At 49.5% G+C, this 660,433-nt stretch carries 451 protein-coding genes and 2 tRNA genes (1 of these 453 only partly in view); 263 read left to right on the top strand and 190 right to left on the bottom strand.

The annotated features are described in order from the left end of the window. The 4 genes from HHL17_RS23255 to HHL17_RS23240 all read left to right on the top strand — a co-directional run. Positions 1-1,757 (top strand): RHS repeat domain-containing protein (locus tag HHL17_RS23255; protein WP_317166600.1); only part of this gene is annotated, 1,757 nt, incomplete at its 5' end. After that, on the top strand, positions 1,758-2,096 hold the full coding sequence (locus HHL17_RS23250; protein ID WP_160711439.1) for a hypothetical protein: 339 nt from the start codon (positions 1,758-1,760) through the stop codon (positions 2,094-2,096). It abuts the gene before it with no gap. A 462-nt stretch (positions 2,097-2,558) separates the two neighbouring features. Beyond that, positions 2,559-3,479: an RHS repeat-associated core domain-containing protein gene (locus HHL17_RS23245; protein ID WP_169227167.1), complete on the top strand. Its 921-nt coding sequence runs from the start codon at positions 2,559-2,561 to the stop codon at positions 3,477-3,479. A 16-nt stretch (positions 3,480-3,495) separates the two neighbouring features. Next, on the top strand, positions 3,496-4,137 hold the full coding sequence (locus HHL17_RS23240) for a hypothetical protein (RefSeq protein WP_169227166.1): 642 nt from the start codon (positions 3,496-3,498) through the stop codon (positions 4,135-4,137). 75 nt (positions 4,138-4,212) lie between these two features. Here the strand turns inward: HHL17_RS23240 and HHL17_RS23235 are convergent, their stop codons facing one another. The 4 genes from HHL17_RS23235 to HHL17_RS23220 form a co-directional block, all read right to left on the bottom strand. Continuing rightward, the gene (locus tag HHL17_RS23235) at positions 4,213-5,583 is read right to left on the bottom strand and encodes a RagB/SusD family nutrient uptake outer membrane protein (RefSeq protein WP_169227165.1); all 1,371 of its coding nucleotides are present in this window, start codon (positions 5,581-5,583) and stop codon (positions 4,213-4,215) included. Between the two features lie 9 nt (positions 5,584-5,592). Continuing rightward, complete coding sequence (locus HHL17_RS23230; RefSeq protein WP_169227164.1) at positions 5,593-8,832, bottom strand: SusC/RagA family TonB-linked outer membrane protein; 3,240 nt, start codon at positions 8,830-8,832, stop codon at positions 5,593-5,595. Between the two features lie 91 nt (positions 8,833-8,923). Beyond that, positions 8,924-9,952 (bottom strand): FecR family protein, encoded by a 1,029-nt coding sequence (locus tag HHL17_RS23225; protein WP_169227163.1) that lies wholly within the window; start codon positions 9,950-9,952, stop codon positions 8,924-8,926. 77 nt (positions 9,953-10,029) lie between these two features. Beyond that, positions 10,030-10,599, bottom strand: a complete 570-nt coding sequence (locus tag HHL17_RS23220) for an RNA polymerase sigma factor (protein ID WP_169227162.1) — start codon at positions 10,597-10,599, stop codon at positions 10,030-10,032. A 128-nt stretch (positions 10,600-10,727) separates the two neighbouring features. On the opposite strand from HHL17_RS23220, the gene HHL17_RS23215 reads away from it, so the two are divergent. The 11 genes from HHL17_RS23215 (at position 10,728) to HHL17_RS23165 (ending at position 24,398) form a co-directional block, all read left to right on the top strand. Further along, the gene (locus HHL17_RS23215; RefSeq protein WP_169227161.1) at positions 10,728-11,381 is read left to right on the top strand and encodes a hypothetical protein; all 654 of its coding nucleotides are present in this window, start codon (positions 10,728-10,730) and stop codon (positions 11,379-11,381) included. Positions 11,382-11,542: 161 nt separating this feature from the next. Further along, positions 11,543-12,064 (top strand): hypothetical protein, encoded by a 522-nt coding sequence (locus HHL17_RS23210; protein WP_169227160.1) that lies wholly within the window; start codon positions 11,543-11,545, stop codon positions 12,062-12,064. A gap of 12 nt (positions 12,065-12,076) precedes the next feature. Then, on the top strand, positions 12,077-12,556 hold the full coding sequence (locus HHL17_RS23205) for a hypothetical protein (RefSeq protein ID WP_169227159.1): 480 nt from the start codon (positions 12,077-12,079) through the stop codon (positions 12,554-12,556). Between the two features lie 66 nt (positions 12,557-12,622). Further along, positions 12,623-13,183: a hypothetical protein gene (locus HHL17_RS23200; RefSeq protein WP_169227158.1), complete on the top strand. Its 561-nt coding sequence runs from the start codon at positions 12,623-12,625 to the stop codon at positions 13,181-13,183. 94 nt (positions 13,184-13,277) lie between these two features. After that, the gene (locus tag HHL17_RS23195) at positions 13,278-13,931 is read left to right on the top strand and encodes a hypothetical protein (protein WP_169227157.1); all 654 of its coding nucleotides are present in this window, start codon (positions 13,278-13,280) and stop codon (positions 13,929-13,931) included. A 97-nt stretch (positions 13,932-14,028) separates the two neighbouring features. Continuing rightward, the gene (gene aspT / locus HHL17_RS23190; RefSeq protein WP_169227156.1) at positions 14,029-15,729 is read left to right on the top strand and encodes an aspartate-alanine antiporter; all 1,701 of its coding nucleotides are present in this window, start codon (positions 14,029-14,031) and stop codon (positions 15,727-15,729) included. Positions 15,730-15,774: 45 nt separating this feature from the next. Continuing rightward, positions 15,775-17,421 carry an aspartate 4-decarboxylase gene (aspD, locus tag HHL17_RS23185; RefSeq protein ID WP_206156137.1) on the top strand — a complete coding sequence of 549 codons (1,647 nt, stop codon included), beginning with the start codon at positions 15,775-15,777 and terminating at the stop codon, positions 17,419-17,421. Between the two features lie 28 nt (positions 17,422-17,449). Continuing rightward, on the top strand, positions 17,450-18,499 hold the full coding sequence (locus tag HHL17_RS23180; protein ID WP_169227155.1) for a type II asparaginase: 1,050 nt from the start codon (positions 17,450-17,452) through the stop codon (positions 18,497-18,499). A gap of 267 nt (positions 18,500-18,766) precedes the next feature. Further along, entirely contained in the window at positions 18,767-21,145 is a 2,379-nt protein-coding gene (locus HHL17_RS23175) for an ABC transporter permease (protein ID WP_169227154.1), read from the top strand. Positions 21,146-21,190: 45 nt separating this feature from the next. Then, on the top strand, positions 21,191-22,339 hold the full coding sequence (locus tag HHL17_RS23170) for a putative sensor domain DACNV-containing protein (RefSeq protein WP_206156136.1): 1,149 nt from the start codon (positions 21,191-21,193) through the stop codon (positions 22,337-22,339). A 16-nt stretch (positions 22,340-22,355) separates the two neighbouring features. After that, positions 22,356-24,398 carry a TonB-dependent receptor gene (locus HHL17_RS23165; protein WP_169227153.1) on the top strand — a complete coding sequence of 681 codons (2,043 nt, stop codon included), beginning with the start codon at positions 22,356-22,358 and terminating at the stop codon, positions 24,396-24,398. Positions 24,399-24,419: 21 nt separating this feature from the next. Here the strand turns inward: HHL17_RS23165 and HHL17_RS23160 are convergent, their stop codons facing one another. Continuing rightward, on the bottom strand, positions 24,420-25,427 hold the full coding sequence (locus tag HHL17_RS23160) for an RNA ligase (ATP) (RefSeq protein WP_169227152.1): 1,008 nt from the start codon (positions 25,425-25,427) through the stop codon (positions 24,420-24,422). Between the two features lie 87 nt (positions 25,428-25,514). Here HHL17_RS23160 and HHL17_RS23155 point away from each other — a divergent pair, with 87 nt between their 5' ends. Next, positions 25,515-26,375 (top strand): DUF6630 family protein, encoded by an 861-nt coding sequence (locus HHL17_RS23155; protein ID WP_169227151.1) that lies wholly within the window; start codon positions 25,515-25,517, stop codon positions 26,373-26,375. 67 nt (positions 26,376-26,442) lie between these two features. Further along, positions 26,443-26,934: a DinB family protein gene (locus HHL17_RS23150; RefSeq protein ID WP_169227150.1), complete on the top strand. Its 492-nt coding sequence runs from the start codon at positions 26,443-26,445 to the stop codon at positions 26,932-26,934. A gap of 47 nt (positions 26,935-26,981) precedes the next feature. Here the strand turns inward: HHL17_RS23150 and HHL17_RS23145 are convergent, their stop codons facing one another. The 4 genes from HHL17_RS23145 to HHL17_RS23130 are packed head-to-tail and all read right to left on the bottom strand — an operon-like array spanning position 26,982 to position 29,752. Then, positions 26,982-27,449 (bottom strand): SRPBCC family protein, encoded by a 468-nt coding sequence (locus tag HHL17_RS23145; protein ID WP_169227149.1) that lies wholly within the window; start codon positions 27,447-27,449, stop codon positions 26,982-26,984. Positions 27,450-27,490: 41 nt separating this feature from the next. Then, on the bottom strand, positions 27,491-28,309 hold the full coding sequence (locus tag HHL17_RS23140) for a DUF6597 domain-containing transcriptional factor (RefSeq protein WP_169227148.1): 819 nt from the start codon (positions 28,307-28,309) through the stop codon (positions 27,491-27,493). After that, a complete protein-coding gene (locus HHL17_RS23135) occupies positions 28,281-29,222 on the bottom strand; it encodes a hypothetical protein (protein ID WP_169227147.1) in 942 nt (313 codons plus the stop codon). Before HHL17_RS23135 ends, HHL17_RS23140 begins: the two co-directional genes overlap by 29 nt. Further along, positions 29,222-29,752, bottom strand: coding sequence for a GNAT family N-acetyltransferase (locus tag HHL17_RS23130; protein ID WP_169227146.1), 531 nt, complete (start codon positions 29,750-29,752; stop codon positions 29,222-29,224). The genes HHL17_RS23135 and HHL17_RS23130 overlap by 1 nt, the downstream gene beginning before the upstream one ends. 150 nt (positions 29,753-29,902) lie before the next feature. Between HHL17_RS23130 and HHL17_RS23125 the strand changes: the two genes are divergently transcribed. Beyond that, a tRNA-Lys gene (locus HHL17_RS23125) sits at positions 29,903-29,975 on the top strand. Between the two features lie 162 nt (positions 29,976-30,137). Here HHL17_RS23125 and HHL17_RS23120 read toward each other — a convergent pair. Next, a complete protein-coding gene (locus HHL17_RS23120; RefSeq protein ID WP_169227145.1) occupies positions 30,138-30,722 on the bottom strand; it encodes a peroxiredoxin family protein in 585 nt (194 codons plus the stop codon). 392 nt (positions 30,723-31,114) lie between these two features. Here HHL17_RS23120 and HHL17_RS23115 point away from each other — a divergent pair, with 392 nt between their 5' ends. Next, positions 31,115-32,056, top strand: a complete 942-nt coding sequence (locus tag HHL17_RS23115) for a tetratricopeptide repeat protein (protein WP_169227144.1) — start codon at positions 31,115-31,117, stop codon at positions 32,054-32,056. A 3-nt stretch (positions 32,057-32,059) separates the two neighbouring features. After that, the gene (locus HHL17_RS23110) at positions 32,060-33,073 is read left to right on the top strand and encodes a hypothetical protein (protein ID WP_169227143.1); all 1,014 of its coding nucleotides are present in this window, start codon (positions 32,060-32,062) and stop codon (positions 33,071-33,073) included. A 138-nt stretch (positions 33,074-33,211) separates the two neighbouring features. Here HHL17_RS23110 and HHL17_RS23105 read toward each other — a convergent pair whose 3' ends face one another. Further along, positions 33,212-33,439: a transposase gene (locus tag HHL17_RS23105; protein ID WP_394353285.1), complete on the bottom strand. Its 228-nt coding sequence runs from the start codon at positions 33,437-33,439 to the stop codon at positions 33,212-33,214. On the opposite strand from HHL17_RS23105, the gene HHL17_RS23100 reads away from it, so the two are divergent. Continuing rightward, complete coding sequence (locus tag HHL17_RS23100; RefSeq protein ID WP_394353284.1) at positions 33,438-33,908, top strand: DUF1016 N-terminal domain-containing protein; 471 nt, start codon at positions 33,438-33,440, stop codon at positions 33,906-33,908. The two genes, HHL17_RS23105 and HHL17_RS23100, sit on opposite strands and share 2 nt — an antisense overlap. Here the strand turns inward: HHL17_RS23100 and HHL17_RS23095 are convergent. From HHL17_RS23095 to HHL17_RS23070, 6 genes are all read right to left on the bottom strand, one after another. Further along, positions 33,872-34,366, bottom strand: coding sequence for a cupin domain-containing protein (locus HHL17_RS23095; protein ID WP_169227141.1), 495 nt, complete (start codon positions 34,364-34,366; stop codon positions 33,872-33,874). The two genes, HHL17_RS23100 and HHL17_RS23095, sit on opposite strands and share 37 nt — an antisense overlap. Positions 34,367-34,400: 34 nt before the next feature. Beyond that, the gene (locus HHL17_RS23090; protein ID WP_169227140.1) at positions 34,401-35,366 is read right to left on the bottom strand and encodes an alpha/beta fold hydrolase; all 966 of its coding nucleotides are present in this window, start codon (positions 35,364-35,366) and stop codon (positions 34,401-34,403) included. A gap of 533 nt (positions 35,367-35,899) precedes the next feature. Then, positions 35,900-36,859 (bottom strand): omptin family outer membrane protease, encoded by a 960-nt coding sequence (locus HHL17_RS23085; protein WP_169227139.1) that lies wholly within the window; start codon positions 36,857-36,859, stop codon positions 35,900-35,902. After that, entirely contained in the window at positions 36,850-38,277 is a 1,428-nt protein-coding gene (locus HHL17_RS23080) for an MAC/perforin domain-containing protein (RefSeq protein ID WP_169227138.1), read from the bottom strand. The genes HHL17_RS23085 and HHL17_RS23080 overlap by 10 nt, the downstream gene beginning before the upstream one ends. A 196-nt stretch (positions 38,278-38,473) precedes the next feature. Beyond that, a complete protein-coding gene (locus HHL17_RS23075) occupies positions 38,474-40,864 on the bottom strand; it encodes an outer membrane beta-barrel family protein (protein WP_169227137.1) in 2,391 nt (796 codons plus the stop codon). A 95-nt stretch (positions 40,865-40,959) separates the two neighbouring features. Further along, complete coding sequence (locus HHL17_RS23070; RefSeq protein WP_169227136.1) at positions 40,960-42,096, bottom strand: helix-turn-helix domain-containing protein; 1,137 nt, start codon at positions 42,094-42,096, stop codon at positions 40,960-40,962. Positions 42,097-42,648: 552 nt separating this feature from the next. Here HHL17_RS23070 and HHL17_RS23065 point away from each other — a divergent pair. Then, the gene (locus HHL17_RS23065) at positions 42,649-43,872 is read left to right on the top strand and encodes a zinc metalloprotease (RefSeq protein WP_169227135.1); all 1,224 of its coding nucleotides are present in this window, start codon (positions 42,649-42,651) and stop codon (positions 43,870-43,872) included. Between the two features lie 198 nt (positions 43,873-44,070). Here HHL17_RS23065 and HHL17_RS23060 read toward each other — a convergent pair whose 3' ends face one another. The 3 genes from HHL17_RS23060 to HHL17_RS23050 form a co-directional block, all read right to left on the bottom strand. Further along, a complete protein-coding gene (locus HHL17_RS23060) occupies positions 44,071-45,762 on the bottom strand; it encodes a SusD/RagB family nutrient-binding outer membrane lipoprotein (protein WP_169227134.1) in 1,692 nt (563 codons plus the stop codon). 34 nt (positions 45,763-45,796) lie between these two features. Then, a complete protein-coding gene (locus HHL17_RS23055) occupies positions 45,797-49,228 on the bottom strand; it encodes a SusC/RagA family TonB-linked outer membrane protein (RefSeq protein WP_169227133.1) in 3,432 nt (1,143 codons plus the stop codon). 474 nt (positions 49,229-49,702) lie between these two features. After that, complete coding sequence (locus tag HHL17_RS23050) at positions 49,703-50,134, bottom strand: hypothetical protein (RefSeq protein WP_169227132.1); 432 nt, start codon at positions 50,132-50,134, stop codon at positions 49,703-49,705. A 218-nt stretch (positions 50,135-50,352) separates the two neighbouring features. On the opposite strand from HHL17_RS23050, the gene HHL17_RS23045 reads away from it, so the two are divergent. The 3 genes from HHL17_RS23045 (at position 50,353) to HHL17_RS23035 (ending at position 55,168) form a co-directional block, all read left to right on the top strand. After that, positions 50,353-50,640, top strand: coding sequence for an ArsR/SmtB family transcription factor (locus HHL17_RS23045; protein WP_169227131.1), 288 nt, complete (start codon positions 50,353-50,355; stop codon positions 50,638-50,640). Positions 50,641-50,791: 151 nt separating this feature from the next. Then, positions 50,792-51,910: an efflux RND transporter periplasmic adaptor subunit gene (locus HHL17_RS23040; RefSeq protein ID WP_169227130.1), complete on the top strand. Its 1,119-nt coding sequence runs from the start codon at positions 50,792-50,794 to the stop codon at positions 51,908-51,910. 81 nt (positions 51,911-51,991) lie between these two features. Continuing rightward, positions 51,992-55,168, top strand: coding sequence for an efflux RND transporter permease subunit (locus tag HHL17_RS23035; RefSeq protein WP_169227129.1), 3,177 nt, complete (start codon positions 51,992-51,994; stop codon positions 55,166-55,168). Between the two features lie 67 nt (positions 55,169-55,235). Here the strand turns inward: HHL17_RS23035 and HHL17_RS23030 are convergent, their stop codons facing one another. The 5 genes from HHL17_RS23030 to HHL17_RS23010 form a co-directional block, all read right to left on the bottom strand. After that, on the bottom strand, positions 55,236-55,973 hold the full coding sequence (locus tag HHL17_RS23030) for an SDR family oxidoreductase (protein ID WP_169227128.1): 738 nt from the start codon (positions 55,971-55,973) through the stop codon (positions 55,236-55,238). A gap of 65 nt (positions 55,974-56,038) precedes the next feature. Beyond that, complete coding sequence (locus HHL17_RS23025) at positions 56,039-56,911, bottom strand: helix-turn-helix domain-containing protein (protein ID WP_169227127.1); 873 nt, start codon at positions 56,909-56,911, stop codon at positions 56,039-56,041. 116 nt (positions 56,912-57,027) lie between these two features. Further along, positions 57,028-58,116, bottom strand: a complete 1,089-nt coding sequence (locus HHL17_RS23020) for an alkene reductase (protein ID WP_169227126.1) — start codon at positions 58,114-58,116, stop codon at positions 57,028-57,030. A 64-nt stretch (positions 58,117-58,180) separates the two neighbouring features. Next, positions 58,181-58,948, bottom strand: coding sequence for a helix-turn-helix domain-containing protein (locus HHL17_RS23015; RefSeq protein ID WP_169227125.1), 768 nt, complete (start codon positions 58,946-58,948; stop codon positions 58,181-58,183). A 92-nt stretch (positions 58,949-59,040) separates the two neighbouring features. Further along, positions 59,041-60,168, bottom strand: a complete 1,128-nt coding sequence (locus tag HHL17_RS23010; protein ID WP_206156135.1) for a fatty acid desaturase family protein — start codon at positions 60,166-60,168, stop codon at positions 59,041-59,043. 275 nt (positions 60,169-60,443) lie between these two features. Between HHL17_RS23010 and HHL17_RS23005 the strand changes: the two genes are divergently transcribed. Then, positions 60,444-62,090, top strand: a complete 1,647-nt coding sequence (locus HHL17_RS23005) for a Na+/H+ antiporter (RefSeq protein WP_169227124.1) — start codon at positions 60,444-60,446, stop codon at positions 62,088-62,090. A gap of 118 nt (positions 62,091-62,208) precedes the next feature. Here HHL17_RS23005 and HHL17_RS23000 read toward each other — a convergent pair whose 3' ends face one another. Then, a complete protein-coding gene (locus HHL17_RS23000; RefSeq protein ID WP_169227123.1) occupies positions 62,209-62,592 on the bottom strand; it encodes a nuclear transport factor 2 family protein in 384 nt (127 codons plus the stop codon). A gap of 1,322 nt (positions 62,593-63,914) precedes the next feature. Between HHL17_RS23000 and HHL17_RS22995 the strand changes: the two genes are divergently transcribed. Further along, positions 63,915-82,379 (top strand): non-ribosomal peptide synthase/polyketide synthase, encoded by an 18,465-nt coding sequence (locus HHL17_RS22995; RefSeq protein WP_169227122.1) that lies wholly within the window; start codon positions 63,915-63,917, stop codon positions 82,377-82,379. Between the two features lie 82 nt (positions 82,380-82,461). Here the strand turns inward: HHL17_RS22995 and HHL17_RS22990 are convergent, their stop codons facing one another. Then, positions 82,462-82,824, bottom strand: a complete 363-nt coding sequence (locus tag HHL17_RS22990) for a winged helix-turn-helix transcriptional regulator (protein ID WP_169227121.1) — start codon at positions 82,822-82,824, stop codon at positions 82,462-82,464. A gap of 140 nt (positions 82,825-82,964) precedes the next feature. Between HHL17_RS22990 and HHL17_RS22985 the strand changes: the two genes are divergently transcribed. Next, positions 82,965-84,017, top strand: a complete 1,053-nt coding sequence (locus tag HHL17_RS22985) for an NADP-dependent oxidoreductase (RefSeq protein ID WP_240975939.1) — start codon at positions 82,965-82,967, stop codon at positions 84,015-84,017. A gap of 90 nt (positions 84,018-84,107) precedes the next feature. Here the strand turns inward: HHL17_RS22985 and HHL17_RS22980 are convergent, their stop codons facing one another. The 4 genes from HHL17_RS22980 to HHL17_RS22965 all read right to left on the bottom strand — a co-directional run bounded on the left by HHL17_RS22980 (position 84,108) and on the right by HHL17_RS22965 (position 86,906). Further along, positions 84,108-84,500 (bottom strand): hypothetical protein, encoded by a 393-nt coding sequence (locus tag HHL17_RS22980; protein ID WP_169227120.1) that lies wholly within the window; start codon positions 84,498-84,500, stop codon positions 84,108-84,110. 43 nt (positions 84,501-84,543) lie between these two features. Next, positions 84,544-85,602, bottom strand: coding sequence for a WD40 repeat domain-containing protein (locus HHL17_RS22975; RefSeq protein ID WP_169227119.1), 1,059 nt, complete (start codon positions 85,600-85,602; stop codon positions 84,544-84,546). Positions 85,603-85,675: 73 nt separating this feature from the next. Continuing rightward, positions 85,676-85,813, bottom strand: coding sequence for a YdeI/OmpD-associated family protein (locus tag HHL17_RS22970; protein WP_169227118.1), 138 nt, complete (start codon positions 85,811-85,813; stop codon positions 85,676-85,678). A gap of 112 nt (positions 85,814-85,925) precedes the next feature. Further along, positions 85,926-86,906, bottom strand: a complete 981-nt coding sequence (locus tag HHL17_RS22965) for an NmrA/HSCARG family protein (RefSeq protein WP_240975938.1) — start codon at positions 86,904-86,906, stop codon at positions 85,926-85,928. Between the two features lie 101 nt (positions 86,907-87,007). On the opposite strand from HHL17_RS22965, the gene HHL17_RS22960 reads away from it, so the two are divergent. Continuing rightward, positions 87,008-87,379, top strand: coding sequence for a winged helix-turn-helix transcriptional regulator (locus HHL17_RS22960; RefSeq protein ID WP_169227117.1), 372 nt, complete (start codon positions 87,008-87,010; stop codon positions 87,377-87,379). A 119-nt stretch (positions 87,380-87,498) separates the two neighbouring features. On the opposite strand, the gene HHL17_RS22955 is transcribed toward HHL17_RS22960, so the two are convergent. From HHL17_RS22955 to HHL17_RS22920, 8 genes are all read right to left on the bottom strand, one after another. After that, positions 87,499-88,071 (bottom strand): hypothetical protein, encoded by a 573-nt coding sequence (locus HHL17_RS22955; protein WP_169227116.1) that lies wholly within the window; start codon positions 88,069-88,071, stop codon positions 87,499-87,501. A 223-nt stretch (positions 88,072-88,294) separates the two neighbouring features. Beyond that, on the bottom strand, positions 88,295-90,754 hold the full coding sequence (locus HHL17_RS22950; protein ID WP_169227115.1) for a hypothetical protein: 2,460 nt from the start codon (positions 90,752-90,754) through the stop codon (positions 88,295-88,297). Between the two features lie 177 nt (positions 90,755-90,931). Further along, the gene (locus tag HHL17_RS22945; protein WP_169227114.1) at positions 90,932-93,085 is read right to left on the bottom strand and encodes a c-type cytochrome domain-containing protein; all 2,154 of its coding nucleotides are present in this window, start codon (positions 93,083-93,085) and stop codon (positions 90,932-90,934) included. After that, on the bottom strand, positions 93,085-94,110 hold the full coding sequence (locus HHL17_RS22940) for an NHL repeat-containing protein (protein WP_169227113.1): 1,026 nt from the start codon (positions 94,108-94,110) through the stop codon (positions 93,085-93,087). The genes HHL17_RS22945 and HHL17_RS22940 overlap by 1 nt, the downstream gene beginning before the upstream one ends. 15 nt (positions 94,111-94,125) lie before the next feature. Next, positions 94,126-95,580 (bottom strand): DUF1501 domain-containing protein, encoded by a 1,455-nt coding sequence (locus HHL17_RS22935; RefSeq protein WP_169227112.1) that lies wholly within the window; start codon positions 95,578-95,580, stop codon positions 94,126-94,128. A 54-nt stretch (positions 95,581-95,634) separates the two neighbouring features. Beyond that, a complete protein-coding gene (locus HHL17_RS22930) occupies positions 95,635-97,953 on the bottom strand; it encodes a PSD1 and planctomycete cytochrome C domain-containing protein (protein ID WP_169227111.1) in 2,319 nt (772 codons plus the stop codon). Positions 97,954-98,343: 390 nt separating this feature from the next. Further along, complete coding sequence (locus tag HHL17_RS22925; protein WP_169227110.1) at positions 98,344-98,778, bottom strand: hypothetical protein; 435 nt, start codon at positions 98,776-98,778, stop codon at positions 98,344-98,346. 114 nt (positions 98,779-98,892) lie between these two features. After that, positions 98,893-99,660, bottom strand: coding sequence for a hypothetical protein (locus HHL17_RS22920; RefSeq protein WP_169227109.1), 768 nt, complete (start codon positions 99,658-99,660; stop codon positions 98,893-98,895). Positions 99,661-100,007: 347 nt separating this feature from the next. Here HHL17_RS22920 and HHL17_RS22915 point away from each other — a divergent pair, with 347 nt between their 5' ends. From HHL17_RS22915 to HHL17_RS22830, 18 genes are all read left to right on the top strand, one after another. After that, positions 100,008-102,332 (top strand): TonB-dependent receptor, encoded by a 2,325-nt coding sequence (locus HHL17_RS22915; protein WP_169227108.1) that lies wholly within the window; start codon positions 100,008-100,010, stop codon positions 102,330-102,332. 30 nt (positions 102,333-102,362) lie between these two features. Then, entirely contained in the window at positions 102,363-103,235 is an 873-nt protein-coding gene (locus HHL17_RS22910) for a heme/hemin ABC transporter substrate-binding protein (RefSeq protein WP_169227107.1), read from the top strand. Beyond that, positions 103,216-104,244, top strand: a complete 1,029-nt coding sequence (locus HHL17_RS22905; RefSeq protein ID WP_169227106.1) for a FecCD family ABC transporter permease — start codon at positions 103,216-103,218, stop codon at positions 104,242-104,244. Before HHL17_RS22910 ends, HHL17_RS22905 begins: the two co-directional genes overlap by 20 nt. Then, on the top strand, positions 104,244-105,035 hold the full coding sequence (locus HHL17_RS22900) for a heme ABC transporter ATP-binding protein (protein ID WP_169227105.1): 792 nt from the start codon (positions 104,244-104,246) through the stop codon (positions 105,033-105,035). The genes HHL17_RS22905 and HHL17_RS22900 overlap by 1 nt, the downstream gene beginning before the upstream one ends. A gap of 12 nt (positions 105,036-105,047) precedes the next feature. Continuing rightward, positions 105,048-105,581, top strand: a complete 534-nt coding sequence (locus HHL17_RS22895) for a hypothetical protein (RefSeq protein WP_169227104.1) — start codon at positions 105,048-105,050, stop codon at positions 105,579-105,581. A 47-nt stretch (positions 105,582-105,628) separates the two neighbouring features. Continuing rightward, complete coding sequence (locus HHL17_RS22890; RefSeq protein ID WP_169227103.1) at positions 105,629-109,906, top strand: discoidin domain-containing protein; 4,278 nt, start codon at positions 105,629-105,631, stop codon at positions 109,904-109,906. A 214-nt stretch (positions 109,907-110,120) separates the two neighbouring features. Further along, on the top strand, positions 110,121-110,462 hold the full coding sequence (locus HHL17_RS22885; RefSeq protein ID WP_169227102.1) for a hypothetical protein: 342 nt from the start codon (positions 110,121-110,123) through the stop codon (positions 110,460-110,462). 8 nt (positions 110,463-110,470) lie between these two features. Further along, on the top strand, positions 110,471-110,677 hold the full coding sequence (locus HHL17_RS22880) for a helix-turn-helix transcriptional regulator (protein WP_169227101.1): 207 nt from the start codon (positions 110,471-110,473) through the stop codon (positions 110,675-110,677). A 1,030-nt stretch (positions 110,678-111,707) separates the two neighbouring features. Beyond that, complete coding sequence (gene sbnA, locus HHL17_RS22875; RefSeq protein ID WP_206156134.1) at positions 111,708-112,676, top strand: 2,3-diaminopropionate biosynthesis protein SbnA; 969 nt, start codon at positions 111,708-111,710, stop codon at positions 112,674-112,676. Between the two features lie 5 nt (positions 112,677-112,681). Then, complete coding sequence (gene sbnB / locus HHL17_RS22870; RefSeq protein ID WP_169227100.1) at positions 112,682-113,650, top strand: 2,3-diaminopropionate biosynthesis protein SbnB; 969 nt, start codon at positions 112,682-112,684, stop codon at positions 113,648-113,650. A 222-nt stretch (positions 113,651-113,872) separates the two neighbouring features. Beyond that, complete coding sequence (locus tag HHL17_RS22865) at positions 113,873-115,507, top strand: MBL fold metallo-hydrolase (RefSeq protein ID WP_240975937.1); 1,635 nt, start codon at positions 113,873-113,875, stop codon at positions 115,505-115,507. 107 nt (positions 115,508-115,614) lie between these two features. Further along, positions 115,615-130,086: a non-ribosomal peptide synthetase/type I polyketide synthase gene (locus HHL17_RS22860; protein ID WP_169227099.1), complete on the top strand. Its 14,472-nt coding sequence runs from the start codon at positions 115,615-115,617 to the stop codon at positions 130,084-130,086. A gap of 36 nt (positions 130,087-130,122) precedes the next feature. Continuing rightward, positions 130,123-136,713, top strand: coding sequence for a non-ribosomal peptide synthetase (locus HHL17_RS22855; RefSeq protein WP_169227098.1), 6,591 nt, complete (start codon positions 130,123-130,125; stop codon positions 136,711-136,713). Positions 136,714-136,737: 24 nt separating this feature from the next. Further along, positions 136,738-157,638, top strand: a complete 20,901-nt coding sequence (locus HHL17_RS22850; protein ID WP_169227097.1) for a non-ribosomal peptide synthase/polyketide synthase — start codon at positions 136,738-136,740, stop codon at positions 157,636-157,638. Positions 157,639-157,724: 86 nt separating this feature from the next. Beyond that, complete coding sequence (locus HHL17_RS22845) at positions 157,725-159,419, top strand: cyclic peptide export ABC transporter (protein ID WP_169227096.1); 1,695 nt, start codon at positions 157,725-157,727, stop codon at positions 159,417-159,419. Position 159,420: 1 nt separating this feature from the next. Further along, on the top strand, positions 159,421-160,131 hold the full coding sequence (locus tag HHL17_RS22840) for a thioesterase II family protein (RefSeq protein WP_169227095.1): 711 nt from the start codon (positions 159,421-159,423) through the stop codon (positions 160,129-160,131). 17 nt (positions 160,132-160,148) lie between these two features. Then, entirely contained in the window at positions 160,149-162,638 is a 2,490-nt protein-coding gene (locus HHL17_RS22835) for a TonB-dependent receptor (RefSeq protein ID WP_169227094.1), read from the top strand. A gap of 30 nt (positions 162,639-162,668) precedes the next feature. Continuing rightward, the gene (locus HHL17_RS22830; RefSeq protein WP_169227093.1) at positions 162,669-163,502 is read left to right on the top strand and encodes a hypothetical protein; all 834 of its coding nucleotides are present in this window, start codon (positions 162,669-162,671) and stop codon (positions 163,500-163,502) included. On the opposite strand, the gene HHL17_RS22825 is transcribed toward HHL17_RS22830, so the two are convergent. Then, a complete protein-coding gene (locus HHL17_RS22825) occupies positions 163,503-164,699 on the bottom strand; it encodes a winged helix-turn-helix domain-containing protein (RefSeq protein WP_240975936.1) in 1,197 nt (398 codons plus the stop codon). A gap of 168 nt (positions 164,700-164,867) precedes the next feature. On the opposite strand from HHL17_RS22825, the gene HHL17_RS22820 reads away from it, so the two are divergent. Continuing rightward, positions 164,868-165,836: a DUF2167 domain-containing protein gene (locus HHL17_RS22820; protein ID WP_169227092.1), complete on the top strand. Its 969-nt coding sequence runs from the start codon at positions 164,868-164,870 to the stop codon at positions 165,834-165,836. On the opposite strand, the gene HHL17_RS33450 is transcribed toward HHL17_RS22820, so the two are convergent. The 4 genes from HHL17_RS33450 to HHL17_RS22800 form a co-directional block, all read right to left on the bottom strand. Then, the gene (locus HHL17_RS33450; RefSeq protein ID WP_206156133.1) at positions 165,825-166,073 is read right to left on the bottom strand and encodes a hypothetical protein; all 249 of its coding nucleotides are present in this window, start codon (positions 166,071-166,073) and stop codon (positions 165,825-165,827) included. The two genes, HHL17_RS22820 and HHL17_RS33450, sit on opposite strands and share 12 nt — an antisense overlap. A 135-nt stretch (positions 166,074-166,208) precedes the next feature. Then, complete coding sequence (locus HHL17_RS22810) at positions 166,209-167,120, bottom strand: alpha/beta fold hydrolase (protein WP_169227091.1); 912 nt, start codon at positions 167,118-167,120, stop codon at positions 166,209-166,211. Positions 167,121-167,172: 52 nt separating this feature from the next. Then, positions 167,173-167,490, bottom strand: a complete 318-nt coding sequence (locus HHL17_RS22805) for a HopJ type III effector protein (RefSeq protein WP_240975935.1) — start codon at positions 167,488-167,490, stop codon at positions 167,173-167,175. 143 nt (positions 167,491-167,633) lie between these two features. Continuing rightward, positions 167,634-170,666: an AsmA-like C-terminal region-containing protein gene (locus HHL17_RS22800; RefSeq protein WP_169227089.1), complete on the bottom strand. Its 3,033-nt coding sequence runs from the start codon at positions 170,664-170,666 to the stop codon at positions 167,634-167,636. A gap of 341 nt (positions 170,667-171,007) precedes the next feature. On the opposite strand from HHL17_RS22800, the gene HHL17_RS22795 reads away from it, so the two are divergent. From HHL17_RS22795 to HHL17_RS22780, 4 genes are all read left to right on the top strand, one after another. Beyond that, positions 171,008-171,871, top strand: coding sequence for an NmrA family NAD(P)-binding protein (locus HHL17_RS22795; protein WP_169227088.1), 864 nt, complete (start codon positions 171,008-171,010; stop codon positions 171,869-171,871). Positions 171,872-171,876: 5 nt separating this feature from the next. Further along, positions 171,877-172,806: a helix-turn-helix domain-containing protein gene (locus tag HHL17_RS22790; RefSeq protein WP_169227087.1), complete on the top strand. Its 930-nt coding sequence runs from the start codon at positions 171,877-171,879 to the stop codon at positions 172,804-172,806. Positions 172,807-172,909: 103 nt separating this feature from the next. After that, entirely contained in the window at positions 172,910-173,236 is a 327-nt protein-coding gene (locus HHL17_RS22785; protein ID WP_169227086.1) for a hypothetical protein, read from the top strand. A gap of 83 nt (positions 173,237-173,319) precedes the next feature. Continuing rightward, a complete protein-coding gene (locus HHL17_RS22780; protein WP_169227085.1) occupies positions 173,320-174,168 on the top strand; it encodes a YwqG family protein in 849 nt (282 codons plus the stop codon). Between the two features lie 223 nt (positions 174,169-174,391). On the opposite strand, the gene HHL17_RS22775 is transcribed toward HHL17_RS22780, so the two are convergent. Next, a complete protein-coding gene (locus HHL17_RS22775; protein WP_206156132.1) occupies positions 174,392-175,150 on the bottom strand; it encodes a basic secretory protein-like protein in 759 nt (252 codons plus the stop codon). 552 nt (positions 175,151-175,702) lie between these two features. Here HHL17_RS22775 and HHL17_RS22770 point away from each other — a divergent pair. Both HHL17_RS22770 and HHL17_RS22765 read left to right on the top strand, forming a co-directional pair. Next, positions 175,703-176,518, top strand: coding sequence for an SDR family oxidoreductase (locus tag HHL17_RS22770; RefSeq protein WP_169227084.1), 816 nt, complete (start codon positions 175,703-175,705; stop codon positions 176,516-176,518). Positions 176,519-176,604: 86 nt separating this feature from the next. Beyond that, positions 176,605-177,513, top strand: coding sequence for a helix-turn-helix domain-containing protein (locus tag HHL17_RS22765; protein WP_169227083.1), 909 nt, complete (start codon positions 176,605-176,607; stop codon positions 177,511-177,513). Here HHL17_RS22765 and HHL17_RS22760 read toward each other — a convergent pair. Next, positions 177,510-178,901, bottom strand: coding sequence for a B12-binding domain-containing radical SAM protein (locus HHL17_RS22760; RefSeq protein ID WP_169227082.1), 1,392 nt, complete (start codon positions 178,899-178,901; stop codon positions 177,510-177,512). The genes HHL17_RS22765 and HHL17_RS22760 overlap by 4 nt on opposite strands. Positions 178,902-179,166: 265 nt before the next feature. On the opposite strand from HHL17_RS22760, the gene HHL17_RS33445 reads away from it, so the two are divergent. Continuing rightward, positions 179,167-180,237, top strand: a complete 1,071-nt coding sequence (locus tag HHL17_RS33445) for a hypothetical protein (RefSeq protein ID WP_206156131.1) — start codon at positions 179,167-179,169, stop codon at positions 180,235-180,237. A gap of 76 nt (positions 180,238-180,313) precedes the next feature. Here HHL17_RS33445 and HHL17_RS22750 read toward each other — a convergent pair whose 3' ends face one another. Beyond that, entirely contained in the window at positions 180,314-182,677 is a 2,364-nt protein-coding gene (locus tag HHL17_RS22750; protein WP_169227081.1) for a metallophosphoesterase, read from the bottom strand. 226 nt (positions 182,678-182,903) lie between these two features. Here HHL17_RS22750 and HHL17_RS22745 point away from each other — a divergent pair, with 226 nt between their 5' ends. From HHL17_RS22745 to HHL17_RS22720, 6 genes are all read left to right on the top strand, one after another. Then, complete coding sequence (locus HHL17_RS22745) at positions 182,904-184,718, top strand: cytochrome c peroxidase (RefSeq protein WP_169227080.1); 1,815 nt, start codon at positions 182,904-182,906, stop codon at positions 184,716-184,718. Between the two features lie 106 nt (positions 184,719-184,824). Then, the gene (locus tag HHL17_RS22740) at positions 184,825-185,499 is read left to right on the top strand and encodes a response regulator transcription factor (protein ID WP_169227079.1); all 675 of its coding nucleotides are present in this window, start codon (positions 184,825-184,827) and stop codon (positions 185,497-185,499) included. Further along, the gene (locus HHL17_RS22735; RefSeq protein WP_169227078.1) at positions 185,496-186,539 is read left to right on the top strand and encodes a sensor histidine kinase; all 1,044 of its coding nucleotides are present in this window, start codon (positions 185,496-185,498) and stop codon (positions 186,537-186,539) included. Before HHL17_RS22740 ends, HHL17_RS22735 begins: the two co-directional genes overlap by 4 nt. Before the next feature lie 106 nt (positions 186,540-186,645). Beyond that, positions 186,646-189,060, top strand: coding sequence for a TonB-dependent receptor domain-containing protein (locus HHL17_RS22730; protein ID WP_169227077.1), 2,415 nt, complete (start codon positions 186,646-186,648; stop codon positions 189,058-189,060). A 68-nt stretch (positions 189,061-189,128) separates the two neighbouring features. Next, entirely contained in the window at positions 189,129-190,712 is a 1,584-nt protein-coding gene (locus tag HHL17_RS22725) for a hypothetical protein (RefSeq protein WP_169227076.1), read from the top strand. A 135-nt stretch (positions 190,713-190,847) separates the two neighbouring features. Continuing rightward, positions 190,848-191,792 carry a pentapeptide repeat-containing protein gene (locus tag HHL17_RS22720; protein WP_169227075.1) on the top strand — a complete coding sequence of 315 codons (945 nt, stop codon included), beginning with the start codon at positions 190,848-190,850 and terminating at the stop codon, positions 191,790-191,792. On the opposite strand, the gene HHL17_RS22715 is transcribed toward HHL17_RS22720, so the two are convergent. Both HHL17_RS22715 and HHL17_RS22710 read right to left on the bottom strand, forming a co-directional pair. Then, entirely contained in the window at positions 191,782-192,534 is a 753-nt protein-coding gene (locus tag HHL17_RS22715; protein WP_169227074.1) for an ABC transporter permease, read from the bottom strand. The two genes, HHL17_RS22720 and HHL17_RS22715, sit on opposite strands and share 11 nt — an antisense overlap. 11 nt (positions 192,535-192,545) lie before the next feature. After that, positions 192,546-193,475 (bottom strand): ABC transporter ATP-binding protein, encoded by a 930-nt coding sequence (locus tag HHL17_RS22710; RefSeq protein ID WP_169227073.1) that lies wholly within the window; start codon positions 193,473-193,475, stop codon positions 192,546-192,548. A 188-nt stretch (positions 193,476-193,663) separates the two neighbouring features. On the opposite strand from HHL17_RS22710, the gene HHL17_RS22705 reads away from it, so the two are divergent. The 4 genes from HHL17_RS22705 (at position 193,664) to HHL17_RS22690 (ending at position 199,309) form a co-directional block, all read left to right on the top strand. Next, a complete protein-coding gene (locus tag HHL17_RS22705; protein ID WP_169227072.1) occupies positions 193,664-194,755 on the top strand; it encodes a sensor histidine kinase in 1,092 nt (363 codons plus the stop codon). After that, entirely contained in the window at positions 194,756-195,454 is a 699-nt protein-coding gene (locus tag HHL17_RS22700; protein ID WP_169227071.1) for a LytR/AlgR family response regulator transcription factor, read from the top strand. It begins immediately after the preceding gene. A 300-nt stretch (positions 195,455-195,754) separates the two neighbouring features. Further along, complete coding sequence (locus HHL17_RS22695; RefSeq protein ID WP_169227070.1) at positions 195,755-196,087, top strand: hypothetical protein; 333 nt, start codon at positions 195,755-195,757, stop codon at positions 196,085-196,087. A 213-nt stretch (positions 196,088-196,300) separates the two neighbouring features. Continuing rightward, the gene (locus tag HHL17_RS22690; RefSeq protein ID WP_169227069.1) at positions 196,301-199,309 is read left to right on the top strand and encodes a sensor histidine kinase; all 3,009 of its coding nucleotides are present in this window, start codon (positions 196,301-196,303) and stop codon (positions 199,307-199,309) included. On the opposite strand, the gene HHL17_RS22685 is transcribed toward HHL17_RS22690, so the two are convergent. Beyond that, on the bottom strand, positions 199,275-199,940 hold the full coding sequence (locus HHL17_RS22685) for a response regulator (RefSeq protein ID WP_169227068.1): 666 nt from the start codon (positions 199,938-199,940) through the stop codon (positions 199,275-199,277). The genes HHL17_RS22690 and HHL17_RS22685 overlap by 35 nt on opposite strands. Positions 199,941-200,581: 641 nt before the next feature. Between HHL17_RS22685 and HHL17_RS22680 the strand changes: the two genes are divergently transcribed. Genes HHL17_RS22680 through HHL17_RS22670 form a run of 3 tightly spaced genes read left to right on the top strand, consistent with a single transcriptional unit; the run spans position 200,582 to position 228,267 of the window. Next, the gene (locus HHL17_RS22680) at positions 200,582-225,343 is read left to right on the top strand and encodes a Calx-beta domain-containing protein (RefSeq protein ID WP_169227067.1); all 24,762 of its coding nucleotides are present in this window, start codon (positions 200,582-200,584) and stop codon (positions 225,341-225,343) included. A gap of 37 nt (positions 225,344-225,380) precedes the next feature. After that, positions 225,381-226,382: a PorP/SprF family type IX secretion system membrane protein gene (locus HHL17_RS22675; RefSeq protein ID WP_206156130.1), complete on the top strand. Its 1,002-nt coding sequence runs from the start codon at positions 225,381-225,383 to the stop codon at positions 226,380-226,382. A gap of 19 nt (positions 226,383-226,401) precedes the next feature. Then, a complete protein-coding gene (locus HHL17_RS22670; protein WP_169227066.1) occupies positions 226,402-228,267 on the top strand; it encodes an OmpA family protein in 1,866 nt (621 codons plus the stop codon). 60 nt (positions 228,268-228,327) lie between these two features. Here HHL17_RS22670 and HHL17_RS22665 read toward each other — a convergent pair whose 3' ends face one another. Then, positions 228,328-231,306, bottom strand: a complete 2,979-nt coding sequence (locus HHL17_RS22665; RefSeq protein WP_206156129.1) for a glycoside hydrolase family 2 protein — start codon at positions 231,304-231,306, stop codon at positions 228,328-228,330. 153 nt (positions 231,307-231,459) lie between these two features. On the opposite strand from HHL17_RS22665, the gene HHL17_RS22660 reads away from it, so the two are divergent. From HHL17_RS22660 to HHL17_RS22615, 10 genes are all read left to right on the top strand, one after another. Further along, positions 231,460-232,044, top strand: coding sequence for an RNA polymerase sigma factor (locus HHL17_RS22660; RefSeq protein ID WP_169227064.1), 585 nt, complete (start codon positions 231,460-231,462; stop codon positions 232,042-232,044). A 109-nt stretch (positions 232,045-232,153) separates the two neighbouring features. Beyond that, positions 232,154-233,155, top strand: coding sequence for a FecR family protein (locus HHL17_RS22655; protein WP_169227063.1), 1,002 nt, complete (start codon positions 232,154-232,156; stop codon positions 233,153-233,155). Positions 233,156-233,235: 80 nt separating this feature from the next. Next, a complete protein-coding gene (locus HHL17_RS22650) occupies positions 233,236-236,637 on the top strand; it encodes a SusC/RagA family TonB-linked outer membrane protein (protein WP_169227062.1) in 3,402 nt (1,133 codons plus the stop codon). A gap of 40 nt (positions 236,638-236,677) precedes the next feature. Further along, positions 236,678-238,222, top strand: a complete 1,545-nt coding sequence (locus HHL17_RS22645; protein WP_169227061.1) for a SusD/RagB family nutrient-binding outer membrane lipoprotein — start codon at positions 236,678-236,680, stop codon at positions 238,220-238,222. Positions 238,223-238,246: 24 nt separating this feature from the next. Then, positions 238,247-239,827 (top strand): purple acid phosphatase family protein, encoded by a 1,581-nt coding sequence (locus HHL17_RS22640; protein WP_240975933.1) that lies wholly within the window; start codon positions 238,247-238,249, stop codon positions 239,825-239,827. 3 nt (positions 239,828-239,830) lie between these two features. Then, positions 239,831-241,375, top strand: a complete 1,545-nt coding sequence (locus tag HHL17_RS22635) for a purple acid phosphatase family protein (protein ID WP_169227060.1) — start codon at positions 239,831-239,833, stop codon at positions 241,373-241,375. 10 nt (positions 241,376-241,385) lie between these two features. Then, complete coding sequence (locus HHL17_RS22630; RefSeq protein WP_169227059.1) at positions 241,386-242,336, top strand: hypothetical protein; 951 nt, start codon at positions 241,386-241,388, stop codon at positions 242,334-242,336. After that, the gene (locus HHL17_RS22625) at positions 242,318-242,971 is read left to right on the top strand and encodes a hypothetical protein (RefSeq protein WP_169227058.1); all 654 of its coding nucleotides are present in this window, start codon (positions 242,318-242,320) and stop codon (positions 242,969-242,971) included. The genes HHL17_RS22630 and HHL17_RS22625 overlap by 19 nt, the downstream gene beginning before the upstream one ends. 496 nt (positions 242,972-243,467) lie before the next feature. Then, positions 243,468-250,211, top strand: a complete 6,744-nt coding sequence (locus tag HHL17_RS22620; protein ID WP_169227057.1) for a type I polyketide synthase — start codon at positions 243,468-243,470, stop codon at positions 250,209-250,211. A gap of 203 nt (positions 250,212-250,414) precedes the next feature. Continuing rightward, positions 250,415-253,633, top strand: coding sequence for a reprolysin-like metallopeptidase (locus tag HHL17_RS22615; protein WP_169227056.1), 3,219 nt, complete (start codon positions 250,415-250,417; stop codon positions 253,631-253,633). Positions 253,634-254,517: 884 nt separating this feature from the next. Here the strand turns inward: HHL17_RS22615 and HHL17_RS22610 are convergent. Further along, positions 254,518-255,285 carry a hypothetical protein gene (locus HHL17_RS22610; RefSeq protein ID WP_169227055.1) on the bottom strand — a complete coding sequence of 256 codons (768 nt, stop codon included), beginning with the start codon at positions 255,283-255,285 and terminating at the stop codon, positions 254,518-254,520. A 324-nt stretch (positions 255,286-255,609) separates the two neighbouring features. Next, positions 255,610-256,578, bottom strand: a complete 969-nt coding sequence (locus tag HHL17_RS22605) for a phosphatidylinositol-specific phospholipase C (RefSeq protein ID WP_169227054.1) — start codon at positions 256,576-256,578, stop codon at positions 255,610-255,612. A gap of 166 nt (positions 256,579-256,744) precedes the next feature. Here HHL17_RS22605 and HHL17_RS22600 point away from each other — a divergent pair, with 166 nt between their 5' ends. From HHL17_RS22600 to HHL17_RS22525, 16 genes are all read left to right on the top strand, one after another. After that, positions 256,745-257,581 carry an AraC family transcriptional regulator gene (locus HHL17_RS22600; protein ID WP_169227053.1) on the top strand — a complete coding sequence of 279 codons (837 nt, stop codon included), beginning with the start codon at positions 256,745-256,747 and terminating at the stop codon, positions 257,579-257,581. Positions 257,582-257,664: 83 nt separating this feature from the next. Continuing rightward, complete coding sequence (locus HHL17_RS22595; RefSeq protein ID WP_169227052.1) at positions 257,665-258,777, top strand: agmatine deiminase family protein; 1,113 nt, start codon at positions 257,665-257,667, stop codon at positions 258,775-258,777. A gap of 276 nt (positions 258,778-259,053) precedes the next feature. Beyond that, complete coding sequence (locus tag HHL17_RS22590; RefSeq protein WP_169227051.1) at positions 259,054-259,449, top strand: ribonuclease inhibitor; 396 nt, start codon at positions 259,054-259,056, stop codon at positions 259,447-259,449. 375 nt (positions 259,450-259,824) lie between these two features. Next, complete coding sequence (locus HHL17_RS22585; RefSeq protein WP_169227050.1) at positions 259,825-260,592, top strand: glycosyltransferase family 2 protein; 768 nt, start codon at positions 259,825-259,827, stop codon at positions 260,590-260,592. 275 nt (positions 260,593-260,867) lie between these two features. Beyond that, entirely contained in the window at positions 260,868-261,056 is a 189-nt protein-coding gene (locus HHL17_RS22580; RefSeq protein ID WP_169227049.1) for a hypothetical protein, read from the top strand. A 182-nt stretch (positions 261,057-261,238) separates the two neighbouring features. Continuing rightward, a complete protein-coding gene (locus tag HHL17_RS22575; RefSeq protein WP_169227048.1) occupies positions 261,239-262,609 on the top strand; it encodes a radical SAM/SPASM domain-containing protein in 1,371 nt (456 codons plus the stop codon). Between the two features lie 5 nt (positions 262,610-262,614). Further along, positions 262,615-263,646: a hypothetical protein gene (locus HHL17_RS22570; protein WP_169227047.1), complete on the top strand. Its 1,032-nt coding sequence runs from the start codon at positions 262,615-262,617 to the stop codon at positions 263,644-263,646. A 7-nt stretch (positions 263,647-263,653) separates the two neighbouring features. After that, positions 263,654-265,876 (top strand): peptidase domain-containing ABC transporter, encoded by a 2,223-nt coding sequence (locus tag HHL17_RS22565; RefSeq protein ID WP_169227046.1) that lies wholly within the window; start codon positions 263,654-263,656, stop codon positions 265,874-265,876. Between the two features lie 11 nt (positions 265,877-265,887). Next, positions 265,888-266,406, top strand: a complete 519-nt coding sequence (locus tag HHL17_RS22560; protein ID WP_169227045.1) for a hypothetical protein — start codon at positions 265,888-265,890, stop codon at positions 266,404-266,406. A 4-nt stretch (positions 266,407-266,410) separates the two neighbouring features. Then, entirely contained in the window at positions 266,411-267,709 is a 1,299-nt protein-coding gene (locus HHL17_RS22555; protein WP_169227044.1) for an SPASM domain-containing protein, read from the top strand. Between the two features lie 41 nt (positions 267,710-267,750). Then, complete coding sequence (locus HHL17_RS22550) at positions 267,751-269,052, top strand: GlcNAc-transferase family protein (RefSeq protein WP_169227043.1); 1,302 nt, start codon at positions 267,751-267,753, stop codon at positions 269,050-269,052. Between the two features lie 19 nt (positions 269,053-269,071). Continuing rightward, positions 269,072-269,392 (top strand): 2Fe-2S iron-sulfur cluster-binding protein, encoded by a 321-nt coding sequence (locus tag HHL17_RS22545; RefSeq protein ID WP_169227042.1) that lies wholly within the window; start codon positions 269,072-269,074, stop codon positions 269,390-269,392. Positions 269,393-269,498: 106 nt separating this feature from the next. Next, positions 269,499-271,886, top strand: coding sequence for an outer membrane beta-barrel family protein (locus HHL17_RS22540; RefSeq protein ID WP_169227041.1), 2,388 nt, complete (start codon positions 269,499-269,501; stop codon positions 271,884-271,886). Next, entirely contained in the window at positions 271,858-272,532 is a 675-nt protein-coding gene (locus HHL17_RS22535; RefSeq protein WP_169227040.1) for a glycosyltransferase, read from the top strand. Before HHL17_RS22540 ends, HHL17_RS22535 begins: the two co-directional genes overlap by 29 nt. Before the next feature lie 233 nt (positions 272,533-272,765). Continuing rightward, positions 272,766-274,931, top strand: a complete 2,166-nt coding sequence (locus tag HHL17_RS22530) for a DNA/RNA non-specific endonuclease (RefSeq protein ID WP_169227039.1) — start codon at positions 272,766-272,768, stop codon at positions 274,929-274,931. 151 nt (positions 274,932-275,082) lie between these two features. Next, a complete protein-coding gene (locus HHL17_RS22525; RefSeq protein ID WP_169227038.1) occupies positions 275,083-276,615 on the top strand; it encodes an alpha-N-arabinofuranosidase in 1,533 nt (510 codons plus the stop codon). Between the two features lie 127 nt (positions 276,616-276,742). Here HHL17_RS22525 and HHL17_RS22520 read toward each other — a convergent pair whose 3' ends face one another. Together HHL17_RS22520 and HHL17_RS22515 are read right to left on the bottom strand one after the other, a co-directional pair. Beyond that, positions 276,743-277,237: a TlpA family protein disulfide reductase gene (locus HHL17_RS22520; RefSeq protein WP_169227037.1), complete on the bottom strand. Its 495-nt coding sequence runs from the start codon at positions 277,235-277,237 to the stop codon at positions 276,743-276,745. Continuing rightward, positions 277,215-277,640 (bottom strand): DUF4369 domain-containing protein, encoded by a 426-nt coding sequence (locus HHL17_RS22515; RefSeq protein ID WP_169227036.1) that lies wholly within the window; start codon positions 277,638-277,640, stop codon positions 277,215-277,217. Before HHL17_RS22515 ends, HHL17_RS22520 begins: the two co-directional genes overlap by 23 nt. A 625-nt stretch (positions 277,641-278,265) precedes the next feature. Here HHL17_RS22515 and HHL17_RS22510 point away from each other — a divergent pair. The 6 genes from HHL17_RS22510 (at position 278,266) to HHL17_RS22485 (ending at position 286,228) form a co-directional block, all read left to right on the top strand. Next, positions 278,266-280,809: a hypothetical protein gene (locus HHL17_RS22510; RefSeq protein ID WP_169227035.1), complete on the top strand. Its 2,544-nt coding sequence runs from the start codon at positions 278,266-278,268 to the stop codon at positions 280,807-280,809. Between the two features lie 65 nt (positions 280,810-280,874). Beyond that, positions 280,875-282,092: a glycoside hydrolase family 27 protein gene (locus HHL17_RS22505; protein ID WP_206156128.1), complete on the top strand. Its 1,218-nt coding sequence runs from the start codon at positions 280,875-280,877 to the stop codon at positions 282,090-282,092. A gap of 93 nt (positions 282,093-282,185) precedes the next feature. Next, positions 282,186-283,064 (top strand): aldo/keto reductase, encoded by an 879-nt coding sequence (locus HHL17_RS22500; protein WP_169227034.1) that lies wholly within the window; start codon positions 282,186-282,188, stop codon positions 283,062-283,064. Positions 283,065-283,075: 11 nt separating this feature from the next. Continuing rightward, on the top strand, positions 283,076-284,248 hold the full coding sequence (locus HHL17_RS22495; protein WP_169227033.1) for an enolase C-terminal domain-like protein: 1,173 nt from the start codon (positions 283,076-283,078) through the stop codon (positions 284,246-284,248). 16 nt (positions 284,249-284,264) lie between these two features. Then, a complete protein-coding gene (locus tag HHL17_RS22490) occupies positions 284,265-285,815 on the top strand; it encodes an SLC5 family protein (protein ID WP_169227032.1) in 1,551 nt (516 codons plus the stop codon). Continuing rightward, the gene (locus tag HHL17_RS22485) at positions 285,815-286,228 is read left to right on the top strand and encodes an L-rhamnose mutarotase (RefSeq protein WP_169227031.1); all 414 of its coding nucleotides are present in this window, start codon (positions 285,815-285,817) and stop codon (positions 286,226-286,228) included. Before HHL17_RS22490 ends, HHL17_RS22485 begins: the two co-directional genes overlap by 1 nt. On the opposite strand, the gene HHL17_RS22480 is transcribed toward HHL17_RS22485, so the two are convergent. Further along, the gene (locus HHL17_RS22480; RefSeq protein ID WP_169227030.1) at positions 286,215-287,096 is read right to left on the bottom strand and encodes a helix-turn-helix domain-containing protein; all 882 of its coding nucleotides are present in this window, start codon (positions 287,094-287,096) and stop codon (positions 286,215-286,217) included. The two genes, HHL17_RS22485 and HHL17_RS22480, sit on opposite strands and share 14 nt — an antisense overlap. Positions 287,097-287,297: 201 nt before the next feature. Between HHL17_RS22480 and HHL17_RS22475 the strand changes: the two genes are divergently transcribed. From HHL17_RS22475 to HHL17_RS22460, 4 genes are all read left to right on the top strand, one after another. Beyond that, complete coding sequence (locus HHL17_RS22475) at positions 287,298-289,601, top strand: hypothetical protein (protein WP_169227029.1); 2,304 nt, start codon at positions 287,298-287,300, stop codon at positions 289,599-289,601. A 175-nt stretch (positions 289,602-289,776) separates the two neighbouring features. After that, entirely contained in the window at positions 289,777-290,787 is a 1,011-nt protein-coding gene (locus HHL17_RS22470; protein WP_169227028.1) for a terpene synthase family protein, read from the top strand. Between the two features lie 28 nt (positions 290,788-290,815). Continuing rightward, positions 290,816-291,787 carry a terpene synthase family protein gene (locus HHL17_RS22465; RefSeq protein ID WP_169227027.1) on the top strand — a complete coding sequence of 324 codons (972 nt, stop codon included), beginning with the start codon at positions 290,816-290,818 and terminating at the stop codon, positions 291,785-291,787. Positions 291,788-291,832: 45 nt separating this feature from the next. Further along, complete coding sequence (locus HHL17_RS22460) at positions 291,833-292,228, top strand: DUF4240 domain-containing protein (protein ID WP_169227026.1); 396 nt, start codon at positions 291,833-291,835, stop codon at positions 292,226-292,228. A gap of 65 nt (positions 292,229-292,293) precedes the next feature. Here HHL17_RS22460 and HHL17_RS22455 read toward each other — a convergent pair whose 3' ends face one another. The 3 genes from HHL17_RS22455 to HHL17_RS22445 form a co-directional block, all read right to left on the bottom strand. Beyond that, the gene (locus HHL17_RS22455; protein WP_169227025.1) at positions 292,294-293,997 is read right to left on the bottom strand and encodes a RagB/SusD family nutrient uptake outer membrane protein; all 1,704 of its coding nucleotides are present in this window, start codon (positions 293,995-293,997) and stop codon (positions 292,294-292,296) included. Between the two features lie 24 nt (positions 293,998-294,021). Beyond that, the gene (locus tag HHL17_RS22450; protein ID WP_169227024.1) at positions 294,022-297,147 is read right to left on the bottom strand and encodes a SusC/RagA family TonB-linked outer membrane protein; all 3,126 of its coding nucleotides are present in this window, start codon (positions 297,145-297,147) and stop codon (positions 294,022-294,024) included. Between the two features lie 202 nt (positions 297,148-297,349). After that, positions 297,350-299,845, bottom strand: coding sequence for a glycoside hydrolase family 95 protein (locus HHL17_RS22445; protein WP_169227023.1), 2,496 nt, complete (start codon positions 299,843-299,845; stop codon positions 297,350-297,352). 316 nt (positions 299,846-300,161) lie between these two features. Between HHL17_RS22445 and HHL17_RS22440 the strand changes: the two genes are divergently transcribed. The 5 genes from HHL17_RS22440 to HHL17_RS22420 all read left to right on the top strand — a co-directional run bounded on the left by HHL17_RS22440 (position 300,162) and on the right by HHL17_RS22420 (position 303,526). After that, entirely contained in the window at positions 300,162-300,512 is a 351-nt protein-coding gene (locus HHL17_RS22440) for a winged helix-turn-helix transcriptional regulator (RefSeq protein WP_206156127.1), read from the top strand. A gap of 86 nt (positions 300,513-300,598) precedes the next feature. Continuing rightward, positions 300,599-301,306 carry a VOC family protein gene (locus tag HHL17_RS22435; RefSeq protein WP_169227022.1) on the top strand — a complete coding sequence of 236 codons (708 nt, stop codon included), beginning with the start codon at positions 300,599-300,601 and terminating at the stop codon, positions 301,304-301,306. 143 nt (positions 301,307-301,449) lie between these two features. Beyond that, complete coding sequence (locus HHL17_RS22430; RefSeq protein WP_169227021.1) at positions 301,450-302,238, top strand: SDR family oxidoreductase; 789 nt, start codon at positions 301,450-301,452, stop codon at positions 302,236-302,238. Between the two features lie 61 nt (positions 302,239-302,299). After that, complete coding sequence (locus HHL17_RS22425) at positions 302,300-302,701, top strand: GlcG/HbpS family heme-binding protein (protein ID WP_169227020.1); 402 nt, start codon at positions 302,300-302,302, stop codon at positions 302,699-302,701. Between the two features lie 21 nt (positions 302,702-302,722). Beyond that, positions 302,723-303,526 carry a helix-turn-helix domain-containing protein gene (locus HHL17_RS22420; RefSeq protein ID WP_169227019.1) on the top strand — a complete coding sequence of 268 codons (804 nt, stop codon included), beginning with the start codon at positions 302,723-302,725 and terminating at the stop codon, positions 303,524-303,526. Positions 303,527-303,533: 7 nt separating this feature from the next. Here HHL17_RS22420 and HHL17_RS22415 read toward each other — a convergent pair whose 3' ends face one another. From HHL17_RS22415 to HHL17_RS22405, 3 genes are all read right to left on the bottom strand, one after another. Next, positions 303,534-304,844, bottom strand: coding sequence for an alpha-L-fucosidase (locus HHL17_RS22415; RefSeq protein WP_169227018.1), 1,311 nt, complete (start codon positions 304,842-304,844; stop codon positions 303,534-303,536). A 73-nt stretch (positions 304,845-304,917) separates the two neighbouring features. Next, positions 304,918-305,619, bottom strand: coding sequence for a LytR/AlgR family response regulator transcription factor (locus HHL17_RS22410; RefSeq protein WP_169227017.1), 702 nt, complete (start codon positions 305,617-305,619; stop codon positions 304,918-304,920). Continuing rightward, positions 305,616-306,668 (bottom strand): sensor histidine kinase, encoded by a 1,053-nt coding sequence (locus HHL17_RS22405; protein WP_206156126.1) that lies wholly within the window; start codon positions 306,666-306,668, stop codon positions 305,616-305,618. Before HHL17_RS22405 ends, HHL17_RS22410 begins: the two co-directional genes overlap by 4 nt. 111 nt (positions 306,669-306,779) lie before the next feature. Between HHL17_RS22405 and HHL17_RS22400 the strand changes: the two genes are divergently transcribed. Continuing rightward, positions 306,780-309,170 (top strand): outer membrane beta-barrel family protein, encoded by a 2,391-nt coding sequence (locus HHL17_RS22400; RefSeq protein WP_169227016.1) that lies wholly within the window; start codon positions 306,780-306,782, stop codon positions 309,168-309,170. Between the two features lie 106 nt (positions 309,171-309,276). After that, positions 309,277-310,800: a serine hydrolase domain-containing protein gene (locus HHL17_RS22395; RefSeq protein ID WP_169227015.1), complete on the top strand. Its 1,524-nt coding sequence runs from the start codon at positions 309,277-309,279 to the stop codon at positions 310,798-310,800. A gap of 69 nt (positions 310,801-310,869) precedes the next feature. Here HHL17_RS22395 and HHL17_RS22390 read toward each other — a convergent pair whose 3' ends face one another. Together HHL17_RS22390 and HHL17_RS22385 are read right to left on the bottom strand one after the other, a co-directional pair. Next, on the bottom strand, positions 310,870-311,556 hold the full coding sequence (locus HHL17_RS22390) for a hypothetical protein (protein ID WP_169227014.1): 687 nt from the start codon (positions 311,554-311,556) through the stop codon (positions 310,870-310,872). 15 nt (positions 311,557-311,571) lie between these two features. After that, the gene (locus tag HHL17_RS22385) at positions 311,572-313,776 is read right to left on the bottom strand and encodes a hypothetical protein (RefSeq protein ID WP_169227013.1); all 2,205 of its coding nucleotides are present in this window, start codon (positions 313,774-313,776) and stop codon (positions 311,572-311,574) included. Positions 313,777-313,896: 120 nt separating this feature from the next. Here HHL17_RS22385 and HHL17_RS22380 point away from each other — a divergent pair, with 120 nt between their 5' ends. Then, the gene (locus HHL17_RS22380; protein ID WP_169227012.1) at positions 313,897-315,057 is read left to right on the top strand and encodes a trypsin-like serine peptidase; all 1,161 of its coding nucleotides are present in this window, start codon (positions 313,897-313,899) and stop codon (positions 315,055-315,057) included. 65 nt (positions 315,058-315,122) lie between these two features. Then, entirely contained in the window at positions 315,123-315,470 is a 348-nt protein-coding gene (locus tag HHL17_RS22375; RefSeq protein WP_206156125.1) for a winged helix-turn-helix transcriptional regulator, read from the top strand. A gap of 26 nt (positions 315,471-315,496) precedes the next feature. On the opposite strand, the gene HHL17_RS22370 is transcribed toward HHL17_RS22375, so the two are convergent. Together HHL17_RS22370 and HHL17_RS22365 are read right to left on the bottom strand one after the other, a co-directional pair. Continuing rightward, positions 315,497-316,456: an MBL fold metallo-hydrolase gene (locus HHL17_RS22370; RefSeq protein ID WP_169227011.1), complete on the bottom strand. Its 960-nt coding sequence runs from the start codon at positions 316,454-316,456 to the stop codon at positions 315,497-315,499. Between the two features lie 104 nt (positions 316,457-316,560). Beyond that, positions 316,561-317,988, bottom strand: coding sequence for a glycoside hydrolase family 30 protein (locus HHL17_RS22365; protein ID WP_206156124.1), 1,428 nt, complete (start codon positions 317,986-317,988; stop codon positions 316,561-316,563). Between the two features lie 119 nt (positions 317,989-318,107). On the opposite strand from HHL17_RS22365, the gene HHL17_RS22360 reads away from it, so the two are divergent. From HHL17_RS22360 to HHL17_RS22335, 6 genes are all read left to right on the top strand, one after another. Then, on the top strand, positions 318,108-318,692 hold the full coding sequence (locus tag HHL17_RS22360) for an RNA polymerase sigma factor (RefSeq protein WP_169227009.1): 585 nt from the start codon (positions 318,108-318,110) through the stop codon (positions 318,690-318,692). Between the two features lie 125 nt (positions 318,693-318,817). Further along, positions 318,818-320,032 (top strand): FecR family protein, encoded by a 1,215-nt coding sequence (locus HHL17_RS22355; RefSeq protein WP_169227008.1) that lies wholly within the window; start codon positions 318,818-318,820, stop codon positions 320,030-320,032. Between the two features lie 255 nt (positions 320,033-320,287). Next, on the top strand, positions 320,288-323,560 hold the full coding sequence (locus tag HHL17_RS22350) for a TonB-dependent receptor (RefSeq protein WP_169227007.1): 3,273 nt from the start codon (positions 320,288-320,290) through the stop codon (positions 323,558-323,560). A gap of 29 nt (positions 323,561-323,589) precedes the next feature. Next, entirely contained in the window at positions 323,590-325,041 is a 1,452-nt protein-coding gene (locus HHL17_RS22345) for a RagB/SusD family nutrient uptake outer membrane protein (protein WP_169227006.1), read from the top strand. Positions 325,042-325,128: 87 nt separating this feature from the next. Continuing rightward, complete coding sequence (locus HHL17_RS22340) at positions 325,129-328,608, top strand: carbohydrate-binding protein (RefSeq protein ID WP_169227005.1); 3,480 nt, start codon at positions 325,129-325,131, stop codon at positions 328,606-328,608. Positions 328,609-328,687: 79 nt separating this feature from the next. Then, on the top strand, positions 328,688-329,680 hold the full coding sequence (locus HHL17_RS22335) for a nucleoside hydrolase (RefSeq protein ID WP_169227004.1): 993 nt from the start codon (positions 328,688-328,690) through the stop codon (positions 329,678-329,680). A gap of 64 nt (positions 329,681-329,744) precedes the next feature. Here HHL17_RS22335 and HHL17_RS22330 read toward each other — a convergent pair whose 3' ends face one another. Together HHL17_RS22330 and HHL17_RS22325 are read right to left on the bottom strand one after the other, a co-directional pair. Next, the gene (locus HHL17_RS22330) at positions 329,745-330,647 is read right to left on the bottom strand and encodes an SDR family oxidoreductase (protein WP_169227003.1); all 903 of its coding nucleotides are present in this window, start codon (positions 330,645-330,647) and stop codon (positions 329,745-329,747) included. A 134-nt stretch (positions 330,648-330,781) separates the two neighbouring features. Beyond that, positions 330,782-331,951 (bottom strand): cytochrome P450, encoded by a 1,170-nt coding sequence (locus HHL17_RS22325; protein ID WP_169227002.1) that lies wholly within the window; start codon positions 331,949-331,951, stop codon positions 330,782-330,784. Between the two features lie 280 nt (positions 331,952-332,231). Between HHL17_RS22325 and HHL17_RS22320 the strand changes: the two genes are divergently transcribed. Further along, entirely contained in the window at positions 332,232-332,675 is a 444-nt protein-coding gene (locus HHL17_RS22320) for an EthD family reductase (RefSeq protein WP_169227001.1), read from the top strand. A gap of 102 nt (positions 332,676-332,777) precedes the next feature. On the opposite strand, the gene HHL17_RS22315 is transcribed toward HHL17_RS22320, so the two are convergent. Together HHL17_RS22315 and HHL17_RS22310 are read right to left on the bottom strand one after the other, a co-directional pair. Then, positions 332,778-333,140 (bottom strand): hypothetical protein, encoded by a 363-nt coding sequence (locus tag HHL17_RS22315; protein ID WP_169227000.1) that lies wholly within the window; start codon positions 333,138-333,140, stop codon positions 332,778-332,780. A gap of 185 nt (positions 333,141-333,325) precedes the next feature. Then, the gene (locus HHL17_RS22310) at positions 333,326-335,578 is read right to left on the bottom strand and encodes an ATP-binding cassette domain-containing protein (RefSeq protein ID WP_169226999.1); all 2,253 of its coding nucleotides are present in this window, start codon (positions 335,576-335,578) and stop codon (positions 333,326-333,328) included. A 60-nt stretch (positions 335,579-335,638) separates the two neighbouring features. On the opposite strand from HHL17_RS22310, the gene HHL17_RS22305 reads away from it, so the two are divergent. The 4 genes from HHL17_RS22305 to HHL17_RS22290 all read left to right on the top strand — a co-directional run bounded on the left by HHL17_RS22305 (position 335,639) and on the right by HHL17_RS22290 (position 339,092). Continuing rightward, on the top strand, positions 335,639-336,064 hold the full coding sequence (locus HHL17_RS22305; protein ID WP_169226998.1) for a MarR family winged helix-turn-helix transcriptional regulator: 426 nt from the start codon (positions 335,639-335,641) through the stop codon (positions 336,062-336,064). 48 nt (positions 336,065-336,112) lie between these two features. Then, complete coding sequence (locus HHL17_RS22300) at positions 336,113-336,997, top strand: AraC family transcriptional regulator (RefSeq protein WP_206156123.1); 885 nt, start codon at positions 336,113-336,115, stop codon at positions 336,995-336,997. A 71-nt stretch (positions 336,998-337,068) separates the two neighbouring features. Next, positions 337,069-337,986 carry a DUF6268 family outer membrane beta-barrel protein gene (locus HHL17_RS22295; RefSeq protein ID WP_206156122.1) on the top strand — a complete coding sequence of 306 codons (918 nt, stop codon included), beginning with the start codon at positions 337,069-337,071 and terminating at the stop codon, positions 337,984-337,986. Positions 337,987-338,051: 65 nt separating this feature from the next. After that, positions 338,052-339,092, top strand: coding sequence for an RNA ligase family protein (locus tag HHL17_RS22290; protein ID WP_169226996.1), 1,041 nt, complete (start codon positions 338,052-338,054; stop codon positions 339,090-339,092). Between the two features lie 21 nt (positions 339,093-339,113). Here the strand turns inward: HHL17_RS22290 and HHL17_RS22285 are convergent, their stop codons facing one another. Further along, complete coding sequence (locus HHL17_RS22285; protein ID WP_169226995.1) at positions 339,114-339,557, bottom strand: lipocalin-like domain-containing protein; 444 nt, start codon at positions 339,555-339,557, stop codon at positions 339,114-339,116. A 189-nt stretch (positions 339,558-339,746) separates the two neighbouring features. Between HHL17_RS22285 and HHL17_RS22280 the strand changes: the two genes are divergently transcribed. The 6 genes from HHL17_RS22280 (at position 339,747) to HHL17_RS22255 (ending at position 343,586) form a co-directional block, all read left to right on the top strand. Beyond that, positions 339,747-340,568, top strand: a complete 822-nt coding sequence (locus tag HHL17_RS22280) for a hypothetical protein (protein WP_169226994.1) — start codon at positions 339,747-339,749, stop codon at positions 340,566-340,568. Positions 340,569-340,597: 29 nt separating this feature from the next. Then, entirely contained in the window at positions 340,598-341,152 is a 555-nt protein-coding gene (locus tag HHL17_RS22275; RefSeq protein ID WP_169227235.1) for an RNA polymerase sigma factor, read from the top strand. A 29-nt stretch (positions 341,153-341,181) separates the two neighbouring features. Then, positions 341,182-341,826 (top strand): hypothetical protein, encoded by a 645-nt coding sequence (locus HHL17_RS22270; RefSeq protein ID WP_169226993.1) that lies wholly within the window; start codon positions 341,182-341,184, stop codon positions 341,824-341,826. Positions 341,827-341,868: 42 nt separating this feature from the next. Continuing rightward, entirely contained in the window at positions 341,869-342,465 is a 597-nt protein-coding gene (locus HHL17_RS22265) for a hypothetical protein (RefSeq protein ID WP_169226992.1), read from the top strand. A gap of 57 nt (positions 342,466-342,522) precedes the next feature. Further along, positions 342,523-342,885 (top strand): winged helix-turn-helix transcriptional regulator, encoded by a 363-nt coding sequence (locus HHL17_RS22260; RefSeq protein WP_169226991.1) that lies wholly within the window; start codon positions 342,523-342,525, stop codon positions 342,883-342,885. A 74-nt stretch (positions 342,886-342,959) separates the two neighbouring features. Beyond that, positions 342,960-343,586 (top strand): DUF2306 domain-containing protein, encoded by a 627-nt coding sequence (locus HHL17_RS22255; protein ID WP_169226990.1) that lies wholly within the window; start codon positions 342,960-342,962, stop codon positions 343,584-343,586. A gap of 53 nt (positions 343,587-343,639) precedes the next feature. On the opposite strand, the gene HHL17_RS22250 is transcribed toward HHL17_RS22255, so the two are convergent. The 9 genes from HHL17_RS22250 to HHL17_RS22210 form a co-directional block, all read right to left on the bottom strand. Then, a complete protein-coding gene (locus HHL17_RS22250) occupies positions 343,640-344,287 on the bottom strand; it encodes a hypothetical protein (protein WP_169226989.1) in 648 nt (215 codons plus the stop codon). Positions 344,288-344,313: 26 nt separating this feature from the next. After that, a complete protein-coding gene (locus tag HHL17_RS22245; RefSeq protein ID WP_169226988.1) occupies positions 344,314-344,592 on the bottom strand; it encodes a hypothetical protein in 279 nt (92 codons plus the stop codon). A 15-nt stretch (positions 344,593-344,607) separates the two neighbouring features. Next, positions 344,608-345,399 carry a hypothetical protein gene (locus tag HHL17_RS22240; protein WP_169226987.1) on the bottom strand — a complete coding sequence of 264 codons (792 nt, stop codon included), beginning with the start codon at positions 345,397-345,399 and terminating at the stop codon, positions 344,608-344,610. Between the two features lie 568 nt (positions 345,400-345,967). Further along, positions 345,968-346,891, bottom strand: coding sequence for a PorP/SprF family type IX secretion system membrane protein (locus tag HHL17_RS22235; protein ID WP_169226986.1), 924 nt, complete (start codon positions 346,889-346,891; stop codon positions 345,968-345,970). Then, complete coding sequence (locus HHL17_RS22230) at positions 346,881-353,615, bottom strand: MBG domain-containing protein (RefSeq protein WP_169226985.1); 6,735 nt, start codon at positions 353,613-353,615, stop codon at positions 346,881-346,883. The genes HHL17_RS22235 and HHL17_RS22230 overlap by 11 nt, the downstream gene beginning before the upstream one ends. A gap of 89 nt (positions 353,616-353,704) precedes the next feature. Then, complete coding sequence (locus HHL17_RS22225; RefSeq protein ID WP_169226984.1) at positions 353,705-354,847, bottom strand: ABC transporter substrate-binding protein; 1,143 nt, start codon at positions 354,845-354,847, stop codon at positions 353,705-353,707. 11 nt (positions 354,848-354,858) lie between these two features. Beyond that, on the bottom strand, positions 354,859-355,404 hold the full coding sequence (locus HHL17_RS22220; protein WP_169226983.1) for a phage tail protein: 546 nt from the start codon (positions 355,402-355,404) through the stop codon (positions 354,859-354,861). Positions 355,405-355,431: 27 nt separating this feature from the next. Further along, positions 355,432-355,989: a phage tail protein gene (locus HHL17_RS22215; protein WP_206156121.1), complete on the bottom strand. Its 558-nt coding sequence runs from the start codon at positions 355,987-355,989 to the stop codon at positions 355,432-355,434. Between the two features lie 19 nt (positions 355,990-356,008). Continuing rightward, complete coding sequence (locus HHL17_RS22210) at positions 356,009-356,566, bottom strand: phage tail protein (RefSeq protein WP_169226982.1); 558 nt, start codon at positions 356,564-356,566, stop codon at positions 356,009-356,011. 169 nt (positions 356,567-356,735) lie between these two features. Here HHL17_RS22210 and HHL17_RS22205 point away from each other — a divergent pair, with 169 nt between their 5' ends. Together HHL17_RS22205 and HHL17_RS22200 are read left to right on the top strand one after the other, a co-directional pair. Beyond that, a complete protein-coding gene (locus tag HHL17_RS22205; RefSeq protein WP_169226981.1) occupies positions 356,736-357,584 on the top strand; it encodes a bifunctional UDP-sugar hydrolase/5'-nucleotidase in 849 nt (282 codons plus the stop codon). A gap of 235 nt (positions 357,585-357,819) precedes the next feature. Further along, a complete protein-coding gene (locus tag HHL17_RS22200; RefSeq protein WP_169226980.1) occupies positions 357,820-358,338 on the top strand; it encodes a hypothetical protein in 519 nt (172 codons plus the stop codon). Positions 358,339-358,355: 17 nt separating this feature from the next. Here the strand turns inward: HHL17_RS22200 and HHL17_RS22195 are convergent, their stop codons facing one another. Next, positions 358,356-359,210 (bottom strand): hypothetical protein, encoded by an 855-nt coding sequence (locus HHL17_RS22195; protein WP_169226979.1) that lies wholly within the window; start codon positions 359,208-359,210, stop codon positions 358,356-358,358. Positions 359,211-359,253: 43 nt separating this feature from the next. After that, on the bottom strand, positions 359,254-360,120 hold the full coding sequence (locus HHL17_RS22190) for a hypothetical protein (protein WP_169226978.1): 867 nt from the start codon (positions 360,118-360,120) through the stop codon (positions 359,254-359,256). A 300-nt stretch (positions 360,121-360,420) separates the two neighbouring features. Here HHL17_RS22190 and HHL17_RS22185 point away from each other — a divergent pair, with 300 nt between their 5' ends. The 8 genes from HHL17_RS22185 to HHL17_RS22150 all read left to right on the top strand — a co-directional run bounded on the left by HHL17_RS22185 (position 360,421) and on the right by HHL17_RS22150 (position 372,587). Further along, positions 360,421-360,972 (top strand): RNA polymerase sigma-70 factor, encoded by a 552-nt coding sequence (locus tag HHL17_RS22185; RefSeq protein WP_169226977.1) that lies wholly within the window; start codon positions 360,421-360,423, stop codon positions 360,970-360,972. Positions 360,973-361,022: 50 nt separating this feature from the next. Then, positions 361,023-362,144: a FecR family protein gene (locus HHL17_RS22180; RefSeq protein ID WP_169226976.1), complete on the top strand. Its 1,122-nt coding sequence runs from the start codon at positions 361,023-361,025 to the stop codon at positions 362,142-362,144. A gap of 80 nt (positions 362,145-362,224) precedes the next feature. Then, positions 362,225-365,884, top strand: coding sequence for a SusC/RagA family TonB-linked outer membrane protein (locus tag HHL17_RS22175; protein WP_169226975.1), 3,660 nt, complete (start codon positions 362,225-362,227; stop codon positions 365,882-365,884). Positions 365,885-365,906: 22 nt separating this feature from the next. Next, on the top strand, positions 365,907-367,391 hold the full coding sequence (locus tag HHL17_RS22170; protein ID WP_169226974.1) for a RagB/SusD family nutrient uptake outer membrane protein: 1,485 nt from the start codon (positions 365,907-365,909) through the stop codon (positions 367,389-367,391). Between the two features lie 28 nt (positions 367,392-367,419). Further along, entirely contained in the window at positions 367,420-368,244 is an 825-nt protein-coding gene (locus HHL17_RS22165; RefSeq protein WP_169226973.1) for a putative zinc-binding metallopeptidase, read from the top strand. Positions 368,245-368,280: 36 nt separating this feature from the next. Beyond that, positions 368,281-370,392, top strand: a complete 2,112-nt coding sequence (locus HHL17_RS22160; RefSeq protein ID WP_169226972.1) for a carboxy terminal-processing peptidase — start codon at positions 368,281-368,283, stop codon at positions 370,390-370,392. 72 nt (positions 370,393-370,464) lie between these two features. Beyond that, entirely contained in the window at positions 370,465-371,613 is a 1,149-nt protein-coding gene (locus tag HHL17_RS22155; RefSeq protein WP_169226971.1) for an AhpC/TSA family protein, read from the top strand. Positions 371,614-371,621: 8 nt separating this feature from the next. Next, the gene (locus HHL17_RS22150) at positions 371,622-372,587 is read left to right on the top strand and encodes a TlpA disulfide reductase family protein (RefSeq protein ID WP_169226970.1); all 966 of its coding nucleotides are present in this window, start codon (positions 371,622-371,624) and stop codon (positions 372,585-372,587) included. 382 nt (positions 372,588-372,969) lie between these two features. Here the strand turns inward: HHL17_RS22150 and HHL17_RS22145 are convergent, their stop codons facing one another. Further along, positions 372,970-374,742 (bottom strand): ABC transporter ATP-binding protein, encoded by a 1,773-nt coding sequence (locus tag HHL17_RS22145; RefSeq protein WP_169226969.1) that lies wholly within the window; start codon positions 374,740-374,742, stop codon positions 372,970-372,972. Between the two features lie 727 nt (positions 374,743-375,469). On the opposite strand from HHL17_RS22145, the gene HHL17_RS22140 reads away from it, so the two are divergent. The 10 genes from HHL17_RS22140 to HHL17_RS22095 all read left to right on the top strand — a co-directional run bounded on the left by HHL17_RS22140 (position 375,470) and on the right by HHL17_RS22095 (position 437,426). Then, complete coding sequence (locus HHL17_RS22140) at positions 375,470-375,988, top strand: UpxY family transcription antiterminator (protein ID WP_169226968.1); 519 nt, start codon at positions 375,470-375,472, stop codon at positions 375,986-375,988. A 261-nt stretch (positions 375,989-376,249) separates the two neighbouring features. Beyond that, positions 376,250-376,972: a thioesterase II family protein gene (locus tag HHL17_RS22135; RefSeq protein WP_169226967.1), complete on the top strand. Its 723-nt coding sequence runs from the start codon at positions 376,250-376,252 to the stop codon at positions 376,970-376,972. After that, positions 376,969-378,594, top strand: coding sequence for an MBL fold metallo-hydrolase (locus tag HHL17_RS22130; protein WP_169226966.1), 1,626 nt, complete (start codon positions 376,969-376,971; stop codon positions 378,592-378,594). Before HHL17_RS22135 ends, HHL17_RS22130 begins: the two co-directional genes overlap by 4 nt. A 138-nt stretch (positions 378,595-378,732) precedes the next feature. Next, positions 378,733-379,698: a pyridoxal-phosphate dependent enzyme gene (locus HHL17_RS22125; RefSeq protein ID WP_169226965.1), complete on the top strand. Its 966-nt coding sequence runs from the start codon at positions 378,733-378,735 to the stop codon at positions 379,696-379,698. Positions 379,699-379,709: 11 nt separating this feature from the next. Beyond that, complete coding sequence (locus tag HHL17_RS22120) at positions 379,710-380,675, top strand: 2,3-diaminopropionate biosynthesis protein SbnB (protein WP_169226964.1); 966 nt, start codon at positions 379,710-379,712, stop codon at positions 380,673-380,675. Between the two features lie 93 nt (positions 380,676-380,768). Further along, positions 380,769-381,722, top strand: a complete 954-nt coding sequence (locus HHL17_RS22115; protein WP_169226963.1) for an AMP-binding protein — start codon at positions 380,769-380,771, stop codon at positions 381,720-381,722. 43 nt (positions 381,723-381,765) lie between these two features. Further along, complete coding sequence (locus HHL17_RS22110; protein WP_169226962.1) at positions 381,766-401,853, top strand: non-ribosomal peptide synthase/polyketide synthase; 20,088 nt, start codon at positions 381,766-381,768, stop codon at positions 401,851-401,853. A 42-nt stretch (positions 401,854-401,895) separates the two neighbouring features. Continuing rightward, a complete protein-coding gene (locus HHL17_RS22105) occupies positions 401,896-417,552 on the top strand; it encodes a non-ribosomal peptide synthase/polyketide synthase (RefSeq protein ID WP_169226961.1) in 15,657 nt (5,218 codons plus the stop codon). Positions 417,553-417,595: 43 nt separating this feature from the next. Beyond that, a complete protein-coding gene (locus HHL17_RS22100) occupies positions 417,596-435,850 on the top strand; it encodes a non-ribosomal peptide synthase/polyketide synthase (protein ID WP_169226960.1) in 18,255 nt (6,084 codons plus the stop codon). Between the two features lie 40 nt (positions 435,851-435,890). Then, on the top strand, positions 435,891-437,426 hold the full coding sequence (locus HHL17_RS22095; RefSeq protein ID WP_169226959.1) for a S8 family peptidase: 1,536 nt from the start codon (positions 435,891-435,893) through the stop codon (positions 437,424-437,426). Positions 437,427-437,467: 41 nt separating this feature from the next. On the opposite strand, the gene HHL17_RS22090 is transcribed toward HHL17_RS22095, so the two are convergent. The 3 genes from HHL17_RS22090 to HHL17_RS22080 are packed head-to-tail and all read right to left on the bottom strand — an operon-like array spanning position 437,468 to position 440,015. Next, on the bottom strand, positions 437,468-438,433 hold the full coding sequence (locus HHL17_RS22090; RefSeq protein WP_169226958.1) for an MlaD family protein: 966 nt from the start codon (positions 438,431-438,433) through the stop codon (positions 437,468-437,470). Continuing rightward, positions 438,430-439,209 (bottom strand): ABC transporter ATP-binding protein, encoded by a 780-nt coding sequence (locus HHL17_RS22085; protein ID WP_169226957.1) that lies wholly within the window; start codon positions 439,207-439,209, stop codon positions 438,430-438,432. The genes HHL17_RS22090 and HHL17_RS22085 overlap by 4 nt, the downstream gene beginning before the upstream one ends. 11 nt (positions 439,210-439,220) lie before the next feature. Beyond that, positions 439,221-440,015, bottom strand: coding sequence for an MlaE family ABC transporter permease (locus HHL17_RS22080; RefSeq protein WP_169227233.1), 795 nt, complete (start codon positions 440,013-440,015; stop codon positions 439,221-439,223). A gap of 131 nt (positions 440,016-440,146) precedes the next feature. Here HHL17_RS22080 and HHL17_RS22075 point away from each other — a divergent pair, with 131 nt between their 5' ends. The 6 genes from HHL17_RS22075 (at position 440,147) to HHL17_RS22050 (ending at position 445,765) form a co-directional block, all read left to right on the top strand. Then, positions 440,147-440,965: a universal stress protein gene (locus tag HHL17_RS22075; protein ID WP_169226956.1), complete on the top strand. Its 819-nt coding sequence runs from the start codon at positions 440,147-440,149 to the stop codon at positions 440,963-440,965. 87 nt (positions 440,966-441,052) lie between these two features. Next, on the top strand, positions 441,053-442,825 hold the full coding sequence (polX, locus tag HHL17_RS22070; protein WP_206156120.1) for a DNA polymerase/3'-5' exonuclease PolX: 1,773 nt from the start codon (positions 441,053-441,055) through the stop codon (positions 442,823-442,825). A gap of 102 nt (positions 442,826-442,927) precedes the next feature. Continuing rightward, on the top strand, positions 442,928-443,278 hold the full coding sequence (locus HHL17_RS22065; protein ID WP_169226955.1) for a helix-turn-helix domain-containing protein: 351 nt from the start codon (positions 442,928-442,930) through the stop codon (positions 443,276-443,278). 98 nt (positions 443,279-443,376) lie between these two features. Further along, positions 443,377-444,132, top strand: a complete 756-nt coding sequence (locus HHL17_RS22060; RefSeq protein ID WP_169226954.1) for an SDR family oxidoreductase — start codon at positions 443,377-443,379, stop codon at positions 444,130-444,132. A gap of 112 nt (positions 444,133-444,244) precedes the next feature. Continuing rightward, positions 444,245-444,841: a Crp/Fnr family transcriptional regulator gene (locus HHL17_RS22055; protein ID WP_169226953.1), complete on the top strand. Its 597-nt coding sequence runs from the start codon at positions 444,245-444,247 to the stop codon at positions 444,839-444,841. Between the two features lie 108 nt (positions 444,842-444,949). Continuing rightward, on the top strand, positions 444,950-445,765 hold the full coding sequence (locus HHL17_RS22050) for a sterol desaturase family protein (RefSeq protein ID WP_169226952.1): 816 nt from the start codon (positions 444,950-444,952) through the stop codon (positions 445,763-445,765). Here the strand turns inward: HHL17_RS22050 and HHL17_RS22045 are convergent. Both HHL17_RS22045 and HHL17_RS22040 read right to left on the bottom strand, forming a co-directional pair. Continuing rightward, positions 445,725-447,248 (bottom strand): hypothetical protein, encoded by a 1,524-nt coding sequence (locus HHL17_RS22045; RefSeq protein ID WP_169226951.1) that lies wholly within the window; start codon positions 447,246-447,248, stop codon positions 445,725-445,727. The two genes, HHL17_RS22050 and HHL17_RS22045, sit on opposite strands and share 41 nt — an antisense overlap. A gap of 33 nt (positions 447,249-447,281) precedes the next feature. Next, a complete protein-coding gene (locus HHL17_RS22040; protein ID WP_169226950.1) occupies positions 447,282-448,139 on the bottom strand; it encodes an MBL fold metallo-hydrolase in 858 nt (285 codons plus the stop codon). 144 nt (positions 448,140-448,283) lie between these two features. On the opposite strand from HHL17_RS22040, the gene HHL17_RS22035 reads away from it, so the two are divergent. The 16 genes from HHL17_RS22035 (at position 448,284) to HHL17_RS21965 (ending at position 453,729) form a co-directional block, all read left to right on the top strand. After that, complete coding sequence (locus tag HHL17_RS22035; protein ID WP_169226949.1) at positions 448,284-448,655, top strand: winged helix-turn-helix transcriptional regulator; 372 nt, start codon at positions 448,284-448,286, stop codon at positions 448,653-448,655. 177 nt (positions 448,656-448,832) lie between these two features. Further along, a complete protein-coding gene (locus HHL17_RS33970) occupies positions 448,833-449,018 on the top strand; it encodes a class I lanthipeptide (RefSeq protein WP_206156119.1) in 186 nt (61 codons plus the stop codon). Between the two features lie 40 nt (positions 449,019-449,058). Continuing rightward, a complete protein-coding gene (locus tag HHL17_RS22030) occupies positions 449,059-449,256 on the top strand; it encodes a class I lanthipeptide (RefSeq protein WP_169226948.1) in 198 nt (65 codons plus the stop codon). 96 nt (positions 449,257-449,352) lie between these two features. Continuing rightward, on the top strand, positions 449,353-449,544 hold the full coding sequence (locus HHL17_RS22025) for a class I lanthipeptide (RefSeq protein WP_169226947.1): 192 nt from the start codon (positions 449,353-449,355) through the stop codon (positions 449,542-449,544). A gap of 33 nt (positions 449,545-449,577) precedes the next feature. Next, on the top strand, positions 449,578-449,769 hold the full coding sequence (locus HHL17_RS22020) for a class I lanthipeptide (protein WP_169226946.1): 192 nt from the start codon (positions 449,578-449,580) through the stop codon (positions 449,767-449,769). A 12-nt stretch (positions 449,770-449,781) separates the two neighbouring features. Beyond that, a complete protein-coding gene (locus HHL17_RS22015) occupies positions 449,782-449,985 on the top strand; it encodes a class I lanthipeptide (RefSeq protein ID WP_169226945.1) in 204 nt (67 codons plus the stop codon). A gap of 11 nt (positions 449,986-449,996) precedes the next feature. Continuing rightward, positions 449,997-450,188, top strand: a complete 192-nt coding sequence (locus tag HHL17_RS22010) for a class I lanthipeptide (protein WP_169226944.1) — start codon at positions 449,997-449,999, stop codon at positions 450,186-450,188. 12 nt (positions 450,189-450,200) lie between these two features. After that, positions 450,201-450,392: a class I lanthipeptide gene (locus HHL17_RS22005; RefSeq protein ID WP_169226943.1), complete on the top strand. Its 192-nt coding sequence runs from the start codon at positions 450,201-450,203 to the stop codon at positions 450,390-450,392. Between the two features lie 32 nt (positions 450,393-450,424). Continuing rightward, positions 450,425-450,622: a class I lanthipeptide gene (locus tag HHL17_RS22000; RefSeq protein ID WP_169226942.1), complete on the top strand. Its 198-nt coding sequence runs from the start codon at positions 450,425-450,427 to the stop codon at positions 450,620-450,622. 11 nt (positions 450,623-450,633) lie between these two features. Beyond that, positions 450,634-450,837 (top strand): class I lanthipeptide, encoded by a 204-nt coding sequence (locus HHL17_RS21995; protein WP_169226941.1) that lies wholly within the window; start codon positions 450,634-450,636, stop codon positions 450,835-450,837. A gap of 3 nt (positions 450,838-450,840) precedes the next feature. Continuing rightward, a complete protein-coding gene (locus HHL17_RS21990) occupies positions 450,841-451,032 on the top strand; it encodes a class I lanthipeptide (protein WP_169226940.1) in 192 nt (63 codons plus the stop codon). A gap of 26 nt (positions 451,033-451,058) precedes the next feature. Continuing rightward, positions 451,059-451,265, top strand: a complete 207-nt coding sequence (locus tag HHL17_RS21985) for a class I lanthipeptide (RefSeq protein WP_169226939.1) — start codon at positions 451,059-451,061, stop codon at positions 451,263-451,265. Positions 451,266-451,297: 32 nt separating this feature from the next. Next, entirely contained in the window at positions 451,298-451,492 is a 195-nt protein-coding gene (locus tag HHL17_RS21980; protein WP_169226938.1) for a class I lanthipeptide, read from the top strand. A 93-nt stretch (positions 451,493-451,585) separates the two neighbouring features. After that, on the top strand, positions 451,586-451,741 hold the full coding sequence (locus HHL17_RS21975; protein ID WP_169226937.1) for a class I lanthipeptide: 156 nt from the start codon (positions 451,586-451,588) through the stop codon (positions 451,739-451,741). A 61-nt stretch (positions 451,742-451,802) separates the two neighbouring features. Beyond that, positions 451,803-451,994: a class I lanthipeptide gene (locus tag HHL17_RS21970; protein ID WP_169226936.1), complete on the top strand. Its 192-nt coding sequence runs from the start codon at positions 451,803-451,805 to the stop codon at positions 451,992-451,994. A 172-nt stretch (positions 451,995-452,166) separates the two neighbouring features. Further along, a complete protein-coding gene (locus tag HHL17_RS21965) occupies positions 452,167-453,729 on the top strand; it encodes a glycoside hydrolase family 43 protein (RefSeq protein ID WP_169226935.1) in 1,563 nt (520 codons plus the stop codon). A gap of 94 nt (positions 453,730-453,823) precedes the next feature. On the opposite strand, the gene HHL17_RS21960 is transcribed toward HHL17_RS21965, so the two are convergent. Further along, positions 453,824-454,957 carry an alpha/beta fold hydrolase gene (locus HHL17_RS21960; protein ID WP_169226934.1) on the bottom strand — a complete coding sequence of 378 codons (1,134 nt, stop codon included), beginning with the start codon at positions 454,955-454,957 and terminating at the stop codon, positions 453,824-453,826. Between the two features lie 190 nt (positions 454,958-455,147). Here HHL17_RS21960 and HHL17_RS21955 point away from each other — a divergent pair, with 190 nt between their 5' ends. From HHL17_RS21955 to HHL17_RS21895, 13 genes are all read left to right on the top strand, one after another. Then, on the top strand, positions 455,148-455,726 hold the full coding sequence (locus HHL17_RS21955) for an RNA polymerase sigma factor (protein ID WP_169226933.1): 579 nt from the start codon (positions 455,148-455,150) through the stop codon (positions 455,724-455,726). Positions 455,727-455,789: 63 nt separating this feature from the next. Beyond that, positions 455,790-456,959 carry a FecR family protein gene (locus HHL17_RS21950; protein WP_169226932.1) on the top strand — a complete coding sequence of 390 codons (1,170 nt, stop codon included), beginning with the start codon at positions 455,790-455,792 and terminating at the stop codon, positions 456,957-456,959. Positions 456,960-457,136: 177 nt separating this feature from the next. Beyond that, on the top strand, positions 457,137-460,475 hold the full coding sequence (locus HHL17_RS21945; RefSeq protein WP_169226931.1) for a SusC/RagA family TonB-linked outer membrane protein: 3,339 nt from the start codon (positions 457,137-457,139) through the stop codon (positions 460,473-460,475). Between the two features lie 10 nt (positions 460,476-460,485). After that, complete coding sequence (locus HHL17_RS21940) at positions 460,486-461,982, top strand: RagB/SusD family nutrient uptake outer membrane protein (protein WP_169226930.1); 1,497 nt, start codon at positions 460,486-460,488, stop codon at positions 461,980-461,982. A gap of 2 nt (positions 461,983-461,984) precedes the next feature. Then, positions 461,985-462,737, top strand: a complete 753-nt coding sequence (locus HHL17_RS21935) for a hypothetical protein (RefSeq protein WP_169226929.1) — start codon at positions 461,985-461,987, stop codon at positions 462,735-462,737. Between the two features lie 34 nt (positions 462,738-462,771). Then, the gene (locus HHL17_RS21930; RefSeq protein WP_206156118.1) at positions 462,772-463,698 is read left to right on the top strand and encodes an ABC transporter ATP-binding protein; all 927 of its coding nucleotides are present in this window, start codon (positions 462,772-462,774) and stop codon (positions 463,696-463,698) included. A gap of 9 nt (positions 463,699-463,707) precedes the next feature. Then, positions 463,708-466,035 carry a Gldg family protein gene (locus tag HHL17_RS21925; protein WP_169226928.1) on the top strand — a complete coding sequence of 776 codons (2,328 nt, stop codon included), beginning with the start codon at positions 463,708-463,710 and terminating at the stop codon, positions 466,033-466,035. An 11-nt stretch (positions 466,036-466,046) separates the two neighbouring features. Next, on the top strand, positions 466,047-467,345 hold the full coding sequence (locus HHL17_RS21920; RefSeq protein WP_169226927.1) for a MutS-related protein: 1,299 nt from the start codon (positions 466,047-466,049) through the stop codon (positions 467,343-467,345). A gap of 11 nt (positions 467,346-467,356) precedes the next feature. Beyond that, a complete protein-coding gene (locus HHL17_RS21915) occupies positions 467,357-468,682 on the top strand; it encodes a MutS-related protein (RefSeq protein ID WP_169226926.1) in 1,326 nt (441 codons plus the stop codon). A gap of 21 nt (positions 468,683-468,703) precedes the next feature. Continuing rightward, complete coding sequence (locus HHL17_RS21910) at positions 468,704-470,185, top strand: S41 family peptidase (RefSeq protein ID WP_169226925.1); 1,482 nt, start codon at positions 468,704-468,706, stop codon at positions 470,183-470,185. Between the two features lie 125 nt (positions 470,186-470,310). Continuing rightward, entirely contained in the window at positions 470,311-470,700 is a 390-nt protein-coding gene (locus HHL17_RS21905) for a helix-turn-helix domain-containing protein (protein ID WP_169226924.1), read from the top strand. 41 nt (positions 470,701-470,741) lie between these two features. Further along, positions 470,742-471,626, top strand: coding sequence for an IS3 family transposase (locus HHL17_RS21900; RefSeq protein WP_240975932.1), 885 nt, complete (start codon positions 470,742-470,744; stop codon positions 471,624-471,626). A gap of 617 nt (positions 471,627-472,243) precedes the next feature. Beyond that, entirely contained in the window at positions 472,244-472,567 is a 324-nt protein-coding gene (locus HHL17_RS21895; protein ID WP_169226923.1) for a S24 family peptidase, read from the top strand. Here HHL17_RS21895 and HHL17_RS21890 read toward each other — a convergent pair. After that, positions 472,548-473,423: an MBL fold metallo-hydrolase gene (locus HHL17_RS21890; RefSeq protein WP_169226922.1), complete on the bottom strand. Its 876-nt coding sequence runs from the start codon at positions 473,421-473,423 to the stop codon at positions 472,548-472,550. The two genes, HHL17_RS21895 and HHL17_RS21890, sit on opposite strands and share 20 nt — an antisense overlap. A gap of 86 nt (positions 473,424-473,509) precedes the next feature. Here HHL17_RS21890 and HHL17_RS21885 point away from each other — a divergent pair, with 86 nt between their 5' ends. The 3 genes from HHL17_RS21885 to HHL17_RS21875 all read left to right on the top strand — a co-directional run bounded on the left by HHL17_RS21885 (position 473,510) and on the right by HHL17_RS21875 (position 476,985). Next, positions 473,510-474,397: a LysR substrate-binding domain-containing protein gene (locus HHL17_RS21885; RefSeq protein WP_169226921.1), complete on the top strand. Its 888-nt coding sequence runs from the start codon at positions 473,510-473,512 to the stop codon at positions 474,395-474,397. 120 nt (positions 474,398-474,517) lie between these two features. Next, positions 474,518-475,858, top strand: coding sequence for a cysteine peptidase family C39 domain-containing protein (locus tag HHL17_RS21880; RefSeq protein ID WP_169226920.1), 1,341 nt, complete (start codon positions 474,518-474,520; stop codon positions 475,856-475,858). A gap of 464 nt (positions 475,859-476,322) precedes the next feature. Next, positions 476,323-476,985: a CatA-like O-acetyltransferase gene (locus HHL17_RS21875; RefSeq protein WP_169226919.1), complete on the top strand. Its 663-nt coding sequence runs from the start codon at positions 476,323-476,325 to the stop codon at positions 476,983-476,985. Between the two features lies 1 nt (position 476,986). Here HHL17_RS21875 and HHL17_RS21870 read toward each other — a convergent pair whose 3' ends face one another. Beyond that, positions 476,987-477,799, bottom strand: coding sequence for a helix-turn-helix transcriptional regulator (locus HHL17_RS21870; protein ID WP_169226918.1), 813 nt, complete (start codon positions 477,797-477,799; stop codon positions 476,987-476,989). A gap of 97 nt (positions 477,800-477,896) precedes the next feature. On the opposite strand from HHL17_RS21870, the gene HHL17_RS21865 reads away from it, so the two are divergent. Further along, positions 477,897-478,067: a hypothetical protein gene (locus HHL17_RS21865; RefSeq protein WP_169226917.1), complete on the top strand. Its 171-nt coding sequence runs from the start codon at positions 477,897-477,899 to the stop codon at positions 478,065-478,067. 43 nt (positions 478,068-478,110) lie between these two features. Then, entirely contained in the window at positions 478,111-478,398 is a 288-nt protein-coding gene (locus HHL17_RS21860) for a hypothetical protein (protein ID WP_169226916.1), read from the top strand. Positions 478,399-478,424: 26 nt separating this feature from the next. On the opposite strand, the gene HHL17_RS21855 is transcribed toward HHL17_RS21860, so the two are convergent. Both HHL17_RS21855 and HHL17_RS21850 read right to left on the bottom strand, forming a co-directional pair. Further along, positions 478,425-480,230 carry an AMP-dependent synthetase/ligase gene (locus HHL17_RS21855; RefSeq protein WP_169226915.1) on the bottom strand — a complete coding sequence of 602 codons (1,806 nt, stop codon included), beginning with the start codon at positions 480,228-480,230 and terminating at the stop codon, positions 478,425-478,427. A gap of 89 nt (positions 480,231-480,319) precedes the next feature. Then, positions 480,320-481,525, bottom strand: coding sequence for a DUF4932 domain-containing protein (locus tag HHL17_RS21850; protein WP_169226914.1), 1,206 nt, complete (start codon positions 481,523-481,525; stop codon positions 480,320-480,322). Between the two features lie 178 nt (positions 481,526-481,703). On the opposite strand from HHL17_RS21850, the gene nagA reads away from it, so the two are divergent. Both nagA and HHL17_RS21840 read left to right on the top strand, forming a co-directional pair. Beyond that, positions 481,704-482,807, top strand: coding sequence for an N-acetylglucosamine-6-phosphate deacetylase (gene nagA, locus HHL17_RS21845; RefSeq protein WP_169226913.1), 1,104 nt, complete (start codon positions 481,704-481,706; stop codon positions 482,805-482,807). A 27-nt stretch (positions 482,808-482,834) separates the two neighbouring features. Beyond that, positions 482,835-485,348 carry a glycoside hydrolase family 9 protein gene (locus HHL17_RS21840; protein WP_169226912.1) on the top strand — a complete coding sequence of 838 codons (2,514 nt, stop codon included), beginning with the start codon at positions 482,835-482,837 and terminating at the stop codon, positions 485,346-485,348. 35 nt (positions 485,349-485,383) lie between these two features. Here the strand turns inward: HHL17_RS21840 and HHL17_RS21835 are convergent, their stop codons facing one another. From HHL17_RS21835 to HHL17_RS21825, 3 genes are all read right to left on the bottom strand, one after another. Continuing rightward, positions 485,384-486,049 (bottom strand): hypothetical protein, encoded by a 666-nt coding sequence (locus HHL17_RS21835; protein ID WP_169226911.1) that lies wholly within the window; start codon positions 486,047-486,049, stop codon positions 485,384-485,386. A 321-nt stretch (positions 486,050-486,370) separates the two neighbouring features. After that, positions 486,371-487,882 carry a RagB/SusD family nutrient uptake outer membrane protein gene (locus tag HHL17_RS21830; protein WP_169226910.1) on the bottom strand — a complete coding sequence of 504 codons (1,512 nt, stop codon included), beginning with the start codon at positions 487,880-487,882 and terminating at the stop codon, positions 486,371-486,373. 11 nt (positions 487,883-487,893) lie between these two features. Then, positions 487,894-491,022: a SusC/RagA family TonB-linked outer membrane protein gene (locus HHL17_RS21825; protein ID WP_169226909.1), complete on the bottom strand. Its 3,129-nt coding sequence runs from the start codon at positions 491,020-491,022 to the stop codon at positions 487,894-487,896. A gap of 536 nt (positions 491,023-491,558) precedes the next feature. Here HHL17_RS21825 and HHL17_RS21820 point away from each other — a divergent pair. After that, entirely contained in the window at positions 491,559-492,182 is a 624-nt protein-coding gene (locus tag HHL17_RS21820; RefSeq protein ID WP_169226908.1) for a hypothetical protein, read from the top strand. Here HHL17_RS21820 and HHL17_RS21815 read toward each other — a convergent pair. The 5 genes from HHL17_RS21815 to HHL17_RS21795 form a co-directional block, all read right to left on the bottom strand. Further along, positions 492,166-493,401, bottom strand: coding sequence for an RNA polymerase sigma factor (locus tag HHL17_RS21815; protein WP_169226907.1), 1,236 nt, complete (start codon positions 493,399-493,401; stop codon positions 492,166-492,168). The two genes, HHL17_RS21820 and HHL17_RS21815, sit on opposite strands and share 17 nt — an antisense overlap. A gap of 65 nt (positions 493,402-493,466) precedes the next feature. Beyond that, the gene (locus HHL17_RS21810) at positions 493,467-493,808 is read right to left on the bottom strand and encodes a YciI family protein (RefSeq protein WP_169226906.1); all 342 of its coding nucleotides are present in this window, start codon (positions 493,806-493,808) and stop codon (positions 493,467-493,469) included. A gap of 130 nt (positions 493,809-493,938) precedes the next feature. Beyond that, positions 493,939-494,304: a VOC family protein gene (locus tag HHL17_RS21805; protein ID WP_169226905.1), complete on the bottom strand. Its 366-nt coding sequence runs from the start codon at positions 494,302-494,304 to the stop codon at positions 493,939-493,941. 107 nt (positions 494,305-494,411) lie between these two features. Beyond that, positions 494,412-495,764, bottom strand: a complete 1,353-nt coding sequence (locus tag HHL17_RS21800) for an alpha/beta hydrolase family protein (protein WP_169226904.1) — start codon at positions 495,762-495,764, stop codon at positions 494,412-494,414. A 20-nt stretch (positions 495,765-495,784) separates the two neighbouring features. Continuing rightward, on the bottom strand, positions 495,785-496,297 hold the full coding sequence (locus HHL17_RS21795) for a GNAT family N-acetyltransferase (protein ID WP_169226903.1): 513 nt from the start codon (positions 496,295-496,297) through the stop codon (positions 495,785-495,787). A gap of 78 nt (positions 496,298-496,375) precedes the next feature. Here HHL17_RS21795 and HHL17_RS21790 point away from each other — a divergent pair, with 78 nt between their 5' ends. The 3 genes from HHL17_RS21790 to HHL17_RS21780 all read left to right on the top strand — a co-directional run bounded on the left by HHL17_RS21790 (position 496,376) and on the right by HHL17_RS21780 (position 499,869). After that, complete coding sequence (locus HHL17_RS21790; RefSeq protein ID WP_169226902.1) at positions 496,376-497,800, top strand: aminotransferase-like domain-containing protein; 1,425 nt, start codon at positions 496,376-496,378, stop codon at positions 497,798-497,800. Between the two features lie 306 nt (positions 497,801-498,106). Beyond that, the gene (locus tag HHL17_RS21785; protein ID WP_169226901.1) at positions 498,107-499,087 is read left to right on the top strand and encodes a GlxA family transcriptional regulator; all 981 of its coding nucleotides are present in this window, start codon (positions 498,107-498,109) and stop codon (positions 499,085-499,087) included. A gap of 56 nt (positions 499,088-499,143) precedes the next feature. Next, positions 499,144-499,869 (top strand): metallophosphoesterase family protein, encoded by a 726-nt coding sequence (locus HHL17_RS21780; RefSeq protein ID WP_169226900.1) that lies wholly within the window; start codon positions 499,144-499,146, stop codon positions 499,867-499,869. A gap of 6 nt (positions 499,870-499,875) precedes the next feature. Here HHL17_RS21780 and msrB read toward each other — a convergent pair whose 3' ends face one another. Together msrB and HHL17_RS21770 are read right to left on the bottom strand one after the other, a co-directional pair. Next, positions 499,876-500,394, bottom strand: coding sequence for a peptide-methionine (R)-S-oxide reductase MsrB (msrB, locus tag HHL17_RS21775; RefSeq protein WP_169226899.1), 519 nt, complete (start codon positions 500,392-500,394; stop codon positions 499,876-499,878). Positions 500,395-500,450: 56 nt separating this feature from the next. Next, entirely contained in the window at positions 500,451-501,710 is a 1,260-nt protein-coding gene (locus HHL17_RS21770) for a Na+/H+ antiporter (protein ID WP_240975931.1), read from the bottom strand. 324 nt (positions 501,711-502,034) lie between these two features. Between HHL17_RS21770 and HHL17_RS21765 the strand changes: the two genes are divergently transcribed. From HHL17_RS21765 to HHL17_RS21745, 5 genes are all read left to right on the top strand, one after another. Then, complete coding sequence (locus HHL17_RS21765) at positions 502,035-502,718, top strand: response regulator transcription factor (protein ID WP_169226898.1); 684 nt, start codon at positions 502,035-502,037, stop codon at positions 502,716-502,718. Next, positions 502,715-504,025 carry a sensor histidine kinase gene (locus HHL17_RS21760; protein WP_169226897.1) on the top strand — a complete coding sequence of 437 codons (1,311 nt, stop codon included), beginning with the start codon at positions 502,715-502,717 and terminating at the stop codon, positions 504,023-504,025. Before HHL17_RS21765 ends, HHL17_RS21760 begins: the two co-directional genes overlap by 4 nt. A gap of 179 nt (positions 504,026-504,204) precedes the next feature. Continuing rightward, on the top strand, positions 504,205-505,599 hold the full coding sequence (locus HHL17_RS21755) for a TolC family protein (protein ID WP_169226896.1): 1,395 nt from the start codon (positions 504,205-504,207) through the stop codon (positions 505,597-505,599). 66 nt (positions 505,600-505,665) lie between these two features. Further along, the gene (locus HHL17_RS21750; protein ID WP_169226895.1) at positions 505,666-508,938 is read left to right on the top strand and encodes an efflux RND transporter permease subunit; all 3,273 of its coding nucleotides are present in this window, start codon (positions 505,666-505,668) and stop codon (positions 508,936-508,938) included. 60 nt (positions 508,939-508,998) lie between these two features. Next, positions 508,999-510,138 (top strand): efflux RND transporter periplasmic adaptor subunit, encoded by a 1,140-nt coding sequence (locus HHL17_RS21745; RefSeq protein WP_240975930.1) that lies wholly within the window; start codon positions 508,999-509,001, stop codon positions 510,136-510,138. Positions 510,139-510,193: 55 nt separating this feature from the next. On the opposite strand, the gene HHL17_RS21740 is transcribed toward HHL17_RS21745, so the two are convergent. From HHL17_RS21740 to HHL17_RS21710, 7 genes are all read right to left on the bottom strand, one after another. Beyond that, the gene (locus HHL17_RS21740) at positions 510,194-511,000 is read right to left on the bottom strand and encodes a hypothetical protein (RefSeq protein ID WP_169226893.1); all 807 of its coding nucleotides are present in this window, start codon (positions 510,998-511,000) and stop codon (positions 510,194-510,196) included. Position 511,001: 1 nt separating this feature from the next. Further along, positions 511,002-511,547 carry a hypothetical protein gene (locus HHL17_RS21735; protein WP_169226892.1) on the bottom strand — a complete coding sequence of 182 codons (546 nt, stop codon included), beginning with the start codon at positions 511,545-511,547 and terminating at the stop codon, positions 511,002-511,004. Positions 511,548-511,558: 11 nt separating this feature from the next. Next, complete coding sequence (locus tag HHL17_RS21730; protein WP_169226891.1) at positions 511,559-511,957, bottom strand: hypothetical protein; 399 nt, start codon at positions 511,955-511,957, stop codon at positions 511,559-511,561. 160 nt (positions 511,958-512,117) lie between these two features. Further along, positions 512,118-512,609 (bottom strand): MarR family winged helix-turn-helix transcriptional regulator, encoded by a 492-nt coding sequence (locus HHL17_RS21725; protein WP_169226890.1) that lies wholly within the window; start codon positions 512,607-512,609, stop codon positions 512,118-512,120. Positions 512,610-512,627: 18 nt separating this feature from the next. Continuing rightward, positions 512,628-515,075: an outer membrane beta-barrel family protein gene (locus tag HHL17_RS21720; protein ID WP_169226889.1), complete on the bottom strand. Its 2,448-nt coding sequence runs from the start codon at positions 515,073-515,075 to the stop codon at positions 512,628-512,630. A gap of 156 nt (positions 515,076-515,231) precedes the next feature. Continuing rightward, on the bottom strand, positions 515,232-515,711 hold the full coding sequence (locus HHL17_RS21715; protein ID WP_169226888.1) for a hypothetical protein: 480 nt from the start codon (positions 515,709-515,711) through the stop codon (positions 515,232-515,234). Between the two features lie 21 nt (positions 515,712-515,732). After that, positions 515,733-516,641 (bottom strand): LysR family transcriptional regulator, encoded by a 909-nt coding sequence (locus tag HHL17_RS21710; protein WP_169226887.1) that lies wholly within the window; start codon positions 516,639-516,641, stop codon positions 515,733-515,735. 87 nt (positions 516,642-516,728) lie between these two features. Here HHL17_RS21710 and HHL17_RS21705 point away from each other — a divergent pair, with 87 nt between their 5' ends. Continuing rightward, a complete protein-coding gene (locus HHL17_RS21705; RefSeq protein ID WP_169226886.1) occupies positions 516,729-517,319 on the top strand; it encodes a thioredoxin family protein in 591 nt (196 codons plus the stop codon). Between the two features lie 82 nt (positions 517,320-517,401). On the opposite strand, the gene HHL17_RS21700 is transcribed toward HHL17_RS21705, so the two are convergent. The 7 genes from HHL17_RS21700 to HHL17_RS21670 all read right to left on the bottom strand — a co-directional run bounded on the left by HHL17_RS21700 (position 517,402) and on the right by HHL17_RS21670 (position 527,332). Further along, positions 517,402-518,532: a cytochrome-c peroxidase gene (locus tag HHL17_RS21700; RefSeq protein WP_169226885.1), complete on the bottom strand. Its 1,131-nt coding sequence runs from the start codon at positions 518,530-518,532 to the stop codon at positions 517,402-517,404. 17 nt (positions 518,533-518,549) lie between these two features. Next, a complete protein-coding gene (locus HHL17_RS21695) occupies positions 518,550-520,109 on the bottom strand; it encodes a DUF6850 family outer membrane beta-barrel protein (RefSeq protein WP_169226884.1) in 1,560 nt (519 codons plus the stop codon). 21 nt (positions 520,110-520,130) lie between these two features. Continuing rightward, positions 520,131-521,468, bottom strand: coding sequence for a DUF4876 domain-containing protein (locus tag HHL17_RS21690; RefSeq protein WP_169226883.1), 1,338 nt, complete (start codon positions 521,466-521,468; stop codon positions 520,131-520,133). Between the two features lie 10 nt (positions 521,469-521,478). Next, positions 521,479-524,481, bottom strand: coding sequence for a TonB-dependent receptor (locus HHL17_RS21685; RefSeq protein WP_169226882.1), 3,003 nt, complete (start codon positions 524,479-524,481; stop codon positions 521,479-521,481). 5 nt (positions 524,482-524,486) lie between these two features. Beyond that, complete coding sequence (locus HHL17_RS21680; RefSeq protein ID WP_169226881.1) at positions 524,487-525,476, bottom strand: FecR family protein; 990 nt, start codon at positions 525,474-525,476, stop codon at positions 524,487-524,489. A gap of 85 nt (positions 525,477-525,561) precedes the next feature. After that, positions 525,562-526,161, bottom strand: a complete 600-nt coding sequence (locus HHL17_RS21675) for an RNA polymerase sigma factor (protein ID WP_169226880.1) — start codon at positions 526,159-526,161, stop codon at positions 525,562-525,564. A gap of 208 nt (positions 526,162-526,369) precedes the next feature. Beyond that, positions 526,370-527,332: a tetratricopeptide repeat protein gene (locus HHL17_RS21670; protein WP_169226879.1), complete on the bottom strand. Its 963-nt coding sequence runs from the start codon at positions 527,330-527,332 to the stop codon at positions 526,370-526,372. A gap of 323 nt (positions 527,333-527,655) precedes the next feature. Between HHL17_RS21670 and HHL17_RS21665 the strand changes: the two genes are divergently transcribed. Continuing rightward, a complete protein-coding gene (locus tag HHL17_RS21665) occupies positions 527,656-528,792 on the top strand; it encodes a cytochrome P450 (RefSeq protein ID WP_169226878.1) in 1,137 nt (378 codons plus the stop codon). Here the strand turns inward: HHL17_RS21665 and HHL17_RS21660 are convergent. From HHL17_RS21660 to HHL17_RS21610, 11 genes are all read right to left on the bottom strand, one after another. Then, complete coding sequence (locus HHL17_RS21660) at positions 528,786-529,760, bottom strand: terpene synthase family protein (RefSeq protein ID WP_169226877.1); 975 nt, start codon at positions 529,758-529,760, stop codon at positions 528,786-528,788. The two genes, HHL17_RS21665 and HHL17_RS21660, sit on opposite strands and share 7 nt — an antisense overlap. 94 nt (positions 529,761-529,854) lie before the next feature. Beyond that, the gene (locus tag HHL17_RS21655) at positions 529,855-531,672 is read right to left on the bottom strand and encodes a hybrid sensor histidine kinase/response regulator (protein WP_169226876.1); all 1,818 of its coding nucleotides are present in this window, start codon (positions 531,670-531,672) and stop codon (positions 529,855-529,857) included. 358 nt (positions 531,673-532,030) lie between these two features. Beyond that, positions 532,031-532,495 carry a MarR family winged helix-turn-helix transcriptional regulator gene (locus HHL17_RS21650; RefSeq protein ID WP_169226875.1) on the bottom strand — a complete coding sequence of 155 codons (465 nt, stop codon included), beginning with the start codon at positions 532,493-532,495 and terminating at the stop codon, positions 532,031-532,033. Between the two features lie 61 nt (positions 532,496-532,556). Beyond that, on the bottom strand, positions 532,557-532,976 hold the full coding sequence (locus tag HHL17_RS21645; RefSeq protein ID WP_169226874.1) for an SRPBCC family protein: 420 nt from the start codon (positions 532,974-532,976) through the stop codon (positions 532,557-532,559). 93 nt (positions 532,977-533,069) lie between these two features. After that, positions 533,070-533,873: a PhzF family phenazine biosynthesis protein gene (locus tag HHL17_RS21640; protein ID WP_169226873.1), complete on the bottom strand. Its 804-nt coding sequence runs from the start codon at positions 533,871-533,873 to the stop codon at positions 533,070-533,072. Positions 533,874-533,900: 27 nt separating this feature from the next. After that, positions 533,901-534,689: a hypothetical protein gene (locus HHL17_RS21635; protein WP_169226872.1), complete on the bottom strand. Its 789-nt coding sequence runs from the start codon at positions 534,687-534,689 to the stop codon at positions 533,901-533,903. Positions 534,690-534,971: 282 nt separating this feature from the next. Beyond that, positions 534,972-536,870 (bottom strand): tetratricopeptide repeat-containing sensor histidine kinase, encoded by a 1,899-nt coding sequence (locus HHL17_RS21630; RefSeq protein WP_169226871.1) that lies wholly within the window; start codon positions 536,868-536,870, stop codon positions 534,972-534,974. A 10-nt stretch (positions 536,871-536,880) separates the two neighbouring features. Next, positions 536,881-537,624, bottom strand: a complete 744-nt coding sequence (locus tag HHL17_RS21625; RefSeq protein WP_169226870.1) for a LytR/AlgR family response regulator transcription factor — start codon at positions 537,622-537,624, stop codon at positions 536,881-536,883. Between the two features lie 145 nt (positions 537,625-537,769). After that, complete coding sequence (locus HHL17_RS21620; RefSeq protein ID WP_169226869.1) at positions 537,770-538,198, bottom strand: hypothetical protein; 429 nt, start codon at positions 538,196-538,198, stop codon at positions 537,770-537,772. 158 nt (positions 538,199-538,356) lie between these two features. Beyond that, positions 538,357-538,863: a hypothetical protein gene (locus HHL17_RS21615; RefSeq protein ID WP_169226868.1), complete on the bottom strand. Its 507-nt coding sequence runs from the start codon at positions 538,861-538,863 to the stop codon at positions 538,357-538,359. Positions 538,864-539,073: 210 nt separating this feature from the next. Further along, entirely contained in the window at positions 539,074-539,649 is a 576-nt protein-coding gene (locus tag HHL17_RS21610) for a DUF1579 domain-containing protein (RefSeq protein WP_169226867.1), read from the bottom strand. A gap of 135 nt (positions 539,650-539,784) precedes the next feature. Between HHL17_RS21610 and HHL17_RS21605 the strand changes: the two genes are divergently transcribed. The 8 genes from HHL17_RS21605 (at position 539,785) to HHL17_RS21570 (ending at position 547,165) form a co-directional block, all read left to right on the top strand. Beyond that, entirely contained in the window at positions 539,785-540,273 is a 489-nt protein-coding gene (locus tag HHL17_RS21605) for a hypothetical protein (protein ID WP_169226866.1), read from the top strand. A gap of 138 nt (positions 540,274-540,411) precedes the next feature. Next, positions 540,412-541,305: a sugar phosphate isomerase/epimerase family protein gene (locus tag HHL17_RS21600; protein ID WP_169226865.1), complete on the top strand. Its 894-nt coding sequence runs from the start codon at positions 540,412-540,414 to the stop codon at positions 541,303-541,305. A gap of 12 nt (positions 541,306-541,317) precedes the next feature. Continuing rightward, positions 541,318-542,682, top strand: a complete 1,365-nt coding sequence (locus HHL17_RS21595; RefSeq protein WP_169226864.1) for a Gfo/Idh/MocA family protein — start codon at positions 541,318-541,320, stop codon at positions 542,680-542,682. Continuing rightward, a complete protein-coding gene (locus tag HHL17_RS21590; RefSeq protein WP_169227228.1) occupies positions 542,682-543,767 on the top strand; it encodes a Gfo/Idh/MocA family protein in 1,086 nt (361 codons plus the stop codon). Before HHL17_RS21595 ends, HHL17_RS21590 begins: the two co-directional genes overlap by 1 nt. A 262-nt stretch (positions 543,768-544,029) precedes the next feature. Further along, positions 544,030-545,190, top strand: a complete 1,161-nt coding sequence (locus HHL17_RS21585; protein WP_169226863.1) for a T9SS type A sorting domain-containing protein — start codon at positions 544,030-544,032, stop codon at positions 545,188-545,190. Positions 545,191-545,253: 63 nt separating this feature from the next. Continuing rightward, a complete protein-coding gene (locus HHL17_RS21580) occupies positions 545,254-545,925 on the top strand; it encodes a GDSL-type esterase/lipase family protein (RefSeq protein WP_169226862.1) in 672 nt (223 codons plus the stop codon). A gap of 54 nt (positions 545,926-545,979) precedes the next feature. After that, positions 545,980-546,756 carry a hypothetical protein gene (locus HHL17_RS21575; RefSeq protein WP_169226861.1) on the top strand — a complete coding sequence of 259 codons (777 nt, stop codon included), beginning with the start codon at positions 545,980-545,982 and terminating at the stop codon, positions 546,754-546,756. 40 nt (positions 546,757-546,796) lie between these two features. Continuing rightward, positions 546,797-547,165 carry a YccF domain-containing protein gene (locus HHL17_RS21570; protein WP_169226860.1) on the top strand — a complete coding sequence of 123 codons (369 nt, stop codon included), beginning with the start codon at positions 546,797-546,799 and terminating at the stop codon, positions 547,163-547,165. Here the strand turns inward: HHL17_RS21570 and HHL17_RS21565 are convergent, their stop codons facing one another. The 3 genes from HHL17_RS21565 to HHL17_RS21555 are packed head-to-tail and all read right to left on the bottom strand — an operon-like array spanning position 547,166 to position 551,277. Next, a complete protein-coding gene (locus HHL17_RS21565) occupies positions 547,166-547,543 on the bottom strand; it encodes a glyoxalase superfamily protein (RefSeq protein WP_317166602.1) in 378 nt (125 codons plus the stop codon). Positions 547,544-547,602: 59 nt separating this feature from the next. Continuing rightward, on the bottom strand, positions 547,603-548,412 hold the full coding sequence (locus HHL17_RS21560; protein WP_169226858.1) for a tyrosine-protein phosphatase: 810 nt from the start codon (positions 548,410-548,412) through the stop codon (positions 547,603-547,605). Between the two features lie 21 nt (positions 548,413-548,433). Further along, entirely contained in the window at positions 548,434-551,277 is a 2,844-nt protein-coding gene (locus HHL17_RS21555; protein ID WP_169226857.1) for a TonB-dependent receptor, read from the bottom strand. A gap of 220 nt (positions 551,278-551,497) precedes the next feature. On the opposite strand from HHL17_RS21555, the gene HHL17_RS21550 reads away from it, so the two are divergent. Continuing rightward, a complete protein-coding gene (locus tag HHL17_RS21550) occupies positions 551,498-552,616 on the top strand; it encodes a helix-turn-helix domain-containing protein (RefSeq protein WP_169226856.1) in 1,119 nt (372 codons plus the stop codon). A gap of 26 nt (positions 552,617-552,642) precedes the next feature. Here the strand turns inward: HHL17_RS21550 and HHL17_RS21545 are convergent, their stop codons facing one another. Beyond that, a complete protein-coding gene (locus HHL17_RS21545) occupies positions 552,643-552,945 on the bottom strand; it encodes a hypothetical protein (RefSeq protein ID WP_169226855.1) in 303 nt (100 codons plus the stop codon). A gap of 270 nt (positions 552,946-553,215) precedes the next feature. On the opposite strand from HHL17_RS21545, the gene HHL17_RS21540 reads away from it, so the two are divergent. Beyond that, positions 553,216-553,491 (top strand): RNA recognition motif domain-containing protein, encoded by a 276-nt coding sequence (locus tag HHL17_RS21540; protein ID WP_169226854.1) that lies wholly within the window; start codon positions 553,216-553,218, stop codon positions 553,489-553,491. Between the two features lie 54 nt (positions 553,492-553,545). Here the strand turns inward: HHL17_RS21540 and HHL17_RS21535 are convergent, their stop codons facing one another. Then, complete coding sequence (locus HHL17_RS21535) at positions 553,546-555,039, bottom strand: aminotransferase-like domain-containing protein (RefSeq protein ID WP_169226853.1); 1,494 nt, start codon at positions 555,037-555,039, stop codon at positions 553,546-553,548. Positions 555,040-555,278: 239 nt separating this feature from the next. On the opposite strand from HHL17_RS21535, the gene HHL17_RS21530 reads away from it, so the two are divergent. The 5 genes from HHL17_RS21530 (at position 555,279) to HHL17_RS21510 (ending at position 560,876) form a co-directional block, all read left to right on the top strand. After that, a complete protein-coding gene (locus tag HHL17_RS21530; protein WP_169226852.1) occupies positions 555,279-555,890 on the top strand; it encodes a hypothetical protein in 612 nt (203 codons plus the stop codon). 37 nt (positions 555,891-555,927) lie between these two features. Beyond that, positions 555,928-556,914, top strand: a complete 987-nt coding sequence (gene bioB, locus HHL17_RS21525; protein WP_169226851.1) for a biotin synthase BioB — start codon at positions 555,928-555,930, stop codon at positions 556,912-556,914. A 529-nt stretch (positions 556,915-557,443) separates the two neighbouring features. Next, complete coding sequence (locus HHL17_RS21520) at positions 557,444-558,814, top strand: OmpA family protein (RefSeq protein WP_206156117.1); 1,371 nt, start codon at positions 557,444-557,446, stop codon at positions 558,812-558,814. 356 nt (positions 558,815-559,170) lie between these two features. Next, positions 559,171-559,476 carry a hypothetical protein gene (locus HHL17_RS21515; protein ID WP_206156116.1) on the top strand — a complete coding sequence of 102 codons (306 nt, stop codon included), beginning with the start codon at positions 559,171-559,173 and terminating at the stop codon, positions 559,474-559,476. 86 nt (positions 559,477-559,562) lie between these two features. Continuing rightward, the gene (locus HHL17_RS21510) at positions 559,563-560,876 is read left to right on the top strand and encodes a hypothetical protein (protein ID WP_206156115.1); all 1,314 of its coding nucleotides are present in this window, start codon (positions 559,563-559,565) and stop codon (positions 560,874-560,876) included. 69 nt (positions 560,877-560,945) lie between these two features. Here the strand turns inward: HHL17_RS21510 and HHL17_RS21505 are convergent, their stop codons facing one another. The 3 genes from HHL17_RS21505 to HHL17_RS21495 all read right to left on the bottom strand — a co-directional run bounded on the left by HHL17_RS21505 (position 560,946) and on the right by HHL17_RS21495 (position 562,843). Next, the gene (locus HHL17_RS21505) at positions 560,946-561,344 is read right to left on the bottom strand and encodes a hypothetical protein (RefSeq protein ID WP_169226847.1); all 399 of its coding nucleotides are present in this window, start codon (positions 561,342-561,344) and stop codon (positions 560,946-560,948) included. 3 nt (positions 561,345-561,347) lie between these two features. Beyond that, positions 561,348-561,707 carry a hypothetical protein gene (locus tag HHL17_RS21500; RefSeq protein WP_169226846.1) on the bottom strand — a complete coding sequence of 120 codons (360 nt, stop codon included), beginning with the start codon at positions 561,705-561,707 and terminating at the stop codon, positions 561,348-561,350. Positions 561,708-561,862: 155 nt separating this feature from the next. Beyond that, entirely contained in the window at positions 561,863-562,843 is a 981-nt protein-coding gene (locus HHL17_RS21495) for a GlxA family transcriptional regulator (RefSeq protein WP_169226845.1), read from the bottom strand. A 115-nt stretch (positions 562,844-562,958) separates the two neighbouring features. On the opposite strand from HHL17_RS21495, the gene HHL17_RS21490 reads away from it, so the two are divergent. Both HHL17_RS21490 and HHL17_RS21485 read left to right on the top strand, forming a co-directional pair. Beyond that, positions 562,959-563,390, top strand: coding sequence for a VOC family protein (locus HHL17_RS21490; protein WP_169226844.1), 432 nt, complete (start codon positions 562,959-562,961; stop codon positions 563,388-563,390). 3 nt (positions 563,391-563,393) lie between these two features. Beyond that, a complete protein-coding gene (locus HHL17_RS21485) occupies positions 563,394-563,612 on the top strand; it encodes a DUF4287 domain-containing protein (RefSeq protein WP_169226843.1) in 219 nt (72 codons plus the stop codon). A gap of 7 nt (positions 563,613-563,619) precedes the next feature. Here the strand turns inward: HHL17_RS21485 and HHL17_RS21480 are convergent, their stop codons facing one another. Both HHL17_RS21480 and HHL17_RS21475 read right to left on the bottom strand, forming a co-directional pair. Beyond that, entirely contained in the window at positions 563,620-564,243 is a 624-nt protein-coding gene (locus HHL17_RS21480; RefSeq protein WP_169226842.1) for a response regulator, read from the bottom strand. Further along, entirely contained in the window at positions 564,240-566,177 is a 1,938-nt protein-coding gene (locus HHL17_RS21475; protein WP_169226841.1) for a sensor histidine kinase, read from the bottom strand. Before HHL17_RS21475 ends, HHL17_RS21480 begins: the two co-directional genes overlap by 4 nt. 177 nt (positions 566,178-566,354) lie before the next feature. Between HHL17_RS21475 and HHL17_RS21470 the strand changes: the two genes are divergently transcribed. Next, on the top strand, positions 566,355-567,263 hold the full coding sequence (locus HHL17_RS21470) for a TolB family protein (RefSeq protein ID WP_169226840.1): 909 nt from the start codon (positions 566,355-566,357) through the stop codon (positions 567,261-567,263). Between the two features lie 43 nt (positions 567,264-567,306). On the opposite strand, the gene HHL17_RS21465 is transcribed toward HHL17_RS21470, so the two are convergent. Both HHL17_RS21465 and HHL17_RS21460 read right to left on the bottom strand, forming a co-directional pair. After that, positions 567,307-567,738 (bottom strand): MarR family winged helix-turn-helix transcriptional regulator, encoded by a 432-nt coding sequence (locus HHL17_RS21465; protein ID WP_169226839.1) that lies wholly within the window; start codon positions 567,736-567,738, stop codon positions 567,307-567,309. Between the two features lie 23 nt (positions 567,739-567,761). After that, on the bottom strand, positions 567,762-568,508 hold the full coding sequence (locus HHL17_RS21460; RefSeq protein WP_169226838.1) for an SDR family NAD(P)-dependent oxidoreductase: 747 nt from the start codon (positions 568,506-568,508) through the stop codon (positions 567,762-567,764). 470 nt (positions 568,509-568,978) lie between these two features. Between HHL17_RS21460 and HHL17_RS21455 the strand changes: the two genes are divergently transcribed. Both HHL17_RS21455 and HHL17_RS21450 read left to right on the top strand, forming a co-directional pair. Further along, positions 568,979-570,277: a TCR/Tet family MFS transporter gene (locus HHL17_RS21455; RefSeq protein ID WP_240975929.1), complete on the top strand. Its 1,299-nt coding sequence runs from the start codon at positions 568,979-568,981 to the stop codon at positions 570,275-570,277. 127 nt (positions 570,278-570,404) lie between these two features. Further along, positions 570,405-571,484: a DUF1266 domain-containing protein gene (locus tag HHL17_RS21450; RefSeq protein WP_169226837.1), complete on the top strand. Its 1,080-nt coding sequence runs from the start codon at positions 570,405-570,407 to the stop codon at positions 571,482-571,484. A gap of 89 nt (positions 571,485-571,573) precedes the next feature. Here HHL17_RS21450 and HHL17_RS21445 read toward each other — a convergent pair whose 3' ends face one another. The 5 genes from HHL17_RS21445 to HHL17_RS21425 all read right to left on the bottom strand — a co-directional run bounded on the left by HHL17_RS21445 (position 571,574) and on the right by HHL17_RS21425 (position 576,503). Beyond that, positions 571,574-572,368 (bottom strand): hypothetical protein, encoded by a 795-nt coding sequence (locus tag HHL17_RS21445; protein WP_169226836.1) that lies wholly within the window; start codon positions 572,366-572,368, stop codon positions 571,574-571,576. Between the two features lie 46 nt (positions 572,369-572,414). After that, the gene (locus HHL17_RS21440) at positions 572,415-573,686 is read right to left on the bottom strand and encodes an RNA polymerase sigma factor (RefSeq protein WP_169226835.1); all 1,272 of its coding nucleotides are present in this window, start codon (positions 573,684-573,686) and stop codon (positions 572,415-572,417) included. After that, entirely contained in the window at positions 573,683-574,027 is a 345-nt protein-coding gene (locus HHL17_RS21435; protein WP_169226834.1) for a YciI family protein, read from the bottom strand. Before HHL17_RS21435 ends, HHL17_RS21440 begins: the two co-directional genes overlap by 4 nt. Before the next feature lie 5 nt (positions 574,028-574,032). Continuing rightward, a complete protein-coding gene (locus tag HHL17_RS21430; protein ID WP_169226833.1) occupies positions 574,033-574,437 on the bottom strand; it encodes an ester cyclase in 405 nt (134 codons plus the stop codon). A gap of 65 nt (positions 574,438-574,502) precedes the next feature. Further along, positions 574,503-576,503 carry a tetratricopeptide repeat-containing sensor histidine kinase gene (locus HHL17_RS21425; RefSeq protein WP_169226832.1) on the bottom strand — a complete coding sequence of 667 codons (2,001 nt, stop codon included), beginning with the start codon at positions 576,501-576,503 and terminating at the stop codon, positions 574,503-574,505. 125 nt (positions 576,504-576,628) lie between these two features. Between HHL17_RS21425 and HHL17_RS21420 the strand changes: the two genes are divergently transcribed. Further along, positions 576,629-577,219, top strand: a complete 591-nt coding sequence (locus HHL17_RS21420; RefSeq protein ID WP_169226831.1) for a hypothetical protein — start codon at positions 576,629-576,631, stop codon at positions 577,217-577,219. 103 nt (positions 577,220-577,322) lie between these two features. Next, positions 577,323-578,105: a peptidase associated/transthyretin-like domain-containing protein gene (locus tag HHL17_RS21415; RefSeq protein ID WP_169226830.1), complete on the top strand. Its 783-nt coding sequence runs from the start codon at positions 577,323-577,325 to the stop codon at positions 578,103-578,105. Here the strand turns inward: HHL17_RS21415 and HHL17_RS21410 are convergent, their stop codons facing one another. Continuing rightward, positions 578,106-578,450: a darcynin family protein gene (locus HHL17_RS21410; RefSeq protein WP_169226829.1), complete on the bottom strand. Its 345-nt coding sequence runs from the start codon at positions 578,448-578,450 to the stop codon at positions 578,106-578,108. A 65-nt stretch (positions 578,451-578,515) separates the two neighbouring features. Then, positions 578,516-579,091 (bottom strand): Crp/Fnr family transcriptional regulator, encoded by a 576-nt coding sequence (locus tag HHL17_RS21405; protein WP_169226828.1) that lies wholly within the window; start codon positions 579,089-579,091, stop codon positions 578,516-578,518. 154 nt (positions 579,092-579,245) lie between these two features. Between HHL17_RS21405 and HHL17_RS21400 the strand changes: the two genes are divergently transcribed. Together HHL17_RS21400 and HHL17_RS21395 are read left to right on the top strand one after the other, a co-directional pair. Further along, on the top strand, positions 579,246-580,376 hold the full coding sequence (locus HHL17_RS21400; protein WP_169226827.1) for an RtcB family protein: 1,131 nt from the start codon (positions 579,246-579,248) through the stop codon (positions 580,374-580,376). Between the two features lie 38 nt (positions 580,377-580,414). Next, positions 580,415-580,768 (top strand): hypothetical protein, encoded by a 354-nt coding sequence (locus tag HHL17_RS21395; protein ID WP_169226826.1) that lies wholly within the window; start codon positions 580,415-580,417, stop codon positions 580,766-580,768. A gap of 82 nt (positions 580,769-580,850) precedes the next feature. Here the strand turns inward: HHL17_RS21395 and HHL17_RS21390 are convergent, their stop codons facing one another. After that, positions 580,851-583,526 carry a DUF5054 domain-containing protein gene (locus HHL17_RS21390; RefSeq protein ID WP_169226825.1) on the bottom strand — a complete coding sequence of 892 codons (2,676 nt, stop codon included), beginning with the start codon at positions 583,524-583,526 and terminating at the stop codon, positions 580,851-580,853. A gap of 422 nt (positions 583,527-583,948) precedes the next feature. On the opposite strand from HHL17_RS21390, the gene lpdA reads away from it, so the two are divergent. The 5 genes from lpdA (at position 583,949) to HHL17_RS21365 (ending at position 589,256) form a co-directional block, all read left to right on the top strand. After that, on the top strand, positions 583,949-585,355 hold the full coding sequence (gene lpdA, locus HHL17_RS21385; protein ID WP_169226824.1) for a dihydrolipoyl dehydrogenase: 1,407 nt from the start codon (positions 583,949-583,951) through the stop codon (positions 585,353-585,355). Positions 585,356-585,457: 102 nt separating this feature from the next. Continuing rightward, positions 585,458-586,297, top strand: coding sequence for a hypothetical protein (locus tag HHL17_RS21380; protein ID WP_169226823.1), 840 nt, complete (start codon positions 585,458-585,460; stop codon positions 586,295-586,297). Position 586,298: 1 nt separating this feature from the next. Continuing rightward, positions 586,299-587,387 (top strand): DNA alkylation repair protein, encoded by a 1,089-nt coding sequence (locus HHL17_RS21375; RefSeq protein ID WP_169226822.1) that lies wholly within the window; start codon positions 586,299-586,301, stop codon positions 587,385-587,387. Between the two features lie 61 nt (positions 587,388-587,448). Continuing rightward, positions 587,449-588,504: a linear amide C-N hydrolase gene (locus HHL17_RS21370; RefSeq protein WP_169226821.1), complete on the top strand. Its 1,056-nt coding sequence runs from the start codon at positions 587,449-587,451 to the stop codon at positions 588,502-588,504. A 119-nt stretch (positions 588,505-588,623) separates the two neighbouring features. Beyond that, complete coding sequence (locus tag HHL17_RS21365) at positions 588,624-589,256, top strand: class I SAM-dependent methyltransferase (protein ID WP_169226820.1); 633 nt, start codon at positions 588,624-588,626, stop codon at positions 589,254-589,256. Positions 589,257-589,311: 55 nt separating this feature from the next. Here HHL17_RS21365 and HHL17_RS21360 read toward each other — a convergent pair whose 3' ends face one another. The 6 genes from HHL17_RS21360 to HHL17_RS21335 form a co-directional block, all read right to left on the bottom strand. Beyond that, positions 589,312-589,692 (bottom strand): DoxX family protein, encoded by a 381-nt coding sequence (locus HHL17_RS21360; protein ID WP_169226819.1) that lies wholly within the window; start codon positions 589,690-589,692, stop codon positions 589,312-589,314. 6 nt (positions 589,693-589,698) lie between these two features. Then, positions 589,699-590,166: an SRPBCC domain-containing protein gene (locus HHL17_RS21355; protein ID WP_169226818.1), complete on the bottom strand. Its 468-nt coding sequence runs from the start codon at positions 590,164-590,166 to the stop codon at positions 589,699-589,701. A 6-nt stretch (positions 590,167-590,172) separates the two neighbouring features. Continuing rightward, complete coding sequence (locus HHL17_RS21350) at positions 590,173-590,496, bottom strand: ArsR/SmtB family transcription factor (protein ID WP_169226817.1); 324 nt, start codon at positions 590,494-590,496, stop codon at positions 590,173-590,175. Positions 590,497-590,652: 156 nt separating this feature from the next. Continuing rightward, the gene (locus tag HHL17_RS21345) at positions 590,653-590,982 is read right to left on the bottom strand and encodes a DUF4870 domain-containing protein (protein WP_169226816.1); all 330 of its coding nucleotides are present in this window, start codon (positions 590,980-590,982) and stop codon (positions 590,653-590,655) included. 90 nt (positions 590,983-591,072) lie between these two features. Then, positions 591,073-591,810, bottom strand: coding sequence for a LytR/AlgR family response regulator transcription factor (locus HHL17_RS21340; protein ID WP_169226815.1), 738 nt, complete (start codon positions 591,808-591,810; stop codon positions 591,073-591,075). A gap of 4 nt (positions 591,811-591,814) precedes the next feature. After that, complete coding sequence (locus HHL17_RS21335; RefSeq protein WP_169226814.1) at positions 591,815-593,815, bottom strand: sensor histidine kinase; 2,001 nt, start codon at positions 593,813-593,815, stop codon at positions 591,815-591,817. Positions 593,816-594,026: 211 nt separating this feature from the next. Here HHL17_RS21335 and HHL17_RS21330 point away from each other — a divergent pair, with 211 nt between their 5' ends. The 5 genes from HHL17_RS21330 (at position 594,027) to HHL17_RS21310 (ending at position 597,406) form a co-directional block, all read left to right on the top strand. Next, positions 594,027-594,512 carry a hypothetical protein gene (locus HHL17_RS21330; protein WP_169226813.1) on the top strand — a complete coding sequence of 162 codons (486 nt, stop codon included), beginning with the start codon at positions 594,027-594,029 and terminating at the stop codon, positions 594,510-594,512. Positions 594,513-594,530: 18 nt separating this feature from the next. Further along, positions 594,531-594,854 (top strand): hypothetical protein, encoded by a 324-nt coding sequence (locus HHL17_RS21325; protein ID WP_169226812.1) that lies wholly within the window; start codon positions 594,531-594,533, stop codon positions 594,852-594,854. Positions 594,855-594,867: 13 nt separating this feature from the next. Further along, positions 594,868-595,380 (top strand): DMP19 family protein, encoded by a 513-nt coding sequence (locus HHL17_RS21320; protein WP_169226811.1) that lies wholly within the window; start codon positions 594,868-594,870, stop codon positions 595,378-595,380. Between the two features lie 19 nt (positions 595,381-595,399). Then, the gene (locus HHL17_RS21315) at positions 595,400-596,038 is read left to right on the top strand and encodes a suppressor of fused domain protein (RefSeq protein ID WP_169226810.1); all 639 of its coding nucleotides are present in this window, start codon (positions 595,400-595,402) and stop codon (positions 596,036-596,038) included. A gap of 99 nt (positions 596,039-596,137) precedes the next feature. After that, on the top strand, positions 596,138-597,406 hold the full coding sequence (locus HHL17_RS21310) for a hypothetical protein (RefSeq protein WP_169226809.1): 1,269 nt from the start codon (positions 596,138-596,140) through the stop codon (positions 597,404-597,406). 141 nt (positions 597,407-597,547) lie between these two features. Here HHL17_RS21310 and HHL17_RS21305 read toward each other — a convergent pair whose 3' ends face one another. From HHL17_RS21305 to HHL17_RS21275, 7 genes are all read right to left on the bottom strand, one after another. After that, positions 597,548-598,255 (bottom strand): DUF3823 domain-containing protein, encoded by a 708-nt coding sequence (locus HHL17_RS21305; RefSeq protein ID WP_169226808.1) that lies wholly within the window; start codon positions 598,253-598,255, stop codon positions 597,548-597,550. Between the two features lie 19 nt (positions 598,256-598,274). Continuing rightward, entirely contained in the window at positions 598,275-600,068 is a 1,794-nt protein-coding gene (locus HHL17_RS21300) for a RagB/SusD family nutrient uptake outer membrane protein (protein WP_169226807.1), read from the bottom strand. 18 nt (positions 600,069-600,086) lie between these two features. Next, positions 600,087-603,425 (bottom strand): TonB-dependent receptor, encoded by a 3,339-nt coding sequence (locus HHL17_RS21295; protein WP_169226806.1) that lies wholly within the window; start codon positions 603,423-603,425, stop codon positions 600,087-600,089. A gap of 344 nt (positions 603,426-603,769) precedes the next feature. Continuing rightward, positions 603,770-604,939, bottom strand: coding sequence for a FecR family protein (locus HHL17_RS21290; protein WP_169226805.1), 1,170 nt, complete (start codon positions 604,937-604,939; stop codon positions 603,770-603,772). Positions 604,940-605,056: 117 nt separating this feature from the next. Continuing rightward, on the bottom strand, positions 605,057-605,626 hold the full coding sequence (locus HHL17_RS21285) for an RNA polymerase sigma factor (protein WP_169226804.1): 570 nt from the start codon (positions 605,624-605,626) through the stop codon (positions 605,057-605,059). Between the two features lie 584 nt (positions 605,627-606,210). Next, positions 606,211-607,092: a dihydrodipicolinate synthase family protein gene (locus HHL17_RS21280; RefSeq protein WP_169226803.1), complete on the bottom strand. Its 882-nt coding sequence runs from the start codon at positions 607,090-607,092 to the stop codon at positions 606,211-606,213. Between the two features lie 28 nt (positions 607,093-607,120). Then, complete coding sequence (locus tag HHL17_RS21275) at positions 607,121-607,588, bottom strand: cupin domain-containing protein (protein WP_169226802.1); 468 nt, start codon at positions 607,586-607,588, stop codon at positions 607,121-607,123. A gap of 116 nt (positions 607,589-607,704) precedes the next feature. On the opposite strand from HHL17_RS21275, the gene pdxR reads away from it, so the two are divergent. After that, a complete protein-coding gene (gene pdxR, locus HHL17_RS21270) occupies positions 607,705-609,153 on the top strand; it encodes a MocR-like pyridoxine biosynthesis transcription factor PdxR (protein ID WP_169226801.1) in 1,449 nt (482 codons plus the stop codon). Positions 609,154-609,186: 33 nt separating this feature from the next. Next, on the top strand, positions 609,187-610,311 hold the full coding sequence (locus tag HHL17_RS21265) for a helix-turn-helix domain-containing protein (protein ID WP_169226800.1): 1,125 nt from the start codon (positions 609,187-609,189) through the stop codon (positions 610,309-610,311). 3 nt (positions 610,312-610,314) lie between these two features. Here the strand turns inward: HHL17_RS21265 and HHL17_RS21260 are convergent, their stop codons facing one another. Beyond that, positions 610,315-610,950 carry a hypothetical protein gene (locus tag HHL17_RS21260; protein WP_169226799.1) on the bottom strand — a complete coding sequence of 212 codons (636 nt, stop codon included), beginning with the start codon at positions 610,948-610,950 and terminating at the stop codon, positions 610,315-610,317. A gap of 275 nt (positions 610,951-611,225) precedes the next feature. Between HHL17_RS21260 and HHL17_RS21255 the strand changes: the two genes are divergently transcribed. Together HHL17_RS21255 and HHL17_RS21250 are read left to right on the top strand one after the other, a co-directional pair. Next, positions 611,226-612,236, top strand: a complete 1,011-nt coding sequence (locus HHL17_RS21255) for a lipase family protein (protein ID WP_169226798.1) — start codon at positions 611,226-611,228, stop codon at positions 612,234-612,236. Positions 612,237-612,292: 56 nt separating this feature from the next. Beyond that, a complete protein-coding gene (locus tag HHL17_RS21250) occupies positions 612,293-613,489 on the top strand; it encodes an exo-beta-N-acetylmuramidase NamZ family protein (RefSeq protein WP_169226797.1) in 1,197 nt (398 codons plus the stop codon). Here HHL17_RS21250 and HHL17_RS21245 read toward each other — a convergent pair. Then, the gene (locus HHL17_RS21245; protein ID WP_169226796.1) at positions 613,471-614,619 is read right to left on the bottom strand and encodes a tetratricopeptide repeat protein; all 1,149 of its coding nucleotides are present in this window, start codon (positions 614,617-614,619) and stop codon (positions 613,471-613,473) included. The genes HHL17_RS21250 and HHL17_RS21245 overlap by 19 nt on opposite strands. 88 nt (positions 614,620-614,707) lie before the next feature. Here HHL17_RS21245 and HHL17_RS21240 point away from each other — a divergent pair, with 88 nt between their 5' ends. Further along, positions 614,708-615,259, top strand: coding sequence for a GNAT family N-acetyltransferase (locus tag HHL17_RS21240; RefSeq protein WP_169226795.1), 552 nt, complete (start codon positions 614,708-614,710; stop codon positions 615,257-615,259). 53 nt (positions 615,260-615,312) lie between these two features. Here the strand turns inward: HHL17_RS21240 and HHL17_RS21235 are convergent, their stop codons facing one another. From HHL17_RS21235 to HHL17_RS21225, 3 genes are all read right to left on the bottom strand, one after another. Next, positions 615,313-615,804 (bottom strand): SRPBCC family protein, encoded by a 492-nt coding sequence (locus tag HHL17_RS21235; protein ID WP_169226794.1) that lies wholly within the window; start codon positions 615,802-615,804, stop codon positions 615,313-615,315. Between the two features lie 103 nt (positions 615,805-615,907). Beyond that, positions 615,908-616,300, bottom strand: coding sequence for a VOC family protein (locus HHL17_RS21230; RefSeq protein WP_169226793.1), 393 nt, complete (start codon positions 616,298-616,300; stop codon positions 615,908-615,910). A 71-nt stretch (positions 616,301-616,371) separates the two neighbouring features. Next, the gene (locus tag HHL17_RS21225) at positions 616,372-617,247 is read right to left on the bottom strand and encodes an AraC family transcriptional regulator (RefSeq protein ID WP_169226792.1); all 876 of its coding nucleotides are present in this window, start codon (positions 617,245-617,247) and stop codon (positions 616,372-616,374) included. A 112-nt stretch (positions 617,248-617,359) separates the two neighbouring features. Between HHL17_RS21225 and HHL17_RS21220 the strand changes: the two genes are divergently transcribed. From HHL17_RS21220 to HHL17_RS21210, 3 genes are all read left to right on the top strand, one after another. After that, complete coding sequence (locus tag HHL17_RS21220; protein WP_169226791.1) at positions 617,360-617,944, top strand: Crp/Fnr family transcriptional regulator; 585 nt, start codon at positions 617,360-617,362, stop codon at positions 617,942-617,944. 87 nt (positions 617,945-618,031) lie between these two features. Beyond that, on the top strand, positions 618,032-618,646 hold the full coding sequence (locus HHL17_RS21215) for an NADPH-dependent F420 reductase (protein WP_206156114.1): 615 nt from the start codon (positions 618,032-618,034) through the stop codon (positions 618,644-618,646). A gap of 157 nt (positions 618,647-618,803) precedes the next feature. Beyond that, positions 618,804-619,919, top strand: a complete 1,116-nt coding sequence (locus HHL17_RS21210; protein ID WP_169226790.1) for a tetratricopeptide repeat protein — start codon at positions 618,804-618,806, stop codon at positions 619,917-619,919. Here the strand turns inward: HHL17_RS21210 and HHL17_RS21205 are convergent, their stop codons facing one another. The 5 genes from HHL17_RS21205 to HHL17_RS21185 form a co-directional block, all read right to left on the bottom strand. Then, complete coding sequence (locus HHL17_RS21205; protein ID WP_169226789.1) at positions 619,920-620,639, bottom strand: SDR family NAD(P)-dependent oxidoreductase; 720 nt, start codon at positions 620,637-620,639, stop codon at positions 619,920-619,922. Positions 620,640-620,752: 113 nt separating this feature from the next. Then, positions 620,753-621,241 (bottom strand): DinB family protein, encoded by a 489-nt coding sequence (locus HHL17_RS21200; RefSeq protein ID WP_169226788.1) that lies wholly within the window; start codon positions 621,239-621,241, stop codon positions 620,753-620,755. A gap of 95 nt (positions 621,242-621,336) precedes the next feature. Beyond that, positions 621,337-622,290: a quinone oxidoreductase family protein gene (locus HHL17_RS21195; protein WP_169226787.1), complete on the bottom strand. Its 954-nt coding sequence runs from the start codon at positions 622,288-622,290 to the stop codon at positions 621,337-621,339. A gap of 87 nt (positions 622,291-622,377) precedes the next feature. Beyond that, positions 622,378-622,587 carry a hypervirulence associated TUDOR domain-containing protein gene (locus HHL17_RS21190; protein ID WP_169226786.1) on the bottom strand — a complete coding sequence of 70 codons (210 nt, stop codon included), beginning with the start codon at positions 622,585-622,587 and terminating at the stop codon, positions 622,378-622,380. A gap of 18 nt (positions 622,588-622,605) precedes the next feature. After that, a complete protein-coding gene (locus HHL17_RS21185; protein ID WP_169226785.1) occupies positions 622,606-623,475 on the bottom strand; it encodes a class I SAM-dependent methyltransferase in 870 nt (289 codons plus the stop codon). 105 nt (positions 623,476-623,580) lie between these two features. On the opposite strand from HHL17_RS21185, the gene HHL17_RS21180 reads away from it, so the two are divergent. The 3 genes from HHL17_RS21180 to HHL17_RS21170 all read left to right on the top strand — a co-directional run bounded on the left by HHL17_RS21180 (position 623,581) and on the right by HHL17_RS21170 (position 625,431). Continuing rightward, entirely contained in the window at positions 623,581-624,495 is a 915-nt protein-coding gene (locus HHL17_RS21180) for an SAM hydrolase/SAM-dependent halogenase family protein (RefSeq protein WP_169226784.1), read from the top strand. Positions 624,496-624,522: 27 nt separating this feature from the next. Further along, positions 624,523-625,266, top strand: a complete 744-nt coding sequence (gene rluF, locus HHL17_RS21175) for a 23S rRNA pseudouridine(2604) synthase RluF (protein WP_169226783.1) — start codon at positions 624,523-624,525, stop codon at positions 625,264-625,266. A 92-nt stretch (positions 625,267-625,358) separates the two neighbouring features. Continuing rightward, positions 625,359-625,431: transfer RNA gene (locus HHL17_RS21170), tRNA-Lys, on the top strand. Positions 625,432-625,929: 498 nt separating this feature from the next. On the opposite strand, the gene HHL17_RS21165 is transcribed toward HHL17_RS21170, so the two are convergent. Continuing rightward, on the bottom strand, positions 625,930-626,217 hold the full coding sequence (locus tag HHL17_RS21165) for a hypothetical protein (protein ID WP_169226782.1): 288 nt from the start codon (positions 626,215-626,217) through the stop codon (positions 625,930-625,932). A gap of 112 nt (positions 626,218-626,329) precedes the next feature. Continuing rightward, positions 626,330-626,782, bottom strand: a complete 453-nt coding sequence (locus HHL17_RS21160) for an Hsp20/alpha crystallin family protein (RefSeq protein ID WP_169226781.1) — start codon at positions 626,780-626,782, stop codon at positions 626,330-626,332. Positions 626,783-627,376: 594 nt separating this feature from the next. Here HHL17_RS21160 and HHL17_RS21155 point away from each other — a divergent pair. The 4 genes from HHL17_RS21155 (at position 627,377) to HHL17_RS21140 (ending at position 629,443) form a co-directional block, all read left to right on the top strand. Then, positions 627,377-627,568 carry a cold-shock protein gene (locus tag HHL17_RS21155; RefSeq protein ID WP_169226780.1) on the top strand — a complete coding sequence of 64 codons (192 nt, stop codon included), beginning with the start codon at positions 627,377-627,379 and terminating at the stop codon, positions 627,566-627,568. A gap of 154 nt (positions 627,569-627,722) precedes the next feature. After that, the gene (locus HHL17_RS21150) at positions 627,723-628,295 is read left to right on the top strand and encodes a MaoC family dehydratase (protein ID WP_240975928.1); all 573 of its coding nucleotides are present in this window, start codon (positions 627,723-627,725) and stop codon (positions 628,293-628,295) included. Between the two features lie 314 nt (positions 628,296-628,609). Beyond that, positions 628,610-628,870: a tetratricopeptide repeat protein gene (locus tag HHL17_RS21145; protein WP_317166601.1), complete on the top strand. Its 261-nt coding sequence runs from the start codon at positions 628,610-628,612 to the stop codon at positions 628,868-628,870. Positions 628,871-628,933: 63 nt separating this feature from the next. Next, positions 628,934-629,443 (top strand): AAA family ATPase, encoded by a 510-nt coding sequence (locus HHL17_RS21140; RefSeq protein WP_169226778.1) that lies wholly within the window; start codon positions 628,934-628,936, stop codon positions 629,441-629,443. Positions 629,444-629,490: 47 nt separating this feature from the next. Here HHL17_RS21140 and HHL17_RS21135 read toward each other — a convergent pair whose 3' ends face one another. From HHL17_RS21135 to HHL17_RS21120, 4 genes are all read right to left on the bottom strand, one after another. Continuing rightward, positions 629,491-630,453 carry a zinc-binding dehydrogenase gene (locus HHL17_RS21135; RefSeq protein WP_169226777.1) on the bottom strand — a complete coding sequence of 321 codons (963 nt, stop codon included), beginning with the start codon at positions 630,451-630,453 and terminating at the stop codon, positions 629,491-629,493. 43 nt (positions 630,454-630,496) lie between these two features. Next, positions 630,497-630,802 carry an ArsR/SmtB family transcription factor gene (locus tag HHL17_RS21130; protein WP_169226776.1) on the bottom strand — a complete coding sequence of 102 codons (306 nt, stop codon included), beginning with the start codon at positions 630,800-630,802 and terminating at the stop codon, positions 630,497-630,499. A gap of 447 nt (positions 630,803-631,249) precedes the next feature. Further along, on the bottom strand, positions 631,250-632,863 hold the full coding sequence (locus tag HHL17_RS21125) for a right-handed parallel beta-helix repeat-containing protein (RefSeq protein WP_169226775.1): 1,614 nt from the start codon (positions 632,861-632,863) through the stop codon (positions 631,250-631,252). 366 nt (positions 632,864-633,229) lie between these two features. Beyond that, complete coding sequence (locus tag HHL17_RS21120) at positions 633,230-633,976, bottom strand: M57 family metalloprotease (protein ID WP_169226774.1); 747 nt, start codon at positions 633,974-633,976, stop codon at positions 633,230-633,232. 458 nt (positions 633,977-634,434) lie between these two features. Here HHL17_RS21120 and HHL17_RS21115 point away from each other — a divergent pair, with 458 nt between their 5' ends. Both HHL17_RS21115 and HHL17_RS21110 read left to right on the top strand, forming a co-directional pair. Then, positions 634,435-635,556, top strand: coding sequence for an oxidoreductase (locus tag HHL17_RS21115; RefSeq protein WP_169226773.1), 1,122 nt, complete (start codon positions 634,435-634,437; stop codon positions 635,554-635,556). Positions 635,557-635,645: 89 nt separating this feature from the next. Next, complete coding sequence (locus HHL17_RS21110; RefSeq protein ID WP_169226772.1) at positions 635,646-636,053, top strand: RidA family protein; 408 nt, start codon at positions 635,646-635,648, stop codon at positions 636,051-636,053. Positions 636,054-636,133: 80 nt separating this feature from the next. On the opposite strand, the gene HHL17_RS21105 is transcribed toward HHL17_RS21110, so the two are convergent. Further along, the gene (locus tag HHL17_RS21105) at positions 636,134-636,988 is read right to left on the bottom strand and encodes an SDR family oxidoreductase (RefSeq protein ID WP_169226771.1); all 855 of its coding nucleotides are present in this window, start codon (positions 636,986-636,988) and stop codon (positions 636,134-636,136) included. 99 nt (positions 636,989-637,087) lie between these two features. Between HHL17_RS21105 and HHL17_RS21100 the strand changes: the two genes are divergently transcribed. Continuing rightward, positions 637,088-637,678 (top strand): Crp/Fnr family transcriptional regulator, encoded by a 591-nt coding sequence (locus tag HHL17_RS21100; protein WP_169226770.1) that lies wholly within the window; start codon positions 637,088-637,090, stop codon positions 637,676-637,678. On the opposite strand, the gene HHL17_RS21095 is transcribed toward HHL17_RS21100, so the two are convergent. Next, positions 637,643-638,488 carry a pseudouridylate synthase gene (locus HHL17_RS21095; protein WP_206156112.1) on the bottom strand — a complete coding sequence of 282 codons (846 nt, stop codon included), beginning with the start codon at positions 638,486-638,488 and terminating at the stop codon, positions 637,643-637,645. The two genes, HHL17_RS21100 and HHL17_RS21095, sit on opposite strands and share 36 nt — an antisense overlap. A gap of 523 nt (positions 638,489-639,011) precedes the next feature. Between HHL17_RS21095 and HHL17_RS21090 the strand changes: the two genes are divergently transcribed. Continuing rightward, complete coding sequence (locus HHL17_RS21090; protein ID WP_169226769.1) at positions 639,012-639,836, top strand: M57 family metalloprotease; 825 nt, start codon at positions 639,012-639,014, stop codon at positions 639,834-639,836. Between the two features lie 165 nt (positions 639,837-640,001). Here HHL17_RS21090 and HHL17_RS21085 read toward each other — a convergent pair whose 3' ends face one another. Then, positions 640,002-641,123, bottom strand: a complete 1,122-nt coding sequence (locus tag HHL17_RS21085; protein WP_169226768.1) for a hypothetical protein — start codon at positions 641,121-641,123, stop codon at positions 640,002-640,004. Between the two features lie 210 nt (positions 641,124-641,333). On the opposite strand from HHL17_RS21085, the gene HHL17_RS21080 reads away from it, so the two are divergent. Further along, on the top strand, positions 641,334-641,816 hold the full coding sequence (locus tag HHL17_RS21080; protein WP_169226767.1) for a YdcF family protein: 483 nt from the start codon (positions 641,334-641,336) through the stop codon (positions 641,814-641,816). 86 nt (positions 641,817-641,902) lie between these two features. Here HHL17_RS21080 and HHL17_RS21075 read toward each other — a convergent pair whose 3' ends face one another. The 5 genes from HHL17_RS21075 to HHL17_RS21055 all read right to left on the bottom strand — a co-directional run bounded on the left by HHL17_RS21075 (position 641,903) and on the right by HHL17_RS21055 (position 649,259). After that, positions 641,903-643,486 carry a discoidin domain-containing protein gene (locus HHL17_RS21075; protein WP_169226766.1) on the bottom strand — a complete coding sequence of 528 codons (1,584 nt, stop codon included), beginning with the start codon at positions 643,484-643,486 and terminating at the stop codon, positions 641,903-641,905. Positions 643,487-643,726: 240 nt separating this feature from the next. Further along, positions 643,727-645,202 carry a SusD/RagB family nutrient-binding outer membrane lipoprotein gene (locus HHL17_RS21070; RefSeq protein WP_169226765.1) on the bottom strand — a complete coding sequence of 492 codons (1,476 nt, stop codon included), beginning with the start codon at positions 645,200-645,202 and terminating at the stop codon, positions 643,727-643,729. A gap of 10 nt (positions 645,203-645,212) precedes the next feature. Continuing rightward, entirely contained in the window at positions 645,213-648,467 is a 3,255-nt protein-coding gene (locus HHL17_RS21065; RefSeq protein ID WP_169226764.1) for a SusC/RagA family TonB-linked outer membrane protein, read from the bottom strand. 364 nt (positions 648,468-648,831) lie between these two features. After that, on the bottom strand, positions 648,832-649,017 hold the full coding sequence (locus HHL17_RS21060; protein ID WP_169226763.1) for a class I lanthipeptide: 186 nt from the start codon (positions 649,015-649,017) through the stop codon (positions 648,832-648,834). A gap of 65 nt (positions 649,018-649,082) precedes the next feature. After that, complete coding sequence (locus tag HHL17_RS21055) at positions 649,083-649,259, bottom strand: class I lanthipeptide (RefSeq protein WP_169226762.1); 177 nt, start codon at positions 649,257-649,259, stop codon at positions 649,083-649,085. Positions 649,260-649,798: 539 nt separating this feature from the next. Between HHL17_RS21055 and HHL17_RS21050 the strand changes: the two genes are divergently transcribed. From HHL17_RS21050 to HHL17_RS21035, 4 genes are read left to right on the top strand one after another with little or no spacing between them, the layout of a single operon-like run. Beyond that, positions 649,799-650,758 (top strand): SPFH domain-containing protein, encoded by a 960-nt coding sequence (locus HHL17_RS21050; protein WP_169226761.1) that lies wholly within the window; start codon positions 649,799-649,801, stop codon positions 650,756-650,758. A 16-nt stretch (positions 650,759-650,774) separates the two neighbouring features. Continuing rightward, positions 650,775-651,023 carry a hypothetical protein gene (locus HHL17_RS21045; protein ID WP_169226760.1) on the top strand — a complete coding sequence of 83 codons (249 nt, stop codon included), beginning with the start codon at positions 650,775-650,777 and terminating at the stop codon, positions 651,021-651,023. Positions 651,024-651,026: 3 nt separating this feature from the next. Next, positions 651,027-651,857 carry a hypothetical protein gene (locus HHL17_RS21040; RefSeq protein WP_169226759.1) on the top strand — a complete coding sequence of 277 codons (831 nt, stop codon included), beginning with the start codon at positions 651,027-651,029 and terminating at the stop codon, positions 651,855-651,857. A gap of 7 nt (positions 651,858-651,864) precedes the next feature. After that, on the top strand, positions 651,865-652,434 hold the full coding sequence (locus HHL17_RS21035) for a DUF6620 family protein (protein WP_169226758.1): 570 nt from the start codon (positions 651,865-651,867) through the stop codon (positions 652,432-652,434). A gap of 164 nt (positions 652,435-652,598) precedes the next feature. Here HHL17_RS21035 and HHL17_RS21030 read toward each other — a convergent pair whose 3' ends face one another. Beyond that, positions 652,599-652,784 (bottom strand): hypothetical protein, encoded by a 186-nt coding sequence (locus HHL17_RS21030; protein ID WP_169226757.1) that lies wholly within the window; start codon positions 652,782-652,784, stop codon positions 652,599-652,601. Positions 652,785-653,004: 220 nt separating this feature from the next. Then, on the bottom strand, positions 653,005-653,937 hold the full coding sequence (locus tag HHL17_RS21025; protein WP_169226756.1) for an alpha/beta fold hydrolase: 933 nt from the start codon (positions 653,935-653,937) through the stop codon (positions 653,005-653,007). A 370-nt stretch (positions 653,938-654,307) separates the two neighbouring features. On the opposite strand from HHL17_RS21025, the gene HHL17_RS21020 reads away from it, so the two are divergent. Together HHL17_RS21020 and HHL17_RS21015 are read left to right on the top strand one after the other, a co-directional pair. Further along, positions 654,308-656,323, top strand: coding sequence for a glycoside hydrolase family 19 protein (locus HHL17_RS21020; RefSeq protein ID WP_240975927.1), 2,016 nt, complete (start codon positions 654,308-654,310; stop codon positions 656,321-656,323). A 190-nt stretch (positions 656,324-656,513) separates the two neighbouring features. Further along, positions 656,514-657,452: a proline dehydrogenase family protein gene (locus HHL17_RS21015; RefSeq protein WP_169226755.1), complete on the top strand. Its 939-nt coding sequence runs from the start codon at positions 656,514-656,516 to the stop codon at positions 657,450-657,452. An 18-nt stretch (positions 657,453-657,470) separates the two neighbouring features. Here HHL17_RS21015 and HHL17_RS21010 read toward each other — a convergent pair whose 3' ends face one another. The 3 genes from HHL17_RS21010 to HHL17_RS21000 all read right to left on the bottom strand — a co-directional run. Continuing rightward, positions 657,471-658,250, bottom strand: a complete 780-nt coding sequence (locus HHL17_RS21010; RefSeq protein WP_169226754.1) for a DUF4846 domain-containing protein — start codon at positions 658,248-658,250, stop codon at positions 657,471-657,473. A gap of 158 nt (positions 658,251-658,408) precedes the next feature. Beyond that, positions 658,409-659,335 (bottom strand): S1/P1 nuclease, encoded by a 927-nt coding sequence (locus tag HHL17_RS21005; protein WP_169226753.1) that lies wholly within the window; start codon positions 659,333-659,335, stop codon positions 658,409-658,411. After that, positions 659,332-660,433 carry the 3' portion of a S8 family peptidase gene (locus HHL17_RS21000; RefSeq protein ID WP_169226752.1) on the bottom strand. Its footprint extends 515 nt past the window's final position, so 1,102 of the gene's 1,617 nt are visible here — the last part of the coding sequence; the start codon falls outside the window, past its right edge; its stop codon occupies positions 659,332-659,334. The genes HHL17_RS21005 and HHL17_RS21000 overlap by 4 nt, the downstream gene beginning before the upstream one ends.

Genomic DNA, 660,433 nt, shown 5'->3' with positions numbered 1-660,433 from the left:
GCCGGATACGGACTGTTTATCAGGCTGGTCAGGCGCCTGACTTTGTATACGACTATTTTGTAAAGGACCACCTGGGTAATACGCGGTTGGTGCTAACGGAGCAGACGAATTTATCCATGTATGCTGCCACCATGGAAACACCCAATGCAGCCAAAGAAAACCTGCTGTTCAGTAATATTGACAATACCCGGAGCAATAAACCCGTAGGTTACCCGGCAGATGAAAGTGCCGGTAAAAATGAATCAGTGGCTAAACTGACCGCTACTGGTACTGGTAAGAAGATCGGCCCTTCGCTGGTGTTAAGGGTCATGGCTGGGGATACCATTCAGTTGAGTAGTAAGGCGTTTTATAAATCCAACGGCCCGGTTAACAAAAATAGTCCCGCTGTACCGGCGGAGAATATGGTGGCGGACTTGATCAACGCTTTTGCAGGCACCACTTCCGCTGATGTTACACATGGCAGCGCTGCGCCTGTGAACAATACGCCATTTAATACCAATTTTTATAATAACGATTATCGTCAGCTGAAAGAAAAAAATCCTGACCAGCAGCCGGGGAAACCCAAAGCTTATCTGAATTATGTTTTATTTGATGACCAGTTTAAGATGGTAAACGAAAACAGCGGGGTGAAGCAGGTAAAAGCAGAGCCGGATGAGTTGCAGACGCTTTTACAAGATAAAATGGTCATGAAAAAGAGCGGATTTTTGTATGTTTATACCAGCAATGAAAGTACCCAGGAAGTGTTCTTTGATAACCTGTTAGTGGCGCAAGCCAGTGGTCCGGTATTGGAAGAGACGCATTATTATCCATTTGGGCTGACGATGGCGGGGATTAGTGCGAATGCGTTGAAGGGAGCGAATTATCCAGAGAACAGGAAGAAGTATAATGGGATAGAGTTTACGAATGAGTTAGATCTGAATATATATGACGCGCAATTAAGAAACCTTGACCCGCAAATAGGAAGGTGGAATCAGATAGATCCGAAGATAGAGAATATGGAGATGTGGAGTCCGTATGTATCTAACTATGACAATCCCATTAAGTACAATGACTTTTTAGGTGATGAGCCAAGCGGACCAGGAGATCCTATTAAACGGGTAGGACTTGTTACTGGCAGGGAATATACATTGACGGCACCGACAGGAGTAGGTTCTGCGCTTAAGTTTGCGGCGCAATATGTGGGAGGAGTTATAAACGAAGGAGTAGAGGCGGCAAATAGATACGTGAACCCCTTGGTTCCCGCTGCAGAACTAGTAGCAGGTAAAAGTTATGAAAGCGGTTTTTCAGAAGATAAATCAAGAGTAGTGTCTGGTGTTGAGGTAGCTGTATCCTTAATTCCAGGAGGGAAAGCGGAAATGGGTGCTGCTAAAGTGGCAGAAAGATCCGTAGTTAGTTTAGATAATAATGCATTAGTTCATGCTATTGAAGGAAATTCAAAGGATGCAGTAAAGGCTGCCATTGGTAATGACAAACCAATCGTTTCAATTACAGCAATTAAGGAATTTTTAGTTAAAGGAGATAAAGATGCTTTAAGGAGTTATATGAAAGAAATAGGTGCTACTGTTAGTACAAAAGGAGGGTCTTCCTCTCAAGTCAAAGCGTTACAGCAAACAGCAGAAAGTATGGGAAGGAAAGTTGGAACAAACGATGCAAGTATTATTGCGGGTGCAACGAATAATAATGCTACCATAATTTCGAATGATAAACAGATGGTAAAATTCATGCGGGCAATTGGTTTGCCAGTTAAAAATTTTTAAATGGGAGCTTATAATTTGCTTATAGTAAATGTGCAATGTCCTAATTGCAAGAATACTTATGAAGCCAAAATTCAATTCAAATATGGGGATACCTGGCAGTTGCAATATCGGCTGGGAGATAAGTTAAAGTGGGGAGGGAATGACATTGGTGTTCCTGGATGGCCCTGCGTAAAGGTGTATGGCATCTTAGAAACAGATATATGCCCTGTTTGCAATCAAATTAATTTGGAGGATGAATTTGATATTTATATTGAACATGATGTACTTAAAGAAGTGCGCAAAATGGACAATATTGAAGATTATTTTTTGAATGATGGGAGTTATAAACTTATGGAGTAATGCTAATGTAAGGCCAATATTTTATGAGGGAAAATTAGCATAAAACCTCGTTCATGTTAGTTTTGTAAGATTCATTCCCGAAAATGATAAACAGAAAAGCCGCAGGCGAACGCCTGTGGCTTTTCTGTTTTTATGAATTAAAGGCTTTTTTAGCCTTGGTATTTTGTTTGCCCGGTGGCATCAGCGCAAGAGTAGCGCGGGAATACACTGCGCGAACACCAGCGCCAGTACCTTGATCAGCGTTAATACTATCGCGCTTCCGTCCGGGACAGATGATGTGGGGGACGGCAGAATATAGGCTGGGCGATAGATCTATGATCAACATGAGAATATAAACTCAGCAGCAGTAACACATCATCTATCCCCGGACGGTGACCGCGTTTTATGATCGGTTAGATTTTTTTCTTTCATATGAAAAAATAAAATCCGTTATTTTTAGGCGGTAGGAGTTCTTTGAGACCGATGCTGGAGGAGACGCATTATTATCCATTTGGGCTGACGATGGCGGGGATTAGTTCGAATGCGTTGAAGGGTGCGAATTACCCGGAGAACCGTAAGAAGTATAATGGAAATGAGTTACAGTCCAAAGAGTTCGGTGATGGAAGTGGGTTAGAGTGGTATGATTTTAATGCGAGGACTTACGATCAACAGATCGGAAGATTTATACAGATAGATCCTCTAATTGAGAATAATCAGGAGGATTTAACACCATATCATTTTGCATTTAATAATCCGGTAAGATACGGAGACCCAGACGGAAAATTTCCAATAGTCTTACCTCTGCTTCCTGTAATCGGTGAAGCTTTGGCTACTTTAGGAGCTGCGGTGGGTATCACAGTAGTTGTAACCAAAGCAATGGACAAGTTAAAGAACGCTGATTTAGGAGGTATTAATTATGCACCTGGTTCTCCGTTTGGACCTTATTCGCCCATGCAGCGGTCCCGATTGATGGAGACAAAGGAGGAGAAAACTTCAAATGGAGGTGCTTCCACAGCAACCCAAGAACAGTCAGCAGGGTCTACACCTCAACAGAATAAACCGGAAGACAATGAAAAGACAAAAAGGAGTACTAATAAACTTGAGGCGGATCAAAAGGCAGATGCTAACCACTCTACATTTCTCAGAGACAAGGACGGAAATATTTATAAGTATGAGGAATGGAAGGAAAATCCTCAAAATCCTAATAGATTTGATACGCAAAAGAGATTCGATGGAGGGGCTAAGGATGGAACTCCTGGAGCTGACCATCATGGACTTCCTACACCACATATGAATCAAAAGAAAGATTCTCAAGGTAATAAAATGCCCAACAAAGGAGCTCGTATTCCGACGGGGAATGAGTTTCCCAGGAATAATAGATTTTTACCATGGCTGAAATCATAAGATGTAAATTTTTACTATGTTATTAGAAGAATACATTTCCTACATTCGAAAAAACTTTGACCCTGAGGAGATAGATATCAGAGTTTCTACATTAAATGTTCATGATGAACAACCTTTTTTGAGCTTGAATATCACTTTTGATGATGAAGATGTTAGTCCGGAAAAAATATTATTGGATTTGATTCAATTTAAGGAAATCAAATTGCAAGATACCGTCTTTTCAGACATCGCTTTACTGGATGAGCATCCCCTACTATGGAAGTACAATGATTTTCAATCTTCTCTTTTCTTTAGCAAAGCCACAGGAGATCAATACAAACTTTTTTGGGAACTGTACCGGGCTCATAGAGGCGTCTACGAGGAATTACTTCCACTGGATACATATTTGAACATAGCATTGTTAGATAGGAGTAGCTTTCTTCCTTCATTCGGCCTATTTGCGAATGGTCCTCAAAAATTAATGAATATTTATGCTGAGTGTCTTGAGGGGGAAGGTGTCAGTTGCTCACAGACAAATATATCACCACCAACGTTGTGGGATGGTTCCAGGTATACCAAAGGGTTTCAACGGCCTAAAATTTTATTTTTGAATAAATCTTTCATTATTGCTGAAGATTTTATTTTGAGAGAACGTATTCCTATGGACTTCAAGGGTTAACAGTTGATACCGAAGGATAAAGGAAAGGCCTTAGCCATCATCATCGCTAAGGCCTTATCTCTTAAAATCCATCCGCTAATACCCCGGATTCTGCGCAAATCCCATAATATCTATCTCCTGTTGCGGTATCGGATACAGCAACCGGAACGTCGGCAGATTTACCTTTTTATTGGCCAGCACTTCCGATATAGCCCTGTTGGTCCGCACCAGGTCAAACCAGCGGTCGCATTCAAAAGGCAGCTCCAGCCGGCGCTGTTTGTACACTTCTGCGCGGAAGCTGGCCTGGTCCGGCAAGTCTGCGGCGGTGAAGGCTGTCAGGCCGGCACGGGTGCGCACGTTGTTCAGATAGGTGAAGGCGTTGCCATTGGCAACATACCCCTGTTCGTTTAATACTTCTGCCTGCAGCAACAGGATATCTGCAAAACGCAGCACGGGGAAGTCGTTGCCGGCGTTACCGTTAACCGGCTGGTCGAGGAACTTGCGCGGCATAATATTGGCGTTGCCGGTAGGCTTTACCGGGTCTACAAGCGGTTTGCGCAGATCGCTGGCATCGTAGGCTTTTGTCAGCGTAGTATCTACGGTGATCACCTGTGAATTGGCATACCAGAAGCCGTGGTCCTGGTTGGCCACGCCTTTGGCGTAACGGACGGCGAACACGATTTCTGCGTTGTATTTATTGCCGGTGTTGAATACATCTGCTACATTAGGTAACAGGGAAAATACTTTGGAGTCGATGACATCCTGCAATACCGTTTGTGCGTTACCGTACTTTTTTTCGTAGAGATATACTTTCCCCAGCAGGCCTTTGGCGGCGCCGGCGGTGATGCGGCCCAGGTCATTGACAGGATAGGTGTTAGGCAGGTTGGCTGCGGCAAAAGTGAGATCTTCTTCTATCAGTTTGTAGGCAGTGGCCACATCGTCTCTTTTCAGGTTGACTGCACTAATGGGATCTACGACTGTAGTCAATACCGGTACGCCTCCCCAGAGCCGCACCAGGTTGAAGTAATCCAGCGCACGGATAAACCTCGCTTCCGCTTTGATACGGTTTTTCAGCTGCTCGTCCATTTTGATGCCGTCGATGGCGCCCAGTAAGGTGTTACAACGGAAGATACCATTGTATACACCGACCCACGTATTGTAGAAATTAGTATTGCCGGGATTGTCGGAATACCGGTTGATCTGGTAGTTCTGGCCGGCATTGGAGGATGGGTCCTGATCGGTGAAGTTATCGGCCCTTGCTTCCATTAATACCTGGAAGGTGTTGCCGTATTGACTGCTCAGCGCGAGTGATTCATAACAGCCGTTGACAGCGGTGATGGCATCGTCTTGTGTTTTGAAGAAGGTGCCGGGAGAGATGGCCGACGGCGGTGTCAGGTTCAGAAAATCTTTACCACAGGAGCTTAGCAGGAACAAAAGTGCCGGTAAATATAATAGATGCTTTTTCATGATCGTTCGTTAAAAGGTGATGTTAAGACCAAGAGAATACGTGCGTGCAAGGGGGTAGGAGCCATAGTCTTCTCCGGCAGTCAACGCATTGTCGGTACGGTTGCTGATCTCCGGATTGAACAGCGAATAGTTGGTGAAGGTGAACGGGTTCTGTACGGCGCCGTATATTCTCGCTGCAGAGAGATGGGCCCGGCTCAGCAGGGACGAAGGGAAATTGTATCCCAGCGCGATGTTCCGTACCCTCACGAAAGAACCGTCTTCCACATGCCAGGAGGAGGTGATGCCGTTGCCACCGGTAGCGAGGCGGTTAGGCCTGTTAATATAGCCGTTACCGATATTGTCCGGAGAAACATAATGGTCTTTTACAAAGCTCAGGTTGTTGAAGTTCCCTTCTACGTTGGCGATATAGCGCCGGAAGAGGTTCAGGATTTTATTACCCTGGCTGCCCTGTATGGAGAAACTGAAGTCCAGCTGTTTGTAGTGTACGGTATTGCTGAAGCCGAAGATATACTTAGGCTGAAAGCTGCCGACAATGGCCCGGTCGTTGGCGTCTATCTTGCCATCGCTGTTGATGTCTTTGAATTTCAGGTCGCCTACGTAGGTAGGGTTGCTGGTTTTGGCGGAACCATCCAGGTCGGCTTTATCGCGGTAGATGCCATCAGTAACGTACAGGTAGTAGGAGCCGATCGTTTCACCGATTTTAGTGATGAAATAGGCGTTGCCGGTGCCGCCGGTAGCGATGATGGGAGCACCGGAGGGGCCAAGACGGGTGACTTTGTTTTTGTTGAAGGAGATGTTGGCATTGCCTTCCAGTGACCAGTCTTTACCCAGCTTTTTATTGTAGGATAACGTGATCTCCACACCGCGGTTGTTCAGCGCGCCGATGTTCTGCAGGTAGGTGCTGAAACCGGATATGCCTGGTACCGGCAGGTTCAGCAGCAGTTTGGTCGTATTGGAATTGTAATAGTCAACGGTCAGGTTCAGGGCGTCTTTAAAAAATCCGATCTCTACTCCCGCATCGAAGCTGGCAGTGCTCTCCCAGGTAAGATCAGGATTGGCGGGCGTTACTACCGAAACGCCGTTCACCAGGGTCTGATTGCCAAGGATGTAGTTGCTGTTGGTAGCGTTGGTGCCGTTGTAGTTGGCCAGCTGCGCCAGCGAGCCATAGTTGGGTATCTGGAAGTTACCGGTAAGGCCATAGCTGCTCCTGATTTTCAGGGAACTGATGAAGTTGACATTTTTAAAGAATGGTTCGTTGGATACCTGCCATGCTGCTGAGATAGCCGGGAAGGAAGCCCATTTTTTGTTGATACCGAAACGGGAGGAACCATCTCGTCTTACGGAACCGGTAAGGAAGTATTTGTCGCCATAGCTGTATTGCACCCTTGCCAGCCAGGAGTTCAGGCTCCACTGCTCCTGTGAAGAGGCGCCGGCATTGATCTGACCGGCATTGAGCGTGGTCACAATGTCCGTGGGGAAATTGATGGCGGTCAGGGTATTATGTTCCTGGTTTTCTTTCTGGGCGGTAAAGCCGGCCAGCGCGTCTATTTTATGCTTCCCGAAGTTCTTCGCATAAGACACGGTATGTTCAATCAGCCAGTTCGTGTATTGGTCAGTGTTAGAAAAGCCTGTCGCCACGGAAGGCAGCGTGCCTGAAGGGATGGGCAGGGTAGAAGGACGGTAGTAATCCCTGCGGAAAGTATTGATGTCTGTCCCCGCGGTAATTTTGTATTTCAGGCCGCTGAGTATTTCGTATTCCATATAGGCATTGGCCATCAGGCGGAAGTTCTTCATGCGGTCTTTGATCAGGCTGGCCACTGCTACGGGGTTCAACTGGTTGGTTTGCCCGTATCCCCATACGTTGACGGAATCCGCAAAAGTGCCATCAGGGTTGCGCACCGGGAAGATGGGCGCGTATCCCAGCGCCAGTGCTACCACGCCGGAATTAGGCGCGAACCAGGGGCCTTCGGCGTTGACGAGACGGTTGTCGGTAAAGGAAGGGTTCATATTCACCCCGAAACGGAACCGTTTACTGCCTCCGTCAATCCGGAACCTGCTGGAGTAACGTTTGTAGTTGTTATTGATAACGATACCGTCCTGGTTGAGATAGTTGCCGGAGAAGTAATAAGACAGGTTTTCGCTGCCGCCATAGATGCTCACGGTATGGCTCTGCATGGGGGCCTGCCGGAAGATTTCTTTCTGCCAGTCGGTGTTGGTGAGCCCTTTCTCGCCAGCTAGGTAAGGTTGTACCTGCGGAGGTATCCAGGTAGATGGGTTTCTCGGGCGTACGCTGTTGGGGTCTGTAGGTTTGCCACCGGGCACCGCATCCAGGTAGGCGTTATTGTGACCATCGTATACCAGTTTGGCATAGTCGTAGGCGTTCAATACATCCACATGTTTGTTGACGTTCTGAAGGCCGTAGTTGACATCGTAATTGACGGTCAGTTTGCCGGCGGTACCTTTTTTAGTGCGGATGAGCACTACGCCGGTAGAACCTCTGGAGCCGTATATCGCTGCTGAGGCAGCATCTTTTAAGACATCGATGGAAGCAATGTCATTGATGTTGATAGAGGCGAGCGGGTTGGCAGGTTGCTGGTAGCTGTTCACGCCAGGGGAGGCGTTGCGTGTATCGTTGGTGACCGGCATGCCATCTACGACAAACAGGGGATTGTTACCGGCACTGATAGAACCTACGCCACGTACGCGGATAGACACGTTCCCGCCCGGAGCGCCGTTGGTCTGCATCACCTGTATGCCGGCCATTTTTCCGGCGAGGGCCTGATCAAAAGAGGTAACTGGTTGCTGCATCAGATCGGCAGCGCGGACAGAGGCAACTGCGCCGGTAAGCTCTTTCCGGGTACGGCTGCCATAGCCGACCACCACCAGCTCATTGAGGCCGTGACTGGATTCTTTCATCCGCACCAGCAGCAGGTTTCCTTCTCCTGCTTTCACGATGAAGCCATCCACGTGATTGATCTCATAACCGATGAAACTGAAGGAGAAATCATACTGTGAGCCTGCTTTGAGGCCTTGCAGCTGAAATACGCCCCGTTCGTTGGTAGAAGCGTTGTAGGTTTCCTTACCGTTCCGTTGTTTAACGGTAATGGATACACCGATGAGTGCCTCACCGTTTTCACTAACCACACTTCCTTTCACCAGTACGGGTTTGCCGGTATCCTGTGCTAAGGTGTGCAGGGCACATAGCAGCAATAAAAGAATACGGGAGTACCTTTTTAAATGTCTGATCATATGATAATGTATTTGTACGATTTTTTTAAAATGAGTGGCCCTGCGCATGCTGCAGCATGCGTCAAATTGGTAAAAGCGGCCTTTCGGTTTTTTATTTGCTGATAATGATGCTATCCCCTGTAGCCCTGAGTTCCAGCTGATTCATAGCACATATTGCTGCCAGGATGCTTTTCAGGGAATCTTTTTTCAACACTTTCCCGGTGAAATACAATGCACTGACATCTTCCTGCTGAAAACATATTTTTGTTTTAAAATGCGCTCCCAGGGTATGTATAGCCTGGTCGAGCGGTTCGTTGTTGAAGGAAAGCACTACGTTGTTGACTTCCGGTGTTGTGCTGGCAGGCGCTTTCCCGAGACTGCCGGACTTTTTGATATCGAATGACCGGGTGATAGTATTAATGGCATATTCTTCTCCCGGTAACAAGTAAACATCCTCGTTATTATCTGTTGTATGTATTCGTACTTTACCTTCTGACAGTTTTACCGCCACCTTGTTTTCCTCTAGTGTTGTGTTAACGGTAAAAGTGGTACCCAGCGCGGTGACGGTGATGCCGGCAGCCTCCACGGTAAACGGCCGTTTCGTGTCCGCATGTACCATGAAATCAGCTTTTCCCTGTAATATCAGCCTGCGCTGCATTTCCACGGTGCTGTCTTTCCATGTCAGCGTGCTGTTGGGTGCGAGGTGTATGATAGAGCCGTCGGCCAGCGCCAGCGATTTTATGTCGCTACCGTTGTTGCTGATATGATGACTGGCCATTGGTGCGGTTGCTGCTTTTCGGTTGGCCGTGTTCAGCTGATATTTCAGGTAGACAGCGCCCACCATGACCAATACGGATGCTGCCACAGACAAAGGAAGCAGTATTGTTCTCAATGGCCGCTTCCGTACAGGGGCCACCGCTTCCGTTTCTATGGCGGCGTGCAGCCGGTCCAGCATAGCCGCGGTTTTGTCCGGTGGCAATACTTGTTGTTTATCAGCGATGCTTTGCAGGTACGCTTTCAGCATGGCTGCTTTCATGGACTCGTCCGCACCCTGTTGCATCAATGTTTCCAATTGAGCAATGTCCGCGGCGCCGGCCTGTCCTTTTTTGAATTTCTCTAATAGTAAGTAGAACTGTTCCATGTGTTCATCTATAAAAACTCAACAAGGAGAAAAGAGGGGGGAGGATGGTATGTTACCAAATTATTAACTAACGGGCATCAATATTGGAAATAGGAGCCAAGGAGGATCAAACCCGCTACAGGAAAGGTTGCCTGTTGTGCGGCGATATATGTTTTAATGAAAGCGGAGGATGCTTTCAGGTATTCTTTAGCGGTATGATGGGAAATGCCCAGGATGGAGGCGGCTTCCTGGAGTGATTTGCCTTCCAGCCGGCAAAGCCGGAAGATCATTTTTTTCCGGGGGGACAATTGTTCAATGGCATCGCTGATCAGGTGGAGCTGCATCTCTTTCAGGGCCGCAAAGTTATCATCGTCCGTAGATACGGCTTGTTCAGGATGGGTGGCCAGTATGGTCTTTTCTTTGGCGGCGTTTTTCAGGTATTGAATAGATTTATTATAGCTTACTACAAACAGCCAGCGTGCTACGTCGTTGGTCAGTTCCAGTTTGTGGCGGTTGTTCCACAGTGCCAGGAACACTTCCTGCAGGATGTCTTCCGCCACTTCCTGCTGGGGCACCAGCTTACAGATATTCAGGAACACAGCCTGGTGATACTGGCTGTAGATACTGTCGAATGCTGCAAGTTCAGCTTTATTGAGTAGCGTAGTCATTTCGGATGCACTGTTTCTGGCCATCAAAAATAGGATCGGACAAGATAAATTAAAAGATAGGGAAGGTTATATTATGATTATCATTGCCTGGTTGGCAAGGTGAAAAAAGTATATTATTTTTGCGCACCATGTTTTACAGAAGAATCTATCTACCGCTGATGGCCTTTACGATGGCCGCTTGTAGCAAATCAGACAAAGAGACATCAAAAGATGCTGACCCGGCTGACCTGAACAGTATTTCCGTTACCATAGAAGGGGAGGTTAACCAGAAAATCGAAGCCCGGGGCAGGGATGTGGAAGTGGCTTTACTGAAGTTTACCAAAACTTCCCTGGAGGGATTTGGTGTGGGCGGCTTTGTGGCCGGCGCCGGTGGTAATACCAAAACAGACGCTTCTACCGGTCTGATGAAGCTGGACCTGCAAGCCCATACGGAACAGGAAGGAACAGCTACCGGTTCAGTAACGCTTAAAAACGGCAACAGCCAAACCGGCTACTCCGGCCAGTTTTACTTCCTCTACTACGAAACGGACATTAATGGAAGCAACAGCAAGGCTTACCTGACATTAACGGAGGTAAAAGATACCGCTAACCTGTTGAAGTTAAAGGGACAGTTCAGGTATAACGCAGCTTATGGGCCAGATAACCAATCTGACGCCTGTGTAATGGAGGGGATTGCCAACAGCGGCCGCATGCCGATGTACAACGCGGACCTTTGCGGCGCTAAAAAAGTAAAGGTAAGAGGGACTTTCACCATCTATCTCGATAAAGTAATGCAGCAATAACCGCCTGCCGTAGTGCTGCCTCGTATAGTGGTAGCAGGTACTGCGAAGTAGCAGCAGTACTGACAATGATATGGATAAGGGCGCAGCACCAGGGCTGCAGTAGGGGGGCGTAACTTCCATCGTAAAATCTTCACCTCCCTCACCCTGAAATTTTGTAGCATATGCATAAGCAGCCCCTTGTTACCCTGGTTTCTCTGTTTGTTTTTATCATGATGCCTTTTGTGGGAAAAGCACAAATGGACAGTCTTGGGTACCGTAATTACCTGAGAGCAGTGATCAGTACCCCTCATATGCCTCTTGCTATTGAAGATTATGGCGGGCCGACTGAACTGACCATTGTGTGTACCATTTCAAAGGGGGTGAGAACAGTTCGTTATTTTCCGGGGGATACACCCGATAGCATTCGTCTGTGTCTCCGCGGACCAGAAAAGGTTATTATGACCACAGACTGGGAAAAGATATTTCCTTCGCTGAGTGCGAAAGGTGATTTTAGTGTAGTGGTCCCCGTTATCCTCCGGATTGTACAGCATAAAGTGGTCACCAGTCGCCAGGAGCAAATGTCCCTTGACCGTCTTTTCAATTTTGCTGATAAGGTGGCGCTGCCTTACCGGGTATGTGACCCGGTGTTTATGAATTTCCATAGAAAGGATTATAGTGAGACGGGCGATGTTTTTCGTCTTTAAATGTTGTAGCATATGTATAAACTGCCTTTTATTACCCTGGTTTCTCTATTATTATTGATCATGTTCCCGTTTGCAGGGAAAGCACAGGAAGATAGCCTGTATGATCCGTTAATACGTAAAATCTTAACGTCTGCCCGTATTCCCCGTGCTATCATACAACAGGCTAAGCCAACACAATTGACGATTGTGTATACGGTCTCTGATGGAAAGAAATCTGTGCGCTATTTTCCGGAAGAATCGGATAGCCTTCGCGGAGGCTTTCAGGCCTGCGAACGGATACTGATGGAAGCCGATTGGGCGAAGATGTCTCCTAAACTCTACGCAAAGGGTGACTTTAGCATCGTGCTGCCTATTGCCATATACATCAATAAGGATGGTAGTTCTACAGCCTCGGTGATGGAGAAAGATGCCTTGGGCAGGCTTTTCGATTTTTGCAGAAAAGTAGCACCACCTTATCAGGTACTAAGCCCGATTATCATGGTTGGATTGTAAACATTTGCCTGGTCATGTCATGTAAAATAAAATGATGTTTCCGTTGTTTTTCCTGAACTTTGCGGGATGGAACGTTTTAATAAGCGTATACAGCAGGATGTTTTTTTATTACGGCTACAGCAAGTGGTTACATGGACGGAGCTGTTAATGAAAGATGTTTCCCGTGATGGGTGGGGTAACCGTACTATATTCAGAAAGACCAACCCTTTCATAGATGGTGTACGGGCTTTCCAATTACAGGAAGAAGGTGTAATCTGGAGCAGGGATATATGGGATGAGGATTTTATTCTTCGTGTGCTCGTGGAGGTGCTGCCCGCCCGGGAAAGTGTTCAGCCGGCTTCCTGGGAGGATATTATACAGAAAGGAAGGATTGTGGCGCATGAAACCTGTACGACTGTGGTGGATGGCGCATCTGAAGAACAAAGCGGCTGGTATGTGGACCTATACGACCTGCCGCCTGTTGACACCTGGATTTACCTGACCCCCCAAACCAGAACGGCTTATCCTACCTTGTATTGTTGGGTGCCAACGATATTCGAAGAAGCGATGCAAACAGCGATGGACGTGCATGTGCTGGATAGTTACGAGTGGGTGGACATTGCAGAATTATTACCCGATTACCTGTAGTAATCTTCATTCTATTAATTTCAGAATCAGGTTGACCTATACCATGAAACATGTTGATTTTAAACTTTGGTGGCCCCTGATAATGGGGGTAACAATGATTGTCGTGGTACTGTGGCGGCTTTTTTTCAAACGGGTTACACCTGCTGATGATATTCCTCCTGCACCCATGCCCGTATATACTCCTACCCGTTCGTTGATACAACCGGTAGATCAGGAATTGTTTTTAGCACAATTGAAGCAGGTGGTGACTGCGATTGAGCTGTTAATGAAAGATACGCCGGATGGCCGGTGGGATTACCGCGCTATGTTCAGAAGAAGTTCGAACATTGATAACCCGCCTGCTTTCCTGCCAGAAAGGGGTGTTATATATTGGGAGCTGGATATATTCCATGAGCCGGAGGAAATCCGCCTGGCGCTGGCCGCGGTGGTGAAAGGCCGGACAGGTGTTTCGCCAGCTTCATGGGAAGACATTCTGCAGAAGGGGAAAATTGTGGCGCATGAGATTGATAAAACACTGATAGACGGTGGGTGTGAGGTGGTTAGCAATGGATATGTAGATGTTTATGATCTGCCTCCGATTGACACCTGGATTTATCTGACTTCTCCCGAGGGAAAAGTGGATCCTATACTTTATTGCTGGGTACCTAATCAGTTTGTGAAAACGATGCAAGACGTGATAGATGTAAGTATTGCTGATCTCTTTGAATGGACTGATGTGGTGCAACTGTTGCCCAACCATCACCCCTAATAGCTATCTCCTTCATTTTCATGGTCATTGAACAAAAATAAAGCAGCTCTTGTTTAAGTGCTGTAACAGCGTTATTCCCGAACGAAAATGACCATCTATGCAGTGGATTACTCACGTATTGCAGCAATATCCTGAACTGGCTATCTTCCTCACTATTGCATTGGGCTTTGCCATTGGGCCGCTTAAAATAAAAACCTTCAGCTTGGGTACTGTTACTGCCGTACTGCTGGTGGGTGTGCTGGTAGGCCAGCTGAAGATCGATATTTCTCCTACCGTGAAGTCTGTGTTTTTCCTGATGTTTTTGTTTGCTGTTGGTTACAGCGTAGGGCCACAGTTTTTCCGTGGACTGAAAAAAACAGGACTTCCACAGATGGGTTTTGCTGTACTGATGTTACTGACATGTCTCATCTTCCCCTGGCTCTGCGCGCGTTTCATGGGGTATAACATGGGACAGGCAGCGGGACTGCTGGCTGGTTCACAGACCATCTCCGCCGTGATCGGGGTGGCCGGTGATACCATCAACGGACTACCGTTGACGGCTGCACAGAAAGCAGATTACAACAATGCCATACCTGTTTGTTACGCGGTGACCTATATCTTCGGGACCGCCGGTTCCGCATGGGTATTGGCCAGCCTGGCGCCTGCTATGCTGGGTGGGCTGGACAAAGTCCGGAAAGCCTGCAAGGAACTGGAGGCCTCCATGGGGGCTGGCGATGAAAGCACCCAACCCGGCATGATCTCCGCTGACTCCGTAGTGGTTTTTCGTGCTTATACCGTTACCGCTGATTGGTTTGGCGATGGTAAAACCATACAACAGCTGGAAGTCCATCTGGCGGAAGAGCATGTCCGCTTGTTCGTAGAACGGCTTCGGCAACAAAATAAACTGATCGATGCCGCTCCCGACGTAGTCATCCATAAAGGAGACAAGATTGTCTTAAGCGGTCGCAAGGAAGACCTGATGGGCGAAAGAGGCCTGATAGGCCCGGAGATACAGGATGCTGAACTGCTGCATTTCCCGGCAGAAGCCATACCGATATTGGTAGCAAAAAAGAACATCGCCGGCATGAAGGTGAGTGAGCTGAGAGCACAACCTTATATGCATGGCATCTTTATCCGCAGTATCAAAGCGGCTGATATAGAAGTGCCGGTCATGCCGGACACCGTGCTGGAAAGGGGAGATGTGCTGGAGCTGGTAGGTCTTAAAAAAGAGGTGGACAAAGCCGCTCAGGAGATTGGCTACGCTGACAGGCCTACGGAGAAAACTGATATGACCTTCGTGGGGATGGGTATCGTGATTGGTGGATTGATAGGAGTGTTGACCGTTCACATAGGAGGGGTGCCTATCAGCCTGAGTACGAGTGGCGGCGCACTGATCATTGGCCTGGTATTCGGTTGGCTCCGCTCGCAGCATCCTACATTTGGCCGCATTCCTGCACCGGCTTTGTGGGTGATGAACAATGTAGGACTGAATATGTTTATAGCTGTAGTGGGCATCACTGCTGGTCCCGGTTTTGTGGATGGCTTCAAACAGGTGGGTGTCAGCCTTTTCCTGGTGGGGGCTATCGCTACTACTTTACCACTGCTGGCAGGAGTGCTGATGGGCAAGTATATATTTAAATTCCACCCCGCATTGATATTGGGCTGTACTGCCGGCGCACGCACTACCACCGCCGCACTGGGCGCCATTCAGGATGCGGTGGACAGTAAAACGCCCGCCCTCGGCTATACTGTCACCTACGCGGTGGGCAATACCCTCCTGATCATCTGGGGCGTTGTGATTGTTATGCTGATGCGATGAAACCCATATTAGTTAGTAGTCAGAGATCTCCAAAAAAATTACTGTATGGCCCTAACAAAAATTAAAACCAGCAGAAAGAGAGAACACATGCTGGAAAGCCTGAGCCCTTTCCAGTTAAAAGACAATCTCATCAATCTTGCGCAGGAAGAAAGCCGCAAGGCAGCTACCGTGATGCTGAACGCCGGCAGAGGAAACCCTAACTGGGTGGCCACCACACCGCGCGAAGCCTTCTTCACCCTTGGCCTCTTTGGTATTGAGGAATGCAAAAGGGTGATGGACAATGCAGAAGGACTGGCGGGTATCCCGGATAAAAAAGGGATCGCCAAAAGATTTGAAAAGTTTCTGTCGGTCAATAAAACAGCGCCCGGAGCAGACCTGTTACAGAAGGCCTATAAATATGGCCTCAAACAACATGGCTACGATGCCGACGCCTGGGTGCATGAACTGGCCGAAAGTGTGATCGGTGATCAATACCCGGTGCCGGACAGGATGCTGTCACACATGGAACCTATCGTGCACGACTATATTATTCAGGAGATGTGCAACAACGAACCGCCTGCCGGCAAATACGATCTTTTTGCGGTGGAAGGCGGTACCGCTGCCATGTGTTACATCTTCGACTCGCTGATGCAGAACCACCTGGTCAAAAAAGGAGATAAGATCGCCCTGATGGTGCCGGTGTTTACACCGTACATCGAAATACCGGAGCTGGAACGCTACCGTTTCGATGTGGTGGAGATCAAGTCCAATACGATGAACAAAGACGGGCGCCATACCTGGCAGTACCCCGATAGTGAGCTGGAAAAGCTGAAAGACCCTACTATTCGTATATTGTTCACCGTGAATCCCAGCAACCCGCCTTCTTCGGCTATTCATCCGGATTCATTGAAGAAGATCATTAAGATCGTCAAAAAAGATAACCCCGGCCTGATGGTGGTGACGGACGATGTGTACGGCACTTTTGTTCCCGGCTTCAAATCGCTGATGGCGGCCATTCCGTACAATACTATCGGTGTGTATTCCTTCTCCAAATATTTCGGTTGTACCGGATGGCGTTTAGGCGTGATCGCTATACATCAGAAAAATATGTTCGATGATAACATCCGCAGGCTCTCTGCCACGGCTACCAAGGCGTTGAACAAACGTTACGGCAGCATTACGCTGGACCCGCAGCAGCTGAAGTTCATTGACCGTATGGTGGCCGACAGTCGCCAGGTGGCCCTGAACCATACGGCAGGCCTCTCGTTGCCGCAGCAGACACAGATGATGCTGTTTGCTGCCTTCGCCCTGCTGGACACTAAAAACAAATACAAACAACTCACGCAGGTGCTGGTACAGAAACGCCTGAAACTACTGTGGGATGAACTGGAAATACCGCTGGTGAAAGACCCGCTTAATGCCGGTTATTACGCTGAAATAGATATACAGGTGTGGGCGGAAAAAGTATATGGTGATAAATTCTTTAGATGGTTACAACAAAATTTTGAACCTGTGGACATCCTGTTCCGGCTGGCGGAAAAGACGGGTGTGGTATTGCTCAATGGCGGCGGGTTCGATGGCCCAGAGTGGTCGGTGCGCGTATCGCTGGCCAATCTGCCTACCGCATCCTACTCCGTTATTGGTAAACGTATCACCGAAATTATGCGGGAATACGCCAGTGTATGGAAAAGTAACGGAACTTTGAAAAAATAATTTCCACCCAACATTAAAAAACGGTTGTATGAAAAAACTGTTATGTGTTATCTGTTCGCTGATGATTTGTTTCGCGGTATACGCGCAGAAACTTCCCCGTGTCAAGATCCTGGCCACCGGTGGTACCATTGCCGGGAAAGGCGCGTCAGCAGACCGCGCGGCTTACAAAGCCGGTTCGCTGCCGATCAAAGACCTGATAGATGCGGTACCGGGTATTGACAAGGTAGCGGAAATTTCAGGTGAACAGATTTCCAATGTGGGCAGCCAGGACATGACGGTAGATATCTGGATCAAGCTCAACAAACGGATCAATGAAATCTTCAAAAACAACGAGGCCGACGGTGTGGTGATCACACACGGTACCGATACACAGGAGGAAACCGCGTATTTCCTCAGTCTTACCTGCCGATACGATTTGCCGGTAGTGCTTACGGGGTCTATGCGTCCGGCTACGGCCATCAGCGCTGACGGTCCCAAGAACCTCTATGACGCAGTAACAGTGGCCGCCAGCCCCAATTCCAAAGGTCGCGGCGTGATGGTGGTGTTCAGCGAAAATATCTTCGACGGCCGCGGCGTAGAGAAGATCAGCACCACCCATGTAGATGCGTTCAAATCGCCTAATGCCGGTCCGTTAGGACAGGTATACGATGGTAAGGTGGTGTTCTACATGCACGACTTGCGCAAGGCCAATAAGAACACGCCTTTTGACATTACCGGTCTTGACAAACTGCCGAATGTGGCCGTAGCAGAACTGTTTGCCGATGCACCTGCTACTGCTATTGACGCTTATGTGGCATCCGGCGTGGATGGTATCGTTGTTTCCGGGCTGGGTAACGGGAATCTCAACAAAGCCAATACAGAAGCGGTGATGCGCGCTGTGGCGAAAGGGGTGGCGGTATGCCGCGGTTCCCGCGTAGTAACGGGCCGCGTTACCCTGTATGACGAAACCGATGACGCCAAACTGGGCACTTTCGTAGCCGATGACCTGAGCTCACAGAAAGCCCGTATCCTGCTCATGTTGGGACTTACACAGACGAAAGACAAGAAAACCCTGCAACAGTATTTCTTTACGTATTGACACATCCCCCCAAAGAAGAGAGCCATAAACAGGAGGCTGGTCGTAAGGGCCGGCCTCTTTTTTTGTGGCAGCTCCCGGGAAATAAGGATGGCGGCTTCCCTGGTTCCCGGGAAACGCGGACCAGGAGCACTCGCGGGCGAAATGAAAGGGTGCCACGGAAGCGAACAGCCACTGTATCAAAACCGGACACATTTATTTTATCTAAATATAAAAAAAGCTGGTTTAAAGAGATCATCAGTTTGGCATTTTTCTTAGATTGTCGTCAGCATGATCAAGAATTACTTCCTGGTTGCCTGGCGCAACCTCCTCAACAACAAGGGCTATAGTGCCATTAATATTTTCGGGCTGGCGGCCGGTATGGCCGTGGCCATGGTGATTGCGTTGTGGGTGGTGCATGAATACTCCTATGACCGGTCTATGCCGGACTACGGGCGTTTGTACAGGGTGCAGCGCAACTTTGACAGTAACGGGGACACGCTTACTTTCCAGACAGTTTCCCTGAAGCTGGCGGACGTGTTGCGTAATGAAATCCCTGAAATGGAGTATGTCTGCGAAACCGATTGGATGGGCAAACATGCGCTGAAAGCCGGTGAGCGGAAAGTAGCGCTGGACGGCGGCGCAGTGCAGGAAGATTTTCTGAAAGCTTTTCAATTCAGTTTGGTGGAAGGAGATGCCACCTCCGTGTTTAAAGATCCCTTTTCCATTGTGTTGACGCAATCAACTGCGAAAGCATTGTTCGGCAATGAAAATCCGCTGGGTAAGATGGTGCGGATAGATAATCAGCATGATCTGGCGGTAACCGGTATCCTGAAGGACCTGCCGGCCACTTCCTCTTTTCGTTTTAAATACCTGTATCCTTTCAGTTTCCTGGATAAGACCAACAATTTTATCATGGAGAACCGTAAGTCCGGTACTTTCAGCGGTAATGCGTTCCAGATATTTGTTAAGCTGAAGCCAGGAATTGATCAGGCCCGGCTGGCGTCAAAAATCGCCTTTCTGGAGAAACGGGAGAAAGGAAATACCAATGCAGAGAAATCAATCGTGATCCTACAGGGGATGGACCGCTGGCATTTGTTCGGTAATTATAAGAACGGAAAGGAATCTGGCGGTTTTATAGACTACATCCGTATATTCAGCAGCATAGGCATATTGGTATTGTTGATAGCCTGTATCAACTTTGTGAACCTGACCACAGCGCGGTCCGAAAAGCGTGCGCGGGAAGTGGGCATCCGCAAGGCGGTTGGTTCACGGCGCCGACATCTTGTCATCCAGTTTCTTGCAGAATCATTAACCCTGACTTTTATTGCCCTGTTATGCAGTCTCGTGATCGTGGCAGTGGCATTGCCTTTCTTTAGTAAGATGACAGGGGCTGAAATTCATATACCCTTTGACGATATCCGTTTCTGGCTGATTACACTGGTTTGCGTGGCGATGACTGGTATTGCGGCGGGACTGAAACCGGCTTTTTACCTGTCGTCCTTTAATCCGGTTAAAACGCTGAAAGGTACCATGAAAATCGGCGCCGCTGCTTCCTGGTCCCGCAGGGCGCTGGTGGTGGTGCAGTTTACCTGTTCGGTGGTATTGGTGATTAGCACCATGGTCATCTACCGGCAGATGAAATATGCCAAAGACAGGCCTACCGGCTTTGAAACCACCCGTCTGATGTCTTCCCGGCTAACAGATGATATGCTGAAGCAGAACGATGCTTTAAAGCAAGACCTGTTACAGAGTGGACTGGTGAAGCATGTGAGCACCGCTTCCGGTTCTCCTGCAGATATCAACTGGCATAGCGACCTGGATGATTTTCCCGGTAAGCTGCCGGGAGAAACGGTGGAAATGGGCATGGTACTGTCGGGAGATGACTATATCAATACCATGGGCATGAAACTGAAGGCTGGCCGCGACTTCAGGCCTGGGTTGTCCGACACGCTCAATGTGATGCTGAATGAAGCGGCGGTAAAACGGTTGCGGCTCAAAGATCCGCTGACCAGTGAAATCAAATGGGACAATAAACGGTTAAAGGTGATAGGTGTAGTGCATGACGCTTTGATGGCAAGCCCTTTCCGCCAGGCTGATCCCACGTTGTTTTTGAAGTCTTATGGAGATGACCAGTATTTGTTGTACCAGCTGGAGCCAGGTGTAGAGCCACATCGTGCAGTGGAGCAGCTGGGGGCCATCTTCAACCGGCATCATCCTGCTTATCCCTATGTATATGAATTTGTGGACGATGCTTACAATTACAAGTTCCATCAGGAGATGCTTACCGGCAGGTTATCTGGTATCTTCGCCGTACTGGCTATTATGATATCCTGTTTGGGCCTGCTGGGACTGGCCGCCTATATGGCGGAACAGCGGACGAAGGAAATCGGGGTGCGTAAAGTGCTCGGTGCATCCATTGCGCAGGTGTGGTTCCTGTTGTCCAAAGACTTTATTGCCCTGGTGCTTTTAAGTTGCCTGATTGCTTCTCCGATAGCTTTGTATTCGCTGCAGCGCTGGCTGGAGCAATATGACTACCGTATTACACTGGGGCCGGGCGTATTCCTGTTTGCCGCAGTGATAGCGGTGGCGATCACGCTGGTCACCATCAGTTTTCAGGCCATCAAAGCAGCCATGGCCAACCCTGTGAGGAGCCTCCGTTCCGAATAGGCAGGCTTTTGCGTATATTTATGCCTGAAATCAAAGAGAACGGGCATGGCACTGACAACAGAATCGACATATCAGGCAGCATCAGCAGTAGCCGACATTATAGAAGCGCATTTTATCAAACATCTTGAAACGGCAAAGGAAGAGGGCGTCGACAACCTGGCGACGGCCCCTTCTGCGCGCGTGGTGGAGAAGATCATCGACGTGGCTTTCTGGGCCAGCCTGCGGCGGGAAGAAGGCAATGCCACCCGCATGTCGCTGGCATTCGTCAGCCCGGAACAGGCAGGTAAGCCGCTGCTGTTTGAGCAGCCGCTGCCGCTTACCCCGCATGTGCTCACCAAACTGGCGCCAGGCGTGGAAAGGGCGGGTATCCATGTAGGTATATGGTATAACGGCGAAGAGTTGTGCATCTGGGGCACCACCATCAAACTGCCTAATTTCTGCTTCGTGCTGGACGTGTCCGAGCCGGGATTGCTGGTTGTGAAACACCGGCGTATCATGGGGCTTGGCAAGTTCACCAACGTGGCCATGCTCAAGGGCGACCAGATAAAAGTGGTGGACGAAAATTCCGGCTACCCGATGTGCAGCCCGGCACTGTTAAGATCGCTCCTGGGCATTGATTCCTCTTCTCTCTGGAATAATCCTGAAAACGTACTCATACAGATCGCGGTGTCCATGCGGGCGCACAAGCGGGGAGGCATCCTGCTGGTGGTGCCTGACAAAAGCCCTTCCTGGAAAGAATCTATCGTACAACCGTTACAATACCCGATATCGCCGGCCTTTGCGGGCGTGGCAGACCTGCTGCGGCAGGAAAGTTCCACCGTCAGCGAAATCTTCTGGCAGAACGCGCTGCGCCGCGAGGTAGAAAATATCAGCGGCCTTACCGCCGTGGATGGCGCCACCATTATCAATCAGCATCACGAGTTGCTGGCTTTCGGCGCCAAGATCACCCGGGCCAGCTATTCATCCCCGGTAGAAAAAGTGCTGATGATGGAACCCGTGATGGGCGGCAGCCCGGCTTATGTGCATCCATCTGCCATTGGCGGTACCCGGCACCTGTCGGCCGCCCAGTTTGTGCATGACCAGCCCGATTCCATTGCGCTGGTAGCCTCGCAGGACGGTTACTTCACCATTTTCTCGTGGTCGGTCACCAAACAGATGGTACAGGCTCACCGCATAGATATCCTGCTGCTCTAACAGACAAATCAACCGAATGAAATCTCCTTTACTGGCCACTGTGTCCCTGGCGTTTGCGTTGCCGCTGGCCGCCCAGCAGGATACCCTGCACCGTTTGCCGGAAGTAGTGGTGAAATCCTATTTGTCGAAAGAATCATTATTGCGTATACCCACGGCCGTTAGCGTGCTTTCTCCGCAACAGCTGGCGCTGCAACAGGGCGCGTCTATGGTGCCGGCGTTCAACAGCGTGGCCGGCGTGCGGATGGAGGAAAGGTCCCCCGGCAGTTACCGGTTGTCTATCCGCGGCAGCCTGCTGCGTTCTCCCTTCGGTATCCGCAACGTAAAAATATATATGGACGAAATTCCCCTGACGGATGCCGGGGGAAATACTTATCTCAACCTGCTGGACCCGCAGGTGCTGAGCGGCGCCGAAGTGCTGAAAGGCCCTGATGGCAGCCTGTTTGGGGCCAACTCCGGCGGAGTGGTGCGGTTGGACGTACTGCCGCCTGCCGGCGACAGTACCCGGTTGCAGGCTGCTGTACAAGGAGGTGGCTATGGTCACTTTCATGCCACGGCCGGTTACCGGCAACAGTTGGGCAACTACGCCTTTCAGCTGTTTCAGGGGTATCAGCGGTCCGACGGCTACCGGCAGAATACCGCCATGCGCCGTTCCTATACGCAGCTGGGGCAACGGTGGGAATACAAACCCGGTTATGTGCTGAAGATGCTGGGCTTCTATTCCGATCTGGGCTACCGTACGCCCGGCGGTTTAACGCTGGCACAGCTGGACAAAGACCCGCGCGCTGCCCGTCCGGCTACACCTGCTTTGCCCGGGGCCATCACACAAAAAGCCGGTATCTATAACCGCACCGTACAAGGCGGACTGGTACATGAAGCGCAGTTCAGTCCCCGCTGGCAGCATGTGATCACGGTGTTCGGCGCCAATACGCACTTTGAGAATCCGTTTATCACCAACTACGAGGCGCGCGACGAAAATACCTTCGGCTTCCGGACATATCTGTCATGGACCAATAAACCTACGGCGCCTTTGTTTCAATGGAGATGGCAGGCCGGTATTGAATGGCAACGGACTGTTTCCGATATCATCAACTACGGCAACAACCAGGGCGTCCGTGGCGCCGTACAAGTGGCTGACAAGCTCACTGCCGGACAGTATTTCTATTTCTCCCGTTTCCACGCAACGCTACAACGCTGGACACTGGAAGCTGCCGCCAGCATGAACCACTACCACTACAACTATAACCGTGACGGCAATATGAAAGTGGCCTTTACGCCACAACTGATGCCACGTTTGTCGTTATCTTACCTGGTCAATGAGCAGTTGACCGGCAGGGTGACCGTCAGCAGGGGCTATTCGCCTCCGGCCACTGCGGAAGTAAGGGCTTCGGATAATATCATCAATACCGCCTTGCGTCCGGAGACAGGCTGGAACTATGAGGCAGGGCTGCGGTTGCTGCCGTTGTCACGCCGCTATTCACTGGATGTGACAGGCTTTCATTACCGCATGCAGGACGCCATCGTGCACAAGCTGCGGGACAATGGGGCGGAGTTTTTTGTCAATGCCGGTGGCGTGAACCAGACGGGTGTAGAAGTAGATGGGATGCTGCAACTGATGCAGCCACGTGTCCGTGGTGTTATACGCGGACTGGAACTGCGAGGCAGCTATACCTGGAGTGATTTTTATTTCAGGGACTATGTGAGCAGCGGCAAGGATTTTTCCGGCAACCGCCTGACCGGCGTGCCACGTAGCGTTGTGGTGTCGGGGTTGACAGTGTATTTACCGAAAGCTGTTTATTTGTATGTAGCGCATAATTATACCAGCACCATTCCGTTGAACGACGCGAACAGCGCCTATGCACGCGGTTATCACCTGGTGCAATGCAAAGCAGCGTGGCAGTTGCCCATCTCCGGAAAATGTAAAATCAGTGTACAGGCAGGGGCAGATAATTTGTTGAATCAGTCTTATAGTCTGGGTAATGATCTGAATGCAGTGGGAGAGCGGTATTATAATCCGGCGCCGGGCCGTACGTATTTCGGAGGTATCCATGTGGCGCTGTAATTTCTCTACAGCGCCACAGGCCTAATTTTCATTTAACAGAAATTTGTTGGATATCACTTTAAAGGATATACGTTTATCAGCAGACCTGATCACCACTCCTTCGCGTTCCACGTGTTTGCCGGCCGGGCTTAGCGCAGAATTGCCTTCGGCAGCCAGCAACAGCTCATCGACCGTATCCGGCAGGGTGAAAGCCTCATCCAGTATGGGCACATGTTCCCATCCGAATTCGTCCATCAGTTCCCGGAAATCATTCAGGGGTAGATAGGCGTAAGCATCGATATCGAATGCATTGAAGAAACGGGCGGTTTGCCCTTTGATGCCGTAGGGGTTGCCTTGTATGCCTTCTCCGATCAATTCTCCCTGTAGCGCGATGTTTTTGCCGAGTGCGGTAAGCCTCATCGGCAGGTCCAGTAGGCGTGCCACTTTCCAGAAAGTGTTATCCGCTGTTTCCAGCAGATCGAGGTTACGGGAGCATACGCCAAATTCACCATCACGGAAGTAGAAAGTAGCAGAAGAACCGTCCAGTTTTTCGGTCACATAGAAGGACTCTTTTTTGTACGCCTCATATTCCGCGCTGAGGTTCTGTATACGCTCTTCATCCGTTTTTGGGATAAAAATGGGGAAGTTGCCCTTGGCCATACCTGCGAGGGATGCGGGAACGGGCGGTTCGTACTTCACGATGCCCAGTATGGCAGATACATCTTCTCCCAGCGTGTAGGCGTAGCCGTTTAATACAGTTACCGGCAGCAGCAGGCCCTGTGAGAGCTGTCCGCGCAGTTTCATGGTCTTCAGGCGGAAGCCGCTCTGGTCGCCCATTTTCCGGAAGGAGCTTTTACGCAGGAATTCAAATTCATCTTTTTCCGGCAGGAAAGAATCGATCTCGCAGTACACCGCGTGGTCCCCGATACGGAATTCCTGTTTTTTAACTACCAGTTTCCATCCTTTTACAGTGGCTACTTCTATCAGGTCAGCACCAGCGATGGGCTGTAGGTCGTCTATCACAACGACAGACGCAAGTTTGCGTTCCATTGGGTAGGTATAGTTTTAAGGTTAACAAAATATATAAGCGCGCAAAGATATATGTTTTTTTAATGTAGATGCCTTTATTTTTGTGGGATGACTGAGCATATTCTGCAAACAAGATACGTTGAGAAACTGGTGAAGGCCCTTGAAGACGAGCCGGGGAGGCATATCCATCTGCCGGTAAGAGGGTTAAAGGGAGATATTGTAGCGTCCCTGGTGGAGGGTAGTCCGTTGTTGGCATCGCTGCCGGAAGGCGTTCGTTTAAAGTTTGACACCGCCCTGAAGGTGCGTTATCCGTCAGATCCGGTGGAGGTGTTCCTGGTGTTTACTGGTCGTGAGCCGGTGGTGTTTTACCAGGAAAAGCTGCTCCAGGAGGCTAACGGGCACCTGGAAATAGCGCTCATCGCGTTGTTGCGTGAGATGCATATCGCTATTGCCCGTGCCATAGAGATTCCTGAGTTGCTGCGGCATCGTTCTGCGGAAGAGGAACTGGCGGACCTCCGGGAGCTGATCGAATTGTTGACGCCCGGTGTGTATGCAGATGAAGTTGATCTGGATACCATTGCGCATGCGCTGTACCTCGCATGGAGTGCGCCATCATCGTTTGCTGCATTTCATCCTGAGTTTATGGAGGAAGAAGAAGGAGAGGACCTGTTTCTTTCTGTGCTGGAAAAAGCCGTGCCGGTTGTGCATTGTAGTGCGCATCCTGCCGTAGCAGAACTGGAAGAATGTATCAGTGAACTGACCGGAGAAGACTTTACGCTGCCTGCTTCGTCACCGGGAGCGGCGTTATTTGAACAAACGCAGCCACTGTTGCTGCCATTAGGCTGGCAGCTCATGCATATGGATATTTCCCCGGAAGACTATTGCCTGCTGGTGGTGAGGCCCGCGGATGCTGCCCGCATAACCGCCCTCGCGCAGCGGTTTAACGTCACCATTAAAAATATTTTTTGAGGCTGCTGACATAGGGTTGTCACTCCGCGTTTTTTACTTTGTCTTCACAAAACAAAACGTATCCACCATGTCACAGATTCAAGCATTACTCAAAGAAATGGAACAGGAAGCAGCGACCACCCGCAAAATGCTTTCCCGTATTCCCGAAGATAAATATGACTGGCAGCCGCATCCTAAAAGCATGAAGTTAATACGATTGGCTACCCATGTGGCAGAATTGCCGGGTTGGGTAACGATGACGCTGAATACTTCAGAGCTGGATTTTTCCAAGGGACAGTACTCGCCTGCAGTGCTGAACAACGCGACGGAGTTGATGGATTACTTTGAGTCCACGTTGGCTGATGGCAAACAACGACTCGAATCCGCGACGCCAGCCGAAATGGAAGAAACATGGGTGCTGCGGGATGGTGAGACCGTCTTCGTTTCCCAGACCAAAGCAGAATTTATCAGGTCGTCCTACAGTCAGATTGTGCATCACAGGGCACAGCTGGGCGTATACCTCCGCCTTTTGGACATACCGATCCCCGGCAGCTACGGGCCAAGTGCTGACGAGTATTAGTGATGTCACGCCTTTCTGCCGGTTCGGGCTCCGGTGGAAAGGCGTTTTTATGCTGAACAGTATTGAATGAATTTGTCCAGGATAAAATCCCATCCTTCAGGGCTGTTCATGGCTTCCCGGTACAATCCGCCTTTCTGGCCATGCCGCGCGAAATGCCGATGCCCGAAGTCGATCCTCGTCTTCTGATCGCTCTCCTTAAAAAAGTGGAGGAATACTTCACTGGCCTTGTCAGGGTCTGGCTCCGGTGTCCTGTCTGGTCCGATCTGCCACAAAAAGGCGATGCTTTCCCCTTCCGTCAGGAAGATTACCCGGCCCCAGTCACACCTGAATTCATGCGGGCCTGTTTCGGTGCAAAGTCCGTTCACCGCCGGGTGGATACGGAGGTGCAGCAGTTTCTCCCCTGACCAGGTATAGGTCTTCGGCCACCATTCATTGATTTCGTAGACGAATTTTGTATAGGCCTGGTCCGGTGGAACCGGTACCTGCAGGTGCCTTGTGATATTTGATATTTCCATGGTTGTCTTCGCACAATTTTCAGGCCGGAGTATCGAATAATTTACAACTCCAGGGGGTTGCTCCCGGTAAGGGCCTTTGCATCTTTGGCAAAGTGTGAAAAATCCGTGTATCCGAAATCTTCATAATAGAAATTATAGCCACGACATCTGTATGCTTGCAGGGCTTTTTTAAAGCGGACGGTTTTCTGTGCAAATTTGGGTGTTACACCTACCGTTGACAGGAAATACCTTCTCAGGGAGGCGTATGTCACGTGCAGACTGCCACAGAGATGTTGCAGTCCTTTTTCATCCTTCAGCTGCAAGGAATCAAATTTGCGGAGGCAGTGCTCTACGATATCAAACCGGTGGTCATTGCCGGGAAGTTGTATCAGCAGCTGCAGCAATGTTTCGTTGCAATGCCGGACGCGGTCCGCGAAATTGGTGGCCGTGCCCAGCTGTTCTTCCAGGTCAGGATTTTTAAACAAACAGGGCAGTGGCAGCTGATTATTTTCCAGTTCGGATGGCGGGCAGCGGAAAAGTTTTGCAGCACAGCCGGGTTTTAACTTGATAAAGAATATCAATGTACCAGGGGAATAGGTGCTGCTGCAGGAATGGGTCAGATGTCCGAGGAACTGGGAGTGCTGTAACTGTAGCACCTTGCCGTTGGCGTCGTTGATGGAAGTCCACGCTGCCGGGCGCAACTGAAAAGCCAGCAGCGTAGTCACGGCCGGCAGCCCTTTCATGGATTGCATGGCAGTGGCATGCGACAGGTCGATCTCAAAATAATATTCAACCAGGGCGCACAGCGCAGGGGGAGGGTAGGCAATCCTGAGCGGATGACCTGTTTCATTTTCAAATATTACTTTGGTGGTGTTGCGCATATTTGATAAGCAGGCTTAAACCGATACCGGATATAAGGCAGCGCTCTTTCCTGTTGCCTGTAAGCTGCTGGGTCCAGTCAGTGAAGCCTCCGTCCGCAATTTCCATTTCAGGGCCTTGCTCCGGTTGTATCAGCACTTTAAACTGCAGCCCCTTATAGTAATTGTTTTCCTCCGCAGGCGGTTCAACGGTTACCTTCATGGGCATGCCGGCAGCCAGTTCCCTGATCCCGGAGATCAGCGTGTCACCAGGATAGCCACTGCGGGGAATAATTTTCACGGATACCTGCTGTATAGCAAAAATAACGGTTAACAGCCAATAGGTATGCAATAGCTGCTCTTTAATCGCGGTAAGCTCGAACGAATAGTTGCCGGTGTCTTTCCCGGCTGCCACCATACAGGCTACTTTAAAGTGGGGCGTATAACCTTTTACAGGCATCCGCATGGCACGGATATGCCGGTGAACGGTGCTGTACCGCAGTATTTCACTGTTGAAGCCGCCGGCACTGCGGAGACCTGCCATATGAAGCGCCAATGCATTGGTGGCGTCGGCCATCACTTCAGTATGACGGATGGCGGAGACGATCTTGTTCTGGCTGACCGTGCCAACAACAGCGCAACTGCCGAACTGCCCTACAGGCGATAGCTCCAGCGGTTGGTAGTCCTGCTCCCGCAGGTAACGCAGTATGGCCAGTTCTTTTTCCAGCAGGAGGACCATATCCGTGTCTGCCGGTTGCGCAAAGGCATTGCGCTGGTATTGTTGCAGCAGTGAGCTGACAGGCATTTGTTCCGCCCGCAAACGGAATACTTCCATTAGCAGCGACGACAGGTCCGAGCCGCTGACGGAACTGAGCGCCTCCAGCATACCGGGAACACCCATTTTTTCTATGATTTTTTGAGCGATAAGATCGGTCATCAGCAATTCAATTTAACCATCAGATGTTCATCGTGCAGACAGCCCTGCTTGATAATCGCTTTCTCTTTAATGGCCTCCAGGTGATACCCGTTTTTCAATAGCACCTTTTTAGAAGCATCATTATACGCAAATATACCTGCATAGATCCGGTAAATGTTCAGCTCCCGGAAAGCGCAGGCCGTCAGCAGTGCCACTGCTTCTGTGGTGATGCCTTTACCATGATAGGGCGCTCCCAGCCAGTAACTTATTTCAGCAGAATGATGATAGATGTCTGTCTGCTGTGATAGTGAGATCACTCCTGCAATTTTATCTTTTACATAAATCCCCCATACATGATGCAGTTTGCCCTGTTGAATAAGGGCGAAGAATGCTTCCGCGTCTTTTAGCGAATACGGCGAGGGAAAGCTGTCACGCAGGTTGGCTGCAATAGCCGGGTTATTAGCCAGTACAGACAGCTCCTTCAGGTCGCCGTGTTCAATGGCTTTCAGTGTTACGTCACCTTTTCCGGTGAGGGTAGTAATAGATTGCATGGTACAAAAATACGTTGGGGTGGGAGGGCTGCTGGTGTAAAAAACTTACATTTTTTGCATCGTTTTTAGGAGGTATGGGCTGAGGATCAAATATTTATTTTGTGGAATAAAATAAATTTCTATCTTTGCACTCCCTTCGAAAAAGGGAATGATTCCGTAGCTCAGTTGGTAGAGCAATACACTTTTAATGTATGGGCCCTGGGTTCGAGTCCCAGCGGGATCACAAGCAACTTATAAAACCTGCGCTGGTCGCAGGTTTTGCTTTTTTAGTTGAGCGTTTAGTTGAGTTTCTTTTATATAACCCCGATTTCTTTCCCGTACTTTATACAGGTTAATCAGCTTTTTCTAAAGGTAATGGAATTTGTGAAACAGCGATTGGTTGTTGCTACAAATGCCTCAGGACACTATCAATTGCAGGGACCAATATTTTTTCGAAATGTAGGGAACTTTTTTCAGGATTTGTGTTACCTCCGAGGCTCATAAAAGCAATGATACCGGAAGGGTTCAGAATAATATTGGTCGGAAATCCATTTTGTAAGTTGAGCTTGTAACATGCCTCCCTTGATACATGTCTGGGCATAAATGGAAGATTGTATTTCTTTCTGAATGTATCGATAATTGAATCATTTTCAAATGTTAGCGACAGAATCCTGAAATTTTTATCTGCATATTTTTCACTTAGTTTAACAAGATCAGAAAATTCAGTAATACAAGGAGGGCAATCCGCGAACCAGAGGTTAATCAAACAAACGCCTTCGGGCATCTCAATGCCGGCATTCTTAAAAACGGAATCGGCATTGGTTAATTTGAAATAATCCTTGCCGATAAACGGTTTAGCACGAGTTTCCCAAAGTTGTGTTATCGTTAGTTTTCCGTTTCCGGTGGGAGGTTTGTTGTTGTTGATATTGCTTTGTGAATAGGCGGTTGATGTAAATAGAAAAAAAAAGATAATGGGGTGGATGACTTTCATAAACGGGATTAATAGTTATTTACAAAATCATAACGAATTGAGGCGTCTTGAAGACTATACATGGAAAATACGATGTAGATAAATCTCTGCAAAAAAAAAATTAAACTTGATAATTATTCTTTGCAGGACTTTGCAAAAATGGAGGTAAGCTATTCCAGGAGGATACAAATTCAGATACAGTAGCTTTCTAAAACCGTGGAAAGCAGCGCTATTACAGCCTTTAATATAGTCCCAGCGTGATCACGGACAATTTACAAACCTCGCGCTAATCGCATTTCCTGCCTCTGCACAATTCTCATTTTCAAGCCATACAGGAGCTATAAAAGCCCCCAATCAAATTATTTCTTATCTTAACGTTTTCGTTATGTGAAAACTGTCATCTCAAAATAGCCATGAGATATATTGCTGATCTTATTCCCAATAAATACAAAGTCCGGCCCGACTACTTTAAAAGCGGTGCCGAAAACAAAAGGCCCTTCAGTTCAAAAGCTAAAGTCATCAGCTTTCTGACAGCAGGTCTTTTTTTTCTTTTTGCGCTGGTCCATCTCAGGCATCTCCCCCTTTGTCTCCTTGCAATAATACTTGCACTGGGACTGCTGCCTTCCGTCCACCGTTGGCTGGAAAAAAAAGGGCAGTTTGACTTTACTCCTACCATCAAGCGAACCTTATACGGCATTATGCTGTTGCCGCTCGCTCTGATGACAGGTTATTTCAGTAAAGCAGATGCAAAACTGGCACACGAACATTTCCTACAGCAGCAGGAGGAAAAACGGCTGGCCGTCATAACTGCTGCAAGAGATAGTGTGAGAAAAGATAGTTTATATACCTGTATTTCCTCACTGAAACATCAGCAGCAAAAAGGAAGCCTGTCTGAAACGGAGGTTCAGTCTTTACTGGCCGGACTCGACTCTCTGGCTGTCGGACCCGAAGAAAAAAAGGTCCTGGCGGATATCCGGTTTAACATAGCCAAAGAAGGTGCTGTAAAACTGGTTAATTCCGGCAAATACAAATCAGCCGTAGATGTGCTGACAGCACTTTTATCACAGGCTCCGGAGGATCCTGTCTTGCTTTACAACCGCGCGCTTTGTTATGATAAACTGGGAGCGCCAGAAACGGCCATCCAGGATCTCCGTTTAGCCATGAAGGCAGGTAGCGCTCCGGCGGAAAAATATCACGATAAAATAAACCCGGTCAGAAAAAGAGTCACCGGCTACGTTACTCGCTGCTGCGATGGTACCACCTCCTACGCGAGAGGCCGCGGCGCCTGCTCCTGGCACGGAGGGGTATGCAACTGGAACGAACCTCAATATGAAACCTATAGAAAATACGAATAACCAATGGACCAGACACCCTTTCAAGTACAACCCCTCAGGCCAGCCAGTTTCCTGCGCAAACTATTCAGGCAACCTGTAGAAGAGAACGCCGTAGTTGAGATCAATAATCTATTGGCTACTAGGGAACTTGGCCTGATCACCATTGCAGACTTGCAGCATATCACCCAAAAGTACAAACTGGATGTCTTTAAAGCATTCGCCTTAAATATGCAGGAATTCTATGTCGTCTATTTTCACTTCGCCCTTCACCGCGGCAAACCTGATCTGGACAAAGAATTGGTGTGCCTGCAACAATTATTGCAACTACCCGATGAACATGTGCTCCCCTTCCACCAGCAAATTGGCGAACCCTACTTTCGGCAGGCAGTACAGGATGCAATCAAAGATGGAATGTATAGCCCTGCAGATCAGGTCAAACTTGCATCTTTAGCTAAGACCCTGAGACTTCCCCATGACCTTACTGATATGACTAGCCAGAAGTTGCGGGAAGAAGCGCTCCATAAACGTCTGGCATCAGTGATAAAAAGCAAGCGGCTTTCGCCCACCATGAAAATGGACCTGCTCACATTTGCCAAAAATCTCGGGATCGACCTGCTAAAAGACACGGAAGTAAAAAAGCAATTATCAGACTTTGAAAAATGGTGGGAACTGGAAAATAGTCCATTGCCCGTCCTGCGGGCAATGATAGATCTGACCCGAAATGAATTATGTCATTTTGAAATGGACCGGGTCTGCTGGTATGAAGACCGGGTGATACGTCGTGGCGTATCCGTCCCCACACTGATCAAAAAAGGTACTGCATGCCTGACGGACAAACAGCTTATTTTTATCAACGAAGAAGGCACTTCCAAAATCAGGCTGGAAAAAATTCTACGCTTGGTGCACAACGCTAATGGAATCGAGATTATCAAAGACAGTGGAAGAAATCCGACACTGTATCTTGGTGATGAAACAGAGCCCTTCTATATCATCTTAAAACAACTGATTAATCAAAACAAACAAGGATCTAATCTGTAGGCAGACTAAAATTACAGACTGTAAGATTCCTGCCGGCCTAATACGTTCTTACAAAACTGACAAACTGGTTGACCGTGGCGACATCTGGGACTATTTCACTAAGTGTGTAAACTTAAAAATCGGGGATCAAATTAATAATTAGATTCTCACTCTTTTATCAAAAATAGTTAAAAACTGATTTAGGACCATGCCCCAGTTTCTAATGGGCATGGTCCTTTTTTTTGATACTTCCCGCAAAGCCAGGTATACTGATTTAAGGACAGCTTCGTCAGTAGGGAAGGATAGCTTGTTTTTGGTATATTTTCTAATTTTACCGTTCAGATTTTCGATGAGATTGGTCGTGTAGATGATCTGTCTGATCTCCATGGGAAAGTCAAAAAAGACAGTCAGGTCTTCCCAGTTTTCGCGCCAGCTTTTGATGGCATATGCACTTATCGGGAAGCGTATTGTTGAGGAGGAGCAGAATGGGAAGGAAAAAGCTGATTATGGCACTTTCCTCATAAAAGAACTGGCAAAACACTTGACCGAAGAATTTGGAAAAGGATTTGACGAAAGGGAATTGCGACGGATGCGACAATTTTTCCTGACATTTCCAATTCGGGACGCACCGCGCCCCGAATTAAGCTGGACACATTATCGGATACCACTACGTGTAGAAAGCCCAATTGCCAGGGATTATTATGTGACTGAAGTCGCTGCACAATCCTGGAGTACCCGCCAGCTAGAGCGAAACATTAATACGCTTTATTATGAGCGATTATTATCTACACAAAATAAAGGGGCTGCCTTAAGTCGATATTATTTATGGGAAGGGTCATCCTTCTTATTTACATAGGTTACTCCTGATGGGCCGAAACCAGTGATTTCAACAATAACAGGTTCATTTCCCGTCATAGCAAAGTGGTTCTGTCCAGCCACTTCTGAATAGATACTCCCCGCGGACAATTTTTTGAGTTGCTTCTCATTAAATTTGTCGCCATAGCCAAAATACCAGATCCCTGATAATACGGTGGCTGTCCGTTGGTCAGGATGCAGATGGGCTGCAATTTTTGTATTGGGTGCAATCTTCAAAAGGATCATATACATTCCTGGTTTGGAGGGGTCACCCATTACTACGAATTCTTTAGCGGCCGAATAGTTGGATGATCCAGGAGCATTAACAGTACTGGTGCTTTTGAGGGCTTTGACTTCTTCCAGGTTCAGACGAAACTGACCATTATTGGAAATCTGTGCCTGGATAAGCGCTACGCGAAATAAAAATACCGCTAGAACAAAAGTAAGTTTACTAAACATTAATGTTGACTTTTGAATGATGAGGAATAAGTTGTCATTTATCTTTGAAAAAGGCTGAAAGATCATGCTGAACCTGGGCGGTATTCTCCTGCACCAACCAATGACCTGCCCCTTTAATAACTGACTCTTTTACGTTGGAGGCAACAAGACGGCAGTGATCTACAAAATAAGGTGCTGCACTAAATTCACCAGACATCGCGAGTAAGGGTATACTTAACTTATGTTTCATAAATTCCCGGTTGTCCTTCGCATCCTGTTCGAAGTTTCCAAACCACTGAAAGGCTCCCTGGGTCGCCCCCTGTTGGGAGTAAGCCCAGACAAATTCATTGACTTCTTCAGGCGTGAAAGCATCTTTGACATGGCCTACTACCGGCCAGAAGCTGATAAGAAATAGTTTTTCCTTTCCACTGACTAATTCTCCTGATGCCGGCCAGGCAAAGAACCCAAACCACCATAAAGAGTTTTTAGATTGAGTCCATACTGGGTCAACGCCCGGTATAAGGGCATCCATGAGCGCCACCTTTTTTACATCCTCTCCAAACTGTGCACAATAGGCATATGCCACCATCAGCCCGATGTCATGTCCTGCAAGATTAATATTGTTGTAGCCCAGTTTTTTCATGAGCGCATGCATGTCTGCAGCCATCGTTTTTTTGTCATATCCTGACGCAGGTTTATCACTTTTACCAACGCCCCGCAGATCAGGAGCGATCACGGTAAAAGATTTGGAAAGCTCGGGCAGTAAACGATTCCACATATACCAGTTCTGACCAAACCCGTGAACGAGTAGCAGGGGCTCTCCCTGACCTCCGATGACGTAGTGGATGTTTACACCATTTACCATTGCAGACGCATCTTTAAATCCTGCGGGTGGAACCGCTGGCTCTACCACTTGTGTTGCAATCTCGCCGTTACCAGAGACTTGTTGTTTTTTCTCTGTTGGCAGATTACATGCCGTCAAAAGTGCAATAATAGAAAACGAAAATATGCTCTTTGTCATAGCCAAAGATTTTAGTGATATGATTAGTTAATGATGAATTAAAGAATAATATTTGTTTAAATTCAGACACCATACCTGCTCATCCAATCCAAGGCAAAATCACCATGCGCTTTCCTGGTAGGTGGCCGTCTGAGTACAAACAGCGTCAGCGGGAGATACGATAGTTTTTGGGAAACGGGTTTCATAGTGTTGGATATTACATCGGCACACCAAACGGGGACGCCAATAAACCACTTGATTTAAAATTAATACATTAGAATTTCTACAACACATCCCATACATGATATTTAGCGCTTTTCAGTGAGTAGCCACTAAATACAGTCATTCTTTTTTGTAACATTTAAAAGGTAAATTTTCAGGGTATCTATTCTCAGCTAACAAATCTACTAAATAGGGACTAAAGATTCTTGGTATGACTCATATACAAAACAAAGATTGCTAATTATTGTTGATTTTCAAAAGGAAAAAATTTAATTTCTGTAATTTTATTGCTCATTTATTAACTGAACGGAGGTACTGTCAGGATTTTACAGCTACAGTGAGAATCGTATACCGGTTGTTGCCTGGAAATAGCTCCTTACCGCTCCATTAAATTGAGTTGTAGCCACTGTTCCGTTGGAAAGAAACAGCTTGTCTGTCCCTTTGCCGGCACAGGCATGATAATATACTCCTCCCATATTCAGATTGATTGCGGAGTTTAATTGAAGTTCCAGCCTAAAATCTTCTTTTATCCCAAATCCGTTGGCGACATCTTCAAAGCTTAGGGGATGCTGAAAATTATCAACGAGATTCCAATTCGCACGTGCATTAAATCGGAACATTTCGGCAGTAGCCCGGTTGGAAATACCAAGCGTTTTATTTACAGGTAAATATGTAGCCAACCTGAAATTAAAACCATGCCAGTTAGTAATGTAGGTTGAATGCAGATTTTCAGATTCCTTCAGCATCCATAATCGTTGGGCCTGGATGGAATATCCCAGGGCTGCTGTTAGCATAAAATGGTCGGAAGAAAGAAGCCTGTACCCAATCATTAAATCATATGCCTGTATATTCCCTTTGTTAGCCTCGAACATCCTGCTGTAGGAATTATGTGTACGATTGTCTCCGAGATAATCTTTATCTGAGACCTTGCCGGTAATAATTTGGGAAATATGGAGATCAGAAAGGACCACTATTCTACTTATCGGGTTCCATTCTATCTCAGCCGAGAATGTAGGGGCGGACATATTCTTCCAAATTAACTCTGAATATACGTTAGGATTGGTTCCTTCAGTATTTCCGGCAATCGACCATCGGAAGTCTTCCTGGTGATAACCAAGTTGCATGGAGTATTTTAGCTTCTTGCCTGATTGCCCGTTTGCGTTTAAAAACAAGAGAATTGCAGATATGGCAATTCCAAGGCTTTTTGAATATTTTTCAAGAACACATACCACCTGGTGATATGTGTTCCTGAAAAATACAAGTCTGGATTCCGGACAAATATCTATTGCCATGGATTAGTGTCATTGAGAGGTTGGTATCCATTGCCTCGTAAAGCAACAAAATAGGCCCAGATCGGGAATGCTCCCCATGTTCCTTTTCCGCTGGAATAGACTCCACAATCTTTCGCATACAAAACCGAGTTTTGACCGGCAGGTACCTTTATACTAAAAAAGTATAGTCCATGAGTTTCAAACCAACTGGGATCTTCGTTTTGTTTATAGGGACCCTGGAAGTTCCATTCGGAGACTACATTCACTGCAAGGTCAGTGGGGGTGGCCTTAAGCGTTTTTTTATCCCTGTCATACAATCTGATGTATACATCCGCTAACCGGCTGCCATTTGAAGATGTATGAGCGTTTTCGTAGGTGAACCGGGCGTACACTTCATTTATCAAAACTACCTGATTTGCTTTCAGGTATTGGGCAATGTAAGTTTTTACGGCCTCTTTCTTGATTGGATCGTCGATAAATTCATAAAGTGGGACCAATCCATTGGGGCCGAAATCAATTAGCTCGGCATTATCCAGTGAGGAACTTGCTTGCCAGTCTTTCACGTTGACTTTGGGGATGTCTGTACCTATAGAGATATCTCCAATCAGGCTTTTGGATGGCTCGCCGCCATAGGTTTTATAATGCAGGCTTTGACCGTAATTTGATTTAGTTGAGCTGTCAGAATAATTAAAGCCGGTATTTATACTGAAGACTTTGCCCACCCCAACATCAACTCCGGCGGATGCAGCCTGTGCGCGATCTTCCTTGACGGTTTCTGAGCGATACATAACTTCTAGTTTGGCGCCTAAAATAATATCAGTGAGTACATGCGTACCATATTTGTCGACAATTGCCTGTGCTGAGTTGTTTTTAACATCAGCAATAAATGTTGGTTGCAGGTATTGTTTCAATAAGGTGATATCTGCATTTATCTTTGCTCTTTTTTGTTGAATAATCAAATTAAAACTGCTGTAAACGTATTTGGAGGAAAATGCATCACTACTTGAAAAGGAAGCAGTGATGGTGGCTTTGAAAGCGCTGACGCCCACGGTGCTACTTACTTTCAACGCTCTTTTTTTTAGGTAGGATTCGGCATCTTCCCCCGAAGTTAATATACCTTCTTGTTTGCTTGATAAGTCCCACTCGACTCTCGTCGGGTAATCTCTCTTTAAAGCATCTGCGTTGAAAACTGAGTAGGTGGAAGCACTTGAATTGGCATATTCACCGGTCACATCATATCCATATCCCAGCAGATCATTTTTCCCATCTCCGGCTGATCTGGGGTGAGTGAGTGGGCCTTCTCCCTTGTCCAGTGCTGTTTTTTTACAGCCGGTAACGGTTAACAATGCGGCCAAGCCGCATACAAATAGGTTTTTAAAGGTCAAAAAATTGGGTTGCTTCTGAATGCGGGCGATCAGATTGCCTTTTGAAGTTTTCATGTATATATTTGTTAGTTAACTATTGGTCAGCATATAGTGCAGCCTGAAGTTTTTTATATGTAAATAGGGCCTACCAGACGTAGTTGGGTTACAAGAATATTTTTATTAAAAGTAGATACAACCGTAAATTCCAGATAGTACGAATACGACAATTTTAAAAAATACATTTTATGAAGTACGTGCTGCATTGAAATAATTACATGCCCGCCCTTTTTTCTTCATCATTTTTACTTTCACCTTTACTGGTGTGGGTAGATTTTCCGAAACTATAATTCAGTGTTAATGCCATTTTATGGTTGCCATACCAATGCTGTAGCTGGTTATTGATGATCATTTTCTCCCGGAATGTCAGCTGGTAACGATAGGTATCAAATACATCATAAAAATTGAATCTGGAATTGAGTTTTCCTTTCAGCCAACTTTTCCGGATGCCCAGGTCCAGGCTTCCCATCGGCTTGAAGGTATATAAACTATTCCCGGTAGCGGAACGATAGAGATAGGAAATATCGAATGTGATACCTTTCGGCAAACTGAATACCTGGCTGCCCGAAAGTGTATAATCAAATATGGGAATAGCATACACTTTATCATGATAAGGTGTTACCTCTTTTTTATAGTTACCTCTGATATTGTTATTCATATTCCACCAGCGGTTAATGGTCAGGGGAAGACTGACTTCTATACCACCGAAATCATTGTAGGGCAGGTTACGGCCGAGATATTCCAGCACATTAGTAACGGGGTTGTATTCAGGATAGCGCCCCATTGGGTCCGTTTCCCTGCCTGCGAATAGTGTAACACTGAGATCGTGCCGGCTATAGGCGAGGCTTAGCATATCCGTTTTGGAGGGCTGCAAATAGGGATTTCCGACGAAATAATTAAGCGGACTATTATAAAACCGGAAAGGGTTTAGTTGGGCAAAGTTGGGCCGGGTAATACGACGACTATAAGACACATGTAATTGCTGCGCATGTTCCAACGGAAAAGTAAAACTAAAGGAAGGCAACCAGGTCAGGTAATCCCTGCTGGTCAGCAGGTGTTGGGTCATGGCATTGCCGGTGCTATGGGTATGTTCTGCACGTAGGCTGGCACTATAACTCCATTTATTCATCGTTCTTTCGTATGCTACATATGCTGCTGTAACGTATTCATCATACTGAAAGCTATTGGAGCGACTGCTATCCGGTACAAAAACGAACAACGTATTGAGCGTGTCGTAACGCAATTGATTGTTGGTAGTGGTAGAGGCAAACCTGGCGCCGGTACTCCATTTCCCTTTTCCCAGATTGCCGGAAAGGTCTGCCTGTACAGCGTGTATCAGGATATCATTTTCCAGGTCCGTTTTCCAGTAATCGAGAAGACGGTGCCCATCAAGGTTTTTCGTCTGTATATCCTCGTTTTGACGGTTACTGATCTTTAACAGCGAGGAAAGTATTTCCAGCTGGTTTTTACCCGGCTTTCCGTTATAATTAAGATAGACAGCATACGTCCGTTGCCGGGGAGTGGCGTTATTGAACGTATAGATATCTGATACCGGTTGCTGAGCAGCAGCATCTGTTGTGTGGAGCGTGTTAAAGGAATTGACGTGACGATTCGACTGATATGTGCGTCCTATGATTTCTATGTGATGTGTTTTAGAAAAATTATAATCAGCTCCAAGCTGATAATTAAAGTTGTTATTGTTGGTGGGAGCGTTGTTTTGGGTAGCCATGATATTCGTATTAGCCAGATGTTGCAGGGCCGAATATCTGTAAATACTTGTTCCTGCAGTATATCCCAGCCGGGCCGTGTAGGAGAGTTTTTTTGTCTTGTAGGTCAGCAGCAGGTTGTTATCCGCCAGTGTATAGGCATTTTGCTGGATATTACTACTGATGTTACCTTTCCATCCTAAAGTGCGGTCACGTTTCAGGCGGATATCAATAATACTTTTATGTTCACCATTGTATTTGGAAGAAGGATTGTTGACTACTTCAACAGATGCTATCATTTCAGGCGCAAGGCCGGCCAGATAATTTTGTAGTTCCTCCGGACTCATAGGTACCTGTTTCCCGTCAATGAATATAGTGGGGGCACTGCCTCCGGTCATTTGAAGGGAGCCATCGGCATTTATTTGCAGACCTGGTATTTTCTTCAGGATATCGAACGTATTAGCGGACGCAGCGAACAATGGGTTGCCGGAAACATGTAAGATCAGTTTATCTGCCCGTCGCTGCAACATTGGTTTTTCTCCGGTTACAATGACTTCGTTTAATTGACTGGGTATAGTTGTTAGCGCAATGGTGCCCAGATCCAGGTTGCTTCCTCCGGTATTGTCCAGTATCACATCCTGATAAAACTTACTATATCCAAAAAAAGACAGTAATAAGGTATATCGGCCGTTCTGCAGATTGGATAACCGGAAGATGCCGGCGGTATCTGTCGTCTGTCCTGTGATAAAAGCGGAGTCAGGGGATAGTAAACTAACCGTAACATACCCCAGGGACTGGCGTGTTTGGTTATCCAATATTTTCCCTTTGATGGTTTTTTGGGCAGTAGCAAGAAATGATAGGCAGATCAGCAAACAGAACGTCAGGCTAAATTTTGTCATCTGTAACGGTTTCCCGCAAACCTAAAAAGGGAGTGCACAGGGGCAGTCTGATATTGCCAAATCAGGCGTTCGGATTTATAAATCCGAACTGTAGATTATTGATTATCAAAGGATTTCTTGTAAAGTGCAGGAGTGGTGTCCTTTACTTTTCTGAAAGCAGCATAGAAAGTTGACTTCGAATTATAGCCTACTTCGTATCCGATGGCTTCGAAAGTAAGATGGGTATTAGTGGTAATTAATTTGCAGGCTTCCTGAATCCGGTACTCATTAATGTAGGTAGAAAAACTTTTTCCCAGGTTATCGTTCAATAATTGTGATAACTGATGCGACGTTATCTTCACCTCCTTTGCCACATCGTTTAATTTAATATTGGGATCCTGGTACAACTTCTTATCATGTATGATTTTTCCCAGCTTTTCTATCCACGCAGTCGCATCTGTATCAGCAATTTTCTTTTTTTCGGTCTTGACAAATAAACGGGTAGGATCGGATTTTTTCCCCCGGAAATGATAAAAAATAGTCAGGTAGAATAAAACAGATAGTGACACCGGCCCGCTAATGTATAGATGACAGCTGATGCCAGCCCAGGAGAGCATGAAAATACTACAAACCACGCAGTTACTGCCGTACAGCAGTAGCCAGAATTTTTCTGTTTCTGTTAGTGTTGCAGGATTTGCAAAGAGCGTTTTTAGCAGATTTTTTAGCACGAACCCCGTGGCTACCAGGTATATCACCCACTGACAGTATATAATGGAAACAATAGGCTCTTTCCATAGATCAGGATAAGTTTGATAAGGGAGAAGGATGCCGGTTAATAGCAAAGCTCCCAGAAGCCCTCCCCAGATCCATTTCCAGGAGGAGGGAAGAACAGTTACATTTTGCAATGCAGACCGGAAAAAGTAATATAGTGAAGGCCCGATCAAAAAGCAGGCGGATAGCCCTATCTGTGCATATATTTTAGGTAGCGAGTGATCGAAGTATAAAAGGACCGCTTTAATAATCCGAAGACTAAGCGCCAGCAATAGTATACAGAGGAATAAGGTAGATAGTGTTTTCTTCCTTTTACTAAAGAAAAGATAAAAGCTGATCACCATTCCATTGAAAGCTCCCAGGGAACTGATAAAGAATAGTATTTGCTGACCAATATTCATAAGTACAATGCAGGATTTATAAGAGAAATATAAGGAAATATTACCTGTTATTGTAAAACTAATTGCAGTAAGTCCACGCATATTTTACTTTATTGATGTTGTGGGGCCGGTTTACAGCAGTGAATAGGTATTTCCGAAATCAGCATTAATATGTAATTGATTGCTCCTTTTTCGGGTTAATATTTGCAAAGCCTTAATCAATATTGGTGTATTGATCGTAAGGATTCCATCTTAAATTTGATTCGCAGTGAACATAATATAGTATTGTAGTGTAAATGAAAACGTTTATGCGCCCCTCCTGAAATCAGCAATGCTAAATGACGACCCATCGACCCAAACAGGATTTTAATTTTTCAAATCAGTGAACAGTAAGTAAAATCAGCTAAACTATTCAAACCTCTTTTTGCTGTGGTGAGTATATGAATCACATCTGCAAACCAGTAAATACTGGCATGAATACCATATCGATTTTTATTCTCTCTGGAGTCATTATCTAAATGTAATCAGCAGCGAAGCCGCCTATTGCTATCTGCATCACCTGGACCAGGGCTGGGAACGAACGACAATTCCTCAAAGTGGAGAATAAAGTGCTCCATAGATCATTCGCAAACTAACCTTCAAAAATAAATAACCATGAAAAGAAAAACACTATTTAAGAATGCTGTCATCAGTGCTGCTGCATTGATAACGGTTTCAGCGGTCATTTACTCCTGTAAGAAAAACGTACAGAATGAGAACCCTGGCTTAGCAGGAGCTTCTTTTTTTACAGAGATGAAATCGGTAACGCCTACGGCGATGGAAATCAGCGCTCACCAGGTGGAGTTAGGCTTTAAAAGAGATAAGAGCAGTAACGGAGCAATTCCAACTGCTTTCGAGTTAAACATGCCCGGAGGTAAAAACTACCAGGTAGCCGTCACTTCTAAATCCAAAGGATTTGGAGGAGTGGATATTTATGTGGGAACAGTGAAGGATGATCTGGCAAAAGGCCCGGCCTCGAAGATGCGGAATTTTACGCTGGTGGATGACCCAAAGAATAATGCTGTCTTTGCTGATTTTAGTATTGACAAAGTAAACTACACGTTATCTAAAAAAGAGGATAATACATTCCGGCTGTCTGCTATAAAGCCAGTTGAGAAGAACGAAAAAGACGCTATACCTGCATCCCGTTCCGCGAAACAAGCCGCTACAGAATTGGCTGTTGCCGCAGGGGAGCAGTGTAATGGCATCTATATTATTGATTTATTTGTAGGCTATTCTAATCAGGCAGTTGCTAGTATCGGAGCAGGTAATTTGATTGCATATGCCAATGATATGGTGGCTTCGGTAAATAACGGCCTTGCCAATTCCCAGGTTGACAACGTAAGAGTACGTTTGGTAGGTACTGGTACAAACCCCAATAATCCAGGTGTGGTTCCTCAGGCACTCGATGACGGGCCTACATGGTTTGCCAGCGGACTTGCCAGCACTGGAGCAGATTTACTATGTTTGGTACAACAGCCTACAAATGCACCCGGGTCAGCGGGAGGCTACGGAAATATGCCTGGTTGGGTAGCTGTAGCCGGCGCAAACTGGACTACCGTTTACCGTCATGAAATTGGCCATAATTTAGGAAGCAACCATTGTGAGCCTGGCATACGGCCCTATGCAGCGGGATATGATAATGGCCACTGGGCAACACATATGTGCAACAACAGTGTGAACTACTATTCTAACCCTGATGTGCTGGACGATCAGGGACACCCGCTAGGGAATGCAAATACTGCAAATAATGCCAGGCTTTGGAGGGAGCGGGCAGCAGAAATGTCGGGAAGAGTGGCACATATTCTACCTTTCACGGATTGTACCTCAACGCAGTAATAATTTAGTAAATTAAGTAACTGAGAAGGTTAGTTAAAAATGAGGGTATCCAAAAGGGTATCCTCGTTTTTTGAGAGTTAAGAGCTTACTGATTATTGAAAGGTACTGGAGCACTCCTAAAATTTTGAAAGCAAGCTAAAAAAAGGGGCGACCATTACACTGGTCAGCCCCCAATAATGCTAAGCAACAAAGTTATGTTTACTGTCCTTTCCCGAAATCAGGAGCAGGTTTATCATACCAGACCCGTTGTGAACTCAGAGTGGGGAGGTCCTGCGCATTAGGAGTGAATCCCTGCTGCTGCATGGCGGCGGACCAGTTAGCCCTGTTCACTTCTCCGGGATCTATCAGCCAGAAGCGGCGTGGGATCAACTCGTTGAATGGTTCCCGGCCATAGTAGGCTGAACCGGTTTTAGGATACCCGGTACGTCTGCAAAATACATATGCTTCATTAGGCTGGCGGTACATACCCAGGAATTGCTGGATATAGATCCTTTCCAGGTTATTTACGCCGTTAAATTTCACCAGTGGATTTGCCAGGTAGTTATTGATCTCTGTTGTCCCGTCGCCGGAATAAGCAGTGGTGGAGCCTGCGGTCACGGCTATGGTATTCATCGTTTGTATCGAAGAGGTAACGCCCTTCTTGTACCAGTCTTCCGCACTGCCTTTGGTATCCACTCCGCCGGCATATCCTTTCTGGATAAACTCAGCTATGTAAAAACAGGTTTCAGCGTAGGTAACGGCTACATCCAGGAACTTACCGGTAGCCTGGTTTAGCTGAGGAGAGAAAAACCTGCGGTTGATAGGAGAGATCAGGGAGTATTTTGTGAACTGGCTTACGGGAAATGGGTTCCCGATAAAGGAGGCCACAACGGGATTGGTGGTCCAGTCGGCCGGTCCGCCCTGGTACATGATCAGCGGATCGTTCGGGTCAATAAAGGAAGGAAGTGATACATGATATTGGGCCAATGTATCTTTATAACTGCCCACCAGGTCATTTTTTTCGAAGTACACCGGCAACCGGGGATCATTGGTTTTTTTAAGGAAGTTCATAATAGAAGTACTGGCATACCGGCGGCTCCGGTAATCAATATCTCCCCCAGTCCCGAAAGGGACGTAGGTAGCATTTACATATTTGACTTGCGAATCATAGTCGCTGATGGGACCTGTAGCATCTTTCATGACCTCCTGGAATATAGCCTGGCATTTTGCCTTGTCTGCATTCTCTAACCTGGCAGCTATACGAAGTTTAAGTGTATTGGCCAGTTTAACCCATTTTACCCAGTCGCTTTGGTAAAAGATGTCGGATGGTCCATAACTGACTTGCGTTGTTAAAGAGTTATCTGCTAATACTTTGATAGCCTCATTCAGCTGTGTCAGCCAGTTGGTGAACAGGTTTGGCTGTTCGTCATAAACAGGGTTGTATTTGAAATCATACCGTCCTTTTATCGCTTCGCTGAAGGGAATGGACCCATTCATGTCTGTCACCTTGATACCATGCAGTACCATCAGTATGTTGGTCACTACCCTTATTTTCTGGTACCTGTCCTTGTCGGGCATAGCGTCCACCCGCCGCCGGATTTCATTCAGATTAGGCAGTATCTGCAGGTAGTAGTTATTATACCGCGTATTTACATTGTTGGTAATTTCGAACGGACTGGAGGTTATGTGTTGTGTAAAGCGCATCAGTTGTTCCATGCTTTCCCACACCCACTCGGTACCCTGGTAAGTAAAGATCTTATCTTCTGAATAGCTGAGCAGGTATTTTACATCTGGTGTAACTACCAGGCTTGGATCGGTATTGAGATCGCCGAAGTTTTTGGCGCAGGACCCGGCGCCCAACAGGGCCAGTGCCATGCAAACTTTTATATATCGGTGTTTTGTATTTTTCATGACCTTGTTTTTTGATGTTGTAATAAACCGTTCTTTAGAATCCTACCCTGATAGTACCCGCAATCGACCGGACCATAGGTAAAAATCCTTCTTCACCGGAATAAGCCGTGTTGTTGGAGTTGTTGGATGCAGGGTTATAGTTGTAGGGAAGACTGTTGTAGAGGTACAACAGGTCGCGGCCCACAACTGCCAGGCTCAGGTTATTCAGCATCAGTTTTTTACAGATATTGGCCGGGAACTGGTAAGCCAGTGATACCTGCCGCAATGATACCCAGGTGTTCTTCCTGATCCAGTAATCGGATACGCCTGTGGAAGAAGAGCCATAGCGGTAATAAAACTGCGGAGCATGTGTAGGCTCTACATATCCTTTTTCGTAAGCCTGTGCATAGCTCATGCCGCCAACATCCACCTGTGTGCCATTGGCCTGGGTTATCATCTGGCCTTTCGGGAATACGCCGTCCGGGATCAGGCCATCGTCGTAGGTCTGGCCATCGAATTTGCTGGTCCAGGTAATGCCGCCGGTTGCGGCATCCCTTCCTGCCAGTGTATTGGGAAATACGCCGGTGTGGGTGCCGTAGCGATAGGTGAGGAGCACGAAATCGCCCCCGACTTTGGCATCCAGCAATACATTCAGGGAAAAGCCTTTATAATGGAAGGTATTGCCCCATCCTGCCCTGAATTTGGCGTTGATATCACCTACATCCTGCCAGGTATTGCTGCGGGCCGGGAATGCTGCACGGGCATCAGAGCGCCAGGCCAGTACCGGTTTACCATTGTTGGGATCATCTACCGCGTTGCCATTGGCATCCCTGGCCTGGTATGGACTGGAATGAATGAGTGTGCGCAATGTGCCATATGATTTGCCTACTAAGGCCCAGGTGCTTATTTCACCGATATTGGCTCCCAGGTCATATTCTGTACGTCCGGGGTATAGTTCCTTGATAAGGTTCCGGTTGAAAGAATAATTGAGATTGGTATTCCATTCAAAATTCTTTGTTTTAACCGGTGTTCCGTCAATCATCAATTCAAGTCCCTTATTCTGGATATTGCCCGCATTGATGATAATACCTTCCTGTCCGCTTTCCGGAGGGGTGGATACATCCAGGATCTGGTTTTTCGTGTTATCCTGGTATACGGATATATCAAAACCAATCCTGTTGTCCAGGAAACGCATTTCGGCGCCCAGCTCTTTGGCTATTTTCCGTTGAGGTTTCAAATTAGGTTGTATCACCATAAACTTGCCGGTGAGTGGGTCGCGGTAGCGGCTATAGGTCGACATGGGAATATCAGTTCCATTAGAGGAGGTGAAGCCGTTAAAGGCGAATCCCGGGTTGATGGTGAACGGATCAGTATCACTACCCAGTGCTGCAATGTTTCCTCTCAGCTTTCCGTAACTGATCCAGGAGGGTAATTTAAAGGTTTCGGAAAACAGCCATGATAGGCTAACAGCCGGGTAGTTATAATAGTAGTTGCCGCCACCGCTGGTATAGGCCAGCGCAGAGGACCAGTCGCCCCGGAAGGTAGCTTGCAGGAACAGCTGGTTTTTCCAGGCCAGGTCGGCGCTGGCATAAATGGAGTTAAAAGCTTTCCTGGTTTTAAATCCTCCTTTGGGGTCCATTTTTTGCGCAGAATTGCCCAGGAAAAACTGCCCCGGGTAGTTCAGCCCGCCTACGGTTTCGCTGTAGTTAAAAGTGGTCTGGAAACGCTGGGTTTCGCCGCCTATGTAACCGCTCAGGTCCAGGTCTTTCATGAGGGTTTTATTGACCATCACCATCCATTTGAGGAAATAGCTTTCCTTGCTGGTGTGTCCAAGGCCATAAAGACCGCCTTTGAATTCCGGGTTTTGCCCCAGTTCCTTGTTTTCATTCTTTGTATACAGGTTATTCACGTTGCCTTCCAGTAACAGTTTAATCCAGGGCGTTATGGTAGCGGTGAGGGCTATACGTCCGCGGATGGTTTGTTCATTCTGCAAGTATTCGTTTTCGTATAAACTGAACCAGAAGCGGGATTCAGGCGCCTTATTGGGCTCGTTGGGGTCCGCCGGGTTGGGCGCTCCACCGAATACACTCGTATAGTGGGCTTTCTGCATCCAGTATTTCGTATCATAGTTACGGGGAAGGATCCACGTAAACAGCTTTCCAAAGTTAAAGGAAGCAAAGGCATCCAGTCCGCCGAGCCGGGGCGGGTTTTTACCCACAAAGTCGGTGTAGTTGGCGCTTACATCGGCACTGAGAAATTTATTGATGGTATGTGTCACCCGTACATCAAAGCTGTTTTTTAACAGGCTGTTTTTAGCTACAATACCCTGGCTTTGATCGCGGGTGTACGATACCCTGAAGGTAGATCTGTCGTTACCGCCATCCAGTGCAATATTGGTAGCAGAGCCATTTCCGTTCTGGAATGCATCCAGGAAATTATGGGGCTGGGCCACATATTTAGTGGGAGTACCATCGTAGTTCAGTACATCCTGCCCGGCAAAGCGGGGCCCCCAGTTTTCCAGCTCGCGTCCTATCTGCCTGTCGATATAAGGTTTGCCGGTAGCGGGATCGGTAGGAAATACCTTGGTCCTCCACTGTTCGTTCGGTTTGTAGTTCGGATCGCGGTTGTCGGTAAAGAAAGCACCTACAGTGCCGCCTCCGAAATCATTCTGAAAATCCGGGCCGGAGTAGGGCCGGAAGGTATTGAAGGTCTGGCTAACGTTAACGCCTATTCCTTTCCGTTCCCGTCCTTTTTTGCTGGTAATGAGGATAACGCCATTAATAGCCCTGGAGCCATACAAAGCTGCAGCAGAAGAGCCTTTCAGCACGGTTACGGACTCAAAGTCTTCCATGTTCAGGTTTTTCAGGTCGTTACCGAAGTCACGGCCGGTACCGTTGAAGGTGTTGTTTTCCACTATTACCCCATCTATCACGAAAATAGGCTGGTTATTGGTGCCCAGGGTGGAATTACCACGGATGACGATTTTTGAATTGCCGAAGAGCCCACCGGCGCCCTGGTCAATCTGCACCCCGGCCACCTTACCCTGTAAGGCATTTACCGGGTTTACCTCGTTGGTAACGGCGAGGTCGGCGCCTTTGATTTCAGTGGTGGCATACCCCACGCTTTTCTTCGTCTTCGTTACGCCGAGCGCGGTTACGACCACCTCTCCGAGTTGCTTGTTATCTTCCGTAACTGTTACATTCACAATACTTCTGCCGTTGATAGATACCTCCTGTTTAAGGAAACCAATGGCATTGAATATCAGGGTACCGCTACCGGGCGCGGTGATAATGTAATTACCCTGGGCATCCGTTACGGCCCCGGCTTTTGAATCCTTCAGCATAATGGATACGCCGGGAATGGGTTCACCCCTGACGGAGCTGACCTTCCCGATAATTTTGTTGTTTTGTGCAAATACCGTACTGCAGTAAAGTAACAGGTACAATACTATTGCTCCGGGCCTGCAGGCGTGTAAACATCTCCACATACGTTTGATTTTGATGGTTGATGATAAAAACTATAAGTGAAACTGATTTGCCTGCTACTGATTTACCGTGTTCAGAGGGATGGATTTACAGGCAATGTTTTAAGTATAGAAAAATTGACTGGTGAGGGATAACAATACACTGGAAGAAAGAACGAATTGTTATTTGCTTTCCGCTACAGATAAATTCGCCACAATAACTTTCCGATCCACCAGATATAACAACCGGCATCCATTAATGTTCTGTTCAGGGTTGAATTACAAAGTTGACGAATTCATTCACCAAACTGTGTACGGTGCCAGAGAAAAAATGTTCCGCGAGGGAGAATTACACGGATAACCAGAAGGACGTTTCTGTAAGCGATTGAAGATCAATCATTAGGTGAAGGATTTAATAGCCTGTGATCGTCTGGGACTGATAGTAAAGAGCACATAAACCGCAGGTAATGCCCCTGGCTTATGTGTCTTACGTATACATTACTTTTTGTAAAAATCATTTGAACTAATCGCCTTTTCATCTTTACCATGAATAGATGTAAAAACAGCCTTCCTTTCCCGGTAATTTTTCATGATTTCCTCCCAGGCAGCATCTTCCAGTCGATCATACTTTTCTTTACTATCTCTGTCCAGTAAAAAAGATCCTTTGGCTAAGCCAAATAATTCATTCAATAATTTTCTTAACTCCCTTGTAAATGCTTGTACCGGATTACATAAAGCGATCCTAACGGACAACGCTTTAATTTCAGTAGAAAAAGACAATAAATCTATCCAATAATCATCACCTTTTTTAACAAGGTATATTTGGTCATCGTGATGAACTACTTCATCAAAGTGAATCGCTTCGGTTATATCCTTTAATGTTTTGACCTTATCAAAGACAAATAAAAAATTCTTAGACTCCAGTCCCATAAAAATTATTGTTGATAGTCTTGGTATTATTCTTTAAATCCCATTCGCCATGCCCCCTGACTACATCTCTAAACGTTACAGGGTTAATAATCCCTTTAGCATAGTTAATGTTTTATTGAGTACGATCAGTCAGTTATCTGATAAAACCTGTATTGCCTTCATGATAAGTTCGTTAAAATGATTTTTTTAATCGATGGATATCGATTAATATTGTGTTTATGAACAAGCGTATTGATAGCAGAAAACTGGAGCGGATGGGTAAGGCTTTGGGAGATCCATGCCGTCTTAAAATAGTGGAAGCTATTAAAAAGAAGGATGATTGGATGGTGTGTATGGAGTTGATAGAAATGTTTAATCTCGCGCAATCCACCGTCTCCCACCATTTAAAGCAACTGGTGGATGCTGATTTGCTACACTTTGAAAAAGACGGGCGTAATACCAAATACAAAATCAATAAGGAGTCATTTGGCGAATATGCCTTTTATCTGAACAGTTTTTTATACTGATTTTTAAAAAACCATCCATCGGCGATTGATGTTTTTTTTCTTGTTAATTAATCGATAATTATAGATTGATCATCCAAAACATATCATTTTATGTCTAATTAATCGATATGTATCGATTGATTAGACGCGCTGAAAAAATAACAGACATTTTATGAAAACGACTGCTTTTACACTACCATGGGTGGTAGTGCTGCTATCTGCATGCTCATCCGGAGAGCAGACGGCTGCTTTGACAACGATACCTTCGCTGAAGGTGGTCCGGGTGGGTAGTGGCGCCACCACCATCCGCAACGAATATCCTGCCACCGTAGAAGGTGGGGCCGACGTGGAAATCAGACCCCAGGTAAACGGGGTCCTTGAAAAGATTTACGTGGACGAAGGCGCCTTTGTGGCGGCCGGACAGCTACTTTTTAAGATACAGGATTTCACCTACCGGGAACAACTGAATATGGCCAGCGCCGGGCTGCTGGCTGCCAGGGCCGCCCTGGCCAATACCCAACTGGAAATAGAGAAAATAACTCCGCTGGTACAAAATAAAGTGGTGTCCGACCAGCAACTCAAAACTGCCATAGCCAATCACGAGCTGGCCCTGGCCAGGGTAAAGGAGGCGGAAGCACAGGTGGCAGATGCCAGGATTAACCTGGGGCATACGCTCATCAGCGCACCGTTCAGCGGCTATATCGGGCGGCTGAATAAAAAAGCGGGCAGCCTGCTGACTGTTACTGATGCGGGGGAACTGACAACGTTATCGGATATACGACAGGTACATGTGTATTTCTCGCTGAGCGAAAGAGAGTTTGTGGCACTCAAACAACATCTTCCCGGCAGCAGCATAGAAGAAAAACTACGCAAAGCGCCACCCGTATACCTTACGCTGGCCGGTGGTGAAGAATATGCTTCATCGGGGCAGCTGGACATGGTCAATAGTGCTTTTAATAAAACTACCGGCGCCATCACTGTCAGGGCCAGCTTCCCCAATAATGAGCGGTTGTTGCGCTCCGGCAACACCGGAAAAATAAGGCTGCAGTTTACTGACCAACAGGCGCTTACTATTCCGCAGGCTGCCACACTGGAAGTTCAGGATAAAACTTTTGTTTTTGCAGTAGACGACAGCGGCAGGGTGCATAAACGGGCCATCACCATTTCCGGCACTGCCGGTAACCAATACCTCATCAGCCAGGGCCTGGACAAAGGCCATCGGATCGTGCTTGAAAACCTGGAAACCCTGCAGGAAGGAACGCATATCCAGCCGATAGTACAAATCCAATAGCTGTTTACCGCTGTAACATCCGTTTGTCAGGAACACACTGCATCCTGACAAGGCCCTTTATTGTCTTCAAAAAAATATAAGATGTTTAGAAAATTCATTGAAAGACCTGTGCTGGCCACAGTTGTTTCTATTCTCCTGGTGATACTGGGCGTAGTAGGGTTGAAAAGCCTGCCGATAGAGCGTTTCCCGGATATCGCCCCGCCTATGGTACAGGTGAAGGCCTATTACCCCGGAGCAAATGCCGGCACCTTGTTACGTTCGGTAGCGCCGCCACTGGAAGAAGCCATCAACGGTGTGGAAGATATGATCTATATGAGTTCATCTTCCAGCAATGACGGCACGCTTATCATTACCATCTATTTTAAACTGGGCACAGACCCCGATATGGCGGCTGTGAACGTGCAAAACAGAGTGGCCTCGGCTACCGGCTCGCTGCCACCGGAAGTAGTGCAGGCGGGCATCACCACCCGCAAGGCGCAGAACGGACTGGTGATGGTGCTCAACCTCTACGGCGATGAAAAAAATGGTTACGACCCCACCTTTATGACTAATTACGCCCAGATCAATATTATCCCGGAAATACGTCGTATAGCCGGTGTGGGTGAGGTAGACGTATATGGCAGCAACCACGACTATGCCATGAGAATATGGCTGAATCCCGTACAGATGGCGGCCTACGGCATTACGCCGCAGGAAGTGACTGCTGCTATCCAAAACAAAAACCTGGAAGCTGCGCCCGGCCGCCTGGGAGAAAACAGTCCCGTGGCCTTTGAATATGTGATCAGGTATAAGGGTAAATACAGCCGACCGGAAGAATATGAAAATATGGTCATCCGGTCCAACCCCGATGGTACCTTGCTGCGGTTAAAAGATATTGCCAAAGTGGTATTGGGCTCCTATACCTATGGCAGCTTTAATATGCTGAACGGTATCCCGGCCGGCGTTACAGACAGGCCTGCCATCACTTTCCGGGTATGGCAGCTTCCCGGTTCCAATGCTCGGGAGATACAGATACAGGTGGAAGAACTCATGCGAAAGGCTGAAAAGAAGTTCCCCGAAGGACTGCATCATCAAACATTATACTATACCAAAGAAATGCTGGACCAGTCGATAGACCAGGTGATACATACGCTGGTGGAGGCTTTTATACTGGTGTTTCTGGTGGTGTTCCTGTTTTTACAGGACTTCCGTTCTACGCTTATCCCTGCTATCGCTGTGCCCGTAGCTATTATCGGGACTTTCTTTTTTATGCTGGTGTTTGGGTTTTCCATCAACCTGTTGACGTTGTTTGCGCTGGTATTGGCTATCGGGATTGTTGTAGACGATGCCATCGTCGTGGTGGAAGCTATCCATGCAAAACTGGAACATGAAAGGCTGTCACCGCGCCAGGCTACTTTGTCAGCCATGCATGAAATTACAGGCGCTATCATTTCTATCACGCTGGTGATGGCGGCTGTCTTTCTGCCGGTAGGGTTCATGAAAGGCTCCGCAGGCGTGTTTTACCGCCAGTTTGCCTTTACGCTGGCCATCGCCATTTTTATTTCCGCAGTAAATGCGCTGACATTGAGTCCGGCGCTGAGTGCATTGTTTCTTAAAAGCACGCATACTAATGGGCAGGCTGCCACTTTTCAGCAACGTTTCTTCGCTGGTTTTAATACCGGGTTTGAAAGGCTGACCAACCGCTATGGACAAACATTACAGGGGCTGATAAAACATAAATGGACCAGTCTCACAGGGTTGCTGCTGGTGATTGTCAGCACACTGATACTGATGCGCAGAACACCTACGGGCTTTATTCCTTCGGAAGATATCGGCTTTTGCGTGGTGGCGGTGGACCTGCCTCCCGGCTCTTCCCTGCACAGAACAGAAGCGGTGCTGAAAGCCGTTTCAGATGCTATCCGCCCGATGGAATCGAGGAAAGTGTTTAACATCGTTTCGGGGGTCAATATCTTCACAGGTGCAACCAGCCCTTCTTCCGGCGCGGCTTTTTATGTACCTAAGAAAGATGGGGAACGAGGGCGCAACAACAATATCAATGGCATCATGGACGAGATCCGTCAACGTCTTAAAGCCGTAAAAGGGGCACAGTTTATTGTGTTTACGTTACCTACGGTAGCAGGATTTGGTGGGGTAGAAGGACTGGATTTTGTACTGCAGGACAGAACGGGTGGCTCCCTGGACAAATTTGGGGAAGTGTCTGCGAAATTCCTGGAAGCGCTTAATAAAAGAAAAGAGATCGCTATGGCCTTTACCTCTTTCCGTGCCGACTATCCCCAGCTGGAAATGCGAATAGACGAGGGGAAAGCAGCACAGTTGCAGGTAAGTGAGAAGGATATCCTGCAAACGATGCAGGCCTATTTCGGAAGTGTGCAGGTATCCGATTTCAACCGCTTTGGAAAATATTTCAGGGTGATGGTACAGGCAGGGAAAGAAGACCGTTCAGGGCCTGCCTCACTGGAAGGGATATACGTAAAAAATGCGCTACAGGAAATGGTGCCTATCCATTCGCTGGTGGACCTTCGGAAAGTGGTAGGCCCTGAAACCATCACCCGGTACAACCTTTTTAACAGCATTGGTGTGATCGCCATGCCCAGACCCGGTTATAGCACCGGTGATGCGATCAGGGCTGTGGATGAAGTCGCGCAGCAATTGCCCGCAGGCTTTGACTATGAATACTCCGGCGTGACCAAAGAAGAAATCGCGTCTGGCGGGCAGGCCGTAGGTGTTTTCCTGTTATCGCTGTTGTTTGTGTATTTCCTGCTGGCAGCCCAGTACAACAGTTATATAATGCCGCTGGCGGTGCTTTTGTCGGTGCCTGCCGGCGTGATCGGCGTGTTTGTGGCGATTGGGATGGCGGGCATTGATAACAATATTTATGTGCAGGTGGCTTTGATCATGCTGATTGGTTTGTTGGCTAAAAATGCTATCCTGATCGTGGAATATGCCGTACAGCGCCGGCTGGCGGGGCAGTCACTGGCATCGGCGGCCATACAGGCTGCACGGGTGAGGATACGGCCTATTATTATGACTTCTGTAGCCTTTATAGCGGGAATGATTCCGATGATGCGCGCTACCGGGCCTTCGGCCCAGGGCAACCATTCTATTAGCATCGGTGCTGCCGGCGGAATGCTGAGCGGTGTTGTGCTGGGGCTTTTCATCATCCCGGTATTGTTTGTGGTGTTCCGTTATCTGCATGAAAAAATCACACCGGCAGCACAGAAAGACAGGCACACATGGCAGCCAGAAATAGATAGGTAATGATGAAAGCGAAAGTTGATAGTATGCTTTGCTGTCAACTTTCGCTACTATTTATGCCTCCTCTCCGTTACCAGGGTATTTCTCCTGTTTCAGGATTATTTTCCTCACTAAAAAATTTTCCTGTTGGGCCATCATTGTCAATTAGCGCATATTTTACGATCCGTTTTCCGGCATCTTTAACAGTTCCGGGCCCACTATGTCCATTGAAATCTGTTTTTGTATATCCCGGGCAAACGGCATTTATTTTGAAGTTGGTATTTTTAAATTCGTATGCCAAAACAACAGTGTACATATTCAAGGCTGATTTTGAAGAAAGATATACAGCGCCTTTGTAGTCGTAGTATTTATAGGTTGGGTCGCTGTGCAGGGTAATTGAACCTTGACTTGAACTTACATTTACAATACGAGGCTCTGACGACTTTTTCAATAAATCAATAAATGCCTGTGTAACTCGCACCACGCCGTAAACATTTGTATCATAAGCTGCTTTAAACTGGTCAATAGTTGAGTCAAGTGCCGTTTGTGGGTAACCACCATAAATACCCGCATTATTTATAAGTATGTCCAGCACCTTTGTTTTTTTACCTATTTCTTTACGGGCTTTAATGACGGATTCGTCGTCTGTAATATCAAGCTGGATAGCTTCTACATTGTTTAATCCTTTTGCTTTTAATTTACCAACGGCTTCAACACCATTTTCTAAACTACGACTGCCGAGGTAAACATAAATTCCTTTTTGAGCAAGTTGCTGTGCCACTTCAAAGCCAATGCTTTTGTTAGCTCCTGTTACTAATGCAAATTTCATTTCCTGTATGAATTTTATGAAGCAAAAGTAGAGCGCTGAAAAATAGCGGAAATGGACAATTCATTTTATTTCCCCGACAAATCTTGCCTGGGCAAAAAATCACTTGCACTTTTTCCTGTACTTTTTTTGAAGAGCCTTGAAAAATAATCGGGGTCATTAAAGCCCAATTCATAGGCCAGTTCTTTGACAGAAGTATTGGAATAACGCAATTTTCTCTGAGCTTCCGCTATCAAACGGTTAATAAAATAATCTTTTGGCGATGTTCCGGAATATTCTTTTACAATCCGATATAAGCTGTTTGTAGATAAAGCTAATTTTTCTGCAATTGCGTTGATGGAAGGCTGCTCTGTAAGGTGTGTTTCCACGATCAATTTGAACTCGATGAACTTTGAAAGGTTAGCGTTTAAGATATTGACGGGTTCTCTGTTTTTGAAATAAGCGCTGTTTAATTCTGATAACAATGAGTTCAGATAAGCTAATATTATTTCAGTGTCGGTCTCGTATTTATCTAAGTAGAGTATCTGGTTCAAAATTCCAAAAACCTTTATTACTCTTTCTTTTGCGGCACTGTCAAAAGCTATGGTCTGTGCGTTTAAAGGGTTGACCAAAAAGGGAAATTGTTGTGGCAACAATGCCAATGTATTTTCATCAAACAGCAGCTTGAAATATTTAAGATCGTCTATTTTAGCGGGTGGCGTAAAAATTTGATTAGGCATTGCAAAAAGCAACTGCCCGTCAGTAAGCGTAAAGTCCTGTAGGTCTATGTTGTATGTAATTGAACCGCTTTCAATTAATACAATAAAATAAGAAGATAACCTACGAGGTTGCAGCAATTTTTCTTGAGTATCAACTGAAAGATAAGGATTGTCGTTTGAGCGAATCTTTATTCCCAGCTCATCATGCTGTGAGTCCTCATGTTTTCTTGTTTGTTCTTTCATGTTTGCTGGTTAAAATGTGAAGGTATATTAATTATATGAAAAATATATATATAGGTATATTGACCCCTTCAATGTACCAGGTACTTTCTGAGTAATTTACATTATTAATTTTAAAGCTAAAAAGATTCCATTGTGGGATAATCGGTGTATCCTGCTGCTCCTGTGTAGTAACTATTTTGATTGACAGGATTAAGCGGCGCATTGGCCTTAAACCGCTCTACCAGGTCGGGGTTGGCGATGTAAAGTTTTCCAAAGGATACCAGGTCGGCGATGTTCTTGTCTATAGCCTGGTTAGCGGTTTCCTTGTCAAAATCCCGGTTGACCATATAAGTGCCGCTGTAGAATTTTCGGTAGTAAGTAGCAGATGCTAACATCTGTTTCATCGGGTCATCTGTACTGTTTAAGGGAAAGCCGGCAATGTGCAGGTAAGCTAAATCGTAATCATTTAATAGCGTACACAAATACGTAAACAGCTCCTGCGTCTCATCATCTGTAGTGATGCCAAAAAGATTGTTCCAGTCGGGAGATAAACGAACAGCGATTTTTATGGAAGTGGCAATTTTCCTGATGCGATCAAGTACATCAAATAAAAACCGGGACCTGTTATCAATAGAGCCTCCATATTTGTCCGTTCGCTGATTGGCACATTTTGCAAAAAACTGGTGGAAAAGATAGCCGTTGGCAGCATGTAGCTCGATGCCATCAAATCCGGCATAGGAAGCATTTTGGGCAGCGTCGCAGAATTCCTGGATGGTACGTTCAATATCTTCCAAAGACATTTCCTTTGGTGTAACTGTTTGCGCATACCCACTTGCTGTATACACATGATCATTCGGGTTGATGGCCGAGGGCGCTAATGGTAGGTTATTCCCCAGCAGATCGGGGTGCGACATTCTGCCTACATGCCAGAGCTGGGCAAACATCACAGCGCCACGTTCATGCACGGCAGCGGTTACTTTTTTCCATCCTTCTATTTGGTCACTATGAAAAATCCCGGGAATGTTTAAGCCGCCTACCGCATTTGGGCTTACTGCTATTCCTTCCGAAATGATTAAACCGGCTGAAGCACGTTGCCTGTAGTATTCAACTGCCAAATCTGTTGGTACCCCTTTATTACCCGCCCTTGCCCGGGTCATGGGTGCCATCACCACGCGGTTTCTAAGCGTTAAATGAGCTGTCTTGTAGCCCGAAAATAATGATATCATGCCTTATTTTTTTCAAATTTAAATCCAGGTAAAACCCGAAAATTGGAAAAAACAGACATTCTCTTCAGGAAAGTTTCTCTTTAAAATATATATGGGGATTTATCCCGGAAAAGACTTTGAAATCATTGATAAAATGTGATTGATCAAAATAGCCGCTCTTATATGCAACGTCAGTAAGTGAGTGTGTTTTACTATGGCTGGACAGTCCGGACTCAAAGCGTACAATTCTTGCATACAGTTTCGGGTTTAATCCGGTAAGTGCTTTAAAACGCCGTGTGAACTGCTTTGGTGAAAGGAAAAATGCTTTTGCCAAATCGACAACCGTTACGTTTCCTTCGCATGCTTTGATACGGGAAATGGCCTTTATCATTAATTCGTCCTGCTGTACGTTAGTTGTTGAAAGGGAAGTGAAAAATTGGGTTACTAAATCAATACGTTCGTCTAAACCAGTGGCTGCGTCCATTTTGTCGATCAGCAGTTCGCTTCTTTTGCCAGCAGCAAGGGACAGCTCTAAGAATCTGTTGTTCAGATCTGCGGGAGAAAGTTTAAAAAAAGGGGCGATAGCGCCTGGCAGTAACGAAACACCAAAAAATTCATTGAAATGGCTGGCCGGAAAATACCCATAAGTCGTTCTTGCTCCCTGGATGGAAGAAGAAACCAAATGAGCGGAAGATGTCCCCTCACGCCGGAAAGTAAAGGTTAGTTCCATGTTCGTACCGGCCACAGCATGATAAACTGCGTCCTGCCGTCCATTTTCATTCCAGGTACCCGTCGAAAAATGGCTTATCAGGTCTTTTAATGCAGGCGGTGGTTTTATTACAGTATATCCCATGGCTAATCTGCTTGGATAGTGCTATCCAATATTTGGATTTTTGGTAAAGATATTCCTTTATGTACAGTTTGGGAACCCCATTTATGCAAAAACTAGCTTTGACAAGGTGTTTGATTTTTCCCCAGCATTTTTAACATCTTGGCATGGTCCACCAGTGCTTCCCAGAAAGTGGGCTTTACGTGGTAGGGGAGTCCGAACGCTTCTGTTATTTCTTTTACAATGGGTGCCAGTTTCTTGTAATGAATATGGCATATGTTTTTAAATAGATGATGTTCGATCTGGAAGTTCAGGCCTCCGATGTACCAGGAGAAAAACCGGCTATTCGGTGCAAAATTCGTGGTATTGGTCAGTTCATGGATAGCCCAGCTGTCTTTGATGAGGCGCTTGCCATTTTCAACTATCGGTTCCGGAAATGTAGCATCAGGCATAATATGAGATGGCTGAAAAATACATGCAAGGATAAAACCTGCTGTTAAATGCATAATTACAAATCCTGTCAATACAAAATACCAGGGTTGGCCAGAGAATAACAATGGTAAAACCAGCACATAGGCATAATAGAAGATCTTGTACAATGTAATATGAATAATGGCTTTCTTTAGGGATACCTTGTATTTAGCCAGGAGTTTTTGCTGTTCGTAACGAATGGCCTGCAGATAGTCTTTTGCAGTCATCCAGAATAAGGTCATGCACATATAAAAGAACCATGCGTACAGGTACTGATAACGATGAAACCAATACCATTGTTGCCTGGGAGAGAGGCGTAGGAGCACAATAGTGTCAATGTCTTCATCAAGCCCGTCTATATTGGTATAGGTATGATGAAGTAAATTATGTTGAATCTTCCAATTAACAGAATAACCACCGAGTACCTCAAGAATATGGCCTATTGAGGTATTTACTTTTTCATTAGGAGAGTAGGTTCCATGATTAGCATCATGCATAATGGAAGCGCCAATCCCCACCATGCCGCATCCCATCAGAAACCAGAATAACCAGAATAGCCAGATGTTACCTGAGCCTACGCTGCCAATTATTAACACATAAGGAACGCAGTAACAGAGCATCATGATCGTTGTTTTTCTCCACATACTGCCGTTAGCGTAAGGTGAACTGCCCGTTGCCTGGAAATAATCCTGGACCCTACCCGTTAATGTATCGATAAAACTGTTATTCCCCTTCGGAGCGAACCGGGTTATATTTAACTTTCGAATGCTCATATATCTTCTTTTGATTAAATATTAGATGGGTTTTTATGCTTAGGGGGCAGCAGTCTCTCCTAAAGGTCGGCTTTTCTTTGCAGCATCCTCCTTTTATTTTATGGTGGTTTGCAGAAGTGCAATGGTGGCACTTAAGTCTGCCGGAGCCCGGCTCGAGAAGTGTTTAGTCGGATTATTGGTGTACCTTAGTTGTCATCGTCTGGCTTTTGGAACTGCGCAATGCCCCTGAAGTTTTTATTGCTATAAAATCCCATCAGGCTATTTAATAAACTAAGATGCAACACTTTGAAGCAGTAATCCTGGTATTGGCTATTTTAGTGACATTATCCGCTGTTGCGGACAAAATAAAATTCCCATTTCCAATTCTGCTGGTAATTACCGGTGTGGTTTTAGGTGTCATACGGGGATTTCCGCTTCTTGTGTTGGATCCGGAGGTTGTTTTTCTGCTGTTTTTGCCACCATTGCTTTATGATGCGGCTTCCCATACTTCATGGCATGACTTCAGAGCTGAGATAGTGTCTATATCGACCCTGGCTATAGCATTGGTTTTTTTTACAACGATTACAGTCGCGCTTGCAGCTCATTATTATATACCCGGATTTAGCTGGCCGCTGGCCTTTGCCCTGGGAGCTATCGTGTCTCCCCCGGACGCAGTCGCGGCAGCTGGTATAACTAAAGGGTTAAGTCTTAATAAGCGGGTAACGACCATCATTGAAGGAGAAAGCCTTGTGAACGATGCCAGTGCCCTCATTGCCTATCGGTTTTCAATGATAGCGATCAGTACCGGATCATTTGTGTTTTGGCAAGCCGGACTGCAATTCACTTTGTTGGTGTGCGGCGGGATATTGTGTGGTATCATTACAGGATTCATTTTTGTGTGGATCCATAGAATGATTGTACATAATTCAATTGTTAGTACCAGCCTTACTTTGCTGACGCCTTTTATATCATATATTTTGGCAGAACAATTACATTTATCCGGTGTATTGGCAGTGGTTAGTACCAGTCTGTTTATTTCCTGGCGTTCACCACACCTGTTTTCCTATCAGACAAGAATACGGTCAAAGTCTGTATGGGATACCTTGATTTACATCTTAAACGGATTTATTTTTTTGCTTATTGGACAACAGCTGCCTGCTGTTCTGAAAGAACTTGAAAGAAACTCAATATCCTTAATAGTGTTGTATGGAGTTCTAATAAGTATGATTGTTATTGTAGTTCGGTTAATGTGGGTCTTTGCAACCGCGTACTCATACAACATACTCTGGAATAAAATTAAAACTACCGACACAAAGGAAGTAGGCAGCGAAAAGATAAACACCTGGAAAAATGTATTGATAGTGGCTTGGACAGGAACCAGGGGCATTGTATCTATGGCAACTGCACTTGCGTTGCCGTTAACGCTGGAAGGACGGCCTTTCCCTCAACGCTCCATGATCCTGTTTCTTACCTTTGTAGTTATTTTCATCACATTGGTCATTCAAGGCCTGTCACTTCCACTATTGATACGGATCATAGGTATTAAACCAACCGTTCTGATGGCAAAGGAGGAACAGAAGCTAAAATTGTTTGTTACGCAAAGTATCCTTTACTTTATCGAAAATGATTTCCCGATACACCTGGAAGGAAAAATAAAGCGCCAGGTAAAAGCTGTATACGAGGAAACGCTTGATCAGTTGCAAAAGCAGATAGAAAAGGAGAGTGAACCTGAATCGTGGAATGTCCATGAGAGTTCATGGTTACCAGTTCCTTTAGCCCCGATATTGGCATCGCAGATAGAAATCAGCAAATTTAGGCGTGAACTCCTGATCAGACTTCACAGAGAGGGAGCCTTTAATTATCAGGCTATCCGGAAACTGGAACAGGAACTGGATCACGATGATCTTAATCTTAATCAGATTTTGAGAAGAGCGGATGAATAGTCATCTGGTGATAGCCACCTTCTTTTGCGGCACAAGGTGCGCAGCCAATTATTCGGCTGTTGTTTTCTTAATGCTATCAGGTGTTGCGACAGACCGATGACTTTCACCCAACGACGGCTCACGGTAACTCCTCCCGATAGGAGACCTTATCCACGATCAGCCATTTCCCGTCTAACTTTATCAGGTTAAACCGATCAATGAACCGGAAGGTGGCAAAAGTCAATTGCACGTGGGCTGACCCGGTGTCTCCATCCCAGGTATATGAAAGGAGTTGGGGTTGGCATTCCTGTATTGTTGCCTGGGCTACCAGGTCCAGGTATTGTGGTAGTGCCCACTGAACCAACTTTCCCTCTATGACGGTCCTGATGTAGGCATCGGGGTGAAATGCCGCCCGGAGCCTTTCGATGTCTATTACCGGACGACCTTGAAGATAATCATTAAGCGTAAGCAGGATCAATTGCTTTTCCTCTTCTACATCGATTTTGCTTGATAGAGTTTCCATGATTTTTGCTAAAAAATTGTTTGTTTTTTTAAACTTTCCAAATGTACATTCGGTAACGCACCGATGATATACCATGTATGGTTTTGATGATACAAAGGTGTGACCTCAACCTGTTTTACCGGTTGGTCTTATCAAAGTAATAATTGTGAAATTCAAAGAATTGAGCCAGCCTTAGGTCGTACGCACCCGTAACATTCAGCGGTTAGCACTTCAAAGTTGACGAATTCATTCGCCAATCCATATACGACGCCGGAGAAAAAGTGTTCCGCGTTGGAGAATCATAGAAATGAGAAAATAATACCGGTTTATAACGGTTCAGATATATCGCTGGGAGAAGGATGGGTAAAGGATAGGTGAAGGATACTAAAAGGATACCACAACGATGCTACTGCAAAGGCATGTAAATCAATAAATAAGGACGCGAATGATAGCGGACGGCGAGGTGGGACTGATAGTATTTTGTGACAAACTGGTGTCGCTTCTCCAAAGTTACAAATAAGTTTTTTCTGTATTGATCGCTGGTTTCAAAATTGTCGAAAGAATCGCCAAAGATAATAAAGAATTTTTACGCTTTTTTCATTGTCATGCTACTACTGTAAACCCTATTTTAGGACCAGAAAAATTACACTGAAATCTCCATCCGTTAATCCAAATTTTTTTGTTCGGTTATGAATTTTATTTACCTTCATGCCGCAATTTTAGTGATAGACTAAATGCCTTGTTAGTGCCAATTCTGAAACCCGATTAAATCAGTATTAAAAACTGCGGAACCTTGTTTAAAAGCCCTGGGCTTATGAGAAACTCTACCATTTTGACATGATTTTAACAATGACCTGTTATTAGTTGACTTAAGAAGTCATGTGTGTTTAACAAAAAAATTTCAGGTTAGCTGCGGTCTTTGATGTATTGCTGAAGCAATACCAGGAACTTCATGCGATGATTTTATGATATCATACACCAGATACCAGACACAACGTGTTATGGCATGTATTTCCATGTTTATAATCAGCTGATTAAATAACAGTGAAAATTTTTCCCATTACAAAATACCCTACAGACATGAACTCAAAATTACTATCCATGACTTGTTTATTGTACCCGTTCGTGTGAGGGTACCTGCAGTACAACTATTATCATATCAATAACAATATTCATTGAGTATGTAATACGATTACCTGCACCGACATACTGATGCCTTTAACCTGTTTCCAGCTGCTGTAGCCTGTTGGACAAGGATTGTTATTTCCTGTTGTAACAGAATATGACAGCATATTCAGGTACATACCTGATTTATTTCCTCATCTATTAATGACCGTTAGACCATGCCACTCCATGTAACGTCCCTTCATCCTGCCCAGCGGGATATCCTGATGGATTTGTTGATCAATGCCGAAAACTCGACCTATAATGTCGGAGGCGTAACCCGACTCACCGGTCCTCTTCACAAAGAAAAATTTATCGCCGCCGCTGAAACGCTGCCAGCTGTATTTGATGTGTACCGGATGAGGTTCGACCTCAATGACCAGGCGCCGCAAGCCTACCTGGACGATACCTTCACAACACAGGAGGTCGTGTGTATGGATTTCAGTGGCGCGCAACCGGATGCCGTGCAAAAATGGATCCGGGAACGCCTGGAGATACCTTTCCTCCTTCTTAAAGAAAATGCGCTCTGCGAACAATACCTGCTATCTATATCGCCGGATGAACACTATTATTTCTGTAAATATCATCACCTGATCAATGATGGATATGGGCTGGCCGCAAGTTACCAGTATGTGGCCCGTAAATACCGCTCTTTACAGGAGGGAACGGCCCTGGATTGGTCGCCAGTTTCCTATGTGGCGGCTGCCGGTGATGCCCTTGCCTACCAGCAATCACCAGCATACCAGGAAGATGCTGCCTACTGGAAAGAGCTGATTGATAAAAAGCCAGCTCAGTTGCTGGAACGAAGGTACCAGCACGCAGATGCCAATCCACGTCAATGCAGGACTTTCCTCCTGGAATTTACGGCTGCAGAGAAAGCGGCGTTAGAAGATTGGCAACAAGCCACCCAGGCAAATCTGCTCCGGCTGACGCTGGCAGCGCTCACTATTTACTTCGCCAAAACCACCGAGCACCCATCATTTGTATTCGGTACACCCGTACATCGCAGAAAGGATAAACAATTGCAGCAGATCGCCGGTATGTTTTCCGGTATTACGCCATTTCAGGGTGTTTATCAACAAGAGGATACAGTAGCTGCTTTGCTGGAAAATATGGCAGTTGCCAGGAAAAATGATAACCAACATCAACATTACCAGGTAGCTGATCTGAGCCGTTCCCTGAAACTCAACGGTACTACAGAGCAGCTGGTAGATATCCTCGTTAATCACGCTAACCTCAACTTAAACCTGGACTTCGGAGAAGGCATACAGGCTGTTACACAGGAACTGACAAGCGAGATCACCCGTTACCCGCTGGAACTGCTCTGGCGCGATTACGGGAAAGGACAGCCGCTGCAATTGAAGGTAGATTATTACCCGTCTTACTTCACAGAAACGGATATACGTTTATTGGTAAAACGATTATTGTATATCATACAACAATTCAATGGCGGGTTGCAACATAAACTGGCGGAAATCAGCATCCTGCCGGATGAGGAGCAAGTGCTGCTGGCTTCCTTTAACAACAATAATATAGATGTCGCGTCTTATCCTAATATCCATGCGCTCATAGAAGAGCAAGTGCGGCTTCAGCCAACAGCGGAAGCATTGGTATTTGAAAACCAAACGCTCACTTACCGGCAGCTGGATGAAAAGGCCAACCAGCTGGCGCATTACCTGCGTGAAAAAGGGGTACGGGAAGATACATTCGTTCCCGTATGTATGGAGCGTTCTGCAGAAATGGTCATCGGCATACTGGCGGTGCTGAAAGCCGGCGGAGCCTATGTACCGGTAGACCCTGCCTATCCGCAACACCGGATCACCTTCATGCTGCAAGATACCCAGGCGGCGGTAGTGGTCAGCAATGTGGCTGGCAGCCTGCCCCTGGACCAATATACCTCCGCAGAAATTATCGATGTCCGCCAACTGGCGGGCGTACTAGAGCAGTACCCTGTAACGCCGGTGGAAACGGCCTTACAACCGCAACACCCCGCTTACGTGATCTATACGTCCGGTTCTACGGGCAACCCGAAAGGCGTAACCATCACGCATCAGAACCTGGTGGCTTCCACACAGGCGAGAAAAGCTTACTATGGCAGCACCGGTACTGCATTGCTAGTACCCTCGTTCTCCTTCGATTCCTCGGTGGCGGTTATATTCGGTACGTTGTGCACCGGCGGCAGGCTGATCGTATGCCGGGAGGAAACACTGAAAGATGGGGAGACCGTAAAAAAAATACTCACCCATACGGATATGATTTTGTGTGTGCCTTCCTATTACCGGTTTCTGCTGGAAGAAGGACTGTTACAGGATGCTGCCTTGTCTGCCGTTATCCTGGCAGGGGAAGCACTCGAGGTAACACTGGCCCAACGTCATTTCAGAGAAGTGAAGCATGCAGCGCTGTATAACGAATACGGGCCTACGGAATGTACGGTATGGTCGTCAGTGGCACAAATACAGCCTGCAGACAAACTGATAACGATCGGAAAGCCGGTAGCGAATATGCAGATCCATATACTGGACGCACAGCAACGGGCCCTGCCAGTGGGTGTGACCGGGGAATTATATGTAAGTGGTCCGCAAGTGGCCAATGGTTACCTGCACCTGCCGGTCATGACCGCAGAAAAATTTATTGTCGGCCCGGCGGGCAACCGGCTGTATAAAACCGGCGATATCGGCCGCTGGCTGCCAGATGGCAATATCGAATACCTGGGCCGTATAGATGACCAGGTAAAGATCCGCGGCTATCGTATTGAATTAGGTGAAATCGGCCATGCGCTGCAGGAATGCCAGGGAGTTAAACACGCCGTAGTAGTGGCATGGACAGATGAACGTAACAACAAGCGCCTGGTCGGGTATGTTACCACTGGCGCTGATTACAATAAGATGGCCGTATTGGACCGGCTAAAAGAAAAACTGCCGGAATATATGGTGCCATCGGTACTCGTGGAACTGGCGCAGCTGCCTTTGTCTGTCAACGGCAAGGTGGATAAAAAGGCGCTGCCAGCCCCGGAAGCAGGTGACCTTGCACTACAGGAATATGTAGCGCCGCGTAATGAGGCAGAACAACAGCTGGCGGCTATCTGGCAGGAACTGCTGGGACTGCAAAGGGTAGGGATATACGACAATTTTATTGAGCTGGGAGGCGACTCCATCGTATCCATGCAGGTAGTGAGCCGCGCCAGGAGACTGGGATGTGAACTGAAAGCCAAAGACCTGTTCAAACACCAGACAGTGGCCGCGCTGGCGCAGCTGCTGTCTGTGAAAAATGTGGTGAGCGCCACCGGTGAACAGGGGCAGCTCACAGGTAAAAGCGGTTTATTGCCCATTCAACATTGGTACTTCGAAGAAGAAGGTAACAGCCAACCGGCATTGTTTACACAACAGTTACTGCTGGAAACAGGTAAGCAACTGTCACCGGTACTGCTGGAAGCCGCACTCCGGCAGCTTGTACAATACCATGATGCGCTCCGTTTTGCCTATCAACAGGAGGCTGACGGATGGCAACAATCCTATGGTGCTACGGAAGTTACCTTACATATCACGGATATGCGCAGGAAACAAAAAACCTGGCAGCAGCATATCCCCGCTTGTGTAGCAGAAAGCCAGGCGCGCCTGGACATTCATAGTGGCGTCATGTTGCAGGCTACCCTGATACAAACGCCCTCCGCTGAGGCCAACAACCGGTTGTTGCTCGTAGTACATCACCTCGCCATCGACGGCGTATCCTGGCGTATCCTGCTGGAAGATCTCAACCGCTTGCTGGAGCAGCCCACGGAGACAGCAGGCGCCGTATTGGGCGCTAAAGGCAGCTCCTGCCGCCAGTGGCATGATGCCCTGACAGCTTATGCGCAAAATAGCCCTTGCCACCGGCAACAACGTTATTGGGAGACAGTGGTGGCAAAACGTACGCCGTTACATACTGATCTGCCGCATACCGGTAAGATAACAGTATCGGACATACGCAAAGAAACGGTGCGCCTCGATGCGACGGCTACCCGCCGCCTGCTGCAGGAAGTACCAGCGGCCTACCGGACAGAAATTAATGATATCCTGTTGACCGCCCTGTCCATGACCCTGACGGCCTGGAATAAAGGCGCTGGTGTGCTGGTGGGCATGGAAGGACACGGCAGGGAAGAGATCGAGCCCGGCATTGCCGTTAACCGCACCGTTGGTTGGTTCACCAGCCAATACCCGGTATGGCTGGAAGTGGCTGCAGGCGTATCTACCGGCCACCTGATCAGGAATATAAAAGAACAGCTGCGCCAGGTACCGGATAAAGGTATCGGCTACGGCATCAGCAAATATATCGGCAGGCAGGCTGCCCTGCAAGGCGCAGTGCCCTGGGAAGTAGGCTTTAACTACCTCGGTCAGGGCGATAACATGCCTGCGGGACAAGGAGCCATTAAAACCTCGCTGTCTTCCCTGGAAGCCGGAGGATCACCACAACGTATCGTTCCCGAAAAACTGGCTGTCAACGCCATGGTCCGTGACGGCGAACTCGTTATAGAATGGAGCTACAGCCAGCTGCACTTCCACGCAGCCACTGTAGCGGGTATCGCGGCAGACTACCGTCGTCACCTGGAGACATGCATCATGCACTGTGCTGACCGCAGCCAGCAAGCACCGGTCACTTCGCCTTCCGACTACGGGCTGGGCGCTGTGATGACCAATGATGAACTGGACCACTTCCTCGATGCCACGGAAGCAGGCATCTCCAGGAGGTCCCAGGTGGCCGGACTATACCAGCTCACCGGATTACAGGAAGGTATGTTGTTCCATGGACTGTATGATGAAAAAAACGGCGCTTACATCGAACAGTTTGGATGCGAACTCCCCAATTTGCAGGTAGCGGCATTTCAAAAAAGCTGGGAGCACCTGATACAGCATCATACTATTTTCCGCAGTGCCTTCTACGCAAAGATTTGCAGTATCCCGGTGCAATGCGTATACCATAACGTTACTTTGCCTTTCACCGTGCTGGACTACCGGCACATGGCGGAAGCCGCACAGCAGGAAGCACTCAATGACTGGATGATAACAGACCGCCAACAGGGTCTGGACTTTGAAAAGGCGCCCTTGATGCGCATCACCCTATTCCGCCTGCAAGACGACAAATACCGCATGCAATGGACTTATCATCACCTGCTAATGGATGGTTGGTCATTGCCGGTATTACTCGGCGAACTGGTAGAAACTTACGAGGCCATCCTGACTAATCATTCCCTGCCATCACTGAAGACAGATGAATTCGGAGATTACATTCGTTTCCTGGCAGACAGGGACCTGTCGGCTGAAGAAGCTTACTGGCGCGGTTATCTGAAAGAGGCAGAGGAAGGGTGTTTGTTGCCCTTTGTAACTACCACCGCTTCCCGCACAAAAGGAGACGGAAGCTTCCGGGAAACATTGTTGCACCTGGATACGGTGACCCTTCAGCAGTTGGAAAGGTTTACACAACAACAACGTATTACCCTCAATACCCTGGTACAGGGCGTGTGGGCATACCTGTTATCCCGTTATACCGGCAGGCCTGCCGCCATGTTTGGCGTAACAGTCGCCGGCAGACCAGATGAACTGCCTGGTGTAGAGAAAAAAATTGGATTGTATATCAATACCCTGCCGTTGTACACCACCGTGGCAAGTGAACAAACAATCGCTGGCTGGTTACAGGAGATACAGGTTACGCAATTGCAAAGCCGAGAGCACCAGTATGCTGCGCTAAATGATATTCAGCACTGGACGGGCATCCGGGAAGAGTTGTTTGACAGTCTCCTGGTGTTTGAAAACTACCCGGTGAACCCTGCCTTGCAATCTCCTGACTGGAAATTGCAACTGCAACACTTTCAGGTACAGGAACAAGCTAACTATCCACTGACGATACGGGTGATGATGGCTGAAGGGCTTGAAATCGGCCTGGTATACAATGAAACGGTACTCGATGGCGCTTATGTCCGGATGATAGCCGCCCATTTTGAACAGGTATTAATACAAATAGCGACCCAGCCCGTCAATACCATCGCGGACATTACCTTGCTGACAGCAGCGGAGAAAACACAGCTGTTGTATACGTTCAATCAAACTGCGATACCTTATCCCGCGGAAAAGAGCATCACGGCACTTTTTGAAGAACAGGTGGCTCAAACGCCGGATGCCATAGCCGTGGTATACGATACAACGTCGTTTACCTATAAAGCGCTGGAGGAAGCGGCTAATCGTCTCGCACACCAGTTACGCAGTAAGGGCTTAAGAGCGGGCGCGTATGTGCCCGTATGCATGAAACGTTCCGCCGGTCTGATGGTGGCGGTACTGGGGGTGCTGAAAGCTGGCGGCGCCTACGTGCCGGTAAATCCGGAGTACCCTGCAGAACGGATATTGCAATTACTGACCGATTGCGATAGCCCGCTGGTCATCAGTGATACTGATTGGAAGGATACTTTGAAACTTGTTGTTGCTGATAAAGAATTGCTTTATATAGATGACAATCCGGACCTGCTGCAATATCCTGTCCATGGGTTGACTGAACAGCCTGCGCCGGCAGCAGTGGCGTATGTCATGTATACTTCCGGTTCCACTGGTAAGCCTAAAGGCGTAGCGGTTACCCATAAGAATGTGGTGAGCCTGGTGAAATCGCAGGAGTATATTACGCTGACAAAAGACGATGTCATCCTTTCTGCCGGCTCCCTTTCCTTTGATGCCACCACTTTTGAATATTGGGGCGCCCTGTTGAACGGCGGCTGTGTGGTGTTAAGCACAGAGAGCAGTTTGCTGGACATTGAATTACTAAAACAGGAACTTTATCAGCGCCGCGTCACCAAAATGTTCTTTACTACCAGCTGGTTCAATCAGTTGATAGATATGGATATTACGGTATTTGCCAGGTTACAGGAAGTGCTGACGGGAGGGGAGAAGATGTCGGAAAAGCATGCTGATAAATTCAGGCGCGCTTATCCGCATATCGCGCTGACTAACATATACGGCCCTACGGAGAATACAACTTTCTCACTTTATTACCGTATCCATGAAGCGACGGTTAGCGGCAACGTGCCTATTGGCCGTCCATTGAAAAACAGGACAGCGTATATCCTGGACAGTGAGGGCCATCCGGTCCCGGTTGGAGTAACAGGAGAACTGTATGTAGGAGGCGATGGTGTAGCAAAAGGATACCTGGACCCGGAACAGACCGCCGCCCGGTTTATACCGGACCCTTTCACCGATGACCCGGCAGCAAGCGTTTACCGTACCGGAGACCTGGCCCGCTGGATGCCTGATGGCAACATCGTTTACCTGGGCCGTATCGATGAACAGGTGAAGATCCGCGGATTCCGTATCGAACCAGGTGAAACGGAGCGCGTGCTGGAAGGTTGCCCGGGAGTTAAACAAGCAGTAGTCACCGTTTGGACAGATAAAAATCATAACCGGTACCTGACCGGGTATGTGGTAACAGAAAACAACTTTGATAAAGAAGCCATACTGGCATATCTCAAAGAAAGACTACCGGATTATATGACGCCGTCCTTCCTGGTAGCCCTGGAAGCGCTGCCGCTTACCGCCAATGGAAAAGTGGATAAAAAGGCGTTGCCGGCGCCAGATGATACCGCCCTCTCCGATGCGGCGTATATGGCTCCCCGTAATGAACAGGAAAACGTGTTGACAGACATCTGGCAGCAGTTGCTGGGCCGGGAGCGTATTGGCATACACGATCATTTCTTTGAGTCAGGTGGGCATTCCCTGCTGGCTATGCGGCTGCAATCTGCCATCAGAAAACAGTTGCAGGCAGAGGTGCCGGTAAGGGCTATCTTCAGTTATCCGACTATAGCAAGCCAGGCTGCCTACATCCTTCAGCAGACAGGGCCCGTGCAGCAAGGGATTACCGCGGAAGCATATACCGGCCCGCAGCCGTTATCCTTTGCCCAGGAAAGGCTTTGGTTTATCGACCGGCTGACCGGTAGTATACAATATCATATACCAGTGGTATTCCGTCTGACAGGAACAGTCAATAAACAAGCGCTGGAGATGGCTGTCCGTGAAATAGTCAACCGCCACGCGATATTGCGTACTATCGTTACTGTTATTGATGAAGTGCCGCACCAGCAGGTATTGGAGAGGGATGGATGGCAACTGGAAACAGTCAGCCGGCATGATCTCCATGCGGATATTACTGCTTTGCATGCTTATGTGAAAACGCTGATCGATACGCCCTTTAATTTGTCTGCTGACCATATGTTACGCGGACAGCTGATCGAGGTGGCGGAACAGGAGCACATCCTCGCCCTGACGCTGCATCACATTGCCGGCGATGGTTGGTCTGTCAGCATTTTTATGAAAGAGCTGATGGAGATGTATGCGGCATTGGACCATCAACAATTACCTGTTTTACCACCACTGGATATCCAGTATACAGATTACGCCCGCTGGCAGCGTACCTATATGTCAGCGGCGGTGCTGGAACAGCAACAAGCCTATTGGAACCGCCAGCTGGCTGATGTGACCACGTTACAGTTGCCGCTCGACTATACCCGTCCGGCTGTATTCTCCAACCGTGGCGCCATTGTACCATTCCATATCGACGATACGCTGCAACAGCAGTTACAGTCATTGTCGCAGCAGGAGGGGACTACCTTGTTCATGACATTGCTGACGGCATTTAAGGTGTTGTTATACCGCTACAGTGGCCAGGAAGATATCACGGTGGGCAGTCCTGTATCCGGCCGTACCCGGCAGGAAACGGAAAGCCTGATCGGATGTTTTGTGAATACCCTGGCATTACGCACGCAGCTGCAGGATAACCCAACTTTCGCTGCCCTGCTGCAACAGGTGAAAAATACAACCCTGGATGCCTACGAGCATCAGGACATACCGTTTGAAAAAGTAGTGGAAGCGGTCGTGAAAGAACGTGATCTGAGCTATAGCCCACTGTTCCAGGTGATCTTCACGTTACAGAACATGCCGGTGGTAGGCGATCTCGCATTGGGTGCTGCGCATATGCAACCGGAAAAGATCGCTTATACCACTGCCCAGGTAGACCTTAATTTCACGGTAGAAGAGACCGCAACAGGATTGTCAGGCAGCGTGGAATATTGTACGGACCTGTTCCGGGAAGAGACGATCATGCAGATGATCACACACTTTAAACAACTGTTAGCGGCCATCGTTATCAGCCCGTCCACAGCAGTAGGCTTTTTGCCGATGCTGCTGGCAACTGAAGAAACACAGTTGCTGGAAGTCTTTAACCAGACAGATACCTCTTATCCGGCTGATAAAAGCATCACAGACCTCTTCGCAGCACAGGTAGCCCTGACACCGGATACTACAGCCCTGGTATTTGAAGGTAAGGAGATAACCTACCAGGAATTAGATACAGCTTCCACACACCTGGCGCAATACCTCGTGGAAGAGGGAGTAACGCCGGGGATGCGTGTACCCATTTGTATGGAGCGTTCAGATAAGCTGATCACTGCTATCCTGGCGATATTAAAGGCCGGAGGCGCGTACGTGCCGGTTGATCCTCATTACCCGGTGGAACGTATCAGTTATATGTTAGCAGAAAGCAACAGTACGCTCCTGCTCACCACAACGATGCATCTGGCTGCACTGGGGCATACAGGTACAGCCATGAAGTTCATCTGCCTGGACCAGCTGGCCGAAACGCAGATGGCAACGTCGATGTCGGCACAATTACCTGTAGCCCTTCCGCAGGACCTGGCTTATGTAATTTACACTTCCGGTTCTACCGGCACGCCAAAAGGAGTGATGGTAAGCCATCAGAATGTGGTGAGCCTCGTGAAAGGGGTGGACTATGTCTCTTTCAGTGCGGCGGACCGTTTGTTATCTACCGGCGCACCTTCTTTCGATGCCGCTACCTTTGAGTATTGGGGCATGCTGCTCAATGGTGGCCGCCTCATTCTTTGCCCGGAACAACAACTGCTGGACAACGAGGTGTTGAAACGTGAAATCAGCACGCACCAGGTAAATATGATGTGGTTTACGGCGAGCTGGTTCAATCAGCTGATCGATACCGACATCCGTATTTTTGAAACCTTATCAGTAGTACTGGCCGGTGGAGAGAAATTATCGGAAGAACACATCAATAAATTAAAACGACAATATCCTGCACTAACCGTTATTAACGGTTACGGTCCTACGGAGAACACCACCTTCTCTATTACCTACACAGTAGAGGCAGGTGCTGTGAAGGTGCCAGTACCGGTAGGCCGACCGCTGAGCAACCGGAAGGTATATATCCTGGATAGCCGCCGTCAGCTGGTGCCGGTCGGCGTTACGGGCGAAATCTATGTAGGAGGTGCCGGTCTTTCCTTAGGCTATCTCAATTTACCTGAGCTGACGGCAGAACGTTTCATCTCCCACCAGTTTGGTAATAACAGCGTCGAAAGACTTTATAAGACCGGGGACCTGGGATGCTGGCAAGCAGATGGAAACGTGCTTTGCCTGGGCCGTACAGATGACCAGGTGAAGATCCGGGGTTATCGTATTGAACCGGGTGAAACGGAAAGGGTACTGCAACAATGTGAATGGGTAGAACAAGCGGTGGTGATGGCGCGTACGAATGAGCAAGGCAATAAATATCTTGCTGGCTATATTGTGCCGGCAGGGACCTTTGAAAAAGAAAAAATACAAACTTACCTCAGGCAGCTGTTGCCGGACTATATGGTGCCTGCTGTGCTGATACCATTGGAAAAGCTCCCACTGACGAGCAATGGTAAGGTGAATAAACGTGCATTACCAGAACCGGACCAATCCCTGATGCCGGCAGCAGCGTATATGCCTCCACGTAATGCCACCGAGCTGGCGTTGACTGGTATTTGGCAGCAATTGCTGAATGTGTCAAGGGTAGGTATATATGACAACTTCTTTGAACTGGGCGGACATTCCCTGTTGGTAACCCGTGTTGTATCTGCGATACGCCGCGAGCTGGAAGTAGAGGTGCCCATACGTGACCTTTTCACTTATCCGGTGGTGGCCACACTGGCGGACCATATCCGTCGTCAGCAACGGGGTACTGTGCTGCCGGCCGTTACGGTCTTTCCACGGGAAGGAAAGCTGCCGCTTTCTTCTGCGCAGGAAAGGTTATGGTTTATAGACCGCATGGAAGGCAGCGTGGCTTATCATATGCCGCTGGTGTTAAAACTGGATGGCGACCTGGACGTGATGGCATTGGAAGGCGCCCTGAAAACCATTGTAGACAGGCATGAAGCACTACGTACTGTTTTCCTGGAGGAAGACGGAGAGTTAAGTCAGCATATCCTGCCTGCCGATGGATGGCAGCTGCAAGTGATAGACAGGACCATGGAAGCTGACCGGAAAAAGGTATTGGAAGAAATTACGGATTGTTATAATCAACCATTTAACCTGGCGACGGATTATATGTTGCGGGTGCAACTGGTGCAACTGGCTTCCCGTGAGCATTTCTTCGTAGTGGTGCAACATCATATTGCATCCGACGGGTGGTCCGTGTCAATATTGCTCAAAGAACTGATACGGCTGTACGAAGCTGCGCACCGGCATCAGTCACACCAGCTGGAGCCACTACAGGTACAATATGCTGATTATGCATTGTGGCACCGGCATCACCTGCAGGGAACTGTGCTCGATCAGCAATTGTCTTACTGGAAAGAAAAACTGGATGATACGGCTACGCTGCAGTTGCCTACCGATTTCCCGCGCCCTGCCACACAAAGTACCCGCGGAAATACCTTGTATTACGAAGTGGATGGTACACTGACAGCCGGAATAAACCAGCTGTGCAAACAAACGGGGACTACCCTGTTTATGACGATGCTGGCGGCTTTCAAGGTGTTGCTATACCGCTACAGCGGACAGGAAGATATCTGTGTGGGCAGCCCTATTGCCAACCGTACCCAGCAAACCATAGAACCGCTGATTGGTTTCTTTGTTAATACCATTGCACTGCGCAGCAACCTGGCCGGTAATCCGGACTTCCTGTCCCTGCTCAAACAGGTAAAGGCTACTTTACTGGAGGCATATCAATACCAGGATGCCCCGTTTGAGAAAATAGTGGAAGCGGTGGTGAGCGACCGTGATATGAGCCGTACACCGCTGTTCCAGGTGATGTTTATCTTACAGAACCTGCCGGAAACTCCGGACCTGCAGTTGGATGATGTGCAGGTAACGATACAGCCGGTCCCTAACAGCACCGCCAAATTCGATCTGACGGTGGATGTTACGACTACTGATACCGGTCTGCGTTTCCGTGTAGAGTATTGCAGTGATCTTTATCAGGAGGCTACCATCGCCAGGATGATGGAACATTATCTGATACTCCTGGAAGCGATTGTGGCAGCACCTTCCCGGCAGATAGGAGCATTACCGATGCTCACGGCTGCGGAAGAAAAACAATTATTGCGGACGTTTAATGATACAGCAAGTAGTTATCCTGCCGGCATGGCAGTGATAGACCTGTTCGAAGCGCAGGTCCGGCAGACGCCGGATGCTACGGCAGTTGTTTTCGGAACAGAACAGTATACCTACCGGCAGCTTAATGAAAGGGCTAATCAACTGGCCCATTATCTACGGGAGAAAGGGGTGGTGGAAAATACACTGATACCTGTCTGCATGTCGCGCTCGCTCGGAATGATCACCGCTATTGTGGGCATCCTGAAGGCCGGCGCCACTTATGTACCGGTAGATCCTGCTTATCCGGAGGTACGTATCCGTTATATCCTCTCTGACACTCATTTTACTTTGATGATTACGGATGAGGCCAGCCAGGGGCTACTGCCGGCAGACATTGCAGCGGAACGTATGATGGTATTACCGGCGGATATATTGTCGGGGCAACCGGTTACGGACCCCAGCCGGTATACTTCTCCGGACAAACTGACTTACCTCATCTATACGTCCGGTTCCACCGGACAGCCGAAGGGGGTGGAAATGCCTGACAAGGCTTTGTTTAACCTGCTTTGCTGGCAACAACAGGAGATCGATACCCGGGTGCCTAAACGTATACTACAGTTTGCCAGTATCAATTTCGATGTGAGCTTCCAGGAGATATTCTTCACGCTCAGTTTTGGCGGCAGCCTTCACCTGGTGGACGAACAACGGAGGAAAGACATGGCCATCCTGATGGAACAGATCAATACAGAAAAGATCAATTGTCTCTTCCTGCCTTACGTGGTGTTGAAAAACCTGGTGGAATACGCACAGGAAAGCGGTATCTATCCGCAATATTTACAGGAAGTGATAACAGCCGGCGAACAGCTTAAATTGAGCAATGACCTCCGGTTATTCCTGGAAAAAGGTAATACGCGCCTGTATAACCAGTACGGGCCAACGGAGGCGCACGTGGTGAGCGCCTATACGATACAGCGGGAAGATTATACCCAGCGGGTGCTGCCGCCCATTGGCAAACCGATTGCCAATACCCGGTTATACATTTTGGATGCCAACGGCAATCCATGCCCGGTTGGAGTGCCGGGAGAATTGTTTATCGGTGGCGTGCAGGTAGCCAAGGGGTACCTGCATCTGCCGGAATTAACAGCGGAGCGCTTTATGGCCGATCCGTTTGATGTAACCGGGAATGGCCGCTTGTACAAGACCGGTGATGTCTGCTGCTGGTTGCCGGATGGTAACATCAATTACCTGGCGCGTAAAGATGACCAGGTGAAGATCCGCGGGAACCGTGTGGAAATAGGCGAGGTAGAAAGCGTACTGGGTCAATGTGAACTGGTGGCGCAATGTGTGGTACTGGTGAAAAATGACCAATACGGCAATAAACGGCTGGTGGCCTATGTGGTGCCACAACATCGCTTCGGGAAAGACGAGCTGCGCACCTGGATGCAGTCCAGGTTGCCGGAGTATATGATCCCCTCCCTTTTTATCACTTTGCCGGAACTGCCATTGACAAATAATGGTAAGATCAATAAACGCGCATTGCCGGAAGCTGACCTGAGCGCGCTTGGCGGGGCTACGTATGTGGTGGCACGCAACCTGACGGAACAACAGCTGACAGATATCTGGCGTGTTTTATTACAGGTGGATAAAATCAGCATACACGACAATTTCTTTGAGCTGGGAGGCCATTCGTTGCTGGCCATGCGCCTGCAGTCTGCCCTGCGTAAATACATGGAAGTGGAAGTAGCTGTGAAATCCATCTTTGCTAATCCTACCATCGCGCGATTGGCAGCGTTTATCCGCCAGAACGGCAAGGGCTGGCTGCTGCCGGCAGTAACACCTCAGCAACGGCCGGAATTGATTCCGCTGTCGTATAGCCAGGAACGGTTGTGGTTCGTTGATCAGATGGAAGGCAGTGCACAATACCATGTGCCGGTAGTATTACGCATGGAAGGTGTCCTGGATAAAGGAGCGTTGGCAAATGCCTTCCGGGACCTGCTGGTCCGTCATGAAGTATTACGGTCTGTCATCGTCCAGAAGGACGGGTATTCCGGTCAGCAGATATTGCCAGCACAGCAATGGGAGCTGCAACAAATCGATTTGCGTGGCCGCCAACAGGCGATAGCGGATTATCGTACCCTCGTGCATACGTTGATAAGAAAACCTTTTGATCTCACCAAAGAGTATATGCTACGGGTGCATCTGATCGCGCTGGATACTACTACGCATATCCTGGTGATGAACATGCATCATATAGCTTCTGATGGTTGGTCTATCAGTGTCCTGTTCAGGGAATTGATTACCCTTTATAATGCTTATACTACCGGAGAAAACGTGAAGTTACCGGCACTCGAAATACAATATGCAGACTATGCCATCTGGCAACGGAAGTATATGTCGGATGAGGTATTGGCAACACAATTGTCGTACTGGCAAGAAAACCTGAAAGATGTACAGGCGCTGCAGCTGCCGACAGATAAAACCAGACCGGCAGTAAAAGGTAAAAATGGTGCTGTAGAACACCTGCAATTCGACCGGGAGCTGACAGATCAGTTGCTGGCCCTGTCGCAACAGGAAGGGGTAACGCTTTTCATGACGTTGCTGGCAGCCCTCAACGTGTTGTTGTACCGTTACAGCGGACAGGATGATATCTGCGTGGGCAGCCCTATTTCCGGGCGTACACGCCAGGAGGTGGAAAGTCTTGCCGGCTTCTTTATCAATACCCTGGCCCTGCGCAGCAGCCTCACGGGTAATCCCGCATTCCTTTCCTTGCTGCAACAGGTAAAACAGACTACGTTAAGTGCTTATGAATACCAGGAGGTACCATTCGAAAAGATCGTGGACGCGGTGGTGACGGAGCGTGATATGAGCCGCAGCCCGTTGTTCCAGGTGATGTTGGTCTTGCAGAATACACCGGATATTCCTGAGCTGACGCTGGGAACGGTACAGCTATCAGAGGAGCCACTGGACCATACTACCGCTGTATTTGACCTTAACTTCTGCCTGAAGGAAACGGAGGCCGGGCTCTCCCTGATCATTCAATACAGTACAGACTTGTTCTATAGTGATACGGTGAGAAGGATGGGTAAACATTTTGAGCAGTTGCTGCGTTCCGTTACCCGTGAACCTGCCACCTGTATATGTGCGTTACCGTTATTGGACGCAGCGGAAGAGCATTTGCTGCTGGAAGGCTTTAATAGCAAGGTATCGGCGGTGCCGCAGGGTATTTCACTGCCTGGCTTGTTCTCCGCCAAAGCAGCAGCTTTCCCTGACGCCGTGGCATTAATGTTTAAGGATGTTACGTTGACTTATAAAGAGCTGGATGAACGCTCTAACCAGTTGGCGCACTACCTGCGCGATAAGGGTGTTGGCCGGGATACGCTGGTGCCTTTATGTATTGAACGTTCGCCGGAGATGATCATCGCCATATATGGCATCATGAAAGCAGGCGGTGCTTATGTACCGGTAGACCCCGAATATCCGGCAGACAGGATACAATATATCCTTGCGGATACCGCCGCGGGTATTATGGTCAGCAGCCCTGCTGTCAGCGACAGGCTGGGGGCCGCTGTAGATGGTATAGAACTGGTCATGGTTACAGACGCGGACTTATTCGCCGGTTATCCGGTAACAGCGCTGCCAGATGGTCCTGCTGCCAATGATCTGGCCTATGTGATCTTTACTTCCGGCTCTACCGGCAAACCCAAAGGCGTATTGGTGGAGCATGGCGGTGTGGTGAACCTGGTGTATGATCAGCAGGAGCAGTTACAGATAGAAACCGGAAGCCGCGTGCTGCAATTTGCGACTATCGGATTTGATGCCTCCTGTATGGAAATATTCTGTACCCTGTCTCATGGCGCCGCATTGGTGCTGCCGCGTAAAGAAGACCTGATGTCTGCTGCCGGATTTACTACGCTGATCAATAAACGGAAAGTGGAGGTGTTATTTTTACCGCCGTCCTATTTGCACAGCATGAAAGAAATGTTGGGCAGGGTGAAAACCATTGTATCCTGTGGTGAACCGTTAAACAGGGAGGATGGAAGATATCTGCAAGCCAGGGGTGTGAGATTCATGAACGCTTACGGCCCTACGGAAAACAGTATCTGTACCACTGCATCCGCTGATCCCATCCGGGAAGATGGTGTAGTGGTGATCGGGAAGCCGGTGGCCAATATGCAACTGTATATCCAGGATGCCCACGGTGGATTATGCCCGATAGGGGTAGCGGGGGAGATTTGTGTGAGTGGCGCCGGTCTGGCCCGTGGTTATCTCAACCGTCCGGAACTTACCAACGAGAAGTTTGTCATCAATCCTTTCACCGGAGATGGTGAAACCCGGATGTACCGTACCGGTGATCTGGGGCGCTGGCTGGCAGATGGTAATATCGAATACATGGGACGGATCGATGACCAGGTGAAAGTGCGCGGATACCGGATTGAATTGGGTGAAATAGAAAACGTGCTGCAGGAATGCGAGCATGTTAATGAAGCAGTGGTAGTAGTGAAAGGCGGAGAGCATGATAATAAACTGCTCGTGGCTTATGTGATACCGCATCACGAGTTCAATAAAGACGCTATCGTAGCTTATCTGAAGCGTAAACTGCCAGACTTTATGGTGCCCCCGGTGATGATTCCGATGGAATCATTCCCGCTGACGCCTAATGGCAAGATCGACCGGAAAGGATTGCCATCGCCAGCATCCCTGATGCCCACTGATCAGCCGCAGGATGCTCGTCCTGCTAACGAAATCGAAGAGCAGCTGCTGGAAATCTGGAAAGAGGTACTGAACTTGCCACGGTTAAGCATACACGATAATTTCTTTGCCGCTGGCGGTAACTCTATCACAGCGATCCGGTTGATCGCCAAGATGAAGGTGGACTTCCAGGTTTCTATTAATGACCTCTTCCAGCATCCTACCATAGCCGGTATCTCTAAATATGTGATTTATGAAAAGAATCACTTTAAAAACAAACTGGCGGCATTGATGTCCAGGTTTGATCCGGCACAGGTAGATCACGAAGCCATGCAGGCGCAGGCAGCGCATATGCAGCGGATGCTGGAAGAACAGCAACGGCCATATCTCGAAGAAGTGAAAGCATGGCAACAGCTGGATGTCAGCAGTACCACTACTTATCAGCAGATCTTACTGCTGGGGGCAACCGGTTACCTGGGTATTCACCTGTTGTATGACCTGCTTCAGCGGAACGATACGCCGGTATGTGTGCTGGTGCGGGCAGAGAGTGATGAAGCGGCTTTCAGCCGGTTATCGGAAAAGTATGCCTTCTACTTTGGTACGCCATTACCTAAAGACCAGGCAAAGCTGCGGGTATGGAAAGGAGATATCGCTTTGCCACAGCTGGGAATGGATGCTGCCGTGTTTGAGGCGCTGATGTCCGAAACGGATTGTATCCTGAATACGGCCGCTAACGTAAAACACTATGGTAGTTACAGTGAGTTTGAAGCGGTGAACACCCGCTCCGTACAGACGATATTGGATTATTGCAAAACAGGAAGGAAGAAGGTAATCCATCATATCTCTACTACCAGTGTGGCTGGTGTGGCAGAAAAAGGCAGTACCGATTATCTGTATACCGAAGCCGATTTGTTCAAAGGACAGGAAGTGCCTAACTTCTATGCGAAGAGTAAACTGGAGGCGGAACGTCTGCTGGATGCAGCCAGAGAAGAAGGGGTGGAGGTCAATATCTACCGCGTAGGCCACTTGTCATTCCATTCTGCTACCGGTAAGTTCCAGGAGAATATTGACAATAATGCTTTCTATAACCAGATCAAAGGGTTTATTTCCTTCCAGGTGATGCCGGAGGAATTCAATGAGCTGGAATTGTCTAATATTGACCAGGTATCTGCTGCGATACTGCAGATTTTTGACAAGCCGGCATTGCTGAATAGGAATTATCATGTCCGTAATCCGCATCTGCTCTCTGCTGCTGAGTTTGTGGCTTATCTGAACAGTTACGGGTACGATATGGAGTTGACGAATGTGTATACCTATTTGGAGAGGATGCTACAATCATACAATACTAAAAAAGACCTGATAGACCGGTTGTTCCTGCAGGCGGACCTATTTGGTGACGATAAGCAGGATATGGGGCATCCATACCAGGTATGTTATGAGGCAACGAATGCAATCCTGAAAAAGATGAAATTCAGATGGGCATACCCCGACGAAGAAAAAGTGCACCTGATGATTAAGTATGCCGTGGAAGTAGGCTTCTTTGAACCTGTTAGTAAGAAAGTCGTTTCTCTGAGAGATTATTGATCCTTTCAGCCGGAATTACAGTAACATTCAAAACCTCGCGCTTGTCGCGGGGTTTTGTTTTTTGATGGAGCGTTCAGCCGGATCAGGTGTTCGCGGTTGGTTGACGTATGCCTTTACCCAATTGTTGCTGTCCCCAGTTATGCAGATGCTCTATAAACGGTATTAATTCCCGTCCAGTGTCACTTAATGAATACTCTACTTTAGGCGGCACTTCATGATACATTTTCCGGATGATCAGTTGATCATCTTCCAGTTCCCTTAAAGTTTGGGTAAGCATTTTGGTGGTGATGTCAGGCAATGTCCTTTTCAGCTCTCCATAACGCAATATCGTTTTTGAATTTAAATGCCATAGGATACGGGCTTTGTATTTTCCTCCTATGCGCCTGAAAGCATATTCAACTCCGCAATTCTTTATATGATCAGGTAGTTCTTCTTTATTTTTCATTTTTATTTTTTAGTAACTAATTGATATACAATTACAGATACTTATTGGTAGGTAAGATACCAATAAGTACATACTTGCCAAAGGTAAACCAGTGAGTTAGTTTTACGGCTCAGATCTGAACCAGGATTAAATCGAAAATTTTGAAAGATAAAAAGCTGTATACAATGGAGCTAGTAGAAAATAAAACAGGTAAGATGAAAGCGATCAGGCAGCACGAGTTCGGCGGTCCGGAGGTGTTGCGTTACGAAGATGCACCTATTCCTGCGCTGGAGCAGGGTGAAGTGCGGGTCCGCGTTCATGCCATCGGAATAAATCCCCCCGATTGGTACCTCCGCGACGGATATAAGATGTTGCCTCCTGAATGGCGGCCGCCGGTATCCTTCCCGGTAACTTTGGGGACAGACATCTCGGGCGTTGTGGAAGCGGTGGCCGATGATGTTAATGGTTTTTCAGTAGGTGATGAAGTATATTCGATGGTGCGCTTTCCCAGCTACGGGGCAAGCAAGGCTTATGCGGGGTATGTCACAATGCCGGCTTCGGAAGTGGCGCTAAAGCCGACCGGTATTGATCATATCAGTGCTGCCGCAGTACCGATGTCATTGCTTACAGCATGGCAGTTCATGATTGAGGTCGGCCACAACGAGCCCAATCCGCTTCAGCCGGACAAACATGAGCCGGTACCGCTCGAGGGCAGGACTGTCTTAGTGAACGGGGCCGGAGGAGGTGTTGGACACTTCGCTGTACAATTAGCGAAATGGAAAGGCGCCACGGTGATCGCAGTGGCATCCGGTAGACAGGAAACGTTACTGCGAAGCCTGGGGGTCGATGAATTCATCGACTATACGAAGATATCTGTCGAAGATGTGGTGCGTGAAATTGATCTCGTCATCGACTGTGTTGGTGGGCCAACAACCGGTCGTTTCCTGCGCACGCTCAAACGTGGCGGGGCTTTGTTTCCAATTTTCCCTTTAGGCTTCTCTGGCAGGGAAGAGGCGGAGAAGCTGGGTGTCACAGTATCGGCTACGCAGGTTCGTTCGAACGGCGCACAGCTGGCAGCGCTCAGTCGATTGCTTAATGACGGAACGGTCCAGGTGGTCATTGACAGCACATTCCCGCTTGCCGATGCTCGCCAGGCACATGAGCGAGCCGCCCGTGGCCACATCCAGGGCAAGATAGTGCTTACTGTTGACTGAAATTTATGTTGATCTCAACGTATCTGCCAGGAGTTTGTAGATACATCATCATGGGAAGAGGTTATCGAAAGATGGCCTCTTTTTTCACTTTTATTTCTTTTTCCGGTTTTCAAGCATGGTGGCAATACTGATAGCCGAACAGTCGGTGATCAAAGCTGCTACTATTGCAGATGGCATAGCGTCCGCATCCGAAAAATTGATGCATCCTTTCTGGAATTTCGCGGCAGGCAGCAACTTTACGTATTTGGCATGCAGCGGCTCATTCATATAAATTGGCAGGCAGTGCAGCGACATATAATTTTTGGTGCTTGCCAGGCCATACTTCATGTAGGAACGTTCTTCGTAGAGGATCATTTCCTTTCCCATCATCGGTTTAATGACCGGGGTGACAGTCGGATCATTCGCCATAATTGTTTCATGCAACATGCTTAGGAGCACTTGCCTGTCAGCAGGCATACTGCTGATGTATTCAGATACAGTCATGTTTTCAATTTTATGATCACCTTTAGCCAATGATGTTTATTTCTTATACAGGCAGGTCATAGCTGCGCAACTGGCCATCACCGGTCGTCAGCAACAGTTGGTTATGTACCAGCATTACGTTGATGATATTACTGCTGTAATCATAGATGTAATCCGGGTTGGTAGTAGGATTGCCATCCAGGTCATAGGCTGTAAATTCAATACCCTCCGGCATTACCTCCGCCTTGCAACGTAAATCTTTTCTGTCCAGCAATAACAATCTGCCAAACTGGGAAATTACCAGGATGTTATGATCATCTACAAAGAATACAGTATAGTTGATGTTATCCGGTTCGGCGGCAGGAAAGTCTTTACTGCCATCGAAAATGGCGGACTGGTCCTGCGTTGCTACCTTGTTGATTTCAGGGAAGGCGTAAATTTCTAACGGCTCGTCATAATGCGGGGCCATCACATACTCTTTCCCGGATGGGGCAAAGTTGCCCATGATCATATTATCACATTGGGAAAGTGCTGTCAGGGAAACAGTGCCGTCGTTCGACTGTAATTGCATCAGGAGAGATTCCTCCTGTCCGGCAGCGGCTTCCAGCAGGATAATATTATTGTCAGGCGTAGCATGAAAGGCATAGGCGTATCGATGGCTTTCCAGCAGGGGGTAGGAGGCAATTACTTCAAAAGTCGCCACATCCATGACCTGCAGCTCGTCTGTTTCATTTTCCTCACCGGGCAATACATACCAGATTGTTTTATTATCCCGGGAGAAATAACAGGCAGCACCCAGGAACCAGCCCCAGGAGCCATGTTCCACTGTATGTAGTACTTTGGTCCCTTCTGCATTAAGAATACGCATGTCGGTCATACCGGCGATAGCAATCAGCTGACCATCAGAAGAGGCAGACAGCTTGCTGCTTACATAGTTCGTGTTCTGCCCCTGCATGATTTTCTCCCACACAATTTCAAGGTTGGCACTGAGCTTTGTAATCAGTGGCTGGCTTGCAAAGTTCATCAGGATCTCACCGTTCGGTAACGGCACTACATTTACCGGGTTAGCAGTGAATGTCAGTTTGTTCTTTAATGGCAGGTTTATATGCGGAAATTGACTCATGTCTTTTGTTTGTACCGCCGCAAAGGTAATACACAACAACTTTTCTGACAACCTGCGTTGTTTTTCTTTTGTTTTAGTCCTCCACCCACATCCCGGTACGCTTGGCCAGATTTATCTTTTCCTGGCCATGCACGGTCATCAGCCCGGTTGCAATCATGCGTTTCGCCCGTTCTATATTGGGTTTGCTCCATTTGCTTTTCGCTTCCTCCATTCAGCTCTGGTGGGGGCGTATACCGCTTGTCTTCCATCAGGTGTTTCCATACGATGATCGTTTTTGGGTGATTGTTTTGACAAATGTAGGACCCGGGTTTGACAACCTTATGTCAGGAGAGGGTGACTTTTTCTCCTTCCCACCCGGTGTTGCGCAGAAATTGTTCCCAATTCAGGGTTTCGGGGTTTATTTTTCTGCTCCATAATAAGTCACGGTCTTCCCGGAAATATCCATATTCCACCGCGTACTCAACCATGCCTGTAAGCTCCCGTACTAAAGTTTCGTTTGTACTGAATGCCGGAAAATGATGAAGGAGCTCATCCCGCGTAAATGCTGAACTATAGACTGCTTTCTTCCCGGTTACCCTGATAAAGGTGTCTACCATTTCCTGCGGAGAAATAATATCGCCAACAACGGGCAGGGATTGCCCCACGTACTTGTCCGGATTTGAAAGGATCTCTAAGACAGCCGGCCCTGTCGCTGTAAGCGGGTCAACAAAGGGGGCACGAAAGTCTTTAGGCAGGTAGACAGGAAATACCAGGGTATCGCCGTTTAAGACAGGCGTGTAAAATTCCATCAGATTCGTGTAGAAGAAGGCCATGTGTATAAACGAACTTTTGATGGGCAGGGTACGGATATATTCTTCGATCTTAGCTTTGTCCGTAAAATGTGGGGCGAATTTTAGCCCTTTGGTAAGTTTATCTACATTTTCCAGGCTGCTGAAGACGATATGAGGCACTTGCGCCTCCATGGCTGCATCGGCCAACTCTTTGCCCAATTCGAACTCATGAGTTGCCGGGGGAGCAATGTTGGGCGTCATCAGGAAAGCCCCATCAGCACCCTGGAAAGCTTTCACAAACGCTGTTTTGTACCCCAGGTCAAGTGGTATGCTCACCAGCTCCACTCCTTGCCGGGAGAGGGCGAGCGCTTCAGGGGAGTCCATACGGCGGGTAATTCCCCGTACCCGGTACTTCCCGGAGGCCAACAGCGTGCGGGCGGCACTAAGTCCCTGTTTGCCCAAAATACCCACGATCGTGATAAGCGGTTTGTCTTTTTGTGTGTCTGCCATGTCTGTTGTTAAATTGGTCGTCATATCAGTGATTTTTAGAACTATAATTATTATAGTTGCAAAAGTATTTTTAGTGGGGTACATTTGCAATAACTATCAAAACAGATAGGTGCAAAAAAAACAGTATGAAAACAGAATGTATTGGTGATCACGTAAAGCTGAATGGCAAGCTTTACCCTTGTACAGTGAGTTTAACCATGGATTTGGTAGGGGGGAAATGGAAAGCTGTTATCTTATATCATTTAAAAGAGGAAGCAAAAAGATACAATGAGCTCCGTAAGGAAATGCCTTCCGTTACGGAAATGACACTGAGTTTGCAGTTAAAGCAGCTGGAGAAGGATGGTTTGGTGGCCAGAAAGGTACAGGGGAAAAAGCCGCCCATCAAGGTCATCTATAGCCTGACCGATTTTGGCAAAACGTTCATTCCTGTTTTAGAGGCGATTACTGCATGGGGCAACCAGGCCGTTAAGGAGAAAGGGGAGTTTATTGCCGGTTAGTACGGGCTCACCCCGCAGGATAAAAGAATACTTTCTGGGACCGGAAAAATGTCTCTGGTAGCGGGTCTTGATGAACAAAGGGCAAACCTTCCTGGAAGGTTTGCCCTTTGTTTTGTGTATTATTTTTTCGGTGCCGGAGGCATCATTTTAGGAGGGAGCTGTTCGTATTGGTACATCAGGTTAATTTTCCCGTCTTTGTCAAACCGCCAGGTTTCCTGTAGTTCCTGGGCGGTCTTTTTTCCTTGGGCGTTCGTTGAAATCTGCCGGGTCCATATTACCACCCAATCTTCTTTTTTGTCCTTGCTTCTGAGCGGTATCCAGGCGTGGATAGAATCAACGACCTGGCCCATCGGTTCTCTTTTCTTTTTAGCAAGAACAAAGAGGCTGTCTTTGCCACCGGCATACATCATACCATCGGAGAAGAATATGGTGTCATGATCGGCGAAAAAGGGCTTTGCATTGTCAAGCATGTTGTTGTCCCAGTGTTGGTACACCGTCAGCAGTGTTTGTACGTTTTTTGCATCGCCGATCTCAAAATCCGAAGAATAAGTCGCCATGTAGGGATATGTCATGTTTTCCTGTTTGGCTGGTTCGGATTCGGAGGTCTTTACAGCTTCCGTTTTAGATGGGTTGGGGGTGGAGGTACAGGCTGCCAGGAAAGCAATCGATACGAAAAGGGGAATTTTTTTCATAAAAATGGTTTCTAAATTTTAAATAATAAATAAAGTCAAAGGGAATGACTAAAAAGCGGAGGGATGGGGTTCGATACTTCTTACAAGATAAGAAATTTTATGGAAAATGAGTGGAATTTACCAGCTGTATGTTTCGGGTAGGGTATCAGGCTCTTCTTTTATTCAGCTTTAGCATCAGGACCGATGGCTAAAGCTGAATAAAGAGATGGAGTTTTTGGGACATTTATTTACCTGTATGAATTAATTCGGGTTCGCCAACGGCGCGGATCTCTACTTTCACATTAGCACCGTTCTCACCGGAGTATTTTCCGTCGAACGCAATTTCATTGGGACCTTTTGATAAAACCGGAATGGATTTATTCAGTTCAATGGTTTGCTGCAATTGCCATTGTTTGTTGTACAAACGCACCGTTTTACCATCACATTTGAGGAATTGGTTCCGTTTAAGGCTTACCGGCAGTAACAGCGCATCCTGTTGGTTAATGGTAATGGTTATCTGATCAAAAGTGACATCCGGGTCAAAGTCCTTACCAGGTGCGAATGAAATGATAAAAGCCACAGGCTGGGCGGCTGCCGGATTATTAAACTGGAAGGTAGAGAAAACAGGTTCCCCGGGTTGTTTCAATTTCTGTGTATGGCTAAAATAGGCATTGTACACCGGTGTCAGCTGGTATTCCTGATTGCCGGTCATCTTCAGGTGAAATTCATGCTTCAGGCTTCTCATTTGTTCTTTCTGGGCTTCGCTAAAGATATTTTTCATGCGTGCCTGTTCCCAGGTTTTTATTAATTCCAGCAGCTCATTTTTCAGTCCGTGTTTCTGCAGTGTTTCCAGGCTGGTTGACAGGCCGAAGCCGGCATTGTATCCTGCCCCCAGCGCCAGCATCCATTCTATATCTTCCGGCGTTGTTTCCGGCCGCAGGCTGAACCAGCCTAACATGGAAGGCATGAGGTTACGGCGGAAGAACTGTTGATTCTTCAACCGCAATTGCAACTGGCTTTCCCTGAAACCTGCATACCAGGGTTCTCCCCAGTTCATCCTGGTATAAATATGCCAGAAGTAATGAGCGGGCATGCTGGCATCATTGATCACTTTCCCCTTTAATTCGGGTTTCAGGTTATCGTACCATGTTTTGGTAAATAACTGCTTCGCGTATTGGCCCATACCGGAAGAAAAGCACCCCTCGAGGCCATCGAAGGATATCTGCATAAGGCCGGTTTCGTTGAAAAGACGTGCAAGGGTCTTCGACATTTCTTCCTGTAATGCGTAGCTGGTGAGAAATACTTTGTATGGATGGTCCATCAGCTTGCCGATGGAATCATGTTGCGCATGAGGGGCAGCATGGGTACCAAAGGCGCCCCGCTGACAGTCCAGCAGCTTCCAGGGAGCAGTGGCGGACACACTTCCGTAGCGGATAATTTCGCTGCCGATGGCCACCGATTTCAACGTATTATTCTGAAACTGTTGGAAGAAAACCGGGTCTTCTATCCCAATCTCTTTAGTATTTGCGTCAATTGCTTCGCTGAGCCATGAATAACCGACTTTCGCCAGTCTTGGGTCTGCCATCGGTGTTACATATGGATCGTTGGTAGTGATGAAGTTGGACAAGGTATGTACACCCAGCCGCACGCCCGCTGCTTTGGCAATGTCTACACACTCCTTCATACTGGCCCAGTTTTGCGGAAATTCGTTGCTGTGCAGTTTGAACTGTCCCCAGTTGTCGAAGGGATCACCATGATAAAGATAGCGCAGGCCTGCCTGTTTGGTGACCGCTATTGCCTCTTTCAGATTATTGACGCCAAAGTCCATAATGAGGTACGACTCGGAGGCGTGCACGGACTGTTTTCCCCATTCTCCGTCCAGCAGCGGATGCGGTAGTCCTTCTTTCAGTTCAATCTGTGAAATGGTGGGCAAAACATCTGCATTGGCCACGCCAAACAGTGCGATCTTGCTGCCAACTACGCCACCGTCCTGGAATGCGGGCGCCAGGTAAGCAGTATGTCCCCAGTTTTCGATCACCCTGTCTTTGCTGCGATTGCGGCAGTATGCCTGTAATACAGCGCCATTGTCTGTAGGGCGCGCCACATCTCCCCTGAATAACTGCTTGTGCAGGTCATTTTCTACTACGTCTACTTTATTCCCGCCTTCAAATACGTCGTACGATGGTTCGATGTCGCTTTCTGTATGAGGGTATCCTCCCAGCGTTTTTACATTCAGGGCCTGGATACCGATGGCAAATTCCTTGCTACGTGCCACACCTACTACCTCGCCGATCGTGTCCGCTATGGTGACAGGATATGGTCCCCACAATACCAGGTCCACTTTGTCCTGTGGGGTCAGCTGTGTCAGTTCGAAGCTGATGTAGTTGTCGTTACGCTGCACCTTTACTTTTGCTTCAACACCAGTCTGAGGGTAAAACAGTGCCAGCTCCGATTTTTTAGCGTTCCAGGTGCAACTGCCGGGAGCGTAAATATGCTGGTCTTTTTTTATGCTCATCAGCGCGGTGGCTTTGTCTGCAATGAGAAATTCCTTTTGCAGGGAGAGGCTCTTCATACTGGTGATCTTACCGGAATTATCCAGTTGAAGGCTCCATTGTTTGGTGGTAAATTGTACCTGTGCAACAGCTGGCAGCATGGCTACTTTTATCAAAACAGCCAGTGTGAGTAATAGACTTTTTTGCTTCATGTCGAATGTTTATATGCATAAGGGAGTCCGTAAGCGGACTCCCAACGGGCAAATTGCAATTTCTAACCTGGAAATACAGGCTGTATATTGTCCTTTTATGCCGTTATTTTTGCTCTCTGTAGATTAAGCTGAAACCTGTATGCTGCACATGTTGCAGCCTGTTTGTCTGATGTTTTTTTAGTTGAACAGCAGCTCGTCTGTGAACAGCCAGGCATGTTTCCCCTTGCCGGGATGCCAGGATGGAAGGATGGCTGGTGTCATGATGATCTTCATATACGATACCTGCGTAACCGGAAAAGCACAATCTATATCCATCACCGTAACCGGATCATCCTTTTTACCTGCGGGCGGGATGATTTTTTTCAGCAGTTTGAGCTGCTGCGGGCTGGTGCCGCCCCATACTTCAATCTGCTGTGGCAGGAAGATGAATGAACCGACGTTACGCAGCGAGCCTATGGTTACCGACTTAAGCGGTACCGGTTGAGGGAACCATACAATGGCTTCGAGCGCATTTTTCGTATAACCGAGCCATTTACCATTTTTATAGTCCATGCCGCCCTTTTGACCGTCTGTCAGGGTGCTGCCGCCACTGGCGAAGTAAGCCCCTTCCGGCTGGGTGACCAGTGTGATGCTGTCTGGCGCATACGTGGTTTTGACAAGCTGCAGTTGTATCGGATCGCTGGCATACCATCCCTGTTTACAGGCGATAGCGCGTACAGTGGTATTGCCGGTGATCAGGAGGCTGTCTTTAAAAACCGGCGAATGAAGACTGTCGGGTGCGCTGCCATCAATAGTATAACGTATTTCCACACCTTTCACGGGATGTTGTAGCTTCAGCTGTATACTGTTCCTGAAAACGGATGCCGCATTGGGTAAAGTCGGCTGATTCAATTTCAGTTGTTCCCCTTTATCATTGGTAAAGCCTTCTACCACAGTGACCTGCCGGAGCATTTTTTGTGCCTGCTTAACATCTGCGTGGGAGAGGCTGGTATTCCATACATACACCTCTTGCAGGGCAGGTGCGGATTTCAGGCTGGTAAGCTGTTGCAGCGTGACCGGCGTGCCGGATAAAGAAAGGCTTTGCAGGTGCGGCAATTTAGTGAGTGTGGCCAGTGTTTGTCCGGTGATATTGCTAAAGCTCAGGTTGAGCACGCGTAACTGTTTAAACTGCGATAATACCACCAGATCGGCATCCTGCACCGGCATCTTCTGCAAGTGCATTTCTATTAACTGCTCCTTTACCGGCAGCAGCTCCCTGACGGAGGTGATGTTGAATTTGTCTTTGTTATACCAGTTTGCTACCAGTGGAGCGGCGTGTAACGCTATCGGGTATACGACGCGGTAGTTGTTGTTCAGCTGCCGTACCAGTTTATCATCAGCGGGAGAGAAATCATATACCGGTTCTTTGGATGCCGCGGGTTGCAGGCGCGCAGCGGCCAGCAGCCGCAGACTGTCGCGTGCTGGCAGCGATGCCACTTGCGTTTTGAAATCCGCGCCTCCTTTGATCCAGTAATAAAGCAGGGCCACTTCCTCTTCGGTGAGTTGGGGTTTGCCTGCCGGAGGCATATGTTTTTTATCTTCTGCCGGGAGATGCAATCTTTCCATCATCAGGCTGATGGCAGGATTACCCGGGATGAACAACTTGCCGCTTTTGCCGCCGGCGAGCAGCTGCTGGGGCAATTCCATCGACAGGCCGCCTTTCGCTTTTCCTGCATTGTGGCAGTTCATACATTTTTCTTCCAGTACAGGTTTCACGAGATGTTCATACACAAGGGCTTTCTCCAATGGCACAGCGGTGTTGTGCGGGGTAACAGGCGCCAGCACGAAATTATTGCCATGGGTGATGTTAGCGCCGAAATGGCCGGTCGCCAGCAATAGGGCTGCTGTTGCCAGCGCCCCTGTCTTTGGCAGCCAGGGCTTAGGGTAGGACCGGAGCCAGTACAGTGAGGATGCGGCCCATAATACGGCCATTCCACCCCATTTATGCCATTGTATGTTACCATCGGTATAACCTTCTTCCCGGGCGAGCAGCAGCCCCATGATAACGGTAACGGCTGTACTGAGAGCCCCCGCCAGCAGGAGCCAGGAGGTGAACTGCGTTTTCCAGCGGCTAGCCTCCGGTTCACGCAGCTGCACAAACAGCAACAGGCTGCCCAACAGCAGCAGTACAATCGGGAAATGCAGCGCCAGCGGGTGCATACGCCCCACTACCTGCAACCAGGCCGGTACAATGGCCTTGCTGCCGGCGATGAATAAAACCAGCGCGAAAATATTAGCGGCAAACAAAAGCTGGCTGCCGATGTGCTGCCAGCGGATACGGTTCCACGTCATTATACCCTCCTGAGTTTATATGGGTACACTTTGCCGGAAGCCCATTGTGCTACATAAACATTTTCATCATTATCTACACATACATCGTGCGGGTGAACGAACAGTTTCTCTGCCTGTTTCATGGGCTGCAACTGCTGACCGTTATACACCGGCGCGGTGCCGCCAATATTGGACACTACCTTGTTGTTTTTGTCGAGGATGGTAACAAAACCGCTGCCGCTGAGATTCATGTCAGGAGAGCGTAATACGGCGGCATAGAGGTGATCGCCTTTGATCACCGGACGGCATACACAGGCGCCGGGCAGGGATATCACTTCCAGCAGCTGACCACTCATGGTGAAACGCTTGAAACAATTGCGGGTGCGGTCGGTCACCAGCAGGGTAGGCGTACCCTGGCGGCGGTCGATGCAGATACCATGGGCATTGTCCAGGTGGGCATCGCCTTCACCGCGGCCGCCGAAAGTATGCAGCAGCTTGCCCTGACGATCGTAGTGCATGATGTACTGCGCGCCATATCCATCTGCTATGTAAATATCGCCCTCATCAGTGATGGTGGTTTCTGTGGGCACAAATTCTTCCTTCTTTTTGTAGAAGCCCGTTTCTGCGGGATAGTCGATGGTCATCACGATCTTGCCGTCCATCGTAGTTTTATAGACCTGGTGTTTATCTGTGTCGGTGATGAACAGGTATTCGGTGCCATTTTCATTGGCCAGGGTAAGACCGTGTGCGCCGGGGAAGTCATGCCCCCAGTATTCCAGTAGTTTGCCTGATTTATTGTAAACGAGGATATTGTTCTTCGTTTCGTTGGTAAGGAGGATAATACGGCCTTTTTTGTCCTGCACCATCTCATGACAGTCCTTCACGGGATGCCGGCTGCTGTCGAGCGTGCCCCAACGGGTGTCGAGGGTGTAGCGCATATCCTGATGGCCGTATACCGGGCCTTTGGGACGGGCAAAGAGGTCGCGGGAAATGTAAAATGACGCGGTAACTAACGCAGATGCTTGTATGAATTTTCTTCTCTCCATGAATCGTATTTTTTATCAGGCCATCAGCCCTGGTATAACTTTTCCTGCTACGTCGGTGAGCCGGTAGCGGCGGCCCTGGTGTTTGAAGGTGAGTTTTTCGTGGTCCAGCCCCATGAGGTGCAGTACGGTGGCGTGGAAGTCATGCACATGCACAGGATCTTTGACGATATTGTACCCGAACTCGTCGGTTTCGCCATAAACGATGCCAGGCTTTACACCGCCGCCGGCCATCCAGATGGAGAAGCAACGCGGATGGTGATCGCGGCCGTAATTGTCGGCGGTCATTTTACCCTGGCAATAGTTTGTTCTGCCGAATTCGCCACCCCATATCACGAGTGTTTCATCGAGCAGGCCCCGTTGTTTGAGATCGGTGATCAGCGCAGCGGAGGCACGGTCTACATCCTTTGCCTGGCCAGCCATTTCATTGGGGAGGTTACCATGCTGGTCCCATCCCTGGTGATAGAGCTGCACGAAGCGTACCCCACTTTCGGAGAGCTTCCGCGCCAGGAGGCAGTTGGCGGCAAAAGTGCCAGGGACAAGGCATTCAGGTCCATATAGTTTGATGATGTCATCTGATTCTTTCGAGAGATCGGTCAGTTCCGGCACGGCTGTCTGCATGCGGTAGGCCATCTCGTATTGCTGGATCTTGGTGCTGATCTCAGGATCACCAAAGTCTTTGTAGGACTGGTCATTCAGGGAGGCCAGCTGGTCGAGCATCTGGCGGCGGTTGGCCATATCAATGCCTTCGGGATTGTTGAGATACAGTACCGGGTTGTCGCCGCTGCTGAACTGCACGCCCTGGTGGATACTATCCAGGAAGCCGTTGGACCACAGTTTGGAGTACACGCCCTGACCATTGCCTTTACCGCGTGACAGCAACACACAGAAGGCGGGCAGGTTCTTGTTTTCGCTGCCGAGGCCATAGCTCATCCAGGAGCCAAAGCTGGCGCGGTTTCCCTGTTGTGCGCCTGTCTGGAAAAAGGTGAGTGCCGGATCATGGTTGATCGCTTCGGTGAACATCGACCGCACGATACAGATATCATCTACTATCTGTGCGGTATGCGGAAAGAGGTCGCTCACCCATGCGCGGGCTTCTCCATATTGTTTGAAATCATAGTGGGAGCCTACCAGGGGGAAGGAAGACTGTCCGGCGGTCATGCCCGTAAGCCTTTGTCCCATGCGTATGGATGGAGGCAGTTCCTGGCCCATCATCTCACGCAGTTTTGGTTTATAGTCGAAGCTCTCCAGTTGGGAAGGAGCTCCGTTCTGGAACAGGTAGATGATCCTTTTGGCTTTGGGTGCGAAGTGTGGCATACCGGGAATGAAGGGCGCTTCATTGATGCTGCTTTTTCCGAACAGGTCGGGTATCAGCAAAGAACCAAGTGCTACGCTACCGATGCCTAAACTGAGCCGTGACAGGAACTTCCGGCGGTTCATATTCAGGTGGTGCTCTATGAATTCGTTTTTCATCTTGTCATTTTTTAAGAGAGAATGATGGTGAAGCGGGGATGATCATTACCGGGTTTATGTTTTGGACAGTGTTTCTTCTAGGTTATAAATGGTAGTGATCACCTGCATCATGGCAGCCCAGGAGGCCTGGTCAAGGTTCGCTGCCATCGGATATTCACCGTGGTGCAGCAGTTTAGCGGCATTGGCCGGTTGCTTTTTATAGTACGCTTGTTGTTGTTCGTAGTATTGCAACAGGGCAGCCGTTTCCTGTGCCTGCGGTGTACGGCAAACGATCAGGCGGAAGGCTTGTTGTATATGCTGTTGTATGCCGTTGTTTTGTTGCAGCAGGCGGGATGCCAGTACCCTGGAGGCTTCCAGCACGGTAGGGTCGTTGAGCATCATGAGCGCCTGCAGCGGTGTGTTGGTAGCGGAACGTTTTACTTCACACTGATCGCGGTTGCTGGCATCGAAGATCATCATAGAAGGTGGGGGCACCGTTCTTTTGATGAACGTGTAAAGTCCGCGGCGGTAAAGGTTTGCGCCGTGGTCCTGCCGGTAGGTAGAGAGCTCTCCCCGGCCGGAGGTGGCCATTTCCCACAGTCCTTTGGGCTGGTAGGGTTTTACGCTGGGACCGCCTACTTCATGTACGAGCAGGCCGCTGCTTTGCAGTACGAGATCGCGCACGGTTTCTGCCGGGAGGCGGAAACGCGGCCCTCTTGAGAGGTATATGTTCTCCGGATCGGCTTTCAGTTTCTCCCGGGTGATGACGGCAGATTGACGGTAAGTGGATGACATCACCAGTTGTTTTACCAGTCTTTTGATGTTCCAGCCATGTTGCCTGAAATCTGTTGCCAGCCAGTCGAGCAGCGCAGGGTTGCTGGGCAGTTCGCCCTGCATACCGAAATCGCCGGTGCTTTTTACGATGCCTCTGCCAAAAAAATCCTGCCATACCTGGTTCACGAAAACGCGGGCCGTGAGCGGGTTTCCGGGATCAAAGAGCCAGTTGGCCAGGCCCAGCCTGTTGGTAGGATAGCTGGCAGTGTTGAAGGGCAATATCGACTTTGGCGTAGCGGGTGTTACTTCCGTAGTGGGATTGTCGTAGTTGCCGCGGCCCAGTATAAATGTTTTTCTTGTTGTATCTCTTTCTCCCATCACCGATACGATCAGCCTGGCGGTGTCCTGTTTGTTGAGGAAGTGCAGCACGCCTTTGAGATCTTCTTTGGTGATCTCCATATATGGCTTTTTGGCATAGGTTTCAGAACCACCTACAGTTGATTCCAGTCCCACTTCCTTTACGTTGTTGAAGAAGGCGAAGACCTGGTAATATTCTTTCTGTGAAAAGGGATCATATTTATGATCATGGCAGTGGGCGCATTCCAGGGTGATGCCCAGCAGGCTTTTGCCGAAGGTGTTGGTACGGTCGGTGACATATTCGACGCGGTATTCTTCATCTATTACGCCGCCTTCTTCGGTGATTTTATGGTTGCGGTTGAAGCCTGATGCCAGCAGTTGTTCGCGGGTGGCATTGGGGATCATATCGCCGGCCAGTTGCCAGGTCACAAAATCCTTGTAGGAGAGGTTGTTGTTGAAAGCGTGTATCACCCAGTCGCGCCAGGGCCACATGGTGCGGTAGTTGTCGTCCTGGTAACCATGGGAGTCCGCATAGCGGGCCACGTCCATCCAGTGAACGGCCATTTTCTCTCCATAGGCGCTGTCTTGCAGCAGTTCATCCACCATTCGTTCATAGCCCTTGTCGCTGGTATCTTTAGCGAAGCGGTCCATCTGCGCTACCGTAGGAGGTAGGCCGGTGAGGTCCAGGCTGAGGCGTTTTAACAGCCGTTCGTGGTCTGCCGCAGAATTGGGTGACAGGCCTTTCTCCGTCATCTGTGCGAGCGTGAAAAAGTCGATTTCGTTGTGCGGCCATTTGCGGTCTGCTACCTGCGGAAGTGCAGGGGCGGCTGGCGTAACGAACGCCCAGTGCGGTTTGTATTTAGCGCCTTGTTTAATCCATTTCTCGATCAGTTTTACTTCAAAACTGCTGAGCACCATGTTGCTGGCCGGTGGCGGCATACGCATGGAGGTGTCGGTGCTGCTGATGCGCTGGTACACTGCTGATGCCATAGGATTGCCGGGCACCAGTGCATGTGCACCGGGGTCGTCTTTCAGCGCTTTGTAGGCGCTGTCGGCAATGTCGAGACGCAGACCAGCTTCGCGTTTATTGGCGTCCGGGCCATGGCAGGCAAAACATTTGTCAGACAGGATGGGCCTTACGTGGAAGTTATAGTCCACTATATCAGGCATCTTATCAGACGACTGGTCCTGCGCATCCTGTTGGTGGCAGGCCGTAAAGAAGGTAAGGATGCAGGCGGCAGCCTTTACATAACGTTGGAACATAATCTGGTTTTCGGTATATTATTGTTCACTATTGACCTGAATGATATACATTATCCTGTGCTATAGGAGCGCGGTACGCCCGATGGCGGGCATACCTATGCTATTTTGATTTTGATCGATGCTTTTTTTGCTTATCCTAGCTATCCAACAAGTTCATATGTATGAACATAAACAAATATAGTGTTTCTATTCACAAATTTGCAAGGAGGAAATATTTTTTTTAGGAACGGTAAACAGGTGTCTCCTAACGGCGGGAGATTATTGTGCGAATATCGGGCAGTGACGGGGAAGGTTTGGGAGGTTATCATTAAAAGATGCTACTGCTGCATTTCATTTTCACGGGACAAGTCAAGCCGGCAGCATACATCCGCTGTACGCCGCCGGCCATCATTATTTAAAATCGATTATTTCAGAGCATCCAAACACCAGGTAATTGTTCTTGGAGGTGAATGAAGGGGCTGCGCTATAATAGTAAGACCATGTTCTGCAACCGGACGTACAGGAAGGGTCAATATTGGAATTGAGCCATGTGTTTCGGCAGGTAGCAGTGAGGGCCAGCATAGAATAGTTGGGGCCGCTCATGAGCGTTGCGGTTCCGGCGGAGTAATTGATCAGGTATGTATAGGCATACATATTAGGGGCATCTGCGGGATCAATCGCTACCCCGTTCCACTTGCTGGGATAGTAGGTAGTCGTTAATCTGGTTGCCGCCTGGCCGTGGCTGTTGTTAGGACTGATAGCATCGTTATTGGTGCCAAAAGTGAAACCAGTCGTTGCAAAGGCGCTTATCGCAACGAGGGATACAAACAAACGAATTTTCTTCATTCGAACTACAGGTTTAATGGTGAACGATGAAAATAACGATACCTACTGCGGGGAGAATGCCATTGTTCCTGCGACCGTAAAGTTTTTGCATTGTAAAATTGTACAGGCCAGACATCACTTCAGCCGCGGCGGATACAAGATCCGGATATCTTTTGATGGCCTGAAAAAAGAAATTGTTTTCTGCTCATGTACAATATCAGTTGCTTTGTAGCAATCTTTTGAGCCGTCAGCTGTGGTAATACAAATCATCAGGGCGGCGCCGGGTATCTTCTGCAGGTGGGTAAAAGGAGGCAGGTAAAACTGTGGCAGGTCGGGGCTGTACCAGATGGTTATCCTGCGGATGAGACCTGTCGTGCACTGGGGAGGGTAGGAATAATTAATAACAGCTTTTTTACATAAGTGTCCCGTAATGGTCATCGTGTCTTCTGCAAAGCTTATTTTGCCATAGCCGGGACCGTTATATTCGTTTTCATTATCCCAGTCTCCGTCGCTGCCGGTTTTTTCTATATTGTTTGCAGTGTCAATGGTTTCTTCCGGCAGGTACACATTGGTTTTTAATTGCATCCCGTAGTTTAGCGGAAGCCCCTGTTTGCCATCAATTTGAAGCAGCATTCTTTTATGATGCCAGATAAGCCAGCTTGTTTCCTTCCGATTGGCGTGGGTTTGTGTGGCGTACAAATAATCAGGATGATAGTAAACCGTCATGGAAGCGGGCGGCATTTTGCTGTTAGCCGGTTTCCCGGTTGCAGCAAATACGATCTTGCACACGTCCAGCGTATCGGAGGTGTCTTGTGCCCTCAACAAATGAGTGGCCATGAGTAAACATATCAGGATGCTATACCGGACAGCAGTAAATTTCGGCGCGTTTTTTTTCGGATACATCGCACAAATATAAGGCAAGGATGGCAACTAGTCTATCCCCGGATACCGGGATATCACCATCAGGCTACGGCAAAAATTTAACTCAGTTGACATCGTTCGACATCCGTATCAGATGGACAAAAAAAAATTCCCGGCACAACAGCTAATTGAAAAAAATTCTAACATCATGATAAATTTTCATTAGCTTTAGTAAAGAATGGCTATCCTGGTTTAAGTGAACATCCACGCTGACATTGGAGAATCTGACCGCCCTGTAAACCTGATCCCATTGTGAAAAATGAACCTGCTGAAGTTGGCCCATAGATAATACCGACGAACTTATATTTCAACCAAACATCTGATAAACAATGAAAAAAGCGTCCTTGTTGGCAGTGGCATGGCTATGCATGCTACATACCTATGCCCAGCAGTCTCTCAAAGGAAGGGTGTATGATCTGTATACGTTATCTCCCGTAAAAAATGCTGGTATTTATGCTGGTGATCAACTGTTGACAACAACCGACATCGCGGGCGGTTTCAGTATCAGCGCGCATTACGACCGGTTGCTGGTGATGGCCTCCGGCTATGAGCCGCAGGCTGTTCGTATAAAAGAATCCAATCCGTTGATGTTGATTGGTCTTGCAGCAACCGCCTATAATCTCAGCGAGGTTTCCGTGAACGCGGCCAAGCCCCGCAGCAATCTGTTGCAACCGCAATCAGTGGCCGTTCTCGGACGGAAAGACCTGCAGCGCAACGATGGCATTTTCCCGGAATATGCACTCAACCTGGTTCCCGGCGTACGGATGGAGAAAAGAACGATGGCCGGCGGCCAGCGTATCACCATACGTGGTTACGGCAATGGCACCAACTTTAACGGGACCGGCTACAAGGCTTACCTGAACGGTATTCCGGTAACTGACGGGGAAGGCACTACTATCCTCGATGACATAGACTTCTCTATCCTGGGGCGCATGGAGGTGATCAAAGGGCCGGCTTCCAGCCTCTATGGCAGCGGCATCGGCGGGGTACTGAAAATGTACACGCTCAAGCCACCGGTGTATGGCACGCGCATCTCACAGGAAGCGCTGGCAGGCAGCTATGGTCTTTTCAGGACCAATACCCGCCTCGAATATGCTGATGAGAAATCTTCCATTATGCTGAATTACGGTCATCAGAATTACGATAGCTACCGTATCAACAGTGCGTCCAAAAAAGACTTTGTGTCTTTCATCGGGGATTTCCACAGTAATGAAAAGCAGACCTTCTCCGTATACGTGGCCTATAATAATTCCAATGATCAATTGGCCGGGCAGCTTGACAGCAGCCAGTTTGCGCAGCGGAAAGACACCGGTGAAGTGCCATACCTGAAAAATAAAGGGTATGTTGCCTTTGAAACATACCGTGCCGGGCTTTCTCATCAATATGCCTTCTCGTCGCATGTCAGCAATATTACCAGTGCTTATTTCAGCGGTTACAAACAATCGCAGGCTTTCGCAGCCGGACTATCGTCGAATATAGCGCAGAATGCAGGCGCGCGTACTGCTTTCGGGCTGAGCTTTGGCGGCAGGACCGTTACCCTGAATGGCACTGCAGGCGCTGAATACCAGAAAACGAATTCCTTCAAAAAAGGTTATGCCCTCGCAAGCGGGGTACTGGGGCCGCTCACCGGCGACCTGGAGGTGTCTGCCATGCAGTACAGCCTCTTTACCCAGTGGGAGCTGAAGCTGCCGCAAGGTTTCCAGGTTACGGCCGGCGTCAGCAATAATTACATTGAATACAGCATTACTGACAGGCTCACCAATACCGCTAATCCAACGCACAAGGACCAGTCGGGGCATAAAACCTTTACACCCGTGCTAACGCCGCAGGTGAGCGTGCTGAAGGCGGTGAATGAAACGGTGTCCGTCTACGCAGGCGTGAGCAAGGGATATTCGCCGCCGGTATCGGGACAGGTCGTAATTCCGCAGATTGGACAGGTGAATACAGACTTGCGGCCTGAAAAAGCAGTGCAGTATGAGGCGGGGGCTAAAGGCAGTCTGCTGGGGAAACGGCTGTCGTTCCAGGTGGCGGTGTTTGATATGGAGATCAAAGATAAACTCACTTCACAGGCAATAACTGATAATAACACCGGCACCGTGCTATACACGAAGACCACCAATGCCGGCGCACAACAAAACCTGGGCATAGAAGCAGATATTGCCTATGCGCTGCAACCCAAACATCCGCAGGTGTTTTCACTGGTGAGGCCATTTGTCAGCTACACCTATTCCAGCTTTACCTACAAGCAGTTTAAAAGTGATAATAACAACAACGCCAAGACGATCGACTATAGCGGCAACAATGTTTCCGGTGTATCGCCGCACCTGTTCAATGCCGGCGTGGACCTCGTTTCTACATGGGGCGTATACCTGAACACCACCTGGCAGTATGTGGACCGTATGCCAATTACATACGACAACGCACATTATGCTGACGCCTATACGTTGTTGCAGGCTAAGGTAGGCTACCGGCACGATCTGGGGCAGCATTTCAGCCTCGATGTATTTGCCGGTGGCAATAACATCACCGGCAGCCGGTATTACACGATGGTGTTCCTGAATGCCAATTATAGTGCAGCACCGCCTAATATTTATCTGCCAGGGCCGTATAAAGCCACATGGTATGGCGGTTTAAATCTATCCTATAAGTTCTGAAAAAATTAATCATTCCCTTAAAGTATGCTCATGAGAAAGATTTATATGTTGGCGGCCATCCTGCTGATGGTGTGTGCCTGTGGCAGATTTGGTAATAAAGACCAGCATTCCGGAAGTACCCGCATCGTTTGCCTGGCCAAGCAGTACAACGAAGTGATTTATGCGCTGGGCGCAGAAAAAGACCTGGTGGCGGTAGACCTTTCCAGTACCTATCCGCCGGCCATAAAAGCGTTGCCCACAGTGGGCTATCATCGGGCGTTGAGCGCGGAAGGTATTATCTCGCAGGAGCCTACGCTGGTGATCCATGATAATAACGTAGGCCCGGAGCAGGTGATGCAGCAGCTGGAGAAGATGAAGATACCGATGAAAACTTTTGCTGACAGCGTGTTTACAATAGAACAGGACAAAGGCATGATCACAGCGCTGGGTGCTTATTTCGGGAAAGAACGCCAGGCAGACAGTCTTTGCCGGATACTGGACGTGCAGATGAACGAAGCGTTGGCCAACAGCAGGCGCTATACCGATACGCCGCGTGTGGTGATCATCCATTTTGGCCGTGCCATGAATATCTACCTCGCCGTGACGGAGAAGAGCACAGCAGCAAAGATGATAGGGTGGGCCGGTGGTGTGATCCCTATCGGAGGTACAAAAGGAATGCAGCAGGTTTCTGCTGAGCTGATTGCGCAGGCAGACCCTGATGTGATACTGCTGACAGATTTCGGTTACGACAGGCTGGGATCAATCGGGAAGATCAAGGAACTGCCTGGTGTATCCGGGACAAAGGCTGCACGCAATAACCGTATCTACCGTGTGGAAGAACATGATCTGATATACCTGGGACCGCGTACCGGCGCCAATGTGCTGGCACTGCAAAAACTGATACATGCAAAACAGGCCATATAACGGAGTGTTTCCCGGATTAACGATACTGTTGGTGGCAGCTGTGCTGCTGTCAGCCTGCCTGGGCGCTATAGATATCAGCATCGGGGAGATCGCCGGGGCTGCCGGGAAACTGTTTTATAACGGCAGCAACTATACGCTGCACGAGCGGATCTTCCTGGAAATACGATTGCCGCGCGTACTCTTCTGTCTACTGGCAGGAGCGGCGCTGGCAGTAGGCGGTGTGTTATTGCAGGCGTTGTTCAGGAATCCCATCATAGAACCCGGACTAATAGGCACGTCCAGCGGGGCCGCCTTCGGCGCCGCGCTGTATTTTGTGACAGGCGCTATGTTCCACTTTCACGCCGGCGTTTGGATGTTACCGTTAGCTGCCTGCGCAGGGGCCATGCTGGCCACTTTTATGGTGCTGGGCTTATCAGGGAGCAAGGAAGACGGCAAGACCGGCATCGTTACCTTGTTGCTCATGGGCATAGCCATCAATGCCCTGTTCCTCAGCGGCACCGGTTTCCTCTCTTACATCGCGCGGGACCCGCAGGCGCGTTCCATCACTTTCTGGAACCTGGGCACCTTGTCCGGTGCCAACTGGGATTCGGTGATCATCACCGCTGTAGTGGTGACATTGTGCTGCTGGCGGGCCATGGCTTGTGCGGCAAAGCTCAACCTGTTGATGCTGGGAGAAGAGGAAGCACAGCTGTCGGGTGTGGGCGTGAAGCGGCTGAAAATAGAAGTGATGGTCATCAATGTGATCATGATAGCGGTGGTAACGGCTTTTACAGGGGTGATCAGTTTTGTGGGGCTGGTGGTGCCGCATTTTCTGCGTATCTGGAAGGGGGCCGATAATCGTTACCTGGTGGCTGCCGGCGCCTTGGCCGGCGCTATATTACTGACGGTGGCAGACATTGCGGCGAGGCTGCTGCTGCGGCCTGCGGAACTACCGATAGGCATTGTTACTTCCCTGGCCGGCGTGCCTGTACTTATTTTTTTACTGAAGAAGAAAAAATATTATTTCTGATGCTTGTCTTATCTGGTATTACCTGTATTAAGAACAACAACGTATTGCTGAAAGACATCAGCGTACAATGGGAACCTGGCAGGATGCACATCGTCATGGGGCCTAACGGCGCCGGCAAGTCCACTTTGTTGAGGATTGCGGCAGGGCAACTGTTGCCGGCATCAGGCACCGTCATGTATGGCGACAGGCCGGTAACCGGTTTCTCCGTGAAGGAATTGGCTGCCGTCCGCGCGGCGCTGTCACAGCAGCAGGAACTGGCCTTTCCGCTGAAAGTGCGGGAAGTGGTGCTCATGGGCCGCTATCCGCATATCCAGGGCAAACCAACGCTAACGGACAAACGCTACTGCCGGGAAGCTATGGGGCTGCTTGACCTGGAAGACTTGTCGGAGCGCGACTACCTCAGCCTCTCCGGCGGCGAAAAGCAGCGGGTGCATTTTGCGCGCGTACTGGCCCAGATCTGGGAAAGGCCCCCCAACGGCTGCCGCTACCTGCTGCTGGACGAGCCGCTCACTTTCCTGGACGTGCACTACCAGTTCAGGTTCATGCGCCAACTGAAAACACTGTTGCAGCAACAAGACCTGGTGATCGTGGCGGTGTTACACGACCTGCATATCGCCGCGAAGTTTGCCGACAATATCCTGCTGCTGCACAAAGGCCGGATGGCGGCGCATGGCAGCCGGGAAGAAGTGCTGACGCCGGCCCATATTCAACAGGTATATCAGCTGGACAGTGAAGACATTGCGGCTGTTATACCTGTTTATCATCAACCAACATCTGTTTCTCACACTTAAATAACCTGAATAATGAAAAAGCAAATTGTCTGGAAGTCTTTATGGCACTGCATGCTGATGGTGACATGGCTGTTGCTCGGTATAACCGTATCGGCACAACGCCACGAGCCACGCCAGCAGGCCAAAGAACCTGATTGGGTCACTATGATGGATGATCCCAATGTTAATTTTTTCGTGATAGAAAAATCCTTCAATGATTTCTGGAAAGGCAAGGAATTACCTGTAGAGGAAGATGAAATACTGGACGTGAAAAAAAATACCGAGCGGAAACGGCGGTTCCTGGGCATTTTTAAAAGAAAAGAGTCTGAAGCGGAACGGGAAAGGGAAGAAGATGCACGCAAATATGCTTTTGCCTACAAGAAGTACCAGTGGTGGAGAAGGCAGGTACTGCCTTACGTGCAGCCGGACGGGTCTATCCTTAGCAATGAAAAGCAGGTGCAGATCTGGCAGCAGCAAAAGCAACTAAAGACGAACATACAGGAAAAGCAGGCGAAGGACAAGAAAGAACAGGAGAAGAAAAATGATAACTCCGGCAAAAAGTGGTAGTAAAAAGTAGCTATTTCCCATCATCAACCGAAATAACCGCAATGACTATGCGTAAACTTATATACTTGTTTTTATCCGCCCTTTTTCTGTCCGTATCTGCTGTGGCGCAAAACTATGGCAACTGGCGGAATATTGGCCCTGTGCTGTTCCCGATCAACTCATCGGGACAGATCAACGGCATAGGCCGCGTTACCCAGATGAAGTTCCATCCTTCCAATGCAGCCACCGTCTATGCCACCAGCGTGTGGGGCCTCTGGAAAAGTACCGACACGGCCAATACCTGGCAGCTGCAGGGCACCGACGAGCTGCCTAAGGCGTCTTGTGCTTCCGTATGTATAGATTATACCAATGATCAAATCATGTACCTCGGCACAGGAGATCCCAACTACTACGGCACTGCGCTGGGCGTTTACAAAACCACTGACGGCGGACAGTCGTGGCTGCCGTCCAACAGTAACATCGGCAACCGTATGGCAGTAGAACTGCTCATGTCGCGCACAGACCACAATGTGCTGATTGCCGCTACCAACGATGGCATATGGAAAACAACGGATGGTGGCACTTCCTGGACCAATAAGCTCAGTGGTGGTCAATTCACCGACATGACTTACAAGGCTTCCAACAATACTACTACTATCTATGCCGTGAACATGGCAGGCGGGTTCTATGTATCTACCGACATGGGCGATACCTGGACGCCCGTTGCGCTCTCCTTACCGGCCGCCGGCGCCAAAGGCAGCAGGATAGCCGTAACGCCCGCCGATTCCAACCGCGTGTATGTAGGAATGGTAGGCGCCAATGATGCCGTTTCCGGTGGGGTGATCTACAAATCAACCAATGGCGGCGTCAGTTTCACACAGGTAAAAGGAGATGTGGCGCCCAATCTGGTCGGCTACAACGGCACCTCCAGCGGCCAGGGTAATTATAACTTCGCTATTGGTGCAGATCCTGTGAATGCTGATGTGCTTTACCTGGTGGGACACATTGTATGGAAAAGCACCGACGGTGGTACCAACTGGACACAGATACAGACCGGCTGGTGGACCATGATCCATACAGATATGCATGGCATCAAAGTAAGCCCCTATAACAACAGTAAAGTGTTCAACTATAATGATGGCGGCGTGTGGCTCAGTACTGACGGCGGTACGAACTGGGTGCCGCGCAGCGACGGACTTTCGTCAACAGAAGTATATCACGCCTCTGGTAGTCCTATCCGCCGGGATATGATCAGCATTGGCACACAGGACAATGGAGAGCTGTATTACAAATACGCCACCAATCCGTGGTTCACCAACAGGGGCGGCGACTGGGGCTCGCGCTCTGCATTTGATTATAACACCAACAACCAGGTGTACTATTATGAGAATGGTAAGAGGAGGGCCGTAACGGGTAGTGAAAGCGCCTATAACGTACCGTTCACCCCTTCCAATAAAATGGAACTGGAATTTACACCCGCCAATGTGAGTGCTGCATTTATCGCAGACACGGGACTGTGGCGCAGCACCAATATTACCGCGGCCTCTCCGGCATGGACCAAACTGGTGAGCAATACAGAAAAGATCAAGGCGCTGCACATCAGCAATGCGGATGCCAATGTGGTATATTATGTTACCACCAATCAGAAGGTATACCGCTCCCGCAATGCGTTGGCAGCCTCGCCCACCTTTACCGGTGTGACAGCCCCGGTGGCCACCAGTGTAGCCGCCAGCGTTACCACCATTAAAAGTGATACCAATGTGGTGTATCTCTCCTGCGGCAGCAAGGTGTATCGTTCCGCAGACCAGGGAAATACTTTCACGGACATCAGCGGCACACTGCCGCCGGTGAATATTATCCGGCTGCTGGAAGACCGCTACGCTACCAACGAATCTGTATACCTGGCCACCGCGCGCGGCGTATACTACCGTAATAAGAACATGGCCGACTGGTCGCTGTATTCCATCGGGCTGCCGACCGTCGCTGATATTACAGACATCTTTGCCTACAACAACGGGGTGGCCGACAGCAGTGAGCTGCGCGTGAGCTTCTACGGCCGTGGTGTTTTCGGCACTAAATTCAACAATGCTGTCACACCGCTGATTTCTTTTGCCGCTACCACGGTCAATACCACCGCTGGCGGCGTGAATAAATCCGGCTGTAAGCCTTATACAGATTATACTGTTGACCTGACGATCAGCCCGGCGCCTTCCGGGAATGCGAATGTGCAGCTGGTAGCAGGCTCCTCGTCTTCCGCCATGAAGGGCGTCGACTATGATGTGACCACCAACGGCAGCTTTACCATGCCCGGCGACACGCTGATCTTTGCATCGGGGCAGACGACGCCGCGCACCGTCACCATCAGGGTGTATGGCAGTAAGACAGACCCGGCCGGCAAGTACGCTTTGTTGTCGTTTAACGTCAACGGTACTACGAATGCCATGGCTAATCCGTCTGCGCAGACATGCCGCGTGAATATCAACTATCCGGACGCCTCACCGGTAGGCGATACGGGGCTCGTCAACCTCACTTACGGTAACGGTACTACGGGCGGCAGTGCATCCAGCCCGTTCAATGGTACGCAGTCTGATAAGCGTACCCAGACTATTTATCCGGCAGATGAGCTGAGGGCGGCCGGGCTGCAGCGAGGTAATATCTATGCCATAGCCTATCACGTGATTTCACGCACGGTGACCACTACCAGCACGTTCCAGAACTTTAACGTGGCAATAGGCGTTACGCCACAACCAACGTTTACGGACACACAATTTGATAACAGTCCGGTTACAACGGTGTACAGTGGCAGTATCAGTGTGGCAGATACAGGATGGGTACAGGTGCCTTTCTCACAGCCTTTCTACTGGGACGGCAGTTCCAACATCCTCATACAGTCCTGCTATAACAATGCGGACGGCACAGACCAGGGAGACAATCTTGTAGCGTCTATTTCTGTGAGCGGCGCTAATCCTACGGCATTCCAGCGGCAGACCAGCGGTGCAGGATGTAGTTTCAACGCGCCTGGCTATGGCTCTACCAGGCCTAACCTGGTCTTCAATACACGGCCTGCCGTCACCACGGTTGCAGCTGCGTTGAATACCAGCACCACGCAGTACCTTGGGCCTAATGCGACCGTATATTTTGCAGACAGTACCGGAAAGCTCCTGGCGAAAGTGAAGAACCTGTCGGCCTTTGACTATGGCTGTACCACTGTGCAGATAGACCGCGCCGGCGCCACTGCCGCGCAGTTCTGGGATACTACCCCGGCACATTACCTGGCGTCAAAAACATGGAAGATCACATCTGCCAATAATAATACTGCCGGCAGCGTGAATGTGACATTGTACTATACCGCGGCTGAGAAACAAGGCTGGGAGACCGCTACAGGATTGATCTGGGATTCTGTGAAAGTGGTGAAAGTAAAGAATAAGATCAGTAATGTAACACCATCAAATCCTTCGCCTGACGGTGCCGGTACGATCTATGTATCGCGTGACAGCAGCGGAAAGAAAGGCGCTACCATCTATTATGTGTCCGGCACTTTCAATACCGGTATGGGCGGCTTTGGCGCGGGAAGCCCTGGCAATCCGCCTGTAGCCGGAGCTTGTAACACCCCGATACCACGTGCCCAGCTGAGAGTATCGCAGTTCGACAGCCAGGAAACAGTAGGAGAGAGCGCCCCGGCCACGAATGTTATTGACGGTAACAACAGCACCTTCTGGCATACGCAGTGGTACAATAGCACAGCGCCCATGCCACATTATATTTCCATCTATCTCGGTGGCGCCTATAATTTGAGCAAGCTCACCTATCTGCCAAGGCAGTCTGGCACTAATGGACGCATCAATGCTTATCAAGTGCAGGTGAGCGCAGACAGTATTAACTGGACGCAGGTGGCCAGCGGCAACTTTGTGAACAGCACGGCGGCACAGGACGTTGTCTTCTCACCCACAGTGAAAGCACGCTATGTGAAACTGGTGGCCACTTCTGAAGTAAACGCCAATCCGTGGACCTCCATCGCTGAATTGTCGTTCACCGGTTGTCCTGACACTACGGCATCTCCTGCAAAAGCGGCGCTGCCTGGTAGGCAGCAGGCTGGTAACATCAGCGTTTATCCAACAAGGGTACAGCAGGGAGGAAGCGTGAATGTGCGCAGTCACGATAATGCCACGCTGTTGTTGCGTCTCTATGATATTAAAGGCAGAATGGTGCGTCTCCAATATGTCAATGATGGCGGCACTGTCAATACCGGCAATCTGAGCGCAGGTGTTTATTTCTATAGTATTTACAATAGTAACCAGCCTTCGGCCAAACCGCTGAAAACAGGCAAAATCATCATCACCGAATGATTTTGGTGGTGCATAAATACTGATGGTGCTAGTATTTAAGTATAATGTCAAACGAAACCTCGTGCCTTGCACGAGGTTTCGTTTTTGTGCTGGTCGGTATTTCCATTATAAATGCCAGGGGATGGGTGGTATAAAAAATAAAGACTATTTTATTTTTCTTTTTGACAAGTAAACTTTACATTTGGACAACCAAACTATACTAAATTCCTTATTTATGAAAAAGTTCTCTGTTTACCTCGGCTTGTTTTTAATAGTAGCAGGTATTCCTATCTTTTTAAATTCTAAGTCCGCAGATGCTGAATTTCCCCTGCTGGTAGGCTTATTTACGCTTTTTATATCAAGCCAGGCGAAGGAAGATGAAAGAAGCACTTCCATCAGGTCGTCTTCTGCATTTTTTGCATTAATCCTTGGATACACCTATCATTTGGTGGTTAACAATCTTTATCAACATCAAATGATTACTATCCATCTGACCTCCATAAATTCCTTCCTGGTTATTGTATTTGCGTTGGCAAACATCATCCGCTATGCAAGGTTATATATTTTCATGGCATAACTGAACTAATGAAGAACACAATAAAAGTAGAACGTGCTAAGCATGACCTTACGCAGGCGGCATTGGCGGAAAAGGTAAATGTTTCCAGGCAGACCATCAATTCGATTGAGATTGGAAAGTTCATTCCATCCAGTTTGCTGGCGCTAAAAATTGCAGCCATATTTAATGTTGCCGTAGAAGATATTTTTACACTAGAGAAAGATGACTGGAAATAACTGGTATAAATAGTATTTGTTTGTTCCCCTGTGCCGGCCGGCATTCCATGAATTATTATCTCACTGGAGATGATTGTTTGGTTTCCTATTATTCTGAATAAACGTAAATAATACCTGTTTCGACATCTATTATTAGCAGATGGTTTCAGCGGTTTGGTTGCAGTATGCGGTGAGGTAATATTTCATGGAGGCTATGTAGACGCTTTATTTTACTGGTGTTTCCGGGTTTCGTCCAATGTTACCGGAAAAATAATTTTTTGCTTTTTCTTGATAAGAGTTTTTGTTGTTTGAGAATTATTTATTTACTTTACTTTGCTAATGAATACGATTCTGTCACGAACTGAAAAGTATTTGCGACAAACAGGAAAAGGTTGTTTCCACCACAACTATACTTTCATTGAACCCTATTTTATCGATCCCATGAACGTTTAGAAACTAATGAGCGATACAACACCAGGGTTTATACATTTTTCGTATAAGCGTTGTTGTCAGTTATCCTTAAAAACCTGTTTAGGACAACCCAGGTCAAGTTGTAAGAACTTGATTTAATACTATGTATTGTCGGAAAGAGAGCGTTTCCACAAAGAGATTTAAGAAAAAAACTGTGCGTCTGGTTTTTCCGACCAGTGTAACTTCGTTTTCACTGGATCTGGCTAGCATACTATTAATTGTGTTTTGAATAGGGAACGGGAAATCGTGCGGATATAGTTGTCGCTACGCTTCAATTGTTACAACTGGGAGTAAAAGTTGCATGCATCAAGTGCAGTAGAAGGCTGTTTAACACACATGCCTTTAGATACTGCGGTCAATGTTGTTGTCCTTTACGAAGGGTATCTCTTTCATATGAACGAATAGCTGTCACATCTGCAGGAAGAAAAATTTCTTCTTCGCAGTGTATAAACAGTATTGTGTCAACTAATATGAGATATGAGCATAACGAACGTAAAATATAGGCAATGGCAACGAGTAGATGAATGGATAACGTTAGTAGTCCCGATATACCATTTAATAAATCATTGAAAAACCTAAGATGATGTTATCTTCCCTCGAAAAGATCAGTGGCCTGATCGGAAATACCCCGGTTGTAGAACTTAACATGCCTGGTATTTCACTGTTCACAAAACTGGAATACAGAAGTTATTCTGGCAGTATCAAAGACAGAGCTGCTTTGAGTATTCTGTCCAACGCCATCCGTAATGGTAAAGTCAACAACGATACCCTTATCGTTGAATCCAGCTCCGGTAATTTTGCCATAGCACTGGCAAGAATATGCAAAGATCTCGGCCTGTCCTTTATCCCTGTAATCGATCCTAACATTAACCGGGAGAATGAAGCGATGCTACGTTTATTCACGGATAAGGTGGTAAAAGTCGAGAAAGAAGACAGCACCGGGGGATACCTTCTCACCAGGATTGAAACGGTGAAAGAACTGTGCGCGCAACATCCCAACAGTTTCTGGACTAATCAATACGACAATCCTGATAATTTCAAAGGATACTATAATACCCTGGGAAAAGAGATTTGCGACCGGTTTGAACACCTCGATTACATGTTTATTGCGGTAAGTTCCTGTGGCACCATCAGCGGAATATCCCAAAAAGTAAAGGAGAAATTCCCCAATATCACCATCGTTGCCGTAGATATTGAAGGCTCTGTCATCTTTAATATCCCTCCACAGAAAAGATATGTTTCCGGCCTTGGGTCCAGCAAAGTTCCTTCCATCCTGGAACACGCCATCATCGATGATGTCATGATTGTATCCCACGAAGAACTGGTGACGGGTTGCCACGAGCTCGTTAGAGAACAGAATATTTTCGCAGGAGCTTCGTCCGGAGCAGTCTACGCCGCTATTAAGAGCTATTTTAATTCACACGCCATTGAGGGCACACCTGTTACGCTGTTCTGCTGCGCGGACCGCGGAGATTCCTATATCAACAACGTATACGACCGGAAATGGGTGAATAATATGATGGAAAAGCTATCTACCATAAAAGCATAACAAACATGTACTATTTAAGTAAGTCCGATCTGTTACACTTAGGAATTAACTGGGAAGAAGTGATCGAAAAGATCCGGGATACAGTCTATACCCTGAAGGATGGAGATTTCGCTCAACCCATCAAACCTTATCTGAGATACCGGGACCTCACCAACCGTATCATCGCTATGCCCGCATTTGTAGGCGGTAAAGTATCGTTTTCTGGCATAAAATGGATCGCCAGCTTCCCCGATAATATCAGGAAGAATATTCCACGTGCTAACTCTGTCACTATATTAAATGAAGCAGATACCGGTGTACCTGCCTGTATTATCAATACCAGTCATGTCAGCGCTGTTCGTACGGCGGCGGTAACCGGCCTGGTAGTGAAAGCATATCTTCAGCGTAACCATCAGGAGAAACTGAGTGTAGGCATTATCGGTTTCGGACCTATTGGCCAGCAACACCTGGATATGATCAGTACATTGCTGGGAAGCCGGTTGGACTATGTAAATATATACGATCTTAATCAGCCTGATATTTCACTGGTGCCCGCTTCATTGAAAGGAAAAGTAAATATCGTCAATACCTGGGAAGAAGCATTTGAGAATGCCGATATACTGATGACCTGTACTGTATCTAAGAAGCCCTATATCAATAAAGCCCCTAAGAAAGGCTCCCTGCAGTTAAATATTTCCCTGAGAGATTATGTGCCGGAGTTTATCAACTATGCCAGCCATATCGTGGTAGACGACTGGGAGGAAGTATGCAGGGAGAACACAGATATTGAGGTGATGCATAAAACCCAGGGACTAACGAAATCAGGCACGCTGTCACTTGTGGATATCATCTGTGAAGACAAATTACAGCATGCGGGGATGGAAGAGGTGGTCATGTTTAATCCAATGGGAATGGCCGTATTCGACATTGCTACTGCTGTCTATTTTTATGAGAAAGCAAAAGTAGCAGGCGTGGGTACGGTGCTCGCCGATTAACAGTAAGCAGCCCAACATCAGATCATGGTCCTTTTTACAGGAAGATGTTTTTTATCCGATAGACACTGGTACGGGTGGAACTTACCAAACTTTCGGCCCGATAATATTTCCTGTGACATTCATGATACACAAGTGTTTCCCGCCAGGTGAACGTTGAGTCTTACGTCGTGGTAAGAACAGCTCCACTTTGGAGGGAACACTTTTATGATCAACTATTTTTTAATGCGAAACCTAACCATCATGAGTGGTAATGAATTTTACTTAAAACCTAACGTAGTTATAGAACCTTTATTTGACAGATGGTACGCCTGGAGCCACCTGATATCACCTGCCACTGCCGCTATGAACGTAGTAGGCAGGCATCTTAATATCATGGATTCCTTTATCATGGAGCCTTCTGTTCACGCTGAAGCAGTACTGAACCCCAAGATGAAAGGCGGCCCTTTCATGGACATACCGGTTGACCGTGTAGACGAAGTGAATACCCTCTATGAAAAAACCATGAAAGAACAGGAGAAGGCGCTGAAGTTTGCTAAAGCAGTAAAAGAGCTGGACCGCCTGCTGGAATCGGAAGGGAAAGGGATGGGCATGGAAACGCTGTACGAAAAGGTTCCGCCTGTTCTTAAAGGATATGTGGAACTGTTTTACGACCGGAACAACAACGCAGACTTCCGCTTTTTTGAAGCACTCCTGTATAAGAGCCAGTTCTACAATAAATCTTCTCAAAGTATTGCCCTGTGGGTAACTGAAAATGATCATCGCCCTTTCTGCCTTAGCACACCAAGGCTCGATGAGCCAGGCGTATTGCACCTGGAAATCCCCTTTGATCATGCCGGCATCGACGAGCTGGCAAGAATGAAGCGTACGCCCAAAAGCCTGGAATATATCAAGACTTTATTAGGCATATCTCCTGTGGATGAAGCCCTGTTTAATACCTTTTTTACTACCACACCGCCCCCTGTTTATAACAAATATACTGGTGATAAAATCCGCATGCGCTACTTCGGACACGCCTGTATCCTGGTAGAAACAAAAGATGTCAGCATCCTGGTAGATCCGCTGATCAGCTACTATGGATATGATAGCGACATCGAACATTTCTCCGATGCTGATTTGCCAGACGTGATCGATTATGTACTGATCACCCACAACCACCAGGACCACATCCTGTTTGAAACACTGTTGCCGCTCCGTCATAAGATCAGACACCTGATTGTGCCCCGTACCAACTCCGGCCAACTGGAGAACCCTGATCTGAGACTGATGTTCAGCAATATCGGGTTCGACCAGGTGGAGGCCATAGAAGAAATGGAAACCATCGAGTTTACCAATACCACCATCACGGGATTACCCTTTACCGGAGAACACAGCGATCTGAATATTCTGTCAAAAGCCTGCTACCTGGTACAGATCAGCGGTTTCAAACTTTTATTCCTGGCAGATTCCCGCATAAGTGAACCGGCCCTTTACGAGCATATTCACAATAGCATCGGTGACGTGGATGTTATGTTCCTGGGCATGGAGTGCGACGGCGCACCATTGACCTGGTTATATGGCCCGCTGATGACAAAAAAGATCACCCGTGAACAGGACAGCAGCCGCAGGCTGGCAGGTTCTGATTGTGTAAAAGGAATGTCGCTGGTAGAGATCTTTAACCCAAAAGAAGTATACGTTTATGCAATGGGTATGGAGCCATGGCTGGAGTTTATCAGCAGCATCAAGTATACGGATGCTTCTAATCCTATTATCCAGTCTGATAAACTTGTCAAAAACTGCAAAGAGAAAGGAATGATCGCCGAACGCCTGTTTGGTGAAAAAGAATTGCTGTATGAGCGGAAATATGCTGTCACAGAATAAGCATTATTAACCCTATGCCGGCATTATCGTATGGACGTAGTCAGGTGGCGATCCCATCTTGCTACAGGTTAAATTATTGTTTTTACTGAACAAATAACTGAGCACAAATGAGAAAAGAGCTGTCCGCGAAGACCCTGTCAGAGCTGCTGATTCACCAGAAAGATCAACGCGATAAAGGCGTCAGTTTTATAGTAGCAGCTAACAGGACCCATTTTCTATCCTATCATCAGTTGTACCAGGATGCTTTACAGCTGCTTGGATATTTACAACATAAAGGATTGAAACCCGGCGACGAACTGGTGTTGCAGCTGGAAGATAGCCAGCAGTTTATTCAGTATTTCTGGGCCTGTATTTTAGGAGGGATCATACCTGTACCGGTTTCTGTTACGCATTACAGCGAAAATGCCAGAAAACTATATAAGATAAGGGCATACCTGAAAAACCCTTATATCATTACTACGCCGGCGCATTATGAAAAATTGTGCAAGCAGGATTATAGCGACGGTGCCGCCGACAATACTTTTTATGACCAGGTCCTGTTCCTGGAGGAAAATAAAGGCAACCTGCCAGCAGGGATCCCAGCTGATGTTACACGGGATGATATTGCTTTTCTCCAGTTTTCATCCGGTTCTACTGGTAATCCCAAGGGCGTGGAAATCCGCCATCGTAACCTGATCGCGAATACCTCCGCGGTATTGGAGGCCTATGAATGTACTGATGACGATATCTTTTTAAGCTGGATGCCGCTTACGCACGACCTTGGATTAATTGGCTATCATCTTAATCCACTGGCAGCAGGTGTACAGCAATATATCATGCCTACGGACCTGTTCATCAGGCATCCGTTGTTATGGTTGCAAAAAGCCTCCGATTATCGTGTTACCATTACCTGTTCTCCCAACTTCGGTTATAAATATTATTTAAATCATTTTACAGAAGAGAAGGGGGAAGGTCTGGACCTGTCATCCGTGCGGATCATACTGAATGGCGCTGAACCAATTTCAGCCAGCCTGGCACGGGTTTTCAACGAGCGGATGGCAAAATATAAACTCGATCCGATGGCCATGCGCGCTGTATATGGCCTCGCGGAAGCTACACTGGAAATCACTTTCCCCAAGGCAGATGTGCCTTTCCAAAGCGTATTTGTAAAAAGAGATGCATTGACGATCGGTAAAAGCATTACCGGCCAATCATTGGTGAAGAAGCCTGAGGCAGACACGCTGGAAGTAGTGGCCGTTGGAACCCTGATAGGCGACTTTCAGCTGCGCATTGTCAATGAAAAAGGTACCACGCTGCCGTCTGGTTATGCCGGCGTTATCTGGGTGAAAAGCGAATGTGTGGCCAATCGTTATTATAACAACGATGCAGCCAGCAAGAGTACCTTTAAAGATGGATGGCTGAACACCGGTGATACAGGATTTGTGCTGGATGATGTGTTGTATATCATGGGGAGGGTAAAAGACATCATCTTCGTTAACGGCGGAAACGTATATCCGCATGATATAGAGCATACCCTGGAAACGCTGGATGAAATTGATACCGGTAAAGTGGTGGCCTGTGGTATCCCTGATGAGACAAACGGATCGGAATCTATTGTTGTTTTTGTGGTGCACAAGATGTCTGCGGAGAAGTTTTTGCCCATGATATCATTGGTGAAAAGGACCGTGGCAGCGAGACTGGGACTGGAAGTGAAACAGGTGTTGCCGGTGAGGAAGATTTTCAAGACGACCAGCGGAAAAGTTAGAAGACACTTATTTGTAGAGGAATATATCAAAGGCGCTTATAAAGAGGCGATCGAAGAAATTGCTGCCGCAGAGAAAGCTGCTGCTCCGGCGGAACCTATCGTGGCCCAGCCGGCAGCGACGGCCACTCCCGTCAACGCACATACGTTATCGCTGTTGAAAGAATGGCTGGAAGCCTGGCTGAAACAGCATTTACATACTACGCCAACGGAAATGGCGGCCCAGCGGACTTTTGCCGAATATGGGCTTACCTCCATATTGGCCGTACAATTGGCGGCCGACCTCGAAGTTTTCCTGCACATGCCGGTGGAAAATACCGTGGTGTTCAATTATCCTACTGTACAGAGCCTCGCTACCCACTTCGCGGGGATAACGCTCCCGTTACCGGAGAGCAAAAACACACAGCCGGAAACAGAACTGACCGGGAATCAGCTGGCGGTCGTTGGGATTGGCTGCCGTTTCCCGGGTAATGTAAGCTCGCCTGAAGCGATGTGGGCGTTATTAAAATCTTCCCGGAACGCTGTGGGCACCGTACCGGACAACCGGTGGGATATATCTGCTTATTTCGATAAACAGGAAGATGCGCCCGGTAAGATGTATACCCGCCATGGTGGCTTTATTGAACAGGTGGACCAGTTTGATCCGCTGTTTTTTGGCATCTCTCCCAAAGAAGCGGCAGCGATGGACCCGCAGCAGCGGCTGTTGCTGGAAGTTTGCTGGGAAGCGCTGGAACATGCCGGCATAGCACCGTCGTCGTTGAGAGGAACGGACAGCGGCATCTTTGTCGGCATGAGCACCGATGATTATCAGCAGGTGATCCGCGACAACAGCGACGTGACATACTACGAAGATGTATTTACCGGTTTAGGTATAGAAAGAAGTATTGCCGCCGGCAGGATTGCTTACCTGCTGGATTTCCACGGCCCTGCGCTACAGCTGGATACGGCCTGTTCGTCGTCCCTGCTGAGCGTATACCAGGCGGCACAGAGCCTGTTGCGCAAGGAGTGCTCTCTGGCGCTGGCAGGTGGCGTGAACCTGATGTTATCGCCGGACACGACGATTAAGTTATGCCGCATGAAAGCACTTTCCCCTACAGGACAGTGCAAAACATTTGATGATAACGCGGACGGATATGTGAGGGGAGAAGGCGCTGGTGTGGTGGTTTTAAAGCGGCTGGAAGACGCCCTGGCTGCCGGTGATAATATTCTCGCTGTCATCAAGGGTGGTGCGGTAAACCATGATGGACAAAGCAATGGATTGACTGCCCCCAATGGTATTGCCCAGCAGCAACTGATAGAGAAAGCATTGAGCAATGCCGCAGTAGATGCTGACAGTATACAATACATCGAAACACATGGAACAGGTACCCGTCTTGGTGATCCGGTAGAAGTACTGGCACTGAATGCTGTCTATGGCCGCTCCCGTAAGAAAGAAGCGCCATTGCTGATGGGTGCACTGAAATCAAATATAGGACACCTGGAAGCGGCAGCGGGTATTGCCGGTTTTATTAAAACCGTGCTTAGCCTGCAACACCGCCAGATTCCTGCCAGTCTCCATTTTAATACCCCTAACCGCTTTATCCCCTGGAAGGATATGGCCGTGAAGGTAGCAGATATCCTTATGCCGTGGCCATCCGCGGCAGTGCCCCGGAGAGCAGCTGTCAGTGCTTTTGGACTAAGCGGTACCAACGTGCACATGATATTGGAAGAAGCGCTGGCAGTGACAGCTCCCGAAGAGAAACCGTTGCCTGCCTATCCTTTGTTGTTGTCCGCCAAAACACCTGCCGCCTTACAGGCGATGGTGTCGGGGTATATGGCTGACCTGCCACAAAGTAAGGACTCCATAGGTGCTATTGCCCGGAGTATGGCTACCGGCCGTGATGCTTATCCATACCGCATAGCCTGGCAGGCGGTTTCCAGGGAAGATGCTGCCGGTCAGTTACAGGCTTATGTTGCCGGCAGGGGAGAGCACAGTGTGCACGCCGGAGATACTTTACGGTCACCCGGAAAAATTGCCTGGCTGTTCACCGGACAAGGCGCCCAATACTGGAACATGGGCAGGGAGCTGTATGACAGCAACGACGTGTTCAAACGGGTGATCGATGACTGCGATGCTTTCCTGGCAAAGACCTGGCCTTTCTCCCTGACCGACCTGCTTTATAAAAAGAATAAAGAAGAAGCCAACAGCCTGTTGCGGCAAACTGTTTTCACACAACCGGCTTTGTTCGCCATAGAGTGCGCGCTCGCGGAAGTGTGGAAGTCATGGGGTGTTACTCCCGATGTCGTATTGGGGCATAGCGCCGGCGAATATGCGGCGGCTTATGCGGCAGGCGTATTCAGTCTGTATGACGGCCTGGCGCTGATTACCGCGAGGGCTGCGCTGATGAACGCCGTCACAGAAGAGGGCAGCATGGCGGTGGTGTTTGCAACAGCCGTGAAAGTAGCAGCAGCTATCCAGGCATATGGTAATGAATTGTCTATTGCAGCTATCAACGGACCGGAACTGACGGTTATCTCAGGAAAGACGGCAGCGTTGCGGGCGGTGACACAGTCCCTGAAACAATCAGGTGTTGGCAGCCGGGAAATGCAGGTGTCGCATGCTTTCCATTCTCCCCTGATGGAACCTGTACTGAAAGAGTTCCATAAAATAGCGTCCGGTGTTCATTACCATTTACCGGTGATTCCGCTGGTATCCAATGTGACCGGCGTCCTTGCAGGAAAAGAGGTGACGGATGCCGCTTATTGGGGCAAACACATTCTCTGGCCGGTGCTGTTCTCACAAAGCATTCAAACGATAAAAGAAACAGGTGAATTTAACCTGATGGAGCTGGGACCTCAGCCCACGCTTTTATCTATGGCGCAACTGACGCTGAAGTATGAAGAGCATCGTTTGTTGCCGGTGATGAGAGAAGGACGTTCGTCCTGGACGACCATGCTCAATGCCCTGATGACATTGTATGTAAAAGGAATTAACATTAACTGGCAGGCATTTTATGCCGCCAGTGCACCTCATAAAGCCACTTTGCCCACCTATCCTTTCCAACGCGAACGCTACTGGATAGAGAAAAAGACCCGTCAGCCGAAAGAAAGTTTGTCTACCGTGGAGGAAATAACCATCCCTAAAAACATGCCCATGAGTCACAAAAATCATTTACTCCCCAATAGTGCCGGATATATCGCCGACTACCTGGCAGAAAATCTCCGCAGGCTATTGAAAATGTCTCCTTCGCAGGAACTGAACGTCCACGTGCCATTCCTGTCGCAGGGAGCGGATTCGCTGATCATGGCCAGCCTGGTAAGAAAAATAGAAAATGAATATGGATTGAGTTTTTCCATGCGGCTGATCTTTGAAGAACTGACGTCTATCCAGCTGATGGCGGAGTACATTGCAGAACATGCCACTGTTTTTGTAACGGCAGACAGCGCGCCGGTGGCAGCAGCCTTGGTACCGGAAGCCGCAGCAGCTGTAGCACCGCTGCCGTCCGCGCCTCCGCCTCCTTCACCATCACCGCTGCCAGCGCCGGTATTCACGCCGCCCGTGCAGATACCCGGAGGCTATAACGTTATTCAGGACACCGTGCAGCTGATGCAGCAACAATTGAGTGTTATTGCGCAGCAGTTTCAATGGATGTCGCAGGGTATGCAGCCGGCCATCGCTCATAGCAATGGCAACGGTCATGCTACGAACGGGCATGCTGTCGCCCCGCCGTCATTAAACGGTGGCAGCACGGTACAGCCGCCAGCACAGGCAAATACAGCTGCTGCTGCGCCTAAAAAAGGCATGTCTATTTTCCCGAAAATAGAAACCAAACCAGGACAAAAATTTCCACCGGAGCAACAGGCCTACCTGGATGCTTTTATTGAAAAATACACGACCAAAACCCAAACGTCCAAGGCGCTGACAGAGAAGTACCGCCCGGTATTGGCGGACAACCGCGTGTCAGCAGGCTTCCGTTTTGCGACCAAAGAAATGGTATATCCCATTGTGGCCGCTTCTTCCCTGGGATCAAAAATGACGGATGTGGATGGAAATGAGTACGTGGACCTGACCATGGGATTTGGTGTCAACTTATTAGGACATCGTCCGGAAATAGTGACGGCAGCTATTCACAAACAGCTGGAGAAAGGCTACCAGCTGGGGCCGCAAACCTACCTGGCAGGAGAAGTGGCTACCCGTATCTCTGCGCTCACAGGAATGGACAGGGTGAGTTTTCATAACTCCGGTACCGAAGCGGTGATGTCTGCGATGCGACTGGCCCGTACCACCAGCGGTAAAAAGAAGATCGCCATTTTCCTCGGTTCCTATCACGGCTATTTTGATGGCACACTGGCCATGGTGGAGGATATTGAACATGACCATAACGGTGTTCCCATTGCACCGGGCGTGATCCCTAACATGGTGGCCGATGTGCTGGTATTTGATTATCTCAATCCCAATGTGGTGGAGCAGATCCGTGCGCATGCGCATGAACTGGCTGCCGTACTGGTAGAACCTATCCAGAGCAGAAGACCGGGCTATCAGCCGAAAGCACTGTTGCAGGAACTGCGTGCCATGACAGAACAGGAAAAAATCATCCTGATCTTTGATGAAATGATTACCGGGTTCCGCATTCATCCGGGTGGGGTACAGGCATATTTTGGTATCCGCGCAGACATGGTGACATACGGTAAGATCGCCGGCGGCGGTATGCCGATCGGCATCATTGCCGGTAAAGACTGGTGTATGCAGGCTTTTGACGGCGGGTTGTGGAACTATAAGGATGATTCCTATCCCAAAGCAGAAACCACTTTCCTGGCAGGCACGTTCTGTAAGCATCCGCTGAGCATGGTGGCCTCCCTGGCCGTTTTAGGTGAACTGGAAAGACAAGGCCCTGCTTTGCAGGAAAAGCTGAATGCGCGCACCAGCCGCCTGATCAGCAATATCACCAAACTGCTCGACGATAACCAGGTGCCCATCAAAGTGAATCACTTTGGCTCCCTGTTTTATTTCTCCATTTCCGGTAACATGGACCTTTTCTTCTACCATCTGCTGGAAAAAGGGGTATATATATGGGAAGGTAAAACCTGTTTCCTCTCCGCGGCACACACCGACGAAGATGTTGACTTTGTTGAAAAATGTTTCAGAGACACCATCACGGAATTACAGCAGGCAGGTTTTTTACCCAAAGTAACACCCGCTAAAAAAAACACAGCGCCGGTAGCAGCAGCACTGTTGAATGTTTTGCCGACAGTCATTGAAAAACAGGAGCGGCCTGCGCACATCCCGTTATCCTTTAGCCAGGAGCGGCTGTGGTTCATTGATCAGCTGGAAGGAAGCGTGCAATATAACCTGCCGGCCATTTCGAGACTGAAAGGCCGCCTGGATAAAAGCGCGCTTGCCTATGCTTTACAGCACATCGTGGACCGGCATGAAATATTAAGGACCAATATTGACCAGGAAGAAGGCCATGCCTATCAACGGATACAGGAATCTGTCAACTGGCAATTGGAAGAAGTGGAAGATCCTTTGTACCAGCATAATGCCGCTGCGCTGCAGACGTATATTGCCGGCCTGGTGAACACGCCCTTTAAATTGTCTGAAGGTAATATGTTAAAGGCTTACCTGATCCGTGTTTCAGACGATGAGCATGTGTTGGTGCTGGTGATACATCATATTGTTTTTGATGATTCCTCCGCACATATCTTTTTCCAGGAACTGATAGAAATATATAATGCGCGGTTGGCCGGCCGTCAGCCGGAACTGCCCGCATTAAAAATTCAATATGCAGACTATGCCCTGTGGCAGCGCCGCTTTTTGCAGGGACCACTGGTTACACAAAAACTGGCTTACTGGAAAAAGAAGCTGGAGGGCGTCACGCTATTACAACTGCCCACAGATTTTGAACGTCCGGTCGTAAGAAGTACCAGGGGCGCTGTGATTTATACGCAGCTGGACAAGGAATTATCCGCACAGGTAAAACAACTGGGCCGGCAGCAGGGTGTTACCCTTTTTACCACATTGCTCACTGCCTTAAAAGTATTGATGTGCCGCTACAGCGGGCAGGAAGACATCTGCATCGGATGTGCCACTGCCGGAAGGGCACAGGTAGAGCTGGAACCGTTGCTGGGCTTTTTTGTAAACACCCTCGCGCTCCGCAGCAATCTCAGTGGCAATCCTTCTTTTGCTGCTGCTTTGAAAGAAGTACAGAATACTTTGTTTGACGCCCACGATAACCAGGAGGTACCTTTTGAAAAAGTAGTCATGGAAGTGATGGGAGAGCGGGACATCCGGAAAAATCCATTGTTCCAGGTGATGTTTACCCTGCAGAATATTCCGCTGATGTCGGAATTGCGTTTGGGAGAAGCTGCTATGACGCCTGAGCCGGTGATCCGCAGCACCAGCCTGTTTGATATCTTCTGGACCGTGGAAGAAAGGCCGGACGGCATTGCCCTGGAAGTAGAGTATTGTATCGACTTATTCCAGGAGACGACCATCCGGAGAATGATACAGCACTATATGGCGCTGCTGGAAGCGGCAGTACAAAGTCCGGTAACGGCCATCGGGGAACTGAAAATGCTGAGTGCGGAAGAAACACACCAGCTGCTGGTTACCTTCAATGACAACGTAGTGCCTTATCCGGTAAATAAAACGATTACAGCATTGTTTGAAGAGCAGGTGGCCAATGCACCGGATGCTATTGCGCTGTCTTTCGGAGAACAACAGCTTACCTACCGGGAATTGGAGGAGCAGTCGAACCGGGTAGCCCACTATCTCCGTAAGCAGGGCGTGAAAGAAGGTGTTATGGTGCCGTTATGCATGGAACGTTCCATTCACCTGATCGTGAGCATCCTCGGTATCCTGAAAGCCGGTGGCGCTTATGTGCCTGTTGACCCGGCTTACCCCAAGGACCGTATTGCCTATATGCTGCATGATACCGCCAGCAAACTGGTGCTGACCACTACCGACCAACAGGCGTTGCTGGCAGCGGAAGCGGAGCATGCCACCCTGATTTTTGTAGATAATATCCTGGATTTACTCGCCGCTATGCCGGCACATCCCCTGGGCGTGAAGACTGATCCGGATTCACTGGCATATGTTATTTATACTTCCGGTTCTACCGGCCGGCCCAAGGGCGCCATGGTGATCCATCGTAACGTGACCAGCCTGGCCCGTGGCGGCAACTTCGTGGAGCTGAGCGCCGCAGATACTTTACTGTCTACCGGTTCTCCTTCTTTTGACGCCACCACGATCGAGTACTGGGGCATGTTACTGAACGGCGGACAGCTGGTATTATGCCCGGAGAAAAGACTGCTGGACAACCAGTTGCTCAAACAGGAGATCCGCCAGCGGGGCATTACCAAAATGTGGTTTACCGCCAGTTGGTTTAACCAGCTGGTAGACGATGATATCTCTATTTTTGAAGGTCTGACCGCTGTGATGGCAGGAGGCGAGAAGTTATCAGAAGAACATATCCGTAAATTCCGGGCCGCTTATCCTGCTACGCAGATTATCAACGGTTACGGCCCTACGGAGAATACCACCTTCTCCCTCACCTGGAATATCGCCGCGGTGGTGCCGGGTAAAAGTATTCCCATTGGCCGTCCATTGGCCAACCGCGCCGCCTATGTGCTGGACAGCGCCATGCAATTGTTGCCGGTAGGCACGCCGGGAGAGCTGTATGTAGGTGGCGACGGCGTATCCCGCGGCTACCTGAATCAACCTGAATTAACGGCCGAGAAATTTGTGACCGATCCATTCAGTGAACAGCGTGGCGCCAGGTTGTACCGCACCGGTGACCGCGCCCGTTGGCTGCCGGATGGAACAGTGGAGTACCTGGGACGTATGGACGATCAGATCAAAATGCGCGGCTACAGGATAGAACCCGGTGAAATAGAAAGAGCGCTGAACAACCTGGAAGCAGTAGCCGCCAGTTGTGTGGTGGTAAAGGAACAACAGGCTGCTGAAAAGAAACTGGTCAGCTATTATGTGCCCGACCAGCAGGCCGTGCTCCGTACTGAACAGGAACTGTACCTGCAACAGGTGGCCACCTGGAAAGAACTGTACGAAACAGCTTATAGTAAAGCGGATGAAGTAAAGGACCTCGATGAAGAATTTAATATCACCGGCTGGAACGACAGCTTCACCGGTGAAGCCATACCGGCGCAAAATATGCGCCACTGGCTGGAAGATATTACGAGTGTGGTACTGTCAACTAATCCGCGTAATGTACTGGAAATAGGATGTGGTACGGGTCTGATTTATTTTCAGCTGGCTGGCCATATCGAAAAATATATTGGTACCGACTTCTCGCAGGTGTCTACCCGCCAGCTGCAACAGCATATCAACAAAGGCCTGCGCCGCTATCCTGAAACAACGCTGAAGATATGCGCTGCACACGAGGTAACGCTGGAAGAAGGAACAACTATTGATACGGTGATCCTGAACTCCATTGTACAATACTTCCCCGGCGCACAGTACATGTCTGATGTATTGGACAACGCTATCTCCCTGTTGAATGGAAAAGGGCATATTGTGATCGGGGATGTAAGGGACCTGCGTTTGCTTCCTTCTTTCAAACGCCGGCTGCAACTGGATAAGCTGCAAAGCAAAACCAGCCTCCGGGAGTTTGAGTGGAACGTAGACCAGGAGGTGTGGAAAGAAGAAGAGCTGTGTTTTTCACCGGCTTATTTCTTCCAGCTGCAATCCCTGTATCCGGAAATCACCCATGTGGAAATTCAATGGAAGCAAGGGGATTACATCAATGAGTTGACGCTCTACCGCTACACCGTGGTGTTGCATCTTGATATCGAAAAGCCGGTGCTGCAGCCGCAATGGCTGGCATGGGAGGAGATTGCAGATAAAAACAGCGTCTTGTCACGTTTATCTGCCGGTCAGCCCCGGATCGCTTTGCAGCATGTGCCCAACCCAAGGTTATGGAAAGAAAGATTGCTGGAGCAGGCGCTTTCTGACAGAAGCGTGAACCAGGTGGGCGATCTGGCCGATTATATCCTGACGCCGGACAACGATACCAAAGTGGTGAACGAAATACTGGCCGCCGCTAAAGCCGCCGGTTATCAATGCCGTTTCCTGCTGAACGAAGATCCTTTTAAAGTAAACCTGCTGCTGGAACAAGTACCGTTTAACGGTTTTGTAGAACCATCCTACAGTAAGTCTGCCGGTTATACAGACGGCGTAAAAACAAATATTCCCCTGTTCCCGGATATCTGTGAAGTACTGGAAAAAGACATCCGGGTGCAGTTACAACAGCGGCTGCCGGAATACATGGTGCCTTTCGCTTTTGTGGCCATGCAGCTGTTGCCCTTGACCAGCAATGGTAAAGTAGACCGCCGGTTTTTAACTGAATGGGAATTCATACAGCGCAAGCGCATCTTACATTACCAGGCGCCGGTTACCGCTACAGAACAACAACTGGCTGACATCTGGCAACGCCTGCTGGGCCTGGAACGTATCGGCACACAGGATAATTTCTTTGAACTGGGAGGGCACTCGTTGCTGGCCACCCGTGCGGTATCCGCCATCCGCAAAGAGATGGAAGCGGAGCTGACGGTAAAAGACTTTTTCCTGCATCCTACCATTGCTTCACTCGCTACCTACCTGCAACTGCAACACAAAGGGTTGCTGCTGCCTGCGCTCTTTGCAGCAGAAAGGCCTGCACAAATTCCACTGTCATTCAGCCAGGAACGCCTGTGGTTTATCGATCAGCTGGAAGGCAGCGTGTCTTATCACATGCCGGTAGTATTAAGATTGAAAGGCGCGCTGGACAATGCCGCACTTGACCATGCCATCGGACAGATCGTACACCGGCATGAATCGCTGCGCACCATCATCAAACAAACGCAGGGCAAACCTTATCAGCAGGTCCTGGATAAAGACCAGTGGCAGCTGACAGAAGTGGAAGATGCCATTTTTAGCGAGGATGCCATTGCTTTGCAGGAATACATTACCAGCCTGGTATATAAGCCGTTTGACCTGGCTAACGATTTCATGCTGCGGGCGCATTTACTGCGCGTGTCGGCAGAAGAGCATGTACTGGTACTGGTCATGCACCATATCTCTTCTGATGGCTGGTCGGTATCGATATTGGTGGACGAACTTATTGCGCTGTACCGTGCGTATAGCACTGGCAGCGCGGCACATTTGCCGGCCCTGGACATTCAATACCCGGATTACGCCATCTGGCAACGTACGCACCTGGAAGGCGCTGCTTTAAAGAAACGGCTGGTATACTGGCAGGAGAAACTGTCAGGAGTAGACGTGCTACAGCTGCCAACAGATTACTCACGTCCTCCTGTACAGAGTACGCGCGGTGCTATCAGCAGGTTCCGGTTGGACAAGGAACTGCGTGACCAGTTGCAGGTATTGTCGCAGCAACAAGGCACTACGTTGTTCATGACCTTGTTGACTGCTTTCAAAGTATTGTTGTATCGCTATAGTGGCCAGGATGATATCTGCGTAGGTACTACCATTGCCGGCAGAACACAACAGGAAGCAGAGGGTCTGATCGGTTTCTTCGTGAATACCCTGCCCCTGCGCAGCAACCTGGGTGATGATCCTACCTTTATTACGCTGTTGCAACAGGTGAAGGAAACAACCCTCGATGCCTATGACCACCAGGATGCGCCTTTCGAAAAAATCGTGGAGCTGGTGGAGAAAAACAGGGACATGAGCAGAACGGCATTGTTCCAGGTGATGTTTGAACTCTTTAATATGCCTGATGCACCTGATTTGAAATTAGGGGAGCTGCATATCACGCAGGAAGAAGTGCCGCATACCGTTACCTTATTTGATCTCAGCTGCTGTATGCAGGAAGATACAGACGGGTTAAGTGGTTATATAGAATATTGTGTGGACCTGTTCACCGAAGACAGTATTCAGCGCCTGGTGAAACACTTTGAGCAGTTACTGCAATTTATTGTGCAGTTACCGGCCGCGCATATTGGTTCTATCCCTATGTTACGGCAGGAAGAAGAGCAACAGTTGCTGGTTGATTTTAATAATACAACAGTTGCGTTTCCCCAGGACAAAACGTTTATAGACCTGTTTGTGTCCCAGGCTGCCATCACTCCCGGTGCGCCGGCTGTTATGGCAGGTGATACCGTGGTAAGTTACAAAGCGTTGGACGAGCGTTCCAACCAGCTGGCGCATTACCTCATGGGAGAGGGCATCACCGGAAACTCACTGGTACCTGTTTGCCTGGAACGTTCTGCAGACATGATCGTTGCCATATTGGGTATTCTGAAGGCCGGTGCAGCTTACGTACCTATCGATCCCGAATATCCGGCCGCAAGGATTACCTATATCCTCGATGATTGCAATGCTTCTCTTATTGTAAGCAGCAATTACGGCAGTGAAAAATTAAGTGACATCACCGTACTGAATACTTTCCTGATGGACGGAGACGCGGCTACGCTGGACGCACAACCGGTGACGCCGTTGTTTACAGCGCCGGCGCCTAACGATCTCGCCTATATTATTTATACCTCCGGGTCAACCGGTAAGCCTAAAGGGGTGATGGTAGAACATGCCGGTATGCTGAACCATTTATTTGCCAAAGTAAATGATTTGAAAATGGATGCCGACACCATCATGGCTTATACAGCGTCTTATACATTTGATATATCCGTATGGCAGATGTTTTCGGCTTTGCTGAGCGGCGGACGTACCGTTGTTTACACAGATGCACAAATCCATCATCCGGCAGGGTTGTTACGCCGCCTCAGCAGCGATGGTATTACCGTGCTGGAGCTGGTGCCTTCTTACCTGGCCACCATATTGATGGAAGATAGCGAGGTGCCCCTGGATAGTCTTCAGTACCTGCTGGTGACTGGTGAACCGGTAAGTCAGGCTTTATTGACGAAATGGTTTAACCATGCCACGTACGGCAGTATCCCGGTGGTAAACGCCTATGGACCTACAGAAGCATCTGATGATATTACCCATCATTTCATGTATGCGGCCCCTGACCGTAATAATGTACCATTAGGCAAACCCATACAAAACCTGCGCATTTACATATTGGACACCGCCCGGCAGTTATGCCCTGTTGGGGTTGCCGGGGAAATATGTGTTTCCGGCATCGGGGTATCCAGGGGATACCTGAATGATCCGGAGAAAACAGCCGCTAAGTTCATCAAAGACCCGTTCCATGCAGATGGTACGATACGCATGTATTGCACCGGCGACCTGGGACGGTGGTTGCCTGACGGCAGCATTGAAATGTTGGGCAGGATAGATGAACAGGTGAAGATCCGTGGCTACAGGATTGAGCTGGGTGAAATTGAAAATGTGCTGCAACAGTTCCATAGCGTGAAATCGGCGGTCGTATTGTCCAAAGGTGATGATACTGCCAGCGGCGGCCCTAAACGCCTGGTGGGCTACATTGTCACCGGTGATGACTACAGCCGTGATGCGCTGGTAACTTATCTGAAAGAGCGTTTGCCGGAATACATGGTGCCCGAACAACTCGTCACGCTCGACCGGCTCCCGCTGACACCCAATGGAAAAGTAGATAAAAAAGCATTGCCGGAGGCGGACATCCAGGTGTTATTGACCCAGTATGAAGCACCAGGGAATGAAATAGAAGAGACACTGGAAGATATCTGCAAAAAACTACTCGAAACAGACCGTGTCGGGACCAACGACAACCTGTTTGGATTAGGGATGCACTCCCTGCTGGTGATGCGTTTGTCAGCAGCCGTACAGGAGAAATTCGGATTGCATATATCCGTCAGGACATTCTTCAAGCTCACCACCATCAAAACACTGGCAGCTTATATCAAGATCAGCCAGGCGGCGGTGTCAGAAACGTCTGAAGGATTACAGGAAATGAGGTTGTAACGGCTTTTTTCTCTCATCATTTAACTCATTAAGTATATGCCGGGTTATAATTTGTCGGAGGTTGTCCTGATACTGGAACAAGCACAGGACCTGGGAATAGGCCTCTCCCTGGATGGAGAAGAGCTGGTGTTGAAAACAAATCAGCAAAAACAATTTGCGCCTTCTTTTCTGCAAACCCTGAAGGAAAATAAAGCGCAGCTGGTGGCTTACTTTAAAGCCTCGGCAGGTGCCGCCGCGAAGACGCCCGTTACGGAAAAGATCCGGGTGGCAGCACGGCATGCCGGTGATCGCACGCCGCTTTCGTTTAGCCAGGAGCGTTTGTGGTTTATCGATGCGCTACAGGGCTCCGTGCAGTACCATGTGCCTGCGGTACTGAAGCTCCGGGGCGTTGTTGATACGGAGGCCCTGGAACAGGCGCTGCGCAGCATCGTATGCCGGCATGAAATATTACGTACCGTTATCAGTGCTGATGAGGAAGGTACCTGGCAACAAGCCATTGCCGGCGACAACTGGCAGCTGGAGCGAATAAACGGCACCGGCTATACGGCCGATACCGCTGCGTTGCAGGCCCACATCGCCACGCTGATCAACCAGCCATTTGATCTCGCCCGTGATTACATGTTGCGGGCCCACCTGATTTCCCTTACTGAAGAAGCATATATACTGGTGCTTAACATGCACCATATCGCTTCAGATGGATGGTCTTCCTCTATACTCGTCAATGAGCTGATGGAAGGCTACAGCGCTTTTACGGAGAAGCGCAATCCTGTTTATACGCCACTGGACATACAATATGCCGACTACGCCGTATGGCAGCGTAACTACCTGTCAGGCGATGTGATGGAACAAAAGCTCGCCTACTGGAAAAATAAACTGGCAGGAGCGACGGTCGCCGAAGTGCCGACAGATTTTGAACATCCTGTAACCAGCAGCACAAAGGGCGCATTTGTGGTATTCAATATTGATAATACGCTGGCTTCCTCATTGCGCCAACTGGCGCAGCAGGAAGAAGCAACCCTGTATATGGTGTTGCTGACAGCGTTTAAAATATTGCTGCATCGCTACAGCGGACAAGATGATATTTGTGTAGGTGGGGCCGCCGCCGGAAGGGTACGGACAGAACTGGAGCCATTGATCGGATTTTTTGTCAACACGCTCGCACTACGTACCGACCTTGGAGGCAATCCTTCCTTCTTATCCCTGTTGCAACGGGTTAAAAATACGTTGCTGGATGCCTTTGAATATGAAGATGCACCTTTTGGAAAAGTAGTGGAAGCGGTGGTGAAAGAACGGGATATGAACAGAAGCCCGTTGTTCCAGTCCATTTTTATATTGCAGAACGTACCGGCCATACCGGTATTACGTATAGGCGATGTAGTTGTCACCGAAGAACCGGTGGTCCGTAACGCCAGCCTTTTTGATCTTACCTGGATTGCGGAAGAGCGTGCGGAAGGGATCAGCATTTACCTGGAATACAGCACCGACCTGTTCCAGGAAAACACTATCCGTAAAATGTTCTCGCATTATGAAACCTTGCTGGCATCCATCGTAAAAGATCCTGCGCAGGCCATCGGTCTCCTGGAGATGTTGGACCGCAGCGAAAAGGAACAGTTGATCGTTGATTTCAATTCCACCAGCATCCCTTATCCTGCCGAAAAAACAATCACAGCGTTGTTCGATGAACAGGCGGCGCTGGCGCCGGATGCTGTTGCGCTCATTTTTGAAGAGGAGCAGCTTACTTACCGGCAGCTGCAGGAGCAATCAGGCAAGCTGGCCTCATACCTTCGCAGCAAAGGGGTGCAGGAAGGTACGATGGTGCCGTTGTGCATGGAACGTTCAGTACAGCTGATCGTCAGCATACTGGCCATACTGAAGGCCGGTGGTGCGTATGTGCCTGTAGACCCGGCTTATCCCAAAGAGCGTATCCGGTATATGCTGGAAGATATCAAGTCTGACCTGGTACTTGCCAACAGTGCACAGCTGACGATGCTCAGGGAAGAGGTGCCTGCCACGGCACTGATATGTGTAGACGAAGTGATGGAACTGTTTACTGCTACACCCACTCCTGTGCCCGTGATCTCCACCAACCCGGGCTCACTGGCTTATATTATTTATACCTCTGGCTCCACCGGCCAGCCCAAAGGCGTGATGGTAACGCATCGTAACGTTACAAGCCTGGCGATGGGCGGCAATTACGTGGAGTTAAGTCCCGCTGATGTTATACTATCCACCGGCTCTCCATCCTTCGATGCTACCACGGTTGAATACTGGGGTATGCTGCTGAATGGCGGACAACTGGTGTTATGCCCGGAGAAAAAGATGCTGGATAATCAGTTGCTCAAACAGGAAATCCGGCAGCGGGGCGTCACCAAAATGTTTTTTACCACCGCCTGGTTCAATCAACTGGTAGATGATGAAATCGGTGTCTTTAAAGGATTGAATGCCCTGATGGTGGGTGGAGAAAAAATATCGGAAGAACATATCCGGAAATTCAAGTCAGCATATCCGGATACGCAGATCCTTAACGTATACGGTCCTACGGAGAATACTGGGTTCTCCCTTAGCTGGAACATCGCCACGGTAGCACCCGGCATCACCATTCCCATTGGCCACCCTTTAGGCAACCGCACTGCGTATATCCTTAGCAGTGAACGGCAGCTGCTGCCGGTAGGAGTGACCGGGGAACTATATGTAGGCGGCGCCGGCGTATCCCTTGGTTATCTCAATAAGCCTGCGTTGACCGCTGAAAAATTTGTACAGGACCCTTTCAGTGGTATGCCTGATGCCAGGCTATACCGCACCGGTGATCTTGCACGCCAGCAGGCGGATGGAGCCATCGTATACCAGGGCCGTATTGATGACCAGGTGAAAATACATGGTCACCGTATTGAGCCGGGCGAAATAGAAAGCGTGCTGCTACAGCACCCCGATGTAAAACAAGCTGTGGTATGCATGCAGATCAATGCAACCGGCGACAAATACCTCTCAGGATACATCGTGCCGCAAAGGGCCTTTGATAAAGCCGCATTGACAGACTACCTGAAAAGCAGGCTGCCGGCATATATGATACCCTCTCAACTGGTATTCCTCGAAAAAATTCCGCTTAACTCCAATGGTAAGGCAGATAAAAAAGCTTTGCGTGCATTGGAAGATGATAGCCAGGTTACGATAGCTTATATCGCCCCCGCCAACGAAACAGAACAACAACTGGTAGCTATATGGGAAAGATTTTTACAAAAGAAACAAATTAGCACCCACGCTAATTTCTTTGAACTGGGAGGACATTCCTTGCTGGCATCGCGGGTGGTGACTGCCATTCGTAACGCCCTGAGCGTGGAATTGAGTATTACCCGTTTCTTCCAATATCCCACCATTGCTAAAATGGCGGCTTATCTTGTTGGTAAAGATAAAGAAAGCGGTTGGCCGGCTATTGCTGCGGGTAAAAGGCCCTCACGGATACCATTGGCGTTTAGCCAGGAACGTTTGTGGTTTATTGACCAGATGAATGGCACCGTTGCCTATCACGTGCCATTGGCGGTCCGCTTAAAAGGAACGCTGGATGAAGCAGGTTTGTCGCATGCGTTGCAGACTGTGGTAGACAGGCATGAAGTGCTGCGTACCGTAATCAGGCAGGAGCATGGCGTACCTTACCAGCAGGTGATGTCAGCAGATGCATGGCGGCTCTCGCTGGTCACAGACGAGAAATACGACTCTCCGGAGCTGTTACAGGCACGATTGATAGACCTGGTAAACGCTCCGTTTGATCTGGCCGGAGATTATATGTTGCGAGCCAGTCTGGTGCGCCTGTCGGCAGATGAACATATACTGTTGATCACCTTACATCATATCTCTTCTGACGGTTGGTCTGTTACCATCCTGGTAAATGATATTGCTGAATTATACAATGCTTATATAGAAAAGCGGGAGGCTGTACTGGCGCCGTTACCGCTTCAGTTTGCGGATTATGCCGTTTGGCAACGCAGCATAGCGGACAGTGAACAACTAGGTAAACAGTTGGCCTACTGGGAACAAAAGCTGGAAGGCGTGGAAGTATTGCAGCTTCCGGCCGATTTCTCCAGGCCCGCCATTCAGAGCACGAGGGGAGCGGTGAAGCGGTTTTCCCTGGATGCAGCTTTCTCAGCGCAGCTCCGGCAGTTTTCCCTGCAACAGGACGTAACGCTCTTTATGACTTTGCTGGCGGCATTTAAAGTGCTGCTTTACCGCTACAGCGGCCAGGAAGATATCTGTGTTGGCTCTTCTATTGCAGGCAGGACACAGGAAGAAGTAGCCGGTGTGATCGGCTTCTTTGTCAATACCCTGGCGCTGCGCAGTGACCTGAGCCAGCACCCTTCTTTCCTTACGTTGTTGCAACAAGTGAAACAAACCACCCTGGCGGCGTATGACCACCAGGATATTCCGTTTGAGAAGGTGGTAGAGGCGGTGAATACAGACCGGGACCTCAGCAGGACCCCATTGTTCCAGGTGTTGTTCGAGTTACAGAATACGCCCGCTGTTGATGAGGTGCAATTGGGCGCCATGACGGTTGCCCGGGAAGAGCTGAAATATAACACTGCTCAGTTTGACCTGGTGGTGTCTATGGAAGAAGCCCCCGACGGGCTGACGGGTTATGTGGAATACTGCACCGACGTTTTCCGGGAATCCACGATCACACAGCTGATGACGCATTTTATGCAGCTGCTGGAAACCATTATCACCTTACCGGGTACACGCATTAATACCCTGCCATTGCTGACGGACGAAGAACAGCATCAGCAGCTGGTTACCTTTAATAATACAACGGTAGATTTTCCTCACCATAGCACATTGATCGACCTGTTTGGCCAGCAGGCGCAACGCACGCCTGCGGCGCCGGCGCTGATAATGGAAGACCGGGTACTTACCTATGCCTCCCTGGAAGAGCGTTCCAATCAACTGGCGCACTACCTGCGGGAGGCAGGTGTAGATAACACCTCGCTGGTACCTGTTTGTTTGGACCGCTCTCCGGAGATGGTGATCGCTATCCTCGGCATTATGAAAGCCGGCGGCGCTTATTTGCCGATAGATCCCGGGTACCCGGAAGACAGGGTGACTTACATGCTGAACGACAGTAAAGCGGAGGTTGTTATCAGCAGCAGTAATGACAAACAAAAACCGGAGCAGACAGGCCTGGTACGTATTATCTCCCTGGATGAAGAAAGTGCGGCCATCAGCAGTTACCCGGTTACAGCGCTACCGGCGTTACCGGTACCATCTCAACTGGCGTATGTTATTTATACTTCCGGCTCTACCGGTTTGCCCAAAGGCGCTATGATTGAGCATGCCGGTATGCTCAATCACCTGTTTGCCAAAGTAAATGACCTCCGGATGAATGCCGCTTCCGTTGTGGCTTTCACCGCTGCTTTCACTTTTGATATCTCCGTATGGCAGATGTTCTCAGCTTTGTTATGCGGTGGCTATACGATTATTTATCCTACAGATACCATCTTACAGCCTGCTGCACTGATGCAGGCTGTGGATAAGGATAAGGTGACGATCCTGGAGGTAGTGCCGTCTTATCTGTCGGCTATATTGGCTACGGTGAAAGGGGTATCTCTCCAACAACTGCAATACCTGCTGGTAACAGGAGAAACGCTGCCTCGCCAGCTGCTGGCGGAATGGTTCCAGCATAAAAATTACCACGCGATTCCTGTGGTGAACGCCTATGGCCCTACAGAAGCCTCCGATGATATTACGCATCATTTTATGTATGAAACACCGGAGCATACCAATGTGCCTTTAGGGAAACCCATACAAAATCTGCACATATACATACTGGATGCTTCCGGGCAATTATGCCCCATCGGTGTGGCCGGAGAGATTTGTGTGTCCGGCATCGGCGTAGGCCGTGGTTATCTCAACAGGCCGGAGTTAACAGCAGAAAAATTTGTGAAAGACCCTTTCCGTGGAGAGGGCAATATACCCATGTACCGCACGGGAGATCTTGGTAAATGGTTGCCGGATGGGACCGTGGTACACCTGGGAAGAATAGACGACCAGGTGAAAATCCGTGGTTACCGCATTGAACTGGGTGAAATTGAAAGGGTGATAGAGAAAAGCGGGATGGTTAAACAGGTGGTCGTTATTACTAAAGCAGACCAACACCAACAACTGAGACTGGTAGGGTATGTAGTGGGACAGGAAAATTTTGACAAGGATGAATTGCCGGGATACCTGAAAACAAAACTCCCGGAATACATGGTGCCGGCGCAGTGGGTGGTGTTAACCGAAATGCCGCTTTCCGCGAATGGAAAGATCAACAGGAAGGCGTTGCCGGAATCAGATATCGCCCCGGTGTCAGCAGATTTGTACGTAGCCCCTACGAATGCACTCGAAGAAAAGCTGGCCGCTATTTGTGCGCGGCTGCTGGAGATAGAACGGGTAAGCATATACGATAACCTTTTTGAAATTGGCATGCATTCGCTGTTGGTGATGCGCCTGGCGGCTACGGTACATGAGGATTTTGGCTTGCAGGTGTCTGTGCGGACTTTCTTCCAGCTAACGACGGTTGCGGCATTGGCAAAGTATATCGGCGTCAATACAGCATCTGCTGCTGCTCCTACTGCTAAACAGAAAAAAATTATTCTATAATCCTATTTTTTTAAACCATTCACGATGTTTGATTTTAATCTCAACGAAATAATTGATCTGTTGAACGAGGCCCACGGTAGCGGAATAAGAGTATCCTGTGAAGATGATAATTTATTGGTGGAAGCTGATGAAGATAAAGAGATTGATGCCGGTTTTCTCAATAGATTAAAGGACAATAAACAATCACTGATAGCATATTTTAAGAAACATAAATCCGGTACACAGGAGAAACATTTCTCCGGTAGTATAAAAGAGGCCCGTGCTAATGACAGCGGGCCTGTTCCTTTGTCCTTCAGCCAGGACCGTTTATGGTTTATCCATCAGCTGGAAGGCAGCGTGCAGTATCATATACCCGCTGCGTTGAGGCTGAAGGGAAAACTGGATGTTGCTGCGCTGAACTATGCGTTGCGCACGGTGGTAAACCGTCATGAAGTGCTGCGTACCGTTATACAGCTGGAAGATGGACATGCCTGGCAGCGGGTGTTGGAAAAAGATAAGTGGGAACTGGATATCATTGATGGCACCTCCGGGTATGAAGAGGCGGTTGTTTTGCAGGCGTACATCGATGAGTTGGTGCAAATACCATTTGACCTGTTCAACGATCACATGCTGCGTGCGCACCTTATACAGCTGGCGCAGGACGAATACCTGCTGGTGCTGGTGATGCACCACATCGCCTCCGATGGATGGTCTACCGCCATTCTCGTCAACGAGTTGAATGAAGCATACACCGCGGCTGCTACCCAACGTGAGCCGGTATTGGAGCCACTGGACATCCAGTTCGCCGATTACGCAGTATGGCAGCGTAAATACCTGGCTGGAAACATGATGGACAAACAGCTGTCCTACTGGAAAAAGCAGCTGGACGGCGCTTCTCTGTTGAATCTGCCAACAGACTATGAACGCCCGGCGGTAAAGAGTACCCGGGGCGCTTTGGTTACTTTCCATATCCACCAACAGCTGACGGCAGCGCTGGAGAAATTATCACAGGAACACGGCGCTACCTTGTACATGACACTGCTGGCGGCCTTCAAAGTATTGTTGTACCGTTACAGCGGACAGGAAGATATCAGCATTGGTGGCGTGGTGGCCGGCAGGATGAGGACAGAAATGGAACGCCTGATCGGTTTTTTCGTGAATACACTGGTATTACGTACAGACCTCGGCGGTAACCCGGATTTCGCCTCGTTGCTGCAACAGGTGAAAAACACCTTGCTGGACGCCTATGAGCACCAGGAAGTACCTTTTGAGAAAGTGGTGGAAGCCGTGATGGGAGAGCGGGATATCAGTAAAAACCCTTTGTTCCAGGTGGTTTTTGTATTACAGAACGTACCGCCTACCAAAGAATTGAAAATGGGAGAAGTGGTGATGCAGGATGAAAAGATCATGCGTACCACCAGCTTGTTCGACCTCTCCTGGTCCATGGAGCAAGGCCCTGATGGGATAGAAGTGGAGGTGGAGTATTACACGGATATTTTCAGCGAAGCCACCATTCAGCGCATGGTGCAGCATTTCCAGGTGTTGTTGCAATCGGCCGTAGATAACCCGGCCCTGCCTATTGGTATGCTGAATATGCTCAGTGAAGCAGAAGTCAATCAATTACTGGTGTCGTTTAATGATACGGCTACGCTCTATCCTTCCGCAGAGAGCGTAGTGTCTATTTTTGAAGGACAGGTGGCTGTTTCGCCGGAGGCGCCTGCCGTTACTTTCGGCAAACGCATGCTGACCTACAGAGAGCTGGACGAGCAGGCGAACCAGGTGGCGAATTACCTGGCGGAGCAGGGTATTCAGCCCGGTAATACCATCGCGTTGTTATCAAGACGTGGCATTGAAATGATCGTCGGCATCTGGGGCATTCTTAAAAGTGGCAATGCCTATGCGCCTTTTCATACCGGTTACCCGGCAGACCGTTTGCAGGGCATGATGGAAGATGCCAGTATCAACACGTTGTTATATACCAGCAAAGAATTGTTCAATGCCTCCGGTATGGGTGAATTTACGGCCGGCTTGGACATTGCCGCGGCGCGTAAAAGCGCGGTAACGCCGACGGGCATACGCACTGCCGGTGACGCCTGTGTAAACGTGATGTACACTTCTGGTACTACTGGCCGTCCCAAAGGGATCGCCATCACCAATAAAAACCTGATTAACCTGGCCTTTGACCGTGGCGCCACGGCTGTATTGCCAACCGATAGGTTGCTGCAATGTTCCAACTACGCATTTGACGGTTCCACTTTTGACATTTACAGTGCGCTGCTGAACGGTGCTTGTTTGTGTATGGTGGAAGACGATGCGGCCATAGATGTATTTGAATTGTCCAGGATCATCGCTGCGGAGAAAATCACGATTGCGCTTTTCCCCACGGCCTTGTTCCACAACTTTATCGATAACCAGGTGCTGGGCCTGAAATCCATGCGGAAAATTTTGTTTGGCGGCGAAAAGGCCTCCCTGCCGCATTTGGAGAAAGCACTGGCAGTACTGGGACAAGGTAAGCTCGTCAATATGTACGGCCCTACGGAAGTAACGGTGGCGGCTACCTGCTATGAGGTGAATGATGTGACCGGGAAAATATCCGTTCCCATTGGCGCACCGATGGCCAATACCAGTATTCGTATACTGGATGAGAATAAGCAGCTGGTGCCGATAGGAGTTAGCGGCGAGCTCTATGTAGGCGGCGATGGCGTTTCGCTGGGGTATGTCAACAAAGAAGAATTAACCGCGGAAAAATATGTGACGCTGGAAAATGCGCCCGGCCGTTGGTACCGCACTGGCGATAAAGCCTATTGGCTGCCGGATGGTACTGTTGCCTACGCGGGCAGAATTGACGATCAGGTAAAAATCCGCGGATACCGTATAGAACCGGGTGAAATAGAACGGGTATTAAACAACCTGCCGGAAGTGGGCGACAGCTGTGTGGTGGTAAAACAACAACATAGCGGTGAAAAGAGACTGGTGAGCTATTATGTTCCGGAACAGGAAACGCTGCAGCAGAAAGAATATGAGCTGTCCCAGTTGCAGATTGCCAGCTGGCGGGCCTTGTACGATACGGCCTACAGTAAGACAGATGAGATAGAAGACCTGGATGAAGAGTTCAATATTACCGGCTGGAATGACAGCTTCACCAGCGGGCCTATCCCTGCAGAAAACATGCAGCAGTGGGTGGATGATGTCACCCGTTTGATCATAGGCCTGAAACCCAAGCGGGTGCTGGAAATAGGATCAGGTACCGGGTTGATCTATTATCCTATTGCCGATCATATCGAGCGGTATATCGGTACCGACTTCTCCCGTGTATCGGTAGAACAGATCCTGCGCCGCATCGCGAAAGGTGAGCGCCGTTATCCGGATACGGAAATGAAGCTGTGTGCTGCCCACGAAATCATCCTGGATGAAAAAGAAGAGATCGACCTGGTGATCTTAAACTCGATTGTACAGTATTTTCCGGGCGCCGCTTATATGACCGATGTACTGGCCAAAGCCATTGCACTGTTAAAAGGGAATGGCCGCATTGTAGTAGGTGACGTGCGTGACCTGCGTTTGCTGCCTTCTTTCAAACGCCGGCTGCAACTGGATAAACTGCATGATAAAACCAGTATCCGCGAGTTTGAATGGAGTGTGGACCAGGAGGTATTGAAGGAAGAAGAATTGTGTTTTTCTCCAGCTTATTTTTATCATCTGCAAACCCGTTTCCCCGAAATTACCCACGTGGAAATTGTATGGAAACAGGGGGATTACATTAATGAGTTGAGCCTTTACCGTTATACGGTGATCATGCATATAGGTATGGAGAAACCCGTGTTGCAGCCCGACTGGCAGCCATGGGACCTTATTGCTGATAAAAGCACCATCATTGACCAGTTAACGAACCGTATCCCGGTTATTGCGTTGCAGGACGTGCCGGGGCACCGTGTATGGAGGGAGCGGATGCTGGAGCATGCACTGAAAAATAACCTGTTCAACAACGTAGGGGACTTATCCGATTATATCAGTGCACCGGACGCGGTAACACATACCGTTAATGAAATATTGAACGAAGCAACGGCCGCCGGCTACAGCTATCGCTTTTTACTGGATGAAGATCCGTTGAAAGTGAACCTGTTGATAGAGCGTGATCCTTTTGATGGTTTTGTAGAACAATCCTACAGTAACAGCATCAGTTTTACAGATACTGTGAAAACAAATGTTCCGCTGTTCACCGATATCTGCGAATCGTTGCAGAAAAATATCAAACAAACGCTCCTGGACCGTTTGCCGGAATACATGGTGCCAGCCGATTTCGTGGCCTTACAGAAATTACCGTTGACTGGTAACGGTAAGGTAGACCGTAAGTTCCTGGCGGCATGGGAAGATATACAACGTAAACGCCTGATTAACTACGTGGCGCCCACCAATGAAACAGAAGCGCGGCTCGCCGATATCTGGCAGCACCTGCTGGGAGTGGACCGTGTAGGCATCGAGGATAATTTCTTTGAATTAGGTGGCCACTCTCTGCTGGCTACCCGCGTGGTGGCCGCAGTACGCAAAGACATGGATGTGGAGCTGACAGTGAAAGACTTCTTCATCTATCCCACCATTGCTTTGCTGGCGGTGTACCTGCAACAACAGGAAAAAGGTTCACACCTGCCACCATTGACCGCAGGACCAAGACCCGCCAATATCCCGCTGTCTTTCAGCCAGGAACGTTTGTGGTTCATTGATCAGCTGCAAGGCACCGTGCCTTATCATATGCCGGTGATATTGCGGTTGCATGGCAACCTGGACGTACAAGGCCTTGAATTTGCACTCCGCAATATTGTGAACGGGCATGAAGTATTGCGTACCGTGATCGCGCCAAAAGACGGTGTTGCCTGGCAGCATGTGATGGACAAAGACCAGTGGCAACTGACCCTGGTGCCATCTGCGCCGGAACTGTCTGACGAAGCCACCTTAAAGCAGCTATTGAGCAGCCTGGCAGACGCGCCATTTGACCTGTGTCGGGACCATATGCTGAGGGCGCATTTGCTCTCATTGGCGGCAGATGAACATTTACTGTTGCTTACTATTCACCACATCGCCTGTGATGGATGGTCCATATCCATATTGGTGAAGGAACTGGTGGAGCTGTACCGCGCCTATGCGGAGAAACGTGCGCCTATATTGGAGAAACCGGAAATCCAGTACCCCGATTACGCCCTCTGGCAGCGTAATAGTTTTGATGGCGCCGTTCTGGCGGAGAAGATGACGTACTGGAACCGGCAACTAAGTAATGTACCGCCATTAGACCTGCCTGCGGATTATACCCGTCCTGCGGTACAGCAGTTTAACGGCGCTATCAGCTGGTTCCATCTCGATCAGGAACTGACCGGCCAGTTGCAGCAGTTGTCAAAGGAGCAGGGCGTTACCCTGTTTATGACCCTGTTGACAGCTTACAATGTATTGTTGCAACGCTATAGTGGTCAGGATGATATTTGTGTGGGTTCACCGGTATCCGGCAGAACGCAGCAGGAAACAGAAGGGCTGATAGGCTTCTTCCTGAATACGGTAGCATTAAGAACAGACCTCAGTGATAATCCTTCTTTCATCTCCCTGTTGCAGCAGGTGAAAGGTACCACGCTGGATGCATATGAGCATCAACAGGTACCTTTCGAAAAAATAGTGGAGCAGGTGGTGAAGGACCGTGATATGAGCCGCAGCCCTTTATATCAGACCATGTTCATTTTGCAGAATACGCCACCGGTACCGGAGTTGTTACTGGGCGATCTGCATCTGGCCTATGAGGAAGTGACGCATAAAACTACCCTGTGTGACATCACCGTTTCCCTGGAAGAACAGGGAGATGGTATCCGAGGGTATGCAGAATATTGCACCGATTTGTTTAGTGCCGACAGGATTAAACAAATGATGAAACATTTTGAGCAGCTGTTGCGCTCCATTGTAATGGCGCCAGCTACACAGATCGACGCCCTGCGGATGACCACTACAGCAGAGGACGAGCAGTTGCAATTAGCGTTTAATAACCACGTAGCGGAATACCCACGGGATAAAACAATTATAGACCTGTTCCATCAACAGGTATTGCTGACACCCGATGGGGTAGCGGTGATAGCTGAAGCCACGCAGTTGACCTACCGTGAACTGGATGAGAAAACCAATCAGCTGGGTCATTATCTGAGAAAGAAGGGTGTCCGGGAAGATACACTGGTGCCGGTATGCCTGGACCGTAGCGAGGAAATGATCATCGCTATATTGGGCATCCAGAAAGCTGGCGGCGCCTACGTTCCTATTGATCCGGAGTATCCGGAAGAAAGGGTGCGCTTTATGCTCGCCGATATTCAGGCCGATATCCTGCTGACCGATACGGCCAGCGCCGGCAAACTGACGGCCATTGCCGATACGGTTTCATTGGTGCTGACCGATGCACAATGGGACATTATTTCGCAGGAACCGTCAACGCCTGTTGAAACAGCGTTGGCGCCGCATCACCTGGCTTACATGATTTATACTTCCGGTTCCACCGGTCAGCCTAAAGGGGTGATGAATGAACATGGCGGTATCGTGAACCGTTTGTTGTGGACACAGGATTATTTTAAACTGGATGAAAGTGATGCGGTATTACAGAAAACGACTTTCTGCTTTGACGTATCCGTTTGGGAACTGTTTTGGCCGCTGATAGCTGGCGCTAAACTGGTGTTTGCGAAGCCGGGCGGGCACAAAGAAGCCGGATACCTGCGGGAGGTAATGGCTGCCCATCATATCACCACCATCCATTTTGTGCCGTCTATGCTGGATGCATTTTTAGACGATGTGCCGGCAAATACGTGCGGATCATTGCGCAGGGTGCTTTGTAGTGGTGAAGCGCTGAAGCCTCAGCAGGTAATGCGTTTTCATGAGAAGGTCCTGACAGCGGAATTATATAATTTATACGGTCCTACAGAAGCGGCTATTGATGTTACCTATTGGCATGCCCAACGTGGATTGCCAGGTGGCACTGTACCCATTGGCGCACCGGTGGCCAACACGCCGCTCTATATCCTTGATAAGGCCGGAAACCTGGCGCCGGCGGGCATACCGGGAGAACTGCATATTGGCGGTATACAAGTAGCCCGGGGGTACCTGAACCGTCCGGAACTGACGGCCGAGCGGTTTATCCATCATCCTTTACTCTCATCCGCCGCCGGAAGATTATACCGTACCGGAGATATATGCAGATGGTTGCCGGATGGAACGCTTGAATACCTGGGACGTATCGATGACCAGGTAAAAATACGCGGCTTCCGCATAGAGCTGGGCGAGATCGAAAATGTACTGACGCAATGCCCGCAGGTAAAAGAAGCGGTGGTGTTGACCAAAACAGGACCTGACGGTAATAAATCGCTCATCGGCTATGTGGTGCCGGATGGCAGCTTTAAGCGCGAGGAGGTGATCACTTATCTCCGTAGCCGGTTGCCGGAATACATGATACCATCTTTCTTCACGGAGATAGATAAAATACCGTTAACGGCTAATGGAAAAGCAGACCGGAAAGCGTTGCTGGGAATAGCTACGGACTTACTGCCGCAGCGAACATACGTAGCGCCACGGAATGAAATGGAGCAGGTGCTGGTGGAGGTATGGCAGGAATTACTGCAACTGCCGCGTATAGGCGTTTACGATAATTTCTTTGAATTGGGAGGGCACTCCCTGTTGTCTATGCGTATGGTAGCGGCCCTGCGCAACAAAATAGGTGTGGAAGCAACCGTGAGGGCTGTATTTCTGTATCCTGTGATAGATCAGCTGGCGGCCTTCTTACAGGGAGAAACCAGCCAGGCGTCGTTGCCTGCGGTTAAAGCCGTGAAACGCCCTTCCCGTATTCCGCTTTCCTTCGCCCAGGAACGTCTCTGGTTTATCGATCAGCTGGAAGGAAGCGTGCAATATCATGTACCAGCGGTGTTACGTCTTCGCGGATCGCTGGACATAGAAGCCCTGTCAACCGCCCTGCGCAGCGTGGTGAACCGGCATGAGGTGTTAAGGACCGTCATCCGCCAGAATGATGGCCGTGGATATCAATATATACTGGGCCAGGACAACTGGACATTAAATATCACCGATCAATCGGCATACAAAGAAAGCCCTGTTGCGCTGGAAGCCTTTATCAAAAAGGTGACGGACGCTCCGTTTGATTTGTCTGCGGACCATATGCTGCGGGCTGACCTGGTCGTACAGGGGCCTGATGAACATATTCTGATCATCACCACACACCATATTGCTTCTGATGCCTGGTCTACGGGTATCCTGGTGAAAGAGCTGGTAGCGTTTTATATGGCAGCATCCACCGGTAGCCAGGTGCACCTGGACAAAATGGATATCCAGTATGCAGATTATGCTATCTGGCAACGGACATATATTACCGGCGACATATTGGATAAACAACTGGCTTACTGGAAAGAAAACCTGGCTGGTATCACCCCGTTGAACCTGCCGTTGGACTACCCAAGACCACCGGTGAGAAGCACAAGGGGAGGGGCCATCAGCTTCCAGTTGCCCGCTGCGCTGACCGCACAACTGCATCAGTTTAGCCGGCAGGAAGGCGTGAGCCTGTTCATGACGTTGTTCTCCGCATTTAATGTCATGTTGTACCGTTACAGCGGTCAGGAAGATATCTGCGTGGGCAGTCCTATAGCCGGCAGAACACAGCAGGAAGTGGAAGGCCTCATCGGTTTCTTCATCAATATGCTGGCGCTGCGGGTAGACCTGAGCCATAATCCTTCTTTCCGTTCACTCCTGCACCAGGTAAAACAAACGACGCTGAACGCATTTGAACACCAGGAAGTGCCATTTGAAAAGATAGTAGACCAGGTAGTGGTGGACAATGACAGAAGCCACCGGCCGGTATTCCAGGTGGTATTCGGATTGCAGAACAACGTGAACCAGCCCGATCTTCAATTCGGTGATATTGTTTTATCAGAAGAAACAGTGGCGCATACTTCCGCCAAGTTCGACCTGGTATTTAGCATGGATGAGGATGAAGACGGATTGAACGGAACGGTCGTGTATTGTGCGGACCTGTTTACCCAAGCTACTGCTGCGCGCATGGTGGGACATTTCCAGCAACTGTTGCAGGCAGTAGTGGCATCACCGGAACAACACATTGCGTTACTGCCCATGCTTACTGCTGCAGAAGAGCAGCAACTGTTGTCCGTAAAAGGGACCTACGAGAAGGAATATACGAAACAGATCACTTTTGTAGACCTGTTTGAAGCGCAGGCCCACCGTTTGCCGGAAGCTACGGCAGTGGCATTTGAGGAGGATACCCTGACTTATCGTGAGCTGAATGAACGGGCCAATCGCCTGGCGCATTATTTAAGGAGCAGAAGAGTGAAAGCGGGCACCCTGGTGCCGGTTTGTATGGAGCGCTCGCTGGACATGGTCGTTAGCATATTGGGTATCCTGAAGGCTGGAGGCGCCTATGTACCGGTAGAACCGGATTTCCCGGAAGACCGTATCCGCTTTATGCTGGAAGACACTGATGCCTCCAATATCATCACCCTTGGTAAATATGCTGACAGGTTAAAGGTTGGTCAGGCAGATATCATCTTACTGGATGATGACTGGAACGATATTAAAGTACATGGAACAGACAACCTGCCAGGGCTCACGAGGGCCGACCATCCGGTATATGTTATTTATACTTCCGGCAGTACCGGTCAACCTAAAGGGGTAGTGGTAACGCACGGCAACCTGGCAGATTATATATCCGGTCTGACGAATACGCTGCCCATCAAAGCATGCAGCTCTTTCGGGCTCATGTCCAGCATGGCCACGGACCTCGGCAATACCGTGATTTTTGGCGCGCTGGCCAATGGTGGCGCACTGCATATCTTCTCTAAAGACATGGTGCAGGATACCACTCTCCTGTATAACTATCTGGACAAACATCCGATAGACTGTATGAAGATAGTGCCTTCGCACTGGAAGGCCCTGTGTTTGCCCGACCGGTTATTGTTACCGGAAAAGCTGCTGATTTTCGGTGGAGAAGCACTGGACTCAGCGGTAGCAGCAGCTGTTTATGCAGCGGGTACCGGTTGTACGGTGGTGAATCACTATGGACCTACAGAAACCACCATCGGTAAATTATTGCATATCGTCGATAGGGATGCCACTTATGGTGAAAGCATTCCCGTAGGTAAACCATTCTCCGCTACGCAGGTATATGTGCTCAGTAATGAGCTGCAACTATGCCCGGTAGGGGTTCCTGGCGGTTTGTATATCGGTGGTGAAGGAGTGGCGCAGGGATACCTGCACAATGAAGCGCTGACCGCCACTAAATTTATCGCAGATCCTTTTGCTCCGGACACCCATGGCAGGTTATACAGCACCGGTGATATGGTGAAATACCTCCCTGACGGTAATATCCTCTTTATGGGCCGTATGGACGACCAGGTAAAAATACGTGGTTACCGTATAGAGCTGGGAGAGATAGAAAGAGCGCTGAATAATTGTGCTACCGTAAAACAGGCGGTGGTGATCGTCAAAAAAGATCATCTTGACAATAAACGGTTGGTGGCTTATGTAGTGGCCGAGGAGGATGTCGATAAAGAGGAGATATTGCAGCAGCTTACCGCGCAGCTGCCGGACTATATGGTACCGTCCCTGTTGATGGTACTGGATTATTTCCCGCTGCTGGCAAACGGAAAGATCGACAAAAAAGCATTGCCGGACCCCGACGGACAAGGCCTGCAAACAGATAGCTATGTAGCGCCACGCAACGAGGTGGAACGTACATTGGCAGGTATCTGGGAGGCGCTGCTCGGCGTAGAAAGAGTAGGGATCAATGACAACTTCTTTGCTTTGGGAGGTGATTCCATTATCACCATCCAGGTGGTGAGCCGGGTAAGAAGGGCCGGATATGAATTACAGGTAGGTGATTTGTTCGACTACCAGACCATCGCTATGTTGTACGCGGTGATGTCTGCCCGTAAAGGTGCCGCCACCACGTTGTCTGCGGATCAGGAAATACAAACCGGCAGCTGTGGCCTGTTACCGGTGCAGCAATGGTATTTTGAGAAAGAAGGTGCTACGCCTTCTCATTTTAACCAGAGCATGCTGCTAAAGATAGACAAGCGTATTCCTTCTTCTACTTTATCTGCCGCGATCATGCAACTGGTGCAGTTCCATGACAGCCTGCGCTTCAAATACACTTATGGCGCCGGTGGATGGGAACAGGCATACAGCGCTACTGAGGCGATGCTGAACATCGTGAACCTGCAAACGGAATCACTGGATGAGTTACCGTCCATGTTGGAGACATACGGCAATAGCTATCAACGCAACATTGATGTAACAAAAGGTGGTTGTATCTGCCCCGTATTATTCTTAACACCTGCCGGAGACGCATATAACCGTTTGCTGCTGGCCATCCATCACCTGGCCGTAGATGGCGTGTCATGGCGTATCCTGCTGGAAGACCTGGAGCGTTTGATTGATGGCCTGTACCGCAATGAGCCGGTATCACTGGGTAAAAAGAGCAGTTCCTACAGGCAATGGTATGAGGCATTGGTGAAATATGGTCAGACAGACCGCTTGTTGAAACAGGCCGACTACTGGTCCGGTATGGTACAACAATACCAGCCTTTGCCGGTAGATAAAACCTACGACGGTGTGCTGCGGATAAAAGATATGGAGAGCTGCCAGGTAAAACTGGACGCCTCCTTTACGCAGAAATTATTGCACGAAGTACCAGCGGCCTACCGCACAGAAATAAACGATGTATTACTGAGTACCCTTGCGTTGGCGCTGAATAGCTGGGCCGGCGGCGACGTGCTGATCGGATTGGAAGGACATGGCAGGGAAGACATCGACAAGGGAATCGATATAGGCAGCACCGTAGGATGGTTCACCAGCCTTTACCCGGTATTATTACCAGGTAATACAGTGGGAGATACCGGTACATTGCTGCGTAACCTTAAAGAACAGCTACGCCAGGTCCCCGACAAAGGAATTGGTTTCGGCGTACTGAAATATATTAATAAGCTGGAAACATTGCAGGGTAATGATCCGTGGGATATCACCTTCAACTATCTGGGGCAGTTTGATGCCGTTACCAGCGGTGGTAAATGGTTTACCATTACAGACGAACCAGCTGGCGCAGAAGCGGGCGACGATTACACCATACGCCGTAAAATAGCGGTGAACAGTATGGTGACAGGCGGAGAGCTGGTGCTGGACTGGAGCTATAGCAGCAAACATTATGATAGCAGCACCATCACGGCGCTGGCGCAGAAATTTATCGATGAGCTGGAAACACTGGTCCTGCAGACGGTAGCGCAGGCAGCTCAACAACCATTGCTGACGCCATCTGATTACGGACTGGGCGGTTTGGTGAGCAATACAGAACTGGACCGGTTCCTGGACACGCCGATGCCTGGCGGTAACAAACGCCGCGACGAAATCACCGCGATGTACAGACTGAGCGGCCTGCAGGAAGGTATGTTGTTCCATGGTTTGTATGACAATACCGTAGATGCCTATACGGAGCAGTTCACCTACACATTGCATCAACCCGATATCAACGCCTTCATACAAAGCTGGCAGCACCTGTTGCAACAACATACTATCCTGCGCAGTGCGTTTTACCATGATGCATTCCATGTGCCGGTACAATGTGTTTACCGCCATGCGCAACTGCCGGTGATGCAACTGGACCTCCGTCACCTCGATGCGGCAGGCCAGGAAGCAGCATGGACGGCCCATGAAGCGGAGGTGTTGCAGCAGGGAGTTGATTTTACCGCGCCGCCATTGATGAAAATGAGCCTCATCCGGTTGCAGGATGATACCTACCGCATGGTATGGACTTATCATCACCTGTTGCTCGATGGCTGGTCCATGCCGGTATTGCTGGAAGAATTATTGCGTACCTACGAGGCGCTGGCATCAGGAAAACAACCGGAAGAAGCGGCCATAGACCACTACGAAGAATATATCCGTTACCTGGAGCGCAGGAACAAAGACGAAGAAAGCGCTTACTGGCGTGGATATCTTGCCGGTATCGACAACAGCACCTTACTGCCGTTCATCAACAGTGCCGACAGGACAAAAGCCCAGGGCCGCTATAAAACTACGCCGGTGGTGCTGGATGCTGCCCAGACACGCCTCATTACTGCGTATGCCCAACAACAGCGCCTGACGGTCAACACCCTGATGCAGGGCGTGTGGGGATACCTGTTATACCGCTATACGGGCAACGAGCACGTGGCTTACGGCGCCATCGTGTCCGGCCGCCCGGATGATATGCTAGGGATAGAAAGAAAGGTGGGCATGTACATCAATACGCTGCCGGTGCATATAGCGGTGGCACCAGAGCTGTCTGTCACCGACTGGTTGCGCGACATACAGGCGGCGCAGGTACAAAGCCGCAAGTATCAATACACGCCGCTGCGCGACAGCCAGCGATACACCAGCGTCACCGGAGACCTGTTCGATACCCTGATGGTATATGAGAACTACCCGGTAGATGAAGAAACACTTTCCTATCCGTGGAAATTACAGATAGAACAACTGCATGTAGAAGAACATACCAACTATCCGTTGAGTATTACGATAGGGGTGGGACAGGAAATAACCATCCTGTTACAGCATAATACCGCTTTGCTGGCTCCTGCGTACATCCAACAGATCAGTGATCATTTCACGCAGGTGCTGGAATATATTGTGCGCTATCCTGCCGCAAAAATCAGTGAGGTGGTGTTGCTGAACAAGGAGGAACAAGAGCGTATAGCCGTTACATTTAACACAGCAGCGCTGCCGCAAACCACTACCGGCAAATCTGCGATAGACCTGTTTAAAGAGCGGGTGGCCACGGCGCCGCGTCAAACGGCCCTGGTATTCGAAACACAGGAACTTACCTACCAGGAACTGGATAAACGTTCTGATCAGCTGGCACTGTACCTGATGAGCAAAGGTGTGCAAAAAGAAACCCTGGTGCCTGTTTGCCTGGAACGCTCACTGGACATGGTGGTGGCCATACTGGCGATACTGAAGGCGGGCGGAGCTTATCTCCCGATTGATCCTTCCTATCCGGCCGCCCGTATCAGCTACCTGCTGGAAGACTGCCGTGCCACGATGATGATCAGCCGTGGCGACGTTGCGAAATTGTTGGATATACCTGCCCATATTCAGGTCATTAAAACGAATGATGACTGGATGGCGATCAAAGGCGAGCCTGGCATCACCCTTGGCACTACTCCTGCGCCGGACGATCTCGCCTACGTGATCTATACCTCCGGTAGTACAGGTCATCCTAAGGGAGTGATGATTGAGCATAGAGGACTGGTGAACCTGGCCCTGAATATGGAAGCGGTGCTTCCGTTGAAGCCAGGAATACGGGTACTGCAATTCTCCGCATTCGGTTTCGATGCGTCCTGCTTCGAAATCTTCAGCACCCTGTTAAGTGGTGGCTGCCTGGTTATTCCACACAAGGAAGACCTGCTGGCAGCGGATAAATTTGGCGAAATGGTGCGCCAACACGAGGTGGAGTTGCTGTTGCTGCCACCTTCGTATCAGCATACCATCCGCGAGGAACTGGGTACGATCAAAACAATTATCTCCGGTGGTGAGGCTCTGAACAGGGAAGACACGAAATACTTCCAGTCAAAAGGCATTCGCGTATTTAACGCTTACGGCCCTACGGAGAACAGCGTTATCACCAGTATCACGGATAGCCCGTTACAAGGCGATACGGTCGTTATCGGTAAACCGCTGGCTAACGGACAGGTATATATACTGGACCAGCAGGGCGAACTTTGCCCGATTGGCGTAGCCGGCGAAATTTGTGCCGGTGGCGTTGGCGTGGCACGCGGATATTTATACCGCCCTGCGCTTACCGCAGAGAAATTTATACCCGACCATTTCAGCGGACAACCAGGCGCCCGCCTGTACCGCACCGGTGACCTTGGCCGCTGGCTGCCGGATGGCAATATTGAATACCTGGGAAGAATAGATGACCAGGTAAAAATCCGTGGTTATCGCATAGAGCCGGGTGAAATTGAAAACGCCCTGTTGCAGAGTGGTTTCGTCACCCAGGCGGTCGTGCTGGTGAAAGCAGATGACAACGGGCATAAACGTTTAGTCGCCTACGTAGTGCCGCAGGGAACTTTCGAAAAAGACCAGGTACTGGCTTCGCTGAAAGACAAACTGCCGCCATACATGGTGCCGGCCTTGCTGGTAGCGCTGGAGAAAATCCCGGTCACTGCCAACGGCAAAGTGGACAAGGCCGCCTTACCGGAACCTTACACCGCCACTGCTCATACCCGCGCTATCTTAAATGGCGAAGTGGAACAAACATTGGCCGCTATCTGGGAGGAATTGCTGGGTATTAAGAACATCGGCAGAAATGATAACTTCTTTGAACTGGGTGGAGATTCCATTATCACCATCCAGGTGGTGGGCAGGGCCAAACGTTTTGGATATGATCTGAAACCGAAAGACCTGTTTGTGCACCAGACCATCGCCGGACTGGCAGCATCACTGGCCACCAGCAAAGAGAAAGTCATTCACAGCGAACAAGGTGTACTCACCGGTAACAGCGGATTGACGCCCATTCAGCAGTGGTACCTCGAAGAAGAAACGATTGCCAAACACTTTATTCAGCAGCTGTTTGTCGGTATTGACAAACAAATCGATGCAACTATATTAAAGACAGCGGTACAACAATTACTGCTTCGTCATGATAGCCTCCGGTTTACATATACCCATAAACATAATGGCTGGCGGCAACATTACGGCAACTATGCCGGAGACCTGGAAGTAGTGGACCTGCGCGATATCAATGCCGCAGATTATGCCACGACGCTGGCCGCTTACTGTGACCAGTACCAGGCGAGCTTGCAGCCGGAAGAAGGTATCATGGTACGTGCTGTCCTCTTTTTAACACCAGGTTCCGAAGCAGCCAACCGACTGCTCATCATCGTGCATCACCTGGCCGTAGACGGTGTGTCATGGCAGATTATGCAGGACGACCTGGAAATGATGCTGGATAGCCTGCTCAAAGGTGAACCGGTAACACCAGCCCATAAAACCAGCTCCTACCGCGAATGGCAGCAGGCGTTGGTAGCCTATGGTCAACGTAAACCGCTGCTGCAGCAACGGGAATACTGGCAGCATATCGTGCAACAGTATCATCCGCTGAAAGTTGATAAGCCCTACCATGGTGAACTGACCGGCAATGACATGGACACGCATGTGATGCACCTGGATGCAACATTGACCCAACTTTTGTTGCAGGAAGCACCGAAAGCCTACCATACTGAAATCAACGACGTGCTGCTGGCCGCATTATCAGCAGCGCTGTACGCCTGGAACGGCGCCGGCGTAGTAGTTGGCCTGGAAGGGCATGGCCGTGAAGATATTTCCGCCAACATCGATATTAGTAATACGGTAGGTTGGTTCACCAGTCTGTATCCCGTATGGTTGAACAACAGCGCGGATACGGAACCAGGTGTCTTATTAAAAGAAGTAAAAGAACAACTGAGGCAGTTGCCAGGTAAAGGGATCGGTTATGGTGTATTAAAATACATCAACCAGGAAGATGCTTTACAGGGCAATGATCCATGGGATATCACCTTTAACTACCTGGGGCAGGTAGATGCCGCCAGAAGAAACAGTAAATGGTTCAGTACTGCGCCGGAAGCTGCCGGTACTGGTAACACCACGGATGTTAAAGTACGCCATAAAATTTCTGTCAACGGTGCGGTAGAAAACGGGGAGCTGGTACTCTATTGGAGCTACAGCACGCATCATTACAATGGCAGTACGATACAGGAACTGGTAGATAAATACCAGGCACAGTTGCAGCAACTGATTACCCATGCGGTAGCCCAGGCAAGCCAGCAACCGGTGTTTACACCATCGGACTATGGTTTGGGAGATATCGTGACCAATGCGGAGCTGGACCAATTCCTGGATGCGCCGCACACCAGTGGGGGCGTCCGCAGGGACCATATCACCGGTCTGTACAGGTTGAGCAGTCTGCAGGAAGGCATGTTGTTCCATGGTTTGTACAATAGCAGTGATGGTATTTATATACAACAGCTTTGCTGTACGCTGGATGCGCCGGATATCGCTGTGTTAAAGGAAAGCTGGCAACATTTACTGCAACATCACAGTGTACTGCGCAGCAGTTTCTTTGCCAATGTATTCCGGATTCCGGTGCAGTGTGTACAGGATAAGGTGACCATACCTTTCGATGAGCTGGATTACCGGCACATGGATGCAGCAGCGCAGGAAGCAGCATGGACAGCCTATGAAGCGGCCGACCTGGTGAAAGGTTTCGACTTTAACACGCCGCCGCTGATGCGTATCGCCCTGATACAATTAACCGATGAGCGGTACCGCATGGTATGGACCTTCCACCATCTTTTGCTGGATGGCTGGTCCGGGTCTGTGGCCGTGGAAGAACTGTTGCAAACATACGATCAGCTGATGGCCGGTAAAAAACCGGTGGTGACAGCAGAAGAAAAGTACGAAGATTATATCCGTTACCTGGAACGCCGTGATCAGGAAGAGGAGATGGCGTACTGGAAAGGCTACCTGGCATCGGCAGACAGTGGAACACTGTTGCCTTTCATCAGCGCCACAGCAGAACGTACCAAAGGCAAGGGGATATACGAAGTGCAGGAAATGCAGCTGGCAGGTGCCAAAGCGAAACAGCTGTTGTCCTATGCGCAACAACACCGTATTACCGTGAATACCGTGATCCAGGCCGTGTGGGCTTACCTGTTATACCGCTATACCAGCCAACAGCAGGTTACTTACGGCGTAACGGTTTCCGGTCGCCCGGATGATCTGCCGGGCGTGGAAAAACGTGTCGGGATGTATATCAATACCCTGCCTTTCCATACCACTATCGACAGGGAACAGGGCATTGCCTCCTGGCTGCAGCAAATCCAGCAGCAGCAGGTACAGAGCCGCGAGCATCAGTATACCTCGCTCAATGATATGCAGCGCTGGATGGAAATACCAGGCGATTTGTTTGATAACTTCCTGGTATTTGAAAACTACCCGGTAAGCGATCTGCTGAACACCCACCAGTGGCAATTGCAGATGGATAATATCGAGATGCGTGACCATGCCAACTATCCGTTAGGTATTGCCGCAGTAGTGGGCGAAGCTGTTGCAGTGAGGTTTAAATACAATACAGCCTTGCTGGACCGCGCCTATGTGACCGCATTACGCGGGCATTTCCAACAGGTGTTGGAGTTTATTGTCGGCCATCCGGCCGCTAAAATCGGCGATGTTGTATTGCTGAACAAACAGGAGCAGGAGCAAATTGCGGTGGACTTCAACGCCATGCCGGCAGCTTACAACGGTGACGGCAAAACGATCATAGACCTGCTCAAGGAAAGAGTGGTCGCAGCACCGGAAAGCATTGCCCTGCTTTTTGAAGAGCAGGTGCTTACCTACCAGGAGCTGGACATCCGCTCTAATCAGCTGGCGCATTACCTGGCTGGTAAAGGTGTGCAACAGGAAACACTGGTGCCGGTCTGCCTGGAGCGTTCACCGGAAATGATCATCGCGATATTAGGTATCCTGAAAGCAGGAGGTGCTTATCTGCCTATTGATCCGTCCTATCCGGAGGCAAGGATTACCTACCTGTTGGAAGACAGCCGCGCCACAATGCTGATCACCAGCCGTGACCTGGCGGAGGAACTGGCTATTCCCGAACATATCAATATTATCAGAACAGATGAAGACCGCAGGGCGATCAGCAATCAGCCTACACAGGCGCTGACTGTTGCCCCTTCACCGCATCATCTCGCATATGTTATTTATACATCCGGCAGTACAGGCAACCCCAAGGGCGTAATGATTGAACACAAAAGTGTAGTAAACCTGGCGTTAAGCCAGGCAGCATCCCTCAGATTAATACCTGGTATGAGAACATTGCAGTTTGCAGCTTTCGGCTTTGATGCATCCTGTTACGAAATTTTCAATACCCTGTTAAGTGGTGGTAGCCTTGTACTCCCCCGGAAAGAAGACCTGCTGGCCGCTGATAAATTCGGCGATATGGTGCGGAAACAACAGGTGGAACTGGTGGTACTGCCACCATCTTACCAGCACACTATCCGCGAGGAACTGGGCACTATCAAAACAATCGTGTCCGCCGGAGAACCACTGAACCGGGAAGATGCCAAATATTTCCAGTCCAAAGGTATCCGCGTCATTAACGCTTACGGGCCTACGGAAAACACCGTATGTACCAGCCTTACCGACGACCCGCTTCGTGGCGACACGGTGGTGATCGGCAATCCTGTCGCCAAAGTACAGGTATACATACTGGACCAGCACAGGGAACTGTGCCCGGTAGGTGTAACCGGTGAAATATGCGCCGGTGGTGAAGGGGTGGCACGTGGTTATCTCTATCGTCCTGAGCTTACGGCAGAAAAATTCATCCCGGACCACTTCTCCGGAAAAGCAGCAGCACGCCTGTACCGCACGGGTGACCTGGGCCGCTGGTTACCGGATGGCAGCATTGAATACCTCGGAAGAATAGATGACCAGGTGAAAATACGCGGCTACCGCATAGAACTGGGCGAGATCGAAAACGCGCTGGAACAGTGCGAAGGCGTAAGTCAGGCCGTGGTAGTGGCTAAGGGCAGCACCGATAACAAATCGTTGATAGCCTACATCTTACCGGACGGAACATTCGACCGGGCGGCCATCATCAGTTACCTGGAAGAAAAGCTCCCGGATTACATGGTGCCATCCCTGCTGATTAAAATCGACAGGATACCGATAACGCCTAATGGCAAGGTAGACCGCAAAGCTTTACCTGATCCGGACGCAGGCACACTCTCCGGGAACACTTACGTAGCGCCCCGGAATGAAACGGAAGAAATACTAACAGACATCTGGCAGCAGTTGCTGGAAGTAGACCAGGTAGGTATTCATGACGACTTCTTTGCACTAGGAGGCCACTCATTATTGTCTATCCGCCTGATCGCCGCTATCCGCCGGAAGCTGGGCAAAGAAATTGCCCTCAGCAATATCTTCGATACGCCTACCATCGCCGGACTGGCCGCCAGCCTGGCAGCACCGGATGCCGGCGAACAAACAGCCACCGCTACCGGAGAAAGCCACATCATACCGTTAAACAAAAGCAACAGCCGGACCACCGTGTTCATTATTCCTGGCCAGGATGGTTTGAGCGATGGCTACGATGAACTGGCCAAAGCACTCACCGATACAGCTGCGGTATATGGCATACAAATGCCTGGCGTATTGGAAGGAGAACGGCCGCTCTACACGATCGCCGCTATTGCTGCACAAAACATCCGCTGGATAAAAGCACTGCAGCCGCATGGTCCGTACCGCTTCATTGCCCACTCGTTCGGCGCGTACGTGTTGTATGAGATGACCCGCCAGCTGGAAGCTGCCGGAGAAACAGTGGCGTTCGCAGCGATACTGGATGCAGATGCGCATCCCGGACATATCGATGTACTGAACCAGGGCGCTATCAGCTACCAGGAGATCTTCTATGATTCAGTAGTAGAAGTGTTGCAGGAAAATAATGTGATCACCACCACACCACCTGCATGGGTAACCGGATTAAAACAACTGGTGCAACCATTGGAAATGAAGGCCGTGGTACCGTTTATCTCGAACTACCTGAAAGGGAAAGTGAGTGAGGACAGGCTGGCACATGTTGACTTTATCATGCGGTTAACGGATATCAAGGTGAGCAACATCGAGGTGCTGAACAGCTACCAGGTGGAGGGGCAGACAAATGCCAACCTGCACATTGTTAAAGCTGCAGCTGCGCAATGGAAAGATAAACCGGAAAGCCTTGGATGGGATACCCACACGAAAGCGGTAAAACTATTTACGGCGCCGGGCGATCACTTCTCCATGTTAAAACAGGAGAACGCCGTGGTATTGGCACAATACCTCAACGAACAGTTATCAGCACATTAGGCGGAATAGCTGCCCAGGGCTTCGGCCCGGGCGGCATTCCTTTTTTTGATATTTATTGTTTAATCAATTTTAGAAATCCGGGACGTATGAGATTAATAAGCTTGCTTCAGAAAAAATCGAAGTTGTTTTACATCCTGTTGTTATTGCTTGGGCTGATCAATAGTGTGTGGTCTATGGGCCTGCTATTGCTGATCAACAGCAAAATTGCGGGAACTGCTCTTCCGTTTGTACAGGGATACGACTGGCAGATATATGTAGTCATGATCCTGGTGTCTTTTTTTACCGCCAGGGCCTTTCAATCCTACACGATCCGGCTTACCTATGAATTAGGGAATGATCTGGGATTATCTGTTTTTGAAAAACTGCGCTTTTCAGATTATGAAGAATATGTTAAGCTGGGAGAAGAAAAAGTTCGTACAGCCACCGCAGACGTTACTACCCTGCAACGTTTTCCCAATGTTTTTATCGAAACATTTAACTCCATCGTTATGGTGTTAATAGGGTTGACTTATTTGTTCTACACCAATTTCTACGGCGCCTTGCTGATCCTTGGCGTGCTCTCTACGCTGGCGGTGGTGTATTATATCCGGAATATGGCTATCAGCAAGGACCTGAACACCGTGCGTGACCTGGCAAATATTTATCAGCAAAATGTCAATGATTTTCTGCGCGGGTTTAAAGATGTGAAGATGAGCATCACGCGAAGCGATAATATTTTCCTGAAATATATCTCCCAGAACCGGCACCGGGTAAAGGAACTTACCATAAAAACGCTGATCAAGTATATGGGAAATGAGCTGATGGGGAATTATTTATGGTACCTGCTCATCGGGATTATCGTTTTCCTGCTGCCCGTTATCCTGCATATGACAAGCGTTGCGGGCAATCAGTTTGTGGCTACGCTGTTATACCTGATGGGGCCCGTAGGTATTGTAGTGGCCCGCATCAGCGAGTTTACGCAGATGCAGATAGCCGTTGACCGGCTGGAACAATTCCATGATAAGATCAACGCCTCCAAAGCTATCGCTATCGGTCATGGCGACCTGCCTGCTGCCGGTGATAAGTTCGACAGCATCCGTTTCGAAGGTGTTACGTTTGAATATTATGATGAAAGAAGAGCGGAAACCTTCCGTTTAAAGCCACTGACCCTTGATATTAAAAAAGGGGAAAGCATTTTTATTACCGGCGGCAACGGCAGCGGGAAGAGCACTTTCGTGAACCTGCTGACGGGCTTGTATGTGCCGCATAGTGGTACCATATCACTGAACGGACGGGTGATAACTGACAGGACATACCCGGGCTATCGCAACCGCATTGCGGCCATCTTTACAGACAGCATTCTTTTTAATGAAAACTATGATGGCCTGGAACTGGCGCCGGACAATGAACGGTTGATGTTCTGGCTTCGTAAAATGGAGCTGGAAAATATCGTTGTATTTGATGACAAAAAGAAATCGATCAAAGCTGATTTGTCAAAAGGGCAACAGAAGCGGTTGGCGCTGATTTATGTGATGCTGGAAGACAAAGATGTGATCGTGCTGGATGAATGGGCCGCAGAGCAGGACCCCGTGTTCAGAGCTTATTTCTATAAGAAAATTATTCCTGAGCTGAAGCAGATGGGTAAAACCGTTATTGTCGTAACACATGACGATACCTATTTCGATTGCGGGGACCGCCTGATAAAATTCGACTATGGCAATATTGTCAGTGATACACAGGTAAATGCAACAGGTGAACTGCACCTGGCTGTAGGAGAAAACGATGTCAAAAAAAGTAATTGAGATGTTACAGAAAACTAAACTGATATGCATTCCGTATGCAGGCGGAAACAGTTACTCTTTCCGTGACCTGCAACCTTTTTTAGGCAGGTATATAGATATGGTTACGCTGGAATTGCCGGGCCGTGGGAAGAGGTTGGCGGAGCCGTTGCTGTCTGATATGCATGCGATGGCAGCTGATCTCTATCAACAGTTATTGCCACATATAAAATCGCCTTACGTGCTGTATGGCCATTCTATGGGCGCGGTGTTAGGCAACCTGCTGGTGCACCGGTTGAAGGAGGAGTGGAAGGCGCTCCCTTTACATTTTTTCGTTACCGGCTGTGCGGCGCCTGTTTTTAACGATCAGCGGAGGCTGCTGCACGTTTTATCCGATGAGCAGCTGATGGCAGAATTGAAAGTGATGGGCGGCATGCCCGACGCTTTGTTGGCCGACCCGGACCTGATGGAGTTTTTTCTGCCGGTGATCCGGGAAGATATGAAGGCGCTGGAAACTTATCAGTACCAGTCGATGGACAAATACAGTACAGGCGTCACCGTTATCACAGGGGCTACCGAAGAAATCACTGCCAGTCAGACCGCCGGATGGGCGCTTGAAACGGAGAAAGACGTTCGTATACTGCGCTATCCCGGAAACCATTTCTTTATTCTTCATCAATTCCAGAATATAGCCATGCTCATTCGCGATGTGGCGTTAACCCCACAGCATAGCTGAAAAAATCTTTTCATAAAATGTACACAACTATAGAAAACACTACTATGACACCCGGTTCCCCAAAAAGTGTGGTAAAACAATGGATGTTGCCGTTGGTTTTACTGATGTTATCTGTTGCCGCTAACGCACAAACCGGCAAAATTACCGGCCAGCTACGCGATGCAGCGCAGCAGCCGGTTGTTGCCGCCACCGTACTGCTCAAAAAAGCGGCAGATTCCTCCCTGGTGAAAGTCACCCTGTCTGATACTACCGGGGGCTGGCAGCTGGAAGGTATTCCTTTCAACCGTTATTTTGTTACCATTACTTACATAGGATACAAAGAGTGGAACGGCCCGGTTTTTAGCCTGGACCAGCCACAGGTAACGCTGGACAATGCTGTTCTGCAAACAGACGCCAGCAACCTGAAAGGAGTGACCGTAGCGGCTAAAAAACCTTTTATAGAACAACAGCTGGACCGCACTGTTGTGAATGTGGAGTCATCCATCATGGCAGCAGGAGGCAGTGCTATGGATGTGATGGAAAAGCTGCCCGGTGTGTTGGTGGATAAGAACGGCGGTATCTCCATCAAAGGTAAACAAGGCGTAAAAGTAATGATAGACGACAGACCTGCTTACCTCTCGGGAGGAGAGCTGACCGCCTTCCTGCGGAATATGCCCGCCTCACAACTGGAACAGATCGAGATCATGTCTAACCCGCCGGCAAAATATGATGCGGCCGGTAATGGGGTCATTAATATCAAAAGAAAAAAAATGAAGACGGACGGTTTCAACGGAAACATTGTCCTTACCGCCTTACAAGGAAGATATCCTGGCACCACCCAGACCCTCAACTTTAATTATAGCAGCAAGCATATTAATTTTTACGGAAATGCCGGTTATAGCTACCGCAAGAGTTTTGAAGATTATTATATTGTCCGTAACTTTCGCAACGGTGATGATAAAATCACCAGTATTTATGATCAGCATACTTACACCAAAACGACTGGACAAAGTACTACCGGAAAACTGGGACTGGACTATTACGCCGGCGCTAAAACTACTATAGGCGTTGCCGTGGGAGGGTTTCATAATCCCTCCACATCAGCCAGTACCAATAATACATTGCTAAAAAACGGGGACGGCACTATGATAACCCGCGTAGACGCACCAGCTACCACAAAAGGCCAATGGGACAACATGGAAGCGAATGTTAGCCTGAAACATGTATTTGATACGGTAGGACATGACCTGCTGATAAATGCCGACTACCTGTCGTACAACAGTACCAGCGAGCAGCATTTTGATAACCGTTATTATAAACCCGACAGCAGCGAGGCGGCACCACACAAGCTGTTCCTGGCAGACCTGCCGGGGAAAATCAGTATCTACAGCCTGAAAGCGGATTATACCCGTCCGTTGTCAGCAGGTACACGCCTGGAAGCGGGCCTGAAAACGTCGTTTGTCAATACGGACAATAATGCGCAGTATTTCGATGGCGTGACTACCGGCTGGAAAAAGAATGATACCCTGAGCAATCATTTTCTCTATAAAGAAAATATCAATGCGGCGTACCTGAACCTCCGGCATCAACACGAGGCCTGGGAATTTCAGGTGGGTCTCCGGGCAGAACAGACCTGGCTGAAAGGAGAACAGAAAAACAACGGACAAACATTTTCCCGCAGTTATCTGCAGTTCTTCCCGACAGCTTTCCTGGCCTACGATCTTGACAAGGAAAGCAAAGTAACATTGTCCTACGGACGACGGATAGAGCGGCCGGATTACCGCAGTATGAACCCATTCCGTTTCTACCTGGACCAGTATACCTACAACGAAGGAAACCCCTACCTGAACCCGCAATACAGCCATGACGTAGAACTGGGCTACAGTGTATGGGAAGGCGCATTGATGTTCACACTGCTGTATAACCGGACAACAGATATTATCCAGGATGTCATCCTGCAGGATGCCACCAAGAATGAAACCTATCAGCGGCCGGAGAACCTGAATACCCGTAAAGTGCTGGGAGCCAATTTAAACGCCCAGATACCCATAGGTGATAACATGGCGACCGTCATCTACATGGATTATAACAACTACGATTATTCCGGTACGATCAACAACGAACCATTCCGGTTGAAAGCCGGTGTTTTCACCGGCCAGCTGATGCAGCAGGTGAAGTTGAAAAGTGGCTGGGGCTTCCAATTTATGGGCACCTGGGCATCGCGGAGCATCGATGGCACGTTTTTGGTTCAGCCAATAGGGTCGTTGCATGCCGGCGTGCAAAAAGATATCCTCGGTAAGCAGGGCACTATCCGCCTGAGCGCATCTGATATCTTCGGCTGGAACAGGTACAACGCTGCGAGCCGTTATCAGAATATTGATATCTCTATGCGCGGCCAATGGCAGTCACAGGTATTGAAACTGGCGTTTACTTATCGCTTTAATAAAAATGATAAGAAAGATGTGACAGACAAACGTGAAAGCGGCGCATCGGATGAACAGAAAAGGGTGAAGACGGAGAAAAAGTAGCATAATTTTCAAAGCCCTAATATTTTTATCATGATCAGAATGTTGAAATTTTCAGTGACCGTTTTATTGATGTTACTGAGCTGTTTTTCTTTAAACGCGCAGACCGGCAAAGTATCTGGCAGTAAAGAAGATGTAGTGCTGATGCTAAGCGGAGAGGAAAAGCATGGGAAGATCACTGAAATGCAGACAAACACGGTTAAATTTATTCATACCGGGGAAACGCTGGTATATGAACTGAAAAAATCCGACATCAACAAAATTACCTTTAGCAGCGGAAGAGTGGAAGTGATCAGCGCACCTGCGGCCAACGCAGGCAGAGAGCCTGTTGAAAGCGGCCGCCCCATTGAACCAGGACTGGTCGCCATTCTGCCATTCAGGTATATCGCCGTCAATGAGCCCCTGCAACAGGTCACCGAAAAAGGAGAGAAGTTACAGAATGATACCTATGTGTACCTGAGCAATAGGGACGGTCAGTACAAGTTCCAGGACCCTAACACCACGAATGCGCTGTTGTACAAAAAGGGGATTGACGGCAACACCATTAAGGGATATACCTATGATGAGCTTTGCCGGATATTAGGCGCTGAATTTGTTTTACAGGGTACATTGTCCCGTAGTGTAAAGGAAAGCGTGAACTCCTCGGGTTCCAGTACTACTAAAGTAGAAGGCAATAAAAGGCAGAACGACAATTCCAATAGTACTACCATTGAAAACCAATATGAGAATGAAGTTAGCCTGAGTGTTTTCAACAAACAGAATGAGAAAATATTTGCGAACAGGCGTACCGCATTTTTAAATAATGAGGGTTCATACCGGGATGCCCTGCGTTATATGCTGAAAAGAAGCCCGATATACAATAAGTAATCAAAGGGCGTCCTTAATAGCTTTGACCAGCTGTTTATGATTTGATTTTTTGATGTCGACTTGCCAGCATTGATTGAACTTCGCGAATGATTTGATGGCATTGGCGATCTTGCTGATCATCGGCTGGGAGAGTGGCAGGGATTCTGTATGAAGATTGTGTACTGTTAGCGTACGGTTTTTACGATCAGCTTTAGAATCCATTCTGGCCACAAAGGTATCGCCTACCAATATGGGCAGTGAAAAGTATCCGTACTTGCGCTTTGCCTGGGGAACAAAACACTCTATCTGGTAGTCGAAATCAAAGAAGTCTTTTAAACGGTGACGGAGCACATTTACCGTATCGAACGGAGAAAGAATAAATGCATCACCGCTCAGCTTTATTTTTTTGTCTTTGTAATCAGGCAACATATAAAGGGGAGCGGTGTTTTGTCCTTTGATACTGACGAGGCATATTTCACCTTCAGCCACCATCTTTTCCAACGTTGCTTTTACCGGGTTATCTTTTGCGTAGTGTCCGCGCCAGGCGATGTCTTTGGCGTAGGCGATACCTAGCGCCTGCAAAGAACGGCGGATAACGTGCCTTGCATATTCTTCCGGCGCAGGCATGGTAGTGTCCACATCCGCCGGCACCAGGTTTTTAGGCAGGTCATATACCTTATGGAAATTTTTCTCACGGGTGCACATCAGGCTGCCATCGAGGAATAACCGCTCCAATGCCAGCTTTGCCGGCCGCCAATCCCACCAGCCGGAGCTTGCCACCGGCCGGTCGTTTTCAAAGTCCTTTACCATCAGCGGGCCTTCACGGCCAATTCTATCAAGTACCTTGTTCATCAGGTTGATCTCCGGTTGTGTCAGCGGTTTTCTCCTGGATAAAAAACCTTCTTTCACAGGCAGTGAAAAGCGGAACTCATACATGGGAATATATCCGGTACCGTAGGTGAAAAATTCAAAGATGCTTCCATCTGCCATCAGCTCATCAATCCATTCCGGTTTATAGTCCGGTACACGCGCGGCAATAGCATGGTGATGCGCCCGCTCCACCACATAGTTGGTATCAATCTGGATAAAACCGAGGTGATCGATCAGTTTGTAAACGGCCTCGATCCCTTTGCCGAACTGGCCGAGCTGAGCCAGTCCTGCGGCATGAAGGATTATTTTTCTGGCCTGCGGAGCGGTGAGGATATGTTGCTGCATCATGGGAGCAAAATAAGAAAAAATTCTGCCTTGTTTATCAGGAGGATACCATGTGATGTTGTTGCAAACTTGTCATGACTGTAATGACTTGCTGCTGCTGGCTTCTGTGCCAATCATTTTCTTTTTTGAAATATTTATTGCACTTTTGCCGCCTGAAATATTTATTCATTCATGTTAAAGTACCTATGTCTGGCTAGTTTGCTGTTTGTAGCCCTATCCCTTAAAGCAGCCCCTGTACGTGACTCTGTCGAAATTTCCCAGGAACAGGCAGAGAAAATGGTGGATTCTATCCGCAAAGCACAAAAGTATGAAACCGGTGTTATTAAACTCCCCGGCGGTAAAGCGGAGATTAAGATCCCTGCGGGATTTAAGTTCCTCAACGAAGAACAGAGCAAATATGTCTTAACTAAGTTGTGGGGCAATCCTGAGGCCAATGCGGCCAATACGCTGGGAATGATTTTTCCCGAAAAGTCAGACCCTTTCTCTGATAGCAGCTATGCTTTCATCGTGGAGTACGAAGATATCGGCTACGTAAAAGATGGCGATGCGGAAAAAATCGATTACGATGACATGCTGAAAAACCTGCAGAAAGATGAGAAGGAGGAAAATGCACAACGTTTAAAAGAAGGTTATCCGAGCATTCACCTGGTAGGATGGGCGCAGACGCCCTTCTATGACAAGAAAAACAAAGTATTGCACTGGGCCAAGGAAATTCATTTCGGGGATTCAGATGGGACCAATACACTGAATTACCAGGTCCGCATTTTAGGCCGTCATGGCATCCTGTCGCTGAATGCAGTATGTACTATGCGTGAACTGCCATTGGTGAAAGCGGATATTGATAAAGTACTGCACATGGCCACTTTCACGGAAGGTAATACCTATTTCGATTTTGATCCGAAGATTGATAACGTGGCCGCATGGACCATCGGTGGACTGGTAGCCGGTAAAGTACTCGCTAAAGTGGGATTCTTCGCCATCATCCTGAAGTTCCTGGCAGCAGGCTGGAAATTTATCCTGTTGGGATTTGCTGCATTGGCAGGCGTAGTGAAGAGGTTCTTCGGCCGCAAAAAAGAAGCGAAGCAACTGGAAGGAGATACGGAGATGACTTCCACAGAAGAGCCGCCATCAACATTGTAATCCGTTACAATACACATACGAAGAGTATCCGCAAGGGTACTCTTTTTTTATTGTTGTATGTTCCGGGGAGATGGCTACTCTGCCGGGGGTATCTTTCAGGCTGTCATCTTCGAGATCAAGGCCAAGGGCGAGCATGATCTCATGGAAGTGGTACCGTATTGCTTCAAACTTGCCCTCGTTTGTCAATTTTTTATTTCCGTGCGTTAACACCGTTTCTTTCTCAAGATCTGTCTGCATGTTTTGTCAGGTATTGATGGTTGTATACATTAGACAAATAAGGGTTTAAAAGGTTACAAGATTTGGCGGAAATTTTAAAAATTAAGCCCGGTTGTAGTCCATGAAAGGTACAACCGGGCTATAAAAGCTCTTTTATCAGGGTTTAACGGAGCTTTTTTTAAAAACACTATTAATCACGTCACCAACCTTACCGGGGTCCTGGTGGTGAATTCCATGACTATAACCTGGCAGCAGGATGATCTCACTGTTTTTCTGATGTTTAATCAAATTGCGGTAATGTTTGATCCTCAGATCATCAAAAGTATCAAACCACGCCCTGCCATTAATACCCAGTTTGGCATTCATCTCTTCTTCATACCGCTCAATAGGTCTGTTATAAGCAATCAGCACAGCAACAGGAATGTCTCTGAGTTCATTTAAGTTGTTGTACTCTTTGAAAAAAACATCTTTGCTGACATTCAGTTCCCTTTTCATTTCGGTTCTTACACCTTCGGGCATGTTTTTGTCGCCAGCCATATCAGTGAGCATGCTGAGCCACAATTCCTGGTAACCTATTTTGCTTTTTGATGATTTCGCGGCACTATCATTTTCATTTTGGGTAAGCATGAAATCTGTGGGATCAATCAAAACCAATCCTGCTGTTTCCTTTGGGTAGAATGCGGCAAACAAACGGGCTAAAGCGCCTCCTATGGAGTGCCCCACCAGCAGGTAAGGAGGTTGGATGTTCAATGTTTGCAGGGTCCGGTGTAGTTTTTTTACCACATCGCTATCGCTCTTGATGGCTATGTCCACACCGGAATGGCCAATTCCATTTCTGTCGTAGGTAAACCAGGGGATGTTGCCAGAAAGCCTAGAAAGAAGGATGGAGAAATTTTCTCCGCTCATTCCCATGCCGCTTTCAAAGACGGCGACCGGCTCACCAGGCTTTCTGGTTTCCAGGCCGCCTACAGTATAAAACGTTTCTATCCCATCTATACGGATGCTGCGCTGGGCCCATGATACGGAGCAGGCAGACACTAAAGCAAGAGTAAACAGTAGTTTTCTCATTGTGGAATTCCTTTATGCTGATGAGGTCCTGGACAGATGATCACCTCACCCGCTATTTCTGTACCAGGGCCTGGCCTTCAAACACCACGCCAGCCCATCCATGCGTCATAAACTGCCGGATGTTTTGGTGGTCCTGCGCATCAGGGGTACTTAATACTGATTGATAGTGTTCTGCAAACAGGTAAAGGGTATCTTCTTTGGAGAGATCATTTAATTGCGCGAAAGCAAAAACTTTAGCGCTACCCTGGTTTTGTGTTGCCTCGTTATACGCGTCTCCGTTTTTAAAGGCCGTTGGCTGATGGTGATATTGACTTTCGATGAATTCAATCACTTCTTTAAACTGGATGGTATTGTCCTTAAGTTTCCCCATCAATGTCGTTAATTGCCCGTTCATGCAGCGTTATATTTTAAGATGAATGTGAAGTGAAGATGAATATAAATCCTCACCACCGCTCAAAAATAGAAATTTTTATCTTTTTGTTACGGAGAAGAACAGGCCTGAAAAGATGAAGGTTATTCATCTGTATCGGGTGTTTCTTCCAGTTGGTCTTTATCGCTGCCTCTGCGCAGTTTTACGGTCGGATTGCTTTGAGTGCCGGTGACGTTGAAAGGGATGCCCAGGATGCCGAACGGCGGCAGGCCCAGTCGGCCTTTCAGGTTTAAGCGGCCATCCATGCTCACCTGTCCTTCGAAGCGGGGGCGGAAGCCGGCTACACGCAGCTTGGTCCTTTCGATGGTAATAATGTTATTGCTGATGGTGGATTTAATATCCACTTTGGAAACATCCGGGTCTTTAATGTCTGATTTGCCGGTGGACTGGCTGACGGCGTTCATCAGCTTGAAGCCTTTCAGCTTGATTTTCTTGACAGACAATACACCGCCGCCTTTCAGGGAAGGGTATACGGGGTTCATGTTACCATCCAGTTTACCGCTCAGGCGATAGTCGAGGCCTACGATGCCGCTGGCGCCGGCAGCTGAACTGGCCATGTCCCGGAAGATTTTAATTTCATTATAGGCGCGGCGGATATCAAACTCTTTTGCGGTGATGTGGTAGTCGAAGGAGGCCCGCTGCGGCTGTATGCAGGCGTAGGTGGCGTCCATCTCTACGGGGGCGCCGATAATATTGAACCCGGTTTTGTTGAGTGCTACTTTGCCGCTGTCCAGTACCAGCTGCCCATGGAAACTATCGATGTTCATGCCTTTGAAGCGGATCCTGTCGGCGGCTGCGTTGAGTGTCAGTGCCAGGTTGGAAGGCAGCATGATCACGCCGGAAGAAGCCGTGGTTTTGGCTGGCGTAGCGGCAGCCGGACTGTTATTGGTCATCAGTTCATCTACCAGCACATAGTTGCTCCTGAAATCGAAGTTGCCCTGCAGTATTTGATTTTTCGCGGTGAGATAGCCAATCACATTGCTTAAAAAGCCGTTCATGGTAAGCTTCGATTTGCCATAGGTGGCGATAAAGGTGTCGAACCACATTTTATCCTGGTCAAACCGGAATACACCGTTGCTGATATAAAAGGGGAGCGGGAACATGTCCGATTGGAGCACAATATCCCTGACGGTCATTTTGCCCCGGTTGTTTAGTTTGTTATAACGCCCGGCGAGGGCATCGGCCTGGGTGCCGCTAAGGGCCAGGTTGGTCTGGATGAAGCCTTTCAGGTCATATCCCTGTAGCGCGAATACTTTATAGATGGCGCCCAGATCGATCGTGCCGTTAGAGGTAATGTTATACCGCAGGTTATCGAAATTGCTAAGATCGGCTTTCAGCAGAAAGGGGTTTCCTTCGAATTCAAAAGCAATGGGCTTCACGTCTACCTTCAGGGAGCTGAGCGTGCCGGTGGTATTGGTAACGGTGGCGTCTACGTTGATCTTCTGAATAGGTTTCGGGTAATATTTTGTTTGCAGGGTACCATTATCCATGGTGAGTTTGGCGGTCGTTACCGGGAACAATCTTTTTGCCGGTACATAGCTGCCTTTGGTATTGATGTCTACATGCAAGGCACCGGTAACGTCCAGGCTGTCCATGGGGCAGAACTGTTTGACGTCGCTCAGTTGCAGGACAGACGCCAGTTGCGCGTCAATGACAGGCGCCTGGGCGTTGCTGAAACGGAAGTAGCCTTTGATATAGTTGCTGAGCAGGTTGGCGTTGATGTTATCAATGTTAAAGTGCGTATGTGCGAGGTTGTTATCCGGGCAATTGGCAGCTACCTGGAAGCTGATATTTTTAAGTGCTTCCGGCAGGGAGGCAAATTTAAAGTAGCCATCATGGAAGCTGGCCTGGAGATCAAAAGAAGGAATACTGCTGATAACGGTGTCCGGAAGATGTTTGGGGCCACGGTCCACGATGCTGGTGGCATACGGGCCATCGGCCAGCATATGCGCCTGCAGGCGGCCTTTCACGTCAAACGACTGCCAGCCCATCGCTTTGCTCCATTTTTCCAGGTCCAGGTCTGTATTTAATTTGAGATGGATATCCGGTGTTTTCAGGCCTTTTACCCGTATCACGGAACTGAAATAATCTTTGTCGATGTTAAAGAAGATAGAGTCTACGTTAAGGTATAAACTATCGGTATTCAGTTGTGCCAGCCTGGACTGAAAATTCAGGAACAGGTTTTTAATGGGCGCCGGTGCTTTCGGATTGGTGATCACACCATTACGGACCTGCATATTAAAGGTGAGGTTGGGCATGGTGTTGGTTTCCGCAATGTATTCACCGATTAAACTGGCATTTACGTCTGCGGTGCCCTCCACATTGGTGTGCTGCATCCAGGTGAGATATTCAGGCGGCAGGGCGCCAAAAATAGCATGCAGGCTGGATTCCATGGAACTGAGCCGGAAGTCCATTTTGTAGCCGTTCTTCATGAAGGCGAAGGCGCCTTTTAATCTTACCGGCAGCTCATTTATTTTCAGGTCATTTCTTTCAAAAACAAAATCCAGGGAGTTGGTATTGATCTTGGTGACCAGCTCTCCATTCAGTTTTTTAGATAAGATATAGGAAGTATTGGCATAAGTAAAATCCAGGGAACCGATATTGATTTTAGAGTGAAGATCAAAGATCGCTTTGGAGAGGTCGCCTTTTCCTACATAGTTCACCTCTTTGGCCTGTACGTACATGGGGAGCGACTGATCATCGTAGATAAGATGGCAATGATCAATTTGTATCCTTTCTATCTTCATAGAGGCGCTGCCGCTGTCCGGTTTGCTGGGCGTGGTGGCAGGAGCGGATTTATATACGTTATAGTTCGGATGCCCGCTGGAATCCACCATGATATGTATTTTCCCGTTGGTCAGGTATATTTCGTCGATGGTGATGGCATCAGAGAAAACGCTTTGCAGGTTGACGCCAAGGGATACTTCATTACCGGCAACAAGCGTGTCTTGCTGGAAAGGCGCTCCGCCTTTCAGGCTAAAATCGTACAGGGTCAGCGTTAGGGCCGGAAAGTGGTTAAAGAAGGATAACCGGGCTTTGGAAAAATTAAGCTCGCCGGTGATACTGCTGTTGGCCCAGGTCTTGATTTTGTTGGATACTGCATCAGGAAACAGCATGGGTAGCAAAAACAATAGCGCAAGAATTGCGGCCAGAGATATCGAAGTAATTTTTAATATTTTTAATGCAACTTTTTTAATGAAGGCATTACGCATAGCAATCCGGGTATATATTTAAGCGGTGCCGACATATGTCCTGTAGGAATGGCACATATGACTGGCATTTTTTATTACGGTTCCGGGGCGAAGGTAGCGCTTTTTTAACTGTAGGGCTTGCAGGATAGGCCGTTTTCAAAAAGACAACGTTTATTTATTACGTAGATTCTCCTATAATCTTCTGAGATCTGAACACTTTTACACCGGCATTCCGGGACACCTTTGGGTACATTAAATTGCTAACAATGAAAATCGTACTTACAGGCTCTCTCGGAAATATCAGTAAGCCGCTCACGGAAATATTGGTGAAGGAAGGACACCAGGTGACCCTCATCACGACAGACGCCAACAAACAGGCTGCTATACAGGCGATGGGCGCTCAACCCGCTATCGGCAGTATCACGGACCCGTCTTTCCTCGTGAAAGCCTTTACCGGCGCTGATGCTGTTTATTGTATGAACCCGCTGGACTTTACCTCCCGGGATGTAAGCACATGGGACAGGAACATGGACCGTTATGTTCACGCTATCCGGGAAACGGGCGTAAAGCGTGCAGTGGTGCTCACCGGATGGATAGCGCATCTGCTGCATTCCGTACAGCCGGAGAAAAAGTTTGAGGCACTGAACGGGGTGTCAGTTACCTTTGTAAGGCCAGGGCCGTTCTACAGCAATTTCTATCATCTGAAGGACATGATCCGCCACCAGGGCATGATCATGTCCAATTATGGGGGAGAAGACATGGTGGCTTTTGTGGCACCGGAGGATATTGCTGCTGCTATCGCGGAAGAGCTCAACGCTCCGGCAGCAGTGGGTTTGAAAGCGAGGTATGTGGCCAGCGAGGAGCTAACGTGCACACAGGCGGCGCAAATTATAGGAGAGGCTGTTGGCATACCTGGCCTCCAATGGATAACACTGCCGGGAGAACAGGTGAAACAAGGGCTGGAAGCTACCGGCGTATCACCTGAAGTAGCCGGATTACTGGTAGAAATGCAGGAAAATATGCATAATGGGAAAGCGCAGGAGGATTATTATCTTAACAGACCAGCATTGGGAAAAAGAAAACTAAAGGATTTTGCCCGGGAGTATGCTGCCTGGTATCATCAAAACTAAATATTATGGCCGGAAATCCGCCCCTGAAAATAAAAGGCATCCATGGGTTATCACAACTGAGAAGCCTGCCGGAAGCGAAGCATCCGCTGATTAACGTGATCAATATTGCCGACTTAAAGGACCCATCCAGGAATTCAGATGTCACGATGACGACTGACTTTTACTTTATCAGTATGAGCCGGTTCATGCAGTCATGTCTGAAGATGAAGTACGGGCAACAGGAATATGATTTTGATAAAGGCGTGATGAGCTTCATGGCGCCGGGGCGGGTATTTAGCTTTAATGCTTATCGGGAGGACGAAATAAATCAAACCGGATGGTTGCTGTTGCTCCATCCGGACTTTCTCTGGAACCATCCCCTTGCCCTGAAAATAAAGCAATACGAGTTCTTCGATTATTCGGTGAACGAAGCCCTGTTCCTGTCTGAAGATGAGGAGCAGACCATCTGCGGGTTGTTCAGGAATATAGAACGGGAGTATCTTACCAATATTGATAAATTCAGTCAGGGGATCATTATTTCTATCATCGAGACCCTGCTGGGATATGCGGAACGTTTTTACCAGCGGCAGTTCATTACCCGTAAAATCACCCACCATTGTATCGTGGACCAGCTGGAAGCATTGCTGGAAAAGGCTTTTGCACCGGAGGTGCTGGAAGAGAAAGGGATACCAACGGTAAAGGAGATATCCGGCCAGCTGAATATCTCCCCCAATTATCTGAGCGGCCTGCTTAAAACGCTTACCGGCAATAGTACCCAGCAGCATATACAAGAGAAGGTCATCGAAAAAGCAAAAGAAAGATTGACGATGACAGATCTGTCGGTCAATGAAATTGCCTTTGAGCTGGGGTTTGAATATCCGCAGTCATTTTCCAAACTGTTCAAGACCAAAACGAATATTTCACCGCTGGAGTTCAGGAAGGCAAGCCGGTTTTAAAAAAATTTCGGTGCATGTGTCCAAAATAATTAATCCCGGTTGTAGTATAGGTGTAAATGGCCCGGAAGGGTCTTCAACTTAAAACCATTTAATTTATACTGACATGATCACTGTACAAGTTACCTACACCGTAAAACCAGCATTTGTAGCAAAAAATAAAGAGAATATACAACGCTTCCTCGCTGATTTCCAAAAAATGGACGATTCCGCTTTCTGGTACCATATTTCCCTGATGGACGACGGGGTTACCTTCTCCCATTTCTCTGCTTACCGGGATGAGAAGATCCAGCAGGAAGTGCTGAATGTGCCCTCTTTCAAAGCATTTCAGCAGGAGCGGGATGAGAGTGGCCTCAACGGCTCACATGCCGTGAAAGTCCTGGAGTTTGTAGGCGCTTCTTCCGGAAAGGTGATGCCGGGACAGCCGATGTAAAATCGGCTGTTTCTTCCGGCTGGCTGCTAGTCAAACTCGTAAAAGATTTTATCTTTGGCCTGTTTTATAATTATAATTATCCCATGAATAAACAGGAATTTTACACCGCGTTAACAGCCCACAATTTTGACAATCACAAACCCCTATTTGAGGCCCTGATGAAAGACACGATCAGATACCATCTGACCCGGATCTATGACTACAACGATGTGCCTATTGGTGGCTCCAGGATAGGCGGCACGCCTGATTTGCCGGAGCATATTTCCTGGCCCGTTGACAACAAGGGTAACCCGTTGTCATTTATTGCGCAGCTCAATCTGTCGGAAGTGAAGTCTTTCGATACGCACCAGGTGCTTCCCGGTAGTGGTTACCTCTATTTCTTCTATGACGCTGATCAGGCTATGGGCGGATACTCGCTGGACGAAAAACACCTGTTCCGCGTGATCTATTTCGACGGGCCCCAGGATGCGCTGAGGGACCCCGATTTCCCGGAATCACTGGTCGAAACGGCACAATACAGCCCGTGCGCACTCTCTTTTGAAACGCAAGTATCTATGCCCTACAAATGGGGCAAGGCATTCTCCTTCCTCAGCAGCGAAGAAAGAGATACGTACGGCGAAAAGATATGGAAAGAAGTGGAGAGCAATAAAACATTGGGCCATGCAGATATACTGCAAGGGGAGATGGAGACATTCTGCCAGATCGTTACCCATAAAGATTTTACCGGCGACTTCAGAAAGTTTGACTCCCCGGAATATGCAGACGTGATGACCGGCGCCAAAGACTGGTTGCTGTTGCTACAGGTAGACAGTAACGAGGGAGATGCCAACATGATGTGGGCCGATATGGGACGTTTATATTTCTGGATCAGAAAACAGGACCTGGAGAAAAAGAACTTTGACGACTGCTGGTGCGTGTTGCAGGATATGTAATGTATTTTGACGCTCAAATAAGAAATCCGCATTTGGTCCCAGATGCGGATTTCCTGTTTGTGGAAGAAATAATATAGCAGGAATTAAGACGCAGGGTTACCGGCCGTGCCTTACAGGGCAGCCGGTAACCTGTAGTACATACCATTGCCTGAATAGTTGATCGACTGTTCATCATTCCCTGGTTAGAGAATAATAACGGCAATGCTATGATATCTTACATGAATTATAAGGCCGGGTTATTGGAGTAGTCTGTCCACAGCTGGTCTACTGATTTGCCGGTGAGTTGATTCCAGGTGTTGCCGGAGTAGGTCTTGTTGCGCAGCGCCGTATTCAGGTCATCCACAATGGTGGCCCTGACATGTCGTTCCAGCCATACGAGGAAACGTGCTGTTACGCGGTAGGCATCTGTATAGGACTGGGAAGAAGACCAGGCGGGGAGTGACCAGCCTGCGGGACCGTTGTTTACACCATACTTGTAGCGTACATAGTCCGCAATGCCTTCTGTCAGCCAACCGGGCGTGCCGCCGGTGTATGCCTGCACAACATGCATTACCTCATGGGTGAGTACGTCCACGTCCTGCGGATGATTGGCCATCCAGGCGGCGCTGTAGGTGACCGTGGTGCCGGACGTATAGGCCACACCGTTGTAGTTAGGATCAATAACAAATGTGACCTGTTTGGTGGCGCCTGTATAAAATCGATTTAGCAATGTAGGATAAATACTAAAGTACATGTCCACGAATTTTTGGCGGGTGGCATCGTCAAAACCACCGGCATTGTTGGTGAACGTAAGTTTATACCCATTGCTGGTGTAAATAACGGTGCCGACGGGCGTGGTGGAAGCGGCAGTTACCTGTTTGGCAGAGGATAACGCAGACTGCGCGGACTCCTGAGGCTCGGTGAGTGATGATTTGCTACAAGCAGAAAAAACAAAAAGAGAAACGGCACTGAGTGCAATGCATAACGGGTTTGGGTGTCTCATCAGACGTTGGGTTTCGTAGGGGCAGATAAACGGTCGATCAATAGTAAGTTATTGATAACTTCAGAATAATCCTATACCATCAGAAGAACCTGACAATTTGGTGATATTGTCAGATGGCAGACGGGTGGCGTATTTCAAGGATTCGTCAGTTGCTGCGGCGTGGTTGCGTTGTTGTGAAACAGTCATCCAAAGTTGATGAATTTATTCGCCATACAATATGCCGGGCCGGAGAAAAAATGTGCGGGAACGGAGAATTTGTGCGTGATAAAATAATATTGATTTTTTGCGCTCTCAGATAGCGCTTACCAGGTAGATAGGTAAAGGATACCAGAAGGATACCCGAGAGATACCTAAAGAAAACCCCTGTAAGTGCTTGTTAATTAGATGGATAGGAGAAGTCGTGTGACCGGTAACGGTGGAATGTTGATAGTATTTTGATTTAATTGCGCAATCGGTGCAGGAGGTGAAAAGTATACAATTTCCCCGGATTAGTCTTATAAGCCACCCTGTTTTGCGCCCGACCTTTACATCATCAAATTAAAAAATCCGAAAATGAATAAGACAGTTTTAATTACCGGCGCCAGTGCCGGGTTGGGAAAAGGAGCAGCGGAACTGTTCCAGTCAAAAGGCTGGAATGTGATCGCTACCATGCGCAAGCCTGAAGTGGAAACAACCCTGACCACCCTGGACAATGTGCTGGTTACCCGGCTGGATGTATTGGATACGGCTTCTATCGACAATGCGGTGCAGGAAGGTATCCGGAAATTTGGCAGGATTGATGTGCTGGTCAACAATGCCGGATATGGCGCCTATGGCCCGCTGGAATCATTCTCCAGGGAGCGGATCATCCGTCAGTTTAATACCAATGTGATAGGGTTGCTCGACGTGACCAAAGCGTTGCTGCCACATTTTCGTACCAATAAAAGCGGTATCATCATCAATATATCTTCTATTGGCGGTAAGATCACCTTCCCCTTAGGGTCACTGTACCACGGGACCAAATTTGCGGTGGAAGGCATCTCCGAATCACTGAGCTATGAAGTGGAGCAGTTTGGCGGAAAAGTGAAAATCGTCGAGCCGGGCGCCATAGCCACCGACTTCGTCAGCAGGTCATTTGATTTCAGCAATGATGAATCGCTCGTAGAATACCAGGGATTGGTGGGCAAATTAATGGAAACCACCACGGCTATGTACCAGGGCGCTCCAAACGGCCGCCAGATTGCGGAGGTGATTTATGAAGCGGCCACCGACGGTACCAATCAGCTGCGGTATACCGCCGGGGAAGATGCCAAAGTCATCATCGCCAACCGCAAACAACTGGATGACGAAGCTTTCATCGGTGGCATAAAAGCACAGTTGGGGCTTTGATGAAGTATGGAGAACGATGGAAGTGATGAGGCTGGTCATGACTTCCATCGTTTTACGTAATTTTATGGGAGATTAATGCATACAGTATGTCCGGGTTTATTCATATACAGACGATTTCCGATATATTTAAATTGTTCCGGCTGGAGGACGTTGTTCATCATCCGCTGGTGGCCGTCATAGATTTTAGCAAGGTAACGGAGCATATCAGCGATGGCACTAAAATTTCCGCAGGGCATTATACGGTCCTGTTCAAGGACTTTAATACCAGTGTGAAATACGGCCGCAAGATCGTGGATTTCCAGGATGGCAGCCTGATTTGCATGGCGCCCAACCAGGTCATCGAAATGGATGACGATACAGAAAGTACAGAAGGCATGGCAGGCTGGGGCCTGTTTTTCCATCCTGATCTCATCAGGGGCACTGCTTTGAACGACAGGATGAAGGACTACAGTTTTTTCTCCTATGAAACATCGGAGGCGCTTCACCTGTCAGAAAAAGAAAAACAGATTCTGCTTGACTGTATGCTAAAAATCCAGACAGAACTACAGGAAAATATTGATGTGCACAGCCAGGCGATCATCGTTTCCACGATTGAGTTACTATTGAATTATTGCTCCCGTTTTTACGGCCGGCAGTTTATCACGAGAAAAAGTTCCAATAACAATGTGGTCGCGCAGGTGGAAAAGATACTGACCGCGCATTTTACCGGCAATGCCACCGGTGAGAAAAAACTCATCACAGTAAAAGACCTGGCGGAGCAGGTGCATCTGTCTCCCGGTTATCTCAGCGATCTGCTAAAGAAGGAAACCGGGAAAAATACGCAGGACCACATCCACATCCATTTGATCGAAGCAGCTAAAAACATCCTGCTAAGCACCAATATGCCTGTTGGTGAAATTGCCTACTCGCTGGGGTTTGACTATCCCCAGTATTTTAATAAACTGTTTAAGCAGAAAACGGGGAAAACACCGCTGGAATTCAGGAGCATGAATTAAGCCGGCAATGCTAACGCATTGCCTTTTCTTTCAGGATGCATAACCGGTTCCACGGCGTTTACGCCGTTTTTTCGTTTAGTCATGTCGATCGGGTAGTTTTTCCTGACCCGTTTATAGGAGTAGAAGCTGTTCATAAAGAGGGATAGCAGCAGTGCGCCCCACCTGAGCGTAAATAGGCCGCGAAGTATCCGTTTGCCGGCATACCAGGGCGAGAATGACTTTTTCCATAACTTTCTGTGGGCATGCAGCAGTTGTTCGGCATCGATTTTTTTCGGTGTAAAAGCAACGTTATAACCATTGTAATAATTCCAGTTCCTGTCTTCCAGTATTCTGTCCTCCTTTTTTAATGTTTGATAGATAGGGGTGCCTCTGAATGGCGTCATGATACTCAGGAAGGGAACGTCTATGCCTATTTCCATCAGCTGATCGGCCATGTTGACGATACTTTGTTCATCGTCATGATCGAAGCCGGCGATAAAACCGGCCATCACTGCAATGCCGCGTTGGCGGATCGCTTTCACGGCAGCGCTGTAGTTGGCTATTTTGTTTTGCCGTTTGTTGGCATCGGCGAGGGAATCTGTTCCGAAAGATTCGATGCCGAGGAAAACGCCGATACAGCCGGATGCCTTCATGAGGTCCAGCAGTTCCGGATCTTTGGCGATGTCCATACTGGCCTGGGTAAGCCACCATTTTTTCAAAGGGATCATTTCCTGCAACAGTTCCCGGATGTAGGGGCGCCTGATCGTGAGGTTGTCATCCCAGAACCATACCACCTTCCGTTGCCACCAGTAGTCGAATTTATCGTAGCCTGCATCGCGCAATACATCTTTAACAGGCCTTAGCCGGAAACCCGGATTGAGCGAGGGAACGGTGCAGAAGGAGCAGGAGAAGGGGCATCCCCTGGTAGCCTGGACCACTTTCCGGATAAAGAATTTGTTCGGTAGCAGGTCATATCTTGGCGTGGGGAGGTCCTGCATGTCGCAGGGACTGCCGGCGTATATCCGTTTCAGTTGCCCCGCAGCAGCATCGGTGATCAGCTGCGGCCACACGTTCTCCGCTTCACCGGTGACGATGGCGTCAAAGTATTCCAGCGCTTCTGATTGACAGTAGGTCACATGCGGACCGCCGGCCACCACTGTTTTCCCTCTTTTCCTGAACTCCACGGCCAGTGTATAGGCCGCCATGGCAAAACCACTGAAGAAGGAGATGGCGATCAGATCGGCATCTGTGTCGGTATTAATTTTATCTACCTGCTGATGATAAACAGCTACGGTATGCCCCGCCGGCGTGATGGCCGCCAGGTGTATACCGGTAATGGGCGGCACAAAATCATATTCATGGCCGAATTCGTATCGCTGAACATACGCGATGATAATATCTATTTTCATAGCAGGTTATTTTAGAATGGCCATACAAAAATACGAATATACTTTGAAACACAAAGTGCTTTTTATTATAGTGAATTAATTTCCCCGCCAGCGGATCGGGGAGGGGGTAAACTGGTCAAAGCGTCTCCGTACATCTACTGAGTTATCAAATTCCCTGTTTCTACGCTTATCAGCTTGCCGCCGGGAGCCTACTTTTGTACTGTAATTAACCGGTTAACCCCAGATAACGTTTATTAATCACACAAAACAAATTAACCCCCATATTATGGATAGGCTTCTACCGGGACAATCGCTCCCAGTCGGCGGAACATTAACTGCCCCCAACGGAAAAACGACATTGATACTACAAGGCGACGGCAACCTGGTACTGTACCGTACCGGCAATATACCCAGATGGGCCTCCAATACGGACGGCCGTCAGGTAGACATACTGGAAATGCAGCAGGATGGTAACCTCGTCATGTATGGCCCCGGCCACAGCTACGTATGGGACACGGGCACAGACGGCCACTATGGCGCCTGGCTGATATTACAGGATGATGGCAACCTGGTGATATATGATGCCAATGGTAAAGCGTTATGGTCATCCGATACCTGGATAAGGCAACACAGCGTACCCGGATTTACACCGAGCGTGAACGCTTTTCATTTTAGTAACAGCCGGTTTCCGGATTGCCCGTTGTTTAACCTGATACCGCCCATTCCTTTCGGTACTATCAAAATCCCCATTGGCAACGCTTCCAATGGCGTGTGCGGCGGTATGGTGTTCGTTGTGCGTGACCTCTTTGAAAGCAAAATGCTTCCGCCGGCCACGACTACGTCTCCCTGTGGTGGCACGATGTACAACTACCTGGTGGACCGCTTTATCACCAGCTTCAACCTGCCCGGCGGCATCACTACGTATATGGTATTGATGAACCCCGCGCTGCCGGACCATGAAACGGACATGAGCAAAATAGGCCTGGCGCCGCGAGGCAGGGCCTGGCGCATGATCAAAGATGAATGGCCTAAAATGAAACGTAAGCTGGACAGTAACCAGCTGGTACCCCTCGCATTGGTACAAACAAAATCCCTCAATCCTGCTGACCTCGGCGAAAACCACGTGGTGCTGGTGTATGGCTATGAGCTGGATGGCGCTGATCTCTCGCTGAAAATATATGATCCCAATTTCCCGGATGTAAATAATGCTACGATCAGTTTTTCCATTGCCAATCCTAACAATACTACACAAGTATTCCGTTCACATGGCTCCAAACGCATCTGGTGTTTCTTTCAACCTTTCTATACTTTCAGCCGGCCTACGTTTATACACGCTGCCACACCCATTGGTAGCTAACAGCAGCCGCATGACAAATAAAAATCCCGGGACATTCTTATGATGCCCCGGGATTTTTTATTTAAGAAAATATCGGTTATTCTACTACCAGTTGTTGCGTTTGTCGCTCACCGTTATTGTTGATCACCGTGAGGATATAATTGCCGCGCGGCAGTGTGATGGTTTGTGTAGAGGTACCGGAACCTACCTGCCATGCATTTTCCTGTATTTTCCTGCCGGAAAGGTCTACAATGCTGTATCTCACCAGCTGCTGCTGTTTGCTGCTGATCTCCACCAGTAATTTATTATTGGGAGATGGATTAGGATATACTTTACAGGAGAAGGTAGATGGTGCTGCCGTTGTTTTGTTTTCGGCGACGGCGGTGGTGGCCATCAGCGCGCCGGTCACTACTTTGAAGGTATCGGTTACGCAGATCGTTGGCGTGGCGTTGTCGGTAACGGTATACACCGTGGTGCTGTTGGGCGTTACAGTCCTGGTACGACTGGCAGAGCCGTCATCCCATTGGTAGTTGCCGGGCCAGGAAGCGCTAAGAGTAAGCGGTTGCCCGGCAGTAGCATTCACCACGGTGGTTTTATTGACATCTTTCATCATGGTGAAGCGGTCTTTGATCGTTTTATCCGCCGCAATGAATTTCGCATCCAGCCTGTTGCCTTCTATCTCCAATACCAGTGAACCACCGGTAGTGGCATTGGCATAATAGGAACTGGCGTGCGGGAAAGAAGAAGAGGTACCGCCTACTTGTCCGGCGGAACCGGCCACTACGTACACGGTGCCGTGGTTTGTTTTGGCGGACGAAGATATGTAAGGGCAGGAGCTGGCAGTACTATCGTATTTCGCGCTGCTCTTGCTGACAGCATGCTGCGTCAGCGAGAAGGTGTTTTCCAGTCCATAGTGCCCGCGGATAAAGTAAGAACGTTCGTAATCGTGACTATGGCCGTTGAGGATAAGGTCTACCCCGTAGCGTTCCAGTATGCGGATGAGGTTCTGTCTTACTTTTACCAGTTCACTTTCTGAATCTGAATTATGGCTGCCCATAGTGTATGGCGGATGGTGCCAGTAGGCAATGGTCCATTTGCGGTTGTTGGCAGCGAGGTCGTTTTTAAGCCACTGTATCTGTGTGGCGGTGGTATCGTAAAAACGTTTGTTGCTCTCTTCTCCGTAGGAATCCAGGCAGATAAAGTGGATATCGCCATAATCAAAAGAGTAGTACTCTTCTTTACCGGAAGCTACGCCGCCGCATTCCCCATTTTTCGGCAGGGTGAAGTTGGCGAGGTAAGGGATATTGTGGTCATCCTGACGGGAAGGATCGTTATCATAATCGTGGTTGCCAGGGGTGGGGAACAGCAGGATGTTTTTGAGCAGGTTGTCTTTGTAGATATTAAAGAAATTGGTTTGATACTCGTTATCAAATCCGCCGTCATAGGCGTTGTCGCCGAGGAGCAGCCATACATCGGTGGGAGCGGAGCCAACATAGTTGAGGTAGGCGTCCCGCACTTTGGTCTGATTGCTGGAATTGTTGCCGCAGTCGCCATAAGCTGCAATCCTGATTTTGCGCGTGGTATTGGTGGGTGGTGCGGTATTGAAATAGTTTTTATCGGTGGCTTCCAGCACAGCGGTGGTGGTACCGATGCTGTAATAGTAGCGGGTATCTGGTTGCAGGTTGGTAAGCCTCACTTCATGTTCGGTAGCGGAGGTGGTGTTCACCACGCTGTCCGTCAGGCTGCCGTACACCGTGCCATACTTCACTTTGGTGTTGCTGGCCGCGGCGGTGCGCCAGCGGATAGTGACGGCGGTCTGGTTGCCCATTTGCAGGTAGGGGCCTCTTACCACAGAAGCGGAGGAGCTGCCGCTATTGCCTTTCAGTTGCAGGTCAAAGGAAATGTCGCTGCTGGTCACCACCTGCTGATGTATCTCCACTGCGATGGTGTTGCTGCCTTCCACAAAAGCGGAAACAGGAATGGAGGCTGTCTGTACGGAGGCGCCGTCGTCGCTCGCATCGGCGGAGGCCAGGGTGTTGTAGGAGATGATCCCGGAGGGCATGTTGTCTCTTTTTACTTCGGTGCCGTTTACATACACCACGATACCGTCGTCTCTCCTGAATTCCAGCGTGAAGCTGGTGTAGTTGCTAAGGCCGGTGAGGGTGAACTGCTTCCGGAAGTACGTGGTGGCATACTTGCTGTTGGCATTGCTGCCATAGCTTACAACGGTGGCTTCGTCACCGTCGCCATAACCCAGTTCGGCAGGGCCGCTCTTCCAGGAGCCGTCGTTGAAGGTGGCCGATCGCCACGACGAGCCCTGGTTGGAGCCGTTGTCAAGGTATTTCCAGGTAGAACCAAAGGGGACCAGTGTGGTCTGTGCCTGTAACGCCAGGCCCAGCAGGGCGCTACAACAGGTAAGGATGCACGATTTCGCAATAGTGGGCAAGCATGGGATCATCATGAGATGAGATTTAAGTGTGTTTGGAAGTTGATAGATCGATTTAGATTGAATGTGAATTGGATTAATCGTCTGATACAGAAAAGGTTGAGGAATGAAGCGCTGGGTTTCCGGGGGGCGCGCATTACTGCTTCATTACAGGTCTCGCAAAAACATGTTCTGGTGATGAAATTAGTTATAATTTTCATATTTTACAATAGCTAGATAAAATAATGTCTTGCCGGAACCCATGAGAACTATCCTTACGGTGCTATTGTTAGCCACACTAACGTTTATGCAGCCACGCCGGGAGCCACCGCCCGCCACGGTACTGGAAAGCTATTTCAGTCAACAAATGGGCGCTGTTGCCGACAGCCTTCAGCTATTACAGCAGGCTATCCGCGGTCATGCATCGGTGGCCATGCAACAGCGGCTGTTCCGCTCCGCCCGGCTGGCATACAAGCGTGCTGAGTTTCTCACGGAATATTATTACCCCCACCTGGTGCGGAGCATCAATGGTCCTGCCTTACCTTTCGCTGATGGAGAGAACTCCCGCGATATATTGCCCCCACAGGGTTTCCAGGTGATGGAAGAAAAACTGTGGGCGCCGGCTGTTGCTGCTAAAGAATTACAGACTGCTGTTACGGCGCTGAGGGCGCAGTTTACCGCCTTGCAATCACAAACAGACCCGTACGGTTTTATGGATGTCTATGTGTTTGATGCCATGCGCTTTGAGCTATACCGTATCATCGCTTTGGGTATTTCCGGTTACGATTCACCTATAGCGCTGTTGTCGATGCCGGAGGCAGCGGCCGCCCTGGAAGGAGTGGAATATGCTGCGATGCTCTATGCCGGCAGTTTGACTAACGATAGCATCAAACATACGCTGAAGGAACGTTTCAGCGCGGCGCGGCAGTACCTGTTGCAACACCCGGGCTTCAACGAATTTGACCGGCTCCACTTCATCACGCACTACGCCAATCCGTTAAGCGCCGCTCTACTGGCGCTACAGCAGCAGCTTTCCTTACAGCAGCCACCCGAACGAAGGATATTGTCTCCGGAAGCGCCGCATCTTTTTGCTATGCGGTACTATAACGTCAACGGATATTCGCCGAATTATGAATCAGACCCAACGGCCGGGAGGATACAACTGGGGCAGCGCCTGTTTTATGATCCCATGCTGTCAGGTAATCTGCAACGTTCCTGCGCTTCCTGTCATCAGGCATCGAAAGCTTTTACGGATGGTCTGGCCCGGAACATGGACCTGGACGGCAAAGCGCTCATCGCCCGTAATACGCCCACGCTGTTGAATGCAGCGTTCCAGTCGAAACAGTTTTACGATTCACGCGCCATCTTCCTCGAAAATCAGGTCTCAGACGTGGTACACAACAAACGGGAGATGAATGGCTCCCTGCAACAGACGGCTCATGCGCTGAAGAAAGACAGCACCTATGTCCGGCTCTTCGCTAAAGCCTTTGCGGAAGGGCATAACAGCATCACGGAAGAAAACATCGCCAATGCGCTGGCCTCTTTCCTGCGGTCGCTCACCAGTCTGCAGTCACGCTTCGATCTGTATATGAATGGTGATACTACCGTGTTGAACACTACGGAAAAGAAAGGCTTTAATGTCTTCATGGGAAAGGGGAAATGCGGTACCTGCCATTTTGCGCCACTGTTCAGTGGTGTGGTGCCGCCTTATTTTGCTGAACCGGAATCGGAAGTGCTGGGCGTGCCGGCAAGTACCCGTCCGCATGCACCGCTGGACAAAGACCCGGGTAAGTACGTGCTGTATAAAATCAGCATTCACCGCTACGCTTTTAAAACGCCGACGGTACGCAACAGCGCCCTCACGGCTCCTTATATGCATAATGGCGTGTTCACTACGCTGGAATCGGTGATCGACTTCTACGACAAGGGAGGCGGCGCGGGACTGGGCATTGCACCACCCAATCAGACGTTGCCCGCGGAAAAGCTGCAATTGACGCCGCAGGACAAAAAGGCGCTGGTGGCCTTCATGCAGGCATTGACGGACACCAGCAGCTGGAAAGCTGCAGCGGCGTACTGATATAACAGCCTCTACCTGTTGTTGGGGTCGTCTAACGGGTATGTTTTCAATGCCTTATGCCATATTAGTTCAGAATAAAACCAAAATCCCTTGTTACATTCGCCTCATGAAAATTCTCATAATAGAAGATGAGGCGGATCTGGCCCAAAGTATAGCTGCCTATCTGGCTGACGAGAACTATATCTGCGAGTTTGCCGTTAACTACAGCGAAGCGCTGCAAAAAATAGAAACTTACCGGTACGACTGTATTTTACTGGACCTGATGATACCAGGTGGCAGCGGATGGTCTATACTGAAGGAATTAAGAGCGCAGCAGGAGCAGAACGGCATCATTATTATTTCCGCCAGAAATTCGATTGACGATAAGGTGACCGGTCTGCAGACGGGGGCCGACGATTATTTGGCAAAACCCTTTCATCTTCCGGAGCTGGCGGCCCGCATTTACTCGGTTATCCGCAGAAAACAGTTCGCTACAACCAATATTATTGAACAAAACGAAATAAAAATAGACCTGCTTGCCAAACAGGTGACCATACACGAACAGGAAGTTGTGCTGACCAAAAAGGAGTTTAGCCTGTTGTTGTACTTTGTGAGCAATAAAAACAAGGTCATCTCCAAAAGCGCCATCGCGGAGCAGCTATCCGGGGACATCGCTGATATGTTCGATAACTATGATTTTATCTACACACATATCAAGAATCTCAAAAGAAAGTTATTGGATGCCGGCTATGGAAATTATCTCAAAACAATTTACGGGACAGGATATAAATGGGTGGTATGAAAAAATTACTCAACTTTTCATTGAAAAGGTTTATCGTTTATGCTTCAGTGGTGTTAGCCATCAGCATACCGGTGTATTATTTCTTTCTCAACAAGTTATGGCAATATGAACTGGCGGAGCATGATGTCATCCTTACAGATAAAGCCGTTCGGGAAGACAGCTTCCTGATCATCGGTACAGTAACCCTGCTTACGGTGATATTCTTCTTCCTGCTGATGGGCGGATTACTCCTCCTGAACCGCAGTATTTCACGCAGGTTGTGGCAGCCTTTCTATGATAGCCTGTCCCGGATCAAGGATTTTGATCTGAACAAACAAAATACCGTTTCCTTCGGCGAAACAAATATCGTGGAGTTTGCAGAACTCAATAAACACCTGCATAAACTGATCAGTGGTTCCGTGGCGGCTTACAAACAGCAAAAGGAGTTTGCCGATAATGCCTCCCACGAGCTACAGACTCCCCTTGCCATTGTTCAGTCCAAGCTGGACCTTTTATTGCAAAGCCAGTCGCTGACGGATGAACAATATAATATTATCGAAGATGCCGGCAGGGCACTGACAAGGGTGGGGCGTATCAATAAGAACCTGTTGCTGCTTGCCCGCATCGACAACAGCCAGTATATGGACACAGAGAGGGTTGATCTTTCGACGCTTTTAGACAACACCATCAGTGCTTTCAGGGAGTTCGCCGCCACAAAGCAGATTATTATAAAATCCGATATCGCTAAAGATATTGAGATAAGCAGTAACAGGGGGTTATTGGATATACTGGTCAACAACTTACTGAATAATGCTATCAGGCACAGTGCTCCTGATAGCATGATAGAAGTGACCCTTTCAGGGAAAACGCTCGTTTTTTCCAACGCGGGTGATGAACCCCTGCAATATGAGCAGCTTTTTAAGCGTTTCAGCAGCGCTTCGTCCCAAACTCCGGGCACTGGTCTTGGCCTGGCTTTGGTAAAGCAGATTGCGGACCGGTACAATTGGCAGGTCAATTATACTTTCGCGGATAACCATCATATTTTCTCATTAACCCTCTAACTCAGAATTTCCCCCAAATCAGGTTGTAACTATGCACCCTATACTGGTAGCATCAGGTGCCTTTTGGTACCCCTGTATTCGTATTGTATTCATTAAAAATACTGAGATGAGAGAAAAGATCGGAGTAATCCTGGTTTGCCTGCTGATCATGGCCAACAGCCTGCAGGCACAACAATCCAGAGTAACAGTTTCAGGGCAGGTAAGAGTGGCAGGCAGCAAAATGGCACTGCCTTTTGTGAATGTCGCACTGCGGGCAGTTAAAGACAGTTCCTTGGTGACAGGTACCATTTCACGGGAGGGTGGCAGATTTTCCCTGCCGGAAGTGAACAGCGGCAATTACCTGTTATTCATCAGCCATATGGGGTATCAGGAAATAACAAGGCCCTTATTGGTGGGACATCTCAGTAATTTCCTCGACCTGGGAAACATAGAGCTGGACCAAAATCAGCGGACACTGGGGGAAATCACGGTGAATGCGACCCGCGAGCCCATTTCATCAAAAATGGACAAAAAGACATTTACTTTATCCGATAATACCAGCCAGCGTGGCGGTTCCGTGCTGGAAGCCATGAAAAATCTGCCGGGTGTTACAGCCGGCCAGGATGGCAAAGTGCTGCTCCGCGGCAGCGATAAAGTGATGATACTGATAGATGGTAAACAGACGGCGCTGACCGGCATAGGTGGCCAGAGCGGACTGGATAACATTGCCGCATCTGCTGTTGAAAGGATTGAAATCATCAACAACCCCTCTTCAAAGTACGATGCCAATGGTAATGCAGGGATCATCAATATTATCTATAAAAAGGAGAAAAGAGAAGGCTTCAACGGCCAGGTAGGGTTAGCAGGCGGTTTGGGAGCATTGTGGGAAAAAAAGGGAAATTACCCGGGTATCAGGCCACAATATCAGGCCACTCCAAAGATCAATCCTTCCCTGTCATTGAACTACAGGAAGAATAAAGTCAACCTGTTTTTCCAGGGAGATAACCTGTATACCCAAACGCTGAACAAAAATGAATTTGTAGACCGGTTTTACGACCATGGCGATGTAGTAAGACAACAAACCAAAAGGAACCGGAACACCAACCTGGCAACAGTAAAAACCGGTGTGGACTGGTTCCTGAACGAAAACAATACGTTCACGGTTTCCGGCCTGTTCAGCAGCGAGAAAATTATAGACAGGGGCGATGAGCCGTTCTTTAATGCCGACTTAAGCGAAAGAAGACGGTTGTGGCAGTTTTTGGAAGATGAGGTGAAAACGACCGCCACAGCTGCCGTAAGCTGGCAACATAAATTCAAACAACCGGGCAGGGTGTTGAGTGCTGGTTTTAATTATACTTTCCACCGGGAAGATGAAAAGTATTTCTTCACGAACATCATGCCTGCTTTTACCGGCCTGGACTCGTTCAAGTTGCTTTCAGACGAACATGTGGCCGATCTGAACATCGATTATGTACATCCGCTGAAATACGGACGTTTTGAAATAGGAGCGAAATTCCGCAGGAGATATATTCCCACCAATATGCAATTCAAACCCGGGCTGCATTCCCCCCTCGATGTAAATGCCGGAGGCGAAGCCAGTTACGGTGAAACGATCCCGGCTATATATGGAAATTACATATTCGAAAGCAACCGGCTGGAAATCGAAGCAGGCCTGCGGGTGGAACATGTTAGCCTTGACTACTATGTGAATCCCAATCACCCTACCTATAAAAGCAACGGATACAGCTATACGCAACCCTTCCCCAATCTGCGGCTGGCATATAAATTCGATGATAATAATAAACTCTCCCTTTTTTATAACCGAAGAGTGGACAGGCCTAACGAAGTGGATATACGTATTTTCCCGAAATATGACGATGCGGAAATTGTCAAGGTGGGGAACCCGGGACTACGGCCGCAGTTTACCAATACTTTTGAACTGGGCTACAGGTCCAGCTGGAATGAGGGCTACCTGTTTTCTTCGTTGTATCACAAGAGAATGGATGCCACCATTACGAGGATTGGCAGCACCGTTCCCGGCAGTACCCTGATCTATAATATCTTCCAGAATGCCGGTAAGAGCTACAACAGTGGCGTAGAACTGATGCTGTCGCAGAAAGTCAGCGAACGGGTAACGTTTAACCTGAACCTCAACGGCTATCAGACCATCATTGATTCATTTTCGGTGGTGAATCAGTATCCGGTGGAGAATGTTTTTACGGCGGCAAGGGAGGAAATGTTCTCCGGTAATATTAAACTTAACGGGCTGTTTCGGTTGCCGAAGCAGGTACAGGCCCAGTTGACCGCCATTTACCAGGCGCCGGACCTGGTGCCGCAGGGGCGGACTTTCGCCCGCTTCTCCATCGATATCGGTGTTAAGAAGGGGATCCAGCATGGCAAGGGGGAACTGTATCTGAATGCCACCGATGTAGCCAATACATTGAACCTGAAAAAGGAGATAAAGGGAAAGGACTTCCGGTATGTCAGCACAGATTATTACGAAACGCAGGTGTTCCGGCTTGGCTATAATTACAAGTTCTGATGTATTTGAAGGCAGGTAATTGCACCGCTTTCCTTATCTTACAGCGCTATTTATGGCTTTAGATACTTATGAACTGCACATTTTTCAGAGGCCTGTTACCGGGTCTGTTATGCTCCATTGTTTTGCTGGCTGCCTGTCATGAGGGCAACAAAAAGACCAGCAACAAACAAACAACGGCGAAAGCCGCGAATGCGGACTCGCTCCACAATAAATCCAACGGGGAGTTTTTACCCACAAAAACATATGTTGAAGGTATCGTCAGCAGAAGAAAGGCGATCGCACAACAGCTTCCGGGCATCAGTCCGGAAGCTGCGGTGAAACTATACAATTCACTGGTACTGTATGTAGATACCGCCCTGGCCGGCATATCGGCCAATGAATCGGTGTGGCTGGACAAATATGTCAATTATTATTCTGAAGAAAAGAAGAAAATAGTGCCGCCAGACAGTGTGCAGCGGGCCGTTGATCTGTTGGCTACTGCCGGTATTGAACCCTGGGGCATCGGTGAAGGCTATACGGAATTACGTACCGTCCCCGTCTTTTATACCCAGCTGTTTAAGACCTCGCTGCCTGCTGATTACCGCAGTTACCTGCAATTGAATGCGGATGAAGATACCGTGTTGTACAGTGCAGATGCGGGACTGAGCGTATCCTTTAATCAGGTAGGCCTGCGGACGCTGAACTGGGAACAGTTCCTCGAAGCATATCCCAACAGCATCCTGTCTGGCAATGCTAAAGAGAATTTTGAACGCTACTGTGAGGATTATCTTTTCGGTGAGGATAATACGCCTTCTTTTGAGAACTGGCAGGAGATTGGTTCGCTGAACCAGGAGAATAAAGAAGAATACCTCTCTTTTGTACAAAAACATGGCAACACCAGGACCGCCGCTATTGTCAAACTTTTCCTGGAAAAGGTAGGCACGGAAAAGTCTATGGATAACCTGAAACAGGATATCAGGAAGGAGATCAAACAGGCATTTGCAGAACATGTAGCGCTATTGCCCGCGCAGGCCGACTTTGGCCCTGCTCAGGTAGAACAGCTGACCAAATCCGTCTATGATACTGTTCCCGATGAAGTGGCGGATAATAAAGTATCCCGTGCGCTCGACTCTATGCAGTATTTCCGGCATGATGGCAACACTTACTGCCTTGCTGCATTCAGGAATGAAATAAAAGACGGCGGTGCGCCGGCGGCTGGTTGGGTGGATATCTGGATATTTAAAAACAGTAATGGCAGCTGGCAACATACGGCCCACCTGCTGAATGCCGGCGGTGGAGGTATGTATGGCAGTTCCGGTTATTTTAGTGACCTCGTTAAGCTGGGCAGCCACAGCACAGGCATCGTGATCTCAGGCGGCATCACCCATATGGGCTCCAACGTTTTCTGGGACGATGTGCTGGCTTTCTCCAATGATAAGCTCAGCTCCGCTTTTTCACTTGTCCGGGACAATGCCTATGACAATGGCGCCGGCACCCAACATTGCAGCTATAACAGGTGGCAGATGCAGCCCGTAGCACAGGAAGAGAATTACCGCCTGGTGATTATTGCTGGCAGTTGTCTGAATGGGAACCTGCCGCTGGAAAAGACCATTGTACCGTTTAAGAACGGAGCGTATAATATCCCTGATAAATTTAAGGACAGAGGCATCTAGCTGCTTCATTTTAGGGGAATACCACTGGTAGTTGTCAGATAACAACAGCATGTAATGCCACTACAACTAACAGGTGCCGCCTTTTTATGATACTGACGCAGAACGGGGTTATCTTTGCTGTGAAAAGAAGTATCCATGGAAGCTAAAACGATTGGCAGCAAAATAGCCAAAGCACGAAAAGAGACCAATATGTCTCAGGCACAACTAGCCCAGCAGTTGTTTATCAGCCCGCAGGCTGTCGGAAAATGGGAGCGTGGGGAATCCCTTCCGGATATTATCACCATTAACCGGCTCGCGGAGATACTGGGTGTAGACCTGAATTACTTCTCAGAGAATTTTGAATCCACAAAAGCAGATGTTGCGCTTGCAGCACCTGTTACCGGTAGCGACTATACGGAGCCAACCATGCCCGTGGAAGCTGCTCCCTCCGGTAAAGAGGAGCGGGCGCTGATAACAGACTTCACCGGCACCGACCTGTCCGGGACAGATTTTGCCGGGGTGATGGCGCCTAAACGAAAATTCAATGCAAGCAATTTACGTGGTTCAAACTTTACCGGCGCAGACCTGACCGGCTGTTCGTTTGTAACCTGTGACGCGAGTGAAGCCCGTTTTGATGAAGCTAATCTCACAGACTGTACCCTGTCCATTGTTAACCTGACAGACGCCAGTTTTAGCAGGTCCATTCTCGTACGTACTACTTTCAGTAAGTCTGAACTGATACGAGCAACATTCACGGATGTCAAACTGATAGACGTAAAGCTGGACATCGCCGATCTCAGAACGACCGTCTTTAAGAACTGTGTCTTTAGTGGCGTGGATTTCAGACGTTCCGATTTGCGGGGACAGTGTTTTGACGGACAAACCTTTATTGGCGTCAGGTTTGACCGGGCGACGCTGAACGAGGCCATGTTTAAGGGCGCAACATTCAAAAATGTATCTTTCCGTCCGGCTTTTGCGCTGACAAACAAATACTACCGTGCCATTGGGACGATTAACTTCGAGGGCGCCACGATGGACAAGCTCACCTATGCCGCACTAAAGGGGATGGGCGCGCGCCTTGGAACTGTCACTATCCTCTGAACCGTTTTGTAAAGTCGAAATAGCTCAGCAGCGTAAGAAACAGGAAAACGCATAAACTGTAAATTTCATTTTTGGCGAACAGGTGCTGGCCGGGGTATTGATAAAACACGGTCAATAGCCCGTCGATATATGGAAAATAGACAGCTTGCTCCATCTTCCTGAAAAGCAGGACAGCGATACAGATACCAGTCAGCCCAATGCCGATATTGATAAACATATTTTTGATACGGAAGCTTAGCCAGAAGTGAATGGCCAGTATGCCGAGGAAAGCAGTCCATGTTCTGCCTGCCAGGTAAAATATCCCGCCGATGTCTGGCTGATGATGTAAAAAGCCCATTTGGGGAAATGCCAGCCCCAGCAGGATCCCATCGAGGAAAAAGAACAACAGGAACAACACATAGAGCAATGAGAGCAGGAGCAGGGCCATCAGCAGTTTGTTGACATAAACCGTACTTTTTTGCAGCGGTAAAGTAAGCAGGTACTTCCATGCATTGTACTTATGCTCTATGTTCATGTACATACAGGTGGTCATGATGATCACCAGCGGACCTACGAACACGGTAAATCCTTTAATGGCTTCCTTCCAGAATAGCGGCCAGGGATCGCTATGGGAGGCTATGACGTCTTTTGCATGATCTATAAAATCAAGGGTGGTTAACAGGGGAACAAGGAAGGTGGCCGTTACAATCAGCCATAAGATAAAATTGTGTTTGATTTTTAGTATTTCTGTACGGAATAGCATGTTGTTGGTTTTTATCGGTTATTCTCTGCTATAAAATTGATAAACGTATGTTCGATGTCTCTGCCGGATACGGCCAGCAGATAGATGTCCAGGCCTGCTGCCATCAGTAGCTTCGCTATCGCTGCTACCTGCTCCTTGTTTTCAAATGGCACTTCGAGCAGGTGCTGTTCTTTGCGGGCAACAGGGTACTTTTTCTCCAATAACAAGCCGGCCGAGAGGTTGTTGCTGGTCTTAATCTGAACGATGTGCGCGTTCCGGTTGATCTGTTTAAGTTCTTCCAGCGTACCCTGGAAAATCAATGTCCCTTTATTGATAATGCCGACATGGGTGACCATCTTTTCTATTTCAGACAACAGATGGCTGGATAGAAAGATGGTCATCCCCAGTTCCTTGTTGAGACGAAGCAGCAGCTCCCTCGTTTCGATAATGCCTGCGGGGTCCAATCCATTGACCGGTTCATCGAGTATCAACAGGTCCGGATTTGAAAGCAGCGCGAGCGCCACGCCCAGCCGTTGTTTCATGCCCATGGAATAGGTTTTTACCTTCTTATGGGCAACGTCTGTCAGTTTTACAAGCGCCAATACTTCATTGGTCCTTTCAGGGGCTGTTTTCCGGATGGTCCGGGTAATTTCAAGATTGTCCCGGCCGGAAAGATGCTCGTAAAGAGACGGTTGTTCAATGAGGGAGCCAATCCGGGAAAGTATCGGGATACGGTTTTCTGTGAGACGGTTTCCGAAAAGGGTGATGGATGGAGCAGGTTCCTGAAGCAGGCCGAGTAATAAACGGATGGTGGTCGTTTTCCCGGCACCGTTAGGGCCCAGAAAGCCATAAATAGCGCCCTTTTCTACTTTTAACGATAAGTTTTTTAGCAGCGGTTCTTTTTCACTGAAACCGAAGTTCAGATTAACGGTCTCAATAATACTATTGGGTGATCGTTCCATGGGTTGAATATTTTCGGTGGATAGAACAAATGTAGCGCCCACAGTGGGCGTGGGGAAACCGGTAGGCCGGAAACAGCCGGTAGCCTGATGAACAGCCGGAATCCCGGGACGAGATGTTTGGTGGCTCCTGGGCGGAAGGAGGAGCTGTAGGTTAGTCACCCTTTTCATGCCTTCTGAAAGGCATTTGGGTGCATCTGTCAGCAACTGTTGCTACTTTAGCCAATTTTCTGGATATTCGTCAGGTGAAGCCAGTAAAAGATATCTTCTACAAAGTAGTTGAGAAGGGCGTTGGGTTGCATGTTATTTTTGTGGGCGCGCTGTTGTTTGTGTTGTCAATTGTTACCTTCTCAAGCCGCTATGCAATATCCCTTATTCCCAGGGCGATATTCAGCTTTTTTTTGTTGTTGGCCTGTGCATACACTGCCAGATGGATTTGCCGCAGATGGCTGTTTAAAGACGGTTGGGCGGTATTGGTGCTATTGTATGTGGTGGCTGTTGTTGGCTTTTCTGTGCTCGGCGTGGCAGGTTATATGTACCTGTTGGATTTTAAATTCAATGCGGATGACTATAAAATATTCTTTATCGGGATACCGGGATTTGTGGTGATGTTTTTATTTGGCGGAGGATTGGTGACCATCAGCAGATTTGCCAGGAGAACGCTGCTGTCCGAGGCATTGATCAGCCAACAGCAGCAGCAAGGTGAATTGAGCTTGTTGCGTGCTCAGATAAGCCCGCATTTTCTTTTTAATACATTGAATAACCTGTATGGGCTGTCCATCACAGATCATAAAAAGATGCCCGGATTATTGTTGATGTTGTCTGAACTGTTGCGTTACTCCGTATATGAAACCGGGCAGCAGTGGGTGCCCCTGGAAGACGAAATAGCCTATATCCGTAATTATATTGAACTGGAGAAGATCAGGGTGGAAGACCGGTTAGACCTCCACCTGCAGCTGTGCGACGGGCATGGACAGGTAAAGATCGCGCCGATGTTACTGATCGTGTTTGTAGAGAATGCTTTTAAGCATTCAAAGAATACGACCGGGAAAAAAATACAGATAGCGCTGTCATTAGCGGTGGAAGATGATGGTATCGTTTTTTCCATAGGAAATAGTTTCGGCAACTATAGCCATGAACATCCCGGTGTGAAAGAGGCTTCTGGTGTAGGGATAGCCAATACCATTAAACGGTTGGACTTGTTGTATCCGGGGGAATATTCGCTCCATCAGCAAAAAGAGCAGCATTACTACAAAGTAGAGCTGCGGCTTAAAGTAAAATGAATGAAGAAGATCAAATGCCTTATTGTGGATGATGAACCCATTGCAAGACAGATTATAGCTGGTTATTGCAATACCATTCCATCCCTGGAAATAGCTGGCGCTTGTGGGAACAGCTTTGAAGCACGGGAAATGATGACCGGCGGGGACATTCAACTGCTTTTTTTAGATATACATATGCCCGTGCTGGATGGCATCGCCTTCCTGAAAACCATTAAACACCCGCCACAAATTATTTTTACCACAGCCTATAAAGAGTACGCTGCTACCGCTTTTGATTTAGCGGCGTGTGATTACCTGGTTAAACCCTTCTCGCTGGAGAGATTTATCATCGCGGTAGACAGGGCCATGGAACGGCTCAGTGATGCCTCGCCAGATGATAGGGTGGCGGAAGACGGATATCTCGTCTTTAAAACGGAAGGCAAAATCTACAGGATCAAATATGAGCAGCTGCTATATGCAGAGGCGAGCGGGAACTATACCCGGGTAGTCACCACGGAGACAGTTATAGTACTGAATATGTCATTTACCAGTGTGGAAAAGGTTTTGCCGGGAAGTTATTTTGTCAGGGTGCACCGGTCTTTTATCGTCAATAAATCGAAGATATCGCTTATCCAGGGGCAGACCATTTTCCTGGATAAGGTGGAAATACCCATCGGTAAAAACTTCAAAAGAGGGTTGTTTAATATTCTTGGATTGTAATTTGGCCACGCAGGCCGGTAATGTCTTTTTTTGACGATTTGTTTTTTTTGATTAATTTCATTTAGAGAATGCGGACGAATATGATGACCTTGTAATGCTTGACAGCGCTATGATAACCCCGATAGGAAACCCGTTTTTGTATTCAGTAAAAAAACTCCTTTTAAATTTGGACTCCTGACTATTTTATTTGGTCCTATTTAACCCTATTTCACCCCACTCCAATCCTTTTATATAATTTCTTCCTGTATACAGGAATGATTCCTTTTGTTTTATTCATTATTCACCTCAAAAATTTATTTTATGGGTATTATCGTATTCTATGAAGGCAACAATGGAACCCAGAACATTGTACAGACTGTTGAAGACACCGCGGGACAGAATTTCCGCCCTGTTAAAAATGACGAGATCCGCTCTATGAAACTCTATGGCGTACGCAGGGACTGTCAGATTACGGTTTTTGATTCGCCGGATGGCGCCATGAATGATGATTTCGCTATTGTCAATGTAAAAAAGATATCGCCGGAATACACCGTCAATACGTTTGAACGCAGTTATGAAGATGATACGGTGGTGGTGTCTTTTATACGTAATAACGGCCTGGACGGCAAGATCTCCCGTATAAAGATTGATTAAAGCAGATAAATCTCCGTCAGGCTAAACATACCGTGTTTAGCCTGACTATCTTTTGAAGAAACCCCTCCCGAATATGCCGACAGAATCTTTCTAATCTGATTTTAATTTGCTGCCGTATGTATATCTTTGCTGGGCCTAAAAATTTACACGGCCGTATTGTCCTGTTGTTCGATGAACCTTATCTTTTGTATTCACCTATGCTTGCTGCATCTTATGCCGGCGATTCCCTCTGCCACGGCAGACACAACGGCGCGTTATTTTGTCAAACATTTTACCGATGAGGATGGCTTGCCGCAAAACAGCATCAAAGGCATTGTGGCGGATAAGAACGGCTTTCTGTGGCTGGCTACGGAAAATGGCTTAACGAGGTTCGACGGTAGTTACTTCTTCAACTTCAGCAGTGATAACCTGCCAGGACTGAAAAGCAGCCGGATGGCGCGGATTTACCCTAACGATACGGCTATCGCGGTGGAAAACGATATCGGGGAAATACTCACTGTCACGCAGAGCACGGTAAAGCATATAGGAAAAGAACTGCCGGGATATCAATACCAGCAATACAAAGACACCAAGGATGATTATTATCCGGTCCGGGGATGGCCTGACGATTACGGGGCACATTTTGCGAAAATACGTCCTATAGTGATTCCACAAACCGCGGAAGGCTATTTCTCAATACAGCATGATACGATCTCCCATGTAAGACAGGGGAAAGTGGACTACCGCATTGTTCAGCCGCAGTTGGAGTTGCAGCGTTTATTCGTGAGCGATAGCAAACTTTTTTACCTGAATAAAGACGGGCATTTCATAGGGTGGGAGCGGGACCGGCCGGCAAAGATATCGCTTGCCGGAGAGCTGTTGGCTGACCCAGCCTTCAGCAAATGCAAAATGGAACTGTTCTGGAACCCGGCCGCACGGCAGGTTTTCGTGTATACGGACCATGCCTGTTATCTGCTACAGCCGGAACCGGAGGGGCGTATCCGTGGTTCATTGGTGCTGCGTGACTTTGATCTGCATCATGCCTACATTACCTCCATCTATTACGATCAGCAGAACAGCCGCGTTTTCCTGGGCAGCTCCACCAAAGGCCTCTACGTTTGTACAAGGCAACAATTTACTGTCCATAAGTCCAATGCTTCCGGCCAGGAAGTTTTTTATGCGCAGGCGCCTTTTCCCGGCAATGCGGTGGTGACAGCCTCTGGCCTCAGCTTTAGCCACAATGGGCAATACAACTGGCGCCCCTTGTCATTCAATAATGAAAGCACACTCGAAAAATATACACTGGCCCGGGATAAACAGGGCAGGTACTGGGGCAGAGCGGGGAGGGAACTGATCTGCGTATCGCCGGACTTCAGCAGGGTGTTACACAAAATTGAATTGCCTTATCTTATTGGCCCTGTCAATGTTGACCCCGATGGAAATGTCTGGATAGCCGGGAAATTTCCAGGGCTGTACTACCTAAAAAACGCTGACCCCGGTCAGGGATTACAATTCCTCCCCGCCAGCGTGAATGATGTTACCTATATCAAAGAGGGAAAAATCCCGGGATTAATGTGGGTTGGCACCGGCAAGGGGCTATACCGCGTCCATCTGCCGTCAGGGCGTACAGACACCATCAAGGGAATGGAAGAGGGGTGCGTACGCAGCATCTACATTCCCAAACAGCGGGAAATCTGGATCACGACTTACAACAAGGGCGTTTTCGTGTACCGGAATGAAAAGCTGACAGCCCTGCCACTGGACCGCCAGCGGTATATGGCCACCACCCATTGTATTACGGAAGATACTGATGGTTACTGCTGGCTGACCACCAACAAGGGCCTGTTCCGGGTCAGCCGCCAGGACGTACTGGACTACGCAGACGGGAAGCAGCGCGATTTGTTCTATTATTACTTCGGGAAAGACCAGGGCTTCAACACCAACGAATTTAACGGAGGCTGCCAACCCTGCGCCTTAAAGTATGACAACGGTGACATCTCCCTGCCATCTCTCGATGGGCTGGTACAGTTTACGCCATCCGCCATCCGGATGGAGATGCCGGACAAAAGCATATTCGTTGACTGGATGGAACATAACCTGAAACTAACAGCACCAGGGGAGCATTTTGAGTTGCCGAACAACTTTAAAACCTTCCGGTTGCATATCAGCTCTCCTTATTTTGGTGATCCGAGGAACCTGTATTTTTATTATTGCCTGGAGAAGGACGATTGGCAGGAGGACCAGGTATGGTTACCGGTGAACAGCGACAGGACCATCACCTTGTCTTCCCTGCCATCAGGGCATTATCGTATCCGTGTCCGGAAGCTGAAAGGATTTGGCAGAGACCAGTATGTTGAAAAGGTGATCGCTATCCGTGTACAGGAAGCATTTTACGAAAGGGGATGGTTCCGGTTATTGGCATTGGGTGTTTTGATCTGCCTGATCATCGTCTTGTACAAAATGCGTATCAGGCGTATCCAGGAGCAAAATAAATTACTCGAGTTAAAGGTATTTAACCGCACCGAGAAGCTACAGGAGACGATGGCCATTCTGCAGGAGTCCGAAGAACTGCTGCGTAAGCAAAGCCTCATGCATAAACACCTGCTCACGGCCATTACCCACGATATTAAAACGCCGTTGCGGTTCCTGCTGCGCGTCAATAATAATGAACCGTCGTCCGACAGGTTGCAGGAGGAGGAAATAAAAACGGTCACTTATGAGAGCCTTTACCGGATGCATTACCTGGTGGACAACCTGATACATTACATGCGTACCACCTACCAGACGGGCGATTTCTCCGAAGAAGTCATAGACCTGCCCTGGTTAGTAGAAGAAAAGATGTCCATTTTTAAACCAGTGTCCGATTCAAAAGGCATTCAGCTCATCAACCATGTTCCGCCCGGAACGAGAGTGGTGACTAATAAGCTGTTGCTGGCGGTGGTGCTGCATAATTTGCTGGACAATGCGGTAAAATACACTGGTCGCGGAAGCGTCTCCATATCAGTAGAAAACGGAGAGAAGATGCTGACAATACACGTGTCAGATACCGGTAGCGGCATGCCGCAGGCTGTAAGGGACTGGATCAACCATCCGGAAAATGACGGCACCGGACATGCGGGTAGCACAGGCATAGGCCTGATACTGATCAAGGAATTGCTGGCCATGATCAACGGCCGGTTGATAGCCCATCCAGGCGATCTTAACGGTACTATACTTTCACTACAGCTTCGCCGGAATGACTAGCCACCTGGTACATCTGCGCCTTTTCCACTAAAGCGATCACATTTTTTACGCCTGTCTTTTCAAAGATGCGTGCTTTGTAGGTGCTCACCGTGGTGAGCTGCAGATGAAGTATTTCCGCAATTTTTATCAGCGGAAGCCCTTTGGTCAGCAGGTTCATGACTTCTACTTCACGGCCGGAAAGCACGGAGAAGGGATTGGGACGATGGTCCTGCTGCTTAGTGTATTTATTGATCAGTTGTTCCCGGACAGCCCTGCTGATATATCTTTCACCCGCAAGGACCGTATTGATGGCCGTTTTGAAGTCATCATCCGGAGAATTTTTCTCAATATAACCATCAGCGCCTGTCTGAAGATATCCCAGCGCATACATGATTTCTTCATAGGCAGAACAAATCAGTATCCGGATATCAGGCTGACGGAGCTTCACCGCTTGTATCATCTGCAGGTTGTTGCCACCGGGCATATTAATGTCCAATATCAGCAGGTCAAAATGCTGAGCTTCAATAGAAGAGATGGTTTCATCAAATGTTTTTGCTTCTGTAACATGCATGTTACCAGGCAGGGAGCAGATAATTTGTTTAATGCCAAGTCTTACTATCGAATGGTCATCTGCTATCAATACGTGTATCATTTCCGTTTCAGGTTAGGGCGGGAGGGTTGCATAGATCGTTTGTCACCACTAAAATAATACATTTTTCTTCGGATGTATGTGATTGGTTGTAAATTTTTTTTATGATATAATCATGACAGAACAGCCGCTTAAACTGTTTACAGCCCCTGTTTCCCAAATACTTGCAAGAAAGTATGTAGTATAACTACTACGCATATATTGAAGTGTTACTACAACCTGTCAAGAATAGTTTCTCTACTTTCGTTAACAGAATTGTTCCGTTGAGTCATGTGAACACTTCCGGTGATTTGTAGGATGAACTAGATGTGAACAACAATGTGAATTGTAGGATCAATCAATGAGGCCCGTATCCTTTTTAAAACTTAACACTTTCCTATGGGGAATTTTTACGCGATTACATTACATGCGGATTTTACCGTCTTACATTGTCTCAAAAACCATTATTCGTAAAACCAATACTGTCTGTGTTTGATCGATACCAGCCAAGGAGAGTTGTCTGCTGGTATTAACCATCAACCATATCAAGTCCTGAGCTATAAAGATTCCCAAAAGAATCATACCCGGTCCTATGTGTGTAACACAGCGGTCCCGGACACTTATTACCCAATGTTTACTGCATGATGTCCCTCTTAAATAATGTTATGACTCCCGAATCAAGGTTTTTCAGCAAAAGCTGCAAGCGGCTGTTACTGGCGCTATTTGGCATGATGACGACTGTTGCCGCTACCGCCGGCACTTTCCCCGTCACCAATACCAATGACGCCGGGCCCGGCTCATTCAGACAGGCCATCCTGGATGCGAACGCAGCGGGCGCAGGCCCGCACGATATCGTGTTCAGTGTGCATGGCCAGATTACGCTGGCCACTTCCCTGCCCACTATTACGGCAAAGAAGCTGACGATTGACGGACAGAACAAGATCACCTTGTATTCTACGGGCACCAATTCCGTCATTAATCCCTTTGTGATCAATGCGGACAGCGTGACCGTCCGGAATTTTACTGTACAGAACAACGGGGACATCAACGTAGACATCTTTCCCAATACGACAGGTGTAACGGTGGAGAATATACGCTCTTTCAGCACCGTGGGCAACTACCTGAACTCGTTTATGCGGGTGCAGGGGGCTTCCACCAGGTTGACGGTGAGAAATATCTCTTCCAACGACGTAGAGCCGGCAAATGCCGCCACGCACGTCGGGCGGGCTTTTTATTTTACCGGTGGTACGCAGACCGGCCTGGTCATGGATAATATCCAGCTCAGTACGGCCGGCAATGCCCGTGGGGGAGAGGCCATCGTGTTCCGCGACGCGGGCGTGGACGGACTGACATTTACCAATAGTAATATCAGCGGCTTCCAGAACGCGGTGTTGTTTGATAATACCGCAGGCGCCGTGGAAACGGCGAACAATGTGCTGTTCAGGAATGTGACCATCGATAGTTTATGGAGTGGTACAGCACTGGGCATCTATTGTGATTATCCAGCGACCAACTTCCAGATCAAACAGACCATAATAGATATGAACGTGGTCACCTCGGATGACGATGGGGACTATGCCATCCGCTTTGACAACACAGCGAGCAACATCAACATCGATACTATTGATATTAATGAAAATGATATTTATGCTATCTGGTTCAACGGTGCTGCCAGTAATGTAACCATTAACAAGGCAGTCATCGTAAACAGGATACCCGGACAATTTGCAGGTAATGCCAATATCCGGTTTGAAGGTGCAGTCAACGGATTTACCTGCACCAACTCCATATTAGATGCTGACAAACCTGCCAATACAGATGATGCTGATGTGGGTATCGGCTTTTATGCGGCCGCCACAGGAGTAAATATTGACAATGTTACTTTTAATGAATTTGATGTAGATGGTATTTATGTAATAGGGGCAGCCACCAATTTTCAGCTGACGAATTCCAAATTCACACGGAACGTGGATGGTATTGAATTTTACAGTGATGCCCCCAGGAATAATGTGGACATTGTCAATTCATCTTTTTATAACCAGGAACGGTCGGGTGTCGTCGTCAACGGCACTAATGCCGTTACTGACGTAGACCTGAAAGGTGATACGATAGCGAATAATACGAATCACGGGATTTGGTTTTATGGCAGCGCCGGCGTGACAGACTCACAGGTGGATGGTTGTGTGGTACATGATAATGGTGGTGCGGGCATCGTCAACGTAGCACCCACCAAAGTGATCATCACCAATAACTCCATATATAATAATACCCTTGCCGGTATCTCGCTACAAGGAGGTAACTGTAGTTATACCCTCGCCGCCGGCAAGACGCCGGTACTGGTATCATCCACCGCGTTAGGAGGGGGGCAGTACCAGCTACAGCTCACCATTCCCAATATCACCGCCGGTGCACAATACACCGTTGATATTTATGCCAATGATCCCGCTACGACCAAAACAAGCGGGCAATATTATGTTACGTCCTTAACAGGATTATCTGCCGGCACCTCTACACAGACCATCACCTACAATGCTGGTCCGGGTGCTACCGGCCTCGGTTTCTGGACCGCCACGCTACGTATCCCGGCTAATAACTGCGGTACTTCCGAGTTTGGCAACGGCATCCCCATGGCGGCCAAAGGCCCTGCTTGTGTGAACAGCGGCGTAGTAGCGTGGTACCGGGCAGACCAGGCGGTGAACGGTGTGAACTGGGGCGATATTTCCGGCAACGCCAACCACATGACAGTGGTCGGTGACCCGGACAATACCACGGGCATGGTCAACTTCAACCCTGCTATTTATTATGATGGTAATGATGCTCACCTGGTACCTGCTTCGGCAGCTGTATCCGGTGCTTATTCCATTATGGGCATGGGCTTACTGGAAGGGTCGCAGACCGGCCGCGTATTCACCAGTTCTACCGGTAATAAATTAATGGGATGGCATGCTTCACTGGAAAACCGCCTCTTCGTGGAAGCCTGGCTGGACGCTGGAAACGCCGTCACGGCGAAAGGCAAACTCTATTCTTTTGAAAGAGGGGCCAGCGGCGCCTATGAATTTAAAGGCAACGGCGCGTTGCGGAAAACCGGTCCCACGTCCGATGGCAGCGTATGGACACTGGATGTGGGTGGCGCAGCTTATGCTGACTATGCAAAAGTACTGGTGCCCGAAGTATTCATCTACAACCGTGACCTGACGCCTGCCGAAATGCAGCGCATCGAATCTTATATGGCGCTCAAATACGGCATTACCTTAAATGCCGGCGCAACCGATTATATTAACAGCGACGGCACCCTACAAATATGGACGGCTGCTGCCAACGCAGGTTATGGCAAACGCATCACCGGTATCGGCCGTGAGGATTGCAGTATGCTGAGCCAGAAACAATCCCTCAGCCAGGACAGTGGTATCGTGACCATCGCACTGGGCAATGCGATCGCAGTTTCCAACGCGGCGAATGCCAACAACTTCACGCAGGATAAGGCTTTCTTCGCTTTCAGTGACAATGGTGGTGTGACTGGCTATTTTACCCCTGTCACCAGCACCAATGCCAATCAGCGCATGGGCCGCGTGTGGCGTGTGCAGAAAACAGCTTCCTGGGACAACAGTCAGCAGATAACACTGCAAGTGGCTGGCGGCACTGGGAATAACTACCTGCTCATCAGTACAGACGCTGGTTTCGGTACCATTACAAAGGAGCTGAAACTGAACGGGGCCGGAACAGTTACGCTGACCGGTGCAGACCTGGCCAACGGCGCTTACTTCACTTTCGGTCAGCAACAGCGATATCCGGGTGGTGTAGCGAATAACCTGCAGGCATGGGTGAAAGCCGATGCAGGTACCACCGTGGCAGATGGCAGCATCCTCAAATGGAGCGATCAGGCTGTGCAGAGAGAATGGTCGCTTGGCCTTGCCAACGCACCGCTTAGCTGGCAAAAGAATGGTATCAACTATAATCCTGCTGTCAATTTCCTTGGCAACAACTATTTCGAGGTGTCAAGGTTTACCGAAAGCTATACCGCCGGTGAAATATTCTCCGTGCAGTCTTCGAATCTGCCGGCTACCTCCACCACACCGAGCTTCCCGTTTGAATTTGGCGGCGACCCTGCTACGCTTACCCAGCAGTTCTATGTGTATAACGGAAGTCACTATACGCACTTTGGCACCAACTCAAGGCCTGGGTATGCACTAACAGGCATTAATATTCAGCAGGCGCATATCTTAAATAACTGGAGCGCTCCGGGCAACTGGGCAGTGAACTTCGATGGTAAAAATATCGGCAACAGCACTACCTTCCCGGTTACTTTCAGCAGAGGGACAGTGCTAAACTCCGCCATCGGCGCAGGGCATAACTCCGTCTTCAATGGCCGCATCTCTGAAGTCATTCTTTATAACCGGCAGTTAAACGCCACAGAGCGCGCGCAGGTAAACAGCTACCTGGGTCTGAAATATGCTCTCACCGTGAAAACAGCGGCAGGTGCATCCACTGATTACCTCGCCAGCGACGGCGCCACTAAAATGTGGACCGCCACTAAAAACACCGGTTACGGTGAACGTATCACCGGTATCGGCCGTGATGATAACGGTACCCTGCTGCAGAAACAAAGCCTGTCGCAGCTGGATGGCGCCAATGTGACCATCGGTATCGGTACCAGTCTGGCTGCTGCGAATGCAGAGAATCCCACTGATGTCGCCAACGACCTTTCGTTCTTTACTTTCAGCGATAACGGTCAGCCCGCTACGTATAGCCAGGGCGTTACCGGTCTGGGGAACGTTACTGCACGCATGGGCCGTATCTATAAAATAGATCGCACCAACTGGGCTACCAGTTCCATCAGGCTGGGACTGACAGGCGGTAATAATACCAACTTCCTGTTGGTGAGCACCGATGAAACTTTCAGTGCAGGTGATAAAGTATATGCACTGGATGCGAACGGACAACTGACCCTGAGCAGTGATCTGCTGCCTGACGGCGCCTTCTTTACTTTCGCCAATGCGCAGGCAGGTCCCGCTGGTGTGGCTGGTGGACTGGAAGTATGGGCCAGGGCTGATAGTGCAGTAGTCGGTGGCGCAAACGTTACACAGTGGAAAGAGCTGAGTGCTTCCCGCCGTACATGGACGCTTGTTAACGCAGGAGCTCTCCCCTGGAAGGAGGCATCCATTAACTTTAACCCGGGTGTCGGCTTCATTGGCACTAGCCCCGGTGGCAACTATTTCATACAGCAGCCGGAGTTCGCCAATGCCTTCACTGCCGGTGAAATATTCACGGTACAAACGTACAACGGTACTAACACTACAGCTGCTGCCTGCTATCCGTTTGAATTCGGAGGCACATATGCCTCCAATCAGTCCGTATATACATGGAGCGATAACAATCAATATACATACTTCGGTTCCGGTACGGCCCGCAGGAACTTTGCTTATCCGGCCGGAGTAAATGTGCAAAACGCACATTTGCTGAACATCTGGAGCGCCACCAATGACTGGGCGGCCGGCATTGACGGTAAAGTATTGCTGACAGCCAATACCAACGCTGTGAGCTTCCTGTCCCCGGCAGGTAATAAAGACTATATCGGCGCCAGTCACAACTCCGTATTTAATGGCGATATCCCCGAGATAATATTATATTCCCGCAAGCTGAGCACCCTCGAACGCCAGCAGGTACAATCCTATATGGCGCTGCGTTATGGCCTGACACTGGGCATAGGTGCACCGATGGATTATCTCGCCAGCGATGGTACCACCACTATGTGGAAAGCCGCTACTGGAGGTGCTTACGCCAAACATATCACCGGTATCGGCCGTGACGACAAAGGCATGCTGTTGCAGAAACAATCCATCGCAGCAGATACCGGTATCGTGACGATCGCTGCGGGTACCACAGTGGCTATCTCCAACAAAGCCAATGCAACTACTATCACCAACGACCTTTCTTTCTTCACCTTTGGAGATGATGGCGCGGCCACGACTTACCTGACACCGGTAGCAGGTATCAATAAGGTCAATACCCGCATGACCCGCGTCTTCAAAGCACAGAAGACTAACTGGGCCGATCAGAATATTACGATCAAAATCGCCGGTGGTAATTCACGGACTTATCTGTTGGTAAGCTCCGACAATACCTTCGGCACAGGCGATGCCACCTATCCGCTGAACGCCGACGGCACTGTTACCCTTAACAGCAGCCAGTTGGCCGATGGCGCTTACTTTACTTTTGCGAAAAATATCACCGGGCCCAATGGTGTCAACAATGGCGTTTCCTTCTGGCTGCGTGCAGATGACGGTGTGTCCGGCGGCAGCAACTGGAGCGATTACAGCAGCCTCGGTAACGATGCCGCACAAGGTGTGATCGCCAGTCAGCCTATCACCGATGCGAAAGCACTCAACTTCAACTACGGCCTCGTATTCGACGGCACAGACGATTTTCTGGATATTACTACTACCCGCATCAATCCTTCCACCGCCACTATTTTTGCGGTTGCCAGCGGTTCCGGATTTGCCGCAGTAAGAGACCTTGTCAGCAGCGGAGCAGTAGGTTCGGCACATGGTATGGAATTCCGGCTTGTCGGCACTGGACAACTGAACTACCTGGAGAACGCCGGATCGGTGGTTGGCATAGGCGGAAGCGCTACTTACCTCTCCGACAAACCCTATATTTTCAGCGTCGCCCAGGCCAACAATACTGCCAATGGCGTACGTATATTTGGCAACTATGCGCTTGACAATCAGGGTACTATCAATTTAACGCCGCTTACCAGTAATCTTATTTCCATAGGTTCCCGTACCATCGCCTCCAGAGCGTTCTACTGGATGGGCAAAATGGGAGAGGTGATTGCTTACGACCGCGTATTGTCAGACGTAGAGCGCCAGTCCGTAGAGTCTTACCTTGGCCTGAAATACGGTATCACTATCAACAACGGCGCTACCGATTACCTGGCCACTGACGGCTCTAAATACTGGACCGCTGATGCCATCTATAAATCCCGTATCACCGGTATCGGTAGAGACGACGCTACCGCACTGAATACCAAACAATCCCTCAGTGTGGATACCGGTTATGTGACCCTCTCACTGGGCAGCAATATTCAGCTGACCAACGAACAGAACACCAATACGATTACCAACGATAAATCCTTCTTTGTATTTGGCGATAACGGCCAGTCGGCGGCTACGTACACGACTATTGTAAGCGGTACCAATGCTACCCGCCGCCTGCCCCGCGTTTGGAAGGTAGATAAAACCAACTGGACCGATCAGAATATTACCCTGAAGGCTAGCGCCACCGGCACGAAAGTATATATGCTGATCAGCACTGATCCTACTTTTGCTACTATCAGCCAGGAACTGCCGCTCAATACAGACAAAACCATTACCCTTAATTCCAGCCAGCTGCCCGATGGTATTTACTTCACCTTCGGCGCACCGGTGAAATACCCCGGCGGCGTGCCCAGCGGCAACCTGGTATGGTTGCGCGCGGACATTAACACTTCTGCTACTACAGATAACACCCCGATCAGCAACTGGAACGACTATAGTCCTAACGGCAATAACGTAGCGCAGGCTACACCAGCCAACCAGCCGATATATATGGACAATGCTGCCGATAACCTGAACTTCAACCCGGTGGTAAGGTTTAATGGCGCGCCTCATATGATGACAGGCGGTTCTTTCCTGAAAACCGGCACCTATAACGGAGCAGCTGCGTTTTATGCAGGCAACCAGGCAGCTAACCTGAACACCGTTATTTTTACCGAACCAGCCCCTACTCTTGGCGCTAACCAGTTTACATTACATGCCACCTGGGGAGATAATAACGTTTACTGGGATGCTCCTGTTACCAACAACCGTATCATCTACGGTGCAGGCAATATCAACAACCAGACTATTCTCTGGACAGCGACCAGCAACGTTAGCCTGGCTGCCAACAAGCAGTCCATCTATAAGAACGGGTTGAATGTGCAGAATGGTAATAATACCAGCACCTTTACCGGTGGCAATAGTACTTTCCAACTGGGCGCGAATAATGGCGTCTCTTATAACGGCCGCATGGGCGACCTGATCGTGTATACTAATGCGCTCACGCCGGTAGAACAGCAGAAGGTGAACAGCTACATGGCCATCAAATATGGTATCACGCTGAACAACGGCGCTACCAACTACCTGGCCACTGATGGCAGCACCGTGTGGAATACTGTTACCAACAGTGGTTATGGCAATTATATTACCGGTATCGGCCGTGATGACGCAGAAGACCTGAACCAAAAGCAATCCCGCAACACCATGAGCGGCATGCAACTGGCGATCGGTCTGAACAGCCTCTCAGAAACAAACAACAGCAATGCGAATACATTCACTGCTGATAAATCATACATGGTATGGGGCGACAATGCCGGCAGCGGTCTCTTTAAAACCGCACTGACAGGTCACCCTGTGGCCAACTACCGCATGGGCAGGGTCTGGAAAGTACAGAAATCCGGCACTGTCGGCACTGTACAGGTGGCCGTGCCTTATGACGCACTGCCCAATGCTGCGCAGACTTACCTCATCGTCAGCAACGACGCTACTTTCGACGGAACGGACCAGTTCATTCCGGTAACGGCAATGACACTCAACGGCGTGAAACACTATGCCGCCAACGTGGACCTGACCAATGGACAGTTCTTCACCTATGGCGCCGCTATCAAAACACCAGGTGGGGTAGTGGGCACTTCCCTCTGGCTGCGCGCAGATGCAGGTACTTCCAGTACTACTGACAACACGGCCATCAATGGCTGGACAGATTACGCTTCTGACCTGAACAATGGTACACAGGCTACAGCTGTTAACCAGCCGCTGTACATGAGCAATGCAACAACCAATGCCAACTTTAACCCTGTCGTGAAATTTGATGGTGCAGATTTTCTGAACCTCGATATCAACAAACTGCCGATGGGCACCAGCGCCAGAACATTCTTCGGCGCCGGCAGCGTGCCGGCAGTTAGTGGAAATAATCAGTATATACTCGGATACGGCGGAGCCACTACCAGTCAGGGTGTGGGTATTGCGCTCGTAGGCAGCAATGGTACAGCCGATTTCGTAGGATGGGCCAATGATGTCATAAGCCCGGCAGGCAACTGGCAACCGAACGTGTTTAATGAAATGGTGGGTGTATGGGCCGGTAATGGCGGCACAGCTACGCTGTACAGCAAAATGGCGACGCTGGGATCAGCGGCCAAGAGCTGGAACACCACCATTGGTGGTGCGCAGGTGGGCAGCGCTCCGTGGGATATTGCCCAGTCGTGGAGAGGCACCATCGGCGAAGTGATCGTATATCCCACCGCGTTAAGCACCAATGAACTGCAACGGGTGTCTACTTATCTCGCTATCAAGTACGGCTATACGATAGATCAAACTACACCAAGAGATTACCTGGCTACCGATGGCACTACCAAAGTATGGGATGCCACCGCTAACGCCACTTATAAAAATAACATCACCGGTATCGGTCGCGACGATGTGGAAGGCCTTACACAGAAACAAAGCCAAAACATCAATACCGGCTTACAGCCCATCGTGGGCCTCGGCGGTATCGCTGCTGACAACCTTAGCAATACCAATACTTTCTCCGCGGATAAATCATATATGGTATGGGGAGATGATGGTGCGGCCACTGCCTTTACCACTGCCATCAACGGCAACCCGGCTGTCACCACCCGTATGGCGAGAGTCTGGAAAGTACAGGAATCCGGTACCGTGGGCACCGTGAATATCGCCGTGCGGAGAGACCTGTTGCCCAAAGTGGCTACCACACCTTACCTGGTAGTCAGCAATGACAATACTTTCGACGGTACTGACCAGTTCATCAAATTGTCTGCAACAGACGTGAACGGTGTGCCCAGCTATACGGCCAACCTGGACCTGACGAACGGCCAATACTTTACTTTCGCCAGCTTCGTGACAGCGCCAGGTGGTGTTACCAATGAAATGTTGTGGGTGAAAGCAGATGCGGACCTGCAGGTGAATGCCAGCAACCAGGTAGAACAGTGGTCTAACCAGGCCGGTTCTATGGTAACAGAACTGCGTGCAGCACCGGTTGCGCATACAGATCCTATCGCTGCTTCAGCGGATATCATCAAAGTGCCTAATGGCATCAACTTCAACCCGGCGGTTGATTTCTCTGGCGCATTAGGTAAATCCCTGAAGGGGGATGCTGGTGTCACCTGGAACTCTACCCCCAACCTGTCCATCTTCTCTGTTGGTGCACCGGAAGGTCCTGCAGTCAATGGTCTGGTAGGTGTTTTCACCACCAACGGCGAATGGTCGGCGTCAGCGAATGCTGGCAGAGGACTGGTGTATACCACCAGTGTTAACTATGCGCTGGACGGCAACGGATGCCTTGTGGCGCCATCTTTCCCTCCCTATTTAGGGCCTAATGTCGTACGTGGCGTGTATGTAAGCGCCAACAACGCACTGAATGGAAGCACGTGGCTGAATGGTAAACAAGGTACTCCTATCGGCGCGAGCTGTGGTACATCAGCCGGAGGTTCTTTCTTTGAAGTAGGCGGTCGTACCACCGATAATACAGCTTTGGATAACCGCATCTTCAACGGTAAAATCCCTGAGGTGATCGTATACAAATCTGCCCTCACGACTACTGAAGCCCAACAGGTAGAATCATACCTCGGTGTTAAATATGGTATCACGCTCGACCAGAGCACCGCACAGAACTATCTGGCAACAGATGGCTCCGTGATCTGGAATGCAACCACTAACAGTACTTATAAAAACAACATCTTCGGTATTGGTCGCGATGACAGGGAAGGACTGACACAGAAACAGTCGCGCAGCATTCATACAGGCTCTATCCTGACCGTGGGCATGCGTACCATCGCTGCTACCAATGCAGACAATGCCAATACTTTCGGCGCAGATAAGAGTTACCTGATGCTGGGCAGCAACAGTAATGCCCTGACCGTTGGCGGTACAGACCTGCCGGTAGGCAGCTGTATCCCTGAACGTCTCACACAGGAATGGAAAACACAATTCACCAATTACGATATCAGCACACAGCCACTCAGCCTGCAGTTCAACCTGAACGGTATCACCGTGAAAGGTACTGCTGCTACTGATTTCACCATCCTGGTGGATGAAGACGGCGACGGTAACTTCGCTACCGGCACCGTGAGCGAAATCCCTGCTTCCGGCTTCAACGGCGGCATCGTGAGCTTCGACAACATCAGTACCCTGAAAGACGGCGTGGTGTTCACCCTCGTGACCAGCCACCTGCAACGTACGGCTAACCTGGTACCGGATGCTACGGTAAGAACAGTGGCATCTACCTGTATCGACAAAGGCACCCTGTATTTCATCGATCCTTCCGACGCCAACAAATACATCGCTTCCATTACCCTGAACGGTAACACCGTGGATGTGACCAAGCTGTCGGCCCTGGTAGATGTAAACAGAGATATGAATACAGCCCTGGGCAAAAACAGCGGTACCGATTACGGTACGCAGCTGATGCGCAGACTGGTACAGATCAGCTATACCGGCGCTGACCTGACACAGAACGGTGGTGTTACCCTCCGCCTGTTCTGGAACCCTGCCGAAAAAACCAATGCACAGAACATGCTGTCCGGCACGCGCGGCGTAACCGGCGCACAACGTTGGGCATGGTTCAAACATACCGGCGATATTACCGCCACCCTGGCTGATCTGTCTCCTGCGGGACTGGCCAATATCAATGAACTGACACCTTCCGCTACCGGTCAACAAGACGGCGTGGATTATGTAGAATTCAGCGGCATACAGAACTTCTCCACTTTTGGTGGTGTTACTGCCGCCAACCAGGTACTGGCTATTACCAAAGGTCAGGATGGTAAAGAAGGTGCGCAGAACGGTTCCTTCAATATCAGTCTGCCGGGCACTGTTACCGCCACAGAAGACATCACCGTGAACTATACCGTGACCGGTACCGCAGCTAACGGTACTGACTATACGGCGCTGAGCGGTACCATGACCTTCCCGGCCGGCAGCAATACGGTAGCCCTGCCGGTAACCGTGACAGATGATAATATCCTTGAAATAACAGAAGATGTGACCGTTATGCTGAGCACCGCTTCCGGTGTCAGCAGCGGCAGCACTTATAATATCAGCAGCACACAGAAAGCGGCTACGATCACCATCGCCGACAACGATAGCAATGACCCGGCTAAAACCACGGTAGGCGTTGTCTGGATCAAAGATGCCAAAGAACCCGCTACCAATGGTGAGTTCAGCATCAGTCTGCCGATGGGTGTTACTTCATCTGAAGACATCACCGTGAACTATGTTGTTTCCGGTGACGCCACACCTGGCGCAGACTATATACCGCTCAGCGGGTCTGTGCTGATTCCAGCCGGCCAGCCTGGCGCAACCGTGTTTGTGCAGGTGAATGATGATCAGCTGCTGGAAAAACCGGAGACGGTTATTGCGACCATCACCGGCGGCAGCTCCGCTCACTTCACCCTGACACCACGTTCCGGTGCCAACACCGCCACCGTGAACATTATCGACGATGAAAATACACCGGCTAATCTCGTACTGAGCATTGCCAAGGCGAACGATGCAGCTGAACCGTCCACCAATGGCGGCTTTATCATCAGTCTGCCAGCCAATGTGAAGTCTACGGAAGCCATCACCGTCAGCTATACTGTCGGTGGTACAGCCATAGGTGGGTCTGATTACAACACCCTTACCGGTTCGGTTCTCTTCCCGGCCAATCAATCCAGTGTAGTCCTGCCCGTTACTGTGATGAATGATGACCTGATTGAAAAACCGGAATCCGTAGACGTAACGCTTACCGGCGGTACCAGCAACAGTTTCAACTTTACTGCCAGCACCACCAACGGCAGTGCTACTGTGAACATCGCCGATGATGATAATACTGCTGCTAACCGTGTTCTGAGCATCAAAAAAACAACGGATGCCACAGAACCGGCTACCAACGGGCTGTTTACCATCAGCCTCCCTGGTATGATCAAATCATCTGAACCCGTAACCATAACCTATACATCCTCCGGTACCGCTACCAGCGGCGCAGATTACGCAGCCCTGGGAACAACGGTGTTGCTGCCTGCAGGACAGACCAGCATCACCCTGCCACTCACCGTTGTCGATGACAAGATCATCGAGAAAACAGAAAATGTCATTGCAACGGTGACTGGCGGTACCAGCAACAGCTTTACTTTCACCGCCAGCAGCACGGAAGCCAGCGCTACTGCCGACATCTTTGATGACGACAATATACCTGCCAATCGTGTGCTCAGTGTAGTTAACGATGGGGGAGACGCGTCAGAACCTACTACCAACAGCAGGTTTACGATCAGTCTGCCTAAAGGAGCTACCCCTGCAGATAACATCACCGCTGTAGAACCCATCACAGTGACTTATACTATCAGTGGCAGCGCAATTAACGGTACCGACTATGGGACGCTGACCGGCTCCGCAATTATTCTTCCCGGTGACAACAGTGTAACCGTTCCCGTGACTGTGATCAATGACCAGCTGATGGAGCTTACAGAAGACGTGACCATCACGCTCACCGGTGGTAGCAGCAACAGCTTTGCCTTTACGGCGAGCCCCACTAACGGTAATGCTACCGTGAACATCCTGGACGATGATAACACACCGGCCAATCGTGTACTGAGTATCACCAAGTCCAACGACGGTGCAGAACCATCTACCAATGCGTTGTTTACGATCAGTCTGCCTGCAGGCGTTTTGCCTTCGGAAGACATCAACGTGACTTACACCATCAGTGGAGCCGCTACTAACGGTACTGACTATACTAACTTAACCGGTACGGCGACCATCCTCAAAGGAAAAGACAATGTTGCGATCCCTGTGGTGGTGAGCAACGACCTGGTGATAGAAGGTACAGAAGACGTGGTGCTGACACTCACCGGAGGCAGCTCTGCTAAATTTACTTATACACTCAATCCTGCTCAAATCACCGCTACGGCTAACATTGCCGATGACGATGATAACGCTGCTAACCGGGTACTGAGCGTAACGAACAATAGCGACGCAGCAGAACCGGCTACCAACGGAGGATTTAAAATCAGTCTGCCTGCGGGCGTAACGTCTACTCAGCCGATTACCGTGAACTATACCATTGCGGGAACGGCTACCAGTGGTGCAGACTATACTGCCTTAACCGGCACCGCTACCATACTGGCAAATCAACCCTTCGTCATAGTGCCGGTTACCGTGGCGAATGATGATCTCATTGAACTGACAGAAACGGTGGTCATGACGGTTACCGGCGGCACAGGAGGAGGCTCCGCGTATACAGCCGCTTCCGGCGCCAACACTGCCACCGTGAACATTGCGGATGATGATAATACGCCTGCCAACCGCGTAGTAAAAGTGGTAGCAGTCCGTGACGGCGCTGAAGGTGGTACCACTATCAGGTTCGATTTCTCTCTTCCGGCGAATGTTAAGACCTCTCAACCGGTAAGAATTAATTATACGATAGGAGGTTCCGCTATTTTAGGTACAGACTATAACGGCCTCAATCCGAGCCATTTCGACGGAACAGCCATCATTTCAGCCGGAGGCGCTGGGACAGCCATCGTAGGAAGTATCGTGGATGATAAAATCATAGAAGGTACAGAAAATGTGGTGATTACGATTACAGACGCTTCTTCCACCGACTTTACCTTTACCCTGGATCCGGCGGGAACCACTGCCACAGGAAACATCCTGGACAATGATGATATCCCCGCCAACCGTGTGATCAGCATCAAACCAAGAATGGATGCTGCAGAACCGGCTACCAGTGGTGCTTATAGTATTAGCCTGCCAACCGGTTATTCGGCTGCTGTACCTATTACGGTGACTTATAACATCGGTGGTTCAGCAACACCAGGGGTGGATTACACGACCCTGAGTGGCACTGCTATTATTCCTGCCAATACAGAAAGCCTGGACGTGTTTGTGAATCCGATCGATGATCAGCTCATTGAAAACTCAGAAAACGTCATTGCTACGCTGACTGGTGTTACCAATGCTGGCTATACTATCAGCGCCACCAATGCCAGCGCTACCGTCAACATCGATGATGATGATAATACAGCCGCCAACCGCGTGCTGAGCATCACAAAAGTATCAGACCTCGCAGAACCTGCTACCAGTGGTAGCTTCAGGATAAGTCTGCCTGGCACCATCAAAACATCGGAAGATGTGACCATTAACTACATCGTGAGCGGTTCCGCTATCAACGGTACGGATTATGAGAACCTGACCGGCAGCATATTGCTGCAAAAAGGGGAGAACAACGTGCTGATTCCGGTAGTTATTAAAGACGACAAGCTCATAGAAGGTACGGAAGACATTACCATCACCCTTAAAGATGGAAAGAGCAACAGCTTTGTCTTCACCGTCAGCCTCACCAATGGCAGCGCTTCCGCTGACATCGCCGATGATGATGACAATGCGGCCAGCCGCGTGCTGAGCATCACTAAAGATAGTGACGCAGCAGAACCAGGCACCAACGGCGGATTTAAAATCAGTCTGCCTGCAGGCATAACTTCCACCCAGCCGATTACCGTGAACTATACCATCGCGGGAGCAGCGATCGGTGGTACAGACTATACTACATTAACAGGCTCCGCTACTATCCTGGCCGGTCAACCTGATGTGATGGTGCCGGTAACAGTGATCAATGATGATATCCTGGAACTGACAGAAACTGTTGATGTGACCATTGCCGGCGGCACCGGCGGAGGTAAGCCTTATACGGCCAGCCCGACCAATGCTACAGCTACCGTTAACATCATCGATGATGATAATACCGCGGCCAACCGCGTACTGAGCGTTACCAATGACGGCAACGCCGCAGAACCAGGCGCCAACGGCGGATTTAAAATCAGCCTGCCGGGCAATATTAAACCGTCAGAAGCCATCACTGTAACTTATACTATTGGTGGAGCAGCTACCGGTGACAAAGACTATGAAGCGCTGACAGGTACTGCTATCATCCCTATCGGTCAATCCAGTGTAACCGTTGCCGTGAAGGTGAAAGATGATAAGATCATTGAAGGTCAGGAAGACGTTACGCTGACCATCACCGGCGGTACCAGCAACAACTTTGCGTACACCGCCAGCACCACCAACGGCACCGCCGCAGTGACGATTGATGACGATGACAACATTGCCGCCAACCAGGTACTGACTGTCACCAAAAAAGCAGATGCAGCAGAACCGGCCACCCACGGTAGCTTCGAAGTGAGCCTGCCTACAGGTTACTCTTCTGCAAGGGATATTACCGTTACTTACAACGTGAGCGGCGTGGCTGCTTCCGGCGTGGATTATCAGGCCCTGGGCACCATCACTATCCCGGCTAATCAGACCAGTGTCATTGTTCCTGTGAATGTGAAAGACGATAAGATCATGGAACCGACAGAGAACGTGGACCTGACGATTACCGGTGGCAGTGACACTAAATACACTTATACCGTGGCCGCTGGCGCAGGTACTGCTACCGTGAACATCGCGGATGACGACTACGCCAATAACAGCAAGGTAGTGTTGCTCACTAAAGTGTCCGACGCCATAGAAGGTAGCACCAAAGGCCAGTACAAGGTTTCCCTGGCGCCGAATGTTACCAGCTCAGAAGACGTGGTGATTGATTTCTCCCTTGTCGGAGGAACAGCCACGAACACCGTTGATTACAATTTACTGAATCTCACTGCCGGTAAGATCGTAATACCAGCAGGCGCCAATGAAGTATTTATTGATGTAGATGCGCTGGCAGACCTGCAGGTGGAAGGACCTGAAACCGTGAAACTGACGCTTACGAGCGCCAACGCAGGCACCTTGCCATTCACCATAGACCCGTCCGGCAACGGCGCGATCGTGAACATCATCGACGCTAACGCTGCTACCAGCACACCGATACAGATCATTGCCGGCACCAACGCCGCAGAACCAACTACCAATGGTACGTTTACCGTACAACTGGCAGGTGGCGCTACATCCGCATGGCCTGTTACAGTTGGATACAAGGTATCCGGTACCGCAGCTTCAGGTGTGGACTATGAAGCACTGGGTGATATCATCATACCGGCTGGTACTCCATCTGTACCGCTCACACTCAAAGTACTGGACGACAAGATCATCGAGCTGAACGAAACAGTGACTATTACGCTCCTGTCAGGCAGCGCTACTGATGGAGGTGGTAACGCCTATATCTTCCCACCGGATCCGGCTAAGCAGGACCTTACCGTGACCATCGCGGATGATGACGCTGCGGTTGCGGCCAACCTGGTACTGAAAGTGGTGAAGAACGAAGATGCCGCAGAACCCTCCACCAACGGTTCTTACACCATCAGCCTGCCGGGTACTTATACTTCCGCAGCGCCGATCACGCTGAACTATACGATGAGTGGCTCTGCCAGCAATGCAGATTATACCATCAACACTGTCACCATGCCGGCTAATACCAACAGCTTTACCATTCCGCTGGTAGTGGCAGATGATAAGATTATCGAGATCACGGAAGAGGCTATACTGACCCTCTCCGGTGGTAAAGACGGTAACGGCTTCGACTATACGGCAGATCCGGCTGGCAACAACGCCACCGTGAATATTGCTGATGATGACAACACCGCGGCCAACCGCGTACTGTCTGTGAAGAAAACGGCCGATGGCGCTGAACCGGGCACTCCTGGTGAGTTTACCATCAGTCTGCCTGCCGGTTACACCGCATCGGAAGACATCAAGGTTACTTATACCATCGCTGGCTCCGCCACTGCCGATGACGACTATACGGCCCTGACAGGTACCGCGACGATACTTAAGGGAGGAACTGGTAGCGTAACCGTAGCTGTACCGGTGAAAAATGACTTTACCATAGAAGGTACAGAAACGGTGGAGATGACACTGACAGGTGGCACCAGCGCCATCAGCAACTGGGTCTTCACACCGGCAGCGGGTAATAACGTTGCTACTGTCAACATCACCGATGATGACAACACAGCGGCTAACCAGGTACTGAGCATCAAAAAGAAAACCGATGCCGCAGAACCGGGTACCAATGGTGCCTTCACCATCAGCCTGCCTGCGAATATCATTTCAGCTAAGCCCATCACTGTAACCTATACGATAGCGGGTAGTGCTGAAAATGGAAAAGACTATACTACGCTCACTGGTACCATGGACATACCTGCCTATGCAAATAGTGTAGACGTACCCGTTACCGTGTTGCCTGATAAGATCATCGAAGGTCTGGAAACCGTGGAGCTCACCCTTACCGGTGGCAAATCTCCGGACTTTATCTTCACGGTGAGCCCGACAGACAGCAAAGCCACTGTGGACATTGCTGATGATGATGACATCCCGGCCAACCGTGTGCTGAGTGTTATCAACGCTGGTAATGCCGCAGAACCAGGCACCAACGGCAGATTCTACATTAGCCTGCCTGCAGGTTATACCGCAGCAGTGCCGGTGACAGTAACCTACACCGTAGCAGGCGATGCCACCGCTAATGTTGACTACGCCGCCCTTACCAATACTGCGGTGATAGCAATAGGAGACGAGGGTGTATATGTACAGGTTAACGTGAAGGATGATAAGATCATCGAGCCTACAGAAAATGTGGACCTGACTATCTCCGGCGGCACCGGCGCAGCGCCATACACCGCCAGCGCCACCAATGGTACCGCTACCGTGAACATCACTGACGACGACGGTACGCCTGGCAACCTGGTACTGTCTGTGGCCAGAGTAACCGATGGCGCAGAACCATCTACCAATGGAGCATTCCGTATCAGTCTGCCTGCAAACTATACTGCGTCAGAAGCCATCACCGTGCACTATAATATTTCTGGTAGCGCCACGAATGGGGTTGACTACAACAACCTTGACGGTACCGCTATCATCCCGGCCAACACCGACGGTGTGACGGTAGATGTGACCGTCGCCAATGATAAGATCATCGAAAACACAGAAAATGTAGAGCTGACCCTCGTCGACGGCAAAAGCACCAACTTCATCTTCACGCCAAGCGTTACCAGTGGCACTGCGTCCCTGGATATCGTGGACGACGACGCCACTGCACTGGTGCTGAGCATTAAGAAGAAGGCAGACGGTGCAGAACCAGGCACTAATGGCGCCTTTACGATCAGTCTGCCTACAGGATATACCGTTTCTGAAGAAGTCACCGTGCACTACACCGTAAGTGGCACCGCCACCGCTGGTGACGACTACAATACTTTGGGCGGCACCGCCCTGCTGCATGCCGGTACGCCCGGATCAGTAGACCTGGACGTAATCGTGAAGAATGATAACATCATCGAGCCGACAGAAGAGGTGATCGTTACCTTAACAGGCGGCAACAGCGCTAACTTCAGCCTGGTGGCCAGCAGCACCGAGGGTACTGCTAAAGTTAATATCACTGACGACGAAAGCGTTAATCCGGCCAACCTGGTACTGGGTATCGTGAAGAAAGCAGATGCCGCAGAACCTGCGACCAACGGGGCCTTCAGAGTGGGCCTGCCTACCGGCATCACCGCTTCAGAGGCCATCACGGTGAACTACACCATCGCAGGTACCTCTACTGCTACCGCAGGGGCTGACTATATCGCCTTAGGCGGAAAAGTGATCATCCCGGCAGGTACAGACAGCGTAGACATTGATGTGCTGGTGGCTAACGATATGATCATCGAGCCGACAGAAAATGTCATCGCCACCCTCGCAGGCGGCACTTCCAACAGTTTTACCTTCACCGGTAACGGCAACGCTACGGTGAACATCGCTGATGATGATAATGTTCCGGCCAACCTCGTGCTGACCGTGACGAAAGCCGGCGATGGAGCAGAGCCGAACGTGAATGGCGCCTTCCTTATCAGTCTGCCTGCAGGATACACCGCTTCCGAACCGATCACGGTGAACTTCTCCGTAGGTGGCAGCGCCACAGCAGGTGACGACTATACAGCCCTGGGCACCACCGCAGTGATCCCTGCCAATACACCAAATGTTACCGTAGTGGTACCGGTGAAAGATGACCAGCTGTTGGAAATCACCGAAAAAGTGGAAATGACCCTCAACGGCGGCAGCTCCAACAGCTCCACGTACACGGGTAATGGTATGGCCACCGTGAATATAGCAGACGATGATAACACGCCGGGCAACCGCGTACTGTCTGTGACGAAAACAGCTGATGCGGCAGAACCAGGCACTCATGGTGAATTCACCATCAGCCTGCCGGCCAATATCAAGGCATCTGAAGCCATTACCGTATACTACACCATAGGTGGTAGCGCCACACCAGATGGCGACTACACTGCCCTGACCGGCACCGCCATCATCCCTGTCGGTGACGACAAGGTAACGGTATCCGTGCCAGTCCTCGATGACAAAATCATTGAAACCACCGAAGCAGTGGAGATGACACTCACCAACGGCACCAGCACCAACTTCAGCTACACGGCCAGCACGACCAACGGCAAGGCTACCGTGAACATAGCAGACGATGATAATGTGGCAGCTAACCTCATCATTATTGTGAGAGACCCGGTTAACGGTGCAGAACCGGCTACCAACGGCTCCTTCACGGTGAGTCTGCCTACAGGATATACCGCTTCTGAAGACATTATGGTGCACTACACCGTGGGTGGCACCGCCACCGCAGGTGTTGACTACACCGCCCTAAGCGGCAGTGTGCTTATCCCTAAGGGAGCACCAGGCAGCGCGCCAGTAATAGTGTTCGTCCTCGACGACAAGATCATTGAAAAAACAGAAAAAGTAATATTGACGGCCACAGGGGCTACTTCCAACAGCTTTACGCTCGTGGCAAGCAGCACCAAGGGAAGCGACAGCGTAAACATCGCAGACGATGATGACATCGCCGCTAACCGGGTGCTGAGCGTAACGAACTATGGCAACGCAGCAGAGCCAGGCACTAACGGCAGCTTTGCTATCAGCCTGCCTAAGGGAGTAACCTCGGCCGAAGATATTACCGTAAACTATACGATAGGAGCGGCCTCCACTGCTACCGCCGGCGTCGACTATGATGCCCTCAGCGGCAGCATACTCTTCCCGGCAGGAAAAGACACCGTATTCGTTCCGGTGAACGTGATCAACGATCTGATCATTGAAAAAACAGAAGACGTGATCATGAACCTGACCGGCGGTACCGCTGACAGCTTCAGCTTCACCGCCAGCGCGACTAACGGTAATGCTACTGTGACAATCGCTGATGACGATGATAATCCGGCCAACCGCATCCTGTCTGTCAGAAAAACAGCTGATGCAGCAGAACCAGGCACGCCGGGCGAATTCACCATCAGTCTGCCTGCCGGTATCACCGCAGCAGAAGATATCACGGTGAACTACACCATCAGCGGCAGCGCCGTAAGTGGTACTGATTACGCTAACCTCGGTAGTGTGATCATCCCTAAAGGAGCGTCAGGCAGCGCAGTGGTAGCGGTAACAGTGATCGATGACCAGATCATTGAAGGCACTGAAGACGTGACCATGACGCTCACCGGCGGCACCTCTGCCAGCTTCGTATACACGGCCAGCGCCACCAATGGCAATGCTACGGTGGATATTGCGGACGACGATGCCACCACCGCCAACCGCGTACTGACGGTGACCAACATCAATGATGCAGCAGAACCGGGTACCAACGGCGGCTTCAAAATCAGCCTCCCGGCCAATATCACTTCTGCTGATCCTATCACGGTGAACTACACCATCACAGGTTCCGCTACTGCGGATGTTGACTACAAAGCCATCACCGGCGTGATCACCATCCCGGCCAATCAGCCAGGTAGTGTAATCGTACCTGTGACAGTAATAGATGATAAGGTGATAGAACAGACAGAAACCGTGACCCTCACGCTGAACGGCGGAACATCCGGCGTCTTCACCTTCACCGGTAACAACAACGCTAGCGTGAATATTACGGATGACGACGACGTAGCGGCCAACCGTGTGCTGACCGCGACGAAAGCCAACGATGGCGCAGAACCGTCTACTCCGGGTATGTTCACGATACATCTGCCTAAAGGGATCACCGTATCTGAAGCCGTGACCGTGAATTATACCATCGGCGGCAGCGCCACCCCAGGTAAGGACTACGGGGCATTGGGCGGCACGGAGATCATCCAGATAGGTCAGGACAGCGTGAACGTAATGGTACCTGTGATCGATGATAAACTGATAGAAAAAACAGAAGACGTGATCATAACACTGGCCGGCGGCTCTTCCGCCCACTTTGCCTTCACCGGTAACACCAGCGCCACTGTGAATATTATGGATGATGACGACATCACCACCAACCGTCTGCTGACAGTGACTGCTACCAAAGATGGCGCAGAACCGCTGACACCTGGTGAATTCACCATCAGCCTGCCAAACGGTATCGCTTCCTCCGAACCAATAACCGTGAACTATACCATCAGCGGTACCGCTACCAGCGGAGCAGACTACACTCCCCTCACCGGCACAGCGCTCATCCCTGCCGGAGTAGATAAAGCGACCGTTGTCGTACCAGTGTTGGACGACCAGTTCCTGGAAGGCACCGAGACGGTGGTAATGACCCTCACCGGTGGTACCAGCACCAGCTTCACCTTTACCGGCAGCACCAGTGCTACGGTGAACATCATAGACGATGAAGACACGCCGGCCAACCGCACGCTGAACATCGTGAAGAAAGCAGATGCCGCAGAACCGGGTACCAATGGCGCTTTCACTATCAGTCTCCCGAACGGCATCCGTGCCTCCGAAGACATCAAAGTGAACTACACCATCAGTGGCACAGCCACCAGTGGTGATGACTATGCAGCCATCACCGGAACCATCATCATTCCACAGGGCAGCACCAGTGTAGACGTACCGGTTACTGTTGTGAATGATCTGGTGATTGAACAAACAGAAAACGTGATCATGACACTGAACGGCGGTACCTCCGCCAGGCTGACGTACACCGGCAATGGCAACGCTACTGTGGATATCGCGGACGATGAAAGCATCACGCCTGCGAGCATGGTACTGAGCATCACTAAAGATACCGATGGAGCAGAACCGTCTACCAACGGCAGCTTCAAAATAAGCCTGCCTGCCAACATCACGTCATCAGAAGGTATCACCGTGAACTACACCGTGGCAGGTACAGCCACCGCTGGCGCAGACTACACCGCCCTCACCGGCACCGCCTTCATCCCGGCAGGTAAAAACGAGGTAGTCGTTCCCGTGATAGTGGCAGACGACCAGATCATCGAGGTGACAGAAACCGTAGACGTTACCCTCAACGGCGGTACGTCAGACCACTTCACCCTGACAGGTAATGGCACCGCCACCGTCAATATCGCTGATGATGAAACGACCACACCTGCCAAACTGGTGCTGACCGCAACCAAAGGTGCAGATGGCGCAGAACCGTCCACTAACGGCTACTTCACCATCAAACTGCCGAAGGGCGTTACTTCTTCGGAAGATATCACCGTGTACTATACCGTGGGAGGTGCAGCTACCGCTAACGCAGACTACGACGCGCTTGCAGGTGCTGTCATCATCCCGGCAGGTAAGGACAGTGTCAATATACCGGTCAATGTAAAAGATGATAAAATAATAGAAGGAACTGAATCGGTGGTACTGACACAAACCAGCGCCAACTCAGCTCATTTCACACTCACTGCCGCAGGCAGCGCTACGGTGAACATCCTGGACGATGAAACGCTTGACGCTAACCTGGTGCTGAACGTTACCAGAGATACCGACGGCGCAGAACCGTCCACTAACGGCAGCTTCAAAATCAGTCTCCCGGCAGGTGTGACTGCTGCGATGGACATCACCGCCACCTACACCGTAGCAGGTACTGCTACCGCTGGTGGAGACTACACCACCCTCACCGGTACGGTACTCATCACCGCAGGTCAGGACGGAGTAATCATACCGGTTGTTGTTGCCGACGATCAGCTGATTGAAGGAGATGAAACCGTGATCATCACCGGCACCGGCGGCACAGCAGGCAGCCTTGTCTTCAAACAAGGCGCAGCTAACATGGCTACTGTGACCATCGCAGATGATGACAACACCAACCTTGACCTGGAAGTAACAGCCAGCAAAGCCAATGCGGCAGAACCATCTACCGCAGGTGAATTCACCATCAGCCTCGCCAGCGGCAAAATACCAACGAAAGACATCACGGTGACGTATACCGTGGGTGGTACAGCCAGCGCTGCAGCAGGTGGCGACTATACGGCCCTCACCGGCACGGCAGTTATCCTGGCAGGCCAAAGCAGTGTAACCGTACCAGTTAGTGTATTAAATGACGACCTGATAGAACCGGTGGAAACAGTGGATCTCACTATCACCGGTGGTAAATCTGGTAACATCAACTACACCATAGGCGCTAAAAACACGGCGACTGTCAACATTGCTGATGATGATAACACGGACCTGAGCCTGATCGTGACCGCCAGCAAACCGGATGCAATTGAACCAGGTGTGAACGGTGAGTTCACCATCAGCCTGGCCAGCGGCAAACGTACTGCAGACCCGATCACCATACAGTATATGATCAGCGGCAGCGCTACACCGGATGCTGACTACACGGCCATTACCGGCACCATCACCATCCCGGCAGGCGCCAGCAAAGTAACCGTTCCGGTGAATGTGCTGAATGACAATGAAATTGAGACACCTGAAACCGTGATATTCATGCTCACCGGTGGAACATCCGCCAGCTACACCTTCACCACAGGTGCTGCGAAGGATGCTACCGTCACCATCACCGATACTGATAAGATGGCCGGTGACCTGATCGTGACCAAAGAGATCGTCACGCCGGCAACAGGTCCTTACCGTATGGGACAGAACCTGACTTACCGCATCACCGTGAAGAACGCCGGTAACATACCAGTGACCAGCGTAAGGGCGGAAGACCGTCTGCCGGTACAACTGGACGTGCCTACCTACACCTCCGCAGAAAAAGGAGAAGTGGTAGTGTCACCAGCCAATAAACTGGTAACATGGAACATCGGTGACCTTGCAGTAGGCGCTACCGTACAAATGACGCTGACCACCCGCGTAATAGAAGGCGGACAGCTGATCAACGAAGCAACAGCCTACAGCACCAACATGCCGGATGCCGACAGCAGTAACAACGTGGGGGTATCAAGCGTGGCGATAGAAGGTTCCGATCTGTCCTTCCCGAACGTGATCACACCAAACGGTGACGGTAAAAACGAAAGGTTCATCATCGGTGGCCTGGAGAAATACCCGGGATCAGCTATCTACATCTACAACCGTTGGGGAAGTATGGTATATCAGTCCAAAGACTACCGCAACGACTGGAACGGTTCCAACCTGAACGAAGCGACCTACTACTATATCCTGGAAGTAAGGAAGCCGGATGGTATCAAGAAGTATAAAGGCTGGGTAACGATATTACGGTAAGAGATAACAATTATATCTGCTACAAAAAAAGTAAAAGATGCAAAAAGTACTCAGAGCGGGAATAATGGTCTTGCTGCTGGCAGTAAGCATGAAGGGCACGGCGCAACAGAACATACAGTTCAGCCAGTACATCTTCAACGGGTTAAGTGTTAACCCCGCCTATGCAGGTTATAAAGAAGACTTGTATGTGAATGCCATTTATCGTCATCAGTGGGCCGGATTCCCCGGAGCACCCCGTACGGGCGGCGTATCGCTCGACGGGGTGACGCCCGCCAGCGACAAAAAAGTGGGCCTGGGCATGCAGATGTTATTTGATAAATCAGGGCCGCAGGATGCTTTGTCGCTCTATGGTTCTTACTCGTACCGCATCCCGCTGGACGATGAAGACACCCGCCGGCTTTGTCTCGGTATAGGCGCCGGCGTTACCCAGTACTCTATCGACGGTACGGCCCTGCAATACATCGATAATGAAGATGCGGCCATACCCCTGGGTAAAAAGAGTGTATGGGTGCCCGATGCCCGCTTTGGGATCTACTATTACACACCCCGCTTTTATGCCGGCGCGTCTGTGATGGACCTGTTTTCACTCTACACCGATGCGTCGCGTTATAACTGGAAAGGCAACAACTATTCCACCATCCGTAAAACACAGCACCTGTATATCACCACCGGTGCTATGTTTCCGCTGGGGGAGAACCTGCAGTTGAAACCGTCGATCCTGATCAAAGAAGATTTTAAAGGGCCTACCAATGTGGACATTAATGCCTTCCTGTTGATAGGTGAGAAGTTGTGGGTAGGTGCGTCTTACCGTACCGGCGTAGGTATATGGAGAAAAACCAACCTGCAGAAAGACCTGAGTGAACTGGACGCAGCCAGCGTGATGGTGGAATTTTACGCCACCGAGAAGCTGCGTATCGGGTATGCCTATGACCTGACCATCAACAAAATGGCCGGTTACCAGGGAGGCTCCCACGAGATATCACTGGGCTTTTTGATCCCTTCAAAAAATTATACAGTTAAGAACCCCCGGTATTTTTAAACTTTAGTTACTACCCGCTATGATACGTTGTACCAGAATGATCATTCCACTGCTGTTGTTGTCTGCCGCCAACCTCTATGGCCAGGAGCAGAAAAGCGTGTTGCAGCTGGCGGAAGCAGCTTATGCAAGACAGGAATATGCAGTGGCAGGCGCACTCTATAACAGGATTGCCCGCCAGAAAGGAGACAGGATGCCGGTAGAGCAGCTGATGAAAATGGCCCGTAGCTTCCAGGAGATCGGTTACTATAAAGAAGCAACAGATATATACAAGGAGATTACCAGTCGCCCTGACCACCCGGCCGCTGCTTATTTTGCCTACGGCGAAGCGCTGCGGCAGCTGGAGCAGTACGACGCCGCCAAAGCGCAATATGCGTTGTTCAGCACTGCCAATGCAGACAGTCTTCAACTGAAAGCCATCGCGCTGAAAGGCTGCGACAGCGCTGTAGTATGGACCGCAAAGGGTGCACCTGTGCAATTGAAGCCGCTGAAAGAACTGAATACCCCCGGCTCTGATGTGGTAAGCGGTGTGATGCAGAAAGGGCTGTTGTTGATGTCAAACGGGTACCGTACCATGGCGCTGAGCAGTGGTGCGCAAGCCAAGCCTCCCAAGGACAAACGGACGGAGCAACCTTATTACAAGGCTTATGTGTATCAGCAATATGCCGGTGATAACTCCAACGCCTATTTGGAAGAGTTGGTACCCGGACTGTTGGGTAAATTTGATTATAACATCGGACCAGTATGCCTGAATAACACAGAAGATACGCTTTACGCTACCATCAACATACAGGGCAAAGATGTGCCGTATACCGGCAAAGGCGCTGTGAATGGCGTACGTCATCTACAGTTATATCAGTCTGTAAAAAAGAATGGTAAATGGGAGCCGCTCGTGCTGGTACCCGGTATCAACCTCGAAGGATATTCTTCCAGTCATGCTGTGCTCAACTCCACCGGGGATATCTTGTACTTTGTATCTGACCGTCCGGGTGGACAAGGCCAGACTGATATCTGGTACGCAGAGAAACAGGCCGACGGCTCCTGGGGCGCACCTATCAACTGTGGCAGCCAGATCAACACCGTGGCGTCGGAGACTTTCCCTACTGTGAACGAAGATGGTATTCTTTACTTCTCCAGCAGGGGACATGCCGGAATGGGTGGTTATGATATCTACCGGGTAAAAGGAGCAAAGGCTGCCTGGGAAACACCGCAGAATATGAAGCTGCCGTTCAATTCCGGGGGAGATGACATCGGGCTGATACTAAAACGTAATGGCTATGAAGGCTACATGGCTTCCAGCAGAACAGGAGGCCTGGGCAAAGATGATATTTATTACTTCTCGGATGCTCATTACTTCAGCAGGGTTGACCCGGGGCAGAACGAAAGTTCAAACCCAAACCCAAATCCAAACTCCAATCAACCCCAGCATCCAAACCAGCCGTCAACTTCGGGTAATGGACAGCCATCAGGTTCCACAGGTGGACACCCTGTTCCTGTGGTGAAAAAACATACACCTGAAGAAGAAGCAGACAAAAAGAAACTGGAAGAACTGAAGTTCCTGTATGATTATAACAGTACCGCTTTGCTGACAGAATCCCGGAGGATACTGGACCAGGTGGCAGCAGTACTGAAACGTTATCCTGATTGGAGAGTAGTCATCACCTCCTTTGCAGATAACCGGGGCAGTGATCAGTACAACGTAGATCTGTCTGCGTTACGTTGTTACGCGGTCATAGACTATCTCGCTAACAAAGGCGTCGACCCGAAACGGCTTTACTACAGCAACAAAGGAGAGAAAGATCCGGTGAATGGCTGTAAGGACGGCGTACCTTGTAAAGAAGAAGATTATAAGCAGAACAGGCGTTCTGAGCTGCGGATAAAATGGTAATGATAAAAAATGCCGTCTCTCAGAGACGGCATTTTTTATGATAATATTGCACGGTTGTTATCACTCCTCCGCCCCAAACAACAAAATTTCTTTCACCGCTACATGGCTGCTTTCCGGCTTGATACCGGTAATCACGTACCGTACATATTGTACGCCGCGGCTATTAAACAGCACCGGTTTGTAATCCTGTCCGCTGGATAATTTATCCGGACTGGCAACGGTCCATGTATTTCCATCGGGCGAAGTCTCCACCCTGTAGTTGTACCAATCGCTGTCTTTCCCCCAGAAGACCTGGCTTCCGGTTAGTGAACGGGATTTTCCAAGATGAAGCGTGATGGTTAATGGGAAGGTGCTGCTGGTGGCCGTCCAGCCGGTAAGGTTGTTCTTGTCTGTTAACATACCGGAACCCGGTGGATTCACCTGGTCGTTGATGGTGATCTGTGCATCTTTCAGGGAGATTTCCCGGAGCGAATTCTCCTGTCCGGTTTTCGCGGCTACGTCTGTATATATCCGTTCAAAGTCATTCACCCATTTGGCGTGCGGTGCATCCGGGACTATTTTCGTGGTACGGCTTTGGGTTTTGATGGTTTTGACGGCGCTTACCAGTCCTTTACTTTCTGCTGTGATCCTGATTTCGCCAGCGCTATCGCTGGTTCTGATGAGCGCGTAGCCAATGCCGCCTTCCGTAGCTTGTACGGCAATGCCGGCAGCAGGAATATTGCCACCAACGAGATGGCCCGCGCCGGTAACATGGAGTTGGATGTTGTAGGACTGTCCGGCTTTTGTGTTAGCGACTACCACACCGTCTTTATCACATACTTTAATATACACCGGAATCATATCCGTGCCATTGGCTACCGGGGGCAAAGATGGTTCCGGTAGGGTGATTTCCAGCCGTTTTGCGGGTTTGGGCGTGCTGATAGTATGGCTGCATACCAGTTTGCCGTCAAGCCAGCCTTCAGCACGATAGGTGCCTGGTTCGTAGTGGCCTAACGGGAAAGCATAGAGGGGGCTGCCGTTTTTGGCAGCGATGAATGGTGCTGTAGCGGCATTGGCGGAGCGGGTTTTAAGGCCCACGAACTCGTTGTGCCGGTACAGCATGACAGTATCGCAATTCGAAAATACGATGATGGTGGAATCAGCGTCCTGCAGGTTGTTGTAGCTGGCGATGAACACCATGGGGCCGTATGCTTTATTCCGCGCTGGTTGCATGGCCTGCAGCTGGTAGTAGCTGAATTTTTCATAGCGGTCCATATCTGTCACGCCGCTGAATGCCGTTACCGGATCGCTTCCGCGGGTGTAGTCATTGTAGCTCCACACGAAATACCCGCCAATGCGTGGATTGGCGTCCAGTCGGGCATGGTCCCAGTATCCGCCGCGTTCTTCGCTGGTTTCCCCGTTAAGGGCCTGCTGACGGAGAATGCATTGGTTGATCAGTCCCCGGGTGGTATACTGCCGGGAAGCACGCAGCCCGTTTTCCTGCGCTGCGTCAGCCACCCAGGTATCGCCCCATTCGCGGGTGAGGGAGGGTTTGCCGGGGGCGGGGTCTGTCATGTCCGGATTCACCACTTTATAAAAAACATCGTAGTGATCACGGCTTCGTTTATTGTAATCATCTGCTGTAAACATCTGGTCACCCGGCATTTCTTCATGTGCTATCCGTACGGCTTCCTGCATCCAGCTGGAAGGCGTGGGAGATTCGTTGAGGGAAGTTTCCCAGAGGAATACTGAAGGATGGTTCCTGTCGCGGCGCACCATCTCCCTGATATCGCGGAAGGTGCGTGCTTTGAACGTACTGTCTTCGCTATAGTGTTGCCATCCGGGTTGGCATTCGATGACCAGCAGGCCCAGTTCATCGCATGCGCGAAGGAAGTCCGGTGATGCCGGGTAATGTGCCGCCCGTACGGCATTGAATCCGCCTTTTTTGAGCTGCCATGCATCCCGGTATTGCAGGGAGGCTGGCGCAGCGTCGCCTATATAAGGATAAACCTGGTGCCGGTTAGCACCTCTCAGGTATAGTTTTTCTCCGTTGATGTAGAAGCCGTCCGCTTTCCCGTCAGATGAAGTAAACGAGATCGTACGAATGCCGGTCGGCGTTACCCGTTTGTCGACAAGCTGTTTACCGTTATAGACTTCTGATTCCAGCTGGTACAGATAGGGATGGTCAGGGTGCCATAGCTGTGGCGCAGTGATATGGAGCTGCTGCCGGAAAGTGGTGTCCATCCTGCCGTTGATGGAGATCGTTTGTCGGGTGGATGCTACTACCTTTCCGCTTTTGTCTGTCAGTTTGGTCAGCAGGGTGGTGGCGGCCGCTTGTCGGCCGCTGTTCATGACCTGGGTGTTGACCAATATGTCTGCCGCATGGGCCGACACATTCCTGCTCATGGTAAATATGCCGCCTCCGGCTATTTTATTGGCTTCCACTTCATCAGGAATATAAAGCTGATGGGTGATAACCAGTGACACATTCCTGTAAATACCGCCGTAATAATTGAAATCCAGCGTAGACATTTTTTTGCCGGGAGGTGTTTGCGGGTTATCGGCATTGGAAACCCTTACCGCCAGTACGTTTGGCTTGCCGGGACGGACCTTGCCGGAAATATCTACACCAAAACGCATATATCCTCCGTGATGTTCACCCAGTTTCTCGCCGTTCAGGTAGATGTCGCAGTCTGTTTGTACCCCTTCAAATGAAATGTAAAGCCGGCGGTCAGCCAGGTCAGCCGGCACCGTGAAATAGCGGCGATACCAGCCGATGCCCTGAAAAACCTTGCCGCCTCCGTTATGTTTAGGGGTGATGCCCATTACATGGGGAATAGTAACGGCTTCCCAGGATGCGTCGTTAAAATCTGCGGCTGCCGCGTTGCTGATGTCTTGCTGGCAGAATGCCCAGTTCGTATTGAAGTCCAGTTCCTGTCTGGGCGATATGCGGGATTGCGCATTCGCGGTCGTTGTCAATGCCAGCAGTAAAAGGCACCAGGCGGCGCATGGCCATAATAGACGGTAGCCTCCCTTTTGTAGTGGTGGAGAATAATACATGTTCACTGTTAGTCTTCTTTTTTATTTGGATGCGCGGTAAGGTACGCGTTTTACAGGAATATTTTAATAATCGGGATTCGGCGTGCTTCAACGATAAAGCCAAGGTTTAATATTCGCTTAACACTGCTTGTATACTTTTGTGGAAAGTAAATTTTGCACGCTACCTATTCCAATATCACACAGGCTTTAGTACTCCGGCTGAAAGGCGGGGACGAAGATGCGTTTAAAACAATTTTTTCGTTGTTAGGCGCCAGGGTGTTGAACTATTGCAAAAAGCAGGTAGCCAGGACTGAAGATGCGGAGGAGCTGCTGCAGGATATCTTCTTTAAGATATGGCAATTCCGGTCCAATATTGACCCTTCCTTAAATTTCGAAGTATTCCTGTTTACGGTGGCCCGCAACCATATCATCAATTTCGCCAGAAAACAGGTTGGGTACACGCTGTCGCCTGATGGGGACCTGGAGCCCTATGATCGTTCTGGGATAGAAGACCACCAGGTAATAACTTACCGGGAAATGTACCGGCAATACTGCCAGGTATTGGAGAGCCTGGCGCCCAAAAGGAGAGAGGTGTTTCGCCTGAGCAGGGAACAGGGCCTTTCCAACAGGGAGATCGCGGAAAAACTGGGTATTTCTATCCGTACCGTGGAAACGCACGTTTCTCATGTGCTTTCAATCATGCGCAGTGAATTCAAAGACACGACCTACATACTACTGATACTATTGCTCGCTCCTTAATTACCCGTTACCGGTTGTTCATATTAAGTTAACACAGACACCTTACGTGTGGCGTTAATTCCCTGTGTATATAATAGTAAGACAGCATCTCAGTTTGTCTTCTGAAACTATGGATGAGCAATCAGCAATAAAAATCCTTTTTAATAAAGTATTACAGCAGACGGCCACAGAAGAGGAAAAAAGAATCGTGGCACTTTACCTGAAACAGCAAGACGTTGCTGGAGAAGAATTATTGCCTTTCCGTGAATGGGAAGTGACGGAAGGAGGATTGTTGCCTGATGACATGCTCCGGCGAATGTATACACATATAATAGAGAATGAGGCACCGGTCGTACAAATAAAGAAACGGATATGGAGAGGAAGTATCTGGTATGCTGCTGCAGCAGTGGTTTTGCTGGTAACAGGCCTGTTGATGTTCCGCATACATAAGTTGGAAAAAAAGACTACCGGCAGCATGATGTATGCCGCCGCGGCCGGTAGTAAAAAGACAGTGTCATTGCCAGATGGCTCTGTTGTATTCCTGAATGCTGACAGCAGAATGGAGTTTTTCGAAAATTCCCGGGAGCGTTGTGTGGTATTGTACGGCGAAGCTTTCTTTGAAACAAAACAGGAGGCAGGGAGACCTTTTGTGATAAAGTCCGGTGATGTGCGTACCACTGTACTGGGGACCACCTTTAATATTAAGGCCTATCCTGGTGAAAATAGTGTGTCCGTTGCCGTTAAAACAGGCAAGGTAAGTGTAACAGCGGAGCATCCGGTATCGGGAAAAAACGGTGTGATTTTCCTTACTGCCGGTCAACGGGCGGTATATGGCCTGCAGGACCACCGGTTTGCACAGTCTGTAATAGATACCGTTGCTATTTGCGGATGGAGGGAAGACCGCCTTGTTTTTGAAAATGCCAGCCTGGGTGATATCTGTAAAATACTGGGCCGTCAGTATGGTGTAGTATTTCAGCCGAAGGACCCGGCTTTGTTCAATTGTATTTATTCTGTCACTTTTAACCAGTTGACTTTACCGGAGACGCTGGAGAAACTGACCCTGCTGGGAGATTTGCATTTTCAGCAGCAACAGGCTTTGATAACCATCCATGGAGAACCATGTAATCCCTGATAAAAAAAACCATCCCGTTGCGAGCGGGATGGTCTATGCCATCAATATTCATTAATGACTTTAAAAAGCAACACAAATCTATGAAATCAGGTACATGTAACAATGTATTGCGTGCAAAATGCTTCGTTTTTTTACTGGCAGGGTTATGCTGCCTGTTAAATATACGGCAGGCATTCGCCCAGGATGTACAAACAGCCCGGGTTACATTAAAGGACAATAACAGGCCTTTAAAAGAAGTGTTCAGGGAAATTGAACAGCAAACCGGACTGACCATTGAATTCAGGCATGATGTACTGGACCCGGAAAGAAGGGTGAGCATCACCGTATCCCGTGAACCGGCAGGGCAGGTGCTGGACAAGCTGTTAAAAGGCACCGGCGCCACTTTTGTCCAAAGAAACAAAAGCATACTCATCGTCCGCGCAAAGGAAGGGCTGCCGGCGGTGACGGCGCAGGTAAGTGGTACCGTCAGCACTGAAGAAGGAGAACCCCTGCCAGGCGCTAATGTGCTGGTAAAAGGTGGCGTCGGCGGTGTGCAGACCGACGGCAAAGGGCATTATAAACTGGAGGTGGCCCCGGAGGCGGTATTGTTGGTTTCCCATACCGGTTTTGAAACACGGCAGATACCCGTGAACAACAAGCAGGTGGTGGATATCCGGATGAATGCTTCCAATAGCAGCCTGAATGAAGTAGTGGTCACCGCCCTCAACATGAAACGGAATGCCAAAAGCCTGGGCTATTCCGTTGCCACACTGGACGGCAGCAAAGTAAATACAGTGCAAACACCTAACCTCATCAGCGCGCTCTCTGGAAAAGTGGCGGGCGTAGATGTGGGGAATATCGCCAATGGTGTGGCTGGTACCAAGCGGGTCATTATCCGGGGCGCCTCTTCGCTGACCGGCAATACCCAGCCGCTATGGGTGATAGATGGTATTCCCATCAACTCTGCCACGTTAGGTGGGCCCGATGCTTACGGTGGCGTTGATTATGGTGACGGTCTTACCGGCATCAATCCCGACGATATTGAAAGCATCAGTATACTGAAAGGTAATGCGGCTGCAGCACTATATGGATCGCTCGCTTCCAATGGCGTGATACTGGTCACTACTAAAACCGGGAAGTCAGCTAAAGGAAAAATGAATGTGGAAGTAAGTTCTTCGCTGTTGATGGACAAATTAGTCAACACCACCGACTTCCAGTACGTATACGGGCAAAGTGGTACCGGAGATATGCCGCCTGCTACACCGGCAGAAGCTTTCAGCTCTTCCAGCTGGGGCGCAAAATTTGACGGCAGTCCTTCTATGCAGTTCGATGGCCAGGTGAGGCCTTTCAGCCCGGTGAAAGATAATTACGAACGTTTTTTTAATACCGGCAGCACGATTACCAATACAGTGGCTTTAACCGGCAATACCAGCCAGCATAATTACCGTATTTCACTGTCTGATCTCCGCAACAAGGATATTGTGCCGAATGCAAAATTCAGACGGACCAGCATCAATACCAAATTGTCTTCCACTTTTGGTAAACTGAATGCCGATGTGGTACTGAACTATACACAGGAAAAAGCCAACAACCGGCCTTTCATTGGTGGCAATAATTCCAACCTGTTTTATTCCCTGGCATATATGCCTGGAAGTATCGACATTGAAACACTGAAGCCGGGATATAACCCCGATGGTAGTGAATTCAGTTATGCGAATGGTATCTCCAATCCTTTTTATGTGGTGAATAAGACAAAGGAAGTGGATACCAAAAATCGCCTGACAGGGGCTGTCAACCTGAAATATGCCTTTACTGACTGGTTGTATGCAAGAGGCAGGATTACCCGGGATTACTATTCTTCCGCGCGCAACAGGTATATTCCCGAAGGGAATATGTACACCAGTTTTCCGTTGGGGCAGCTGGAAGAACGGGCCATCGAAAGCGCTGTCAATAACTATGAGCTGATCATGGGCGTTGAACCGCTGAATGCCGGTAAGTTTAGCGTGAATGGTTTTGTTGGCGCCAATACCCTGGAACGTCTCCGCAATGACGTCAATACATCCGGTAACAGCTTTGTAGTGCCAGGTGTGTATACTTTTAACAACCTCGCCACCAAACAACCGTCTACCAGCAAAACCAGTCAAAAGACCAATTCCCTGTTTGGTAGCGTGGAACTGTCTTACAATAAGTACCTGTACTTGACGCTGACGGGAAGAAATGACTGGTTTTCCACGTTGCCGCTTCAAAACAATAATCTCTTTTACCCCTCTGCGTCATTGTCTTTCGTGTTCTCGGACGCTTTCAGGCTGCCATCGCTGATAACTTTTGGCAAATTCAGGGCATCAACAGCGCAGGTAAGCGGTGACACAGGCCCCGGGCAACTGGACCTGAGTTACTCCCTGACACAGTCGGCATACGGTTCCAGTAACCTGCAATATATCGGCACCACCAATGTACCGAACAAGAATCTCAAACCATTATTGTCTTCTGATTATGAGCTGGGTCTTGAAATGGATTTTTTGCAGGGACGTATCGGGTTTGATGTGGCCTACTATAACCGCAATACCCGCGATGATATTGTAAAAACAGCGGTGTCGCGTAGTACAGGCTATCGCACTGCCTTGTTGAATGTAGGCCGTTTGCAAAACAACGGCGTGGAACTGCTGGTGAAAGCTACACCCGTAAAAGGAAAAGAATTCAGCTGGAACATGACGGCCACCTTCTCCCAAAACAATAGTAAGGTGGTGGCATTGGGAGATGGCGTGGAAGGCGCACCGGTACTGCTGGCCAGTGCTAAAAGCGGTGAGGTGATCATACAGCTGGAAGAAGGGGAACGCTATGGTGGTATTTATGGTTATAAATACCTGCGTAACGACAAAGGGGAGAAGGTATATGATGATAAGGGTTATCCGCTGTATACTTCTAAAAATGACTTTCTTGCTAATGGCGTATATGACCAGTTATATGGTCTGGGTAATACGTTCTCTTATCGCAACTTTTCCCTGTACTGCCTGCTGGACGCAAAGTTTGGCGCATCCATCTATTCTGAGACCAATGCCATCTCCGTTGGTAATGGCCGGCATAAGATGACACTGGTTGGCCGTGAAGATGGCATTGTAGGAGAGGGTGTTAACCAAAAAGGGGAAGTAAACAAAGTATTGGTACCAGGTAACAAAACCGCCAACCCGCCAACTGGTAGCGGTAATGTGAGCGGCTATTATCAGCAACTGTCCCATATAGCGGAGGAGTTTATTTATGACGCCAGCTTCGTAAAGCTCCGCGAAGTGTCCCTGGCATACAGGTTCGCCCCGTCGTTGCTGAGCCGCGTCGGTATTAACAGCGCCACTTTTTCGCTGGTGGCCAGAAACCTTTTTACCCTGTATAAAAGAACAGAGAACGTGGACCCGGAAAGCAGTGTGGCCAGCGGCAATGCACAGGGCATTGAGAGACTGGTATATCCGGTTACGAGAAACTATGGCGTGACGCTGAAGCTGGTGCTCTGATCCATATTATCAAACATACATCTACTTAAAATATTCAGGTATGAAAAATATCAGGAAATACAGTGTATACCTGTTGCTGGTGATAATGACAGGTATGTTTTCCGCTTGCGACAAAGACTTCGGGGATATCAACAAAAGCGTGGATTTTGTGTCTGATCCCACGCCCGATTTTATGCTCCCGGCGATTGAGCTTTATATGCTGGACAACACCTACTACACACAGGGTGATTTTGTGGGGGCGTTTGTGATGCATGTAACCAACAGGAAAGCCTATTCTTCGCTGGTAATGCCCGGCGGTTATCAAGGCTATCACTTTGAGTGGGCCTATGAAAATCCGTTTAAAAATGTGGTGGACCTCATCGAACGGACGAAGAAAGATACCACTTACGCGAACTATCTCCATATTGGTCGCATTATCAAAGCTTATGTAGCCCATCAGATGACTGACCTCTATGGCGATGTGCCTTACTTTGAGGCCGGCAGAGGTTATATGGACCGGCTCTTTACCCCGAACTATGACCCGCAGCAAAAGATTTATGAAGATATGTTTAAAGAGCTGGAAGAGGCTTCCAGGGCGCTCGATAGCTCCCGGAAAGTGCCGACAACAGCAGATATCGTATACAAAGGCGACCTGTCGAAATGGCGACGGTTTGCGAACAGCCTGATGCTGAGGCTGGGACTGCGTATTATGAAAGCGGACCCGGTCAACGGGAAAAAATGGATAGAGAAAGCAATTGCCGGCGGCCTGCTGCGAGGCAATGATGATAATTTTGTAGTAAAATACCTGCCAAATGCTTCTTCCGGGGGTACTACCAATCCTACGTCGAATGGGCAACCGCATATCTTTGTACGTTATCCTGACAACTACCGGCTTACATCGCCCTTCGTAAATTTCCTTAAAAATCGTAACGATCCCCGTATCGCTACTTATTGTATGCTTCCTGCTTCCAGGACTACTTATGCCGCTGGTGATAAGTCCCCGGCTAAACAAAAGGGCTGGCCTCCTTACGGTGATAAGTCTGAAGATCCTCCTTATCAGAGCATCCCTTCGGCAGACCGCTTGAAATATTCCGTGGCCAATATCAGCACCTTTGGCAGATATGACGCGCCGTTTATCCACCTGAGCTATGCACAGGTCCAGTTCCAGCTGGCTGAGTGCGCGGTGAGAGGAATTGTGGCCGGAGATGCCAAAAGCTCCTACGAAAAGGGCGTGAAAGCCGCCATGGACCAACTGAAGATCTATGGCGCAGAAGCGGTGATCACCTCCGCGCAGGCAGATGCCTACCTGAAGGAGAACCCCTATAATCCTGCATCAGAAGAGGAAGCACTGGAGATGATCAATACCCAGTATTGGGTAGAAACACATTTCAACTGGTATGAAACATTTGCCAATATGCGCAGAAGCGGTTATCCGAAGCTGTATGAGAAACTCGATCTCACGATCCCTGCCAACAGTGGCGCCACCCTGCCCAGGAGACTTACTTACCAGGCAGATGAAATAGCCATCAATCCACATGTACAGGATGCCATTAAAAGACAGGGACCAGATGTGACCAGCACCCGCGTATGGTGGGATAAACCCTGATTGTTGTAACTAAAGAATATTCATATGAAAAAGCACCTGCTTTACTTAGCGATGATATTGGGCCTGCCTGCGCTGTTGCCAGCGCAGAGCAAGCCCGGGAAGGCCAAACCCCGGAAGTATGGTTTCAGGCCCGAACTGATCAGAGGACCGTACCTGCAAACAGCAACACCCAACAGCATGACTGTCCGCTGGCGTACTGACGAGCCGGATATCAGCTTTGTGCGTTACGGCACCGCGCCGGACCAGGCAACATCCCTGGCAGGCGACAGCGTGCTCACGAAAGAACATATTGTAACGCTTACCGGCCTGTTGCCACAAACCAAATATTACTATTTGCTGGAAGGCGCAAAAGATACACTTCAGGGAGATGAACAGAATTGTTTTACCACATTGCCCCTGACAGGAAAAGAAGATAAATATCGTATAGGCGTATTCGGTGACTGTGGTAATAACTCCACTAATCAACGGAATACCCGCGACCAGTTTGAAAAATATCTGGGCGACAATTTGCTGAATGCCTGGATACTGCTGGGCGATAATGCATACTCTTTTGGTAAAGACACGGAGTTCCAGACCAACTTCTTCAATATCTACAAAAACAATTTGTTGAAAAAATCGCCGTTGTTCCCGGCACCCGGTAACCATGATTATCATGACGCACCTTATTCGGCGGACTTTGCCCAACAGTCGAAAGAAGTGGCTTATTACCAGATTTTTTCCATGCCAACTAAAGGAGAAGCAGGCGGGGTGCCTTCCAATACGCCGGCTTTTTACTCTTTTGATATCGGCAATATCCATTTCCTCTCACTGGACTCGCATGGAACAGAAGACAATGCGTCCAGGTTGTATGATACGCTGGGCCGTCAGGTACGCTGGATCAAAGAAGACCTTGCTGCCAACAAAAACAAGGGTTGGGTGATTGCCTACTGGCACCACCCGCCCTTTAGTATGGGATCACATAATTCTGATACCGAAGATCAACTGGTAAAGATAAGGGAGAACTTCATCCGGGTACTGGAACGGAACGGGGTCGATCTGATCCTTTGTGGCCATAGCCATTCCTATGAGCGGTCTAAACTGATGCAGGGGCACTATGGTCCGGAGCAGAGCTTTAACGCGGCTAAACATAATATCAGCACATCTTCTGCGCTGTACGATGGCAGCGACAATTCCTGCCCGTATATCAAACGCAGCGGTGATAGTAAAGGCACCGTATACGTGGTAAGCGGTTCAGCAGGACAGTTAGGCGGACAACAAACTACTTTCCCGCATGATGCCTTGCCCTTTGCAGACGTGACCCACGGAGGGGCCTCTATACTGGAAGTGGAGGCCAACCGGCTGGACCTGAAATGGATCTGCGCGGATGGCGTTATCAGGGATCAATTCACCATGATGAAGGACGTGAACAAAAAGACAGTGGTCAATATAAAAAAAGGGGAGACGGTGGTGCTGAAGGCATCTTATGTAGGAAAATACCTTTGGAAAAACCGGGGCGAGACCACGGGTAGCATCTCTGTCTCGCCAGCACCGGGCAGGAACGTATATGTAGTGCGTGATCCGGAAAATTGTCTGCAGGATGAATTTATCGTGAATGTATCCAGGTAACCCATGAGAAGAATTTTATTACAGGTGTTGCTACCGTTATTGTTATGGTCAATACAGGCAGATGCGCAACAGGCGAAGCTCTTACGCGGGCCTTACTTACAGTCGGCAACACCCAACAGTATCCTTATCCGCTGGCGAACCGATGTAGCCACCCGTAGCAGGGTGTCTTACGGGACCATTGCGGGCCGTCCGGAAAAAACCATCAGTGATGTGACATTGGTAACGGAGCATATGGTCAGGTTGGACGGCCTGCAACCCGGTACCCGCTATTACTACACCATCGGCGGATTAAAAGATACGTTACAGGGCGGGAACGATAATTACTTCAGTTCCCTTCCGCGGCCAGGCAGCAAAGGGCATTATCGTATAGGCATCTTCGGTGATTGCGGAGACCTGACCATTCATCAACGCAATGTAAGAGACGCATTCAGGCAATATCTGGGAAAGCATGACCTGAACGCCTGGATTCTACTGGGTGACAATGCCTATAACGACGGTACAGACGCAGAATACCAGGCGAAGTTCTTCAACATTTATAAAGACGATCTGCTGAAGAAATACCCGCTTTACCCGGCCCCCGGTAACCACGATTATCATGATGCCGACTTCACGGCGGCCTATGCGCAACAACATCATACTACTGCCTATTACCAAAACTTTTCCATGCCCATAAAGGGAGAAGCAGGAGGGGAACCTTCCCATAATCCTGCATTCTATGCTTTCGATATTGGTAATATCCACTTCTTATCGCTCGATTCTTATGGAAAAGAAGAGAATCAGTATTACCTGTATGATACCGCTGGTCCGCAGGTACAATGGGTGAAAAAGGACCTGGCAGCCAACAACAATAAAGACTGGGTAGTGGTATACTGGCATCATCCGCCCTACAGCATGGGCACGCACAATGCTGATACTGATGGTAACATGCGAAGGATACGGGAGAATTTTATCAGGATACTGGAAGAAGCGGGGGTAGACCTGGTGATTTGCGGACATAGTCATGTGTATGAGCGTTCACGGCCGCTGAACGGGCATTATGGAAAAGAAGCCACGTTTAACGCCTCCAGGCACGCCCTTAGCAGCTCCTCCGGTGCATACGATGGAACGACGGGCAGCGCGCCTTATATCAGGAACGACAGTACGAAGAAGGGTACTGTATATGTAGTCAGCGGCTCTTCCAGTTCTGTTGGAAAACCGGAGGCTTCGTTTCCGCATGATGCCATGCAATATTCCAATGCGGACATAACCGGCGCGGCGTTGCTGGAAGTGCAGGAAAACCGGCTTGACTTCAAATGGATATGCGAAGATGGTGTCATACGGGACCAGTTTACAATGATGAAAAATGTCAACAAGCATACAGTCATCCGCCTGAAAGAAGGACAAAGTACTACACTTACCGCTTCTTATGTGGGACATTATAAATGGAGCAACGGCGCGTCCGGCCGGAGCATAACTGTTACACCACCTGTTGGCCCAATCGTTTTTTCCGTTCATGATGAACATGATTGTTTGAAAGACACTTTTAGCATAACAGTAGCAGACCAATAAACAGCAGGTAATGAAGCAGGTGATGGTAGTAGCTGTCCTGATGGGTTGGATAGCATTGATGGCAGTTGTTCCGGCTGACAGGGAAAAGTCAGCCGCAGTAGCCCATACACTAAAGTATTTCCGGGAACAGGCCAGATTATTTGCTGAAAGTGCCGCGGATTTGAGCGCAAGCATAGAAAAACTGGACAGGAACTCCCCGGCCACTATCAATGCTGCGAAAGAAGCACTGAAAAGATGCAGGGCACAATATAAAAGCATTGAATTTTTTCTCGATTATTTTCTGAGCAGTACATCGATCGTGTATAATTCGCCTCCTGTGCATGAAGTAGAGGAGCCTTTTATGGAATACCGGGAGCCGACAGGGTTACAGGTAATAGAAGCCTTATTGTTTGAAGAAGATGCAGCTGCGCGTCAGCGTGAACTGCTGCAACAGGCGATGCTGGTGCATACTTCCGCAGCAGATCTGCCCTCGCTGCTCTATGGCCTCGAAATAGATGACAGGCAGGTGCTGGAAAGTATCCGGCTGGAACTGGTGCGCATGAGCGCACTGGGGATTGCAGGTTATGACGCACCTGAGCTACAGACGGGCATCCCGGAGGCGGGCCGTTCGTTGATGGCCGTTAAAATGGTGCTGCAGCCGTACCTGTCCGGTCCATGCCCGGAAGCAGATAACATCAACCTGTACCTGGACAAGGCATTGAAGCTGACAGGGGAGGACAGTGATTTTGTTTCGTTTAACCGTCTCCGTTTTCTGACAGATGCGGTGTTGCCTTTACAGCATCACCTCGACGTGTTCATCCAACGTAAAGGATGGGCATTGAATGAAAATGCCAGTGATATATTCAACCCGGTTGCACTCAATTTGGGCTTCGGGCAGGATACCAGCAGCCCGGAGATACAATTAGGCCGGGCGCTTTTTTTAACACCCGTAAAACTGTTTTTATGCAAGCTGCGGGAGTGATACCTTCCGGGAAGAACATCGATCCGGGGTGGAAAACCGCACTCCGGAAATGTGGCGTGGACGGGACCGCATTATTCTACTATTGCGCGGGAACGGATGATCCGTCAAAAGCTTCCCTGCCCGAAAGCCAGGAACAAGAAATACCCTATACCGGATATTACCAGGATGTTTATCTGCGGTTTACCGGTGCGGATGCGCAGAGAGGGACCGACTTGCGCGCTGGCACGATCATACCGGCAGCAGCCATTAGCGGGACCGTGTTCAGCAGGCCCAATGCCACTTATGGCAAAGGTCCCTATATTATTGGAGATGGTAACAAATACCTGGTTACTGCTACTGCGCTCAATTGGGAGGTGGCTTATCCTGTCTCTCATTTGCTTTCGGGTGCTGGCGTCCACCCTTCTTCAAATGTGTGGGGTATTGCCGGAAAACAGGTAACGGCCATGCTGGCTATTGAAGCAACGGAGCTGGAAATAACGATCCCCGGAATGACAGACGGAGAAAAGATACAGGTGGTGATATGGGATAAGAAACAACAGAAACGCTATGAAGAAATCGTTACCTACCATCCGCCGTACAGACAAATGCTGAAGGAGTATGACCTTATCCTGATCAACAAACATACCGGCCAGTAGAAAAGAACAGGTTGCCTGGTGCAGCCGGAATGCAGTGTTTTAGCTGCTCATCCGGGGAGGCTGTTGAAAAAAAATGGTTGCCGATGATGATATCATCAGCAACCATTTTTTTTGGTTAATAATTTTCACTACTTTTATTATAGTATGTAAAAAGGCATACTTTTTTAACTCGACATTTTTAACCATTAATTTTGTACTGCCTATTCCTCTTACCGGGAGGTACGCAGTGATGCTATCGAAGGTCCTATAACCTACATGTTATTGATAAGGGCTACACCAGGCCACTGATCATTTCACCAATAATATATCTGAATGAAGCGACTGGACTCAGTATAGCGACAGCTATGCCCCGTCGTGGACCGTTACCCCGTAAGGTGCTGTGTCATACGCAGCGCTGATAAATACGTATATCCTCATTTACCATTCACCATGCCGGCATTCGCTGACTGCGTGTACGCAGTCTTCTGGCGGAGCTATTTACAAAATTGTATTGTTTATGAAGTACACATCGCGTCCGGATACATTGCAGCAGTTATTGACAGGACTCAAAGATGAACAAAACAAAGGTATCACCTTTGTCACAGGCAGCAACAAAGAAACGTTTCTTTCCTATCAGCAGTTGTATGCAGATGCCTTATCATGGCTGGCCCATCTGCAGGAGAAAGGCCTGACGCCAGGCACCGAACTGGTGTTACAGGTGGAAGACGGCAAAACCTTTTTGCAGCTCTTCTGGGCATGTTTGCTTGGCGCTATCATACCAGTGCCCGTTGCCGTTACCTATGAAGGGGAAAACGCACAGAAACTGTACAAAATCAAAAATTTTCTGAATAAACCCGTACTGGCTGTCAAACGCGCCCATTATGAAAAACTGCTATCAGGGGCAGCTGCGGACGATAGTCAGGGTTTCGATCATATCATCTTTACAGATGAAAAAGAAGATAACGATAAAGAAGGAGTAGTCGTTCCCGTTACACCGGAAACCATCGCTTTTCTGCAGTTCTCATCCGGGTCTACCGGAAATCCCAAAGGCGTGGTGCTGACACACCGGAACCTTATTACGAACGTGTACGAAGCCATCACGGCACACCAGCTTACGGAGCATGATAGCCACCTGAGCTGGATGCCGCTCACGCATGACATGGGGCTTATCGGTTTTCACCTGTATCCGTTTGCAGCAGGACTGAATCATTACCTGATGCCAACGGATTTGTTTATCCGGAACCCTTTGTTATGGATGCAGAAAATTTCGGAACACCACATCACGGTGACCGGTTCTCCCAACTTCGGCTATAAATATTACCTGAACCAGTTGACCCCGGAAAAGGGCGAAGGCCTGGACCTCTCTTCCCTGAGAATTATTTTCAATGGAGCAGAGCCGATAGCAGCGCCTTTGTGCCGTCAGTTCATATCGGTGCTGGACCGCTATCAGCTGGACCCGAAAGCGATGTTCCCTTGTTATGGCCTGGCCGAAGGTACACTGGAGGTGAGCCTGGCGGATATGGACACTGTTTTTAGCAGCGTATTCGTGCGGAGAGACTCGCTGGTAATGGGGCAGCCTATTATCGTCACCAGCGGTGAAGATGCGGCGGTTGAAAATACGGAAGTCGTTAACGTGGGAAAAATCATTGGCGGCGTCGCTGTCAGCATTACCAATGAAGCGGGCAAGCCATTGAAAGATGGCCACCTCGGTATTGTACAGATCAAAGGAGACGCTGTCACCAGCCGTTATTATAACAATGAAGCGGCTACCGCTGCTGCTATCCGCGATGGATGGCTCAATACCGGCGATACCGGGTTTATGCTCGATGGTTACTTGTATATCGCCGGACGTTCAAAAGACATCATCTTTGTCAATGGCCTGAATATCTATCCGCATGACATAGAACATACGGTGGAACAGGGGACCGGGATGGAAGCCGGCAAGGTGGTGGCCTGCGGGGTAACCGATGAAGAAACGGGCACGGAAGCGGTGGTGGTATTTGTTATACATAAATCTTCTGTAGAGAAATTCCTGCCTGTTATTGCTACCATAAAAAGATATGTCGCTTCCCAACTGGGGCTGGAAGTAAAACATGTGCTGCCGATCAGGAAGGTGCCCAAAACCACCAGCGGGAAAGTGAAGCGTTATGCTTTTATGGAAGAATACCGGCAAGGTGTTTATGCAGACATTATCCGTGAGATAGCAGCCGCGCAACAACAAACCGCCTCCATCAATGTAACGCATAAACGCAGTTTTGAAGATATCCGGAACTGGTTGCAGCAATGGCTGCAACAACGTTTTAAGCTGACGAACGAAGTGTTGTCAGCTGACCGCGTTTTCGCGGAATACGGCCTCACCTCCATGCAGGCGGTGATGCTGGCGGCCGACCTGGAACAATGGCTGCAGCAACCGGTGGATAAAACGCTCATCTATAACTATACTACCGCCACAACGCTGGCGGCATATCTTTCCGGGGAAACCGGCGCCATAAAGGCAGATCAGCCACGACACCAGGCAGCAGATGAAAAAGTGGCCATCATCGGTATCGGATGCCGCTTCCCGGGCGGTGTAAACAGCCCCGCTGCATTCTGGGAACTGTTACGCGAACAGCGTAGTGGCGTGACCGTTGTCCCCGAAAGCCGCTGGAATATAGCAGATTATTATAGCCCTGATGAAGATGAAACGGGGACAATGTATACCCGGCATGGTGGTTTCATCGAACAGGCAGACCAGTTTGATCCGCTGTTCTTCGGTATCTCACCCAGAGAGACCATCGGTATGGACCCACAGCAGCGTCTGTTGCTGGAAGTCAGCTGGGAGGCCATGGAGCATGCAGGCATACGCCCCTCGTCGTTGAGAGGCAGCGATACCGGCGTGTTTGTGGGACTGGGCACAGATGATTATCAGCAGATCGTGCAGGAGCATACGCCACCTGCCTTATTTGAAGATGCCTTCAGCAGTCTGGGCCTGCAAAGGAGCGTAGCTGCCGGAAGGATCGCCTACTTGTTTGATTTCCACGGACCGGTGTTGCAGTTGGACACCGCCTGTTCCTCTTCTTTATTGAGCGTGCACCAGGCCTGTCAGCACCTGCTGTTGGGCGAATGTTCGCTGGCGCTGGCGGGTGGCGTGAACCTGATGCTGACGCCCGATACCACTATCCGGCTATGCCGCATGAAAGCGCTGTCGCCCACCGGGCAATGTCATGCTTTCGACGAAGAAGCGGATGGATACGTCAGGGGAGAAGGCGCAGGCATGATTGTGCTGAAACGCCTCAGCGATGCGCTGCACGATGGCGATAACATCCTCGCGGTGATCAGCGGCTCGGCAGTAAACCACGACGGGCAAAGTAACGGGCTTACGGCCCCCAATGGCATTGCACAGCAACAGGTCATCCATAAAGCGTTGCAACGGGCCGGCGTAGAACCGCATACGGTACAGTATGTGGAGGCACACGGTACCGGCACCAAGCTCGGTGATCCGGTGGAAGCACAGGCGCTGCATGCGGCCTATGGCCAATCCCGCGAAGCGGATAATCCGCTGCTGCTCGGGGCGGTGAAATCCAATATCGGTCACCTCGAAGCTGCGGCGGGCATCGCAGGACTTATCAAAACCGTTCTATCGCTGCAACGGCAGCTGTTGCCCGCCACCCTGCATTATAATACCCCCAGCAGTTATATTCCCTGGAATGATATGCGGTTGAAAGTGGTGGACCAGCTGACAGCCTGGCCGGCGACCAACGGGTTAAGACGCGCGGCTATCAGCTCTTTTGGGCTGAGTGGCACCAATGCGCATGTGATCCTGGAAGAAGCTCCTGCCGCTGTAAAGGACGTATATCCCGGACCGTTACCGGCATTGCCATCATATCCGTTGACGCTCTCCGCTAAGTCACCGGCAGCTTTACAACTACTGGCGGCCAGCTATGCGGCTGCACTGGAACATACAGGTGATACGCTGGCGGATATCGCTTACAGCACCTTCACCACGAGAGACGCATTTAATCATCGCATCGCCTTCCGGGCGGATACTATCACAGAAGCGGCCCGCTGCCTCCAGGCATATGCTGCCAATCCCTATACGGAAGAAGTGCTGTCTGGTTTGGTGCAACCCCGCGATGGCCAGCTGGTATGGCTTTTCACCGGTGGCGGCTCCCAATACTGGAACATGGGCCTTGAACTGTACAACCACAATACGGTCTTCCGCCGGGTGGTTGACCATTGTGATACCTGGCTCGAAGCGCAGTGGGGCTTTTCGCTGACCACCCTGCTGTATAAAATGGAAAAGGAAGCGTCCAATGAGCGGTTGCTGGAGATGACCTATTTCCAACCGGCCATCTTCGTTATTTCCTGTGCGCTCGCGGAAGTGTGGAAATCATGGGGCATATCGCCCACCATTGTTGCCGGCCATAGTGTAGGAGAATACGCCGCTGCTTATGTAGCGGGGGTGTTTAGCCTGGATGACGGTCTGAAACTGGTGACAGAAAGAGCGCGACTGATGCAGGCGGTGAAAGAGCCGGGTTCCATGGCGACAGCCTTCGCCGGAGAAGAAGAAGTGGCAGCCATTATCCGGCCATTCGGAAATGATCTGGCCATCGCGGCGGTCAACGGCCCCGCGCTAACGGTGATCTCCGGGAAAAAACAAGCCGTGTCTGATGCGTTGCAATTACTGGAGGCGGCCGGTATCAACAGCCGTCAGCTGCTGATAGCCCATGCGTCCCATTCTCCGCTGATGGAATCTATGCTGGAAGAATTCCGCGAAGTGGCCAAACAGATCAATTTCCGGGCGCCGCAGCTGCAACTGATTTCCAATATCACCGGAGAAGTAGTGACAGCAGTACCAGATCATCGTTACTGGTGTGATCAGATCATCTCACCGGTGTTGTTTGCCAAAAGCATACAGACCATTGCCCGGTTGGGCGGTGACATACTGATGGAGCTGGGCCCACAACCTAACCTGTTGTCCATGGTGCAGCTCAGCGCCGAATATGCAGAAGACCACCTGCTGCCCTGTATGAAAATAGGCCATTCCTCCTGGGACATGATGTTGCAGGTGCTGTTGACATTATACGTCAAAGGACTGCCGGTCCGGATAGAACAGCTGTTCGATCATCCGGGGTACCACAAAGTCAAACTTCCCGGATATACGTTTAACCGCCAACGTTATTGGACCGAAACAAAAGAACCATCACCCATTATCCATCCGCAATACGAACAAAAAAGTAAGATCATGCCTGAAAGTAATCAAGTACCAGCTCAACGTACCGCTATTCTGCGGGATATCACGGATATCTTCAGCAGCCTGCTGAAGATTCCGGCTGCCGATATTAACATACACGCCCGTTTCCTCGAAATGGGGGCGGACTCGCTGGTGCTGGCGAGTGCAGTAAGAAGGATTGAGAAGAAATACAACGTGAATTTCTCCATCAGGCAGTTATTTGAAACGCTGTCCACCATTCACCAGATAACGGAATATATCGTGGCGAAGAACCCGCCCGTAGCGCAGGAAACTGCGGCAGCCCCGGCTCCGGTGATAGCTGACGCGATACAGGAGGCGGTTTCACAGCCCGCCGTAAGAGCTGCCGCGCCGGCCCGTCCCGTGAAGACGAATGGCGCCCAACATCCAGCCGCCCCTCCCGAAACAGCCGTGTCGATGCGCTTGTTCAATTTCCTTGAGCAGCAGCTGGCATTGTTATCACAACATCTCGGCACGGAGGAGCTTCCGCAGTATCCGGCGGCAATATCGGCAGTAACTGAAACAGCGAAGACTAACGGCAATGGGTCAACGGTACCTGCGCCGGCAGCCGTAGAAGTGACCAAAGCCCCCGTACAGCATCGTTCTATCTTCCCGAAGATGGAAACCCGCCCTGGCCAGTCCAATTACAGCGCCGCCCAGCAGGAATACCTCGATGCATTCATCCGCCGGTATAATCTCAAAACACAAAAATCAAAAGCACTGACACAACAATACCGGCCGGTACTGGCAGACAACCGTGCGTCGGCAGGGTTCCGTTTCTCTACCAAGGAACTGGTATATCCTATTCAGGCCGCGTCTTCCGCCGGTGCTACTATTACAGACATAGATGGTAACACTTACATTGATCTGGCCATGGGCTTTGGCGTAGACCTGCTGGGGCATTGCCCGCCGGTGGTGGTGAATGCCATTCAGCAGCAATTGCAGCAGGGATTCCAGCTCGGGCCGCAAACGCCGCTTGCCGGGCAGGTAGCTGAACTGGTGACATCCCTCACCGGTGCAGAACGCGCCAGCTTCCATAACTCCGGCACCGAAGCGGTAATGACAGCCATCAGGCTGGCCCGCACCGTTACGGGAAGGAAAAAAGTAGCCGTATTTGCAGGTGCTTATCACGGTCACTTCGATGGTACCCTCGCCGCTCCGGAGGACCTGGAAAGATCACATGCGGGCGTACCGATGGCCCTGGGCATCATGCATAACATGGTGGCCGATGTATTGGTATTTGATTATCATCATCCGGATGTGGTGGAGCAGATACGTGCACACAAACATGAGCTGGCTGCCGTACTGGTGGAACCGGTACAGAGCCGCAAGCCGGGATATCAGCCCAAAGCTTTGCTGCATGCGCTGCGTGCCATGACAAAAGCGGAAGACATCGCCCTGGTTTTTGATGAGATGATCACCGGGTTCCGTATCCATCCCGGCGGCGCACAGGCGCATTTTGAGGTACGTGCTGATCTGGCCACCTACGGTAAGATCGCAGGTGGTGGCCTTCCCATCGGCATTATCGCCGGCACCCGTAAGTATATGGATGCACTGGATGGCGGCGTATGGCAGTATGGCGATGATTCCTTCCCGGCTACAGACACTACGTTCTTTGCCGGTACCTTCTGTAAGCATCCGCTCAGCATGTCGGCCACCCTGGCCCTGCTGAAGGAACTGCAGCAGAGAGGCCCTGCGCTCCAGGAGAAGCTGAATAGCCGTACCACCAAGCTGGTCAGCGAACTGTCTGCTTTCTTCAAGGAAAACAATGTGCCCATGGATGTACATAATTTTGGCTCCCTGTTCTACTTCGCCATTACTTCCAATATGGACCTCTTTTTCTATCATCTGTTGGAGAAAGGCGTATATATATGGGAGGGGAGGACCTGTTTCCTGTCTGATGCCCATACAGAAGAGCATGTGCGCCATATTACAAAGGCAGTGAAAGACAGTATCCGGGAATTACAGCAGGAAGGATTCCTGCCCAAGCCTGCGACACCTGTTGCCAAAGGAAAGACCATGGTATTATAAGGAAATGTACCCCCCTGTATAGATAAGAGGTTGTCTCAAAGCGGATTTGAGGCAGCCTTTTGTTGTTTTATGAAAGGGGCGGATTATCCGTTTTCGCAGTGATTATTTTATACCGCTACAATTTCTGTCGCAGAGAGTTGATCTAAATTTATTATAACAACCATTATTGAAACAACCATTATTCACCAAAATCTCACCTAACCATGAGAAAAGTTCTACTCTTCGCAACGGCGTTGTTGTGTAGCACAACATTGTTTGCGCAGGACTACTGGAGGCCGCATACCGCCGCCGCCGGGATCACTAAAGACAAAGCCGTTTCCAGGCTTGCATTTCCAACCACCTACAAATTGTTTGACCTGAACCTTGCTCCTTTACGGACCGAAGTGTTCAAATCTGTCGGCAACCAACAAGCACGTGCCACCATTATCTCTTTGCCTAACGCAGACGGGCAAATTGAACAGTACGAAATTAAGGAAGCTTCCAATTTCGAGCCTGCGTTACAAGCCCGCTTCCCGGAGATAAGGGCATTCTCCGGAAAGGGTATTACTGATAAACAAGCCACCTTAAAGTTGAGCATTTCTCCGCAGGGCGTACAGGCGATGGTCTTCCGTACTGAGAAAGAAAGTGAATTCATTGAGCCTTATTCTGCTGACCACACAGTTTATACTGTGTTCAAAAAACAAGCAAAGACGTTACCATGGAAGTGTTCCACTCCTGAACAGAAATTGGCTACCAGCATCGGTAACCAGGTAGGGACTGTGGCGCGGTCCACTGGTGATGCCAAAACATTGCGACTGGCACAATCTGTTACGGCCGAATACTCCAATTACTTTGGCGCTACCAGCGCTTCACAGGTTAACCTGGTACTGGCGGCGATCAATGCTACGCTTACCCGTTGCAATGGTGTGTATGAAAAAGACCTGGCCCTCCATCTGAACCTGATTGCAGCAACCACTAATGTGATTTATTATAACCCTGCCACAGATCCATATTCCGATGCCAGTTCCGGTGCCGGCGGAGCGTGGAACGGCGAGCTGCAAAATACACTGACCTCTGTGATCGGTGCAGCGAATTATGATATCGGCCACCTGTTTGGTGCATCCGGTGGCGGCGGTAATGCCGGCTGTATCGGTTGTATTTGTGACGATACTCAAAAAGGCAGTGGTTTTACTTCTCCTGCTGATAACATTCCCCAGGGAGATAATTTCGATATCGACTACGTGGTACATGAAGTTGGTCACCAGCTGGGTGGCAACCATACTTTCTCCATGAGCAATGAAGGTACCGGTGTGAACGTGGAACCTGGTTCCGGTATTACCATTATGGGTTATGCCGGCATCACTGCGCAGGATATTGCCCCGCACTCTATTGCCTTCTATCATGCCGCTACCATTGCACAGATCCAGGCCAATCTTTCCGGCAAAACCTGCCCGGTAACGACCAACATCTCCGGCAATAACGCCACACCGGTGGTGAATGCCGGTGGTAATTTTACTATTCCCATCAGCACACCGTTTGCGCTGACCGGTTCAGCAACGGATGCTAACCCCGGTGATGTGCTGACATATTCCTGGGAACAGAATGATAACGCTACCTCATCACAAACAGGAACAGCCAGTGTGGCCAGCGCTACCAAAGCAACCGGCCCTAACTGGATATCCTATGCGCCTACAACTTCTCCTGTAAGGTATTTTCCCAAATTGGCGACTATCCTCGCAGGAGGGTTAATATCAGGCCCGTTGCCTGGTGGCGACGCCGGCGCTAATACAGAAGCATTAAGCTCCGTTAACAGAACGTTGAAGTTCCGGTTGACCGTAAGGGACAATGCTCCCTATAGTTCAACTGCACCGGTGACCATCGGGCAGACCAACTTTGCAGATGCAACGATAACAGTGACCAATACATCCGGACCTTTTGCCGTGACCGCCCCCAATACGAATGTAACATGGGCGGGTAATTCATCACAAACGGTTACCTGGAACGTGGCAAACACCACAACAGGTGCGGTTAGTTGCGCCAATGTAAAAATATCCATCTCCACAGATGGCGGCAATACCTTCAGCACCCTGGTGGCCAGCACCCCTAATGACGGTAGTGAAGCGGTAACAGTTCCCAACACCCCGACTACCAATGCCAGGATAAAAGTAGAAGCCGTAGGTAATATCTTCTTTGATATCTCCAATGCTGACTTCACGATTACCTCAGGCTCTGGTTGTGCTTCTCCGTCAGGGTTAGCTGCTTCCGCTATCGATAGCACATCTGCTACAGTAGGATGGACAGCAGTAACCGGCGCCGTTTCCTATGATGTGGATTATAAGGCCACTTCATCTTCTACATGGACCAATGCGGCTACTGCAACAACTGCTACTTCTGTAGGCTTAACTGGCCTTACCTCAGGAACTAAGTATGATTACAGGATAAGGACCAATTGCTCCAGCGGCAGCAGTGCTTATGCCGCAGCGCAGTTTACCACCACTTCAACCGCCACCTGTAATGCACCTGCCGGCCTGACCAGTTCCGGTGTAACAGCCGCCAGTGCTACCGTTAGCTGGACAGCCGTAAGCGGTGCCTCCAATTATGATGTAGACTACAAGCTTAATACATCTTCCACCTGGACCAATGCCGCCACTGCCACTACTTCCACCTCCGTTAATCTAAGTGGATTAACATCCGCCAGCTTATATGACTGGAGAGTGAGAACAAATTGTTCAAGCGGTAGCAGTGCCTATACAGCTGCACAGTTTACTACCTTAACCTCTTCTGGTTGTGCCAACCCATTGGATAATTCCACCAATGGAACCACTGCCGGTGCTGCGACCATTCCATTTAATACCGATGTTACTGGTCTTATCAGCCCGAGCGGAGATATTGATCACTACAAATTTGTGATTACTACCCGTGGTACTATTACCATCACCTTGCGCACGCTGCCTGGTGATTATGACCTGAAACTGCTGAACAGCGCTGGTACACAGGTGGCTATTTCACAGGCAGGCGGTACCACTAATGAAACGATCAGCAGAACAGTTGCTGCTGGTACCTACTACGCACAGGTGTATGGTTACAATGGCGCTAATAGTGCTACTACCTGCTACACCTTACGGGTACAATTAGGAACTGCCAGCCGCAGCGAAAATGATGTTGTTGTCAGCAAAGAGGGAATAGACAGCAAAGAAAGCAAAGGGCAGAAAGTGGACGTATTCCCAAACCCTGTCAATAACATTGTAAACATCAATCTTACAGGTTTCACCGGGAAATCAGAGGTGAGCATGCTGGATGTGAACGGCCGCGAAGTATTGCGCCGGGAAATAGGTATCGTTAACTCACAGCTGGACATCTCCGCTTTGCCTCCGGGTATTTATCTGATCAGGGTGAAGAATGGTGTAAAGCAGGTGTATCTGAAGAAGATCGTTAAACAGTAAAAACGGATTACAGGACCTGATATAGAAAAAGGACGTCTCATGCATTTGAGACGTCCTTTTTGTTTATTATTATTTTCGGGGAGGCAACCTCGATCATCGGCTGCCTCTTTCAAGGAAAATATTCCCGGGATTTGCTGGTTTCTAAGCTTACTTATTCAGGTAATACTTTCTTCCTGCTCCACTCAATAAGAACAGGATATAAAAAAAGTAAAAGAAAAGAGGGAATAACGTAATCAGAGGTCGCTCCAGCACTTTAAAAAGAGATGCAGCATTCGGAGAAAGCGGTTTTACTTGCGGGATGCCATTCTGAAATTGTGCAGTAGCACTAAAGGATAGCATACACAGGAACAAACCGGGCACAGGGGATTTACAAAACATAACAACAATGTATAGGTCAGAAATGGTTTTGAGGGCATAGGTCCAACGATAGTGGGCTCTTGATACAGGGAATATGCCTGACTTTCACAAACAGAGGTATTTATAGCTGGAACTATCTTCTTGAAGTTAAGTAATATTTTTAGAAGAAAGAACAGTAGTTGCTGATTCAGTTGAAAAGGGAAGATCTGGGATCAAGTTGAAAAGTTGGGGGATGGAGTAAAAACACATTGGCTGGCGACAGCAATGAGAAAGGAGTGTTTCCCTGGATATATCGCTGTGGTACATACAGCACGCCTATAGTAACCCAGGGGTAAAGGTGGACTTGATGCGGGAGTGTTCTTTGGAGGTATAGTTTTAATGAAATATAACAGGAAGGATGGAGAAGATGCAGGACAAGCATGTAAAGGCAGACCACAGGTTAAGCCTGCGGGCAGTAGGTGGGAGTAGGTAGTTCAAAGGGAGTTATGTTTGTTCATCAGTATACAGTTGCCAGGCAGGAAAATGGCTTATTCCCGCTGAATGACAGGGAGCAGGAGTTGCACTGATGCAGCGGCGGGTATTTTTTCTGACAGCGGTTTTAGCCGGGGGAGTTCCGGACAGATCTGTTTGTGCGGGACCTCCGGCAGGGGTTGTGGCGGCTCTGCTGCAATAATATCAGCGGCGAAGTATTTCGTGTTGCAGGAAGGAACATGGTCCTGTATACCTCTTACCTGTAGAACAACGATCAATGTTCCTTTACCCGGTACGTCCACATTACACGCTGCTCCTTTAAAATCTTCCCCGGTTTTTACGATGAGCACAGCGCTTTCCGTACCTGCTACCTGGTGTGTAGCGAAATGGATACGGGCGGCGATCACTTTTATTTCCAGGCTGTTGATGCCTTTGTATGCAGGTAATGCCTGTGGCGGAATGTACAGGATACCATCATGGGAAAGCCTGGGTGCATGAATGAGAAACCTGTCTGTTCCCGTATGCCGGTTGAACCTGAAGCCGGTAATGCTCCTGATGTTATTACCGGTGACGGCAATGAGTGCGCTGGTCAGCCTGTTGATATGCCCGCTATCGCAGCCAGCATCCAACCTGCCCAAAAAAGCACTGCGGATAAGCGCTCCTTTTTTGCTGGCCATGCCAAATCGTTGAGCAGCCCTGCGGGTAGCTGCCGTCTGCCGGACGTATGAAGGCATGCTTCGCAGGAAGTGTTTGCCATTACGCCTGTAACCGATCAGGTTGCCGAGCCTGCCGGTGAAGGTGATGATAGAAATCTGTTTTGCCATAACGAATGATGCTGATGATAGCTAAAGATAGCATTATCAGCAAAAGCCATTTGATGGCTATACTGAAGATTATCCAATAGCAGGGTCTGGCTGCAGGGAAAATATTCAGGCGGAGTGCATCAGGCATTAGATATCCGTTAAAGCCGCGTGAACCAGGTTTCGAAAATTTTGAAAATACACAACAAGAAGACCTGCTCGCATTATTTATATAAAAATCGGATGTAATCCATTGTTGATATGGACTACATCCGAATAAGGATATTTTACCGGACAATAATGATTTTGATCTCTAAAACCTGTATTGGTTATTTAAGACCAGCCGGATCAAAAGTTAGTACTGATAATGAGATTATTTCTGTCAGACGTAGCAAAGTCCATCGGCAGGATACCATACCTGCCATGTGTGTTGCTGGTAAAATAGCTGTTGAGCTGTGGATTGATGGCATTGGACACAGTCGTAATACTGGGGATGCCAAAAATCAATGGTTTGTAGCCGCTGGTGAAATTAACGTACAGCGTTGACGGTGTACCTGTTTGGGCTTCGTTCAGCAGCGTGGTGATGCCGGACCATTTGCCGTTGTTGTCCGGTACCTGGTACTGGTCTTGTACACGCAGGGTGGCGTTGCTGTTGTTGATGGTAAAGGTGGTGTTGTCTGCCCAGCTGGTGGCTTCAATGCCTTTAGGCGTAGCGGACGCACCGAATCTTCTGAGCAACACTATTTTGCCGCGTACGTCACCCAGATTGGGGACTGTGGCGGACAAATACCACTTGCGCGGTTGCTGGGCAGTGTAGCTGTCAAACGTTTGCTCGAAAGTTCTGGTATTGTTGGTGGCGTCATACTCTTCTTTCACACTCATCACAATGGTTTCTGTTGGATTGGCGGACAGGAAGGCATAGCAGGCTGTTACCACATCGTTGAAGTTCAGGTTCTGGTAGATGCTTCCGTGATGTATGGCAAAGGCATCACCGATGTGGCGGCATCTGATATCGAGGAACCTGATACCGGCGTCCAGTTGTTGTGCGATGGTGAGGTCCTGGCATTTGGCGGTGCCGCCTATGGGTTCAAAACGGGCGCCGCTGTCGTGCGTGCCGGGAATACTGATGGCCGCCAGGTTACGGTCGTTCGGGATGGTGCCCATCCAGCTGTTGAGCGAAAAGGCGAGGGCGGCATTGCTGTTGATGAGCTGATTGTCTGCGGTGACTTTGCCTGGTTGGGGGTTGTCTGCCAGATCTTTTTTACAGCCAAACAGGCTACAGATGGCAATGGCCAACAGGAGTTGAGGGTGTTTCATGGGAACGTTTGTTTGTTTAAAGTGAGTAAAAAAACTTTGGATTTTGACTATCAAATACGTGGAATTAATAATTTATTAATCATGCTGGAAGTGATGTTACGATAGCATACCGGAAAAGCAACTGCAGTTTGACAGCTTTGGGGTAAATTTGCGCTAAAAGCACGAAATGGACACCGGGGATACCGCTAATCTGATCAGGGTATATGACACGCTGAATTTTGTGGAAGAGAACTATAGCCGGCTTATTTCCATCAAAGAGCTGGAGAATGTGTCCCACTATTCGTACAGGAATATTCAGCGGATATTTAAATATACCTGTGGGGAGACAATTGGCGCCTATCAGCAGCGGCTTAAAGTGGAGAATGCGTACAAAATGATTTTGTATACCCGGGAAACACTTTCCTCCATTGCGCTGGAGGTAGGCTTCGCCAATGTGGCTTCTTTCTCCAAGGCGTTCAGGTTACATTTTGGAATGGCCCCCAGCGAAGCGAGGGAGCGCAAATTGCCCCTGCTGGCCGGAGCGGAAATTGTTCCGCAGGAGATGGAGGAGCGCCTGATGCCTGAAATTATTTATGTTCCGCCGGTAACGGTGTATTACCAAAGTGCTTTTATCGATTATAACCATGAAGATGTGGAAGCCCTTTGGGAGCGGTTTATGTCACATCAGTTTGCGGCATCCGGAACGGAATTCTATGGTATTGTGGTAGATGAACCATTGATACGGGAAAGCCTGAAATGCCGGTATGATGCCTGCGCTTCCATGCAGGCCACGAATGGAAAGCTGCCTTCGAAAACAATTCCGGGTGGCAGATACGCCAGTTTTATGCATTACGGCAGCTATGAAACGATAGAAGATACTTATCAAAAGATATACGCTGGCTGGATACTGGACACTAACCTCGAATTTGCCCCGACACCGATCATTGAAAAATACATCAAACACCCCGATAATACTATTGCTGTAGCCGAACAGGAAACGGCCATATGGCTGCCGCTTCAGTAAGATTGTCAATTTTGGACAACAGAAAGGATATGCGCTGCGATAGTTTTGTGCTATCAAAATTTTAGCATTTAATGACAAGTAAAATGACAACAACACTCATGGTCCTGTCTGCACTCCTGATGTCCTGCGCCAAAGAGGACGCCGGAACACCTGTGACCCCGGTCGACACTACTGCCGTTTTGTACAAAATGCCCGAAGAAGCGGCGCCACATGAAGGTACCTGGTTGCAATGGCCACATGAATATCAATATGGCAAGGCCTACCGTAACCGACTGGATGCCACCTGGATTGCGATGACCCAGGCACTGGTGTCAGGAGAGAAAGTTCACCTCATTGTGTATGATCAGGATGAACGGGATAGGGTCACTGAATTGCTGCAAACAGCACAGGTACCGATGACCAATGTAGATTTTACCATCAGCCGGACAGACGATGTATGGGTACGTGACAACGGTCCCATCTTTGTAAAAGACGGCAACGGCCGCCTGTTGATGGAAGACTGGGGCTTCAACGGATGGGGCAACAAGGCAGCCTTCGAAAACTGTGACCGGATACCAGGCGTGATAGCGGCCAATAGCGGCATGCAGCGTATAGACCTGAATACTGTGATGATCAACGAGGGCGGAAGCGTGGAAATGGACGGGAACGGTATGTTGATGGCCTGCAAAAGCTCCATTTTGAATAAAAACCGTAATCCGGGTATGACCCAACAGCAGGCCGAAGCACTGTTTACAAAATACCTGGGCGTCACCCGCTTCATCTGGCTGGAAGGACGTGCTGGCCTGGAAATCACAGATATGCATATCGACGGATTTGCCAGGTTCGCAGACGGTAAGACCATCATCACGATGTCGGAGGAAGACCTGGACTACTGGCAGGTGCCACAGCAGGATATCCGTACATTATACAGTGCTGTCAATAAGAATGGCGCTGCCTATAAGTTCGTAAAGGTGCCGCTTACAAAAAATAATGTGGTCACTACTTACGGAAAGAATGTGGGGAAAGGCTCCTATATCAACTTCTATATAGCTAACAATACCGTGTTGGTGCCCAACTACAATGATCCCAACGACGCCGTTGCCAACAGTATTATTCAGTCGCTCTATCCGGGAAGGAGAGTGGTAGGCATAGACTGCCGCAACCTGTTCGCCAACGGGGGAATGGTGCACTGCGTTACACAGCAACAACCCAGATAATGCGAAGCATGATCAGATATGCTTGAAAAACTGGGCAATCAGCTCAACAATTATACTGGCAAAGAAAATAACTGCTTTCAGGTTTTTGCTGAAGTACTGCATGAGGAGATATTTTAACGGATAGTCTGACTGTTTCTCTATAATGGTGGCCCGCAGGCATTTTTAAGATGGAAGGAATTCCCCCAACAGGGAATTCCTTCTTTTTACTAATATACAACAAACTTCAAAAAGTACAAAGGCTGTTAATTTCATTAACTTGGAAGCAGAACATTTTCTATGCAGCAAAAACAATTCATCATCGAGGGCAGCCGGATCAATGATATTCCCGGCTTCTATGCGGAAATAAATCGTTTATTCATGACCGGGGAGGACTGGCAGCTGGGTGGCAGCCTGGATGGCTTCAATGATCTGCTGCATGGCGGTTTTGGCGCCATCGATGGAGATGAGCCTATTGAGCTTATCTGGAAAGACATAGCGCATAGCAAAGCATCATTGGGTGTTGCAGCGACCAGGAAGTATTACGAAGGGAAGCTGTCGCCGGAATCCCCGTTTAACCGCGAGCACTTTCAGGAGAAGCTAACGGAATTGAATGATGGCAAGGGGCAGACTTACTTTGATATATTGATGGAGATCATCGCAGATCATCCTAATGTTACAGTGGTTTCCCGGTAGTAATTCGGTACAGGATAAATAGACGGAAGAGGAAGGTAGTATGGCTAACCATCTGTTTTTGATAGGTCCGTTGATGTGTTGTTGTTGCAGCGTCGTGTAGGGAATGGTGCTGCAATATAATTGCAGGGAGGATTTTTTATTTATTTTCAATATTATTTGTTTTTTAAAATAGAATACTTATTTTCGATGCAATAGAATTGATAGTCACAGATGTCTGTTAAGTTCAAAAAACAAGACAGTAGTTATCAGGATTATTGTTTCTGTAGTTTGTTCGACTCGATACGTTGTAAGCCTAAGGTTCGCCGACTGATAATTTCCACGAAATACTCAAAATGCCAATGAAATAATTGTTACACTAATAGCCCTGTCAATTCTATGTCAATCTCGATCTCAGATAATACGAAGATATTTCACAAGATGATCGTACTGGTTCCTTTCCGGAATGCAGGCAACTACATAATAGACTGTGTAAGTTCCGTGTTGGGACAGGAATACAAAAATTATGAAGTCTATTTACTGGATGATGCCTCGGATGATGGTACGCTGGACTTGATAGACGAAGACCTGGAACATTTTCACATCGTACGGAATAAGGAGCGGCTGGGTTCTTTGGAAAACATGTACCAGGCCCTGGTTAACCTGCCGATAGAGGATGAAGACGTAGTGGTGCTGCTGGATGGCGACGACTATATTTTCGGAGAATTTGCTTTTCAGATAGTGAACAATAAATACAATGAAAATGCATTGCTGACTTACGGGCAGTACATTACCAATTATGGTTTTTATGATCCCTGTCCGCCCTATACGCCGGAGGAGTTTGAAAATTTAAGGCAGTCAGGCTGGAAAGCCTCTCACCTGAAGACTTTCAAGTACAAGCTCTTTAAGGCTTTCCTGCAGCAGGACCCTAACGCAGACAACTTTAGATACAATGACGGCAGGTTTTATGCGTCTACCTCGGACCAGGCACTGATGTTGCCGTTGATGGAGGTAGCCGGCTATGAAAATGTTGTTTCCATTCCCAATATTGTTTATTGTTACAGGATACATCCGAACAACGATCATCAGACAGACAGTGGCAGGAAACTGCAACTGGAGGCGGTGCACGATATCAGAAGCCGGCCATCGCTGAAAAGAATGTTCTGATGTAACGTGCCCTGATAATGCCTTGTTTCAATGGTTCCCCCGTGCGGCATGCCTGTGTAAGTATTTCCCTGAGCGCTTTTTGTTACATATTTTATTAAACCGGTGAGCATGAAAATAGCCCTTCTTCGACTATAAACTTTTCATATATAGTGGCCATCTGTAATTGAAACTTGCATAAGAGTTGCTTATGTCATTCAACGTATGCTTAATAATGTAAAACTTTAGCACATTATTTCAATTTTAATTCGTTTTCGATGAAATCAAAACGCTTAAAAATGGCTCTGCAAAAATTCAGCGAAGCCAGAATAGAAGGCGGTTTAGAGGATGGATTTGAAGTGATGAACCTGGATGAGGCATCTTCTACCCGTGGTGGTAATCTGGCAGGTTGTACCTGCAATAACGGTTCCAACTATACCACAAAACCGCCGGATTGTACCTGCAACAACGGCAGCAACTACGCTTGATGCTATTAGTTGGGCCCGTCGTACGATAGAATACGTCGTTTTGTCCAATGATCAACATGTGGGCGAAAGCCCACATGTTGTAAAACGGCCGAATGCCGCCGGGCAACTATCCTTTCATTCGATTTTTTCTCTCATCAGTTATCATTATCCCGCTAACGAGATAACCTATCAATCCTGCTATCATGATATTCAAGTTATCAAAGTATATCGTCGTAACCGACGTGCTGGACCCAAACAGCGAAAAGCAGCAGCGTATCATCTTCTCCACCCGAAGCGGAATATCTGCCCTGATCGAAGACGCTGTCTACCAAAAGCTGCAAGTGGGTGATTTCACAGGCCTTGGAAACAACGTGCTCTCGCGGTTCATGGACTACGAAATCATTGTCAATAATGAGGAAGACGAGTTCCAGGAAATTCTGAAGCTCAATAAACTGGGTGTTAAAGACACCAAATCCGTTTCGATGACCATCCAGCCAACAGCCAACTGTCAGCTGGGGTGCTTTTATTGCGGCCAGGTACACTCGAAACAAACCATGAGCGCAGATGTTCAGGAGAAAATATTGCAACGGCTGATTTATCAGCTGGACAGACAGAGAGATACAGAGCTTGTTCATACTACCTGGTATGGAGGCGAGCCTTTGATGGGATACAGCGCCATCATCAACCTTAGCAACAGGATGCAGGAGATTGCCCGGGATCGGGGCTTAGCCTATGGCGCCTACATGATCACCAACGGTTTAAGCCTGAAGAAAGATATTTTTACTGAATTGTACCTGCATCACAAGATCACCCGGTTTCAAATCACCATAGATACGGTGAAGGAACATCATGATAAGCGGCGTATCACCAAAAAGGGGGAATCGACTTTCGATATCATCATGAAGAATATTGTTGAAATATGCGCCCTGGAGCACTATCAGGCGCGTGTTAAACATCCGATATTCATCCGGATGAACGTCGATGAGTCCAATTATCAGCACGTGACCGAATTTATTGATTACATCGTGTCACTGGGCCTGAAAGATAAAGTGGAAATGGGTTTTTTCCCCATTAGTAACTGGGGCGATAAAAACGCCGGCGATGAACAGGGCCTCACGACGAACGAATTTGCAGAACTCGAAATAGAATGGCTGATGTACATGCAGGAACAGGGCTTTACGATGGAATATATATTACCCCTGCGAAACTATGATGTATGCATGGTGGTAAATGAAGCCAGTGAAGTGTATGATGCCACCGGCAACATTACCCCCTGTTATGAATTTCCCTATACACCGAAGTATGAGGATAAAAAATACATCATTGGCAACCTGCTGGAAGACGAAAGCACCTATAACAATAAAACCCAGGTGCGTGGCTGGTATGATGACCTGGCTACCTGCAACGTGTCTCCCAAGTGCTCCAAGTGTAACCTGTTCCCTGTCTGTAACGGAGGATGCCCCAAGGACTGGTATAACGGGGAAGTAAAATGCCCGACAGTCAAAGCTAATATAGAAGACAAGCTGGTGTTACAATATCTGATGGACAAATCAAGCTTAAAAACATTAATGTAAGGGTTATGAACGCATCCATAATTGCCGATTATCTGAAACAATTCGAAGACTATGCTCCGGAGCCACCAAAGGAGGCAGATAGTAGTGCTGCTTCGTCGAATAGCAACAAGTTCGATAATGGCCATATCTTTTACGCGCTGCTGGAATATATCATACGGGAATTGCCGGAAAGGGAGAAACATACCTACTGCTATAGCCTTAGCCAGAAGCTGCTGCGGGTATGCCAGTCGAAAGAGCGGAATGTGGCCACCTACTTTGTTAATAAGGTAGAAGAACAATACGCACTGCTCAATGAAGAACAGGCATTGGAGTATCATGCGCTGCGCAGCATCTTCAACCCCGTGATGGCATATTATCATTATTACCTGCAACATGATTATGAACGAGCGGAAGGGTACATGCTTGGCTTGCTGGAAAACATAGACTATCTGATCGGTCATGGGTTCCTGGACGGCATGTACATGAAAATCGAACAGTACCTGAATACTGCACGGGTATATTTCAATGCCGGACAATATGACAAATCTGCCCGTTACGCCAGGGTGGTGATGCAGTATCTCCTGAGCAGCGGGAAAGAAACCTTTGAGTTTCCTTTCTCTGAGGTGTTACGATCAGCCAATCAGCTCAACTCGATCCTGGCCCTTTTCTTCAACGGTCTGATTTTTAAGGCGCTGGCGAAGCCGGAGAGCGGAGCTTTCTTCCGGAATGATTTCCTGCTGGCTGTTTTCAGGGAAATGGACATTTCCTTTAATGAAATGATGGAACCTGCTACCAGGGACGCTTTAGCGATACTGCTGCGGATATCCGAAGGGGAAGAAGAGGAAGGGTTGGAAATGGCGCTTGATACGCAGATATTCAATGAGAAGGTGCCTGCGTCGATGCGGTACTTTGTGTTGACGGCCTTGCTGCATCACAACAATGCCGGCGACCTGTTGCCGGAACCGCTGAAGAATAATATCCGTCTTTACCAGGAAAAAGAATTAGGCCTGACCGCTTCACAGATCAATGTCTTAAGGCCGTTGAATGCGATAGTATAGTATTGTTATGTTTAAGTTTTCGATGCAGCATGATATTATGGATTGCGCACCTACCTGTCTGAAGATGGTAGCGGACTACTATGGGAAGAGTTATTCGCTCGAGTACCTGCGTGAGATCTGTTATCTTGGAAAGGACGGTGTAAGCCTGCTCAGCATCAATGATGCGGCTGAAAAACTGGGATTCAGAACGCTGATGGTCAAACTCAGTTATAAGAAACTGGTGTCTGACTGTCCGCTACCTTGTATCCTTCACTGGGACCACGATCATTTTGTGGTGCTATCGGAAATCAAGCCGAAAAACAATACTATCCTCAGCAGGCTCCGGAAGAACAGGACGGACGACGAATTTGTGATCGCTGATCCGGCACATGGCATTATAAAACTGGACAAGGATACTTTCTGTAATGGGTGGATATCTACCTACAATGAGCGGGGGATGGCCTTGCTGCTGGAGCCTACGCCTGATTTCTATTCCAGGTCGGCAGTCGGCGATAAAAAAGATGGATTTGGTTTTCTGCTTCGTTACCTGACGCCGTTCAGGCGGCATGTGATGCAGCTGGTACTGGGGATGCTTGCTGCCAGCTTTATCTCGCTGATACTCCCTTTTGCTTCTCAGATACTGATAGACCAGGGGGTGGCTGACAGGAACATATCCGTTGTATATATTATTTTGCTGGCCCAGCTGTTTCTCTTTATGGGCAATATGGGGATTGAGCTGGTCCGGTCATGGCTGTTGCTGCATATTAATACGCGTATCAGCCTGAGTATTATTTCCGACTTTCTGATCAAACTGCTGAAGCTGCCGATCAGGTATTTCGATTCAAAGGCGGTGGGAGATATCGCGCAACGTATCAACGACCACCATCGTATAGAGAATTTCCTCACAGGGAACGTACTCACTTCGCTGTTTTCTTTCATCAACATCATTGTGTTCACCATTGTATTGGCGATCTACGACCTTAAAATACTCTTCCTGTTCCTGTCATTCAGTGTTGCCGGTATTGTGTGGACATTATTGTTCCAGAAAAAACGAAAGGACCTGGATTATAAACGGTTTGCGCGCAGCCGGGAAAACCAGGATAAATTGTACGAGATGATCACCGGCATGCAGGAAATAAAATTGTATGGCAGTGAAACCACCAAACGCTGGGAATGGGAACAGCTGCAGGTAAAAGACTTTAAACTGAATCTTAAAAGCCTGGCGCTGGAGCAGTACCAGCGATCAGGTATGACTTTCGTTACGCATCTTAAAAACATCCTGGTTTCTTTTTTTGCGGCCAGCGAAGCGATAAAAGGCAATATGACCATCGGTCAGCTGTTGAGCATCTCCTATATCGTCGGGCAAACCAGTGCGCCCATTGAACAATTGGTGAGCCTTATCAGGGCAGCCCAGGACGCGAAGCTCAGTATGGGCCGCTTGCAGGAAATACATGGTAAAACGGACGAAGAAGACACTGTGAAGGAAAGCGAAGATGCCATTGATGTGCTGTCAGGGGACCTGTACATCAAAGACCTGTCGTTTCAATATGAAGGGCCTAATTCTCCATTTGTATTGAAAGATATTAATTTAAGTATCCCCAAAGAGAAAGTGACGGCGATTGTAGGCGCCAGTGGCAGCGGAAAAACAACGCTGATGAAAGTCCTGCTGAATTTCTATCAGCCTGTCCAGGGACAGGTATTGGTAGGGGAGAAAGACCTCGCCGAGATTTCCCCCAGATGGTGGCGCGGCCAGTGTGGCACCGTGATGCAGGATGGTTACATTTTTCATGATACCATTGCGAAAAACATTGCGCTCGATGGACTTGAAATAGATGAGGAAAAAATGGAAATGGCTGTCCGGGTGGCCAATCTGGGTGATTTTATAGAAGGCACTCCTTCGGGATATACCACTAAAATTGGTATGTCCGGAGTGGGTATCAGTGGCGGCCAACGGCAACGTATCCTGATTGCCAGGTCCGTCTATAAAGATCCTGACTACCTGTTCTTCGACGAAGCAACCAGCAGTCTGGATGCCAACAATGAAAAGGTCATTATGGACCATCTGGATGCTTTTTTTAAGGATAAGACCGTAGTCATTATTGCGCATCGCCTGAGCACCGTTAAGAAGGCCGATCAGATTGTGGTGCTGGATAAAGGGGAGGTGGCTGAAATCGGTAATCATGAAACATTGACGAAAGCGAGAGGGAAATATTTTGAACTGGTAAAAAATCAACTGGAATTAGGAGACTAAAAACAATCACCGTGGCAGAACTGAAATCAAGGTATGAAGTAAGAAGCCATGAAGTGCAGGAGGTCATGAACAGGCCGCCGCATTTCGTTGTCAGCTGGGGCAATACGATGATTGTACTGGCTATTGTGGCGGCGATGATTTTAATCAACAACATACGGTTAGAGATAAAAGAGCAGCTGCCGGCTGTATTGGCATCCCGATACAGCGATGGCCCTTCAGCTGTTGGCCAGCGGCTTGTTTTTTCCCTGAACATGCCGCCACAACATCGTTTGCTGCATGGTAACCGGGCATTGGTCTGTGTTTTTGGGGGAAATGCAGTGAGTGCCGGAGGAGCGGAGGCTTCTGTCGATTCGGTATGGTCGGACGGGCATGTCACCTGGCTGGCGCTTCATGTGGCCCAAAGGGGGGATGAGCTGCGCACACGTGACAACAAAGTGCTGAGCCTTTCGAAAGGCATGCCGGTCAGTATTGATGTGGTGACCGGCCAGGAAAAAGTATTGATATCCATGTTTAGAAAAATCCTCAGATAGTACCATGATGAAACTCTCAAGATACATATCCAGTACCACGATGGATGGCGGTGATGACGCTGCAGAAGCGCCGGACAGGATTATCTATTCATCTGTCAGTAATATGACCGCCGTGGTGAATGAATCCATATACGATCATCTCATCAATGGCCGGTTTGACCTGCTGGACGGCACGGTCCGGAAAGAACTGGAGAACGCCGCTATCCTGGTACCATCGGAGCGGGACGAGCTGGCCACGGTGTTACGGGAAAATAATGCCCGTTATGATAACTTTTCGTTGATGCTGAATGTCTCAGCCGGATGCCAGTCGGGGTGTACTTCCTGCGCCCCTCAGCAGGAGCGTAAAACCATGGACGATACGGTGCAAACCGCATTAAAGCATTACATCGAAAGGGAGCTGAGATCAGCACAGTTCAAGGCTTTTAATGTGATCTGGAATGTTGGTGATCCTGCGGATGACTTGTCGTTGATCACTGACTTATCAGCTTTCAACCTGGCGATGGCCGATAAATACAGCGTACTCTTTGCTTCCGCTATGATCTGCGACGGGACCGCTCTTAACCGGGAGCTGTTTGAGCAGCTTTTCTACGGAAGTGGTATCCGGAACTTTCATATCGCGCTGGATGATCGGGCATCACAGGTATTCGATAATATCCTTGATATCCTGGAAAATATTTCGTTCCTGCCGCAGCACGGGGTCATCTTCGAAATACGGATCAATATCGACGCTTTCGGTGAGGAGGCCGTGTTGGCGGTTATCGACAGGTTTGCTGCCGCCGGTGCGCAGAACCGTGTCACTTTTCAGTTTGGCGTTACAGAAGGTGCGGAAAGAACGGCCGCAGATATGGAGGAACTGGCGTCATTTGAAATTGAATATATGCTGCATGCCCTTCAGAAAGGCTTTATACTGGGTATTCTGCCGGCGAGGGCTTTTGTGCCTTGTGCTGCGGTGGACAAGGGCGCTGCCACGGTGGACCTGTCGGGGAATCTTTTTTCCTGTAATGCGTTGTCATCTGCGGGCGCGGCCATCCAGGCGTTGAACAGGCTGGGCAACCTGACGGAAGGGGACCGTGCACTTTCACGCGACAGCAAATTCAGAAACTGGTTCCATGAACTGGAAAATGGCGATACCGCTTGCTACAGCTGCAACCTGTTGCCTGTTTGTGGTGGTGGCTGCCGCTTAAAATGGGAGGAGGGCAAAAATGGTTGCCCTGCTTTTAAATATAACATGGAAGACAGGTTGGTGTTAAGTTACCTGAACCAGAAAATGCGCATGAATGAATTGCTCATAGAAGAGGACTGATTTTTCCGGATAATATCTGTTTCACCCAATATCAGACAACGATGTTAATATTTGTTCAGATAGCAGCATACAGGGATTCCCTGCTGGGTTCCACCTTAAGAGACCTTCTTGAAAAGGCGGGCAATCCGGAGAACCTGCGCGTCACCATTTGTCACCAGTACCATCCTGACGATGCTTTTAACGCAGAATTGGATGTTTACCGGGATGATGACCGTTTTAATATCATCGATATGCTGTATCATGAATCCAGGGGCCTTTGCTGGGCGAGGAACCTGATCCAGCAGCATTATAAAGGGGAGGCATACACGTTGCAGGTGGACTCGCACATGCGGTTTATCCAAAACTGGGACACGGTGCTGATAAACATGCTGGTATCATTACAGGAACGGGGCTATCCCAAGCCAGTGCTGACCACCTATCCGCCTCATTTCGAGCCAACTGCCTTTGAATACAGGGAGGTACCGCCCAACCAGATCGTCCTGCGGGAATTTGACAAGCATGGGGTATATCCTATTGGCTGGCCGGCAGAAATCCCTGGTTGGGAAGCGCTGACAGCCCCGGTGCCGGCACGGTTCCTGGCGGGTGGATTCGCTTTTTCCATAGGTGCCTTCTGCCAGGATGTGCAGGATGATCCTCATTTATATTTTATGGGAGAAGAGATCAACATCGCGCTTCGTGCCTATACGCATGGTTATGATCTGTTCCACCCGCATATCAATATTACCTGGCATTACTACTCCCGGCGGGAAAGCCCCAAACACTGGGAAGACCATGCCGCTATTGAAGCCGTGGAGCTCCTGGCGATGGACCGGCTGCGGCGGTTCTTTGAAAGCGGAGAAAAGACATCCGGCTATGACTGGGGTATTTATGGTCTTGGTAAAGAAAGGACGCTAAGAGACTATGAAGAATTTGCCGGGATATTGCTTTGTCAAAAAAAGGCACAGCCATATACGCTGAAACATTTGCCGCCACCCAATCCGCGGATATATCCGACAGAACAGGAATGGCTGGACAGCTTCTGTTGCTGTGTAAACAACGTATTGCATATCCCCCATAGCGTCTTCGTGAAAGACGACTACGATCAGGCGGTGATAGCATTCGCCGCCGATAAGCGCATTGTGCATGAGCTGGAGCTGGATGCCGCCGGTGTGGCTGCCATGATACAACGGCAGTTCGATAGTTATACACTGGAGGTTGGATTCTCTTGCAGCCATCTGCCGGACTCCTGGATACTGTCTTTGCATTCGGCATCTTCCGGATGGGAGAAAAAGATCAGGGGCCGGATGCCCTACTTTGTAGCGGGACTTGGAAATTTTTCGATAAAAAAATGTCAGGTACTATAACTAACAAAATTCTCTTTAAATGGCAACAGTCTATAAATTAACACTCATTAATGACAAAAAAGGGATCAATGAAACAGTTGAGATAGAAGAAGGCATGTTTATTTTGAACGCTGCTGCCGAAGCGGAGATAGCGCTGCCCTTCCTTTGCCGGACGGGCGACTGCTCCAGTTGCGTATGCAAGCTGGTGTCCGGTTCTGTCAGGCATTCAGCGCAATCGGTGTTGAGCGAGGCGGAGCTAAAGGAGGGGTACACGCTGGCCTGCTCCGCTTATGCCACTTCTGATATAGTGATTGAAACGCACAAGGAGAAAGAGTTGGCGAAATACAGAAAGGGTATATAATGGGGGGAGTGAAAATCAGTTTTTTTGCTATATTGTGTATATATTTAAGAGCAGTATACCCGTTTTGTAGTGAACAATAGACCATGCTCAGTTACTATTTCCTGATATGCAAAGAATAATATTCGTTTACATCATTGTTACCACGTTGTTCCTGTCTGATTCCTTATGCGCACAAACCACGCAGGGGCGCATTGTTACGAGTGACAATAAGCCGCTTGAGTATGTTACCGTAAAACTATTCAGGGATTCCACGATGTTGCAGCATACTTTGTCTGACAAGGAAGGGATGTTTACATTCAAGGACTTGCCGGCAAAAACTGCCTACCTGCTGAAATGCAGCTTTACCGGGTACGAGGACGTGGATACGGTGTTTGTGGCGGGGAGCTCAACCGCGCTGCTTATCAGCATGAAACAAAAAGTAAGCGAGTTGAAAGAGGTGGTGATAAACACCAAAAAACCATTGATAGAACGTAAGGTGGACCGGCTGGTCTTCAACGTGCAAAATAGTATGGCATCCATCAGCGGCGATGCGCTGGATGTATTGAAAGTGACGCCGCTGGTCATGGCAGAGAATGGCAATCTCGGCATTATCGGTAAAGGAAGTGTGGCAGTCATGGTCAATGATAAAATGCTGCGTATAGGAGGAGACGACCTGGCTGCCTATCTCCGGAGTATTCCGTCCAATGCCATAGAGAGTATTGAGGTGATCACCATGCCGCCTTCCAAATATAGCGCGGAAGGTAATTCCGGTATACTGAACATCAAACTGAAAAAGGTCATCAATGACTATTGGAGCGCTTCCATACGCTCCGTATACACGCAGGCCACTTATCCAACGGAGAACCTGGGTATTGGCTTTAACTATCAGAAGAGAAAACTGTCACTCTCCTCCAATGCCAGTATGACCGAAGGTTCCGGGGCTTTTACAGAGCGGCCGCGCATACTGTATGCTACACAGAACTGGGAGAGCGAAAGTAAAAGGAGAAGCTATACAAAACTATATAACGCAAGGCTACAGGCCGATTATAAAATATCGGAGAAGCTGACCGTCGGCGCGCAGGCGTTTTATAATAACAGCCGGCCCCATACTGTTGACAACACTTCCACCAGCATTGAACAAAAAACGACAAAATACATCGACTCTTTACTCATCGGAAATGGTTCCCAGCATTCGGAAACGGATAATGTATCATTGAACCTTAATGGAACGTATTCCCTGGGAAAAGATGACCAGCGTATCGTGGTGGACCTTGACTATTACAAGAGCGGCTTTGATAATTCCAGGGATTTCAATTCAGATACCTATGGCCCGGATAGACAGCCTATGGCCGGCAGGGAATGGTTTTCCCGGAATATCGGCAACAATGCGTTCAGCAATCTTTCCCTGAACGTAGATGTAGAACATAAGATCCAACAGTTTGATGTCAACTATGGCGTCAACTATTCCGGCTCGCGGAACACGAATGAATTGTCTGCTACAGCAGTAGCTGCTAAAACGGATACGCTGTTCGACTATAAGGACAAGTTTAAGTTCACGGAGAATACAGGCGCTTTGTTCCTGACAGTCGGCCGGGCATTGGGCAGCAAATTTGAACTGCAGGGCGGCCTGCGGCTTGAAAATACCCATACAGAAGGCATCTCCAACACACTGGAAAGCACCTACAAAAACAATTATCTGAAGCTCTTTCCGACTTTTTACTCCTCCTATAAGATCAATGACCATCACGTCCTCTCCCTCGCTTATGGGCGGAGAATAGACCGGCCGGCCTATATGAGCCTGAATCCCTTTGAGAGATATATTACACGGTATTATTATTCTGTGGGAAACCCTTACCTGTTACCCTCTTTCTCACATAATATTGAACTGAACTATTCCAATAACGACAACCTGAATTTGCAGGCATATACCAACTTCGGTGACGATCAGGTAGCACAAATGGCTATCCCCCATGAAAATTCGAAAGTGGTGGTAGACACTACGCAGAATTTCTATAATATGTTCACCGTGGGATTAACGGCTATTTATACCTTCCGGAAGGTAAGCTGGCTGGAAACTAATTTCATTCTTACTGGTTACTACAGAAGTATAAGACAGCGGGATACGGCTATCGTACCTAATTATGAGGTATATGTCGGTTATTTCAGCATGGACAATAATTTTAAGATCAGTAAAAAGATCAGCGCACAGTTAGCGTTTTTCTGTTATTCACCACAGATCAACGGGATATTTCACCGGACGCCCAGGTATAATGTGAACATTGCCTTCAGGTATAAAATAAACAACCAGTGGGAAGCGGGTATACAGGCCAGCGATATACTGAAGACCACTCAGGGTAAACTAAATGCTGTGGTAAATGGTGTAACACAATACTACGATAACTATTATGACACCAGGAACCTGAGGGTGACCATATCTTACCGGTTTGGCAGTTCGAAGGTTAATCCCAACCAAAGGAACTTCTCCAATGAGAAGGAGAAGCAGCGGGCATACTGATCAACAAACAATTTCCACGATGGTAGCGCCTATTATTCATCAGCTGATATTGAATGACATTCCCACCTCCATGATCTGGATGTGTGTGTCTTCCTGGGAGAAGATGAAGCGGTTTGGATTTGAGATCAAGCGATGGAATTACACGGCTATTAGGGATTTTATCCAGGCAAACTATCCGCAGGCACTCGGACCTTTTTTACAGGCGAGGAACCTGGCGGAGGCTTCGGATATTGCCCGGTACCTCATCGTTTATCATTATTCGGGGTATTACATCGACTGGGACATCGAGCTGGTATCTTCAGCAGATTATTACGCGCAGATAAGTGACCTGCCAGCAGGCTACCTTTTAATAGATCCGTCTAATGGTACTTATGCCTCTGAATGTTTTGCGGCGGTGAAAGGGGAGCCTTACCTGAAAAACCTGGTGGACGATATCGTGGAGGCGTTCCATACGCCGCCATTGCCGCGTACGCCGCAGTACTCCGGCCCGTTCAGGATGCGGGAAACCATGAAAAAAAGCCATACAGGCCAGCAGATAGTGGCCGTAAAGGATATGTTTGAATTTGATTATTCGGAAATCAGGAACCCGTATCAACGGGCTGTCACCAAACCGCTGATCCATTATTGGCTGCATACCTGGCTGTAGCAGCTACCGGCAGTTTACAAAACACCAATAGTTCAATCGTTCAGGGTAACATAAAATTAATTTGGAGACAGTGCAGGTAAACTGTACTTTTAGATACCGCCCCAATGTAGTCAGATATCGCCAATTATTCCACCGGTAGTTCAAATGATGTTATTGTTATTGATCAGATGTGACCATACTTAACTGTAAGGAGTCGGTTAATTTCTATACCAAACCAAACCCCTGTAACGATTATGCAAGTATCCCTCGATCAGATGGTCGAATCGGAGAACCGATACGCGACCCTGAATCAAACTCCAACCAGAGAAACGCCCACTGGTACGGCCGAAGAGGCCCTGCCGGCAGATGTGCCAGCCAGTGTGGCGACAGGCAACATCCTGGGTGCAGATGAAAACATGCAGCGAAGAAAACAGATGCTGGAAACCATCAACCAGGAGCCGGTAGATTTCGCCTTTGAGCGGGCCATCGGTAAAAATGATTCGGTCTACAGTAATTTCGTGGAATTGATCGGCATTGCCAAACAGCGGGTAGGGCGGATTGCCATTAAAGAAGGCAGTAAAAACATCGGCTACGCCACCGGCTTCATGGTGTCTTACAACCTGCTGCTGACCAACTGGCATGTTTTTAAAACAAAAGATGACGTGGCCGATAGTGAAGTCCAGTTTTTTTATGAGCTGGATATCCACGGTACGCCGGGGAGCGCCGTATCTTTTGCGCTGGACGTCAACCGGTTTTACTATGCCTCCAAGGAGCTGGATTACTGTTTTGTGGCCGTGGCGCCGGTAGATATCACCGGGAAGCGTAGCATCAATGACATAGGTTTTCTTTTCCTGGACCCGTCTCTTGGAAAACTGGGCAATGAAGACGAGGAAGCGCTTAACATCATCCATCATCCTGATGGCGATTACAAACAGTTGTCGATCCGGGAAAATCTCTTTATAAAAATTGCGCCTACTTCTATCTGGTATAAAACAGATACCGCGCCTGGCAGCAGTGGCAGCCCGGTTTTCAACGACCAGTGGCAGGTAGTGGCCCTGCATCATATGGGAGTGGGACAGAAAAATGAGGCGGGCGACTATATTGATAAAGAGGGGAAAGTGATCCCCATGGTCAATGGTTCCATTGATGCCTCGCGTGTGGTATGGATAGCCAATGAAGGCATCCGGATCAGCGTGATATTAAAGGACATAGCCCTTAATTTCCCACAGGAGCCGCTGGTAAAAGATTTGTCGGCCCCCAAAACGACAACACTGACAGCCCTGGTAAAACAGCCGGAGCAGGAAAATACAACGCCTTCACTCACCCCTAAAACCCCCGATATGGAAACAAACAACTCTTCCGCTAATGTCAATATTTCATTTCCGGCGTCGCTGATAGAACGCAATGGCATGATTAACATCAATATCAGCCAGGGAGCAGGATTGCCGCCGGCTACAGCGTCTGCGCCAGCAGCCCTGACGGCAGCGGAGGCGGACTTTGAAGAAGTGAAAAAACTGGAGCAGGACACTGATTTCTCCGCCTGCAAAGGTTACCTGTCCACTTTTTTGGGCAATGGGCTTAACATCGCTATGCCACAGCCCCAGGGAGCCATGAAGAAATTTGCGGCTAAACTGGATGGTACCGACAGTATCGTACTGAAATATTACAACTACAGCACCATCCTGCATTCGGTAAGAAGGATGCCGATGATCAGCGCCATCAATGTGGACGGTGATCCGGCTAAAAGGCTCGATAACAGTAAGCGGAAAGACGTATGGCTGCGTGATAACAGGTTAAGCTTCGACCTGCAGCTGGACGATACTTACTATAAAAACAGCGGTTTCGACAAAGGGCATATGAGCCGCCGGGAAGATGCCGACTGGGGAGCCACCGCAGATGATGCCAAACGCAACGCTGATCTGACCTGTATGTATACCAATGCCTGTCCGCAGGTGCCCACTATCAACCAGAGCAGCCGGAAAGGCCTCTGGGGTATCCTGGAAAAAGTAGTGCTGGAAAAAGGTGCGGAAGTAGAGGAGGGGAAAACTGCCCGCATCTCCGTATTTAATGGCCCTGTTTTTAGAGACGATGACCGGGTGTTCAGAGGGGTGCAGGTGCCGGTAGACTTTTTTAAGATCGTACTCTGGCTCACGGACGACGGAGAGCTGAAAGCGACCGCCTTTAAATTATCCCAGAAGACATTGGTAGATGATATCAACTGGGAACAACTTGATTTGGACCAGAATGTGGAGTTTAAAGAGTACATGTACAGCATTGAAGCGCTTCAAAAGGAGACCGGTATTGATTTTTCGGCCATTATCCCCTTTGATACCTTTGAAGGAGATGCCAGTGAAATTACCTCCACCGAAATGTTGGCCACCCATATTAAAAGACACAATGTAAGCACACAGAAAGTATAAATTTATAGATGTTGCCGATCGCCCGCCAGGTCTTAGCTGATACTGGCGGGTTTTTTATGCCTGTTATAGCGGTGAAAAAAAAACAATTGTAAAATTGACAAATATTTTATTTCTTTGAATCAGTTTAAACGAATCGTTATAATTCCACGTTATGCCAAACAAGTTTAGTCGCCGCTTTATTAGTATGCTGAGCCTGGTGGCCTCTCTGGGGGCAGTACAGGCGCAGAATAAAGTCACCTTTCATCCCGATGCGCCAACACAAACTATCAATCGCAATATTTACGGACATTTTGCCGAACATTTAGGAAACTGTATCTATGGCGGATTTTATGTGGGGGACACTTCCCACATCCCTCATATCAATGGGGTCAGGAAAGATATCATCGCTGCTTTAAAAACCCTGAAAATCCCCAATTTGCGCTGGCCGGGAGGTTGTTTTGCAGATACCTATCACTGGAAAGATGGTATCGGGCCTAAGGATAAGCGGCCCACGATTGTGAATACATGGTGGGGCGGCGTCACAGAGAACAACAGCTTCGGTACGCATGATTTTCTGAACATGTGTGAGGAGCTGGGCGCAGAGCCTTATCTGGCGGGTAATGTAGGCAGCGGCACCGTGCAGGAGCTGGCCGACTGGGTGCAGTATGTGAATTTTCCCGGTAAGAGCCCTATGTCTGACCTGCGGCAGCAAAACGGCCGGCAACAACCCTGGAAAGTCCACTACTGGGGCGTAGGCAATGAAGCCTGGGGTTGCGGCGGAAACATGAGGCCTGAATATTACGCGGACATCTACCGGAAATACGCCACCTTCATGAGCGGCAACACTTTTAAGATCGCTTCAGGCGCCAATTCCTCCGACTATAACTGGACGGAAGTGTTGATGAAAAACATCCCGCTGCACATGCTGGATGGCCTGGCGTTACATCATTATTCCATTATCGACTGGGGTAAAAAAGGCGATGCTGTTGATTTTACGGAAGAACAGTATTTCCAGACTATGCGCAGCACCTGTTTCATGGATACGTTGGTACGTCGCCATTCCGCCATCATGGATAAATACGACCCGAAGAAAAAAGTAGCCCTGGTAGTAGACGAGTGGGGTGGATGGTATAACGTGCAGGCAGGTACGAATCCCGGCTTCCTCTTTCAGCAAAATACCATGCGCGACGCCATGATCGCCGGCGTTACCCTGAACATCTTCAACAATCATTCCGACAGGGTGCGGATGGCCAATCTCGCTCAAACGGTAAACGTATTGCAGGCGGTTGTTTTAACCAAAGGAGAGCAGCTGGTACTGACGCCCACCTACCACGTCATGGAGATGTACAATGTGCACCAGGATGCCACGCTGGTCCCGGTGGAAGTGCAAAGTAACAGCTATACCTATAAAAACGAACGCCTGCCGGCTGTTACCGCTTCTGCCTCCAAAGACAAGTCGGGCGTTACGCATATCTCGCTGGTGAACATCGATCCTGCCAAAGCGCAGGAGATAACCGTGCAAACAGGAACTGCCTGGCATTCAGTGACCGGCCGTATCCTCTCGTCTGCCAAACTGCAGGATTACAACAGCTTTACACAACCGGATAAGATTAAGCCGGTAGCGTTTAAAGAGGCGGTGCTGAAGAATAATACGCTAACGGTGAAGCTGCCACCATGCGCTGTCGTGGTGCTGGAGCTTAAATAGATTTTTTTTAAGACCCGATCATAACTTTGTACCGGACAGCTACCGAGGAAATCAGTGGTTGTCCGGTCATTTAATTTCACGTGATGTCTGTATCCCTGAAAACGATTACACTGCACGTCGGCTATCTTTACGGGAATAGCTTTGCCAGCTTATGCTCTAAGTTTTCCAGGCGATTCTCGTCGCCTTTGGAGTTATAGATGATTTCCTCTTGCTGGTCGATCAATAGATAGGTAGGAACGCTTTCAATATCAAATGCCCGGCGGATATTGCTGTCGGCCCACTTTTTGGTCCGCTCGGAAACGTTGATCCAGCTGAGTTTTTCTTTCGTAATATACTGCTGCCATTTTTTTACATCGTCATCCATATTAAACGCAACCACTTTCATCCCTTTGTGTTTGTATTTGTCATACATGCTTTTAATAACCGGAAGGTCTTCATGACAGGGAATACACCAGGTCGCTGAAAAAATAATGAGATATGGTGTGCCTTTCAGGCTTTCGTTGGTAAATATTTCACCAGTATTTGTTGGTACCTTGAACAAGGGCACTGTGCGTCCTTTTTGAGTAGCGGTTCGCGCCTGTATTCTTTGAGATAGCTGTTCACGTAGTTCTACGCCGCTCATGGAGACTGTCTATCTGCTTTAAAATGATGTTGGACTGGTTAGAAGAGGTTGCTGACGAAATAAAGGAAAGTTTGTTATTATAGAACACCGGGTTGGGTTGTACGGATAAGATATTGACGCCGGCGTCCAGTGCAAAGTGAAGCCTGTGGGCGCGGGTGTCGATGGTGTTGGAAAGAACGGCCTGTTCACTTGGCCTGGCAAGTGTTCCGGCAAACCGGACGATATTATTTTTAACTACAGCTGAATCAATTTTTTTATAGTTGTGTAAGGAGTAATTGTCTTCGATGGTCAGAAAAAGCTTCGTTCCCTCAAAAGCTGCGGGGACTGAGGCTTTTAGGGTGTAATTGTTTTGAGCGGATAGAGGAAATGAATAGACTAATAAAATGATGAGGAAATATTTCATTCAATATAAGTTTTGAAACTAATAGGACTCCGGTACGCCTGCCAGCGTACCGGAGATTGTTTATTCACTGGCTATACCAGTGACCTCATTAGGCAGTTTTCACGCAATCGTCGTGCAGTACACTGGATGTGCCGTTGCTGTAAAAACAATGTAAAGCTTTTTTTAATCGTTTTTCCTTTAAATATCAGAGGGCAAAGATTACATAGGTAGTTGTCAATATAGAATATGTTCTTGATAATTAGAAAGTGTGGAATAGCTATGGGGCCGTATTCCTTTGGTTATTGATCAGTTTTTTTGTTTTATCTGCTTCCCGTCTTCCTGCATAATTTTTATCCATAAATTTCCGGAAGTGGACATGTCGAATATACAATGCGCTGTCTTATGAAGTAGTCAGGAATATTTTACGTTATGAATAACATGAGCACCACGAAATACTTTACAAAGTAGCAATGAAGTACGCTGAAGGTCTCCGAATTAAGTTATGACAATAGATACCGGTATGCTGTCAATGGCTGCCGGTTTTTATTTTAAATGCAAATAAACCATCGATGTTTGATAACTTATTCGTTGTTATGCTGCTGATGATACCGGTAATTAGAGGTTTGTATTACTTAAACTTTTTTTCATGAATGTTGGCGGCTTTAGGCGAATTATCACGCTGTTGTCATTACTCTGCTATACCACCGGTCTTTGTGCGCAGGTTACCACGTTGCAAACAAAGTATGCCGTTATGACGATCGATAATAGAGGATTTATATCTTCCGTCAGGAATAAAAAGAATGGCCGGGAATATCATCCGAAGGGACTTACATCGGCGCTGATGAGTCTTTATACCGGTAAACAATATCTGCTGCCGGAACAGGCGGTATATACGCCGCAACAGCATGAAATGCTCCTGCGATATCCCAATGGGTCTGAAGCGAGGATAAGGATAGATCAGCAGCCGGAGTACCTGAAGCTGAAGTTGCTGTCCCTTACTAAAAGAACAGGAATCGATAACATCGTCTGGGGACCGTATAAAACAACCATCTCCACATTGATCGGAGATGTGATCGGTGTGGTGAGGAACAAGGAGTTTGCTTTTGGTCTGTTGGGACTGGATGATAATACCACCGGAGGGCCTCCTACGGAAGGAGACCTCTCTTTTATGTATTATTTCATCCATTCTCCTGATCCGGTGAAATACCCGCTGCCGGCCCATCTCAAAGAAGGGCAGACGTTCAGTATCGGTGGTGATGGTGTGAGCGATGTTGCTTTCTATTCTCAGCCGGAAGAATATTTCCGGATGAATTATGGCAATGGCGCAAAGCTGGAACCCGCCTATGGCGCCACTATCTGCATGCATGCAAGAGACAGAAGAAAAGAGCAGATGATCCGTTTCCCGGACTACCCGGAAGGAATAGAAGGGAAGGCCAATTCCGCCCGGTACCAGTTGGTGACGCCCGTGGAGGCAGATTATATCGGTTCGTCTGTAGCGCTCTATGCCTGCCCGGATTCTCTGGGACTGAACACGATTGAAAAAATAGTATTGGCAGAAGGACTGCCACATCCAACCATAGACGGCAAATGGATCAAAGACCCTGTTGCCTATCGCCCGGATATTGCGTGGCACGGCCCGCACGATAGCCTGGCAGCCTATTCCGGACAGCTGAATATAAAAGGCGTTCAGGATGAAGGATGGGGCGAATACTATCCCAATCCGGCCAACCGCTGGAAAAAACGAAAGATCAGTTTCTCCGGGCAGGAGGAGATGAGTATTCCCGCTTTCGGTGCGCTGATGCAGCAACAAGGCATCCGTTACGGACTACACACGCTTTGCGAGTTCCTGCAACCCAATGATAACAACGATGTAGCACCGGTGCCGAGTGACAGTCTCGCTATTATGCAACGTACCGTCATTACTAAAGACCTGTCCCCTGAAGATACGATCATCACCGTGGCGGACACCGCATACTTCCATGAATTCGGCGGATGGGAGGGTAACCATACCAATGTACTGAAAATAGGGAAGGAGCTGATTGAATATGACGGCATCACCCGCATACCACCGTATACATTCCTTAAAGTAAAAAGAGGCTTTCACCATACTACGCGCGGAAGTTATAAAGCAGGTACCACTATCGTAAAGCTGCAGCCTAACTGCTACCGTGGCTTTGCACCAGATATGCACCTGCAGGACATATATGCGGATTATTATGGTAAATGGCTGACAGAAGGGGGCATGGACTATATCGATTTCGACGGACTGGAAAGCTGTATGTACCAGGGACATGGGCAATACTCTTTCAAACGCTTCTTCCGCGGGCTTTTTGATAGCTACCACCGCAATGGCGGCAAATACCTCCGGGTAATGGGCAGCGCAGTGCAGGAAGGCAGCTGGCATTATATGAGCGTTTGTAATGTGGGAGGGGGCGATCATATGTTCAGCCCGGTGAAAAATAAATGGGGCATCGAAGGAAAGGATATGCGCTACGTATTCGAAAGCAGCTATTTCCCAGCCACCTTTGGTATTCAAAACTACCAGGCCGACTGGAGCCTTTATGACGCCGAAAACCTCGAAGCAAAATCTATCGGCTGGAATGCCACGTACATGCTGGGTTTGAGCCAGCAGACAGTAGAAGCCAGCGGAGAAAAAGCAGCGATATTCAAGGCGTTCCATACCTGGGAAGAAGCGCGCACTGCCAATAAATTCACCCCTGCTTTAAAGGAAAGACTGAAAAACCTCGACTATAAATTTCACCTGGAGAAAACCGGCGCCAACGCTTTCCTGCTGTATCCCATAAAGGAAAACAGGTTTACAGCACAAACAATCGCAGGCACTGCCTTACCATTGCAGAATGAATTTAAGGAACAGTCACTGGAGCTTTCCCTTAAGGTGACTGGTCCCAAAGGCGCGGTCGTGCAGGGTTTGAAGATCCAGCTGGCCGGTAATACGGTGCTGACGATTGATAAGGCCCTCAACGTGGGACAGCATGTTATCTACCAAAATGGAAAACTCTGGGTGGCAGATAACGGTCGTAAGCTGCTTGAACAGATTACCGCAAACAGTAATTTACGGATCGCAAAAGGGCAGAGCGATATCATCATTGCAGCATTACAACCGGTGCAGGACGATAAAGTAAGGTTTGAGCTGGTGGTTCCGGTTACAGGAGCGCCCACGAGATTCTGATAATCGCTGAAAATCCCCTGTTTTTTGTAGATATTTACCGGAAACAGACCCTTATTCGGAGAACAATGAGAACAATTATTTTTCTGCTGGCGGCAATCGTCGGCTGCCTGCCGGTAGGCGCGCAAACCCGTTACACTGCCTGGGATTCACTGGCGATGACACCTCCCATGGGATGGAACAGCTGGAACTTTTTTGAAGCCAGGGTGAGCGAACAGGTGATCATCGATATGGCCGATGCGATGGCCTCCAACGGCATGAAAGACGCCGGCTACCGTTACCTGGTGATAGATGATCACTGGGTGGCAGGCCGTGATAAACACAATAACCTTTTTCCTGATCCGGTACGGTTTCCGCATGGCATGAAATACCTGGCCGACTATGTACACGCAAAAGGATTGAAGCTCGGCATTTATTCGGATGCTGCTATGCTGACCTGTGGCGGTGTTACAGGCAGTTACAATTTTGAGGAACAGGATGCCCGTACGTTCGCGGCATGGGGCATTGACTTCCTGAAGTATGATTACTGCAATGCGCCGGAAGATGTGGCTACTGCGTTCAGTCGTTATGCCCGCATGGGCGATGCCCTGAAAAAATGCGGCCGTCCTATTGTATATTCTATCTGTGAATGGGGGCAACGGAAACCCTGGCTCTGGGCAAAAGCGGCTGGCGGTCACCTGTGGCGTACCACCTGGGACAGCCGTGACGTATGGGAATCGCATGATAGCAATCTCACCGGGATCATGGAGATATTTCATCAACAGGAATACCTGGCCTCCTATGCCGGCCCAGGCGGCTGGAATGATCCGGACCTGCTCATGGTAGGCCTTTACGGGAAAGGGGCGTCGTCTTCTGTGGACGGCCGTTTTAAAGGGTGCACCGCTGCGGAATACCGTACCCATTTCGCCCTGTGGTCTATGCTGGCGGCGCCGCTGATGGTGAATATGGACCTGAAGCATATCACGCCGGACGTATTGCAACTGATCACCAACAAAGAGCTGATTGCCATCAACCAGGATGCACTGGGCAAACAGGCTACCACCGTTTTAAAGCGGAACGATCTGCAGGTGTTGCTGAAACCTCTGGAGAACAAGGCTTTCGCCGTTTGTGTGTTCAACCGTTCTTCCAATGGGCAGGCCTTTGAGATAGACCTGAAAAAAGACCTCGACCTGTGGCAGCCTTTCAATATCTCAGAAGTATGGAGCGGTAAGCCTGTAAAGGCATTGAAAGGACAGTTAGGCGCACACGACTGCGTTGTTTATCTCCTGAAAGCCGGGCAAAAATAACATTGGTTAAAGTCAATTTAATTGTTGTAACACCATTGTAGGGCAACTACCTTTAAATCATCGTTTTTAGTTTTTTGATTAGATTTCTTCCTGATGAATGCCAAAAGTATAGTGTTAGGGACAGCGGGTCTTGGAGGGGTGTGGGGTAAAATTAACCCCACGGAGTCTGTCCGCACTATACTGATGGCGCTGGAAAATGGTATAACGGCCATTGACACCGCACCTGCCTACGGTGATGCGGAGCAGATAGTGGGGTATGCGCTGAGACTGTGGAAAGGGCCACGGCCGGTTATCAGCACCAAAGCGGGCAGGCTACGGTCATATGCCGCAGACGAGGCCCGTTACGATTATTCTGCTGCTGGCATTATGAACAGCGTATACAACTCCCTGAAATCAATGGACGTTCCCGCGGTGGACATATTATTTCTGCATGATCCGGAAGCGGTAGCAGAACAGGAAGCAGATCGTGTGGTGGCTGTCATGCAACACCTGAAACAACAGGGGCTGGTGAAGAAGATCGGTCTGGGAGGAAATATACCGCTGTGGTTTGAGGACTATATTAAAACCGGGACCTTTGATGTGATCATGGAGTTCAATAGGCTGAATGCCTGTAGTGTGGCGGCTCTCGAGGACCGGTTACCTTTCTGTAACGCACGGGGAATGACCTATTACGCGGCCAGTCCGCTTCATATGGGACTGCTGGGAAAGAATTTTCATACCTGGCAGCAGCGTCCGCCGCCATGGTTAAACGCAGACAGTATTGCTACCGCCCAACGTTTACAGGTGATAGCGGAGCAACATCATCTTACATTGTCCGCATTGGCTCACCGTTTCCTGTTGACCATTCCGCATCGCTTCAGCATAGTAGCAGGTGCGTCGCGTGTAACAGAGCTGGAAGACAGCCTGTCGGCCTTTCGTGAAGGGCCGCTTCCCGAAGCCGTATACCGGCAAATACTGGATTGTAACAAGTAAACTGATACGCATTGTATACGATCAATCATCAAATCTTCAACATCACCAGCGTACAACTGAGAGAGCTGGAACCTGCCATGGCGGTGACGCCCATTCAGGATGCTACCATGGGCCCTTTTCCGGCGTTCGGCCTCGCGCTGATCACACTGGAAGATGAAAACGGCTTTATCGGCGAAGCGCCCGTTTACAGCAGCTATATCAATATTCTCGAAAATTGCCTGCTGCCTATTTTATTACACAGTCGCAACGTTCCCTACCACACCCTGTATCAGCACCTGTACTGGTCCATCCGGAATGAAGGGTTTCGTGGTCCTGCTTCGGCGTTGGTAGGACATATAGACCTGGCCCTGCACGACCTGGCGGCGCGCCGGGAAGGGGTGCCGTTGCATCGTTACCTGCATGCCAACAGAGACACCGTAAAAATGTACGGCAGCGGTGGCGGGACTAATTACACCTTACAGGAGCTGGAGAAAGAAGTCAGCCTTTTTATGGAAGCCGGGGTAGACTGTTATAAGATGAAAGTTGGAAAGGCATTTGGTACCATGATGGAGGAAGATGCCAGCCGTGTAAAGTTTGTGCGCGGCCTCATAGGAAAAGACGTGCGCCTGGCGGTAGACGCCAACCAGATATGGAGTTGTGAAGACGCCCTGCGTTTTGCTGATATGATTGCCGCTGAAAATGTGGACTGGTTTGAAGAGCCCATTCATTCTGCCGCGTTTGAACAGATAGGTAAGTTATGCCGGAGCACACCACTCAAAATTTCTTTCGGTGAATCCGAACGTACGTCCCGTTTATTTCCTACATTGGCGAGCCTGGGCGTAAAACATCTTCAGCCGGTGCCCACGCATCTGGGAGGAGTGAACGAATGGAAGGAGGTCAGGGACCTGGCGGCAAAGAGCGGTATTGACTTTTCTTCCGGTGGCTATTCGTTGTTTACCGCCTCGCTGATGGCTACTGCGGATGCAGCGTGCGAAGTAGAATACCTGTACGCCATTATGTATGGATTGGAACGTTATTTCAGCGTCTGCCCGGAGTGGAAGCAGGGTCATTTTATTTTACCGGATATCGCCGGTATGCCGGTAAGGGTGGACTGGGAGTACTGTAAGCGTGCGAACAAAATAATAAAGCAGTATCATTGGACTGCGCAGAATGTCAGAAAATATTCACCTATTGTTTCACTATGATCTTTAACTGTTGCCTGTGAATATATTGCTTACCGGGGTTGATGGCATCGTGCTGGTGTTGTATCTCGTTGCGCTTTTTGTGCTGGGCTTTTACCTGGGCAGAAACGGCGGAAAGGATATATTTTTAGGCGGCCGTTCACTGCGCTGGTGGCAGATAGGTTTTTCCATGTTCAGCGCCAATGCCGGTCCTATGATGCTGATCGGTATGTCCAGCCTGGGGTTTTCCCATGGGGTGGTAGGCGCCAATTTCGAGTGGCTGGCATGGATATTCCTTTTGCTGTTGGCCATGTTCTTTCTGCCCCGGTACCTGTCGGCCGGCATCAGTACTATTCCGCAGTATCTGCTGCACCGCTACGGGAAAAGCGCCTATAATTTCCTGGTGATCTATAGCCTGGTATCTATATTGGTGGTATGGCTGGGCAGTGCCTTGTATGCCGGCGGGCTGGTTATTTCGCAGGTATTGGGTTGCCCGCTGATGTACGCCGTGGCGTTGATTGCATTGATCGCTACCAGTTACACGGCAGTCGGTGGTTTCAGGGCGGTGGTCCGCACGGGTATCTTTCAGTCGGTCATTATTATCTTATCATCGCTTATACTGACTATCCTCGCGTTTAACAGGATGGTGGCAACAGACGCTGTGCATCATGCTGTGCCGGCGGATTTTTGGAAACTGCTTCATGGCACAAACGACCCGGAATACTCCTGGGTGGCTATCCTGGCGGGGTATCCGGTGGTGGCTATTTACTACTGGTGTGCCGACCAGACGATCGTACAAAAAATGCTGGGGGCAAAAGACCTGCGGGAGGGGCAATATGGCGCATTGTTTATTGCGGCGCTGAAGATCATCACGCCGTTTATATTTCTGCTGCCCGGTATTATCTGCTTTATTTTATTCAGGGATATTACTACCGCTGACAATGCATACATCACGCTGGTGAAACAACTGATGCCAGCTGGTTTCCGGGGCCTTTGTATTGCTGCGCTGATAGCCGCGCTGATCGATACCGTGTCATCGGGGCTCAATTCATTTAGCACTGTATTTACGCTGGATGTGGTGGCGCAGTTCCGGGCAACAAACGAGGACAGCAGGCTGCGTACAGGCCGGTGGGTGACCGTGCTCGCCTCCTTGCTGGCAATAGGCATTGCGGCGATATTTTTATATTCCGGCAAAGGACTGTTTGAAATTACGCAAGGCATGGTGTCTATACTGGCGCCGCCGTTGTCAGTGGTATTCCTTGCCTCCATTTTCTGGAAACGGACCAATACTAAGGCGGTGCTGACGGTATTGTACGGTGGAGGGACGATATGTCTGCTAACGGGGTTGTGTTATCTGCTGAACTATCCGTACAAAGGTTTCTGGCCGCACTTTCTGCTACTATCGGTGTATCTTTTTATGGGGTTGGCGATATTGATTGTGGTGGTATCATGGTTAACGCCGCCATTGCCCGTGGTGGCAGATAACCCGGCAGCTGCCACGGTTGAGGGCCTCGGGCCATCGCGCAGGGTATGGGCAGGCTGGGCGGTATTGGCTGCTGTTATGATGATTATTTATTTTTTATTACGTTGATGATGAATAAAATATTGCTGGTTTTTTTTGCCATAGCTATGGTGGCATGCGGTAGCCACAAAGCAGTGAAAACGGAAGAGAAGGTTTTCGTGGTCAATATTGTACCGGAGGAAAAAAAGCTGCAGGAATATCTTCGCTACCATCAGCAGGTATGGCCGGAAGTGGAAGCTGGTTTTAAGAAAGCCGGTTATCAAAAGATCACGCTTTACCGGTATAAGTATTTACTGGTGATGAAAATAGAGGTGCCTGCCGGCGCGGACCTGCAACAGATGGGAAAAACAGCGGAGGCATACAGTCCGCGTTGTGCGGAGTGGAACCGGCTGATGGGCGGATACCAGGTAGGCGTACCCGGTACAGGCCAGGGTGAAACCTGGGTGGAAGCTACGCCGTTCTATGAATTCAGGAAGGAATAACGATGCTGTGTTCGTTGTACCGTTTAATGAAATCGCGGGGGGATACGCCCTTAATATCCTTGAAATGTTTGTTGAAGTTGGAAATATTGTTATACCCGCTTTCGTAGCAGGCCTCTGCTACATTGTGATGTCCTTCCAGCAATAGTTTGGCGGCATGTCCTATCCTCACCTCTTTCACAAAGTCAATTAAAGTACGGTTGGTTTTCCGTTTGAAGAAGCGGCAGAATGCGGCGGAAGACATGGGAATAAGATCGGCCACGTCCTGTAAGGCAATTTCCTCTCTGAATTTGCCGAAGATATAGTCAAATACTTTGTTGATTCTATTGGCTTCCCCGGAGTTATCGACGGCGTTGAAGTAGGGGGAGGAAAGCACTTCCACATAGGCCGACTGTGCCAGCATATCCAGCAACTGCAGCATCAGCGCGGCTCTGGTAAGCCCTGTCTGACAAAGCATTTCCTGCATCAGGTTTTTGGCGGTGGTAATGGCAGGGCCGGTGAAAAGCAATCCCCTGGATGCTTTTTCAAAGAGCACGTTCAATTGCCGCGCTTCCGGTTTTTCCAGCAGCTGCCGCCCCAGAAAGTCCGGGAAGAAATGCACGACCGTTGCCACCGGTGGCTGGAACGGATCTACTGCCTGGTAATACTGCCAGCAATGTGGCAGGTAGCTACCCAGCAATACCAGCTCGGTACCCTCAAAATCCCTGATGTGGTCCCCGATGAAACGTTTACCGCTGCAGTTTTCAATCAGCGCGATCTCAAAGTTCACATGTGACTTCAATGCCGTGTATTTCCTGATCTCCAGAAATTCTGACCTGATGGTGAATGACTGGTCGGCAGGAAAGGTGAAGTTCTCATAAATGTACTGCATATAAAACTGGCATACTCCTGATGCCAAAATAACAAATTTTCACGGTAATGATACTTTTTTGTTGATGCAAAAAAAGCATAGGTATTCGTCAAATAAGGGGTGGTAAAATGGTGCTGAACCGCCGACTTTTGCACTTTAGCTGTCGGTGAGGTGATGAAAAAGAGCCGGATAAGGATGACAAAAAAGTATATTATTATCAACATGAGTATAAAGTACCGCATTTTAGTCACTACATTATTGTTGAGTACGCATATCCTTCAGGCGCAGCAACAGGTGGCCAATGCCCTGCTCAACCAGCTGCATGGCTCACTGCGGTACAACGTATGTCAGTATGATGGTACTACTTTGCTTTCGGAACAAACCTTTCAGCAGGAGCGATTGCAGACAGGCAGCGGCGACTGGCGGCTGCAACTGCGCACCACCGCTTTGCCCGGCGGCGCTACTGATGTACAGATGGTATGCCAGCTGGAACGTGGCACTGCCATTCAAAGCGCGGTAACGGTGTCGCTGGACTTCGCCAGGTGGAGCGCCGGGAATTATGTATTGGTGCCGGCAGCGGTATATAATGGCAATCGTTACCGTTCCATCGGTAATGGATATAACCCTGACTATCCCCGGGATATGTACTATCATCCGGGGGTACCACTCACCATTTCCAATAACCCGCGTTTATCTGCTGTTGATGGTCAGGCATCGGTGATAGCCCTGCAAACCGGTAATGCGGCCACGCCCGCGGTTTGTTTCTTTTCACCACAGGAGAAGAAAGGGTTTGTCCTGCTCACCACCCAGCAAACCAGTCTGGGTAACAGCGGCCTTACGATTACAGAGAATGGCGCCAAAGACAGTTGCTCGCTGTCTATATCAGTACCGGCTATACGAAAACTGGCGACGGGCTTCGGTGATTTTCACCCTTCCGGCGATCGTGCACCCGACTGGAAAGCAGGTGATGAAGTAACGGTCCATTTCCGGATGTATGCATTCGATGCGGAAAACATTCCCGCGTTGCTGCAACGTTTTATGGAGCTACGGAAAGAACTGAGCGGGCCCAATCAGCCACGGAACATACTACCCATGAGCAAGCTGCTGCAATGCGCTACAGATATTTGCCGGGGGAATTTCATAGAAGTAAAGACAGGAGCTTATTACAGACCAGAGAACAATGATGACTTCCAGTTGGGGTGGGTGAGTGGTATGATCAATACCTATCCCATGCTGGCCTTGAATGATGAAAAAGAAAGAAAACGGGTAGCCCGGGAATTGGACTTTGTGACGGAGAAATTGCAGGGCGAAAGCGGTTATTTCTACGGTGGCATCACCGCGGAGGGTAAGCTACGCCCGGAGAAAATGCATCCGGATTTTCCGGAATTGCAAGCCATGGTGAGGAAGAACGGCGATGTGTTGTTTTGGCTGATGAAACACCTGTTGCTGCTGAATGAGCAGGGGTATGGGAAGATGATCAGGCCACAATGGGAGCAGGCGGCCAAACGGCTGGCAACGGCTTTTGCGGCTACCTGGCAAAAGCATGGTGAGTTCGGACAATATATTGCTCCGCGTACCGGAGAGATTGCGGTTTATAATTCCACGGCGGGGGCCATCGTGCCTGCGGGCATGATGCTGGCCTCCCGCTATTTCCACGTTGTGGCATGGACGAAGATGGCAGAAAATGCGTCCGCCTTTTATTACCTCCGTGATGTAGAAAAACAGGGTCTTACCGGCGGCGACTGTGGCGACATTTCACAGGATGCCAACTCAGAATCGGCATTCGGGTTCCTGGAGTCGCTGATGGCCATGTATTATCATTCAGGGGACCGGCGTTGGCTGCAAAAGGCAGAAACACAAGCCGCCCTCTGTGCTACATGGGCACTTTCCTATGACCCTGTTTTTCCTCCCGGAAGCGCTATCGGTAAGTTGCAAAGTCATATGGCCGGCGCCATATGGGCCAGTATCCAAAACAAACATGCGGCACCTGGTATCTGTACCTCTTCCGGTGATGCGCTGTTTAAACTCTTCCGGGCCACTGGCAACCGCCGCTACGCCGACCTGCTGCGGGATATCCAGCATGCCCACGCGGAAGCGGTGAACATGCCAGGTCACCCCACCACCAACAACCTGGTCGGGTCTTCCATGGAGCGTATCCAGCCCAGCGATGCGGAAGGGAAAGGGAGTATCGGCAACTTCATCAACACGCGCAATTCCTGGACGGAAACTGCCGGAATGCTGATGGCATTGGAAGTGCCGGGTATCTATGTCAACACCGACAAAAAGGATATATACGTCTTCGATCATGTTACGGCCAAAGTGGTAACAGCAGAAAAATCTGCTATGGTCATCACGGTAACCAATCCAACTATGTACAATGCGTCGGTATCGCTGCTGGCGGAGAACGACCGTCAGGCTGCTGTACCGCTGTCATACACCGCATTTGTAAAATGGCCGCATGTGACTGTGAACGCCGGGCAAACGGTGACGGTCCGTATTACGCGGGAAGGTGTTGTGGCCATATAGTGATTTACGTCTCCCAACAAATACAGAATAAAGCAAGAATGTGTCGCCCTCCGGGATTTCCCGGAGGGATTTTTTTTTGAAAATGCTGATCCATGATACAGTGCGGTCCGGATGCCCCTGTGCTGTCTTATATTTAATTAGCATTCCTACTGTTCCGTGACCCAATTTCTTTTTTATGAACACTACAAATATCCTGGCTATTTCGCAGTTCCATTATCCTTTTCCTATGCTTAAAAATCCATACGCGGAAGCAATGCAGGAAATTACCGACAACCAATGGATAGACGGGGTGTATTTGTCGTTGTATAAAGATGATCCTGATACAAGGACAAAGTATAAAATGACCAAAACGGCGCACATTGCCGCTCACTGGTTTCCTACGGCGGCGCTGGAAAGACTGCGGCCCGCCTGCCGTCTTATGTTGTGGACACTTTATAATGACGATAAGTATGAAGAATACAGCCCGGAAGAAATATCTTTTATAGAACAACAAAGCCTTTCCGTCCTGAAAGGTGAACTCAGCGCGGGAGATGCCGGTATTCCATTAGGTGGTTTGCTGGCCACGCTGCGGGAGGAACTGATACAGTTCGTTTCTCCGGAATCCATGGGACGGTTTACGGAGGGCCTGCAAAGATACTTTAATGGCTTAAAGCAGGAGCAGCATTACAAAGCGCTGAAAACATTTCCTGCTGTGGAGGAAAGTCTGGCTATCCGGGAAGATTCTCTTTGTCTGTACCCCTTCCTGGAACTGCTTGATCTGGAAACAGGTTTGTCACTTCCGGATGAAGTACACCAACATCCTGTAATAAAGCGCCTGAAGGTGCTGACGGTCCGTATGATGGTCTGCTTCAACGAAGTGCAATCATTTTCCAAAGACGAAGCTACGGATGCTATCTATTACAACGTGTTAAAAGTGATACAGCATCACGGGGTACTTTCATTTGAAGAAGCCTGCCGGCAGATCATCCACATGCATAATGAATACCTGAGGGAGTTTCAGTACCTGCAACATTTCCTGCCCGATTTCGGGCCATGGCAGGATGCAGTCGTCAACAGGATCCATTATTTCAGCATGACGCTGAACGGATGGCGGTCCATCTCCTCCGGCCTGGACCGGTATAATTCATTACAGGGATTTCCGGACGCACAAACCGCAAAAAATGCTTTGGGTGGCCGGACTGAATGATGTCGTGTAAAGATCAATACCAAAAGATATGAAACGAGAACTTAACATACCGGTGCTGCAATATCCATGGCCTACTATTCCAGCGCCATATCCTGATTATTTCGCAAAGGAAGAAGCCGGATGGCTGGATGCTGATTATACATTTATGGCGGAAGAAGCAGTCAGGAAATACAAAGGTCATTGTTTGGCCGATGGTGCTTCGTATATGGCGCCCACCACCATCAATATCGATCATTTAAGACCGATGGCCCGCTTCTTTCTGTGGCTGACCCTCTACGATGATTACTATGAATTATGGCCGGTAAAGCGTCTCGCTGAGGAAAGGGACCGCATCATTGATATTATGTTGGGTGAATCTCCCAAGGCAGGAGATATCGGACTATACCGGCAGGCAGCGATATTCCGGGACGAATTCCTGTCTTTTATGCCCTATGAATGGATGGAGCGGCTGGCCAAATCCATGTACCGGTACACTACCTACGGCATCATGGAAGAGCACCGATACAGAACAGAAAAACGTTTCCCGTCGATTTTGAACCTGACTTACCTGCGGGAGTATGCTATCGGGATGTATCCCTATGGAGACCTCGTTGAACCGGGTATCAATTTTGCCCTGCCCCGGTATATTGCGGAGCATCCGGTGATCATGCGGCTCAGAACACTGCTGTGCCGGGTGATGTTCATCCAAAACGACTGGTATACGCTGGAAAAAGAAATGGCAGAAGAATCCGAAGTATGTAACATGATCCTGGCCTTACGGCATCATCACAAAATTTCATTGGAGGAAGCGATGGAAGAAGCACGCCGGATGCACGATGAGTACGTAAAAGAGATGGTGGGGTTACAGGATAACCTGCCTGACTTTGGAGATCACCAGAAAGCTGTGGAGAACTATGTCTTCCATCTCGGCCTGAATATAACGGGACTGAATGACTGGTACAATGCTATGACGGTGCGGTACATACCCAGTGAGTTTGCCTGGCATAAATTAAAGCAGTAAATTGAAGCGTTCAATATTAACCCATTTTTATTTATTTGTTATATCATGGATAACGCATCAATTAAGTTACCCGAAGATTTTAGTCATATCAGTGACTGGTTCTGGGATATTATCAGCTACGCAAAAGAAGACAGGAACACGCTGAAGGAAGCACTGTCTGCTATGGATAAAGCCGATATACTACGGTTCCAGGAACAGTTCGTCGATGCAGCGATAGAATTACAGGATGAACCCTTCACTGACTATATGGAAGAATCGGAAGACGGAGTGGAGGACATCTCTCATTGGATTGTCAGTAAAGGAAAAGCTTTTTATGCGGATATCATCAACCATCCGGAAAATACACCCCATTCGGTGACCGGTAATACAGACCCCATTCTGTATGGCGTTGCCGATGAAGTTTTTGTGGATAAATTCGGAGAACCCACTGGTATTTATTAATCCGTTAACTATAAAGGCGGGCAAGCATTCACTGCTTGCCCGCCTTTATTATTTAAACCAATCAATTAATAACCCTGGTTCTGTTCCAGCACTGCGCCGGTATTCTGTGTGATTTCGGTAGACGGTATCGGCCACAGGTTATGATACGGCTCAATCGTCAGCCCTGACTTCGGATTGTATTTTTTATCCCGATCATAGAGTTTTCCCAAACGGGTAAGCGTTACTGCTCTGAACTCTTCCATATACAACTCTCTCAGGCGTTCGTCCAGGATGTAATCAATGTTCATTTCCGCGGTAGTGGCAGGCGTGGCGCCGGCCCTGTTCCGCAATACGTTCACATCGTCGGTAGCTTTCTGGGCATCACCTTTGGCGAGATAAGCCTCTGCTCTCAGCAGGTAAGTTTCTGCCACACGGGCCATGTACTTCTGCATAAACAAGCGGGAGGCGCCATTCAGTAAAAATCCGCCAAACGGATTGGTCACATTGGTGAGGATGGCCGGACCCGCCGCGGACACGAAGTCCCCGGCAGAAGGAGACGCCTTCCTGATCACCGGGTAAAAGTTACGGATAGTATCCCTGAAGTCCGCCGGCGCTACTTTCGCTTTGTAACCGTCTTTTACATACCACTTGCCATAGTCCGGGGAATTGGCAGGTACGCCTGAAATCCGGATATCCCTGACGATATTGTAGGAAGAGTTGCGCATATCCCCAGGCGTCCATATTTCATAAAAGAAGTGGGAGGTAGGCCGTATCCAGCCAACGCCGTTGGAGGAAACGCTGTCCACGAATTTGGCATTGAACAGGATAGCCATTTTGGTTTTGGTGGTGGCCTCTGTAATCCTGATACCCGTTAAGCTGGGAACAACGGCCCATGCTGTCTGATCGCCCACGGAAGCTGAATTGTTCAGGGTGCTCTGAATCACCAACAGCCCTTCGTGGTTGCCGGTGCTGTAGTTCTGGTTGTTGTATTCAAACAGGTCTCGGTATACATCTCCCGGTAAATTGGCCCTTCTGCCGAAGCGGCTGTTCATCAGGGACACGCCACTAAAGTTAATCACGTCAGAAGCGCTGGCAATGGCGCCGTCATAGTCTTTCAGGGAGATCAGTACCTCTGTGAGCACATGTTTGGCGATTTGTTTGTTCACCGTGCCATCCGGCACCTGGTTGATGTCGGACAAGATGCCGATAGCCTGTTGGAGGTCTTTTTTACATTGCTGGTACACGGCGTCGCGGCTGGCGCGTACATAGTCGTAACGCGGACCGGAAAGCTCATTCAGCTCAATAGGCACGCCGCCGTACAGGTTGGCCAGTACGTTGTAGGAATAGGCCCTGAAAAACAATGCCTGGCCCAGGAAACTGTTTTTATCGGCATCACTGAGCTTAGTGGATTTAGATACCTGGCTGATGACCAGGTTGGCATTGGTGATGATTTTATAAAATGCCGTCCACATATTTCCGGGAATAAAATAGGTGGGCAACATGGTGGCTTTATAGGCATTTAACTTTGCGGCAGGGTCATAGTCGGTACCATTATAGGCGAAGTCGGTGGCGTAATACAACCCGAAGTAAGTATCCAGGTTGATATTGCCCATGTAGATGTTCCTGACGCCATTGTACAGGTTGTTGGTGGCCTGTTGGAACTGCGTGGAGGTTTGCAGGGAGTTGTCCGGTGTATAGATAGACAGCGGGTCTTCATCCAGAAAACTCTTGCTGCAGGAAGATAACGCCGCTCCGATGCAAAGAAGGTATATAAAGATTGTTGGTTTCATGTTGGAGAGTTTACGGTTGAAGCATTAGAATGTCACGTTTACACCAAGGGAATAGCTCTTCATCACGGGATAGCCGTTCTGGTCAAGACCCATACCACCCGGCATTCTCAGTCCGAGTGAAGACCGCTGGCTGGAAGACGGATTGGACTCGGGGTCCCATCCGTCCCATTTGGTGATGGTCAGGAGGTTTTGCGCGTTCACATATACGCTGGCCGCTTTGAGTATCTTTAAACGGCTCAGCAGGCCCTCTGGTAAGGTGTAGGTCAGCGTTACGTCCTGCAACCGGATAAAGCTCCTGGACACATACGGCCCGAAGTTTTCACCCAGTGTGGCCACATAAGCCGCAATGCTTCTGTAGCGGGCATCCGGATTATTGGGTGTCCAGTAATCATATACAAAGCCATTGTTGTTGCGGATATTGTCCGGGTTTTGCAGCATAATACCGGGTGCTCCGAGATATCCGTTTTTACCACCCTGTATGGTGTTGATGAAGAATTTCAGCTGGAATGCTTTGTACTGGAAGCTGTTGGAGATACCCAGGCTGTAAGAAGGATCGAGTCTGCCTAATATCTGTTTGTCTTCCGGTGTGATCTTTCCATCGCCGTTCACGTCTTCTACTTTGTATTGTCCGGCTTTGAATCCCTGTGCGGCAAGACTTGCAGGAATTTGTTCACCGATCTGGTACATGCCGGTGATCTTATAATCATATACCACGCCGTAAGGCTGACCGATAAAGTAGCTTAATATCGGGTCGCTGCCATTGATCAGGTTGTTTTTGGTGCCGTCGATATCCACCACTTTATTGCGGTTTCTGAAGAAGTTGGCCGTTACTTCCCATTTGAAGTTTTTGTTGGACACCGGTACGCCGGTGATGTTCAACTCCTGTCCGCTGTTCTGGATTTTACCAATGTTGATCAGGAAGCTGTTGAAACCGGTGATGGTAGGCGTAGCCCTGGAATTCAACAGGTTGGTGGAATTGGAGAAGTACAGGTCCAGCGAGCCAAACAGCCGGTTGTCGAAGAACGAAAAGTCTACGCCGGTGTTAAAGGATTTTGTTGTTTCCCAACGCAGACCGGAATTAGGCAACTGGCTGAGATAGGAGCCGAGTTGTGCGCCGCCGGAGGTGCCGTACAGATAACCGCTCGATAATCCAACGGTCATCTGGGAGAGCGTCTGGTAACGGCCAACGGTCCTGTTACCGGTAGCGCCGTAAGACAATCTCAGTTTCAGGTCATTGATCACGTTGACAGACTTCAGGAAGTTCTCTTCTTTCAGGCGCCATGCAAATGCCAGGGATGGAAAGGTGGCCCACTTGTTGGTGGCGGAGAAACCGGAAAATCCGTCTCTTCTTACCGTACCTGTCAGGATATATTTTTTATCGAACGAATAGGAGAGCCTGGCCATCTGGTACAGCGCCTGTTCCTGCCAGGGGAGTATGTCCATGTCGTTGGAAACGGTCAGCCGTGCAGGATCGCCTACGTCCAGCCTGTTGTAGGACAGCACACCGTTGGTGATGCCGCCGGCGGAAGTGCTGCTGCCATCATGTTTGTTTTTTTCTGCACCATACAGTAAGGTGAGGTCCACACCATGTTTCCCGAAATCCCTTTTATATGTCAGGATGTTGTCGATCGTCAGGAAATAATTGGTCATGTAGGTTTTATAGGCGGTGGCTTCTACGTTGGGGGCATTGTAGTTAAACCGGTTCGTATAGATGTAGTTGTTACCGAAGTTCACGCGGTAGTTCAGACCTTTCACATACGGGATATCTACGCTGACGAAGAAGTTGCCGATCATATTCATATTCCGGTCCAGGTCTTTCGATCTTCTGAGCACTTCCAGCGCGGTGGGCGTGGTGGTTTGTGCATAGAATTCCAGCATCTGTCCTGTCTTTGGATCGAAAGGCAGGTTATATGGTTTCAGGAACATGATATCGGAGAAGGCGGGCGACACACCGCTGTAATCATTGATGGACAACCCCGTTTGTGCACCAACCGTCAGCCAGTCTGTAGGTTTGGCCTCTATGTTGAGCCTGATGCTGTTTCTGCGGTAGTCATCGTTTTTGATGAGGTTCACCTGGTCAAAATAACCATAGCCCAGGTAAAGACGGATCTTTTTTGATCTTCCGCTTAAACCGATGTTATGGTTGTGGATCCTGGGACGGGCGTTGGTCATTAAATCCCACCAGTTGGCTTCGTAACCGTTTTTATAGTTGTCGCCTTCTATGCCTGGCATTTTCGTAGTGGGGTCCCAGTTAGGGTTCATTTTTGTCGGGTCGTTGGGATCACGGCTTTCCGCGAGGTACCAGTCACCGACTTTCTGTATATACTGAGCGCCTGACGCCGGTCTCATTTCCTTTTTGGTCATCTCCTGCATGGAATATGACCCGCTGTAATCTACCGTGAGATTATCTATCCCGCTGGCGCCGCTTTTGGTGGTGATCAGTACCACGCCGTTGGACGCCTGGGAGCCATACACGGCGGCGGCACTGGCATCTTTCAACAGATCAATGCTCGCGATGTCCGACGGGTTGATGGAGGTGAGCGATCCCCTGTATATCAGGCCATCTACTACAATCAGCGGGGATGCTGTACCGGAGATAGAGTTCCTGCCGCGTACCATTAGGGTAGGGTCGCTACCGGCTCTGTTCACCTGTCCTACGGTGAGGCCGGGCACCGTACCTCTTAAAGAAGACATCACGCTGGCGTTGGGGGATTGTTTCTGTACCTGCAGGTCCGCTTTGGCTACGGCGCCGGTAACGTCCTGTCTTTTTCGGGTACCATAACCCACTACCACTACGCTGGTCAGTTCACTGACCGTGGACGTCAGTACGAGCGAAAGCTCGGGATTCTTGCCGGAGGTGATTTTATATCCCGCAAATGATTTGGCATCATAGCCAATCATGCGGGAGCTGAAGGTGTAGCTGCCCGCCGGTAAGTTGGTGAAGACGAATTTGCCGACACTGTCGGAGATGGCGACTTTCACCCGGTGACCGTTAGACACTGCTTCCACAGAGGCGCCGGGAAGTGGTGAGCCTCCGGCGTCTTTTACTGTTCCGCTCACATTGCCGGTGTTTTGTTGTGCATACGTTTGCATAAACATGGAACAAACGGAGAGCATTGTTGCAATAGTTATTTTTACTATTCCTCCCATAAAACGATTTTTTGAATGATAGATGTTTGGCGATAAAGCAATACCAGGCAGTAGCCCCCGGGCTACGCATGTTGTCCATTTGGTAGGTTTAAAAGTTTTTTCTTAACGTGTTTGGAATATAAGTGGCTATTGGTTTGTGACTGTTTGGTTGATTGAATGCAAAGGTTTGCATAAAATGATGAAAAAAAAAGCCTGTTTTGGTTTACAGGACTTTTGATAATTGGCTGTTGAGCTTGATGACTTCCCCTTTCCGGGTGGCATAGCTGACAGTCTTATCGTTTGTTTTGATGTTCAGGTTTCCGCCGAGTTTGGATGTTACAGTGGCGTGCAGCAGTTTTCCGTTTTGCCATTCCATGTCGATAACAAACCCACCGCGTGCGCACAAGCCGGACACACGGCCGGATGCCAGCGCATCGGGCAGGGAGGGCAGCAGCGCGATCTCAAAAGTACCGTCGCTTTTCCTGTGCTGGCTTTGCAGCAGCATCTCTGCGATAGCAGCGGTGGCACCGAAATTACCATCGATCTGAAAAGGCGGATGATTATCAAACAGGTTGGGCAGCGTCTTTTTAGTGAGCAGTCCGGATAACAGCCGGAAGGCATGATTGCCGTCATGCAGGCGGTTCCACATATTGATTTTCCAGGCGAGGCTCCAGCCGGTACCATCATCGCCGCGGCCTTCCAGTGTTTTGCGTGCGGCAGCTGCCAGTTCCGGTGTGCCTTCCATCGTGATCTGGTTGCCGGGATATAAGCCAAAAAGGTGGGAGGTATGGCGGTGATGTGGCTCTTTCTCGGGGTAGTCTTCCGCCCATTCCATCACGCGGCCGGTAGCGGGACTGATACGCACCGGTGGCAGTCGTTGCAGGGTAGCGGCGCATTGTGCCCTGAAAGCAGGATCGATGCCCAGTGTAGTAGCGGCAGCAATACAATTATTCAACAGGTCATGAATGATCTCTATGTCCATGGTGGCGCCATAGGTAAATACAGAGCTGGTGCCATCAGGCAGCAGGAACGCATTTTCAGGCGAGTAGGAGGGATTGGTGACCAGTTTGCCCGGACATACCGTGCCTGCGGGCGCTTCCACGAGGAAGTCGAGCATAAACTCTGCTGCGCCTTTCATGAGCGGATAACCGCGTTGCGCCAGGAATGTTTTATCGCCGGTGTAGGTGTAATGCTCCCACAGGTGTTGTGCCAGCCATGCCGCGCCCATAGGCCATATGCCCTGTGGCCCGTCAGCCGGAGCGGTGAAGCCCCAGGCATCTGTGAGGTGATGTACCACCCAGCCTTTGGCGCCATATGTTTGCCGTGCGGTGCGCGCGCCGGGTTTGGCCAGCGCTTCTTCCAGGTCAAACAGCGGCTGATGCAGTTCACTCAGATTGGTGATTTCTGCCGGCCAGTAGTTCATCTGCACGTTGATATTGGTATGGTAGTCTGCATTCCATGGCGGCGTCATCTGCCAGGCCCAGAGGCCCTGCAGATTGGCAGGCATATGCCCCGGTTGAGAGCTGGAGATCAGCAGATAACGGCCAAACTGAAAATACAAGGCTACCAGGCCGGCATCGGGACTGCCCGTGCGACGGGCATATTCCAGCCTTTCGTCGGTAGGTAGCGCGGCGGCTACGGTATCGCCTGTATGAAAATCCAATGTCACCCTATCGGCATATTTTTTATAGGCTGCGATGTGTGCTGCTTTTAAAGCGGTATATGCTTTGGCGGCTGCGGTAGCAGCATAATTCCTGCATTGTTGTACCGGGTCTGTGTTAACAGTGGTAATGCCTTTGGCCAGGTTTTTCAATCCGGGGTAGTTGGTGGCCCCTGTTATATATAACGTAGCATCGTTGGCATTCTCTACATACAAAATTCCGTCCTTGATATAGACGCGGCCACCATTGTTCATTACTTTGGCGCGCGCCGCAAACCTTATCCCGCGGGGCTTTCCGGTGGTATCTTTGATAGGCAGCCGGCCATCCAGCAGGAGCGCGGCATGATCGGAGGCGTCAGGAATACACCGGGCATCCTGTTGCCGTCTGAGTGTGAACCGGAAACTTATCTTACCAGGCCGGCTCGCGGTAAACTTCACTACTACGGCGTTATCAACGAAGGAGGCAAAATTTTCACGGGTATATTCCACGCCATCGGCGGTGTATTTCACGGTAGCTACGGCGGTGGCTACATCGAGGCTGCGACTGTAATTGTCCGCATTGGTTACCGGCTGATCGAGCCATAGTTCACCGAGCGACTGGTACGGTTTTATCCTTTCGGGCACGCCCAGCATGGTTTTGCTGGCCAGCTTCACTGCTTCGTTGTTTTTGTTTTCAAAAAGCAATCGCCTTACTTCCGGTAATGCTTTTAAGGCGGCGGGATTATCAGCATCCTTCGGGTATCCGTCCCATAACGTACTTTCGTTTAGCTGTATCCGTTCGTCTGCCACGCCGCCAAATATCATGGCGCCCATACGGCCGTTGCCCACCGGTAGGGCTTCTTCCCATACACGGGCGGGGCGGCGGTACCACAATACAGGACCGGCCGGCTTGTTCGCCTGACTACTGCATTGCGCCCGGTCTTCCCAACGCGCTGTAATATCTCCGGCTCTTTCAGCCGCAGGCACAATGCTCGTCTGCGCATGCGCAGCAGTAACAGTAAACAGAAATCCTGTGATCCAGGTATTTTTTCTGAACGCGGAACGTATTGGTTGATACATCAATCGATTGTTTTTTTTAGGGACAATACCAGAAAAGTATAAAATAAAAACTATCGTCAGCAGCAAATCCCTACCACCGGTAAAATAATACCAGCAATTGCTCAATTAGTATTCAAATGGGCTGTGGATGCGCGAAGTAACGGACTTGTAGTTTAAAGAGGGTGTTAAAATGACGCTTATTTCCCCAGGTGTAATGAACATCTTCTGATCTAAAAAAGCCATGCGGTGACGTGTCCTGATTTCGATGGTCCGGTGCAGCAAACTTTACAACCAAATCTTATTGTAACTTGTCTTCGCTCCAGGTTAAACTATCATCATGGAATTTACATACAACAACAGGTTATACTATAATCCTATCGAATTTGTCATGACACACATCGGCGGTACATGGAAAATGCCTATTCTCCTGTGTCTGAGAAACGGGGCTGTACGATACGGTGATCTGAAAATAGCTATTCCACGTATTTCTGACAAAATGCTGATTACCCAGTTACGGGAACTGGAAGACAAAAAAATGCTGACCCGGCATACCTATATCGAAAAGCCGCCAAGGGTGGAGTATGAACTTACATCGCTTGGCCGGAGTGCATTGCCCATTATTGATCAGCTGACTGCATACGGTTTTTTTCTGATGAACGAAGTCGGTGTAGAGAGCAGCCAGGACTAATATTTCCTTTATATACAAAAAAGTATATAAACATGGCGCGCTGCGGGGGAGTGACTAGGTTTGCGGCAATCAAACGATTTGCTCCAATGACTGATAACACCCGTAAAAAAGTATGGACCACCATTCCGGGCCTGCCATGTGCCTCCATAGAAGAAACGCTTTCCTTTTGGGAAATGCTGGGATTTGAGATCACCTACAAACAAACCCGCCCTTATCAATACGGTGTCGTGGAAAGGGGCGGGTCTGCGATACATTTTGGCGGTTTCAAAGGGATGGGAACAGCCCAGTACCATGGTTGTCTCGTAGCGGTGCCGGACGCGGCAGAAGTGTACCGGGAATTCACGGAAAGAATGAAGGCAAAGCTGGGGAGAGTACCCCATACCGGCCAGCCGCGCATCTCCCGGATGAAACCCGGCACCACCCGGTTTACATTAACAGATGTTTCCGGTAATGGCATCATTTTCATTGGCCTGGGTGACAAAGACCAGGAAACATGGGAGGAGGCCGACAACGAGCACCAAAGTCCGCTGCGGAAGGCCATCACCCAAGCCACCAGGTTCAGAGACTATAAAGAAGATGAAAAAGCGGCGGTGAAAATCCTGGACGTGGCGCTGAAAAAAGCGGCTCATGAAGATAAGGTGACGATGGCAGAAGCACTGATCATACGGATGGACCTGGCCTCCGTGATGGGGGACCATGACTATGCCGCAGAGTGCAACCTACAGCTAAACAAACTTGACCTGCCGGAAGGGGATATGAAACGTCTTAAGGAACAACATGGAACCAGTATGTAGCATGACCCTCACCTGGATGCAGTAGCACCCCTTTACCATCCCCCTGAAGTGGTGAGCTGCCCGGCAATATGAATTTGGACTTCTCGCCAAGCTATTTTATAACTGGTTTGTTCAATTTTGTGGTGTACTAATTTTCTTGACAGATGAGTAAAACCATTTTAATAACAGGAGCAGCCAGTGGATTTGGTAAAATCGCCGCGTTTAAACTGGCTGAGAAAGGACATAACGTCATTGCCACTACGCAGGTATACCCGCAGATGAGCGACCTGGTCCGGGAGGCCGCGGAAAAAGGGATTGAACTCACGGTTGACAAACTGGATGTGACCAATCCCCGCGATATCGCCTATGTGCTCAAAAAATATGACATCGATATTTTAATCAGCAACGCCGGTATCATGGAAGGCGGTCCTATCGCAGAACAGCCATTGGAACTGGTGCGCTCGATGTTCGACGTGAATCTTTTTGGCGCATTGGAGCTGGCACAGGGCTTCATCAAAAAATTCGTCCGGCAGAAAAAAGGGAAAATTGTATTCACGTCCTCGATGGGCGGCTTGTGGACGGTTCCTTACGTGGCCGCTTACTGTGCCTCCAAACATGCACTGGAGGCCATTGCAGAAGGACTGAAAACCGAACTGGCCCCTTTCAATATTAAAATTGCTACTTGTAATCCTGGTGTTTTTGGGACCGGCTTTAATGACCGGGGCGTGGATTCCATTGCCCGCTGGTACGATCCGTCCGTGAATTTCACACCGGCAAGCGCATTCGACGGCGTCGCAGACTCCCTCGCACATCAATTAGACCCCGAATCCATGGCAGACGTCATCGTAAATGTGGCGTTGGATGACCAACCTAACTTTAGAAACGTGCACCCGAAAGAAACAGAAGATTTTGTGAAGCAACTGCAAAGTGATGCCTGGTCAGTGAAAAGTTAGGCGAATGCACAGGCATTTGCCTGTGCATTTCTTTTTATCCATATCTCCATAAAAAAAGAAAATGAATATAACATATGATAACGCTGCGAAAGCAGTGTCGGCGGCAATAGAGAAAGCCAGGGAACTGAACATACCGGTGAGCATAGCGGTGGTGGACACCGGCGGGCACTTGGTAGCTTTCGGCCGGTGGAACAGCGTATACGGCGTGGCAGACTTTGCTGTCAAAAAAGCGAAGACAGCGGTCATGTTTGGCGTAGATACTGATGTAATGGGTACTATCATTGCCGGGGCCGGTATGAACGGATACGGAATGATCAATGCCAATGAAGGCCTGTTGACCATTGCGGGTGGCGTCACTATAAAAAACAAAGAAGGAAATATGATCGGGGCCATCGCTTCGTCTGGCGGAACACCGGAACAAGACAAAGAAATAGCCATGGCCGGGGCACACGGAAATCTTTAGGATTTCCGCGATATTCGTATTATGGAAGCTAAAGCTGAAATCATATTTGACAGGTTTGTCTATTCCTGTGCTTTTGAGAAGTACAGGGGACATGAAGAGTTTATACCCGAACATTTTTTAGGGTTTCAACTCTCAGGGGAAACCCATGCATTCCATGCTGATGGTCATGCCGTGATCAGGGAAAACACCGTTGTATTTGTACCCAAAAATCAACTCATCCGCACCATTAAATATCCGTCCAAAGAAGGAAACTATCAGTTCCTCGCCATCACACTGGATACCGCAGCATTGCGACGTTGTGCAGCAGAAAACAAAATCAGCGTCAGCGGCGGCTACAGGAACAGTCAAAAGTTGTTCTTCAAACCGGATGAGTTTCTCAGAAGTTATTTTATGTCCCTCACCCCGTATATTAACCGGACAAAAGAAGCTACCCCCAAACTGGCTGACCTGAAGATCAGGGAGGCCATAGAACTGCTGCTGCAAAGCAACCCGGATTTCAAAAATTTACTGTTTGATTTTTCGGAGCCCCACAAAATAGACCTGCAGGAGTTTATGCAACAAAACTACATGTTTAATGTTCCGGTGGCTACGCTGGCCAGACTAACCGGCCGGAGCCTCTCCGGCTTTAAACGGGATTTCGCCAAAATATTCGGCACCACGCCGAAAATATGGCTCAAGGAAAGACGGCTGGAGGAAGCACATTACCTGATCAGGCATAAACAACAAAAGCCGTCTGATTTCTACCTGGAGCTGGGCTTTGAAAACCTTTCCCACTTTTATTTTTCGTTCAGGCAAAAGTACGGTATCACCACTTCGGAGGTATAAGACAAACTTATTTTATTACAGGAACCGCTTCGGTATTGTTGTCCATGTCCAGTTTAACAACATATTCCTGTTGCCCTTTGAGCGTAGCCGGGAGTGTCAGAAGATATGTTCCGTTGCTGATGGTGGTGGGTACGCTGAGGCCTGTCAGGGTGCGCGCCTGCCGGATGCTCATGTTCGGAATGGCTTTCAGCGATATCTCAGCGAGCCGGGTATTCAGTACATGCACAAATATCGCGTTGTTGCTGCGGGTGGTCACATAGTCTGCGGTAGGTTCATAAGGACCGCCTTTGGTGTTATAAACAGCAGCACCATTTATTTTCAGCCAGTCGCCTATTTCTTTCAGGCGTTTGATTTGCCGGGCTTCTATCCGTCCATCCGGCATAGGGCCTACATTCAGTAACAGGTTACCATTGCTGCCGGCAGTGCGGGAGAGAACGGACAGGCACGTGTCCAGCGGCTCCAGTTTGTCGTTGGGTTTCCACGCCCACTGTTGACAGATGGTAAAACAGCTTTCCCACGGCATAGCCATATTCAGGCGGCCTACTACCCGTTCCGGCGTATCATAGTCGCCTACCATCTTCGCTGCATCTATCGCTTTGTTGTCCATGGCGGCGAATTCTTTTCCCAGCCTGTTGTTGGTGATGATATCCGGTTTTAAGGTAGTCAGGTAAGCATAGATATCTTTGCCCATATCGTTGGTCCATGGCTGTTCCCACTGGCCATCGAACCAGAGCATATATGGATCGTATTGTTCAATCAGCTCCCGGAGCTGGTTTTTCATGAAAACAAGATATTTGTTCATGTCTGCTTTGGGGTCGATCTGACCATTATGTGCAGAGTGAATCGGGTAGTCAGGATGATGCCAGTCCAGTACGGAATAGTAGATGCAAAATTTGATGCCCTGCTTCTTACAAGCCACCTGTAAGGCTTTGACGATATCCTTCCGGTAAGGTGTATGGGCGATGTTGTAATCTGTATACTTCGTAGGCCACAGACAGAAGCCGTCGTGATGCCTTGCGGTGATGGTCAGGTACTTCATGCCTGCATCTTTGGCGGTTTTGACAATGGCGTCGGCATCAAAAAGCACGGGATTAAATTCCTTGTACAAGCTGTCGTAATCGTTGATGGGAACTTCTTTGTCCCGGCTCCAGCCGATCTCAGTGCCACGCAGGCTTACCGGTCCCCAATGAATAAACATGCCGAAGCGGTCACTCATGAATTGTTGCAGGGCTGCTGCCTTGGTGCGTGTCTGGGCATATGCCGGTAAAAAGCAGATGGCCAGTAATAGGGAGAGGAGCGTGCGGCTTGTTTGCATCATGATGGAATTATTTTTAATGCTTGTCTTGTTCACTTTCTCAATAGTACAAATTTTATAGATGATTTATCGGTCTTTATTTCCGCTCTGTCCATTCACCCACCAGCTTGCGGTAGGTTTCTCCGATAGGCAGGAAGGTGCCATCAATCATCTGGATTTGATTGCCCTCAATGAGTTTGATTTTGTTCAGGGGAATGATATACGAACGATGAATGCGCACGAACTGCTTTGGCGGCAGCTTTTCAAGGATATCTTTCATGGTCTCCAGCACCATGATCTTTTCATCGGTGGTGTGTATCCGGATATAATCTTTGAGCCCTTCTATATAGAGAATATCATCAGTAGCGATTTTATAATGTTTGCGGTCGGCTTTTACAAACAGGGAGTTGTCGGTATCGTCCGTCGTCTGGAAGGTTTCCTGCCAGCGGGTGTACTTTTCTACGCTCTGGTAGAACCGGTTGAAGGTGACCGGCTTCAGCAAAAAATCTACTACATGAAACTGGAAAGCGTCCAGCGCATATTCCGCATAGGCAGAGATGATGATGAAATTGTGTTTTTGATTAAACAATTGCATCAGCTCGATCCCCGTCAGTTGTGGCATCTGGATATCGAGGAAGATCAGGTCAACGGTCTCCCGGTTCAGCACCTCAATGGCCTTGTAAACGTCACTGTCAGCGTACAGCACATTCAGCTGCGGCACTTTGGAGGCGTAGTCCGCAATCAGTTTTACGGCAAACGGCTCGTCGTCTAATATGATACAGTTTATCTTTTTCTTCATCGTAGTTGAATTAGCAGCTCGGCGGTGAACCGGTTGTTGTCCCGGGTCAGGTTTAACTGATGCCCATCGGGATAGTGAATTTGCAACCGTTTTTTCAGATTATCAAGGCCTATACCGCCTAATTTGTCTTTTTTTTGCGTGCCGATTTCGTTGGAGGTCTTAAAAATGAGTTGCTGGTTATCGGCGGTAAGTGTAATCTCGATGGGGCTTTCGCCGGACGTGGCCCCGTGTTTTAAAGCATTCTCCACCAGCGGTGACAGTATATAAGGCGGTATTTCGATGTGCTCATTTTCTACTTTACTGGTAAAATGTATAAACCCTGTTTCCTGGTGTCGCAATTGTTCCAGTTCGATGTATGCCTGTATATAGTTGATTTCATCCGCTAACCTGACCTTCTCTTTTTGTGATTCGTAGGTGGTGAACCGCATTACCTGGCTGAGTTTTTCAATCGCGGTCAGTGATTTGTCGGACTGAAAATATACCATGGAGTAAATATTATTGAGCGTATTGAAGATAAAATGAGGATTGATCTGGGCTTTCAGGAATTTGATCTCCGTATTTTTATTTTCTTCCAGGATTGCTTTGTTATATTCCAGGAGACGGATGAAATAAATGCCCAGCCAGAGAAATGAACTGAAAATGATAGGCATGCTGCTGTAGTGCAGGTTGTCCAGCATATAGTTGATAAACGTGGGGTTGATGTAGTTCGTTTGGTTAAACAACATCCCGGTGATCACCTGTTCCGTTAACCATCTCGCGCCGGTAAAGAACAGGTAAGAGACAAATAGGCCGGCCAGCAGCTTTACCCACCGGAAGGATTTGAATACCTGCTTCATCACAATAAAATAGTGGAAGTAGAAGGTGAACACAAATACGATCACGTAGGTGGTGTAGAAGAGGTCAGGCACGAGTATCCTGGCATGTATAGGATTTTTAACGAAAGTAAAATAGGCAGTCAGTATCCAAAACAGGATATGGACCAATAATTCCCTTTTTCTCGATAATGTGCCCTGGTATACCATCTGACTGTTTTTTACAAAGCTATTCATTTCCAAAAAGATACAAAACCGGGTTCGTCGGAAAACGAAAGGGGTTTGTCGATAAAAGTGGTAGAAGGCATGTAAACCGCGCAGTTTTGTGCCACATTTAATCCACAGCACATGAAGCAGATCCTCTTTTTACTCGCAGCGGTTTTATATTGTTCCCAGGCACTATGTCAGCAATTCTCTGTCAGCGGCAAGGTTATCAATCAACGTAAGGAAGCCGTAGGTTTCGTATATGCAGGCCTGTTGAAGCGGGATTCGGTTCCTGCCGCACAAGCTATGGCGGACAGCCTGGGCCGTTTCTCACTGAAAGCGCCGAAAGGTGTTTACCGGTTGGTGATCAGGCAATTCGGCAATACGGGCCTCGACCGGGAAATGGTGCTGGACAAAGATATGGACCTGGGAACGATTGAAATCCAGGAGGGTACGGAGCTGCAGGGCGTTACCATCACTTCCGCAAAGAAGCTGGTTGAGCAGAAGGTAGACCGGCTGGTCTTTAACATGGAAAAGGCGGTCATGCCCACCGGCGGAACGGCGCTGGACGCCCTGAAGGCCACGCCGGGCGTGAGAGTACAGCAGGACAATGTTTCCATCGTAGGTAAAGGGGAGGTGCTGGTGATGGTGGAAGACCGCCTCCAGCGCATGTCCCAGGAGGATTTGACCGTTTTCCTGAAATCCATCCCGGCGGATAATATCAAAAGCATAGAAGTGATCACCGCTCCGCCGGCAAAATACGAGGCCGAAGGGAACAGCGGGTTGATCAACATCAAACTAAAAAAGGCAAAAGCTAATTCATGGGACGCCAGTATCGGCGCCGCCTATACGCAGAAAACCTATAACGGCGGAAGTCTTCAGGGGTTATTTAACTACAATCACGGAAAAATCGCCTTACAGGCTTCTCTCAGCAAAAGCAGACAGCAATTGCTGACCACCTCCGAAGAGCAGATATTTTACCCCCACGAACAATGGCAGCAGGAAATACGTAATCAATCACAAAGTGATGTACTCAGCGCCGGTTTGGGCATTGACTATAAAATAACCCATAAATGGACCACTGGCTTCAAATACCTCGGCAGCTTTACGGACAAAACATCAGAGAACAGTCCACTGACTACCCGCTTCGGTAATACCGAGAAAGCTGTGAATGGCTATATCGCATCCAACGCGACGGCCAATAATAAACCTCAGATGGATGCGTTGAACTGGTATCATGCTTTCACGCTGGATTCGTCGGGCAAAAGCATCACCGTGGATGTTGATTATTTTAGCTACCGGAAAAAAGACAGCCGTTTCTTTGCCGGTAATGAACTGGGCCAGGATAAAACCATCGTGCCGGGCACGTTCTTTTCTTCGACCAATACCAATGCCAATAAAATCAACAACTACTCCGGCAAGGTGGATGTATCCCTGCCTTATGCATGGGCGAACATCAGCTTCGGCGGCAAGGTTTCCTATACCAATACCAATAATGACCTGGCGGTATATGATCATCACACCGGAAGCCCGGTGTTAAATACCGGTCAATCCAATATTTTTAACTACCAGGAATACAACGAAGCCCTGTATTTTTCTGCCAACAGGAAATTAGGGACGAAATGGGAAGCCCAGGCAGGGTTACGGGCGGAGGCCACCCAAACCAAAGGGTACTCCAAAAACCTGGACCAGACCAATACCAATCGTTATATGCAGTTGTTCCCCACAGCTTACGTGACCCATGTGCCGGACGATAAAAATTCGTTCTCACTCAACTATAGCCGCAGGATACGCCGTCCGGACTTCGACTACCTGAATCCGTTTGTGGTCCGTACCAGCCCTTATTTCTACTCCGAAGGGAATCCGTTCTTAAAGCCTTCGTACATTGATAATCTCGAATTTTCCTATGTGCGGAATCAGCAGTGGGTAAGCTCCGTCTATTATTCAAAGGTGACTGATTTCGGGCAGGAGCTGTCCATCGTGGACAGCGTGACCAATATCACCCGGCAAACACCGGTGAACTACGGTAATACTTACCAGCTGGGTTTTTCGACGTACTATAATTTCAGCCTGTGGTCCTGGTGGAACAGCTTTACCGGGTTTAATGTGAACTATCAGCAGGTGAAATCCCGGTCGGGTTTTATCCAGTCAACGGATGGGTATAACGGCTACTGTTACACGAACAATGACTTTACCCTGAACAAGTCAAAGACGCTTTTCTTCAGTGTTAACTATGCCTTGCAACTGCCGGGCCGTTACCAGATCTTTCATATATCAACGATGAACATCCTGGATGTGTCCATGAAGTTCCTGATGGCCAACAAAAAGCTGTCGCTCACCGTTACCGGGGAGGACCTGCTGAATGCCCAACGGCCGCTGATTACCTATTATTCCAATGGGATTAAAAATACGGTGCGCAGCTATGGCGATACAAGAGGGTTCAGGGTTTCGCTGAGTTATAAGTTTGGCAACAACAGCCTTAAATTTAAACAACGGGATTTTGGGAATGAAGATGAAAGAAGCCGGGCGAATTAGTTGGGCGTCAGGCTTCGATAATCAAGCCTGACATGACTTCCAATATCAAAGAAATCAGCTGTCCGGGAAATTTTTTATATTAGCCTATATAAATGCATTTCCCGTTATGTACAGTTCCCGTTATAAAAGCACAACTTTATTGCTACTGTTGTTATTTAAAACAGTGCTGATTTTTTCTCAAATAAAAAAGGTCTCTAAACCCAGGAACCCGAATGGAATATTTTCTTTCTCCGCGCCGGAAGAGGTAGGGTTTTCCTCAAAGGGCCTAAGTAATATATTTACTTATGTAAAAGAAAACAACATAAATATTCACAGCCTTTTAATCATTCGGAATAAGAAGATCGTATTTGATGCCTGTTTTTATCCTTTTCGTTCAGATTTACGGCATGACATAGCGTCTTGCACCAAATCAGTAACATCCCTGCTTATTGGCATCGCCATAGATAAGGGATATATTAAGGGGGAAGATCAATTGGTTGCTTCCTTTTTCCCGGAGATCAAACTAACAGGTAAGGGTTTTGAAACATTATCCATCAAAGACCTGCTCACCATGAAATCGGGTTTTGATTGCGGCTTTTCAAATGAAGATAGCCTGTTCCATGAATTATTTCCATCAAACAACTGGCCCAAATTTATATTCGATGTTCCTTTTGTAACTAATCCCGGTCAACAATTCTCTTATTGCAGCTGCAATTATTACTTGCTGTCTGAAATTATTTACCGGGCAACCAGGTTGTCCCCTGAAGATTTTGCTAAAAAATACCTCTTTGATGATTTAGGGATAACATCCATTTATTGGTCGAAAAATAAGCAGGGTATTAATTACGGTTGGGGTGACCTCGCCCTGAAACCACATGATATGGCTAAAATTGGCCAGCTATTGTTAGACGGTGGCCAATGGAATAACAAAACTATTATTTCCGCAGCGTGGCTGAAAAAAGCCAAAACAATGAACACGGTATTTCCAAACGAAAATGGCTACGGATACGGTTTTTGGATAGACAAGAATCATGCTTACAATGCCGAAGGCAGAGGATGGCAAAAGATACGGGTCGATTCTGGACACAATGCCGTTGTCATCATTACGGGAGGTGGCGTTAATGAAGAGGATAAGGAACGGATTGGTGATATTATTGGTAAATCGCTCCACGTTGATGAAAAATTGGAGCCTGATCCGGTAGCCTATAACAACTTGAAAAAATTGGAACTTCAGGCGGAAAAAGCGGATGTCGATTCACCCGGGAATATTTCCATAGGTGGTGAAAAAGGAAAGTTATTTAATAAAACAATCATTTTCCCGAAGAACAGCCTGGCCATTGAAAGCGCCGAAATTATATGGAAGAAAGGAAGTCTATCCCTGATGTTGAAGCAAGTAGGGGAACAAACTGTCATCTATCCTTTGGGAATGGGCACTGCCTATAAATTTTACCAGGATGCCGGTTCAGGCCATCTGTATGCATTGAGAGGATATTGGAAACCCTCCAATGAATTTGAAATCGAGTTTAATCTGCTGTCAAAGATTAATAAATACCTGATTGATTTTAAAATCGGGGATCATGGAAATGTGGTTTCGATTAAGGAGGGGACCCATAAGATAGATGAGGTTTTTCCGGTGACCCTAAGGGATTAGACCTGATATGGTTAACATAAAAGAAGCTGCCTCAAAAGTAATTTGTGGCAGCTTCTTTTATGTGGGCATTTATTCAATAGACACGGTAATGTCCCTAAGTCCATTCCCGGAGATGGCCGCACTCACCAGTGTACGGGACCGCAGCGTGGTATCTGTTAATGCCCGTTTAGCCTTAAAATAGTATTTGCCATCGCCGAGGCCTATACGCAATTTGTTGCCATAGATGCCGGTGGTATCTGCCAGGATAGAACCGGCGCCTGTAATGGCAGCATCATTATCTGCCACCAGCTGGCTGCTGTAGATGTAGACAATGGAACCGGATACCCGCTCTTTGTTTTTGTCTGTCACGATCAGGTTTAACAGCCGTTGCTGCAAGGTATCCGGCTTTAGCCGTAACACTATGGAATCTTTTTGTCCGGGATCAACTGGCTGTGCATCTGTATATTTGATGCCTGAGCGGACTTCCTCTGTAAATACCGTATAGGATTGAGCAGACAGGTTGGTGAAGGTAAAATAACCATCAGCACCGCTGACAACCGAATACAGATAGTCACTGGTGGAGCTGCCGGTATAACGGATGTACACTTTTTTACTTTTAAGCAGCTGCGGTTCCAGAACGGTCCCGAGGGTATCTACCAGGTAGATGCGCCCGGATAACTTTTTATTACCGCTGATATCATCAAATTCTTTTTTTCCGCAGTTAGACAGCAGATAAATGAAGGTGATAACGGTGAGTATGGGGAAGATTTTTTTCATGTCGGGTTCCTGGTTTTACTTTGCCATTAATTTGATGAGGTCTACTACCACTTCCGGGTCTAAGGTGATGGCCAGATAGCCGACAGCAGGCATTCTGGTTGCCTTGTCGAGTATTCTATCATTTTGCACGCGGTAATAATGTTGTCGGTAGAAATTGGCGCCCACGTTCACGTTCAGGCCAGGAACGATATCATAGCCAATGCCGAGATAGAGGTTGTTGAGCGGGTCCAGTACCTCAAAACCACCGAATAGCGAAAAGCGGCGCTCCGGCCATCTCGGGCAGATGCCATTATCTCTCAGGAAAGTTTTGAAAGGGTAGTATTTAAGCCCTACTATAAACTTGGCCCTGGCTGCATCGGTAGCAGTAGAGAGCGCGCCAACGGAATCTGCATTTACCTGCGTCACCTGGGAGAAGCCGAATGCCAGTCCCGCGCCGATAGCAAAGGAACGGAGTTTGCCTACGTTGTAGCGGAATCCTTTGGCGGTCTGTTTTTTGCTGGTGTCTGCTGCAAGCCGTTCTACGATGCTGTATTCATTGGTGAAAGGAGCGGCTTTATCGTCCTGGGCGGCAAGGATGCTACTATACTTATAATTGCTGCTGTCGGTTTTGTTGCTGAGTTTATCCGGTACCGGCAGATCGCCAGGGTATCCAAGGGTGACGAAAAGATAGTGTTCATATATTTCCCCGGCGGTTTGTACACAATTGTCATCGATATTCTGAGTGCCACTCTTGAGGGTTTTTATAGACTCGAAGATTTTCGCAGCTTCGGTGACAGCGGATTTTCCTCCTGAGATGGCTCCCAGCGCCTCTTGTACCTGGTTGGTGAACTCTGCTTTTTCCGTGAAATCGCTCAGGCGTTGGTCTAGCGTGACTATCTTGTCGGTAGGTACATTTAACATACCCACGTACATCGCATAATCTTCCGGATAGTCTTTGGGGGTTTTTGGGAAGAGGGTATACCCTTTGAGGGCATCGTGATACCTGACAAATTTCAACTGATCCTCCGTACTAACCAACAGACTGCCTTTGTAAGTGAGTGAAGTGGTTTGTTGAAAAGCCTCAGCGGCTTTATTGTTATCATTGACGAACGTTGTGCCGGCACTCTTGTCTATCAGCTTCGCGGCTCCCTGTTTTTGTTTATCTGCCAATAACAGAATGGTGTCCGGGTTGCCCGGTCTTGGGTTTTTGCGCAACCGCGCAATCGCTGAGTCAACGGTGGTGGTGAAACTGTGGTAGTAGCCAGAAGTGTCTGGCTTAAAGTGTAAGGCTGTGTAATCTTTAAGGGGTTGCCCGCCGGAAAAATCAAACGGGTTGAAACGGAGTGTACCTCTGGTATACCAAAGCCAGGTTGATAACCAGCGATTCGCATTTAACGTTTGCAATTGATCCAACAACGCGGAGACCGTCATTATCTGCCGGCATTTTTGCTGTATACCATTTATATAAGCATCGCGGTCAATTTCCTTTTTGAGATAATCTCTGGATAGATTTGCCACAGTATCTATTAATGGCGCATAAGAGATAATTTCTTTCAATAATTGGTTCCATTGTTTTTCCTGTTCCCTGTTTAAATAACGTTTTGCTTTTTTGAAGTGATCAATGACGAGTGCCTGGTATTTGTCTTCCCGTTCCACCCGGAAAGTAATGGTTTGACCGGTTGTCAGGTCACCATAATCTGATATCAATAATTCCTTTTCAGAAACAGCTCCCCCGGCAACACTTTTTAAAGAGACACTGACAGGCTCTCTGCCGGGAAAGTTGATCGTAATACGGGTAGCGGGAAGGTTGAATTGCTTGTCCGGAATGGGTAATAGTTTGTTGGATTGCAGCGAGTCCAGGTGGGTGTCATCCGGATGGTTCAGATAGGCATTCGTTTTTCTGATTTCTTCTATCATGGCCTTTCTGCTCTGTGCTGTGTCAGTAAACAGCCATTCATATCCGTTCTTGTAGGGTGAATTGCTCCATTGCGAGTTATATAGCTCCATCGCCTGCCGGAACAGGGTGAAATGCCTTCTGTCTCCGGTATCAGCAGCATGAATAAAGAACTGCAGCCTGTCAGAAGGGTTGAGCGTAGGTGGCAGCGTGCCGATGAGTGCTCCTTTGTCGTTTAGTTCGATTTTAATAAGCCGGGATGTGTTTTTTTTCGGCCATTGCCCGAAGGCATGTCCAGGCACAAGGACAACGGCCAGCCATAGAAACAGGGAAGAAATACCTTTCATCAGGGTGTTTTTTGGAGTCTGTAAAAGCGGTTTATTGGCTTGTAGGAATATCAGAAATAGGTCGACAGTTATAATTATATTATTGCCAAATTAGTGTATTTTTAATAAATCCCAAATACCATGAAAAGAAATATTATTGTATTTTTTTCTGTGTGGTCGCTTGTCTCCTGTAATAATAATGCCACTGAATCCCGTCCGGTTGAAGATTCCACAGCCATAGCTCCACATGATGATACTGCCTTGGTACGCCCGGGAGATTTTGACATGAGTGCGATGCTGGAATTTACTACGCCTGCATTTATACGCCAACAGTATTCTTACGAGGAATTGTATGGAGAGCTGCAGCTGAGGCAAAGTAGGAAATGGCAGGAGGTGCCTGGGCAGGATACTTTACCTCCCTTTTTGCTGAAAAGGAGAGGGTTGCGCAGGCTGACGGAGAAGCAACTGATCATCACCATTGATCAGATACAGCGGGAGAAGCTGAAAATATATGGAAACTATGGTGATGATAACCGGGAAGACCCTTACACTATGTCCCCGGATATGAGACAACTGGCAGGAAAGGTTGGACTGATCATTGATACTGTTCACCTGGTAAAGACAACCGATGGCAATTATACGTTACACGATAGAGGAATCATGAAATCAGCACTCGGGACCTGTGAGGGAGAACACTTTAACCGTCAACCGGTGGTGCAGGCGCAGGGTACGGGATTTGCCATCTGTAAGACGGTAATGGTAACAGCCAGCCATTGCCTGGATAACAGTAACTATAAACGTTTTTGCATTGTGTTTGGGTACCGCATGAAAGATTCACTGAACGCCAATCTGCTGATTAAAGCGGAAGATGTGTACAGGGTGGAAAGTGTGGTAACGTACAATGCAGCACAGGACTATTGTGTTTTTAAAACAGACAGGCCTTTGTCCCCTGAAAAAGTATTGCTGGTTTCAAGGCGGGTCCCGGAGGTGCTGGACCAGGTTTATTCTATTGGCTACGGTTTAGGGCTTCCCGTGAAAGTCGCTTCGAAGGCATTTGTTCGTTCATCCTTCTCCGTTGGTGGTTTTATATGTAACCTCGACGTATATACGGGCGATTCAGGAGCACCGGTATTCTGGAAAGATTCCGTCATAGGCATACTGACAGGCGGTATCCGGGATTTCAGATTTAAAACCAAAGAACAATGCCGTATTGCATTCCGGTGTGAGGACTGGGATTGCGAAGGAGAGACGGTTACCAGTGCTTTCGGATTTATGGACGTTTGTGATAGATTAAATAGATAAGGACATAGTATTACTCTATACGCAACCGCCATCACTGAAGTTCGAATTGCCGTACCTTTGATCGCATGAGCAACGAGATATTTATCTGCCATAACTGCCCGATGACCCGTACAATGGCTACCATCGGCACGAAATGGAAACCGATCGTCATTTACACCATAGGGCTGAAAACGTTGCGCTTCGGAGAAATATTTGCGCGTATTGAAATTATTTCGAAGAAAGTGCTGACGGAGCAATTGAAAGAGCTGGTGGAGGATGAAATTGTGGCGCGTGAAGAGTTTAATGAAACGCCGATGCGCGTGGAATATACATTAACGGAAAAGGGGATTGACCTGTTGAAGATACTCAATCAACTGACATTGTGGAACCGGAAATACAACGATCCCTATAGAAAACGCAAACCCACTCCATGATATCACGGTGTGGGTTTGCACAAAGTTTACTCTGTCCTTCCTTCGAGACTAAAAGGCACAGGTACCCAAAGGAAACCTGCTCCGTTTTTCCGTAAATGCCCGATGCCGGGAAAAGAGATATGCGGGGCGGCAATAAGATGTTGCTGCTGTGCGGCCTGCTCATAAAGCGTTTTCCGGTTTTTCTGCTGGGCAGCTATGTCCACATCGAAATGGTCCGGCAGGGAAGGGGCCGGGAATTGTATGGCCGACATATGGATCATGTCTCCCCAGAAATACAGCTTTTCATTTTTACTGCTCAATACATAGATGGTGTGCCCTGGTGTATGGCCGGGACTAGGTATAGCTGTAATATGTGGCAATACTTCCGTTTCCTTGCTGAAAGTCTTCACCTGGTTGTTTTGCAGATAAGGCGTCAGCATATTTTCAGCATTGGTGAACGCCTGCGGATTAGCGCCCATGTGTTTAGGGTCTGCGGCCTGTTTGTTTTTTGCATTGAGCCAGAAGTCCACCTCCGTTTGATGTACATGCACTATTGCATTGGGAAAAACTTTTTTCCCGGCAACGACCAGTCCGCCGGAATGGTCCAAATGTACGTGTGTGATCAGGATATCGGTGATCTCTTCCGGTTGGATACCGGCTTGTTTCAGACTTGCAGCCAGTTTGCCGCCATAGTTACCCATGAGTTCTCCGGCCCCGGCATCTACCAGGATACGTTTGTCGCCGTCCTTTATCAGATAGGCGTTGATGCTGAGTTCTACCGGGTTTTTCAGAAAGGAGTTTTGCAGTAGCTGTGTTACCTTACCTGGTTCGCTGCCGGCAAAAAGTTGCTCCGCATTGATAGGTATGGTACCATCTGTCAGCGCGGTGACGGGGATGCCGCCAATTTTAACGGTGTAGGGCGATGATTGGCCCATTGAATAAAAAGGAATGCCTAACATCCATATACACACGCCAAGCGTAAATTTCCATCGTCTGTTGTTGCTCATAAACTTGTTTTTTTGTGAGAACAAAAGTAGGATGGCTTGGTCTCTAAAAGAGACCGTTTGGCAGATAGTGGGCACCCCGAGGTAACCACTATTTTATCATCTCCCTAAAAAACATAGGTTCCCACGCTGGCGGGCGGCAAAACCGCCACCGCCTGTTTGCCCTGGTAACGAAGGTTAAACGAAGCTTCGGCGTTGTTGTCATTTAATACGATCAGTACTTTTTTCCCATCAGGTCTTTTGAATGCCACACTGTGGAAATTGCCTTCGTTATTGCTGCCAATCCTGACTGCGCCGGCGGGCACAAAGCGGGAGGCATGCGCTATGATATAGTAAGCTGCATTGCGGGTAATGTGGTTACCGTTGATCGTAAAGGCGCCTTTACATTGGGTGCAGCCGCCGGGTGTATACGGCTTGTAAGCGGTATCATTGGCCAGGTTCCATTCCAGGGCGGTGCGACTGTAGTTACGCATGGCGCCAATGATCACATGTTTAATATGCCAGCGGAGATTGTTATCAAACGTTTCTTTGGAACCGGTCCACTGTTCAGTGAAGTAGATAGCTTTTCCGGGAGCGGCGTTGTGCACGGTAGTCAGCGCACTGATATCTCCGGCATAGAGGTGAAAGGCGCTACCATGCACGTATCGGGCTGCTGCAGTATCTGCCAGGATGGTCAGCGGATAATCCGGCCGGTCGCAGTTATGATCATACACTACTATTTTAGTACCGATGTTAGCGGCGGCAAATGCCGGTCCGAGGTGGTCTTTGATGAAATCGCGTTGTGCTTCCGCTACCATTTTCAGGCTGGGATTATTGCCGGGATGCAGTGGTTCATTCTGTGGTGTAATCGCATCTATCGGGATGCCGGCCGCTTTCATGGCCTGTACATATTTCACGAAGTACTGTGCGTATACGCTGTAGTATTTGGGTTGCAGCGAACCCCCTTTGGAAGAACCGTTGTCTTTCATCCATACAGGCGGGCTCCAGGGAGCCGCCATGATTTTCAGTTTCGGGTTGATCTGTAGTATCTCCTTCAGCAGCGGTACTAACCCTGTGCCGCCAGCCATATCGGGCGAGAGTGAAAAGTGTGCCAGCGGAACGTCTGTCTCTCCCTTGGGCATATCATCATAGGAAAAAACGGTTGCGTTCAGGTCTGAAGCGCCGATGCTGATACGCAGATAGCTGACGCCGAGCTGCCGGCTGCCGGTGCCAAAGATCTCCTGCAACAGCTGTTGTTTTGCGGTGGCGTTCATGGCGTTGATCAGCTGTGCGCTGCCACCGGTAAGGGTATACCCGAACCCTTCCACCGGCTGGAATGTTTGTGCCGGGTCTACGGTTATTGTAGTGTAACCGTTGGCGTTAGCTACGGAAAACCGGAGACCGGTTTGCTCCTTCAGCAGGTATTGTTGGTCGCTGCTGGTGATAAAAGCGGTGATGGCAGCAGAACCGGGGTGCTCTGTGATATGTTTGCTGCCGGAACAGGCGGCGAAAGCGATGACAATACAACTTAAAAATAACGTGGAATAGCTATTCATAAAAATTACCTTTTTCATTTCGGTCTGAAAAATATAAAAAGAATTTAAATAGATGTCGTGTATATCGCGGGGACACAACTATCAATTATTTTGCTACTTTAGCAGGAAGGCAGTCCCGCATGCAGGCGTACTCACATGATAATAAGGAACTTTTTCAATTGATCTCCGAAGGCGATGAAATAGCCTTCCGGCAGCTTTTTCACCTGTATGCGCCCCAGTTCCGCGCGATGGCGCTGCATATCACCAAAACCGCTTCGGTAACGGAAGACATCCTGCAGGAAACATTTCTTCGTTTATGGATCAGCCGTGATAAGCTGAAAGAGATAGAACAGCCCCGTTCCTGGCTGCTGCGCATCGTTTTTTACCAGTGTTTCACGTACCTGCGTAAAAAGGCGGTGCATCATAAGGCCATGGCCACGCTGATGCCGGATGAGCCGGTCTTCAGCCCGGAAGAGGACATCGCCTATGCTTTTATGAAGGCGCAGGTGGGCGTCGCGGTACATCAACTGCCGCCGCAAGCCAGGCGGATTTACCTGTTGAGCCGCGAACAGGGACTGAAAATACCGGAGATCGCAGCCCAGCTGTCCCTGTCGCCCAATACCGTAAAAAATTCACTGGTACGCTCTTTACACACCATCCGCAAGCACCTGGAGCAATCCGGGATGCTTTTTCCCGCGCTCATCCTCTGGCTTTTGCGGGTGTAAAATTTTTTTTTCCTTCGATAGGTCCTAAATGTCCGCTCGCGCGTCTGTTTATCAGAAGGGGGTATTTCACGTTTGAAGAACATACCAAAATCAACCACGTTTAAACTGTCAAAAACGATCGCCATTTGTCAACACAAGACCGCCTTACCTACCTGCTGGGGCAGGCTTTGCAACACGTTGCCACTGCGGCAGAGTTGCAGGAATTATCGACGCTGATCAGGGATGATACCAGCGGCACCCTCACGCAACAGGTGGAAACGCTGCTGCTGCAGGAACTTCCGGACAACGCCACTGCTGGCTACGATAAGGCCTACTGGGATGATATCGCTGGCAAAATCCTGGCTGCCGACCGGCCGGAGCGTACGGACACGGTTATTCCGCTCCATCCGCCGCGCCGCCTGCGCTGGATACCCGCTGCTGCCGCCGCTATATTGCTGTTGTCCGCCGGCCTGTTCTGGTTCCTGCGGCCGGCTGCCCATAAACCAGCTACGGTGGCTGCTACGCCGGTATTGCACGATGTGGCGCCCGGCGGCAACAAAGCCATGCTCGTCCTGGCAGACGGCACGGAGCTGCCGCTCGACAGCGCCGCCAGCGGAGCACTCACGCAACAAGGCAACACCAAAATCAGTCAGCCGGCAGGCGGACAACTCCTGTACGCTGCTACATCAGCTCAACCAGACATCTTACAATACAATACCCTGCGCACGCCCCGTGGCGGCCAGTTCCAGGTAACGCTCCCGGACGGCACCAAAGTATGGCTCAACGCTGCCAGCTCCCTGAAATACCCGGTGGCCTTCAAAGGCGCCGCCAGACAGGTAGAGCTGAACGGAGAGGCCTATTTTGAGGTGGCCCGCAATACTGCCAAGCCCTTTAAAGTAACGGTGCGCACCGGTCAGCATAATGACAGCATGGAAGTAGCGGTGCTGGGCACACAGTTCAATATTATGGCTTATGCCGATGAATCGGTGGTGAAGACAACCCTGCTGGAAGGCGCGGTGAAAGTAAGCCGCAACGGCAACAGCAAACAGCTGGCGCCGGGACAGGGGGCGCAGCTGGATAAACAACACGATCAGCTCTCCCTTCAACAGCAGGTAAATACAGAAGAAGCGGTGGCCTGGAAAAACGGCCTCATTCAGCTGGAAGGCAACGACGCGGCTTCCGTCATGCGCATGATAGCACGCTGGTACAATGTGGACGTGGTGTTCACGGCGCCGGTCCCGGCACACTTCCGCGGTATCATACCCCGGAACGTGCCGGTGTCACAGGTGCTGAAAATACTGGAGATGACAGGAGAAGTACATTTCGAGATCAAAGACAGGCAGATTATCGTATCGCCCTGATATTCCAATAAAACTGATACACTTATGGGTCCTTAATTTTCCACGAATCCCTTTACCCATACAGGACAAAAAAAACCGGAAGCGTTCGTACCGCTCCCGGTGAATTCAGGCCTGTATGTACAATCGCTTGCGGCAATTATTCATTACTTACCCAAACCATACAAATGTATGCAATTGATGCTTTTTTCCCAAAGCAGGCGGCGTCGTGCTGCGTGGGACAAAAAATTTCCACGATTATCGAAAAAAATGTTGCTGATGATGAAACTAACGGTGCTGCTAATGACCGTTGCCCTGCTGCAGGTACATGCGGCCGGGTATTCTCAAACAGTTACCATCTCCCAACGTAATGTGCCGCTGGACAAGGTCTTCCGGGAGATCAGAAAACAGACAGGCTATACCTTCCTGTATACCGATGAACAAATGCTCCAGGAATGGAAGGTGGACCTGCAACTGAAAAATGCTCCCCTGAAAGAGGCGCTGGAAGCCTGTTTCAACGGACAGCCTTTTACCTACAGCATATCGGACAAGGTGGTCATCGTAAAACGCAAGCCCATCACCAGGGAGATACCCGCCCCGGTTGAACAGGACGTAAGAGGAACTATCACCGATGAAAAAGGTATGCCGCTGCCTGGTGTGACCATACAGGTGAAAGGTACTTCCAGAGGCGTGGTGACCAACGCAAAAGGCGAATATTCGATCGCTGTGCCTGACGGCAATGCCGTACTGGTCGTGTCTTCCCTGGGCTACAACAAAATGGAAGTACCTGTCAACGGTCAAAAAGAGTTGTCTGTCGCCCTGCAACCATCTGCCTCCAATATCAATGAGCTGGTGGTGGTAGGCTACGGCGAGCAAAAGAAAGGTACGCTGACCAACGCCATCTCTTCTATTACTTCCAAAGATTTTAAAGATGCACCGGTGAACCGCCTGGACCAGGTATTGCAGGGACGTGTGACCGGCGTGCAGGTGACTAATTCCGCCGGATCGCCCGGTGGTAGCGTACGTATCCGTATCCGCGGCTCCAACTCCATCAACGGCAGCAACGACCCGCTGTATGTGGTGGATGGCTTCGTGGGCGCAGAATTCTTCTCTATCAACCCGGATGATATTGCGTCCATCCAGGTGTTGAAAGACGCTGCTGCTACGGCTATCTACGGCAGTCGTGGGGCCAACGGCGTTATCCTGATCACCACCAAAAAAGGCGGTAAAGGTGGACTGAAGCTGAATTTCACCACACGCCTGTCTTCATCTACCGTGATAAAAAAACTGGACCTGCTGAATGCGGCCGACTTTGCGGAAACAGCCAACGCCCATGCGGCGGCTGTGGGCACTACGCCTAAGTTCACCGATGCGCAGATCGCGGACTTCCGCGCCAAAGGAGGCACCGACTGGCAAAACGAAATCTTCCGGACAGCGCCGGCGCAGGAATACCTGCTCAGCCTCTCCGGGGGCACAGACAAAAGCGGTTATTTTATCTCCGGTAACTATCTCAACCAGGATGGCGTGATCAATAACTCGTTTTACAAACGTTACACGCTGCGCTCCAATATCAATGCCCGTCTTACGAATGTCATCTCCACGTTTCTGAATATCACCGGCTCCTACAGTACGGCACAGAATGCGGATATTCCCCCGGACGGTCCCAGCAGCCCGCTGGCTCAGGCGCTCACCTGGGCGCCCACCACATCGGTATACAATGCAGACGGCAGCTTCGTCGTCAGCGATCCGGTGGGTTCACTGTTCTATAGTCCGGTAGCACTCACCGTGAACAGGATCTCCATCAGGGACAGGATGCTGGCCAACCTGATCGGCGGATTTAAGTTTGACATCCTGCCCGGACTGACCTTCAACCTGCAATACGGCGCTAACTATCTCCAGTACGAAGACAAGAGCTTCGGTGGTAAGATCACCAATAATAATGTGTCCAGCGCCGGTATCAGGTCGAACAAAGAAATTGTTTTACAGAACACCAATACGCTGAATTACAGGAAGGTATTTAATAAGGTGCATAGCCTGGACCTGACTGCAGTGGCGGAGTACCAGCAATCTACCTATAATTACTCTTCTTCCGGCGCTACCAATCTTACGTATGAAAATTTCCAATGGAACAACCTCGCGTTGGGAACACCCGGCTCTCCCGGTTCCGGCTACTCGAAATGGGCGCTGTTCTCGCTGGTAGGCCGTGCGAATTACGCGTACAATGATAAATATCTCTTGTCAGCAGCATTGCGGCGGGATGGCTCTTCTAAATTCCAGGGCAACAACAAGTACAGCTATTTCCCTTCTGTTTCCGCAGGATGGGTGGTCAGCAACGAACCATTTATGCAGCAGGTGAGCAGCATCAGTAACCTGAAACTGCGCGGCAGCTGGGGGCTTACAGGCAATCAGGCAATCAGTCCTTATAGCACCCTTTCATCCTATTCTAATATACCGGCATCTTTCAACAACAGCAGTCATGTTGTAGGGCTCGTGATGGGCAACATCGGCAATCCCGGCCTCAAATGGGAAACCACTGAACAAAAGGACGTAGGGCTCGACATCGGGCTGCTGAAAGGACGGATAGCCGTTACCGTGGATTATTTTGTAAAAGACACCCGTGACCTGCTGTTACAGGAAAACCTGCCTATGTACCTTGGCGGCAATTCCATTACCCGTAACGTAGGCGCTGTGCAGAACAAAGGCTGGGAATTTGCCGTGGAAGGCGAGGTGATCAACAGCGGCGCGGTGCAATGGAATACAGGGTTCAACGTATCTTTCGTTAAAAACAAAGTGATCTCGCTGGGCGAAGGCAAAACCCGCATCTTTGATCCCAATAACCGCAAGATCGGTGGCGGCATGTCGCCGCAGTCGGAGTTTGTGGTCATGCCAGGCCAATCCCTCGGCGCCATCTGGGGCCTCACTTACCTCGGCACCTGGAAACCCGGTGATGAAAAAGCGGCTGTATACGGTGCCAAACCTGGCGATGCCCGTTACCTCGATGTAGACAACAACGGCGCCATCGACGCAAGCGATTACCATGTGATCGGCACCGGCATCCCAACTACCTCCATCGGCTGGAACAATACGGTCACGTATAAACGTTTTACGCTGAACCTGCTGTTCCAGGGCCTCTTCGGGTTCGACCGGCTGAATTACAACAAAGCAGCGGCCATGTATTACGGTGGCGACGCCCGCGAAGCGACCCTGCAGGAGATCAAAGACCGCTATATTCCCGGAGTGAATGAGACGTCCAATATACCGGCTTTCAGCACCACCAACCGCAATTTTACACAGAGCAGCCGTTTCCTGGAAAAAGGAGATTTCCTGCGGCTGAAGAATATCAGCCTGGCTTATGATATACCCAAATCGGCACTGAAAAATACGCTGGGCGTAAAAGTCTTCGTGAGCGCCACCAACCTTTTCACGGTGACCAACTACTCCGGTATCGATCCGGAAAGCAGTTCCTCTGCCGGGGATATCCGTCAGGGCATTGACTTTGGCACTTATCCAAACGCAAAGACCATCACCGGTGGGGTAACACTGAGCTTTTAAATCTAACTGTTATGATTAAACGATTTTACATGAACTATGCTATATATCTGTTATCCTTCCTCGTGCTGGCAGCAGGATGCAGCAAGGAGCTGACAGAAAGCCCTAAAGGGCTGGTCGCCGGCGACGATGCCATGAGCAGCCAGACAGGCCTGGAGACGGTGCTTTCCGGGGCCTATGGCAGCCTGTTGGTGCCGTGGACCAGCGGTTTCACGACAGTATCGCAGATTGCCATGACCATGGGCAGCGATGACCTCACTACACATCCCGGCTCCAATAAGGAAGAGTTCCGCGAGTTTGACCGCTTCAACGTATCATCGCTGAACAGCAGGATGAATCCCATCTGGCTGGGCTGCTATAAAACGATTCAGGCCACTACCAATATTATCAACAACTACAATAAAGTGCTGGATGGTAATCAGGACACCATCCGCGCCATGGTGGGCGAAGCCAGTTATCTGCGCGCCCTGTCGTACTACTGGCTCACCCGGCTGTGGGGCGACGTGCCGGTCATTCCCTCAGAGAAATATACGCCGGAATACCTCCACCTGAAAAAGAGCAAACCGGCGGACATCTATCCATTGATAGAAGCCGACCTTAAAAGGGCAGAAGAGTGGATACCCAATACCAGGCGAAGCTCCGGACGGCCTAATAAAGGTTCGGCAAAGGCTTTGCTGGCAGACGTGTATCTCACGGAAGCGGGATGGCCGCTGAAAGACCAGTCGAAATACGCACTGGCAGCAGCGAAAGCAAAAGAGGTAATAGACAACAAAACAGACTATGGGTTTGATCTTTACACCGGTGGGTACCTGAAAATTTTCGTTGGCGGTACGGTGGAAGATGTGTTCACGCTTTTCACGCGCGGCAACTGGGTAACGTACAATTCATTTTACGGGCTGTCCACCATGCCGGAAGATGAAGGTGGGTGGAGTGACTTTTTCCCGGAGCTGAATTTCTTTAATAACTTCCCCGCCGGCCCCCGGAAAGACGCTACTTTCAGCACACAGTTCACACTGAGCAACGGTACGGTGATCCCGTGGCAACAAACCACCACCAAACATCCCTACTATAAAAAGTTCACTATACAGTCTGGCCAGAAAGCTGTGTACATGTCCAATAACCCCGTTATCATGATGCGTTATGCGCATGTGCTGCTGATCTATGCAGAAGCGCAGGCACGTTCCGCCGGCACGCCTAACGGTGACGCTTATACGGCTGTTAATGCTGTAAGGCAGCGGGCAGGTTTGCCTGATCTGCCGGGCGGCATGGCAGGCGCCGACTTCGCAGCCGCCGTAGTAAGTGAGCGTGCCTGGGAGTTTGCCGGGGAATGGAACCGCTGGTTTGACCTGGTGAGACTGGAACAGGTAGAAGCTGCCAATGCCAACAAGGCGGCGGGCGACCTGCAACCGGCCGGCAACATCACCAAAGCCAACTACTGGATGCCCATACCCGGTGCCGACGCGGTGGTGAACCCTAATCTATGACCTGTAGACGAACCTAAAACCCTGATACTATAAAACCCCGGCCGGCGCAGCTTTCCGGTTGCGCCGGCCTTTCAAAAATGAAACGTTATGAAAACGAGCAAACCAAAATCTGATGCTCGCCGGGGACTACCTGTGCGGGATAAGTTGCTACTGTTATTATTGTTGCCCTGTATGTTGCTATGCAGCACAGTTCACGCGCAATACCTCCTGCTGGATGATATGGAAGGCCACGGCCCCTGCTCCGGCAAATGGACGTATTACGCCGGCAACACCACTACCGGCAAGGTGGAATTCGGGGTGCCCAATCCCAATCCGTCCGGACTGAACACCAGTCCGCTGGTAGCCAAATTCACCAAAGACACTTCCTGCTTTGAGTACATGAGCGCGTCGTGTTCACTGAGAGACTCCTTCGATCTCGCTGCCAACAGCACTTTCAAAATGCTGGTCTACGCCAGCACGCTGGATGAGATCATGTTCAAACTACAGCCAGGCAGTAATTACAGCAAGGCGGTCTTCTTTACGTTTAAGCCTTCCCGTGTGAACCACTGGGAAGAAGCCACCTACAATTTCCAGAGCGTAAAGAACCGGACGGATTTCAATACCATCTCCATTCAGTATATCGATGGAAAGAAAGCCAATGGTATCCTGTATTTCGACCTGTTGCAAGGACCCAATCCCACGGCCATTGTGTTGAAAGATACCAGTATCCTGATGGGGCATGAGAACGGCGCTGTTATCACCGCTGAAGTAAAAGGAGGGGTGCTGAAACCAACGCTGACCGCCGCCAACTGGACGGCTGCCAATTTGCCGCCTGGCGTTGTTATCAGTAACGTGCTGCGGGTGAATGATACGACGGCGCGTGTTACCCTCAGCGGTAATTCAGGGGCCAACTATTCCCGCACCACGCTGAAACTGATGATAGCTGGTACAGAGCTGGCGACGGCTAACGTGACCAGCTATACGGCGAAAGGTAATGTGGTATTTGATGGTAACCCCAACTGGACGCTCGTCTTTGCCGACGAGTTCAATACAGACGGTCAGCCAGACCGTACCAAATGGACCGTAGATCCGCGCCCCAAAGGCTGGATCAACGGGGAACAACAGGTATACACCGATACCACCCACGACAATGCCCGCGTGAGAAATGGCCGCCTGGTCATCACCGGGAAAAAAGATTTTCCTAATGGAACTACCACAGAGCCATGGTCATCCGGCCGGCTCATCACACAAGGAAAATTTGATTTTCTCTATGGTAAAGTAGAGGTACGCGCCAAACTGCCGCGGGCACGCGGTTCCTGGCCGGCCATCTGGCTGATGCCTACTACCAGCGCCTACGGCGGCTGGCCTAAAAGCGGGGAGCTGGATATCATGGAACATGTGGGCAATAACTTCGGAACGGTATTGTCTACCGTCCACACGCAGAACCACAACTGGACCAATGGCGGCGGCGTCTCCAACACTAAAAAACTGATGGACGCTGATACCGTCTATCACGTATATGCGATGGAGTGGGCGCCGGATACGATCCGCTTCAGGTATGATACCACACAGGTATTGTCGTACCCTAATCCACACACCGATTGGAAGGACTGGCCTTTCGACCAGAAGTTTCACCTCATCCTGAACCTGGCCATCGGCGGGGGAATGGGCGGCGCCATCACAGAGGCAGACTGGCCCGACAGCATGCAGGTGGACTACGCCCGCATTTATCAGAAAGGGCTGGGCATACCGGTACTGGACACTATTATGGTCACACCGGCAGACATGTCCTTCCTTCCCGGAAAACAGCAGCAATATACCTTCAAAGCCCTTGATCAGAATGGATATCCGATGACTATTACGCCAACCTGGGGTATCACCGGCACCGGCAACAGCATTACCAGCAGCGGACTGGCCACACTGAATAATTCCGGCAAGGTAACGGTCACGGCTACGGTGGATACCACCACTAAAACAGGGGTGGCTTTCATTACCCGGCGGCCGGCCAATTACAAGCTGATACCGGTGAAGATACAGGCCGAAAGTTTTGACAACAGTAACAACAACAATACAGAACCTTGTTCAGATGTAGGCGGCGGCCAGGATGTGAGCTACATCGGCGCCGGCAGCTGGTTTGAATATGACATTGACGTGCCCCGCGCCGATACCTATCGGATACAGTTCCGGGTGGCGGTGAACGGTGCTTCCAGCCTTCGTGTACAGCTGGACACCACGACGCTGCAAACGGTGAACCTGCCTGCCAGCGGCGGATGGCAGAAATGGGTCACTGTCACGTCAGCGCCTATACGACTGGAACAGGGGCAACAGACACTCCGGATAGTCGCTAACAAAGACGGCTGGAATTTTAACTGGCTGAGTATTATCCGTGCCGATTCCGTGGCGTTGTCGCGCCTGGTGATCAAGCCCGATAGCGCCACCATTAATACCGGCCAGGTGCAGCAGTTCACCGCAACGGGCTATGGCCAGGACAGCAGCATATTTCCCGTATCGCCGGTATGGTCCGTACAAGGCGCTGGCGGCAGTATCACTGCCAGCGGGCTGTTTACCGGCAATGCTGCCGGTGATTACCTGGTGCTGGCCACCGCAGGAACGATGAGCGACACGGCCATCATGCACGTAGTGGCGCCACCGGTGCTGACGCGCATAGCGCTGACGCCCGATTCGTTAACGGTACCGCTGAGGGCATCGCAGCAATACGTGGCAAAGGGCTATGACCAGCGTAATAATCCATTTAGCTTTAAGCCTGTATGGAGCGTGACCGGCGCCGGTAATACCATCGATACGAATGGTGTATTCACCGCAGGCGTCACGCCCGGTACTTATGCGGTAACCGCCACCAGCGGACCCATATCCGGTACAACACCAGTAACGATAGCCTATACCATTTGTACCGTTAATGATAAGTACGAAGCGGAAAGCGCTTCCAACCGCGCTCCGGGCCCCGTACTGGAAACCTGTACGGACGTGGGCGGCGGGCAGAATTTCACCAGCCTCAAAGCGGGTGACTGGTTTGCCTACAGCAACCTGAACGTGCCCGTTGCCGGCAGGTACAATATCAGCTTCAGGGTGATGACTACCTCGTCTGTCAAAATATGGATAGGGCATAGCACCTTTAAATTCGATACCATCAGTATACCCTCTACCGGTGGTGTCTGGAAAACGATTACGGACACCATCCGCCTGCCGGCGCTCAGTTATACCGGTGTGCATGTTCTGTCAGGCACTACGTTGAAGTTCAACTGGTTCAGTATCGATAACTGCGCGGTAAGCGAACCTGCTGCCCGCATGGCTTATAACAAGGCTGAATATCCTGCAACAGAAACAGATACGAAAGGGCCTGTCCTTTATCCCAATCCTACCAACGGACGCCTGACCATTGATCTGAAGGGCCTGTCCTATACGCGGCTAACGTTGCTGGATATACGCGGCAATGTATTGCGACAGTGGAACATCCAGAAAGGCGAAAGGCAGATCACCAGGGACATCAGTGCATTGGTAGCAGGTACGTATATGTTAATGCTGGAAGGGGAAGATCAGACTAAGATCTTCCGGATTGTCAAAATCTAAAAAAAGAAAGCCGTCCCTTAATGTAATAGGGACGGCTTCTCTACTGGAGATTCATTTTTAGAACTAACCCATAAAACCAATGAAATATATTGGATGGTTGATCTTCAACCTGTTGTTGTGCCACTTAGTTTTTGCGCAACCTGTAAAAATTATCTTCGATACGGACATGGATTCTGACGTGGATGACGTAGGCGCGCTGGCGATGCTCCACGGTTTCGCCAATCTCGGTGAAGCGGAAATATTGGGAGTCATGGTTTCCAGCCTCAATCCATGGTCGCCGGGCGCGGTGGATGTCATTAACACCTATTATGACAGGCCGGGCATTCCCATCGGCGCGGTGCAGCGATTTGGCGTATACCATAAATCCAAATATGCACGCAGGCTTTGTGATGAATTTAAACCTGGTGTAAAGCTGGGTGAGGATATGCCGGAAGCTACGGTACTGTACCGGAAGATACTCTCCTCACAACCGGATACAAGTGTTGTGGTGGTAACAGTGGGCGACCTGACCAACCTTTCCAAACTGCTGAACACAAGAGCAGATCAGTTTAGTGAACTGAATGGCATTGAGTTGGTGAGGAAGAAAGTGAAACGCCTGGTTTGTATGGGCGGAAGATATCCCGAAGACCGGGACCCGGCGCCCTGGGGGAACTTCAAGCCGGACCCCCGCTCCACACAACACGTAGTTACAGCGTGGCCAACCCGCATCTATTTCACGGGTGGCGGGGCTTTCGCAGACAGCGTGCCCACGGGGAAGGTTTTCTTCCAGGAGAAATATAAACGTACGCCTATGGCTTATGCCTACAAATGGTTCCTGGATGGCTGGAAGAGGAACTGGCACCATAGTGCGGACATCATCGCTGTGTATGTGGCGGTGAGAGGTCATCTTCCTTATTTCAGGCTCGAAGAAAGAGGATATAACCACATTTTTGAAGACGGGACAAATTTGTGGCGTTTTGAGCCGGATGATGAGCGGCAGTATCTGATAAGTGAGTTCGCTGAAGGCGTCCATCCCAAGGCAATCGCTGAAAGGTTCGATTCCTTGATGGTGGCGCAAAGGCCGGCAAAGTAATCTGCATCATCAATTAACAACATACAGGCGGTCATGCCGCCTGTATGTTGTTAATTTACCTGTTTTATTTATCTCCCGGGAAATATACATCTCCTGCCATGTCTTCGGACAATGTAGGATGTACGGGGTTCCAGCCCAGTGTTGTTTTGGTGATGTCTGCAGATACCCGGTTGTTGATTTTCGCAAAATGTGCGAACCAGGTAAAGTGTGCAGCGGCTTCCTCCGGGTTAAGGAAAACGATCGGCAGTTGCAGTCTTTCGCCGATGGTGGTGGCTACGGTTTTGAAGGTATTACGTTCTTCGGCTACCGCATGAAAACGGGTGCCGCCTGCCGGGTTGCTTTCCAGTGCCAGGCGATACAGCCGTGCTGCATCCAGCCGGTGTACTGCCGGCCATATATTGGCGCCTTCGTTGATCATGCCTGAACGGCCCTTTTCTTTGGTGAGCCGGATCAATATGGGAAGAAAACCATGGGTGTCATCTGTGCCATGGGAGAAGGGTGGGAGCCTTACCACCGAAGCACGCACACCTTTGGCCGCTAATTTGTCCACCGCTCTTTCTGTTTCGGCACGGGGATGGGCCTGATTTTCAACTCCGTCCTCTTCGGTAACCACGGTATCTTTAACAATAACGCCCGTGCCGGAAGTGACGATGAGCGGGCGTTGAGTACCCATTAATACTTCGCCCATCGCTTCAATCGCTTTTCCATCCAGGACACACATTTCCGGATAGCGGGTAAAGTCATGAATGAAACCGGTGTGGATGATACCGTCAGCTGCAGCTGCACCGGACTGCAGGCTTGCGATGTCGGTGATGTCGCCACGGTGTGCTTTTGCACCCAGTGCAGCCACTTTTTGAGCGGCTTCTTCCGAGCGGGCTAAACCTGTTACCTCGTGACCTGCTGCCAGCAATTCTTTCACGACAGCGCTGCCAATGAACCCGGTGGCTCCTGTTACAAATACTTTCATCTTGTTTTGTTTTTGTATCACAAAGTTGAAGACAAATGACCTGGTATTTGTAGCCGGAACACGTGTTGTTGTAGCCAAAAACGGGCAGGTGAAATATCAGTCATCAGCGGCGGCTGACGATTGACTGGCGGGAATTATAGAGAGGGCAGGTCAAATATAATGGGAAGTTCCTGGTAGCTGTATACAAGGGTGCTGGGTGTCCTCACAATTGTTGTGCCCGGCTTTACCTGTATATGCTGCATATGTTTAAATAACACTTCAAAGGCTATACGGGCTTCCAGCTTTGCGAGTACTGAACCGATGCAATAGTGGATGCCGTGCCCGAAACTGAGTATCCTGGAATTGTCTCTGTTTATATCGAAAGTATCAGGGTTGGGAAATGCGGCGGGATCGAGATTGGCTGCGGCAATGCAGAGGTTGACGAGGCTTCCCGCTTTGATGGTTTGGCCGCGGAGCGTAATGTCGCGCGTTGCCCTCCGGGGCATCGCTATCACCGGCGATCTGAAACGGAGGGCCTCCGTGAGCGCTTTGGGAAGATCAGCGGAATGGGTGGCAAGATGCTTTTGTAATGCGGGATGCTGGATAAACAGGTGGAGGGCGGTCGTGAGCCATGATTCAGTAGTTTCAGTTCCTGCGCCCAGGAGCGTGATGCAGGTCGCCAGTATTTCCTTGTCCGTAAGTTTCTCACCGTCCACCTCGGCAAGCAAAAGATCGGTGATTAGGTCTTCCTGTGGATGGGCTGCCCGTTCAACGATGAGTTGGGAAAGGAAGGCGCTCATCTCTCTCATGGTCTGGTAATATATCTCCATGCCGATAGCTGTCGGATCGCCGGTGAGCGTCTTTGTCCAGATGGTTACCTGCGGGCTGCTTTCCTTTGGAACGCCAATTAAACGCGAGATAACGAGACTTGGGAGGGGAGCGGCGAAAGCGCTGACAAAGTCCATCTCCCCCGATGGCAGTAAAGGAGCTATCAGCTGGTGGCATTGTTCATACAGCCAGGCTTCCATTCTGGAGATAGTTGCCGGTGAAAAAGCTTTGGTAACGAGCGCGCGCACCTTTCTGTGACGGGGAGGGTCTGTGGCGAATATGCTCGCGCCCAGCAGATCATCACCGGATGTGGGAAGGTATTCACTGGAAAATGTTTCATAGTCGCTTAACGCCCATTTCACGTCATCATACGTGTATAGCTGCCATCCACCTTTGGCGCCATAGAAGAAAGTGAAATCAGGATCGAAGTAAACAGGGTTTTTCGTGCGCATCTGATGATACCAGGGCGCTGGGTCAAGGGTAGTGACAGGAAACATTTTGTTGGTTTTCGTTAAATATAATGTGTGGCACTGCGGAGGTGTTGCATTTTAAATTCGGGATGCTGTGATATTACTGCAGGATGTTTACCACAGGTGTACCAGTATTTTGATCTACTTGTATACCAGTAAATATGCAATCAGCCATGGTTGACTATATGTTGAAGCGATTTTTTTCAATATCTTGTTGAAGACGATGTGTAAATGCCGAGAACAATTCCACGAAATTTGAGGTCCCTGTCTTCCCGTTATGAAAATACATCACCTAAAACATATACAGATGAAAGTAAAATTCAACTTATTGTTGTTGTGCCTCGGCGTATTCTTTAGTTGTCAGCAAAGTAAACCGGCAGATAGCCAGAAGCCGGAGGAAAGCCCCAAAGCCGTAGAGAGCCCCAAAATCAAAAAGGGAATGATCAAAGTAACGATACTTTATCCGAATGGAGAAGGCAAAACGTTTGATATGAATTATTATGAGCACAATCATATGCCCATGGTGGCGAGTATGTTTGGCGATGCACTGAAATTCCTGTCCATTGACAAAGGAATAGCTTCCGGAAGGCCCAATACGCCTATGCCGTTTTTAGCGATCGGCCATTTGTATTTTGAGACGCTTTCCGCTTATGAAAAAGGACTGGAGCCATATGTGGATAGCATTAGAAAGGACTTCCCCAAATATACCAATGTTCAACCCGTGATACAGATCAGCGAGGTGTTGGAGTAACTGTCAGTAATGCCGGTGTAATTTTCACTTTGTGTAAAAGCGGGAAGCAGCCCGGAATAAGCAGATACCTATTCCGGACTGCTTTGGTGTCCCGGACAACATTTACCTTGGAATAATTAAATCAATTGATCCGGCTCCTATATTATCAGCGTCTACCACAATGGGATAACTGGCAAGGATATTGGTCTTCAGACCCACCGCTACAGTGCAGGAGACTGTCTGCCCTTCGGTGACATCCACCACCGCTGAGCTGGATGGGCAGTTGATACTAACGGATGTATCGCCCCATACGTGTGCCTGGGGCATCCATATCGGGAACGCACAGATACCCATAACGGCACCGGCATTTGGATAATAAAACCAGGCATGTACAGTGACACTACCCCGACGGGCTTTTTTTTCTGATGAAGATGGAGCGGCACTCAGTAACAATAATACAGTGAGTATACAGGTGAGTGTTTTCATATAAAAATATTTTGAGGGTGTAAATAGTCCGGACTCCAGTCTGCTGTATGTAAAGCTACGAAATGGGAGTGGTGTGCCATAGCAGCGAATAAAAATCAGGAAAGGATGGGTGGAGATCCTGAAATATTAACGCGGGAGTTTGATCAGATTTCCAGTGAAAAAACTGCAACCATAGAAAAATATTCCTACACAAGATATTTTCGTAGGTACGTTGCCGTTGCTGTGTCGGAATGCTGGAGCAGGTTGGCCACGGTCCCTTCAAACGTCAGCTGGCCGCCGTCTTTACCGGCGCCCGGCCCCATATCGATGATCCAGTCAGCACAGGCGATGATGTCCAGGTTGTGTTCGATCACAATCAACGTATGCCCTGCGGCTATCAGTTTGTTAAACAACGCCAGCAATTTTTCGGTATCGGCAGGATGCAGGCCGGTACTGGGCTCATCCAGCACCACCACGGCATGTTCGCCTTTTAGTTGCGTACTCAGTTTTAATCGTTGCAGCTCGCCGCCGGAGAAGGTGTCCAGCCGCTGTCCGAGTGTCAGGTAGCCCATGCCCAGATCATGCAGCATCGTGAAATGGCGGTGAAGCTCCTGCTGCTCCGCAAAAAATACAACCGCTTCTTCTACGGTGAGGTCCATCACATCAGCGATGGATTGGTGGCGGTAGCGGTATGTCAGCACTTCCGGGCGGAAGCCGCTGCCGCCGCAAACTTCACAAGGCATTTCTATATCGTCCATAAACGCCAGGTCAATTTTTTCGACGCCCAGCCCTTTACAATTGAGGCAGGCACCCTCACTGTTACGGCTAAACAGTTTGTTGCTCACCCCATTGGCGTGGGCAAAGAGGTTCCGGATGATATCGGAAATACCGAGATAGGTGAGCAGGTTGGATTTGGAATGCCCGGCAATGCCTGACTGGTCAATCAGTGTAATTTCCGGATGCTGTTGTGGCAGTACCTCGCTGATCAGCGTGCTTTTGCCGGAGCCGGCCACGCCGGTAACGACGGTGAGCACATGACGCGGGACCTTTACGGTAATATTTTGCAGGTTGTGCATCCGGGCGTTGCGGATCGTCAGTGTTTCGGTGAATGTACGCGGATGCTGGTTGTATGTTTTGTGCCGTGCGAAGTAACGGCCGGTTTTTCCGGTGCTCGTACGCAGACCGTCAAAGGTGCCCTGGTAGATGATTTCACCGCCATGGGTGCCTGAGCCGGGGCCCATGTCCATCACATGATCGGCAATGCGGATGAGGTCAGGGTCATGTTCCACTAACAGGACGGTGTTGCCTTTGTCCCTGATCTTCTGAATAATACGGGATATATTGTCCAGGTCTTTAGGATGCAGTCCTATACTGGGTTCATCGAAAATATACAGCAGGTTCTCCAGGCTGCTGTCCAGGTGCCGTACCATTTTGATACGCTGTGATTCCCCACCGGAGAGGGTGGGCGTTACCCGGTCGAGGGTGAGATAACCCAGACCGATGGTGATCATATGCTGTAGTTTTTTCACCAGTTCAGCTATAATGGTTTCGTATCCGGGCGCCTGCACAGACCGGATAAACGTCAGCAGTTCATCTACCGGCATGGCGGCACAGTCGGCGATGTCCCGGCCGGCTATCTTGCAGGAGAGCACCTTTTCGTTTAGCCGTTTCCCGTGGCAGGTGGGGCAGGACTGCTCCTTGACAATCCGGCTGATCTCTTTTTCACGGAGGCGCAGCTCTTTGGAGTCTTTTTTCAGGATGTCCCTTTCCAGCCGCGGGATGATGCCGGTATAACGCACGGTTTTGCCCCACTGGGGAGAAGGGTTAGGCGGTACATGCTCTTCCGCATGCAGCAGTATTTGCCACTCTTCCTCCGTATAGTCGGCGAGTTTTTTGTCATTGTCAAAATACCCTGATGCAGCATACCGTAGCCAGCGGTAGCCGCCAGGCTGGAAAGTAGGGAAGAGGATAGCCCCTTCATTCAGCGATTTGGTGGTGTCTATCAGCCGGTTGATGTCTATCTGCCTTGTTTGCCCGATACCGCCACAAACAGGGCACATGCCCTGCGGATGGTTGAACGAGAAGATATTGGCGTAGCCAACGAATGGTTTGCCTACCCGCGAAAACAGCAGCCGTAGCGAGGTATAGATGTCCGTGGCGGTCCCTACGGTGGAGCGCACGGTGCCGCCCAACCGTTTCTGATTAATGATCACCGGTACATTGAGGTGCTCGATACTGTCCACATCCGGCACGCCCAGGTGCTCCATCCTGCTGCGCACGAAGCTGTGCTGCATTTCGCTCATCTGCCGCTGTGCTTCGGCGCCGATGGTCCTGAATACCAGCGATGATTTCCCTGATCCTGACACGCCTGTGAAAACGGTGATCGTGTTCCTGGGAATTTCCAGGGTCAGGTTCTTTAGGTTGTGCTGACGAGCGCCGGTGATCTTTATCGGGTTCATGGGTTAATTTAATTTCATTAACTTTGTAAATAGTTAACAAAGTTAAATAAATTTCCAACAATGGAAAAAGCACAAAAAGCCTTTTTCGAGACCTATACCGATTTCCAATGTTATGTGATTGCGCAGGTCAACAACGGGGATTTTAACGGGGTCGGCGCTACGCATTACAACATCGTGGAATACCTGTACCGCAACGGTCCTGCCACCGGTAAAACACTGGCGCAGAAATTTCATATCAGTGCACCGGCCATTTCCCGTCATGTAAAACTCCTGCTGGAGAAAAAACTGCTGGTCCAAAAGCAGCTGCCGGAAGACCGCCGTAATTTCCTCCTGGAAGTGACGGGCAAGGGCAAACTCCTGGTCGACGGCTCGGAAAACCAACGCCACAGCGTTACGACCCGTATCAGCAGCATGCTGCCTAAAAATGAACTGGAACAGTTTACCCGCACCCTGCGGAAAATAGTGGACATACTGAAGGAAGAATAGGGGTAACACCGTGTTCAGGTGTCATTTGGGAGTACTGCCATCTGACATATGAAAATAAAAACCGTAAAGCCGATTGATTTTGAACGCCGGTATATGTCCGGTATCCCTCCGGTTTTCAAAACAATGGGCACGCCGCTGCAAATATTCGATATCAGGGAAACTGCCGGGTTGATAAGCCTGCCAACGCCGCTTTACAGGCCGGACTACAATTTTATCGTGCACCTGACGCAAGGACATGCCAGTCAACAGGTAGACGCCGCGGTAAAACACATCGGCCCTAATGATGTACTCTTTGTAAAACAGGGCAATGTAACAGCCCTGCTGGAAACCAGTGATGACGTGGAAGGGTATGTGGTGGTTTTTGAAGACAGCACCCTGCATCACCTCTTGTCCAAAGAAAAACTGATCCACCTGTTCAGTACCGGCACGGTCGTGACCCTGCCGGATGAAACCAGCCACTGGCTGACGCCCCTTTTCGGATTGCTGATCCGGGAACTGTACCAGTTCACCCCCGATATGGCCATCTGCTACTCCCTCTTTCAGGCGGCGCTCATGAAGATCATCGCGGCTGATAGTGGTCAGCATAAATCGGTGACCCGCAGCAGTGAGATCACTTTCGCTTTTAAGGAACTGGTGTATAAACATCATGTAGAACAAAGAGCTGTCTCTTTTTATGTAGACAAACTGGCTGTTTCGGTGAATTACCTGAACCGTTGCGTGCAACAGACTTTAGGCACTGCGCCCAAAGAGTGGATCAACAAAGTGAATATTTTACACAGCCAGCTTTTATTACAGGATTTTACCAAAGACATTGCCTCCGTGGCTTTCGAGTTGAACTATGAAGACCCCGGTTATTTCGGTCGTCTTTTTAAGAAGATCACCCACCTGACACCCTCCGAATACAGGGCTTCTATCGTGCAAAGTTTGTCCTGATAAAGGTAGATTCTGTTCTAAAGCAAGCGATGACTGCTGGCGACCTTTGTGTTATCAAACTAAAGGAAAACATGAAACGCTTATTGCATCAGTCATTGCTCATCAGTCTGTTGGTATTTTATTCAAATGATATTTTCGCACAGTCTGTCAAAGATGTAGCCGGGGTATCGGTGACCGCTCACGGAGAAAGCCAGTTCAACGATCTCCCGGAGGGAAGCGGTCTGCATGGCAACAAATTTAAATACAACACTTACGACGCGTGGTTGTCATTACCCCCCATGCATTTCGGGAAAACGCAGTTGTTCACGAATATCAACTACCGTCTGATGGATTTCTCTTTCGATCAGAAAAACACACAAGACCTTTATCGGCTGGACAAAATCCACGAAATAAAAGCGGTGATGATTGTCCGCCATCCCATTGCAAAGAAATGGTCGGTTTTGGGCATACTCATACCCACCGTGGCATCGGATTTTAAAAGCTCCTTTTCTTCAGATGACCTGATCGTGGACGGTATTTACGGGGTATCTAAAAGGTTCGGTAAGAAATCGAACCTGGAAGTGGGCTTCGGTCTGCATGTCATGTATTCCTTCCAGGAATTCCTGTTCACCCCCGGCATATCTGTCGATTACAAAAGCAACAATGGCAAATGGACCGGCCAGTTCTATTGGCCCAGGCTCAATGTGGCCTATAACTTAACTCCCCATACACAGGTAGGTATTGCAGGGTCTATTGACTGGACCAGGTATAACCTGAAGAACTATACGGACTTTGAAGGCAAAGAGGTCGACTATGCCCAGTTCTCCACTATTCACGCCGGCATACAGTTTAACCAGCGCATCTACAAAAACCTGTGGTTCCAGTTGCAGGGCGGTATGGGGCTGTTCGGCAGCTATAAACTCTTCAGTCCCGGGCATGATACCATCCGGAATTTCAGCATCGACAATACTGCCTATGGCAAAGCCATGATCACCTACCGGTTGAAGTAGCCACCCGTTTGTGGGAGGAATTGTTTATTTTTGCCGCTGTTAACCACGGGTCATCCTGATCAACAATGAACAAGAACTCCGAATACGAAAAAATGCCCAAAAGCCTGAAAGGCCTTGATCTGTCAGAGAAAGCCATGCAAGATCTCAACAAATTAAAGTGGGTAGTGACAGAGAAAGTACATGGTGCCAACTTCAGCTTTGTGTATGAAGATCATCAATTATTATTTGCCAAACGGAAAGCATACCTGCAATGGAGCGACGATTTTTTCGGCTTTCAGGCAGTGGTAGCCGATATGGAAGAACAGGTCGTCCGTTTCTTTGAACACCTGAAGCAGGAAGTGCCGGCACAACGGTATATCCTCTACGGAGAGCTGTTCGGCGGAAAATATCCTCACCCCGCGGTCATGCCGGACCCGTATGTGCAGGCCATCCAGACAGGCGTGTATTACAGCCCTGTTGTGCGGTTCTGCGCTTTCGATATAGCCGTGGAAACCGCCGACGGTGTTAAAAGCTATATCGATTATGATATCGCCGTAGCCTACTTTGAGCAGTTTGGCATCTTCTACGCAAAAGTGCTTTTCGCCGGTAAGTGGAACGAAGTGCTGAATTTTGATACCCGCATCAATTCAGGTATCCCCGCACAGTTACAACTGCCCGAGCTGCCTTCCAACCTGATAGAAGGAGTGGTGATCAAACCGCTGCGCCATTCGGCGCTTACCACGCTGGATATGCGCCCCGTCATCAAACTGAAAAATCCGGAGTTTGATGAGGAGCAGAAATTTCATGAGGCAGAGAAATGGTCGTTTATCCCGGACGTTACTTCCCGGTCGGAGCAGCTTTCCTTCCTGGTGGAAGAAATGGCGCGTTATGTCACCCCAAACCGGCTGAACAGTGCCTTGTCAAAAACCGGCGGCTTTGATGCCAGCAATCAACAGCGGCAGGAAGAAATCAGGAATGAGTTCCTGGAAGATGTCTGGGTAGATTTCAACGGGGACAGTGGTAACATCCTCGCTGATTTGGATGAGCAGGACCGCCGCTGGGTGAGGGAGCGTATTGCTACCCGCATAGCGGTGTTGATGGCTGATCACACCAGTAGACAGGCGTGATCAGCCAATATAGCTGTTGTTTTATTGCTTCACCATAGTATACGTCAGCTTATCACCTTTCGTTAAAGCACTTTCCACATAATATACCAGCGTTTTACAATCATAGCTGGCGATGGTGCCTTGCAGCTTGCCATCGCTGGCGAGGGTATTGCCTTTCACTTCCCAGGTGCCGTGGTCAACCGTCTGTTCCGGGCAAACGGTGCCTGCATCGTGGTAGGTGTAGGTGCCGTTGCTTTTCAGTTCCATGATATCATCCTTTTCGCAGTCTTCCAGGTAAGTGAGATAATCGATGGGGGTGGCGGTGGCGCTTTCCCGGTATTGCAGGGCGGTCAGTTTGTAGGAGCCGGAAAGGCCGGTCACGCTGATGTCACAGCCGGAAGGGCTGCTTTTTTCTTTTTTGCAGGAGAGCAGCAGGACAGAAGCGATCATTACAGTTACGGTGCATTTGATGGTCATTGTTTTCATATATTTCGTTTGAGTGGATTTTACAGTAGTACCCCTGGTGCTGACTAAAGGGTTGGGGAAAAAAGAAAAAATATTTTTTTTGAAGATGACCCAACCTTTGACAAAAAACAGGGGTATTGAAGTTGGTATCCGTATATGCGGTAATTTTACATATTAGTATTTGTAATACATTAATAGAACAGTAATAAGATGAAAAACGCGGTATTACTATTTAGCGGGATCTGTTTGATGGGCTGTGGCACCTCCATGAAACTGGCCGTGCCGGAGAAATTCAAGGAGCAGGCCACCATGCAGCATGTGACCGGGGCAAGAGGCAACAGGATGTCGTTTGCTAATTTTACCACTTCAAAAATAAAAAGAGGGGTGCATGTCAGTTACCCGGGATGGGGCCGCGGTTTTTTTTGGGAGAACTTATTACTGAACCAGGCAGGCATTTCGAAATCAGAAACGGTGGAAAATGAAAAGGCGAAATTCCGCTATGCTATTACAGACGGGCGTAATACGGTAGAGATATTTGCCCACGAGCGGCAGATGACCAGGAAACATGATTATGAAGCCATCGATAATCACAATATATTGGGTGGTTTTGAGGTATTGCAGGAACACCGGTATATTTTCTCTGCATTGATCAGCGTGGATACCACACAGGAAAGCAAGAACTGGGAGCTGGTGATGACCAACCTGTACGACCGGAAAGCGGAGAACGACAAGAACCCATTTGCTTTTATTAAACAGGAAGACGAAGGGATGGCCACCAATGGTATTGACACGATCCATATAAAACCACTCAGCATTAAGAAGACGGAGTTGTCTAATGGCAAAACGGGACAGTTGCTGTTTAAGATGATGTCGGGGTATGAGTTGAGCACAAGGGACGGCGTTATCGCCATCATTGACCTGATTGACCGGAATATCTGGTTTTATAATGAGTTGTCCCCTGCGGAGAAGCTGAACGTGAGTGCCATTACCACCGCGCTGTTTGCAAGAAAAGTGCACGACACCAAGTGGTAGCAGGCCCGGGGAGGTGATGAGACAATAGTATTAAACGGTTTGACAGACAACTGGAACAGGATTTAAAGCATATTATCGCGGAGTGCCGTCAGGGCAACAGGAAAGCGCAGGAGCAGCTGTACAGGCAGCTCTATGGCTTTGCGATGGCTATTGCCATGCGTTATGCCAACGATGAGCATGAAGCCGGCGATATCCTGTGCCATGCCTTTGTGAAGATGTTCCGGAGCCTGCACACCTTTGATGAAAGTAAAGGTAACTTCCATGGCTGGTTGAAAAAGATCGTTATCAATGAAGCACTCGATATCGTCAAACAACGCAGCCGCTTTTCCAGTCTTGAACTGGAAGCGGTGGAAGAACCCTCTGTCAATAATAGTGTGATCGAAAAAACAGATGCCGCGGACATCTTACAGCTGGTGCGGAAGCTACCGCCCGCCACGCATGCGGTCTTTGTGTTATATGCCATTGATGGTTACACTCACAAGGAAATTGCCACGCAATTGAATATCAGTGAGGGGACCAGTAAATGGCATCTGAGTGAGGCAAGAAAAATTCTTCAGCAAAAATTAACAGCAACAAAGGTTTAGTGAATACAACCACTCCATACGAAAAATTAATGGCAGCAAAGCTGAACCAGGTGCCTGTTCCCGATATGGCGGACAGCATTTGGGCCAGTATTGAGTTGCAGTTGGATGCGGTTGCAGATACACCGGATGATCATTCCTCAGATGACGCAAAAGATAATCAACAAACAGACAATCACCCTACAGAAAACAACACGGCTCAGTATACCGCTGCAAAGAAAAGCATCGTAAAATATCTCAGTAAAGGCTGGTATGGCTTCGCCGGCGCCGCAGCGGCAGCCTCCGCATTGTGGTGGTATACCAGTCACCAGGCACCCGCGCCTGAAAAAACAGCGCCGGTAAAAGCCGTACCGGAAACACATGCACCGGCGCCGCCAGACAGCAGTGCCACGGTAACGCCTGCGGAAACACAACCAGTTCCGGCCAACAAAAAGAAGGACAGTGTTTCCCTGATGAACGTACTGTCGCGTGTTGCCCCGCCACCGGATTCTTCAGCAAGACAAGTTTCGCCACCCCCTGTGGTGGATTCTCCTGCCATACAACATCAGCGGTACCTGCCGCTGGTGACAGACTCTGTGCAGGCCGTCCCCGTTAAAAAACCACGCGGCGTAAAGGGAATCACGGAAGATGATTACCGGATATCCGTGCAAAAAGATTCCTCCGGAAAAAAGAACTAGGCGGAAATTTTTACTACATTAATACCTGTCATTCCTCTTTCTATGTATAGAATTTCCCTGTTGATACCTATGTTCGTGCTGTTATGCACCGGTTATACCTATGCGCAAGCCAGCGCTTCCAAACGTATCCGCATATACGATGATACCGCCGCCATTAAAACCGGTCGCTATCTCGAATACGCTAAAACTTTTTCGGTGAAGGAGTTTGTTGAATACTATGTCAAAGAAGGAAAGGTAAGCGCGTCCAAAAAGTGGGGAGACTTGTATATCGTACCGCTTTATAAGGATTTGTCGTTTACATTTTGGGGAAGAATAGTACCCTTTGGCCACCTGCTGCATTTTTTTAAAGTCAGCAACAAGGAACTGGAAGGTGTTGATTATGAAAGTCTTGATAGGGATGTCCTGAAGAGTAGGTTTATAGCAGAAATAGTGCCGGCAGCCGACAAAACAATATTAGGGAAGAAAGGGTTGAGAAACTGCAGGACCGACTACGAAGCATTCGACTTTATCTATCATCCCGAAAAAAAACAACTGGAAATGGTGTATCACTGGACAATAGATTGTAGCTACCGGTTGAAAAAACTGAGAAAACATTACACCTCGCAATACGATCTCGCATCGAAACAATTCGTAAAGTAGCTTAACTTCTTTTTCCGCGAATTATCGTTAATTTGTCCTTTACGAAAAACCTGTATTATGTTTACTTATGAACGCAAGATACCGGTGGACATGGACTGTGGCATCACCGTGTACATGCAGGTACTGGGCGCTAAATGGAAACCCTGCATCATCGATATGATCAATAAAGGTTATCAACGGCCCAGCGAAATGCACCGTTTCATCAGCGAAGCGTCTCCGCGTGTGCTGGATATGCAGCTTCGGGAACTGGAAGCCATGGGCGTGGTAGAGAAACACACTGGTTCCGGTTTTCCACTGCGAACGCATTACACCCTCACCGATCTCGGCATGTCACTGGTACCGCTGGTGGATGCGATCGATAACTGGGGGAAAAAATACGGCGAACGGATAAAACAGGCCATTGCTGAGACGGTAGCCTGATACCGAATAATTTTTCGGTTATTGATTCTTGCAGAACGGATACGGAATTTTGTATCCGTAAATCTGTAAGCATCATGAATAAAACACTTATCGACAGGTCTTTTTCTTTAAAGGATAGCCTTTATGTTCTACTGTGGCTCGGCATTCTCTTTATCACGTGGACATTCATGCACGGAGCCGATCACTACCTGCAGCTGACTCCCGAAGCACTGGGTAAATATTTTCCGGTCAGATGGTTTCTGCTGATGCATATTACTTCCGGCGGTGGTGCGCTGGTACTGGGACCGCTGCAGTTCTGGAAAAGACTACAGTCCAACAAACGGCTGCACCGCATTGTTGGGTATCTATACCTGCTGGCCATCCTCGCCAGTAGCCTCTGCGCCATCGTACTGGCTTCTACTTCAGCATACGCGGTCAACTGGGCCTACGCTTTCTCCCTGCAAGTATGGGTGTCGGTATGGATCACCACTACCAGCATCGCTTTATGGCTGGCTTTGAAGATGAAGTTCAGGCAGCACAAAGACTGGATGATCAGAAGTTATCTTGTGACCCTGGCGTTTGTAGTGTCCGGACTGATACTGAAAATGCCGGTGATATACAGGCTGGGTAATTTTGAAGATATCAGCCCCACGTTTTTCTGGTTGGGATGGGCCATTCCGTTGTATGTCTATGAAATGATCAAGGCCGTGAGATTAAAATAATACCTTAGTCTCTGGTCCGTGCAGCTGGAAAAATTTGGATAGATAGTTTATCGCTATTCGCCCATGCGCCAGTTAAGGTCGCGCAATAATTGACAGCATTTCTCATTATCACGAACCATGCGTTTCAATTCATCCGCATTTTTAGGTAAGGGAAAATCTGATTCAATCCCGACGTATAAATTGTAAATGTATTTTTCTACGAGGTTGTCAGACTGATTTCCTTGCGCTATGATGGTTTCATAAAGTACTTGTACATCCTCCTTATTTTTCCACCAAAACCAGTATAAAAGTGAGGCAACTCCAATTCTTCTGATGATTTCGCCTTCCAGAAATTTTTTATGCAGCATCTCAGCCACGGCTTTGTCGCCAAAGGCTTTCATGCAGGGGCGGAGAAATATCCGGTTGAAACTGGGATCTCTGTAGTCAATAGCGCAATCGATCATGGGTTCAAACAGTACGGCGGGGATAGGCCGGTACATATACAATAAATCAGCGGCAACAATATGATCGCTGTCTACCGGCCGCTTTGCCAGTATAGCTGTTAACTCGTGAAGGTGATGTTCTTCTAACGAGGGATATGCTTTCTTAAACTCGATCAGGATAGGGGCAGCACGGCGATAGTCGGGGCCGAAGTAATGGTATTCCCCGGAATTATCGTAATATGCCCTGATATCCTGTATTTGAAGCGGGGAAGTGCTCATAGGGATAAAAAACGGGGGAGGGGTTATCATTCACGCTCATGCCGTATGCCGTTGGCGTCAATCCGGCAGTTCCATTTACAAACCGGAAAGAGGCCAGTGGTATTCGCTTCCACGGTACCACTGGCAATCAGGTTATCTTTTTCTCCCCGTTCATTGGTATCGTCCATAAATATATCGATGGTCTTCCCTTCAAAGAGTTGCACAAGGTTACCGGCGCTGTCCCGTTTGGTATCTTCCTGTGACAGCAATACCAGGTCTTCGGCAATCATCTCATTAAAGTCCACATATATTCTTGGTCTGTCCATGGGAGATAGCAGGTATTAGAATTTGATCAGCAGTTTTTCTGCTACCAGCTGATTGTCTTTATAATGTTCAAAATACCAGTCTCCGTTTCTTTTCACCACCAGGCCATGCACTGCGCCGTTTTCAGCGATGAAACAATCCTGCATGGAAGTTTTCAGCAGGGTTAAAACGATTTTCGGAGCGGTATCGATCAACTGGTAACCGTTGGCGATAGCCTGTGCATACAGGGTGCCGGCAGCGTCCTTTACTGTCGGTGTGGCAGGAGCAGGTGCAGGGGCCGGAGCGGTTGTAGATGCTACGGGAGCGGGCGTCGGAGCCGGAGCTGCTGCTACGGGTGCAGGCGCTGGTGTTGCTACTACTTCTGTCCGCGCATGGGTGGTACCGTTGTAAGTATACGGTTCATCTTTCAGCGAGGCGAAAGCATCTCTCATCGCCATATTGTAGGAAGTGTTGAATTCCTTTTCCCGGCTTTTGCCTTCTTTGCTTTTGAAGATAATGTTACCCTGACAGTCTTTTAACACCAGCGTCAGGTTGGTGGCGAATAGTGCTTTACGCTGCGTTACCTCTGCTTTCAGTGCGTTACATTTGTTGCCTGCCAACTCCTTCGGAAGATCAGTATTGTCAAAATAGGCGGTGAAGCCTTTTTCTTCCAGTAACATCTTCGCCAGGGTGTTCAGGCCATACTGATTGTCTTCCCGCGAAAAATCAAACCGCTCGGGTATCAGCACATATTTATAGTTGTTGATGGTGTTCTGGGCGTACCCTGACACAGAAAACATTACAAGAAATAATAAAGCGAATCTTTTCATATCGAATTTTGTCTGCTAGTGTAGCGAATATATAAAATACCGGTGAAAAGATGGGTTAATCTCTGAAATGCATTAATAGGCAGAAAAGGAGAGGAAGCATTCCCATTGGAGGAATATTGTGATTAGATGAGAATTGCATTCGGGAGGGAAATGATGGCGTGAATCCGCATTAAATCCCAGGGCTAAAGCCCTGGGCTACGATGTCATTCAATTTCTTTCAAAAGATGGATACTTTCGTTTATACGTAACGATATTTAGCTTCAGTGGTAAGGCCCTGACCGCGATTTTGCCTATGATGTTTTCCCCCTGAATGATTACCCCATAATTCGAAAGAACCTGAATAACATCGTAGCCCAGGGCTTCAGCCCTGGGAAAATAATATCGGGGAAAATAATATCGGTTTAGCGGCCAATCATGGCTCGCTTATCAAAGAGATAGGTACAGGATACGTATAGGATATACGAAGGATAACAAAAGAAGTGCTATGCAAATATTTATAAATCAATAAATTACAAGCATTGAATGATTAATAATATGATCAAAATTGATAGTATTTTATCACTATGTCTTATTTAAACAGATGCACCACCAGGTTCAGTTCAAACGTGCCATTGGTATAGTTGGCCAGCCCCGCGGTCTGGGAGTTATATACCAGCTGGAAACCGGCAATGGACTTGTAATTGATACCAGCACCGGCGCTGAAGCTTTGGCTGGAATGGTACATGCCGAACACATTGATCAGGTCGTCCAGGAAAACAAAATTGGCGCCGGCATCGATGATATCATCATACCCTTTCATGCCACGCAGGCATACCTTTGGTTCTATGGAAGTCAGCTGATCGTTGATGGGGAACCGGTAGGCGGCCGCGGCGAAAAACAGGTTGCGGTTGATGCCGAAATCGGATGATTTGTCTTTTACCAGGCTGACCAGATTCGGCAATGAGCCTTGCAGGGAAAAACCTTTATGCGTAAAAGCCATCCCGAAATCAGCTTCGAAGTAATTGTCCCTCCGGTTGAATGCGCCGATATTCGGATCATTCATATCGCCATTGATCGCTTTGGTATCCAGCCGCCGGGCGATGAAAGCGCCGGACAGGCCGAAATGGAGCATGCTCTGTTCGTCGGCACGGAGCGGCAGGTGATAGGCGTAGGAAAAGGCGACCTTGGTATTGTTGAGCAGACCGGCTTTGTCATTGAAAATATTCATGCCGATGCCTACACGATGAAACAGTTTATAATCTGCCGTGAGTGATTTGGCTTCGGGCGCGCCGGGCATATCTGACCAGGGACGCTGGTAGGCGAGGTGTACATGCAACCCGGTGTCAATGCCGGCCATGGCCGGATTGGCGAGGTACGGGTTCAGAAAATACTGGGCTGCCAATGGCTCGTATAACTGTGACGGGTTGCCGGCTGTTTGTGCCCCGGCATGGCGACTGCTGAGCGCGCCTGCGCCCAGCAGCAGTATGTATCTGGCTAACTGTTTAGTTCTCATGTACGATGGTGATGAATCCTTTGAATAATGGTTTGTTATCACCCAGCTCGATGATAAAGTAATAGGTGCCTTCCGCCAGGGGCTGACCGTTGACGGTACCTTTCCAGTTGTTCGTATAGCCACGCTGACGGTAGATTAGGCGACCGGTACGGTCAAAAATCTTCACTTCGTTCTGCGGGTACATGTCGATGTTCTTCACGACCCACACGTCATTGATACCGTCGCCGTTAGGTGTCAGGATGTTATTGGGCTCCAGCTTATAATCTTCTTTTACGTTGATGGTAACGTCTTTGCTGACGCTACAGCCTGCCGCGTTCATAATGGTGACCCGGTAGGTAGTCGTAGCGGCCGGCCGTGCAACCGGTGCTGCTGCGGTGGCGTCGCTCAGGCCTGTTGCCGGTTCCCAGCTGTAGCTGGTGCCACCGGATGCCACAAGCGTTACGCGTTCTCCTTTGCTGATGGTGGTATTGCCATTCACCTGCAGGTCGCCGGTGGGTAATGGGTTCACGGTAACGGTCATCGCTGTGGACATTAGACCGGAGTTGTCAGGGTAGATGGCTTTTACGGTATAGCTGCCGCTTTCGCTGACGGTGAGGGTACGGTTGCCTGCTCCTGCAATCAGCGTATTGTTGCGGTACCATTCGTACACCGGCGCCACCGTGGACTGTAACGTTACGCTGCCGCCCTGGCAGAAAACGATGTTGCCCTGGGCGCTGATCACCGGCGGCTGGTAGGCGGTTACCACGATGGTTTGTGTAACGGCCGTAGCAGGTTCGTAGTTATTGTTACCGGCCTGTGAGGCGGTGATAACAACGGTGCCTGCATTGCCTACACTGGCGGTATTGCCCGTTACGGCAATCACCGGTGTATTGTTGCTGCTGAAGCTGACAGGTAAACCGGAAGTGGATGTTGCCGTGAGTGTGAACGGAGCATCGCCCTGGTTTTTGTTGGCCGGTGCAGTAAAGGTGATCTGTTGTGATGCCTTCGTGATGGTAAGGGTACCATTTACGTAGGTCAGCGTATAATCGTTGCTGTTAAGGCCTGCCGGCGTGATGCTATAAGCACCTGCGTCCACGGCTCCCTGTGCGTTGCCGCTGTAAGTCACTGTGCCGGTTAATCTGCCGGTGTTGTCGCCGTTCACAAATCCCGTGTAGTCTACGTCGTTACCACCGGTATAGGCGGTGCCGTTATAGGTACGGGTGTCGTTCTTCGCGGTAACGGTCAGCGCAGCTTTGGCCACGTTGAAGGTCCGGGTGGCCTGCGGTGCCGGTTTGAATTCGTTGTTGCCTGCCTGGTTAACCGCGACGGTGACAACGCCGGCGCCGGTGAGGGTGACGGTATTACCACTGATAGTAGCCGGCCCGCTGACAACGGTATAACTTACCGGCAATGTGCTGCTGGCGGTAGCGTTGAGCGTAAAGGCAGCGTCGCCATAAGTTTTATCGCTGATGACAGGGAAGGAGATGGACTGGTCTGCCGGGCCTACGGTCAACGTGCCATCTGTCAGCGTAAAGGTATAGTTAGTGGCGCTTAATGTACCGGCAGTAACCCGGATCGGATAAGTACCGGCGCTGCTGGCGGCGTTGGCGGTGGTGCTCAATACTGGTGAGCCGGTAACAACACCGCTGTTATCACTGTACACAAAGCCGGTGATGGTGTATGTCAGCAACGGATTAGCAGCGCCAAAGGCGCGTTGTTTGTCATCTGCCTTTACCTGTAACGGTGCCTTTGTTACATTGAAACTTTGGCTCACCGGCGTAGCAGCGTTATAGTTAGCATCTCCGGTTTGTGTAGCCGTTACCGTTACCATACCAGTACCAGTGATGGTCAGCGTGCTGCCGTTGATGGTAGCCGGGCCGCCGGTTACCGTGAAGGTAACGGGTAAACCGGCATCGGAAGAAGCGTTGAGGGCAAATGCTGCATCACCGTACTGTTTATTCGGGATAGCGGCAAAAGTAATCTGCTGGCCGGTTGGGGTGACTGTCAGCGTACCGGCTGTGAACCGGAAGTCGTAATTGTTGGCGCTAAGATTGCCCAGGCTTACATTGATGGGATAAGCACCGGTTGGACTGTTGACGTCCGCCGTTGTGCTGGTCATAGCCGCACCGTTAATAACATTGGAATTGTCTGTGCCCACAAATCCGGTAAAGGTGTAATCCATTAACGGATTAGGTTGTTTGTACGCTTTTGTTTTATTGTTAGCGGTGACAGTAAGCGTGGCTTTGTTTACCCGGAAGGTCTGCGTAGCCTGCGTGGCCGGGTTATAGTTGCTGTTGCCTGCCTGGTCGGCGCCGATGGTCACATCACCGCTACCGGTAATGGTCACGGTAGTGCCGCTGATGGTAGCGGGTCCGCTGATAACGGAATAGGTTACCGGCAGACTGCTGGTGGTGGTGGCGTTGAGTGTAAAGGCGGCGTCACCATACGTCTTGCCGCTGATAGCGGGGAAGGTGATGGACTGCTGCGCTGTGGTAATCGTCAACGTGCCATTTGCCGGCAGTATAAGGTAGTTTGACGCAGATGCGGCGATGTTGGGCATGATGGGATAACCACCAGGCAGGCTGAAGAGATCAGCTGGTGTGGTAGGGGTGATCGTGCCGGTAACCACGGAAGCATCGTCACCATTTACAAACCCGCTGTAGCTATAGGTCAGCGGCGGATTGTTCTGGTAGTATTCCCTTGATTTGTTGTCCGCTTTGATGGTCAGATTGGCTTTAGCTACATTGAAACTTTGGCTAACGGGAGTAGCTGCGTTGTAGTTGACGTCTCCTGCCTGGTCTGCCGTTACGGTCACAGTGCCTGCGCCGGTGATACTGAGTACGTTGCCGTTGATGCTGGCGGGCCCGCTCACAGTATAACTTACCGGAAGACCGGCATCACTGTTGGCGTTCAGGGTGATGGAGGCATCGCCATAGGTTTTGTTGGCAAGGGCCGCGAAGGTAATGTTTTGCGATGCTTTATTGATGGTGAGTGTACCATCCACAAAACTAAAATCATAATTAACGGCTCCCAGGTTCCCCCTGGTAATAGTGATGGGGTAGGTGCCTGCATCGCTGGACACTGTGGCGGTCGTGCTGATATCCGGTATTCCGCTGTAGGCGGAAGCATTGTCCCCATTCTTAAAGCCGCTGAAGCTATAATCCAGGGTAGGATTAACTTGTTTGTACGTCTTCGTTTTGTTGACCGCAGTAACGGTAAGCACCGCTTTGTTGATTTGGAAAGTTTGCGTTACCTGTTGTGCCGGATCATAATTGCCGTCACCGGCCTGTTTAGCGGTGATGGTCACGGTGCCGGCGCCGGTAATGGTCACGGTATTGCCGCTGATGGTGACTGGCCCGCTGCCGGAATAAGTGACAGGCAGGTTGCTGCTGGTGGTGGCAGCAAGTGTAAAGGCTGCGTCACCATACGTTTTATCTGTGATAGCAGGGAACGTGATGGTTTGCTGCGCCGTGATTACTGTGAGTGTGCCGCCAGTCGGTGTGATGATGTAATTAGGCGAACTGGTGACAGCACTGAACCCGATAGGATAGGTACCTGGCAAACTGCTAAGAACAGCGGTGGTGGACAGGTTGACAGTGCCGGTTAATACAGCATCATCTTCACCGTTTACAAAACCGTTATAAGTATAGGTCAGCGCAGGATTGGTCTGGCCATATTCTCTTGATTTATTGTCAGCTGTAAGTTGCAGGAGGGCTTTTGCTACGGAGAAGGCGTTGGGGACAGCGTTTGCCGCGTCGTAGTTAACGTCTCCTCCCTGTGTAGCCGTGACCGTTATAGGACCTGCGCCGGTGATGGTCAGTACATTGCCGCTAAGAGAGGCTGGACCGGCTACTGTGTAGCTTACCGGAAGACCTGCATCACTGGTGGCATTGAGCGTAACAGGCCCGTCGCCGTATATTTTGTTTGTCAATGCCGCGAAGGTGATGGTTTGTGGCAGCTTGTTAACGGTGAGTGTACCGGGAACAACAGTGAAATCATAGTTGGTAGCGGTCAGACTACCCTTCGTGATGGTGATAGGGTAGGTGCCTGCGTCGCTGTTGACATCAGCGCCGATGAGCATATTCGGTGTTCCGCTGACAACCGTCGCGTTTTCACCATTCATAAATCCGGTGATAGTATAGTCCGGTGCCGGATTGGCTTGTTTGTAGCCCCGGGCTTTATCATTCGCCGTCACGGTCAGCATCGCTTTTGTTACGGTGAATGACTGCGTTACCGGTGTGGCGGCGGTGTGATTAACATCGCCGAACTGTTCGGCTTTTACAGTTACGGTGCCAAGGCCGGTGAGCGTGATCACGTTGCCGCTAACGGTCGCCGGTCCGGTGACAGTATAGAAGATATCAAGGCCGCCGTCTGTTTGTTTTGTCAGCATTACAGGAGTGCCATAAGGTACTTCAGCCGGGACGGTGAAATTGATCGTTTGTGCAATCTGCGTGATCGTCAATGTCCCGGGAGCGCCGGCAAAGCTGTAGTTATCGGCGCTGAGCAACGTGGCTACCATGGGATTGATGGAGTAGGTACCCGCCGGACTGGTGCTGGTGGCCATGGTCATATATCCCGGCGTGCCGCGGATTACCGAAGCATCTTCATTGTAGACAAAACCACTGTAAGTGCCGGTAAATGTCGGATTAGGAGTGCCGTACGGGCGTGTTTTGGGATCTGCTGTAAGGGTGATTACCTTTTGTTTCACCGTAAACGTCTGGCTGATACTGTTAGCATCATAGCCGTTGGTGGCGGAGGCTGAAGCCGTGATCCGTGCGGTACCTGCGCCTTTATTCCTGATCTTGCCGGCCACAATGGTAGCTACTGCGGCGTTATCGGATGTATACGTGATACCGCCGTCGCCGGTGGTAGTGGTAGTTGGGGTGACGTCGTTGTCGCCGTAGGTAACGGACATCATCGGAAAGAACATCAGGTTCTGTGTCTGGGACTGATATTCAAAAGCGCCTGCATCGATGGCGGTGTTTTTGATGCGGATTTGACCAGCGAGATCTCTAAAGTCTACCTGCAGCGGATAGCTGATGTCGTTAGTCTGCGGGTCGCCACGATTGATGGCCTGACTGGTTACCTTCAGGGTGAGATCGCCGGTGGCCAGGTTAGTGAAACCTATATCGGAAACTGGTTGTGAAGGAGTGCTGTTGACATAGTACATACTACTGATGACACTATAGCTGTAGTTGGTAGTGCCTCCGCTTGGAAATACGTCTACAGCCGTATTGTTCGTAACAATACTGTTATAGGCATTAAGCTGGCCACCGCTCTGCCGGATGCCAATGGAAATGTTACCGGCAACAGTAACGTTGGTGATGGTAAGGTTGTTGTATGCCGTGATGGCTGCCTCGTTGGTAAGCGCCTCATTACCATAAAAGCTGCTGTTGGAGATTGTTGCTGTTGCGGTCGCGGGGAAATAGGCTGCGCCGCCGGCGCCGGCGCCTTTATTGCCATAAAAGCGTGTATTCTTGATGGTTACATTGCCGGAAGCGCCTGTGTAGAAACCTGCGCCATGAGGATTACTTAACGAGGCGATGGTTTTTCCGCCGGTGACGATCACGCCATCGAGCGTAACATTGCCACCATTGCTGGTCACCACATGGTAACTGTTGTTGCCATTAATATTGGAAGAAGTGAGTGCAATACCATTGGTGAGTATGTCATCGTTGTCAATGTCTCCGCTGAGGATAACCGGGTTGGCGCCAATATTGCGGGAGCCGGGCGTACCTTCTACACCCGCAAATCCGCCGTACACTGGTATGTTGGGAACCAGTACAAAAGACTGATTGGGATCTGTGGTGCTGGGTTTGTAGGTGCCTTTGGCTACCCATATCTGACGGATGCCATTAGCCGGGTCTGTCGCTGCATTCAGTGCATCACGCAGCTCTGGCAGGGGAGAGCCCCAGCTGCTGCCGTCTCCGGGAACAGCTGCCTGGTTGTTGACGAATAAAATACCGGCAAAACCGGCTTTTACGATGGACAGGTTACAGGGCGGTGTTTTTATCAGATCAAATGCGGTGGGGGCGGGTGCAGTCATGGTATTGTCCATGGCCCAGTTGGCCGTGTTCAGTAACAATGCCTGGAGTTTTGCTGTGGAACTGGCGATGGCCACATTACAGTTGTAGCGGCCGTTGACAGCAGTGATATTGGGAACCTGCGCGGCGGTCAGACTGCCTGGTAGCATAGATTTGGAAGAGGTGAACTCACAGGGGTCCAGGGATGTTTCCCAGGTGGACCGGTTGATGTTCAGGCCTGCCAGGACAGTAATGAAGGGGGCGCCGCCGGTGAAGGCAAACAGCTGGTCGCCGGCCAGCCCGAGGCTGATATATTCTTTATTGGCAGATGCCCTGGTAGCCGCCGTACCGGTCGCCGTGCCGATAGTGGCGTGGGGCTTGTATTTGCAGGTGATCACAACAGGTTGTCCCGCTTTGATTACATCATTACCGGAGTTCCACACAATGATACCGTCTGTCTGGGAGCCGGTGCCACAGTATAGCGACTGAAAGTCGCTGCCTGTCCACCCAAGATCTGTGAAGTAGATCGTTGTATTGGCCGGACAGTCGCGCAGCATGACAAACGAAAAAGCGTCGTCTTGTGTGTTGCCGTCTGTATCATCGTCAAAAGTATTGACGCCGGTAAACAGCAGGTCGCCGGGGCTCAACTGAGCCTGCGTAACAGGGGCTATACCAGTTAGTAATAGTATAAAGATTACTGTCCGGAGTAAAATTAACTTCATAGAGGGGAACTCTTAGGTATAAGAAATATATCGTTGTGCATCCAGTGTCGCAGGATGTAAAACATTTTGGCGATTAGGCTGCGCTGCTATCAGGCGCAGAGATAGGTGTTGATCCAGCCGGAAGACGGTCCCTCCAGTTTCGTGTTCACTATTTCCTGCCAGGTGTGCGTGGTGTTGTCCACGCCTCCAAGTATTTCCGGTTGAAACGCGCTGTTCATTTGCACCAGCCAGGAGGGGCCCAGCATGTGATGGGTGGCTGCGTCCATATGCAGGGCACCGCGCGGGCTCTCCAGCTGTACTTCTTTCATCATCTCCAATATCTCTGCGGCGCGAAAGCGGTGCTGGTCTGCTGTTTTGAGTATTTGTTCCAGGATGATACCGGTGTCCCAGCCGTGCAGGGCGGCCAGACCCGCTTCCCGTCCGCTATGCTGTCTGAACTGCGTTTTGAAGCATTCATTGGCCGGGCTGTCCAGTACAGATACCCAGGGCACATACCCACGAAGCCGGAAAGGCAGCTCCAGTGGCCCGTGCATCATTGGTAAGGTCTCATCCAGCAGCATGGGGCTGCCATACAGTTGTAAATCGTTGATGCCTGACCGTTGCAGCTGCTGCAAAAAATGATAAGCCGGATCGCTATTGAAGAGTGACAGCAATGCCCGTGTTGCCGGATTATCGTTCAGGAAGGCCTGCAATGGTGCTGTATCGGATGCATCTGTTTTGAGCGGGCTGACATAGTTGTAGGTCAACTCGCCGCCGTTGTTCGTGTAGGCGTCCGATATAGCATGACAGTGGGAATACCCGCCATCATAGAAGGAGGTGCAAAAAGCTGCCTGTGCCGCCTGTGTGGCAGCATGCATGCCTGTCAGCCTGCAGTGAATAGTGCTGTTGAGTGTATGTGACAGCACTGCCGGATGGGGTTCCCAGCTATGCATGTATTTAGCGCCGCCATGTACCAGTATGATCAGCTTGTTGAGTGCCCGGGCGAGATCGGCAGTCTGCTTCAGTGTGGCCTGATCTGCATACAGCACGAGTATATCCACCTTTTCTTCCAGCAGCATCTTTTCCGCTTCCTGATGCACAACATTGGCATCAGTACCATATTTTATGTTGCTGCTGATCAGTGCCGTATTGGTCTGCCGGTATTGGAAATAAGCAGCCATGGCCGCCTGGAAATCGTGTTGCAGCAGCAGGTGAAAGGTGGATCCGGGTAAAAGTGTTCCTATCTTCATCATTACTTTCAGGGTCAGGGACGTGAAGGGAAATCTCCCTGATAACTGATGATATAATTCAATGCAAGAAAAGGCTGCATGTTTTCGAAGGCCTGGCCGCTACCGGTGTTTTGCAGCTGTATGGTTGTCTTCAATGGCCCCATGCGGAAGGTGCCGAATTTAGAAGTGCTGTACACCTGCTGCCCGGCAGTGATGGCCATGTTGGCATTGTCGGGTGATAACAACTGTCCCGGGTTTTCCCCCAGTACGGGTTGATACACGCTACCTGATATTTTGTGTACATGGGAAGGTAGTTGATTGCTCAGTAGGATCGTTTCCTCGCTACCAAGTTTTTGCCCTGGTACATAACTGTTGCCCGTCAGGTAGCCTGCATGAATAGCTGCTCTTCCCTGAAGGTCAGGCAACCCAAAATTTGATGTGCCATTGCCGCCATAGATATTACTCAGTAAGGCATACAGGGAGCTAAACTGTGCAATGGACAGTAGTCTCCCATCGCAAAAGAGCCAACCCCTGGGCTCAAATTGGCCGGCAAATAATCTTATTTCTCCGATATAAGGCATGAATAGTTGATATTGGCTGAGTGGACACTAGTTTCGTGATGGATAGATGCCTTCCAGTGCTATAAAAAACTGGATCCCCAGGTAGGGTTGCATATTATTGACAGCCGTGGCTGGACTACCATCATCAAGTTTTAGTGTATCCGGCATCTTAGCGGAAACACCTGTTCCCGCTGTACTGCTGTACAAGTTGCCCGCTGCTGCGGCACCGGCATAAGTTCCTACCGGGTTGTGTGTATTGTTGTTGTCGCCGGCAGGTAACGAAAGACGGTTATCCTGGACGGTATGGGTATGCGGTGGCAGGTTATTGGCGGTGAGCGTTACTTCCGTTACTCCGCCAGTCATCGCCAGTGTACGCGCATGTAAACCCGCTCCCTGTCCGGTGCCAATGGGCACCTTGCCCCGGAGGTTCGGTAACCCGAAGGTGGTCCTACCATCGCCTCCATATGTGGTGCCTAATAGCGAGAAAAGTGCGTTATTCTGTTGAATGGATAATAGTTGACCGGTACACTGCATATACCCTTTAGGGGTACCCGGGAATGCGGTCATAATGATATCTGCCAACTGCTGCTGGTAACTCTTTTGCATAGATCGCTGGAATAATTAATTAAAATTGAGGATATATGCCCTGTACAGCAATCACATAGGTCATACACAGGGAAGGCATCAGGTTGTCGACAGGATTATTACTGGTAATATTGGCGTCTGTCAAAAATGCACCTCCCTGAGGCGTTACCATATCGCTTACGTTCAGCTCCATCATTTTCTCATCCGCCTGGGCGCTATACCGGGGAGCACCGGCAGCGGCAGGCGCAGGATAAGCGGCGGTAGGAAACAGGATATTGGCGGTAGTGCCGGTTTTCATCCGGACATCACTGCTGGTGATAGCGTGTGTGTGATTGCTGATGTGAGCAGGCGTCAGTGCTTTGGTTGCGCTGCCGCTTGCTTCTCCTGGTATATAGTTGGTAGGGCCCATCACCACCCTGCCCTGGAGATTGGGCAAAGCAAAAGTGGTTTGGCCATTTCCACCATAAGTGGTACCGAGGAGTGAAAACAATTGCTGATTGTCAGCGATCTGAAGTTCCTGGCCATTGCATAATTCAAACCCGATAGGAGCATAATTGAAGGCTATAAGGAAAATCTCTCCTAAGAATGCCTCGTCCATAGTGTTGTAGATTTAGATAAAGGGATATGTTGGTCCGCGTCTGAAAAACCGCTGCAAAAATATCACATATTTTTTTTCAATCAATATTTATTTCAGGGGAAAATTCACAGGGAAAAATAACGGGAATGTATATATCTTAGCGGCAATTTCTTGCTGGTCCCTATAACATATGAACAACAACCGCCGCGCTTTTCTGCGCAATACCTCTCTGGCTACAGGTTTACTGCTGCTGCAACAACCATTCAGATCACTGGCTGCTACTGCCGGCAATGCGACCTACCTTCCCGGTAACAACCGCGAACTCATGATCTGGCATACCAATGATATGCACGGACAGATAGTAAACCTGCGCCCCTCCGGTGATCAGGGCATGTTGCTGGACGCCGGCGACTTCCTTGATGACACGGCTAACGTCAATGGGCATAGGGAAACGATAGATGCCATGAACCGCGCCGGCTACCACGCCGCTACCATCGGTAACCGAGAACTGGCAGGCGGACAGGCGGCACTGGCTGCACTGATGCCCCATATGCAATTTGCATTGGTCAACTGTAATTACCATTTCACAGATAAAACACTGGCGCGACAGGTATTGCCTTATAAAATCGTATATGCGGGATCGTTAAAAGTCGGTATCACCGGCGTAGGACCAGCATTGCCGGCCGATAGTGGCGTTGCGTTTCTGCCACCGGTACAAGCGGCCAATGATATGGCAATACGCCTGAAAAAGGAACACGGCTGCCACGTGGTGATATGCCTCTCGCACCTGGGGTGCCAACAACCGGAAGGCATCGCTGACAACCGCAACATCGCCACCGGCTCTACCCACATCGATTTTGTTATCGGTGGCCATCAACAAAAAACCATCCGCACAACAATGGTATTGCGCAATGCCAACCAACACGAAGTATATCTCAGTCAGGCCGGTGCTAACGGTGTCATGGCCGGCTTCATGAAAATGAAGTTTAATGAAGACCTCATGGGATGCGGTATCGAGCCGGGTTGTATCATGGCCTAAGCTAAACAATCAACGATAGTCTGTTGTTAAACAAGGCCATGGTCATATTCGGCAATACGTGATAAAAAGGCACAAGGGCAGTTGGGCCTGCGTTATGCTTTCTAAGGCTGCAATGAGATAGCGGTCAGAGGAAGCAGGGCACATCCATTTTAACGGATATTTATGATAAAATTAATGACGACAGGCAACAAGGGTCGGCACAAAAATGCGTATATTTATCCCCATAAACGATACCATGAAACAGTTGCTGTTAACCACCCTGATGTGGCTGTTTTCCCTTACCACCTTTGCCCAGCAAAAAACGAACCTGGCAAAACTATTGTTTGACGAAGCGCCCGCGAAAATATTGCAGGGCATTGCCAATGTGCGGGAAGGGAAGATGTATGATCTCACCAATATGATCTCTTATGGCATAGACAGTAAAGGGGGCCTCTTATTTGACCGCTATGCACCGCCACATATAGAGCTATTGGCTTACAATGATAAAGTGGCAGGATTTGCCTTCCGTATTTTGACCTATTCGGCCCAGCAGGAGATAAAAGAATACCTGGAGGACCATTACGCCCTGAAGCTGGCTGATTCATCCCGTTTGGGTAAACAGTACGGCTATACGGACAGTCAGGTGACCATTAAGTTCCAGACCGTACCGGAGGCTGAGTTTAAGCAGGGGAGAAACGGTTACCTCGATATAAAAACGAGAACGCTGACCAAAGCGATAGCCGTGCAGGAAGAACGATTTAAAAAGGCGCACTAGGTAGTGCGCCTTTTTTGTTATTTGTTCAGGTCAATGTATTTATAATGCGAAACGGAGCTACTCGCACCTGGGAAGCTGCCGAAAGTCTGCTGCCGAACGGTATCAGTAGCCGGCAGGTTTTTATCATTCATGGAGCGGCTATGAGCGAACTGGTATTGCAACTTACCTGTGGCGTCTGTTATAGTGGTGGTGTTGACCATGTTGGCTGAAAGCTGCTGAACGTTGGGTATATACTCGCGTAGCAGGTGTAAGCCGGTCATGGATTTGAAAATATTAGGCACATTGCTGTAAGTATGTTTATAAATACTGACAAGTTCCATCGCGAGGGTGCCCTGGTTGGTCATGTATGCCCTTTCTTCCACCACATTGTCTCCCTGCCAGGTGTATTCCCAGATTTTGTGGGCCCGTATATCCTCGTGTTTGAATACAACTTTTACAATCTTGTTGTTTTCGTATACCAGCGAATCATACCGTGTGTTGGCATATCCCGGCTCAAAGTAGCGCACGATCTGATTGTTGAGAAGGTGGGTTTCCGTAATCACTTTGGGAGTGCCTGTCAGCCCGAATTTCCGGGTCAGATTGACGATATTGTTCTTGTCATATCCCACCGTGTATTTGAAATAGAAGTCCATCGTTTCTCCCTGAAATGTCTCCCGGAAACTGAAAGTCTTATCAGGATTATAGGCGAACACGGTACTGTCTATGATGTTGGAAGCTTCGCCTTTGTCGTCAAGATGTACGCCGATGATTCCGGCAACCCGCCAGTCAGGTGTTTTAGGAACTTCGGGTGTAACGATGTCGTCTGATTTGTTGCCACTGCAGCTGGCAGCCATTAGTGCCAGTGCTGCCATACCAAGCCACACTTTTTTCATGTAGATAATGAGTAGTTTTTTGTTGTATATAAATTGGTTTCCGTTATTTTTTATTCAGGTCAATGTATTTTAACTGTGACACGCTATACAGCAGAGGGGTACCTGCAACAGCGTCCGTGTACCAGAGGCTGTCTATGGCCGGCAGGTTATTCTCGTTCATGGAATAAGTGCGGGCGTATTTATACAAAAGCTTGCCATCTATTGAATAAGCAGCGGTACTGCGACTGGTGTTGGCAGAAAGTTGCGCTATGCTGGGAGCGCCTCCCCACAGTAGTCCATAGGCCGCCGAAGCCAGGCCCATATTGGGCATATCGGTGTATTCTATTTTCGTAATGCCGCCCGGTTTCCAGCCTTCATCAGGAACGTAGATATAGGCTTTTATTTCCACAAGATTGCCATTGTCCCAGGTGTATTCCCACATTTTACTTCTTAAGGGTTGGTCATCGATGTGTACCGCTTTCACAATTTTATTGTTCTCGTACACTAAAGAATCATAGCGGGTTGTTTCAAATCCGGGTTTGAAGAAACGGACCAGCTGATTATTGACATACCGTGTTTCGTTGACAACCTCGGGAGTGCCCGTTTTACTATTTTGGTAAGTCATTTTGGTCACCTTCTGACGATCGTAAAAAGCATTGTACAGGGAGTAGCTGGCCCCGAAATTGTTCCGTGGGCCTCTGAATTCCTCGTGGGTATGGAGTGTCTTGTCCGGATTATAGGTCATGACTATGCTGTCGATAGTGCCCGGTTTTATCAGCGGGTTATTCCTGTACTCATAACGGATAACGGTTTCGGACAGATACCATTGAGGCGCCGGGGGAGGGTTGGGTGTAACATCGTCAGACTTACTACCGCTACAGCTGCTGGTGATGACAGCGCAAACTGCCATATTAAACCAAATTCGCTTCATAAGGGGATCATTGTGGGTTCTTATCTAGTGCAGATAGGTAATATCGGGCGCAAGTTAGGCTAACTTTTCAGATGTCCAAGAAAGGGTGGTAAATAAATTCCCTTTAAAATAAAAAAAATATGATTTCTCCTTCACCCTTTTTAGGAAGATGATTGCCTGATATAAATTATCATATACCAGGACCATAATAACAGGATTGTCGTCAGATTTTATGTGAATCGCAGCTAAAAGGAGATGATGGAAATAAATCCGGATTATTTTTTACTTTGTACGGCTAACAATGAACGCGCAAAGTGGCTTATGCATCGACCAGAATCAGGAGAGGCTGTTTCCTTTGAGGAACAGTTCAGGCAACACTATACATTTTTATGTATGGTAGCCTATTACATTGTGGAAGACGAGGATGCGGCCAGGGACGTGGTACAGGACTTTTTCCTGTACTGCTGGCATAAACGCCATATCATCCGGATCACACACGACTTTAAGAGTTATGCCGCCCGTGCGGTTAAAAATGCTTCACTGAATTATCTCCGGAAGTCCGGCAAAACGCAGCTGGAAGAAATTCATGTCATCGAGGAGCTGACCCGCTATTTCCCACTGGAAGACAAAGAAGAGGAAGAACAACGCAACAGGGCACTGTGGGCGGCGGTTTCCCGTTTGCCGGAACAGCGGCAGCGTATATTCCTCATGAGCAACCGTGATGGCCTTAGATACAAAGACATCGCGGCAGTCCTCGATATTTCGGTCAATACAGTGAAAACACAGATCAAACTGGCGTTGCAGTTTCTAAGAAAGGAATGTGGATGGATGGCGCGGATGGTGTCTTTTTTATTTTTTTTATCCCGCTGGTGAAAATGCCTTCACCCTTTTTTAAACATCGATTGCCTTAATGATAATCAGATATGAATTTAGATAACAACGAGCACGATATAGACTGGGAAAAGCTGATGGAGCGGCTGGAGAACGGGCAACTGCCTTCCGGTATGACCGACGCTGAAATGAAAGCGCTGGCCGCAGCCAGGGAAATGCAGGCCCGGCTGAAAGCTGGCAGCTTCTCAGCAGACGAGGGCTGGCAGCGGTTCACCGAAGCAAAAGACCAACGGAAAGGACGTATACGCGTATTGGTGAGAACAGCGCTGGCCGCAGCGGTAGTAATGGCCGCCGGCGCCGCCTGGTGGACATTCCGGGCTAAACAGCCGGTCATACAGCTGGCAAACGCCCAACCGGCGGAAAAAGTCATGCTCCGCCTGTCCGGCGGCCGTACAGTCACCCTCGGACAGGACACGCAACTGATACAAAACAATCCGATTGCCCGTATAAAAGCCAATACAGACCATCTCGAGTATGCAGCCGGCAGCGGTGAGGAACAGGTAACGGTCATGGACACACTGGATGTGCCCAGAGGCAGACAGTTCTCGCTCCGGCTGGCAGATGGCACCCAGGTATGGCTGAATGCCGCTTCCCGACTGGTTTTTCCGGCTGCCTTCCATGGCGCCACCCGGGAAGTGACGGTAGAAGGAGAAGCGTTCTTTGAAGTGGCACATCAGGCATCGCAGCCTTTTATCGTCCACGCCGGCAAAACCGCCATGAAAGTCCTCGGTACCGGGTTTAACGTCAACGCCTATGGGCAGGACCTGACAACGACGCTGGCCACCGGCAAACTGCTGGTAACGGCAGGGCAGGAGCAGCTGGTACTGCAACCGGATGAGCAGGCAGTGTTAAACCATCACGACGGCTCTCTGCAGAAAAAACCGGTGGAAGCACACATTTACACTGCCTGGAAAGACGGGGACCTGTTCTTTGAGGATGCGCCTTTACAGGATATTACCGCCAGCCTGGCACGCAGCTACGACTACAATTTTATATTCGACGATACCGACCTTAAGAAGATGAGTTTTACGATAGATATACGCCGGCCTGCGGCATTGCAGGATGTGCTCAACCAAATCACAAAAAGTATGCAGACGGTCCGTTTTGAAGTGGACGGCCGTACGGTACATGTAAAAAACAATAGTAAAAACTAAACGGCCGTAATACCGGCGATTGACAACAGGTATTTCAGCGACCAGTGGGTTGCTTCCTTAAACTTTAATATCAGACCAACATGAAAAAATTGCAGGGCCTGCCCTTCCTGCGAGGGGCCTTACTACGCTATGTCCGGAAGGTAAGTGTTTTGCTGTCGTTTTTCCTGCTGATGGCTACCCTTGCAGCCACAGCCCAGGAGGAGGAAGCTGCAGCCCGGGGCGTTCTTTCCCGCAAAGTATCCTACAAAGCTACCAATGCGCCTCTGAGCAGAGTGCTGAAAGATCTCCGGAAAAAACTGGATATACGTTTTACGTACAACAGTGAACTGATCAGCCGTCAGCCGGCAGTAACTGTCACCGTTGAACAGGGAAGCCTCGAAACACTGCTGAAGCAGCTCCTGAAAAACACCAGTCTGCATTTCAGCGTGGATATGGGCGGTATCACTATTTATGAAGATAAAACGGTCAATATTGCACCGGCAGACGTAAAAGTGACCGGCGTTGTAGTACGCGGCCAGGTAACAGACCCAAAGGGGGAGCCGCTTGGCGGCGTCAGTATTAAAGGGCTGGAATCAAAGGAGATGACGGTTACAAGAGCGGATGGAATTTTTATGATTGTGGCCAAACCCAATGAACAGATCAGCATGATGTTGTTGGGGATGAAGCCACTGGTTTACCGCGCCAACCCTAAGGAAACAGATATCATGAGATTCAAAATGGATACCATTGCCCGTGATATCCAGGAAGTGGTGGTGAATGGTTACCAGAAAATTGATCCCCGCTTATCTACCGGTTCCTATTATAAACTGAAGGCGGCGGATATTATTGAGCCGGGCCAACCCTCGGTGGACAGAATGCTACAGGGTAAAGTGCCGGGTATGATGGTGATCAACAATTCGGGCAGTGTGAACGCCAAACCCAATATGCGTATCCGTGGCACTTCCACCCTGATGGGCAATACGCAGCCACTATGGGTAATAGACGGAATGATACGTCCTGACCCGGTAGATGTCTCCAATGCACTGCTCAATAACCTGATGTCTCCTGGCAGCTCCGCGAATTTTGAACTGATGGGAAACGCCATCGGTGGCCTCAATCCATACGATATTGAAAGCATTACTTTTCTGAAGGATGCCGCCGCCACTGCCATCTATGGTACCCGCGCCGCCAATGGCGTAATCGTAGTGACCACAAAGAGAGGTAAGGAAGGGCCCATGCAGGTGTCCTATAACGCTAACTTCTCCTTTCAGGCACGGCCATCCTACAACAATATGAAACTGATGAATTCCCGGGAGAGGGTGATGTTTTCCAAACAGATGCAGGAAGATCACGTTTTGTACAACGAGCAGTATGCCGGCCTGGATGAAGAGCTGACCTATGAAGGATTGCTCAGGGCGCTGTATGCCAGGCATATTACAGAAGCGGAATTCAAAGAAAGAGTGGCCGCTATTGAAACGCGTAATACCGATTGGTTTAAGGTGTTGTTCCGGAATCAGCTGAGCATGCAACACTCCCTGAGCCTGAGCGGCGGCAATGCCAAGACCGTGTATTATGCATCCGCATCCTATTCCGGCAACAATGGTGCGGCCAAACAGGACGCCAACAAGATTTATTCGGCCAGCTTCAACCTGCGCTCACAGGTAACCCGCCGGCTTAGCCTGGATGTTTCGTTGCAGAGTAGCCACCGTAACGCCACCGGCTATTTCCAGGGCGTCAACCCGCTGACTTATGCCATACAGACCAGCCGCGTGTTCAGTCCCGATGACTATTATCCCATGCAGGCAACTTCAACTACCAGTCCCAATGTGCCCCTCAAATTTTATGGAACGCCCATACGCATGAATATTTTAAATGAAATTGCGCATTCCGAAAATACCTCTACCCAAAATTCCACCAGCCTGAACCTGAACCTGGACTACAAAATCGGAAAGGGACTTATCTTCCGTAATACTTCCAATGTGATTACTGATGGAGCAGACGGTTTTGCCGCGGCAGATGAACAGACTTTCTTTATTTCCAGTACACGGGGCTGGTCCTATGGTGATAAGCCGGAAGGACAGAAGATAAACTCCAGCAGCCTCCCCTATGGAGGTATGGCTTATATGCAGAACCAGCAAAGCCTCATCTGGGGACTGAGAAACAGCCTGGATTATACGAAAAGCTTTTTTGCGGAGCGGGACCAGTTCAATGTCAGTTTAGGTAATGAAATCCGAAGCGCGAAATATAATGGTAACATCATAACAGAACCTGGTTATTTTCCGGACCGTGGAAAAACATTTTCTCCTGCGGACCGCAGCCGTAAAGAGCTTTCCGAGCACCTGATCAACAGTGGGCTGGATAATTCGGTGTCCTACTACGGTACGGTTGCCTATAGCCTGATGAACCGCTATATATTCAGCGCCACCGTCAGGTCCGATGGCTCTAACCGGTTCGGTCAGTTTTCCAATTCCAGGTTTTTGCCAAACTTTAGTTTCTCCGGTCGTTGGAATGCAGCCATGGAAAGCTGGTTCCCCGCTACTACGTTGCTGACTGACTGGCAGGTACGGGCTTCCTACGGCACGCAGGGTAACGTGGTGACGGCAGTAGGTCCTAACCTGATCGCTACTTATGCCAGTCCTGACCAACGAGACGGATTAACAGGGTTGCCTGTCCTGAGAATCAAATCCCTGCCTTATCCCGATTTACGATGGGAAAAGACCTATCAATGGAATATCGGCACCAACTTCGCCTTGTTCGATAACCGCTTTCGCGTGGACATGTCGGTCTACGGCAAAAAATCAGTGGACGTACTCGACAACGTCCCGATCCCCTACGAATACGGTATGGACATCATGTACCGTAACGGTAGCACGCTGTACAATGCCGGATGGGATTTGTTGGTGGACATCAATGCCATCCGCCGGAAGAATACACAGCTTTCCTTTACGGTCACTACAGGTAAAGTGGTCAATCGTGTAGCCGATGGCGTTTTCCAGGGTGATTTCTTTTCTTACCTGACCGGCAGCGGACGCCTGACAGGGAAGCCTGTCAGCAGCTTTTACTCTTATCAGTACACAGGGCTTAATCCTGCTACCGGTGTTCCTATGATCGGTAAACTGGACCGCAAAGTGCCATCCAATAATCCCGATGATCTGCTGGTATATTCCGGACAGCTTTTTCCGGTGATAACAGGCTCTATTCAGCCGATGTTCCGGTATAAATCATTTTCGCTGTCTGCTTTGTTCTATGTAAGCCTGGGCAGCAGCAAACGGATGAATGATCCTTTCCGTTCATCAAAACTACTCAGCAACGGAGTGCCAGCGCCCAATACGAACGTGCCCACAGACTATCTTAACCGCTGGCGTAAACCAGGAGATGAGCAGTACACGGATTTCCCGGTGTTGAGGGATTTGGGAACAGAAGACCAGTTGCGTATTCCTTACGCGTATCCGGCAACTGCCGGAATCAATAACCAGAATTTGTCAGTAGACCCTTATGCTGCTTACAAATTCTCTGATTTGAGAACAGTTACCAATAATAACTACCTGCGGTGTAACGCTATCCGCTTAGGTTATGGCATACCTGCCAGCCGGCTGGCAAAGACCGGTGTAAAAAACCTGTCGCTGGCAGCGGGTGTCAACAATGTATTTACTATTGCCAATCGCAAGTTACAGGGACAGGACCCTGAGATAGATGGAGTAGGTACCAGTGCATTGCCGTTGAGCCGCCAGTATACACTGAGCGTAAATGCATCTTTTTAATTCAAACCGTTAAATGAGAGAGATGAAAAAATTACTGGTCATCATAATAGTGGCGTTGGGCTTGACATCTTGTAAGAAATTTTTACAGGAATACTCGCAAACAGATATCACTCCCAAATCTGCCCGCGATTTTGGAAGCCTGCTGTTTACAGAGGGCTATCCGACATTGAACGTGTTTTTGCAACCCTGGGCGATTTACCTGGATGACGATGTACAATGTTACAGCGGCCCGGTAGTGCAGGATCCTGGTCCTGCAGTAACAGCCGGTGTTTTCCAGTGGCAGCCCGATATGTACCGCCGGTTGGCTGCACAAGGCTATGGTTACAAAACCAATACCTGGGGCATCTACTATCGTCTTTTGCTGGGTGTTAACATAGCATTGGAGGGGCTTGATAAATCGATAGGAACGCAGGAAGAAAAGGAACTTTTGAAAGGAGAGGCCTATGCGCTGCGTGCTTTTTATCATTTTATGCTGGTGAACTTATATGCCAAACCATACAATGATTCCACTACCACGCCGGACAAAAGCCCGGGAATACCGATACGTACTTCCGGAGACCTGTCCGATGTTTTCCTTACACGCAACACGGTAAAGGAAGTGTATGACCGGATCACACTGGATCTCGACAGCGCTGTGTTCCTGTTAGATAAATACAAAAAGAACGTAGAACTTTTTCGTATATCCGCTCCCGCTACCCATCTGCTGGCCAGCAGGGTATATCTCTATATGGAAAACTGGGAAAAGTGTATCCAGCACGCTGATGCCGCACTGGCACAACGCGCGCAGTTAATGAATTTCAATACCTGGGGAGAGCCGGATACGGATAGCCGTCCGCTGGTGGGCATCCATAATGAAGAAACGCTTTTTGCCTACGGAGAACCGGAGGAACAGATCAGCATGCCTTATGGCAACAGCTATGAGGTGTCCTATAACCTGTATCATACTTTTGAAGACAATGATCTGCGTAAACAGGTTGCCATTAACCAGGTGCCGCCGTTTATGAAACAATTTCTCCCTGTTGAATTGGCACAGCTGAAAGTATACTCCACCTACAAATCAATGGGCAACCATCTTGCCAATGGCTGGCGTGTGGCTGAACTTTACCTTAATCGTGCAGAAGCCTATATACAGCTTTATAAAACCAAAGGGGACGCAGGGGCCGCCGCAGAAGCATTGAAAAGTCTGAATATGCTCCGCTCTTATCGCATAGACATGGCAACCTTCAAGGCATGGGACATTAAACCTGCCGCTGAACTGCTGCGTATGTGCCGGGAAGAACGCCGCAGAGAACTCTTCCGGGAAGAGCTGCATCGCTGGTTTGATCTCAGAAGATATGGCATGCCGGCCATTGAACATATCTATACGCCTAACGAGACTACCGTGCAGGTCTTTCGCCTGGAGGCCCGCGACCCGATGTACGTGATGCCGATACCGGATGATGTGTTGAACCGTAATCCTGCACTAACGCAAAATCCGCTGTATTCCGGCGCACGCATGCCGAAATAGTATTTCCTAACGTTTAATGTGACTACCGATGAGAAGATATTACCTGCTCCTGGCTTTTATCCTGACTGTATTGATGGCCTGCCGTAAAGAAGCGGTGCCGACATCGCCGGTCGAAGTGCCTGGCTATACGCTGCCACAGGGCAATCATAGTTATGACGATTCTATTGTTCAATTCTACCGGAAATACAACTGTTATATCCTGTACCGGTTCTCCCATACAGATTTCGCCTACAACTATACCAGCATGAGAGAAGACAGTGCCTTTAATGCCAACCCGGTTTACATAGGCAACACGCTTCGTTTCGTGTATGATCAGTTGATCCTGCAATACCCGGAATCGTTCCTGCAAAAAACACTGCCCTTCAAAATACTGCTGGCCTCCTATATAGGCAGCGGCCCGAAACGGGATGCTGCCGGCTTTGCCAGCACTATCAGTACGCTGACCGTTGGCTGGGCAGACAGCACCTTGCTGAATAAAACGCCGGCAGAAACCAAACAGCTGCGTGGCCTGCTGCACCGGTTTTATATGGAGCGCGCTTACAGGGTTAAAAGTATTGATATTCCCATGGCGTTCCTGGAACTGGCTCCTTATGACTATACTTCATCCAATCAGGGAAACAAATACAGTATGGGTATTATCGGTAACATTACCGGACAGCCCATGAATGCTGTAACAGACTTCCTCGATTACATAGAAGCGATTACCTCCCGCAGCAAATCTGAGCTGGAAGCCACTTTGTTTAGTCCCGCTGTGGACACGAGAGGGCTGATTAAAAGAAAGTATGAAATTGTCGTTAATTACTTTGCCAACAACTTCGGAACAGATCTGCAGGCTATTGGTAACAGGCCTTGATGCTGCTATTTACACGATATCCATTAATCGATTTACATGAAACTACTATTTCGTAAAAATAATCCATGGCTGCTCATGGCCTGCGCGCTGTCTGCCGGCTATTCAGCCAACGCCCAGGCGCCGGCTGATACTACCGCCTGGCCTGCTTACCGCAAAGACGTGATGGCAGCCGTCTTCAATAAAATCAATAAAAGCCATTTTGCTCCCAGGCAGCTGGATGATGCTTACGCTGCCGATGTATGGAAGCGCTATATTGCCACACTGGACCCCAACCGGTGCATCTTTTTACAGGAAGATATCAAACGCCTGTCGGCCTTTCAATCCACTATTGATGATGAAATAAAAATATCCGGTACCGGTTTTTTTGATGCTGCGTTTGCCATCTATACCCAACGGGCACACGAAGTACAGGTATTGTGTGAAGAAACACTCGCCAGGCCCTTTGATTTTAAGGTGAAGGAAACGGTACAGGCTGAACGAAAAAATGCACCTTACCCGGCGGGTAAAGCGGAACAGGCCGAACTGTGGCGTAAACTGCTCAAATTCTATACGCTCCGCAACTACATGGAGATGCAGGATTCAGCTGCCAAAGGAAAACCGGACCCGGCGCTGGAAGTTAAAGCGCGCGAAAAGGTAGGGAAATGGTACGCTGATTTTTTCCGCCAGAATGTCCGCAGCCAGGCGGTAAACGATAAGTTCTTCCAGTACATCGCCGATGCCACCCTCGAAGTAGATCCGCATACGATGTATACCGCGCCACAGGTGCTGACGCTTAACGATATGCTCAATAAACGTTATTTCGGTCTGGGTATTGAACTGGGAGTAAAGGAGGCCGATTTTTTTGTGAAACGGATGTTGCCCGGTGGTTCTGCCTATCGCAGCGGTGAAGTAAAGGAAAATGACCTTATCCTTGCTATCTCTGACCATCAGGGCCAGATGAAAGAAGTGGCGGGAGTACCACCTACAGAAGTAGCGGCCATGATCCGTGGTGAAAAAGGTACACCCGTAAAGCTGCGCCTGAAGCAGCCCGGCGCCCAGCCGCGTAATGTGACAGTTACCCGGGAGGAAATCATTGACAAAGAGAACAGGGCCAAAAGCGCCGTGATAGAGCGTGATGGTAAACGCTTCGGATATATCTGGCTGCCGGTATTTTATACTGATGATACACCCACCAAACAAAATGGCGCCTGCAACGACGTGGTGCGTGAAGTGGAAAAACTAAAACAGGAAGAAGTAGAGGGTATCGTGATGGACTTGCGCGGCAATGGCGGCGGTGCTCTCGACGAAGTGGTAAGAATGGGTTACTGCTTCGTACCGGAAGGGCCTATGAGCTGGCTCCGTGGCAAAGACAAGGTGGACCGCTACAATTCACCAGCCACACCACCACTCTATGAGGGACCGCTTACTGTATTGGTAGATGAAGGCAGTGCTTCTGCATCTGAAATCTTCGCGGCTGCCATGCAGGACCGCAGGCGTGCGCTGGTCATCGGTACCAGTTCCACTTTTGGAAAAGGGACGGCGCAGACCAATGTCAACCTCGGGAAAATGGGAGATCCGGCCAAAGGCACCGCTGATGTCAGCTACGGCAGCATGCGCCTGACAGTGCAGAAATTCTACCGTGTTACCGGAGAATCCACCCAGCTCAAAGGAGTACGGCCTGACATTGTCCTGCAGGACAGGATGAGCCGGGAGTCCGTCATGGAAAAGGACTATCCTTCCGCGATGGCCTGCGATACCATGAAGCTGTTACCGTTTACCCGCGAGACCTTCACTTTTGATTATAACAAGGTGGTTGAAAATGCCCGTAAAAGGGTGACAAAAGAATCTGCCTTTACCGCTGTGGCAACCGGTACCCAACAACTGGAGCAACTCAATAGTGGCCTTGTGGCGCTGGACCTGCCGTCTTTCTACCAGCGCTATACGCAAATGGCACGGTTGGAACAAAATATAAAAGATACGAAGGAGGGAGCTGGCGCTGATACACTTCGTGTATCCCTGCCCGTTGACCGGTCGGTCCACCCATCGCTGCTGAAGCCGGATAACAGTCCCACTACTATAGACTTCCTGCATAAAACAGCAAAGGACATCTACCTGGCTGAAACGGTAAAAATCATGGAAGACATGGTTGATAATAAAATATCCAAATAATCAAATTAAAAAATTGTTATCAGGCTTCACCCTTTCCGCCATTCAGGGTGCCTGATATAAAACGAATCCATCATGAAAAAAATACTCTTTTCCTTATTGCTGAGCGCAGGGGCATATGGTGCCTTTGCACAGGAGGTAGTAATCACAGCCAAACTGGACAAGGCGCCTAACGATACGCTGGTACAGCTGCTGGAACCCTATACCGGCGAATTTGACACGGTACGGGTGGTTAATCACGGCTTTACCATTAAAAGGCCGATGCCGAAGGGTGGAAGTATTTACGTGCTGATGATAGGCAATCAGGGGGAAAAGGGCGCTACACTTCTCTACCTGGAAAGCGGAAAAATACATATCTCCGGCAAAGGGCCATATTTTCAGAATGCTACCTATAGCGGAGATGTTTGGGTAAAAGAATGGCAGGAAATGATGGCGCTCATGGACCCTGAAAAAGGAGACCCTAAAAAGCAGAATGATTTAATGGAAAGCATCAATAAGGCGATGAAAGTAGGGGATGAAGATGCTGCCGAAAAATATGGAAAAGAATACCAGGTGGTAACAGACCGCCTGCAGCAATCCTACCGTAACTGGATTACCAAACATCCCAACTCCGGCGTTTCTGCTTATGCGGCCACCGTCTTTTTCAACGGGAAAAAAGAGTTTGATGAAATCCTGGCCGGACTGGGGGAACATGCCATCGCATCCCGTATTATGCAGCGCCGTCTTCATCCCGGAACAATAGATCCGTCTCCGATGTCCGTTAAATTCGGTGAACCTGGTGAAGCACAAGGCCCGCTCGGTAAAGTGAAAATCGGTGATATGGCGCCTGCTTTCAGCGTGCCTGATGCCAACGGAAAAATGGTGTCCCTGGCTGATTTTAAAGGGAAATATGTATTCCTGGACTTCTGGGCCAGCTGGTGTGGTCCCTGCAAACCACAGATCCCTTACCTGAAAGCGGCCAACGATAAATACAAAGGCAAGAACTTCTCTATGATAGCTGTCTCCCTGGACTCCAAAAAAGAAGCGTGGGAAAAGGCAGTGGAGAAACATGGTATCAACTGGACCAACGTATGCAGCATGAAAGGCTGGGCTGATGAAACCATTGCGTCCTACGGCGCCAGCTACATTCCTTTTAATGTGCTGATCGGGCCAGACGGTAAAGTTCTCGCTATGGGCCTTTACGGAGAAGATGTAGAGAAAAAACTCGCTGAAATCATCAAATAACCTATCCTATGAAATACATCCCGCTACTGGTTCTATGGCTGTTGCCCCTGTTCAGTTTTGCCGGTGACGGCTTCGTCATCCGTGGCAAAATAACAGGCGTCACCAATGGTAGTGTGGCTGTTCTGGAACGTACCGGGGAGAGTGTTGCAGACTGGCCCCGTGTACGTATCGAGAACGGACAGTTCACCTACTCCGGTAAAATAGACCACCCGCGACTGGTATGGCTGAAAGTAAGTACCAAAAGAGTAGAGGTGTTCCTCGAAAATGCAGACTATACAGTTGAATGCAGTTTTGATTCCCTCGCTGGCAGTAGCGTAAAAGGAGGGAAGTACAACGATCAATGGTATCAGTACACCTCCAGTGGCATGCTGCCAATGAAGTACTTCGCGGAACATCCACAGCAGGAGATTGCGCCCTGGATTGCCCACCGTTACGCCGTAAAGTACGATGAAGCTAAGACCGCTTATGCACAGTTGACACCGGAGGGGAAAAATACCCTGGAAGGGAAAGCGCTGGCAGAACGGATCGAAACCTTCAGAAAGATCGAAGCCCGCTCACCGCTGCCGGCATTCAGGACAGAAGACCCTACTGGTAAAACAGTTGTGCTGAACGACCTGAAAGGCAAGGTAGTGGTGCTGGACTTCTGGGCTTCATGGTGCGCTCCCTGCCGCGCTTATGTGCCGACGTTGCGGGAACACTACAACCGTTATAAGGACAAAGGCGTGGTGTTTGTGAGCGTATCTGTAGATGATGACAAAGACAAATGGAAAAAAGCCATGGACGAGCTGCACATGGAATGGATACAGGTACTCGCTGATGGTGGTTTCAAAGAAGAAACAGGTGTGCGGAAGCTGTTTAATATCACCGGTATCCCGCATCTGCTGATCGTCGATAAAGATGGCCGTATTGTAATATCCATGGACTATTACCAGCGGCAGAATTTTGACGCTGTGATGGAGAAGTTAATACAGTAATTAGTGATCAACCCATATGCAGAGGCTGGCCCCAAAAGGGCTGGCCTCTTTGCTTTTTATAGCGTTATGGCATGGGGATTATTCGCGTTCCACGATTCCCGATTCCGATTTCCCCGGGCTGGAAGCCCGGGGCTAAGATGTTGTTCAAATCCGGAAGGCTTAACGGTTTCTAGTGAAATGAATGGCCATTGCGGCCCTAATATCTTATAGCCTGGAACTTCTGTCCTGGAGAGAGATAATTCTTCGTTTTAATCGGAACCATCCATCCTTCCGGATTTGAACAACATCTTAGCCCAGGGCTTCAGCCCTGGGGACGCGAACGCGAACGCGAACGCAAACGGCAATACGAATACGAACGCGAATACGAATGATAATATTATGGTTATTGAATAAACTGCATCTCACAGAGTGTTTTATATAAACCTTCTTCGTTGCTGATCAGTTCATGATGGGTGCCTTCTTCCACAATAGCACCTTTATCAATAACGATGATTTTGTCGGCCTGCCGGATGGTGGCGAGGCGGTGGGCGATGACGATAGCGGTGCGTCCTTCCATGAGTTTGTTCAGTGCGTCCTGTACCAGTTTCTCCGATTCTGCGTCCAGTGCGGAAGTGGCTTCGTCGAGGATAAGGATGCGGGGCGCTTTGAGCACGGCGCGGGCGATGGCAATACGTTGGCGCTGTCCGCCGGAGAGCTGTATGCCGCGTTCACCCACGAGTGTTTGTAATCCTTGCGGCATCCGTTGAATGAATTCCCAGGCGTTGGCTTTCTGCGCAGCAGCGATGATCTCCGCTTCTGTAGCATCCTGTTTGCCGTAGGCAATGTTTTCTGCGATGGTGCCGCCAAACAGGAATACGTCCTGCGGTACGGTGGCAATCTGCGAACGGAGCGCAGATAGTGGAATACTGCTGCTGTCTTTCTGATCAAAAAGTATATGCCCTCCCGTAGGATCGTATATACGTAACAGTAAAGAAACGATGGTGCTTTTACCTGCGCCGCTGGGACCAATTAAGGCGATTGTCTGGTTGGCCTGTGCCTGAAAGGAAAGGTTTTTCAGTACTGGCGTGTCTTCGCGGCCGGGGTAACGGAACGATACATGGCGGAAACTGATATAGCCATGCAAGATATGCTCCGGTGCCAGCTGTGTGACCGGTGCCAGTGGTTCTGCGGGTTCATCGAGGATGGCGAAGAGGTTTTCGGTAGCGCCGAAACTTTTCTGCAGGGAAGCATATACTTCCGCTAATCCACCGATAGAGCTGCCAATAAAGACGGAGTATAATACAAAGGAGAACAGCTGGCCTGTATCCAGGCCGATGAGGGCACCCCGCCAGATAACCGCTACCAGGGCTCCAAAGATGCCGGCCACGACAAAAGAGGAGAGGGCTGCCCGGTATTTACCATTCTGTATACCGAAGTTGGCCGCTTCGTTGGTTTTTTCCCGGTAGCGCTTCATCTCCATGAATTCACTGGCAAATGCTTTTACGCTGAAGATACCCTGTAGTGTCTCTTCCACGATGGTGCCGGAAGCAGCTACCTGGTCCTGCACCTTCCGCGAAAATTGCCGGATGAAACGGCCGAAAACAACGGCGACCAGCACCATGACCGGCATAATGGCCAGCATGAAAATGGTGAGGTGGATGGAGGTCAGCATCAGAAAAATGATGCCGCCAATAATGATCACCAACTGCCGTATAAACTCAGCGATGGTATTGGTGAATGTTTCCTGCAACAGGGAAATGTCTGCGGATATTCTGCTGTTCAGTTCTCCTACCCGGCGGGTGAGGAAAAACTGCATAGGAAGTTGTACCAGGTGATTATAGACTGTCTGTCGCAGGGTTGCCAGTGTTCTTTCTGCCACTTTTACAAAAATTAATGTTCTGAAAAATGAACTGATAGCTTGTATAGTTAGGAGTGCTATTAAACAAATGCCTGCTTCATGTATCGCGTCAGTGGTCTGTGGTTGTTTGCTGGCATTGATCAGGCGCCCCAATAATTCAGGAAAGGCAAGGCCGGCCAGGCTGGTCGTGATCAGGAAAAGCATGCCCGCTGTAAATAGGGCGCGGTGAGGCCGTAATAACTGCAACATGCGTAGCATTCGTTTAGGCCTGACAGTAACACGGCCGCCATTGTTGATGGTTGTTGAGGGGGATTGCATGGACTAATTTTGGATGGCTATAAAAAGGGTTTTAAGGTGCGTTGGCAATAGCATGATTTATGCTGCTGCAACAAAACTTCGGTGGCGTAAGATTTAGCAGCCAACGGCAAGTTAAATATAAAATGATTTACAGCAATGGAAAAAAGTTTGAAAAAAATCGTCAGTCGTACTGATGATATTAAATGATTGTTAACAACAGTGTTCCGGATGTAATGCCTTACTGTGGAAGGTTTTCCATGCACCCTTTTACTGAATTCACATTTCACCGGGCTGAGTCTTATGGAGGTATTGTTTTTTTTTATTGCGTCTATATCGCACCTGATAATTTTTTTTGCTGAATAAAATATGTTTGCTAAATTCGGGCCACTGATAAGGACGATAGAAGTGTTAATTATTGTACAACGATAAAAAAAGTAGTTAACGGACCCTCAAATAATCAAATTTTCCTTAAATGTTTTCAATGACTAAGACAAGGGATTAAGCATTAAGCACAAACTAATACTATCCGGAAAATTCTGAGACATCCATGGTGGTGTTTTATGTTAACTTAATTAAGTCGTTTAAACAACTATTTTATTTTTTTTATGTAATGTGAAGGATCTGGATTCACGATAGCGACAGCTATGCCCGCGATTGAGCCACAAGGCTTCAAAAAAGGGTGTGTGGGCCATGTCTGGAAAAAGGAAAAGCCTATTGCGTTATTAGTATCCTTTAGAAAATACCCTCAATGAGCATTTCCGTTAATGGCTGGTATGTGGTGTATACCAAGCCCCGTCACGAAAAAAAGGTTGCCGCTTTTTTGTCAACTTTGAATATTGTCAACTTTTTACCTACAGCCAGAATTTTACGCGTGTGGAAAGACCGAAAGAAATACATCGACGCTCCTTTATTTCCTTCTTACCTCTTCATTTATCTGGAGGACCTGGAGACCTATTACAAGGTGCTGAGCCTGGAGGCCGTGCTATACTATGTAAAGACAGGAAAGGAGGTGGTTAAAGTGAAAGAAGACGTGATACATAGCATCCGGCTGATTACCCAGCAGCCGAATAACATCGATATTGAGGTGTCGGATGATTATTTTCAGCCCGGAAAACAACTCATGATCAAAGATGGAATGTTATGCGGTCTCGTTTGTGAAGTGGTGGAAGTGAAAGGAGAACAGAAGTTTCTGGTGAGGGTTAACATGCTGCAGAAGAATATTCTGGTTGCCGTATCTGCTGAATACCTCGATTCTATTGCTGTGTAAGCGGCCGGTCATTGTTATGTTTAACGTGCATGGTCAGCATGGAAACCCTGGCTCGTCCAAATTCAGCAGGAAGGCTCCCCTCTGCTGCAAGGCTTCGTTCTGCCTGTAATTTCCCTGGTATGAAGCGTGAATAGACAAACATCATCTGTTATATACAGATGACTGTGATCGTCATTCTCTTATAGTTGAGATACCGGTCCCCCTGGTCCCGGACAGGGCGTCCTGTGCCTATATTTTTTGACAACGTGGAAACTTTGACATATGGAAAAAATCAATCTTTTCTGTCTGCCCTTTGCCGGAGGTAGTAAATATTCTTACCGGCTGTTTGAAGAACACCTGCCATCTTTCCTGAACCTTATTCCGCTGGAATACCCCGGCAGAGGTACGCGGATGAGTGAGCCCCTGAAAGAAGATATACGGCAGCTGGTGCATGATCTCTACCTGCAGGTGGAGAACAAACTCGACAGAGCACCCTACGCGATTTACGGACACAGTATGGGAGGATTGCTTTGTTACCTGCTGGCCCGCAAAATCAGGGAAGAAGGCCGCATGCCACCACTGCACCTTTTTATCACCGGCACTTCAGGCCCCGCCGCACTGTCCAGAACAGAGAAAAAAAGACACCTGCTGGATAAAAAATCATTCATCGAAGAAATCCGTAATCTAAACGGAAGTCCGGATGAAATATTGCAAAATGATGAGCTGCTGGATTTTATCGAACCTATTTTAAGGGCCGATTTTAAAGTGTCGGAGAACTATGCCCACACCCGGCAGGAACCGCTGGATATACCCGTTACCGTTATCACCGGTACGAGAGAGGACATGAAGCCCGAAGACATCCGCCTGTGGCAACAGGAAGCCAGGAACCCCGTAGACTTCCGCCGTATGCCCGGCCATCACTTCTTTATCTTCAAATACCCCTACGAGATCGTCAGCATCATCGCAAAAAAATTACTTGTACATCACAAATCATATCAATTATGAGCGACAAAAAAGTATACCTGAAGCCCAACGTAGTGCTGGAACCACTGTATGACAGGTGGTATGCCTGGAGCCACCTCATCTCTCCGGCTACAGCAGCCATGAACACCATTGCACGCCACCTCACCATCATGGATTCTTATCTTGACGATCCCGCTATCCACGCGGAAGCGGTACTGAACCCTAAAATGAAAGGCGGCCCCTTCATGGACTTCAACGGCGAAAGGGTAGCGGAAGTGAGTGCCCTGAAAGAAGACATCCTGAAACGTCAGCACCGGACCATCGAATTTGCGAAAGCCAGTAAAGAACTGGACAGAATACTCGCAGCTGAAGCAAAAGGCTTCGGACTGGAACCACTATACGAAAAAGTACCGGAGATCCTCAAAGGATATGTTGAACTGTACTACGATCGCAATAACAACGCAGACTATCGCCTGTTCGAATCCTTGTTGTATAAAAGCGAATTCTATAATAAAGGAGCCCAGAGCATTGCACTGTGGATCACTAATAACGACCACCGACCGTTCTGTCTCAGTACGCCGCGGCTCGATGAAGCGGATGTACTGCACCTCAATATTCCCTTCGATCATCCCGGCATCGATGCGATCAGCCGCATGAAAAGAAATGCCCGCTCCCTGTCTGAAATCAAAGCCATCTTTGGCATCAAGCCCGAACAGGAAGCACTGTTTGATACTTTCTTCACAGAAACACCTCCGCCGCCGTATAAACGATATACCGGCGACAAAATCCGCATGCGTTATTTCGGTCACGCTTGTATCCTCGTGGAAACAAAAGACGTGAGCATCCTGGTAGACCCGCTGATCAGCTACTATGGCTATGAAAGCAGCATCGACCACTTCTCTGATGCAGACCTGCCGGATGTGATCGACTATGTGCTGATCACCCACAACCACCAGGACCACATCCTGTTCGAAACATTGCTGCCCCTGCGACATAAAATCAAAAACCTGATCGTGCCACGCACTTCCAGTGGTAAACTGGAAGACCCGGACCTGAAACTGATGTTCAACAATATCGGCTTCAACAACGTAGTGGCGGTAGACCCGATGGAGACCATCGAGTTTGTGGACACTGCTATTACCGGTCTGCCTTTCACCGGTGAACACTGTGATATGAACATTCTCACGAAATCCTGTTTCCTGGTACAGATCAGCGGCTTTAAACTGTTGTTCCTGGCCGACTCAAGGATCGTGGAATCAGCCCTCTACAGGCACATTCACAACCAGATCGGTGATGTGGACGTACTGTTCCTCGGCATGGAATGCGACGGCGCGCCGCTTACCTGGCTGTATGGCCCGCTGCTGACTAAAAAGATCACCCGCGATCAGGACAGCAGCCGCAGGCTCGCTGGTTCTGACTGTCCGAAAGGCATGGCGCTGGTGAATATCTTCAAGCCGAAGGAAGCCTACGTATATGCGATGGGGATGGAACCCTGGCTGGAATTTATCAGCAGCATTGTATACACAGACGAGTCCAATCCCATCATTCAGTCCAATAAACTGGTGAAGGAATGTGAGGCAAGAGGTATTATTGCTGAACGTCTTTATGGAGAAAAAGAGCTCCTGTACAGCAGAAAAGAAGCGTTGGTGGCGGAAGAGCAATAACGCCGGCCCTTTCTGATTGTTTGTTTATTATGCTCCTTTTTCTTCTCTGAACACCATTACAGACTGCCAACTATCTGCTACCTGCATCCACCCCGGATGCAGGTATACCCCCTCGTTTTTTACTATAAAAAATCTAACATGTTACAACAGCTAGAAAAGTTGTCTGCTTTCATAGGCAATACTCCCCTCATTTCCCTCCGGAATACAGACACCCCCTTGTGGGCTAAACTGGAATACAACAATTTCTCCGGCAGCTCTAAAGACCGTGCCGGTTACAGTATTATTTACCATGGCATTAAAGCCGGCCATATCAATCAAGACACCACCATTATCGCTTCCAGCTCTGGTAACCTCGCTATCGCGGTAGCCTCCATCTGTAAGATGCTCGACCTGAAATTTATTCCCGTTATCGACCCAAATATCAACAGTGCCTATGAATCACTGTTGAACCTCTTGTCTTACAAAGTAGTGAAGATCACCGAACGCGATCATACCGGTGGTTACCTGCTCACCCGTATTGATACGGTGAACCAGCTGCATGCCACCATCAACAACTCATTCATCGCTGATCAATATGGTGATCCCAATAACTACAAAGGTTACTACGGATTAACAAAAGAAATCCTGGCCTGTCCGGAGCCGATCGATTATGTGTTTGTGGCAGTAAGCTCCAGCGGTGCTATCACCGGCATCTCCAGCAGCATCAAGGCGGAGCGCCCTGAGATTAAAATTATTGGTGTAGACGTGGAAGGTTCTGTTATCTTCAATGCTCCGCCCGTAAAGAGATACATCTCCGGTATCGGCGCCAGCCAGATACCACCCATCATCAAAAATGCATTGATTGATGATGTGGTGATCCTCTCACAGACGGATATTGTCAAAGGTTGCCTTGAGCTGCTCAATGAACAGGTGATCTTTGCCGGTGCTTCTTCCGGTGCCGTATACCTCGCTGCTAAAAACTATTTCCGTCAGCAGTCCTTCAGTACGCCACCCAACTCATTGCTTATCTTCCCGGATAAAGGTCACTCTTACCTCGATACGATCTATAACCGGGAATGGGCCACACAACTGGCGCACAAGCTACAATCTGCCACCATCGCTTAAAACAACTGTATATGCTTTATCTGAATGCGGACCATATCCGTGAAATTGGTATCCAATGGGATGAACTGACACATGTAATCAGTGAGGCTACTGCCGCTTTGCACCAGCAGGATTATTCGCAACCGATTAAACCGTATTTACGTTACGGAGACCCGCAAAACCGTATCATCGCCATGCCCGCCTATGTAGGCGGACAGGCGCCACTGGCCGGTATCAAATGGATAGCCAGCTTCCCGGGTAATATCTACCAGAACAAATTAAGAGCGCATTCAGTGACCATCCTCAACGAACATGATTCAGGGATACCACTGTGCGTTATCAATACAGCCACTATCAGCGGCATCCGTACGGCGGCCGTTTCCGGCGTGATACTGAAAAAGTACCTCGCCACCAGGAAAGAAGACAAGCAATTTACCGTAGGCATTATCGGCTTTGGGCCTATTGGCAGAATGCATCTCAACATGGTCACTGCTATACTGGGCGACCGTCTCAACAGGGTTTTATTGTACGATATCAATGGTGTGGACCTGACAGCAGTAGACCCTGCCGTGAAAGATAAGGTAGCAGTGGCCGGTTCCTGGCAGGAGTGTTATACATCAGCCGATATTTTTATTACCTGCACCGTGTCGTCAGCGCCATATGTTGACCTGCCGCCGGTGAAATCCTCCCTGCAACTGAACGTGTCGCTGCGCGACTATAAAGTGGAGATGGTGCGCCATATGGACGTAGTGGTGGTAGATGACTGGGAAGAAGTCTGTCGCCAGAATACCGACATTGAAAACATGCATAAAGTTATGGGCCTCGAAAAAGGTGATACATTATCGATCGCTGATGTGGTCTGTAAAGATGCATTGAAAGACCAGGAGGGCGTAGTGATGTTCAATCCTATGGGCATGGCCATTTTTGACATCGCCGTTGGCGGACATTACTATCAGCAGGCCATCAGCCGTAAAGTAGGCATGGTGATGCCTGACTAACCCGCCCCGTCTTGTTAACCCCGCAGACATTACCGTGTGAAATCCTATTGACCGGCGCCACCACGGCGCCGGTACCCTCAAAATAACAGAGCTATGCCACTGCAAAAAGTACCGCTGCAGCCCATGCAGCATGAGCTGATTACCCTGTTGGCTGAACAGGCAGCACGCGTCCCCGACGCGGTAGCGCTCCGGTATGAAGGTACAGAAGTGACCTATCGCATATTACATGAACGTTCCAATCAGCTGGCCCACTACCTGCAACGCAGGGGCGTGAAGGCCAATAAACTGGTACCGGTATGTGTAGAGCGGTCGGTAAACATGCTGGTGGCCATTCTGGGCATCCTGAAAGCCGGTGCGGCTTATGTGCCCATAGACCCCGAATATCCGGAAGAAGACATCCGTCACCTGTTGGAAGATACCGGCGCTTATGTGATGATCAGCAGCAGCTATGGCCGCAGAAATATCCCCAGGGATATAGCCGTCAGCGTGATCCTGCTGGACCATGTGCCGGATATTTTCAGCAACGAACCCACCAGCGCTCCGGGACACATACCGCAGCCTAACGATGCCGCCTATATGATTTACACTGCCGGCGCTACCGGTCTTCCCAAAAGATTGGTGGTGGAACATAGCGGCCTGCTTCATCATCTCATGACGAGGATAACGGAACTATGTATCCATGAGTATTCGGTGATTGCCTTTACAGCACCTTACACGTCAGACATAGCAGCGTGGCAGATGTTGGCAGCAATCGCCTGTGGCGGCACTACCATCATCTATCCGGACCATCTGATGCATAACCCCGCTGCTTTTATACGGACGGTCGACCGCCACGCAGTGACCATCCTGGAGCTGGGACCTGACCATCTCGCCACCGTGCTCGGAGAAAATACCGGCGCTACCCTGAAACATCTGGAATACCTGCTGGTAAAGGGAGAAGCAGTAAGCGGGCAACTGTTGGAGCAGTGGTTCGCTCATCCTGCTTATAGCCACATCCCGGTAGTCAATGCTTACGGCCCGGGAAGAGAAAAGAGCATCGTATTGTGACACAAACTATATCATCCAGCAATTTTCATAAAATCTTAGTACAATGCCCAGTTTAAACGTTAACGACATTGTAGCCCTGTTGCAACAGGCTACGGAAAATGGGGTCACTATATCATTTGAAGACGATAGCCTGTTACTGAATATTGAGGACGACAGGGAAGTCGACGAGTCGTTTCTCGTCAAATTAAGACAGCATAAAGTACACCTGATCGAATACCTGAAACAAAAAGATACTGAACAGGAATATGCTGCGGAAATTACTCCGCTGGCCGGTATCTTTGAAGGCCATGTACCCCTGTCGTACAGCCAGGAACGCCTCTGGTTCATCGACCAGCTACAGGGAAGCGTGCAATACCATATGAAAGGCGCTTTCCGCGTGAAGGGCCGGCTGGATACGGCCTCGCTGGAACGCACCTTCCAGGCGATCGTGAACCGTCACGAAATATTACGTACGGTCATCTTACAGGAAGAAGGCCGGCCTTATCAGCACTTGCTGGAAAAAGACCGCTGGCACCTGGGCTTCACAGACGATGAACGTTACCAGGAAGACTCGGTGCAGCTGAATGCCTACATCACTACCTTGTTCAATATTCCCTTTGATCTCAACCGTGACCATACTTTCCGGGCGCATCTCATAAAACTGTCGCCGGATGAACACATGCTGGTGATCGTCATCCATCACATTGCGGCGGATGGCTGGTCCATGTCTGTACTGTTCAGGGAAATGGTGGAACTGTACGCGGTGTATACAGGCGGCCATACAGACACGATGGCGCCGCTGCCCGTGCAGTATGCAGACTACGCGCTGTGGCAACGTAAATACCTGCAGGGTATTTTCCTGGATAAAAAACTGGCCTACTGGCGTAAGAAACTGTCAGGTACTACCTTACTGGAGTTGCCCACCGATGGCGACAGGGGAATGCTGAAAAGTACCCGTGGCGCCATGATCACCTTCATGATCGATCATGAGCTGACCAACGGGTTGCGACAACTTTCCCGCGAACAGAATGCTACCCTGTACATGACACTGCTGGCTGCTTTTAAGGTGCTGCTGTACCGCTATAGCGGTGTTGATGACGTATGTGTGGGCGGCGCTATTGCAGGCAGAACGCAGACGGAAATAGAAGAGCTGATCGGATTTTTTGTCAATACGCTGGCACTCAGAAGTGATCTGAGTGGCAATCCTGCATTTTCAACGTTCCTCGGCCAGGTGAGAAATACCATGCTGGATGCCTACGAACACCAGGATGCGCCCTTTGAAAAAGTGGTGGAGATGATGGGAGGTGAAAGGGATGTGAGTAAGAACCCGCTCTTCCAGGTGATCTTTGTACTGGACAATGAGCCACCGATGCCGGCATTGAAAATGGGTGAAACGACCATCACCCGTGAACCGGTGAAACATATCACCAGCCTGTTTGATCAGTACTGGTCGCTCCTTGAGCAGCCCGATGGTATCCTGGTGGAACTGGAATACTGCGTGGACCTGTTCAGCGAAGCCACCATGCAACGCATGGTCACTCACTACCTGCAACTGCTGCGCAGTGTGGTCGCCAATCCGAACGCACAAGTGGGCGCCTTCGATATCCTGCCGGCTGCGGAGAAAGAAGCGGTGCTGCACTCATTCAATCATACGGCCGTAGCTTATCCTGCCGGTCAAACGATTACCGCCCTGTTCGATCAGCAGGCACAGAAAACACCTGCTGCGGTGGCTTTGTCTTTCGGCAGTGAACAGCTGACATACAAAACACTGGAAGATCGTACCAATCAACTGGCACAATACCTGAAAAACCTGGGCGTCCGCCCGGGCGTGTTTGTACCTGTATGCCTGGACCGTTCCGTGGAGCTGATTGTCAGCATCCTCGGTATTCTGAAAGCCGGTGGTGTATATGTGCCCATTGACCCTGAATATCCCAAAGAACGTATCCGCTTTATGTTGCAGGATACTGGCGGCAACAGGATTCTCACCAGTACGGCCTATCAGGCGTTGCTGCTGGATGCTGCACCGGATGCCGTATTGCTGTGCACCGATCAGATGACGGCTGCATTGGAGGCATTGCCGGCCATCCCTGTTCAAACAAATCTTACGGCGGATGCAATAGCCTATGTGATGTATACTTCCGGTTCTACTGGCAAGCCCAAAGGTGCGTTGGTAACGCATCGTAACGTGGTAAGCCTGGCCACCGGCGGCAATTTTGTGCCGCTCGGACCAGAGGATGTGTTGTTGTCTACCGGCTCGCCTTCCTTTGACGCCACTACCATAGAATACTGGGGGATGCTGCTCAACGGCGGTCAGCTGGTGATGTGCCCGCAGAATCATTTTCTCGATAACCGCCTGTTGCGCGAAGAGATCCGCAACCGGAAAGTCACTAAAATGTGGTTTACCGCCAGCTGGTTTAACCAATTGGTGGATGATGATATACAATTGTTTGAGGGCCTTTCCGTGGTGATGGTGGGAGGAGAGAAGTTGTCGGAGGAACATATCCGCCGCTTCCGCGCGGCATGGCCTCAGACGACCGTTATTAACGGCTACGGCCCTACGGAGAACACTACTTTTTCCCTTACTTATCCCATTGATACCTTAACGCGTGGTAAGAGCATCCCTATCGGCCGGCCGTTAGGCAACCGTACGGCGTATGTGCTGGATGTTTTCGGCAACCCCGCGCCCATCGGCGTAGCAGGGGAGCTGTACGTGGGTGGTGCAGGTGTTTCGGCAGGCTATCTGCATCAGCCGGAACTCACCGCAGAAAAATTTGTGGCCGATCCGTTCAGCGGTGAACAAGGTGCCCGGTTGTATCGCACCGGCGACCGTGCCCGCTGGCTGGCCGACGGCACCGTGGAATACCTTGGCCGTATAGACGACCAGGTGAAAATCCGCGGCTACCGTATTGAACCAGGTGAGATAGAAAAAGTGCTCAACAACCTCGATGAAGTGATGGCTGGCGCGGTAGTGGTAAAACAACAGGCGCCCGGTGAAAAAAGGCTGGTAGGTTATTATATCCCCGACTTGCAGGCTATACGAAAAAAAGAAGCCCAGCTGTACCTGCAACAGGTGGAGACATGGAAAGAGCTGTATGAAACAGCTTACACCAAAGCAGAAGAGGTGCCCGACCTGGACGAGGAGTTTAACATCACCGGCTGGAATGACAGCTTTACCGGCGGTGCCATCGCGCCTGAGCTGATGGCCCAGTGGTTGCAGGATATCACCAAAGTCATTCTCGCTGAATCACCCAAACGGGTACTCGAAATCGGTAGTGGTACCGGCCTGATCTACTACCAGCTGGTAGGCCATATAGACCGCTACATCGGTACCGACTTCTCCAGCGTGTCGATGGCGCAGATACAGCGCAGAATAGACAAAAAAGAGCGTACCTACCCGGATACCACGCTGAAGCTGTGTGCTGCACATGATGTGACGATCGATGAGCAGGAATCTATCGATACTATTATCCTCAACTCCATTGTGCAGTATTTTCCGGGCGAACAATATATGACGGACGTGCTGACCAAATGTGTGTCACTGCTGAAAGGCGAAGGCACCATCATCATTGGCGACGTCCGTGACCTCCGTTTGCTGCCCTCCTTTAAACGCCGGCTGCAAATGGATGTGCTGCAAGACAGAACAAACATCCGTGAATTCAACTGGCAGGTGGAGCAGGAAGTGCTGAAAGAAGAGGAACTGTGTTTCTCTCCGGCTTACTTCTACCAGCTGGCCAATATCTTCCCGGAAATCACCCATATCAATATTCAGTGGAAAGAGGCTGATTACAGCAATGAGTTGAGCCTTTACCGTTATACGGTCATCATCCATGTGGGGAAGGAGAAGAATGTGCTCCGCACCAACTGGCAGTCGTGGGACACACTGGAAGACAAAAGCAGCGTACTCGAAGACCTGACGGCGGGCAATGACATTATCGCCTTAAAAGACGTGCCTAACCCAAGGCTGTGGAAGGAACGGTTATTGGATCTGGCGGTACGGAGCAAAGCAGTGGAAACAGTACGCGAACTGGCGGCTTTCAGCACCAAGCCTGATCCTGAAACCCGTATGGTACAGGAAATTATCCGTTTGGCTAAAACCAAAGGATATCACTATCGTTTGTTGCTGCATGAAGACCCGCTGAAGGCAGACCTGGTATTGGAACGCCATCCTTTTGACGGCGTTATCGAACGGGCTGCGGCGCCAGCCGTGGCTGCCACTACACCAAAGACCAGCGTTCCGCTGTTCCCCGATATCTGTGCGCTGATACAGCGTGATATCCGCGAAACGATGGCCAAACTGTTGCCGGAATACATGATCCCCACTGATTTTATTGCGCTGCAACAGTTACCGCTCACCAACAATGGTAAGACAGACCGCCGCTTCCTGAGCGAGCGGGAAGATATGCAGCGTAAAAGCAATATTTATTACCAGGCGCCGGTAACGCCCACAGAGCGTGAGCTGGCCGCTATCTGGACCGACCTGCTCCGCGTGGAGACCATCGGTGTGAAAGATAATTTCTTCGAATCCGGCGGCCACTCGCTGCTCGCCACCCGTGCGGTGTCTGCGATCAGGAAAGTCATGAATGTGGAGTTGACGGTGAGGGACTTCTTCCTGTATCCTACCATCAGTGACCTGGCTGTGTACCTGGACCAGCAAGACAGAAGCAGTCTGCTGCCACCGGTGCTGACAGGCAGGCGCCCATCACTGATACCGTTATCGTTTAGCCAGGAACGTTTGTGGTTCATCGATGAACTGGAAGGCTCCCTGGCTTATCATATGCCGCTGGCGCTGCGGCTGAAAGGAGCATTGAACAAAGACGCGCTGGTGAAAGCCCTGCAGGCGCTGGTGAACCGCCATGAAGTTTTGCGCACCGTTATCCGCGAGAAAAATGGTACCGCCTACCAGCAGGTAATGGATAAAGACAGATGGAAGATGGACGTGTCGCAGTGGGACCTGCGCCTAACTGACACGGCTACCCTGCATAAGCATATCCTGTCGGTGATCAATACGCCGTTCAATCTCTCGGAAGACCATATGCTGCGGGCACACCTGATGGAAGGTGCCAACGAAGAATACATCCTGGTGATGGTCATGCACCATATCGCCTCTGATGGCTGGTCTGTTTCCATCCTGGTGAATGAACTGGCGGCTTACTATGAAGCCTATACGGAAGATAGCCCGGCCGCAGTAGCAGAATTGGAACTGCAATACGCTGACTACGCCGTTTGGCAGCGCAACTGGCTGACACCTGAGGTACTGGACACCCGACTGGGGTACTGGAAACAGCAACTGGAAAGCGTAGCGCCGCTGAACCTGCCTACAGACCGTACCCGTCCGGTGGTACAGAGCAGGCGTGGCAACATGGCTACTTTCAAAATTGAAAATATCCTTAAGGAACAATTAAAACAGCTCGCCCAGCAACAGGACGTGACCCTGTTCATGACATTGCTGGCTGCTTTTAAAGTGCTGTTGCACCGCTACAGCGGACAGGATGATATCTGCGTAGGCAGCCCCGTTGCCGGCAGGATACAACAGGAAGTGGAAGGACTGATCGGTTTCTTTGTGAATACGCTGGCATTGCGCAGCGATCTGGGGAATAACCCTTCCTTTGCTGAGCTGTTACAACAAGTGAAAGAAACAACACTGGGTGCTTATGATCACCAGGAAGTGCCTTTTGAAAAGATAGTAGACGCGGTGGTGACCAGCAGGGACCTTAGCAGGACACCACTGTTCCAGGTAGTCTTCGGTTTACAGAACATGCCGGACATCCCGGCTATCAGCCTCGGCAGCGTGTCCGTAAGAGAAGAAGTGTTTGAACATACGACTGCCCAGTTTGACCTGAGTTTCTCCGCCATCGAAAACCGTGACGGTATTGATGTGAACGTAGAATATTGCAGCGATCTGTTTGATCATCAGACCATCCTTCGTTTGTGGCAACATTTTGAACAGCTGTTGCGCAGCGTGGTGCTGAAGCCGGAAGAAAAAATCGGTTTACTGCCAATGCTGGCCAAAGGTGAACGCGAACAGCTGCTGGAAGCTTTCAATGCCGCGGCTGTCGGTTATCCCAAAGAAAAAACCATCGTGGACCTGCTGATGGAACAGGCGCTTCGTACGCCCGATGCCGTAGCCGTGTCGCTGGACAATGATACGCTGACCTATCGCGAACTGCATGCGCGCTCCAATCAACTGGCGCATTACCTGCGCGAAAAAGGCGTGGAAGAAGATACGCTGGTGCCTATCTGCATAGAACGGTCGCTGGACATGATCGTCGGCATCCTGGGTATTCTGAAAGCCGGTGGCGCCTACGTGCCCATAGACCCGGACTATCCGGAAGATCGTATCCGCTTTATGCTGGATGATACTGCCGCTACGGTGATCGTTACCAGCAGCACCTGCAAAGACAAGCTGAAAACAGGCCGCAAGAATACCGTGTTGGTAGCGGTAGATAAAAAGCTGCGTACACCTGCCGCGCATAAAGCGGCGCCGCCGGTTACACAGTTACGCCCGTCCAATCTCGCCTATGTGATTTATACTTCCGGTTCTACCGGTAACCCGAAAGGCGTGCTGATAGAGCATCGCAACGTAGTACGGTTATTTGAAACGGAAGCGCCGTTATATGATTTTAACAGTGATGATGTGTGGACCATGTTCCACTCTTTCTGCTTCGACTTCTCCGTTTGGGAAATGTATGGCGCGCTGTTTTACGGCGGCCGCGTGGTGATAGTGCCTAAGCCTGTAGCACAGGATGCTATTGCTTTCGGGGAATTGTTGCTGCGTGAAAAGGTGACTATCCTGAACCAGACACCTTCTGCTTTTTATGTATTGCAGGATTACCTGACAGGTGTAGCAGATACGGTGCCGGTACGTTATGTGATCTTCGGCGGAGAGGCGTTGAACCCTGGTAAAGTACAGCCATGGCTGCAGTTGTATGGCGACTGCCGCCTGATCAATATGTACGGCATTACGGAAACAACGGTGCACGTTACCTATCAGCCGATAGCATTACATCATGCCAATAGTGGCAGCGTCATCGGGGTGCCTATTCCTACCCTGAGCCTGTATATTCTGGACCCATACGGCGGACTGGCGCCGGCGGGCGTGGCAGGAGAGCTGCATGTAGGCGGCGCTGGCCTGGCAAGAGGTTACCTCCATCGTCCGGAACTGACCGAAACAAGATTTGTGGCAGATCCTTTCAGCAACGAGCCCAACGCCCGTATGTACCGCACCGGCGACCTTGGCCGCTGGCTGCCCGATGGCTCGGTGGAATACCTGGGCCGTATAGACGATCAGGTGAAAATTCGTGGTTTCCGTATTGAGCTGGGTGAGATTGAAAGCGTGATGACCAAATGTGAACTGGTAAATCAGGCGGTAGTGCTGGCGAAGGCGGACAACAAAGGCAACAAACGGTTGGTAGGATATGTAGTGCCAAATGGTACTTACGACAGGGCCGCTATTCTGGCCTATCTGAAAGACAAGTTGCCCGATTACATGGTGCCGGCCATCCTGGTGGAACTGGACAAGCTGCCGCTGACCCGCAACGGTAAAGTAGATAAAAAAGCGCTGCCCGACGCTGATGCAGGGGCAGTACTGACCAATGAATACATTGCCCCGCGCACAGATACCGAACGTGCGCTGGCACTCATCTGGAAAGACCTCCTCGGTGTAGAACGGGTAGGGCTGCACGATAATTTCTTTGAACTGGGAGGAGACTCCATCATCACCATCCAGGTGGTAAGCCGTGCCCGTCGCGCCGGTTACCATCTGCACCCGCGCGATCTTTTCCTGCATCAGACCATCGGTGCGCTGGCAACTATGCTGGGTACCGGTCAACAGGCGGTGAATACAGGCGAACAAGGAACACTCACGGGTGAAAGTCGTTTGTTGCCCATTCAGCAATGGTATTTTGACAGTGAGCCACCCACCGTGTCCCACTACAATCAGGGCTTGTGGATCAAGGTTGATAAGGACATTACGCCTGAAGCGATGGCTACGGCTATAGCAGGCCTGGTCCGTTACCACGATGCGCTGCGTTTCACCTATCAACAGAAGGCTACCGGTTGGACGCAACATTACGGCCATGCGGAAGGCGCCCTCGAAGTAGTAGACCTGCATGCCATATCACCTGCGGCCATACAGGAACAGGTATTGTCGTACGCGGAGGCGGCCCATCGCAGCCTCGATATTACTGCCGGTGTTTTGTTGCATGCCACCCTGTTGTTAACGCCTTCGGCGGAAGCTCATAACCACCTGCTGCTGGCGATACATCACCTGTCGGTAGACGGGGTATCATGGAGAATTATACTGGAAGACCTGGCACTGTTGCTGAAAAACAAAGACAACAAAGCAGTGGAAGAGGTGCTTGGTGCAAAAGGTACGTCCATGCGCCAATGGCAGGAAACGCTGGCCAACTATGGAAATCAGGTGCTGCTGACCAGCCAGCCGGCTTACTGGGAGAAAATCGCCAGTCAGTATACGCCGCTGGGAAAACCCAAAGACGAGACGAAGCGTGTAACGCTGAAGGATATGCGCCAACAGCAGGTCCGCCTGGATGCGGCAAAAACACTCGCCTTGTTACAGGAGGCGCCAAAGGCTTATCATACTGAAATCAACGACATCCTGTTGTGCGCCTTAGCGCAGGCGGTAGCTGCCTGGAATGGCCGTCAACAGGTGATCATCGGCCTGGAAGGCCATGGTCGTGAAGACATCGCCAAAGGTATCGATACCACACATACCGTCGGCTGGTTTACCTCGCTGTACCCGGTATTACTGGATGTGGCAGGACAGTCCGAAACAGGCGCCGCACTCAAATCTATCAAAGAACAGCTCCGCCAGGTGCCCGACAGGGGCATCGGCTTCGGGGTACTGAAATATCTCGCTAAAATCCCTGCTTTGCAGGGCAATGATCCATGGGACATCGTGTTCAACTACCTCGGTCAGGCTGACCGTGTGGTAAGCGAAGCAGGGCCTGTCCGCCACGCGGAAGAACTGCCTGGGCAGGGCATGGCGCCGGATTATCCCGTGCATGAAAAAATAGCGGTCAACAGTGTGATTCAAAACGGGGAACTGGTACTCGACTGGAGCTACAGTACGCACCACTTTGAAGCTGCTGATATCGCAGCATTGTCTGCCCTGTATCTCACACAACTGGAAGAACTGATTGCACATTGTGCAGCTAAACAGGACGCTGTTTTCACGCCATCCGATTTCGGGCTGGGCACCGTTGTTAGCATCGCAGAGCTGGATACCTTTATGGCGGCCGGTTTCAGAGGTGCGCCAAGGCAAGGGCAGGTAGAAGGCATCTACCGCCTCAGTGGCCTGCAGGAGGGCATGCTCTTCCACGGATTGTATGATAAACACAATGCGGCATATATCGAACAGCTGGGATGCGACCTGGACGATCCGGACATCGCCATACTGGAACAGAGCTGGAATTATCTGCTTGGCCGCTACAGCGTGTTACGCACCGGTTTCTATTATGATGATTTCGGCGTACCGCTGCAATGTGCCTATCACCAGGTGCAAATGCCATTTGAACTGCTGGACTACAGCCACCTCGATGCAGACGCACAACAACAGGCGTTGAAAGACTATGAGGCGGCAGATCAGGAACGTGGTATTGATTTTACCCAGGTGCCGCTGATGCGCGTGGCGCTGATACGTTTGCAGGACAAACGTTACCGGATGCTCTGGACATTCCATCACATTCTGTTTGATGGCTGGTCACTGGCGGTGTTGCTGGAAAATCTGTTGAACACTTACGAAAAACTGTCTGCCGGACAACCCTTAGGTACCTACGAAAAAGACCAGTACAGCGATTATATCCGCTATGTGGAGCAGCAGGACAAGGCGCAGGCATCGGCTTACTGGCAGCGTTATCTGAAAGATGCGGACGAGGGAACGCTGTTGCCGTTTATCCCTGCTACCGCTGAGCGTACCAAAGGAGCGGGCGTTTATAAGTCTGTCAGCGTATTGCTGGAAAAGGATAGTACCGCTACGCTTACCCGTTTTGCACAACAGCAAAGGGTGACCATCAACACTATTATGCAAGGCGTATGGGCGTTCCTGTTATCCAGGTATACCGGCCGTAATGAAGTTACCTATGGCGTTACCGTTTCCGGCCGTCCGGAAGACCTGCCGGGCGTAGAGCAACGGGTCGGTTTGTACATCAATACGTTGCCATTGCATACCACGGTACAGGAAAACAGCCGGATGGTGTCCTGGTTGCAGGACATACAGGCCGCCCAGCTGGAGAGCCGGGAATTCCAGTATACCAGTCTGGATAGCATCCAGCGCGGCGCGGGTGTTTCAGGTGATTTGTTTGACAGCCTGCTGGTGTTTGAGAACTACCCGGTGAGCAAGGCAGTAAGCGCCGGTCATTGGCGCCTGCGGATAGACAATGCGTCTGTTCATGAGCATACCAACTATCCGATGGAGATTATCATCGAAGCGGGAGAAACGACCAGCATCCGTTTTAATTACAATTCCGACATCCTGTTGGCTGACTATGTAAAGGCCATCGCCAAACATTTTGCGCAGGTGTTGTTACAGGTAATGTCATCCGGCAATGTGCTGGTAAAAGAACTGGAATGGCTCACCAACGCAGAACGCAAACAACTGGAAGCGTTTAATAATACTACAGCAGATTATCCGCAGGATAAAACGCTGGTCAGCCTCTTCACCGAACAGGCCGACCGTACGCCGGAAGCCATCGCCACAGTTTTTGAAGAGGAAGTATTGACTTACCGTCAGCTGGAAGAGCGTTCTGCTCAACTGGCCGGTTATCTGCACAGCAAAGGTGTAGGGAAAGAGACGCTGGTGCCTGTTTTGCTGGAACGTTCCAATGCCATGATCGTGGCCATCCTTGGTGTGTTGCGCGCAGGCGGGGCTTATGTGCCCGTAGACCCGGCTTATCCTGAAGAGCGTGTACACTATATGTTGAAAGACACCAAAGCAACGGTTGTTTTGGGTGATAGCCGGACGGCGGCGTTAGTACCTTCGGATGTTACGGTGATCAAACTGGACACTGACTGGACAGCCATTAGCAACTACCCCGCTGTGGCGCCGGAAGTGAAGATCACCCCTGATAACCTCGCTTATGTGATTTATACCTCCGGCTCTACCGGTAACCCCAAAGGAGCGATGAATGAACATCGCGGCGTGGTGAACCGTCTCCTCTGGACACAGGATTATTTTGGCCTGGTACCGGAAGATGCCGTGTTGCAAAAGACCACCTTCAGTTTCGACGTATCTGTATGGGAACTGCTCTGGCCATTGATCTGCGGCGCGAAACTGGTGTTCGCCAAACCGGAAGGGCAGAAGGACGCAGACTACCTGCAGGCGGCCATCCAACGTTACGGCATCACCACTATTCACTTCGTGCCTTCATTGTTAAATGTGTTCCTGGAGAATATCTCAATCGGCGCCTGCTCGTCACTGCAGCGGGTGCTGTGTAGCGGTGAAGCGCTGAAACCTCAACAGGTAATGGCCGTGCGGGAAAAACTACCGCATGTGGAGCTGTATAACCTGTACGGACCTACGGAAGCTGCCATCGATGTTACTTGCTGGCATGCCCCTGCCACATCCGGACACATTGATCTGGTGCCCATAGGCAAGCCGGTGGCCAATACGCAGCTCTATATCCTGGACAAGGCGGGCCATCTGCTGCCTCCCGGCATCGCAGGCGAATTGCATATCGGCGGCGTACAGGTAGCCAGAGGTTATCTGCACCGCGACGATCTGACCAGGGAAAAATTTGTGACCGCTCCTTTCCATCCGGCCGGAGCTACCATGTACCGTACGGGCGATTTGTGCCGCTGGCTGCCGGATGGCAATATTGAATACCTGGGTCGTATAGACGATCAGGTGAAGATCCGTGGTTTCCGCGTGGAGCCAGGCGAGATAGAAAACGCATTGCTTGATTCACAGCTGGTCAATGATGCTGCTGTGGTGGTAAGGGAAGACGCTGGTGGCAATAAACGCCTGATTGGCTACGTGGTGCCCGCAACAACATTCGATAAGGAGGCGATCGTGTCCGCACTGAGGGAGCGACTGCCTGAATATATGGTGCCGGCCATCCTCGTGCCGCTGGAAGCCATCCCGCTTACAGCCAGTGGTAAGGTTAACCGCAAAGCGCTGCCTGATCCGGATTTTTCCACGGTGGCAGCCGGCGCGTACACCGCACCGCGCAACGAAACAGAACGGATACTCGCCGATATATGGCAACAATTACTGAACCTGCCACGTATAGGCGTTTACGATAATTTCTTTGAGTCCGGCGGCGATTCCATCATCACCATTCAGGTGGTGAGCCGCGCCAGAAGGGCAGGCCTGGAATTCCAGCCCCGCGATATTTTTACGCATCAGACCATCGCCGCACTGGCAACTGAACTGCAATCACGCAGCAAAACGGTACTCGTGGGCGAACAAGGCCTGTTGACAGGGACCAGCGGGTTACTGCCCATTCAGCAATGGTACCTGGAAACAGCTGGCTCAGATGCACCATATTTTAACCAAAGCGTACTGCTGACAATCAGCAAACAAGTAGGTGCTGATACGCTGGCAGCTGCTGTTAAACAGCTGTTGGCCATACATGACACGCTTCGGTTCAGGTATACGCACAACGGTGATCACTGGGAACAAACGTATGGCAACTATGAGGGTATGCTCGCTGTGGAAGACCTGCAGGCTGTTTCGGCTGCGCAACTGCCGGACCGCATGGAGGAGTTGGCGGCGCAATACCATGGCACGCTCAGTCTCGAAAGCGGCATCCTCATCAGAGCGGTGCTGGTAAATACTCCTGCAACGGAAAAAGACAACCGCCTGCTGATGGTGATCCATCACCTGGCAGTGGACGGCGTGTCCTGGCGTATTTTGCTGGAAGATCTGGAACAGTTGCTCCAACAGGGCCCTGCGGCATTGACTACCCCGAAAGGTACTTCTTACCGCCAATGGCAGCAGGCATTGACCAGCTATGGCCAGTCTGCCCGCCTGCAAAACCAGCTGCCTTTCTGGGAACAGGTGAAGGAACGTCATCTCCCGTTACGAACAGATTCCAACGATAAAACGGTTATAACGGCATCGGACCTCCGTACGCAGGAAGTACGGCTGAACGCTGCCTTAACGCAACAACTCCTACAGCGCACCACACAAGCTTATCGCACGGAAGTGAATGATCTGCTGCTGGCCGCATTAACCCGCACCTTGTCTGGCTGGAGTGGCGCCGCCGGCACTGTCATCGGCCTCGAAGGCCATGGCCGTGAAGACATCGCTAACGGTATAGATACAAGCCGCACCGTAGGCTGGTTCACTTCCTTATACCCTGTATACCTGCCTGCTGCTGAAGGCGAAGGGCCGGATGCATTGCTGAAAACAGTGAAAGAAAGCCTGCGTAAGGTAACCGACAAAGGCATTGGCTACGGTGTGCTGAAGTACATTAATAAAACGTCGTCGCTGCAAGGCAGCCATCCATGGGACATCATCTTCAACTACCTCGGACAGGTGGATAATGTGACACAGCCTGGTAGTTACCTCGGTCTCGCCAAAGAATCTTCCGGTAGCGGATTGTCTCCGGCACTGCGGATCAATGAGAAGATGGGCGTGGACTGCATCGTACAGGGTGGTGAACTGGTGGTACAATGGAAATACAGCCAGGTACACTACGATACAACAACGATCACACAGCTGGCGGCGGACTACCTGTCGCAACTGGAAACACTGATACTGCATTGTGTGGCTCAACAGGAAACCAGCACCACGCCGGCAGATTATGGACTGGGACAAGAGATCAGCTGGCAGGAACTGGACCGTTTCCTGGATGCGCCGCACAAAGGCGCCAACCGCCGGAAACAAGTGTCTGGCCTGTACCGCCTCAGCGGATTGCAGGAGGGCATGCTCTTCCACGGTCTCTATGATGGCGAAAGCGGAACTTACATTGAGCAGTTTATCTGCGACCTGGAACAGTTACGCCCGCATGCCTTTATCCAGAGCTGGAACCGGCTGTTGCAACAATACACCATCCTGCGGACCGGATTTTATTATGATGAATTCAGCATCCCGGTACAATGTGTATACGAACAAGTAGAAATACCCGTCTCTATACTTGATTATACGCACCTGAACAAAGCCGCGCAGGAAGAGGCATTTGCTGCCTTTAAAGCAGAAGACCTGCGGCAGGGATTTGATTTCCGTGAAGCGCCACTCATGCGGTTGACACTGGTGCAGCTGCAGGACAATAATTACCGGATGTTGTGGACATCCCATCATATTTTGCTGGATGGCTGGTCACTGCCGGTACTGGTAGACAGCCTGCTCAATACCTATGAGCTGCTGGTGGCAGATAAAGAACTGCCTGCCGTAACAATAGACCATTTTGAAGATTATATCCGTTACCAGGAGAAGCAGGACAAAGAACAACTGGCCGCCTTCTGGAAACAATACCTGCAGGGCGCAACTGAGGGTACATTGTTGCCCTTTATTGATGCCGCCACCGCCAGGACCAAAGGCAGCGGTGTGTATCTCGAACACCAGCTTGCGCTCGATCGTGCCTTCACACAAAAGCTGACAGCTTTCGCGCAGCAACATCATATTACTACCAGTACACTGATGGAAGGCGTGTGGGCGTACCTGTTATATCGTTACACTGGTCGTGATGAAATCTCCTACGGTGTTACGGTGTCCGGAAGACCGGATGATCTGCCCGGCGTGGAACAAAGGGTAGGGTTGTACATCAATACACTGCCGCTCCATACCAATGTGGATGAAAAACAGGAGATCGTAGCCTGGTTGCAGGCTATACAGGCAGGCCAGCTGAAAAGCCGCGACTACCAGTATGCCAGCCTGAACGATGTGCAGCAATGGACCGGCGTGGGCAGTGATTTGTTCGACAGTTCCATCACTTTCCAGAACTATCCGGTTAACGAAGTGCTGGAAGCCCGCGAGTGGGCATTAAAGATCCGGAATGTGGAGATACATCCGCATACCAACTATCCGCTGACCATCATCATCGCTATCGCAGAACAGACCTCGTTGTTGTTTGCCTACAACAGCGGACTGCTGCCGGAACCTTGTGTTCGCATGATAGCAGGGCATTTCCGTGAAGTGTTGGAACAGATCGTCACCCAACAGGTGGGGACACTGGCAAACATTGAACCGCTGACAACACAGGAAAAAACTGCGCTGATCAATACTTCCAGCGTTGAGTATCCAAAAGATGCTACGGTGGTTAGCCTGTTTGAAGCACAGACCAACCGTGTAGCACGGGAAACAGCCGTCGTATTTGAAGAGGAAAGCCTTACCTGGCAGCAACTGGAAGACCGAGCCAACCAACTGGCCCGTTACCTGCGCAACCTGGGCGTGCAGCCCGGGGAACTGGTGCCTTTGTGCATAGAACGTTCCGTGCATCTCATTGTGGGTATGTTAGGCATCCTGAAAGCTGGTGCGGCATATGTGCCCATAGATCCCGAATTCCCGGCAGAGCGTATTGCCTTTGTATTGAAAGATACCGGCGCCCGGATCGTGGTGAGCAGCGATGCTTGTACGCCGCTGTTACCGCAACGGTCATCCTTGCAGGTTATTGCTATTGACGGGGCATCTGCGAAGATTGGCGCACTGGACACGACACGTGTAAGCGCTGCCGTTACACCGGAAAGCGTAGCATATGTGATTTATACTTCCGGCAGTACGGGTCAACCTAAAGGCGTATTAGTAACTCATGGTAACCTGGTAGACTATACGTACGGCCTGAAAGCGGCAACGCCACTGGATGCATGCCGTTCCTTCGGCCTGTTGTCCAGTATAGCAACGGACCTGGGTAACACCGTGATCTTCGGGTCTCTGCTGACAGGCGGTGCGTTGCATCTCTTCTCCAAAGACGCCATCAACGACCCGGAAAAAATCGGCCGTTACCTGCGCCGCCACCCGCTGGATTGCATCAAGATTGTGCCTTCCCACTGGAAAGCGCTCTGCTCAGGTGAGGCGCTGCTGCTCCCTGAAAAACTGCTGGTATTCGGTGGTGAAGCGTTGGATAGCGGCGTGATAGATAGTATCCGTGCGGCCAAAGCTACCTGCACGGTGGTGAACCACTACGGCCCAACGGAAACGACTATCGGAAAACTATTACATGTGGTAAGTGCTGAAAAGGTGTACGGAAAAACTGTCCCGATTGGCAAGCCCTTCTCCAATACCAACGTTTACATTGTGAGCCCGGCTGGTAAACTATGTCCGGCGGGCGTGCCGGGAGAGCTGCTGATTGGCGGCGCCGGCGTGGCCCATGGTTATTTACATCAACCAGAACTCACTGCAAATAAATTTATCACTGACCCATTTCAGCCAGGCGCCGGCCAGCGTGTTTATCGCACCGGCGATCTGGTGAAATACCTGCCTGATGGCAATATCCTCTTCCTGGGCCGTATAGACGACCAGGTGAAGATCAGGGGATACCGGGTGGAACCGGGAGAGATAGCATCTGTACTGGCTGCCTTTGACAATATCAGTCAGGCGGTGGTACTGGTGAAGACCGACACCTCTGGCGACAAACGCCTCGTTGCCTATGTGGTGCCCAATGGCGAATACGACCGTGAGGGAGTAACGGCCTATATCCGTCAGGAGCTGCCGGACTATATGCATCCTTCCACCGTAGTGGTGCTGGACCACTTCCCGCTGCTGCCGAACGGTAAAATTGACCGTAAAGCACTGCCTGATCCGGAAGTGACCGTGACTACCGGTGATGAATATACGGCCCCCACCACGCCAACAGAAATCAAAATGGCCGCTATCTGGGCCAGGCTGCTGGAAGTGGAACAGGTAGGCCTGCACGATGACTTCTTTGCGCTGGGAGGACATTCCCTGTTGGCGATCCGCCTTATCTCCGCCATCCGTAAGGAACTAACGGCAGAAGTGGTGATCGGCGACGTGTTCGACTATCCCACTGTAAAAGCCCTGTCGGCCCGCCTTGACGGCAACCGTGTGGACACTACGGTGCCCGCCGTCGTAAAACAAGACAGACCGAAACAAGTGCCGCTGTCGTTTAGCCAGGAACGTTTGTGGTTTATCGACCAGATGGAAGGCAGCGTTCACTATCACGTACCAACGGTGTTACGTCTCAAAGGTAACCTGCAACCGGAGGTACTGGAGCATGCCTTCCAGACGATCGTTGACCGTCACGAGGTATTGCGCACCGTGATGGAGCAGGAAGACGGACAAGCCTTCCAGCGCGTGAAACCGGCAGGCAACTGGCGGCTGGACAGGATCAGCCGTCCCGCTTACCTGCACGACGTGGCTGCCCTGCATGAGGAAATAGCCCGGTTGGTAGCAGTTCCATTCGATCTGCAACATGATCATATGCTGCGGGTACACCTGATCTCCCTGTCTGAACAGGAACACCTGATCGTGGTGATACTCCACCATATCGCCTCCGACGGATGGTCAAACACCATCCTCGTGGATGAACTGATGGAACTGTATGCAGCAGGTGTAGAAGGCCGCACACCGCAACTGAAAACGTTGCCGGTACAATATGCAGACTATGCCATCTGGCAACGGAACTACCTCTCCGGTGATGTGCTGGAAGAACAATTGGGCTACTGGAAACGCCAGCTGAATGACGTAGCGCCATTACAGCTGCCTACGGACTTTATCCGTCCGGCGGTACAAAGTACCCGTGGTGCACGTTTCTGGTTCATGCTTGATGAGGAACTGACCAGCAACATACGGTCACTCTGCCAGGAAGAAGGGGTGACACTGTTTATGGCCCTGCTGGCGGCTTACAATGTGCTCCTGCATCGCTACAGCGGACAGGATGATATCTGCGTGGGCAGCCCGGTGGCAGGCAGAACACAACACGAGTCAGAAGGATTGATAGGATTGTTTATCAATACGATCGCGCTGCGCGCTGACCTGCGTGATAATCCGGTGTTCTCTGCTTTACTGCAACAGGTGAAAACCACCACACTCGGCGCCTTTACTCACCAGGAAGTGCCTTTTGAGAAGATCGTGGACGCCGTGGTGAAAGACCGTGATGTGAGCCGCACGCCGCTGTTCCAGGCAGCCTTCGTTTTGCAGAACGCACCGGCGATACCGGAATTTAAACTGCAGGATGTACAATTTACCATAGAAGATATTCCTTATACTACTACGAAAGTGGACCTCAACTTTACGCTGGAAGAAGTGGGCGGAGAACTCAGAGGCTGTGTGGAATACTGCGCAGACCTCTTCCGGGAAGATACTATCCAACGGATGGCCCGCCACTTTGAACAGCTGCTGCGTACCGCCGTGGCCACACCGGGAGCCAGCATCGGCACCATGACCATGCTGAGCGGCGCAGAAGAAACAGCGCTCCTGCATACGTTTAATGCTTCGGCAGTTGATTATCCGCTCAACAATACCATCATCGATCAGCTGAAAGTACAGGTAGGATTGCAACCGGATGCCACCGCGCTGATATTCACCGGTCAGCATTTAACGTACCGTGAGCTCGACGAACGTGCAGCACAGGTAGCGCACTACCTCCGCAGCAAAGGTGTGACCAATAGATCGCTGGTACCGATTTGCCTGGAGCGTTCGCTGGAAATGATCATCAGCATACTGGGCATCCTGAAGGCCGGCGCGGCCTATGTGCCCATCGATCCGGAATATCCGGCAGACCGCATCAGCTACATGCTGGCAGACACCGGCGCCGATGTGATGGTCAGCAGTAACAGCTGCAGCACGAAACTGCGTGCAGCCAATCCCGATGCGACCATCGTATTGGTAGACGAAGAGGCCGCCGCCATCAGTAGTTACCCGGTAACAGAACCGGCCAAACTGCCGGCACCCGGGGACCTGGCTTATGTGATCTATACTTCCGGTTCTACCGGTAAGCCCAAAGGCGTGATGCTGGAACACCGTGGCGTGGTCAACCTCGCGCTCAGTCAGCGTGATGCCCTGTGGCTGAAGCCTGGCATGCGTTCCCTCCAGTTTGCCTCTTTCGGTTTTGATGCTTCCTGCTATGAGATATTCAATACGCTGCTGAGTGGCGGTATCCTGGTGCTTCCGCGCAAAGAAGACCTGCTGTCGGCCGACAGCTTTGCGGAACTGGTGAATACCCAACAGGTGGACCTGGTGACGCTGCCGCCTTCTTACCAGCATATTATCAAAGACGTATTGGGACCGGTAAGAACGATCGTGTCTGCCGGTGAGCCGCTGAACCGCGAAGACGGCAAGTACCTGCAAAGCAAAGGTATCCGGTTGATTAACGCCTACGGCCCTACGGAGAATACAGTTTGTACTACGCTCACGGACCAGCCTATACGGGAAGATAATGTGGTGACCATCGGTAAGCCTATCGCCAACGTAAGCGTGTACATACTGGACCGCTACGGTGCTTTGTGCCCCATCGGCGTGGCAGGGGAGATGTGCATCGGTGGCGCTAACCTCGCCCGTGGTTATCTCCACAGGGAAACACTGACAACTGAGAAGTTTATACCGCATCCTTTCAGCACTACGCCGGGTGCCCGCCTGTACCGCACAGGAGATACCGCCCGCTGGCTGGCCGACGGTAACATCGAATACATCGGCCGTATAGATCACCAGGTGAAAATACGCGGCTTCCGCATTGAACTGGGTGAAATTGAAACCGTGCTACTGGAATGCGAACTGGTGAATGAAGCCGTGGTGCTGGCAAGGGCCGATGGTGCGGATAACAAACGGTTGGTCGGTTATGTGGTACCGCAGGGTGACTTTGACAAAGAAGGCATTCTCAGTTATCTGAAAGAGAAACTGCCGGAATACATGGTGCCTGCCTTGCTGATACCAATGGAACAGTTGCCGGTAACCGCCAGCGGTAAAATAGACCGCCGCGCTTTGCCCGATCCGGATGACCTGCACAAAGGAACATTCGTTGCGCCCCGCGATGCCATGGAAGAAGACCTGGCCGCTATCTGGCAGGAACTGCTGGAAGTACCACAGGTAGGCATATACGATGATTTCTTTGAGCTGGGTGGCGACTCGCTGCTGGCTGTAAGGGTGGTGGCCCATCTCAAACGGAAGCTGGCGATTCAACTCTCTGTCAGCAAACTGTTTGAATGTAAGAACATCGCTCAGCTGGCTGCCTACATTCAGGCGCTGGCTGCTGCCACCCCAACGGAAAATGATGCCGCCTACGATGTACATGAGCTGTAAGTCGGTATCCATCAACATTTACTGGTATTATAAATACAACATATGATTGAGGTTAATTTTAACAAGGCAATAGCGGTAGTGGCAAAGGCCCGGGCACAGGGAGTCATACTTTTTCTGGAAGATGGTAAAATCAAATTCCGGACACCGAAGGACGCAGGTATTACACCGGAACTGCTGGAAGAGATTAAGCTGCACCGGGATGAGATCAAAACATTGTTGCACCAGTCCATCTCCGCAGAAACGGCGCCCATCACAGCTGGTGCGGCTGCCGGCCACGCAGGCGTGCGGCTGTCCTTTAGCCAGGAGAGGCTCTGGTTCATTGACCAGCTGGAAGGAAGTGTTAAATACCATATTCCCATTGTGCTGAAGCTCAAAGGCAGCCTGCACGTTGCATCGCTGCAACAAGCCCTGCGCGCCATTGTGGACCGGCATGAGGTATTGCGCACCGTGTTCAGGGACAACACCGGCATCGCTTCCCAGCTGGTGCTCGATAAAGATGCCTGGCAGATGGATATCATTACGGCGCCGGAATATTATCATGATCCGGCTGCGTTAACACAAGCCATACAAACGATTATCGATACCCCTTTTGATCTGGCGGCCGATCATATGCTGCGTGCCAGCCTGATCACGCCGGGAACCGGAGAGTACATACTGGTGGTGGTGATGCACCACATCGCGGCAGATGGCTGGTCAACCGGCATCATCGTGCGGGAACTGGTGGAGCTGTATCATGCCGGCGTGTCCGGCGCAGCGCCACAGCTGCCGGCCATGGAGATACAATACGCTGACTATGCTGTATGGCAGCGTCAGTACCTCTCCGGTGATACACTGGCCATGCAGTTAGGGTACTGGAGAGACCAACTCTCCGGTACGCCGGTACTGGATTTGCCGGCGGATTACCCGCGACCGGCTGTTCAGAGCAGCCGGGGTGCTGTTATTACGTTTAACCTTGACCGTGATAAGGCCGATAAAGTGAAGTCTTTTTCCCGGCAACAGGGCGTTACCATATTTATGACGCTGCTGGCAGCTTTTAAAGTACTGCTGTACCGCTACACGGGTCAGGAGGATATCTGCGTAGGCACGCCGGTAGCTGGTAGAACACGGAAAGAAACAGATAACCTGGTAGGATTTTTTATCAACTCACTGGCATTGCGCAGTGACCTGTCCGGTCATCCCTCTTTTATCAACCTGTTACAGCAGATAAAACAAACTACGCTTGCGGCATACGACCATCAGGAACTACCTTTTGAGAAGATAGTGGAAGCGGTGGTGAAGGAAAGGGATATGGCCAGAAATCCGTTGTTCCAGGTGATGTTTGCCCTGCAAAATACGCCGGCAGCGCCGGAACTGGAATTGGGCGGTGTTACGTTTTCCTACATGGACACAGCCCACACCACCACCAAGTTTGATCTGACCTGTTCTTTTGAAGAAACAGCAACTGGTTTGGCCGGAAGGATGGAATACTGCACAGATCTTTTCAGCGCAGCTACCATCAATGCATTGATTGCACATTTCAAAGAACTGTTATCATCCATCATCGCAACGCCGGAAGCCCGGATTGACCATCTGTTGTTGTTAAACAAAGCGGCAGAACAAGAATTACTGGAGACCTTCAACAATACCCATGCAGATTTTCCAAAGGACAAAACGGTACTGGACCTGTTCCGGGAGCAGGTGGCCGCACGGCCGGAAGCTCTGGCGCTGAACAGCGCTGACGGAGCATTGTCGTATCGTCTGCTGGATGAACGTTCCAGCCGCCTGGCCCACTACCTGCAACTGCAGGGTGTTACAGCCGGCAGCCTTGTGCCGGTTTGCCTGGAGCGCTCCAATGATCTGGTGGTGGCCATGCTGGCGATTATCAAAACAGGTGCTGCGTATGTACCGGTAGACCCTTCTTATCCGGCGGCGCGCATCCGCTTTATGCTGGAAGATACCGGTGCGGCTATTGTCATTTGTAATGACATCATCGCCTCCGGCATAGGAGAGAAGATACGGGCGGTAATCCCCGCACGGGAACAGGCGGAGATCGATCAGTGCCCGGCCGCGGCGCCTGCTGTAACACCTGTGGCTGATGAACTGGTGTATGTGATTTATACTTCCGGTTCTACCGGTCAACCCAAAGGCGTGATGATACCCCACCGCGGGCTGGCCAATCTGGTGCATTGGCATAATCATGCGTTTCAGGTAACCGCTGACAGCCGCGCCACGGCTGTTTCCGGCATCGGCTTCGATGCATTCGGATGGGAGATCTGGCCTTACCTCGCCGCTGGTGCTTCAGTCTTCCTGGTGGATGACGATACCCGCATCTTCATACCTGCTTTGGTGGAGCTGCACGTAAAGGAACAGATTACGCATGCTTTTATTTCCACCGCGCTGGTGCCTGCGTTTATACAAGCGGGCGAAGAAAAGATAACGGGCCTGCAATACCTGCTTACGGGTGGCGATAAACTGCCTGCAACGGATGTGTCGCGGTTGCCTTATAAATTGATTAACAACTACGGCCCAACGGAGAATACAGTGGTTACCACCAGTTATGAGCTACTGCCCGTTAACGCAGAGATGACACCGCCTATCGGCCGCCCGGTCAGCAATACACGCCTATACGTACTGAGTACGGCTGGCGCTATCAGCCCGGTTGGTGTGGCTGGCGAGATTTGCATCGCTGGTGCAAGCCTGGCCAAAGGGTATTTAAACCTACCGGAGCTGACGGAAGAAAAATTCACTGTCAGTGCTGCTGGTGAGCGGATTTACCATACCGGTGATCTGGGCCGCTGGCGCGCAGATGGAACGATCGAATACCTGGGACGTATAGACGAACAGGTGAAAGTACGCGGTTATCGTATTGAACCGGGAGAAATTGAAAACCTGCTGACCTCCTGCAACGGCGCTAAACAGGCGCTGGTACTGGCCAAAGCGGATGCCGCAGGACATAAAAGACTGGTGGCCTATGTTGCGGCAGATGACACCTTCGATAAAGACGCGGCGCTGGCGGTAATAAAAAACCGTTTACCGGAATATATGGTACCCGCCGCGATCACGGTATTGGAACAGTTACCATTAACGGCCAATGGGAAGATCGATAAAAAAGCATTACCCGAGCCGGACATAAACATCCTGCCTGTTCAGGGCTATGTGGCACCCCGCACCAAAGCTGGTCGCGATATGGCGCAGATCTGGCAGGAACTGCTGGGCATAAAACGGGTAGGGCTATACGATAATTTCTTTGAACTGGGGGGCGATTCGATCATCACTATACAAGTGGTGAGCAAAGCAAGGAAAGCCGGGCTCAGGTTGCATCCGCGTGACCTGTTCCAGCATCAGACCATCGAACGGCTGGAAATACTATTGTCTGAAAACAGGGAACAGGTGCTGACGGGCGAGCAGGGACTGCTGACAGGGGAGAGCGGATTGATACCGGTGCAGCGCTGGTTCTTTGATAACAACGCCGCCGCTGCAGGTCATTTTAACCAGAGCGTGCTGGTGGGGATTGATAAGAAGATAACACCCGCCCGTTTGTCGGCCGCTATCAAAGCGCTGGTACGCTACCATGACGCGTTGCGTTTTGTGTATCATACAGATGAAAGCGGTTGGCATCAGGCATATGGTACCTATGAAGCCGGGCTCACCGTGGAAGATTGGCGTGCAATACCCGAAGGAACACTGGCGGACCACATCACGACGTATAGCCGTACACTACACCGTACGCTGGATATCACCAAAGGAATACTGGTACGCGCTGTGCTGTTGGAGACGCCGGATGCTGAAGCGCATAACCGGTTGTTGATCGTTGTGCATCACCTGGCGGTAGATGGTGTTTCCTGGCGTATTTTACTGGAAGACCTGGAGATACTGTTGCAGGACGATGCAACAGGATTACATCTCGATAAAGGGAATTCATACCGTCAGTGGTATGAGGCGCTGGTAGCTTATTCAAGTCAACGGCGGTTGACCACGCAGCTGCCTTACTGGGAAAAAATCAACCAGGAAGGCCGCCTGGCTGCCTTGAAAGAAGCGGCGCCTTTTGACGGCAAGGTGGCAGCGGCTGAATTCAGCAGTATAGAAACCAGGCTGGATGCCGGGCTGACACGGAGCTTGTTGCAGCATGCGCCGCAGGCTTATCATACGGAAATTAATGATATCCTGCTAGCTGCTTTGGCGCTGGCCGTAGGTAAATGGAATAGTGCGGACCGTGTATGTGTCGGACTGGAAAGCCATGGCCGGCATGACATTGGCGGCATGGACATCAGCCGTACGGTGGGCTGGTTCACCAGCTTATACCCGGTGCTGCTGGAAATAGGACAGCACCAGTCACCCGGCGCAGTGTTGCGTACTGTAAAGGAACAATTACGGTCGGTGCCGGATAAAGGCATCGGCTTCGGTGTGTTGAAACAATTATTGCAAACACCTTCGCTGCAAGGCAATGACCCATGGGAGATTGTATTCAACTACCTCGGACAGTCGGACCATGTGGTAAGACAGGACAGCGTGTTGAGCCTGGTAGGCGAGTCTGCTGCTCCTGGTGTGGGCGATGAATACGTGATGCAGGAAAAACTGGGGATCAACAGCATCGTCAGTGATGGCTCCCTGGTATTGAATTGGTCTTTCAGCACCCGGCATTTTCAGGCACAACAGATACAGGCCCTGGCCAATGAATATATCCTGCAATTACAGCAGCTGATCGCGGACTGCCTCGTACAGGAGGTCTCTCTTGTCTCGCCATCAGACTACGGACTGCAGGGCATTATGACCATCAATGAACTGGACACATTTCTGGATGCTGCCCACACCGGTATTTCACGGCGTGCGCAGGTCTCCGGATTGTATCGCTTAAGCGCGCTGCAGGAAGGTATGTTGTTCCACAGCCTGTATGACCAGGCAGGCGGCGCATATATCGAACAGTTTGGCTGTGATGTGCTCAACGTACAGACAGATGCGTTCAAAGCAGCGTGGGAGCACCTTTTACAGCGGCACACGATCCTGCGCACCGCCTTCTTTAGCGATGAAGCTGCCATTCCGTTGCAGGGCGTTTTCAATGAGGCGGTATTACCATTTCAGTTGCTGGATTACAGCGGAATGGATGAAACGGCGCGTCAGCAGGCAGTTGAAGCGTTTGCCCAACAAGATGCCAGACAGGCGTTCGACTTTAAAACAGCGCCGTTGATGCGTATTGCGCTGATCAAATTGACGGATAACCGTTACCGTTTGTTATGGACTTTCCATCATATCCTGTTTGATGGCTGGTCTGTTCCGGTTTTAATGGAATCGTTGCTGCACGCATATGAGGCAGCGGTAAAAGGTTTGCCGATGCCGGAAGGCGCGGAAGACCGTTACGAAGACTTTATCCGTTACCTGGAAACGCGGGATGATGAAAAAGAAGAACGATACTGGCGCCGGTATATGGAGGGCGTAGAAGACGCTACCCTGCTGCCTTTTGTCCGTTCCGGTACAGAGCGTACCCGCGAAGCCGGCTTATATAAAGACCATATACTGAGCCTGGATGAAACGTTGACAGCAAAGATCAATGCTTTTGCCCAGCAGCAGCATGTGACGGTCAATACCCTTATGCAGGGCGTGTGGGCGTTGCTGTTGCATCACTATACCGGACAAGACCACGTTACCTATGGCGTAACAGTTTCCGGTCGTCCCGAGGATTTATCCGGCGTGGAGCAACGCGTAGGGATGTACATCAATACCATTCCATTGCATGCGGAAGTTTCCGGGGATAAAACGCTGGGAGCATGGCTGCAGGAGCTGCAGTCCGGTCAGTTGCAGAGCCGCGAATATCAGCATACAGGCCTGGATACCATTCAGCACTGGTGCGGTATTGCGGGTGATCTGTTTGATACCCTGCTGGTGTTCGAAAACTATCCTGTCAGCAAAGTGCTTGAAGCGCAATCCTGGCAGCTGCAGATAGAAAACGTGGCGGTACAGGAAAAGACCAACTACCCGCTTACCATCCTGGTGGGCGCTGGAGAGACGATCAACATTCGTTTCAGTTATAATACAGCGTTGCTGACAGATAATTACCTGCAGGCCATTGCCGGGCATTTTGAAACATTGCTGACCCAACTGCCGGCAAATGTGGGTAATCAGTTGCCGGCTTTGCCATGGCTGACAGCAGCGGAAGAGCGGTTGTTGCATACATTCAATGATACAGCGGTGAAATGGCCGGAACAAAAAACACTGGTAGACCTTTTTGCCGCACAGGTTGACCGTACGCCTTTGTTGACCGCCGTAGTGGACGAGCAGTCCAGTCTGACTTACCGTGAGCTGGACGTTATCACCAATCAGCTGGCGCATTACCTGAATAGCAAAGGCGTAGGCGCGGAAACGTTAGTGCCGGTATGCCTTGAACGATCGCTCGATATGATCATCGCCATCGTAGCAATTCTGAAAGCTGGTGCTGCGTATGTGCCGGTAGACCCGACCTATCCGGAAGAAAGGATCTTACATATACTGGAAGATACCAACGCGGATATCATCCTGACAGATCATACCGGTTTTCACGCCATACCGGACAACTTTACCGGAGCGGTGCGCCTGGATGAAATACAGGCAGTACTGGCCATTTATCCGGATACGCCGCCTGCACAGGTGGTACGGCCTGGACAACTGGCTTATGTGATCTATACTTCCGGTTCTACCGGAAAACCGAAAGGGGTGATGAATGAACACGCAGGGGTGGTGAACCGCCTGTTGTGGACCCAGAAATATTTTAGCCTCAACGGAGATGATGCCATTTTACAGAAGACAACATTTTGTTTTGACGTATCCGTATGGGAACTGCTGTGGCCACTCATCTGCGGCGCGCGGCTGGTCATGGCCATCCCGGATGGCCAGAAGGATACCGGTTACCTGAAAACGGCCATCGACCGTTATGGTATCACCACCATCCATTTTGTGCCCTCGATGCTGCATATCTTCCTGGAAGATGTAACGCCGGAGGATGTTCCGGGACTGAAAAGAGTGTTGTGCAGCGGGGAAGCGCTGAAACCGCAACATGTGGGCCTTTTCCGCGAAAAGATCCCGTATGCCGGCCTGTATAACCTCTACGGCCCTACGGAAGCAGCCATCGACGTTACCTGCTGGCATGTGCCGAATAATTTGGCAGAAAATGAAGTAGTGTCTATCGGTCAACCGGTAGCGAATACACAATTATACATCCTTGATAAGGCCGGAAATTTACTGCCACCGGGCGTTTTCGGTGAATTGCATATCGGTGGGGTGCAGGTGGCCCGTGGCTATCTGAACAGGGAAAACCTTACGGCAGAGAAATTTGTCAGTGATCCTTTCAGTGATGGCCGGTTGTATAAAACGGGCGACTGGTGCCGCTGGTTGCCCGACGGCAATATAGAATACGCTGGCAGGATAGACGACCAGGTGAAGATCAGGGGATTCCGGATTGAATTGGGCGAGATAGAAAGTGTGTTGCTGGAAAACGAGCAGGTCAGCGAAGCCGTAGTAGTCGCAAGAGATGCGGCCGACGGCAGCAAACGCCTGATCGGTTACGTAGTGCCGGCAGGAGAGATAGACCGGTCCGCAGTATTGGATGAACTGAAGCGCCGTCTGCCTGAATACATGGTACCGGCAATACTGATACCGCTTCCCGTAATGCCGCTCACCGCCAGCGGGAAAATCAACCGGAAAGCATTGCCCGCACCGGATGAAACCTTCCTCGCGTCAGCAGCCTATGTGGCCCCGGGAAATGAGACAGAACAAGTGCTGGCGAATATCTTCCAGCATGTTTTAGGAATATCCCGTGTAGGCGTCAACGATAATTTCTTTGCCTTAGGAGGCAACTCACTGTTGTCTATGCGACTGGTGGCAGCGGTCCGGAAACAGTTGCAGCTGGAACTGCCGGTGAAAGCCGTGTTCACGCATGCTACTGTTGCCCTGCTGGCAGCACATCTCCTGGAACAGGAACATGCCGCTCCGGTATTACCTGCAGTGGCGGCTGTTTCACGGCCTGAAAGGGTGCCGTTATCGTTTAGCCAGGAACGTTTGTGGTTTATCGATCAGCTGGAAGGCAGCGTGCAATATCACATTCCGGTGGTATTGCGGCTGAAAGGAACACTGGACAAGGGGGCGCTGGCATCTACGCTGCAAACCATTATCAATCGCCATGAAATACTCAGAACGGTCATTGCACAGGAAGATGGTGTGGCCTGGCAACGGCTGCTGGACCGCGACCAGTGGCAGCTAACGGTGACGGATGAACCGGTTTACCACGAAGACCCGCTGGCATTGTCCTCCCTGGTACACTCGCTGGTACAGGCGCCTTTTGATCTCGCTAAAGACCATATGCTGCGGGCACACCTTGTCGTGCTGTCACCTACGGAACATGTGCTGGTAGCGGTGATTCACCATATCGCGTCTGACGGATGGTCTTCTGCCATTATCGTAAAAGAGCTGGTAGACCTTTACCGGTCTTTTGTCCACCAGGAAGTAAGCACGTTGCCGGAACTGCCATTGCAGTATGCGGATTATGCGATCTGGCAGCGGCGTTACCTGACAGATACAGTGCTGTCGTTGCAGCTGGACTACTGGAAAGAAAAACTCGGCGACGTAGAGACGTTGCAGTTACCAACTGATTATTCCCGTCCGGCTGTACAGCGTAACCGGGGCGCGGTTGCATGGTTCCGGCTGGATAAACAGTTGACAGCTGATCTCCGGTCGTTGGCGCAGCAACAGGAAGCCACCTTGTTTATGACGTTGCTGGCGGCATTTAAAGCGTTGTTGTTCCGCTACAGCGGTCAGGAAGATATCTGTGTGGGCAGCCCTGTTGCCGGTCGTACGCGGCAGGAGACGGAATCGCTCATCGGTTTCTTTATCAATACACTGGCATTACGCAGTTACGTAGATGGGGAACAGTCCTTTAATAGCCTGTTGCAGGCGGTGAAAGAAACGACGCTCAACGCGTACCAGCACCAGGAAATACCTTTTGAAAAAGTAGTGGAAGCGGTGGTGAAAGAGCGCGATCTCAGCAGAAGCCCGTTGTTCCAGGTGATGTTTACCCTGCAGAATATGCCGGAAAGCACATCGTTGGAACTGGAAGGTTTACAGCTGGCAGCGGAACCCTTGTCTTACGCTACAACACAATACGATCTTAGCTTTACGCTGGAAGATACCGCAGAAGGGCTGCGGGGCAGCGTGGAATATTGCACGGACCTGTATGTGCCTGGTACCATAGACCGTATGGTACAGCACTTTGAACAGCTGTTGCACAGCCTGGTGGCATCGCCAACAGCCAGTCTTGCATCACTGCCTATACTGGGTCCGGAAGAAGAGGCGCAGCTGCTGTATGGATTTAATCAAAGCAGCCAGGCCGCTCCGGAAACAGACAGTAAAACATTGGCTGACCTGTTTGAAGAACAAGCCAAACGTACACCGGCCGCTACGGCGCTGGTGTTTGGAAATACCGCGCTTACCTACCAGGAGCTGGACGAACGTGCCGGCCAACTGGCAGCGCAGCTGGCGCGTCATGGCGTTGGTGCGGGTACGTTAGTGCCGTTGTGTATTGACCGCTCCCTGAACATGATGGTGGCCATCCTGGGTATCCTGAAAGCCGGCGGGGCTTATGTGCCGCTGGACCCGCAGCATCCCGCCGACCGTATCGGCCGTATCCTGGAAGATATGGGTGGTGACCGGCTGATAGTAACCACACCGGAGCATGCACATCTGTTCCCGCCGAAGGCGAAATTATTGTTGCCCGATGACTGGAACAACCCGGCAGGAGAGGAGTATGAAATAAACGTGGCAACAGCCGAAGATACAGCCTATGTGATCTATACCTCTGGCTCTACCGGTGTTCCTAAAGGCGTGGTGATCCCTCACGCAGCGATCGTCAATTTTATCGTTCACCGCAGCCGTGATTTTAGTATAGACGTTACCGATAGGGTATTGCAGTTTTCCAACTATTGTTTTGATGCATCGGTGGAGCAGATGTTCCTGCCGTTGGTGAATGGCGCCGTGCTGGTGATGATACCGGAAGCATTGCGGCTGGACCGGCAGGAGTTTGAACTATTGCTGGAACAAGAGAAAATTACGCACCTGGATACTACACCTGGTTTCCTGGCATCCATTACGCCGGGCAATTATGGGGCATTGCGCCGCGTGGTTTCCGGTGGTGAAGCGTGCAGCCTGCCGCTGGCGGCTGCCTGGGCACTGCATGTGGCGTTTTATAACGAATATGGCCCTACGGAAACAACGGTAGTAGCCACCGCATACCATTTCCAATTGCAGCAGACGGTAGGCACAGAGATGCTGCCTATCGGGAAACCGTTGACCAACGTACGTACCTATATACTCGATAGTACCCGTCGTCCTGTGCCAATAGGTGTGCCCGGAGAATTATTCATCGGTGGCATACAGGTGGCCAAAGGCTACCTCAACAACCCGGCCCTCACCGCAGAGAAGTTTGTCTATGATACCTTCTCCGGTAATAATGATAAACTATACCGCACCGGTGATCTGGCGTGCTGGTTGGCCGATGGAAATATCGTCTACCTCGGTCGTATAGATGACCAGGTGAAACTGCGTGGCTATCGCATAGAGTTAGGAGAGATAGAAAACGCGCTCCTGCAACATCCGGAAATACGCGAAGCCGTAACGGCCGTTAAAGCTGATAGCGCCGGCCATAAAAGGTTGGTGGCTTACCTCACCGGGGAACGGCTGCCCGACCGGGAAGTGCTGTCTGCCTTCCTGCGCGACAGGCTGCCGGAGTATATGGTGCCCGTACAATTTATTCAGTTGTCCGCCATACCGTTGACCCCTAATGGTAAGGTAGATAAAAAAGCGCTGCCGGTACCGGATGTGGACGCACTGAGCGGGAACGCTTTTGTAGCGCCACGTAATGAAGTCGAATCCCAACTGGCCGCCATCTGGCAAAGCCTGCTGAATGTGCAACAGGTAGGCATATACGATAACTTCTTTGAGCTGGGCGGTGATTCCATTATCACGATACAAGCCGTCAGCAGGGCAAGGAAAGCAGGACTGAACCTGCATCCGGCCGATTTGTTCAGGTACCAGACCATTGCCGGTCTTGCTGCTATGCTGGCATCCAAACAGGATACGCCGGACAGCCATGCTGAACAGGGCCTGCTGACAGGCTCCAGTGGTCTGTTGCCGATACAGCACTGGTACTTTGCCCATACCGCTGATATTACGGGAGAAGCTCATTTTAACCAGGCATTGTTACTGGAAGTGGACAAAGCGGTGGAGGTGAGTACGCTGGAAGCGGCCATAGAAAGGCTGGTACAGCATCATGATGCGTTGCGTTTTACGTATACGGCACACCGTGACCAATGGCAGCAAACGTATGGCACTCATAACGGCACGCTGGAAGTCATTGACCTGCGGGAGGAAACAACAGATACCCTGCCGTCAGAAATCACTACCCGTGCTGAATACTACCAACGCAGCCTGCATCCGGAACAAGGCATTGTGGCACGTACCGTTTTCATGACTACACCGGATACCGTTTCTCACAACCGCCTGCTGATCGTGGTACACCATCTTGCCATTGACGGTGTTTCCTGGCGCATCCTGCTGGAAGACCTGGACCAGCTGCTGAAACAAACCACTGCACCGCTTCCGCTGAAAAGCAATTCCTACCGCCAATGGCAGGAAGTGTTGACCGCTTATGGCCAGCGCCCTAAAGTGCAGGCGCAGCTGGCATACTGGCAACAGGCAATAGCAGGCTTCACACCACTGCAGGGCGACAAAGCCTTCGACGGCGTTGTGACCATCAGGGATACGGCCAATCACGTAGTACGATTGAATGCCGGACAAACCCGCCGCCTGCTGCAGGATGTTCCCAAAGCATACCATACCGAAATAAACGACCTGCTGTTGTGCGCGCTCGCCGCCACGTTGCAGGAGTGGAGCAATACGGAACAGGTTACCATCGGACTGGAAGGCCATGGCCGCGAAACTATCGACGCCACCACAGATATCAGCCGCACCGTAGGCTGGTTTACCAGTCTCTATCCCGTGAAGCTGTCAACCGGTACCGGCAGCATCGGCGAGCGGCTGAAGACTATAAAAGAACAATTACGCCATGTACCTGACAAAGGTCTCGGATATGGTGTGTTAAAATACCTTCAACAGGAAACGGCCTTGCAGGGCAACGATCCATGGGATGTTGTATTCAATTACCTCGGTCAGACCGGCAATATCGCCGCAACAGACGGGCTGCTGCGTATGGCAGCAGAATCTCCGGGCGCTGCGATTGGCAGCGACTTCCCGCTGACAGAGAAAATTGCGGTGGACAGCATGATACAGGATGGAGAGCTGGTGCTTCGGTGGAAATACAGCAGTCAACATTTTACAGCTGCTGCCCTGGAGAAAATGGCCGCCGCCTATATCAGGCACCTGGAAGAGCTGATCACGCACTGTGCAGACCGCACGGCGCCGGCGTTCACGCCATCCGATTTTGGCCTGGGACGCGAAATCACTGTAGCGGAACTGGACACTTTCCTGGATGCTACAGCCCATCGTGGCAGGATCAGTAGCCTGTACCGGCTTACAGGGCTGCAGGAAGCCATGTTGTTCCACGCGTTGTACGATGAAAACTCCAACGCCTATATGGAGCAGTTCACCAGCGACCTGTTGAACCTGAACGAAGCAGCCTTTATTCAAAGCTGGAACCTGTTGTTGCAACGGCATACCGCCTTACGCAGCGGCTTTCATGCTGATGAATTCAGTATCCCTGTGCAAGGTGTTTACCAGGATGTACAGCTGCCGGTGGTATTACAGGATTATCGCGGTCTTACACCGGAAGAGCAGCAGGAAGACCTGGCAGCTTTCCTGGAGGCCGACCGTAAAAGAGGGTTTGACTTCAGTCACCCGCCACTGATGCGGCTGGCGCTTATCCGCCTGGAGGACAACCGTCACCGCATGGTATGGACTTCTCATCATATTTTGTTTGATGGATGGTCATTGCCACTGATACTGGAAGATCTGTTACGGATATACGAAGCGGTGGTGAAGCAGGCGCCTTTGCCGGCATTCACGGAAGACCGTTATGAAAACTATGTCCGCTACCTGGAGCGCCAGGACAAAGAGCAGGAAGAAGCTTTCTGGCGCAATTATATCAAAGATGCCACAGATGCCACCCTGCTGCCCTTTATCGGTGCTGCGGAAGCCCGCAACGCCGGCGTAGGCAGTTACCGGCAGGAGTTGCTGGAGCTGGACGAAGCAGCCACCCGCAATATCAACCGTTTCGCTCATCGTCACCGTATTACGCCAAATACCATCATACAGGGCGTATGGTCGTACCTGTTATACCGCTACACCGGCCGCCGGGAGGTTACCTTCGGCATCACCGTGTCTGGCAGGCCGGAAGGGCTGCCGGGTGTAGAGCAGGCGGTGGGGATGTATATCAATACCCTGCCTTTATGCGCCGTCATCGATCCGGCTAAACCAGTGACCGGATGGTTGCAGGAATTACAGGCATCGCAGCTGCAATGCCGCGAGTACCAGTACACACCGCTGGATGATATGCAGCGTTGGACCGGCATTACGGGAGATTGGTTTGACAGCCTGCTGGTATACGAAAATTACCCCGTGAGCAAAATGATGGCTGCACAGGAAGGCGCACTCGGCGTAGAGAATATTGTGGTACATGAACAGACCAACCTGCCGCTGGAGATACTGGCTGCTGTGTCGGATACCATCCGCATCACCCTGCGCTACAATGCAGACCTGTTGGCAGATACTTATATTGCCGCTATCCGCGGGCATTTTGAAGAGGTGTTGTTGCAGATGACCGCCAACGACAACATACAACTGCATCAACTCGATATACTAACGGCAGCAGAACGGATACTGCTGACTGAAACACTGAACAGCCGTAAAGTGGCCTTCCCGCAGGAGAAGACGGCCGTGTCCATTATCCGTGAGAGAGCGGATATGATGCCGGATGCCACAGCCATCATCTTCGAAGGAACGGAGCTGACTTACCGCATGCTCGAAGAACGTTCCAACCAGGTGGCGCATTACCTGCAAAGCCTGGGCGTGAAAAAAGATATGCCTGTGCCCATCTGTATAGAGCGGTCACCTGAGATGGTCGTCGGTATACTGGGCATCCTGAAGGCCGGCGGCGCCTATGTGCCGGTAGATACCGCATATCCGGCGGAAAGAATTGCCTTCCTGCTGGAAGACGTGGAAGCTACGGTGGTATTGAGCAGCCTGTTGCTGAAGGAAAAAATAACGGCTATCACCAACGCCCGCGTTATTGCGTTGGATGATCGCCGCGAAGAAATCTTCCGCCAACCTGTGGCTGGTTCGTTGCTGCTGCCATCTCCTGCCGACCTGGCTTATATCATCTATACCTCCGGTTCCACCGGCAAGCCTAAAGGCGTGCTGATAGAACACCGGGGCATGTTGAACCATCTCTATGCGAAAGTCAATGATCTCCGGCTGGACCATCGTGCGGTGATTGCCTTCACGGCTTCCTATACTTTCGATATCTCGGTATGGCAAATGATGGCTGCATTGCTTTGCGGCGGTACCACCATCATCTATTCCGAAGAAACGATCCTGGAACCGGAGCAGCTGATGCGCGCGGTTGACCGCCAGCAGGTGACCATCCTGGAACTGGTGCCTTCTTATCTGGCAACGGTATTGCAGGAAAACATCCCCGTGAAACTGGATGACCTGGAATTCCTGCTCGTAACCGGTGAAGCGGTCAGTCAACAGGTGCTGGCACAATGGTTCATGCATGCGCATTACAACCGCATCCCGGTCGTGAATGCCTACGGTCCTACGGAAGCATCAGACGATATCTGCCACTATATCATGTATGAGACGCCGGCACAATCTAACATCCCGCTGGGATATCCGATACAGAACCTCAACATCTACGTGGTGAATGAGGCCATGCAACTATGCCCGCCCGGCGTGCCCGGTGAGGTATGCGTTTCAGGTGTAGGAGTAGGAAGAGGCTACCTCAAACGCCCGGAATTGACAGCCGAAAAATTCATCACCGATCCGTTTATAACGGGAATGGCTGTACGGATGTACCGCACCGGTGACCTTGGCCGCTGGCTCCCTGATGGTACGGTAGAATACCTCGGCCGTATGGACGATCAGGTGAAAGTACGTGGCTTCCGGGTGGAACTGGGTGAGATAGAACACGCGCTGCAGCTGCATGAACAGATACAGCAGGCGGTGGTGGTGGCCCGTGCGGACCGCAAAGGCCACAAACAACTGGCGGCTTATGTGGTCACTACTGATGCCTACCATCGCGATGACGTATATGCGTTCCTGAAAGGCCGCCTGCCGGAGTATATGGTGCCGTCCTGGCTGGTGCCGCTGGAAAAGCTGCCGCTGACGGCCAACGGTAAAATAGACCGTAAGGCATTGCCGGCGCCGGATGAAGTACAGGGATGGTCGTCACAAACGTATGTTGCTCCGCGTAATGAAACGGAAGCCCAACTGGCCACTGTCTGGGAGGAATTGCTCGGCGTGGAAAAAGCAGGCGTGAAGGACAATTTCTTTGAACTGGGCGGCCACTCACTGCAGGTGATACGGCTCACGTCCACTGTCCGCAGGCAATTTGGTGTGGAGGTAAATGTCAGGACCTTCTTCCAGCTGGCTACCATCGAACAGCTGGCACGGTACATCCGGTTAAATCTTGATCAGCCTCCGGCAGATGATGATGATGATGATAATCTCGAAACCATCACCCTATAAAGTAGAACCCCATTAATTCTTTTCATTATTCAAACAACCGTTTATGTCAGACTTTAATTTAATTGACATCGTTGACTTGCTGGGAAAGGCCCAGGATTCGGGAATAAAAATATCCTATGACGAAAACGACCTGGTAGTAAAGGTCAACAAGGAACAGAAGATCGACAGTTCCCTGCTGAAGGTGTTGAAGGACAACAAACAACATCTGATTACTTATTTCAGGCAATACCATCAGCGCACGGCAGCAGTAACGGGAACGGCTATTGCGGCGGCCTCCGGTCGCGCTGCTGATACCGTTATACCATTGTCTTTCAGCCAGGAGCGGCTCTGGATCATCGATCAGCTGGAAGGTAGCGTGCAGTATCACCTGTCCGCCGCCCTCCGCATGGAAGGCCCGTTGGACAGTAGCGCGCTGGAGAAAGCCCTGCGTGAAATTGTCAACCGCCATGAAATACTGCGTACCGTTATCCGTACCAGTGAAGATACCGGCCGGCCATCCCAATATGTGATGGAGAAAGACCAATGGGAACTTACTATCACAAACGGCGCCCATTGTCTCCATGACAACGCGGCTTTGCAGGACCTCCTGAAAAATTACATCGCTATTCCCTTCGATCTGGCTAATGATCACCTGTTGCGCGCGCAACTGATCGTCCTGAAAGAAGATACGCATATACTGGCGCTAACGCTGCATCACATCGTTTCTGACGGCTGGTCCACCGGTGTGCTGGTGAGTGAGCTGCAGGCATTGTACGATGCTTACGCCAACGGTTACACGCCACAACTGGCGCCGCTCGAAATTCAATACGCTGATTATGCATTGTGGCAACGCCAGCAGCTGGGCAGCGGCGGATTGCAGCAACAGCTGGACTACTGGAAGAAACAGCTGTCCGGTATTGCTCCGCTGGAATTGCCATTGGATTATCCGCGGCCGGCGGTACAAAGCACCCGCGGCGCCACCATCGATTTTACCATCGAACATACATTGGCCGAAAAGCTGAAGCAGCTGTCGCGGCAGGAAGACGTAACCCTCTTTATGACATTGCTGGCGGCTTTCAAGGTACTCTTGTGCCGGTATAGCGGCCAGGATGATATTGCTGTAGGAAGCCCTGTCTCCGGCAGAACAAGGGCGGAAATGGAAACGCTGATCGGGATGTTTGTGAACACGCTGGCGCTGCGCAGTGACCTGAGCGATCATCCTACTTTCCGTGCGTTGTTGCAACAAATAAAACAGACTACGCTGAGCGCTTATGATCACCAGGAAGTGCCGCTGGAAAAAGTGATCGAAACGGTGGTGAAAGGCCGTGATCCCGGCCGCAGTCCGCTGTTCCAGGTGATGTTTGCGTTACAGAACGCGCCAGTGTCCAAAGCAGATGCACCCGGTAAACTACGGTTGTCTGAGGAAAAAATCATCACCGAAAATGCCAAGTTCGATCTTACCCTGATCATGGAAGAAACGAACGATGGCCTGAAAGGCGGCGTGGAATATTGCGCCGATCTGTTTGATGCATCAACCATTCATCGGATGATCGGGCACCTTCAGCTGCTGTTGAAAAACGTGTTGCAGACACCTGATGTGCCGGTTCACTTGTTACCATTGCTGTCTGCTGAAGAGCGGGAGCAGGCACTCATCACTTTCAACAATACCGCGGTGCCTTATGCGGACGACCAGTCCATTGCAGCTTTGTTCTCCGCGCATGCGCTACAGACACCCGACGCCGTGGCGCTCCTGTATGGTGACGCCGTGATGTCTTACGGAGAACTGGAAACATTGTCTAACCAGCTGGCGCATCACCTGCGTAGCAAGGGTGTGCAGAAAGGCGGTATCGTGCCTGTTTGCACGGAACGCTCCATCGATATGATGGTAGGCATCCTCGCCATACTGAAGGCAGGAGCGGCCTATATGCCTTTGGACCCGGCCTATCCGGCAGAAAGGCTGCGTATTATGCTGGATGAAAGCCGCAGTAATGTATTGTTGACCACGACTGATTTTCACGACCGGTTTATAACGGAAAGGCCGGATAAAGAGTTGGTATTGGTAGATCAGCTGCCGGTGTTACTGGCAAGGCAGCCGGATACCCCGGTTGCTAATCCGCCATCCGCCAATGACCTGGCGTACGTGATGTACACGTCTGGTTCCACCGGTAAACCCAAAGGTGTGCTGGTAACACACCGCAACGTGACAAGCCTGGTGCAGCAGCCGAACTATGTTGCGCTGAATGCGGACACCACCGTGCTTTCAGCCGGATCGCTGGCATTTGACGCTACCACTTTTGAATACTGGGGCGCATTACTACATGGCGGCCGCCTGGCGCTCAGCGTCGGTGACAGCCTGCTCGACAGTGCCGTTTTTAAACAGGAGCTTTACCGCAAGGAGGTAACTACGTTGTTTATTACTACCAGCTGGTTTAATCAGCTGGTGGATACCGATATTACCGTCTTTGGCCGGCTGTCGGCTATTCTCACCGGTGGTGAAAAGATGTCTGAAAAGCATGTGGAGCGCTTCCGGCAGGCATACCCCGACATCAGCATCAGTAACATTTACGGACCTACGGAGAATACGACTTTCTCTTTAAGTTATCATATCAACAGCAAGGGACTTATTCCCAATACACCCATAGGGGTACCGCTCAATAATCGCACGGCCTACGTGCTGGACAGCGCACAGCAATTAGTGCCTGTAGGGGTGTCCGGAGAACTGTATGTGGGCGGTGCCGGCCTGGCCCTCGGTTACCTCGACCGGCCGGAACTGACTGCGGAGAAATTCGTTCCCCATCCTTTCAGCGATAATCCGGAAGAAAAGCTTTATCGTACCGGCGACCGTGCCCGCTGGCAGCCTGATGGCAACATTATGTACCTGGGCCGTATCGATGACCAGGTGAAAATCCGTGGCCACCGCATAGAACCGGGCGAAATAGAAAATATACTGCTGACCTTCCCTGCGGTAGCGCAGGGTGTGGTGGTAGTCAAAACGGACGATAAAGGCACTAAGAGACTGGTGGCCTATGTGGTGCCCGTTGATACGTTGGATAAAGACCAGCTGGTCAGCTATCTGAAGGCGAAATTACCGGAATACATGGTGCCTTCCCAGATTGTGCCCATGGACAAATTCCCGGTCACTGCCAACGGAAAAATCGATAAAAGAGCATTGCCGGAGCCGGCGCTGGAAAGTGCTGCCACTGCCAGCTACGTGGCGCCCCGCAATACCATCGAAGAAGCATTGGCCTCTGTGTGGCAGGAGCTGCTGGGCGTGCAACAGGTAGGGATATACAACAACTTCTTTGAACTCGGTGGGGATTCTATCATCACCATTCAGGCAGTAGGCCGGATACGGCGCGCGGGTTATGAACTGCAGCCGAGAGACATATTTGTGCATCAGCACATCGCCGCGCTGGCCGCTCATATACAAACGAATGCCGGTCGTGCCGCTACAGGCGAACAGGGAACGCTCACCGGCGCCAGCGGACTATTGCCTATTCAGCAATGGTTGTTGAATCTCGACACCGCTGCGGTGAATCATTTTAACCAAAGCGTATTACTGGGAATAGATAAAAAAGTGTCTGCCGAAACGCTCACACCGGCTATACAACAGCTGGTCAGCCATCATGATGCGTTGCGTTTTGTATATCAGCAGCAGGATGGTGTATGGCAACAAGCATATGGTACTTTTGAAGGAGCGGTGGAAGTGGCCGACCTGCGCGGCGTAGCACCGAAGCAACTGCCGGCTGCCGTTACCGCCACTGCCGACCGTTATCAGGCAAGCCTGGACATCAAAAAAGGAACACTGGTAAAAGCAGTGTTGATACTTACACCGGAAACAGAAGCGGCCAACAGGCTGTTTATCGTTGTTCATCACCTGGCCGTAGATGCCGTTTCCTGGCGTATCCTGCTGGAAGACCTGCAACTGTTGCTGCAAGGCCAACAACCGGAGCAGAAAACTTCTTCTTATCGTCAATGGCAACAGGCACTGACAGACTACGGTATGTCGCAACGCGGACTGTCGCAGGTGGCCTACTGGGAGAAGGTGGCACAACAATCACTGACATTAAAAACTGACAAGACGATTACAGGTGCGGTAACGGTGTCGGATGTAGGAAGTTATTCCGCGCAGCTGGGCACAGATGTTACCCGTCAACTGTTGAAAGATACCTCCAAAGCTTATCATACGGAGATCAATGATGTGCTGCTGACGGCCCTGGCACTCACTTTATCAGCATGGAACAACGAGTCCGCCGTCATTATCGGACTGGAAGGCCATGGCAGGGAAGACATCAATAAACAGATTGATACCAGCCGCACGGTAGGATGGTTTACCAACTTGTTCCCCGTATTGCTGGAACCGGGCAACCACCCTCACGCAGGAGAGGCACTGAAGGCTGTTAAAGAACAGCTACGGAGTATCCCTGACAAGGGTTTGGGATATGGTGTCCTGAAATATCTTAATAAAATACCCGCGTTGCAGGGAGCTAATCCGTGGAACGTGGTGTTCAACTATCTCGGTCAGACTGATAACCTGAAGGATGAAGCAGGCCTGTTCACTGGCGCCTCGGAGTCATCCGGCGCAGACACAGCCCCGGCTTTCCCGCTGCAGGAGCTGTTGACCGTGACCGGCCTGGTAAGAGATGGACAGTTGCATCTTGACTGGAACTATAGCACCGGGCATTTTGAGGCGGCCACCATTGCCCGGCTGGCCAAGGAATACCTGTCGCAGCTGGAACAGCTGGTGGCGCATTGCGTAACCGTACAAACGCCGGTGTTCACGCCATCCGACTATGGTCTGGGTGCGTGGGTATCCAACGATGAACTGGACAGTTTCCTCGATGCTGCGCACAACGGCGCGCCCCGGCGCGACCAGGTGGAGAGCCTGTACCGGTTGAGCGGCCTGCAGGAGGGGATGCTCTTCCATAACCTCTATGCAGCAGAAGGCGGTACTTACACCGAGCAGATGACCGTGGATATAGACGACCTGCACGTGGATGCCTTCGTGAAAAGCTGGGACCTGCTGCTGGAGAAACATAGCATCCTGCGCACGGCCTTTTATTACGACCGTTTCAGTATTCCCGTGCAATGTGTTTACAAAAAGGTAAAGCTGCCCGTGGAGATACTGGACTATACCGCTTTTGATGAGGATGAACAAAACAGGTTATACCAGGAGTTGCTGGCGACCGATCTGCGGAAGGGATTTGATTTCACCGAAGCGCCGCTGACGCGCATCACACTGGTACGCCTGCACGAAAACAACTTCCGGATGTTATGGACTTTCCATCACATCCTGCTGGATGGCTGGTCATTGTCTGTCCTGATAGAAGGTTTGCTGGTGGGCTATGATGCCTTGCTTACCGGTAGCACCCTGCCCTCACTGAAAGAAGATCATTTTGAAGAATACATCCGGTACCTGGACCGCCAGGATAAGGCAGAAACGGAACGTTACTGGAAAGGATACCTGCACGAGCTGAATGAAGCCACCCTGTTGCCTTTTATCGGTAATACCACCGCGCGTACCAAAGGCGTAGGAGCTTACCATAACCGGAAACTGGTGCTGGATGCAGCCTTCACGCAGCAGCTGTCCCGCTTTGCACAGCGTCACCATATTACGGTGAATACGCTGATGCAGGGCGTATGGGCGTACCTGTTATATGCCTATACCGGTCACCGCAACGTTGCCTACGGTGTCACCGTTTCCGGGCGCCCGGACAGCCTGGCCAGTGCGGAAAAAGGAGTGGGGCTGTATATTAATACGTTGCCGTTGCATACCGCGGTAGACGAAAGCAGCAACATCATCGACTGGTTAAAACAGATACAGGCCGGTCAGCTGCTTAACAGGGAGCATCAATATAATAACCTGCAGGAGGTCCAACAATGGGCGGGCGTCAACGGAGACCTGTTTGACAGCTCTATCACTTTCCAGAACTACCCGGTAAATGAAGTGGTCAACGCAAAAGAATGGCAACTGAAGGTAAAGTATGTGGAGACACATCCGCATACCAACTATCCGTTGACCATCATCATCAGCATTTCCACAGAAACCAGCCTGGTATTTGCTTACAATACAGCATTGCTGGATGATCATTATCTCGAAGCGATTACCGGGCATTTTAAACAGGTATTACAACAGGTAGCTACCGGTGTAGCGGAAACTATCCAGGACATTGAGCTGCTCACGCCCACAGAAAAACAACAGCTGCTGAATACCGCTACGGTAGCCTATCCGGCGCATACTACCCTCATTGATATATTTGAAGCACAGGCCGACCGTGTGCCGGAACAAACCGCCGTGCGCTGTGAAGAGCTGGTGCTGACCTACAGCCAGCTGGACAAACGGGCCACGCAACTGGCACATTATCTCCGTGGCAAAGGTGTGACGACCGGTTCACTGGTGCCTTTGTACCTGGAACGGTCTGCCGACATCCTGGTCGCATTGCTGGGCATCCTGAAAGCAGGTGGCGCTTATGTGCCCATCGATCCGGATTTCCCGGCAGAAAGGGTCGCCTTTATGCTGGCCGATACAAAGGCCAAGGTAATTGTGACCAATCATGCCTGCGCCGGCAAACTACCATTGGCAGGCCAGGAGGTAATTACGCTCGACGATGACGCTGCGATACTGGACACCATGCCCGCCACACGGATGGCACGGGAATGGATACACGGGCAACCGGTGTACGTGATTTACACTTCCGGCAGTACCGGTAATCCGAAAGGCGTGATCGTTACGCATCAGAACCTGATGGATTATGTATACGGACTGAAACATGCGCTGCCGCTGGAAGAGAGCCGTTCTTTCGGCCTCATGTCCAGCATTGCCACCGACCTGGGCAACACCGTGGTATTTGGTGCGCTGGCCACCGGCGGAGCATTGCATGTTTTCACCAAAGACGCGGTGAATGATGCGGAACGGATCGCTGCCTACTTTGCGGCACATCCGGTGGACTGCATCAAAATAGTGCCTTCCCACTGGAAAGCGTTGTCGTTGCCAGGCAACCTGCTGCTGCCCCGGAAATTGCTCATTTTTGGCGGAGAAGCGCTGGATGCCGGTGTGATAACCACTATTCGGGCATCAGGCAGTAATTGCACTGTAGTGAACCACTACGGCCCAACGGAAACGACTATCGGAAAACTGATACATATTGTTCAACCCGAACGGATATACGAACAACAGGTGCCGATTGGTAAGCCCTTCTCCAATACCCGCATATACGTGGTGTCGCCTGCCGGAAAGCTAAGCCCTGTGGGTGTTTCGGGAGAACTCTACATCGGCGGCGATGGCGTGGCCACCGGCTATCTGAACCAGGAAACGCTGACCAGCGAAAAGTTTGTCGCAGACCGTTTCCTGCCCGGTGTTTCTTCCTTACTGTACCGCACCGGCGACCTGGTGAAATACCTGCCGGATGGCAATATCCTCTTCCTGGGCCGTGCAGACGACCAGGTGAAGATCCGTGGTTACCGGGTGGAATTAGGAGAGATAGAAAATGCGCTCGTTAAGAGCGGTCTCACCGAACAGGCGGTAGTGCTGGCGAAGCCAGACCGCAACGGCGATAAACGTCTCGTCGCTTACATCCTGCGCGGCAGTGGGGTGGACAAAGATGCCTTACTGGCATACGTGAAAAATGAATTGCCAGATCATATGCATCCTGCATTATGGTCGGTAGTAGATAGTTTCCCATTGATGGCCAACGGCAAGGTAGACCGTAAAGCGCTGCCAGACCCTGATGAAACCATCGAAACACAACAGGGATATGTGGCGCCCGAAACGGCCACTGAGAAGAAGCTGGCCGCTATCTGGTCAGTATTGCTGGAGGTAGATGAGGTGGGCCTATACGATGATTTCTTTGCACTGGGAGGACACTCCCTGCTGGCTATCCGCCTGATCTCCGCTATCCGTAAACAAATGGAAGCGGAAGTGACCATCGGTGACGTGTTTGATTATCCTACGGTAGCGGCATTGGCAGGCCAGCTGGCCCAACGGACAACACAGGCGTCCGCCCCGGCCATCGTACGGAAAGAAAGACCGGCCCGCATTCCGCTGTCCTTCAGCCAGGAAAGGCTCTGGTTTATTGACCGTATGGAAGGTAGCGTACATTATCATGTACCGGCAGTACTGCGGCTGAAAGGCGCGCTGGACACCGTGGCGCTGGCCACTGCCCTGAAAACGATCATTGAACGCCATGAAGTGCTTCGTACCGTTATAGAACATGACGGCGCCGAAACCTGGCAAAGGGTATTGGAGGCAGACGGCTGGCAGCTACAGATCATCGCCGGTACAGCCTTCATGGCCGAAACCGCCTTGCAGGACTATATCGCCCGTTTGGTGAATACACCTTTCGATCTCGCTAACGACTATATGCTGCGGGCACACCTGATCGCAAGACAGCAGGAAGAATATGTGCTGGTAGTGACCCAACACCACATTGCGTCTGATGCCTGGTCAAACGGCATCATCGTCAGCGAACTGGTGGAACTGTATGACGCATTGACAACAGGCCGTACGCCATCGTTACCGCAATTGGGCATTCAATACGCCGACTTCGCCATATGGCAGCGGGAATACCTTGCAGGCAGCGTATTGCAGGACAAGGTGGCCTACTGGAGAAATAAACTGTCCGGTACCGCAACGTTGCAGCTGCCGACGGATTTTCCGAGACCGGCCGTACAAAGTACCCGTGGCAGTATGTATTCGTTTAGGTTTGACCATGAGTTGTCGGCCGCATTGCAGGCATTGTCGCAACAGCAGGGCACTACCTTGTTTATGACGCTGCTGGCCGCCTTTAAGGTGTTGTTGTACCGCTACAGCGGACAGGAAGATATCTGCGTGGGCGTACCTATTGCAGGCAGAACGCGGCAGGAAACAGAAGGACTGATCGGCTTCTTCATCAATACACTCGCGTTGCGCACTGATCTGGGCAACGACCCCGCGTTTACCACTTTATTGCAACAGGTGAAGCAGACAACGCTGGGCGCTTATGAGCAGCAGGACGTACCTTTCGAACAGGTGGTAGATGCTGTGGTGAGGGAAAGGGATATCAGCCGTACGCCGCTGTTCCAGGTGATGTTCGTGTTACAGAACGCGCCCGAAGAAGGAGACCTGAAGCTGGGTAAATTAGCGTTGGCGCAACAGGAAAGTGCGCATACCACTTCCCGTTTCGATCTCAGCTGGTCTTTGATAGAAGGGACCGACGGCCTGATGGGCAGTGTCGAATACTGCCTGGACCTGTTCCACGAATCCACGATTCAGCGGATGGTAGCTCATTTTGAACAACTGCTGCGCGCCATCGTGCAGGCGCCGGGCGTTGCGATAGATGAGTTGGCGCTGGTAACATCCGCAGAAACAACACAGCTGTTGCACGCTTTTAATCAAACTACTGTTGCCTATCCGGCTGAAGATACTATGCTGTCATTGTTTGCAGCACAGGTGGCCATGCGGCCGAATGCTACCGCGCTGGCATCTGCTGCCGCTGCTGTGACTTATAAAACGCTGGACGAAAGGGCTGACCAGCTGGCGCGTTACCTGCTGGGCCAGGGCGTAAAAGCAGGAGATCGCGTACCGGTATGCCTGGAACGCTCGCCTGACATCGTGATGGCGATGCTGGCCATCATGAGAACTGGTGCGGCTTATGTGCCGGTGGACCCGGCTTATCCGTTGGACCGTATCCGTTATATGTTGCGCGATAGTGGCGCCACTGTGATGATCACGGATAGCCAGAGTAACGATAGTTTACCGGAGATCGATCAGCTCACCGTCATCCGGCTGGATGTGGACCGGGAGACGATCAACCGCTATAAATCTATTGCCAGGCTGCCGGAAGTAACGGCAGGCCATGTGGCTTACCTGATCTATACCTCCGGGTCTACTGGTCAACCGAAAGGCGTCATGGTGCCGCATCGTGGTTTAAGTAACCTGGTACACTGGCACCAGGAAGCTTTCCGTGTCAATGCCCACAGCAGGGCCACGGCTGTTTCCGGTGTAGGCTTCGACGCTTTCGGCTGGGAAGTATGGCCTTACCTGGCGGCGGGCGCTTATGTATACCTGCCCGACAATGATACCCGTGTGCTCATGCCTTCGCTGATAGCATTGCATCGGCAGCAGGGCTTCACCCATGCCTTTATCTCCACTGCGCAGGTACAGGAGTTTATCCGCGCGGCAGCAGACAAAATCCTGCCGTTGCAATACCTGCTGACCGGCGGTGATCAGCTGCCGGCAACAGATATAAGTGGTCTGTCCTATAAAATCATTAACAACTACGGCCCTACGGAGAACAGCGTAGTGGCCACCTGGTATGAACTGACAGCTGCGGACAAAGACCGCGCGCCGGTGATTGGCTGTCCGGTCAGCAATACCAGGGTGTACATCCTTAACCGTCGTGAAAAACTGTGCCCGGCTGGTATCGCCGGTGAAATATGCCTCTCCGGCGATAGCCTGGCATTGGGTTACCTGGGCCGCCCCGATCTCACACAGGAGAAATTTGTGCCTGATCCATTCCATGCCGGCTCACAGCTGTACAAAACGGGAGACCTCGGCCGGTGGTTGCCCGATGGCACCATTGAGTACCTTGGCCGCCTTGATGAACAGGTGAAAGTACGTGGTTATCGTATTGAGCTGGGCGAGATCGAAAGTGCGCTCGCTGCCAGCGGGCAGGTACAGCAGGCCGTTGTTGTGGCCCGCAAAGACCATGAAGGCAACCGTCAGCTGGTGGCTTATGTAGTACCAGCCGGTGATTATCAGAAGGCAGATACCGTTGCCTTCCTGAAACAGCGGTTGCCGGACTATATGGTGCCAGCGCTGTGGGTAACGCTGGAAAAGCTGCCCTTGACCGCCAACGGTAAGATTGATAAAAATGCTTTACCGGTACCGGATATGAACAGTATCCTGGTCAATGTATACGTAGCGCCCCGCAATGCTACGGAAGAAACACTGGCAGCTATCTGGCAGGAAGTATTGGGCAGACAACAGACAGGCATATATGATAATTTCTTTGAATGCGGCGGTAACTCCCTGCAGGTGGTACGCGTCATCGCGCTGGTAAGAAGCCGTTTGCAGGTGGAAGTGCCTATCCGGACAGTGTTTGCGCATCCTACCGTAGCGCAGCTGGCCACCTGGCTGGCCACAACGGCCGGGGTACAACCCGCCGCGCCGGCACTGACGGCGCAGGCCAGAGGCCCGCGGATTCCATTGTCCTTCAGCCAGGAACGGCTGTGGTTCATACATCAGCTGGAAGGCAGCGTTCAATACCATATCCCGCAGCTGTTGCTGCTTAATGGCGACCTGAACGTAGTCGCGTTGGAACGCAGCCTGCAAACGCTTGTCAACCGCCATGAAGTGCTCCGGTCTGTGATGAAGGAAGATGATGGAAATGTGTACCAGGAAATACAGCCCACAGATACCTGGACGCTGGACGTGATAGATAACGTAGATGAATATACGAACGAAGCAACTCGCGAAGCTTATCTCGGTGAGCTGGTACGTACCCCGTTTGACCTGTCGCGCGATCACCTGCTGCGGGCGCATCTGCTGCGTATAGACCATCAAAAACATTTGCTGGTGCTGGTCATTCACCACATCGCTGCCGATGGCTGGTCCATGGGTATTGCTACCAGTGAGGTAATGGCGCTGTACAATGCCTTTGCAGGCGGCGGAGAAGCGCAGCTGCCGGAGCTGCCGTTGCAATATGCGGACTTTGCGATCTGGCAACGGGCACAGCTTTCCGCAGAGGTGCTGGACCGCAAACTGACCTGGTGGAAAAACAAAATGAACGATGTGGCGCCGCTGGAACTGCCGACGGATTTTACGCCACCATCTACCATCAGTATGAAGGGCGCGAGAATAGGCGTTAGCTTGTCTCCATCCCTCGGTCGGCAGTTGCAGCAACTGGCGTTGCAACAAGATGCTACGCTCTACATGGTATTGCTCTCCGCCTTTAAAGTGCTGTTGCACCGTTACAGCGGACAAGATGATATCAGCGTAGGTACTTCCGCCGCTGGCAGAACACAACAGGAAACACAAAACCTGATCGGATTTTTCATCAATACGCTGGCGCTGCGCAGTGACCTGGGCAACAACCCGGCCTTTACCGAGCTGCTGCAGCAGGTAAAACAAACCACCCTCGATGCCTTCGATCACCAGGAAGTGCCGTTTGAAAAAATAGTGGAAGCCGTGGTAAAAGACCGCGACCCCAACAGAAGACCGTTGTTCCAGGTGATGTTTGTGATGGACAATACACCGTCCTCACCGGACTTCCATCTGCATAACCTGACGTTGGCGCCGGAAGAAATCACCCACACGACTGCACGCTTTAACATCATTCTCTCCATGACGGAAGACAGTGATGGGCACCTGTATGCAGCCGTGGAATATGCGATGGACCTTTTCCGGGAAGATACCATCCGGCAAATGCTGGCCCACTTTGAGACATTGTTGGAAGCAGTGGTGGCCGCACCGCAGCAGAAGATCGATCAACTGGCATTGCTGACCGGTGAAGAACAGCAACAACAACTGGCTGCATTGAGCCAGGCTGTCGGCTACCCACGGCAGCAGACATTCCTGCATTGGTTTGAAGCGGCTGCCCGCCATCATGCCGGCAGCAATGCGCTCGCCTTTGAAGGGCAGCTGCTGACCTGGAAAGCACTGGACCAACGTTCTGCTTCGCTGGCGCATTACCTGCGCAGCAAAGGGGTCGGGGCCAATGTGCTGGTACCGGTATGCGTGGACCGTTCGCTGGACATGCTGGTGGCCGTGATGGGCATCCTGCGTGCCGGCGGCGCCTACGTGCCCGTGGAACCGGACTTCCCGGCAGAAAGGATCAAATACATGTTGCAGGATACCAGGGCTACCGTGATGGTAAGCCTCGGCCAGCATCGTGATATTATACCAGCGGTAGAAGGACTGGAGGTCATCTTCCTCGATGAACAGCAAAGTATCATCAACGGCTATACGACAACAGACCAGCTGGAGCTGCCTGCGCCGTCTGCAATCGCTTATGTGATCTACACCTCCGGCAGTACGGGCACACCCAAAGGCGTGAAAGTAACGCATCACAACCTGGCGGACTATATCGCCGGCTTAAGAGCACACCTGCCGATAGATGAATGTCATTCATTCGGCCTGCTGTCCAGCATTGCTACGGACCTTGGCAATACAGTGCTCTTCGCGGCGTTGTCTATCGGCGCTACCCTGCACCTGTTCTCCAAAGACACCATCAACGATGCGCAGAAAGTGCTGTCTTATTTTGAAAGACATGAGATAGATTGTATCAAGATAGTACCCTCACACTGGAAGGCGCTGTCAGAACCGGAACAGCTGCTGCTGCCGGCGAAGCTGTTGATCTTCGGTGGCGAAGCGCTGGAAAACAGCGTGGTGAAAGCTATCCGTGCCGCCAACGCAGAATGTGTGGTGGTGAACCACTATGGGCCAACGGAGACCACCATCGGTAAGTTGTTGCATATCGTGAACGCACAGACGGAATACGGCGCCTTTATCCCTGTCGGGAAACCGTTCTCCAATACCCGCGCCTATGTGCTTAACCCGGAAAAACAGCTATGCCCTGTGGGCGTTCCGGGTGAACTGTATATTGGCGGTGAAGGCGTGGCGGCAGGTTATCTGCATAATGACGCGCTGACAGCCGACCGGTTTGTGGCAGATCCTTTTACAACAAACCCCGCAGATTGGCTGTACCGCACCGGCGACCGCGTGAAGCTCCTGCCGGACGACAATATTCTCTTCCTCGGACGTATAGACGATCAGGTGAAAATACGTGGCTACCGCGTAGAGCCTGGCGAAATCGGCAGGGTACTGGAACAGTGCCCCGGCGTGATACAGGCAGTGGTGATTGCCCGCGAAGACAACACCGGCAACAAACGGTTGCTGGGATATGTAGTGCCGGCAAACGACTTCGATGCAGCAGCGGTGCTCGACCAGCTGCGTACGCAACTGCCCGATTACATGGTGCCTGCAATGATTACGCCACTGGATGTCTTCCCCATGCTGGCCAACGGTAAAATTGATAAACGTGCCTTGCCTGATCCGGAGAAGGTACAGGCAGATACGGCCGAATTTGCAGCGCCGGTAACAGCGGTGCAACTGGGACTGGCAGCCATCTGGGAAAAACTGCTGGAAGTAGAACAGGTAGGGCTGCATGACGATTTCTTCGCCCTCGGCGGACATTCGTTATTGGCCATCCGCCTGATCTCCGCCATCAGGAAACAATTGCAGCTGGAAGTGACCATCGGAGATGTATTTGATCATCCTACCATCGGAGGACTGGCCACGCTGCTGGAATCCCGTAAAGGAACAGTACAGGCACCAGACCTCCAACGGAAAGAAAGACCGGCCAACATCCCGCTGTCCTTCAGCCAGGAAAGGCTGTGGTTCATTGATCAGGTGGAAGGCAGTCTGCATTATCACCTGCCTACGGTGTTGCGCCTGAAAGGGCCGTTGGACAGCGAAGCGCTGGCCCGTGCCGCGCAAGCTATCATCAATCGTCATGAAGTGCTGCGTACCGTGATCAGCTCCAGCGACGGCCAGTCCTGGCAACGGATCATGCCGCAGGACAGCTGGCGCATGGAGATATATGAAGAACCTTCATTTAGGAACGATACAACCGCCCTGCACGCCTTTGTAGAAGAGCTGATCACCCAACCTTTTGATCTGTCGGCTGATCATATGCTCCGCGTACAACTGATTGTGCTGGGCAGGGAAGAACATATACTGGTGGCCACCTTGCATCACATTGCTTCTGATGGCTGGTCTACCGGTGTGCTGGTAAAAGAACTGGCTGCTTTTTATGAAGCCTATGCCGCCGGCCGTGAGCCGGAATTGGCGCCGCTGGAACTCCAGTATGCTGATTATGCCATCTGGCAACGGGAACATCTCTCCGGTGAGGCGCTGGCCAAACAGCTGGGCTACTGGGAACAGAAGCTGTCCGGCGTAGCAGCGTTGCAGTTACCACTGGATTACCCCCGTAGTGCGGTGCAAAGCAACCGTGGTGCTACCACTACGTTTATACTGGACCGTGAGTTGTCGGACAAGCTGCATGCGCTGGCCAAACAGGAAGGCGCCACCATCTTCATGACATTGCTGGCCGCCTTCCAGGTATTACTGTATCGCTACAGTGGCCAGGACGACATCTGCGTGGGCAGCCCTATTGCAGGTCGTACGCGGCAGGAGCTGGAAAGCCTGATCGGGTTCTTCATCAATACCTTGTCGCTGCGCGCCGATATGAGCGCCAACCCTTCGTTCGCCACCCTGCTGCAACAGGTGAAACAAACCACCCTCGAAGCTTACGCACACCAGGAGGTGCCTTTTGAAAAAATAGTGGAAGTGGTGGCCAAAGACAGGGACCTTAGCCGCAACCCCATCTTCCAGGTGGCACTGGTGTTACAGAACCTGCCCGATGTACCGGAACTGAAGCTCGGTGAACTGGTGATGACAGAAGAAGGAGCAGAGCATACCACGGCTAAACTGGACCTGACCGTACTGTTCCGCGAAGGGCCCGAAGGACTGGGCGCCAGCGTGGAATACTGCGCGGACCTTTTCGATGCCAGCACCATAGAGCGGATGATCTCGCAGTTTAAACGCTTACTGGGAGCCATCGTAGAGGCGCCGCAGACACCGGTGGCAGCATTGCCGCTGCTGGACGCAGCAGACGAAAAAATGCTGCTGGAAGACTTTAATGATACAGCGGTAGCTTATCCGGAAGACCAGACCATCGTGCAGCTGTTTGCCGCACAGGCACGCCAACGGCCCAACGACGTGGCGGTGTTGTTCAGGGAAGAAAAGATCACCTATCGGGAACTGGATGAATGGTCCGACAGGCTGGCGCTTTATCTGCAACAGCAGGGCGTGAAGGAAGAAATGATGGTACCGGTATGTATCCCGCGCTCACCGGAAATGATGGTGGCCATCCTCGCTATCCTGAAGGCTGGTGGTGCTTATGTGCCGCTGGACCCGGATTATCCGGCAGAAAGAATTTCCTTCATGCTGGAGGAAAGTAATAGTCATATATCCCTCACCGTTAGTCCGTATGTTCCACGGCTGACAGCAGAAAGGCCGGAAATGACCCATCTCTGCATCGGTGAATTATACAAGATACTGCCTGCCTACAAGGAAGGCGCTGTTCAAAACAAGCTGGAAGCGGGCAGCCTCGCTTATGTGATGTACACCTCCGGTTCTACCGGTAAGCCGAAAGGCGTGCTGGTGACGCATCGCAATGTGACCAGCCTCGTGATGCAGCCCAACTATGTGTCGCTGCAACCAACGGACGCGATCCTGTCGGCCGGTTCATTGTCCTTCGATGCTACCACCTTTGAATACTGGGGCGCACTGCTCAACGGCGGCCGGCTGGTGCTCAGTCCTGAAAACAACCTGCTGGATACGGAAGTGCTGAAACAGGAGCTGTATGGAAAAGAGGTAACGGTACTGTTTATCACTACCGGATGGTTCAACCAGCTGGTTGATACAGATGTGAGCGTCTTCGCCCATCTGCAGGCTATCCTCACCGGTGGTGAGAAAATGTCGGAGAAACATGTGGTGCGTTTCAGGACAGCTTATCCGGACATTAAGATCAGTAACATCTACGGACCTACGGAGAACACCACTTTCTCGCTGAGTTATCCTATTCATGAAAAAGGGCTTACGGTCAATACGCCTATTGGTATGCCGCTGAATAACCGTACCGCCTATATCCTGGACGCTGCGTTGCAGCTGGTGCCGGTAGGCGTAGCCGGAGAACTGTATGTAGGCGGTGATGGGGTGGCGCGTGGTTATCTCAACAGGGAGGAACTGACGGCTGAACGTTTCATTGCACATCCATACGGCAAAAGACCAGGCGATCGTCTCTATAAAACCGGTGACATGGCCCGCTGGCGCGCCGATGGTGCCGTGGAATACCTCGGTCGCCAGGATGACCAGGTGAAGGTCCGTGGTTTCCGCATTGAGCTGGGAGAAGTAGAAAGCGTGCTGCTGCAATATCCGCAGGTGAGTCAAACGGTGGTCATCGCGAAAGCAGGAGAGAACGGCAACAAACGCCTGCTGGGATACATTGTGCCCAAAGGCGATTTCGAAAAGGATAAACTGGTGGCATGGCTGAGAGAACGCCTGCCGGATTATATGGTGCCTTCTTACCTGATACCGCTGGAGAAACTGCCTATGACGGCCAACGGTAAGGTGGATAAAAAAGCGCTGCCAGACCCCGATACCATCATCCACTCCGGTAATGCGTACGTAGCGCCTGCAACGCCAACGGAAAAAGCGCTGGCGGCCTTCTGGACAGAACAGCTGGAGATGGAAAAGGTGAGTATCCATGATAACTATTTCGAAGCAGGTGGTAACTCGTTGTTGGCCATCCACCTGATTGCTGTTATCCGTAAACAGCTGGCCGGGGAAATCTCTATCAGCGATATCTTCGATTATCCGACTATCGCGGAACTGGCGAACGTGCTGGACCAGCGCGCTATGGCCAGAGTCAATGCTGCAGGACAGATCGGCGGCTTCGATGGCAATCCGCATATTCTGCCGCTGAACAAAGGTTCGCAGGCTTCACCGCTCTTTTTCCTGCCTGGTGGTAACGGTATCTGTGAAGGCTATACGGTATTGGGCGCCGAGCTGGAAGATGTTGGCGCGCTCTATGGCCTGCAAATGATGGGCATCTTCGAAGGCGAAAAACCGCTGGACAATGTGCCTGCCATCGCTACCCAAAACATCGCGTGGATGAAGACTGTGCAACCGGCAGGCCCTTACCGGCTTATCGGGCACTCGCTCGGTGGACAGGTGGCCTACGAAATGACACGGCAGCTGGAACAGCTGGGAGAGAAGGTGGAAGCGCTCTTCATCCTGGACACACATGTAGCGCCTGCACGCAGTGTGCTGGACAATGACACGCTCTATAACTCCCTGCTGGAAGCCTTCGAAGTATATAAGATCGCTGTGAAGCCATACCCGGAATGGGTGAAAGCCCTGAAACCAGCCATAGAAGGGCTGGAGCCTAAAGCGGTCATTCCATTCGTGCTCGAATACCTGAAAGAACATGTGCCCGAAGAAAAAGAACACCTTGGCTTCGTGATGCGCATGTTCGATATGGCCACTCATAGCCTGTTTATGCAATATACCGTCGCTGGTCAGGCAGATACGGCCCTGACAGTCATCCGCGCAGAAGAGAGAAACGTCACCGATAACGATGACAGCCTGGGATGGGCGCCGTTTGGTACCCGCTCCACAGCGCTGCGAGCGCCCGGTGATCACATCTCCATGACCAAAGAGACGGGAGCGGCTACTGTAGCGATACACATTAAGACACAATTAAATCATATCTAAAACCCAAACCCAAATCCTCATCATTAAAGCAAATCCTCACATGAAAATTGTTAATTTATTTGCAGCTTGTATGCTCTTCGCCACGTTTATGTCCTGTAAAAGAGGAGAGTCCGTCCTGCAGGGTGGCCAACCTTCGGCCACTGAAGGCGTCGTACCAAAATCTGTTATCAATGGACTGGTATTTGAACAACTCAACAAGACCGGTCGCTTTGACTGGAAAATGGTCAATGACAGCGTTGTATGGAGCGCACTGGTACAGGGCGACAGCATCCTGTCTGTAGGCTTCCAGCCCGCCGGCACTGCCGAACTTAGCCAGGAGATCGACAAAATCAACGTTAATGCCGGCAACTGGCAGGATGCCCGGCAGCAGGTGTTAAACCTGATCACCGAAACAGAACAGTTTAAAGGAGACGTTAAACAGGAAAAAGGCCTGGTTACCTATCAGTCTCCCAAACTGCCGGTATTTTATGTAAAAGCCAGCCGCTTTGCTACGGTGAAAGCGCTCCGCGCTTCTGCACTGGTAAGGTATGCAGAGCCGGTGGGATATGCCCGCTATATGCAGGTGAAACCCGCTTCAGGCAGCGCATCCGGAAGTTCTTTGCTTACTTTTGGCTGTGATTCCAATCTGGCCAATACATCCCTGGTCCCCGGTGTAGACTATACGGATATCACACCCGGCGCCAAACAATCGTGGAACTATGTCAATCATAATATTCCACAGGCGTGGACACAGTCCACCGGCGCCAATGTCAAGATCATGCTGATTGACACCGGCGTAAGTCCCACGCAGGACAATCTCGGCAGCAACTTCAACCAGGGTGCATCTTCCGGCCGTACCATCACTAAAATTGCCACCTGGCCGGGCGGTACGCCTGCTGATGTTTGCGGTCACGGTACCAAAATGGCAGGTGTGATAGCAGCACCCCGTGGTGTTAGCGGCAGCAGCGCCGGTATCGCGTACAACGCCAGCCTGGTGACTGTTCACGCGGCTGAAAACGTGGTGATCCTGTCCCCTGAATCTGTACAGGGTATCGGTGACGCCTATGTGATCGGTGGTGATGATGCCAACATAAAAATCATCAGTATGAGCATGGGTTCCCTGTTTTCCTTCGGTCACGTAACAGATGGTATCCGCTACGCTTACAACAAAGGTAAACTGATGTTCTGTGCAGCAGGTACGACCAACTCTACTTTCGGTCCTTTCCTTGGTGTGGTATATCCGGCTACTATGCCTGAAGTACAGGCGGTGACCGGCGTGAAAGACAACGGTACTTCTCCTTGTGAAGACTGTCACTCCGGCCGTGAAGTGGCTTTCGATATCATCATGGAAAAATCCACTACCGGCAGAAATCCGCTTACTACCGCTGCTACCGGTAATGCACCATCAACCGTAGGTGGTTCTTCTGTGGCTACTGCCAGCGCTGCGGGCATCGCCGCACTGGTATGGAGCAAATACCCCACTTATTCCCGTGATAGCATCGTTGCCCGTTTGCGCCGTGCGTCCAGCTTCTATAACAACAAGCATGGACAGCTGGGCTGGGGCGTGATAGATGCGCAGAAAGCAGTAGGAAACTGATTTGTTCAGTGGTCAGCTATAGGAACTGGTGCCTTCGGGCATCAGTTCTTTTTCTTTTTAAAGTAACCACGGAACAGGAAGTTGTGCTGCACAGCTTCGAGGTCTTCTTTGAGCTTGATACTGGAAGAATCGAGATTGTTAAGTGTGCTGCGTAAATGTTCAGCCGCTGCTTCATCATTCAACAGCACGCCGGTCACGCCCTGGCGGCTATTCAACGACTCACTGGCCTTTTTCAGGTTCCGGGAAAACAGCACTAGGGTGTCCATGGTAGCTTTTAGTTGTGTGATGCTTTCGCTGATATTTTCATAACTGGTGGTATCGCTCAGGAGATTGTTGACCAGCGTGCCGGAGCGATTGAGCCGGGTGGAGAAAGAGGAGAGGTTGTCCATTACTTTGCCGCTGCCGGTGCGTACCTGTGCCATGGCGCCTTTGGCATCCTGCAACGTATATTGCAGATTAGCAGCCATCACGGAATCGTTTAACAGCGCGGTGAGCGTGCCTTTACCGGTCAATATCCGTTGACTGACATCTTTTAGATTTTGAGTGATCTGTACTAAATTTTTACTGGCGGAATCCAGTATGGCCATCATATCGCCGGCACCTGCGTCGCTCGGCAGATAGCCGTTATTGCCAATAAGGGGAGAGGCGGCAGATCCGGCGGAGATCATAATGATCTTGTTGCCGATTAGTCCGTCGGTACCGAGTTTGGTATGTGAATCGAGATGTATATGTTTGCGGGCTTTTGTTTCGATGCTCATAGTGACCAATACCTGACCATCTTCTGTGATGTCGATGCCTTTGATAATGCCGATCTTTACGCCGGCAAACCACACGTTATCGCCTACTTTCAGACCGTTCACATCTGTCATGACTGTCTTTGCCGGGAACTTTTTTGCAAATGATTTGTGTTGTTCTCCCAGTGTCAATATAGCAGCAGCGAGTATCACGATAGCCAGTACCGAAAAGATGCTCACAATAAACAACAGTTTGTTTTTACCCGCTTTCATGTGTCGATGATAAAATTGTAGTCATAAAATTTTTTCGCTTCCGCGTCACCTGTCTGAAATACTTCCTCAAAAGTTCCTTCCCTGCTGAATTTCCCATCTGTGATCAATGCTATCCTGTCGCCCGTTGTTTTGGCACAGGTCAGGTCGTGGGTAATAATCACTGAACTCGTTCTGTATTTCTGCTGTACTTCGTTGATCAGCATGTTGATGTCGCTGGAAGTGACAGGGTCCAGCCCAGCTGTTGGTTCATCATACAACATGATATCCGGATGAAGGATAAGCGTGCGTGCGATGCCTACTCTTTTTTTCTGTCCGCCGGACAACTCGGAGGGCATTTTATCGATTGACTGGGACAATCCCACGTTTTCCAGCACTTCACGAATGGTATCTTCCCTTTCTTCATGTGTAAGATGAGGACTGTTCCTTACCAGCGGAAACTCCAGATTTTCACGCACCGTCATGCTGTCGTACAGTGCACTGCCCTGATAGAGGAACCCTATTTTCAGCCTTAATTCCTGCAGTGCCCTGGGGGAAAGCTGGTCTATTTCTTCACCGGCTACACAGATGGTACCGCTGTCCGGTTTTAATAATCCGGCAATGAGTTTGATCAATACAGATTTACCGCTGCCTGAACGGCCCAGTACGACTACGTTTTCCCCTTTGTATAGGTCAAGGTCCATCCCGGTTAGCACCGCTACGGTGTCAAAAGATTTATACAGTCCGCGTATATGAATGACAGTATTTTGTTTATCTATATCGACAGGTGATTTTCTCATGATCTGTTCCTTTAAGATGGCCTGAGTTGATTCACGATCTGTACAATGATCATTTCTTCGATAAAGATGAGAAACATAGAAGCAACCACGGCCGCGTTAGCAGCCTTACCTACGCCCTGTGTGCCTTTGGCCGCGTTATACCCCTGATAGCAGCCCGTGATGCTGATGGTAAAACCATATACCAGCGATTTGATGATCGAAGCAAACATGTCGAGGAAGGAAATGCTGGCGAAGCCATGCTGGAAGAAAGCTGCGAAACTGGTGTTCTCATGCTGGTGTACGTTGATGTATGCACCCAGCAATCCCGCAAACGCCATATAAAATACCAGCAGGGGGTTCATGAGGGTGGTAGCCACCACTCTGCTTACAACCAGGAATTTAAAGGGATTAGTGGCCGATACTTCCATGGCTTCGATCTGTTCCGTCACTTTCATGGAACCCAACTCTGCCCCGATATTAGAACCCACTTTCCCGGCTACGATCAGGGAAGTGATCAGCGGCGCCAGCGCCCTGACGATAGCGATGGAGATAAGTCCCGGCAGCCAGGAGGTGGCGCCAAATTCCGCCAGTGATGGCCGCGACTGGTTCGTAAATACAAACCCCGTGATAAAGCCGGTCAGCGATACAAGCGCCAATGACTTTTGACCAACGTTGTAACATTGTCTGATTATTTCCCTGAATTCGTAGGGGGGGCGGAACACTTCCGCGAAAAACCGGAATACAAACCGGCAGGTGTTATATACATCGGAAAGAACAGTAGTATATAACTTATTGTATAATGTGTATTTATGCGAAGCAGGTTTCATACACACAATTTGCCACAAAGCTATCCGGTTGCCGGACAGTACCCAATGATCACAATCAAATGAATGGCTGACACCTGTCAGCATCCTGGTGATGGTTTCTCTATACCTTGTCACGACAAAAAAATGAGCATATGAAGACAATCATCGTTGCAACTGATTTTTCCCCGGTAGCCTGGAATGCGGCTTGTTATGCAGCGGATATGGCGAAGGCGATCAACAAGCAGGTATTACTGCTGAACGTGTATACGTTGCCGGTATCCTTTGCGGAAGTGCCTATGGCCTTCGATCCCGATAAGCTGATGCAGAACATACAAATGGAGCTGGACAAGTTGCAGCAGCAGTTGTCTGAAAGGATGTCAGGAGCAGTGGTGATCGGTACGAAATTGAAGATGGGAAATTTTTTTACAGAACTGAAGGCTGTTTGTGAGCGGGAAAACCCCTACGCGGTGATCATGGGAAGCCAGGGTACCACTGCAGCCGAACGGTTGTTGCTCGGCGGTCATACGGTATTTGCCATGAAAAACCTTTCCTGGCCGCTGATTACGGTGCCGCCTGCACGTAGTTTTGAAGGCATTAAAAGAATAGGGCTGGCCTGTGACCTTAACCAGGTGGCGGAAACAGTACCGGTAGAACGCTTGCAAATGTTTATGGCAGATTTTGACGCAGAGCTGCATGTAGTGAACGTCAAAGATAAAAAGGCCGACATCACCACCGCCATCCAGGAAAACAACATATTACACCACATGCTGGGGCTGCTGGCGCCTCAGTATCACTATAAAGTTCATCCGAAGGCCGTTGAAAGCATCATGGAAGCCGTGGAAGAGCTGGAGCTGGATATGCTGATCATATTGCCTAAAAGGCATGACTTGCTGTATCAGTTGACCCATAAGAGCCATACGAAACAACTGACCATGCAAAGCCCGGTGCCGCTGATGGGATTGCAGCAATGAATGCAATAGCGGGTAATCGATGTGATGTGCTGCTGAGGAAGTCCTGACATCCCTGTTATTTACTGTGTCAAATTAAAAACCTGCGTTATGACCATCGATTATATGACAACGCAAAATGTGGTTGTGGCGGGAGTGTTACATCGTATGGCTTCCTGCTACAAGTACCTGGGCGCAAAGGAACGCTTCCGTGCTATAGCCTATGATGTCGCATCACGGACGGTCAATAATCTCCAGTGTGATGTTGCCATCTATAAAGACGATAAAAAGTCGTTGGACGAATTGAACGGAATTGGTTCCAGCATTGCAGACAAGATCATTGAATTCCTGAAGACAGGGAAGATCCTGAAATTTGAAGAGCTGAAGAAGACGGTCCCGGAGGGGCTGCTGGACCTGATGGATATTGTGGGGTTCGGCCCGGCACTGATTAAGGTGTTGTATGAGAAACTGCGTATCCGTACACGTGACCAGCTGGTGAAGGCGCTGGAAGCCGGCCGCCTTGAAGGAGTGAGAGGTTTCGGCAGCAAAAAAATCGAAAATATGAAAAAGGGGCTGCAGCTGAGTAGTGAAGCACAGTCCCGGCTATTCATCTGGGATGCACTGAAAGGCGGCAATGAAATATTGGATGCCATACGGCACCTGCCAGAGGTGAAAAAAGCGGAACTGGCCGGCAGTCTGCGCAGAGGCAAAGAGATAGTGGCTGATATTGACATTGTTGTAATGGCCACGGCGGAGGACCGGCAGCGGCTGGCCACCAAAATAACAAAACTGCCGCAGGTAGCTGGTATATTGGCCGCAGGAGACACGAAGGTCAGTGTGCGACTGGCAGCCAGCCAGGCACAGGTCGATGTCCGGATAGTGACGGCAGAGGCTTATGGCGCCGCATTGCTCTATTTCACCGGCTCCAGGGAACATAATATCCGTTTGCGTACCATTGCCCGAGAAAAAGGCTGGAAACTGAATGAATATGGGTTGTTCGACCTGAAGACCGAAAAATACCTGGCCGGGAAAACGGAGGCAGACATGTATAAGTGGCTGGGCCTGCAGTATATTCCGCCTGAACTGCGGGAGGAAAGAGGGGAAATCGAGGTGGCTGCCAAACACCGGTTGCCGGTACTGGTGACGGCCAGCGATATCAAAGGGGATATGCATCTACATAGCAAATGGAGCGATGGGCAGGAAGATATTGAAACGATGGCACAATATGTCAGAAAAACATTCCCCGGGTACGAATACCTGGTTATAACAGATCATTCGCCGAGTGAACGGATTGCACACGGTTTGACAGCAGATGATTTTGTGCGGCAATTTGTCGAAATAGATAAGATCAACCATCGGTTAGGAACAGACTTTCTTAAGAAAGGCGTGGAGGTGGACATCCTGATGGATGGCAGTCTTGATTTGCCGGACCGGTTGCTGCGGCAGTTTGACTGGGTGGTGGCCTCTGTGCATAGTGGATTTACGCATGACAACACCCAACGATTGCTGAAAGCCTGTGATCATCCTTTTGTTAACTGCATCGGTCACCCGGGTGGCAGGCTACTAGGCACCAGGGAAGCCTATACGGTCAACTGGGAACAGCTGATGGAAAAGGCCGCTGCAACGGGAACTGCGCTGGAGATCAATGCGCAGCCGGAAAGGATGGACCTGTCTGATGAATTGGTGAAAATGGCCGTAGCAAAAAAAGTACAGCTGGTTATTGACACGGATGCGCATGCCCTGTCTCAATTTGATTGTATGCAGCTGGGCGTGACGATCGCCCGGAGAGGCTGGTGTAAAAAGGAAGCAGTCCTTAATACCTGTTCGTGGCGGGAAATATCGCAGTTTAGAAACAAAAAGCAGAAAATGCCGCGAAATAAGTAGCTTTGATGGAGGGCCGGCACCACCGCTGCAGAATTCATCTATGGCCCGGTGAAACGTTAACCATCGCAGCCCGATTGTTCAAAGAATGCAGTTAATACGTCCATGAAGCAAAGTGAAAAAATTACGCAGGCATATTTCGCTTTTTTAGATAAACATATCGCTGATGTGATCAGTGGTGACGCGCCAAAATTTCTGGAGCTTAACCAGATCGCCAGCGCACTGTTTGTGTCCCATGCCCATTTGACGGCCACCATCCAGCAAACGATGGGGCATCATCCCTGTCATTTTTATGATCAGAAAATTGTGGATGCTGCCCGGAAAATGCTGACTGAAACAGATAAGCCGGTAGCAGAAATAGCTAATGTATTAACCTACGATCCTTCCAATTTCTCCAAGTTTTTTAAAAAGATGACCGGGCAAACACCCGGACAGTACCGCGATTCCGTGCGATAGTAACCGCTTTCTCAAAATTCCTGAAAGTTCACCATGCCCGGGAAAGGGATTTGCTGACCTTTATCCCATCGTTAAACATTCTTTAAAAAAATGTAGTCATGGGAAGAAACGATTTAAAAGGAAAAGTTGTGCTCATTGCAGGCGGAGCAAAGAATCTGGGCGGTCTGCTGAGCAGGGAGATCGCAAAAAAAGGGGCTAAAATAATCATCCATTTCAACAGTGCCTCCACAAAAGAAGACGCAGACAAAACACGGGAAGACATTCAGGCTGCCGGTGGAGAAGCTATCCTGTTCCAGGCTGATCTTACCAAAGTGGAAAATATCCGGACACTCTTCCAGGAGGCCCGTAAACAATGGGGGGGTATTGATATTGCCATCAACACCGTAGGCAAAGTATTGAAGAAACCTTTCTCCGATACCACGGAAGCTGAGTATGACAGCATGTTTGATATCAACTCCAAGGTGGCTTATTTCTTTATACAGGAAGCAGGTAAACAACTGAACGATAATGGTAAAATCTGTACCATCGTGACCTCTTTGCTGGCAGCATATACGGGCTTGTATTCCACTTATGCAGGTGGTAAGGCGCCGGTGGAACACTACACCCGTGCTGCTTCCAAGGAATATGGCAGTCGCGGTATTTCCGTAACGGCAGTGGCGCCCGGTCCAATGGACACGCCTTTCTTTTACGGCCAGGAAACAGATGATGCGGTGGCCTATCACAAATCAGCATCAGCATTAGGTGGCCTGACGAAGATCGAAGACATTGCGCCGCTGGTGGAGTTCCTGGTAACAGATGGCTGGTGGATCACGGGTCAGACGATATTTGCCAATGGTGGTTATACCACAAGATAGTGTAATGGTCATCCACAGTATAAAAAAATCCCGCTTTGCCATGGGGCGAAGCGGGATAAATTTGTTCACATCTCCCGGAAAAATATTTTAATATTGATCTTAAATCAGGAGCATGGCGGTTTCTATTGAAACGTTACAAAGTCTGTTACAACAATTGAATACAGTTCCACCGGCAGATATGGCGCCGTTGTTTGCAGCTACGCGGGAGGTAAAACTGGAAGCCGGAGAAACGTATATCCGTGAGGGTGATACTGCGAGGAAGCTGGCCTATCTCGAAAAGGGCATCATCCGGGCGTATGCGGTGATGAATAACGGGGACGAAGCTACGTTGTTTCTCCGCTGCGAAGGACAGTTTATTGCCTCGCATGATACCATTATCCGTCAGCGACCGTCCCGCTTTATTTACAGGGCACTGGAAGATACGGTGATGGTAGAGATAGACTACGACAAGCTGGAGGGCGTATTGCGGGAGAACCCACGGCTGGAGCCGTTGCGCAGTTACTTCCTGCAGCTTATGCTGGCCGAAGCGCTGGACTCCATCGAAGCCTTTGTGACGCTGTCGCCGGAAGAACGTTACCTGCAACTATTAGACAGCCGCGGTGATATCGTGAACCGCGTACCGGATAAATACATTGCTTCCATGCTGGGCGTTACGCCGGTGTCGCTGAGCCGCATCCGGAAAAGAATACATAGCAGGGGAAAACAATAACCGTAGAAATTAACATTTGTTAACGTCATTTCTTATCCTTTGTTAACCGTCGGATGCATTCGTGGTGGCTAATTTTGGGTCGTATTACATTTAAAACGACCTGAAAAAATGCAAACATTGACCGAAGCACTGGCCCGTATTTTCAGTCTCTCTGCACTGCGCTATTTTTTAGTGGCAGGCATCCCTTTTATCATATTTTATTTGATATATCCTGCCAGGTTAAAACGACAGAAAATCCAACGAAGAGAAGCTTCCCGGAAGGATTTTTTCCGGGAGGTATGGCATTCTATGCAGACCACCCTTGTATTTAGCACGATCTCCGTCATACTGCTGTTTACGCCGGTCCGTCAATTTACACAGTTATACCGGCATATCGATGACTATCCCCTGTGGTATATCGGCGTGAGCCTGGTGCTCAGTCTTGTAGTGCATGATACCTATTTCTACTGGATGCACCGCCTGTTGCACCATCCGAGGCTCTTTAAGGCCACCCATCTGCTGCATCATAAAAGCAGTAACCCTTCGCCGTGGACGTCCTACAGCTTTCATCTGCTGGAAGCCATCGCAGAAGGAGGGGTGTTGGTGGTGTTAGTATGTATCATGCCGATGCACCCCCTGACATTACTGTTGTTTACGATTACCGGGTTTATGATCAATGTGTACGGTCATCTGGGCTATGAGATACTGCCCCGCTGGTTCCGCCACAGCTGGTGGTTTGAATTGTTTAACAGTTCCGTTCATCACAACCTGCATCATAGCCGTTTTAAAGGTAACTACGGCCTGTATTTTCGTATATGGGACCGCTTAATGGGCACCGAGCATCCCGACTATGTAAAGGAATATGACCGTATGCAGGCGCAGCGTTTTGGGGAGCAGCCGGTTGTCAGCGAAAGTAAAAGTCCAGCCCGTGTAATGGATTTTTAGTAAAGTACTGGTGCTGGTCATGCATCTCTGTGGCGAAGCGGAGAATGGTAAGGGCCCGTTCGCGGTCAGCTGCTGAAAGCGGCGGATATAAATAGACAGTACTTCTTTGCCAGCGTAGTAATGCCGGCAGGCTGTAGTCTCTGATGGACTGATCAGGATCAATGGTGCCCAGCATCAAATCTGCTGCTACTTTCCAGCCGCCGGTATAGGAAAAGAACCGTAACATGGAAAGTTTGAGATCTGTTGTTCCGTTCAAATAATGTTCTCTCGCCTTATGAAGTACGTTGTCGTTTGCCTGATTGGCCAGATAATCTAAAATGATATGGCGCATACTAAGAACCGGATGATCCATGTATTCCAGGCAATAATTATAGCATAGTGTGTCGTCCAGCTTTTTAAGTGCGAAAAAGGCTGCTTTCGCTACCCTGAGGATGTTATGATGCAGGAATGGTGTTATTACACTTGCATGCTGGCGGGCATTCATCTCAGCCAGCCCGGTCAGTGAGCCGGTCAGTTGTTGTTGCTGTTGCAGCTGATCAAGATAAATAGCTACGAAGTCAATACCCTTGTCCTTAAGATAGTACCGGGCAAATTCCCGGATACCAGCTGCAGGATCTGCTACAAAAGGTACGAGTGAAAAATCCGAATCTTGCTGTTGAAGTGTCCGAAGTACTGCCAAACGGATATGCGGGGACTTATCCTTCAGTAATCGGGAAATATCTTCTGATTGCAGGTACGACATATACTCCACAGCAACCTGTCTTATTAATGGGTAACGGTCTGCCATAAACATCAGCAATTCATCTCTGTGTGCACAGCTCGCGGCCAGATGGCGGGCAAGGAGCAACCGTTGCTTTACGGGCAGACGATGAAATTGATGTCTCGCCACACTCCGGGCCCGCCCGGTAAGATAATCGAGAATGGTGTTCCGGATAGCTGTCAGGTCTGCTCTTTCTACCTGCTGTAACCACTCCAGTAGGGACAGGTTCATGATAAAAGCTTTTGCCTTGCCTGAATGCAAATAGGCTATCACTGCTGTTTCAGCCGCCTGACGAACAGGTTTTACCCAGTCGGCCAGGCGGTGAAGCAGAAAGGGAAGGGCTTCGGCGTTTACTATTTCACCTAGTTTACGGACAGCCTTTTCCCGGACGTAACCGCTGCTGTTGAGAGAGCTGATAATCAACAGGTAAGTCAACCTTGACTGATCAAAAGTTGCCTCAAAGAAATCAATGTCAGCTACACTTATCTCGCAATTGTTCAACGCCTGATATAACGGCCGCGGATCTATGTTTTTCTGGAATAAATGAATGATGGTATCACAAATAGTGTCTCTTATCGACACATTATGTGATTGATGCAACGCAATCAGTAAGTTGTGAATCAGAGAGGAGTATCCATCGTTATGCATTTGTGCTAACGCATGCAGCTTTTTCTCTTTACTACCGGGATGGTGAAGCGTCTGTATATGTGTCGAGAAGTTCATGTTATCGTTGTGGGGTTAAGCCCAGCGAAGATATCATTTATTCCCCGGAATGCCGCGTACAACCTCACCTTCCTTCGGTACCCTTATTCTCTTTTGTAGTTTTTCTTTAGCCACAAACTGACGCAGGTCAGCCTTCGTTAAGCTGCAATGATTGATGGCATCCATGTGTACGGCCACCACGGTGGTAGCAGGCAATAGTTGGGTGATAGCTTTCAGTTCACCGGTGGTCATGGTCATCGTGATACCAGGCGCCAGTACCGGGTTGTCCCGGGTGAAGTGGCATTCGCCGGTATTGGCGATCACAATGGGAGGCTGCGTAGCGGTGAGGGAGGCTTTGAGCCGGTCATCGAGAATAGCGTCGCCGGTGATGAAAACAGCGTTGCTGCCGCTTTGCAGATACCAGGACGAAGAGATGCCGAAAGGTGGCTCCCCATTGGCGCCAGGGTAGTGGCTGGAGAGGTACCGGTTAAACGAAATGCCCTGCCAGCTAACGGTGCTGTCAACGACCCGCGTGTTGGTAAAGCCTTTTTCTTTCAGCCTGGCGTCATCTCCCGGTTGACAGAAGATCAGCATGTCTTTGGGCACATATTTCTCTGCCGCCCCATCGAAATGATCAGGATGGTAGTGGGTGAGGAGGATGGCATCCACGTTTTTCAGCACGCTGTCACGATGAAAAGGCAGCCCGATCGTGGGATTCTTCCGCTCATTGGAAAAGAAGATGGGAGGCTCTGTGCCTTCGTCGGCCAGTATCGGGTCTATCAGGAGATGTTGCTGATGAATAGTGATCTTAACGGTAGCACTCCGGATGAGCTGGATTTGTAACGGTTGTGCGATGCTGCTTGTTGTCAGGGCGCTGATACAGGCGAGTATCAGTGGGATTACTTTTTTCATGTGGTGCTGTTTTTATTTTAATGGCATCAAAAGTATACCTTTATACCCTGTCGGATAAGTAGGTACTTTTCCGTGGCTTACTTACTTTTTAGTAGGTTTTGTGGAGCATCGCCGGAAGGCGCAAACAAATTTTTTTAAAAAAATATGAGAGACCCAAGATTACACTGTCCGCTGACGCTGGCTGTGAAAGCCATCAGTGGCAAATGGAAGCTGTATATACTCAGTATGCTGTCTGATGGTACGCCGAAACGGTATGGTGAACTGCTCAAGAGCACCTGTGAAAACCTCACGGAGAAAATGCTCACCAGTCAGCTGCGGGAGCTGGAGAAGGACGGTATCATTACGCGTAAAGTATATCCGGAGGTGCCGCCACGGGTGGAGTATATGCTGACGGAATCAGGTAGAAAGCTGTGCACCATCTTTGAACCATTGTATGAATGGGGGGTGGACTATATGAAAACACATCGTCATGATCAGTTGCCGTGGTTGGAAATGGGACTTAAAAAACTTGCCTGATACTGTTTGTGGGCGTATGTAGCATTGCAGGCCTTCCGGCCTGCAAAAAAAATTCTTTTTTTCTATTCCTTTTTGTTATCTTCAAATATCTCAAAATAATCGATGACTCATGCCAATTAACCCACGCTATATAAAGTAATTCTCAACCCAAAATTTGAACCTGTAAATCTCCTCCTTATGAAGAAAAAAACAGCTATTGGAAAAAAAATGTCTTTTAACAAGACAACTATTGCCCAACTGAACACACAGCAGCAAGCCCAAATCGCAGGTGGAATAATCACCAGAGTTCTCCAGTGCCAGGAGACCAGGCAGATATCCTGCGAGACTATTCCTTACACACAGGATGCATGTGTGATCTGTTAGAATTCTCAACCGAAAATTTGAACCCGTAATTCTCCTCCTTATGAAGAAAAAAGCAGTTATCGGAAAAAAAATGTCTTTTAACAAGACAACTGTCGCCCAATTGAACGCCCAACAGCAGGACCAGATCGCCGGTGGAATACCCACTACCACGGCGACTTTCACAAAGATCTGCCAGGAAACCCGTTACGCCAGCTGTAACACTTTCCCTTATACACAGGAGATATGTGTATTCTGCTAATCTGATGTAGTCCCTTTTTTAATCGGGGGGCAAACTGTCCTGGTGGCTGTAAAGCTTACCAGCGGGGATGTTTTGTCCTGTAAATCCACTCGTTTTATGAAAAAGAAAAAAATGAACGCCGAAAAGAAGTTGCATTTTGGCAAATCTGCGGTAGCGATACTGTCGGCTTCTCAACAGGAAATGTTGGCCGGTGGCGCTGTTACCGCGACCATGGACCGGAAATGTCAGACTTTTGACGAGACCTGTCAGACATTCCGTTACACCCAGCCGTTTTGCATCTTCTGTTAAGACCGATTTTTTAACCTGAACTGTCTATCATTTATGAAAAAGAAAAAAGTAGCTATTGAGCGCAAACTGTCGCTCAATAAAGAAACTATTGCTGCGCTCAATGCAGACCAGCAAAAGAAAATCGCTGGCGGTGCCATGTATATTACCAGGCCTATTGAATGTGAATCGTTCGTGGAAACCTGCGTTACTGTGCATGTTCAAACAGGTCCTTGTGAAATCTGTTAAAATCCAATATATATGAAAAAGAAAAAAATCTCCATCGACAGAAAACTGATGCTGGGCAAGTCTCCCATTGCATCCCTGAACAACACTCAGCAGGAAATGATTGCCGGCGGTATACCTCCGACCCTGATCAGATGTACTTCCCGTGCGGTAACATGCGCCACGGCGCCGAGGCCTGGCCAACCTTGCGAATTATGTAATCCAGACACCACCCTCTAAAAACACCACCCATGAAAAAGAAAAAAATCTCCATCGACAGAAAGTTGATGCTGGGCAAGTTACCCGTTGCATCCCTGAATGACAATCAACAGGAAATGATTGTCGGCGGTATCCCGGTGACCAGACTTATCAACTGCACATCCCGTCTGGAATCATGCGCTACCGCACCAAGTCCTACCCGTCCATGTCAATTATGTCCCTAAAAAATACAACCCATGAAAAAGAAAAAAATGAGTGCCGAAAAGAAACTGCATTTCGGTAAATCTGCTGTGGCTGTATTGTCAGCTACTGAAACAGGAATGTTGGCTGGAGGTATTCCTCCGTTGACAATGGACAGGAAATGTTTTACAAACCTGGAAACCTGTATGACATATCCTTACACAGTACCTGAATGTATCGCCTGTTAAGGCTATTTTCTAACCTGACTGTCCATCATTTTATGAAAAAGAAAAAAATCTCTATCGACAGAAAAATGACGCTCGGCAAGTCTTTCATTGCATCCCTGAATAATAACCAGCAGGAAATAATTGCCGGCGGCATGCGTATAACCCAAGGGGTTACCTGCAATTGCCCAACACGTGATACCTCGCCAGGAACTACCCGCCCTTGTGTTTTCTGTACTACCACTGCCGTCTAAAAACACAGCTCATGAAAAAAAAGAACATTAACATCGGAAAAAAGCTTTCCTTCAATAAGGAAACGATTGCAGCGCTGAACAACAGCCAACAGCAATTGATTGCCGGTGGCGCCACATTTCATACCTGTATCATTAATTGCGCTTCCGGTATGGAAACCTGCGCTACTATTCAACGCCCGGGCGGCCCTTGCGAATTATGCCCACCAATTCAATAGGGTATGAAAAGGAAAAACGCCGCCATCAGAAAAAAGCTCTCTTTTAACAAGGAAACTGTCGCAACGCTGAACACTGCACAGCTGCAGGAGCTGGCTGGCGGCTCCAAAACCGTCACCAAACTCATTACCTGTACCTCCAATGGAGTTACCTGTGTAACGACAGCTGGTACCGGCGTTTGCGATAACTGTGCCTGATTTTTTCACTACCTGAAATTTTTCTAATGAAAAAGAAAAACATCGCTATTGGGAAAAAAATTTCTCTTAACAAAGAGACCATCGCTGCGCTGAACATGGAACAGCAGCAGTTGATCGCTGGTGGGGCACCTACCACCACCGTCCAGACCAGGTTCACCATCTGTAATACCGGACAGGACAACACCTGCCCAACAATTCCTAATACTGGCCATCAATGCGTGCGCTGCCAGTAATGGTTCATTTTTCAGCATCTAAAACTGCATCCATGAAAAAGAAAATTTCCATCAGCAAAAAGCTGGCTTTCAACAAAGCTGCCATCGCTGTACTCAGCGATCCACAACGCAACTTGATTGTTGGCGGGGCGCCGATTACCAATCAGCCCTTTAATTGCACCACCATCGTTGAAACCTGCCAAACTTCGCCAAGACCAGGTTATCCCTGCGAAAATTGCGGAGCGTAAGTGACTGGTAAAATACAATGTCCACCAGCCGCACAAACCCCGTGGTTTGCGCGGCTTTGGTATATCATCGTTTCAATACTTAAAAATATTGCTATGAAAAAGAAAATCTCCCTCAGCAAAAAACTGGCTTTCCGGAAAGATACCATCGCCATGCTCACTGATGCACAACGCAACCTGATAGCCGACGGCGCCAAATTCCAGCTTACGAAAGCGCCCGGTTGTGCTACCTTAATCATTGCCACCTGCTAGTGCCCCGTAAACCTTGCATATACTGTACATCTCATCGTTTTAGCATTTTAAAAATCTCACTATGAAAAAGAAAATTTCCATTGGTAAAAAGTTGCCTTTCACCAAGGCTACCATCGCTGTACTCAATGCTACACAGCAAAATGGGGTTATTGGTGGTAAGGCATTTGAAACAAGCCCCTTTAACTGTGCTACGCTTTATAATACCTGTGAAACCTCGCCAGGTACTACACAGTCATGTTGGTTGTGCGAGTAGCATGCTGACGATTTCAGAAAGCCGCACCGCCTTCAGGGTTTGTGCGGCTTTGTTGTTTTTTGTACCACTGGTAAATTTTCTTCGCTTTGATAAAAAAAGTCCATATGTTCGCACATAGATAAATACGTTATGACGATGATGGCCCCTGGTCATCGGGTATTAAATGTGAACAATGAGATATTTTTCCTTTCTGCGGCAATGGGCTTGTCTTTTGCTGCTGCTGGCGGGCAATGGCCTGCACGCACAAACGAATACTTCCTGGACGCCGGACAATGGCAACGGAACTTTCAAAAATCCACTGATGTGGGGCGACTGGCCCGATCCGGATATCATCCGGGTGGATGACAAATTCTATTTTGTGTCTACCAGTATGCATTACGTGCCTGGCTGCCCTGTTGCGGTTTCAAATGACCTGGTGAACTGGAAGATGGCAGGATACGCGGTGTCCCGCTACGATGAAGACCCGCGTTATGACCTGAAAGGTGGCCATATGTACCTGAGTGGTTCCTGGGCCGCCACTATCCGCCATCACAACGGCCTGTTTTACGTAGGGTTCTGCACACCGGATATGGATGGCCGTAAAGGCCAATTCTCCATGTGTACAGCTAAAAATGTGGAGGGCCCCTGGACACGGACCATCTTCCCGGAGTACCTGTATGATCCGGGTCTTTTCTTTGATGACGATGGTAAAGTATACGTAGTGCACGGGCAACAAAAACTGTTTATCACAGAGCTGAACAGCAACGCACTGTCGGTAAAAACACCCCGGCGTGAGATTTATGACAACCGCGCCTATCCTTATCTGGAGGGGTCACACATGTATAAAGTCAACGGTAAGTACTATATCCTTGGAAGCACCGGCGGCACCAAAGGCCGGCAGGTCTGTTTGCGGTCCGATAGTATATACGGTCCCTATGAATCGAAAGTCGTGATACACGACGATCATTCCTATCCGGGCAATGGACTGCATCAGGGCGGGATGGTACAGCTGCAGAACGGTGACTGGTGGTTTATCATTATGCAGGACCGTGGCCCGATCGGCCGTGTACCCAACCTGGAACCGGTAACGTGGGTGGATGGCTGGCCTATATTAGGCGTCGGTGGGAAAGGAGTGGACACCTTCCCTAAACCTGCTGTCGGCAAAACATACCCGGTGTCAGTACCGGCCACTTCCGACGAATTCAACAAAAATACACTGGGCTTACAATGGCAATGGAACCACAACCCCGACAATAGCAAATGGTCGCTGACCAAAAGGCCGGGATATCTCCGGTTATATGCCGGTAAGGCCCGCAACTTAATGGAAGCGCGCAATACGCTGACGCAACGCGTAGAAGGCCCCTATTCGGAAGGCACCGCATACCTCGACCTCTCCGGCCTGAAGCCGGGCGATATAGCCGGATTGGGCGTATTCCAGTCACCCTATGCGTATATAGGTGTCCGTTACAAAGGGAAAAACAAGGAACTCATCATGGTGAATGCCGACAGTACGGTGACGGCAGTACCCTGCACTTCCTCAAAAATATGGCTGAAAGCCATGGTGCGGGAAAAGGACTTCACGGCAGCTTTTGCCTATAGCAATGATGGCAAACATTTCACTACAATCGGTAATGAACTGAAGATGGGACTGGGGCTGGATTGGACAGCCAACCGCTTCGCCCTGTTTCTTTTTAATACTGACCTTGGCGGTCCGGAAAGCAACGGTTATGTGGATTTTGATTGGTTCCGCCGGTAGCCTGATGGCTGTACGGTGGCAAAGAGCCGCCTGGTCAAACAAAAAAAGGACGCTTACGGAGGTAAGCGTCCTTTTTTTATATCGTGTTGGAAGACTATTTCAAAGCCATGGGCCTTACATCCTGTACCAGTGTCAGTAAGAACTTACCTGGTTCTTCCATCATCATCAGATGGGAGGAGTTTTCAAACCATACGCCCTTTTTATAAGGTGCTTTCACCTTTTTCAGCCAGGCATCGGTCGGTTCGGAGGGAGTGGTATAGTCATGCCTTCCCATGAACATCAACACGGGGATGGGAAACGTTTTCACGTTTTTGAAGTCTGCCGCAAGGAATTCATCCATCACACGGCCGAGGGTGAAGATGTTGCCTTCGTCGATGGCGTCCACATCTTTTTTATCGTATTCCGGCGACATCAGGGGGGCGTTGAAGAAATACGCGGGCACGGGCCTGTAGGCGGCGAGGCCACCATATTCCTGCGGCCACTTGCGGGCGATAATGATCCGCTCCCGGGTAATGGGCTGGTTGCCGGGATAAGGTGCGATAGATTGCAGTTCCCTGATAGCGGTGGTATCTTTCCGGCGGAGGGCCTCTTTCAAGCCAAATTCAAAACTTACCCGCTCGTTGTCCATTGTATTGACGTTCTGGCCTGCGCCCACATACACATAAAAGAGATCGGGACGTTTGAGCGCGGCCCGCATGGCCACGATAGTGCCCCAGCTGTGGCCCATCAGGATTAGCTTCTTTTTGTGGTATTTCTGGCGGACCTGTTCGGCCAGTTCAATGCAGTCGTCCACATAGCGGTCGATATGCAGCGTGGCGCCGAGGTTGGTGGTGTCGTTGGCCAGGAAGCTTTTGCCGGAAGCGCGCTGGTCATATTGCACCATAGTGAAATATTCTTCCAGCGGCCGTTGCCAGGTCCATGCAACAGGGGCCATAGGGGAGGCGGGGCCACCATGTACGAAGAGGATAACAGGATTGTTGCGGTCCTGTCCCCGTACAAATACCCATTGTTTGGTACCGCCGAGCGAAGCTTCAAAATTTTCCTGGACGCCGTTAGGGCTCAGGATTTTACTCAAACCGGTAACCAGCTTCCTGCCGCCGGCATATTTATCGGTGACATCATTGTTTTGTGCATGAGCAGCAAAATGGGAAGCCAGCAATATGATCAAAAAAAGCATCAGCTGTGGTAGTGGCTGACGAGCGTTGGCACGCAGGTGATTTGGTTGCATGTGACAGATTTGTGGTGTCAGATAGTAAATGAATAAGCAAAAACGTAAAACGGCACTAAACTTATTGATTTTTATGGTAATGAACAAATTCCGGTGCGCCGGAAGGAAAGGCTTCTTTTTTTGATGCTTTTAATATTAAATTTACCGGTCTCCTGTGTAGGGAGTTTGATTGTCTGATATCTTACATAGAATGAATGAACAGGAACTGCTAAAGCGGCTTGCCATCGGTGACGAGGCGGCATTTACAGCGATCTATCTGCAATACCATGGAGGTATTTATACCTACCTGTTGAAATTTACCAAAAACCCGCTGCTCACCGAAGACCTGGTGCATGACGTTTTCCTGAAGATATGGGAAATCCGGGAACAGCTGGATATTAAGTCCTCCTTTGCCGCCTATCTGTACCGCCTGGCCCGGAATGCGGCGCTCACCCAGCTGAACAGGCTCACGCTGTTCGATGCGGTACGGGATGAAGTGATGCACCGCGTGTCGCTGGGCATCCATGAACCTTCCGTGCTCAATGCGGTGGAACAGAAACAGTACGAGGAGCTGTTGCAGCGCGCTATCAATAACCTGCCGCCGCAACGCCGTGAGGCTTTTATCCTTTGCCGCCAGCAGGGGAAAAGTTACGAGGAGGCTGCCACCCTGATGAACATCTCCCGTAACACCTTTAAGCAGCACTTGTCGCTGGCCGTGAAATCCATCCGGGAATACCTGCTGGAGCATGGCAGTATCTCCCTGCTGATGCTGCTGATTGCCATGAAATAAAAAAAACGGAAATTTTTTTTCCGGACCATCCACCCATTTCTTTTACTCATTAGTCTTATTAGTATGGAACCAAATAAATTTCCTGCGGACCTGTTGCAAAAGTATCTCGATGGCACCATTACGGAGCCGGAGAGTGAAGTGCTGTTTGCCTGGCTGAAGGAAAATCCGGCAGCAGTGGAAAATGAAGCGATGGAGGAGATGCTGCAGGCTAATTATAAGGTGTCTTTTGAAGGACCTGTGGCTTTGCCGCCGGGCGCCAGTCAACGTATACTGGACAGGCTGATGGTGTCTGTCGCAGCGGAAGATACCGGTGTGGTACGACTGCCTTTGTGGCGGCGTTCCTGGGTACGGTATGCAGCGGCGGCGGTGCTGGTGGCGGCTATCGCCATTCCTGCCGTAAGGATCCTGACCAGCCCGAAAAAGCCGGTGGTCCAGGCGCCTGTGGCTATCACCAGCGGTACCAACCGTGCGGTGCTGAAACTGGCGGACGGAAAAGAAATTATGCTGGACAGTACCCATGGCAGCATCGTACAGGAGCCTGGGCTCACCGTACGTAATGACAGCGGCCGGCTGAATTACCAGGGGGCTACTGCTGCCAGGGAATATCATACGCTCACCACGCCACGGGGCGGACAATACCGCATCACGCTGCCCGACGGTACGGCCGTATGGCTGAATGCCGCCTCCAGCATCACTTACCCGACGGCGTTTACGGAGAAAGTCCGTGCCGTTATCATCACCGGCGAAGCTTACTTTGAAGTGGCGGCCAATGCACGCCAGCCTTTCCGCGTGGATGTGGACGGAAAAGCTACCGTGGAAGTATTGGGCACGCAGTTTAACGTCAACGCCTATACGGATGAGAACAATATCCGCACGACGCTGGTCGACGGAAGTGTGCGGGTTCATCACCGCCAGGCATCGATAGTGCTGAAGCCCGGCCAGCAGGCGGCTATAGCAGCCGATGGCCTGCAACTGGTGGAGCATCCGGATATGGAGATGGCCGTAGCATGGAAAAACGGCTCCTTTCAGTTTGATCATGCCCACCTGAAAGAGGTGCTGCGGCAAATGGCGCGATGGTACGATGTGACCGTCGTATATGAAACAGGCAGCGCAGACATCGTCTTCAGCGGGGAAATAAAAAGAGACCTGGACCTGCCGCAGGCACTGATGGTGCTGCAGAGCATGGGTGTCCGTTTCAGGATAGAAGGAAAGCAACTGATTGTAATGCCATAAAGCAACCATAATAGTAAATTAAGATCAACACGTAACAACAGGTGAAGAGGTGAACATGCCGGCCTTAGTGGTCAGGGCTTGGTGTGTCCCGGAACGAAAAGCCCTTGGGGGCTTAACGGCGGAGCCATGCCCGGCCACTTCAGCCACCGGTTATTATTTATCAACCAAAAAAATGTTATGCCAGAATTGAGACATCCAAAGCGGTATATACCGTGGAAACAGCTGGGGCTGTTGCTGCTGGTAGCAGCCATGGGCCTGCCGCTGCGGGGACTATCCCAGACCATGAATTACAGCAGCAAAAAAGTGACGCTGCAACAGGTGTTCGCAGAAATAAAAAAACAGACCAGCCATGTAGTGGTATTCAATCCGGAGCAGGTAGACGTGACACAAACTGTTCCGGTGAATGCCCACAACCAGCCGCTGGACGCATTTATGAGAACGCTGTTGGCCAAGACACCACTGGGCTACACAATAGTAGGTACGACCATCGTGGTATTCCGCAAAGCGGATGCACCGCCGGAGTTCAATACACCACCGCCTCCGGCAGAAGTGATGGGGATGGTGTTTGATGAGAAAACAACCCAGCCGATACCTGGCGTGAGTGTTTTTGCCAGTGCATCCAATAAAGGCACCCAGACAAATGAAAAGGGGTTTTTCTCCCTGAAAAATTTAAAAGACGCAGAAATGCTCACCTTCTCCAGCATTGGCTATGAGAAGGTGACCATGCCTGCGGGACAGCCCGGTGTGACCATTTATGTGAAGATGAAGGTGGCCACCAATGAGCTGGACCAGGCCGTAGTACAGGGTTATGGCGTTACCAGCAAACGCCTGGCCACCGGTAATATCACTCGCGTGAGCGGATCAGAGATTGCTTCGCAACCGGTTATGAACCCGTTACAGGCTTTACAGGGCAGGGTCCCGGGGCTGTTGGTCACACAAACCAATGGGTATGCCAACTCTCCCGTTAGACTGGAAATCAGAGGACGGAACTCCCTGGGTAAGGGCTTCCTGTCTGATCCACTATATATCGTTGACGGGGTGCCGTTAACCGTGTTGAATTTAACAGGTTTTGCAAAAGGCACCTCACCGGGATTTGTGCAGGGTGGACTTTCCCCCACCGGTGGTCAAAGTCCGCTGTTTGGGCTGAGCGCTAAAGACATTGAAAGCATCGAAGTGTTGAAGGATGCCGATGCAACAGCGATCTACGGTTCCCGTGGCGCCAATGGCGTTATCATCATCACCACTAAAAGAGGGAAAACAGGGAAGACAACGTTTTCACTGGATGTCAAAGAAGGGATCGTCACTGTTCCCCGCCAATGGCATTTGCTGGATACCCGTCAATACCTGCAGATGCGCCGGGAAGCACTTAAAAACGATGGCGTTACGCCTACTGCTGCCAATGCGCCTGACCTCATGCTGTGGGATACCACACGCTATACCAACTGGCAGAAGGAAATACTGGGCACCGGCAAAATGACAACGGTATCGGCCAGCCTTTCCGGTGGCGACAGCCGCAATACCTTTTATGTGGGCGCCAACTATGGCCGCCAGGTGGAGATCCTGAGCAAAAGCGGCGCATCGCAGAAAGCGTCTTTGATGTCCCGTATCCGGCACAACAGCAGCAATCAGAAGTTCAGCATCATGGTGGGTACCACCATTGGCTATACGAAAGTGGATGCCATCCAAAACAACGCCGCCGCGATGTATCTTCCCCCTAATGCACCAGCAATCTATGACAGCAAGGGGAATCTTAATTATGCGGAGTGGAATGCAGCCGGCAACGCAGTACAATTCCCGTTCGCTTACCTGTTGAATAAAAATAATAATGAGACCAACCAGTTTGACGGTAATATTGAAATCCGCTATGAGCTGGCCAAGGGACTTACCTTTAGTACTACCGGCGGATATTCCTATGTCTCCGGAAACAATAACAGTTTTGTACCTATTGCCGCGCAGAATCCTATCCTGAATCCTATGGGGTCAGCCGTTTTCGGCACTACCCGCAATACCAACTGGATACTGGAGCCACAGCTGGCCTACAGCCGTTTTATTGGAAAAGGAGACCTCTCTGTACAGGTGGGTACCAGTTACCAGGCGGCAGCGACTAACGGCGGCACTATCTATGGACTTGGTTACAGCGATGATGCGTTGCTCGGCAGCATCTCGAATGCTCCGATCCAACAGGTATCTGAAAATGTGGCCCGTTATAAATATGCTGCCGTATTTGGCCGTATCTCCTATAACTGGGACAACAAATATATGATGAACCTGAATGCCAGAAGGGACGGGTCTTCCCGCTTTGCACCAGGACGCCAGTATGGCAACTTCGGCTCTGTAGGCCTGGGATGGATTCTGTCGGAAGAGCCCTGGATGAAGGCCGTGCTGCCTTCCTGGGTCAGCTTCCTGAAACTCCGTGGCAGCTATGGTATTACCGGTGGCGATGGATCTATCGGTGACTACCAATACCTGTCACAATGGGGTACCATCATATCAGGTTCGACCCAACTGGGCAAGTATGATGGCCTACAGCCCTATGCGCCCATTCATGCCATGAACCAGGATTATCACTGGGAGGCCAACAAAAAAATGGAAGGCGCGCTGACTGCCAGCTTCCTGAATGACCGCATCAGCCTGGAAGTAGCGCATTACCGCAACCGTTCCGGTGATCAGGTGACCGGCCTGCCTACGCCCGTTTTTACAGGCTTTAACACGGTAATCGCCAACTCGGCGGCGGTAGTACAGAATAATGGCTGGGAAGGACTGCTGCGCGCTAACCTGGTGCAACAGAAAGATCTCTCCTGGTCTTTGTCGTTCAATATTTCCCGTAACCGCAATGCGCTGGTATCCTATCCCGGACTGGAACAGTCTCCCTACTTTGGCGTATACAAAATAGGACAGTCCCTGTCTACCCAATATTTCCTGCATTATCTCGGTGTGGATCCACTGACCGGCAAACACAGTTTTGTTGATTACAACAAGGATGGAAAGCTGGACGTGGTGCAACCCAATCCGGATGCTACTGCTACTGCCGACCGCTATATGGCCATCGATCTGGACCCTAAATACTATGGCGGTTTCGGTTCACAGCTTACCTGGAAAGGAGTATCGCTCAATCTTTTCTTTGATTTCAAAAAGCAGTTGAATACGGATCCTTTTGCCAGTACTGTGCCGGGTGGCCTCACTAATTTGCCGGTGGAGGCACTGAACAATCACTGGTCCAGGCCGGGAGACAACGCGAAATACACCCGCTATGCCACTTCCGGGGCCAGCTACCTCAGCGTGTCTGATGGAGCTTTTATAGATGGGTCCTATATCCGCTTACGCTCACTTTCTGTCGGTTATGCGCTTCCCCAGAAACTGGTGAAAAGGGCTCGCATGGAAAGCTGCCAGGTGTTTTTGCAGGCAGAAAATATTTTTACCATCACCCGCTACCCGGGCCTTGATCCGGATTCACAGGACCTTCTGGCGCTTCCAGCGCCAAGAACGATCATCGGTGGTGTAACGCTTAACTTCTAAATGATCAGTGATGCAGAACTATCATAAAATATTTACTGTTTCAGGCGGGCTGCTGTTATGCGCCTTCCTCCATTCATCCTGCAAAAAACTGGTATCTGTGCCGGACCCGGTGAATACCATTTCCACCTCCCAGGTGTTCGGATCGGAGAAACAGGCCAACGGCGCCATGGTGGGCATATACACCCGCATGATCAACGGTGACGATCCATTCCTCACCACATCGGTGGGGGACAGGTCATTTGCCGGCGGGCTTTCCACCTTTATGGGTGGCCTGTCTTCCGATGAACTGTTTTATTTCACGGGCACAGCAGACAACTCCTGGTATATGCCTAATGCCAATAAGCTGACCGCTTTTGACGCGGGCCGCTGCGGTTATATCTGGACTTCCGCCTATACTTCGATATACAGTGCTAATGGTGTGATTGAAGGGATTGCTGCTGCTACCTCGCCTAACCTGAAAGACAGTGTGAAAAGGGCGTTGACCGGAGAAGCGAAGTTTGTTCGTGCCTTTGCCTACTTCTATCTCACCAATTTTTTTGGAGATGTGCCGTTGGCCCTTACGATCGATTTTAATAAAACACGCCTCATGCCCCGAACGCCACAGGTGCAGGTTTACCAGCAACTGGTACAGGACCTGAAAGAGGCAGCAGCGGCCATGCCGGAAGCATATCCCACCAGCATGGGTGAAAGAATACGCCCCAACCGCTATGCGGCCAGCGCGCTGCTGGCACGGGTATATCTCTACCAGAAAGATTACGCCGGTGCTGTGGAAGCAGCTACCACTGTGATCAACCAAACTTCACTGTATCAACTGGAGCCGGACCCGGACAATGCATTCACGGTAGCCAGCAGGGAAGCCATCTGGCAGCTGCAGCAGGCCAATGCCGCCAATATGCGGGGAAATGCCACACCGGAGGGCTATGATATGTCACCGAGCATGCCCAAGATCGGTATCGCGCCGTATTGTCTCACAGACATGCAAATGAAGGCATTTGAGCCGGGCGATAAACGTCTCTCCTGGGTAGACAGCACCAAAGCATCACCAGGACTGAACCTGCCGGAGATAGTGGCTTATTTTCCCAACAAATACAAAATCGGCAGGACCAACAACGCTTTTGGTGCACCACCCAGGGAATATTATGTGATGCTGCGTTTGGCCGAACTATACCTGGTACGCGCAGAAGCGGCAGCCAATGGTGGCCCCGGCGGGCTTTCGGCAGCCATCGCTGATCTGAATGTAATCCGTTCCAGGGCTGGCCTGCCTGCCTTGTCCAATTCCCTGAACAAAGAACAGGTATTGGCTGCTGTTGCAAAAGAAAGACAGACGGAACTCTTTGCCGAATGGGGACATCGCTGGTTTGACCTGAAACGTACCGGCAAGGCACATGACATCTTAACGGCGCTTCCGCTAAAACAACCCTGGGCCGGCGATTACCAACTGGTATATCCCATCCCGATCTCGGAGATCAACGTAAACCATTTCCTGACCCAAAATTCCGGTTATTGATTATGCAACGGATCACTTACTATGCGGGCTGCCTCCTGGTAGTATTACTGGCAGCCTGCTCCAAAGATAAAACTCCGCCCGGCACCGCTTCATTGACGATTATCAATGCGGTGCCCGGCAGCAAGCCGCTGGTCACTAATTTCAATGGCACCAGCCCTATCCGGTACGATATCGCCAACCAGATTCCATACAACACTTTTGCGCTGGCGAATAACCGTTTTAGTTCCTACGTCGGCAGTCAGCCATTGGCATTGTACCAATATCCTGATACGACCGATAAAAGCCAGCCACTGTTTAACCTGATGCTTGATCTGCCGGTAGGGTCCATGCGTACGCTGTTTCTTACCGGCAGCATCGCTGCACCGGATACGCTGTTTGCCAATGATGCCGTGCCTTTCCACCAGACAGGTGACAGTGTGTGCGGTTTCCGTTTCGTCAACCTCTCTGCCGGCAGCGCACCGGTGAAAGTGACGATAAAAGGCAAGCCCGGCGCTCCGGAAATCAGCAGCCTGCCATTTAAAGGGATGACCGGTTTCATCAACTATCCGGTCAACGCTGCACAGGAAGATTACGAGTTTGTATTCAGTGACGCTGCCACGGGACAATACATTGCCAGTATCGTCACCACCTATGTGCACAACCTGCCTGCCGGCTGGCCCAATCCATGGCTGTACCAGAACTACACGTTTGCATTGGTCGGCATACCGGGCGGTACTAACGGACAGGAACAAAAGGTATTGTCCATCAGGTATTAGGTGAGCATCAACATTCAATTATTCAAAACGTATTATGAGCACTATCTTAAAAATTGACCGGCTCTCTCACAGGTACAGCAATGCCTGGGCTATCCGCGATATTAACCTGGAAATAGGCCATACCGGCGTCATAGGGCTGTTAGGCTCCAATGGCGCAGGTAAGTCTACCACCATGAATATCATCTGCGGTGTGCTGAACCAGACGGAAGGCCAGGTATTTGTGAACGGGCTGGATATCCGCCAGCAACCGGAACAGGCCAAAAGAGAGATCGGTTTCCTGCCGCAGAATCCTCCGGTATATACCGACCTGACAGTGGATGAATACCTGCATTTTGCAGCGCAACTGCGGCATATCGAAAAAAACAAAGTGCACAAGGCAGTGGAGGAAGCGAAGGAACGGGTGGGCATTTCCCATTTCAGCACCCGTTTGATCGGTAACCTCTCCGGAGGCTACCGCCAGCGGGTAGGCATCGCGCAGGCCATTATCCATAAACCTAAACTGGTGGTGATGGACGAACCTACCAACGGCCTTGATCCCAACCAACTGATTGAAGCCAGAAAACTGATACGGGAGATAGGGCAGGACCACACGGTATTGTTGTCTTCCCATATTCTCTCTGAAGTACACCTGCTTTGCCGTGAAATTGTGATGATTGAAGGGGGGCGTGTCATCTTCTCCGATACCATGGAAGCATTCAATAACTATGTGCAACCACACAGTGTGCTGGTAAAAATGGAGCAGCCGCCAACCGTCGCGGAGCTGCAGCAGATCAACGGTGTATCCAGGGTGGAATTCCTCAATGATCGTCAGGTCCGCCTCTATTTCGATGGCGATGAAAGCATCACCGAAAGGATCATCGCCGCCAGCGTACAGCACGGATGGCGCCTGCGTGAGATCAACCTCGATAAAGGATTGCTGGATGATATTTTCAAGCAATTATCTATTCAATCGCTCCAATAATTTTTATACATGAAGATGATATTCAAGATTGCTAAAACAGAGCTACGTAACCTGTTCTATTCACCGGTGGCCTGGTTCTTAACAATCGCATTTATGGTGCAGTGCGGCGTATACTATGTTTATCCGCTGTATGGTCTGGCGAACTGGCAGGATATAGTTTCCAGGAACAATCCGGGGATTACCGACTTTGGTATATCCATGACCGAGACCCTCTTCTTAGGGAATGATGGTATTTTTTCCAGTGCATTGCAGAACCTTTACCTGTTTGTTCCCCTGCTGACAATGGGGCTGATCAGCCGGGAGATGAACAGCGGAACGATCAAACTATTGTATTCTTCCCCTATCCGTACCCGTGAGATCGTGTTGGGGAAATATCTCGCGATCATGATCTACAATATGCTGCTGGTGGGTATTGTAGGCATCTTTATGATCGTGGGAGCGCTCAATATTCATTTGGTGGATTATGGCGTGTTGTTATCTGCCGCGTTGGGTTTCTATCTGCTGGTATGTACGTATACGGCCATCGGGTTGTTTATGTCCAGCCTCACCAACTACCAGATCGTTTCTGCCATCGGCAGCTTTATCATCATTTTTGTATTGGGCCATATCGGAGGCCTTTGGCAGAAATATGATTTTGTAAGAGACCTGACTTACTTCCTGTCTATCTCCGGCCGTACGATCAAAATGATGAAAGGGTTGATCACTACCAAAGACGTGATTTACTTTGTGATAATCGCGTATATGTTTGTCACCTTCACGCTTATCAAAATGAAAGCTGGGCGCGAGTCCAGGCCCTGGTGGGCACAGGCTTCCCGTTATGTGGCCGTATTCGCTTCTGTACTGGTGATAGGTTATGTCAGCTCTCGTTCTGCTTTTATCGGCTACTGGGATACTACCCGTCGGCAGACCAATACCCTGCATCCCAATACGCAGACAATATTGAAAGAGCTGGGCAAAGAGCCCATGGAAATTACGTTGTATACCAACCTGGTGGGTCCCGGCGTCCACCGTGGCCTTCCGGAGAATCGGAATGATTATCTGTGGAACCTCTGGGAACCATACCTCCGTTTTAAACCGGACATCAAATTTAATTACGTTTATTATTATGATACCGATGATGCTGACAGCTCGCTGTATAAAACCTGGGTGGGTAAGAGTTTGCCGGAGATAGCTGCACTGAACGCGGAAGGATTACAGGTCAATATCAAAGATTTTAAAGTGCCGGCAGAAGTGCGCAAGATGATCGACCTGCAACCGGAAGGCTACCGTCTCGTGATGCAGCTGAAATACAAAGGGAAAACCACTTTCCTGCGTACCTTCGATGATGCCAACTTCTGGCCGGAAGAACAACAGGTGGCGGCTTCTCTCAAAAGGCTGCTGCCGGGTAATATGCCCAAAAATATTTTCCTTACCGGCAACCTCGAACGCAGTATCTACAAACGGGGAGAGCGTGAGTATTCCAGTCATGCTATAGCTAAAGAGAATCGCCAGTCGTTGATCAACCTCGGCTTCGATTCAGACAGCCTGTGTGTGGAAACACAGGAAATCCCTTCCGATATCTCGACACTGGTACTGGCAGATCCGAAGACAGCCCTTACTGCTACTGCGGTTGAAAAGATCAACCGCTACATCAATAATGGCGGCAATATGCTGATCTTCGGAGAGCCCGGCAAACAACAGATACTTAATCCGGTACTGAAACAATTGGGCGTGCAGCTTATGGATGGTACGCTGATAGAAGTGTCCAAAGATGAAATGCCGCATATGGTGAAGCCAGTCCTCTCCTCTGCAGGGTTGCATCTCTCTGAAGATCCTGCCCTTGCAGCTTTACGGGAATTACAGACGGGAGGTAAAGGTATGGGCCAGCTGATGCCCGGTGTCACCGGCATCACCTTCGGAGATAGCAGTGCTTTCAAAGCAGCTCCCCTGCTGATAACCGTTCCCGGCAGCGCGTGGCTTAAAGCCGGTACGGTGGTGACAGATTCCACCGCGCCGGTATTCAATCCGCAGGAGGGAGATACCCGTCAGCCATCCTACGCTACTGCTGTAGGACTAACACGTATGATCAATGGTAAAGAGCAACACATTGCTGTATCTGCGGATGCCGATTTTATGAGTAATCTCCGGCAGGGCGGTGGCTTCCTGGGAATTGACCTTTACGCCTGGATGGTAAACGACGCATTTCCCATCTTTACACCGAAAATCAAACCTGTCGATACCAGGCTGACCATAACCGCCGCCACGGCGACGATGGAAAAATACCTGTTCGTATGGATATTGCCGGGACTGGTGCTGTTGGGTGGAACAATATTACTGGTGCGTCGTAAGAGACAATAAAACAGGACACTATGTTTTTAGAAACGGATGAACAAACCATAGACGACCTCCGGATATTCGGCAAACGGGATGTGAGCGGTATCTATGAGCTGTATAACCATACGCATACACGGGGCGGGGAAACGCTGTTGCAGGAAATGTTCCGGCAACCCCTGTCGGATAAAGAAGCGATCAACCGCAGAAGCAGTATTATCGCCCATTTTGCGCAACAACGCGTGGCTTTCCCGTTTGAAGCCGCTATGTTCGATATGGCGGAAAAATACCTGAAAAACGGGGACGAACATACGAAAAGCGGCGGCCGTACCGCAGCCCTCGGAGAGAAAGATATCTATAACGGCGTAACGTCCGTAATTGGACTGATACAGCAGCTGCATCGCTTCATAGAAGGCCCGGCCATAGCCGGTGCAGCAGCCTATACCGGCGAGCGCACGGCCATTGCCATGCTGCTCGCAGAACCGGCGCTGGAGCCGGTATTGAATGAACCGATGAAAGGGAAACTGTCATACGGCGCTGTAACGGCCTTTGACCTGCTGTTCCGCACACGGGAACGGCACCGTATCACGAAGCTGCTGGAGCATGTATATACGCTGGACGTATACCTGTCCGTTGCGGCGGTGGCCACGGAGAAACAGTTCGTATTCCCCACCGCGCTTGATAAAGGCAGCGCTGTATTACAGCTGGAGGGCGTGTATCATCCGTCACTGAAAAATCCGGTCCCTAACAACGTGTCCATGGGGACCGGCAGCAACGTGATCTTCCTTACCGGCGCCAACATGGCGGGCAAGTCCACCTTCCTGCGTTCTCTCAGCACTGCGTTGTATGTGGCGCACATGGGCTTCCCGGTGGCCGCCCGGAAGATGTCCTTTGCTGTGATGGATGGGATCTACACCACCATCAACCTGCCGGACAATCTTGGTATCGGGGCCAGTCACTTCTATGCGGAAGTGCTGCGCGTGAAAAAAGTAGCGACAGCCCTGGGCAGCGGGCAGTCGCTGCTGGTCATCTTCGATGAGCTGTTCAGGGGCACCAATGTGAAGGATGCACATGAAGCTACAGTAGCTGTCAGCCGTGCCTTTGCAGGGCGCAAAAACAGCCTGTTCGTTATCTCTTCCCATATCGTGGAGGCAGGCGATGGACTGAAAGAAGCCGGCAGCGTGGATTTCCGTTATCTGCCCACCCGTATGAACGGTCATCAGCCCGAGTATACGTATACGTTAGAGCAGGGTATTACAGATGACCGGCACGGTATGATCATCATCCGGAATGAAGGCATACTGGATATTCTCAGGAACGGTCGGAAGACTAAATAAAAATTGCAGTTATGAGCTTTAGTATAGACAGGCAAACGATGGATGAACTGAACCTGCTGGGCAAGTTCCGGCAAGGTTCAGTATATCACTTGTTCAACCAGGTGAAGACAAGGGGAGGAGAGCGTTTGCTGGACACCATGTTCCAGTCGCCGCTGGAAGATATGGCTGCCATCAATCAGCGGAGCAGCATTTTCCGTTTCTTCCAGGAGGCGCAGCTGGTATTTCCATTCGATGTGCCGCAATTGTCACAGATGCGGGAATACCTCGATACCGGCGGCAGTAAAAACATATTGCTCTCGATGGCTGACACGCTGCTGAAAAAAGGGCTCTCCACCGTGGCCCGTGATGAACGTTACCGGAAAAATGTGCAAGGCTTGCAGGCGACCATCGTGACAGTAAAGAAATGCATGGCCTTCGTGGCTTCCATGGCGTCGCTGCGAGGTCCGTATGACGAACATGTCAGTGCTATCCGGCAACTGCTGCGTACCCGCGAACTGGAACAGCTGGCAGATATGGACATCTACCAGGCATTGCCCGTGAAAACACTCGCCACCTATGATCATCTGCTGAAGAACAAACTCCGGGAGGCGATGGAAACACTGCTATCGTTTATAGATGAACTGGATGTATATATTGCAGTCAGTGATGTGGCGAGGGCAAAAGGGTTCCATTATGCGCAGGCGTTACCCCCGGAGAAAAATATGCTCTCTGCGACGGGGCTGCATCATCCCTGCATCAACAACGCTATCGGTAACGATATCGAGATGCAACAAGGCAGTAATGTACTGTTTCTCACCGGCGCCAATATGGCGGGTAAGTCCACGCTGATGAAGTCTATCGGCATTGCGTTGTACCTGTCGCATATGGGCTTTCCGGTAGCGGCTTCCCGCCTCGTTTTTTCCGTTCGGGAGGGGCTCTATTCATCGATCAACGTATCCGACAATATCAACCTGGGCTACAGCCATTTCTATGCGGAAGTGGTACGGGTGAAGCAGGCTGCCGAAGCTACCGCCAGCGGCAAACGCCTGTTGCTCATGTTCGATGAGCTCTTTAAAGGCACCAACGTAAAAGATGCCTATGACGGTACACTGGCCGTGACGGCTGCTTTTGCGGAATACACCGGCTGCCTCTTCATTGTGTCTACCCACATCATTGAAGTGGGAGAGGCGCTGAAAGATAAACCCAATATACAGTTCCGTTTCCTGCCTACCGTGATGGAGGGTAGCCGTCCCCGTTATACCTACCGTTTGGAAGAAGGGATTACGGAAGACCGTCAGGGGATGATGATCATCCGCAATGAAGGTATCCTGGAACTGATAAATGCCAATAACCTGTAAAAAACACCTAACATATAACATATGAAGAAGCTGTTGACATATGGCGCCAGCGCCATACTGGCCTGCGCATGCCTGCAGGCGCCGGCCCAGGAGAAGAAACTGGCCAGCCTCACCAAAGAGGATTTTATCGCTGACTTCCGGCTGGCGGTCGATATTCTGAAGAAACAACATCCTAATCCGTATAAGTTTACCGACTCTGCCACTTTCGCCCGCCGGGTGGATTCGCTGATGGCCCGTATGGCCCAGGAGCCGGATGTACTGGCCAGCCTGCAATATTCACCTATCTACCTGGTACGTGATGTGCATACCAGTCTGCGGCTCTCCAATGACAATTCCCGTGAGCTGTATAGTACGCTCCGTTTTTTCCCCTACCCGGTGATCATCGAACGGGGACGGATATACGTGAATATCAAAGGAGCTGCTATTCCTTTTGGTGCGGAGATCATCAGCATCAACAATAAACCGGCAAAAGAAATTCTGCAAAGCCTCTCCACTTCCGCCTATAGTGATGGTTTTATTCCTACCGGCATGGACCGGTTATATTCCGATTTTCAGGTGACCTTCAGTCTGCTGACGCCCCACCAGGCTACCTACCCGGTGACCTGGGTGGCGTCCGGCAGTAAAGAAACGAAAAAGACCGTGCTGGCTGCATCCGGCCCTACAGCGGCATTCCATGCCACCAGGCAGGCTGTTTTCCCGTTCAACCTCCTGCAAAGGGCTTATTACATCTACAATGACTATGACGACAGTACGAAAACCGGCCGGTTGACCGTCAATACTTTTGGTATCGGCGAACAGGAAGCTTACAAAGAATTCAGTGAGTTCTTCCGGGAAGTAAAAAAACGGAACTACCAACAGGTGATCATCGACGTACGAAGCAATGGCGGTGGTAACCCTGCCATCTCCGCCCTGTTATACTCTTTCATGGCAGATGCCCCTTTCCGGAACGTGTACAACTACCGTACCCGCAATATCGAGGTGGCCTACCCGGAATATACCGTGGCAGAAAACGGCAGAAGACTTTCTGATGAAGATATACAGGGACAGAAGAACTTCTTCTATCAACGTTTTGATAAAGACAGCACCGGCTTTTATGTAGGCAATGCCCGCCTGAAAGATGGTCTGCTGGAGAACTTCCCGCCCGACAAAGATGCATTTCACGGTAAAGTATATGTACTGACAGGTGGTGGCACGGTATCCGCAGCGACTTACTTCGCTTCGCTGGTACAGAAGAACAAAAGAGGGGTCATCATCGGGAAAGAAACCGGTAGTGGCGAGGCGGCTACCACGGCAGCCTGGTTTCTGAGATACCTGTTGCCACGCACCAAATGTGTATTAACGGTCCCGTTGTCTGAACTATACTTCTTCAATGCTACACATGACCCGGGACGCGGTGTTATGCCGGACAAAGAAGTACCGATGGATAAATTCATGGGGTATGTACAGGCAGATAAAGATCCTGAAATATCCTATACGATGGAGCTGATTAATGCAGGTCATTGATGCAACACCCTGAGTATTTGTTTACGTCCCAAAAAGCCAGATGCTTTTTGGGACTTTTTTTATGATAAAAAAACATCGGTTGGTCTCGTCCTAAAAAAGGTTTACACCCTATAATGAGTGTAAACATGCAAATAATTACCAAAGGAGCCCCCAAAAAGCTGGGGCGGGAGTATAGCCATGACCTGTCGTTTATCCGCCAGGTAGTCTCGGCTTATTTAACTGGGACGGAGGGTTATGTAAGAACCGCGCGTCGTTTTAATGTATCGAAGAAACAGGTTGAACAATGGGTATCCAAATTTTCTTCCGATCTTGGTCCTCAAACGATCTCACCACCCATGACGGAACAAGAACAACAGGATCTGGAATTCCTAAAAAAGCAAAAGGAGGAACTGGAAAGACAACTGGCCGAGGCGAATAGGAAGATCTTTGGCCTTCAGACGCTGATAGATGTAGCAGAAGAAAGCCTTCAGATCGATATTCGAAAAAAGTCTGGACCCAAACAGTCCAAAAAATAAGGCATTATTATCCCCAATGGTCACTGGGTAATATATGTAGATTGTTTGGTCGGTCCAGGCAGGGCTATTATAAGAATGCACATCGTGAGCAGACTCAATTTATGAAAGAAGGGATAGTGATTGACCAGGTCCGTTACTTTCGCAGTCGTCAGCCTCGGGTAGGAACCCGTCGGATGTTGGAGATGCTACAGCCAATTCTTGAGCAGCATCAGATAAAAATGGGAAGAGACAAGCTCTTTGATCTGTTGGCATCCCATCATCTATTGGTACGCAGGAACCGTCGGAGACGAGTCAAAACAACAGATTCCAACCATTTTTTTCGTAGATATCCTAACCTGATCAGGGAAGTGGTAATCAAAACGGTTAATCAGGTATGGGTAAGTGATATTACTTATGTTTCGTTAACAGCTAATAAATTCTGCTATTTAAGCCTGATTACGGATGTGTACTCCCGTAAGATAATAGGTTATCACCTCCATTCATCGCTAAAGAAAGAGGGGCCAATAGCCGCATTGCGAATGGCCTTGAAAGCCCGGGAGGGCTCAGTGTATTATCGAACGATTCATCATTCTGATCGAGGTATTCAGTATTGTTGCAAGGAGTATACGGATATTTTGGTGGATAACGACATTGCGATTAGTATGACTCAACAGGGAGATCCTGGGGAAAATGCTATTGCAGAAAGAGTTAATGGTATCCTGAAAACGGAATTCATACTTAGCTCAACCTTCAGTAGTTTTTCCCAGGCCCTCGAGGCAGTGGTTAAAGCTGTAGAAATCTATAATCAGGAGAGATTACATGCAAGTTGTGATTATCTGACCCCTGACCAGGCATACCGTAAGGCCTGGGGGGAGATGAAACGTCGTTGGAAATCAGCCAGAAAGCGGACTGTAAACGAGAAACAGGACGTTCTGTCAACTATGTAAACTATATTCAGGATTAATGAACGTCAACGTAAACCTTAAACAGGATTTTTTAACCTTGGGTGTAAACCTATAATAGGACTAGACCGTTGAGTGATGGTGCTGACAGCAGTTTACCACAGAGATGGGTATAGGATACCTAAAGGATACTAAAAGAGTACGTAAAGGATGTTACTATAAATAAATGAAAATCAGATTGTTGCAAGTATTTAAAAATAGATAATGTGACCTGCGGAAGTGCAGTTTTGATAGTATTTTCACTTTTGTCTCTTTTAGGTTTTTTTAAAAAAAATGACTTTCTTTGCATCGGAAATAAGGTTCTTGACATAAAGAACTTTTTGATTCAGATCGTTATAAGATTGTAGTATATAGCGCAGAAACGGCTTTCTGCCATATCAACTCCGAAGTATTGTACACCTGTGACCCCGGTTAAATCCTTCTACATTGTAATGCTGCCCTTGTCCCTTTTCTGATACATAATCATCAAGTTTTTTTTAAGTCTTCTTTACCGGTATGCCCGTGTCGTTGATGTTGTCATCAATGCGCAGGTGCTGTTTGTTGCCCGAAAGGTTGGCGACCCGGTTGACCTATGCCCTGAAAATGCACTTAATTTTTATGTTATGAATAAATATGAAAGACTCAAAAATGAACTGGAAACAGTTGGAACCGGAAAGATGAAGGCCTTTGGCGCATCTATGTTACCTATCCTGAAAAGCGGTACCCTGCTGACATTTCAGCGGGAGCAGGAATATGCGGTGGGAGACATCGTATTTTGTAAAGTGAAAGGGCGTTATATTGATGCGCACAAAATCACCAAAAGAGATGCTAACAAAGGATACCTGATTGCCAATAATCACGGATTTGAAAACGGATGGACGAAGGTGATCTATGGCAGGGTGATACTGGGAGAATATGAGAATCGGGTTATCTACCGGAAGGTATAACCGGCTCCCATTCAAACCCTGTGTTATCCTTTTTTATCTTCCCCAATCCCGGCCATGGCAGATGATAGGTCATGGTCATCCTTCCGGTATTTGCCGCCTCCTGTAAAATACGCTCCCGCGTATGGGCAGCCTGCCCAAAATCCATATCATAGAACATACCCCATTCCGGATGTTGCAACAGTACGGCTGCGTGTAGCAGGTCGGCGCTGTGCAGTAAGGTATCCTCACCGGAAAAAATCTCCACCATGCTGTGTCCCAAAGTATGACCGGGTGCAGGTATCAACCTGATACAATCGCATAGTGTTGCCCGTGGTGCTGCCAGTCGCAGCTGCGGCTGAATACCGCGCAGTATCTGTGGGATACGGGTGGTCAGTCCTGTTTTCATCTCAGGCGCTATATCCAGCGGACTGGCAGAGAAGTCGGGCCGGCCCTGCATCCAATAGTCGTATTCCGTCTGGCTCAAATGAATAGTAGCATGTGGGAAAACGGGAGCGCCATCCGGATGTAAAAGGCCGCCTGTGTGATCAGTATGTGCATGTGTCAACACGATGTCGGTAATAGCTGTGGCCGGAATACCGGCAGCAGCAAGGTTTGCGGGCAGCAGGCCGCTGGTGGTGTCTTCCTGTCCGAGGCCGGCGTCGATCAGTATTAGTTTGTCCTGATGGCGTACCAGTAGTATGTTAAGATCAAGCTGCAGTGCATCCGTAGGTAGTTGCAGTGCTCTCAGTGACTGTAGCACATGATCTGGCTGTTCATAAGGCCCGATCATGGGATGAGCAGGCGCCAGCGCCTGGTGGCCGTCGCTAAGGATCATCAGTTCTAATTCTCCCAGCCGGAAAGAAAATGGTGTTTGCATGATTTTCATTTGCATGCAAACCTAGATGAATTTCATACTTTTGTATAATTGAAATATCTCATTATATACTTTAATAAAACTAAAGTATGATCACAGATGTATTGGACCTGGACCTGTTACGCACATTTGTATTAGCGGTGGATGCGGGCAGTTTCGCCCGTGCGGCGGAGCAGGTGTCCCGCTCACAGTCGGCCGTGAGCTTGCAGATGCAGCGGCTGGAGGAACTGACAGGCCATCAGCTGTTTGTCAGGCAGGGACGCAGCTGGGAACTGACTGCCAGCGGTGAACTGCTGCTCGGTTATGCCAGGCAGTTGCTGCGGCTGAACGATCAGGCGGTCGAGGCATTATCTGCCCGACAGTTGGCAGGTGTGGTGCGTCTTGGCATGCTGACTGATTTCTCAGAAGGAAGTTTGCCGCAGGTGCTGGCGCGTTTCGCGGAACAGCATCCGCGGGTACAGATGGAGATAACGATCGATAAACAGGTGGTGCTGCAACAAAAACTGCAGTCAGGCAAGCTGGATGTGATTGTATGTGTGGGTGCGCAATTGCCGGCAGGCGCTATCTCCATCGGTAAAGTGCCTTTGCGTTGGATAGGGAATAAAAGTGTAGCGCAGCAGTCGCCGTTGCCATTGCTGCTGTTTGAGCCGCCCTGCCTGTTCCGCGCTGCGGGCCTGGCAGCGCTGGAGAAGTCCGGTATGACCTGGAAGCCAGTGCTTACCGCGAGCAACGTAGCCGGGATGTGGGCTGCCGCCAGGGCCGGACTAGGCATCACTATCCGAACGCAGATTGGTCTGCCGGCGGATTGTAAGGTGTTGCCCGTTTCCTGTGGATTACCGGCACTACCGCAGATATACGTTTATCTGCTGACAGCCCAACGGAAAAAGATAAATGCCTCCGTGCTCCGGTTGACGGAAATCGTAGAGGAAACACTCAGTAGTGAACTGAAAAATATGCAGACATCTAAAAAGAAATAACAAAGAGGAAATTTGTTAATCATCTGCTTTTCATAAAATCATGAGAATGACTGGCAACACTATCACTAGCTTTGACAAGATGTTAACGCCAATTTAGTTTTTTGCCAAAATCATTTCTTTATGAGTATTACCACAATTGTTTGTTCGCCACACGAATTAAGGGACGAATTAATCCCAATCATGCAAGAGGAGTTTGCTGTTTCCTTTCAAAACGCACAGGAAGCCTTTGATGGCATGTTGAATGAATATTTCAGCAGGTTAAGGGAGGGGTTACAATTTGTCATAGAGTACCCTTATGTAGACAAGATTTACAGAGACAGCTATTATGCGTATTTTTCCTCCAAGCGCAGGTTGTATCAAAAAAATTGCATCCGGATTTCCGTATTTGAAGATGCCGTGCTTCCGGATCAATTTAGAAATGCCGGCGGCATTGCCGGTCTAAGGGAACGGTATCGCGGGTTTATGGTGTTGCGGCCTACGATGCCCTATATAATAGGCAGAAACGTTCTGTCTCCGCTTGCTTTGCAAGAGCGACGCTTTCTCAGTCTCATGGGCCGGTTTCCAACAACGGTGAATGCAGTCAGGTTTGATGCCATGGGTTTTCCGCACGCTTCGCAGGATACGGAAACAATAACTTGTGCAGAAACTTCGTTGTGGGCTGTGATGGAATATTTCGCTTCACGGTATCCTGAATATAAGCCCATAGTGCCTTCCGCAATTATTGATACGTTGAAAAGCCGGTCCAGCTCCAGGCAAATCCCATCGGATGGACTTAATATCGAACAAATGAGCTTTGCATTGAGGGAGTTCGGATTTGGGACAATGACCTACGACAGGTCTGAGTACTCACCCGCATCGTTTGATAACTTGTTGGCAGTGTATGTTGAAAGCGGCATACCATTGATTGTGGCAGTGTCTAATGTTCATCGGGGAGGAAGCATCAGACATGCCGTTGTGATAGTGGGGCGTTCGGAAACAACGGAGGCTGATATTGACCAGCTTACTGTTGAGAAGGAAGACAATGAAACGCTGTTGGAAATGATGAAACGAAAGAATATCAGCATTATAGATAATGCTGACATAAAGCGTCACTTTGTTTTTATAGATGATAATTACCCCGCTTATCAAATGGCTCCTTTGCAATCGCCAATGGCATATTATCAGGATGCCACATGGAAGAAATGTGAGATCATACAATTACTGGTGCCGCTTTATCCCAAAGTTTATATGGATGGGATTGAAGCCAGAAAATGCATAAAAAAATTACTGTCGGATAAATCCTTTAGAACACCTGCCGGTGCAGAACTGTTTATCCGGGTCTTTTTAACTTCCAGTAGATCGTATAAAGATTATCTGACAGTGACAGATGGTTTTAGTGGTGACGCGAGGGAGATCATTTTGGAAATACCCATGCCTAAATTTATATGGGTGGGAGAGATTTCATCGAAGGAGTTGATTTAAAAACGTAAGGCAAATGGATTGGTTATTTTGGATGCAACGGAGCCACAAACAGAGGAATATGAAGCGCTGATGCTTGCGGGCTATGATAACCGACTATACTACAGGCAGTTCTTTGATGAAAAATTATTATGGAATTCCCTAACTTTGGGGGCGTTTAATATATTTACTAATAATCTAAAAGGATTTTAATATGGCTATTAAAATAAGTAGAACCAGTGAAATTGTTGCTAGATTAATGAAAGAAGGTAAGGCCGGACTGATGGAGGATAATCCTGATTTTGCACAAAGCAGGAAGGAGTGGAATGAATTTGTACGGGAACTTCGACGAGAATCACGAAGGAAATCCGCTAACTCCTGGATGGCCGCCGCTAAAATTTTCTTCACATCATAAGATATGTAATCCTTACATACTGGAAGGCTGGCACACTATTGCCGGCCTTTTATATTTCAAAAAAAGATACAAAATGGAACCTGTTTTTTCTCCCGTAGATCTGGAAACCTGGCCACGAAAAACATACTTTGATTATTTCTACTATGGTGTGAAAACCAAATACAATATCAATTATAACCTGGATATCACAACGCTGATAAAAGAAATTAAAGAAAGAGAATTGAAGTTTTATCCCGTGATGTTATATGTCATCATGAAAACGGTGAACCAACACGAAGCCTTCCGTTATAGCTTTGATGACAAAGGTGTTCTAGGCCACTGGAATTACGTGGTCCCATCGTACACTATTTTTCATGAAGATGATAAAACATTTTCTGACCTCTGGAGCGACTATCACGAAGGATTTACTGCTTTTTATGAAACGATCATCCGGGATATGGCCACCTACAAAGATGTAAAGGGATTAAAGGCCCGTGCCGGCCGGCCGCAGAATTTCTGTCCGGTGTCTGCGCTGCCCTGGCTTAGTTTTGCAGGTTTCAGCCAGGATACTTATACAGCATCTTCGTTGTTGTTCCCGATTATCCGGTTTGGGAAGTATTATGCAGAGAATGAAAAGATGATGCTGCCGTTGACCATATTTGTGCATCATGCAGTGGCTGATGGTTATCATACCTGTCAGCTGATAAATGATATGCAGGAGATGGCAGGCAAGGCGGGGGACTGGTTGAATAGGTAGACTAATGAGCTGCCAGACAGATATCTTCCTGGAATTTCAGATATTGTTTAGGGCTCAGGCGGACATAATGCTGGAAATCATGTATCAGCTGGCTCTGGTCATAGTATCCACAAGCTTCAATAAGATCAAACCAGTCGATAGGAGTGCCGGTGGTCACCTGTTGTTGTACCATTTGTACTGCTTTCAGAAACCGCTGATACCGCTGGCGTTCTTTCACTGTATAGCCGAATTGTTTTTTCTGATGCAGTTGTACATTGCGCTCGCTCTGTCCTGTAGCGTCAGCAATCGCTTTGACAGGATTCAGTTTATCGTCTTCAAAGCTGGCCAATTGTTCGGAGAGCAGATGTTGTTCCTGCAAATAAGGCCTGCAGAAATGCAGGATATGTTCCACCTGTGCCGCAGGATCAGGTATATGTTGCAGCGATTCCCACAATGCGGTGAAACAGTTGTCATCCACCAGCTCATCCGGATGTCCTGCCATAGTAGCACGGCCAAAAAAGCGGTAGAAGGCATCGTCTTTGAAATTCGCCACCAGTATGCTGGTACCAGCCGGCAGGGTATAGTCAAAGGCTTGTTTCACCGGTCCCAGCACCATACACTGTTCCACTTCCATCTGTGTTTGTTGCGCAGAATGTAGTATACTTTTCCCGCCAAAAACAAAAACCATAATTGTCTGATAGGTGGGCAGCAGCGTTTTCGTTACCGCAGCGCTGGTATTATTGGCAGCATGATAAAAATAGGAAAACACGGGTTCATATTCCGCCGGAACAGGAAGGCGTGATTGCTGATAATCATGATGGGTACCCTGGTTCATATTTCAAAGATAGCTGAAATAAGGGGAGATGTTAATCATGGCATTTTCACATCTGTGATGAACTAATGATAGAATGATGAGATAGTTTTGTCATGATATGAAAGCAAAAAAGAAACTTCAGGGAGCGGTCGTATTGGGCGTTAACGTGGAAGTAGATAAGTCACTCGATAAACTTTCCGGAAAAATATTATTCCCTGGCAGGCTTGTGCATGCGTCACAGCCTATTCTCCGCCATAAATTTCCTTATATTCACAACATTACACTGTAAAGGGAAACCTGCCAGACCTATTCACTTTTAATTGTTCAGATTTATGACAACCCAGTTTTTTTACCTGGCACTCAGCCCGATGGGAGAGAAACTACCGTATTTTTATAGTAAAGTTTTTAAAATCACCTATCAGCATTTTAAAGATCTGGTGGAACAACAGCAGGAACTGGAAGCAGCTTTCAGGGTATACAATCATCAACCGGAAGAGTATAAAGCGGAGTGGTCAGTGGGGACGGACGGAGAGGAACAGGCAGCGGCCGACAGGAATGATGAAATACGTGCCTGGCAAATGGATGAAACGAAAATTGTACGGACAATAAATTGGCCCTGACAGCAGTGCTGACAGGGCCATGGAAATTATTCATGCTCGTTTTGATAGATCTTTTCTATCGCGCCTTTGTATTTTTCGAGCACCACTTTCCTTTTCAGGCTTAGCTTAGGGGTCATTTCACCACCGGCAATGCTCCACTCTTCGGGCATCAGCTCGAAGCGTTTGAGCTGTTCCACATGGTTGAAGTGCTGATTATAGTCGTCCAGCACTTTCTGGTAGGCTTGCTGCACCTCCGGACGGGCAATGGCTTCCGCATTGGTGGTGAAAGGGATATTCTGTTTGTTCATCCAGTACTTCAGGTACGGGAACGCAGGTACGATCAACGCACCGGTGAATTTATGGCCTTCCCCTACCACCATGATCTGTTCAATGAAAGGGCTTTCCTTGAACTTGTTTTCGATGGGTTGTGGCGCCACATATTTACCGCCGCTGGTTTTGAAGAGTTCCTTTTTGCGGTCGGTGATTTTGATGAATTTTTTATCTACCCATATACCGATATCACCGGTATGCAACCAGCCATCGATCACAGTTTCGGCGGTAAGGTCGGGGCGCTTGTAGTAGCCTTTCATGACAGTGGTGCCTTTTACACATATTTCTCCGTCTTCGTCCAGTCTCACTTCAATACCATCAATTGGCGGGCCAACCGTACCGAATTTGGTGCCACCGGGTTTCCTGCGGTTAACGCAGATAACAGGGCTGTTTTCGGTGGGGCCGTAACCTTCATATACCGGTATTTTGGCAGCATTGAAGATACGCAGCAGTTTCTCCTGGCAGGCAGCGCCACCGGTAACAATATAGCTGATATTGCCACCCAGGGCTTCACGCCATTTGCTGAAGATTAACTTGTTGGCAATAGACAGCTGGAAGTTGTACCACGCGCCGCCACTGATATTGTTGTCATATTTACCGGCAAGGGACACCGCCCAGAAAAACAGCCGACGCTTAATACCGGTAAGACTGTTGCCGGTAGCCATGATTTTCTCAAAGACTTTTTCCAGCAACCGGGGCACCGTAGTGAACCCGTCCGGACGCACCTCTTTCAGGTTCTCACTGAGGGTGTCCAGGCTTTCTGCGTAGTAAATGCTGATACCGCTGAAAAGATAGATGTAGGTGACCGTCTTCTCAAAAATATGATTGAGCGGCAGAAAGCTAAGTACCTTCTGCTGCGGCGCATCATCAAAAGGAAAGCTGACCTTGGAATACATCACATTGGAGGATATATTGGCATGGGTAAGCATAACACCTTTGGGCGTGCCGGTGGTACCGGATGTGTAGATAATAGTAGCCAGGTGCTCCGGATCAATACCTGCTTTAACGGATTCCACCTGCGACAGCAACGCAGGCGTGGCCTGGGCTGTAATAGTGCTCCAGTGAGTGGCGCCGGGAATCTCATCAAAGGTATAGATCTCTTTCAGAGACGGCACGCCGCCCCGGATACCCTGAATTTTCTCCAGCATCTCTTTGCTGCTGACGAAGATATACTTCACAGCGGCATCGTTCAGGATAAATTGTATTTCTGCCGGGTTAGTGGTAGGGTACAGGGGGACCAGCACCGCGCCGGTCTGCTGTACGGCCAGGTCTGTAAACACCCATTCCGGCCGGTTGTTACTAATAATGGCGATCTTGTCGGCGCCTTCTGGCGTAAAATCGTTGCCGCCTACGCCCAGCTGTAATAAGCCGGCACTAAAGCGGTTCACTGTTTCACTGACACTGGCGGTACTGAAAGTCTTCCAGCTGCCATTAATTTTGGCGGCCAGCATGTCCTGTTTCGGGAATTTCTCCAGCTGAAACTTTACTGCGTCGAATAGCCTGTGCCTCGGGAGCGTACTCATAAGGTAGATTTAGTGATGTAATAGGTACCAGTTCTTATTAAATATACTAAAAAATATATGTCAGTAAAGATGAAATTATCATCAGGGAATCAATGACCATCCTGTTTGTACTTCGTGATCAATTGATCTACCTCACCGGGTGACAACCGATGAAAGACGGTCAGCAGCTCCGGCAGAAAATCTGCGAAGGCCCGGTAACGGTCACGATGCTGTTCATATTCCTGAATTTTTTCTTCCAGCAACGGCAATAACACAAAATGGAATTCCCGGATATGTGTTTTTCGCAGTCTTGCCGCTTCGGCCTCATCATGCATGGCCACTGCGACCCGGATTTCACCCAGCCGTACGAGATGTTCTATCACACAGGTTTTCCAGCTGCCGATATACGACGGTTCCAGCGCTTGCTGCAATGCCGGGGTAAACAGTGCAGTGTCCCGGCTAACCTGATCTTCGATTTTTTCGACATGCGGGTTCACAAAGGAATGCCCCATTTCATGTACGGTCAGGAAATGAACGGTGGTGGCGTTGCCAAATCCAAAAGTGGTATAGTCTTTCAGGGACGGTTTTACAGGCATCATGGTATTGATGCTCATCACCATGGCTGATATCCGGCCTTCCGGCCATTGAAAGGTCGGGCCGAAGGCCCGGTAGTTATCTTCTCCCCAATTGATAGGCATGGAAGGCATAAGATAGAGGGCATAACGGTGGAAATGCTCTCCATAGTACTGTTCCATATAAGGGAATATCTGCGGACGAATATATTGGGCGGCTTCCCGCAGGGCGCCGGTATAAAAATGCCTGTTCTCCTGTAAAAAACGGCCAACATCCGCCTGTTGATAAAAGGAGCGGAGACTGTCCGTGAGCTCCTGTATCTGCGCCAGCACCTGCGGATGCTGGTCACTGTGCAGCAGCGCCTTGTCATCAAAAGGATAGAGGGCGCCGCGGGCAGGGAAGGGGCGCTGATGCAGTACATACTCCACTATCTCAGCATTGTCGTGCAGTTGGTCGCGGATGGCCGCCAAAAGCGTCGCGATCCGTTTGATGACCGGACTATCGACATAATGCCCGAAACGTTCACTGGCAGCACGTATCAGTGGTTGATGCGCATAGCTGCTGTCCTTCCGGGTGAACACGATGTAGCCAATATGCTGCACGGCCAGCTTCTCTGCGATGAAATAAGTTTCGATATTACGGTTCCAGGAGAGACTTACCTTTTTGGAAAGCGGCATCGTTTCCTGTGCAAAAGAAGGCATCACCATCATCGTCAACACCAGCAATAACGGGAATCTTGGCATATGGATCACATATTCTGTTCCCTACAATATAATCAATTTTCGCGCGTGACCAACAGAACAGTCACGAAAGTTATCCGCTGTACACGTTGCTTTTATGCCGATCTTTTCCTATTTTTTCTGCTTTACTGAACTTTAAATGGCACGGCGGCCGCCATGGCGCCGGCATCAAAATAAGATTATGCTTACTGCTTTTACAAACGGGACCATCTACACCGGCGCACAGGTGATCACTGGTAAAACATTGCTGGCGGAACAGGGAAAAATACGGGCGCTGGTCAACCCGGCGGAAGTCCCCACAGGGGCGACGGTAGTGGACTGTAACGGCCATATCGTTGCCCCGGGCCTGTTGGACCTCCAGATCTATGGCGGCGGCGGTTACCTTTTCTCTGCGCATCCTTCTCCAGAAGCGCTCAACGCCATGGCGCAGGCGTTGGTGAAAAGCGGTACGACCGGCTTCCTGCTCACTCTGGCCACCGACACCATGGAGGTGTTCCATGAATGTATCCGCATAGTACGTAACAACCCGCATCCGGCAGTGCTGGGTATGCATCTCGAAGGGCCTTATATCAATCCGGCTAAAAAAGGCGCGCATACCCTCGAACTAATCAAACGCCCGGAACGTGCGGAACTGGAAAGCCTGCTGGCTGCTGCCGGCGGTATGGTGAAGATGATCACAGTGGCTCCTGAAATGTGCGACCCCGCTATCCTCCGCTGGCTCGATGAACAGGGCATCATCCTTTCTGCCGGCCATAGCAACGCCACTTTCAAAGAGGCCATGGAAGGGTTCCAGAACGGCGTACGTGCTGTCACACACCTGTTCAACGCCATGTCGTCCCTGCTGCACCGCGATACCGGTCTCCCTGGGGCTACATTCCGTGACAGCAGCGTATATGCGAGCATCATCGCAGATAATATCCATGTAGACGACAATGCTCTGATCATCAGTAAGAAGGTCATGGGCAACCGCCTGTTCCTGATTACCGACGCAGTGGAGGCCAACAATACAGGCGCCAGCCAACACGTGGCGCAGGAAGACCACTTCACACGGCCCGATGGTACGCTCTCCGGTTCCCGTCTCACGCTCATGCGCGCAGTACAACGTTGTGTGCAGTATGCCGGTATCCCGCTGGATGAAGCGCTGCGCATGGCGACGGTATACCCCGCCACACTGATGGGCATCAAAGACCGTGGCCGTATTGAACCCGGTTGCCGGGCAGACCTGGTCATATTTGATCATCAGTATAAAGTGCAAAAAGTATATATCGCCGGCGCGCAACAGTGAGCCGTGGGAAAATGTTAATACAGGAAGATGAAAAAAAACTGTCTGACGATAATAGTCACTTTGTGGCTGACCAGCCTCCGTGTATCTACCGCCATGGGGGCCACGGAATCCTGGATACGGATTAATCAGCTCGGATATCTGCCCCAGGGTGTTAAAGTGGCGGTATGGGCGAGTAAGGGCAGCACGGTGCCGGCTAATTTCCAGCTGGTGGACTCCGCCAGCGGTAAAGCTGTTTTTACGGCCAGTACCGGCAAGCCCTTCGGCCGCTACGGCCCTTTTAATGAAACGGCGCGACTGGATTTCAGCAGCTGGAAACAAACAGGCACGTTTTACCTGAAGGCCGGGGAGGTGAAATCCCCTTACTTTCGTATAGCCACCGACGTGTACGCCGGTGCCGCCGATTTTACGCTGCGGTACATGCGGCAGCAGCGGTCGCTCTTTAATCCTTTCCTGAAAGATTCCTGTCATACCCATGACGGCTATACGTTGTACGGCCCCATGCCGGACAGTACCCACCTGGACGTGGCCGGCGGCTGGCATGATGCCAGCGACTACCTCCAGTATTCCACTACATCGGCCAATGCTACCTACCACCTGCTGGCAGCCTATCGTGATTTTCCGCAGGTATTCGGTGACCGTTATGCGGCCAACGGACTGGAAGGCGGCAACCATGTGCCCGACATCCTCGACGAGGCACGCTGGGGGCTTGACTGGCTGCTGAAAATGCATCCCCGCGATAACTGGATGTTCAACCAGATCGCAGATGACCGCGACCACCACGGCATGCGCCTCCCCAAAGAAGACCCTTTCTACGGAAGAGGATTTGAACGTCCGGTATATTTTTGCTCCGGCCAGCCACAGGTACGGGGCAAGTTCATGAACCAGACCACCGGCGTGGCCTCCACGGCCGGTAAGTTCTCCAGCGCTTTCGCATTGGGATACGACCTGCTGAAAGATAAAGACGCTGCCTATGCCGGTACCCTCCGGCAAAAAGCACTCACTGCTTATGATATGGGCCGTAAACAACCGGGCGTATGCCAGACGGCCTCCGTATTGTCGCCCTATATTTATGCGGAAGACAACTGGGTGGATGATATGGAACTGGCTGCTGCCTCACTGTACCGGCTAAACGGAAAAGAGGCCTACCGCCAACAGGCACTGGATTATGCGGGCCAGGAAAAAGTAACGCCCTGGCTGGGAAAAGACACGGCCCATCACTATCAATGGTATCCCTTCATCAACCTCGGACACTATGAACTGGCCCGGCAATTGAAAGGCGCCTCCCGGCAAACCATCACCGGTTATTATCAAACCGGCATTGACAAAGTATGGCAACAGGCTAAGAACAATGCATTCTATCGTTATATTCCTTTTATATGGTGCAGCAACAACCTCACCACTGCTTTCGCTATTCAGTGCTACTGGTACCGGCAGTTGACCGGCAGCAATACCTATGCGGCGCTGGAACAGGCCAACTTCGACTGGCTCTTTGGCTGCAATCCATGGGGCACCAGTATGGTGTACGGACTGCCCGCTCATGGCGACACGCCGGAAGATCCTCACTCTGCTTTCACCCATCTCGGGCATTACCCGGTAGATGGTGCGCTGGTAGACGGTCCGGTATATACCAACATCTACAAAAACCTGATCGGTATCAAACTGTCTAAACCAGACGTCTATGCGGAGTTTCAAAGTGATCTCGCCGTATACCACGATGATTTCGGCGACTACAGCACCAACGAGCCTACGATGGACGGTACTGCTTCGCTGATATACCTATTGGCAGCCATGGACCAGGAAGGCCGTAACCATGGCGCCGCTGCGCCGGCTAACGGTTCCGTACACACGTATGCTGCAGGCGCCATCATCCGGGGCGATACCAGCCGTAAAACGCTGACGCTCGTCTTCACCGGTGATGAATTTGCAGATGGTGGTCAGGTGATACGCGGCATACTAAAACAACAAAAAGTACCCGCTGCCTTTTTCCTGACAGGGAAGTTCTATGGCAATCCAGCCTTTCAGCCGCTGGTAAAGCAACTCAAAGCGGACGGCCACTACCTCGGGCCTCATTCCGATCAGCATCCGCTGTATTGTGATTGGCAAAAACGCGACAGTCTTTTGATCACGCATGCTGCTTTTGAAAAAGACCTCGCCGCCAACTACCGCAAGATGCAGGCGCTGGGCATCCCCAAAAACGCGGCGCATTATTTTTTGCCACCCTATGAATGGTACAACGATACCATCGCGCAATGGACCCGTGCGGCAGGGCTGCAACTGGTGAATTTCACGCCCGGCACACGTTCCAACGCGGACTATACCACACCGGCTATGAAAGGATACCGCTCTTCAGAAGAGATCTATCAATCCATTCTGCAATACGCCGATACCCAACCGGCAGGACTGAACGGATTTATGCTCCTGCTGCACATCGGCACTGATCCTGCCCGCACAGATAAATTTTATAACCGCCTGAATGAACTGATCACGGACCTGAAAAAGAAAGGTTACCGGTTTGTTCAGCTTGGGCAGTTACTGCATTAATAAAGGCCCCGGACGAAAGTCCGGGGTTTTTCGTATCACCAGTTCCTGCCACTGCTGTAAGCATCGTACTCTATCGGCGAAAGAGGATCTTCGGGATGATGAAGCAAATATCTGCGCGCTTTTTCGCTGTCCTTATGCGGCAGATAAAGAAAACTGACGAAACGGTAGGGTCTTCCATAGAAAATTTCTTCCGGATCTTTGGCCAGGTTAAGCCCGGCACGGGGTACGGCAAACACACGTACATCACCGATATTGTTGTACGCAGGAATAGTAGAGATGTCCACCAGCCCGAAATGCAACGGCTCCTCCCGCATGATGCTGCCAAATTGTTTGAATATCTCCGTGCAAACTTTTAAGGGGCCTGCTATGGCGCCGGCACGGGATGGAAGGTGCCGGGTATCAGCCACCGGCGCGATGCCGCGGATGAGGATACCACCAAAAGATTGCTCCGTCGCCAGCGTGATGTCCATCCCTGAACCATGAAAATACCACTCTCCGTTACTGCTGCGGGGATGCTCATGTGCGTAGGCATACGGATCGTTATGAGTATCACTGCAGTAATAAAACTCACAATCCACAACCCGGTAAAAGTTTTCTCCGACCCGTAACAAATGATTATTCATCAGCATTCCCGCGATGTTCCGGAAGGATGCCATACAGGTTTCTGTATCCATGTCATCTATGTGCAAGAGGTCTGTCATACCTGAATTTTTCTGCGAAGAAAATGAATATGACCGGATGATGTTTATATGTAAAATATGCTGTTGGAAGGTAGATTATAATAACGATTTACAGCGGTTTTGAGAGCAAGTATAATTATTATCAGGACAGCGTTTTTATCATTAATGGAGAGGCTGTTTTGAAGGATAGTGAACGCTTTTGAATGGGTTTAATTAATTATGATGTTTGATACACGAAGCCGGTGCGAAATTTTTTTGCTGAGTGATGACAGTTTTTTTGTCCAGGGTTAAATAGTAACCGGCCGGCAGCAACAGCTGCCAACCGGTTGTTGGGCTCATGGATCACGGATTTTGATCTTCCGGATTGATTTTATCGTTGGCATCAACCTCAGAAATCGGTATCTGTATCAGCCAGCGGGGATCGGTGGCTGGAATATTCAGCAGGTAGGGGTGATTGCCGGTGCGGACAAGGTCGCGCTGATAACGCTTCAGGTCAAAGTAATACACGCCTGCTTCTCCATACATTTCTTTGCGGCGTTCCAGCAGTATCATACTGATCAACGCGTCTTTGCCGATGGAGGCGGGCGGTTTTACAGCAGCGGGATCACGCAGTCCCTGAACAGCGAACAACACATCAATAGCTTCCTGGAGCTTGTCTTGCTGGGCCAGCCCTTCCGCTTCTATAAAGTACATTTCTGCGGCACGCATCACGAGAATATCGCCGGTGATGGAAGTGGCCAGCCTTGATCTGTATTTGCGGCTGCTCCATTTACGTGCAGGTGCAGCAGGATTATTACCGTTGTCAATGAACAACGCCCGGCGGGTATCGCTTACGCTGTAGGTGTTCACAAAATCATTGTTGAAAAAAATGTTGCGGTAGTAGCCGCTGTTGACATCCATAAAACTGAACTGGGAATAGTAGGTGAGACTTTGGTCTTCCGGTACGGGAAAACCCCACATCCATTCCTGGTTGCTGAGATCATTGAATCCGCCACCATAGCTGGTGTTGCTCATCAGCGGAAAACCGTCGCGGGCGGCTTTGGCATTGTCGATGGCTTTCTGCCACAGGGCAGGGTCAGACATGGCCAGTTCCTGGTATACTTCTGCCAGGATGCCCTGTGCCACATTGCGGTTGATGCGGAACTTCTCGTTCCTGTCGTCGGTCAGTTTGGTGGTGGCTTCTTCCAGGTCAGACAGGATCAGCTTATATACTTCTTTCAGCGGTGCACGCGGATTACCTTTGCTGTCCTTGGAAGCAGGCTCGGTATACAATGGCACGCCACTGGCATTGGGATTTTTGGCGTAGGTATATTGATAGGACCTGGCCAGCCAGAAATAGGAGTAAGCGCGGATGGCTTTGGCCTCGGCAATCAGTGCTGCTTTTTCTGCGTCGGAAGCGCCGGTGATGCCGGGTGTATATTTGATGATGGCATTGGCGTTGTTGATAGCTTTGTAAAACATGTCCCAGATCTGCCGGGTACGGCTGCCTGTTTGTATACGGCCGGAGGCATTTTCTTCCCAGGCGGTTTCCCAGCGCCACCAGGTGCGTAATCCTTCAAAGACATCGTTGCCTCTTACTTCGTAGAAAAACATGGTGGTCTGTAAGCCCCGGCAGGTGAGGTTACCGCTGTTGTTAGGGTCGCCGCCGTAGCCGTTGTAGTTTTCGGAACGGAATATCCAGTATATGCCGGTCATGGCGCTTTCTGCGCCGGCTTTATTGGAGAAAATAATGTTGTCTGTCAGGTTCCCGTCTTCGGGAGATGGTGCATTGAGAAATTCTTTCTTACAGGCGGAAAGTACCAGCAGCGAGAGAACTGTGGCGGCTATGATAGTGCGGGATAGTTTCATCATCATGATTTTTAGTTTTAAAGCCCTACGTTGATACCGATGGAGAATATTTTGTTGGTCGTGGTGTTGTTACCACTGGTGGTGGCATCAACGCCGGCTTCGGGATCTGCGCCTTTAGGTCCGCCAAAGACAGTGAAGGCATTCTGCAGATCGGCAAATACACGGGCGTTGCTGATATGGGCACGTTTCAGCAGTCCTTCGGGGAAACGGTACCCCAGTGTAATGTTACGGATACGCATATAGCTCAGGTCATACAGGAAACGGCTGGAGCTGGCGGCGCTATTGTCGGCGGTGGTGCTCAGTTTGGGCGTAAGGCCATCACCAGGGTTTTCGGGACTCTGCCATCTTTTGTATACGTCCATGCTGGCGTTATTGCCGAAGTTGACCATTCCGTTGCGCAGCGCGGCATAGTCGGCGTCATAGTACTTGCCGCCAATGGCAAAGGAGGCCAGCACCGTGAAGTCGAAATTACGGTAGCGGATGGTGTTGGTGATACCACCGGTATAGTCGGATAATTTGTTGCCCAGGTGATAGCGGGTGGCTTCACTGTATTTTTTTGTGGTGACTTTATTGCCGGCATTGGCAGCGTCATCTTTATACCACATGGGTTTGCCATCGGTGGGGTCTACACCGGCATATTGGGGAATGAACCATTCATACCAGCTGCCACCGAGGACCTGGTTGGTGCCGGGCGCAACTTCCGTGATCACATTTTTCAGTTTGGTCACGTTAACGGATGTACGCCATTCCAGTTTTGATGTACGGAGGTTGAGGGTGTTGAGTTCTATTTCGAATCCGGCGTTTTTAACACCGCCCACATTGTCAGCGATGAAGTTGATACCGGTGGAATTGGGCAACGGCCTGTTAAACAGCAGGTGGGCGGATCTTCTGTCGAAGTATACAAATGAACCGGTGATGCGGTCTTTCAGCACGCCGAATTCCACGCCAAGGTCCAGCTGCTTCTGCGTCTCCCAGCTGAGTGACGTATTAGCGACGGTATTGATGATAGAACCAGGTGTGGACCCCACATTGGCGCCGGCGGAATAAGTGCCCAGGTACGGGAAACTGCCGGGCAGCGCCTGGTTACCACTGGTACCATAGCTGGCTTTGAGTTTCAGCTGACTGAGAAAGTCTACATTTTCCATAAACTGTTCTTTGTCCAGGTTCCAGGATGCGCCTGCTGCATAGAACACGCCCCAACGTACGTCTTTTGCAAAGCGGGTGGCGCCGTCTGTCCGGATGGACAGGCTCAAATGGTATTTGTCGGAAAGATCATAGGCGGCGCGGGCGAAATAGCTTTGCAACCGGAATGTTTCCTTGTAGCCTTCTGCGGTGGACGTGGTGCCATAACTGGGTTGCGTGGGCTTCGCATAGGTGAAGCCGGTACGCTGGGTAGTGGTGATTTCACTCACCCGCCGGAAGGCTTCCATACCGGCTACCACGTTCACATGATGCTGACCAAAGGTATTGTCATAGGTAAATGCATTGCTGAAGTTCTGCGCATATAGCAAGGTAATGGAACGGAAGCTTAAACCACCGCTGGTGGTGCCATCGCCGTAGAATGGATTCCAGAAAGTATTGTTGTCGATCTGGTTGTAGTCGATGGAATATTGCGATTTGAAGCTGAGCCCTTTGAAAAGATCTACGCCAACATAGGCGTTACCGTTAGCTGTCAACCGCTCGTTGGTAATGGGGTTGATGCTGGTGGTAGCGGAAGGGTTTTGTCCCTGGTTAAAGAGGCGGTTCTGGGCTGCAGGCCGTTGTACGCCCAATACGGTGGTATTGTTACCGAAGTCGAATACTTTGTTGCCGGAGCCGTCCAGCAGGAAATCGCCGGTCTTCCAGTCACGCAGGTATATAGGGTGAATAGGCGCTATGGTCCGGGCAAAACCGATGCCGTTGGAGGCGGCGGCGTTACCCTGGTAGGGGTAGTTCTGGTAGGAATAGGCGAGACTGCTGTTAACGCCCACCTGCAACCATTTCACGGGGGTGGCGTCTATTTTGGCCCGTCCGGAGTAACGTTTGAATTCAGATTCTTTCTGAAGGCCCTGGTCCTGGATATAACCACCGGAGAGATAGTAGCGGATGGTATTGGCGGCATCGCTGCCGGATACGTTCATATTGAGATCGTGCCGGATACCGGTACGGGTCATCTCATCCATCCAGTTGTCGTTCCACAACATTTTTGCGTTAGGGTCTATCTTGCCGTTTTCGCCGACGGGCTGTGCTACGTTAAACGGATTGTACACGAGACGCGGTGCTACCTGTTTGCTGGCATAAGCTTCGGGCGTAGGCACGTTGAACTGTGTCAGCAGGGCCGGATTATCACGGGCATCGTTACGCAGCGCTTCCCAGGCCATTTCATAGTATTGGGTGGCATTGAGGGTGGAATACTCTTTGACGGCCCTGCGGGAGAAACCGGTCAGACCGGAAAATTCAAAATGGCTCTTGCCTTTGCCGCGTTTGGTGGTGATCTGAATGATACCGTTGGCGGCACGGGAACCATAGATGGAAGTAGAAGATGCATCTTTGAGAACTGTGATGCTCTCTACGTCACCGGGATTGATACTGTTAATGCTGCCGCTGTACGGTGTCCCGTCCAGCAGTATCAGTGGGTCGTTGCTGGCGTTGAAGGAGCCGATGCCACGAATACGGATAGTGGGGTTTTCGCCAGGCTGACCGCTGGAGGTGATGGCCAGTACGCCGCTGGCATTGCCCTGCAATACCCCGGTGACGGTAGATACCTGCAGGTCTTTGAATTTCTCGTTGCTGATCACGGCAGCGGTGCCGGTGAAGGCCTGTTTGCGGGTATTGCCATAAGCTGTGATCACCACTTCGCCCAGTTGTTTGTCTTTGCTTTTCAGCCTGACGATGAGACTGTCCTGTGCTCCGGCCCTTATTTGTTGTGGCTCGTAGCCGATGGCATAAAATTCCAGCAGTGCGCCGGCAGTAACGGTAATGGTAAAACGTCCTTGCTGGTCCGTAGGAACGGCTTTGGCGCCGCCCGTTTGGCGGACAGACACACCGGATAGGGGATGACCGTCATCTGCATCCCTGACGGTCCCGGATACATTTTTGGTTTGAGCAATGGCCCCAGTGCACAGACACACCAGGAAAGCCAGCACGAGTAGACATTTTTTTTTCATGAGCTATGAGGATTTGTTCGGAAATACAGTGCTGTTACGGATTTTCTTATGGGCATAACATCCCCGGAACACCGCTGAAGGTGCTCTTGTCAAGGTTGATATGAAGACATACAGGAGCCTGTTCCATTAATGGTAATGGAATAACGGTGATCTCCAAAGGCATATAGGAGCCGGTCCCATCACAAATAGTAACGGAATAACGGTGATCCCTATACGGAAAATTACAGCCGTGATGTCAGAAGGCCCGTGGGTGTTCTATTTCCAGCTATAGCAGGTTTATTGGCGGTAGCTGGACGGTGCTGATTTTATAACGGATTTTGATTGATGACTTATAGGTTACGCTGGCATTGGTTCCATTGTTCTGTCATATATCATTGTTGCTCTCTGAGGTGGAACTACAGTCAGTCTACAGATCAAGTATACATGTTTTTATCAAGGTTACATCCGGCGGGACAATATTTGTACGCATTCAGACAATAATGATTAAATACCAGATAAGTTTAGATACAGCTGAAATATATTTACTTTGTAGTACGATGGACCATGAAGAACAAATAAAACAACTGCGGCTACAGGTGCCTGTCGGCCTGCGCCATGCGGGCCTGTTGCTGGAAAAAACCGGAGGTGATATCATGGCAGCCCGGCAGTTGTTTATACAGGAAATACAGGCTGCCGTGCTGGGTAAAACAACTGCACCACCGGAACTGGTGTTGCCCCTGCTGGAGCAACACCAGTATGATATACCACGTACACTGCTTGCGATAGAGGAGGTATTGTATACTATAACGGAGAGGATACTACGAAAAGTCAAAAACAACCCCGAAGCAGCTATCGATAAAGTAGCGTTGGCCATCGAGACAGCAACGCCGCTGCAGCGGAACTTCTGGCTGTCTTTAGAGACCATGACGCTGCCCAATTCATATCAGCAGGCTTTTATGATCATCCATGAATGGCTCTCCTATGAGGACTATGAGGGATTTGACTCCGCGCTGTATTTTCATCGGGAGCTGGTAAGCACCACCATCCGGGATATGCTGTCCTGCCCCGAAGCAGCAGCTGCCATCCGGGATGGTCATGAAGACGCCTTCCGCCTTCACCGCGAAACGGTGATCTCACAACTATATGCGTTGGTAGTAAACAACATCAGCTATTTCCCGTAAGCTGTTGTATTTTTTGTGCGATAATTTTTTTGTCGGCAGATGAATGACTTAACGCCAGGGCTCTTTCAAGCGCGCTGCGGGCAGAACGGTCGTCAACACCGGTATACAATTCTCCCAGTAACAGATGATACTGATAGTGGTCATTGAGCGACAACTTCTTCGCTTCCTCTAAGGCCGCTTCCTTGCTGTTGGCCCTGGAGAGGGCGTAGGTCCTGTTGAGCGCGGCAATGGGAGAGTACTCTACGGTCAACAAATGATTATATAATTGCAGGATATTTTCCCACTTCTCCCGTGTATCGGTCCTGATGGTATGCCAGTAAGCGATACCTGCTTCAAAGTGATATTTGGAGGCGGTATTGCCTTCGGAGGCTTTATTCAGGAAAAACTGTCCCTGTTGGATAAGGTCTTCGTCCCAGAGACTGGTGTCCTGGTCATCATATAAAATAGTTTCCCCACTATCGTCGGTACGGGCTTCGAACCGGGAGGCCTGGAAGCTCATCAGGGCTATGAGCGCATTGACGGCGGGTGTATTGGTAGCTTCGTTTTCTGTCAGTAAAAAGGTGAGCCGCATGGCTTCGAGGCACAGGTCCTTACGCAGCGAATGGTCATGACTGGCAGAGAAATAACCCTCATTGAACAGGAGATAAAGGGTGCGCAGCACCGCTTCCAGCCGGCTGGGGATTTGGGCAGCATCCGGAAACGCGATCGCAATATTTTCTTCACGCAGCTTCTCTTTAGCCCGCAGTAATCGTTTGTTGATGGTGTCTTTACTGGTCAGGAATGCGTCTGCAATTTCTTCGATGCCGAAACCGCACAATACGCGCAGGGCCAGCCCTATCTGCGATTCCAGGGAAATGGCGGGATGGCAGACGGCAAACATCATCTGTAATTGGCTATCCTTGATATTCTGAACAGAGAGGTCTATCTCCGGCACTTCGCTGGTAGCAGCCTGACTCAATTGCACGGATACCTTTTGCTGGAACACGGCCCGGTGTTTCAGGTGATTTTTCGCTTTGTTTTTGGCCACGGTGTACAACCAGGCCGCAGGGTTTTCCGGCAGCCCTTTCAGTCCCCATAATTCAGAGGCAGACAAAAAGGTCTCGCTGGCAATATCTTCGGCTATGTCCAAATGTTCAAACCCCAGCAGCTTGCACAATACAGCGGTGATCTTACTGTATTCGGTTCTGAACAGATGGGGGAGCAGTTCTTTTTCTTCCATAATATAAAAGCCTATGTAATACTGCAATATTACATAGGCTCTGCGATTTTTTATCCTTCGGGAGATTATAATACACTGATTTCCCTGATTTCCACGTTACCGCCAACTGCCAGTACGGGGCAACCCTTGGCCAGTTCAGCTGCTTCTTCAAGAGAATTAGCTTGTATAACGGTGTAGCCGCCCAGTGTTTCTTTGATTTCGGTGAAAGGTCCGTCCGTCACCACATTATTCGGTCTGATCACTTTACCGGTCTGCTCCAGGCGGTTGCCGCGGTCAGCCAGTTTGTTCTGTGCTGCAATGCCGCCAATCCAGTCCATCCATTTTTTGGTGTTAGCCTGCATTTCTTCAGGTGAACGTTGGGCTGCTAAAGTAAAATCTGCTCTGTAGAGAAATAAGAAATTTTTCATGGCCTTAAATTTAGATGTTTATAACCTAATAACAACCATGCTTTCATGAATAAGACATCTTTCTCCAAAATTTCTTAAAGTTTTTGTAAGATATTTTAAATCAATCTTTTGGGAGATGATTGAGTAGTCTTTAAAAACTGAATTGATGAATACTGAGCCCATTATGGTCCGGGTCCTGCAGAAAGAAAACTTTCCCGAAAGGTGACTCACGGATGTCTGAAACCGTTACTCCTTCCTGGTGCAGCCGCTCCCGCTCGCTGATAATATTCTCTGTTTCCAGTACCAGTCCCTGTAAGGAACCGGCCTGCATATGACTATAAGGCCATTGCCGTACCAGGGAAATAGTAGTGACCTGGTTACTGAAGCCCAGCTGTATCCACATGTCCCCATTGGGCATCACTACTTCGGCCAGCAGTTCAAAGCCCAGTAACAGATAAAAGTCTTTGGACAGCTGTTGATCAGTGACGGGTACAGAAATGTTCTCAATAGCTTTCATGAAAGGAGAATTGCTGCAAAGGTAACCCCGCAAAGGTAAACGGCAGGGGAGACCTGCGACAATCGCCAAGGGGTATTCCGACAATCCATCACGAATGACGTATGCTATTAATGCTTGGTCCCTGACTGAAACTCCGCAATGGATTGCCCATCACCATAGTGTTTTTTAACCTGCCGGGTCAGTATCCAGTCACGCAGCAGCTCAAAGTAACCGGCTGACTGCCGGAGGAGCACCGGGCCCTGTGGGCTGTCCTGGACATCGATGATGCCATGGTCCGCATTCGGAAAAATCACTACATCAATATTTTTGCGGGTCGCGGTGGCTTCTTTCAACGCAGCAATGGTCCCCGCATTGGGAGCTTCCGTGTCTTTTCCGGCAATCACCCATAACATCGGTACGTTTACGCGGCGGAAGGGAGGCAGCGGATCATAATCCAGCGGGATGTCTGTCGGGAAAATTTGCTTCAGGCTGTCCAGTTGTGCCCGGCTGGAGTTGAGGATTAATCCGGTATAATCGCCCTGTAATGATGCAAACCATGGCTCCTGTTTATACTTTGCTTTGATGGAGTCAAGGGCTGCAAACCCACCATTGAATCCCTTGCGGAACACTTCGTCTGTGGCAGCTACCACTTGCATGGCCCGGGCAATGGCCTCTTCGCTGTAATGTCCCTCCTTCAAATCGTGTAACACCTCCTGGCGGTTCTCTTCCTTAGGTGGAATGAGCAGGCTGTAGCTGGCAATAACAAAATCCACCGGTGTGAGCGTAGCGGTAAGCGGCACTATCCATCCACCCTGACTTTCGCCCATCAAACCAGTAGGCGCGCCTTTCACTGCCGCCTGGGCTTTTACGGCCTTCACAACAGCCACCATATCGGCGGCCAGCAGTTCAAAATTGGCGCTCAGTGTGCCGGTGGACCTGCCGGTGCCTCTTTTATCATACACAAATACAGCAATATCACCCAGTGGCAATATGTAGTGTTTATAGTTATTGTATACCGCTGATGTCCCGCCGGATCCGTCATGCATTATCAATACCGCCCTGGGCTTGCGATGGACAGGAAGGTACAGCTCTCCGTAAATAGAAGCACCTTTCACCGGAATATGTATGGGGATAACGGGAAAGGGTATACGTTTCCCGGTAAACGTTTTTCCATCCTGCTTAAAAACGAGCGAATCATTGACACAGCCACCAAAGCGCGCAAAGACATTCGGATCTTTCGCATTGGCCCAGCCAGGGCCGGAAAGATAACTGCTGTCGGCCTGCAAAAAGAGGCGGCCGGTAGTGCCGTCCAGCCGGCGGTAGCGGAGATCTTTATCCTGCGAAGGGCTGATCACCAGCTGGCTGCCATCGCTCAGCGCGTAGGCGCCATTGCGGCAGTTGGAAAAACTTTCGGTTTGCTGGGCAGCAGCGGCGCCGGTTATCAGGACAGCTGTGAACAACGATAAAAGGTGTGTTTTCATATATCGGTTATAGATAGTTGTCAAAGGACCAGTTCAAACGTAGCAAAACCACCATCCTTATAGTGTGCCGGCAGCCCCTCCGGATTGGGAATTTCCACTACGCCAAGGTAAGTGAAGCCGCAGCTGACGTAATAATTGTTCAGCTTCTCATTACCGGCGCCGGTGTCCAGCCGCAGATACTGCCGGCCATGCTCCCGCCCGTACCGTTTTGCCCAGTCAACGATCTGTTTCACAAATCCACGGCCCCGGTATGCCGGATGTGTGGCAATACGGTGAAGATACAGAGAAGGATCATCGTCCTTATCACCCCATATCAACGGATCGTTGAAAGTGGTGACAAACACACAAACCGTCTTATCGTCCACCACCAGCTTCCACTGCCTTTTTTCTTCGATTTCCTGCTCCACCACAGACCGCTCAAATCCTTTCCAATAACGGCCTGCTAATCCTTTTAGCCGCTGATAATTGGTGCCTTCGTCATAAAGGTAAAAGATATCGTCTATGTCTGTAACAGTGCTGTTGATTATTTCCATGGCGCAATTGTTTCTCCAAAATTATTTACTTTGCACTTACTGTAACAGATACAGATTTAGAATATTTTAGTGTAACAGATGAAAGATTTCCATTACATCGAGATAGCCAACCGGATAGAGGCCATGATCAACAACGACACCTATCCGTTGGGCGAAAAACTGCCCTCCCTGCGGGCGGTCAGCGAGCATTTTAAGGTGAGTGTAGGCACCTCACTAAAAGCCTATTCACTGTTGATAGACAAAGGCCTGCTGGCTTCCAGGGAGAAATCAGGGTATGTGCCCCTGCGCAAGTCCACGGGGCATACGGAGCAACCGGTGGCGACTTCCGCGGCGCCCGCCATCCGTGAGGTGAACGTGAGCCGTATCATCAGTAAAATGCCGGTCGATGCGGGACCTCATCCGCCGGGCTTTATCTCGTTTTTTAATGCGTCGCTGGAAACACATATGATACCGTTTAATGCGGTGCGGCGCAGCCTGCAGAAGGCCTCCCGCGATCTCACAGGCACGCACCTGCAATATGAATCTACCATGGGCAACCTGTTGCTGCGGGAACAGATTGCGCGCCTCTCTTTTTATTGGAACGGCAGCCTCTCTGCCAACGACATACTGGTGACCAACGGCACCCTCGAAGCACTCAGCCTCAGCCTGCGAGCAGTCACCAGTCCCGGCGATGCCGTGGTAGTGGAATCACCCTGTTACTACGGTATCCTGCAATGCCTCGAACAACTGAAACTGAAAGTAATAGAACTGCCCTGCGATCCGGAAGATGGCATCAATATCCGGCAACTGGAAGAGATCGTGGATACCTATGATATCGCGGCCTGCCTCTTCATCTCCAATTTTAATAACCCCAACGGGGTCATATTGTCTGACGAAAAGAAAAAATGGATTGCTGAACTGGCCTGGAAACGTCAGCTGCCTGTGATTGAAGATGATGTGTACGGAGAGCTGTATTTCGGCCCTGTCAGGCCCACTACCATCAAAACCTACGACAAACATGGCTGGGTGATGCTGTGTGCTTCTTTCTCCAAAACAGTAGCCTCCGGTTTCCGTATCGGCTGGTGCGCACCGGGGCGTTTCATAGAAAAAGTAGCGCAGCTGAAAGCTACCACCAATGTGGCCACAGCCTCCGTATTGCAACTCTCACTGGCCGATCTGCTGACCAGCGGCACCTATCAGCGGCATCTCCGTAAACTGAGGCCACTGGTGCATAAGCAGGTGCTGCTCACCACCCAGTATATTGAACAGTATTTCCCGTCCGGCGTAAGGATCAGCCAGCCCGAAGGCGGCATGGTGCTTTGGGTGGAATTACCCAAACAGGTAGATGCCCTGAAATTGCAGAAGCTGGCACTGGAACATCATATCAACATCGCACCGGGACCGCTCTTCTCCAGCACCGGCGGCTATCGCAACTATATCCGCATCAGTTGTAATAAACACTGGAACAGGCAGGTGGAACAGGCTGTCCGTAAACTGGGCAATCTCGTCAGAAGCTTGTGTTGAATGCGGTTGTCCCAGGGGTTGTTCAGGTTCGATTGTAATCAGCATGGAATTGTGATGCAATGTTGATTTTGGGCTCCTATCGCATTCCCAGGGCTGAAGCCCTGGGCTACGATGTTGTTCAGGTTCGATTGTAATCAACATGATATTGTGACATAATGTGATTTCGGACTTCAATATCGATCCGTATCCAAAACCGAATTTGAACAACATCGTAGCCCAGGGCTTCAGCCCTGGGATTATGTGATTCCGATAAATATTTTATCTTGTGAAAGAATGAGAAACCTGCAAACTTTATAACGCTGTCTTATGAAGCATGTATCTATTGTGATTCCACTCGGCGCTGCCATGACCGGTATTGAAGTTGCCCGCCACGTTTTTACAGAAGTGAATGATTTCCTCATCAACGAAGGCCGGGAGCCTTTATTTCAGGTGCAGCTGGTAGGCGCCTGGCGCGCTATTCAGCTGAACAGAGGATTGTTTACCATCCAAACGGATGCCGTTGTGCAGGAGCTGCACAAAACAGACCTGATCATTATTCCGGCACTACATGAAAACGTGGAGGAAAACGTAGCGAGAAATGGTGAGCTGGTGGATTGGATACGTGTACAATATGAAAAAGGCGCTGAGGTGGCAAGCCTCTGCATAGGCGCCTTCCTGCTGGCACAGACAGGCCTGCTGATCGGTAAAAAATGTACTACGCACTGGAAAGCTGCTGCTTTGTTCCGTGATATGTTCCCCGATGTAAATCTTGTTAAAGAGAAAGTCATTACCGACGAAAACGGTATCTATTCCAGTGGCGGCGGCCTTTCGCTGGTGAACCTGCTGGTGTACCTCGTGGAGAAATATGCGGGTCGGGATGCGGCTATCTATAGCGCCAAGTTTTTCCAGGTAGACCTGGAACGCTCTGCCCAGCTGCCTTTCATCATCTTCCAGGCACAGAAGGAACATGATGATGAACCGGTGAAACAGGCGCAGGAATTTATCGAGAATAATTTCCGTGGAAAGATAAGGGTCGATGAACTGGCGGAGATGCTGGCGATCGGCCGCAGAAGCCTGGAACGCCGCTTCAAAAAAGCGACGGCCAATACCATGAATGAATATATCCAACGCGTGAAAATAGAGGCCGCCAAAAAACACCTCGAAGCCGGCGACCGCAAGATCAACGATATCATGTCTGAAGTAGGTTATTCAGATACCAAAACTTTCCGCAATTCTTTCAAGCTGGTAACGGGCCTGTTACCGCATGAATACCGCAACCGCTACAATAAAAAAATGGCAGAGATATAACGTATAACCGGTACCGTATTTTGTTATATATTCGGGAGATAAACGATCTCTCAAATATGACCCATTCATTCGCATTTGTCACCGATACACATCTGGATGATGCTTTTACCCGCAGCCATCAGGTACCTGCGCGGGAAGATCTTATATTGCTGCTACAGGAGATTGCCGGCAAAGGCATCCGTGAAGTGGTGATAGGAGGAGACATCGGAGAACCGTCCTCACATTCCTTCCTCTTTGATGCATTGAAACAGCATACGCCGGACTATAAAGTTATACTAGGTAATTTTGATAAGCTGGAGGATGTCCGGCAACATTATCATCCTCCCGGACTGGTAGACGGAACGATGTGTTACAGCGAAGACCGTGATGGCTTCCGGTACATTTTCCTGGATTCCTCCTCAGAGGTGTTGTATGATGCACAATTGCAGTGGCTGGAACAGGAACTGAAAACAGCCGGTAAGGTATTGTTGTTTGTGCATCATCCCGTGGTAGAAATACCGGTGCTGGTAGATGGGCTGCAACCGCTGCAGGGGCGCGAGAAAATAAAGGCGTTGCTGTTGAAGCATCCACACGCCGTATACGTTTTCTGTGGTCATCTTCATATCACAGATCAGCGACAGGAACAAAACATCCATCAGACGGTAACACCAGCCACCTCTGCGCAGTTTATTAAAGAGGCGGCCGGGTTGGAGATAGACCTGTCTTATTTTGGGTACAGTATCATCACCCTCACCGGAGATACGGTGACGACGGAAATTGTACGCTGGGAGCGTGACCGTTAACCTGGTCTACCGCTCCGGTTCAAAATCAAGCGATACGGAATTCATGCAGAAGCGTTTATGTGTAGGCGGCGGACCATCATCGAAGATATGGCCGAGGTGCGATTCGCATCTTCCGCACAGCACCTCTGTCCGGTGCATGCCATAGGAGTTGTCTTCCCGGTATATGACGCTGGCTGCACGGACAGCCTCGAAGAAACTGGGCCACCCGCAGCTGCTGGCAAATTTGGCATCAGAACGGAACAGGGCATTGCCGCAAACGGCGCAATAATAAGTTCCCTTGGTATCGGCATCCCAGTATTTCCCGGTGAAAGGCCTTTCAGTAGCGGCCTCCCGTGCTACTGCATACAGTTCCGGTGACAGTACCTTTTTCCATTCTGCATTGGTAATATGCAGCTTTTCTGTGTCTGTCCGGGAATAATAGGGATTGGCCTGGGCGTTGCTCGTCATAGGCTGCTGTTTTTTCTGCTGGCTCTGACAGGCAGAACCGGTGATCAATATCGCCAATAAAAAAGTCAGTGCTTTCATATCAGTGCTTTCGTTGATGTAAGTTACGAATAACCGGTGACATCACCGGAGATACCCTATTTGCTGAATTTCCGGACTACCCAGGGGAGAGACAGCCCCTGCCCCAGCAGGGAAAACAGCACCACCGCGATGGACAGGAAAATGATCTCGTTGCGCATGGGGAACGGAGCCCCGCTTTGCAGCACCATAGGAAGACCAATCGCGATGGCGAGGGAAACGATTCCCCGCATCCCTGACCAGGTAATGATAAAACTCGTTTTGGAATCAAACAGCGCATACTGACTGACACGGCGCTTTCCCCTTCCCTGAAAAGCCTTTTGCAGGTTGAACTGCTGCAGGTAAACCCTGACCAGTCGTATTCCCAGGGCCACTACCGCAATGAGGGCGGCATAACCGATATAGGGCCATACCTGCGCTTCGCTCATCTTCTTCAATACCAGCGGAAACTGCAGGCCTATCAAGAGGAAGATGAGACCATTGAGCAGGAAGATGATCACGTCCCAGAAATGCCTGGACTGGTTACGCAGCTCTTCCGGGAATTTTGTCCGGCTTAACCGGGCCATGCCCAGGCCCAGGGTCACCACGGCGATAACGCCGGATACTTCAAAATGTTCCGCTACGGCATACGTCACAAAAGGCATGAGCAGCATGAGGCCAATCACCACCATATCGTTGGTCCGGAAAAAGCGGATGAAGAAAGCCAGTGTTTTGGCCAGGACCACCCCAATCACAAAACCACCTCCCAAAACAAGGAGGAACTGCAACAACGCCTTCCACGTGACGAAAGCGGTACCGGCCACGGCTGCTACGGCTACACGGTAAGCTACCAGTGCGGAAGCATCGTTCACCAGGCTTTCGCCCTCCAGGATGGTGACGGTATTGTGCGGTAACCCAAGTCCCTTAGTAATACCGATGGCGGCCACGGCGTCTGTGGCGGAAAGAATGGCGCCCAGCACAAATGCCAGCTGCCACGTCATACCGGGTATCAGGTAATGCGCCACCACGGCAATGCCGCCGGTGGTAATAAATACCAGTCCGATGGCCAGCGTACCGATGGTATTAATATTGATCCGGAATTCCCGGAAAGATATATTAAAGGCGGCATCGTATAACAGTGGCGGCAAAAACAACAGCATCACGATCTCCGGGTTCAGCTCAATACCCGGCATACTGGGCAAAAATCCAATGGCTATGCCTACGGCCAGCAGCAATACGGGTACGGGTAACTTTATCTTCTCTGCAATACCGGATACGCCGATCATGATGGCCATGATCACTAATATGATGCTGTAGTTTTCCATAACTATGATGGCCATGATTATTGCTGATTCCCTGATGCAGGGAGATCGGTGTTTTGCTGACCGGAATTAGAATTTAGAATTAGAATTTGAAACCAGAAGCTCACTTATCAAGTGCACAAATTTACGTTAACTTTGCAGGTTGTTTTTTGTAAACACAATTAAAAAAGTATGTGCAAATATTATTAATGTAATATAAAGCATTACTTATAATAATCTGAATATTAATAATATTACAGCAAAATCTTCGGGCCAATCTCCGCTAATCAGGACAATCAGCAACAATCCTGTCCATCAGCGGTTCAAGATTGCTTCAAAATCTCCATATACATTAGCTTTTATATGAAAGTGTTAGTAGTAGAAGATAGTAAAGAAATCGCCAGCAGTATTCATGATTTTCTCGTGAGGGAAGGGTATATCTGTGAGCTGGCTTATAGTTTTGATGAAGCGCAGGAGAAATTATTGCTGTATTCATATGACTGTGTATTGCTCGATATCATGTTGCCGGATGGTAACGGGCTGGAGCTGTTGAAGTTTATGAAGGAGCAGGGTATCCAGAGCGGCGTACTCATCATTTCCGCCAAAGACGCCATGGACGATAAAATCAGGGGCCTGGAGGGCGGGGGAGATGACTACATCACCAAACCATTCCACCTGCCGGAACTGCATGCCCGCCTCAGGGCCATCTATCGGCGTAAAAAACTGTCAGGCAGCAATATCATCACCTTTAACGAGATCACGCTTAATACAGATACACTGGAAGCTACTATCAACGATATGCTGCTGGATATCACCCGGAAGGAGTTCGACCTGCTGCTGTACCTGGTCGTTAATAAAAACAGGGTGCTCTCCCGGCAGTCAATAGCCACCCACCTGTGGGGCGACTATACCGATAATTTAGCTAATTTTGATTTTGTATATCAGCATATCAAAAACCTTCGTAAGAAAATCAGCGCGGCAAACGGAGCGGATTATATAGATACGGTGTATGGCCTTGGTTATAAATTTAATGCTTCCAAAGTATGAAACTGGTTGATAAATTTACATTGTGGTTTCTTGGCGTGATTGTGATCACCACACCCATCACTTCTTATATCTGTTTGAATAATATAGAGAAAAAGATTGATGACGTGGAGATTGCCCGCCTGAAAATAGTCAATACAAAAGCGGCAGCCCGTATGGCCGATGGTACTACGGTCAACATACCGCGGGATGCGTCTTTCACCACCTTTACGCTGTTGCCCACGCTGCCGGCAGACAGCTTCCGCATCAGAAAAGACGCTGACCCTGACGGCAACAATAAAAGCCTGGAAAGCCGTCTCACGGTAAGTACTTTCATGGCCATCAATGGTAAACCTTACGAAGTCACTACTTCCAGTTATATCCCGGCGTCCCGCCAGATACTGAACGCCATTATGGACACGGTAGCATGGAAACTGTTGCTTATTATCCTCTGTGTGGCCGTATCGGCGCGCTTCCTGTCGCAACGCATCCTCTATACGCTGCGGCTCACCATGAAAAAAATACACAACTTCGACCTGAAGAAAAAGATCACTTTCCCGCAAACCAACACAGAGGAATTTAAAGAGCTGAATACCTTCCTGAAAAAGATGACTGACCAGGCAGTGGATGAGTATACTGCTGTAAAACAATTCAGTGAAAACGCGTCGCATGAGCTGCAAACACCGCTGGCAGTGATCCGCGGAAAACTGGAGCTGCTCAGTGAAACCAACATCGACGAAGATCAGGCTACCCTGTTGGCCGATATGCACCACGCCATCGAAAAGCTGTCAAAGATCAACCGCTCGCTCATTCTGCTCTCTAAAATGGAGAACAACGAGTTTGCCGTGACGGAGCATATCAAATTCTGTCGTGTAGCCAAAGACGTGCTGGCAGCGTATGAAGACCGGCTGGAGATGAAAAACATAGCGGTGAAAAAGGAACTGGATAAAAATATCCAGCTCAGAATACATCCGGTACTGGCAGATATGCTGATGAATAATCTGCTGGGCAATGCCATCCGCCACAATGTGCAGGACGGCAGCATTCACATCATCCTGAAACAGGAAAAACTGGTCATCAAAAATACCGGGCTTCCCCCGGAAACCCCGCCGGAAGAGCTGTTTGAACGCTTCCGCAAAAGCAATCAGTGCAGCGAAAGCGTAGGCCTCGGACTGGCCATCGTGAAACAGATCTGTGAGGTGTGTGACTTTAAAGTGTCTTATAAATACAAGGCGCCACTACATATTTTACAGGTGGACTTTTGTCCGGGAAGTGTCATTAACGAAACGGAACAAGATAAATTTGAAACAGCAGCGGTCGTGACCGCATAATAAAATAGTCCGTCAGATTCGATAGGATCTTTAATGGGCAAGGCTTTTGGTCTTGCCCATTTTTATTTCCGTTAGGGAGAAGAAAAAATGAATACTTCAAAATTGCTTCAAAATGATGGAGTCTTTTTGTATCCGGATTAACAACTTTAGTTCATACCATGCTGCAAAATTCTCCCTACATGATTGGAAATAAATACTGGCTGATCCTTCTCTTTCTGATTGGTGTTCATTCAACTTCTGTGAAAGCCCAGCAGGTACTTACATTGAAAGATGCTATACAAACGGCGATTAATAATTACGGTACCATCAAGGCTAAATCCAACTATGCTGCTGCTTCTAAAACCAGCATAGATCAGGCAAAGAGAGACTATCTGCCTAACCTCAACGTATCAGTACAACAGGACTACGGAACCATCAACGGTCAGAACGGCCCTCTGTACGGCTTCGGCGGCCTTGCCGCCGCATCTTCCGGCGCTCCGCTGGCGGAACAGAACTGGAACGCCGCTTTCGGTGGGCTGTATCTGACTAATATTAACTGGGACTTCTTCGCTTTTGGCCGTGCCAAAGAAAAAATAAAAACAGCACAAGCAGTTGCTGCCCGCGATAGTAAAGACTGGCAACAAGAGATTTTTCAGCACGAAGTAAAGGTGGCAGCTGCTTATTTAAACCTCGTGGCCGCGCAGAAACTGACACTGTCCTATCAGAAGAACCTGAACAGGGCAGATACTTTCCGCCAGGTGGTAGTGACCCGCGTTAAAAATGGTCTGAGCGCCGGCGTGGATTCCTCACAAGCCAATGCCGAAGTGTCCAGCGCAAAGATAGCGCTCACCAGGTCCATCGATTTTGAACAGACGCAGGCCAACCAGCTGGCGCAATTGATGGGCGTGCCTCCCGGCCGCTTCGCACTCGATACGTTCTTTGTGTCCCGCGTGCCGGCCCTGCTGAACGATACGGCCACTATTGAAGGTCACCCGCTGCTGCAATGGTATAAAAGCCGCATCGCCCTCAGCGATGAGCAGTCCAAATACTACCGCACGCTGATGTACCCTGCCTTTTCACTGGTGGGCGTATTGCAGACCAGGGGCTCCGGTTTTGACGCCTCCTATGGTGCACAAAACCTCAACGCCTATACGCACGGATATTGGGACGGCGTGAAACCTACCCGTACCAACTACCTGATCGGGGTGGGCGTTACCTGGAACCTCACGCAGCCACTGCGCATCTCCCGGCAGGTGAAAGCCCAACGGCAGATCAGTACCGGGTTACAGGCAGAATACGATTTGGCAGATCAACAGCTGCGTGCGCAAATGCAACTGTCGGATACTAAGATCGCCAACGCACTGGACAACTACCATGAAGTACCGTCACAGGTGAAAGCCGCTTCTGACGCATATCTCCAGAAGTCAGTCTTGTACCGCAACGGCCTTACCAACCTGGTAGACGTGACACAGGCGCTGTATGCACTGATCCGCGCGGAAACAGACCGTGACATCGCTTACAGCAACGTATGGCAGGCTCTGTTGCTCAAAGCCTCTGCCTCCGGCGATTTTAACATGTTTGCAAAAGAACTCTAACGAATGGATATAGGTGGCAAGCCGTCAACGGCAAGCCACTCAGGCCAATGACATTAAACAGATAGTATGAACCTTATTCGTTTCGCACTTCGTAAACCTATCACCATCATGGTGTTAGTTGCCGGCTTGTTCTTCTTCGGTATCAAAGCGGTCACCACGATCAAAATTGATATCTTCCCGAAGCTGGATATGCCGGTGATCTATCTTTCCCACCCGTTTGGCGGATACACCTCCACCCAGATGGAATCCTTCTTCGGTAAACAATACATTAATATCCTCCTGTTCGTGAACGGGGTGAAAAGTGTGGAAACAAAGAACATCCAGGGGCTGACACTCATCAAGATCAACTTCTATCCCGGTACCAATATGGCGCAGGCAGCCGCGGAAGTGAGCGCCTTCTCCAACCGTATCCAGGCTATCTTCCCGCCTGGTTCCAACCCGCCTTTCATCATCCGTTTCGATGCCTCCACCTTGCCGGTAGGACAGCTTGTGCTCAGCAGCGATAAGCGCAGCAACAACGAACTGCTCGATCTGGCCAACGTATATGTACGTTCGTCTTTTACCTCTATCCCCGGTCTGGTAGGCTCTACACCGTTCGGTGGTAACATGCGTACCGTGGTGATAAAAGCCGATCCCGAGCTGCTGCGTTCCCACAATATGACGCCCGACCAGCTGGTAGAAGCCCTGCGGCTCAACAACCAAACGGCGCCTTCGGGTAACGTGCGTATCGGTGATAAAAACTACCTTACGCCTGCCAATACCACCGTTAAGGCTATCAAAGACTTTGAAGATATTCCCCTCTTTAAAAGCGGCGTACAGAATCTTTACCTCCGTGATGTGGCCACCGTGGAAGATGGTGCGGACGTGAGCACCAGCTATGCGTTGATTAATGGCAAACGCTCCGTATATGTGAGCATTGCCAAAGCAGCCGATGCCTCCACCTGGGAAGTGGTACAGAACCTGAAAAAAGCAATGCCCAAAATACAGGCACAGTTACCGGAAGACGTAAAACTGAGCTACGAATTTGACCAGTCCACCTATGTGATCAACTCCGTTAAAAGCCTGTTGTCTGAAGGAGCGATCGGCGCTATCCTTACCGGTCTGATGGTATTGCTGTTCCTCGGCGATGCCCGCGGGGCGCTGATCGTGATCCTTACCATCCCTACCTCCATTATCTCCGGTATCCTGTTTTTGAGCCTGTTCGGACAAACCATCAACATCATGACGTTGAGTGGTCTGGCGCTGGCTATCGGTATCCTGGTAGATGAGAGTACGGTGACGATCGAGAATATCCACCAGCACTTTGATCTGGGCAAACCCAAGGCGCTGGCCATCTGGGATGCCTGTAAGGAAATCGCTTTCCCAAAACTGCTCATTCTGTTTTGTATCCTCGCTGTGTTTGCCCCGGCATTTACCATGGGCGGCATCCCAGGTTCCCTGTTCCTCCCGCTGGCCCTGGCTATCGGTTTCAGCATGATCGTATCTTATTTCCTGGCGCAGACTTTCGTGCCGGTGATGGCCAACTGGATCATGAAATCCAAACATCACCATAAGAAAGACGGCAGCGTGATGACAGACGCAGAGGAATTTGAAGCGGCCGGTCTTGCTGCTGGTGATGAAGGCAATACCTGGAGCCAGAAGAAAGCGCTCGTGGAAAGAGAAGATAGCAACCGTGACGGTAAAATCAGCCGTTTCGAGAAGATACGTGCCCGTTACCTGCGCTTTATCGACCGCATGATGCCTTACCGCAAAGTGATTGTGGCCGCTTACCTGATCATCAGCGTGCTGATTGTGGCGCTGCAGATGGGCACCATCGGCCGCGACGTACTGCCCAAAGTCAACAGTGGCCAGTTCCAGGTAAGGCTCCGTCAACCGGACGGCACCCGTATCGAACAAACAGAAAAGAAAACCATTGCGGTGATCAAAGCCGTGAACGATATCGTAGGAAAAGAAAACGTATCTATCACCTCCGCTTTTGTGGGTACTCACCCGCAACTGTTCTCTACTGCGCCAATCTTCCTCTGGATGGCCGGTCCGCAGGAGTCTGTATTGCAGGTAGCGCTGAAGGAAGATTACCATGTTAATCTCGATCAGCTGAAAGATAAAATCCGCGACCGTGTAAAACAGATTGATCCGGTGATGAAATTGTCTTTCGAACCCATTGAGCTGACCGATAAAATCCTCAGCCAGGGCTCGCCTACACCGATCGAAGTCCGTTTCTCCGGCAGAAATAAAAAGCTGAACCTGGAATACGCCCTGAAGATGGTAGACAAGCTCAAACAAATCCCTTACCTGCGGGATGTGCAGTTGGGCCAGGCTGTTAACTATCCGGCATTGAATATCAATATCGACAGGGTGAGAGCGGCACAGCTGGGCGTGGACGTGGGGGATATCTCCCGTTCCCTGATTGCCAGCACTTCCTCTTCCCGTTTGACAGAAAAAAACATCTGGGTGGATGAAAAAGCGGGCATCAGCTATAACGTGCAGGTACAGATACCGGAAAGTAAACTTTCTTCTCAAAATGACATCGGTGAGATACCTTTGCTGAAGAATTCAACCAGGCCAATCCTGAGCGATGTGGCCACTATTACCCCCGAAACCACCTACGGAGAGAATGATAACCTGGGCGCCATGCCAATGCTAACGGTAACGGCTAACCTGAATAATAAGGACCTGGGCAGTGCTTCAACAGAAGTGCAGAAAGCCATTCACTCCCTCGGCGAACTGCCTCGCGGACTGAACGTAGACCTGATTGGTATGAGCAGCACGCTCATCGATACATTGGGCAGTCTGCAAAGCGGTCTGCTGGTAGCGGTAGTAGTGATCTTCCTGATGCTGGCGGCCAACTTCCAGTCGTTTAAAGTATCTGCAGTCGTATTGGCCACTGTACCGGCGGTATTGCTCGGTTCTCTGTCCCTGTTGATGATGACGGGTTCTACCCTGAACCTGCAATCCTATATGGGGATGATCATGTCAGTAGGCGTGTCCATCTCGAACGCGGTGTTATTGATCACCAATGCGGAGCAGATCAGGAAAACCAACGGCAACGCCCTGGTATCAGCGAAAGAAGCTGCCGCGCTGCGTATGCGTCCTATTGCCATGACGGCCCTCGCGATGGTGGTGGGCATGATCCCGATGGCCAGCGGGCTGGGTGAAGCCGGCGACCAGTCAGCACCACTGGGCCGCGCCGTTATCGGAGGACTGATCGCTTCTACCTTTGCCGCCCTGTTCATTTTACCGCTGGTATTTGCATGGGGACAAGGGAAAACGTCAACAACAAGTGTTTCGCTCGATCCGGAAGATGAAGAAAGTACACATTATATTCCCATGAAAGGATAAACCGGAAAAAGCATCAGCATAAATATTACCATGAGAATTACAGGAAATAAATATCATTTTATGAAACCAGCATCAAAATTTGCCCTCATATTTTTATCAGTTGGTGTGTCTGCCATGGCCCTGCAGAGCTGTAGCTCCACAGAAGCAAAGGACGACAAAGAGCATAAGGAAGGTGCAGCCGCGGCTGCACCGGCCCTGGAAGCTTTTACCCTTCAACAGGGACAACTGTCAACTTCCATAAAAATTCCCGGTGAATTGGTGGCTTTTCAACGGGTAGACCTCTACGCTAAAGTGAGCAGCTTTGTTAAAAAGCTGTATGTGGACGTGGGCAGCGAAGTGAAAGCCGGCCAGCTGCTGGTGACCATGGAAGCACCGGAATTGAACTCCCAGTTGTCCGGCGCGGAATCCCGCCTCAAATCCCAGGAAGCGATTTACCTCTCCAGCAAAGCTACCTATGACCGCCTGCTGGAAACCAGCAAAACACCCGGCACCGTATCCCAGAATGACCTGGATATCGCCTACGCCAAACAGAAGTCAGACCTGGCCCAGCTGGATGCGGCCAAAGCTTCTTACCGCGAAGTGGGAGATACCCGTAACTACCTCGAAATACGGGCGCCTTTCAGTGGGGTGATCAGCCGCAGGAACGTGAGCGCCGGCGCTTATGTCGGTCCGGCTGGTAAAGGCTCCGATCTGCCTATCTTCACCCTGCAGGAACAGAAAAAACTGCGTCTGGTGGTAAGCATTCCCGAAGCATATAACAGTTACCTGAACGATAACAGCGAAGTGAAATTCACCACCAAATCCATGCTCAACCAGACGTTTACGGCTAAAGTAAGCAGGTTGTCCGGCGCACTCGATGAGCGGCTGCGCTCCCAGAGCATCGAAATGGATGTGATCAATGATAAGAAACAGCTGTTGCCCGGTATGGTGGCAGAAGTGGCCATTCCGCTCACCGGCAACCATGCAGGCGCTTTTGTGGTGCCGTCTAAAGCGGTGCTTAATTCCACACAGGGCGTGTATGTCATTAAAGTGATAGATGGTAAAGCCCATTGGGTACCGGTAAAAACCGGCCGTAAAACAGACGATCAGACAGAAGTATTCGGCGATCTCGCGTTGAATGATACCCTTATCAAAGTAGCCAGTGAGGAAATAAGAGACAGCTCGGCGATCAAACACGTTAACGTGGCAGGCGCTAAGTAACAGCACGGCATTTCACTGGAACATTGTGGCCCTCATGCGATGCATGGGGGCTTTTTTATGGGTGGGGAGTAGCGACATGATAACGGAGGGACAGATGATTGATGAGCTTTGTTAGTAACTGCTTACCAGTTACCGGAAGGGTCAGCAGCTCATCATAAAAATACTCATGGAACCGGTACTTGGACGCGTAATATTCCAGCGCTTCATCGGAGCAGGTGACGTAGATGATACAGCCCGGATGCAGCCTTCGGATGGTATGGGTGGCTTGTTTGACAATGTCGAAATCACCATCCCTGTTGTGGCAGTGTAATACCACAAAGTCGGGGAACTGATGCCGGAACTTTGCTTCAAAATTATCATCTACTTCGGTGGGGATCGTTATCAGGTGATTTTGGGTGAGGGTAGACTGTAGCATCCTACCCAACAGCTGGTCCATGGCGATCATCCCTTTGAGCCCGGAGACCCCCGGATGTAACCGCAGCAGGTGTTTTCGGCGGCGTGCCAGTGTCGCCGCCACTAGCGGTAAAAAGGATGGAGAGAGATAGTCGTCAAAGCGAAAGTCATATAATGATGGAGGAATACGGCGAAACCAGGGTGGAAGCGGACCGGAAGAAAAACGTTGTATTACAATCAGGCAGGCCGGATACATGCGCCGGGCAATTGTAGCCATATACCTCGTCCGTAATACCTCCGTCCACGAGCGGTCATTGCAACCGATGAGGATAATGTCAAAGGGGCGTGCCTTTACTTCCAACAGGAAAGACCGGTAATCGGCCGCATACGCTGTGCGTGTGCTACTGTGTGTAAGGTTATGGATATATGGGTTACCGGCAGCAGCCGGATCAAAACAAAGTACCTGCATATTATGAATAGGATTGTGTAAGAGATCCCTGCATTTGGAAAAGTATCCTGTTGATGCCCGTGCGTAGCTCATGCTGCCGTACAGTCACCAGATCAAGGGCCTGCAGGTATTCGTCAGGATCATCAAGCCCGTTTTTCTGTAGTTTAATAATAATGGTCAATAGATCGCTTTTAATAAAATGGGCGCAATCCTTAAATCCCGCGTTATCAAAGTGAAGGCGCAATGATGCATAGGTAGTCTTCAGTTCTCGCCGCAGCAGCTCCAGTTCAGTGTTTCTTTTTTGCTTATTGGTAAGGTGAAACAATTGGATTAATGCCCGTAGCTCATCTTTTGTTTCCTGAACGACGGTGGTATATTGTTGAAGCGCATCACCCAGTTGGTCAATATTCCTGGTGTAAAGTCCGGCCGTAAGGTGACGAGCCTCGCCAGCCCTGGCGATATCTTCTTCATGCCGGAGAAGCTTCCGTTTACTGAACCATTCATAAATAGTCCTGAAAATGGTAGTAAGGCTGGTAATAACGGTTGAAAGCACTTTCAGTAATTCCATATTTCTGCAGATTAATGCATGCCAAGGTATAATCTCATCCGGTTCATCTCGTTACGAACAATGGGTATGGCTGAAAGCAGAGAAAATTGTATTTCGTGACATAGTTTATTGATGACAGGAGTGTCTTTAGCATTTTCGATGGTGATCAGTTTATGTAAATGTCCCAGCTTGTTGGCTTGTTGTGTAAACCCCAACCCACGGATACCGCTTTTGAGGCGGTGGGCAAATAGGATGGCTTCTTCCCAATTATTTTCCAGTACTGAAACTTGTAGTTCCGCCAGTACAGTAGGATAGTGTGAAAGAGTAATCTCGAAAATATCCAGAGCGTAGTCGATGTCGTTTTGATAAAGTTCCAGTAAAAATGTATTGTCAAAATATTCGCTGAATTCGAATACCGGGTCTTGATTCATCTACAGTCAGTTTGAGTCCGGCAATATCAGTCTAGAATTTTTATGGTTTGTTTATATCATCATAATTTAAGCGGATTAACAAATGCCTGGTTTGCTCCTGATACACAAATGCCCGGACGATAGTACATCGCCCGGGCATCACTTATTTTTATCATAAGGGCTACTCGTCAGACTGCTCCAGCAGACTAATCTTTACCCGCTTGTACATACTCTTTTCATCCAGCGATTTTTCCAGTTCGCCCATTACGGTCAACAGGCTGCTACTGGCTTCCTCCAGCCATTTTCGGTTTTCTTCCCGGATGACTTCCAGCAGAGGGCTTATTTTCCGGTGCATCTGTTTACCGGCGGCCGACAGGGATATCAGCCGGCGGCGTTTGTCCCGGCTGTCAGCGGACGTTTTGATCAGCCCCTGCGTCAGCAGCTGATCTACAAACTGCACTACGGCCGGGTGGGTAAGCTGCAAGGCTTCGGATATTTCGGTGACGCTCAACTGCTTCTGCCGCACCAGTAGTTCCAGTATCAGAAACCACCGCGCTTCAAAGTCCAGTCCGGACTCCTTATATATCCTGCTTATATCCTGGGACAGGCGCTCACTGAGCCTTTTGAGCCGTGTGGCCAGCGCCAGTTCTTCCAGTTCATTTACCAGATTCATGCAGCCAATTTAGCAAAATTATCCGGCCCGGCGCTTTTCCTCTTCGGCGCCACCGGTCTTTTTATTGCTGCCGCCGGAACTATTACCGCCGAATTTGTAGTTGAATGTGATGGTAAATACCCTGCTATCCCTGCGCTGGAAGAAAGTTTCGCCGTAACCGGTCAACCGGGTGAAGGCATTGGTATAATTGGTGAAGAACACATCGGAGAGGTTCAGTTTCACAGAAGCTTTTTTGTGCCACAGCTGCCGCTGTGCACCGATGCCCATAAACCATACGCCTTTCACGTCCAGGAAACCGTAGTAGGTACGGCTGCTATAGGTGGCGGTAACCTCCATCGTGGTATTGGGATCGATGGTAATACTGTTGATGCTGTTAAGATTAAACGAAACCCTGCTGGCATTCAGATGAGTGTTGGCCAGATCTCCTTTGTATTCGCCATAATAGGCCAGCGCTTCGTTGGTGCTGTTCAGCCATTTACCAACGGAGAAGGGTACACTGAAACTGATGTTGTAATAGTTGTATCGCGCCAGGTTATGACCGGTTTGAATAACACTGTTGGGATCCTTGTCTGGTGACAATACCGTCAGAATATTGTCGGTGGTGGTACTAAAGCCCAGTTTGGTAATGTACCTGTCTTTGAAAGTATGTGTCATCTCAAAGGAGTTGGTGATCTCCGGTTTCAGATAGGGGTTACCGGTAGAATATGTCAGCGGATCGAGGAATACTTTGAACGGATTCAGTTCCCGGTAAGACGGGCGGTTGATGCGGCGGCTGATGGATATGCCGAGATCATGTGTTTTATTGAACGCATAACCAACGTACCCGCTGGGGAAGAACTGGGTATAGTTGCGGTCAAATTTTTCCTTGTTGGTGACCTGCAATCCTTTGGCGATGGTGTTTTCCACGCGCAGGCCCAGCTGTACGCTCAGGCGCGCCCATTTTTTGGAAGCGTTGAGATAGGCGGCATTGATGTTTTCGTCATATACAAACCGGTTGCTCTTACCGGTATCCAGTATGTCTGTTCCGCTGCTCCTGTCAAAAAAACGTACGTCGTTATCAGCTTTCACCCAACTGCTTTTGATACCGGCATCCAGCCGTGCGCCGAGGCTTCTCAGAGGCTGGGTATAATCGGCTTTTATGGATTTAATGTTTAGCTCGCCGGACAGGTTGCCGAACAACCTATAGTCCGGTTTGGTCGGTGCCTGTTGCAGATCAAAATAAGAAGTCCGGTAGTTTTGAAGTTCATCGTTGCTAAAACGCGCGTAGTCAAGGTCTACAGACAGTTCTTTCCCGCTGGTGTCCAGCCTGTGTTTGTAATTCAGGTTGATGCTTCCGTTGTTCCTTTGAGGATGGTTGTCTCCGATAGTGGTGAATGAACCTGTTTTTTGTTGTTGTATGTTGAAGGATTCCGCCATGCTGTTGGACGTGATGTCCCCCTTGTTAAAGATGCCATTGGCTACTACGCCTACAGTAATATCCGGCGTGATGTTATAGTCTGCGCCGAGCCGGGCGTTGTGGGTGTTAAAGCCGTACCGGAAAAAGTTATCGTAGTTGATACCGCCTGTATATTTGTCCGCTGGATCATAAAACTGCCGTTCGATGGTAAGGTCATTCATAAACTGCCGGTAGTTGTAGTTGTAAGAACCGAACAGGTTCACCTTTTTCATCTTACTGTTGAAGTTGACGGACGGGTTTATTTTGGGATATACGCCTTGGCCGTAGCTGAGCGATACATTACCGTTGGTGCCGCTTTGGTGGCCTTTCCGGAGCCGTATGTCAATAATACCAGCGTTACCGGCAGCGTCATATTTGGCCGATGGATTGGTGATCAGGTCTATTTTTTCTATCTGGTTGGCCGAGAGGTTCCGCAACAAATTGGCCAGTTCCTGTCCGGACATGGGCACCAGTTTGCCGTCCATCATCACCAGCACGCCTTGTCTGCCGCGCATCGCAATGTTATCGTTCTGATCGATGGTGATGCCCGGCGCTTTTTCCAGCACTTCCAGCGCGGTACTGCCGGCGGCGGAAATAGAGCCTGCCACGTTGAGGGTGGTTTTATCATACTGCTGCTGTATGAAAGGTTTGGTAGCTGTTACATTGGCTTCCCGCAACGTGGTAGTGGTGGGTTGAAGGCGGAGGGTGCCCAGCTGTGTATGCTTATTGAGTGTAATAGCGGCCGATAGCCAGGGTGTATAGGCCATGCTCTGGGTGGCCAGTAAATATTGCCCTGCGGGCAGATGATCGAAGGAGAAGTTACCTTGTGCGTCGGTGTATTCTAATTTGACCAGCTTCTTGTCTGCTGCTTGCAGCAGCTGTACTACAACGTCCCGCGCAGGGGTATTGTCCGCTGTGGCGAAAGTGCCTTTAATACTGTAAAACGCGTTGCCAGTCTGGCTAAATACATTATTTATGTAAGTAGTAACGTAAATGAAAAGAATAAAAGTAAATAAAGATGACAGTCTCATTGGGGCTTTTTAGGGCAAAAGTAGGATTATTATGTTCGTATGAACATAGATAATAGTAACTACTTACGTAAATATTTATTGCCGGTTGCCGGCCTTGATGGATGGAGCTGTCCTGTAAATTTTAGTAGCAGGCCACGTAGAAAAAAGGCATATGAATTATTGTGCAGGGGTGGCAGTGGTATTATCTTCCACACATTTCTCCTTACGGCGGGTATCAATTACATACTGGATTTTCCATTCTTTACCCAGTTTCACCAGTTGAAAGGAATTAACACCACAATGGTGGAACTTTCCCTGATGGTAGAAGCGGTAGGGCGTCCATACGGAAGCAAGGTGGTCATCTATTTGTATAGGGCCATAAGTAATACGTTCGTCAAGGTCGCCTTTGGGCGTGCCTGCGATGACGGAGGCAAAACGTTCTACAGAAACATTTTTCACGGTGGTGCTGCCTTTAAGCTCTTCGATGGTCTGAAATACAGCGGTGGGAGAAAAACACTCGCGGAGCGCCACGCTGTCGCTGTTATGCATGGCGGTAAACATTTTATCGATGGTTTGTTTCACACCGGCAGTTTCGGATTGGGCTTGCAGGGTGTTAACAGCAAAGAGGGCCGGCAGGATGAGGTACAGATAGCGCATCTTTTTTTAATCTAAAATACGTTATTTGGACTGTTTCTGATCTGCGCCTTTGAAATACTGCCGGATATGCTCGACAAATTGTCGTATCAACGGATTGTTCCGGTCCAGGCAAGCTGCTTTCCAGGTCCGCTTCCGCATGGGTGTCTGCAATGGCAGGGTAACAAGGTCCCGGTTTTGCAGGTAAGGCGCAATGGCCCAGGTGGCAAAGAGACCAATGCCCATACCTGCCTGGATCATTTCCACGATAGCTTCGGTGAGTTGTAGCCGGGTGATGTCTTTCGGCCGTGATTCCCGGAAAAACTCCCGCATCATATTATGGGTGCCGGCTTCCTCCGCTACGTCATATGTGAGCAGGTGCTCTGTGGCAAAGTCTGCTGCTGTCAGCGATTTTTTCTGTCCTACAAAAGGATGTTTCCGTGGTAGCACCGCTACTACTTCATCATGAAAAAGCGTGTGTGTATGTACGCCGGCAGGAGGGGTGTTGTCGCTGATAATCGCTACATCCAACTCTCCGTTCATCAGATAGGTCAGCGGTTTCTGCGTGGCAGCGGTCACAATGGTGATCTCCACCTGCTGATGCCGTGATTTCAGTTCCGTGATCACCCGTGGTAACCAATGGTAACAGGTGTAACATTCTGTGCTGATGCGCAATGTCTGTATTTTACCCTTGCGATAAGCCTGTATGTCTTCCTGCAGGCGTGTCAGCTGTGGCAGTATGTTGGTGGCGCTCTCCATGACCCTGCGCCCTGCAGCGGTCAGCAGCAGCTTTTTGTTGACCCGCTCAAACATCGGCAACCCGGCCCTTTTCTCCAGGTCTTTCAACTGGTGGCTCAGGGCCGACTGTGTCAGGTACATCTTCTCGGCAGCCTTCGTGAGCGAGCCCTCTGCCACAATGTGCGCTACAAGTTGAAGATCGTTACTTGTTATCATGAGCTGTTTTCATCAAAAGTAAGAAAAGTATTCATTTTTCTCATGTTTTGCCGATGGCTACCTTTGATAAACAAAATTCATTGGTATATGGAAACAGCAATCAAACATTTTACCGGGCAGCAGGTAGAGGAAGCATTTGAACTGGCAAAGGCCACACAACGCCCTTTGCTGATCGATTTCTGGGCAGATGGTTGTAAGGGGTGCCAGCGCATGGACGCGGTGACATACGAAGATGAACAGGTCCGCGAATACCTGGAACAACACTACGTGTTGGTGAAGTTCAATGTGAAAGAGGTAACCAAAGCTTTCACGACCAAATACCTGACACGTGCACTGCTATGGACGCCCGCCTTTTTTATGTACGCACCGGACGGCAATGTGCTCCGGGAGGCTACCGGTTATCTGCCGCCGCATCAGTTTCTGACCGAACTCACTATCGGCAGGGCATTGCTGGCAATGCGCCGCGGTAAACCGGCAGACGGTATCCCCTTGCTAAAAGGGCTGATCTCCGAAGACCTGCATCCGGCTTTGCACCAGGAGGTATTATACTGGCAGGGAGTGGCTGCTTTTTTTGCCGAAGGCAAATCATTTGACGCGCTGGCGCCCTACTGGCTGGAGTTACGGGAAACTTACCCGGGCACCTTATGGGCGGAACGGGCAGATACCTTCCCGGCTTGATGATAATGCGTGCTGCTGACAACGTAGATGCCTCTCCGTTACTGACGGAGAGGCATCTACGTTGTGGTATTTACCGGAGAGCTTATTGTGGCAACACCGGCCGCTTCATTTTATACGGCACACCGGTGATGGACTGCAGAAAGGCTATCAACGCTTTTTTATCCGCGGCGGTCAGTTGCAATGGTTGCATGAGCGGATCCGTTTTAGGAAACAACGGATCGTTCTCCTGCCCGGGGCGGGGCTTCAGCATATGCATACCGCTGTTATAGATGTTTAGTATACCTTCTATATTGTCAAACAACCCATTGTGCATCCACGGCCGGGTGAGCATCACATCCCGCAAGGAAGGGGTCCGGAATTTACCAACATCGGCGGTATCTTGGGTGTAATTGTACCGGCCAAGGTCTTCATACTTCCTACCGTAATAGGTAAGCCCAATGTTGTGAAATTGGCCGTCTGTGAGATATTGCCCGTTGTGGCAATTCATGCACCGGGCCTTGGTGCGGAACAGATGCATGCCTTGTATCTCTTCATCAGTCATCCGCTTATAATTGCCGCCAAGGAACTGGTCGAAACGGGATGGCCGGCTGCGGATGGTCTTCTCAAAGGCGGCAATGGCCTGCACTATCTGGTCAAAGGTGATACGCTCCGTCCCGTATGCCTCCTTAAAAAGCGCTTTGTATCCATTGATCCGGCCTAATTTGGCGGCCAGCAAAGGCGGCTCCATATTCATCTCATGATGTGTGGCAAGGGGATTGATAGCCTGGTCTTCCAGCGTGGCGGCACGGCCATCCCAGAAGAATTCATTGTGTATGCCCACGTTCAGCAATGACGGGGTATTGCGGGTGCCCTGGAGATGGTCATGGCCCAGCGAAACGGCCCGTCCATCGCCCCAGGCGAGGTCCGGGTCATGGCAACTGCTGCAGGATATCTGATTGGAGCCGGACAAACGCGGATCAAAAAACAATGTCTTGCCGAGGTTGATCTCCGGATCTTCCAACAGCCGGGGCAGGGCAGTGTCTACCGGAATAGCAGCAAACTCTTTCCAGGTAACCCCGCTGTCAATGGTAGGTCGCGGCCACTCGCTGACAGGGCGCATATATAAACGGCGCAGGCTATCAGTGTCGGGAGGCGTGTCCCGGGGGCCCTGACGCAGCGCCGTGGTGAGCATCAGGAGCAGCAGTGATGATAATATGATGGCAAGTCGTTTCATCAAAATGACGGAGTGATTTATAAGTATAAGTGAAAGGCCAATGATGACCAAATATTGTTGGTGCCCGGTACCGGAATAGATGGCTCAGGGGAGGATATGTCCCCGAGTGCCTGAAGATACCGCACCCGCAAGGTCACCCCCGCAGGCAGGGTGCTGAAAACCTTCCGGGTGATATAACTGGCCTGCCAGTCAAGCGAGGCGGCGGTGGTGTGATAATAGTAATAATCATAGTACACTACTTCGCGGGAGAAAGCAGTCATCTGGGTGGGCAACACATGCACGCTGGCAGACAGCGGCAGTTGAACGCCGCCGGTGAGCCGTGTATGGAAACGGTCACCTCCTTTGTTCCGGTGCAGTTCCCCGGAAAGGGAGGGTGTTACCATACTGTAGTTCAACTGATGCGCGGTGATAAAATCCTGCTTCTTTTCGTGCTGCCATACCAGTGAGGCTCCCCATCCGGGCACCCAGGCGACTTTCCGGCTGCTGAGGTGACTGTAATGCACGGTTACCTGCTGTTGCTGATAATGATAGTTGGTGGCATTTAATGCCTGTACCAGCGGCGGTGCACTGTAGCTGTTGAAGTCTTCTCCATTCAGGAGAACAGCCCTGAATTGTAAGCTGTGACGCTGGCCTTGTTGCGCCAGTAAAGCCAGCTGGTAACGGTCAAGGGTATACGTGCCCCAGCGTGTTTCTTTCAGCGAGCTTTCCGGCGGCCGTGAGAAGAAAGACCGTTGCCGTTCCCATCCGGCTTGCGTGCTGAGTTCCCATCCGCCTTGATGGTATTGGTGGAATAGCGTAAGGCCGCCTTTCCGGATACGGATGTTCATCTGTTCGCCCTGGCCGCTTCGGGGCTGCATATACCCCATGCCCATCATCAGCCAGGTACGGCGTTCGGGATAACTGTCGAAGTTATGCTGGTACTGCGTGTTTTTATATTGTACGGATGTATTTTCATAGCCATAGCCTATCATCGGCTGTACGCCCAACCAATGACGGTCGTTTTTCCAGGTGATTTCAGGGCGTATGGTGAGGGCAAACTGCCGCACGGACGGCCGTGGATCAACGGAACGAAAGGCGGTCTGGTATAGGTAGTCTATACCGGCGCCGGTATACCATTTCCCGGGATGCAGGGCGTAGGAAGCCAGTCCTTTCATTTGATAAGACTGCCGGTCGTATTTGCCGGCTTTGCCGGCAGCAAAATAATAAGGCCGGTTGTCTGCAGCCACGCCGGAAAGCATCCAGGCAAGACTGTCATCCCAGGTACGGCTATACGTAAACTGGCCATACAGTTTGAACCGCTCTACGGTTTTGATCCCTTCGCTTTTAAATGCCGCCTCCCGGTGTTGTTGCGGCTCCTGCGCCAGCCGGTAACCGCCGCTGGCCGCTGTGCCTTGTAAGGTAACGATGCCAACGTTGCCGGAAGCATAGTGCTGTAGCATGGTGACGCCCTGTGTGGCCTGTCGGAACTGTAGGGCAGAAGCCTGATAGGTCAGCAGGCTATCTGAAGCGCCATCGCTTTGCGCGATGACGCCCACAGATAATAGTTGGCAAGTGAAAAGCAGATAAACTTTTTTCATATCATTTCAGCGGTATGCCCGTCAGTTGGAAAAGGCCTTTTTGGATGGATCGGCCTTGATGGTGATAAAGTCCACAGATGAATTGTTGGTGTCCTGCAAGATAACGCGACCGCCTGTACGTTGTTTGGTTTTACGCAGCAGTGCTTGTGAACTGTAAGCGCCGTTGCCTACAAAATTGAAACCGGCATCAAGGTCCAGGGAAATACGTTTAGGACCGCGCTTGTTGAGCGGCGTCTGTTGTGTTTCTACGACATCCAGTATCTGCATGTCTTTTTTGGGCAACTGCATTTTCAGTTTGCCGTCAGTTGTATTATTCGGCGTTTTATATGATTTCCAGGTGCTGGTAGCTGCCTGGCTGCGGAATATCATGATGCCTTCGCGGCCGTTAGCGTCCATCACAAAGTCACGGTTGAAATTATGGACCACCGTCAGATGTGGCGTGTTGGTATTCAGATCGGAAGGAAGCGGATTAATACCGGGCTGATTGCCCATATATACGTCGAAGTCGGCGCCCTGTAAGTCTACCGTCAGATCAGGATTGCGTACGGTAATGGTTTTGCCGCTGGCATCCTGGTAAGGCGCTTTGTGATTAATGGCGGTGGCGGCAATAATGATACTGTTGCCCGGTTGTACGGGATAAGTGGTACCGTTGCCGGGTATACGGAATAATGACGCGGCGTAAATATAATCAGTGTTCGGGTTGGTAGCGGCCATCCCCGTGGCAACCGCCCAGTTCCATTGTCCGGTTGGCAGTACCCATGGCTGTGCGAAATCGATCTGTTCAAGGGCTGTTTCTACGCCTTCTACCTGGCACAGGTACAGGCTGTCAGCATACAACACCTGATCGGAGTTGTTGTATAATTCTACAAACTGGTCACGGAAAAGTGCGCCGTCTTTGGTATTTGAGCCGGCGTAATAGATCTGTTTGATCAGCCAGGTGCTGGTGTTGCTGCCGGTCCTTAATTCCACGGTAAAATTGTTCTGGGGCGCCATGGCTGCCTGCGCGTTGGCGGCGCCTGAAAAGAACACGGTGCCATCCGACTTGATACCGGTAGCTGTCTCGTATGCCTTGGCAGATAAGTCAAGGGATACGGCGATGTTGTAATTGCCGGGCACTACGCTGTTAAAGGTCACCTGTCCGGCATCAGTATCCAGTACGCCGGTATATTTTTGTCCGGTTACGATATTGGAAATGGTAACTTTAGCTGTTTTGAAAGAGATGTCCAGTTTACCCATCTCTTCAGCCACTTTGAACCCTACGTTGATGGATACAGGTTGTAAAGATGTGTCATTGTCTTTTTTGCAGGCTGCCAGTAACCCTATACAGGCAATGGCTATACGAAACAGATTTTTCCGCATGATGTATATTTTAGAATTTTAATGATATCTCACCGGATAAGCTCACCGGTGTGGTTAATTTCCGAATACTGTTGTTCTGCTCTATGTAATCGTTGAGCAGGATGTTAAACACATTGTAGGCACGCACAGAGAACCGTATTTTCTGCCGGATTTCTTTGGCTACCTGGAGATGTATATTGAAATAAAATGGTTCACTGTTTTCTGCTTCAGCAATGCTGTAGGGGCCAAGCGCTTGATGAATGGGATTGTTGACGTCCGGTTTGAGTACGGGCGTATAACGGCCATCAAGGTCGGTATAGCCGGTAAGCTCACCGGAATTGGCAAGGTTCACCCGCTTTTTCTGCCAGAATAAATCTGCGGCCACATTGATAAAAAAGCCGAGCCGCGGAATATGCGTGGTAGTGGTGAGCTTACTGGTCAGCGTCCAGTTTTTGTACCGATCAGGAGGGTAGATACCATACCAGAGACGATACAGGTTGGAAGCATCGTCATTGGCCAGCTTTACTCTTTGCCTGGAGTCTGAAAAACGGCTGAAACTAAAAGATGATACCAACGAGAAGCTGGTCTGAATGGCTTTTATTTTGGTGGTATTGATAAACCACTCTATGCCCATGTCTTTACTGGAAGTGGTGTTGGCTACGGTGCTGAGGCCCAGTCCTGCACGGGTAATGGTGCTGTCGGTGGGCCAGTACGTGATACGATCGTCTACCAGTTTGTAATCATATACCGGCAGGGTAAACAACCGGTATTCATGTGCGGTGGAGAAACCATCCCTGTTATGTTTATAATAGGCAAACAGCGAACTGCTGATCACAGGGCTGTTGTATTTGATGCCCCATTCAAACTGGCGGGCTTTCATGGGTTTCAGGTGACTGTTGTCCTGCATGTACTTTTCGGTATACACCAGGTAAACCCTTTTGGCAGGAGAGGGGTCGTACACCTGCAGCAGCGGAATATCGAAATAGGCTGGCGCCGGATAACGGTAAGCCATGGTGGGTGATTTGGTGGCTACGCCGTAGCCGAAAGTCAGCTCCCAGCGCTCGTTGAGCCGGTAAGAGCTATTGATGCGGGGTTGCAGGGTGCCCCATCCGTTTTGCACGTCCATCCGCAAACCTGCATTCAGTGACAGTGTATGCGCGCCTATACGGATATTCACATTGTCTTGTAAATAGTAGCCGGTGTTGACAAGGGCAGGTAACAGATCAAAGCTGTAAGGACGCTGGTTCTGATAGCTCAGATTGGTGTACCGCGGTGTCAGCGGATCTACGATCACGCCCTGACCGTTGTTGGCGGAGACAAACAGATTGCCGCCGGCACTGAGCCGGTGCAACAGTTTCCCGGTATGGACAGTCCCGCTGAAACCCAGATTGGCATTGAAAGTGGCTGGTCTGCCTATAATATGGTCCACGGCTGTAAAAATCCCCGGGATGTAATAGCCCTCATAAATCCCCGTGGTATCTTTATCGCCGATGCCTTTGGGGTTGCCGTTCATGGCAAACTGCGTATAGGATTCCTGTTTCCCCGTAGCATAACCCATGCTCAGGCTGATGTTGTTCAGCAGTTTGTTGTGCAGCGTGATCGATGTGCGATTACTGACAGACAGGTTGTAGTTTTTGACATAGGTCATCTTCGCCGTATTGTCTTCCGGGTCCATCTTGATATTATCGTCCCGGAAGCCAAGCGTCACCGACAGGGTGTTTTTAACATCCCGTGCAAGATAGTCGGTCCACATCAGGCCTACGTTAGACCGGGCATATTGTTGTATGCGGTTGCGTGGGTCTTCGTTGCTTTTGAGATAGTTCAATGAAACATTCAGCGCGCCTCTTTTACCGCCGAGGTTAAATCCTTTGGACAGGGAATACTGGGTGGAATAACCACTGATGCCCAGGTTGAACTGATAGGGTGTTTTACCGGCCTGCCGGTCAATGATCACGGCGCCATTGGTGATGTCGCCATACCTGGCGGAAGCGATACCGGAAATCACTTCAATGCGCTCAATATTGTTGACCGGGATGTCCCGGAGGTCCAGCCCGGAGAATGGTACATCGAAACTGCCGCGACCAGCTTGCGAAATGGTGCTTTTGCCATACATACCGATGTTTTTGTTTTGCATATTGGCATTGTTGGACTGCAGGATGTCATCGATGATGATAGCGGTGCCCAGCGAGTTATTTTGCGCCGATGCGTTATCCGCCGCTGTTCGCAGGGTCAGTGTCTGTACATGATGCAGGTCCGGCACTTTGATTTCCTTACCAGGCAGGTTGTTCAACAGGTCTGCCATGCTGAAGGCCTGCGACTGTTCGATGGCTTCACGGTCAAATAATATAGAGGAGTTGGACTGGTTGCCTTTCTGGGTGGCGGTGATCTGTACGCCTTCCAGGGAGAGACTTAGTTCCCGCATCACGAATGTTTTGCCGGCAGCAAAGACAGCGCTGTCAATTGTTTCGCGAATGTTCTGCTTTCCCACGTAGGAAATGTTGAGATGTAGCCGTATGATGCCGGTGGGTATACGGACACTGAAGCGGCCTTTTTCATCGGTAGCCAGTTGGACACCGGCTTCTATCACCTGTATACTGGCAAACTCAAGTGGTTTGTGCCGCTCGTCGGTTACCATACCGGTAAACAATAGTGGGGTGACTGCCATTTGAACGACGGGTGATTGTTTGTCTTCTTTTTTTTGAAGTTGGGGATAGATGAGCACCTGGCTGCCATTTAGCCGGAACCACAAACCGCTGTGCTGCAATAGCTGTGTCAGTATATGCGTGACCGTTGCCCGGCGGAAACTGGTGGCGGGTGTTTTTACCTGTCGCGCCGTTGCCGGGTTATAGGTAAAGTGCAGGGCTGTTTCCCGGCTCAGGGCCTGCAGTGCTTCGTCCAGTGTCCCTGCCTTGATGGAAATGCTGATACGCGTAGGCGCTTCCTCCTGTGCCCATGCCGCGCCGGCAACAGGTAACAGTAACAGGATACAAAGTATGCTGCGCAGATACTTGTTATATAGGTAAATGATGTTCATCAGTTTTAGTTGGAACAGCCGGTCCCCGAAAGGTGGACGGTGTTGCCTTTTATCGTATAGGTGATACCGTATATGAGCTGTAATGCGTCCAGTATGCGGTTGATGCTGTCTGACCGGCGGAATGCCGTGGTGATCCGGCAGGTGGATACGCCCGGCGTGTCCAGGATGATCGTCAGGCCGTAAGTCTGTTCCAGCACCAGTTGCAGCTCCCCGAAACTGGCATCTTGCAGGGATATGTTACCAGCCGTCCAGTCGGTGACAGTAGCACGGTAGGGGATACTTTTCCATTCACCGCTTTGTTTGGCGGCAACAATGCCTTCTCCTGCATGTAATACCCGGAGCGTATCTGCCTGTACCGACCCTTCGGCAACGCCTATACGTTCTTCTGGCAGGCTGCGATAACTTTGCACACTGAAAGCGGTGCCCAGATCGGTGATCAGCTTGCCTGAAGGCAGTTGCACACTGAATGGATGCAGGCTGTCATGTACTACCTGGAAACAGGCCTCCCCTTCCAGCAGCTGTATGTTACGTGCAGTAAAAGGCTGCGGATAACGGATACTGGTGCCGCTGTACAGCCATGCAGTGGAGCCGTCCGGCAGTGTTACCTGCTGCATTTGGCCGGCAGGGCTACTGATCACCACATAGCTGACGGCCCGGGGCCTGGTAAACAGATAGATGCCTGTCAGGATAAGCAACGCCAGGCTGGCCGCGACAGCCATGCGCATCCATATTTTTCGTATACGGATGGACGTTGTCTCCGCAGGTGGCAGCATGCTCATCTTCAGCTTTTCTTCCTCTTCAGAGATCTCCTGCTCCAGCCCAAAGCTGTATAACGACAGTACCAGCAATTCGGCGCTCTGGAATATGGCCTGATGCTCCGGATGCTCTTTCCGCTGCTGCTGCCAGTATTGGATGGCTTGTTCATCCTTTTGCAGGCAACTGGCAATAAAAGAGTCCGAGTGGACAAGGTATTCAATCGTAATAGACTCGCGCATCAAAGGGTGCTTTATATAATATGAGAGAAAGCGGGAAGTGTTTTTACCCTTCTGATGCGGAAAATTTTTTATTTTTTTTCCGGAGCTAACGTAATAACAATTGTACAGAGGAGAGGATCTCCTGTGGGAAGCCTGCTTTGGCCAGCTCCCGGCGCAGGTTCTTAATGGCTTCGTGTATCTTATTATAGATGGTCCGTTCGGATACGCCGGTCCTGGCGGCAATATCCGCATAGCTGAGGCCTTCGTAATAACGGAGACGGATAAACAGTTGTTTCCGTTCCGACAAACGGGAAACTGCCGCAGCAATGACCTGTTGCAGTTCCTGGGTGCTGTTGAGATGGATGAGGAAATCCTCATGGGAGGGAATCGTTTGCTCAGCCCCGACTTCCGTAAAATCACCCGGGAAGGAAAGTTTGTCGGACTGCCCGGCAATAGACAATAGCTGTCTCCTGAAGGAAGTATAGATGTATCCTTCATGTTGCAGCACATGTCCCAGCTGGTTTCGTTTCTCCCAGAAGTACAAAAAAGTCTGATGGATAGTGTCTTTTACCAAACCCTGGTCGGGCAGTATTCTTATGCCATAGGTTTGCAGGGCGGGATATAACAGCCTGAACAAACGGAGGAACAGTGTTTCATCTCCCTGCACCATGCCTTCCCACAACTGCCTGATATCCGGTTTAGTCATCGCATGCCATTTATTAACGTTGTTGTGCTCCTGCCTTAGGAAAAGGCAGGACAAGGCGCAAAACTACGTATATGCATGGCAACTCATTTTCGAAATGCGGAAATTTCCGGAGCGTCGTTTTTTCCTTTTTCGATTGTCACAGCAAAGCTTTCTTATTGAAAAGTTAATTAATAACCTTTCAATAAGAAAGTCCTCCATTCGTCATTTATCAGCGGGCTGGCTTCAGACAGGATTGCAGAAAGTCGAGGTAAGGTTGTTCTTCGTTTTCAAAAAGTTTTTCTCCGCCCAGCATATGGGCGCGCAGAAGATATTCACGGGCATCCCAGTGTTCTTCCAGCTCCAGCAGCACTTCTCCGATGCGCATCAATACAAAGGCGTTGGTTTGTCCGTCTTCCGCAGTATTGGACCTGGCAGCTTCGAGGTAAGGCAATGCCTGGTGGTAGTCCCGCATCAGAAAAAAAGCATCGCCGATGGCGGCATTTAAGGTAAGGCTCTGGCCAAATGCCGGTTGTGGATCAGGAATCTGCTTTAACGCCCGTATCCATGCCCGGGCCGCCTTTTCATAATTACCTGCTGCGAAGGCGCTGTGGCCCTGCTGAAGGAGTGGTTGCATATGATCTACAATGAACGGATGCAGTTCAAATGGTTCGGGTGCGGGGTGCTGCATCGGTTGCAACACTTCCTGCTGAAAATGTTCCATCACAATATCATCATTCATCTGTGGATTGGTAAAGAGTTCCCAGTAAAATGCCGGCAGTCCTTTGAAGTCCCATTTGCGTGCGCCGTAGCTGCGTACCATCCGCAGGATGGTCCTGGCTTCAGTGGGTTTGTGCAGATAGAGCAGCGAAGCGGCGAATAAGATGTATGGCCTTGGTTCATGAGCAGGTTCCTGACTGGATTCAATATCCGCTACCCAGAGGCCCGCAATGTTACTGGCTTCCTGGATACGGCCTGCATCCAGCAAACGTAGCAGATGATCGTTGAGTACCATCAGGGTACAGTTGGTGTTGAATCTGGGTGCTGGTATCAAGGCCCATGCAGCAGCTGTTTTGTCGGCCGCCAGCCGAATGTCGGTGCCCTGCAGGGTGGCAGCTTCCTGCAGAAGCTCGTGCAGCATATTTTCCAGTGCGTTGGGCAATGGTACCGTTTTTCTGATTTTTCTCTTTACCATAGATGCTGAGGTAGGTGTAAACAATACCTGAAATTAACACATAATTTAAGGGATGGTTGTCAATTACGATCAACAGTAAACAAGCATAACATGCGCTTAACAGGGATTACTCGTAAAGGGGCTATGATTAACGCTCGGTTAACAGTGCTGCTATGATGTGATATATAGTAATGCAAGTTGTATTTTGTTTATTGTACCGATAAATGTTTATCACCGTTTTCTGTTATCATCGTTATTCATATACCAGCGGCCACTGCATGTGATGGCCGCACAAACGATTGTCACTTATGATTTCTCCTAATTCAATTCCCTGGTTTGCAAAAATGAGAGCTGAAAACCCGGTCGTGTATGATCCGGAATTTGTTTTTTATTATGGTGTTAAAGGAGCATGGCAGATTTTTTCGCACAAAGAGGCGAAACAGGCCCTTGGCGATTACAACGCCTTCTCCAACTTGTTTATCCCTAACCTGGGACAGAATATTATGGGCAGAAACCTGAACCAGAGCGATCCTCCGGACCACAAGAAACTGCGTTCCCTCGTAGCCAGGGTGTTTGTACCATCCGTGATTTCCAAACATGCGGACTGGATCAGGCAACAATGTGAAGAGATTATTGAGCCCTGGCTGGAAAAAGGGGAGATGGACTTTATCCATGATTTCGCCATTGCATTGCCTAACCGTGTTATTGCTCAACTGCTCGGCATTCCGGCGGAAGATCATGCGCAGGTGCATCGCTGGGTAACCACCATTGTGACCAATGTAAATACGATGGAGGAAATGCAGGCGTCTTTTGCAGCACAAAAACAAATCGCGGACTATCTCGATAAGATGATCGAGATGCGCAGAGTGGAACCGAAAGATGATTTGATTTCGCATCTGCTGCAATCGGAGGTGAATGGGGAACGGCTCAATAATGATGATCTGCTGGGTACCGTAGTAGGTATGTTCCTCGCAGGTTTTGAAACAACGTCTTCATTGCTGGGCAACATCGCTTATACTTTCTCTCATCATCCGGAAGTGTTGGACCATTACCTGGATCATCCGGAAGATTTCGATAACATCATCAATGAAGTATTGCGGGTATTGCCTTCTGCCAAATCCATGACCCGTGTGGCCAAACACGACCTGGAACTGGGCGGGCAACAAATCAAAAAAGGCGACTACCTGAATATCTGGCTGATTGCGGCCAATCATGACCCGGAAGTGTTCCCTGAACCTGACAAGTTTGATTTCCGCCGTCCCAACCACGCAGACAGCCTGAGTTTTGGACATGGCATCCACTATTGTTTTGGTGTGCCACTGGCAAAGATGGAAACTGAAATAGCGTTAAAGGTGGTGTTCTCCCGTATCAGGAAGCTCCGGATTAAAGAGGGGGCCCGGATTGAAATGACGCCGAGTACAATTATCACAGGCTTTACGGGATTACCGGTCACGTTTACAGCCGTGGGCGTATATCAGTAAGGGTTATATCTGGGGGTATCAGTGATGCTCCAATAGAAGAAGCCGGCAACCATTGTCTCCAGTCCATCCACATAGATCTGTATCCTTTTGTTCAGTTCTTCCCCGAAGTCAGGAAATGCCGCCCTGCAGGATACAAACTCTCTGATTTCATCATCATGAATAGATGCCGCCATCAACACTGCCTCTTCAAGGGTAGTGTTGTGGTGGTATTTGAGCATCATCACCAGGTTATGCTCATCACCATGTTCCAGCTCCTTGCGGAGGGAGAACAGGTCGTTGGCCCAGCATACCACTCTTCTGGACAGTGCGGTAAGATGCACCATGTCCGGATGTTGCAGTACATACATGGGTAACCATACACCGGTGGCCAGTTCATTGATATCCGTCCCGATATTGGCTGCGGAGAAGAACAGGCGCATATGCATGTATTGCGCTACCGTAGGATGTTTCTCTCTGTTTTTGTTGTTTTTGGCTTCCCAGATCGCGGCTTCGAAGGTAGCCTGTACGCTGATCAGGAACTGTGACTGCCAGCTGGGCCTGCTCAGGGCGTCCAGCCGCACACAGATGTCGGCCAGTGCGTGAAAGAACTTGTTGTCGACGGGAGACACTTTGTGTTTAAGCACATAGGAGAAACCATCTATCAGCTGTTGCAGATAGTTCTCTTCACGGATGTAGGCGGTCGACGGAGTTACATGGTCCAGCTGTTCGTCCAGTACAAAGAGCCAGCTATAGAGGTTATCGATACAACACAACAATTCGAATCCCGCCTGCGGCATGGTGCGGCAGGTCATCCAGGCCATTTTGTACCGGGCGAAGTGGCGTTCTTCTTCCGGACTGTCCAGCAGCTGGTATTTGTGCAGGAATTCAAAGGTGTTGGATGCTACCAGTTCCACATATGGGCTAACGCTGGTAGGGAATGGGCAATACAGCCTCGGAATGACAATCTTAGCAGTTTCGGTTTGATTCATAAACAATGTGCAAACGGTGATAAACAAAAGGGTACCAGTCGCACTGGTAAGGTGCGAAAAAAGAAAGAAAAAACGGTTGATATCTGCTTAAATACTAATTTTTAACGATTGCTCCTGTAAGTAGATTTTTGACCAGCACGTCTATAAGGATATGAAAGTCGATCGGCTTGATCATATAAGCGCTGGCCCCCTCCAGCATGATTTCATCAATATTTGTTTCATCGGTATCAGCGGATGCAGCGATAACAGGGATGTTTCTTAAAGCAGGATTAGCTTTTAATTCCATCAGGACATCTTTGCCTGATTTACCCGGAAGGCTCATGTCAAGAATAATGGCGTCCGGATGATTGTGAGCTTTGAGCAGGGCTTCCTGGCCATTGTCGGCATGCATAATAGAGAAGCCGCGTTTGCTCAGCAGAAGCGACAGATAACGCTGGGTCATGACGTCGTCTTCTACCACGAGTATTTTTTTACCCTCAAAAGAGATGAGGTTATTTTCCTTGATTTCTACCGTAGCCGATTTTATTTCACCGGTGAACGGTACTAACGGCAACGCTACCACGAATTCTGTTCCGTCGTCCATTTCGCTGCGCACCTGTATGGTACCGCCGAGTATACGAACGAGGTGATGGGTGATATTGAGGCCCAGCCCGCTGCCTTCTGCAAAGTTGATGGTGGTGCGGGTAAATTCTTTAAACAGTGTGGCGATACGGTCCGGTGCAATACCCGCTCCCTGGTCTCTTACGGCGATATACCAATGTGTATCGTCCCGGTAAAGGCGCAGGAAGATAGATGTATTGCTGCGGGTGAACTTGATAGCGTTTACCAGGATATTATTAACGATTTTAGTCAGTTTGATGCTGTCCTCTACAATGGCCGTCGGAAAGGCTTCCTGTACTTCCAGTTCTATCTTTACCCGTTTTTCATTGGCGAAATACTGGTAGATGTTCACCACATTGCTGATCCAGCTATAGAGGAGGATGGGCTCTTTTTTAACTTCATCAAAGTTGCCGGTGTCCAGCTTGCATTTGTCCTGCGTATTGTTGATGAGGGTTTGCAGGTTGCGGCAGGCCACAAAGAGATCTTCGTCCACCTTTTGCTCACTTTTGGCTTTGTCTCTACCGGACAACAGTTTCAGTTGCGCGATGCTGTAAATGGCATTCAGCGGCGTTCTCAGTTCGTGGGTCAGCTCCCGTACATAAATATTTTTAGCGGTGACCGCTTTTTCCAGATCGGCCGTTCTTTCCTTTACCTGGTGCTCCAATCTTGTATTACTGTCGTGTAAATCCTGATTCAGTTTACTCAGTTGCTCGTTACGCACACTGATGGTATGAAACAGTTTGTCATTATAATGCACCAGATTTACTAATGATATAGACGTCAGCGTTAGTACGGTAAAAGCCGTGCAATAGTAGACCAGGCTAAGCATTCCCGGGCTGAAGTCCATCGGCGGCAAAATATGAAAGATGCGGTTCAGTTCCAGGAAAAGCAGTGTTGCTGCCGAAATAGCCAGACAGTAGGTCTGTGCAGCCCCTACCTTAATAAATGAAAGACAGGAAATCAACAGAAAAAGCGTCAGCCATATCGGATCTACTGCCACAGACAGGATACAGCCGAAATAGAGCGTCGATAAATTGATCGTTATCTGAAGGGTAACGCCGGCGGCTACATGTTTTCGCTTTTTATTCATATACATCACCGCCCCGAACAGGACATTGCCCAACAACGTCGCAATCAGAATACTCAGGTACCCGGAGTAAAGCCAATATGTAAAACCGAAGATTGAACCTAGAACGATCAGCACCAAGGTGACAATATTGATCTTAGTGATCCGGTAATTGAGTTCTTTTTCATAGAAGTTACTCCTACCTAAATGAGTGAGCGACCTGATAAAGACAGCAATAGCTTTCATCTGGATTGTAAATTTTTCTGGTGAGGTTACACTAGAGAAAATGTCATTAATGGTTACCCTGGGCGGCATTGGACTGGAGCCGATGATTAACTTCCATCCTGTATTTAGCTAAATTTAACAAAAACCTGTTACATAAATGATAAATATTTCCACATATTTAAAGATTAACAAAAAGCCTTTTGTAAAGTTAGCCGCTGACCTCGGATAATCTGAGGTAAAAATACAATATGTTATTGTAATAAACTGAAAACCAAATTTTTATTTTTAATATAGGGAGATAAAAAAGGCAACCATGACGGTTGCCTTTTTGTTAATGAGGTGAAATTTTACACACGCTAAAAGGAAGGATGCGACAAATTCAGGTGGTGGTATCTGGCATGATCAGCTGATGCAATTGCCGGTTAAACGCTTTGATGCCATTACCAAGCTTGCTGAAAAATGCCAGATCAAACTGCTCCACAACGGCAACGGCCTGCTTCGTGAGCTGTTGACCGGCTTCTGTCAGCGCTACGGCTTTGGCCCGCGTGTCGGTGGCATGTTCCCGGCGCACAATCAACCCTTTGGTCTGCAATGTCCGCAACACCGTGGAAGTGGTCATCGGATCTACCTTGCTATGCTGGGAGATGTCTATCTGCGTTACGCTTTCCTGGTGCTGCGATAGCCAAAGAAGATTGGCCAGCAACACAAATTGTGCGTGGGTGAGGTCCAGCGGGGCCAGGATGGCCCTGATCTCCCGCTGCCATAATGTGGTTACCTGCCATAACAGGAATCCGGAGCTGTCTTCTGCTTTCTCTACGCCAAAGGCGTTGTCATTTGTTTTCATACTTGCCGGTAGTTCGCTGTTCAAAGAAAAGATTTTTAACCACCAATTCAAAACAAAGCTATCAAAGCTTTCCGGCTGCTTCAATCTGCCGTTGTACATCTTCTTCCATGCCGGCTACAATATTTTTCATGACTATCTTATTCCATAGTGGAGCCAACAAACCTTTCATCGTCATGGTAACAGTCAGCTTTAACCCTTCAGGCGTTACTTCATACCAATGTTCACCATACATTTTGGCCAGCGGAAAACGGGTAAGGTCCCGGAAGTATTCATTGGCCCGCACTTCTTCCAGCTGGATACGGACTTTGGGGCCGCCCTGCGGCTGTAACGTAAAGTGCTGGCCGGTCTCAAAACGACCATGCAACTGTGAGGAGGTGACGCCGGTATCCCAGCTTTTCCAGTTATCAATGTCGGAGATGAGTTTCCAGATCTGTGCCTGTGTAACGGCGGTGGTAGTCAGTGAATAGGAGTGCTGTATCATATGGATTGTTATTATAAGTGCAAATATAATAAGTGTGCTTATTATAACAAAACAAATTTTTCTACCAGATAAAATGGTAAGGTGGGTAATCTCTTACAAGCTAATAGTAGCGGGCACTTCACAACATCCGGTGAAGTAGGTACGGGCATAACCGGCCATCTTTACAGTATCGCCCTCATCGGTGCAGTACAGGGTGCCGCCGCGGTCCGACAATTGCCTCGCCAGCATTTCCCTTTTATGAAGACGCTCGCTCCAGTAGGGAATAAGGGAGCAGTGGGCGGAACCGGTCACAGGGTCTTCAAAAATAGATGCCTGTGGCGTAAAGAAACGGGACACAAAATCGCAGTCCTGCCCCGGAGCGGTAATCACTACGCCGCCAGGGTCCAGGTTGATACGGTCCAGCAGCTGGCGGTTGACCTGAATATGCCGTATATCCGTTTCCGTTTCATACACCAGCACATAGTCCCGTGCCTTTAGTACGGCCACGGGCATACGGTCGAGGGACTCCGCTATTTCCAGCGGCAACGCTGCGGGCACGGGCTTGCGCGCAGGGAAAGTCAGCGCATAACGTTCTCCTTCAAAGGCCACTTTCAGTAATCCGCTGCGGGAGTGGAAATGCAGCGTATCACCTGCATAAGCATGCAGGGTACGGATGGCATGGGCGGTAGCCAGCGTGGCATGGCCACAAAGGTCCATTTCTATCTCCGGAGTAAACCATCGAAGGGCAAAGCCATCACCCTGCGGCAGGAAAAAAGCCGTTTCTGCTACGGCATTCTCGCGGGCTATTTGTAATAATAATTGGTCTGGCAGCCATTCCTGTAATGGCATGACACAGGCTGGGTTTCCGCCGAAAAGCCGGTCGGTGAAGGCATCTATCTGATAAAGCGGCAATTGCATGGTTTCTTCTATCTTATATATTGTCTGTTACTTCGTCTTTTGTGTCCCCTTATTCACGAGCCAGGCCAATCCGCCGATCGCAATAAGCAGGATGGGGAGGAATATGACCAGCGCCATTAATGCCTGTAGCCATATGGAATGAAAGAAGCCCAGGCTATAGAACCCGGCGCCAAGCAGCACCAAACTGAAAACCAACCAGCAGCCGATCAATATCTTATAGCTGGCGGACAGCGGTTGGGTTGGGCGGGTCTTCTGCTGATAATCCACCATCTCCGGCGTATTGCGGTAATGACCGGAGTAGTCGTAGAACTGCTTCCGGCCAATGGCTTCCCAGCCGGTGGTATCCGGGATGGCAGGCTTGAAGTATGCTTTGTTACCGGATACATGCGTGTAGAAGTCCAGCAGCTCGTCAATGAATTGGTTCACATTAACATAAAAACCACTGAATTCTTCCAGGTCGATGTACAACATTTTATCATGGGCAGGAACGGTGGCGAGATAAGCCCGCCAGTCATCATAAAGCGGCAGTAGTGAAGGGTAAACCCGCTCTACGTAGGACCGGTGGGCGGCGGCATTAGCAAGGGCTTCGTCCAGCGGTATCCGGATGTCAGTGTCTACATAGCTGTCCTCCGGCTCTTTGTCATCGGCTTCGTCATCCCCGCCGGCATACAAGGTCTGAAAAGCCGGCTGTACCTGCTCTATGTCTTTCCTTTTCAGTAACAGTAACCAGAAGTAAGCCAGGCTGTTATTGCCTTCAAACAATACTTCCTGTTGATCAGGAGCGGTCCTGATGGTTAAATAGGTCCTGTTGCCCATGTGTAATTGTTTGTTTCGGATTTGATATTATCAGCATACAAAAATCATCAGTCCGGATTGTAATCCCGGTTCACTGTAACCTGTTGTAAGGATACTACACTTTTCTGTGATAAACAATGTTTTGGGGCATGTGCCGTTCTATCCGCTGCCTGCGTCTGTCAACAGGTATTAATAATAATTGGTGAACCCGGCATTTGGTTCATTTCAACTAAAAAAATAATCTCATTTTAACGGTATGATGGCGGAATTGCCATGGCTGTCAGTATTTTTGCCATCGGTGTTTTAACACCGTTGTGTGGGAATAATAAGGGTAACGCGAACGCCTGTACGTCCTTCGGCGGCTTTGTCTGTAATGGTGAGGGAGGCCAGCTTGCCGGTTTGTATGCTCAGTATTTTCAGGCGTTCCTGTGTAATAATGCTCGACAGGGAGTTTTTTTCCTTGTTTTTGGCTGGCTGCAACCCCTGGCCATTGTCTTCAATAACGCAATGCAGCAGGTCTCCCTGCAATTGCAGGGTAATGGCAATATGCCCGCGATGGGCAATGTTACGCATGCCATGCTGAATGGCATTCTCCACAAACGGTTGCAGCAGCATGGGAGGGATACAGATACCGCTGCTTTCGTCAGGCGGAATGTCAATAATCGTATAGCTGAAGAGGTTATCGAAACGAACGGCCTGCAGACTGAGATAGTTTTCCAGCGCTTCGGTTTCCTGCTGCAGCCGCACCAGGTTGTGGCGCGAGTTCTCAAGATTAAGCCGCAGTAGCCGGGCGAATTTATTGAGGTATTTAACAGACTTTTCTTTTTCATCCCGGCGGATGAAGCTTTGTAATACAGACAGGGTATTGAAGATAAAATGCGGTTCCATCTGACTGCGCAGCAGTCGCTGTTCCAGCTCTATGCTCATTTTCTGGGTCACCAGTTTGCGCTGCCGTATCAGCAGGAAGGTGATCAGCAGGCCGAGTACCAGCAGGATGATGATGATCAGCAGTATGACCTGCTGCTGGCGCACAATAATGGCCTGGCTGTTATACTGCCGGCTCAGGTCCAGCGTCTTATGCTGTTGTACTTTCAGTTCGTTCAGCGCCTGTATCTCCACTATTTTTCTGAGCTGCCTGTCTTCCTGCTCTGCGAGGGCCATGTCGGCCGCGGAATCAAGATACCGGATAGCGTTTTTGTAATCACCGTTGTCATAATAAATCTGATGGATGGCATCGAAGGCGGTGCTCAGGTTACCGCTGTTATTAGCCTGCCGGGCTTTCTCCAATGCTTTGCCCAGGTACTGCAGGGCCAGCGGGTAGTTCTTTTTTTCCTGATACAGCTGGCCATAATTGATATACTCCTGGAAACTGACTTTATTGATTTTCTCTTTGATGTTAAACGCTTTTTCCATCAGGGCATGCCCCCGCGGTTTGTCGCCTGTTTTCTCATATAGGACGCCCAGCGCGCTATACACGGTGGCGAGACGGATGGTGTCGGGCTGCTGAAGGGCATATTGCAGGGCGCTGTCCTGGTATTGGAGCGCCTGCCGGTATTGATGGCGGCGTTCGTAGATGCGTGACCGTTCTTCCATAAAAAGAGAGAGCCGGAAGTAGTCATCGGCAATCGGGTAACTGTCCCGCGCCATCGCAGCGTAGGTTTCTGCTTTGTCATAATCCCCGAAGCGGAAGTATATCTCTGCTGCGAGGTCATATACGCGCCAGCTGCCGGTGTACTGATATTTTTCTGTCAGGGAAAGGAGGTGGAACAGCCGGGTAAAGGTGCTGTCATCGATTTTGCTGGCCAGCCGTACCTGTAGCAGTCCCAGTTGTTGCAGGATGATCAGCTCTGTCAGCTGACTGGTGTCCAGCGGCTTGATGGGCAGCATGCGCGTGAAACTATTGATAGCGGCCTGGTTGCTGTCGGCATACCAGTAGTGTATGCCTTCGAGATAGTAGTAATAGCCGCTGGCGACGGGGCCTGCCTGTAAGGCGCTGCTTTTGAGCTGTGTGAGCCGGTGGGTGGCCTGTGGACCGTCCCAGCTGGCGCCGGAATCAATCAGGTGCTGTAATTCTTTTACCACAGGTGAGGTGGCAGCGTCAGGAGAGCCTGGGCGCAGGGGGGCAGCAGGTTTGGGACGGCACCCGTAAATGGTGCCGCACAGACATATAAAAAGTAAAATCGCTTGTCGGCGGATATGCATGTACAATCTATTAATGGTCGCCCATCAGGAACTGCCGGACATATTCCCGCTTACGGGCGGAAACTGGTATCTCGGTGCCGTCTTTCAGGATCAGGATGCCATCTTTCAAAAAACGGTCTATACAATGATGATTGACGATATACGACTGATGGATGCGGATAAACCAGCTCTCGGGCAACAGTTCCTCATACTCTTTGATGGGGCGGGACACCATTACCTTTCTTTTGTCAGACAGGTGGAAGGTGGTGTAACTGCCATCGCTCTGGCAATACAGGATTTCCTCGAAAGGCACTACCTGCAGGTATTGAGAGGAGCGGAGCACGATCCGGTTTTGCAGTCCTGATTTTTTAGATTGCAGATGGTTGCTGGTGATGTCCATCTGGGTGCGGGTGTTGACGGGGCTTTCAGACAACAGCCTTTTCAGGGTGGCCATCAGCTCTTCCTCATCCACAGGTTTGAGCAGATAGTCAAAAGCCCCGAATTTAATGGCTTTGATAGCATGCTCATTATAGGCCGTAATAAATATAATGCGGAAATTTCTGTCGGGGAACTCCTGCAGGAGGTCAAATCCAGTGCCGTCGGCCAGTTCAATATCCAGCAGCAACAGTTCCGGTTCCGTATTGGGAATGATCACCCTGGCTTCGGCTATACTACCGCAACTACCCAGTACCAGGAAATCGGGGTAGCGCTTCATCAGCCATTCCAGGTCTTTACGGATGGCTGGTTCATCATCAATTATCAGCGTGCGGATCATGGTCTCGGATATGGGTTATTGCTCATGTTGTTAAAAGTAGAAAAAAATCAGGTATTACCGGGTGGTAATACCTGTAAGGTTATCAACAAAGAATAAAAGGCCGACAAAAACAGCTTAAACATAATAGGGTCTTCCGGAGAACAAACTATATATGACTGAACAATGTAGAAGCCGGTGCTGCTACGGTGTTCACCAGAACGTTTATTTCACTTTGGAAGTGTTCAAAAGTTTCCCTGCGGGAAGATTTAAACAACATCCTGATAAGCAGGAATCCTGCTATCACCGGAATAATGCCGCCAATACTGATCGTCAACTGCCGGTAAAACATGCTCAATGCTGCCGTACACAACACAAATCCTGTCAGCACGCCGCCTGCCAGCCACAACAACGGCGGCAGAAAATCCAACCGCAGATGGTCTTTTTTATAGCGCAACAAAAACCGGAAACCCCGATGCTGTACCACGATAACAGGAGCGCCTGTCAAAGGTTTCCATAACCGGGCGCCTGGAAAACGACGCTGTATTTCTGAAAAGATCTGTTCCGCACTTTTGGAGGCAGAGTTGCTGATTTTCATATGGATATGAATTCAATTGGCGGATAAATAGCGGACGTTTCAAAGATAAGGCCAGCTATTATCCCATAACCCCTGAATTAATATCCGTATGGGTTTTGTTTATATTCGTTTTTGATGGTCTTGCGTTTTGTTGCGATCGACCTTAAAAGGGGCCTTTTTTACCTTTTGGTAAACGTCAGATAGTCTCCCAGCTTCCAGGTGTTGCCATCCTGGCTCTTCTCATAAGTCATCTTAAACGATTGTGGAGAGAGCTTCTCGTAAAGGAAGCGCTCATACGATACGCCGTTTATTGGCTGGGGAAGCTGCCGGGTAAGCATGAGTTTACCGTCCTGCCAGCCTTGGGAGGAAAATTTCCGGTGCCCCTGGAAGTTATCGAAGATGTAGTCTACCAACTCGCCCGTTTGCTTGTCCACACCCCACATGGAAAGCGCTTTATAGCGGTTGGGGGCTTTGTCGGTATGTTCATATATGATCCAGGCGCTGTCCAGCGATAATTTGAAGCTAAGATCAGCGGCGATTTTGTTGCCATTGGCAAAGGCGCCGTTGCCGGTCCAGTTGCCGAGGAAGAACTGTACCATATCGGTGGGCAGCTGTTTGCCGGTTTGTGCCTTCAGCTGGGCGGAAAGCCCCAGGCATAGCAGGAGGGTGATGACGTGTGTTTTCATATGAGGGACTTTTTCATTAAAGACTGTTGTGGTGTTATTGGTGATCATTTCAAAAATAGATGCAACATGTCAAAAGATCAAATACGGGCCGGCTTTTTAACAGGACAATGTGTTGAATACTGGTTTTAAGCAGATGAGCGGACAAGAAACAGCAACGGCCCATGCCTTTGGAGCAGGGGCCGCTGGTGCCGGAAGGGATTTTACAATTAACTATTTCCGTTTGAAGAAGATCTCCATTTCCTTGAATTCTTTGCCGTTGGCCATGCGATACATCTCCAGGGTGTAGTTGTTGGCATCCTGGAATTTGATCACCTGGCGCAGTTCCATGGTTTTTTGTGTGGAGGGGTCAAATGATTTTCCCCTGTATACAATACCGTTGACGGCAGATTCCCATTTGCCTTCCATCATCATCATACCGGTGCCCATGTTGTCAATCCAGGTGTTGAGATACATTTTCCTGGCATTGTCATAGGCAGTGGTACCGAGGCCTTCAAAGGGCATGCCCATCATGTCGGAAGTGAAACGGCTTTCCTGGTAGCGGCCGCCCAGGATCATTTTGTTGGAGCAGCTGCCGGTAGCTTTTTCCGGGGCCGCGCCGGGACCTTTCCAGAAGGTCATGTCGGTGTTCCAGTCTCCTTCGGTCTTAGCCAGTTGCTGGTGTTCGGGGCCAGGCGTCATGTAGGCCATCCATGCCTTGTGGGCCGCAACGGAATCCATTTGGGCGGAAACAGTGTTAACTGTTAACAGGCAACCGAAAGCGGCGGCCAACACATACAGTGTTTTCATAGTCTGAGGTTGTTAAGCGTGAGTAATTGGGGTTCTTGAAGTATTGCAATTTAATTAATTAAGCCATGCGGCAAGACATAGGTGTTGTACCATACTATTTATTAATTGTATTTTCGATGCCGCAATAAAATCAAGATGAAGACAGCGTCCATTAACGAGTTGAAGAAAGAGCTGGCCTCCGTGCCTCCGGCGCAGCTGGCGGCATTGTGCCTGCGTTTGGCCAAATATAAAAAGGAAAACAAGGAACTGCTGACTTACCTGTTGTTCGATGCAGATGATGAACAGGGCTACATCAATGCCGTGAAAACGGAGGTGGACAATGGGTTTGAAGAGATGGTCGGCAGCAACCTGCACAATGCTAAAAAACGGTTGCGTAAAATCTTGCGGCTGGTCAATAAACATATCCGCTACATGGGCTCCAAGCCGGCAGAGGCGGAGCTGTTGATTTACTTTTGTGAGCAGCTGGTGGATTCCGGCCTGTTGCACCATCAGAGCACGGTGCTGCATAACCTGTACGCCGCACAACTGAAGAAGATTGTGAAGGTGGTGGTAGGGCTGCATGAAGATTTGCAACATGATTTCCGGCGGCAGGTGGAGCCGCTGCTGGAAGTACTGAAATCCTGAAATTCTATTATTTTGATATTTTAGTTGTTTAAAATGATCAAATAGAATATCAAAATAACCAAATATCAAAATATTTTTGGTTTCTCCCTGATAATGATTATTTTTTCCAACAGCCATTTTTTCCGGGCTTTCCACATTATGAAAAACACGCTGACGGGTCTATTCCTCCTGGGTTTTGCCACTTTTTTGCAATCGAATGCACAGTCTCCCGTGCAGGGTGACAAAGATGCTCTGCCAGCCCTCGGCATAACAGCCTCGGTGGACAGCGACAGCCTGGCCAGCGCCGCCGGTTTCCTGTACCTCGAGGAAACGGTCAAAAGGATACTGGCGCCTTCGGTAAGCGAGGAAGCGTTTGCCGCCAACCTGCAGAAACTACAGCATGCCCGTTGCCGTATACAGACCTGTAACCTGTTTATACCGGGGTACCTCAAACTGATGGGACCGGAGGCCAACGAAGCATGGGTTTTAGGGTATGTGGACACGGTCATGCAACGTGCTGAAAAGGCAGGTATCGGGCTCATTGTGTTAGGCAGCGGAGAGGCACGTAAAATTCCTGAGGGGGTTGACAGGCAGGCGGCGAAACAGCAGTTTATCCGGCTGGCCCGCAAAATGGCCGGCATTGCAGCAAAGCATAACTGCCTCATTTCCATGGAGAACCTGAATGCTACTGAAACCAATTTCGTGAACACATTGGCAGAAGGTATCGAGGTTGTGACAGCAGTGGACCATCCTAACTTCCGGCTTACAGCCGACATCTATCATATGTTGCGCGAAAATGAACCGGCGGCCAATATCGCGAAGGCCAAAGGCATACTGGTGCACTGTCATATTGCGGAACGGGAGAAACGTTCCGCGCCTGGTATAGAACGGCAGGATTTCCGGCCTTATCTGGCAGCCCTGCGGAGCATCGGTTATAAAGGACGGATCATGATGGAATGTAAATGGACCGATCCCGCTACGGAATATGCGCCGGCGGTGGCGTACCTGGAAGGGCAACTCAAAGAAGTGTATCATATCTCCGGAAAAAAATAAAATACTTGTACAATGACATCCACTAAAAAGACAAGGCGGGAATTTCTGCAACAATCCCTGATGGCAGGAGCAGGACTAACGATTACGGCTATGGGAATGCCTGCCAGCAGCTACGCCCGTATCCTGGGCGCCAATGACAGGGTAAACGTGGGGCTGGTAGGGTTTTCCGATCGTGCCCGGCAAGCCTTGCTGCCTTCTTTCTTCAGCCATAACAAAGAACTGAACTTCGACCTGATCGCGGTGTCCGACATCTGGAACCGAAGGAGGGAAGAAGGGAAGGCCTTCCTGGAACAAAAAACAGGGCACCAGGTACAGGCCTGCGTCAACAACGATGAGCTGTACCGGATTAAAAACCTGGATGCTGTCTTTATTGCGTCGGCCGATTTTCAGCATGCCTATCATACTATTGAAGCCGTTAAGAACAAGTGTGACGTGTACAGTGAGAAACCGTTTGCCGAGACCATGGAAGATGCCCGCAACGCGCTGAAAGCCGTAAAAGAGTCAGGGAAGATCATGCAGGTGGGCACCCAGCGGCGCAGTGGTACCAGCTACCATGCCGCGGCCAATTTCATCAAGGAAGGCAAGTTCGGCGATATCACCATGGTGGAGATGACCTGGAACGTAAACCAGCCGGGACGCTGGCGGCGGCCGGACCTGGTGAAGAGCATCCGGGAATCGGATACGGACTGGAAACGTTTCCTGGCCGGTCGCCCCAACGACAGCTGGGACCCGCGTAAATACCTGGAGTATCGCCTCTTCTGGCCCTATTCCTCCGGTATCTTCGGACAATGGATGACACACCAGATTGATACCGTGCATTGGTTCAGCGGTCTGAAACACCCGCGCAGCGCAGTGGCCAACGGCGGCATCTATATGTGGCACGACGGCCGCAAGAACCCGGATACGCTGACAGCCGTATTTGACTACGGTCCGGCCAACGAACCGGAAAAAGGTTTCCAGGTAATGTACAGCAGCCGCTTTCATAACTCCGCCGGGGGTACGAAAGAGATTTATTATTCCAATGGCGGCACCATCGATATGTCTACCAGCAAAATCAGCAGCACCGGCGGTCTCACCGAAAGAGAAGCCGCCGAAATGGGCATGCATGCTAACCTGCTGACCCCGATGACGCTGAACTCCCAGGAAAAAGTAGAGACCAGCGCCAATACCGGCGGTGATCCACTTACCAGCGCGCATGTGCGCAACTGGATGAGCAGTGTACGGGAACGCAAGCAGCCCAATGCACCGATAGAAGCAGCGTATTCGCATTCTATAGCGCTGATCATGGGCAACGCCGCTTATCGCACCGGTATGAAAGCAACTTTTGATGAAGCTACCCAGGAAGTGATGGTGGGTGGCAAAGTATTTAAGATGTGATGAAACAACTGTACCTCCTCTTGTTTTTAATACTGGCACAGGCCTGCGCTTCGGCGCAGGCATTGCGTGTGGCCGTTGCCGGTGTATCGCATGGCCATTCCGGCTGGATACTGGGCCGGGCCAATCATGATGATGTCCAACTGGCAGGGATATACGAAAAAGACACCACCCTTGCCGGCAAGGTGGCGCGGCAGTACCATATCCCGCAACAGCAGGTGTACCACGACCTGGGGCAGATGCTGGATGCTGTAAAGCCGCAGGCCGTACTGGCATTCGGATCGGTGTACAGTCACTGGGAAGTAGTGGAAGCCTGCGCGCCGCGGGGTATTCATGTGATGGTGGAGAAGCCGCTGGCTGCCAATCTCCGCGATGCGCTGGTGATGGACTCGCTGGCGCGGCGGTATCACATACATTTGCTGACCAACTACGAAACCAGTTGGTATCCCACAGTGGCAAAGGCTTTTCAACTGGTAGAAGATAGCAGTTTTACCGGCCATGTCCGTAAAGTGGTGATCCACGACGGGCATCAGGGGCCACAGGAGATAGGCTGCAGCCCGGCTTTCCTGGCATGGCTGACAGACCCGGTCCTCAACGGAGCCGGCGCCCTGATGGATTTTGGCTGCTACGGCGCCAACCTGATGACCCGGCTGATGAAAAACCGTGTACCCCTTGCAGTTACCGCCGTTACCCGGCAATATAAGCCCGACCGTTATCCTAGGGTAGATGACGACGCCACGATCATTGTAGATTACCCGGATGCCCAGTGTATTATCCAGGCTTCCTGGAACTGGCCTTTCAGCCGCAAGGACATGGAGATATATGGAGAGAAGGGGTACATCATGGCGGCTGACAAAAACACGCTGCTGCTGCGCAACCGGGAGTCAGCGCCGCCGGTGACCAGGCATATAACGGCAGCGGATATACCCGTTTATGAAGATCCGTTCAGCTACCTGGCTGCGGTAGTAAAGGGAAAAGAAACGCCGCCGCCCTATGGCTTGTATGCCCTGCCTAATAATGTACTGGTGCTGCGTATCCTCGAAGCAGCGAAAGAGTCTGCCCGTACCGGAAAGAAGGTGCTTTTGTGACTGCATCCTTTTCCTTGGCAGGGAAGGGATGCTGGTCACGGTCGTACGTTAAAAGTTTGTTTGTTTCCCCTTCACTATTCTTCCCCCAAAGAGCGACTGGCCATCTATGTTGATAACCAGTTTTTTAAGGTATCTCCAAAATAATTCCCCCGCTAAAAGATCGATTTATCAAATAAAAATATTAATTTATGTATGCAATGAAATCGATTGCATTTATTCCACCGAAATCTGAATCAAAAAACCCTCAAAACATGTATTATTTATGAAACCGCTTATCTGCAAACCTTTGCACAAATTATGGAAACCCGCCTTCCTGACAGCAGCAGGTCTCCTTTGTCTTTCCGGTGTTCATGCCCAGGTAACCCTTTCTGCCAACGGTCCCGGCAACACGTATGAACTGATTGAAAGTGTGCTGGGCAACGGCACCGCCAGCGAAGTGCCTGACTGTGCGCATCCTTCGTTTGGCCGCCACATTACAGAGGAATTCGATGCATCGCTCAACAAAAACGTGTTCGTGTTTTTCCTCCATGCCACACCAGACAATGATCGTTGCGGCCCCAATACAGACCGGCAACGTAACGAGATCAAGACCTTTGGTCCTTCCCCCGACAATGTGAAAGCCACCTACGGCGAAACCGTCACCTATCGCTGGAAATTTAAAATTGATGCAGGCTTTATTCCCACCACCAGTTTCTGCCACCTGCATCAGATAAAAGCCGGTGATGGCGACGATGGCGCGCCACTGATCACCCTCACGCCCCGTGCAGGCTCCCCACAGAAACTACAGGTGATCTATACACCAGGGGCCGGTGGCAGCGGTGGCGGTGAGAAAGCCAGCGCACCACTGTCTTCCTTTAAAGGCGCCTGGGTGGAGGTAGAGGAAAAAATTACTTATTCCACAACAGGCTCCTATAAAGTCATCATCAAAAAAATCAGCGATGGCAGCACGCTGTTGAACTACAGCAATAATAATATTGACATGTGGCGCGACGGGACTACCTTCTGCCGCCCTAAATGGGGGATCTACCGTAAGCTGGTTACAGGCATCCGGGATGAACAGGTACGTTTTGCCGACTTCTGCATCGCGGAAGGCAGCGCTACCTGCGGCAGTCCTATGTTGGCCACTTCCGACACACCGCCGGCAGCAACAGTGCCTATTACACATGATAACATTTCTCTCAATGTGTTTCCCAATCCGTTCCCCCAAATCACTTATATTGACCTGGACGTGAAAGAAGCAGGTAACACTATGCTGGAAGTGTTCGATACCCAGCAGAAAAGGGTAGGGCTGTTGCTCAACAGCGCGTTGCAACCGGGTAATCACCGTACCACGCTCGATACCAAAAATCTTGCTGCTGGTACTTATGTCATCAAACTCACTCATAACGGTAAAGTATATACTAAAATGGTCACCAAGCAGTAGATCACAACGGAAGAATTACGATAAAAGGTTTCCTGTTTCGTAATTCTTCCTTATTTTGTGCTGATGACCAAATTGTTTTTTCCTTTTTTGTTAGGCTTGCTGATATCAGCTGATAGCCTGCTGGCGCAGGAACAGGTGCGTTATCAGGAAGATGTGCGAACGATCAAAAAGTTTGATCAAATGTATGCTCCTCCTGCAAACCCCATCCTGTTTGTGGGCAGTTCTTCCATCCGTAAGTGGGACGATCTGGAGCGCACCTTCGCGGATTATGTGGTGATGAACAGAGGTGTAGGCGGAGCTGTGACCAACGATATCATTCACTTTGCCCAGGACCTTATTTTTGATTATCACCCGCGCCAGGTAGTGATTTATGTAGGTGAAAACGACCTGCCGGAAGGCGCTACGGCCGACAGCGTTTACAGTCGCTTTCAGCGCCTGTATGGCGTTGTCCGTTCCCGGTTGCCTGAAGTGCCCATCGAATACATCTCACTGAAGCCAAGCCCTTCCCGCGTGAAGTACATGAAAATAGCCGCCGAAGCGAACGCGCTGATCAAAGCATTTCTGGCAAAAGAAACAAATGCCCACTTCATTGATGTATTTCCGTTGATGCTCAACAAACAGGGACAGCCCCGCCAGGAGCTGTTCGTGTCGGACATGCTCCATATGAATGCACAGGGCTATGCCATCTGGCGTAAAGCAATAGAACCTTACCTGTTTAAAAAATCATCCAAATAATTTTTGTCCCGGACGCAGTCATACGTTGGCTGCGTTCTCTTACTATTTACCCTTATGCGAACCATTGTTACCTATTTTCAACTGGCAGGCGAGTTTACTAACCCCTACAGATTTATTTCCGGTGCTGTTTTTTCCGGTCTGATTGCTTTCGCAGTGGCACTGATACTTGTATTGGCGCTCCGCAAGTACATTTTAGTGCCCCGTTCCCATAAGCTGCTGAAAGTGCTGGCCTACCTTTATATGGTGGCGCTGCCGCTGCTGGCCGGTTTCTTCGGCATGAAATGGGGATTCTTCCATAGTCTGCGTAAAGACATCAAAGCGCATACGGAAGTGTATGCGGCCCATGTACCGCCGGTTTTCAGCGAAGCAGCCCTGAAGGCGGTCGACTCTCTGTTTGGCGGCAATGCACGCGTGTCGTCGCTCAGCACCCACCAGATCATTGATACCACCGCGGTAGTGGTATATAACGTATACGGCAGTACGCTGGAACAACAGCTTGGCAGCACACAGGGTGTCAAAGGCAAGCTGGCTTCTTTGCTGTTACAGATCACCAAAAGCAAAGCCATCGCCGGTATAATGCACAAGGCTATCTATAATTTGTTGCATGATAAGTTGGTACTGACAGATGGCGCGAGCAATGAGGTGGTACATACATCACTGGGTAAATTAATGAACGGCAACCTGTTTGTCAATATCGCGGTTATCCAGGTAGACCAGTTCCTGAAAGGGCTGCAGCGTGGCATTCTATACACCTTTCTGCTCATTCTGGCCGTTCCCCTGATCGAGGTATCCATTGCCCATTACCGCCACCGCCGGCAGATTGCGGTGTAATTGCTGTGGAAAGTATGTATTTTTCTGTAATATTACACCTATGAATTTAATCGGAAATATTATCTGGCTGATCTTCGGTGGACTGGCCGCAGCACTCGGCTACATCGTATCGGGCTTTCTTTTTTGTATCACCATTATCGGTATTCCTTTCGGGATACAGTGTTTTAAAATAGGGGTATTCACGCTCATGCCTTTTGGGCGTGAGGTGCGTGACGGCGTCGGTTCTACCGGTTGCCTGTCCACCTTGTTCAACATTATCTGGATATTTACTGGTGGGATCTGGGTGGCCATTTGCCATTTTTTCTTTGGCGTATTGCTGACCATCACCGTTATTGGCGCTCCCTGGGGCCGTCAGCATTTCAAACTGATGAGCCTTACTTTCGCACCGTTTGGAAAAGAGATCTATTAATCAGGTAGATTCTTCAAAGATAATGGTGTTCTGAAACGGATCGATTACGGTCATCAGCAGCACTTCAGGGTTCCAGTCGGCCCGCTCCAGGCCGGGGTTCATGTATTTATAGTCTTTCCCGCCTAATTTCGAATGGAAGGCTTTCAGACCTTTAAACTCCGTGATGCTGATCCGGGAGCCGGGTGTACCGTCCCCATGATGCTCAGACAGATCAATTTGTGCATCGCCTTTGGCAATACGCATATATATCGGGGCGCCTTCCGGCTTGTGCTCCCAAAGGATTTCGAACTCCAGCCAATCAACGTAGAACTCTATGGCCCGGGCATAATCAAACATGCGGAAGATGGGAATGATGCGTGACATAAGTATCTGATTGATATTTAAATATACAAAAAATAAACGGCCGGAGTATTTATGCTCCGGCCGTTTGTCTGTTTTTAGTTCAGGTATTTCTCCCGCAACACCTTCACCTCTTTCTCCCCAATCCCCAGCTCCGTTTCGAAAAATTTCTCCACGCTGCCGTATTGTTTTTTAATCCCGGCAAACATGAGCCGGATGTGTTCGGGCCTTAACTCCATTGCTTTGCGGATGCTGGCTTCGTCCATGCCGGTCAACTGCTGCAGGCCCTTGAACATATGGCTGTGCATGGGTTGCAGGTATACGTTGCTGGCGGTAAAATCCGCTTCTATCGTGCTTTCGGATACCTGTAAGGCATAGAGGAACAGCGCTGTGGCCATCCCGGTCCTGTCACGGCCACCGGTACAGTGGTACATCACCGCTTCATCGGCGGGGAGTGTCAGCAGTTGCTGAAACAGAGGTTTGTAGCGGGCGCCGAAGGGCGTTGGGTCGCTGTAGAATTTTTCCAGGAAACCGCCTTGTTTGAGATAAGTGGCCATCTGCGTGGGGGAAGGCAGACTGTCACTACCGGCGGGGCACAGCTGGTAGCGGGTATTAGCCGGCAGCTTGTCCGGCGCTGCGGCGGCTTCCTGCCGGCCTCTGAAATCGAATACGGTATGGATATGTTTCTGATCCAATGTTTGCAGGTCCTGATCGGTCAGTTTGCTGACATCGGCGGAACGGTATACTTTGCCCCAGGCAACGGTCTTGCCGTCTGTTGTTTTATAGCCGCCTACGTCGCGGAAATTGAGTGCGCCTTGTACATGTACCAGTCGTTGGGTGCTGTCTGCCAGTTGAGCGGAAGCGAAGAACGGTGCCAGTACGGCGAAGGAGAGGATGTATTTTTTCATGATGAATAGGTTTTTTACAGATTATTTGATGATGTCCCAGCGAAGACCAGCCTGTCCGCGGCGGCCATACCATTCATAGCTGGTGACGCGGCGTTTGTCGCCCATGTATACTCTCAGTGGTTCGTTGGTGAGGTTGTTCAGCTCCACGAACACACGCAGCGATGGTGTAATGCTCACAGAAGCCGAAGCATCAATGGTGAAGTTCTGGTCAGTCCAGGTAAAGAAATCAGGGCCCAGCTGGGTATTGATGCTTTCCACCGACGCACCGCGGTAGTTGCCTGCCAGTCTTACCATCACGCCTTTTCTTTCATAAAAGACGATGCTGTTGAACAGGTGTTTGGACTGGTTCGGCAGCGAGGTGGTATAGGTGCCGGTGGGTTTTACTTCAGAATTAATAAAGGTGTAGTTGGCTTCCACACCCAGACCGGAAAGAACGCCGGGCAGAAAATCAAAACGTTTGTTGATGCCGCCTTCGAAACCCAGCAGCCACGCGTCGCTGATGTTGCGCGCTTGTGTGAGCACATAGTTGTTGTTCCCTTCCTGGTAATTGATCCGGTTAGAGAAGATCACGTCTTTTATCTTCTTATAAAACACACCACCAGACAATAGGCCGATGTTATGGAAGAAATATTCACCCATCAGATCGATGTTGTCCGCGAAGGTGGGCTTCAGGTTGATGTTTCCTTTAGTGATGGCGATAGGATTTTTGGTATTGTCGATCGATTCACCTGGCGTGAGATCAGCGAAATTGGGGCGAACGAAAGTACGGGTGTACGCTGCACGAAGACTGGCCTGGCTGTTGAGGCTGTATTTCAGGTGCAGCATCGGTAACAGCGCATTGTAGTTGTTGCTGACGCTTACCGGTGTAATGTTGGTGGTAGCAGGAGTGCCGCTGACAGTAGCTTTGGAGCCATGCAGGGCAAACATCGTGTATTCGTTCCTGATGCCTGCGGTAATTTTCAGTTGGTCGGTGGCAGCTATTTCGGCCATCACATAACCGGCGGCTACATCTTCGGTACCGTCATAAATATTAGTGGGATTGGTTTTCGGCGTTACGTTCATAAAGCCATTGGCCCGCAGCGCAGCGGTATCAAAGAGATTGAACAGTTGTTGTTTGGTGATGGGATTGATGGCCAGGGCATCGTGGTTTCCCTGCATGCCGGTAAAGAAACCGCCGCGCATGGGGAAGTCGGTGCGTTCCAGTTGGCCCAGCGGCACCAGGGCCGGCGATTGCGGAATGCCCATGGCAGCTCCGGCCATGTATACAATACTGGAACCGAACATACCGCTGCGGTCTTTGTGGCGGTATTTAAGGCCCGCTTTCAGGGAGACTTTCCGGCCTGCGTTGATGCGGAAATTCACCTGTACGGTTTTGTCTTCTTCTTTGGTATCCAGTTGAGCAATAACCAGCTGTTGCAACGTCAGTTTGGATGCGTCCATGGTCTCTGCAGGGTTGGCGATGCCCGGCTCGAAGGCGAGGGGCATGCCGCCGGTGGTTTTATCAGGTGCGTCAAAAGCCCAGTAACGTCTGCCATCGGCAGCTAGGTTGGAGAAGCCACCGGTGATCTTCTGTTTGAAGGTGGCTATGGGCAAACCTTTGTTACCATTGGTGGGCGGTGTTTCCAGGAAATATTTGGTGTAATAATCGCTTACCGCCCAGTCCATTTTTATTTTGGAAGACAGCTGATGTTCGCCACCCAGCTCTGCACCGTTAAGCACCGTCTGATAGTAGGAGTAGCGGTAGTTGTACTGGTATTGTTTATTGTTATAATCGACGTAGGATTCGTACACGGGCCGGATGTCGTTGAACTTATCCATGAGGCCACGAAAATAAATTTTGTTGGCAGGGTTGAAGGTATAGTCCAGTCCGATGTTGGCGCCATAGGTCTGGCGTTGCCCCATGTATCGTTTCAGCATGGCGGTGCTGATGGATTTCTGCTGCATCGGGTCGGGAAGAGCCGTGTTGTAGGCTACTTCGAAGGCATCAGTGCCCCACTGGCGGTTCCAGATGGCAGCTGCCACCATCACGCCCAGTTTGTCCCTGAAAAACCGGTCGCCATATACGATGGAGCCGTTGTAGGTGCCGTCTTTAGAGAAAGTATTGTACCCACCTGCGGCGCTGACGCCCAGCTGCCGTTTGGCGGGGGAGGTGCGGGTGATGAAGTTGATAGATCCGCCGATAGCATCGCCCTCCATATCAGGGGTGATGGCTTTGGCCACCTGCACATACTGGATCATTTCAGAAGGTACAGCGTCCAGCACGGAGTTGCGGCTGCCCATTACATTGGCGCTGGGCAGACGGCTGCCGTTAAACAGGATGGATGTCCAGGCGAATGGCGTACCTCTTACGGTGGCGGCATCCGCTTCACCATGATAACGGGCCACGGCCACGCCTTGAACCCGTTGTACGGCTTCAGCAGCGTTACGGTCCGGCAGTTTACCGATGGCGTCAGCTGCAATGACATCCATGATGGCGGTAGCATTTTTTTTGATGCTGAGCGCTTTCATCTGGGATGGGGCCATCGTGCCTTTCACGAGTACTTCGCCGAGTTGTCCACTGGGTTGCAGCAGCACAATGCCGGCATCATGCACGCCTTTTTTTATATCGAGTTCGAGTTCGCGGGTATCGTGACCGATATAGGAAATAATGATTTTTACTTTGCCGGTGGTCTGCGTGTTCAGGGTAAAGGCTCCGTTCAGATCAGTGGAAGTGCCTTGTCTGGTAGCGGGTGACAGTACCGTGGCTCCCGGCAGCTGGCCATCCTTGTCGCTCACAATGCCCTTGATCGTTTGGGCATTGGCCCATAATAACGTCATGCACGTGAGGCCTGTTAACAGCGAAACTTTTTTAGTGCCTGCAGTCATAGTGATTGAAATTTTCAGCAAAGGTGGTGGGTGGCAGTATGCCGGGCGACCGTATCCAATGAGTGGTACAGTACGACCCGTCATTCCCAACGATTAGAACTTGAAAGTTCTGGAAATCAATTGATTGCAAGCCATTACCAAATTGTTACCAAATGAGGTGAGGTGGTGTTAAAACGGGGGACTTAACATTGCCATAATAATGGATATATAATTTAGGGGCATGATATACATCATTACTATTGGGGCCTTCCAGGCGTTGATGGCTATCCTGTTGTTATGGAAAAGAAAACTGAATGACAAGGCAGATTCCTTGTTGCTGGTGCTGCTTACCTGCATTGCCACTCATTTACTGATTAAATTTTACATCTTCACGATTGTATCGGACATGCATGTACGTACCCAGATGAACACCTTCATTGGTTTTTGTTACGGTCCGCTGGCATACATGTACGTGAAAAAGCGGAAGGATGAGCAATATATTCCTGCATTGCACTGGCAGCATTTTATTCCTTTCCTGGTGGCTGCGGTGGCTTACCTGGCAGTGGCGTGCCTGTTGTATGTATACACGCCAGCGGGGCATAAAGCGCTGGACCTGTACAATCAATCCTCTACGTGGCTGTTTATTGCATCGGGCATTATCTATGCCGCGCTGGTACTGAACATGCGAAGGAGCCTGCCAGCGGGTGCTGACAGGGGCCTGGTCACACATATGGCCATCTCGCTGATGGCTATCGGTATTGTATCTACGTTGTTTTACCTGTTTGATTTTATATGGGGAAGCCCGCCGGATGCTATGATCTGGTGCCGTAATATCGTGTATACGTTACTGTCATTTATTTGTATTGATATATTGCGTTACCGGTATACAGGCATCGCCGCAGTGCCGGCACATGCGCCTGAATCGGAGGCACCGCTTGTTGCACCGGCAGCTCCGGCTACTTCGGTAAGGAAAACGCAGTTGAGCGCGGAAGAGCAGCAACAGGTATGGCAAAAGCTGGAAGACCACATACGGAAAACAGCACTGTATACTGATGCGGACCTAAACCTCGATAAACTTGCGGAGGCAGTACAGGTCAATAAATACTATGTGTCCGAAACGTTGAACGCCTACGCACATAAGTCGTTCTATCAATATATCAATGAATACCGCATTCTCCGTGCTGCGGCTATGATGAAAAGCATACAGGAAAAAGGCCTGCCGGTCAATATCCTCATGGTAGCTTATGATTGCGGCTTTAAAGCCAAATCTTCTTTTAATACCTATTTCAAGAAAATTATAGGGGAGACGCCTAGTGTGTGGTTATTGAAGCAAAAGCACGAGCAGCCGACTTTTTCATAAACGCCCTCAACCTTTGCGGTATTCCGTCAAATCGTCTGTGCCCGCTGTGCAAAAACCTGCAGATAGTGCTGGATGAGAATCCCGATCTTTTTCTGCAGCCAATCGACCGTCAGCATGGATTGGTTTTCAGAAATGAAAGATGTAGCGGCCTGATCCAGCTTTTGTCGTAAATGAATACTGTACTTCTGCTGCCATTGCCTGAAAATGTTTTCTTGCTGATGCCTGTCTATGTTTTGGGTATATAGAGAAAACTCTCCGAAAGTAGTGATCAGAATACTGAAAGCGATTCTATCAAATGACGTCATGAGGTTTTGATCTTCTCTGGGCATAACAGTTTCTTAAAAAGGTCAATTTTAAAATAGGGTCTGATAGTCTGTCTCGTTAAATTATAGGCCAGTCTCTGAGTAGATGTACACACTACCCCCAAAGATACGCAATAATAGGCGGAGATTATCTTTTTCCCCAAAATGATTAAATTAAACGTACCTTTAGCCGAATTTGAGTTTTATCGCTTCTGTAAGCTACCATGCTTTCGCCAGGTTATTTTACTTTACACTGCATTCTTCTCAGATATTTTTAACGTTTAATTTTTAGCTCCAATGAACATTTATGTATCCAATCTGGGGTATAATTTCCAGATTGAGGATCTTGTCAACCTGTTTATTGAATATGGCGTGATTTCATCTGCGAGAATTGTCGAGGATAAATTCACCAACAAAAGCAAGGGCTTCGGTTTTGTAGAGATGCCAAACAGGTTGGAAGGGGAAAAAGCGATCCTTGAGCTTAACGGAAAGGAGATCGATGGCCGTGTTATGAGTGTTGCGGAAGCACCGCCTCCAAGAGAAAGGTCCGGTTACCAGAACCGCTATCGATAGGTATGTTTATAGTGAATGCAATGTCTGTTCCGGTGCACCGGAGCAGGCATTTTTTTATTGCCCTTTCCCCATCACTTCCAGCACGCCCTGTTTCAATATCCGTACACTCTCCGCTGCTTCTTCCTGGGTAAAATGCCCAAACCCCAACCGCATGGCGGTAAGGTCTTTATGCTGATATAACAGCGTTTTGGGGATAAAGAGGTTGTTCCGGGAGCATGCTTTCCCGAGCTGCATCAGGTTAATAGGCCGTTTCCAGCGGGTCCATACGGCGAGGCCGCCTGCCGGTTTGCGCAGTTCCATGAAATCCTGTAGTTCCTCCTGCATCACGTCTACAATATGGTCGCGCCGCTCCCGGTATACTTTGAGGGATTTTTTAAGGTAGCGGTGGATCTCTCCGGATTCAATCATTTCACCAAGTACTTGTTCCATGAGGACATCACCTTGCCGGTCGATGATACCGAGATGTTTACGCATTTCAGTCATGAGGTTTTCAGGCGCTATGATAAAACCGGTGCGGAAGCCCGGTGCGAGTGACTTCCCGAATGCGCCGGTGTATACCACCATACCGTTGGTATCGGCGCTGGCGAGGGGTAGCACCGGGCTGTTGTCATAGTGGAAGTCATAGTCGTAATCGTCTTCCAGGATCACGAAACCGAATTCGGAGGCAAGGTGCAGCAGGGCTATACGGCGTTCCGCGCTGAGCGTCACCGTAGTAGGGTAGTGGTGGTGCGGCGTGATGTACAACATGCGGATGCGTTGTCTTTCGCAGATGCGGCGCACAGCGTCTACATCGATGCCATCTTCATCAATAGGAACGGAAAGTATGCGGGCGCCGGACTTCTGAAAGATCATGTTGACAGAAAAGTAACTCAATGACCCCACCAGCACGGTGTCTCCGGGGGATAGTAATATTTCCGAGGTGATATATACGCTCATCTCCGTGCTGCGGGTAATGAGAATATTGTCTTTGGATATATGCAAGCCGCGGGACTGGTTCAGGTAATTGGACAGGTGTTTTTTGAAGAACTCACTGCCGTCCTGGTTGTAGTATCCCAGTTTACGGTGGTTGCTTTTACGTTTGAGATGGCCGCTGTAGAGACTGGAGAGGTGGCTTACCTGGGTAAGGCGGATGTCTGGTGTGCCGTCGTTGAACACGTACTCGCAGGAGGAATGTTCAAACGGGTTGTCGAGCAGGCTGGATTGGCGGAAGTCGAAGCCCGTTTCTTTGGGATAGCGGGCCAGCGGTGTATCCGGCGTGGTGCGTATTTTCTGTGGCCGGCCTGCTGTTTTCCCGAAGATAAAGGTGCCTTTGTTGGGCCGTGTTTCTATCCAGCCCTGGGTGTCCAATTCCTCGTACACCGCCACAATGGTATTGCGGTTCACTTCCAGTAGTTCGCTGAGCTGGCGGGTACCGGGCAGTTTGGTGCCTGTCACCAGGTAGCCGCGCTGGATGGCGTTGATCAGCTGATGCGCGATCTGTAGGTAGATGGCTGTTGTTGATTGCCGATCTATATGTACAAAACTCTTATAAGGAACCGGACTGCTCATGCTGATGAAAATGTTTCTGTTAAATAGTCCGGCAAGTTATCTTATTTCTCCTTTATAATCTATTTATATTATTTTATATAATATTTATATAGATGATATTTAGGTTGTAGTAAGATGATTGGCGTGATTTTGGGATCCGGTTGCCTGGCTGGTCAAGTATCCGGACTAGCTATCATATCAAAACTGGCCCAGTTGAGTCATCCGGTAACCGGTTACTTTTGACTGGAAACGAATGACATATGCAAGATATACTGCAACATATCGTTGGACACAACGACCTGCATGCTAAATGGCTGAACACACTCTCTTTTATGGAGAATGCCGGCGCCCGCAAGATTTCAGCTTGTGAGCATCCCACCCTCGTGGATTTTATTCAGCTGAAACATGCGGCGGAAGAGCATCGCCACGCCTATTACCTGAAAAAACAAATCGCTAAAGTAAGCGCTGATACCTGTAAGACCTACCAGTTGCACGAATTGCTGGCGCCGCATCAGACGCGGCATTACCTGCACCAGCTGGACATGCAGGCCTGCCGGTATCTTAAAAACACCTTCGGGCTGCAGGGCAGCCAGCTCAGGTATGCGGCCTACCTCTTCGTGACGTATGCCATAGAAGTGCGTGCAGATGCCTTGTACCCGGTATATCAGGCCGAACTGGACAAGGCCGGCAGCAAGGTGATGGTCCGCTCCATTATCGTGGAAGAAGAAGGTCATTTGGAAGAAATGATGAAGCAGTTACAGGACTTCGCACCTGACTGGGAAATACATGCGCGGCATGTGGAAGGACTGGAGCAGCAGCTGTTCGATAACTGGCTGGCAGCCATCGGGCAGGAACTGGCACAATACGCATAAAGACACTTACATAACGAGTTAAATTTAATCAGGAAGCATGAACGCAACAGCTATCAGAAACGACTGGACACTCGAAGAGATCCAGGCTATTTATGACCAGCCCCTGCTGGATCTGGTTTATCAGGCAGCTACCATTCACCGCGAATACCATTCCGCGCGGGAAATACAGGTGTGTACCCTCTTGTCCATCAAAACAGGCGGATGCCCGGAAGATTGCTCCTATTGCGGGCAGGCAGCCCGGTACCACACCGATATCAAAGTACAGGCATTGTTGCCCACTGAAACGGTGATCGCACATGCGCAGAAGGCAAAAGACAACGGTTCCACCCGTTTCTGTATGGCCGCAGCATGGCGGGAAGTAAGAGACAACCGCGACTTTGACCGTGTTATCGACATGGTGAAAGGCGTAAATGACCTGGGCCTGGAAGTATGCTGCACCCTCGGCCTGCTTACAGAAGAACAGGCAATCCGCTTGCAGGAAGCCGGTCTGCATGCCTACAATCACAACCTGGACACTTCAGAAGAATACTATAAAGAGATTATTTCCACCCGTAATTTTGATAACCGCATCAACACCATCAATAACGTGCGCAAAGCCGGTATCACCGTTTGCTCCGGCGGTATTATCGGTTTAGGGGAAACACACCGCGACCGTATCTCCATGCTGCTCACGTTGGCTACGATGCCCAAACATCCGGAATCTGTGCCCATCAACGCACTGGCCCGGGTAAAAGGCACGCCGCTGGAAGACAATCCCAAAGTAGATGCCTGGGATATGGTACGCATGATCGCCACTGCGCGCATAGTGATGCCTGCATCCACGGTACGTCTCACCGCCGGCCGCATCGAGATGACAGAATCTGAACAGGCCTGGTGTTTTATGGCCGGTGCTAATTCCATCTTCACCGGAGAAAGACAAACACTGCTGGTAACACCTAACCCTGGTGTTTCAGAAGATATGCAGATGCTGCAGAACCTCGGCCTGCAGCCGATGCCCAACAAAAAAGAAGTGTCAGCCTGCTAAATACATAGCTGGCTAATAATACAGAAAAAGCCTGCGCATTGCGCGCGGGCTTTTTGATTTTTATTCCAAAAATGGTATAAGTTCGTATATGCCTTTACGGTACCATGACCAATAAGTAATTACAGGAACATCTTTTTGAAACAGTCCCTTTACATCTTCCGGTGTAAAGGGATTTTTTTATGAATAATTTTGGTTGTTTCCGTGAAAAAAAGTAAGGATGTATAACTAAAACGTATAAACGATAATTATTTAGTTTGAAAAAATATTATGTGATGGGTCAGTAGATAAGGAGATAGGGTGTAGGCGATTTTTTTATATCCGTTTTAAATTGGCTGTGGTAGCTGGTTTGGTGGTGGTGCTTTGAAACGTGTTTTTGCTCTTGGCACAGACTTTGTAAATAGCCAGTCTGTTCTAACAAAGGTACCTTGATTGTTGACAACTTTAGACTTGTTATACATAGAACAGATTATATAATTTAACCCAATACTAATTATTTATGAGGATGTTTACGAAATTTGGGAAGTCTATCATGATGACTTCATCTGTACTTGCTTTATCCGGAGTTGCTTTTGCGCAGGACCAGGACAGTACCCTGAAAACAAATCGTGTTGTTCCCTTCAATGGCGTAAAAGATTATCGTACGTGGTCTGTAGGTGCATGGGGCGGTGGTTCCGCAGCTTTTGGCCCATTTGGCGGTCCCTACTACTTCAATAACTTCGATTTTAAGAATGTTGGCTTTGTATATGGTGCGTACGTGAAGAAACAAATATTCCACAACTTTGGCCTGCAGGCGGACTTCATGCGCGGACAGGTAAAAGGCGCTACCAAGGCATCGCAGACACTGACTGATATCCATGGTGCACCGTTGGCCGGCGGCATCAAATCTTTCTCGACAGATATTGACTGGTCTGCATCACTGAGTGGTGTATTCAGCCTGGGTTCTATCAACTGGATCAACAAACAGAGCTTTGTGATTCCTTACGTATCTGTTGGTGCTGGTGCGATGGCATTCAAACCTACTGTTACCGCTGCTGATGGAACAGAAACTGCTGTAAAAACCAGCGGTGGCAAATCCACGCATACTGAAATGTTCATCCCCGTTGGCGTAGGCGCCAAGTTTGTAGTGGCTCCGGGCGTAAACATCGACCTGGCCTATAACACAAACTTTGTGAACAGCAAAGTGTTTGACGGTGTGAACAGCGGTAACAAAGACAAGTTTTCTACTGCAAAACTGGGTCTTGAATTTGCACTCGGTAAGAAAAGAAAACCACAGCTGGCTGTCGTAAATCCGGCTGCACAACTGGCAGAAGACCTGTGGAGCAAAAACGCTGCACTGAAAACTTCCCTGGCAGAAAGCGATGCCCGCAATCAGGCTGCTATTGGTCAGTTGAAAGATGAAGTGGACGGCATGAAACGCGATACAGACGGTGACGGCGTTCCTGATTACCTGGACAAATGCCCGAACACGCCTGCCGGTACTAAAGTAGATGGCGCTGGTTGCCCGCTGCCGGCTCCTGTACAGGTAGTAAAAGAAAAAGTTATCATCACGGAAGCTGATAAGAAAGTAGTAAAAGACGCGATCGACAACCTGGAATTTGATCTGGGTAAAGCCACTATCCGTCCTAACTCTTTCGCCAGCCTTGATAAGGTAGCCAGCCTGCTGGTTGAGAAAAACTTCAGCCTGAAACTCGCCGGTCATACCGATAACACCGGTTCCGCAGCCACTAACATGCGTCTTTCCAAAGAACGTGCGGAATCTATCAAATCTTACCTGGTGTCCAAAGGTGCTAATCCTTCGCGGATTGAAGCTACCGGTTACGGCTCTACGCAGCCTATTGCCACCAACAAGACTGCCGCTGGCCGTCAGCAGAACAGAAGAGTAGAATTCACTTTGTACTAATCTTCTTATAACATCCATTTTTTAACTTGCCTTCAAATAATAAAAAGCTGTTCCTCTTACGGAACAGCTTTTTTTGTACCTTGTACGCAACAACGTTCCCTGCTGCTATGACAATTGCGAGAGATAAACAAGCATATGCTGTACTGACCTGTGTGTTATTTTTGAACCTATTGCTTGATATAAGCGCCGGCGTTAGTATCCGGGGATACTGGCCAGACAGGATTTTATTTATTGGATGGCTCGTTTTTACCCTGTATATTATCATTCATTATTTTAAACAAAGACTGATTAAGATATATGCGGGGTTACTGGTGTTCCTCACCGTGCTTTCAATTTTACCAATGGGAATAATTTTCATGGGAATCGTTATTACAGGCTTTGGTATGGATGCAACTTTCCGGAAAGAGTTGCCGGATCATTACCGGATACAGTTGTCCGCTAAAAGCCCGATGGTCCGGGGCGATGTAGAGATTATCAAAACTTATGTGGTGGCAGAGCGGTTGGAAGGAAGTGTTTCGTACATTGAAATGAGAGATAACATAGGTACCGCTAAGCTGGAAGACGTACAGTCAGTTCAGGTGGTGCAAAGCTGGCGGGATAGCAGCCGGATAGCCTTACAGTTTCCCGATACGACTGTACAGTATACCTTCTTCAAAAAATAAAGAAGATAAGTTTATACAAAAAGAACAACCCTTTAATTAAAGTTATTGGTATGGGCAGATATTTGTTTCCCCTCATATGTTTGCTAATGGTGAGCGTCTGTGTATCAGCGCAAACAACATCAGCCAACAATTCCCCGGAATGGGTAAAGTTTGGCGTGATGTCTATGGGCCTGCGTGCGACATATAAAATTACGCCTCGTGAACTGGAGCGCACCTGGTTGGACACCAATGGTCCCGCTGTTGATTCTTCGGTGGTAAAGCAATCGGCAGAACAGTGGCAACAAAGCCGGTTTATCATCGATGCTGTTCCCGGACTGTTGTTCACCGCTGGTAACACGGCTAATTGGGGTTGCCTGTATTGCCACGACCAACCGGCCGTCCTGATTGAGCTGGGGTTTAATAACCGGCCATCACTATATTACCAGATAGATTCAGACACCAGCGCGCTACCGGCGTCTATCCGGAAATATGTGTACGACGTGCTGATACAAACGAGTCGTTTGATAGCAGAAACAAATGCAAATAAAGAAACGAAGAACCAGGGTATCAAAGAAAAATACCTCAGCAGTTATAAGCTGATAAAAAAATACGACTACAATCCACACTTTTACCTGGACATGAATAGCTACAACTGTACCTATGAAGTGCTGATAAATGATATGCCGGCATATTCGTTTTATGGCTCGGGAAATCAGGGCGGCACCGTTTTTCCGGTATCGCCCCTTATTCTCAAAAGCGGAAAACAAGCCATTACTATCCGGGTATTTCCCCAGGTAGATGACAATGATAAAATGGCTCGTTTTTTACTGGCAAAGAATTGTGGCCTCGAAGTAAAGGTGGTGGCAGGCGATGATGATAAAGAAACGCCCAAGGAATATAAACAGCTGTTCCGCTATAAAATGCCGGAAGTGCAACAGGATAATGTGCCTTACCTGGAGTATACCGGCGTGTTAGAGGCCACTACACCGTACCATCTCAAAGGCTGGAGTGAAAGCCAGGACCTGAGAAAAGAAGACAAAGCGCGGTTGACAACAGAAGTGCTGGCATTTTATCTCCGGTACCGCCAGCTGATGGCAGACCGTAAAATGGATGAAATAGCCGGGTTGGTGTACAATCGTGAGGTAGAGGTAGAACAGGCGCTGTTCCAGAATAAACCCGGTGATGCCGCCGATACCTGGGACCGCTTTGCGAAAATAAAAACCTCCAACCTTGATATGTTACCGCTGGAGCACTATGAGCTGAAATTTTTTGGAAATGGGAGAGTGGTAGGCTTGATCCGGACAGATGATGCATTGAGAGGGGAATCGGCTATGACTGGCATTGCGGATAACAAGTACAAAATTTATAGCCTGTTATTACATAAACCCGCTGGGAGTCATCAATTGCAGGTAATACGATAAGCTGTCTTTTTTGTAGCAAGACAGGAAGTGGCCGTCTCCTACATATGGAGATGGCCACTTCTTTTTTATTCAGGATAATGGATGAAGGCCGGCTGTAGGATTTATATTAGTTTGACGGGATTTAGAGATTCTCCTTCCCCGGAAAAACAGGTAGAGATTGAGGAACAACATGATGCCGAGATAGATGAAGAAGCCGCCCAGCTTGCTGCTCAGCACTTCCATCAGTTCGCGCGGGCTGCTCAGTTCTACTCCGATTTTCATGATCCAAAAAGCAAAACCGATGTTAAGCAGATAGAACCCGGTTTCAAAGAGTTTGTTGGTCGCCAGTGCAAGGTCTTGTTTGCCGTGGAAAATATCGATCATAAATACTTTACTGTTTTTAAACAGTATCCAGGCTACAAGCCAGGTCACTACTACGACGACAGGCAGGTAAATCAGGTAGGCGGAAAAATTAAATGCGGGATGCATATGTTATGGTTTTATGGGATGAAGTAATTGTTTTTTTCTGCTGATGTAATAGATGGCGCTCATATTGAAACAGTGCAGCAATCCCAATGTGAGGATAATTAACCCCGAGCTGGCTGTTATTTCCGTTATCAGTTCCGTGATGTTATGGATGGTCTTCCAGAAAGAGATCATCACAGTGGCATAACCAATGTTGACCAGATAATACCCCGTAAGCAGAATGTTGTTAATGGCTTCGCATAAGGCCGTATCCTGTGGTATCAGGCCGTGGATGAATACCTTGCCGTTCCGGTAAAAACGAAGCCCAACATGTACAGTGATCAGGTAAGTGATGGCAAAGTAGATCAGATAGGCAAGGATGTTCATGGCTTGTAGGTTTGCTTTTCTGATGTCAAAACTATTTAAAGTTTCTGTATTTTCAAAAAATATTGAAAATTAGTTGAAGGAAAAAGCGGCAAGAAGACCATGGGATAGGGAAGGTGTTTTAGTGGAAATGCAATCTGGCGGCTTCGACAGAAGGCTTATCCGGCAGTTGACCTGCGGGCGTATTTATTTTTGTATTCCACCGGCGTCATACCAGTAATACGCCGGAAGACCTCCCGGAAGGTTTGCATGTCGGTGTAACCGGTATAGACCATTACTTCCTGGATAGACCTTCTTCCGATTTCAAGCTGGGTTTTGGCGCCTTCAATTCTGACGTGTTGTACATATTCCGCCACGGTGTGACGGGTGGCTTTTTTGAAGCGTCTTTCAAAGGTGCGGCGGCTCATATTGAATTGAACGGCCAGTTCATCGACGGTGAATTTTTCCCGGTAGTGTTTTTCTACATAGGCCTGCGACTCTCTGATCACATCATCGTCATGGTCCTTTAGTCCGTGGAAAACGATGAAAGGGGATTGTACATTCTTATCCAGGTCGACAGCGAAATACTTTGCGGTATAAATGGCTATTTCACGGCCGGCGTATTTTTCCACCAGGTGCAGCAGCAGGTTCCAGTAGGCATTGCCGCCACCGCTGGAGTACAGGCCTTGCTGGTCAGTAATCATCCGTTCATCTACCACTTCAATAGCGGGATAGTAGAACTTCAGTTCGTTGGCGCAATACCAGTGTGTGGTGCATTGCCTGCCTTTCAATAAACCGGAAAAAGCCAGCAGAAATACACCTGATCCCAGACTGGCCACTTCAGCGCCTTCTTTGTATTGCGAGGCAGCCCAGAGTATATATTCCCTGTTGAGCATAACAGCGGTATTCATATCTCCCGTAAGTGCCGGAATAATGATCAGGTCCGCATCGGTAACTGCATCCAGCAATACATCCGGGCGAACAGAGAAAGCGCCGCGTTCATATTGTACTTCAGCAGTCATGCCGGCCAACCGTACTTCAAAGATGGGAGGCTTCCCTTTCTCCACCAGAAACTCGTTGACCGTATCAAACAAATGCCGGCAATCAGCGATAGATGCCACCAGCGCATTGCGAATCGTAAGGATGTATATGTGGACCATGTGTCAAAGATAAGCACAACAAATGACGCAAATACCTACCTAAGGTTGTCGTATTCGCCCTTTAGATAGATGGGATTTGGTCTTTACCTTTGTGTCATCAAAAAATGATAATACTATGCAGGCTATGACCACCTACTTTAATTTCATGGGTAACACCGAAGAGGCCATGAATTTTTATAAGACGGTTTTTGGAGGTGAGATCACCTCACTGTCCCGTTTTAGTGATACGCCCGGCTCTGAGAAAATGCCGGCTAATGAACGCAGTAAAATCATGCATATGAGCCTGACGACTAAAAGCGGCGCAGTGCTGATGGGCACAGATTTCCTGGAATCCATGGAACAAAAACTGGTACTGGGAAATAATATACACCTGGTGATCAATACTGATTCAGAGCAGGAATTGGAGCAGTTGTTCGAGACCCTGTCCACCGACGGTAAAGTGGAAATGCCCGTCAACAAAACATTCTGGGGCGCTTATTTTGGCATGTGTGAAGACCGGTTCGGAATAAAATGGATGCTGAATTACAATTACCCGCAAAATAGCTAAGCGATGTCTTTTCAAGCGTACCTGGATAATATCCAGAAACAAACCGGCAAGTCTCCTGAAGATTTTCAGAAACTGGCAGAGAAAAAAGGGCTGGTGGAAAAAGGAACGTTGAAGCCGGGTGTGAAAGCCGGGCAGATCGTGGCATGGCTGAAAGAAGAATATGAACTGGGGCATGGGCATGCCATGTCCCTCTATGCTTATTTCACGGGCAAAAGAGAGTAGGGCGGCTTTATATAAGCCCCCATTCTCTGGCCCGGTTAAGCAGCGACACGGTATTGTTGACTTTCAGCTTTTGCATCAGGCTGCGGCGATGGCTGTCAACAGTGACGGCGCTGATGAAAATCTTTTCTCCGATCTGTGGGGAACTCAGTCCCTGAGCCAGCCATAGCAGCACCTCCTTTTCACGACGAGTAATGGGCGGCATTTCCGTCAGGGCATCTGCTGCCAATCCGGTCAGCACCTGCTGTACACCTTCCCCGAAGTAAATGCCCCCGGAAGCCACGATCTGAATGGCTTTCTCCAATTCTTCCATAGGCGCGCTTTTCAATACATAGCCAGAAGCACCGTTGTTGAACATGCGTAGTATCACACTCCTTTCGCTGTAATTGCTCAACCCCAGAATACGCAGGTCCGGCGCGGTTTTTCTGATACTGCTGCAAAGGTCCACACCGTTGCCGTCCGGCAGGTTCACATCCAGCAGCAGTATAGATGCCGGCGTACGCTGTATCATCGCCATCGTTTCTGCTGCATTGGCGGCGGTGCCGGCAATACGGAAATCATCTTTGGTCCGCAGAAAAGAGCGCAGCCCTTCTGTAATGAGCGGATGGTCGTCTGCAATCAGTATATCGATCATGGTCTGCATTCTATGTTGATCACTGCCCCGCCGTTTTTCCGGGAGATGATCTCTGTTTTACCATTTAAATAATCCACACGTGCCCGTACATTCGTGAGTCCGGCGCCGGTGTAGGCTGCCGCAGTATCGAAGCCTGCGCCGTTATCTTCTACTGTAATCAGTAACAACCCTTCTTCCAGTGTTGCCTGGACCAGCATTTCTGTGGCATAGGCATGCCGTACCACATTGGTGGCCAGTTCCTGAATAATCCGGTATATCATCAGCTGAATGGTATTATTGGAGAGCTGTTCCAGTCCATAGTGATGGAACCGGACCTGCAAACCGGACTGGCGGACGGTCTCGAAGAAATCTTTCAGCGCTTCTGTCAGGCCATACCGCAACAGGGTTTCCGGCATCATGTTCCTGGAAATCTGCCGCAGATCAGCAATGGCGGTTTCAAGTCTGCGAGCGGAAGTAGCTACTGCTTCTGTGGAGGGGCGGTCGGTGATCTGGTCCAGCTGGATCTTTAAAGCGGTGAGCGTGCCACCGAGGCCATCATGCAGATCACGCGCCAGCCGTAGTCTTTCCTGCTCTTGTCCTTCCAGCATAGAGGTATAGGACGTGAGGCGCTGTTGTTGCCGCACCTGCTCCAGTTCCTGCCGGATGATTTTTCTTTTGTTACGATAATAGAAAATGAAGAACAGGATACCCAGTAACACCAGGCCGGCGAGACTGCCAAGGAGTAGTTGCCGGTTGCGCGCCTGCTGCAACGTTTTTTCCTGCGCTTCACCGGTAGCTTGAAGGGCCAGTATTTTCTTTTCCTGTTCCAGGGTCCGATGCCGGATTTCCAGGTCATTGATACGCAGGTCCATCTCCTGCTGCCGCAGGCTGTCTCTGAGCGGTTGGTATTGTTTGTAAAGTGCCAGTGCCTGCAAAGGGTGCCCCAGCCTGTCTTCCAACTCGGCCATATCTTTCAGTCCACTGAGCCGGAAGTAGGGAAGTTTATCTTCTTCGCCCATATGCCGGAGCGTGGCAGCGGTCGTGAGTGCGGCTTTCCACAGGTGTTGCGCTTTCTGTTGTTGTAACATCGCGGTATAATAATTGAACAGGTTAGGCCGGTCACCGAATTTATCAATGACCGTGCGGGCCTGTGCCAGTAAAGTATCTGCGGTGCTGTAGTGTCCGGTGCGACTGGCATACATGGCGGCATAGATATAGTAGGTGCTCCATTGCCGCGATGCGGGAAGCTGATCGAGCAGTAACCGCGCTTTGTGTAAATATGCCGGCATGGCGGAGATACTGTCCATCTTATACAGCAGAGAGGTCATATCGATATAGGAGCCGGCTGTATTTTCCTTTGTGCCACTTTGTTCTGTCATGGCAATATTGCGCAACATGTAACGATACCCCTGATCGTAGCGGCCAATGTTGATCATTTTGGAAGATATGTTGTGCAGACATACCGCCAGTGCGGCAGTGTCGTGTAATGCTTCGAATTCGGGCACCAGTGAGGTAAGTAACGCCAGTTCCCGGTCTGCAAGCCCTTTTCTCCCGAGTGCGACTGACAGGTTACCGGTGGCTTTAGCGCGTGTTCTGCGTGCGATGGTACTGGTGTCGTTTTCCAGCAGTTGCCGGGCTTCTTCAAAATAATGAACGGCATCGTCCAGATGATTAGACCGCATCAGGATAGTGCCCTGCATAGCCGTGGCTTTAGACTGATACAGGCGGCTGTTGCTCCGGCGACTGATAGCCACTGCGTCCTGTGCATAATGTAGGGCACTATCCGGAGCGCCCGTCCGGGAGCTGATTTCCGCCAACTGAAGGAGTATGCTTGTGCGGCCGGTATCTGTGCTGCAGTGGTGAAGCAATTGCAGCAGGCTGTCAGGCGTCTGTCGGCTGTGGGCGGGCCTGGTTAACCATAAAAGCAATATGACCGGGGCTAAAAAGTTTTTCATGGTCGGAGAATTGAGGGCAATAATACAAATATAGCGGGGAGGGCGTATATGCAGGGCAGAAATTCCATAAAATCAGGGAGAGGAAAATCCGTACATCTGCGAATTGACTGGTGACAGCCGGAGGCAGATCTTTGTGATGCAGCTCCTTTTGGCTGTTAACCCTTCAATGCTACTAATATGAAAACGACCATGCTTTCATTGATGCACCTGTGTTTACTGGTTTTACTGATGGCCTGTTCCAAAGACAAAAATGGCGGGGGGACCGGAGGCGGGGCACAGGGTACGCTTTATTATGCTTCCTTTAAAGGGTTCATGAAACTTGACCTGCGCAGCGGTCAGCAACAGCAATTGATAGATATTGCCAGCATGTCACATCAGGAACGGTTCGATGTAAGTCGCGATGGTAGCGAAATTGTAGCCTATGAGGAGAGCCTGTCGTCTGATCAGGTGACTTTCACTATTTATACCACCGGCGGACAGGTGGCGGCTTCTTTTCAGGTGAGGCAGTATGTTAATGGTGTGCCGCGTATCTCTCCGGACAAAAGTAAAATAGCCGTTATCTGGCAGCCGGCCAGTACTTATCCCCGGAAATTTATGGCTGTGTTTACCCGCAGTGGCCAGCAGGTAGCAGGTTTTGAAGGAGTGTCAGATTATGCCTGGCTGCCAGACGGCCGTATGGTAATGACGGCGCCCGGAGGTTTTTATCTCAGCAATCCTCAGCTCACCAGTGCTTCGCGTATTGCCGATGTGAGCCGGTTCCCTGATGTGCCCGGACAACTGGATGTCAGCGCTGATGGCGCTTCCGTGCTCTTTACCAGCAATTACCATATATGGGTGATGAATCCCGATGGTACTGGTATGCGGCAGCTGACCAACAGCGACGTAAAGGAGTGGTACCCTGCCTGGTCTGCCGATGGAAAAAAGATATTCTTTACCCTGGACTGGAGTGGTAACTGTAAAGAGATACGGGTGATGGACCTGCCAGGACAGACAGTCACCATTGATCCGCATACAGACGCGGTGGCTCCCCGTATACTATCTGATGGCAATCGTATTTGCAGTGCCAGCCGGCCAATGGTGAGGTGATCATTTGTTTGGGAAAGAGGGAGGGCAGGCTGGTGCTATGAAGTTACCGGCCTGTCCGTATTTTTTCCAGGAGTTTGCTTAGTTGCGCCACTTCCTGATCGTTCAGCGCAGCGTATACCAGGTCCAGTTTATCGAGATTGCGGTCTACTTTTTTAACGCGCTCCAGTCCGGCTGAAGTGATGCTGACCGCCACCAGCCGTTTATCGGCAGGGTTGACGGTTTTGTGCACGTAACCTTTGAGTACGAGCCGGTCTACCAACCGGGATACACCCGCATTTTTTTCTTCCATCTGTTCCAGTATTTCAGAGGTGGAGAGGGGATGAGCAGCCATGTGGAGTATTTTTAGCACATTGTATTGCTGGGATGTCAGCTCAAAGTTGGCAAAAAAGAGCTGCGACTGGTCGTACGACCAGTTGAAGGTCCGGAGAAGATGGAGGCCCAGCTTTCTCCGGACAGGTATTTCCGCGTTTTTCATAGCCTAAAACTACAAAAAGTTGTTTACTGGCAAAGGTAACCGCCGTCAACCGGAAGGTAAGCACCTGTGCAGAAGCTGGCATCGTCGGAGGCCAGGAATAGGAATGCCTTTGCGATTTCTGTTGGTTTGCCGAGTCTTTTCATGGCATGTTTGGATTCCATGTAGGCGAGGCTTTCAGAGGAGGCGTTGTCCATCAGGAGCGGTGTTTCGATATAGCCCGGTCCGATGGTGTTGATGCGAATGTTGCTGGTGCCGTTCTCCAGTGCCGCTACTTTGGTCAAGCCCAGCAGTCCGTGTTTGGAAGAAGCATATGCCGCGATACCCATTTCACCCACCTGGCTCATGATGGAACCGATGTTGACGATAGCGCCGCCGGTAGCTTGTTGGCGCATCTGGGCAATTTCGTATTTCATGCCGTAGAAAACGCCGTTAAGGTTTACGCTGGTTACTTTCAGCCATTCTTCGATACTTTTTTCATGGATGGGAGAGGCGTCTACGATGCCGGCGTTGTTGAGTGCCACATCGAGGCGGCCGAATTTCTCCACCGTGGCGGCCACTGCTCCTTCCATGTCTTCCGGTTTGGAGACGTCGCACTGAACGAAGGCAGCTGTTGTGCCTTCCTGCTGTATTTCGTCCAGTGTTTGCTGGTTGAGCCGCAGGTCAGCAATCATCACATGGGCGCCTTCACGGGCCGCCAGTATGGCGGAAGCCTTACCAATACCGGAGTTGCCACCGGTGATCAGTACCACCTTATTTTCAAAACGTTTCATGTCGTTCAATTTTAATCAAATTTAATGATTAGTCATTAATGATTAGTCATTAAAATATTAAGGTTACATATTTTAACATTTGTGTGAAAGCATTATAAATGCCCCACAAGGCCATCACTCCGACAACCGTCTGGTCCGCTCAGGACGGTTTTACCGGTCAAATGATGGTTTTTACCGATTGTCGCATGTATTTCAGCCGGAATCTGTTTTCGATATCGTGTGTTGGTGCGTACCTTTGAGAGCCTGATAAAACAATGAAACCATGATCTACGAGTGATACCAAAGCCAACGGAAGGAGATGAACCGTGTCATCTTTTCCGCGTTAGTAAAAGTAGCTGCAGGAATACCGGCAGGAGAAATATGTATCGTCATTGCCGCGCCTGCGGTAACTTTGGAATAAGAGAATGTATATCGTCTTTTTTCCGGCCTGCAACGTATTTTTGTTCCCCTTTTTAATCAATTCTGTTTATTTGCAATTCACTACTATGCATACCACTTCCAAAAAAGCTGCCATCAGCTTTATTTTTATCACGTTGTTGATTGATGTGATGGGTTGGGGGCTGATCATACCGGTAATGGCTGATCTGATTGCCCAACTGAAACACATTCCGGTCAACGAAGCCAGCACCTATGGCGCCCTGTTATTATCTGTTTTTGCCATCACACAGTTTTTATTTGCACCGGTAGTGGGCAACCTGAGCGACCGCTATGGGCGTCGTCCGGTACTACTGCTGTCCTTGTTGGGTTTCGGTATTGACTACATTATCCTGGCCCTGGCGCCCCATTACTGGTGGCTGTTCATAGGCCGTGTGGTAGCCGGTATTACCGGCGCCAGCTTTACCACCGCTACGGCCTACATTGCAGACATCAGCACAGATGAAACTTCCAAAGCCAAAAACTTCGGACTTATCGGTGCTGCCTTCGGCCTGGGCTTTGTGCTGGGTCCTGCGCTGGGCGCCCTGCTGGCCACCTGGGGTATCCGTGCCCCGTTCTATGCGGCGGCCGTACTCTGTCTGCTCAACTGCCTCTACGGTTACTTCCTGCTCCCTGAATCACTGAGCAAAGAAAACCGCCGGCCGTTTGAGTGGAAACGGGCCAATCCATTCGGCTCCCTGAAGTTTTTGACCCGTCACCCTGAAATCGGCGGACTGGCATTCAGCTTCTTCCTGATTTACCTGGGCAGCCAGGCTGTACAGGGCAACTGGAATTTCTTCACCATCTACCGCTTTAACTGGAGCGAGAAAATGGTGGGCATCTCCCTCGCTGTGGTAGGCGTGCTGGTAGGTGCTGTACAGGCTGGACTCACAAGGGTCATCAACCCGAAAATCGGGAATGAAAAAAGCATCTACCTCGGCCTCTCCTTATACGCCCTCGGCCTGCTGCTTTTTGCTTTCGCCACACAAGGATGGATGATGTTCGCCTTCCTGATCCCTTACTGCCTCGGTGGTATCTGCGGCCCGTCACTCCAGTCGGTGATTTCCGGCCATGTACCGCCTAATCAGCAGGGAGAACTGCAAGGCGCGTTGACGAGCCTCATGAGCCTCACCACCGTGGTAGGCCCGCTGATCATGAACAGCACCTTCGCTTATTTCACCTCCGCCAAAGCACCATTTTATTTCCCCGGCATGCACTTCCTGATCGGAGCAGTATGTATGATGCTGAGTGTGATCATCACTTATAAAGTGCTGACCCGCGAAAAAAGAGAGAACCCCGAACTGGCCGGTGTCATCAAAGGTTCTGCTCCAATCGGGGAAACACCCATGCATTGATATATCATTATTCGTTTGATAGGCCGTTTCCTCACAGGGAAACGGCTTTTTATTTTTGAGAAAAGCAGCAGCACTCTTGAAACCTTAAAAGTTGTTGTACTTTCGTAGGTAGAAAGATTTATATATAATGAAACCGTTGTTACAGAACCACCCTCGTGAGTTGGATTTCCCTGTCAGGGCCAAATGGAGAAACTTTGAAAAATACAAACACCAGCAGCCAGTCCTCTATGCCTTTGCTGTCCTGCTTTTTAGCTTTGCCGGCGTCGATCTGTTTTTCATGATTATACTGGTACAGAAGCTGATCAAAGACCCCGCACCGCTTACCGGTGCACAGTGGATCGGGGTAACCTCTTTTATAACATTGGTAGGGCTCTTCCTTTTTGTAGGGTGGCATCTATGCAAACTGCCGGTGCGGGAACAGCAACGCTACAACCTGGCCAGCGGTGCTACCTGGCTGAGCGAAGATAAAAGACAGGCTTTGCGGCTGGAACTGGTAGATATCTACAAAGGTGGTTACTGGAGCGAAACATTGGAATATTATCCGCTGGCGGTTTTACAGGGACCAGGAAAATACCATACGTTCCGGCCGGCTGACGCCAACCTCTATAAAAAAGACCTCGACCAAAGCTGGGGCATCCTCACTACGGAAAACTACCGGAAGGTGGCTAATCAGCTGCTGACTACCGGATATCATGCGGAAGCGTTCACCATGACGATGTCGCTGCGGAATAACGATAATGAGGTGAGCAACCGGCTGGCGGCGCTGACCAATCTGCCGGAATCATATATCCTGTCCTGCCTCGAACACAGGGCTAACGGCCGTCCGCCTAAACTGATCTGGGGATACGAATGCTGGCGGCTCATTGCCATTTCCCGGGATGCTTATATGGCTGGGCATATAACCGCTGAGGAAGCCTGGAAAAACATATTGCAGGCGGCTGACTATATATATGAGTTATTCGACAATTTTGAAGATTTCAATAATAACTACCGCCTCGGAAACGCTTTCTGGAGCAATAGTTACGAAGTATCCAACGAAAGAACGGTGGCCTATGACAACTACCGGGATAATTGTGACTGGCCCATGAAACAATTGCCATGGCCCGCTCCCAAAGGCGTAACACTACCTCCGGCCATGGCTACCGGCTATGCTACTGAATTAGCCATTGCTAAAAGTATGCAGCAACAACCAGGAGGACTGAATTGATTTTTTGATTTACGGATTTTTGAATTTAGAAAGAAGCTTGACATTCTTCAAATCAAAAAATCCGTAAATCAAAAAATTCCAAAATGTATTTACGGCCATTGGTTTAATACCCGTTCCCGTCCGGTGAACAGTTGCCGGACAAACAGGAGTAACTGTTCACCTGCAAAAGTGAGTGTTGACTCATGGGAACCGTATATCAACCAGTTGTAGTTTTCATCACAGTAAACAGTTGCGTAACAGTTTGTATCCAGTTCGCTGCAGGTAATTTCGGCATCTGTATGGTCTGCTGTAATTTCGAACAGATGCGGCATGGCGTGTTGGCAGATGTAGCCAGTGACAGCGCTGCGGTCTGCCGGCGTCAGCGCTGACTGGGCAACAAATAACGTATTAGACGGAATGTTGCCCGCCAGCGGCGCCCAGTGGCTGCTATCGTAGTGCCAGCGTTCCAGCAGTTGCTGCCGGACAATACTGCTTTCTTCTTCGTTTAGCCGCCTGCGATAGGGCAGCGGCGCCACCTGCGCCAGAGTCTTTGGCGTCATGCTTTGCAGGTACTGCACAAAATGCTCCCGTTCTTCCTGCCTGGCCGCTATGGCGATTGGGTGATCGCTTTCCGTGAACAATGACCGGGCGGTAAGGCCTATATGGAACAGTGTTTCGCGGCAGGCTTCCAGCGAAGGGAATGTTTTGCCTACCAGTTTTTCCACCTCGTCTAATATGGCCGCCAGTACATGATAGCGGGAGAGAAAATCGTAATCCTGATCACTTAAGGAATAAACGGGATCGTTGGTGCCGGTGCGTTCCTTTGAATAACGCCTGGTCCATCGTGTATGATGTTCCTTACAATAGCGGCGTGCCGCTGTAATGAATGCTTCTGTCAACGTCATATTGCAAATTAAGGAATTACCCGCTCGTGAAGAAAGTTGATGGTGGTCAGGTGTCCGCAATTTTAGCGGTCAGGAATTGCTGTTCCTGCTGTGCGGTAGTTAACTGACGGGCCTGCTCAAAAGAGGCCACTGCTTTGTCTTTCTCGTTCATTCGTTTGTATATCTCACCCAGCACGGCATGGTAAAGATAATAACGGTTCAGCTGGCGATGGCTTTGCACTACCTCCAGGGACTGCAAGGCAGCCGGTGCACCTGCATATTCCAGCAACGCAACGCTGCGGTTGAGCAGTATCACCGGGTCTTTGGTCAGTTGCAACAGCGCATCGTAGTAGGCGAGGATCATTTTCCAGTTGGTAGCTGCATAACCGGGCGCGATACAATGTTCGTAGGCGATGGCTGCCTCCAGGTGAAAAGGGGATAGGGCGGTGCCGCTGGCGGCTTTGTTGAGCCATTCGTTACCCGAAGCGATCAGTGCTTTGTCCCACTGCCGGCGGTCCTGCTGTGACAACGGGATAATGGTGCCGTCGGACTGAAGCCTGCTGTGGATGCGGGCTGCATGGAAACAGAACAATGCCATGAGTGCGCTGGTACGTGGCTGCCTTGTATGCTCATGGTCCAGCAGTGACTGGCACAGGTATATGGCCTGCGCGATGATGTCTTCCCGTACAAGCTGTTCATGTTGAGTGGCGCTGTACCCTTCATTGAAGAGCAGATAGAGGCTGTTGAGCACAGCGTCCAATCTGCCGGACAGCTGTGCCGGTGGCGGAATCACCGGCCTGATATCATTCGTGCGGAAAAATTCTTTGGTACGGTAAAGTCGCTTGGAAATAGTGTCTTCTGAGGTCAGAAAAGCCCGGGCCACTTCGCGGGTACTGAAACCGCAAAGTGATTTCAGGATAAAGGTGACCTGGTTCTCCGGAGAGATATCAGGGTGACAGCAGGCGAACATCATACCCAGAAAGTCGTCCCGGATGGCCTGGTCCTGCCAGTACTGATCGAAGGTGGAAGCCAGCGTATATTCGGTGGAGGGAGACAGCTGCTCCGGACTGGAAAAATCAATGTTGTACTGATGTTTTTTCCTGCGGATGATATCAATCGCCTTGTTTCTTGCCACGCGGAAAAGCCACGCCTCGGGGTTGTCGGGGATACCATTGAGTTTCCAGGTCTCGAGACCGCTGAGCAGCGCGTCCTGTACCACATCTTCCACCAGGGTGTAGTTTTCAGCGCCGAATATTTTTACCAGCACAGCCACCATCTTTCCGGACGCCTGTCTGAAAAGATGGTTGACTGCCTGATGAATGTTGGGCGATGTTGTCATGACAGATGAAGCTGTCTGATGGCGCGAATTTCAAACGTGCTGCCGTAAGGAAGACTGGGACAACCTTTGACCAGTTCTGCAGCGGCAGCGGCATTGGAGGCCCGTAGCACGAGATATCCGGCGATCAGTTCCTTACCTTCTGCCAATGGCCTGTCTGTAACCGTCGTGCTGTTGAGTACGGTCAGGCCTTCAGATTCCAGGTTTTGGCCACCTACATAGTTTCCGGAAGCCATCAGCTCATGGAGCCAGTGTTGCCAGTTCTGCAGATGTTGCTGCATATCCTGCGCGGAGTCTGTGTTTGGCCGGCCGTCTCCCCGGATGATTACTAAAAATTCCTGCATGATGATTATACTTTTTCAGGTGTTTTCAACTGCGCCACAATGCTGCCTGGGTTGAACTCAATATGTTCGGCAGCGATTTTTCCGTCTTTTACCTCCAGCAGGTCTATCCATCGGAACACCACTTTGTTGCCGGTGGGGGGAATCCCTGCGAATTCTCCTTTATGGACGCCTTCCCAGCGGCCTTTGATCGTTACATAGTTGCTTTCTTCCAGCACCAGTTCCAGGAAATAATGTCCGTCGAAAGCGACAGACCGGCGCTCCATCATGGCGAGGTGGCCGGCGGTGTTCAGCGGTTGTTCCGTAGCCGGGTTGTAAAAGAGGTGATCATCTGCCAGGTGTTTGCGGATGGCATCAAAGTTATTGTTGTTGATGCTTTCAAAATACTTTTTTACGATGTCTTTGTTTGTCATAATACATGATTTTGTAACTATGACGTAACAGGTTACCCCGATTTGGACATCATCAGAAATTTTTTTTAAGCTTGTTGTAAAACGTTGATTTCCTTGATTTTTGCCTCCAGGTCCAGTTCCACATGAATGGTGGTGCCGGCTCCCGGCTGGCTGTCCAGTTCCATTTTGCCGTTGAGGTAGCGGGCACGGTTCTCCATGCTGGAGAGCCCGATACCAATACGCTGTGGCCTTTCAGGGTTGAAGCCTTTGCCATCATCTTCCACGGTGATAAAGCAGGTGTGGCCGTTCTGGCTGCACTGCACCATAATGTTTTTGGCTTCGGCATAACGCAGCGCGTTGGAGAGCGCTTCCTGTACAATACGGTAGATGGCCAGTTGGGCGGAAACGGGCATATCTTTCTGCATATCGAAGGCTTCAAAATGAATGACCGTGTGTGAAGTCTGCAGGGAGTCGCACAGTTCCTGCAGGGCTGTTTCCACGCCGAAGCGGGCGAGTGTTTCCGGCATCATATTATGGGCAATACGGCGCACTTCAGCGACTGCATTGTCTACCTGCGGGATGATTTTTTCTACTTCATCGGTGGCGGAGGATACGCCGCTCAACTTTATCCTGATGCCTGATAACAGGCCCCCCAGGCCGTCATGCAGTTCGCGGGCCACGCGGCGGCGTTCGCGCTCAGCACCTTCCAGCATGGCTTCCGTGGCCACCAGCTGTTGTTGCTGCTGCATTTCCTTCACCTGCTGGCGGTGGTTGACTTCTTCCTGTGCGGACAATTTTTTCTGGTTGCGGTAAAACAGCCAGGAGAACTCAGCGAGTATCAGCAGGGTGAAGGCAACGGCGCCCAGTAACCAGTTGAACAACCGTTGGCTCCTGGCTTTGGCGGCAGCTTCCTTTTTTTCTGATTCCAGTACGGCTATTTTCTTTTCATGTTCTGCATTGCGGTACCGGATTTCCAGTTCCTCCACCTGTCCGCGTACCGCCTGATTGTTAACACTGTCGTTCTGTTCATTATGGGCTACCATCATATCGTAGGCGCCTTTATAATCTCCCAGGTTGGCCATGGTTTCGGCCATTTCCTTTTTTAGCGTAAGCTGGTTTTTCTCGTGCCCGGTAAATGTCTTGTCATCAGACAGGGTTACCAGTATGGCTTTGGCTTCCCTGTAGCGTTTCATATCTTTCAGGAGGGAGTATTTTTGATAGAGGAGGGCGCTGTAGCGATGGCCCTGGTTAAGATGCTGTGCTGCTTTCATACCGGCGTCTATGGCCGGCAGGGCTGCCTCATATTGTTTCATCCCGCCGTAGTACTGTGCGTACGTCGTGTAGTAGAGGGAGGTATAGGACCTTTCCTCTTTAGACTCGGGCATAGCGGATACTGTATCGAGACTTTGTTTTGCCTTCGGCAGATCTTTTTTATAGATATAGCAGCTGGCCATCCGGAGATAGTTCCAGATGATAAAGTCATCTTTCAATCCTTCTTCTTTGTACTGGTTGATCGCTTTCTGCTGATACTGGATCGCTTTGTCGTATTCGCGTTCGTTCATGAAAGCTACGCCTACGGCGGAATAATATTGGGACAACAACCCGTTTTCCTGCGATTTTTCGCCATAGGGGATGCAGCGTTCCAGTATGATGCGAAGAAATTCTTTATCGTGTCCCCTGCGTTGTTCTATAAAGGCATAGTTGTACCAGAGACGTGCCCGCTGCCCGTAAGCGGCGGGGGTATTCAGTTTTTCAAAGATGTGCTCCGCATCCATCAGCCGCTGTTGTCCTTTGTCGAAATCATCCACAAATACGCTGGCGTTGGCACGTACGGAGGCGAGCAGGCCTTCGTAATAGGGCTTGCCATGGGCCATTGGAGCTACCTTGTCCAGTATCGCCATGGCTTTGACGGTATCGGTATACACCCAATAGCTGGATATTTGTACCGCGGCCCTTAGCTTTTCACTGTCCGTGTGCGCTTTTTTAAAAACGCTTTCAAGGCTGTCGAGATACTTTGTATCGGTCGGACTTTGTGCTTTCAGCACGGTGGTGAAAAAGATACAGCAAAGAATCAGGATGGTTCGCATGGGAATGGTTCATTCAGGGTATAAAAATAGGCAAAAAGCGATTTGTCTGGCCAGTTGAGCGGTTAAAGCAGCCATAAACCGGCAGATTTACTATCTTGTAAACAAATGAACAACCCGAAAAGAATATGACGATCAGCAAAATTTGCGCAGGACTGGCCCTGGTACTGCAACTGGCAGTGGCCGGGCATGCAGCGGCACAAACTACACCCTCCGTACAGGACGTGACCACCGGCCTGTTGACCTGGGTCAAACATTTAAATAATGACGTTGATAAATATTATAAGCCTGAGAAAGGAGAAGACCTGAGCCTGCATCTGAAAGGGCTGAAGGAGGATTTGCAGGTATATATGAAAACCCGAAAAAAACTATCTGATAGTTTGTTTCGCAATAATATCGCACCGGGGAAAAAAGACCCGGACCGGCTGGAAGACCTGAAGACCAAAATGAGCGCTGTCATGAATCACATGCGTGATGTGAACGATCTGGCGAGTAATGATATACGCAAGGAGGGAGACAAGCTGAATGAGGAAATGTATGAAGCATTATTTGGGCAGCAACCCCGTTATCTTTCTTTCCTGGAAGCCTTTCTCGATGGCGCAGATGTCACTAAAAAAGACCTGGCTGTAGATGGCAGCGTTCATACGCAGCGGTTGGAAGAATGCACTGCGCTGATTGCTTCCCTCCAGGAAAAAATTGATCGAAAAACGAAAAAATAAGGCACGGATACAAGCCAGGCAAGCCTGCGGTCAGATACAACGTTTTGTTAATATTTGCCTGATGTTTGCTTATGTTTTGATCCTGTCTTAGATTGAGGCGGAAATGAGCACTTTTTACCCGGTTAAATGGCTGATATTATTCCCGTTGTTGTTCTTGCTGCACGTGACAGCGAGTGCGCAGTTACGTGTGAGTGGAACGATATACGACCGCTCCGGCCGTTTCGGCATGCCGGGCGTAAGTGTGATGAGCACTTCCGGCGCCGGTACTGTTACTGACTCAATGGGGCGTTACACGATCCACCTCACGCTGGCAGATTCCCTCAGCTTTTCCTACCAGGGAAAAGCTACCATGAAGTTCCCTGTTAATGAGATTCATCCCAACCGCCCGTTTGATATGAAGCTGCATGTGGACATTACCACATTGCCTACCGTTGTGGTTTCCACGAACCGGTTAAAGGATTATTCCGCAGACTCCGCCGCATTCCGGGACGAATACCGGAAAGTATTCGATTATGCGCCGTCATTACTTGGCGGTACCAGCGGCCCGGGAGGTGTGGGCATCAACCTGGATATGATCTTCAATGCTAAAAAAATAAAACGCATGGAGGCATTCAGGGAATTGTTGGTACGTGATGAACAGGAAAAATATGTCGATCATCGTTTTAATAAAGCACTGGTGAAAAAGATCACCGGTCTTGAATCACCAGCGCTGGAAGAGTTTATGAAACAGTATCGCCCAACCTATGTGATGTTTAGCTATTTCCGAAACGACTATGAGTATTTCCTGTACATCCGCGACAACGGACGGTACTTTGCCAAAGTATGGGCGCTGGAACATCCTGCTGTAAAAGATCCTGCCGGATTACAGATTGTACCGGGGCACTAGTTAACCTGCCTTCCGGATATCATCGATATTCATCGACCCCCTGAAATTATTGGGAACGCCTATGATAATGTCCTTCACATCAAAGTAAGGAGCGGCGAACGTATGGGATTCCCGGAGATACCCTATCAGGTAACCGAAATGCTCAAGATTGGTGGTCTCGATGATCATAAAATCAGAAACCTGTGCATGGGTAAAGTCACAGTCAAACAGCCGGACGCTGCATTGATCGGAAAATTTGTCAAGGATAGGCCTTACTTCTGTTTCCACGAAGTGATCGCGTTCGGGCCGGGATTTTGTGAGCCATTGTGCAGTGGCTTTCGCTGTAAGAATAATTGTGTAATTCATGATGTAAAATTGAAACACAAAACTATTCCCGGCTTTCCTGAAACCTGTTGACATAGGTAAAGAAATCAGCTTGCCGATAATTTACGGCGGATGCGGCTCAACTGCGTGGGGGAGATGCCCAGCCAGGAGGCGATATGATATTGAGGAATCTGTTGTTCCGCTTCCGGGAAGGCTTTGCGGAAATTGAGGTAGCGGTGGGTAGCGTCAAACAAAGCCAGTTCTATTTCCCTTTGTTCTTTCTGGACGAAGACCGACTCCGCCCATTTACGGGAAAAACGTTCCAGGTCGGGGCAGGTATCGTATAGCCGGGTGAACTGTTTGTAGTCTGCCACCCATATGCGGGCATCGGTTAGTGCCTGCTGGGAGAACAGGGCAGGCCGGCCGCTGATGAGGGAGGCATAGTCCCCGATGAAGGACGGCGCGGAAAACAGGACTTTGTTATATTCCTCGCCATTGTCTTTCCTGTAAAAACCACGTACAATGCCGCTTTCCAGAAAGGCCATGGTCCTGGCGATTTCACCTTCCCGTATGAAGAAGCTGTTTTTATCCAGCGTAGCGGGAGAGAACAGGGGTACTACCTGTTGCCAGGTTGTTTCCCTTAATGAATGGTATTGCTCAAAGAAAGAACGGAACATTTGCATAGTATGTCTTCTATAATGAAGAAGACGAATGAAGTTTCCGTTTATTGTTTTAAAGAAATTTCCTATATTTGCGGCCGCTGCTGACATCACTGCAAGGGGCAGATGTTCCTACCCAAGCCCCACGAACTAATCTTTTTTACCCAAATTAAAGAACATGCGATCTATTGCATTCTATTGTGATGCACCTGGTGTTGAAGATAACGCTATGGAACAGTTGCAGCAGTATTCCCAGAAACCGTTTTTAGACAGCATCTGCGCGTTTACAGATATCCATTATTGCGCCGAGAAAGCCCTGCCTGTGGGCGTGGCTTTTAAAACCACTGATTATTTTTACCCGTTGATCACCGGTAAAGATATTGGCTGCGGCGTGATGTATCTTAAAATCGATAAACAATACTGGCTGCGGCCATTCGACAAAAACGCCCACTACCGCGCTTTTGCGCAGGCGCACACCCAAATGACCGATGACGGTCTGGGTGGCGGCAACCATTTCCTTTCTATTGAGGAGGATAACGAGGCCGTCTATATTATTTGCCATACCGGCACGCGGGACAGAGGTATTGCGCTGTATCAGCATTGTATACAGCTGACCCGTGATTTCTCGCAGGAATACGGCCGGGACGTGGACTATGTGCATCGAGACTTTGTACAACCGGACTTTGTCCGGTATTACCAGGACATCCTGCAATTCGGTTATGAGCGGCGGAAAAATTTCTGTATCAAGACACTGATCTTTTTACAGAACGCCAATTACCTGGTCTGCAACAAAGCAGCTATTGACAGGAACTACCTGCAGTTCAACTATCGGGACCACAGCGAAGCAGGGGTGTTACATGGAACGCCTTATATACTGGAAGATTCCATTCACAACCACCTGCGTTTCTCCGGTGAAGAAATTATCCACCGGAAAGGCAGTACAGAACTGCAGCAGGGCAAAACTGTGGTGATTCCGCTGTCTATGTCCAGAGGCAGTCTGCTGGCTAAAGCCGGCTATCTGCCTGGCGCGGCCGAGGCGCTTTATTCCTGCTCTCATGGGGCAGGCAGACGGCTCTCTCGCTTTGAAGCGATGAAATACTGGAAGACCGTGCTCAAGGAAAAACAGCGCAAGGCCTATAAGGAGCAGTTCAGCGAACTGTTGGACAGGTCCGGCAATTTCCCCTCCGGGTATATCCAGGAGTTTGATTTTGCTTACAAAGATGCGTCTGATGTTTTCAGGCTCCAGCCTTATCTGCAAAAAGTAACGCAGACAACACCGGTGGTGACGGTTAAATACACCGAAATTTAATAGTCCCCGGGCGAGAGCCCGGGGTTGTAGTTTTTAATATGATGACGAACGCAGAAAAATTCCGGCAGTTGGTGGAAGCACAGGACCAGCGCCCGCTGTCTGAGAAGATCATGATACTGGAAAGAGTGCTTTATCTATTTACGATTGCCGGCCGTGCCATCTGGTCGGACGACAGCCTGTCTGATCATCAGATAGCCATGGCACTCAAATGGCTAAACGAAATGTCGCACCGGACATTTGATATATTGCACGCCCTGCGGCGTGGGGAGGATAATGACAGTATGCACCGGTTCTACGCCTATATGCGTCAATACGCGGACGAGTGCCGTGATTTGGGCGGGCATTTAGGTGCGTCATTTCATGCAGCCATGCGTTATTTTTCGGACGACTGAAAGGGTGATCACCCCCCGGCTTCCAATAGACATCTGTTTTAAATAAAAATACCGATTGGTACAATGTATTCTGGCTTAGTTTTTAATAAATAAGCAGGAACGATGCGGGAGCATATTTATCCAGCTCAAAGACGAATGATCCGTTCTTTACCGCAATAGGCGCTCCTTTTTTATTTCCGCGTAAATCCAGCGGCAACACAGCTTTTACCCTTTTGTTGTTGTTAAATGTCACGGTGCATTTTCCTGACGTGCCGGTTTGTTCCCATAAGCGCAAAATAGTGCCTTCTCCATCCGGGTTTTCACCGAACGCCGTGATTAATACGCCTGGCCTGGAAATGACAATTCCCTGCTGTGTGGACGGCAATTTTCCCGGGGAGCCTTCTGCTGTTCCTGTTAATAATGGGAGACGGGTTTCCCATGAATGTTGGACCAGGTTGGCCACTGTAGAGGAGCCTTTGTCCAACGGCCATATACGTACGCTTTCAGTCCAGGAGCCTTCCTGCCACAACGGGAAATTAGTGTTCCACATGTTGTTATAGAGATTGACAAAAACGGTAGGTACTTTTGGAACGTAGTCCATGGAATATTGCCACAGGCCGGGTTGGCCCGGGCTGATCAATGGTGCATCCGCAGAGGACAATGCCATTCCGGATTTATCGGGCTGGGTGACCGCTACGCCGGAGTTGATGGCCATCAGGTAACGGTTGGTACCCGGTACGATATCTTTTTCCGGGTTGACAGGGCCTCCCAGGCGGCCAATCGTAAAGGCAGGCTGCTTCACGTTGAACGGGAAACAGAGCCATCCACCTTCAGGCTGTTTGTCCGGTGTTTTGCCGGTAACGGACCATGTTACATCCACATAGGCTGCCTGGCGGGGGAAGGTAAATGTCAGCGTGTAATGTTGGGCATGGCCTTCCGGGTCTGTTGCTGTCAGCGTGGCAATATCTGCGACGTTGGTATGGGCAACATCAATTTTCCATTCCCTGGGTGTGAAGGCCTGATAAGGCGCTTTTTCGGCATCGATCATTCCGGGTTTGCCAAGATCGTTTAATCCCCAGCCATCTTTTATGCGGCTGTAGGCGTTAAACCATTTGTCCACCTCATGGGTGCTGAACCGTTCATGTAAAAACTGACCTATCACATAGGCAGCGGTGGTGTCTGCCAGTTGACGGCCGGTTGATTTTTCGATCAATGATGAGATGCCGCCTCTTGCCAGGTCGAAAGTTACGTGGAAGTAGGGGGTGCTGAACACCTTTTGTTCATCATGGGTGGGGCTTTGGTTCTCTAATTCGTTGGGAGAGAGGGATACATAGCCGGATGGCGGGATGTCTTTTATAAAACAGTAACTTCCCTTCTTCCAGGGGTTTTCAATCATGCCAGACCTTTTCCACGGCAGTGGATTATATATCACCACGCGTGGGCCGTTTTTATTTACAGCCGAGGCGAGCAGATGAAGATGTTGATGGAGTTCGTTGCTGACGATATCATTTGTATTCAGAATATACTGACGTTTTTCATCGTAGGAGTGCAGCCATTTTCTTTTGCTGCCCGTAGCCGTTTTGTGTGCGTCGCTGTTTTTCAGCAGTGCATAGTTGCCGTTTGCAGGCATGGGTTCTGCTGCTGCTTCGCTCATCCATTTTTTCCAGTCGTCGCCATAGCTATAGCGGGGGCCGTATTCCGCGTTCATGCCCCAGGTATGTTCGCCGTACAGGAGGCTTTGTTCGTATGCCTTTGCCAGTTTGTCTGAAACCGATGCAGTAGGTATTCCCCAACATGTCATTTGTGTATGCAGCGCATCCAGTGCAGATTCTAGCGGACGGATATTTCTGGCAATTTTGGTTTCCTGTGGATTGGATTGTATGCCGTGTATCCAGGTATCCGGACAGTCGCCCTTGACTGTTGGCAGGTCCGGATGTTCAGCGAGAACAGCTTTGGCGAAATCGTCCAGCGTGCCAAAATGTATCCTGACACCGGGCATTTCCTTTGCCGCATAGGCGAGGAGTTTGTCAATTTCCTGCGAAGAAGGCGGGCCGTGATTATCACCTGTCATTTGCATGGCCAGGTAATTTTTACAGGGCCAGTTTTCGGTGGGCCTGATGTCGGATCCATAAAGGGCTGTGTAGTTACAGAGCACCTTTGAGCCATCGGGGCCTTCCCACCAGAACAGCTCCGGAAACCGGGGGTATTGACTGGCAGGGTTACAGCCCAACTGAAGGAATTTGATCCCAGCATGATGCAGTAATGTGGGCATTACCCAGGAATGCGCCGGAACGTCCGTCATCTTTGCGCTGATGGTCATGGGTAGCCCGTATTTCCGCGTGACCGCCGACGAATAGCCGAGGCCCCGCACCAAATCCTCATAGTCCAGCGACTCTGTGTGGGTGGTAAAGGGAAGTCCATGTACTGCTAAGGCACCGGTTTTTATCGCCTGCTCTATTCTAGTTCTCCGTTCCGGAGTTTGCAGAGGCCCGAGTATTTGTGCCTGCAGGGGCCACCCCGAAACCGTCCAGGCAAAACGTTTTTCTTTTGGCAGCAGCGCGTTTTTTTCCATAACGGCCAATGCGTTGGTCATCATTTCCTCCCGGTACCGTTTGAACACATTTTCCGGCAGATCAGTAAAACCCAGATCGAAGTGGGTCTTAAACACCACCCATACATCTGTTACTTTGGGGTTGACGGGATTTGTTTTCCGCTGTTGCGCGTTGACTGTAGCTATTGATACGATCATCCATAGCAATAGGAATTTTGTGTTTTTCACGATACATAATTTTGGTACATGATGATCTGTTTCTGATAGGAAGGGTACGCCGATTTTGCAACACGTTGGTCCATTGTTCAGCTGTTTATATCCGGATCTTTAGTTTATAACGTGGCCAGTCAGAAAGTTCATCGTTTAAATGTATATACATATAAACATATTTGCAAGATTTTTTCTGGCGGAGTAACCGGGTTGGGATGTTTTAGGTATTTGTAATCCTTAATAGCATTGGTTTATGGCGCGAAATGGAAAGCCGGGTAAAACTATCCCGGGTTATTAAAATTATTCAAATATGTATGTACATATATACATATTTGAATGACCATTATCGTGAAAAACAATGAAATGCCGACCGTATAAAATAAAAAATACCGATTGGTATATAAATTCGTAATATTGTTGTCCAGATCAATATTAAGTATATGGAAAATCAATATGATGTTGTTGTAATCGGTTCCGGCCCAGGCGGCTATGTAGCGGCTATCCGCGCTTCCCAGTTGGGGTACCGGGTAGCGATCGTGGAGAAATATAGCACCCTTGGCGGCACCTGTACCAACGTAGGCTGTATCCCCGCCAAGTCTTTGCTGGACAGCTCGGAGCATTACCATCAGGCGGAAGTACAGTTTAAAGCACATGGCATTAACACCGGTGGCATCAGTCTGGACTTTGGGCAGTTTATCCGCCGCAAAGGGGAGGTCGTGTCACAGAACACGTCCGGACTGGTATACCTGATGAAGAAAAACAAGATACAGGTATATCACGGCGTAGGCAGTTTCACCGATGCTACCCATCTGAAAGTAACTGCCGCAGATAATACGGCAACAACGGTTACCAGCCGTTACTTTATCATCGCTACCGGCTCCAAACCCTCTACTATACCAGGTGTGGCTATCGATAAAAAGAGAATCATCACTTCTACGGAAAGTCTTTCCCTGCCGGAAAAACCTGCTTCCATGGTCATCATAGGCGGTGGTGTGATAGGAGTGGAACTGGCATCTGTATACGCACGTATAGGCACCAGCGTTACCATCATAGAATATACCAACAACCTGATACCTACCATGGACCAGGAGCTGGGCAAAGCGCTGCAAAAGTCGCTCCGCCAGCTGAAAATCAACCTGCTGCTGGGCAGCAAGGTGCAGTCGGCGGCCAACAACGGCGCCACTGCCACCGTGAAATTCCTCGATGAAAAGGGCGCGCAACAAGAGATTACGGCTGACTACTGCCTCGTGGCGGTAGGCAGAAGAGCCTACACCGATGGGCTTAACTTACCTGCTGTCGGTATTCAGACAGAGAAAAACGGTAAGATAAAAGTCAATGAGAAACTGCAAACCAACGTGCCCAATATCTACGCTATCGGCGATGTGATCGATGGCCCGATGCTGGCCCACAAAGCAGAAGAGGAAGGTGTGTTTGCGGCGGAAACGATACATGGCATGCATCCGCATATCAATTATGCCCTGGTGCCCGGCGTCGTGTATACGTGGCCGGAAGTAGCTGCCGTGGGCGCTACGGAAGAACAACTGAAAGCGCAGAACGTGGAATACAAAGCAGGCAAATTCCCTTACATGGCCAGCGCCCGCGCCCGTGCGTCCATGGACACAGACGGATTTGTGAAAGTACTGGTGTCGCCGAAGTACGGAGAGATACTTGGTGTACACATCATCGGGCCGCGCGCGGCAGACGTGATCGCACAGTCTGTACTGGCGATAGAGCAGGAGATGACCGCTGAAGAGATGATCCGTTCCTGTTATGCGCACCCTACCTACGCGGAAGCACTTAAAGATGCTTACCTCATTGCTACCGGTCAGGGTGCAATCAATATCTAATTTGCTTAACTTGCCGTTGCAAAAAATACCTGTACTGTAATGGCAATTGATGGCATAAAGATTATTGACAGTGATACGGCACATGATGTCTATTCAGGCATCATGGACTTATATGACAGTGGGACTGACCTGCCAACTATTGAAGCAACTTTTCCGCTGGATGACGAAGAATATCAGTCCGACGTACTGGACCAGGAACTATATGTAACTGCTTGCGGGCTTGCCCTGTGGGAAATAGGCCTGATGAATGCAGATAAGCTGGCATTCATCAGGTCTGTTATAGATAAGGGAGCTTTCATCAAAGCATGGGACGCTGATGGACCTGGTGGGAAAGCCAGGCAAAAAGAACTGGATCGCTACTGGAAAAAAATCAGTCAACCTAACCAAAAAATCAGGGCCAAAAAAAAATACCGCAAGGTCACCCGTTTTTATTTTCAACCCAACGACGTGCTGGCTTTTCAACTGAACAACGGTCATTATATGGCGGCCCTTTGCGCGGAGATACACCAGCAACGCGGTGTTTGCGAGTATATGCTGGTCCCCTTCACTTACTATGCCGAAGCGATGCCTACTGAACAAGACCTTCATCACTGTGAGCTACTGGGCCGCACTATCTTGTCTTTTTATGATAAGGCTACCACCAAAAAGATGCAGCCGGGCATTGAACGGATATGGCAGTACCTTGGTGGTGACGAGAAATGTTTCTTCGGACTGAGTAAATTTGGCCTGACGCACCGTGATGCGACCGTCTGCCGGCAGCAACTGACCAAAGTCGGTACGCTGGCCGTTATAGAAGGATTGAATGGCACGGCTATCCGTGGTACGGTGAGCGGATTGGAATCACTCCGCAAACGTTTTTATGATATGGTATCCGGCATGAAGGCGGGAACGTCTGATATGAACCAAAGTTGGCCGGTCAATGTAGTTTGTAATATTGAATAGTATGGAACCACTAAAAGAGATGTTCAACCGCGATTTCTACCGGCACTTTGCCGATGTTTTTGCGGGCGCTGATAAAAAATTTGACCGCAACGGTTTTTATAAAGACGTGACCGAAGCGCTGGAAACCCGCGAGCTGAATGGCCGTTTGCGCCATACGGCTTTGATGCTGGGAAAACATCTGTCTAACGATTATAAAAAAGCAGTGGAAGTATTAATGAAGGCCGCCCCTTCGCTGAAGACCGGTTATACCGCATTGGTGTTGCCTGATTTTGTGGCCTTGTACGGCAAAGATCATTTTGATCTTTCCATGAAGGCGCTGCAATACTTTACCACACTGGGTTCTGCTGAATTTGCCATCAGGGAGTTCCTGAAGACGGATTTTACGCGCACACTCACCGTGATGAAACAGTGGGCGGTGCATAATGATCATCATGTGAGAAGACTGGCCTCTGAAGGGAGCCGCCCCCGGCTGCCCTGGTCCTTTAAGCTCGACGCTGTCATTAAAGATCCTTCGTTGACGCGGGATATCCTGGAGTCGCTCAAAACAGATGATACCCTGTATGTAAGAAAATCCGTGGCCAATCACCTGAACGATATTTCCAAAGACAACAGCGCATACATGTTACAGCTGGTGAAAGGGTGGGACACGCAGCATCCGCATACCGGCTGGATTGTTAAACATGCCAGTCGTACGCTGATCAAAAAGGGAGACAAGGATTCCCTGAGTGTGTTTAATTTTGAAAAGCAGGTGAAAGTAAAGCTGGTCCAGTTCAAACTGAGCGCAGCTTCCATCCGCCTCGGCGACGCGCTGACATTCACTTTCCAGCTGAAAAGCGAAAAGTCGTCTCCCCAAAAACTGGTGATCGACTACGTGGTCCACTATCCGAAATCTTCCGGGGAGCTATCACAGAAAGTATTTAAACTAAAGGAGGTGGTGTTACAGCCGGGAGAAGAATTGTCGTTCTCCAAAAAACAGGTCTTTAAGGATATGACCACCCGCAAACACTATAAGGGCAAGCATCTGATCAGTATCCAGGTGAATGGGAAAATATATGGTGAGCAGGCTTTTCAGTTAAAGATAACGTCGTGAAGTGAACAATGTGGCGAAAAAATCGTTTATTAGTGGTTTGTAACCCAACATTTGAACCACTATGAAGTTAACTTTCAAAACCCTCGCCCTCACGATTATTGCATCACTCGTAGCCATTACGATTATTTACCCCGGACGTGCGTGTACCCGTGTCGTTTATAAAGGCCTTGACGGCTTGTATATCACTGCCCGGTCCATGGACTGGAAAGAAGATACGCAGACCGACCTGTGGATTTTCCCGCGGGGCATGGCCCGCAACGGCGAAACCGGCGCGCAGACCGTTAAATGGAAATCCAAATACGGTAGCGTGGTAGCTGCAGCCTACAATATCTGCAGTACTGACGGGATGAACGAAAAAGGGCTTGTGGCCAATCTGCTATGGCTGGCCGAATCGAAGTATCCTGATTGGGACCGTCAGAAACCGGGACTGAGCATTGCCGCCTGGGTACAATATGTACTCGATAATTTCGCTACCGTAAAAGAAGCTGTGGATGAGCTACAGCAAGAGCGTTTTACCATTGTGTCCGACAACGTGCCGGGACAGTCCAGGCTGGCCACCCTGCACCTTTCTATTTCTGATCCCAGTGGAGACAACGCCATCTTTGAATATGTCGAAGGCAAGCTGGTGATCCATCATGATCCCGCTTACCAGGTGATGACCAACTCGCCGGTATATGACAAACAGTTAGCGCTGAACGAGTATTGGAAAGAGATTGGCGGTACCACCATGTTACCCGGTACCAACAGGGCCGCTGACCGTTTTGTGCGCGCTTCTTTTTACACTACCGCTATTCCTAAAACAAAGGATTACCGGTTGGCCGCCGCCAGCATGTTCAGCGTGATCCGCAATTGCTCCGTACCGTATGGTATTAGCACTCCTGATCAACCCAACATTTCTTCCACCCGCTGGAGAACCGTGTCAGACCAGAAGAACCTGATCTATTATTTTGAGTCTTCACTGATGCCAAATACCTTCTGGGTGGATTTCAGCGATGTGAATTTTTCGCCCAAAGGAGGCGTCAAGAAATTGTCGCTGACCAAAGGAGAAGTATACGCCGGCAATGTGGCCGGGTCCTTTAAAAGGACTAACCCCTTTAAATTTCTGGGCCCGCAATAGCAGGCCCTTTTTTTTACCCTGTCTTTTAATAAAATGTTATCAGGGATGGATATACGCAAAAAAAGCTACCAGCATTTGCTGGTAGCTTTTTTTTATCTTTATAACAAATGATATTTCCTATGGATGACAAGAATGCCTCAGTAGTAGAGCTGTTTGGCAAAAATGCCCGCCTCTATGAAGAAAAGTTCATGGACACACAAGAGTACCAAAATGCCCTGGACGTGTTTTGCCGGAATATTACCCGGGAACAGGCGGCCATTCTGGAGCTGGCCTGCGGTCCGGGAAACATCACACGGTACCTGTTACAGCAACGGCCAGACTTCCGTTTGTTGGGCACTGATCTGTCGCCCGCCATGCTGGACCTCGCCCGTAAGAACAATCCCGGCGCTATCTTTCAGCTGCTGGACTGCGCCGATATGACTACGCTGCCTGATCGTTATGACGGCATTATGGTCGGTTTCCTGTTACCCTACCTCTCCCAGGAGGCAACGGTCAAGCTGATCCGGGACGCAGTCAGTATGCTGCAGCCTGGAGGCGTGTTGTATCTCAGTACCATGGAGGATGACTATACGAAATCAGGCTGGCGGAAGTCCAGTACCGGTGATGAATACTATCAGTATTTTCACCAGGGAGCGTGGCTGCAGGAAGTCTTGCGTGAACACGGTTTCAGCGTGATCCATGAGCAGCGTAAATCCTCTTCCAACGGAGATGGTACCCCGGTGACGGATTTAATTCTGATTGCCGGCCTATAGTGTGACGGAAGTAATGTATCAGTTGTGGTTTTCAAAAGGAACATTCACGTTGGAATCAGGCAGTAGCCATGATCTTTCTGTCTGCCGGACGGAAGTACCAGGATATCACTGTGAGGACCAGCAGCAGCAAGGATGGGAGGATGTCTTTCATCGCGTCGCCGGCGATGAGATGAGAGCAGAATGCGCCTGACATCATGAAGAAAAAGCCAGCATAAGCCCATTCTTTCACCAGGGGGAATCTTGGTACCAGTACGGCTATCACCCCTAATATTTTCCAGACGCCCAGTATTTTCAGCATGTAGACGGGGTAGCCCAGACGGGTCATAAAATCAGTTTCAGTTTTCATTTGTAACAGTTGCACAATGGCAGTTGAGGTCATACCTAAGGAGAGCCAGAGGGTGGCGATCCAATAGATGATTTTGTTTCTTTTAGACATGATGTGTTATTTTTTGAATTTGATTGCTATTTTCTCGAGGCGGTTGTGTGCCAGGCCCATACCGCGGGCCATGCCTATCTTCAGGTATTGCGCTCTTTCTTCCAGTGTTTTGTAGAGGATATGCATCCGGAGTTTGCTGGTGTCGTCGGTGAGTTTTTCAAATTCCAGGAATTCCAGTTGCACGCCGAATCCGGTGTTCTCCATTTCAAACGTCCGGATGATTTTTTCTTCGGGGACAAAGTCATGGATAGTACCACTGAAAAGGTGTTTGTTGCCTGTAGGGTCGGTAGTTTCAAATTGCCAGCTACCATGTTTTTTGTTCTCCAGTGTCAGTACTTTGGTGCCCATCCATTCCTCCACGATTTCAGGCTCTGTGTATGCTCTGAAAAGCAGTTCCAGCGGTAGGTCAAATTCGCGTGTGACAATCAGTTCCAGTTTGCCTTCTTCGGCATGGACTTTTGTTTTCAGTTCCATCTGTCGTTATTTTTTGGTTTGATATTTTTTCATGACGGCTTCCAGTTTGTTAAATCTGTCATCCCACGTTTTACGAAATGGTTCAATGAAGTCTGCTATCTCTTTCATTTTCTGAGGGTTTAAATGGTAATAAATTTCCCTGCCGTTTTGTTCCTGTTTCAGGAGCTCACATTCCGTGAGTATGGCCAGGTGCTTGGAAACTGTTGGCCTGGCGGTGTCGAAGTTTGCTGCGATCGCGCCGGCCGTCATAGCATGCGTGGCTACCAATACAAGTATAGCCCTCCTTGTGGGGTCTGCTATGGCTTGAAATACATCTCTTCTTAGATTCATTGTGTAGCTATTTGACTACAAATATATGTGTAGTTATTTGGCTACGCAAATTTTTTTCGATTTTTTTAGAAAAGAAGGAAGCCTACTTTTATTATGTTGATTATCAACATAATAAAAGTAGGCTTCTATAAACAATGGTGAAAAGCCGGATGGTACTTAGTCGAGGAAGGCAAACTTATCCTCAAACATTTTCCCTACTACCGGGATAGGTTTCTTTTGCTCGTTGACAGCATTGATAATGCCGAATATCCAAAGAATCAGCAGCGCGAGCCCGATATAGGTAAGGAAACTAAGCGAAGGGACGATGGACACGGTAACGGAAAGGGCAACATTGATAAGCACTGACAAAATGAAAAAGCCCAGGCCTTGTTTAAGGTGATACACGACCAGATCGCTTTTGGGGGAGAGATCTTTGCTTTTTACATAAGCGACTATCCAACCGATGATTGTCACATAACTAAGGATAGAAATGGTTTTGTTGTTCATTGTTTAGATCATTTGCTGCCAAAGGTAGTCATGGCGGCAAATGCAGGAACTGTCGTTTGACGTTCGGCGGCTTTGGCTTTGTATTCGTCATCATCCGTCTTTCATGAGTTTGAAAAAAGCTTCCTTATTGCCCCTTGATATGGGAATGGTGGTATTGTCCTCCATTTGCACAAGCCCTTCCCGTGAATAGCTGAGAATATAATTGACATTGATCAGATGTGACTGGTGCACCCGGAAGAAGTCCGGTGGCACCAGGATGTCTTCATAATTTTTCAGCGGTTTGGATACAATGATTTTTTTTCCTTCTGTAAGATAAAAGGTGGTATAGGAGCCGGATGTCTCGCAGCGGATAATCTGATCGATCTTAACAACGTGCATGGCTTCCTGCGTGGGGAGCACCAGTCTTTTGGGCGTTTTCTCCAGGCTGGTGTTCAGTTCACTCAGCTGCTTTTCTGCCAGGAAACGTCCCTGAAGATCTTTTATCCGCTCCAGTGCCATTTTCAGCTCCTCTGCGTCGATGGGTTTCAGCAGGTAGTCGATAGCGCTGAACTTAAAGGCGCGGATGGCGTGTTCTTCATAGGCGGTTGTAAATACCAGGTGAAACGCTTTGTGCGCAATCTGGTTGAGCACATCGAAGCCTGTTCCTTCCTTTAGCATGATATCCATGAACACCAGGTCCGGTTTGAGCCTGTCGATGAGTTTGACGGCCTCATCTTCTCTTTCGGCATAACCAACAATTTGCACCTCTTCCGGTGCTACCATCTCTAGCAGAATGGAGAGTGCTTCCCTCAGGCGGTATTCGTCTTCTACAATGATCGTTCTGTACATTATTTTATATTATGGGGATGTATAATGTTACGATGGTGCCTTGTCCATCTGTCACCGGCTGCTCCCGGACTTCCAGGCGGGTGTGTGGATTGTCTTTCAACATCAGCAACAATCGTTCATCTGTAATTTTTGTTGACAGGGAACGGTGTGAGTCATGTGTTTTGCGGCGCCTGGATTCCGTTAGCCCGATACCGTTATCCGTAATGGTACAAACCAGGATATGCTCATTACTTTGCTCATGAAACCGGATGCTCAATAGTCCGCGCTGGGAGGAGGCCAGTGGCTTTAAGCCGTGTTCAATGGCATTTTCCACAAATGGCTGTATCAATAACGGCGGCAGGAGCAGCTGCGGGTCTATGGACGTTTCACATTCAATGTGGTAGTCAAAACCTTTATTCAGCCGCAGCTGTTGTAATTCGATATAGTTTTTCAGTGTTTCGATTTCTTCTTCCAGCGTGATTTTCTCCATTCGGGAGTGTTCCAGCACCCGCCTGCTCAACCGGGCGAATTTAGACAGGTAGGCCACCGCCAGCGCGGTGTCTTGCTGAAGGATCATCCCCTGGATATTTCCCAGTGCATTAAAAATAAAATGGGGGTCCATCTGTGACTGGAGCAGTCTTCTTTCCAGCGACAGTTTTTCGGCGAGGCTTTCCAGTGTTTCCTTTTCCATCAGCTGCATCCGAAGCTCGTTGTTGGCCTGCTGCTGCTGAAGGATGTCTTCCCGGTTCTGGTAGTAGCGCTGGCGGTAGTAGTAAGACCGGTACATAAAAACGAGCCCGGTCAGCAATACCGCAGCGATACCATAACCCAACAGTTTATTTTTCTTTTGGAGCTGATTTTCCTGCTCCAGCTGCGAGATACGGGTGATCTTCTTATCTGACTCAAACCTTGCATCGGCATTTTGCAGCATTTGTTGGGTGGATTCATCGTATTTCAACTGGTTGTACCGGACAAAAGGAATATCGTAGGCATAATAGGCTGCATAATCTTTTTCGCGGGCGGCCAGGTCTTTCAGGCATCCGTAGAAGGCAGCCAGCAGATAGTTGTCTTTGTAGGGGAGTGCCTGTTGATAAGCGATGCCGGTCTTGAAAAGGTTTTCCGCTATCCGGTATTCACCTTTTTCCAGGAAGAATTGTCCGCGTAACCCGATAGCGCTGCGGTAAACATTTTTCAGGTCATATTGCTGCGCGATGTGGGAGGCTTTCTCCAGGCAGGCCAGGAAGGCTTGTTCATCTGTAGGTTTGTGACTATTTAAATAAAGTACCGCGAGGTTAATATAGGCGATACCGATATTGCTCTTGCTGATGATCTTTGTTTCTTCTTTTTCTGCCAGTTCAATGGTTTGCCTGAAAAATGTGACTGCCTCCTGCCATTGGCCATGATCGCCGGAGGCGGTGCGGTCTGAAAGATAGCTGCCTACCGCCAGGCGTGCATGTAGTATGTTTTCCGGTTCACCGGTTTTTTCAGCGTAGGCGAGTGCCGCATCGGCATACTTTTTCACCTTTTCTTCCGACCCCGGAGAGAAAAGGTACGAGATGTCGGCGCCGATCCTGGCGCACAGGTCATTGGCTTCCAGCTTAGTGAAAAGCCCATAGGCTTCGAGCATATAGTCAAGCGCCCTGGATTTATCCTCTATATAAGACTTCAGCGATCCCATTGCCCAGGAAGCAAAGGCTTTGGCCCTGGCATCTGAAGTGGTGCCAGCGATATGATAAGACTGTTCAGCATACCGGGTAAATTCTTTCAGGTGTAACAGCCGTCGGTGTGTCATTGCCAGGTATGCCTGGCAAATGGCCTGGTCCGCCTTACTTTTCTTTTCTTCGGCAAGCCTGAGCGCATTCAGTTGTATTTGTATGCTGGCCGTTGAATCCGTAAACCGTTTGCTATAACCTTCCCTGGCGGCTTTCTCTATGGGAGAGATTTCCTGGGCATGCACAATACCCCACATCAGCATACAAAACAGGACGCCACAGCTATATCTATTAAAGCATCTTTTTACTGACATATAAGTTAAATGATGGCTAAGATATCGATTGTTATATGACTGACAAAATATAAGGAACGTATGTTGGGAGGGGGTGATAAATCTTGCCGGTGGCCCGTTTTCCGGATTTCTGCGGTATGTGTCCAAATAACAATTAAAAGTAAACAAATGCCAATTCAAGTTGCGGCGAGCGCGTGTAAAATTCTAATCTTGTTAAAGAAAAAAATATATTATGAAAACGAAGTTTTGGATTTTTGCATTGGCTTTTCTTTATCTTTCCATGGGAACAGCTCATGCGCAGCAATCGGAAGAAAGACGCATCAAAATAGAGTTGATGGTGAAAACGGGAAACAGTCAGGTGGTTGCTGTGATCAGGTCATTCACCGTTTCTTATAACAGGACGTTGAATACGCCTGTACAGGATTCTGTCAATGGCAAGCCTGGTCCCGCTGATGCGCCCCGGGGGCATTATCTGTCGGCAGATTTTGAAAAGCAGAGCATCCCTTTATTACGGGCCTTCATGCAAAACAAGAAGGGCCTCGACGGAGAGATAACGGTAACGGATGCTTTTGGAAAGCTCCCCGGAAGGAAGATCGCGTTTAAGTCCGCCATGCTGGAGACGATGAACGATCAGGTGACAGGCGATTATGGCAGCGCTTTTATGACGTTAAGTTGTGAGGAGCTGATTATTGATGGCGTGAAGCTGGAATATTATTAATAAGATAAAACAGGTGTCATGGCATTTGAATTCCGGGAACCGGAAACACTGGGCGTATTCAGCACGAAAGGTTTTATAGAAGGACGGTTACCGGTGTTACGCGTGGTACATGAACACGATGGATACTGGCAGTTCCTGACGGAAGAATTTCTGAACGCCACCACGGAAGAAGCGTTGGTGGCGGCAGAAGAGCAAGCAGTGTTGGTCTGTCTGCGGGATATCGTGGCATTGGATGCCTCCCTGAATGAGGTGGCAGATATGGTCTGTGGCGAGTTTGCAGACCGGCAGTTTGTCGGGGATGACTGGGTACGGTCGGCTTTTGAAGAAGAAATTGAACAATAAAAAGAACAATATCATGGAATTTTTACCAACTGTCAGCAAGGACGCAATCGAAGCCGCAGGCACGGAAGACTGGGATTTTATTTATACGATACTGGGGCCCTACGAGGACGCTATCGAAGAAGCAGAAGATGAAGAAGAAATTCTTGATCAGCTGAGTGATGATCAGCACACCCTGTTAATATACAATGCGCTTTATGGGCAGGTTACCAACGGTGGCTTTTTGCAACTGATTCACAATGGATATGGGCAGTTTGTTTTTGATGCCGTTTTTGTGGAAGACCTCCAAAGATGGTCGATGAATGAGACCGCCGCTCTTGTCAAAAAGGCCATGACGATTTATGAGGAGAATCAAACGCTCCTTGACCAGGAAAGGGACCTGGAACAATTCTCTGTCCTCTATAAGCAGTTCACTGCATTTGAACCGCTGGATGCTGCTTTCTATGATGTTATGGATGAGGAGGTGAAGCGTTTCAGGAATTATATTGAAGCACATCTGTCTTCATTTGTGAAGATAGCAGAAGCGTAACCAATTCGATATTGATAGCATGAACATTGAACAATACAAGCAGCAGTTCAGCGAAGACGATGCGGTAGGCTGGGATTGTATCGACGAGGCCATGGGGAAACTGTACCCGGGCCAGGAGCCCAAACATTACGCTCCCGGACTGTATTATGCACTGGGTGGCGATAATCCGCTGGATGGTATCAGCGTTTATGAAAGCAAGGACCATCTGCATTTTGTGACCTATGGTTTTTCTGAACTGTATTACGATGAAGAAGCCGCCGGTGGAGACCATAGCAAATATGGATTTGAGCTGACGTTCAGGCTGAAGAAAACTGGCGAAGCGGATAATCACAGCTGGGCCTGTAACTTACTGCAGAACATCGCCAAGTATGTATTCAGCTCCGGCAGGTGGTTTGAAGCATTTCATTTCATGCCGGCCAATGGGCCTATCAGGCTGGAATATAATACCGATATCACAGCATTGGCTTTTGTCAGTGACCCTGAACTGGGAACTATCGCAACGCCGCATGGCGAAGTGACTTTCCTGCAAATGGTGGGCATCACCACAAAAGAATACGAAGCGCTGATGCAGCACCCCACCACCGAGGAATGTGAGAAGCTGATACAGCAGCTTAAGCCCAACAACGAATTACTTATCACTGATCTGGACAGAAAATAACGTAATTTTTTTTCTCCGTAGTAGTACTGAGACCTTCCACAGCAGCGCAGGGTAATTTTGTGCCGTCAATCAAATAACCCCTGACGTTAAATGCTGAACATGAAACATTTTTGGAAGGTCACGCTGCTGGCCATACTCCTGGCTGCATGCCAGGGAAAAGAGAAAATTAACCCGCAACCTGTTCCCGATCCCGGTGGTGACAATAACAATAGTGGCGTGGTAGTGCCGGTAGGCGTCGTTGACGGAACGCCGGTCACGAAAGTGATTGGGACTGCCGGTGGTACCATTGCCATGGAAGACAACCGCGTTTCTATAGAAATCCCCGCCGGCGCGGTCAACGGAGAAACCACTTTCTCTATACAACCCATTACCAATACCAACATAGCAGGGCTGGGCAAAGCTTTCCGCATCACGCCTCATCAAACGCTGACGAAACCTGCGACGATTACCATTCATTATGAAAACAGTGATCTGGGGCGAACTTTCGTGGAAGCGCTGGGCATCGCTTACCAGGACGATCAGGGTAAGTGGAAGGCCGTAGGCGGTGTGCAGTTGAATAAAGAAATGAAAACCGTCAGTGTGAAAACCACGCACTTCAGCGACTGGAGCTTCTTTGAAGCTGTTTTCATTGAACCGGGACTTCAGTTTGTTGATCCGGGAAGCACGGTGAAGCTGTCGGCCAAAAGCTACTTCAGTGCCAATATGGAGGACCTGTTATCGCCACTCACGCAGGAAGGAGTGGAGACTTACATCAACAGTCCGAAAAATGATCTCCCTTTAAAGTACATCGAAAAATGGGAACTGGCTGGTGCCGGTAAGTTATTGCCTGACGGTAGCCATGCGGTGTACCAGGCGCCTGGTGATATTCCGGCAACGAATCCGGCTACTGTCAGTGTGCGGATTAAATTAAAGAACGGCGCCATAGGGCTGGTGCTCGCCAACATCTTTGTGATGCCGGAAGGCATTGCCCTGAGAGTAGACGGTGGCGCCTGGGAGCAGCTGGGAGCCGCTACTGGTAGCAGCGGCAATGGGGTTACCCGTATTGGTGGCCTGCCCTGGGAAGGTTCCTCTCCGGAATGCAGCGTGTTCTGGATGGGCGCTCCGGAAGGACGCCGCTCCTGGTCAGTAGAAACGCACTTTCAGATGCAGCGGACAGGCAACCATATTTTCATGAGTTTTTATCAAGCTGGTCAGACTTCGCTGCCAAGTCCTGGTTACCTGGATGTGGCCAGAGTTGGCGCGGTTGGTGAGTATATGACCGATACGTTCCGTTTGGACCGTGCCAGTTCGCAGAAGCCGGAAGGTGACCATGTTGTATACCGGGAACACAAAATAGATGGTGTGTTCCGGGTGAAAAGGCTGATATAATAACGGCTAAAAATCAGCAACCTTCAGGCCATTGACCTGAAGGTTGAACTGATATATAAAGACAGCCGAGTGCCGTGGATGATGTGAATCACTGCTAACCTGCCTCTATGGTTTGCATTGGGGCTGGAATGATTTACCAGTCTATTTTGACGTTGTTATTTTGATAACAGGCGTATAATTATAATACCCGGCAGGATTATCAGCTCCACTGATACGGGCGGCAGCCCGGATATAATACACTGCGCCGGCTTTGAGGCCGGTGAATGTTTTTTCGTAGGTGGTGGCTTCTACTGTTTCGTCCGGTACGTTCTGTACATCCTGTATGTCATTAAAAGTATAACTGTTTACATCGATGCCTTCGGTGGTGCCAATAATGGCTACCAGCCTGGATATTTTCTGGGTGTTGCCGTTGTGTTTCACCGTGTACTTCACCGTTACACTGTTGTTGGTTACGTTGCTGGTGACAGCTGTTACTTTCAGGAAGGGCGTAACGGGAATGTCCTTTTGTGTATTGGCGGCAATATCCACTACCACGGTGTCTTTGTAGTAGAACGGTCCTTCTGCCACGATGCGGTACCTGCCGGTAAAGAGCAGGTTATTGTTGTAGGAGCCGTCGGGATGTACAGCGGTATTGATAGGATTGGGATTGCTGCTGCTGTATCCTACCTGATAGTAGCGGAGAACGGCACCGTTGAAGGCCTGCACGGGTACGGCTTCATTGGTTTTGATATCGGTCAGCCGCCCCTGGATACTGGCATCCGGTGCAGGGTAGTTGTCTTTCTTGCAGCTGGTCAGCACTGCACTGCCCAGCAGCAGCGCTATACAGCTATTGATGATATGTTGTTTCATGTGTTGTCTTTTGTTTTAGTTAGAAACCCGGGTTTTGCACGAGGTTGCTGTTTTTGTCGATCTCGCCGGTGGGGATGCGCTGGTAATACATCCGGGAGAGGAAGGTGCGCGTGTTTTTAGGCGCCGGCACGATCTCGAAGGTGTATTGCATGTCGGCCGGTGATTTGCCGTTTTCCCACATGAGCCACGGATACAATGCGTGGAACTGGGTATTGTTCAGCAGATCGGTGGCGGTGCGCCAGCGGCAGATATCCCACCATCTGTGGTTTTCGAAGGCCAGTTCTACCTGCCTTTCATGCCTTACCTGATCACGGGTGATGCTGCCGAGGGTTTTAATGCCCGCGCGGTCGCGCAACTGGTTGATGGCATTCAGCGCATCGGCGGTTTTACCCAGCTCTATGGCGGCTTCTGCGTAGTTCAGCAGCACTTCGCCGTAGCGGAATACAATCCATGGCGTGGTAGAACGGCCGTCTGCCAGCCTGTTGACCGGGTCCATGAATTTTTTAACGTAGAAACCTGTTTTGGTAGGGTCGCCACTGAGCAATGGTCCATCTTTGCCCACGCGTGGGGTGCTATTGGCGCCGCTGCCATAAGTATCTGTCAGGTTAGCGGAAGTGAACTGTACGCCGTTATCGATCACCCCTCTTCTTAATTCTACCATGCCACCCTGCCAGGGAGCGCCCGGATACAGGATGCTGGCGAGGAAGCGCGGGTCTTTGTCTTTGAACAGGTCTGCGGTGTTTTTATACAGGATGGGATTGCCAGCCGCGTCTTTAATTTTCAGTTTGCCTGGCGTACCATCGGTGTATTCAAAACTTTCCACCAGTTCCAACGTTGGATTGGTGGCGCAACCATAGTCAATTTTAAAGCTCTGGGGAGCGTTGTAAAAATCGAATCCATGCGCCAGGTCGGGCGACTGGTAAGTCTTTACAAAGATGACTTCTTTGTTTTTGTCGAGATCGGCGCCGGTTAAAAACAGCTGCTGGAAGTTGGCTGTTTTATCGCTGTAGCCATTGAATAGCTGGAACTTTCCGGAATTGATGATCTGCTGGGCAGCATCGTAAGCTTTCTGCCAATAGCCGTCGGCGTTAGCCGCAATGCCTACTGCGCCGCCGAGTTGTACGGAGCCGTATTTGGCTACGGAGGCGGCATACAGCATGGCGCGGCATTTTAAGGCAAGGGCTGCATAGCGGGTGGCACGATAACGTTCATCAGCATTGTAGGATTCCGGAAGCTGGCCCATCACGGCATCCAGTTCGGAGGCGATGAAGTCATATACTTCCTGTTCCTTGTTGCGCGGCACTTTCAGCTCTTCGAGGTTGCCGTTGTACTGCTGTACTTTTGTGATCAGCGGAATGCCACCATAACGTTTTACCAGCGAGAAGTAATAAAACGCCCTGACAAAGCGGGCCTCGGCAAGGAAGCGGGTCTTCTGTTCTTCGGAGATATTTTTGGCGTTGGGGACTTTTTCGATGAAATCATTCACATTTCTCACGAAGTCATACTTCCACCAACCAAACATTTCATCGCCGAGGATGGGATCAAGTGTAGCGCCCCAGCTATACGAGCGAACCGCTTCATCGCTGGCCTGACTGGGAAAAGCAGCCTGATTCCCTTCCACCCAGTAGTCAAAGGCTTCGGTCTGCATATTGTTGTAGAGGTTGGCGGTGAGTGCCTGTACACCGGATACAGAGCCATAGGCGGCATCATCGGAGATGATGTCCTGTGCTTTCCTCTCCAGGAAATCTTTGTTGCAGGAGGCCGACAGGGTCAGCATCAGCGCAAAGGATATATGTTTATGTAGTTTTCTCATGACGAATAATTAAGAAGATCAGAATTGCAGGTTCATGCCCAGTGTGAGTACCCGTTGCTGCGGATAGTACTTGCCGTTACCAGCAGCATTAGTAGCATCGTTGGTCGGCATTTCCGGATCAATGAATTTCAGGTTGGAGAAGGTGAGCAGGTTCTGTGCGGAGAAGTAGAACCGTACCTGTTCAATACCAACTCTCAATAACATCGGTTTCGGCAGGGAGTATCCCAGCTCTACGGTCTTCAGACGCAGGTAGGACGCGTCTTTCAGCCAGAAGGAAGACACCCCTCTATTGTTGTCCAGGCCATTGGCTACTGTAGAAGGATATTTGCCCGGTACCCATTCGCTCTGCGGGTTGTACGGATCACTACGGTGCCAGCGGTCGGTGAAGTAGGCAAATGCGTTAGCGCCGTTGCTGAACGGATCTCTCATAGCGCCGTCTATCAGGATATTGTAATTGGCAGCGCCCTGGAAGAGCATAGAGAGACTGAAGCCTTTCCAGGTGGCGGCGAGGTTCAGGCCATAAAACAGTTCCGGTGTGTTGCCGCGACCGATAACGGTGCGGTCATTGCCGTCGATAATACCATCGCCGTTGAGATCTTCATACTTGAGATCGCCGGGTTTGAGGGTAGTATTGCCTTTACGGTCCTGTATGGCCCAGCCGGCAATTTCTTCCTGGTTCTGGAACTGGCCTGCAGCTTTATATCCCCAGATCATATTGCTCCATCTGTCGTTATTGTTGTCTTTCCAGTTGGCGAAAGCGTTGGTGGAGCTGGCGCGTTCCTGGTACAAATTACGTGTACGCGTCCAGGTGATATTGGGAGATACGTTGAGCACCACGTCACCGATTTTTTTATTGTAGCCCAATACCAGCTCGAAACCCTGTGTGCGGTCGCTGTTCAGGTTTTCAGCCGGCAGACCGGCGCCGTAGGTGCCGGGCAGGGAAAGCACTCTTTGCGCGAACAGGCCGGTACGTTTGCGGGAGAAGAAGTCCAGCTCAACGGTGAACATATTCTGCAGGAACCCTGCTTCAAACCCAATGTTAGCAGTAGTGGCGTTAAACCAGGTGATGAGCGGATTGGGAAGGCCGGAAGGTGTTAAGCCACCAACGATATTTTTGCCGAAGATGTAGCCACCTTCCGGATAGCGGTAACCGGTGAGGTATTGGAAAGGATTAGCGGAGCCATCGTCGCCCATTTGGCCCCAGGAACCTCTGATCTTAAGGTTGTTGACGAGGCGGGTCATATTGTGGAAGAAGGCTTCATCGCTCATTCTCCAACCGGCAGACACGGTGGGGAAGAAACCCCATCTGTGATCGGGCGCCAGTTTGTAAGAGCCATCGTAACGGAAGCCCAGCTCCAGCAGGTAGCGGTCTTTGTAATCATAGTTTACTCTGCCTACATAACCCATATAAGCCGCTTCGCTGGCCTTGCCATTGTTGTTTTTGTTAGTATTGGCGCCGGCGAAAAGCTGGTCCAGTGCATCGAGCATAAACTCGCGGTAGGCCTCAAACTGACTGCCGATTGTTTGCCGTTGTTCAAACAGGAGCAAGCCTTTGACATGATGGTCACGGGCAAAAGTTTTAACATAGTTGAGGGATAGCTGTGCGAGGCTGTTCTCTTCCTGTTGTTCATCCTGTTTCAGGTTGGTAGGGGAATTGCCGATATAACCTACGTCGTACTTGTTCGTAGCGGCGTTATAGTTATACAGGTTGAATTGTTTCACCCATTTCTTATTGTTGGCGGTGCCGGACTGGTAGGAGTAGAGGGCTTTTGCGCTCAGTCCATCTACAAACGGAATGTCGTAGGTAAGCGAAGCGATGCCGCTCAGGTATTTGTATTTCTGAGCGGAATATCCTGAATAGTCACTGTTCATAGAAGCCAGTACATTCTGGCTGAAGTTGGTCACGGCGTAATATTCAGGGTTGTCGTTGGCGTACAGCGGGTAGGTTGGATAGGCGCGCTGTACCTGGTCCATCAGTGTCACTGTTTCGGCAGCAGGATAGTGGCGGTTTTCGAGACGGCCGCCGAGGTTGAGTTCTGCGGTCAGTCTTTTGTTGATTTTAGTGCTGATATTGCTGCGGAAGTTGTAGCGGTTGAAGCGTGTGTCGCCACTCTTCCACATGCCCTGTTGGTTGAGATACCCGAGGGAGAAGAAGTAGCGGGTGGACTCTGTGCCGCCGCTTACGTTGATGTTATGATATTGCTGTGGCGTGTTTTTGCGGATGGCTGCTTTGTACCAGTCGGTGCTTTCGTAGCCGGGCTGGCCTTCGCGGTATTTCTGTACTTTATCTGCGCCATACACCGGAGCGAGGCCCTGATTGAGCTGCGATTCGTCTGTCAGTTCTGCGAATTCAGCTGCGTTCACATAACGGGGATAGCGGGCATTGCTTTGCAGGCCGAAGTAGGTGTTGTACGTAATTTTCGGTCTGGACAGGTTCCCTCTTTTAGTGGTCACCAGCACCACGCCGTTGGCGGCTTTGATACCGTATACTGCGGCGGCAGCGTCTTTCAGGATGGAGATGTTTTCTATCTCGGATGGATCGAGCTGGTCGAAGGTAGAAGGTACGCCGTCTACGATCACGAGGGCTTCGCCGAACCCTCTGATGTCGATGCGGGAGCCGTCTTTGCCGGGTTCGCCGCTGTTCTGTACCGCGCGGATGCCGGGGAGCCTGCCAGCCAGGGCATTGCTGATGTTGGTGACGGGAGATTTGGCGATTTCCTGTCCTTTTACAGCGGCAACGGCGCCGGTGATGTTGACTTTTTTCTGGGTACCATAACCTACTACCACTACCTGGTTAAGGTCGCTGATAGCCTGCGTGAGGGTCACCTGTAAAGTAGTTTGATTACCGGCTACCATTTCGCGGGGCGTATACCCCACAAGGGAAAACACCAGTACATCTGTTTCGCGGGCTTCCAGTTTAAAGGCGCCGTTTTCATCGGAGTGAGTGCCTTTCTGCGTGCCTTTGATACTGATGCTGACATAGGCCAGTGGGTTGCCTTTTTCATCCGTTACGCGGCCGCTGATAGTTGCCACCACGGCGGTGGGGGCGATGCTGCCGGCTGCGGCTTTGCGGGTCACGATCACGGTGTTGTCGATGATCTCGTAGGAGAGTGGCTGTTGATGGAGCGCTGCTTTCATTACCTGGTCGATGCTGCCGCGGGATATGTTGAGGTTGACCGGTTTGGTGCCGGCCAGCCATTCATCGCGGTACACGAAGGTGTAGTGGCTCTGTTGCTCTATCAGCGCGAAGATGCTTTCGAGCGGTTTGTTTTTTACCGACACGGTGAGCTGTTGTGCAGATACACCGGCAGATACCTGGATACAGAATAGTGTGAGCAGTATAGCGGTTAGCTTCATAACCCTGATGACTTTATTACGGAGGCAACGGCCCTGAGGCGTTGTTGCCTGTCGCCTTCCCGGGCGACTGGTGAACAAAAACCGTGTTACGGGCACGGTTTTAACATAACAATCCAATTGCATAGATTTGCAGTGTTTGGGTTTAGAGATCAATAATCTTAGTCGGATATTGTTTTACGGTAACCCGGACATATAGCCAGGGGCGGGTCCAAGCGCTCCTGGTTTTTTTATGGGATACCGTGTAGCGCGGCTTACGGCGCTTTTTTCATAACGTTGATGATTTTGGTTAATAATGACTGGTCATACCGTAGTTTTTAAAGGTGAATAAATGTTGGCGATGGAATTCAGGATGAGGGAAATACAAGGAGCCTGCCTGCTTCCTGTCTGCAACGTACGCCGCTGAGCTCCAGTATGCGGATAACGCCGGACAGTTTCATGTTTCGTGGTACCTTGCCCGTTATATGGCCTTGCGGGATACTACCCTGGTATACGATATCGATGTTGTACCAGCGGCTGATCTGGCGTAGCACCATGGGAATGTTATTACTGGAAAACCGGAACTGGCCATCTTTCCAGGCGGTGGCAAGTGCTGTTTCTGTTTCCCCGACAGAGATGTGGCCGTTTTCATTGTTCACGACGGCTTGTTGACCGGGAGCGATTTGTCTTTCAATTGTTCGCTGTTTTACTTTCACGGCGCCGGTCAGCAATGTAGTTTGAATATTGGATTCATCCCGATAGGCCATCACGTTGAAGCTGGTGCCCAGCACTGCAATTTGGGTATTGCGTACTTTCACGTGGAAGGGGCTGGCAGCGCTGGCTGCCACTTCAAAGTAGCCTTCGCCGTTCAATTCTACGGTCCTTTCCTTATTACTGAAGGCGACCGGATATTTCAGGGAGCTGGCTGCGTTTAGCCATACGCGTGAGCCATCCGGGAGGATGAGTTTATATTGGCCGCCTTTGGGGACGGTCATAGTATTATAAAGAGTGTCCGGAATAGTGCCGGAATGTTGATCTACATAGAGGATGGAGCCGTCCGCTTTTTTCACGATGTGTACGCCGCCCTGTTGCGCCAGTGTGCCGTTGCCGGCGCTATCGAGGATGATTTGCTGGCCATTGCCCAGTGTGAGCACCGCTTTATCTGATCCCGGCAGGGCGTCGGGAATGGCCGTGGCCAGTTGTTGGGGCTGTGGCGCTTTTGTTTGCCAGTGATGCCAGCAGTAGCCGGCGGTAACAATGGCGGCTGTTACCGCAGCGGCAGCCCACCAGCGGCGACGGCGCAAAGGTGCGGCCGTTGCCGTATGATCCGGAAAACCTGTCCGGGCAGCTATTTTACGCCATAATCTTTCTTCCTGTTCAGCCTCATTAGCGGCAAAAGATGCCGGTATCTCCACCGGTGCATCCTGACCAGCGTTGTACCACGCGGCATATTCCTTCGCTTCTTCCGGTGTGATGGTGCCTTTCAGCCATTTCTCCGCCAGTTCTTCATACCGGCTTTGTGCTTTTTCCTGGCTCATACAAAAGAGGTCTTTTATATTAAGTCAATTGAAAAGCACCAATCCCCATATGTTTATAAAAAAAATTAAAAATTATCGGCATTTCAATAATAAAAATTAATAAATGGGAAAATTGTATCAGGGGAGCACCGAAAAAAATAAAGCGGAGAGATGTTTTAAACCGGTCTTCAGCGTTTTTACAGCTCGTGCGAGATTATGCTCCACAGCCTTTTCAGAGATATTCATCCGCTGAGCGATTTCTTTGTGAGAGAGGCCCATGTCACGGCTCAACTGGTAGGTGAGCCGGCACCGTTCTGGTAAAGCGGCCACCAGACCGGAAAGCAGGTCTTTAAGGTCTTCGAAACAGAGCCATTGTTCAGTAGAATGGTCTTCAGGCGATATGTTTTCCCGTGCATAGGAAGAATAAGCCCGGGCTCTTTTTTTTCGCGCCTGAAGATTGATGACGCGGTATTTGGTGGCTACAGCCAGATAGGCAGGGAGCGCGCCTGTCAGCACGAGTGTTTCACGACGGTCCCACAAGTCTGAAAAAATATCCTGCACCAGCTCTTCTGCTTCTTCGAGGTTGTCCAGCTTATTGGCGGCCACCGTAAATAACAGTTTCCAGTAACGCTTGTAGATCGTGGTGAAAGCATTTTCATCTCCTTCACGGAGTTGGTGTAACAGTTGTATGTCTTCCGGTTCCTGCATATCGTCTTATGTTGCCAAGGAAAATAAAATTCAGCAAATAACCAAATACGCATGGTATTTTATCGTTCGTGTTTGCATTCATATTTGCCTCTCCGTTTGTATTTCCCGTTCGCATTCGGGGTTCGTTCCCCCCGTAGACGTTTCCCGTAGATGTTCCTCGTTGGCGTTCCCCCATTCGCGTTCCCCATTCGCGTTCCCCAGGGCTGAAGCCCTGGGCTAAGATGTAGTTCAGGTTCTTTAGGTGGCGAAGCTATTATTTACATAATATAGTGTTATAGTCTTTGGAAATAGCTTAAAGCCCCTGGTTATGCTTTATGGAAGTGGATGCTGTTAGTGGAGACTATTAACGAAGATAGCCCCGGGCAGAGGCCCGGGGCAGTTTTTACATGCAATCCTATTAAATCTTACAGCCATGGAGATGTTTAGCGTTGCAGACTGTAGATCGTTTTAGGCTATACCCTAAGGAGGCAACACGGCGTTTTAACATGCCTGAACAACATCGTAGCCCAGGGCTTCAGCCCTGGGAACCAGGATGCATGCAGGCCATTGCCTCCGGAATGCCCGGCAATATTACAACCCGGCGCTTATGCCTTTGCGGAAAGAATATGCTCCAGTTCTGCATACTCCTGTGCATCGAGTTCGCGGAGCGGGCTTCTGAGGTAACCGGCTTCAATGCCTTGTATGGTCAGTCCGGCCTGAATGGCTTTGGGCAGCCCTTTGGCCACGATGAAACGCAGCAGGTCGAACTGTTGATAGAACACGGTCCTTGCCTGGGTGGCATCATTGGCCTGCACTGCTTCATACAACTGATGGTTCAGGTCGGGGATAAGGTTAGGCGCGGCGGTGCACCATCCGGTAGCACCGGCCCCAAAAGCTGCCAGGGCAAGGGGATTGGAGCCATTGTAAAACGCTACGTCTTCACCCAGCTCACGGCGCAGGTAGTGCATGCGTTGCACGTCGCCGGTGCTTTCTTTGATCATGGTCACGTTAGGGATTTTCAACAACCGCTTCAGCAGTGCCGGGGACATGTCTATGCCGCTCGTTGCCGGGTTGTTGTATGCCATAACGGGAACGGATATACTAGACGCGACTTTTTCGTAGTGACGGAAAACCTCGTCCTCTGCCAGCTTCCAGTAACTCATCGGGATGATCATGACGGCATCGGCGCCGGCCTTCTCGGCAAACTGTGCGTGGTAGACGGTGCGTTCCGTCGTCAGGTTAGACACTCCCACGATAACGGGCACACGCCCTTTTACCTGTTGCAGGGCGGCTTCGGTAACGGCTTCTTTCTCTTCGTCGGTGAGATAAGGCATCACCCCGGTGCTGCCTAATGGCGCTATGCCGTGGGAACCCGACTGTATCAGCCGCTCCAGCAGCTTCTTAAACAGCGGGATGTCCACCCGTTCCTGCTTGTCAAATGGTGTGATGGGATAGGCTATGATCCCGCTAAAAAGATTTTTCTTCATCGTCGCAGCTTTAATTCGTAATTGATTTTTAGAGGTCTCTGCCTTCTTCTTCCCGTAATGCTACACCGAGGTTTTGTAGCTGTGGCGCGTTTTCACAGGCGATATAACGAGCAGGCTCGCTGTCGCTCAGGTTCTGATGACGATGCCATGCCCAGCTGGGAATATACACGGCATCACCGGCCTGCCATTCTACTCTTTCATCTTCCACTTCTGTATATCCTTTGCCTTCCAGTACATACAACACCGTTTCATACGTGTGGCGGTGACGGTTGGTCAGCTGCCCGGGCAGCAGTCCGCCGATGGTCATGCTCACATTACGGGTAGGCAGGTCCACAAAGAATACCGGATGTTTGCGCTCTGCTGAAAACTGATCATGCTCGCCTGCCTGCTCTACGTTCTTATGCAGCAGTTTCGCGGGTTTCACATACTGAGGGCGCGCATAAGTGCGGTGGAAATCGTTGGAAGAAAATGTCGCCGGTTGTTTTACCTTTTCCATATTAACATTGATTTAAGTGTGAGAGAATAAATTCATCAGCTGATTTCGATGACACAAAATTTGTCTATTTTTGGATGATCATGATAATCCAGTTTTAACTAAAATAGATGGTCCAGATGCTCAGGCCTTGGAAAACGATACTTACCCTTGATTTTGATAACCCGCAGCTGTCGGTATACCGCCAGATTGCTGAGGGTATTGTAACAGAGATAAAGAAAGGGCGGCTGAAACCAGGAACGCCGCTGCCCGGCACCCGCATACTGGCGGCCGATCTTGGTGTGAACAGGAAGACTGTCGTGCTGGCCTATGAAGAACTCACAGCGGAAGGCTGGCTGGAGACGGCAGATAAAAGCGGGACCTTCGTTTCTGCAGAACTTCCCGACAGGAAAGGGCAGGGGGCAAAGAAAGCAGCCAACTTCACTTTTAATCGTCACGAACGACTGGCGCCGGTGCCACAGGAAGTGGCAGCCAACCTGATCGTGTTTAATGACGGCTGGCCGGATGTACGTTTAGCGCCGCTGGATGAATTGGCTAAAGCCTACAAACGTATCTTTCAACAAAAAGCACGCTGGCGGATGCTGGGCTATGGTCACGAACAAGGTGATGAGAGGCTGCGTGCCGCGGTGGCGGCCATGTTGTCTTTTAAAAGAGGCATGAACACCGATCCGCAACAGATCTGTATCACGCGCGGCAGCCAGATGGCGCTGTATCTTATTGCGCAAACGCTCATACAGCCGGGGGATACGGTGGCCATAGAATCACCGGGCTACCTGCCTGCAAGGCAAACCTTTGTGAACGCAGGTGCCCACATGGTCCATATCCCGGTAGATGAAAAAGGACTGATAACAGACATACTCGAACAGGTATGCCGTACCACCACGTTGAAAGCGGTGTATGTAACACCGCATCATCAGTTTCCGACGGCGGTGAGCATGAAAGTGGAACGGCGGCTTAAACTGCTGGAGCTCTCCAATCGATACGGCTTTGCGATTATTGAAGATGACTATGATCATGAATTTCACTTTAGCGCTAAAAGCTTGTTGCCGTTGGCCAGCCATGAAGGCGCCGGCAACGTGATCTATATCAGTTCGATGAGTAAACTGGTAGCGCCGGCGGTGCGCATTGGATATGTGACCGGTCCGCCAGCCTTTGTGGCAGCGTTGGCTCAACTGAGAAGATTGATAGACCGCCAGGGTGATCCTATCATGGAGCTGGCGGTGGCCGGACTGATGGAAGATGGCGCTATCAACCGTCATGCCCGGAGGGCATTTAATATCTACAAAGAAAGACGGGAGAAAATGGACCAGTTGTTACATCAGTATCTGGATAAACAGGTGGTGTTTCAAAAACCGGAAGGCGGACTGGCATTCTGGGTGAGGTTTGTTAAGCCGACAGATACCGGCCAACTGGCGACGCGTTTGTTGAAGAAAGGTGTTTCCGTGATGCCGACGGAGTTGTTCTGTTTTGACGGACAACCGCTGAATGCGCTGCGGCTGGGATATGCGTCGCTGACGCCTGCGGAACTGGAAGAGGGAATTCGTACACTCGCTACCGTTATAAAATAATGTTTGTAGTTTTAACGTGATCAAAATTATCGCATGGCGCATGTAGCAGATTTTTTCCGGATGGTGATCCTGTTGGGGGCGGTGCAGGGACTGGTGGCGGGTGTGTTGTTGATGATCATGAAAAAGAACAAGCTGCCCAACCGGTTGTTGGCAGCGGTATTGCTGGTATTAGCCCTGGCTTCCTTCCGGCTGTATGGTAATTACCTCGATTGGTTTCATTCAGATATTATCCGGTTTGTGGCTGATCTGTTGCCGTGGATGCTGGTCATGCTGGTGGGGCCGTTGATCTGGTTTTATGTACAAGCCTCCCTGAATGCCGGTTTCCGGCTTACCAAACAGTCACGGCTACACTTTTTTCCCGTGATCATTGATCTCGTACCGGTATTGGTGGCTTATGGTTTTGTTATCGCTGCGCTGGCCGGATGGGTGCCTGGCAGCGCCGGCATGAAGGTGGGAGCCTTCATCGATCATTATAATGTATATGCGGATATTCCCCGCTGGATATCCCTCACCACTTATTTGTGGCTGTCTGTCCGCTACCTGAATACAGTTACGGCTGTGGAGCAACCGCGTTACCGGTTGTTGCACCGGTTTCCCCGGGTAATGCTGGTGTTTCAGGCGGTGTGGTTGTTATACCTGATACCTTATGTTATTCCCCGGTATACTGATTTTATGTTGAACACATTTGACTGGTACCCGGTATATGTGCCGATGGCGGTGATGATTTACTGGTTGGGGATACAGGGCTTTATGCTTTCGTACCAGGAAGTGGTGGCAGCAAAAAAGAATGTGGCGCCAGACGAAGCGGTCAGTCAACCGGCGCTGGCGTTGTTGAGGAAAGCGATGGAAGAAGACCGGTTGTTTCTCGATCCGTCATTGAACCTGGCAAGTTTATCTGAACATACCGGTTTGCCTGCCAAAACGATATCAGCGGTATTGAACCAATGTCTGCAAAAAAATCTGAACGAGTATATCAACAGCTACCGGGTGGAAGCATTTAAGGTAGCGATTTTGTTGCCCGCATCCTCGGCGCTGACGATCGCCGGTGTGGCGAATGATTGTGGCTTCAGTTCCCTGGCCACTTTTCAACGGGTATTCCGGCAGTTGACAGGCCTTTCTCCTACAGAATACCGCAAACAGGCCATAGAGGCTTCCTGAACATTACTCCTCGATAATCCTGGATGCCATCTTAGCCCATTGCCAGGAAACATATTTGCGGTTACGGTCGCGATTGTAGCGCTCATTTGATGGCCGGTAATGGTATAGTTTCCGGGTATGGGTGTCTCCCATATAAATAAATGGTTGAAGTCCTTTAGTGACGTCCGTCACCCCAACAGCTATAAATGTATGGTTATCCAGCCACAGTGTTTCCTCTATCCAGGAAGAAGCACCCATAAAGGCAATGCGTCTGCGTGTGCTGGCGGCGGTGTTGCCGAGCAGCAGCGCCTGGTCTACTTCGATGTAGGCACGGTAGCGGCCCTTGGGCGCCTTCTCCAATGCTACCTGATAGCTGTAAAAGTCGAGCCATTGTTTTTTATCGGGCGAAAAATTGAGGAGCTTACCGTAGGTGTTGAAGTAGGTGGTGGCGTCTTTGTGGGAGAGCGTATCTGGTGTGAATTGATCGAAATTACTGGCCTCAGTGTAAACGAAGGCATCCAGTGTGAAGCCTGGGATGCTGCCAGTCCATTTGCGGAGGGCGGAGTCTTGCTGAAAGTTCATACGGTAGTCCGTTGGCCGGGGTTGGCCATGGGTGCTGTTATACAACAGCCAAAACAAAGGAACAAGTATCCATTTCATATGTTTATCTATTACAGATTTTTTAATTTACGATTTTTTGAATGAAAGTGATCTTCACTGCGCTAAATCAAAAAATCGTACGTCAAAAATCTGTAAATTAGAGAACGGAGAAGGACAACGGCTATTCAGAAATTTCTTAATTGACGATTTTTTGATTTGAAATAAGCCCAGGCTACATCAAATCAAAAAATCACACATCAAAAAATCCACAAATTTTACGACCCCATCTATTATTCGCTCTCCGCAATTGTTTTACCTCAAACCCCCGAAACCGCATGGAATTACAAGAAACTATTTCAGCAGTGGGCGCTGTGCCTGCACATGCTAAAACCGCTGTGTTATTATCCGCTATTGCCTACAGTACACATGTCAAAGCCGATCTGGACAAACATCTGCCTGGCTGGAGCCTGGTCTGGGAAGGCTACGAAACCGTAGATGGTAATTTTGGGTTTATTGCCGCAGACCCTACCGGAGAGTTTTATGGACTGGCTTTCAGAGGCTCGCTGCCACCCACCGACATCTTTAAGGACTGGGATGCCTTTGCTAACTGGATTATGGAAGACCTGGACGTGATCTCCCTGGCCACCTGGCATTATACCACTTATGGTACTGCCAGCATCAGCGCCGGTGCCAACAGGGCGTTTAACAATGTGGCCAGCATGAAAGACAGGCTCCGCGTCGGTTCTTCCGGCATCTATAATTTTCTGAAGACACAAGTTGTATCGCAAAACAAAAAAGTGATCATTACCGGGCATAGCCTGGGTGGTAACATTGCCAATGTTTATTCCTCCTATTTTGTGACCGCCCTTCAGCGGGAGGGCATTCGTTATGATGGTACTTACCTGTTCACCTTCGCTGCACCGGCAGCAGGAGATACTACCTTTGCCACTGACCTGGACAATAAGGTGCCCAATGCCTGGCACTATGAAAATGTAAACGATGTGATTCCCAAATTTCCTGTGGTGTCTACCATGATCATGGCTTCATTGCTGTATGTTCCGTCTCCTTCATCAGAAGGCATCATGATTATTTATGATGGTTACCAGATGAGCCTCCGCGATGGTTACCTGTTGCTGACCGGACTATTATATGGGTTTGGTTATATGCAACAAGCACTGCATTATGTACTGTTTAACTCAAATCTCGACCCACGGTACCGGCGGAATACGCTGACAGACTATTTCTATCAGATGGGGGCACAGCATGCGCTGGCGAAATATTCCGGCTATCTGGGCGTTGAAGTGGATGCCGCACTGCTGGCCCGCAGTAGTATGGTGTCGCTTTGATATACAGGATATACCGGTTAATTTTTATATTTACCGGTATATCCATCTTTTAGCTTATGCAATTTGTATTCCGCGTATTTCTTTTGTTGTTATTGACGGGTGGGCTGGCAGCTTATGCCGCACCACCGAAGCCGATTGTTACCGGTGCAGAACAAACCAGCCTGTATGTGCCTTATCTGAAAGGTAAGAAAGTCGGGATGGTGGTCAATCCAACTGCTGTAATTGGCCGGCATATGCTGGTAGACAGCCTGTTGAAACTGGGGGTGAAGATCACCCGTATTTTTGGCCCGGAGCATGGCTTCCGGGGCAATGCCAGTAATGGTGCTCATGTGGCTGATGAAGTTGATTCCGCTACTGGTATTCCTGTCGTTTCCCTGTATGGCGCCCGCAAAATGCCGCCACAGCAGGATATGGACGCTATCGACGTGATGATCTTCGATATACAGGACGTTGGTTGCCGTTTTTACACCAACATCAACACGTTGCGCGATATCATGGATGCCTGCGCAGCAGCAGGAAAAGAGCTGATCATACTGGACCGTCCCAATCCGAACGACTATGTAGACGGCCCTATACTGGACATGAAGCTGAAATCCGGTATCGGTCAGTTTCCCATACCCATTACTCATGGCCTGACTGTCGGTGAATTTGCGCAGATGGTGAATGGGGAAGGCTGGCTGAAAAATAAGCAACGCTGCAAACTTAAGATCATCCGGGTAAAAAATTACAGGCACGGTATGGACTATACGTTGCCCGTAAGCCCTTCCCCCAACCTGAATACACAGCAGTCCATATTGCTGTATCCTTCCCTCTGTTTATTTGAAGGAACGATTATCAGCCAGGGTAGAGGCACTTACATGCCTTTCACTGTACTGGGAAGCCCGGCGCTGAAAGGACAATATGAATTTTCCTTTACGCCGGAAAGCATTTCCGGTAAGTCTGAATCGCCTTTGCATATGGGACAGGCCTGCTATGGGCTGGACCTGCGCAAGTTCGATACGGCGCCTTTGCGTAAGGCGGGCAGGATCAATCTCAGCTGGATGATGGAGTTGTATAAAGCTTATCCTGATAAGGCCAGATTTTTTGATCAGTCTTACAGCAAACAGATGGGTAGCATCGATAAACTGGCCGGCACTACGGCTTTCCGTCAGCAGATCATTGATGGTAAAAGTGAAGCGGACATCCGGCAGAGCTGGGAGCCAGGGCTCAGCAACTATAAAAAGATGCGTCTCCGTTATTTGTTGTATCCCTGAGTTTTAATTCTGGATCTCAGATACTGATATATTACTGCCTCGTCTTCGGGTGAATCGGGCTTGTATAACTGCATAAAGCGTTTGTAGTATTTCATCGCTGTATTGTCGTTATGAAGCCCGGTTTCGTATATCCGGCCCATGCTGTATTGCCGTAGCGGCTTGCGTGACAGGTACCACGATGTGTCGAGGCTGGCCAATGCAGGTTTGAATTGCCGCAGGCTTTCGTAGTTAGTGGCCATGCTATTGTAGTAACCTTCCAGGCTGGACGATTTGGCCATATCTATACAACGCAGCAGCAGTTCGTTGCTTTCCTTGTACTGCCGCAGTGCGGTATATGCCAGCGCAGTGTAGTACGTAACGCTCTCCGATGCAGCATTGCGCTCCGACAGGTATTGGTAGATATCGATGCAGGCCTGGTATTTTTTCAGGTTGTAGTTGGCGGCCATAACATAGATGAAAGTATTAGGCCCCACTACGTTGAGCCGTTGCAGTTGTTCCCCGATGCTGATAGTACGTTTATAGTCTTTTACCAGGTAGGTTGTTTTCGCGGCTGTCATCAGTACGGTAGATACCGTGGAGTCTTTTGCCAGGAATACGCGGGTGATGGAGTCTGCGCGGGGATAGGCTTTCCGGTCCATCCATTCTTCTGCGTTACGGGATACCACGCGGGCATCAGCGGGATTGAGCTGGTAGGCCTGCTGCAGCCACACGAAACCAGAATCCGGTTGCTGTGCGATGAAAGCGGCGAAACTGAGTTGTTTCCAGGCTGTGGCGCTGGTGGGTTTCAGCTGTGCGATGCGCTGGTAAAGCGTCATTGCGTCCGGATAACGCTCCTGCTGCGAACGGATAGTAGCCAGGTATTGCAGGGCCGGTATCAGTGTGCTGTCCAGTGCCAGTACCTTTTCATACGTGTCTGCGGCATCAGACAGCTTCCCGCCCTGGTAATAGGTGTAGCCCAACAGGGCCATTTCCTTTGGCTCGCTTGTGTTCACTTTAGGCTGCAAATAAGCGATGGCTTCCTCGTATTGTTGGTCCTGCAGGTATTCCATGACCCTGTTCCTGTCTATGCCCTGTGCCCGGACAGTACCGGACAAACATAACAATCCAATGGCCCCGATAAAGTTTCGCATAGTGAAAGTATTTACATAAAACTAAGTATTTAGTTTTAAAACTAAAAATATAGTTTTGTTAATTTCGGGAAAAACGGGGACCATTCTTATGGCAATAATATCACCGCTCAGTGGCCTAACGGCCATGGATATATTACAGATGGGCCATAACGGCTATACCTCCACACAGGCCTGGGTGCCGGTACAGCAGCCGGACCAACAGGAGACGGTCTTTGCCTTCCGCCTGGAAACGCTGGCATCGCCTAAACAAAAAACCTGGCACACGAGTGAAACAGAACTGGCAGAACTGAATGAAGTCATGCTGCAGGGGCACTCTTTTGCAGCCTATGAACAGGGCCGGTTAACAGGGATTATCATCGGGGAGAGGCGGGAGTGGAACAACACCTTGTATATTTCACAACTGACAGTGGCGGCGGCAGAAAGACGGAAGGGCACCGGAGCATTGCTGATGGATACGCTGATCGCGCATGCAAAACAACTGAAGGTGCGGTTACTGGAGCTGGAGACGCAGAACACCAATGTGGCCGCGGTGAGTTTTTATAAAAAGCAGGGATTCCGCATTTCGGGCGTTCATCTGAAACTCTATGATCCGGTGTGGTGCGCGGGAGAAGTGGCTTTTTATATGACATATGACTTGTAACATGTCAGCTCCGGGGAAGCCCGTTTCTCCGGAGCTGACACGTTAAAGCCCGGTTATCGTTGTTCGAGTACCTTTTTTAAGTTACCGAGGTCTTTTAACACCGCTGCTTTGTCTTTCGCCAGCATCTCATTGGTCATGTCCGGCTGCCTGAACAGGGTGAACAGCACCTCACTGCCTGCTCCGTTGGCCACTACGCGCATAGGGACAAATACTTCCTGCCCGTTGCCGGGATATACGTAGTGATCAACGATACGGAATGGATTGGGTGGCGTGAACTTAGCCGTGGCATTGTTGCCATTGGCCATTTTGAAATGCCAGGTGCCGGGAGTGTCCGTGGGCGCCAGCTGAGAGCCGAAGCCCTCTGCCCAGATAGCGAAGTTGGCTGGTGCTGACAGGTACGCATATACGTCGTCTGCCGGACGGAGTACCGTGATGCTTAATGTTTGTGCGGGTAATGCCATTGTTGTCGGTTTTACGGTTTGTGCTTTTGTTTGAAAGAAAAGCAGCAGCAGGAGGCCAAAGCCCATATGCCATCTCTTTTTCATGATCTTTTGATACAAAGGTAACTGCCACGCAAGCCTCCAACTTTGGAAAAAAACGACAAAATGAAACAGGTCATAATCCTGCCAGACGGACCAGGAATGTTATTCAGTTGTCCGGCGTGGTGTCTGGCGCCGCATACTGCACAATATCGATGCCTACGCCATTCGGATCAGTAATAGCAAAATGATGATCACCCCAGGGTTCCTGCCGCAGATCTATTTCAATGGGAACACCTTTGGCCTTTATGGCCGCATAGATACTTCTCACATCTTCCACTTCTATCGTCAGGTACATGCCCTTTCCCTGAAAGGCAGGCTGGAAAAGCGGTTGCTGGCTGACATGTTCCGGCAGCAGGAAACTGATCTCTGCTTCATGGCCCGGCGTATGTAACAGCAGATAAAATTCATTTTCAAATGCTACTCCGAAACCGAGTACCCCGGTATAGAAATCTTTGCTCTCTTTTATTTTATGGGTGATAACACCGGCATTCATTTTCATTCTGTACTTTTTTAATGATGACACAAAGGTGAAAGAATTTACCGGGACGGTATTGTAAAAAACGGACAAACTCAGCGCAATGCCACGGTGGGAGGGAGGCCGTACATGGTTTTGAACTCTTTGATAAAATGTGCCTGATCGTAGTAACCGGTATCATAAAACATTTTGTTGGCCCGCAGGCTATCGGCTGTAGGGGTGTTGTGCAACAGCTGCTGAAAGCGTACCACTTTACTGAAAGTTTTCGGCGATTCCCCGATATAAAAATCAAACAGCCGCCTGAGATGCCGTGGACTAACGCCGCTATGGAGCTCCGTTTCCAGCCGGATATTGCCACCGGTGCGCAAAATCAGGTCCAGTGCCTGTACCAGCCGGTTGTCTGCATCCACGGTGTGATTGGCGAGTATTTTTTCAAAATAATGATTGAGCAGCGGTTGCAGTTCCTGCAGGCTGTGGAGACCGGCCGCCTGTTGTGTCAGTCCTGCGGCCAGTGCCGGCACTACATCGCCCAGGTGTTCAAAACGGTTGGTCAGCGCGGCGGCACTCACCCCAAACAGCAAGGGAAACGCTGCCGGCATAAAACGTATACCGATGTAGTTGAAAGGATTGTCCAGCGGGAATTCGGTGTATGTCGTTGAAAAGCCCATGACATACACATCCTGTGGTTGGCAGGTGTGAAAGAAAAGGTCTATGCAGCCATCGGCCACCACGCGGTACACAAAAGGCTGTGACAGTGACGGGTGTGAGGTCAGCTGCCAGTAACAATAGATATACGGCGCCAGCGGAAGCGATGGCAGGCACTCCCGGTAGGAGGCTTCGTCACGTTCCGGATGGATGGCCGGTTGCAGGGGCCGGTATATTTGGCTATTTAGATATTTTTTTATTTGGTTATTGGATTTGCGGATTTTGGAATTTTTTGATTTAGTGATTTGAAGAGCGAAGATCAGCATTATATTGCACATTGGATTAAATAACGTGATCTTCGGGTTATAAATTTCTAAATCAAAAAATTCCAAAATCCGTAAATCCAATAGAAAAATAACCCAATAAAAAAATAATCAAATGTTTGGTGTATTTGTTGAATACCTCCACAGCAAAGGAACTTTCACAGAAGCGGACATTACGTTGATACGTTCGCGTGGTATGGTGCGGCAGCTACGCCGCCGGCAGCTGCTGCTGCGGCAGGGAGAGGTATGGAAACATTATGCTTTTGTGTGCGAAGGCTGCCTGAAGTCGTACTTTGTTGATGACAAAGGAGTGGAGCGTATCATGCGTTTTTCTCCCGAGCATTGGTGGGCGGGCGACCGGCAAAGCATTACCTGTGGCCTGCCTTCCGTGATCAATATCGAAGCGTTGGAAGATAGTATACTGGTGATGTTTACCCGGGATGATTTTAATTTTTTACTGGAGGAATTGCCGGAGATGAAGAAGATGGCGGAGACGTTATTGAACCGTAGCCTGATGGCTGCCAACAACCGTATACAGGCCGCTATCAGTCTGAGTGGAGAAGAACGTTACCAGCAGTTTGCCCAACTATACCCCGCGTTGATAAAGCGCGTACCCCAGCATATGATTGCTTCCTACCTGGGTATTACGCCGGAAACGTTGAGCCGTATCCGTGCCTCCCTGACCCGCCGGAAGCCTTGATATTTGTCAAGCGTTTTTCTTATCATTTGTCATTGGTGACCGCCTGCCCATGCCGCTAATTTTGTGGCATCATTTAAATCAATGTTTATGAAAAGTATGAAGATAGGCGTTATCGGCGCCGGCGGTATTGGTCGCGCTTTTGCGCAGGCAGCAGCAGCGGCGGGTTATGAAGTAATGATCAGTAACAGCCGCGGGCCGGAGACACTGGCAGAATTTGCAGCGGGCATACCGGGTATAACGGCTACCGACCGGCTTACTGCGGCCACCGCCGATATCATCCTGTTATCTGTGCAATGGCAGTTCCTGGAGGCGGCTACTGCCGGTCTGCCGGACCTCTCCGGCAAAATAGTACTGGATGCCCTTAATCCGGTGATCATCCCTGAATTTATCATTCCCGATCTTGGCGGTAAAACGTCCAGTGAGCTGGTGGCAGAGAAAGTGCCCGGCGCCGCTGTGGTGAAGATCTTTAATACCTTGCCGCCTGCATTGATACAGACACCACAATCTGCACAAGGTGGAAAGCGGGTCGTATTTTTTTCCGGAGATGACCAGGCTGCCAAGGAGCGCGTGGGCCAGTTACTGGACCGCATCGGCTTCGCCGGCGTAGACCTGGGTGGACTGATACAGGGTGGCGTGATGCAACATTTCCCCGGAGGACCACTGGCAGGGCTGCACCTGGTGCAGGTACCGGAGCTTGGATAGTTTGTTGACGGGCCGTCTGCAAAACAAAGACGGCCGTCTAACACCTATGCAGCATGTCCCCTCCGGTTGTGTAGACATTTCCGGCATAATCCATCAGCAGATATGATAAAATTCAGCTAAATTACAGGTGAAGTATTTCCTTCATAATACTGTACTTATGCGTTTATCCCTTCTGCAATTTCCGCTGGCCCTGTTGTTGATTGCCGGCGGTGCATATGCCCAGCAAGACAGCATCCAGGCCCGTGAAAAAGCAATAGCAGCCATCAGGCTGATGGACAGTGGGGAACCTGAGAAATCCATTCCACTGCTGGAAGAAGCCGCCAAACTGGACCCTAAAAATCTGGCCTGGCCATACGAAATGGCCTATGCTTATTACCAGATGAAAGATTATGACAAAAGCCTGGGCATCCTCAAAAAGCTGGCCCGTCGGGACGATACCAACGACCGGGTATTCCAGCTGCTGGGCAACAGCTACGATATGTTGGACAAGCGGGAAAAAGCCATTGAGGCATACGAAAAAGGACTGAAGTTGTTCCCTGCTGCGGGTAACCTGTACCTGGAACGGGGTGTCATGGAAATCATCGTTAAAGACTATAACAAGGCGCTGGCTTATTTTGAAGCGGGCATTAAAGCGGCGCCCATGTTCGCCTCTAATTACTACTGGGCGGCTAAAATATTCTGTAATAACACCGAGGAAGAAGTGTGGGGCATGATTTACGGAGAGATCTTCCTGAACCTGGAACGGAACACCCGCCGCACCGTGGAGATCAGTAAAGCGCTTTATCTGACGTATAAATCAGAAATTAAATTTAATGGAGACACTGCTACTGTCAGCTTCAGCAAAAACAATGTGATCAATGTTGCCTATGATGTGAAAGACGGTGCGGACGCGTTGGCAGATCAGCTGAAGAATTTGCAGCTGCCTTATGGCGGTTTGATCTTCGAACCTAACATGGCAGCGGCTGTAGGCATGGAGAAAGACATTAATCTACAGTCATTAAACCGTATACGCGCCAGGTTCCTGGAGTTCTATCAGCAAAAGTTCCGCAAAATGGCCAAAGCGCCTATTGTGCTGTTCGATTATCAGCAGCAGGTAAATGATGCCGGCTTACTGGAGCCATACAACTACTGGATCCTGGGTTATGGCCAGGAGCAGGAGTTCGCCAACTGGCGCGCAGCAAACGAGGATTTGTTTAAACGTTTCCTCGAATGGTTGAAAGACCACCCGCTTACCATCAATGAAGAGAACCAGTTTTATCGTACCCGTTATTGATCAGGGTAGCCTGGCCACCATTTTTTCCGGCATAAGTCGTAATACCTGATAAATCATCTTCCATTTAAATCCCGGTACAATGGTGAAACGTTTCCCTGCGTTGACCACTGCGCCGGCAATGAACGCCGGTTCCAGCATCAGCGATTCCGGTAGGGAGAGCCCTGCCGTCATTTTGCTGCGGATATAACCGGCCACGATCACGTTGACGGTTACACGCCGGGGGAACAGGTGTTGCCGTAATCCTGCGAGATATTGTGTAAAGGCTGCTTTGGTGCTGCCGTAGATAAAATTGCTTTTCCTGCCACGGACACCGGAGAGGGAAGAGAGGCCCACAATCCTTTCCAGGCTTGTGTGGGAACTGTCGGTAGCAATAATGTTCAATATAGATACTGCTCCGCAATAATGTACCTGCATCATATTAAAACTGCCGTCCCAGTCCTGCATGGCAGCAGCGTTGTCTTTCAGGTAGCCGGCGGCATACAGCACAATGTTGGGTTTGGCGGGCAGGTTGTCGTAGAAGGAACGGTGACTGCTGAAGTCGGCCGCATCAAAATAGCGGACCGTCACGGGGTGACCGGGAAATTGTTGTTGTTGCACAAATGATTCAAGAGCGGCCGTGCTGCGGGAAGCGGCCACTACGTGATAACCCCGGCTGACATACATTTTGAGCGCTTCCTTTGCCACATCGGAATTGGCGCCCAGTATAAGGACATGTTTCATATGCAATAAAGATTACAGGATTTTTCGCAGGAGGGTTAAAACGGGTACGAAGTTCCTGTTTTTTGACGGTAAGTCAAAGCACCTGCGAAAAATCCTGTCATCTTTAATACCGGTTAGCGTTCGTAGAACGGTGCCGGCTCCAGGCCCAGCGAACGGTAGTAAACATATATCTGTCCGCGGTGGTGAATTTCATTATCGATAAAATAAAGTACCAGATTGATCACTACGCCTTCGTACATGCCGAAAGCTTTGTCGGTTTCGAGGAAACGTTCTTCCGTGATCATAGGCCAGTATTTATTGATCAATTCGGTGTTTTCATCCCACAGATCTAGGATTTCCTGTTTGGTGGCCGGTTGTTCTTTTCTAGCGACGGTCTGCCAGTTGCGGGTGGCTGCACCGCTCACGCCCATGCTGGAAACGTTGATCTGTTCCATGGCCAGCGCAGCCACGGAGCGCATGCCGCCGATGGAGTAATCGAAGAAGCGGTCTTCCGGAAAACCTTCCAGCAGGCGGCGGGTGAGGCGACGGTGTCCCTGGTAGTGCCCGAGCAGGTCAGCGGAGGAAATGGCTGTCAATGGTTTCGCGATGGTAGTGTTTTCCATATGTTTGTTCTCTTTAGGATGTTTGAATAATGTTGATGGTCCAAAGATAACAAGGGGGAAGTGACAACCTTATGTCAGCAGGATTAAGAAAAATTTTATTCCGGGAAAGAGAGTACGGTTCGACCTGTGTTCCGGCGGTTTGCCATGTCGCTGTGGGCGCGGGCTGCATCGGTGAACGGATAGCTGTTGATCTGTGCCAGCAGTTGGCCGGTGGCGATCAGGTCCACCAGGTATTGGCTCCATTGCTGCCGTTGGGCAGGTGGAATATTATAGACCGTCGATCCGATAACCCGGGCAGATTTCATGATGAGCTCCTGCGGATTGATAGTGGTAGGCTGCCCGGAGCTGTTGCCATATACGATCAGTGTACCGTGGACAGCCAGGACCGACGCCAGTTGAGCGGGCGTATCCCCGCCGGTGGCGTCCAGGATAAGATCTACGCCCTGGGGGCCGGCAATGTCTGCCAGCTGCTTGAGCCAGTCTGTCTCGCGGTAGTTGATGGCATGGGTGGCGCCAAGGGAGCGGACATATTCCTGTTTGGCTTCGCTGCCGGTGAGTGCGATGATTTGCGGTATTCCTTTGATCTTCGCTAGTTGGACCGCCTGTGAGCCTACACCGCCCGCAGCGGCTGTGATCACCACGGAGCGGTATCCGCTGGTTTGTTCCAGTAGGTGCTGTGCTGTCAGGGAATGGGTGAGCAGCCCGGCAGCTGGAGCTACCTGGTCTGGCAATATGGTAATGCCTGCGGCCGGGATAGCGGCGTAGGTGGCATATCCGGCAGGAGCGTGGCCGGTCACTCGTTGACCAGCCTGCAGGTGCTGCACTTCGCTGCCGGTTTGCGTAATGATACCGCTGATTTCCCCGGGCAATACGGCCGGAAACTGCGGAATAAAGGGGTATACGCCCTGGCGGATGAGGAGGTCGGCATAATTAACGCCCACCGCCTGTACTTTTACGATCACTTCATGCGGGGCGGGAACGGGCATGGGCTGTTCGGTCACTTCCAGCACATCAGGCGTGCCGTAAGCGTTAAGGGTAACTGCTTTCATGTGTTTTTATTTAGACCATACAAAGATGGAGCATCCGGCCTGATGCCACACCATGTGTTTCATCCATGAAAGTGACTTGTTTTTTCGTCAGATTTTCTTTAGTGCTGTCCCTTTATGGGCGGCAATGTGGTCTGTCTTATCGCTTTTGATTTCATACTGCGGGTCTTCCGGTGTAGCATGGTGGGTATATCCCTTATATTGGAAGTCGGAGGTATGGATGCGGATGATGGTGCCTGTTACCCATCCAGCTTCTGAATTCCAGGTAACGTGGTCGCCTTTTTTGAATGTTGTTTCCATAGTATCCGTTTTAGTGTGTTATCGGAGCCGTAGCCGCCAGGTGGCGTGAATCTTACCCCGGTGGCGCATTCTTTCCAGCATGGCGGAGTCGGCGTTTTTAAGCAGGTGATTGAAAGCGGTGAGGCGGGTGTAGTCGGGCTCGGCTTCCTTGTCTATCTCAAATCCGGCTTCCCGGAAAAAAGCGGCGGCATCATCAAAACTATTGAACATATTATCATTGATGCGGTGTTGGGCAAAAAAGCTGCTGAGCTGATCTTCGGTACCGGCAGCCTGCTCAGACTCGCGGTCCCTTTTTATATAGATGTCTGCCGTTATCCAGTATCCGCCGCGCGTTTCCAGTGTTTTCCGTATCAGGCTGCAAAGCACGCTTTTCTCCTGCTGGTCGAGGTACATGAGCAGGCCTTCATTCACGATGGTGAGGGGGCCTTCTGCGAAGCGGCCGGTAACGGCCGTAAATTGCTGCTCGTCGAGTGCATTCAGGGGAAGGGTTTCCAGCTGACCTTTGGCAGGAGGGAGGTGCTGCTGCAGGTCGTGGAGGAACCGTTGTTTAGTGGCGATCAGGTCCGGTAGGTCCGTATCGATATAATGCAATGCCTGTTGCTGTACTGCCGCTAGTCCGCGGAAGGAGAAGCCGGAAGACAGTTCGAGGATATGCTGGTGTGTTATTCCCTGCAGCAGTTGATCGATGCTGTGGTAGCGGTTTTCAAAATGCACCAGCCGTGCCCAGAACCACGGTTCTTTTGTGTTGTAATCGGGAACATAGGGTTCCGGCGCCATCATCAGCCGGGCTGCTTCCCGGGCAAAAGGGATATCGGTAAGCCCTTTCATCAGCAGTAGTGCCCGGGCTGAGGGGCTGATCGTATTAAAGTCGCGTGGCTGTTTTTCCATGATCTGTCAGGTGAATATTAAATGTACGTTTTTTCACTTGTCATTCTGATGCACCAGGTTGTCCCGAAAGCCATTAAATTTGTTCAGCTTAAGAATCATCTCCCCATGAAAAAAATCAATGTAGGTGGTCTGGCCCTGGTGGCGCTGTTGCTGGCGCAAGGGGTGCGGGCGCAAAACAAGATCGTTGTGTTCCAGTCTGATTTCGGTTTAAAAGACGGCGCTGTTTCCGCCATGAAAGGCGTGGCCAACGGGGTGTCCACTGATCTCAAACTGTATGACCTGACCCATGAGATACCGGCGTATAACATATGGGAGGCTGCTTTTCGCCTTGAGCAGACGGTGCCCTACTGGCCGGAAGGGACTGTTTTCGTGTCTGTCGTAGATCCCGGTGTGGGTACCAGCCGCAAGTCGGTCGTCCTGAAAACACGTAAAGGGCATTTTATCGTGACGCCTGATAACGGCACGCTTACCCTGGTAGCGGCATCTGAGGGCGTTTCTGAACTGAGAGAGATCAACGAAGCTGTCAACCGCCGGAAAGGCTCCGGCAAGTCCTATACCTTCCATGGCCGGGACGTATATGCCTATACTGCCGCCCGGCTGGCATCCGGCACCATCACATTTGAACAGGTAGGGCCGGTATTGCCCGCCAGTGTGGTGACACTGCCGTTTCAAAAGGCCGTCCGCGAAGGACAGGTGCTCAAAGGCAATATTCCCATCCTGGATATTCAATATGGCAACGTATGGACGAACATCGATGCTGCCTTGCTGGAAGAGCTGCGGCCGAAATACGGAGATATGATGGAGGTGACATTTTATCACCATCAGGAGGCAGTGACCACCCTGCAGGCGCCCTACAGCGAAACCTTTGGCGCTGTGCCTGAGGGCAAGCCCCTCGCGTATCTCAATAGCCTGATGCAGTTGTCCTTCGCCGTCAATATGGGTAACCTCGCAGAGGCGCAACATATCGGCAGCGGCAGCGACTGGAGCGTGGCGGTGAAGCTGCTCCCTAAACGGAATTAAATCCTTTTAAGTAATTTGCGTCCCATTATGGATATCAGTATCAACAAATATATCAGTGAGACAGGCTTCTGCAGCCGGCGGGAGGCTGATAAATATATAGAGCAGGGCCGTGTTACCATCAATGACAATATCGCGTCCAAAGGCAACCGTGTGAAAGCCGGTGATGTAGTGGAAGTCGACGGAGAGCCGCTAAAGAAGAAAAAAACGACCGTATACATCGCGCTCAATAAACCCAAAGGCATCACCTGTACCACCGACCTGAAAGATAAAACCAATATCATCGACTTCATGAACTTCCCTTCGCGGATATTCCCCATCGGCCGGCTGGACAAGCTCTCCGAAGGACTGATCTTCCTGACGAATGATGGAGATATCGTGAATAAAATCCTTCGCGCCGGTAATCAGCATGAAAAAGAATACATCGTGTCTGTCGATAAACCCGTTACCATGGAGTTTATCAAAGCCATGCGCAATGGAGTGAAGATACTGGGTACCGTTACACAGAAATGTTTTGTGCAGCAGGAAGGGACAGACAGGTTCCGTATTATCCTTACCCAGGGCCTTAACCGCCAGATCCGCCGCATGTGTGAAGAGCTCGGTTATAAGGTGGTCACGCTGAAACGGACACGTATCATGAATATGACCTTAAAAGATCTGGCCCCCGGCAAATGGCGTTATTTCACGAAGGATGAAATCGCCAGTATCAATACCATGGTGGCTTCCAGCAGCAAAACTGCTCCTGGTGACAATAGTGGCGGAATGGATGAATAGCGTGTATGCTATAGCGTTAGTTGAAATTTTTTTTGCTGAAAATTTGGAAGTGAAGAATTAATTCCTATTTTTGCACCCGCTTTACAGCAAAAGATTCCGTAGCTCAGTTGGTAGAGCAATACACTTTTAATGTATGGGCCCTGGGTTCGAGTCCCAGCGGGATCACAGACAACTTATAAACCTCGCGCTTTGCGCGGGGTTTTGTTTTTTAGTTGAGCGTTTAGTCGAGTTGCTTTTGTATAACCCCGATTTCTTTTCCGTACTTTATACAGGTTAATCAGCTTTTACTAAAGATACGAAATATCTATTCTGGATTTTAACCCTTAGCATTAAATTACCCTTAGAGTATAGAGATTCAAGGGTATCTCAGGAAACCTGACCCCTTGAGATGTTGTGTGGTTTTTTGCTTATCTGTAGGCTTATGTTTGTTGCCTAAAACAGTAAGTGTGTGAAAGAGAAGTGCAAAGTGAGTAAACTGTAGCTCCAATATTTTCCACGGCTGAATCTTTATCTACTAAAAACCTTGTTGCGCGCCGGTAAAAAGCGCTTCGCAATTTTTTGTAGATAAAATATATTATAGTGCCATACTGTACTTTCCCATTTGCATTGGTGGAATTATTCCTTTGTGCGTTTTGTTTGCGTAATTAAAGGAACATTAATAATCTAATATCCTTTGTCGAGATTATAGAATCTGAAAACTTCCTTAGTTATGAACGTGCAGTTTTCAGCCAGTTCAGGGAGTGTGCAGTACATGCCATTGTGAAGAAGGGCCAAATCATTTTTTGATTCCATCAAATTCATTCTGAGAAATCCTTCAGGCAAAGTTCTGCCCGCTAGCATTTCAAAAAGAGAATTAGCAAACTCTTGATCATCTCCCAGATTAATTTTAGCGTAGGTTATCCAACCTTTGGATACCTTGAAATGCACATCGATATAAAAACGCTCTTCCATTATCATGAGTTTGTGCCAGTCGGAAAGGCGGATCTAAAGGGTGATCCACCTTCCGCTGGGCTTGACATAAGATTAATCGATCTTTAACGCACTATCTTTCTTTAATGCACAATTAGTGAATTGCTATTTGCCGTAGTGCTTTTTTCTTTACCTCTTCTTTTTTGGGAATTTTCAGAGATAGTAATCCATTGTCATATTTTGCCTGGATTTTTTCTTCATCCACAACATCCGATGGAAGTGTTATTGTACGCTTAAAGGACTGATAACTAAATTCCTTATAGGAATACTTACCGTCACTTTGTTCTTCCGCATTGACATTTCTTTCAGAAGAAATGCATAGATTGTTGCCATCGAGGTGAATTTTGAAGTCTTCTTTCTTCATGCCTGGTGCAGCGAGTTCGACAAGAAAATCCTCATCTGTTTCTTTAATATTCATCGTGGGAATGGTAGTGCCGCTAGTGGAATTATTAAAGTTGTCCCAACTTAAAAGACCACGATTAAACAAGTTTTCGAACAGGGTCGGCAAATTTGTAAGTGGTTCCCTGTTTCTTCTTACGAGTGACATAGTAACCTCCTTTTTAAATATTAACAAACTTTTATATTTATTGGTAATTCTACCTTTAAAAAAGGGTGATCAACCTGTATGCCAAACGTGAAAAATTAAATTTGGCTGTCATTTTTTCATTACACGAGTCGGAGAAGCAGAACACATAAGGGCAAAATGGCTAAAAAATGCTCCAGTCTGAAATATTGGCAACTTTAAATCAGATGAAATATTTATAAAGTTTGGTTGGTAATTTTATGGCAAAAGTCAGGCAATGTCAGCTAGTTTTTTAAGATCGAATACAAAAAGGTTCGAGTTTTGTACCATAGGGATCGCTGAAGTTTTAGAAACCTCACGCATGGCGTGGGGTTTGCTTTTTTAGTTGAGCGTTTAGTCGAGTTCCTTTTTATATAACCTCAATTTGTTTCCCATACTTTATACAGGTTAACGAGCTTTTACTAAGATACAAATATTCCTATTGAAATTTATACGCCTCACATTTGTAAATATGATACTTCAGTTTACGACAAGCCCACACTACTAGCACCGGGTTCTTAAATATAATTAGAATATTAAATTTTTTTAATTACATTTGTTGATATCAATAAATATATAATGCATCAAGGAACAGTAAAGTTTTTTAATGAGGAGAAAGGTTTTGGTTTTATCGTACCAGTAAATGGTGATAGCGAGATCTTTGTTCATTCCTCCGGTTTAATGGATAACATCTATGAGAATGATTCAGTAACCTACAACATCGAGCAAGGTAAAAAAGGCTTGAATGCGGTTAACGTTAAAAGAAGCTAATTAGATTTATTTATAAATTAGTAATACCTCTATCTTGCAAGGATAGAGGTATTTTTTTATAAGAGAAATTGTAAATTTTTTACCGTACCCATGTACAATTATGCACTCTTTGCTATCAATGATATTTTAATTATTTCATTATTATCTGTTCTATTTGAATGTATTTGAAATATTTTCATGCCATTTTAATGTTGATACTTCAAAATTAGTACAGGAGATAATTGCAATCATCAGGGCACAGGGTATTGTAGATACAAACAATAAAAAAATGCTGATAATTAATAGTTTCGAGGAATACAAGACGTATCTCGGTAAAGAATTAGGTGTTTCCAACTGGCATAAAATTGACCAGGAACAGATTGATAACTTTGCGAATGCCACACTAGATCATCAATGGATACATACTGATAAGGAAAAAGCTAAACGTGAAGGGCCATTTAATGCAACCATCGCTCATGGTTATTTAACCTTGGCATTAATCCCATATCTCTGGAAGCAGATTGCAGACGTTCGCAATATTAAAATGGAAATAAATTATGGTATAGAGAGTTTTAAATTTGGTCAACCCGTCCTGGTGGATAGTGAAGTTCAGCTAAAGGCTAAACTTAATTTGATAACAAATTTAAGAGGTGTTACCAAAGTTATAATTGAAGCTACGCTTATCATTAAAGGTGAGCAGAAACCTGCCTATAACGGCAATGTTGTTTTTCTGTATCATTTTGTGTAATCTTCGGACGGACTTTGTAAAATTACAATTTCTGATTAATGACATAATTCTGCATTTGGGTTGCTTGGTTGGAAAAAAACGCTAAAAATATATATTCTGATATATTAATTTTGCCGGATTTTAGGTTGTAATCAAATAGCCAGTCATTGATCGCAAACACTATGGACACAAATCTTTTTACGGTAATTATCGGTAGTGGAAGCTATATTCCAACCAAACTGATCTCAAATGATCATTTTTTAAATCATGCTTTTTACGACAAAGATGGCACCATGCTATCGAAGACTGACCTTTGACCTTGTCCCGATAATGCCATTGCATACAATAATATGGGGCATGCAAAATACCAGCTGAAAGATCTGAAGAATGCTTTAAAAGATATCCAACGTTCTGTTGCTTTAGACCCGAAAAACTCCTACGCTTACAGGAACAGGGCTTTGGTATATCTGGCTATGAAACAGCCTGACAAAGCCTGCGAAGACCTTCATCGGGCAATTAATCTTGGTTATACTACCATGTACGGAGACGATGTGCAACAGTTATTGGAAAAGCACTGCATTTTTAAAGGCCTGTGAGCCGTTTTGTATGGCATAGAACTGCGCATTAATTTTATGGTATTCAACAAATCGAACTGAGATATGAGAATTGCGATAGTTGGTGCTCACCGGGTGGGTAAAACGACATTGGCGGAAGAACTTCTGGTGAATCTTCCTGGGTATACTCTTAATGCAGAACCATATTATCAACTGGAAGCATCAGGGTATGAATTTTCAGAAATTCCTACCGATGAGGATTTTATTGAACAGTTTAATTATTCAGTCAAACAGATTGCCAAAAACGAAAGCAATGTGATATTTGACAGATGTGTCATTGATATCCTGGCCTATCTTCATGTTATCGACCCAGGCAGGAATATTCAATTGCTATTTGAAACAGCTCAAACAGTCATTGCTGGAATCGACCTTCTCGTGTTTGTTCCTATAGAAGAACCGGATCTGATACCAGGCCATCAGACAGATCTGCCAAAACTCAGAGGCCGGGTTAATGATTTGCTCTACGAATGGATTGGAGATTTTGGCATAGAGACCATTGAAGTCAGCGGTACTTTATCGAACCGCAGAGACCAGGTACTCGCTAAAATTTCATGATATCATCTAGGATATCTCCGGTCGGAGATACCCCTTCTTGCAAATTTTTACATTGACAGCACAATTTTACCCAATAAAGGTCTGTCTCGTTTCACGTCCTCTATTCTTTGATGGGCATTTATAACGTCTTCAATTGGATACATACTGTCTATAATAGGCTTTACCTGTCCGGTTTCAATTAATCTGGTAATATGATGGAGCTCATCCCTGCTTTGCCGGGTAAAAACGAAATGATAGGTAGCATTTCGTTCCCAGGCGTGGATAAGGTTTTGCGGCCGGGCAATGTCAACCAGCGTTACAATTGTACCGTAGTTAGCTAAGGCAAGCGGAGCGTCCGAGAGTGTGCTGCCTCCTACAGTATCAATAATAACATCCACGCCTTTTCCCTTAGTATATGCCTGTATCTCTTCAATGTAGTTTTTTCTATGATGGTCAATGACTACATCCGCTCCAAGATGCTGAAGCTGCTCATGTAAAATGCTTTGCCCTGTTGTGTACACAAAAGCCCCCAGTGATTTAGCGACCTGTATGGCGAGTGTTCCAACGCCACCTGCTCCTCCAAGGATAAGAATAGTATCCCCTTTTTTTAGTTTAGCCCGTACCACAAGCATTTCCCATACCGTCCCTCCAATAAGCGGAATAGCAGCAGCTTCCTCGTAGCTAAGATTATCCGGCATCCTGGACAATGAAGATTCGTCAGTAAGGTGATACTCAGCATAACTACCGGAGCCGCCAAAACGTGGGGAATAATAGACTTTATCACCGGGCCGCCACTTTTTCACGGCTTCACCCACTGCTATAACGTCGCCTGAGATATCGTGACCGGTTATAATTGGTAAATCAAACAGTGACGCATAGTCGCCTCGTCTTACCTGGTAATCGAGCGGATTTACCGAGGTAGCCCTTACCTTCACCAGTACCTGGGAATGATCTGTTATGGAAGGAGTAGGCACTTCCGTTAACTGGAGGACTTCTGGTCCCCCATAATTTTTGATTACAATTGCTTTCATGATTAGATGTTTCGCTTATTCTCGAAGTATTAGGCTAAAAAAATCAGAACGCTTTTTGGATTAGTTTGTTCAGCGTCTTAATCGCTCCTTCATTACGTTTGTAGTACGTCCACTGGCCGACCCGCGTGGCTTCAATAAGCCCGCATTTTTGTAGTAAACTCAGGTAGTCTGATGTTGTGGACGGAGATAAACCAGCCTTTTTGGTAATGTCGCTTACACAAACACCAAGATTTGCATCATAGTCCTGCAATTCTTCAGCGGGAAAGTGGAGGCGAGGCTGCTTGAGCCAAATAAGTATGTTTATTCTGGTTTCGTTACTGAGCGCTTTAAAAACCATAATTAATTCCATGGAGCAAATATATCGGTATTTCGGGAAATTCCGAAATTAAAGTTCAACAGTGTCACCAGGAGAATCACAGTCAACCATTCCCGGGCTAATCCTGGAATCAGGTATTTATCCAATATCGGATATCCGTAAACGTGATATCCAATATTGGATAAAATACAATGCTGAGATTATCTTTACGCACTTTGTCCTTTGGACAAGTTGGCTTGATTCCCTTGGAAACAGCCATTGACCTGGTAAGTAGCATTAAAATATATGGAAAATAAAAAAGGCCTGTCACCTGTATTAATCATTGTAGCTATCATTTTAGGCGTGACATTGTATAAGCAATTCGACTTTCAGCAGCTTAGATTTGAAAAACCTGCATTGGCCGTTGTTTATATGATCGTTTTTGTCTCTTGCATTTTTTTACTGGTAAAAAGGCTTAAGCGTAAATAACAGCCACCAAGATTATTTCACATAAGTACTGCCCTTGTCCTGCCCAAATGTTTTAGGGCGGTTATCTACTGTGGGCTTATCCGGTATGGGAGGCGCAGGGGCTGTCCAGTTGCTCCATGATACGCGGGAGCCATCAGGGACAGTCACCTCAAATCCGGCAAATTGCCAGTCGCCGTAGTAATGATTATTACGGAAAACATTATCCTGCTGAAAGGTGATCCGCCAGGGAATCTGGTAACCACCGAATTCAGGATAGGTACCGTACTCAGAAAATATTCCATTGATACCGCAGAAATTTCCGCCTGCACATCCCAGCGTCGCCTTATCTATTTTGAATTCATTGTTCTCTACCACCACGTTTTCTGTTGACCAGCGACAAACAAATTTATCTGGCATACTACCGGGAATAACATCCGGCAGACCGGATTTGCAGGGGCCGTCATCGTACAGGCTTCTCATCTTTATGGTGCCCGCCTGATGGGTATTGGCACTGGACCCACTATACCTGTTTGCATTTTCCCACAGTACCACACCTCCCCAGTTATTCTCAAAATTATTGTTGCTGATCAGCATGGGGGAGGTCTTCAGATTAAAGCCCCGGGGACTGCCGGCTTCGGAAATATATATTGCCGGAACCGGGAAATAATCTCCTTTACGCGCACTCTCCATACCGGCAACGACAGCATTCTTCTTAAAGTTATTGAAACGTACCCTGGCATCATAACCAGCTTCTATCATTAATCCGTTTCCATCATTATCATTGATATAATTGTTTTCAATCACGAAGCCACGGTTATTGTTATCCAGCCATAAGCCAACTCCTTTATTATGATGTACCCAGTTATTGGTTACTGTAGCATTCTTGTTGATCCAGAACTTTACACCACCGGTACAACCACATCCATCGATTTTGCGCTCCCAGTCATCTGTATTGTTACCGGTAATTTCATTATGGTCCAATACGAAATTTACGACCTCATTCAGCTCTGTTCCGCAACAGGAGTTGATACCATATTGACCATTGTCTTTGATACAATTATAACGATAAACATTATTAGGGCCGGCCATAAGACCTGCACCTTTGTTATTGGAGATGGTATTATACTCAATGGTCCATTTATCGCCGGCATCATGGTTTACAACGCCTTCATCGCGTGGGGCAACGAAGTTGCGGATGGTAAGATAACGGATCGTTACATTGACTGCCCGCTGCGTAAAGGCATACTGATTGACATTCCGGCCATCCAGGATGGCACCGGGGCCACCAATAAACGTGGTATTGTCGGCCGGTATGATCTGGCTTAGCGGATCAGTGCCTATTGTATGCACACCAGGCGCCAGCCAGAAAGTAGCACCTTTGCGGTCAAAGTCAAACTTGCTGTTGTCACCCGCCGGTACAGTAATAGCGCCCGCCGGCGCAGCATCCGGGCCAGTCAGCAGTTTCGTATTACCGCAAATTTCCGCGGGCGGCGACGATGGCCATATATTGGCATCGGTATTACCGGGACCTCCGGGATCATCTTTGGAGCCTCCTGTGTCAGGCTTATGACATCCCGCGAAATAGAGGAGGAGCAGTGGAATTAAAGATCTGCAGATCTTTTGCAATGGTAAATCGGATTTTCTCATAGGACTTGAATAATTGACATGGTTTGGACTGGTTAAATACTTTAGTGTCCAACAAGTGATTTGACAAAATGCATCATGGGCCTGACTTTCTCTTTCCCTCAGGTGGAATGTTCCCCTGATTGTCAGGCATCTTTTCTTTCAGTACAACAGGTGTTATAGGTTTCCACAGTCACGGTTCTTCAGACAGGTTTCGGTACATTACCGGAGAGTAAGGTACAAATAAAACAAAATATTTATTGCAGGAAGATTTTTTTTAAGCAGATATTAATCAGGATGCCGGAGAAACAATGGTTAATGGAAGATATGGCCTGCAAAGCAGCAAGGGCGTGTAGTACGCCCTTGCCATGGTTGGTGTCATGATTTTTATCAGGGATATAAAGACTGTGCTGCTTTGATATCTTTTACAGACAATACAGTAGCACCGATACCGCATTGGCCGGCATTCATCAGGGAAGAAGCATCTGTGCCCGGCACGCCTGGCACATCAACGCCTGGAGGGTTTTCACCAGCGGCAGCCCAGTTGGTGTGCCTGAAAGAGATGTTGTGCCCCAACTCATGGGTGATCGTACGGGCACGCTGCGCAAAGTTGTTGCCCGCAATATAAGCAGCGTTGATACGGATCAGGTTACCTACCACGCCGTTTACCGGGAAGGTACCTGCACCGCATATGCCATTACCGAGGTTGGCATTGGTCATCAGTACATCGTAAGTACCGGTTGGTGCGAGCACCCAGTTCACTGAGCAGGAAGAGATGGCATTCCATTGGGAAATGGCTGAATCGATTTCAGCACTTAAACCACTGAGGGATGCATCTACTCTTAAACGGATGTTGGTAACATTGGTAACTTTACTACCGGTATAATATTGTTCTGTTTTAATGTTACCTTCTGGCACCTTCATGTTTTTAGGGAAGCTGATATCGCCTTCTACCATGAACTCTGTAGGATGGTCCACGATCTGGTTTTCGTGGAAACCTAATTTAAGAATGTACTCCCGCACTTTAGCTGCGTTGTCGGCCTGAGGCGGAGTAGCGGGACTGTCAGCTGATTTGGAACAGGCTGCAAAGACAATGGCAAATAGGGCCACCAGAACGAACGACATGTGTTTTTTCATGTGACTTTTTAATTTTGGGTGAAAAAAGGGTATAGTGTGATGATCATCTGCCCGGAAAATAATGGCACAAAGCGCTCACGGGATAACTATCTACAGCTATCCATGCAGGGTAAACCATAAGGATCTGTTGCTTGCTACAGCAATCTATCATCAGTGCTCTTAATGCTAACAGTCATGCGGTTTATTTAAACTGGGTTAATAAAAGTCGCGTGCTCAGATTTTGCTTACATCAATATTAAAATAAATTTCTTATCATGAAAAAACTTTAATTTTCCCACTGCTGTGCCGATCCAGCGGGATTTTGTAGGTTACCTGTACAGCTCCTTCCTTTTCTTTACCAGGGAATTACAGCCCCCCGGAACCCCATGAAAATTAAACTAGTTTAATCTCATTTATTATAATAGTTGAACGTGCGGCAAAAACGTATGGAATAGTTTTGTGTTCATAATTACTTACTTATGGACATGATAAAACATCCAATATTCCGGCCGTTAGCATGGCCCGGGCACTCAATGAAAAACAGGCTGGTGATAGCGCCTATGTCACGCGTAAGTGCTACTGCTGAAGGGTTGGCCACTGCTGAAATGGAAACCTATTATTCCGCTTTTGCAAAAGGTGGTTTCAGTATGATCATTACAGAAGGGAACTATACAGATGACGTGGCGAGTAAAAGTTATCCTCATCAACCAGGCCTTGTCTGCGCTGCTCATGCCGCTGCATGGCAACAGGTAGTGGAGCAGGTAAAAACACATGGTGCGTTGATGATCGCACAGCTGATGCATGCAGGCGCCCTGTCGCAGTACTCCGAGGAAACGCTGGCTCCTTCAGCCATACAGCCGGTGGGCGTTAAAATGGCACAATATGGAGGCACTGGTGCTTATCCCTTTCCGAAGGCCATGGACCCGGACGATATTGATGCCGCTAAAACGGGCTTTGTAAATGCCGCCAAAGTAGCTCTCGAGGCCGGTTTTGATGGGGTGGAATTACATATGGCCAACGGGTACCTGCTCGATCAATTTCTTACACCGGAGCTAAATGTCCGTGAAGATCAATACGGAGGCAGCACCAGCAACCGTTTCCGCATTGCCGCAGAAATTATCCAGGCTATCAGGGCGGTTGTGCCGGCACATTTCCTGGTAGGGATACGGCTATCAGAAGGCAAAGTGAATGATCTCAAATACCGCTGGAAAGATGGCGCTGTGATGGCTATCGAAATCCTGGAGGAAGTCCGCAAAGCAGCACCCGATTTTATTCATATTGCCGTTCAAAGCGGAGAGTGGGAGCGGGACAGCTTTTACAGCAATGGAACTTCTTATGCGGCACTCGCCAAACAAATAACCGGCCAGGTGGTCATCGCCAACGGCGGAATGCATCAACTGACAAGAGCCACCAGGGTTATTGAAGAAGCGCATGCCGACCTCCTCGCCATAGGAAAAGCCGCCCTGGCCGATCCTGCCTGGCCTTCGCACCTACTGAACGGAACGTCGCCCGTTGCTTTCCATCCCGACATGCTTTGGCCGGAAGCTACCATCAGCCACACGAATCACGTTATCAAATCCAATCACATTAATATATCATGAGAACACTTTTTTTAATACTCGTCACCTTATACAGCGTAAGCGTATCAGCACAAACAAAAAATTCATTACATCAATTAAAAAATAATAAAATGAAAATCTCACAAATAAAAATCAATCCAGACCCTTATCAACCTTTCCGTCTTGCACAGGGTTATCGCGCCGGTGATCTCTTATTCATTTCTGGGCAGACAGCTATCGATGATCATGGTCAATTAGTTGGGATCGGAGACTTTGACAAGCAGGCTGCTAAAGCTTTTGAGAACCTGGATAAGGTATTGAAAGCCGGCGGCTCCAGCCTGAAAAATGTGATAAAAGTGACTATCCTGTTGAAGGACATGGGCAACTTTAACAAGATCGTTGCTTTGAGAGAAAAGTATTTTAAGGCCCCTTATCCTGCAGACACTATACTGGAAGTATCTTCCCTTTATTCACCTGATGCGCTGATAGAGATAGAAGCAGTGGCGGTGGCAGATGAAGCGGCAACATGGGAACAGTAGGATGTGGTAGGCACCTGGTTGAAAATCCTTCAGGCCCGAAGGCCCGAAGGATTTTGGTTATATATGGACTGTCGTCTGGATTATTGTCGCCTGCTCCATAAAGTCGTCAATGAAGTGGGTTGTATGCCGAATTTTTTATAGGTAGCGGGAGTAAATTCGCTGTCGGCATGGTTTAACAGGATGTCCACGAAAGTAGTAGAAAGACCTTTAATGAAATTGGCTAATAGTTTTGCCAGCCATGGCGCCGTATACCTGATTTTAACTGCCGGGTTCTGGTTGACAAGCTGAACAAACCCGGTGAGGGACAATCGCTCCGGACCTGATAACTCATATATACCCGGGTCCCCGTGTTCAAGAGCGGACACGATCATCTTTACGACATCTCCGCGGTAAACGGGCTGCATCATTTGCCGGCCATCACCGATTACCGGTATCGCTTTCCCATTTTGCGATATGAAAAGCGTATCTATCCGGGATGGTTTGTCGGGCGAATCGATGATAATGGGGCACCGGAATATGACGGCTTCTTTTCCCGCAGCAGATAGTATCTTTTCAGCTTCTCCCTTATACCTGAGATAGAGGTTTTTTGAACATGCATCAGCCCCGGGATAGCTTAAAAAGATAAGCCGCCGTGCTTTGCCCACGCTGGCCGCTTCAGCAACGATCTGCGTTGAAGTTTTGTTGGCCTGAATGTAAACGGCTTCTTTTTTTGAATTGATCTCCCCTGACAAATGGATAATATGATCAGCGTCCTGTAAGGCGCGTTTCGCTTTATCATTGTTCATCCAGTTGGTAATGGTTTCATCACTTTCAATTGTTTGTGGATTTCGTATCAGGCCGATAGTATAGTATCCTTTGGCTTTCAGGGCCGGGATAAGCAATCCCGCCGTAAAACAGTTGGCGCTGGTAATAACAATTTTGAGCGGTTGTGACATGTGCTTCTTTTTTTGTAAAATTATACCCGGGTTAGGGAAGCGACGATGATTCAAATCAACAAATCGGCGATCGGCAGTTACGCCACTATTTGTTACCATATGGAAAATGACATCGACTATACGTTTTACAGAAAGCACCTGAGCAATATCGCAATGCTCACGGATGAAGAGTGGGAGTGCCTGGCAGCGATGCTGTCAACCAGGTATTACAAAAAGAAGGAACTTTTCCATGCAGAAGGAAAGGTTTGCCAGACGGTGGGATTTATCATGGAGGGTTGTTTCCGGTCGGTCAGGAACGTTGATGGCAACGAAAAGACTTTTGACTTTGCCATTGAACATGAATTTGTCACGGATTATCATAGTATCATCACCAAAAGTGTATCACAGGTGAGCATATTGGCCGTAGAGGATTCAATCGTGGTTTCCGCGGATGCGGAAAGGATGCTGGCCCTTTTCGATACAACGATGACCTGGCAAAAAATAGGCAGGCATTTGGCTGAATATGTTGCCTGCTATTACCAGGAGCGTTTGATTGCTTCTTATTATGAAACGCCAAAGATGCGGTACGAAAGACTGATGAAAACGTCTTCACAATTGTTTTTACGCATCCCGCATCATATCCTGGCCAACTATCTGGGTCTTACAAAAGAAACCTTAAGCAGGCTGAGAAATTCCAGTCGGAAGGTCTGAGCCGTTCAACATATAATCTAAAATCGGCGCACATTTCTCCTTACATGGCTTGTAATAAGCGCCATGTTTCCAGGTGGCCGATTTTGGCGATAAGCCCCACCAGAATTCCACTAAAGCCAAAGGCTCCATCTGGTGACGAAAGGCATGTTGCAGTAATTTGGGCCCTGCACATTCCCCGGCGCCTGCAGGCGGTTGTTTGTAGCCGTGGGCGGTGAAGATATCCACCATGTTTTTTACATGGCCAGCCTTATTGCTAAAATTATATTGTTCCAGCAGCCTTCGTTGTAATCTGACGGAATGGGTTTTACGCAACTCCTTTAACTGTCCAATGGCAGACTGATGGAGAACAGCGTCTTCCCGGGAGAGCGCGGCAATTTCATTGTTGATTTCCGATAAACGGACCATGCCGGCATTTAGAAAACTGCCGGTTTTAAGTCCGTCAAATACCGGCTCTACAAACCTGTTGTGATGATTTCCATTGGCCAGCTTGCCGGAAAATGCAGACAGGTAACCCAATGTTCCGCACCGGGCGCGTACCACCAGTACGCCGAACATCTTGCCAATGACAGCGCCATGGCCATTGTTGTCCAGTCCGAAGTTATGTTTCCATTCACTTTGTCCGGCAAGATGTTGTTGAAGCTCTGTAACGGCAATTGTACAAAGCGGATGAATGTTGTCATCCTGGCTAAAGGTGAGTGTATCCGCCATTGATCTGGCGGTGTCCTGGTCTGTAAAACGACAAAAGGCGGCGCTCGTTTGTTGCTCCAGTGCTGCTACAGATGAATGATAATCGTCTTCTACATCGGTCATATACACGCTTGTGGCATAGTGCGCCGGCCTTGACAGGGCGGCTTAAAAAGATGCAAAGGTAAGCGATTTTGGCATCTCCCGTAATCAAATTAAAAAGCAATTAAAAAGTGATTAAAATCAGCTTAAATCAAACTTCAAAGTAGTGCAGAATACTGCTGTACCATTGCTGATAAAAACGACGGTGCCCGTTTCAAAATATTTTTTTCAGTAATAAGAAAGCTGTAATATTGGCAAACAATCACGATAAAAACCCAAACGACGAGCCATAATCTTTAAGCAAATCTGAATAACCCACATTTTTAAATCTGATTACACTGGAGAGTCCATCTGTCCATCATTCCAAACATGCATCGCATAAGAATCATGATGATGATTTTATTTGCAGGTGAATAATCAAGGTTTTCCCGTCACCTGAAAAATGCGTGTATACTTAAACGTTAGCTGTGAAATACAGCTATAGTAAAGCTATTTTTTCATGCATACACGATAGCGATCTAAAATCCAAAACCCAAAATCTCAACCGATGAAAAATCAAGCAATTTTTTTTCTGATCTGCCTGTTGGCAGGTGCATTCATCACTTCCTGCCAGAAAGACAACAAACAAGGCAGCGTTGATAAACCCAATATCTCCAACGACGTATTAGCACAGATCAAGGCAAAAGGTTTCAGTACCAGCAATGTACACGCCGTAAATGGTGGTTACCTCGTAGAAGGAGATATTTTTCTTAGCACAAAAGAACTTAGCCGGAAAGCTCAAAACACGAAAGTAAGAGTAGCCAAAACAGAACAGTATTCCACCAATAACCTGTTAGTCGGCCTGCCACGCACGATCACCGTAAAGGTGGTTAGCCTGGGAACCGCTTTTGTACGAGGCACCGACCTGGCCATCCAACGTTACAACGCATTGGGACTGCGCATCCGGTTCCAGCGTATTACCAGCGGTAATGCGGACATAACCATCCAGGGCTTCTATGAAGGTCCCAGTGGCGGCTATATCACTTTGGGATCATCCGGTTTCCCTACTGATGCAGGAGATCCTTTTGATGTTATCCAGATGAATACCCACCCGGCTGCATATGGCAGCAGCCCGAATGTACAGTACGTAGGTTCTGTGCTCCAGCACGAAATAGGACATTGCATCGGTATGCGCCATACCGACTATATGGACCGTTCCTATAGCTGCGGCGGCGATCCGATAGATGAAGGTGATGGTGGAGTAGGCGCCGTGTACCTGCCCGGTACCCCCAGCGATCCTGATCCGGACTCCTGGATGCTGGCCTGCTCCAATGGCGGCAACCGCACTTTCAATGCCAATGATATCATTGCATTAAATTACCTCTATCGTTAATCCATCGCTCACCGGAAATGCATGAAAAAAAGAAGGTTACACCGCGGCTATCGTGCGGTGTAACCTTGCATTAAAGACATGCTTGTCTATTTTTTATACCATATCAACATTAATGGGAAAAATAGCCGTTAATCAACCCGTTAACGGCTATTTTGTTGTGCCTGATTACTTGGTATTCATGCTGGTGATCAGTGAAACGAGTGTGCTTGCGCTAACAGGAGCCGGATTGAAAGTTACGGTGGTGTAATTGGTGCCGGGAGCAGGAGCGCCGATCGTTACTGTTTTCTGTTCAGCATAGAACTGGCCGCCAATAGAAGAGATGGCAAGGAAAGTGCCCTTCTGTCCTACGGGAATGGCGTTCTGATAGCTTAAGAAACCTTCAAAGCCCGCCGGGGGAGTGAAGATGGTATTGTAGAATTTAATGATGCTGTTGATACCGGTAGGTTTGAAGTACAGCATGGTTGGCTCTTCGCCGCCAAAGCTGGTACCGGTAGCCGGGTTGTAATTGGAGCTGAAATAGGCCAGTACAGTGGTTTTAGGGTTCGGAAGACTCATTAACCTGTCGCAGTTGGTCCATTTGATCAGGCTGTCCAGTCTGAAGTTGAGGGTGCCATTGGTACCATCAAACAGGGCATAGGCAGAAGCGGGATTGGTTACCTGCTGCCAGTCCACGCCTTTGTTGGCACTGATGGTAGTGGACAAGGTGATCAGCTGGTTTACATAATTGTAACCAGTGGTGTTGATGGTAATAGAGGTATCACCGTTCCACATCGGGACGCGCTGGTCACCTACTTTAGCCGGAGCCTGAACGTTGATGGCGCTGTCTTTACGCAACCTGAGCGGGGTGGCGCCCTGTTGTGCAGCAACAAAAAATTCGCCAAAAGACTCCAGCGGCGCACCGGTGTTGGTGGCAGTAGGCCTGTCTGCGAAGATCATACCGGCAGCATTGCTGATTTCTTTTACAGTGAATGTGATGGGACCGGTAGCAGGGCTGCCGTCAGGTCTTACCAGGGAGTTACGATAAATGGTGTACTTCCGGCCACCTTTGGTGGTAAAGGAAGCGTTTTCCTGGAGGTTGACAGTGTAAGTTTCATACGCCGGGCCATTGGCTCTCAGGAAAGTGTGGAGCTTGGATCCATCCGGATCAGGAGCTGCAACCCCATTGGCCACGAGGTTTTTTGAAGGATCGGAAGGATCGGAAAGATCGTTTTTCAATTGTTTGGTACATGCGCCAAACAGCAGGAGTACGGCAACGCCGCCCGCAACGTAGAGGGAGTTAATGCTCATAACTTTGTCTTGTGGGAATTAAAAATCGGGTTTCGAGTGATCAGTTGTTTTGCGAAAAAATTATAGGTTGAGCCGTGAAGTTACCATGTGTAACTGCTGTAATAATTCATATCAATAAATATTTTTATTTTATAGGAATGGTAGGGAGATGTTGTCGAACAATATCTTTATATTCATCGTGTTAAAGGCAGCACAACGGGAACAAATTTTATGAAGAAAATATTGATTGTATTGGGAGCCCCCAATGATCATTTGGGGAACCTGTCACAGATAGCGCAGGACAGATTAGCCTGTGCGCATAGCTTTTACAAGGCCAACAATGATTTTAAGGTAGTTTGCACAGGCGGCTTTGGTCAACACTTTAATACAACGGACAAGCCTCATTATTTTTATGCTAAAAAGTACCTGACGGACAGAAACGTTCCTGAGACCGCTTTTTTAGACTGTCCACCTTCTTCCAATACGATGGAAGATTTTCAAATGACTAAAGATTTGGTGCTTGAAGCGCAACCTGATATATTGGTGGTCATCACTTCCGACTTTCATCTGTCAAGGGCCAGGGCCCTGTACAGCAGGATTATCAATTATCCGAAAGTTGTTTTTATACCGGCTTCCTCTTCTTTGACGGAGGAACAGCTTTTGCCACTACAGGAGCATGAGGCACGGGCTTTGAAAAGACTACAGGAGTCCTGACAGCGCATATCGCAAAAAATAATCCGGGCAAGACTACCCGGATTATTTTTAGGAGTTATATGTTTTGAATATGTCTGCGTCTTTTGTTAGTCTTTATACGTTCCCACCTCACACATGGCAGCAAACTGTTGTCCGTCATAAGAACTTTTCATATTCAGCTTGAAGTAGCGGAAATTTTGTGTCGCTGAAAGTACTATGTTTTGAGGATTGGTCGTTTGTGCCAGGGTGAAATCACCCAGGGATGTCCAGGTGGAGTTGTTGTTGCTGGTCAGGATTTCTACCACTTTCACCATTCTGCTGTCCCGCTGTTTGAATGTGAACCGGTTTACATCCAATGCCTGTCCCATATCTACGGTGATGTAATGCGGATAGCTGGTAGCATTGGAAGACCACCGGGAATGCCAGAAAGAGCTGCCTGAACCGTCAATGATATTGGCGGCAGCGCCATTTTCGCTGGCCGTTTCCTCAGAGCTGAAGGCGGCTACTGTCCAACCGGTTTTATCGTATACCACCTTATCGCCGAAGGTAATCACAGGGGTGCCGTTAACGAAGCTATAGGCAGCCACATAACTGGTGATACTGCCGTTTTCATGGCAAAGCCTGATGGTAAACTCATAGCTGGTATTCCCTTTGTCCCTGAAATCACTGACTGGCATGACTATACGGAAACTGTCGGTGCCTATGGGTTTAGAGGCGAATGTTACCGAATTATACCCGCCATTATCATTACCGGTATTACGGTTGTAATAGGCGATGTCCTTCACCGGTTTGGTGGCGGAAAATTTGCCCGAAACAATAATGCTGGCTGAAGCGCTATTGTATGCCGCGTATACCCGTTTAACCTGGCATCCGGGATCTGTGTACCAGTCACCCCTGGTCACGCTGCTGAATAGCTGACCATTGGCCAGTATAGCGGCATCTGCCGGAGAAAAATAAGTAGGCGCTTTCCCCAACGTGCCGTTGCCGTAGCCCATCAGCGTAGTGCCGTACAGGATATTCTGTGACTGGGCGCCTCCATTATGCGGCAGATTAATGCCATGCCCCATTTCATGGGCCATACCGCCAATCCATTTGGTGGAAAATTTATCATCCGGTTTTCCAAGATTGATGGTGTCCAGGCCGGTATAATCCAGGGCGAAACACCACCGGCCGATTCCGTAGAACGGTCCGCCACTGGGGTCCCCGTTAGCGCCATAAGAGTAGGTGGGGATGACCACCATGATATGATCGCTTTTTTTCTCTGCCGGATGGGCAGCAAAGTAGGCATTTACTTCGGTCATCACAGCGCCGGACCCGCCGTCATACGGATAACTGTTTTTGCCCAGCTGCCCTCGGATGAGCGATATTTTCAGCTGTCCGCTGGAATCTGTTTGCAGTCCCAGTGTTTTACCGGTATATCCCCATTGGTTCATCCATTTGGAGGTGAAGTTTTGCATGTACAGGAATACGCCGTTTAGCCTTGCCCGGTATCCCGGTACGGTATCAAGGTCAGATGGAACAAAATAGACTACGTTCAGCATATAGGTCCCATTGGCCACACCGTTGGCAACACCCAACGAACTTTTGGCATCGGTTTTCTGCAGGGTGGCAGGTTCGGACTGTTTCCGGCAGCCGGTCATTGCCATCATCAGTACAGTGGTAACCACCAGGTAGTGAAAGATTTTGGTCATTGTTTACTGTTTTTAAATGAAGAATTATGGTTTTGTCAGATAGTATGTTGCGAGGTTGTTGAAGGATTTGGGTTGATGGGTAAAAAAGCGATAACGGCAACGGTTTTCCACTATGGTTGACATTTCATTGTTCTATCTAAAAATAACAAATAGTTTTTACATAGTTACAAAGAAAATAAGGGCGGCCTTCTTTCGAAGACCAGCCCTTTCTATGACCGGTTCTATACTCTCAGGGGTGTGTTAATAAAGATCCCAGAAATGTTTGGCTGCTTTGCTGTCTTTCCCGCCGATAGACTGAACAGCTTTGTCGTAGTTGCTTTTATTCAGCTGTTGTTCATCTACGGGATATGTCATGCGGGTGGGCACTACGGTTACTTCACGATCGAGGGAGCCGTCAACCGGGGCCACGAACAGGTCTTGTCCGTTAGGCTTTTTGAAGTCGAGCCTCAGCCTTTCAAACCAGCCTTCCAGTCCCTGCATGTACATGGCAAGCCATTTTTGCGTACCGATTACATTCTTCCATTGTCCGCCATTATAGGGTACGCCGGCGATGTAAGGATCAATATCGGCGGTGGCAACACCGCGGTCTTCCAGGGAAGCCCTGATGCCTTTTTTGTAGTGGTCTTCAGCAGAGCCGCTGATGATTTTCCGTTCTACAGCTTCTGCAAGGATAAATTCCACTTCGGCGTAATCCATGTAAACGCCGGGAGCTTTAGCATCCATTACGGCGCTGCCGGGCAGGGAGATGGCGCTGTTGGGGATGGTTTCTCCGTTCTGTTGGTTTAATCCGTATGCTTTACCAATATACCTGCCATTGTCTTTTGCAGGTGCTGCATAGATCGGCAGCCGGGGATCATTGATGTCGAGCATATAGTCTACTATCGTTTTGCACATGCAGAAATCGATACGGGATTTATAGGCCTCGTTCAGCGTGTTATTGTTCGGGGGAGCTTCCACATACCTGAACAGGGCATTGTCTGCATTGGAAGTGAATACCCCGGAGGTGATGGCATCGTTGACGGCCTGGCTGACGAGCGTTTGCATGGCAGGGACATCACTCACCCTCATTGCTATACGAAGCCGGAGGGAGTTGGCAAAGCGTTTCCATTTATTGACGTCCCCATTATAGATGATGTCTGTTTTGGCGGGGAATGATCCTTTGGAAGGGTCCAGTTTAGCCGCCTGGTCGCTCAGTGTTTTCAGAAGATCGGTGTAGATGGTGATCGCCTTGTCGTATGGGCTGTTGGGCCAGTCAAGGCCACCTTGTGATAATTTATAGGGAATGTCTTCGTACACATCCACCAGCATATGATAGGCCCATACTTTCATGATTTCCGCGATGGCTATCTGATTGGGAGAGTAATCGAATGATTTTTCTGTATTGATCTTAATGATCTCGTTAAGATCTTTGATGGAGCCGGCATACAGAATGTTCCAAAAGGTGTTGTTCTGGTTTTCACGGATCTGGTAGCGGCTTTCGTTGGAGTAGGTGGTGGCGGACCAGTACTGGGCGTAATGCATGCCGGTACGTCCGTTGTTCCATTCATTCCAGATGTTATCGATGGCTTTTTTCTCGGCGGAGACCAGCAGGTAGCCCGGATCGGTAGTTTTAGGATTGTTCGGGTCCTGGTTGATCTCGTCAAACTTTTTAGTACAGCTTGTTATCAGGAGTATCAGTACCGACAAGAAGCATAGTTGTTTGAATATTGTTTTCATGACATGTTTTTTAAAAGGAAACGGATAAGTTTACACCGAAAGAGCGTACAGACGGGAGGGCCGCTGCTTCAATGCCCTGTACGTTACCGGCGGATATGGCCAGGTTGGTAGGGTCGAGATGCGGATTGGCGCTATGTATCAGCCATACGTTCCTGGCAGATAATGACAGCCGGAGCTGCTGCAGCCGCAATGCGGACACAAATGATTTTTCAAAGGTGTACCCCAGGTTGATCTCTTTCAGGTAGAGATAACCGGCATCCCACATATCCAGTTCCTGTACCACATATCCGTTGTTGTTATTGAAATGATCATAGGCGGATATTACTTTCGTGTTTTTCTTACCGTCTTCCGTATATCCGTCTGCGATAGTACCGTTTTCCCTGATGCCGTTTTCAGCTGTCTCGGCCAGCAAGCCTGACTGACGGCCAAACATGGTGGTGGTGGAGAAATACTGGCCACCGACCTGGAAATCGAAGTTGACGCCCAGCGAAACACCTTTGTAACTGAATACAGAGGAGAAGCCACCGGTATAATCAGGCAGGGCGTTGCCGAGCACTGACTGGCTGGCGGCCCTGATATAGAAACCATCGGCGCCTACAAGCTTGTTGCCATTAGCATCCCGTTTGATGGCATACCCAACGATAGAGCCATATGTTTCCCCTTCACGGGCATTCACGGACACCGCAAAGGCCGCATTGGCCAGCAGCAGGTTGGTGACCCGGATACCCCTGGAGGGATCGTCGTACAGCTTTTCAATTTTATTCCTGTTGCGGGCGATATTGAAACCGAGGTCCCAGGTGAATCCGCTTTGCGTGCGGAGGGGCGTTCCTGTGAGGGCCAGTTCAAAACCTTTGTTCCTGATCAGCCCTGCGTTGATGATGGCGGTGGTATATCCGGAGGAAGCAGATATGGTCAGTGGTATGATCTGGTCTTTTGATTTTTTATCGTATACGCTGAAATCTACGCCCAGCCTGTTATGCAGGAAACGTAATTCAAGACCTGCTTCTACTTCTGTGGTGATCTCGGGCCTGATATTCGCATTGTTCAATTGATCAGGTACGGTGATATTGGCAGTGGAACCGAAGTTCTCTTCTGCCAGATAGGCCAGCAATGTACTATAGGGGACCGTGCCTTTACCTACCTGTGCCCATCCCAGTCTGAGTTTACCAAAAGATAACCAGCTGTTGTTTTTCAGCATTCCCATTTCAGAGAATACAAATGATCCGGATACTGACGGAAAGAAGTAGGAATTGTTGGCGGCGGGCAAGGTGCTGGACCATTCATTCCTGCCGGTCACATCGAGGTAAAGCATGCCCTGGTAGCCTAGTGACGCACTGCCAAAAACAGCATTCTCACGCAGTTTCTCTACGCGGTCGTATGTTTTGGCCGGTTGCCGCGAGTTGGCGAGGTTGTACCAGCCATCAATATTCAATCCGTCCTTGCTCTCTCCGCCGGTGAATTTCAGGTAGTTCTCCCTTCTGTTGATACCGGCAAAGGCAGACAGGGAGAAGTGGGTGCCGATGGACTTGTTGAAATTGATACGTCCTTCGTAGTTGTTCTCTTTTACAAAACGGGTGGCTTCGCTGTAGGAGGGGATTTCCTGTGAACCTATCGCCACTCTTTCCTGCCGGCTGTCGGTATAGAAGTCGGTCATGAATTTGGCGGTGACAGAAAGGTAGTCTGTAAGCTTGAAGTTGAAGCCTGCATTCCCGAATACACGATCGCGCCGGTCTGTTTCATAATTTTTATACCTTGTCCAGTAAGGGTTGTCGGTATACCGGGGAGGCTGATCGTCCCATGCGCCACGGTTCCATGAAATCTGGGAACCATCGTATGCGTAGGCGTAGTTTTTCAGTTTGTTCATGTCCCAGTCGCGGTGCCCGAATTCAGTGAAGCCCTGCATAACGTTCCTTCCGTGGTAGCCGGTGCCGGGCCTGCCGAGTGCGTTGGTACCGACATAGTTAACGCCTATAAAGGCTTCCAGCCGGTTGGAGATGGCATAGGTGCCGTTGAAGCTGAGAGAATTACGTTTAAGCCGGGAATTGGGTAAAACGAATTTCTGATCGAGGTTGGTGTAGGCCAATCTGAAAGCGCCTTTCTCGTTACTACCGGCAACGGCCACACTGTTGGTGAGGGTCAGCCCGGTTTCGAAGAAGCTGCGGTTGTTGTTGGGATGTGGCTCCCATGGTGCTGATACGCCGAAATCAGGGTTTTGTTTGTCTTTGTCCCATGACCAGAAGTGGCGAACGAGTTTGCCATCCAGTTTAGGGCCCCATGATACGTCGGGTTCGTAATCAGGAACGAGGTCATAAGGGCCTTTACCATCATTGTCATCATAGGTGGCCTTGCCATCTTTGAATCCTTCCGGATGCTCTTTGACATACAGTTTGGTGAATTTATAACCACCACCGTATTCATTCTGGTATTGAGGCATGATATATACCTTTTCCATTTGTGCGCCAAAGTTGTAGGTGACGCCAATGCCGCTGGCTGCGCCGGACTTCGATTTTTTGGTGGTGATGGCAATTACGCCGTTGGAGCCACGGGTGCCATACAATGCAGAGGCGGCAGCGCCTTTGAGGACAGACAACGATTCGATATCATTGGGATTGATATCCTGTATGGCATTGCCATAATCGTAGCCGCCACGGCCGCGTTCCATGTTAATGCTGTTGAGCGGATCGCTGCCGGTAAAGGAGCTGTTGTCCATCGGTACGCCATCTACCACGAACAACGGGTTGTTGTTTCCAAAGATAGAGTTGACACCGCGGATGGTGATCCTGGCCGATCCTCCCATATTGCCGGAGGAGCCGGTAACCTGTATGCCTGCTACTTTTCCGCTGAGGGAGTTAATGAAGTTGGCATCTTTCGACTGGGTAAGGTCGGCGCCTTTTACTTCCTGGACGGAGTAGCCGAGAGATTTCTTTTCCCTTTTTACGTTGAGGGCGGTTACTACTACTTCCTGCATGGTTTTGTCATCAGGTTGCAGTTCAATGTTGAAACTGGTAGCATCTCCTACCGGTATTTCTTTCAACAGGTACCCGATACTTCGGACTACCAGTACGGCATCCTTACCTGGTACAGGTAGTTTGAAATTTCCCTGCTGGTCTGTAATCGTACCGCTAGTGGCACCTTTGAGCTGGACGCTGGCAAAAGGGACAGGTGCATTGTTGCCTGTCACCTTTCCTGTCACCTGCCGTTGCTGTGCAGGCAATAGGAGGGTGATCGCCATGAGAATGGCGATAAGACATAACGTCTTTTTCATGATGGTTCAGATTTGGTTGAAAAATATAGAGGGTCCGGTCATTATGCTTCGGTCATAATCGTATTGGGTTTTCGTTAGAATGAAAAATCAGGTTGTTGATCACGGTTTCATGTAGTGAGCATCGTGCATTGGATGAGCTTACTGCAGTTGGGTTTCATACGTTGCTACAGGGCAAAGGTTCATCTTTTTAAAGATAATAAAACCGGGTGCAAAGATTCATCACTGTGGTGACAAATTATCAGATCATTACAAGAAGAGCAGGAAGAAAGGAGAGGGGCAATTATGCTGAGACAGCCTGCTGTCTGGCGGCAGGCTGCCTCAGCAAAGAATAATCTACTGCATTAATCGGGATCATCCGAAGAGATTAATTGCAAAGAATACGGGGGTTGGTTTCTGTGTAGCAACCATTATTAGGCAGCCAGGTAGGGCATCCCCAGGTGGTTGGAGGTGCTCCGCCATTTAACTGATGTTGTTCCTGATGGTTGAGCGATGCTACAATGGCTCTCTGGAGAAGTGGCTTTTTGCTTAAAGACAGTTTTTTCTTTTTCATTTTTACGTGTTTGAGGGTGTGGCAATAATATTACAGTATGATACCGCTTTGTGATTTCACTGTAATCAGGGGCACAGAATACAGAAGGGCCTTCCGGTAATGGGCTGGGTTTCGCAGTCTGGTGTACGGCTTGCAAATACAAAGCCACCGGCTACATGTGCTTGCTGATGCTGTGTGAGGGCAGTCAGGGTTTCTTTTTTCAGCGTGAGCTTTTTCTCTAACTGAATTTTTTTCTTTTTCATAACATCGTTTTTTGATTACAGCCTCCCCTGTCTTTAACACGGAGTAACGCCATGGGGCGGATTTTCAGCGCAAAGATTTGGTGAGGATCAATATGTGTCAGGGAATGTGGGCATAGTACGGGTTATTTATCTGAGATGCTTAAGATAAAGAAACTTTCTGAAACAGCAACAAAAAAAGTTTGACATCCGAACGCTGTGACATGCTATAGGTATACAAGGGTCCTTAACACGGGCACCTGATTCGTGGTGTGCGATGTAACTGATTTTACGATAGTTATAAGAGTACATGACAAGTATAATTCCGGGGCGGACATCGATAACAATAATTTAAACTTACTGCGCTGTCGCGAATTTTACAGGCCCGGTAAGCGTCATAATCTGCCAGGACCCGCCAATGCTTTTGTTTTTCTGAAATTTTTGCAGTTACTTTATACTGTAACCCCGGCCGCAGTAGACAATGCCGTATGATTAATATTCTGTTCTGTCTGTTGAGGTTTGGCCGCTGAATCCTTTCGGATCATGCTTTAAATAGTAATACTATGGCACTACCATTTTTAGAAATTATTGAGTCGTTAACTCCTGACCCAAATGTGCTCATGTGGAAGTTTGCGGATGCTGACAAAGAGATAAAAAACGGCGCAATGCTCACCGTCCGTGAAAGCCAGCATGCCATGTTGCTGAACGAAGGCCAGCTGGCGGATGTGTTCCCGGCCGGCAGGTACAGCCTGAAAACGGAGAATATCCCGGTGCTTTCCCGGCTGCGTGGCTGGAAGTACGGATTTGAAAGCCCTTTCAAAGCAGACATATACTTCTTCAATACACATCAGTTTGTAAACCTGAAATGGGGTACGCCTGCTCCGATACTCATGACAGATGCGGTATTCGGGCAAGTACGTATCCGGGCTTTCGGTACCTATAATGTACGTATCACCGACGTGGCGAAATTCTTTAGAGAATACGCAGGCACCTGGCCCAGGCTCACTATCACCGAGCTGGAACTGCAATTGCGGGATTTTATCGCCCCGAAGTTCGGAGAAGTAATGTCACTCGCCAAAGTGCCGGTGGTGGAAGCTGCTGCCAATATTCCTGCCCTGAACGAGAAAATACAACCGCTCATTCAGCCTTACTTTACTGACTTCGGAGTGGAAGTGACACGTTTCACCATTACCAGCATCACACTGCCGGAAGAAGTGCTGCAGCAATACGATAAAGTGACGGGCATGAACATGGTCACAGACATGAATAAGTTCTCACAATACAGCATTGCCAATGCGATGGACAAAGAAGGTGCTGTGCTGGGCGATGGCGCGAGACAAGGCGTCATGTTAGGCATGATCACCAATATGATGAACCAGCAGCAGCCCCCCGCACCAGGTAAACCCGCTCTGGCTGATGATATCACAGAACGGCTTCGTAAACTGAAATCACTGTATGAAGCAACGCTGATCACTGAAGCGGAATACACCGCCAAAAAGCAGGAACTGCTGAATTTACTCTGATCCTATATGCAGCTTTATGAACGACGAGAATAAAAAAAGAACGGCTTCCTTCCTGGAAAAGCTCAAACAAAAAACGACCACGCAACAACATTATGGTGGCGACATGCCCGATGAAGAAGCGAAAATGGATATCCGTGATTGTCCCAATTGCGGCGCCGGACGGGCCTATCATAAAGGTCTTACCAAATGCGCCTACTGTGGTTTTGAATTCATGAACATCACACTGACAGACGGCATCCATATCAAAAAAGAAAATAACTCATAATACATGTTTGGTTTTTTTAAGGAGAAGTACAATAACCCTGAACTGCTTAGTGAGCTGAAATCCAGGAAGGACCGCTGGTTTGTTTTCCTGGACAAACTCGAAGCCCGCATCGGTGAACTAACTGCCGCCGGCATACCAGAATTGCAACAGGTTTTTAATGAAGATACAGACCCGTATAAACGTTCCCACTATCATATGTTGCAAGGCCTGATGGGGCAGATCAACAACATGCGGGACAAAGCCAATAATGTGAAGGAAGAGAATATCATTTCCTTCGTGTATTGTGCTGAAGCGGATTTGCCGGCCATTACCACTCCGGCAGGCAGCGAATATCATCGTTACATGTTTGATTTCAGGATCGCTTGCCTGGACCGGTATAATATTTTCGATGAAAAGCTGAATGAAGCATTGGAAGCACTACGGCATGCAGCCGGCGAGCGTGACCTGGAAAGTACCTACCAGCAGCAGCTGGCAGCCTTCGAAAAAATCAGGGACCAGTTTGCCTGCAAACAATGTGGTGGTAATCTGACCATTCCGAAGATGTTCTTTATTGATACCTACGTTACCTGTCCGTTCTGTCAGTCGCAGAATACCTTCAGTCCGTCTACTGGGGCCAGAATGGTGCTGCATAACGCGCGGGAACTGGCGGAGCAACGTACTGCGGGTCTTCGTCAGGCATATGAGAACAGCCGTCCGCAAGACCCTGAGCTGTACAAAAAATACCTTCGCGCCATGTTTGATGAGTGGAATAAGATAGTCCCGGAGATGGCCGGGGAGAATGAAAAATTCTATCAACGATTATTGGAAGAGTACACTTTTAATCATTATAAATAGATCGTTTATGTCTGAAAATCCGTTATTAGCACCTATTCACGGCATTACCCTGGAAGATTACAGCGCAGCCTGCGCAAAATTAGGCAGCGGTTTGAGCGAGGCTGATGTGGCCACCGCCCTCGGTGTGGAATTGCCGGTGTGGCAGGAAGCCAATCTCCTGTGGCCTGAGCGCATGAAGCAGGATGCTTCTTTCGAGATTGTTACCCTGTTCGGACAATATTTTGGCCAGGCAGATCAGCATCCCAAATTCAGCAACCTGAAAGCCAATACTTCTGCAGCAGGAAATGCGAATACAGAAAGAATAAAATCCGATAAAGACTTTTACCAGGAGCTGGAAGTGGCCAGGAGCGTAGCATACGAATATGGTCTGGACGGCGCCCAGTGGGTGGCTGATAAATACGGTATCACCCTTGGTGATTTCCAGATTGCGGCATCTGTCTGGAGTGACCAGATCCACCGGGATATTCAGGCTAACTTCCAAGCCTATACGTCACAGCAGGATGCCTATAAAGCCAAATATCAGCAGCTGTTTGCAGATGCCCAGGGAGGCAATGTAGCAGATGATATTGAGTTTTAATCTGTCAATAAGTGGTCAACATATATTAAAGCCGTATCAATCGTATGATTGGTGCGGCTTTTAATGTTTGAGCATGGGGCCGTTTTAAGCGGGATATGTTGCAAAGGAGGTATATTGGAAACCGCGCTGGCGGCGGTTTCCTGTTTGTTGTGAATCTGCTGCTTTTAGCCAACGTTACAGACCTCTCCGAACGTCCATGGATTGCATGTCCTTCCGATAGTGGTGAGGCGACCGCCTTTTATGGCTGCGAGCTGGTTGTCAGCCATCATGGTGCCGGGCTCCTGTAACAGTACACCGACTGTTTTTTTGTTCAGTGTCAGTGTTGGGTTCAACGGGTTTTTCTTTTTCATAACATTAAGATTTAAAGGATGATTTCGCCCTGTCTTTGGCCAGGATGGCCACGCCATGGGCGATTTTCAGCGTTCAGTAATATCGCTTTTCCCGTTACAATCCATTGCTTTGTGGGCAATAGGAGGGTGGTTGCCACGAGAATGGCAATAAGAGGCAAAGGCTTATATGATGGTGTAAGTTTGCCGGAAGAATATAGGCGGTCCGGTTATGATGTCTGGGTTATGGTTGAAAAAAGACGATTAACTCTTTTGCAATTTTTTCCGGGCTGTTGTCGTTATCGGCGGCCGTATGTCCCAAACCGCGAAATTCTACACGCTTTGCTTGCGGTAAAGCGGTGCTTAATGCATCAAGTGCCAGTTTAAGGTAACGTAGGCTCCTGGTCCCACCCATCAGTAGCATTTCAGCTTTAATTTCTTTACATCGATCTATAATTCCAGGTGATTCACGTACCAATATGAGATCGTAATGCATGGTGGGTATTAAGGATTTCAAAGGCACGTCATCGCCCGCTTGTTTCTTTGCTTCTGCGTTTATACCAATATTTAGCAATGGTGCAATAAGAAAGCTTGGCAAGGCTGTAAACAAAGAGGGGTCATCGGTGCCTTTTATGGCCGTGAACATTGCTTTTCCAAAGTTTCCGCGGGAGAGGGCTGATTCATAGCGACTGCCCCAGGCTGCAGGGTCAGTTCCATTGACAGGGATCGGAGGTTCGTAGAGTACTACTTTTTTAAGCGCTGGCTCTATGATGGCCGTTTGAAGTACACCGATAGCACCAGAACTAAGCCCAAATATCTTATCCGATGCGGTCTCATGGATTAATGCCTGCAAATCCTCGCTTTCTGGTCCAATGCCATAGTCCGGGCCAAACGGACCGCTTAAGCCGCGTCCCCGCCTGTCTGGAATATAAACAGTGAATTGATTGGATAAGAAGCTGGCAAGTTTTATGAAATTTTTAGAGGTCATCATCCCGCCATGGACAAGAATAACTCCCGGCCCGGAACCGGTTTGTCTATAACCAACTTTTGTTCCGTCCTTTGATATAACATAGCCGGTAGTATATTTCTCTAAGAGGGCCATTGCCTGATCTACGTTTATAATGTAAAAGAAAGTACGATAAAGTTGTGTTACCCTGGTCCATTTCTGTCCGATCAAATATCAGCTGTTACATCTTTATAAAGATAGTAAAAGTCAAAGCTAAAACCCATCCATGTTTTAGATTGTCGCGTTTTTACAACTAAAGGTAGCATCGCAGGAATGAATCCGCAGAGCTGAGAACTTTCTTAGTTGGTCCACCGGCAGGCAGGATTTTGTTTGTGTATCCGTTAAATATTTTTTTGCCGGTTACAAATAATTATCGGTTGCATTTTGCCGCTGTAACGGCGCAATGGCCTTTTCGCTGCAGTGGTTTGTATAATTTCCAGTATACCGGTAACGGGCATACTTTTCTGGTGGGGCTGCGATATTGTAGCAACAAGGGATTGTAGTTTAACGATCATTTTCCCACTCTTCAAATTAGCTAGTTATGAAAATCCCCCCTCTGATTACTATTGTATTACTATGCCTGTTATGCTGGTCACGTACATCAGCCGGCAAGCCCGCAAATCCAACGAGTGCACAGTTTGCCGTCGACACGTCTGTTTCTTCACTGATCAGCAGTGCAGAATGGGACGTCCTCTTTCCTCACCGTTTTAATCCGGACGACCGTACCGGCGCTGGAACACTGCCCACGAGCCCTGCCAGGGATTTCTATTCCTATAACAACTTCGTGGAAGCGGTACGGCGTATGGCCAATGTAAAAGTACTGCTGGAAAGACGCTGTGGTACTGATTACTACCGGATCACCCGTACCGACAAAACCACGGGTGCTACCACCGTGATCCGGACCGACCCCGGGTTCAATGATCCTACCTGGAACGGGCTCGCCATCGTTACACAGGTGCTGGACTATGGCACCTTCGCAGGAGAAGGTGATATCAATGCCCGGAAACGGGAGCTGGTAGCCTTTCTGGCCAACATCTCCCAGGAAACCACCGGGGGCTGGCCTACGGCCCCGGGCGGACAATACGCCTGGGGATTGTATTTCCGCGAAGAACAAGGCTACGAAGGCACCAACAACATCGGTTACCGGGATGAGACCAATACCATATACCCTCCCGCACCCGGGAAATCGTATCATGGCAGGGGCCCCATTCAGATCAGCTACAACTACAACTATGGCCAGGCCAGTGAGCTGATATTCGGTGACAAAAACGTGTTGCTGGCCAATCCGGAAAAGGTGATACAAGACGGTGTGATCGCCTTCGAAACCGGTCTCTGGTTCTGGATGGCGCCTCAGTACCCCAAACCGTCCTGCCATGATGTAATGATCCCCGGCAAATGGACGCCCACACCTGCCCAACAGGCTGCAGGCATTAAGCCCGGATTTGGCGCTACCGTCAACATTATCAATGGTGGTATCGAATGCGGCAGCGGACAGGAAAACACCAAAGTACTGAGCCGCATCGCACACTTCCAGCGCTATGCCACTATCAAGCAGGTGAGCCTGGAACTCAACGGTGGCAATAACACTGCCAACTGCGGATGTGCCAACATGTCCAGGTTCACCGTCGACAACGGAGAGTGCGCCAGCCTTACATCCATCCGTTTCCTGCAACCCGCCAATGGAATTCTTTCCACTACATCACTGGGCCCGGTTACCGTGGCCGTTACTAAAAATGACCCCCGCAATGAGATCAGCAAAATTCAGATCATTGTAAATGGCCAGCTTTTCAATGACTCTGTTATTCAATGGACGCCACCGGCATACAATAAGTATACTGCTACGGCAAAGGGTATACGAAATGGGCTGGATACCGTCACCTCCACAGTAAGTTTTGCCGTATGGAACAGCAGTACCTTTGAAGGTTGCGCCAATCTCCCGCCATGGCAGGCCTCCCAGAACTACACCGCTGCGGGAAACATTGTACTGTACAATAACAATATTTACCGCAACAAATGGTGGGCAGGCAGCGCTAGCGTGCCTGGCAGCAGCGATACCTGGGAACTGCTCGGCGCCTGTACCGGCGGCCCCCGGACGGATACCGGCTGCAGCGGCATCGCAGAATGGATGTCATCTAAAGCTTATGCAACCGGCAACCAGGCGGTTTATAAAAACAAAATCTATAAGGCCAACTGGTGGACCCAAAACAATCCGCCCGACCAGAACAGCGGTGCAGGACAACCCTGGACATATGTAAAGGATTGTGGCGCCAGCGCAGCTATCAGTCAGCCAGTCAATAGTACCGTGGTATACCCCAATCCCGTTACCGGTAATGTGCTGTATGTAAAATTCGCTGCACCGGCAGGAGGGAAGTTTTATCTGTCGGTACTTCATAACACTACTTTACAGCGCATGCAGCAGGTGTACTATGAAGCGTCTCATGATGGTTTACATACCGTGCAACTGGATGTAAGCCGTCTCCCAACCGGCGTATGGATACTACAGGTCAGCGGTGATGGCGCCAACAGGAGCAGTGCCGTTACGTTTATTAAAAATTAAGTTTACCAGAGCCGTTAAACAGCCCTGTATGCAGCAAATCCTTCGGGAGCGTGTTGACATGCAGGGCTGCCGGCTTTTGTTTGGAGAAGGTTATCATTAGACGGAATAAGAAAGTTGCTCAAAATAATCTGTGCTGCCCGCTATAATGTTTTCGCATTATGCTTACATTTAGTCACTAAAATGTGAAACCATGGATAAGTTATTGAGTATAGGATCAGCAGCCCTGAAGAAGGCCGCGTTCAATGAAAAGGCCAAGGAGTATGTGCTGGATAACCCGGTTTTGTTCAACGTATTAAAAAAAGCAGCTGACAGGTACATCGGTGGGGAGACACTGGAAGAAACACTGACGAAGGTGATCCAGCAGAACCGCGATGGGTTTAAATGTTCGGTGGAGTTTATGGGGGAGAGTACCAGGAGTGAACAGGAGGCTAATGAAGCTACGCATGAATTTATCAGGATATGTCAGGAAATCAGCCGTCAAAAATTGTATTCAACCGTTTCGCTGGACCTCTCCCATATTGGACTGGCTATCGCTGAAGACCTGTGTTTCAACAACCTGATGGCTATTTGTACAGCAGCCGCGCAGAGCGGGACAGAAGTCATTATCAGTGCAGAAGGAACAGAGCGTACGGACGCCATCATTAATACCTATAAACGCGCGGTGAAAGAATACAATGGCGTGGGCATTACCATGCAGGCCTATCTTTACCGGTCAAAAGACGATTTTAAGGAATTAATCAAAGAACCAGGACGGATCAGGATCGTAAAGGGAGCGTTTGAGACGGTCCCCGGACTTTCTATGCCAAGGGGAGAACAACTGGATGAGGCATATCTCGGTTATGTGGATCAACTGTTGTCAGAAGGGCACCTGTGTTCAATTGCTACGCACCACGATAAAGTGCAGCAAAAAGCAAAAGAACTAATCCATCACCACCAACCGGATAAAAATAAATATGAATTCGAGAGCCTGTATGGAATTCAGACCGAACAGCTTGAAAAACTGAAAGAAGAAGGGTATCCCACTAAATTGTATTTCGTGTATGGGAAGGAGTGGTACCTCTATTTATGCAACAGGCTGGCGGAATATCCCATGAATATTTTCCGGGCATTGAACGATATCGTTAGTTGATCCGGATTAATTTCTCCTTTACCATTGCTTTAGAGAACCGGCGTTAAATACCCATTCGGGAGTATTTAGTTTACTGCCGAAGTCCGCATCATACCAGGGCATACCAGAAGCTGGTTTTTTAAGGATATGGATGTCTTGCGCCGGCATATAGCTTTGGGCAAGCAGGAATATTCTTTTGCCCGAGCGGTCCTGCGCCACATCCATAACGATAACGGCATGGCCGGGAGAACCTCCCTGGATAAAGACATCTCCCGGTTTTATGTTTTTCGTTGCCGGAACGTTCGATAGTTCGCGACTGAGAGAAACTGTACCAGCATAGGTGAACACCGTTTCCAGGTATTTTTCAAACAAGGCTCTTCCCCGTCCTGGTGTTGCGATACGCTTCCGCAACAGTTTTCCCTGCTGCAGCACGAAGCGGTCTCCCTTCAGCCAGCCGCTGAAGTCGATTCGTGTGCCGTCTGTTGCCTCGAAGGCAATTGCTTCAGCATGGCTTTTGTTATACAGGTATTCTGCCCGCAGGCGAATCACGGCATCGGCGCATTGCTGTAAGTCCTTTCCTCCTACAGGCACATCGAGTACGGCATATTGTGCTTGCTGATTTTTTTTGGGAGAGCCGTTATACAGGTATACCGTTTTGTCAGATTTTAAGGTGCAATTCCGTAGCCATTCTCCGAAGGAGTTCCTTTCCTGTGCTATCCGTACATATCCCGCGGGCAATGGTATATCAGAAACCTTCTGCTGGCCGTAAGTTGTAACTGCCAATCCGATAACCAGCAGCATCAAAAGGGATGATTTCATACAAAAAGTTTCCAGGAGGATGCAAACTGCACAAAATTCCATAACGTCCAATCGCCCTGAACTTTTATGTATGGCGTATAGGAGATCAGTTGACAAAGAGAAAACCTGCGATCAGCGCAGGTCTTCTCTTTGTCAATTGTAATATTTTCTGAAAGAAGTTATCCTGCAAAAAGTGTATTCACCAATAAAGCCAGCCGCCTGGAACCGAGCACCAGTTGTTCACCGACTAACGGTGCGCAGCGTTCGTTGTATGCTTTTTCTCCTTCCCAGGAGACGCGGAATTTTTTATCTGCCTTTTCCGTGATTCTTAAAGATTGATAGGCCTGCCTGCTTTTTTTGACGGAGTCCATGGCCCATGATTCGGCCCATGTGCGGGGCGGACCTGCCGGAGCGTCTGTTAATGTGGCATCTAATGCGTCGGCTGCTGCCGCAGGTGTTAAGGAAGGGATCAGTGAGTCCCAATAAGCGTGAAGCGTAGTGTCATGTGGCAGGGGCAATATGAGGCCATTACCGCCCTGGTCACTTTGATGCGTCAATCCTTTTTCCACGATGAGTGCCGGATCGGTGAGCAGGGTAGGGTCAGGGTCATTATCAATATAGCAGCAGGCTACGTGCAGGGGCTGGTGCAGATCGCCGATCAGGTGTGTCAGCCAGCGCAAGGCGTTTATCCTGCTCATCATCTGGGAATTTCCCTGTAGTACGTCTACTGATTTGGCGATCATTTGTACAACGTCTGTTTCGCTGGTGAATGGAGCGTACTGCTGGCGGTCGTAACTGGTAACGTCCAACGGTAAGTCCACAAAATGCCAGTGTTTATGGACCATATTGGGAAAGTCCTTGAGGAATTTGGTGGTTTCAATATCATCGGGTGCCTGGCCTTTTATTTCATCTGCCCAGGTGGCTATTTCGGCAAGACTGCTTTGTCCGATAGGCGCCAGTAGGTCACTGACTGCTTTCCTGGCGGCAGGCGTCAGGAGTTTGTCGGCTTCCATCGCGATAAATTTATGCCTGACAGGCCCCCATAATTCCTGGGGAGAAAACGCTGTAGCGGCAGTTGCGTTGGGGTTGTTTGGTGTTGGATTCATGCGTAGGGGTGGTTTGAGGTGATATCGATCGCCGCGGCAGCATTCACGCAACCGTAGCCGTAAAATACAGAATGGCCGTTCGTATAGTCGGTAGCGTTGCCGATACGGCGGGATGACAGTTGCAGGATTTGTTTCACATCGGAAGCTTTCAGTCGCGGGTTGTGAGAAAGCATCAGGGCGCATACTCCGGCTACCACAGGGGCGGCGCCGGAAGTGCCGCCAAATATCTTGGTGTAGTCGCCGGCATCGTAGCCGGCTGCGTATTCAATACCCTGGAATATAAACGTGCCTCTTACGTCAGTGGTCAGCAGGCCACGGCCTCCTTGTCCGTCGGTAGGGGCGCACACTGATATTTCCCTGCCATAATTTGAGTAACCGGCCCGTTCATCCCTGCTGGTGGATGCTGCTACGGCGATGACGTCCGGATGAATGGCGAAGCCGTTTACGGATTCCTGCTGAGGATCGTTGATATCGGTGTTAGCATTGCCTGCTGCAAAAATGATGACGCAGCCCAATCCGTTACGGCCGTTACGGGCGCAGTCTTCGATCACTTCCAGTTGCCTGGTGGATAAAACATAATAGGCGGGGGAGGCGCCCCAGCTGCAATTGATCACCCATGCGCCATTTTGAGCGGCGTAGTTAAACCAGGCTTCTATATTGTCGTCGTTGATGTTTTCGCTCCATCTGATGGGCATCAGCCTGCAGGAGGGAGCAACACCTGTTATGCCTTCGTTGTTGCTGTTTCCCAGTGCGAGCCCGGCACAGGCGGTACCGTGATAGTCACCATCGAAAGGTGTTTTCTTTCGGGGGGAAGGGTCGGGCGATTGTGTCTGGAAATCCCATGGGGCCACGACCTTACCGTTTCCTCCCAGGTCGGGATGAGTGAGATCAAATCCATCGTCGATGATAGCAACGATGCAGTCGGGGCTTCCCAGTGACTGCATTTTCTGCCAGGCCTCTACCACCCGTGCATCTGCACCTGCTTTGAGCCCGAGACTGCTGCCAAACTGAACGCCTGAATTCTGCAGGTGCCACTGTTCCTTAAAAAGCGGATCACCGGGCAAATCAAACTGGGCCAGTTTCCCCGGGGTGGACAGG

Origin of the sequence: Chitinophaga fulva, assembly GCF_012927205.1 — a bacterium.
Taxonomy (GTDB): Bacteria; Bacteroidota; Bacteroidia; order Chitinophagales; family Chitinophagaceae; genus Chitinophaga; species Chitinophaga fulva.
Note: the sequence above shows the minus strand (reverse complement) of the source record. Positions and strands in the feature narration are given on the sequence as shown.

Bases quoted from the DNA above. Each gene is read 5' to 3' on its own strand.
- HHL17_RS23250 (WP_160711439.1), top strand. From the start codon at position 1,758: ATGGGAGCTTATAATTTGCTTATAGTAAATGTGCAATGTCCTAATTGC.
- HHL17_RS23245 (WP_169227167.1), top strand. From the start codon at position 2,559: ATGCTGGAGGAGACGCATTATTATCCATTTGGGCTGACGATGGCGGGG.
- HHL17_RS23240 (WP_169227166.1), top strand. From the start codon at position 3,496: ATGTTATTAGAAGAATACATTTCCTACATTCGAAAAAACTTTGACCCT.
- HHL17_RS23235 (WP_169227165.1), bottom strand. From the start codon at position 5,583: ATGAAAAAGCATCTATTATATTTACCGGCACTTTTGTTCCTGCTAAGC.
- HHL17_RS23230 (WP_169227164.1), bottom strand. From the start codon at position 8,832: ATGATCAGACATTTAAAAAGGTACTCCCGTATTCTTTTATTGCTGCTA.
- HHL17_RS23225 (WP_169227163.1), bottom strand. From the start codon at position 9,952: ATGGAACAGTTCTACTTACTATTAGAGAAATTCAAAAAAGGACAGGCC.
- HHL17_RS23220 (WP_169227162.1), bottom strand. From the start codon at position 10,599: ATGACTACGCTACTCAATAAAGCTGAACTTGCAGCATTCGACAGTATC.
- HHL17_RS23215 (WP_169227161.1), top strand. From the start codon at position 10,728: ATGTTTTACAGAAGAATCTATCTACCGCTGATGGCCTTTACGATGGCC.
- HHL17_RS23210 (WP_169227160.1), top strand. From the start codon at position 11,543: ATGCATAAGCAGCCCCTTGTTACCCTGGTTTCTCTGTTTGTTTTTATC.
- HHL17_RS23205 (WP_169227159.1), top strand. From the start codon at position 12,077: ATGTATAAACTGCCTTTTATTACCCTGGTTTCTCTATTATTATTGATC.
- HHL17_RS23200 (WP_169227158.1), top strand. From the start codon at position 12,623: ATGGAACGTTTTAATAAGCGTATACAGCAGGATGTTTTTTTATTACGG.
- HHL17_RS23195 (WP_169227157.1), top strand. From the start codon at position 13,278: ATGATTGTCGTGGTACTGTGGCGGCTTTTTTTCAAACGGGTTACACCT.
- aspT (WP_169227156.1), top strand. From the start codon at position 14,029: ATGCAGTGGATTACTCACGTATTGCAGCAATATCCTGAACTGGCTATC.
- aspD (WP_206156137.1), top strand. From the start codon at position 15,775: ATGGCCCTAACAAAAATTAAAACCAGCAGAAAGAGAGAACACATGCTG.
- HHL17_RS23180 (WP_169227155.1), top strand. From the start codon at position 17,450: ATGAAAAAACTGTTATGTGTTATCTGTTCGCTGATGATTTGTTTCGCG.
- HHL17_RS23175 (WP_169227154.1), top strand. From the start codon at position 18,767: ATGATCAAGAATTACTTCCTGGTTGCCTGGCGCAACCTCCTCAACAAC.
- HHL17_RS23170 (WP_206156136.1), top strand. From the start codon at position 21,191: ATGGCACTGACAACAGAATCGACATATCAGGCAGCATCAGCAGTAGCC.
- HHL17_RS23165 (WP_169227153.1), top strand. From the start codon at position 22,356: ATGAAATCTCCTTTACTGGCCACTGTGTCCCTGGCGTTTGCGTTGCCG.
- HHL17_RS23160 (WP_169227152.1), bottom strand. From the start codon at position 25,427: ATGGAACGCAAACTTGCGTCTGTCGTTGTGATAGACGACCTACAGCCC.
- HHL17_RS23155 (WP_169227151.1), top strand. From the start codon at position 25,515: ATGACTGAGCATATTCTGCAAACAAGATACGTTGAGAAACTGGTGAAG.
- HHL17_RS23150 (WP_169227150.1), top strand. From the start codon at position 26,443: ATGTCACAGATTCAAGCATTACTCAAAGAAATGGAACAGGAAGCAGCG.
- HHL17_RS23145 (WP_169227149.1), bottom strand. From the start codon at position 27,449: ATGGAAATATCAAATATCACAAGGCACCTGCAGGTACCGGTTCCACCG.
- HHL17_RS23140 (WP_169227148.1), bottom strand. From the start codon at position 28,309: ATGCGCAACACCACCAAAGTAATATTTGAAAATGAAACAGGTCATCCG.
- HHL17_RS23135 (WP_169227147.1), bottom strand. From the start codon at position 29,222: ATGACCGATCTTATCGCTCAAAAAATCATAGAAAAAATGGGTGTTCCC.
- HHL17_RS23130 (WP_169227146.1), bottom strand. From the start codon at position 29,752: ATGCAATCTATTACTACCCTCACCGGAAAAGGTGACGTAACACTGAAA.
- HHL17_RS23120 (WP_169227145.1), bottom strand. From the start codon at position 30,722: ATGAAAGTCATCCACCCCATTATCTTTTTTTTTCTATTTACATCAACC.
- HHL17_RS23115 (WP_169227144.1), top strand. From the start codon at position 31,115: ATGAGATATATTGCTGATCTTATTCCCAATAAATACAAAGTCCGGCCC.
- HHL17_RS23110 (WP_169227143.1), top strand. From the start codon at position 32,060: ATGGACCAGACACCCTTTCAAGTACAACCCCTCAGGCCAGCCAGTTTC.
- HHL17_RS23100 (WP_394353284.1), top strand. From the start codon at position 33,438: ATGGGAAAGTCAAAAAAGACAGTCAGGTCTTCCCAGTTTTCGCGCCAG.
- HHL17_RS23105 (WP_394353285.1), bottom strand. From the start codon at position 33,439: ATGGAGATCAGACAGATCATCTACACGACCAATCTCATCGAAAATCTG.
- HHL17_RS23095 (WP_169227141.1), bottom strand. From the start codon at position 34,366: ATGTTTAGTAAACTTACTTTTGTTCTAGCGGTATTTTTATTTCGCGTA.
- HHL17_RS23090 (WP_169227140.1), bottom strand. From the start codon at position 35,366: ATGACAAAGAGCATATTTTCGTTTTCTATTATTGCACTTTTGACGGCA.
- HHL17_RS23085 (WP_169227139.1), bottom strand. From the start codon at position 36,859: ATGGCAATAGATATTTGTCCGGAATCCAGACTTGTATTTTTCAGGAAC.
- HHL17_RS23080 (WP_169227138.1), bottom strand. From the start codon at position 38,277: ATGAAAACTTCAAAAGGCAATCTGATCGCCCGCATTCAGAAGCAACCC.
- HHL17_RS23075 (WP_169227137.1), bottom strand. From the start codon at position 40,864: ATGACAAAATTTAGCCTGACGTTCTGTTTGCTGATCTGCCTATCATTT.
- HHL17_RS23070 (WP_169227136.1), bottom strand. From the start codon at position 42,096: ATGCGTGGACTTACTGCAATTAGTTTTACAATAACAGGTAATATTTCC.
- HHL17_RS23065 (WP_169227135.1), top strand. From the start codon at position 42,649: ATGAAAAGAAAAACACTATTTAAGAATGCTGTCATCAGTGCTGCTGCA.
- HHL17_RS23060 (WP_169227134.1), bottom strand. From the start codon at position 45,762: ATGAAAAATACAAAACACCGATATATAAAAGTTTGCATGGCACTGGCC.
- HHL17_RS23055 (WP_169227133.1), bottom strand. From the start codon at position 49,228: ATGTGGAGATGTTTACACGCCTGCAGGCCCGGAGCAATAGTATTGTAC.
- HHL17_RS23050 (WP_169227132.1), bottom strand. From the start codon at position 50,134: ATGGGACTGGAGTCTAAGAATTTTTTATTTGTCTTTGATAAGGTCAAA.
- HHL17_RS23045 (WP_169227131.1), top strand. From the start codon at position 50,353: ATGAACAAGCGTATTGATAGCAGAAAACTGGAGCGGATGGGTAAGGCT.
- HHL17_RS23040 (WP_169227130.1), top strand. From the start codon at position 50,792: ATGAAAACGACTGCTTTTACACTACCATGGGTGGTAGTGCTGCTATCT.
- HHL17_RS23035 (WP_169227129.1), top strand. From the start codon at position 51,992: ATGTTTAGAAAATTCATTGAAAGACCTGTGCTGGCCACAGTTGTTTCT.
- HHL17_RS23030 (WP_169227128.1), bottom strand. From the start codon at position 55,973: ATGAAATTTGCATTAGTAACAGGAGCTAACAAAAGCATTGGCTTTGAA.
- HHL17_RS23025 (WP_169227127.1), bottom strand. From the start codon at position 56,911: ATGAAAGAACAAACAAGAAAACATGAGGACTCACAGCATGATGAGCTG.
- HHL17_RS23020 (WP_169227126.1), bottom strand. From the start codon at position 58,116: ATGATATCATTATTTTCGGGCTACAAGACAGCTCATTTAACGCTTAGA.
- HHL17_RS23015 (WP_169227125.1), bottom strand. From the start codon at position 58,948: ATGGGATATACTGTAATAAAACCACCGCCTGCATTAAAAGACCTGATA.
- HHL17_RS23010 (WP_206156135.1), bottom strand. From the start codon at position 60,168: ATGAGCATTCGAAAGTTAAATATAACCCGGTTCGCTCCGAAGGGGAAT.
- HHL17_RS23005 (WP_169227124.1), top strand. From the start codon at position 60,444: ATGCAACACTTTGAAGCAGTAATCCTGGTATTGGCTATTTTAGTGACA.
- HHL17_RS23000 (WP_169227123.1), bottom strand. From the start codon at position 62,592: ATGGAAACTCTATCAAGCAAAATCGATGTAGAAGAGGAAAAGCAATTG.
- HHL17_RS22995 (WP_169227122.1), top strand. From the start codon at position 63,915: ATGCCACTCCATGTAACGTCCCTTCATCCTGCCCAGCGGGATATCCTG.
- HHL17_RS22990 (WP_169227121.1), bottom strand. From the start codon at position 82,824: ATGAAAAATAAAGAAGAACTACCTGATCATATAAAGAATTGCGGAGTT.
- HHL17_RS22980 (WP_169227120.1), bottom strand. From the start codon at position 84,500: ATGACTGTATCTGAATACATCAGCAGTATGCCTGCTGACAGGCAAGTG.
- HHL17_RS22975 (WP_169227119.1), bottom strand. From the start codon at position 85,602: ATGAGTCAATTTCCGCATATAAACCTGCCATTAAAGAACAAACTGACA.
- HHL17_RS22970 (WP_169227118.1), bottom strand. From the start codon at position 85,813: ATGGAGGAAGCGAAAAGCAAATGGAGCAAACCCAATATAGAACGGGCG.
- HHL17_RS22965 (WP_240975938.1), bottom strand. From the start codon at position 86,906: ATGACGACCAATTTAACAACAGACATGGCAGACACACAAAAAGACAAA.
- HHL17_RS22960 (WP_169227117.1), top strand. From the start codon at position 87,008: ATGAAAACAGAATGTATTGGTGATCACGTAAAGCTGAATGGCAAGCTT.
- HHL17_RS22955 (WP_169227116.1), bottom strand. From the start codon at position 88,071: ATGAAAAAAATTCCCCTTTTCGTATCGATTGCTTTCCTGGCAGCCTGT.
- HHL17_RS22950 (WP_169227115.1), bottom strand. From the start codon at position 90,754: ATGAAGCAAAAAAGTCTATTACTCACACTGGCTGTTTTGATAAAAGTA.
- HHL17_RS22945 (WP_169227114.1), bottom strand. From the start codon at position 93,085: ATGACGTGGAACCGTATCCGCTGGCAGCACATCGGCAGCCAGCTTTTG.
- HHL17_RS22940 (WP_169227113.1), bottom strand. From the start codon at position 94,110: ATGGAGAGAAGAAAATTCATACAAGCATCTGCGTTAGTTACCGCGTCA.
- HHL17_RS22935 (WP_169227112.1), bottom strand. From the start codon at position 95,580: ATGAAAAACGAATTCATAGAGCACCACCTGAATATGAACCGCCGGAAG.
- HHL17_RS22930 (WP_169227111.1), bottom strand. From the start codon at position 97,953: ATGTTCCAACGTTATGTAAAGGCTGCCGCCTGCATCCTTACCTTCTTT.
- HHL17_RS22925 (WP_169227110.1), bottom strand. From the start codon at position 98,778: ATGAAGAAAATTCGTTTGTTTGTATCCCTCGTTGCGATAAGCGCCTTT.
- HHL17_RS22920 (WP_169227109.1), bottom strand. From the start codon at position 99,660: ATGTATCCGAAAAAAAACGCGCCGAAATTTACTGCTGTCCGGTATAGC.
- HHL17_RS22915 (WP_169227108.1), top strand. From the start codon at position 100,008: ATGAAAAAAGCGTCCTTGTTGGCAGTGGCATGGCTATGCATGCTACAT.
- HHL17_RS22910 (WP_169227107.1), top strand. From the start codon at position 102,363: ATGAGAAAGATTTATATGTTGGCGGCCATCCTGCTGATGGTGTGTGCC.
- HHL17_RS22905 (WP_169227106.1), top strand. From the start codon at position 103,216: ATGCAAAACAGGCCATATAACGGAGTGTTTCCCGGATTAACGATACTG.
- HHL17_RS22900 (WP_169227105.1), top strand. From the start codon at position 104,244: ATGCTTGTCTTATCTGGTATTACCTGTATTAAGAACAACAACGTATTG.
- HHL17_RS22895 (WP_169227104.1), top strand. From the start codon at position 105,048: ATGAAAAAGCAAATTGTCTGGAAGTCTTTATGGCACTGCATGCTGATG.
- HHL17_RS22890 (WP_169227103.1), top strand. From the start codon at position 105,629: ATGCGTAAACTTATATACTTGTTTTTATCCGCCCTTTTTCTGTCCGTA.
- HHL17_RS22885 (WP_169227102.1), top strand. From the start codon at position 110,121: ATGAAAAAGTTCTCTGTTTACCTCGGCTTGTTTTTAATAGTAGCAGGT.
- HHL17_RS22880 (WP_169227101.1), top strand. From the start codon at position 110,471: ATGAAGAACACAATAAAAGTAGAACGTGCTAAGCATGACCTTACGCAG.
- sbnA (WP_206156134.1), top strand. From the start codon at position 111,708: ATGATGTTATCTTCCCTCGAAAAGATCAGTGGCCTGATCGGAAATACC.
- sbnB (WP_169227100.1), top strand. From the start codon at position 112,682: ATGTACTATTTAAGTAAGTCCGATCTGTTACACTTAGGAATTAACTGG.
- HHL17_RS22865 (WP_240975937.1), top strand. From the start codon at position 113,873: ATGCGAAACCTAACCATCATGAGTGGTAATGAATTTTACTTAAAACCT.
- HHL17_RS22860 (WP_169227099.1), top strand. From the start codon at position 115,615: ATGAGAAAAGAGCTGTCCGCGAAGACCCTGTCAGAGCTGCTGATTCAC.
- HHL17_RS22855 (WP_169227098.1), top strand. From the start codon at position 130,123: ATGCCGGGTTATAATTTGTCGGAGGTTGTCCTGATACTGGAACAAGCA.
- HHL17_RS22850 (WP_169227097.1), top strand. From the start codon at position 136,738: ATGTTTGATTTTAATCTCAACGAAATAATTGATCTGTTGAACGAGGCC.
- HHL17_RS22845 (WP_169227096.1), top strand. From the start codon at position 157,725: ATGAGATTAATAAGCTTGCTTCAGAAAAAATCGAAGTTGTTTTACATC.
- HHL17_RS22840 (WP_169227095.1), top strand. From the start codon at position 159,421: ATGTTACAGAAAACTAAACTGATATGCATTCCGTATGCAGGCGGAAAC.
- HHL17_RS22835 (WP_169227094.1), top strand. From the start codon at position 160,149: ATGTACACAACTATAGAAAACACTACTATGACACCCGGTTCCCCAAAA.
- HHL17_RS22830 (WP_169227093.1), top strand. From the start codon at position 162,669: ATGATCAGAATGTTGAAATTTTCAGTGACCGTTTTATTGATGTTACTG.
- HHL17_RS22825 (WP_240975936.1), bottom strand. From the start codon at position 164,699: ATGATGCAGCAACATATCCTCACCGCTCCGCAGGCCAGAAAAATAATC.
- HHL17_RS22820 (WP_169227092.1), top strand. From the start codon at position 164,868: ATGTTAAAGTACCTATGTCTGGCTAGTTTGCTGTTTGTAGCCCTATCC.
- HHL17_RS33450 (WP_206156133.1), bottom strand. From the start codon at position 166,073: ATGCAGACAGATCTTGAGAAAGAAACGGTGTTAACGCACGGAAATAAA.
- HHL17_RS22810 (WP_169227091.1), bottom strand. From the start codon at position 167,120: ATGAGAAAACTACTGTTTACTCTTGCTTTAGTGTCTGCCTGCTCCGTA.
- HHL17_RS22805 (WP_240975935.1), bottom strand. From the start codon at position 167,490: ATGGGGAAACTTAAGGACAATACCATCCAGTTTAAAGAAGTGATTGAA.
- HHL17_RS22800 (WP_169227089.1), bottom strand. From the start codon at position 170,666: ATGCTGTTTCCTGATGCAGTATCCAACAAAATCAAGACCTGGGCCAAC.
- HHL17_RS22795 (WP_169227088.1), top strand. From the start codon at position 171,008: ATGAAAATCGTACTTACAGGCTCTCTCGGAAATATCAGTAAGCCGCTC.
- HHL17_RS22790 (WP_169227087.1), top strand. From the start codon at position 171,877: ATGGCCGGAAATCCGCCCCTGAAAATAAAAGGCATCCATGGGTTATCA.
- HHL17_RS22785 (WP_169227086.1), top strand. From the start codon at position 172,910: ATGATCACTGTACAAGTTACCTACACCGTAAAACCAGCATTTGTAGCA.
- HHL17_RS22780 (WP_169227085.1), top strand. From the start codon at position 173,320: ATGAATAAACAGGAATTTTACACCGCGTTAACAGCCCACAATTTTGAC.
- HHL17_RS22775 (WP_206156132.1), bottom strand. From the start codon at position 175,150: ATGAGACACCCAAACCCGTTATGCATTGCACTCAGTGCCGTTTCTCTT.
- HHL17_RS22770 (WP_169227084.1), top strand. From the start codon at position 175,703: ATGAATAAGACAGTTTTAATTACCGGCGCCAGTGCCGGGTTGGGAAAA.
- HHL17_RS22765 (WP_169227083.1), top strand. From the start codon at position 176,605: ATGTCCGGGTTTATTCATATACAGACGATTTCCGATATATTTAAATTG.
- HHL17_RS22760 (WP_169227082.1), bottom strand. From the start codon at position 178,901: ATGAAAATAGATATTATCATCGCGTATGTTCAGCGATACGAATTCGGC.
- HHL17_RS33445 (WP_206156131.1), top strand. From the start codon at position 179,167: ATGGATAGGCTTCTACCGGGACAATCGCTCCCAGTCGGCGGAACATTA.
- HHL17_RS22750 (WP_169227081.1), bottom strand. From the start codon at position 182,677: ATGATGATCCCATGCTTGCCCACTATTGCGAAATCGTGCATCCTTACC.
- HHL17_RS22745 (WP_169227080.1), top strand. From the start codon at position 182,904: ATGAGAACTATCCTTACGGTGCTATTGTTAGCCACACTAACGTTTATG.
- HHL17_RS22740 (WP_169227079.1), top strand. From the start codon at position 184,825: ATGAAAATTCTCATAATAGAAGATGAGGCGGATCTGGCCCAAAGTATA.
- HHL17_RS22735 (WP_169227078.1), top strand. From the start codon at position 185,496: ATGAAAAAATTACTCAACTTTTCATTGAAAAGGTTTATCGTTTATGCT.
- HHL17_RS22730 (WP_169227077.1), top strand. From the start codon at position 186,646: ATGAGAGAAAAGATCGGAGTAATCCTGGTTTGCCTGCTGATCATGGCC.
- HHL17_RS22725 (WP_169227076.1), top strand. From the start codon at position 189,129: ATGAACTGCACATTTTTCAGAGGCCTGTTACCGGGTCTGTTATGCTCC.
- HHL17_RS22720 (WP_169227075.1), top strand. From the start codon at position 190,848: ATGGAAGCTAAAACGATTGGCAGCAAAATAGCCAAAGCACGAAAAGAG.
- HHL17_RS22715 (WP_169227074.1), bottom strand. From the start codon at position 192,534: ATGCTATTCCGTACAGAAATACTAAAAATCAAACACAATTTTATCTTA.
- HHL17_RS22710 (WP_169227073.1), bottom strand. From the start codon at position 193,475: ATGGAACGATCACCCAATAGTATTATTGAGACCGTTAATCTGAACTTC.
- HHL17_RS22700 (WP_169227071.1), top strand. From the start codon at position 194,756: ATGAAGAAGATCAAATGCCTTATTGTGGATGATGAACCCATTGCAAGA.
- HHL17_RS22695 (WP_169227070.1), top strand. From the start codon at position 195,755: ATGGGTATTATCGTATTCTATGAAGGCAACAATGGAACCCAGAACATT.
- HHL17_RS22690 (WP_169227069.1), top strand. From the start codon at position 196,301: ATGCCGGCGATTCCCTCTGCCACGGCAGACACAACGGCGCGTTATTTT.
- HHL17_RS22685 (WP_169227068.1), bottom strand. From the start codon at position 199,940: ATGATACACGTATTGATAGCAGATGACCATTCGATAGTAAGACTTGGC.
- HHL17_RS22680 (WP_169227067.1), top strand. From the start codon at position 200,582: ATGACTCCCGAATCAAGGTTTTTCAGCAAAAGCTGCAAGCGGCTGTTA.
- HHL17_RS22675 (WP_206156130.1), top strand. From the start codon at position 225,381: ATGCAAAAAGTACTCAGAGCGGGAATAATGGTCTTGCTGCTGGCAGTA.
- HHL17_RS22670 (WP_169227066.1), top strand. From the start codon at position 226,402: ATGATACGTTGTACCAGAATGATCATTCCACTGCTGTTGTTGTCTGCC.
- HHL17_RS22665 (WP_206156129.1), bottom strand. From the start codon at position 231,306: ATGTATTATTCTCCACCACTACAAAAGGGAGGCTACCGTCTATTATGG.
- HHL17_RS22655 (WP_169227063.1), top strand. From the start codon at position 232,154: ATGGATGAGCAATCAGCAATAAAAATCCTTTTTAATAAAGTATTACAG.
- HHL17_RS22650 (WP_169227062.1), top strand. From the start codon at position 233,236: ATGAAATCAGGTACATGTAACAATGTATTGCGTGCAAAATGCTTCGTT.
- HHL17_RS22645 (WP_169227061.1), top strand. From the start codon at position 236,678: ATGAAAAATATCAGGAAATACAGTGTATACCTGTTGCTGGTGATAATG.
- HHL17_RS22640 (WP_240975933.1), top strand. From the start codon at position 238,247: ATGAAAAAGCACCTGCTTTACTTAGCGATGATATTGGGCCTGCCTGCG.
- HHL17_RS22635 (WP_169227060.1), top strand. From the start codon at position 239,831: ATGAGAAGAATTTTATTACAGGTGTTGCTACCGTTATTGTTATGGTCA.
- HHL17_RS22630 (WP_169227059.1), top strand. From the start codon at position 241,386: ATGAAGCAGGTGATGGTAGTAGCTGTCCTGATGGGTTGGATAGCATTG.
- HHL17_RS22625 (WP_169227058.1), top strand. From the start codon at position 242,318: ATGCAAGCTGCGGGAGTGATACCTTCCGGGAAGAACATCGATCCGGGG.
- HHL17_RS22620 (WP_169227057.1), top strand. From the start codon at position 243,468: ATGAAGTACACATCGCGTCCGGATACATTGCAGCAGTTATTGACAGGA.
- HHL17_RS22615 (WP_169227056.1), top strand. From the start codon at position 250,415: ATGAGAAAAGTTCTACTCTTCGCAACGGCGTTGTTGTGTAGCACAACA.
- HHL17_RS22610 (WP_169227055.1), bottom strand. From the start codon at position 255,285: ATGGCAAAACAGATTTCTATCATCACCTTCACCGGCAGGCTCGGCAAC.
- HHL17_RS22605 (WP_169227054.1), bottom strand. From the start codon at position 256,578: ATGAAACACCCTCAACTCCTGTTGGCCATTGCCATCTGTAGCCTGTTT.
- HHL17_RS22600 (WP_169227053.1), top strand. From the start codon at position 256,745: ATGGACACCGGGGATACCGCTAATCTGATCAGGGTATATGACACGCTG.
- HHL17_RS22595 (WP_169227052.1), top strand. From the start codon at position 257,665: ATGACAACAACACTCATGGTCCTGTCTGCACTCCTGATGTCCTGCGCC.
- HHL17_RS22590 (WP_169227051.1), top strand. From the start codon at position 259,054: ATGCAGCAAAAACAATTCATCATCGAGGGCAGCCGGATCAATGATATT.
- HHL17_RS22585 (WP_169227050.1), top strand. From the start codon at position 259,825: ATGTCAATCTCGATCTCAGATAATACGAAGATATTTCACAAGATGATC.
- HHL17_RS22580 (WP_169227049.1), top strand. From the start codon at position 260,868: ATGGCTCTGCAAAAATTCAGCGAAGCCAGAATAGAAGGCGGTTTAGAG.
- HHL17_RS22575 (WP_169227048.1), top strand. From the start codon at position 261,239: ATGATATTCAAGTTATCAAAGTATATCGTCGTAACCGACGTGCTGGAC.
- HHL17_RS22570 (WP_169227047.1), top strand. From the start codon at position 262,615: ATGAACGCATCCATAATTGCCGATTATCTGAAACAATTCGAAGACTAT.
- HHL17_RS22565 (WP_169227046.1), top strand. From the start codon at position 263,654: ATGTTTAAGTTTTCGATGCAGCATGATATTATGGATTGCGCACCTACC.
- HHL17_RS22555 (WP_169227044.1), top strand. From the start codon at position 266,411: ATGATGAAACTCTCAAGATACATATCCAGTACCACGATGGATGGCGGT.
- HHL17_RS22550 (WP_169227043.1), top strand. From the start codon at position 267,751: ATGTTAATATTTGTTCAGATAGCAGCATACAGGGATTCCCTGCTGGGT.
- HHL17_RS22545 (WP_169227042.1), top strand. From the start codon at position 269,072: ATGGCAACAGTCTATAAATTAACACTCATTAATGACAAAAAAGGGATC.
- HHL17_RS22540 (WP_169227041.1), top strand. From the start codon at position 269,499: ATGCAAAGAATAATATTCGTTTACATCATTGTTACCACGTTGTTCCTG.
- HHL17_RS22535 (WP_169227040.1), top strand. From the start codon at position 271,858: ATGAGAAGGAGAAGCAGCGGGCATACTGATCAACAAACAATTTCCACG.
- HHL17_RS22530 (WP_169227039.1), top strand. From the start codon at position 272,766: ATGCAAGTATCCCTCGATCAGATGGTCGAATCGGAGAACCGATACGCG.
- HHL17_RS22525 (WP_169227038.1), top strand. From the start codon at position 275,083: ATGCCAAACAAGTTTAGTCGCCGCTTTATTAGTATGCTGAGCCTGGTG.
- HHL17_RS22520 (WP_169227037.1), bottom strand. From the start codon at position 277,237: ATGAGCGGCGTAGAACTACGTGAACAGCTATCTCAAAGAATACAGGCG.
- HHL17_RS22515 (WP_169227036.1), bottom strand. From the start codon at position 277,640: ATGAAATATTTCCTCATCATTTTATTAGTCTATTCATTTCCTCTATCC.
- HHL17_RS22510 (WP_169227035.1), top strand. From the start codon at position 278,266: ATGAATGTTGGCGGCTTTAGGCGAATTATCACGCTGTTGTCATTACTC.
- HHL17_RS22505 (WP_206156128.1), top strand. From the start codon at position 280,875: ATGAGAACAATTATTTTTCTGCTGGCGGCAATCGTCGGCTGCCTGCCG.
- HHL17_RS22500 (WP_169227034.1), top strand. From the start codon at position 282,186: ATGAATGCCAAAAGTATAGTGTTAGGGACAGCGGGTCTTGGAGGGGTG.
- HHL17_RS22485 (WP_169227031.1), top strand. From the start codon at position 285,815: ATGATGAATAAAATATTGCTGGTTTTTTTTGCCATAGCTATGGTGGCA.
- HHL17_RS22480 (WP_169227030.1), bottom strand. From the start codon at position 287,096: ATGCAGTACATTTATGAGAACTTCACCTTTCCTGCCGACCAGTCATTC.
- HHL17_RS22475 (WP_169227029.1), top strand. From the start codon at position 287,298: ATGAGTATAAAGTACCGCATTTTAGTCACTACATTATTGTTGAGTACG.
- HHL17_RS22470 (WP_169227028.1), top strand. From the start codon at position 289,777: ATGAACACTACAAATATCCTGGCTATTTCGCAGTTCCATTATCCTTTT.
- HHL17_RS22465 (WP_169227027.1), top strand. From the start codon at position 290,816: ATGAAACGAGAACTTAACATACCGGTGCTGCAATATCCATGGCCTACT.
- HHL17_RS22460 (WP_169227026.1), top strand. From the start codon at position 291,833: ATGGATAACGCATCAATTAAGTTACCCGAAGATTTTAGTCATATCAGT.
- HHL17_RS22455 (WP_169227025.1), bottom strand. From the start codon at position 293,997: ATGAAACCAACAATCTTTATATACCTTCTTTGCATCGGAGCGGCGTTA.
- HHL17_RS22450 (WP_169227024.1), bottom strand. From the start codon at position 297,147: ATGGGAGGAATAGTAAAAATAACTATTGCAACAATGCTCTCCGTTTGT.
- HHL17_RS22445 (WP_169227023.1), bottom strand. From the start codon at position 299,845: ATGTATCAACCAATACGTTCCGCGTTCAGAAAAAATACCTGGATCACA.
- HHL17_RS22440 (WP_206156127.1), top strand. From the start codon at position 300,162: ATGGAATTTACATACAACAACAGGTTATACTATAATCCTATCGAATTT.
- HHL17_RS22435 (WP_169227022.1), top strand. From the start codon at position 300,599: ATGACTGATAACACCCGTAAAAAAGTATGGACCACCATTCCGGGCCTG.
- HHL17_RS22430 (WP_169227021.1), top strand. From the start codon at position 301,450: ATGAGTAAAACCATTTTAATAACAGGAGCAGCCAGTGGATTTGGTAAA.
- HHL17_RS22425 (WP_169227020.1), top strand. From the start codon at position 302,300: ATGAATATAACATATGATAACGCTGCGAAAGCAGTGTCGGCGGCAATA.
- HHL17_RS22420 (WP_169227019.1), top strand. From the start codon at position 302,723: ATGGAAGCTAAAGCTGAAATCATATTTGACAGGTTTGTCTATTCCTGT.
- HHL17_RS22415 (WP_169227018.1), bottom strand. From the start codon at position 304,844: ATGATGCAAACAAGCCGCACGCTCCTCTCCCTATTACTGGCCATCTGC.
- HHL17_RS22410 (WP_169227017.1), bottom strand. From the start codon at position 305,619: ATGAAGAAAAAGATAAACTGTATCATATTAGACGACGAGCCGTTTGCC.
- HHL17_RS22405 (WP_206156126.1), bottom strand. From the start codon at position 306,668: ATGAATAGCTTTGTAAAAAACAGTCAGATGGTATACCAGGGCACATTA.
- HHL17_RS22400 (WP_169227016.1), top strand. From the start codon at position 306,780: ATGAAGCAGATCCTCTTTTTACTCGCAGCGGTTTTATATTGTTCCCAG.
- HHL17_RS22395 (WP_169227015.1), top strand. From the start codon at position 309,277: ATGTACAGTTCCCGTTATAAAAGCACAACTTTATTGCTACTGTTGTTA.
- HHL17_RS22390 (WP_169227014.1), bottom strand. From the start codon at position 311,556: ATGAAAAAAATCTTCCCCATACTCACCGTTATCACCTTCATTTATCTG.
- HHL17_RS22385 (WP_169227013.1), bottom strand. From the start codon at position 313,776: ATGAAAGGTATTTCTTCCCTGTTTCTATGGCTGGCCGTTGTCCTTGTG.
- HHL17_RS22380 (WP_169227012.1), top strand. From the start codon at position 313,897: ATGAAAAGAAATATTATTGTATTTTTTTCTGTGTGGTCGCTTGTCTCC.
- HHL17_RS22375 (WP_206156125.1), top strand. From the start codon at position 315,123: ATGAGCAACGAGATATTTATCTGCCATAACTGCCCGATGACCCGTACA.
- HHL17_RS22370 (WP_169227011.1), bottom strand. From the start codon at position 316,456: ATGAGCAACAACAGACGATGGAAATTTACGCTTGGCGTGTGTATATGG.
- HHL17_RS22365 (WP_206156124.1), bottom strand. From the start codon at position 317,988: ATGAATAGCTATTCCACGTTATTTTTAAGTTGTATTGTCATCGCTTTC.
- HHL17_RS22360 (WP_169227009.1), top strand. From the start codon at position 318,108: ATGCAGGCGTACTCACATGATAATAAGGAACTTTTTCAATTGATCTCC.
- HHL17_RS22350 (WP_169227007.1), top strand. From the start codon at position 320,288: ATGATGAAACTAACGGTGCTGCTAATGACCGTTGCCCTGCTGCAGGTA.
- HHL17_RS22345 (WP_169227006.1), top strand. From the start codon at position 323,590: ATGAACTATGCTATATATCTGTTATCCTTCCTCGTGCTGGCAGCAGGA.
- HHL17_RS22340 (WP_169227005.1), top strand. From the start codon at position 325,129: ATGAAAACGAGCAAACCAAAATCTGATGCTCGCCGGGGACTACCTGTG.
- HHL17_RS22335 (WP_169227004.1), top strand. From the start codon at position 328,688: ATGAAATATATTGGATGGTTGATCTTCAACCTGTTGTTGTGCCACTTA.
- HHL17_RS22330 (WP_169227003.1), bottom strand. From the start codon at position 330,647: ATGAAAGTATTTGTAACAGGAGCCACCGGGTTCATTGGCAGCGCTGTC.
- HHL17_RS22325 (WP_169227002.1), bottom strand. From the start codon at position 331,951: ATGTTTCCTGTCACTACCCTTGACCCAGCGCCCTGGTATCATCAGATG.
- HHL17_RS22320 (WP_169227001.1), top strand. From the start codon at position 332,232: ATGAAAGTAAAATTCAACTTATTGTTGTTGTGCCTCGGCGTATTCTTT.
- HHL17_RS22315 (WP_169227000.1), bottom strand. From the start codon at position 333,140: ATGAAAACACTCACCTGTATACTCACTGTATTATTGTTACTGAGTGCC.
- HHL17_RS22310 (WP_169226999.1), bottom strand. From the start codon at position 335,578: ATGAACCCGATAAAGATCACCGGCGCTCGTCAGCACAACCTAAAGAAC.
- HHL17_RS22305 (WP_169226998.1), top strand. From the start codon at position 335,639: ATGGAAAAAGCACAAAAAGCCTTTTTCGAGACCTATACCGATTTCCAA.
- HHL17_RS22300 (WP_206156123.1), top strand. From the start codon at position 336,113: ATGAAAATAAAAACCGTAAAGCCGATTGATTTTGAACGCCGGTATATG.
- HHL17_RS22295 (WP_206156122.1), top strand. From the start codon at position 337,069: ATGAAACGCTTATTGCATCAGTCATTGCTCATCAGTCTGTTGGTATTT.
- HHL17_RS22290 (WP_169226996.1), top strand. From the start codon at position 338,052: ATGAACAAGAACTCCGAATACGAAAAAATGCCCAAAAGCCTGAAAGGC.
- HHL17_RS22285 (WP_169226995.1), bottom strand. From the start codon at position 339,557: ATGAAAACAATGACCATCAAATGCACCGTAACTGTAATGATCGCTTCT.
- HHL17_RS22280 (WP_169226994.1), top strand. From the start codon at position 339,747: ATGAAAAACGCGGTATTACTATTTAGCGGGATCTGTTTGATGGGCTGT.
- HHL17_RS22270 (WP_169226993.1), top strand. From the start codon at position 341,182: ATGGCAGCAAAGCTGAACCAGGTGCCTGTTCCCGATATGGCGGACAGC.
- HHL17_RS22265 (WP_169226992.1), top strand. From the start codon at position 341,869: ATGTATAGAATTTCCCTGTTGATACCTATGTTCGTGCTGTTATGCACC.
- HHL17_RS22260 (WP_169226991.1), top strand. From the start codon at position 342,523: ATGTTTACTTATGAACGCAAGATACCGGTGGACATGGACTGTGGCATC.
- HHL17_RS22255 (WP_169226990.1), top strand. From the start codon at position 342,960: ATGAATAAAACACTTATCGACAGGTCTTTTTCTTTAAAGGATAGCCTT.
- HHL17_RS22250 (WP_169226989.1), bottom strand. From the start codon at position 344,287: ATGAGCACTTCCCCGCTTCAAATACAGGATATCAGGGCATATTACGAT.
- HHL17_RS22245 (WP_169226988.1), bottom strand. From the start codon at position 344,592: ATGGACAGACCAAGAATATATGTGGACTTTAATGAGATGATTGCCGAA.
- HHL17_RS22240 (WP_169226987.1), bottom strand. From the start codon at position 345,399: ATGAAAAGATTCGCTTTATTATTTCTTGTAATGTTTTCTGTGTCAGGG.
- HHL17_RS22235 (WP_169226986.1), bottom strand. From the start codon at position 346,891: ATGAGAACTAAACAGTTAGCCAGATACATACTGCTGCTGGGCGCAGGC.
- HHL17_RS22230 (WP_169226985.1), bottom strand. From the start codon at position 353,615: ATGAAGTTAATTTTACTCCGGACAGTAATCTTTATACTATTACTAACT.
- HHL17_RS22225 (WP_169226984.1), bottom strand. From the start codon at position 354,847: ATGATGAAGATAGGAACACTTTTACCCGGATCCACCTTTCACCTGCTG.
- HHL17_RS22220 (WP_169226983.1), bottom strand. From the start codon at position 355,404: ATGCCTTATATCGGAGAAATAAGATTATTTGCCGGCCAATTTGAGCCC.
- HHL17_RS22215 (WP_206156121.1), bottom strand. From the start codon at position 355,989: ATGCAAAAGAGTTACCAGCAGCAGTTGGCAGATATCATTATGACCGCA.
- HHL17_RS22210 (WP_169226982.1), bottom strand. From the start codon at position 356,566: ATGGACGAGGCATTCTTAGGAGAGATTTTCCTTATAGCCTTCAATTAT.
- HHL17_RS22205 (WP_169226981.1), top strand. From the start codon at position 356,736: ATGAACAACAACCGCCGCGCTTTTCTGCGCAATACCTCTCTGGCTACA.
- HHL17_RS22200 (WP_169226980.1), top strand. From the start codon at position 357,820: ATGAAACAGTTGCTGTTAACCACCCTGATGTGGCTGTTTTCCCTTACC.
- HHL17_RS22195 (WP_169226979.1), bottom strand. From the start codon at position 359,210: ATGAAAAAAGTGTGGCTTGGTATGGCAGCACTGGCACTAATGGCTGCC.
- HHL17_RS22190 (WP_169226978.1), bottom strand. From the start codon at position 360,120: ATGAAGCGAATTTGGTTTAATATGGCAGTTTGCGCTGTCATCACCAGC.
- HHL17_RS22185 (WP_169226977.1), top strand. From the start codon at position 360,421: ATGCATCGACCAGAATCAGGAGAGGCTGTTTCCTTTGAGGAACAGTTC.
- HHL17_RS22180 (WP_169226976.1), top strand. From the start codon at position 361,023: ATGAATTTAGATAACAACGAGCACGATATAGACTGGGAAAAGCTGATG.
- HHL17_RS22175 (WP_169226975.1), top strand. From the start codon at position 362,225: ATGAAAAAATTGCAGGGCCTGCCCTTCCTGCGAGGGGCCTTACTACGC.
- HHL17_RS22170 (WP_169226974.1), top strand. From the start codon at position 365,907: ATGAAAAAATTACTGGTCATCATAATAGTGGCGTTGGGCTTGACATCT.
- HHL17_RS22165 (WP_169226973.1), top strand. From the start codon at position 367,420: ATGAGAAGATATTACCTGCTCCTGGCTTTTATCCTGACTGTATTGATG.
- HHL17_RS22160 (WP_169226972.1), top strand. From the start codon at position 368,281: ATGAAACTACTATTTCGTAAAAATAATCCATGGCTGCTCATGGCCTGC.
- HHL17_RS22155 (WP_169226971.1), top strand. From the start codon at position 370,465: ATGAAAAAAATACTCTTTTCCTTATTGCTGAGCGCAGGGGCATATGGT.
- HHL17_RS22150 (WP_169226970.1), top strand. From the start codon at position 371,622: ATGAAATACATCCCGCTACTGGTTCTATGGCTGTTGCCCCTGTTCAGT.
- HHL17_RS22145 (WP_169226969.1), bottom strand. From the start codon at position 374,742: ATGCAATCCCCCTCAACAACCATCAACAATGGCGGCCGTGTTACTGTC.
- HHL17_RS22140 (WP_169226968.1), top strand. From the start codon at position 375,470: ATGAGCATTTCCGTTAATGGCTGGTATGTGGTGTATACCAAGCCCCGT.
- HHL17_RS22135 (WP_169226967.1), top strand. From the start codon at position 376,250: ATGGAAAAAATCAATCTTTTCTGTCTGCCCTTTGCCGGAGGTAGTAAA.
- HHL17_RS22130 (WP_169226966.1), top strand. From the start codon at position 376,969: ATGAGCGACAAAAAAGTATACCTGAAGCCCAACGTAGTGCTGGAACCA.
- HHL17_RS22125 (WP_169226965.1), top strand. From the start codon at position 378,733: ATGTTACAACAGCTAGAAAAGTTGTCTGCTTTCATAGGCAATACTCCC.
- HHL17_RS22120 (WP_169226964.1), top strand. From the start codon at position 379,710: ATGCTTTATCTGAATGCGGACCATATCCGTGAAATTGGTATCCAATGG.
- HHL17_RS22115 (WP_169226963.1), top strand. From the start codon at position 380,769: ATGCCACTGCAAAAAGTACCGCTGCAGCCCATGCAGCATGAGCTGATT.
- HHL17_RS22110 (WP_169226962.1), top strand. From the start codon at position 381,766: ATGCCCAGTTTAAACGTTAACGACATTGTAGCCCTGTTGCAACAGGCT.
- HHL17_RS22105 (WP_169226961.1), top strand. From the start codon at position 401,896: ATGATTGAGGTTAATTTTAACAAGGCAATAGCGGTAGTGGCAAAGGCC.
- HHL17_RS22100 (WP_169226960.1), top strand. From the start codon at position 417,596: ATGTCAGACTTTAATTTAATTGACATCGTTGACTTGCTGGGAAAGGCC.
- HHL17_RS22095 (WP_169226959.1), top strand. From the start codon at position 435,891: ATGAAAATTGTTAATTTATTTGCAGCTTGTATGCTCTTCGCCACGTTT.
- HHL17_RS22090 (WP_169226958.1), bottom strand. From the start codon at position 438,433: ATGAAAGCGGGTAAAAACAAACTGTTGTTTATTGTGAGCATCTTTTCG.
- HHL17_RS22085 (WP_169226957.1), bottom strand. From the start codon at position 439,209: ATGAGAAAATCACCTGTCGATATAGATAAACAAAATACTGTCATTCAT.
- HHL17_RS22080 (WP_169227233.1), bottom strand. From the start codon at position 440,015: ATGAAACCTGCTTCGCATAAATACACATTATACAATAAGTTATATACT.
- HHL17_RS22075 (WP_169226956.1), top strand. From the start codon at position 440,147: ATGAAGACAATCATCGTTGCAACTGATTTTTCCCCGGTAGCCTGGAAT.
- polX (WP_206156120.1), top strand. From the start codon at position 441,053: ATGACCATCGATTATATGACAACGCAAAATGTGGTTGTGGCGGGAGTG.
- HHL17_RS22065 (WP_169226955.1), top strand. From the start codon at position 442,928: ATGAAGCAAAGTGAAAAAATTACGCAGGCATATTTCGCTTTTTTAGAT.
- HHL17_RS22060 (WP_169226954.1), top strand. From the start codon at position 443,377: ATGGGAAGAAACGATTTAAAAGGAAAAGTTGTGCTCATTGCAGGCGGA.
- HHL17_RS22055 (WP_169226953.1), top strand. From the start codon at position 444,245: ATGGCGGTTTCTATTGAAACGTTACAAAGTCTGTTACAACAATTGAAT.
- HHL17_RS22050 (WP_169226952.1), top strand. From the start codon at position 444,950: ATGCAAACATTGACCGAAGCACTGGCCCGTATTTTCAGTCTCTCTGCA.
- HHL17_RS22045 (WP_169226951.1), bottom strand. From the start codon at position 447,248: ATGAACTTCTCGACACATATACAGACGCTTCACCATCCCGGTAGTAAA.
- HHL17_RS22040 (WP_169226950.1), bottom strand. From the start codon at position 448,139: ATGAAAAAAGTAATCCCACTGATACTCGCCTGTATCAGCGCCCTGACA.
- HHL17_RS22035 (WP_169226949.1), top strand. From the start codon at position 448,284: ATGAGAGACCCAAGATTACACTGTCCGCTGACGCTGGCTGTGAAAGCC.
- HHL17_RS33970 (WP_206156119.1), top strand. From the start codon at position 448,833: ATGAAGAAAAAAACAGCTATTGGAAAAAAAATGTCTTTTAACAAGACA.
- HHL17_RS22030 (WP_169226948.1), top strand. From the start codon at position 449,059: ATGAAGAAAAAAGCAGTTATCGGAAAAAAAATGTCTTTTAACAAGACA.
- HHL17_RS22025 (WP_169226947.1), top strand. From the start codon at position 449,353: ATGAAAAAGAAAAAAATGAACGCCGAAAAGAAGTTGCATTTTGGCAAA.
- HHL17_RS22020 (WP_169226946.1), top strand. From the start codon at position 449,578: ATGAAAAAGAAAAAAGTAGCTATTGAGCGCAAACTGTCGCTCAATAAA.
- HHL17_RS22015 (WP_169226945.1), top strand. From the start codon at position 449,782: ATGAAAAAGAAAAAAATCTCCATCGACAGAAAACTGATGCTGGGCAAG.
- HHL17_RS22010 (WP_169226944.1), top strand. From the start codon at position 449,997: ATGAAAAAGAAAAAAATCTCCATCGACAGAAAGTTGATGCTGGGCAAG.
- HHL17_RS22005 (WP_169226943.1), top strand. From the start codon at position 450,201: ATGAAAAAGAAAAAAATGAGTGCCGAAAAGAAACTGCATTTCGGTAAA.
- HHL17_RS22000 (WP_169226942.1), top strand. From the start codon at position 450,425: ATGAAAAAGAAAAAAATCTCTATCGACAGAAAAATGACGCTCGGCAAG.
- HHL17_RS21995 (WP_169226941.1), top strand. From the start codon at position 450,634: ATGAAAAAAAAGAACATTAACATCGGAAAAAAGCTTTCCTTCAATAAG.
- HHL17_RS21990 (WP_169226940.1), top strand. From the start codon at position 450,841: ATGAAAAGGAAAAACGCCGCCATCAGAAAAAAGCTCTCTTTTAACAAG.
- HHL17_RS21985 (WP_169226939.1), top strand. From the start codon at position 451,059: ATGAAAAAGAAAAACATCGCTATTGGGAAAAAAATTTCTCTTAACAAA.
- HHL17_RS21980 (WP_169226938.1), top strand. From the start codon at position 451,298: ATGAAAAAGAAAATTTCCATCAGCAAAAAGCTGGCTTTCAACAAAGCT.
- HHL17_RS21975 (WP_169226937.1), top strand. From the start codon at position 451,586: ATGAAAAAGAAAATCTCCCTCAGCAAAAAACTGGCTTTCCGGAAAGAT.
- HHL17_RS21970 (WP_169226936.1), top strand. From the start codon at position 451,803: ATGAAAAAGAAAATTTCCATTGGTAAAAAGTTGCCTTTCACCAAGGCT.
- HHL17_RS21965 (WP_169226935.1), top strand. From the start codon at position 452,167: ATGAGATATTTTTCCTTTCTGCGGCAATGGGCTTGTCTTTTGCTGCTG.
- HHL17_RS21960 (WP_169226934.1), bottom strand. From the start codon at position 454,957: ATGCAACCAAATCACCTGCGTGCCAACGCTCGTCAGCCACTACCACAG.
- HHL17_RS21955 (WP_169226933.1), top strand. From the start codon at position 455,148: ATGAATGAACAGGAACTGCTAAAGCGGCTTGCCATCGGTGACGAGGCG.
- HHL17_RS21950 (WP_169226932.1), top strand. From the start codon at position 455,790: ATGGAACCAAATAAATTTCCTGCGGACCTGTTGCAAAAGTATCTCGAT.
- HHL17_RS21945 (WP_169226931.1), top strand. From the start codon at position 457,137: ATGCCAGAATTGAGACATCCAAAGCGGTATATACCGTGGAAACAGCTG.
- HHL17_RS21940 (WP_169226930.1), top strand. From the start codon at position 460,486: ATGCAGAACTATCATAAAATATTTACTGTTTCAGGCGGGCTGCTGTTA.
- HHL17_RS21935 (WP_169226929.1), top strand. From the start codon at position 461,985: ATGCAACGGATCACTTACTATGCGGGCTGCCTCCTGGTAGTATTACTG.
- HHL17_RS21930 (WP_206156118.1), top strand. From the start codon at position 462,772: ATGAGCACTATCTTAAAAATTGACCGGCTCTCTCACAGGTACAGCAAT.
- HHL17_RS21925 (WP_169226928.1), top strand. From the start codon at position 463,708: ATGAAGATGATATTCAAGATTGCTAAAACAGAGCTACGTAACCTGTTC.
- HHL17_RS21920 (WP_169226927.1), top strand. From the start codon at position 466,047: ATGTTTTTAGAAACGGATGAACAAACCATAGACGACCTCCGGATATTC.
- HHL17_RS21915 (WP_169226926.1), top strand. From the start codon at position 467,357: ATGAGCTTTAGTATAGACAGGCAAACGATGGATGAACTGAACCTGCTG.
- HHL17_RS21910 (WP_169226925.1), top strand. From the start codon at position 468,704: ATGAAGAAGCTGTTGACATATGGCGCCAGCGCCATACTGGCCTGCGCA.
- HHL17_RS21905 (WP_169226924.1), top strand. From the start codon at position 470,311: ATGCAAATAATTACCAAAGGAGCCCCCAAAAAGCTGGGGCGGGAGTAT.
- HHL17_RS21895 (WP_169226923.1), top strand. From the start codon at position 472,244: ATGAATAAATATGAAAGACTCAAAAATGAACTGGAAACAGTTGGAACC.
- HHL17_RS21890 (WP_169226922.1), bottom strand. From the start codon at position 473,423: ATGCAAACACCATTTTCTTTCCGGCTGGGAGAATTAGAACTGATGATC.
- HHL17_RS21885 (WP_169226921.1), top strand. From the start codon at position 473,510: ATGATCACAGATGTATTGGACCTGGACCTGTTACGCACATTTGTATTA.
- HHL17_RS21880 (WP_169226920.1), top strand. From the start codon at position 474,518: ATGAGTATTACCACAATTGTTTGTTCGCCACACGAATTAAGGGACGAA.
- HHL17_RS21875 (WP_169226919.1), top strand. From the start codon at position 476,323: ATGGAACCTGTTTTTTCTCCCGTAGATCTGGAAACCTGGCCACGAAAA.
- HHL17_RS21870 (WP_169226918.1), bottom strand. From the start codon at position 477,799: ATGAACCAGGGTACCCATCATGATTATCAGCAATCACGCCTTCCTGTT.
- HHL17_RS21865 (WP_169226917.1), top strand. From the start codon at position 477,897: ATGAAAGCAAAAAAGAAACTTCAGGGAGCGGTCGTATTGGGCGTTAAC.
- HHL17_RS21860 (WP_169226916.1), top strand. From the start codon at position 478,111: ATGACAACCCAGTTTTTTTACCTGGCACTCAGCCCGATGGGAGAGAAA.
- HHL17_RS21855 (WP_169226915.1), bottom strand. From the start codon at position 480,230: ATGAGTACGCTCCCGAGGCACAGGCTATTCGACGCAGTAAAGTTTCAG.
- HHL17_RS21850 (WP_169226914.1), bottom strand. From the start codon at position 481,525: ATGCCAAGATTCCCGTTATTGCTGGTGTTGACGATGATGGTGATGCCT.
- nagA (WP_169226913.1), top strand. From the start codon at position 481,704: ATGCTTACTGCTTTTACAAACGGGACCATCTACACCGGCGCACAGGTG.
- HHL17_RS21840 (WP_169226912.1), top strand. From the start codon at position 482,835: ATGAAAAAAAACTGTCTGACGATAATAGTCACTTTGTGGCTGACCAGC.
- HHL17_RS21835 (WP_169226911.1), bottom strand. From the start codon at position 486,049: ATGACAGACCTCTTGCACATAGATGACATGGATACAGAAACCTGTATG.
- HHL17_RS21830 (WP_169226910.1), bottom strand. From the start codon at position 487,882: ATGATGATGAAACTATCCCGCACTATCATAGCCGCCACAGTTCTCTCG.
- HHL17_RS21825 (WP_169226909.1), bottom strand. From the start codon at position 491,022: ATGAAAAAAAAATGTCTACTCGTGCTGGCTTTCCTGGTGTGTCTGTGC.
- HHL17_RS21820 (WP_169226908.1), top strand. From the start codon at position 491,559: ATGGACCATGAAGAACAAATAAAACAACTGCGGCTACAGGTGCCTGTC.
- HHL17_RS21815 (WP_169226907.1), bottom strand. From the start codon at position 493,401: ATGGAAGAAAAAGAACTGCTCCCCCATCTGTTCAGAACCGAATACAGT.
- HHL17_RS21810 (WP_169226906.1), bottom strand. From the start codon at position 493,808: ATGAAAAATTTCTTATTTCTCTACAGAGCAGATTTTACTTTAGCAGCC.
- HHL17_RS21805 (WP_169226905.1), bottom strand. From the start codon at position 494,304: ATGAAAGCTATTGAGAACATTTCTGTACCCGTCACTGATCAACAGCTG.
- HHL17_RS21800 (WP_169226904.1), bottom strand. From the start codon at position 495,764: ATGAAAACACACCTTTTATCGTTGTTCACAGCTGTCCTGATAACCGGC.
- HHL17_RS21795 (WP_169226903.1), bottom strand. From the start codon at position 496,297: ATGGAAATAATCAACAGCACTGTTACAGACATAGACGATATCTTTTAC.
- HHL17_RS21790 (WP_169226902.1), top strand. From the start codon at position 496,376: ATGAAAGATTTCCATTACATCGAGATAGCCAACCGGATAGAGGCCATG.
- HHL17_RS21785 (WP_169226901.1), top strand. From the start codon at position 498,107: ATGAAGCATGTATCTATTGTGATTCCACTCGGCGCTGCCATGACCGGT.
- HHL17_RS21780 (WP_169226900.1), top strand. From the start codon at position 499,144: ATGACCCATTCATTCGCATTTGTCACCGATACACATCTGGATGATGCT.
- msrB (WP_169226899.1), bottom strand. From the start codon at position 500,394: ATGAAAGCACTGACTTTTTTATTGGCGATATTGATCACCGGTTCTGCC.
- HHL17_RS21770 (WP_240975931.1), bottom strand. From the start codon at position 501,710: ATGGCCATCATAGTTATGGAAAACTACAGCATCATATTAGTGATCATG.
- HHL17_RS21765 (WP_169226898.1), top strand. From the start codon at position 502,035: ATGAAAGTGTTAGTAGTAGAAGATAGTAAAGAAATCGCCAGCAGTATT.
- HHL17_RS21760 (WP_169226897.1), top strand. From the start codon at position 502,715: ATGAAACTGGTTGATAAATTTACATTGTGGTTTCTTGGCGTGATTGTG.
- HHL17_RS21755 (WP_169226896.1), top strand. From the start codon at position 504,205: ATGATTGGAAATAAATACTGGCTGATCCTTCTCTTTCTGATTGGTGTT.
- HHL17_RS21750 (WP_169226895.1), top strand. From the start codon at position 505,666: ATGAACCTTATTCGTTTCGCACTTCGTAAACCTATCACCATCATGGTG.
- HHL17_RS21745 (WP_240975930.1), top strand. From the start codon at position 508,999: ATGAAACCAGCATCAAAATTTGCCCTCATATTTTTATCAGTTGGTGTG.
- HHL17_RS21740 (WP_169226893.1), bottom strand. From the start codon at position 511,000: ATGCAGGTACTTTGTTTTGATCCGGCTGCTGCCGGTAACCCATATATC.
- HHL17_RS21735 (WP_169226892.1), bottom strand. From the start codon at position 511,547: ATGGAATTACTGAAAGTGCTTTCAACCGTTATTACCAGCCTTACTACC.
- HHL17_RS21730 (WP_169226891.1), bottom strand. From the start codon at position 511,957: ATGAATCAAGACCCGGTATTCGAATTCAGCGAATATTTTGACAATACA.
- HHL17_RS21725 (WP_169226890.1), bottom strand. From the start codon at position 512,609: ATGAATCTGGTAAATGAACTGGAAGAACTGGCGCTGGCCACACGGCTC.
- HHL17_RS21720 (WP_169226889.1), bottom strand. From the start codon at position 515,075: ATGAGACTGTCATCTTTATTTACTTTTATTCTTTTCATTTACGTTACT.
- HHL17_RS21715 (WP_169226888.1), bottom strand. From the start codon at position 515,711: ATGCGCTATCTGTACCTCATCCTGCCGGCCCTCTTTGCTGTTAACACC.
- HHL17_RS21710 (WP_169226887.1), bottom strand. From the start codon at position 516,641: ATGATAACAAGTAACGATCTTCAACTTGTAGCGCACATTGTGGCAGAG.
- HHL17_RS21705 (WP_169226886.1), top strand. From the start codon at position 516,729: ATGGAAACAGCAATCAAACATTTTACCGGGCAGCAGGTAGAGGAAGCA.
- HHL17_RS21700 (WP_169226885.1), bottom strand. From the start codon at position 518,532: ATGAAACGACTTGCCATCATATTATCATCACTGCTGCTCCTGATGCTC.
- HHL17_RS21695 (WP_169226884.1), bottom strand. From the start codon at position 520,109: ATGAAAAAAGTTTATCTGCTTTTCACTTGCCAACTATTATCTGTGGGC.
- HHL17_RS21690 (WP_169226883.1), bottom strand. From the start codon at position 521,468: ATGCGGAAAAATCTGTTTCGTATAGCCATTGCCTGTATAGGGTTACTG.
- HHL17_RS21685 (WP_169226882.1), bottom strand. From the start codon at position 524,481: ATGAACATCATTTACCTATATAACAAGTATCTGCGCAGCATACTTTGT.
- HHL17_RS21680 (WP_169226881.1), bottom strand. From the start codon at position 525,476: ATGCGCGAGTCTATTACGATTGAATACCTTGTCCACTCGGACTCTTTT.
- HHL17_RS21675 (WP_169226880.1), bottom strand. From the start codon at position 526,161: ATGACTAAACCGGATATCAGGCAGTTGTGGGAAGGCATGGTGCAGGGA.
- HHL17_RS21670 (WP_169226879.1), bottom strand. From the start codon at position 527,332: ATGGTAAAGAGAAAAATCAGAAAAACGGTACCATTGCCCAACGCACTG.
- HHL17_RS21665 (WP_169226878.1), top strand. From the start codon at position 527,656: ATGAGAGCTGAAAACCCGGTCGTGTATGATCCGGAATTTGTTTTTTAT.
- HHL17_RS21660 (WP_169226877.1), bottom strand. From the start codon at position 529,760: ATGAATCAAACCGAAACTGCTAAGATTGTCATTCCGAGGCTGTATTGC.
- HHL17_RS21655 (WP_169226876.1), bottom strand. From the start codon at position 531,672: ATGAAAGCTATTGCTGTCTTTATCAGGTCGCTCACTCATTTAGGTAGG.
- HHL17_RS21650 (WP_169226875.1), bottom strand. From the start codon at position 532,495: ATGAAAACAAATGACAACGCCTTTGGCGTAGAGAAAGCAGAAGACAGC.
- HHL17_RS21645 (WP_169226874.1), bottom strand. From the start codon at position 532,976: ATGATACAGCACTCCTATTCACTGACTACCACCGCCGTTACACAGGCA.
- HHL17_RS21640 (WP_169226873.1), bottom strand. From the start codon at position 533,873: ATGCAATTGCCGCTTTATCAGATAGATGCCTTCACCGACCGGCTTTTC.
- HHL17_RS21635 (WP_169226872.1), bottom strand. From the start codon at position 534,689: ATGGGCAACAGGACCTATTTAACCATCAGGACCGCTCCTGATCAACAG.
- HHL17_RS21630 (WP_169226871.1), bottom strand. From the start codon at position 536,870: ATGCATATCCGCCGACAAGCGATTTTACTTTTTATATGTCTGTGCGGC.
- HHL17_RS21625 (WP_169226870.1), bottom strand. From the start codon at position 537,624: ATGATCCGCACGCTGATAATTGATGATGAACCAGCCATCCGTAAAGAC.
- HHL17_RS21620 (WP_169226869.1), bottom strand. From the start codon at position 538,198: ATGAAAATCAGCAACTCTGCCTCCAAAAGTGCGGAACAGATCTTTTCA.
- HHL17_RS21615 (WP_169226868.1), bottom strand. From the start codon at position 538,863: ATGAAAACACACGTCATCACCCTCCTGCTATGCCTGGGGCTTTCCGCC.
- HHL17_RS21610 (WP_169226867.1), bottom strand. From the start codon at position 539,649: ATGAAAACACTGTATGTGTTGGCCGCCGCTTTCGGTTGCCTGTTAACA.
- HHL17_RS21605 (WP_169226866.1), top strand. From the start codon at position 539,785: ATGAAGACAGCGTCCATTAACGAGTTGAAGAAAGAGCTGGCCTCCGTG.
- HHL17_RS21600 (WP_169226865.1), top strand. From the start codon at position 540,412: ATGAAAAACACGCTGACGGGTCTATTCCTCCTGGGTTTTGCCACTTTT.
- HHL17_RS21595 (WP_169226864.1), top strand. From the start codon at position 541,318: ATGACATCCACTAAAAAGACAAGGCGGGAATTTCTGCAACAATCCCTG.
- HHL17_RS21590 (WP_169227228.1), top strand. From the start codon at position 542,682: ATGAAACAACTGTACCTCCTCTTGTTTTTAATACTGGCACAGGCCTGC.
- HHL17_RS21585 (WP_169226863.1), top strand. From the start codon at position 544,030: ATGAAACCGCTTATCTGCAAACCTTTGCACAAATTATGGAAACCCGCC.
- HHL17_RS21580 (WP_169226862.1), top strand. From the start codon at position 545,254: ATGACCAAATTGTTTTTTCCTTTTTTGTTAGGCTTGCTGATATCAGCT.
- HHL17_RS21575 (WP_169226861.1), top strand. From the start codon at position 545,980: ATGCGAACCATTGTTACCTATTTTCAACTGGCAGGCGAGTTTACTAAC.
- HHL17_RS21570 (WP_169226860.1), top strand. From the start codon at position 546,797: ATGAATTTAATCGGAAATATTATCTGGCTGATCTTCGGTGGACTGGCC.
- HHL17_RS21560 (WP_169226858.1), bottom strand. From the start codon at position 548,412: ATGAAAAAATACATCCTCTCCTTCGCCGTACTGGCACCGTTCTTCGCT.
- HHL17_RS21555 (WP_169226857.1), bottom strand. From the start codon at position 551,277: ATGACTGCAGGCACTAAAAAAGTTTCGCTGTTAACAGGCCTCACGTGC.
- HHL17_RS21550 (WP_169226856.1), top strand. From the start codon at position 551,498: ATGATATACATCATTACTATTGGGGCCTTCCAGGCGTTGATGGCTATC.
- HHL17_RS21545 (WP_169226855.1), bottom strand. From the start codon at position 552,945: ATGCCCAGAGAAGATCAAAACCTCATGACGTCATTTGATAGAATCGCT.
- HHL17_RS21540 (WP_169226854.1), top strand. From the start codon at position 553,216: ATGAACATTTATGTATCCAATCTGGGGTATAATTTCCAGATTGAGGAT.
- HHL17_RS21535 (WP_169226853.1), bottom strand. From the start codon at position 555,039: ATGAGCAGTCCGGTTCCTTATAAGAGTTTTGTACATATAGATCGGCAA.
- HHL17_RS21530 (WP_169226852.1), top strand. From the start codon at position 555,279: ATGCAAGATATACTGCAACATATCGTTGGACACAACGACCTGCATGCT.
- bioB (WP_169226851.1), top strand. From the start codon at position 555,928: ATGAACGCAACAGCTATCAGAAACGACTGGACACTCGAAGAGATCCAG.
- HHL17_RS21520 (WP_206156117.1), top strand. From the start codon at position 557,444: ATGATGACTTCATCTGTACTTGCTTTATCCGGAGTTGCTTTTGCGCAG.
- HHL17_RS21515 (WP_206156116.1), top strand. From the start codon at position 559,171: ATGGGAATCGTTATTACAGGCTTTGGTATGGATGCAACTTTCCGGAAA.
- HHL17_RS21510 (WP_206156115.1), top strand. From the start codon at position 559,563: ATGGTGAGCGTCTGTGTATCAGCGCAAACAACATCAGCCAACAATTCC.
- HHL17_RS21505 (WP_169226847.1), bottom strand. From the start codon at position 561,344: ATGCATCCCGCATTTAATTTTTCCGCCTACCTGATTTACCTGCCTGTC.
- HHL17_RS21500 (WP_169226846.1), bottom strand. From the start codon at position 561,707: ATGAACATCCTTGCCTATCTGATCTACTTTGCCATCACTTACCTGATC.
- HHL17_RS21495 (WP_169226845.1), bottom strand. From the start codon at position 562,843: ATGGTCCACATATACATCCTTACGATTCGCAATGCGCTGGTGGCATCT.
- HHL17_RS21490 (WP_169226844.1), top strand. From the start codon at position 562,959: ATGCAGGCTATGACCACCTACTTTAATTTCATGGGTAACACCGAAGAG.
- HHL17_RS21485 (WP_169226843.1), top strand. From the start codon at position 563,394: ATGTCTTTTCAAGCGTACCTGGATAATATCCAGAAACAAACCGGCAAG.
- HHL17_RS21480 (WP_169226842.1), bottom strand. From the start codon at position 564,243: ATGATCGATATACTGATTGCAGACGACCATCCGCTCATTACAGAAGGG.
- HHL17_RS21475 (WP_169226841.1), bottom strand. From the start codon at position 566,177: ATGAAAAACTTTTTAGCCCCGGTCATATTGCTTTTATGGTTAACCAGG.
- HHL17_RS21470 (WP_169226840.1), top strand. From the start codon at position 566,355: ATGAAAACGACCATGCTTTCATTGATGCACCTGTGTTTACTGGTTTTA.
- HHL17_RS21465 (WP_169226839.1), bottom strand. From the start codon at position 567,738: ATGAAAAACGCGGAAATACCTGTCCGGAGAAAGCTGGGCCTCCATCTT.
- HHL17_RS21460 (WP_169226838.1), bottom strand. From the start codon at position 568,508: ATGAAACGTTTTGAAAATAAGGTGGTACTGATCACCGGTGGCAACTCC.
- HHL17_RS21450 (WP_169226837.1), top strand. From the start codon at position 570,405: ATGAAACCGTTGTTACAGAACCACCCTCGTGAGTTGGATTTCCCTGTC.
- HHL17_RS21445 (WP_169226836.1), bottom strand. From the start codon at position 572,368: ATGACGTTGACAGAAGCATTCATTACAGCGGCACGCCGCTATTGTAAG.
- HHL17_RS21440 (WP_169226835.1), bottom strand. From the start codon at position 573,686: ATGACAACATCGCCCAACATTCATCAGGCAGTCAACCATCTTTTCAGA.
- HHL17_RS21435 (WP_169226834.1), bottom strand. From the start codon at position 574,027: ATGCAGGAATTTTTAGTAATCATCCGGGGAGACGGCCGGCCAAACACA.
- HHL17_RS21430 (WP_169226833.1), bottom strand. From the start codon at position 574,437: ATGACAAACAAAGACATCGTAAAAAAGTATTTTGAAAGCATCAACAAC.
- HHL17_RS21425 (WP_169226832.1), bottom strand. From the start codon at position 576,503: ATGCGAACCATCCTGATTCTTTGCTGTATCTTTTTCACCACCGTGCTG.
- HHL17_RS21420 (WP_169226831.1), top strand. From the start codon at position 576,629: ATGACGATCAGCAAAATTTGCGCAGGACTGGCCCTGGTACTGCAACTG.
- HHL17_RS21415 (WP_169226830.1), top strand. From the start codon at position 577,323: ATGAGCACTTTTTACCCGGTTAAATGGCTGATATTATTCCCGTTGTTG.
- HHL17_RS21410 (WP_169226829.1), bottom strand. From the start codon at position 578,450: ATGAATTACACAATTATTCTTACAGCGAAAGCCACTGCACAATGGCTC.
- HHL17_RS21405 (WP_169226828.1), bottom strand. From the start codon at position 579,091: ATGCAAATGTTCCGTTCTTTCTTTGAGCAATACCATTCATTAAGGGAA.
- HHL17_RS21400 (WP_169226827.1), top strand. From the start codon at position 579,246: ATGCGATCTATTGCATTCTATTGTGATGCACCTGGTGTTGAAGATAAC.
- HHL17_RS21395 (WP_169226826.1), top strand. From the start codon at position 580,415: ATGATGACGAACGCAGAAAAATTCCGGCAGTTGGTGGAAGCACAGGAC.
- lpdA (WP_169226824.1), top strand. From the start codon at position 583,949: ATGGAAAATCAATATGATGTTGTTGTAATCGGTTCCGGCCCAGGCGGC.
- HHL17_RS21380 (WP_169226823.1), top strand. From the start codon at position 585,458: ATGGACTTATATGACAGTGGGACTGACCTGCCAACTATTGAAGCAACT.
- HHL17_RS21375 (WP_169226822.1), top strand. From the start codon at position 586,299: ATGGAACCACTAAAAGAGATGTTCAACCGCGATTTCTACCGGCACTTT.
- HHL17_RS21370 (WP_169226821.1), top strand. From the start codon at position 587,449: ATGAAGTTAACTTTCAAAACCCTCGCCCTCACGATTATTGCATCACTC.
- HHL17_RS21365 (WP_169226820.1), top strand. From the start codon at position 588,624: ATGGATGACAAGAATGCCTCAGTAGTAGAGCTGTTTGGCAAAAATGCC.
- HHL17_RS21360 (WP_169226819.1), bottom strand. From the start codon at position 589,692: ATGTCTAAAAGAAACAAAATCATCTATTGGATCGCCACCCTCTGGCTC.
- HHL17_RS21355 (WP_169226818.1), bottom strand. From the start codon at position 590,166: ATGGAACTGAAAACAAAAGTCCATGCCGAAGAAGGCAAACTGGAACTG.
- HHL17_RS21350 (WP_169226817.1), bottom strand. From the start codon at position 590,496: ATGAATCTAAGAAGAGATGTATTTCAAGCCATAGCAGACCCCACAAGG.
- HHL17_RS21345 (WP_169226816.1), bottom strand. From the start codon at position 590,982: ATGAACAACAAAACCATTTCTATCCTTAGTTATGTGACAATCATCGGT.
- HHL17_RS21340 (WP_169226815.1), bottom strand. From the start codon at position 591,810: ATGTACAGAACGATCATTGTAGAAGACGAATACCGCCTGAGGGAAGCA.
- HHL17_RS21335 (WP_169226814.1), bottom strand. From the start codon at position 593,815: ATGTCAGTAAAAAGATGCTTTAATAGATATAGCTGTGGCGTCCTGTTT.
- HHL17_RS21330 (WP_169226813.1), top strand. From the start codon at position 594,027: ATGAAAACGAAGTTTTGGATTTTTGCATTGGCTTTTCTTTATCTTTCC.
- HHL17_RS21325 (WP_169226812.1), top strand. From the start codon at position 594,531: ATGGCATTTGAATTCCGGGAACCGGAAACACTGGGCGTATTCAGCACG.
- HHL17_RS21320 (WP_169226811.1), top strand. From the start codon at position 594,868: ATGGAATTTTTACCAACTGTCAGCAAGGACGCAATCGAAGCCGCAGGC.
- HHL17_RS21315 (WP_169226810.1), top strand. From the start codon at position 595,400: ATGAACATTGAACAATACAAGCAGCAGTTCAGCGAAGACGATGCGGTA.
- HHL17_RS21310 (WP_169226809.1), top strand. From the start codon at position 596,138: ATGAAACATTTTTGGAAGGTCACGCTGCTGGCCATACTCCTGGCTGCA.
- HHL17_RS21305 (WP_169226808.1), bottom strand. From the start codon at position 598,255: ATGAAACAACATATCATCAATAGCTGTATAGCGCTGCTGCTGGGCAGT.
- HHL17_RS21300 (WP_169226807.1), bottom strand. From the start codon at position 600,068: ATGAGAAAACTACATAAACATATATCCTTTGCGCTGATGCTGACCCTG.
- HHL17_RS21295 (WP_169226806.1), bottom strand. From the start codon at position 603,425: ATGAAGCTAACCGCTATACTGCTCACACTATTCTGTATCCAGGTATCT.
- HHL17_RS21290 (WP_169226805.1), bottom strand. From the start codon at position 604,939: ATGAGCCAGGAAAAAGCACAAAGCCGGTATGAAGAACTGGCGGAGAAA.
- HHL17_RS21285 (WP_169226804.1), bottom strand. From the start codon at position 605,626: ATGCAGGAACCGGAAGACATACAACTGTTACACCAACTCCGTGAAGGA.
- HHL17_RS21280 (WP_169226803.1), bottom strand. From the start codon at position 607,092: ATGAAGAAAAATCTTTTTAGCGGGATCATAGCCTATCCCATCACACCA.
- HHL17_RS21275 (WP_169226802.1), bottom strand. From the start codon at position 607,588: ATGGAAAAGGTAAAACAACCGGCGACATTTTCTTCCAACGATTTCCAC.
- pdxR (WP_169226801.1), top strand. From the start codon at position 607,705: ATGCTCAGGCCTTGGAAAACGATACTTACCCTTGATTTTGATAACCCG.
- HHL17_RS21265 (WP_169226800.1), top strand. From the start codon at position 609,187: ATGGCGCATGTAGCAGATTTTTTCCGGATGGTGATCCTGTTGGGGGCG.
- HHL17_RS21260 (WP_169226799.1), bottom strand. From the start codon at position 610,950: ATGAAATGGATACTTGTTCCTTTGTTTTGGCTGTTGTATAACAGCACC.
- HHL17_RS21255 (WP_169226798.1), top strand. From the start codon at position 611,226: ATGGAATTACAAGAAACTATTTCAGCAGTGGGCGCTGTGCCTGCACAT.
- HHL17_RS21250 (WP_169226797.1), top strand. From the start codon at position 612,293: ATGCAATTTGTATTCCGCGTATTTCTTTTGTTGTTATTGACGGGTGGG.
- HHL17_RS21245 (WP_169226796.1), bottom strand. From the start codon at position 614,619: ATGCGAAACTTTATCGGGGCCATTGGATTGTTATGTTTGTCCGGTACT.
- HHL17_RS21240 (WP_169226795.1), top strand. From the start codon at position 614,708: ATGGCAATAATATCACCGCTCAGTGGCCTAACGGCCATGGATATATTA.
- HHL17_RS21235 (WP_169226794.1), bottom strand. From the start codon at position 615,804: ATGAAAAAGAGATGGCATATGGGCTTTGGCCTCCTGCTGCTGCTTTTC.
- HHL17_RS21230 (WP_169226793.1), bottom strand. From the start codon at position 616,300: ATGAAAATGAATGCCGGTGTTATCACCCATAAAATAAAAGAGAGCAAA.
- HHL17_RS21225 (WP_169226792.1), bottom strand. From the start codon at position 617,247: ATGCTGATCTTCGCTCTTCAAATCACTAAATCAAAAAATTCCAAAATC.
- HHL17_RS21220 (WP_169226791.1), top strand. From the start codon at position 617,360: ATGTTTGGTGTATTTGTTGAATACCTCCACAGCAAAGGAACTTTCACA.
- HHL17_RS21215 (WP_206156114.1), top strand. From the start codon at position 618,032: ATGAAAAGTATGAAGATAGGCGTTATCGGCGCCGGCGGTATTGGTCGC.
- HHL17_RS21210 (WP_169226790.1), top strand. From the start codon at position 618,804: ATGCGTTTATCCCTTCTGCAATTTCCGCTGGCCCTGTTGTTGATTGCC.
- HHL17_RS21205 (WP_169226789.1), bottom strand. From the start codon at position 620,639: ATGAAACATGTCCTTATACTGGGCGCCAATTCCGATGTGGCAAAGGAA.
- HHL17_RS21200 (WP_169226788.1), bottom strand. From the start codon at position 621,241: ATGGAAAACACTACCATCGCGAAACCATTGACAGCCATTTCCTCCGCT.
- HHL17_RS21195 (WP_169226787.1), bottom strand. From the start codon at position 622,290: ATGAAAGCAGTTACCCTTAACGCTTACGGCACGCCTGATGTGCTGGAA.
- HHL17_RS21190 (WP_169226786.1), bottom strand. From the start codon at position 622,587: ATGGAAACAACATTCAAAAAAGGCGACCACGTTACCTGGAATTCAGAA.
- HHL17_RS21185 (WP_169226785.1), bottom strand. From the start codon at position 623,475: ATGGAAAAACAGCCACGCGACTTTAATACGATCAGCCCCTCAGCCCGG.
- HHL17_RS21180 (WP_169226784.1), top strand. From the start codon at position 623,581: ATGAAAAAAATCAATGTAGGTGGTCTGGCCCTGGTGGCGCTGTTGCTG.
- rluF (WP_169226783.1), top strand. From the start codon at position 624,523: ATGGATATCAGTATCAACAAATATATCAGTGAGACAGGCTTCTGCAGC.
- HHL17_RS21165 (WP_169226782.1), bottom strand. From the start codon at position 626,217: ATGGAAGAGCGTTTTTATATCGATGTGCATTTCAAGGTATCCAAAGGT.
- HHL17_RS21160 (WP_169226781.1), bottom strand. From the start codon at position 626,782: ATGTCACTCGTAAGAAGAAACAGGGAACCACTTACAAATTTGCCGACC.
- HHL17_RS21155 (WP_169226780.1), top strand. From the start codon at position 627,377: ATGCATCAAGGAACAGTAAAGTTTTTTAATGAGGAGAAAGGTTTTGGT.
- HHL17_RS21140 (WP_169226778.1), top strand. From the start codon at position 628,934: ATGAGAATTGCGATAGTTGGTGCTCACCGGGTGGGTAAAACGACATTG.
- HHL17_RS21135 (WP_169226777.1), bottom strand. From the start codon at position 630,453: ATGAAAGCAATTGTAATCAAAAATTATGGGGGACCAGAAGTCCTCCAG.
- HHL17_RS21130 (WP_169226776.1), bottom strand. From the start codon at position 630,802: ATGGAATTAATTATGGTTTTTAAAGCGCTCAGTAACGAAACCAGAATA.
- HHL17_RS21125 (WP_169226775.1), bottom strand. From the start codon at position 632,863: ATGAGAAAATCCGATTTACCATTGCAAAAGATCTGCAGATCTTTAATT.
- HHL17_RS21120 (WP_169226774.1), bottom strand. From the start codon at position 633,976: ATGAAAAAACACATGTCGTTCGTTCTGGTGGCCCTATTTGCCATTGTC.
- HHL17_RS21115 (WP_169226773.1), top strand. From the start codon at position 634,435: ATGGACATGATAAAACATCCAATATTCCGGCCGTTAGCATGGCCCGGG.
- HHL17_RS21110 (WP_169226772.1), top strand. From the start codon at position 635,646: ATGAAAATCTCACAAATAAAAATCAATCCAGACCCTTATCAACCTTTC.
- HHL17_RS21105 (WP_169226771.1), bottom strand. From the start codon at position 636,988: ATGTCACAACCGCTCAAAATTGTTATTACCAGCGCCAACTGTTTTACG.
- HHL17_RS21100 (WP_169226770.1), top strand. From the start codon at position 637,088: ATGGAAAATGACATCGACTATACGTTTTACAGAAAGCACCTGAGCAAT.
- HHL17_RS21095 (WP_206156112.1), bottom strand. From the start codon at position 638,488: ATGACCGATGTAGAAGACGATTATCATTCATCTGTAGCAGCACTGGAG.
- HHL17_RS21090 (WP_169226769.1), top strand. From the start codon at position 639,012: ATGAAAAATCAAGCAATTTTTTTTCTGATCTGCCTGTTGGCAGGTGCA.
- HHL17_RS21085 (WP_169226768.1), bottom strand. From the start codon at position 641,123: ATGAGCATTAACTCCCTCTACGTTGCGGGCGGCGTTGCCGTACTCCTG.
- HHL17_RS21080 (WP_169226767.1), top strand. From the start codon at position 641,334: ATGAAGAAAATATTGATTGTATTGGGAGCCCCCAATGATCATTTGGGG.
- HHL17_RS21075 (WP_169226766.1), bottom strand. From the start codon at position 643,486: ATGACCAAAATCTTTCACTACCTGGTGGTTACCACTGTACTGATGATG.
- HHL17_RS21070 (WP_169226765.1), bottom strand. From the start codon at position 645,202: ATGAAAACAATATTCAAACAACTATGCTTCTTGTCGGTACTGATACTC.
- HHL17_RS21065 (WP_169226764.1), bottom strand. From the start codon at position 648,467: ATGAAAAAGACGTTATGTCTTATCGCCATTCTCATGGCGATCACCCTC.
- HHL17_RS21060 (WP_169226763.1), bottom strand. From the start codon at position 649,017: ATGAAAAAGAAAAAACTGTCTTTAAGCAAAAAGCCACTTCTCCAGAGA.
- HHL17_RS21055 (WP_169226762.1), bottom strand. From the start codon at position 649,259: ATGAAAAAGAAAAAAATTCAGTTAGAGAAAAAGCTCACGCTGAAAAAA.
- HHL17_RS21050 (WP_169226761.1), top strand. From the start codon at position 649,799: ATGGCACTACCATTTTTAGAAATTATTGAGTCGTTAACTCCTGACCCA.
- HHL17_RS21045 (WP_169226760.1), top strand. From the start codon at position 650,775: ATGAACGACGAGAATAAAAAAAGAACGGCTTCCTTCCTGGAAAAGCTC.
- HHL17_RS21040 (WP_169226759.1), top strand. From the start codon at position 651,027: ATGTTTGGTTTTTTTAAGGAGAAGTACAATAACCCTGAACTGCTTAGT.
- HHL17_RS21035 (WP_169226758.1), top strand. From the start codon at position 651,865: ATGTCTGAAAATCCGTTATTAGCACCTATTCACGGCATTACCCTGGAA.
- HHL17_RS21030 (WP_169226757.1), bottom strand. From the start codon at position 652,784: ATGAAAAAGAAAAACCCGTTGAACCCAACACTGACACTGAACAAAAAA.
- HHL17_RS21020 (WP_240975927.1), top strand. From the start codon at position 654,308: ATGAAAATCCCCCCTCTGATTACTATTGTATTACTATGCCTGTTATGC.
- HHL17_RS21015 (WP_169226755.1), top strand. From the start codon at position 656,514: ATGGATAAGTTATTGAGTATAGGATCAGCAGCCCTGAAGAAGGCCGCG.
- HHL17_RS21010 (WP_169226754.1), bottom strand. From the start codon at position 658,250: ATGAAATCATCCCTTTTGATGCTGCTGGTTATCGGATTGGCAGTTACA.
- HHL17_RS21005 (WP_169226753.1), bottom strand. From the start codon at position 659,335: ATGAATCCAACACCAAACAACCCCAACGCAACTGCCGCTACAGCGTTT.